The 901,463-nt window shown below is 67.8% G+C and carries 827 protein-coding genes, 9 tRNA genes, 3 rRNA genes and 1 pseudogene (2 of these 840 only partly in view); 392 read left to right on the top strand and 448 right to left on the bottom strand.

Annotated elements, in window-relative coordinates; all coding sequences use genetic code 11:
• From BDD16_RS13905 to BDD16_RS13865, 9 genes are all read right to left on the bottom strand, one after another.
• Positions 1 to 363, bottom strand: the 5' end (the start) of a protein-coding gene (locus BDD16_RS13905; protein WP_179634501.1) for a PhnE/PtxC family ABC transporter permease. It extends 477 nt beyond the left edge of the window; only the first 363 of its 840 coding nucleotides appear in the window; it begins with the start codon at positions 361 to 363; its stop codon lies off the left edge, out of view.
• Positions 360 to 1,202, bottom strand: coding sequence for a phosphonate ABC transporter ATP-binding protein (locus BDD16_RS13900; protein ID WP_310733994.1), 843 nt, complete (start codon positions 1,200 to 1,202; stop codon positions 360 to 362). The genes BDD16_RS13905 and BDD16_RS13900 overlap by 4 nt, the downstream gene beginning before the upstream one ends.
• Positions 1,203 to 1,209: 7 nt before the next feature.
• Positions 1,210 to 2,085: a putative selenate ABC transporter substrate-binding protein gene (locus BDD16_RS13895; RefSeq protein ID WP_179634500.1), complete on the bottom strand. Its 876-nt coding sequence runs from the start codon at positions 2,083 to 2,085 to the stop codon at positions 1,210 to 1,212.
• A gap of 93 nt (positions 2,086 to 2,178) precedes the next feature.
• On the bottom strand, positions 2,179 to 3,021 hold the full coding sequence (gene phnD / locus BDD16_RS13890; RefSeq protein WP_180552496.1) for a phosphate/phosphite/phosphonate ABC transporter substrate-binding protein: 843 nt from the start codon (positions 3,019 to 3,021) through the stop codon (positions 2,179 to 2,181).
• Between the two features lie 85 nt (positions 3,022 to 3,106).
• Positions 3,107 to 3,727 (bottom strand): molybdenum cofactor guanylyltransferase MobA, encoded by a 621-nt coding sequence (gene mobA, locus BDD16_RS13885; protein ID WP_179636152.1) that lies wholly within the window; start codon positions 3,725 to 3,727, stop codon positions 3,107 to 3,109.
• 14 nt (positions 3,728 to 3,741) lie between these two features.
• Positions 3,742 to 4,374: a TorD/DmsD family molecular chaperone gene (locus BDD16_RS13880; protein WP_179634498.1), complete on the bottom strand. Its 633-nt coding sequence runs from the start codon at positions 4,372 to 4,374 to the stop codon at positions 3,742 to 3,744.
• Between the two features lie 16 nt (positions 4,375 to 4,390).
• On the bottom strand, positions 4,391 to 6,577 hold the full coding sequence (locus BDD16_RS13875) for a 4Fe-4S dicluster domain-containing protein (protein ID WP_246332786.1): 2,187 nt from the start codon (positions 6,575 to 6,577) through the stop codon (positions 4,391 to 4,393).
• Positions 6,477 to 7,073 (bottom strand): DUF3306 domain-containing protein, encoded by a 597-nt coding sequence (locus tag BDD16_RS13870; protein WP_246332550.1) that lies wholly within the window; start codon positions 7,071 to 7,073, stop codon positions 6,477 to 6,479. Before BDD16_RS13870 ends, BDD16_RS13875 begins: the two co-directional genes overlap by 101 nt.
• 2 nt (positions 7,074 to 7,075) lie before the next feature.
• Positions 7,076 to 7,591, bottom strand: a complete 516-nt coding sequence (locus BDD16_RS13865; protein ID WP_179634496.1) for a DUF3305 domain-containing protein — start codon at positions 7,589 to 7,591, stop codon at positions 7,076 to 7,078.
• 308 nt (positions 7,592 to 7,899) lie between these two features.
• Between BDD16_RS13865 and BDD16_RS13860 the strand changes: the two genes are divergently transcribed.
• From BDD16_RS13860 to BDD16_RS13830, 7 genes are read left to right on the top strand one after another with little or no spacing between them, the layout of a single operon-like run.
• The gene (locus BDD16_RS13860) at positions 7,900 to 8,121 is read left to right on the top strand and encodes a formate dehydrogenase (protein ID WP_179634495.1); all 222 of its coding nucleotides are present in this window, start codon (positions 7,900 to 7,902) and stop codon (positions 8,119 to 8,121) included.
• Between the two features lie 21 nt (positions 8,122 to 8,142).
• Complete coding sequence (locus BDD16_RS13855; protein WP_179634494.1) at positions 8,143 to 11,124, top strand: formate dehydrogenase subunit alpha; 2,982 nt, start codon at positions 8,143 to 8,145, stop codon at positions 11,122 to 11,124.
• A gap of 13 nt (positions 11,125 to 11,137) precedes the next feature.
• Positions 11,138 to 11,767 carry a formate dehydrogenase FDH3 subunit beta gene (gene fdh3B, locus BDD16_RS13850; RefSeq protein ID WP_179634493.1) on the top strand — a complete coding sequence of 210 codons (630 nt, stop codon included), beginning with the start codon at positions 11,138 to 11,140 and terminating at the stop codon, positions 11,765 to 11,767.
• Positions 11,764 to 11,982, top strand: a complete 219-nt coding sequence (locus BDD16_RS13845; RefSeq protein ID WP_179634492.1) for a hypothetical protein — start codon at positions 11,764 to 11,766, stop codon at positions 11,980 to 11,982. Before fdh3B ends, BDD16_RS13845 begins: the two co-directional genes overlap by 4 nt.
• 18 nt (positions 11,983 to 12,000) lie before the next feature.
• Positions 12,001 to 13,146, top strand: a complete 1,146-nt coding sequence (locus tag BDD16_RS13840; protein WP_246332785.1) for a formate dehydrogenase subunit gamma — start codon at positions 12,001 to 12,003, stop codon at positions 13,144 to 13,146.
• On the top strand, positions 13,143 to 13,496 hold the full coding sequence (locus tag BDD16_RS13835) for a hypothetical protein (protein WP_179634490.1): 354 nt from the start codon (positions 13,143 to 13,145) through the stop codon (positions 13,494 to 13,496). The genes BDD16_RS13840 and BDD16_RS13835 overlap by 4 nt, the downstream gene beginning before the upstream one ends.
• Before the next feature lie 11 nt (positions 13,497 to 13,507).
• Positions 13,508 to 14,392, top strand: coding sequence for a formate dehydrogenase accessory sulfurtransferase FdhD (locus BDD16_RS13830; protein ID WP_179634489.1), 885 nt, complete (start codon positions 13,508 to 13,510; stop codon positions 14,390 to 14,392).
• A gap of 12 nt (positions 14,393 to 14,404) precedes the next feature.
• Here the strand turns inward: BDD16_RS13830 and BDD16_RS13825 are convergent, their stop codons facing one another.
• The 7 genes from BDD16_RS13825 to BDD16_RS13795 form a co-directional block, all read right to left on the bottom strand.
• A complete protein-coding gene (locus BDD16_RS13825) occupies positions 14,405 to 15,067 on the bottom strand; it encodes a LuxR C-terminal-related transcriptional regulator (RefSeq protein ID WP_179634488.1) in 663 nt (220 codons plus the stop codon).
• Between the two features lie 96 nt (positions 15,068 to 15,163).
• Entirely contained in the window at positions 15,164 to 16,246 is a 1,083-nt protein-coding gene (locus tag BDD16_RS13820) for an alpha-hydroxy acid oxidase (protein WP_179634487.1), read from the bottom strand.
• Positions 16,243 to 16,662 (bottom strand): ExbD/TolR family protein, encoded by a 420-nt coding sequence (locus tag BDD16_RS13815; RefSeq protein WP_179634486.1) that lies wholly within the window; start codon positions 16,660 to 16,662, stop codon positions 16,243 to 16,245. Before BDD16_RS13815 ends, BDD16_RS13820 begins: the two co-directional genes overlap by 4 nt.
• A gap of 13 nt (positions 16,663 to 16,675) precedes the next feature.
• Positions 16,676 to 17,404, bottom strand: a complete 729-nt coding sequence (locus tag BDD16_RS13810; RefSeq protein ID WP_179634485.1) for a MotA/TolQ/ExbB proton channel family protein — start codon at positions 17,402 to 17,404, stop codon at positions 16,676 to 16,678.
• A gap of 34 nt (positions 17,405 to 17,438) precedes the next feature.
• Positions 17,439 to 18,176 carry an energy transducer TonB gene (locus BDD16_RS13805; protein ID WP_179634484.1) on the bottom strand — a complete coding sequence of 246 codons (738 nt, stop codon included), beginning with the start codon at positions 18,174 to 18,176 and terminating at the stop codon, positions 17,439 to 17,441.
• Positions 18,177 to 18,187: 11 nt separating this feature from the next.
• Positions 18,188 to 18,874, bottom strand: a complete 687-nt coding sequence (locus tag BDD16_RS13800; RefSeq protein WP_179634483.1) for a Fe2+-dependent dioxygenase — start codon at positions 18,872 to 18,874, stop codon at positions 18,188 to 18,190.
• Positions 18,875 to 18,890: 16 nt separating this feature from the next.
• Positions 18,891 to 21,239, bottom strand: a complete 2,349-nt coding sequence (locus tag BDD16_RS13795) for a TonB-dependent receptor (protein ID WP_179634482.1) — start codon at positions 21,237 to 21,239, stop codon at positions 18,891 to 18,893.
• A 241-nt stretch (positions 21,240 to 21,480) separates the two neighbouring features.
• On the opposite strand from BDD16_RS13795, the gene BDD16_RS13790 reads away from it, so the two are divergent.
• Positions 21,481 to 21,840: a carboxymuconolactone decarboxylase family protein gene (locus BDD16_RS13790; RefSeq protein ID WP_179634481.1), complete on the top strand. Its 360-nt coding sequence runs from the start codon at positions 21,481 to 21,483 to the stop codon at positions 21,838 to 21,840.
• 5 nt (positions 21,841 to 21,845) lie between these two features.
• On the opposite strand, the gene BDD16_RS13785 is transcribed toward BDD16_RS13790, so the two are convergent.
• Positions 21,846 to 23,162, bottom strand: a complete 1,317-nt coding sequence (locus BDD16_RS13785) for a DUF2325 domain-containing protein (RefSeq protein ID WP_179634480.1) — start codon at positions 23,160 to 23,162, stop codon at positions 21,846 to 21,848.
• A gap of 30 nt (positions 23,163 to 23,192) precedes the next feature.
• Positions 23,193 to 23,420 (bottom strand): hemin uptake protein HemP, encoded by a 228-nt coding sequence (gene hemP / locus BDD16_RS13780; protein ID WP_179634479.1) that lies wholly within the window; start codon positions 23,418 to 23,420, stop codon positions 23,193 to 23,195.
• Positions 23,421 to 23,605: 185 nt separating this feature from the next.
• Here hemP and ahpC point away from each other — a divergent pair, with 185 nt between their 5' ends.
• From ahpC to BDD16_RS13755, 5 genes are all read left to right on the top strand, one after another.
• A complete protein-coding gene (gene ahpC, locus BDD16_RS13775) occupies positions 23,606 to 24,169 on the top strand; it encodes an alkyl hydroperoxide reductase subunit C (RefSeq protein ID WP_179634478.1) in 564 nt (187 codons plus the stop codon).
• A 228-nt stretch (positions 24,170 to 24,397) separates the two neighbouring features.
• A complete protein-coding gene (gene ahpF / locus BDD16_RS13770; protein ID WP_179634477.1) occupies positions 24,398 to 25,978 on the top strand; it encodes an alkyl hydroperoxide reductase subunit F in 1,581 nt (526 codons plus the stop codon).
• Positions 25,979 to 26,032: 54 nt separating this feature from the next.
• Positions 26,033 to 26,512: a bacterioferritin gene (gene bfr / locus BDD16_RS13765; protein ID WP_179634476.1), complete on the top strand. Its 480-nt coding sequence runs from the start codon at positions 26,033 to 26,035 to the stop codon at positions 26,510 to 26,512.
• A gap of 157 nt (positions 26,513 to 26,669) precedes the next feature.
• Positions 26,670 to 26,864, top strand: a complete 195-nt coding sequence (locus BDD16_RS13760) for a (2Fe-2S)-binding protein (protein WP_179634475.1) — start codon at positions 26,670 to 26,672, stop codon at positions 26,862 to 26,864.
• Positions 26,865 to 26,918: 54 nt separating this feature from the next.
• Complete coding sequence (locus tag BDD16_RS13755) at positions 26,919 to 28,136, top strand: GNAT family N-acetyltransferase (protein ID WP_179634474.1); 1,218 nt, start codon at positions 26,919 to 26,921, stop codon at positions 28,134 to 28,136.
• Here the strand turns inward: BDD16_RS13755 and BDD16_RS13750 are convergent.
• Positions 28,100 to 28,321: an HP1242/YdcH family protein gene (locus BDD16_RS13750; protein WP_179634473.1), complete on the bottom strand. Its 222-nt coding sequence runs from the start codon at positions 28,319 to 28,321 to the stop codon at positions 28,100 to 28,102. The genes BDD16_RS13755 and BDD16_RS13750 overlap by 37 nt on opposite strands.
• A 172-nt stretch (positions 28,322 to 28,493) precedes the next feature.
• On the opposite strand from BDD16_RS13750, the gene BDD16_RS13745 reads away from it, so the two are divergent.
• Positions 28,494 to 29,528, top strand: a complete 1,035-nt coding sequence (locus BDD16_RS13745; RefSeq protein WP_179634472.1) for an extracellular solute-binding protein — start codon at positions 28,494 to 28,496, stop codon at positions 29,526 to 29,528.
• 16 nt (positions 29,529 to 29,544) lie between these two features.
• Here BDD16_RS13745 and BDD16_RS22815 read toward each other — a convergent pair whose 3' ends face one another.
• Positions 29,545 to 30,324, bottom strand: coding sequence for a histidine phosphatase family protein (locus tag BDD16_RS22815; protein ID WP_218897801.1), 780 nt, complete (start codon positions 30,322 to 30,324; stop codon positions 29,545 to 29,547).
• 175 nt (positions 30,325 to 30,499) lie between these two features.
• Here BDD16_RS22815 and BDD16_RS13735 point away from each other — a divergent pair, with 175 nt between their 5' ends.
• The gene (locus tag BDD16_RS13735) at positions 30,500 to 31,543 is read left to right on the top strand and encodes a pirin family protein (RefSeq protein ID WP_179634471.1); all 1,044 of its coding nucleotides are present in this window, start codon (positions 30,500 to 30,502) and stop codon (positions 31,541 to 31,543) included.
• 9 nt (positions 31,544 to 31,552) lie between these two features.
• On the opposite strand, the gene BDD16_RS13730 is transcribed toward BDD16_RS13735, so the two are convergent.
• The gene (locus BDD16_RS13730; RefSeq protein WP_179634470.1) at positions 31,553 to 33,403 is read right to left on the bottom strand and encodes a PhoX family protein; all 1,851 of its coding nucleotides are present in this window, start codon (positions 33,401 to 33,403) and stop codon (positions 31,553 to 31,555) included.
• 273 nt (positions 33,404 to 33,676) lie between these two features.
• Between BDD16_RS13730 and BDD16_RS13725 the strand changes: the two genes are divergently transcribed.
• Complete coding sequence (locus BDD16_RS13725; protein ID WP_179634469.1) at positions 33,677 to 34,624, top strand: AbrB family transcriptional regulator; 948 nt, start codon at positions 33,677 to 33,679, stop codon at positions 34,622 to 34,624.
• On the opposite strand, the gene BDD16_RS13720 is transcribed toward BDD16_RS13725, so the two are convergent.
• The 4 genes from BDD16_RS13720 to BDD16_RS13705 form a co-directional block, all read right to left on the bottom strand.
• Positions 34,621 to 36,429 (bottom strand): ATP-dependent nuclease, encoded by a 1,809-nt coding sequence (locus BDD16_RS13720; protein WP_179634468.1) that lies wholly within the window; start codon positions 36,427 to 36,429, stop codon positions 34,621 to 34,623. The genes BDD16_RS13725 and BDD16_RS13720 overlap by 4 nt on opposite strands.
• Before the next feature lie 108 nt (positions 36,430 to 36,537).
• On the bottom strand, positions 36,538 to 37,047 hold the full coding sequence (gene lysM / locus BDD16_RS13715) for a peptidoglycan-binding protein LysM (RefSeq protein WP_179634467.1): 510 nt from the start codon (positions 37,045 to 37,047) through the stop codon (positions 36,538 to 36,540).
• Between the two features lie 182 nt (positions 37,048 to 37,229).
• Positions 37,230 to 38,489 (bottom strand): alkaline phosphatase family protein, encoded by a 1,260-nt coding sequence (locus BDD16_RS13710; RefSeq protein WP_179634466.1) that lies wholly within the window; start codon positions 38,487 to 38,489, stop codon positions 37,230 to 37,232.
• 100 nt (positions 38,490 to 38,589) lie between these two features.
• A tRNA-Arg gene (locus BDD16_RS13705) sits at positions 38,590 to 38,665 on the bottom strand.
• Positions 38,666 to 38,815: 150 nt separating this feature from the next.
• Here BDD16_RS13705 and BDD16_RS13700 point away from each other — a divergent pair.
• Positions 38,816 to 39,337 (top strand): c-type cytochrome, encoded by a 522-nt coding sequence (locus BDD16_RS13700; protein WP_179634465.1) that lies wholly within the window; start codon positions 38,816 to 38,818, stop codon positions 39,335 to 39,337.
• Positions 39,338 to 39,382: 45 nt separating this feature from the next.
• Here the strand turns inward: BDD16_RS13700 and BDD16_RS13695 are convergent, their stop codons facing one another.
• The 4 genes from BDD16_RS13695 to purU are packed head-to-tail and all read right to left on the bottom strand — an operon-like array spanning position 39,383 to position 42,341.
• Positions 39,383 to 39,937, bottom strand: a complete 555-nt coding sequence (locus BDD16_RS13695; RefSeq protein ID WP_179634464.1) for a DUF2946 family protein — start codon at positions 39,935 to 39,937, stop codon at positions 39,383 to 39,385.
• A gap of 15 nt (positions 39,938 to 39,952) precedes the next feature.
• Positions 39,953 to 40,957, bottom strand: a complete 1,005-nt coding sequence (locus BDD16_RS13690) for a YheT family hydrolase (RefSeq protein ID WP_179634463.1) — start codon at positions 40,955 to 40,957, stop codon at positions 39,953 to 39,955.
• Between the two features lie 12 nt (positions 40,958 to 40,969).
• Positions 40,970 to 41,419, bottom strand: a complete 450-nt coding sequence (locus tag BDD16_RS13685) for a YybH family protein (protein WP_179634462.1) — start codon at positions 41,417 to 41,419, stop codon at positions 40,970 to 40,972.
• 37 nt (positions 41,420 to 41,456) lie between these two features.
• Positions 41,457 to 42,341, bottom strand: coding sequence for a formyltetrahydrofolate deformylase (gene purU, locus BDD16_RS13680; protein ID WP_179634461.1), 885 nt, complete (start codon positions 42,339 to 42,341; stop codon positions 41,457 to 41,459).
• A 77-nt stretch (positions 42,342 to 42,418) separates the two neighbouring features.
• Here purU and BDD16_RS13675 point away from each other — a divergent pair, with 77 nt between their 5' ends.
• Complete coding sequence (locus BDD16_RS13675; RefSeq protein ID WP_179634460.1) at positions 42,419 to 43,072, top strand: sigma-70 family RNA polymerase sigma factor; 654 nt, start codon at positions 42,419 to 42,421, stop codon at positions 43,070 to 43,072.
• 3 nt (positions 43,073 to 43,075) lie between these two features.
• Entirely contained in the window at positions 43,076 to 43,777 is a 702-nt protein-coding gene (locus BDD16_RS13670) for an anti-sigma factor (protein ID WP_179634459.1), read from the top strand.
• Here BDD16_RS13670 and waaF read toward each other — a convergent pair.
• The 5 genes from waaF to BDD16_RS13645 are packed head-to-tail and all read right to left on the bottom strand — an operon-like array spanning position 43,762 to position 48,604.
• A complete protein-coding gene (waaF, locus tag BDD16_RS13665) occupies positions 43,762 to 44,802 on the bottom strand; it encodes a lipopolysaccharide heptosyltransferase II (protein ID WP_179634458.1) in 1,041 nt (346 codons plus the stop codon). The genes BDD16_RS13670 and waaF overlap by 16 nt on opposite strands.
• Positions 44,803 to 44,821: 19 nt before the next feature.
• Positions 44,822 to 45,034: a zinc-finger domain-containing protein gene (locus BDD16_RS13660; RefSeq protein WP_179634457.1), complete on the bottom strand. Its 213-nt coding sequence runs from the start codon at positions 45,032 to 45,034 to the stop codon at positions 44,822 to 44,824.
• A 31-nt stretch (positions 45,035 to 45,065) separates the two neighbouring features.
• Complete coding sequence (locus BDD16_RS13655) at positions 45,066 to 45,989, bottom strand: branched-chain amino acid transaminase (RefSeq protein WP_179634456.1); 924 nt, start codon at positions 45,987 to 45,989, stop codon at positions 45,066 to 45,068.
• Between the two features lie 22 nt (positions 45,990 to 46,011).
• A complete protein-coding gene (locus BDD16_RS13650) occupies positions 46,012 to 47,841 on the bottom strand; it encodes an ATP-binding protein (RefSeq protein ID WP_179634455.1) in 1,830 nt (609 codons plus the stop codon).
• A 4-nt stretch (positions 47,842 to 47,845) separates the two neighbouring features.
• Positions 47,846 to 48,604 carry a response regulator gene (locus BDD16_RS13645; RefSeq protein ID WP_179634454.1) on the bottom strand — a complete coding sequence of 253 codons (759 nt, stop codon included), beginning with the start codon at positions 48,602 to 48,604 and terminating at the stop codon, positions 47,846 to 47,848.
• A 258-nt stretch (positions 48,605 to 48,862) separates the two neighbouring features.
• On the opposite strand from BDD16_RS13645, the gene bcsD reads away from it, so the two are divergent.
• The 6 genes from bcsD to BDD16_RS13615 all read left to right on the top strand — a co-directional run bounded on the left by bcsD (position 48,863) and on the right by BDD16_RS13615 (position 59,937).
• Positions 48,863 to 49,330, top strand: coding sequence for a cellulose biosynthesis protein BcsD (bcsD, locus tag BDD16_RS13640; protein ID WP_179634453.1), 468 nt, complete (start codon positions 48,863 to 48,865; stop codon positions 49,328 to 49,330).
• A gap of 48 nt (positions 49,331 to 49,378) precedes the next feature.
• Entirely contained in the window at positions 49,379 to 49,798 is a 420-nt protein-coding gene (locus tag BDD16_RS13635; RefSeq protein WP_179634452.1) for a hypothetical protein, read from the top strand.
• Positions 49,799 to 49,885: 87 nt separating this feature from the next.
• On the top strand, positions 49,886 to 52,099 hold the full coding sequence (gene bcsA, locus BDD16_RS13630) for a UDP-forming cellulose synthase catalytic subunit (protein ID WP_179634451.1): 2,214 nt from the start codon (positions 49,886 to 49,888) through the stop codon (positions 52,097 to 52,099).
• A gap of 20 nt (positions 52,100 to 52,119) precedes the next feature.
• A complete protein-coding gene (locus tag BDD16_RS13625; RefSeq protein WP_179634450.1) occupies positions 52,120 to 54,474 on the top strand; it encodes a cellulose biosynthesis cyclic di-GMP-binding regulatory protein BcsB in 2,355 nt (784 codons plus the stop codon).
• Entirely contained in the window at positions 54,455 to 55,714 is a 1,260-nt protein-coding gene (gene bcsZ, locus BDD16_RS13620) for a cellulose synthase complex periplasmic endoglucanase BcsZ (protein WP_218897799.1), read from the top strand. Before BDD16_RS13625 ends, bcsZ begins: the two co-directional genes overlap by 20 nt.
• Positions 55,711 to 59,937: a cellulose biosynthesis protein BcsC gene (locus tag BDD16_RS13615; RefSeq protein ID WP_179634448.1), complete on the top strand. Its 4,227-nt coding sequence runs from the start codon at positions 55,711 to 55,713 to the stop codon at positions 59,935 to 59,937. Before bcsZ ends, BDD16_RS13615 begins: the two co-directional genes overlap by 4 nt.
• 24 nt (positions 59,938 to 59,961) lie before the next feature.
• Here the strand turns inward: BDD16_RS13615 and BDD16_RS13610 are convergent, their stop codons facing one another.
• Positions 59,962 to 61,020, bottom strand: coding sequence for a Gfo/Idh/MocA family oxidoreductase (locus BDD16_RS13610; protein WP_179634447.1), 1,059 nt, complete (start codon positions 61,018 to 61,020; stop codon positions 59,962 to 59,964).
• Positions 61,021 to 61,152: 132 nt separating this feature from the next.
• On the opposite strand from BDD16_RS13610, the gene BDD16_RS13605 reads away from it, so the two are divergent.
• Together BDD16_RS13605 and BDD16_RS13600 are read left to right on the top strand one after the other, a co-directional pair.
• Positions 61,153 to 62,460, top strand: a complete 1,308-nt coding sequence (locus tag BDD16_RS13605) for an AAA family ATPase (protein WP_179634446.1) — start codon at positions 61,153 to 61,155, stop codon at positions 62,458 to 62,460.
• Positions 62,457 to 62,918 carry a PIN domain-containing protein gene (locus BDD16_RS13600; RefSeq protein WP_179634445.1) on the top strand — a complete coding sequence of 154 codons (462 nt, stop codon included), beginning with the start codon at positions 62,457 to 62,459 and terminating at the stop codon, positions 62,916 to 62,918. The genes BDD16_RS13605 and BDD16_RS13600 overlap by 4 nt, the downstream gene beginning before the upstream one ends.
• A gap of 24 nt (positions 62,919 to 62,942) precedes the next feature.
• Here BDD16_RS13600 and iolG read toward each other — a convergent pair whose 3' ends face one another.
• The gene (iolG, locus tag BDD16_RS13595) at positions 62,943 to 63,938 is read right to left on the bottom strand and encodes an inositol 2-dehydrogenase (protein WP_179634444.1); all 996 of its coding nucleotides are present in this window, start codon (positions 63,936 to 63,938) and stop codon (positions 62,943 to 62,945) included.
• A gap of 144 nt (positions 63,939 to 64,082) precedes the next feature.
• On the opposite strand from iolG, the gene BDD16_RS13590 reads away from it, so the two are divergent.
• Positions 64,083 to 65,687 (top strand): c-type cytochrome, encoded by a 1,605-nt coding sequence (locus tag BDD16_RS13590; RefSeq protein ID WP_179634443.1) that lies wholly within the window; start codon positions 64,083 to 64,085, stop codon positions 65,685 to 65,687.
• On the opposite strand, the gene BDD16_RS13585 is transcribed toward BDD16_RS13590, so the two are convergent.
• Together BDD16_RS13585 and BDD16_RS13580 are read right to left on the bottom strand one after the other, a co-directional pair.
• On the bottom strand, positions 65,688 to 67,601 hold the full coding sequence (locus BDD16_RS13585; protein ID WP_179634442.1) for a multicopper oxidase family protein: 1,914 nt from the start codon (positions 67,599 to 67,601) through the stop codon (positions 65,688 to 65,690).
• Positions 67,602 to 67,641: 40 nt separating this feature from the next.
• The gene (locus tag BDD16_RS13580; RefSeq protein WP_179634441.1) at positions 67,642 to 68,241 is read right to left on the bottom strand and encodes an SCO family protein; all 600 of its coding nucleotides are present in this window, start codon (positions 68,239 to 68,241) and stop codon (positions 67,642 to 67,644) included.
• Between the two features lie 197 nt (positions 68,242 to 68,438).
• Between BDD16_RS13580 and BDD16_RS13575 the strand changes: the two genes are divergently transcribed.
• A complete protein-coding gene (locus tag BDD16_RS13575; RefSeq protein ID WP_179634440.1) occupies positions 68,439 to 69,095 on the top strand; it encodes a hypothetical protein in 657 nt (218 codons plus the stop codon).
• Positions 69,096 to 69,116: 21 nt separating this feature from the next.
• Here BDD16_RS13575 and BDD16_RS13570 read toward each other — a convergent pair whose 3' ends face one another.
• The gene (locus tag BDD16_RS13570; protein ID WP_179634439.1) at positions 69,117 to 69,896 is read right to left on the bottom strand and encodes a TerC family protein; all 780 of its coding nucleotides are present in this window, start codon (positions 69,894 to 69,896) and stop codon (positions 69,117 to 69,119) included.
• A 192-nt stretch (positions 69,897 to 70,088) separates the two neighbouring features.
• Here BDD16_RS13570 and ilvD point away from each other — a divergent pair, with 192 nt between their 5' ends.
• From ilvD to BDD16_RS13555, 3 genes are read left to right on the top strand one after another with little or no spacing between them, the layout of a single operon-like run.
• On the top strand, positions 70,089 to 71,948 hold the full coding sequence (ilvD, locus tag BDD16_RS13565) for a dihydroxy-acid dehydratase (RefSeq protein ID WP_179634438.1): 1,860 nt from the start codon (positions 70,089 to 70,091) through the stop codon (positions 71,946 to 71,948).
• 1 nt (position 71,949) lies between these two features.
• A complete protein-coding gene (gene nhaR, locus BDD16_RS13560) occupies positions 71,950 to 72,873 on the top strand; it encodes a transcriptional activator NhaR (protein WP_179636150.1) in 924 nt (307 codons plus the stop codon).
• Positions 72,874 to 72,920: 47 nt separating this feature from the next.
• Complete coding sequence (locus BDD16_RS13555; protein ID WP_179634437.1) at positions 72,921 to 73,334, top strand: DUF4870 family protein; 414 nt, start codon at positions 72,921 to 72,923, stop codon at positions 73,332 to 73,334.
• Positions 73,335 to 73,341: 7 nt separating this feature from the next.
• On the opposite strand, the gene BDD16_RS13550 is transcribed toward BDD16_RS13555, so the two are convergent.
• The 4 genes from BDD16_RS13550 to BDD16_RS13535 form a co-directional block, all read right to left on the bottom strand.
• Positions 73,342 to 74,208, bottom strand: coding sequence for a MurR/RpiR family transcriptional regulator (locus tag BDD16_RS13550; RefSeq protein ID WP_310732807.1), 867 nt, complete (start codon positions 74,206 to 74,208; stop codon positions 73,342 to 73,344).
• A 167-nt stretch (positions 74,209 to 74,375) separates the two neighbouring features.
• Positions 74,376 to 75,401: an ABC transporter permease gene (locus BDD16_RS13545; RefSeq protein ID WP_179634435.1), complete on the bottom strand. Its 1,026-nt coding sequence runs from the start codon at positions 75,399 to 75,401 to the stop codon at positions 74,376 to 74,378.
• A 54-nt stretch (positions 75,402 to 75,455) separates the two neighbouring features.
• Positions 75,456 to 76,946, bottom strand: a complete 1,491-nt coding sequence (locus BDD16_RS13540) for a sugar ABC transporter ATP-binding protein (protein WP_179634434.1) — start codon at positions 76,944 to 76,946, stop codon at positions 75,456 to 75,458.
• Positions 76,947 to 76,996: 50 nt separating this feature from the next.
• Positions 76,997 to 77,923, bottom strand: coding sequence for a sugar ABC transporter substrate-binding protein (locus tag BDD16_RS13535; RefSeq protein ID WP_179634433.1), 927 nt, complete (start codon positions 77,921 to 77,923; stop codon positions 76,997 to 76,999).
• Positions 77,924 to 78,158: 235 nt separating this feature from the next.
• On the opposite strand from BDD16_RS13535, the gene BDD16_RS13530 reads away from it, so the two are divergent.
• The 6 genes from BDD16_RS13530 to BDD16_RS13505 all read left to right on the top strand — a co-directional run bounded on the left by BDD16_RS13530 (position 78,159) and on the right by BDD16_RS13505 (position 86,177).
• Positions 78,159 to 80,099: a bifunctional 5-dehydro-2-deoxygluconokinase/5-dehydro-2-deoxyphosphogluconate aldolase gene (locus BDD16_RS13530; RefSeq protein ID WP_179634432.1), complete on the top strand. Its 1,941-nt coding sequence runs from the start codon at positions 78,159 to 78,161 to the stop codon at positions 80,097 to 80,099.
• A gap of 17 nt (positions 80,100 to 80,116) precedes the next feature.
• Entirely contained in the window at positions 80,117 to 82,000 is a 1,884-nt protein-coding gene (gene iolD / locus BDD16_RS13525; protein WP_179634431.1) for a 3D-(3,5/4)-trihydroxycyclohexane-1,2-dione acylhydrolase (decyclizing), read from the top strand.
• A gap of 42 nt (positions 82,001 to 82,042) precedes the next feature.
• Entirely contained in the window at positions 82,043 to 82,948 is a 906-nt protein-coding gene (gene iolE / locus BDD16_RS13520; RefSeq protein WP_179634430.1) for a myo-inosose-2 dehydratase, read from the top strand.
• A 36-nt stretch (positions 82,949 to 82,984) separates the two neighbouring features.
• Positions 82,985 to 83,779: a 5-deoxy-glucuronate isomerase gene (iolB, locus tag BDD16_RS13515; RefSeq protein WP_179634429.1), complete on the top strand. Its 795-nt coding sequence runs from the start codon at positions 82,985 to 82,987 to the stop codon at positions 83,777 to 83,779.
• Positions 83,780 to 84,115: 336 nt separating this feature from the next.
• Complete coding sequence (locus tag BDD16_RS13510; RefSeq protein ID WP_179634428.1) at positions 84,116 to 84,982, top strand: carbohydrate porin; 867 nt, start codon at positions 84,116 to 84,118, stop codon at positions 84,980 to 84,982.
• Between the two features lie 151 nt (positions 84,983 to 85,133).
• Entirely contained in the window at positions 85,134 to 86,177 is a 1,044-nt protein-coding gene (locus BDD16_RS13505; protein WP_246332549.1) for an oxidoreductase, read from the top strand.
• Positions 86,178 to 86,190: 13 nt separating this feature from the next.
• Here BDD16_RS13505 and BDD16_RS13500 read toward each other — a convergent pair whose 3' ends face one another.
• The 9 genes from BDD16_RS13500 to BDD16_RS13460 all read right to left on the bottom strand — a co-directional run bounded on the left by BDD16_RS13500 (position 86,191) and on the right by BDD16_RS13460 (position 100,911).
• Entirely contained in the window at positions 86,191 to 89,484 is a 3,294-nt protein-coding gene (locus BDD16_RS13500) for a glycoside hydrolase family 15 protein (protein ID WP_179634426.1), read from the bottom strand.
• Between the two features lie 65 nt (positions 89,485 to 89,549).
• Positions 89,550 to 91,502 carry an alpha-amylase family glycosyl hydrolase gene (locus tag BDD16_RS13495; protein WP_310732808.1) on the bottom strand — a complete coding sequence of 651 codons (1,953 nt, stop codon included), beginning with the start codon at positions 91,500 to 91,502 and terminating at the stop codon, positions 89,550 to 89,552.
• A 54-nt stretch (positions 91,503 to 91,556) separates the two neighbouring features.
• Positions 91,557 to 93,296, bottom strand: a complete 1,740-nt coding sequence (locus BDD16_RS13490; protein ID WP_179634425.1) for a glycoside hydrolase family 13 protein — start codon at positions 93,294 to 93,296, stop codon at positions 91,557 to 91,559.
• Positions 93,297 to 93,330: 34 nt separating this feature from the next.
• Positions 93,331 to 94,467: an ABC transporter ATP-binding protein gene (locus BDD16_RS13485; RefSeq protein ID WP_179634424.1), complete on the bottom strand. Its 1,137-nt coding sequence runs from the start codon at positions 94,465 to 94,467 to the stop codon at positions 93,331 to 93,333.
• 36 nt (positions 94,468 to 94,503) lie between these two features.
• A complete protein-coding gene (locus BDD16_RS13480; RefSeq protein WP_246332548.1) occupies positions 94,504 to 96,135 on the bottom strand; it encodes an alpha-glucosidase family protein in 1,632 nt (543 codons plus the stop codon).
• Between the two features lie 20 nt (positions 96,136 to 96,155).
• Complete coding sequence (locus BDD16_RS13475) at positions 96,156 to 97,739, bottom strand: alpha-glucosidase family protein (protein WP_179634422.1); 1,584 nt, start codon at positions 97,737 to 97,739, stop codon at positions 96,156 to 96,158.
• Between the two features lie 13 nt (positions 97,740 to 97,752).
• Complete coding sequence (locus tag BDD16_RS13470; RefSeq protein ID WP_179634421.1) at positions 97,753 to 98,589, bottom strand: carbohydrate ABC transporter permease; 837 nt, start codon at positions 98,587 to 98,589, stop codon at positions 97,753 to 97,755.
• Positions 98,589 to 99,503 (bottom strand): carbohydrate ABC transporter permease, encoded by a 915-nt coding sequence (locus BDD16_RS13465; protein ID WP_179634420.1) that lies wholly within the window; start codon positions 99,501 to 99,503, stop codon positions 98,589 to 98,591. Before BDD16_RS13465 ends, BDD16_RS13470 begins: the two co-directional genes overlap by 1 nt.
• A 139-nt stretch (positions 99,504 to 99,642) precedes the next feature.
• Positions 99,643 to 100,911, bottom strand: a complete 1,269-nt coding sequence (locus tag BDD16_RS13460) for an ABC transporter substrate-binding protein (protein WP_179634419.1) — start codon at positions 100,909 to 100,911, stop codon at positions 99,643 to 99,645.
• 246 nt (positions 100,912 to 101,157) lie between these two features.
• Here BDD16_RS13460 and glk point away from each other — a divergent pair, with 246 nt between their 5' ends.
• Positions 101,158 to 103,008 carry a glucokinase gene (gene glk, locus BDD16_RS13455; RefSeq protein WP_179634418.1) on the top strand — a complete coding sequence of 617 codons (1,851 nt, stop codon included), beginning with the start codon at positions 101,158 to 101,160 and terminating at the stop codon, positions 103,006 to 103,008.
• A 10-nt stretch (positions 103,009 to 103,018) separates the two neighbouring features.
• Positions 103,019 to 104,092: a LacI family DNA-binding transcriptional regulator gene (locus BDD16_RS13450; protein WP_218897795.1), complete on the top strand. Its 1,074-nt coding sequence runs from the start codon at positions 103,019 to 103,021 to the stop codon at positions 104,090 to 104,092.
• Positions 104,093 to 104,099: 7 nt separating this feature from the next.
• On the opposite strand, the gene BDD16_RS13445 is transcribed toward BDD16_RS13450, so the two are convergent.
• The 15 genes from BDD16_RS13445 to BDD16_RS13375 form a co-directional block, all read right to left on the bottom strand.
• Entirely contained in the window at positions 104,100 to 105,140 is a 1,041-nt protein-coding gene (locus tag BDD16_RS13445) for an ABC transporter ATP-binding protein (protein ID WP_179634417.1), read from the bottom strand.
• 41 nt (positions 105,141 to 105,181) lie between these two features.
• Complete coding sequence (locus BDD16_RS13440) at positions 105,182 to 106,210, bottom strand: glycoside hydrolase family protein (RefSeq protein WP_179634416.1); 1,029 nt, start codon at positions 106,208 to 106,210, stop codon at positions 105,182 to 105,184.
• An 18-nt stretch (positions 106,211 to 106,228) separates the two neighbouring features.
• Complete coding sequence (locus BDD16_RS13435) at positions 106,229 to 107,074, bottom strand: carbohydrate ABC transporter permease (protein WP_179634415.1); 846 nt, start codon at positions 107,072 to 107,074, stop codon at positions 106,229 to 106,231.
• Complete coding sequence (locus BDD16_RS13430; RefSeq protein WP_179634414.1) at positions 107,071 to 107,967, bottom strand: carbohydrate ABC transporter permease; 897 nt, start codon at positions 107,965 to 107,967, stop codon at positions 107,071 to 107,073. Before BDD16_RS13430 ends, BDD16_RS13435 begins: the two co-directional genes overlap by 4 nt.
• A gap of 64 nt (positions 107,968 to 108,031) precedes the next feature.
• A complete protein-coding gene (locus BDD16_RS13425) occupies positions 108,032 to 109,312 on the bottom strand; it encodes an ABC transporter substrate-binding protein (RefSeq protein ID WP_179634413.1) in 1,281 nt (426 codons plus the stop codon).
• Between the two features lie 198 nt (positions 109,313 to 109,510).
• Positions 109,511 to 110,602: a molybdenum ABC transporter ATP-binding protein gene (gene modC, locus BDD16_RS13420; RefSeq protein ID WP_179634412.1), complete on the bottom strand. Its 1,092-nt coding sequence runs from the start codon at positions 110,600 to 110,602 to the stop codon at positions 109,511 to 109,513.
• Positions 110,599 to 111,282, bottom strand: coding sequence for a molybdate ABC transporter permease subunit (modB, locus tag BDD16_RS13415; RefSeq protein ID WP_179634411.1), 684 nt, complete (start codon positions 111,280 to 111,282; stop codon positions 110,599 to 110,601). The genes modC and modB overlap by 4 nt, the downstream gene beginning before the upstream one ends.
• Before the next feature lie 16 nt (positions 111,283 to 111,298).
• Positions 111,299 to 112,057, bottom strand: a complete 759-nt coding sequence (gene modA / locus BDD16_RS13410; protein ID WP_179634410.1) for a molybdate ABC transporter substrate-binding protein — start codon at positions 112,055 to 112,057, stop codon at positions 111,299 to 111,301.
• On the bottom strand, positions 112,054 to 112,623 hold the full coding sequence (locus BDD16_RS13405) for a GNAT family N-acetyltransferase (protein WP_179634409.1): 570 nt from the start codon (positions 112,621 to 112,623) through the stop codon (positions 112,054 to 112,056). The genes modA and BDD16_RS13405 overlap by 4 nt, the downstream gene beginning before the upstream one ends.
• Complete coding sequence (locus BDD16_RS13400; protein ID WP_179634408.1) at positions 112,620 to 113,141, bottom strand: O-acetyl-ADP-ribose deacetylase; 522 nt, start codon at positions 113,139 to 113,141, stop codon at positions 112,620 to 112,622. The genes BDD16_RS13405 and BDD16_RS13400 overlap by 4 nt, the downstream gene beginning before the upstream one ends.
• Positions 113,138 to 114,205 carry a LacI family DNA-binding transcriptional regulator gene (locus tag BDD16_RS13395; protein ID WP_179634407.1) on the bottom strand — a complete coding sequence of 356 codons (1,068 nt, stop codon included), beginning with the start codon at positions 114,203 to 114,205 and terminating at the stop codon, positions 113,138 to 113,140. Before BDD16_RS13395 ends, BDD16_RS13400 begins: the two co-directional genes overlap by 4 nt.
• A gap of 15 nt (positions 114,206 to 114,220) precedes the next feature.
• A complete protein-coding gene (melA, locus tag BDD16_RS13390; protein WP_179634406.1) occupies positions 114,221 to 115,642 on the bottom strand; it encodes an alpha-glucosidase/alpha-galactosidase in 1,422 nt (473 codons plus the stop codon).
• Between the two features lie 112 nt (positions 115,643 to 115,754).
• Positions 115,755 to 117,062, bottom strand: a complete 1,308-nt coding sequence (locus BDD16_RS13385) for an ABC transporter substrate-binding protein (protein WP_179634405.1) — start codon at positions 117,060 to 117,062, stop codon at positions 115,755 to 115,757.
• Between the two features lie 58 nt (positions 117,063 to 117,120).
• The gene (locus BDD16_RS13380) at positions 117,121 to 117,996 is read right to left on the bottom strand and encodes a carbohydrate ABC transporter permease (protein WP_246332547.1); all 876 of its coding nucleotides are present in this window, start codon (positions 117,994 to 117,996) and stop codon (positions 117,121 to 117,123) included.
• A gap of 16 nt (positions 117,997 to 118,012) precedes the next feature.
• Positions 118,013 to 118,921 carry a carbohydrate ABC transporter permease gene (locus BDD16_RS13375; protein ID WP_179634403.1) on the bottom strand — a complete coding sequence of 303 codons (909 nt, stop codon included), beginning with the start codon at positions 118,919 to 118,921 and terminating at the stop codon, positions 118,013 to 118,015.
• A gap of 242 nt (positions 118,922 to 119,163) precedes the next feature.
• Here BDD16_RS13375 and BDD16_RS13370 point away from each other — a divergent pair, with 242 nt between their 5' ends.
• From BDD16_RS13370 to galK, 9 genes are all read left to right on the top strand, one after another.
• On the top strand, positions 119,164 to 120,243 hold the full coding sequence (locus tag BDD16_RS13370; RefSeq protein ID WP_246332546.1) for a LacI family DNA-binding transcriptional regulator: 1,080 nt from the start codon (positions 119,164 to 119,166) through the stop codon (positions 120,241 to 120,243).
• 76 nt (positions 120,244 to 120,319) lie between these two features.
• Positions 120,320 to 121,474 (top strand): ABC transporter ATP-binding protein, encoded by a 1,155-nt coding sequence (locus tag BDD16_RS13365; protein ID WP_179634402.1) that lies wholly within the window; start codon positions 120,320 to 120,322, stop codon positions 121,472 to 121,474.
• A 38-nt stretch (positions 121,475 to 121,512) separates the two neighbouring features.
• The gene (locus BDD16_RS13360) at positions 121,513 to 123,645 is read left to right on the top strand and encodes a beta-galactosidase (protein ID WP_179634401.1); all 2,133 of its coding nucleotides are present in this window, start codon (positions 121,513 to 121,515) and stop codon (positions 123,643 to 123,645) included.
• 32 nt (positions 123,646 to 123,677) lie between these two features.
• Positions 123,678 to 124,916 (top strand): ABC transporter substrate-binding protein, encoded by a 1,239-nt coding sequence (locus BDD16_RS13355; RefSeq protein WP_218897792.1) that lies wholly within the window; start codon positions 123,678 to 123,680, stop codon positions 124,914 to 124,916.
• Positions 124,917 to 125,038: 122 nt separating this feature from the next.
• Positions 125,039 to 125,953, top strand: coding sequence for a carbohydrate ABC transporter permease (locus BDD16_RS13350; RefSeq protein WP_179634399.1), 915 nt, complete (start codon positions 125,039 to 125,041; stop codon positions 125,951 to 125,953).
• Positions 125,953 to 126,804, top strand: coding sequence for a carbohydrate ABC transporter permease (locus BDD16_RS13345; RefSeq protein WP_179634398.1), 852 nt, complete (start codon positions 125,953 to 125,955; stop codon positions 126,802 to 126,804). The genes BDD16_RS13350 and BDD16_RS13345 overlap by 1 nt, the downstream gene beginning before the upstream one ends.
• Positions 126,805 to 126,826: 22 nt before the next feature.
• Complete coding sequence (locus BDD16_RS13340; protein ID WP_179634397.1) at positions 126,827 to 128,986, top strand: alpha-galactosidase; 2,160 nt, start codon at positions 126,827 to 126,829, stop codon at positions 128,984 to 128,986.
• Positions 128,979 to 130,025, top strand: coding sequence for a UDP-glucose--hexose-1-phosphate uridylyltransferase (locus BDD16_RS13335; protein WP_179634396.1), 1,047 nt, complete (start codon positions 128,979 to 128,981; stop codon positions 130,023 to 130,025). Before BDD16_RS13340 ends, BDD16_RS13335 begins: the two co-directional genes overlap by 8 nt.
• Positions 130,022 to 131,209: a galactokinase gene (galK, locus tag BDD16_RS13330; RefSeq protein WP_179634395.1), complete on the top strand. Its 1,188-nt coding sequence runs from the start codon at positions 130,022 to 130,024 to the stop codon at positions 131,207 to 131,209. The genes BDD16_RS13335 and galK overlap by 4 nt, the downstream gene beginning before the upstream one ends.
• Before the next feature lie 61 nt (positions 131,210 to 131,270).
• Here the strand turns inward: galK and BDD16_RS13325 are convergent, their stop codons facing one another.
• The 8 genes from BDD16_RS13325 to BDD16_RS13290 all read right to left on the bottom strand — a co-directional run bounded on the left by BDD16_RS13325 (position 131,271) and on the right by BDD16_RS13290 (position 135,791).
• On the bottom strand, positions 131,271 to 132,425 hold the full coding sequence (locus tag BDD16_RS13325) for an SGNH/GDSL hydrolase family protein (RefSeq protein ID WP_246332545.1): 1,155 nt from the start codon (positions 132,423 to 132,425) through the stop codon (positions 131,271 to 131,273).
• 186 nt (positions 132,426 to 132,611) lie between these two features.
• Complete coding sequence (locus tag BDD16_RS13320; protein ID WP_179634394.1) at positions 132,612 to 132,770, bottom strand: DUF3309 family protein; 159 nt, start codon at positions 132,768 to 132,770, stop codon at positions 132,612 to 132,614.
• Positions 132,771 to 132,910: 140 nt separating this feature from the next.
• Positions 132,911 to 133,204: a hypothetical protein gene (locus BDD16_RS13315; protein WP_179634393.1), complete on the bottom strand. Its 294-nt coding sequence runs from the start codon at positions 133,202 to 133,204 to the stop codon at positions 132,911 to 132,913.
• Between the two features lie 43 nt (positions 133,205 to 133,247).
• On the bottom strand, positions 133,248 to 133,700 hold the full coding sequence (locus tag BDD16_RS13310; RefSeq protein WP_179634392.1) for a GNAT family N-acetyltransferase: 453 nt from the start codon (positions 133,698 to 133,700) through the stop codon (positions 133,248 to 133,250).
• Positions 133,697 to 133,972, bottom strand: a complete 276-nt coding sequence (locus tag BDD16_RS13305; RefSeq protein WP_179634391.1) for a ribosomal maturation YjgA family protein — start codon at positions 133,970 to 133,972, stop codon at positions 133,697 to 133,699. The genes BDD16_RS13310 and BDD16_RS13305 overlap by 4 nt, the downstream gene beginning before the upstream one ends.
• A 139-nt stretch (positions 133,973 to 134,111) precedes the next feature.
• Positions 134,112 to 135,191: an IS5 family transposase gene (locus tag BDD16_RS13300; protein ID WP_179632624.1), complete on the bottom strand. Its 1,080-nt coding sequence runs from the start codon at positions 135,189 to 135,191 to the stop codon at positions 134,112 to 134,114.
• A 52-nt stretch (positions 135,192 to 135,243) separates the two neighbouring features.
• A complete protein-coding gene (locus tag BDD16_RS13295) occupies positions 135,244 to 135,417 on the bottom strand; it encodes a hypothetical protein (protein ID WP_179634390.1) in 174 nt (57 codons plus the stop codon).
• A gap of 65 nt (positions 135,418 to 135,482) precedes the next feature.
• A complete protein-coding gene (locus tag BDD16_RS13290; protein WP_179634389.1) occupies positions 135,483 to 135,791 on the bottom strand; it encodes a hypothetical protein in 309 nt (102 codons plus the stop codon).
• An 82-nt stretch (positions 135,792 to 135,873) separates the two neighbouring features.
• Here BDD16_RS13290 and BDD16_RS13285 point away from each other — a divergent pair, with 82 nt between their 5' ends.
• Positions 135,874 to 136,953, top strand: a complete 1,080-nt coding sequence (locus BDD16_RS13285) for an IS5 family transposase (protein WP_179632875.1) — start codon at positions 135,874 to 135,876, stop codon at positions 136,951 to 136,953.
• 570 nt (positions 136,954 to 137,523) lie between these two features.
• Here the strand turns inward: BDD16_RS13285 and BDD16_RS13280 are convergent.
• Complete coding sequence (locus tag BDD16_RS13280) at positions 137,524 to 139,359, bottom strand: NACHT domain-containing protein (RefSeq protein WP_179634388.1); 1,836 nt, start codon at positions 139,357 to 139,359, stop codon at positions 137,524 to 137,526.
• A 363-nt stretch (positions 139,360 to 139,722) separates the two neighbouring features.
• Complete coding sequence (locus BDD16_RS13275) at positions 139,723 to 141,237, bottom strand: CoA-acylating methylmalonate-semialdehyde dehydrogenase (protein WP_179634387.1); 1,515 nt, start codon at positions 141,235 to 141,237, stop codon at positions 139,723 to 139,725.
• A gap of 165 nt (positions 141,238 to 141,402) precedes the next feature.
• On the opposite strand from BDD16_RS13275, the gene BDD16_RS13270 reads away from it, so the two are divergent.
• The 3 genes from BDD16_RS13270 to BDD16_RS13260 all read left to right on the top strand — a co-directional run bounded on the left by BDD16_RS13270 (position 141,403) and on the right by BDD16_RS13260 (position 144,606).
• Positions 141,403 to 142,350 carry a LysR family transcriptional regulator gene (locus BDD16_RS13270; protein ID WP_179634386.1) on the top strand — a complete coding sequence of 316 codons (948 nt, stop codon included), beginning with the start codon at positions 141,403 to 141,405 and terminating at the stop codon, positions 142,348 to 142,350.
• 378 nt (positions 142,351 to 142,728) lie between these two features.
• Positions 142,729 to 144,306 carry an alkaline phosphatase D family protein gene (locus tag BDD16_RS13265; protein ID WP_179634385.1) on the top strand — a complete coding sequence of 526 codons (1,578 nt, stop codon included), beginning with the start codon at positions 142,729 to 142,731 and terminating at the stop codon, positions 144,304 to 144,306.
• An 87-nt stretch (positions 144,307 to 144,393) separates the two neighbouring features.
• On the top strand, positions 144,394 to 144,606 hold the full coding sequence (locus BDD16_RS13260) for a hypothetical protein (RefSeq protein ID WP_179634384.1): 213 nt from the start codon (positions 144,394 to 144,396) through the stop codon (positions 144,604 to 144,606).
• A 27-nt stretch (positions 144,607 to 144,633) separates the two neighbouring features.
• On the opposite strand, the gene BDD16_RS13255 is transcribed toward BDD16_RS13260, so the two are convergent.
• Positions 144,634 to 145,056, bottom strand: a complete 423-nt coding sequence (locus BDD16_RS13255; protein WP_179634383.1) for a universal stress protein — start codon at positions 145,054 to 145,056, stop codon at positions 144,634 to 144,636.
• 68 nt (positions 145,057 to 145,124) lie between these two features.
• Positions 145,125 to 145,868 (bottom strand): YecA/YgfB family protein, encoded by a 744-nt coding sequence (locus BDD16_RS13250; RefSeq protein ID WP_179634382.1) that lies wholly within the window; start codon positions 145,866 to 145,868, stop codon positions 145,125 to 145,127.
• Between the two features lie 75 nt (positions 145,869 to 145,943).
• On the opposite strand from BDD16_RS13250, the gene BDD16_RS13245 reads away from it, so the two are divergent.
• Positions 145,944 to 146,525, top strand: a complete 582-nt coding sequence (locus BDD16_RS13245) for a cob(I)yrinic acid a,c-diamide adenosyltransferase (RefSeq protein ID WP_179634381.1) — start codon at positions 145,944 to 145,946, stop codon at positions 146,523 to 146,525.
• Positions 146,526 to 146,543: 18 nt separating this feature from the next.
• Here the strand turns inward: BDD16_RS13245 and BDD16_RS13240 are convergent, their stop codons facing one another.
• The 3 genes from BDD16_RS13240 to tldD all read right to left on the bottom strand — a co-directional run bounded on the left by BDD16_RS13240 (position 146,544) and on the right by tldD (position 149,712).
• On the bottom strand, positions 146,544 to 146,852 hold the full coding sequence (locus BDD16_RS13240; protein WP_179634380.1) for a hypothetical protein: 309 nt from the start codon (positions 146,850 to 146,852) through the stop codon (positions 146,544 to 146,546).
• A 60-nt stretch (positions 146,853 to 146,912) separates the two neighbouring features.
• Positions 146,913 to 148,031 (bottom strand): 3-deoxy-7-phosphoheptulonate synthase, encoded by a 1,119-nt coding sequence (locus BDD16_RS13235; RefSeq protein ID WP_179634379.1) that lies wholly within the window; start codon positions 148,029 to 148,031, stop codon positions 146,913 to 146,915.
• Between the two features lie 217 nt (positions 148,032 to 148,248).
• Entirely contained in the window at positions 148,249 to 149,712 is a 1,464-nt protein-coding gene (gene tldD, locus BDD16_RS13230; protein WP_179634378.1) for a metalloprotease TldD, read from the bottom strand.
• A 79-nt stretch (positions 149,713 to 149,791) separates the two neighbouring features.
• On the opposite strand from tldD, the gene dinB reads away from it, so the two are divergent.
• The gene (dinB, locus tag BDD16_RS13225) at positions 149,792 to 151,048 is read left to right on the top strand and encodes a DNA polymerase IV (protein WP_179634377.1); all 1,257 of its coding nucleotides are present in this window, start codon (positions 149,792 to 149,794) and stop codon (positions 151,046 to 151,048) included.
• Here the strand turns inward: dinB and BDD16_RS13220 are convergent.
• From BDD16_RS13220 to petA, 7 genes are all read right to left on the bottom strand, one after another.
• Entirely contained in the window at positions 151,003 to 151,455 is a 453-nt protein-coding gene (locus BDD16_RS13220) for a YbaN family protein (RefSeq protein WP_179634376.1), read from the bottom strand. The two genes, dinB and BDD16_RS13220, sit on opposite strands and share 46 nt — an antisense overlap.
• Before the next feature lie 10 nt (positions 151,456 to 151,465).
• Positions 151,466 to 151,541 (bottom strand) — tRNA-Thr (locus BDD16_RS13215).
• 40 nt (positions 151,542 to 151,581) lie between these two features.
• The gene (locus tag BDD16_RS13210) at positions 151,582 to 152,091 is read right to left on the bottom strand and encodes a ClpXP protease specificity-enhancing factor (RefSeq protein WP_179634375.1); all 510 of its coding nucleotides are present in this window, start codon (positions 152,089 to 152,091) and stop codon (positions 151,582 to 151,584) included.
• Positions 152,092 to 152,134: 43 nt separating this feature from the next.
• Positions 152,135 to 152,749: a glutathione S-transferase N-terminal domain-containing protein gene (locus BDD16_RS13205; protein ID WP_179634374.1), complete on the bottom strand. Its 615-nt coding sequence runs from the start codon at positions 152,747 to 152,749 to the stop codon at positions 152,135 to 152,137.
• 145 nt (positions 152,750 to 152,894) lie between these two features.
• A complete protein-coding gene (locus BDD16_RS13200) occupies positions 152,895 to 153,674 on the bottom strand; it encodes a cytochrome c1 (RefSeq protein WP_179634373.1) in 780 nt (259 codons plus the stop codon).
• Between the two features lie 32 nt (positions 153,675 to 153,706).
• The gene (locus BDD16_RS13195; protein WP_179634372.1) at positions 153,707 to 155,110 is read right to left on the bottom strand and encodes a cytochrome b; all 1,404 of its coding nucleotides are present in this window, start codon (positions 155,108 to 155,110) and stop codon (positions 153,707 to 153,709) included.
• 17 nt (positions 155,111 to 155,127) lie between these two features.
• Positions 155,128 to 155,724: a ubiquinol-cytochrome c reductase iron-sulfur subunit gene (petA, locus tag BDD16_RS13190; RefSeq protein WP_179634371.1), complete on the bottom strand. Its 597-nt coding sequence runs from the start codon at positions 155,722 to 155,724 to the stop codon at positions 155,128 to 155,130.
• A gap of 243 nt (positions 155,725 to 155,967) precedes the next feature.
• Here petA and mscL point away from each other — a divergent pair, with 243 nt between their 5' ends.
• Positions 155,968 to 156,387 carry a large conductance mechanosensitive channel protein MscL gene (gene mscL / locus BDD16_RS13185; protein ID WP_310732875.1) on the top strand — a complete coding sequence of 140 codons (420 nt, stop codon included), beginning with the start codon at positions 155,968 to 155,970 and terminating at the stop codon, positions 156,385 to 156,387.
• A 60-nt stretch (positions 156,388 to 156,447) separates the two neighbouring features.
• On the opposite strand, the gene BDD16_RS13180 is transcribed toward mscL, so the two are convergent.
• From BDD16_RS13180 to BDD16_RS13160, 5 genes are all read right to left on the bottom strand, one after another.
• A complete protein-coding gene (locus BDD16_RS13180) occupies positions 156,448 to 157,839 on the bottom strand; it encodes an amidase (RefSeq protein ID WP_179634370.1) in 1,392 nt (463 codons plus the stop codon).
• A 120-nt stretch (positions 157,840 to 157,959) separates the two neighbouring features.
• Positions 157,960 to 158,262, bottom strand: a complete 303-nt coding sequence (locus tag BDD16_RS13175) for a high-potential iron-sulfur protein (protein WP_179634369.1) — start codon at positions 158,260 to 158,262, stop codon at positions 157,960 to 157,962.
• 223 nt (positions 158,263 to 158,485) lie between these two features.
• Entirely contained in the window at positions 158,486 to 159,352 is an 867-nt protein-coding gene (locus BDD16_RS13170; protein WP_179634368.1) for a cupin domain-containing protein, read from the bottom strand.
• Between the two features lie 50 nt (positions 159,353 to 159,402).
• Positions 159,403 to 160,134 carry a sigma-70 family RNA polymerase sigma factor gene (locus tag BDD16_RS13165; protein WP_179634367.1) on the bottom strand — a complete coding sequence of 244 codons (732 nt, stop codon included), beginning with the start codon at positions 160,132 to 160,134 and terminating at the stop codon, positions 159,403 to 159,405.
• A 165-nt stretch (positions 160,135 to 160,299) separates the two neighbouring features.
• On the bottom strand, positions 160,300 to 161,496 hold the full coding sequence (locus BDD16_RS13160) for an amino acid aminotransferase (protein ID WP_179634366.1): 1,197 nt from the start codon (positions 161,494 to 161,496) through the stop codon (positions 160,300 to 160,302).
• A gap of 215 nt (positions 161,497 to 161,711) precedes the next feature.
• Here BDD16_RS13160 and BDD16_RS13155 point away from each other — a divergent pair, with 215 nt between their 5' ends.
• On the top strand, positions 161,712 to 162,599 hold the full coding sequence (locus BDD16_RS13155) for a response regulator (protein WP_179634365.1): 888 nt from the start codon (positions 161,712 to 161,714) through the stop codon (positions 162,597 to 162,599).
• 18 nt (positions 162,600 to 162,617) lie between these two features.
• On the opposite strand, the gene lplT is transcribed toward BDD16_RS13155, so the two are convergent.
• A complete protein-coding gene (gene lplT / locus BDD16_RS13150) occupies positions 162,618 to 163,898 on the bottom strand; it encodes a lysophospholipid transporter LplT (RefSeq protein WP_179634364.1) in 1,281 nt (426 codons plus the stop codon).
• Positions 163,899 to 164,073: 175 nt separating this feature from the next.
• Between lplT and alr the strand changes: the two genes are divergently transcribed.
• Genes alr through arfB form a run of 4 tightly spaced genes read left to right on the top strand, consistent with a single transcriptional unit; the run spans position 164,074 to position 166,748 of the window.
• Positions 164,074 to 165,198 carry an alanine racemase gene (gene alr / locus BDD16_RS13145; RefSeq protein WP_179634363.1) on the top strand — a complete coding sequence of 375 codons (1,125 nt, stop codon included), beginning with the start codon at positions 164,074 to 164,076 and terminating at the stop codon, positions 165,196 to 165,198.
• A gap of 44 nt (positions 165,199 to 165,242) precedes the next feature.
• A complete protein-coding gene (locus BDD16_RS13140) occupies positions 165,243 to 165,800 on the top strand; it encodes a cytochrome b (RefSeq protein ID WP_179634362.1) in 558 nt (185 codons plus the stop codon).
• Between the two features lie 46 nt (positions 165,801 to 165,846).
• Complete coding sequence (locus BDD16_RS13135; RefSeq protein WP_179634361.1) at positions 165,847 to 166,341, top strand: acyl-CoA thioesterase; 495 nt, start codon at positions 165,847 to 165,849, stop codon at positions 166,339 to 166,341.
• Positions 166,338 to 166,748 (top strand): alternative ribosome rescue aminoacyl-tRNA hydrolase ArfB, encoded by a 411-nt coding sequence (arfB, locus tag BDD16_RS13130; RefSeq protein ID WP_179634360.1) that lies wholly within the window; start codon positions 166,338 to 166,340, stop codon positions 166,746 to 166,748. The genes BDD16_RS13135 and arfB overlap by 4 nt, the downstream gene beginning before the upstream one ends.
• Positions 166,749 to 166,763: 15 nt before the next feature.
• Here the strand turns inward: arfB and BDD16_RS13125 are convergent, their stop codons facing one another.
• Positions 166,764 to 167,402 carry a LysE family transporter gene (locus BDD16_RS13125; protein ID WP_179634359.1) on the bottom strand — a complete coding sequence of 213 codons (639 nt, stop codon included), beginning with the start codon at positions 167,400 to 167,402 and terminating at the stop codon, positions 166,764 to 166,766.
• A gap of 42 nt (positions 167,403 to 167,444) precedes the next feature.
• On the opposite strand from BDD16_RS13125, the gene radA reads away from it, so the two are divergent.
• On the top strand, positions 167,445 to 168,827 hold the full coding sequence (radA, locus tag BDD16_RS13120) for a DNA repair protein RadA (RefSeq protein WP_179634358.1): 1,383 nt from the start codon (positions 167,445 to 167,447) through the stop codon (positions 168,825 to 168,827).
• Positions 168,828 to 169,046: 219 nt separating this feature from the next.
• Here the strand turns inward: radA and BDD16_RS13115 are convergent, their stop codons facing one another.
• The gene (locus tag BDD16_RS13115) at positions 169,047 to 170,126 is read right to left on the bottom strand and encodes an IS5 family transposase (protein ID WP_179632875.1); all 1,080 of its coding nucleotides are present in this window, start codon (positions 170,124 to 170,126) and stop codon (positions 169,047 to 169,049) included.
• Positions 170,127 to 170,456: 330 nt separating this feature from the next.
• On the opposite strand from BDD16_RS13115, the gene BDD16_RS13110 reads away from it, so the two are divergent.
• Positions 170,457 to 170,930: a hypothetical protein gene (locus BDD16_RS13110; protein ID WP_179634357.1), complete on the top strand. Its 474-nt coding sequence runs from the start codon at positions 170,457 to 170,459 to the stop codon at positions 170,928 to 170,930.
• Positions 170,931 to 170,956: 26 nt separating this feature from the next.
• Here BDD16_RS13110 and BDD16_RS13105 read toward each other — a convergent pair whose 3' ends face one another.
• From BDD16_RS13105 to BDD16_RS13090, 4 genes are all read right to left on the bottom strand, one after another.
• Positions 170,957 to 173,383 (bottom strand): ATP-binding protein, encoded by a 2,427-nt coding sequence (locus BDD16_RS13105; protein ID WP_179634356.1) that lies wholly within the window; start codon positions 173,381 to 173,383, stop codon positions 170,957 to 170,959.
• Complete coding sequence (locus BDD16_RS13100) at positions 173,380 to 173,895, bottom strand: putative pterin-binding protein (protein WP_246332544.1); 516 nt, start codon at positions 173,893 to 173,895, stop codon at positions 173,380 to 173,382. The genes BDD16_RS13105 and BDD16_RS13100 overlap by 4 nt, the downstream gene beginning before the upstream one ends.
• Positions 173,896 to 174,070: 175 nt before the next feature.
• Positions 174,071 to 174,391, bottom strand: a complete 321-nt coding sequence (gene ppnP / locus BDD16_RS13095; protein ID WP_179634355.1) for a pyrimidine/purine nucleoside phosphorylase — start codon at positions 174,389 to 174,391, stop codon at positions 174,071 to 174,073.
• Between the two features lie 10 nt (positions 174,392 to 174,401).
• Positions 174,402 to 175,799, bottom strand: a complete 1,398-nt coding sequence (locus tag BDD16_RS13090; protein ID WP_246332543.1) for an argininosuccinate synthase — start codon at positions 175,797 to 175,799, stop codon at positions 174,402 to 174,404.
• A gap of 175 nt (positions 175,800 to 175,974) precedes the next feature.
• Here BDD16_RS13090 and BDD16_RS13085 point away from each other — a divergent pair, with 175 nt between their 5' ends.
• Positions 175,975 to 177,702 (top strand): long-chain fatty acid--CoA ligase, encoded by a 1,728-nt coding sequence (locus BDD16_RS13085; protein ID WP_179634354.1) that lies wholly within the window; start codon positions 175,975 to 175,977, stop codon positions 177,700 to 177,702.
• 303 nt (positions 177,703 to 178,005) lie between these two features.
• Here the strand turns inward: BDD16_RS13085 and BDD16_RS13080 are convergent, their stop codons facing one another.
• Both BDD16_RS13080 and BDD16_RS13075 read right to left on the bottom strand, forming a co-directional pair.
• Positions 178,006 to 178,557: a hypothetical protein gene (locus BDD16_RS13080; RefSeq protein ID WP_179634353.1), complete on the bottom strand. Its 552-nt coding sequence runs from the start codon at positions 178,555 to 178,557 to the stop codon at positions 178,006 to 178,008.
• Positions 178,558 to 178,640: 83 nt separating this feature from the next.
• Complete coding sequence (locus tag BDD16_RS13075) at positions 178,641 to 179,147, bottom strand: surface-adhesin E family protein (RefSeq protein WP_179634352.1); 507 nt, start codon at positions 179,145 to 179,147, stop codon at positions 178,641 to 178,643.
• A gap of 512 nt (positions 179,148 to 179,659) precedes the next feature.
• Between BDD16_RS13075 and BDD16_RS13070 the strand changes: the two genes are divergently transcribed.
• Both BDD16_RS13070 and BDD16_RS13065 read left to right on the top strand, forming a co-directional pair.
• On the top strand, positions 179,660 to 182,167 hold the full coding sequence (locus BDD16_RS13070) for a chemotaxis protein CheW (RefSeq protein ID WP_179634351.1): 2,508 nt from the start codon (positions 179,660 to 179,662) through the stop codon (positions 182,165 to 182,167).
• A gap of 64 nt (positions 182,168 to 182,231) precedes the next feature.
• The gene (locus BDD16_RS13065) at positions 182,232 to 183,161 is read left to right on the top strand and encodes a pyridoxal-phosphate dependent enzyme (RefSeq protein ID WP_179634350.1); all 930 of its coding nucleotides are present in this window, start codon (positions 182,232 to 182,234) and stop codon (positions 183,159 to 183,161) included.
• Between the two features lie 13 nt (positions 183,162 to 183,174).
• On the opposite strand, the gene BDD16_RS13060 is transcribed toward BDD16_RS13065, so the two are convergent.
• Both BDD16_RS13060 and BDD16_RS13055 read right to left on the bottom strand, forming a co-directional pair.
• Positions 183,175 to 184,611 carry a serine/threonine protein kinase gene (locus BDD16_RS13060; RefSeq protein WP_179634349.1) on the bottom strand — a complete coding sequence of 479 codons (1,437 nt, stop codon included), beginning with the start codon at positions 184,609 to 184,611 and terminating at the stop codon, positions 183,175 to 183,177.
• Between the two features lies 1 nt (position 184,612).
• Positions 184,613 to 185,356, bottom strand: a complete 744-nt coding sequence (locus BDD16_RS13055) for a metallophosphoesterase family protein (protein ID WP_179634348.1) — start codon at positions 185,354 to 185,356, stop codon at positions 184,613 to 184,615.
• Between the two features lie 94 nt (positions 185,357 to 185,450).
• Here BDD16_RS13055 and BDD16_RS13050 point away from each other — a divergent pair, with 94 nt between their 5' ends.
• The 6 genes from BDD16_RS13050 (at position 185,451) to BDD16_RS13025 (ending at position 191,220) form a co-directional block, all read left to right on the top strand.
• On the top strand, positions 185,451 to 186,794 hold the full coding sequence (locus BDD16_RS13050; RefSeq protein ID WP_179634347.1) for an NAD(P)/FAD-dependent oxidoreductase: 1,344 nt from the start codon (positions 185,451 to 185,453) through the stop codon (positions 186,792 to 186,794).
• Positions 186,791 to 187,768, top strand: a complete 978-nt coding sequence (locus BDD16_RS13045; protein WP_218897790.1) for a chorismate transformation FkbO/Hyg5 family protein — start codon at positions 186,791 to 186,793, stop codon at positions 187,766 to 187,768. Before BDD16_RS13050 ends, BDD16_RS13045 begins: the two co-directional genes overlap by 4 nt.
• Complete coding sequence (locus BDD16_RS13040; RefSeq protein ID WP_179634346.1) at positions 187,765 to 188,607, top strand: MipA/OmpV family protein; 843 nt, start codon at positions 187,765 to 187,767, stop codon at positions 188,605 to 188,607. The genes BDD16_RS13045 and BDD16_RS13040 overlap by 4 nt, the downstream gene beginning before the upstream one ends.
• The gene (locus tag BDD16_RS13035) at positions 188,600 to 189,361 is read left to right on the top strand and encodes a lysophospholipid acyltransferase family protein (protein ID WP_179634345.1); all 762 of its coding nucleotides are present in this window, start codon (positions 188,600 to 188,602) and stop codon (positions 189,359 to 189,361) included. The genes BDD16_RS13040 and BDD16_RS13035 overlap by 8 nt, the downstream gene beginning before the upstream one ends.
• Positions 189,362 to 189,363: 2 nt before the next feature.
• Positions 189,364 to 190,149, top strand: a complete 786-nt coding sequence (locus BDD16_RS13030) for a glycosyltransferase family 2 protein (protein WP_179634344.1) — start codon at positions 189,364 to 189,366, stop codon at positions 190,147 to 190,149.
• Positions 190,150 to 190,272: 123 nt separating this feature from the next.
• Positions 190,273 to 191,220, top strand: coding sequence for a hypothetical protein (locus BDD16_RS13025; RefSeq protein ID WP_179634343.1), 948 nt, complete (start codon positions 190,273 to 190,275; stop codon positions 191,218 to 191,220).
• A gap of 13 nt (positions 191,221 to 191,233) precedes the next feature.
• Here the strand turns inward: BDD16_RS13025 and fabG are convergent, their stop codons facing one another.
• From fabG to BDD16_RS12925, 21 genes are all read right to left on the bottom strand, one after another.
• Positions 191,234 to 191,953 (bottom strand): 3-oxoacyl-ACP reductase FabG, encoded by a 720-nt coding sequence (gene fabG, locus BDD16_RS13020; RefSeq protein WP_179634342.1) that lies wholly within the window; start codon positions 191,951 to 191,953, stop codon positions 191,234 to 191,236.
• The gene (locus BDD16_RS13015; RefSeq protein WP_179634341.1) at positions 191,950 to 192,423 is read right to left on the bottom strand and encodes a hotdog family protein; all 474 of its coding nucleotides are present in this window, start codon (positions 192,421 to 192,423) and stop codon (positions 191,950 to 191,952) included. The genes fabG and BDD16_RS13015 overlap by 4 nt, the downstream gene beginning before the upstream one ends.
• Positions 192,420 to 193,259 carry a beta-ketoacyl synthase chain length factor gene (locus BDD16_RS13010; RefSeq protein ID WP_179634340.1) on the bottom strand — a complete coding sequence of 280 codons (840 nt, stop codon included), beginning with the start codon at positions 193,257 to 193,259 and terminating at the stop codon, positions 192,420 to 192,422. The genes BDD16_RS13015 and BDD16_RS13010 overlap by 4 nt, the downstream gene beginning before the upstream one ends.
• Positions 193,259 to 194,461, bottom strand: coding sequence for a beta-ketoacyl-[acyl-carrier-protein] synthase family protein (locus BDD16_RS13005; protein WP_179634339.1), 1,203 nt, complete (start codon positions 194,459 to 194,461; stop codon positions 193,259 to 193,261). The genes BDD16_RS13010 and BDD16_RS13005 overlap by 1 nt, the downstream gene beginning before the upstream one ends.
• Positions 194,458 to 195,171 carry a class I SAM-dependent methyltransferase gene (locus BDD16_RS13000; protein WP_246332542.1) on the bottom strand — a complete coding sequence of 238 codons (714 nt, stop codon included), beginning with the start codon at positions 195,169 to 195,171 and terminating at the stop codon, positions 194,458 to 194,460. The genes BDD16_RS13005 and BDD16_RS13000 overlap by 4 nt, the downstream gene beginning before the upstream one ends.
• Positions 195,168 to 195,980, bottom strand: a complete 813-nt coding sequence (locus tag BDD16_RS12995; RefSeq protein ID WP_179634338.1) for a polysaccharide deacetylase family protein — start codon at positions 195,978 to 195,980, stop codon at positions 195,168 to 195,170. The genes BDD16_RS13000 and BDD16_RS12995 overlap by 4 nt, the downstream gene beginning before the upstream one ends.
• Before the next feature lie 53 nt (positions 195,981 to 196,033).
• The gene (locus tag BDD16_RS12990; protein WP_310733993.1) at positions 196,034 to 198,433 is read right to left on the bottom strand and encodes an MMPL family transporter; all 2,400 of its coding nucleotides are present in this window, start codon (positions 198,431 to 198,433) and stop codon (positions 196,034 to 196,036) included.
• Positions 198,430 to 199,014, bottom strand: a complete 585-nt coding sequence (locus tag BDD16_RS12985; protein ID WP_179634337.1) for a LolA family protein — start codon at positions 199,012 to 199,014, stop codon at positions 198,430 to 198,432. The genes BDD16_RS12990 and BDD16_RS12985 overlap by 4 nt, the downstream gene beginning before the upstream one ends.
• Positions 198,935 to 199,966 (bottom strand): LpxL/LpxP family acyltransferase, encoded by a 1,032-nt coding sequence (locus tag BDD16_RS12980; protein WP_179634336.1) that lies wholly within the window; start codon positions 199,964 to 199,966, stop codon positions 198,935 to 198,937. The genes BDD16_RS12985 and BDD16_RS12980 overlap by 80 nt, the downstream gene beginning before the upstream one ends.
• Positions 199,963 to 200,310 (bottom strand): ApeI family dehydratase, encoded by a 348-nt coding sequence (locus BDD16_RS23020; RefSeq protein ID WP_246332541.1) that lies wholly within the window; start codon positions 200,308 to 200,310, stop codon positions 199,963 to 199,965. Before BDD16_RS23020 ends, BDD16_RS12980 begins: the two co-directional genes overlap by 4 nt.
• Positions 200,303 to 201,718, bottom strand: a complete 1,416-nt coding sequence (locus BDD16_RS12975) for an AMP-binding protein (RefSeq protein WP_246332540.1) — start codon at positions 201,716 to 201,718, stop codon at positions 200,303 to 200,305. Before BDD16_RS12975 ends, BDD16_RS23020 begins: the two co-directional genes overlap by 8 nt.
• Positions 201,715 to 202,227 (bottom strand): COG4648 family protein, encoded by a 513-nt coding sequence (locus BDD16_RS12970; RefSeq protein ID WP_179634335.1) that lies wholly within the window; start codon positions 202,225 to 202,227, stop codon positions 201,715 to 201,717. Before BDD16_RS12970 ends, BDD16_RS12975 begins: the two co-directional genes overlap by 4 nt.
• Positions 202,228 to 202,234: 7 nt before the next feature.
• On the bottom strand, positions 202,235 to 202,504 hold the full coding sequence (locus BDD16_RS12965) for a phosphopantetheine-binding protein (RefSeq protein WP_179634334.1): 270 nt from the start codon (positions 202,502 to 202,504) through the stop codon (positions 202,235 to 202,237).
• Positions 202,505 to 202,570: 66 nt separating this feature from the next.
• Entirely contained in the window at positions 202,571 to 202,969 is a 399-nt protein-coding gene (locus BDD16_RS12960) for a PPC domain-containing DNA-binding protein (RefSeq protein ID WP_179634333.1), read from the bottom strand.
• Between the two features lie 6 nt (positions 202,970 to 202,975).
• Complete coding sequence (locus BDD16_RS12955) at positions 202,976 to 203,395, bottom strand: SRPBCC domain-containing protein (protein WP_179634332.1); 420 nt, start codon at positions 203,393 to 203,395, stop codon at positions 202,976 to 202,978.
• 60 nt (positions 203,396 to 203,455) lie between these two features.
• On the bottom strand, positions 203,456 to 203,797 hold the full coding sequence (locus BDD16_RS12950; RefSeq protein WP_179634331.1) for a DUF1161 domain-containing protein: 342 nt from the start codon (positions 203,795 to 203,797) through the stop codon (positions 203,456 to 203,458).
• A gap of 185 nt (positions 203,798 to 203,982) precedes the next feature.
• Positions 203,983 to 204,450, bottom strand: a complete 468-nt coding sequence (locus BDD16_RS12945) for a hypothetical protein (protein WP_179634330.1) — start codon at positions 204,448 to 204,450, stop codon at positions 203,983 to 203,985.
• 333 nt (positions 204,451 to 204,783) lie between these two features.
• A complete protein-coding gene (locus tag BDD16_RS12940; RefSeq protein ID WP_246332539.1) occupies positions 204,784 to 205,332 on the bottom strand; it encodes a GNAT family N-acetyltransferase in 549 nt (182 codons plus the stop codon).
• Complete coding sequence (locus tag BDD16_RS12935) at positions 205,329 to 205,787, bottom strand: MOSC domain-containing protein (RefSeq protein ID WP_179634328.1); 459 nt, start codon at positions 205,785 to 205,787, stop codon at positions 205,329 to 205,331. Before BDD16_RS12935 ends, BDD16_RS12940 begins: the two co-directional genes overlap by 4 nt.
• Positions 205,788 to 205,852: 65 nt before the next feature.
• Complete coding sequence (locus tag BDD16_RS12930; protein WP_179634327.1) at positions 205,853 to 206,323, bottom strand: pyridoxamine 5'-phosphate oxidase family protein; 471 nt, start codon at positions 206,321 to 206,323, stop codon at positions 205,853 to 205,855.
• 164 nt (positions 206,324 to 206,487) lie between these two features.
• The gene (locus BDD16_RS12925) at positions 206,488 to 207,393 is read right to left on the bottom strand and encodes a hypothetical protein (protein WP_179634326.1); all 906 of its coding nucleotides are present in this window, start codon (positions 207,391 to 207,393) and stop codon (positions 206,488 to 206,490) included.
• Between the two features lie 296 nt (positions 207,394 to 207,689).
• Here BDD16_RS12925 and BDD16_RS12920 point away from each other — a divergent pair, with 296 nt between their 5' ends.
• Positions 207,690 to 207,836 (top strand): hypothetical protein, encoded by a 147-nt coding sequence (locus BDD16_RS12920; protein WP_179634325.1) that lies wholly within the window; start codon positions 207,690 to 207,692, stop codon positions 207,834 to 207,836.
• A gap of 87 nt (positions 207,837 to 207,923) precedes the next feature.
• Here BDD16_RS12920 and argF read toward each other — a convergent pair whose 3' ends face one another.
• Positions 207,924 to 208,886, bottom strand: a complete 963-nt coding sequence (gene argF, locus BDD16_RS12915; RefSeq protein ID WP_179634324.1) for an ornithine carbamoyltransferase — start codon at positions 208,884 to 208,886, stop codon at positions 207,924 to 207,926.
• A 17-nt stretch (positions 208,887 to 208,903) separates the two neighbouring features.
• Positions 208,904 to 210,103, bottom strand: a complete 1,200-nt coding sequence (locus tag BDD16_RS12910; protein ID WP_179634323.1) for an aspartate aminotransferase family protein — start codon at positions 210,101 to 210,103, stop codon at positions 208,904 to 208,906.
• Positions 210,104 to 210,340: 237 nt separating this feature from the next.
• Between BDD16_RS12910 and BDD16_RS12905 the strand changes: the two genes are divergently transcribed.
• The 4 genes from BDD16_RS12905 (at position 210,341) to BDD16_RS12890 (ending at position 213,753) form a co-directional block, all read left to right on the top strand.
• Positions 210,341 to 210,676: a DUF3579 domain-containing protein gene (locus tag BDD16_RS12905; protein ID WP_310732841.1), complete on the top strand. Its 336-nt coding sequence runs from the start codon at positions 210,341 to 210,343 to the stop codon at positions 210,674 to 210,676.
• A 100-nt stretch (positions 210,677 to 210,776) separates the two neighbouring features.
• Positions 210,777 to 211,991: a hypothetical protein gene (locus tag BDD16_RS12900; protein WP_179634322.1), complete on the top strand. Its 1,215-nt coding sequence runs from the start codon at positions 210,777 to 210,779 to the stop codon at positions 211,989 to 211,991.
• A gap of 8 nt (positions 211,992 to 211,999) precedes the next feature.
• Positions 212,000 to 213,412, top strand: coding sequence for a cytochrome P450 (locus BDD16_RS12895; RefSeq protein WP_179634321.1), 1,413 nt, complete (start codon positions 212,000 to 212,002; stop codon positions 213,410 to 213,412).
• Complete coding sequence (locus tag BDD16_RS12890) at positions 213,409 to 213,753, top strand: hypothetical protein (RefSeq protein ID WP_179634320.1); 345 nt, start codon at positions 213,409 to 213,411, stop codon at positions 213,751 to 213,753. Before BDD16_RS12895 ends, BDD16_RS12890 begins: the two co-directional genes overlap by 4 nt.
• Positions 213,754 to 213,822: 69 nt before the next feature.
• On the opposite strand, the gene BDD16_RS12885 is transcribed toward BDD16_RS12890, so the two are convergent.
• From BDD16_RS12885 to hemC, 6 genes are all read right to left on the bottom strand, one after another.
• Positions 213,823 to 213,899: transfer RNA gene (locus tag BDD16_RS12885), tRNA-Arg, on the bottom strand.
• Positions 213,900 to 213,944: 45 nt separating this feature from the next.
• Positions 213,945 to 214,021: transfer RNA gene (locus BDD16_RS12880), tRNA-Arg, on the bottom strand.
• A gap of 57 nt (positions 214,022 to 214,078) precedes the next feature.
• Positions 214,079 to 215,326, bottom strand: coding sequence for a heme biosynthesis HemY N-terminal domain-containing protein (locus BDD16_RS12875; protein ID WP_179634319.1), 1,248 nt, complete (start codon positions 215,324 to 215,326; stop codon positions 214,079 to 214,081).
• A 12-nt stretch (positions 215,327 to 215,338) separates the two neighbouring features.
• Complete coding sequence (locus BDD16_RS12870; protein ID WP_310732842.1) at positions 215,339 to 216,448, bottom strand: uroporphyrinogen-III C-methyltransferase; 1,110 nt, start codon at positions 216,446 to 216,448, stop codon at positions 215,339 to 215,341.
• Positions 216,449 to 216,617: 169 nt separating this feature from the next.
• The gene (locus BDD16_RS12865; RefSeq protein ID WP_179634318.1) at positions 216,618 to 217,406 is read right to left on the bottom strand and encodes a uroporphyrinogen-III synthase; all 789 of its coding nucleotides are present in this window, start codon (positions 217,404 to 217,406) and stop codon (positions 216,618 to 216,620) included.
• 4 nt (positions 217,407 to 217,410) lie between these two features.
• A complete protein-coding gene (gene hemC, locus BDD16_RS12860) occupies positions 217,411 to 218,367 on the bottom strand; it encodes a hydroxymethylbilane synthase (RefSeq protein WP_246332538.1) in 957 nt (318 codons plus the stop codon).
• A 155-nt stretch (positions 218,368 to 218,522) separates the two neighbouring features.
• Here hemC and ppc point away from each other — a divergent pair, with 155 nt between their 5' ends.
• On the top strand, positions 218,523 to 221,384 hold the full coding sequence (ppc, locus tag BDD16_RS12855; RefSeq protein ID WP_179634316.1) for a phosphoenolpyruvate carboxylase: 2,862 nt from the start codon (positions 218,523 to 218,525) through the stop codon (positions 221,382 to 221,384).
• Positions 221,385 to 221,391: 7 nt separating this feature from the next.
• Here the strand turns inward: ppc and BDD16_RS12850 are convergent, their stop codons facing one another.
• From BDD16_RS12850 to BDD16_RS12800, 11 genes are all read right to left on the bottom strand, one after another.
• A complete protein-coding gene (locus BDD16_RS12850) occupies positions 221,392 to 222,378 on the bottom strand; it encodes a CAP domain-containing protein (protein WP_179634315.1) in 987 nt (328 codons plus the stop codon).
• A gap of 51 nt (positions 222,379 to 222,429) precedes the next feature.
• Positions 222,430 to 223,476 carry a histone deacetylase family protein gene (locus tag BDD16_RS12845; protein ID WP_179634314.1) on the bottom strand — a complete coding sequence of 349 codons (1,047 nt, stop codon included), beginning with the start codon at positions 223,474 to 223,476 and terminating at the stop codon, positions 222,430 to 222,432.
• Between the two features lie 48 nt (positions 223,477 to 223,524).
• A complete protein-coding gene (locus BDD16_RS12840) occupies positions 223,525 to 224,112 on the bottom strand; it encodes a phospholipase D family nuclease (protein WP_246332537.1) in 588 nt (195 codons plus the stop codon).
• A gap of 80 nt (positions 224,113 to 224,192) precedes the next feature.
• Complete coding sequence (locus BDD16_RS12835; RefSeq protein WP_179634312.1) at positions 224,193 to 224,951, bottom strand: ABC transporter ATP-binding protein; 759 nt, start codon at positions 224,949 to 224,951, stop codon at positions 224,193 to 224,195.
• A gap of 22 nt (positions 224,952 to 224,973) precedes the next feature.
• Entirely contained in the window at positions 224,974 to 225,762 is a 789-nt protein-coding gene (locus BDD16_RS12830; protein WP_179634311.1) for an ABC transporter ATP-binding protein, read from the bottom strand.
• A gap of 22 nt (positions 225,763 to 225,784) precedes the next feature.
• Positions 225,785 to 226,885 (bottom strand): ABC transporter permease subunit, encoded by a 1,101-nt coding sequence (locus BDD16_RS12825; RefSeq protein WP_375139074.1) that lies wholly within the window; start codon positions 226,883 to 226,885, stop codon positions 225,785 to 225,787.
• Between the two features lie 19 nt (positions 226,886 to 226,904).
• Complete coding sequence (locus tag BDD16_RS12820) at positions 226,905 to 227,840, bottom strand: branched-chain amino acid ABC transporter permease (RefSeq protein ID WP_179634310.1); 936 nt, start codon at positions 227,838 to 227,840, stop codon at positions 226,905 to 226,907.
• 213 nt (positions 227,841 to 228,053) lie between these two features.
• Positions 228,054 to 229,415: a replication-associated recombination protein A gene (locus BDD16_RS12815; protein WP_375139073.1), complete on the bottom strand. Its 1,362-nt coding sequence runs from the start codon at positions 229,413 to 229,415 to the stop codon at positions 228,054 to 228,056.
• On the bottom strand, positions 229,412 to 230,035 hold the full coding sequence (gene lolA, locus BDD16_RS12810; RefSeq protein ID WP_179634309.1) for an outer membrane lipoprotein periplasmic chaperone LolA: 624 nt from the start codon (positions 230,033 to 230,035) through the stop codon (positions 229,412 to 229,414). Before lolA ends, BDD16_RS12815 begins: the two co-directional genes overlap by 4 nt.
• Before the next feature lie 23 nt (positions 230,036 to 230,058).
• Positions 230,059 to 232,695, bottom strand: coding sequence for a DNA translocase FtsK 4TM domain-containing protein (locus tag BDD16_RS12805; RefSeq protein WP_179634308.1), 2,637 nt, complete (start codon positions 232,693 to 232,695; stop codon positions 230,059 to 230,061).
• Positions 232,696 to 232,801: 106 nt separating this feature from the next.
• A complete protein-coding gene (locus tag BDD16_RS12800) occupies positions 232,802 to 233,470 on the bottom strand; it encodes a Crp/Fnr family transcriptional regulator (RefSeq protein WP_179634307.1) in 669 nt (222 codons plus the stop codon).
• 204 nt (positions 233,471 to 233,674) lie between these two features.
• Here BDD16_RS12800 and trxB point away from each other — a divergent pair, with 204 nt between their 5' ends.
• From trxB to BDD16_RS12780, 4 genes are all read left to right on the top strand, one after another.
• A complete protein-coding gene (trxB, locus tag BDD16_RS12795) occupies positions 233,675 to 234,643 on the top strand; it encodes a thioredoxin-disulfide reductase (protein WP_179634306.1) in 969 nt (322 codons plus the stop codon).
• A 179-nt stretch (positions 234,644 to 234,822) separates the two neighbouring features.
• On the top strand, positions 234,823 to 235,056 hold the full coding sequence (rpmB, locus tag BDD16_RS12790) for a 50S ribosomal protein L28 (RefSeq protein WP_179634305.1): 234 nt from the start codon (positions 234,823 to 234,825) through the stop codon (positions 235,054 to 235,056).
• Positions 235,057 to 235,071: 15 nt separating this feature from the next.
• Positions 235,072 to 235,242 carry a 50S ribosomal protein L33 gene (gene rpmG / locus BDD16_RS12785; protein WP_179634304.1) on the top strand — a complete coding sequence of 57 codons (171 nt, stop codon included), beginning with the start codon at positions 235,072 to 235,074 and terminating at the stop codon, positions 235,240 to 235,242.
• Positions 235,243 to 235,430: 188 nt separating this feature from the next.
• On the top strand, positions 235,431 to 237,092 hold the full coding sequence (locus BDD16_RS12780; RefSeq protein WP_179634303.1) for a hypothetical protein: 1,662 nt from the start codon (positions 235,431 to 235,433) through the stop codon (positions 237,090 to 237,092).
• Between the two features lie 70 nt (positions 237,093 to 237,162).
• On the opposite strand, the gene BDD16_RS12775 is transcribed toward BDD16_RS12780, so the two are convergent.
• From BDD16_RS12775 to purN, 3 genes are all read right to left on the bottom strand, one after another.
• Positions 237,163 to 238,386, bottom strand: a complete 1,224-nt coding sequence (locus BDD16_RS12775; protein WP_179634302.1) for a DesA family fatty acid desaturase — start codon at positions 238,384 to 238,386, stop codon at positions 237,163 to 237,165.
• 225 nt (positions 238,387 to 238,611) lie between these two features.
• A complete protein-coding gene (locus BDD16_RS12770) occupies positions 238,612 to 239,874 on the bottom strand; it encodes an RsmB/NOP family class I SAM-dependent RNA methyltransferase (protein WP_179634301.1) in 1,263 nt (420 codons plus the stop codon).
• Between the two features lie 18 nt (positions 239,875 to 239,892).
• Positions 239,893 to 240,531 (bottom strand): phosphoribosylglycinamide formyltransferase, encoded by a 639-nt coding sequence (gene purN, locus BDD16_RS12765; protein WP_179634300.1) that lies wholly within the window; start codon positions 240,529 to 240,531, stop codon positions 239,893 to 239,895.
• Between the two features lie 140 nt (positions 240,532 to 240,671).
• On the opposite strand from purN, the gene BDD16_RS12760 reads away from it, so the two are divergent.
• The 4 genes from BDD16_RS12760 (at position 240,672) to BDD16_RS12745 (ending at position 243,923) form a co-directional block, all read left to right on the top strand.
• Entirely contained in the window at positions 240,672 to 241,121 is a 450-nt protein-coding gene (locus BDD16_RS12760) for a YidB family protein (protein WP_179634299.1), read from the top strand.
• 94 nt (positions 241,122 to 241,215) lie between these two features.
• Complete coding sequence (locus BDD16_RS12755) at positions 241,216 to 242,379, top strand: FIST signal transduction protein (protein ID WP_179634298.1); 1,164 nt, start codon at positions 241,216 to 241,218, stop codon at positions 242,377 to 242,379.
• Between the two features lie 2 nt (positions 242,380 to 242,381).
• Complete coding sequence (locus BDD16_RS12750) at positions 242,382 to 243,452, top strand: GGDEF domain-containing protein (protein WP_179634297.1); 1,071 nt, start codon at positions 242,382 to 242,384, stop codon at positions 243,450 to 243,452.
• A gap of 27 nt (positions 243,453 to 243,479) precedes the next feature.
• Positions 243,480 to 243,923: a DUF3717 domain-containing protein gene (locus BDD16_RS12745; protein WP_179634296.1), complete on the top strand. Its 444-nt coding sequence runs from the start codon at positions 243,480 to 243,482 to the stop codon at positions 243,921 to 243,923.
• Here the strand turns inward: BDD16_RS12745 and BDD16_RS12740 are convergent.
• The 4 genes from BDD16_RS12740 to BDD16_RS12725 all read right to left on the bottom strand — a co-directional run bounded on the left by BDD16_RS12740 (position 243,853) and on the right by BDD16_RS12725 (position 247,155).
• Positions 243,853 to 245,301, bottom strand: a complete 1,449-nt coding sequence (locus BDD16_RS12740) for a sensor histidine kinase (RefSeq protein ID WP_218897783.1) — start codon at positions 245,299 to 245,301, stop codon at positions 243,853 to 243,855. The two genes, BDD16_RS12745 and BDD16_RS12740, sit on opposite strands and share 71 nt — an antisense overlap.
• A gap of 1 nt (position 245,302) precedes the next feature.
• Complete coding sequence (locus BDD16_RS12735; protein WP_179634295.1) at positions 245,303 to 246,010, bottom strand: response regulator; 708 nt, start codon at positions 246,008 to 246,010, stop codon at positions 245,303 to 245,305.
• A 108-nt stretch (positions 246,011 to 246,118) separates the two neighbouring features.
• Complete coding sequence (locus BDD16_RS12730) at positions 246,119 to 246,493, bottom strand: response regulator transcription factor (protein ID WP_179634294.1); 375 nt, start codon at positions 246,491 to 246,493, stop codon at positions 246,119 to 246,121.
• A gap of 11 nt (positions 246,494 to 246,504) precedes the next feature.
• Complete coding sequence (locus tag BDD16_RS12725) at positions 246,505 to 247,155, bottom strand: excisionase family DNA-binding protein (RefSeq protein WP_179634293.1); 651 nt, start codon at positions 247,153 to 247,155, stop codon at positions 246,505 to 246,507.
• Positions 247,156 to 247,417: 262 nt separating this feature from the next.
• Here BDD16_RS12725 and greB point away from each other — a divergent pair, with 262 nt between their 5' ends.
• Complete coding sequence (gene greB / locus BDD16_RS12720) at positions 247,418 to 247,984, top strand: transcription elongation factor GreB (protein WP_179634292.1); 567 nt, start codon at positions 247,418 to 247,420, stop codon at positions 247,982 to 247,984.
• 15 nt (positions 247,985 to 247,999) lie between these two features.
• Here the strand turns inward: greB and BDD16_RS12715 are convergent, their stop codons facing one another.
• The 3 genes from BDD16_RS12715 to gmk form a co-directional block, all read right to left on the bottom strand.
• Positions 248,000 to 250,414, bottom strand: a complete 2,415-nt coding sequence (locus tag BDD16_RS12715) for a RelA/SpoT family protein (RefSeq protein WP_246332536.1) — start codon at positions 250,412 to 250,414, stop codon at positions 248,000 to 248,002.
• Between the two features lie 76 nt (positions 250,415 to 250,490).
• On the bottom strand, positions 250,491 to 250,694 hold the full coding sequence (gene rpoZ / locus BDD16_RS12710; RefSeq protein WP_179634291.1) for a DNA-directed RNA polymerase subunit omega: 204 nt from the start codon (positions 250,692 to 250,694) through the stop codon (positions 250,491 to 250,493).
• 33 nt (positions 250,695 to 250,727) lie between these two features.
• Positions 250,728 to 251,375, bottom strand: coding sequence for a guanylate kinase (gene gmk / locus BDD16_RS12705; protein ID WP_179634290.1), 648 nt, complete (start codon positions 251,373 to 251,375; stop codon positions 250,728 to 250,730).
• A gap of 224 nt (positions 251,376 to 251,599) precedes the next feature.
• Between gmk and BDD16_RS12700 the strand changes: the two genes are divergently transcribed.
• Positions 251,600 to 253,837 (top strand): NADP-dependent isocitrate dehydrogenase, encoded by a 2,238-nt coding sequence (locus BDD16_RS12700; RefSeq protein ID WP_179634289.1) that lies wholly within the window; start codon positions 251,600 to 251,602, stop codon positions 253,835 to 253,837.
• 96 nt (positions 253,838 to 253,933) lie between these two features.
• Here the strand turns inward: BDD16_RS12700 and BDD16_RS12695 are convergent, their stop codons facing one another.
• A complete protein-coding gene (locus BDD16_RS12695) occupies positions 253,934 to 254,851 on the bottom strand; it encodes a YicC/YloC family endoribonuclease (RefSeq protein ID WP_179636134.1) in 918 nt (305 codons plus the stop codon).
• 82 nt (positions 254,852 to 254,933) lie between these two features.
• Here BDD16_RS12695 and BDD16_RS12690 point away from each other — a divergent pair, with 82 nt between their 5' ends.
• The 6 genes from BDD16_RS12690 to hemW are packed head-to-tail and all read left to right on the top strand — an operon-like array spanning position 254,934 to position 260,526.
• On the top strand, positions 254,934 to 255,890 hold the full coding sequence (locus tag BDD16_RS12690) for an IS1595 family transposase (RefSeq protein WP_179632657.1): 957 nt from the start codon (positions 254,934 to 254,936) through the stop codon (positions 255,888 to 255,890).
• A gap of 58 nt (positions 255,891 to 255,948) precedes the next feature.
• Entirely contained in the window at positions 255,949 to 256,917 is a 969-nt protein-coding gene (locus tag BDD16_RS12685) for a serine/threonine protein kinase (protein WP_179634288.1), read from the top strand.
• A 41-nt stretch (positions 256,918 to 256,958) separates the two neighbouring features.
• A complete protein-coding gene (locus tag BDD16_RS12680) occupies positions 256,959 to 257,873 on the top strand; it encodes a PP2C family protein-serine/threonine phosphatase (protein ID WP_179634287.1) in 915 nt (304 codons plus the stop codon).
• 17 nt (positions 257,874 to 257,890) lie between these two features.
• Complete coding sequence (gene rph / locus BDD16_RS12675) at positions 257,891 to 258,628, top strand: ribonuclease PH (RefSeq protein ID WP_179634286.1); 738 nt, start codon at positions 257,891 to 257,893, stop codon at positions 258,626 to 258,628.
• A gap of 4 nt (positions 258,629 to 258,632) precedes the next feature.
• Complete coding sequence (gene rdgB, locus BDD16_RS12670; protein WP_179634285.1) at positions 258,633 to 259,283, top strand: RdgB/HAM1 family non-canonical purine NTP pyrophosphatase; 651 nt, start codon at positions 258,633 to 258,635, stop codon at positions 259,281 to 259,283.
• Positions 259,276 to 260,526 (top strand): radical SAM family heme chaperone HemW, encoded by a 1,251-nt coding sequence (hemW, locus tag BDD16_RS12665; RefSeq protein WP_218897779.1) that lies wholly within the window; start codon positions 259,276 to 259,278, stop codon positions 260,524 to 260,526. The genes rdgB and hemW overlap by 8 nt, the downstream gene beginning before the upstream one ends.
• Here hemW and BDD16_RS12660 read toward each other — a convergent pair.
• Both BDD16_RS12660 and cheD read right to left on the bottom strand, forming a co-directional pair.
• Entirely contained in the window at positions 260,495 to 261,622 is a 1,128-nt protein-coding gene (locus BDD16_RS12660; protein ID WP_310732872.1) for a protein-glutamate methylesterase/protein-glutamine glutaminase, read from the bottom strand. The genes hemW and BDD16_RS12660 overlap by 32 nt on opposite strands.
• Positions 261,619 to 262,308: a chemoreceptor glutamine deamidase CheD gene (gene cheD, locus BDD16_RS12655; RefSeq protein ID WP_246332534.1), complete on the bottom strand. Its 690-nt coding sequence runs from the start codon at positions 262,306 to 262,308 to the stop codon at positions 261,619 to 261,621. Before cheD ends, BDD16_RS12660 begins: the two co-directional genes overlap by 4 nt.
• Before the next feature lie 179 nt (positions 262,309 to 262,487).
• On the opposite strand from cheD, the gene BDD16_RS12650 reads away from it, so the two are divergent.
• From BDD16_RS12650 to BDD16_RS12640, 3 genes are read left to right on the top strand one after another with little or no spacing between them, the layout of a single operon-like run.
• Entirely contained in the window at positions 262,488 to 263,291 is an 804-nt protein-coding gene (locus BDD16_RS12650; RefSeq protein WP_179634283.1) for a GGDEF domain-containing protein, read from the top strand.
• Positions 263,288 to 264,085, top strand: coding sequence for a MinD/ParA family protein (locus BDD16_RS12645; RefSeq protein ID WP_310732871.1), 798 nt, complete (start codon positions 263,288 to 263,290; stop codon positions 264,083 to 264,085). The genes BDD16_RS12650 and BDD16_RS12645 overlap by 4 nt, the downstream gene beginning before the upstream one ends.
• Positions 264,082 to 264,480 carry a group II truncated hemoglobin gene (locus BDD16_RS12640; protein ID WP_179634282.1) on the top strand — a complete coding sequence of 133 codons (399 nt, stop codon included), beginning with the start codon at positions 264,082 to 264,084 and terminating at the stop codon, positions 264,478 to 264,480. The genes BDD16_RS12645 and BDD16_RS12640 overlap by 4 nt, the downstream gene beginning before the upstream one ends.
• A gap of 15 nt (positions 264,481 to 264,495) precedes the next feature.
• On the opposite strand, the gene BDD16_RS12635 is transcribed toward BDD16_RS12640, so the two are convergent.
• Positions 264,496 to 265,155: a Smr/MutS family protein gene (locus tag BDD16_RS12635; protein ID WP_179634281.1), complete on the bottom strand. Its 660-nt coding sequence runs from the start codon at positions 265,153 to 265,155 to the stop codon at positions 264,496 to 264,498.
• The gene (radC, locus tag BDD16_RS12630; protein WP_179634280.1) at positions 265,152 to 265,820 is read right to left on the bottom strand and encodes a RadC family protein; all 669 of its coding nucleotides are present in this window, start codon (positions 265,818 to 265,820) and stop codon (positions 265,152 to 265,154) included. Before radC ends, BDD16_RS12635 begins: the two co-directional genes overlap by 4 nt.
• A 100-nt stretch (positions 265,821 to 265,920) precedes the next feature.
• On the opposite strand from radC, the gene BDD16_RS12625 reads away from it, so the two are divergent.
• The 4 genes from BDD16_RS12625 (at position 265,921) to BDD16_RS12610 (ending at position 268,864) form a co-directional block, all read left to right on the top strand.
• Positions 265,921 to 266,373: an FKBP-type peptidyl-prolyl cis-trans isomerase gene (locus BDD16_RS12625; RefSeq protein WP_179634279.1), complete on the top strand. Its 453-nt coding sequence runs from the start codon at positions 265,921 to 265,923 to the stop codon at positions 266,371 to 266,373.
• Positions 266,373 to 267,380, top strand: coding sequence for a 4-hydroxy-3-methylbut-2-enyl diphosphate reductase (ispH, locus tag BDD16_RS12620; RefSeq protein ID WP_375139072.1), 1,008 nt, complete (start codon positions 266,373 to 266,375; stop codon positions 267,378 to 267,380). Before BDD16_RS12625 ends, ispH begins: the two co-directional genes overlap by 1 nt.
• A 29-nt stretch (positions 267,381 to 267,409) precedes the next feature.
• The gene (serS, locus tag BDD16_RS12615; protein WP_179634278.1) at positions 267,410 to 268,714 is read left to right on the top strand and encodes a serine--tRNA ligase; all 1,305 of its coding nucleotides are present in this window, start codon (positions 267,410 to 267,412) and stop codon (positions 268,712 to 268,714) included.
• Between the two features lie 62 nt (positions 268,715 to 268,776).
• Positions 268,777 to 268,864 (top strand) — tRNA-Ser (locus BDD16_RS12610).
• A gap of 86 nt (positions 268,865 to 268,950) precedes the next feature.
• On the opposite strand, the gene BDD16_RS12605 is transcribed toward BDD16_RS12610, so the two are convergent.
• The 4 genes from BDD16_RS12605 to BDD16_RS12590 form a co-directional block, all read right to left on the bottom strand.
• Positions 268,951 to 269,379: a c-type cytochrome gene (locus BDD16_RS12605; RefSeq protein WP_179634277.1), complete on the bottom strand. Its 429-nt coding sequence runs from the start codon at positions 269,377 to 269,379 to the stop codon at positions 268,951 to 268,953.
• Between the two features lie 162 nt (positions 269,380 to 269,541).
• Complete coding sequence (locus BDD16_RS12600; protein ID WP_179634276.1) at positions 269,542 to 269,898, bottom strand: FKBP-type peptidyl-prolyl cis-trans isomerase; 357 nt, start codon at positions 269,896 to 269,898, stop codon at positions 269,542 to 269,544.
• An 80-nt stretch (positions 269,899 to 269,978) separates the two neighbouring features.
• The gene (gluQRS, locus tag BDD16_RS12595; protein ID WP_179634275.1) at positions 269,979 to 270,902 is read right to left on the bottom strand and encodes a tRNA glutamyl-Q(34) synthetase GluQRS; all 924 of its coding nucleotides are present in this window, start codon (positions 270,900 to 270,902) and stop codon (positions 269,979 to 269,981) included.
• Positions 270,899 to 271,867, bottom strand: coding sequence for a LysR substrate-binding domain-containing protein (locus BDD16_RS12590; protein WP_179634274.1), 969 nt, complete (start codon positions 271,865 to 271,867; stop codon positions 270,899 to 270,901). The genes gluQRS and BDD16_RS12590 overlap by 4 nt, the downstream gene beginning before the upstream one ends.
• A gap of 117 nt (positions 271,868 to 271,984) precedes the next feature.
• On the opposite strand from BDD16_RS12590, the gene BDD16_RS12585 reads away from it, so the two are divergent.
• Both BDD16_RS12585 and BDD16_RS12580 read left to right on the top strand, forming a co-directional pair.
• Positions 271,985 to 272,695, top strand: a complete 711-nt coding sequence (locus tag BDD16_RS12585) for a pirin family protein (protein ID WP_179634273.1) — start codon at positions 271,985 to 271,987, stop codon at positions 272,693 to 272,695.
• Positions 272,696 to 272,730: 35 nt separating this feature from the next.
• On the top strand, positions 272,731 to 273,477 hold the full coding sequence (locus BDD16_RS12580; protein ID WP_179634272.1) for a DUF599 domain-containing protein: 747 nt from the start codon (positions 272,731 to 272,733) through the stop codon (positions 273,475 to 273,477).
• Here BDD16_RS12580 and BDD16_RS12575 read toward each other — a convergent pair.
• The 3 genes from BDD16_RS12575 to BDD16_RS12565 are packed head-to-tail and all read right to left on the bottom strand — an operon-like array spanning position 273,434 to position 278,894.
• The gene (locus BDD16_RS12575) at positions 273,434 to 274,216 is read right to left on the bottom strand and encodes a sulfurtransferase (RefSeq protein WP_375139095.1); all 783 of its coding nucleotides are present in this window, start codon (positions 274,214 to 274,216) and stop codon (positions 273,434 to 273,436) included. The genes BDD16_RS12580 and BDD16_RS12575 overlap by 44 nt on opposite strands.
• Before the next feature lie 44 nt (positions 274,217 to 274,260).
• Positions 274,261 to 275,847 carry an OmpA family protein gene (locus tag BDD16_RS12570; RefSeq protein ID WP_179634270.1) on the bottom strand — a complete coding sequence of 529 codons (1,587 nt, stop codon included), beginning with the start codon at positions 275,845 to 275,847 and terminating at the stop codon, positions 274,261 to 274,263.
• 56 nt (positions 275,848 to 275,903) lie between these two features.
• On the bottom strand, positions 275,904 to 278,894 hold the full coding sequence (locus BDD16_RS12565) for a tubulin-like doman-containing protein (RefSeq protein ID WP_179634269.1): 2,991 nt from the start codon (positions 278,892 to 278,894) through the stop codon (positions 275,904 to 275,906).
• A gap of 250 nt (positions 278,895 to 279,144) precedes the next feature.
• On the opposite strand from BDD16_RS12565, the gene dnaE reads away from it, so the two are divergent.
• Both dnaE and BDD16_RS12555 read left to right on the top strand, forming a co-directional pair.
• Positions 279,145 to 282,723 (top strand): DNA polymerase III subunit alpha, encoded by a 3,579-nt coding sequence (dnaE, locus tag BDD16_RS12560; protein WP_179634268.1) that lies wholly within the window; start codon positions 279,145 to 279,147, stop codon positions 282,721 to 282,723.
• A gap of 98 nt (positions 282,724 to 282,821) precedes the next feature.
• Complete coding sequence (locus BDD16_RS12555; protein WP_179634267.1) at positions 282,822 to 283,478, top strand: PEP-CTERM sorting domain-containing protein; 657 nt, start codon at positions 282,822 to 282,824, stop codon at positions 283,476 to 283,478.
• A 16-nt stretch (positions 283,479 to 283,494) separates the two neighbouring features.
• Here the strand turns inward: BDD16_RS12555 and BDD16_RS12550 are convergent, their stop codons facing one another.
• From BDD16_RS12550 to BDD16_RS12520, 7 genes and pseudogenes are all read right to left on the bottom strand, one after another.
• Positions 283,495 to 284,784, bottom strand: a complete 1,290-nt coding sequence (locus BDD16_RS12550) for a TIGR03862 family flavoprotein (protein ID WP_179634266.1) — start codon at positions 284,782 to 284,784, stop codon at positions 283,495 to 283,497.
• 90 nt (positions 284,785 to 284,874) lie between these two features.
• Positions 284,875 to 285,069: pseudogene (gene tnpA, locus BDD16_RS12545) on the bottom strand (IS200/IS605 family transposase); the annotation flags it as partial.
• 28 nt (positions 285,070 to 285,097) lie between these two features.
• A complete protein-coding gene (locus BDD16_RS12540; protein WP_179634265.1) occupies positions 285,098 to 287,347 on the bottom strand; it encodes a hypothetical protein in 2,250 nt (749 codons plus the stop codon).
• Between the two features lie 496 nt (positions 287,348 to 287,843).
• A complete protein-coding gene (locus BDD16_RS12535) occupies positions 287,844 to 288,752 on the bottom strand; it encodes a hypothetical protein (protein ID WP_179634264.1) in 909 nt (302 codons plus the stop codon).
• 59 nt (positions 288,753 to 288,811) lie between these two features.
• Positions 288,812 to 289,768 (bottom strand): IS1595 family transposase, encoded by a 957-nt coding sequence (locus BDD16_RS12530; RefSeq protein ID WP_179632313.1) that lies wholly within the window; start codon positions 289,766 to 289,768, stop codon positions 288,812 to 288,814.
• Positions 289,769 to 290,044: 276 nt separating this feature from the next.
• On the bottom strand, positions 290,045 to 291,226 hold the full coding sequence (locus BDD16_RS12525) for a helix-turn-helix transcriptional regulator (RefSeq protein WP_179634263.1): 1,182 nt from the start codon (positions 291,224 to 291,226) through the stop codon (positions 290,045 to 290,047).
• A gap of 457 nt (positions 291,227 to 291,683) precedes the next feature.
• A complete protein-coding gene (locus BDD16_RS12520; RefSeq protein ID WP_179634262.1) occupies positions 291,684 to 292,361 on the bottom strand; it encodes a glutathione S-transferase family protein in 678 nt (225 codons plus the stop codon).
• On the opposite strand from BDD16_RS12520, the gene BDD16_RS12515 reads away from it, so the two are divergent.
• The gene (locus BDD16_RS12515; protein WP_257645067.1) at positions 292,360 to 294,846 is read left to right on the top strand and encodes a type I restriction-modification system subunit M; all 2,487 of its coding nucleotides are present in this window, start codon (positions 292,360 to 292,362) and stop codon (positions 294,844 to 294,846) included. The two genes, BDD16_RS12520 and BDD16_RS12515, sit on opposite strands and share 2 nt — an antisense overlap.
• Positions 294,846 to 295,301, top strand: coding sequence for a restriction endonuclease subunit S (locus BDD16_RS12510; protein WP_179634260.1), 456 nt, complete (start codon positions 294,846 to 294,848; stop codon positions 295,299 to 295,301). Before BDD16_RS12515 ends, BDD16_RS12510 begins: the two co-directional genes overlap by 1 nt.
• Here BDD16_RS12510 and BDD16_RS12505 read toward each other — a convergent pair.
• Positions 295,298 to 296,254 (bottom strand): IS1595 family transposase, encoded by a 957-nt coding sequence (locus tag BDD16_RS12505; protein WP_179634259.1) that lies wholly within the window; start codon positions 296,252 to 296,254, stop codon positions 295,298 to 295,300. The genes BDD16_RS12510 and BDD16_RS12505 overlap by 4 nt on opposite strands.
• A 58-nt stretch (positions 296,255 to 296,312) precedes the next feature.
• Here BDD16_RS12505 and BDD16_RS12500 point away from each other — a divergent pair, with 58 nt between their 5' ends.
• Entirely contained in the window at positions 296,313 to 297,137 is an 825-nt protein-coding gene (locus BDD16_RS12500; protein ID WP_179634258.1) for a restriction endonuclease subunit S, read from the top strand.
• On the opposite strand, the gene BDD16_RS12495 is transcribed toward BDD16_RS12500, so the two are convergent.
• Positions 297,130 to 297,855 carry a hypothetical protein gene (locus BDD16_RS12495; RefSeq protein ID WP_179634257.1) on the bottom strand — a complete coding sequence of 242 codons (726 nt, stop codon included), beginning with the start codon at positions 297,853 to 297,855 and terminating at the stop codon, positions 297,130 to 297,132. The genes BDD16_RS12500 and BDD16_RS12495 overlap by 8 nt on opposite strands.
• Before the next feature lie 162 nt (positions 297,856 to 298,017).
• Between BDD16_RS12495 and BDD16_RS12490 the strand changes: the two genes are divergently transcribed.
• Together BDD16_RS12490 and BDD16_RS12485 are read left to right on the top strand one after the other, a co-directional pair.
• A complete protein-coding gene (locus tag BDD16_RS12490) occupies positions 298,018 to 301,197 on the top strand; it encodes a type I restriction endonuclease subunit R (RefSeq protein ID WP_179634256.1) in 3,180 nt (1,059 codons plus the stop codon).
• A 6-nt stretch (positions 301,198 to 301,203) separates the two neighbouring features.
• A complete protein-coding gene (locus tag BDD16_RS12485; RefSeq protein ID WP_179634255.1) occupies positions 301,204 to 301,953 on the top strand; it encodes a M48 family metallopeptidase in 750 nt (249 codons plus the stop codon).
• A 12-nt stretch (positions 301,954 to 301,965) separates the two neighbouring features.
• Here the strand turns inward: BDD16_RS12485 and BDD16_RS12480 are convergent, their stop codons facing one another.
• From BDD16_RS12480 to BDD16_RS12430, 11 genes are all read right to left on the bottom strand, one after another.
• The gene (locus BDD16_RS12480; RefSeq protein ID WP_179634254.1) at positions 301,966 to 302,904 is read right to left on the bottom strand and encodes a hypothetical protein; all 939 of its coding nucleotides are present in this window, start codon (positions 302,902 to 302,904) and stop codon (positions 301,966 to 301,968) included.
• A 64-nt stretch (positions 302,905 to 302,968) separates the two neighbouring features.
• Entirely contained in the window at positions 302,969 to 303,583 is a 615-nt protein-coding gene (lpoB, locus tag BDD16_RS12475) for a penicillin-binding protein activator LpoB (protein WP_179634253.1), read from the bottom strand.
• 1 nt (position 303,584) lies between these two features.
• Complete coding sequence (locus BDD16_RS12470) at positions 303,585 to 303,983, bottom strand: YcfL family putative periplasmic lipoprotein (protein ID WP_218897777.1); 399 nt, start codon at positions 303,981 to 303,983, stop codon at positions 303,585 to 303,587.
• Positions 303,984 to 304,033: 50 nt separating this feature from the next.
• Positions 304,034 to 305,551, bottom strand: a complete 1,518-nt coding sequence (locus tag BDD16_RS12465) for a COG3014 family protein (protein WP_179634251.1) — start codon at positions 305,549 to 305,551, stop codon at positions 304,034 to 304,036.
• Between the two features lie 327 nt (positions 305,552 to 305,878).
• Positions 305,879 to 306,571: an urea ABC transporter ATP-binding subunit UrtE gene (gene urtE / locus BDD16_RS12460; protein ID WP_179634250.1), complete on the bottom strand. Its 693-nt coding sequence runs from the start codon at positions 306,569 to 306,571 to the stop codon at positions 305,879 to 305,881.
• 28 nt (positions 306,572 to 306,599) lie between these two features.
• Positions 306,600 to 307,484 (bottom strand): urea ABC transporter ATP-binding protein UrtD, encoded by an 885-nt coding sequence (urtD, locus tag BDD16_RS12455; protein ID WP_179634249.1) that lies wholly within the window; start codon positions 307,482 to 307,484, stop codon positions 306,600 to 306,602.
• On the bottom strand, positions 307,481 to 308,602 hold the full coding sequence (gene urtC / locus BDD16_RS12450; protein WP_179634248.1) for an urea ABC transporter permease subunit UrtC: 1,122 nt from the start codon (positions 308,600 to 308,602) through the stop codon (positions 307,481 to 307,483). Before urtC ends, urtD begins: the two co-directional genes overlap by 4 nt.
• Entirely contained in the window at positions 308,599 to 310,161 is a 1,563-nt protein-coding gene (gene urtB, locus BDD16_RS12445; RefSeq protein ID WP_179634247.1) for an urea ABC transporter permease subunit UrtB, read from the bottom strand. Before urtB ends, urtC begins: the two co-directional genes overlap by 4 nt.
• 11 nt (positions 310,162 to 310,172) lie before the next feature.
• Positions 310,173 to 311,459 carry an urea ABC transporter substrate-binding protein gene (gene urtA, locus BDD16_RS12440; protein WP_179634246.1) on the bottom strand — a complete coding sequence of 429 codons (1,287 nt, stop codon included), beginning with the start codon at positions 311,457 to 311,459 and terminating at the stop codon, positions 310,173 to 310,175.
• A gap of 172 nt (positions 311,460 to 311,631) precedes the next feature.
• Complete coding sequence (locus tag BDD16_RS12435; RefSeq protein WP_179634245.1) at positions 311,632 to 312,588, bottom strand: response regulator transcription factor; 957 nt, start codon at positions 312,586 to 312,588, stop codon at positions 311,632 to 311,634.
• The gene (locus tag BDD16_RS12430; protein WP_179634244.1) at positions 312,572 to 316,129 is read right to left on the bottom strand and encodes an ATP-binding protein; all 3,558 of its coding nucleotides are present in this window, start codon (positions 316,127 to 316,129) and stop codon (positions 312,572 to 312,574) included. The genes BDD16_RS12435 and BDD16_RS12430 overlap by 17 nt, the downstream gene beginning before the upstream one ends.
• Positions 316,130 to 316,175: 46 nt before the next feature.
• Here BDD16_RS12430 and BDD16_RS12425 point away from each other — a divergent pair, with 46 nt between their 5' ends.
• From BDD16_RS12425 to BDD16_RS12405, 5 genes are all read left to right on the top strand, one after another.
• Entirely contained in the window at positions 316,176 to 316,478 is a 303-nt protein-coding gene (locus BDD16_RS12425) for an urease subunit gamma (RefSeq protein WP_179634243.1), read from the top strand.
• Between the two features lie 23 nt (positions 316,479 to 316,501).
• On the top strand, positions 316,502 to 316,681 hold the full coding sequence (locus tag BDD16_RS12420; RefSeq protein ID WP_179634242.1) for a hypothetical protein: 180 nt from the start codon (positions 316,502 to 316,504) through the stop codon (positions 316,679 to 316,681).
• 19 nt (positions 316,682 to 316,700) lie between these two features.
• Complete coding sequence (locus BDD16_RS12415; RefSeq protein WP_179634241.1) at positions 316,701 to 317,006, top strand: urease subunit beta; 306 nt, start codon at positions 316,701 to 316,703, stop codon at positions 317,004 to 317,006.
• A 2-nt stretch (positions 317,007 to 317,008) separates the two neighbouring features.
• Positions 317,009 to 318,748, top strand: a complete 1,740-nt coding sequence (ureC, locus tag BDD16_RS12410) for an urease subunit alpha (RefSeq protein WP_179634240.1) — start codon at positions 317,009 to 317,011, stop codon at positions 318,746 to 318,748.
• Positions 318,749 to 318,943: 195 nt separating this feature from the next.
• Positions 318,944 to 319,267: a hypothetical protein gene (locus BDD16_RS12405; RefSeq protein ID WP_179634239.1), complete on the top strand. Its 324-nt coding sequence runs from the start codon at positions 318,944 to 318,946 to the stop codon at positions 319,265 to 319,267.
• Between the two features lie 13 nt (positions 319,268 to 319,280).
• On the opposite strand, the gene BDD16_RS12400 is transcribed toward BDD16_RS12405, so the two are convergent.
• Complete coding sequence (locus BDD16_RS12400) at positions 319,281 to 320,198, bottom strand: transglutaminase family protein (protein WP_179634238.1); 918 nt, start codon at positions 320,196 to 320,198, stop codon at positions 319,281 to 319,283.
• 127 nt (positions 320,199 to 320,325) lie between these two features.
• Between BDD16_RS12400 and BDD16_RS12395 the strand changes: the two genes are divergently transcribed.
• Entirely contained in the window at positions 320,326 to 320,733 is a 408-nt protein-coding gene (locus BDD16_RS12395; RefSeq protein WP_179634237.1) for a c-type cytochrome, read from the top strand.
• A gap of 10 nt (positions 320,734 to 320,743) precedes the next feature.
• Here the strand turns inward: BDD16_RS12395 and BDD16_RS12390 are convergent, their stop codons facing one another.
• The 3 genes from BDD16_RS12390 to BDD16_RS12380 all read right to left on the bottom strand — a co-directional run bounded on the left by BDD16_RS12390 (position 320,744) and on the right by BDD16_RS12380 (position 322,721).
• Positions 320,744 to 321,259 carry a c-type cytochrome gene (locus tag BDD16_RS12390; protein ID WP_179634236.1) on the bottom strand — a complete coding sequence of 172 codons (516 nt, stop codon included), beginning with the start codon at positions 321,257 to 321,259 and terminating at the stop codon, positions 320,744 to 320,746.
• A 101-nt stretch (positions 321,260 to 321,360) separates the two neighbouring features.
• Positions 321,361 to 322,032, bottom strand: a complete 672-nt coding sequence (locus BDD16_RS12385; RefSeq protein ID WP_179634235.1) for an alpha/beta hydrolase — start codon at positions 322,030 to 322,032, stop codon at positions 321,361 to 321,363.
• Positions 322,033 to 322,067: 35 nt separating this feature from the next.
• Positions 322,068 to 322,721, bottom strand: a complete 654-nt coding sequence (locus BDD16_RS12380; RefSeq protein WP_179634234.1) for a GntR family transcriptional regulator — start codon at positions 322,719 to 322,721, stop codon at positions 322,068 to 322,070.
• 124 nt (positions 322,722 to 322,845) lie between these two features.
• Here BDD16_RS12380 and BDD16_RS12375 point away from each other — a divergent pair, with 124 nt between their 5' ends.
• From BDD16_RS12375 to BDD16_RS12325, 11 genes are read left to right on the top strand one after another with little or no spacing between them, the layout of a single operon-like run.
• Entirely contained in the window at positions 322,846 to 323,874 is a 1,029-nt protein-coding gene (locus BDD16_RS12375; protein ID WP_179634233.1) for a Bug family tripartite tricarboxylate transporter substrate binding protein, read from the top strand.
• An 8-nt stretch (positions 323,875 to 323,882) separates the two neighbouring features.
• Positions 323,883 to 325,550: a malonate decarboxylase subunit alpha gene (mdcA, locus tag BDD16_RS12370; protein ID WP_179634232.1), complete on the top strand. Its 1,668-nt coding sequence runs from the start codon at positions 323,883 to 323,885 to the stop codon at positions 325,548 to 325,550.
• Positions 325,551 to 325,578: 28 nt separating this feature from the next.
• Positions 325,579 to 325,905: a malonate decarboxylase acyl carrier protein gene (mdcC, locus tag BDD16_RS12365; protein ID WP_179634231.1), complete on the top strand. Its 327-nt coding sequence runs from the start codon at positions 325,579 to 325,581 to the stop codon at positions 325,903 to 325,905.
• Positions 325,902 to 326,678 (top strand): biotin-independent malonate decarboxylase subunit beta, encoded by a 777-nt coding sequence (locus tag BDD16_RS12360; RefSeq protein WP_179634230.1) that lies wholly within the window; start codon positions 325,902 to 325,904, stop codon positions 326,676 to 326,678. Before mdcC ends, BDD16_RS12360 begins: the two co-directional genes overlap by 4 nt.
• Before the next feature lie 17 nt (positions 326,679 to 326,695).
• The gene (locus tag BDD16_RS12355; RefSeq protein ID WP_179634229.1) at positions 326,696 to 327,397 is read left to right on the top strand and encodes a biotin-independent malonate decarboxylase subunit gamma; all 702 of its coding nucleotides are present in this window, start codon (positions 326,696 to 326,698) and stop codon (positions 327,395 to 327,397) included.
• Positions 327,397 to 328,056, top strand: a complete 660-nt coding sequence (gene mdcG / locus BDD16_RS12350; protein ID WP_179634228.1) for a malonate decarboxylase holo-[acyl-carrier-protein] synthase — start codon at positions 327,397 to 327,399, stop codon at positions 328,054 to 328,056. Before BDD16_RS12355 ends, mdcG begins: the two co-directional genes overlap by 1 nt.
• Positions 328,053 to 328,946, top strand: coding sequence for a triphosphoribosyl-dephospho-CoA synthase MdcB (gene mdcB / locus BDD16_RS12345; RefSeq protein ID WP_246332532.1), 894 nt, complete (start codon positions 328,053 to 328,055; stop codon positions 328,944 to 328,946). The genes mdcG and mdcB overlap by 4 nt, the downstream gene beginning before the upstream one ends.
• The gene (locus tag BDD16_RS12340; RefSeq protein WP_179634226.1) at positions 328,943 to 329,878 is read left to right on the top strand and encodes an ACP S-malonyltransferase; all 936 of its coding nucleotides are present in this window, start codon (positions 328,943 to 328,945) and stop codon (positions 329,876 to 329,878) included. Before mdcB ends, BDD16_RS12340 begins: the two co-directional genes overlap by 4 nt.
• 5 nt (positions 329,879 to 329,883) lie before the next feature.
• A complete protein-coding gene (gene ureE / locus BDD16_RS12335) occupies positions 329,884 to 330,501 on the top strand; it encodes an urease accessory protein UreE (RefSeq protein WP_179634225.1) in 618 nt (205 codons plus the stop codon).
• Positions 330,501 to 331,223: an urease accessory protein UreF gene (locus tag BDD16_RS12330; RefSeq protein ID WP_179634224.1), complete on the top strand. Its 723-nt coding sequence runs from the start codon at positions 330,501 to 330,503 to the stop codon at positions 331,221 to 331,223. The genes ureE and BDD16_RS12330 overlap by 1 nt, the downstream gene beginning before the upstream one ends.
• A gap of 13 nt (positions 331,224 to 331,236) precedes the next feature.
• Entirely contained in the window at positions 331,237 to 332,454 is a 1,218-nt protein-coding gene (locus tag BDD16_RS12325; protein ID WP_179634223.1) for an MFS transporter, read from the top strand.
• A 4-nt stretch (positions 332,455 to 332,458) separates the two neighbouring features.
• Here BDD16_RS12325 and BDD16_RS12320 read toward each other — a convergent pair whose 3' ends face one another.
• From BDD16_RS12320 to BDD16_RS12310, 3 genes are all read right to left on the bottom strand, one after another.
• The gene (locus BDD16_RS12320; RefSeq protein ID WP_179634222.1) at positions 332,459 to 333,091 is read right to left on the bottom strand and encodes a hypothetical protein; all 633 of its coding nucleotides are present in this window, start codon (positions 333,089 to 333,091) and stop codon (positions 332,459 to 332,461) included.
• A 23-nt stretch (positions 333,092 to 333,114) separates the two neighbouring features.
• Positions 333,115 to 333,570: a hypothetical protein gene (locus BDD16_RS12315; RefSeq protein WP_179634221.1), complete on the bottom strand. Its 456-nt coding sequence runs from the start codon at positions 333,568 to 333,570 to the stop codon at positions 333,115 to 333,117.
• Positions 333,571 to 333,678: 108 nt separating this feature from the next.
• Positions 333,679 to 334,179, bottom strand: coding sequence for a hypothetical protein (locus tag BDD16_RS12310; RefSeq protein ID WP_179634220.1), 501 nt, complete (start codon positions 334,177 to 334,179; stop codon positions 333,679 to 333,681).
• Between the two features lie 224 nt (positions 334,180 to 334,403).
• Here BDD16_RS12310 and BDD16_RS12305 point away from each other — a divergent pair, with 224 nt between their 5' ends.
• Positions 334,404 to 335,174, top strand: coding sequence for a ParA family protein (locus tag BDD16_RS12305; protein WP_179634219.1), 771 nt, complete (start codon positions 334,404 to 334,406; stop codon positions 335,172 to 335,174).
• Between the two features lie 278 nt (positions 335,175 to 335,452).
• A complete protein-coding gene (locus tag BDD16_RS12300) occupies positions 335,453 to 336,436 on the top strand; it encodes a glycosyltransferase family protein (protein ID WP_179634218.1) in 984 nt (327 codons plus the stop codon).
• Here BDD16_RS12300 and polA read toward each other — a convergent pair.
• Positions 336,414 to 339,263, bottom strand: a complete 2,850-nt coding sequence (gene polA, locus BDD16_RS12295) for a DNA polymerase I (protein ID WP_179634217.1) — start codon at positions 339,261 to 339,263, stop codon at positions 336,414 to 336,416. The genes BDD16_RS12300 and polA overlap by 23 nt on opposite strands.
• Before the next feature lie 90 nt (positions 339,264 to 339,353).
• On the opposite strand from polA, the gene BDD16_RS12290 reads away from it, so the two are divergent.
• The 3 genes from BDD16_RS12290 to BDD16_RS12280 all read left to right on the top strand — a co-directional run bounded on the left by BDD16_RS12290 (position 339,354) and on the right by BDD16_RS12280 (position 344,813).
• On the top strand, positions 339,354 to 340,325 hold the full coding sequence (locus BDD16_RS12290; RefSeq protein ID WP_179634216.1) for a homoserine kinase: 972 nt from the start codon (positions 339,354 to 339,356) through the stop codon (positions 340,323 to 340,325).
• Positions 340,326 to 340,349: 24 nt separating this feature from the next.
• Complete coding sequence (locus tag BDD16_RS12285; protein ID WP_179634215.1) at positions 340,350 to 341,120, top strand: BPSS1780 family membrane protein; 771 nt, start codon at positions 340,350 to 340,352, stop codon at positions 341,118 to 341,120.
• A 117-nt stretch (positions 341,121 to 341,237) separates the two neighbouring features.
• The gene (locus tag BDD16_RS12280) at positions 341,238 to 344,813 is read left to right on the top strand and encodes a calcium-binding protein (RefSeq protein WP_179634214.1); all 3,576 of its coding nucleotides are present in this window, start codon (positions 341,238 to 341,240) and stop codon (positions 344,811 to 344,813) included.
• A gap of 36 nt (positions 344,814 to 344,849) precedes the next feature.
• On the opposite strand, the gene BDD16_RS12275 is transcribed toward BDD16_RS12280, so the two are convergent.
• Entirely contained in the window at positions 344,850 to 345,623 is a 774-nt protein-coding gene (locus BDD16_RS12275; protein WP_179634213.1) for an SDR family NAD(P)-dependent oxidoreductase, read from the bottom strand.
• Positions 345,624 to 345,662: 39 nt separating this feature from the next.
• Between BDD16_RS12275 and BDD16_RS12270 the strand changes: the two genes are divergently transcribed.
• Positions 345,663 to 346,394, top strand: a complete 732-nt coding sequence (locus BDD16_RS12270; protein WP_179634212.1) for a hypothetical protein — start codon at positions 345,663 to 345,665, stop codon at positions 346,392 to 346,394.
• A 131-nt stretch (positions 346,395 to 346,525) separates the two neighbouring features.
• A complete protein-coding gene (locus tag BDD16_RS12265; RefSeq protein ID WP_179634211.1) occupies positions 346,526 to 347,323 on the top strand; it encodes a TIGR00266 family protein in 798 nt (265 codons plus the stop codon).
• Here the strand turns inward: BDD16_RS12265 and BDD16_RS12260 are convergent.
• From BDD16_RS12260 to BDD16_RS12245, 4 genes are all read right to left on the bottom strand, one after another.
• Positions 347,320 to 347,754, bottom strand: coding sequence for a universal stress protein (locus BDD16_RS12260; RefSeq protein ID WP_179634210.1), 435 nt, complete (start codon positions 347,752 to 347,754; stop codon positions 347,320 to 347,322). The genes BDD16_RS12265 and BDD16_RS12260 overlap by 4 nt on opposite strands.
• A gap of 83 nt (positions 347,755 to 347,837) precedes the next feature.
• Positions 347,838 to 348,686, bottom strand: coding sequence for a sulfurtransferase (locus tag BDD16_RS12255; RefSeq protein ID WP_179634209.1), 849 nt, complete (start codon positions 348,684 to 348,686; stop codon positions 347,838 to 347,840).
• A gap of 25 nt (positions 348,687 to 348,711) precedes the next feature.
• Positions 348,712 to 349,620, bottom strand: a complete 909-nt coding sequence (locus BDD16_RS12250; protein WP_179634208.1) for a DMT family transporter — start codon at positions 349,618 to 349,620, stop codon at positions 348,712 to 348,714.
• Positions 349,621 to 349,707: 87 nt separating this feature from the next.
• Positions 349,708 to 350,838, bottom strand: coding sequence for an aromatic ring-hydroxylating oxygenase subunit alpha (locus BDD16_RS12245; protein ID WP_179634207.1), 1,131 nt, complete (start codon positions 350,836 to 350,838; stop codon positions 349,708 to 349,710).
• A 345-nt stretch (positions 350,839 to 351,183) separates the two neighbouring features.
• Here BDD16_RS12245 and xseB point away from each other — a divergent pair, with 345 nt between their 5' ends.
• The 4 genes from xseB to BDD16_RS12225 are packed head-to-tail and all read left to right on the top strand — an operon-like array spanning position 351,184 to position 354,658.
• Entirely contained in the window at positions 351,184 to 351,426 is a 243-nt protein-coding gene (xseB, locus tag BDD16_RS12240; RefSeq protein ID WP_179634206.1) for an exodeoxyribonuclease VII small subunit, read from the top strand.
• On the top strand, positions 351,423 to 352,325 hold the full coding sequence (locus tag BDD16_RS12235) for a polyprenyl synthetase family protein (RefSeq protein WP_179634205.1): 903 nt from the start codon (positions 351,423 to 351,425) through the stop codon (positions 352,323 to 352,325). Before xseB ends, BDD16_RS12235 begins: the two co-directional genes overlap by 4 nt.
• 32 nt (positions 352,326 to 352,357) lie before the next feature.
• Positions 352,358 to 354,295: a 1-deoxy-D-xylulose-5-phosphate synthase gene (dxs, locus tag BDD16_RS12230; RefSeq protein ID WP_179634204.1), complete on the top strand. Its 1,938-nt coding sequence runs from the start codon at positions 352,358 to 352,360 to the stop codon at positions 354,293 to 354,295.
• A gap of 51 nt (positions 354,296 to 354,346) precedes the next feature.
• The gene (locus BDD16_RS12225) at positions 354,347 to 354,658 is read left to right on the top strand and encodes a hypothetical protein (protein WP_179634203.1); all 312 of its coding nucleotides are present in this window, start codon (positions 354,347 to 354,349) and stop codon (positions 354,656 to 354,658) included.
• Here BDD16_RS12225 and BDD16_RS12220 read toward each other — a convergent pair.
• Both BDD16_RS12220 and katG read right to left on the bottom strand, forming a co-directional pair.
• Positions 354,639 to 355,826, bottom strand: a complete 1,188-nt coding sequence (locus BDD16_RS12220; protein WP_179634202.1) for a YbfB/YjiJ family MFS transporter — start codon at positions 355,824 to 355,826, stop codon at positions 354,639 to 354,641. The genes BDD16_RS12225 and BDD16_RS12220 overlap by 20 nt on opposite strands.
• 64 nt (positions 355,827 to 355,890) lie before the next feature.
• Positions 355,891 to 358,092: a catalase/peroxidase HPI gene (katG, locus tag BDD16_RS12215; protein WP_179634201.1), complete on the bottom strand. Its 2,202-nt coding sequence runs from the start codon at positions 358,090 to 358,092 to the stop codon at positions 355,891 to 355,893.
• A 289-nt stretch (positions 358,093 to 358,381) separates the two neighbouring features.
• Here katG and BDD16_RS12210 point away from each other — a divergent pair, with 289 nt between their 5' ends.
• The 12 genes from BDD16_RS12210 to BDD16_RS12155 all read left to right on the top strand — a co-directional run bounded on the left by BDD16_RS12210 (position 358,382) and on the right by BDD16_RS12155 (position 366,599).
• The gene (locus BDD16_RS12210) at positions 358,382 to 359,041 is read left to right on the top strand and encodes a helix-turn-helix domain-containing protein (RefSeq protein WP_179634200.1); all 660 of its coding nucleotides are present in this window, start codon (positions 358,382 to 358,384) and stop codon (positions 359,039 to 359,041) included.
• Between the two features lie 384 nt (positions 359,042 to 359,425).
• Positions 359,426 to 359,689: a hypothetical protein gene (locus BDD16_RS12205; RefSeq protein ID WP_179634199.1), complete on the top strand. Its 264-nt coding sequence runs from the start codon at positions 359,426 to 359,428 to the stop codon at positions 359,687 to 359,689.
• A gap of 308 nt (positions 359,690 to 359,997) precedes the next feature.
• The gene (locus BDD16_RS12200; protein WP_179634198.1) at positions 359,998 to 360,279 is read left to right on the top strand and encodes a helix-turn-helix transcriptional regulator; all 282 of its coding nucleotides are present in this window, start codon (positions 359,998 to 360,000) and stop codon (positions 360,277 to 360,279) included.
• A gap of 8 nt (positions 360,280 to 360,287) precedes the next feature.
• On the top strand, positions 360,288 to 360,806 hold the full coding sequence (locus tag BDD16_RS12195; RefSeq protein ID WP_179634197.1) for an antA/AntB antirepressor family protein: 519 nt from the start codon (positions 360,288 to 360,290) through the stop codon (positions 360,804 to 360,806).
• 293 nt (positions 360,807 to 361,099) lie between these two features.
• Positions 361,100 to 361,294, top strand: coding sequence for a hypothetical protein (locus BDD16_RS12190; RefSeq protein ID WP_139330990.1), 195 nt, complete (start codon positions 361,100 to 361,102; stop codon positions 361,292 to 361,294).
• A 94-nt stretch (positions 361,295 to 361,388) separates the two neighbouring features.
• Positions 361,389 to 361,715: a hypothetical protein gene (locus BDD16_RS12185; RefSeq protein WP_179634196.1), complete on the top strand. Its 327-nt coding sequence runs from the start codon at positions 361,389 to 361,391 to the stop codon at positions 361,713 to 361,715.
• Between the two features lie 73 nt (positions 361,716 to 361,788).
• Positions 361,789 to 362,106 carry a hypothetical protein gene (locus tag BDD16_RS12180; RefSeq protein WP_179634195.1) on the top strand — a complete coding sequence of 106 codons (318 nt, stop codon included), beginning with the start codon at positions 361,789 to 361,791 and terminating at the stop codon, positions 362,104 to 362,106.
• Entirely contained in the window at positions 362,103 to 363,032 is a 930-nt protein-coding gene (locus tag BDD16_RS12175; protein WP_179634194.1) for a DUF7146 domain-containing protein, read from the top strand. The genes BDD16_RS12180 and BDD16_RS12175 overlap by 4 nt, the downstream gene beginning before the upstream one ends.
• 9 nt (positions 363,033 to 363,041) lie before the next feature.
• Positions 363,042 to 364,595, top strand: coding sequence for a YfjI family protein (locus BDD16_RS12170; protein ID WP_179634193.1), 1,554 nt, complete (start codon positions 363,042 to 363,044; stop codon positions 364,593 to 364,595).
• A gap of 113 nt (positions 364,596 to 364,708) precedes the next feature.
• Entirely contained in the window at positions 364,709 to 365,008 is a 300-nt protein-coding gene (locus BDD16_RS12165; RefSeq protein ID WP_179634192.1) for a hypothetical protein, read from the top strand.
• A gap of 142 nt (positions 365,009 to 365,150) precedes the next feature.
• Positions 365,151 to 365,444, top strand: coding sequence for a hypothetical protein (locus BDD16_RS12160; RefSeq protein ID WP_179634191.1), 294 nt, complete (start codon positions 365,151 to 365,153; stop codon positions 365,442 to 365,444).
• Positions 365,398 to 366,599 (top strand): IS3 family transposase gene (locus tag BDD16_RS12155; RefSeq protein WP_375139092.1). Its coding sequence is split into 2 segments (ribosomal slippage): positions 365,398 to 365,686 and positions 365,686 to 366,599, totalling 1,203 coding nucleotides; the frame shifts between segments, so codons are not numbered across the junction. The genes BDD16_RS12160 and BDD16_RS12155 overlap by 47 nt, the downstream gene beginning before the upstream one ends.
• 689 nt (positions 366,600 to 367,288) lie before the next feature.
• Here BDD16_RS12155 and BDD16_RS12150 read toward each other — a convergent pair.
• From BDD16_RS12150 to uvrB, 12 genes are all read right to left on the bottom strand, one after another.
• Positions 367,289 to 368,578 (bottom strand): tyrosine-type recombinase/integrase, encoded by a 1,290-nt coding sequence (locus tag BDD16_RS12150; RefSeq protein ID WP_179634190.1) that lies wholly within the window; start codon positions 368,576 to 368,578, stop codon positions 367,289 to 367,291.
• A 161-nt stretch (positions 368,579 to 368,739) separates the two neighbouring features.
• Positions 368,740 to 368,814, bottom strand: a tRNA-Val gene (locus tag BDD16_RS12145).
• Between the two features lie 90 nt (positions 368,815 to 368,904).
• Complete coding sequence (gene dnaQ / locus BDD16_RS12140) at positions 368,905 to 369,618, bottom strand: DNA polymerase III subunit epsilon (RefSeq protein WP_179634189.1); 714 nt, start codon at positions 369,616 to 369,618, stop codon at positions 368,905 to 368,907.
• A gap of 3 nt (positions 369,619 to 369,621) precedes the next feature.
• Positions 369,622 to 369,960 (bottom strand): ISC system 2Fe-2S type ferredoxin, encoded by a 339-nt coding sequence (fdx, locus tag BDD16_RS12135; protein WP_179634188.1) that lies wholly within the window; start codon positions 369,958 to 369,960, stop codon positions 369,622 to 369,624.
• Between the two features lie 22 nt (positions 369,961 to 369,982).
• A complete protein-coding gene (gene hscA, locus BDD16_RS12130; protein ID WP_179634187.1) occupies positions 369,983 to 371,851 on the bottom strand; it encodes a Fe-S protein assembly chaperone HscA in 1,869 nt (622 codons plus the stop codon).
• A 23-nt stretch (positions 371,852 to 371,874) separates the two neighbouring features.
• A complete protein-coding gene (gene hscB, locus BDD16_RS12125) occupies positions 371,875 to 372,393 on the bottom strand; it encodes a Fe-S protein assembly co-chaperone HscB (protein WP_179634186.1) in 519 nt (172 codons plus the stop codon).
• A 90-nt stretch (positions 372,394 to 372,483) separates the two neighbouring features.
• The gene (gene iscA, locus BDD16_RS12120; RefSeq protein WP_179634185.1) at positions 372,484 to 372,807 is read right to left on the bottom strand and encodes an iron-sulfur cluster assembly protein IscA; all 324 of its coding nucleotides are present in this window, start codon (positions 372,805 to 372,807) and stop codon (positions 372,484 to 372,486) included.
• Between the two features lie 8 nt (positions 372,808 to 372,815).
• Positions 372,816 to 373,220, bottom strand: a complete 405-nt coding sequence (iscU, locus tag BDD16_RS12115; RefSeq protein ID WP_179634184.1) for a Fe-S cluster assembly scaffold IscU — start codon at positions 373,218 to 373,220, stop codon at positions 372,816 to 372,818.
• A 74-nt stretch (positions 373,221 to 373,294) separates the two neighbouring features.
• On the bottom strand, positions 373,295 to 374,515 hold the full coding sequence (locus tag BDD16_RS12110) for an IscS subfamily cysteine desulfurase (RefSeq protein WP_179634183.1): 1,221 nt from the start codon (positions 374,513 to 374,515) through the stop codon (positions 373,295 to 373,297).
• Between the two features lie 63 nt (positions 374,516 to 374,578).
• Positions 374,579 to 375,112, bottom strand: coding sequence for a Fe-S cluster assembly transcription factor (locus BDD16_RS12105; protein WP_179634182.1), 534 nt, complete (start codon positions 375,110 to 375,112; stop codon positions 374,579 to 374,581).
• Positions 375,113 to 375,254: 142 nt separating this feature from the next.
• Positions 375,255 to 375,746, bottom strand: coding sequence for a low molecular weight protein-tyrosine-phosphatase (locus tag BDD16_RS12100; RefSeq protein ID WP_246332531.1), 492 nt, complete (start codon positions 375,744 to 375,746; stop codon positions 375,255 to 375,257).
• Positions 375,743 to 377,860 (bottom strand): excinuclease ABC subunit UvrB, encoded by a 2,118-nt coding sequence (gene uvrB / locus BDD16_RS12095; protein ID WP_179634181.1) that lies wholly within the window; start codon positions 377,858 to 377,860, stop codon positions 375,743 to 375,745. The genes BDD16_RS12100 and uvrB overlap by 4 nt, the downstream gene beginning before the upstream one ends.
• Before the next feature lie 94 nt (positions 377,861 to 377,954).
• Here uvrB and BDD16_RS12090 point away from each other — a divergent pair, with 94 nt between their 5' ends.
• Positions 377,955 to 379,151 (top strand): amino acid aminotransferase, encoded by a 1,197-nt coding sequence (locus BDD16_RS12090; RefSeq protein WP_179634180.1) that lies wholly within the window; start codon positions 377,955 to 377,957, stop codon positions 379,149 to 379,151.
• Between the two features lie 146 nt (positions 379,152 to 379,297).
• On the opposite strand, the gene rrf is transcribed toward BDD16_RS12090, so the two are convergent.
• From rrf to ptsP, 6 genes are all read right to left on the bottom strand, one after another.
• A 5S ribosomal RNA gene (gene rrf, locus BDD16_RS12085) occupies positions 379,298 to 379,411 on the bottom strand.
• 145 nt (positions 379,412 to 379,556) lie between these two features.
• A 23S ribosomal RNA gene (locus BDD16_RS12080) occupies positions 379,557 to 382,437 on the bottom strand.
• Between the two features lie 357 nt (positions 382,438 to 382,794).
• Positions 382,795 to 382,870: transfer RNA gene (locus BDD16_RS12075), tRNA-Ala, on the bottom strand.
• A gap of 14 nt (positions 382,871 to 382,884) precedes the next feature.
• Positions 382,885 to 382,961: transfer RNA gene (locus BDD16_RS12070), tRNA-Ile, on the bottom strand.
• A gap of 119 nt (positions 382,962 to 383,080) precedes the next feature.
• Positions 383,081 to 384,607, bottom strand: a 16S ribosomal RNA gene (locus tag BDD16_RS12065).
• Together the 16S, 23S and 5S rRNA genes with 2 tRNA genes alongside form the textbook arrangement of a ribosomal RNA operon.
• Before the next feature lie 371 nt (positions 384,608 to 384,978).
• On the bottom strand, positions 384,979 to 386,757 hold the full coding sequence (gene ptsP, locus BDD16_RS12060; RefSeq protein ID WP_179634179.1) for a phosphoenolpyruvate--protein phosphotransferase: 1,779 nt from the start codon (positions 386,755 to 386,757) through the stop codon (positions 384,979 to 384,981).
• Positions 386,758 to 386,914: 157 nt separating this feature from the next.
• Here ptsP and BDD16_RS12055 point away from each other — a divergent pair, with 157 nt between their 5' ends.
• Complete coding sequence (locus BDD16_RS12055; RefSeq protein ID WP_179634178.1) at positions 386,915 to 387,742, top strand: GNAT family N-acetyltransferase; 828 nt, start codon at positions 386,915 to 386,917, stop codon at positions 387,740 to 387,742.
• A gap of 19 nt (positions 387,743 to 387,761) precedes the next feature.
• On the opposite strand, the gene BDD16_RS12050 is transcribed toward BDD16_RS12055, so the two are convergent.
• From BDD16_RS12050 to fliF, 16 genes are all read right to left on the bottom strand, one after another.
• Complete coding sequence (locus tag BDD16_RS12050) at positions 387,762 to 388,031, bottom strand: HPr family phosphocarrier protein (RefSeq protein WP_179634177.1); 270 nt, start codon at positions 388,029 to 388,031, stop codon at positions 387,762 to 387,764.
• Positions 388,000 to 388,461 carry a PTS sugar transporter subunit IIA gene (locus BDD16_RS12045; protein ID WP_179634176.1) on the bottom strand — a complete coding sequence of 154 codons (462 nt, stop codon included), beginning with the start codon at positions 388,459 to 388,461 and terminating at the stop codon, positions 388,000 to 388,002. The genes BDD16_RS12050 and BDD16_RS12045 overlap by 32 nt, the downstream gene beginning before the upstream one ends.
• Positions 388,462 to 388,522: 61 nt before the next feature.
• Positions 388,523 to 389,074 carry a hypothetical protein gene (locus tag BDD16_RS12040; protein WP_179634175.1) on the bottom strand — a complete coding sequence of 184 codons (552 nt, stop codon included), beginning with the start codon at positions 389,072 to 389,074 and terminating at the stop codon, positions 388,523 to 388,525.
• Positions 389,075 to 389,089: 15 nt separating this feature from the next.
• Positions 389,090 to 389,854, bottom strand: a complete 765-nt coding sequence (gene fliR / locus BDD16_RS12035; RefSeq protein WP_179634174.1) for a flagellar biosynthetic protein FliR — start codon at positions 389,852 to 389,854, stop codon at positions 389,090 to 389,092.
• Between the two features lie 8 nt (positions 389,855 to 389,862).
• Positions 389,863 to 390,132, bottom strand: coding sequence for a flagellar biosynthesis protein FliQ (fliQ, locus tag BDD16_RS12030; RefSeq protein WP_179634173.1), 270 nt, complete (start codon positions 390,130 to 390,132; stop codon positions 389,863 to 389,865).
• A gap of 19 nt (positions 390,133 to 390,151) precedes the next feature.
• Positions 390,152 to 390,931 carry a flagellar type III secretion system pore protein FliP gene (gene fliP, locus BDD16_RS12025; RefSeq protein ID WP_310732824.1) on the bottom strand — a complete coding sequence of 260 codons (780 nt, stop codon included), beginning with the start codon at positions 390,929 to 390,931 and terminating at the stop codon, positions 390,152 to 390,154.
• A complete protein-coding gene (locus BDD16_RS12020; protein ID WP_179634172.1) occupies positions 390,921 to 391,322 on the bottom strand; it encodes a FliO/MopB family protein in 402 nt (133 codons plus the stop codon). The genes fliP and BDD16_RS12020 overlap by 11 nt, the downstream gene beginning before the upstream one ends.
• An 11-nt stretch (positions 391,323 to 391,333) precedes the next feature.
• Complete coding sequence (gene fliN, locus BDD16_RS12015; RefSeq protein WP_179634171.1) at positions 391,334 to 391,807, bottom strand: flagellar motor switch protein FliN; 474 nt, start codon at positions 391,805 to 391,807, stop codon at positions 391,334 to 391,336.
• A complete protein-coding gene (gene fliM / locus BDD16_RS12010) occupies positions 391,800 to 392,798 on the bottom strand; it encodes a flagellar motor switch protein FliM (RefSeq protein WP_179634170.1) in 999 nt (332 codons plus the stop codon). Before fliM ends, fliN begins: the two co-directional genes overlap by 8 nt.
• Before the next feature lie 36 nt (positions 392,799 to 392,834).
• Positions 392,835 to 393,437: a flagellar basal body-associated FliL family protein gene (locus tag BDD16_RS12005; RefSeq protein ID WP_179634169.1), complete on the bottom strand. Its 603-nt coding sequence runs from the start codon at positions 393,435 to 393,437 to the stop codon at positions 392,835 to 392,837.
• Positions 393,438 to 393,565: 128 nt separating this feature from the next.
• A complete protein-coding gene (locus BDD16_RS12000; RefSeq protein WP_179634168.1) occupies positions 393,566 to 395,248 on the bottom strand; it encodes a flagellar hook-length control protein FliK in 1,683 nt (560 codons plus the stop codon).
• A gap of 5 nt (positions 395,249 to 395,253) precedes the next feature.
• A complete protein-coding gene (locus BDD16_RS11995; RefSeq protein WP_179634167.1) occupies positions 395,254 to 395,712 on the bottom strand; it encodes a flagellar export protein FliJ in 459 nt (152 codons plus the stop codon).
• Between the two features lie 45 nt (positions 395,713 to 395,757).
• Complete coding sequence (gene fliI / locus BDD16_RS11990) at positions 395,758 to 397,158, bottom strand: flagellar protein export ATPase FliI (protein WP_179634166.1); 1,401 nt, start codon at positions 397,156 to 397,158, stop codon at positions 395,758 to 395,760.
• Complete coding sequence (locus tag BDD16_RS11985; protein WP_179634165.1) at positions 397,155 to 398,015, bottom strand: FliH/SctL family protein; 861 nt, start codon at positions 398,013 to 398,015, stop codon at positions 397,155 to 397,157. Before BDD16_RS11985 ends, fliI begins: the two co-directional genes overlap by 4 nt.
• Positions 397,999 to 399,000 carry a flagellar motor switch protein FliG gene (fliG, locus tag BDD16_RS11980; protein WP_179634164.1) on the bottom strand — a complete coding sequence of 334 codons (1,002 nt, stop codon included), beginning with the start codon at positions 398,998 to 399,000 and terminating at the stop codon, positions 397,999 to 398,001. The genes BDD16_RS11985 and fliG overlap by 17 nt, the downstream gene beginning before the upstream one ends.
• Positions 399,001 to 399,010: 10 nt before the next feature.
• Positions 399,011 to 400,741, bottom strand: coding sequence for a flagellar basal-body MS-ring/collar protein FliF (fliF, locus tag BDD16_RS11975; RefSeq protein ID WP_179634163.1), 1,731 nt, complete (start codon positions 400,739 to 400,741; stop codon positions 399,011 to 399,013).
• 162 nt (positions 400,742 to 400,903) lie between these two features.
• Here fliF and fliE point away from each other — a divergent pair, with 162 nt between their 5' ends.
• Positions 400,904 to 401,230, top strand: a complete 327-nt coding sequence (fliE, locus tag BDD16_RS11970; protein ID WP_179634162.1) for a flagellar hook-basal body complex protein FliE — start codon at positions 400,904 to 400,906, stop codon at positions 401,228 to 401,230.
• 96 nt (positions 401,231 to 401,326) lie between these two features.
• Here fliE and BDD16_RS11965 read toward each other — a convergent pair whose 3' ends face one another.
• The 6 genes from BDD16_RS11965 to BDD16_RS11940 form a co-directional block, all read right to left on the bottom strand.
• Positions 401,327 to 402,100 carry a flagellar brake protein gene (locus BDD16_RS11965; protein WP_179634161.1) on the bottom strand — a complete coding sequence of 258 codons (774 nt, stop codon included), beginning with the start codon at positions 402,098 to 402,100 and terminating at the stop codon, positions 401,327 to 401,329.
• Between the two features lie 21 nt (positions 402,101 to 402,121).
• The gene (locus BDD16_RS11960) at positions 402,122 to 402,469 is read right to left on the bottom strand and encodes a flagellar protein FliT (RefSeq protein ID WP_179634160.1); all 348 of its coding nucleotides are present in this window, start codon (positions 402,467 to 402,469) and stop codon (positions 402,122 to 402,124) included.
• Between the two features lie 55 nt (positions 402,470 to 402,524).
• Positions 402,525 to 402,962 (bottom strand): flagellar export chaperone FliS, encoded by a 438-nt coding sequence (gene fliS, locus BDD16_RS11955; protein ID WP_179634159.1) that lies wholly within the window; start codon positions 402,960 to 402,962, stop codon positions 402,525 to 402,527.
• 106 nt (positions 402,963 to 403,068) lie between these two features.
• The gene (locus BDD16_RS11950) at positions 403,069 to 404,961 is read right to left on the bottom strand and encodes an O-linked N-acetylglucosamine transferase, SPINDLY family protein (RefSeq protein ID WP_179634158.1); all 1,893 of its coding nucleotides are present in this window, start codon (positions 404,959 to 404,961) and stop codon (positions 403,069 to 403,071) included.
• A 198-nt stretch (positions 404,962 to 405,159) separates the two neighbouring features.
• A complete protein-coding gene (gene fliD / locus BDD16_RS11945) occupies positions 405,160 to 406,611 on the bottom strand; it encodes a flagellar filament capping protein FliD (protein ID WP_179634157.1) in 1,452 nt (483 codons plus the stop codon).
• 135 nt (positions 406,612 to 406,746) lie between these two features.
• Positions 406,747 to 407,586, bottom strand: a complete 840-nt coding sequence (locus BDD16_RS11940; protein ID WP_179634156.1) for a flagellin N-terminal helical domain-containing protein — start codon at positions 407,584 to 407,586, stop codon at positions 406,747 to 406,749.
• A 301-nt stretch (positions 407,587 to 407,887) separates the two neighbouring features.
• Between BDD16_RS11940 and BDD16_RS11935 the strand changes: the two genes are divergently transcribed.
• The 20 genes from BDD16_RS11935 to BDD16_RS11840 all read left to right on the top strand — a co-directional run bounded on the left by BDD16_RS11935 (position 407,888) and on the right by BDD16_RS11840 (position 425,894).
• On the top strand, positions 407,888 to 409,120 hold the full coding sequence (locus BDD16_RS11935; protein WP_179634155.1) for a tetratricopeptide repeat protein: 1,233 nt from the start codon (positions 407,888 to 407,890) through the stop codon (positions 409,118 to 409,120).
• Positions 409,121 to 409,314: 194 nt separating this feature from the next.
• Positions 409,315 to 409,638 carry a flagellar transcriptional regulator FlhD gene (gene flhD, locus BDD16_RS11930; protein WP_179634154.1) on the top strand — a complete coding sequence of 108 codons (324 nt, stop codon included), beginning with the start codon at positions 409,315 to 409,317 and terminating at the stop codon, positions 409,636 to 409,638.
• Between the two features lie 64 nt (positions 409,639 to 409,702).
• A complete protein-coding gene (gene flhC, locus BDD16_RS11925) occupies positions 409,703 to 410,239 on the top strand; it encodes a flagellar transcriptional regulator FlhC (protein ID WP_179634153.1) in 537 nt (178 codons plus the stop codon).
• Between the two features lie 320 nt (positions 410,240 to 410,559).
• On the top strand, positions 410,560 to 411,729 hold the full coding sequence (locus BDD16_RS11920) for a hypothetical protein (RefSeq protein ID WP_179634152.1): 1,170 nt from the start codon (positions 410,560 to 410,562) through the stop codon (positions 411,727 to 411,729).
• A gap of 112 nt (positions 411,730 to 411,841) precedes the next feature.
• Positions 411,842 to 412,840 (top strand): GHMP family kinase ATP-binding protein, encoded by a 999-nt coding sequence (locus BDD16_RS11915; RefSeq protein WP_179634151.1) that lies wholly within the window; start codon positions 411,842 to 411,844, stop codon positions 412,838 to 412,840.
• A 14-nt stretch (positions 412,841 to 412,854) separates the two neighbouring features.
• The gene (locus BDD16_RS11910) at positions 412,855 to 413,463 is read left to right on the top strand and encodes a thiamine pyrophosphate-dependent enzyme (protein ID WP_179634150.1); all 609 of its coding nucleotides are present in this window, start codon (positions 412,855 to 412,857) and stop codon (positions 413,461 to 413,463) included.
• Positions 413,464 to 413,474: 11 nt separating this feature from the next.
• Positions 413,475 to 414,011, top strand: a complete 537-nt coding sequence (locus BDD16_RS11905; RefSeq protein WP_179634149.1) for a hypothetical protein — start codon at positions 413,475 to 413,477, stop codon at positions 414,009 to 414,011.
• An 11-nt stretch (positions 414,012 to 414,022) separates the two neighbouring features.
• Positions 414,023 to 415,192 carry a DegT/DnrJ/EryC1/StrS family aminotransferase gene (locus BDD16_RS11900; protein ID WP_218897775.1) on the top strand — a complete coding sequence of 390 codons (1,170 nt, stop codon included), beginning with the start codon at positions 414,023 to 414,025 and terminating at the stop codon, positions 415,190 to 415,192.
• The gene (locus tag BDD16_RS11895) at positions 415,189 to 415,941 is read left to right on the top strand and encodes a nucleotidyltransferase family protein (RefSeq protein ID WP_179634148.1); all 753 of its coding nucleotides are present in this window, start codon (positions 415,189 to 415,191) and stop codon (positions 415,939 to 415,941) included. The genes BDD16_RS11900 and BDD16_RS11895 overlap by 4 nt, the downstream gene beginning before the upstream one ends.
• Complete coding sequence (locus tag BDD16_RS11890) at positions 415,925 to 416,515, top strand: D-sedoheptulose-7-phosphate isomerase (RefSeq protein ID WP_179634147.1); 591 nt, start codon at positions 415,925 to 415,927, stop codon at positions 416,513 to 416,515. The genes BDD16_RS11895 and BDD16_RS11890 overlap by 17 nt, the downstream gene beginning before the upstream one ends.
• A 19-nt stretch (positions 416,516 to 416,534) precedes the next feature.
• On the top strand, positions 416,535 to 417,473 hold the full coding sequence (locus BDD16_RS11885; RefSeq protein WP_179634146.1) for an NAD-dependent epimerase/dehydratase family protein: 939 nt from the start codon (positions 416,535 to 416,537) through the stop codon (positions 417,471 to 417,473).
• Positions 417,474 to 417,483: 10 nt separating this feature from the next.
• The gene (locus BDD16_RS11880) at positions 417,484 to 418,605 is read left to right on the top strand and encodes a glycosyltransferase family protein (RefSeq protein WP_179634145.1); all 1,122 of its coding nucleotides are present in this window, start codon (positions 417,484 to 417,486) and stop codon (positions 418,603 to 418,605) included.
• 22 nt (positions 418,606 to 418,627) lie between these two features.
• Positions 418,628 to 420,193 (top strand): B12-binding domain-containing radical SAM protein, encoded by a 1,566-nt coding sequence (locus tag BDD16_RS11875; RefSeq protein ID WP_179634144.1) that lies wholly within the window; start codon positions 418,628 to 418,630, stop codon positions 420,191 to 420,193.
• A gap of 123 nt (positions 420,194 to 420,316) precedes the next feature.
• Entirely contained in the window at positions 420,317 to 421,831 is a 1,515-nt protein-coding gene (locus tag BDD16_RS11870) for a class I SAM-dependent methyltransferase (RefSeq protein WP_246332530.1), read from the top strand.
• Positions 421,832 to 421,967: 136 nt separating this feature from the next.
• Positions 421,968 to 422,627, top strand: coding sequence for a class I SAM-dependent methyltransferase (locus BDD16_RS11865; RefSeq protein WP_179634142.1), 660 nt, complete (start codon positions 421,968 to 421,970; stop codon positions 422,625 to 422,627).
• An 82-nt stretch (positions 422,628 to 422,709) separates the two neighbouring features.
• Positions 422,710 to 423,567 (top strand): flagellar motor stator protein MotA, encoded by an 858-nt coding sequence (gene motA / locus BDD16_RS11860; protein WP_179634141.1) that lies wholly within the window; start codon positions 422,710 to 422,712, stop codon positions 423,565 to 423,567.
• A gap of 15 nt (positions 423,568 to 423,582) precedes the next feature.
• On the top strand, positions 423,583 to 424,524 hold the full coding sequence (motB, locus tag BDD16_RS11855; RefSeq protein ID WP_179634140.1) for a flagellar motor protein MotB: 942 nt from the start codon (positions 423,583 to 423,585) through the stop codon (positions 424,522 to 424,524).
• 36 nt (positions 424,525 to 424,560) lie between these two features.
• Entirely contained in the window at positions 424,561 to 424,959 is a 399-nt protein-coding gene (gene cheY, locus BDD16_RS11850; RefSeq protein ID WP_179634139.1) for a chemotaxis response regulator CheY, read from the top strand.
• Between the two features lie 15 nt (positions 424,960 to 424,974).
• On the top strand, positions 424,975 to 425,586 hold the full coding sequence (locus BDD16_RS11845; protein ID WP_179634138.1) for a protein phosphatase CheZ: 612 nt from the start codon (positions 424,975 to 424,977) through the stop codon (positions 425,584 to 425,586).
• Between the two features lie 53 nt (positions 425,587 to 425,639).
• Positions 425,640 to 425,894, top strand: a complete 255-nt coding sequence (locus tag BDD16_RS11840; protein ID WP_179634137.1) for an acyl-CoA-binding protein — start codon at positions 425,640 to 425,642, stop codon at positions 425,892 to 425,894.
• Here BDD16_RS11840 and BDD16_RS11835 read toward each other — a convergent pair.
• Positions 425,883 to 426,971: an aminopeptidase gene (locus tag BDD16_RS11835; RefSeq protein WP_310732825.1), complete on the bottom strand. Its 1,089-nt coding sequence runs from the start codon at positions 426,969 to 426,971 to the stop codon at positions 425,883 to 425,885. The two genes, BDD16_RS11840 and BDD16_RS11835, sit on opposite strands and share 12 nt — an antisense overlap.
• Positions 426,968 to 429,037 carry a molybdopterin-containing oxidoreductase family protein gene (locus BDD16_RS11830; protein ID WP_179634136.1) on the bottom strand — a complete coding sequence of 690 codons (2,070 nt, stop codon included), beginning with the start codon at positions 429,035 to 429,037 and terminating at the stop codon, positions 426,968 to 426,970. Before BDD16_RS11830 ends, BDD16_RS11835 begins: the two co-directional genes overlap by 4 nt.
• An 84-nt stretch (positions 429,038 to 429,121) precedes the next feature.
• Between BDD16_RS11830 and BDD16_RS11825 the strand changes: the two genes are divergently transcribed.
• Positions 429,122 to 430,234: an NADH:flavin oxidoreductase/NADH oxidase gene (locus BDD16_RS11825; RefSeq protein ID WP_179634135.1), complete on the top strand. Its 1,113-nt coding sequence runs from the start codon at positions 429,122 to 429,124 to the stop codon at positions 430,232 to 430,234.
• A 1-nt stretch (position 430,235) separates the two neighbouring features.
• On the opposite strand, the gene BDD16_RS11820 is transcribed toward BDD16_RS11825, so the two are convergent.
• Both BDD16_RS11820 and BDD16_RS11815 read right to left on the bottom strand, forming a co-directional pair.
• Positions 430,236 to 431,435 (bottom strand): DUF1501 domain-containing protein, encoded by a 1,200-nt coding sequence (locus tag BDD16_RS11820; RefSeq protein WP_179636125.1) that lies wholly within the window; start codon positions 431,433 to 431,435, stop codon positions 430,236 to 430,238.
• 50 nt (positions 431,436 to 431,485) lie between these two features.
• A complete protein-coding gene (locus BDD16_RS11815) occupies positions 431,486 to 432,949 on the bottom strand; it encodes a DUF1800 domain-containing protein (RefSeq protein ID WP_310732826.1) in 1,464 nt (487 codons plus the stop codon).
• Between the two features lie 102 nt (positions 432,950 to 433,051).
• On the opposite strand from BDD16_RS11815, the gene BDD16_RS11810 reads away from it, so the two are divergent.
• From BDD16_RS11810 to BDD16_RS11800, 3 genes are all read left to right on the top strand, one after another.
• Positions 433,052 to 433,729, top strand: a complete 678-nt coding sequence (locus tag BDD16_RS11810; protein WP_179634133.1) for a GNAT family N-acetyltransferase — start codon at positions 433,052 to 433,054, stop codon at positions 433,727 to 433,729.
• A 220-nt stretch (positions 433,730 to 433,949) separates the two neighbouring features.
• Entirely contained in the window at positions 433,950 to 434,780 is an 831-nt protein-coding gene (locus tag BDD16_RS11805) for a DUF2726 domain-containing protein (RefSeq protein WP_179634132.1), read from the top strand.
• A gap of 37 nt (positions 434,781 to 434,817) precedes the next feature.
• A complete protein-coding gene (locus BDD16_RS11800) occupies positions 434,818 to 435,897 on the top strand; it encodes a serine/threonine protein kinase (protein WP_179634131.1) in 1,080 nt (359 codons plus the stop codon).
• Positions 435,898 to 435,921: 24 nt separating this feature from the next.
• On the opposite strand, the gene htpG is transcribed toward BDD16_RS11800, so the two are convergent.
• Entirely contained in the window at positions 435,922 to 437,814 is a 1,893-nt protein-coding gene (gene htpG, locus BDD16_RS11795; protein ID WP_179634130.1) for a molecular chaperone HtpG, read from the bottom strand.
• A 376-nt stretch (positions 437,815 to 438,190) separates the two neighbouring features.
• Here htpG and pilB point away from each other — a divergent pair, with 376 nt between their 5' ends.
• From pilB to BDD16_RS11765, 6 genes are read left to right on the top strand one after another with little or no spacing between them, the layout of a single operon-like run.
• Positions 438,191 to 439,915: a type IV-A pilus assembly ATPase PilB gene (pilB, locus tag BDD16_RS11790; protein ID WP_179634129.1), complete on the top strand. Its 1,725-nt coding sequence runs from the start codon at positions 438,191 to 438,193 to the stop codon at positions 439,913 to 439,915.
• A gap of 38 nt (positions 439,916 to 439,953) precedes the next feature.
• Complete coding sequence (locus BDD16_RS11785; protein ID WP_179634128.1) at positions 439,954 to 441,180, top strand: type II secretion system F family protein; 1,227 nt, start codon at positions 439,954 to 439,956, stop codon at positions 441,178 to 441,180.
• Between the two features lie 4 nt (positions 441,181 to 441,184).
• Complete coding sequence (locus tag BDD16_RS11780; RefSeq protein ID WP_246332529.1) at positions 441,185 to 442,060, top strand: prepilin peptidase; 876 nt, start codon at positions 441,185 to 441,187, stop codon at positions 442,058 to 442,060.
• 17 nt (positions 442,061 to 442,077) lie between these two features.
• Positions 442,078 to 442,668, top strand: a complete 591-nt coding sequence (gene coaE, locus BDD16_RS11775) for a dephospho-CoA kinase (protein WP_179636123.1) — start codon at positions 442,078 to 442,080, stop codon at positions 442,666 to 442,668.
• A gap of 54 nt (positions 442,669 to 442,722) precedes the next feature.
• A complete protein-coding gene (gene zapD, locus BDD16_RS11770) occupies positions 442,723 to 443,478 on the top strand; it encodes a cell division protein ZapD (protein ID WP_179636122.1) in 756 nt (251 codons plus the stop codon).
• Between the two features lie 13 nt (positions 443,479 to 443,491).
• Positions 443,492 to 443,701, top strand: a complete 210-nt coding sequence (locus tag BDD16_RS11765; RefSeq protein WP_179634127.1) for a DNA gyrase inhibitor YacG — start codon at positions 443,492 to 443,494, stop codon at positions 443,699 to 443,701.
• A gap of 1 nt (position 443,702) precedes the next feature.
• Here BDD16_RS11765 and BDD16_RS11760 read toward each other — a convergent pair whose 3' ends face one another.
• From BDD16_RS11760 to BDD16_RS11720, 9 genes are all read right to left on the bottom strand, one after another.
• Positions 443,703 to 444,164, bottom strand: coding sequence for an NUDIX domain-containing protein (locus tag BDD16_RS11760; protein WP_179634126.1), 462 nt, complete (start codon positions 444,162 to 444,164; stop codon positions 443,703 to 443,705).
• Complete coding sequence (locus BDD16_RS11755) at positions 444,157 to 445,086, bottom strand: ATP-binding protein (RefSeq protein WP_179634125.1); 930 nt, start codon at positions 445,084 to 445,086, stop codon at positions 444,157 to 444,159. Before BDD16_RS11755 ends, BDD16_RS11760 begins: the two co-directional genes overlap by 8 nt.
• 16 nt (positions 445,087 to 445,102) lie before the next feature.
• Entirely contained in the window at positions 445,103 to 445,744 is a 642-nt protein-coding gene (gene slmA / locus BDD16_RS11750; RefSeq protein ID WP_179634124.1) for a nucleoid occlusion factor SlmA, read from the bottom strand.
• 64 nt (positions 445,745 to 445,808) lie between these two features.
• Positions 445,809 to 446,498: a pyrimidine 5'-nucleotidase gene (locus BDD16_RS11745; protein ID WP_179634123.1), complete on the bottom strand. Its 690-nt coding sequence runs from the start codon at positions 446,496 to 446,498 to the stop codon at positions 445,809 to 445,811.
• Between the two features lie 46 nt (positions 446,499 to 446,544).
• Positions 446,545 to 446,913 (bottom strand): hypothetical protein, encoded by a 369-nt coding sequence (locus tag BDD16_RS11740; protein WP_179634122.1) that lies wholly within the window; start codon positions 446,911 to 446,913, stop codon positions 446,545 to 446,547.
• A 13-nt stretch (positions 446,914 to 446,926) separates the two neighbouring features.
• A complete protein-coding gene (argB, locus tag BDD16_RS11735) occupies positions 446,927 to 447,829 on the bottom strand; it encodes an acetylglutamate kinase (protein WP_179634121.1) in 903 nt (300 codons plus the stop codon).
• A 114-nt stretch (positions 447,830 to 447,943) separates the two neighbouring features.
• Positions 447,944 to 449,074, bottom strand: a complete 1,131-nt coding sequence (locus tag BDD16_RS11730) for an IS4 family transposase (protein WP_179632516.1) — start codon at positions 449,072 to 449,074, stop codon at positions 447,944 to 447,946.
• A 220-nt stretch (positions 449,075 to 449,294) separates the two neighbouring features.
• Complete coding sequence (locus BDD16_RS11725; RefSeq protein ID WP_179634120.1) at positions 449,295 to 449,792, bottom strand: hypothetical protein; 498 nt, start codon at positions 449,790 to 449,792, stop codon at positions 449,295 to 449,297.
• A 14-nt stretch (positions 449,793 to 449,806) separates the two neighbouring features.
• The gene (locus BDD16_RS11720; RefSeq protein ID WP_179634119.1) at positions 449,807 to 450,694 is read right to left on the bottom strand and encodes an AfsR/SARP family transcriptional regulator; all 888 of its coding nucleotides are present in this window, start codon (positions 450,692 to 450,694) and stop codon (positions 449,807 to 449,809) included.
• Between the two features lie 103 nt (positions 450,695 to 450,797).
• Between BDD16_RS11720 and BDD16_RS11715 the strand changes: the two genes are divergently transcribed.
• The 8 genes from BDD16_RS11715 to BDD16_RS11680 all read left to right on the top strand — a co-directional run bounded on the left by BDD16_RS11715 (position 450,798) and on the right by BDD16_RS11680 (position 457,093).
• Positions 450,798 to 451,811, top strand: coding sequence for a helix-turn-helix domain-containing protein (locus tag BDD16_RS11715; RefSeq protein WP_179634118.1), 1,014 nt, complete (start codon positions 450,798 to 450,800; stop codon positions 451,809 to 451,811).
• Positions 451,812 to 451,940: 129 nt separating this feature from the next.
• Entirely contained in the window at positions 451,941 to 452,663 is a 723-nt protein-coding gene (locus tag BDD16_RS11710; protein ID WP_179634117.1) for an ester cyclase, read from the top strand.
• A 35-nt stretch (positions 452,664 to 452,698) separates the two neighbouring features.
• The gene (locus BDD16_RS11705; RefSeq protein WP_179634116.1) at positions 452,699 to 453,058 is read left to right on the top strand and encodes a hypothetical protein; all 360 of its coding nucleotides are present in this window, start codon (positions 452,699 to 452,701) and stop codon (positions 453,056 to 453,058) included.
• Between the two features lie 70 nt (positions 453,059 to 453,128).
• Positions 453,129 to 453,404 (top strand): hypothetical protein, encoded by a 276-nt coding sequence (locus BDD16_RS11700; protein WP_179634115.1) that lies wholly within the window; start codon positions 453,129 to 453,131, stop codon positions 453,402 to 453,404.
• Positions 453,401 to 454,813: a TolC family protein gene (locus BDD16_RS11695; RefSeq protein WP_179634114.1), complete on the top strand. Its 1,413-nt coding sequence runs from the start codon at positions 453,401 to 453,403 to the stop codon at positions 454,811 to 454,813. Before BDD16_RS11700 ends, BDD16_RS11695 begins: the two co-directional genes overlap by 4 nt.
• 13 nt (positions 454,814 to 454,826) lie before the next feature.
• Positions 454,827 to 456,206, top strand: coding sequence for a multicopper oxidase family protein (locus tag BDD16_RS11690; RefSeq protein ID WP_179634113.1), 1,380 nt, complete (start codon positions 454,827 to 454,829; stop codon positions 456,204 to 456,206).
• Positions 456,207 to 456,217: 11 nt separating this feature from the next.
• Positions 456,218 to 456,766 carry a cupredoxin domain-containing protein gene (locus BDD16_RS11685; protein WP_246332528.1) on the top strand — a complete coding sequence of 183 codons (549 nt, stop codon included), beginning with the start codon at positions 456,218 to 456,220 and terminating at the stop codon, positions 456,764 to 456,766.
• Positions 456,767 to 456,796: 30 nt separating this feature from the next.
• Complete coding sequence (locus BDD16_RS11680; protein WP_179634112.1) at positions 456,797 to 457,093, top strand: copper-binding protein; 297 nt, start codon at positions 456,797 to 456,799, stop codon at positions 457,091 to 457,093.
• Here BDD16_RS11680 and BDD16_RS11675 read toward each other — a convergent pair.
• The 5 genes from BDD16_RS11675 to BDD16_RS11655 form a co-directional block, all read right to left on the bottom strand.
• Positions 457,071 to 457,814 carry an alkaline phytoceramidase gene (locus BDD16_RS11675; protein ID WP_179634111.1) on the bottom strand — a complete coding sequence of 248 codons (744 nt, stop codon included), beginning with the start codon at positions 457,812 to 457,814 and terminating at the stop codon, positions 457,071 to 457,073. The genes BDD16_RS11680 and BDD16_RS11675 overlap by 23 nt on opposite strands.
• 166 nt (positions 457,815 to 457,980) lie before the next feature.
• Entirely contained in the window at positions 457,981 to 459,666 is a 1,686-nt protein-coding gene (locus tag BDD16_RS11670; RefSeq protein ID WP_179634110.1) for a cation acetate symporter, read from the bottom strand.
• On the bottom strand, positions 459,666 to 459,998 hold the full coding sequence (locus BDD16_RS11665) for a DUF485 domain-containing protein (protein ID WP_179634109.1): 333 nt from the start codon (positions 459,996 to 459,998) through the stop codon (positions 459,666 to 459,668). Before BDD16_RS11665 ends, BDD16_RS11670 begins: the two co-directional genes overlap by 1 nt.
• A gap of 391 nt (positions 459,999 to 460,389) precedes the next feature.
• Positions 460,390 to 460,746: a c-type cytochrome gene (locus BDD16_RS11660; protein ID WP_179634108.1), complete on the bottom strand. Its 357-nt coding sequence runs from the start codon at positions 460,744 to 460,746 to the stop codon at positions 460,390 to 460,392.
• 201 nt (positions 460,747 to 460,947) lie between these two features.
• Complete coding sequence (locus tag BDD16_RS11655; RefSeq protein WP_179634107.1) at positions 460,948 to 462,453, bottom strand: carboxypeptidase M32; 1,506 nt, start codon at positions 462,451 to 462,453, stop codon at positions 460,948 to 460,950.
• Between the two features lie 73 nt (positions 462,454 to 462,526).
• Here BDD16_RS11655 and BDD16_RS11650 point away from each other — a divergent pair, with 73 nt between their 5' ends.
• Both BDD16_RS11650 and BDD16_RS11645 read left to right on the top strand, forming a co-directional pair.
• On the top strand, positions 462,527 to 463,549 hold the full coding sequence (locus BDD16_RS11650; protein WP_179634106.1) for a hypothetical protein: 1,023 nt from the start codon (positions 462,527 to 462,529) through the stop codon (positions 463,547 to 463,549).
• A 122-nt stretch (positions 463,550 to 463,671) separates the two neighbouring features.
• Positions 463,672 to 466,107, top strand: coding sequence for a hypothetical protein (locus BDD16_RS11645; RefSeq protein WP_179634105.1), 2,436 nt, complete (start codon positions 463,672 to 463,674; stop codon positions 466,105 to 466,107).
• A 20-nt stretch (positions 466,108 to 466,127) separates the two neighbouring features.
• Here BDD16_RS11645 and BDD16_RS11640 read toward each other — a convergent pair whose 3' ends face one another.
• The 3 genes from BDD16_RS11640 to BDD16_RS11630 are packed head-to-tail and all read right to left on the bottom strand — an operon-like array spanning position 466,128 to position 467,308.
• Positions 466,128 to 466,475 carry a HepT-like ribonuclease domain-containing protein gene (locus tag BDD16_RS11640; protein ID WP_179634104.1) on the bottom strand — a complete coding sequence of 116 codons (348 nt, stop codon included), beginning with the start codon at positions 466,473 to 466,475 and terminating at the stop codon, positions 466,128 to 466,130.
• Positions 466,472 to 466,762 (bottom strand): nucleotidyltransferase family protein, encoded by a 291-nt coding sequence (locus tag BDD16_RS11635; protein ID WP_179634103.1) that lies wholly within the window; start codon positions 466,760 to 466,762, stop codon positions 466,472 to 466,474. The genes BDD16_RS11640 and BDD16_RS11635 overlap by 4 nt, the downstream gene beginning before the upstream one ends.
• Before the next feature lie 57 nt (positions 466,763 to 466,819).
• Positions 466,820 to 467,308 carry a YqaA family protein gene (locus BDD16_RS11630; protein ID WP_179634102.1) on the bottom strand — a complete coding sequence of 163 codons (489 nt, stop codon included), beginning with the start codon at positions 467,306 to 467,308 and terminating at the stop codon, positions 466,820 to 466,822.
• 116 nt (positions 467,309 to 467,424) lie between these two features.
• Between BDD16_RS11630 and dusB the strand changes: the two genes are divergently transcribed.
• The 4 genes from dusB to ruvC all read left to right on the top strand — a co-directional run bounded on the left by dusB (position 467,425) and on the right by ruvC (position 470,953).
• Positions 467,425 to 468,459: a tRNA dihydrouridine synthase DusB gene (gene dusB, locus BDD16_RS11625; protein ID WP_179634101.1), complete on the top strand. Its 1,035-nt coding sequence runs from the start codon at positions 467,425 to 467,427 to the stop codon at positions 468,457 to 468,459.
• Entirely contained in the window at positions 468,456 to 468,713 is a 258-nt protein-coding gene (locus BDD16_RS11620) for a helix-turn-helix domain-containing protein (protein WP_179634100.1), read from the top strand. Before dusB ends, BDD16_RS11620 begins: the two co-directional genes overlap by 4 nt.
• 73 nt (positions 468,714 to 468,786) lie before the next feature.
• Positions 468,787 to 470,373 (top strand): bifunctional phosphoribosylaminoimidazolecarboxamide formyltransferase/IMP cyclohydrolase, encoded by a 1,587-nt coding sequence (purH, locus tag BDD16_RS11615; RefSeq protein ID WP_179634099.1) that lies wholly within the window; start codon positions 468,787 to 468,789, stop codon positions 470,371 to 470,373.
• Positions 470,374 to 470,398: 25 nt separating this feature from the next.
• Positions 470,399 to 470,953 carry a crossover junction endodeoxyribonuclease RuvC gene (gene ruvC, locus BDD16_RS11610; protein WP_179634098.1) on the top strand — a complete coding sequence of 185 codons (555 nt, stop codon included), beginning with the start codon at positions 470,399 to 470,401 and terminating at the stop codon, positions 470,951 to 470,953.
• 26 nt (positions 470,954 to 470,979) lie between these two features.
• On the opposite strand, the gene BDD16_RS11605 is transcribed toward ruvC, so the two are convergent.
• The 17 genes from BDD16_RS11605 to BDD16_RS11525 all read right to left on the bottom strand — a co-directional run bounded on the left by BDD16_RS11605 (position 470,980) and on the right by BDD16_RS11525 (position 489,501).
• Positions 470,980 to 471,162 (bottom strand): hypothetical protein, encoded by a 183-nt coding sequence (locus BDD16_RS11605; protein WP_218897773.1) that lies wholly within the window; start codon positions 471,160 to 471,162, stop codon positions 470,980 to 470,982.
• Between the two features lie 19 nt (positions 471,163 to 471,181).
• Complete coding sequence (lpxC, locus tag BDD16_RS11600; protein ID WP_179634096.1) at positions 471,182 to 472,117, bottom strand: UDP-3-O-acyl-N-acetylglucosamine deacetylase; 936 nt, start codon at positions 472,115 to 472,117, stop codon at positions 471,182 to 471,184.
• Between the two features lie 96 nt (positions 472,118 to 472,213).
• A complete protein-coding gene (gene ftsZ / locus BDD16_RS11595; protein ID WP_179634095.1) occupies positions 472,214 to 473,422 on the bottom strand; it encodes a cell division protein FtsZ in 1,209 nt (402 codons plus the stop codon).
• A gap of 26 nt (positions 473,423 to 473,448) precedes the next feature.
• A complete protein-coding gene (gene ftsA / locus BDD16_RS11590) occupies positions 473,449 to 474,678 on the bottom strand; it encodes a cell division protein FtsA (protein WP_179634094.1) in 1,230 nt (409 codons plus the stop codon).
• Positions 474,679 to 474,700: 22 nt separating this feature from the next.
• Complete coding sequence (locus BDD16_RS11585) at positions 474,701 to 475,513, bottom strand: cell division protein FtsQ/DivIB (RefSeq protein WP_179634093.1); 813 nt, start codon at positions 475,511 to 475,513, stop codon at positions 474,701 to 474,703.
• 9 nt (positions 475,514 to 475,522) lie between these two features.
• Positions 475,523 to 476,506 carry a D-alanine--D-alanine ligase gene (locus BDD16_RS11580; protein ID WP_375139071.1) on the bottom strand — a complete coding sequence of 328 codons (984 nt, stop codon included), beginning with the start codon at positions 476,504 to 476,506 and terminating at the stop codon, positions 475,523 to 475,525.
• A complete protein-coding gene (gene murC / locus BDD16_RS11575) occupies positions 476,506 to 477,915 on the bottom strand; it encodes a UDP-N-acetylmuramate--L-alanine ligase (RefSeq protein ID WP_179634092.1) in 1,410 nt (469 codons plus the stop codon). The genes BDD16_RS11580 and murC overlap by 1 nt, the downstream gene beginning before the upstream one ends.
• Positions 477,912 to 479,006, bottom strand: a complete 1,095-nt coding sequence (gene murG / locus BDD16_RS11570) for an undecaprenyldiphospho-muramoylpentapeptide beta-N-acetylglucosaminyltransferase (protein WP_179636119.1) — start codon at positions 479,004 to 479,006, stop codon at positions 477,912 to 477,914. The genes murC and murG overlap by 4 nt, the downstream gene beginning before the upstream one ends.
• Before the next feature lie 25 nt (positions 479,007 to 479,031).
• Entirely contained in the window at positions 479,032 to 480,282 is a 1,251-nt protein-coding gene (ftsW, locus tag BDD16_RS11565; protein ID WP_179634091.1) for a putative lipid II flippase FtsW, read from the bottom strand.
• On the bottom strand, positions 480,279 to 481,793 hold the full coding sequence (murD, locus tag BDD16_RS11560; RefSeq protein WP_179634090.1) for a UDP-N-acetylmuramoyl-L-alanine--D-glutamate ligase: 1,515 nt from the start codon (positions 481,791 to 481,793) through the stop codon (positions 480,279 to 480,281). The genes ftsW and murD overlap by 4 nt, the downstream gene beginning before the upstream one ends.
• Before the next feature lie 25 nt (positions 481,794 to 481,818).
• A complete protein-coding gene (gene mraY, locus BDD16_RS11555) occupies positions 481,819 to 483,000 on the bottom strand; it encodes a phospho-N-acetylmuramoyl-pentapeptide-transferase (RefSeq protein WP_179634089.1) in 1,182 nt (393 codons plus the stop codon).
• Complete coding sequence (locus BDD16_RS11550) at positions 482,990 to 484,423, bottom strand: UDP-N-acetylmuramoyl-tripeptide--D-alanyl-D-alanine ligase (protein ID WP_246332527.1); 1,434 nt, start codon at positions 484,421 to 484,423, stop codon at positions 482,990 to 482,992. The genes mraY and BDD16_RS11550 overlap by 11 nt, the downstream gene beginning before the upstream one ends.
• 10 nt (positions 484,424 to 484,433) lie before the next feature.
• The gene (locus BDD16_RS11545) at positions 484,434 to 485,969 is read right to left on the bottom strand and encodes a UDP-N-acetylmuramoyl-L-alanyl-D-glutamate--2,6-diaminopimelate ligase (RefSeq protein ID WP_179634088.1); all 1,536 of its coding nucleotides are present in this window, start codon (positions 485,967 to 485,969) and stop codon (positions 484,434 to 484,436) included.
• A complete protein-coding gene (locus BDD16_RS11540) occupies positions 485,969 to 487,768 on the bottom strand; it encodes a peptidoglycan D,D-transpeptidase FtsI family protein (RefSeq protein WP_179634087.1) in 1,800 nt (599 codons plus the stop codon). Before BDD16_RS11540 ends, BDD16_RS11545 begins: the two co-directional genes overlap by 1 nt.
• Entirely contained in the window at positions 487,765 to 488,079 is a 315-nt protein-coding gene (ftsL, locus tag BDD16_RS11535) for a cell division protein FtsL (RefSeq protein ID WP_179634086.1), read from the bottom strand. The genes BDD16_RS11540 and ftsL overlap by 4 nt, the downstream gene beginning before the upstream one ends.
• Positions 488,076 to 489,050 (bottom strand): 16S rRNA (cytosine(1402)-N(4))-methyltransferase RsmH, encoded by a 975-nt coding sequence (rsmH, locus tag BDD16_RS11530; protein WP_179634085.1) that lies wholly within the window; start codon positions 489,048 to 489,050, stop codon positions 488,076 to 488,078. The genes ftsL and rsmH overlap by 4 nt, the downstream gene beginning before the upstream one ends.
• Before the next feature lie 10 nt (positions 489,051 to 489,060).
• On the bottom strand, positions 489,061 to 489,501 hold the full coding sequence (locus BDD16_RS11525; RefSeq protein ID WP_179634084.1) for a division/cell wall cluster transcriptional repressor MraZ: 441 nt from the start codon (positions 489,499 to 489,501) through the stop codon (positions 489,061 to 489,063).
• A gap of 411 nt (positions 489,502 to 489,912) precedes the next feature.
• On the opposite strand from BDD16_RS11525, the gene BDD16_RS11520 reads away from it, so the two are divergent.
• A complete protein-coding gene (locus tag BDD16_RS11520; RefSeq protein ID WP_179634083.1) occupies positions 489,913 to 490,959 on the top strand; it encodes a FecR family protein in 1,047 nt (348 codons plus the stop codon).
• A gap of 16 nt (positions 490,960 to 490,975) precedes the next feature.
• On the opposite strand, the gene BDD16_RS11515 is transcribed toward BDD16_RS11520, so the two are convergent.
• Positions 490,976 to 492,271 (bottom strand): Hsp70 family protein, encoded by a 1,296-nt coding sequence (locus BDD16_RS11515; protein WP_179634082.1) that lies wholly within the window; start codon positions 492,269 to 492,271, stop codon positions 490,976 to 490,978.
• A 171-nt stretch (positions 492,272 to 492,442) separates the two neighbouring features.
• Here BDD16_RS11515 and BDD16_RS11510 point away from each other — a divergent pair, with 171 nt between their 5' ends.
• Positions 492,443 to 493,477: an extracellular catalytic domain type 2 short-chain-length polyhydroxyalkanoate depolymerase gene (locus BDD16_RS11510; protein ID WP_179634081.1), complete on the top strand. Its 1,035-nt coding sequence runs from the start codon at positions 492,443 to 492,445 to the stop codon at positions 493,475 to 493,477.
• Positions 493,478 to 493,490: 13 nt separating this feature from the next.
• Here BDD16_RS11510 and gatA read toward each other — a convergent pair whose 3' ends face one another.
• Both gatA and gatC read right to left on the bottom strand, forming a co-directional pair.
• Positions 493,491 to 494,996, bottom strand: a complete 1,506-nt coding sequence (gene gatA / locus BDD16_RS11505; protein WP_179634080.1) for an Asp-tRNA(Asn)/Glu-tRNA(Gln) amidotransferase subunit GatA — start codon at positions 494,994 to 494,996, stop codon at positions 493,491 to 493,493.
• 17 nt (positions 494,997 to 495,013) lie between these two features.
• Positions 495,014 to 495,313, bottom strand: a complete 300-nt coding sequence (gatC, locus tag BDD16_RS11500; RefSeq protein WP_179634079.1) for an Asp-tRNA(Asn)/Glu-tRNA(Gln) amidotransferase subunit GatC — start codon at positions 495,311 to 495,313, stop codon at positions 495,014 to 495,016.
• 283 nt (positions 495,314 to 495,596) lie between these two features.
• On the opposite strand from gatC, the gene BDD16_RS11495 reads away from it, so the two are divergent.
• The 5 genes from BDD16_RS11495 to rodA are packed head-to-tail and all read left to right on the top strand — an operon-like array spanning position 495,597 to position 501,570.
• On the top strand, positions 495,597 to 496,640 hold the full coding sequence (locus BDD16_RS11495; RefSeq protein ID WP_179634078.1) for a rod shape-determining protein: 1,044 nt from the start codon (positions 495,597 to 495,599) through the stop codon (positions 496,638 to 496,640).
• A gap of 36 nt (positions 496,641 to 496,676) precedes the next feature.
• Complete coding sequence (gene mreC, locus BDD16_RS11490) at positions 496,677 to 497,633, top strand: rod shape-determining protein MreC (protein WP_179634077.1); 957 nt, start codon at positions 496,677 to 496,679, stop codon at positions 497,631 to 497,633.
• Between the two features lie 13 nt (positions 497,634 to 497,646).
• The gene (gene mreD / locus BDD16_RS11485) at positions 497,647 to 498,165 is read left to right on the top strand and encodes a rod shape-determining protein MreD (RefSeq protein WP_179634076.1); all 519 of its coding nucleotides are present in this window, start codon (positions 497,647 to 497,649) and stop codon (positions 498,163 to 498,165) included.
• A gap of 20 nt (positions 498,166 to 498,185) precedes the next feature.
• Complete coding sequence (gene mrdA, locus BDD16_RS11480; protein WP_179636116.1) at positions 498,186 to 500,396, top strand: penicillin-binding protein 2; 2,211 nt, start codon at positions 498,186 to 498,188, stop codon at positions 500,394 to 500,396.
• A gap of 13 nt (positions 500,397 to 500,409) precedes the next feature.
• Positions 500,410 to 501,570 (top strand): rod shape-determining protein RodA, encoded by a 1,161-nt coding sequence (gene rodA / locus BDD16_RS11475; protein ID WP_179636117.1) that lies wholly within the window; start codon positions 500,410 to 500,412, stop codon positions 501,568 to 501,570.
• Here the strand turns inward: rodA and BDD16_RS11470 are convergent.
• Together BDD16_RS11470 and BDD16_RS11465 are read right to left on the bottom strand one after the other, a co-directional pair.
• Positions 501,547 to 503,010 carry a sensor histidine kinase gene (locus tag BDD16_RS11470; protein ID WP_179636115.1) on the bottom strand — a complete coding sequence of 488 codons (1,464 nt, stop codon included), beginning with the start codon at positions 503,008 to 503,010 and terminating at the stop codon, positions 501,547 to 501,549. The genes rodA and BDD16_RS11470 overlap by 24 nt on opposite strands.
• 55 nt (positions 503,011 to 503,065) lie before the next feature.
• On the bottom strand, positions 503,066 to 503,740 hold the full coding sequence (locus tag BDD16_RS11465) for a response regulator (RefSeq protein ID WP_179634075.1): 675 nt from the start codon (positions 503,738 to 503,740) through the stop codon (positions 503,066 to 503,068).
• 212 nt (positions 503,741 to 503,952) lie between these two features.
• On the opposite strand from BDD16_RS11465, the gene recA reads away from it, so the two are divergent.
• The 4 genes from recA to sucD all read left to right on the top strand — a co-directional run bounded on the left by recA (position 503,953) and on the right by sucD (position 507,806).
• Positions 503,953 to 505,017, top strand: coding sequence for a recombinase RecA (recA, locus tag BDD16_RS11460; protein ID WP_179634074.1), 1,065 nt, complete (start codon positions 503,953 to 503,955; stop codon positions 505,015 to 505,017).
• 20 nt (positions 505,018 to 505,037) lie between these two features.
• Positions 505,038 to 505,517, top strand: coding sequence for a recombination regulator RecX (recX, locus tag BDD16_RS11455; RefSeq protein ID WP_179634073.1), 480 nt, complete (start codon positions 505,038 to 505,040; stop codon positions 505,515 to 505,517).
• A 219-nt stretch (positions 505,518 to 505,736) separates the two neighbouring features.
• Positions 505,737 to 506,897 carry an ADP-forming succinate--CoA ligase subunit beta gene (gene sucC, locus BDD16_RS11450; RefSeq protein ID WP_179634072.1) on the top strand — a complete coding sequence of 387 codons (1,161 nt, stop codon included), beginning with the start codon at positions 505,737 to 505,739 and terminating at the stop codon, positions 506,895 to 506,897.
• Positions 506,898 to 506,909: 12 nt separating this feature from the next.
• The gene (gene sucD, locus BDD16_RS11445; protein ID WP_179634071.1) at positions 506,910 to 507,806 is read left to right on the top strand and encodes a succinate--CoA ligase subunit alpha; all 897 of its coding nucleotides are present in this window, start codon (positions 506,910 to 506,912) and stop codon (positions 507,804 to 507,806) included.
• A gap of 92 nt (positions 507,807 to 507,898) precedes the next feature.
• Here the strand turns inward: sucD and BDD16_RS11440 are convergent, their stop codons facing one another.
• The gene (locus tag BDD16_RS11440; protein ID WP_179634070.1) at positions 507,899 to 508,879 is read right to left on the bottom strand and encodes a TerC family protein; all 981 of its coding nucleotides are present in this window, start codon (positions 508,877 to 508,879) and stop codon (positions 507,899 to 507,901) included.
• A 354-nt stretch (positions 508,880 to 509,233) separates the two neighbouring features.
• Between BDD16_RS11440 and BDD16_RS11435 the strand changes: the two genes are divergently transcribed.
• The gene (locus BDD16_RS11435; RefSeq protein ID WP_246332526.1) at positions 509,234 to 509,590 is read left to right on the top strand and encodes a phage holin family protein; all 357 of its coding nucleotides are present in this window, start codon (positions 509,234 to 509,236) and stop codon (positions 509,588 to 509,590) included.
• 13 nt (positions 509,591 to 509,603) lie between these two features.
• Here the strand turns inward: BDD16_RS11435 and BDD16_RS11430 are convergent, their stop codons facing one another.
• Positions 509,604 to 511,178 carry a M48 family metalloprotease gene (locus BDD16_RS11430; RefSeq protein ID WP_246332525.1) on the bottom strand — a complete coding sequence of 525 codons (1,575 nt, stop codon included), beginning with the start codon at positions 511,176 to 511,178 and terminating at the stop codon, positions 509,604 to 509,606.
• A 131-nt stretch (positions 511,179 to 511,309) separates the two neighbouring features.
• Between BDD16_RS11430 and moaC the strand changes: the two genes are divergently transcribed.
• Complete coding sequence (moaC, locus tag BDD16_RS11425) at positions 511,310 to 511,789, top strand: cyclic pyranopterin monophosphate synthase MoaC (RefSeq protein WP_179634068.1); 480 nt, start codon at positions 511,310 to 511,312, stop codon at positions 511,787 to 511,789.
• Positions 511,790 to 511,805: 16 nt separating this feature from the next.
• Here the strand turns inward: moaC and BDD16_RS11420 are convergent, their stop codons facing one another.
• The 4 genes from BDD16_RS11420 to groES all read right to left on the bottom strand — a co-directional run bounded on the left by BDD16_RS11420 (position 511,806) and on the right by groES (position 516,476).
• Positions 511,806 to 513,587, bottom strand: a complete 1,782-nt coding sequence (locus tag BDD16_RS11420) for a PglL family O-oligosaccharyltransferase (RefSeq protein ID WP_179634067.1) — start codon at positions 513,585 to 513,587, stop codon at positions 511,806 to 511,808.
• Between the two features lie 118 nt (positions 513,588 to 513,705).
• Positions 513,706 to 514,194 carry a pilin gene (locus BDD16_RS11415; protein WP_179634066.1) on the bottom strand — a complete coding sequence of 163 codons (489 nt, stop codon included), beginning with the start codon at positions 514,192 to 514,194 and terminating at the stop codon, positions 513,706 to 513,708.
• A gap of 299 nt (positions 514,195 to 514,493) precedes the next feature.
• A complete protein-coding gene (groL, locus tag BDD16_RS11410) occupies positions 514,494 to 516,146 on the bottom strand; it encodes a chaperonin GroEL (RefSeq protein ID WP_179634065.1) in 1,653 nt (550 codons plus the stop codon).
• A 39-nt stretch (positions 516,147 to 516,185) separates the two neighbouring features.
• The gene (groES, locus tag BDD16_RS11405; RefSeq protein WP_179634064.1) at positions 516,186 to 516,476 is read right to left on the bottom strand and encodes a co-chaperone GroES; all 291 of its coding nucleotides are present in this window, start codon (positions 516,474 to 516,476) and stop codon (positions 516,186 to 516,188) included.
• Positions 516,477 to 516,658: 182 nt separating this feature from the next.
• Between groES and BDD16_RS11400 the strand changes: the two genes are divergently transcribed.
• Both BDD16_RS11400 and BDD16_RS11395 read left to right on the top strand, forming a co-directional pair.
• The gene (locus tag BDD16_RS11400) at positions 516,659 to 517,993 is read left to right on the top strand and encodes a DUF3422 family protein (RefSeq protein ID WP_179634063.1); all 1,335 of its coding nucleotides are present in this window, start codon (positions 516,659 to 516,661) and stop codon (positions 517,991 to 517,993) included.
• A 22-nt stretch (positions 517,994 to 518,015) separates the two neighbouring features.
• Positions 518,016 to 519,290 carry an O-acetylhomoserine aminocarboxypropyltransferase/cysteine synthase family protein gene (locus BDD16_RS11395; RefSeq protein WP_179634062.1) on the top strand — a complete coding sequence of 425 codons (1,275 nt, stop codon included), beginning with the start codon at positions 518,016 to 518,018 and terminating at the stop codon, positions 519,288 to 519,290.
• Here BDD16_RS11395 and BDD16_RS11390 read toward each other — a convergent pair.
• Together BDD16_RS11390 and BDD16_RS11385 are read right to left on the bottom strand one after the other, a co-directional pair.
• On the bottom strand, positions 519,287 to 519,745 hold the full coding sequence (locus BDD16_RS11390) for an outer membrane lipoprotein (protein ID WP_179634061.1): 459 nt from the start codon (positions 519,743 to 519,745) through the stop codon (positions 519,287 to 519,289). The genes BDD16_RS11395 and BDD16_RS11390 overlap by 4 nt on opposite strands.
• 47 nt (positions 519,746 to 519,792) lie before the next feature.
• The gene (locus BDD16_RS11385; RefSeq protein ID WP_179634060.1) at positions 519,793 to 520,350 is read right to left on the bottom strand and encodes an HNH endonuclease; all 558 of its coding nucleotides are present in this window, start codon (positions 520,348 to 520,350) and stop codon (positions 519,793 to 519,795) included.
• Between the two features lie 144 nt (positions 520,351 to 520,494).
• On the opposite strand from BDD16_RS11385, the gene BDD16_RS11380 reads away from it, so the two are divergent.
• The 7 genes from BDD16_RS11380 (at position 520,495) to BDD16_RS11350 (ending at position 528,969) form a co-directional block, all read left to right on the top strand.
• Complete coding sequence (locus BDD16_RS11380) at positions 520,495 to 521,154, top strand: TetR/AcrR family transcriptional regulator (RefSeq protein ID WP_179634059.1); 660 nt, start codon at positions 520,495 to 520,497, stop codon at positions 521,152 to 521,154.
• A 109-nt stretch (positions 521,155 to 521,263) separates the two neighbouring features.
• Positions 521,264 to 523,066: an acyl-CoA dehydrogenase C-terminal domain-containing protein gene (locus BDD16_RS11375; RefSeq protein ID WP_179634058.1), complete on the top strand. Its 1,803-nt coding sequence runs from the start codon at positions 521,264 to 521,266 to the stop codon at positions 523,064 to 523,066.
• A gap of 61 nt (positions 523,067 to 523,127) precedes the next feature.
• Positions 523,128 to 523,568, top strand: coding sequence for a DUF2147 domain-containing protein (locus tag BDD16_RS11370; RefSeq protein WP_179634057.1), 441 nt, complete (start codon positions 523,128 to 523,130; stop codon positions 523,566 to 523,568).
• Between the two features lie 51 nt (positions 523,569 to 523,619).
• Positions 523,620 to 526,013 carry a 3-hydroxyacyl-CoA dehydrogenase/enoyl-CoA hydratase family protein gene (locus BDD16_RS11365; protein WP_179634056.1) on the top strand — a complete coding sequence of 798 codons (2,394 nt, stop codon included), beginning with the start codon at positions 523,620 to 523,622 and terminating at the stop codon, positions 526,011 to 526,013.
• Between the two features lie 23 nt (positions 526,014 to 526,036).
• On the top strand, positions 526,037 to 527,236 hold the full coding sequence (locus BDD16_RS11360) for an acetyl-CoA C-acyltransferase (RefSeq protein ID WP_179634055.1): 1,200 nt from the start codon (positions 526,037 to 526,039) through the stop codon (positions 527,234 to 527,236).
• Between the two features lie 146 nt (positions 527,237 to 527,382).
• On the top strand, positions 527,383 to 528,147 hold the full coding sequence (locus BDD16_RS11355; protein ID WP_179634054.1) for an enoyl-CoA hydratase: 765 nt from the start codon (positions 527,383 to 527,385) through the stop codon (positions 528,145 to 528,147).
• Positions 528,148 to 528,198: 51 nt separating this feature from the next.
• Complete coding sequence (locus tag BDD16_RS11350; protein ID WP_179634053.1) at positions 528,199 to 528,969, top strand: SGNH/GDSL hydrolase family protein; 771 nt, start codon at positions 528,199 to 528,201, stop codon at positions 528,967 to 528,969.
• On the opposite strand, the gene BDD16_RS11345 is transcribed toward BDD16_RS11350, so the two are convergent.
• A complete protein-coding gene (locus BDD16_RS11345) occupies positions 528,956 to 529,336 on the bottom strand; it encodes an acyl-CoA thioesterase (protein WP_246332771.1) in 381 nt (126 codons plus the stop codon). The genes BDD16_RS11350 and BDD16_RS11345 overlap by 14 nt on opposite strands.
• A gap of 146 nt (positions 529,337 to 529,482) precedes the next feature.
• Between BDD16_RS11345 and BDD16_RS11340 the strand changes: the two genes are divergently transcribed.
• Both BDD16_RS11340 and pyrC read left to right on the top strand, forming a co-directional pair.
• The gene (locus BDD16_RS11340; RefSeq protein ID WP_179634051.1) at positions 529,483 to 530,445 is read left to right on the top strand and encodes an ABC transporter transmembrane domain-containing protein; all 963 of its coding nucleotides are present in this window, start codon (positions 529,483 to 529,485) and stop codon (positions 530,443 to 530,445) included.
• Positions 530,442 to 531,488 (top strand): dihydroorotase, encoded by a 1,047-nt coding sequence (gene pyrC / locus BDD16_RS11335; RefSeq protein WP_179634050.1) that lies wholly within the window; start codon positions 530,442 to 530,444, stop codon positions 531,486 to 531,488. Before BDD16_RS11340 ends, pyrC begins: the two co-directional genes overlap by 4 nt.
• Here pyrC and BDD16_RS11330 read toward each other — a convergent pair.
• The gene (locus tag BDD16_RS11330) at positions 531,456 to 532,700 is read right to left on the bottom strand and encodes an MFS transporter (RefSeq protein WP_179634049.1); all 1,245 of its coding nucleotides are present in this window, start codon (positions 532,698 to 532,700) and stop codon (positions 531,456 to 531,458) included. The genes pyrC and BDD16_RS11330 overlap by 33 nt on opposite strands.
• A 130-nt stretch (positions 532,701 to 532,830) precedes the next feature.
• On the opposite strand from BDD16_RS11330, the gene htpX reads away from it, so the two are divergent.
• Positions 532,831 to 533,706, top strand: coding sequence for a protease HtpX (gene htpX, locus BDD16_RS11325; protein ID WP_179634048.1), 876 nt, complete (start codon positions 532,831 to 532,833; stop codon positions 533,704 to 533,706).
• Positions 533,707 to 533,820: 114 nt separating this feature from the next.
• Positions 533,821 to 535,074, top strand: a complete 1,254-nt coding sequence (locus BDD16_RS11320; protein WP_179634047.1) for an acyltransferase family protein — start codon at positions 533,821 to 533,823, stop codon at positions 535,072 to 535,074.
• On the opposite strand, the gene clsB is transcribed toward BDD16_RS11320, so the two are convergent.
• From clsB to BDD16_RS11295, 5 genes are read right to left on the bottom strand one after another with little or no spacing between them, the layout of a single operon-like run.
• A complete protein-coding gene (clsB, locus tag BDD16_RS11315; RefSeq protein WP_310732899.1) occupies positions 534,977 to 536,305 on the bottom strand; it encodes a cardiolipin synthase ClsB in 1,329 nt (442 codons plus the stop codon). The two genes, BDD16_RS11320 and clsB, sit on opposite strands and share 98 nt — an antisense overlap.
• Entirely contained in the window at positions 536,302 to 537,099 is a 798-nt protein-coding gene (locus tag BDD16_RS11310) for an endonuclease/exonuclease/phosphatase family protein (RefSeq protein WP_246332524.1), read from the bottom strand. The genes clsB and BDD16_RS11310 overlap by 4 nt, the downstream gene beginning before the upstream one ends.
• The gene (gene nudB, locus BDD16_RS11305; protein ID WP_179634046.1) at positions 537,096 to 537,587 is read right to left on the bottom strand and encodes a dihydroneopterin triphosphate diphosphatase; all 492 of its coding nucleotides are present in this window, start codon (positions 537,585 to 537,587) and stop codon (positions 537,096 to 537,098) included. The genes BDD16_RS11310 and nudB overlap by 4 nt, the downstream gene beginning before the upstream one ends.
• A 42-nt stretch (positions 537,588 to 537,629) precedes the next feature.
• A complete protein-coding gene (locus BDD16_RS11300) occupies positions 537,630 to 538,550 on the bottom strand; it encodes a prenyltransferase (RefSeq protein WP_179634045.1) in 921 nt (306 codons plus the stop codon).
• Positions 538,551 to 538,602: 52 nt separating this feature from the next.
• Positions 538,603 to 539,436 carry a CsgG/HfaB family protein gene (locus tag BDD16_RS11295; RefSeq protein ID WP_179634044.1) on the bottom strand — a complete coding sequence of 278 codons (834 nt, stop codon included), beginning with the start codon at positions 539,434 to 539,436 and terminating at the stop codon, positions 538,603 to 538,605.
• A 129-nt stretch (positions 539,437 to 539,565) separates the two neighbouring features.
• On the opposite strand from BDD16_RS11295, the gene BDD16_RS11290 reads away from it, so the two are divergent.
• Genes BDD16_RS11290 through tnpC (BDD16_RS11280) form a run of 3 tightly spaced genes read left to right on the top strand, consistent with a single transcriptional unit; the run spans position 539,566 to position 542,055 of the window.
• Positions 539,566 to 540,018 (top strand): transposase, encoded by a 453-nt coding sequence (locus BDD16_RS11290; protein ID WP_246332523.1) that lies wholly within the window; start codon positions 539,566 to 539,568, stop codon positions 540,016 to 540,018.
• A complete protein-coding gene (gene tnpB, locus BDD16_RS11285; protein ID WP_034011921.1) occupies positions 540,015 to 540,353 on the top strand; it encodes an IS66 family insertion sequence element accessory protein TnpB in 339 nt (112 codons plus the stop codon). Before BDD16_RS11290 ends, tnpB (BDD16_RS11285) begins: the two co-directional genes overlap by 4 nt.
• Before the next feature lie 19 nt (positions 540,354 to 540,372).
• Positions 540,373 to 542,055: an IS66 family transposase gene (gene tnpC, locus BDD16_RS11280; RefSeq protein ID WP_310733992.1), complete on the top strand. Its 1,683-nt coding sequence runs from the start codon at positions 540,373 to 540,375 to the stop codon at positions 542,053 to 542,055.
• A gap of 111 nt (positions 542,056 to 542,166) precedes the next feature.
• Here tnpC (BDD16_RS11280) and aspS read toward each other — a convergent pair whose 3' ends face one another.
• From aspS to BDD16_RS11255, 5 genes are read right to left on the bottom strand one after another with little or no spacing between them, the layout of a single operon-like run.
• Complete coding sequence (gene aspS / locus BDD16_RS11275) at positions 542,167 to 543,963, bottom strand: aspartate--tRNA ligase (RefSeq protein WP_179634043.1); 1,797 nt, start codon at positions 543,961 to 543,963, stop codon at positions 542,167 to 542,169.
• Between the two features lie 32 nt (positions 543,964 to 543,995).
• Positions 543,996 to 544,661 (bottom strand): DUF502 domain-containing protein, encoded by a 666-nt coding sequence (locus BDD16_RS11270; RefSeq protein ID WP_179634042.1) that lies wholly within the window; start codon positions 544,659 to 544,661, stop codon positions 543,996 to 543,998.
• A 12-nt stretch (positions 544,662 to 544,673) separates the two neighbouring features.
• Complete coding sequence (locus BDD16_RS11265; RefSeq protein ID WP_179634041.1) at positions 544,674 to 544,991, bottom strand: FmdB family zinc ribbon protein; 318 nt, start codon at positions 544,989 to 544,991, stop codon at positions 544,674 to 544,676.
• 27 nt (positions 544,992 to 545,018) lie between these two features.
• Positions 545,019 to 546,593: a ubiquinone biosynthesis regulatory protein kinase UbiB gene (gene ubiB / locus BDD16_RS11260; RefSeq protein WP_179634040.1), complete on the bottom strand. Its 1,575-nt coding sequence runs from the start codon at positions 546,591 to 546,593 to the stop codon at positions 545,019 to 545,021.
• Positions 546,590 to 547,111 (bottom strand): hypothetical protein, encoded by a 522-nt coding sequence (locus tag BDD16_RS11255; protein WP_179634039.1) that lies wholly within the window; start codon positions 547,109 to 547,111, stop codon positions 546,590 to 546,592. Before BDD16_RS11255 ends, ubiB begins: the two co-directional genes overlap by 4 nt.
• 160 nt (positions 547,112 to 547,271) lie before the next feature.
• Here BDD16_RS11255 and galE point away from each other — a divergent pair, with 160 nt between their 5' ends.
• The 12 genes from galE (at position 547,272) to BDD16_RS11200 (ending at position 558,169) form a co-directional block, all read left to right on the top strand.
• Positions 547,272 to 548,288 carry a UDP-glucose 4-epimerase GalE gene (gene galE / locus BDD16_RS11250; protein ID WP_179634038.1) on the top strand — a complete coding sequence of 339 codons (1,017 nt, stop codon included), beginning with the start codon at positions 547,272 to 547,274 and terminating at the stop codon, positions 548,286 to 548,288.
• A gap of 22 nt (positions 548,289 to 548,310) precedes the next feature.
• Positions 548,311 to 548,955, top strand: coding sequence for a DsbA family oxidoreductase (locus BDD16_RS11245; RefSeq protein ID WP_179634037.1), 645 nt, complete (start codon positions 548,311 to 548,313; stop codon positions 548,953 to 548,955).
• A gap of 36 nt (positions 548,956 to 548,991) precedes the next feature.
• Entirely contained in the window at positions 548,992 to 550,272 is a 1,281-nt protein-coding gene (locus BDD16_RS11240; protein ID WP_179634036.1) for a glutamate-5-semialdehyde dehydrogenase, read from the top strand.
• Entirely contained in the window at positions 550,269 to 550,991 is a 723-nt protein-coding gene (gene queC, locus BDD16_RS11235; protein ID WP_179634035.1) for a 7-cyano-7-deazaguanine synthase QueC, read from the top strand. The genes BDD16_RS11240 and queC overlap by 4 nt, the downstream gene beginning before the upstream one ends.
• Before the next feature lie 39 nt (positions 550,992 to 551,030).
• Positions 551,031 to 551,630 carry a LemA family protein gene (locus BDD16_RS11230; RefSeq protein ID WP_179634034.1) on the top strand — a complete coding sequence of 200 codons (600 nt, stop codon included), beginning with the start codon at positions 551,031 to 551,033 and terminating at the stop codon, positions 551,628 to 551,630.
• A gap of 90 nt (positions 551,631 to 551,720) precedes the next feature.
• Entirely contained in the window at positions 551,721 to 552,608 is an 888-nt protein-coding gene (locus BDD16_RS23005; protein ID WP_246332522.1) for a hypothetical protein, read from the top strand.
• A gap of 10 nt (positions 552,609 to 552,618) precedes the next feature.
• Positions 552,619 to 553,974 (top strand): 16S rRNA (cytosine(967)-C(5))-methyltransferase RsmB, encoded by a 1,356-nt coding sequence (rsmB, locus tag BDD16_RS11225; protein ID WP_310732882.1) that lies wholly within the window; start codon positions 552,619 to 552,621, stop codon positions 553,972 to 553,974.
• Between the two features lie 57 nt (positions 553,975 to 554,031).
• Positions 554,032 to 554,625 (top strand): DUF4390 domain-containing protein, encoded by a 594-nt coding sequence (locus BDD16_RS11220; protein WP_179634032.1) that lies wholly within the window; start codon positions 554,032 to 554,034, stop codon positions 554,623 to 554,625.
• A 10-nt stretch (positions 554,626 to 554,635) separates the two neighbouring features.
• Complete coding sequence (locus BDD16_RS11215) at positions 554,636 to 556,924, top strand: sensor histidine kinase (RefSeq protein WP_179634031.1); 2,289 nt, start codon at positions 554,636 to 554,638, stop codon at positions 556,922 to 556,924.
• A 6-nt stretch (positions 556,925 to 556,930) separates the two neighbouring features.
• Complete coding sequence (locus BDD16_RS11210) at positions 556,931 to 557,689, top strand: response regulator (protein WP_179634030.1); 759 nt, start codon at positions 556,931 to 556,933, stop codon at positions 557,687 to 557,689.
• Positions 557,690 to 557,762: 73 nt separating this feature from the next.
• A tRNA-Phe gene (locus BDD16_RS11205) sits at positions 557,763 to 557,838 on the top strand.
• A 181-nt stretch (positions 557,839 to 558,019) separates the two neighbouring features.
• Positions 558,020 to 558,169 (top strand): hypothetical protein, encoded by a 150-nt coding sequence (locus BDD16_RS11200; RefSeq protein ID WP_179634029.1) that lies wholly within the window; start codon positions 558,020 to 558,022, stop codon positions 558,167 to 558,169.
• Positions 558,170 to 558,213: 44 nt separating this feature from the next.
• Here the strand turns inward: BDD16_RS11200 and BDD16_RS23315 are convergent, their stop codons facing one another.
• The 3 genes from BDD16_RS23315 to BDD16_RS11185 form a co-directional block, all read right to left on the bottom strand.
• Positions 558,214 to 560,376 (bottom strand): methyl-accepting chemotaxis protein, encoded by a 2,163-nt coding sequence (locus BDD16_RS23315; protein ID WP_179634028.1) that lies wholly within the window; start codon positions 560,374 to 560,376, stop codon positions 558,214 to 558,216.
• A 158-nt stretch (positions 560,377 to 560,534) separates the two neighbouring features.
• The gene (locus BDD16_RS11190; protein ID WP_179634027.1) at positions 560,535 to 561,143 is read right to left on the bottom strand and encodes an SAM-dependent methyltransferase; all 609 of its coding nucleotides are present in this window, start codon (positions 561,141 to 561,143) and stop codon (positions 560,535 to 560,537) included.
• A gap of 52 nt (positions 561,144 to 561,195) precedes the next feature.
• Positions 561,196 to 561,639: a rhodanese-like domain-containing protein gene (locus BDD16_RS11185; RefSeq protein WP_179634026.1), complete on the bottom strand. Its 444-nt coding sequence runs from the start codon at positions 561,637 to 561,639 to the stop codon at positions 561,196 to 561,198.
• 136 nt (positions 561,640 to 561,775) lie between these two features.
• Here BDD16_RS11185 and BDD16_RS11180 point away from each other — a divergent pair, with 136 nt between their 5' ends.
• The 3 genes from BDD16_RS11180 (at position 561,776) to BDD16_RS11170 (ending at position 563,858) form a co-directional block, all read left to right on the top strand.
• Positions 561,776 to 562,156, top strand: a complete 381-nt coding sequence (locus tag BDD16_RS11180; RefSeq protein WP_179634025.1) for a rhodanese-like domain-containing protein — start codon at positions 561,776 to 561,778, stop codon at positions 562,154 to 562,156.
• A 19-nt stretch (positions 562,157 to 562,175) separates the two neighbouring features.
• The gene (locus BDD16_RS11175; RefSeq protein WP_179634024.1) at positions 562,176 to 563,180 is read left to right on the top strand and encodes an SLAC1 anion channel family protein; all 1,005 of its coding nucleotides are present in this window, start codon (positions 562,176 to 562,178) and stop codon (positions 563,178 to 563,180) included.
• Positions 563,181 to 563,288: 108 nt separating this feature from the next.
• On the top strand, positions 563,289 to 563,858 hold the full coding sequence (locus BDD16_RS11170; protein WP_179634023.1) for a PaaI family thioesterase: 570 nt from the start codon (positions 563,289 to 563,291) through the stop codon (positions 563,856 to 563,858).
• A 1-nt stretch (position 563,859) separates the two neighbouring features.
• Here BDD16_RS11170 and BDD16_RS11165 read toward each other — a convergent pair whose 3' ends face one another.
• Positions 563,860 to 565,404: a potassium/proton antiporter gene (locus BDD16_RS11165; RefSeq protein ID WP_310732881.1), complete on the bottom strand. Its 1,545-nt coding sequence runs from the start codon at positions 565,402 to 565,404 to the stop codon at positions 563,860 to 563,862.
• A 217-nt stretch (positions 565,405 to 565,621) separates the two neighbouring features.
• Here BDD16_RS11165 and BDD16_RS11160 point away from each other — a divergent pair, with 217 nt between their 5' ends.
• Complete coding sequence (locus BDD16_RS11160) at positions 565,622 to 567,814, top strand: putative bifunctional diguanylate cyclase/phosphodiesterase (RefSeq protein ID WP_179634022.1); 2,193 nt, start codon at positions 565,622 to 565,624, stop codon at positions 567,812 to 567,814.
• A gap of 25 nt (positions 567,815 to 567,839) precedes the next feature.
• Here the strand turns inward: BDD16_RS11160 and BDD16_RS11155 are convergent, their stop codons facing one another.
• The 4 genes from BDD16_RS11155 to BDD16_RS11140 are packed head-to-tail and all read right to left on the bottom strand — an operon-like array spanning position 567,840 to position 572,689.
• A complete protein-coding gene (locus BDD16_RS11155) occupies positions 567,840 to 569,423 on the bottom strand; it encodes a DHA2 family efflux MFS transporter permease subunit (protein WP_179634021.1) in 1,584 nt (527 codons plus the stop codon).
• Entirely contained in the window at positions 569,420 to 570,670 is a 1,251-nt protein-coding gene (locus BDD16_RS11150) for an HlyD/EmrA/EmrK family protein (RefSeq protein WP_179634020.1), read from the bottom strand. Before BDD16_RS11150 ends, BDD16_RS11155 begins: the two co-directional genes overlap by 4 nt.
• 13 nt (positions 570,671 to 570,683) lie before the next feature.
• Positions 570,684 to 572,168, bottom strand: coding sequence for an efflux transporter outer membrane subunit (locus BDD16_RS11145; protein ID WP_179634019.1), 1,485 nt, complete (start codon positions 572,166 to 572,168; stop codon positions 570,684 to 570,686).
• A complete protein-coding gene (locus BDD16_RS11140; protein ID WP_179634018.1) occupies positions 572,165 to 572,689 on the bottom strand; it encodes a MarR family winged helix-turn-helix transcriptional regulator in 525 nt (174 codons plus the stop codon). The genes BDD16_RS11145 and BDD16_RS11140 overlap by 4 nt, the downstream gene beginning before the upstream one ends.
• A 227-nt stretch (positions 572,690 to 572,916) precedes the next feature.
• On the opposite strand from BDD16_RS11140, the gene BDD16_RS11135 reads away from it, so the two are divergent.
• Positions 572,917 to 574,182, top strand: coding sequence for a nitronate monooxygenase (locus BDD16_RS11135; RefSeq protein ID WP_179634017.1), 1,266 nt, complete (start codon positions 572,917 to 572,919; stop codon positions 574,180 to 574,182).
• A 3-nt stretch (positions 574,183 to 574,185) separates the two neighbouring features.
• Here BDD16_RS11135 and BDD16_RS11130 read toward each other — a convergent pair whose 3' ends face one another.
• From BDD16_RS11130 to BDD16_RS11120, 3 genes are all read right to left on the bottom strand, one after another.
• The gene (locus BDD16_RS11130; RefSeq protein WP_179634016.1) at positions 574,186 to 575,583 is read right to left on the bottom strand and encodes an L-serine ammonia-lyase; all 1,398 of its coding nucleotides are present in this window, start codon (positions 575,581 to 575,583) and stop codon (positions 574,186 to 574,188) included.
• Positions 575,584 to 575,726: 143 nt separating this feature from the next.
• Entirely contained in the window at positions 575,727 to 577,013 is a 1,287-nt protein-coding gene (locus BDD16_RS11125; RefSeq protein WP_179634015.1) for a c-type cytochrome, read from the bottom strand.
• A complete protein-coding gene (locus tag BDD16_RS11120) occupies positions 577,010 to 577,714 on the bottom strand; it encodes a c-type cytochrome (RefSeq protein WP_375139070.1) in 705 nt (234 codons plus the stop codon). The genes BDD16_RS11125 and BDD16_RS11120 overlap by 4 nt, the downstream gene beginning before the upstream one ends.
• A 69-nt stretch (positions 577,715 to 577,783) precedes the next feature.
• On the opposite strand from BDD16_RS11120, the gene BDD16_RS11115 reads away from it, so the two are divergent.
• Entirely contained in the window at positions 577,784 to 578,188 is a 405-nt protein-coding gene (locus BDD16_RS11115; protein WP_179634014.1) for a thioredoxin family protein, read from the top strand.
• Here the strand turns inward: BDD16_RS11115 and BDD16_RS11110 are convergent.
• On the bottom strand, positions 578,161 to 578,838 hold the full coding sequence (locus tag BDD16_RS11110; protein WP_179634013.1) for a histidine phosphatase family protein: 678 nt from the start codon (positions 578,836 to 578,838) through the stop codon (positions 578,161 to 578,163). The genes BDD16_RS11115 and BDD16_RS11110 overlap by 28 nt on opposite strands.
• 96 nt (positions 578,839 to 578,934) lie before the next feature.
• On the opposite strand from BDD16_RS11110, the gene secB reads away from it, so the two are divergent.
• Both secB and BDD16_RS11100 read left to right on the top strand, forming a co-directional pair.
• The gene (secB, locus tag BDD16_RS11105; protein WP_179634012.1) at positions 578,935 to 579,393 is read left to right on the top strand and encodes a protein-export chaperone SecB; all 459 of its coding nucleotides are present in this window, start codon (positions 578,935 to 578,937) and stop codon (positions 579,391 to 579,393) included.
• Between the two features lie 24 nt (positions 579,394 to 579,417).
• Positions 579,418 to 580,401 carry an NAD(P)H-dependent glycerol-3-phosphate dehydrogenase gene (locus tag BDD16_RS11100; protein ID WP_179634011.1) on the top strand — a complete coding sequence of 328 codons (984 nt, stop codon included), beginning with the start codon at positions 579,418 to 579,420 and terminating at the stop codon, positions 580,399 to 580,401.
• Between the two features lies 1 nt (position 580,402).
• On the opposite strand, the gene trmL is transcribed toward BDD16_RS11100, so the two are convergent.
• Together trmL and BDD16_RS11090 are read right to left on the bottom strand one after the other, a co-directional pair.
• Positions 580,403 to 580,873, bottom strand: a complete 471-nt coding sequence (gene trmL / locus BDD16_RS11095; protein ID WP_179634010.1) for a tRNA (uridine(34)/cytosine(34)/5-carboxymethylaminomethyluridine(34)-2'-O)-methyltransferase TrmL — start codon at positions 580,871 to 580,873, stop codon at positions 580,403 to 580,405.
• A 27-nt stretch (positions 580,874 to 580,900) separates the two neighbouring features.
• Positions 580,901 to 581,665, bottom strand: a complete 765-nt coding sequence (locus BDD16_RS11090; RefSeq protein ID WP_179634009.1) for a ComF family protein — start codon at positions 581,663 to 581,665, stop codon at positions 580,901 to 580,903.
• A gap of 28 nt (positions 581,666 to 581,693) precedes the next feature.
• Between BDD16_RS11090 and BDD16_RS11085 the strand changes: the two genes are divergently transcribed.
• The 7 genes from BDD16_RS11085 (at position 581,694) to BDD16_RS11060 (ending at position 587,666) form a co-directional block, all read left to right on the top strand.
• Positions 581,694 to 582,608: a methyltransferase domain-containing protein gene (locus tag BDD16_RS11085; protein WP_179634008.1), complete on the top strand. Its 915-nt coding sequence runs from the start codon at positions 581,694 to 581,696 to the stop codon at positions 582,606 to 582,608.
• A gap of 339 nt (positions 582,609 to 582,947) precedes the next feature.
• Positions 582,948 to 584,057 (top strand): cytochrome c oxidase subunit II, encoded by a 1,110-nt coding sequence (coxB, locus tag BDD16_RS11080; protein WP_246332521.1) that lies wholly within the window; start codon positions 582,948 to 582,950, stop codon positions 584,055 to 584,057.
• A 30-nt stretch (positions 584,058 to 584,087) separates the two neighbouring features.
• Positions 584,088 to 585,728: a cytochrome c oxidase subunit I gene (gene ctaD / locus BDD16_RS11075; RefSeq protein ID WP_179634006.1), complete on the top strand. Its 1,641-nt coding sequence runs from the start codon at positions 584,088 to 584,090 to the stop codon at positions 585,726 to 585,728.
• A 20-nt stretch (positions 585,729 to 585,748) separates the two neighbouring features.
• Positions 585,749 to 585,871, top strand: coding sequence for a cytochrome oxidase small assembly protein (locus BDD16_RS22810; protein ID WP_218897769.1), 123 nt, complete (start codon positions 585,749 to 585,751; stop codon positions 585,869 to 585,871).
• Entirely contained in the window at positions 585,868 to 586,491 is a 624-nt protein-coding gene (locus BDD16_RS11070) for a cytochrome c oxidase assembly protein (RefSeq protein ID WP_310732828.1), read from the top strand. Before BDD16_RS22810 ends, BDD16_RS11070 begins: the two co-directional genes overlap by 4 nt.
• Positions 586,488 to 586,724, top strand: a complete 237-nt coding sequence (locus BDD16_RS11065; protein WP_179634005.1) for a DUF2970 domain-containing protein — start codon at positions 586,488 to 586,490, stop codon at positions 586,722 to 586,724. Before BDD16_RS11070 ends, BDD16_RS11065 begins: the two co-directional genes overlap by 4 nt.
• A gap of 60 nt (positions 586,725 to 586,784) precedes the next feature.
• Complete coding sequence (locus BDD16_RS11060; RefSeq protein ID WP_179634004.1) at positions 586,785 to 587,666, top strand: cytochrome c oxidase subunit 3; 882 nt, start codon at positions 586,785 to 586,787, stop codon at positions 587,664 to 587,666.
• 70 nt (positions 587,667 to 587,736) lie between these two features.
• Here the strand turns inward: BDD16_RS11060 and BDD16_RS11055 are convergent, their stop codons facing one another.
• Entirely contained in the window at positions 587,737 to 587,961 is a 225-nt protein-coding gene (locus BDD16_RS11055; protein WP_179634003.1) for a DUF2909 domain-containing protein, read from the bottom strand.
• A gap of 43 nt (positions 587,962 to 588,004) precedes the next feature.
• Between BDD16_RS11055 and BDD16_RS11050 the strand changes: the two genes are divergently transcribed.
• The 5 genes from BDD16_RS11050 to BDD16_RS11030 are packed head-to-tail and all read left to right on the top strand — an operon-like array spanning position 588,005 to position 592,216.
• A complete protein-coding gene (locus BDD16_RS11050) occupies positions 588,005 to 588,748 on the top strand; it encodes an SURF1 family protein (protein ID WP_179634002.1) in 744 nt (247 codons plus the stop codon).
• Positions 588,738 to 589,472 carry an SCO family protein gene (locus BDD16_RS11045; protein ID WP_179634001.1) on the top strand — a complete coding sequence of 245 codons (735 nt, stop codon included), beginning with the start codon at positions 588,738 to 588,740 and terminating at the stop codon, positions 589,470 to 589,472. The genes BDD16_RS11050 and BDD16_RS11045 overlap by 11 nt, the downstream gene beginning before the upstream one ends.
• 13 nt (positions 589,473 to 589,485) lie before the next feature.
• Positions 589,486 to 590,673 carry a COX15/CtaA family protein gene (locus BDD16_RS11040; RefSeq protein ID WP_179634000.1) on the top strand — a complete coding sequence of 396 codons (1,188 nt, stop codon included), beginning with the start codon at positions 589,486 to 589,488 and terminating at the stop codon, positions 590,671 to 590,673.
• Complete coding sequence (gene cyoE, locus BDD16_RS11035; protein ID WP_179633999.1) at positions 590,670 to 591,584, top strand: heme o synthase; 915 nt, start codon at positions 590,670 to 590,672, stop codon at positions 591,582 to 591,584. Before BDD16_RS11040 ends, cyoE begins: the two co-directional genes overlap by 4 nt.
• Positions 591,585 to 591,592: 8 nt before the next feature.
• A complete protein-coding gene (locus BDD16_RS11030; RefSeq protein ID WP_179633998.1) occupies positions 591,593 to 592,216 on the top strand; it encodes an SCO family protein in 624 nt (207 codons plus the stop codon).
• Here BDD16_RS11030 and BDD16_RS11025 read toward each other — a convergent pair.
• Entirely contained in the window at positions 592,147 to 593,112 is a 966-nt protein-coding gene (locus tag BDD16_RS11025; RefSeq protein ID WP_179633997.1) for a LysR family transcriptional regulator, read from the bottom strand. The genes BDD16_RS11030 and BDD16_RS11025 overlap by 70 nt on opposite strands.
• A 123-nt stretch (positions 593,113 to 593,235) precedes the next feature.
• Between BDD16_RS11025 and BDD16_RS11020 the strand changes: the two genes are divergently transcribed.
• Entirely contained in the window at positions 593,236 to 593,652 is a 417-nt protein-coding gene (locus BDD16_RS11020; RefSeq protein ID WP_179633996.1) for a TerB family tellurite resistance protein, read from the top strand.
• Positions 593,653 to 593,673: 21 nt separating this feature from the next.
• On the opposite strand, the gene BDD16_RS11015 is transcribed toward BDD16_RS11020, so the two are convergent.
• A complete protein-coding gene (locus BDD16_RS11015; RefSeq protein ID WP_179633995.1) occupies positions 593,674 to 595,560 on the bottom strand; it encodes an ABC-F family ATP-binding cassette domain-containing protein in 1,887 nt (628 codons plus the stop codon).
• Positions 595,561 to 595,784: 224 nt separating this feature from the next.
• Between BDD16_RS11015 and BDD16_RS11010 the strand changes: the two genes are divergently transcribed.
• A complete protein-coding gene (locus BDD16_RS11010) occupies positions 595,785 to 597,095 on the top strand; it encodes a cation:proton antiporter (RefSeq protein ID WP_310732829.1) in 1,311 nt (436 codons plus the stop codon).
• 30 nt (positions 597,096 to 597,125) lie between these two features.
• Positions 597,126 to 598,256, top strand: coding sequence for a YbdK family carboxylate-amine ligase (locus BDD16_RS11005; protein ID WP_179633994.1), 1,131 nt, complete (start codon positions 597,126 to 597,128; stop codon positions 598,254 to 598,256).
• Positions 598,257 to 598,283: 27 nt separating this feature from the next.
• Here BDD16_RS11005 and lnt read toward each other — a convergent pair whose 3' ends face one another.
• On the bottom strand, positions 598,284 to 599,771 hold the full coding sequence (gene lnt / locus BDD16_RS11000; protein ID WP_310732830.1) for an apolipoprotein N-acyltransferase: 1,488 nt from the start codon (positions 599,769 to 599,771) through the stop codon (positions 598,284 to 598,286).
• 34 nt (positions 599,772 to 599,805) lie between these two features.
• Positions 599,806 to 600,693 (bottom strand): HlyC/CorC family transporter, encoded by an 888-nt coding sequence (locus tag BDD16_RS10995; RefSeq protein ID WP_310732831.1) that lies wholly within the window; start codon positions 600,691 to 600,693, stop codon positions 599,806 to 599,808.
• Positions 600,694 to 600,875: 182 nt separating this feature from the next.
• Here BDD16_RS10995 and BDD16_RS10990 point away from each other — a divergent pair, with 182 nt between their 5' ends.
• From BDD16_RS10990 to BDD16_RS22995, 7 genes are all read left to right on the top strand, one after another.
• Positions 600,876 to 601,937, top strand: a complete 1,062-nt coding sequence (locus BDD16_RS10990) for a CobW family GTP-binding protein (protein WP_179633992.1) — start codon at positions 600,876 to 600,878, stop codon at positions 601,935 to 601,937.
• 138 nt (positions 601,938 to 602,075) lie between these two features.
• Positions 602,076 to 602,549: an RNA polymerase-binding protein DksA gene (dksA, locus tag BDD16_RS10985; protein WP_179633991.1), complete on the top strand. Its 474-nt coding sequence runs from the start codon at positions 602,076 to 602,078 to the stop codon at positions 602,547 to 602,549.
• A gap of 51 nt (positions 602,550 to 602,600) precedes the next feature.
• On the top strand, positions 602,601 to 604,367 hold the full coding sequence (locus tag BDD16_RS10980) for a hypothetical protein (protein WP_179633990.1): 1,767 nt from the start codon (positions 602,601 to 602,603) through the stop codon (positions 604,365 to 604,367).
• A 69-nt stretch (positions 604,368 to 604,436) separates the two neighbouring features.
• On the top strand, positions 604,437 to 604,979 hold the full coding sequence (hslV, locus tag BDD16_RS10975) for an ATP-dependent protease subunit HslV (RefSeq protein WP_179633989.1): 543 nt from the start codon (positions 604,437 to 604,439) through the stop codon (positions 604,977 to 604,979).
• Between the two features lie 13 nt (positions 604,980 to 604,992).
• Complete coding sequence (hslU, locus tag BDD16_RS10970; RefSeq protein ID WP_179633988.1) at positions 604,993 to 606,357, top strand: ATP-dependent protease ATPase subunit HslU; 1,365 nt, start codon at positions 604,993 to 604,995, stop codon at positions 606,355 to 606,357.
• A 78-nt stretch (positions 606,358 to 606,435) separates the two neighbouring features.
• Positions 606,436 to 608,550 carry a putative bifunctional diguanylate cyclase/phosphodiesterase gene (locus BDD16_RS10965; protein ID WP_179633987.1) on the top strand — a complete coding sequence of 705 codons (2,115 nt, stop codon included), beginning with the start codon at positions 606,436 to 606,438 and terminating at the stop codon, positions 608,548 to 608,550.
• 50 nt (positions 608,551 to 608,600) lie between these two features.
• Entirely contained in the window at positions 608,601 to 609,383 is a 783-nt protein-coding gene (locus BDD16_RS22995; RefSeq protein WP_246332520.1) for a potassium channel family protein, read from the top strand.
• Here the strand turns inward: BDD16_RS22995 and BDD16_RS10955 are convergent.
• The 5 genes from BDD16_RS10955 to BDD16_RS10935 form a co-directional block, all read right to left on the bottom strand.
• Positions 609,371 to 610,144, bottom strand: a complete 774-nt coding sequence (locus BDD16_RS10955) for a type III pantothenate kinase (protein ID WP_179633986.1) — start codon at positions 610,142 to 610,144, stop codon at positions 609,371 to 609,373. The genes BDD16_RS22995 and BDD16_RS10955 overlap by 13 nt on opposite strands.
• 48 nt (positions 610,145 to 610,192) lie before the next feature.
• On the bottom strand, positions 610,193 to 610,693 hold the full coding sequence (locus tag BDD16_RS10950; protein ID WP_179633985.1) for a hypothetical protein: 501 nt from the start codon (positions 610,691 to 610,693) through the stop codon (positions 610,193 to 610,195).
• 206 nt (positions 610,694 to 610,899) lie between these two features.
• Complete coding sequence (locus BDD16_RS10945) at positions 610,900 to 611,739, bottom strand: ABC transporter ATP-binding protein (protein WP_179633984.1); 840 nt, start codon at positions 611,737 to 611,739, stop codon at positions 610,900 to 610,902.
• Positions 611,740 to 611,768: 29 nt separating this feature from the next.
• Positions 611,769 to 612,680: a nitrate ABC transporter permease gene (gene ntrB, locus BDD16_RS10940; RefSeq protein ID WP_375139069.1), complete on the bottom strand. Its 912-nt coding sequence runs from the start codon at positions 612,678 to 612,680 to the stop codon at positions 611,769 to 611,771.
• Between the two features lie 51 nt (positions 612,681 to 612,731).
• Positions 612,732 to 613,985 (bottom strand): CmpA/NrtA family ABC transporter substrate-binding protein, encoded by a 1,254-nt coding sequence (locus BDD16_RS10935; protein ID WP_179633983.1) that lies wholly within the window; start codon positions 613,983 to 613,985, stop codon positions 612,732 to 612,734.
• 392 nt (positions 613,986 to 614,377) lie between these two features.
• Here BDD16_RS10935 and icmF point away from each other — a divergent pair, with 392 nt between their 5' ends.
• Positions 614,378 to 617,668 carry a fused isobutyryl-CoA mutase/GTPase IcmF gene (gene icmF / locus BDD16_RS10930; RefSeq protein WP_179633982.1) on the top strand — a complete coding sequence of 1,097 codons (3,291 nt, stop codon included), beginning with the start codon at positions 614,378 to 614,380 and terminating at the stop codon, positions 617,666 to 617,668.
• Between the two features lie 132 nt (positions 617,669 to 617,800).
• Entirely contained in the window at positions 617,801 to 623,206 is a 5,406-nt protein-coding gene (locus BDD16_RS10925) for a right-handed parallel beta-helix repeat-containing protein (protein ID WP_179633981.1), read from the top strand.
• Positions 623,207 to 623,258: 52 nt separating this feature from the next.
• On the opposite strand, the gene BDD16_RS10920 is transcribed toward BDD16_RS10925, so the two are convergent.
• The 4 genes from BDD16_RS10920 to BDD16_RS10905 all read right to left on the bottom strand — a co-directional run bounded on the left by BDD16_RS10920 (position 623,259) and on the right by BDD16_RS10905 (position 627,037).
• Positions 623,259 to 623,507, bottom strand: coding sequence for a DUF2442 domain-containing protein (locus BDD16_RS10920; protein WP_179633980.1), 249 nt, complete (start codon positions 623,505 to 623,507; stop codon positions 623,259 to 623,261).
• Positions 623,491 to 623,730 carry a DUF4160 domain-containing protein gene (locus BDD16_RS10915; protein ID WP_179633979.1) on the bottom strand — a complete coding sequence of 80 codons (240 nt, stop codon included), beginning with the start codon at positions 623,728 to 623,730 and terminating at the stop codon, positions 623,491 to 623,493. Before BDD16_RS10915 ends, BDD16_RS10920 begins: the two co-directional genes overlap by 17 nt.
• Positions 623,731 to 623,806: 76 nt before the next feature.
• Positions 623,807 to 626,149, bottom strand: coding sequence for an esterase-like activity of phytase family protein (locus tag BDD16_RS10910; protein ID WP_179633978.1), 2,343 nt, complete (start codon positions 626,147 to 626,149; stop codon positions 623,807 to 623,809).
• A gap of 117 nt (positions 626,150 to 626,266) precedes the next feature.
• Positions 626,267 to 627,037: a glucose 1-dehydrogenase gene (locus tag BDD16_RS10905; RefSeq protein WP_179633977.1), complete on the bottom strand. Its 771-nt coding sequence runs from the start codon at positions 627,035 to 627,037 to the stop codon at positions 626,267 to 626,269.
• 142 nt (positions 627,038 to 627,179) lie between these two features.
• Between BDD16_RS10905 and BDD16_RS10900 the strand changes: the two genes are divergently transcribed.
• Together BDD16_RS10900 and BDD16_RS10895 are read left to right on the top strand one after the other, a co-directional pair.
• A complete protein-coding gene (locus tag BDD16_RS10900; RefSeq protein ID WP_179636103.1) occupies positions 627,180 to 628,229 on the top strand; it encodes an L-idonate 5-dehydrogenase in 1,050 nt (349 codons plus the stop codon).
• Positions 628,230 to 628,565: 336 nt separating this feature from the next.
• Positions 628,566 to 629,108 (top strand): PEP-CTERM sorting domain-containing protein, encoded by a 543-nt coding sequence (locus BDD16_RS10895; protein ID WP_179633976.1) that lies wholly within the window; start codon positions 628,566 to 628,568, stop codon positions 629,106 to 629,108.
• Positions 629,109 to 629,343: 235 nt separating this feature from the next.
• On the opposite strand, the gene BDD16_RS10890 is transcribed toward BDD16_RS10895, so the two are convergent.
• Positions 629,344 to 631,062, bottom strand: a complete 1,719-nt coding sequence (locus BDD16_RS10890; protein ID WP_179633975.1) for a glycoside hydrolase family 3 protein — start codon at positions 631,060 to 631,062, stop codon at positions 629,344 to 629,346.
• A 36-nt stretch (positions 631,063 to 631,098) separates the two neighbouring features.
• Positions 631,099 to 632,430: an NYN domain-containing protein gene (locus BDD16_RS10885; RefSeq protein WP_179633974.1), complete on the bottom strand. Its 1,332-nt coding sequence runs from the start codon at positions 632,428 to 632,430 to the stop codon at positions 631,099 to 631,101.
• A 72-nt stretch (positions 632,431 to 632,502) separates the two neighbouring features.
• Here BDD16_RS10885 and BDD16_RS10880 point away from each other — a divergent pair, with 72 nt between their 5' ends.
• On the top strand, positions 632,503 to 633,123 hold the full coding sequence (locus BDD16_RS10880; protein WP_179633973.1) for a hypothetical protein: 621 nt from the start codon (positions 632,503 to 632,505) through the stop codon (positions 633,121 to 633,123).
• A gap of 122 nt (positions 633,124 to 633,245) precedes the next feature.
• A complete protein-coding gene (locus tag BDD16_RS10875) occupies positions 633,246 to 634,427 on the top strand; it encodes an acetyl-CoA C-acyltransferase family protein (protein WP_179633972.1) in 1,182 nt (393 codons plus the stop codon).
• A 98-nt stretch (positions 634,428 to 634,525) separates the two neighbouring features.
• Here BDD16_RS10875 and BDD16_RS10870 read toward each other — a convergent pair whose 3' ends face one another.
• Positions 634,526 to 634,786 carry a hypothetical protein gene (locus BDD16_RS10870; protein ID WP_179633971.1) on the bottom strand — a complete coding sequence of 87 codons (261 nt, stop codon included), beginning with the start codon at positions 634,784 to 634,786 and terminating at the stop codon, positions 634,526 to 634,528.
• A 100-nt stretch (positions 634,787 to 634,886) separates the two neighbouring features.
• Here BDD16_RS10870 and BDD16_RS10865 point away from each other — a divergent pair, with 100 nt between their 5' ends.
• The 5 genes from BDD16_RS10865 to BDD16_RS10845 are packed head-to-tail and all read left to right on the top strand — an operon-like array spanning position 634,887 to position 641,076.
• Entirely contained in the window at positions 634,887 to 635,831 is a 945-nt protein-coding gene (locus tag BDD16_RS10865) for a LysR family transcriptional regulator (RefSeq protein ID WP_179633970.1), read from the top strand.
• Positions 635,832 to 635,882: 51 nt separating this feature from the next.
• A complete protein-coding gene (locus BDD16_RS10860; protein ID WP_246332519.1) occupies positions 635,883 to 638,057 on the top strand; it encodes a peptidase domain-containing ABC transporter in 2,175 nt (724 codons plus the stop codon).
• A 13-nt stretch (positions 638,058 to 638,070) separates the two neighbouring features.
• Positions 638,071 to 639,450: an HlyD family type I secretion periplasmic adaptor subunit gene (locus BDD16_RS10855; RefSeq protein WP_179633969.1), complete on the top strand. Its 1,380-nt coding sequence runs from the start codon at positions 638,071 to 638,073 to the stop codon at positions 639,448 to 639,450.
• A gap of 10 nt (positions 639,451 to 639,460) precedes the next feature.
• Positions 639,461 to 639,817, top strand: a complete 357-nt coding sequence (locus tag BDD16_RS10850) for a hypothetical protein (RefSeq protein WP_179633968.1) — start codon at positions 639,461 to 639,463, stop codon at positions 639,815 to 639,817.
• Positions 639,814 to 641,076, top strand: a complete 1,263-nt coding sequence (locus BDD16_RS10845; protein WP_179633967.1) for a lytic murein transglycosylase — start codon at positions 639,814 to 639,816, stop codon at positions 641,074 to 641,076. The genes BDD16_RS10850 and BDD16_RS10845 overlap by 4 nt, the downstream gene beginning before the upstream one ends.
• Here the strand turns inward: BDD16_RS10845 and BDD16_RS10840 are convergent.
• Positions 641,036 to 641,173, bottom strand: coding sequence for a hypothetical protein (locus tag BDD16_RS10840; protein ID WP_179633966.1), 138 nt, complete (start codon positions 641,171 to 641,173; stop codon positions 641,036 to 641,038). The two genes, BDD16_RS10845 and BDD16_RS10840, sit on opposite strands and share 41 nt — an antisense overlap.
• Positions 641,174 to 641,247: 74 nt before the next feature.
• Here BDD16_RS10840 and BDD16_RS10835 point away from each other — a divergent pair, with 74 nt between their 5' ends.
• Positions 641,248 to 641,655 carry a hypothetical protein gene (locus BDD16_RS10835; RefSeq protein ID WP_179633965.1) on the top strand — a complete coding sequence of 136 codons (408 nt, stop codon included), beginning with the start codon at positions 641,248 to 641,250 and terminating at the stop codon, positions 641,653 to 641,655.
• Here BDD16_RS10835 and BDD16_RS10830 read toward each other — a convergent pair.
• Complete coding sequence (locus BDD16_RS10830; RefSeq protein ID WP_179633964.1) at positions 641,604 to 642,404, bottom strand: hypothetical protein; 801 nt, start codon at positions 642,402 to 642,404, stop codon at positions 641,604 to 641,606. The genes BDD16_RS10835 and BDD16_RS10830 overlap by 52 nt on opposite strands.
• A gap of 109 nt (positions 642,405 to 642,513) precedes the next feature.
• Here BDD16_RS10830 and BDD16_RS10825 point away from each other — a divergent pair, with 109 nt between their 5' ends.
• Positions 642,514 to 643,362, top strand: a complete 849-nt coding sequence (locus tag BDD16_RS10825; RefSeq protein WP_179633963.1) for a PA4780 family RIO1-like protein kinase — start codon at positions 642,514 to 642,516, stop codon at positions 643,360 to 643,362.
• Positions 643,363 to 643,368: 6 nt separating this feature from the next.
• Here the strand turns inward: BDD16_RS10825 and BDD16_RS10820 are convergent, their stop codons facing one another.
• From BDD16_RS10820 to BDD16_RS10805, 4 genes are all read right to left on the bottom strand, one after another.
• The gene (locus BDD16_RS10820) at positions 643,369 to 645,411 is read right to left on the bottom strand and encodes a methyl-accepting chemotaxis protein (protein WP_179633962.1); all 2,043 of its coding nucleotides are present in this window, start codon (positions 645,409 to 645,411) and stop codon (positions 643,369 to 643,371) included.
• 132 nt (positions 645,412 to 645,543) lie between these two features.
• Complete coding sequence (locus BDD16_RS10815; RefSeq protein WP_179633961.1) at positions 645,544 to 646,824, bottom strand: DEAD/DEAH box helicase; 1,281 nt, start codon at positions 646,822 to 646,824, stop codon at positions 645,544 to 645,546.
• Positions 646,825 to 646,854: 30 nt separating this feature from the next.
• Positions 646,855 to 647,946 (bottom strand): BMP family ABC transporter substrate-binding protein, encoded by a 1,092-nt coding sequence (locus tag BDD16_RS10810; RefSeq protein ID WP_179633959.1) that lies wholly within the window; start codon positions 647,944 to 647,946, stop codon positions 646,855 to 646,857.
• A gap of 108 nt (positions 647,947 to 648,054) precedes the next feature.
• The gene (locus BDD16_RS10805; RefSeq protein ID WP_246332518.1) at positions 648,055 to 649,125 is read right to left on the bottom strand and encodes an adenosine deaminase; all 1,071 of its coding nucleotides are present in this window, start codon (positions 649,123 to 649,125) and stop codon (positions 648,055 to 648,057) included.
• Between the two features lie 139 nt (positions 649,126 to 649,264).
• Here BDD16_RS10805 and BDD16_RS10800 point away from each other — a divergent pair, with 139 nt between their 5' ends.
• From BDD16_RS10800 to BDD16_RS10775, 6 genes are all read left to right on the top strand, one after another.
• Complete coding sequence (locus BDD16_RS10800; protein ID WP_179633957.1) at positions 649,265 to 650,341, top strand: efflux RND transporter periplasmic adaptor subunit; 1,077 nt, start codon at positions 649,265 to 649,267, stop codon at positions 650,339 to 650,341.
• A 62-nt stretch (positions 650,342 to 650,403) separates the two neighbouring features.
• Entirely contained in the window at positions 650,404 to 653,601 is a 3,198-nt protein-coding gene (locus BDD16_RS10795) for an efflux RND transporter permease subunit (protein WP_179636100.1), read from the top strand.
• Between the two features lie 82 nt (positions 653,602 to 653,683).
• Positions 653,684 to 654,958, top strand: a complete 1,275-nt coding sequence (locus BDD16_RS10790; RefSeq protein ID WP_179633956.1) for an NAD(P)/FAD-dependent oxidoreductase — start codon at positions 653,684 to 653,686, stop codon at positions 654,956 to 654,958.
• 65 nt (positions 654,959 to 655,023) lie between these two features.
• The gene (locus tag BDD16_RS10785; RefSeq protein WP_179633955.1) at positions 655,024 to 655,248 is read left to right on the top strand and encodes a YgaP family membrane protein; all 225 of its coding nucleotides are present in this window, start codon (positions 655,024 to 655,026) and stop codon (positions 655,246 to 655,248) included.
• Between the two features lie 61 nt (positions 655,249 to 655,309).
• The gene (locus BDD16_RS10780) at positions 655,310 to 655,600 is read left to right on the top strand and encodes a metal-sensing transcriptional repressor (protein WP_179633953.1); all 291 of its coding nucleotides are present in this window, start codon (positions 655,310 to 655,312) and stop codon (positions 655,598 to 655,600) included.
• A 26-nt stretch (positions 655,601 to 655,626) separates the two neighbouring features.
• On the top strand, positions 655,627 to 656,073 hold the full coding sequence (locus BDD16_RS10775; protein ID WP_179633952.1) for an OsmC family protein: 447 nt from the start codon (positions 655,627 to 655,629) through the stop codon (positions 656,071 to 656,073).
• 16 nt (positions 656,074 to 656,089) lie between these two features.
• Here BDD16_RS10775 and BDD16_RS10770 read toward each other — a convergent pair whose 3' ends face one another.
• From BDD16_RS10770 to rpe, 11 genes are all read right to left on the bottom strand, one after another.
• Positions 656,090 to 656,455: an ArsR/SmtB family transcription factor gene (locus BDD16_RS10770; RefSeq protein WP_179633951.1), complete on the bottom strand. Its 366-nt coding sequence runs from the start codon at positions 656,453 to 656,455 to the stop codon at positions 656,090 to 656,092.
• A gap of 96 nt (positions 656,456 to 656,551) precedes the next feature.
• Positions 656,552 to 656,902, bottom strand: coding sequence for a hypothetical protein (locus BDD16_RS10765; protein WP_179633950.1), 351 nt, complete (start codon positions 656,900 to 656,902; stop codon positions 656,552 to 656,554).
• 1 nt (position 656,903) lies between these two features.
• A complete protein-coding gene (locus BDD16_RS10760) occupies positions 656,904 to 657,227 on the bottom strand; it encodes a c-type cytochrome (RefSeq protein WP_246332517.1) in 324 nt (107 codons plus the stop codon).
• Between the two features lie 52 nt (positions 657,228 to 657,279).
• Positions 657,280 to 657,831: a hypothetical protein gene (locus BDD16_RS10755; RefSeq protein ID WP_179633949.1), complete on the bottom strand. Its 552-nt coding sequence runs from the start codon at positions 657,829 to 657,831 to the stop codon at positions 657,280 to 657,282.
• Between the two features lie 77 nt (positions 657,832 to 657,908).
• Positions 657,909 to 658,931 carry a class II fructose-bisphosphate aldolase gene (gene fba / locus BDD16_RS10750; RefSeq protein WP_179633948.1) on the bottom strand — a complete coding sequence of 341 codons (1,023 nt, stop codon included), beginning with the start codon at positions 658,929 to 658,931 and terminating at the stop codon, positions 657,909 to 657,911.
• 29 nt (positions 658,932 to 658,960) lie between these two features.
• Complete coding sequence (locus BDD16_RS10745) at positions 658,961 to 659,743, bottom strand: HAD-IA family hydrolase (protein ID WP_179633947.1); 783 nt, start codon at positions 659,741 to 659,743, stop codon at positions 658,961 to 658,963.
• The gene (gene gph, locus BDD16_RS10740; protein WP_179633946.1) at positions 659,740 to 660,429 is read right to left on the bottom strand and encodes a phosphoglycolate phosphatase; all 690 of its coding nucleotides are present in this window, start codon (positions 660,427 to 660,429) and stop codon (positions 659,740 to 659,742) included. The genes BDD16_RS10745 and gph overlap by 4 nt, the downstream gene beginning before the upstream one ends.
• Positions 660,426 to 662,435 (bottom strand): transketolase, encoded by a 2,010-nt coding sequence (gene tkt, locus BDD16_RS10735; protein ID WP_179633945.1) that lies wholly within the window; start codon positions 662,433 to 662,435, stop codon positions 660,426 to 660,428. The genes gph and tkt overlap by 4 nt, the downstream gene beginning before the upstream one ends.
• 70 nt (positions 662,436 to 662,505) lie before the next feature.
• Positions 662,506 to 663,390, bottom strand: coding sequence for a phosphoribulokinase (locus BDD16_RS10730; RefSeq protein WP_179633944.1), 885 nt, complete (start codon positions 663,388 to 663,390; stop codon positions 662,506 to 662,508).
• A 43-nt stretch (positions 663,391 to 663,433) separates the two neighbouring features.
• Positions 663,434 to 664,534 (bottom strand): class 1 fructose-bisphosphatase, encoded by a 1,101-nt coding sequence (locus tag BDD16_RS10725; RefSeq protein WP_179633943.1) that lies wholly within the window; start codon positions 664,532 to 664,534, stop codon positions 663,434 to 663,436.
• A 61-nt stretch (positions 664,535 to 664,595) separates the two neighbouring features.
• Positions 664,596 to 665,297: a ribulose-phosphate 3-epimerase gene (gene rpe, locus BDD16_RS10720; protein WP_179633941.1), complete on the bottom strand. Its 702-nt coding sequence runs from the start codon at positions 665,295 to 665,297 to the stop codon at positions 664,596 to 664,598.
• A 104-nt stretch (positions 665,298 to 665,401) separates the two neighbouring features.
• On the opposite strand from rpe, the gene BDD16_RS10715 reads away from it, so the two are divergent.
• Positions 665,402 to 666,352, top strand: a complete 951-nt coding sequence (locus BDD16_RS10715) for a LysR family transcriptional regulator (protein WP_179633940.1) — start codon at positions 665,402 to 665,404, stop codon at positions 666,350 to 666,352.
• Here BDD16_RS10715 and BDD16_RS10710 read toward each other — a convergent pair.
• The 6 genes from BDD16_RS10710 to BDD16_RS10685 form a co-directional block, all read right to left on the bottom strand.
• Positions 666,349 to 668,604, bottom strand: coding sequence for a nitric oxide reductase activation protein NorD (locus tag BDD16_RS10710; protein ID WP_179633939.1), 2,256 nt, complete (start codon positions 668,602 to 668,604; stop codon positions 666,349 to 666,351). The two genes, BDD16_RS10715 and BDD16_RS10710, sit on opposite strands and share 4 nt — an antisense overlap.
• Positions 668,605 to 668,621: 17 nt before the next feature.
• Positions 668,622 to 669,449 carry a CbbQ/NirQ/NorQ/GpvN family protein gene (locus tag BDD16_RS10705; RefSeq protein ID WP_179633938.1) on the bottom strand — a complete coding sequence of 276 codons (828 nt, stop codon included), beginning with the start codon at positions 669,447 to 669,449 and terminating at the stop codon, positions 668,622 to 668,624.
• Between the two features lie 19 nt (positions 669,450 to 669,468).
• Positions 669,469 to 670,851 carry a ribulose-bisphosphate carboxylase gene (locus BDD16_RS10700; RefSeq protein WP_179633937.1) on the bottom strand — a complete coding sequence of 461 codons (1,383 nt, stop codon included), beginning with the start codon at positions 670,849 to 670,851 and terminating at the stop codon, positions 669,469 to 669,471.
• A gap of 69 nt (positions 670,852 to 670,920) precedes the next feature.
• Positions 670,921 to 671,238, bottom strand: coding sequence for an OST-HTH/LOTUS domain-containing protein (locus BDD16_RS10695; protein ID WP_179633936.1), 318 nt, complete (start codon positions 671,236 to 671,238; stop codon positions 670,921 to 670,923).
• Positions 671,235 to 671,777 (bottom strand): hypothetical protein, encoded by a 543-nt coding sequence (locus BDD16_RS10690; protein ID WP_179633935.1) that lies wholly within the window; start codon positions 671,775 to 671,777, stop codon positions 671,235 to 671,237. The genes BDD16_RS10695 and BDD16_RS10690 overlap by 4 nt, the downstream gene beginning before the upstream one ends.
• Positions 671,778 to 672,043: 266 nt before the next feature.
• Positions 672,044 to 672,565, bottom strand: coding sequence for a TlpA disulfide reductase family protein (locus BDD16_RS10685; protein WP_179633934.1), 522 nt, complete (start codon positions 672,563 to 672,565; stop codon positions 672,044 to 672,046).
• Between the two features lie 101 nt (positions 672,566 to 672,666).
• Between BDD16_RS10685 and BDD16_RS10680 the strand changes: the two genes are divergently transcribed.
• From BDD16_RS10680 to BDD16_RS10665, 4 genes are all read left to right on the top strand, one after another.
• Positions 672,667 to 673,002 carry a c-type cytochrome gene (locus BDD16_RS10680; protein ID WP_179633933.1) on the top strand — a complete coding sequence of 112 codons (336 nt, stop codon included), beginning with the start codon at positions 672,667 to 672,669 and terminating at the stop codon, positions 673,000 to 673,002.
• Between the two features lie 18 nt (positions 673,003 to 673,020).
• Positions 673,021 to 674,298, top strand: a complete 1,278-nt coding sequence (locus tag BDD16_RS10675) for an NAD(P)/FAD-dependent oxidoreductase (RefSeq protein WP_179633932.1) — start codon at positions 673,021 to 673,023, stop codon at positions 674,296 to 674,298.
• A 95-nt stretch (positions 674,299 to 674,393) separates the two neighbouring features.
• On the top strand, positions 674,394 to 675,515 hold the full coding sequence (locus BDD16_RS10670; protein ID WP_179633931.1) for a YeeE/YedE family protein: 1,122 nt from the start codon (positions 674,394 to 674,396) through the stop codon (positions 675,513 to 675,515).
• A gap of 96 nt (positions 675,516 to 675,611) precedes the next feature.
• Positions 675,612 to 677,165: a methyl-accepting chemotaxis protein gene (locus BDD16_RS10665; protein WP_246332516.1), complete on the top strand. Its 1,554-nt coding sequence runs from the start codon at positions 675,612 to 675,614 to the stop codon at positions 677,163 to 677,165.
• Here the strand turns inward: BDD16_RS10665 and BDD16_RS10660 are convergent.
• Both BDD16_RS10660 and BDD16_RS10655 read right to left on the bottom strand, forming a co-directional pair.
• A complete protein-coding gene (locus BDD16_RS10660; RefSeq protein WP_246332515.1) occupies positions 677,155 to 677,553 on the bottom strand; it encodes a DsrE family protein in 399 nt (132 codons plus the stop codon). The genes BDD16_RS10665 and BDD16_RS10660 overlap by 11 nt on opposite strands.
• A gap of 119 nt (positions 677,554 to 677,672) precedes the next feature.
• A complete protein-coding gene (locus BDD16_RS10655; protein WP_179633930.1) occupies positions 677,673 to 679,025 on the bottom strand; it encodes a sigma-54 interaction domain-containing protein in 1,353 nt (450 codons plus the stop codon).
• Positions 679,026 to 679,229: 204 nt separating this feature from the next.
• Here BDD16_RS10655 and cydP point away from each other — a divergent pair, with 204 nt between their 5' ends.
• The 9 genes from cydP to BDD16_RS10610 all read left to right on the top strand — a co-directional run bounded on the left by cydP (position 679,230) and on the right by BDD16_RS10610 (position 685,316).
• Positions 679,230 to 679,406 carry a cytochrome oxidase putative small subunit CydP gene (gene cydP, locus BDD16_RS10650; protein WP_179633929.1) on the top strand — a complete coding sequence of 59 codons (177 nt, stop codon included), beginning with the start codon at positions 679,230 to 679,232 and terminating at the stop codon, positions 679,404 to 679,406.
• Positions 679,403 to 680,959: a cytochrome ubiquinol oxidase subunit I gene (locus tag BDD16_RS10645; protein WP_179633928.1), complete on the top strand. Its 1,557-nt coding sequence runs from the start codon at positions 679,403 to 679,405 to the stop codon at positions 680,957 to 680,959. The genes cydP and BDD16_RS10645 overlap by 4 nt, the downstream gene beginning before the upstream one ends.
• 17 nt (positions 680,960 to 680,976) lie before the next feature.
• A complete protein-coding gene (cydB, locus tag BDD16_RS10640) occupies positions 680,977 to 682,119 on the top strand; it encodes a cytochrome d ubiquinol oxidase subunit II (RefSeq protein ID WP_179633927.1) in 1,143 nt (380 codons plus the stop codon).
• Between the two features lie 41 nt (positions 682,120 to 682,160).
• The gene (cydX, locus tag BDD16_RS10635; protein WP_179633926.1) at positions 682,161 to 682,289 is read left to right on the top strand and encodes a cytochrome bd-I oxidase subunit CydX; all 129 of its coding nucleotides are present in this window, start codon (positions 682,161 to 682,163) and stop codon (positions 682,287 to 682,289) included.
• A 32-nt stretch (positions 682,290 to 682,321) separates the two neighbouring features.
• On the top strand, positions 682,322 to 682,591 hold the full coding sequence (locus BDD16_RS10630; protein ID WP_179633925.1) for a cyd operon YbgE family protein: 270 nt from the start codon (positions 682,322 to 682,324) through the stop codon (positions 682,589 to 682,591).
• A 3-nt stretch (positions 682,592 to 682,594) separates the two neighbouring features.
• A complete protein-coding gene (locus tag BDD16_RS10625; protein WP_179633924.1) occupies positions 682,595 to 683,278 on the top strand; it encodes an MBL fold metallo-hydrolase in 684 nt (227 codons plus the stop codon).
• A gap of 11 nt (positions 683,279 to 683,289) precedes the next feature.
• Complete coding sequence (locus BDD16_RS10620) at positions 683,290 to 683,730, top strand: group II truncated hemoglobin (protein ID WP_179633923.1); 441 nt, start codon at positions 683,290 to 683,292, stop codon at positions 683,728 to 683,730.
• A 256-nt stretch (positions 683,731 to 683,986) separates the two neighbouring features.
• Positions 683,987 to 684,400 (top strand): DsrE family protein, encoded by a 414-nt coding sequence (locus tag BDD16_RS10615; protein WP_179633922.1) that lies wholly within the window; start codon positions 683,987 to 683,989, stop codon positions 684,398 to 684,400.
• Positions 684,401 to 684,455: 55 nt separating this feature from the next.
• Positions 684,456 to 685,316: an alpha/beta hydrolase family protein gene (locus tag BDD16_RS10610; RefSeq protein ID WP_246332514.1), complete on the top strand. Its 861-nt coding sequence runs from the start codon at positions 684,456 to 684,458 to the stop codon at positions 685,314 to 685,316.
• Between the two features lie 39 nt (positions 685,317 to 685,355).
• On the opposite strand, the gene soxB is transcribed toward BDD16_RS10610, so the two are convergent.
• The 9 genes from soxB to BDD16_RS10565 all read right to left on the bottom strand — a co-directional run bounded on the left by soxB (position 685,356) and on the right by BDD16_RS10565 (position 693,501).
• Positions 685,356 to 687,086 carry a thiosulfohydrolase SoxB gene (gene soxB / locus BDD16_RS10605; protein ID WP_179633920.1) on the bottom strand — a complete coding sequence of 577 codons (1,731 nt, stop codon included), beginning with the start codon at positions 687,084 to 687,086 and terminating at the stop codon, positions 685,356 to 685,358.
• 6 nt (positions 687,087 to 687,092) lie between these two features.
• Positions 687,093 to 687,746, bottom strand: a complete 654-nt coding sequence (gene soxX, locus BDD16_RS10600; RefSeq protein ID WP_179633919.1) for a sulfur oxidation c-type cytochrome SoxX — start codon at positions 687,744 to 687,746, stop codon at positions 687,093 to 687,095.
• Positions 687,747 to 687,762: 16 nt separating this feature from the next.
• On the bottom strand, positions 687,763 to 688,560 hold the full coding sequence (gene soxA / locus BDD16_RS10595; RefSeq protein WP_179633918.1) for a sulfur oxidation c-type cytochrome SoxA: 798 nt from the start codon (positions 688,558 to 688,560) through the stop codon (positions 687,763 to 687,765).
• Positions 688,561 to 688,666: 106 nt separating this feature from the next.
• A complete protein-coding gene (soxZ, locus tag BDD16_RS10590) occupies positions 688,667 to 688,978 on the bottom strand; it encodes a thiosulfate oxidation carrier complex protein SoxZ (protein WP_179633917.1) in 312 nt (103 codons plus the stop codon).
• Between the two features lie 36 nt (positions 688,979 to 689,014).
• Positions 689,015 to 689,473 (bottom strand): thiosulfate oxidation carrier protein SoxY, encoded by a 459-nt coding sequence (soxY, locus tag BDD16_RS10585; protein WP_179633916.1) that lies wholly within the window; start codon positions 689,471 to 689,473, stop codon positions 689,015 to 689,017.
• Between the two features lie 41 nt (positions 689,474 to 689,514).
• The gene (locus BDD16_RS10580) at positions 689,515 to 690,591 is read right to left on the bottom strand and encodes a c-type cytochrome (protein ID WP_179633915.1); all 1,077 of its coding nucleotides are present in this window, start codon (positions 690,589 to 690,591) and stop codon (positions 689,515 to 689,517) included.
• Positions 690,575 to 691,957, bottom strand: a complete 1,383-nt coding sequence (gene soxC / locus BDD16_RS10575; RefSeq protein ID WP_310732827.1) for a sulfite dehydrogenase — start codon at positions 691,955 to 691,957, stop codon at positions 690,575 to 690,577. The genes BDD16_RS10580 and soxC overlap by 17 nt, the downstream gene beginning before the upstream one ends.
• A 14-nt stretch (positions 691,958 to 691,971) precedes the next feature.
• Complete coding sequence (locus BDD16_RS10570; protein WP_179633914.1) at positions 691,972 to 692,274, bottom strand: ArsR/SmtB family transcription factor; 303 nt, start codon at positions 692,272 to 692,274, stop codon at positions 691,972 to 691,974.
• Positions 692,275 to 692,430: 156 nt separating this feature from the next.
• Complete coding sequence (locus BDD16_RS10565) at positions 692,431 to 693,501, bottom strand: MBL fold metallo-hydrolase (RefSeq protein WP_179633913.1); 1,071 nt, start codon at positions 693,499 to 693,501, stop codon at positions 692,431 to 692,433.
• Between the two features lie 110 nt (positions 693,502 to 693,611).
• Here BDD16_RS10565 and BDD16_RS10560 point away from each other — a divergent pair, with 110 nt between their 5' ends.
• Entirely contained in the window at positions 693,612 to 693,947 is a 336-nt protein-coding gene (locus tag BDD16_RS10560; RefSeq protein WP_179633912.1) for a rhodanese-like domain-containing protein, read from the top strand.
• Here BDD16_RS10560 and BDD16_RS10555 read toward each other — a convergent pair.
• The 10 genes from BDD16_RS10555 to BDD16_RS10510 form a co-directional block, all read right to left on the bottom strand.
• Positions 693,922 to 695,715 carry a putative bifunctional diguanylate cyclase/phosphodiesterase gene (locus BDD16_RS10555; RefSeq protein ID WP_179633911.1) on the bottom strand — a complete coding sequence of 598 codons (1,794 nt, stop codon included), beginning with the start codon at positions 695,713 to 695,715 and terminating at the stop codon, positions 693,922 to 693,924. The two genes, BDD16_RS10560 and BDD16_RS10555, sit on opposite strands and share 26 nt — an antisense overlap.
• A 10-nt stretch (positions 695,716 to 695,725) precedes the next feature.
• Positions 695,726 to 698,275, bottom strand: a complete 2,550-nt coding sequence (locus tag BDD16_RS10550) for a hybrid sensor histidine kinase/response regulator (protein ID WP_179633910.1) — start codon at positions 698,273 to 698,275, stop codon at positions 695,726 to 695,728.
• On the bottom strand, positions 698,272 to 707,736 hold the full coding sequence (locus BDD16_RS10545; RefSeq protein WP_179633909.1) for a cadherin domain-containing protein: 9,465 nt from the start codon (positions 707,734 to 707,736) through the stop codon (positions 698,272 to 698,274). Before BDD16_RS10545 ends, BDD16_RS10550 begins: the two co-directional genes overlap by 4 nt.
• A gap of 20 nt (positions 707,737 to 707,756) precedes the next feature.
• Complete coding sequence (locus tag BDD16_RS10540) at positions 707,757 to 708,689, bottom strand: efflux RND transporter periplasmic adaptor subunit (RefSeq protein ID WP_218897767.1); 933 nt, start codon at positions 708,687 to 708,689, stop codon at positions 707,757 to 707,759.
• A complete protein-coding gene (locus BDD16_RS10535) occupies positions 708,689 to 710,653 on the bottom strand; it encodes a preprotein translocase subunit SecA (protein WP_179633907.1) in 1,965 nt (654 codons plus the stop codon). Before BDD16_RS10535 ends, BDD16_RS10540 begins: the two co-directional genes overlap by 1 nt.
• Positions 710,650 to 712,803 carry a biotin/lipoyl-binding protein gene (locus BDD16_RS10530; protein WP_179633906.1) on the bottom strand — a complete coding sequence of 718 codons (2,154 nt, stop codon included), beginning with the start codon at positions 712,801 to 712,803 and terminating at the stop codon, positions 710,650 to 710,652. Before BDD16_RS10530 ends, BDD16_RS10535 begins: the two co-directional genes overlap by 4 nt.
• Positions 712,803 to 714,224 (bottom strand): GAF domain-containing protein, encoded by a 1,422-nt coding sequence (locus tag BDD16_RS10525; RefSeq protein WP_179633905.1) that lies wholly within the window; start codon positions 714,222 to 714,224, stop codon positions 712,803 to 712,805. Before BDD16_RS10525 ends, BDD16_RS10530 begins: the two co-directional genes overlap by 1 nt.
• Before the next feature lie 108 nt (positions 714,225 to 714,332).
• Positions 714,333 to 715,511, bottom strand: a complete 1,179-nt coding sequence (locus tag BDD16_RS10520; RefSeq protein ID WP_179633904.1) for an alpha-hydroxy acid oxidase — start codon at positions 715,509 to 715,511, stop codon at positions 714,333 to 714,335.
• A 102-nt stretch (positions 715,512 to 715,613) separates the two neighbouring features.
• Complete coding sequence (locus tag BDD16_RS10515; RefSeq protein WP_179633903.1) at positions 715,614 to 716,765, bottom strand: alpha-hydroxy acid oxidase; 1,152 nt, start codon at positions 716,763 to 716,765, stop codon at positions 715,614 to 715,616.
• A gap of 80 nt (positions 716,766 to 716,845) precedes the next feature.
• Positions 716,846 to 717,775 carry a LysR substrate-binding domain-containing protein gene (locus tag BDD16_RS10510; protein ID WP_179633902.1) on the bottom strand — a complete coding sequence of 310 codons (930 nt, stop codon included), beginning with the start codon at positions 717,773 to 717,775 and terminating at the stop codon, positions 716,846 to 716,848.
• Between the two features lie 200 nt (positions 717,776 to 717,975).
• On the opposite strand from BDD16_RS10510, the gene rpsL reads away from it, so the two are divergent.
• The 6 genes from rpsL (at position 717,976) to speD (ending at position 723,476) form a co-directional block, all read left to right on the top strand.
• Positions 717,976 to 718,362 (top strand): 30S ribosomal protein S12, encoded by a 387-nt coding sequence (gene rpsL, locus BDD16_RS10505; protein ID WP_179633901.1) that lies wholly within the window; start codon positions 717,976 to 717,978, stop codon positions 718,360 to 718,362.
• A gap of 176 nt (positions 718,363 to 718,538) precedes the next feature.
• On the top strand, positions 718,539 to 719,009 hold the full coding sequence (rpsG, locus tag BDD16_RS10500; protein ID WP_179633900.1) for a 30S ribosomal protein S7: 471 nt from the start codon (positions 718,539 to 718,541) through the stop codon (positions 719,007 to 719,009).
• 104 nt (positions 719,010 to 719,113) lie between these two features.
• A complete protein-coding gene (gene fusA, locus BDD16_RS10495) occupies positions 719,114 to 721,216 on the top strand; it encodes an elongation factor G (protein WP_179633899.1) in 2,103 nt (700 codons plus the stop codon).
• Between the two features lie 156 nt (positions 721,217 to 721,372).
• The gene (gene tuf / locus BDD16_RS10490) at positions 721,373 to 722,563 is read left to right on the top strand and encodes an elongation factor Tu (protein WP_179633263.1); all 1,191 of its coding nucleotides are present in this window, start codon (positions 721,373 to 721,375) and stop codon (positions 722,561 to 722,563) included.
• Between the two features lie 99 nt (positions 722,564 to 722,662).
• Positions 722,663 to 722,974 carry a 30S ribosomal protein S10 gene (gene rpsJ, locus BDD16_RS10485; RefSeq protein WP_110401797.1) on the top strand — a complete coding sequence of 104 codons (312 nt, stop codon included), beginning with the start codon at positions 722,663 to 722,665 and terminating at the stop codon, positions 722,972 to 722,974.
• 103 nt (positions 722,975 to 723,077) lie between these two features.
• Positions 723,078 to 723,476 carry an adenosylmethionine decarboxylase gene (speD, locus tag BDD16_RS10480; RefSeq protein WP_179633898.1) on the top strand — a complete coding sequence of 133 codons (399 nt, stop codon included), beginning with the start codon at positions 723,078 to 723,080 and terminating at the stop codon, positions 723,474 to 723,476.
• Here speD and BDD16_RS10475 read toward each other — a convergent pair.
• The 5 genes from BDD16_RS10475 to BDD16_RS10455 are packed head-to-tail and all read right to left on the bottom strand — an operon-like array spanning position 723,436 to position 729,511.
• Positions 723,436 to 725,034 carry an FAD-dependent oxidoreductase gene (locus BDD16_RS10475; protein WP_310733991.1) on the bottom strand — a complete coding sequence of 533 codons (1,599 nt, stop codon included), beginning with the start codon at positions 725,032 to 725,034 and terminating at the stop codon, positions 723,436 to 723,438. The genes speD and BDD16_RS10475 overlap by 41 nt on opposite strands.
• Positions 725,031 to 726,626 carry a polyamine aminopropyltransferase gene (locus BDD16_RS10470; protein ID WP_179633896.1) on the bottom strand — a complete coding sequence of 532 codons (1,596 nt, stop codon included), beginning with the start codon at positions 726,624 to 726,626 and terminating at the stop codon, positions 725,031 to 725,033. The genes BDD16_RS10475 and BDD16_RS10470 overlap by 4 nt, the downstream gene beginning before the upstream one ends.
• Complete coding sequence (locus tag BDD16_RS10465) at positions 726,623 to 726,838, bottom strand: DUF350 domain-containing protein (protein ID WP_179633895.1); 216 nt, start codon at positions 726,836 to 726,838, stop codon at positions 726,623 to 726,625. The genes BDD16_RS10470 and BDD16_RS10465 overlap by 4 nt, the downstream gene beginning before the upstream one ends.
• A gap of 38 nt (positions 726,839 to 726,876) precedes the next feature.
• On the bottom strand, positions 726,877 to 728,475 hold the full coding sequence (locus BDD16_RS10460) for a DUF4178 domain-containing protein (RefSeq protein ID WP_179633894.1): 1,599 nt from the start codon (positions 728,473 to 728,475) through the stop codon (positions 726,877 to 726,879).
• A 1-nt stretch (position 728,476) separates the two neighbouring features.
• Positions 728,477 to 729,511, bottom strand: coding sequence for an SPFH domain-containing protein (locus BDD16_RS10455; RefSeq protein ID WP_179633893.1), 1,035 nt, complete (start codon positions 729,509 to 729,511; stop codon positions 728,477 to 728,479).
• Between the two features lie 235 nt (positions 729,512 to 729,746).
• On the opposite strand from BDD16_RS10455, the gene BDD16_RS10450 reads away from it, so the two are divergent.
• Complete coding sequence (locus BDD16_RS10450; RefSeq protein ID WP_179633892.1) at positions 729,747 to 730,616, top strand: DUF7092 domain-containing protein; 870 nt, start codon at positions 729,747 to 729,749, stop codon at positions 730,614 to 730,616.
• A gap of 115 nt (positions 730,617 to 730,731) precedes the next feature.
• The gene (locus BDD16_RS10445) at positions 730,732 to 734,274 is read left to right on the top strand and encodes a Dyp-type peroxidase (protein WP_179633891.1); all 3,543 of its coding nucleotides are present in this window, start codon (positions 730,732 to 730,734) and stop codon (positions 734,272 to 734,274) included.
• Here the strand turns inward: BDD16_RS10445 and BDD16_RS10440 are convergent.
• Positions 734,264 to 737,284, bottom strand: a complete 3,021-nt coding sequence (locus tag BDD16_RS10440) for an ATP-binding protein (protein WP_179633890.1) — start codon at positions 737,282 to 737,284, stop codon at positions 734,264 to 734,266. The genes BDD16_RS10445 and BDD16_RS10440 overlap by 11 nt on opposite strands.
• A 256-nt stretch (positions 737,285 to 737,540) precedes the next feature.
• Here BDD16_RS10440 and BDD16_RS10435 point away from each other — a divergent pair, with 256 nt between their 5' ends.
• The 9 genes from BDD16_RS10435 (at position 737,541) to BDD16_RS10395 (ending at position 747,712) form a co-directional block, all read left to right on the top strand.
• The gene (locus BDD16_RS10435) at positions 737,541 to 738,260 is read left to right on the top strand and encodes a Crp/Fnr family transcriptional regulator (RefSeq protein WP_179633889.1); all 720 of its coding nucleotides are present in this window, start codon (positions 737,541 to 737,543) and stop codon (positions 738,258 to 738,260) included.
• 97 nt (positions 738,261 to 738,357) lie between these two features.
• Positions 738,358 to 739,422, top strand: coding sequence for an AfsR/SARP family transcriptional regulator (locus BDD16_RS22985; protein ID WP_179633888.1), 1,065 nt, complete (start codon positions 738,358 to 738,360; stop codon positions 739,420 to 739,422).
• A 194-nt stretch (positions 739,423 to 739,616) separates the two neighbouring features.
• On the top strand, positions 739,617 to 740,087 hold the full coding sequence (locus BDD16_RS10425; protein ID WP_179633887.1) for a hypothetical protein: 471 nt from the start codon (positions 739,617 to 739,619) through the stop codon (positions 740,085 to 740,087).
• A gap of 135 nt (positions 740,088 to 740,222) precedes the next feature.
• A complete protein-coding gene (gene purB / locus BDD16_RS10420) occupies positions 740,223 to 741,605 on the top strand; it encodes an adenylosuccinate lyase (RefSeq protein ID WP_179633886.1) in 1,383 nt (460 codons plus the stop codon).
• A 16-nt stretch (positions 741,606 to 741,621) separates the two neighbouring features.
• Positions 741,622 to 742,446 carry an orotidine-5'-phosphate decarboxylase gene (gene pyrF, locus BDD16_RS10415; RefSeq protein WP_179633885.1) on the top strand — a complete coding sequence of 275 codons (825 nt, stop codon included), beginning with the start codon at positions 741,622 to 741,624 and terminating at the stop codon, positions 742,444 to 742,446.
• Positions 742,447 to 742,472: 26 nt separating this feature from the next.
• On the top strand, positions 742,473 to 744,296 hold the full coding sequence (locus BDD16_RS10410) for an ABC transporter substrate-binding protein (RefSeq protein WP_310732887.1): 1,824 nt from the start codon (positions 742,473 to 742,475) through the stop codon (positions 744,294 to 744,296).
• Positions 744,297 to 744,363: 67 nt separating this feature from the next.
• Positions 744,364 to 745,959: an AMP-binding protein gene (locus tag BDD16_RS10405; protein ID WP_179633884.1), complete on the top strand. Its 1,596-nt coding sequence runs from the start codon at positions 744,364 to 744,366 to the stop codon at positions 745,957 to 745,959.
• Between the two features lie 426 nt (positions 745,960 to 746,385).
• Positions 746,386 to 746,883 carry a SixA phosphatase family protein gene (locus tag BDD16_RS10400; RefSeq protein ID WP_218897764.1) on the top strand — a complete coding sequence of 166 codons (498 nt, stop codon included), beginning with the start codon at positions 746,386 to 746,388 and terminating at the stop codon, positions 746,881 to 746,883.
• Between the two features lie 97 nt (positions 746,884 to 746,980).
• Positions 746,981 to 747,712, top strand: coding sequence for a phosphate/phosphite/phosphonate ABC transporter substrate-binding protein (locus BDD16_RS10395; protein WP_179633883.1), 732 nt, complete (start codon positions 746,981 to 746,983; stop codon positions 747,710 to 747,712).
• Between the two features lie 50 nt (positions 747,713 to 747,762).
• Here the strand turns inward: BDD16_RS10395 and BDD16_RS10390 are convergent, their stop codons facing one another.
• Together BDD16_RS10390 and BDD16_RS10385 are read right to left on the bottom strand one after the other, a co-directional pair.
• On the bottom strand, positions 747,763 to 749,475 hold the full coding sequence (locus BDD16_RS10390) for an IS200/IS605 family accessory protein TnpB-related protein (protein ID WP_179633882.1): 1,713 nt from the start codon (positions 749,473 to 749,475) through the stop codon (positions 747,763 to 747,765).
• The gene (locus BDD16_RS10385; protein ID WP_179633881.1) at positions 749,462 to 750,088 is read right to left on the bottom strand and encodes an IS607 family transposase; all 627 of its coding nucleotides are present in this window, start codon (positions 750,086 to 750,088) and stop codon (positions 749,462 to 749,464) included. The genes BDD16_RS10390 and BDD16_RS10385 overlap by 14 nt, the downstream gene beginning before the upstream one ends.
• Positions 750,089 to 750,280: 192 nt before the next feature.
• Between BDD16_RS10385 and BDD16_RS10380 the strand changes: the two genes are divergently transcribed.
• Complete coding sequence (locus BDD16_RS10380) at positions 750,281 to 752,440, top strand: 3-hydroxybutyrate oligomer hydrolase family protein (protein ID WP_179633880.1); 2,160 nt, start codon at positions 750,281 to 750,283, stop codon at positions 752,438 to 752,440.
• A 70-nt stretch (positions 752,441 to 752,510) separates the two neighbouring features.
• On the opposite strand, the gene BDD16_RS10375 is transcribed toward BDD16_RS10380, so the two are convergent.
• Complete coding sequence (locus tag BDD16_RS10375; RefSeq protein WP_179633879.1) at positions 752,511 to 753,641, bottom strand: IS4 family transposase; 1,131 nt, start codon at positions 753,639 to 753,641, stop codon at positions 752,511 to 752,513.
• Positions 753,642 to 754,003: 362 nt separating this feature from the next.
• On the opposite strand from BDD16_RS10375, the gene uvrA reads away from it, so the two are divergent.
• A complete protein-coding gene (uvrA, locus tag BDD16_RS10370) occupies positions 754,004 to 759,727 on the top strand; it encodes an excinuclease ABC subunit UvrA (protein WP_179633878.1) in 5,724 nt (1,907 codons plus the stop codon).
• 123 nt (positions 759,728 to 759,850) lie between these two features.
• Here uvrA and BDD16_RS10365 read toward each other — a convergent pair whose 3' ends face one another.
• The 5 genes from BDD16_RS10365 to BDD16_RS10345 all read right to left on the bottom strand — a co-directional run bounded on the left by BDD16_RS10365 (position 759,851) and on the right by BDD16_RS10345 (position 765,496).
• Positions 759,851 to 760,855, bottom strand: coding sequence for an AIPR family protein (locus tag BDD16_RS10365; protein WP_218897762.1), 1,005 nt, complete (start codon positions 760,853 to 760,855; stop codon positions 759,851 to 759,853).
• A 165-nt stretch (positions 760,856 to 761,020) separates the two neighbouring features.
• Positions 761,021 to 762,100, bottom strand: coding sequence for an IS5 family transposase (locus BDD16_RS10360; RefSeq protein WP_179632624.1), 1,080 nt, complete (start codon positions 762,098 to 762,100; stop codon positions 761,021 to 761,023).
• Positions 762,097 to 762,780, bottom strand: coding sequence for a hypothetical protein (locus tag BDD16_RS10355; protein WP_179633876.1), 684 nt, complete (start codon positions 762,778 to 762,780; stop codon positions 762,097 to 762,099). The genes BDD16_RS10360 and BDD16_RS10355 overlap by 4 nt, the downstream gene beginning before the upstream one ends.
• A 91-nt stretch (positions 762,781 to 762,871) precedes the next feature.
• Positions 762,872 to 763,579, bottom strand: a complete 708-nt coding sequence (locus BDD16_RS10350) for a restriction endonuclease (RefSeq protein WP_179633875.1) — start codon at positions 763,577 to 763,579, stop codon at positions 762,872 to 762,874.
• A gap of 237 nt (positions 763,580 to 763,816) precedes the next feature.
• Positions 763,817 to 765,496, bottom strand: coding sequence for an FMN-binding glutamate synthase family protein (locus tag BDD16_RS10345; protein ID WP_179633874.1), 1,680 nt, complete (start codon positions 765,494 to 765,496; stop codon positions 763,817 to 763,819).
• Between the two features lie 189 nt (positions 765,497 to 765,685).
• Between BDD16_RS10345 and BDD16_RS10340 the strand changes: the two genes are divergently transcribed.
• The 7 genes from BDD16_RS10340 to BDD16_RS10310 all read left to right on the top strand — a co-directional run bounded on the left by BDD16_RS10340 (position 765,686) and on the right by BDD16_RS10310 (position 774,551).
• Positions 765,686 to 767,239 carry a methyl-accepting chemotaxis protein gene (locus BDD16_RS10340; protein WP_179633873.1) on the top strand — a complete coding sequence of 518 codons (1,554 nt, stop codon included), beginning with the start codon at positions 765,686 to 765,688 and terminating at the stop codon, positions 767,237 to 767,239.
• Positions 767,240 to 767,363: 124 nt separating this feature from the next.
• Positions 767,364 to 767,936: a regulatory sequestration protein YfiR gene (yfiR, locus tag BDD16_RS10335; protein WP_179633872.1), complete on the top strand. Its 573-nt coding sequence runs from the start codon at positions 767,364 to 767,366 to the stop codon at positions 767,934 to 767,936.
• A complete protein-coding gene (gene dgcN / locus BDD16_RS23310; protein WP_179633871.1) occupies positions 767,933 to 769,219 on the top strand; it encodes a diguanylate cyclase DgcN/YfiN in 1,287 nt (428 codons plus the stop codon). The genes yfiR and dgcN overlap by 4 nt, the downstream gene beginning before the upstream one ends.
• A complete protein-coding gene (gene yfiB / locus BDD16_RS10325) occupies positions 769,216 to 769,746 on the top strand; it encodes an outer membrane lipoprotein YfiB (protein WP_179633870.1) in 531 nt (176 codons plus the stop codon). Before dgcN ends, yfiB begins: the two co-directional genes overlap by 4 nt.
• 238 nt (positions 769,747 to 769,984) lie before the next feature.
• Complete coding sequence (locus tag BDD16_RS10320) at positions 769,985 to 771,334, top strand: dicarboxylate/amino acid:cation symporter (protein ID WP_179633869.1); 1,350 nt, start codon at positions 769,985 to 769,987, stop codon at positions 771,332 to 771,334.
• A gap of 29 nt (positions 771,335 to 771,363) precedes the next feature.
• Positions 771,364 to 773,160, top strand: coding sequence for a sensor histidine kinase (locus BDD16_RS10315; RefSeq protein WP_179633868.1), 1,797 nt, complete (start codon positions 771,364 to 771,366; stop codon positions 773,158 to 773,160).
• Positions 773,157 to 774,551, top strand: a complete 1,395-nt coding sequence (locus BDD16_RS10310; protein WP_179633867.1) for a sigma-54-dependent transcriptional regulator — start codon at positions 773,157 to 773,159, stop codon at positions 774,549 to 774,551. Before BDD16_RS10315 ends, BDD16_RS10310 begins: the two co-directional genes overlap by 4 nt.
• Positions 774,552 to 774,573: 22 nt before the next feature.
• Here the strand turns inward: BDD16_RS10310 and BDD16_RS10305 are convergent, their stop codons facing one another.
• Positions 774,574 to 775,995, bottom strand: a complete 1,422-nt coding sequence (locus BDD16_RS10305) for a DUF4382 domain-containing protein (RefSeq protein WP_179633866.1) — start codon at positions 775,993 to 775,995, stop codon at positions 774,574 to 774,576.
• Between the two features lie 149 nt (positions 775,996 to 776,144).
• Between BDD16_RS10305 and BDD16_RS10300 the strand changes: the two genes are divergently transcribed.
• The 4 genes from BDD16_RS10300 (at position 776,145) to BDD16_RS10285 (ending at position 782,444) form a co-directional block, all read left to right on the top strand.
• Positions 776,145 to 777,668 carry a sigma 54-interacting transcriptional regulator gene (locus tag BDD16_RS10300; RefSeq protein ID WP_179633865.1) on the top strand — a complete coding sequence of 508 codons (1,524 nt, stop codon included), beginning with the start codon at positions 776,145 to 776,147 and terminating at the stop codon, positions 777,666 to 777,668.
• Positions 777,669 to 777,726: 58 nt separating this feature from the next.
• Positions 777,727 to 779,142, top strand: coding sequence for a D-amino acid dehydrogenase (locus tag BDD16_RS10295; protein ID WP_375139068.1), 1,416 nt, complete (start codon positions 777,727 to 777,729; stop codon positions 779,140 to 779,142).
• A 62-nt stretch (positions 779,143 to 779,204) separates the two neighbouring features.
• Positions 779,205 to 780,713, top strand: coding sequence for an ArnT family glycosyltransferase (locus BDD16_RS10290; RefSeq protein ID WP_179633863.1), 1,509 nt, complete (start codon positions 779,205 to 779,207; stop codon positions 780,711 to 780,713).
• Between the two features lie 21 nt (positions 780,714 to 780,734).
• The gene (locus BDD16_RS10285) at positions 780,735 to 782,444 is read left to right on the top strand and encodes an ABC transporter ATP-binding protein/permease (RefSeq protein ID WP_179633862.1); all 1,710 of its coding nucleotides are present in this window, start codon (positions 780,735 to 780,737) and stop codon (positions 782,442 to 782,444) included.
• A gap of 221 nt (positions 782,445 to 782,665) precedes the next feature.
• Here BDD16_RS10285 and BDD16_RS10280 read toward each other — a convergent pair whose 3' ends face one another.
• Positions 782,666 to 783,430 carry a hypothetical protein gene (locus tag BDD16_RS10280; RefSeq protein ID WP_179633861.1) on the bottom strand — a complete coding sequence of 255 codons (765 nt, stop codon included), beginning with the start codon at positions 783,428 to 783,430 and terminating at the stop codon, positions 782,666 to 782,668.
• Between the two features lie 484 nt (positions 783,431 to 783,914).
• Between BDD16_RS10280 and BDD16_RS10275 the strand changes: the two genes are divergently transcribed.
• From BDD16_RS10275 to BDD16_RS10260, 4 genes are read left to right on the top strand one after another with little or no spacing between them, the layout of a single operon-like run.
• Complete coding sequence (locus BDD16_RS10275; RefSeq protein WP_179633860.1) at positions 783,915 to 784,571, top strand: TnsA endonuclease N-terminal domain-containing protein; 657 nt, start codon at positions 783,915 to 783,917, stop codon at positions 784,569 to 784,571.
• A gap of 2 nt (positions 784,572 to 784,573) precedes the next feature.
• Entirely contained in the window at positions 784,574 to 786,481 is a 1,908-nt protein-coding gene (locus BDD16_RS10270; RefSeq protein WP_179633859.1) for a Mu transposase C-terminal domain-containing protein, read from the top strand.
• Positions 786,468 to 787,463 carry a TniB family NTP-binding protein gene (locus tag BDD16_RS10265; RefSeq protein ID WP_246332513.1) on the top strand — a complete coding sequence of 332 codons (996 nt, stop codon included), beginning with the start codon at positions 786,468 to 786,470 and terminating at the stop codon, positions 787,461 to 787,463. The genes BDD16_RS10270 and BDD16_RS10265 overlap by 14 nt, the downstream gene beginning before the upstream one ends.
• Before the next feature lie 5 nt (positions 787,464 to 787,468).
• Positions 787,469 to 788,554, top strand: coding sequence for a TniQ family protein (locus BDD16_RS10260; protein ID WP_179633858.1), 1,086 nt, complete (start codon positions 787,469 to 787,471; stop codon positions 788,552 to 788,554).
• Here the strand turns inward: BDD16_RS10260 and BDD16_RS10255 are convergent.
• Genes BDD16_RS10255 through BDD16_RS10225 form a run of 7 tightly spaced genes read right to left on the bottom strand, consistent with a single transcriptional unit; the run spans position 788,551 to position 793,751 of the window.
• Positions 788,551 to 789,183, bottom strand: coding sequence for a cytochrome b (locus BDD16_RS10255; RefSeq protein WP_179633857.1), 633 nt, complete (start codon positions 789,181 to 789,183; stop codon positions 788,551 to 788,553). The two genes, BDD16_RS10260 and BDD16_RS10255, sit on opposite strands and share 4 nt — an antisense overlap.
• Positions 789,180 to 789,521 (bottom strand): copper-binding protein, encoded by a 342-nt coding sequence (locus BDD16_RS10250; RefSeq protein WP_179633856.1) that lies wholly within the window; start codon positions 789,519 to 789,521, stop codon positions 789,180 to 789,182. Before BDD16_RS10250 ends, BDD16_RS10255 begins: the two co-directional genes overlap by 4 nt.
• Before the next feature lie 7 nt (positions 789,522 to 789,528).
• Complete coding sequence (locus BDD16_RS10245; RefSeq protein ID WP_179633855.1) at positions 789,529 to 790,017, bottom strand: DUF411 domain-containing protein; 489 nt, start codon at positions 790,015 to 790,017, stop codon at positions 789,529 to 789,531.
• 27 nt (positions 790,018 to 790,044) lie between these two features.
• Complete coding sequence (locus tag BDD16_RS10240; RefSeq protein WP_179633854.1) at positions 790,045 to 790,533, bottom strand: cupredoxin domain-containing protein; 489 nt, start codon at positions 790,531 to 790,533, stop codon at positions 790,045 to 790,047.
• A gap of 32 nt (positions 790,534 to 790,565) precedes the next feature.
• The gene (locus BDD16_RS10235; RefSeq protein WP_179633853.1) at positions 790,566 to 791,978 is read right to left on the bottom strand and encodes a multicopper oxidase family protein; all 1,413 of its coding nucleotides are present in this window, start codon (positions 791,976 to 791,978) and stop codon (positions 790,566 to 790,568) included.
• Between the two features lie 16 nt (positions 791,979 to 791,994).
• On the bottom strand, positions 791,995 to 793,428 hold the full coding sequence (locus BDD16_RS10230; RefSeq protein ID WP_179633852.1) for a TolC family protein: 1,434 nt from the start codon (positions 793,426 to 793,428) through the stop codon (positions 791,995 to 791,997).
• The gene (locus BDD16_RS10225; protein ID WP_179633851.1) at positions 793,425 to 793,751 is read right to left on the bottom strand and encodes a hypothetical protein; all 327 of its coding nucleotides are present in this window, start codon (positions 793,749 to 793,751) and stop codon (positions 793,425 to 793,427) included. Before BDD16_RS10225 ends, BDD16_RS10230 begins: the two co-directional genes overlap by 4 nt.
• A gap of 157 nt (positions 793,752 to 793,908) precedes the next feature.
• On the opposite strand from BDD16_RS10225, the gene BDD16_RS10220 reads away from it, so the two are divergent.
• On the top strand, positions 793,909 to 794,592 hold the full coding sequence (locus tag BDD16_RS10220) for a heavy metal response regulator transcription factor (protein ID WP_179633850.1): 684 nt from the start codon (positions 793,909 to 793,911) through the stop codon (positions 794,590 to 794,592).
• Positions 794,593 to 795,990 (top strand): heavy metal sensor histidine kinase, encoded by a 1,398-nt coding sequence (locus BDD16_RS10215; RefSeq protein ID WP_179633849.1) that lies wholly within the window; start codon positions 794,593 to 794,595, stop codon positions 795,988 to 795,990. It begins immediately after the preceding gene.
• 9 nt (positions 795,991 to 795,999) lie between these two features.
• On the opposite strand, the gene BDD16_RS10210 is transcribed toward BDD16_RS10215, so the two are convergent.
• From BDD16_RS10210 to BDD16_RS10195, 4 genes are all read right to left on the bottom strand, one after another.
• On the bottom strand, positions 796,000 to 799,122 hold the full coding sequence (locus tag BDD16_RS10210) for an efflux RND transporter permease subunit (protein ID WP_179633848.1): 3,123 nt from the start codon (positions 799,120 to 799,122) through the stop codon (positions 796,000 to 796,002).
• Positions 799,119 to 800,774, bottom strand: coding sequence for an efflux RND transporter periplasmic adaptor subunit (locus tag BDD16_RS10205; protein ID WP_179633847.1), 1,656 nt, complete (start codon positions 800,772 to 800,774; stop codon positions 799,119 to 799,121). The genes BDD16_RS10210 and BDD16_RS10205 overlap by 4 nt, the downstream gene beginning before the upstream one ends.
• A gap of 2 nt (positions 800,775 to 800,776) precedes the next feature.
• A complete protein-coding gene (locus BDD16_RS10200; RefSeq protein WP_179633846.1) occupies positions 800,777 to 802,090 on the bottom strand; it encodes a TolC family protein in 1,314 nt (437 codons plus the stop codon).
• Positions 802,091 to 802,223: 133 nt separating this feature from the next.
• The gene (locus BDD16_RS10195) at positions 802,224 to 802,670 is read right to left on the bottom strand and encodes a hypothetical protein (RefSeq protein ID WP_310732835.1); all 447 of its coding nucleotides are present in this window, start codon (positions 802,668 to 802,670) and stop codon (positions 802,224 to 802,226) included.
• A 533-nt stretch (positions 802,671 to 803,203) separates the two neighbouring features.
• On the opposite strand from BDD16_RS10195, the gene lspA reads away from it, so the two are divergent.
• The 6 genes from lspA (at position 803,204) to epsI (ending at position 807,205) form a co-directional block, all read left to right on the top strand.
• Entirely contained in the window at positions 803,204 to 803,713 is a 510-nt protein-coding gene (gene lspA, locus BDD16_RS10190) for a signal peptidase II (RefSeq protein ID WP_179633845.1), read from the top strand.
• The gene (locus tag BDD16_RS10185; RefSeq protein WP_179633844.1) at positions 803,713 to 804,255 is read left to right on the top strand and encodes a protein-disulfide reductase DsbD N-terminal domain-containing protein; all 543 of its coding nucleotides are present in this window, start codon (positions 803,713 to 803,715) and stop codon (positions 804,253 to 804,255) included. Before lspA ends, BDD16_RS10185 begins: the two co-directional genes overlap by 1 nt.
• Positions 804,256 to 804,266: 11 nt before the next feature.
• Positions 804,267 to 804,866 (top strand): SCO family protein, encoded by a 600-nt coding sequence (locus BDD16_RS10180; RefSeq protein ID WP_179633843.1) that lies wholly within the window; start codon positions 804,267 to 804,269, stop codon positions 804,864 to 804,866.
• Positions 804,867 to 804,902: 36 nt separating this feature from the next.
• Entirely contained in the window at positions 804,903 to 805,559 is a 657-nt protein-coding gene (locus BDD16_RS10175) for a thiol:disulfide interchange protein DsbA/DsbL (RefSeq protein ID WP_179633842.1), read from the top strand.
• A gap of 72 nt (positions 805,560 to 805,631) precedes the next feature.
• Positions 805,632 to 806,525: an exosortase B gene (xrtB, locus tag BDD16_RS10170; RefSeq protein WP_179633841.1), complete on the top strand. Its 894-nt coding sequence runs from the start codon at positions 805,632 to 805,634 to the stop codon at positions 806,523 to 806,525.
• Complete coding sequence (gene epsI / locus BDD16_RS10165; RefSeq protein ID WP_179633840.1) at positions 806,522 to 807,205, top strand: exosortase-associated protein EpsI, B-type; 684 nt, start codon at positions 806,522 to 806,524, stop codon at positions 807,203 to 807,205. Before xrtB ends, epsI begins: the two co-directional genes overlap by 4 nt.
• Here epsI and BDD16_RS10160 read toward each other — a convergent pair.
• From BDD16_RS10160 to BDD16_RS10125, 8 genes are all read right to left on the bottom strand, one after another.
• On the bottom strand, positions 807,202 to 807,555 hold the full coding sequence (locus BDD16_RS10160) for a YnfA family protein (RefSeq protein WP_179633839.1): 354 nt from the start codon (positions 807,553 to 807,555) through the stop codon (positions 807,202 to 807,204). The genes epsI and BDD16_RS10160 overlap by 4 nt on opposite strands.
• 87 nt (positions 807,556 to 807,642) lie before the next feature.
• On the bottom strand, positions 807,643 to 809,334 hold the full coding sequence (locus BDD16_RS10155) for a phosphoethanolamine transferase (RefSeq protein ID WP_179633838.1): 1,692 nt from the start codon (positions 809,332 to 809,334) through the stop codon (positions 807,643 to 807,645).
• Between the two features lie 11 nt (positions 809,335 to 809,345).
• The gene (locus tag BDD16_RS10150) at positions 809,346 to 811,577 is read right to left on the bottom strand and encodes a heavy metal translocating P-type ATPase (protein WP_179633837.1); all 2,232 of its coding nucleotides are present in this window, start codon (positions 811,575 to 811,577) and stop codon (positions 809,346 to 809,348) included.
• Between the two features lie 52 nt (positions 811,578 to 811,629).
• Positions 811,630 to 812,025: a Cd(II)/Pb(II)-responsive transcriptional regulator gene (gene cadR, locus BDD16_RS10145; RefSeq protein ID WP_179633836.1), complete on the bottom strand. Its 396-nt coding sequence runs from the start codon at positions 812,023 to 812,025 to the stop codon at positions 811,630 to 811,632.
• Positions 812,026 to 812,136: 111 nt separating this feature from the next.
• A complete protein-coding gene (locus BDD16_RS10140) occupies positions 812,137 to 812,793 on the bottom strand; it encodes a DsbA family protein (RefSeq protein WP_179633835.1) in 657 nt (218 codons plus the stop codon).
• Positions 812,790 to 813,209 (bottom strand): disulfide bond formation protein B, encoded by a 420-nt coding sequence (locus BDD16_RS10135; RefSeq protein ID WP_179633834.1) that lies wholly within the window; start codon positions 813,207 to 813,209, stop codon positions 812,790 to 812,792. The genes BDD16_RS10140 and BDD16_RS10135 overlap by 4 nt, the downstream gene beginning before the upstream one ends.
• Before the next feature lie 177 nt (positions 813,210 to 813,386).
• Positions 813,387 to 813,752: a hypothetical protein gene (locus BDD16_RS10130; protein ID WP_179633833.1), complete on the bottom strand. Its 366-nt coding sequence runs from the start codon at positions 813,750 to 813,752 to the stop codon at positions 813,387 to 813,389.
• Positions 813,753 to 813,776: 24 nt separating this feature from the next.
• Positions 813,777 to 814,163 carry a DUF3703 domain-containing protein gene (locus BDD16_RS10125; RefSeq protein ID WP_246332511.1) on the bottom strand — a complete coding sequence of 129 codons (387 nt, stop codon included), beginning with the start codon at positions 814,161 to 814,163 and terminating at the stop codon, positions 813,777 to 813,779.
• An 82-nt stretch (positions 814,164 to 814,245) separates the two neighbouring features.
• Between BDD16_RS10125 and cadR (BDD16_RS10120) the strand changes: the two genes are divergently transcribed.
• The gene (gene cadR, locus BDD16_RS10120; RefSeq protein ID WP_179633831.1) at positions 814,246 to 814,677 is read left to right on the top strand and encodes a Cd(II)/Pb(II)-responsive transcriptional regulator; all 432 of its coding nucleotides are present in this window, start codon (positions 814,246 to 814,248) and stop codon (positions 814,675 to 814,677) included.
• Here cadR (BDD16_RS10120) and BDD16_RS10115 read toward each other — a convergent pair.
• From BDD16_RS10115 to BDD16_RS10100, 4 genes are all read right to left on the bottom strand, one after another.
• A complete protein-coding gene (locus BDD16_RS10115; protein WP_179633830.1) occupies positions 814,631 to 815,383 on the bottom strand; it encodes a metallophosphoesterase family protein in 753 nt (250 codons plus the stop codon). The genes cadR (BDD16_RS10120) and BDD16_RS10115 overlap by 47 nt on opposite strands.
• Positions 815,380 to 816,213, bottom strand: a complete 834-nt coding sequence (locus BDD16_RS10110) for a metallophosphoesterase (RefSeq protein ID WP_179633829.1) — start codon at positions 816,211 to 816,213, stop codon at positions 815,380 to 815,382. Before BDD16_RS10110 ends, BDD16_RS10115 begins: the two co-directional genes overlap by 4 nt.
• Positions 816,214 to 816,232: 19 nt before the next feature.
• On the bottom strand, positions 816,233 to 818,593 hold the full coding sequence (locus BDD16_RS10105) for an AAA family ATPase (protein WP_179633828.1): 2,361 nt from the start codon (positions 818,591 to 818,593) through the stop codon (positions 816,233 to 816,235).
• Positions 818,594 to 819,153: 560 nt separating this feature from the next.
• Positions 819,154 to 819,633 carry a hypothetical protein gene (locus BDD16_RS10100; protein WP_179633827.1) on the bottom strand — a complete coding sequence of 160 codons (480 nt, stop codon included), beginning with the start codon at positions 819,631 to 819,633 and terminating at the stop codon, positions 819,154 to 819,156.
• 224 nt (positions 819,634 to 819,857) lie between these two features.
• On the opposite strand from BDD16_RS10100, the gene BDD16_RS10095 reads away from it, so the two are divergent.
• Positions 819,858 to 820,169, top strand: a complete 312-nt coding sequence (locus BDD16_RS10095) for a helix-turn-helix domain-containing protein (RefSeq protein WP_179633826.1) — start codon at positions 819,858 to 819,860, stop codon at positions 820,167 to 820,169.
• A gap of 208 nt (positions 820,170 to 820,377) precedes the next feature.
• On the opposite strand, the gene tnpC (BDD16_RS10090) is transcribed toward BDD16_RS10095, so the two are convergent.
• The 3 genes from tnpC (BDD16_RS10090) to BDD16_RS10080 are packed head-to-tail and all read right to left on the bottom strand — an operon-like array spanning position 820,378 to position 822,897.
• Positions 820,378 to 822,090 carry an IS66 family transposase gene (tnpC, locus tag BDD16_RS10090; RefSeq protein ID WP_310733990.1) on the bottom strand — a complete coding sequence of 571 codons (1,713 nt, stop codon included), beginning with the start codon at positions 822,088 to 822,090 and terminating at the stop codon, positions 820,378 to 820,380.
• Between the two features lie 19 nt (positions 822,091 to 822,109).
• A complete protein-coding gene (gene tnpB, locus BDD16_RS10085) occupies positions 822,110 to 822,448 on the bottom strand; it encodes an IS66 family insertion sequence element accessory protein TnpB (protein WP_179633825.1) in 339 nt (112 codons plus the stop codon).
• Positions 822,445 to 822,897, bottom strand: coding sequence for a transposase (locus BDD16_RS10080; protein WP_246332510.1), 453 nt, complete (start codon positions 822,895 to 822,897; stop codon positions 822,445 to 822,447). The genes tnpB (BDD16_RS10085) and BDD16_RS10080 overlap by 4 nt, the downstream gene beginning before the upstream one ends.
• A 19-nt stretch (positions 822,898 to 822,916) precedes the next feature.
• Here BDD16_RS10080 and BDD16_RS10075 point away from each other — a divergent pair, with 19 nt between their 5' ends.
• Entirely contained in the window at positions 822,917 to 823,252 is a 336-nt protein-coding gene (locus tag BDD16_RS10075; protein WP_246332509.1) for a helix-turn-helix domain-containing protein, read from the top strand.
• 154 nt (positions 823,253 to 823,406) lie between these two features.
• Here the strand turns inward: BDD16_RS10075 and BDD16_RS10070 are convergent, their stop codons facing one another.
• Positions 823,407 to 824,162, bottom strand: a complete 756-nt coding sequence (locus BDD16_RS10070) for a hypothetical protein (RefSeq protein ID WP_179633823.1) — start codon at positions 824,160 to 824,162, stop codon at positions 823,407 to 823,409.
• Between the two features lie 114 nt (positions 824,163 to 824,276).
• On the opposite strand from BDD16_RS10070, the gene BDD16_RS10065 reads away from it, so the two are divergent.
• Complete coding sequence (locus tag BDD16_RS10065) at positions 824,277 to 825,233, top strand: IS1595 family transposase (protein ID WP_179632313.1); 957 nt, start codon at positions 824,277 to 824,279, stop codon at positions 825,231 to 825,233.
• A gap of 257 nt (positions 825,234 to 825,490) precedes the next feature.
• Here the strand turns inward: BDD16_RS10065 and BDD16_RS10060 are convergent, their stop codons facing one another.
• The 3 genes from BDD16_RS10060 to lipB form a co-directional block, all read right to left on the bottom strand.
• Entirely contained in the window at positions 825,491 to 827,206 is a 1,716-nt protein-coding gene (locus BDD16_RS10060; RefSeq protein WP_179633822.1) for a hypothetical protein, read from the bottom strand.
• A 105-nt stretch (positions 827,207 to 827,311) separates the two neighbouring features.
• A complete protein-coding gene (gene lipA, locus BDD16_RS10055; RefSeq protein ID WP_179633821.1) occupies positions 827,312 to 828,319 on the bottom strand; it encodes a lipoyl synthase in 1,008 nt (335 codons plus the stop codon).
• A 67-nt stretch (positions 828,320 to 828,386) separates the two neighbouring features.
• Positions 828,387 to 829,088 (bottom strand): lipoyl(octanoyl) transferase LipB, encoded by a 702-nt coding sequence (gene lipB, locus BDD16_RS10050; protein WP_179633820.1) that lies wholly within the window; start codon positions 829,086 to 829,088, stop codon positions 828,387 to 828,389.
• A gap of 129 nt (positions 829,089 to 829,217) precedes the next feature.
• Here lipB and BDD16_RS10045 point away from each other — a divergent pair, with 129 nt between their 5' ends.
• The 5 genes from BDD16_RS10045 (at position 829,218) to BDD16_RS10025 (ending at position 834,217) form a co-directional block, all read left to right on the top strand.
• A complete protein-coding gene (locus tag BDD16_RS10045) occupies positions 829,218 to 830,771 on the top strand; it encodes a DUF4331 domain-containing protein (RefSeq protein ID WP_179633819.1) in 1,554 nt (517 codons plus the stop codon).
• A gap of 36 nt (positions 830,772 to 830,807) precedes the next feature.
• Positions 830,808 to 831,050, top strand: coding sequence for a hypothetical protein (locus tag BDD16_RS10040; RefSeq protein ID WP_179633818.1), 243 nt, complete (start codon positions 830,808 to 830,810; stop codon positions 831,048 to 831,050).
• Positions 831,047 to 832,291, top strand: a complete 1,245-nt coding sequence (locus tag BDD16_RS10035) for a hypothetical protein (protein ID WP_179633817.1) — start codon at positions 831,047 to 831,049, stop codon at positions 832,289 to 832,291. Before BDD16_RS10040 ends, BDD16_RS10035 begins: the two co-directional genes overlap by 4 nt.
• A 6-nt stretch (positions 832,292 to 832,297) precedes the next feature.
• The gene (locus tag BDD16_RS10030; protein WP_179633816.1) at positions 832,298 to 833,458 is read left to right on the top strand and encodes a HupE/UreJ family protein; all 1,161 of its coding nucleotides are present in this window, start codon (positions 832,298 to 832,300) and stop codon (positions 833,456 to 833,458) included.
• Positions 833,459 to 833,524: 66 nt separating this feature from the next.
• A complete protein-coding gene (locus tag BDD16_RS10025; protein ID WP_179633815.1) occupies positions 833,525 to 834,217 on the top strand; it encodes a tetratricopeptide repeat protein in 693 nt (230 codons plus the stop codon).
• Here the strand turns inward: BDD16_RS10025 and BDD16_RS10020 are convergent.
• The 8 genes from BDD16_RS10020 to BDD16_RS09985 all read right to left on the bottom strand — a co-directional run bounded on the left by BDD16_RS10020 (position 834,124) and on the right by BDD16_RS09985 (position 842,737).
• Positions 834,124 to 834,711: a hypothetical protein gene (locus BDD16_RS10020; protein ID WP_179633814.1), complete on the bottom strand. Its 588-nt coding sequence runs from the start codon at positions 834,709 to 834,711 to the stop codon at positions 834,124 to 834,126. The two genes, BDD16_RS10025 and BDD16_RS10020, sit on opposite strands and share 94 nt — an antisense overlap.
• 169 nt (positions 834,712 to 834,880) lie before the next feature.
• Positions 834,881 to 836,113, bottom strand: coding sequence for a hypothetical protein (locus BDD16_RS10015; RefSeq protein WP_179633813.1), 1,233 nt, complete (start codon positions 836,111 to 836,113; stop codon positions 834,881 to 834,883).
• A 159-nt stretch (positions 836,114 to 836,272) separates the two neighbouring features.
• On the bottom strand, positions 836,273 to 836,947 hold the full coding sequence (locus tag BDD16_RS10010) for a protein-methionine-sulfoxide reductase heme-binding subunit MsrQ (protein ID WP_218897760.1): 675 nt from the start codon (positions 836,945 to 836,947) through the stop codon (positions 836,273 to 836,275).
• Positions 836,948 to 836,959: 12 nt separating this feature from the next.
• Entirely contained in the window at positions 836,960 to 837,979 is a 1,020-nt protein-coding gene (gene msrP, locus BDD16_RS10005; protein ID WP_179633812.1) for a protein-methionine-sulfoxide reductase catalytic subunit MsrP, read from the bottom strand.
• A gap of 62 nt (positions 837,980 to 838,041) precedes the next feature.
• On the bottom strand, positions 838,042 to 838,431 hold the full coding sequence (locus tag BDD16_RS10000) for a hypothetical protein (RefSeq protein WP_218897759.1): 390 nt from the start codon (positions 838,429 to 838,431) through the stop codon (positions 838,042 to 838,044).
• A gap of 77 nt (positions 838,432 to 838,508) precedes the next feature.
• Complete coding sequence (gene ccsB / locus BDD16_RS09995; RefSeq protein ID WP_179633811.1) at positions 838,509 to 839,858, bottom strand: c-type cytochrome biogenesis protein CcsB; 1,350 nt, start codon at positions 839,856 to 839,858, stop codon at positions 838,509 to 838,511.
• Positions 839,855 to 841,972, bottom strand: coding sequence for a cytochrome c biogenesis protein ResB (locus tag BDD16_RS09990; protein ID WP_179633810.1), 2,118 nt, complete (start codon positions 841,970 to 841,972; stop codon positions 839,855 to 839,857). The genes ccsB and BDD16_RS09990 overlap by 4 nt, the downstream gene beginning before the upstream one ends.
• A gap of 126 nt (positions 841,973 to 842,098) precedes the next feature.
• Complete coding sequence (locus tag BDD16_RS09985) at positions 842,099 to 842,737, bottom strand: c-type cytochrome (RefSeq protein WP_179633809.1); 639 nt, start codon at positions 842,735 to 842,737, stop codon at positions 842,099 to 842,101.
• Positions 842,738 to 842,788: 51 nt separating this feature from the next.
• Between BDD16_RS09985 and yihA the strand changes: the two genes are divergently transcribed.
• Together yihA and BDD16_RS09975 are read left to right on the top strand one after the other, a co-directional pair.
• Positions 842,789 to 843,559 carry a ribosome biogenesis GTP-binding protein YihA/YsxC gene (gene yihA, locus BDD16_RS09980; protein WP_179633808.1) on the top strand — a complete coding sequence of 257 codons (771 nt, stop codon included), beginning with the start codon at positions 842,789 to 842,791 and terminating at the stop codon, positions 843,557 to 843,559.
• The gene (locus BDD16_RS09975; protein ID WP_246332508.1) at positions 843,543 to 844,592 is read left to right on the top strand and encodes a LacI family DNA-binding transcriptional regulator; all 1,050 of its coding nucleotides are present in this window, start codon (positions 843,543 to 843,545) and stop codon (positions 844,590 to 844,592) included. The genes yihA and BDD16_RS09975 overlap by 17 nt, the downstream gene beginning before the upstream one ends.
• A 16-nt stretch (positions 844,593 to 844,608) precedes the next feature.
• On the opposite strand, the gene BDD16_RS09970 is transcribed toward BDD16_RS09975, so the two are convergent.
• A complete protein-coding gene (locus BDD16_RS09970; RefSeq protein ID WP_179633807.1) occupies positions 844,609 to 846,909 on the bottom strand; it encodes a patatin-like phospholipase family protein in 2,301 nt (766 codons plus the stop codon).
• A gap of 164 nt (positions 846,910 to 847,073) precedes the next feature.
• Here BDD16_RS09970 and BDD16_RS09965 point away from each other — a divergent pair, with 164 nt between their 5' ends.
• The 20 genes from BDD16_RS09965 to BDD16_RS09870 all read left to right on the top strand — a co-directional run bounded on the left by BDD16_RS09965 (position 847,074) and on the right by BDD16_RS09870 (position 867,379).
• The gene (locus tag BDD16_RS09965; RefSeq protein ID WP_179633806.1) at positions 847,074 to 849,002 is read left to right on the top strand and encodes a methyl-accepting chemotaxis protein; all 1,929 of its coding nucleotides are present in this window, start codon (positions 847,074 to 847,076) and stop codon (positions 849,000 to 849,002) included.
• 125 nt (positions 849,003 to 849,127) lie between these two features.
• A complete protein-coding gene (locus BDD16_RS09960; RefSeq protein WP_218898052.1) occupies positions 849,128 to 850,699 on the top strand; it encodes a chemotaxis protein CheW in 1,572 nt (523 codons plus the stop codon).
• 37 nt (positions 850,700 to 850,736) lie between these two features.
• On the top strand, positions 850,737 to 851,825 hold the full coding sequence (locus tag BDD16_RS09955; protein ID WP_179633804.1) for a protein-glutamate methylesterase/protein-glutamine glutaminase: 1,089 nt from the start codon (positions 850,737 to 850,739) through the stop codon (positions 851,823 to 851,825).
• 10 nt (positions 851,826 to 851,835) lie between these two features.
• Positions 851,836 to 852,462, top strand: coding sequence for a HEAT repeat domain-containing protein (locus BDD16_RS09950; RefSeq protein ID WP_179633803.1), 627 nt, complete (start codon positions 851,836 to 851,838; stop codon positions 852,460 to 852,462).
• A 4-nt stretch (positions 852,463 to 852,466) separates the two neighbouring features.
• Entirely contained in the window at positions 852,467 to 853,330 is an 864-nt protein-coding gene (locus BDD16_RS09945) for a CheR family methyltransferase (protein WP_179633802.1), read from the top strand.
• Positions 853,327 to 853,758, top strand: coding sequence for a response regulator (locus BDD16_RS09940; protein ID WP_179633801.1), 432 nt, complete (start codon positions 853,327 to 853,329; stop codon positions 853,756 to 853,758). The genes BDD16_RS09945 and BDD16_RS09940 overlap by 4 nt, the downstream gene beginning before the upstream one ends.
• Positions 853,755 to 856,040, top strand: coding sequence for a chemotaxis protein CheA (locus BDD16_RS09935; RefSeq protein ID WP_179633800.1), 2,286 nt, complete (start codon positions 853,755 to 853,757; stop codon positions 856,038 to 856,040). Before BDD16_RS09940 ends, BDD16_RS09935 begins: the two co-directional genes overlap by 4 nt.
• Positions 856,040 to 856,276, top strand: a complete 237-nt coding sequence (locus BDD16_RS09930) for a hypothetical protein (protein ID WP_179633799.1) — start codon at positions 856,040 to 856,042, stop codon at positions 856,274 to 856,276. The genes BDD16_RS09935 and BDD16_RS09930 overlap by 1 nt, the downstream gene beginning before the upstream one ends.
• 32 nt (positions 856,277 to 856,308) lie before the next feature.
• The gene (locus BDD16_RS09925) at positions 856,309 to 856,674 is read left to right on the top strand and encodes a response regulator (RefSeq protein ID WP_179633798.1); all 366 of its coding nucleotides are present in this window, start codon (positions 856,309 to 856,311) and stop codon (positions 856,672 to 856,674) included.
• Positions 856,675 to 856,681: 7 nt separating this feature from the next.
• Positions 856,682 to 857,896: a methyl-accepting chemotaxis protein gene (locus BDD16_RS09920; RefSeq protein ID WP_179633797.1), complete on the top strand. Its 1,215-nt coding sequence runs from the start codon at positions 856,682 to 856,684 to the stop codon at positions 857,894 to 857,896.
• A 17-nt stretch (positions 857,897 to 857,913) separates the two neighbouring features.
• On the top strand, positions 857,914 to 859,104 hold the full coding sequence (locus BDD16_RS23305) for a methyl-accepting chemotaxis protein (RefSeq protein ID WP_179633796.1): 1,191 nt from the start codon (positions 857,914 to 857,916) through the stop codon (positions 859,102 to 859,104).
• A 13-nt stretch (positions 859,105 to 859,117) separates the two neighbouring features.
• Positions 859,118 to 859,495, top strand: a complete 378-nt coding sequence (locus tag BDD16_RS09910; protein WP_179633795.1) for a response regulator — start codon at positions 859,118 to 859,120, stop codon at positions 859,493 to 859,495.
• Positions 859,496 to 859,514: 19 nt separating this feature from the next.
• Positions 859,515 to 860,378, top strand: coding sequence for an STAS domain-containing protein (locus BDD16_RS09905; RefSeq protein WP_179633794.1), 864 nt, complete (start codon positions 859,515 to 859,517; stop codon positions 860,376 to 860,378).
• A 3-nt stretch (positions 860,379 to 860,381) separates the two neighbouring features.
• On the top strand, positions 860,382 to 860,804 hold the full coding sequence (locus tag BDD16_RS09900) for an STAS domain-containing protein (RefSeq protein ID WP_179633793.1): 423 nt from the start codon (positions 860,382 to 860,384) through the stop codon (positions 860,802 to 860,804).
• Positions 860,785 to 861,192 carry an anti-sigma regulatory factor gene (locus BDD16_RS09895; RefSeq protein WP_179633792.1) on the top strand — a complete coding sequence of 136 codons (408 nt, stop codon included), beginning with the start codon at positions 860,785 to 860,787 and terminating at the stop codon, positions 861,190 to 861,192. The genes BDD16_RS09900 and BDD16_RS09895 overlap by 20 nt, the downstream gene beginning before the upstream one ends.
• A 4-nt stretch (positions 861,193 to 861,196) precedes the next feature.
• Positions 861,197 to 861,649: an ATP-binding protein gene (locus BDD16_RS09890; protein WP_179633791.1), complete on the top strand. Its 453-nt coding sequence runs from the start codon at positions 861,197 to 861,199 to the stop codon at positions 861,647 to 861,649.
• The gene (locus tag BDD16_RS09885; RefSeq protein ID WP_179633790.1) at positions 861,646 to 862,293 is read left to right on the top strand and encodes a SpoIIE family protein phosphatase; all 648 of its coding nucleotides are present in this window, start codon (positions 861,646 to 861,648) and stop codon (positions 862,291 to 862,293) included. Before BDD16_RS09890 ends, BDD16_RS09885 begins: the two co-directional genes overlap by 4 nt.
• Entirely contained in the window at positions 862,293 to 863,642 is a 1,350-nt protein-coding gene (locus tag BDD16_RS09880) for a two-component system sensor histidine kinase NtrB (protein ID WP_179633789.1), read from the top strand. Before BDD16_RS09885 ends, BDD16_RS09880 begins: the two co-directional genes overlap by 1 nt.
• A gap of 55 nt (positions 863,643 to 863,697) precedes the next feature.
• Positions 863,698 to 864,942, top strand: coding sequence for an NAD(P)/FAD-dependent oxidoreductase (locus tag BDD16_RS09875; RefSeq protein WP_179633788.1), 1,245 nt, complete (start codon positions 863,698 to 863,700; stop codon positions 864,940 to 864,942).
• A gap of 91 nt (positions 864,943 to 865,033) precedes the next feature.
• Entirely contained in the window at positions 865,034 to 867,379 is a 2,346-nt protein-coding gene (locus BDD16_RS09870) for a putative bifunctional diguanylate cyclase/phosphodiesterase (RefSeq protein ID WP_179633787.1), read from the top strand.
• On the opposite strand, the gene BDD16_RS09865 is transcribed toward BDD16_RS09870, so the two are convergent.
• Positions 867,363 to 868,532: a zinc-binding metallopeptidase family protein gene (locus tag BDD16_RS09865; protein WP_179633786.1), complete on the bottom strand. Its 1,170-nt coding sequence runs from the start codon at positions 868,530 to 868,532 to the stop codon at positions 867,363 to 867,365. The genes BDD16_RS09870 and BDD16_RS09865 overlap by 17 nt on opposite strands.
• A gap of 72 nt (positions 868,533 to 868,604) precedes the next feature.
• Between BDD16_RS09865 and BDD16_RS09860 the strand changes: the two genes are divergently transcribed.
• Genes BDD16_RS09860 through BDD16_RS09845 form a run of 4 tightly spaced genes read left to right on the top strand, consistent with a single transcriptional unit; the run spans position 868,605 to position 873,073 of the window.
• On the top strand, positions 868,605 to 869,357 hold the full coding sequence (locus BDD16_RS09860) for a class II glutamine amidotransferase (RefSeq protein ID WP_179633785.1): 753 nt from the start codon (positions 868,605 to 868,607) through the stop codon (positions 869,355 to 869,357).
• Complete coding sequence (locus BDD16_RS09855) at positions 869,357 to 870,295, top strand: ABC transporter permease (protein WP_179633784.1); 939 nt, start codon at positions 869,357 to 869,359, stop codon at positions 870,293 to 870,295. The genes BDD16_RS09860 and BDD16_RS09855 overlap by 1 nt, the downstream gene beginning before the upstream one ends.
• Positions 870,292 to 871,359, top strand: a complete 1,068-nt coding sequence (locus BDD16_RS09850) for an ABC transporter permease (RefSeq protein WP_179633783.1) — start codon at positions 870,292 to 870,294, stop codon at positions 871,357 to 871,359. Before BDD16_RS09855 ends, BDD16_RS09850 begins: the two co-directional genes overlap by 4 nt.
• Before the next feature lie 4 nt (positions 871,360 to 871,363).
• Positions 871,364 to 873,073 (top strand): ABC transporter ATP-binding protein, encoded by a 1,710-nt coding sequence (locus tag BDD16_RS09845; RefSeq protein ID WP_179633782.1) that lies wholly within the window; start codon positions 871,364 to 871,366, stop codon positions 873,071 to 873,073.
• Between the two features lie 669 nt (positions 873,074 to 873,742).
• On the opposite strand, the gene BDD16_RS09840 is transcribed toward BDD16_RS09845, so the two are convergent.
• Genes BDD16_RS09840 through add form a run of 3 tightly spaced genes read right to left on the bottom strand, consistent with a single transcriptional unit; the run spans position 873,743 to position 876,632 of the window.
• Positions 873,743 to 874,657 (bottom strand): pseudouridine-5'-phosphate glycosidase, encoded by a 915-nt coding sequence (locus BDD16_RS09840; protein WP_310732798.1) that lies wholly within the window; start codon positions 874,655 to 874,657, stop codon positions 873,743 to 873,745.
• An 11-nt stretch (positions 874,658 to 874,668) separates the two neighbouring features.
• Positions 874,669 to 875,604 carry a PfkB family carbohydrate kinase gene (locus tag BDD16_RS09835; RefSeq protein WP_179633781.1) on the bottom strand — a complete coding sequence of 312 codons (936 nt, stop codon included), beginning with the start codon at positions 875,602 to 875,604 and terminating at the stop codon, positions 874,669 to 874,671.
• A complete protein-coding gene (gene add, locus BDD16_RS09830) occupies positions 875,601 to 876,632 on the bottom strand; it encodes an adenosine deaminase (protein ID WP_179633780.1) in 1,032 nt (343 codons plus the stop codon). Before add ends, BDD16_RS09835 begins: the two co-directional genes overlap by 4 nt.
• A gap of 211 nt (positions 876,633 to 876,843) precedes the next feature.
• Here add and BDD16_RS09825 point away from each other — a divergent pair, with 211 nt between their 5' ends.
• Genes BDD16_RS09825 through BDD16_RS09770 form a run of 12 tightly spaced genes read left to right on the top strand, consistent with a single transcriptional unit; the run spans position 876,844 to position 888,765 of the window.
• Entirely contained in the window at positions 876,844 to 877,815 is a 972-nt protein-coding gene (locus BDD16_RS09825; protein WP_179633779.1) for a BMP family lipoprotein, read from the top strand.
• Positions 877,816 to 877,825: 10 nt separating this feature from the next.
• Positions 877,826 to 878,848 (top strand): LacI family DNA-binding transcriptional regulator, encoded by a 1,023-nt coding sequence (locus tag BDD16_RS09820; RefSeq protein ID WP_310732797.1) that lies wholly within the window; start codon positions 877,826 to 877,828, stop codon positions 878,846 to 878,848.
• Positions 878,845 to 880,392: an ABC transporter ATP-binding protein gene (locus tag BDD16_RS09815; RefSeq protein WP_179633778.1), complete on the top strand. Its 1,548-nt coding sequence runs from the start codon at positions 878,845 to 878,847 to the stop codon at positions 880,390 to 880,392. The genes BDD16_RS09820 and BDD16_RS09815 overlap by 4 nt, the downstream gene beginning before the upstream one ends.
• On the top strand, positions 880,389 to 881,510 hold the full coding sequence (locus BDD16_RS09810) for an ABC transporter permease (protein WP_179633777.1): 1,122 nt from the start codon (positions 880,389 to 880,391) through the stop codon (positions 881,508 to 881,510). The genes BDD16_RS09815 and BDD16_RS09810 overlap by 4 nt, the downstream gene beginning before the upstream one ends.
• On the top strand, positions 881,503 to 882,432 hold the full coding sequence (locus BDD16_RS09805; RefSeq protein ID WP_179633776.1) for an ABC transporter permease: 930 nt from the start codon (positions 881,503 to 881,505) through the stop codon (positions 882,430 to 882,432). Before BDD16_RS09810 ends, BDD16_RS09805 begins: the two co-directional genes overlap by 8 nt.
• A gap of 2 nt (positions 882,433 to 882,434) precedes the next feature.
• Entirely contained in the window at positions 882,435 to 882,881 is a 447-nt protein-coding gene (locus BDD16_RS09800; RefSeq protein WP_179633775.1) for a cytidine deaminase, read from the top strand.
• 1 nt (position 882,882) lies between these two features.
• Entirely contained in the window at positions 882,883 to 883,689 is an 807-nt protein-coding gene (locus BDD16_RS09795) for a purine-nucleoside phosphorylase (RefSeq protein ID WP_179633774.1), read from the top strand.
• Positions 883,690 to 883,703: 14 nt separating this feature from the next.
• Entirely contained in the window at positions 883,704 to 884,477 is a 774-nt protein-coding gene (gene deoC, locus BDD16_RS09790; protein ID WP_179633773.1) for a deoxyribose-phosphate aldolase, read from the top strand.
• A gap of 27 nt (positions 884,478 to 884,504) precedes the next feature.
• The gene (locus BDD16_RS09785) at positions 884,505 to 885,842 is read left to right on the top strand and encodes a thymidine phosphorylase (protein ID WP_179633772.1); all 1,338 of its coding nucleotides are present in this window, start codon (positions 884,505 to 884,507) and stop codon (positions 885,840 to 885,842) included.
• Between the two features lie 49 nt (positions 885,843 to 885,891).
• Positions 885,892 to 886,836, top strand: a complete 945-nt coding sequence (locus BDD16_RS09780; RefSeq protein ID WP_179633771.1) for a carbohydrate kinase family protein — start codon at positions 885,892 to 885,894, stop codon at positions 886,834 to 886,836.
• A 16-nt stretch (positions 886,837 to 886,852) separates the two neighbouring features.
• Entirely contained in the window at positions 886,853 to 887,797 is a 945-nt protein-coding gene (gene rbsK / locus BDD16_RS09775) for a ribokinase (RefSeq protein WP_179633770.1), read from the top strand.
• A gap of 17 nt (positions 887,798 to 887,814) precedes the next feature.
• Positions 887,815 to 888,765: a nucleoside hydrolase gene (locus tag BDD16_RS09770; protein ID WP_179633769.1), complete on the top strand. Its 951-nt coding sequence runs from the start codon at positions 887,815 to 887,817 to the stop codon at positions 888,763 to 888,765.
• Between the two features lie 30 nt (positions 888,766 to 888,795).
• Here BDD16_RS09770 and BDD16_RS09765 read toward each other — a convergent pair whose 3' ends face one another.
• Both BDD16_RS09765 and BDD16_RS09760 read right to left on the bottom strand, forming a co-directional pair.
• Complete coding sequence (locus BDD16_RS09765) at positions 888,796 to 889,782, bottom strand: Bug family tripartite tricarboxylate transporter substrate binding protein (RefSeq protein ID WP_179633768.1); 987 nt, start codon at positions 889,780 to 889,782, stop codon at positions 888,796 to 888,798.
• A gap of 118 nt (positions 889,783 to 889,900) precedes the next feature.
• Positions 889,901 to 890,713 carry a helix-turn-helix transcriptional regulator gene (locus BDD16_RS09760; protein ID WP_179633767.1) on the bottom strand — a complete coding sequence of 271 codons (813 nt, stop codon included), beginning with the start codon at positions 890,711 to 890,713 and terminating at the stop codon, positions 889,901 to 889,903.
• A gap of 119 nt (positions 890,714 to 890,832) precedes the next feature.
• On the opposite strand from BDD16_RS09760, the gene BDD16_RS09755 reads away from it, so the two are divergent.
• Positions 890,833 to 891,306 carry a DUF3237 domain-containing protein gene (locus BDD16_RS09755; protein WP_179633766.1) on the top strand — a complete coding sequence of 158 codons (474 nt, stop codon included), beginning with the start codon at positions 890,833 to 890,835 and terminating at the stop codon, positions 891,304 to 891,306.
• 77 nt (positions 891,307 to 891,383) lie between these two features.
• Here the strand turns inward: BDD16_RS09755 and BDD16_RS09750 are convergent, their stop codons facing one another.
• From BDD16_RS09750 to BDD16_RS09725, 6 genes are all read right to left on the bottom strand, one after another.
• Entirely contained in the window at positions 891,384 to 892,160 is a 777-nt protein-coding gene (locus BDD16_RS09750) for a histone H1 (protein ID WP_218897758.1), read from the bottom strand.
• A 147-nt stretch (positions 892,161 to 892,307) separates the two neighbouring features.
• Positions 892,308 to 893,441, bottom strand: coding sequence for a ribonucleotide-diphosphate reductase subunit beta (locus BDD16_RS09745; protein WP_179633764.1), 1,134 nt, complete (start codon positions 893,439 to 893,441; stop codon positions 892,308 to 892,310).
• 128 nt (positions 893,442 to 893,569) lie between these two features.
• A complete protein-coding gene (locus tag BDD16_RS22965; protein WP_179633763.1) occupies positions 893,570 to 897,631 on the bottom strand; it encodes a ribonucleoside-diphosphate reductase subunit alpha in 4,062 nt (1,353 codons plus the stop codon).
• A gap of 187 nt (positions 897,632 to 897,818) precedes the next feature.
• Entirely contained in the window at positions 897,819 to 898,409 is a 591-nt protein-coding gene (gene ampD / locus BDD16_RS09735; protein ID WP_179633762.1) for a 1,6-anhydro-N-acetylmuramyl-L-alanine amidase AmpD, read from the bottom strand.
• On the bottom strand, positions 898,406 to 899,941 hold the full coding sequence (locus BDD16_RS09730) for a sigma-54-dependent transcriptional regulator (RefSeq protein ID WP_179633761.1): 1,536 nt from the start codon (positions 899,939 to 899,941) through the stop codon (positions 898,406 to 898,408). The genes ampD and BDD16_RS09730 overlap by 4 nt, the downstream gene beginning before the upstream one ends.
• Positions 899,938 to 901,463, bottom strand: partial view of a sensor histidine kinase gene (locus BDD16_RS09725; protein ID WP_179633760.1) — the 3' portion only. It continues 400 nt past the right edge of the window; only the last 1,526 of its 1,926 coding nucleotides appear in the window; its start codon lies off the right edge, out of view; its stop codon occupies positions 899,938 to 899,940. Before BDD16_RS09725 ends, BDD16_RS09730 begins: the two co-directional genes overlap by 4 nt.

Raw genomic sequence — 901,463 nt, 5'->3', positions numbered from 1 at the left:
CGCCGGCCCGCGCGCCATGCGCCCGCCGACGGCGCTGACGGACAGCCGCTCGGTCATCGCCAGCGCCAGCGGCAGCGCGATCAGGCCGGCCAGCGCCATGCCCGCCGTCGCGATCGCCACCGTGCGCCAGGTCTCGCGGGCCAGCAGCGCGAGGAACTCCGCGTCGTGGCGCGGCGGCACGAACTCGGCCAGAAAGCGCCCGGTCACGCGCAGGCTGCGGGCGTCGAACAGCGTCCACGGCTGGAACTCGGCCAGCACCAGCAGCGGCCACAGCACCACCGCCGCCGCCAGCAGCCCCAGCCAGCGCCGCTGCAGCGCCGGATCGCGCGCGGCCACCGCACTCGCCACCGCGGCAGCGTTCATCGGCACATCGCCTGCGGCAGCAGCGCAGTGAGCGGAGCCAGCTCGACCAGCGGCGGGGCCTGCGGCGCGAACACCGCCCCGCCGTACAGCGCCTGCAGCCGCGCGTCGTCCAGCCCGTCGGACGGTCCGTCGTAGACCACCCGCCCCTCGCGCAGCGCCACCGTGCGCGGAAAACAGCGCCGCGCCACCTCCACCTGGTGCAGCGAGCACACCAGCGTGCGGCCCTCGGCGCGCGCCGTCTCGGTCAGCCGGCGCATCACCAGCTCGGCCCGGGCCGGGTCGAGCGCCGACAGCGGCTCGTCGACCAGCCACAGGTTCGCATCCGCCACCAGCAGCCGCGCCAGCCCGACCCGCTGCCGCTCGCCGCCGGAGAGCCGGTCGACACGCAGCCAGAGCTTGTCCGGCAGGTCGAGCGCCACCAGCGCCCGTTGCACGCGCTCGGCGTCCGCCAGCCGCGGCGTCCACAGCGTGCGCAGGCTGGCCCACAGCGACATCTGCGGCAGCCGCGCCGCCAGCACCGCCGTCACCACCCGCTGACGCGGCGGCAGCGGCGGCACCTGCGGCGCGAGCAGCGCCCGCGCCCGCTGCCGCTGCCGGGCAGCCGTGCCCAGCGTCCACGGCTCCTGGCCGAACAGCGCCAGCCGCCCCGCCGAAGGACGCAGCATCCCGGCCAGCGCCAGCAGCAGTGTCGTCTTGCCGGCACCTGACGCACCGATCACCGCGACCTGCTCGCCCGCCGCCAGCTGCAGATCGATGCCTTTCAGCACCGGCGCAGCCCCCGGCATCGGCGCGACCTGCAGTCCGCCCAGATCGACCACCGCTGGCCCCAACCGACTCACGCCCGGCTCACTTCAGCAGTCCGGCCTGCTCGGCAGCGCCCTTGATGCCGTTGTAGTTGTCGGCCTTGGTCGGGATGAAGCGGCTGGCGCGCTGCAATGCCAGGATCTCCTTGCCACCAGGCGCCGACTCCAGCGCCAGGAAGGCCGCAGCGATCTTCTCGCGCAGCGCAGCGGGCATGTCGGCGTGCACGCTCCAGTTGTAGTCGTAGTAGCCGGGGGTCGTGTAGAACACCTTGACCACGGCCGGATCGACCTTCTTGTCGGCGACGAACTTCTCCCAGACGGAGATGTTCAGCGCGCCGGCATCGACCTTGCCGCTGGCGACGGCCGCGATGGTCGCGTCGTGTGCGCCGGAGAAGCTCACGCGCTTCAGGTCCGCATCCGGGTTGATCTTCGCGGCCAGCAGGTAGCTGCGCGGCATCAGGTGGCCCGAGGTACTGGAGGCCGAGCCGAAGCTCAGCGTCTTGCCCTTGAGGTCGTCGAGCTTGGTGATGCCCGAGGCCGCGTCGGTGATGAAGACCGAGCGGAACTTCTCGTCCTCGGCCCGCTGCACCAGCGGGATCACCTTGCCGCCCGAGCGCACATTCGCCTGCACGAAGGTGAAGCCGCCGAACCAGGCGAGGTCCACCTTCTTGTTCACCAGCGTCTCGACCGCCGCGGCGTAGTCGGTCACCGGCGTCCACTCGACCTTCATGCCGAGCTTCGCTTCCAGGTACTTGCCCAGCGGCTCGAACTTGCGCGCCAGTTCGGTCGGGGATTCGTCGGGGATCGCGGTCACGCGCAGCACGGCCTGGGCCTGCGCGGTCAGTGCGGCACCCGCCAGCGCGGCCCCCAGTGCGAGCAGTCGGACGCTGCGGGCAGCGGTCATCGGGATTCTGGTCATGTTCACGCCTCGGTCAGTCGACAGCGCCCCGCTCTGCAGGGCGCCGAAAGGCGTGAATTGTGCCGTGCCCGCCAGAGGCGGCCGCTCAGGGCCTCATTGCAGCTGGCCGGTCTGCTCGGCAGCGGCGCGCACGGCGGCGTAGCCCGCATCCTTGGTTTCGGTGTAGCGGTGGGCGCGCTGGGCTTTCAGGATCTCGCGCCCGCCCTTGACCGCCTCCAGCACCAGCATCCCGCCGGTGATCGCCTTGCGGCTGCCTTCGGGCAGGTCGGCGAGCACCGCCCAGGTGTGGTCGGTGTAGACCGGCGTGGTGAAGAAGACCTTGAGCGCCGCGGGATCGACCTGCTTGTCGGCCACCAGCCGCTCCCAGGTCGCCAGTCCCAGCGCACCGGCCTCGGCCTGGCCGGCGACCACCGCGGCCACCACCGCAGCCGCGTTCGCGGCAGGCACGGCGGTGAGGTCCGCGTCCGGGCGCAGCTTGGCCGCGATCAGGGCGCTGCGGGGCATCAGGTTTTCTGCGGTGCTGGCGCTGGGGCCGAGGCTGAGCGTGCGGCCCTTGAGGTCGGGCAGCTTCTTGATGCTGGAACTGGCCTTGGTGATGAAGACGGAGCGGGCCTTCTGGTCTTCCTCGCGCTGCACCAGCGGCACGACGCGGTCACCCGCGCGCACGACGGCCTGCACATAGGACAACCCGTTCAGCCACACCAGATCGGCCTCGCGGTTGAGCAGCGCCCGCACCGCAAAGGCCTCGCTGGCCACGGGCACCCACTTCACGCGCATCTTGAAACGCGTCTCCAGGAACTGCCCCAGCGGCTCGAAGCGCACCGCCTGCTCGGCCGGCGTCGTCTCGGGCGCCATCGCCACCCGCAGCACGGACTGCGCCTGTGCCGCCAGCGCGGTGCCGGTCAGCAGCAGTGCCGTGCCCAGACTGCGCGCCACGGGCGCGATCCGTCGAATCCATGTGCTCATCGTTCACCCCCGGTACCAGATGGCCCGATTGTGCCGCGGGTGCACCTTTTTCAGATCAGCGCGACAGGCTGCGCAACTCATCCAGGGTGTTGGCATTGAAAAACCCGGCCGCGTCCCCCTCCCGGTCGAACAGGACCTGGGCGCAGCGGTGCTGGCCGGTCCAGCGGTCGATGCGGCGCTGGCCGCCCGCCATGAAGGCCACCAGGCTCTCCATCAGCCCGGTCTTCATCAGGCAGAAGACCGGGTGGGTCTGCAGCGTGCCGTCCGCCTCGCGGGTGACGGCCATCGCCAGATCGGCGTCCTCCGCCTGCAGCGCGGCCGACAGTCGCACCACCAGATCGGCCGGAAACTGCGGCGAGTCGCAAGGCACGGTGACGAGGTAGGCCGTCTCGCAGCGCTCCAGCCCGGCGAGGAACCCCGCCAGCGGCCCCGGAAAATCGGTCGTCGCGTCCGGCCAGACCGGCACGCCCATCGACTCGTAGGCGGCCAGGTTCCGGTTGGCATTGACCATCAGGCTGCCGACCTGCGGCCCGAGGCGCAGCACGGCGTGCAGCGCCAGTGGCATGCCCTGGAAGTTCTGCAGGCCCTTGTCCACCCCGCCCATGCGGCTGCCGCGGCCACCGGCCAGGACCAGGCCGGTGATCTCCTGCGGATCGATCGCGCTGCGCACGTTCATGGCCACGGTCATGCTCAGGCCTCCAGCAGGTCGAAGCCCTGCGTCTCGATGTCGAGGAACACCCGGGTGAGCTGCGCCACCGCGCGCCAGATCTGCGCCCGCGGATGGGCGTCGACGGCGTCACACAGGTCGCCGACCCAGGTCTGCAGATGGCCGCGGAAGAAGCGCCGCTGCTGCTCCAGGTTGCACACCGCGATGTCGTCGCCCGCGATCAGGAAGCGCATCACCTCGCAGCCGTAGGCGATGTGGTCCTCGGTCTCGCCACGGCCCGGATCACGGGTCAGGCCGAGCGCGGCCAGGTCGGTGCGCAGCGCGGCCAGCGGCTTCTCGTTGAGGAAACCCGCCAGGTAGAACGAGCCGTAGAGGAACACCTCCGGCTTGCCCACCCCGCCGAACAGCGCGTCGTACTCGTCGGCGGCGGTCTCCGGTGTGGTGGCACGCAGCGCCGAGACCAGCGCCTGCCACGGCGCTTCGAGCAGGCCGCCCTCCGGCGTCTCGGTGACCACCACGCGGAACCGCGCGAGCAACTCGGCATCGGGTGGCGCCATCCACAGCCGCGCGAGCAGGCCGTACAGCTCGGCGCGGGCAAGTTCCTCGCTGTGGTCGGCGCTGGCGAAGCTCAGGGCGCGGAGGTCGTCGTTGTTCATGGGGCTCGGCTCAGGCTCAGTAACGGGGCGTGCCGCGCGGCACGTCGGTGATGCGGACTTCGCTGGCATTGCTGTGCAGGTCGATCACCCGGCAGTCGCCGCACATCTTCAGCCGCTCGGCCGCCGCGCCCTGGAAGGCCGGGTGCGCGGACAGCTTGGCCATCATGTTCTCGATCACCTTCAGCGTGCCAAACGGCTTGCTGCAGCGGATGCAGCGGAAGGGCTCGACCTCGTGCAGCACCCGCGGCTGGCGGCGCGCCCGGCCCTCGTCGGCCAGCAGCAGGCGCGGCACCAGCGTGATCGCGCCTTCCGGGCACGTCGTCTCGCACAGCCCGCACTGCACGCAGTTCTTCTCGGTGAACCGGAGCTGCGGGCGCTCGGGGTTGTCGGCCAGCGCGTTCTCGGGACAGGCGCCAACGCAACTCAGGCAGAGCGTGCATTTGGCGGTGTCCACCAGCACCGCACCGAACGGCGCACCGGCCTTCGGCAAGGCGACCACATCGGCCGGCGCAGGCGCGTGGGCGCTCAGGTGGTCGATCGTCAGGTCGAGTGTCGCGCGCTTGTCGGCCTGGGCGACGATGGGCGTGGGCTGCGCGACAACCTGGGCGGGTGCGCTGCGCAGCGCGGCGTCGAGCGCGGCCAGGTCGCGGGCGTCCCGTGCCTCGATCAGCTTGAAGTGCTCGCCCGCGTAGCCCAGCCCGGTCAGCAGCGCCTGCGCCACCGCCATCTGCTCGGCCAGCGCGGCGCGGTACTCGGGCGCTTCTTCGGCGGTCAGCAGCACGAAGACCTGGCTGGCGCCCTGCGCGATCGCGGACAGCCACAGGTCGATCCCGACACTCGCCGTGTGCCACACCGCCACCGGCAACACCCGCGCCGGCACGCCGTGCACGGAGCGGTCGACCCGCGCCGCGCGGCCGAGATCGTCGATCAGCTTGGCGCCCGCCTGCTCGCTGTGCAGCAGCAGCGCCGCATTCTGTCCACCCGCGCGGGCGTAGGTCGTGATCAGCCGGTGCAGCCGCTTGCCCTGGTCGACCGGGCCGGGATAGGCGAAGGTGAGCGCCCCGCTAGGGCACACCGTCGTGCAGGCGCCGCAGCCCGCGCACAGGTGCGGCTCGACGACGATGCCACCCGCCAGCTCGGTCTTCGCCTTGCCCTTGCGCGAGGCGTCGCTGGAAATCGCGCTCGTCGAGCAGACGTCGATGCACGCGGTGCAGCCGATCTGCTCGTTGCGGCTGTGGGCGCACAGGCGGTGCTGGTAGTGGAAGAACTTCGGCTTGTCGAAGGTGCCGACCAGCTCGCGCAATTGCAGCACGGCGTCGAACAGGCGCTTCGGCTCGGCGGCGCCACGCACGCCCTGCGGCACATGGAAGTAGCCCTGCGGCGGCTGGTGCTGCGAGAACGCCGGGGTGTCGCGCAGGTCGAGCACGAGGTCGAAGCGCTCGTCGGTGACCAGCGGCGCGCGGTTGAAGTCGATCGCGCCGGCCGCGTCGCAGACCTGCACGCAGTCACGGTGGCTCTTGCAGCGGCTCAGGTCGATCTGGTAGCGGAAGTCGATCGCGCCTTCCGGGCAGGCGTCGAGGCAGGCGTTGCAGCGGGTGCAGAGATCGAGGTCGATCGGGTTCGACGACGACCACTGCACCTCGAACGCCCCCAGCCAGCCGCGCAGCCGCGTCACCCGCCCGGCGAACACCGGCAGGTCGCGGCGCTGCGCCAGCGCGCCGTCCACGCCCGCCGCCTCGTCCACCAGCAGCGTCACCGCCAGCCGGTCGCGCAGCATCGCTGCCGCCGACTGCGCCGCGTCCGCCCCGCCGATCACGAGGCAGCGCCCGGCCGAGTGGAACGGCACCGTCGTCACCGGCTGCACATCCGGCATCTGCGCCGCGGCGATCAGCGCGGCGAGCTTCGGCGTGGCCGCCTTGGCGTCGCGGGACCAGCCGCCCGTCTCGCGCAGGTTGACGAAGTGGATCGGGCGCTCGTCGGTGCTGGGGGCGCCCGCGGTCTCGGCGTTCAGGTCGAGAAAGAGCTGGCTCTCCTGCGTGCAGGCCACCAGCAGCGCCTCGCCCGGACCGGTGGACTTGGCCGCGCGCTGGAAGGCGCCCGCCTCACGTCGGCACAGCAGGGTGTGCGTCGTCTCCAGCCCGTCCGCGCTCGCCCCCGGCGTGCGCATCAGCGTCCGGGCAATCGCCCCCGAGTCCAGCGGCATCGTCCGGTTGCAGTCGCACAGCAGTGTTTTCATCGGCGGGGTTCTCGTCGTCGTCTTTGTCTTCGTCGGCAAACAGGCCGAGCACCTTGGACTGCGTCATCTGCCGCAGCATCGCCAGCGGGATCGGGTCCGGCAGGCCGTAGTCCTCGATGTAGGTGTCGAGGCCGTCCATCACATTGAAATGCGGATCGGTGAACAGCGTCTTCAGCGCCGCGTTCTTCACCGAGGGATCGACGCCGCGGGCGACGAAGCGGGTGAAGTCGGAGGCGGGGGTGAGCTGCGCGACATCGGCCAGCGTCGGGGCGGGCTGGGCGGGCGGCGGGGGCACGGCGGCCGGCGCTGGCGCGACGGGGACAGGGGCCACCGGCGCCACGGGCCTGGCGGCCACGGCCGGCATCGGCGGCACCTCCGCCACCGGCGCGCCCTGCCGCACCTGCACCTTGCGCCGCGACCAGCGCGACAGGAAGCCGCCGTCGGGTTCCGGATCGGTCGCCATCGTCAATCCCGCTGGTCCGGCGCGACGAAGGACACCGGCCGGCGGCGCTTCTTCGGCTCGGGCCGGTAGTGCGCGTCGGTGTAGGCCTGCAGCCAGTCGCGCACCTCGGCGGGCAGCGGCCGGTTGTCGACCCGCTCCTGCGCGTCCAGCAGGCGCCCGGCTTCGTTGTAGGACAGCGTGACCCGCTCGGGCCAGGCGCGCGACGGGTCTTCCTCGTCGATGCGCCACATCACGAACCAGACCGGCGCGCCCGAGGTCAGGTTGAGGAAGTAGCCCTCGCCCTCGTCGCGGCGCAACTCGACCGGCAGGCCGGGGAACAGGAACTGCGCCGCCTTGCCGTCGTCACGCAGCAGGCGCGGCGTGTCGCCGTATTGCCCGTCGTCCAGCGCCACGTCGGCCAGCGTGAAGCGCCAGTCTTCCCAGCGGCTGGGCTGGTGCTGCCGGTCGATCACCACGGCCACCCGGATCTGCGTCGGTGGCGTCGGCGGCAGCGCCGTATGTTCTGGGTCGGTCCGCATGAATATGTCGACAAGGGCTCGGTAATTCACGCGCAGTCTACAGGCCACCCCCGAGAAAACATCAGCGTTGCCCCTGAGCGACGAGGGAGTTTCCGGGGCTGCACCCTGCGCAGGAACCCGGTTTCCCCTCTGCGCCCCGCACGCGCGACAGATTGTCCGCACCCTCCCCGCAGGGTTTTCAAACCCGCACGACAAATTGACGAACAGCGCGCGACAAACTGTCGCGAACCCCTAAGGATTGACCCTTATTGTTCGCCTTGCATAACCGCAACCTAATCACTGCAGTCCACGCTGCCGGAGCCCGTTCGATGAGCCAGTCCCCCACCCCCGAGCGTCCCACGCTGACCCGTCGGCGCGTGTTTGCCGGCGTCGGCACCGCCGGTGCACTGGCCGCGGTCGCTGCCGTGCTGCCGGGCCAGCACCCCGCGCCCGCGCCCGTCGCCGCCCTGCCCAAGCCCGCCCCGGACACCGGTGGCGGCTACCAGTTGACCGAGCACGTCCGGCGCTACTACCAGACCGCCAAGGTCTGAGGATCCCAGGAGACACCCCCCATGCTGCTCACCCGCCGCGCCACCCCGTCCACGCCCGGATCGTCCCCTTCCCCGCTGGTGTCCAGCCTGGCCCGCGGCATCGGCCGGGCGATCCCGACGCTGGACCGACGCACCTTCCTGCGCCGCTCCGGCCTGGGGGTCGGCGCCGGGCTGGCCGCGTCGCAGCTGACGCTGGTCAAGCGCGTCGAGGCGGCCGATGCCGCGTCCACGGCCACCGGTGGCGCGAAGAAGGTCGAGGTCAAGCGCACCGTCTGCGGCCACTGCTCGGTGGGCTGCGCGGTGGACGCCGTGGTGGAAAACGGCGTCTGGGTGCGGCAGGAGCCGGTGTTCGACTCACCCATCAACATGGGCGCCCACTGCGCGAAGGGCGCGGCGCTGCGCGAGCACGGCCACGGCGAATACCGGCTGAAATACCCGATGAAGCTGGTGGACGGCAAGTACAAGCGCATCTCCTGGGACGAGGCGCTGAACGAGATCAGCGCGAAGATGCTGGAGCTGAAGAAGCAGAGCGGGCCGGACTCGCTCTTCGTCGTCGGCTCGTCGAAGCACAACAACGAGCAGGCCTACCTGCTGCGCAAGTGGATCAGCTTCTGGGGCTCGAACAACACCGACCACCAGGCGCGCATCTGCCACTCCACGACCGTCGCGGGCGTGGCCAACACGTGGGGGTATGGCGCGATGACCAACTCCTACAACGACATGCAGAATTCGCGCTCGGCGATCTACATCGGCTCGAACGCGGCAGAAGCGCACCCGGTGTCGATGCTGCACATGCTCCACGCCAAGGAGACGGGCTGCAAGATGATCGTGGTCGATCCGCGCTTCACCCGCACCGCGGCGAAGGCGGACCAGTACGTGCGCATCCGCTCGGGCTCGGACATTCCCTTCCTGTTCGGCGTGATGCACCACATCTTCAAGAACGGCTGGGAGGACAAGAAGTACCTCGAAGACCGAGTCTGGGGCATGGACAAGGTGCGCGAGGAGTGCCTGACCAAGTGGACGCCGGACAAGGTGCAGGAGGCGTGCGGCGTCGATGAGGCGACCTGCTTCCAGGTGGCCAAGACGCTGGCCGACAACCGCCCCGGCACCATCGTCTGGTGCATGGGCCAGACGCAGCACACCATCGGCAACGCGATCGTGCGGGCGTCGTGCCTGCTGCAACTGGCGCTCGGCAACGTCGGCAAGTCCGGCGGCGGCACCAACATCTTCCGCGGCCACGACAACGTGCAGGGCGCCACCGACGTCGGCCCGAACCCCGACTCGCTGCCCGGTTACTACGGTCTGGCGGAAGGCGCGTGGAAGCACTTCGCCAAGACCTGGGGCGTCGACTTCGAGTGGATCAAGAAGCAGTACGCGCCCGGCATGATGACCAAGTCCGGCATGACGGTCTCGCGCTGGATCGACGGCGTGCTGGAGAAGAACGAGCTGATCGACCAGGACAGCAACCTGCGCGGCCTCGTCTTCTGGGGCCATGCACCGAACTCGCAGACCCGCGGTCTGGAGATGAAGAAGGCGATGGACAAGCTCGACCTGCTGGTCGTGATCGATCCCTTCCCGAGCGCCACCGCCGCGATGGCCGCGATGCCGGGCAGCAAGGACGATCTGAACGCCAACCGCGCCGTCTACCTGCTGCCGGCCTGCACGCAGTTCGAGACCAGCGGCTCCTGCACGGCCTCGAACCGCTCGCTGCAGTGGCGCGAGAAGGTGATCGAGCCGCTGTGGGAATCGCGCACCGACCACATGATCATGTACCAGCTGGCCGAGAAGCTCGGCTTCGGCGCGGAGCTGGTCAAGAACTTCAAGATGGTCCCGGGCAAGGGCGGCCTGATGGAGCCGGAGACCGAATCCATCCTGCGCGAGATCAACCGCAGCGTCTGGACCATCGGCTACACCGGCCAGAGCCCGGAGCGCCTGAAGGCCCACATGCGCAACATGCAGGTCTTCGACGTGAAGACGCTCAAGGCCAAGGGCGGCATCGACAAGGAAACCGGGCTGAACCTGGACGGCGAATACTTCGGCCTGCCGTGGCCATGCTGGGGCACGCCGGAGATGAAGCACCCCGGCTCGCCCAACCTCTACGACACCAGCAAGCACGTCATGGACGGCGGCGGCAACTTCCGCGCGAACTTCGGTGTGGAACGTGACGGCACCTCGCTGCTGGCCGCCGACGGCTCGCACTCGCTGGGTGCGGACCTGACCACCGGCTACCCGGAGTTCGACCACCTGCTGCTGAAAAAGCTCGGCTGGTGGGACGACCTGACCGAATCCGAGAAGACCGCGGCGGAAGGCAAGAACTGGAAGACGGACTCGTCGGGCGGCATCATCCGCGTGGCGATGAAGGTCCACGGCTGCCACCCCTTCGGCAACGCCAAGGCACGCGCCGTGGTCTGGAACTTCCCCGACCCGATCCCGCAGCACCGCGAGCCGCTGTACTCGACCCGCCCGGACCTCGTCGCCCAGTACCCGACCCACGACGACAAGAAGGCGTTCTGGCGCCTGCCGACGCTCTACAAGTCGGTGCAGGAGAAGAACAAGGACATCGGCAAGACCTTCCCGCTGATCATGACCTCGGGCCGGCTGGTCGAGTACGAAGGCGGCGGCGAGGAGACCCGCTCGAACCCCTGGCTGGCCGAGCTGCAGCAGGAGATGTTCATCGAGATCAATCCCAGGGCGGCCAACGACCGGGGCATCCGCAACGGCGAGGACGTCTGGGTCAAGACACCGCCGATGGCTGCAGTGCCGGAGTTCAAGGGCCTGCGCGTGAAGGCGCTCGTCACGGAACGGGTCGATGAAGGCACGGTCTGGATGCCCTTCCACTTCTCGGGCCGCTGGGGCGGGGCTGATCTGGCCGCGTATTACCCCGAAGGCGCGATGCCCGTGGTGCGCGGCGAGGCGATCAACACCGCCACGACCTACGGCTACGACAGCGTGACGATGATGCAAGAGACCAAGACCACGGTCTGCCAGGTCGAAAAAGCCTGAACGGAGCACCCACATGGCCCGAATGAAATTCATCTGCGACTCGGAGCGCTGCATCGAGTGCAACGGCTGCGTCACCGCCTGCAAGGCCGAGCATGACGTGCCCTGGGGCGTGAACCGCCGCCGCGTCGTCACGCTCAACGACGGCATCCCCGGCGAGAAGTCGATCTCGGTGGCCTGCATGCACTGCAGCGATGCGCCGTGCATGGCGGTCTGCCCGGTGGACTGCTTCTACCGCACCGACGAAGGCGTGGTGCTGCACGACAAGGACGTCTGCATCGGCTGCGGCTACTGCTCCTACGCCTGCCCGTTCGGCGCGCCGCAGTTCCCGAGCAACGGCACCTTCGGCCTGCGCGGCAAGATGGACAAGTGCACCTTCTGCGCCGGCGGGCCGGAGGAGAACACCAGCCAGGCCGAGTACGAGAAGTACGGCCGCAACCGCCTGGCCGAGGGCAAGCTGCCGGCCTGCGCCGAACAATGTTCGACCAAGGCGCTGCTGGGCGGCGACGGCGACGTGGTGGCCGACATCTTCCGCACCCGCGTGATCCAGCGCGGCAAGGGCAGCGAAGTCTGGGGCTGGGGCACCGCCTATGGCAAGCCGGCCGGTGGCGCCACCCCCGCCGCACCGGAGGCCGCCAAGTCATGAACACCGCACCGATCACCCGTGGCGCGCTGACGCTGGTCGCCGCACTGACCGCCGTGGCCGCGCTGGCGGGCTGCAGCGAGCGCACGCAAGAACTGCAAGCCAAGAAGCCCGATCAGGCGCCCTATGCCGGCGGCGACAAGACCGCGTGGGAGTCGCAGATCAAGACGCGCAACCAGAACCAGAACGAGTACGTCCGCGCCCCCGCGCGGCCGTGAGGAGCAGCGATGTCCAAGCTGATCCGTCCCCTCGGCGCCCTGCTGGTCGCCGCTGCGCTGCTGGCCGGTGGCACGGCGGGCGCACAAGCGGGTGATGCGGCGTCGGCCCCGGCGCTGTCCGGCGCGCCAGCCGGCTATGTCGCCCCCGCCGAGCCACGCCCCGGCGACACCGCCGCCGAGCGCCGCACCAGCCAGCCCGGCAACAATGCCCCCGTCTGGCGCGCAGCGCGCGAATCCGGCACGCAGCCGGGCTACACCTCGCTGCCCGGCGCCGAGAAGGGTGTGCTGATCCAGCCGCTCGTGCAGTACCCCGGCGCCCGCATGACCACGGCTGGCGAGGCGTGGCGGCAGGTGCGCAACCAGTGGATCCTTCCGTATGGCGGCTCGCTGCTGCTGATCGTCGCGCTGGCGATCGGGCTGTTCTACTGGCGCAAGGGCGCGCTGGGCGGCCACGAGCCCGACACCGGCCGCATGATCGAGCGCTTCACGCCGCTGGAGCGCGCCGCACACTGGACCAACGCCGCGGCGTTCGTCGTGCTGGCGCTCTCGGGCATCGTGATGGCGTTCGGCAAGTTCTTCCTGCTGCCAGTGCTGGGCCACACGCTGTTCGGCTGGCTCACCTACGTGCTGAAGAACGCCCACAACTTCGCCGGGCCGCTGTTCGCGGTGTCGCTGACGGTGGTGATCCTGATCTTCGTGAAGGACAACATCGCGAGCAAGGCGGATTTCGTCTGGCTGTCGAAAGCGGGGGGCATGTTCAGCGACCAGCAGATCCCGTCACACCGCTTCAACGCCGGGGAAAAGGGCATGTTCTGGTGGGGCGTGACGATTCCGGGCCTGGTCATCGCCGCCTCCGGGCTGGTGCTGGACCAGCTGGTGCCCGGCTTCGGCGCGCTGCGCGGCGAGATGCAGATCGCGCACATGGTGCATGCCACTGCGGCCGTGGTGATGATGGCCATCCTGACGGGCCACATCTACATGGGCACCCTCGGCATGAAGGGCGCCTACTCGGCGATGCGCACCGGCTACGTCGACGAAGGCTGGGCCAAGGAACACCACGAACTCTGGTACGACGACGTGAAGGCCGGCAAGATCCCCGCCCAGCGTTCCACCCCGGTCGCCTCGTCGGTGGCGCCCCAACCCCACGCGAGTCGACCCGCATGAAGCGCACCCCTCCCCGCACCACCACGTTCGCCTTGCTGCTGGCCGCGCTCGTCGGCGCCGCCGTCGCCAAGCTGCCCGCGCCGAGCGACGAAGCCAAGGCCAAGGCCGCCGAAGCCGCTGCCAAGACCGCCCACGCCGGCAAGGTCGACGCCTACAAGCTCTGCCTGTCGATGGACAAGGTGGCGGCCGACTACCACGCCAAGGCCAAGGCGGCCGGCAAGGACGTCAGGCCCGCCGCCGAGACCCCCGCCTGTGCGGACCCGGGCGCCTTCGTCTACACGCCGCCCGGTGCTGCGTCCGCTCCGGCGGCAGCCACCTCCGCACCACCCGCCGCGGCCTCCAAGGGCTGAGGACCGACGCCATGGCCCACGCAGCGCCTTCGCTCGACCGGCTCCCCGACGTGCCCCGCATGACCGCGGCACGCGACACGCTGCTGCGCGAGATCGAGGTGATGGACGAGTACGGCGAGCGCCGCACGATCTCCATCCCCGCCGAGCGCCCGCTGACCATCTTCGTGGACAAGCGCGAGGTGGTCACGCTGATGACGCTGGGCGCGAGTCCGGAACTGCTCGTGCTGGGCTGGCTGCGCAACCAGCGTCTGGTGCAGGATCTGGCCGACATCGCCTCGATCACGGTGGACTGGGACGTGGGCGCCGCAGCGGTCTACACCCGCTCGGGCATTCCGGACCTCGACACCCGCACTGGCCGGCGCGTCGTCACCACCGGCTGCGGCCAGGGCACCGTCTTCGGTGACGTGATGGAGCAGGTCGACGCCATCCGCCTGCCCGACGCCCGCGCGGCGCGCATCCGCCAGGGCACGCTCAACGGCCTGCTCGACGTGATGCGCCAGCAGGACAGCATCCACCGCAAGGCCGGCTCGGTCCACGGCTGCGCGCTGTTCCAGGGCACGCAACTGCTGATGTTCATCGAGGACGTCGGCCGCCACAACGCGATCGACACCATCGCCGGCTGGATGTGGCTGCACGGCGTGGACGGCGGCGACAAGACCTTCTACACCACCGGCCGGCTCACCAGCGAGATGGTGATGAAGGCTGCGCACATGGGCGTGCCGATCGTCGTCTCGCGCAATGGTGTCACGCAGATGGGGCATGACCTCGCGACCCGGCTCGGCATGGCGCTGTTCGGCCGGGCGGCAAACCGGCATTTCCTCTGCTACACCGGGTTCGACCGCTTCGACTCGGAGCCCGAGGTGCACCGGGCCGCCGTGCGCGTCGTGGCGGGCTGACGCCCCGGCCGGTCAGGCGTTCGGGAACTTCAGACCGATCCGCGCCGCCGCCACCACGGCCTCGGTGCGCGAACCCACGCCGAGCTTGCGGAACAGGCCGAGCAGGTGGGTCTTGATGGTGGACTCGGCCAGGTCCAGCTCGCGGCAGATCACCTTGTTGGACTGCCCCGCCGTCAGCAGGCGCAGCACGTCGACCTGTCGCGGCGAGAGCCCCAGGCGGTCGATGGCTTCCTCGGAGCGGTCCTCGTCAGACTGCGTCAGTTCGGGCAAGGGTGCCACGGCCCGGTAGACCGCGGGCGGCAGGTAGATGCCGCCACCCAGGACCACGCGCAGGGCCTGCTCGACCGCCTGGCCGCGGGTCGTCTTGGGAATGAAGCCGGCGGCGCCCTCGTTGAGCGCGGCGATCATGGTCTCGACATCGTCGCTGGCGGAGAGCACCACGATGGTCAGCTCGTCCGACACCGCGCGCAACTGGCGCAGGGTCGGCAGGCCCTGGCTGTCGCGCAGGCCGAGGTCGAGCAGGACCAGTTCGATGTCGGGCTGGGCCGACAGATGCGCCAGCGCGGCAGTCAGGCCATCCGCCTCGCACATGGTCACCTCCGGAAAACGGGCAGCCAGCAGCAGCATCAGTCCGGACCGGAACAGCGCGTGGTCGTCGACAAGCAGGGCCTTCATCGGGAGCGGCAATCGTGATCGTGCGTCGAATGGACGATCACTATAGCCAGCCCGATGGCATTCAGCTTGCCCCGTGTCAAGTCAGAGACATTCTGTCTACCGTTTGTTTAATGTGATGCGCCCGGTCAGCGCCATCGCGATCTCCAGCTCGTCGCGCAGCAGCCGCAGCACGTGGGCCACGCCGTGCGCGCCGTTCACCGCCAGCGCCTGCACGACCGGCCGCCCGATCAGCACCGCCCGTGCGCCCAGCGCCAGCGCCTTCAGCACATCGGTCCCGCGCCGGATGCCGCCATCGACCAGCAGCGGCAGCTCCGCGCCCACCGCGTCGGCGATGGGCGGCAGCAGCGTGGCGGTGGCGGGCAGCGTGTCCAGCGTGCGCCCGCCGTGGTTGGAGACGACCAGCCCGTCCGCGCCGACCGACAGCGCCAGCCGCGCGTCCTCGGGATGCGTCACGCCCTTGAGCAGCAGCGGCAGCCGGGTCTGCGCGCGCAGCCAGGCGACATCGTCCCAGGTGGGCGTGTCGGCGAGCAGGCCGTCGAACAGCGCGCTCTGCCCCGCCGCCAGCGTCCGCGCCGGGCGCGGGGGCAGACCGTCGAGATGCACCGCCCGCACGCCCGGCGGCAGCCGGAAGCCCGCGCGCCGCTCGCGGTCACGGGCGCCCTGCACGGGTGCATCGACCGTCAACACCAGCGCCGAGCAGCCGGCCGCCTCGGCGCGCCGCACCAGATCGAGCGTGAAGCCACGGTCGTGCTGGAGGTAGAGCTGGAACCACAGCGGGCCGGCGTCCGGGTCGGTGCAGACGATGCGGGCGACGTCCTCGACTGGCACGGACGACTGCGTGCTCAGCACCATGCCAGCCTGCAGCGCCGCGGCGGCCTGCGCGGTGGCCAGTTCGCCATCCGGGTGCGCCAGCCGCTGGTAGGCGACCGGCGCCAGCAGGATCGGGTGCGCCAGCGTGCGGCCGAACAGCGTGACCCGCGTGTGCGCGCCCGCCATCGGCCGCAGCACCCGCGCCGACAAGGGAATCTCGCGCCACGCCTGCACATTGGCGGCCAGCGTCAGCTCGTCCGCCGCGCCGCCCTCGAAGTAGGCGCGGGCGTTGTCGTCCAGCCGGTCGCGGGCGAGCGCGGCGTAGTCGGCCAGACAGACCGGCGCAGCGGGCGGGCTGGCGGGGTTCATGGCGCCTCGGGCTGGCTCACGAAGCCGACCTTGGTGAGCCCGGCCTTCGAGGCGTCGGCCAGCGTCTGCGCCACGTGGCGATACGCCACGGCCTGGTCGGCGCGCAGGTGGATCTCGGGCTGCACCGGCTGACTCCCCTCGGCGAGGAAGCGCGTAGCCGCCTCTTCGCGGGTGACGCGCTCGCCGTTCCAGTAGCGCTGGCCCTCGGCGTCGATCGCGAACTCGATCTTCACCGGCACGGGCGGGTTCACCTGGCTGCTCGCCTGCGGCAGCTCCAGCTGGACGGAATGGGTCAGCAGCGGCGCCGTGACGATGAAGATGACCAGCAGCACCAGCAGCACATCGATGAGCGGCACCATGTTGATCTCGGACACCGGGGCGCCGGACTGCTGGCGGTCGAAACTGGCGAAGGCCATGGGAGGGGCTCCTTCAGGCGGCGACGGTGGTGGTGGATGTGGCCGCCGGGACCACGCTCAGGGTCGATGACGGGCGCAGCGTCGAGCCGGTGGACAGGAAGGTCAGCAGTTCGAACGCGAAAGCGTCGAGCCGGGCGTTGAGCACGCGGTTGCTGCGGTGGATCGTGTTGTAGGCGACCACCGCCGGAATCGCCACCGCCAGTCCGATGCCCGTCATGATCAGCGCCTCGCCGACCGGGCCGGCCACCTTGTCCAGCGTGCCCGCCCCGCTCATGCCGATGGCCAGCAGCGCGTGGTAGACGCCCCAGACCGTGCCGAACAGGCCGACGAACGGGGCGGTCGATCCGATGGTGGCGAGCGTGGTCAGGCCGTTCTCCAGCCGGGTGGTCTCCTCGTCGAGCACCTTCTTGATGGTGCGGGTGACGAACTCCTGCGACGTGCCGGCCTCCTGCAGCTTGGCGGCACCGTACCGGGCGTGGTGCGCCTGGGCGTGGATGGCGTGGGCCGCGAGGTGCCCGAAAGGATCGGTGGCGCCATGGACGCGGATCTCGGCATCGACCTCGTCGAGCGAGCGGGCGTTCCAGAAGAAGGTCAGGAACTGGTCGCTGCGGCGTCGGCGCAGCACCTGTGTCACGCCCTTGATGGCGATCAGCGCCCACGAGGCGACCGACATCAGCACGAGGATCGCCAGCAGCGTCTTGCCGACCGCGTCGGACTGGGTAATGAAATGGCCAAAGCCCATGGGGTTCTCCTGTGAATCTCGGGAATCGGTGAAATCAGTCTTCCAGCTCGAATGCCAGCGGCATCGCGATCCAGAACTCGAACGGCACCCCGTTTTCAGTGCGCGGCTTGACGCGGGCGGTCATCGCCGCGCGCAGCGCCTGCTGGTCCAGCCGGGTGTGGCCGGACGAACGCTGCAGCACGGCCTGCTTCGGCACGCCACGGGTGTCGATCAGCGCCCGCACGACGACGGTGCCCTCCTCCTTCAACCGGCGCGAGGCGAGCGGGTACTCGACCTCGGGCAACCGCACCCAGTCGCTGTCGGTCAGCACGACCTGGCGCGGGGCGGCCGGTGCGGGTGCGGGCGGCACCGGGGGCGCGGTTGGTGCGGGCGGTGCAGGAGGAACCGGCGGCGCTGGTGGCGCAGGCGGCGTGGGCGGGGCTTCCGGCGGGCGCGCAGGCGGCGGCTCGGGCGGTGGTGGCGGCGCGGTGAAGGCCGGAACGGGCGATGGCAACGGGGGCGGTGTGGCCGCGATGACGGGCGTTGGTGGCGGGGGTGGCAACTTCGGTTGCACCTTCGGCACAGGTGGCGGCGGCGGCGGGGCCTGGGGCGTCGGGGCGATCAGGTCGACCATCATCGGCGCCACCTCGGCCGCTGCCTCCCGCACGGCGGGCACCTGCAGCAGCGCCCAGCCCGCCAGCAGGTGCGCGCCCAGCATGGTGCCGAGCAGCACCCGCTTGGCACCGGGGCCGAGCGCGTCGGGAGAAACAGCGGAATGCAAGGTCGTGTCCATCGGGATGAGGCTCAGGTGTCCGCCCACTGGCGCAGCAGGTTGTGGTACGTCCCGGTCAAGCCGACGACGCCGGGGTCGGTCTCGCCTACCGTGCTGCGCAGGTGGACGAGGAAGCGGTCCATGTCGTGCAGCAGGCGGCGCTGCTCGTCGCTGCGCACCAGGCTCTCGATCCAGAAGAAGCTCGCCACCCGGACACCGCGCGTGACCGGCTCGACCCGGTGCACGCTGGTGCCCGGGTAGAGCACCAGGTCGCCAGCGGCCAGCTTCACCCGCTGCTCGCCATAGGTGTCGTCGATCACAAGTTCACCGCCGTCGTAGTCCGACGGGTCGGCCAGGAACAGCGTGGCGCTCAGGTCGGTGCGCACCCGCTCGCCGCGGCCGGGCGTGTAGCGGATGGCGTTGTCCACGTGGGCACCGTAGGTGTTGGCCGCGCCGCCGTAGCGGTTGAACATCGGCGGGAACACCCGCTTGGGCAGCGCCGCCGAGAAGAACACCGGGTGCCGCTCCAGCGCCCCGAGCACCATCGACTGCAGCGCCTGCGCGGGGGCGCAGGTGACGGGCAGTTGCTGGTTGTGCTTGACCTGCAGGGCCTGGGTGCCCGCGGTGGTCGCGCCGTCGGTCCACGGCGCATCCTCCAGCAGCGCACGGGCGCGGGCCAGGGCGTCGGCGTCGAACACGCCAGGAATGCGGATCAGCATCGCGGTGTGCCCCGGGTCAGAACTTCAGCGAGCCGGTGACCTGCACCAGCCGCCCGGCGCCCGGCACGTAGTGGCCGGTGTAGAGCGACTCGGCGTACAGCTTGTTGGTCACGTTGGACACGTTGGCCTTGAGGGTGAAGTCCTCGCTGACCGCGTACTCGGCCATCACGTCGCCGGTGATGTACTTCGGCGCGGCCCAGCCAGGGTTGCGGTTCGGGGACATGCTGCTGCGGGCGTTGAGGCCACCGCCGATCCGCAGCTTGGGCGTGAGCTGGTAGGTGGTCCAGACCGTGCCGCTGTGGCGCGGCGTCAGCGACGGGCGCGAACCCTGGGCCTCGGTCTGCACGCAGGTGACGGTGGCGCTGGCGGTACACGGCACGGCCACGTCGATCTTCGCCGACGGCAGCCACATGTACGAGCCGAACACCTCCCACGCCGACGTCAAGCGCCCGGCCAGGTCCAGCTCGACCCCCGCCACATGGCGCTTGCCGGACAGGGTGACGAGGTTGACGTCCGGGTCGGTGTTGCGCTCGTTGAGCTTGGTGGAGCGGAACACGGCGAAACGGGCGTTGAACTTGCCGTCTTCGGAGGCGAGGTTGCCGCCGAACTCCAGGTTGATCGCCTTCTCCGGCGGGGTGTTGACGTTCTGCGCACTCAGCGAATAGGCATCACCCGAGGTGTTGAACGAGGTCGCGCCGGAGACGTGGAACGACAGCCGGTCCGACGGCTGGAAGATCACGCCCGTGCGGTGACTCCACTCGGAGATCTCCATGCGGTAACTGGTCGTGGTGACCGGGCTGACTGCAGCCGTCGGGATCGCGTGGGTGTCGTATTCACCGACCAGCCGGTCGTAGCGCGTGCCGGCCAGCACCTTCCACATCGGCGCGATCTGCACCAGATCCTGCGCATAGAAACCCAGGCCGCGCGAAACGTATTCGTTGGCCAGGCGCAGGCTGCGCACGCTCTCGTCGATCCCGACGCCATCGTTCGGGGTGCCGACCGTCGTCGTTGCCTTGGCGGGCACGACACCCCCCTGCGCCGCGGTGAGCTGCGCGTAGACCTTCTTCTGCTCCACCGCCACGTCGGCCCCGGCCATGACCTCGTGCTTCACGCCCAGTGCGTCAAAGCGGCCGGCGTAGTCGGTCTGCGCATACAGGTTGCGCACGTTCTGGATCTTGAGCTGCGTGCCGCGGGTGAAGATGGTCGCGTCACCGAAGTTCGCCAGCGAGTTCGACGTCGGGCATTGCGGGTTGGTGACGACACCGGTGGTGGCATTGACCGTCCGGGTGCACAGACGCACGGTCGACGCGCGCTGGTCGCGGTCGAACTCGCCCAGCCGCACCTTGGTCGTCAGCGTCGATGTCGCCGAGAAGCGGTGGACATGGCCGAAGCCCGCCATCGTCGCTTCGCCGCGGTTCTTGTCGCTGGCCATGCCGTAGTAGGCGCTCGGGTCCAGCGGCAGCAGCGTCGTCTCGGCCACGCCCGAGGTCGCGGTCGGGCGGATCCACGGCATGCCGTAGTTCATGCCGTTGTCGTTGTCGAGGTGGGAGATGGACAGCGAGAACTCGTCGCGCTCGCCCATGCCCCAGCGGTAGGTGCCCGCCAGACCCGTCTTGTCGATCGACGACCCCGCGCCGTTGTTGTCGGCCGTGGTGTTCATCACGCCCAGGCGCAGCGCCGAACTCTCGCCGGTGCGGAGGTTGAAGTCCCCGACGACGCGCTGGTAGCCGTGGTTGCCCACGGTCACATCGATCTGGTGTTCGTTGATCAGGCGGGGCGCCTTCGTGACCTGGTTGACCGCGCCGCCAGTGGAGCCGCGCCCGAACAGCATCGACGCCGAGCCGCGCAGCACCTCGACGCGGTCGAGGAAGAAGGTGTCGCGGTCGTAGAACGCCGGGTCGCGCATGCCGTCGATGAAGACGTCGCCGGTCGACTGCAGCGGCAGACCGCGCAGGCGGATGTCTTCTTCACCGCCCTCGGCGGCCAGGAAGCTGATGCCGGCCGTGTTCTTGAGCACGTCCTTCATGGTGTCGAGGTTGCGGTCGTCGATCAGCTTCTCGGTGACCACGGTGACCGACTGCGCCACGTCACGCAGCTCCTGCGTGCCCTTGCCGATCGTGGTGGTCACGGCGCGCACGCTGGTCTTGCCGCCGTCCTCGGCCTCCTTCTTGCCCTTGACGGTGATCTTGCGCAGCGTCGAGACCTCGGCCACGGGCTCCGGGGCTGCAGGCATGGCGGTCTGGGCGTGGGCAAGACCGGCCATGCCGAAGCCGGCGGCGAGTGCGCCCAGGGGCAAGGCCGTGGCGAGCAGGCGGCGTCCTTGCGGCGCAGAAGACGAGACAGACGGAGTGGAGCAGCGGGACATGGCAGACGGATCCAGGAAGTTCGGAGGTGGACTCAAGGGGGGTGCGGTTCCTGGCGTCTGCTGGGGGCACTGTTTTTAAATGATATTCATTCTCATTAACATTGCAAAACAAGGGCTTGATTTCGTCGTGGACATGCAACATCAGATACCCCTTGATGTATAGCAACCTGCACCAGGAAGCTCCACGGCTCAATCGACTCCATCTCTTGCCGCTGCCCCCGCACCAGAAAGAACCTCGACCATGGCCACCACCAGCTACCGCGACCTGACGCAGACCGTTTCCCGCCAGCTCGGCACCCTGCGCACCAGCACCCCGGACGTCATGAAGGCGTTCAGCGACCTCGGCCGCGCCGCCACCGCCGACGGCGTGCTCGACAAGAAGACGAAGGAGTTGATCGCACTGGCACTGAGCGTGGCCGTGCGCTGTGACCCCTGCATCGGTTTCCACACGCAGGCGCTGGTCAAGCTCGGCGCCACCCGCCAAGAACTTGACGAGACGCTGGGCGTGGCGACCTACATGGGCGGTGGACCGTCGCTGATGTACGCGGCGGCGGCCGTGGCGGCGTTCGACGAGTTTGCCGCGGCCGCCAAGACGGCCTGATCCACTCAGTCCGTCCGACCCGGCGTGTCGGACTCCAGACTGCGCAGCAGCCCGGCCGCGCTGGGCCGGTCGACGAAGACACAGCGCTTGCCGGTGCGCTTGCAGTGCGACTTGACGCGCCAGTAGGCGCCGTGGCTGATGCAGCCGGTCTGGCAGATCACCAGATCAGCGGCCTCCAGATGGGCCTCCAGCCGGGCAGCGCTCTCCTCCTCGCCACCGTCATGGTGCAGAAAACGCGCCCCCCGGACCTCGATCTCCTGGCGGTAGATCGGCACGCTCGCCGGGCGACCGCCGACGCAGAGCACGGCCTTGTCCTGCAGGTCCAGCGCAAGCCCTGGCATCGACGCCGAAGCAGGTGCCGACACCAGCTCCAGCCCTGCCGCACAGTGCACCAGCCGACGCTCCAGGCGGCGCACCTGCTGCTGGCTGCTGTCCAGTGCTTCGGACAGGGACTGCAGACGCTGCTGCTGCCACTCCAGCCGGTACGCCAGATTCAGCCGCGCCTGCGCCACCGAGGCGGATCCCTGCAGTGCGGCCAGATCGTCCTGCAAGCAGGCGATCCGGGTGTCGCGCGCCAACAGTTGCGCACGCAGCCGGACCAGCTCGGCCTGCTGGCGCTCGATCTCCGCCGCCTTCTCGGCCATCTGACGGGTGACACGCGCCTGAATGGCGGCCAGCTCGCGGGTCAGCACCCCGTTCTCGCTGGCCAGTTCGTGCAATCGGCGGGCATCGACCCGCACGCCCGTCCCCACCTGGTGCTGCAGCATGTGGATGTCCCGCTGCACCTGCTCCTCCAGCGCAGCATCGCAGCTGGGATGGGTCAGCGTCACCCACAGTGCTGCGCCGACCTCGCTGCCGAACGTGGCCTCGCGCCAATACACTTGCAGCGCCTCGACAGTGCGCAGCGTGCGGGCCTGCCGGATCGCCGCGGCATAGCGGGTGTCCAGCTCGCGCTGCAGACGCTCCGCCAGTTCGCCACGGCTGGCGCAGGCATTGATCGCCCCGCAGTGCAGTTCGTAGTCATCGGCCAGCACACGCTGCCCGAGCACCTTGTCGGCCAGACGACGCAACTGCTCGATCGGCACACAAGTCCCCAGGACCGGGCAGAAGACCGCCCTTGGCAATTCCCAGAGCCGGCGACGGCGCGAGGACTGGGCACCCGGCGACAGATCGACGGGCTCACCCGCCACCGCAGGCACCCTGGCCGCCAGTCGGCTGGCCACGGCAAACGCCGGATCCGATTCGGTTTCGGGCGCGTGACGGGACGACGCCACGAGCGACACCAGATTCAAGCCGCGTTTTGGTCGGTCTGCAGAACACATCGTCGGGAACCTCCTTGGTTGCGTCTGGGGCTACTTCGTCAGGATGAGCTTGCCCAGCGCGGTCACGCGCAGGCGATAGACCGCCCCGCCGTGGTCGATCTCGACCTCACGCTGTCCACCCAGCAGCGACTGGCTGGACAGGCGCACAGCGACGGGCGGGGATGCACGGTCCTGCACGGGGGCGTCCAGGTCGGGTGTAGCGCCGAGGACATCGGCGGTCAACGGCGCAGGGAAATGGGGAATGGATGCGGAAGACATGCCATCATGTTAATGAGAATCACTATCATCCGCAATGAATGGTTGCACAGCCATCGATAGCATTCAACTATCGGAGGACCAAGATCAAACAATTGGAACGATCTCGCCGCAGCCCCTAAGATTTCATCCAGCGCGGCGCACACTGCCACCCGTTCCTCCCAACCCGCGAACCAAGGAGTTCTCGCATGTCCCTGATCAACACCCAAGTCCAGCCGTTCAAGACCACCGCCTTCCACAACGGCAACTTCGTCGAAGTCTCGAACGAGAGCCTCAAGGGCCACTGGTCGGTCCTGATCTTCATGCCGGCCGCGTTCACCTTCAACTGCCCGACCGAGATCGAAGACGCTGCCGACAACTACGCCGCCTTCCAGGCCGCCGGCACCGAGGTCTACATCGTCACGACCGACACCCACTTCTCGCACAAGGTGTGGCACGAGACCTCGCCGGCCGTCGGCAAGGCCACCTTCCCGCTGGTGGGCGACCCGACCCACACGCTGACCAACGCCTTCGGCGTGCACATCCCGGAAGAAGGTCTGGCGCTGCGCGGCACCTTCGTGATCAACCCGGACGGTGTCATCAAGACCGCCGAGATCCACTCGAACGAGATCGCCCGTGACGTCAAGGAAACGCTGCGCAAGCTGAAGGCCGCCCAGTTCACCGCCGCCAATCCCGGCCAGGTCTGCCCGGCCAAGTGGAACGAAGGCGCAGCCACGCTGACGCCGTCGATCGACCTCGTCGGCAAGATCTGATCGCACGCTGACCGTCACCGTCTTTCTCCCTCCCCCAGCGGGGGAGGGTTGGGATGGGGGCTGGCGCAGGCAACAACGTCTGCGCAGGCCGAGCCCCCCTCCCGACCTCCCCCCGCTGGGGGGAGGAGCCAACGCGCATGACACCCCTGTTTCGGACCCGAAGGATTGCAGTACCTGCAGCCCTTCCGGCCTGACACGCCCCGACCTCACCCGCAAGGAGCACCGACCATGTTGGACAGCAACCTCAAGACCCAGTTGAAGGGCTACCTCGAACGCCTCGTGCAGCCGATCGAGATCGTCACCTTCGCCGACGACAGCGCCAACAGCCGCCAGATGCTCGAACTGGTGGCCGACGTGGCCTCGGTCGCCCCGGTCGGCAAGCTCAGCGTGCGCACCGGCGCCCCGGCCGGCGAGCGCACGCCCTCGTTCCAGATCACCCGTGCCGGCGCTGACACCGGCGTGCGCTTCGCTGGCCTCCCGATGGGCCACGAGTTCACGTCGCTGGTGCTGGCGCTGCTGCAGACCAGCGGCTACCCGCCCAAGGTGGACGCCGACCTGGTCGCGCAGATCAAGGCGCTGGACCCGGGACAGGACCTCGTCTTCGAGACCTACATGTCCCTGACCTGCCACAACTGCCCGGACGTGGTGCAGGCGTTCAACCTGCTGGCTGCGCTGAACCCGAAGATCCGCCACACCGCGATCGAAGGCTCGATGTTCCAGGCCGAGATCGACGCACGCCAGATCATGGGCGTGCCGCATGTTTACCTGAACGGCCAGGTGTTCGCGACCGGGCGGATGGAACTGGCCGAGATCCTCGCCAAGATCGACACCGGCGCCGCCGACCGCGAAGCCAAGAAGATCGCCGCCAAGGACGCCTACGACGTGCTGATCGTCGGCGGTGGTCCGGCCGGTGCGGCCGCAGCGATCTACGCGGCGCGCAAGGGCATCCGCACCGGCGTCGCCGCCGAGCGTTTCGGCGGCCAGGTGCTCGACACCATGGGCATCGAGAACTTCATCTCGGTGAAGGAAACCGACGGCCCGAAGCTGGCCGCTGCGCTGGAGCAGCACGTCAAGCAGTACGAAGTGGACGTGATGAACCTGCAGCGTGCCGTGTCGCTGGTGCCGGCGAGCACGCCGGGCGGGCTGATCGAGGTGAAGCTGGAGAACGGCGCGAGCCTGCGCAGCAAGACGGTCATCCTGTCGACCGGCGCGCGCTGGCGCCAGATGAACGTGCCCGGCGAAGCCGAGTACCGCAACAAGGGCGTGGCCTACTGCCCGCACTGCGACGGGCCGCTGTTCAAGGGCAAGCGTGTGGCGGTGATCGGCGGCGGCAACTCGGGCGTGGAAGCCGCGATCGACCTGGCCGGCATCGTCCGCCACGTCACGCTGATCGAGTTCGACTCCAAGCTGCGCGCCGACGCCGTGCTGCAGAAGAAGCTCTTCAGCTTGTCCAACGTGACGGTCATCGTCTCGGCGCTGTCCACCGAAGTCCACGGCGACGGCCAGAAGGTCAGCGGCCTGAGCTACAAGGACCGCACCAACGACACGATGCACCGCGTCGAGCTGGAAGGCATCTTCGTGCAGATCGGCCTGCTGCCCAACAGTGACTGGCTCAAGGGCACGGTCGAGCTGAGCCCGCGCGGCGAGGTCATCATCGACGACCGCGGCCAGACCTCGGTGCCGGGCGTGTTCGCCGCGGGGGATGTGACGACCGTGCCGTACAAGCAGATCATCATCGCGATGGGGGCGGGATCGACCGCGGCACTGAGTGCCTTCGATCACCTGATCCGCACCAGCACGCTGGCCTGACCGGACACCCGGGGCGCGACAATGCCCGCATTGAAACTTCTGCAGGAATCACCCATGCAAGGCGACACCAAGGTCATCGCGTACCTGAACGCACAACTCCGCAACGAACTCACCGCCATCAACCAGTATTTCCTGCACGCACGCATGCTGAAGAACTGGGGCCTACTGAAGCTGGCCAAGCACGAGTACGAGGAGTCGATCGAGGAGATGAAGCACGCCGACAAGCTGATAGAGCGCATCCTCATGCTGGAAGGCCTGCCGAATCTTCAGGATCTGGGCAAGCTCTACATCGGCGAAAACGCAGTGGAGACGCTGCACTGCGACCTGAAGATCGAGATGGCCTCGCACCCGCTGCTGAAGGAAGCCATCGCCCACTGCGAGAGCGTGCGGGACTACGTCTCGCGCGACCTGCTGCTGTCCATCCTCGATGACACCGAGGAGCACATCGACCATCTGGAGACCGAGATCGGGCTCGTGGCGCAGGTCGGTGAACAGAACTGGCTGCAGAGCCAGATCGGCACCGGAGCATCCTGATCCAGCAGATTCGTGGCCGCACCCGCGGTCCACCCACATCCAGAGGGCCTTCGGCCCTTTTTTTGATTCTCATTTGAGAATCAATCTCATTTCGTTTAGCATTCATCCATTCACTTTCGATTCAGCCCATCCCCCTGGGCTCTACAGCAGGTTTTCCATGATCGTCTGCATTTGCAACCGGGTCAGTGACCGAGACATCCGCCAAGCCGTCGTGGCCGGCGGTATTCGCAACTTCGAAGTGCTGAAGGACGTGACTCGCGCGGCGTCGTGCTGTGGTTGCTGTCAGGACTGCGCCCGCGAGGTCTTCGACGAGGCCTGCCTGCGCCTGACCCAGCAGACCCAGCCCTGCTGAAGCCTGACCGGCGAGCCGAGAGGTTGCCTCGCTGATCCCACAGATATCCGTTCGATGACCAATCCACACACGCTGTCCGCTCGGCTGCACCGAGGGGTGTCGGCATTCGATGCCCTCCAGCAGTCCTGGCAAGACGCCGTCGACCGTGCCGATGGCCCCAGCTTGTTCATGACGCCCGTCTTCATCCGGCAGTCCTGGGATCACTTCCACAAGCCGGGCGACGAACCCTGGCTGGTCAGCGTTGAGGACACCCGAGGCCGCATGGTCGGACTGCTACCCCTGGTGCTGCGAACCGAGGTCAGACGGCTGGTCCGGATCCGCACGCTGATGCACATGGGCCTCTGGGCTGGAGATCGACCAGGGGTGCTCCACACCCGGGACACCAGCGCGGGACAGATCTGGTGCGTGGCGCTGTCGGCACTGCTGGAACGGCGCGCGGCCTGGCACCACCTGGATCTGCGCGAGGTGGAAGAAGTGGTACTGCCTGACCTGCAGGCTCAGCTCCAGCAGGAGGCGCGGCTGTCCGTCAGCATCCGGCCGGACACCTATGCAGGGCTACTGCCCACCACCGGCACCTGGGAACACTATTTCGACAGCCGATCCCGACACACCCGACAGGCCTACCGCCGCAGCCACCGCCTGCTGACCGAGGCATGTCCCGGCCTTCGTGTGGAAACTATCGACCAGCCGGCGGACATGCCGGCCGCGTTCGAGCGTTACCTCGCTATCGAACAACTCGGCTGGAAACACAGCGCGCGGGTCGGACTGTGGGCAGACGACCGGCAGGTGGCCTTTCACCGGGCGCTGCTCCCTTGGCTGGCGCGGACCGGCCAAGCCAGCATCTGGTTCCTCTGCGACGGCGAACACGACATCGCCGGGCTGGTCCGCCTGCGACAGGGAACCGTCACCTACGAACGCTTCAAGGCCTTCGATCCCGCGCACGCACGGAGCTCCCCCGGCACCTGGCTCTGCGCCCAGGCGCTGCAGCAGTCGTTCGAGAGCCGCTGCACGCTGTCCGATGTGCTGGGCATGCACACGCCGCTGGCCGAGCGACAGGCCGTCAACGCCTGGTACGACCGCGAACTGCGCACCGTTCGCCTGGTCGTGACACGCGCAGGCACCGGCCAGCACCTGTTGCGCAGGACACGGCAGGCACTCCGGGCGGTACGCCGACTGCATCCGCAGCACTGGCGCCACGGTGCACAAACCGACCGCACCGAAGCAGCCAGCCCCGATCAGGCGGTGGCGCTGGCCTTGCGCAGGATGGCGTAGAGCTGGTCCTTCAGCACCAGCTTTTCCTTCTTGGCCGCCTCGATCTCCTCGTGCGTGGCGCCGACGATGCGCGCCTCCATGTTCTTGATCTGCTGGTCCAGTTCGTTGTGCTTGTCGAACAGGTGCTGGAAGTGGTGGTCGGTGGTCTTGAGCTGGCTGATCAGGTCACGGTATTCGGGGAACATGGGACAGATCCTTGTGGTCGTGGTGGAGAGATTCCACTCTAGGCCAGCCTTCCCCGACGAGACTTTACCCAGATCAAGGAAGCATCCCCTGCATTTGCGGATGAGAATGGTTATTGATAACATTCATCCAGTCCATTCCCATCCAGCCACTCCGTTCCCGGATTCGACCCCCATGACGCACCTGACCCGCCGCCCCTTCGTCGCCACCGCTGCCGCACTGGCCGTCTCGCTGCTCGGCCTGCCTGCGCTCGCGCAGGAGCAGGTGCTCAACATCTACTCCGCCCGCCACTACCAGACCGACGAGGCGCTCTACAGCAACTTCACCAAGACCACCGGCATCAAGATCAACCGCATCGACGGCAAGGAAGACGAGCTGGTCGAGCGCATCCGCAACGAAGGCACGGCCAGCCCCGCCGACCTGCTGATCACGGTCGACGCCACGCGGCTGGAGATCGCCGACAAGCTCGGCTTGTTCCAGCCGATCAAGTCCGCCACGCTGGAAGCGCGTGTGCCGGCCGCGCTGCGCACGCCGAACTGGTACTCGTTCTCGACCCGCGCCCGCGTCATCGTCTACAACAAGGTCGCCCTCAAGCGCGAGCAGGTCCTGAACTACGAGGACCTCGCCAACCCGGCGCTGAAGGGCCAGGTCTGCGTGCGCTCGGGCTCGCATCCGTACAACCTGTCGCTCGGCGGCGCGCTGATCGCCCACGACGGCGAAGCGAAGACCGAAGCCTGGGCGCGTGGCCTGGTCGCCAACTTCGCCCGCGCGCCCAAGGGCGGCGACACCGACCAGATCATGGCCGTGGCGGCCGGTGAATGTGGCGTGACGCTGTCGAACAGCTACTACGTCGCCCGGATGCTGCGCTCGACCAAGCCGGCGGACCAGGAAGCGATGCGCGCTGTCGGCGTGGTGTGGCCGAACCAGTCGAGCTGGGGCACGCATGTGAACGTGTCCGGCGCGGGCGTGCTGAAGCATTCGCCGAACAAGGCGGCGGCCGTCAAGTTCCTGGAGTACCTCGCCAGCGACGCCGCGCAGCTCTACTTCGCCGACGGCAACAACGAGTGGCCGGTGGTGGCCTCGGTCAAGACGAACAACCGCGCGCTCGAATCGCTCGGCATGTTCAAGGCCGACGCACTGCCGGTCGGCGACCTGGCGAAGAACACGGTCAACGCGCAGAAGGTGTTCGACCGCGCCGGCTGGCGCTGAAACCGCGCCACGTCCATCAAGGGTGGCAGGGCGTTGTCGCCGAGACGATCTTGTCCCAGATCTCGTACTTCGTGTGCAGCACGGTAGCAGGGCCACTGGCTGGCAGCGTCACGACGTAGGCGTTGTCGAATTCGTTGCCGATGGCCGGCACCGGTGGTGCGCCAAGCAAGGCGACGAGCTCTTCGGCCATTCCGGAGTGGCTGGCGACAAGGACCTTGCGGCCCCGGAATCCGGTACGGATGCGCTCGGCCAGGGTTGTGGCGCTGTCATAGGTCTCGATTGACAGCGCTGGCATGCGCGACTGCGCATAAGGGGTGACCGTCTGCCGAGTGCGCAGCAACGCAGTCGCAAAGACCGCCGAAATGCCCGAGGGCGCGAGCATGCGGGACAGTGTCTCGGCCCGACACTGTCCCGCCTCGGTCAGCGGCGGGTTGGCCGATTCGTCCAGCTTCTCGGCATGGCGCACGATGACGACCGTGGTGGGCTGGGCGCGGCTGACGAAGTAGGTCATCGACGGATTGGGTCGGCCGATGTAGCAGATGTGGTCGTATCCGTACTGCCGGATCACCCGTTGCGCCTGTTCTGCCTCGGTTCTCCGGCCAGCGAAGTCCATGATCCAGTGGCTCTGTTCAACGAGCTTCCAGCGTGACCCGATCCGCTGCACCTCGATGCGCCGAGGATCGAAGGCGACGCAGTCTTCCTGCTGTGCAAGCGCAGGGTGCGCCGCCGCCAGCAGCAGCGCGGCGCCCGCCAGTGATGCCAGACCACGGGCCACGGGGGAGCGGAATGCCATCATGGTGTTGTCCTCCTGGAAGCCATTCCAGCAGCTGGCAGGGCGCACCGCAATGTCCGACATCCTGCATCTTGATGAGGCCTCGCGGAGGCATCAAGCCGCCTCAGGAAACTGCCACGCTCGACTGCAGGCTGCGTACAGTAGCCCCCACCACCCGCGGCCTCACCAGGATTGCCCCATGCCCACCGTACCCGCCGACGACAAGCTGCACCTCCACCCCCTCGGCTTCCCCTGGCCCACCCAGGATCCCTTCCTGTTCTGCGTCCACCACGATGACCGCTACCCGAAGGGCAACGGCCAGTACGGGCCGGCCGCCTCGCTGGCGGGGCGGCAGATCGGCAGTGACTTCTCGTACCGCGACGGCTGGAGCCTGTACCACGGCGAGTCCGTGCCCGGCTTCCCCGCGCACCCGCACCGCGGCTTCGAGACAGTCACGCTGGTGCGCACCGGCCGCATCGACCACGCCGACTCGCTCGGTGCTGCTGCCCGTTACGGCGATGGCGACGTGCAGTGGCTGACCGCCGGCCGCGGTATCCAGCATGCCGAGATGTTCCCGCTGCTGTCCACCACGGCGCCGAACCCGCTCGACCTGTTCCAGATCTGGCTGAACCTGCCCGCCCGCGGCAAGTTCGCCGCGCCGCATTTCAAGATGCTCTGGGCTGGCGACATCCCGCGCCGCACGGACACCGACGCCGCGGGGGCGACCACCGAGCTGGTCTGCGTGGCTGGCGCGCCTGACGGCATGGCCACGCCGCCCAGCCCGCCGCCGGATTCCTGGGCCAGCGACCCGGGCGCCGATGTGGCGATCTGGACGCTGAAGATGGCACCGGGCGCGCGCTGGACCTTGCCCGCCGCCCGCGCCGGAGCGGCCACGCGCCGCAGGCTCTACTTCTACAGCGGAGCCACGCTCACGGTGGACGGCCAGCCGGTGCCCGGCCACGCGGCGATCGACGTGCCAACGGAGCGGGCGGTCGAGATCGTCAACAGCACGTCCGCGGTCGCCGAGCTGCTCATGCTGCAGGGCCGCCCGATCGGCGAGCCCGTGGCGCAGTACGGGCCGTTCGTGATGAACACCGAGGCCGAGATCCGGCAAGCGTTCATGGACTACCAGCGCACGCAGTTCGGCGGCTGGCCCTGGCCGGACTCGGCGCCGGTGCATGGCGGCGACGCGGCCCGCTTCGCCCGCCACGCCGACGGGTACACCGAGCAGCCCCCGCGCTGACCGGGTCGATCAGGTGCCGATCAGCCCGCCGTCGTCCCGGGTGATCACCACGGTCGCCGAACGCGGGCGCTGCCCGGCCTCGGGCCAGCCGGCGTCCGGGTGCTGGAGATTGACGAACAGCGTGCGGCAATCCGGCGCCACCACCGGCCCGGTGACTTCGCTGCCTTCGGGTGCCACCAGGAAGCGGCGCATCTGTGGCCCGCCCGGCGCCGTCGGGTCGCAGGCGAGCAACTGGTTGCGCGGCAGCCACAGGCGATCGCCGGGCGCGGCCTGGGTCATCGGTGTGGCGTCGGTGGCGATCCACATCACGCCGCGCGCGTCGATCGTCAGGCCGTCCGGGCTGCTGAAGGCGTCGCCCGGCGTCTCGCCACCGCCGAGCGCAAAAACGTCCCAGGCGAAGGCCTCCGCCGCCAGGTCGCCGCCATGGCGCCAGCGCAGCAGGTGCCCCGTCGGGTTCGGGGCGCGCGGGTTGGCCGCATCGGCACCGGGCTGGCCGGGGCGGCCGCGGGCGCTGTTGTTGGTCAGGGTGACGTAGACCTCGCCGGTGGCCGCATCCACCGCGGTCCACTCCGGGCGGTCCATCTGCGTGGCACCCAGCGCGTCGGCGGCCTCGCGGGTGCGCACCACCACCTCGGCCTGGTCGGCAAACCCGCGGTCGGCCGTCAGCGGCCCCTGCCCGTGGACCAGCGGCAGCCAGCGCCCGCGTCCGCCGGCATCGAAGCGTGCCACCGACAGCGTGCCGTGGTCGAGCAGGTCGCGGTTGGCCGCGGCACCACCGGGGCGGATCGGGTCGCGGCTGACAAAGCGGAAGATCGACTCGAAGCGCGCGTCCTCCCCCATGAACACCACCGCGCGCCCGTCCTTCGACACGCCAACCGCTGCACCCTCGTGGACGGCCCGACCGAGTGCCGTGCGCTTGACCGGGGTGCTGGTCGGATCGTGCGGGTCGATCTCGACCACCCAGCCGAAGCGGTGGAACTCGTTCGGATGTCGGCGCAGGTCGAAGCGCTCGTCGTGCAGGTGCCAGCGCGCCCAGTTGCCGTTGCTGGCACTGCCACCGCTGCGCAGACTCCAGCGCCGGTGGTGGTCGTCCAGTGCCGTCGGCGGCTCGAAATAGCCCTGGAAGTTCTCCTCGCAGGTCAGGTAGGTGCCCCAGGGCGTGGCGTTGGCGGCGCAGTTGGCGAAGGTGCCGAGCACGCGGCGGGCCTCGGGATCGGCGGCGGTCTTCAGCAGCGCGTGGCCGGCGGCAGGGCCGGCCAGCCGCATCGGGGTCGCCGCCGTGATGCGCCGCGCATGGCGCGACGGCCGCACCACCGACCAGCGCCCGGCCGCATCCGCCTGCACCTCGACGACCGACACGCCGTGCGCGGCCATGGACTTGGCGACCTGCTCGGCCGTGCGCGCCCCGCCGGCGAGCGAGGCGGCATCGGCATGCAGCACCCGCTCGTCGGTGTACTCGTGGTTCAGCGCCAGCAGGCCGTGGCGGGCCGAACCAGCGAGCGGAAAGTAGGCCATGCCGTCGTGGTGCATGCCGGCCTGCTGCGCCTGCTCGGCGGCGGTGTTGCCGGCATCGGGGCGCCACATGGGCTGTGCCTGGGCCAGACCGACCGGATCACCCCAGGCACAGAGCACGCGCGCGGTGTAGCCGGGCGGCACGGCCAGCGGCTCGGTCACGGTCATCGGCACCGACCGGAAACCGATGCCGCGCCCGAGCAAGGCCGGCGTGGTGGCGGCCCCGGCGACGGACCAGGGCATTGCCCCCGCCAGCAAGGTGGCCAGACCGGCGCCGAGCGACTGACGGCGGGTGATCGGGAGGGCCCGCGAGGCAAGCCATGGTTCAAGGCGAGGGGGATTCGGCATGGTGCCGACATCTTGCCACCCGACCCCCATCCCGGCGCACACACGGGGAATGCAGGCGCTGTGCCAGCCAAATCAGAAAGAATACGAACCCACTCAGCCATCCGACCGCCTGACACAGGGAGACAACATGGGATTCAGACACGGGGACACAACGGCCCGGAGGAGCGCCCGCTGAAGCCAGACACGCCCCGCCCCCTGCGCCTGCTCGCCACGCTGCTCGTCGCCTGGCTGGCAGCCCAGGCCTGCGTCCACCTGAACACCCCGCTGCCCTGGATGATCGGCCCGCTGCTGTCCACGGCAGCGCTGTCGATCGCCGGGGCGCCGCTGCTGTCCTCGCGGCGGTTGCGCAATGGCGGGCAGTGGATCGTGGGCACGGTGCTCGGGCTGTACTTCACGCCGGCCGTCGCGGCGCAGTCGCTCGCACTGGCGCCGTGGATGCTGCTCGGCGCCTTGTGGGCGCTGCTGATGGGCTTCCTGTTCGGGCGCTGGCTGCTGTGGTCGCAACCGGCGGGCACGGTGGATGCCACGACCGCCTACTTCGCCTCCGTCATCGGCGGCGCGTCCGAGATGGCGGCGTTTGCCGAGCGGGTCGGCGCCCGGGTCGATCTGGTCGCGGCAGCGCACTCGCTGCGGGTGATGCTGGTGGTGCTCGTCATCCCCTTCGGCTACCAGGGACTGGGGCTGCACGGGCACGATCCGGCAGCCATTTCTCGCGTCGGTGTCCAGCCGATGGGGCTGGTGCTGCTCGGACTGGCGACGGCGGCCGGCGCGCTGGCGATGCACGCGCTGCGGCAACCCAATCCGTGGGTGCTGGGCTCGCTGCTGGTCGCGCTGGGGCTGACCGCCAGCGGCGTCGAGCTGAGCGCCATGCCCGGCTGGCTGTCCGCCACGGCGCAGCTCTCGATCGGCATCTCGCTGGGCACGCGCTTCACGCCCGCCTTCCTGCACACCGCCCCGCGCTGGCTCGCCGCCACGGCCATCGGCACGCTGGGGATGATCGCCGCGTCAGCCGGCTATGCGTGGCTCGTCGCGCAGGCCACGGGGCTGGTGCCGGCCACGGTGCTGCTGGGCAACTCGCCGGGCGGGATCGCGGAGATGTGCATCACGGCCAAGGTGCTGGACCTGGGGGTGGCGGTGGTGACGGGGTTCCACGTGGTGCGCTACGTGATCGTGCTGGTGCTGACGGGGCCGGTCTATGCACGCTTCGTTCGGCCACGCTAGAAAGTCTGCAGATCTGGCTGCGACAGAGGGCCAGCCGCCTGGAACAGGGCATGGAGCAAATCAAGCTTCTCCCGAACCTCGGGTACCAGGGTGGCGGGATCGACCAGTTCGACCAGCCGGTGCAACTCGCCCTTGGTCAACAGCATTCCACCGCCGATCTTCTGTGCCAGCCGTCTGAAGAATTCCTCGGCCAGAGCGCTGAGCTTCGTGCTCTGCGTTTTGGCATCCCAGATCAGGCGCCGTGCAGCCTCTGAAGAATCGGCCCACAGCTGGAAATCGGCCACTTGGCCCTCGAACACGGTCTCGAGCACCAAGGCATCCAGCACTTCGTCGATGTCTGGTTCGTGGCTGTCAAACAGCGGCAATCCCGCGTAGCAGGACAAGGCATAGCGTCGCAGCACGTCGGGTGTCACGAAATAGTTCTCGGCCTCGTAACGACGCCAGTACGCCAAGGTCAGGCGGCCCTCCACGCTGGACGCGCGGGATCGCCCGTCGTTGTCGAGGATGGCCAGACCTTTGAGACTGGGCAGCATTTCCTGGAGTCCCTTGAAGTGCTCGCGCGGCGTGATCCCGAAACCGCCTTCGACACGTTCCAGTTCGCTGTCCTGCGATCGGCCAGGGAAGTTGTTCTGCACGTAGAAGGAGTTGATGCGCTCATCCCAGACTGCTGCCACCGGGTGTTCCATCCGCTCGGCAAATGCCCGCAGCATGTCCACGTCGGTGCCGCCTTCCACGTAGAGCACATAGCCACGCTCCCGCGCCTTGATGTAGTGATCGGCACCGAAGTGCTTGAGGCTGTTGCGAATGGCAGGCTTGCGCGCCAGGTCATCGGCGCGGCCGTCCAGCAACAGGGTCAGATTGATGTCGAGCGCCTCATCCAGGATGACCTCCGAGTGCGTCACCATGACCACTTGGGAGTGGTTCTCCGAGGCGATGTCACGCAGCAGGACATACACCTGCTTCTGCCTCAGGATTTCCAGGTGGGCATCCGGCTCATCCACCAGCAGCACGCTGCCTTTGTGCGAGTACAGGTACGCGAAGATCAGCAGCATCTGCTGAAAGCCTCGTCCGGACGAGGACACGTCCAGCGCCTCGCGCACTCCCGGCTGCTTGTACCGGAGATCAATGGCCCCGCGGGAGGTTTCCCTCGGCTGGTCCAGCGTCACATTGAACAGCCGCTGCATCAGCTTCACGATGCGCTGCCAGTCCTCGGGGGCACTCTTCTCGACCATGAGGCACAGGTTGCGAAGCACTTGCGCCGTCTGGCCCTGGCCGAGCAGCACGTCGATTCGACCGGGCTGCAGGATGGGCTCCTCCGTCTCCAGCCCGGACATCGGGTAGAGCAACTCCACCCGGATATCCGAGGCGAACTTCAAGAGCGCCGTATCGGCTGCAGCCTTTTCATCGGGCGAGCAATAGACCAAGTCGTTGCCCTGATTTCGAAACCGCATCGACAGCGGAACGATCTGCCCATGGAACTCGATGCCGACCGTGATCGTCATCGAAATGTCCTTGTTGCCCGTGCGGACCTCCGTGTTGTGCCAGAAAAACCGGGTGCGTTGCACCGGCACTGCAACGATGCTGAGTCGATTCAGCGCAGTGGCGGGTCGCTCGGTAGCGGATGTGGCCTTGCGAACATCGAACCAGGTCCGCACCGCTTGTGACCACAGAGCCAACGCCTGGATCGCGCTCGTCTTGCCGCAGTTGTTCGGGCCGATGAGGACCGCAGGATGTTCCAGTTCAATGCGCTGCCTGTTGCCAAACCGCTTGAAGTTTTCGATTTCCAGGTAGTGCAGCAGACGCATGGGACTCAGCTCCGTCAAAGTGGATCGATTTTGACGGACAGAAGATCCCGCACGACGAAAAACGGCGACCGATCGCTCGGTCGCCGTGGTGCAGCGGGTGGTTCCGCGTCAGGCCGGGATGCGCAGCACCTGGCCCGGATAGATCTTGTCCGGGTGGCTCAGCATCGGCTTGTTGGCCTCGAAGATCTTCATGTAGGCGTTGGCGTTGCCGTACTCGGCCTTGGCGATGCCCGACAGGGTGTCGCCGCGCACGACGGTGTGGTAGCGCGACTCGTCGGCCGGCGCGGTAACGGTCAGCATGTCGTTGACGGCGGTGACGCCGGCGACGTTGCCGCAGCACAGCAGGACCTTTTCCTTCGTGGCCTGGTCGGGCGCGCAGCCAGAGACGGTGGCCTGGCAGGTGGTGCCGTCAAAGGCGACCTGCAGGCCATCGACGTTCAGGCCCTGGGCGCCGATGTACTTCTCGATCGCAGCGGCTGCGCCAGCGTTGGCCGCGGCGAGCTTTTCCTGCGCGGCCACCGGATCTGCAGCGGTCGCGGCTTCAGCGGCGGCCTTTTCCGGGTTGTTGCTGCCGAAGAGCTTCTCGCCGGCTTCCTTGATGAAACTCATCAATCCCATGGTCTTGATTCCTTCTGCTTCTGCATCGGTGGAAACACAACGTGCCTTCGCGGCGCGTCCATGCGGGTTATAGACGCACTGCGCTCACCTGACAAGCGTGACTTGTTTCACTTTAATGAGCCCCATACCGCGGTATAGGGTCCGCAAATCACGCCAGACGCCGCGGTGCAGAGAAGCGTCCGTCATCGGACAGCGGGAATCTCGGTCAGGGGCTGGCCGCGGCCGAACACGTCGGTGATCGGGCGCAGGTTGGCGTGTTCGCGCGCACAGGTGGCGCGGTCCTCGGTGCAGGTGGCCAGGAAGTCGCGGCGGAACGACTCCAGCAGACCCTGGTCGTGCAGCACGGTGGCCAGCACGTTGAGCGCGTCGATGCGCTCGCCGTAGACCCCCGGGCGCACGCCCGCACCGTGGAACAGCGTGGCGACGGTGTGCCGGCCGGTGCGGTAGCCATCGCCCTGCGAGGTGTCGGTGGAGCCGTCCTCGTCGAAGGTGACGATGAGCAGGCTGTTGTGCGTGCGCGCCCAGGTGGCGTAGGGGCCGATGTGGCGGCGCAGCCAGTCGTCGGCGTCGGCCAGGGAGGCGCTGTGGGCGTCGTGCTGCTCGTCGGGGACAACGATGGAGACGCTGGGCAGCGCCGAGAAATCGAGCGGCCGGCCGTGGTCGTCCTCGGCGAAGCCGCGCCAGCGGCGACCGCTCGGGTCCTGCGTGGCCCGGAAACCGAGGTTCACCTCGACCGGCAGCAGGAAGCGGCGCTGCGCCTCGGGCACGGCACGCGGCGTCTGCGCCGGGCCGAAGTCGATCCAGTTGATCGCCGGGTTGTGCTTGCGGCGGTAGTGGTCGGTGAGCGGGTTGGTGTCGCCCTCGCCGTCCCACAGCGGGTGCGGCAGGCTCTCGGAGAAGCTCAGGAAGGTCTTGCCCGTCTGGCGCAGCGCAGCGCCGAGGTTGGCGGTGCTGAAGGGACGGCGCTCGGCAGGAATCAGGCGGTTGCCGATACCGGCCGGCTGGTCGTCGCGCTTGCCCGGCAGCGCATCGCCATTGCTGGCCATGCGCACGTCCGCGCGGTAGGGCGAGGTCGGATCGGCAAACCAGGCCGGCAGCACGCCCTGGTGGCTGGCCGAGAACAGGTAGAGGTAGTTCGGCTGGCTAGGACGCGCCGAGAGCGGGCCCTTGAAACCGGCGGGAATGCGGCGGTACGGGGTCTCGGCCGCGTAGGCGCTGGAAAAGCGCGCCCCGTGCTGCGGGTCGTTGGCGAGGCCGTTGAGGAAGGGCATCGCCGGATTGCCCCAGATGCGCTGCTCGCCACCGGCGTCGGCCGAGCGGTTCTCGAGCACGACGACCACGATGTGGTCGTGCGGCGCTGCGCGGGCCGCCGCGGTCCACCCCGCCAGTGCAGCCGCCAGAACGGCGCCCCAGGCAAGTCGCTTTGCTGCTGTCACAGGCATCACAGGCACTCCGGCATTCCATCCATCGCAGGAACCACCGCCCCACAAGCAAAAACGCCAACCGGCGGCGGTTGGCGTTTCACGGGTGTCACGAATCGGGTGGTGCGCCCGGCTGGGATCGAACCAGCAACCCTTGGCTTCGGAGGCCAATACTCTATCCATTGAGCTACGGGCGCAGCGAATGCGATTCTAGCAGTGATCGGAACGCAGCATGCACGCAACACGGGCGAAACGCATCCGGCCCTTATAATTCGACGGTTTTGCGCACCCTGCCTGCCCTGCACGCGAACAGTGCCCACACCGCGTTCACCAGCCCCGAGGAACCCATGAGCCAAGCCCACGACGAGCACGAAACCCCGATCAAGACCCCCAAGCAACTCATCCTGGCGGTGATCTTTGCGTTTCTGGTGCCGATCTTCGCGATTGTCCTGCTGGTGAAGAACGTGGGCAGCGACACCCGCTCCGGCGCCGGTGCCGACGCACTGAGCGAGGAAGCCACCGCTGCACGCATCCAGCCCATCGGCGCGGTGACCATCAAGCTCGAAGGCGGTCCGCTGAAGAGCGGCGAGGAAGTGTTCAAGGGCCAGTGCACGGCCTGCCACACCGCAGGCCTGGCCGGTGCACCGAAGTTCGGAGACGCCGCTGCCTGGGGCCCGCGTGTCGGCCAGGGCTATGAAGCGCTGCTGACCTCGGCGCTCAAGGGCAAGGGAGCCATGGGCGCACAGGGCGGTGGTGATTTCAGCGATCTGGAAATCGGTCGTGCCGTGGTCTACATGGCCAACGCCGCTGGTGCCAAGCTCGAAGAGCCGAAGGCCGCTGCGGTCCCGGCAGACGCTGCGTCGAAGTAAGTCGACCCCGCGCCCGACAGGAAGCCGGTCACTGACCGGCTTTTTTCATGCCCGCGCCACAGCGATCGATCCGCGGCGCTGCGGGCTCAGGTCGTAGCCGAAGCGCACCGGCAGTTCGGCAAACGCCACCTCCTGCGGCACCCACAGACCCCCGACGACGGCATCCGCGGCAGTGTCCATGTCCGCGGAGCGCACGAGGCCGAGGCCCAGCGGCGTGTGCAGGAACAGCCGACCGTGCTCGTCGACCAGCACCGCGTCCACCGAGGGCACCGGGCGCCCGGTGTGGGTCTCGACCCGGAAGACGCCGTCCAGCCACTGCACGCCGAACACCCAGGGCGCGGCCTCCAGCTCGACAAACACCTTCTGCGGGCCGTTCTGGAAGAACCAGCAGCCGTCGGCATCGGCCTCGTAGTTGCGGCCGATGAACTCGCGCAGCTTGTCGTGGAGGATCCGGCTGCCTTTGGCCTGCGGAAACGGCCCCGTCGCCTGCGTACGGTCGTCGCGCATGTACCAGTCACCGCGCGCATCGAGCGCGAGCCAGCCCCGGCAGTCGGGCACGTTGGGCCACTTCTTCAGGGCCGCCTTGACGATGTCATCCATGCCGCCGATCTTGCCTCAGCGCAGCGGCGCCGGCCAGCGGGATCCGAGTTGACCCTGCATCCAGCCCATCACGGCCCGCGGCAAGCCACGCACATCCCCAGGCGGGGGCCCGGACGCAAACCCGACATGGCCCCCATGGTCGGGTTGCCACAAGGTGACATGGCGGCCAACCTCATGGGCACCCGGCAGGCTGTCGGCAGGCACGAAGGGATCGTTGCGCGCATTGATGACCAGCGCGGGAATACGGATCTCGGCCAGATGCGGCTTGGCGGAGGCGCGGCGCCAGTAGTCCTCGGTGTCGCGGTAGCCGTGCAGCGGCGCGGTGAAGAGGTTGTCGAATTCGTAGAGGTCACGCGCCTGGCGCATCCGGTCGGCGTCGAAGAGGCCGGGATGCTGCGCGAGCTTGGCCAGCGCCTTGGGCTTCATGGTGCGCAGGAACATCGGCGTGTAGAGGTGGCGGTTCAGGCCGCGCCCGATCGCGTGGCCAGCCGCGGCCAGATCGATCGGCGAACACACCGACGCCACCGCCTGCACCACGCGCTCAGCCTGCGCGCCCGACTCCTGCGCCCAGCGCAGCAGCGCATTGCCGCCCAGCGAGACGCCGACCGCCACGACCGGGCCGCTGCCGCCGTGCGACGCGCGGATCTTGTCCAGCATCCAGCCGATCTCGACGTGGTCGCCCGAGTGGTAGGCCCGCGGGGCCAGGTTCAGCTCACCCGAGCAGCCGCGGAAATGCGGCACCGCGAAGCGCCAGCCATGGCGGCGCGCCCAGTCGGCAAACGCCAACGCGTAGTGGCTGCGGGAGGAACCTTCCAGTCCGTGGAACAGCACCAGCAGGCCCGCGCTCGGCCCCACCGGATCCAGCCAGTCGATGTCGACGAAGTCGGCGTCCGGCGTGGTGTGGCGCTCGCGGCGGTAGACGATGGGCTCGGCCGTGTCGTGGCTGCGCGAGAACAGCGCCGGCCAGACAGTCTGCGCCTGGCCGCCGGGCAGCCAGGCCGGAGCGGGATCGAGCGTCAATGCCGTGCAGCGTCAGTGCAGCATCGACGGTTCGTCGCTGAATTCCTGCACCTGGCGCGGACTGCCGGGGCTGGCATGGTGGGCCAGCAGGCGCCAGCCCTGGGGCGTCTTCACGAAGATGTTGGTGGCCAGCACATAGGCGCGCTGCGGCCCCTCGGGCGTGGCCACGCGGAGTTCTTCGAGGACATGGTGCACGGCAAATCCCCCCGCCACGATGCGGCGCACCTGCGAGATGCGGGCATCGACGCTGCCGTTGGCGAACAGGCTCTCGAAGGCCGAACGGATCGCCTGCGCCCCGACCAGCCGCGGCCCGCCCGGGTGGATGCAGGCGATGTCCTCGTCGTCGGACCAGACGGACATCACCCGGTCGAGGTCTGCGTGCTGCAGGGCCTCGTAGAACTGGGCTTCGGTCTCGTCGGGCGTGGCCATCAGGGCGGCCTGCAGGGGCTTGACGCGGGGCATGGAAATCCTGGTTGCGGGCTGGAATGCGGGCCGGAAATTACCGGAAGACGACGGTCTTGCGGCCATTGAGCAGCACACGGTGCTCGACGTGCCAGCGCACGGCACGCGCCAGCACCACGCACTCGACATCGCGCCCGACGGCGGTGAAGTCCTCGGGACTGAGCGTGTGGTCGACGCGCTCGACGTCCTGCTCGATGATCGGACCTTCGTCCAGATCGGCGGTGACGTAGTGCGCGGTGGCGCCGATCAGCTTCACGCCACGTTCGTGCGCCTGGTAATAAGGCTTGGCGCCCTTGAAGCTGGGCAGGAAGCTGTGGTGGATGTTGATCGCCCGGCCCTGCAGGAAGGCGCAGAAGTCGGGACTGAGGATCTGCATGTAGCGCGCCAGCACCACGAGGTCGATGTCTTCGCGGGTGAAGAGCGCTTCGATCTGCTGTTCCTGCTCGCGCTTGGCGGCCGCGCTGCTGCCGGTGGGCAGCGGCAGGTGGTGGAAGGCGATGCCGTAGCTGGCGGCCAGCTCGGCGAAATCGGGGTGGTTCGAGACAATGGCCGGGATGTCCACGCCGAGCTGCCCGCTCTTCCAGCGGAACAGCAGATCGTTGAGGCAGTGGCCGTGCTTGCTGACCATCAGCATCACGCGCGGCTTGCGCGCCAGGCTGCGGACCTGCGCGGTCATGCCGAACTGCTGGCGGGTGTGGCTGAACAGGCGGTCGAGGGTCGCGGCGTCGCCCAGGTGTTCGGGCGCATCGAAGTGGACGCGCATGAAGAACAGCCCGGTCGCGTCCTCGCCGAGGACGTCGCCGAACTGCTGGGAGTCGATGATGTTGCAGCCCGCCTGGTAGAGCAGGCCGGAGACGGCGTGGACGATGCCCTTGGCATCGGGGCACGAGAGGGTGAGGACAAAGTCGCGTTGCATCGGCATGGTGGGCCGGATTCTACGCAGCCACCATGGTGCACGTGTGGCCTCTAGAATCCGCCGACTTCGACGAAGGCCCGTGAATGGCAGCAACTTCCCCAGAACGTGCGCAGGAATTGGCAGATCTCCTCGCCAGAACGGGTCTGGGCGACCGGAGCGCCTTTTCCACCCTCTACCAGCGCACCAGTGCGCATCTGCTCGGGGTGATCCTGCGTATTCAACGGCAGAGAGATCTCGCCGAAGATCTCCTCCAGGAGGTCTACGTGAACGTCTGGCGCAGTGCATCGAGCTTCGATGCCAGCCGCGCCCAGGCGCTGACCTGGCTGTCGAGCGTGGCGCGCAACCGCGCCATCGACAGCCTGCGCCGGCGCCAGACCGAACCGGAGACCGTCAGCACCCACCGCCCAGGGAGGGAGGACGAGGAAGACCACGACATGTTGCAGGATTTTGTCTCCGATGATCCGGACCCCCAGACGCTGTTCAGCAACGCCGTCGAAGCCCGTGCCGTGCGGATCTGCATGGACGCACTGAGCGCCGACCAGAAGCAGAGCTTGGCGCTGGCCTTCTACCAGGGCCTGTCGCACGCCGAGGTGGCCGAACAGATGACACAGCCGCTGGGCAGCGTGAAGAGCTGGGTGCGCCGCGGCCTGCTGGCGCTGCGCAGCTGCCTGGAACGTGCCGGCTTCGGGGGCGACACCGGGCCGGCTGTCGTCACCGTCCACGGACCGCGGGGTTGAACCATGGACTACAGCCGCCGTGAACTGAGCGATCGCCTGGCCGCCGAATATGTGCTGGGCACCCTGCAGGGCGGCGCGCGGCGCCGCTTCGAGACCCTGTTGCCGGCGCATCCGCGGCTGCGGGATGCCGTCTGGCGCTGGCAGGACCGGCTGATGCCCCTGACCGAGAGTGTCCCGCCGGTGATGCCCTCGTCCAAGGTATGGCAAGGCATCGAGCAGCGCCTGTTCAACGAGGCCACCCCGGTGTCCACGCTGGCCGTGGCCCAGCAGAGCCTGACCCGCTGGTGGCAGCGCCTGGGCCTGTGGCAGGGACTGGCCGGGGCAACCAGCCTGGCCACGCTGGCCCTGGCCGTGGCGCTGACCCTGCCCGGCCCGGTGCAGCCGCCGGTCGTCGTGGTGATGGGCACCGAGCAGGGGCCGGCGAGCTTCGTCGCCAGCGTCGGCGCCGATGGCCGCAGTCTGGTGCTCAAGCCGCTGGCCGGCGTGACGGTGACGGCCGCGCAGGCGCTGGAGCTGTGGGCCGTGCCGCCGCAGGGCGCGCCGCGCTCGCTGGGGCTGGTGTCGAACAAGGGCGCCACCACCGTGCTGCGCGAGCACCTGCTGCAGGGCACCGCCGCGTTTGCCGTCAGCGTGGAGCCGACCGGCGGATCACCGACCGGCGCACCGACCGGGCCGGTGGTCTCGGTGGGTCACCTGGAACTCTGAGGCGCAGCGGCCGCCGCCTCGACCCGCGCCCACAGCGCCCGGCGGACCCGCTCGGGCGCCACTTCGGCGAGGCAGCGCGTGTGGCCGAGCGGACAGACCCGCTCGAAGCACGGCGCACAGTCCAGCTTCAGTTCTTCCTTCAGCCAGATCACCTCGGCGCGGGCGTTCAGCGGCGGGGTGTGTTCGGGGCTGGTCGAGCCGAAGACGGCGACCTGCGGCAGACCGAAGGCCGCCCCGACGTGCATCAGGCCGGAGTCGTTGCTGACCAACCCGCGGGCACCAGCAATCAGCGCCATCGCGGCATCAAGCGAGGTCTTGCCGGCCAGCACGCGGCAGCCGGCACCGGCCTGGCGGGCGATGTCCTCGGCCAGCGCCGCTTCCTTGCCCGAGCCGAGCAGGACGACCGGCTGGCCGCTGTCCGCGTGCAGCGCGCGGGCCAGATCGGCGTAGTGCGCGGCGGGCCAGCACTTGGCGGGGCCGTATTCCGCACCGGGCGCCAGCACCCAGTAGGCGCCAGTCTGCAGGCCGTGGGTCTGCAGGACCGCCGCGACCCGCTCGACCGGCAGGTGCATCACCGGATCCGCCGTGGCCTGCGCCGACGCCGCGCCATCTCCCGCCAGCGCACGGTAGAACGCCACCATCGGCGGGCGCTGTTCCGTGGGCGCCGGCCGGCGGTCGTTGAGCAGCAGGTAGCGCCCCTCGCCGTGGTAGCCGACGCGGTGCGGGATGCGGGCAAACCACGGCAGCAGCGCCGACTTGAGCGAGTTGGGCAGCACGTAGGCGTGCTCGAAACGCCCGCGCCACGCCCGGCCCAGCGCGCGCCGGGCTTTCCAGTCGAGACGACCGTGCGCGAACGGCAGGTCGATCACCTCGGCCACCTCCGGCATCGCCCGGTAGACCGGCGACACCCAGGGCAGCGCGGCCACGCTCAGCACCTCGCCACGCGCGGCCAGTGCAGCGACCAGCGGCTGGCTCATCACCGCGTCGCCGATCCACTGCGGCGCGATGAGCAGCGACCGGTTCATGTCGGACAGGAGGACCGGCTCAGTGGTGCGCGTGGATCTTCTCGCCGGCCTTCAGGCGGTAGACGGTGCCGCAATACGGACACTTGCCTTCGCCGTCATGGCTCAGGTCGATGTAGACCTTGGGGTGGCCGCTCCAGAGGGCCTGCTTCGGATTCGGGCAGAACACGACGCCCGGACCATGCAGGTCCGAGGCGAGCACTTCCACGACGGCGGTGGCTTTGGTATCACTCATGTCTTGATGCTCCTGATCGGCGCTGTCCGGCTCAGACCGGGGTCAGCCACTCGGCGTACTTGGGATTGCGGCCGCCGACGATGTCGAAGAAGGCGGCCTGGATCTTCTCGGTGATCGGGCCGCGCGAGCCGCAGCCCAGCTCGATCCGGTCGAGTTCGCGGATGGGGGTGACTTCCGCGGCGGTGCCGGTGAAGAAGGCCTCGTCACAGATGTAGACCTCGTCGCGGGTGATGCGCTTTTCCACCACCTTCAGGCCCAGGTCGGCGCAGATCGAGAAGATCGTGTTGCGCGTGATGCCGTTGAGGGCGCCCGCGGACAGGTCGGGTGTGTAGACGACGCCGTTCTTGATGACGAACAGGTTCTCGCCGGCGCCTTCCGAGACGAAGCCGGACGCATCCAGCAGCATCGCCTCGTCGTAGCCGTCCTCGGTCGCTTCCATGTTGGCCAGGATCGAGTTGGTGTAGTTGCTCACCGCCTTGGCCTGCGTCATCGTGATGTTGACGTGGTGGCGGGTGTAGCTGCTGATCTTGACGCGGATGCCGCGCTTCAGACCTTCTTCACCCAGGTACGCACCCCACGGCCAGGCGGCGACCATCAGGTGCACGGTGTTGCCCTTGGGGCTGACGCCGAGCTTTTCCGAGCCGATCCAGGTCAGCGGGCGCAGGTAGCAGCTCTCCAGCTGGTTCTCGCGCACGACGGCCTTCTGCGCTTCCATCACCTCCTCGAACGAGAAGGGGATCTTCATGCGCAGGATCTTGGCCGAGTTGAACAGGCGCTCGGTGTGCTCGCGCAGGCGGAAGATCGCCGTGCCGTCCGGCGTCTTGTAGGCGCGCACGCCTTCGAACGCGCCGCAGCCGTAATGCAGCGTGTGGGACAGGACGTGGATCTTGGCATCGCGCCAGTCCACCAGTTGTCCGTCCATCCAGATCTTTCCGTCTCGGTCGTGCATCGACATGGTGATTTTTGGCCTACGTGGGCTACAGGTCGGGGTGCGAGATTGTACGGGTCGAGAGCTTGAAGTTGACCATCGCGCGCAGCCGGTTGGGCGCCACCGGCCGGGCCAGCAGGTGGATGCCCGTCTCGGTGGCGGGTGGCCCGTCGCCGTCGCCGTCGCTCAGCAGCACGGCCGGCAGCGTCACGCCGAAAACCTGCCGCAGGGCCCGGACGAGATCGACCCCGCCGCGCTCGTGCGCAGGGGTGCGCCCGACCAGCACCAGATCCGGCAGGCGACCCTGGCTGGTGGACCAGTCGAGCACCTGGGCCGCGTTGCAGAAGGCGCTGACCTGCGCCCCCCAGGCCTGCAGCATGGCGCCGGGGCCATCCGGGCCGGTCTCCAGCTCGGCGCCGACCAGCACCACGTGCCGTCCCGCCAGCGTCGGGCCCGTCCAGGCCGGCGTGGCAGCCAGCGGTGCAGCGGCCAGTTCACCGGGCTGCGCAGCGCTGCCGAGCGGCAGCAGCAGGCTGAACACCGTGCCATGCCCCGGGCGCGACCGCACGCTCAGCGGCGCATCCAGCAACTCCGCCAGCCGCCGCCCGATGGCCAGCCCGAGGCCAAGCCCCTTGCGCGACGACGGGTCCGGCCCGGCAGGCGCCCGGACCTGGTAGAACTCGTCGAAGATCCTCGGCAGCAGGCGCTCGTCGATGCCCAGACCCGTGTCCCAGACCTGGATCAGCAGCCGACCGGAACGGGCGCGGCAGCTGACCAGCACGCCGCCGTCCTCGGTGCAGCGGATGGCGTTGGACACCAGATTGCGCAGGATGCGCTCCACCAGCAGCGGATCCGCCCGCACCGCGTGGCGTCCACCGACAAAATCGAGTCCCAGCCCCTTGTCGAAGGCCTGCGGCTCGAAGTGCAGCTTCAGCCGCGCATACAGCTCGCGCATGTGGAACAGCCTGGGCTCGACCACGATGGCGCCGCTGTCGATGCTGGTCAGGTCGAGCAGCTTGTCGAACAGCGCCTCCAGCGCATCGACCGACTCGCCGATGCTGGCGATGGTCGGTACCAGCACCGCGTCCTTGTTGCGCAGGCGCAGCGACTCGGTGAACAGCACCAGCGCGTGCAGGGGCTGGCGCAGGTCGTGGCTCGCGGCGATGAAGAACTGCGTGCGCGCCCGGGTGGCGGCCTCGGCTTCGAGGCGGGCCTCCTCCGCGATGTCCTTCTCGGCCGCCAGTTGCGCGGCCAGCAACCCGGAGTGCTGCTGGGCCGACAGCAGCCGGAGAAAGAACTTGCGCTGGTGGTACCCCACCAGCGCAATGCCGAGGACCACGCCCGCCATCACCAGCACACCCGCCCAGGGCGAGGGCGACAGGGCCGACCGGCCGTCGGCATCCGGCAGGACCACCAGTTGCCAGACCGCAGCCACCACCATGCAGCCGACGCCGAACAGCGTGACCCGGTGACCGGCCGTGGCCGAGCCGATGGCCAGGCAGGCCAGCAGCGCCAGCAGCCCGGCACGCTGCAGTTCGTTGCCCAGGGGGTAGAGCCAGAACAGGGACAGCGTCCAGACCCCTGCGCAGGACAGGGTCGACCACGCCCAGCGGCGGTGCCACACCGGCCAGTCGGTCAGGGGCGGCTCGGGCTGGGCCACATGGGCCCGGTGCAGCCGCCAGCGCCAGCCCCAGGCCAGCGCTGCCAGCAGCAGCCAGCCCGACAGGGCGTTCAGCCGGCGCACGTCCGGCAGCGCCAGGAACAGCACGGCGGCCCCTCCCACCGCAGCCGCCTGCCCGATCAGGCTCGCGGACAGCTGGGCATACAGGCAGCGGACGCCGTCCGGCAGCGCATGCGAATCGGCGGGCAGAGACGCCATCGGCTCAACGCAGCAGGGCACGGCGCGGCGCCGCTGCACTGCCCGACGCCAGGGGCATCCTGCTGACGACCGCCACGGCCTGCGTGCGCGAATTGACCCCGAGCGTGCGCAGCACGGCCGCCACATGGTCCTTGACCGTCTCGACCGAGATGGCCAGGTCCCGCGCGATGGTCTTGTTCGACTTGCCGTCCAGCAGCAGCGCCAGCACCTCGCGCGGCCGGGGCGTGAGACCCAGACGTTCCAGCATGGCGTCGCGCTCGGCCGCCTCGCTGGCGAGGCGGCCGGGATCGCTGCTGCGGCGGCTGTCGGATGCGGGCCGATCGTCCCTGAGGTTATTCGACAGGGCCATGGGCAGGGTCGAATCCCCCAGGTTGAGCGTCATCGGCGGCACGTAGATGCCCCCCGACATCACCAGGTGCAGGGCCTCGAACAGCAGTTCGTTGCTGGCCCGCTTGGGCACGAACCCCATCGCCCCGGAGTCGATGGCCCGGATCACGTCCCCCGCCCGGTCCGACGCGGAGACCACCACGACCGGCAGTGCCGGATAGCCCATGCGCAATTCCCCGAGCACGTCGAAGCCGCTGGCGTCGTCCAGGTGCAGATCGAGCAGCACCAGATCGAAATCGGAATCGTGCCGCAGCAGTTCGCGGCATTCGGCGGCCGTTTCGACACCGATGGCCTCCACGTTGGCGCCCAGACCCAGGATCACGCTCTGCATCGCCGACAGGATCAGCGGATGGTCATCGATCAGCAGCACCTTCATCGAACACTCCACGGGCAACTTCGTTCTGGGTGATTCGATGGTAGCGCCGTGCAGAGTGCTCGAATGGGTGGATCAGATCCCCCAGAAGAGGGAGTGCCCACCACAGCAATGTTCACCCTTCATTCAGACATCACCACAATCTGTGACGGAATGAAAAATTTTGCAATACCTCAATATTCAACATGGTACCATCCCCAGAATAAGTGTAATTTTGCACAACTTTGTTAACTTTAAACGGTTTTTGCAGATTTATAGCCGATGAACCGCCCGCTTTCCGACCATGACTACCACCTCCGATACCGGTGCTCGCCGCAGTGGCGCCCCTTTCTGGGTGCACTCGCGCAGGAACTGAGCAGCCGGATCGAGCCGGACCAGGCCCGCGCGCTCATGCGGCGCCTGGGCACCTCGATGGCCCGCAACGCCCCGCTGCCGGCCATGGAACTGCTGCCGGATCTGGAAGATGCCATGAATGGCGTGTGGTCCGGCATGAACTGGGGCTGGGTGGAGCTCAGCGATACCGATGATGCCCTGAAGATCATCCACCACTGCGCGCCGATCGAGGCCGCATTCGGCGCAGGCAGCCGGCACTGGTCGCCGGCCGTCCTGGAAGGCGCCTACGAGCAATGGCTCCGGGCCGCGGGTGCAGGCGACCGCCTGCGGGTGCAGCAGCTCGCCACCGACACCACCAGCATCGAGCCCCTGTACGTTTTTGCCCTGGCCGCCTGATCCGGCGCACCGGGGTCCAGTTGTCCTGTCGCAGCAAGAGCCTTCCACATGAACAACGGTGACGACATCAACAACCTGCTGAGAACGCTGGGCCACGACGCCGGCATCTACCAGGACCTGGCGAAGTACAACGCCTCTCGGGCGGCGTCGCGACGGGCGGCGATGGTGCGACCGGTCGAACCGGCGGCCCCGGTGCCCCAGGCGCCAGCGGCGGTACCCGCCGTGTCGCCAGCCACGCCCCCGGTGCTGCGCGTGGTACAGACGTCACCACCGGCCGGGTCGTCCTCGCTGTCGTCCATCCTGAACCGGCTGGCCAGTCCGCAGGAGCCAGCCCCTGGGGACTGGCGCGGCGCTGGGGCCCCGACCAGCTCCCAGCACGCCCCGGGCCAGCCCTCGGCCCAGCCTGCACGGCTGGACCGGCTGTTCGGTCGCCTGGCGACCCGCAGCGCCGGTTCACCGGACCGCTGATCCCCGCTCTCCCCTGCCGACTGCATGGCTCGCTGCGAGCCATGCCGGTGACAGGGCCTGTCTGCCCGTCCGTCTGTCCTCACCGCCATGGCCGCATTGCCGGATTCCTCCACGCCCGCCCGCCCGCCGACACCGGCCGGTGGTCTGCTGATCTCGCCGGTCGGCGCCCGTCGCACCGCCGGCTGGCACTGGGACACCTGGGAGTACCGGGCGCTGCAGCTGGCGATGCTGCTCAGCGGCGGGCTGCTGATGGTCACCGTCATCTCGGTGCCGCTCGACCTCTGGGAACAGGTGGTCTTCGGCCTGCTGTGCCTGCTCTGCGCGGTGCTGCTGAACCGGCGACCGGGCCGGTTCGTGACCCTGCTGCTGACCTTCATCTCGCTGACCGTCTCCAGCCGCTACCTCTACTGGCGCCTGACCGAGACGCTGCTGATGGACGACGGCTTCGACATCTTCTTCGGCAGCGGCCTGATCGCCGCCGAGATCTACGCCTGGCTGGTGCTGGTGCTGGGCTTCTTCCAGACCATCTGGCCGCTGGAGCGCCGCCCCGTGGCGCTGACGATGCCGATCGAGGACTGGCCGACGGTCGACATCTTCATCCCGACCTACAACGAGCCGCTGAAGGTGGTGAAGCCGACCGTGCTGGCCGCGATGGCGATGGACTGGCCGCTCGACAAGCTGCGCATCCACCTGCTCGACGACGGCCGGCGCGAGGAGTTCCGCGACTTCGCCGAAGAGGTCGGCATCGAGTGGGTGATCCGCAGCGACAACCGCCACGCCAAGGCCGGCAACATCAACGCCGCGCTCTCGCACACCGACGGTGAATTCGTCGCCATCTTCGACTGCGACCACATCCCGACACGCTCCTTCCTGCAGATGACGCTGGGCTGGTTCTACAAGGACCCCAAGCTGGCGATGCTGCAGACGCCGCACCACTTCTTCTCGCCCGACCCCTTCGAGCGCAACCTCGACACCTTCGGCAACGTGCCCAACGAGGGCGAGCTGTTCTACGGTCTGGTGCAGGACGGCAACGACTTCTGGAACGCCACCTTCTTCTGCGGCTCGTGTGCCGTGCTGCGCCGGGAGATGCTGGTGGAAGTCGGCGGCGTGGCCGTCGAGACCGTGACCGAGGACGCCCACACCGCGCTGAAGCTGCACCGCAAGGGCTGGAACACCGCCTACATCGGCATCCCGCAGGCGGCCGGACTGGCCACCGAGAGCCTGTCCGCCCACGTCGGCCAGCGCATCCGCTGGGCGCGTGGCATGGCACAGATCTTCCGCACCGACTGCCCGCTGCTGGGCAAGGGCCTGACCTGGGCGCAGCGGCTGTGCTACTCGAACGCGATGCTGCACTTCTTCTACGGCCTGCCGCGGCTGGTGTTCCTGACCGCGCCGCTGGCCTACCTGTTCTTCGCCGCCCACGTCATCCACGCCTCGGCGGTGACGATCGCCGCGATGGCCCTGCCCCACCTGGTGCACGCCAACCTCGTCAACTCGCGCACGCAGGGCAAGTTCCGGCACTCGTTCTGGGCCGAGGTGTATGAAGCCGTGCTGGCCTGGTACATCTTCCGCCCGACCATGGTGGCGCTGATCGACCCCAAGGCCGGCAGCTTCAACGTCACCGCCAAGGGCGGCTACATCGAGCGTGACTTCTTCGACTGGGGCATCGCGCGGCCCTATGTCGTGCTGCTGTCGCTGAACCTGCTCGGCTTCGTGGTGGGCATCGCGCGGCTGTTCTGGTGGAACACGCACGAACTCGACACGGTGCTGCTGAACATGCTGTGGACGCTCTACAACCTGGTGATCCTGGGCGCTGCAGCGGCGGCCGCATCCGAAACCCGCCAGGTGCGCAAGTCGCACCGGGTCCAGTTCGGCATCCCGGCGCGCATGGAAACCGCCGATGGCCGGGTCTGGCACGTCGAGACCGAGGACTTCTCCGAAGGTGGCCTGCGCGTGCGCCTGCCCCCCGGCGTGATGCTGCCGGAGCAGACCCCCGTCACGCTGGCGCTGCTGCGCGGTGACCATGCGGCGCTGTTCTCGGCGCTGATCGTGTTCCGCCAGGGCGAGCACCACGGCCTGCGCTTCGACCCGATGACGCTGCAGCAGCAGATGGATCTGGTGGAAATCACCTTCGCCCGCGCCGACGCCTGGATCGACCACGCCGCGCGCCACGCGCCGGACCGGCCCGCCCATGCGCTGCGGCAGATCGTGGGTCTCGGCGTGCGCGGCTGCGCCAAGGTGTTCGGCTGGAAATCGAAACAGGCGGCCCAGGCCCGCAGGCCGGCGTCGATCCGCGCATGACACGACAAGGACCGCAGGGGATGACGAAGAAGAACGACACGACACCACCGGCCACGCCGGTGTGCCGGCTGGTCCGGCAGGCGGTGCGCCTGCTGCTCGCGCTGGCCACGGGCCTGGGCAGTGCAGGTGTGGGTGCAGGTGTGGGTACCGGTGCGGCCAGTGCCGGCCGTGACCTGGTGATGCCCTTCTCGCAGCTCGGCCAGCGCGAGGCCGTCATGCTCAAGCGCGGCCACCAGCGCCAGCGGCTGCCGTTCGCGCTGCGGGCCGACGAGGTGGTCTCGTCCGCGGTGCTCCAGCTCGATCTGGCCCAGTCGCCGATGCTGGCGGCACGCACGGGGGCACTGGAAGTCCGGCTGAACGGCGAGGTCGTGGCCCGTCTGGGTGCCCCGGGCACCCGCGGCAAGACCGGTTCCAGCCACACGGTGCCGCTCGACCCGCGCCTGATGCTCGACCAGAACGAGCTGACGCTGCAGCTGGCCGAGCCGGTGGAGTGCGACGATCCGGACGGCGCCGGCCTCTGGGCCCAGATCCGCCCGACCTCGTCACTGCATCTGGTGATGTCGCCGCTGCCGCTGGCCGACGACCTCTCGCTGCTGCCTGCCCCCTTCTTCGACCCGCGCGACCCGCGCCGCACCGAACTGACGCTGGTGCTCTCGCCGCGCGCCAGTGCCGCCACGCTGCAGGCCGCCGGCCATGTCGCGTCCTGGTTCGGCGCGCTCTCCGCCTACCGGGGCGTGCGCGTCCAGGCGCGCGACCGTCTGCCCGGGGGCAACGCGATCGTGCTCGCCACACCGGAAGATGCGCCCGCCGGCATGGCGCTGCCCCCGATGGCCGGCGCCACCGTGACCATCGCGCCCCACCCGGAGCAGCCGCAGCGCAAGGTGCTCTATCTGCTCGGCCGCAACGGCGAGGAGCTGCACCGCGCCGCCGACGCCCTGGTGCGCGGCCAGTTGCCGGGCCACGGCAGCACCGCCCTGATCGACACCCTGACCACACCCGCACCGCGCCAGGCCTGGGATGCCCCCAACTGGACCCCGACCCACCGCCCCGTGCGACTGGACGAGCTGGTCCCCGCCGCCGCGATGAGCGCACGCGATGCACGACCGCTCGACGTGGACGTGGCCATGCGCCTGCCGCCCGACCTGTTCCCGTGGCGCGAGCGCAAGGTGCCGGTCGATCTGCGGGTGCGCTACGAGGCGCGGCCCGACGACGCCGGGGCCACGCTGCGCGTGCGGTTCAACGACGTGCACCAGTTCGAGGAGCGGCTCGACCCGGGCCTCGCCGGACGCTGGCTCGACAACCTGCAGCGCAGCATCCGCGGCGAACGCGACGAGGCGCTGACACATGCCGCACGCCGCAACCTGCGCATCCCCGTGGCGACGCTCGGCACGCAGTCCTACGCCCACCTCGCCCTGACGCTGGAGCACAGCGTCGGCGACGAAGCCGCCGAGTGCGCGCGCGCGAGCCGCACCGACACCGCACTCGACCGGCCGCGCAGCGTGATCGACGGCGCCTCGACCATCGACTTCTCCGGCGCGCCCCACTTCCTGCCCATGCCGGACCTGGCGGCCTTCGCCAACACCACCCACCCCTACACCCGGCTGGCGGATCTGGCCGAGACCGCGGTGGTGCTGCCCGACCAGCCTTCGCGCGAAGACCTCGACACCTACCTCACGCTGATGGGCCGGGCGGGCGAGGCCACCGGCCTGTCGGCGCGGCTGGTCCGGGTGGTGCATGCCCGCAGCGTGGCCCAGGTGGCCGGCCGCGACCTGATCGTCATCGGCAGCGCCGGCAACCAGCGCCTGTTCGCCGACTGGGCCGCCGACATGCCCTTCCGGGACCTCGCGGCCGTCCGCGCGGCGGAGGCGGCACCGGCCAGCCCGCCCCGCGCCGGCAGGAACCTGCTCCCCGCCGACATCGCCCTGCCGGACTGGCTGCGCTGGGTCGGCAAGGTCTGGCAGCGCGAGGAATACCCGGCGCTGGAAGCCCTGGCCTTCCGCGGCACCGACCCGCAGGCCGCGCTGGTGGGGTTCGAGTCCCCGCTGTCCTCCAGCCGCAGCGTGGTCGGCCTGATGGCGACCACCCCGGCCAGCCTGTCCTTCATCACCGAGGCGCTGCTCGATGGCAGCCGCCTGTCGCAGATCCACGGCCACGTCACGCTGTTCGACGAATCCGGCCGCATCACCGCCTACAGCGCCGATGCGACCTACGCCAGTGGCGACCTGCCCTGGCTGAGCTGGATCCGCTGGAAGCTCTCGGACCGGCCGGTGCTGCTCTGGGCGGTCCTGATGCTGGCGATCCTGGTGCTGTCCGGGGTGATCTATCTGCTGCTCCAGCGCCATGCCATGCGCCGCCATGCCGGTGCATCGACCTGAGCCGCCGTGCAATCCGCAGCGCAGGCGCCTGCTGCTGCGGATCGGCGCCCTGACCGGCGGCGCAGGGATGCTCGCGAGCACGGCCTGCGCCGCACCCCCGGCAGCCACGCGCCGGACGGCCTGTGACGACTTCGATGCGCTCTGGGCGGGCTTCGTGGCCACCTTCGTGCAACCGGACGGCCGCGTGCTCGACCCCGACACCGAGGCCCGCATCAGCACCTCCGAAGGCCAGGCCTACGGGCTGTTCTTCGCGCTGGTGGCCGACGACCGCCCGCGCTTCGACGCCCTGCTGCACTGGACCCGCCAGAACCTCTGCGGCGGCGACATGACCGCGCGCCTGCCCGCCTGGCAATGGGGCCGCCAGCGCGACGGCCGCTGGGGCGTGCTCGACGCCAACGCCGCCAGCGACGCCGACCTCTGGCTGGCCTGGACGCTGATCGAGGCCGCTCGCCTGTGGAACACCCCCGCGCTGGCCACCGAAGGCCGGGCGCTGCTGGCACGCATCCGGACCGAGGAGGTGGTGGAGGTGCCGGGACTGGGCACCATGCTGCTGCCGGGGCCGCAGGGGTTCATCAGCGCCGACCGCCGCCAGTGGCGCTTCAACCCGAGCTACACGCCGCTGCACCTGCTGCGCGGTCTGGCCAGCGCCGATCCGGGCGGGCCGTGGACCGTGCTGGCCGAGCAGTCCGTGCGCACGCTGCCCGCGGTCGCACCCAACGGACTGGCCCCCGACTGGGCCACCTGGACCGTGCAGCACAGCGCGCCACTGCGCGGCCACTGGATCGCCGACACGCAGCACGGCGACACCGGCAGCTACGACGCGATCCGCTGCTACCTCTGGGCCGGTGTCGCCCCGGCGGACGATCCGCTGCGCCCCGCCCTGCTGCAGGGGCTGTCCGGCATCCAGCGCCACACCCGCACCGCAACGCTGCCCGAGCGCTTCGCCACCCGCGCGGCAGCCGGGGCCGATCCGGCGACCGTCGCCCGCGGCACGGCACCACCCGGCTTCATCGCCGCGCTGCAGCCCTACCTCGCGGCCCTGGGCGACTGCCCCGGCGCCCGGCTGCTGGCCGAGCGACTCGCCACCGTCTGCGCCCACCCGACCACCCGACTGCGCTACTACGACCACGCCCTGGCGCTCTTCAGCGCCGGCTGGCTGCAGCAGCGCTGGCGCTGCGACCGCCACGGCCGGCTGCAGCGCGCCCCCTCTTCTTCGGCTCCCCGCTGCCCGACCCCATGACGCATCCGTCCACTCCGTCTTCCGCTCCCTCCTTCCCGCGCCCGGCGCCGACCCGGGTGGCCCTGGCGTGCCTGGGCCTGGTGACCGGCCTGGCCACGACCGCCGTGCAGGCCGCCACGGCGACAGCGCCAGCGGCGGCATCGACCCCCGCCCCGGACAACACGCGCGCCTCGACCGTGCAGCAGCTCGTCGAGCAGGCGCGCCACTGGCAACAGCGCGGCCGGGCCGATCTGGCCGGACAGACCTGGCAGAAGCTGCTTGGCGTCGATCCCCGGCAGCCGGACGCGCTGCATGGCCTCGCCACGCAGCGGGTCGAGGCCGGACGGTTCGACGAGGCCGGCGCCTACCTGGCGCGGCTGCGTCAGGTGAACCCCAGCCACCCGGGTCTGGCCGCGCTGGCCACGCAGATCCAGTCCCAGACGTCCAGCCAGTCGCTGATCGCCACCGCCCGCCAGTACGCGCAGGCCGGCCAGACCGAAGCGGCAGCCCGCACCTACAAGCAGGCGCTCGGCGCCCAGCCCCCGGGCGATGACCTCGCGGTCGAGTACTACCAGACGCTCGGCGGCACCCGCGAAGGCTGGGACGAGGCCCGCCGCGGCCTGGAGCGCCTCAGCCAGTCGGCCCCCGGCCAGCCCGGTCCCGCACTCGCCCATGCCAAGCACCTGAGCTACCGCGAGCCGACGCGACGCGATGCGATCCAGCGCCTGGCCGCCCTGTCCACCCAGGCCGACGCACCGCCGCAGGTCCGCAAGGACGCCCGCGTGGCGTGGCGCCAGGCGCTGGTGTGGCTGGACGCACGCGGCCCGGACGCGCCGCTGTTCCGCCAGTACCTCGCTGGCGCCGGAGACGACGCGGAGCTGAACACCAAGCTCGCCGAACTCGGTCAGCCGGGCAAGGCGCGGGCGACCGCCAGCACGGCCGCCGACGCGGTTGCCACGGCTCCCCGCAAGGCGGCCGCAACCGCAACCGCAACCGCAACCGCAACCGCAACCGCAGCCGCCGCCCCGCGCACGGCAGTGGCCGCCCCCTTGCCCACCGTCCGCCAAGGCTTCGCCGCCATCGACAGCGGCGACCTGAAGACCGCCACCGAACGCTTCGAATCCGTGCTGCGCCAGCGCCCGGACGAGACCGACGCGCTGGCCGGCCTGGGCATCGTCCGCATGCGCGAGGACCGCTTCGCCGACGCTGGCGAACTGCTCGCCCGTGCCAGCGCCGCCCCCAATGGCACGCGCTGGAAACCCGTCTACCGCTCGGCCATGCACTGGCAGGCAGTCCACGACGGCCAGGCCGCGCGCCAGGTCGGCGACCTCGACCGCGCCACCCGCCTCGCCAAGGGCGCCGTCGAGACCGACCCGAAGGAGCCTGAAGGCCAGGTCCTGCTGGGCGAGCTGCTGGCCGAGCAGGGCCAGTTCCTCGGCGCCGACGCCGCCTACCGGGAAGCGCTGCGCACCGATGCCCGCCACCCGCGCGCCAACGCCGGTCTGTACCAGGTGCTGGGCGCCGCGGGACGGACCGAGCCGCAGCGCACGCTGCTGCAGCGCATGGACGCCGACGTGCTCGCCCGCCTTGGTGGCGAAACCGGCCTCAAGGCCGGCCAGATGCGCCTGCAGGCGGATCTGGCGCAGCAGCGCGGTGATCTGGCCGGGGCACAGGCGCTGCTGGAGCAGGCCGTGGCGCTGGCTCCAGCGTCCCCGTGGGTGCGGCTGTCGCTGGGCCAGTTGCTCATGCGCCAGAACCGGATCGATGCCGCGCGGACACAGATCGACGCCTTCGTCCTCCCGGCGGCACATCCGGGCGAGGCCCTGCAGGCACGCGCGCTGCTGCAGACCGAGCTGAAGGACTGGGCCGGCGCGCTGCAGAGCCTGGAGCAGGTCCCGGCCCGCGAGCGCACGACCGAGATGGGCCGGCTGCAGCGCCGCCTCGCCGTGCAGGCCCAGGCCGCCGACGCCGTGGCCCAGGCCCGCGCCGGTCAGCGCTGGCAGGCCGAAGCGCTGCTGGTCGAAGCGGAAGCCGCCGCCGGACAGGACCCCGACCTGGTCGGCGCGGTGGCCGGTGCACGGCTGGACCTGGGCGACGAGGCCCGCGCCGGCCAGCTCATCCGTGCCACCTTGGCCGCGCAGCCGCAGGCCGGCGCCGGCCTGCGGCTGCGCCACGCCGCGCTGCTGCTGCAGACCCGGCAGGACGCGGAACTCGCCGGTGTGCTGCGCCAGCTCGCCGCACAGCCGCTGACCGCTGGCCAGCGGCGCGATGTCGACGACCTGCGCGTGGCGCTGGCCCTGCGCCAGGCCGACCAGCTGCGCGACGGTGGCGACCTCTTCAACGCCTACGAGGCCCTGGCCCCGGTGCTGCAGGACCGCCCGCAGGAGCCGCGGCTGCAGATGGCGCTCGCACGCCTCTACACCGCCGGTGGTGACGACACCCAGGCCCGCGCGCTGTACGAGGCCGTGCTGCAGAAGCAGCCGGACACGCTGGACGCCTGGCTCGGGCTGGCCGGCGCCGCCGATGCGCAGAAGGACCCCGACTCCGCCGTGATGGCCCTGCAGGAAGCCGGGCGGCTCGCGCCGAACAGCCCCGCCGTGCTGGCCCAGTACGCCCGCCACCACCGCGCGCGGGGCCAGTTCGGCAAGGCGGCCGAGTACCTGCGCGCGGCCATCGCCGCCGAGCAGCCCCGGCCGACGCAGTGGGGACAGGCCCGGCTCGCCGGCAACCCCTTCGCGGCCCATGCGGCGGACGGGCGCTCCCGCACGCTGCTGGCGGGCGGCGTGCCGGCACCGGTGCCCCCGTCCGGCGCCTCGCCGGGCTTCTCGTCGGGCGTGGTGCCGCTTGCACTGGTCCATCTGGACCAGCTGCCGCCCACCGGTGCCGGTGTACCGACGGCCCGACCGGGTGCCGACAGTGCAGTCAGCCGCTCGCTGCGCTGGCGGGAACCGGCGCCCATGGCGGCAGCTGCTTCACCGACCGCCCCGCTTCAGATGACCACCACCGTGGCGCAAGTCCAGGCGCCGGGCGCAACCGGACTGCCCGCCAGCCCGCCGAAGCGGGTCAAGACCCTGGGCGACGAACTCTCCGAGGTGCAGGTCGAACGCGGCCGCACCAGCCTCGAAGTCGCGGGCACCCTCCGCGCGCGCAGCGGCGACGCCGGCCTCGGCCGACTCGATCTGGTGCAGACGCCGATCGAGGGCCGCAAGACCATCGAGGACATTGGCCAGGTCAGCGTCAAGGTGACGCCGGTCGTCGCCAGCGCGGGACAGGTCAGCCAGTCGGCCCGCGCGCGCAGCGGCACGCTGGGGCTGGACGCGACCGGTGTGGTGGTCGCGCCGTCGCAGAGCGACGCGGGGGTGGGTGTCGCGGTCGGGCTGAAAACACGCACCCTGACGGTCGATGTCGGTGCCACGCCCGTCGGCTTCGCGGTGGTGGATGTCGTGGGCGGACTGCGCTACATCGACGAGTTCGCGCAGGGCCTGACGCTGACGGTGGACGCCTCGCGGCGCGCCGTCACCGACAGCCTGCTGTCCTTCGCCGGCACGACCGACGCCCGCACCGGCCGCGTCTGGGGCGGCGTGCGCGCCACCGGGGTGCGCGGTCAGGTGGCCTGGGAACAGGCCGATGTCGGTGTCTACAGCTACGGCGGTCTGCACGCCCTGACCGGCCAGCAAGTGGCGAGCAACAGCCGCTTCGAGCTGGGCGCGGGCAGCTTCTGGCAGGCCCGGCGCCTGGCCGACACGCAGGTCGAGATCGGCATGAACCTCGGCTACCAGCACTACCGGCGCAACCTGAGCGGCTACACCTGGGGCCACGGCGGCTACTTCAGCCCGCAGCACCTGCTGGCGCTGACCGTGCCGGTGAACTGGCTGGGCCGCAGCGGCCGGCTGAGCTGGGGGCTGCAGGGCTCGGCCGGCCTGCAGGCCTACCGCGAGGACGCCGCGCCCTACTTCCCGACCGATGGCGCAGCACAGGCCTCGCTGGAGAGTCTCGCCGCGCAGCAGCGCGTGCCCTCGGCGGTCTACGCCTCGCGCACCGACTCGGGCATGGTGCTGAACCTGGGCGGCGCGATGGAATACCAGCTCACCCGAAACCTGGACATCGGCACCCGGCTCGGGCTGGAGCGCGCCGCGCAGTACACGCAGAGCAGCGGATCGATCTACCTGCGGCTGAGCCTGGAGCCGCGCAGCGGGTTGGGTGGGGTCGGGCTGCAGATGCCGGGTGGGCCGACGGGGTACTGACCGGGGAGTGCCCGGTCGCGGCAGTCACACCGCCTCGGGCATCCCCGACTGCAGCGAGCGCGTGATGGCCAGCCCGATGCGGGTGGCCTCCATCGCGTCCGACAGCGTGAGCGACAGCGGCGCCACCCCGCGGCAGGCGGCGACAAACGCCGCCATCTCGTGCGCGAACGCCGCCTCGAAGCGCTCGTGGAAATCGCCGAGCACCGCGTGGCCGACACCCGACGCGTCACTGCGGATCACCCGGTCCCGCGCCGCGTGCTCGCCCACCAGCAGCTTGCCCGCCGTGCCGATCACCTCGGTCGTCGTCTCGTGTCCGTGCGCCAGCGTGCGCGAGGCGTAGAACACCGCCCGCGCGCCGCCCTCGAACTCGACGATCGCCAGCCCGTTGTCCACGTCGCCGCACGCGGCCAGGCCGGGGTGCAGCACGATGGTGCCGGTGGCGAACGCCCGCAGCGCCTTCGGCCGGCCGAGCAGCCAGCGCGCCAGGTCGATGTCGTGGACGCTGCAGTCCATGAAGATGCCGCCCGAGGTGGGCGCGAACCGCACGAAGAAGCCGTCCGGGTCGTTCTTGTCGCAGGTCTGCGAGCGCACGAGGAAGGGCCGGCCGATCTCGCCCGCCTCGACCGCCGCCGCTGCGTTGCGGTAGCTCGGATCGAAGCGGCGCACGAAACCGACCATCGCCACCTGCTGCGGATGCTCGGCCGCGACCGCCAGCACGCGCGCGCAGTCCGGCAGGTTCAGCGCCAGCGGCTTCTCGATGAAGACGTGCTTGCCGGCCTTCAGCACCGCGATCGCCTGGTCGGCGTGCAGCGAGGTCGGCGTGACCAGCACGATGGCGTCCAGGTTCGGGTCGGCGACGAAGGCGTCGAAGTCGCTGTACAGCCGATCCGCGGCGATGCCCAGCTCGCGGCCGGCGAAGTCGCGCTCGGCCTCGACGGGGCTGCAGGCCGCCACGAGATCGACGTGGCGGGTGGAAAACGCCAGCGCTTCGGCGTGGCGGCGCCCCAGGCGACCGAGGCCGGCGATGCCGATGCGCAAGCGGCCGTCAACAGTCGAATGCGTGGAAAACACTTCGGTGACCATGTGCGATGCTTTCAGTGGTGGACGGTGGGGCCGGTGCGTGTGCCACGGCGGGTGGAGAACTGGTCCGAACCTAAAATGGAACCGCACCTCCGGGCATCCCGGAGTGCGTGTCTCCTGATCACTGGGCAACCCATGCTGACTTCCATCCGGCTCAGAAACTTCAAGAGTTACCAGGACGCCACGCTGCCGCTGGCCGCATTGACCTTCCTGATCGGCTCGAATGCCTCGGGCAAGAGCAACGTGCTCGAAGCCATCCGATTGCTGAACTGGCTGGCCAAGGGAAGCCGCCTGGATGACATCGCCCGCTCGATCCAGAGCGGGGACGCGGTGCTGCGCGGCCAGGCACGTGACCTGTTCCGGGATCCGCAGCACAGCCTGAGCCTGGGGGGGCATTTCAGCGCGGCACCGGAAGGCTGGAGCGACTTCGAAATCGCGATCGGCATGCCAGCCGACCAGTTGGCGATCACGGCGGAACGGGTCAGCCAGGCCGCTCAGACGGTACCGCTGTACCAGGTGGATGGCGTCCCCAACTTGCACAGCGACGAGATCAGCATCGCTTACAACAACTTCAAGCGGGGACGGGTCAAGCCGCACATCCCCTGCTCGAATCGGCAGGCGATCTTCTACCAGCTCGAAACACCCGGACGTTTCGAAGCGAGCCACTCCGAATCCCAGCGTGTCATCCCGCTGGTGACACGGGCGCTGCGGGAAACCTTGCGCAACATGGTCTTCCTTGACCCGCGCCCTTCCGTGATGCGCGACTACGCCTACACCAAGGACGACCAGATCAAGGAGGACGGCCGCAACCTCTCGGCCGTGCTGTTCCAGATCTGCCAGACGGACAGCAAGAAGGCGCGCCTGCTCGATTTCATCCGCTCGCTGCCCGAGCAGGACATCAGCGACGTGCAGTTCATCAAGACCGAGCGCAGTGACGTGATGGTGCGGCTGGTCGAGACCTTCGGCCACCAGAGCCGGACTGTGGATGCGCCGTTGCTGTCGGACGGCACGCTGCGGGTGCTGGCGATTGGCGCAGCGCTGCTCACCGCCCCCATCGGAGCCTTGGTCGTGATCGAGGAAATCGACAACGGCGTCCACCCAAGCCGCGCCGAAACACTGGTGCGCCAGATTCAGGCCATCGCTGCCGAGCGGCAGTTGCGTGTGCTGCTGACCTCGCACAACCCGGCCCTGCTGGATGCCTTGCCAGACGCCGCGCTGGGGGATGTGGTGTGCTGCTACCGGGACACGACGGAGGGAGACAGCCGACTGGTGCGCCTGGGTGACCTGGAGCGGTACCCGGAACTGGTGGCGCAGGGGCCACTCGGCCAGTTGATGACCCGGCGCATCCTCGACCGCTTTCTGAAGGACCAGCGGACCGAGGCGCAACGCCGGCAAGCAGCGCTCGACTGGCTCAAGGCACTCGACGCGGAGGAACCGCTGTGAACGCGGTCTGCCTGCTCGACACCTCGGTCCTGGTCGAGATCCTGGATGTGCCGGGCAAGTCACAGCACTGTGCCGTAACCCGGTCCGCGCTCGCCACGCGGATCGAAGAGGGGCAGACCTTGTTCCTGCCAATGACCACGGTGCTGGAGACGGGCAACCACATCGGTCAGGTCGGTGACGGCACGCTGCGCCGACGCTGCGCGCAGCGGTTCGTCGCACAGGTCGGACAGGCACTGGAGGGCAAGTCCCCGTTCAAGCCCATCAGCTTCTTGCGCACCGACGACTTGCGCCAGTGGCTGGCCGAGTTTCCAGACCACGCCGGGCGAGGCAGTGGTCTGGGCGACTTGTCGATCATCCACGACTGGAAGCGACTGTGTGCCCAGAACGCAGCACGCCGGGTCTACATCTGGTCACGCGACCAGCACCTCCAGGCATACGACCGCGCTGCTGTGATCTGAATCCGGCCAACCGCCTGCGGCCGCTCAGAAGCGCACCGGCTGGCCGCTGTGCGCGCTCTCGGACGCCGCATCGGCGAGGATCTGCGCCTTCACCCCATCGGCCACCGTCGTGCGGAACGGCGCGCCGCTCTGCAGGCACTCGAAGAAGTGCGCGATCTCCAGCTTGTAGGCCGCCGCGTAGCGCTGCAGGAAGAAGGCTTCGGGCTTGTCCGCGGTGATGCCGTTGGCGTCCCACTGCACGACCTGGCTGGGCGTGTGGTTGCCACACTGCAGCATGCCGGCCGAGCCCAGCACCTCGAAGCGCTGGTCGTAGCCATACGCGGCGCGGCGGGTGGTGTTGATCTGGCAGAGGCGGCCCTGCTTCGTGCGGATCGTCACCGCCGTGCTGTCGAAGTCGCCCAGATCAGCGATCGCCGGGTCCGTCAGCACCGAGCCGGTCGCGCTCAGCCACTCGGCCTCGTCGCCATCCGCGCACAGGATCCAGCGGAACACGTCCAGGTCGTGGATCAGCATGTCGCGGAAGATGCCGCCCGAGGCCTTGATGTACTCGGCCGGCGGGGCGCCCGGATCACGGCTGGTGATGATCAGCATCTCGGGGTTGCCGATGTCGCCGCGGTCCATGCGGGTGCGGGCTTCGTTGAAGGTGGGGTCGAAGCGGCGCTGGAAGCCGATCATGCAGGCGACCCCCGCGGCCTTGACCGCCTCACCGCAGGCGATGGCGCGCGGCACCGACAGGTCCACCGGCTTCTCGCAGAAGATGTGCTTGCCGGCAGCGGCGGCGCGGGTGATCAGGTCGGAGTGGGTGGAGGTGGGCGAGGTGATGGCGACCACGTCGATCGACGGATCGGCCAGCACGGCCTCGATGGTGGAGACCTGGGCGCCGAGCTGCTGGGCGAGCTGGGCGGCGCTGTCGCCGACCGGGTCGCAGATGGACTTGAGCGTCACGCCGGGCTGGCTGGCGAGGTTGGCAGCGTGGATGCGGCCGATGCGACCGGCGCCAAAGACGGCTACGTTGTTCATGGAGTTTCCTGGGGACTTGGGAGTGGGAGCGTGGACGAAACTATAGCGAGCGACCCGGATATTGGAAATATTTTTCTATTGGTGTTTTCCATGGAACATATTTTTGAACAGTGACCCATCCCTGCCCTGCGGCACACTGACCGCATGAAACATCTTGTCACCACACTGCTGCTGGCCATCGGATGGCCCTTCGCGCATGCCGGCGCAACGGAGGCGGGCGATCCTGTGCGGGGACAGGCCATTCACCTCGAAGGCCGGCTGCCGGATGGCAGCCGCTTGCGTGCACGTCGCACGGATCTGCCGGACATGACCGGCCCGGCCGCCGCGTGTGCGCAGTGCCACCGGCGCAGCGGCATGGGCGACCAGGAGGGCCGGCTGCGCGTGCCGCCGATCACCGCAGCGAGCCTGCTGGCGCCCGGCCGGACGGCGGCGGTCGGACGTGCCGCGCCGGGAATCGAGATCGCCGGGACACGGACCGAGCGCCGGCCCGCCTACACGGCGGACAGTTTCGCGCGGGCACTGCGCACCGGCGTCGATCCGGCGGGAGGGGTGCTGGCACCGTGGATGCCACGTTACGCGCTGGACGATGCGGCGGTCGCCGATCTCTTCGCCTGGCTGGAGCGGCTCGGCCCGGTCGGTGGGGCCTCGCTGCGGGGGCTGGTGGACCACACGCTGCACCTCGCCACCATCGTCACGCCCGACGCACCGGCGGCGCGCCGCGAAGCGGTCGAGACCACGCTGTCGGCCTGGGCGCGCCAGCAGCGCTTTGGCGACGTGCGCGTGGCGCTGCACGTCTGGCGGCTGACGGGCGATGCCGCGGGCTGGACCGCGCAGCTGCAGCAGCGGCTGGCCGAGCAGCCGGTGTACGCCGTGGTCTCCGGCGCCGGGGCGGCACAGTGGACGCCAGTCGAGGCCTTCTGCGAGGCCGCCTCGCTGCCCTGTGTCTTCCCGCTCGTCGATGCTGCACCGGCGCCGCCACCGGCCGGACGGCACCATGCGCTCTACCTGTCCGAGGGACTGTCCGCCGAAGCACGGGTCGCGGCACGCGCCGTCGCCGCACTGGGCACGGTGCCTGCGCGGGTGCAGGTCTGGTTCGATTCGGATGCCGGGCACGGTGCCGCGCAGATCTTCCAGTCGGCGCTGGCCGCTGGCAGCCCGGACGTGCAACTGCGGGATCTGCGCGTGCAGCCGATCGCTGCGGGTCAGCCCCTGGGCGCAGCGAACGAGCTGGTGGTCGCCTGGCTGCCGACGCCGCAGGTCCAGGCACTGCTCGCGCCACCAGCCGCCCTTCGGCAGGCCGATGCGCTGCCCGCAGTCTGGCTGTCAGGGCAGCTCGCGCCCGCCGAGGCGCTGGATCTGGCTCCGGCGTGGCGGGCGCGGGTGCGCTGGGCGTCGCTGCGGTCCACGCCGGAGCGCTGGCGTGCCACCGCCGTCACCAGCCTGCAGCCGTGGCTGCGCACCCTCGGCCTGGACCCGCTGCAGGCCACGCCACTGCAGGGCGAGGTCTACGCCGCGGCCTACTTCTTCACCGACGCGCTGCAGCGCAGCCGCGGCGCCTGGTCGGTCGAGCATGTGCTGGAGCGCCTGGAAGCCGGCGTCAACAACCGCGCCGCAGCCGGCACCTACCTGCGGCTGTCGCTGGGCCAGGGCCAGCGTGTGGCTGCACAAGTCGGACAGATCCAGGGCTGGGCGCCCCCGGATCACCGCACGCTGGTGCCGATGTCGCCAGTGCTCAACGCCAACCGCTGATCAGGCGACCTGGTACCACCGCATCATGTCGTGGTCCTCGTGCGACAGGATGTGGCAGTGGTAGACGAACTTGCCGGGGCGGTCGAAGGCCATGACGATGCGCGTGACCTGGCCCGGCGGGCACAGGACGGTGTCCTTCCAGCCGCGCTCGGTGGCGGCCGGCGCCACGGCCGCACCGCTCAGGGTCGCGCCGGGCTGGAGCTGCACCCCCGTCCAGCCATTGCGCATCGCGGTGGACTGGATGGTGCCGGTGAAGGCCTGGCGGTTCTTGATGCGGAACTTGACCAGGTGCAGGTGGACCGGGTGGGCATCGACCGTGGTGTTCCAGAACTCCCAGACCTCCGTGCTGCCGAGCTTCGGCGTCTCGGTGGCCGGGTCGTTGAAGCCCTGGGTGCCGAGGTTCTTCGCGCCGGTCGGGTCGTAGACGCCCAGCATCGGGTTGATGCGGCCGTACTCGTCGGTGCCTTCACCCAGCAGGATGCGGCGCACCGGCGTCGCGGCCGTGTCGCCGGCCGAAGCGGCCAGCACCGGCGTGCCGTTGCTGCCGCGCAGCGTGTGCAGCGTGCTCATGAGCGACTTCGGCACCAGCAGGTTGGCCAGCAGGCCGACGTTGAAGCGCATCACCGTGGCCGTGCCTGCCGAGGGCGGTCCGCCCAGCGGGAATGGCGTCGGCGCCGAGTTGAGCAGATCGACCTTCAGCCCCACCAGCAGCGCCCATGAAAAATCGATCACCACGTCGTAGCGCTCGCCCGGTGCGATGGTCAGCCCGGCAGCGCCCACCGCGACCGGGTTGTTAAGAAACCCGAGGTCGTTACCGATCACGTGCATCGGCACCCAGGTCGGCGCCGAGTTCTTCAGCGTGAAGAAGCGCGAGTCGGACCCGTTCAGGATGCGGAACCGGTAGGGCCGCGGCTCCACCGACAGGCTCGGCCAGGCCTTGCCGTTGACCAGGATGACGTCGCCGAACACCTCCGGCATGTGGCTCGGGCTGTTGGCGGGGAAGTTGCCCGGCAGCGGCGTGGGCGAGTTGGCCGGGTTGGCCGAGTAGACGAACTGGCCCTGGGCGTCGAAGGTGCGGTCCTGCAGCACCAGCGCGACCTCGTGCTTGGCGGCCGGGATCTTCCAGCCTGTCTGCAACGCCTTCTCGTTGGCATCGCGCACGACATAGAGCCCGGCCAGACCCGCCTGCACGTTCACCCCGGTGAGGCTTTCCGCGTGGTCGTGGTACCAGTGCAGCGAGGCTTCCTGGTTGTTGTCGTAGACGTAGGTGATGGCCTCGGCCGTGCCGACCTGCACCGCGTTGCCGTTGATGCCCGGCCCGGTCTGGCGGCGCAGCGGCGTAGCCCACTGGTCGGGGCCGCCGTCGAACTCGGCGGCCGAGTTGCTGCCGTGGTGGTGCACCGCCAGCGGCACGCCGGTGGTCGGCGTCTGGATCGTCATCGTCTGGTCGACGGGCAGGAGGTGCGGCAGCGCCTGGCCGCTGGCGTTGACGAGGCGGTTCACCCAGTGCACGGTGATCGGCACACCCTTGCTGGCCTGCAGCGTGCGGCCCGGGAAGGTGGGGCCGGTTTCCTGGTTGGCATAACCCCAGATGGTGGTGGTGATGCCGGGCACGCCGAGCACGTCCGCAGTGGCCTGGCCGGCACCGATGGTGTAGTCAGACGCGCCGACGGTGGGCTTGTAGAGGCCGGCCGCGGCCAGCGGGTTGGGCAGCACGTTGGTGAAGCGACGCGCCCAGGCCTGTTGCCACAGCGCCGGATCGGAGGTCACCGCCCAGCGGGAATTGGTGCCCTGCACCGCCGCCAGCGCACGGCCTGGCGCGAAGGACAGCGAGGCCGTCACCGCGGCGGTGCCGGCAGTGCAGCGGAGGAAATGGCGGCGGCTGGTGCGGGGCGTGTCGGCGTGGTCGGGCATGGCGGTCTCGCTGGTCTCGGGGATGCGGGGGAAGGCAGGGTCACGCGGGCTTGAGCCGGCGGTATTCGTCCAGCAGGCGGCGCGGGCTGACGAGTCCGTCCAGCCGGACCCAGACCGGACTGGCCGGCGCGCGCAGGAAGATCACCGCGTCGTGGTTCATCTTGTCGCCGCGCCAGGCATCGAAGGCACGCTGCACGGTCTCCGAAGACTGCGGATCACCCGTGACGAAGGTGCCCCGGGCACCCCGGCTGCGGGCGTGTTCGGCGAGGCGGGCGACGGTGTCGTGGTCCGGGTCGATCGACACCGACACGACGTTGACCTGTAGTGCCTCGGGGCCGAGGGCGCGCACGAATTCGTCGATCACGTGGCTGGTCACGGGACAGACCGTGGTGCAGGACGTGTAGAGGAAGGTCAGCACCACGGGCCGACCGTCGTCGATCAAGGGCCGCAGTGCCTGCGCCCGGCCGTCGGCGGTGAGCACCTTCACCGCAGGGATCTGGTAGCGCTGCTCGCTGCGCCGCACCGCGGCCGTGGCATCGGAGCCCGCGGCGGGCAGGTGCCCGTGCGCCGGGGCAGCCAGGAATGCCACCGCCAGCAACAAGGCTGGAACAAGCCGCACGAACCAATCCGGGGAAGCCATGAAATAGTTTTCTTTTGTTTACAAATTTACATCCTGATTCATCTTAACAAAGCACGAGGCCAAGGTTGCGTTCATCGAAACACATCCCCCGCACCTTCATCATGCGTTCAGGTGGGCCGGATCGGCACCAAAGTCGGCCATTCGCATGAAAATTGCCAAAAGGAAAATGACTCTTGTCAAGAGACAGCGGGATACCCATGCAAGCAAGAAAACCATCCGTTCCGGCCCGGCCGGCATCGCCCGCACGGCGGCTTGTCGCCCTGCTGGCGACACTGGTTGCGGTGGGGGGAGTCGGCGTCTGTCTGCGCGATCTGTACGCGCCGGGCGATGCGCCGGCGGTTGCGCAAGGCGCTGCCGCCAGCGCGGACCTGGCGGTCCGGCCCCTTGCGGCGTCAGCCTCGACCGACCGACCTGCGCCGACGCCAGCAGCGGTCGGTCAGTTGCCGGCCACGCTGCCACCGGGCATCGTGCTGGTATCGACCCAGCCGGACGCCTGGCCACCGCAGGCGACGCTGTTGCTGGATGGTCAGTTGCAGGCCCAGACCGAAGGCACGGCCGTGGCCGGATCGGCGCTGCGGCTGCGTGGGGTCACCGCGGAGGCGGTCACGCTGGGCCTGGCCGAAGGGCCGGTGCTCTACACGCTACCGGTGAGCCCGGCAGAAGAGGTCCGCCAGCGCATGGCGGATGCCCGCTCGGCGCGACTGGCCGAGCGGGCAGCGGTGCCCGCGGCGGCGGCCTCGGGCGAACGGGTGGTGCAGCACGATGCTGGCCAGACCACGCCGCTGCCGGACGAGATGAAGGTCACGGTCAACCGCCGCCACCCTGGTGTACCTGGGCCGGTCGGCGGATTCTGACGCCGGCCCAGGTCGCGCAGGTCAGGCGGAGGCGGTCGCCGCGTCCCGGGCCGCTGCCTCGCGGATGCGCTGGCGCTTGGCACGGGCGCGGATGTTGAGGGCCTCCACACCGAGCGAGAAGGCCATCGCGGCGTACAGGTAACCCTTCGGAATGTGCAGGTCCAGCGCCTCGCCGGTCAGCGCCATGCCCACCATCACGAGGAAGGCCAGCGCCAGCACCTTGACCGACGGGTGGGCATCCACGAAGTCGCCGATCGGCTTGGCTGCGAACAGCATCACACCGACCGCCGCGATCACGGCCGCCACCATCACGCCGAGCTGGTCGACCATGCCGACCGCGGTGATCACCGAGTCCAGCGAGAAGACGATGTCGATCACACCGATCTGGCCGATCGTCGCCCACAGCGCGCGCTGGCCAGCCGCCTTCATCGCGGCAGCGTCTGCCGGTGGCGGGCCATCTTCCTCGCGGGCCTCGACCTCGACGAAGATCTCGTGCGTGGCCTTGTAGAGCAGGAACAGGCCACCGCCGAGCAGCACGAGGTCACGGCCGCTGATGCCGGTGCCCAGCACGGTGAAGAGGTCTTCCTTCAGGCCCATCACCCAGCTCAGCGAGAACAGCAGCAGCAGCCGCGACACCATCGCGAAGCCCAGGCCGAGTCGCCGTGCGAAGTCCCGCTGCTCGGGTGGCAGCCGGCCGACGAGGATGGAGATGAAGATGATGTTGTCGATGCCCAGGACGATTTCCAGGGTGGTCAACATCGCGAAAGCGATCCAGAGATTGGGGTCGAAGAGGAATTCCATGGTCGGAATCTAGGGGTTCCGACACTTCGCGTATAGTCGAATAAATAGAATATTCACTTCCTTTAAACAGAAGTGTCTCTCCAGAAACCACCGCCACTTCCAGCTGGTCCGCACCCCCAGGTGCCACCGGACCCGCCGACTGGGCCAGAATCACACCCCCGCCCGTTCGGCCCCCCATCCCGAGAGCTGCCCATGCCCGCCTACCGTTCCAAGACCTCCACCGCCGGCCGCAACATGGCCGGTGCCCGTGCCCTGTGGCGCGCCACCGGCATGAAGGATGGCGATTTCAGCAAGCCGATCATCGCCATCGCCAACTCCTTCACCCAGTTCGTGCCCGGCCACGTGCACCTGAAGGACCTGGGGCAGCTGGTGGCCCGCGAGATCGAAGCGGTGGGCGGCGTCGCCAAGGAATTCAACACCATCGCCGTCGATGACGGCATCGCGATGGGCCACGACGGCATGCTGTACTCGCTGCCCAGCCGCGAGCTGATCGCCGACTCGGTGGAGTTCATGGTCAATGCCCACTGCGCCGACGCGCTGGTGTGCATCTCCAACTGCGACAAGATCACGCCGGGGATGCTGATGGCCGCGATGCGCCTGAACATTCCCGTGGTCTTCGTCTCCGGTGGCCCGATGGAAGCGGGCAAGACCAAGCTGGCGAATCCCACGACACACATCATGGAGTTCAAGAAGCTCGACCTCGTCGATGCCATGGTGATGGCCGCCGACTCCAGCGTCTCGGACGAGACCGTCGCGCAGGTCGAGCGTTCGGCCTGCCCGACCTGCGGCTCCTGCTCGGGCATGTTCACCGCCAACTCGATGAACTGCCTGGCCGAGGCACTGGGCCTGGCGCTGCCGGGCAATGGCACCGTGCTCGCCACGCACGCCGACCGGGAACAGCTCTTCAAGCGCGCCGGCCGCATGGCGGTGGACCTGTGCAAGCGGTATTACGAAGAGGAAGATGCCTCGGTGCTGCCGCGCGCGATGGGCTTCAAGGCCTTCGAGAACGCGATCACGCTCGACATCGCGATGGGCGGCTCGACCAACACCATCCTGCACCTGCTGGCCATCGCCCAGGAGGCCGAGATCGACTTCACGATGGCCGACATCGACCGCCTCTCGCGCGTCGTGCCGCAGCTCTGCAAGGTCGCACCGAACACGCAGAAGTACCACATCGAGGACGTGCACCGCGCGGGCGGCATCATGGCCATCCTCGGTGAACTCGACCGCGCCGGCCGCCTGCACACCGACGTGCCGACCATCCACGCACCGACGATGAAGGACGCGCTCGACCAGTGGGACATCGCCCGCAACCCGAGCGACGCGGTGAAGCATTTCTACCTGGCGGGTCCGGCCGGCATCCCGACCCAGGTCGCCTTCAGCCAGGACACCCGCTGGCCGAGCCTGGACCTCGACCGCGCCGAAGGCTGCATCCGCTCCGGCGAACACGCCTTCTCGCAGGAAGGCGGCCTCGCCGTGCTGCACGGCAACATCGCGCTCGACGGCTGCGTGGTGAAGACGGCCGGTGTCGATGACGCCCTGATGGTGTTCGAAGGCTCGGCCTACGTGACCGAGTCGCAGGACGAGGCCGTCGCCGACATCCTGGCCGACAAGGTCCAGGCCGGCGACATCGTGATCGTGCGCTACGAAGGCCCGAAGGGCGGCCCGGGCATGCAGGAAATGCTCTACCCGACCAGCTACATCAAGTCGAAGGGGCTGGGCAAGGCGTGTGCGCTGCTGACCGACGGCCGCTTCTCGGGCGGCACCTCGGGCCTGTCGATCGGCCACTGCTCGCCGGAAGCGGCGGCCGGCGGCGCGATCGGTCTGGTGCGCCAGGGCGACCGCATCCGCATCGACATCAAGAACCGCTCGATCAACGTGCTGGTGTCGGACGAGGAACTCGCCGTCCGCCGCGCCGAGCAGGATGCCAAGGGCTGGAAGCCGGCCCTGCCGCGTCCGCGCAAGGTCTCGGCGGCGCTGAAGGCCTATGCGCTGCTGGCCACCTCGGCGGACAAGGGCGCCGTGCGCAACCTGTCGCTGCTGGGCGACTGAGCTGAACTACAGGCACCTGTACTACTTCTGGGCCACGGCCAAGGCCGGCGGCGTGATGCGTGCCAGCGAGCAGATCCACACCACGCCGCAGACCCTGTCCACCCAGATCAAGCTGCTGGAGGACAGCCTCGGCTGCGCGCTGTTCCGCAAGCGCGGACGCGGGCTGGAGCTGACCGATGACGGCCGGACCGCGCTCGGCTACGCCGACCAGATCTTCACGCTCGGCGCGGAACTGGAGGCGGCGATCGGGTCGGCACGCCGCGCCCGGACGCTGCCCGAGTTCCGTGTGGGCATCGCCGACCAGGTGCACAAGTCCATCGCCTACCGCCTGCTGGAGCCCGCGCTCGACGGCCCCGAGCCGGTGCGGCTGATCTGCCACGAAGGCACGCTCGCGGACCTGCTGGCACAGCTGGCCGTGCACCGGCTGGACCTGGTGATCGCCGACGAGCCGATGGGGCCGAACCTGAGCGTCAAGGCCTACAGCCACCCGCTGGGCACGACCGCCATGAGCTTCTTCGCCACGTCCGCGCTGAAGGCAACGCTGCAGGGGACGTTTCCGCAGTGCCTGGACGGCGCGCCGATGCTGATCCAGGGCGCAGCCTCGGCGATGCGCCAGCGGCTCGATGGCTGGCTGGGCGAACAGGGCGTGCGTCCCAGGCGGGTGGGCGAATTCGACGACGCGGCGCTGCTGAAGGCCTTCGGTGCCGAGGGCCGGGGCGTGTTCATGTCGCCGACGGTGCTGGAGGCGCAGACCTGCGCGCAATACGGCGTCGAGGTGGTGGGACGCTCGCCGACGCTGGTGGAGGCGTTCTACGCGATCTCGGTCGAGCGGCGCATCACGCATCCCTGTGTCATGGCCATCACTGCGGCAGCACGGGGACAGTTTCTGGCGCAATCAGGCGCGGAAATCGAAGGATTGCGTTAAAGTTTTCACATCCCATCGGACCCTCACCAGCATCGGAGGCTGCGGCCATGAACGACGTGATCATCCAGGACGACGGGCTGAACAGCTCGACGCGCATGCTGCACATCATTTACGGGCTGCACGCGCTGGGTCTGGGCCTCGGGGCGTTCGGTGCAGCCACCGTGCTCGGCTCCTTCCTGTTCGGCTGGCCGTCGATCATCGCGGTGGTGCTGAGCTACATCGAACGCAGCAAGGTCGAGAACACCTGGCTGTCGTCCCACATCGACTGGGTGATCCGCACCTTCTGGATCGCGCTGATCTGGTCGCTCGTGGTGCTGGTGGTGTCGATTCCGCTGATGGCCCTGCTGGTCGGGTTCGCGACACTGCCGCTGGGCATGTTCCTGCTCGGCGTGTGGGCGATCTACCGGATCGCGCGTGGCTGGCTGCGCCTCAAGGACGGGCAGCCGATGCCGGCGGAGTGACGCCGCATCAGGTCGAGGAAGCGTACCCGGCACGCGTGGCGGCCTGGGTCGGCCGGTACGGCAGCTCCAGCCGGTAAGCCAGCGCGATGAACAGGCTCTGCGCCAGGCCCATGGTCGCCGTCAGTGAACGGAAACCGAAGGTGGCGCTGTCCTGCACGATGAGCGCCACCTGGGCGTCGCGCGCCAGCGGGCTCATGCGGCTGTCGGTGATGGCGACGAGCCGCGCCCCGCGCTGCACCGCCTGCTGCGCGACCGTGACGGTCTCCTCGGCATAGGGCGCGAACGAGATCGCGATGATCACGTCCCCCGCGCGCACCGAGCGCATCTGGCCCTCGTGCATGCTGCCCATCGCGGTGACCAGTCCGATGCGCTTGTCGGTGTGCTGCAAGGCGTAGTCGAGGTAGACCGCGACCGGAAACGAGCGCCGTGAGCCCGCGATCCAGACCGCCTGCGTCTCGGCCAGCAGGTCGACCGCCTGCCCGAAGGCGGCCTCGTCCAGCGTGTTCTGCAGCTCCTGCATCCCGGCCAGGCTGCCGCCGAGGAACTCGTGCGCGATCTGTGCGGCGTTCAGGTTGGGCGCACCGGACTCGATCACGTCACGGATGCGGGCGCTGTAGTTGCGGCCCGGGGCGATCTGCTGCGACAGGCCGTCGCGGAAGACCCGCTGCAGCTCGGTGAAGCCGGTGAAGCCGAAGTGCTTGGCGAAGCGCACCACGGCCGAGGGCTGCACGCCGCAGTGCGCCGCGACGTCCTGGATGCCCTCCAGTCCGAGGTGGTCGCGGTGCTGCTCGACATAGCGGCCGATCAGCTTGAGCTGGCGGCTGAGCGACTCGTAGTCGTCGGAGATCCGCTTGAGCAGCAGATCGACAGTCATCCTGGGGGCATTGGCGTTCATCGGAGGCCATTCTAGGCAGCCCGGCCACGCCTGGGCGTTCGGGTATCCCTGGGCACCGGGCACGCCGACCGTACACTGCCCGATCGCTCGCGATGAGCGTTGCGCCGGCTCTTCGACTCCGTCACCTGCTCGGAGAGGCGGGCGTCTCAGCCCCGCCGATTGCGCTGCCGATACTGATCCGCCACCACCGCCGCCACGATGATCGCCCCCTTCACCATCTCCTGGTAATACGCATCGATGCGGATGAAGGTGAAGCCCGAGGTCATCACGCCCAGGATCAGCACACCGATCAGCGTCCCGGTGATCCGGCCGATGCCGCCCGACAGCGAGGTGCCGCCGATGACGACCGCGGCGATCGCGTCCAGCTCGTACATCACGCCCATGCCGGACTGGCCCGAGATCGCCCGCGCCGCCGTCACGCTGCCGGCGATGCCGCTGAGCAGGCCGGCGATCGTGTAGACCCAGATCAGGTGCCGGTTGACGTTGATGCCCGAGACGATCGCGGCCTGGCGGTTCGCGCCGATCGCGTAGGTGAACTTGCCGAAGCGGGTGTAGCGCAGCACGACATGGAAGATCGCCGCGAGCGTCAGGAAGATGAAGACCGGCACCGCACCGGAGCCGATCCAGGCGAAGTCGTCGGTCAGCATCGACACCGGCATGCCGCCCGTGAACCACTTGGCGAAGCCACGTGCGGCCACCATCGTGCCCAGCGTGGCGATGAACGGCGGGATCATGGTGAAGGCGATCAGCGAGCCGTTGAGCAGGCCGATCAGCAGACCGATCGTGGTCCCCGCCAGCAGCGGCCAGACCATCGGCAGGTCGGTCAGGTGCGGGAAGACGGCACGCGGAAAGTCCGACACCTGCGCCAGACTGGCCGACACCACCGCCGCCGCCGCCACCACCGAGCCTGAAGACAGGTCGATGCCGCTGGTGATGATGACCAGGTTCACGCCGATGGCGATGATGCCGATCACCGCCATCTGCAGGATGATGATCTGCAGCCGCTCCGGGTTCATCAGGAAGCTCTGGCCATTGACCCACCAGCCCAGCGCCTCGAAGAACAGGCTGATGCCGACCAGCACCAGGAAGATGCCCAGCTCGGGCGGCCACTTGCGCCTGGACGGCTTGAAGGTCATGGACTGCGCGCCCACGCTCGGATTACCAACGGACATGGCTCTTCTCCAACTTGTCGAATCTGTCGAACTTGTCTTGTTCGGTGGGTTTGTTCACTGCGAGGCCAGTTCCATGATGCGGACCTGATCGGCCTCGGCGCGGTCGACGATGCCGGTCATGCGGCCCTCGTGCATCACCATCACCCGGTCGCTCATGCCCAGCACCTCGGGCAGCTCCGACGAGATCATCAGCACGGCCACGCCCTGCCCCGCCAGCTCGCTGACCAGGCGGTGGATCTCGGCCTTGGCGCCGACGTCGATGCCGCGCGTCGGCTCGTCGAGGATCAGGATCTTCGGTTTCGTCAGCAGCCAGCGGCCGATCAGCACCTTCTGCTGGTTGCCGCCGGAGAGGTTCTGGATCACCTCGTGCATGCCGGGGGTCTTCACGCGCAGGGTCTGGCTCATCGCCTCGCAGTCGCGCTGCAACGCGCCCTGCTGCACGAAGCCGTGCTTCACATAGCGCTGGCTCAGCACGGCCGCCTCCATGTTCGACAGGATGTCGAGGATCAGGAAGCAGCCCGAGTCCTTGCGGTCCTCGGTCAGGAAGGCCATGCCATGGCGCATCGCTGCCGCCGGCGAGCCGATGGTGGCCGTCTTGCCGCCGATGCGGATCTCGCCCGTCATCGCCGGCACCACCCCGAACAGCGCCTCGGCCACGTTCGAGCGGCCCGAGCCGACCAGCCCGGCCAGCCCCAGGATCTCGCCCGCCCGCAGGTCGAAGGTGACGCCGCCGAAGATGCCCTCGACACCGAGGTTCTTCACCGACAGCACGACCTCGCCGATCGGCACGGTCACCTTGGGGAACATCTGCGTCACCTCGCGCCCGACCATCATCTTGATGATGTCGTCGCGGGTGACCTCGGCGGACCGCCGGGTGTCGATGTACTTGCCATCCCGGAACACCGACACCTCGTCGGCGATCTCGAACAGCTCGTTCATCTTGTGCGTGATGTAGACGATGCCTTTGCCCTGGGCGCGCAGCTGCCGGATGATGCGGAACAGGTGCCCCACCTCGGTCTCGGTCAGCGCGGACGTGGGCTCGTCCATGATCAGCACATCGGAGTTGAACGACACCGCCTTGGCGATCTCGACCATCTGCCGGCTGGCGATGGACAGGCTGCGGACCTCGGCCTCGGGGTCGAGGTCGATGGCCAGGCGGTCGAACAGCGCCTGCGTCTGCCGGCGCAGCGCGGCGTGGTCGACGAAGCCGAAGCGGTTGAGCGGCTCGCGGCGGATCCAGATGTTCTCCGCCACCGTCATGAAGGGCATCAGGTTGAGTTCCTGATGGATCATCGCGATGCCCTGGTTCAGCGCGTCGAGCGGACCGCGCAGCGTCACCGGCCGCCCTTTCAGGCGGATCTCGCCCTGGTCGGGCGTGTAGATGCCGGCAATGATCTTCATCAGGGTCGACTTGCCGGCACCGTTCTCGCCCATCAGCGCGTGAACGGTGCCGGCGCGCAGGCGCAGGCGCACGTTGTCCAGTGCGACCACGCCCGGGAAGGCCTTGCGGATGCCCTCGATTTCCAGCAATACAGTCTCAGACATCCTCAACCTCAAGTACCTTCAACCTTCAGACCTTCAGGTGGGGTTCCGGCTCAGTTCTTGCCGCTGTACTTGGCCAGATTCGCAGGCGTCACCAGCTCGAACGGCACGTTCACGAAGCGCTCGACCGGCTGCTTCTTGATCAGCTTCAGCGCGGCGTCCACGGCGCCCGAACCCTGGCCGGCGGCGTTCTGGAACACCGTCACCTTCAGGTCACCGGCCTTCATCGAGGCCAGCGCATCCGGGGTGGCATCAATGCCAGCGACGATGCTGTTCGGGGTCCACTTCTTGCCAGCCTTCAGGGCGTTGATCGCGCCGATGGCCATTTCGTCGTTGTTGGCGATGATGGCGTCGAACTTCACACCCGAGGACAGCCAGTTGGTCGTGATGTCCTGGCCCTTGGTGCGGTCCCAGGCGCCTTCGCGCTTGTCCACGATCTTCAGACCGGAACACGCCTTCGTGGCGACCACGTCCTCGATGTCCTTGGTGCGGGTGCGTGCGGCCTCGTTGGACAGCTCGCCCATCAGCACCAGCACATGGCCCTGGCCCTTGAGCAGGCGGCAGACTTCCTGCGTCTGCACGGTGCCCGAGACCTTCTCGTCGGAGGCGACGAACGCGACACCGGCCGGCAGCTTGTCGAAGTCGACCGGCTTGCGGTTGACGTAGACCAGCGGGATCTTGGCGTCGGTCACCATCTTGGTGATCTTCGGGGTCGCGTCGGTGTCGACCGGGTTGACGATGATCGCGTCCACCTTCTGGGCGATCAGGTTCTGGATCTGGCTGAGCTGCTTGCCCACGTCGTTGCCGGCGTCTTCGACCTGCACCGTGGCGCCAGCCTTCTTGCCCGCGTCCAGCGTGCCGTTCTTCAGGATGGTCAGGAAGGTGTCGAGCTGGGCCATGGCCAGGCCGATCTTCTGGGCGTGGGCCATGGGGGATGCCAGCGAACCCGCGACAGCGGCGGCAATCAGCAGTTTCTTCATGATCTCGGTCTCCTCTATGTATGACAGACAGGGCGACTGGACGCCACCCGGGTGGAGTGGTTGATCGCACCGTGCAGCACGGCTCAACACGCCGCCACTGTAGCGGCGGGCCTCAAAATAATGGAAAATTATTTCTAAGTAGATACACCTAAGGAATTCAATTTCCGAAGACTCTAGACTCGACGCCAACCTTGGCACACCTCTGCACATGCCCCTTGCGGGCAGGACGTCCCCGATGAGCACCTTGAATTTCCCCTCCGATCGCCCGATCGACCTGGCCTGCCTGGGCCGGGTCGCGGTCGATTTCTACGCCCAGCAGTTCGGCAGCCGCCTCGAAGAGGCCCGCAGCATGGCGATGTACCTCGGTGGCTCGTCCGGCAATCTGGCCTTCGGCGTGGCGCGGCTCGGACTGCGCAGCGCGATGGTCTCGCGCGTCGGCAACGAGCAGATGGGCCACTTCCTGCGCGAGACGCTGCAGCGCGAAGGCTGTGACGTCAGCCAGCTGCAGACCGACCCCGAGCGCCTGACCGCGCTGGTGATCCTCGGCCTGAAGGACCGCGACACCTTCCCCCTGCTGTTCGTGCGCGAGAACTGCGCCGACATGGCGATCCGCGCCGACGAGATTTCCGAGGACTTCATCAAGGGCTGCCGCGCGCTGGCCATCACCGGCACGCACCTGTCCACGCCCACCACCCGCGAAGCCGCCCTCACCACGCTGACCTTCGCCCGACGCCATGGCGCGATGCGCGTGCTCGACATCGACTACCGGCCGGTGCTGTGGGGCCTGACCTCCCGCGGCGCGGGCGAGAACCGCTTCGTGGACAACGCCAACGTGACGCGCCAGCTCCAGCAGGTGCTCGGCGAGTTCGACCTGCTGGTCGGCACCGAAGAAGAGTTCTTCATCGCGGGCGGCCACCCGGACGACCTGATGGCCTCGCTGCGGGCGGTGCGCTCTGTGTCGGCGGCCAAGCTGGTGGTCAAGCGTGGTGCGGCGGGCTGCTGCGTCATCGAGGGCGACATTCCCGCGGCGATCGAGGACGCGCCGACCTTCCGCGGCGAGCGGGTCGAGGTGCTGAACGTGCTGGGCGCGGGCGACGCCTTCCTGTCAGGGCTGATGACCGGGCTGCTGCAGGGCAAGGACTGGGCCGAATCGACGCGCATCGCCAACGCCTGCGGCGCCATCGTGGTCTCGCGCCACGCCTGCTCGGCCGCGATGCCGACACCCGCCGAGCTGGCGCACTGGTTCAGCGGCAGCCGCAATCCCAAGGTCGATGCCGACGCCCAGCTCGCCCACCTGCACCGCGTCACCGCCCCCGCGCGCCCGGTGTGGAACGAACTCTGCGTGATGGCGTTTGACCACCGCAGCCAGTTCCACGACCTCGCCCGCGAAGCCGGCGCCGACGAACGCCGCATCCCCGCGCTGAAGAAGCTGCTGGTGCGCGCCGCCGAGCAGGTCGAGCGCAGCCACCAGCTGCAGGGCCACGTCGGCGTGCTGATCGACGGCGGCGACTACGGCCGCGACGCGCTGGCGAGTGCCACGGGGCGCGGCTGGTGGGTCGGGCGGCCGGTGGAGCTGCCGGGGTCGCGCCCGCTGCGCTTCGACGGCACGCGCTCGATCGGCACGTCGCTGATCCATTGGCCAACCGAGCAGGTGGTCAAGTGCCTCGTCCACTACCACCCGGACGACGACACCGCGCTGCGCCTGGAGCAGGAGCAGCGCGTGCTCGAACTCTGGGAAGCCACCCGCGAGAGCGGCAACGAGTTGCTGCTGGAGATCATCCCGCCGAAGGCCATGACGCCGGCCGGCACCGAGGACGCGGCCGTGCTGCGCGCCGTCAAGCGCTTCTACAACCTGGGCGTGAAGCCCGAGTGGTGGAAGCTCGCGCCGATGAGCGCCGACGGCTGGACACAGCTCGCCGCGCTGGTCGCCGAGCGCGATCCGCATTGCCGCGGCGCGGTGATCCTCGGCCTGAACCAGCCGCTGCAGTACCTCGCCGACAGCTTCGCCCACGCCACCAACCCCATCGTCAAGGGCTTCATGGTCGGCCGCACACTGTGGGTCGAAGCCTCGCAGCAGTGGCTGCGCGGCGAGATCGACGACGCGGGCTTCATCGACACGGTGGCCCGGAATTTCGCCACCCTCGTGGACGCCTGGAAGCGCCGCCAGGCCGTCTGAACACCATGTCCAAGCCCATGTCCAACACCATCCGACTCACCGTCAGCCAGGCGCTGGTGCGCTACCTCGCTGCGCTGCGCGTGGAATTCACCCACGTGGACGGCCGTACCGAGGTCGTCCCCTACGTCGGCGGCGCCTTCGCGATCTTCGGCCACGGCAACGTGACCGGCCTGGGCGAATCGCTGCACCAGGTGCGCGCGCAGTTGCCCACCTACCGCGCCCACAACGAACAAGGCATGGCCAACGCGGCGATTGCCTACGCCAAGGCGAACTTCCGCCAGCGCATCATGGCCGTCACTTCCAGCATCGGCCCCGGCGCCACCAACATGGTGACCTCGGCGGCGCTGGCGCACGTCGGGCGGCTGCCGGTGCTGCTGCTGCCGGGCGATGTGTTCGTCACAAGGCTGCCGGACCCGGTGCTGCAGCAGGTCGAGGACTTCGAGCAGGGCGACATCAGCGCCAACGACTGCTTCCGCCCGGTGACCCGCTACTTCGACCGCATCACGCGACCCGAGCAGTTGCTGGTGGCGCTGCCGCGGGCGATCCAGGTGCTGACCGATCCGGCGCAGTGCGGGCCGGTGTGCCTGGCGCTGCCGCAGGATGTGCAGACCTTCGCGTTTGACTGGCCGGCGGAGTTCTTCGAGCCGGCCGTGATCCGCTTCCGGCGCCCGCCCGCGGAGCAGCGCGAGCTGGACGACGCGGTCGCGCTGCTGAAGACCGCACGCAAGCCGATGCTGGTGGCCGGCGGCGGCGTGCTCTACAGCCAGGCGTGGGCCGCGCTGCGCGATTTCGCGGACGCACACGGCATCCCGGTCGTCGAGTCGCAGGCCGGCAAGGGCAGCCTCGCCTGGGACCACCCGCTCAACCTCGGCGCGATCGGCGTCACCGGCTCGCCCGCGGCCAACGCGGCGGCGGCCGAGTGCGACGTGGTCTTCGCGGTGGGGACGCGGCTGCAGGACTTCACCACCGGCTCGCATTCGCTGTTCAGCCACGCGAAGCTGCTGAGCCTGAACGTGCAGCCCTTCGACGCCGGCAAGAAGCGCGGGCAAGCCTTGGTCGCCGACGCATGCGCTGGGCTCGCGCAGTTGTCGGCCGCGCTGGGCGACTGGCGCGCGGACGCCGCGTGGACCGACATGAGCCGCGCCCGCGCCGCCGCCTGGGTCGCGCGCGTGACCGAGCTGACGCTGAACGTACCGACCGACACACTGCCCTACGACGCCGAGGTGATCGGCGCGGTGCGCGAGTCAGCGGCGGACATGGGGCTGGACAGCGGCACGAACGACCTCGTGGTCTGCGCCGCCGGCACGCTGCCCGCAGAGCTGCACAAGCTCTGGCGCAGCGGCCTGCCCGGCAACTACCACATGGACTACGCCTACTCGACCATGGGCTATGAGGTCGCGGGCGGGCTCGGCGCGAAGCTGGCGCGGCCGGAGCGCGAGGTCTTCGTGCTGGTCGGCGACGGCTCCTACATGATGCTCAACGCCGAACTCGCCACCTCGGTGATGCTCGGCCGGAAGATCATCGTCGTGATCCTCGACAACCGCGGCTACGGCTGCATCGAGCGGCTGCAGGTCAACTCCGGCGGCGCGAGCTTCAACAACATGCTCGACGACTGCATCCCGGAAGGTGGGCAACCGTCATCGATCGACTTCGCGATGCACGGCCGCTCGATGGGCGCCGAGGCGGTCCACGTCCAGGATGTCGCCGAGCTGCGCCGCGAGCTGGTGCGCGCCCGCGCGGCCACGAAGTCGCAGGTGCTCGTCATCGACACGACGCATCGCCGCACGACGGACGACGGCGGGACGTGGTGGGAGGTCGCGCTGCCGGAAGTCTCGCCGCGCCCCGACGCGATGGCCGCTCAGGCTCGCTACGTCGAAGCCAAGAAAAAACAATTTCACTGAACCCGATCGTCATCGATTGAACCCGAATCACTGGAACCGCACATGACCTGGAACGTCCGCATCGGCATCAACCCCATCTCCTGGATGAACGATGACCTGCCCGCCCTCGGCGGCGAAACACCGCTCGAAACCGCCCTCTCGGAAGGTGCCGAGATCGGCTACGAAGGCTTCGAACTCGGCAACAAGTTCCCCAAGGACGGCCCCGGCCTGAAGGCCAAGCTGGACGAATTCGGCGTGGCCTGCGTCTCGGGCTGGTACTCGGGTTTCCTGGCCGAGGACACGGTCGAGGCCGAGGTCGCCCGCTGCGTCGCGCACATGGAGAAGCTCCAGTACAACGGCGCCAAGGTCGTCGTCTACGGCGAGTGCGCCGGCACCGTGCAGGGCCAGATCGACACGCCCGTGGGCAAGCGCCCGACCTTCCGCGACGCCGCCGCGTGGCAGGCCTACGCCGAGCGCCTGAACGCCTTCGGCCAGCACCTGATCGACACCTATGGCATCCGGCTCGCCTACCACCACCACATGGGCGCGTATGTGGAGTCCCCCGCCGACATCGACCAGCTCATGGCGCTGACTGATCCGGCCAAGGTCTTCCTGCTCTACGACACCGGCCACGCCTACTTCGGCGGCGCCACCGACCCGCTCGTGCCGCTGAAGAAGCACCTGGCACGTGTCGTGCATGTGCATTGCAAGGATGTGCGGCCCGCCGTCATCACGCAAGCGCGCAACGACGGCTGGAGCTTCCTCCACGGCGTCATCAACGGCACCTTCACGGTGCCGGGCGACGGCGTGATCGACTACGACGCCGTGCTGACCACGCTGAAGGAGGCCGGCTACGAGGGCTGGCTGGTGGTGGAAGCCGAGCAGGATCCGGCCGTCGCCCCCAGCTACGCCTATGCAAAGAAGGGCCACGACACGCTGCGCGCGATCGTGGACCGTCTGAGCGCCTGACCCGCCGAACCTCCGACCGCACCCCCAGGACACCCCATGAGCTTGTTAGTCAAGGCCGCCGCAGGCCGGGAAATCTGCGAGATCACGCCTGAACGTGCCGGCTGGACGCACGTGGGCTTCCGCGCGCTGCGCCTGGCCGCGGGCGACCAGGAAACGATCACCACCGGCGCACGCGAACTGTGCCTCGTGGTGCTGACCGGCACCGTGGAAGTGCAGGTCGGCGACACCGTGTTCGCGGGGCTGGGCTCGCGCGACAGCGTGTTCGCCGAGCAGTCGCCGGACGCGCTGTACGTGCCCGGAGGCCAGACGCTGACCGTCACCGCCTCGCGGGACAGCGAGGTCGCGCTGTGCACGGCGCCGTCGAAGGGCGGCAAGGCGGTGCGCCGGATCGACGGCAGCACGATGCGCCGCAGCGTGCGCGGCAAGGGCTCGAACACGCGCCACGTCTGCGACATCCTGCCCCAGGACGACCCGACGGCCGACCACCTGCTGGTGGTGGAAGTGATCACGCCAGCCGGCCACTCCAGCAGTTACCCACCGCACAAGCACGACCGCGACGCCGCCCCCGAGGAAACCCTGCTGGAGGAAACTTATTACCACCGCCTGAATCCGCCCCAAGGCTTTGCATTTCAGCGTGTCTATACCGACGACCGCAGTATCGACGAGGCCTGCGCGGTGGAAAACCACGACGTCGTGATGGTTCCCCGCGGGTATCACCCCTGTGTGGCGCCACATGGGTACGACCTGTACTACCTGAATGTCATGGCCGGCCCCGGACGCCTCTGGCATTTCAAGAACGACCCGGCCCATGAATGGATGGTGGCGCTGTAACGTCGCGTAATCGCGACAAGGATGTTCCCTAGGTTTCCAGCTAAATCAACTTGATGTAAAAACGCAAACGTTTACGTCGCCCCTGTAAAACCCTGTCAAGGCACGGTGGCACGGGCAAGAAACCCGACGTAACCCGACTGTTGCTTGAACGTGCCCCGCTTTCATGCCCTGACCGCACGGCACACAATTCAGGCACCGATCGGATGTTGCACTGAAGCTACAAGTTTGACGAACCAAGGGTCAACCTTAGGTAAACCAAATTTGATTAGTTGCTAATGTTCGTCACCCAAGGTCGAGTATTCGACCATCTTCCCGCAACGAAAGAGGAGTCTGACCATGATCCGCAAAACCCAATTCGCCGTGGCCATTGCCGCCCTGATCTCCGCTCCGGCTTTCGCCGCTGTCGGCTGGGATGCCAACATCGAACTGGACACCACGTACCAGAACAATGGCCGTGGTGCCAGCCAAAGCGGCCGCGTTGAACTCAACGCCTTCTCGAAGACCGACAAGGGCGGTGGTTTCGTTGCTGGCCGCGCCAGCCTGATCGCCGGCAAGGGCGGCGCCACCACGGTGGACGACATGTGGGTCCAGATGGGCAATGCCTCTGGCGACATCAAGCTGGGCCGCTTCGAAGCTGCTGACCTGTTCCCGGCTGGCAAGGACGTCATCGTCGAAGACGGCGGCGCTGCGGCCGGCTACAAGACCAACGCCTTCCGTGGCCGCACCAGCGATGCACACGCTGCGCTGACCCTGAACGCCGGCAACGGCATCGGCTTCGAACTGGGCGTCATGGCTGCTGCCAAGAACACCGGCATCCGCCCGGTCGTCAGCTTCGGCATGAACGGCTTCTCGGCCAAGGTCGGCCTGGAAAACGGCAAGAACGCTGCGGGCCAGAAGGTCAGCGGCGCAGGCATCACCATCGGCACCACCATGGCTGGTGTTGGCCTGAACGCCAGCTACGGTTCGGGCAAGGTCAATGACGTCAAGGGTTCCAGCTTCGGCCTGAACGGCACGTTCGGCCCGGCCGGCGTTGGCTACATCATGGACAAGAACGGCTCCAAGAAGGACAACACGTTCTACGCAGCCTACAGCCTGCCGCTGTTCGACACGGGCGCCACGATCACCCCTGCGGCTTCGTACGCCAAGGGCACGGACATGGCCAAGAACATCGGCCTGCGCGTCCGCGTCAACTACGCTTTCTGATCCCGGCTGCCCCTGCGGCAGCGGAATCAACGTTTTCGGGGTCCACGGTTCTAGTGGTCCTGAGGGGGTGGCATAGAGTGCTGCCACCCTTTCTTGGTGAGCGCCCGCAGGGTGCTCACCTTTTTTTATGCCTGAACGAACCATGCCGTCCATGTTGAATGTCGCCCTGATCGGATTCGGCTATGTCGGCCAGACCTTCCATGCCCCGCTGATCGACAGCGTCGAGGGCCTCTCGCTCGCGCTGGTCGCCTCCAGCGACGCCGGCAAGGTCCGCGCCCGCTGGCCGCAGGTGCGCGTCACCGCCAACTACCTGGCCGCCGCCACCGACCCCGCAATCGACCTCGTCGTCATCGCCAGCCCCAACGACAGCCACTACCCGCTGGCCTGCGCCGCGCTGCTGGCCGGCAAGCATGTGGTGATCGACAAGCCCTTCACCGTCGCGGTGGACGAAGCACGCGACCTGGTGGAACTGGCTGAGACGCGCGGGCGCCTGCTGTCCGTGTTCCACAACCGGCGCTGGGACGGCGACTTCCTGGGCGCACGGGCGGCCCTGCGCAGTGGCGCGCTGGGCGATGTGCGCGAGTGCATTTCCCGCTTCGACCGCTTTGCGCCGGTGCCGCGCGACCGCTGGCGCGAGCGGCCCGGGCCGGGCGCGGGCCTGTGGTTCGACCTGGGGCCGCATGTGGTCGACCAGGCGCTGTGCCTGTTCGGCCTGCCGCAGACGGTGATGGCCGACATGGCCGGTCTGCGCGATGGCGCCGCAGGCGTGGTGGACTGGGCGCAGGTCGTGCTCGGCTACGACGCGGGTGGCGTGCAGCGCCGGGTGACGCTGCACGTGACACGGCTGGCGGCCTGGGCGGCGCCACGCTTCGAGTTGCATGGCACGGCGGGGAGTTGGCTCTCCAACGGGCTGGACAACCAGGAAGACCAGCTGAAGGCCGGCATGCGGCCGGGTGCGCCGGGTTGGGGCGACGACCCACGGCCAGCGCTGCAGGTGCTCGGCACGGCCATGCCCGCCGAGGTACCGCGTCCGCCGGGTGATTACCGCCAGTACTACCTCGGCATCCGGGACGCGCTGCGCGGCGCCGGCCCGAACCCGGTGCCGGCCACCGAAGCGCTGCAGGTCATGGCGGTGATGGACTGCGCGATGCGCAGCGCCAGCGAGGGTCGCACGCTGCGCTTCGCACCCGCCTGAGCCAGCCGGAGCCTCACTCCACCTCGACCGGCTCCGGCGTCATCAGGAAGGCCAGCGCCGCCATCACGCACTGGGCCACCGCATGCGGCGGGCTCGCATAGAACGCCGACCACGCCGTGCCACGGTGCTCGTTGTAGTCCGGCGCCGGCTCATCCGCCTCGCGCGCGGGCAAGGACTGCTCCCAGCCCAGCCGGACCGCCACGCCCACCAGCACGTCCATCACCAGCAGCCCCTCGCCCTGCAACTGCGGATTCGCCCGGCAGATGTCGGAGACCGCCACCAGCGCCTCGATCGTGAGCTGGCGGTACTCGGGCGCCTGGATCTTGTTGAGCAGATCCTCGACCTGCAGCGCAAAGCCCCGCTCCGACGGCGTCATGTCGGCGCGCGCCACGCGGCTGTCGACGCGGTTGCGGCTGTCGAGCTGGTCGCCGATGACGAGGCCCGGGAAATGCCGCAGCACCTGCCAGACGCGGGTGTAGAAATCCTCCGGCAGCCGGGTGATGACGCCCTGCACTTCCCGCCACGCCAGCCAGCCGCCGACGCTCTGGTCAAGCACCGGATCGGCCGAGGCCGGGAAATGCACCGTCGCCAGTCCCGCCGCGCTGCCGCTGCCGTCCCGGCTGATGCGGCCGTGCAGCGACTGCAGGCGCAGCAGGTTGCGGTTCATGTCCTGCTCGTGCGCGATGACCTCGCGCAGGCGGGTCAGGATGGCGTGCGGGCTCAGGCTGAGCAGGAAGTCGAACGCCTCGGCCTGCGTCAGCGCGTGTTCGCGGGCCAGCCAGCCGGTGATGAGCAGGATCAGGTACCACGCGCGCAGCGTCAGCGTGCCCTTGAACAGCGCCGCATCCGCCTTGATCAGCATGCCCAGCAGCAGCACGATCTCCTGCAGCAGCACCCGCGCCCGCGGGTCGTCGCCGCCGTAGCGGCAGATGCGCTCGTGGATCTCGGCGCTGCCCATCGGCCGGCCGATCACCGCGCCTTCACCATAGGCCCGGCCGACCGCCACCCGCTTCTGGCGCACGACGATCTGGGCCACCGCCTCTTCGAGCGCATCGTCGTGCAGCCCCAGCACGCCGGCCGAACGGCGGATCAGCCCCCATTTGCGGCCATGGCAGGCGCGGGCATGGAAGTCCAGCACCATCTGTCCGACCGAGCAACCCCGGTCGGTGCCCCACTGCGCGCCACCCCGCCGCACCAGCAGGCCGAGGATCTCGATCTGCTCGTACGGATTGCGGCTGCGGTCCAGCCGGTGCAGCAGCACCTGGGGATCGGCCTCGTGCTCCAGCGCCGCCGCCCGGGCGGGGGTCAGCGGCCGGGTCGCGCCCTCCTCCCAGCGCAGATCCGGCGGCAGGCGGGTGTCCGCGGTGGCCGGCAGCTCGGCCGTGGCGGCCCAAGGGGCGGCGTCGAGCCAGTCCATGCGCGTGGTGCGGGCCCGCGGCAGCAGCGAGGCCAGTGGCCCGACCTCGACCCCGGCCGTGTCATCACGCCCGAGTTCCTTCAGGAAATTCAGCAGCACCTCGGCGCTGTTGGCCCCGAGCATGGCCTCGCCGATCAGCAGCAGCAGCAGCGGCTGGCCCTGCTGGTCGCGCACCTGCCAGTGGCGGCGCAGCGCGGCGATCTCGGCGCGGATCTCGTCCACCAGCAGCCGGTTGTCCAGCGTCAGGTAGAAGCCCTGGCGGCTGTAGAAGGCCGGCAGGAAGACGATCGTCTGCGCCTGGCTGCCCGCGGCGGACGGTAGCGTGAACACCTGGCTGGTGACGAGGCTGTCCAGCCGCTCGACCGGCCGGCCCGTCAAGCCCAGGCGATCCACCCGACCCAGCTCGGCCAGCGCCAGCGCCAGATCGTCGGCATAGCGCACCTGCAGCGGCTGGACCTGCTCGGGCGTCTCGCAGGCGATGCCGTGCGAGGCCAGCCGGGCCTGCACCAGCCGGTCCGCACCCAGCACGGCCACCTGTACCCGCACCTGTTCGCGTGCCGCCTCGATCATGGCCTTGGAGGCGGCGTCACTCGGACCGCGCCCGCGCGGCAGCAACTCGCGCGCCGTCACATGGCGGTCGTGCACCAGCACGCCGACGAGGTAGAGGCTCTGCGCCCACACCAGCGGCACGTTGTCGTTGGGTTCGCGGCGCTGGCTGCGGGGCTCCAGGCGCTCGGCGTCCACCAGTTCGGCCGGCACGACGTACAGCTCGGGCAGCAGGCGCACGCCGTCCTGCTCGACCATCAGCGCCTCCAGCCGCAGACGGTAGTCGCGCGCCGCCGTCTGATCGCCGCGCAGGGCAGCGTCCAGCAGCAGGTAGCAGAAGAACAGCGGCCACTCGGACTCGATGTGCGCGAAGCGCTCCAGCTCGCCCGGCTCGTAGTGCAGGCGGCTGTGGTCCTCGGTCACCGTCTGGTGGCCATCACGCAGGAAGCGCTTGCAGCCGTAGCGCCCCTGCAGCTTGCCGACGATCTCGGCCCGGGTGCGCTCGACCAGCGTGGCATCGCCCACCGCGAACGCCGGGAAGCCGATGATCGACAGCAGTGCCGCGTCCGTCTCCTTGGACTCGGATTCGCGCGGCAGCAGGCTCTCCAGCGTGTGGCGGGCCTGCGCGATGGCGTCGGCCGGCACGTGGATGCGCGGGCTGTCGGCACCGGGCAGCAGCTGCGCGCCGTTGACCACCTCCAGCGCCGCCTTGGCCATGCCGACCGAGCTGGCGTTGACCTCGGCCTGGCCGTCGTTGCGCTTGTGGCCGCGCTCCCAGATGCCGTAGTCGGGCGTGCGCCAGGCGTGGGCCAGGTACCAGACCAGGTTCTGCACGAAGTTCAGCTCGTCGCGGTCGCGCACGATCGACAGGCCGCCCGCGCTCATCTGCGCAAGCATCAGCAGGAAGATCGCGGTCGCGTCGATCTGCAGGTGGCCCCATTCGGTGTCGCCGACCACCGGCTCGCCGGACTGGGTCGAGTACTTGGCGTGCAGCGCGTCGTGCGGGTGCTGGGTGCGCTTGAAGCGCTCGACCTTGTGCGCCTGCCGCATCATCGCCGCCAGCAGGCCGCGCATCAGGCGGGTGGTCGCCGCGTCCAGATCGTCCGCCTGGGCCGGATCGTCCGTGCGCCAGACGCGGCCCAGCGCCCAGACCGCCAGGATGCTGTAGACGTTGTCGCGCACCCAGGCGTGGGTGTAATCGCCGTGGACCGTGATGGCGGTGCTGGCGGGCAGCAGGCCGGTGGTCGGATCCTGCCGGGACAGGATGATGGTGCGCGCCTGCTGCGTGAGGGCCTGGAGGGCCTCCAGGCGCGGTGCGGTGGTGGAATCTGCGTGTGTGCTCATGTGGTCCGTCATCCCCGCGCAGGCGGGGATCCACCCGGACGGTCAGTTCACTTCACTTTAGCAAGTCACATGCCGCGCGGCACCAGCCACACCATCTGGTACGGCGCCAGCGTGACAGGCGAACGGGCCTCGAACGCCGACTGGCCGATCAGGTCCACCATGCGCGCCGGCATGGCCGAGAAGACCTCGGCAGCGATGGTCTGCGGGTGTTCGCTGAAGTTGCCGAGCACCAGCACATGGCCGGCTCCGCCCTGCGCACCATCGCGCAGGTAGCCCAGCACCGACGGGTTCTTGGTATAGAACGGCACCAGATGCCCGCCGGCGAGGGCTGGCAGGTGCCGACGCAGCGCGATCAGGTGGCGCAGTCCGGCGTGGAGACGGCCAGCGTCGGTGCTCGGGTCGCGCCGGTCGGCGTAACGCTGCTCGTCGCGGGCCGGGCGGTGCACCCAGCGGCTGTCGCCCGCCTTGCCGGGATCGTTGACGTAGCCGTGGTCGTCGAGCGTGCCGACTTCGTCACCGAGGTAGATCAGCGGAATGCCGCCCGAGGACAGCGCCACGCCGTACAGCAGCAGCATGCGCGCCACCGCGTGTGCATCGCCCTGCTCCAGCCCGCACAGCGAGGCGGCCGTGCCCGAGATGCGGCAATCGCCGGTGGCCGGGTTGTCCTGGAAGGGCACGCCGCGCGCGAAGCTGCCGGGGAAGCGGTTGACGTAGAAGCGGTTGAGGAACTGGCGGTGGTCGAAGCCGTTGATGCCGAGCTGCAGCGCGTCCTCGTCGGCGAAGGTCCAGCCGATGTCGTCGTGGCTGCGCACGTAGTTGACCCAGGCGGTGCCGGGGGCGATGTGGTGGCGCTCGGCCAAGGCTTTCTGCAGCATGTCCACCTGCCGGGTCGCCAGCGTGTTCCACAGCAGCGCCATCTGCAGCGGGTTGTACGAGATCTGGCACTCGGCGGGCGAGATGTAGGCCACGACATCATCCGGGTGGACGATGGCCTCCGACTTGAACAGCAGCGCGGGCGCGGCGATGCGGGCAAGCGCGTTGTAGGCGCGCAGCAGGTGGTGCGCCTCGGGCAGGTTCTCGCAGGAGGTGCCCAGGCGCTTCCAGATGAAGGCCACCGCGTCCATGCGCAGGAACTCGACGCCCAGGTTGGCGATGAACAGCATCTCGCCGGCCATCGCGCGGAAGACTTCGGGGTTGCTGTAGTTCAGATCCCACTGGTAGCTGTGGAACGTGGTCCAGACCCAGCGGCCGTCGTCGAGCTGCGAGAAGGCGCCCGGGTGCTCGTCGGGGAAGATCTCGCGCACCGTGCGCTCGTAGGCGTCGGGCTGGGTGCGGTCCGGGAAGAGGTAGAAATAGTCCTGGTACGCCGGGTCGTTCGCCCGCGCGCCGACCGCCCAGTCGTGTTCGTCCGAGGTGTGGTTGAACACGAAGTCCAGCACCAGCGAGATGCCGGCCTCGCGCAGCTTCTCCGACAGATGGCGCAGCTCGTCGATGCTGCCCAGCGAGGGCTTGGTCGCCCGGTAGCTGCTGACCGCGTAGCCGCCGTCGCTGTGCGGCTCGGGGCACAGGAAGGGCGGCATCAGGTGCAGGTAGGTCAGGCCGAGTTCCTGGAAATACGGGATCTGCGCCTCGATGCCGCGGAAGTTGCCCGCGAACAGGTCGACGTAGCAGACGCCACCGAGCATGCGCTGCGACTGGAACCAGTCCGGGTCGTGCTCGCGCTGGGCGTCGAGCGCCTTCAGGTCGGGGGCACGGTCGCGCCAGGCGTCGAAGGCGGTCTGCAGCAGGCGCGCGAGGAAGGCCTCGAAGTCGGCGCGCGCGCCGTAGAGCGGCTGCAGCTCGCTGCGCAGCGTGGCCAGGTGGGCGCGCACGCGTTCGTCGAAGGCGGGCCAGTGGGGCTCGCGGCCCAGGGCCTGGTGCAGGGTCTGCCAGACGCGGCCGAGCTGGGCATCGGGCGTGGCCCAGGCGGGAACGGGGCGTCCGGTCACCCGCGGGCCGGAAATCGTGTCGGTGGCCACGGCGGCCTCCTTGTCAGTGGTCGTTGTGTTGGGGGACAAGCGTGTCGTGGTGGGTCAGGCGTGCAGGCGCAGCATCCGCGCCTCCCAGGGTCGCAGCGGCGAACCGTGCAACGCATCGCCCTCGCACGGCGGGTAGTTGCCGAGCATCCAGTCGCAGCCGCTCGCGGGAACATCGGCGGGCAGGTCGAAGACCGGCGTGTCGCCGCTGAAATTGCAGACGACCAGCCAGCATTCAGCCGGCTCGCCCGCACCCTTGGACAGCGTGCGGGTATAGGCGTAGAGCTGCGGGTGGTCGGGCACCAGCAAGGCGTAGCGGCCATGCACCAGCACCGGGTGCACCCGGCGCATCGCGATCAGGCGCCGGTAGTACTGGAACACCGAGGCCGGATCGGCCACCGCCTGCGCGGCGTTGATCTGCGGGTAGTTCGGGTTCAGCTTCAGCCAGGGCGTGCCGGTGGTGAAGCCGGCGTTGGCGCTGGTGTCCCACGGCATGGGCGTGCGCGCGTTGTCGCGGCCCTTGGCGTGGATGGACGCCATCACCTCGGCCGGGTCCATGCCGCGTTCCTCGGTGGCGACGCGGTACATGTTGCGGATCTCGATGTCCTGGTAGTCGTCGATCGACGGGAAGGCGACATTGGTCATGCCGAGTTCCTCCCCCTGGTAGACGTAGGGCGTGCCCTGCATCCCGTGCAGGAAGGTCGCCAGCATCTTGGCCGACGCGACCCGGTAGCGCCCGTCATCTCCGAAGCGCGACACCGGCCGCGGCTGGTCATGGTTGTTCAGGTAGAGGCTGTTCCACCCCTGCTGGTAGAGGGCGTCCTGCCAGCGCGTCATCGTCGCCTTCAGGTCGCGCAGGTCCAGCGGCTTCAGCGCCCACTTGCCGTTCACGTGGCCGCCGACGCTGTCGAGGTCCATGTGCTCGAACTGGAACAGCATGTTCAGCGCGCCGGTCTCGGGGTTCGTCAGCTCGCGGCCTTGCGTGATGGTGGCCAGCGGTGCCTCGCCGACGGTGATGGTGTCGTAGTGGTCCAGCACCTGCTCGCGCATCTCGCGCAGGAACTCCAGCAGACGCGGGCCGTTGCAGGTCAGCGCGAAACCGGGCTGCAGAAAGCCCCCGCGCACGACCGGCGCATCCGGCAGGCTGCCGTCGGCGTTCCACGGCTTCGAGACCATGTTGATCACGTCCATGCGGAAGCCGTCGACACCCTTGTCGAGCCAGAAGCGCATGACGTCATACACCTCGGCCCGCAGCGCCGGGTTCTCCCAGTTCAGGTCCGGCTGCTTGCGGCTGAACATGTGCAGGTAGTACTCGCCGGTGGCCTCGTTCCACTCCCAGACCGAGCCGTTGAAGGCCGCTTCCCAGTTGGTCGGCGGCGAACCATCGGCCTTGGGGTCACGCCAGAGGTAGTAGCCGTGGTACGGGTTGTCGCGGCTCTTGCGCGCCTCCTGGAACCAGGCGTGTTCGTCCGAGCTGTGGTTGACGACGAGGTCCATCATCAACCGGATGCCACGCGCGTGCATCTGCGCCAGCATCTCGTCGAACTCGGCCATCGTGCCGAACTCGGGCGCGATGGCGCGGTAGTCGCTGATGTCGTAGCCGTTGTCGTCCTGCGGCGAGGCGTAGACCGGCGACAGCCAGACCACGTCGACGCCGAGCAGCTTCAGGTGGTCCAGCTTCGAGGTGATGCCGGGCAGGTCACCGATGCCATCGCCGTTGCTGTCGCAGAAGCTGCGCGGGTAGATCTGGTAGACGACGGACTGTTTCCACCAGTCGCGGTCGGGGCGTGCGGTCATGGTCGAAGGGCGTGTGGTCAGCGGAGTCAGGGGATCAGGACGGCAACTGCACGGTGCGCTCGAACGCGAGACCCGCGGCATCGAAGAGGTAGCCGTGTTCCGGGCGGACCCGCAGCGTGATGCGCTCACCCGCCGAGTGACCGGCATAGCCTTCGAGGCGCAGCGTCACCATCGGCGCGTCGGGTGCGATGTCGAGGTAGAGCATCGACGAATCGCCCAGCCGCTCCATCTGGCGCACCTTGGCGTGCAGCGGCGAGCCCGCACCGGCGTCGCCGGCCAGCAGGTGCTCCGGGCGGATGCCCAGCGAAATCTTGTCACCCGCCTTGGCGCGGCGGGCATCCACCGCGACGGTGATCTGCGCGCCATGCACCTCGACCACCGCGTGGTCCGCCTCGGCGCGCACGAGGCGCCCCGGCAGGATGTTCATCTTCGGGCTGCCGATGAACTCGGCGACGAAGAGGTTTTCCGGGCGGTGGTACAGGTCCATCGGCGAGCCGAACTGCGCCACGCTGCCGTGGTCCTGCACGCCCTGCCCCGAGCGCAGCAGCACGATCTTGTCGGCCAGCGTCATGGCTTCCACCTGGTCGTGCGTCACGTAGATCATGCTGGCGGTGCCGATGTCGTGGTGCAGCTTGGCGATCTCCAGCCGGGTCTGCACGCGCAGCGCGGCGTCCAGGTTGGACAGCGGCTCGTCGAACAGGAACACGTCCGGTTCCTTGACGATGGCGCGGCCGATCGCGACCCGCTGGCGCTGGCCACCGGACAGGGCTTTCGGCAGACGGTCCAGCAGCGGCGTGAGCTGCAGGATCTCGGCGGCCTTCTTCACCTTCTGCTCGATCGCGGCCTTGTCGGCGCCCAGCACGCGCAGCCCGAAGGCCATGTTCTCGGCCACCGTCATGTGCGGGTAGAGCGCGTAGCTCTGGAACACCATCGCGACACCGCGCTTGGCCGGCGGCAGGTCGTTGACACGCACGCCGCCGATCGACAGGTCACCGGAGGTGATGTCCTCCAGCCCCGCGACCATGCGCAGCAGCGTGGACTTGCCGCAGCCCGACGGGCCGACGAAGACGCAGAACTCGCCCTTGCCGATGCTGATGTTGGCGTTGTTGATCGTCAGCGGCAGGCCGGGGGCGTAGCGCTTGCAGATGTTCTTGAAGTCGATGCGTGACATGGCGGGTCCCTTGCGAAGGAAGAGCGTCGTGGGGATTCAGACTCGGGTCAGACGCGCGAAGCGCACGCCGTAGGGGTCGAAGGACAGGGTCGACTGCGCATCGACCTGGTCCCCGGCGGGCAGCGCGAGCGTCGCCGGCTCCGTGCTGAGGTTGAAGGCGCACAGCAGCCGCTCGTCGCCATGCGTGCGCACGAAGGCGAGCACCTGCGCGTCGACGGGCAACAGCGTCAGGTCGCCATCCACCAGCGCCGGCTGGGTGCGGCGCCACTGCAGCAGGTGGCGGTAGTGGTGCAGCAGCGCGCCGGGGTCGGCTTCCTGTGCGTCGACGGCCAGTGCGCGGTGCGACTCGGCCACCGGCAGCCAGGGCTTGGTGGTACTGGCCGGCGCGCCAAAGCCGAGGTCCGGCGCCGCCGAGTCCCAGGGGAACGGCGTGCGGCAACCGTCGCGGCCCTTGAACTCGGGCCACATCGTGATGCCGTAGGGATCCTGCAGATCTTCAAAGGCGATGTCCGCTTCGGGCAGGCCGAGTTCTTCACCTTGGTACAGGCAGACCGCGCCGCGCAGGCTGAGCTGCAGCGCCGGGGCCAGCCGCAGCAAGGCGGGATCGGGGTGGTCACCGCCCCAGCGCGTGGCGAGGCGCTTGCAGTCGTGGTTGGACAGTGCCCAGCAGGCCCAGCCACCGCCCGCTTCCGCCGCGACACGCTCGAACTTGGCGATCACGCCGTGCAGGTACGGCGCGTCGTGCCGATCGGCCAGCAGGTCGAAGCAGTAACCCATGTGCAGCCGCTCGGCGCCCTCGGCGGACGGGCTGCTGTACTGCGCCACCATCGCCATGCCGGACTCGTCGCCGATCTCGCCGACCATCATCGTGTCGGGGTACTGGTCAGTCAGGGCGCGCAGGCGTTCGAGGAAACCCAGTGCGTCCGGGCGGCTGCGGTCGTAGACGTGGTGCTGCCACGCATACGGGTTGCTGGCGGCCACGGTCGGGTTGCTGCCGTCGGGCATGCCGGCGCCGGGATTGCTGCGCAGCTCGGCATCGTGGAAGCAGAAGTTGATCGCGTCCAGCCGGTAGCCGTCCACGCCGAAGTCGAGCCAGAACTGCACCGACGCCAGCAGCGCGTCCTGCACCGCAGGGTTGTGGAAGTTCAGGTCCGGCTGGCTGGTCAGGAAGTTGTGCAGGTAGTACTGCCGGCGGCGCGTGTCCCATTGCCAGGACGAGCCGCCGAACACGCTCAGCCAGTTGTTGGGCGGATTGCCGTCGTCCTTGGCGTCGGCCCAGACGTACCAGTCGGCTTTCGGGTTGTCGCGGCTCTGGCGGCTTTCCTTGAACCAGGGATGCTGGTCCGACGAGTGCGACAGCACCTGGTCGATGATGACCTTCAGGCCGAGCGCGTGGGCGCGGTCGACCAGCGCCCGGAAGTCCGCCAGCGTGCCGAACATCGGGTCGATGTCGTTGTAGTCGCTGACGTCGTAGCCGAAGTCCTTCATCGGCGAGGTGAAGATCGGCGACAACCAGACCGCGTCGGCGCCGAGGCGGGCGATGTGGTCGAGGCGGCGCGTGATGCCGGCCAGGTCGCCGATGCCGTCGCCGTTGCTGTCCTGGTAGCTGCGCGGGTAGATCTGGTAGATCACGGCGCTGCGCCACCAGCCGTTGTTGGGAGCTTTCATGGCGGAATGCATGTCGGGATTCATGTCGGAGCGAACAGCACGCCCCAGGGGTCGAACTGCACCGTGCCCGCCCCGTCCAGCGCGACCTCGGCCGGCGCGACGCTGAGGTTGAAGGCACACAGCATCCGCTGACCTTCATGTTCGCGCACGAAGGCCAGCACCTGCGGATGCACCGGCAGCAGCGTCATGTCGCCGTGGATCAGCGCTGGCACGCCACGCCGCCACGCCAGCAACTGCCGGTAGTGCGACAGCAGCGAGGCCGGGTCGCCGGCTTGCTGGTCGGCGGCCAGCGCGCGGTGGCTTTCCGACACCGGCAGCCACGGCTTGACGTTCGAACCCGCTGCGCCGAACCCGAGGTCGGGCGCCGCGGCTTCCCACGCCATCGGGGTGCGGCAACCGTCGCGGCCCTTGTAGTCCGGCCACATCGTGATGCCGTAGGGATCCTGCAGATCCTCGAACGCGACCTGCGCTTCCGGCAGGCCGAGTTCATCGCCCTGGTAGAGGCACGCCGTGCCGCGCAGGCTGAGCTGCAGCGCCGCTGCGGCGCGCAGCAGGCCCATCGGCGGATTCGCGCCACCCCAGCGCGTCGCCACGCGGGGAATGTCGTGGTTCGTGATCGCCCAGCACGGCCAGCCGCTGCCGACCACCTGGTTGAAGCGGGTGAACACGCCGTGCAGGTACGGCGCGCTGTGCGGCTCGCCGAGCAGGTCGAAGCAATAGGCCATGTGCAGCTTGTCGCCGCCCGAGGTGTACTCGGCCACGCGGGCCAGGCCGTCGTCGTCGCCGATCTCGCCGACCATGGTCGTGTCGGGATACTGGTCCACGAGCGCGCGCAGGCGCTGCAGGAAGACGAGGTTCTCCGGCTGGCTCTTGTCGAAGTGGTGCCACTGCCAGGCATACGGATTCACCGGGCTGACCGCCGGATCGCTGCCGTCGGGCATGCCGCGGCCTGGGTTGTCGCGCAGCAGCCGGTCGTGGAAATAGAAGTTCACCACGTCCAGCCGGTAGCCATCGACGCCGAAGTCGAGCCAGAACTTCACGCAGCCCAGCACCGCGTCCTGGACTTCCGGGCAATGGAAGTTCAGGTCGGGCTGGCTGGTCAGGAAGTTGTGCAGGTAGTACTGGCGCCGCCGCGTGTCCCACTGCCAGGCCGAGCCGCCGAAGATCGACAGCCAGTTGTTGGGCGGGTTGCCGTCGTCCTTGGCATCGGCCCAGACGTACCAGTCGGCCTTCGGGTTGTCGCGGCTGGCGCGGCTCTCCTGGAACCACGGATGCTGGTCGGCGGTGTGCGAATACACCTGGTCGATCATCACCTTCAGGCCGAGCGCGTGCGCCCGGTCGACCAGCGCGCGGAAGTCCGCCAGCGTGCCGAACAGCGGGTCGACATCGCAGTAGTCGCTGATGTCGTAGCCGAAGTCCTTCATCGGCGACTTGAAGAACGGGGACAGCCAGATGCCGTCCGCGCCGAGGGCGGCGATGTGGTCGAGTCGGCGCGTGATGCCGGGCAGGTCGCCCACGCCATCGCCGTTGCTGTCCTGGAAGCTGCGCGGGTAGATCTGGTAGATCACCCCGCCACGCCACCAGTTGCTGTTCGGAGCCGTCATGGTGGTCACCGCATCAGCCCTTGACGGCGCCTGCCGTGAGGCCGGAGACGATCTTCTTCTGGAACACCAGCACGAGGAGCACGAGCGGCACGGTCACGATCACCGAGGCGGCCATGATGCTGCCCCAGGGAATCTCGTAGGCGGTGGCGCCCGAGATCATCGAGATGCCGACCGGCACGGTGCGCTGGAAGTCGTCGGTCATGAAGGTCAGCGCGAACAGGAACTCGTTCCACGCGCCGATGAAGGCCAGCAGCCCGGTGGAGACCAGTGCCGGCGCCAGCAGCGGCATGAAGACCTCGAAGATGATGCGCAGCGGGCCGCAGCCGTCCATGATCGCGGCCTCTTCCAGCTCCTTGGGCAGGCCGCGCATGAAGGTGGTCAGCATCCACACCGTGAAGGGCAGCGTGAACACCGTGTAGGGCAGCACCAGCCCGATCGAGCGGTTGTACAGCCCCAGCGCCTGCATCAGCTCGAACATGCCCGACAGCACCGCCACCTGCGGGAACATCGACACGGCCAGGATCGCCAGCAGCAGCGTGCTCTTGCCCTTGAAGTCGATCCGGCCGAGGGCGTAGGCGCCCGTGATGGCCATCAGCATCGAGATCGTCACGGTGACGGTGGCCACCATGATGGAGTTGCCGAGCTGGGTGCCGAAGGGCTGCTTGCCGTTGAACAGCGCGACGTAGTTGCTCAGCGTCGGCGCGTCGGGCAGCAAGCTGGTGCTGAACAGCGCGGTGCCGGTCTTCAGCGAGGTGGTGACGGTGTAGAGGAAGGGGTAGACCGAGACGATCACGACCAGCGCCGCGAAGGCGTACAGGACGACCGAGCCCCAGAGAGGACGCTGGTTCATCAGTTGGACTCCTCGTTGAGCTTGACACGGGCAGCGCGCATGAAGAGCAGCGCGGCCAGGAAGATGATGATCGTCAGCGAGGTGGAGGCCGCCGAGCCGGAGCCCAGGTTGCCGTTGTCCACCATGTCGCGGCGCACGAAGCCGGACATGCTGATGGTGGAGCCGCTGTTGGACGTCAGCACGAAGATCAGGTCGAACACGCGCAGTGCATCGAGCAGGCGGAAGATCACCGCGACCATCAGCGGGTGCTTGATCAGCGGCAGCGTCACCTTCCAGAACAGGCGCAGCGGATGCACGCCGTCGACACGGGCCGCCTCGTAGCAGTCCTTGGGCAATGTCTGCAGCGCGGCCAGGATCAGCAGGGCCATGAAGGGCGTGGTCTTCCACACGTCCACGGCCACCACCGTCCACAGCGCATAGGCGGGGTCGGCGGTGAAGGCGATCTTGTTGGCAACCAGGCCCCAGTCGACCAGCAGCTGGTTGATCAGCCCGAACTGGTCATGCAGGATCCAGCCCCACATCTTGGCCGACACGATGGTCGGGATGGCCCAGGGCACCAGCACGGCGGTGCGCACCAGCGTGCGGCCCTTGAACTCCTGGTTCAGCAGCATGGCGACACCCAGGCCGGCCAGCGTTTCCAGGATCACCGAGAAGAAGGAGAACTGGAAGGTGTTCTTGATCGACACGCCCCAGTCGGTTTCCCAGAACTCGGCGGAAAAGACCGAGAAGCCGAACAGGCCGTACTCGGAGAAGTAGTTGTCGAAGCCGACGTAGTTGTACTCGGCGATGTTGTTGATGTTCGTGTCCGTGAAACTGAACCAGATCGACCGCGCCAGCGGCCAGCCGGCCACCAGCACCATCAGGATCAGCATCGGTGCCAGGAAGGTCCAGGCTATGCGGGTGCGGTTTTTCATGGGGTGTCCAGTTGCATCCAGACGGAGAAACAGGAACGGGGCGCCGGCAGCCATAGGCAGACGCCCCGTCGGAAGCTGTGCCCTGGGCAGGGCACGGGGACCCGCTGGTCCCGGGTCACCGGATCAGCAGATCAGCAGATCACCACTTGGCCTTCTTGATCTGCTTGAGCTTGCCTTCGAGCTTCTTGACGGCTTCGGCGCCGGTGGACTTCTTCTCCAGCACGTCGTGCGCGGCGTCCCAGAAGGCGTTGGAGACTTCCGGGTACTTCAGGCCGGTGGCGGTGGCCGGACGGGCTGCCGCGTTGGTGAACACGTCGAGCAGCTCGACCATGAACGGGTTCGCCTTGGCGATGTCGCCGTCCTTGTACAGGGCCGGGATCGTCGGGTTGTACGAACCGCCCACGGCGCGCTTCTTCTGGATGTCGGCGCTGGTCATGTAGAGCGCCAGCGACGCGGCAGCGTCCACGTTCTTGGAGTACTTGTTGACCGCCAGCTGCCAGCCACCCAGGGTGGCGGCCTTCTTGGCGCCCGGACCAGTGCCGGCCGGCAGTGCGGCGACGCCGATCTTGTCCTTGATCGGGCTGTCGGCGGCCTGGCCCAGCGACCAGGCGTACGGCCAGTTGCGCATGAACGCGGCCTTGCCGTTCTGCCACACGCCACGGGCGTCTTCCTCGCCATAGTTCATCACGCCTTGCGGAGCGATGGTGCCGATCCAGGAAGCTGCGGCGTCCAGCGCCTTGGCCGCCTGCGGGTTGTTGATGGTGATGTTGCCCTTGTCGTCGACGATGGTGCCGCCGCCGTAGCTGTAGACCCATTCCAGCGCGTCGCAGGTCAGGCCTTCATACGCCTTGGCCTGGAACACGAAGCCCTGGAAGTCCTTGTCGGTGGCGCGCTCGCCGTCCTGGATCTTCTTGGCCGCAGCGGCCAGTTCGTCCCACGTCTGGGGCACCTTCAGGCCGTTCTTGGCCAGCAGGTCCTTGCGGTAGAACAGCAGGCCGGCGTCGGTGAACCAGGGCATGCCCAGCAGCTTGCCGTCCACGGTGTTGTTGGCGACGATGGCCGGGAAGTGGTCCTTCTCGACGCCCTTGGAATACTTCTTCAGGTCGACCAGGTGGTCCTTGATGACGCCAGGCCACACCACGTCGATCATGATCACGTCGAGGTCGGACGACTTGGCGGCGAACTGCTGGCGCAGCAGGGCCAGGTTGTCGGTCGTGCTGGCCGGCGGGGTGTACATCTTGACCGTGTGGCCGTTCTTCTTGCCCCACTCTTCGGCGAACTTGCCGCAGAACTCGACGTCGGCGGCGTTGTTGCCGCACGAGATGGTGATGGTGGCAGCGTGCGCGCTGACCAGCCCGCCGAACGCCAGGGCGACGCCCGCGGCAACTTGCTTGTAAGTGATGGACATGATGGCCTGTCTCCTGTTGTTTGTGGCAATCCACGCCACAGGCAACAATGTAATTTTCTTACAGCATCTCCAAAACTGGTGAAAACCCTCAGATTCAGTGCTTAAAAATAAGGCAACTCAATCGTTTCCGACCGCACCGGTATCGTTTGCGTTCCGTTGCGCTCTCCAGAACAAGCCCCAGGAACGTGCACAACGTGCGTTGCAGGGCACTTGAGTTTCAATGTAATTTCATTACCATTCATCACCATGAGCCCGAATCCAGCCGCCCTGCCCTATCCCGACGGACCGCGCCTGCTGGCCGATGTCGGCGCCAGCAACATCCGCTTCGCGCTGGAGACGGCGCCCGCCTGTTTCGGCAGCACCGCCGTGCTGGCCTGCGCGGCGCACGACAGCCTGGAATCGGCGATCCGCACCTTCCTTCAGAGTCAGAACCTCGCGGGCGTGCGCCACGCCGCGCTGTCGCTGCCCAACCCGATCTCGGGCGACCGCATCAAGCTGACCAACCACCCCTGGGAGTTCTCGGTCGAGGCCCTGCGGCGCACGTTCGGCCTGCAGACCCTGCTGGCGATCAACGACTACACCGCGCTCGCGATGGGTCTGACCCGGCTCGATCCGCACGAGCGCATCCAGATCGGCGGCGGGGATCCGCTGCCCGGCGCCGTGGTTGGCGTGATCGGGCCGGGCACGGGCCTGGGCGTGTCGGCGCTGGTGCCGTTCCAGGACCGCAACGTCAGCCTCACCACCGAGGGTGGGCACGCCAGCTACGCCGCGCAGGACGACGACGAGGCCCTGGTCGTCGCCCATGCCCGCGCGCGTTACGGCCATGTTTCGGGCGAGCGGCTGATCTCGGCCTCGGGGCTGGAGCTGACCTACGAGGCCCTCGCCCTGCGCAGCGGCCACCAGCCCGCGCACCGCGCCGCGCCGGACATCTCCGCCGCCGCGCTGGCGGCCGAGCCCGATCCGGTCGCACACCAGGCGCTGTCGATGTTCTGCGCGATGCTGGGCACCGCCGCCGGCAACCTCGCGCTGACGCTGGGCGCGCAGGGCGGCGTCTACATCGGCGGCGGCATCGTGCCGCAGATCGCCGGCTTCTTCGCGCAATCGGCCTTCCGCGCCCGCTTCGAGGCCAAGGGGCGCTTCCAGCCCTGGCTGGCCCGCGTGCCGACCTGGATCGTCGCGGCGCCACGCGCCGGCCTGCGCGGTGCGTCGGCCATGCTGGACGACCACCTCACCGCCGACCACGGCGCCGGCCCGCTGCTGGTGGACATCCGGGCCTCGATGGACAAGCTCTCGGCGTCCGAGCGCATCGTCGCGCAGGACCTGCTGTCGGCGCCGCGGGCCTGGATGAGCGACTCGATCGCCCGCATCGCCGAACGCTGCGGCGTGAGCACGCCCACCGTGATGCGCTTCTGCCGCTCGCTGGGCTTCAAGGGGCTGGTGGACTTCAAGCTGCGGCTCGGCTCGGGCCTGTCGGGCACCACCAAGGTCGCCCACCGCGAGGTCAGCGCCGAGGACCCGACCGCCGAGCGCATCGGCAAGATCTTCGACAACTCGATCTCGGCGCTGATCGGCCTGCGCGACCGGCTGCACCCGGACGTGTTCGAGCGCGCGGTGACCGCCCTCGCGAACGCACGCCGCATCGAGGTCTACGGCACCGGCAGCGCCGCCCTCGCGGCCGAGGACGCGCAGCACAAGCTCGGCCGGCTCGGCCTGGCCGCCCTCGCCCGCACCGACGCGCAGCAACAGAACCTGACCTCGATCTACCTCGGCGCCGAGGACGTGCTGCTGGTGCTGTCGAACTCGGGCGAACTCGACTCGATCAACGAGGCCGTGGCCCGCGCCCGCCACGCCGGCACCGCCGTGATCGCCGTCTGTCCGCAGCGCAGCGAGCTGGCGCGGCTGGCCGACATCGTGCTGCCGGTGGACCACCCGGACGACGTGCAGGCGCTGGTGCCGATGGTGTCGCGGCTGATGCAGACGGTGATGATCGACGCGCTGGTCAGTGACCTCGCGCTGCAGCGGCGCCCGCTGATCCACCGCGCGCTGGCGCACCAGGACGACCAGCGCTTCGACGCGCTCAGCTCGCACAGCCGCTAAGCTGCGCGGCATGCCGGCTTCCCCCCCTTCCCCGCCCGCAGCGCAGGCGGCCACCCCGCGGCGCCTGCGCCCCACCCGCGTCACCATGCAGGACGTCGCCCGCGCGGCGCAGGTCTCGCAGACGACGGTATCCTTCGTGCTGAACAACCGCGCCGAGGCCAGCATCCCGCAGGAGACACGCGACCGCATCTGGCAGGCCGTGGCCGACCTCGGCTACCGCCCCAATGCCATGGCCCGCGCGCTGCGCCAGGGGACCTCGGGCCTGATCGGCTTCGTCACCGACGAGATCGCCACCACGCCGTTTGCCGGCCAGATCGTGCGCGGTGCGCAGGACGTGGCCTGGCAACACCGGCGCATCCTGATGATGATCAACACCGACCACCAGAGCGACCTGGAGCAGGAGGCCCTCGGCGCGTTGCTGCAGCACCAGGTGGACGCCATCATCCTGGCCGCGATGTCGCACAAGGCGGTCACGCTGCCGCCGCTGCTGGACGGTTTCCCGGTGGTGCTGGTCAATGCCTACAGCGAGGACGACAGCGTGCCCGCGGTCGTGCCCGACGAGCGCCGCGGCGGCCTGGAGGCCACCGCGCACCTGCTGGCCCACGGCCACCGGCGCATCGGCGTGATCGACAACCTCGACGACTCGGTCGCGGCCCCCCTGCGCATCCAGGGCTGGCGCGACGCGCACGTTCAGGCCGGGCTGGCCGCGGACCCTGCGCTGCTGGTGAAGATCAATGGCTGGCAGGAAGCGGGTTTCGTCGGCGCGATGGACCTGCTCCAGCGCCCGGACCGGCCGACCGCCCTGTTCTGCCTGAACGACCGTGCCGCGATGGGCGCGTACGAAGCCGCCCGGGAACTCGGCCTGCGCATCCCCGAGGACGTGTCCATCGTCGGCTTCGACAACCAGGAGGTCATCGCCGCGCACCTGCGCCCGACGCTGACCACCATGCAGCTGCCGCACCACGAGATGGGCCGGCGCGGCATGCAGGCGCTGCTGGGCCTCGATCCCCTGCCGCGCGGGCGCACGCTGCTGCACTGCCCGCTGGTCGAGCGGGCGTCGGTGGCACGCTGCGCGGCGCCTTGAGCCGGATTCAGACCGCGCCGGTGCGGCGGCCTTGCGCGTCGAACAGGTGCAGCGCGCCCGGCTTCGGGGTCAGCGTCACCACCATGCCGGCCTGCCAGGGACCGGCCTCTTCCGCGGACAGCTTCAGGCTGACCGGCTGCTCGACCCCATCCACCCGCGCGTAGACCAGCACCGTGTCACCGAGGTGCTCGGTCAGGTCGATGCGCGCCGACCAGCCGCGCTGGCCCGAGGCCGGATCGGTCGGCAGCAGCGACTCCGGCCGGATGCCGACCTGCGACGCGCCGGCCGCGGCCGGGTGCCACGCCGCGGTCGACGCCGGCAGCACGTTCATCTTCGGGCTGCCCATGAACTGCGCGACGAAGACGTTGGCGGGCCGCTGGTACAGCTCCAGGGGAGTGCCGACCTGCTCGATGATGCCGCCGTTGAACACGGCGATGCGGTCGCCCATGGTCATCGCCTCGACCTGGTCGTGGGTCACGTAGACCATCGTCGAGCCGAGTTCACGGTGCAGCTTGGTCAGCTCGACGCGCATCTGCACGCGCAGGCCGGCGTCCAGGTTGGACAGCGGCTCGTCGAACAGGAAGACCGCCGGCTTGCGCACGATCGCGCGGCCGATCGCCACGCGCTGCCGCTGGCCACCGGACAGGGCCTTGGGCGTGCGGTCCAGCAGGTGGGTGATCTGCAGCACCTTGGCGGCCTGCTCGACCTGCTCTCTGGCCTGCGCCTTCGGGACCTTGGCCATCTTCAGGCTGAAGCCCATGTTCTCGGCGACGGTCATGTGCGGGTAGAGCGCGTAGCTCTGGAACACCATGGCCACGCCGCGCATGGGCGCCGGCAGGTCGTTGGCCACCTGGTCGCCGATCTTCAGCTCGCCGGCCGTGATGCTTTCCAGCCCGGCGATCATGCGCATCATGGTGCTCTTGCCGCAGCCCGACGGGCCGACGAAGACCATGAACTCGCCGTCGCGGACGTCCAGGTCCACGCCCTTGATGACCTCGACGCTGTTGTCGTAGGACTTGCGGATGCCCCGCAGTGTGACGCTGGCCATGTCGGCCTCCTCGGAAATCGAATGTCGAAAGTCGACTGTGCTCAGGGGGACGGGCGCAGCGAGAGCGCACCCGTGTCCGGATCGACGCCCAGCGGCATCGGGTCGCAGACCGTGCCGGCGAAGGTGCCGTCGGTCTGCCAGTAGTTGAAGGCCATCAGCGCGGGGCCTTGGTCGGTCTCGACGATGCGCCCGGCGTAGCGGCGACACGGCAAGTCGCCATCCAGGAACGGCGCCGGCCCGACCTGCCACGGCCCAAGCGGATGCTCGGCCATCAGGTAGTGCGTGCCCCAGACCGGCGACTGGCCGCTGGCGGCGAGGTGCCGCGCGGCGTAGTCCTGCGACCAGTGCTCGCCCGCGTTGCAGAAGAAGCAGTACCAGCGCCCGCCGATCTGCAATATCTGCGGCACTTCGAGCTGGCCGAACTCACCCGCGAACACCGGCGGGCACAGCGTCCAGGTCTGCAGGTCCGGCGAACGCGCCAGACCGATCGCACCGCGGGTGTTCAGCTCCTCGCCGCCCGGCACGCGGGCGGTGAAGACCATCAGCCAGCCCTCGCCGTCCGGGTCGCGCATCACCCACGGGTCGCGCATGGCGCGGCCGTCCCACGGGCCGCCGTCCGGCAGCACGTATTCCTCGTACAGCGCGCTGACCGGATCGCCGTCCACCAGATCCAGCACAAGGCCATCGCCAACCCGCTGCCAGTGGTGGCCGTCCACGCTGGTGGCGTGGCCGATGCGCTGGCGGCGGCCGTTTTCGGCGGCGCAGGTGCCGGTGTAGAACTGGTGCCAGCCGCCCGCGTCGTCGCGCACGACGGAGCCGGTCCACACCGTCTTGTCGTCCCAGGACGGCGAGGCGGCCGGGGTGAAGCTGGTGCCCAGGTGGGTCCAGTTCACCAGGTCGGTGCTGACGGCGTGGCCCTGCGTCACGTTCCAGTGGCGCAAGGACTCGTCACCGAGCGCCTTGTCCGCCTTCAGGAACCAGATGTGCCAGCAGGTCTCCCCGCTGTCGCTGGCCTCGCCGACGCGGTGCGTCCAGAAGTCCCAGATCCATTGGTCTTGCAGTGCAAGCATTGTCGAAATCCCCCGGCCTCAGCCCTTGACCCCGCTGCCCATGGCGGACTGGATGAACCAGCGCTGGAACAGCAGATACACCCCCAGCACCGGCGCCGACATCAGCACCGAGAAGGCCATCACGTCGCCCCAGATCGGGGGCGGTGTGCCGAAGAACTGCGCGAGCGCCAGCGCCACCGGCCGCACCTCGGCCCCGCGTGTGACCATCAGCGGCCACAGGAAGGCGTTCCAGTACTCCAGGCTCTGCAGGATCGCGACGGTCGCGATCGCCGGCAGCGACAGCGGCATGATGATCTGCCAGTAGATCTTCAGGTGCGAGGCGCCGTCGAGGAACGCGGCCTCGTCATAGTCCTTCGGGATCTTGGCGAAGAACTGGTAGAACAGGAAGATCGAGAACGGGTGGGCAATGAACGGCACGATCTGCGCCTGGTAGGTATCGACCCAGCCGACCTGGTTCATCATCAGCAGCATCGGCACCGCCAGCGCCTCCATCGGGATGATGATCAGCGAGATCACCGCCATCACGATCCAGTTGCGCCCCGGAAAGCTGATCCGCGCCAGCGCATACGCCGCCAGCGAGTTCACGAACACGCCGAAGACGACGATGCACACGACGATCAGCGCCGAGTTCATCAGGTAGCGCGGCACCGGCGAGGTGGTGTCGTTCAGCACCTGCCGGAAGTTCTCCAGCGAGATCTGCGACGGGTCGACCCAGAAGGCGCGCCAGTTGCCGAAGTCGAGCAGGATCTGCTGCTCGTCGGCCTTGAGCGAGGTGGCGACCATCAGCATCAGCGGCGCCAGCACGAAGGCCAGCAGCGCAAGCGCGATGATCATCAGGAACAGTCGTTCGACACGGGTGCTCATTCGACAGCCCTTTCTTCCTTGACGAGGCGGCGCTGGACCAGGCTGATCGCCAGCACGATCAGGAAGAACACCACCGCCGCCGCCGCCGCGATGCCGACCTTGCCCTGGCGGAAGCCGGTGAGGTAGATGAAGCGCACCAGCGTGTCGGTGACGCCGGACGGGCCGCCCTTGGTCAGCAGCTCGACCTGGGTGAACAGCTTGAACGCCAGGATGGTCGTCGTCATCACCACCAGGATGTGCGTGTTCAGCAGGCCCGGGATGGTGATGTGCCAGAACTCGTTCCAGCGGTTGGCGCCGTCGAGCCGCGCGGCTTCGTAGAGGTCGGTGTTGATGCTCTGCAGCCCCGCCAGATAGACCACCATCTGGAACGGAAAGCCCTGCCACGCCGACATCAGCACCAGCGCGGGCATGGCGGTCGCCGGGTTGCCGAGCCAGTCCACCGGATCGACCAGGCCGAAGGTGAGCGCGTTCAGCAGCGTGTTGAAGAAGCCGCTCATCTGGAACAGCGAGAACCAGATCACCGAGACCACGACCATCGAGATCACGGTCGGCAGGAAGTAGATGCCGCGGAACAGCTGCCGCATCGGCAACTTGGTGTTGATCAGCATCGCCACCGCGAGGCCGAGGCCGCACTGCAGCGGCACCACCAGCACGGTGAAATACGCCGTGTTGAGCAGCGTGCGCACGAAGTCCTCGTTCTCGAAGACCCGGGCGTAGTTGCGCCAGCCGATCCACTCGGTCGGCACATTGGGATTGGGGACCAGACGCTGGTCGGTGAAGGAGAAGGCCACCGTCAACAAGAACGGCAGCACGATGAAAAGCAGAATCAGCGCCAGCGCCGGACTGAGAAACAGCCACGGGCGCAGCGTGGTCTGCTGTCGCACGGCAAGCATGGGGAATCCTTCAAAAAAACCGGGCCGGCGGCACCACCACCGCCGGCCCGGTACAGCAGGGGGTTTACTTGCCGAACGGCTTGTAGCCCTTGTTGTCCTCGATGTCCTGGTCGACCTTCTTGGCCGCCGAGTCGAGCGCCTTCTTCACGTCGCCGCCGTCCACTGCATCAGCCACGGCCTTGGCGAAGGCCGCCGTGATCGTCGGGTAGGCCGGGTGGGCCGGACGCGCGACGCTGACCTTGGCGAGCTGGTCGATGTAGAGCGACAGCGGGCCGCCGGCCTTGTACAGCTCGACCTTCGGGGCCGCCGACTTCACGCCGGGGACGCCGCCCATCGCGGTCGACAGCTCGGCCACGTTGTCCGTGCTCAGCAGGAACTCCAGCAGCTTGCCAGTGGCTTCCTTCTGCTTGCTCTTGCTGTTGATCGACCAGGCCCAGCCGCCGTTGCCGGTGACCGCCTTGGCGCCGAACTTGGGCATCGGCAGCAGCACGAGGTCGTTGCCGAAGGCCTTGCTGTGCGCCGGCCACATCCAGTGACCAACGAAGGACAGCGCGGTGATCTTCTTGCCGTAGAAGCTGTCGTCGCCTTCGCTGGCCGGGGCGACGTAACCCTTCTTGACGAAGCTCTGCAGCAGCGACAGCGCCTTGACGGCGGCCGGGCCGTTCATCGTGCCGTCGGCCTTCCAGCTCGTGCGGTTGATCAGGTCACCGCCCATCGACTGCACCCAGGGGCTGAAGCCGTAGGTGTACCACTCGCCCTGGCCGTAGTTGAGCTTGACGTCCAGCGCGTACTTCATGCCCGGCAGCTTGGACAGCTTGGCCAGCGCGTCCTCGAATTCGGCGGCCGTCCAGGCGTCATCGACGCCCTTCGGGATGCGGACCTTGGCGGCCTCCAGCAGCGACTTGCGGCCCCAGATCGACAGACCCGAGTCGCCCTGGCCCAGGCAGTAGACCTTGCCGTCCGGCGGGTAGGTGCCCTGGTTGATCAGCGAGGGCAGCATGTCGCTCAGCGTCTTGGCCGAGACCAGGCCGTTCAGCGGCGCGATGTAGCCCGACCAGGCGTAGTTGGCGTAGTTCGGGCCGTCCAGGTCCAGCAGATCCGGCAGGTTGCCCGACAGGGCTGCGGCCTGCACCTGCTCGTTGTAGGAGCCTTCCGGCTGGATCTCCAGCTTGGCCGGCGTGGACGGATTGGCCTTGTTCCACTTCTCGATGAGCTGCGCCATGCGCTCGCGCTCGTTGTCGGCACGACCGCCGTGGTGCCAGACACGCAGCACGTCGGCGGCCAGGGCGGCCTGCGAGGCGGCCAGCAGGGCGGCCACGGCCAGAAGCTTGGGGCTGAACTTCATCGTCTCACTCCGGGGAGGGTTGTTGCTTGGGGGCGCAATGGGGGCGAAAGGCGCTAGTAAATCGTATTACTTGCGGCAGGAGGCAATTTAGCGCAATCGATTTCGGACTGTCAACGCGGTCTCCCCGGGTACAGGCCCCTAACGAGGGAAAACACGGGGGAGGCAGGCGGGAAACGGGAGCCGCAGCGCAACAGGCCGTCAGCCCATCAAGGCGACACCCTTGATCTGGGCGTGGAGCCGGTCGCCGGCCTGCAGCGCCAGCGTGTCGGCGCTGCGGCGGGTGATGCGGGCCAGCAGCGTGGTCGCCGCCGAGGCATCCCCCTCCCCCAGGCGCAGGCGCAGGCGCAGCAGCACCGTGCGCCCCTCGGCCTCCAGCCGCTCCAGCGTCACCGGCAGCACGTTCAGGATGCTGCTGTGCTGCGGCGCCTCGCGGGCGATGCTGACGTCGCGGGCCAGCACGCGGGCCCGCACCGGCGTGCCTGGCGGCTGCTCGACCGCGCCGAGCCACAGGCTGCCGCCGGGCACGGCGATGCGCGTCAGGCCGTAGGGAAGGTCGTGCGCCGCAACGGTCGCCTCCAGCACGACGCCCACCTCGTCCTGCCGGCCCAGCGGCAGGTCGGTGCGGGCGAACAGGTCCGCCACGCCGCCCTCGGCCAGCACACGCCCGGACTGCAGCAGCACGAGGTAGTCAGCCAGCCGCGCCACCTCGTCGAGCGCATGGGTGACGTAGACGATGGGCAGCGCCATCGCGCGGTGCAGGCGTTCGAGGTAGGGCAGGATCTCGGCCTTGCGCGCCGCGTCCAGCGCGGCCAGCGGCTCGTCCATCAGCAGCAGCCGCGGGCTGGTCGCCAAGGCGCGGGCGATGGCCACGCGCTGGCGCTCGCCGCCGGAGAGCGTGGCGGGACGGCGGTCCATCAGCGCGCCGATGCCGAGCAGGTCCACCGCCTGGTCCAGCGCGATGCGGCGCTCGGCGGGGGCGATGCGGCGCTGGCCGTAGTCGAGGTTGCGGCGCACGTCGAGGTGCGGGAACAGCGCCGCCTCCTGGATCACGTAGCCGATCGGGCGCTGGTGGGTCGGCACGAAGACGGCGCCGGCCGTGTCGTCCTGCCAGGTCTGGTCGTTCAACGCGACCCGTCCGGTCGCCCGCTCCAGTCCGGCCAGCGCGCGCAGCAGCGTCGTCTTGCCGCAGCCAGACGGACCGAACAGCGCGCTCACGCCCTGCGACGGCAAGGCCAGCGCCACCTCCAGCGCGAAGTCGCGCCGCGCCAGCGTCAGCCGCGCCTCGATCACCGCCGCGTCTCCGCGGCGCGCGCCGAGCGCTGGATCGCGTAGAGCGTCACCAGCACCACCAGCGCAAAGGCCACCATGCCCGCCGCGAGCCGGTGCGCGTCGGCGAACTCGGCTGCCTCGACATGGTCGTAGATCGCCACCGACAGCACGCGGGTCTCGCCGGGGATGTTGCCGCCGATCATCAGCACCACGCCGAACTCGCCCACCGTGTGCGCGAAGCCGAGCACCGCGCCGGTCAGCAGCCCCGGCCGGGCCAGCGGCAATGCGACCGAGACGAAGCGGTCCCACGGCCCGGCGCGCAATGTCGCCGCGGCTTCGAGCAAGGCTTCGGGGATCGCCTCGAAAGCCTGCTGCAACGGCTGCACGACAAACGGCATCGAATACAGCACCGACGCCACCACCAGCCCGCCGAACGTGAACGGCAGCCGACCCAGCCCGAAGGCCTCGGTCATCTGCCCGACCGCGCCCTGCGGGCCGGTGAGCAGCAGCAGGTAGAAGCCCAGCACCGTCGGCGGCAGCACCAGCGGCAGCGTCACGACGGCGCCAATGACGGGTTTCAGCCGCGAGCGGGTGCGCGCCAGCCACCACGCCAGTGGTGTGCCGACCAGCAGCAGCAGCGCGGTCGTCACCGCCGCCAGCGTGGCGGTCAGGCGGATGGCGCTCCAGTCAGCATCGCTCATCCGCGTTCATCCTCGCTCATCCGCGCGCATAGCCATACGACTGGATCACCGCCTGCGCCGGTTCGCTGCGCAGCCACTGCAGCAGCGCGGCCGCTGCCGGCTTGCCCGCCCCTGCCTTCAGCAGCACGGCGTCCTGGCGCATCGGCGCGTGCAGCGAGGCTGGCACGCGCCACATCGACCCCACCAGCGCCTTGCCCGGCACGCTCACCTGCGACAGCGCGACGAAGCCGAGTTCGGCGTTGCCGGTGGCGACGAACTGGTAGGCCTGCGCGACCGACTCACCCGTGACCAGCTTCAGCGACAGCGGCCCCTCCAGTCCCCGTGCGACCAGCACCTCCATCGCGGCACGGCCGTACGGCGCCGTCTTCGGGCTGGCAATGGCGATCTTCCGGAAACGACCGGAGGCGAGCACTGCGCCTTGTGCATCGACCAGCCCGGGCGTGGCGCTCCACAGCACCAGCTGCCCGACTGCGTAGGTGAACGCGCTGCCGGCCACCGCGTGCCCTTCGGCGATCAGGCGCCGCGGCGTCGTGTCGTCCGCGGACAGCAGCACCTCGAACGGCGCCCCGGACACGATCTGGCTGTAGAACTTGCCGGTGGCGCCGCTGGCGAGCTTGAGCGTGTGTCCGGTCGCGGCGGTGAACGCCTCGGCGAGACGGGTCATCGGGGCGGCAAAGTTGGCGGCAACGGCCACGAGGACTTCGTCGGCTTGTGCAGGCACAGCCCCCAGTGCCAGCGCGAGCGCCGTGGCCATTCGGACAACAGGATCGGTCATGCCGGGAGTCTACGGGCAGCCTCATCGCTGGCATTCGGCGGCAGGGGAATGCGGTACTCGACAAGGTCGAGTTCAACCCCGCTGCCGCTGATCGCCCTGAACTCCTTGACGATCACGCCGCCATGGCACGCCGGGATTTTTCGGCTGGCAAGGTTGCGCCGGTGCACCGGATACCGGATGCACGTGAACCGGTTCTGCGCCCGCGCCCAGGTGATGAGCGCGCTGGCCGCCTCCCGCCCCAGGCCGTGGCCCTGTGCTGCCTCCTTCAGCCAGAGCCCCATCTCGGGGTCAGGCCGGTCGAGTTCATGCAGCCCGATGCAGCCGAGGAACTGCTCGTCCGGTCGGGACAGGATCACCATCTGCAGGTTGGTCCCCGCCGCCAGCTCGGCCACCGAGTCGCGGACAAACCGCCCCATCTCCTCGACCGTGTCGGACGGCTTCGGGTGCATGTACCGGGTGACCCGGGCGTTGAAGGTTTCGAACATCGCGGCCGTGAAACCGGCGTGGATCGGGACCAGCTGCACACGCTCGGACTCGATCCGGACACTCGGCAGCGCCAGGGTCATGCCGCCGCCGCGATCAACCGCGCGTACACGCCCAGGTCCGCCGCCGAAAAGCAGCAGAACACGACCTCCCGGATCGGGTCATCGTCCCGCAAGGCCGCGCGGACGGTCTGCACTGCGATCGGCGCCGCCTGCTCGATCGGGTAGCCGTAGATGCCGGTGCTGATGCTCGGGAACGCGATGGACGTGGCACCCGCCGCACGCGCCAGTTCGAGCGAGCGGCGGTAGCAGGACACCAGCAGTGCCAGCTCGCCCTGCTCCCCACCGCGCCAGACCGGGCCGACCGTGTGGACGATGAACCGGGCCGGCAGGCGGTAGCCCCGGGTCAGCTTCGCGTCGCCCGTCTTGCAGCCACCGAGCAGGCGGCATTCGTGCAGCAGGTCGGGGCCGGCCGCCCGGTGGATGGCGCCGTCCACGCCGCCGCCGCCGAGCAAGGAGGAGTTGGCGGCGTTCACGATCGCGTCCACGGAAAGCGTCGTGATGTCGGCACGCACCGCGCGCAGCAAGGTCGTCGTGTTCATGCCCGCATCTCCCGTTCGGCGCCACACGACGCCCGCACCACCAGCGCCGCCCCGATCTCCCGGTGCGTGACCTCCCCGCCCTGCCCCGCCATCAGCGCCAGCAGCATCTCCATCGCCTCGCGCCCGTGCCGGATCGGGTCGGTGCGGACTGTCGTCAGCGGCGGCGCGGCGAACGGCGCCAGCGGCAGGTCGTCGTAGCCGACCACCGCCACATCGTCCGGCACGCGCCGTCCGGCCTCGCGCAACGCCCGCAGCGCGCCGAAGGCCACCGTGTCGTTGCCGACGAACAGCGCCGTGAACGGCACACCACGCGCCAGCAGCGCGCGCGTGGCGTGCCAGCCGCTCTCGGCGCTGATGTCGGCATGCGCGACCCAGGACGGCTCCGGCGTGATGCCGCGCGCGACCAGCGCATCACGCCAGCCGCTTTCACGCCCGCTGACCGAATGGAACTCCGACGGCGCGAAGCCGACGTGCGCGATGCAGCGGTGGCCGAGGTCGAGCAGGTGGTTCACGGCGAGCATGGCGCCGCGGTGGTTGTCGGTGCCGAGGGTGTGGAAGTCGCCCGTGCCGTCGCGGCCGCTGCCGAGCACGACCAGCGGGATGCCGGCCGCGGCCAGCTGGCGCAGGTGGTCGTGTTCGCTGCGGCGCAGGTTGACGACGACCAGCCCGTCGATGCGCCGGCTGCGCACCAGGTCGACGAAGCCGCCCGGCTCGCGGCCCTCGCCGTCGGTGGACTCGATCAGCATCTTCAGGCCGGCCCGGTGGCAGGCCTCGTTGATCGAGCCGACGAGGTGGGCCAGGAAGACGTCGTCGTAGAGGTGTGCCGCCTGCGGCATCACCAGACCGACCGTGGCCGAGGCACCGCCGGCCAGCGTGCGCGCCGCGATGTTGGGGCGGTAACCGAGTTCCTCCGCGACGGCGAGCACGCGGACGCGGGTGGCCTCGCTGATGCCGCGGTCGCGCACGTCGTTGAGCACGAAAGACACCGTCGTGCGCGACACCCCCGCCTTTCTGGCCACCTCGGCACTGGTGGGCGACGTGGTCAGGAGCGGGGCTGGCGGCATGGCGGGATCGGATCGTCAGGGGTGAAGGAACTCCGGCAGCACCGCGCGGTGGGCCGTCAGCAGCTCATCGACCATCGCGCGGATCTGCGACAGGTCGAGCGTCGCCGCAGTGTGCGGGTCGAGCATCGCGGCATGGTACACATGGTCCCCACGCTGGCCGAGGATGGCCTCCACGACCAGTTCCTGCACGTTCACGTTCGTGCGCATCAATGCCGCCAATTGCACCGGCAAGCGTCCGATGCGCGTCGGCTGCACGCCGTTGTGGTCGACCAGGCACGGCACCTCGACGGCACAACCCTCCGGCAGGTTGTCGATCAGCCGGTCGTTGAGCACGTTGCCGTTGATGACCCGCGGCTGGCCGGTGACGATGGAATGGATGATCGCGCTGCCGTATTCGACGCTGCGCGTGATCTGGCGCAGGCCGTCGATCATCTGGCCGGCACCGTCGATCTCGCGCGGCATGACGTGGATGTCCGCCGCGCGCAGTTGCGCCAGCAGCGCGGCGCTGTCCTGCGAACCGGGGGTCTGCAGCTCGCGCTCGATGTAGGGCCAGGCGTGTTCGAACACCTGGCAGCGACCGGGGTATTCGTCGAGCGGGATGTTGAACTTCTTCAGCAGATCCTCGCGGCCCTGCTTGATGAACCAGGGCACGTACTCGCTGAAGTGCTCGCTCGACTCGGTCGGGAAGTGGCCGAGCTGGTGCAGCATCTCGTAGCGCACGCGGTTCCAGTCGGGCATGCGGCCTTCGCGCTGGATCTCGCGCAGGCGCGGGTACAGGTCCTGCCCGCGGTGCTCGAAGCGCAGGTAGAACGACATGTGGTTGATGCCGGCGCAGTGGTAGTCGATCTCCTCCACCGGAATGCCGAGGTCACGGGCCAGCTCGGCCGCGGTGTGCTGCACGCTGTGGCACAGGCCGATGGTCGGGATGCGCGTGGACGCGCGGTTCAGCGCCCAGGTGATCATCGCCATCGGGTTGACGTAGTTCAGGTGGACGGCGCCGTCCGCACAGACCTCCTCCATGTCGCGCAGCATGTCGAGTATCACGGGGATGGTGCGCAGCCCGCGCATGATCCCGCCGATGCCCAGCGTGTCACCGATGGTCTGCTCCAGGCCGTACTTCTTCGGGATCTCGAAGTCGGTGACGGTGGAGGGCTTGTAGCCGCCGACCTGGATCGTGTTCAGCACGAAGCGGGCGCCGTCGAGCGCGGCGCGGCGGTCGGTGCTGGCGGTGATGACGGGCGAGACACCGAGCGCGCCCGCGATGCGGCGTGCGACCTGCTCGGACAGGCCGAGGCGGTGGGCGTCGATGTCGTGCAGCGCGATCTCGGCCCCGGCGAGTTCCGGGTACGACAGCAGGTCACCCAGCAGGTTGCGGGTGAACACGGTGCTGCCGGCACCGATGAGCGTGATCTTCAGGCGGCGGTTCGGGGCGGTCATGAAAACGGTGTCCTTGAAGACTTGAAAGAAAAAACCGGCCCGGACTGGACGTGACGGGCCGGTGAACCTGGGCCGGCGAAGGCCCGAGGAGACAGAATGCAGAGGGACGGACTTACTGCTTGACGGCAGCGTTGGCCTTGGCGCCCGCGTCCTTCAGGATCGTCGCGGCCTCACCCTTGCCGCGCAGGATGGCCTGCATGGCGTTGTCCATGATGTCGTTGACCTGCGAGCCGTTGTCGGCGATCGGGGCCAGGAAGGTCTTGCCCTTGGTCATTTCCAGGAAGGCGGACGAGTCGACGCCCTTGGCCTTCTGGGCGGCGATGGCCTTCTCCGGCATGCCCTTCACCGCCGGGAACACGACGCCCGCGCTGGCGACAATGTCCTGGCAGGCGGCCGAGCCGAGGAACTTGACCCACTTCCACGCCTCTTCCTTGTTCTTCGAGCCGACCCAGATCGAGTCCGCGAGGCCGTTGAACATGGTGGCGCGCTGGCCGATCGGGCCCTTGGGCAGCGGCACCCAGGCGTAGGGGAACTTCGCGTTGCTGGCGAAGTGGGTGATCATCCAGGAGCCCTGCGGCACGATCGCGGCCTTGCCGGCGATGAACATCGCGTCGGAGCCGAGCTTGCTCACGTCCTCGGCGGTGGCCGACAGGCCCTTGCCCGGCAGACCCGCCAGCCAGCCCATCGTTTCGGCCAGCTTCGGGTCGTCGTAGTAGTACTTCGCGTCCCACGGCTTGTCCTGGAACTTGAAGCCGTTCGACACCGCGAAGTGGCTCCACTCGGTCTGGCCCATCATGCCGCCCGAGCCCGGGTTCTGGTAGCCGTAGACCGCGACCTTGCTCTTGTCGAACTTGGCCGAGGCGGCGCTGTTGCCGGCGGCGTCGGTGGTGAGCTTCTTGACGACCTGCTCGAAGCTGCCGCCGTCCTTCGGGTTCCAGGTCATGTTCTGCAGATCGGCGGCCGACACGCCCGCCTTCTTGGCCAGGTCCATGTTGACGATCATGCCGATGGTGTCCCAGTCTTTGGGCAGGCCGAACTGCTTGCCGCCACGGCCCCAGATGTCGTAGAGGCCGGCGGCGTAGAGGCCGATGTCGACCTTGTCGCGCTGGATGAAGGGCGCCAGATCCACCAGCTGGTTGTTCTTGGCGAACTCGGGGTACTTGGCGAGGTGGTTGGTGAACACGTCCGGGGCGGTGCCGGAGATGAAGCCGGTGGAGATGCCGGTCCAGTAGTCGTCCCAGCCCTGCTGGGTGATCTTGACGGTGATGTCCTTGTTCGCCTTCTGGAACTCGTTGGCGCAGCTCTGGTAAGCCGGGCGCTGGTTCGAGTCCCACAGGACGTACTTGATCTCGACGGCGTGCGCGCTGCCGGCAGCGGCGAGCAGGGTGGCCACGGCCAGGGTGATGTGGGGGTTCTTCATCGGCTTGTCTCCATCTTCGGTGGGTGAGGTGCGGGGGCGGGGGCGGGGGAATGGCGACTCATTTGCTGCCGCTGAACTGCACCGACTCGACCACCTTGCGGCCGAACAGGAACAGCAGCACCAGCACGGGGACCACGGCCAGCGCGGTGGCAGCCATCAGGCCGCTCCAGTCGGGCGAGCCTTGCGGGGTCTGGGACTTGAAGGACTGCAGCGCGACGGTCAGCACCTGCATGGTTTCGTCCTTGGCCACGAGAAACGGCCAGAAGAACTCGTTCCACATGTTGATCGAGGTGAGCATGGCCAGCGTGGCCAGCGGCGCGGTGGACAGCGGCAGCACGATGCGCCAGAACACCCGCAGCGGCGAGGCGCCTTCCAGGATCGCGGCCTCCTCCAGGTCCCGCGGGATCGACAGGAAGAACTGGCGCAGGAAGAAGATCCCGAAGCCCGACATCAGGCAGAACGGCGCCACCATGCCGGCCATGGTGTTGAGCCAGCCGAGGTCCTTGATGAGGATGAAGTTCGGGATGAAGGTCACCACGCCCGGCACCATCATCGACGCGACGAACAGCCCGAACAGCAGCTCGCGCCCCGGGAACCGCAGCCGCGCGAAGGCATAGGCCGCCATCGAGCTGGTCAGCACCTGCAGCGTGACGATGATCCCGGTGAACAGCAGCGAGTTGCCCACCGCGCGCAGGAAATGCACTTCGGCGCCCGAGCCGCCCATCGCCAGGCTCTCCTCGTGCGAGACGAGACCGAGCACGCGGGTGAAGTTGCGCAGCGTCGGCGTGTCGGGCCAGAGCTGGGCGGCCTGGCTGAACACGTCCTGCGAGGGCGTGAGCGCGGTTTTCACCACCACCCACAGCGGCACCACGGTGAGCGCCAGCATCGCCAGCAGACAGGCCCAGGCAAAGGCGCGGGAAGGATCGAGTTTCATGCCGCGGTTCATGGTGTCAGGCCAGGTCGTTTTCGTTGGCGCGCAGGATGCGCATCTGCAGCACCGTGTAGAGCACCATCACCAGGCACAGCGTCATCGACATCGCCGACGCGTAGCCCATCTTGTAGAAGCTGAAGGCGTTCTGGACGATGTAGTGGACGATCACGCGGGTCGACTCCAGCGGCCCGCCGTTGGTCGCCACCGCCACCGTGTCGAAGATCTGGAACGAGCCCGTGACGCTGGTCACCAGCACGAACACCATCACCGGGCGCAGCAGCGGCAGCGTGATGCGCCAGAACATCTGCCACTCGGTGGCGCCTTCGAGCGCGCCGGCCTCGTAGAGGTAGCGCGGAATGTTCTGCAGCCCGGCCAGGAACAGCAGCGCCACCAGCCCCATGTGGCGCCAGATGTTGACCGCCGCCACCGTGGCGAGCGCTTGTGTTTCGCCAGCGAAGAACGGCTGGTGACCGATGCCACTCCACGTCAGCAGCGCGTTGACACCGCCCAGCAGCGGGTCCAGCAGCCACAGCCACATCAGCGCCACCAGCACGTTCGACAGCAGATAGGGCAGCAGCACCACCGCCTTGATGAACAGCGAGCGCGCCAGCCGGTCCATCACCACCGCCAGGAACAGCCCGAGCACCGTCTGCATGGGGATGTTGAAGGCCACGTACCAGGCCGAGAGCTGCATGCCGCGCCAGAAACGCTCGTCGCCCCAGAGCTTCACGTAGTTGTCCAGCCCGACCCAGTTGGGCTCGCGCAGCAGGTTCCAGTCGGTCAGGCTGATCTCCACCGCCCGCCATGCCGGCCATGCATAGAACAGCACGAAGCCGATCAGCGCCGGCAGCACCAGCCCGAACGCCGTCAGCGTCTCGCGCCGGCGATTCGGTCCGAACGCCGAGGGCGGACGGGGGACAGCGGACATGGCAACTCCTCGGGTGGCGGCGGCGACCAGACCATCTGGCAACGCAACTAACTCGCGTTAGTTTTCAGTGAAGCGGACTCTAAGGACCGGGGAGGCACTCCGGCAATGGGGGTTATCACCAATTATTAGCACGCCATCATCGGCGACGATTACCAGGTCGGGCTGCCGGCTTGGGTACCATCGGGAATCCAGACCACGCCCGCGCCACCCCACCCGCCGTGACCACCCGCAAACCCGCCCCGATGCCCACCCGCCGACCGACGATGACCGACGTGGCCCAGGCCGCCGGTGTGTCGCAATCGACCGTGTCGATGGTGCTGAACAACATGACCGGCGCGCGGCTGTCGGCCGAGACCCGCAGCAAGGTGCTGGGCGTGGCGATGGAGCTGGGCTACCGGCTGCCGCGGCGGGAAGCGCCGGCGCCCGCTGCGGCCATTCCCGCCGCCCCGGGCGTGCCGGGCGTGCGCCGCAACCTGATCGGCTACCTGGTCGACGAGATCTCGACCAGCCCGCACCCGGTCGTCAGCGTCGATGGCGCGCGGGACGCAGCCTGGACGCACGACTGCGTGGTCAGCGTGGCCGTCACCCGCGGCAATGCCGAGCAGGAGGCCGCCGCCATCGAGATGCTGGCGATGCACCCGGCGCTGCTGGGCATCGTCTACTCGACCATCTTCACCCGGGAAGTGGCGCTGCCGCCCGCCCTGGTGCACCGGCTGGGCACCGTGCCCGTGGTGCTGCTGAACTGCCACGACGAGCAGCACAAGCTGCCCACCATCGTGCCCGGCGAGGTCGGCGGCGGCCACGCGGCGACCGAACACCTGATCGCGATGGGCCACACCCGCATCGGCTTCATCAACGGCGAGCCGTGGATGGAGGCCGCCAAGGACCGCATCAAGGGCTACCGCCGCGCGCTGGCCACCGCCGACCTGCCCTTCGACCCCGCGCTGGTGCGCGACGGCGACTGGATGTCGGGCACCGGCTTCGAGGCCACCCGCTCGCTGATGGCCGGACCGCGCCCGCCGACCGCCCTCTTCTGCGCCAACGACCTGATGGCGCTCGGCGCGATGGAGGCGCTGGCGCAGCTCGGCCTGAAGGTGCCGGACGACGTGTCGGTCATGGGCTACGACGACCAGGAAATCTCGCGCCACACCCATCCGCCGCTGACCACGATGGTGCTGCCCAACTACGAGATGGGGCGTGCGGCGGTCGAGGCCCTGCTGGTGGCGGCCGACACGCCAGCCGCACAGCGCGCCAGCCGGCGCCACCTGATCAAGATCGACTGCCCGCTGGTCGAGCGCCAGACGGTGCGCCGCCACGCCTGACCCAGAACCCCGGGGGCGGGTTCGTCTCGGGGTTTTCACCGATTATCGCTAATATTATTAGCAGCAGAATCGGTGCATGGCGAACATCGAACTGAAATCTGTCTTCAAGGCCTATGGCGACCACGCCCCCGTCATCCGGGACGTGAACCTGCACATCGCGCAGGGCGAGTTCTGCGTCTTCGTCGGGCCCTCGGGCTGCGGCAAGTCGACGCTGCTGCGCATGATCGCGGGGCTGGAGGACATCACCGGCGGCGAGCTGCAGATCGGCGGGGTGACGATGAACGACGTGCCGCCCGCGCACCGCGGCGTGGCGATGGTGTTCCAGACCTACGCGCTGTTCCCGCACATGTCGGTGTACGAGAACATGTCCTTCGGGCTGGGGCTGGCCAAGGTCGACAAGGCGGTGATCCGCGAGAAGGTGATGGCGGCGGCCAAGGTGCTGCAGCTCGACCACCTGCTCGACCGCAAGCCCAAGGCGCTCTCCGGCGGCCAGCGCCAGCGCGTGGCGATCGGCCGGGCCATCGTGCGCGAGCCGGGGGTGTTCCTGTTCGACGAGCCGCTGTCCAACCTGGACGCCGCGCTGCGGGTGCAGACCCGCTTCGAGATCGCCAAGCTGCACCGCGACTTCGGCAAGGCGAGCACCGTCTACGTCACCCACGACCAGGTCGAGGCGATGACGCTGGCCGACCGCATCCTGCTGCTCAACACCGGCGAAGCGGTGGCGCGTGACGGCTCGGTCGCCCAGTGCGGCACGCCGCTGGAGCTGTACCACCGCCCGCGCAACCTGTTCGTGGCCGGCTTCATCGGCTCGCCCAAGATGAACTTCCTGCCCGGCACGCTGGTCAGCAGCGCCCCGGACCACGCCATGGTGCGCCTGAGCAGCGGCGAGACGCTGCGCGCGGCGGTCGATGCGCGGCGGCTGCAGCCCGGTGCGCCGGTCACGCTCGGCGTGCGTCCGGAGCACACGCAGCTTGGAACCGCGGTGCAGCACATCGTGCGCCCGCTGCAGTGGCAGGAGCGGCTGGGTGAGTCGACCTTCCTCTACATGGAAGGCGCGGATGGCAGCATCGAGTCGCTGGTCGCCAAGGCCCCCGGCCACGCGCACGCCTCCACCGGCCACCGCCTGGCGATCGGCCTGCCGGCGGACACGCTGCACCTGTTCGACGCGCAGGGCCTGGCGCTCACCCGCTGCATCCCCGACCAGGACCAGTCGCTGCCGCAGGCCGCCTGATCACCGCCGATCCCCGCTGATTCCGCCGAGAGACCGACATGCAACTGGGTGTCTGCTATTACCCCGAACACTGGCCACGCGCGCAATGGGCCGAGGACGCGCGCCGCATGCACGCGATGGGCATCCGCGTCGTGCGGATCGCGGAATTCGCGTGGAGCGTGATCGAAGCCGAGCCGGGTGTCTTCACCTGGGACTGGCTGGACGAGGCGGTCGAGACGCTGCACGCGGCCGGGCTCGGCGTCGTGATGTGCACGCCGACCGCCACGCCGCCGAAGTGGCTGGTCGACCGGATGCCGGACATGGTGGCGATCGACCTGCAGGGCCGCCCGCGCGGCTTCGGCTCGCGGCGGCACTACTGCTTCTCGCACGCCGGCTACCGCGCCGAGTCGCGCCGCATCAGCCGCGCAGTCGCGGAGCGCTACGGCCAGCACCCCGCCGTGGTCGCCTGGCAGACCGACAACGAGTACGGCTGCCATGACACCGTGCTGAGCCTGTCCGAGTCGGCGCGGCAGGGCTTCCGGCGCTGGCTGGCCGCGCGCTATACGACGATCGACGCGCTCAACGACGCCTGGGGCACGGTGTTCTGGAGCCAGGTCTACCGCAGCTTCGACGAGATCGACCTGCCTGCGCTGACCGTGACGGAGGCGCACCCGGCGCACCGGCTCGACTGGCGCCGCTTCGCCTCCGACGAGGTGGTGGCATTCAACCGGGAGCAGGTGGCGATCCTGCGCGCGCTGTCGCCGGGGCGGCCGGTGTCGCACAACTTCATGGGCTTCTTCACCGAGTTCGACCACCACGACGTGGCGGCGGACCTCGACATCGCCACCTGGGACAGCTACCCGCTCGGCTTCACGCAGATGTTCTTCCTCAGCGCCGAGGAAAAGGCGCGCTGGGCACGGACCGGGCACCCGGACATCCCGTCGTTCCACCACGACCTGTACCGCGGCATGTGCCGGGGTGCGGACGGTCGCAGCGACGGCCGCTGGTGGGTGATGGAGCAGCAGCCCGGCCCGGTGAACTGGGCGCACTGGAACCCGGCGCCGCACGACGGCACGGTGCGGCTGTGGACCTGGCAGGCCTTCGCGCACGGCGCCGAGGTAGTGAGCTACTTCCGCTGGCGGCAGGCGCCGTTTGCACAGGAGCAGATGCACACGGGCCTGCTGCGCCCGGACTCGTCCGAAGACCAAGGGGCGCTCGAAGCGGCGCAGGTCGGCGCGGAGCTGGCGGCGCTGACCGGGCGGGGCGTGCTCACGAACGCGCCGCGCTTGCCGGTGCGGCCTGATGTGGCACTGGTGTTCGACTACGACGCGCTGTGGATGGCGCAGATCCAGCCGCAGGGCGCCGACTACAACCCGCTGGAGCTGAGCTTCCGCGCCTACAGCGGGCTGCGGCAGCTCGGGCTGGACGTGGACATCGTCGGGCCGCGGGCGGGCACGGGCGGGGCGCCGGACCTGTCGGGCTACCGGCTGATCGTGCTGCCGGCGGCGCTGCATGTCGGTGCGGCGCTGCAAGCCGCACTCACCACGGCGGCGGCCAGCGGCGCGCAGATCGTGCTCGGACCGCGGGCGGGCAGCAAGTCGGTGAACCTGTCGTTCCCCACTCCCCACCGTCATGCCCGCGAAAGCGGGCACCCACGGTTCGAGACGTCGGTGGCGGGGGTGGGTCCCCGCGTGCGCGGGGATGACGGCGATGTTGGCGATGACGGCTGGGGGGCACTGCTGCCGCCGGGGCCGCTCGCCGCGCTGGCGGGGGTGCAGGTGACGCGGGTCGCGTCGCTGCCGCCGGGCGTGGTCGAGCCGGTGGCGCTGGACGACGCCGCAGCCACTGTCACGGTCACCCGCTGGCGCGAAGACCTCGCGCTGCACGGCGCCGAAGCACTGGCCTCGTTCGCTGATGGCCGCCCCGCCCTCACCCGCAACGGCCCGGTGCGCTACCTCGCCGGCTGGCTGGACGCGGCGGGCTGGCAGGCCGTGTTCGCCGGCGCCGCCGCTGACGCGGGACTCGCCGTGGCACCGCTGCCTGACGGCCTGCGCATCAGCCGCGCCGGCGGGTTGACGCTGGCCTTCAATTTCTCGGATCTGGCGCTGGACTGGACGCCCACGCCGATCGCGACGCCCGTGCTGGGCGGCGCGCACCTGCCCCCCAGAGCGATGGCGATCTGGCAGGCATGACTTCACCACAGGACTCCCCAGGAGACAGACAGATGCACAAGAACCTCACCACGCTCGCCGCCCGCTTCAGCGTGCTGGCACTGGCAGCCGCTGCCTGCGCCGCGCAGGCCGGCACGCTCGTCATCAACACCGACGCCTCCGACCCGGCACCCAAGGCCGCGTGGGAAGCGATGGCCAAGGGCTTCATGGCCGCCAACCCGGACGTGACCGTCAAGATCAACACCTTCGACCACGAAGGCTTCAAGACCTCGATCCGCAACTTCCTGAGCGCCGAGGCACCGGACATCGTCACCTGGTACGCCGGCAACCGCATGGCCCCGTTCGTCAACGCCGGCCTGTTCGAAGACGTCTCCGACGTCTGGACCAAGGAAAACCTCGGCACCCAGCTCAAGAGCGCCGCCGCGTCGATGACCCAGAAGGGCAAGCAGTGGGGCGTGCCCTACACCTACTACCAGTGGGGCATCTACTACCGCAAGGACATCTTCGCGAAGAACAACATCGCCGTGCCCAAGGACTGGAAGGAGCTGATCGCAGCCAGCGCCAAGCTCAAGGCCGCGGGTGTCACGCCGTTCGCCATCGGCACCAAGGCGCTGTGGCCCACGGGCGGCTGGTTCGACTACCTGAACATGCGCGTCAACGGCTACGAGTTCCACATGGACCTCACCGCCGGCAAGGTGCCCTACACCGACAAGCGCGTGCAGGAAGTGTTCGACCGCTGGGACGACCTGACCAAGCCGGGCTACTTCCTGGCCAACCACGCCTCCTACGACTGGCAGGACGCGCTGCCCGCCTTCGTCAAGGGCGAGGCTGCGATGTACCTGATGGGCAACTTCGCCGTCGATCCGATGAAGAAGGGCGGCCTGACCGAAGCCCAGCTCGGCTTCATGCAGTTCCCGAAGATCAACAACGTCCCGATGGCCGAGGACGCCCCGACCGACACCATCCACATCCCCGCCAAGGCGAAGAACAAGGTCGACGCCAGGCGCTTCCTGGCCTATGCCGCCAGCGCCAAGGTGCAGGGCGAGGTCAACGCCATCCTCGGCCAGCTCCCGGTCAACAAGGACGCCACCAAGCCGACCGACGTCTACCTGAAGGACGGCTTCGCGATGCTGTCGAACGCCTACGCGCTCGGCCAGTTCTATGACCGCGACGCGCCCGCCGAGATGGCCAAGGCCGGCATGGAAGGCTTCCAGCGCTACATGGTCAAGCCGGAAACGCGCAAGGAAGTGCTGGAGCGGCTGGAGCAGGTCCGCCAGCGCGTCTACAAGTAAGCCCGTCCGGGCCACGCGGGGGGCTGGCCAGACCGCCCCCCCGCCACCACCCGCCACCGCGACCACCCCCACCGCCGTCATTCCCGCGCAAGCGGGAACCCACCTCCGCTCCCCCCTCGCCGATGTCCTCCCCCGCTCCCCCACCGCAGTTCTCCTGGTGGACCCGCCACCAGCGCCAGCTCGCCCCCTGGCTGTTCCTGCTGCCAGCGCTGCTGATGTTCGGCACCTACGTGATCGTGCCGATCTTCGAGTCGATCGCGATCAGCTTCCACGACTGGGACGGGCTGGGCGAGGCGAAGTACATCGGCATCGCCAACTACGTCGAGCTGTACAGCGACCCCGACTTCCGCACCGCGCTGAAGAACAACCTGGTCTGGCTCGTCCTGTTCCTGCTGTCGGTGCCGATCGGCCTGGGGCTGGCGCTGTTCCTGAACCAGACCGTGACGGGCATCCGCCTCGTCAAGTCGATGTTCTTCTTCCCCTTCGTGATCTCGCAGGTCGTCATCGGCCTGGTGTTCACCTGGTTCTACAACCCGACCAACGGGCTGTTCACGCAGATCCTGGCGGCCCTGGGCATGCCGGGGGTGGCCGTGCTGTCGGACGAGCACCTGGTCACCTACGGCATCATCGCCGCGGGCCTGTACCCGCAGATCGCCTACTGCATGATCCTGTACCTCACGGGCCTGAACAACGTCCGCCCCGACCTGATCGAGGCGGCGCGGCTCGAAGGCGCCAAGGGCTGGTCGATGCTGTGGCACATCGTGCTGCCGCAGCTGCGCCCCGCCACCTTCATCGCCGTCGTCGTCACCATCATCGGCTCGCTGCGCAGCTTCGACATGGTGTCGATCATGACCTCCGGCGGCCCCTACGGCTCCTCGCGCGTGCTGGCGTACTACATGTACGAGCAGGCCCTGAGCGAGTACGGCTACCGCATGGGCTACGGCACCGCCATCGCCACCGTGCTGTTCTCGATCATGCTGGTCTACATCACCTTCGTGCTCTGGCGCATCTACCAGCAAGAGAAGGAACTCGGCTGATGTTTCCCACCCCGCTCGCCAAGACCTCGCCGGTCACCCAGGCGCTCTACAAGCTCGGTCTGCCCGTCGCGCTCGTCGTCTGGCTGCTGCCCATCATCGCGGTAGCGCTGACCTCCATCCGCGGCCAGGGCGACATCGCCGGCGGCAACTACTGGGGCTGGCCGACCGAGTGGCAGGTGATCGAGAACTACTCGGCCGTCTTCCGCAACACGCCGATCGCCCGCTACATCGTCAACAGCCTGCTGGTGGCCATCCCGACCGTGCTCGGCGCCGTCGCGCTGAGCTGTCTGGCCGGTTTCGCCCTGGGCACCTACCGCTTCAAGGCCAACCTGGCGGTGTTCTTCCTGTTCGTCGGCGGCAACTTCATCCCGTTCCAGATCCTGATGGTGCCGGTGCGCGACCTGAGCCTGCGCATGGGGCTGTACGACTCGATCGGCGGGCTGGTGCTGTTCCACATCGCCTTCCAGACGGGCTTCTGCACCTTCTTCATGCGCAACTTCATCCGCGACCTGCCGCACGAGCTGATCGAGGCGGCGCGCATCGAGGGTGCGAGCGAGTGGCAGATCTTCTGGAAGGTCGTGCTGCCGCTGGTGCGCCCGGCGCTGGCGGCGCTGTCGGTGCTGGTCTTCACCTTCATCTGGAACGACTACTTCTGGTCCACCGTGCTGATCCAGGGCGACCACGCGATGCCGGTCACCGGCGGGCTGAAGTCGCTCAACGGCATCTGGGTGGCGCAGTGGCACCTGGTGTCGGCGGGCTCGATCGTCGCCGCGCTGCCGCCGGTGCTGATCTTCTTCCTGATGCAGAAGCAATTCATCGCCGGCCTCACGCTCGGCGCGTCCAAGGGCTGACCGCCTGTCTGATCCCGTTGACATGACCCGCGACTACCTGATCCTCCACAGCCGGCGCAGCAGCGTCGTGCTCGAATGCCCGCCCGACGAAGCGCCGCTGTGGCGCTACTGGGGACCGCGCCTGCCGGAGGGCGCCACCCCCGGCGCCGCGCTGCGCGACACGCGCCCGCTGCCGTCGTTCATGCTCGACTTCGACCAGCCGCTGACGGTGGCGCCGACCTTCGGCGTCGGCTGGTTCGGCCAGAGCGCGCTGCTCGCCCACCGCGACGGGCAGGACTTCGCGCAGGCCTTCACCCGCTGCGATGTCGAGTGGCTGCAGCAGGACGCGGCCGGCTCGGCCCTCTGCCTGCACCTGCACGACGACGTGGCCCGGCTGCGGCTGGACCTGACGCTGCGGCTGGACGCGGCGTCCGACGTGCTGGTGCTGCAGTCGGTGCTGCACAACCTGGGCGACGCGCCGCTCGACGTGCAGTGGCTCGCCGCCGGCACGCTGCAGCTGCCGGGGCATTGCGACAACGTGCGCTCGTATGCGGGGCAGCATGTCCACGAGTTCATGCTCCAGGTCGACCCGCTGACGCGCAGCCTGTGGCGCAAGGAAAGCCGGCGCGGGCGCACCAGCCACGACTGCTTCCCCGGCGCGGTCGTCACGACACCGGGCACCACCGACGACACCGGCCTTGTCTTCGGCGCGCACCTGGCGTGGTCCGGCAACCACCAGCAGACGGTCGAATGGCTGCACGACGGCCTCTACCAGTGGCAGATGGGCGAATGGCTCGCGCCCGGTGAAGGCCGGTTGCTGCCGGGGCAGGCGCTGCACTCGCCGGAGCTGGTCGCCACCTGCTCGACCGCCGGCCTGAACGGGCTGGCCGCCAATTTCCACACCGAACTGCGCCGCCGGCTGAACTGGCCGGGTGGCGCGATGAAGCCGCGGCCGGTGCATCTGAACACCTGGGAAGGCTTCTACTTCGATGTCCATCCCGGACCGGTCCAGGAACTCGCGACCGCCGCGGCCGCGGTCGGCATCGAACGTTTTGTGCTCGACGACGGCTGGTTCCACGGCCGCCACCACGACCGCGCCGCCTTGGGCGACTGGTGGCCGGACGAAACCAAGTTTCCGAACGGATTGGGCGAGCTGATCGCGCATGTGAACGCGCTCGGCATGGAATTCGGCCTGTGGGTCGAGCCGGAGATGGTCAACCCGGACAGCGACCTGTTCCGCGCGCACCCCGAGTGGGCGCTGCAGATCGCCGGCCGCCCGCTGCTGACGGCGCGCAACCAGCTCGTGCTCGACATCGCCCGGCCCGAGGCCAGCGATTACCTGTTCGAGAAGATCGCCGCGCTGCTCGCCGCGCACCCGATCGGTTACCTGAAGTGGGACCTGAACCGCGACCTCGCTCCGGCCGGACTCGCCAACGGCACCGCCGGCTACCGGGCGCAGATCCACGCCGCTTACGCGCTGATGGACCGCCTGCGCGCCGCCCACCCGAACGTCGAGATCGAGAGCTGCTCCGGCGGCGGCGGCCGGATCGACTTCGGCGTGCTGCGCCATACGCACCGCGTCTGGACCAGCGACTGCATCGACGCGCTGTCGCGGGTCGACATCCAGCGTGGCTTCCTGCAGTTCTTCCCGCCCGAGATCATGGGCGCCCACGTCGGCACCGCGCCCTCGCACACGACGGGGCGCACGCAGTCGATGGCCTTCCGCGCTGCGGTCGCACTGCCGGGGCACTTCGGCGTCGAACTCGACGTGCGGCAACTGAACGACGCGGACACCGCCGAGCTGCGCGGCTGGATCGACGTCTACAAGCAACTGCGCGACCGGCTGCACCACGGCCGCGTCTGGCTCGGCGAAGGCGGTGACGGCCTGCGCTGGCAGCTGCACGGCGACGAGGCGTCCAGCGATCTGGTGTTGCTGGTGCTGCGTCCGCTGCCGAGCAGCCACCGCTACACGCCGACGCTGCGCCTGCCGATGCTGGACCCCGCGGCGCGCTACCGCGTGCGCGAGGTGCTGCCCGCCGGCACCGTGCGCCCGACCGGACGCCACCACACGGCGCCCTTCTTCGACGCGATCAACACCCCCGAAGGCCTCGTGCTCGACGGCGCCTGGCTGGCCCACGCCGGGCTGCCGATGCCGCGCACGCAGGCGGAAACCGCATTCCTCGTGAGGCTGGAACGTGTTTGATCCCGCCGACCACAGCCACCGCCGCCGCAACCCGCTGACCGGCCAGTGGGTGCTCGTCTCGCCGCACCGCGCCAAGCGGCCGTGGCAGGGGCAGCAAGAGGAAACCTCCGACGCGGTGCTGCCGTCGCACGATCCGGGCTGTTATCTCTGCGCCGGCAACACGCGGGTCAGCGGCGACGTGAATCCGGATTACACGGGGACGTTTGTCTTCACGAACGACCACGCGGCATTGCTGTCCGATGCGCCCGAAGCGCCGGCCCATGACAACCCGCTGTTCCAGGCCACCACCGCCCGCGGCACCAGCCGGGTGATCTGCTTCTCGCCGGACCACGCGCGCACGCTGCCCGAGCTGTCGCTGGCGGCGATCGGCGGCGTCATCGACACCTGGTGCACGCAGAGCGCCGAACTCGGCCAGACCTACCCGTGGGTGCAGGTCTTCGAGAACAAGGGCGCGCTGATGGGCTGCTCGCAGCCGCACCCGCACGGCCAGATCTGGGCCACCGACTACCTGCCCAACGAAGCCGCCACCGAGGACCGCGAACAGCGCGCCTGGTTCGCAGCCCACGGCCGGCCGATGCTGCTCGACTACGTCGAGCGCGAGGCGGCCTCGGGCGAGCGGGTGGTGGTCGAGACGGCGCACTGGCTGGCCGTCGTGCCCTACTGGGCGACCTGGCCGTTCGAGACGCTGCTGCTGCCGCGCTTCGCGGTGCAGCGCCTGCCGCAGCTGAGCGCTGAACAGCGCGCCGACCTGGCCGACGCGCTCAAGAAGCTCACCAGCCGCTACGACAACCTGTTCCGCTGCAGCTTCCCGTATTCGATGGGCTGGCACGGCGCGCCGTTCAACGCCGACGACGCTGCGCCCTGGCAGCTGCACGCCCACTTCTATCCCCCGCTGCTGCGCTCGGCCACCGTGCGCAAGTTCATGGTCGGCTTCGAGATGCTGGCCGAAGCGCAGCGTGACCTGACGCCCGAGCAGGCGGCCGCGCAGCTGCGCGCCGTCAGCGACGTCCACTACCGACAAGCCGCCCCCGCCCCATGACCGACACCCTGATCGCCCGCACCGCCGACGCGCTGCAGTCCGCCTTCGGTCGCGCCCCGGACCTCTGGGTGCAAGCCCCCGGCCGCGTCAACCTGATCGGCGAACACACCGACTACAACGACGGCTTCGTGCTGCCCTGCGCCATCGACTACCGCACCGTGATCGCCGTCACCGCGCGCAGCGACCGGCAGGTGCGCGTCGTGGCCGCGGACTACGGCCACGCGGTCGACACCTTCGACCTCGACGGACCGATCGCCCCCCATCCCACGCTGCAGTGGGCCAACTACGTGCGCGGCACCGTGAAGATGCTGGCCGAACACCTGGCGCCACTCGGCCTGTCGCTGCGCGGCGCGGACCTGGCCATCGCCGGCAACGTGCCGCAGGGCGCGGGGCTGTCGTCGTCGGCCTCGCTGGAGGTGGCGGTCGGTCAGGCGTTCAAGGCGCTGCTGGGCCTGGGGGACCGCGACGGTGTCAGCCAGACCGATCTCGCGCTGATCGCCCAGCGCGCCGAGAACCGCTTCGTCGGCGTGAACTGCGGGATCATGGACCAGCTCATCTCGGCCCGCGCCGAGGCCGGGCACGCGCTGCTGATCGACTGCCGCAGCCTGTCCGGGCAGCCGGTGCACCTGCCCGAGTCCGTGGCCGTGATGGTCGTGCACTCGCGGGTCCGGCGCGGGCTGGTGGGCAGCGAATACAACACCCGCCGCACCCAGTGCGAGGCGGCGGCGCGGCACTACGGCGTGCCGGCGCTGCGCGATGTGGACCTGGCGCGGCTCGAACGCGACCGTGGCGGTCTGGACGAGGTCGTCTACCGGCGGGCACGGCACATCGTCACCGAGAACGCGCGCACGGTGGATGCCGCGGCGGCGCTGGCCGCGGGCGATCTGGTGCAGCTGGGCGAGCTGATGGCGGCGTCGCACGTCTCGATGCGCGACGACTTCGAGATCACCCACCCGGCGATCGACCGGCTCGTGGACATCGCGCAGCAGGCGGTCGGACACGAAGGCGGCGCGCGCATGACGGGCGGCGGCTTTGGCGGCTGCATCGTCGTCCTGCTGCCGGATGCCCGCATTCCTGACGTGCAGGCGGCGATCGAAGCCGCCTACCGCTCGCCGGAGGGCGAGCCGCCGACGATCTGGGTCAGCCACGCCGCCACCGGAGCCGGGCCACTGGCCGGCGCGTGACCGGCGCTGTCGTCCGCCGCGCCGGCATGCCCGCAGACGCGGGCACCCGGGCACCGCGAACTCAGAGCCAGCCCGCGGCGGCGAGCGCCTTCGTGATGTCCGCGGCCAGCAACTGGTGGCCCAGCGGCGACGGGTGGAAGCCGTCGGAGAAGGCGTAGGTCTTGTACCAGTCCGTGCCCGTCACGCCAGCGGGTGGCGCGGCGGCAAGCGAGACATCGGTGCAGGTCGGGAAGCTGTAGGTCGGCAGGCCGTCGGTGCCGGTCCCGGTGGACGGGCAGGCAGGCGTTGTCACGTTGCTCAGGTTGTACTGCGCCGGATTGGCGACCTCGCTGTTGATCGCCGTGTAGACATCGACGATCGCCACCTTGCCGTTGCCCGAGAACTTCGTGGCCAGCTGGGTGTTGAACGCGACGACCCAGCTCCTGAACAGGTCTTCGCTCTGGGCACGGACCGTCGCACCCGCCGTGCCACCGCCGCTGGCCAGCGCAATGTCATCCAGCACCCGCTGGAAGCGCGGGGTGCTGGTGATGCCCGGCACGTTCAGCAGCGCGATGCGCTGGGCCCCCTTGTCGAGCGCCCCCGTCTGCAGCATGGCGGCGAACTTGTCGGCCAGCGCCGCCATGTAGAGGCCACCCGCGGTGGCCAGTCCGGCCGCTCCGCCACCGGCCGCAGCGGACACCTGGGCCGGCGTCAGCACGGTGCCGAGCAGGGCCAGATAACTGGCGCCCCCGTCCGTGGCCGCTGCCAGGTAGGCGCCCACCAGCGCCGACGCGTCGTTGGCACCGCCATCCACCAGCAGCAGATCCCCCGCCGCGAAGTTGGCGGCCGCCGTGGCGGTCGCGAGCTGGACGGCCAGCCCGCGCGGATCCGCGGCAGCGTAGCCGTTGCTCGCCGGATTGATGACGCTGTTGCCGATCGCGTAGTTGGTGCAGCCCGCCGTGGGGTTGGCGGCGAAGGTGGTGCCGGTGAAGGCGAAGAAGTTGCAGCCCTTGCCCAGGCCATACGACTGCGCCACGCGCTCCGCGTAGATGTCGTTGCCCTGGATGGTGAACTTGAAGCCGTAGGTACCGACGTCGGCGAGGCTGTCGCCCATGACCCGCAGGCTGGTGACCGGCACCTTGGTGACGACGGGGTCGTCGTCACCGCCACCGCACGCGGCCAGCACGGCCAGCAGCACGGTGGAGAGTCCGAATTGAATGTGGCGAATCATGGCCATGGTGTCTCCTGGAATGGGCCGCCGCACCAGACAGTACGGTCGTTCGATTCAGTGGAAATCAATGTAGGCCCAAATCCTGCAGCCCGAGGTCTGGACAAACCCTGAGCGCGCGGCCGCGGGGTCCCGAAGGCGACGCGATGCCGGTTGCGCAGGGGGAACCGGGCGGTGGCCGGGTGTCCGTCCGGGTCAGATCCGGCCCATCAGCAGCAGCACGACGAGGATGAGCACGATCAGGCCGATCCCGCCGCTGGGGCCGTAGCCCCAGCCGCGGCTGTGCGGCCAGCTCGGGATGGCGCCGATCAGCATGAGGATCAGGACGATGAGAAGGATGGTGCCGAGGCTCATGGGGTGCTCCAGTTCTGCGGTCAGCGTCGGAATTGACGGGCTGACCATGGAGGCACGCTAACGGCACCGGGCACGGGGGTCTGTACGGTGGCGAACCCATCGGATCGCCCCGGGGTCGCAGGCCCGACCCCCGCTTGGCTTCAGGCGGCGGGCGCCGTCTCCAGCCACTGCGCCAGGGCCAGCGCCACGATGGCGTTGACGCCGCCTTCCTGCGTCAGTGCGCGCTCGCGCATCTGGTTGACCAGATCGGCCGGCAGGCGGCAGGCGACGGACACCAGCTTGGGGGCGGCGTTTTCGGCGCGTTCGACACGGCGGGCGGCCGCATTGGCATCGGCCGAGCCCTGGGCGAACCGCGGGGGCACGCCAGCCGTTTTCATCTTGCCGTCCAGCTTGCGGGCCAGGTGTTTGACCAGATCGGTCTTCTTCGCGCTCATGGAGTCTTTCGGTGGAGTTGACGGCCATTGTCGCCCACCCGCGTCAGGCTCCGGTCTGGCGGGTATAGGTGAGGTACACCTCGTCGCGTTCCCAGCCGAGTGCGGCGTAGGCGGCCTGTGCGGTGTGGTTGGTGCGGGCGGTGGTCAGCTCCATGCGGAGCTTGCCGTGCGCGGCCGACAAGCGCTCCGCGGCCAGCAGCAGCGCGCGACCGGCCCCGCTGCGGCGGGCGGCCGGCGTCACGAACAGGTCGGACAGCAGGTAGATCGGCTGCGCGGCGATCGAGCAGAACACCGGGTAGAGCTGGCAGAAGCCGATCGCCCGGCCCGTGCCGTCCTCGGCCAGCAGGATCTGCGACTCGCCGCGGGTCAGGCGGTCGCGGAGGAACTGCGTCGCGGTGGCGAGGTCGGCGGGTTGTTCGTAGAACTGGCGGTAGGCGTCGAACAGGGGGGCGATGCGGTCGAGGTCGGCGAGGGTGGCGGGGCGGGTGGTCGTCATGCGGTGGGGGGCTTGGGGGTGGCCGAGGGGTTGGCGGATTTTGTGCCACCCCGATCGAACCACCACGCATCCAGCGGCGCCACCAGCGCAATGCCGACCGTGTACGCGACGATGTCGCCCCACGAAAACGCCGATCCGAGCACGAGGTGGCCCGGGGTGGTCGCGCGGATGGCGTTGATCCACGGCGCCTGGTAGAGCTGGCTGCACTCGTCCGCAGTCGAGATCACCAGCGCCGTCAGCGCGACCTTGGCCACGGACGCGGCGGGCGACACGAAGGGGCACTTCTAGAAACCGGCCCTGCAGCCCTGAACCTGGTCTGAGCCTGCACAAATCCAGCTCAGACGAGCAGTGGATGACGGCGGCGAGCCCCTGTCCCCGCCGCCGCGGTGCCCCGCGACGGGGTTTTTCCCCTCACGCGGGCTGTGCGGACGGACCTGCGCTCTTGACCAGCCACACCAGCCTGCGCGCGTTGTAGGCCGCGCACTGCAGCGTGATCGCCAGCGCATTGCGCGCCAGCGTCATCGCCCGCACGCACTTGCCGCCCTGCTGGCTCAGCGCCGCGAACACGTGCTCGACCCGCGCCCGCGTGCGGTTGATCGTCTTGTTGCGCTGCTTGAGTCGAACCTTGGCCGTCTGCCCTGGCTTGGCGCGACGCGCGATGCCGTCGGCCAGTCCGTGCTGCTGCAGCGTCTGACGGTTGGCCGCGCTGTCGTAGCCCCGGTCGGCCAGCAGCCGCTTGCGCGTGTTCGCCACCTGCAGCACGTCGGGCAGTTGCTGTCCGTCGTCGGCGTTGGCCGCCGTGATCTTCATCTGGCGGATCAGCTTGTAGCGTGCGTCCACGTTGCCGTGCAGCTTGTAGCCGTAGTACGACTTGCCGTGCTTTTGCGTCCAGCGCGCGTCCCGGTCGGTGTGCGCCAGGCGCTTCTTGCTCCAGCCCTCGGGCGCCTCCCCCTTGTTCAGCGCATCGCGCTCCCGGGCGTTGGCCTGCGTGATCGGCGCCTGCACGATGCTGGCGTCCACGATCTGCCCGCCCCTCGGGATGAAGCCGTGCCGCTGCAACTGCTGGCTCAACGCCTCGAAAATCGCCCGGCCTCCCAGCCCGCCTTCGGCCAGCCGCTGCCGGAAGTTCCACAGCGTGCGTGCGTCCGGAATGTTCAGCGCGCCGTCCAGCCGGCAGAACCGCTGGAAGCTCATCCTGTCCAGCACCTGGTGCTCGCACTGCTCGTCCGACAGGTTGTACAGCCCTTGCAGGAACACCATGCGCACCAGCGCCTCGGTCGGGTACGGCGGGCGTCCGCCCTTGCTGCGGTCAGCGCGAGGGCAGGCCTTGTCCACCGCCGCGGCCATCGCTGCGAAGTCGATCAGTTCGTCCATCGCCGCCAGCGTCTGTACGTAGCCCTCCAGCTTGGCCTTGCGCTGCTGCACCACGAACAGGTCGTCCGCGGCCTCCTCAGGAAAGAAGCTCGATGGCTTGGTGCGGGGTGTGATCATGGGGCGGTATCTTGCCGCAGCGCGCGGCTCAGGCGGCGGTCAGGGTCGGTTTCTAGAAGTGCCCGAAGGCGACGAGCCAGTACACCATTTGTGCCCAGAGGGCGTCGCCGGGGTATTTTTCGAAGATCGTGGGGAACAAGGCTGGGTATTTGCGGGAGGCTAGGCCGAGGGCGATGGTGGCGGTGATGGCGGCGGCGAGGAGCAGGCGGGATCTTTGTTTTTTCATGGTCTGCGGCCGATGCTCGATGGAGCTTGTTCGATGTACAGCTCAAGACACGAGGCTATTCACCTTCAATCCCGATTGTCGAATACTTCGACTTGGAGAGTTGCACCGGGAATACAAAGGCCGACTTCGAGAAAATCAGGGGTTGTCGACTCTTTGACGTAGATGGCACGATGGAAAATGAGCGCACCCGGATTTGCTTGCGCGTTGGCCTCCATCTTTCGGAATATTTTACCTGCGTCCGACCAACCTCGGTTTAGGTCTCTGCGCTGGAGAAATACATTGTTTTCTCCTCCCACCACGGCTCCGCCGATGGAGTGGGCGATGAAATGACCTTTGTCTCTTTCTGCGCCAGAGACTTGTTCAGTCTTGCCCATCCATCCCCTGAGGCGTAGGGGCACTTCTAGAAACCGACCCTGACCGCCACCTGAGCCGCGCGCTGCGGCAAGATGCCGCCCCATGATCACGCCCCGCACCAAGCCATCGAGCTTCTTTCCTGAGGAGGCCGCGGACGACCTGTTCGTGGTGCAGCAGCGCAAGGCCAAGCTGGAGGGCTACGTGCAGACGCTGGCGGCGATGGACGAACTGATCGACTTCGCGGCGATGGCCTCGGCGGTGGACAAGGCTTGCCCTCGCGCTGACCGCAGCAAGGGCGGACGCCCGCCGTACCCGACCGAGGCGCTGGTGCGCATGGTGTTCCTGCAAGGGCTGTACAACCTGTCGGACGAGCAGTGCGAGCACCAGGTGCTGGACAGGCTGAGCTTCCAGCGGTTCTGCCGGCTGGACGGCGCGCTGAACATTCCGGACGCGCGCACGCTGTGGAACTTCCGGCAGCGGCTGGCCGAAGGCGGGCTGGGAGGCCGGGCGATTTTCGAGGCGTTGAGCCAGCAGTTGCAGCGGCACGGCTTCATCCCGAGGGGCGGGCAGATCGTGGACGCCAGCATCGTGCAGGCGCCGATCACGCAGGCCAACGCCCGGGAGCGCGAGGCGCTGAACAAGGGGGAGGCGCCCGAGGGCTGGAGCAAGAAGCGCCTGGCGCACACCGACCGGGACGCGCGCTGGACGCAAAAGCACGGCAAGTCGTACTACGGCTACAAGCTGCACGGCAACGTGGACGCACGCTACAAGCTGATCCGCCAGATGAAGATCACGGCGGCCAACGCCGACGACGGACAGCAACTGCCCGACGTGCTGCAGGTGGCGAATACGCGCAAGCGGCTGCTGGCCGACCGGGGCTACGACAGCGCGGCCAACCGCCAGACGCTGCAGCAGCACGGACTGGCCGACGGCATCGCACGTCGCGCCAAGCCAGGGCAGACGGCCAAGGTTCGACTCAAGCAGCGCAACAAGACGATCAACCGCACGCGGGCGCGGGTCGAGCACGTCTTTGCGGCGCTGAGCCAGCAGGGCGGCAAGTGCGTGCGGGCGATGACGCTGGCGCGCAATGCGCTGGCGATCACGCTGCAGTGCGCGGCCTACAACGCACGCAGGCTGGTGTGGCTGGTCAAGAGCGCAGGTCCGTCCGCACAGCCCGCGTGAGGGGCAAAACCCCGTCGCGGGGTACCGCGACGGTGGGGACAGGGGCTCGCCGCCGTCATCCACTGCTCGTCTGAGCTGGATTTGTGCAGGCTCAGACCAGGTTCAGGGCTGCAGGGCCGGTTTCTAGAAGTGCCCGTAGGTCTTCGTTGCGGCGAGACGCGCCGCTCGGCTTCGATAGCCCATAAGCCGCAAAAGTACGCATATAAACCCCGGGAGGTTGAGGTCCACGACCATCGCCATGGTCAGCCCCTTCAAGGTCCACAAGGAATCCGAAGCCGTTCGACCACATTTCAGTTGGGCGAATGGGTCTTCCAGACTGTCGGTGATAGGCAATAATCCAAGCCGAACTAAGTCGATGAAAAAATTCAGAGCGCGGCTCGGGAAGGCCAATTAGTTCTAGCTCTTCAGAAAATACTGTGTAGTCCACCTGGGCTTCGATAGGTAGGGCGATTTTAGTATCAGTGAAGGAATTCTGCATTTACTTCGTTGGCGTTAATTCACTGCGATCCCTTAGGGCTGGCTTCACAAGTCCCGCACGAAATAACCAGCACCGACAGCACGGCTTGTGTTCTATTTGATACGAATTGCACCCGCACTCAGCTTTCTTTTGGAAAATATTTTAGGACGCTCTGTCATTTTTAATGACGTTTTTTCCGCCAACGAAATATTTTTCAAAAACGACTCCTCAAGAGTATCCAGGTACTGGTCAAATGACTTTTTTGACCACCTCATTAAAGCACATCCGAACGGGACTTCAATACTGTCACCATTGAGTGAAATCTGCATTTCACCATCAAGCAATGCCTGGGCCTCTGATTCAGTCAAGACCCAGGAGAAATCGATTAGCTCATGCATCTCATTAGCAACCCTCAATAGATACATGTTCGGCGGCATTAATATGGGACCGAAATTTGTTAATTCATATTTTCCCTTAATTTTCTCAAACACCGCGGTAGCTTTACTCAAAAAAGGCGGTAATTTTTTACAAAGCTCCACCTCTGTCACAGTACCCATAAGAGGCTTTATTATTTCAATTGCATTTATTAGATTTGGCTTTGCGAAATAACGTGAAAACCTAAATGAGTCGATAGCCGAAAGGAAATTAAGTGTCTCGTGCCAGTAATGCCAATTCTTAGATGCCTCCTTGTAGAATTTAATCGCAAACTTATCATCCGAATTCTTAATAAATGCAGCCGAATAATACTCAGCTATTGATTTATGAAGGAAAGTAATATCATCAATACCCTCCTCCATCATTAAACAAGCAACTCTTGTGATGTCTTTTCTGAAATTTGATTCATCACAAAAACATCCATCCGTGTAATCTAAAGCCAGGTCAAAACATTCGTTGAACTGAGATCTATTTAATGTTCGCTTCTGCCCTCCCTGCTGAGCCATAAATGAAAATGCTTCGAACAGACTTTGGAGTCTTCTTTCGGATAAGCCAGAATGATGCTGCCTCTTAAAACAATCCTTTAATCCATCGTGACGCGTAAAAACAGTATGAAAAAGACGTTCAAAAAATTCCGGAAGCTCGTCAGGTATATTGCTCTCCGACTGATAAACAAATACCACTAGAGTTAACATCAAAGGCGTATTGATAAGCTCCGTAATGTTGCTTGGGCTATCCTTTATGGCACGCATTATCTCCGCTGATTTTGAGGCATCCACTCCCAACGCGCGAAGAAATGGTCCTTGGTCTTTCTGCGACAGCGTGGCTATTTCAACAACACGGAATTGATTGATTTTTTGAATTTCATTGTCAGGCCTAGAAGATACAATAAATTGCAGTTCTGGGTGTTTTTTTGACAGATGCTCTATATCTAATGAAGCTTCTTTGGCTATCGCGGGATCTAATTCATCAAACCCATCCAACAATAAAACAATTTTCCCAGAATTTGCCAAATACTCAAAAACCTCACTACTCAGATTTATATCAATCTCCCTAAAGTAATTTGATATAGCCAGATTAAGGTTGATTTTCGGCGTCAACTTTCTTAGTTCCAAAAATATTGGCAATCTCCCATTTTCCTTTTTTATAACCTCTTGGATCGATAGGTACCGTAGGAGCATTGATTTACCCTGCCCCACTATACCTTGAATAACAACATTCCCCGCCCCAAGATCAGAAATAGCAGCAACAGGACATATACTCTTTTTATTCCTGATTTTTGCCAGATGGTAGAAACTACGCAACGAGACGCTTTCACCCGGACTCCAAATTGTTTTCACTTCGTCAATATTTTTCACTAATTTTTCGAATTTTTTACTGTAGCTTATAGTATTCCATTTTGCGAGAGCTTTTTTTGCTCCATCTTTTGCATTTTCGTATATATCCTTAAGCAAAGGAGATGCAATTCTTGCAATTGCGACTGTTTCAATAAATGGACTTGCCGGGGTTGTCATTTGACTCACCTATTAATTTACGATTTTTCCCGAGACCCAATAAAATTTAGATCCCCCAAACCAATCAGCTCACTAATATTTAACTCAACATTAGTTTGTTTTTAAGTCGTTTTGAATTTTATTATTTTCTCTGCACCGCATGGTTTCATGTCTGTATGGCCCAACTGAAATTATGCACTGCTGACGTAAAAAATCACGCCACCAGTCAGTACTCCATAATGCCAATCCAAAGTCCCATCGCCTATCGGCAACACCACCTCAAATCGCGAATTTCATCACGAAAATGCAAAAACGGCCGAGGAGCCCACGCCCCTCGGCCGCCTTGTCAGCGCCGACCCACTCGCCAGCGCTACCGCCCGCGCATCACTTCGCCGTCGGCATCACGAATTCCGCGCCCTTCGCAATACTCGCCGGCCACCGCTGCATCACCGACTTCTGCTTGGTATAGAACCGCACGCCCTCTTCCCCATAGGCGTGCATGTCGCCAAACAGGCTCTTCTTCCAGCCCCCAAACCCGTGCCACGCCATCGGCACCGGGATCGGCACGTTGATGCCGACCATGCCCACCTGGATGCGCCGCGCGAACTCGCGCGCCACGCCACCATCGCTGGTGTAGCAGGCCACCCCATTCCCGAACTCGTGGGCGTTGACCAGATCGACCGCCGTGGCGAAATCGGCCACGCGCACGCAGGCCAGCACCGGGCCGAAGATCTCTTCCTTGTAGATGCGCATCTCCGGCGTGACGTGGTCGAACAGCGTGCCGCCCGTCCAGAACCCGTCCTCGAACCCCGCCGGCCGGAAGCCGCGCCCATCGACGACGAGCTGCGCGCCCTCCTCCACCCCGATGCCGATGTAGCCCTCGATCCGGTCCCGCGCCACTGCCGTGACGATCGGCCCCATCTCGGCGTCGAGTTCCATGCCGTTCTTGATCTTCAGCGCCTTGGCACGCTCGGCCACCAGCGGCACGACCTTGTCGGCGATGTCGCCCACCAGCACCGCCACCGAGATCGCCATGCACCGCTCGCCCGCCGAGCCATACGCCGCGCCGATCAGCGCGTCCACCACCTGATCGACATCCGCATCGGGCATCACGACCATGTGGTTCTTCGCGCCGCCGAGCGCCTGCACGCGCTTGCCGTGGTGCGCGCCCGTCTCGTAGATGTACTGCGCGATCGGCGTCGAGCCGACGAAGCTGACCGCCTTCACGTCCGGGTGCGTCAGCAGCGTGTCCACCGCGAGCTTGTCGCCCTGCACGACGTTGAACACCCCATCCGGCAACCCGGCCTTCTTCAGCAGCTCAGCCATGAACAGGCTCGGGCTCGGGTCACGCTCGCTCGGCTTCAGGATGAAGCTGTTCCCGCAGGCGATCGCCACCGGGAACATCCAGCACGGCACCATGCACGGGAAGTTGAACGGCGTGATGCCGGCCACCACGCCCAGCGACTGGCGCATCGTCCAGTTGTCGATGCCGGTCGAGACCTGGTCGGTGTAGTCGCCCTTCAGCAACTGCGGGATGCCGCAGGCGAACTCGACGATATCGATGCCGCGGCTGACTTCGCCGATCGCGTCGGTGAAGACCTTGCCGTGTTCGGCGGTGATCATCGCGGCGAGTTCGTCGCGGTGTTCGTTCAGCAGCGCGAGGAAGTTGTTCATCACCCGCGCGCGGCGGATCGGCGGCGTCTCGGACCACGCCGGAAACGCTGCCTTGGCCGACGCGACCGCGGCGTTCACCTCGTCCACGCTGGCCAGCGCGACCTGCCGGGCGACAGCGCCGGTGGCGGGGTTGTAGACGGCTTGCGCGCGGCCGCTGGTGCTGGCGACGCGCTCGCCGTGGATGTAGTGGCCGATGTCGCGGGTGTCGGTGTAGGGCTGGGTCATGAGGGGGTCTCCGGCGGGTGTTCTGGACAGGATGCAGCACAGTCTAGGCACACACCCGGCGCGTGACCAGACCGGGTCGCTGGATACACTGTTCAGCCAGACGAACAATCCTCCGCAGAAACCCGGAACAAAGCCGGACCAACGCCGGACCCACGAAAGCCCCCGATGGACACCCGCCGCATCGACCACCTCTGGTCCCACGTCCACTGGCTCACCGTGCTCGGCGACCTGGGTAGCTACACCGCCGCCGCGCAACGGCTGGGCGTGAGCAAGGCGGCGATGAGCCAGCGCATCAGCGAGCTGGAGCGCGCCGCCGGCGTGCCGCTGGTGCAGCGCACGACCCGCAGCGTGCGCCTCACCGAAGCCGGCCAGCAGCTCGTCGACAGCACGCGCAGCGCCTTCGAGCAGATCGAGCGCGGGTTCTCGGGCGTCAAGGATCTGGCGGCGCAGCCCCGCGGCCTGCTGCGCGTGACGATGCCGGTGGCGCTGGGGCGGCAGACGGTGGTGCCGCACCTGCCGGCCTTTCTGCGCGCGTATCCGGAGGTGCGGCTGGAGCTGAACCTGTCGGACCGGCTGACCTCGCTGGCGCAGGAGGGCTTCGACCTGGCGATCCGCCACACCGAACATCCGCCCGAGACACATGTGGCCTGGCGGCTGGCGGACACGCGGGCGCTGCTGGTGGCCACCCGCGGCTATCTGGCCGAACGCGGCACGCCGCAGCACCCGTCCGAGCTGGCGCAGCACGACTGCCTGCACTACGTCCGCCCCGGCGACGCGCCGACCTGGCAGTTCCGCGAAGCGCAGGCCGCCGCGGGCGTGCAGGCCAGCCATGTCACCGTGGCCGTGCGCGGGCCGTTCAGCGCCAACAACAGCGAGGTGCTGCGCGAGGCGGCCGCGGCGGGGCTGGGCATCGCGCTGCTGCCGGACTTCAGCGCCGAGGCGGCCCTGGCGGCGGGCGACGTGGTGGAGGTGCTGCCGGACTGGCGCAGCGTGGGCGCCTTTGGCGGGCATCTGTATGCCCTGCGCCCGTACAGCCCGCATGTGCCGCGCACGGTGCTCGCGCTGGTCGGGCACCTTCGGCAGACGATGGACAAAAAAAACCCACCCGGTTAGGGGTGGGTCGATAGACGTTCCGTGAAGAACGCCGTTGGGAACTGGGCACCGGGAGCGGGTTCGATTGTTTTTTTGTTCGAACTCGCGTCTCGCCGGCTTCAGATTTCTGTACTTCCAGATACACCGCGTGACAGCAACTGGTTCGTACTGTACGGAACACACCTCCCCGCGCACATCCCCACGACGGTGGAAGTTAATGTGGTAATCCATCACAAATGGAAATCCTGAGCACCAGCAAGGCCATTTCCATTGATTTGATCCGATCTTGAGTTCATCTGACCCCAACACCATTCAAACCAAATCGATCATCGCCATAGTTCAAAATTGAAAAAATCATGTACGCCCGCCGTTGCGGACTCTGCAGCCTCCCCCTCGCCCATGCACCTGTCTCGACGCTCCACCCTCGCCAGCCTGAGCCGCTGGGCCGCCCTGCTGGCCGCACAGCGGGTGCTGTCCGCCCCGAATGCGGGCCTGACGCGCCTCGCCAATCCGCGCTTCGAGAGCGACCCGTTCGCGCTCGGTGTCGCCAGCGGCCAGCCGCGTCCGCGCAGCGTGGTCCTGTGGACACGGCTCATGGCCGATCCGGGACAAGCCGGCGCCGAACTGCCACCGGCGCTGATCCCGGTCACCTGGCAGGTGGCGGACGACGACAACTTCGCCCGCATCGTCCGCAGCGGCACCGTGCTGGCCGATCCCGCCCAGGCGCACAGCGTGCGGGTGCTGGTGGAGCACCTGCAGCCGGCACGGCGCTATTGCTACCGGTTTCTGGCCGGGGGTGTGGCCAGCCCGGTCGGTCGCACCCGCACCGCGCCGGCCGAGAACGCCGACGTCGACCGTCTGCGCCTGGCGCTGGCGTCCTGCCAGCACTACGAGCAGGGCTGGTTCACGGCACACCGGGAAATCGCCGGACAGGATCTGGACGCCGTGGTCTTCGTCGGGGACTACATCTACGACTCCAGCAACAGGCGGTTTCTCCTGCGTGCGCACGAGGCCGAGGAGCCCTGCACGCTCGACGAGTTCCGCGCCCGCCACGTGACCTACAAGCGCGACCCGGACCTGCAGGCCTGCCACGCCGCCCATCCGTGGATCCTCGCCTGGGACGACCACGAGGTGCGCAACGACTACGCCGGCGTGTTCGGCGACGAGGAGACCGGATCGCCACAGGAGTTCCTGCGGATGCGCACCGCCGCCTACCAGGCCTACTTCGAACACCAGCCGCTCGCCCCGGACCAGTTGCCGGGTGCCACGGGTGTGCGCATGCACGACCGCTTCCGCTGGGGGCGACTGGCGGACCTCTGGATGCTCGACGGGCGGCAGTACCGCAGCCCGCAGGCCTGCAATGCCCCGGGAGTGGCGGGCGGCCACGTGCGCTGGCATTGCCACGCCCTCGCCGACAACCAAGGCACGGTGCTGGGCGCCGACCAGGAACGCTGGCTGCAGGACGGTCTGCGCAGCGCCACCGGCCGCTGGAAGCTGATCGGCCAGAGCACGCAGATGAGTCCCTGGGGCCTGCCCGGCCCGGACGGCAGGAAGCTGGTCTACAGCGACGGCTGGGACGGCTACCCCGCGGCACGCACGCGGCTTCTGGAGCACATCGCCACCCACCAGCTGCAGAACGTGGTGTTCCTCGGCGGCGACGTGCACCGCCATGTCGCGGCACGGCTGCGCGCCAACCCGGACGATCCACGCACGCCCGTGGTGGCCAGCGAGTTCGTGACCTCGTCGATCACCACGGCCGGATTGCCGGAATCCCTCATGTCGCTGATTCGCCGCAGCAATGCGGACATCCTGCACGCCCGCAGTGACGAGAGGGGTTACATGGCGCTGGACGTCACGGACCGGTCGCTACACTGTGTCGCAAGAGCTACAGGTTTCCCGGTTCTGGCACACGCGCAGCTGCACACGCAAGCACGCTTTCGTGTCGATTCGGGACGGGCCGGCCCGCAACGTGAATGACCACGGCGGCCCGCGACACGGCCTGGAAACTCTGGGAGAGGCGCGGGGGATGAGGGTACCCGGGCCGGCAGCGGGAGAATGACAATGATGGCCGAACGACGCACGCTGAGCAGCTGGTTCCACTGGTCGACCTGGTTCGCAGGCCGGTCCCGACGCGCCGCAGCGCGGCGCAAGGCCGAGGATTTCGCCGACTACGGCACCGCCTTCGGTCTGGACATGAGCATGGACCCCCAGGGCGAATCCGCGACCCGCCCTGCCGCCCATCCCGCACCCGCCAAGGCCCCCTCCACCAAACGCTGATCGGGCAGCGGCCTGGCGTGCGCGGCCTCAGCGCACCAGCAGCACCGGGGTCTTGCAGTGCGCCATCACCCGGGTGGCCACCGAGCCGAGCACCAGATTGGCCAGCTCCGAATGGCCGTGCGAGCCCATCACCAGCAGATCGAAGTGTCCTTCGGTCGCGGTCTTGCTGATGGTGTCCGCGATGTGGCCGGTCTTGCTCAGAAACGTGGCCTTGAGTCCCTGCTTGTCCAGGAACGTGCGGATCGGGTGGAAGACCTTCTCGCCCTCGTCCGCGTAGTACGAGTGCAGCAGCTCGCGGTCGAGCACCGCAGCCGCCCTCGGCGGAATCGGCGGCACCACCGTGAGCACGGTGTAGGTGTGCTGCGGCCCGAGCCATTCGTCGTGCGCCGCCCAGTAGGCCACCATCCGGCGGGTGAATTCACTGCCATCAACGGCAACAAGAATCTTCATGGCGGGATCTCCTTCAAAGGAATGGTACCGAGTCTGTCAGCCCGCGGTCAGGCTGCCGTTGACACAAGTCAACTTTGATCTCGCCCGTGGCACAGCTTGTACTTGCGGCCACTGCCGCAGGGACAGGGCTCGTTGCGGCCCACCTTGGGCATGCCACGGCGCACGGTCGGCACCTTCAGGCGCTGCGTCCGGCCGATGGTGGCCAGATCGATGACGGTGGAGACCAGATCCTCGATCGCGGCATCCAGTGACTTGAGCGGCTGCTCCTGATCCAGCGCCTTGGTGTAGGCCTGTTCGTCCTCGGTCTGCTCCGGCAGGTGACGGCGCAGGCAGGCCAGCAGGTCGGACAGGTCGGCGTGGCCCAGCTCTTCCAGTGCGGGGAAGTGGTTCAGCGCATGCTCGAAGCCCGTCACCCACGGCGCCAGGGCCCCTTCGATCTCGGCACGGCCGGTCAGCGGCTGGTCGTTCTCGTCGAGCGGCTGCATGACGATGGGATCGAACCATTCGTCCTCGACCATCGCGCGGTGGATGGCGTCGTGGCGGCGCTGGGCCAGGGCCATCAGGCGCTCGTGCTTGGCCGCGTGCCAGCCCGGCGTGTCGGGCGTCAGCACCTGCCCACCCTCGCCCAGGTTCCAGTCGCAGGCCGGCGGCAGCCAGTCGGCGATGTCGATGGCGACCGGCTGCGACAGCACGCCGCAGAGGTAGCCGTCCAGCATCACCACGTCCAGCGCATCGAGCGGCTGGGGGATGGCGGCGAGCAGGTCGTCGAGTTCGCCGATTTCGGCGTCGTTCAGGTCGTGGACTGTGGTCATGTTCAGGCGGTTCGAGTGTGGCGGTATTGTGCCGGTTGCAAGCGGCCGCGGGAGACGGGGCGCTACGATGTCGACATGGGACATCGACTCACTCAGATCAGCACCCGCACCGGCGACGACGGCACCACCGGCCTCGGCGACGGCACCCGCGTGCCCAAGGACCACCTGCGCATCTCGGCGATGGGCGACGTGGACGAACTCAACTCGCAACTCGGCGTGCTGCTGGCCGAGCCGCTGCCCGACGAGGTGCGCGAACTGCTGGTGGTGGTCCAGCACGAGCTGTTCAACCTGGGCGGCGAGCTGTGCATCCCCGGCTACACGCTGCTCAAGGACGAGGCCGTGCTGCGGCTGGACGAGGCGCTGGCGACGCACAACGCCACCCTGCCCCGCCTGGAGGAGTTCATCCTGCCAGCCGGTACCCGCAGCGCCGCGCTGGCCCACGTGGCCCGCACGATCGCCCGCCGGGCCGAGCGCGCCGTGGTGACCCTGACCGCGCAGGACCCGAGCGCCGTCAACGCCGCGCCGCGCCAGTATCTGAACCGGCTGTCGGACCTGCTGTTCGTGCTGGCACGGGTGCTGAACCGCGCCAATCTGGATGGCCTGGGCGGTGATGACGTCTACTGGCGCAGCGAGCGCCTGCTGCGCAACGCCGAATGAGGCTGCCGCCGGACGTGCTCAGTAGTTGAGCGTCCGCCCGGCGACATCGATGTGGACCGTGGCGCGGGCCGTGGCTGCGCCGGCCGCTTCGGCGAAGCGCCGTGTCCAGGCATCTCCGGCCGCGAACGCGTCCGGACCCGCCGCGTCGGCAATGGCCAGCAGCTTGTCGGCCACGAGCACCTTGCCGGAGGCCCGCAGCGGCTCGCAGTCGAAGTCGAGGAACTGCTCGTCAAGCCAGCGCCGCGCGTCGTCGGCGCCCATCGTCGACTCGACCGAGAGGCGGAACTCGCGGTCCGGGCCGAAGGAAACGGTCATCTCGTGGTGCATGGTGCATTCTCCAAAGTGTGGCCGCCAGGGGGCCACGCAACCGTTTCCATCCTAGCGCGCTCAGCCGCGGCGTGCCTTCACCGCCTGGTCGAGGATCGCCAGAACTTGCTCTGAATCATCCCAGCCGATGCAGGCATCGGTGATGGAGCGGCCGTATTCGAGCTTCGACGGATCGTCCTTGCCGGCGCTGAACTTCTGCGCACCGGCCTGGAGGTGGCTTTCCACCATCACGCCGAACACGCTGCGGCTACCACCAGCCACCTGGTCGGCGATGTCGCGGGCGACCGCGATCTGGCGCTCATGCTGCTTGCTGCTGTTGGCGTGGCTGCAGTCGACCATCAGCGTGGCCGGCAGCTTGGCGGCGTCGAGGTCGCGCACGGCGGCGGCGACACTGGCTGCGTCGTAGTTGGGCGCCTTGCCGCCGCGCAGGATGACGTGGCAGTCGGTGTTGCCCTTGGTCTCGACGATGGCGACCTGGCCATTCTTGTGCACCGACAGGAAGTGGTGCGGGCGGCCCGCGGCCTGGATGGCGTCGGTGGCGATGCGCAGATTGCCGTCCGTGCCGTTCTTGAAGCCGATCGGCGCCGAGATGCCCGAGGCCAGTTCGCGGTGGACCTGGCTCTCCGTGGTGCGTGCACCGATGGCGCCCCAGGCGATCAGGTCACCGATGTACTGCGGCGAGATCACGTCGAGGAACTCGCTGCCCGCGGGCACGCCCAGGCGGTTGATCTCCACCAGCAGCTGGCGCGCGATGCGCAGGCCCTCGTCGATGCGGTAGCTCTCGTCGAGGTAGGGGTCGTTGATCAGGCCCTTCCAGCCCACCGTCGTGCGCGGCTTCTCGAAGTACACGCGCATGACGATTTCGAGCGTGTCCTTGTACTGCTCGCGCAGCGGCTTCAGGCGGCGGGCGTAGTCCAGGGCCGCGACCGGGTCGTGGATGGAGCACGGGCCGATCACCACCAGCAGCCGGTCGTCGCGGCCTTGCATGATGTCGCGGATGGACTGGCGGGTGCTGCCAATCAGTTGCTCGACCGGCGTCCCGCGGATCGGGAAGAAGCGGATGAGGTGCTCGGGCGGGGGCAAGGGGGTCACGTCCTGGATCCTTTCGTCGTCGGTCTGCGAGGTGCGGTCGGCAGGCGGGTACCAGGAGTCGGTCGGGGCGGCGGTGGTGGCGTTCATGGTCGGGGTCGTCGTGGACGTCGGGGTTGTCTGGGGGCAAAAAAAAACCGCCGGGGGTTCCGGCGGTTGTCTGGGAGCGCTTGCGGGCTGTTCAGCTACGCGTTGGCCTCTCCATCCGCCGGGCGGTGCGAGATCCAAAAGTAGCTAAAAAACACGGTGGTGCGCTGCATAGACGTCAAATGTAGGGGGCTGTACCGGGCGGCGTCAAGCCCGTTGCTCAGGCCGTGCCACCAACGGTCAGCCCGTCGATGCGCAGTGTGGGCTGGCCGACACCGACCGGCACGCTCTGGCCGTCCTTGCCGCAGGTGCCCACGCCGGAGTCGAGCGCCAGGTCGTTGCCGATCATCGACACGCGGTTCATCGCGTCCGGGCCGTTGCCGATCAGCGTCGCGCCCTTGACCGGGTACAGGATCTTGCCCTTCTCGACCCAGTAGGCCTCGCTGGCCGAGAACACGAACTTGCCGCTGGTGATGTCCACTTGCCCACCACCGAAGTTGCTGGCGTAGAGGCCACGGTCGATCGACGCGATGATTTCCTCGGGGGTCTTGTCGCCGGCCAGCATGTAGGTGTTGGTCATGCGCGGCATCGGCACATGGGCGTAGCTCTCGCGGCGGCCGTTGCCGGTGGGCGCGGTCTTCATCAGGCGGGCGTTCATCGCATCCTGGATGTAGCCCTTGAGGATGCCGTCCTCGATCAGCACGTTCTTCTGGCTGGCGTGGCCTTCGTCGTCGATGTTGAGCGAACCACGCCGGTCGGCGATGGTGCCGTCGTCCAGCACGGTGACGCCCTTGGCCGCGACGCGCTCGCCGATGCGGCCGGAGAAGGTGCTCGATCCCTTGCGGTTGAAGTCGCCTTCCAGCCCGTGGCCGACGGCTTCGTGCAGCAGGATGCCGGGCCAGCCCGAGCCGAGCACCACCGTCATCTCGCCGGCCGGCGCCGGGCGGCTGTCCAGATTCGTCAGCGCGGCGTGCACCGCCTGGTCGACGTACTGCTGCAGCAGCGCGTCCGTGAAGTAGCCAAAACCGAAGCGGCCGCCACCACCGGCCGAGCCGACCTCGCGCCGCCCGTTCTGCTCGGCGATCACGGTGATCGACACGCGCACCAGCGGGCGCACATCGGCGGCCAGCGTGCCATCGGCGCGGGCGACCATCACCACGTCGTACTCGCCCGCCATGCCGGCCATGACCTGCACGACGCGCGGATCCTTGGCCCGCGCCATCTTCTCGACCCGCTCCAGCAGCGCGACCTTCTGCACGCTGTCGAGCGAGGCGATCGGGTCCATGCCGGCGTAGAGGCTGCGGCTGGCAGCGATCTGCTGCGGGGTGTCGATCTTCACGCGGCGGCTCTGGCCGGCGGCGGCGATGGTGCGCACGGTGCGTGCGGCGTCCAGCAGCGCGGCTTCGGAGATGTCGTCCGAGTAGGCAAACGCCGTCTTCTCGCCCGCCACGGCCCGCACGCCGACGCCCTGGTCGATGCTGAAGCTGCCGCTCTTGACGATGCCCTCCTCCAGGCTCCAGCCCTCGCTGCGGGTGTACTGGAAGTACAGGTCCGCATCGTCGACGCGGTGCGCCGAGATGGTGTTGAGCGCCCGGGTCAGGCTGGCCTCGGTCAGGCCAAACGGGTCCAGCAGCAACTGGCGCGCAGTGGCCAGGCGTTCGAGGGTGGGTTCGCGAGAGATCATGGCCGCATTCTAGGGACGCGGCTGAACAGCGTCTGCGACAAACTGCGGAGCCCTCGCGCCAGCCCTCACAATTCCCGCGATGCCCGCCCCTGCCCCGCTGCCCCGCCTTGTAGCCCACCTCGACATGGACGCCTTCTACGCGTCGGTCGAACTGCTGCGCCGGCCGGAACTGCGCGGGCAGATGGTCGTGGTCGGCGGCAGCCGGCACCGCGCCGCCGAGTACGCCGGCGACTGGCCGCGCCTGGGCGACTACACCGGCCGCGGCGTCGTCACCACCGCCACCTACGAGGCCCGGGCCCGCGGCATCCACTCCGGCATGGGGCTGATGAAGGCCGCTGCACTCGCGCCACAGGCGGTGCTGCTGCCGGCCGACTTCGACGAGTACCGCCGCCTGTCGCGGGCGTTCAAGGCGGCGGTGGCGGAGATGGCGCCCGACATCGAAGACCGCGGCATCGACGAAATCTACATCGAGCTGACCCACCTGCCCCGCGTGCGCGACGCCGTCGGCCACGACCCGCTCGGCGGTGCACGCGCACTCGCGCAGGACATCAAGAACAACGTGCGCCGCGCCACCGGCCTGTCGTGCTCGATCGGGCTGGCGCCGAACAAGCTGCTGGCCAAGATCTGCAGCGACCTCGACAAGCCGGACGGGCTGACGGTGGTGATGGCGGACGATGTGCCGACCCGCATCTGGCCGCTGCCGGTGCGCCGCATCAACGGGATCGGGCCGAAAGCGGGTGCGCAGCTGGACGCGCTGGGCGTGCACACCATCGGCGAACTCGCGGCCTGCGCGCCGGACTGGCTCGTCACCCACTTCGGGCGCAACCACGGCCTGTGGATGCACCAGGCCGCGCAGGGGCTGGACGACCGGCCGGTGGTCACGCACAGCGAGCCGGTCTCCATGAGCCGCGAAACCACCTTCGAGCGCGACCTGCACGCCCGCCACGACAAGGCCGCGCTCGGCGCGATCTTCACCCGGCTGTGCGAGCAGGTGGCCGGCGACCTGCAGCGCAAGGGCTACGTCGGCCGCACCATCGGCATCAAGCTGCGCTTCGACGATTTCCGCAGCGTCACGCGGGATCTGACGCTGCCCGCGCCCACCGCGCAGGCCGAGGCGATCCGGCGGGCGGGCGGGCTGTGCCTGAAACGGGTCGATCTGAGCCGGCGGCTGCGGCTGCTGGGGGTGCGGGTCGGCGGGCTGTCGAAGGCCGGTGCGCGCCCGGCACCGGGCAGCCGATCAGCAGCGCAGGGCGCCAGTGCCACGCCAACCGAGGAGCCGACGTCGATGCGTCAGACCTTGCCGCTGTTCCCGGACGACGAGGCGCCTTCGTCCTGAGGCTGCGGCAGGGTCTCGCGGGTCGGCAGGTGCCAGAGCCACCATGCCACGGCCGTGCAGCACAGCGCCGGCAGCCACTGCAGACGCGGCAGCGTGAACGCGGCCGTGACCGAGCCGATGGCCATCATCACCAGTGCCAGCTGCTTGGCCCGCAGCGGCACGGCGCGGTGCTGGCGCCAGTCCCGCACCATCGGGCCGAAGCGGGGGTGGCCGAGCAGCCAGGCTTCGCAGCGGGTGCTGCCACGCGAAAAGCAGGCGGCCGCCAGCAGCACGAACGGTGTGGTGGGCAGCAGCGGCAGGAAGATCCCGGCGATGCCGAGCAGGAGGCTGGTTCCGCCGGCCATCAACCACAGCACGCGCTGCCACGCAGGGCGCCGTGGCGGGGTCACAGGGATGGCGGGGGACATGGAGAGACCGTGGTGCCGACTATCCGAATCGAACGGATGACCTACTGTTTACAAGACAGTTGCTCTACCAACTGAGCTAAGTCGGCACGGGGTGCGAATTGTAATGAAAAACCCGCGCCTCTTGCGTCACTTGATGCGCTTGAGTGACGGCCGTCCGCCAGCCGGCGGGGCCGACGGCGGTGGAGGTTGTTCGTCGCCGTCCGGCCTGGCCACCGTCGGTTCGCTGGCCAGACGCAGCCCCGTCGCGGCAGGAGCCGGCGGGGCCGATGCAGCGACATCGGCACTGTTGCTCAGCGTCGACGGCTCGGTCGGCACCGGAAACGCCATGCCCTGCCCGTTTTCACGGGCATAGATGGCGATCACGTGGTCGATCGGGACCGCGATGTCACGCGGAATGCCGCCGAAGCGTGCCTTGAAGTCGATGAACTCGTTGCCCAGACGCAGACCGCTGGTCGCATCGAAGCTGACGTTCAGCACGATCTCGTTGTTCTTGACGAACTCCATCGGCACACGCACCGATTCGTCGACGTGCACCGCCAGCAGCGGCGTGAAGCCGTTGTCGGTGCACCAGTCGTGCAGGGCCCGCACGAGGTAGGGCCGCGTGGACGTGCCCTGGGAATCAGAATCGATGGACATGGCAGATGGCGGCGTGCGTGAACAGCGGATCGGCGGTCTGCGCTTACTTGCGCATCACCTTTTCGGACGGCGTCAGTGCTTCGATGTAAGCCGGGCGCGAGAAGATGCGCTCGGCGTACTTCAGCAGCGGCGCCGCGTTCTTCGACAGCTCGATGCCGTAGTAGTCCAGGCGCCACAGCAGCGGCGCGATCGCCACGTCGAGCATCGAGAAGTCGTCGCCCAGCATGTAGCGGTTCTTCTGGAAGATCGGCGCGAGCTGCGTCAGGCGGTCACGGATCTGCGAGCGGGCCTTGTCGAGTTCCTTGTCGGTGGGCTTGCCACCGCTGCGGTTCTCGAGCGTGTTCACGTGGGTGAACAGTTCCTTCTCGAAGTTGAAGAGGAACAGGCGCACGCGGGCCCGCGCGACCGGGTCACCCGGCATGAGCTGCGGGTGCGGGAAGCGCTCGTCGATGTACTCGTTGATGATGTGCGATTCGTACAGGATGAGTTCGCGTTCGACGAGGATCGGCACCTCGTTGTACGGGTTCATCAGCGCGATGTCTTCCGGCTTCGCGTACAGATCGACGTCGCGGATCTCGAAGTCCATGCCCTTTTCGAACAGGACGAAACGGCAGCGATGCGAGTAGGGGCAGGTCGTCCCGGAGTAAAGCACCATCATGGCTGGGATCGCTCCTTGGCGTATCAGGGAGAGAGACCACAGGACAGCCCTGTGATCCGGTCTCGGAAAAAGAAAATCGCGCAGAGGCGTTCAAGCACCTCTGCGCGGCAGACGCCGGCCCGTGACGGGGCGCGGCGTCAGGACATCACTTGACGTCCTTCCAGAACGCAGCGTTCAGGCGCCACGCAATCACGGTGAACAGACCCAGGAACAGCAGGACCCAGACACCCAGCTTGGTGCGGTAACCCTGTGCCGGCTCGCCCATCCACTGCAGGTAGGCCACCAGGTCGCCCACCGCGCTGTCGTAATCCTGCGCGGACAGCTGACCCGGCTTGATCTGCTCGAAGTTCTTGAAGACGTGGGTCTTCTTGGCAGCATCGTGCGGATCGGCCACTTCCTCGAAGACCGCGCGGCGCTCGCCCTGCAGTTCCCACAGCACGTGCGGCATCGCCACCAGCGGGAAGGCCAGGTTGTTCCAGCCCGTCGCCTTGGTCTCGTCGCGGTAGTAGGTGCGCAGGTAGGTGTACAGGTAGTCTGCACCCGTGCCGTTGGCACCCGCCCGCGAGCGGGCGATCACGGTCAGGTCCGGCGGTGCAGCACCCAGCCAGTCCTTGGCCTGGCGAGGATCGATCGCGACAGCCATCGTGTCACCCACCTTGTCGGTGGCGAACATCAGGTTGGTCTTGATCTGCTCTTCGGTCAGACCGATGTCGCGCAGGCGGTTGTAGCGCATGAACGCAGCGGAGTGGCAGTTCAGGCAGTAGTTGACGAACAGCTTGGCGCCGCGCTGCAGCGCCGTGGTGTCGGTCAGTTTCTCGACCGGGAACTTGTCCCAGGCGATGCCGTCGGTGCTGGCTTGTGCCGGTGAAAGCACGGCCAGACAGGCCGATGCCGCAACGAGCAGGGAAGCAATGAACTTTTTCATGGTTGTCGGGGCTCCGTGTCCGTGGGCAGGCATCAGTGCGGCTGGAAGGTCACGCGGTCGGGAACCGGCTTGAACTTGCCGATCTGCGACCACCACGGCATCAGCAGGAAGAAGCCGAAGTAGAACAGCGTGCCGACCTGGGCGATCAGCGTGCCGACAAACGACGGCGGTTGAATGCCCAGGTAGCCGAGCACGAAGAAGAACACCACGAAGACACCGTACAGGTACTTGTGCCAGTCGGGACGGTAGCGGATCGACTTGGCCGGGCTGTAGTCCAGCCAGGGCAGGAAGAACAGGATGATCACGGCACCGCCCATCACGACCACACCCCAGAACTTCGCGTCGAAGGTCTTGAGCAGTGCGACCGCCACCACGGCACCGACCAGCACCGCCAGCTTGGCCTTGCCCGGGATCAGGCCCTTGAGCACGGCCAGCACCGCTGCCAGACCGATGATCACGCACAGCACGTTGACGAGGTCGTCGGTCGTGGCGCGCAGCATCGAGTAGAACGGCGTGAAGTACCAGACCGGGGCGATGTGCGCCGGGGTCTTGAACGGGTCGGCCGGGATGAAGTTGTTGTACTCGAGGAAGTAGCCACCCAATTCAGGCGCGAAGAAGATGATCGCGGTGAACACCATCAGGAACACGGTCACGCCCAGCAGGTCGTGCACCGAGTAGTACGGATGGAAGGGGATGCCGTCGAGCGGGTGACCGGTCTTCGGGTCCTTCTTGGCCTTGATCTCGACGCCGTCCGGGTTGTTCGAACCCACTTCATGCAGCGCGATGATGTGCGCGACCACCAGACCCAGCAGGATCAGCGGCACGGCGATGACGTGGAAGCTGAAGAAGCGGTTCAGGGTCGCGTCGCCGACGACATAGTCGCCGCGGATCAGCAGGGCCAGGTCTTCACCGACGAAGGGCACGGCAGCGAACAGGTTCACGATCACCTGCGCGCCCCAGTAGGACATCTGGCCCCAGGGGAGCAGATAGCCCATGAACGCTTCGGCCATCAGGCACAGGAAGATCGCGCAGCCGAACACCCAGACGAGTTCGCGCGGCTTGCGGTACGAGCCGTACAGCAGGCCACGGAACATGTGCAGGTAGACCACGACGAAGAACGCGGATGCGCCCGTCGAGTGCATGTAGCGGATCAGCCAGCCCCAGGGCACATCGCGCATGATGTACTCGACCGAGGCGAACGCCAGTGCGGCATCCGGCTTGTAGTGCATGACCAGGAAGATCCCGGTCACGATCTGGATCACCAGCACCAGCAGCGCCAGCGAGCCGAAGAAATACCAGAAATTGAAGTTCTTCGGCGCGTAGTACTCGGAGAGGTGCTCCTTGTACAGCTTGGACGCGGGGAAGCGGTTATCGACCCACGTCAGCAGCTTCTCGCCTGCCGAGGCGTCGGGGGGAGCGACTTTGAATTCAGCCATGTTGGACCTCAGTTCCTTCAAGCCTTCTTGTCTTCACCAATGAGCAGCTTGGTGTCGGACAAATACATGTGGGGCGGGACTTCGAGGTTGTCCGGCGCGGGCTTGTTCTTGTAGACACGGCCAGCGAGGTCGAAGGTCGAGCCATGGCAGGGGCACAGGAAGCCGCCCTTCCAGTCATCCGGCAGCGAGGGCTGCGGACCGGACTGGAACTTGTCCGACGGCGAGCAGCCCAGGTGAGAGCAGATGCCGACGACCACCAGGAACTCGGGCTTGATCGAACGCCCGGCATTCTTGGCGTACTCGGGCATCGGGAAGGCCTTGCGCTCCGAGTTCGGATCGGCCATCTGCGAATCCAGCGACTTGAGGGCATCGAGCTGCTCGGGGGTGCGGCGCACGATCCACACCGGCTTGCCACGCCACTCCGCCGTGAGCTTCTCGCCCGGCTTGATGCCACCGATATCGACTTCCACCGCGGCACCGGCCGCCTTGGCGCGCTCGGAGGGTGTGAAGGTGCTGACGAAGGGCACGGCAGTCGCTAAACCGCCGACAGCGCCGGCGCAGCCCGACGCGATCAGCCACGTCCGCTTGGCCTGGTCGACTTGCTGGTCACTCATGTGATTCCTCGGGAAAAGAAGGTCCGGTCTGAGATGGGGACAACCCCTGATTCTAGCCCAGCGGCACACCGGTTCTCCACATCTGGCAACAGGCTCCCCCACAGCAGGCGCGCTTAAGCTGGGGCAAAAACAACAGGCCTGGACCACAAGATTCCGACTTGACAGATAACTTACGGCGGTAATACTTCACGCCAGCGTAACGGCATGTTGTCAGGCGCTTAATCAGAAATCAGGAGAAACCCCATGAGCATGGCCAGTGAGTTCAAGGAATTCGCCCTCAAGGGCAACGTGATGGACCTCGCCGTCGGTGTGATCATCGGCGGTGCGTTCGGCAAGATCGTCGATTCGCTGATCGGCGACATCGTGATGCCGGTCGTCGGCAAGATCTTCGGCGGCCTGGACTTTGCCAACAGCTTCATCCCGCTGGCGGGTCAGACCGCGACCACCCTGGTCGAGGCCAAGAAGGCCGGTGCCGTGCTCGCCTACGGCAACTTCATCACCATCGCGCTGAACTTCATCATCCTGGCCTTCATCATCTTCATGATGGTCAAGACCATGAACCGCATGAAGCGTGAAGAGCCGCCGGCTCCCCCGGCACCGCCCGCCTCGCCGGCCGAGGACGTCGTGCTGCTGCGCGAGATCCGCGACGCACTCAAGCGCTGAAACAACGACCTGCCGTGTCGTTTCAAGGGTGGCCCGGCGCCACCCTTTTTCATGGCTGGATCACGCAGGCGGACGTGGCCATGCGCGCGGCTCACCGCGCAGCCGCTCCCACAGCCGGCTCATCCGCAGCACCCCCAGATCGTCGTGGCGTCGCCCGACGATCTGCAACCCGATCGGTAGCCCCGCATCGTTCCAGCCCGCGTTGACCGACGCGGCCGGCTGTTCGCTCATGTTCCAGGGCAGCGTGAAGGCGATGTGCTCGAACGGCTGCTGCGGGTCGTTCAGCGGACTGGCCCACTCGGCGGCAAACGCCACGCAGGGCGCCACCGGCGAGAGCACGAAGTCGAAGGGCTGCGTCGCCGCCACCGCCGCGTCGCGCATCGCGGCCATCTGGCCGTGGCCGTGGAACACCTGGGCAGCGCTCAGCTCGGCGCCGCTGGCCACCCAGTCGCGGATGTAGGGCAGCACCCGCTCGCGCCGCTCGGCCGGCAGCGCCGAGATGTCCAGCCACGAGCGCATCCGCCAGAAGCGGTCCATGCCGTCGGCCATCTCGCGGGTCATGAATGCGGGCATCGGCTCGACGATGGCCCCGGCCGACTCGAAGCGCCGCGCCGCATCCTCGATCACCGCCCTCACCTGCCCGTCCAGCGCCATGCCCCAGCCCGCGTCCAGCTGCAGCCCGAGGCGCAGGCCGCGCGGGTCGATCTCCAGCGCGTCCCAGTCGATGTCCTGCGCCGGCAGGCTGGTCGCATCGCGCCAGTCCGGCTGGCTCAGGACACGCATCATCAGGGCCGCGTCCGCCACCGTGCGCGTCATCGGACCGGCGACACGACCGGCGTACGGCGGCTGGATCGGGATGCGGCCCAAGCTCGGCTTGAGCGTGAAGATCCCGCACCAGCTCGCCGGCAGGCGGACCGATCCGCCGATGTCCGTGCCCAGGTGCAGGGGTCCGTACCCGGCCGCCGCACCCGCCCCGGCGCCAGCGCTGGAGCCGCCCGGGTTCTTCGTCAGGTCCCAGGGATTGCGCGTCAGCGGGTGGAAGCTGGAGAGACCGGACGACAGCATCCCGTAGTCCGGCATCGTCGTCTTGCCCAGCAGCACGGCGCCCGCCTCGCGCAAGCGCGCCGCGGGCGGAGCGTCTGCCATGGCGGGCGCCAGCACGGTCGCGGCAGTACCCAGCGGCGTCGGGGTGCCACGGGTGGCGATGTTTTCCTTGACCATCGCCGGCACGCCATCGAGCAGACCGCGGGGCTCGCCGCGGCGCCAGCGCGCTTCGGAGGCTTGCGCCTGCTGCAGCGCGCTGTCCGGGTCGAGCGCATAGGTGGCGCGCAAGTGCGGCTCCCAGCGGGCGATGTGGTCGAGCACTGCGCGGGTGGCTTCCACCGGCGAGACATCGCCGTGGCGGTAGAGGGCCAGCAGCGCGGTGGCGGGGAGATCGTGCAGATCGGCCATGGGCACTCCGGGGTGGTTCGGTGCCATTCTGCGACAGACGTGGCGCAAAAAGACGCAGCGGGTCGCGGCACGCTGGCCGGACCCGCTGCGCGGTCGATCAGGACGGGATCAGGCGACTGATCAGGCCTTCTTGGCCCAGGCGCTGCACCAGCCGGCGCCTGCCACCTGCTTGCCGGCGAACAGCGGGCAGCCGCCGGCCTTGTCGCCGGCCTTGCCCTGGTACAGCGCGCAGTTGGCGCAGTTCTGGCCAGCGGCGTACTTGGGGAACTTCTTCGCGTCGGCCTTCTTGGCGTCGGCCACATAGCCGAGGCCAGCGGCGGCGGGATCCTTCTCGTCGACCATGGCTTGCGCCTGGGCAGCGGTGCCGATCACGGCGCCGGAGGCGGCAAGAGTCATCAGGAAGACGCGGCGTTGCATGGTCATGTTGGGTTCCTTCGGGGTGCCTGGGGTTGGAGATGAAACGGCTCTCTGATTGACCGACAGCATACGCAGCACCCGGCAGCGGGCCGGACGGTTGCAGGATGGGAAGGCCGGGCCGACAGGTACTCGGCGTCAAAGGCGTTGCAGCAGGGATTTTGCTGCGCGGAGAAAGCTTGTCCATGACCTTGGTCAAGGTCAGCAAAGTTCCCCCCGCCCGGCCAACCGGTCACATGCGCAGGAAATGCAGTTCGATGTCCCCGTGCGCGTAAATCACGACCCCCGTGTCGGTCTGCGTGACGATGTGTTCGCTGCCGGCCGGCGCCAGCTGGTAGTCGAAGGTCTGCAGCAGCACGTCGTCGAGGAACAGCTCGCCCTGCAGCATCAGGCATTCCTCGTCGTGGCCGTGGTCGTGGCGCGGCAGCATGGCGCCGGGCTCGGCGTGGTAGAGCATGGCCGCCTGGGTGCCGCGCTGCCAGAGGATGCGGCGCCGGATGCCGGGCGCGAGTTCGGGCCATCCGGCCGAGGCGTCGAACACGGTGTGCGCCGCCTCGCCCGGCAGGGCCTCCAGCGCCGATTCGCGCCAGAAGAGCAGCGTGTGTTCGGCCGCATGCAGCGTCGGCGTCGGCTGGCCGCTGGGCAGGACGTGGTAGTCGCGCTGGGACAGCGTCTGGCCGGCCAGTTCGACACGGCCGGACAGCACCAGCAACTCGCGGTGGCAACGCCCGGCGGCAGCGCCATCGTCCAGCACCTGCACCGGCACCGTGGCACCGGACGCCAGCTCCAGCAGCCGCGCCCGCAGCGGCTCGCCCGGCCGCAGGGCACGGTCGCTGGCAGCGCGGTAGAGGTCCTGCACCTGCACCCCGGCGGCCACGGCCATCCGCGGCAGACGCCGGTGGCGCCGGGTGGTCATCGGGGCCGACACCGCGCTCGATGCGGCCAGACGCTGCGCCAGCCGCTCGCGCAGGGAGGCCGGCGGCGCCGGGGTCTCCCAGGCGCTGGCAAAAGGCTCCTGCAGCAGCAACTCGAAATCGTGATCCACCAGCGCCGGCGGGCGCCCGATGGGCAGCAATTCGTTCTTTGGTGTCGGGTTCATGGTGACGAATTCTCAGACGATCCAGGGCATCAAGGCGGAACAGTGGGCGCTCAGGAGACTGGCACTGGCAAGCCGCTCCCGCCCAGCAGCTGCCGCAGGCTGATCAGTGCGCGCCGGATCTGCGATTTCACGGTGCCCAGCGGCAGGGCCACCTCCTGGGAAATGTCCTCGTGGCTGAGCCCGCGAAAGAAGGCCAGCGCGAGCAGCTGCCGCGGCTGCGCACTCAGTTGCATCAGCGCACGGTGCAGATCGGCGTGGTCGCGCGAGGCCTCCAGCAGTTCATCTGCAGCCGGCTGGACGGACTCCATCTCGGGCAGCGAGTCGTCGTCCAGACTGTCGTGCTGGAACCGGGCTTCGCGGCGCATCGTGTCGATGGCACGCGAGCGCGCCATGTTCAGCAGCCAGGTCATCACCTTGGCGCGTGCCGCGTCAAAGCGCACCGCCTGGCGCCAGACCTGGAAGTAGGTGTCCTCCACCACCTCCTCGGCCAGCGCCGGCTTGCGCAACATGCGCAGCACGAGGCCGTAGACCCGCGACACCGTGGCGTCGTACAGCGCCGCGAGGGCACGCTGGTTGCCGTCGACGATGGCGTCGATCCATTCGGTGAGCTGTGCTTCGTGGACCGCCACGGCCGTGCACCCGGGGGTGACCACCTCGTCGACCGCCTCAGCCACCGCAGCCAATGAACCGTCGAGATCCGGATCTCCACCGTCCGGATCACCGAAGTCCGTCTCCTCGTCGGGCAAGGAAGCGGGCTGCGTCGAAAAAAGCAAGGTGTTCATGTAGCCGTGTGGGTAGTGAAGGGCGTTTGGCAGCAGCAATGGCAACAGGAGAACCACCGTCGGGGCGCAAATGCAATGCCCGCCCATGGTATCCCCCACCACCGCATCGCCGCGTGCGTGCAAGCCCTTGATGCGGTCGTCACAGGCCCGTCCGCAGCAGCGGCCTTAACCTGCCAGCACGGCGGCCATCGCCTCGGCCGTGCGCTCCACGTTGCCGCTGTTCAGCCCCGCCACGCACATCCGCCCCGAGCGGACCAGGTAGACGCCGTGCGTCTCGCGCAGCACATCGACCTGCTGCGGCGACAGCCCCGTGTAGCTGAACATGCCGCGCTGGGTCAGGAAGTAGCTGAAATCACGCCCCGGCACCTTGTCCGACAGGACCGCGTGCAGCCGCTCGCGCATGGCCTGGATCCGCACGCGCATCCCGTCCAGCTCGTCCGTCCACGACTGGCGCAGCGCCGCATCCGCCAGCACGCGGGCGACGATCTGCCCGCCGTGGGTCGGCGGGCTCGAATAGTTCTTGCGCACGGCGACCTGCAACTGGCCGATCACCAGCCCGGCCTCGGCCACCGTCGGGCAGACCACGCTCAGGCCACCGACGCGCTCGCCGTAGAGCGAGAAGCTCTTGGAGAAGCTGTTGGCGACGAAGAAGGCGATGCCCGCATCCGCCAGCGCCCGCAGCGCGAAGGCGTCTTCCTGCACGCCGTCGCCGAAGCCCTGGTAGGCGATGTCGACGAAGGGAATCAGCCCGCGCTCGACCAGCACCGGGATCAGCGCGGCCCACTGCGCCGCCGTCAGGTCCACGCCGGTCGGGTTGTGGCAGCACGCGTGCAGCAGCACGACCGAGCGCGCCGGCAGACCGCGCAGCGTCTCCAGCATCGCGTCGAAGCGCAGTCCGCCGGTGGCGGGGTCGTAGTACGGGTAGGTGTTCACCGCGAACCCGGCGCCTTCGAAGATCGCGCGGTGGTTGTCCCAGGTCGGGTCGCTGATCCACACGCCGCTGCCGGGGAAGTACTTCTTCAGGAAATCGGCGCCCACCTTGAGCGCGCCGGAGCCGCCCAGCGTCTGCAGCGTCACCGTGCGCCCGCTGGTCACGGCCTCGTGGTCCGCGCCGAAGAGCAGGTGCTGGATCTGCTCGCGCGTGTTGGTGGCCCCCACCATCGGCAGGTAGCCGCGAGGACCAATGGACTGCAGCATCACCGTCTCGGCCGTGCGCACGGCCTGCATCACCGGCAGGCGGCCGGCGTCGTCGAAGTAGATGCCGATCGACAGGTTGATCTTGCCCGGCCGGGGGTCCTTCTGGAAGTTCTCGTTCAGCGTGAGGATGGGATCGCCGGCATAGGCATCGACGTGTTCGAACATGGAAAGTGCTCCTGCGAGGGGGTCCGCGATTATCCGCCGAGCCCCGTCCCCGGAGACCCGGGGGCGGATCAGGAAAAATCGTCCACCCCCGCCGTGCATTCCACCTCGAAGGGTGGTCGGTACCACATCGTATTGAGGGGGATGGCCGCCTTGACGCTACCGGGGCCGTCTCGAAGAATCGACCTGTACCCCAACAAGACAGAGCGGAGATCCCCATGCGTGCGGTTGCCCAGCGAATTGCCATCGTCGGCTTCAGTGCATTCGAGCGCCGAACGCTGGAAAGCTACTTCCGCCTGGTGGATGCCGTGCCGGTCTACACGGTGGGCGAGTCGGTCACCGACTGCGACTGGCTGGTGGCCGATGCGGACCTGCCGGAAGCGATCCTGGCGGTCGGACGGGCCGGACGGGTGCGCGACACGGTGTTCATCGGCGGCTCGAAAACGCCCCCGACCGCCGGCGCCCACCTGAGCCGCCCGATCGACGCGCTGCAGCTGCGCCGCGCGCTCGACGACCTCAGGAGCCGCCGCGCTGCCCGCGCGCTGCGCGAGTCCGGACTGGCACCGCGACTGCGGCTGGCCGCCACCGGCCCCAGCGGGCTGACCCGGCAACAAGCGCTCAACGACCACGACGTGCAGGACTTCCGCGCCAGCGCCGGCTACAGCAACTCGGTGCTGGCCGAGGGCGACCAGCGGCTCGACCAGGTGCTGGTGGTGAGCAACAGCCCGGCCGAATGCCGCCTGCTGCGCGAACGCCTGGTCGCCTACGGCTACCGGGTGCTGCTGACGCGCACCAGCGACGAGGCCGTGGCGCTGACCAGCCGGCTGGTGTTCGGTTTCGTGTTCCTCGGCGTGGGCCAGGGTGGCCCGGCCGGCTTCCAGACCTGCCGCCGCATCCGCCGACATCCGACGCTGGCCGGCATGGCCCCGGTGGTGGTGGCGCTGACGCAGAAGCTGGCGCCGATCGAGCGCATCCGCGCCACCTTCGCCGATTGCGACGCCTGCCTCACCACCCCGCTGGACAACCATGCGCTGGAGCAGCTGCTGGCGCGCCACGACCGCACGTTCGACCGCGTGTTCCAGCCGACCGCGCCGATGGCGCTCTGAACCGGCGCCGACGCGGGTTCAGTGCCCGCTGTCGCTGCGAGCGATGGCCATCAGGCGATCGACCTCGTCGCGGTGCACGACCGCGTTGCGGCGGTGCCAGCGGCGGATCAGCTCCATCGTGCCCGCCACCAGCAGGCCGAAGATCGTGATCGCACCGAAGGCCGACAGCCCGCCGCGGGTCATGCCGGTGTAGAACGCGCCCAGCGCGAGGATGCAGGCCTGCTCGTTGAAGTTCTGCACGGCGATCGAGCGGCCGGCGCCCATCAGGTTGTGGCCACGGTGCTGCAGCAGCGCGTTCATCGGCACCACCAGGAAACCACCCAGCCCGCCCAGCACGATCAGGAACGGTGCGGCCAGCCAGACGTTGTCGATGAAGTTCATCAGCACCACGAGCAGACCCATCGCCACCCCCAGCGGCATGACGCGCGTGGCATGTTCCAGGCGCATCATCACCGAGGCCACCACGGCCCCCACGGCCGTGCCGACCGCCACCACGCCGACCAGCGACGAGGCCTGCGTCGTGCCATACCCCAGCGCGGCGGCCGCCCAGGCCAGCACGATGTAGCGCAGGTTGCCCGAGACGCCCCAGAACAGCGTGGTCGTGGCGAGCGAAATCTGGCCGAGCCGGTCGTTCCACAGGCGCGAGTTGCAGTCGGAGAAATCGCGCACCAGCGCGACCGGATCGCTGGAGAGTGGCTGCAGCGGCGCGTCCGTGCGCGGGATGTAGAGGTTGAACACCGCGGCGATGACGTAGAGGAACACCAGCGACGCGATGGCGGCCTCGGGCGGCGTGTCGATGCCCAGGTCCAGCAGCGGGAAGTCGAAGGCGAGCAGGCTCGGCGCGATGTGCGGCCCCACCAGCTGCCCGCCCAGCAGCACGCCCAGGATGATCGAGGAGATCGTCAGCCCCTCGATCCAGCCATTGGCCTTGACCAGCTGCGAGGGCGGCAGGAGTTCGGTCAGGATGCCGTACTTGGCCGGCGAGTAGGCCGCAGCCCCCAGGCCGACGATCGCGTAGGCGGCCAGCGGGTGGGTCCCGAACAGCATCATCAGGCAGCCGATGACCTTGATGGTGTTCGAGAAGAACATCACCTTGCCCTTGGGCACTGCGTCGGCGAAGGCCCCCACGAAGGGCGCCAGGATCACATAGAACAGCGCGAACATCGGCACCAGCGCGGCCCGCTGCCATTCAGGCGAGCCGGAAGTCCGGAGCAGTTCGACCGCGGCGACAAACAAGGCGTTGTCTGCCAGCGAGCTGAAGAACTGCGCCGACATGATGGTGTGGAAGCCTTTTTTCATCCGGCTGAGACGGCTCTGTTGGAAGTGGATGTAGGAACGGGGGACAGGGACAGAAAACAGGGACAGACCAGCCGGCGACGGGCGCCACTGCGGTGCGGCGCGGTTATAGCATGCGCCCCTGCGGGCACCTCTGGTGAAATCCTCAGGTCGCGGAGGGCTGGCACAATCTTTCGCCATGCCACGCCCGATCGAAGCCCTCCTCCATCCCGATGCCCTGGCCAGCAATCTGCAGGTCGCCCGCCGCCATGCCGGCGATGCCCGCTTGTGGGCCGTGATCAAGGCCAATGCCTATGGCCATGGCATCGAGCGCATCTGGCCGGGTCTGCTCGGCGCGGATGGTCTGGCGATGCTGGACCTGGACGAGGCGCAGCGCGTGCGCAACCTGGGCTGGCGCGGGCCGGTGCTGCTGCTGGAAGGCTGCTTCGAGCCGCGCGACCTGGAGCTGTGCTCGCGGCTGAACCTCTGGCACGTCGTCCACCACGAGACGCAGATCGACTGGCTCGCCGCGCACAAGACGCACCAGCCGCACCGTGTCTTCCTCAAGATGAACAGCGGCATGAACCGGCTGGGCTTCACCGGGGCGCACCTGCGCAGCGCGTGGACCCGGCTGAACGCGCTGCCGCAGGTGGACGAGATCTCGCTGGTCACCCACTTTTCCGACGCCGACGGCCCGCGCGGCATCGCGCACCAGGTCGCCGCCTTCCACGCCGCCACGCACGACCTGCCCGGCGAGCGCAGCTTGAGCAACAGCGCGGCCATCCTGCGCCACGCCGAGGCGGCCGACGTGCGCGCCGACTGGGTGCGCAGCGGCATCCTGAGCTACGGCAGCGCGCCCGATTTCCCGGAACACGACATCGCCCACTGGGGCCTCGCGCCGGCGATGACCCTGCGCTCCCGGCTGATCTCGACCCAGACGCTGCAGCCCGGCGACACCGTCGGCTACGGCAGCCGCTTCCGCGCCGAGCACCCGATGCGCATCGGCATCGTCGCCTGCGGCTACGCCGACGGCTACCCGCGCCACGCCCCGACCGGCACGCCGGTGCTGGTCGACGGCGTGCGCACCACGACGGTGGGCCGGGTCTCGATGGACATGCTGGCGGTGGACCTGACGCCGGTGCCGCTGGCCGAGGTCGGCAGCGAGGTCACGCTCTGGGGCAACGGCCCGGATGGCAGCGTGCTGCCCATCGACGAGGTGGCGCACGCGGCGGGCACGATCGGCTACGAGCTGATGTGCGCGCTGGCGCTGCGGGTCCCTGTCCGGGTGGTGGACAGCGCGCAGGACATGTCCGGTTCAGCCTGATCGGCACAATCCTCGGACACCACTGTCCGCTGTCGATGCCCAACATGAACCACCTGCCCACCCTGGACCAGCCCGATGTCTATGGCCGCTTCTCGCGCCTGGCCCACTGGGGCGGCGCCCTGCTGACGCTGACGATGCTCGTCATCGGGATCGTCGCCGAGGACGTGCTGCCCAAGGGACCGGAACGCAAGGCGCTGTGGGCATGGCACGTCGCGATCGGCGTGTTCGCGTTCGTGCCACTGGCCGCGCGCATCGGGTGGCGGCTGATGGCGATGGTGTCGGGCCGCAGCCCGCGCCCGTTGTCGCCCGCCGGCTGGACGCGGGTGGCGGAAAAGGTCGGCCACGGCGCGCTGCTGGCCGTGCTCGCGCTGATGATCGTCACCGGGCCGCTGATGGTCTGGAGCGATGGCAGCCCGATCCATGTGCTCGGCTGGTTCGAGCTGCCCTCGCCGATGGCCGAGAACAAGGCATTGCACTACCGGACCGGCCTGCTGCACGGGCTGGGCTCCAAGCTGATGATCCTGCTGGTGCTGGTCCACCTCGTCGGCGTGGCGCGCCACGGCACGGCGTCGCTGCGCCGCATGGCGGGTCGGCACGGCTGATGCAAGATACGCGTCAGCTCAACCTTGCGGACACCGCGACGCCCCGATGGACCTGCCCTCCCACCAACTCTCGATGACGGTGCTGATGACGCCGGACATGGCCAACTTCTCCGGCAATGTCCACGGCGGCACCATCCTGAAGCTGCTCGACCAGGCCGCCTACGCCTGCGCCAGCCGCTACGCCGGCCGCTACGTGGTCACGCTCAGCGTCGACCAGGTGATGTTCCGCCAGCCGATCCACGTCGGCGAGCTCGTCAGCCTGCTGGCCAGCGTGAACTACACCGGCACCTCGTCGATGGAGATCGGCATCAAGGTGATCGCCGAGAACATCCGCACGCAGGTCGTGCGCCACGCCAACTCGTGCTTCTTCACGATGGTCGCCGTCGACGACGACGGCAAGCCGGCCAAGGTGCCCAGCCTGCGCCCGTTCTCGGCCGACGAGAAGCGGCGCTGGGAAAACGCCCAGGCCCGCCGCCAGCTGCGCACCGAGATGGAGCAGCGGCTCAAGGCCGTGCGCCACCCCGCGCCGCCGCAGCCATGAAACCGCCCGTGATCGACCCGCGCGAGGTCGATTTCACGGCCATCCGCGCCCAGGGCGCGGGTGGGCAGAACGTCAACAAGGTGTCGAGCGCGGCGCACCTGCGCTTCGACATCCGCGCCTCGTCGCTGCCCGAGGCGGTCAAGGAGCGTCTGCTGGCGCTGCCCGACAGCCGCATCGGCAGTGATGGCGTGGTCGTCATCAAGGCCCAGGACCACCGCAGCCTGCCGCGCAACCAGGCCGACGCGCTGGTCCGGCTGCAGGACATGGTCGACCGCGCCGCCCATGTGCCCAAGTCACGCCGGGCCACGAAACCGACCCACGGCTCGAAACTCCGGCGACTGGAGTCCAAGACCCGGCATGGCGCGACCAAGGCGGCCCGCGGCCGGGGGCGCCTGGCGTCGGAGTAACGCCCCGCCCCACGCTCAGGCGCGCCGGAACAACCCCAGCACGGCCCCCGCGACGACGAACAGCCCGCCGAAGGTCCGGTTCATCCAGCGCAGGTGGTGCGGCTGGCGCAGCATGCCCAGCACGCGCGACGCCAGCGCCACATAGCCGCTCATCACCAGACATTCGACCACGCCGAAGGTGGCGCCGATCGCGAGGTACTGCGCCAGCAGCGGCCGTGCCGCGTCGATGAACTGCGGCAGCACGGCGATGAGGAACACCGTGCCTTTCGGGTTGAGCGCGTTGACCATCCAGCCGCGCAGGAAGAGCGTGCGCGCGAGATGGCGGTGGGCATCCGGTGACGCCTCGCCCGCCGGCGCCACCAGTGGCCGGACCGGCGCACGCCACTGCTGGATGCCCAGCCAGACGAGGTAGGCCGCGCCCACCCACTTGACGACCGAGAAGGCCACTTCGGACGTCGATAGCAGCATGCCCAGACCGAAGCCCACGACCAGCGTCTGCGTCCACACCCCCATCAGCAGGCCGAAGGCGATGACCTGTCCGCGGCGGAACCCGTGGTTCAGGCCGACGCCCATCGCGGCGATCGCGCCCGGTCCGGGCGAGAGGCTGATCGCCACGGCAGCAGCCAGGAAAGTGAGCCAAGTATTGAATTCCATGGTCACATCCTGCCACACGGCGCGCAGGGGACAATCCGCCGCATGGCACGCGACAAGACGATCTACACCTGCCGCGACTGCGGCGGCACCAATCCCAAATGGCTCGGCAAATGCCCGCACTGCGGGGCCTGGAACACGCTTGACGAGACCATTGCCGAGCCCACGGCCGGTCTCGGCGCGGGCGGCAGCAAGAACAACCGCTTCCAGGCACTCGCCAAGAGCCAGCCGGTGGCCACACTGGCCGACATCGAGGCCGCCGAGGTGGCGCGCACCCCCACCGGGCTGGAGGAGCTGGACCGCGTGCTCGGCGGCGGCATCGTCGAAGGCGGCGTGGTGCTGATCGGCGGCGACCCCGGCATCGGCAAGAGCACGCTGCTGCTGCAGGCAGCCGAGGCGCTGTCGCACCAGATGAAGGTGCTCTATGTGACCGGCGAGGAATCCGGCGCGCAGGTCGCGCTGCGGGCGCACCGGCTCGGGCTGGGCGGCACGCAGCTGCGCGTGCTGGCCGAGATCGGGCTGGAGCGCATCCAGGCCACGCTCGCGCTGGAGCAGCCGGCGTTCTGCGTCATCGACTCGATCCAGACGCTCTACTCCGACCAGCTCACCTCCGCGCCCGGCTCGGTCGCCCAGGTGCGCGAGTGCGCGGCGCAGCTCACCCGCACCGCCAAGGCCACCGGCTGCACCATCGTGCTCGTCGGCCACGTCACCAAGGAAGGCGCGCTGGCCGGCCCGCGTGTGCTGGAGCACATCGTCGACACGGTGCTGTATTTCGAGGGCGACACCCATTCGAGCTTCCGCCTGGTGCGTGCGATCAAGAACCGCTTCGGCGCGGTCAACGAGATCGGCGTGTTCGCGATGACCGAGAAAGGCCTCAAGGGCGTGGCGAATCCGAGCGCCATCTTCCTGTCGAGCCACAGCGAGCCGGTGCCGGGCGCGTGTGTGCTGGTGACGCTGGAGGGCACACGGCCGCTGCTGGTCGAGATCCAGGCGCTGGTGGATGCCGGTGGCCCCAGCCCGCGGCGGCTGAGCGTCGGGCTGGACCGAGACCGGCTGGCGATGCTGCTGGCGGTCTTGCACCGGCACGCGGGGGTGTCCTGCGCGGACCAGGACGTGTTCGTCAACGCGGTCGGCGGCGTGCGCATCAGCGAGCCGGCGGCGGATCTGGCGGTGCTGCTGGCGATCCAGAGTTCGCTGCGCGGGCGGCCCTTGCCGAAGGGCTTCATCGCGTTCGGCGAGGTCGGGCTGGCGGGGGAGGTGCGGCCGGCGCCACGTGGTCAGGAGCGCCTGAAGGAAGCCGCCAAGCTGGGCTTCACGGTCGCCCTGGTGCCCAAGGCCAACGCGCCCAGAAAGCCGATCGAGGGCCTGACGGTGCATCCCGTCGAACGCATCGAAGAGGCGATCGACACCGTCCGCCAGCTCTCCTGAGGACGGACCCGCGGTGGAGCCCCTCCTACCAGAACGGCTCTGCCGCGCAAATCCTCCATCAGCAGGGCAAAACCCCAGTGACTAGGGCACTTCTAGAAACCGGCCCTGCAGCCCTGAACCTGGTCTGAGCCTGCACAAATCCAGCTCAGACGAGCAGTGGATGACGGCGGCGAGCCCCTGTCCCCACCGTCGCGGTACCCCGCGACGGGGTTTTGCCCCTCACGCGGGCTGTGCGGACGGACCTGCGCTCTTGACCAGCCACACCAGCCTGCGTGCGTTGTAGGCCGCGCACTGCAGCGTGATCGCCAGCGCATTGCGCGCCAGCGTCATCGCCCGCACGCACTTGCCGCCCTGCTGGCTCAGCGCCGCAAAGACGTGCTCGACCCGCGCCCGCGTGCGGTTGATCGTCTTGTTGCGCTGCTTGAGTCGAACCTTGGCCGTCTGCCCTGGCTTGGCGCGACGTGCGATGCCGTCGGCCAGTCCGTGCTGCTGCAGCGTCTGGCGGTTGGCCGCGCTGTCGTAGCCCCGGTCGGCCAGCAGCCGCTTGCGCGTATTCGCCACCTGCAGCACGTCGGGCAGTTGCTGTCCGTCGTCGGCGTTGGCCGCCGTGATCTTCATCTGGCGGATCAGCTTGTAGCGTGCGTCCACGTTGCCGTGCAGCTTGTAGCCGTAGTACGACTTGCCGTGCTTTTGCGTCCAGCGCGCGTCCCGGTCGGTGTGCGCCAGGCGCTTCTTGCTCCAGCCCTCGGGCGCCTCCCCCTTGTTCAGCGCCTCGCGCTCCCGGGCGTTGGCCTGCGTGATCGGCGCCTGCACGATGCTGGCGTCCACGATCTGCCCGCCCCTCGGGATGAAGCCGTGCCGCTGCAACTGCTGGCTCAACGCCTCGAAAATCGCCCGGCCTCCCAGCCCGCCTTCGGCCAGCCGCTGCCGGAAGTTCCACAGCGTGCGCGCGTCCGGAATGTTCAGCGCGCCGTCCAGCCGGCAGAACCGCTGGAAGCTCAGCCTGTCCAGCACCTGGTGCTCGCACTGCTCGTCCGACAGGTTGTACAGCCCTTGCAGGAACACCATGCGCACCAGCGCCTCGGTCGGGTACGGCGGGCGTCCGCCCTTGCTGCGGTCAGCGCGAGGGCAAGCCTTGTCCACCGCCGAGGCCATCGCCGCGAAGTCGATCAGTTCGTCCATCGCCGCCAGCGTCTGCACGTAGCCCTCCAGCTTGGCCTTGCGCTGCTGCACCACGAACAGGTCGTCCGCGGCCTCCTCAGGAAAGAAGCTCGATGGCTTGGTGCGGGGCGTGATCATGGGGCGGCATCTTGCCGCAGCGCGCGGCTCAGGTGGCGGTCAGGGTCGGTTTCTAGAAGTGCCCACTAGGGTTGAAGACCTAGGCGTGACTAAAGTCATTCGATGCTTGATAACCAGTTGATATCAAATGAATCGGATGCCGATCATTCGTTGCATGTCGAGCCAATTAATCGACAAGAACTGTTCCATATTTATCGTTTCAGGCAGTAGCCCCGTACACTTTCCGCATTGGTAACGTTGGCATCACCCCCCCTCATGCGCGGGGTTAATACCTTTGGTTACGCAGTCGGGATGAATGTTTCCCTCTACTCCAGCGATAAGATTCGGTACATGAAAGTTCCATTTCAACGCACCATCAATGCTGTCCTGGCGGCATCCGCCCTACTTGCTGGCTGGTGGGCCTTTCGCTGGGCCGGTCTGGCTCTGGCGATCACGGTCATGGCCTTCTGGTCGATCCTGCAGTTCAACCGCGCATCGCGCCAGTTGCGCAACGTGGCGGACCGCCCCAAGGGCATGGTCGACAGCGTCGTGACGCTGCAGTCGAAACTGGCCTACGGCATGAACATGGCCGAGGTGCTTGCCATCTCCAGCAGCCTGGGCCAGCGCATGAACGAGCGCGGCAACGACTGGCTCTGGCGCGACAGCTACGGCAACCAGATCATCGTGACCTTCCGCCGCGGCAGCGTCGAGCGCTGGAGCGCCACGCGCACCGATGCCCAGAGCACCGCCCCGGCCGCCACGCGCCCCACCGTGGCCCAGGACCCGATGCGCGGCGTCGATCACGCTTCCGTCGCGGCGGCCTGATCCTCCGGACCCGACCCGACAGGCGTTCAGGCGACCAGCCAGCCCAGTCTGGTCGCCATCTCGCGGGCAGTCTCGAACTGCGTGCGCAGGTGTTGCGCCATCTGCGGCGCAGACTCTTCGGTCAGTGACGCCGCATCGGCCTCCAGTGCCCCGGCTGTTTCAGCCAGTTCCCGCAGACCCAGGCTGGCCGCCGCGCCCTTGAGTCGGTGCGCGGCCTTCGCGCGCTCATCCGCTTCACCGCCCTGTTCGAGCAGGACCAGCAGGCCGGACAGCGACGCGCTCTCATCCGACATGAACCCGGCCAGCAGCGTGCGGTAGGCGTCGGCAGACAAGGCCGCACAGGTGTCGGCAATGTGCGCCAGGTCCAGCACCCGTGCCGGCTCGCCCGGCTTGATGCGCACGCGACGCCGTGCCGGCTTGTCCGGCGTGCTGGCGGTGGCCACCACCACCTTGGAGACATGGCTGGCCGGCATCGCTGCAGCAGGGGCCGTTGCGGGCACCGCGGCGGGCGATGCGCCCGATCCCATGCTGCCGACCGCGCGTGCGCCGAAGTGCTTGCGCAGCAGTTCCTCGACATCGTGCAGTTGCACCGGCTTGGCCAGGAAGTCGTCCATGCCGGACTGCCGCACCCGCTCGCGGGACTCCGCGAAGGCGTCGGCGGTCAGCGCCACGATCAGCACGCGGGAGGCTGGCAGCGGCAGGCTGCGGATCGTGCGGGCCGCCGTGAGGCCATCCATGACCGGCATGTGCACGTCCATCAGCACGAGATCGCAAGGCTGCTCGCGCACGATCACCACGGCTTCCTCGCCATTGGTCGCCAGCAGCACCCGGTGACCCAGCCGCTCCAGCAGGACCTGCATGAACTTGCGGTTGACCGGGTGGTCGTCCGTGACCAGGACCTGCAGGCTGCCCGCCGCCGGTGTGTCCGCCACCGCGCGGTCGGACAGCTGCAGGGCCGGCGAGTCCGCCGCACCGATCCGCACCGGCGCCCCGCCGCCGCTGGCCGCCACCAGCGCGCTCGGGTCCAGCGCCGCCAGCGGCAGCACCACGGTGAACTCGCTGCCACGGCCCACCTGGCTGGTGACAGAGATCTCGCCGTCCATCAGTTCTGCCAGCGTGCGGGAGATTTCCAGACCCAGACCCGTGCCACCAAACCGCCGGCTGATGCTGTTGTCGCCCTGGCTGAAGCGCTGGAACAGGCGCGTGCGGGTCTCCTCGCCCATGCCGATGCCGGTGTCCGTGATGCGGAACCGGACGCCCGGGCGGCCGGTGGACGTGTGGCCCCGGTCCACCGTCAGACCCACCCGGCCGGTGTCTGTGAACTTGATGGCGTTGCCGAGCAGGTTGAACAGGATCTGCTTGACCCGCTTGGCGTCCGCCTGCACGACCTCCGGCAGGTCGGCCGCCACCTCGACTTCGAGTTTCAGCGCCTTGTCGCGGGCCTGCGGCGCCATCAGCGCCTGCACCTCGCTGACGGTCTGGCGCAGGTCCGTCGGCCGTGCCACCATCTCCAGCCGGCCGGACTCCATCTTCGAGAAGTCGAGCACATCGTTGAGGATGGTCAGCAGGTGCTCGCCCGACTGGCGCGCGATGCCCAGGTACTCGCGCTGCTGCGCCGTCAGCGAGGAGCGATCCAGCAGCGACATCATCCCGAGCAGGCCGTTGAATGGCGTGCGCAGTTCGTGGCTCATGTTGGCGAGGAAGGCGCTCTTGGTGCGGCTGGCCTGCTCGGCCTCGGCCCGCGCTTCCTGCAGGTTGAGGGCCAGCGTCTCCAGCTCGCTGCGGCGCTGCTCCAGCGACCGCACCTGCCGGACCACCACGAATGCGAATGCACCGATCATGAGGCACTGGAAGATCGTCAGCCCGATGCCGATGCGGTTCTGGTCGCGCACGGCCTCGTTGCGCCGGGTGATGGTCTCGGCCACGGCCTGGTTGGCGAGCAGCGACAGGTCGCGCACCGACTTGCCCAGGGCTTCGAACTCGGGCAGGAACACCCGGATGCGGGCCGGGTCGATCTGCGCAGGCGCTTCGGGGCCGAGCAGCGGATCCAGGCGCGACACCAGATCACGCAATCGGGTCAGGACCTGGCGCTGCATCTCCAGCTCCGGCATCACCTCGCGCGTGCGGTGCGGCTCCACCAGACTGATGCGGCTGACGAAGAGTTCGTAGCGCTCGCGCAGGGCTTCGTGGTGGCCGGCCTGCTTCTCCTCGGCGACGTCATGCAGCATCTGTCCGAGGCGCAGCGACTCGGTCTCGAGCTGGAAGAAGCTCCAGACGATGTTGTCGCCCTGGTAGACGACATTGGCATTGAGCAAGGCCAGCGACTGGGTCTGCAGCCAGCCGATCCCGCCAAAAACGGCGGACAGCAGCACCACCATGAGCACCATCAGGCGCCCGACCCGGGAAGTCGGCGCCCTCGCAGCGACAGGCTCGGCCGCGGCGTCGCCGTTCATTCAAGCACGTCGATGGTCTTGACCTGCCAGGCGGCGCGGCTGTAGTAGCGTTCGGCCCGCAGGGTCTCGTCCGAGTCGAACGGGTAGATGATGAACAGCGGCCCCTTGTCGCGCACCGGCATCGGCTTGTCGTCCATCAGGCGGGCGAGCACCAGATTGAACTTCAGTGCATCGCCAAGCGGCAGGTCGACCTTGTATTCGTTGAGCGCGATGGCCCGCAGGGTCTTGCCCTGGGCATCGACCGCGGCCAGCACCTCGCGCAGCAGCGGACCCGTGAACTTGCGTGCCTCCGGATACCACGGCGTCTTGGTGGAAAAGGAGTGCTGCGGCAGCGCGGCCAGCATGTCCATGTCGAACTCGGCCGCCGTGCCGGCATTGCGGATGCCGATCTTGCCGCTGACGGTGAGCACCACCTTGCCCTTGGGGCGGTCGAGCGCGAAGACCGGGGGCGTTGCGACACCCAGCGCCACCGAAGCAGCGGATGCGACCATGAAGTGACGACGAGAGATCATTGGACGGGTTCCCTTTTCACTGGTCTGGAGCCGACCCGGAATCGAGCCGGCTCGGATCATGCCGCATCTGCACTCCAGGCCGGGGAAGGCTCCCCGCGACCCCTGGCGCAGGGCGTGACGTACGGCACTTCCCGCGCCGCACGCCCGCGGTCACCCCGGGCCGGGATCCACCCGATCAGCCGAAATGGCAGATGTAGTGGTAGGGCTCGCCCTCGACCCGGATCTGGAAGCTCGCGTTGCCCGGCACGTCGAAGGACTGGCCCGGCCCGAAGGTCTGCCATTCGTTCTGGCCCGGCAGCAGCACGCTGCACGCACCCGCCACGGTTTCCATGACTTCCGGCGCGCCGGTGTTGAAGGTCAGCGATGCGGGCAGGATCACGCCCACGCTCTTCTTCGTGCCGTCGGCCAGCGTGATGCCGTGCGAGACGCAGCGGCCGTCGAAGTAGACGTTGGCCTTGGTGCCGACGCTGGCGACGCTCAGTTGCTCGTTGCTCATGTCGGGCTCCTCAGGCGGTCTTCTTGGCGGCGGCCTTGCGGGCGGCGGGCTTCTTCACGGCCGGTGCCTTGTCGGCAGCGGGCGCCTTCTCGGCGGCAGCCGCCTTGGGCGCTGCGGCCTTCTTCGGCTCGGCCGCTTTCTTCGGCGCAGCGGCCTTCTTCGCCGCCGGCTTCGGCGCGCGTGCCGCACGGGCGTTCGCGGCAATGCGCAGGCGCAGCGCGTTCAGCTTGATGAAGCCGCCGGCGTCCGCCTGGTTGTAGGCGCCGCCGTCGTCGTCGAAGGTCGAGATCTTCGGGTCGAACAGCGAATCGGTCAGCGACTCGCGGCCCACGCACATGATCGTGCCCTTGTAGAGCTTGAGCTTGACGGTGCCGTTCACAGTAGCCTGCGAAGCGTCGATCAGCCCTTGCAGCAGCACGCGCTCCGGCGCGAACCAGTAGCCGTTGTAGACCATGCGCGCGTAACGCGGCATCAGGTCTTCCTTCAGCGCCAGCACTTCGCGGTCGAGCGTGATCGACTCGATGGCGCGGTGGCCGGCCAGCAGGATGGTGCCGCCGGGGGTTTCGTAGCAGCCGCGGCTCTTCATGCCGACATAGCGGTTCTCGACCTTGTCCAGACGGCCGACGCCGTGCAGGCCGCCGATCTCGTTCAGCTTGGTCAGCACCTGGGCCGGCGACAGCTTCTCGCCATTGATGGCGACCACGTCACCCTTTTCGTAGGTCAGCTCGATGGTCTGCGGCTTGTTCGGCGCCTTCTCCGGGCTCTTCGTCAGGCGCCACATGCTGTCTTCCGGCGCGAAGTTCGGGTCTTCGAGGATGCCGCCTTCATAGCTGATGTGCAGCAGGTTGGCGTCCATCGAGTACGGCGCGCCGCCGCCCTTGCGCTTCTTGAAGTCGACCGGGATGCCGTGCTGGTCGGCGTAGGCCAGCATGCTTTCGCGGCTGGACAGGGTCCACTCGCGCCACGGGGCGATGACCTTCACGCCCGGCATCAGCGCGTAGGCGCCCAGCTCGAAGCGGACCTGGTCGTTGCCCTTGCCGGTGGCGCCGTGGGAGATGGCGTCGGCCTGGGTCATCTGGGCGATCTCGACCAGGCGCTTGGCGATCAGCGGGCGGGCGATGGACGTGCCCAGCAGGTATTCGCCTTCGTACAGCGCGTTGGCGCGGAACATCGGGAACACGAAGTCGCGCACGAACTCTTCGCGCAGGTCCTCGATGAAGATGTTCTCGGGCTTGATGCCCATCTTGATGGCCTTGGCGCGGGCCGGCTCGATCTCTTCACCCTGGCCGATGTCGGCCGTGAAGGTCACGACCTCGCACTGGTACTCGTCCTGGAGCCACTTGAGGATGATGGAGGTGTCCAGACCGCCCGAATAGGCGAGGACGACGCGCTTGATCTGTTGGGACATGGTGACTGCCGCTGATGCGAAATGAGCAAACCTCGATTTTAGGACCGCGCGGCGGCGTTCTCCTAGCGCGGCAGGTCTGTCCCGACCGCGACAGCCCCTCAGGGGCACCCCGATGCCAACCGCCACGGGACCGGCGTATACCTTCGCCTCATCCGAACTGCACTGCGAGTCCCCCATGCCCGTCCCTGCCGACCGCCCCCACCTGACGCACTGGCCCAAGCGGCTGCCGCCGGACCTCGTGCTGCCCGAGACCTCGCTCTGGTTCAACCTCGAAGCCAGCGCGCAGCGGTACCCGGACCGCGCCGCCTACCTCTTCTTCGGCCACCCGCTCACCTTCCGCGAGTTGCACCGCCAGGCCGAAGCGCTCGCCGGCTGGCTGCAGGCGCAGGGGGTCGGCAAGGGGGACCGGGTCGCGCTGTTCCTGCAGAACTGCCCGCAGTTCATCGTCGCCTTCTATGCCGTGGTGCGGGCGAACGCGGTGGTGGTGCCGGTCAACCCGATGAACCGGGTCGACGAGTTCGGCCACTACATCACCGACCCCGACACCAAGGTCGTCATCACCAGCGCGGACCTGGCCGCCATCGTCGCCGAAGCGGATGCCCGGCTGCCCGAGGCGCAGCGGCTGCGCGCCACCGTGGTGACGCGCTATGGCGACTACCTGGGCGACGAGGCCGCGGCCGATCCGGCGCTGGCGCCTCCGCCGTCGATCGACGCCTGGCTGCGTGCGTCGCCCGCGCTGCCCGCCGGCTGCACGCCGCTGGCCGAGGCGCTTGCCGCCGGTCTGGCGCCCTCGCCGCACACCGCCGGCCCGGACGACATGGCGCTGCTGCCCTACACCTCCGGCACGACCGGACTGCCCAAGGGCTGCATCCACACCCACCGCACGCTGATGGCCAACGTGGTCGGCGGCAGCCTGTGGGGGTTCGCCAGCGCGGAAACGGTGAGCCTGGGCGTGGTGCCCTTCTTCCACATCACGGGGATGCTCTACGGCGTGCTCAGCCCGGTGTGGAGCGGCGCGACGGTGGTGATCCTGCCGCGCTGGGACCGCGACCTCGCCGGCCGGCTGATCTCGCACCACCGGGTCAGCCACTGGACCTGCATCCCCACCATGATCATCGACCTGTTCGCGAGCCCGAACTACCGCAGCTTCGACCTGTCGAGCCTGCGCTACCTCTCGGGCGGCGGGGCGGCGATGCCGCAGGCGGTGGCGGAGCGGCTGCAGACCGAGTTCGGTCTGACCTTCGCCGAGGGCTACGGCCTGACCGAGACCGCCGCGCCCAGCCACGCCAACCCGCCCGAGCGCGCCAAGCTGCAGTGCCTGGGCATGCCGATCTTCGGTGTCGATGCACGGGTGGTCGACCCGGTGACGTTCGAGGAACTGCCGGTGGGCGAGGTCGGCGAGATCGTGACGAACGGGCCGATGGTGTTCAAGGGCTACTGGAAACACCCGGGCGCGACCGAAGCCGCGTTCATCGAACTGCCGGCGGTGCCGGGCCAGAAGTTCTTCCGCACCGGCGATCTGGGGCGCATGGACGACGAGGGCTATTTCTTCATCACCGACCGGCTCAAGCGGATGATCAACGCGAGCGGCTACAAGGTCTGGCCGTCGGAGGTGGAGCTGCTGATGTACCGCCACCCCGCGGTGGCCGAGGCCTGCATCATCGGCACGCAGGACGCCTACCGCGGCGAGACGGTCAAGGCCGTCATCGTGCTGCGGCAGGAAGCGCGTGGCCAGACGACCGAGCAGGACATCCTCGACTGGGCGCGCGAGCACATGGCCGCGTACAAGGCGCCCAAGATCGTCGAGTTTGTCGAGGCGCTGCCCAAGTCGGGGACGGGGAAGGTGATGTGGCGCTTGTTGCAGGACAAGGAGCGGGAGCGGCGGGAGTCGGCGGGGCGGTGAACCAGATTTATCGATTTATGCGAGGTTTACATGCAAACCAGCATAAATCGGTAAGGTCAGCATATCCGGGAGGCCGGCACCACTTCAATCGTCAGACGGATGCTTGTCGTTTGACTTGAGCGGCACCGCCAAGCGCTGGCTTCAAGATTCAAGAAAGGGTTAGCGAAGTAACCGGACTGAGCCCCCGCAAATCGTTCCGAAAGTCAGTCATTGGATGCGACGACCCTAGACAAATCGACTACTTAACACGACTAGCCAGATCTGCGTCAATCGCTGCCCGCCCAAATTTTTGCACTCTTGTGGTTACCAACGCAATAAAGCAAGCCACGGGGACCAAGGCCAATCTGGGACAAACTTTGCATTAGATATGCGCCGCAGCGAGTTCAGTAATACCTCACCTCGCGTTGCGGCTCTCTGCAGGGCGGCCTGACAACCTTTGGCACGGGACTGAATTTCCAATGGCGACATTTCCTTGTGCTCGCGAGCAATTATTTCGAAAGCTTGCCTGAACGCATTGATATTGCTATAGACGTAGACAACGCTTTCACAGGCAGATGCGCCGAGAAGACCGAGCCTCTCAACAGATTTTTCATAGATGAAGTCTTTTGGGCGTTCCATCGGACGCAAGAACCCAAGCGCGGGAGAATCAGCCTCGGCACCCTCGATGAGTTGATCCAGCATTTCTGTGAGAATTGGCCATGCGTTTTCGTAAGCACCCAGTTCCCCAGCGAGACTGGCTGCCAGGGTTGTTCGATCGCGGAAGCGTCTGTAGCTTTCCGATAAAACAGAATTAATGTATGCCACGCCAAAGGCAACAGCACCGGCAATGAAGGCAACGATTACTGGGTCAGACATGCAAATGCGGTTCTGTTTGGAATTAAGCGGAGCCAACCCGACACTTTGCGACGGGTCGAATTGCCAAATACAGTTTCCACCTACTACTTTGGCGCCGGATCAGCTTTTGACCTAATATACTCAAAATACTCGTTCGTATTCTTGTACAGATCTGAATCCTCAATTGGAAAATACACGTCGCGCGATTTACTTTTTGGAAAATCCGACGCACAAACGACCCTCATAATACCTTCTCCAATGCTATCCGGAATAATATCTTGGGCTCTACCCGGCTCATTGAAGGACTTAAGAAATTTTCCAGTTTTATCATAGTTCGCCGAAACCATAACCTGAAGCGTCCGAGCGCTGCAGTTATAAAAATACTTAAGCGCCACCGAATAAATCCCATCATTTTGTTCTTGCGTAGTATCAGTGACAACTTTTACCCAAAGAGTGGTAGAAATTGATGTCTTCATGACAGTATCTCGATCAAAATAGTACATATTCTTGTCGGTATATATTTTATTAAATCCATACCACGTGGCCGCACCAGCTTGACCACAAAAAATTGCCGCAACCAACCCGACTGATAGTGCACATCCTATTTTCATGTCATTCTTTCAAGAACTAAGTTAACTCAAGCAAATGGGAGTGATGGCTGCATGCATTTGGCAGCTTTGGCTTGAGCCATGAATTAATATATAAATTAAGCTTCGCAGGCATAACTACCCAGACGCCATATATCAGCTTGTCCGATTCGCCACTCAAGTCCTTGCCAGCCTTTATTATTTTCTCTGTCGCGCATGGTTTCACTCCCGTAAAAGCAGGTCAAAGCCTGCAGTGCCCGCGTAACCTGTTCTGTTACGCCGTCAGCACACCAACGGCCAGCATATCGAGCGCCCCGCCCTCCGTCTCGACCCGGAAAATCGCTCCGCCAATCCGCCCATAGATTCGTGGAAAAAATCACGAATCATTCGGAATACCCTGCACTTCAACGCGCCGACCTTCGCTGGCGATGCGCGCCAGTGCCCACCTCAGACGTGATTTCCGCCCCCACCACCCCCGATCCCGGAACACAACTTGCGCAGAGACTGCCCTCACCCCAGAAATGAGAGCTGTCCAGATGAGCATCACCCTGAGCCGAGCCGAGGTCGAGACCCTGCTGCCGTACATGCGCGACGTGACGCGCTGCGAGATGTCGCTGCGGGAGCTGAACCTGATGTGGAGCCTGATCGAGGCCTCGGCCAAGATGAACTGCCCGCAGGACGCCCGCACCATCCTGCCCACCATGGCCGCGACCCGCACCCAGTTCGGGCAGATGGAGCGCAACCTCGTGTCCAGTCTGGTGCTCGAAAAGCTGCGCAATGCCATCGGGCAGATCCAGACCCGCGCCCAGTACGTGATCGACATCGTCGTGCGCAACCTCTACGAGCGCACCGCCGACGTGGGCTTCCTCGCCACCGATCCGGAGCTGTGCAGCTTTGTCGCCAATCCGGTCGAGGAAGAGGGCCGCATCGACCGGCGGCTGCAGGAGTACCGCCACAAGTACACCGTCTATGACGAGATCCTGCTGCTCGACACCACCGGCCAGGTGCTCGCCCAGACCGACAGCGCCTCGCCCGTCGAGTTCACCCGCGATGCGCTGCTGTCCGCCTCGCTGGCCAGCGACACCTACCTCGAAACCTTCCGCGCCTCCGACCTGCGCCCGCACACGCCCCAGGCGCTGCTCTACTCGCGGCGCATGCACCGGCCCGGCTCGGCGCAGCCGGTGGGCGTGCTGTGCCTGAGCTTCAACTTCCAGCAGGAGATGCAGGGCATCTTCGCGTCCCACGGCGATCCCTCGGGACGCAGCGTGATGCTGCTGCTCGACGACCAGCACCGCATCATCGCCAGCTCCAACGAGGGCTGGATGCCGCTGGGGACCACCGTGCCCGTGAACCGCGACCGGCAACCCGGTGCCTTCGTCCACCAGGGCCGCCTCTACCTGATCGCCACCCAGGCCTCGCCCGGCTACCAGGGCTACCCCGGCCCGACCGGCTGGCTCGGCCAGGTGATGATGCCGCTGGATGTGGCCTTCGACCTGCCCGACACCAGCGCGACGGACGCCCTGCCACCGCACCTGCGGCAAGGCCTGCTCTCCCACGCCGGCACCTTCTGCCCGCCGCTGCACGACATCATGGTCGCCGCCCAGCACATCCAGCGCATCGTCTGGAACGGCCAGGTGATGACCGCCGGCAGCGGGCGCGACATGACCCAGCTCAAGACCGTGCTGGAGCAGATCAGCGAGACCGGCCACCGCAGCAGCAAGCTGTTCCGCGAGTCGATCGACGCGCTCTACCAGACCGTGCTCGGCACCGGCCTCACGCAGGCGGGCTACACGGCGCGGCTGCTGGTGGACCTGCTCGACCGCAACCTCTACGAGCGCGCCGACGACTGCCGCTGGTGGGCGCTGAACCCGCAGCTGCGCGAGGGCATGGCCGCGCCGGACGCCACCGCCCGCGCCGCGATGGCCGAGGTGCTCGCCTACATCAACAGCCTCTACACCGTCTACACGCGGCTCTACCTCTACGACGCCCGCGGCACGATCCTCGTGAGCACCGGCACACCGCTGCCCGACAGCGCCTGCGTGGAGGCGGACACCCTGGCGCGGGTGCTGGCCTTGTCCGACACCCAGCACTACCACGTCGAAGGCTTCGGCCCGCACCCGCTCTACGCCGACGCGGCGACCTACGTCTACCACGCCGCCATCCGCCACCCGCAGGACCCGAAGCGGGTGATCGGCGGCATCGGCCTGGTGTTCGACAGCGCGCCGGAGCTGCGCGCGATGCTGGACGGCGCGGTCGCACAGAAGGCCGACACGCACGCGCTGTTCGTCTCGCCGCAGGGCCGCGTGCTCGCCAGCACGCACCCGGACCACCCCGTCGGCAGCGCATGGCAACACCCGGTGACGGCCCCGGCAGCGGCACGCGGGCAGTTCGATGCCCAGATCGGCGTGCATGCCGACCAGTACGCGGTGGTCGCCACCTCGGCCTCGGCGGGCTACCGCGAGTTCAAGACCTCCGACGGCCACCGCGACGACGTGCAGGCCGTGGTGATCCGCCACTTCGGGGCCGTGCAGTCGCACGATTCGGCCGAACGCGCCGACGACGTGCTGCTGGAAGCCACGCTGGCCGAGCACGGCAGGACCCAGGAATACGCCACCTTCTGGCTGGACGGCCAGCTGATGGCACTGCACGCCCGCCATGTGCTGGAGGCCGTGTCGGCCAGCGACATGCGCCGCATGGCGCTGGGGCGCGGTGCGGCCTGCATCGGCATGGTGTCCCGGCAGGCGGCGGGCGAAAGCGGCTACGTCTGGGTCCACGACCTCGCGCAGCTGCTCGGCCGCGCACCGGCCCGCAGCGACGGCCAGGTCCTCGTGCTGCGCGTCGGCACGCACACCTGCGGCCTGCTGGTGGACGAGCTGCACGCTGTCGCCGAGGTCGAGGACCGCGCCGTGGTGCCCAATCCGCTCGGCGGCGCGCACTGGGTCAGCCACATCATCCGCGCCAACCAGGGACGCGTGGCGATCCAGCTGCTGGACGGCGAGCGGCTGGCGGCCTTCGTGCGGCGGCAGGGAGCCGCAGCGGCGTGATGCCCGGCGGACGTGGGCGGACGGGCCGACAATCCCGCCACACGATGCCCCATCCGCCCACAACATGCCTGCCCCGCTGCACATCCCCACACCCCTCCTCGCATCCCGCCCGCTGAGCCTCGCCACCGGCCGCACCGTCTGGCTCAAGATGGAGGCGCTGCAGCCCTCCGGCTCGTTCAAGCTGCGCGGCATCGGGCTGGCCTGCCAGACCTACCAGGCGCGGGGCGCACGCCGCTTCGTCGCCTCCTCGGGCGGGAACGCCGGGCTGGCGGTGGCGTGTGCGGGGCGGCAGCTGGGGGTGCCCGTCACGGTCGTGGTGCCGCAGACGACAACGGCGCGGGCGCTCGACCTGCTCCGGCTCGAAGGCGCAGAGGTCATCGTCCACGGCGCGTCATGGCAGGAGGCCCACGCCCACGCGCTGTCCCTGCTCGACCCCGCCCGCGACGCGATGCTCCACCCCTTCGACGACCCGCTGCTCTGGCAGGGCCACGCCTCGATGGTCGACGAGGTGGCCGCCGCGGGGCTGGTGCCGGACGCGGTGGTGCTGGCGGTGGGCGGCGGCGGGCTGCTGTCCGGCGTGGCCGAGGGCATGCGCCGCCACGGGTGGGACGGCGTGCCGATCCTGGCGGTCGAGACCGCGGGCGCCGCGTCCTTCCATGCGGCCACGCTGGCGGGCCGGCCCGTGCCGCTGGACCGCATCGACAGCGTCGCCACCTCGCTGGGCGCGCGGCAGGTGTGCGAGCAGGCGGTGCAGTGGTGGCGCGAGCGGCCGGTGCGCAGCCTGCGCGTGTCGGACGCGAGCGCACTGCGGGCCTGCGAGCAGTTCCTGGCGGACCACCGGGTGCTGGTAGAGCCGGCGTGTGGGGCGGCGCTGGCGGCGGTCTATGACGCCGAACACGCCGAAGCGCTGGCCGGGTGTCAGCGGGTGCTGGTCATCGTCTGCGGCGGAGCAACGGCGACGCTGGCGCAGATCCGGGCGTGGGCTGCGCAGTGAGTGGATCCTCGCGTCAGCCCTCCTCCACCTCACCCTGCGCCGGCGGCACCCGCACCACCGTCACCGTGCAGTCCGCCTGCGCCACCACCTCGGACGACACGCTGCCGAGGTAGCGCCGCAGCGCCGAACTCGCCCGCGCGCCCATGACGATGTGGTCGACCTGCGTGCGGCGGGCGAACTCGACGATCGCGGTGGCCGGGTCCGGCGCTTCCAGCACGTGGAAGGTCAACAGACCGGTGCCGAGGCCCAGGCCCTGCGCGATCGGGCGCGCCCAGTGCTTCAGGCCGACGAGCTGCTTGACGTGCAGGCTCTGGCCGGTCTTGTCGGTCAGCTCGTCCATGCCGATGCGGTTGATCTTCATCACCGCCACGCACGCCAGCCGCGCACCCGGCTCGGTCGCCACGATGCGCCGCACCGTCTCGCGCAGCAGGTCCAGCAGCGGCTCGGCGGCGTTTTCCACGTCGACCGCGGCCAGGATGATCGGCGCCCGCTTGAGCTGGTCGCCCACCGAGCCGCGCACCGAGGGCTCTGCGCCCAGCGCGGAGAACCAGCGCTTCCAGGTCTGCAGCCGGCTGGGCGCGCTGTCGCGGGTGGCGCGCTCGGTGAGCGGCATCTGGTCCGGGTGCAGCAGGTCGTGGGCGAGGTGGGCCGCGCTCGGATGGCGCTGGTCGGCCTGGACTTCGAGGCAGCGCAGGATGATCTCCTGCAGCCACGTCGGGCAGTCCGGGCGGTGGCGGCGCGGGGCGACGGGCTGCTGGTACAGCCGTTCGCGCAGGCCGCGCACGCTGTCGGGCGAGCCGAAGGGGCGCTGGCCGGTGGTCAGGTGGTAGAGCATCACGCCGAGCGCGAACAGGTCCGAGCGCGGCTCACTGCGCAGGAACTGCACCTGCTCGGGCGACATGTACGGCCCCGTGCCCATCGGCAGGTTGAACTCCTCGTCGAGCAGGTCGGGCAGGTGGTCGTGCCGGCTCAGGCCGAAGTCGACCAGCACCGCCTCGCCGGTCGGGCAGAAGAGGATGTTGCTCGGCTTCACGTCGAGGTGGATGACGTGCTGGCGGTGCAGGTCGTGCAGCGCGGTGGCGACCCGGGCGCCGATGCTGGCGATCTCGTCGATCGGCAGCGGTGCAGCATCGAGTTTCGGGCGCAGCGACTCGCCGGGGATGTGCTCCAGGACGATGTAGGGCCGGGTCGCGAAGTCACCCTTGGCGATGAAGCGCGGCACGTGCACGCCCTTGAGCATCGGCAGGATCATCATCTCGACCTCGAAGCCGACGATGGTGGCCGGATCCTCGCCGCCCTTGATGCGCGGCACCTTCATCAGCATCGGGCCGCGGTGTTCGGGGTGGGAGACGCGCCAGAGATTGGCCATGCCGCCCTGGTGGACCCGCTCTTCCAGCAGGAAGCCGTCGACCATCTCGCCGGCCGAGAAATTCACCATGCCAGCGCTCATCTCAGGTCCCCTGGTGCAGCCGATCGCCCAATGCCCGGGGCAGACCCGCGGCGATGATCTTGGCCGCGGTGGCGTCGTGGTCGTACGGGACGCGGTGGAAGGTCAGCGTCAGCCGTGCCAGATCGAACATCGCCCAGGCGGCGGCCGGGTTGCCGTCGCGCGGCTGGCCCACCGATCCCGGCAGCGCCAGCCACTGCCGATGCCCCGGCACCGGCACGGCCACCCCCGGCACCGGCGTGAAGTTGGCGATCTTGCCGGTGCTGGACAGGTGGTAGAGCGCCGGCTGGTGGACGTGGCCGCAGAAGGTGTGGCGCGCCTCGGTGGCCATCATGCTGCGCACGGCCTCGTTGCGGCCGAGGATGTAGTCCCAGCCGGGTGGCGCATAGGCGTTGGCGTGGACGAACAGGCAGCCCAGCTCCTCGCGCGTGTAGGGCAGCGCGCCGAGGAAATCGAGCTGCGCGGGCGTGAGCTGCCCGCGGGTCCACTCGATGGCACGGCGGGCGTCCTCCACCAGATGGTCGCTCGGGCCGCGTGCCACCGCCTCGTCGTGGTTGCCCCGCACGGCAATGGCGCCCTGCGAGACCAGGTCCTGCACCTGCTCGACCACCCAGCCGGGATCGGCGCCATAGCCGACGAAGTCCCCGAGAAAGGCGAGCCGGTCCGCGCCATGCAGGTGCGCCTGTTCGAGACAGGCTTCGAAGGCTTCGCGGTTGGCGTGGATGTCGGTGATGAGGGCGAGTTTCATGGGGATCTCGTGTTGTGAACATGCGCCAAGCGTGAAAACTGTAACGCATCCCCCCACCCTAAAATCACTCTTGTCTTATTGACTTCCTTCCGCAATGACCCACTCGCCATCACCCTCTGACCCGATCGACGGATGCACAGTCCGGCGCTGCGATGTGCTGGTCATCGGCGGAGGTCCAGCCGGCTCCACGCTCGCCACGCTGCTCGCCCGCCAAGAGCGCAGCGTCACCGTGATCGAGAAAGCGCACCATCCGCGTTTCCACATCGGCGAATCGCTGCTGCCGGCGAACGTCTCGCTGTTCGACGACCTGGGTGTGCGCGCCGAAGTCGAAGCGATCGGCATGCCGAAGTGGGGCGTCGAATTCGTGTCCCAGGACCACGCCCACCGCAGCTACCTCGAATTCGGTGACGCGCTCGACAAGTCGATGCCCTATGCGTGGCAAGTGCGCCGCGCCGACCTCGACGAGATCCTGTTCCGCAATGCCGCCAAGGCGGGCGCGACGACGCTCGAAGGCCACCGCGCCCGGGGCGTCGAGTTCGACAGCGACGGCGCGAGCGTCGAGATCGAGTCGGACGATGGCGCGCGGCAGACCTGGCGCTGCCGCTATGTCGTCGATGCCACCGGCCGCGACACGCTGCTCGCGAACAAGTTCAAGTCGAAGCAGAAGCACCCGGACCACGCGAGTTCGGCGCTGTACGGCCACTTCCGCAATGCCCGTCGCCTCGAAGGCAAGCAGGAAGGCAACATCACGATTCTCTGGTTCGCGCACGGCTGGTTCTGGTTCATCCCGCTCGCGGACGGCACGACGAGCGTCGGCGCGGTCGCGTGGCCGCACTACCTGCATTCGCGCAAGAAACCGGTGCTGGAGTTCTTCCGCGACACGATCGCGCTGTGCCCCGAACTCGCGGACCGCCTGAAGGACGCAACGCTGGTCGACGACCTGGTCCACGCCACCGGCAACTACTCGTACACCGGCTCACACTGCACCGGCGAGCGCTACGCCATGCTCGGCGACGCCTTCGCCTTCATCGACCCGGTGTTCTCCTCGGGCGTCTACCTGGCGATGCAGAGCGCCTATGCCGCGCTGCCGCTGGTGGAGGCCTCGCTCGACAAGCATCCGTCGTCCTGCACGGTGGAGCGCGCGGCGTTCGAGCGCTTCATGCGCGCGGGGCCGAAGGAGTTCAGCTGGTTCATCTTCCGTGTCACCAACCCGACGATGCGCGAGTTCTTCATGGCGCCGCAGAACCCGCTGCGCATGCAGGAAGCCCTGCTCACCGTGCTGGCCGGCGACATCTACGGCAGCACGCGCTTCCGCGGCCCGCTGAATGCGTTCAAGAGCCTGTACTGGCTGGTGTCGCTGGCGCATCCGCAGCGCACGTGGCAGGCGTGGCGGCGGCGGCAGCACCACCTGCGCGCTGCCGAGGTGGCCGCCGCGTGAGCCTGCAGTTCGAACGTCGGTCCCACAGCGCCGACCAGACCCGCACCGCGGGTGTCCTTCCGCTCGGCCAGCGCGACCTGCTCCCGGGCGTCGCGCAGGCCGGTCTGCCCGCCGTGCTGCATCCGGCCCGCGCGATCACCGAACGCTGGACCAGCGCCAGCCCGGTCCGCAGCAGCCGCACCGGGCTGATCCGCCACCAGGACGACGGCCAGTGGCTCTACGGCGAAGCCGTGGTGCCGATGCCGGCCACCGGCGTCGCATTGCAGGCCCTGACGCACCAGCTCTACGCCGACCTGTTCCGCACGCTGCGCGCACACGGCGGCCGGCACCTGCTGAAGATCTGGAACTACCTGCCGCGGCTGAACGCCCCGCTGGACGGGCTGGAGGTCTACCGCCACTTCAACATCGGGCGCCAGCAGGCGTTTCTGGACGCGGGTGCGGCGGCCTTCGAAGGCGCGCCGGCCGCCTGCGCGCTGGGCACGGCGGACGGGCCACTCTCGCTGGCCTTCCTCGCCGGACCGCAGGCACCGCGCCCGGTCGAGAACCCGCGCCAGACCAGCGCCTACCACTACCCCGCCGACTACGGCCCGCGCAGCCCGACCTTCTCGCGCGCCGCGCTGGTCGCGCTGGCGCCGGGGCGGGAGACGCTGTTCGTCTCGGGCACGGCCAGCATCGTCGGCCATGCCTCGGTGCACCTGGGCGACGTCGTGCAGCAGACGCAGGAGGCGCTGCGCAACCTGCACGCCGTGCTCGACGCCGCCCATGCCGCAACACCGGCCCGCTTCGCGCTGGACCAGTTCGCGCACACCGTCTACGTGCGCCACGCCGCCGATCTGGACGCCGTGCGCGCGGTGTTCGAGCAGGCCGTGGGGGCGGACTCGCCGGCCGCCCGCGGGGCGGTCTATCTGCTGGCGGACGTCTGCCGCAGCGAGTTGCTGGTCGAGATCGAATGCCACGGAGAGTCCACCCCATGAAGCACACCGCGCTGGCCTGCGCCCTCGCCGCAGCCCTGTCCGCCCTGCCCGTCCGGGCGGAATCGACACCCGAGGGGCCACGCCGTCCGCTGTGGGAGCTGGGCGCCGGTGTCGCCGCGGTGCAGCTGCCGGACTATGTCGGCGCCGACGTGTCGCACCGCTACCTGCTGCCGGTGCCCTTCATCATCTACCGCGGCCAGTGGCTGCGCGCGGACCGCGAAGGCGCGCGCGCCGTGCTGATCGACACCCCCGGCTGGGAGCTGACCCTGAGCGCCCACGCCTCGGCGCCCGTGCGCAGCCACGACAACCCGGCCCGGCTCGGCATGGCCAACCTGCCCGCGACCGTGGAACTCGGCCCGAAGCTCACCACGCAGCTCTGGGCCGCGGCGGACAGGTCGGCCCGGCTGAATGCGGAGCTGCCGCTGCGGGCGGTCATCGGACTGACACGCAGCACGCCGATGCTGGGCACCGTGCTGACCCCGACGCTGAATCTGGACCTGCCGCGCTGGTCGTCCGGCTGGAACCTGGGCCTGCAGATCGGCCCGAAATGGGGCTCGCAGCGGCTGCACGCCCACTACTACGGCGTGGCCGCGGCAGACGTGACCGCCGACCGCCCCGCCTACACCGCCCGCAATGGCTACGCCGGCTGGCAGGCGCTGGCGGCGGTGTCGCAGCGCTTCGACCGCACGTGGATCGGCGCCTTCGTGCGCGTCGAGCGGCTCGACGGAGCCGCCTTCGCCGACAGTCCGCTGGTGCGCCAGCGCCAGGCGGTGTCGGCGGGCGTGGCGGTCGCCTGGTTGCTGGCCAGCTCGTCGCAGGAGGCCCGCTCGGATGACTGACACCCGCCGCCGCCCACCACCCCTGCCGGTGCGCCTGCTGCTGACGCCCTGGCTGCTGCTGGTGCTGTGCTGGCTCGGCGTGCTGTCGCTGGCGTGGAATCTGGTGGCGGTGCTGCTGTACCCGCTGCTGCCGGAGGCGCGGGGCCGGGTGGTCGGACAGGCCGGCGTGTCGTGGGTCTACCGGATCTTCTGGGCCAGCGCGCGCCTGAGCGGCCTGCTGCGCATCGACAACGCCGCGCTCGCCGCGCTGCGCGACGAGCCGGGCGGCCTGATCATCGCGGCCAACCACCCGAGCCTGCTGGACGCGCTGATCATCATCGCCCGCGTGCCACGCACGGTCTGCATCATGAAGGCCTCGCTGATGGACAACGTCTTCCTCGGCGCCGGCGCGCGGCTGGCCCGCTACATCGCCAACGACTCGCCGCGGCACATGATCCGCGGCGCGGTCGAGCGGCTGAAGGCGGGGGACCACCTCGTGCTCTTCCCTGAAGGCACGCGCAGCCCCTCGCCGACCACGGTCCACCCGCTGCTGCCCGGCATCACGCTGATGGCCCAGCGCGCGGGCGTGCCGATCCAGACGGTGCTGATCGAGACCGATTCGCCCTACGCCGGCAAGGGCTGGCCGCTGTGGCGACTGCCGCCGCTGCCGGTGGTCTTCCGCGTGCGGCTGGGCCAGCGCTTCGCGCCCGACGCCGACCACGAGGCCCTGCGCCAGCGGCTGCAGGCCTATTTCACGCAGGAACTCGCCCGTTGACCGTGACCACGCCCTCGCGCACCCACGCGGTGATCATCCCCAGCTACAACACCGGCGCCAAGGTCTACGAGACGGTGCGCGAGGCACGCGCGCAGTGGGCGCCGGTCTGGGTCGTCGTCGACGGCAGCGACGACGGCAGCGTCGATGGCCTGCGCGCGATGGCCGCGCAGGACGCGCAGCTGCACCTGATCGTGCTGCCCGAGAACCGCGGCAAGGGCGCGGCCGTGCTGACCGGCCTGCTCGCCGCGCACGCCGCCGGCATCACCCACGCCCTGACCATGGACGCCGACGGCCAGCACCCGGCCGACCTGATCCCCGCCTTCATGCAGCGCTCGCAGGCGCAGCCGGACGCGATGGTGCTGGGCCGGCCGGTGTTCGACGCCTCGGCGCCGCTGCTGCGCGTGCGCGGGCGGCGCATCTCCAATGGCTGGACCGACCTGGAGACGCTCGGGGCGGGCATCGGCGACTCGCTCTACGGCTTTCGTGTCTACCCGGTGGCCACGCTGATCGCGGTGATGCACCGACAGCCGTGGATGCGGCGCTTCGACTTCGACACCGAGGCGGTGGTGCGGCTGGCGTGGCGTGGCGTGGCCCCCGTCAACATGGATGCGCCGGTGAAGTACCTGCGCCCGGAGGACGGCGGGGTCTCGCACTTCCGCTACGGGCGCGACAACGTGCTGCTGACGTGGATGCACAGCCGGCTGGTGCTGGAATTCCTGCTGCGGCTGCCCTGGCTGGTGGCTCGCCGCCTGAGCCGGCGTCCGCCGTTTCACCGGCTCGGACGTTGAATGGCGAGTCCCCGTGGTTCCGAATCGTTCCAGATACTGAATTACGGGAATCTTTCAGGTGCGCGGCTGGTCAGGCCCGCGCACGATGGGCACACTGGCAGCCCACCCATCCAAGAGGTCCGAATGAGCCGAGACACTGCCGATTCCTCCCGCCGACGCCTCCTGGCCACCGCCGCGCTTGCCCCGCTGCTGCCAGCGCTGGGCGCGCTGGGCGGCTGCGCATCGGCCCCGCTGTCGCCGATCCAGGCGAAGGAAACCACCGACCCGGCCGCGCTGGCCCTGTTCAACGACTGCGCCACCGCCCACGGACTGAACGCCTGGCGCCGCGTGAAGGACCTCAACGTGAGCTACAGCGGCGAGTGGCGCCCGCTGATCGGGCGCATCCAGCCCGAACTCACCGATACCCGTTTCCGTGACAGCTCGCAGGAGCGGCTGCTGCCCGCGGAGGGCCTGATTGCCCAGACCCACATCGGCCCGGGTGGCCACAAGCAGGTCGTGCGCCGCATGGGCCAGGGCAGCGGCACCGGCGACGTGCAGGTCTGGTACAACGGCCGCCCGACCACCGACGAGCCGCTGCGCCAGGCCTCGGCGCTGGTGGCCGATGGCTACCGGCTCTTCCTGCTGGGTCCGCTGGCGCTGGTCGACCGGCCGCAGGTGATGAAGCTGGCCGGGCTGGAGCAGGTGGGGGACTACGCCTGCGAGCGGCTGATGGTGCGGCTGGTGCCGGGGCTGGGCTTCTCGCCGGTGGAGCAGATCGTGCTGTGCATCGACCGGCGCACCCGGCTGATGCGGCGCGTGCGCTTCACGCTGGAAGGGCTGACGTCCACGCGTGGCGCGGTCGCCGAGGTGGATGTGTCGGATTTCCAGAACTTCCAGGGCATCGAGTGGCCGACCCGCTTCCAGGAACGCCTGCGCAAGCCCATCCCGCACCTGCCGGTGCACGACTGGCAGCTCACCGGGCTCGACCTCAACCGTGGCTGGAGCGCCGCGGACATCACCGGCTCGCAGTTCGCCGGGGTGGCGAAGTCGGCCGCGAAGGCGCTGCCGGGCAGCAATCCGGTCCTGAGCTGAACTGGACTGGGCGTCAGACCATCCCGCCGTTGACCGAGATCACCTGCCCGCTGATGTAGCCGGCCTCCGGCCCGGCGAGGAAGGCGACCAGCGCGGCCACTTCGTCGGGCGTGCCGGCGCGCTTGGCGGGCACGAGCTGGGCGATGGCCTGGGCGTCGAAGGCGGCGTCCGCCATGGCCGAGGCGATGATGCCGGGCGCGACCACATTCACCGTGATGCCGCGGCTGGCCAGCTCCATCGACAGCGCCTTGCTGGCCGAGTGCAGCGCGCCCTTGGCAGCGGCGTAGTTGACCTGCCCGCGGTTGCCGGCGACGGCAGCGACCGAGCTGATGCTGATGATGCGGCCCCAGCGGGTGCGGATCATCGGCAGCGTCAGCGGCTGGGTGACGTGGAAGAAGCCGTTCAGCGAGACGTCGATCACCCGGTGCCACTGCGCGGCCCGCATCCCCGGGAACACGGCGTCGTCGTGGATGCCGGCGTTGTTGACCAGCACCTGGACGGGACCGGCCTCCAGCACGGCGGTCAGCGCAGCCAGGCTGCCTTCGGCGTCGGTGACATCGAAGGCCACCGCCTCGGCCGAGCCGCCTTCGGCGCGGATCTGCGCGGCGACCGCCTCGGCTTCGGCCAGGCGGGTGTTGGCGTGGGCGATGACGTGCAGGCCGTCGCGGGCCAGGCGCCGCGCGATGGCGCGGCCAAGGTCGCCGCTGGCGCCGGTGACGAGGGCTCGTTTCATGTCGGAATCTCGGGTTCGAGCACCACGGTCAGCCGGCCATCGGCGACCGGCTGGCCATCGTGCGTGAGGGTGAAGGCGTAGAGCCACTGGCGCGCGTCACCGGCCTGGCGCTCGGCGGTGATGGTGAGCGGGCCGGGCAGATCGTCGAGCCGCCAGCGGTGGAACTGCACCGACCGGGCGCTGGCGAGCATCCCGCCGCGCACGCCTGCGCCAGTGGCAACCCCGGACGCCGCGGAGGTCAGCCCGCCATGCAGCGCGGCGGCCTGGGCGGCGTATTCGATCGCGGCGGGCGCGAGCAGACCACCCGCGCTGCGCAGCGGGTGGTCGGGCGCGGTGTGGCCGGTGGCGGAGCAGCGGATCGTTGTGGCGTCCCAGGCCTGCAGCGCATCCAGCAGCACCATGCGGCCGGCGTGCGGCACCAGCGCGCGGATGCCGGCCGCGTCCAGCAGCGGCGCCGTGGCCGTGGTCATGCCGGCACCACCTCGATCACCAGCACCAGTGGCAGCGTGGCCGCGATCACCACCGTGGCCGCCACGCCCCGGGCCAGCGCTTCGAGCAGTGGCAGCGCCCGCGCCGCCGGGACCTGCTGGCGCAGCGCCTCCAGCGCGGCCTCGCGGCATGGCGTTTCGGGCGGCGCCTGGTCGGCCGGGCAGAGGGCCACGCGCAGGGTCGTTCCCGGCTCGTCGTCCGGGGTTTCGCCGGTCGGCACGGGCGCCAGCACCAGCGCCACGCCCAGCGCGTCAGGCAGGCGGCGCAGCGTGTGCAGCGGCTCGGGGTACGGCGTGTCGCTGGCCACCAGCAGCAGCGGCACGTGCGCGGCGTGCACCTGCGTCAGCGCGGCGATCAGGCCGGCGCCGAAGCTGGCATCGAAGGCGCACAGGCTGGTCGAGGCGGCGCGGCTGCCCACGGCAATGTGCCAGTAGCCCGCCGGCGCGTTGTGGACCGAGTTGGTGAAGCGGGTCGGCGAGACCAGCCGGTCGGCGGGGTTCGGGCTGGCGAGCGTCTCGCACAGCGTGTGGCAGTTGGCACCGTCGCCGCTGGACGAGGCGAAGACGCTGCCGAGCGTCTGCGGATCGGCGCCGGCATCGGCACAGGCGGCGTCGGCCACGGCCACCGCGATCTTGACCGCGACGCCCGCACGGCGGCGCTCGGCCGCCGGCAGGCGCTGCGGGGGCGGTACCACCGTGGCCGCCCGCACCAGCGCCGCCCGGCCCTGCAGCACCGCCTGCGCCGCCGCCCACGACACCAGCCCCGGCCCGACCAGGCCGACGCCCCGCACCACGACGGAAAGGGTCGCCGCCGCCATCACGCCGCCCCCAGCACGAGGCTCGCGTTCGAGCCGCCGAAGCCGAACGAATTGCTCAGCACGCGCTGCAGCGGCGCCCGCCGGTTCTCGCTCAGGTAGGCCGCGTGCAGCGCCGGGTCGCGCGCGCGCAGGTTCAGCCCGCCCGGCATCAGCCCGTCGCGCAGCGCCAGCAGCGACAGCACCGCCTCGACGCCGCCCGCCGCCCCCAGCGTGTGGCCGGTGGCGCCCTTGGTGGAGCTGCAGGGCACGGCCGTGCCGAACACGGCGCTCACCGCGCGGTCCTCGGCGGCATCGTTGTTGGGCGTGGCGGTGCCGTGCAGGTTGATGTAGTCGATCTGTCCGGCGTCCAGGCCCGCGTCGGCCAGCGCCTGGCGCATCGCGGCGATGGCGCCGAGGCCTTCGGGATGGGGTGAACTCATGTGGTGACCGTCATTGCTCTCGCCGACGCCCAGCAGGTGCCCTGCGGGTGTTTCGCCGGGCACCGCCGACCGCTGCAGCAGCGCAAACGCCGCCGCCTCGCCCAGCGACAGCCCGCTGCGCCCGGCATCCCACGGGCGGCAGATCTCGGGCGAGAACAGCTCCAGCGCGTGGAAGCCGTACAGCGTCGTCAGGCACAGGCTGTCCACGCCGCCGACGATGGCGGCATCGGCCCAGCCGGCGTCGATCAGCCGCGCCGCGTCGCCGAAGACCTTGGCGCTCGACGAGCAGGCGGTCGAGACCACCCAGCTCGGCCCGGTCACGCCCAGCGCGGTGCGCACGAAGTCGGCCAGCGCGTGGGTGTTGTGCGTCTGCGCGTAATGGAAGCCGGGCGGCAGCGTGCCGTCGGGGCCCCGGTGGCGGTAGGCGTGTTCGGTTTCGAGGATGCCGGAGGTGCTGGTGCCGAGCAGCACGGCCACGCGGTGCGCCCCCCAGCGGGCACGGGCGGCCGCCACGGCCTGGACGAAGCCGTCCTGCTGCAGCCCGCGCCAGGCCAGGCGGTGGTTGCGGCAGTCGAAGTCGGACAGGCCGGCGGGCAGCGCCACCGTGTCCAGCCCGTCGACGGCACCGATCCAGCCAGGCAGCGTCACGTCCTCGAACACGCAGGGCTGCAGGCCGGAGCGGCCGGCGGCCAGCGCGTCCGCATGGGCCGCGCAGCCGGCGCCGAGCGCGGTGGCGAGGGTGGCGTGGGTGATCGGCAGGGGTCTTCTGGACAGCGGGGTCATGCGGCCGCTCCTTCGCGGCGCTGCGCCACCAGCAGCACGTTGGCAAACAGGGTGCCCTGGCTCATCGGCCGGGCCTCGACCTGCAGGCCGAGCGCACGCAGCCGGTCGATCCAGTCCGGCACGGGGCGGCCCTGCACCGGCGGCGCACCACGCCGCAGGCCGCTCACGACCCGGTCGACCCAGCGGCCAAAGGCGTAGCCGCGCCGCGCCTCGGCATCGCCCACCCGCAGCAGCAGCCGCCCGCCAGGGGCCAGCGCCGCACAGGCCCGCGCCAGCACGGCCTCCTGCGCCGCTGGCGGCAGGTAGTGCAGCACGTCCAGGAGCACCACCGTGTCCGACACCGGAAAGGCCTGCGTGCGCACATCCCCGCAGACGATCTCCGCACCGGAAGACGTGCCCAGCGCCACGCGGGCACGCCCGGCGTCGCGCGCCTGCAGTTCGACGCCGGTGTACCGCACGGGCCCGGCCGCCTGCAGCAAGCTGCCGAGCAGGCCCTGGCCGCAGCCCAGGTCGAGCACCCGCGCGCCCGCCGGCACCAGACCGGCCTCGACCAGGTGGCGGAACACGGGGTCCAGCCGCAGCTTGCCCCGCGCGAAATGCCAGGCGTAGCGGCCGGCGGGCCGGTAGAGCGCACTGGCACGGTCCAGCAGGGCGTGCCAGGCGAGGTCATCGGCGTGCCGTCTCGGCCATGGAATCGACATCGTGTTCATGGGGTGGTGCGCAGCGCTTCGGGAACGGTCACTGCCCGCAGCCCGGTCTGCCGGAACACATCCAGCAGCGCGGGCAGCACGGCCAGGACCACCGCACGGCCATCGGGCAGACGGGCGGCGTGGCCGTCGTGCAGCAGCAGGATGTCGCCGGCCGCCAGCCCGCGGGTCAGGCGGTCGAGCACCTGCTGCGGATCGGTGGTGCGGGTGTCGAAGGCGCGGCGGGTCCAGCTGGTCAGCGTCAGGCCGCGCCGGTGCAGCACGGGCGCGAGGAAGGGGTTGCGCAAGCCGGCCGGGGCGCGGAACAGCGTCGGCGCCTCGCCGGTCAGCGCGGTGAAGGTGGCCTGCGCGGCGTCGATCTCGCGGGCGAAGCCGCGCGGGCCGAGCAGCGAGAAGGTGTGGCGGTGGTGCTGGCTGTGGTTCTGCACGCTGTGGCCGCGGCGGCGGATCTCGTGCAGCAGCGCGGGGTGGGCCGCGGCGCGGTCCGCGATGCAGAAGAAGGTGGCCTTCGCCCCGGCGGCGTCCAGCAGGTCGAGCACGGCGGGGGTGACTGCCGGGTCGGGGCCGTCGTCGATGGTCAGCGCCACCTCGCGCCGCGCGATCGCCGCGGGCGGCAGGCGCAGCAGGTTGGTGCCCAGCGCGGTGGAGCGTGGCCAGAGTCCGCAGGCGGTCAGCACGGCATGGTCCAGCGCCAGGGCCGCCAGCACCCATGGCCAGTGCGCGGGGGCGGCCAGCAGCGCCAGCACGGCCCCCAGGTGGAGGACCGCGCTGGCACGCAGCAGCGGCGGCAGCGGCCAGGGCGTCGGGGACATCGACGGAGATCGAAGCGACGGCGACAGGACGGGCATGGACAGGGAATGGGGCTTCAGCGGAACCTGGACGGGGCGTCCGGCCGTGCAATTCTCACACGCGCCGGCATGAAAGCCGCCGACAGCGCCAGCGCCAGCAAGGCCCCCGGCGCCACCGCCAGCCCCACGGCAGCCAGCGCCGGCACCGAGGCCGTGGCGAGCAGCCCGAAGGACACGACGGTCGTGACGTTGGCCATCAGCAGCGAGGCGAGCGTGTCGGCGTCGGGACCGTCCCCGGTGCCGTCGCCGGCCGAGTGCTGCAGGTGGTCGAAGAACAGCGCGTAGTTCGAGCCGACCGCCGCCACCAGCAGCAGCCCCACGAGGTGCAGGATGCCCAGCGCCTGGCCTGACAGCGTCAGCCCCGCGAGCACCAGCACCACGCTCGCCACCAGCGGCAGCAGCACCCGCCCGAGCCGCCGCGCCGAGCGCAGGTGCCAGGCCAGCAGCGCGACCACGGCCAGCGCGCCGAGGCCCGCCTGCCAGCGCGCCTGCTGCAGGTAGTGGGCGTAGAGCGCGTCCAGCTCGGCGCCGATCTGCACGACGCGCGTGTCGGGCAGGTCGCGCAGCGCGGCACGCAACGGTGCCGCGTCCACCCCCGCCGCCCCGGCCGGCGCCTGCAGGTTCATCAGCACGGTCCACGGCCGCCCGGCCCCGCCGGGTGTGAGCTGCGCCTGCACGGCGCTGGCCAGCACGGGCGCGGCGGTCTTCAGCTCGGCCAGCGTGACCGGGGCGCGCAGGCGCTGGGCCTGCACCTCGTCGAGGAAGGGCGCCAGCTTCTGCGCCGGCAGCGGCCCGCCTTCGGTCGCCTGCGCCAGCCGCTCGCGCAGGGCATGCGCCTCGGGCAGTGCGGCGCGGCGCGCCAGCTGGGTCGCCGGGCTCGGCAACAGGCGCGCGGGCGAGTCGTAGCCGAGCAAGGCGCCCTGCGCCACCAGCGTGTCGAGCCGGACACCGGCCAGCTCGGCGCGCTGCAGCGCGGTGGCCTCGTCCGGCGCCTCGATGGCGACCAGCGTGCCGGCTTCGGACGCGCCGAGGTCGGCGCGCAGCGAGGCATCCAGCGCCAGCGCGTCGGCCGACACCGGGCTCAGCGCCGCGAGCGTGCCGCGCCACGGCGACGGCAGCACCACCAGCAGTCCGGCGGCGACCAGCGTCATCGACAGCAGCGGCCGGCGCCAGACCGGCAGGGCCGCGCACAGCCGCGCCGTCACCTGCCCGAGCGCCACGCGCAGGCCCTGTCCGGGACTGCCCTGCGGCGCGAGCACGGGCAGCACATGGCGCGTCGTCAGCGCCGCGGCGATCAGCCCGCTCATCGAGAACACCCCCAGTTGCGCCAGCCCCGCAAACCCCGAGAACGCCAGCGCCGCGAACCCCGCCAGGGAGGTCCACAGCCCGAGCCGCACCGTCGGCCAGCTGCTGCGCTGCCACTGCGTGTGGCCGCCCGCGCGGGCCTGCACGAGGTAATAGATCGCGTAGTCGACCGCCTCGCCGATCAGCGTGGTGCCGAAGCCGAGCGTCATGCCGTGGACCTGCCCGAAGCCAAGATCCACTGCGACGATGCCCGCCAGCACGCCGCTGGCCACCGGCAGCAGCGCGATGCCCAGCGCCCGCAGCGAGCCGAACGCCACCAGCAGCAAGGCGACCATCGCCACCGTGCCGGCGATGGCCAGCCGCTCGACCTCGCTCTGGATGCGTGCCCGCGAGGCGACGCCGAACACGCCCGGCCCGCTCATCTCCAGCGTCAGGCCTGGTGCGGCGGCCGCCAGCGCCGCGAAGCGCGTGCGCACCAGCGCCTGCGCCTGCGCCTGTCCGTCCAGATCGCCGCCGTCGGCGCGCACCGTCGCCAGCAGCAGCGCCCGGGGCTGCTCGCGCGACACCCAGACGCCGCCGTCGCTGCGCGGCGCGTTCGCGGGCAGCATCGCCTCGGCCATGCGCACCGTCTCGCCGGTCGGGTCGCGCCAGAGCAGCGGCTTGAGCGGCACGCCCGCCGGTGTGCCGAGCAGCGAGACGGTGTCGGCGATGCCTTCGCGCAGGCCGTCCACCGTGAACCGTTCGACGCTGACCGCCGGGCTGAGCAGGTAGCGGTGGCGGAACAGGAACTCGCCGGTGGCGGCGTCCGCGGCGTGGTCGCCGTTGTGGACCGCCTCGAACAGGCCGCTGCCGCGCAGCTGATCGGCCAGCCGCAGCGAGGCGTCCGTCCGCTGCGCCGGCTCGCCGCCGCGCAGGCCGATCATCAGCACACGCGCGGTCGCGCCGTTCTGCAGCTGCGCCATCAGCACGCGCTGCTCGCCGGTCGGTGCCGCGGGCAGGAAAGCGGACAGGTCGGCGACATAGGTGGCACGCACGCAGCCCCACACTGCCAGCGCCATCAGCGCCAGCCAGACCCACAGCCCCCGGGCGCGCACGCCGCGTACGCCGCTCACGGGCTGCGCTCGGCGGTCAACGGCTCGATCTGCATCACCGAGCGGTCACCGTCGGTCATCGTGATCTGCACCTCGCGCAGCTGGCCCTGCCGGCCGCTGACACGCACCTGCGCCACCTGCCCGCGCAGCCGGGCGTCGCGCGGCACGAGGTCGAGGCTCCAGCGCTCGGCGCCGCCGAGCAGCTGGGTGGTGAAGTGGCGCTCCAGCGTCTCGCGGTTGCCGGTGAGCGTGCCGCGGATCGCCTCGACGATGACGACGGCCTCGGGCACCGAGTCGAGCGTGGTCGAGCGGCTGCGGCTGCCCTGGCTCACCGTGAGCTGGTTGCCGACGACGGCCATGCGGTCCGGGCGCGGCCTGAGGGTTTCGCGGGTGAAGCGGTCGGGGGCGGAGAAGCTCAGCCGGCCGCTGGATTCCAGCGTCTGGTCGAGCTGGAAGACGGTGCGTTTCTCGGTGAAGGTGGCTTCGCCGGACTTCACCTGGGCCAGATGGGCCATCAGCGCGTCAAGGTCGAACGCCGCCGCCCGGCTCGCCGACACCGGCAGCAGCAGGCCCAGCACCAGCGCGCACAGCGTCGCCCCCATCGCTCGCCGCACCTGCAGCCCAGAAATCGAAGAAGTTGAACCAGTTGTACGGCGTCTCACGGCACAGATCCTCCAGTAGGCGCACATAGCGCGTCATCGCGTCGTGGATCGACGCGTCCAGCGCGGCCTGGGCGCCGAGGCCGCGCGGCGGGCGCTGCGTGAAATCGGCCAGCGGGGCGAAGCGCAGCTCGTAGCGGCGCCCGCCATGGTAGAGCCCGGTCATGAAGACCACCGGCCGCCGCAGCAGCGCCGCCAGTCTGAACGGCCCGTCCGAGAACGCCGCCGACTGGCCGAGAAAGTCGAAGCGCTGCGTGCGCGCCCGCTGCGCCGCGCCGGCACCGGGCGGTGCGGAGAGCGTGCGGTCGGCCAGCAGGCCGGCCACGCCGCCGCCGTCGAGCCACTCGCTCAGCGCCATCATCGCTTCGAGCCGGCCGAGGCCGATCACGTGCAGGTCGGCGTCCGGCGCGATGGCCTGCAGCGCGGCGTTGATCTGCCGGGCGTTGTCCTCGTACATCACCATTGCCACGCGCAGGCTGCGCCGCGCCTGCCCGAGCGCCCGCAGCGCCTCGAAGCTGCCCACGTGCGCGCCCACCAGCAGCACGCCGCGGCCGTCGAGCAGCACCGCGTCCAGATGCTCCACGCCCGTGGCCTGGATCTCGAACTGGTCGAACTGCCCGCGCAGCAGGTAGACCCGGTCCAGCACGGTCGCGGCGAAGTGGTGGACGTGGCGGTAGCGCTCGGTCCAGCGCGGCGCGCGGCCCAGCACCCGCGCCAGATAGGCCGACGAGGCCTGGATCGCCGGACCACCGAAGCACAGGAAATACAGCGTGATCGGGTGCAGCACGAGCCGCGACACGCGCCGCCCGAGCGTGGTGGCGATCCAGCGCATCAGGCGCAGCGCCAGCAGGTTGCTGCGCTCGCGCTGGCGGACCCAATCGGCGCGGTCCGTCATCGGGCGGCGGGACCGGCGTCGAACTGGCCCGTCGCGGCGAGCACCCCCGCCGCGTCGTCGCCCGGACCATGCCGGCGCACCTCGAAACGCAGCCGGCTGCCGGCGCCCGGCGGGGTCCAGCAGACGGCCAGATCGGCGCCCGGCAGCACCGGCGCAAGGAACTTGACCGCACTCAGCCGTGGCGCCTCGCCCAGCCAGGCCGCGGCCTCGGGATCGGCCCGCAGCACCTCGACCACCTGCGCCAGCAGCACGACACCCGGCAGCAGCGGCCGGCCGGGGAAATGCCCGTCGAAGGCGGGATGGTCGCGCGGCACGGCCACCGGCACGCAGCGCAGCTCAGCCACCGGCGCGCCCCGGCCCCTGCGCCTGCGCGGCCAGCAGCGATTCGGCCAGCGCCGCCAGCCGCGTCGCGGGCAGCTTGCCCGTCGCATCCCGTGGCAGCGATTCCACGCGCAGCACGCGTCGCGGCAGAAACGCCGCGTCCACCCGCTGCCGCAGCGCCGCCAGCAGCGCGTCACGTGTCACCTCGGGGGCCACGACCAGCACGACCAGCCGGACGACCGCCTCGCCGCCCGTGTCCGGCGGCAGCCAGAAGACGCCGTCCTGCACCTCGGCGATGCTGTTGAGGTGGTAGTTCAAGTGCGCCAGCGAGCTGCGCTTGCCGGCGACGTTGATCAGGTCGTTCGAGCGGCCGAGCAGCCGGAAGCGGGTTGGCGACAGCACCTCCAGCACGTCCGCCAGCGGCGTCGGCACCGGCACATGGCCGCCGCGCACCACCACCTGCGCGCCATCGCCCGACAGCGTCAGGCCGTCGAAGGTGCGCCACTCGGGGCCGTCGGTGGTGCGGCGCGTGGCGACCTGGCCGGCCTCGGTGCAGCCGTAGATCTCCACCAGCGGCCCGCCCAGCGCGGCCTCGGCGCGCGCGGCCAGTTGCGGCGAGAGCGGCGCGGTGGCGCACAGCGTCAGGTCGACCGGCGGCAGCGCCAGGCCGGACTCGACCAGTGTCTTCAGATGGAACGGCGTCGTCACCAGCACCCGCGGCCGTGGCACGCTGGCCAGCACCTGCACGATGTCGCCGGGAAAGAACGGCCGCTCCGCCGCAAACGCCGCCCCGCCGAGCAGCGCCAGCAGCACGGTCGACTCGAAGCCGTACATGTGGTGCGCCGGCACCGTGCCGACGAGCGCCACGCCCTGCAGATCCGCCCGCCCCAGCGCCTCGGCCAGCCGCGCCGCCTCGGCGCGGAGGTTGACGTTCAGCAGGTCCCAGCGCTTGCCATGCGGCATCGGCGCGCCGGTCGAGCCCGAGGTCAGCACCTGCGCCGCCTCGTGGTCCCCCGCGATCTGCGGCACCTCGCCCGCCTCCTCGTCATTCCCGCGCAAGCGGGAACCCACGCCCGCCACCGACCCCACCGACTCCACCAAAGGCACCACCGGCAAGTCCACCCCCGGCGCCTCGCCATCGGCCAGCACATACGCCCCCGGAAACAGCCCGCGCAGCCGCTCGACCATGTCCGGCGTGTGGTTCGGCGGCATCAGCCCCGCCTGCCCGCGCACCAGCGCCGCGCCCAGCGCCAGCGCGAAGCGGTAGCGGTCGCCGGTCATCGCGAGCACCGGTCCGCCCGCGGGCAGCGTCGCCGCCAGCGCGGCCACGTCCTGCAGATACCGCCTGCGCGACAAGGGCTGCCCGCCGCGCCAGGCCAGCGGCGTGTCGAGACCGGGCCCGTCGGCCAGCAGCGGCATGGAACCGCTCATGCCCGGCGCCCCCGGTCCGCCTGGTGGGCGCGGAAGGCGCGCACCGCGGCGCTGAAATCGACCCGTTCGAACTCCGGGTGCAGCCGGTAGCGCAGCGCGTATTCGCCGACGAACATCGCCAGGGTGGCCACCGGCGTGATGGCGTTGACCAGCAGCGACCACGCGTGCAGCGGTCCGCCGAAGTACAGGCCCAGCGATACCAGGGTCATGGCAGCGAAGTACAGCACCCACGCCAGCGTGACCTGCCGCGTGTAGTGCGCCATGGCGGGTGTCAGGTGGCCGTGCAGGCGCTGCGCCAGCTGGGAGATCAGCGGCTGGTGGCCGCGGCGCAGCGTGGCGCCGAACCAGAGCGCCAGCGCGGCGTGGACCCCCGCGTGCTGCGCGAGGAAGAGGCCCTGCACCAGCGGCGCGAACGCGGACTGTGCCGCCCGCGTGAGAAGCCAGTGCGAGCCCAGCGCGGTGCCGATGGCCGCCAGCACCAGCAGCAGGAGTCGCCCGCGCGCCGCCATGCGCGGCTCAGACCGTGCGGTGCGCGGCGATGTGGTCGGCCAGACTCGCCAGCGACGAGAAGATGCGCACGTTCTGCTCGTCGTCGGAGCGGAGCTGGAAGCCATAGCGCTTGGAGACGACCAGCGCCACTTCGAGGATGTCGATCGAATCGAGGCCGAGGCCGTCGCCGTAGAGCGGTGCCTGGGGGTCGATGTCTGCCGCGAGGGTGTCGAGGTTGAGCGCATCGACCAGCAGTGCGGCGACTTCCTGAAGCAATGGTGTGTCGGCGGTGGTCATGTCGGCCTGTCCTGATGGGAAGCGCAGCGGTCAGAGGAAACCCTGATTTTACCAAACGCTCCAGGCTCAACCCCGGCGCCGGACGACCAGTTCGGCAAAGCCGGTCGCCGGATCGTGCGCGCGGCCGAGCGACCAGTCCGGCAGCGGCGCCAGCAGCACCTCCGCGGTGGTGCGGACCACGTTGCCGCGGCCGACATGGCCGCCGTACACCCGCCCCGCCGCGTCGGAGACGGCCATGTGGAGGTGCGAGCCCCCCGCGCCGAGCGTGCCGGAGAGGCTCAGGATCTCGAGCGGGCCTTCGATCCGGGTTTCGGCGGCCTCGCCGGCGTAGCGCAGGCGGGCCTCCACCAGACTGCCGATGCCCGCGACCACGAAAGCCGACGCGGACGCCTGCGCCGCGGCGAGGTCGTCCAGCGCCCGGCGAAGGTCGACGCCGGGCGGCAATCGGACCGGCAGGAAGGACATGGCGTGTCAGCCCGCCTGGCCGTGCCGGGACTCGACGTGGCGGGCGAAGTTGTCCAGGATGGCCTGCCAGCCGGCGCGCTGCTGGTCCTCGGCGTGTGTCGGCTCGCTGTCGAAGGTGACCGTGACGGTCACGCCGGCGTCGCCTGGCGCGAACGCGACCAGCCCGACCCGCCCGCCGAAGGTGTATGCGAGGCAATGTTCGGGCTCGACCCGGGTGTATTCGCCCGCGAAGTCGAAGCCGAAGGAGCCGTCCTTGGCCTCCATGCGCGACGAGAAGGCGCCCCCGACCCGCAGGTCGACGCTGGCGGCGGTGGTGTGCCAGTCCGCGGACGCGGTGTTCCAGGCCTTGATGTCCTCGGGCGAGGTGTAGGCACGCCAGACTTCCGCCACGGGGGCGGCAACGACGGTGGAGACGGTGATCTTCATGGAGGCTCCGTGGTTCGATCCAGGGTCAGGGACACACGCGCCCGCAGTGCCCGGGCAGCTTCACTTCCTGCACTCGCCGCGCACCGGCTCCGAGCCGTCCTTGCACTCGGTGATGATGGTGTCGGCCTTCTTCTCGGCCCTGGCGGGCAGGTTGCGCGGGGCAGTGCTGGACTCGGTCAGCGTGTACAGCAGCTTCTTCGCCCCGCGGTCGCAGGTGCCGACCACACGGCCCGCCGACGTTGCGGTGGCGTCGACGATGGCCACGGTGAACGCCGAGACGCCGGCCGCGCGGATGCGTGTCTCCACGTCGGCGCGGAGTTCGTCGCAGGTCAGTGCGCTGCAGGGGCTCGCCTGCAGCAGGACGAGGGCGGCGGCAGCGGCAATGGGGGTGTGCAGTCTCATGGAGGGGGATTCTGCCGCCTCCCGGGCCGCGCTGGCGTCGCGCCCGAGATGAATCCGAACCCAATGCCAGCCTCCAGGGCCCACGCGGCACCTTCCACAAGGCGGCCGGCTTTCGATTTCGCCCAGTACGGCATCGATGGGTTCTCACGTTCACGCGCCTGCAAGGCGCAGGCTTGACTGGAACGCTAGATGGCACTCGCGTTCCGGGGCAGATGGGCTGACAGTCTTTCAACCAGCAGCTTGGCTTCTGCTTCCTCCAGTGACGGGGCGACGCGCATGGTGCGAGCCCCGTAATCGAACGCTACCGGGCCGAAACCAGAACCCACGACACTGGGGAACCACGCGGTCTGGCTGGTGAAGGGATTCGTCGAAAATTCGGCCGCACGAAGATTCCTTATCTCGCCGATTCTGTAGATGCGAGAACGTGCGATGCCAAGGATTTCAATGCGATGTTCCAACGCGCTGGAAGTGATCGAGATGACCTCTCGACCGACAAGCTGCCAGAGGACTGCGCCGAACGCGAAGATGCCACCGATTGTCCAGCCGATGAGCCACACGGCCATGAATAGCTGGGGTGTTTTCTTGTCCGGCGAGAGTAGTTCCTCTATGGCACGTGCCTCACCGGAAAACCACCCGACGAGCCAGGCGCTCATGAACAAGATCACAAACCAATTGCGCCTTGCGGGAACAATCGCCTGGATCCCTCCAGGAATTGACTCACAACTGAATCGTGGTGACTGAGGTTCGATATGCATGGCAATGGAATCTAACGTTCGAGCGAAGCGGGCTCACCAAAACAGTAGCCAACGATCGCGCCCTCGTGCACACGGACGTAGCCGGGAAAGCTTTCGTCTTCAATTCCTTGGCGCCACGTGTCGACGGTGACGCAAGTTGGGGCGTCTTCAGGAATGGCCTTGCGAAACGAGTGGTTCAAGAACGCTCCGATGTGTATATGTGCGCCGCAAAACGTCCGGTTGAGTGAATGGCTAGGCCCTGCCGCGCAGATGAAGGCACATGTGGATCTCGTCGTGCAGTACGTCATTGATGCGCATGGCACCTGATTCATGCCCGAAGGGCTTAAATCCGACAGATTCATAGAGTCGAATAGCAGGTGTATTCGTCGCATTGACACATAGATTTACCTGCAGGATACCCGGAACACTTTTGGCCAGGGACAGCGCCTCAAGAAGAAGGGCCCGGCCAAAACCTTTTCCCCTGGCTTCCGGAGAGACATACATTCCCCAGATCATGGCCTTATGCGCCAACTTGGCCATGTTCTCTCGTCCGAGCGCTACGAGACCAACCATGTTGTCTCCGTCAAAGGCTCCGAACACTCCACGATCTGACTTGAGGAGCAAACGGGTTTCAATTGTGGCCGGAGAGAAGTCGACTTCTTCATCGTAGCTCGACCCGAAAGCAGAAGGGGTGTCTCGAAGGCCCGCCAAGCGCAGTGCTTGGAATGAATTGGCATCGGACGGCGAGAGGCGGCGAATGGTCATTGCAGGGTCTAACGTTTCAGTTGAACGAAGGGTCATGCATCAGTTTCAATGCGATCACCGCGAACAACTTCGCCATTGCTGAGTACGTCGGCAAGCAGGCCGCCGCGGTGAACCCAGTGCTTGATGACCGCCGCCGGCGCAAGGGACTCACTACTTAGACTATTGCCAAGAAGGCTGCATGGTTCACAAAGCTCGATACCACGCAACTTCACAGTGCCGACGGTGAACTCAACGTTGACAAGGTCATTCAATCTCACGCCTCTGGTAACAAGGTTTCGGCGTGTGAGCGACAGATCAGAGGGGCGGGAGTTCAGCGCGCAGAAAAGTTCAATCTCTTCAGCCTCAACTAGCGTTATGTTTTGACCTGGGTGGGTATTTTTTCCAAAATTTCGGTCACCCAGAAGTCCCATTCCACTTTGAGCCGTGATGTATTCACACTCTATTTGGGCCAGACCCCGCTCTGGGCTGATGAAGATACGTTCAATGATCACCGCGCGCTCCTGACGCATAATGTTTGAACGAGGCGACTGGTACCCCGGTCCGCTTGCATGCTGGGTTAGACATCGCCGCTCCTCTGAACGCCATACGTTTGCATAGCAGACGCCACCTGCGATTTCTCTGTTGTTTCGGCGGCATAGAAACGATAACTCGGGGCGATGATTGGCTCCACTGAGACGGCCTGAATGACGAAGACGGAGCGGATAGGAAACTTCGCACCGGCCATGGCTTCCAGCGGCGCAGACCATTTAGAGAAATCGGCGTCGGATCTTCTTATATTTCGCGCGGCCCCGATGACCTTGAATCCCTTTTGAACAAAGATATCGACGAAGCTGATGCAAACACGAGGATTGACTTCGATGTTGCGTGCACTCGTTGGCGATGCAAGGTTTGCAACCACGATGTGCTGAGAATCGAAGGCGGTAAATATCTCCTTCGGGGAGACGTTCGGCTGACCCGTTTCGTCGACGGTGGCAAGCCAGCACAGCACGCTGCGGCTGACGTAATCCAGGACTTCAGAGGAGAGCATGAGGCGGCCAGATGTTTGGGTTTGCGATGTCTAACGCCCAGGTTAACCGGCGCCGGAGCCGAAGGCGGAGGGTACCAACACTGGCCATAAAAATGCCGAAGGCATGGCCAGTGTTGGCGTCCGCGTTGAACCGCCAGTTAGACAACTTTGCCGTATGGGCAATACTATTCTGGTTTTGAAATATCAATAACATCCGATTCATATGTAACGCCAAGTATGCTTGATACAAAATAAGCGTATGCATGCATCGAGTCAAAAAGATGCCCTATACGATCAGCATAGGTGGTAATCAGTCCTTCTGTTTTTATGTGCGCCTCTAACAGTACGATTGTGTTTCCCGATTGGTGATTCTCAATGAATGAATTCAGATATTCGAGCCTCTCATCTTCCGCTTTTCGAGGGGTAGCCTCACCAACCTTTTTGAAAATATTATTGGTGAATGCTTCTTTGTCTTTGATCTTCCCCCCGTTGTGAACAATGATGTGGCGAAACATTTCGATTGTTGCCAGGGTGAAGCGAAGATCATCTGTAATCTTATTGTTTTTTTCAATGTATGCCATTTGTGGGAACTTAGTTCTCAGATAGTTAAGTATCTCTGGCCCGCTCTTCTTTTTGCTTGCTTGGTTTTGCAGCCATTCAAATGACTTGCTCTTGAGTTCGGATAGGTGAATATTACCGTAGTCGCTCAAGGGCCAAGCGTCATGGTCATGGAATGCAAGGTACGCATATATATTTTCGAGAAAATCCTCGAACTCTTCATATGCTTCGGCAAGCAGCCATTGATAGTGTTTATTTTTTCTTTTTATTGATGCCTTGATTCTGTCATTGGCGCTTGATTTTCTGGATCCGTAAAAAACGGTTCTGCCATCACCCGGTTTCTTGAAGAAGAAGTTGCTAACGGAATTTATTTTTTCGGCATCATGAGTACTCAGGCCATCTAATTTTTGCTGAAGCTGACCTACTTCACTTTTTGTTGATCTGTCGATATCTCTTTGATAGGACTGAACCTGCAGCATTGCGCGCAGATAATTCTCGTAGATATCCTTGATGTTAATATTCTCGTGCGGCATGACGTTTTTGAGTTGTCTAACGTAATATCGACGTCACGCCTTGCAGGCGTAACAAGCTTGATGCTGCGTATCAGCTTGCGGACTACGGAACGCAAGTCCGCACCAGGATTAAATTTTTTCCCTGTCTTGCATGGTTTGCCCCCCGTAAAAACAACCCCAAAGCCTGCACTGCTGGCGTAACCAGTTACGCCGTCAGACGATGCTGGCAGCATACCCGGACACCGCTGCACCAGTCTACTGGCGACATCCCCATTCGGAGTGATTGACGCCAGGCGCTGCATCCGCAGACTGGCGCCATGAACCACAAGCCTCGCCGATCCACGAGTGCCAATCATCCGCCACTGGTGGCAACCCGTTTGCTGGATCAGTTGCGCCATCCCCGCGAGATCACCATCGTCAGTATCCAGGCGTGGGTTCCCGCTTTCGCGGGAATGACGAAGTGAGTTGCGGCAGGGGGATCCGCACAATAAAAAACGGGCTGCCCTGAACAGGCAGCCCGCTTCACCAATCAGCCGAATGGCTCGGCAGTATCAGCCAATCCGCCCGATCAGCAGATACTCCATCAGCGCTTTCTGCACATGCATCCGGTTCTCGGCCTCGTCCCAGACGACCGACTGCGGCCCGTCGATGACATCGGCGGCCACTTCCTCGCCACGGTGCGCGGGCAGGCAGTGCATGAACAGCGCATCGGGTCGGGCCAGCGCCATCATCTCGCTGTCCACGCACCAGTCGGCAAACGCCGTCTTGCGCGCTTCGTTCTCGGCCTCGTAGCCCATGCTGGTCCACACGTCGGTGGTGACCAGATCGGCGCCGCGGCAGGCCTCGCGCGGGTTGTCGAAGACCTTGTAGCAGTCGGTCGAGCGGATGCCGGCCACCTTCGGATCGACCTCGTAGCCGCCCGGCGTGCTCACATGGACCGTGAAGCCGAGGATCTCCGCCGCCTGCAGCCAGGTGTTGGCCATGTTGTTGCCGTCACCGACCCAGGCCACGACCTTGCCCTTCAGGCTGTTCATGTCATACCCCTCGGCCCCCACCGGCGCGCGGTGTTCGAGGTAGGTGAACAGGTCGGCCAGGATCTGGCACGGGTGGAACTCGTTGGTCAGCCCGTTGATGACCGGCACGCGGCTGTGCGCGGCAAACGCCTCGATCTTGGTCTGCTCGAAGGTGCGGATCATCACCAGATCGACCATGCGGCTGATGACACGCGCCGAGTCCTCGATCGGCTCGCTGCGGCCGAGCTGGCTGCCGTCCGTGGTCAGGTGGACGACCGAGCCGCCCATCTGGTACATGCCGGCCTCGAAGCTCACGCGGGTGCGGGTGCTCGCCTTCTCGAAGATCATCGCCAGCGTGCGGTCGGCCAGCGGCTGGTAGCGCTCGTAGTTCTTGAAGCGGCGCTTGATGGTGCGCGCGCGCTCGAACAAGTAGCTGTATTCCTCGGCCCGCAGATCCTTGAATTGCAGATAGTGCTTCATGAGACTCATGCCTGGTTTCATGGGAGGGAACGGCCGCATCACGCGGCGAGGAAGGTCTTGATGATCGGACAGAGGATGGCGACGATCTCGTCGGCCTCGGCGGCGGTGAGGATCAGCGGCGGCACCAGACGGACCACGCGGTCGGCGGTGACGCTCAGCAGCAGGCCGGCGTCCATCGCGCGGGTCAGGATCTCGCCGCAGGGGCGGTCCAGCTCGATGCCGATCATCAGCCCGTAGCCACGCACCTCGGTGACACCGGCCACACCTTCGAGTTCACGCCGCAGACCGGCCGTCAGGTGGGCGCCGACCGTGGCGGCGTTTTCCATCAGGCCGTCCTCTTCCATGATGCGCAGCGTCTCGATGCCGGCGCGCATCGACAGCGGGTTGCCGCCGAAGGTGGTGCCGTGGTTGCCCGGCTGGAAGATCTTCGCGGCGCGCGGCCCGCAGACCACCGCGCCGATCGGCACGCCCGAGCCGAGGCCCTTGGCCAGCGGCATCACGTCCGGCTGGATCCCGGCCCACTGGTGCGCGAACCACTTGCCCGTGCGCCCGATGCCGCACTGCACCTCGTCGAGCATCAGCAGCAGGTCGCGCTCGTCGCACAGCGCACGCAGGCTCTTCAGGTAGTCCCAGCGCGCCGCGTTGATGCCACCCTCGCCCTGGATCGTCTCCAGGAACACGGCGACCACGTTCGGGTTGTCGCGCACGGCGGCTTCCACCGCAGCCAGGTCGTTCATCGGCACGCGGATGAAGCCCTCGACCAGCGGGCCGAAGCCGGCCTGCACCTTGGGGTTGCCGGTGGCGGACAGCGTGGCGATGGAGCGGCCGTGGAAGGCCTTCTCGTAGACGATGATTTCCGGGCGCTCGATGCCCTTGTCGTGGCCGAACTTGCGCGCCAGCTTCAGCGCGGCTTCGTTGGCTTCGAGGCCGGTGCTGCAGAAGAAGACGTTGGTCAGACCGGACAACTCGACCAGCTTGGCCGCCAGCGCTTCCTGGCCGGGCACGTGGTAGTAGTTCGAGCAGTGGATCAGCGTGGCGATCTGCTCCTGCAGCGCGGGCACGAACTTGGGGTGCGCGTGGCCGAGCGTGTTCACGGCGATGCCGCCCAGGCCGTCCAGGTACTCGCGCCCGGCCGTGTCCCAGACGCGGCAGCCTCGGCCATGCGACAGCGCGATCGGCAGGCGGCCGTAGGTGGTCATCACATGGGGTTCGGCGATCGAGGCAGGGACAGCGGACATCGGTGGGTTCTCCAGCAGGGAGGCAAAGGGGGCTGAAAAAAAACAAAGGCGCCGTCAAGGAGTCGGCGCCTGGGCGATTGTAGGGAATGCCGTTGACAGCCGACCGACAGTGGCAGCAGCGATACTCGGCCCGCACCGACTGTCTCGCTCTGCCACAGGGCTGCTGCGGTGCAGCACAATACGGGTTTACGTGGCAACCGACCGAGCTTGTCACAGCAAGGCAGCAGGCAGCAGCACGTGACGACCAACATCCCCATCAAACCACGCGAAGTCTTCATCCAGGGCATCACCAGCGACGGCCGCACCTTCCGGCCGAGCGACTGGGCCGAGCGGCTGGCCGGTGCCATGTCCTGCTTCCGTCCGGGCGGTCAGACGGGGGGCCTCGGTGGCGCGATCGGCTATTCGCCCTACTGCATCCCGACGTCGCTGGGCAAGACCAAATGCGTCGTGGTCAACGAGGCGCTCAAGGAGCTGGAGCCGATGGCCTGGGACTTCGTGATGAACTTCGCCCGCGACAACGACCTGCAGATCATCGAAGCCTGCCTGCTGCCGGATCCGCCGCGCAAGGCCTGAGCACGGCGCGCAGCCCCCCGCTGCGTTTCAGTTTTCAGCGGTTTTTCCGCTCAAGTTCGGCCGATCAGTGCCGAACGGTCCGGGCCAAGATGGCGAGGTGATGTCCCAGCCCTCTGCCGCCGCCCCGATCCGCCGCCGCCGCGTGCACTATGTCAGCGGCTTCGACCCGCGTGGCGCTGGCCACTACCACCGTCTCTTCCGTGAGCAGGGCGCCCGCCCGCAGCCCGGCGGCGCGCTGGTGAACACCGGCACCCGCCAGCGCTCCGACACCGACCCACACACCCACCGCTGGCCTGTCCAGTGGACCGCGACGCCCGCCGGCGAAGATCCCGCAGCCCCGGCGGTCTTCACCGAACAGGTCTTCATGGGCTGGGACGACATCATCCGCGCCCACTGGAGCCGCCAGCCGCTGGGGCTGCTGCGCGAGATGGTCATGGTGTACCGGGCCATGCTGTGCGAGATCGGCCTCGGCCGGCTGCACCGCACCCACCCCACCGCCCTGCTGACCGGCGTGCTGCCGGCGGCCGGGATGCTGCTGGCGCTGCTGGCCGGGGTCGGGATGGCCTGGGCGATCGCGTCGGCGGCGGAGAGCCTGCCAACCGGCTGGCGCCTGGTGCTGGCCACCCTGTCGGGACTGGCCGCCGCCCGGGGCATGCTGGCGCTGGCAGACCGGCTGGGGCTGTTCTGGCTGACCCGCATCTACGGCTTCGTGCGGCACATGGGCCGCGGCACAGCCACCGGCCTGACCGGGCGCACCCGGGCCTGGACCGAGGCCATCATCACGCAGCAACAGATCGATCCGGTCGACGAGGTCGTGCTCGCCGGCCACAGTGTCGGCACGCTGCTGCTGGTCGATGTCATCGACGCCCTGCTGCAGGATCCGCGCTGGCAGACCCTGCAGGCCGGTCGCCGCACCGCCGTGCTGACGATGGGCCAGTGCTACCCGGCGCTGGCGCTGCTGCCGCAGGCCGCCGCCTTCCGGGCCGCGCTGGCACGGCTGGTCGCGCATCCGCAGCTCGCCTGGCTGGACGTCACGGCACGGATCGATCCGCTGTGTTTCCACCGCACCCACCCGCTGGCCAGCACCGGCACGGCCGTGCCCACCACCAGCGCGATGCCGGTGCGGCTGGCAGCACGCTTCTTCCAGATGTACGCGCCCGGCCGCTGGGCGGCGATCCGCCGCGACAAGGTGCGGGCGCATTTCCTCTATCTGATGACCCCCGACCGGGCTGGCAACTTCAACCTGTACACGCTGCTGTACGGGCCCCAGCCCTTCGAAACCCACCTCGAACAGGCTCGCCACGCCCCACGATGAGCACGCCCATGACGCCGACGACCCATTTCTGCCCCGCCTACCCCCGCCCGCGTGCCAGCAAGGCCTCGGCGCTGCTGATGTTCTTCAGCGCCCGGCGCTCGTGGCTGGACGCGCTCTACGAGCGCAGCTACCGCATGCAGATGGGCGAGGTCCACCTGCCGGGGCTTGATCTCTACATGGTCAACGAGCCCGCGCTGGTGCGCGAGGTGCTGCAGGACACGGACGGCAACTTCCCCAAGAGCGCGCTGCTCGGCGAGGCGCTGCAGCCGCTGCTCGGCGAGAGCATCTTCACCACCAACGGCGCGCAGTGGCAGCGCCAGCGCACCATGATGGACCCGGCCTTCGCGCAGGCGCGGCTGAACGTGGCCTTCCCCGTGATGCGCGAGGCGACCGACGCGATGCTGGCCCGGCTGGCCGCGCTGCCGGATGGGGCCGAGCACGATCTCGAAGTCGAGATGACCCACGTGACCGCCGACATCATCTTCCGCACGATCTTCTCCGAGCCCCTGACCGGACCCGACGCACACCGCGTGTTCGACGCTTTCTCGCGCTACCAGACGCAGGTGCCGCGGCTGATGCTGCCCTCGCTCTTCGGTCAGCGCTGGCTGCGCTGGCCGTGGGACGCGTGGCGCAGCCGGCGCGCCGCACGCGAGATCCGCGGGCTGCTGGAGACGCTGATCCGGCCGCGCTACGCCGCGCACCGGGGGGGCTGCCCATCCACGCGGCAGGACATCCTCGCCTCCTTCCTGGACGCACGCGACCCGGAGAGCGGCATCCCGTTCTCGTTCGAGGCGCTGGTGGACCAGGTGGCGATGCTGTTCCTGGCGGGCCACGAGACCTCGGCCAGCGCGCTGACCTGGGCCACGCACCTGCTGGCGCAGGCGCCGGACGTGCAGACCCGGATGCAGGCCGAAGTGAGCACCCTGCTCGGCACGCGGGCACCGGAACTCGGCGACATGAAGGAGCTGACACTGACCCGCAACGTGTTCCGCGAAACGCTGCGGCTGTTCCCGCCCGTCGGCTTCATGGCGCGCCAGACCGCCAGCGCCTGTCCCATGCGCAAGAAGACGGTGCCGGCGGGCGCCACCGTCGTGGTCGCGCCCTGGCTGATCCACCGCCACCGCGACCTCTGGCCCGAACCGGACGCCTTCAACCCGGACCGCTACGACGGCGACGCCTCGCGCGACGCACTGAAGCAGGCCTACCTGCCCTTCGGCATGGGCCCGCGGGTGTGCATGGGCGCGGCCTTCGCATTGCAGGAGGCCACGCTGATCCTGGCGCAGCTCGTGCGCCACCACCGCCTGGAGGCTGTGCCCGGGCATGTGCCGCAACCGGTCGGTCGGCTCACGATCCGCTCGGCCAACGGGGTGCGGCTGCGGTTGTTCAGGCGCACGGCGTCCGCCGCCGAGGCCCGTGCATGAAGGAGCGGCTGGCGGGGTTCCTGCTGATGTGCGCCGTGGTCCCGATGGCCGTCTGCGGCTACCTGATGCTGGTGTGGATCGGGCTGTTCGGGCCGAACGCGCGCGGCCGTGCCGGAGTGCGGGCGCTGGACCACTTCGTCAACGCCACGGTGTTCAACGGCTACGCCTGGGAATCGATCTCGTCGCACGCCTGGCGCGAGCGCGACCAGCGCTGGGCCCGGGTCGTGATCCGCGTGACGGACCATTTCCAGAAGGACCACTGCCTGCGGGCGAACCGGCGCGAGCAGCCGGTGGTAGATCTGGTGCTGAAGTCGCGCCTGGACCGGCAGACGATCGCCTGATACGAGGGCAAGGGACAGTCCCAAAGCAGAACGGGTCAGTTCCCGAAGAAACTGACCCGTTGCATTGTCTGGTGCGGCTGGCAGGATTCGAACCCACGACCCCTTGGTTCGTAGCCAAGTACTCTATCCAACTGAGCTACAGCCGCAATGGAAAAGGATTTACATCCTCATCCGTCGGCGAAATTTGTTGTTGGTGCGGCTGGCAGGATTCGAACCCACGACCCCTTGGTTCGTAGCCAAGTACTCTATCCAACTGAGCTACAGCCGCTCAAATTTCGCTGAGAGATGGATTATGACGTGAATCTCTTGCACATGGCAAGCGTCTTCACGAATTTTTTGCCGCCTCGCGGTAACAGCGGTGCGCCAGCTCCTCGTCGCCCTCCACTTCGGCGATCTCGGCCAGCGCGCGCCAGGCCTTCATGCGCAGCACGCCATCGGCGTGGGGCGACTGGGCGGCCGATTCGAGCAGGCGGTGCGCGCGCCCCCAGAGCTGGCGCTCGGCCATCGCGCGCCCGACCACAAAGGCCAGTTGCGGATCCTGCGGCAGCGACTCGACGCTCGATTCGAGCAGCGGTAGCCAGTCCGGCGGCAGACCCGGCAGCACCTCGGCGAAGGCATCGAGCACATCGGAGCGCTCGCGTTCGCCGAGTTGCGACAGGTTCTCCCAGTGCGGACGCAGCCAGCCGCGGGCGTCGGAGAGTGCCTCCAGGGCACCGGCACGGCGCGCGGCCCGCGCGGTCACATAGGGATCGCGGCGATCGGCGCTGTCGAGCTGCAGCCAGGTGCGGCGCAGCTGGTCGGCGTCACGCGCGGTGTCCAGGGCCTCGACGGCCAGCGAGCGCAACAGCCCCTGCGCCGCCACTGGCGTGAAGCCCTGGTGCTTGGCCAGCAGGCGCGCCGTCTTGAGGGCTTCCAGCGGCTGACGGGCCAGCCGCGAAGCCTGCAGCTTGAGCCGCAGCGCGTGCGTGCGCCGGGCCACACCAGCGGGCAGCAGCGCCAGCTGGTCCAGCGCACGGTCGGCATCGCGGTCGTCGACCGCCCATTCAGCCGCCAGCAGCCGCGCGCCCTCGCCCACGGCCGATCCACCCGGCAGATTCGCGATGAGCGCCTGCGCCCGGGACAGCTGCTCGTTGCGGCGCGTCTGGTCCTGCAGGCGGTGCAGGCTGCTGGCCGCCACCAGATGCGCCAGCACCGCAAAGTCCGGCTCGATGCGCAGGTCCGGCGACTGCGCCTGGATCTCCAGCGCCTGCTGCGCCGCCTTGTGCGCGCGGCCGTAGCGGCCGGCGAACAGCAGCGAGAACGACTCGCGCAGCGCCTTCTGTGCCGCGTGCTCGCGCTGGCGGGTGCGCCAGGCCTTGGCCCGCTCGGGCAGACCGACCAGTGTCGACACCGCACCGATCACGACATAGCCTGCGCCGCCAAGCACCAGCATCACCAGCACGAAGACGTTGATCGACACGTCCACCCGCCACGGTGTCCAGTAGATGGACACGAGACCATCGTTCGCCCCGAGCGTGCTCGCCGCCAGCACGGCGACGGCAAAGAGCAGCAGCAACCAGACCACTTGACGCATGCCCGGCCCCCTTCAGCGACCCGCCACGGCGGCAGCGGTGGCAGCGAGGGATTCGTCAGGCCGGGGAATCCCCACCAGGCGGCTCTGCGAGGTGACCGCACGCAGCAGATCCGTGGCGATCTGGGTGCGGCGCGCGGTCCCGTCGAAATAGGTCTGCAGCGAGCGCTGCGCACTCTGCAGGTCCACCGTCGCCGATTCGGGTTGCCGCGACAACAGCGACAGGCGCGCGTTCAGCAGCCGCAGCTTCAGGTTCTCGCGCAGGAACACGCCCTGCTCGGGCGCCAGCAGCATGGCTTCGGGCCGGTCGATGCGGGTCACGCGCAGCAGGCTGCTGACTTCGTCCCAGACCAGCTGCACCGGCCGCTCCCAGTCCATGAGCCATTGCCGCCAGACGGGCAACTCGGCGCGGGTCGGCGCGGACGCCGCGGCCTGCTGGGCCTGCGCGCGCTGGGCGGACACCACCGCACGGGCCGTGGTCGCCGACTGCGAGACCAGCGGCAGCTCGTCCGTCAGGCGGACCACCTCGTCGAGCTTGATCAGCAGCGAGCCGATGTCGGGCACCGCCACCGCGCGCACCCGGTCCAGATCGCGGGCGATGGCACGGCGCAGCGGCTCCAGCCGAGGCTGGCTGATGCGGGCCAGGCGCTCGTCGGCGCTGCGCAGCGCGGCCATCAGCGGTTCGGCGCTGCCGGTGATGGAGCTTTGCTGCATCGCGACGCGGATCGAGGCGTCGATGTCGGACACCGCGTTCTCGTCGCGCGAGCGGGACATGGACAGGATCAGGTCGTCGAGCTGGTCGCGCTGCAGGGCCACCTCGGACACGCGCGCATCCATCAGCGCCACCTTGGCGGCGGCATCGCGGGCGATTTCCTCGGCCTGCTTGGCCAGCACGCGCGCCTCGGAGGCCTGCTCGCTGCTGCCCTGCTGGCGCTTGACGAGTTCCATCTCCAGCGCATGCACCCGCTGCTGCGTTTCCCAGCCCATCCAGAGGCTGCCTCCCGCCACGAGGGCCATCACCAGTCCGACAGGGATGACCCACGACGGCAACACGGGCGCCGCTGGCGCGGCATGCACGATCATCGGCACGGCTGCGGCAGGCGGAGCCACCAGGGGGGGCGCCACGACCGGAACCTCCGGGGGAGGAGCGGAAGCGTCGGCGCTGGCGGGAGGGCCGGTGGGAGGAAGTGTTTGATCGTTCACAGGCGGTACGGGTCCGAAGTGTGCATCCCGCTGTGCGGATTGTATCGACGGGGCATGACGGCCGTGCAACGCATCACAACTGCGGACACATTCAGCGCCAGCCCGCCGCGGCCTGCACCACCGCCGCCGGGTCGGGCACCACTGGCCACACGCCGCAGAAACCGCATCGCCGCGCCGTCTCGGCGATGCGCGGATGCGTGGCCAGCACCGGCACCGCCAGCACGGCCGCCCGCAGCGCCGGATCGGCTGCGGGCGCCTCCGGTGCCAGCAGGTGGGTGATGCACTGCGAGCTGCTGAAGAGCCAGACGTGCTGCGCCGGTTGTGCCGCCACCCGGGCGAGCGTGTCGGCCAGCGCCCCCGGCCACGCGGGCGGCCCACGCCGATAGGCCGCCAGACGGGCCACCGACGCGCCGGCGCGGGCCAGCGTGTCGGCCAGCCAGTCCCGCCCATCCTCGCCGCGCACCACCAGCACCGATTGCCCGGTCCAGTCGCGCTGCGCCAGCGCATGGTTCCAGAGCGACTCGGCATCGAAGGTGGCCGCGTCCAGCGGGGGCGACACGATGCAGGCCGCATCCACGCCCTGTGCTCGGAGCGCAGCCACGGTGCCCGGTCCGGTGGCGCCTGCCAGTGTCGCGTCCGGCCAACGCAGACCGCCCGGCCGCGCCGCGAAGAAGGCCAGCACCGCATTCGGGCTGACGAACATCACCAGCCGGTGCCGGGCCAGTTCCGCCCAGCAGCGCGCCACGTCCGCGTCGAAGGCCGCCGCCCGCTCGATGCGCATCAGCGGCAAGGCGCAGGCCGCCTGACCCAGTGCCTGCAGGCGCGCGACCCAGTCGTCCGCCTGCGGCTGCGGCCGGGTCACGACCACCGTGACGGTCATGGGGTCAGGCCGCCGCCAGCGCTTCGGCCGCGGCCAGATAGGCCATCCCGCCGCCATCGCGCAGCAGTTGCGCAACCGACAGGCCCAGCGCCTCGGCACCGGCCACATCGGTCACCGCGCCGTCGACCTGCGCCATCAGCAGCGGCTGCGCGGCGTCGGTGGGGTGGCCGAGACGGGCTTCCAGCACCATCGTCGCGCCGCGCCAAGTCACGTGCGCGGCCAACGGCATGCTGCAGCTGCCACCCAGCGCGCGCGACACGGCCCGCTCGGCGTGCACCGCCAGCCACGTCGGCGTGTCGATCAGCGTCGCCAGCGCCTCGCGCAGCGCGACGTTGTCGCTGCGCACCTCGATGCCGAGCGCCCCCTGCCCCGCCGCCGGCAGCATCACCTGCGGGTCGATCACCGCCCGGATGCGCGACGCCAGCCCCAGCCGCTTCAGCCCCGCCGCCGCCAGCACGATGCCGTCGTACTGGCCCTCATCCAGCTTGCGCAGCCGCGTGTCGAGGTTGCCCCGCAGCGGCTGCACGTCCAGATCCGGCCGCACCGCCTTGAGCTGCACCACGCGGCGCAGGCTCGACGTGCCCACCTTCGCGCCCAACGGCAGCGCCTGCACCGACTCGAAGTGGTTCGACACCCAGGCATCGCGCGGGTCTTCGCGCTCCAGAACAGTGCACAGCGTGAAACCGGCGGGCAGCTCCATCGGCACGTCCTTGAGCGAATGCACGGCCAGGTGCGCACGGCCCTCTTCGAGCGCGACTTCGAGTTCCTTGACGAACAGGCCCTTGCCGCCCACCTTGGACAGCGCGCGGTCGAGGATCTGGTCGCCACGGGTCGTCATGCCCAGCAGGTCGACGGTCCAGCCGAAACGTTCGCGCAGCAGCGCCTGGACGTGTTCGGCTTGCCACAGGGCCAGGCGGCTTTCTCGGGTGGCGATGGTGCAGGAGAGCGGCGGTGTGTTCATCCCGACATTCTCCCGCATCACCGGCACGCCACAGCGCTACCCGCCATCACGCGGCCGTCGGCCTCGAAATTGCTTATTTCGTCATACGTCCAAAATACGCGATGTTAAAATTTATCGCGTAACCAGATTACCAATCTTCTGACATCGAGGTTTCAATGCCCCGCGCCGCCCGTTCCCGCTCGTCCGGCCCCGTTGCCGCTCCAGACTCCGTAGTCGAGACCGGCTCGCCGGCCGACGCAGCCGAGAAGAACCGCCCGCTCGTCGAGGACATCCGCCTGCTCGGGCGCATCCTCGGCGACGTGATCCGCGAACAGGAAGGCAAGGTCGCCTACGAGCTGGTCGAGAAGATCCGCCAGCTCTCGGTCGCCTACCGCCTGAAGCAGGACGCGACCGCCGGCAAGGCGCTCGACCGGCTGCTGAAGAACCTCTCGGTGGACCAGACCGTCAGCGTCATCCGCGCCTTCAGCTACTTCTCGCACCTGGCCAACATCGCCGAGGACCGCCACCACGTGCGCCGACGTGACGTGCACGAGCGCCAGGGGCATCTGCAGGAAGGCTCGCTGGCGATGACCTTCGAGCGGCTCGCCGACGCCGACATCCGCGCCGACGACATCGCCCGCACGCTCGACCACGCGCACATCTCGCCCGTGCTGACCGCGCACCCGACCGAGGTGCAGCGCAAGTCCATCCTCGACGCCGAGCGCGCCGTGGCCGAGCTGATCGGCGAACGCGACGGCCTGCACACCGCCCGCGAGCGCAGCGACAACGAGACGATGCTGACCGCCCGCGTGACGCAGCTCTGGCAGACGCGCATGCTGCGCTACACCAAACTCACCGTCTCGGACGAGATCGAGAACGCGCTGTCCTACTACCGCAGCACCTTCCTGCGCCAGATCCCGAAGATGTACCGCGAGGTCGAGAACGCCCTGCCCGGCCGCGACATCGCCAACTTCTTCCGCATGGGCAACTGGATCGGCGGCGACCGCGACGGCAATCCCTTCGTCACCGCCGAGACGCTCCAGCTCGCGCTGTCGCGGCAGAGCGAGACCGTGCTGCGCCACTACCTGACCGAGGCGCACGAACTGGGCGCCGAGCTGTCGATGTCGCTGCTGCTGGCGCCGATCACGCCCGAGATGGCCGCGCTGGCCGCCCGCTCGCCCGACCAGAACGCCCACCGCGAGGACGAGCCCTACCGCCGCGCGCTGATCGGCGTCTACGCCCGGCTGGCCGCGACGCTGCACGAGCTGACCGGCACCGAGGCGCTGCGCCACGCGGTCGCGCCGCAGAACCCGTATGCGTCCGCCGAGGAGTTCCTGGCCGACCTGAAGGTGATCGAGGCCTCGCTGAAGCACCACCACGCCCAGGCCCTGATCGCCCCGCGGCTGGCCCCGCTGATGCGCGCGGTCGAGGTGTTCGGCTTCCACCTGGCCACCGTCGACCTGCGCCAGAGTTCGGACAAGCACGAGGAAGTGGTCGCCGAGCTGCTGCGCACCGCGCGCATCGAGGCCGACTACAGCGCGCTGGACGAAGCCAGCCGGCGCGAGCTGCTGATGCGCGTGCTGAACGACGCGCGTTCGCTGCGCGTGATCGGCGCCGAGTACTCCGACCACGCCCGCAGCGAGCTGGCGATCTTCGAGACGGCGCGCCTGATGCTCGCCCGCTACGGCCGCCACGCGCTGCGCCACTACATCATCAGCCACACCGAGGACGTCAGCGACCTGCTCGAAGTGCTGGTGCTGCAGAAGGAAGTCGGCCTGCTGCGCGGCACGCTGGACAGCGGCGCTGCGCGCAACGACCTGATCGTCGTGCCGCTGTTCGAGACCATCGGCGACCTGCGCAACGCCGCGCCGATCATGCAGCAGTTCTATGCGCTGCCCGGAGTGGCCGATCTGGTGCAGCGCTCGGGCGCGGAGCAGGACATCATGCTCGGCTACTCCGACAGCAACAAGGACGGCGGCTTCTTCACCAGCAACTGGGAGCTGTACGCGGCGGAACTCGCGCTGGTCGAACTGTTCGACGCGCTGGGCAGCAGCCACGGCATCACGCTGCGCCTGTTCCACGGCCGTGGCGGCACGGTGGGACGCGGCGGCGGTCCGAGCTACCAGGCCATCCTCGCGCAGCCCCCGGGCACCGTGAACGGCCAGATCCGCCTGACCGAGCAGGGCGAGGTCATCGCTTCCAAGTACGCGCACCCGGAAATCGGCCTGCGCAATCTGGAAACGCTGGTCGCCGCCACGCTGGAGGCGACGCTGCTGCACCCGACGAAGAGCGCGCCACGCAGCTTCCTCGATGCGGCGGCCGAGATCTCGGCGGCGAGCATGGCGGCGTACCGCAAGCTGGTCTATGAAACCCCGGGCTTCACCGACTATTTCTTCAGCGCCACCCCGATCCGCGAGATCGCCGAGCTGAACATCGGTTCACGCCCCGCTTCGCGCAAGGCGACGCGGGCGATCGAGGATCTGCGCGCGATTCCGTGGGGCTTCTCGTGGGGCCAGTGCCGGGTGGCATTGCCAGGCTGGTGCGGCTTCGGCTCGGCGGTGGAGGCTTACCTCGCCAACGGCAAGACCGACAAGCTGCGCGCCGAGCGGTTGGCGCTGCTGCAGAAGATGTGCACGGACTGGCCGTTCTTCCGCACGCTGCTGTCGAACCTGGACATGGTGCTGGCCAAGACCGACCTGCGCATCGCGGCGCGCTATCTGGATCTGGTCGAGGACAAGAAGCTCGGCAAGAAGATCTTCGCCGCGATCGAGGCCGAGTGGCAGCGCACCAATGACGCGCTGAACCAGATCACCGGCGACACCCAGCGCCTGGCGAACAACCCGACGCTGGCGCGCTCGATCGAGCACCGCTTCCCGTATCTCGACCCGCTGAACCACCTGCAGGTCGAGCTGATGCGCCGCTACCGGCAGCGGCCGGCGGATGCGAAGACAGCGGGGGATGCGACGCTGGAGCGGCTGCAGCGCGGGATCCACATCTCGATCAACGGGGTGGCGGCCGGGCTGCGCAACACGGGCTGAGCGCGCCTCAATCCACCAGCCGGAAGGTGTAGCTGTAACTGCGCAGCACACCGTTCACCCGGACATTGGCGATCGTCACGTCGTGCACCACGCCCGCCGTGATGCCCGCCGCCCGGAAGCGCAGCACATTGGGCACCCCGTAACCCGCATAGTCGGGTGACACCTCCGTGACCGCCAGCGCCTTGCCGCCGCGGGGCACCACAGCGACCGTGGCCACGCCGTAGTCGACCTTGGCGAGGCCGTTGGCGCTGCGGCTGGTCTTGTCGGCCAGGGCGGTGAAGGACTGGATCGGGTTGCCCTGGAAGTACGCTTTCTTGTAGTCGCCGACCGGGTAGGCCACGTAGTCGGGCGTGACCGGGCCGGCGCCATCGGTGGTGTAGATCACCTTGATGGCGGCCCCCGTGGTCCGCACGCCGCTGGCAGCCTGCACATCGACCCGACCGAAGGCGATCTGCTTCAGGAAAGGGTCGAGCAGCCAGCGGCGGTGGCCGAGCGTCGCCTCGCTGCCGACATCGGTCAGCCAGCCCGCCAGGATCGACGCCGAGGACGCCAGCGTCAGGTAGGCGCTCGGGCCACCGAGGTAGAGGTTGCTGCGCTGGGCGCCCGTCAGGCCTGTGGCGCTGTAGCAACCCCAGGTGCTCGGCGGGGCATGGCTGAGCTGGCCATTGACGACCGACATCAGCGAGATCTGCATCACCTCCTCGTCACCCGCGGCGTCGTAGGTCACCGCGGACAAGCCATGGGCGGCGCGGATGGCGTTGACAGTGGCCAGGGCGCCGGATTTTTCCGCGGCTGCGAGCGTGCCGGCGCGGCAGATGGTGGTGTCCGGCCGTGCGGCGTACAGGGCGCTGGCGGCAGTGGCGAACTCGGAGTCGGACCCCGTCTCGCTGGCTGTGCCGGCACCGGCGCTGCCACCACAGCCAGACAGTGGCAACGACACGGACAGGACCAGCGCCACCAGTGCAGCCGGGGGAAAGGAAAGCGGTGAGGACATGGCGGACGGCTCTCGGGTCAAGGTCATGCGGGGGTGCTCAAGGCCGCGAGCCTACCGTGCCCGTGCCTCGAAGCCTTCCAACACGTTCACGACATGGACGCCGACCTCGGCGACGGCATAGCCCCCCTCCATCGTGAACACCGTCGGCAGCCCGAGGCGCGCCAGGCGCTCGCCGAGCCGCAGATAGTCGGCACTGCGCAGGTGGAAGCCGGAGATGGGATCGCCCTCGAAGGTGTCCACCCCCAGCGCCACGACCAGCGCATCCGGCTGGCACCGCTCGACCGCCTGCGCGGCATGGTCGAGCGTGTCGAACCAGGTGGCGGCCGAGGTGCCGCGGGGCAGCGGCAGGTTGAGGTTCCAGCCGAGTCCGGCGCCCTCCCCGCGTTCGTCCGCATGGCCGAGGAAAAACGGGTACTCGGTCATTGGATCGCCGTGCAGCGACACGGTCAGCACGTCGTCGCGGGCGTAGAAGATCGTCTGCGTGCCGTTGCCGTGGTGGTAGTCGACATCGAGCACCGCCACCCGGGCTGCGCCGCCGTCGCGCAGCGTCTGGGCGGCGAGCGCGGCGTTGTTGAGGAAGCAGTAACCGCCGAAGAAGTCCGGCCCGGCGTGGTGGCCCGGGGGACGGGTGAGCGCCAGCGCGCTGCCTTCGCCGGACAGCACGGCACGCGCCGCCGTCACCGCACAGGCAGCACCCGCCCGCGCCGCCGCCCAGGTACCCGCCACCATCGGACTGCCCGCGTCGAAGGAGTAGAGCCCGAGCCGGGCCGCGAAGTTGAGCGGTTCCACGTCATGCCGGAACCCGCGCACCGGCCACACCGACGGCAGGATGTCGAGCGCGGCATTGGCCGGGTCCAGGGCCACCCAGGCCTCCCAGGCGCCAGCCAGAAAATCGAGATACCGCGGCGCGTGGACTGCGCGCAGTTCGGCATCCGACACCGGCTCCGGACCGCTCAGCACCCCCACCGGCCGCTGCCGGAGCGCCTCCAGCACGAACGCCAGCCGGTCTGGCGTCTCATGACAGGGCACGAGCCGGCCGCGGTACATCTCGTGGCGGGCGTCGTGGCGGTGGTGGTCAGGGTTGTGGACGATGCGCATGGGGGGTTCCTGCGAAAGCCGGTGCCGGGCGGCACGATGCGAGGCGGTTCAGTACGGCTCGGACAGCGCGAAACGCGCCTTCCAGTTGTCCAGGTAGGCCTTGACCAGTGCCGCGTCGTCGCGGATCAGCAGGCCGTTTTCGGTGTTGCGCTTCTCGGCGGACTTGGTGAAGTTGTACGAGCCGGTGAAGACGGCGCGGCCGTCGAAGATCATCACCTTGTTGTGCGCGATGGCAGGCCGGGCGTCGATGACCACCGACACCCCGGCGTTCTTCAGGAAGGTCGCGCTGGTGTATTTGTCGTCCACCTGGCTCTTGTCCAGGATGACCTGCACATCGACCCCGCGGTCCCTGGCCTGCTTGACGGCCTGGGCCACGGGCGCGCTGGTGAAGTAGTAAGCCTGCACGTGCAGCGAGCGGCGGGTGGCGCGGATGGCCTCGATGAGCAGCGCCTCGCACGAGTCCCCGTCCGGGTTGAAGCACAGGCGGTAGGAGGCGCGCGGTGAAAACGCCTGGTAGCCGGCCGACGGTGCGGCGGCAGGCTCGTCGGTGCGCGCCAGGGAGGGGGCCAGTGGCGCAGCCAGCAGCAGGGCCACCAAGGCCAGACGGGCACGACGGGAGGGGGAGAGACGAACCATGGAAGGAAGCGATTTCATTGAGGGAAGCAGCATCGGATCATCCCATGCCTCCCCCGCCCCGCCCCGCCAGCAACCCCGACTTACTCGCCCAGATAGGCCGCGCGCACCTTCGGATCGGCCAGCAGGTCCCGGCCCTTGCCGGTCATCGTGATCAGGCCGGACTCCATCACGTAGCCGCGGTCGGCCACGGCCAGCGCGCGGCTGGCGTTCTGCTCGACGAGCAGCATGGTCACGCCCTGCTTGTGGATGTCGCCGACCACCTCGAAGATCTTGTCGACCATGATCGGCGACAGGCCCATCGACGGCTCGTCCAGCAGCAGCACCTTCGGTCGGGCCATCAGCGCGCGGCCCATGGCCAGCATCTGCTGCTCGCCGCCGGACATCGTGCCGGCGAGCTGGTCGCGGCGTTCCTTCAGGCGCGGAAAGATGGTGAAGACCTTGTCGATGTCGGCCGCGATCTCGGCCTTGTCGTTGCGGGTGTAGGCCCCCATCTGCAAGTTCTCGGTGATCGTCATCCGGGTGAAGGTCCCGCGGCCTTCCGGGATCATCACCAGCCCTTGCTTGGCCAGATCCCAGGCGCCCTGTCCTTTCAGGCTCTTGCCGAGGTACTTCACGTCGCCATCGGCCATCGGCTGGATGCCGGTGACGGCCTTCAGCGACGTGGTCTTGCCTGCGCCGTTGGCCCCGATCAGGCTGACGAGTTCGCCCTCCCGGACCTCGAAGGTCACGCCCTTGACCGCCTGGATGCCGCCATAGGCCACCTTCAGGTTCTCGATGCTCAGCAGGACCTGGCCGCTGGTCTTGTTCGCTGCCGTTGCAGTTGCAGTTGCGCTTGCCATGGATGTCGATGTCCTGCTGCGTTCAGTGGGCCTTGTGACCGCTGCCCAGATAGGCCTCGATCACCTTCTCGTTCTTCTGCACCTCGGATGGCGTGCCCTCGGCGATCTGCTTGCCGTAGTCGAGCACGGTCAGCCGGTCGCACAGGCCCATCACGAGCTTCACGTCGTGCTCGATGATGAGGATGGTGCGGCCATCGCGGCGGATCTGGTCGATCAGCTCGCGCAGCACCACCTTCTCGGTGGCGTTCATGCCGGCGGCCGGCTCGTCCAGCGCGATCAGCTTGGGGTCGGTCGCCAGCGCACGGGCAATCTCCAGGCGCCGCTGGTCGCCGTAGGACAGCGTGCGGGCCTTGTACTCGGCGAACTTGCCGATGCCGACGTAGTCCAGCAGCTCCTGCGCACGGTCGGCGATGGCCTTTTCCTCGGCCTTGAAGCCGGGCGTGCGGAAGATGGCGCCGATCAGGCCGGAGTGCGTGCGCACGTGGCGGCCGACCATGACGTTCTCCAGCGCTGTCATCTCGGGGAAGAGCCGGATGTTCTGGAAGGTGCGGGCGATGCCGGCGGCCGCGACTTCATGCACCGCGGTCGGCGTGTACGGGGCGCCGCCGAGCTGGAAGGTGCCACCGTCCGGCGTGTAGAGGCCGGTGATGACGTTGAAGAAGGTCGTCTTGCCAGCGCCGTTCGGACCGATCAGGCCGTAGACCTGGCCCTTGTGGATGGTGATGCCGACGTCCGAGAGCGCCTGCAGGCCGCCGAAGCGCTTGGAGACGCCCTTGACTTCCAGGACGATGTCCGAAGTGTTCTTGCTCATGGGGATGGTGCTCCTGTTCGCTTCACTTGGCAGCCGGAGCGGCCTTGCCGTGCTCGGGCGCGGGCCACAGGCCGCGCTGGCGCACCAGCATGATCGTGATCATCGCCAGCGCGATCAGCAGCTGGCGCAGGATGGAGGCGTCCAGCCGCCCGCCCGTCATCGCCTGGATGTCACCGGCGACATAGCGCAGCACTTCCGGCAGCGCCGACAGCAGCAGCGCACCCAGGATCACGCCGGGGATGTGCCCGATCCCGCCCAGCACCACCATCGCCACGATCATCACCGACTCGGCCAGCGTGAACGACTCGGGCGAGATGAAGCCCTGGAAGGCCGCGAACATGGCGCCCGAGACACCGCCGAAGGTGGCGCCCATGCCGAAGGCCAGCAGCTTGAGGTTGCGGGTGTTCAGGCCCATCGCCTTGGCGGCGATCTCGTCTTCGCGAATGGCCATCCAGGCGCGGCCGATGCGCGACACCTCCAGCCGGTGGCTGATGATGACGGTCAGGATCACCAGCGCGAGGAACAGGTAGTAGTACAGCGCCACCGGCGGAATCGAGTAGCCGAACAGGTCCAGCGGCTTGCCGAAGTCCACCCCGAAGACGTTCATCGGGTCGATCTGGCTGATGCCACGCGGGCCATTGGTGATGTTGACCGGATGTTCGAGGTTGTTCATGAACACGCGGATGATCTCGCCGAAACCGAGCGTCACGATGGCCAGGTAGTCGCCGCGCAGCTTCAGCGTCGGCGCACCCAGCACCATGCCGCAGACGGCGGCCACCGCCGCCGCGATCGGCACGACCGCCCAGATCGGAAAGTGCAGCCCGTTGGGATACGCCGCCTTCAGGGACTCGAAGTTGTCGGTGAGATGGGGCGAGGCGACCAGGGCGTACAGATAGGCGCCGACCGCGTAGAACGCGACATAGCCGAGGTCGAGCAGGCCGGCGTAGCCCACCACGATGTTCAGCCCGAGGGCGAGCATCACGTACAGCAGGGCCAGCGCCATGATGCGCACCCAGCCGTGGCCGAACTGCGCCGCGAACAGCGGCAGGGCCAGCAGCGCGACGGCCGCCAGCGCGAACACCAGCAACTGCTTGGTCTTGTCCATGGATTGGAGGTTTTGCATGGGGGAATCTCCTCGGGCGTCAGGCGCGGTCTGCCACACGTTCGCCCAGCAGGCCGGACGGACGCACGGTGAGGACCAGGATGAGGACGAGGAAGGCGAAGATCTCGACGTAGTGGCTGCCGAAGAGGCCGCCGGTCAGGTCACCCAGGTAGCCGGCGCCGATCGCCTCGATCAGGCCGAGCAGCACGCCGCCGACCATCGCCCCAGCCAGGTTGCCGATACCGCCGAACACCGCGGCGGTGAACGCCTTCAGGCCCGGCATGAAGCCCATCGTGTGCTGCAGCGTGCCGTAGTTGGCCGCCCACATGATCCCGGCGATGGCCGCCAGGGCTGCGCCGATGACGAAGGTGGCGCTGATGATGTGGTCAGGACGCACGCCCATCAGGCCGGCGACCCGCGGGTTCTCGGCCGTGGCGCGCATCGCGCGGCCCAGCTTGGTCTTGTTGACCAGCCACAGCAGCCCGCCCAGCGACAGCGCGGTGATGACCAGGATCAGGATCTGCGTGATGGTGATCACCGGACCGTCTTCCCACAGGAAGAAGATCTCGACCGGCAGCAGTTGCGGGTACGGCTTGGGGTTCGGTTTCCAGATGATCATCGCCAGCGTCTGCAGCAGCAGGCTCATGCCCATCGCGGTGATCAGCGGGGCCAGGCGCGGTGCGTTGCGCAGCGGGCGGTAGGCGATCTTCTCGATCGCGTAGTTGAGCAGGGAGCAGACGATGATCGCCGCCACCGCCGAGATCAGCATGATCAGCCAGCCCGGCATGGGCGAGGCCGTATCGAGCAGAAAGGTCGCGACGGTCCAACTGACCATGGCGCCGACCATGAGCACCTCGCCGTGGGCGAAGTTGATCAGGCTGATGATGCCGTAGACCATCGTGTAGCCCAGCGCGACGAGGGCATACATGCTCCCGAGCACCAGTCCGTTGATGATCTGCTGTACAAAGATGTCCATTCCAAGCTCTCCTGTGACCGCTGCTGCTGCAAGCTGCCGAGCCATACCGCAAGGCGCGTGCCAGGGGTGATCCGCTTCGTGCGGACCCGGCCCGGGACAGGATGTGAATTCCTGCCGCGGCATTCCGCACGAGGATTCTAGGCGGGGGTCGCGCTGGAAAAGATGCGCGTTTGCGCTATGGAAACCGCTGAATATCCGGAGAAGACCCGCAATTCAGCGACTTTTCTTCGCCTCTTCGTCGAGTTGCCGCAATTGGGCAAGCTTTTCGCCGATGCGGATCTCCAGCCCGCGGCCGACCGGCGCATAGAAGCGCGGTGCGGGGTCGTGGGCGTCCGGGAAGTACTGCTCGCCGGACGGATATCCGTCCACCTCGTCGTGGGCATATCGATAATTCCGACCGTGGTCGAGGTCCTTCATCAGCTTCGTCGGCGCATTGCGCAGGTGCAGCGGCACGGGCCGCGAGCCATCCTGCTGCACGAAGGCCCGCGCCGCCTTCCACGCCGTGTAGACCGCGTTCGACTTGGGCGCCACCGCCAGATAGACGACCGCCTGCGCCAGCGCCAGCTCCCCTTCCGGCGAGCCGAGCCGCTCGTAGGTCTCGCTGGCATCGAGCGCCAGCCGCAGCGCCCGCGGATCGGCCAGGCCGATGTCCTCGCTGGCCATGCGGATCAGCCGCCGGGCGATGTAGCGCGGATCGACCCCGCCATCGACCATGCGCGCGAACCAGTACAGCGCCGCATCCGGGCTGCTGCCGCGCACGGACTTGTGCAGCGCGGAGATCGTGTCGAAGAACTGGTCGCCGCCCTTGTCGTAGCGGCGCAGCTGCGCGCCGAGGCTGCGCTCCAGCGCGGCTTCGTCGAGCACGGCGTCCAGTCCCACCATGCGCACCACGTTCTCGTAGGTGTTGAGCAGGCGGCGCGCGTCCCCGTCCGCATAGGCGATCAGGCGCTGCGCGGCCTCGGGCGTCGGCTCGGTGGCGTGGAGTTCGGCGCGGGCGGTGGCCAGCAGCGCGCCGAGATCGTCCTCGGACAGCGGCTGCAGCACATGCACCGTCGCCCGCGACAGCAAGGCGGAGTTGACCTCGAAGGACGGGTTTTCGGTCGTCGCCCCGATGAAGGTGAACAGGCCGGACTCGACGTGCGGCAGGAAGGCGTCCTGCTGCGCCTTGTTGAAGCGGTGCACCTCGTCCACGAAGACGATGCAGCGCCGCCCGCGCGACTGCGCCAGCTTCGCCTGGTCAACGGCATCGCGGATGTCCTTGACGCCGCCGAGCACGGCCGAGATCTGCACGAAATGGCTGTCGAAGGCATCGGCCATCAGGCGCGCCAGCGTCGTCTTGCCGACGCCGGGCGGCCCCCACAGGATCATCGAATGCGGCCGGCCGGATTCGAACGCCACCCGCACTGGCTTGCCCGGCCCGAGCAGGTCGCGCTGGCCGATGACCTCGTCGATGTGGCGCGGGCGCAGGCGCTCGGCGAGCGGCGCGTCGGCGGCCTGCGCCGATGTCGGTGCCGCCGCGGCTGCCGGATCGGATTCCGGCAGATCGCCGAACAGGTCGCCGATCGGAGCGCTCACTGCTGCAGCACGTCGGCGCCTGCCGGCGCGGTGAACTTGAAGCGGGTCGCGGCCAGCGTCACGTTCGGCTCGAAGCGGCTGAAGTCGAGCCGCGAGCGCTGGCCGAGCGCATCGACCAGCTCGATCGCCGCCAGCTCCTTGCCGCGGAAGCCGACGCGCAACTGGCGGATCTGCCCTTCCTTGGCCTTGGGCTGGGCCTGCACCCACTGCAGCCCGCCCGCATCCGCGTCGGCCTGCAGCGTGAAGTCGCGCTCCAGATTGCCACCGGCCAGCAGCGCCGCCGGGGTCGAGCCGAGCACCTGGTCAAACGCGCGCACGGTCACCTGGTTCAGGTCCACGTCGAACAGCCAGACCTTCTGGCCATCGGAGACGATCTGCTGCTCGTAGGGCTTGGTGTACTCGAAGCGGAAGCGGTTGGGCCGCTGGAACTCGAACTCGCCGCTGGTGGTCTTCTTCTTCACGCCGTCCGGTGCGGTGACGACCTGCGTGAACGGCGAGCGGCCGGACTGCACCGTCTGCACAAAGCTGCGCAGCGACTCGACCGCGTCGGCGCGGGCCAGCACGGGGCTCAGCAGCGCCAGCGCCAGCGCCAGTGCGCCAGTGCGCAACACGGCGGTCATCGGGGACTTCGGGAAGGTTTGCATCATTCGCTGGGTCGGGCCGGGACGAGGAGGTCGCGGTTGCCGTTGGTGGACATGCTGGATACGAGTCCGGACTGCTCCATTTGTTCCAGCAACCGGGCCGCGCGGTTGTAGCCGATGCGCAGGTGGCGCTGCACCAGCGAGATCGAGGCCTTGCGGTTCTGCAGCACGACGGCCACGGCCTGGTCGTACATCGGGTCGGCTTCGGCGTCGCCACCGCCGCCTTCGGCGTTGGTGTCGTTGCCACCGTCGCCATCGAGCACACCGCCTTCGAGGATGCCCTCGATGTAGTTCGGCTCGCCCTGCGACTTCAGGTATTCGACGACACGGTGCACCTCGTCATCGCTGACAAACGCGCCGTGGACCCGGATCGGCACGCCCGAGCCCGGCGAGAGATAGAGCATGTCGCCCTGCCCCAGCAAGGCTTCGGCGCCCATCTGGTCGAGGATGGTGCGGCTGTCGATCTTGCTGGAGACCTGGAAGCTCAGCCGTGTGGGAATGTTGGCCTTGATCAGACCCGTGATGACGTCGACCGACGGCCGCTGCGTGGCCAGGATCAGGTGGATGCCGGCCGCGCGCGCCTTCTGCGCCAGCCGGGCGATCAGTTCCTCGATCTTCTTGCCGACGACCATCATCAGGTCGGCCAGCTCGTCGATCACCACCACGATGTGCGGCAGGCGGTCGAGCGGCTCGGGCTCTTCCGGCGTCAGGCTGAAAGGATTCGGGATCAGCTCCTCGCGCTCGGCCGCGTCGTCGATCTTCTTGTTGTAGCCGGCGAGGTTGCGCACGCCCATCTTGCTGAGCAGCTTGTAGCGCCGCTCCATCTCGGCCACGCACCAGTTGAGCGCGTTCGAGGCCTGCTTCATGTCGGTGACGACCGGGGCGAGCAGGTGCGGAATGCCTTCGTAGACGCTCATTTCGAGCATCTTCGGGTCGATCAGGATCAGCCGCACATCCCGCGCATCGGCCTTGTAGAGCAGCGACAGGATCATGCTGTTGATGCCCACCGACTTGCCGGAGCCGGTGGTGCCCGCGACCAGGCAGTGCGGCATCTTGGCCAGATCGGCGACGAAGGGCTTGCCGACGATGTCCTTGCCGAAGCCCAGCGTCAGCAGGGATGCGGCGTTGGTGTAGATCGGCGCGCCCAGCACCTCGGACAGCCGGATGATCTGCCGCTTGGCGTTGGGCAGCTCCAGCGCCATGCAGTTGCGGCCCGGGATGGTCTCGACCACGCGGATCGACACGAGGCTGAGCGAGCGGGCCAGATCCTTGGCCAGGTTGACGATCTGCGAACCCTTGACGCCCGTGGCCGGCTCGATCTCGAAGCGCGTGATCACCGGGCCGGGCATGGCCGCGATGACCTTGACCTCGACACCGAAGTCCGCGAGCTTGCGCTCGATCTGGCGGCTGGTGGCCTCCAGCGCCTCGGGTGTGGCGGTTTCGGTGGCGGGTGTGGCCAGATCCAGCAGGCTGACCTGTGGCAGATGGGCCGGGCCCTCGATCGGCGCCAGCACCGGCGCAGAAACAGGCACGGGTGCAGGCACCGCAGCCGCACGTGCGGGGACCGGGACGGACACCGGCATCAGCGCCGGAGCCGGAGCCGGAGCCGGAGCAGGGATCGGGCGGGCTGCCGCAGGCATCGGCAAGCCTTCGTCCCAGGGCGGCGCCACCAGCGGCGGCAGGCTCTCGGGCACGGTGTCCACAAAATCGGGCTCGTAGCTCGCCGCGCGCGCACCGGAGGACGCCACCTGCAGCACGGCGGGCATGGTTTCCGAGTCGAACACCGGTTCGACGCTGACCGCGGCCGCCGGCCTGTCCTTCTCCTTCTTCTTGCGGCTGGCGACGGGCGCAGCCGCCACGGGTTCCAGCGGAGCCAGCGGCGCCGGTTCGGTCATCGATTCGCGCTCGCGTGCCATCTGCGCCTGCGCACCGATGCGCTTGTCCTCGGCCTCCTTGCGGCTCGACTGGCGACGTTCGCGCCAGCCATCGAACCAGCCACCGATGCGTTCGGCCAGTCCCAGCCAGGAGAACCGGAACGCCCAGGCCAGCGCCAGCAGCAGCACGACGATCCACAGCACCCCGCTGCCGACGAACCCGAGCAGGTGCATGCTCGACGGACCCAGTACCGCGCCGAGCACGCCGCCAGCATGCGCACCCGCCACGACCCCCTCGAACTGGTACAGGCGGGTCCACTCCAGAGCCGTGCTCGACATCAGCAGCAGCAGCAGCCCGACCCAGGTCAGCCATTGCGGGCGCCAGTGCACCGGACCGACCGGGTCCACTGGCGCCAGATCGGCCCGCAGCAGGCGTGCCACCATCGACAGCCAGGCGCGCACCCCGAACAGCAGCCCCCACCACGCCGACAGGCCGAACAGCACGAACGACAGATCGGACGCCCAGGCCCCGATCACGCCGGCGTGGTTGCGCAGGCGCTGCCCGTCGCCGGAGGTGGAAAATGCGGCATCCCCCGGGTGGTGACTGACCATGGCGAGGATCCACAGCAGCAGCAGCGTGCCGCCCAGCGTAATGCCCACCTGCAGGCGCCAGCGGGGGACGGAGGGAGAAGTGGAAGCCTGCGCCTGCGAAGCAGGCGTCTGGGCGGAAGCTGAACTGCGCAGCGAACCGAGCGGATAAGTCATGCCGGCATTGTCCGCCATCCTCGGAAACGGCAAAGCCGCCATGAAGCGGGGCGGCTTTGCGTTCACTGAGGCACCTGGAGGGTGCCTTGTCTGCGACAGGGCAGGATTACTGGGTGGCCAGACGCTCGGTCAGCACGACCCAGCCGTTTTCCTGCGTCTCGATCAGGCCACGCTCTTCCAGATCCTTCATCACCCGGCTGACCATCTCGCGCGAAGCGCCGACGACCTTGGCCAGATCCTGGCGCGAGACCTTGCTGCGGATGACGCGGCGACCCTCGTCGTCCTCGGCCATGTCGAGCAGCGCGCGCGCCACGCGGCCGTAGACGTCCAGCAGCGCGAGCGACTCGATCTGGCGGTCGGCATTGCGCAGCCGCGCCACCAGACCGCGCAGGATCGCGTACGACAGGCTGGAGTTGTCCGGCAGGCAGGTCGCGAACTCGCTGCGGCCCAGCACCAGCACGTCCGTCTGCACTTCGGCGCGCACGGTGGCCGAGTGCGGCTCGTTGTCGATCAGGCTCATCTCGCCCAGGTAGTCACCGGCTTCCAGCACGGCCAGGATCACCTCGCGGCCCCGGGTGTCAGAGGTGATGACGCGGGCGCGGCCGCTCAGCAGGATGAACAGGGCATCCGACTTGCGGCCTTGCTCGACGATGATTTCGCCGCGGCGGTAGCGGCGCTTGACCACGCCGTCGGCGATCGTCTGCGCCTGCTCCACGGTCAGCATCGAGAAAAGAGGAACCCGTCGAATCAGATCAAGGTTTGAGAGCATGGCCATGGGGCTACTCCTGCTTGTTGGTGTCTATCGTTGTCATTGAAAGCGGGACATGGCGCGGGGCAGACAAGAACCGCTAAGCTTCGCACTGCAACATTTCACGACATGCCCATTGCGTCGCGACTCTAACCGAAGCGTCCCCACGTTGAACAGCGCGGTGACCCGGAAATGAAACCGCGCGCGCCCACGGAAAACGACACCGCACCCATGAGCAGCACCTCCACCCACGCCCAAGTCCTCATCCTCGGCTCCGGCCCGGCCGGCTACACCGCCGCCATCTACGCCGCCCGCGCCAATCTGAAGCCGACGCTGGTCACCGGAATGGCCCAGGGCGGACAGCTCATGACCACCACCGAAGTCGACAACTGGCCGGCGGACGTGATGGGCGTGCAGGGGCCGGAGCTGATGCAGCGCTTCCAGGAGCACGCCGAACGCTTCAACACCACGATGGTGTACGACCACATCCATGCGGTGGATTTCTCGCAGCGGCCGTTCCTGCTGACTGGCGATTCCGGCACTTACACCTGTGACGCGCTGATCCTTGCCACCGGCGCCAGCGCCAAGTACATCGGCCTGCCCTCGGAAGAGGCCTTCATGGGCCGCGGCGTCAGCGGCTGCGCCACCTGCGACGGCTTCTTCTACCGTGGCCAGGAGGTCTGCGTGGTCGGTGGCGGCAACACCGCCGTCGAGGAAGCGCTCTACCTGTCGAACATCGCCAGCAAGGTCCACCTGATCCACCGCCGCGACAAGTTCCGCGCCGAGGCCATCCTGATCGACAAGCTCGAGGAGAAAGTCGCCGCCGGAAAAATGGAGTTACATCTGTTTCAGACTCTGGACGAAGTTCTGGGCGACCAGACCGGTGTCACGGGCGTGCGCCTCAAGAGCACCGTGGACGAAAGCACCCGGGATCTGGACGTGAAGGGCTGCTTCATCGCCATCGGCCACCAGCCGAACACGGACATCTTCAAGGGCCAGCTGGAGATGAAGGACGGCTACATCGTCACGCGCTCCGGTCTCAACGGCCTGGCCACGATGACCAGCGTGCCCGGCATCTTCGCGGCGGGCGACGTGCAGGACCATGTCTATCGCCAGGCCATCACCAGCGCCGGCACGGGCTGCATGGCCGCGCTGGACGCGCAGCGTTACCTCGAACAGAATCCCCCTGCGGGCGCCTGACACCGAGCCATCGGCGGCGGCGCTGATTTCCGTTCTATAATCGACGTTTTGCCGCCAAGAGACCCGACAGGCCGTTCAGGTTTGTCGGAGGGGTGATCATCAGACCGGGCACCACAAGTGCCGACAATGTTCAGGCGGGTCTGCTCTGGTTGCTGTAACCATCGTATCGGAGAAGCGTCATGGCACGCGTCTGTCAAGTCACGGGTAAAGGCCCGATGACCGGGAACAATGTTTCCCACGCAAACAACAAAACCAAGCGCCGCTGGCTGCCCAACCTGCAGTACCGCCGCTTCTGGGTCGAGAGCGAAAACCGCTGGATTCGCCTGCGCATCTCCAACGCTGCGCTGCGACTGATCGACAAGAAGGGTATTGACGTGGTCCTCGCCGACCTGCGTGCCCGCGGCGAACTGTAATCGGAGACTGACACCATGGCAGCCAAAGGCGGACGCGAAAAGATCAAGCTGGAATCCACTGCGGGTACCGGCCATTTCTACACCACGGACAAGAACAAGAAGACGACGCCCGGAAAGCTCGAATTCATGAAGTTCGATCCGAAGGCACGCAAGCACGTGCTGTACAAGGAAATCAAGCTCCGCTGATCAGCACACGCTGAACAGGACTTGTTCCAGACAACCCGCCCGGGCCCGGCCCGCGGCGGGTTTTTTCATGCCTTCGTGGCCGCCATCTCCCCCCGCCTCCCCCAAAAGGTGGCCCTCTCCAGCGTGATGGACCGCACACCCCAACCCGCCTAGATTGGCCATCAGGACAGGCAACGCGGGGGAGCGACATGAAACAGCCGGGATGGCAGCAAGGCCTCGTCGCCACGGTGCTCCTTGCCTGCACCGGCAACGCAAGCAGCCAGTCGGTGGACACCTCGATGGCGCGGGCCGTGGTCGACCAGCCATTGTCGATGTCCGTCCAGGTGCGCGGCTTCGACTGGCCCGCGAGCCGCCTGACCCCGGACTGCCTGCAGGTACAGATCCAGCAGGGTGAATCGGGCGACACGGTCACACCCGTGCGCGTGCGCACCATCCCCACCGGTGACGACGGACGCGTGCTCGTGCAGATCAGCAGTCCGCAACGCGTCACCGACACGGTGCTCTCGGGCCGACTGAGTCTGCTCTGCGGCGCCGACTACACCCGGGAGTTCACCGTGCTGGCCGACCCACCGGCGGCCGCCAGCGTGCCGGGCCGCACAGCGCTGACAGCCACACCGCCCACGTCCAGTCCTGGAAAACGAACGGGGAAACCGTCTCCAGCCGCACCCGTCCCCCCGGTCTCCGCCGGCCCGGTCGCACGCCCTCCCCCCGGACGCCCGGTCGACGAGGCCGAACTCCAGCGCCTGGTCAACGCCGTCGTGACGGCCATGGCCTTGACGTCGGCCAGCATCCCCGCACCAGCACCACCACTTCCGGAGAACCCCGCCGCGGTCCTGCCATGGCAGGACCTGCGCGAAGAACAGCGCCAGACACGCGCCAGCCTGGCCGCGCTCGTCGCGAAGATCGACCGCAGCGAGCGCGAGGCCTGGCGGGATGCCGTACTGGTCATGGCTGCGGTGATCGGCCTGTCGGCGAGCCTGCTGGTGGCTCGCCTCATCCGGGAGGGACTGATGCCACGCATGGGCGCGACGACCGGGCCGGCTGCTGCACACCGACTCCGCCGCGAGCGCCACCGCCTCCGGTCTCGGCTGGAAGAGGATGCCGATCCACCCGCTCCGCAGCCCCCGACCGAACCTGCACGAGCACCCGCACCGGTACCGGCATCCACCGGACAGGATCCCGGTCTGGTCGTCTGGTCGCCACCACCCGACGCCACCTCGGAGTCCGACCCGCAAGTCCACCTCGCCACGTCGGACAACGGCCACCTCCCCGCGACCAGACGCTGGCCGGACGCCGACTTCGGCCACCCGAACCTCGACACCACCAACGCCAGCACCCAGCTGCTGGATGAACTCGAACCCCACGTCGAGGAATCCCCGATCGGTGTCGCCGTGGTCCTGGAGCGCAGGCTGCAGGAACTGCCGGGCAAGTGCCCCTGGATCCTGCTGCGCCTGCTGGACCTGTACCGGCAGATGGCACAACCCTGGAACCACGAGCGCGTCGCGGCACAACTGGAGGCGCTCTACAACGTCCGGATCCCCGCCATGGGACCGGTTGCAGCGGCCGGCGCAGAGCTGGAGGCGTATCCGGAGACGCTCGACAAGATCCGGCACGCCTGGCTGCTGGATGACTCGGCCGCCGCGCTGTCCGGTCTGCTGCTGCGCCCCACCATCCTCGAGGTGCTCGATCAACCCGCGTTCGAGGAGGTCCTGCTGCTGCACGGCATCGTGCGACAACGCCAGTCCGCGTGGCTCACCACGGTCGAAGGCGGATCGGCCCACACAGCGGCCACCCCGGTGCCGACACCGCCGGGCAGCAACAGCCGACTGATGGAATTGCTGGCCGCCTGAAACGCCAAGGGCCACCCGGCATCGGGTGGCCCTTGCTGGACGGGCTGCGCAGCAGCGCAGCGTGGCGCACTCAGGCGCGCGCGGAGCGCAGGGTGCGCGCGAACTCCTGCAGCGCGGCGATCCCGCTGCCCTCGGCGCGCTGGCACCAGCCCTGCAGGTCCACCACCAGCTGCTCGCCCGACACATTGGTGCGGGTCCACAGCTGGCGCAGTTCCTCGCGCATCGTGACCAGCTTGGTCAGCGACGGGCTCTGGTCGCAGGCCTTGGCGACGAGCGCCTTCACGTCGGCGGGGATTTTCTGATCGTCGCGGTGCAGCCAGCGCTGCGCCAGGCGCATCTCGTTCCAGCGCTCGGTGTTCTGTGCACCTTGCTGCTTGAGGCGGTCCAGTTCCTCGGCGCAGGCCTTGCGCAGATTGGTGGCGTACTGGGCCATGACCTCGTAGCGGTTGGCGATCAGCGCTTCGAGCGTCTGGCTGTCGGCGACAGGACGCACGGCGCCAAGCTTGAGCTGCGGCGCGGTCTTGCGCACCTTCGCCAGTCCCATCATCTCCAGCACGCGGATGTAGCCCCAGCCGATGTCGAACTCGAAGGGCTTGACCGACAGCTTGGCCGAGGTCGGGAAGGTGTGGTGGTTGTTGTGCAGCTCTTCGCCACCAATCCAGATGCCCCAGGGCGAGATGTTGGTGGACGCGTCCGCCGCCTCGAAGTTGCGGTAACCCCACCAGTGGCCCAGGCCATTGATGATGCCGGCCGCGTGGATCGGACTCCACAGCATCTGCACCGCCCACACGGTCAGGCCCAGCGCGCCGAACAGCAGCACGTTGATGACGAGCATCAGCGACACGCCCAGCTTGGAGCGGCCGGTGTAGACATGGCGCTCCAGCCAGTCGTCCGGGGTGTTGTGGCCGAACTTCTTCAGCGTTTCCTGGACCTTGGCCTCGGCGCGGTACAGCTCGCTGCCGCGCAGCAGCACGGTCTTGATGCCATGGGCGACCGGGCTGTGCGGGTCGTCCTTGGTCTCGCACTTGGCGTGGTGCTTGCGGTGGATCGCCACCCACTCCTTGGTCACCATGCCAGACGTCATCCACAGCCAGAAGCGGAAGAAGTGCGACGGAATCGGGTGCAGGTCGAGCGAGCGGTGGGCCTGGCTGCGGTGCAGGAAGACGGTGATGGCGACGATCGTGATGTGCGTCATCACCAGCGTGGTGACCAGCACCTGCCAGGGACTGGCGCGCAGCAGACCATGGGCCAGCCAGTCCACCAGGACCGACCAGATCGTCGAGAGTTCGGACATCGGGATTCTTTCTAGAAGCGCAGGTGGCCTGCAGGCGGGAGGGTCGCCTGCGCTACGGAATCATGTTGTGTCCGGACCACTGGCGGGGTGCAACATTCTAGACGTTCCAAAGATTTGCACGAAACAGGGATATTGCCTGATATGCACGCCCAAACTGCCCGATCGCCGACGATTGCGCCTGATCAAGGGAAGAACGCGTCAGTCGCGTCTCCCCTCAGATGCGCTTCAGGCGGCGCGGCGGCGCCAGACGGCGGCGAAGAACCCATCCGTACCGTGCCGGTGGGGCCACAGGCGCAGGTAGTTGTTGCGGCAGAGCGACTCGGCGTCCTCGACCTTCTGGCGCGCCAGCACTTCGGCGGCGTTCAGCAGCTCGAACTCCGGGTGTGCTTCGCTGAAGGCCTGGGCGATGGACTCGTTCTCGGCGTCCAGCAGGCTGCAGGTGGCATAGACCAGCTGACCGCCCGCCTTCACCAGCCGCGCGGCGCTGTCCAGGATGGCGCGCTGCTTGACCGTCAGCTCGGCCACGCCCTCGGGCGTCTGGCGCCACTTGAGGTCCGGATTGCGGCGCAGCGTGCCCAGACCCGAACACGGCGCATCGACCAGCACGCGGTCGATCTTGCCCGACAGGCGCTTGATGCGCTCGTCGCGCTCGTGGGAGATGCCGGCCGGGTAGACGTTCGACAGCCCGCTGCGCGCCAGGCGCGGCTTGAGCGCGGCCAGGCGGTGCGCCGAGACGTCGAAGGCGTACAGGCGGCCGGTGTTGCGCATCATCGCGCCCAGCGCCAGCGTCTTGCCGCCGGCGCCGGCGCAGAAGTCCACCACCATCTCGCCGCGCTTGGCCTCGGTCAGCAGCGCCAGCAGCTGGCTGCCCTCGTCCTGCACCTCGACCTCGCCGCGCTTGAAGCACTCGGTCAGGTTGAGCGTGGGCTTGCCGCGGGCGCGCAGGCCCGTCGGCGAGTACGGCGTCGGCTCGGTCAGGATGCCCTCCTCGGCCAGCGTGGCCTGGGCGGCTTCCCGCTTGACGAGCAGCGTGTTGACGCGCAGGTCCAGCCCGGCCGACTTGGACAGGCTCTCGATCAGCGGCCAGAAGTCGTTGCCCATTTCCTTCTTCAGCGCCTCGGCCAGCCAGTCGGGCAGGTTGTGGCGCAGGCTCTCGGACTGGCTCTTCAGGCTCAGCAGCTTGGCGGTGGCGGCCCATTTCTGCTCGGCCTCGGTCGTCGCGGCGCGCAGATAGGCTTCGGTGCCCTGCCAGGCCAGGATGCTCAGCCGGCGTTCCAGCGCGCCGGTGCCGGACTTGGCCAGGTACTGCAGGCGCAGCCGCTCGCGCAGCACGGCGTAGACGGTCTCGGCCAGCGCGTGGCGCTCGCGCATGCCCAGCATCCGGTTGCGGCGGAAGAAGGCCGACACCACGGCATCGGTCGGGCTGGTGAAGCGCAGGACTTCATGCAACAGCTCGTCGCACAGCGTGAAGAGGGCTTTGGGGGTCATGGGGAAGTCCTCGGAGGCTCAGAGTGTGTGGAACAGCCATTGCGGCGCGTTCAGAGTGTGGCGCACGACGCCGTCATCGCCCAGCAGCAGCTGGTCTTCGACAAACCAGCGCACGGCGCGCGGATAGATCTGGTGCTCGCAGACCAGCACCCGCGCCGACAGCGTCTCGGCCGTGTCCCCGGCCAGTACCGGCACCACGGCTTGCAGCACGATCGGGCCGTGGTCGAGTTCGGCGGTCACGAAATGCACCGTCGCGCCCGCCACCTTGCAGCCGGTCTGCAGCGCGCGTTCGTGCGTGTGCAGCCCGCCGAACGACGGCAGCAGCGACGGGTGGATGTTGAGCAGGCGACCGGCGTAGCGGGCCACGAAGCCGGGGGTCAGGATGCGCATGAACCCGGCCAGCACGACCAGATCGGGCTGGTGGGCGTCGATCTCGGCGGCCAGTGCCGCGTCGAAGGCGGCGCGGTCGGCGTGGGCACGGTGGTCGATGGAGGCGGTGGCGATGCCACGTTCGGCCGCCCAGGCGAGACCGCCCGCCGTCGGCCGGTTGCTGATGACGGCCACGACCGCAGCGGGCCAGCCCTCTTCGGCGCAGGCGCGGTGGATGGCTTCCATGTTGGAGCCACGGCCGGAAATCAGGATCACGATGCGTTTCATGGGTGCGGGAGTGTAGCGGCTGGCCGCAGCGCATGACAGCGCAACCAAAACCAGTCACAGTACGGCCGCCGGCGCAGGCGGACCGTGATGGAACGCACAAGCACCGGCGCTCGACTCACAGACACTTTCAGGAGAACACGATGGGATTGCTCGATTCAATGCTGGGTTCGGTCGTCAGCCAGGCACTCGGCGGCGGTCAGGGTGGTGGTGGACAGGCGGCGCTGATCCAGGCCGTCATCGGCATGCTGATGGGCGGCAACAACCAGGGTGGCGGTGCCGCCGCTGGTGGCTTGGGTGGCCTGCTGGAACAGTTCCAGCGCGGCGGACTGGGCGACGTGGCATCGTCGTGGGTCTCCACCGGCCAGAACATGCCGATCTCCGCCGACCAGCTCACCAACGTGCTGGGCTCGGACGTCATCGGCCAGCTGGCACGCAGCGCCGGCATGGACCAGGGCGCCGCCGCGGGCCAGCTCTCGCAGATCCTGCCGCAACTGATCGACGGCCTGACGCCGAATGGCCAGCTGCCGCAGCAAGGCACCGACCTGGGCAGCATGCTGCCGCAGATCCTGGGCGGACTGCTCAGCCGCTGAGCCTGTCCCGCACCGCCGCAGGGCCGCTCAAGCCCTGCGGCCAGCGGTCGATACACCGGTAAGCCGATCCTGGCTGCGCTGATGTGTCTACCGCATGGAACTCGCAACTCTCGTGTACCTGCCGGGCTCCGGCTGGGCGACACCGCCTGACACCCAGCTGGACAGCCCGAACACGCTCGTCCTGGTGTTCGGCGCTGCCGACAGCCTGGCCACCCTGGCCGAGGGCAGCCCGCTGAGCACCCTGGCCCGGGCCCTGCCGCGCAGCGTCTTCGCCAGCGCAGCCACCCACACCATCGCCCACGCCCGCCAGACTGCCGACGAGGCACTGGTGGTCTGCATCGTCCGGTTCGACCACACGGCGCTGCGGCGCTTTCACGTCGAACTGGGTCCCGTCATGACGGCGGAGTCCGCCGGACGGCAGCTCGCACAGGCGCTCCTCGACACGCCGGGACTGAGCGGCGTGCTGGTGCTGGCCGACGGCATCGAAGTCAACGGCCCCGATCTGGTGCGCGGCCTGAACGCGCTCCTGCCCGACAGCCTGCCGATCGCCGGCGGCATGGGTGCGGCCGGCACCCGGCAGGCACGCACCTGGTCGATGCGCCACGATGGCCCGCCCCAAGGCAGCGCCTGCGTCATCGGCCTGTACGGCGCGCAGCTGCGCATGGCCCGCAGCTGCCACGGTGGCAGCATCGGCTTCGGCCAGCGCCGCCTGGTCACCCGGGCCCAGGGCAACACGGTCGAGGAGATCGACGGCTACCCCGCCCTCCAGCTCTACCGCCAGTACCTGGGCCGCTATGCCAGCGGCCTGCCCGAGGCGGCCTCGCATTTCCCGCTGACGGTGTTCCGCCAGGCGACGGACCTGCAGGGCGTGATCCGCTACGTCCTGGGCATCGACACGGACCGCCAGACCATCGACGTCGCCGGCGACATCCCGGCCGGCAGCCTGGTCCAGCTCTCGCGGGCCGGGCGCAGCGAGTTGCTGGAAGGCGCCTTCCACGCGGCCCGGGACCTGGCCGACGCCCTGCCCGTCGACGGGCCCGTGCTGGCGCTGGTGGTGAGCTGCGTCGGCCGGCGGCACGTGCTCGGCGAGCAGACGGAGGACGAGCTCGAACCCGTCGCCACCCTGCTGCGGCCGGGCTCGGCACTGGCGGGCTTCTACTCGTTCGGCGAGATTTCGGCTGGCGCCGGCCAGCGCTGCGACATGCACAACATGACCCTCACGCTGGCGGCGCTCTGGGAAGAACCCCAGGAGCCATGACCATGGACCGCCGCCCCACGCCCCTCCTCCACCCCATGCTGGCGCGCCAGCTCCGGCGACTGCACATCGACCCGCTCGCCGGCCCGCCCGGCGCCGAGCAGTGGTCCGCCCTGCTCGCACTGGCCGGAACGACCTACGAGGAGTACGAGCAGCTCGTCTACCTCGTGACCCGTGCCGAACGCATGTCCACCGACGAGCTGCAGCGCAGCCAGTCGGCCCTCGCCGAAGCCGAGCGCATCGCCGGACTCGGCAGCTGGACCTGGCGGCCTGGCGACGAGACGCTGCTCATCTCGTCGACGCTGGCCAGCCTGATGCAGTTGCCGGCCAATACCCGGGAGCTGCCGCTGGTGCTGTGGCTGGCCAGCATGGACAGTGCCGACCGGGGCGTGCTGCACGACAGCCTGCGCCGTGCGACGCGCCAGGAGGTCAGCCTGTGCGGCGAGCTGCGGCTGCAGTACCGCATCGTCTCGTGTCCCGATGCCGACCGGCCGGGGGCCCTGCGCGTCAGCGGCACCCTGCTCGACATCACCGAGCGCATGCGGGCCGAGGAGCAGGTGCGCGCCCTGGCCTTCCAGGATCCGCTGACCGGTCTGTGCAACCGCGCGCGCTTCTTCGACCTGCTCGGCTCGGCGCGCAGCCGGGTGCACGATTCCGGAGAACAGCTCGCCCTGCTCTTCCTCGATCTGGACGGTTTCAAGGAGATCAACGACCGGCACGGCCACGACGCCGGCGACCAGCTGCTGCGCCAGGTGGCCGAACGCCTGCGCTGCACCGTGTCGCCGCACGATCCGCTGTGCCGCTTCGGCGGCGACGAGTTCCTGGTGCTGATCCGATCCGAGGACGGAGAACCCGCGCTCGAAGCGCTGGCACAGCAGATCCTGACCGCGATCTCCGAGCCCTTCGATGTGGATGGGCGGCGCCTGAGCGTGGGCGTGAGCATCGGCATCGCCATCTACCCGCGCGACGCGATGAGCACGCTGGACCTGGTCCGGGCCGCCGACACCGCGATGTACCAGGCCAAGCAGCAGGGCAAGGGCCGCTTCGAGTTCCATCGCCCCCTGGCGACGAACTGAAGCCTGCGGCGCTATGCTCGCGCCTCCATGGCAGGCATCCACATCACCGACATCGAGGCGGCCATCAACTGGTGGCGCCAGCGACAACCCTCCCCGGACGGCGTGACGCTGTGCGCGCCGCTGCGGGCGCTCGCGGAGGTCTATGCCCTGCTGGTGTACTACCGGGAAACGCTCTGCGATGAACTCGGCCTGCCCGAGGCGGCCCGGCAGGCCTGGCTGGCCTGGTACGACACCACGCCGGACGCGCCCTGCATCGCCATCTGCTCGACCACCCAGGGCGACGCGGTCTGCAAGGGCTGCGGCCGCACCTTCGACGAGGTGCAGCACTGGCCGGCGATGAGCCCCGCCGCCAAGCGCCAGACCTGGCACCGCATCACCCGGGAAGGCACCGCCTGGCGTTTCAACCGCTATGCGGACCGGGTGCGCCCGCAGGTGCCACCGGCGCCGGCCCCGTTCCGCGGGGCAGCTTGATCGCGAAGCAGCTGCCGCCGCCCTCGCGGGCGATGCAACGCACGCTGCCGCCATGCCGCTGGGCGATCTGGCGCACCAGCGACAGGCCGAGCCCGACGCCACCCGCCCGCTCGGCATGCCCCGGCAGCCGGAAGAACGGCTCGAACACCTGCTCGCGGAAGGCCTCCGGCACGCCGGGTCCGCGGTCACAGACCTGCACTTCCACCTCGTCCGCGCCGATGACCCGGACCTGCGCCTCGACCTCGTCCCCGCCATAGCGCCGGGCGTTCTCCAGCAGGTTGCGCAGTGCGCGGCGCAGCAGGCGCTCTTCCGCATGGACCAGCACCGGCTCGCCGTCCGCAGCGGCACAGACACGCGCGGCCTCCTCGGCCAGCAGCCCCAGCAGGTCCACCGACTCGACGCGCAAGTCACCCTGCGCATCCAGCCGGCTGGCCAGCAGCACCTCCTCGACCAACCCGTCGAGTTCGCGGATGTCGCAGTCGATCTCGTGGCGCAGGGCCTCGCGCTGCTCGGCCGATGCGCCCTCCATCATCGCCAGCGCCATCTTCAGCCGCGCCAGGGGCGAGCGCAGTTCGTGGCTCGCGTTGGCCAGCAAGGCGCGGTTGGCGCGCACCAGGTCCTCGATGCGCTGCGCGGCCCGGTTGAAGCTGACCGCCACGGCCGCCACTTCATCCTGTCCCGCCGCATCGACCCGGTGCCCGAGGTCACCGGCGCCGAACTGCTCGACACCACGCTCCAGGGCTTCCAGACGCCGCGTCAGCCGGCGCACCACGGGATAGGCGCCGAGCGTCACGGCCGCGAACAGGCCGCCCAGCAGCAGCAGCAGCACCGAAGCCTCGTCCATCCAGCCCGAGGTGAGGCGGCGCAGCTGCCCCCCCCAGAGCAGTCCGTCCGGCGGCCCGTTCGGCGGCCCGCGCCGATCCCGGTTGGGCCTGGCGTCCGGTGGGTGGTCGTCGCCATGTCCGCCGCGCGGACGCAGCACCCACAGCACGCGCCCGTCGGCCAGCACGGCCCGCGAGGCCGCCTGCGTCTCCTCGGCCCGATCGGGTCCGACCTTGCGGTCGTAGAACGGCGACACGCCGATGCGCGCGCCATCCGGCGCATCCAGCGCCATGGGAACGCGCAGACGGTGGGACCAGTCGAGCAGCGCCTCCCGCTGCGCCATGGCAGGCGCGGTGCCGGGTGGCAGGCTGTTCTGCAGCAACTGCACCAGGGCCAGCGTCCGATCCGACATGGCCACCTCGGCCCGGCCACGCTCGGCCCCCGTGTGGCGGCTCACCAGCACCATGGCCACCAGCGCGAACACCAGCAGCGTGGCCACGACGGTGAGGTAGATGCTCAGATAGAGGCTGCGCACCCCCACGCCGCGCCAGCGCATGTCAGGTGGCGTCCGCGTCCTGCTTGCGCGCGAAGACGTATCCCGAACCACGCACCGTCAGGATGCGCCGCGGATTCTTGGGGTCGTCCTCGATCGCTGCCCGGATGCGCGAGATGTGCACATCGATGCTGCGGTCGAACGCGTCGATCGGATGGCCGCGCAGGGCGTCCATGATCTGGTCCCGCGAGAGCACGCGGCCGGGACTCTGCGCCATGACGTGCAGGATGTCGAACTGGTAGCTCGTCAGGTCGCACTCGCGGCCCTCGATGCGGATCTGCCGCGCGTTCACATCCACCTCCAGGCGGCCGAAGCGCAGCAGCGCCTCGTCCCCCGTCGGGGACGCGCGGCGCAGCAGCGCCTTGATGCGCGCCAGCAGCTCACGCGGCTCGAAGGGCTTGGGCAAGTAGTCGTCGGCGCCGAGTTCCAGACCGATGATGCGGTCCATCGGCTCGCCGCGGGCAGTGAGCATCAGCAGCGGCAGGCTGCGCAGACGCTGGTCGCTGCGCAGCTCGCGCGTGAGGTCCAGACCGTCGCCGTCGGGCAGCATCAGGTCGAGCACCAGCACGTCGCAGGGCTCGTGCTGCAGCTTGAGCCGCCCCTGGGCCAGGTCACCGGCCACGCTGACCGTCAGCCCTGCCGCCTGCAGGTAATCACGCACCATGCCGGTCAGGCGGGTGTCGTCGTCGATGAGCAGGATGCGGGCATTCATGGCGGCAGGGATTCAGCGGGTCGGGCCCGTATGCTGCAACAGCTTCGTCAGGCACGCATGATGCGCCTGTAAAGAAGCTTGTCCACCCGTTGGCGGGTCAGCCTGCGGTCACGCCGCATCCAGCATCGACTCGACACGCTCGATCAGCTCGAACGGGCTGAACGGCTTGACCAGATACCCGTCTGCCCCCGCGGTCCGGCCTGCGCCGATGTCCCCCGCCTGCCCGCGGGCCGTGAGCATCACGACCAGCGTGCCGGCCAGCGCCGGGTCCTGCTTGAGGCGGTCACACACCTGGTAGCCATCAAGGCCACCCGGCATCACCACATCCAGCAGCACCAGCGCCGGTCGCAAGGAGGCCGCCAGTTCGAGCGCGCTCGCACCATCGACGGCCTCGTGCACCTCGAAATCACCGAGCTCCAGGGTCATCCGGATGAGCTTGCGCAGATCCGGCTGGTCATCGACGACAAGAATGCGGCGGGGCATGGGCCCGACTTTCAGCTGACGGAATCCACGTGGGGGCTGCGCCCCATGCGGGTCATTTCGGACTCGACCCAGGCCCGCACGGCGATGGCCGGTGCCGGCTGGTGCACGACGCGCACCCGCTCCGGCAGTCCACCGCGCTCGGCGATCTGGTGCGGCGTCTGGGTCGTGATCGCCAGCACGCGCAACTGGCTGTAGTCGCTCAGGCTCGACAGCGTCAGCAGCATGGCGTAGCCGTCGATGTCGGGCATGGCCAGGTCGGTGACGAGCAGATCGGGCGACTTGCGACCGAGCTGCAGCAGGCCGGTGTAGCCGTTGTTGGCGCCCCGGATGGAAATCGCCGAGCCCAGCGGCTGCAGCACTTCCTGCCACAGGTGGAGCTGGTCGACGCTGGACGCGACCAGCAGCAGGTCGAGCGGGGCCGTGCCGGCCGCGGCCATCGACAGCGAGGTCGGGGCCGCAGGACGCAGGCCACTGCGATGCGCCAGTGCCTCCACCGCCGACAGGCGAATGCGGCGATGACCGCCGGGTGTGCGCCCGGCAGGCAGGGTTCCTGCTTCGACCCAGAGCTGGACCGTTCGCAGCGACACGCCCAATCGCTGGGCAGCCTCGCGGGTGGTCAACAATGGATCCATCGGATCTTGAGCAAAATGGGGACGAGACATGGCAGGGGGGTCCTCAAAAACACCTATCGGTCGAACCCGCCAACAGCATGTTGAACGGATTCGAAGGTCTCCAGCGCTTATTTCTTCTGTGACGTGCCAAGGTCATCGGCATGCCACTTCCCCTGCTGTAGGACCGGATGTTTCAAAGTGTGACGTATTTCGCTACCCAATTACGAATTCCGCACATCCAGTGTGATGGTCTTCCACCACAAACCCCGCAACCGCGGGACCAAACAGTACCGATGATCCCGCAATTTTGATCATGCGCAAAGCTTTTCAGCCTGAACCGTCACCGGATGACGACGACGACACCGCAAACGGCTTGCCGCCACTGCCTGCCGGTACACGAAACTACATGACCCCGCAAGGCTGGCACGCGCTGCGGGCCGAGCTGATGCAACTGCTGGACGAGGAGCGGCCCCGGATCGTGGAAATCGTGTCCTGGGCGGCCAAGAATGGCGACCGCTCGGAGAACGGCGACTACCTGTACGGCAAGAAACGCCTGCGCGAGATCGACCGCCGCATCCGCTACCTGACGAAGCGACTCGACATCGCCGAAGTGGCCGATCCATCGGCGCACCATGGCAAGGACCAGATCTTCTTCGGCGCCACGGTCACCTATGCCGACAACAGCGGCATCGAGCACACCATCACCATCAAGGGCATCGACGAGACCGACAGCCTGAACGGCGAGGTGAGCTGGGTGGCGCCGATTGCCCGTGCGCTGATCAAGGCGCGCGAGGGGGACGAGGTGCAGCTGATGACCCCGGGCGGGCTGCAGCGGCTGGAGGTGATTGCCGTGCGGTACCCGGCGCCGGACGCCGCCTGAGCCCGGCCCGGAACCTCAGGGCTTGACGCGGGACACCCGCACCACCGACGGGCAGCGCCGCACCACGCGCAGCACGTCCGCCAGGTGCTGCCGGTCGCGCACCGCGAGGGTGAGCTTCAGCTCGGAGGTCTCGTCCGCGCGGGTCGGGTCCATGTCGATGTGGGCGATGTCGGCCTCGGCATGGCTCACGGCCTGCGCCACTTCGGCCAGCACGCCCTTGCCGTTGTGCACCAGCACGGCCACCGCGGTGCGGAAGGTCCGCGCCGGCTGCTCGGCCCACTCGACACCCAGCCAGCGCTCGGGGTCGCGCTCGAAGTGGCGCTTGCCCACCGAGCAGTCGCTGGTGTGCACCGTCAGCCCTTCGCCGCGGCCGAGGTAGCCGACGATCTCGTCGCCCGGGATCGGCTGGCAGCAGGTGGCGAGCTGGATCGTGGCGTTCTCGCTGCCGTCGATGACCACGGCGCCCTGGGTCGGAGCCTCCTGGTCGGTGGCGTAGCGGCCCATGCTGAGCGTCAGCGCGTCGGGGCGGCGGCCCTGCTCGACCATCTTGCGCGCCATGCGCTTGGCCACGATGACGGCGATCTTGCGGCCCAGGCCGATGTCGGTGAGCAGCTCGCGCCGGTTGCGGTTGCCGCTCCAGCGCACCAGCGACTGCCACAGCGCCGCATCCGCCTCGCTGAGGCCGCTGTCGTCGACGCCCGGCAACTGCAGCCCTTCGGTGCGCAGGGCCTGTGCCAGCAGCTTGAGGCCGAGATCGTAGGACTCCTCGGCCTCCATGTTCTTCAGGTAGTGGCGGATCTTGGAGCGCGCCTTGCCGGTGCGCACGAAGTTGAGCCAGGCCGGATTGGGGCGCGCCGACGGGGCGGTGATGATCTCTACCACATCGCCCGAATTCAGCTCGGTGCGCAATGCCACCGGCTCGCCATTGACCCGGGCCGCGACGCAGTGGTCACCCACCCGCGAGTGGATCGCATAGGCGAAGTCCACCGGCGTGGCCCCGCGCGGCAGCGCCAGGATCTTGCTCTTGGGCGTGAAGAGGTAGATGGACTCCGGGAACAGGTCGATCTTGACGTGTTCCAGGAACTCGGCCGAATCGCGTGTCTCGCTCTGGATGTCCACCAGCGACTGCAGCCACATCGTGCCGAGGTGCTTGGTGTCGGGCGACTCGCCGCCGCCGCCGGTCTTGTACATCCAGTGCGCGGCAATGCCGGCCTCGGCCACCGCGTGCATCGCGGCGGTGCGGATCTGGAACTCCACCGCCGTGCCGACCGGGCTCACCACCGTGGTGTGCAGCGACTGGTAGCCATTGGCCTTGGGGATGGCGATGTAGTCCTTGAAGCGGCCGGGCACGGGCTTGTAGAGCTGGTGCAGCACGCCCAGCGCCAGGTAACACTCCGGCAGCGTCGCCACGACCAGCCGGAAACCGAAGATGTCGCTCACCTGCGCGAAGCTGAGGTGCTTCTCGCGCATCTTGGTGTAGATCGAATGCACGGTCTTCTCGCGGCCGTAGACCTGCGCAGGCACCTCGGCCTGCGTCAGCGAGATCTCGACTTCTTCCCGTACCCGCTCGACCATGTCGCGGCGGTGGCCGCGGGCCTTGTCCACGGCCCGCGACAGCGCCGCATGGCGCCAGGGCTGCAGGAAGCTGAACGACAGCTCCTGCAATTCGCGGTAGCACTGGTTCAGCCCGAGCCGGTGCGCGATCGGGGCGTAGATCTCCAGCGTCTCGCGGGCGATGCGGCCGCGCTTGTTCTGCGCCATCGCCCCCATCGTGCGCATGTTGTGCATGCGGTCGGCGAGCTTGATCAGGATGACGCGCACGTCGCGCGCCATCGCCAGCAGCATCTTGCGGAAGGACTCGGCCTGCGACTCCTCGCGGGTCGAGAACTGCAGCTTGTCGAGCTTGGTCAGGCCGTCGACGATTTCCGCGGTCGGGGTGCCGAAGCGCTCGACCAGTTCGGACTTGGTCACGCCGCAGTCTTCCATCGCGTCGTGCATCAGCGCGGCCATGATCGCCTGGGCATCAAGCTTCCAGTCGGCGCACAGACCGGCCACCGCGATGGGGTGGGTGATGTAGGGCTCGCCGCTGGCGCGGAACTGGCCGAGGTGGGCCTGGTCGGCGAAGCGGTAGGCCTCGCGCACGCGGCGGATGTCGGCCTCGTCGAGGTAGTCGAGCTTCGCCATGAGCACCGCGAAGGAGGCGGCACTCGCGCCGTGCGCACCGGGCACCTGCTCGATCACCGGCCGCGGCGGTTTCCCTACACGGGTACGGAGCTTGCTTTTGACCGCGGTGTCCGCGCTGCGGTCTTCGCCCGGGTCACTGGGCTGCGTGTCCGGAAACGGTTCGGACTCGGTGGACTCGGGTTTGCCTCCTCGTCGCCAGGACGAGAAGAACATGCGGCGCAGGACATCGGCTGTGCGGGACACCATGGATCGACTCTAGCGTGTCCCGCAGCAGACCGGGCACCGTGTGGCCGATGCCCGACAAGTGCGGGTCAGATGCGACTCAGGTCGGGACCTTGCGCAGCATCTCGATGCCGACCTGGCCGGCAGCGATTTCGCGCAGCGCGGTCACGCCGGGCTTGTTTTTCGTCTCGACCTTGGGCGCATGGCCCTGGCTCAGCATGCGGGCACGGTAGGTGGCGGCGAGCACCAATTGGAAGCGGTTGGGGATCTTCAGCAGACAGTCTTCGACAGTGATACGGGCCATGGTGGGATCGTGCTTCCGCGGGTGAGGAGTCGGTCAAGACAGTTGAAGGGCGTCGAACACAGCCGGGCGGCTGAGACGCTGGGTCGAATATTTTAACCGCTGCGCGTGGACGATGGTTTTCAGGTCGAACAAGGCGGTCTCGAACAGGGCATTGACCACGATGTAATCGAAGTGCCGGGCTTGCGCCACCTCGTGGCGGGCGTTGACCATGCGCTGCGCGATGACCTCGGGGGTGTCTTCGCCGCGGCGGAACAGGCGCCGCTGCAGTTCCTCCCACGAAGGCGGCAGGATGAAGATCAGCACCGCACTCGGGAACAGTTCCTTGATCTGCAGCGCGCCCTGGAAGTCGATCTCCAGCACGACATCCTGGCCATCGTGCAGGCGCTGCTCGATCGCGTCGCGCGAGGTGCCATAGCGGTTGCCGTGGACCTCGGCCCACTCGAAGAAGTCGCCGCGCGCGATCATGGCGTCGAACTCCGCTTTCGAGACGAACCAGTATTCGCGGCCATGCTCCTCCTGCCCGCGTGGCGCACGGGTGGTGTGCGAGATCGACACCATCAGGCGGGTATCGATCTCCAGCAGGGCCTTGACGAGGCTGGACTTGCCGGCGCCGGACGGAGCGGCGACGACATAGAGGTTGCCGGGGTAGTCGGCAGGCGAAGGGGTGGCGAAATGGGACACGGCGGACTCGCTGGGCTGGCGCGACAAGGGCGACGGGCGGGCAATTGTCCCCGATGTCGCGCGGGCAAACGACAATATGGGCTGCGACACCGCGCGAACGGTCAGTCAGCACCTGCACAGGATCCAGTGGCACAGTGTTCCGTCTGGGCACAGCCGCCGCGAAGATTCCGCAGCAGGCCAGAAACTTTCAAGCAGAACCCAGCAGAACTCCCGGAGATTCGTGAATGACGACCAAGCAGCCGACCATCATCTACACCCTGACCGATGAAGCGCCCTTGCTGGCGACTTGCGCTTTCCTGCCCATCGTGCGCACCTTCACGGCGCCGGTCGGCATCAATATCCAGAAGGCCGACATCTCCGTGTCCGCACGGGTCCTGGCCGAGTTCCCGGAATACCTGACGGACCGCCAGAAGGTGCCCAACACGCTCGCCGAGCTGGGCAAGAAGACCCTGGAGCCGGACGCCAACATCATCAAGCTGCCCAACATCAGCGCGTCGGTGTCGCAGCTGGCGGCCTGCGTGAAGGAGCTGCAGGCCAAGGGCTACCAGATCCCCGATTACCCCGAGAACCCGACCACCGACGAAGAGAAGGCCATCAAGGCCCGCTACGGCAAGTGCCTCGGCTCGGCCGTGAACCCGGTGCTGCGCGAAGGCAACTCCGACCGCCGCGCACCGATGGCCGTCAAGAACTTCGCCCGCAAGCACCCGCACTCGATGGGCGAGTGGAAGCAGTGGTCGCAGACCCATGTCTCGCACATGGAGCACGGCGACTTCTACCACGGCGAAAAGTCGCTGACGCTGGACAAGGCCCGCAACGTCCGGATGGAGCTGCTCACCGCCAGCGGCAAGACCGTGGTGCTGAAGCCGAAGCTGGCCCTGCTCGACGGCGAGATCATCGACTCGATGTTCATGAGCAAGCAGGCGCTGTGCGACTTCTACGAAGCCCAGCTGGAAGACTGCCGCAAGTCGGGCATCCTGTTCTCGCTGCACGTCAAGGCGACGATGATGAAGGTCTCGCACCCGATCGTCTTCGGCCACTGCGTCAAGATCTACTACAAGGACGCCTTCGAGAAGCACGGCGCGCTGTTCGACGAACTGGGCATCAATGTCAACAACGGCATGGTGAGCCTGTACGACAAGATCAAGACGCTGCCGGAATCCAAGCGCGACGAGATCATCCGTGACCTGCACGCCTGCCAAGAGCACCGTCCGCGTCTGGCGATGGTGGACTCGGCCAAGGGCATCACCAACTTCCACTCGCCCAACGACATCATCGTGGACGCCTCGATGCCGGCGATGATGCGCCAGGGCGGCAAGATGTGGGGCGCCGACGGCAAGCAGTACGACAGCAAATGCGTGATGCCGGAATCGACCTTTGCCCGCATCTACCAGGAGATGATCAACTTCTGCAAGTGGCACGGCAACTTCGACCCGCGCACGATGGGCACGGTGCCGAACGTCGGCCTGATGGCGCAACAGGCCGAAGAGTACGGCTCGCACGACAAGACCTTCGAGATCGCCGAAGCCGGCGTGGCCAACATCACCGACCTGGACACCGGCGAAGTGCTGCTGAGCCAGCCGGTCGAGGCGGGTGACATCTGGCGCATGTGCCAGGTCAAGGACGCGCCGATCCGCGACTGGGTCAAGCTGGCTGTCACGCGCGCCCGCAACTCGGGCATGCCGGCGGTGTTCTGGCTGGACCCGTACCGCCCGCACGAGAACGAGCTGATCAAGAAGGTGGAGACCTACCTGAAGGACCACGACACCACCGGGCTGAACATCCACATCATGTCCCAGGTCCGCGCCATGCGGTTCACCCTGGAGCGCGTCGCCCGTGGCCTGGACACCATCAGCGTCACCGGCAACATCCTGCGCGACTACCTGACCGACCTGTTCCCGATCATGGAACTGGGCACCTCGGCCAAGATGCTGTCGATCGTGCCGCTGATGAACGGCGGCGGCATGTACGAGACCGGCGCCGGCGGCTCGGCCCCGAAGCACGTGCAGCAGCTGGTGCAGGAAAACCACCTGCGCTGGGACTCGCTGGGCGAATTCCTGGCACTGGCCGTGTCGCTGGAAGAGCTGGGCATCAAGGAAGGCAACGCCCGGGCCAAGCTGCTCGCCAAGACGCTCGACGCGGCCACCGGCAAGCTGCTCGACAACAACAAGTCGCCCAGCCCGAAGACCGGCCAGCTCGACAACCGCGGCAGCCAGTTCTACCTGGCGATGTACTGGGCGCAGGAACTCGCCGCCCAGACCGAAGACGCCGAACTGGCCGCTCACTTCGGCAAGCTCGCCCAGGCCCTGACCGACGGCGAAGCCCAGATCGTGGCCGAACTCAGCGCCGTGCAGGGCCAGCCGGCGGACATCGGCGGCTATTACCTGGCCGATGCCGAGAAGACCAAGGCCATCATGCGCCCGAGCGCCACGCTCAACGCGGCGCTGGCGGCTGCGCGCGGCTAAGACCCGCAGCGGGCGGCAACGCCCGCTCCGCCACCAAGAAGGGCCACCCTCGGGTGGCCCTTGCGCATTCCGGCGGGCCGCCGGGCCCGCGCCCGTTCACTCGATGTTCTGCACCTGCTCGCGCATCTGCTCGATCGCGACCTTCATCTCCACCGAGATCTGCGTCAGCTCCAGCGCGGCGGACTTCGAGCCCAGGGTGTTGGCCTCGCGGTGCAGTTCCTGGATCAGGAAATCGAGCCGCTTGCCCAGCTCACCACCCTTGCGCAGCAGCCGGGTGATCTCGTCGAGATGTGCCCCCAACCGGCCGAGTTCCTCCGCGACGTCGATGCGGATCGCGAACGCCGCCGCCTCGGACATGGCCCGCTCGGTCAGCGACTGCGCAGAGACGCTCTGGTTGGCGCCCGCAGTGGCCAGCGCTTCGTTCCAGCGCTCCAGGAAGCGCTGCTGCTGACGTGCCACGACCTGCGGCACCAGCGGTGCCGCCTGGGCGGCCAGCCCGCGCAGGTGCTCGACACGCTCCATCAGGATCGCGACCAGCCGATCGCCCTCGCGGGCACGGGCTTCGCCGAGTCGCTCGACACACACCCGTGCCGCCGCCAGCGCCGCCTCGTCCAGCACGGCCACCGGCGCGGTGCTGCGGCACCACTGCAGCACCTCGTGCACCGACATCAGCTCGGCATCCCGCAACTGCGAGCGCACGGCCACCTGGAGCGCCGCCAGCCGGACGAGCTGCTCGGGTTGCGGCAGTGCGGCGGCGGCATCGGGTGCACGGTCCGGGTTCAGGCGCAGCTCGATCTTGCCGCGCTTGAAGGTCCGGGTGAGCAGCTCGCGCAGCGCTGGCTCCAGCGCGCGAAACTCGTCGGGCAGGCGCAGCGCCAGATCCAGGAATCGGCTGTTCACGGAGCGAAGTTCCACCGTGACCGATCCGGCGGATCCCGCTTGTGCGGCAGTGTTCTCGGTGTGTTCCCCGGCCTCGGGCAGCGCGCTGGAGGAGGCGCTGGCATAACCGGTCACCTGATTAGCAATGATCTTCAGCAAGGCCCTAGCCGACGATCAGGCGTAGCGTAGAAGGCAGACAAAGCGCAGGAGCGAGCACATGCCGATGAACCGAATCCAGTTCCAGCAAGGGATGTCGCTGCCGGAGTTCATGAGCAGCTTCGGCACGGAAGAGCAATGCGCCGAGGCGGTCAAGCAGGCACGCTGGCCCCAGGGCTTCGAGTGCCCGCGCTGCGGCACTGCGGCGCACTACGTGGTGGGCCAGGGCGCACGCAAGCTGTATCAATGCAACGGCTGCCGCCACCAGACTTCGCTGACCGCGGGCAGCCTGTTCGCGAGCACCAAGCTGCCGCTGAGAACGTGGTTCCTGGCGATCTACCTGCTCAGCCAGGCCAAGACGGGGCTGTCGGCGCTGGCGCTCAAGCGGCAGGTGGGCGTGAGCTACCCGACGGCGTGGCTGATGCACCAGAAGATCATGCACGCGATGGCCGAGCGGGAGAGCCAGCACCGGCTCGACGGCACGGTGCAGCTCGACGATGCCTACCTCGGCGGGGAGCGCAGCGGCGGCAAGGCGGGTCGGGGTTCGGAGAACAAGGTGCCGTTCGTGGCGGCGGTCTCGGTCAATGACCAGGGGCATCCGCAGTACGTCAAGCTCGCGCCGGTGAGCGGCTTCACGCTGGAGGCGGTGGGCCAGTGGGCGCAGGCGGCGCTGATGCCGGGAGCGCGGGTGGTCAGCGACGGGCTGGGGTGCTTCGCCGCGGTCACCAGCGCGGGCTGTCTGCACACGCCGATCGTGGTGGGGCAGCGCAAGCCGCGCGAGCTGCCCGAGTTCACCTGGGTCAACACGGTGCTGGGCAACCTGAAGACGACGTTGTCGGGTGCGTTCCATGCGTTCAAGTACCCCAAGTACGCCAGCAGCTACCTGGCAGCGTTCGCCTACCGCTTCAACCGTCGGTTCGACCTGCGCGAGTTGGTGGCTCGGCTCATCATCGATGTCTCGCGGTGCAAGCCTCGGGCTCAGCGGGTCGTTCGGGGGAATGCTGAGGATCGTTGCTAATCAGGACCGGTCATGCTGTAAACTGACATCGCGGATTTCGCCCAATCAAAATACGATTATGTCAAAGCAAAAACCTGCCCCGTTGCCGCCCGGCACGGTGGTAGGCGGCTACCAGGTCATCCGGAAGCTGGCAGCGGGCGGATTCGGAGTCGTCTACCTCGCCGAAGACGCCGAGCGCAGGCTGGTGGCCCTCAAGGAGTACCTCCCGTCTTCGCTGGCCGAGCGCTCTGCGGGCGAGCTGATTCCGCGCGTCAAGCCCGAAAAGCAGCCGCTCTACCGCCTGGGCCTGAAGAGCTTCTTCGAGGAAGGCCGCTCGCTCGCGCAGATCAGCCACCAGAGCGTCGTCTCGGTGCTCAACTTCTTCCGCGAGAACGAGACGGTCTACATGGTGATGAACTACCTGCAGGGCGACACGCTGCAGGACTTCATCGTCACCGCCCGCGACCTGAAGCGCGACAAGGTCTTCCGCGAGAGCACCATCCGCAGCCTCTTCGACGAGATCCTGCGCGGCCTGCGCATCGTGCACCAGCACAAGATGCTGCACCTGGACATCAAGCCGGCCAACATCTTCGTCACCAACGAGAACAAGGCCGTGATGCTCGACTTCGGCGCCGCACGCGAAGTGCTGTCGAAGGAAGGCAACTTCATCCGGCCGATGTACACCCCCGGCTTCGCTGCGCCCGAGATGTACCGCCGCGACGGGTCACTGGGGCCGTGGACCGACATCTACGCCATCGGCGCGTGCATCTACGCCTGCATGCAGGGCTATCCGCCGAACGACGCCCCCCAGCGCATCGAGAAGGACCGCCTGAGCCTGTCGCTGTCGCGCCTGCGCAATGTCTATTCGGACAACCTCATCGAGGTGACCGAGTGGTGCATGTCGCTCGACCCGCTGGCGCGGCCGCAGAGTGTCTTCGCGCTCCAGAAGGAGCTGTCCCGGGAAACCGAACGCCGCTACACCAAGCTCAGCTTCAGCGAACGCCTCAAGCTGCAGCTTGAAAACATCAAGTCCGGCGCCAAGGCGTGAGCCCTCCCGCCGCGCCGGAATCTTTCTCGGAACCCCTGCCCATGCGTTTTTCCGTCTACCAGATCAGCCGCCGTGGCGGGCGCGAGAAGAACGAGGACCGCATGGGCTATTGCTACACCCGTGACTCCGGCCTGTTCGCGCTCGCCGATGGCATGGGGGGCCACCCCGAGGGCGAAGTCGCCTCGCAGATGTCGCTGCAGACCATGGCCGGCATGTTCCAGCGTGACGCCAAGCCGGTGATCCGCGAGCCCCGCCGCTTCCTGACCGAGTCCATCCTCGCCGGCCACCACGCGCTCATCCGCTACGCCACCGAGCGCGCCCTGCTCGACACGCCCCGCACGACCATCGTCGCCTGCATCCTCCAGGGCCGCGAGGCCTACTGGGCGCACTGCGGCGACTCGCGCCTCTACCTCGTGCGCGGCGGCCGGCTGCAGGCGCGCACCCGCGACCACTCCTACTCCGAGCTGCAGGAGTCGCTCAACGGCGTCGTGCCGCTGGGCGACAAGGTCAACCGCAACGTGCTGTTCACCTGCCTGGGCAGCCCGGGCAAGCCGGTGATCGACCTGGTCGGCCCCGTGTCGCTGCAACCGGGCGACAAGCTCCTGCTGTGCTCCGACGGCCTGTGGGGCGCCCTCGACGACGACACCATCACCCGCATCCTCGCCGAAGGCGCGATCACCGAAGCTGCGCCCGATCTGGTGGAGCGCGCGCTGCGCATCGCCGGCGAGAAGAGCGACAACGTGACCGTGATCGCCGTCGAGTGGGAGTCCGCCGAGGACGACGAGACCCTCACCGGCATCGAGACCGACGCGCTCGGCGACGACGTGTTCGCCTCCACCATCCAGGCGGGTGCCGGCGTCGGCAACCCGGACGACCTGCTCGACGAAGCCGAGATCGAACGCTCGATCCGCGAGATCAACGAAGCCATCAAGCGCAGCGCCCAGAAGCGCAGCTAAGCAGACCAGCCTACTCCATGACCATGACCCGCCCCAACGACCGCGCCCCCGACGCCCTGCGCCCCGTCCAGCTCACCCGCGGCTACACCAAGCACGCCGAAGGTTCGGTGCTGATCGCCTTCGGGGATACCAAGGTGCTGTGCACCGCGTCCGTCGAGGAACGTGTCCCGCCGCACAAGAAGGGCTCCGGCGAAGGCTGGGTCACCGCCGAATACGGCATGCTGCCCCGCGCCACCCACACCCGCAGCGCCCGCGAAGCCGCCAAGGGCAAGCAGACCGGCCGCACGCAGGAGATCCAGCGCCTGATCGGCCGCTCGCTGCGCAGCGTGTTCGACTTGAAGAAGCTCGGCGAGCGCACCATCACCATCGACTGCGACGTGCTGCAGGCCGATGGCGGCACCCGCACCGCCGCGATCACCGGCGCTTTCGTCGCCGCGCACGACGCCGTCGCCACGCTGCTGGCGCAGGGCCTCATCGCCGACACCCCGATCCGCGACCACGTGGCCGCCATCTCGGTCGGGCTGCTGGACGGCGTGGCGCTGCTGGACCTCGAATACGTCGAGGACTCGGCCTGCGACACCGACATGAACGTCGTGATGACCGGCTCCGGCGGCTTCGTCGAAGTCCAGGGCACGGCCGAAGGCACGCCCTTCAGCCGCGCCGAGATGGACACGCTGATCGCGCTGGCCGACGCGGGCATCCGCGATCTGGTCGCGCTGCAGCGCCAGGCGTTGTCCACCGCGATCGGAGCCTGAGGCCATGGCCGAGCTGCTGCGCCACCGCCTGGTGCTGGCGTCCAACAACGCCAAGAAGCTGAAGGAGTTGGGTGCGCTGCTGGCGCCGGTGTCGGTCGAGCTGGTCACGCAAGGCGCGCTCGGCATCCCGGAAGCCGAGGAGCCGCACCACACCTTCATCGAGAACGCGCTCGCCAAGGCCCGCCACGCCGCAGCCATCAGCGGCCTGCCCGCGATCTCGGACGACTCCGGCCTGTGCGTGGACGCGCTGGGCGGCGCGCCGGGTGTGCAGTCGGCACATTACGCGGCGGTGGAGTTCCCGGCCGGCATCGACCGCGAAGCCCAGCGCGCGCTGCAGGACGAGGCGAACAACCGCAAGCTGCTGGCCGCGCTGGACGGCGCCGCCACCCGCCGCGCGCGCTTCGTCTGCGCGCTGGTGGCCGTGCGCTCGGCGGACGATCCCGAGCCGCTCATCGCCTTCGGTCGCTGGGAAGGAGAGATCCTGGCCGAGCGGCGCGGCGCGGGCGGCTTCGGCTACGACCCGCTGATGTTCGTCCCGGCGCAGGGCCTGACGGCCGCCGAGATGCCCGCTGATGTCAAGAACGCCCGGAGCCACCGCGCGCTGGCCTGTGCGCAGATGCTGACCCTGATGCGCGAGGTCTGGCAGCTTGGCTGAGTTCATCCCGATCCAGCCGGCCCATTCCGCCACGGACACCGCAGCCGCTGCCAACGGCGCCGATGTGGTGGCGCGTTACCTGCGTCCCGGCACGCTGCAACTCGGTGCACCGCCGCCGCTGGGGCTCTACATCCACCTGCCGTGGTGCCTGCGCAAGTGCCCGTACTGCGACTTCAACTCGCACGAAGCGGCCAGTGGCGGGCACCCGGAAGCCGCGTATCTGGACGCTTTGCGCGCCGACCTCGAAGCCGCGCTGCCGCTGGTCTGGGGCCGCAGCGTGCAGTCGATCTTCATTGGTGGTGGCACGCCCAGCCTGTTCTCGCCGGAGGGCATCGAGCGGCTGCTGAGCGACGTGCGGGCGCTGATGCCGCTGGCGCCGGGCTGCGAGGTGACGCTGGAGGCCAATCCCGGCACCTTCGAGCGCGAGCGCTTCCGCGCCTTCCGCGGCGCGGGGGTGACGCGGCTGTCGATCGGCGTGCAGAGCTTCGACGACGCCAAGCTGCAGGCACTCGGCCGCGTGCACAGCCGCGCGCAGGCACTCGCCGCCGCCGAGGAAGCCGCGCAGGCCTTCGACACCTTCAACCTCGACCTGATGTACGCCCTGCCCGGCCAGACGCTCGCCGAGGCGGCCGAGGACCTGCGCACCGCGCTGGCGCTGCAGCCGCCGCACCTGTCGGTCTACCACCTGACGATCGAGCCGAACACGCTGTTCGCCGTGCACCCGCCGACTGTGCCGGACGACGATCTGGCCAGCGACATGCTCGACCAGATCGTGGCGATGACCGGCGCGCAGGGGCTGTCGCGCTACGAGGTCTCGGCCTTCGCGCGGCCCAGCCACCGCTGCACGCACAACCTGAACTACTGGCAGTTCGGCGATTACCTGGGCATCGGCGCGGGTGCGCACACCAAGCTGAGCTTCCCGCACCGGGTCGTTCGGCAGGTGCGCTGGCGCGAACCGGCGATGTACATGCAGAAGGCCCTGGCCGGACAGGCGGTGTCGAACGACGAGGACGTGGGCCGCAAGGCGCTGCCCTTCGAGTTCATGCTGAACGCGCTGCGGCTGAAGGACGGCTTCGATCTGGGGCTGTTCCGCGACCGCACCGGGCTGCCGCTGTCCAGCATCGAGGCGGCGCTGGCGCAGTCCGAACAGCGCGGCCTGCTGGTGCGTGACTGGGAGCGCGCCGCACCCACGCCACGCGGCTTCGACTTCCTCAGCGATCTGCAGGGCTTGTTTCTGGCCTGAGCCGCGTGGTGCACACGGCGGGTGCGGCCAGACCAAGCAGCGCCATCACCCGCGGCCCGATCGCATCGAGCGGCAGCACCTCCTGGCAAGCCCCCGCCCGGATCGCCTCGCGCGGCATCCCGAAGATGGCGCTGGTGGCCTCGTCCTGCGCCAGGTTGTAGGCACCGGCCTCGCGCAGCAGGCGCATCGCCAGCGCGCCGTCACCGCCCATGCCGGTGAGCATGATGCCGATGGCACGGTCGCCGGCCACCTTGGCCACGGAGCGGAACAGCACATCGACGCTGGGCCGGTGCCGCTGCACCGGTTCCCCATCCGACACCCGCGCCACATAGCCGCCGGCGGCACCGCGTTCAACCGACAGGTGCTGCCCACCCGGCGCGATATACGCGTGGCCGGCCTGCAGCGACTCACCGTCGCGCGCTTCGCTGACCGCGAGCGGGCCGAGTCCGTTCAGACGGGTCGCGTACCGGGCCGAGAAGCCGGCCGGCATGTGCTGCACGATCAGCACCGGTGGCACCGCCGGTGACAGGCGGGCAAGCAGGCGCGGGGTTGCTTCGGTACCGCCCGTCGATGCGCCGATGGCGATGAGGCGGCCGCTGGCAGATGCGGGCACGGCAACCACCTCGCCCGCAACGGCGCTGCGGCGGACCGTCTGGCGAGACCGCGCCGCCTCGCGCAGACGGGCGACCACGGTGCTCTCGAAGGCGTCGAGGACACCCTGCGCACCGGGCTGCGGTTTTTCGATGAAGGCCACGGCACCGAGCGCCGTGGCGCGCAGCACGGTGGTCTGGTGCTGGCGCGTCGCCGAGGCGATCACCACCACCGGGGTCGGCCGCAGCCGCATGAGCCGCTCCAGGAAGTCCAGGCCGTCCATGCCCGGCATGACCATGTCGAGCGTGACCACGTCCGGGTCAAGCCCGCGGATCATCTCGCGGGCCTGCAGTGCGTCGGCCGCCTCGCCGACGCAGACCAGGTCGGGGTGGCGGGCGAGGACAGCGCAGATCATGGCCCGCGCCGCAGCGGAATCGTCGACCACCAGCACGCGGATGGGGGCACCCGCGGCGGTGGTCCGGAAGGAACTGGCGGGGAGCGTCACGGCAGATCGGCAAATGAAGTGGTCGACAGGCTGCTGCTGACCTTGCGCCGGGCCTCGCGCTCCAGCGCCAGCACCAGGTTGTGCTGGGTGGGCGGCAGCCGGCGCACCATCACCCGCCCCGTTTGCGGGAAGAAGCAGACCTTGCGCGGACTGCTGCCGAGCACGTCCTTCGAGATCAGCGTGATCTCGTGGTCGCGCAGGTAGTCGATCGCGAACCGGGTGTTGCGCTCGCCGACATTGAGCGATCCCGGCCCCGGGATCATCGCGGCGCCACCGAAAAGCTTGGCCTCCAGCGTCCTGCGGGTCGCGCCTTGCCGCAGCAGCGCGTTGATGAGGCGCTCCATGGCCTCGATGCCGTAGCGGCCCGCGTCGGGCGCCGAACCGGAGCCCCCGGGCAGCATGAAGTGGTTCATGCCACCGATCTGCGCCTGGCGGTCCCAGAGACAGGCCGCGATGCACGAGCCCAGCGTGGTGGTGATGACGATGTCTTCGCCATGCACGAAGAACTCGCCCGGCATGATGCGCACCGCATCGGCGTTGAAAACCACCTCGCGGTAGAAAAAATTCGCCTGCCCGTCGACCCGTGGCAACGCACGCAGCCGCTCGATGCGCCCGGGCACGACGCGGGCCAGGGCGGGTTCGGTGCGGGAAGGTTCGGCGACCGGAGAAGTAGGCAGTTGGGACAAGGACAGCTCGCTGTGCAATTCAGGCCACTGTGCTGGTCGCAAGCGCCTGTCCGCACGCGGAGAAGCCCGCCAAACACCAGCCATCTCCCGCTCAAGTCGCCGAGGCCATGCCGTAGACTGCAAATGCCTCACTTTCGGATGTCTTTTTCATTCTTCCTGCCGAATTGCCCGCAATCGCCATGCACCAGCCGCCCTCTCCCGCGCGTGAAGCGGCCGTGATCACGGTCGGCGGACACACGCTGCAGGTCGGACTGGCGCTGCAGTTGCTGGACCGCGCCGGCCAGCACGACTGGATGGCGCGACTCGAACCCGGCTCGCCAGCGTGGCTGCAGGCGCTGATCGACGGCCTGTGCATGCTGTCCAGCCGCGACCCGCTGACGGGGCTGTTCAACCGCCGCCAGTTCGAGGCCAGCCTGGACAGCGAGATCGACCGCGTGGCGCGCACCGGCGAGTCCGCGCTGCTGCTGCTGCTCGACATCGACCACTTCAAGCGGGTCAACGACACCTACGGACACGCCGCCGGTGATGTCGTCATCCGCCACATCGGCAAGGCCTTGCAGGACAGCGTGCGCCCGATGGACACGGTCGCGCGGCTGGGGGGCGAGGAATTCGGCGCCGTGCTGCCCAACTGCCCGGCCAGCTTCGGTCAGGCCGTGGCCGACCGGGTGCGCCAGGCGATCGAGTCCACGGTGGTCGTCGCGGCACCGGGCCAGCGCATCAGCGTCACCGTGAGCGTCGGCGGCGCGTTCGCGCCGCAGTGGGTGCGCTCGTCGTCGCACCTCTGGATGGAGCGCGCTGACCAGCAGCTCTACCGCGCCAAGGCCGCGGGCCGCAACCGCATCTGCCTGGAATCGCAGCCGCGCTCCGAGGTGAGCAACGAGGAGCGCGACATGCTCTTCAGCGCCGTGTCGGCCTTCGTGCCGGACGCCATGGATTCGTCCATGGATCCGACGCTGGATCCGTCGATGGATGCTGCCCCGTGAGCGGCGCCCACATCCTGGCCATCACCAGCGGCAAGGGCGGTGTCGGCAAGACCATGCTCAGCGCCAATCTGGCGGCGGCACTCGCCCGCCGCGGCGAGAAGGTGCTCGTCATCGACGCCGACCTGGGCCTGGCCAACCTCGACGTGGTGCTCAACCTGCACCCGCGCATTACGCTGCACGACGTCTTCACTGGCAAGGCCCCGCTCGACCAGGCGGTGATCGACGCGCCGGGGGGCTTCCAGGTGATGCTGGCCGGCTCGGGCCTGATCGAGTACTCGCGGCTCACGCCCCAGGTGCGCGAACAGCTCGCGCTGCTGCTCGACACCGTCCGCCCGCGCTACGACCGGGTGCTGATCGACACCGGCGCCGGCATCTCGGACATCGTGCTCTACGCAGTGTCGCTGGCCGACGAGGTGCTGGTCGTCGCCACGCCCGAGCCGCCCGCGCTGGCAGACGCCTACGCCACGATCAAGGTGCTGGCGATGCAGCAGGGCCGCACCTCGACCATGCTGGTGGTCAACCAGACCCAGCGTCCCGGCGAAGGCCGCCATGTCGCCACGCAGCTGCAGGCCGTCCTCCAGCGCTTCGTGCAGCTGGCGGATGGTGCGTCGATCACCCTGCAGCCACTGGGCAACATCACGCTGGACACGGCCGTGCGCCAGTCGGTGCAGAAGCGCCAGCTGCTGATGCTGGCCTATCCCGGCTCGGACGCGGCCCAGGACATCCGCGAGATCGCCCGCCGGCTGGCCGAGGCAACGGCGACAGCCGCGGCTGGGCTACAGTCTCCGCCATGAACCCCGAGACCCCCGACCAGCCCGCGACCCCCTATGCCTGGGTCGGCGGCGACGCCCGCGTGCGCGAACTCGTCGACCGCTTCTACGACCTGATGGACCTGGAGCCCGGCTACCGCGAACTGCGCGCCGCCCACGGCACCACGCTCACCGACGCCCGCGACAAGCTCTACTGGTTCCTCAGCGGCTGGCTGGGCGGCCCGAACCACTACATCGAGCGCTTCGGTCACCCGCGGCTGCGCATGCGCCACATGCCCTTCTCGATCGGCGTGCAGGAGCGCGACCAGTGGGTCGCCTGCATGCACCAGGCGATGACCGAGGTGGGCGTCGACCCGGTGCTGACCGAGCGGCTGACCGAGAGCTTCTTCGGCACCGCCGACTGGATGCGCAACCGCTGATCCGCAGCCCCGCGCTCAGCGCAGGCGCCCGTCCGGCCTGCGCGCCGAAGCCAGCAGCACGATCAGCGCCCCCGCCCCGCCATCCGGCCCGCGCGCCTGCGTGAAGGCCAGCACCTCCTGGCGCTGCACCAGCCAGCTGCGCACCTTGCCCTTCAGCACGGGCTGCCGGCCGGGGGAGCCCAGTCCCTTGCCATGCACGACGCGCACGCAGCGCCAGCCGCGCTTGCCCGCGGCGTTGAGGAAGCCCGCCAGCGCCTCGCGCGCCGCGTCGCGGTTCAGGCCGTGCAGATCGATCTGGCCCTGCAGCGACCAGCGGCCCAGGCGCAGGTGCTTGAGCACGTCGTCCCCGATGCCCGACTGGCGGTAGGAGAGCTGGTCATCGGTCTCCATCAGCGACGCGGCGTCGAAGTCGTCCGACAGCGACACGCGCAGCACCTCGGCCTCGTCGAGCGCCCGCTGGAAGGGTTCGGGCAGCGGCCTCGGGCGGGCGATGTCGGCCAGATTGGCATCGCGCAGCGGCGTGACCTCGCCCACCGTGCGCGCGAACAGCTCGCGCTCGCGCTGCCGGGCAGCTTCGATCGCTGCACGCCGGGCGGCGGCCTCCTCGGCGTGCTGGCGCTGTTCGCGCAGCGCCCGGTGGATGGCAGCCAGCTCCGACAGCGAATGCGCCTTCATAGCAACCCCCGCTCCGCGAACGACACCACCGGCCCGCGCCCGACCACCATGTGGTCGAGCACCCGCACGTCGACCATCGCCAGCGCCGACTTCAGGCTGTGCGTCAGGAACTCGTCGGCGCGCGAGGGCTCCGCGACGCCGGACGGGTGGTTGTGCGCGAGGATCACGGCCGCCGCGTTCAGCGCCAGCGCGCGCTTGAGCACCTCGCGCGGGTAGACGCTGGTCTGCGTCAGCGTGCCGCGGAACATCGGCTCGTAGGCGATCAGCCGGTGCTGGGCATCCAGGAAGAGCACGGCGAACACCTCGTACCCCAGCTCGCCGAGCTGCAGCTTCAGGTAGTCGCGCACCGACTGGGGCGAGTCGAACACCGGGCGCTGCGCCAGCTCCATCGACAGCGCCCGCCGCGCCAGCTCCAGCACCGCCTGCAGCTCGGCACGCTTGGCCGGCCCGAGGCCCTTCACGACCTTGAGCGCATCCCCTTCCGCACGCAGCAGGCCACCGATGCCACCGAACCGGGCCAGCACCTGCTCGGACATCTGCAGCACGCCCGTGCCCTGGATGCCGGTGCGCAGCAGCAGCGCCAGCAGCTCGGCATCGGCCAGCGCGGACGGGCCTTGGGCGAGCAGCTTTTCGCGGGGACGCATCGCAGCAGGAAGGTCTTTCATCGGCGGCACCTAAAATCGGGGCCAGTCTACCCAGAACTGACCCCGCCCTGCCCCCGTATCCCCCATTTCCCCCTTCCACTCCCCCAACAGGATCACCGCCGTGCCTCAGGTCCAACCGGGTTCATTCCTGACCCTGCATTACCGCCTCGCCGGCCCCGACGGCGGCGACATCGTCAACACCTTCAACGACAAGCCCGCGACGCTCTCGCTCGGCGCTGGCGAACTCGCACCCGCCATCGAGTCGCGCCTGCTCGGCCTGGAAGAAGGCACGCGCACGACCATCGCGCTCGAACCTGGCGAAGCCTTCGGGCCCCGCAGCCCCGACATGGTCCAGAAGCTCAAGCTCGCCATCCTGCGCGAGATGGGCGACCCGCACGAGCAGTACAGCGTCGGCGACGTCGTGCAGTTCCCGACGCCGGACGGCCGGGGCTCGTTCGCCGGCGTGCTGCGCGAACTCGGTCCGGCCGAAGAGGACTGGGCGGTATTCGACTTCAACCACCCGCTGGCCGGCCAGCCGCTGACCTTCGAAGTGCAACTGATCGGAGTGCTGTGATGACCGCGATCCGCCAGGAGAGCTTGCAAGGCCATGTCGAGGAAGTCGTGCTGGCCCAGCCGCGCGGCTTCTGCGCCGGCGTGGACCGCGCCATCGAGATCGTCGAGCGGGCGCTCGCGAAGTTCGGCGCGCCGATCTACGTGCGCCACGAGATCGTCCACAACACCTACGTCGTCAACGACCTCAAGACCAAGGGCGCCATCTTCATCGAGGAGCTCTCCGACGTGCCGCCCGGCGCGACGCTGGTGTTCAGCGCCCACGGTGTCAGCCAGGCCGTGCGTGCCGAGGCCCGCGAGCGTGGCTTCGAGGTGTTCGACGCGACCTGTCCGCTGGTGACCAAGGTCCACGTCGAAGTCGCCAAGCTGCGCCGCGAGGGCTATGACTTCATCATGATCGGCCACAAGGGCCACCCCGAGGTCGAAGGCACGATGGGCCAGCTCACCGAGGGCATCCACCTCGTCGAGGATGTGGCCGACGTGGCCGGCGTGCAGGTGCCGGACGAGAGCCGCATCGCCGTCGTCACGCAGACGACGCTGAGCGTGGACGACGCCGCCGAGATCCTGCGCGCCGTGAAGCAGCGCTTCCCCCTGGTGCGCGAGCCGAAGAAGCAGGACATCTGCTACGCCACGCAAAACCGCCAGGACGCCGTCAAGGTGCTCTCCGGCGAGGTCGACATCGTCATCGTCGTCGGCAGCCCGACCAGCTCGAACAGCAACCGCCTGCGCGAAGTGGCGCAGCGGCTGGGCACGGCGTCGTACATGGTCGACAGCGCCGACGAGATCGAGGCCGCATGGTTTGAGGACCGTCCGCGCGTGGGCCTGACCGCGGGCGCCTCCGCACCGGAGCTGCTGGTCGATGCGGTCATCGCCCGACTGAAGGAGCTGGGCGCGCTGAGCGTGCGCAAGATGCCGGGCGTCGAGGAACACATCGAATTCCCGCTGCCCAAGGGCCTGGGCGACAAGGCGATGGCCGAAGCCGGCGTCACCGCCGCACCGCGCCCGCACTGAACACACTGCACTGCAACACGAGACTTTCCATGCTGGACATCACCCTGCTGCGCCGCGACCTGGACGGCGTCCTCGCCCGCCTGGCCACGCGCAAGAACCCGCAGCCCTTCCTCGACGCCGACACCTTCCGCGCGCTGGAAGCCGAGCGCAAGACCCTGCAGATCCGCACCGAGGAGCTGCAGTCGCGCCGCAACCAGCTCAGCAAGCAGATCGGCGGACTCAAGGCCAAGGGCCAGGACACCACCGCCGTGATGGCCGAAGTGGGCGGCATCGGCGACGAGATGAAGGCCGGCGGCGAGCGGCTGACGCAGATCCAGGCCGCGCTGGACGCGATGCTGCTGCACGTGCCCAACCTGCCCGCCGCCGATGTGCCGGTCGGCCCGGACGAACACGCCAACGTCGAGGTGCGCCGCTGGGGCACGCCGCGCGCGTTCGACTTCACGGTGAAGGACCACGTCGACCTGGGCGCGCCGCTGGGGCTGGATTTCGAGACGGGCGCCAAGCTGTCGGGTTCGCGCTTCACGTTCATGCAAGGCGCCGCTGCCCGACTGCACCGCGCCCTCGCCCAGTTCATGCTCGACGTGCAGACGACCGAGCACGGCTACACCGAGTGCTACACGCCCTACCTCGTGCAGGCCAAGGCGCTGCAGGGCACCGGCCAGCTGCCCAAGTTCGAGCAGGACCTGTTCCACGTCACCTCGGGTGATGGCGACGCGGCCGGCAGCAAGTGGTACCTGATCCCGACCTCGGAGGTGACGCTCACCAACGCGGTCGCCGAGACGGTGCTGGCGATCGACCAGCTCCCGATCAAGCTCACCGCACACAGCCCGTGTTTCCGCTCGGAAGCCGGTTCGGCAGGCCGTGACACGCGCGGCCTGATCCGCCAGCACCAGTTCGACAAGGTCGAGATGGTGCAGATCGTCCACCCCGAGCACAGCGAAGGCGCACTGGCGGAGATGGTCGGCCATGCGGAAGCGATCCTGCAGAAACTGGGCCTGCCCTACCGCGTGCTGCTGCTGTCCACGGGCGACATGGGCTTCGGCGCGGCCAAGACCTTCGACCTGGAAGTCTGGGTGCCGGCGCAGGGCACCTACCGCGAGATCAGCTCCTGCTCGAACTGCGAGGCCTTCCAGGCGCGGCGGATGCAGACACGCTTCAAGAACGCGCAGGGCAAGAACGAGTTCGTGCACACGCTGAACGGCTCGGGCCTGGCGGTGGGGCGCACGCTGGTGGCCGTGCTGGAGAACTGCCAGAACGCCGATGGCAGCATCACGGTGCCGGACGTGCTGCGTCCCTACATGGGCGGCGTCGAAGTGTTGCGACCCGCTTGCTGAACTGGCGAAAAGTTCGCTATACTTGCGGTCTTGCCTGAATTGACCCAGGCAAGCCACTTTCAGGAAGGGTGGCAGAGTGGTCGATTGTACTTGACTCGAAATCAAGCGTACGGAAACGTACCGAGGGTTCGAATCCCTCCCCTTCCGCCAATGAATGGAACAAGCCCGCTGCACCACAGCGGGCTTTTTTCATGGGCGCAATGACTGGTCGCGCCGTGCGCCTGCCGGCCTCGGCCCTACTTTTCCTGGAGACGGGCCAGATAGTCGACCAGTGCCTGCACGCGCTGCTGTGCATGCCGCTCGACCTGGCGTGCACCACGGACACCAGCGGTCCCGGCGTCCTTGCGGAAGACATCGCCCCAGATCGGCATCTCGCGCGAACCATGCGGACCGATCTCGGTGGAGGTGCGGCCGTCGATCACCTCCGCGACGCGGTCCCGCGGGAACACCTCGCCGTTGTGGCGCGCCAGCAGGGTCAGGTCCGGTGACGGCTTGACGAGGTAGCGGGTCAGCGGGCCATCCCCCTTGGCCGCCACGCCATGGCAACTCGCACAGCTGTTGTCGTACACCCGCTTGCCCAGGTCGAACCGCCCCTGCGCCACCGCCAGCGACGACACCAGCCAGACCCCCGTCAGAACCACGCACCGCGGCAACGTCACCCTCATGTCGATCTCCTCGGAGTAGGCCTCCGGGCGACCGCCCGAATGGCCCTTCCACGGTAGGGGCGTCTGCAGCGGTGGCGATTGAGTACTCGCAATGCACACGGAGCGGCGCCAGAAACGCCGACGCCCCACTGCAGGGGCGTCTTTGCCATTCAGCCGGGAGGCTCAGTACCCGAGGAAATCCACCTCGAACACCAGCGTCGCGTTCGGCGGAATCACGCCACCCGCACCACGCGCGCCATAGCCCAGGTTCGGCGGGATCAGCAGCACGCGGGTGCCGCCGACCTGCATGCCCTGCACGCCTTCGTCCCAGCCGCCGATGACCATGCCCGCGCCGAGCGCGAAGCGGAACGGCTGGCCGCGGTCCTTGCTGGAGTCGAACTTGCGGCCGCGGCCATCCGGCGCGGTGGTGTCGTGCAGCCAGCCGGTGTAGTGGACGCTGACCTGGCGGCCGGCGACGGCGGTATCACCGGTACCGACGACCGTGTCTTCGTACTGCAGACCCGAGGGGGTAGAAATCATGTGGAAACCTTTGCAAGGGTGGGAGAACAACAAAAGCGGGCGCGATCATGCCACCAGTTCCGGCCCGCGCCCATTCGTTGTCACACTTGACATCGAATGGTCCAGCGCGGAACCGCTGCGCGCAGGAATTGATCCACGTCATCACCGGCGGGTACCACCAAGTCCAGCGCCTGCGCAGCGGCCCGCAGCACCGCCAGGGGTCGCGCCGGGTCGATCGCCGCCGCGCCCGTCTGCTTGGAGAGCTTCTCGCCGTGTGCGTCCAGCACCAGCGGCGTGTGGCGGTAACGCGGGGTCGGCAGGCCCAGGCAGCGCTGCAGCCAGAGTTGTCGGGGCGTGTTGTCGGCCAGATCCTCGCCGCGCACGACGTGGGTGATGCCCTGCGCCGCGTCGTCGACCACCACCGCGAGCTGGTAGGCCCACAGCCCGTCCGCGCGGCGCAGCACGAAGTCGCCGACCTCGCGGGTGACGTTCTGGTGCTGCGGGCCGAGCCGGTCGTCGGTCCAGTCGATGCAGACGTCGGCCCCATCCGGCTGCACGGTCAGCAGCCGCACGGCACGCGCCTCGGCCCACGGGACCGGCTGCGCGCCGCCGGGGCGGCAGGTGCCGGGGTAGACCAGTTCACCGTGGCGGCTGCGGTCGTGCCCCGCAGCGGCCAGCGCCAGCGCGATCTCGCGGCGCGTGCAGCGGCAGCCGTAGGCCAGCCCGGCCGCGTGCAGCGTGTCCAGCGCGCGGGCATACAGATCGCCGCGGCGCGACTGCCAGACCGGCGGCGCATCCGGGTGCAGCCCGCAGGCGGCGAGCTGCCGCAGGATCTCCAGGTCCGCGCCGGGGATGCAGCGCGGCGTGTCCACATCCTCGATGCGCACCAGCCAGCGCCCGCCGTGCGCCCGCGCATCGAGCCACGAGGCCAGCGCGGCGACCATCGAGCCAGCGTGCAGCGGCCCGGTCGGCGACGGAGCGAAGCGGCCGACATAGCCGCCGCCCGCTGCGGGCGCGGCGCTCACAAGATCAGGCCAGCGTGCTGCTCCAGCAGCGCCTGGCGGGTGACGGGGCTCTCCAGTTGCTGCAGCCACCAGGCCAGCGCCCGGCCCATGCCCGGCCCGGCCCGCCACGCATACTGCAGATCGACGGTCGAGGTCATCCCCTCGGTGCGCTTGACCACCAGCCGCCCGGCGGCGACATGCGCGCGCAGCAGCGGCTCGGGCAGCCGGCCGCAGCCCAGGCCGCGGATCTGCGCCTCCAGCTTGGCCACCAGCGAGGGCACGGTCAGCACGTCCTGCCCCGGCTGGATGCCGAAGGTGTGGCGGTCCATGCGCTGTGCGGTGTCGGCCATCGCGATGATGCGGTGCTGCGCCACGGTCTGCATCGACAGCGGCTCGGGCAGCGGCGCCAGCGGGTGGTGCGGTGCCACCGCCAGCAGCATCTCCAGCGTGCCCAGCGGCGCGCACTCCAGCCCCTGCGGCAGGCTGGGCGATCCGGCCAGCCCGATGGCCAGATCGACCTGCCCGGTGGTGAGCGCCTCGACCGTGCCGGCCATCACCTCGTTGCGCAGCTTCAGCCGCGTCGGCAGCGGGCCGGCGTCGGGCGACTCGGTGCAGCGCAGCGCGTAGAAGGCCTCGATCAGGTCGAAGATCGCCCGCGGCGCCACGATGTTGTCCACCGCGATCGCCAGCGTCGTCTCCCAGCCGGTGGCCACGCGCTGCACGCGGTTGGCCACGGCGTCCATCTGCGCGAGCAGGCGGCGGCCTTCGTGCAGCAGCTCGGTGCCGGCCGCGGTGGGCTGCGCCTGGCGCGAGCTGCGGTCGAACAGCAGCACGTCGAGCGATTCCTCCAGCTGCCGCACGCTGTAGGTCAGCGCCGAAGGCACCTTGCCCAGCTCGCGCGCGGCGGCGGCGAAACTGCCGGTGCGGGCGATGGTGTCCATCATCTCCAGCGCTTCGGGGGTCAGGGCGTGGCGGCGGTCGGTCATCGGCGGCGGGGCGCACAGGCGCTCGGGTTCAAGTCTTTTGAATGATGCCATCACGCCGCCGCCGCCCTGACCGAACCCCGGGCGCGCATCATGGACACCTCGACCAAAGGCCCCACCATGATCACCCTGCGCCCCTCCCTGGCCCGTGGCCACGCCCAGCACGGCTGGCTCGACAGCTTCCACAGCTTCTCCTTCGCCGACTACTTCGACCCGGCGCACATGGGCTGGGGCAACCTGCGCGTGATCAACGACGACCGCGTCGCCGGCCAGCGCGGCTTCGGCACCCACGGCCACCGCGACATGGAGATCGTCACCTACATGCTGGCCGGCGAGCTGACCCACCGCGACAGCCTGGGCCACGGCGCGGCCATCCGCCCCGGCGAGGTCCAGCGCATGAGCGCCGGCACCGGCGTGCGCCACAGCGAGATGAACCAGGGCACCGAGACCGCCCACCTGCTGCAGATCTGGCTGCTGCCGGCAGCACGTGACCTGCCGCCAAGCTATGACCAGCAGGTCATCTCGCCCGCCGACAAGCGGGGCCGCCTGCACCTCGTCGGCGCGCCGGTCGGTGCAGCAGACGCCGCGCAGGCCACGCTGCAGCTCAATGCGGATGCGCGCCTGTGGGCCGGCCAGTTCGACGGCGACGAGGCGGCGACGCTCGCGCTCGACCCCGCCCGCAAGGCCTATGTCCACCTCGCCTGCGGCCGGCTCACGGTCAACGGCCACGCGCTGGCAGCCGGCGACGCGCTGCTGCTGGCGCAGGAATCCGCGCTGGCGATCGGCCAGGGCGACGGCGCCGAGGTGCTGGTCTTCGACCTGGAAGCCTGATCCGCCGGATCGCCCGGCCGCGCTACAGTCCCGCCATGGACTTCCTGATGCGCGTGATCCGGGTATTGCCGCTGGCCGACTGGCTGGCGCTGCTGACGTTCTTCACCGGCTGGATCGGCTACGTCCGCTTCGCCAAGACGCGGGCGCAGCACCGGCCGTCGGTGCTGGCCGCCACCAACCGCCTGCGCCTGGACTGGATGCACGAGGCCACCTTCCGCGACAACCGGATCGTGGACGCCGCCGTCTCGCAGAGCATGGCCTCCAGCCCGAGCTTCTTCGCCTCGACGACGATCTTCATCATCGGCGGCCTGATCGCGGCGATCGGTGCCGGGGACAAGACCGCCGAGATGGTGCACGACCTGCCCTTCACCACCCCGACGACCACGCTGGTGCTCGACCTGAAGCTGCTGGTGCTGACCGGCATCTTCGTGCATGCGTTCTTCCGCTTCACGTGGTCGATGCGGCAGTACAGCTTCGGTGCGCTGCTGATCGGCGCCACCCCGTCGTCGAAGGATTTCGAGGCCGCGGCCGATGCCACGCTGCGCCGCCGCCACGCCAACCGGGCCGGGCGGGTGCTCGGCCTGGCCGCCGAGACCTTCAACGACGGGCTGCGGGCGGTCTACCTGAGCTTCGCGGCGGTGCTGTGGTTCCTGTCACCGCTGGCCTTCGTGGTCGGCACGGCGCTGGTGATTGCGGTGCTCTACCGGCGCGAGTTCCACTCCGACGTGCTGGCGCAGCTCAACGAGCCGATGGAGTCGCTGCATCCGCCCGCAGCGGGGTGAGTTGCGCGCCGAGCGCCTCGCGCTCGTCGAAGACGAAGCAGCCGCCCTGCCAGCCGGGCGCGCCGTCGGTTTCCTCGAAGTACTTCAGGATGCCGCCTTCGAGCTGGTAGACGTGGTCGAGGCCGATGTCCTGCAGGTAGATCGCCGCCTTCTCGCAGCGGATGCCGCCGGTGCAGAAGCTCACGATGGTCTTGCCGGTCAGGTCGTCGCGGTGGTCCAGCACGGCCTGCGGGAACTCGCTGAACTTCGTGATGCGCCAGTCGATCGCGCCGGCGAAGGTGCCGTGGTCGATCTCGAAGGCATTGCGCGTGTCGAGCGTGACGACCGGGCGCCCCTCGTCGTCCTGTCCCTGCGCCAGCCAGCGCGCCAGCACCGCCGGCGCCACGCTCGGCGCACGGCCCGCCTCGGGGCGGATGCTCGGGTGGTTCATGCGGATGATCTCGCGCTTGACCTTGACCTTCAGGCGCAGGAACGGCGTCGCCGCGCTCCAGCTTTCCTTGGGCGCCAGATCGGCGAAGCGCGCATCGGCCCGCAGGTAGTCGACGAAGGCACGCACGCCCTCGGCGGGCCCCGCCAGGAAGAGGTTGATGCCCTCCTCGGCCAGCAGGATGGTGCCCTTGAGGTGGTTCGCCGCGGCGTTGCCCTGCAACTGGGCCCGCAAGGCCTCGGGATCGGCCAGCGTGACGAACTTGTAGGTGGAGATGTTGAGGATGGGAAGGGAGGTATTCACGGCACCGATTGTAGAAAGTCCGGCGCCGGACACCCCCCGGTTACATCAACCCCTCAGGGCGCCGAAGCGGCTCCGCCGACCATGGCGACCTGCCCGGTGCCCGAAATGCACTTGAACGGCGCAGGCTGGCGCACCGCCGCATCGGACACCCAGACCTCGACCCGGCGGTCACGGGCCACATCATCCGCACCGGTCGCGGGCGCCGGCGCGAAGCGGCCGACACCACGCACGACGCGGACCTGCACGCCCTGCGCCGTCAGCGCATCGGCCACGCTGGCGGCACGCCTGTCCGACAGCGCCCGGTTGGCGCAGAAACCACCCGGATCGTTGGCCACACCCACCACCACCACCGAGACCGGCTTGCCCGCGGTCTGCTCCTTGAGCTGGCGCGCCAGGCGATCGACATCGACATGGGCCACCGCGTCGAGGTCGGCCGATTCGGCGGCAAACCCGATGCGCCCGGTCATCAGCTGCGCGCCGCGGGTCAGCGCGACGTAGTCCTTGGGCAGCTTCACGGCCGCACCCGCCGTCAGCGGACCGGCGTTCGTCTGATCGACCAGCACCGGCAACGCGCTGGCCAGCCCGCTGCTGCGCAGCTTCGTCTGCGCGACCGGACCGGCCAGGAACTGGGCATAGCGCAGCGCCACCGGCGACGACGCGACCGGCATCTGCATCACCAGCCGGTGCGTCAGCGGATAGCGCTCGGTCGCGACCGACTCCGGCGTGGGTTGCCAGACCGAGCCGATCGAGTCGACCACCGCCAGCACCTTGGCCGCGCCGACGGCCGACAGCGGCACCAGTCCCAGCGCATGCTCGTCGGCGCCGACGGCGGCGACCAGGGCCGCGTCGGAGGCATGGCGCTGCAGATCCGCACCAGCGCTCGCATCCCCGAGCACCTGGTGCCACACCAGATTCCAGCTGTCGGACGCCTCGTTGCGCACGTTCACCCGGACCGGACCGGCGGGGCCGCCCAGGCGGGTGCCATCGACCACCCGGCCCGAGAGCAGCTCGCGCAACTGCGCGAGACTGACGCGGTCCATGGGATTGCCCGGGTGCACGATCACCGCGAGGGCGTCCATGCCGACCAGCACCTGGTTGTCTTTCAGGTCCGCGCCCGAGGTGGACGAGACACGGCGCAGGCTGGCGTCGTTCGGCGCAGCAGAACCACCGTCGAACGCGAGCCGGATGTCCTGGCGCAGACCGCCAGGACGCCGGGCGGAAACCAGCACGGCGCCACGCGGATCCGGCGGGCTGCGGTGGACTTCCACGTGGCCCTCCTGCGTCAGGAACGTCTCCATCAGCTCGCCGCTCAGCACCGGGCCGAGGACGTCCATGCCGTGCAGCGCGAAGACGTTGGGCGTGCCGACCCCGGGCGGTTCGGATTCGAGCGCCGAGGCGGCCTGTGCCACCGCCAGCGCGGCCGGCGACATCCCCGCTGCGGCGCCCACGGACTGCTCCGCCTCCGGCGTGCTGTGGGGCCACCAGTTCCAGCCAGCCCCCAGCGCCAGCGCCACAGCCAGCGACGAAGCCGCCCAGCGCGCGGCGCCCGCGCCCTTGCCGGCCCCGGTGCCATCGCCGATCGGCAGCAGGGCCGCGCCACAGGTGGGGCAGCGGGTGTCCTGGTCGGGACAGGGCAGCACGGCCCGGGCCGCTGCCTGGCTACAGGCGGCGGGCAGATTGGTACACACACCTCGACTCATTGCACGGATTCCTGTCTGGCCAGTTTCATGGCGGCACGGGCCGCCTCGTTCCATTCGCGACTGACGGTGTCGCGCTGTTCGGGCGGCGCCTGGTTGCGCAGCAGATCGATGCGCTGGCGCATGGCGTCGCGCAATGCGGTCTGGACTGCGGGCTGCTGCATGTCGCGCGCCTGCAATCTCACGGTCACCTCGTCATGCAGACCGTGGAGCACCCGCTCGCGCGCCTGCTCCACCGCGTCGAGCGGCCCGCGGCCCAGACACAGGCGGTCCAGCTCGAAGCCGTCCTCGTCCAGGCGGACATGCAGCAGCACCGGCTCGGCGCTGACGGGGTCGATGTCCTCGCGCAACAGGCCAAAGGCCTCGGCCAGCAGCACCACGGTACGGGCGCGGGCCTTCTGCGCCTGTACGTCGGCGGCCAGCAGTTCGGGCAAGGCAGCCTCGTCATCCAGTTGCAGCCAGAGTGCGGCGCGGCCGGCCTGCAGCCGGTGGGCTTCGTGGCGCAGGTGCAGCTCCTGCACCCGCGGCAGCGCCTGCAGGGGCAGGCCCCGCACCATGCGCAACAGCACCAGTTCGCCCTGGCCCTCCGGCAGCTCCTGCACCAGCGGCTGCAGGCGGTTGATGCGGTGGATCAGCTCCGCCACGCCTGGCAGCGCTGGCACCACGCGGGTCACCGGGCGCAGGACCACGGTCTGCTCGCCATCGGTCTCCGGATCGTCCGGGGCGGATCCGGTCGCCTCGGCCACCGCCTCCTCCCCATCGGGCTCCTCCACCGGATCCGGCCTCGGCGGTGCCGGCACACGCAGCAGTTCGCCCTGCGCCACACGGCCTGCAGCCACCGCCGGCAGCCAGGCCAGCCCGATGCTGGCGCGGGTCTGCAGCGTGGCGAGGTCGCGCGCCGCGGCATCCGATTCGCCATGCAGTCGCATCACCCAGGCATCCCAGGCCGCCGACACCACCGGCTGCAGGGCGACCGGCGGCAGCCGCTTCGCGCAGGCCGCCAGCAACGCGTCGCAGGTCTCCTGCTCGCCGATGCGCTGCGCGAAGATGCGGAAATTGGCCTGTTCGCCCAGTTGCGCGAACAGACCGGCCCGCAGCACGCGCAGGTGCTCGCGCTGCACGGACTCGCGCGTGACGAGCTGGGTGCGCCAGTGGGCCAGCAGTTCGCGGGTATCGAGCCGGCCGTCCGCGTCGGCCGCGTTGAGCGGCGGCAGTGTCGCGGTGGCGGCGACGTCGGTTTCCTCGGCCAGCGTCGCCACGGCCATCTCGCCACCGTCGACCATGCCCTGCAGCGTGGTCAGCTGCGACTGCACCTCGGCCAGCAAGCGCAGGCTCAGCGTGATCGCGCTGGAGCGGGTGCGGGCCAGTGCGTATTCGCGCAGCAGTGCGGTCGCCTCGGACAGGTCGCGCTCGCGCACGCCGCGCAGCAGCCCGAGCGCCTGCAGCGGGCCGCTCGCGGCCTGCTCCAGCGCGTCGAGCTGGCGGTTCAGCACGGTGGCCTGGGTCTCCAGCCCGTGCTGCTCCTGGCGCAGCGGCTCGATCCGGTCGGCCAGATCGGCCAGCACGGCCGCCAGCAGCTGCCCGCACTCGTGCAGCGCGCGGCGGCCCTGGCGCCAGTCGTCCCAGAGGCTGTTCTCGACCCGCTGGCGCACCACCACCGCGCGGCGGCGCAGCGTGTGGTCGGGCTGGTCGAACACGGCCTCGATGCCCTGGCCGCGGAAGCGTTCGGACAGGCCCTGGTCGAAGAGCCGCCGCAGCTCGTTGATGCGGCGCGAGGGCGCCACCAGCGCGATCAGCCCGACAAAGTGGGTCTCCAGCATCTGCCATTCCTGCTCGATCGACAGGCTCGGCAGCGTGTCGCCATCGATTTCCGGCAGCGGCACGGCGAGCTGGAAATGCGCGTCGCTCAGGCCCCAGGCGTTCATCAGCTCGGCCAGCGACTCGTGCCCGGTCACCCGCGGATGCGTGACGAAGCCCAGGCCGGCGCGCCAGTGGTTGTAGCGCAGCTGGGCCAGCAGCCGCAGCATCAGCTCGTGGCTCAGGTGGGCGCGCACGGCATGGCGGTCCGCCGCCCGCTCGGCCAGCCCGAAGGCCGCGAACTCGCCGGCACGGACCGCACCCTGCGCACGCACCGGCGCCGGTGCCGGCAAGGCCAGCGGATCCGTGGCCTCGGCCATGCGGTGGAACAGCCAGTCCGCCAGCCGGTGCTCCCGGCCCGCGGCATCGAAGGGCTGCAGGCCGCGCTCGTCGGTCATCGCGCCCAGGAAACACAGCTCGAACAGCCCCGACTGCGCGGCGACCTGCAACTCGCGCAGCGCCGCGTAGGCCTGGACCTCGGCCAGCGGCGCCGGGTACAGGCCGGCGCTGTCATGGTCGGGCAACTCGACGTGGACCTGCACCACGCAGCGCGGCGCGGGCGGATGCCGGTGCAGCAGCGCGAGCATGTCCAGCAGCAAGGCAGCACCGGTCGTCCCGCCCAGGTGGGCCACGACGTGGATGGTGAGCGCCTTGTCGGCGGTGCGCGCCTGCAAGGCCTGCACCGCCGCGTCGACGGCGCAGCGCACGCGCGCCTGGTGCAGCGCCAGCAGCAGCCGGCCGAGCCGGCGTGTCGGCCAGCCCGGCAGGCGCTCGCCGACTTGCGACAGCGGCGCGTCGAAGGCGCCGAGCTGCTGCAGGCGGGCGGCCCAGCCCTGGCCGTCCGGTGCCACGGTGGAGCGCAACTCGGTGCGGGCCTGCAGCAGGGACGTCAGCGCCTCGGTGTCGGCGCCCAGCAGGACACGCTGGGACACAGGCGGCATGGAACACACGCCCAGCACGCGCCAGCCGGGCGCGCTGTCGGCCAGCGCGCGGGCATCGGTGTCCAGCAGAACCACCTCGATGGCTGGCCGGCGGCTGGCCGGCGCTCCTTCCAGCCGGGACTGCAGACGCTGCTGCAGCGCCTGCCAGACCCGGACACCGGCTCCCCCGAGCCCGAGAAACAAATGGTTCATTGAATGGTCATGCCTTGAATACAGGTCGTCCGTGTCGCTGCGTTCCGCAATCGGCAGCGACGTGTGCATATGGTGTGGGCGTTCAGCCGATCAACTTACCCTGATCGGTCCCGGAATGCACCGGAAACAGAGGGGTGAAAGCGGCGTCATTTTGCGATATTCTCAATTCTGGACGCGCGCGTTAAACGGCACTTTGCGGCACATCCAGCACATGCGATCTGGAGGCGGCACGGCTGCCTACAATTCCCGCATGAACTTCGTCCACCTGCGCACCCACACCGAGTACTCCGTCGTCGATGGCACCCTGCGGATCGATGACGCGGTCAAGGCCGCAGCCAAGGACGGCCAGGCCGCCATGGCCATCACCGACCTGTCCAATCTCTTCGGTGCCATCAAGTTCTACAACGCCGCCCGCAAGAAGGGCGTGCAGCCGCTGCTCGGCACCGATGTCTGGCTCGAACCCGAAGGCCCGGCCACCGCGGGCGATGCGCGGCCCCCATCCCGGCTGCTGCTGCTGGTGCAGAACCGGCAGGGCTACCTGAACCTGTGCGAGCTGCTCTCAAGGGCCTGGATCACCAACGTGCAGCGCAACAACCAGGCCTGGGTGAAGTGGGCCTGGCTGGAGGAGCTGGGCGAGGGCCTGATCGTGCTGTCCGGCGGCGTGATGGGCTGCGTGGGGCAGGCGCTGGCGATGGGGGATCAGCCCCGGGCGCGCGATCTGGCGAAGCGGCTGGCGGCGATGTTCCCGACGCGCTTCTACCTGGAGGTGCAGCGCGCCCAGTTGCCCGGCCACGAAGCCAACGTGCGCGCCACGGTGCCACTGGCGGCGAAGCTCAAGCTGCCAGTGGTCGCCACGCACCCGGTGCAGTTCCTGGAAGCCGATGATTTCGACGCCCACGAGGCGCGTGTCTGCGTGGCCGAAGGCGACACGATCGGCAACCCGAAGCGGGTCAAGCGCTTCAGCCGCGACCAGCATTTCAAGACGCAAGCCGAGATGGCTGCCCTCTTCGCCGACCTGCCCGGCGCGCTGGAGAACACGGCAGAGATCGCCCGGCGCTGCAGCCTGACGCTGGTGCTGGGCAAGCCGCAGCTGCCGAACTTCCCGACGCCGCTGCTGGCCGACGGCACGCCGATGCCGATGGCCGACTACTTCCGCCAGCTCTCCTTCGAGGGCCTGGAAGACCGCCTGAAGCTGCTCTACCCGAACGTGGCCAGGCGCGACACGGAACGCCCGCGCTACGTCGAGCGGCTGGAATTCGAGCTGACGACGATCCTGAAGATGGGCTTCCCCGGCTACTTCCTGATCGTGTCGGACTTCATCCGCTGGGCCAAGGCCAACGGCTGCCCGGTCGGCCCAGGGCGGGGGTCCGGCGCCGGCTCGCTGGTTGCCTACGCGCTGTCGATCACCGACCTCGACCCGCTGCAATACAACCTGCTGTTCGAGCGCTTCCTGAACCCCGAGCGCGTGTCGATGCCCGACTTCGACATCGACTTCTGCCAAGGCAACCGCGACCGTGTCATCGACTATGTCAAGGAGCGCTACGGCCGCCCGGCGGTGAGCCAGATCGCCACCTTCGGCACGATGGCCGCCAAGGCCGCGCTGCGCGACATCGGCCGCGTGCTGGGCATGGGCTACGGCCACGTGGACTCGATCGCCAAGCTGATCCCCGCCCCGCCGGGCAAGTCGGTGACGCTGGCCCGCGTGCCGGACGAGCCGGACAGCGGCGTCATCTACGCGCGCAAGGAAGCGCCCGAGCTGGAGGAGCGCGAGAAGAACGAGGAAGAGGTGGCCGAGCTGCTGAGCCTGGCCATGCGCGTCGAAGGCATGGTGCGCAACATCGGCATGCACGCGGGCGGCGTGCTGATCGCCCCCGGCAAGATCACCGACTTCTGCCCGCAGTACCAGCAGCCCGGCAGCGACTCCGCGGTCAGCCAGTACGACAAGGACGACGTGGAGGCGATCGGCCTCGTGAAGTTCGACTTCCTGGGGCTGGCGACGCTGACGATCCTCGAACTCGCCAAGGAGTTCATCGTCACCCGCCACGAGCACCGCAAGGACTTCGCCTTCGAGACCATCCCGCTGGACGATGCGGCCGTCTACAAGCTGTTCTCCGACGGGCTGACCGAGGCGGTGTTCCAGTTCGAATCGGGCGGGATGCAGCGGATGCTGCGCGACGCCAAGCCGAGCCGGCTGGAAGACCTGATCGCGCTGAACGCCCTGTACCGCCCGGGCCCGATGGACCTGATCCCCAGCTTCGTGGCGCGCAAGCACGGCCGCGAGGTGGTCGAGTACCCGCACCCGCTGGTGGAGAAGGTGCTCGCCGAGACCTACGGGATCATGGTCTACCAGGAACAGGTGATGCAGACCGCGCAGGTGCTGGGCGGCTACTCGCTGGGTGGTGCGGACATGCTGCGCCGCGCGATGGGCAAGAAGAAGGCCGACGAGATGGCCACCCACCGCGCCATCTTCCGCAAGGGCGCGGCCGAGAAGGACATCAGCCAGGACAAGGCCGACGAGGTCTTCGACCTGATGGAGAAGTTCGCGGGCTACGGCTTCAACAAGTCGCACGCCGCCGCCTACTCGCTCTTGGCGTACCACACCGGCTGGATCAAGGTCCACCACACGGCCGAGTTCTTCGCGGCCAACATGACCATCGAACTCGACGACACCGACAAGCTCAAGGTGTTGCGCGACGACGCGATGAAGAACTTCGGGATCGCGTTTGAAGCGCCCGACATCAACCTCGGCGTCTACCGCTTCGAGCCGGCGCCGGGCAAGGCGGGCAACAAGCTGATCCGCTACGGGCTGGGCGCCGTCAAGGGCACGGGCCAGGGCGCGATCGAGGCCATCATCCGGGCGCGCACCGAGGGCGGGCCGTTCCGCTCGCTGTTCGATTTCGCGGCGCGTGTGGACCGCAAGAGCCTCAACAAGCGCGTGATCGAGGCGCTGATCAAGGCGGGCGCCTTCGACAAGCTGCACCCGCTCGGTCTGGACGGCCGGGCGCAACTGCTCGCCAGCGTCAGCCTCGCGCTCGAATACGCCGATTCACAGGCGGCGCACGCGGACCAGGTCGGCCTGTTCGATTTCGGTGGCGCGGACGACGACCACGGCAGCTCGACCCGCGAGCCGGACTATCCCGTCGTCGAGACCTGGGACGTGAAGACCCGGCTCACGCACGAGAAGGTCGCGCTGGGCTACTACTTCTCGGGCCACCTGTTCGACCAGGTGGAAGCCGAGGTGCGCCAGTTCGCCCGCCGCCGCATCGAGGACCTCAGCGACAGCCGCGACCCGCAGACACTGGCTGGCATCGTCACCGACCTGCGCATCGTCAACGGCCAGCGCGGCAAGGTGGCGATCTTCAAGCTCGACGACAAGACCGGCGCGGTCGAGTCGGTCGTCGCCGAAGACCTGCTGAACGCCAACCTCGCGCTGCTGAAAGACGACGAGCTGCTCATCCTCACCGGCAAGGCGCAGCCGGACCGCTTCAGCGGCGGCGTACGCTTCAACGTGCAGCAGATCACCGACCTCGCCACGGCGCGCAGCCAGCGGGCGCGGCACCTGCTCGTCCCGGTGACGGACACGCTGCCGGCGTTCGACGCGCTGCTGGCCGAGCACCCGGCGCGCCCGGCGCCGCCCTCCGAGTTCGGCGAAGACACGCGCCCACAAGGCGTCAACGTGCGGCTGCGCATCCAGCGCGAGACGGCCACGGGGGATGTGGACCTCGGCGACGCGGTGCGCTTTTTCCCGAGTGACGCTGCGCTGGCGTGGTGGAAGGCGCAGACACGCGGCGCGGCGCGGATGGTCTACCACGACGAAGCCGCCACTTGAACCCCTCTGCCCAAGGGGATGGTTCGCCGGCCTTGGATGGTTAAAGTGAAAAAGTTCCCTCTTCACTGCATCCACACAAGTCCCCTTCGAGGTTTCCCATGAACATCCGCCCTCTGATCTCCAGCAGTCTGCTGGCCGTGCTGGCCCTGAGTTCCACGCACAGCCATGCCTTGGCTGTGCAATCCGAATGCACGTCGCTCACATCCGCCAGCGGCGTGACGATCGAGGAATGCGCTTGGAGTGACGGCTTCGGCATGGGGGCGTCATACGGGATCTACAACTACTCGCAAGAGGCCATCACCGCCTTTGCCGTCAGCACCACGGCGCCAGCCAACGCCGAAGCGTGGTCGGAGTATTTCACCTGGAGCAAGGTGTACGTGTCGGAGGCCACCTGGAACAGCACCCAGAACCTCAGCGCCATCGGACAGTTTTCCGCCGTCTTCGGCACCGAGGAACACGCTGCGTTCCTGTACTGGAACGGCACGGCAGACAGCGCCGGATTGCCCGTCAACATCACCGGCGAGGATGCACTCGCGGCCGGTCAAGTGCATGGCGGCTACTTCGGATTTTCGGGCGGCTACCCGGCCTCGGAGTTCATCTCCTTCTCTGGCACCACCGCCGGCGGCCTGGGCGGCCTGACGCCCCTCGCGGGCAGCTTCATGAACGTCAGCGCCGTGCCAGAGCCAGCCTCGATGGCGCTGATGCTGGCGGGTCTTGGTGTGGTGGGGTCCGTGGCGCGCCGTCGGCGCGCCTGACCGCCCGCCCGGTCCTTCAGCCCTTGTTCGCCAGCAAGGCCAATGCGCCCTGGCCTGCTACCCGGCCACTGGCGAAACACGCGGTCAGCAGGTAGCCGCCGGTCGGCGCTTCCCAGTCGAGCATCTCGCCGGCGCAGAACACACCCGGCAGCGCGGACAGCATCAGCCCCGCGTCCATCGCCTCCAGCCGTACGCCGCCCGCGCTGCTGATCGCCTCGTCGATCGGGCGCGGGGCGGTCAGGCGCAGCGGCAGCGCCTTGATGCGGCCAGAGAGCGCGGCCGGATCGGCACACAGCGCGGTCCACTGCGCCGCGTCCAGCCCCTCGCGCAGCAGCGCCGCCTTCACGCCGGTCAGCCCCACCTGTTCCTTCAGGTGGTTGGGCATCGAGCGGGCGCCGCGGCCCTTGGCGAGCGCGGTGGTCAGCGTCGGCAAGTCCTTGGCGGGCAGCAGGTCGAGGTGCAGGTCGGCGTGGCCGTTCGCCGCGATCTCGTCGCGCAGCAGCGCGGACGCCGCGTAGACGAGGTTGCCTTCGATGCCGTTGGCGCTGACCACGGCTTCACCCAGGCGGCTGAAATGGTGGCCGAGGCGGTCGGTGAAGGTCAGGCGCACGCCCTTGAGCGGCGCGCCGGCCTGCTTGCCCTTGAGGTGTTCGCTCCAGGCGATGTCGAAGCCGCAGTTGGACGGCACGAGCGGGCGCACGTCCACGCCCTGCCCCGCCAGCCACGGCTGCCACGCGCCGTCCGAGCCAAGCCGCGCCCAGCTCGCGCCGCCGAGGGCGAGCACGACGGCGTCGGCGTGGACGGTCTTCGTGCCGCTCGGGGTGTCGAACTGCAGCGTCCAGCGGGCGGAATCGGGGCTGGCGTCGGCGGGTGCGGGTGTCAGCGCGCCATTCCAGCGGTGGCGCATGTGCAGCGTCAGGCCCGCGGCACGCAGCCGGTGCAGCCACGCGCGCAGCAGCGGCGCGGCCTTCATCTCGGCGGGGAAGACCTTGCCGGAGCTGCCGACGAAGGTGCTGATGCCCAGCTCGGCGGCCCAGGCGCGCAGGCCGTCGGCGTCGAGTCGGTCGAGCCAGGCGGAGACTTCGGGCTGGCGCTCGGCGTAGCGGGCGCGGAAGGTGGTGGCGGGTTCGCTGTGGGTGAGGTTCAGGCCGCCCTTGCCGGCGAGCAGGAACTTGCGGCCGACGGAGGGCATGGCGTCGTACAGCGTGACGCGGGCGCCGCCGGCGAGGAGGGTTTCGCAGGCCATGAGGCCGGCGGGGCCGGCGCCGATGACGGCGATGTGGAGGGGAACGGAGGAGGCAGACATCCGAGCGAGTTTAGCCGGAAGCCATCAAACAAAATACCCTCGCGTCCAGAAATACCGCCCACAGTACCTCTTCTTGATCTACGGATACTACTCAGACAGATTCGCTGCCGTTCGCCCCTTGATTCGCCTCATGATTTCGCTCAGCGCCATACTCGGTGGACAGCTCACCAGAATATGCACATGTTCCTTGCTCACCACGCCTTTCACAATGCGAATCTCGAAGGCATCACAGGTCTCTCGCACTAAATCTCGTACTCGTTCTGCGACATCCACGGCGATCACAGTGCTGCTGAACTTGCGTGATACATGTTCTTCACTGCGTGGTCGACAACACGTGAAGTGTGGTCATGCCGTCGCCCATACCACCCGATCGGCGGATCTGATTCATCAAAGTGGTATCGAAGGTAGCTGTGGAATAGGCGGTAGTACCCGGCTCGATCCGGCTGAGTTGGAAGCGTGCCATGCAGGCCTCGTCGGCCTGCGCGCAGCCGATGAGATAGGCGTCGACCACGCTACCGGGCCTCAGGAGAGCATCAAAGGTCGTCGGTGAGAGGGCTTGGCCGCGCGGCCCCGCTGCCGAGAAGGTATCAATGTCCAGTCGAAGCAGGGGTGCATCAGGCTCGGTATCGACGAGAAGCCTGCCGGTGACATCCTCTTTGAAACGGACGGATGCTCCGTCCACGACATACAGCATGCCGGACCGTCGGGACGACAACTCCTTGCTTGTCAGACAACACTCGGGCGTCCAAAGGCCGTCATAGGCTTGTACCCGCGCGACCACTGGCGAGTATGTAACCGGCGGGGTATCGATCAACCCCTGCACCGGGTAAATGCTGTCGTGATGCTGATCCCAGGTGTTGGAGATGAACGTCCCCAGAGCAGTGAGGAAGCGAGTATAGAACTGCGCTGCCGTGGGCGGCGCACTCTGGGTCACCGATGACAGCGCTAACTGGTATGCCAAACCAGTGCGTTGAGCTGCGGCACCCGAAGCCAAGCAAGCGCTGTTATCAGATGCCTTGACCACGGCCGCCGTCGCGCACTGGATGCCAAACTGTACGGAGGCTTGGGCGTATGCAATAGCCGCGGCCCTCAGCGTCGCCAAAGCATCAGGAAGCTGATTTGCCGCTTTGATCCATGCATCACCTAATCTCACTATTTCTATTTCGCTGGCCTGCAAAGGGCTGTTACTTGTCAGATAGTTGTAGAGGGCTTCAAATGCGGCTTGCACTTCACGAACACCCGAGGGCGCACTCGCCGTAGCAGCGCGGTTGTCAGGCGCGAGCAGCCACTGCTTGGCGAAAGCTTCGATGGCCGGTCCAAAAGCATTGAGCGTGCGTTCACGATCAAGGGTGGATGGCACCGCCAGCCGAACCGCGTCAATCTGCATGAATGGAAATATCTGCTTCCGGCCTGCCGTCGATCCCAACAGCGTGCGCAGCACTTGGTACTCGAAAGTCAAGTTTGATACTTCCGGTGCCTTCAAGACTGCCCCCAGCTTCGCCCATTGGATACCAATCACCGAATCGACGAGTTCCTGTATGCTGCCGTCAGCAATACCCTGGGTTTCTGGAAAAGAGGCAATTCCCCCGCCCGACCACAATGTAGAGATTTCGCTCTTGAGTTTGCGCTCCAGCGCCTGTTGCAACTGTGTTGCATCGACCTGCGGCGTGAAGTGCTTCCAGTTGCGGCCAAGGTTGACGCCTGCTAGTTCATCGGCCCAGGCATCGGCGCTGGCAGGGTGACTCACGGCAACGGGGCGTATATCACCCATGAAACTTGAAGACAAAGACGTGTCCGATCCTGTCAGACACGTGGGGCGCACGCTACCATTGCCACCTAGTCGCAGCGATTGCACATCGCAGGCCAGCGAGACACTACCGACTGAGCCGCCCACCGCGCGCGCCAATTCTGCCTGCCCCACTAGCGATGCGGTCTGGGTTAGCAATTTTGATATAGCTTGCACACCTCCTTGAATCGTCGCCCGCGTCAAAGTCGTAGTCCCATTCAGCAAGGTCGACAAATTACCTGCTCCGATAAGGTTGATCACCTGTTTTTGCAGCGCAGCCTCTGTTTCAGCAAAGCGACCCGCAGCCAAGGCATTTCTCGCTGATTGTGCAGTGCCAAGCACGTTAAAAAGCAGTTCCGTTTCATTGTGTGATAGTGCCGACGCCTGCGCACTGCTCAATGGCGAGACCAAGATTGGGCCATCGGGATGGCTGCTCAAAGCAGCATACAGAACTGAAACCTGCGTATTGTCCGCAGAGGGAACCTCCACGCGCACCATGACCGGATAGGACAATCCCTCGGCAGACACGGAAAAACCGCCATCTGATCTGGTAGTGCCTGTCTTGGTTTGGCCGTTTGCGTCTTTCACCGTCAGCGATGCTGCCGACAGCGGGGTCGCAATACTTGCTGTGCCGGCCAGTGCCGGACCGCTCTGCGGCGATTCACTGTTGTCCTGACTGCTACCGCCGCCGCATGCAGTTAGAAAAGACAGAAGGGAGGCTATTGCGCATAAGCGTCGAAAAACAGATCCGGAGGATTTAACGAAATTATTGGTCATTTTGGCTGGTCCACTCGGGCGTGAAAGTTGCGCGAAACAAATATGTAATTAATTTATGCCACACTAAAGATTCATAATCCATGAGGCAAAATCGCATCGCACCGATAACCTGACATAGACAATATTATGAATAAACGAAAATTCCTTGCTTCAATTGAAAATTGAATTTTGCTATGCCGATTATTTACTGTGCCAGACAGGGCATTTGCAGACCACTGCGTTATCATGTGCGGCCTGCCGATGGGCATGCAGTAGTAGCGGCGATGGATCAACATCGAGCGCTTCCTCTCGTAATGCAGTCTGCAATTCGACGCGCGTTTGAAAGATCGTGATTTCTTACACGTAAAGTAGCCATCCCAAGCAAAGCCGGGGGCTTTCAATTTGTGAGCCGATCAAAGCGGCTAATAGGGGCCACCTAAATATTGCCGTCATCTACAAAACGCAAATTGTTCCAGTCTTTCATCTTCCGGCAAAGAAGTGGGATTATATATTTTATTTATTTCACAACCTCGCGAACAAATTTTCTAATCGCTCTCGCCTCAAAGGTCAACTCCGTCGCCCCTTGTGTGTGAGGACTATTGCCCTCGCAAGATTGAATTTGACCATCAATAGATTGAATGCCTCCATCAGAACCAAAAGCATCCACCCAATTTATATAGATATTTTTACTGCCGGGACCAAATCTAGTTCTACGACCAACTTCACGCAATGTATTACGATCTATCGCATACCCTGTAGGCGCTACAATTTTACCAGGCTCCATAATACGACAACCTGCAGTATTACCTTGACAGCCTGCAGCACACATGAGGGAAGTACTAATTATCTTTTCTTCAGATGCAACTTCAAAATTCCGCATTCTTGGCAACTCAATAACCGCAGAGTCTGTAGCTTGAGTTGCCTGATTAATCGCATTAACAGCAATCAGGAATGCTTTACTTGGATCACGCGCAAACAGCAAAGTTTGACTCGACCCTGCCGAAAGCGGTGCAGGCTGATTCATAGGTTTGGCTGATCCGTCAACCGTATAAACTACAGTAGCATTGCCAGTAACTCCACTCTTTACGGTAACAGCAATAATACCGTCAGCACTTTTGTTTGCAATCCAAGCAGCAATAGGCTTATTTCCTTGCCTAGCAATACACTCGGCATAGGCTTGGGCGCCAACAGAAGAAAGAGCATGCCGATAGAAACCTTGATCCAAAGAAAAACTTCCTGAAGCAAAAAGTAGTGATTCAAGCTGACTACGCTTTTGTTTGAACTCATCAAAGCCGCCCTCAAAATATCCTAAAATAGTTGCCGAACCACTTTGTTTAACAGACTCATAGTTTTGTTGATTAATTAATGACAATATAGAATATTTAGCAGCCACATTGCTTTGAATGACTGTTGTATCAAAAGCCATCAAGCGTTCACACGACTCTATCTGAGCTTTCGCACCCACACACGCAAGCAAAAACCTGATTAGCAACGATCCTCAGCATTCCCCCGAACGACCCGCTGAGCCCGAGGCTTGCACCGCGCGACATCGATGATGAGCCGAGCCACCAGCCCGCGCAGGTCGAACCGGCGGTTGAAGCGGTAGGCGAACGCTGCCAGATAGCTGCTGGCGTACTTGGGGTACTTGAACGCATGGAACGCACCCGACAACGTCGTCTTCAGGTTGCCCAGCACCGTGTTGACCCAGGTGAACTCGGGCAGCTCGCGCGGCTTGCGCTGGCCCACCACGATCGGCGTGTGCAGGCAGCCCGCGCTGGTGACCGCGGCGAAGCACCCCAGCCCGTCGCTGACCACCCGCGTTCCCGGCATCAGCGCCGCCTGCGCCCACTGGCCCACCGCCTCCAGCGTGAAGCCGCTCACCGGCGCGAGCTTGACGTACTGCGGATGCCCCTGGTCATCGACCGAGACCGCCGCCACGAACGGCACCTTGTTCTCCGAACCCCGGCCCGCCTTGCCGCCGCTGCGCTCTCCGCCAAGGTAGGCATCGTCGAGCTGCACCGTGCCGTCGAGTCGGTACTGGTCCACCCGCTCGGCCATCGCGTGCATGATCTTCTGGTGCATCAGCCACGCCGTCGGGTAGCTCACGCCCACCTGCCGCTTGAGCGCCAGCGCCGACAGTCCCGTCTTGGCCTGGCTGAGCAGGTAGATCGCCAGGAACCACGTCTTCAGTGGCAGCTTGGTGCTGGCGAACAGGCTGCCCGCGGTCAGCGATGTCTGGTGGCGGCAGCCGTTGCACTGGAACAGCTTGCGCGCCCCGTGGCCCACCACGTAGTGCGCCGCACTGCCGCAGCGCGGGCACTCGAAGCCCTGCGGCCAGCGCGCCTGCTTGACCGCCTCGGCGCATTGCTCTTCCGTGCCGAAGCTGGCCATGAACTCTGGCAGCGACATCCCCTGCTGGAACTGGATTCGGTTCATCGGCATGTGCTCGCTCCTGCGCTTGGTCTGTCTTCTACGCTACGCCTGATCGTCAGTTGGCACCTTGCTGAGAATCATTGCTAATCAGGAGCAAAAATGCCATAGAAACGAAAAGCGTCTTCATGGAAACTCCTGACAGTATTCGCCAAAAAACAATTTACTCTAAAAATCTCACTCAAAACACAATATCATAATAAACAACTTCCACTCGCCGCAAATCATCTGATCGGATGATCCTACTCAAGTAAAAAATGAGGGTTTACCCCAAATACACACGATCCATTACTGCGCAACCAACGCCAAAAACAGCTTCAACAAATCCGCCTGCCGATGCGTGTTCGTCTTCGCATAGACGTTCTGCAACTGCGTCTTGAAGGTGGTCACCGCGACCCCGACGCGGCCGGCCATCTCTTCCGCCGTTCCGCCTTTGAGCACCTGCAAGGCCACACGGCATTCGGCTGGTGTCAGTCCGAACAGGTCGCTCAGCACGGCGGGCTCCACGCTGGTAGCCGCCCCCAGGTCATACAGAATGACAATGGCCCGCGACAGCGCGTCACCCGACCCGGCCGGCAACGCCGCGTGTTCACCGATCGGCGCGACATGCACCACCCAGGCCGGTCGATCCTCCGCGTCCGGCAGCACCAGCGACTGGGAGAAATGCCGCGGACTGTCCTCCTCCAGCGGCGATAGCGCATCCCTGACGGCTTGGTGAAAATCCGCCTCGAACCGCTTCAACCTGGCGTGAAGCGTCGGCCGAAGCTGGCCGGACGCCACGCCCCGGACCAACGCGAGCGGATCACCGCACTGAAGCACGCGATGCGCCGCGACATTGGTGAACTGCACCGCGCCCTTGCTGTCCAGCAGCAACACCCCCGCCGCCAGACGATCCAGCGCCGCCTGCGAAGACGCCACCTTCCACTCACTGTCACGCAGGTGGTACATCACCCCCAGCGACCGCGACAGGTGAACCACGAGTCGGGCCACCAGATCCACGACCACCGGCTCGAACAGCCCGTCACGTTCACTTCGATAGACCGCCAGCACCGTCGGCCGCTTGTGGGAATCGATGCCATCGAACACCACCCCGAAGCAGGCTCGGGCAATGTCGAGCGGCGCCCACAGTTCCTTGTAGAAGGAAGTTCGGTGCAGTTCCTCATCCGACAGCAGATCCACACTGGTGGCTGCGTTGCCCTCACGCAGCAGATTGCGGCGCAGCCCCGCTTGCACGAGCGGATCTTCGTGAATGCTCTTGGCCGCCCAACGCTCCAGCGCCCCTTGCGACAGGTTGTGCGGGATGGTGAACCCGCCCCGCTTCGGGCTGGTGGTCGGCGTGAACAACAGACAGCGGCTACCGCCACAAGCTGCGGCGATGTCGGCGACGACCGCCGGCCAGTGCGAGGGTTCAAGCGCAGCGTCGTAGATGCGATGAACCAGCGCATCGTATTGAGCGAGGGCATGCGTCATGTCGCACCGCCTTGTGGAAACCCGGTGGCCACAAGGCCACCCAGCACCGAGTTGAAGATGCTCGACCGTTTCAACATGGCAGCCCCCTGACGACTGGCCTGCCGGCAAACTTCGAGTGACCCCCACGGCCTCGAATTGCCGAAAAGTAAGTTCAGGATAGCGTGATGGTTTTCACAAATCAATCCGCTTCCAGCGTTCTACCGCACGCACTATTGAGGCGCCTCGGCCGGTCAGAACCGAACGAAATAGATCGACGGTCAAGTGTGCTCTGCGACGCAGAGCGACATCGACCGTCAGTCCCTCAATCAGCCGATAAGCCGCCCTCTCTTGCTCCTTGTAGAACCCGCCGTTTGCCCAGTCACACCATGTACTGGAGCAGAAACGATCGGTTGGTACTGAGTGGTTTTATAGCGACACCCCGGATCGCAAGTGCCCAAAGTCCAACCAACGGAGAAGTTCAGGCGAACGCGTAAGGCCCGCCCCGCGCCAGCGCCCGCTGCCAGGCCGGTCGGGCGTGGATGGTCTGCAGCCACTGGTGGAGTGCCGGATGCGAGGCCGCCGTGAGACCGGCGCGCTGGGCAGAGGCCTCCAGCGGGAAGCTCATCATCACGTCGGCCGCGGTGAAGTGTTCGCCGGTGAACCAGGGGCGGCTCGCCAGTTCGGCTTCCATGAAAGCGAGCTGGCGCACGAGGTTGGGGTTGACGAAGCTGTCCAGCACCTTGGCCGCGATCCCGCGCGCGACCGGCCGCACGAAGAACGGCATGGGCGCCGACGCCACCTTGTCGAAGACCAGCTTGAGCAGCAGCGGCGGCATCGCCGAGCCTTCGGCGAAGTGCAGCCAGTAGCGGTAGCGCAGGAAGTCCGGCGTGCCCGGTGCGGGCCGCAGCGGTGAGCCGGGACAGGCGTCGAGCAGGTACTCGACGATGGCGCCTGTCTCGGCCACGGTCAGTCCCGCCGCGTCATCGGTGAGCACCGGGGACTTGCCCAGCGGATGGATCTGCAGCAGGGCGGGCGGCGCCAGCATCGTCTGGGGGTCGCGGGCGTGGTGCCGGACCTCGTACGGCAGGCCCAGCTCTTCCAGCAGCCACAGCACGCGCTGCGAGCGGGAGTTTTCGAGATGGTGAACGGTCAGCATGCCGCGATGCTACGGGCGCAGGTCGGGTTACGCTCCGGCCCGCGTTTTCAGCCCCTTTTCAGACCTTTCAGACCCACCGAGACCGAGATCCATGGCCGTCAAGAAATCAGAACTGTATGCATCGCTGTGGAAGAGCTGTGATGAGTTGAGAGGCGGCATGGACGCCAGCCAGTACAAGGACTACGTGCTGGTGCTGCTGTTCATGAAATATGTCAGCGACCGGTATGCGGGTGATCCGGATGGCCAGATCTTCGTGCCCGAGGGCAGCCGCTTCAGTGATCTGGTGGCACTCAAGGGCAACAAGGACATCGGCGACAAGCTGAACACAGCGATCACTGCATTGGCCGAAGAGAACGACCTCAACGGCATCATCAACCTCGTCGATTTCAATGACCCAGACAAGCTCGGCAAGGGCCGGGAGATGGTCGATCGGCTCTCCAACCTGATCGGCATCTTCAACGCGCCGGGGCTGGACTTCAGCGGCAACCGGGCCGAGGGCGATGACCTGCTCGGCGACGCCTACGAGTTCCTGATGCGCCACTTCGCCACCGAGAGCGGCAAGAGCAAGGGCCAGTTCTACACACCCGCCGAGGTCTCGACCGTGATGGCGCGGCTGCTGGGGATCGGGGCGGACACGCCGGCATCGAGGAGCGCGCACGACCCGACCTGCGGCTCCGGCTCGCTGTTGCTGAAGGTGGCGGCCGAGGCGCCGCACGGGCTGACGCTCTACGGACAGGAAATGGACAACGCCACCAGCGCGCTGGCCAAGATGAACATGATCCTGCACGACTGCACCACGGGCGCGATCGAGAAGGGCAACACGCTGTCGTCGCCGCAGTTCCGCGACGCGGCGGGGCAGTTGAAGACCTTCGATTACGTGGTGGCCAATCCGCCCTTCTCCAGCAAGGCGTGGAGCAACGGGCTGCAGCCGCAGGACGACGAGTTCGGGCGCTTCGTGTATGGCGTGCCGCCGGAGAAGAACGGCGACTACGCTTTCCTGCTGCACATCCTGAAGGTGTTGAAGAGCACCGGGCGGGCGGCGGTGATCCTGCCGCACGGGGTGCTGTTCCGAGGTGGCGCGGAGGGGTTGATCCGGCAGCGGCTGCTGAAACAGGGGTTCATCCAGACGCTGATCGGGTTGCCGGCGAACCTGTTCTACGGCACCGGCATCCCGGCCTGCATCCTCGTGCTGGACAAGTCGCAGGCGGCGACGCGGGACAGCGTGTTCGTGGTCGATGCGAGCCGGGGCTTCCGCAAGGACGGCAACAAGAACCGGCTGCGGGCGCAGGACATCCACCGCATCGTGGACGTGGTGACGCGCCAGGGCGAAGCGGAGCGGTATGCGCGCCGGGTGCCGCTGGCGGAGATCGAGGCCAACGACTGGAACCTGAACATCCCGCGCTACATCGACGGCAGCGAGCCGGAGGATCTGCAGGACATCGAGGCGCACCTGCGCGGCGGCATTCCGCGGCGGGACATCGACGCGCTGCAGCGTTACTGGGCGGTGTTTCCGGGGGTGCGGGCGGCCTTGTTCGAGGATCTGGCGGGGCGGCCGGGGCATGTGCGGCTGAAGGTGCCGGCGGCGGAGATCCGGGCGGCGATCTTCGGCCATGCGGAGTTCACGGCGTTCAACGCGACGGTGAGCGGGCGGTTTGCGGCGTGGCGCGAGGAGAGCACGGTGGGGCTGCGGGCGCTGGCGGTGGGGGATGCGGCGCGGGCGCTGGTGCGGGCGTTGGGGGAGTCGATCCTGGCGCGGTTCGAGGGGGCGCCGCTGATCGACGCTTATGACGTGTACCAGCACCTGATGGATTACTGGGACGAGGTGATGCAGGACGACGTGTCGCAGATCGTCCAGGACGGCTGGCGGGCGCAGCGGCCGGGGGCGACGGCGGGGCGGATGGAGCCGAACACGGACCTGATCCCGATGCCGCTGGTGGTGGCGCGGTATTTCGCGGCGGACGCGGCGTGGGTGGCGGAGCTGGAGACGGTGCGCGACGGGTTCACGCGGCTGCTGGAGGAACTGGAAGAGGAACACGGCGGCGAGGACGGGCTGCTCGGGGCCGAGGCGCGCACGGACAAGGGCAAGCTGACGGCATTGAGCGTCAAGGCGCGGCTGAAGGCGATCAAGGGCGATCCGGGGGCGGCGGACGAGCGGGTGCAGTTGGAGGCGTGGCTGGCGCTGAACGACCAGGAAGCCGACGCGGGGCGGCGCATCAAGGACGCCCGCAAAGCGCTGGAGACGAAGGCCGCCCGGCAATACGCCGCGCTGACCGACGACGAGATCCGGGCGCTGGTGATCGACGACAAGTGGATGACGCGGCTGGCGGCGGATGTGCAGTCGGAGCTGGATCGGGTGTCGCAGGGGTTGACGGGGCGGGTGCGGGAGTTGGGGGAGCGGTATGCGGTGCCGTTGCCGGCTTTAATTTCAGAAATTGAATACATCAGCACCAAAACATCTCTCAACCTGAAAGCTATGGGGCTGTAATGAGCACCAATCAAAAGCCAAAAAATGAACTTCCGACAGACTGGGACTATAGTGAACTCGGCGACTATTGGGATGTAATCGACTGCAAGCATATAACCGCAAAATTCATCCTCGATGGATATCCCGTTGCGAGCATCGCAGAAGTTCAAAGTAAATTCGTCGATCTAACCAATGCCAAACAAACAACAGAAGATTTTTATCTCCAACTTTGTGAAGGCAACAGAAAGCCGAAACCCGGCGATTTAATAATAAGTAGGAACGCAACTATCGGCTCTGTCGCTCAAGTAAGCAACACGCATCCAAAATTCGCAATGGGGCAAGATGTTTGCCTATTGAGAAGACGAAATGAAATTTACTCGCCAGAATCCCTTCAGCAGACACTTCAGTCTGAAGCCATTGGGAGACAGATTTCAGATGCCATGGTTGGCTCAACATTCAAAAGAATACCTGATTAGCAACGATCCTCAGCATTCCCCAGAACGACCCGCTGAGCCCGAGGCTTGCACCGCGCGACATCGATGATGAGCCGAGCCACCAGCCCGCGCAGGTCGAACCGGCGGTTGAAGCGGTAGGCGAACGCTGCCAGATAGCTGCTGGCGTACTTGGGGTACTTGAACGCATGGAACGCACCCGACAACGTCGTCTTCAGGTTGCCCAGCACCGTGTTGACCCAGGTGAACTCGGGCAGCTCGCGCGGCTTGCGCTGGCCCACCACGATCGGCGTGTGCAGGCAGCCCGCGCTGGTGACCGCGGCGAAGCACCCCAGCCCGTCGCTGACCACCCGCGTTCCCGGCATCAGCGCCGCCTGCGCCCACTGGCCCACCGCCTCCAGCGTGAAGCCGCTCACCGGCGCGAGCTTGACGTACTGCGGATGCCCCTGGTCATCGACCGAGACCGCCGCCACGAACGGCACCTTGTTCTCCGAACCCCGGCCCGCCTTGCCGCCGCTGCGCTCTCCGCCAAGGTAGGCATCGTCGAGCTGCACCGTGCCGTCGAGTCGGTACTGGTCCACCCGCTCGGCCATCGCGTGCATGATCTTCTGGTGCATCAGCCACGCCGTCGGGTAGCTCACGCCCACCTGCCGCTTGAGCGCCAGCGCCGACAGTCCCGTCTTGGCCTGGCTGAGCAGGTAGATCGCCAGGAACCACGTCTTCAGTGGCAGCTTGGTGCTGGCGAACAGGCTGCCCGCGGTCAGCGATGTCTGGTGGCGGCAGCCGTTGCACTGGAACAGCTTGCGCGCCCCGTGGCCCACCACGTAGTGCGCCGCACTGCCGCAGCGCGGGCACTCGAAGCCCTGCGGCCAGCGCGCCTGCTTGACCGCCTCGGCGCATTGCTCTTCCGTGCCGAAGCTGGCCATGAACTCTGGCAGCGACATCCCCTGCTGGAACTGGATTCGGTTCATCGGCATGTGCTCGCTCCTGCGCTTGGTCTGTCTTCTACGCTACGCCTGATCGTCAGTTGGCACCTTGCTGAGAATCATTGCTAATCAGGAAAGAATAAATATTCAGCAAATTCGAAAGTTATTGATTCCATTCCCCAAACCAGCAGAGCAAAACGCCATTGCTTCTGCCCTGTCGGATATGGACGCCCTGCTCGCCAAGCTCGACCAACTCATCGCCAAGAAGCGGGATATCAAGCAGGCGGCGATGCAGGAGTTTTTCGAGAAGCCAGCCAAAAACTGGACTTCTCGCAAGCTGACAGACATTTCAGCATTCATCACCAAAGGTTCAACACCAACGACCTATGGTTTCAACTGGGAAACCAGCGGCGTTCTGTTTCTGCGGAGCGAATGTGTCAGCGATGCAGGCATTGACCTGACCCAATCCATGCACATATCGCCAGAAGCCCACGCCGTATTGAAACGCAGCGAAGTGCTGCAAGGCGACTTGCTCATGACCATTACCGGCAACGTGGGGCGCGTGGTCCAAGCAACTCCAGAATGCGACGGCAGCAACATCAATCAGCACATCGCCCGCATCAGGATCAACGACCCTCAAATCAATTCGAGATTCGTCTATCACTACTTTTCCCAGCGCCGCGTTCGCAAGGACTTCGAGAAAATCACGACCGGCCAAGCATATCCGCAACTGAGTCTCGCCCAGGTACGTGACTGCAAGATCCCGATGCCGGAACTGCCTGAACAGAATCGAATCGCGGGCGTGCTCAGTGACATGGACACCGAGATCACCGCCCTCGAAGCCCGCCGAGAAAAAACTCGCCTCATCAAGCAAGGGATGATGCAGAATTTACTGTCAAGGCAAGCATGCCAACTTATGATCCAACTCACTTAAGATACTTAATAGCAATAACATGCGGTCGAATTTTCGTCTCATCATCATACATTTTCGCTCTAATCGCAGCGACAGCCTGCATTGCGTTCTGAAGAGATGTATCATTAATCTCAGTCGGCGGCGGAAGTATTAAACTCAATGCAGGCGAATCAATACCGATTTTTATCACTTCAATTTGACCACTCAGATACCCTGACTTAGCGGCAAATGCAATGGCAAACAGGCTACCAAGATCCACATTGGCTTTTGTTGTAACAATATCAGCAACTATTCTCACGCCAACCCCGACTTTGCACGGTATATTATTTGGCCCCATAACCTCATCCCTATATTTTGCATAATCAATTATTGTCCTATATTTTCCAGCCTCGGCAGAGAATTTTGTAGAAGCAAACCCCAAAGACCCATCTCCGGTCACTCTTTTTATCGAAACGAATGATCGCTCCAAAGGCAACTCCGGGTTTGCCTCTGAATTTTTGAGGTCCTCCCAGAAAACCTTCTTCACACCAGACTGAGTTTCTTTCTCGAACCATGGAGATGTCGCAGGATCAACGGAAACAAACTCCAAAATAGGTGAAACCATTGCGCCGGGACTCGGCGCCACAGTGGCCAAAGGCGGCGGGATAACCGGGACAGGGGGCTTACCCCCAAAGTCACTGAGACTGGCACACCCAGATATTGCTGTGGACACCAGCAGACCCATGATCAATTTACTCATACGCCCCTCAACTATTTTCGACAACTCAGATGGTCAATGACATTCATAGGCACCCAGTCATCAAGACCAGACTACAGCCACATCGGAAAAAATTATTGATCCACCTCAAAATACCATGATTCCAGTCGAACACAAAATTCGTCAGACACTAGGAAAATCAGCGTGAAGCAAATTTCCCTGAATGAGTTCACCACTCAGTGCCGAGTCCTACACCTCTTCACCGAGTCCCTCGGCTACACCTACCTCGGCCACTGGTCCGACCGCCCCGACAACCGCAACATCGAGCCCGCCCTGCTGCGGGCTTTTCTCTTGGCGCAAGGCGTGGACGCCGCACTCGCCAACCGCGCGATATTCCAGCTGGAGCAAACCGCCAACGACCGCGTCCAGCGCCTGCACGACCGCAACCGCGCCGTGTACGAGTTGCTGCGCTACGGCGTCAAGGTGCGCCCCGACGCGGGCGAGCAGACCCGCGATGTCTGGCTGATCGACTGGAAACACCCCGAGCGCAACCACTTCGGCATCGCCGAGGAAGTCACCGTCAAGCCGCACGACCCGCGCGCCCACACCAAGCGCCCTGACCTCGTGCTGTACGTCAACGGCATCGCCCTCGCCGTGATCGAGCTGAAACGCTCCACCGTCTCGGTGTCCGAAGGCATCCGCCAGAACCTCGACAACCAGAAACCCGAATTCATCGAAGGCTTCTTCTCGACGCTGCAGTTCGTCATGGCCGGCAGCGACACCGAGGGCCTGCGCTACGGCACCATCGGCACGCCCGAACGCCATTACCTGACCTGGCGCGAAGACGGCGCCGACCTCGCCGACGACCCGCGCAGCCCGCTCGACCAGCACCTCGGCTGGCTCTGCCACAAGGCGCGGCTGCTGGAGCTGGTCCACGACTTCGTGGTGTTCGACAGCGGGCGCAAGAAACTCTGTCGCCACAACCAGTATTTCGGCGTGCGCGCCGCCCAGACCCACCTGCAGCGCCGCGAGGGCGGCATCCTCTGGCACACCCAAGGGTCCGGCAAGAGCCTGACGATGGTCTGGCTGGCCAAATGGATCCGCGAACACATCGCCGACGCCCGCGTCCTCATCATCACCGACCGCACCGAACTCGACGCCCAGATCGAAAAGGTCTTCCACGGCGTGCAGGAACAGCTCCACCGCACCCGCGACGGCGCCGACCTCGTGCGCGTGCTGGGCGACGACCGGCCGTGGCTGATCGGCTCGCTGGTCCACAAGTTCGGCGGTGTCAGCCGGAAAACCGCGCGCGACGAAAACGACGGCGGCGAGGCGGGCGACGTGGCCGGGTTTGTCGAAGCGATCCACAAGGCGCTGCCCCCAGGCTTCCAGGCGCGGGGCCGGCTCCACGTCTTCGTGGACGAATGCCACCGCACCCAGTCCGGCCTGCTGCACGACGCGATGAAGGCCATCCTGCCCGACGCGGTCTTCATCGGCTTCACCGGCACGCCCCTGCTCAAGAGCGACAAGCAGCGCAGTATCGAGGTCTTCGGCGGCTACCTCCACACCTACAAGTTCAACGAGGCGGTGCGCGACCGCGTGGTGCTCGACCTGCGCTACGAGGCGCGCGACATCGACCAGCGCATCACCTCGCAGCGCAAGATCGACGACTGGTTCGAGGCCCACACCGCCGCGCTGACCGACCTCGCCAAGGCGCAGCTCAAGGCGCGCTGGGGCACGATGCAGACGCTGCTGTCGAGCCGCAGCCGGCTGGAGCAGATCGTGGCCGACATCCTGCTCGACATGGCCACCCGCGACCGCCTGAAGAGCGGGTGCGGCAACGCGATGCTGGTGGCGGGCAGCGTGTACGAGGCCTGCCGCTACCACGACCTGTTCTCGCGCACGCCGCTGGCCGGGCGCTGCGCGGTGGTCAGCTCCTACGTGCCGAAGGTGGCGGACGTGAAAGGCGAAGCGACCGGCGAAGGCGTGACGGACGCGCTGCAGAAGTACGAGACCTACCGCCGGATGCTGGCCGACTGGTTCAAGCTGCCGCCTGACGAAGCGGTGTTGCGCATCGACGACTTCGAGACCGAGGTGAAACAGCGCTTCATCGACGAGCCGGCGCAGATGCAACTGCTGATCGTCGTGGACAAGCTGCTGACCGGCTTCGACGCGCCGCCCGCGACCTACCTCTACATCGACAAGCCGATGCGCGACCACGGCCTGTTCCAGGCGATCTGCCGCGTCAACCGGCTGGACGGCGACGACAAGGAGGTGGGCTGCATCGTCGACTACAAGCACCTGTTCGAGCGCGTCGAGGGCGCGATCCAGGACTACACCCGCGGCGCGCTCGACGGCTACGACGCCACCGACATCGCCGGCCTCATCACCAGCCGCATCGACAAGGCCCGCGAGCGGTTGGACGAGGTGCTCGAATCGGTGCGGGCGCTGTGCGAGCCGGTCGAGACACCGCGGACGATGGAGACCTACCTGCGCTTCTTCTGCGGCACGGCGGCGGGGGACACAGCGGAACTCAAGGCACGGGAAGGCCAGCGGCTGGCGCTCTACAAGCTGACCGCGGCGCTGGTGCGCGCCTACGCGAACCTCGCGGGCGATTTCGCGGAAGCCGGCGTGACACCCGACGAAGCGAAGGCGCTGAAAGCCGAGGTGACGCAGTTCGAGGCGGTGCGCAGCGCGGTGAAGATCCGCAGCGGCGACTACATCGACCTGAAGGCCTACGAACCGGCGATGCGCCACCTGATCGACACCTACGTGCAGGCGGGCGACAGCGAAAAGCTCTCGGCCTTCGACGACCTGACGCTGGTGCAGATGCTTGCCACGCGCGGCCCCGAAGCGGTCGAGGCGCTGCCGGACGGGCTGCGCACGAGCACGGACTCGGTGGCCGAGACGATCGAGAACAACGTGCGCCGGGTCATCATCGACGAGTCGCCGGTCAACCCGAAGTACTACGAGCGCATGTCGGCGCTGCTGGACGCGCTGATCGCGCAGCGGCGGGAACAGGCGATCGACTACGCCGAGTTTCTCAAGCAGGCCAGCACGCTGGCGCGGCAGGTGCAGTCGCCCTCCTCCGGCGCGGCCTACCCGCGCGCCATCGACACACCCGGCAAACAGGCGCTGTTCGACAACCTCGGCCAGAACCAGCCGCTCGCGCTCAGCGTCCACCACGCCGTGGTGACACACCGCGAGGACGACTGGCGCACGGTCAACGCGAAGATGAAGACACGCAAGCTGCGCACGGCGATCAAGCTGGCCTTGGGTGCGCCGGGCGTGCTGATCGCGGCAGAAGGCAGCGGGACGCAGGAAGACCTGGATGCGCGGGCGGACCGTATCCTTGAGCTGGTCCGGAACCAGCCCGAATACTGATCACCGATGCCCTCGCCATCACCATCTTCTCCGCCGCAGACCCACCATCTCGACATCAGCGGCCTGCGCGTCGAGATCGCCCGCCAGCGCATCAAGCACCTGCACCTCGGGGTCTACCCGCCGGACGGGCGCGTGCGCGTGGCGGCGCCGTTGGCAGTGGACGACGAGGCGGTGCGGCTCGCGGTCGTGCAGCGGCTGGGCTGGATCCGCCGCCAGCAGGCGCGGTTTGCGGCGCAGCCACGCGAATCACGGCGCGAGATGGTCAGCGGCGAAAGCCACCAGGTGTTCGGCCAGCGGCGTCGGCTGCGCGTGGTCGAGGTGGACGCGCCGCCCAAAGTCGAGCGCGTCGGACTGACGACGCTGCGGCTGCAGGTGCGCCCCGGCATGGACCGGGACCGGCGTGCGCGGGTGCTGCAGGAGTGGAACCGCGCCGAAATGAAGCGGCTGGTGCCCGAGCTGCTGGCGCGTTGGGCGCCGGTGCTGGGCGTCACGGTCGGCGCCTGGGGCGTGAAGCGGATGAAAACCAAATGGGGAAGCTGCACGCCCGCAACCGGCCGCATCTGGCTGAACCTCGACCTGGCGCGGCACCGGCCGGCGTGCATCGAGTACGTCGTCGTGCATGAACTCGCGCACCTCGTCGAGCGGCGGCACGACGAGCGCTTCCGCGCGCTGCTGGACCGGGTGCTGCCCGCGTGGACCTCGCTGCGGGCAGAGCTGAACCAGGGAACACTGGCGGACGAGGTGTGGCGGGATTGACCCCGCCCCCTTTCACCGGAAGACGGTCACCGGCTCCACGACCGGCTGACGAGCCTCCGGCGCCGATGACGGCGACCCCGACGACGAGCGCGAACGGGCGCGGGCGCCGAAGTTCGGGTCGCTCAGGCTCAGCTGCTCCAGCAACTGGCCGTAGGCCTCTTCCGCCAGCGACTGCGAGGTTTCGCGGATCACCTTGACGCGGCTGGGCACCACGATGTTGCCGTTGGCATTCATCAGCTTGACGTCGCTGCCAGAACCCTGCGACGAAAAGGCCGCCTTCACTTCGAGCGTGCGGGTGTTGATCAGATTGAAATCCGCACCCAGGTCGAGATTGAAGATGTACGACACCGTCTGGGTCGAGGGGATCGGCGTGAACTCGCTGCGGAACTCGATCGCGCTGACCGTGCCGAACAGGACATAGTCGGCGCCCTTGAACTCGCCCTTGCGGATGCGGGAAACGATGTCGTTCAGGTCGGGCTGGCGCTTGAGTTTCGTTTCCTTGCCGGTGCGCACCTCGCGCAGCACCTGCTCGGCGCGGCTCGGCTGCGGCTCTCCGGCATCGAACTGGCTGCCCTGGACCAGCCGCGCCCCGGCACCCTTCAGGATCATCCCCTTCAGGTCCGACGTGAAATTGCGCAGCTCGGTCTGCTGGATGTAGCTGTAGGCCCCGGTCACGCGCGTGGCGTCCAGTTCCTGCTTCGATGAATGCGATCCGGACATCGAGCTGCTGTAGACACCGTCGCGCGCCTGCAGGCGCGACTGCTCCTCGCTCTTGGCCTTGATCGAGGTGACGTCGAAATACTCGCTCACCCGCTCCGAGTACGCCAGATCCGTCACCGCGATCTTCGGTGCCGTGGACGGCGCCTGGGCGCTGGCCACCGTCTGCACGCCCATGCCCAGCAAGGCGCACAGGCCCACCAGAACGTCCCGGCGCTTCGTCATGTCGATCATGTGTGTTCTCCCTCGCCAACCGACCGGACCGCGCATCGGATCACGCGGTCACGGCCACGGTCACTCACTTGTTCTGGATCTTGCGGATCTGCTTCTCGTCCACCCACTCGATCACACCGGATTCCGTGTCGATCATCTTGAGGGTGAATTTGTAGAAGACATCCTTCACGCGCGCATTGCTGCTGACGATCGAGGTGAACTCGCCTTCGAGCGTGTATTTGGCGGCCAGCATCTTGCCCATTTTCGGGGCGGTCTTCTTGTCGTACAGGCCGGAGCTGTTGGTCGTGCTCAGCTGGTCGACCGCGCCCCCCAGTTCCGCCGTGCTGCGCACGAATCGGACCTTGCCGCTCTTGAGCACCTGGGTCTGGATGGTGTTCAGGATGTTGTTGGTGTCGATGTATTCGCCGGTCTTGTTCTTGACCTGCGCAATCGCGAGCGTCGGACGGCCCGTCAGCAGCGGCAATTCCAGCAGCGACTGCGTCATTTTCTCGGCGATGAGATTCAGGTCCGTCGCGTCATGGCCGGTGCCGGTATTGCCGACCAGACCGGGATCGACCCGTTGCACGCCCGAGGACGGGTCCGACACCGGGGAATTCACCGGCGTGGCACAACCAGCCAGGACCGCCACGGCCGCCAGCGTCACGATGGCCGGCAGGCGGCGCAGGAGATTCTTGTTCATGTCAGGGTTCCACATTCATTTCAAGCCGGAAATCGGCGGCGGTGGTTTTCATCGCGCTGCCACGCAGCATGATCGACTGGTGTCCGAGCAGTTGCTGCGGCTTCCAGGGTTCGTCATCGCCAATCTGCATGCCCGCGTCATCCAGCCAGCGATAGCGCCAGTACACGGTGCGGTTGCGGCCGGCCTCGTTGATCACTTCGGTCTGCACCGTCAGCATGCCGGAACGCTTCTGGGCGCGGACATCCACGATCTTCACGTCATTGGCCGCGCCGCGCAGCAGTACCTTGCTGGCCGCAGATCCCGCCATTTGCGACTGCGCCATCGGCGTGGCCATTTCCACGACACGGTCCTGCTGGGCACAGCCCACCATGGCCAGCGACACCAGGGAGATCAGCGACACGCACCGAATCGATTGTTTCAAGTCCATCTCCTGCATCCTTCGATACCTGTTCATTTCCGTACCTTGACGCGCCGGACAGCCGCTGGCGCAGCCACATCCGGCGTCACCGCGATGGGGGATGCGGACGGCGTGCCGGCATCACCACCCACCGGAGAATCCGCCGAAGTTCCCGGCGTGTCCCCTGAACTGGCGGTCACCGCACCACCTTGATTCAACAAGGCCACCCCCGTGTTGAACCCGCGGCTGCCGATGATCCGGATGGGCACCACCGCATAGCGGCCCGCGACCCTCACCGGCTGGACGGCGTCCGCGACACCGTCGATCCTGATGGTGTGCTCACCCTCGGGCATCTGCGCCCGGGCGATGTAGATGCGCTGCGGCAGGCCACGCCAGGTGCGGTCATCCGGCACCTCGCTGGCCACAGTCGCCAGGGTGACGGCCAGGCCCAGCAGCGGATTCCGCTCGTTCACCTTGTCCCGCACGACCGCCTTGGCCGCGCCACGGATGAACCCCCGCAGCAGGATGCCGGGCATGCGGTCCTTCAGGGAACGGTTGGCCATCAGGCCGAAATCGACGATGGGTTCCAGCTTCAGGCTGCGGCCACCCACCGTGATCTGGCTGGGCGCCGCGCTCTTCGACGGCATGTCGTCGAAGTAGGGGATGCTCATCTGGAAGAATTTCGGTACGCCGACCCCGCCAATGCCATAGGGAATCGCAAAGCTCTTCGCCACCAGTCGGGGCGCTTCGCCATGTTCGATCAGGAACAGGACATCGGTCTGGCCCGCGGTCGCACGGGCCACGCGGCGATCCAGCGTGGCCAGGGCCTGCTGCGGCAACTTGCTGCCAGGCGACAACTCGGCAGCGCGCTGGTAACCCGGTGCGGCGAGGCTGGGCTCCTGCAAGGCTTCGTAGAGAAACCCGGACAGATAATGCCCGAGCGCATTCTGGTAGCCATTCTTCAGCTGGCTCAGCCGGGGATCCTGGATCGACTTCACCGGATACCCGTCGATTTCAGTCAGCTTGATCGGCTGGAAACCTTCGGTCTTCGATTCCGCCTTCGCCTTTTCCTCGACCTTGCTGTATTCCTTCGCGCGCAGTTCGGCGATCAGGTCTTCGCGGTCGTGGGTACGGCGGATATCGACGCGGGCCGTATTCCAGTCGCCGAGGGCCATCCGGTCGAGCGCCATGCGCACGGTGAGCATGACCTTTTCATAATCCTGGCCTTCGTAGGCCGTGAGCCGCTCGCTGACGACTGCACCCAATACCATGCCGGCGGTTTTCTCGATGTCGGAGCGGGCGCCGTTTTCCCATTCGCCGACCTTCTGGTCCGCGGACTGGAAAGCTTTCAGGCTGTCTTCGTGGCGGGAGGCCAGACGCAGCATCTCGCCATATTCCAGCTGGGACAGCAGATCCGTGCCACCAGCCTGTTCCAGCACCTTGACCGCACCCTGCGGGCCGCTCGTGTCACGGGCTTCACGCACCTGGTCATAGGTCTGTGTGCTGATGGTGGCACACCCGGCCAGAAACATGGGCGCAATCAGGCCCAGCTTTATTGCAATCGCTTTCATTCCCCCCCCGATCCCCATGACATGAATTCGCAACACGTGGCGCGCGCAGTCGAACCATTCTGATTTTCTAGTTACCTAGCGCGGTACCCGATGAAGACGAGCGCATGTTATCGCGCGCTTAAGAGGTGTCAATGTGAATTTTCACTTCATGCACTTTCGTTTTCGCGATAAATGCGGGAGCGTCGGGGGAGAGGAATTTCGGATGACATGAATCATGCCGTGACACATGGGCCGACAAATAGCCGCCCGATGTCACGGTGATGTAAGTTTCGCCGTAGATGGAATCACAGGACGACCAGGGGAATATGCAACAACTGCCGATCGACTTCAGATCGACATCAGGCGCCGAACCCCCTCGGCCTCCATGTCCTTGCCCCGCCCGCGCTGGATGATTTCGCCGCGCTCCATCACGAGGTACTGGTCGGCCAGCTCGGCGGCGAAGTCATAGAACTGCTCCACCAGCACGATCGCCATGTTGCCGCGGTCGGCGAGCATGCGGATCACGCGGCCGATGTCCTTGATGATGCTGGGCTGGATGCCTTCGGTCGGCTCGTCGAGGATCAGCAGCTTCGGCCCCGCCGCCAACGCGCGGGCAATCGCCAACTGCTGCTGCTGCCCGCCAGAGAGGTCGCCCCCACGCCGATGGATCATCTGCTTGAGCACCGGGAACAGCTCGAACAGCTCCGCCGGGATCGGCTCGCTGGCCTTCTTGTACGCCAGCCCCATCAGCAGGTTGTCCTCGACCGTGAGCCGCCCGAAGATCTCGCGGCCCTGCGGCACGTAACCGAGGCCCTTGCGCACGCGGTCGTAGGGCGTGTCCTTGGTGATGTCCACCCCGTCGAGCGTGACCGAGCCGGTCTTGATCGGCACCACGCCCATCAGGCTCTTCAGCAGCGTCGTCTTGCCCACGCCGTTGCGCCCGAGGATGACCGTCACCTCGCCGAGCTTCGCTTCGAAATCCAGCCCGCGCAGGATGTGCGAGCCGCCGTAATACTGGTTCAGACCTTGGACCTTGAGCATGGTGTCGTCCCTTGTTCCCGTCTTCTCTTCAGCGACCGAGGTAGACCTCGACCACCTTCTCGTTGGCCTGCACCTCGGACAGCTTCCCCTCCGCCAGCACGCTGCCTTCATGCAGCACGGTGACGGTCTTGCGCCCTTCGGTGAGCTGGTCGACGAACTTCATGTCGTGCTCGACCACCACCAGCGAGTGCTGACCCTCCAGCGACAGGAACAGCTCGGCGGTGCGCTCGGTTTCCTCGTCGGTCATGCCGGCCACAGGTTCATCGAGCAGCAGCAGCTTCGGATCCTGCATCAGCAGCATGCCGATCTCCAGCCACTGCTTCTGCCCGTGCGAGAGCAGCCCGGCCGTGCGCTGCGCGTCGTCCTTGAGGTGGATGAGCGCCAGGATCTCGCCGATGCGGTCGAGCTGGGTGCCGGTGAGGCGGTGGAAGAGACTGGCGCGGGCGCGGCGGTCGGCCTTCAGCGCCAGCTCCAGGTTCTCGAACACGCTGAGCTGCTCGTAGACGGTGGGCTTCTGGAACTTGCGGCCGATGCCGATCTGCGCGATCTCGTTCTCGCGCAGGCGCAGCAGGTCGATGGTCGAGCCGAACGACGCCTTGCCCGCGTCGGGGCGCGTCTTGCCGGTGATGACGTCCATCATGGTCGTCTTGCCGGCGCCGTTCGGGCCGATGATGCAGCGCAGCTCGCCCACGTTGATCGTCAGGCTCAGCGCGTTCAGCGCCTTGAAGCCGTCGAAGCTCACGGTGATGTCGTCGAGGTAGAGCGCGACGCCGTGCGTGAAATCCGGCTCGCCCCCCTTCAGCAGCCGCCCGAACGCCGCGGCGCGGTCGCCGGACTCGCCCTGCGTCTGCGCCACCCGCGCTTCGTGGCGCGCGCGCAGCTCGGACATCGATTCCATCAGGTCGGGCGTCATGCGCGCTTCTCCTTCTTGTCACCCTTGGCCGCAGCGGACGAGAACTTGTCGAACAGGCCGACGATGCCGCGCGGCAGGAACAGCGTCACCGCGATGAACAGCGCGCCGAGGAAGTACAGCCAGAACTCGGGGAAGACCTGCGTGAACCAGCTCTTGGCGCCGTTGACGAAGAACGCGCCGAGGATCGGGCCGATCAAGGTGCCGCGCCCGCCGACCGCCGTCCAGATCGCGATCTCGATCGAGGCCGCCGCGCTCATCTCGCCCGGGTTGATGATCCCCACCTGCGGCACGTAGAGCGCGCCCGCCACGCCGCACATCACCGCGCTGAAGGTCCAGATGCTCAGCTTGTAGGCGATCGGGTCGTAGCCGGTGAACATCACGCGGGTCTCGGCGTCGCGGATGGCCTGCAGCACGCGGCCGTACTTGCTGCCGACGATCCAGCGTGCCAGCAGGTAGAAGCCGATCAGCGTCAGGCCCGTCAGCACGAACAGCGTCATGCGGGTCGACGGCTGCGCGAGCGGGATGTCCAGGATGCGCTTGAAGTCGGTGAAGCCGTTGTTGCCGCCGAAGCCGGTCTCGTTGCGGAAGAACAGCAGCATCGCGGCAAACGTCATCGCCTGCGTGATGATCGAGAAATACACGCCCTTGATGCGGCTGCGGAAGGCGAAGAAGCCGAACACCAGCGCCAGCAGCCCCGGCACCAGCACGACCAGCGCCATCTGGAACAGGAAGCTGTCCGAGAAGGTCCAGGCCCAGGGCAATTCCTTCCAGTCGAGGAAGACCATGAAGTCCGGCAGGTCGCTCTTGTAGTTGCCGTCGCGGCCGATCTGGCGCATCAGGTACATGCCCATCGCGTAGCCGCCGAGCGCGAAGAACAGGCCGTGGCCGAGGCTCAGGATGCCGGTGTAGCCCCAGATCAGGTCCATCGCCAGCGCGCAGATCGCGTAGCACATGATCTTGCCGATCAGGCTGACGGCGTAGTCGCTGAGGTGGAAGGCGCTGTCGGCCGGCACCAGCAGGTTCAGGATCGGCACCAGCACGACCACGGTGACCGTCGCGGCCATCACGGCGGCCCAGCCCTTGGCGCCCAGGAGGGAATTGGTCATCACGGCGCTCATGCCTCTGCACTCCGGCCCTTCATGGCGAACAGACCCTGCGGACGTTTCTGGATGAAGACCACGATGCACACCAGCACCATGATCTTGGCCAGCACCGCGCCGGCAAAGCCTTCGAGGAACTTGTTCAGGACACCCAGCCCGAGCGCGGCGTAGACCGTGCCGGCGAGCTGACCAACGCCACCCGTGACGACCACCATGAAGGCGTCCACGATGTAGCTCTGGCCCAGGTCCGGCCCGACGTTGCCGATCTGGCTCAGCGCGCAGCCGGCCAGGCCCGCGATGCCGGCACCGAGCGAGAAGGCATACGTGTCGATGCGGGCGGTGTTGATGCCGACACAGGCGGCCATGCGGCGGTTCTGCGTCACGCCGCGCACGAAGAGACCCAGCCGCGTGCGGTTGATCATCAGCGTCACGCCGGCCAGCACGAGGAAGGCGAAGGCGATGATGGCGAGCCGGTTGTACGGCAGGATCAGGTTCGACATCACCTGCACGCCGCCGGAGAGCCAGGACGGGTTCTCGACCGCAACGTTCTGCGCGCCGAACAGCGTGCGCACGCCCTGCATCAGGACCAGCGAGATGCCCCAGGTGGCGAGCAGGGTTTCGAGCGGGCGGCCGTAGAGCCAGCGGATCACCGTGCGCTCCAGCACCGCGCCGACCAGCGCCGCCACCGCGAAGGACGCAGGGATCGCCAGCACGATGTACCAGTCGAACAGGCTGGCGGGCAGGTACTGGCGGAAAAGGTTCTGCACCAGGTAGGTGGCGTAGGCGCCGATCATCATCAGCTCGCCATGGGCCATGTTGATCACGCCCATCAGGCCGTAGGTGATCGCCAGACCCAGGGCGACCAGCAGCAGGATCGAGCCCAGGCTGACGCCGGTGAACACCACGCCGAGCCGCTCGCCCCAGGCCAGCCGGCCTTCGACGGCGCTCTGCGCGGTCAGCAAGGCACCGCGCACGGCGTTGTCGGTTTCTGCACCGGCGACGAGGCGCTCCTGGATGAGGCTCTTCACCGCCGGCTCGCTGCTGCCGGCCAGCGACTGGGCCGCCGCCAGGCGCTTGGCCGGATCGGCCGAGGTGATCAGGATGGTGGCGCGCATCAGCTCCAGGCGCGCCTTCAGCGTCGCGTCGGTCTCGGCGGCGTAGGCCTTCTCGATCAGCGGCAACTGCGCCTCTTCGAGCGACTGCTTGCGCAGCTCGTCCAACGCCTCGGTGCGCACCTGCACGTCGGGTGACACGAGCTTCAAGGCGCCGAGCGCGGCTTCGAGGGCGCCGCGCATGCGGTTGTTGTTGATGACGTCTTCGGCCGTGTCGGGGGCGGTGGCGTCACCCCGCACGACAAAGACCTTGCCGGCGGCGACCTTGACTTCGCCGTCCAGCAAGGCCCGCACGAAGTCGGCCAGCGCGGGGTCGGCCTCGGCCGCCGCCTGGTTCAAGGCAGCGATGCGCGCATCGGTCTCGCCTGTGGAGAGGGAAAGCGCCTGTTGCGGCGTGAGCGCGTGCACCGCGCCCACGCACCACAGCAGGCCACTGAACAACAGGGGCAGGAACCGGGTGCGCATCGCCAGCAGCCTTACTTCTTCTCGGGCACGTTCTTCTTGCCCTTGTTCTCGGCGATGTAGTCGCTCCACGGATCGGCCACGACCGGACCCGGCGTCTTCCACACCACGTTGAACTGGCCGTCCGCCTTGATCTCGCCGATGAAGACCGGCTTGTGCAGGTGGTGGTTTTCCTTGTCCATCGTGGACATGAAGCCGCCCGGAGCCTTGAAGGTCTGGCCCGCCATCGCCGCGATCACCTTGTCGGTGTCGGTCGACTTGGCCTTCTCGACCGCCTGCGCCCACATGTGGATGCCGAGGTAGGTGGCTTCCATCGGGTCGTTGGTCAGCGGCTTGTCCTTGTGGCCGGCGATGCCCTTGGCCTTGGCGTACTCGCTCCACTGCTTGATGAACGCGGTGTTGGCCGGGTTCTTGATCGACATGAAGTAGTTCCAGGCGGCCAGGTGACCCACCAGCGGCTTGGTGTCCACGCCGCGCAGCTCTTCCTCACCCACCGAGAACGCCACCACCGGCACGTCGGTCGCCTTCAGGCCCTGGTTGCCCAGTTCCTTGTAGAAGGGCACGTTGGAGTCGCCGTTGATGGTCGAGATGACGGCGGTCTTCTTGCCTTCGCTGGAGAACTTCTTGATCTTGGCGATGATCGACTGGTAGTCGCTGTGACCGAACGGGGTGTACTCCTCGATGATGTCCGACTCGGCCACGCCCTTGGACTTCAGGAAGGCACGCAGGATCTTGTTGGTCGTGCGCGGGTAGACGTAGTCGGTGCCCAGCAGCACGAAGCGCTTGGCCGAGCCGCCGTCCTTGCTCATCAGGTATTCGACCGCAGGGATGGCCTGCTGGTTCGGCGCCGCACCCGTGTAGAACACGTTCTTCGACAGCTCTTCACCCTCGTACTGCACGGGGTAGAACAGCAGCGAGTTCTTCTCTTCGAACACCGGCAGCACCGACTTGCGCGACACCGAGGTCCAGCAGCCGAAGGTCACGACCGCCTTGTCCTGGTCGATGAGCTGCTTGGCCTTTTCGGCGAACAGCGGCCAGTTGGAGGCCGGATCGACCACCACGGGTTCGAGCTTCTTGCCGAGCACGCCGCCCTTGGCGTTGATCTCGTCGATGGTCATCAGGGCCACGTCCTTGAGGACCGTTTCCGAAATGGCCATCGTGCCCGACAGGGAGTGCAGCACGCCGACCTTGATGGTGTCGGCAGCGTGCGCCAGCAGCGGCAGCGTGGTCACGGCGACGCCGAGGGCAACGGCGCTGAGCTTCTGGGCAAACGCACGACGGGAAGCAGAAACAATCTTCATGACTGGGTGACTCCGGAAGGGGCTGGTAAGCGGGTGGATCGGATGCACGCAGTGTCCCGGCCGGGGTCGGATCGTGAAATACGCCAGATGGCGTAGACGCGAACAAGCGGTCGCCAGCCCCCTCGCCTGGCGCCACACCATAGAGGCCAGCCCATGGAGGCCACAGGCCCGCTCACCGTCCCAACTGCGGCACCTTGGCCATCGCCACCGCCGCCGCCGCGTTGCGCGTCTCGACGCCGAGCTTCTCGTAGACGTGCTCCAGGTGCTTCTTCACCGTCGCGGGGCTGGCGCCGACGATGTCGCCGATGTCGCGGTTGGTCTTGCCCTTGGCAACCCAGTAGAGCGCTTCGGCCTCGCGTGGGGTGAGGCCGAAGGCCAGCGCCAGCGCCTCCAGCGCGGCGGCGTCGTCGGCCTCGCGCAGCACCAGCATCCACTCGCCCTCGCCGGTCGCCTCGTGCAGCGTGAAGCGCAGGCGCCGGCCGGTGCCGGTCTCCAGCGTCACCGAGGGTGAGCCGGGCACCAGCCCCTCGATCGCACCCAGCCGCGCCGTCTCGTGCTGCAGCCAGGACAGCAGCGGCGTCGGCGCCCGCCGGCCGTCGGACTGGAAGTGCGTCTCCAGCATCTGCCGCGCCAGCGCCGTCTGCCAGACCAGCCGGCCGTCGGCACGCCGCACCACCAGCGTCGCGTGGCCGAACGCGTCGAGCGCGTTGCGCGCCTGCTGCTGCTCGCGGGCGGCCAGCGTGTGCGCGGTGATGCGGGCGATGACCTCGCGGGCACGGATCGGCTTGGTGACGTAGTCGCAGCCACCGGCCGCGAAGGCCGCCACGACGTGTTCGGTCTCGGTCAGGCCGGTCATGAAGATGACCGGGATCGACGCGGTGGCGGGATCGGCCTTGAGCCGGCGGGCCACTTCGAACCCGTCCATGCCCGGCATCACCGCGTCGAGCAGGATCACGTCCGGCTGCGCCCGCACCGCCCGGTCGAGGGCCGTCTCGCCGTCCAGCGCGACCAGCACGGTGTAGCCTGACTCGTCCAGCGCGTCGTGCAGCACCGCCAGGTTGTCGGGCATGTCGTCGACGATCAGCACCACGTCGGCGCTGCGGTCGGTTCGGTCAGGCAGGAGGTTCATCAGGATTCGCCCCGGAAGCGGCGTGGGTTGAGACATCGAGGGCCTGGCGGAGCAATCCGCTCATGGCATCCAGCTGGAATTGCCGCGCCAGCGTGCGCAGCCGGTCTGAGAAATCACGGCAGTCGGGCCGTTCGGCGTCCAGCAGATCCAGCAGCCGCAGCACGCCGCGCACATGGCCGAGCGAGACGGCCTCGTGCAACGCGCGCAGCCGTCCGGCGTCCGGCATGGCCGCGGCCGGCTGCGCCCCCTCGGCAGCTCGGGCCGAGGCGGTGGCAGGCGCCTCGATCCATTGCAGGGCCAGCCGCCGGCCGAGCCAGTCGAGCAGCTCGTCCACCCGCACCGGCTTGACCAGGAAGTCGGCCGGCTGGATGCCGACGTCGTTGTCGAGCCCCTTGTCGAAGGCATTGGCCGAGACGATGGCCGTCGGCAGCCGGCCCAGCCCTGCGGCACGCAGGCGCCGCAGGGTCTCCCAGCCGTCGATGCCGGGCATCGCCAGGTCCATGAAGAGGGCGTCCGGCGCCGGACCAGGGTCGCGGCCGTCCTGCAGCGCGGCCATCAGCGCGAGACAGGCCTCACCGCTCGCAGCCTGCCGGATGGTGAAACCCAGCGGTTGCAGCAGACTGACGAGCAGCCCGCGGTCCACTTCCTCGTTGTCGACCACGAGCACGCACTGGCGCGGGCCGGTGTAGCCGGTGCGCCGCCGGCGGGCCACGGCCTGCGCGACCAGCGCGCCGCGCACCTCGGGCAGGAACAGCCGCAGCCGGAAGGTGGTGCCGACGCCGGGCGTGCTCTCCACCGTCAGCTCGCCGCCCATCAGGTCGGTGAGCATCTTGCTGATCGTCAGGCCCAGCCCCGCGCCGCCGGTCACTGCGCCGCCCGTGGCCGAGCCGCGCTCGAAGGGCTCGAAGATGCGCGCCAGTTCCTCCGGCGTCATGCCGGGGCCGGAGTCGATGACCTCGAAGCGCGCCATCTCGCGGGCGTGGTGCAGCCGCAGCACCACCGCCCCCTCGCGGGTGAACTTGATCGCGTTGCCGACGATGTTGATCAGGATCTGGCGCAGCCGCTTCTCGTCGGCGCGCACGCAGGCCGGCACGCGCGCCGCATCGCCCAGGCTGGAGAACTCGCAGCGAAAACCGATGCCCTTGGCCGCCGCCTGCAGCTCGAACAGCCGGGCGATCTCGTCCATCGTGTCGGCGAAGCGCATCGGGCGCACCTCCAGCCGCAGCTTGCCGCTCTCGATGCGGGCGATGTCGAGCGTGCCCTCGATCAGCGTCAGCAGGTGGTCGCCACCGCGGCGGATCACGCGCACCGCCTGCTGGCGCGCCGGGGGCATGGCCTCGTCGTCCTCCAGCAGCTGCGCGTAGCCGAGGATGGAGTTGAGCGGCGTGCGCAGCTCGTGGCTGATGGTGGTGATGTAGCGGCTCTTGGCCTGGTTGGCGGCGTCGGCCTGGCGCTTGGCCTGCTGCAGGGCACGGTCGGTGGCCTGGTGCGAGGCGATCTCGTGGCGCAGCGCCAGGGTCTGGGCGTGCAGGGCCTGGGTCTGGCGGTTGGCTTCTTCCTGCGCGACCTGACGGCTGCGGTGCGCCAGCACCAGCCACCACGCGACCACCCCGGCCACCAGCGCCAGCGTCGGCAGGGCCAGTTCGCGCCGCGCCACCGCCAGCCCGCCCAGCAACGGCGCCGCCACCAGCATCAGCAGCAGGTAGTGGGCGAGCCCCTTGTCCAGATACGGCCACACCCTGCGCGGCAGCGCCCAGCGCAGCACCGCCGACCACTGCGCCGACAGGCTGGCCTCGGGCGCCTTGCACAGGTCGTGGCAGCGGGCGTCCAGCGTGCAGCACAGCGAGCAGATCGGGCCGCCGTACGCGGGGCAGTGCGCCATGTCCTCCCCCTCGTAGTCGCGCTCGCAGACGGTGCAGCGCTGCAGCGTGGCGTAACGCCGGTAGCGGCCCACCGGCTCCTCCTGCCCCGGTGCCTCGTCCGGCACGCCGACGCGCGGCGCCAGGTACCAGCGCCCGCCCGTCCACCACGCGATCAGCGGCGACGCCACCAGCGCCGTCACCAGTGCGATCAGCGCCGACCACGCCTGCGCCATGTCGCCGAACAGCCCCAGGTGCGCCGCCACCGACACCGCCGACGCGATCCCCATCGCGCCCACGCCGACCGGGTTGATGTCGCACAGGTAGGCGCGGCGGAACTCGATGCCCTTCGGACTCAGGCCCAGCGGCTTGTTGATGACCAGGTCCGCCACGACCGCCATCATCCAGCTGATGGCGATGTTGGCGTACAGCCCCAGCACGTGGCCGAGCGCCTGGAACACGTCCAGCTCCATCAGCATCAGCGCGATGCCGGTGTTGAAGACGACCCAGACCACGCGCCCCGGGTGGCTGTGCGTCACGCGCGAGAAGAAGTTGGACCACGCCAGCGAGCCGGCGTAGGCATTGGTCACGTTGATCTTGAGCTGCGAGACGACGACGAACAGCGCCGTGGCGGCCACCGCCCAGCCGTAGTGCGGGAAGACGTACTCGTAGGCCGCGAGGTACATCTGGTTCGGATCGACCGCCCGCTCCACCGGCACCATGTGGCGGATCGCCAGATAGGCCAGCAGCGCCCCGCCCAGCATCTTCAGCACGCCCGGCACCACCCAGCCCGGCCCGCCCGCGACCACGCCAGCCCACCAGCGCCAGCGGTTCTCGCGGGTCTGCTCCGGCATGAAACGCAGATAGTCGGCCTGCTCGCCCATCTGCGTGATCAGCGCGATGCCCACCGTCATCGCCGCACCGAAGGCCAGCGGGTCGAACGCCGTCAGCCCGCGCTCGCCCCCGTAGCCGACCAGCCCGTCGAGCACGCCCGGGTTCTCGCGGAACACGAAGACGTAGGGCGTCACCAGCATCAGCGCCCACAGCGGCTGCGTCCAGACCTGCAGCCGGCTGATCACCGTCACCCCGTGCGTCACCAGCGGCAGCACCACGGCAGCGCAGACCAGGTAGCCCCAGGCCGGTGGAATGTCGAACGCCAGCTCCAGCGCATAGGCCATCACCGCCGCTTCGAGGGCAAAGAAGAGGAAGGTGAAGCTCGCGTAGATGAGCGAGGTGATGGTCGAGCCGATGTAGCCGAAGCCGGCGCCGCGCGTGAGCAGGTCCATGTCCACGCCATGGCGCGCCGCACAGAGGCTGATCGGCAGCCCGGCCAGGAAGATCACCAGCCCGGTCGCCAGGATCGCCAGCGCCGCGTTCGTGAAGCCGTAGCGCACCAGCAGCGTGGCACCCACCGCCTCCAGCACGAGAAACGATGCAGCCCCCCCGAGCGCCGTGTTGGCCACCCGGCCGATGCTCCAGCGCCGGGCGCTGCGCGGGGCGAAGCGCAGCGCGTAGTCCTCCAGCGTCTCGCTGGCGACCCAGGTGTTGTAGTCGCGGCGGATCTTGATGACCCGCTGCTGTGGCTCGGCCGACGCAGCGGCCTGGCCCTGCGGGTTTGCAGGGGTTGGCCCGAAATCTGCCTGTGCAGACAAGATCGCTGAATCTCCGGCGGCAGTGGTCATGCCGCTCTCGCACTCAAGAAACGCACCAGCCCAACCTCCCCCCGCCATGGAACTCACTCCCCGCGAGAAAGACAAACTCCTGATCTTCACCGCCGCGCTGCTGGCCGAACGCCGCATGGCCCGCGGACTGAAGCTCAACTACCCGGAAGCGATCGCGCTGATCACCGCCGCCATCATGGAAGGCGCCCGCGACGGCAAGACCGTGGCCGCGCTGATGAGCGAGGGCAAGACCATCCTGCGCCGCTCGGACGTGATGGACGGCATCGCCGAGATGATTCCCGAGATCCAGGTCGAGGCCACCTTCCCCGATGGCACCAAGCTGGTGACCGTGCACCAACCCATTGCCTGAACCGCACCACGCGACGCACCAACATGAAGCATTCCCTCCGCCTTGCCGCCGCGCTGCTGACCCTGACGGCGCTGTCCCACTCCGCCCTCGCCCACGAAGGCCACGGCCTGCCCGGCATCTCGCACTGGCATTCGACCGACGTGATCGGCTACCTGCTGGCCGCCGGGATCGGCGCCGCGCTGTGGTTCACGCGCAAGAAATGACCGACCGCGAGGTGACCCGATGATCCCCGGAGAACTCTTCACCGACGACGGCGAACACGCCCTCAACCCCGGCCGGCGCACGCTGACCCTCGTGGTCGAGAACGCCAGCGACCGCCCGATCCAGGTCGGCTCGCACTACCACTTCGCCGAGACCAACGCCGGCCTGCGCTTCGACCGCGCCGCCGCGCACGGCATGCGGCTCAACATCGCCAGCGGGCTGGCCGTGCGCTTCGAGCCGGGCCAGCAGCGCACGGTCGAGCTGTGCGATTTCGCCGGGGACCGGCAGGTGTGGGGCTTCCGCGGCCTCGTGCAGGGAGCACTTTGACCATGGCGACGTCCTCTGCAACCTTCCCGCGGCGTGCCTACGCCGAGATGTTCGGCCCGACGGTCGGCGACCGGCTGCGACTGGCCGACACCGACCTGATCCTCGAAGTCGAACAAGACCTGACCTTGCGGGCCGGTGGCTACGGCGAGGAAGTGAAGTTCGGCGGCGGCAAGACCATCCGCGACGGCATGGGCCAGAGCCAGCGCCCGAACGGCCCCGGCCCGGGTGATGCGGTCGATTGCGTCATCACCAACGCGCTGATCCTCGACCACTGGGGCATCGTGAAGGCGGACATCGGCCTGCGCGGCCACCGCATCTGCGCCATCGGCAAGGCGGGCAACCCGGACGTGCAGCCCGGCGTGGACATCGTCATCGGCCCCGGCACCGAGGTGATCGCCGCCGAAGGCATGATCGTCACGGCGGGCGCCATCGACAGCCACATCCACTTCATCTGCCCGCAGCAGATCGAGGAGGCGCTGACCTCCGGCGTCACCACGATGCTCGGCGGCGGCACGGGTCCGGCGACCGGCACGTTCGCGACCACTTGCACCCCCGGCCCCGAGAACATCGCCCGGATGCTGCAGGCGGCGGATGCCTTCGCAATGAACATCGGCTTCCTCGGCAAGGGCAACGCCAGCCGCCCGGAAGCCTTGCGCCAGCAGATCGACGCCGGCGCCATCGGCCTGAAGCTGCACGAGGACTGGGGCACGACGCCCGCGGCGATCGACTGCTGCCTGGGCGTGGCCGAGGACACCGACACGCAGGTCGCGATCCACACCGACACGCTCAACGAGTCCGGCTTCGTCGAGGACACGGTCGCCGCCTTCAAGGGCCGCACCATCCACAGCTTCCACACCGAAGGCGCGGGCGGCGGCCATGCGCCCGACATCATGAAGGTGGTCGGCGAGGCCAACGTGCTGCCCTCGTCCACCAACCCGACGCGGCCGTACACGATCAATACGCTGGACGAGCATCTGGACATGCTCATGGTGTGCCACCACCTGGATGCGTCGCTCGCCGAGGATCTGGCCTTTGCCGAATCGCGCATCCGCCGCGAGACGATCGCCGCCGAGGACATCCTGCACGACCTCGGCGCGATCAGCATGTTCTCGTCGGACTCGCAGGCGATGGGCCGTGTCGGCGAGGTGCTGATCCGCTGCTGGCAGACGGCGCACAAGATGAAGTCGCAGCGCGGCAAGCTGCCCGGCGACACCGACCGGAACGACAACGCCCGCATCAAGCGCTACCTCGCCAAGCTCACCATCAACCCCGCGATCACCCACGGCGTGAGCCACGAGGTCGGCTCGGTCGAGGTCGGCAAGTGGGCGGATCTGGTGTTCTGGCGGCCGGCGTTCTTTGGCGTGAAGCCGAGCCTGGTGCTCAAGGGTGGCTTCATCGCGATGGCCGCGATGGGCGATCCAAACGCCTCGATTCCGACGCCGCAGCCGGTGCACTACCGGCCGATGTTCGGCTCCTACGGCGGCGCGCTCACGCGGACATCGCTGAGCTTCGTCAGCCAGTCGGCGCTCGCGGGCGGAGTGGGCGCGGCGTATGGTCTGCGCAAGACGCTGGCGGCGGTGAAGGGCTGCCGCACCGCGAAGAAGGCCGACATGGTGCACAACCACTATCTGCCGGTGATGGAGATCGACGCGCAGACCTATCAGGTGCGGGCGGACGGGCAACTGCTGACCTGCGAGCCGGCGACGAGTCTGCCGATGGGGCAGCGCTACTTCCTGTTCTGACGGACCTTGCGCACGCTGGCGACCGTGCGCAAGTCCTGGAAGCCGGCAAAGGTTCTCCAATTCTCTTCGTCAGCTTCGAGTCAGCAGGGCTATCGTGGACCCTGCAGCTCCTGCAAATGGCCTTGGCCCTGGGCCCTGCCCCCGGTCAGGTCGATCGCTGATGGCTGCCCTACCGCACCGAAAGGCAGCCGCAGCATGAGCACCCTCTCGCCCACCCCCTCCATCATCCTCAACCTCAGCGAGTTCATCGACGCGCTGGCCGCCCTGCGCCGGGGCCGGGTCATCGTCGTCATGGACACGGAGACGCGGAACTGCGTGCTGGATGGCGCGCGGCTGATGTCCGCGTTCCGGCCGCTGCACGACTACGGCCTGGTCGCCGAATACGACAACCCGGCAGGCTTCCCAGGCCTGCGCTACTTCCGCATGACCGACACCGGCAAGTTCTTTGCCGACAACGCGCTGGCCGTCTGGCAGGCGCGGGCGTGGCACGAGCGGCTGGCAATCCGGCTGCTGTGCTGAGGCGGGCGGCGCTTCAAGGCACAGACGCCTCAGGGGCGGTGCCGGTGTCGGGCACATGGACCACCCCCACGGTCACGTTGACCGTGATGCCGAGGTAGGCGTCCGCTGGTCCGACATAGCTGCCCCGCAGCGGCGCGGCCTGCGAGGGATCGCGTGCCGTCGCCACACGGATCAGGTGCCGCCCGCCGATGATCGCGTTGGTCGGATCGAACGGCAGCCAGCCGGCGCCGGGCAGGTAGACCTCGACCCAGGCGTGGGTCGCGCCACCGCCGACCACCGCCGCGGCGCCGTCCGGCAGCACGTCGCCATAGAGGTAGCCGGACACGAAGCGGGCGGCCAGGCCGAGGCTGCGCACGGCCTCCATCATGAACAGCGCGAAGTCCCGGCAACTGCCGCTGCCCCGGGCCAGCGTGTCGGTGGGCGTGCGTGTGCCCTCGTCGTCGCGGGACTCGTAGGCGAACTGGGCCTGGATGGCGCGGGTGATGGCGAACAGCACTTCCAGCGTCCGCGCCGTGCCGGCTTCGGCGCACACCGCCCGCACCCAGGCATCGACCTGGTGCCGGGGGTCCGGGTAATGGCGCTCCATCACGCGGGACAGGTCCGGGATCTCGCTGGCGTCGTAGGTGAAGGGCAAGGTCTCGGCGTAGGGCTCGATCAGCTCCACGTCGGGATCGACCGGGTAATGCTCGGCCGTGAAGGTGGACTCGAAGACCAGCTCGGACGCCTTCTCGGCGAAGGTCGCCACCAGCACCGAGTTGCCGAACACGTCGTGGATCCAGCGCAGCTTGGGCGTCGGGCACACGGTGAGGCCGGTCTCGACGAGGCGCAGATCGTGGCTGCCCCGCGGGCGGCACATGAAGCGGTGCTCGCCGAACTGCACCGGTTCACGGTAGCGGTAGACGGTCTGGTGGGAAATGCGGATGAGGGCCATGCGGACCAGCATAGCGCGCCGAGGCAACTTGATGCAGCTCAATCCCTGCACCCGCCGAGGGCCTAGGCTGCACGGGTTCGTCCCCAAGACGTCCCCCAGAGACATTCTCCAGAGAGGTCACCCGACCATGCCCCCTGTTTGCCGATTTCGTTTCCGTGCCCTGCTGTCTGTCGCCGCTGCGGCGCTGTTCGCCACCAGTCCGGCCGCCCAGGCCACCCCGGCCGAGAACGACGCCGCCCTGCTCAAGCTCGCCACCGACAGCGGCTGCATGGCCTGCCACAGCGTGCTGCCCGCCACAAAACGCGCCGACGGTCTGCCGCCCATTGCGCCGGCGTGGCGCGAGATCGCGTTGAAGTACCGGGATGACCCCACCGCTTCGGACCGGCTCACGCAGACCGTGATGACCGGCTCCAACCCGCAGTCGCGCCACTGGACCGGCAAGACCGGCGCCACCGCGATGCCGCCCAACGCCACCGCCATCAGCGAAGGCGATGCGCGGATGCTGGTGAACTGGCTGCTGGTGCTGGTGCCCTGAGCGTCGGAGGCTACGGCGCCGGACGGCCCGGACCCTGCGTGCCTTGCGCGCGGGCCGAGAGGTAGGCGTACAGATCCATGATGTGGGCGTTGACCCGCGGCTCGCCCTGCCACGCCGGCATGGCGATGTCACCGGCCTTGCGCGCCACGACCTCGTCGATCAGCGCGTCCGGGATCGGCGCGTCGCTGCGCGGCGGCATGCCGGGCAGGCTGAAGTCGTAGCGGGTGAGCACCAGGCTGGCGAAGCGCTGCGGGCCGATGTCCCGCAGGCGGATCACCAGATTGGGCGCCCGCGAAGTGCCCAGCGGCTCGGCACCGTGGCACTGCGCGCACTTGTCCTGGTAGACGCGCCAGCCGGCATAGACCTCGCCCGGCGGCTTCGCCTGCTCGGCCAGCTCGCGGGCAGGCTGCAGGTTCATCCACTCCACGCTGCAGCCACCCAGCAGCAACGCAGCAGTGGCTGTCGCCGATGCTGCCGCCACCAGGGCCAGGGGCCGCTTCAGCCGGGTCTTCGGGATCATCGCCATGGTCAACACCTCCGTGCACCCGGGTCAGGTGGGTACGGTGTCGAGTATGGGCGCCCCGTCCCGCGGATGGCGCACTGCGGATGACCGAGTCTTGCCCTGGATCAGATTGGCGCGCCCAGCACCTTCAGCAGCCAGACGTTGAGGTCCTCGACTTCTTCCGGGCAGACCGAGTGCTCCATCGGATAGTCGTGCCACTCGACGCCGTAGCCCAGCGCCAGCAGCGCCTCGCGCGAGGCCACACCGCGCGCGGGCACGACGACCGGATCGAAGCGGCCATGCGCCAGGAACACCGGCACGTCCTGGTTGGCGGTGCTGCGCTCGGCCGCGGTGGTCGCCGCCAGCGGCAGGTAGCCGGACAGGCCCGCGATGCCCGCCAACCGCTGCGGCGCACGCAGACCGGCCAGCAGCGCCACCGCGCAGCCCTGCGAGAAGCCCATCAGCACGACCCGCTCGGGCGGGATGCCGAGCGCGGCCTCGCGGTCGATGAGCGCCTGCACGTCGGCGACCGAGGCGCGCAGGCCGGCTTCGTCCTCGCGGCGCACCAGATCGGGCGTGTAGATGTCGTACCAGGCGCGCATCTTCATGCCGCCATTGATGGTGACCGGCCGGATCGGCGCGTGCGGGAACACGAAGCGCATCGGGCCGACCGCCGACAGATCGAGTTCGCGCGCGATGGGCACGAAGTCGTTGCCGTCGGCGCCAAGGCCGTGCAGGACGATGAGGCTGGCGACAGGGTGGTCGCCGGACTGGAAATCAAGGGTGTCGAGTGCCATGCCGGCCAGCATAACGCCAGCCCCGGCGGCGCGGCCTATGCCGCGGCGAGTTGCTGCAGGCTCGCCAGCAGGTCGGCGAACCGCTCGCCCTGCACGACGACGTGGCGCCGGGTCGCCTCCATGGCCTGCACCGCGTCCCCCTGCCGCAGGGCGACGAGGATCTCGGCGTGCTCGGTCAGCGAGTGCTGCATCCGGTGGCGCACCCGCAGCTGCAGCCGGCGGTAGGGACGCAGCTGGCGTTGCAGCGCCAGCGTCTGCCCGACCAGAAAGTCGTTGTGGGAGGCGGTGTAGAGCGCCCGGTGGAACTCCTCGTTGGCGTAGAAGTATGCGTCCGGGTCACGCTGCGCGGCGGCCGCATCGCAGCAGGCCAGCGCCGCCTCCAGCGCCACCAGATCGGCGTCGTGCAGGCGCCGGGCGGCCAGCCGTGCGCACATCGCTTCCAGCTCCGCCATCACTTCGAACATCTCGACCAGCCGCTGCGGCGTGGCCTGCGCCACCACCGCACCGCGCCGCGGCCGCAACTCCACCAGTCCCTCCGCGGCCAGCTGGATCAGCGCCTCGCGCACTGGCGTGCGCGAGACCCCATAGCGCTCGACCAGCATCGCCTCGTCCAGCGCGCTGCCCGGCGCCAGCTCGCCGGTGGCGATCAGCTCTTCGATGGTTTCACACAGGCGCTCGGAGATCTTCATGGCTCGAATTGTCTCAGGCTTGGCCTGCACGGCACCAAGGGTATCCCTCAGGATTGAATTTGCATTCAATTCAATGTTCAATGTATACATTGATGGCTGAAAAGAATTTTTCCGGAGACAACCGATGACCCAGATGCCTTCGCTTTCGCCTGTGCCCACACCCGCACCCCTGACCCGTCGCCACGCCCTGGGCCTGACCGGCCTCGGCCTGCTGGGCACCCTGGCCATCGGGCTGCCCGCCATGGCACAGACCGCCTGGCCGACCAAGCCGATCACACTGGTCGTGCCCTTCCCGGCCGGCGGGGGCACCGACGCCTTCGCCCGCCCGCTCTCGGCGGTGCTGTCGAAACAGCTCGGCCAGCAACTCATCATCGACAACAAGGGCGGCGCCGGCGGCAATCTGGGGGCCGGGGTGGCGGCCAAGGCTGCGCCGGACGGCTACTCCTGGTTCATGGGCGCCGTCCACCACGCCATCGCGCCGGCCGTCTACCCCAAGCTCGACTACAACCTCCTCAACGACTTCATCCCCGTCGCGCTGGTCTCCAGCGTGCCGCAGGTCATCGTCGTGAACCCGCAGAAGGTGCCCGCCAAGAACCTGAACGAGCTGCTGGCCTACATCAAGTCCAAGCCCGGCCAGCTCACCTACGGCTCCGCCGGCAACGGCTCGTCGCACCACCTGGCGGGCGAGCTGTTCAAGATGCAGACCAAGACCTTCATCACGCACATCCCCTACCGCGGTGCCGGGCCGGCGCTGCAAGACCTGATGGGCGGCCAGATCGACATGATGTTCGACGGCCTCGGCTCCTCGGCAACCCACATCAAGAGCGGCCGGCTGCGCGCCATCGCCGTGGCCAGTGACAAGCGGGCGCCGGGCTTCCCGGACATCCCGACCGCGGCGGAAGCGGGCGTGCCGACCTACAAGGTGGCGACCTGGTACGGCCTCTGGGCGCCCAAGGGCACACCGAAGGAGGTCGTGGACAAGATGTCCGCCGAGCTGAAGACCGCGCTGGGCAGCCCCGAGCTGAAGACCGCCTGGAACAACATCGGCTCGGAAACGCCGACGATGGCCGGCAAGGAGTTCGGTGACTTCGTGGTAGCCGAGACCAAGCGCTGGGCCGACGTCGTCAAGGCCGGCAACATCAAGCTGGAGTGACCCCGGCGATGGACCGCACCTGGAACCACCGCGCGCAGAACCGGCAGGCCCGGCTCGCCCGCGCCGCCGACACCCTGGGCACCCGCCTGCGCGGCAAGCGGGTGGAGACGGGCGCGGTCGTCGATCTGCTGCACGCGGTGATCGAGTCGGGCGACCGCGTCTGCCTGGAGGGCAACAACCAGAAGCAGGCCGACTTCCTCGCCAAGGCGCTGGTGCAGGTCGATCCCGAGCGGGTGCATGACCTGCACATGGTCCAGTCGGTGCTCGCGCTGCCGGAGCATCTGGACGTGTTCGACCTCGGCATCGCGTCGAAGCTCGACTTCTCGTTCTCCGGGCCACAAGGCGGGCGGCTGGCGTCGCTGGTGTCGCAGGGGCAGATCCACATTGGCGCCATCCACACCTATCTGGAGCTGTTCGCGCGCTACTTCGTCGACCTGACGCCCCGCGTGTCGCTGATCGCCGCGCACAGCAGCGACGCCGACGGCAACCTCTACACCGGCCCGAACACCGAGGACACACCCGCCATCGTCGAGGCGACCGCCTTCAGCGGCGGCCTCGTCATCGCGCAGGTCAACGAGATCGTCGACCACGTCCCGCGCGTGGACGTGCCGGCCGGCTGGGTGGACTTCGTCGTGCAGGCGCCGCGGCCCAACGTGATCGAGCCACTGTTCACCCGCGACCCGGCGCAGATCAGCGAGATCCAGGTGCTGATGGCGATGATGGCCATCAAGGGGCTCTACGCCGAATACGGCGTGCAGCGGCTGAACCACGGCATCGGCTTCGACACGGCGGCGATCGAGCTGCTGCTGCCGACCTACGGCGAGTCGCTCGGGCTGAAGGGCAAGATCTGCCAGCACTGGGCGCTGAACCCGCACCCGGCGCTGATCCCGGCGATCGAGGCGGGCTGGGTGCAGTCGATCCACTCCTTCGGCTCGGAGCTGGGCATGGAGGACTACATCCGCGCCCGCTCGGACGTGTTCTTCACCGGCCCGGACGGCTCGCTGCGCAGCAACCGGGCGTTTTCGCAAGCGGCGGGCCACTACGCCTGCGACCTGTTCATCGGCTCGACGCTGCAGATGGACCTCGCCGGCAACAGCTCCACCGCGACGCTCGGCCGCATCACCGGCTTTGGTGGCGCGCCGAACATGGGATCTGACGCACGCGGACGGCGTCACGCCAGCCCCGCGTGGCTCAAGGCGGGTGCGCAGGCCCGCGAAGGCTTGACCGGCGCCCGCGGCACGCCGCGCGGCCAGAAGCTGGTGGTGCAGATGGTCGAGACCTTCCGCGAACACATGCAGCCCGCCTTCGTCGAGCGGCTGGACGCCTGGACGCTGGCCGAACAGGCGGGCATGGCGCTGCCGCCGATCATGGTCTACGGCGACGACGTGACGCATGTGCTGACCGAGGAAGGCATCGCCAACCTGCTGCTGTGCCGCACCGACGAGGAGCGCGAGCAGGCGATCCGCGGCGTGGCGGGTTACACGCCGGTCGGGCTCGGGCGTGATCGGCGGATGGTGGAGAACCTGCGCGACCGCGGCGTGATCCGGCGCGCCGCTGATCTGGGCATCGACCAGCGTGACGCGACGCGCAACCTGCTGGCGGCGCGGTCGATGCGCGATCTGGTGCGGGCGTCGGGTGGGCTGTACCAGCCGCCGGCGCGCTTCAGGAACTGGTGATGACGACGGTGACAGTGACGGTGACGACATGACAAATTCCACCAGCATCGAGTCGATGCACTTCGAGTTCGACGGCCACCGCCACCCCGCCGCGTTCACGCCGGTGCTGGTCGGCGTGGTCGGCTCGGGCAACCTGGAGGTGATGGTCGAGCCCGCGGCACACGACCGCTGCAGCGTCGGCATCGAGACCTCGGCGCGCGGCTTCGAGGCGATCTGGGCCGCCGTGGTGCGCGATTTCCACGAACGCCACCACCTGGCGGGGGTGACCGTCTCGGTGAATGACATGGGCGCGACGCCTGCCGTGGTGAGCTTGCGGCTGGACCAGGCCGTGGCCGGATTGAAGGTGGCCCCATGAACATCAGCTACGCCGAATGCACCGCCCGCGAGCGCCTGGCGCGGCTGTGCGACACCGACAGCTTCCACGAATGGCTGCCGCCGTCCGAGCGGCTCACCAGCCCGCACCTCGCGCAGCTCGGCGTTCCGTCGTCCTTCGATGACGGCGTGGTGATCGGCCGAGCGCAGTTGGACGGACACACGGTTTTTGTCGGCGCGCAGGAAGGCGGCTTCATGGGCGGCGGTGTCGGCGAGGTGCATGGCGCCAAGCTGGTCGGCTGGCTGCGGCGGGCGCTGCGCGAGCGGCCGGCGGGGGTCGTGCTGCTGGCGGAGTCGGGCGGCGTGCGGCTGCACGAGGCGAACGCGGGGCTGATCGCGGTGTCGGAGGTGATGCGCGCCGTGCTGGACGTGCGCGCGGCGGGCATCCCGGTGATCGTGCTGATCGGCGGCGCCAACGGCTGCTTCGGCGGCATGGGGCTGGTGGCGCGGTGTGCGGATCACCTCGTCATCAGCGAGACGGGGCGGCTGGCGATGTCGGGACCGGAGGTGATCGAGGCGTCGCACGGCGTGGACGAGTTCGATTCGCGTGACCGCGCGCTGGTCTGGCGCACGACCGGCGGGCGCCACCGCGCCGAGAGCGGCGACTGCGACCGGCTGGTGGACGACGACGTGGCCGCTTTCCGCGCGGCCGCGATCGATTCCCTGAACGCCTCGCAGCCACTCACGATGGCTTCGCTCGAAGCCGAGCACGCGCTGCTCGCCGCCCGGCTGGCGACGACGCCGCTCCACCCCTGAACACCGAAAGCCTCCCGATGGACTGGCCCACCCTCGCCCACCGCCTGTTCGGCGACGCGCACCACCTCGTCGCCGACGGCGATTTCCTGCACGGCCACGCCGAGTTCGACGGCCAGACGATCACCGTGCTCGGCACGACGAACCACGCGCCGATCGGCGTGGCGCTCGCGCTGGCGCAGGCCCGCGGGGTGCTCGACACGCTGCGCGACCACCCGGGGCGGCCGATCCTGCTGCTGGTCGACACGCAGGGGCAGCAACTGCGCCGACGCGACGAGTGGATGGGCATCAACCGCGCGATGGCGCACCTGGGCTGCTGCATCGACCTGGCGCGCCGGCGGGGCCACCGCGTGCTCGGCCTCGTCTACGACCAGGCGCTGTCGGGCGGCTTCCTGACCTCGGGGCTGATCGCGGACGGCTGCTTCGCGCTGCCGGAGGCGGAGATCCGCGTGATGCGGCTGCCGGCGATGGCGAGGGTGACGAAGCTGCCCGAGGCGATGCTGGCCGCGCTGTCGGCGAGCAACCCGGTGTTCGCGCCGGGGGTGGAGAACTACGTGGCGATGGGCGGCGTGCGGGCGCTGTGGCGGGATGACCTGGCGGTCTGCCTGCGTGCGGCGCTGGCGGACACGCCGGTCACGGACACGCGGGCGGTGGATGGCGCGGCGCGCGGTGGGCGGCGGCTCGCGGCGGCGGTGATTGAGCGTGTGCTGAACGCGGCGTGATGGGGTCGGATCTGCAGCGCCACCAGCTCGTGCGCCTGACGCCCGAGGGTTGGGCGGGCGTTCAGTCGATAGATCGTGAACCCATAGCCCAGGCGGCGCTGGCGCATTGGGCCGCGCACGACCTGCCGCTGGTGGTCACCCGGCAGCGCGTGGACGACGGAGAGCAGGTCGCACTCGGGCTGCCCGCGCCGACATGCTGGGGGCGGCTGCGACTGGCACTGTCGGTCCCGGCGGCGGCGCTGCGCCATCCGCACGGCTTCCCCGAACCGACGGCGATCACGCCGCTGCTGGCACCGCCGGTGCGCGCCGCCTGGACCACGCTGGCCGACAGGCTGGCCGCACTGGGCGTGGCGCCGCAGGTCTACGGCAGCCACGGCTGGCAGGCGATCACCGGGTTGGCCTACCTGCGCGAAGGCTCGGACCTCGACCTGTGGCTGCCGGTGCGGGACGCGGCGCAGGCGGATGCCGCCGCGGCGCTGCTCGACGACGCCGACTGGCGCGGCCCGCGGCTGGACGGTGAGATTGGCCTGCCGGATGGCGCGGCCGTGGCGTGGCGTGAATGGCGGCAGTGGCGCGCGGGCCAAGCTGATGCGGTCCTCGTCAAGCACCGAACCGGCGTCCGTCTGGAGCGGGGATCGCAATGGCTGATCCGCAATTGATTTCGACTACGACCGCGGTCGCACACGACCCGGCGCGCCTGCAAGCCATCGGCCGCGCCGCCACCGTCGCGCTCTACGACGAACTCGCGCTCTACCCCAAGCCGGGGCTGGTCTCGTTCATCGACACCGGCAGCCACGCCGACATGGACGCGGGCACCTTCCTGCGCAGCCTGTTCGCGCTGCGCCACTACTTCGTGCGCATCGCAGAAGCCGGCGCGCAGCACGCCCCGTTCGCCACGCTGGAGCACCTCGGCATCGCCGCCGAAGCGCGGATGCTGCGGGCCACCGGCGGCGTCAACACGCACCGCGGGGCGATCTTCAACCTGGGCCTGCTGTGCGCCGCCGCGGGCCGCCTGCACGCCGAGGGCACAGCGGCAACACCCGCCCGCCTGCGCGCTGCGCTGCTCGACGGATGGGGCGAGGCGCTGCGTCGCCGCTGCGGCCACACGGGTGAGTCAAACGGCCAGCGCGTGGCGCAGCAATTCGGTCTGCGCAGCGCGGGCGAAGAAGCCGCACGCGGGTTGCCGGTGTTGTTCGAGGTCGCGGTGCCCGCGCTGCAGACCGCCCGCGCAGCCGGCCTGTCCCCCCGCGACGCGCGGCTGCAGACCTTCTTCCACATCCTGGCCACGCTCGACGACACCAACCTCGCCCACCGCGGCGGCCTCGCTGGCCTGCGCGACGCCCAGCGGCTGGCGCAGGACTACCTGGCCGACGGCGGCGTGTGGCAGCCCGACGCGATCGCGCGGGCCGAGGCGATCCACCGCCACTTCGTCGCGCGGCGCCTGTCGCCCGGCGGGGCGGCTGACGTGCTGGCCGCAGCGGGCTGGGTGCTGCGTGTCAGTCCCCCACCCGTCATGCCCGCGAAAGCGGGCACCCACGCAAGCGCATGAGCCTGGGACTCCTCCTCCCTGGTCAAGGCACGCAGCATCCCGCGATGCTGCCGTGGTTGCTGCAGACCGAGGCGCCCGATCCGACGCTCGACCGACTCACCACCGTGCTGGGCATGGACTGGCGCACACGGCTGGACGATCCACGCTGGGCGACGCGCAACGCCGTGGCGCAACCACTGATCACGGGCCTGGCGCTGGCGCTGTGGGCGCGGCTGCGGGCGGACCTGCCAGCACCGACCGCCGTCGCCGGCTACAGCGTCGGTGAAGTCGCCGCGTTCAGCATCGCCGGCGTGTTCGACGCCGACACGGCGCTGGACCTCGCGCAGGCCCGCGCCCAGGCCATGGACGACGCGGCGGCGCGCCACCCCGCGGGCGGCCTGCTCGCGGTGCGCGACCTGGCGGCGGACGCGCTCGCGCCGGTGCTGCAGCGCCACGGCCTCGCCGTCGCGATCCGGCTCGGGCCGCAGCGCCACATCGTCGGCGGCCCGGCGACTGCGCTGGCGGCGGCCGAGCATGAACTCGTCGCGGACGGCGTGTCCTGCACACGGCTTGGCGTGCAGATCGCCTCGCACACGCCGATGCTGGCCGACGCGGTGCCTGCGCTCGCCGCCGTGGTCGGGACGCGCACCTTCTCCACGCCTCGCGCCGCGCTGGTCTGCAACGCCACGGGCGAAGTCGTGCGCCGGCCGGCTGCGCTGCGCGACGCCTTCGCCCGGCAGGTGGCGCAGACGGTGCCGTGGGACCGCTGCATGGAGGCGGTGGCCGAACGCGGCGTGCAGTGCGTGCTGGAACTCGGTCCCGGCACGACGCTGTCGAAGATATGGAACGCTCGTTTCCCCGGCATCGCGGCGCGCTCGGCCGACGAGTTCACCCACCCGGAGGCCGTGATCGCCTGGGTACGCCAGCAGATCGCCCGCGCCACCGCACAATAGACGCCATGCTCACCGTCAACAAACTCCTCCCCGGCGGCCAGGGTCTGGCCCAGGTCCTCCTCAAGCGCGCACCGTCCGTCGAACTCGACTGGGACGTGCGCCAGAAGAGCCGCTTCGACGCGACCGACAGCAGCGGGCGCCACCTCGGCGTCTTCCTGCCGCGCGGCACGCTGGTGCGCGGCGGCGATGTGCTGATCGCCGAGGACGGCTCGATGGTGCGCGTGCTCGCGGCGCCGCAGCCGGTGCTGGTCGTGCGCCCCTGCAGCGAACACGGCACGCCCTTCGACCTCGTGCGCGCCGCCTACCACCTGGGCAACCGCCACGTGCAGCTCGAACTGCAGCCCGACCACCTGAAATTCGAGCCCGACCACGTGCTGGCCGACATGCTGCGCCAGATGCACCTGATCGTCACCGAAGAGCAGTCCGCCTTCGAGCCCGAGGGCGGCGCCTATGCCGCGGGCGGACACAGCCACGGACATGGCGGTCACGACCACCACGACCACGGCCATGCGCACGCCCTGGCGCCGGTCGCCGCCCCCGTGCGCGGCAAGCCGTTGAACATCGCCGTGCGCGCCGCCGATGTGCCGCATGTCCACGGCCCCGGCTGCGGCCACGACCACTGATGCCGCGGGTCCGTGCCAAGCCGCCGACGCTGTCGCCGTCGGCACTGCTGCAATTGATGTGGCTGGCCTCGCCCGCACTGCCGGTGGGCGGGTTCAGCTACTCCGAGGGACTGGAGGCGGCCATTGATGCCGGGTTGGTGCGCGATGAGGCCGGCGTGTCCCGCTGGCTGGTCGATCAGCTGCACCTGGCGCTGGCCCGCGCCGACCTGTCGGTGGTCGCCCGGGCGCACGCCGCCTGGCGCCAGCGCGACAGCGTCCGCATCACCGAACTCAACGACTGGGTGCGCCTGACCCGCGAGAGCAGCGAGTTCCGCCAGCAGACCGAGCAGATGGGCCGCTCGCTGGGCGCGTGGCTGGCGACGCAGGACGCAGACCTGGCGTTCCCCGACCAGCGGATCGCCGAACTCGCCGCACTGAAGCCGGCACCGAGCTGGCCGGTGGCGTTCGCGCTGGCCGTCGAGCGCACCGGCGCCCCCTTGAGAGAAGCACTGCTCGCGCACGCCTTCGGCTGGGCCGAGAACATGGTGCAGGCCGCGATCAAGTCGGTACCGCTGGGCCAGAGTGCCGGCCAGCGCATCCTCGCCGCGCTGGTCGAGACCATTCCCGCCGAGGTCGAACACGCGCTGACGCTGCCCGACAGCGCCCGGCAGGCGCACACGCCGATGCTGGCCATCCTCTCGGCGCAGCACGAGGCGCAGTACTCGCGGCTGTTCCGTTCATGAGCGACCACGCGGCATGAAGGCGCTGCTGGCCCACCGCGCCTACGTCTTCTTCTGGTGCACCCGGCTGAGCGCACAGCTTGCCGCGCAGATGCTGATGGTGGCGCTGGGCTGGCAGATGTACGACCTGACCGGCAGCGCCTGGGACCTCGGGCTGGTCGGCCTCGCGCAGTTCCTGCCGGCGCTGCTGCTGACGCTGCCGGCCGGCCATGTCGCCGACCGCCACCACCGCGGCCGGATCATGATGGCCGCCACGCTGCTGCAGGCCGGCGTCGCCCTGGCCCTGACACTGGCGACCCACCACGGCGCCATGGCCCGGGAGCTGATCCTCGGGGTGTCGATCGTGCTCGGGGTGGCCAAGGCCTTCCAGATGCCCGCGAGTCAGGCGCTGCCGGCGCTGCTGGTGCCGCCGACGCTGCTCGGGCAGGCCGTGGCGCTTGGCTCCAGCGGCATGCAGGTGGCGATCATCGGCGGGCCGGCGCTGGGCGGGTTTCTCTATGTGGCCGGCGCAGATGTCGTCTACGCGGCCGGCACGGGTTTCCTGCTGCTCGCCTGCGGACTGGCGCTGGGCATCCGCTACGACACGCCGGCGGCGCCACGCGAGCCGGCGAGCTGGACCAGTGTCTTCGCCGGGATCCACTTCCTGCGGGGCCAGCCGGTGATGCTGGGCGCGATGTCGCTGGACCTGTTCGCGGTGCTGCTCGGCGGGGCCACGGCGCTGCTGCCGATGTACGCGAAGGACATCCTGCACACGGGACCGTGGGGGCTGGGGCTGCTGCGTGCCGCGCCTGCAGCCGGCGCGCTGCTGGTTTCGGTCTGGCTGGCGCGCCGGCCGCTGGAGCGCCGCGTCGGGCGCACGCTGATCGGCGCAGTGGCGGTGTTCGGCCTGTGCCTGCTGGTGTTCGCGCTGTCCACCTCGTTCTGGCTGTCGCTGGTGGCGCTGCTGGCCTCGGGTGGCGCCGACATGGTCAGCGTGGTGATCCGCCAGACGCTGGTGCAGCTCGGCACGCCGGACGCCATGCGCGGCCGGGTCAGCGCCGTCAACTCGATCTTCATCGGCGCGAGCAACCAGCTCGGAGAGTTCGAGTCCGGCGCCACCGCCGCGCTGCTCGGGCCGGTCGGCTCGGTGCTGCTCGGCGGGGTGGGCGTGCTGGTGGTCGCGGGGCTGTGGATCCGGTGGTTCCCGGACCTGTGGCGGCGCGACCGGCTGCACGCCAGTCCACCGCCCGCCTGATGCCTCAGGACGCCGCCTTGGCCTTCGAGATGTCGGCCGGATCGGCCTGGTAGTCCTCGGTGTCGGCCGGACAGACCAGCTCGGCCGGACGCGCCCACGGCTTGTCGACGTAGGTCTGCCAGTCCTTCTGGTTGGCGGGATAGTTCTCCACGCCGGTCACGTCGCCGCAGGTCTGTGCCGACACCGACTGGCCCGGCCCGATCACCACGACCGCGCCGGCCTTGAGCGTGCACTTCGCGACCCAGGTCAGGTCGTTCCAGCCGTTGCAGATCTCGTAGGCGGTGCGGTACTGCGCCTGCGTGCCCTTGGGCGCGTCGTAGGCCCACCAGCCGCCGATGCGGTTGGTGAGACCGCTGGCGTTCTTCTTGGTCGGGCCGCTCCACATGCGCCAGACAGTCACGTCCTGCGTCAGGCGGATCACCGTGCCTTCGACCACGCCGCCCTCACCGGCAGCCTTGACCGCGGAGGTGATGACAGCGCGGGGGTAGTCGGCGTCGGTGGTGGCCAGCACCTCGGCCTTGCCGGCAAGCTGGGTCGGCAGGCGTTCGTCATCGGAGCCGCTGTCGAGGCTGACGCAGCCTCCGAACAGGACCAGCAGGGGCAGCAGTGCCCGGGAAACAGAGTGCAGCGCAAACATGGCGGAACCTCGAAGGGCAAGGATCAACAACCCAGCCGCAAGGCCGGGGTCGATTCCATGGGAAAACTGCCCTCGCCGCGTGGTGTCCGGATCCGGTAGTGCGCATCGTCCTCGGACCAGGCTTCGCAGTCGCCCAGCACGAGTCGGGCCGCCCGCGCGACCACCAGTCCGGAGGCCAGCTGCAGCCCGCGCGGCGACCAGATCGACAGCACGGTCTCGTGGCCCTGCCGGCTTTCGTGCACCAGCCTCAGATCGAGGCGGTCGCCTTCGGCCTGCACCGACACGACGACAAAACTCTGGTCATTCGGCCGCACCACGGCAAATCCCCAGAATCGAATATCCCCGAAGGAACGATGGAGCCACTGGCCGCGCAATTGCTGTGCATATTGCTCGATCAATATCGACGGAGACAGGTCGTCTGCAGGCATGGATACTGATTCAGGTCTTGAGGGCAGTTTCAGTTCATGGAACGTGAACAAGGTCACACTCCAATCAAATCACATTTTTTCCGTTTTCAGCGCCACCCCACAAGGAAACAAATTGAAACTTCATGTCTGCGTGTGATGCCGGAACCACCGCCGGCCCGCTCAACCCGGCTGGATCCCGCGGAGGAAGTCGAGTCCGCGGCGCACCCATTGCCCGCGGAGGCGGTGCATCACGCCGGACGACCCCGCGCCAATCGAGAAGCGGCCCTGCAGCAAGGGCGTGCGGTGGGTGAGTTTCAGCGACAGGCCGTCGAAGGGAAAGACCTGCGGCACCGCCTCGTTGCAGCGCGGCCGGTGCTGCATCACCAGCGCGGTCTCGCAGGCGGCCAGATCTGGCAGGGCCACCGAGCCGAAACTGAACGACAGGCTGTCGTCCGGACCGAGACAGGCCCGCCACTGGTCGGCCAGCCGGTGCTCGGCCAGGCACTCGTGCACATTGGGCGAGCCCCCGATGTAGAGCAACTCCAGCATGGTGGTGGACTTGGACAGGTCGTTGAAATGCGCCCGATAGACACAGAAGACGCCCGCCCGGCGCGGCATCAGCCCGCGGTTGTATTCGCTCCAGTAACCGGAGAACTTGATCGAGACGTCTTGTACTGCCATGAGGACCGCCACCCCTTGCCCTGATATGAGAAAAGTGCAATTCTGAATGGATACCCTCTGGTCCGGCATCCCCCGAGCCCCCGGTACCGGGGGCATCAGGTGCATTTTCAGGCCGGAATGGTGCAGCACCCCTGATGCGACGTCGCGATGGTGCAACGCGGAAAATTCCCCCAGACTGGGCACAATCCAGCACTCCGTCACACCAACCTTCCGGGACCAAGCTCATGCGCCGTGTCGTCTTCAACCAAAAGGGGGGGGTCGGAAAATCCACCATCACCTGCAACCTGGCGGCCGTCAGCGCACAGCAGGGCCTGCGCACGCTGGTGCTCGATCTGGATGCCCAGGGCAACAGCACCCGCTACCTGCTCGGCAGCCAGGCCGACGGGCTGACGGTGGATCTGGCCGGCTTCTTCGACCAGACGCTCAAGTTCAACCTGCACCCGCGCAGCACGGCCGAGTTCGTGGTGCCGACCCCGTTCGAGAACCTGCACCTGATGCCGTCCAGTCCGGCGCTGGAGGAACTGCAGGGCAAGCTCGAATCGCGCTACAAGATCTACAAGCTGCGCGACGCGCTGGACGAGATCGCTGACCGCTATGACCGCATCTACATCGACACGCCCCCCGCGCTGAACTTCTACACCCGCTCGGCGCTGATCGCGGCCGATCGCTGTCTGGTGCCCTTCGACTGCGACGACTTCTCGCGCCGCGCGCTCTACGCGCTGATGGAGAACGTCCAGGAGATCCAGGCCGACCACAACCGCAAGCTGCAGGTCGAAGGGATCATCGTCAACCAGTTCCAGGCACGGGCCAGCCTGCCGCGCAAGGTGGTGGCCGAACTGATCGCGGAGGGCCTGCCGGTGCTGCATCCCTATCTGTCGTCCACGGTCAAGGTCAAGGAATCCCACGAACAGGCGCTGCCGATGGTGCACCTCGATCCGAAGCACCGCCTGACCCTGGAGTACATCGCGCTGCACGACGCCCTGCGCACCGATTGAGGTGGGCATACATCCGGATACTGGCGAGACTTCACGACGGACTACGATCCGCGCAGTACCAATCCCCCGAACCCGGTGCTTTCGCAGCGGCACGGCCACGTCGAGACAGTTTGTATCGATAGAGTGCAGCAAACACCCCATCGGATATTGATTTTCAGTGTCCAGTGGTCGAGAAATCAGATCGATTTCATCGCTGCACACCCATGACCGCACTGCTGTATTCGCCCAATCCCCTGACGACGGGTCACCCGCGGACCACGTCCGCACGCCGCGTCCCGATGCCTCTCACGTCAGAATTTGCGCCCCTGGTGACGGATCCGCTGCCAGCCCCCCCGGCGAACACCTCGTCCGCCGCCGCACCCATCGCGCTGTTTCTCTACCGCCGGCCGCGCCACACGCTGCGCTGCCTGCAATCGCTGGCGCGCAATCCCGAGTTCCTCGACAGCCCGCTCTACCTGTTCTGCGACGGCCCGAAAGACGCCGTCGATGCGGCCGCGGTCGAGGAAGTCCGGCGCATGGCCCATGCCCTGCCGCACCCCGGCAAGGTCATCATCGAATCCACGACCAACCGCGGTCTGGCCGACTCGGTGATTGCAGGCGTGACACGCGTCGTGCAGGAGCACGGCCGGGTGATCGTGGTCGAGGACGATCTGGTGCTGGCGCCGTCATTCCTGGCGTTCATGAACCAGTCGCTGCGCCACTACCGGGACAATCCGCTGGTGATGCAGGTGTCGGGACACATGTACCCGGTGGACACCGGCAGCACCAGTGACGCGGTGTTCATGCCGATGGCCTCCTCGTGGGGCTGGGCGACCTGGGACCGGGCCTGGCGCCGTTTCGACCCGGACATGCGCGATTTCCAGATGCTGGTCGAGCAGTCGGCCCTGCGCCGGCAGTTCGACATCGATGGCGCCTTCCCCTACTTCTCGATCCTGAAGCGCCAGCGCGCCGGCAAGGCCGACTCCTGGTTCATCCGCTGGTACCTGAGCTTGTTCATGCACGGCGGCATGACGCTCTACCCGCGCCAGAGCCTGGTCCGCAACGAAGGCTTCGACGGCACTGGCGTGCACTGCGGCGTGGGCGGCTCCCCCTACGACGCGACCGACGCCTTGCCCGACCGCCCGCTGACCCGCCTGCCCGACACCGACCATGTCGATGCCCACGCGCTGGCCCGGGTGCGCACCTTCCTGGCCGCGCAGAACACCTTCTGGCAGCGGGCCAGGCGGCGCCTGCGCACGCTCAGTGCGCCTCGTCCCAGTTGAGACCGACCCCCACCTCGGCCAGCAAGGGCACCTTCAGCGCAGCGACCCCCGCCATCAGCCGCGGAATCGCCTCGCGCGCCCAGTCCAGTTCGGCCTCGGGCACCTCCAGCACCAGTTCGTCGTGGACCTGCATCACCATGCGGGTGGCGCGGCCCTCGGCGTCCAGCGCGCCCTGCACGGCGATCATCGCCAGCTTGATCAGATCGGACGCCGTGCCCTGCATCGGCGCGTTGATCGCCTGACGTTCCGCCGCGGCCTTGCGCGGGCCGCTGCCACCCTGGATGTCGATCAGGGTGATGCGCCGGCCAAAGATCGTTTCGACGTAGCCCTGCGCGCCGGCCAGCGTCCGTGTCTCGTCCATGTAGCGCTTCACGCCGGGATAGCGGGCGAAGTAGCGGTCGATGTAGTCGCGTGCGGCCTTGACCTCGATCCCCAGGCTCTGCGCCAGGCCGAAGGCGCCCATGCCGTAGATCAGCCCGAAGTTGATGGTCTTGGCGTAGCGGCGCTGCTCGGAACTCACCTCCGCCAGCGGCACGCCGAACACCTCGCTCGCCGTCGCGCGGTGCACGTCATGCCCCTCGGCGAAGGCACGCAGCAGGGCCGGGTCGTCTGACAGGTGCGCCATGATGCGCAGTTCGATCTGCGAGTAGTCGGCGCTCATCAGCCGGTGGCCGTGCGGCGCGATGAAGGCTTCGCGCACGCGGCGGCCTTCCGCCGTGCGGATAGGGATGTTCTGCAGGTTCGGCTCGTTGCTCGCCAGCCGCCCGGTCACCGCCACCGCCTGCGCGTAGTTGGTGTGGATGCGGCCCGTGACCGCGTTGACCATCAGCGGCAGCTTGTCGGTGTAGGTGCTCTTGAGCTTGGCCAGGCCGCGGTATTCGAGCAGGCAGGCCGGCAGCGGGTAGTCGGCGGCGAGTTCCTGCAGCACCTCCTCGTCCGTGCTCGGCGCGCCGGACGCGGTCTTCTTCTTCACCGGCAGGCCCTGCTTGACGAACAGGATCTCGCCGAGCTGCTTCGGGCTGCCGAGGTTGAAAGGCTGCCCGGCGAGTTCATGCGCCTTGGCTTCGAGCACGACGAGGCGCTCGGACAGCTCCTGGCTCTGCCGCGCCAGCACCGCCGCGTCCAGCAGCACGCCGTGGCGCTCCATGCGCGCGAGCACGACGGACGTGGGCATCTCGATGTGCTCGTAGACATGGCGCATGCCGGCGTGGTCGGGCGCGCTCAGGTCGGGCCACAGCGTCTGGTGGACCTGCAGCGTCATCTCGCTGTCCTCGCCCGAATAACGCGCCGCGCGCTCGACATCGACCTGGCTGAACGGGATCTGGTGCACGCCCTTGCCGCACAGGTCCTCGTAGCTCAGCCCGCTGCGGCCGAGGTGGCGCTGGGCCAGGCTCTCCAGCCCGTGCGGCTTGTGTGCTTCGAGCACGTAGCTCTCCAGCATCGTGTCGTGCCGGTAGCCGCGCACCGTGATGCCGTGGTTGGCGAAGACATGGGTGTCGTACTTGATGTTCTGGCCAACCTTGGCCGCGCCGGCATCCTCCAGCCACGGCTTCAGCAGCGCCAGCACCTCGTCGAGCGGCAACTGCGCCGGCGCGCCCGCGTAGTCGTGCGCCAGCGGGAGGTAACACGCCTCCTGCGGCCGCACCGCGAAGCTCAGGCCGACGATGCGGGCGCGCATCGGGTCGAGCGAGTCGGTCTCGGTGTCGAGCGCGACCAGTTCGGCGCCACGGATCGTCGCCAGCCAGCCGTCGAGCGCCTCGCGGGTCAGCACGGTGTCGTAACGGCCGGTCTCGGGCAGCGCGGCGGCGGCGGTGTCGACCTCGGGCGGCGGGTCGGCAAACAGGTCGTCCATGTGGCCGATCGGCTTCGGCGCAGCCGCCTGGGCCGCTGCCTGCGCCGCCGCATTGGCGACGACGGCCAGCAGTTCCTTCTCCAGCTCGAAGCGCCAGCTCTTGAAGCCGTAGCGGACATAGAAATCCAGCAGGCCCGGCTTGTCCAGGGGCCGCAGCGCCAGCGTGTCCATCACCGGCCAGTCGGCGATGTGCGGCGCGAGGTCGCAGTCGAGCTTGACGGTGATGAGCTTGCGGCCCATCGGCAGCCAGTCGAGCGCCTTGCGCAGGTTCTCGCCCGCGACACCCTTGATCGACGCCGACGCCGCGATCACGCCGTCCAGCGAATCGTGTTCGGCCAGCCACTTCACCGCCGTCTTCGGCCCCACCTTCTCGACGCCGGGCACGTTGTCCACCGCGTCGCCGATCAGCGTCAGGTAGTCGATGATCCGCTCGGGCGGCACGCCGAACTTGGCGACGACACCGGGGATGTCCAGCGTCTCGTTCGTCATCGTGTTGATGAGCGTGACGTGTTCGTTGACGAGCTGCGCCAAGTCCTTGTCGCCAGTGGAAACCACGACGCGGTGCCCCCGCTCGACCGCCACCTTGCACAGCGTCCCGATCGCGTCGTCCGCCTCGATGCCCGGCACTTCGAGCACCGGCCAGCCCATCAGCCGCACGACCTCGTGGATCGGCTCGATCTGCAGCCGCAGGTCATCGGGCATCGGCGGGCGGTGGGCCTTGTACTGGTCGTACCACGTGTTGCGGAAGGTCGGGCCCTTGGCGTCGAAGACACAGACCGCGTGTTCGGACGGGATCTGCTCGCGCAGCCGGCGCAGCATGTTGATCAGCCCGTAGATGGCCCCGGTGGGCGCGCCTTCGGCGTTGCGCAGGTCGGGCATCGCGTGGAAGGCACGGTAGAGGTAGCTCGATCCGTCCACCAGCAGCATCGTGGGGCGGTCGGCGGGCGCGGGAGTGGCGGCGGCGGGCAGGTTCATGGGGAGATTGTCGGCGATCGTCCCGTGGCCGCCACCTACAATGCGGCCCTGGTCTCGCCGCTCCTTCTGTCTCCTTTCCTTCTGTTGCCGATGGCTGTTTTCACTGAAGTGTCCCTCGACGCGGCCAATGCGCTCGTCGAACGTCTGGGTCTGGGATCGGTCACCGCGCTGCGCGGCATTGCCTCCGGCATCGAGAACACCAACTACTTCGTCACCACCGACCGCGACCAGCAGTGGGTGCTGACGCTGTTCGAGCGACTCACGTTCGAGCAGCTGCCGTTCTACCTGCACCTGATGAAGCACCTGGCCGAACGCGGCATCCCGGTGCCCGATCCGCAGGCGGACACCAGCGGCGAGATCCTGCACACCGTCTGCGGCAAGCCCGCGGCGCTGGTCAACAAGCTCTCGGGCGGCCACCAGCTCGCACCGTCCATCTGGCACTGCCAGCAGGTCGGCCAGATGCTCGCGCGGATGCACCTCGCCGGCCGCGACTACCCCCGCCACCAGCCCAACCTGCGCGGGCTGGACTGGTGGGTGGAGACGGTGCCGGTGGTCGTGCCCTACATGGACGCGAACGCCCGCCGCCTGATCGAGGACGAACTGGTCTTCCAGCGCCACCTCGCCGAGACGTCCGCGTACCTGGCGCTGCCGCGCGGCCCGGTCCACGCCGACTTGTTCCGCGACAACGTGATGTTCGACGGCCTGCCCGGCCACGAGAAGCTGACCGGCTTCTTCGACTTCTACTTCGCCGGCGTCGACACCTGGCTGTTCGACCTCGCGGTGTGCCTGAACGACTGGTGCATCGACCTCGACACCGGCCGCCTCATCGAGGAGCGGGCCAGCGCGATGGTCGCCGCCTACGACACCGAATGCCCGATGAGCGCGGACGAGCTGCGTCTGCTGCCGGCGATGATGCGCGCTGGCGCACTGCGCTTCTGGACCTCGCGCCTGTGGGACTTCCACCTGCCACGCGAAGCCAGCATGCTCAAGCCGCACGATCCCACCCACTTCGAGCGCGTGCTGCGCGAGCGGGTCGCCAATCCCTGGCACTGGGTGCGCTGAAGCACCACACACGATGAAGGCACCATGAAATTACGCGTCGCAACGCCGCGGGACGGCCTGCAGTGGATGCTCGGCGGCGTCCGGCTGGCTCGCCAGCAGACCCTCGGTCTGGCTGGTCTGTTCGGCATGATGATTTTCGGACTGGCACTGTTCCTCGGGCTGCCCTGGATCGGCCCGGTGCTGGTGGCCGTGCTGCTGCCGTCGCTGACCGCCGGATGGGTGGATGCCGCCGCCGCCGTGCAGGCAGGTGAACGCCCCCTGCCCTCGCACCTGATCGGCCCGCTGCGCTCGGCCGCCCGTCCGGCGCTGCTGCAGCTGGGCGGGCTGAACGCACTCGCCTCCTTCGTCCTGCTGCTGCTGGCCGATGCCCTGGACCCCGGCATGTCCGATGCCTGGACCGTGATGCGCGACAACGACACCACTGCCGAAGCAACGCTCGATGCCATCGGCGCCCTGCAACAGGGCATGGTGCTGCGCGCCGTGCTGCTGCTGCCGCTGGTGCTGACGATCTGGCACGCACCGGTCATCATCGTGCGCACGGGAGCCGGTCTGGGCAAGGCCCTGTTCATCAGCGCAACCGCCAGCTGGCGCAACCTCGGCGCCTTCGTGGTCTACGGCGTGTGCTGGGTGCTGGCCGATCTGGTGCTGTCGCTGCTGCTCGGCGGCCTGATGGCTGCCCTCGGCCTGGGACAGGCCGCCATGCTGCTCGTGCTGCCCGGCGCGATGATCTTCTCCGGCGCGTTCTATGCCTCGCTGAAAGCCACCGTGGACGGCTGCATCGACTTCGAGGACTGATCTGCACCACCCACCCCCTGAATGAAGGGGTACGCGGCGTACCAACATGGCCTGAAAACGCAAAAATCCCCCCCCTGTTCAGAGTTTGATGAATTTCAACAATCCTCAGGGGGATGCATGGGTATCACACGCTACGGCACAGCAGGGCGCGACAGCCTCGTCGGCACCACCACCAACGACCTGCTGCACGGTCTCGACGGTGACGACACGCTCAATGGCCTGGAGGGCAACGACACCCTCTACGGCGGCACCGGCAACGACACGCTGCGCGGCGACATGGGCACGCTGTCCTTCTACGGCGGCGCCGGCAATGACACCCTGCTGACCGGAGGCATGGCCAGCATGACGGCCTACTTCGGCCGCGGCGACGGGCGCGACACCATCGCCGGCCATCCCGACTGGGCGGTCGGCACCAACACCCTGCAATTCACCGGCGCCATCGCCAAGAGCGACATCGCCGTGTCCGTCTCCGGCAACGCGCTGGTGCTGTCCATCCGCGGCACCACCGACGCGGTCACCATCGACAGCTTCTACAACTACGGCCCGCCCACACCCGAAGGCGCCAACATCGGCGGACGCATGACCGGGGTCCAGCTCGTCAAGTTCGCCGACGGCAGTTCCTGGACGATGGACGACCTCAAGGCCCTCGTCTTCGCTGGCACCACGGGCAACGACAGCGTCCGCGGCACCTGGCAGGCGGACACCCTCGCTGCCGGCGCCGGCAACGACACGCTGTATGGCCACGGCGGCAATGACGCGATCGACGGCGGTGCCGGCAGCAACTGGATCGACGGTGGCAGCGGCAACGACACCATCCTGGGTGGCCACGACGGCAACGACGCGCTCTACGGTGGCGACGGCGACGACTCCCTCAACGGCATCCAGGGCAACGACACCCTCTACGGCGGCACCGGCAACGACACGCTGCGCGGCGACATGGGCACGCTGTCCTTCTACGGCGGCGCCGGCAACGACACCCTGCTGACCGGCGGCATGGCCAGCATGACCGCCTACTTCGGCCGCGGCGACGGTCAGGACACCATCGCCGGCCACCAGGACTGGGCCACCGCCGTCAGCACGCTGCAGTTCACCGGCGCCATCGCCAAGTCCGACATCGCCGTTTCGGTCTCCGGCACCGCGCTCGTCCTGTCGATCCGCGGCACCACCGACGCGGTCACGGTCAGCAGCTTCTACAACTACAACTCTCCCACCGTCGAAGGCGCCAACATCGGCGGCGGCATGACGGGCGTGCAACTCGTCAAGTTTGCCGATGGCAGTTCCTGGACGATGGACGACCTCAAGGCCATCGTCTTCGCCGGCACCACCGGCAACGACAGCCTCCGCGGCAGCTTCCGCAACGACACCCTCTCCGGCGGCCTCGGCAACGACACCCTGGGCGGCATGGGTGGCAACGACTGGCTCGACGGCGGCGCCGGCAACGACGCGATGGCCGGTGGCTCCGGCAACGACACCTATGTCGTCGACGCCACCGGCGACACCGTGCTCGAACTCGGCAACGACGGCACCGACACCGTCCGCAGCAGCCTCAGCTACACCCTGGGCAACTTCGTCGAGAACCTGACGCTCACCGGCACCGCCCTGGCCGGCACCGGCAACACGCTGGCCAACGTCCTCACCGGCAGTGACGCCGCCAACGTGCTGACCGGCGCGGGCGGCAACGACACCCTCTACGGCGGCGACGGCAACGACACGCTGCTTGGCGATGCAGGCGACGACTGGCTGGACGCCGGAAGCGGCATCGGCAACAACTCGCTGGATGGCGGTGCGGGGCATGACACCCTGCTGGGCAGTGCCATGGGCGACGATGTGCTCCAGGGCGGCGAAGGCAACGACTCGCTCTATGGCCTCCAAGGCAGCGACACCCTCTACGGCGGCGCGGGCAACGACATCCTGCGCGGCGACATGGGCACACTGGCCTTCTACGGCGGCACAGGCAGCGACGTCCTCATGTCCGGCAGCATGAACTCAATGACTGCCTTTTTCGCCCGTGGTGACGGCCAGGACACCATCGTCGGCCACACCGACACGTCCATGAGCACCACCACGCTGCAGTTCACCGGCGCCATCGCCAAGTCCGACATCGACCTGCGTGTCTCGGGCAGCGCACTGGTCCTGTCCGTGCGTGGCACCACCGACAGCGTCGCGATCGACCGCTTCTACAACTACGGCCCGTCCTCGCCGGAAGGCGCCAACATCGGCGGACGCATGGCGGGCGTGCAGCGTGTCCAGTTCGCCGACGGCAGCGCGTGGACGGAGGACGACCTCAAGGCCCTCGTCTTCGCCGGCACCACCGGCCACGACGCCATCAATGGCACCTGGCAGGCCGACACGATCTCCGGCGGCACCGGCAATGACCAGCTCATGGGCATGGGCGGCAACGACCGGCTCGACGGCGGTGCGGGCGACGACATCCTGTCCGGTGGCAGCGGACGCGACACGCTCATCGGCGGCACCGGCAATGACCAATATCTCCTGTGGAGCCCGGAAGGGAATCCGACCGACGGAGTCCTTGATGTCATCGTCGAAGCAGCCGATGGCGGCATCGACACCGTGGTGGCACCCGACAGCTACACCCTCGGTGCCAACCTAGAAAACCTGGTCGTCAACGGCCTCGCCTACACCGCTGCAGACATCGCCAGCAAGGTCTTCACCGGCACGGGCAACGCGCTCGCCAACAAGCTCGAAGGCAGCGACCTGCGCAATGTGCTGAACGGTCTGGCCGGCAATGACCAGCTGCTGGGCTACGGCGGAAACGACGCGCTCTACGGCGGCGACGGCCTCGACACCCTCTCGGGTGGCACGGGCGATGACAGCCTCTGGGGCGGCACCGGCAACGACGTGCTCTACGGTGAAGCCGGCAACGACCTGCTGTCCGGCGAAACCGGCAATGACACGATGGTCGGCGGCCTGGGCAACGACACCTACCTCGTCAACGACAGCGGCGACATGGTGACCGAGCAAGTGGGCGAAGGCACCGACCTCGTGCAAGCCAGCCTCCACCACATCCTGGCCACCAACATCGAGAACCTGACGCTGCTCACCACCGCCGCCCTGAACGGCACCGGCAACCTGCTGAACAACACCATCACCGGCAACAGCGCCGTGAACGTGCTGACCGGCGCGGGGGGCCACGACACGCTCTACGGCCTGGGGGGCAACGACATCCTCTACGGCAGCTACTCGGGCAACGACGCGCTCCACGGCGGCGACGGCCACGACGCGCTGAACGGCCTCTACGGCAACGACACCCTCTACGGCGGCACCGGCAACGACACGCTCGACGGCTCCTGGGGCAACGACACCTACCAGTTCGGCCGCGGCGAGGGCCAGGACCGCATTCTCGAATCCGACAACACCACCACGGGCGTGGACACGCTCCAGCTCTTCGCCGGCGTCAGCCGCGACCAGGTCTGGTGGCGCAAGTCGGGCAGCGATCTGGAGATGAGCATCATCGGCACCACCGACAAGGTGACGGTGCGGAACTGGTACGCCGGCAAGGCCTACCACGTCGAGCAGTTCCGCACTGCCGACGGCAAGGTGCTGCTCGACACGCAGGTGGACCAGCTGGTCAACGCGATGGCGGCGTTCGCCCCCCCGGCCGCCGGTCAGACCACGCTGTCGACGGCCTACCAGACCGCGCTGAACCCGGTGATCGCGGCGAACTGGAAATAAGGCCGCCCGCAGCGTGCGGAAGCGAGGGCAAGCGCCTCAGCCCTCGCGCACATCCGCGATGGGCTGGGCGCCGAAATCGGCCCGGTCCAGCCAGGCCAGCACCTTGGCCGCTGCCGCTTCGGCGCTGTCGAGCAGACCCGCGTCCTTCAGCTGCACGAAGCGCAGGCGGTCCGGAAATGCCGCCGGATCGCCCGCACGCAACTGCACCTGCATGTCGGTGTCGACCACGCCCGGTGCCAGCGAGACGATGCGCGCCGGGTGCGGGCGCTGCGCCTCTTCGAGGGCGACGGCGCGGCTGTAGTGGTCCATGCCGGCCTTGGCGGCACAGTAGGCCGCGCTGCCGGCCATCGCCCGCCGGCCCAGCCCGGACGAGACATTCAGCACCTTCACCGCGCCCGCCTGCCGCGCCGACCAGCCTTCGGTGCCGCGCAGGAACGCGGCCGTGAGCAGCATCGGCGCCTCCAGCCCGACCCGCAGCGCGTTCGACAGCTCGGCAGCGCTGCTCGCCCCGATCGGTCCGAGCGGCGACAGCACCCCGGCGTTGTTGAGCAGCGTGGCGCTGGCAAAGGCGTCGGCGGGCTGCGCGGCGAGCCAGTCGGCCAGCGCCTGCGCCGCTGCGGGCGCATCGGCCAGATCCAGCGCCCAGGACAGGCAGCGGCTGCCCTGCTGCTGCGCCCGGTCGGCCAGGCTGGCGTCCGGGTGGCGCGCCAGCGCGATCAGCACATGGCCGGAGGTCTGCAGCCACTGGCGGGCCACCGCGAGCCCCAGTCCGCGCGACGCGCCCGTCAGAATCATCAGATGTTCAGTCATGCCGGCGATTGTGGCGAAGTCCCGGGTATGCTCGAAACCATGCCATCGAATGAACCCACTACTCGGCTCGGCACCGGGCGCATGGTCGCCCTGCTGCTCGTCGGCACGCTGACTTTCCTCGTGATCGCACTGGTCGCACCCTGGGTCTGGCAGACCTTCAGGAGCGCGTCCGGACCCGCCGCCATGGCCGCAGCACCGCTGGCCGGACTGCCCTGGCAGATCGAGCGCCGCCCCGATGGCAGCAGCCTGGTCTTCGGCCTCGACCTCGGCCATGGCACGCTGCAGCAGGTCGCCACGCGCTGGCCCGACGAGAAGCTGGAACTGGCCCTCGTGCGCGATCCGCAAGGCGTCTTCACGCTGGAGGGCTATCTGGAGAACATCCGCGCCGGCTTCGTGCAGGGCAAGATGGTGCTGACCGGCGCCGCCGACACCGCCACGCTCCAGGCCTGGTCCGAACGCGCCACCCACCGCGAGCCCCAGCCCAGCGGCACCTGGCGCCTGACGCTGAACCCGCAGGACCAGGCCACGGCGCTCGCCGCCCCGCTGGCCGGGCTGGTGTTCCTGCCCGCCGCACGCTTCGACGAGGCCACCGCCGTCGAGCGCTTCGGCCCCGCACCCGAACGTCTCACCACCCAGGATGGCACGGTGCACCTGCTCTACCCGGAACAGGGCGTGGTCATCGCGCTGGACCCGCAGGAGCGCGCCAAGCCGGTGCTGCAGTATGTGGCGCCGTCTGCATTCGACCGTCTGCGCGCACCCCTGAAGCGTTGACCGGTGCGGGGGGCGTCAGGCGAGAATCAGCACTCTTCCTCACCACCCACGACACGCTCATGTCCCTCTTCGATTCATTCTCCGGTGCGTCCTCCTCGCCCGCCCCAGGTGCCGCAGGCACACCGACGGCCATGGACGCGATCGACTACGAGATCAAGGGCTCCGAGATGCAGTTCGTCGAGATCGAACTGGATCCCGGCGAGGCCGCCATCGGCGAGGCCGGCAGCCTGATGTTCATGGAGGCCGGCATCGACATGGACACCGTCTTCGGCGACGGTGCGAAACAGGGCGCCGGCGGCAGCGGCTTCATGAGCAAGCTGCTCGGCGCCGGCAAGCGGCTGATCACGGGCGAATCGCTGTTCACCACGGTCTACACCAACCACGCCAGCGCGAAGCAGCGTGTGGCGTTCGCCGCCCCCTACCCTGGCAAGATCCTGCCGATGGACCTGCGCCAACTCGGCGGCATGCTCATCTGCCAGAAAGACGCCTTCCTGTGCGCGGCACGGGGGGTCTCGCTGGGCATCCACTTCCAGCAGAAGCTGTCGGTCGGCTTCTTCGGTGGCGAGGGCTTCATCATGCAGAAGCTCGAAGGCGACGGACTGGCCTTCGTGCACGCCGGCGGCAGCATCGTGCGCCGCGAACTGCGCCACGGCGAGACCCTGCTGATCGACACCGGCTGCATCGTCGCGCTGACACCGAATGTCGATTTCGAGATCCAGTACGTCGGCAAGATCAAGACCGCACTCTTCGGAGGCGAGGGCCTGTTCTTCGCCAAGGTCACCGGCCCGGGCACGGTGTGGATGCAGAGCCTGCCGTTCTCGCGCCTGGCCAGCCGCATCTTCGCCGCCGCGCCGCAGAACGGCGGCTCTCAGGAAGAAGGCTCGGTGCTCGGCGGCGGGATGCTGGGCAGCCTGCTGGGCAACCGTTAACGCACCACCAGCACCGGCACGGTGCTGTGCGTGAGCACCTTCTGCGTCTCGCTGCCCAGCAGCAGCGCCGCCATGCCGCGCCGGCCGTGCGAGGCCATCACGATCAGGTCGGCGCCCTGCTCCTTGCCGTAGTCGATCACGGCTTCCCAGGGGTGCACGGCCTCGACCGTCGCCGCCGTGCAGGCCACGCCGCTGGCTGCGCAGAGCGCCTTGACCTGCTCGACATGCTTGTTAGCGATGCGGTCCTGCGCGTCGAAGAACTCCTGCGGCGGGATGGGCTGCATCTCGGAGATGGCGCTGTAGGGAAACGGCTCCTTGACCGCCAGCGTCACGAGCTTCGCGCCGAAGGTCTTGGCCAAGGTGATGGCCGTGTCGACCGCCTTGGCGGTGATCTCGGATCCATCGGTCGGAACCAGAATGCATGTGTACATGGTGTACCTCCTGAAGATGGCCCCATGATGCGCGCCCGCGGTGGCGCCGACTTGAGGATCGTCAAGAAAGCCGCCATCCGCGTTCAGCCCCGCGCCACCGGCCGGCGCCCGTCGCGGCACCACTCGCTCCACGAGCCGGCATAGAGCGTGGCCGCCGGCAGACCGGCGATCTCCATGGCCAGCAGGTTGTGGCAGGCCGTGACACCCGAGCCGCACTGGTGGACGACCTCGCCTGCGCCAAGCAGCGGCGTGAACGCGGCCCGCAGCGTCTCCGGCGCATGGAAGCGGCCATCCACGCCCAGGTTGGCGCTGAACGGACGGTTCAGCGCACCGGGAATGTGGCCGGCGACGGGGTCCAGCGGCTCGACATCGCCGCGGTAACGCTCCGGCGCGCGGGCGTCGATCAGCGTGACGCGGCCGAGTTGCGCCTGCAAGGCGTCCGCCGTGATGATGCGCTGCCCCGCTTCAGGGGACAAGGGATAGGCGGAGGCCGGCACAGGCGACCGCGCCGCGCCGGTTTCCAGCGTCCCGCCGGCCGCGGTCCAGGCGGCCACGCCACCGTCCAGCACGGCCACCGCGGTGTGCCCGATCCAGCGCAGCATCCACCACACGCGGGCGGCGAACATGCCGCCCTGTGCATCGCAGACCACCACCGGCGTGGCGGGCGTGATGCCGAGCCGGGCGACCGTGGCGGCGAAGTGTTCACGGGTCGGCAGCGGATGGCGCCCGCCGCACAGCGCAGGCACGTCGCCCTTGGCGCTCAGGTCGCAGTCGAGGTGCACGTACTGCGCTCCGGGAATGTGACCGGCGAGGAAGGCCTCGGCGCCAGCGTCGGGCCGGGCGAGGTCGAAGCGGGCGTCGAGCACGCACACGGCGCCCGCAAGGGCGCGCAGTTCGTCGGCACGGATCAGGGGTGTCGGGAGCGTCGTCATGGTGGCAGCGGGGTTGGGTGGATCTTCAGGTTTCGAGGTCGGGGGGCAGCGTGTCTCGTTCATTCTGGCGCGGCCCGGTGCCGTGGCGCAGCCGGGTCGCGGTGATGCCGGCACCCACCACCAGCACCATGCCGGCCAGCGCCAGCGGATGCACCGGATCGTCGAACAGCAGCACGCCGAACACGAACGCGAATGCGATGCCGAGGTACTGCAGGCTCGCGTTCACCAGCGGTCGGCCGATCGCGAAGGCGCGGGTCATCGCCAGTTGTGCGGCGGTGGCGAACAGCCCGACGGCCAGCACCAGTGCGGCAGCCGTCCAGCCATGCCATGGGCTCAATCCGCCGTTGAGCAGCGTCAGCACCAGGCCTGCCAGCGTGCCGCCGCAGGAAAAATAGAACACCACGCGGGTCTCCGGTTCCCCCGCGCGGCCGAGGGCGGTGACCTGCAGATAGGCCATCGCCGACAGCATGCCCGAGCCGAAACCGACAACGCCGTACCAGAGCTGGTCGCGGTCGATGCTCGGGCGCAGGATGGCCGCCACGCCGACGAAGCCGGCCAGCACGGTGGCGATCAGCCGCGGGTTGATCTTCGCACCGCCCATCAGCACCGAGCCGCCGATCAGGAACATCGCCATCCAGATCGGCGACATGTAGTTCAGCGTCATCGCGGTGGCCAGCGGCAGCCCGCTGATGGCGTAGAACCACAGGCACAGCGAGGACACGCCGACGATGCTGCGCCAGACGTGCATCCACGGCACCGCCGTGCGCAGCGACTGCCCGCGCACGCGCAGCAGCACCGCCATCGCCACCGCCCCGATCAGGCCGCGGTACATCACGATCTCGCCGGTGCCGAAGTACGCACTGGCGAGCTTGACGCACACGCCCATCAGCGCAAAGAGAAACGAGGCCAGAACCATCAGCACGGGAGCAGTCATGCCCCCGATGCTAACGACCCTGGCCTCGACATCGCCGCGTGGCTCGGACCTCCGGCATTCCCGCGCAAGCGGGAACCCACGCGCCGATCAGTCCTTGAACGCCATCACACGCCGATACCACTCGTGGAAGTGCTGCATCCCGTCCTCCATCGGACTCTGGTACGGCCCGACCTCGTTGTCCCCGCGCAGCATCAGCGCCTTGCGGCCCGCGTCCATGCGCTCGCCGATCTCGTCGTCCTCGATGCAGGTCTCCATGTAGGCGGCCTTCTGGGCCTCCACATAGTCGCGCTCGAAGGCGGCGATCTCTTCCGGGTAGTAGAACTCCACGGTGTTGAGCGTCTTCGTCGGGCTGATCGGGTGCAGCGTGGACACCGTGAGCACGTTCGGATACCACTCGACCATCACGCTCGGGTAGTAGGTCAGCCAGATCGCGCCGTGCTTGGGCATCACGCCGTTCTGGTACTTCAGCACCTGCTCGTGCCAGCGCTCGTAAGTGGGCGAGCCCGACTTGCCCAGCGCCTTGCCCGCGCCCTGCGCCACACCGACCGTCTGCACCGAGTACGCATCGCCCATCTCCCAGCGCAGGTCGTCACAGGTGACGAAATTGCCCAGCCCGGGGTGGAAGGGACCGACGTGGTAGTCCTCCAGGTAGACCTCGATGAAGGTCTTCCAGTTGTAGTTGCACTCGTGCTGCACGACGTGGTCGAAGACATAGCCCTCGAAGTCCAGCGCCTGGCGTGGCCCCATGCCGGCCAGATCGGCGGCCACGTCGCGGCCACCGTCCGTCCGCTCGAAGACCATGCCGTTCCAGACCTGCACCGGGTAGTTGCGCAGGTTCAGGCACGGGTCTTCCTTGAAGTGCGGCGCGCCGATCAGCTGGCCCTGCAGGTCGTAGGTCCAGCGGTGCAGCGGGCACACGACATTGCTGCCGGTGTGGCCGCGGCCCTTGAGCATCACGGCCTGCCGGTGGCGGCAGACGTTGGAGACCAGCTCGACGCCGTTCTTGGTGCGGATGAGCGCGCGCCCCTCGCCTTCGTGCGCGAGGGCGTGGTAATCGCCAACCTCGGGCACCATCAGCTCGTGCCCGACGTAGCGCGCACCGGAGGGGAAGATGAGACGCATCTCCCGGTCGAAGAGGGCCTGGTCGAAGTAACTCGTGACCGGCAATTGAGTGCGGCTGCGTTGAAGAGCGTCGAGTGTGATGCTCAGGTCGGACATGATCCCCAGGATCTCCAAAAATCCATGTCGAACCACCACCCCATGTTCTGGCCCCAACCAAGGGCGTTTGCCATTTCGAAGGCAAGGTGTTTTGCGACACACGACGGTGTTGCAGCGGGCCGGGGTGGGCGGACGCCCAAGGCGAACCGCGGATTTTAACCCAGACCGGGACCACGGCCATTGGCCACGGGAAATGTGCAGTATTTCCTGCCGCCCTGTTCACCGGGTACAACAGGGCCCAGCAGACCGCAGCGGCTTCAGCGGCCCTGCAGCGCCGCGGCGTGTACAGGACGGAACATTCGAGCCCCGCCAAGCCCCCTACAATCAAGGACTTTTCCCGACGCCATGCCCCAGAGCGCCTCCGACTCCCCTTCCCGCGAGCCCGCCAGCTACGAGAGTGCACTGGCCGAACTCGATCGTCTCGTGCAGGCGCTCGAATCCGCGCAGATGCCGCTTGATGCGTTGCTGGACGGTTACCGCCGGGGTGCCGAGTTGCTGGCCTACTGCCGCAGCCGCCTTGACGCGGTGGAGCAGCAGGTCAAGGTGCTGGACGGCGGACAGCTCCAACCCTGGAACGATCCCACATGAAGCGCTCTGCCTTCGATGCCTGGATGCGCGCGCAGCTCGAAGCGGTCGAAGCCGCGCTGTGCGTCCATGTCCGCGCCGACGCCCCCGCCGGACTCGGCCTCGCGATGCGCTATGGCGTACTGGATGGCGGCAAGCGACTGCGCCCGCTGCTGGTGCTGGCCGCCGCACAGGCCGTCGACGGGCATGCCGAGGCGGCAGTGCGCGCGGCCTGCGCAGTCGAGCTGATCCACGCCTACTCGCTCATCCACGACGACATGCCCTGCATGGACAACGACGTGCTGCGCCGCGGCAAGCCGACGGTGCACGTGCAGTTCGGCGAAGCGCGCGCCATGCTGGCCGGCGACGCGATGCAGGCACTGGCCTTCGAGGTGCTCACGCCCCCGCCCGCCGCCGCTGGCGACGTGGTCCCCGACGCGCTGCAGGCCCGCCTGTGCCGCCTGCTGGCCCGGGCGTCCGGCGTCGAGGGCATGGCCGGCGGCCAGGCCATCGACCTCGCCAGCGTCGGCAAGCCGCTGACCGAGACCGAACTGCTCGACATGCACGGCCGCAAGACCGGCGCGCTGCTGCAGAACAGCGTCCTGATGGGGGCCGCCTGCGGTCAGCCGTCCGCTGCCACATGGGACGCGCTGTCCGAGTTCGGTGCCGCCCTGGGCGTGGCCTTCCAGGTGGTCGACGACATCCTGGACATGACCCAGAACTCCGAGGTCCTCGGCAAGACCGCCGGCAAGGACGCCGACCAGAACAAGCCCACCTACGTCTCGCTGCTCGGCCTCGACGGGGCGCGCGAACGCGCCGCCACCCTGCACGCCCGAGCCCTGTCCGCCCTGTCCGCCTCCGGCCTGGGTGACGTCCATGCCTTGGCCACCCTGGCCGACCGCATCCTCGATCGCGACTCCTGAGCCGCGACCGCACACCGACGGATCCCCCCGCGATGAACGCCCAGAACGCCCATCCGCTGCTGAACCGCATCCAGTCCCCGGCCGATGTGCGCCGGCTCTCGCGCCCAGAACTGAAGCAGCTCGCCACCGAACTGCGCGACCACCTGCTCAAGAGCGTCTCGCGCACCGGCGGCCACCTGTCGTCCAACCTCGGCACCGTCGAGCTGACGATCGCGCTGCACCACGTCTTCGACACGCCCGACGACCGCCTGGTGTGGGACGTGGGCCACCAGACCTACCCGCACAAGATCCTCACCGGCCGGCGCGACCGCATGCCGACGCTGCGGCAATACGGCGGCCTCTCCGGCTTCCCGCGCCGCGACGAGAGCGAGTACGACACCTTCGGCACCGCGCACTCGTCCACCTCGATCTCGGCGGCGCTCGGCATGGCGATGGGCTCGCAGCTCCAGGGAGAACACCGCCACTGCGTCGCCATCATCGGCGACGGCGCGATGACCGCCGGCATGGCCTTCGAGGCGCTGAACAACGGCGGCATGCCGCACGCCGGCCAGGAGCCGAACCTGCTGGTGGTGCTCAACGACAACGACATGTCGATCAGCCCGCCGGTCGGCGCGCTCAACAAGTACCTCGCCAGGCTGATGAGCGGCAAGTTCTACGCTTCGGCCCGCGAAGGCGCCAAGCAGGTGCTGAAGAACGCGCCGCAGCTGTTCGAGCTGGCCCGGCGCTTCGAGGAGCACGCCAAGGGCATGGTCGTGCCCGGCACGATCTTCGAGGAATTCGGCTTCAACTACGTCGGCCCGATCGACGGCCACGACCTCGACGCGCTGATCCCGACGCTGGAGAACCTGCGCGACCGCAAGGGCGCACAATTCCTGCACGTCGTCACCAAGAAGGGCTACGGCTACCAGCTGGCCGAAGTCGACCCGATCGCTTACCACGGCCCCGGCAAGTTCGACCCCGCCATCGGCCTCGTCAAGCCCGCCACGCCCCCGAAGCCGACCTTCACGCAGGTCTTCGGCCAGTGGCTGTGCGACATGGCAGCGGCCGACCCCAAGCTCGTCGCCATCACGCCAGCCATGCGCGAAGGCTCGGGCATGGTCGAGTTCCACAAGCGCTTCCCGGACCGCTACTTCGACGTCGGCATCGCCGAGCAGCATGCGGTCACCTTCGCCGCGGGCCTGTCCTGCGAGGGCATGCGGCCGGTGGTCGCCATCTATTCGACCTTCCTGCAGCGCGCCTACGACCAGCTCATCCACGACGTGGCGCTGCAGAACCTGCCGATGGTCTTCGCGCTCGACCGCGCGGGGCTGGTCGGCGCGGACGGCGCAACGCACGCCGGTGCCTATGACATTGCCTTCGTGCGCTGCATCCCGAACATGGCGCTGCTGGCCCCCGCCGACGAGGCCGAGACCCGCATGGCACTGACGACGGCCTTCCGCCATGACGGCCCGGTCGCCGTGCGCTACCCGCGCGGCAGCGGCGTCGGCACGGTCGCGGCCGCTGGCAACAGCTTCGAGACGCTGCCCTGGGGCCGCGGGGAAATCCGCCGTGAATCCGGCCTGGTGGCGGGCCGTCCGGGCAGCAAGCGGGTCGCCATCCTCGCCTTCGGCACGATGCTCTACCCCGCGCTGGCCGCGGCAGAGAAGCTCGACGCCACGGTCGCCAACATGCGCTTCGTCAAGCCGCTGGACGGCGCGCTGGTCGAACAGCTCGCCCGCACCCACGACGCGCTGGTGACGATCGAGGAAGGCTGCACCATGGGCGGCGCCGGCTCGGCGGTCGCCGAACACCTCAACGCCGCCGGCATCACCGTGCCGATGCTGCACCTCGGCCTGCCCGACCGCTTCATCGAACACGGCGACCCGGCCTTCCTGCTGGCGCAGTGCGGGCTGGACGCGGCCGGCATCGAAGCCGCCGTGCAGCAGCGCTACGGCCAGTTCGGGCTGCTGCGCCCGGTGGCCAACGCCTGAAGACCCGCCAACGCCGCGGAACTGTTCAGCCCCAGACGGATCGAACTGCCCATGCATGTCCTCACTGACGGTTTTGGCGGCCTGCTCCGCCTGATGGTGCGCCTGTCCTTCCTCGTGGCGGGCGCGGTCTTCTTCATGAGCCTGCTGGTCGCGGGTGTCGTGGTGGCAGGTGCCTACACGCTGTGGAGCCTGCTGCGCGGCCGGCGCCCGACGCTGCAGGACATCCTGCGCTTCCAGCGCAACCGCGCCGGCTGGTCGGCCGGCTTCGGTGCCCGCCCCGGTCAGGGCCGCAGCCAGCGCCCGACGTCCGGCGACGACGTGGTCGAGGTGCAGGCCCGCGAAGTCACGCGCGTCGTGCGATGACCCGCAGCGCGCACAGCAGCAGCAATCCGACCACCATCACCGCCGCGGCCATCGACAGCCCGGCAACGTAGCTGCCGCCACTGCGCGCCGCCAGCCAGCCGGTGGCGGCCGGGCCGAGGATCTGGGCGCAGCCATAGGTGAGCGTCATCCGGCCCATCATCTTGGCCGGGCGGGTCGGGTAATAGCGCCCCGCCATCGACAGCACCAGGCTCACCAGCCCGATGAAGGTGGCGCCGAACAGCACCGCGCCCGCCATGGCCGCCGCCAGCGTCCCGCCGATCGGCAGCACGATGCCGCCGATGTGCAGCACGCTGCACAGGATCAGCGCGTCGATGTCGCCCAGCCGGCGCGCGATGCGGTCCCAGAGGATCACCGCGGGTGCGGCCGTCAACCCCATCACCATGAACACCCACGCACCGCGGCCCTGCAGACCCGGCAGCCGGTCGACGATGGCCACGATGAAGGTCACGCTGACGACGAAGCCGATGCCGGCGCAGAAATACGCGGCCATGAACACGCGCAGGAACAGCACGCCGGGCGGCCGGTCGGTCATCGTCTGACCGCCGGTGGTCAGGCCGCTGGTGTCTGGCGGCGGCAGCCAGCGCAGCGCCGGCACCATCAGCACCGCCGCGATGGCGCTGAACGCCCACCACTGCTGCTGCCAGTCGAACTGCGCACCGGTCATCGCCAGCACCGCCGCCGCACAACCGGCCATGCCGAGGCCGATGCCCGAGAAGTGCAGCCCGAGTTCGCTGCGGTACTGGTGGCGGATCAGCCAGTTCAGGATCAGCCCCGTGCCCATCAGCATCCCGGCCGCGCTGCTCAGCCCCGCCAGAAAGCGCGACAGCGCCCAGACGCGCCAGTCCGTGCTCAGCGCCATGACCACGGTGGACAGCACCGCCAGCACCATGCCCGCCCGGTAGAGCCGGTCCTTGAGCACCAGATCGCTGATCGACGCCGCCAGCACCGCCCCGCTGAGGTAGCCGGCGTAGTTCACCGCCGCGAGCCAGCCCGCTTCGGCCACGCCGAGCCCGGCCTGCTGCTGCATCAGCGGCAGCAGCGGCGTGTAGGCGAAGCGGGCGATGCCGAGCACCAGGATCAGGCTGGACAGGCCGGCCATCAGCACCCGCAGGCGGGCGGCGTCGTGGGGGTTGTTGGTCAGCGTCATGCTGCCGACCATACGGGATCAGGCCAGGAGGCGCCCGCACCCGCGCGACATCCCCGGGCCAGCCTCACTTCAGATCGAAGCGGTCCAGCGCCATCACCTTGCCCCACGCTGCCACGAAGTCCCGCACGAACTGGCCCTGCGCATCGCTGCTGGCGTAGACCTCGGCGATCGCGCGGAGCTGGGCATTCGAGCCGAAGACCAGATCGACGACGGTGCCGGTCCACCTCGACGCACCGGTGGCGCGGTCACGGCCCTCCAGCACGCCGGCGGCGGTGGCCGATTTCTGCCACTGCGTGCCCATGTCGAGCAGGTGCACGAAGAAGTCGTTCGTCAGCGTCCCGGGGCGCTGGGTGAACACGCCGTGTGGGGTGCCGCCCGCATTGGCGTTCAGGGCGCGCAGACCACCGATCAGCACCGTCATCTCGGGGGCGGTCAGGGTCAGCAGCTGCGCCTTGTCGATCAGGCGCTCGGCCGCCGAGTCCTCCAGCCCCGGGCGGGCGTAGTTGCGGAAGCCGTCGGCGACCGGCTCCAGCACGGCGAAGGCGTCCACGTCGGTCTGCGCCTGCGTGGCGTCCGTGCGGCCCGGCGTGAAGGGCACGCGCACCGCGTGGCCTGCCGCCTGCGCCGCCGCCTCGACCGCAGCGCAGCCGCCCAGCACGATCAGGTCCGCGAGCGAGATGCGCTTGCCGCCGGACTGCGCCCCGTTGAATGTCGCCTGCACCGCCTCCAGCGTCTGCAGCACACGGGCCAGCTCGGCCGGCTGGTTGACCGCCCAGTCCTTCTGCGGCGCCAGGCGGATACGCGCCCCATTGGCCCCACCGCGCTTGTCGCTGCCACGGAAAGTGGCGGCCGAGGCCCAAGCCGTCGTGACCAGTTGCGGAATCGACAGCCCGCTGGCCAGCAACTGTGCCTTCAGCGCGGCGATGTCCTGCGCGTCGACCAGCGGGTGGTCGACGGCGGGCACCGGGTCCTGCCACAGCAGCGCTTCCTTCGGCACCAGCGGGCCGAGGTAACGCGACACCGGCCCCATGTCACGGTGCGTCAGCTTGAACCAGGCGCGGGCAAACGCATCGGCGAACTGCTCCGGGTGCGCCAGGAAGCGCCGCGAGATCGCCTCGTAGGCCGGGTCGACGCGCAGCGACAGATCGGTGGTCAGCATGGCGGGGGCGTGGCGCTTGCTGGCGTCGTGCGCATCCGGAACCGTGCCGGCACCAGCGCCCTGCTTCGGTGTCCACTGGTGCGCGCCGGCCGGGCTTTTCGTCAGTTCCCACTCGAAGCCGAACAGGTTCTCGAAGAAGTTGTTGCTCCAGCGGGTGGGCGTCGTGGTCCAGGTGACTTCGAGACCGCTGCTGATCGCGTCCCCGCCCCTGCCGGTGCCGAAGCTGCTGGCCCAGCCGAAACCCTGCGCCTCGATGCCCGCGGCTTCCGGCTCGGGGCCGACGTGCTTGGTGTCCCCTGCGCCGTGGGTCTTGCCGAAGGTGTGACCGCCGGCGATCAGCGCCACGGTCTCCTCGTCGTCCATGGCCATGCGGGCGAAGGTTTCGCGGATGTCGCGGGCGGCAGCCAGCGGATCCGGGTTCCCGTTCGGGCCTTCCGGGTTCACGTAGATCAGGCCCATCTGCACGGCCGCGAGCGGGTTCTCCAGCGCACGGTCGCCGGTGTAGCGCTGGTCGGCGAGCCAGGTCTTCTCGGCGCCCCAGTAGACGTCCTCTTCCGGTTCCCAGATGTCCACGCGCCCGCCGGCATAGCCGAAGGTCTTGAAGCCCATCGACTCCAGCGCCACGTTGCCGGCCAGGATCATCAGGTCGGCCCACGAGATCTGGCGGCCGTACTTCTGCTTGATCGGCCAGAGCAGCCGGCGGGCCTTGTCGAGGTTGACGTTGTCCGGCCAGCTGTTCAGCGGCGCGAACCGCTGGTTGCCCGTGCCGGCGCCACCCCGGCCGTCCTGCGTGCGGTAGGTGCCGGCGCTGTGCCAGGCCATGCGGATGAACAGCGGGCCGTAGTGGCCGAAGTCGGCGGGCCACCAGTCCTGCGAGTCGGTCATCAGGGCGTGGAGATCCTGCACGACGGCGTCCAGGTCGAGGCGCTGGAAGGCCTCGGCGTAGTCGAAGTCCGCGCCCAGCGGATCGGACTTCGCCGAGTGCTGGTGCAGGAGATGGAGCTTGAGCTGCCGAGGCCACCAGCCGGCATTCGATGGCGCCCCCGCGGTCACCTGTGGCGGCGCGTGGAACGGGCACTGGGGGGTGGGCGTGGATTCGACAGCCATGGGACGCTCCTTCGCTGATTGCAGTCTGGATGGTGGACCGACTGTAGGCCGCAGGGCGCCATTGATCCAGTTAATGTTTGCAATGCTGGCGATAGGAGTTCGAGCGAAGTCCAGTCATTCATGCGATGCCGAGCACTGAAATTTCCGCCATAACGTGAAAAAGCCTCGTGAACCATGGATTCACGAGGCTTGATCTGGTGGCGGTGCAGGGTTCAAACATGCATCGTAAGTTGTTGATTTGACACAGCAGTGCGATCATTTCAGGGTAGAGCTACCCTGAAAGTTACCCGTGTCTTCATTTGTTGCCCCGTCTGATGAGTCCTTCAACATCGATGCACTACGCGCCCTGATCGGCAACCAGGTCAGCGACAAGGACAGCCTGTGCAAGCTGATCGGGCAGCGCATCCGCATCGCCCGCGAATCAACGGGGCTCTCCGGGCATCTGATGGCGGTACGCATCGGCCATGCGAGCGGCACGCAGTTGTCTCTGTGGGAGATGGGGATTCGCATGCCGCCGCTGTGGAGCCTGATCCTGTTGGCGGCAGAGACCGGCGTGAGTCTCGACTATCTGGCGGGTGTCTCCGACGAAATGGCGCCAGACCCATCGGTTGCCATGCGTCGCAGCGCCGTATCTCAGGCCCGGCTGGCAATCGACGCCGTTGCACGGCTGGTCGCTGATGCGTCGATTCGCCTGTCGTGCGAAGTCTCCGCAGCCGAACATGCTTGGCGCCATGTGCGTGACGACTTCGCCGAACTGGTGACAGCGTTGAAGCGTGTCCGGGACCAGAACGGCACCCTGTTCGATGAGCACATCCGGGGCGGTGCCCGGCTGCTGGCTGCGGCTGATCGCATCTCCACCAGTGTGGCGAACCTTGAGCGGGCCGCCACCACTCCCGCCAGACTGCGGACGGAGATTCAAGCGAGCGCAGGCGCCTTCGTGGCGATGTGACCGGGTAGCCCGCTCAGGCCGGTCCTCGTTTCCAGAAAACCACTACCCCGGGCACCCTCAAAACCCTCAAAAGTCCACCGAGGGGCGCCCGGTCGGGCTCAGGCGGCCCGCTCAGGCCGGTCCTCGTTTCCAGAAAACCACTACCCCGGGCACCCTCAAAACCCTCAAAAGTCCACCGAGGGGCGCCCGGTCGGGCTCAGGCGGCCCGCTCAGGCCGGTCCTCGTTTCCAGAAAACCACTACCCCGGGCACCCTCAAAACCCTCAAAAGTCCACCGAGGGGCGCCCGGTCGGGCTCAGGCGGCCCGCGCTGGCCGGCTGACCCGGCCCCGAGCAGGCCGAGGCGCGGGCGCTGCTGGCGCCAGTAGCCCGCAGGGGCTCCGATCGTGCTGGGCGGTGCGCTGGGTGCGTCCGCCTGGCTGCGGCGGCGCCACGGGGCCGGGCTGAGGTGCTGGCCAGTCCGGCCGAGCGCCTGCCTCCTGGTGCTGCCGGTGGCCGGAGCTGCACGCCCTGCAGCGGGCCGCAGTGGCGCCGATCTGCGCCGGCTGGAAGCTGGGTGCGTCCGCCTGGCTGCAGCAGCACCACGGGCGCAGACCGGCCCTGAGCATGCCGAGGCGCTGGCGCTGCTGGCCGGGTCGGTGCCGAGCTGATCGAGCTGGTGGCCGGCACCAGGCGCCGATCGGGCCGGGCCGGCGTGCTGTGGGTGCGTCGTCCGGCTTCAGTGGCGCCATGTGGCCGCCTGTGCTGGCGCTGCTGGCCGGGTCGGTGCCGACCCGCTGGCGCTGGTGCGGTCGGTCATCGCGGGGCAGTCCGGCGAATTCCGCCCCCAAACGCCATATTTCGTCAAATAGTTCTCATCAAATACAGCTTTTCGGGTTTCGTTGGCTCGGGTCGTGGGCCTGGGCAGGGGGTTGGAAAACGACGGCGGAGGGCCGTTTTTTCCGGGAAATGATTGGGCATGTTCACAAAGAAACACCACCACGCCCAACCTTGGGCAACCAAGAGCGTCAACGAGAACCCTGTGAAGATGATGATTGACTCTGGACTTGCCGACATGGCGCGGCTCTCCATCAAAGAGATTGCGGTCTTGGCGGGCCTGTGCGAGCAGAGCATCCGCAACAAGATCAAGACCGGCGAGTTCCCGGCCGCCGATTACCGCTCCGGTCCGCGCTGCGTGCGCTGGTCTGCTGGCTTGGTGCGCCAGTGGCTTGAATCCACCCGAACCCCGACCGAGCAGTGACACGCGCCATGAACATCGACATCGAGCGTTGCACTGTCGGCGCAGAGCACCACGCCGTGATGGCCCGCGCCCTGTATGCCAGCCTTGGCTGCAGTGGGGACTTCACCAGTTGGTTCAAGGCTCAGGTGAAGCGGTGCGGACTCCTGGAGGGTGAGGACTACCGGGAGGTTTTCATGAAAAAAAATGGAAACCCCCGGGGGGGCCGGCCAGGGGCGAATTACGCCCTGACCCTGGATGCGGCGAAGCACATCGCGCTGGTGTCCAGCAGCCCGAAGGGCCGCGCCTACCGTGCCCACCTGATCGCCGCTGAGCGTGAACTGCTGTTGCGGGTGTTCCGCCGGAACGCTGATGAGCTGGCCGACCTGGATCGCCGGCTGGCCGCTGCAGAGCGGGCTGAGGCCGAGTCCTTCGCCCGGGCCAGTCGCGGAGCCTCCGTCCTGTCGCGGCGGCGAGCCGAGAAGCCACGCCTGCAGGGCGAGGTGAACACCATCAGAAGCCAGCTTCAGCTTCTCCTGCAGTTGGAGTGAGGCCGTGCGCACGATTCGTCCTCATGCACAGGCGGTACCGCTGGGGTATTGCAACAATGGGCGCCACGGTGGCACACTGCGCAGCGGTGCTAGTCACACCTTAATTGCAGCGTTTGGCCGCCACGATAGCGCGGCTTTGTCATGCCCGAATTCCGTCAGGTTTCGGGGATGGGAGGGCCTATCCGCAAGGACGGCCGCACGGCTGCAATCGTGTGACTATCCCCATCCCCACCCGCTTCGGCTAGTCCCCGCAGCGCGTGGTTCTTCGCCGCTTTTGCAGAAAGCCCGAAACCATGACGAACGCCATTCAAAGCGGTGCGCTCGCTCGCGCCTACGTTCCCCTTACCCAGATGTACCGCCGCCGCCTGGCGCATCTTCTCGCCTCGAAGGCAGAGAAGCGCCACGCGCTACGCGCTCGCGCCTTCGAGATACTCGCCGCCGATCGCCTGCAGCTCGCAGCTCCGCGCGATCGCTTTTCGGCTCGCTGATTCTCTCTCCCCGCAGCATGTTCGGCTGACTCTCGAAAGTCGGTCGCGCTGCTGCATGTCCAAAGTAAATCAAACAAAAAGAGTTGTTTGCATCATGACCTCTACCGTTGTTTTCTCCCGCCCTGGCCATCTTCAGTCTTGCCTTGACCGGATCGACCAGGCGATTGACCTGATTCGCCATTCACGCACGGGCCGGGATGTTTCCTTGCAGCTCAATGCGCTTCGGTTGACGACGGGGACGCTGATTGAGGCGCTGGATGAAAAGCCGGAGATGTCGCGGGCGCTGGCTGACCAGGCAGACACGATCCTGGCGCTGACCGCACAGACGCTGGAACAGCATGAGCACGTAGGCGTTGTGGCTGACGTGCTGGGCCGAATTCGAGACGGCCGCGCCGACCTGGCTGAAGCGGCCTTGCACTGACCCCGGAACCACCTCCACGAGCGGCCCGAGCACATCAGGCCGGGCTGCTGAATCGTTTGAAAGAGTGCGGACCATGAACCCGATCGCCAAGAAGGCACTACGCGAGGCCCTGCGCCTGTTGAAGCGGGCTGAGGATGCGCTTATTGGGCGCGACCCGGATGCGGAAGACATCAGCAAGGCTGTGCACTACACGAAGGCCCTGATCCTGGCGGCCAGTGATGACCCCGGCGCCACCCTGTCACGATCGATGCTGCGGGAGGCAGACGCCTTCCTGGGCGTGATCGCGCTGGCAATGAGGGTGCCAGACCAGAATCTTCCCTCCTTGGTGGGGATGTCGGTCATTGCCTGCCGTGTCTTCGTGCGCAACGCGCTGAAGGTGAGTCGCGCATGAGTGGGGCACTACTGGACACGCTGCGCGCCGTTCTGGGCACCGCGCCCGAGCGCGACATCATCCCCGGCGAGTTCATCCGCTTCGGTGGCCGAAATCGGCCGCTGTGGGTCCGGCTGTTCACCGATGGCCGCGCCGCCGTCTTCGGCGACTGGCGCACGGGTGGACATTACGTCTGGAGCGAGTCGGGCCGGGCGATGGATCCGGAGGAACGCGCCGCCGCCCGGGCATGGGCAGAGCACCAGCGACAGCAGCGCGAGCGCGAGCAGCGGGCCAAGTGGGCGAAGAACGCCGCCGCCGTTGTGTTGCAGTGGTCACGCGCACGGGTGCTGGTGCCCGGTGATCCCGTCGTGCGCTACCTGGGGAATCGTCTTGGCGTGGAGCTGTGGCCACTGCCGGCCGCGCTGCGGTGCGCACCCGCGGTTCCGTACTTCGACGATGACGGCAAGGAGGTCGGTCGCTTCCCGGCGATGGTGGCCGCCATCACCAGCCCGGCCGGCGAGCTGCTGGCGCTGCACCGAACCTACCTCACCCGAGACGGTCAGAAGGCCGACGTGCCCGGCCCGGTCAAGAAGCTGTCTCGCACCTGCGGCCCGCTGGCTGGCGCTGGTGTGGCCCTGTGGAGCGCGCCAGACGATCGGGGCGTGATCGGCGTGGCGGAAGGGCTGGAAACGGCGCTGGCGTGCCACCACGGTGGCCGCATGCCTGTCTGTGCAGCCTACAGCGCCGGAGCCCTAGCCGCTTGGCAGTGGCCGGCCGGGACACGCCATCTGGTGATCTGGGGGGATCACGATCCGGCCGGCATCGCCGCTGCCGGGAAGCTCTACAGCCGAGCGATACGGGCCGGCCTCACCGCCAAGGTGATCACGCCGCAGACACCTGAAATGGACTGGTGCGACATCGTGCACGCCAGCAACACCGCCACCTGAGGGGGACTGATGAACAACACCGATTCCACGAATGCCATGTCCGCCATGAGTGCCGCAGCCGATGACCTGATTTCCGAGTCGGCGCCCTTGCCGCTGCCGCTTGATCTGCTGCCGGTGGAGGCCCTGCCGTTGCAGGCGCTCCCCGATGCGCTGCGCCCCTGGGTGATCGACGTTTCCGAACGCATGCAGTGCCCCCCGGACTTCGTTGCCGTGCCGATGCTGGTGGGCGCGGCTGCGCTGGTGGCGCGTCGGCTGGCGGTGTGCCCTCAGGGGCTGACTGATTGGCAGGAGTCGCCTAACCTGTGGGCGCTGGTGGTCGGCAGGCCGGGGATGATGAAAAGCCCGGCGATGTCCGCCGCGCTGGCCCCGATCGAACGACTGGAGGCCCGAAGCGCCGAGCAATTCAACGCCGACGCCAAGGGACACGCCGACGCGCTGCGGCTGCACAAGATGCGCACCGACGCCGCCGACAAGCTGGCCCGGCAGAAGCTGGCGAAAGACCCTCACGCCGAGATCGGCAACGCCTTCGACGGCCTGGAGGAACCGCCCGCGCCGACCCGGCCGCGCCTGCTGGTCAATGACCTGACCTATGAGGCAATGGGCCAGATCATGACGGAGAACCCGGATGGCCTGCTGTGCGTGCGCGACGAGATGCGGGGCCTGCTGACCATCCTTCAGCGCGAAGACACCGCCGACGCCCGCGCCTTCTACCTGCAATCCTGGAGCGGTGGCCGCTACACCTTCGACCGGATCACCCGGGGCACGCTGACCGTGCCGAGCGTGCGCCTGTCGCTGGTCGGCTGCATCCAGCCCGGCCCACTGGCCTCCTTCATCCGTGGCGCATCGGTGGGCGGATCGATGGATGACGGCATGATGCAGCGGTTCCTGGTGTGCTGGCCGGACCAGCCCGGGGACTGGCGCAACGTGGACCGGCTCCCTGACAACGCCGCCAAGCGTGCCGCCTTCGACGTGTTCGAGCGCCTGCACCGCCTGCAGGCCGCCGACCTGGGCGCCGAGCAGCCAGTGGACCGCAACGGCGATCCCGAGGGCGTGCCCTTCCTGCGCTTCGCTCCCGATGCTCTGGAGCTGTTTCAGGAGTGGCGCACCGGGCTGGAAAAACGCCTGCGCTTGCCGGACATCGATGCCGCCACGGAAGGGGCACTGTCCAAGTTCCGCAAGCATGTCCCGGCGCTGGCACTGACGCTGCACGCCATCAATGGGCACGCTGGCCCGGTGAGTCGTCGGGCGATGGTGCAGGCGCTGGCGCTGGCCGACTACTTCGAGAGCCACGCCCGCCGCGCCTACGCAAGCGGGGTCCGGCCTGTGGTGGCTGCTGCAAAGGCCCTCATGCGCAAGGTGCAGGCCGGGGCGCTGCCGGCGATGTTCTCGGCACGCGATGTCCATCAGCGCGGATGGTCTGGGCTGACGGATCGTGACGTGGTGGGGGCCGCCCTGGATTTGCTGGTGGCGCATCGGCATCTCATGGAAGTTGATGCTGGGCAGGTCGTCAAGATTGGCCGGCCTCGAACGGTCTATGTGGTCAACCCGGAGCTGATGCGATGAGACGATGGATTGAGCTACTGGCGCGCGAATCTGCAGAGGCTGCGGCTGCTGCCCAGGCAGAGACGGTGCCGCCTCAGATGAGGCCGGATGGTGTGCCTCCTGGAGCGCCTGCCGTGCCCGGCGATACGCGCCCGCCTACGGTTCGCGCTGATGTGCTGGCGCTGGTGGGTCTGAACGATCAGGAGATCAGCCGACTGTCCGGGCGGGTGGCGGTCCTGAGGCGGCAGGGCTACAGCCTTGCGGACGCTGAACAGATCGCCGATCGGCTGCTGGTGCGGGACCGCACAGGATCCGACATGCGCGCCTGCGTCGAGTGCGCGCGGCTGATCGGGCGCCGCTGCGCCGGGGGTGAGATGGTCGGGCCGCCGCATGAGCTGCGCCGCTGCGCGCGGTTCGCCGCCCGGTCAGGCTGACAGAGCCGGCATGGTCACTGCACGCGGGGCCGGTTGGTGCTTGCGTCTGGCGTTCTCTGGCGGGGGGTCATGTCTGGCGACTCCCCCGCCGCCGAACCGCCGAACCACATCCGCCAACCAATCAAGAAACAAGGAACATGAAATGTTTGACGCATTCGAGCAAGACACCGAAGCACAGGACAAGGCCATCTTGGCACTCACGGACAAGGCCACCTCGGCGGCTGCACTGAACCTGATCCACGCCACAGGGAAGGAGCTTGAGCTTGTCGGCCGGTGGGGGCCGGAAGGGCACATCCTGATGATCTGTGAGGCGATCGCGCAGGGGATTCACGTTGATGACCTGACCGACTGTCCTGGTCTAATGATTTCGCACACACCGATAGGTGGAAATCACCTGGACAACGAACGTGACGAACACGAAACGAAGAGTCTTTGACGCGAGCTTCAAGCTGCAGATCGTGCAGATGATCCGGTCGCAGGGCCTGGGCATTGGCGAGGTCTGCCGGGACATGAAGCTGGGCGAGACGGCGGTGCGGCGCTGGCTGGCACAGGCCGATGCGGAACAGCTGGGGCAGCCTGGCATCGGCAAGCCGTTGACGGCGGAGCACCAGCGCATCCGCCAGCTCGAAGCCGAGAACAAGCAACTCCGGGGCGACGTAGAAGTTTTAAAAAAAGCATCGGCCTTCTTTGCCCGGGAACTGCGATGAGCTTCAAGCTCGTCGGGCAACTGCAAGAGAAGGCCGCGGTGGTGGAGCAGGTTTGCCGGGTGCTGGGCATCAGCCGCTCGGGCTACTACGCGGCCCGCAGGCGCAGCCGAATGCAGCCGGCGGTGTGCGAGGCCAGCGTGCAACTGAAGGCGGCATTTGCGGCCAGCGGCGGGGCGTACGGCAGCCGACGGCTGCGCACGGCGGTGGCCTCGCGTGGCATCGTCATGGGGATCTACCGCGTGCGCCGTTTGATGTGCCAGCATGGTCTGCGCTCGACGTGGAAGCGCAAGTTCGTGCACACGACCGACAGCAAACACGCGCTGCCGATCTCGCCCAATGTGCTGGCCCGACAGTTCAACCCGACGCGGCCCGATCAGGCCTGGGTCGCCGACATCACCTACATCCGCACGCGCAGCGGCTGGCTGTATCTGGCGGTGGTGCTGGACTTGTTTGCGCGCAAGGTGGTGGGCTGGGCGATGGCCCCGGACATGCAGGCCGGGCTGGTGTGCCGGGCGTTGCAACTGGCCATCGTGCAGCGCCAACCTGCGCCGGGCTTGATCGTCCACACGGATCGCGGCAGCCAGTACGCCAGCGCGGCGCATCAGGCGCTGCTGGCCAGACACGGCCTGGTCGGCAGCATGAGCCGCAAGGGCAACTGCTGGGACAACGCGGTGATGGAGCGCTTCTTCCTGAACCTCAAGATGGAGCGCGTCTGGCAGCGCGATTACGCCAACCATGCCGAGGCCACGAGCGACATCGCCGACTACATCGTCAGCTTCTACAACAGCGTGCGTCTGCACTCCACACTGGGCAACTTGCCACCCAATGCCTTCGAGCATCAATCGGCAATCACACAACCTATCGGGCTGTGCGAAATAACTTGACCAGGACACCCCGCGAACCCCGGCGAGTCCACGCACCCGACCCGATCGGCGCCCCCTGTGGCCTGCTGCTGGCGCTGGCCGGCGCCGACCTCCTGAGCCCCGACCGGTTGCCCGGTGGACTTTTGAGGGTTTTGAGGGTGACCGGGGTAGTGGTTTTCTGGAAAACGAGTCCCGGCCAGCAGCACCCACCAGCCCCCGACACGCTCAGGGCCGGGCCTGCTGGCCCCGTGGCGCCACCACCACCAGGCTGAAGCACCCAGCGCACCAGCCGACCCGATCGGCGCCCCCTGTGGCCTGCTGCTGGCGCTGGCCGGCGCCGACCTCCTGAGCCCCGACCGGTTGCCCGGTGGACTTTTGAGGGTTTTGAGGGTGACCGGGGTAGTGGTTTTCTGGAAAACGAGTCCCGGCCAGCAGCACCCACCAGCCCCCGACACGCTCAGGGCCGGGCCTGCTGGCCCCGTGGCGCCACCACCACCAGGCTGAAGCACCCAGCGCACCAGCCGACCCGATCGGCGCCCCCTGTGGCCTGCTGCTGGCGCTGGCCCCAATCAGGGTGCGCCCCTTGACGCCATTGACCGGGCGGTCAAGAATTTCCGCGCCGTCACCCCCTGAATGGTCATCGGGGATCGGTCGCGGCGCACCGGAGGCACTAGATTCACGATCTAGTGCCTTTTGTGCTTCTGGTCCCCTCAAGCCACCTTGAGCGGAATCACCTGCGCCCCGTCGCGCAGCCTGTCCAGGTAGTCGGCCCATGTCTGCATCATCTGGCGGCGCTGGCGCAGGTACTGTGCCCGGTCATAGGCAGACCCGAGCGGCCCCCTCTTGGAGTGGGCAAGCTGGGCTTCGATCCATTCGGAGTCCACGCCCGGCAGGTTCTCCACGATGACCGTGCGGGCCAGGGCGCGGAAGCCGTGGGCGGTCATCTCATCGCCCGAGAAGCCAAGCCGGCGCATCGCGGCGTTTAGCGTCACGTTGCTGATTGGCTGGTGGCGCTTGTTGCCCAGACCGGGGAAGCAGTGGACCCCGTGCCCGGTGATCGGCTGCAGCTCGCGCAGCAGCTCCACCGCCTGACGGGCCAAGGGCACGATGTGCGCAGCACCGTTGATCTTCTGCCCCTTGGTGCGCTTCATGTCCTCGGACGGGATCGTCCAGACGGCGGCGTCCAAGTCCAGATCCTCCCACCTCATCGCGATCAGGTTGCCAGGCCGCTGGAACACCAGCGCGGCCAGCTTCAGGGCGACCCGCGTGCCAGGCTGCCCGGTGTAGGCGTCGAAGGCCCGCAGCAGCTCGCCGACCCGCACGGGCTCCGTGATGGCCGGGAAGTGCCGCTTGGTGTGCGTAGCCAGTGCGCCGCGCAGGTCCGGCACAGGGTCGCGGTCGGCGTCTCCTGTGGTGATGGCGTAGCGGAAGACCAGGCTGCATGTCTGCTTGACCCGGTGCGCGGTGTCGGTGGCGCCTCGGGCCTCCACCTTGCGCAGAAGCTCAAGCAGCACAGGCGCGGTGATCTCGCGCACAGGCATCCGGCCGATGTGCGGGAACACGTCGGCCTCCAGTTGCTTGCGGGACCGGGCCGAATACCTCGGGCTGACCTCAGGCTCGTGCTTCTTCTCCAGCCAGTCACAGGCCACATGCTCGAAGGTGCCCGGAAGGGGCTTGCCCTGTGCTGCCAGCGACTCGATATGTTGCTGGCGGGCCTGTTCCGCCTTGCTGTCCTTGCGTGCGGCGCTGGGATCGATCCCCGCAGCCAGAAGGGCACGCGCTTCGTCCCGGCGCTTGCGTGCGTCGGCGAGGGCAACCGCTGGATAGACACCAAGACTCAGCATCTTCTCTTTGCCGGCGAACCGATACCGGAGCCGCCACCACTTGCCGCCCTCGGGCCGCACTTCAAGCAGTAGACCGCCACCGTCTGACAGCTTGCGGGGCTTGGCTTCAGGCTTGGCTTTCTTGATCGCCTGATCGCTCAGGATGTTCTCGGGCATGGGTAACTTCTTCGGGTGCTTGTTGAGCTACCCGCGAAGCTACCCGCATGCGCGACTGGCTTCAAGTGGGGTTCTTTGGGGCTCTTTGGGCAACAAAAAAGCCCTAGAGCGTTGATTCTCTAGGGCTTTTTGGCTTTCTTGGCCCTTTGTGGGGCTTCGTTTGGTGGGCGGTGCAGGGTTCGAACCTGCGACCCCTGCCGTGTGAAGGCAGTGCTCTACCGCTGAGCTAACCGCCCGAAACTGGTTCGGGTCGCTGCGTTGACTTGTTCAGTGCGCTGCAGCAAGAAAGAAATTATGCCACGTACGAATTCAGCAGCGCAAGCATTTCAGGCAGAAATCGTTCGCCAGACCGTCTTGCCGCCGCTGGCCTTGTCCAGATCGGCCAGCACGCCGGCATGGGCGGCGATTTCCTGCTCGCTCGCACGCAGCACCGCCACGCTGAACGCCGACAGGTCGATGTGCAGGTCAGCGTCGTCCGAGCTGCCCTCGTCCTGTCCGTCGTCGGCGTCGATCACCAGCGCGTTCTGCCCGCGGGTCATGCGGATGTAGACCTCGGCCAGCAGGCCCGCGTCCAGCAGCGCGCCGTGGAAGGTCCGGTTGGTGTTGTCCACCTCCAGGCGGCGGCACAGCGCGTCCAGCGAATTCGCCTTGCCCGGGTACTGCTCGCGCGCCATCACCAGCGTGTCGAGGATGCCGCCGGCCAGCTCGGCCACCCTGGGCTGCTGCACGCGGCGCAGTTCGGCGTTCAGGAAGCCGACGTCGAAGGCCGCGTTGTGGATGATGAGTTCCGCCCCGCGCACGAACTCGATGAACTCCGCCGCCACTTCGCGGAACTTCGGCTTGTCGGCGAGGAAGGCATCGGTCAGGCCGTGGATGCGGGTCGCCTCTTCGCTGCCGGGGCGCTCGGGGTTGAGGTACAGGTGCAGGTGGCGGCCCGTCAGGCGCCGGCTGACCATCTCGATGCAGCCGATCTCGACGATGCGGTCGCCCGTCTCGGGGTTGAGACCGGTGGTTTCGGTGTCGAGGAAGATCTGGCGCATGGCTCAGTGATTTTCGCGGGCGTGGTTGATCGTGTACTTCGGGATCTCGATGACGAGGTCCTTCTGTGCGACGATGGCCTGGCAGCTCAGGCGCGAATCAGGCTCCAGGCCCCAGGCGCGATCGAGCAGGTCTTCCTCGGTCTCGTCCATCTCGTTCAGCGAGGCGAAGCCCTGGCGTACGACGACGTGGCAGGTGGTGCAGGCCGCGCTCATGTCGCAGGCGTGTTCGATGGCGATGCCGTTTTCCAGCAGCGCCTCGCAGACCGAGGTACCCGGCGCAGCGGTGATCGACGCACCTTGCGGACAGAGTTCTTGGTGGGGCAGGATCTTGATGATGGGCATGGTCGGGGGAACTTGCAGGTTCTCAAACGTCGTCGAGGCGGCGGCCGGTCAGGGCCTGCTGGATGCCGCGGTTCATGCGCACGGCCGCGAAGGTTTCGGTGCCGTCGCCGAGGGCCTTGGTGGCGGCGTCGATCGCGTGGGCGTCCTCGCCGCGCGCCGTTTCGGCCAGCGTGTGCATCAGGCGGTCGAGCGTGGCACGCTCGTCCTCGTCGAGCAGATCACCATCGGCCAGCAGCGCCGACCGGGTGGCCAGCGTCAGGCGCTCGGCCTCGACACGGGCTTCGGTCAGCGCGCGGCGGCGCATGTCGCCCTCCGCCTCGGTGAAACTTTCGCGCAGCATGTTGGCCACCTGGTCGTCGCTCAGGCCATAGCTCGGCTTGACGACGATGGAGGCTTCCACGCCACTGCCCTGCTCGCGGGCGCTGACGGACAGCAGGCCGTCGGCGTCCACCTGGAAGGTCACGCGGATGCGCGCTGCGCCGGCGGCCATCGGTGGAATGCCGCGCAGCTCGAAACGCGCCAGCGAGCGGCAGTCGCTGACCAGCTCGCGCTCGCCCTGCACGACGTGGATGGCCATCGCGGTCTGGCCGTCCTTGAAGGTGGTGAATTCCTGGGCCTTGGCGGTCGGCAGCGTCGAGTTGCGCTCGATCACGCGCTCGACCAGCCCGCCCATCGTCTCCAGCCCGAGCGACAGCGGCGTCACGTCGAGCAGCAGCATCTCGCCGTCCGCGGCGTTGCCGGCCAGCGCGTTGGCCTGGATCGCGGCGCCGAGGGCAACCACCTCATCCGGGTTCACGTTGATCAGCGGCTCGCGGCCACAGAACGCGGCGACCGCAGCGCGCACGACCGGCATCCGGGTCGAGCCACCGACCATCACCGTGCCTTGCACCTCGTCGGGCGTGACCTTGGCGTCGCGCAGCACGCGCTTCATCAGCATCAGGGTGCGGCGGGTCAGGTCGTCGGTGGCGGCCTCGAATTCGGCGCGGGTGACGGCCTGCGTCAGCGCGACGCCGTTGTGGAGCGTGGCCTGCACGGTCGTTGTATCGACGTTCGACAGGGCCTCCTTGGCAGCCCGGGCGGCAGTGAGCACGACGCGCTTGTCGTGCGCGTCCAGGGTGTCGAGCGTGGGCAGACCGGCGCGGGCCAGCAGCCATTGCGCCAGGTGCATGTCGTAGTCATCGCCGCCGAGCGCCGAGTCGCCACCCACCGCGACCACCTCGAACACGCCGCGCGACAGGCGCAGCAGCGAGATGTCGAAGGTGCCACCGCCCAGGTCGTAGACGGCGTAGAGGCCCTCGATCGCGTTGTCCAGCCCGTAGGCGATGGCGGCGGCGGTCGGCTCGTTCAGCAGGCGGAGCACGTTCAGGCCCGCGAGCTGTGCGGCATCCTTCGTGGCTTGCCGCTGCGCGTCGTCGAAATAGGCCGGCACGGTGATCACGGCACCGAACAGGTCGTCGCTGAAGGTGTCCTCGGCCCGGTAGCGCAGCGTCGCCAGGAGTTCGCCCGACACCTCGACCGGCGACTTCACACCCTCGCGGGTCTCGATCGCGACCATGCCAGGCTGGTCGATGAAGTGGTATGGCAGTCGCCCGCGGTCGGCGATGTCGGCCAGCGCCCGGCCCATGAAGCGCTTCACCGACACCAGCGTGTTGTGCGGATCGTCGGCCTGCGCAGCGAGTGCCTCGGCACCGATCTGGCGGCGCCCCTCGCCCAGGTAGCGCACGGCCGAAGGCAGGATGACGCAGCCCTGCGCATCCGGCAGGCACTCGGGCAGACCGTGGCGCACGGCAGCGATCAGCGAATGGGTCGTGCCCAGGTCGATGCCCACGGCGATGCGGCGGGTGTGCGGGTCGGGCGTCTGCCCGGGTTCGGAGATCTGGAGGAGGGCCATGGGGGACGGGAATGCGCGGGGCGCTATTGTCCCAGCGCGTCAAGGCGCCGGTCGACGTCGGCGGCGAAGCGCACGACAAACATGAGCGCCCGGACCTGCGCGGCCGCGGCCGGCCAGTCCTGGCGCTCGTCGATCAGGGTGGCCAGCTGCTGCTGCAGGCGGCGCTCGTGGGCGACCACGTCATCGGCCAGCGCTTCGACCGCGTCCAGCGTGCGGGCCTCGTCGAGCGCCTCGCGCCATTCCATCTGCTGCATCAGGAAGGCGCCTGGCATGGCGGTGTTGTTCTCTGCTCCGATCGGCGCACCGTGCAGCTCGCAGAGGTAGGCCGCGCGCTTGAGCGGATCCTTCAGGCGCTGGTAGGCCTCGTTGACCCGGATCGCCCACTGCATGGCCACGCGCTGGGCGGTGCCGCCCTCGCTGGCGAAACGGTCGGGGTGGACCTCGGTCTGCAGCGCTTTCCAGCGGGCATCGAGTGCCACGCGGTCCTGCGCAAACCGCATCGGCAGGCCGAAGAGGTCGAAGTCGTGGTCAGTGAGTTTCATGGTGAGGGCATGGCGCGCTAGTCCGACATGGCCTGCAGGCAGGCAAGATGGATGCCCGCGCCCTGCCCTTGCCGTCGTGGGGCGGGAGACTCAGACCCGGAAGGATTCCCCACAACCGCAACGGTCCTTCTCGCGCGGATTGTGGAATTTGAAACCTTCGTTCAGGCCTTCGCGCACGAAGTCGAGTTCGGTGCCTTCGAGGTAGGGCAGGCTTTTCGGGTCGATCAGCACCTTGACGCCGCGGTCCTCGAACACGACGTCCTCGGGCGCGATCTCGTCGGCGTATTCCAGCTTGTAGGCCAGGCCCGAGCAGCCCGTCGTCTTGACACCCAGGCGGACGCCCACACCCTTGCCCCGGCGGGCGATGTAGCGCGACACGTGGCGTGCCGCCGATTCGGAGAGCGTGACGGCCATGGCGGAACTCATTGGGCCGTGGCCGCGGCCGTGCCGTGGCGGGCCTTGTAGTCATCGACAGCGGCCTTGATCGCATCTTCGGCCAGGATCGAGCAATGGATCTTGACCGGCGGCAGCGCGAGTTCCTCGGCGATCTGGGTGTTCTTGATCGTCAGGGCCTCGTCGAGCGTGCGGCCCTTGACCCATTCCGTCACCAGCGACGACGACGCGATCGCCGAGCCGCAGCCGTAGGTCTTGAACTTGGCGTCCTCGATCAGCCCGGTGGCCGGGTTGACCTTGATCTGCAGCTTCATCACGTCACCGCAGGCCGGCGCGCCGACCATGCCGGTGCCCACATCCTCGTCACCCTTGTCGAAGCCGCCCACGTTGCGGGGATTTTCGTAATGGTCGATGACCTTGTCGCTGTATGCCATGGTGTGCTGCCTACTCTGCCTGCTCTGTCAAAACTGCCAAACCGTGAAACCTGGAACCCGGATCCGGGAAACGCTCAGTGCGCGGCCCACTGGATGGAACTGATGTCGATGCCGTCCTTGTACATGTCCCACAACGGGGACAACTCGCGCAGTTTGGCGACCCGGTCCTTCAGGGTGCTGACCGCGTAGTCGATCTCTTCGACCGTGGTGAAACGGCCGATGGTCATGCGCAGGGACGAATGCGCCAGCTCGTCGCTGCGGCCGAGTGCGCGCAGCACATAGCTGGGCTCCAGGCTGGCCGAGGTGCAGGCCGAGCCCGACGACACCGCCAGCCCCTTGACACCCATGATCAGCGACTCGCCCTCGACATAGTTGAACGAGATGTTGAGGTTGTGCGGCACGCGGTGCGTCAGGTCGCCGTTGACGAAGACCTGCTCGATGTCCGACAGGCCGTCCAGCAGGCGCTTGTGCAGCATCGCGATGCGGGCGTTCTCTTCGGCCATTTCCTGGCCGGCGATCTCGAACGCCAGCCCCATGCCGACGATCTGGTGCACCGGCAGCGAACCAGAACGCATGCCGCGCTCGTGGCCACCGCCGTGCATCTGCGCCTCGATGCGGATGCGCGGCTTGCGGCGCACGTACAGCGCGCCCATGCCCTTCGGTCCGTAGCTCTTGTGCGAGGCCAGGCTCATCAGATCAACCGGCAGTGCGCCCATGTCGATCTCGACCTTGCCGGTGGCCTGCGCGGCATCGACGTGGAAGATCACGCCGTGTTCGCGGCAGATCGCGCCGATCGCCGGGATGTCCTGGATCACGCCAATCTCGTTGTTCACGAACATCACCGAGGCGAGGATCGTGTCCGGGCGGATGGCGGCCTTGAACTTGTCCAGATCAAGCAGACCATCGGCCTCCACGTCGAGGTAGGTCGCCTCGAAGCCCTGGCGCTCCAGTTCGCGCACGGTGTCGAGCACGGCCTTGTGCTCGGTCTTCACCGTGATGATGTGCTTGCCGCGCGTCTTGTAGAACTGCGCAGCCCCCTTCAGGGCCAGGTTGTTGGACTCGGTCGCGCCCGAGGTCCAGACGATCTCACGCGGATCCGCCTTGATCAGACCGGCCACCTGCGCCCGCGCCTTCTCGACCGCCTCTTCCGCTTCCCAGCCCCAGGCGTGCGAGCGCGAAGCGGGATTGCCGAAGTGCTCGCGCAGCCAGGGAATCATCGCGTCCACCACGCGCGGATCGACCGGAGTCGTCGCGCCGTAGTCCATGTAGATCGGGAAGTGCGGGGTCATGTCCATGTTGAACCTGGTCGTTCTGCAGCGTCTGCTCGCATGAGCGGCGCACCGCAGAACCTGTGGTGATTACTTGGTGAGCGCCGAACCCAGCGCAAACACCGAATTGGGCGCCGTGATCTTGATCGGCTTGACCACGGGCTGGCTGGAGATGGCCCGCTTGACGGGGGCCTCCTCCACCGACACGCCGCGGTTGAGCTGATCGTCGACCAGGCTCTTCAGCGAGATCGAGTTCAGATACTCCAGCATCTTGGCGTTCAGGCTTGCCCACAGGTCGTGCGTCATGCAGCGCCCCGTGTCCTCGCCCATGCAGTTCTCGCCACCACCGCAGCCGGTGGCGTCGATGGCTTCGTCCACCGCGACGATGATGTCCGCCACGGTGATGTCCTCGGCCTTGCGGCCCAGCGAGTAGCCGCCACCCGGCCCACGGGTGCTCTCGACCAGCTCGTGCCGGCGCAGCTTGCCAAACAGCTGCTCCAGGTAGGACAGTGAAATCTGCTGGCGCGCGCTGATCGCTGCCAGGGCCACGGGGCCGCTGTGTTCGCGCAAGGCCAGATCAATCATCGCGGTGACCGCGAACCGACCTTTGGTTGTCAATCGCATGGCTTTAAGCTCCTGTAACTCGCGTTCGGCACCGCAACGGATGGCTGCGAACCGGGGCAGCAAGTCGGGTTGGACCCTCGCCCTCTTTCCCGAGTGATTTACTCGATTATAGCGAGGTGCGCCGCCGGTCACAGCTGTGGCGTCAGCGGGCACCCTGAGGCGAGTACAGGTATTCGAGCAGGCCGTCGCACGCAAGTTCCACCAGATCGAGAACATGTTCAAAGCCGGGTGCGCTGCCGTAGTACGGATCAGGGACGACGTCGCCCGCACCGGGCGGCGCAAACGACATCAGCAGGCGCACCTTGGCAAGTGCATCGGCCGGCGCATGAACGGCCAGATGGTCCAGGTGCGTCCGGTCCATGGGCACGATCAGGTCGAACCGGTGGAAATCGGCCAGCACGACCGGTCGCGAGCGCAACCCGGTCAGATCGTAGCCGCGCCGGGCCGCGTGCGCGATGCTCCGCGGGTCCGGTGCATGGGACAGCTCGTGCGAGGCCCGGGTGCCGGCCGAATCGACCACGATCCGCCCGTGCAGCCCCGCCTGCTGGACCCGGTGGCGCAGCACCGCCTCCGCAGTGGGCGAACGGCAGATGTTGGCGGTGCACACCATCAGCACCCGCTGGACGGCACTCATCGCGCCCCCTTGGGAAGCAGCACGGCGATCTGGTCGCCACCTGCGGCGCCAAACGCCTGCTCGCGCAGCAGCGCCAACTGGTCGCGCAGCCGGGCCGCCTTCTCGAATTCGAGGTTCTTGGCGTGGTCGAGCATCTGCTTTTCGAGCAGCTTGATGCGCCGCCCCAGGTCTTTCTCGGACAGCACTTCCACCTCCGCCGCGGCGTGCAACTGCGCGAGCTCCTGCAGATTGTCCTTGCCCGACTTCTCGCCGTAGACGCCGTCGATCAGCTCCTTGACATGCTTGCGGATGCTCTGCGGCACGATGCCGTGCGCGGCGTTGTGCGCGATCTGCTTGGTACGGCGGCGCTCGGTCTCGTCCATCGCCTTGCGCATCGACTCGGTGATGCGGTCGGCGTAGAGGATGGCGTGGCCATGGAGGTTGCGCGCCGCCCGGCCGATGGTCTGGATCAGGCTGCGCTCGGACCGCAGAAAACCTTCCTTGTCCGCATCAAGGATCGCCACCAGCGACACCTCGGGAATGTCCAGCCCCTCGCGCAGCAGGTTGATGCCCACCAGCACGTCGAACGTCCCCAGCCGCAGGTCGCGCAGGATCTCGACCCGCTCCACCGTGTCGATGTCCGAGTGCAGGTAGCGCACCTTCACGCCGTTTTCGCCCAGGTAGTCGGTGAGCTGCTCGGCCATGCGCTTGGTCAGCGTCGTGATCAGCACCCGCTCGCCGACCTCGACCCGCAGGCGGATCTCCTGCAACACGTCATCGACCTGCGTGGTGGCCGGCCGCACCTCGACCACCGGGTCCACCAGCCCGGTCGGCCGCACCAGTTGCTCGACCACCTGGCCGGCGTGGGTGTTCTCGTAGGCGGCAGGCGTAGCGGACACGAACACCGCCTGGCGCATCTTGGTCTCAAATTCCTCGAACTTCAGCGGCCGGTTGTCCAGCGCGCTCGGCAGGCGAAAGCCGTACTCGACCAGCGTGGACTTGCGCGCCCGGTCGCCGTTGTACATGCCGCCGAACTGGCCGATCAGCACATGGCTCTCGTCCAGGAACATCACCGCGTCCGGCGGCATGTAGTCCACCATCGTCGGCGGCGGGTCGCCTGGTTTGGCACCCGAGAGGTGGCGCGTGTAGTTCTCGATGCCCTTGCAGTGGCCGACCTCCTGCAGCATCTCCAGGTCGAACCGGGTGCGCTGCTCCAGCCGCTGCGCCTCGACCAGCTTGCCTTGCGAGACGTACTCGGCCAGGCGCTCGCGCAACTCGGTCTTGATGCCCTCCATCGCCTCCAGCACGCGCTCGCGCGGCGTCACGTAGTGGCTGGCTGGGTAGATGGTGAAGCGCGGCACCTTCTGGCGAATCCGGCCCGTGAGCGGGTCGAACAGCTGCAGCGTCTCCACCTCGTCGTCGAACAGCTCCAGCCGCACCGCCAGTTCCGAGTGCTCGGCAGGAAAGACGTCGATCGTGTCGCCCCGCACGCGGAAGGTGCCGCGGGTGAAATCAGTCTCGTTGCGCGTGTACTGCATGCGGATCAGTTGCGCGATCACGTCGCGCTGGCCGATCTTGTCGCCGACGCGCACGATGAAGCGCATCTGCGTGTAGTCCTCGGGCTTGCCGATGCCGTAGATGGCGCTGACCGAGGCGACGATGATGGTGTCGCGCCGCTCCAGCACGCTCTTGGTCGCGGACAGGCGCATCTGCTCGATGTGCTCGTTGATCGCGCTGTCCTTCTCGATGAACAGGTCGCGCTGCGGGACGTAGGCTTCCGGCTGGTAGTAGTCGTAGTAGCTGACGAAGTACTCGACCGCGTTCTTCGGAAAGAACTCGCGGAACTCGGCGTAGAGCTGCGCCGCCAGCGTCTTGTTCGGCGCGAAGACGATCGCCGGGCGGCCGAGGCGGGCGATGACGTTGGCCATCGTGAAGGTCTTGCCCGAGCCGGTGACGCCGAGCAGGGTCTGGAAGGTCAGACCGTCCTGGATCCCTTCGACCAGCTGGTCAATGGCCGCAGGCTGGTCACCCGCGGGCGGATACGGCTGAAAAAGCTGGAATGGCGAATCCGGAAAGGACACAAAACGCCCCTCGGTCGCTGGCTGGTCCGTCTCGATCTTGTCAATGTGGCTCATGCGGCTCCCGACCCGCCGTTAAAATCGGCGCAACCGCCCAGCCTACCTGAAGGTAGCGGCTCTTTCCACAACACGTCCCGCCGGACCCCCTGTCATGTCCCTCTTCTCTGCTGTCGAAATGGCCCCGCGCGACCCGATCCTGGGTCTGAACGAACAGTTTGGTGCCGACACCAACCCCGCCAAGGTCAACCTGGGCGTAGGCGTCTACTACGACGACAACGGCAAGCTGCCCCTGCTGAAGTGTGTCATCGAAGCCGAACGCCAGATGTTCGAAGCCCCGAAGGCCCGCGGCTACCTGCCCATCGACGGCATCGCCGCCTATGACAAGGCCGTGCAAGGTCTCGTGTTCGGTGCAGACAGCGCCGTGGTCACGGGCGGCCGCGTCGCCACCGTGCAAGCCATCGGCGGAACGGGCGGCCTGAAGATCGGCGCCGACTTCCTGAAGAAGGTCAACCCGAACGCAACGGTCCTGATCTCGGACCCGAGCTGGGAAAACCACCGCGCGCTGTTCACCAACGCCGGCTTCACGGTCGGCACCTACCCGTACTACGACGCCGAGAACAAGGGCATCAATTTCGCCGGCATGATCGACGCCCTGCGCGCGGCAGACGCCGGCACGGTGCTGGTGCTGCACGCCTGCTGCCACAACCCGACTGGCTACGACATCACCGATGCCCAGTGGGACGAAGTGGTCGCGGTCATCAAGGAACGCAATCTGGTCGCGTTCCTGGACATGGCCTACCAAGGTTTTGGCGAAGGCATCGCTGAAGACGGCGCCGTGATCCAGAAGTTCGTCGCCGCGGGTCTGGACTTCTTCGTCTCGACCTCGTTCTCGAAGAGCTTCTCGCTGTATGGCGAGCGTGTCGGCGGCCTGTCGGTGGTCTGCGCAAGCAAGGAAGAATGCGCGCGCGTGCTGTCGCAACTGAAGATCACGATCCGCACGAACTACTCCAACCCGCCGACGCACGGCGCACAAGTCGTCGCCACGGTGCTCAACACCCCGGCGCTGCGCGCCATGTGGGAAGAAGAACTGGCCGGCATGCGTGTGCGAATCAAGCAGATGCGCGTGCTGCTGGTCGACAAGCTGACCGCCGCTGGCGTGAAGGGCGATCTGAGCTTCATCACGCGCCAGAAGGGCATGTTCAGCTACTCCGGGCTGAACAAGGACCAGATGGTTCGCCTGCGCGGCGAGTTTGGCGTGTATGGCGTGGACTCGGGCCGCATCTGCGTGGCCGCGCTGAACACCAAGAACATCGACTATGTCGCTGATGCGATCGTCAAGGTGATGTGATCCGAGATCATCACGGATCGAAGAGCGCCCTGCGGGGCGCTTTTTTCATGGGTGGAACCGATTGCACAACGTTGTTGAAGGAATCTGTTCCCCCCAAAGCAAAAACCCCTCTGACCGTTGAGATCAGAGGGGGTTGCAGTGTAGAAGCCTGACGATGACCTACTTTCACACGCGCGGTGCGCACTATCATCGGCGCTAAGTCGTTTCACGGTCCTGTTCGGGATGGGAAGGGGTGGTTCCAACTTGCTATGGTCGTCAGGCATAAAGGGTCTGCTCAGGGGTCAGGCTGAGCAGGAATTCGCAGAGTCGAATCTGGTATTGATTGCGTTGTACAAGCTGGTTGTACGCACAGACTTGTCAAGTACGGTTCACTGAATACTGCTTTGACTTTGATGTCAAAGTTATAGGGTCAAGCCTCACGAGCAATTAGTACTGGTTAGCTTAACGCATTACTGCGCTTCCACACCCAGCCTATCAACGTCCTGGTCTTGAACGACTCTTCAGGGGGCTCAAGGCCCCGGCAAGACTCATCTTGAGACGAGTTTCCCGCTTAGATGCTTTCAGCGGTTATCTCTTCCGCACATAGCTACCCGGCGATGCCACTGGCGTGACAACCGGTACACCAGAGGTGCGTCCACTCCGGTCCTCTCGTACTAGGAGCAGGCTCTCTCAATCTTGCAGCGCCCACGGAAGATAGGGACCAAACTGTCTCACGACGTTTTAAACCCAGCTCACGTACCTCTTTAAATGGCGAACAGCCATACCCTTGGGACCGGCTACAGCCCCAGGATGAGATGAGCCGACATCGAGGTGCCAAACACCGCCGTCGATATGAACTCTTGGGCGGTATCAGCCTGTTATCCCCAGAGTACCTTTTATCCGTTGAGCGATGGCCCTTCCATACAGAACCACCGGATCACTTTGTCCTACTTTCGTACCTGCTCGACTTGTCAGTCTCGCAGTCAAGCACGCTTATGCCAATGCACTATCAACACGATTTCCGACCGTATTTAGCGTACCTTCGAACTCCTCCGTTACACTTTGGGAGGAGACCGCCCCAGTCAAACTGCCCACCATACACTGTCCCCAACCCGGATAACGGGCCAAGGTTAGAACCTCAAACACACCAGGGTGGTATTTCAACGTTGGCTCCATGAGAACTAGCGTCCTCACTTCAAAGCCTCCCACCTATCCTACACAGATCTGTTCAAAGTCCAATGTAAAGCTACAGTAAAGGTTCATGGGGTCTTTCCGTCTTTCCGCGGGGAGATTGCATCATCACAAACATTTCAACTTCGCTGAGTCTCTGGAGGAGACAGTGTGGCCATCATTACGCCATTCGTGCAGGTCGGAACTTACCCGACAAGGAATTTCGCTACCTTAGGACCGTTATAGTTACGGCCGCCGTTTACTGGGACTTCAGTCAAGAGCTTGCACCCCATCATTTAATCTTCCAGCACCGGGCAGGCGTCACACCCTATACGTCGACTTTCGTCTTTGCAGAGTGCTGTGTTTTTATTAAACAGTTGCAGCCACCGATTCTCTGCGACCTTTATCAGCTCCCCAAGTAAATGGTTCACCTACCAAAGGCACACCTTCTTCCGAAGTTACGGTGTCAATTTGCCGAGTTCCTTCTCCAGAGTTCTCTCAAGCGCCTTAGAATACTCATCTCGCGCACCAGTGTCGGTTTGCGGTACGGTCGTTACAAGCTGAAGCTTAGTGGCTTTTCCTGGAAGCAGGGTATCACTCACTTCGTCTGCAAGCAGACTCGTTATCACGCCTCATCTAAGCCCCCCGGATTTGCCTAAGGGGCATGACTACACGCTTGAACCGGGACATCCAACACCCGGCTGAGCTAACCTTCTCCGTCCCCACATCGCACTTGTAATCGGTACAGGAATATTCACCTGTTTCCCATCAGCTACGCATCTCTGCCTCGCCTTAGGGGCCGACTCACCCTACGCCGATGAACGTTGCGTAGGAAACCTTGCGCTTACGGCGAGGGGGCTTTTCACCCCCTTTAACGCTACTCATGTCAGCATTCGCACTTCTGATACCTCCAGCATCCTTCACAAGACACCTTCACAGGCTTACAGAACGCTCTCCTACCACGCACAGTAAACTGTGCATCCGCAGCTTCGGTAACTGGCTTGAGCCCCGTTACATCTTCCGCGCAGGACGACTCGATCAGTGAGCTATTACGCTTTCTTTAAATGATGGCTGCTTCTAAGCCAACATCCTGACTGTTTTAGCCTTCCCACTTCGTTTCCCACTTAGCCAATTTTGGGGACCTTAGCTGGCGGTCTGGGTTGTTTCCCTCTTGAGTCCGGACGTTAGCACCCGGTGCTCTGTCTCCCAAGCTGTACTCATCGGTATTCGGAGTTTGCAATGGTTTGGTAAGTCGCCATGACCCCCTAGCCATAACAGTGCTCTACCCCCGATGGTAATACTTGAGGCACTACCTAAATAGTTTTCGGAGAGAACCAGCTATTTCCAAGTTTGTTTAGCCTTTCACCCCTATCCACAGCTCATCCGCTAGTTTTGCAACACTAGTCGGTTCGGACCTCCAGTGCGTGTTACCGCACCTTCATCCTGGCCATGGATAGATCACTTGGTTTCGGGTCTACACCCAGCGACTGATTCGCCCTATTCGGACTCGGTTTCCCTGCGCCTACCCTAATCGGTTAAGCTCGCCACTGAATGTAAGTCGCTGACCCATTATACAAAAGGTACGCAGTCACCCGTTTCCAGGCTCCTACTTTTTGTATGCATGCGGTTTCAGGATCTATTTCACTCCCCTCCCGGGGTTCTTTTCGCCTTTCCCTCACGGTACTTGTTCACTATCGGTCGATTACGAGTATTTAGCCTTGGAGGATGGTCCCCCCATATTCAGACAGGATTACACGTGTCCCGCCCTACTTGTCGTACGCTCAGTTCCACAGCCAACTTTTCTCATACGGGGCTATCACCCGCTATGGCCGGACTTTCCATTCCGTTCTGATAAGTCGACTGCTAAAACGCACAGGCTCTTCCGATTTCGCTCGCCACTACTCTCGGAATCTCGGTTGATGTCTTTTCCTCCAGCTACTGAGATGTTTCAGTTCGCCGGGTTCGCCTTGCATGCCTATGTATTCAGCATGCAATACCCTTGCGGGTGGGTTTCCCCATTCGGATATCTCCGGATCAAAGCTAATTTGCCAGCTCCCCGAAGCTTTTCGCAGGCTATCACGTCCTTCATCGCCTGTAATCGCCAAGGCATCCACCACATGCACTTAGTCACTTGACCCTATAACTTTGACATCGGTGACAAACCGACATCGTCAAGGACTTTCACCGACACCCAGCGACTAAGCTGGTGCCGATATTTGAGTATTCACGTTCGCCGTACTTTCCAACTCGCTTTTTTGCCTGGCTGCGGATCGCTCCACAACCAGTCTTTTCACGGTTGAAGTCTGTTGACGCAATCAATGCGTTACTGATGGCACGGTGCTCACACGCCACCCCGAAGGATGCATGCTCGCTTTCCATCAGCAACGCTGATTCGACTCTACGAATTTTTAAAGAACAACAGCCTTTTCTCAAAGGCAGACCTGAACGCTTGACGACAAGCGCTCAGGTCTGCTCTAGAGGAACTACAGAAGAATGGTGGAGGATGACGGGATCGAACCGACGACCCCCTGCTTGCAAAGCAGGTGCTCTCCCAGCTGAGCTAATCCCCCTTCTTGATGACCGGTGGTGGGTCTGGTTGGATTCGAACCAACGACCCCCGCCTTATCAAGACGGTGCTCTAACCGACTGAGCTACAGACCCCAATCTTCTGCATCTGTCGTAACAACCGATAAGTGTGGGCGCAAGAATTCGAGCACCAGTTTGGACTTGGCTGACCAGGATGATCCTAGGACCTTCCAGGTTGCTTCGTCATTTTCCAGAAAGGAGGTGATCCAGCCGCACCTTCCGATACGGCTACCTTGTTACGACTTCACCCCAGTCACGAACCCCGCCGTGGTAATCGCCCTCCTTGCGGTTAGGCTAACTACTTCTGGCGAGACCCGCTCCCATGGTGTGACGGGCGGTGTGTACAAGACCCGGGAACGTATTCACCGCGGCAAGCTGATCCGCGATTACTAGCGATTCCGACTTCACGCAGTCGAGTTGCAGACTGCGATCCGGACTACGACCGGTTTTCTGGGATTGGCTCCCCCTCGCGGGTTGGCAGCCCTCTGTACCGGCCATTGTATGACGTGTGTAGCCCTACCCATAAGGGCCATGAGGACCTGACGTCATCCCCACCTTCCTCCGGTTTGTCACCGGCAGTCTCATTAGAGTGCCCTTTCGTAGCAACTAATGACAAGGGTTGCGCTCGTTGCGGGACTTAACCCAACATCTCACGACACGAGCTGACGACGGCCATGCAGCACCTGTGTTCTGATTCTCTTTCGAGCACTCCCACATCTCTGCAGGATTTCAGACATGTCAAGGGTAGGTAAGGTTTTTCGCGTTGCATCGAATTAAACCACATCATCCACCGCTTGTGCGGGTCCCCGTCAATTCCTTTGAGTTTCAACCTTGCGGCCGTACTCCCCAGGCGGTCAACTTCACGCGTTAGCTTCGTTACTGAGAAGAAACCCTCCCAACAACCAGTTGACATCGTTTAGGGCGTGGACTACCAGGGTATCTAATCCTGTTTGCTCCCCACGCTTTCGTGCATGAGCGTCAGTACAGGTCCAGGGGATTGCCTTCGCCATCGGTGTTCCTCCGCATATCTACGCATTTCACTGCTACACGCGGAATTCCATCCCCCTCTACCGTACTCTAGCTCTACAGTCACAAATGCAGTTCCCAGGTTGAGCCCGGGGATTTCACATCTGTCTTATAGAACCGCCTGCGCACGCTTTACGCCCAGTAATTCCGATTAACGCTTGCACCCTACGTATTACCGCGGCTGCTGGCACGTAGTTAGCCGGTGCTTATTCTTCAGGTACCGTCATCACCCCAGGGTATTAGCCCGGAGTATTTCTTCCCTGACAAAAGCGGTTTACAACCCGAAGGCCTTCTTCCCGCACGCGGTATGGCTGGATCAGGCTTTCGCCCATTGTCCAAAATTCCCCACTGCTGCCTCCCGTAGGAGTCTGGGCCGTGTCTCAGTCCCAGTGTGGCTGGTCGTCCTCTCAGACCAGCTACAGATCGCAGGCTTGGTGGGCCTTTACCCCACCAACTACCTAATCTGCCATCGGCCGCTCCAATCGCGCGAGGCTCTTGCGAGTCCCCCGCTTTCACCCTCGGGTCGTATGCGGTATTAGCGTAGCTTTCGCTACGTTATCCCCCACGACTGGGCACGTTCCGATGTATTACTCACCCGTTCGCCACTCTCGAGGATTGCTCCTCTACCGTTCGACTTGCATGTGTAAGGCATACCGCCAGCGTTCAATCTGAGCCAGGATCAAACTCTTCAGTTCGATCTTGTGTTCTCAAGGAATTGAAGTGAACTTCACTTCAAATTTTCCATGAGCGTTTAAGGTCCAAGAGACCGGTCTTGCGACCAGGCACTCGCCTTCAAACGCCCACGCTTATCGGCTGTTAATTTTTAAAGAACAATCCGGTTACCCGGTGCACTGGACTACCGAAGCAGTTATCAGCACAGAAGCGAGATTATCTTCCGCTTTCGAAACTCTGTCAAGTCATTACTGATCGCAGGGTCTTTACTCGCCGAACAAACCGGCAGTCGCATTACCTGCTGCTCGCTGCACACAAACCAGTTGTTTGCAGCGAAGACATCGATTTTAGATCGAACAATCAATGCAGCGCAAGCAATTTGGGTGGAAATTTTTCAAGCCGCTTGCGGGACCGGAATGATCGCAGGACGAACTGCGGGCAGGCTCGCCTGCTTCGGGTCGTCAGCCGCCAGAACGCGATCAGCCAGTCCGTCCAGCGCGGCAAGATCGGTACGCAGGATGCGCTGCTTGATGCGGGGCAGCTGGGTGGGATGCATGCTGAAGGAACGCAGCCCGAACGACAACAGTACCGCGGTGAAGTCCGGATCGCCCGCCATCTCGCCACAGACGCTGACACCCTTGCCTGCCGCCTGCGCCATGCGGATGGTGTTGGCGATCAGTGCCAGCACGGCCGGATGCCAAGGGTCATACAGATGGGCCACAGCCTCGTCTGCCCGGTCGATGGCCAGGGTGTACTGGATCAGGTCATTGGTGCCGATCGACACGAAGTCGAAATGCCGGAGAAAGCGTGGCAGCATCAGCGCCGCTGCCGGCACCTCGATCATCGCCCCCAGCGTCACGACGCCGTGTGGTGTCCCTTCGGCAACCAGCTTGCCACGCGCACGCTCCACCGCATCCAGCGTCGCCCGGATCTCGCTGGGATGCGAGATCATCGGCACGAGCAAGCGCACGGGACCATGCACGGCGGCCCGAAGGATCGCGCGCAACTGGCCTTCGAACATGTCCGGATCCGCCAGACTCCAGCGGATCGCCCGCAGGCCCAGCGCCGGATTGAGCGTGTGGTCATGCGCGCTCATGCGGTCGAGCGGCTTGTCGGCGCCAATGTCGATGGTGCGGATCGTGACGGGCAACCCCCGCATCGACTGCACCGCTGCCCGGTAGGCCTCGTATTGCTCCTGCTCATCCGGCAACTCTCCGGATCGGTTCATGAACAGGAATTCGCTGCGGAACAGTCCCACGCCTTCCGCCCCGGCCGCCAGCGCTGCCGACGTGTCACCGGGCAATTCGATGTTGGCGAGCAGTTCTACCCGGTGGCCATCCATCGTCACTGCGGGACGTCCGCGCAGACGCTCCAGGCGGTCCCGTTCCAACTGCCCCTGGCGCTGGCGGAACCGGTACTCCTCCAGCACCATCGGCGAAGGATCGACGATCACGAGGCCGGCGTCCCCGTCGATGATGACCCAGTCGTCCTGGCGCACCAGGCGGCTGGCTTCGCGTGCGCCCACCACGGCGGGGATGTCGAGGCTGCGCGCGACGATGGCCGTGTGCGAGGTTCGCCCGCCCACCTCGGTGACGAAACCGCGAAAGACACTGCCCTTGAACTGCATCATGTCGGCTGGCGAGATGTCGTTGGCGACGAGCACCAGCGGCGCCTCGTCACCCTGGGTCGACGCGACGCCTCGCCGCATGATCGGCGGCATGCAGGCCCGGTCCGCCCGGTCCAGTGCGCGCAGCAGCCGCTCGGCCACCTGTTCGACATCGGACTTGCGCTCGCGCAGGTACTCGTCCTCCATCTCGTCGAACTGCCTGGTGAGGGCATCCAGTTGTGCGGCGACGGCCCACTCGGCGTTGTAGTGCCGCTCCTCGATCCACTGGCAGGTGGCAGCGGCCTGCACTTCGTCGTTGAGCAGCATGACGTGCACATCCAGCAGCGCCACCAGTTCGGCAGGCGTGTCGCCTTCCACTTCGTCCTTGAGAGACTCCAGCTCGGCGCAAACCAGCTCACGCGCCGCACACAGGCGCTGGATCTCTTCCCGGACCTGCTCGGGCTCGACAAAGTAGTGGGCGACATCCACCCGGCTGGAAGCCACCAGCACGGCGCGCCCGATCGCGACCCCGCGTGAAACGGGCAATCCGAAAACCTGCATGCTCATGCGTCGATGCTAGCAGCGTGTTCCCGGCCTGTCCCCCCGGTAACACCCGGTGCTCGGTCGCAATGGCCGGACACGGTGTCATCGACACGTCATGCCGCCGACACGGCAACGTCATTCCCCTGCACGACGATCGGCGCATTGATTCGAGGAGCCATCGATGAGGGAACTTCCCCAGCCCACCCTGCCCCTGTCCGATCTGCGGCTGCACCGCCCGACACCAGTGGCGCCGCGTGCGGCCCGCGCGCCTGTCGAACGCTTCAGCGTGGGCTGGGCAAAACACCAGGACGAAGTGCGCGAGGCCCAGCGCCTGCGCTACCAGGTGTTCGGCGAAGAGATGGGCGCGCAGCTCACGACCCCCGATGGCACACCCGCCGGCCACGACGCCGACCGTTTCGATCCGTATTGCGAGCACCTCATCGTGCGCTGCGAGGACGACTCGCCTCAGGCAGGGGCAGTGATCGGCACCTACCGCGTCCTGACGCCTGACGCTGCACAGCGCCTGGGCGGCTGGTACAGCGACACCGAATTCGACCTCGGCCCGCTGCGTGCCCGGTTGGGCCGTACCGCCGAACTCGGCCGTTCCTGCGTCCACCCGGCACACCGCCAGGGCGGCGTGATCCTCGCGTTGTGGGGTGCACTGGGGGCCTTCCTGCAATCCAACCGGCTCGACACGGTGATCGGCTGCGCGAGCGTGTCGATGCACGACGGTGGTCACGTGGCGGCCAGCCTGTGGGAGCGCCTGCGCACCACGCATCTGGCGCCGATCGAGCTGCAGGTGCAGCCGCGGCTGGCACTGCCAGTCGACGACCTGCGCCGCGATCTGCCGGCCGAACTGCCGGCACTGATCAAGGGCTATCTGCGCTGCGGTGCCAAAGTGCTCGGCGCACCAGCCTGGGATCCGGACTTCAACACCGCCGACCTGCCGATGATGATGCGCCTGCAGGACCTGCCCGAGAAATACCGTCGGCACTTCCTGGGCAACTGACTTCCCGCGCCAGACCTGCTCAGACGCCTTCGCCGAACTTGTCGTTGACCAGTGCGCAGAGGGCGTCCATTGCCTCCTGCTCGCGGGTGCCATCGATCTCGATCTCGATTTCGCTGCCCAGGCCGGCAGCCAGCATCATCACCCCCATGATGCTCTTGGCATTGACCCGCCGGCCGTTGCGGCTGACGAAGATGTCACAGGGGAAGCTGCCGGCCAGCTTGGTGAACTTGGCCGATGCGCGGGCATGCAGCCCGAGCCTATTGCTGATGGTGATGTTGGTTCGGATCATGGCCGCCAGGAGGGAAAGCTTGGTTTTGAGGACGGGTCGATGCCACCGGGAGCACGCCCTGGACACCCCCCTTCATCGCACGGTCGAAGAGTTCGCCGACCGTCGCGTGCAAGGGGGAACTCAGCGTGCGCCAGAGCATCGAGACGTTGACACCCGCGATCGCCCGGATCCGCACGCCATCCACCAGACGTTGCACCACGTTGGCCGGCGTCGCGCCGAACACATCGCAGAGGACCAGCGCCTCGGGGTCGGAGACATCGTCCTCGGCAGGCAGCAGCGCCCGCGCCAGCGACTCGATCTCCTCGCCGGGCATGTCCGGCAACACGTCGAGCACCCGCAGCTTGTCAGCCTCTTCGGGAAACGTGTGTGCGGCCACGGCCTTCAGGGCCGAGGCCAGGGGGGCATGGGCAATGATCAGCAAGCGGGCCATGGGCGCGGATTATCGGTCGTGCTGCAGCGCAGCGATGATGCATTCATGCGACGAACTCCTCTCAGCCAGGCCAGCGCACGCTGCGCAGGAATTCGTCGGCACTCTCCGCCCACTTCGGCGCTGCGCCGCGCTGCGTCATGACGACCAACTGGAACACCTGCAAGCCGCGCGCGGCAAATACCGCTTCGGCACGCGTCGGCTGACCCGCACCGGGCGGACCGACGATCACGACGCGGCGATTCTCGTCGCTGGGGGTCATGCCGGCGATCCGGACGGGCTGGGAGGATCCCTCGCTGCCCTGGAGCCGGGTGGCCAGCCCCAGACGCGCCTCGCGCAGGACGGTGGTCAGGCGCGCCGGATCGCTGACGTCCAGCACGGTGACCGACCAGGACAGCCCACCCGCATCGCACACCCACATCCCGGCCCGCATCGGCGCACCGGCCAGCACCAGTGACCGCTCGGCGTGCTCGGGCCGACAGGGGAACTGCACCCTGGTCTGCGGGCCGACGTCCACGTCGCGCCAGTTGAGCGTCGGCGAACAGGCGGCCAGCAGGCCGGCTGCCGCCAGCAGGCATGGAATCCGTCGGAACAGGGGCGAGAGCAGGCGCAGCATCGCCGCATTATCTCTTCAGGGCTGGAACTGCACGAGCAGGCGCTCCAGCACCGCCAGCATCGGCGACTGCAGCATCGGCAGCGTGAACAGCAGACCGAACAGCCCCACCGAAATGGTGATGGCGAAACCGATCGAGAAGATCTGCAGTTGCTGGGCAACCCGGGAGATCAGACCCAGCACCAGATTCACGAAGGCCAGCATCGTGATGGTGGGCAGCGCGATCCACAGACCGTAGCGGAACAGGTCCGCGCCCCAGACCTGCGGCTGGATCTGCAGCAGCAGGTCCAGCGGGTGGTCGGACACCGGAAACCGCTGGAAGCTCTCCACGACCACGGCCGTCAGCAGCAGGTGCCCGTTGATCACCACGAACAGCCAGGCGGCCATCGTGTTGAAGAACCGGGCCGTGGCCGTCACCTGCGAGCCGCTGGTCGGATCGAAGAAGCTCGCGAAATTCAGGCCCATCTGCAGGCCGATGATCTCACCGGCGAACTCGATCGACGTGAACACCACCCGGGCAGCAAAGCCGATCGTCAGGCCGATCACCACCTGCTGCGCAACCATCGCCAGCGCCACAGGACTGTCCAGCGGCACGACCGGCATGGACGGCATGGACGGTTGTGCGCACAGCGCCACCAGCCCCGCCAGCCCGACCCGGACACGGACCGGAATCGAGCGCATCGACAGCACCGGTGCAGCCGTGAACAGGCCCAGCACCCGCAGCAGCGGCCACAGCAGCGGCGATACCCATTGGAGGATCTGCGCTTCGCTGAAGCCGATCATGTGTGCGGTCAGCCGACGGCCGCGGGGATCGCCTGGAGCACCCGCTGCAGATACTCCACCAGCGTCGTCAGCATCCACGGGCCGGCGATCATCATCACCGCCACACCGGCCAGCACCTTGGGCACGAAGGACAGCGTGGCCTCGTGCAGCTGGGTTGCGGCCTGCAGCACGCTCACCACCACGCCGACCAGCAGGATGGTCAGCAGCATCGGCGCCGCCACGGTCAGCAGCACGACAAGTGCCTCCTGGCCATAGGTGAAGACTTGGGAGGAGTTCATGGGGATCCCGGTTCGGAGCTCAGATCGAGAAGCTGGCGGCCAGGGAGCCGAGCAGCAGGTTCCATCCATCGGCGAGCACGAACAGCATCAGCTTGAACGGCAGGGCCACCAGCACCGGCGACAGCATCATCATCCCCAGGCTCATCAGCACGCTGGCGACCACCATGTCGATCACCAGAAAGGGGATGAAGATCAGGAAGCCGATCTGAAACGCCGACTTCAGCTCGCTGGTGACGAATGCGGGCACCAGCACGCGCAGCGGCAGGGCCTCGGGCTTGGGCGTGCCTTCCAGCCGTGCGAGGCGGGAGAACAGCGCCACGTCGGACTGCCGGGTCTGGCGCAGCATGAACTGGCGCATCGGCCCCTCGGCGCGCGAGACCGCGTCCTCGAAACTGATCTGGCTGGCCGCGTAGGGCTTGTAGGCGTCGGCATAGACCTTGTCGAGGGTCGGCCCCATCACGAACAGTGTCAGGAACATCGACAGGCCGATGATCACCTGGTTGGGCGGTGCGGCCTGCGTGCCCATGGCCTGGCGCAGCAGGCTCAGCACGATGACGATGCGGGTGAAGCCCGTCATCATCAGCAGCATCGCCGGCAGGAAGGACAGCGAGGTGAAGAACAGCAGGGTCTGGATCGGCACCGAGTAGGTGCTGCCACCGCCCCCCTGCCCGACCATCAGCGGCAGGCCGGCAGGTGCAGCCGCCTGGGCCATCGCCGGAGACAGCCCGCTCGCCAGCAGCAGCGCCAGCGCTGCACCGGCGGGCAGCACCGGCCAGCGTCTCGGATGATCACTGTTCATGGGAGGTCACCGCCGGCCCTTGCGGTCCGCGGCGCCACTGGTTGAGCAGATGCCCGAAGCTGGTCCCCGCGATCGATGGCAGCGACACCGCACCGCCAGACACCGAAGCCTCGGTGTGCGGTGGTGGCGCCAGGCGGTGCAGCACCGAGATCTGCTGCCCGGTCATGCCCAGCACCAGCCAGCAGCGATCCCCCCCCTCCCCCACTTCGATCGTCACCAGACGGTGTTGCGGCGAGAGCACCGACTGCGACACCACCCGCACGGCACCAGGGGCCAGGCGCGACGACAGTCCCGCATAGCCGCTGCGCTTGAGCAGCCACAGGGCCGCAGGAATCGAGACCAAGACCAGCGCCAGCCAGATCAGCGGCGTCAGGGAAGTCAGAGGCGTCATCACAGCGTCTTTCAGTTGCCGCGGGACAGGCGGCGCATGCGTTCGCTGGGCGTGACGATGTCGGTCAGGCGCACACCGAACTTCTCGTTCACCACCACCACTTCGCCCTGTGCGATCAGGTAGCCGTTGACCAGCACATCCATCGGCTCGCCCGCCATCGCGTCCAGTTCCACCACCGAGCCCTGTGCCAGATGCAGGATATTCTTGATGGGGATGCGCGTGCGACCGAGTTCGACCGTGAGCTGCACCGGGATGTCCAGGATCAGGTTCAGATCCTTGCCGCCCGGGGCGCCGCCGGAGGCCATTTCCGCCGCACTGCCGAAGTCGGTGAACGCCGCGGCCTGCGGCACACCCGACCCGTAACCCGGCAGTGCATCGACGGCCGATCCGATGTCCTGTCCCGGGGAAGTCTCGTCCAGCGCGGCCGCCCACTCTGCCGCCAGGGCATCCTGCTCCGACAGGCCAGCATCCAAATCTTCAGACATTTTGATCTCCGATCCAGCTCACCTGGGGGCTGGTCAACATGCGTTCCACGCGAATCGCGTAGTGTCCGTTCGAGGTGCCGTAGCTCGCTTCGACCACCGGCACACCATCCACCTTGGCCCGGATCAGCTTGTCCAGTTCCAGCTCGATGAAATCGCCCGCCTTCATCGCCAGCAATTGCTCGACCGTGGCGGGCGCATGGGCCAGTTCCGCCACCAGTTGCACCTCGGCCGACTGGATCTCGTCGGACAGCATCCGCACCCAGCGACCATCCTTGCCCGGGCCTTCGCCCTGGTTGCTGCTGCGCAGCACGTCGCGGATCGGCTCCAGCGACGAATAGGGAAAACAGATCTGGATCGTGCCGACCGACTCGCCGATCTCCACCGTGAACACCGTGCTCACCACCAGCTCGCTCGCCGAGGCGATGTTGACGAACTGCGGCTGCATTTCCGAGCGCTGGTAGGCCAGCTCGACCGGGTACACGCCCTGCCAGGCGCGGTTGTATTCGGACAGCACGATCTCGACCAGCCGCATGATCACGCGGTGTTCGGTCGCCGAGAACTCGCGGCCTTCGATGCGCACCGGGTACTTGCCGACACCACCGAACAGCGCGTCGATCACCGCGAACACGAAGCTCGGGTCACACACCACCAGCCCCACGCCGCGCAGCGGCCGCATGGAGACGATGTTGAAATTGGTCGGCACCATGGTCTCGCGCAAGTAGTTGCTGTACTTGTGGACCTTGATCTCGCCGGCCGAGATTTCCATTGTCCGGTGCGTGAACGCCGTCATCACCGGACAGACATTGCGGGCAAAGCGCTCGTTGATCGATTCGAGCATGGGCATGCGCCCACGCACGATGCGCTCCTCGCTCGCCAGGTTGTAGTCGCGCACCTGCCCTTTCGGCTTGTCGGCCACATCCCCGGGCACGTCACCCGAGATGCCGTCCAGCAGGGCATCGACTTCATCCTGGGACAGATTCAGCTGGCTCATGGTGTTCTCGCGGTCGAGCAGCGCACGGATCAGCGATCACTGCACGATGAAACTGGAGAAATGCACCTGCTGCACCGGGTTGTAGACCGGCGCGGCCCGACGTTTCTTCTTGGAGGAGGCGCTGTCATCGTCCGATTCGGCCTCGATGTTGATGCCCAGCGGACGCACCGCCTCGCGGGCGATCTCGGCCGCGAGCATCTCCTTGCCCTCGCGACCCAGCATGTCGGCCGCCGTCTTGTGCGACAGGATCATCAGGATGGCATTGCGGATCGCCGGCATGTAGGTCTTCATCTCGTCGGCGAACTTCGCATCATCGATCTCCAGCGTGATGCCGATCTGGGCATAGCGATCGCTGTCCCGGTCCGCCAGGTTGACGACGAAGGGGTCCAGCGGCAGGTAGGCCGGCGGCGTATGGGCATCTCGCTTGTGGGGCTTGCGCGCGGGCGCTGCCTCGGCCGCATCGCCGTGACCGCCACCCTCTGCTTCCGCAGCAGCGGCATCGGCCTTGCGCTTCATCATCACGTAGCCACCTCCACCGCCAGCGACCAGCAGCAAGACGACGCCGACGATGATCCAGAGCTTCTTGGACCCCTTCTTCTTCGCAACAGTTGTTTCCGCACTCGCAGCGGCAGCCGACATGTCCTTCTCCTGCGTGCTTGAGGCCCCCGTGGTGTGGCCTCGAATTGAAGGCGATTATTGGGACCGGGCCTTGGCGCCGAAGTTCGGAAAAGCGCAGCAAATCCGGAGATAGGCTGCGTCGTTGCCAATCAGGCGAACAAGTCGAGACGTCCGGCACGCCCTGGCGATGGCGCGGTCGACAGGGGGTCCTGCGTCGTGCGCACGGTGCGCCCGTCGATCGAGAACATCTCGGTCGAACGGCGCGGCGCGCGCTCGCCGAAGCCGGACCGGCCATCCGCGAAGGCGTCACTGCGCGGGCGGGCGTCCGAGCCCGCGCCGCCGGAACCGGCCAGATCGCTGCCGCCACTGCCGGCGGCACTGGCCGCCAGCGAGTCCCTGGAGACCTCGTGCACGCTGCCGTGGACCAGGGACAGCCCTTCGGCCTGCAGCGCATCCGTCAGGCCGGGCAGAGCGGCCTCCAGATGGTGGCGCGTGAGGGCTTCGCTGGCACCGAACTCGATCCGCGCGGCGCTGCCGTTCAGCTCGATCGACACCGACACCGGTCCCATCTCGACCGGATTCAGGTGCAAGGTCACCTCCTGACGGCCCTGCGCAGCCTGCCCGGTCTGCCGCACCAGCGCCACCACCACCTCGTCCGAGAACCCCGGCTGTGTCACCGGCGTCTGGATCACGGCCTGCGCCGGGGCGACCACCGGGCGGCCCACCACCACGGCTGGCGTGGCGGCGACAGCAGTGGTCATGGCCTGCACCGCCGCGGACAGCAGCGTCTGAGGGTCCGGACTCGCCGCCGGTCTGGCGCCTTGCACCGGCTCCCTGGCGGTCGGACGTGTCGTGTCCGCCAGCGCGGCCTGCGAACTCGCCGGCAGGGTCGGCGCAGCCGACGGGATCTCGAACTTTCTGCTGGTACCTGCCGATCGGTCGGCCACCGTCTTGCGTTCCACGGCACCGTCGGTGGACCCGGAGAGCGCGGGCTCCCTCGGGCCGCTCCGGGCCGATTGGCTGCCACGCACCTCCCTGCCCGGCGCCACCGGCTCGGACCGGCCGAGCAACCCAGCCGGCAACACCGTCTGCAGCAGGGACTGCCCCTCCTGGCGACCGATGCCCGGCCGGCCGGTCTCCACAGCGGGAGCGGGGACTGGCGCCGGCGGTGTCATCTGCAACATCCACTGCATCAGCGAGGTACTGTTCACCGCCGAGGCCGCCGGATCGCGCGGATCGGTCGTCGCGCCGGCCAGGGATCCGGATGGTCGGTCCGTGGTGTCCGTGGTGTTCGTGGTGTCTGTGGCAGCCGTCGCATCGGGTACATCGACCACACCGAGGGCCTCGGCGACACCCGGCGCGGCACCGATGGTCGCAGTGACCCGATCGGCAACTGCAACCCTTTCGGCAGCGACCGGCCCGCGCACGGCAGCTCGGGCGGCTTCGGCCATCGGATCAAGCCCTGCTGACAGCGAACGACGGAGCAGCCGGGCCGATGCAGGAACGAGCACTGCGTCCGGCACCTCGACAGGCTCGGCAACCATGCCGAGTACGTCGGACACGCCAGCCCCCCCGCTCCAGACTGCATCCGGACGGGGCGCAGCCTCACCGACGGCCACCGGTGTCTCCACGGCAGCAGCCACGGCCACGGCAACCACCACGGCGGCATCAGCGGAGACGACCTCTGGCGCCACGGCTGCCTGCAGCGTGCGGGCAAAGCCACCCGGCTCGGCAAGGGAATCAGGGACCGCACCCGCTGCAGGCCCGCGGCCATGGGCACGGCCTGCAACCTGGGTGGACGTCAATGCGAACGACAACAGGGAAGAGTCCATGGCAATCACCAGCCTTGGCGGCCGGGCTCGTTGTTGCGTGCCCACGCGGCACGGGCAGACCGTTCATCGGACTGGCGCTGTTCCTGGCGGTCCTGGTGCAGGCTGATGGCGTCGGACCGGCGCTTCATCAGCTTGCTGATGGCGGCCACACGGCGTTCGGCCTCCAGCGTGTCGGTCTGGCGCTTCACCAGCGTCTGACGTGCACGGTCGACCTGACCGGCCTGCAGATCGACCGCGTCATGCAGCCGGCCGGAGAAGGCGTGGTGGCAGTGCAGCAGCGGCACGGCCACCGACTGGCTGAACGCCGCGGACCAGCGGTTCTGGTGATCCTGGCGGTAGGCGGTGAGCTGGGTCTGCTGCTGCACGGCCGTCGACAGCGCCTCGTCGGCGCGCCGCTGCAAGGCCAGCGCCTGGTCGCGCTGGCGTTCGGCATGTTCGAGCAAGGTCACAAGGGCTTTGGGCATGAACAGAACGCGCGGGGTCACCAGCGCGGAGTCGGAAAATCAATGTCAGTGGCGGGTGATGTGGCGCAGCAGCGCCAGGCTGTCGCCCAGCGTCGCGCGCGCACCGGTGTCCTGCTGCAGCATGGCCATCATGGCCGGCTGCGCACGCACCGCGGCATCCAGTTCAGCGTCATGGCCGGGCACATAGGCACCCAGCTGGATCAGGTCGCGGGCCTTGCTCAGCTTGGACAGCATCTTGCGCATCTGGCGGGCCGACTCGATGTGTTCGCGCGTGGCCACGTTGGTCATCACCCGGGAGATGGAGCGCTCGATGTCGATGGCCGGGTAGTGGCCCGACTCGGCCAGCTCACGCGAGAGCACGATGTGCCCGTCGAGAATGCCGCGGGCCGCATCGGCGATCGGATCCTGCTGGTCGTCGCCCTCGCTGAGCACGGTGTAGAACGCGGTGATCGAGCCCAGGCCGGCATGGCCGTTGCCGCTGCGCTCGACGAGCTGGGGCAGCTTGGCGAAGCAGCTGGGCGGGTAGCCCTTGGTGGCGGGTGGCTCGCCGATGGCCAGCGCGATCTCGCGCTGCGCCATGGCGTAGCGGGTCAGCGAGTCCATCAGCAGCAGCACATCCAGCCCCTGGTCGCGGAAGTGTTCGGCCACGGCGGTCGCGTAGGCCGCGCCCTGCAGGCGGTTCAGCGGCGGCGCATCGGCCGGCGCGGCGACAACGACCGAACGCCGCCGGCCCTCCTCGCCCAGGATGTCCTCGATGAATTCCTTGACCTCGCGCCCGCGCTCGCCGATCAGGCCGACCACGATCACGTCGGCGGCGGTGTAGCGGGCCATCATGCCGAGCAGCACCGACTTGCCCACACCCGTGCCGGCGAAGAGGCCGATGCGCTGGCCCTTGCCGACGGTGAGCATCGCGTTGATCGAGCGCACGCCGGTGTCGAGCGGCTTGCGCACCGGGTCGCGTTCCATCGCATTGATCGGGCGGCGCACCAGCGGCAGCGACTGCACGTCGCGCAGCGGCCCGCCGTGGTCGAGCGGCTGGCCGCTGGCATCGACCACGCGACCCAGCAGCCCGTTGCCGATCGGCAGGTGGCGCGAGCGGTCCTCGCTGCGGCGCCAGAGGTGGCGGCTCACGCCGAGTTCGGGCGCCTGCACCGGCACGTCCAGCGGCGTCACCCGTGCGCCGCTCGCCAGTCCGTGGATCTCGCCCGCGGGCATCAGGAAAGCACGGTCGCCCGAAAAACCGACCACCTCGGCCTGGATCGCCGGCTGCCCCGGCATCAGTACCTCGCACAGCGAGCCGACCGGCACGCGGATGCCCGCCACCTCCAGCACCAGCCCCGCCACGCGCACCAGCGTGCCCTGTACCGACAGCGGCAGCTTGGCGCTCGCGCGCTCGTGCAGATCGTCGAGGTAACGCGCCCAGGCGTCCGTCGCGGTGGCTTTCATGGTGTGGCCGCGCGGTGGTCGCTGGTGTCCACGTCGGCCAGCACGGGCGCGCCCATGGCGGCCACGGCACTCGCCCAGCGCGTGGCCAGCCGGGCATCGACGACGCCCAGATCCGACTCCACCAGACAGCCACCGCGCTCGATGTGCGTGTCGGCAATCAGGCGGGCTCCGCGCGCCTCGAACGCGTCGGCGCAGCCCTGTTCGATCCAGGCGAGATCCTCGGGATGGACCTTCACCGTGATGTGGCGCGCAGAGAGCAGCACCTCGGCGAGCGCCTCCTGCGTCACGTCCACGACCAGTGTGGCACTGGTCTGCAACTCGCTGCGCACCACCTGCCGGGCCATCTGCATGGCGATGCCGGCCAGGCGCCTGGCCAGCGACTGCTCCAGGGCATCGATGCCCTGCTGGAACTGCACCAGCAGGGCGGCCACGGGTGCACCGACCTCGCTCGCCTGCTGCTGCCGGAACGACGTCAGCGCCTCGCTGGCCTCCGCGCGCATGCGCTCCGCGGTTTCCTCGCAGCCCAGCTGACGTCCCTGCTCGAAGACTTCGGCCAGCCGTGCCTGCAGCTGGGCCTGCCGGGCGGCGCGCTGCACCTCGGGATCGACCGGTGCCGGAGCAGGCGGAGGCTCGTTGCCAGCCGCCTTGTCCGCTTCACGGCGAAGGCGGGTATCCAGGCTGTCGGGAACCCAGGCCACCGCCCGACCGAGTTCTTCGCGCGGGATGAACCGTGCATAGGTCGCCGAGGCCGCACGGGCCAGGCCGGACGGTTCGGGCAGGTCCACGCGAGGAACACGCTCGTGGCGTTCCAGCCGCTGCGCGAACGTGCTGCCCGACGGGTCAGAGGAACTGGCCATCGCCCCCTCCGCTCATGGCGATCTGGCCTTCGTCCGACAGGCGGCGCACCACCTGCAGGATGGTCTTCTGCTCGGCCTCGACCTCGGCCACGCGGACCGGGCCGCGCGAGGCCAGGTCTTCGCGCAGCATCTCGGCCGCGCGGCTGGACATGTTGCGGAAGATCTTCTCGCGCAGTTCTTCCGTCGCGCCCTTGAGCGCCACGAGCAGCGATTCGCTCTGCACTTCCTTGAGCACGGTCTGGATGCCGCGGTCATCGACGCGCATGAGGTCGTCGAAGGTGAACATGTTGTCCGAGATCTTCTGGGCCAGATCCACATCGGTGCTGCGGATGTAGTCGAGCACCGAGGTCTCGACCACCGTGCCCATGAGGTTGAGCACCTCCGCCGCCGTCTTGACCCCGCCCAGGTTGGACTTGCTGCCACGCCCTCCCCCGGCGAGCACCTTGGACAGGACCTCGCTGAGCTCCTGCAGTGCGGCCGGCTGCACGCCATCGAGCGTGGCCAGGCGAATCATCACCTCGTTGCGCTGCGCCTCCGGGAAGCGCCTCAACACGGCGCTGACCTGGTCCGGCTCCAGATGGACCATGATCACCGCCACGATCTGCGGGTGCTCCAGCCGCAGCAGCTCGGCCACCGTCACCGGGTCCATCCATTTCAGGTTGTCGATGCCCGGTGCGTCGTCGGCACCGATGATGCGGTCGAGCAGCAGCTTGGCCTTGTCGTTGCCCAGGGCGCGGTGCAGGACCTTGCTGACGTAGTGGTCGGTATCGAGGCCAAGCTCGATCAGCCCCTCGTCGTCCACCTGCTCCTCGAACCGGACCAGCACCCGCTCGTAGCGGTCGCGGGAAATCGACTTGGTGCGGGCGATCTTCTCGCCCAGGCTCTGCACTTCCTTGGGGCTGAGGTGGCGGAAGACGGCAGCCGCTTCCTCCTCGCCCATCGAAATCAGCAGGATTGCGGCATCTTCCAGACCCTGGTCATCCATTCATCGCCTCTCAGTCCGCATCCTTGCCATTGGCCCAGCCGCGCAGGATGCGCGCGACCGAAGCCGGGTTCGTCCGCACCATCTGGCGCACCGCCTCCAGGCGCTTGTCCGATTCGCTCAATTCCACCTCCGGTGCCGGCAGCGCCTGCAGCGAGTCACCCCCACTGAGCGCAGGCAGGTCCGTCACGTCGTCCACGACGGCGTTCAACTGGTTCGCCACCTTCGTGACTTCGGTTTCCTTGTCGCGGCGCAGGTCACGCAACACCGGCCGGATCACGCCGAACACCAGCGCCAGCCCGAGCAGACCCAGCACCAGCGGCACGGCCAGCGTGCGCACCATCTCCAGCACCTCCGGCTGCTTCCACAGCGGCAGAGCCTCGACCTTGTCGAGCACCGGTGCCTTGAACGGCGCGTTGATGACCTTGACCGAATCGCCCCGCTCCTTGCTGAAGCCGACGGTCTCCTGCACCAGCGCGACCAGCTTGTCGATTTCCTCGGGCGACAGCGGCTGCGACTGGGTCTGGCCCTTCTTGTCGGTGCTGGTGCGGTGGTTCACGACCACGGCCACGGCCAGGCGGCGGATGCCCCCCGACGAGGCACGGGTCACGCGGACGGTCTTGTCGATCTCGAAGTTGGTGACCGCGTCACGCCGGCCGCCCGCACCCGGTGTGCCCGTTCCGCTCTGCGACGCCTGCATGGACTGCGCTGCGCCATTGATCGGCGCCGAGGCGGCGGCCTGCGGCTGGTTGGTCGCGGCCCCGGGCACCCCGCTGGCCAGCGCACCGCCACCCGAGCCGCTGCCGTTTTCCGACACCTGCGAGCTGCGCACGGCCGCGGGCACACCACCCTGGTTGGGCTTGAACTCTTCGGTGGTCGACTCCGACTGGGAGAAATCCAGCTCGGCCGACACCTGCGCGCGCAGGTTGTCGCGGCCGACCACAGGCTCCAGGATGTCGAGGATGCGCTTGGTGTAGAGCGCCTCGATGCGCGCGATCTGCTGCACCTGGTTCGAATCGAGTCCACCCGCGCCGCCATCGCTGCTGTCCGAGAGCATCGCGCCGGTCTGGTCGAGCACGCTCACCGCCTTCGGGCTCAGCTCCGGCACGCTGGCCGACACCAGGTGCACGATGCCGGCGATCTGCGCGCGGTCGAGCGTCTGGCCGCCGTGCAAGGTCAGCAGCACCGAGGCGCTGGGCTTCTGCTGGTCACGGAAAAAGCCGTTCTGGTTGGGCAGCGCCAGGTGGACGCGGGCCGACTCGACCGCCGACAGCGCGGTGATCGAGCGCACCAGCTCGCCCTCCAGGCCACGCTGGAAGTTCAGCCGTTCCTGGAACTGGGTCGTGCCGAAGCGGGCGTTGTCCATCAGCTCGAAGCCGACGGTCGAGCCCTTGGGCAGCCCCGTCTGCGCCAGCTTCAGGCGCACGTCGTGCACCTGGTCCGCCGGCACGAGGACAGCGCCACCACCCTCGCTGAAGCGGTAGGGCACGTTCATCTTGGTCAGCTGCGCCACGATGGCACCGCCGTCCTTGTCGTTCAGGTTGGAGAACAGCACCCGGTAATCCGGGCGCGCACTCCACATCGCCGACAGGCCGATGATGGCCAGAAACAGCAACAGGCCGCCCGCGAGCATGGCCTTGCGCGCCGGAGGCAAGGCGGAGAAACGCTCCGCCAGACGTGCCCCGCCAGCTCCGAGGGGAGCCGGCGGAGCCGCAGTCAGGGTGGTCGAGCTGGAGAGGTCCATGTCCAATCGGTCGTTACACGCTGCCCAAACGGTCGCGCTGGGATTGGATTATTCGAGTGCGGCCCTGCACCGAAGCCGGAAACAGGCAACCGATCCCCGCACTCTTCCGTCCATCCCGCCAGCGGTACTTCCCTAGGATGGCGAAGCTGTGGAGGACCCCTCATGGACATGAAGCTCAAACCTTTCGACTTTGCCCAGGCCGTTGCGCGTGCCGGGATGGCCGGCCTTGGCGCGATCACGTCGAGCCCTTCCGCGGAGGGTCCGTCCGGCGGGTTCTCCCAGGTCTTCAGCCAGGCGTTGCGCAACGTCAGCCAGGCCCAGCACACCGCCCAGGACCTGCAGCGCGAGGTGACCCTGGACAACCCCAAGGTCAGCCTCGAAGAGACGATGGTCGCGATGCAGCGCTCCAGCATCGGCTTCCAGGCCGCCCTGCAGGTGCGCAACCGGCTGGTGCAGTCCTACAGCGACGTGATGAACATGCAGGTCTGAGCCTGCGGTCGCGCGGCCGGCATGCGCACGGCCGGCACAAAAAAGCCCCCGGTGGTGCGAACCCCGGGGGCTTGTTCCTGTGCGGCACGTCGCAGGCTACAGCGTCAGCAGCCGGTGCCGTTTCTGCGTGTGGTCGAGGTAGCGCTGCAGATCCTTGTGTGCACCTGCGCTCAGGTCCACCAGTTCGCAGCCGATGCGGCGGTATTGCGACGGCTCCAGTCCGACATTCGACACATGCATCACCCGCAGCGTCACGTGCAGCCGGGTGGCCGCATCGAGTTCGATCACGGCGTCCGGCAGCATCTGCCCGCAGCGGAACAGGTCCAGTTCCTCGTTGAGCATCAGCGCGACACCGGTGTGGCTGATGTCCACGATGCGCAGGTCGATCTGGCGCCGGGCCAGATCGGGATGGCTCAGCAAGGCGTGCGGCTGGGTCCGCCCGACCGGCCGCACGCGGAACGCATGGCGGCGCTGGAAGCGGAAAACCTCGCGCGGGTACTGCGCGTTGAAGGCACTCGCGCTGCGTCCGTGGACGAGCACCAGATCGTGCAGGTCGAACTGCACCTTCACGCTGTCGAGGTAGCCCGTGGCCATCACCTCGTGCGATTCGGTCAGGCGCTGCACCACCTCGTCGCGCGGATCGGCGGCGAAGACCAGCACGCCGCGCTGCGGGTCTTCCGCCCAGAGCGAGGTCGCGTAGTTCAGCCCGTCCGGTGTCGTCAGCGCCAGCGGCACGTCGCCTTCGACGAACTGCTTGAGCAAGGCGCGGATCTCGACCAGCGCACGCACACGGTGTTCACTGGCATCGGCCACCGCCTCCACGGCACTGGCGTCCGGACTGGTGGTCGGGGGGGAAATCGGGGGGGTCATCCTGATCGCTCCTGCCAGAGGTCAATGCAGCGTCTTGCGGGGCGGGCCGGCCAGCATGCTGTCCAGGTCCTCCAGCCACGGCTCGGCGAGCATGCGGATCTCGGCATCGTTGAGCAGGATGCGCTGCATGATGCGGGACTTCATCTGCACCTCCTCGCTCGCGAGCCGGTCCTGGCCAGCGGCGTGCTTGAGCTGCGAGATCAGCACCGCACAGGCACCTTCGAGCTTGACGACACGGTCCCAGTTGCCCACGCGGGCGGCTTCCAGCATGTCGAGACTGGCCTGCTCGATGGCCTCGTAGTACTGCAGCAGGGTGCTCTTGCGCAGCGGGGGGCTGTGCGGTGTTCGGGCGGTGGCGGCTTTGGACATGTTGGACCCAGTTTTTTACTTCAGTACCACGGGCAAGCGGGCCGATTGCCCGGACTCAGCCCGCTGCCCCATGAGACATCTTGGCGCCGATCGCTGCCCAGGCATCGCGCAGGGGCCGAATCAGGCCTTCGACCTCGTGGAGCAGCGCCGGATCGTTGCGCAGGTTGCTGCGGGTTAGCTGCACCGCCGCGTAGCAGTAGAGATTGCACAGATTCTGTGCAATCTCGCCCTCGGCGTCCAAGTCAAGCCCGGCAATCAGGCCCTCTTCCAGGATCCGTACCGCCCGGCTGATCTGCGCGCATTTCAGTTCGACCACGCCGCCAGTCATCGCTGCTCGCGCCCGACCGATCGATTCGAGCAATCCGTCGTACAGCATCAGCACCAATTGGTGCGGCGACGCCGATGAGACGCCTGTTTCCACACCGATCTGCCGATAGGCATTGGCGAAATGCTGCTGACTGCCGAACGAACTTGACATGGCGCTGTTGAACATGCGGAGGCTTCGGGTGGAGAGCTGTTGACGACTGGTGAGCAGTGTCTTTGGCTTATCGACTTGGAAATGCAGGGACTTGAGATCGGATGCAGGCGTAGATCGCCCTTCAAGCGGCACGAACCTCAGCAACCAGCGGAACCGGCGGCAAACCGGCATCCTGGCGCTCCACCATGCGGAGCAGTAGCCGCTCAAAATCTCCGGCATAGTGCCGGCCATCGAACAGCGGGGATTGGGTTCGCCCTAACTCCAGACGCGCCTTCAGCCCCTGGAAGGCCCCGCGATCCTGAGCCCAGCCGATCGCCGACTGCATGTACTGGTCAATGTCACGGCAGACCAAATCCTGCAGCCCAAGGGTCGTCAGCAGACTGGCAGCAACCCGGGACGCAAAGCTTTCGCCGATCAGCGCCAGCACCGGTACGCCAGCCCACAACGCGTCGCTGGCAGTGGTATGTCCACCACAAGGGAAGGTATCGAGGCACAGGTCGGCCAGCGGCAACCGGGCTCGGTGCATGTCCGCCGACAGAAACGGCGCAAAGATTAGCCGGTCCGGATCGAGCCCGTGACGGCAAGCAACCTCCCGCATGCGCTGGCGGGCCGGCTCTTCCTGCACCAGCAGCCACAGTACCGAGTCGGGCGTTGCCTGCAAGATATAGCACCAAGCATCGAACACTTCCGGCACGATCTTGTAGGACATATTGAAGCTCGCGAACACAAACGTGGCTCCTTCAGGCAGCCCACACTGTTGACGGGACACGGCCGCAGGTCGCGCCCGGGTGCTGTCATTGGGCTGGTAGCAGCAGGGCATCTGGGCGATGCATTCCGAGTAGTGCGGCTGCGCCTCCAGCGGTGTGACGACCGGGTCCCCGATGATGTAATCTAGGCTTGATGCCCCGGTCGTGCCCGGATAGCCCAGCCAGGAGATCTGGATAGGCGCAGGCCGATAGGACAACACATCCATACGCGAACCCAGCGTGTAGCCCTTCATCTCCAACAGCAAGCCGATCTCGTCATCGCGAATCCTCTCAGCCAACTGGGCAGAGGCCAGATCTGCAGTTTCGACCCAGCAGGTCGCCGTGCGTCGAACCCTGGCTCGCAGATCGGACTGATCATCCGGCCCGCCCGAATAGAAATACAGTTCGAACCGGTCGTGATCAAGGCACTCCAGAAACTCGGCGATGAGCATGCTCGTCGCATGGACATGGAAATCGCTCGACATCAGGCCGATCCGCCACTTGCCATTAGGGCGGGGCACTCGCCGCGAGACACTCGGCGGCGTCGGGTGCAGACCCACGCAATACTCTTGGTACGTGAGTGTTGCTGCCCACCTGAGGATCTGCGGATCGTCCGTGAGCGTGATCAGGGGGAAAGGACTCCTGCCACTGATGGGGCGCTGGCCCGTGGAATCCACATGCTCGATGCATAGCCGCAGGCGTTCGAAATCATCGGCTAGGCCAACCCAGTCGCAAGCCCAGGAACTGGCATGTGCGGCACTCAGCGCAGAGCCGAAATCCAGTGGATTGTCATCCAGGAGCATCCGGTAACACCATGCAGCCTCCACATGCCCGCCGAACTTCATAAGCCCATGCCCCAGGCCCTGCAACGCTTGGTGTTTCAGCGTCGGATTGTTGGTCGCCTTGGCCAGCGCAGCAGAACACTCCCGGACCGTACTGTCGAAATCCAGCAAGGCCAGATGGGCCTTCGCCTTGGCAATGTGCCAGTATCCGCTGCGCTCGGTCCGAGGACTCAGATCCTGGAGCGCCGTTAGCGCTTCAGCGTGACGGTGCGACTCCAGCAGGCAGTCAGCCAGCAATTGGCAAACCTCGGCATCGGCTTGGTTCAATCGGAAGGCCCGGTGTAGATGCTGGATGGTGGGACCGTTCTGTCCGAGACGGTGGTCACATTGCGCCAGCAGTAACCAGCAAAGCTGATTTCCTGGATCCGCCTGCACAGCCCGGGAGAATTGGGCTTGGGCAGCACTCACCTGCCCCTTGCGCAACATTTCTCGGCCTCGAACCTCAGCCCGCCTGGCAAGGCCTCGGTCGGACTTCGTGGTGACAGAGCGGGTAGCAGTGGGGGATTCAGCGACAGCAGTCATGATCGGAACACGGCCTCGAAGGGAGAGAATGGGTGGGCCAAGTTTAGGTCACTGCCCTTGCCCACATCTCCGGATAAAGTCCCCCGCACCCCGACTGTTTGCTCATCCGTACAGCTGCTTGATCATCAGGCTCACCGAATTGCTGAGGCCATTGATGCTGGACATCCGCTGATCCAGAGAGTCATATTGCTTTTTCAGCCGCGCTTCGACCGACTGGTATCTGAGATCCAGCACGCCCTGCCGATCTGTAACCTGCTTGAGCTGACTCTTGAGCCCTGTAGTCCGGGTTTCCAGTGGGCCTTCTGTGCCCTGCGCTGCATCAGCGAATACCCGAAATCTTTTCATGAACCCTGTCACAGCCGTCGAATCGTTGGTGTTGCCACCGTTGAGCAATGCCTTGACCTGATCAGGATTGGTCAGCGCACTTTCAAGCTTGGAAGACTTCAATTCCAGGCGACCGGTTGCATTGATCGACAGACCGATGTCAGAAAGCCGTTTCAGCGAACCACTGTCAGTACCCGAAAACTCCTGGTAAAGAAGCGATTGCATCTTGTTGAGCAACCCCACAGCGGTACGGTCGGACTGGAGCTTGCCTGCGGTCTTGGTCTCTGGGTCATACTTGGTTTCGGTCTTGATCTGATCGACCAAGCCGTTATAGGCCGTCATGAAATCACTGATTTTTGTCTTGATATCCGAAAAATCAGCCACCACGGACATGTCCACCGCACTCGTCGTCTTGTTGAGCTTGATCGACACGCCCTCGATCACTCCGTCAAGTGTGTTCGAGGTCGAGGTGATCGAGATGCCGTCGATTACAGCCCGCGCATTGCGTGCATTCTGACTCAACATCATCGGAGACGAGGGCGCCATCGCGTTGTATGCCAGCGCGGACAGGCCAGTCGCAGCATTGCCATCGTCGCTTGTTTCAGTAACAGAGATCCGAAATGCGTTTTCCTCGCCAGTGGCGGTGGAACGTAGCGTCAACCGGGCGCCGGAGGCATCGTTGACGATGCCGGCCGTCACACCCGCGCCAGCCGCGTTGATCTTGTCCCGAATCGAACCCAGTGAGGTTTCACCCGACCCAATCGAAATCGAGACGCTAGAAGTGCCCGACTTGGCTGTAAAGGCGGTCGAGGGAGAACTGCCAGTCCAGGATCCGATATCGATCGTCACAGTACCCTCAGACAGCAGCGCCGCGTTGGAGGAAAACGCGGTGCTGCTAACCGTCTGCGCGGCCGCCAAGGCATCGATTTGGAGTGTATGGGAGCCCGCCACCCCGCTCTGACCGCTGACTGAAGTCACGGTGGCTACCGAGGCATCGGACAAGGTCGTGGCGGTACGCCCCCACAACTCTGTCGAGTTGATCGCTGCCGACTTGTCCCTCAATGTGCCAATGGCGTTCTGGATCTTGCCGAAGGACGAAATCTTGGCATTGATGGAAGACTGCTGCGTATTGAGCGCGATCAGTGGCTGCTTCTCGATGGTCATCAGCTGGCTGATGATCGACGTGACATCCAGGCCGCTGCCCAGACCGGAAGAAGTGATGGAAGCCATTGCGGGGTACTCCTCAAGCACCGATGCGCAGAGCCGGACGGACCGGTCTGCGCACAGGGTTCATCGACATGACAGGAAGAAACTGCACCCGCAGAGCGCGACTTGCCTCTCTCGGCGCAGCCTCTTGCTCACCGATCAACGCAGCAGCGACATCACCTGCTGTGGCGCCTGATTGGCCTGCGCCAGCATCGCGTTGCCGGCCTGCTGCAGCACCTGCGCACGCGACATGTTCGAGGTTTCCACCGCAAAGTCAGCGTCCATGATCCGGCCCTTGGCAGCCTGCAGATTCTCGGATGTCGTACCCAGATTGGCCACGACGCTCTCGAATCGATTCTGCACCGAACCGAGGCTCGAGCGGGCCGTCGTGACTTCATCGATCGCGGTGTCCAGGTTCGACATCGTGGCCAGCGCCAAGGCAGCCGTACAGATCGACGCGTTGGCACCCGTGATGGACGCAGCCATGCCCGTGCCAGCCCCGATGTTCGACAACGTCACCGTGATGCTGTCCGTGGAAGTGTTGTCTGCACCCACCTGGAAGGCCATGGCACCGGCCGAGGCGTTCAGCAGGTTCTTGCCGTTGAACTTGGTGCCCCCGATCACACGAGTCACTTCGGAAGACAGAGCCTGGTATTCCTGGTCCAGATTGGCACGGTCAGTCGTGCTGTTGGTCGAGTTGGACGACTGCACTGCAAGTTCACGCATGCGCTGCAGCGAATCACCAATCTTGCCCAGCGCGCCTTCAGCCGTCTGCGCCATGGAGATCGCATCATTGGCGTTGCGGGAGGCGACGGCCATGCCGCGGACTTGCGATGTCATGCGCGTGGCAATCGCCAGGCCGGCGGAGTCGTCCTTGGCCGAGTTGATGCGCAGACCGGTCGACAGGCGCTGCATCGAGGTGCTGAGCGAACCGTTGGTCGAACTCAGGGCACGCTGAGCGGTCAGCGAAGACATGTTGGTGTTGATGGTCGAGGCCATTGCGAACTCCATTCGAAATCTGTTGAGCGGGCACCGCGTCGGGTGCCGTTTCGACCCTGCAACTTGTCGTCCGGGCCGTGAGATGGTTTTCGTACTTGACCGAGGGAACTTGAGTGAGGGGGAGCAAAAAAATTGCCCTGTCGAACCCTGCCATTTCTGCGCTTTTGAGCGCTACGAGGTGCGCACAGCGCCTCAAAGAGCCACTTTGTCAACAAGAGGACCAGTCGGTACCGAGCCCAAACCGTAAAAACATCCCCTGAAGTGATAAAACACAGGGAGGTGGACAACGGAGACCCCATTCATGCTCAACATCGTCGTGGCCCGTCGGGGAGAAGAGGTGCGGTGGATCGACGAACTGCCCGATCACTGCACCGTGACGGTCTGCACCGACGACGCCTCCATCGGCGTGCCACTGGATGTCACGCGGCACATCCAGCTGGTCCGTCTGCCCGGGCAGCACAGCACCGGCGAGCTGTACCTGAGCCACCTGCGCCGTGCAGCGGCTGGCCCGGCAGAGTCCACGACCGTGTTCTGCCCGGGCGACCCGCTGGCCGTGTGTCCGGACTTCTTCGCCTTGCTCGACACCTCGGCGCTGTGGGGCGAGGTCCAACCCTTGTCCCAGACCTCCGCCAACGGAGAGCCCGCGCAGGATGCGCGGGACTGGCTGGCGGATCTGCCGGTCGCTCCCGTCCGTTTCGACCTGCGCAGCTGGACTCCGCTGGGCGGCTTCGACAAGACCATGCACCGGGCACAGCAACGCTACCGCCAGACACACCAGCTGGACGACCACGGCCACCCGGCCACCCACTTCTTCGAAGCCTGCGGTCTGGATGCCTTCGCGCGGACCGTGGGCGGACACGATCTGGGCGTGCGCGACAGCGGGTTGCTGTTCGCGGTGCGGCAGTCGCGCATCAACGACTGGCTGGCGACCTGCGGCCCTGCCCTGCCGCAGGTGAGCGACTGGTTGCGCCAGGATCCGGCACACCCCCGCATCTGGGACCAGTTCTGGCTGCACCTGTTCGGCCTGCCCTTCGTGCGCCTGGACGCACTGCCGCGTCCGGACCTCGCGCTGGACGTCGGAAGCGACGACGACGCGCTACTGGAGGACTTTTCCCTCAGCCGCGCACTGGCCACCATCGATGACACGCTGGCACGCCTGGCCCCCCCGCCGCTGACCAGGCGCGACCACCGGCCATCGGCGCTGCAGGTGGCGCGGGCGGTCGCGGCCGCACAGGCTCGGCGCGCACCGGTGGAGTCCACCGAATCCCGCCAGGCGCTGGCAGACCTGTCGGAGCGGGCGGCCCAGGCGTTTCGCGTGGGCGACCTGCAATACGCGGTCTCCTGCGCACAACTGGCACTGAAACAGGACGCAAATCACACGTCCAGCCGATTCACGCTGGCCATGGCGCTGTCAGCACAAGGCGAGCGCGAGGCGGCACTGGAGCAGTTCGAGCAGTTGCTGAACGCTGGCGCCCCCGCATCCCGGCACCCGCCTGTGTCAGACCGCACATCCGCGCCCGTCCGACCCCAGTGATTCGTGCCAACGTGCCATCCGAGGATGACACGCTGTAGGAATTTGCCTGACACGCTACAAGAGTTTCGGGGACTCAAGGCACGGAAGAGGGCTGATGTTCCCGCCCAGTTCATGTCATCAGAATCGACTCCATCGACAACGCCTCGCCGGCCTCACCAGGCAGCGAAGCCCACCCAGACCGACAGGAGCCCGACATGAACACCGAACAGATCCTCTCCGAAATCCGCGAAGCCAATCTGTCCTACCTGATGCTCGCTCAGAGCCTGATCCGCGCCGACCGCGAGCAAGCGCTGTTCCGCCTGGGCGTGTCGGAAGAAACCGCCGCCATCCTGGAAATGCTGTCGCCGGCCCAGATGCTCAAGATCGCTGCCGGCAACACGCTGCTGTGCCGCATGCGCGTCGACGACGATCTGGTGTGGAGCCTGCTGACCAACCACGGCAAGAGCGCCGCCAATGACGGCGTGTCCCGCCTGCACGCCAGCATCCTGATGGCCGGCCGCCACCAGGAAGCTGCCTGAGTCGCGCCGGGCATCCGACGCGAACGCAGATCCAGAACACGACGACACACCGGGGAAGACCACCATGAAATGCAAGAGCATCCTGACCGAAGCCCGTCAGATCGAACGCGCCGTCACGCTGATCAAGCTGGGCGCCCGCCTTCAGGTGCTGGAGTCGGAGACCGATCTGTCCTACGAGCGCCTGCTGCGCCTGTACAAGGAAGTCGCCGGCAAGTCGCCGAGCAAGGGCCAGCTGCCCTTCTCCACCGACTGGTTCATGACGTGGCAGCCCAACATCCACGCGTCGCTGTTCCTCAACACCCATGAATACCTGAACAAGGTGGCCGAACTCGAAGAGATCGACACCGTGATCAAGGCCTACCAGCTCTATCTGGAGCAGACCCAGGCCCAGAACCTGGAGCCGCTGCTCTCCGTCACCCGCGCCTGGCGCCTGGTGAAGTTCGTCGACAACGGCATGCTGACGATGACGAAATGCTCCAAGTGCGGCGGTCATTTCGTCACCCATCCGCACGAGATCGCCAAGCACTTCATCTGCGGCCTGTGCAACCCGCCAGCACGTGCCGGCAAGGGCAAGGCCAGCGGATCGCTGCAGTTGCACTGACCCATCAGAGACCAGTTCATTAAAATATCGCGACACCTCTCCCGGTGTTTTTGCGGACCTTGTGCATCATGCCAAGGTCCATTTTTTTTTCCGCTAAGCTCCATTTCATGGAGAAATGCAGCCTTTAAAAAGGCCGCCATCTGAAAAAATAGACAGGCCAAAAGCGCTAATTCATGCAATGCAATCGCACCTCTTTGCCTAGACTTTCAATAATGCAAGCCGCTCGACACGAACCATTGCCAAGCAAAGTATAGCGAACATGGCGTTGCAGAAGCTTCACACAACCATACCCTGCCAGCCAGCGTATTAGAGGAACACCCATGATCCAGATGTACCCCAAGGCGATCGTTCTGACCAATCAACATCCGTTCGGTGGCACCGAAATGATGGCCCAAAGCATCAGAAGCGCGCTAGATGCCAACGGATACGATACCCGAATCATTAATATCAATGATCGTAACGATCTGGAATCTCTCCCGGTGTTGGTGAGTGACCCGCATTTGGCGCTGGTAATGACCACAGGCACCTTGCCGCTTCTGGTCCGGATAGACGGAAAGCCAATCTGGCGCGCCATTGCAGCACAGGTGCAGTTCATCACCTACGTCATTGATGCATGGCCATACGACTATGTCCGCGTGGAACCGTTTCGGAGATTCATTGAGGACTGGAATATCAAAAATAATCTGCACACGGTCAGTCTGGAAGCCAATGATGCCAAGTTGATCGGCCCGCGTGCTCATTACATGCCCAGTGGGGCTTATCCCGCACCACACAGGCAGGGCCCGAAGATATATCCAGATCGCCTGTTCATGTGGGCCTCGGCCAACAAGGAACTAGCAGTGACAATGGTACACGACGAATTCCGAGATACATTCCATGCCAATAACGCTTGGCACCTGAGCGAACAAAAAATTGAACGGGCATCCGAAGCACTGCGATACACAACAACCGTGCACGGACTGAGTGCCATCGCCGCAGCACTGGAAACGCCAGCAGACATACTGGTCAAACCAGACACCATGACTGCGCTATGTGCCCTTGACTCCTGCCTGAAGCGCTACCGTCGTGTCAAGGTCGCTAAGGCGCTCCGCGGTTTGCCAGTCGATATCTACGGCGAGAACTGGGAACAGCATGTCGGCGGCACGGCCTCGTTCCGACTGCTGAAGCCAAACCCAGACCACAACCACGCCTTCGGCTACATCTGCCAGCAATATGCAGGCCTGTTCAATTTCGACCCCAATTTTGGCCATGGCACAAACGAGCGGGCCGTTTCAGCCCTGGCCATGGGAATTCCAATTGCCAACAACTTCAACATACGAACCGATCACCTGAGCGGCTGCTATCCGTACCACTTCAGCGACGAATCGATTCGTATTGCTGCAGAACGGCTACTCAACCACGAGGGAGAAGTACCTATTGTTGCGGATCACACCTGGGAATATCTGATCGGGCTACTGCTGCGAGGCATCGCCCGACAAACCAAAAACTGACGGCCCAAAGTCTTTCTGTTTTCGCGATGCGGCCGGTGCATCGAACCCTAGACTTGAATACATACAGATACATCAAGACATCGCCAGATGTGAACAAGTCGAGGCACCCCCGATGGTCATCACGCGCACACCGTTCCGCATCTCGTTTTTCGGAGGGGGGACAGACTATCCTGCTTGGTTCAGCGAACATGAGGGAAAGGTGCTGTCGACAACAATCGACAAGTACTGCTACATCACCTGCAGGCACCTGCCTCCATTCTTCGAATACAAGCACCGCATCGTCTACTCGGCAATCGAGAATGTTCGCCATTGGGATGAGATCAAGCATCCCGCAGTGCGGGCAGTGCTCGGGTGGACCAATTGCAGCAAGGGACTCGAAATCCATCACGATGGAGACCTGCCGGCACGCTCCGGCTTGGGTTCGAGTTCGTCGTTCACCGTCGGTCTGCTGCATGCACTGGCAGCACTGAAGGGACGTTACGTTTCCAAGAAACAACTCGCCAGCAACGCCATACACATCGAACAGGATGTGATCGGAGAAAACGTCGGCTCGCAAGATCAAATTGCCGCAGCTTACGGCGGATTCAACCGCATTGAATTCAACCGAAATGGGTCGTTCGAAGTTTCTCCGGTGATCGTTCGTCCACAGCGTACGCGTGAGTTGCAAAGTCACCTGATGCTCTGCTTCACTGGCTTTTCGCGCATCGCATCCGACATCGCCAGATCCCAGATAGACAATTTGCACCAGCGCGAGCAGGAGCTTCACCGCATCGGCGCGATGGTCGATGAAGCCGTGCAGATCCTGCACAGCAAGACACGCCGAATCGAGGAATTTGGTGAACTGCTGCATCAGAGCTGGATGAACAAAAAGGCCCTGTCGGACAGGGTATCGACCCCCGAGATTGACCAGATCTATCAGACGGCACTCGATGCCGGCGCTACCGGGGGAAAGATTCTCGGTGCCGGCGGCGGCGGTTTCCTGCTGCTGTTCGTCAGACCCGCGCTGCAGCCACGCGTGCGCGAAGCACTCAGTCAACTCATCCACGTCCCATTCGGCTTTGACGACTCGGGCAGCCGTGTCGTGCTCTACCAGCCCAATGGTCTTTGCTGACTCCAGAACCCGCCATGCCCGCCATGAACAAGGACCAACTCATCGCCTTCGAGAACAAGGTGGCTGCGCTCTTCAACAGTGGTGCGATCCGTGCTCCGGTGCATCTGTACTACGGCAACGAAGATCCGATGATCGAGGTGTTCAAGGACGTCGGCCCCAATGACTGGGTCTTCTGCTCTTGGCGCTCGCACTACCAGTGCCTTCTGAAGGGTGTTCCGGAAGATACGGTGATAGCAGAAATCATTGCCGGTCGTTCCATTTCGCTGTGTTTTCCTGCGCATCGCATCTATTCATCCGCGATCGTCGGCGGCGTCTTGCCAATCGCAGTCGGTACTGCCCTGGCCCTGCAGCGCAGCGGTGAGGATGCAAGAGTGCATTGCTTCATCGGCGACATGACCGCCGAAACCGGCATCGCTCACGAATCCATCAAATACGCCCGCAACCATGGCCTGCCGATCCGCTTCATCGTCGAAGACAACGAAAAGTCGGTCTGCACGGACACCCGACAGGCGTGGAACCAGCCGAAGCTGAGCTTCGAGGGCATGCGTGACGACTACATCCACTACTACCGCTACTCGACCCGCTATCCCCATGCAGGGGCCGGCGTGAGAGTTCAGTTCTGAGGGCCCGCGCAATGAAGTATTTCGACGAACTCAAGCGCTCAATGGAATACCTGGCCGGAGATCCACGCACAGTCTTCATCGGTCAGGCGGTGGCCGTGCCCGGCACGGCCATGAGCAATACGCTCAAGGACATCCCGGGGCATCGCCTGCTGGAATTGCCCGTCGCCGAGGAGATGCAGATGGGCATGACCACGGGCCTGGCGCTGGCTGGACAGATACCCGTCAGCATCTTTCCGCGCTGGAACTTCCTGCTCTGCGGACTCAGCCAACTGATCAACCACCTGGACAAGGTCCAAGTGATGTCAAACGGCGGATTCAAGACCAAGGCGATCGTGCGGACTGGCATTGGCGCTGAACGCCCCCTGCACCCGCAGCACCAGCACGTGGGCGATTACACCCAAGCCATCCAGGCCATGTGCTCGACCATCGAGGTCATCCGCCTCGACGAACCCGAAGACATCTTCCCTGCCTACCAGCGCGCGCTGCTGCGCGACGACGGCCGCAGCACGCTGCTGGTCGAGTACGGCGACTATTACAGCGAAAAGTGAGCGGAGGTCCCATGAAATTTCCCCTGATGCGCAACAACATCCTGCGCGAAGACCTCGACGCCGTCATCGCGCACCTGCAGCAGGATGACCCGATCCTCACCAATGGCCCACAGGCCGCAGCCTTCGAAGCAGAGTGGTCGAAGTGGCTGGGCGTGAAGTACAGCGTGTTCGTGAACTCGGGCGCTTCGTCCAACCTGCTGTCGATGGCCGTACTCAAGATCCGCCACCCCGAGGGAGGTGAAGTGATCGTGCCGCCGCTGGCCTGGGTATCGGATGTAGCCACCGTGCTGCAGAACGGTTTCACGCCGGTGTTCGCAGACATCGACCCACGCACGCTGTCGATGGACCCCCTGGCCATCCTGAGCAAGATCACGCCCAGGACCCGCGCGGTCTTCCTGACCCATGTGCAGGGCTTTGACGGACTGACCGACGATTTGCTGCAGGAGCTGGAACAGCGCCACATTCCGCTGATCGAGGATGTGTGCGAATCGCATGGTGCCACGCACGGCGGACGCCGACTGGGCAGCTTCGGCTGGATGTCGAACTTTTCGTTCTATTACGCCCACCACATGAGCACCATCGAGGGTGGCATGGTATGCACCAACGACGACAAGGTCTACCAGCAACTGCGCATGCTGCGCGGCCACGGCATGGTGCGGGAATCCACTGACGCCGACCTGCGCGCCACCTACCGCGCCGAGTTTCCCGATCTGAACCCTGACTTCATCTTCAGCGTGCCGGCCTACAACGTGCGAAACACGGAGATCGGCGGCATCATGGGCCGCAGCCAGCTCAAGCGGCTGGATGCCAATGTGGAAAGGCGCACGGCCAATTTCCTGCGCTTTCTCAAGCAACTCGACGCACGCCGCTATCGCACGGATTTCAAGCTAGAAGGCAGCAGCAACTACGCGTTCAACCTAGTCATGAAGGAGGCGGACGACGAGTTCGCCCAACGCCTGATGGCCCGAATGCGTGAAGCTGGTATCGAATTCCGGCGTGGCAGTGCAGGCGGTGGCAATCAGGTGCGCCAGCCTTACCTGCGCGGCATCGTGCCGACCAACCACCACCTCGAGTTTCCGCACACCGAACACATCCATTTCTACGGCTTCTACCTTGGAAATTTCCCCGACCTGCGCGAGGACGAGATCGACGCCATCTGCGCCGTCGTCAACGCGGTATGAAGGCCACCACCACCTCGGCCATTGTGCTTGCCGGTGGATTGGGCACCCGGCTGCGCAGCGCCGTACCTGACCTGCCAAAGCCGATGGCACCCGTGGCCGGACGACCATTTCTGGCCCATCTGCTCGACCGGTGGATTGACCAGGGCATCACGCATTTCGTGCTCTCGGTAGGCTATCGGCATGAAGTAATCCGCGCATATTTCGGTGGCACCTACGGCGGAGCGACGTTGGACTATGCAGTGGAAGCCACTCCGCAGGGCACTGGCGGCGGATTGCTGCTCGCAGCGCAGCACTTGCCCGCCGATGCACCATTCCTGCTTCTCAACGGCGACACCTTTTTTGACGTACCTCTGTCGCAACTGACCGAACTGGCCGCCAGCCAGCAAACCGACTGGTGCTTTGCCCTGTTCCGCACCAGTGAACCGGGCCGCTACATGGGCATGGAGATCGCACAAGACAGCCGCATCACCAACCTGCGGACAGGAATGGAGCAACCGGAACGGCTGGCCAATGGCGGCGTCTACATCGTCCACCCCCGCTCTCTGTCGGGGCTGGCTGCACAGCCCGATACACCACTTTCGCTGGAAAACGATCTATTCCCGCGACTGCTGGCAGCGGGTCAGCGCTGGTTCGGACTGGAGTGTCCAGGTGCTTTCATCGACATCGGAATTCCACAGGATTTCCATCGGGCAGCGTCCGTGCTACCCGTCCACACGGCACAGAGAACAGAAGATGCACTCCATCACTGAACGCCTGCGCGCGAACATTGACGCATCAATCGCCGCCAAGCGTCAGCTGCTCGATGATTCGGACCTGCAAATCCGATTTGCCGCTGCAGTCGCGCAGGTGGTGCAGAGATACCGTGACGGCGGGCGGCTCTACATCGCCGGCAATGGCGGCTCTGCTGCCGACGCACAGCATCTAGCCGCGGAATTCGTCAGCAAGCTGGCGAGAGATCGTGCCCCGCTGCCAGCCGAGGCACTCACCACCGACACATCGATCCTGACCGCCATCGGCAACGACTATGGGTTCGACCAAGTGTTTTCCCGCCAACTGGCCGGCAAGGCGACAGCCAAGGACATGTTCCTGGGCATCACCACTTCGGGCGAATCACGCAACATCCTCTGTGCGCTGGAACAATGCAGGCGGATGGCGCTTCCAAGCATCGTGTTCACCGCCCGCAACGGTGGCGCTGCACGTGCCCTGGCCGATCACTGCATCGCGGTGCCAGGTGCAGCCACCAGCACCATCCAGGAACTCCACATCGTGCTGGCCCACACCCTATGCGAATGCGTCGAAGCGGCGCTGTTCGGCCCCCTCTGACACTGAACAAGGATCGACCATGACCTACGACATTCTCGTGACCGGTGGTGCTGGATACCTCGGCTCAACACTGGTGCCGCAGCTGCTGCGCGCCGGGCACCGCGTGACGGTGCTGGACAACTTCATGTTCAAGCAGTCCAGCCTGAACCACGTATGCCATGAACCCAACTTCCAAGTCGTCAAGGGCGACATCCGCCTGGAGAGCGTGGTCGCACCGCTGCTGAAGAAGGCGGACATCGTCATCCCCCTGGCGGCCCTCGTGGGAGCACCGATGTGCAACGCCGATCCCATCGGCGCCAAGACCATCAACCACGATGCCATCCTGATGATGCTCAAGCTGCTCTCGCGCGAGCAGCGGGTACTGATGCCCACCACCAATAGCGCCTATGGCACCGGTGACGAGAACAACTTCTGCACCGAAGAATCGCCACTGCGCCCCATCTCCATCTATGCCAAGGAGAAGGTTGCGGTGGAAGCCGTCCTGATGGAGCACGGAAATGCCGTGAGCTTCCGCCTGGCCACTGTATTCGGCATGTCGCCGCGCATGCGTCTGGACCTGCTGGTCAATGATTTCTGCTACCGCGCCGTGCACGACCGCTTCGTGGTGCTGTTCGAAGGCGCCTTCAAGCGCAACTATGTGCATGTGCGCGACGTGGCACGCGTGTTCGAGCACGGCATCCAGCACTTCGAACGGATGAAGGGGCAGATCTACAACGTCGGCCTGTCGGAAGCCAACGTGTCCAAACGCGAATTGTGCGAACACATCCAGCGCCAGGTTCCCGACTTCGTGTGCATGGATGCCCCCGTAGGCAAAGACCCAGACCAGCGCAACTACATCGTTTCCAACGCAAAGCTGGAAAGCACCGGCTTCAAGACAGCCGTATCGCTGGATGTCGGCATCGCTGAGCTGATCAAGGGCTACACCATGATCCGCAATACCCGCTACGGCAACGTCTGAAGAGACCGCGATGAAGATCCTCTACGTCCAGCACGACATGCTCCAGTGGGCTGCTGCCCGCCAGTGGTCTTACACCACCCATCTGAGTTATGTCGACGGACTGCGCGCCCAAGGTCATGAGGTGCAGGTAATCCTGACGTCGTGCTGGTTGCGTGCGGCGGAAATCGTGGGCGACCGGAAATTCGATCAGGTATGGATCAACGAGGTGACTCACAGCGTCTGCATGCGATGGTCCGCGACACTCCCCCCCCCGCTGAAGGAGCGCGATTTTGCCTGGCTGGCGACGCTTGCACCGGTACGGGTCGGCATCGTCATGGAGACCCTGCGCTATGACGAAGCCGAGTACGCCGAACTGCCAGAACTGCGAATTCGAGTCGCCCGCATGCAAGCGGCCGTACTACCCCACGTGACCCACTTCTGCACGGTCGACGAGAACGACGTGCGCACCATCGCCGAACTGGGTAAAGAGGCGATCTGGACTCCCTGCCATGTACCGGTACGCTTCTTCCGCGCATCCAGGCCCCAAGTGGATCGACCGGCCATTTTCATCGGCACCGCGTATGCACGCCGGGTGAAGTACGGACAACATCCACGCCTCGAATCTCTACTGGAATTTCGCCCCTCGCGCGAGCACCAGACCCAGCTGCCCGCCATGTTCGACCTGCTCAACTGGGGTCTGCGCAACGAACTGTTGCAGGGACCATTTCAGGCAGAAGCGACCGATGAGTTCGTTCAAACCATGCACACGGTAAGGGCATCGCTGTTCGAGTGCTATCTCAACGGTCTGGGAGATGCGATGGCGACCGTCAATCTGCCCTCGTTCGTGAAGACCTATGCCGGGCGGGTAATCGAAAGCATGGCCGTCGGGCAGCCGGTGGTGAGCTGGCACATTCCGGATCGTTCGCAGAATGCCCGCCTGTTCCACGAAAACGAAACCATCCTGTTCTTTGCCAACGACAGCCCGGACAGCTTGGCCGACGCGCTGGAACGCCTGCGCCGCGAACCGGGCCTCGCTGAACGCATCGGTTCCCAGGCCCAAGCCAATGCGTTGAAACACCACACCACAGAGCACCGCGTCAAACAGATCCTTGAATGGGTCGACAACGGTCGCCGCCCAGTCTATTGGGACTGATAGTCCTGCCAGGAACTCCGCAATGACTTCTACTGCCTCGGTTTCCGTCGCTGGGCGTGCGCTCGACGTCCTGTTCATCAACCCGGACTCGTCGGCGCAGGCCTATCAGGCACTGTCCACGACCTTCTCTGCCATTGAGCCGCCAACTTGGGCACTGCTGCTGGCGCAGTCATGCCGCGCTCAGGATTTCAATGTGGCGATCATGGATTGCGACGCGGAGAAGCTCTCGCTGGATGCCGCCGTGCAGCGGATACGTGACCTGAAACCGCGCCTGGTGGTCTTCGTCATCTACGGCCAGAACCCGAATTCGGGCACAACCAGCATGATCGGCGGAACCCAACTCGCAGCACAGATCAAGGCCGAAATTGGTAACACACCCATCGCGTTCGTCGGCTCGCACACCAGCGCACTGCCGAAGGAAGTACTGGCGTTGCCATACGTCGACATCGTGTTTCTCAATGAAGGTGTCTACGCACTGCACGACCTGCTTCGCGGCAACCTGAAGAGTGACATCGCATCGGTGGCAGGCATCGGCTACAAGAAGCAGGTTGGCTCGGGCTTACCACTGCTGTGGCTGAACCCACCGCAGCGGGTGGTGCCACAGGAGCGCATGGACATCGATCTGCCCGGCTATGCATGGGATCTGTTGCCCTACCGCAATCGCCCACTCGATCTGTACCGTGCGCACTTCTGGCACGCCGGCTTTGACCATTCCAAGCGCACGCCATTCGCAGCGATCTACACCTCGCTCGGCTGCAACTTCGGCTGCGACTTCTGCATGATCAACATCATCAACCGGAGCGACAACGGCGACGATGTGCATGCAGCCCATTCGCGCGGCATGCGCTTCTGGAGTCCAGGGTTGATTGCCAACGAACTGGAAAAGCTCGCCCGCATGGGATGCGAAACAGTGCGCATCAGCGATGAAATGTTCTTCCTCAATCGGCGCTACTACGAACCGCTGCTTCAGCAGGTGGTCGAGCGCGACCTGAACCTGCGCATGTGGGCCTATTCCCGTGTCGATACGGTCCGCCCTGCAGCGCTGGACCTGTTCCGCCGTGCCGGTATCGGCTGGCTTGCACTGGGCATCGAGGCTGGCAACCAGATGGTGCGCAAGGAAGTTTCCAAGGGTTCGTTCCAGGAAGTTAATATCCGGGAGATATGCACCACCGTCCGGAACAGTGGCATCAATGTCATCAGCAACTATATTTTCGGTTTTCCAGATGACACGCTCGACACGATGCAGCAAACACTTGACCTGGCACTGGAGCTCAACACCGAGATGACCAACATGTACCCATGCCAAGCGTTGCCAGGCAGCCCCATGTTCCGTGACGCGCTCCGCAACGGGTCGACACTTCCAGACAGCTACGCGGGGTACGCATTCCTGTCATACGAATGCCAACCCATGGCCACAAAGCATGTCAGCGCTGCGGATGTGCTGCGATTTCGCGACATGGCGTGGCAACGCTACTTCACGCATGAACCGTACCTGCAACTGGTTCAGGAAAAATTCGGATCACGTGAGCGTTCCAATATCGAGGAAATGACACGCATCCGTCTCAAGAGGAAATTGCTGGGTGACTGAACCACCCGAACGATTGCTGCAAGTGCCGCAGCAGATCGTTAATTCATAGGCCTGTCGCCTGAAAAAATTCATCAATAATCTGGACTCAATACAATGAATTTGCCTAACATTAATATATGTATCATGCAACGGGTGGGCAAAATCCACTCATTGGGTCTGCTTGATCCGGCAAGATATTTCAGATTCCAGCTTAGACAGCTTGGCGCCAACGTCACCCTGTCAAAAAACAGGCTTCAGCATGGCGCCATCAACTTCGTTTTCGGAGCCCATCTAGGATTCGATCCTGCACAACGGCAGCGCCACACCTGCATATTCGTCAACCTAGAGCAACTAGGCCATGGCGGAGCAAAAGTTCCGAAAAGCTACCTAGACCTGTTAAGCGGCTCAGCCGTGATTGACTACGATCAAGAAAATATTTCTGCATATACAAAATATCCGGAAGACGTTCCCATCGCACACTTCGTCAGTGCGCCATATTTGGCGCGCGAGAATAAGCAGCCATCCATCCCGATTGAAGATCGACCGATCGATCTGCTATTTTTCGGATCGATGAACGAGCGCCGGAAGAAGCTGCTCGACCGCATAGAAATGCAAGGCATCTCGGTGAGCGTATTCGATAAGCCGATCTATTGCGCCGAACGAGATCACTACATCCGTCAGGCTAAGGCAGTACTGAACTGTCACTTCTACGAATCAAGCCGCTTCGAGCAGGTGCGGGTGTCTCACTGTCTGAGCCTGGGAACTCCCGTCGTTTCAGAGCGAAACATCAATACCAATCCGGCCCCGTTCTACGAAGATGCCGTCTCCTGGTTCTCGGACGAGAACATCGAAGAATTCTTCTCCTCCAAGTTCGGAACACCCGCATGGCAGGAGCAGGCACAAAACCAGCTGGCCTATTTCAAGCAACTGGATGCGACGGACAACTTTGCCGAAATCCTGGAATTCGCGCAAGGCTACCACCAAGGACATGCCAGACATGTCACCGCAGGCCCCTGGCGTCCGGTCAGGATGAACCTTGGATCCGGCAAGGATTACAAACCAGGATGGCTGAACGTCGACATTCTGGAAAGAGCCGAGCCAGACGTGGTGATGGATCTGAGCCAGAAAGTCCAGCTTCCGATCGACATGAAGAGCCGCACCTGCGGACTCGTGCACCTGAGTCGCGGTCAATTCGAGACTATTTACGCCAACAATGTGCTGGAACATGTACCGAATCTGACTGGCCTCATGACCCAGTGCCTGGATCTGCTGGCAGAAGGCGGACTGTTCGAGATTGAAGTACCTTACGAACGGGCACTGACAGCATGGCAGGATCCGACACACATCCGGGCGCTCAATGAAAACTCCTGGGTCTATTACACCCAGTGGTTCTGGTATCTGGGCTGGTTCGAGCATCGATTCGAGATCGAAAAATCCTGCTACCTGGATACTCAGCTGAATCCGTGTGAAAAGGAGAAGGCTGCCTTCATGCGGGTCACGCTCAAGAAGATTCCAACGACGGCGCACGAACGAACGGTCGCCAGAACCATGCAAGCCAACTGGATCGTTCCAGATGATGAAATCGACTGCGATCAAATCAGCGTCCAAGTCGGCGGCGAAATGGCCGAAATCGAACCCCTCGGGCAGGAAGTCACCTGAGGTCCGCCCCGGGAAGTCAGACCACTGGCCGTTGCCCGCCCTGCTGTCCTGGGCCCTTGTCTGGGGTCAGTGGGCCGGATTGATGTCATTGGGAATGTCAGCCGGCACAGCCGTTGGCTGCGCATCAGTGACGGGAATGGGTCTGGCCCTGCTGGCCACCTCGCGCTGGCGCCGGCTGATGATCGCCGCCGGCTTCCCGCTGTCGTTCGCGCTGAGCGGACTGGCCAGCGGGTGGTCGGCAGTGTGGTGGCTGTTGCCGCTGGTCCTGCTGGCAGTGGCCTATCCGGTACGGGCATGGTCAGATGCCCCTCTGTTTCCGACCGGAACAACGGCACTCGATGGTCTCGACGAACTGATCGACCTGCCTGCTGGCGCCCGGGTGCTGGACGCCGGCTGCGGCCTGGGCCACGGTCTGCAGGCCCTGCGGCGGGTCTGGCCGACCGCCGGGCTGGAAGGCACCGAGTGGAGCCGTCCCTGGCGACTGATCGCCGCACTGCGCTGCCCCTGGGCGCGCATCCGGCAAGGCGACATGTGGGCGCAGTCCTGGGCCCACCACGATCTGGTCTACCTCTTCCAGCGCCCCGAGAGCATGCCCCGCGCGGTCGAGAAGGCACAGCGCGAGATGCGCCCTGGCTCCTGGCTCGTCAGCTTGGAATTCGAGGCGAAGGGGCTGCGTCCCCACGCGCGCCTGCAGCAACCGGGTCAGCGCCCGGTGTGGATCTACGCAATCCGTGAAACCCGTCCCGGCACCGGCCACGGCCCGCGGGACCACGACTCAAGTGTCGATCCCTCCTGACCGATATGCAAATCATGGTGCCGTTGGCGGGTCTCCCCGCTACCGCAGCACCCCATGAAGTCATCTGAGGAAAAGGTCTCTCATGTTCGTCATCATTGGCTGGGCGGTCGCCATCGGCTGTATCTTCGGCGTCTACGCCATGCACGGCGGCAACATGGGCGTCATCATGAAGGCGCTGCCGTTCGAGATGCTCACCATCTTCGGCGGTGCGCTCGGCGCCTTCGTTGCCAACAACCAGATGAAGGTGCTCAAGGCGTCCGGCAGGGGCCTGGCGGGCTGTTTCAAGGCCTCCAAGCACTCCAAGGCCCGCGCCATGGAACTGCTGGCGATGCTGTTCGAGATCCTGCAGAAGACCCGCAAGGAAGGGTTGATGTCGATCGAGAAGGACATCGAGGACCCGCACGCCTCGGCGCTGTTCCAGAAGTTCCCCATCGTCGGCAATGACCACCACGTCACCGAGTTCGTCTGCGACTACCTGCGCATGATGGTCTCGGGCAACCTCAACGCCCACGAGATCGAGTCCCTGATGGACACCGAACTCGAGACCCACCACCACGAGGCCCACGGTGCATCCGCAGCCATCGCCCGCCTGGCCGGCGCCCTGCCCGCCTTCGGCATCGTGGCCGCGGTGCTGGGCGTGGTGAACACCATGGGCTCGGTGGGCCAGCCGCCGGCGGTGCTGGGCGGGATGATCGGCTCGGCACTGGTCGGCACCTTCCTGGGCATCCTGCTGGCCTACGGTTTTGCAGAGCCGCTGGCGGGCCTGATGGAGCAGAAGAACGACGAGGACAGCAAGGAACTGCAGTGCGTCAAGACCGTGCTGCTGGCCTCGATGCAGGGCTACGCGCCGCAGATCGCCATCGAGTTCGGCCGCAAGGTGCTGTATTCGACCGAGCGGCCCACCTTCATCGAGCTGGAACAGCACGTCAAGAAGAAGTGATCACAGGAGACTCCCATGGCCGGTGACGCCAAGAAACTGCAGCCCATCATCATCAAGAAGATCAAGAAGGGCGGCCATGGAGCACATGGCGGCGCCTGGAAGATCGCCTACGCCGACTTCGTGACGGCGATGATGGCCTTCTTCCTGCTGATGTGGCTGCTCGGCTCCACGACCGACGGCGACAAGAAGGGCCTGCAGGACTACTTCCAGTCGCCGCTGAAGGTGGCGCTGATGGGCGGCGGCTCCGGCTCCGGCGACTCCTCGTCCGTCATCAAGGGCGGCGGCCAGGACATCAACCGCTCGGGCGGCCAGGTCAAGCGCGGCGACATCGAGGCCGAGCGCAAGACCTACCAGCTCCAGGCCCTCAAGGCCAACCAGGCGCAGGCCGAGAAACAGCGCCTCGAAGGCCTGCGCGAGCGCGTCAAGGAAGTCGTCTCCGCCTCGCCGCAGCTCGCCGCCTTCAAGTCCCAGATCCGGCTGGACATGACCCGCGACGGCCTGCGCATCCAGATCGTCGACGAGCAGAACCGGCCCATGTTCGACAGCGGCCTCGACCAGGTGAAGCCCTACATGCGCGACATCCTGCGCGCCATCGGCAGCGTGCTCACCGAAGTGCCCAACAAGCTCACCCTCGAAGGCCACACCGACGCCCTGCCCTTCTCCGGCGGCACGGGCGGCTACAGCAACTGGGAGCTGTCGAGCGACCGCGCCAACGCCTCGCGGCGGGAGCTGATCGCCGGGGGGCTCAAGGACGACCGCGTGCTGCGGGTCCAGGGGCTCTCCGCCAGCGTGCCCTTCGACAAGCGTGACCCCAGGAATCCGGTCAACCGCCGCATCAGCATCATCGTGATGACGCGCGAGGCCGAGGAACGCTTCTTCGACAGCGGGGACGCCACGTCCGTCAACGCCATTCCCGCCGATGACCCAGTCTCAAGTCCGCCGGCCACTGGCCGATAACCCTGTCTACGGCCCATTCACGCTGAAGGATTCGTAATGCCCGCCTGCCCCGATCTCCGCTTTCTCGTCGTCGACGACTTCTCCACCATGCGCCGCATCGTGCGCGGGCTGCTCAAGGAAATGGGCTGCCTGCACATCGAGGAGGCCGAGGATGGTGTCAACGCACTCCAGGTCCTGCGCAACAGCCGCATCGACTTCGTGGTGAGCGACATCAACATGCCGAACATGGATGGCTTCGAACTGCTCAACCAGATCAAGCAGGATCCAGCGTTGTGCCACATCCCCGTGCTGATGGTCACGGCCGAAGCGCGCAAGGAAGACATTGTCCGGGCTGCCCAGACCGGTGCGGCTGGCTACATCGTCAAGCCGTTCACCAAAGCCACGCTGGAAGAAAAAGTCACCAAGATCGTCCAGAAGATGCCCGTGACGGCTTAACCCGTGGAGACCACCATGACTGACCAGCAAAATCACTATGCCTCGCCCGAGGTGATCCGGCAGATCGGTGAAATCACGCGAAAACTGCACGACTCCGTCGCGCAGATGGGTCTGATGGGCGATCTGCAGGCCGCCACGCAGGCACTGCCCGATGCACGCAGTCGGCTGAACTACATCGCGAGAAAAACCTCCGAGGCAGCAGAAAAGGTGCTGAACTCGGTCGATGCCGCCAAGCTGGAGCAGCAATGCATCAGCGACGCAGCCCGGGAGATACAGACCAGGCTGTCGGCCCAGGCCGATCCGGCAACGGAAGCGCAAATGCATGCAGGGATTGCCCAGGTGCAGGGCTGCGCCCAGCGCATCGACGACCACCTGACCAACATCATGGTGGCCCAGGACTTCCACGATCTGACGGGCCAGATCGTGAGCAAGGTCGTTCGGCTCACGGCCGATCTGGAACAGAATCTGGTCCAGTTGCTGCTGCAGATCGCTCCGGAATACAAACCGTCGGCCGCCATGGTCAACGAGGATGATCTCCACGGACCCGTGGTGAATCCCGAGGCCCGCACGGATGTTGTCTCGGACCAGAACGAGGTCGATGATCTGCTGGCGCGCATGGGGTTCTGAGGCAGCGGCCTGCGTACACTGCCTCAGATCACCACTGCCGCAGTCACCAGGCCATGTCCGATCTCCAAGCCGCCTTCACCCAGGCCGTTGCCGACTCGAAGCAACTGCCCGAACGTCCTGACAACAGGACGCTGCTCCAGATCTACGCGCTGTACAAGCAGGCCTCCGAAGGCGACGCCAGCGGCGAACGCCCCGGCATGACGGACTTCGTCGCCCGCGCCAAGTTCGACGCCTGGTCCGCACTGACCGGCACCTCCGCCGACACCGCCCGCCAGAACTACATCGACCTCATCGAATCACTGAAGTGAGGCCAAGGCTGCGTCGCGTTCTGCCTTGGGCAGCGCGGCCAGCCGGCGCACCTCGGCGTGGAAACGCGGCCAGTCGCGTCCCTGCTGCTCGAACAGGCGCTCAAAGGCCGGCACCTGCGCGTTGTAGGCCGCCAGCACCCCCAGCCGCGCGTTGTTGACGCTGTCGAACCAGGCGTCGTAGGCCCGGTCCCCACCCCACGATTCGTCCCGCCAGCGTGCGTACTCCGCGCGCAGCTCGACCATCAGGAGCGCCTTCCCGCGGCGCTTGTCCTCGTCCGGAACATCGCTGCGGTAGAGCGCCTCCAGCCGGTCGCGGGCGCGCATCGTCATCGCGCGGAATTCGGCACGGCGGCGGTCCAGCGCCTCGGTCGATGCGATCAGCGCCTCACGGCCGCCCTGCGCCAGCCACTGCCGGCTGCCGATGCGCTCGACGGCCGTCGCGTAGGACTCGTTGAACGTCGTGTCCCCGTCCGCGTAGGCGACCTGGTGCGCCAGTTCGTGGAAGACCAGCCGCGCCAGATCGACCTCGGCGCCGCGCAGGAAGGTGTTGAGCAGCGGATCGGCGAAGACGCTGCCCGGCAGCTTGCCCAGCGTCGAGTAGGCCGGCACGCCGTAGACGTTGGCCTCCCAGCCCTGCGCCCGCAGCGCGCTGGCCAGCATCTCGGCCTCGGCCTTGTCGAAGTAGCCGCGGTAGCCGACGCAGCCCAGCACCGGGAAGCACCAGGTCTTCAGCTTGAGCGACAGCTCGGGCGCGGCCACCACGTTCCACACCGCCGCCGACCGCCCGAGGTCGGCGTAGCGGCGGTAGCTCGCGTTGTCCGGCAGCGCCAGCGCGCGGCTGGCGTAGTCGCGCAGGGTGCGGCTGAGTTCGAGGCGCTGGCGGAGGTCGTCCGGCGTGGCGGGATCGGCCAGCACCTCGTCCACCGGCCGCGCCGCCGCGAGCATCTGCAGATGCCCCGCCACCGACTGCCACAGGTAGCCCGGCCGCCACGCCGAATCCACGTCGTCCGCCGCGGTCGTCGCGCACGCCGACAGCGCCACGGCCAGCATGAGGGACAGCGTCCGAAGCGCCCTCACCCCGCAGCCTCCACCTCGACCAGCACGTCGTAGAAACACGGCGCCTGTCCGATGTCGGTGAGTTGCTGGTGCGTGACCTCGTTGACGTTGGTGCCGTGCGAGCCGAGCTTGCGCCACCAGATACCCAAGCCATTGACGACACCGGGCCGGGCACGGGTGCTGACGCGGGCGGTGCAGTGGTAGCTGCCGCGGTCGTTGAAGACACGCACCGGCGCCCGGTCGGCCAGCCCGCGGGCGGCGGCGTCGTCGGGGTGGACCTCGACGATCGGCTCGGACTCGATGTCGCGCAGGCTCTTCACGTTGACAAAGGTCGAGTTGAGGAAGTTGCGCGCCGGTGGGGAAATCATCGCCAGCGGGTAGCGTGCGGCCAGCGCCGGCGCCGAAACCACCGACTCGTGCGGCTCCAGGTGGTCGGGCAGGCCGAGCCCCGGCACGTCGATCTGCACCCGACCATCCCGCGTCGGGAAACCACCCTCGGCAAACGGCGCGTCCGCGATCGGCAGGCTCATCCAGCCGGGCGATGCTTTCAATGCCTCATAGGTCACGGCGCCCCGCAGCGTCTGCTCGGCCAGCGCCTCGTCGCTGTCGCGGAAACACGGCTCGTCGAAGCCCATCGCCGCCGCGAGCCGGCGGAAGATCTCCGTGTTCGGCAGCGACTCGCCTAGCGGCGCAATCGCCGGCTCGTTGAGCAGCACGTCGGTGTGGCCGTAGCTGGTGTGGAGGTCGAGGTGTTCGAGCTGCGTCGTCGCGGGCAGCACGTAGTCGGCGTGGTCGGCGGTGTCGGTCAGGAAGTGTTCGAGCACGACGGTGAACAGGTCGTCCCGGGCGAAGCCGCGCACCACCTTCGGCGACTCGGGGGCCACCGCGACCGGGTTGCTGTTGTAGACGATGAGCGCTTCGACCTTCGGGCCAAAGTCGGGTGAAGCCTCGCGCAGCAGGTCATCGCCGATGGTGCTCATGTTGATCGTGCGCGGCGAGCGGCCGGCGAGCAGGTCGGGGCGCTGGCGAGCCGCGTCATCGCGGACCATGCCGAACCAGCCGGAACTCGACAGCAGCAACCCGCCCGCACGATGCCGCCACGCGCCCGTCAGGCACGGCAGCAGCGCGACCAGCCGCACGGCATTGCCGCCGCCACGCACGCGCTGCATGCCGTAGTTCAGCCGGATCGCCGCCGGCTTCGTGGTCCCCAGGTCGCGGGCGAGGTCGCGGATCTGCTCGACCGGCAGGCCGCAGACCTCGGCGGCACGCTCGGGCGGCCACTGCAGCGCGCGTTCACGCAGCGCGGGCCAGCCGTCGGCCTGCACATGCGCGTCGATGTAGGCCTGGTCGAGCCAGTCGTTCACGATCAGCTCGTGCATCAGCGCCAGCGCGAGCGCGCCGTCCGTGCCGGGGCGGAGTTGCAGGTGCGCGTGGCACTTGTCGGCCGTCTCGGTGCGGCGCGGGTCGATGCAGACCAGCTTCGCGCCCGCCCGCTTGGCCTGCTGCGCGAAGGTCCAGAAGTGCAGGTTCGACGCGATCGAGTGGCTGCCCCAGATGACGATCAGCCGGCTCTCGGCGAAATGCCGGACGTGCATCCCGACCTTGCCGCCATAGGTCGCCGCCAGTGCGTCGCCGCCGGCCGAGGCGCAGATCGTGCGGTTCAGCAGCGAGGCGCCGAGGCGGTGGAAGAAGCGCGCGGCCATGCTCTCGCCCTGCAGCAGGCCCATCGTGCCGGCGTAGCTGTAGGGCAGGATCGCCTCGGGGTCGCGGGCGGCGATGGCCTTCAGGCGCGTGGCGATGTCGGCGAGCGCCTCGTCCCAGGTCACGGGGACGAACTGCCCGGCGCCCTTCGGCCCGACGCGCTTCAGCGGCGTCAGCACGCGCTCCGGGTGGTAAGTCCGCTCGGCGTAGCGCGAGACCTTGGTGCAGAGCGCGCCGTGGGTCGTCACATGCTCGGCGCGGCCCTGGATGCGCACGACGCGCTCGGTGGCGGGGTCCACGCTGACCTGCATCGCGCAGGTGTCGGGGCAGTCGTGGGGGCAGGCGGCGCGCACGACGCGGAGGGTGGAATCGGCGGAGGCATTCATGCCGGAATGATGGCACGCCATGGCACGGTTGCCTGGGCTGCCGTACGCTGCGGACCTGTCGCCAACCGTCCGCGAGTCTCCGCCTTGAGCCACCTCTTCACCCCCTACGACCTCGGGCCGCTGCGCCTGCCCAACCGCATCGTGATCGCGCCGATGTGCCAGTACTCGGCCGAGGACGGCTGCGCCACCGACTGGCACCTGATCCACCTCGGCCAGCTCGCGCTCTCCGGCGCCGGGCTGCTGACGATCGAGGCCACCGCCGTCTCCCCCGAAGGCCGCATCACGGCGGGCGACCTCGGCCTGTGGTCCGACGAGACGGAGGCGGCGCTCGGCCGGGTGCTGCGTGCGGTGCGCCAGCATGCGGCGATGCCGGTGGCGATCCAGCTCGCGCACGCCGGGCGCAAGGCGTCGAGCCATGTGCCCTGGCGTGGCGGTCAGCTGGTGCCGGTCGCCGAAGGGGGCTGGCAGCCGGTCGCGCCGTCCGCCGTGCCGCACGCCGCCCATGAAACGCCGCCCGATGCGCTCGACGCCGCCGGCTTGCAGCGCGTGATCGACGCCTTTGTCGACTCCGCGCAGCGGGCGCACCGCCTCGGCATCGACGCGATCGAGCTGCACGCCGCCCATGGCTACCTGCTGCACCAGTTCCTCTCGCCGCTCGCGAACCACCGCACGGACGCGTTCGGCGGCTCGCTGGAGAACCGGATGCGCTTCCCGCTGGCGGTGTTCGACGCGGTGCGGGCGGCGGTTCCGGCGAGCATGCCGGTGGGCGTGCGGCTCTCGGCCACCGACTGGGTGGCGGGCGGGTGGGACGCCGATCAGAGCGTCGTGTTCGGTCAGGCACTGCGCGACCGGGGCTGCGCGTTCCTGCACGTGTCCAGCGGCGGGGTGTCGCCGGCACAGAAGATCCCGGTCGGGCCGGGCTACCAGGTCCCTCTGGCCGAGCGGCTGCGCGCCGAGGTGGGGCTGCCGACCACTGCGGTCGGCCTGATCACCGAGCCGGAGCAGGCCGAGGCCATCCTCGCCGCGGGTCAGGCGGATCTGGTGGCGCTGGCGCGGGGCATCCTGTACGACCCGCACTGGCCGTGGCACGCGGCGGCGAAGCTCGGTGGACAGGTCACGGCGCCGCCGCAGTACTGGCGTTCGCAGCCGCGCGGGCTGTCCGCACTGTTCGGCGAGACAGCCATGGGCCAGCGCTGAATCAGACCAGCCCGAGTGGTTGCGGTGTCACGCCCTCGAACACCCGCCCGAGCTGCGCGGGTGACAAGCCATACATCGGCTGGAACAGCCCCGCGAACACGCCGCGGTAGTCGTTGAGCACGGGCCAGTCCCGGTTCTGGTGCAGCGTCGCCTGCCGCACCGCGACCTGCTCGCCCGCCACCCGCCCGCCGCGCACCGACCCGCCCAGCACCCAGTAGGTCGAGCCGTGCCCGTGGTCGGTGCCGCGGTTGCCGTTCTCGCGGAAGGTGCGGCCGAACTCGCTGAGCACGACCACCACCGTGTCGCGCCACGCTGCCTCGCCCAGCTCCTGCGCCAGCGCGGCCAGCCCGTTGCCGAGTTCGCCGACGCGGGTGGCGAGCGCGCCAGTGCCCGCGCCCTGCCCGACGTGCGTGTCCCAGCCGCCGACATCGACGAAGCCGAGCCGGTAGCGCTCGCGCATCAGGCGGCCGATGCGGCGGGCCTCGCCCTCGAAGCCGCGCGCCGTGATGGCGTTGCGGCTGGCCGCTTCCATGCCGCCCATCAGCTCGCGCTGCGCGGCCTGGCGCACGTCGAAGCCGTCGTTGACCGGGCCGGCGAGCTGCGTGCCGGCGTACATCTGGCGGATCAGATCGGTCTGGCGGGCATCGACCCCGCCGCGGCCGACCGAGCCCAGCGCCAGGTTCGGCACCTTGACCGCGCCGCGCAGGATCAGCGGCAGGTCGCTGGTCAGCGCAATGGCGTCGCGCGCACCGAGCACCTCGGCCAGCCGGTTCAGGAAGCCGGAGCGGAAATCGCGCACCGCCGCAGGATCGTCGGACTGGCCCAGCTCGATCCGGTCCTGCGTCTCGAAGTGGCTGCGCGACAGGTCGTGCGTGCCGGCGAAGGGGATCGCGGCGAGCTGTCCGCGCTCGTAGAGCGGCAGCAGCGACTCGGCCCAGGCGGGGGCGAGGCCCCAGTCGGACTGGTCCGGCAGCGCCAGCGCGGCGTCGGCACCACTGCCGGGGCGGGCGATGGCGATGCGCGGCCGGGCTTCGTAGTAGTCGTCGCTGCCCACCGGCACCAGCACGCTCGCCGCGTCATAGGCCCCGCGCAGAAAGACCACCAGCAGCCGCGGCGTGGCAGCCGACGCCGCCCACAGCGCACCCGCACCGCTCGCCAGCGGCACGGCGGCGGCCCGCCTCAGGAAATCGCGTCGCAACATCGGCATCGGCATCGGCAGCTCCTCGCTCGGTTCGGGTCAACAGTCCAGGGTCATCGCAGCATGAACTCGGGGCACGACAGCAGCAGCGCGTGGCGGTCCTGCGGCGTGGTGGCCTTGGCGAGCACGCTGCGGGTGCGCTCGCTCAAGGGGCGCATCAGCGTCTCGTCCGGCACCAGGGCCCCGCGCCCCGGCCCGGCGGGCAGGCGGCTCAGCGTGCGCGCCACCTCGAAACGGGCCGCCATCTGGCCGGAGCCGTTCCAGGCGCCTTCGTCGAGCGGATAGCCGTCCGGCGTGGCGCGGCCGTAGAGCGGCTCGCCGAGGCGGTTGAGCGCGCCCATCACCGGCGCCATGTCCACCATCGGTGCGGCCGGATCCGCCACCAGCCGCAGCGCCGACAGCACGTAGTGCACGGGATCCTTGAACTTGCGCCCCAGCGAGGCGGTGCACTCGGGCGCGGCGATCAGCGTCTCCAGCGTCAGCGCGATGTCGCCATCAGTGGCGAGGAAACGCTGGCTCAGGCGCTCGACCAGCGCGGGCGGCGGCGCGTCCTCGACGAGGAACACGGCCAGCTTGCGGCAGACGTGGCGCGCGGTCGCCGGGTGGCGGGCCAGCGCGCCGAGCTGCTCCAGGATCTCGTCCCAGCCACGCCCGCCCTTGACCAGCTGGCCGAGCACCGTCTTGTCGCCCAGATCATGGCGGCCGGGATGGAACTCGGTCAGCCCTTCGCGGCGGTAGAGCGGCTGCAGCCTTGGCGCCACCTTGGGCGTGGTGTCGCCCAGGTTCACGCCCAGGCCGGTGAGCACGCGGGCGAGTTCCTGCACGTCGCGCTGGCTGTAGCCGCCGTCCACGCCCAGCGTGTGCAGCTCCATCAGCTCGCGGGCGAGGTTCTCGTTGAGGCGGCCCGCCGCGTTCTGCTCGTTGTCGAGGTAGCGCAGCATGGCCGCGTGCGTGGCGCTGGCGACCAGCAGATCGCCGAAGCGGCCGAGCGCGTGCGGGCGCAGGGCCCTCTCGTAGTCGCCGACCAGCATGCGCAGATTGGCCTTGGTCTGCCCGACATTGAAGTGGTTGAACCAGAACCAGGCCATCTGCTCGCGCAGGCCGTGCGGCGCATGCAGGGCCAGCAGCAGCGAGCGGCTGGCCGACTCGCGCGCCACAGTGGCCAGCCGCTGCTGGTAGTCCTGGCGGTCCTCGCCGCGGCGGCGCTGCTCCAGATCGGCCACCAGCGCCGGCAGCGGCATCTGGCTGATGGACAGCGCATCGATCGCCGCCTGCACCGGCGCGGGCAGTGCGGTGTCCTGTGGCGGATGCAGCAGCGCCTGCACGGCGTCGCGCCGGCCGCGCCGGGCCCAGTCGTCGACGCTGGCCGCGCTGGCGCCCCAGGTGAGGCGGTCCAGCAGGGCCAGATCCGCGGCGTCCAGCGCACGGTGCGGCGGCCGCACGGCGGCGGTCCGTCGGCCCGACGACGCACATCCGGCCAGCAAGACGGAGGTCAGGAACGCTCTGCGCTGGGGCACCGGGTGTCTCCAGAAGGAAAATTGCTGCAATGCAACACGGACATGAGGGACTCTCGACTTAGGGATGGCTGGAATTAAGGGTTTACACCTACAGTCGCCCCCATGGGTACTGTAACTAACCACTCGCGGACCTCGTCCCGGTCCGGCTGGGTTCCGATCCGGCCGCTGGGCGAAGTCCATCGCACGCAGATTCTTCAGCACTTGCTGGGACTCGGCGACCGTGATCGCTACCTGCGATTCGGCTATGCGGCCAATGACGATCGCATTCGTGCGTATGCCGCATCGCTGGACTTCACGCACGACGACGTGTTCGGCATCTTCAACCGGCGCCTGCAACTGGTCGCCATCGCCCACCTGGCCTACAGCCAGCTGGCCAGCGCCAACCACGGCATGAGCCGCATGGCGGAATTTGCCGTCTCGGTCGATGACCGGGCGCGCGGCAAGGGCTTCGGCGGGCGCCTGTTCACCTACGCGGTGCGCCATGCGCGCAACCACGGCGTCGACCGCCTCTTCATCCACGCCCTGAGCGAAAACACCGCCATGCTGCGCATCGCCCGCAAGGCCGGTGCCGACATGCGGCGCGACGGCGGCGAATCGGAAGCCTGGCTGCAGCTGCCGCCCGACAGCCTGATGACCCATTTCGAGGAGTTGTTCGCCAACCACGCGGCCGACGTCAACTACGTGGTCAAGGCCCAGCAGCGGCGGCTCCAGTACGCGTGGGCGCGGTATCGGCAATTCCAGCACCGGCTGCTCAGAATGACGGGCGTTGCCCCACGATAGACGGCAAATCAGGACGGCAACGGCCTGATCTACCTCCACAGTTGCACATTCGGCAGACCTCGTGTCTGCCGTTTTCGTTTCCGGCATGACCGCGTGAACATGTTTCACTCAGACAAGGTATTCACAACGGGTTACATAATTGCATAGGATGGCGCCCAAGTCCCGGCCGCTTCTGCCGATTCAGTACTGACCTGTTCACTTCATTTCCCCGGAACGCACCATGCCCACCCAAGTCTGGATCCTCGCCCTCGCCGCGATCGCCGGCATCGTCGGACTGGCGGTCCTGGTGCTGCGCCGCTCCGGCGGCGCGTCGTCCACCAAGTCCGTCGACCTGCCCACCGAGTGGCCGCTGACCCAGCGCCCGATCTTCTCGCCCGAAGAGCGCGCTCTCTACCGCCAGCTGCGCACCGCGCTGCCGCACCACACCATCCTGGCCAAGCTGCCGCTGGTGCGTTTCTGCCAGCCGGAAGACCGCGAGGAACTGCGTTACTGGTTCAACCTGCTCGGCCCGATCCACGTGAGCTTCGTGGTCTGCGCGGAAAACGGCCGCGTGCTGGCCGCCGTGGACATCGAGCGCCCGAACCGCCCGCCGGCCAAGCGCGTCTCGGCGATCAAGCTGGCGGTGCTGGAAGCCTGCCGCATCCGCTACGTGCGCTGCCGCTCGGACCAGCTGCCCACGGCCACCGAACTGCAGCTGCTGGTGCCGACCGGCGGCGACGGCCAGCGCCCGGCCGTCCCCGGCATGCCGCCCGACCTGGCACCGCGTCCGGCCACCGGCCAGCCGATGGCCCCGCACCACCCCGCCGCGCCGGCCATGCCGGGCGCTGCAGCGGCCGCCGCGGGGGGGCAGTGGTACGAATCCGGCTTCTCGCAGGACTCGTTCTTCGCACCGGAAACCCAGCGCGACCCCTTCGACGACACCCCCGTGCGCAGCCCCGCTGCGCCGACCGCCAGCCCGAAGAACTGGGCCGGCCCGTCCACCAGCAAGTTCCAGCCGGGCGACTTCGGCCCGCCGGGCGACGCGGGCGGCGACATCATCGGCCGCCGCTGAGGCCTGCCCAGCGCGGCGGGCTGGTCTAGGATGCGGCATGACCGCATCCCCTGACCCCGCCCCGCACGCCGACCAGCCCTACGCCGGCCTGACCCCGCACGCGGTGCTCGACGCGCTCGACGCGGCCGGCCTGCGCGGCGACGGCCGCATCCTGCAGCTCAACTCCTACGAAAACCGCGTCTTCCAGGTCCATCTGGAAGAAAGCCTCGACCCGCTGGCACCGCTGCCAGGCGTGGTCGTCGCCAAGTTCTACCGCGCCGGCCGCTGGAGCGACGCGCAGATCCTCGAAGAACACCGCTTCACGCAGGCACTGGCCGCCGCCGAGGTGCCCGCCGTGCCGCCGCTGGCGCTGCGTGTGGCCGACGATCTACGCCCGGAAGCGGCCGGCATCGCACTGCTCGGCGACCCGCCCACGATGGCCAAGCTGGGTGGCTGGCGCTACGGCGTGAGTCCGCGCTGCGGCGGTCGCTCCCCCGAACTCGAAGACCCGCAGACGCTGGAATGGATCGGCCGCTTTCTGGCACGGCTGCACCTCGTCGGCCAGCAAGCGCGCTTCGAACACCGCGTGACGCTGGACGGCAGCGCCGCGGCACGCGCCTCGGTGCAGTGGCTGGTGGACAGCGACCTGCTGCCGATGGGCGCGCTCGGTGGCTGGCACAGCGCCTGCCTGCGGGCGCTGGACGCGGTCGATGTGCGCTTCGAACGGCACGGTCCGCTGGAATTGATGCGCATCCACGGCGACTGCCACGCCGGCAACGTGCTGTGGACCTCGCACGGCCCGCACTTCGTTGACCTGGACGACGCCGTCAACGGCCCGGCGGTGCAGGACCTGTGGATGCTGCTCGGCGGCGACCGGCACGAGATGCAGGCCCAGCTCGGCGCCCTGCTCGACGGCTACGAGACCTTCCGCGAATTCGACCGCCGCGAGCTGGCGCTGATCGAGCCGCTGCGCACGCTGCGCATCGTCCAGCACAGCGCCTGGATCGCGCGGCGCTGGAACGACCCGGCCTTCCCGATCGCATTCCCGAACTTCGAGAGCCCGTCGTACTGGGCGCAGCAGACGACGCAACTGCACGAGCAGATCGAGGCGATGGCAGAAGAACCGCTCATCGCCTGACCTGCCGCGCGAAAGGTCGACTGCTCAGCCCAGGATCAGCGCCTGGATGCGCTTGACATGCGCCGCCGGGTCGTCGAGCTGACCGCCTTCGGCCAGCAGCGCGTTGTCGAACAGCACCTGGGCGAGGTCGTCGAAGGTGCCCGAGCCGTCCGGCAGTGCGGCGAGCTTCTGCACCAGCGCGTGGTCGGCGTTGACCTCCAGCACCGGCTTGGACGACGGCGCGGCCTGACCCGCCTGCTTGAGCAGACGCGCGAGGTGGCCGCTCATGTCGCCTTCCTCGGTCACCAGGCAAGCGGGCGAGTCGACCAGGCGGGTGGTGACGCGCACGTCCTTGGCGCGCTCGCCCAGCGCCGTCTTCAGGCGGTCCAGCGTCGGCTTGAAGCCTTCGGCGGCGACTTCGGCCTGCTTCTTCTCTTCCTCGTCCTGGAGCGAGCCCAGATCGACCGCGCCCTTGGCGACGCTCTGCAGGTTCTTGCCCTCGAACTCGTAGAGGTGGCTCAGCATCCACTCGTCCACGCGGTCGGTGAACAGCAGCACTTCGATGCCCTTCTTCTTGAAGATCTCGAGCTGCGGGCTGTTCTTCGCGGCGGCCAGCGTGTCGGCGGTGATGTAGTAGATCGCCTCCTGGCCTTCCTTCATGCGCGACACGTAGTCGGCGAAGGACACCCCTTCCTCGGCGTGTGTCGAGGCGAAGCGCAGCAGCTTGGCCAGGCGCTCCTGGTTGGCGTGGTCCTCGCCGACGCCTTCCTTCAGCACCGCGCCGAACTCCTTGTAGAACGCAGCGTACTTGGCCTTCTCGGCGGCGTCCTCGTGGTCGGCCAGCGATTCGAGCATCGACAGCACGCGCTTGGTCGATCCTTCGCGGATCGCCTTCACGTCGCGGCTTTCCTGCAGCAGCTCACGCGACACGTTCAGCGGCAGGTCGGCCGAGTCGATCACGCCCTTGACGAAGCGCAGGTAGGTCGGCATCAGCGCCTCGGCGTCGTCCATGATGAAGACGCGCTTCACATAGAGCTTCACGCCGCCGCGCTTGTCGCGGTTCCACAGGTCCATCGGCGCCTTGGCCGGGATGTAGAGGAGCTGCGTGTACTCGGTGCGGCCTTCGACGCGGTTGTGGGTGTAGGCCAGCGGCGGGGTGGTGTCGTAGGTGAGCTGTTCGTAGAACGACTTGTACTCGGCATCGGTGATGTCGGACTTAGAGCGGGCCCAGAGCGCCGCCGCCTTGTTGACCGGCTCCCACTCGTCCGAGACGACGTTCTCGTCCTTCTGGGCATCCCAGCTTTCCTTGCGCATCAGCACCGGCAGCGAGATGTGGTCGCTGTACTTGCTGATGATGGACTTGAGCTTCCAGGTGGACAGGAACTCGTCCTCGCCTTCGCGCAGGTGCAGGATGACGTCGGTGCCGCGCGTCTCGCGGGTGATGGTCTCGACCTCGAAGTCGCCGGTGCCTTCGCTGGACCAGCGCACGCCTTCGGTGATCGCCACGCCCGCGCGGCGCGATTCCACGGTGATGCGGTCGGCGACGATGTAGCCGGAGTAGAAGCCCACGCCGAACTGTCCGATCAGGTTGGCGTCCTTGGCCTGCTCGCCTTCGAGCTTGCCCATGAACTCCTTGGTGCCGCTCTTGGCGATCGTGCCGAGGTGTTCGATGGCTTCCTGTGCGGACAGGCCGATGCCGTTGTCGCTGATGACGATGCGGCGGGCCGCCTTGTCGAAGCTGACACGGACTTCCAGGTTCGGCTGGTCCTCGAACAGCGCGTTGTTGTTCAGGGCCTCGAAGCGCAGCTTGTCGCAGGCGTCCGATGCATTGGAGACCAGCTCACGCAGGAAGATCTCCTTGTTCGAGTACATCGAGTGCGTGACGAGGTGCAGCAGCTGCTTCACTTCGGCCTGGAATGACAGGGTTTGCTTGTCCATGGTCGGTCTGGTCTCTGGTCTCTGATCTTGATGGAGGGTTCCGGCGGCCTGCGACTGCCCCGGGTGGCAAGCAGGATGAGGGCAGGTGCACGCTTTTCAAGGGCGCACACCGCGACGCGCCGGCTACCGGGATCACCGTTGGAGCGACGTGATTTTTCTCGCTGATTTGAAAGAAATTGATACGCCGAGGGGCTCTGGCTTGCATGCGGCTGCCCACAGGCATGGCGCCTGCGTTACAAGCGGACCCTCGGATGAACAGGTCGCCTGCACCGCATTCCGGTCATGCCAGTCGTGATTTACAGCACGGGCTGGATCACCGATCATCCGACCTTCGATTTTCAATTTCGACCTCCCTCTCGACGACCCGACCAACCCCGTGGCTGCTGACACCCTCAACGATGGACCCCAGAGCACCCTGTCAGGGGTTGCGCGCGTGCTGGTGCACGCCGGAAAGATCACCTCGCGGGTCGCGGAAGACCTGGCGCGCACGGCCCGGGAACAGCGGCGCAGCTTCGTGTCGGCCGCGGTCGCCGCGCAGGCGCTGAGTCCGGCAGATCTGGCGCATTCGCTGTCGACCGCGCTGGCCATTCCGCTGCTGGACCTGGATGTCGTCGACATCGCCCGCCTGCCGCAGAACCTGGTCGACACGCGCACGCTGTCGCAGTACCAGGTGCTGGTGCTGGGCAAGCGCGGCAACCGGCTGTTCATCGGCGGCGCCGACCCGACCGACCAGGAAGCCGTCGATCGCATCAAGTTCGCCACGCAGCTCACACCCGAGTGGATCGTCGTCGAATACGACAAGCTCGCCCGCATCGTCGACGCCAAGACCACCTCGGCCAATGACGCGCTGGACTCGATCGTCTCGGGCGAATTCGACTTCGACGTCGAGGAACAGGATCCCAACGCCAAGCCCGACGAGGAAGTCACCGCCGAGGTGGAGGACGCTCCGGTCGTGCGCTTCCTGCAGAAGATGCTGATCGACGCGATCAACATGCGTGCGTCCGACCTGCACTTCGAGCCCTACGAGAACACCTACCGCGTGCGCTTCCGCATCGACGGCGAGCTGCGCGAGATCACCCAGCCGCCGATCGCCATCAAGGACAAGCTCGCGTCGCGCATCAAGGTCATCAGCCGGCTGGACATCGCCGAGAAGCGCGTGCCGCAGGACGGCCGCATGAAGCTGAAGTTCGGCAACAAGGCGATCGACTTCCGGATCTCGACCCTGCCGACGCTGTTCGGCGAGAAGATCGTGATCCGGATCCTCGACCCGTCCTCGGCCAAGCTCGGCGTCGATGCGCTGGGCTACGAGCGCGACGAGAAGGAGCGGCTGATGCACGCCATCCGCCGTCCTTACGGAATGATCCTGGTCACCGGCCCGACCGGCTCGGGCAAGACGGTGTCGCTCTACACCTGCCTGAACATCCTGAACCAGCCGGGCATCAACATCTCGACCGTGGAAGACCCGGCCGAAATCAACCTGCCCGGCGTCAACCAGGTCAACGTCAACGACAAGGCGGGGATGAACTTCGCCACCGCGCTGAAGGCCTTCCTGCGCCAGGATCCGGACGTGATCATGGTCGGCGAAATCCGCGACCTCGACACCGCCGACATCGCCATGAAGGCCGCACAGACGGGCCACCTCGTGCTGTCCACGCTGCACACCAACGATGCGCCGACGACGCTGACCCGGCTGCTGAACATGGGCGTGCCGCCGTTCAACATCGCCGCCAGCGTGATCCTGATCACCGCGCAGCGGCTGGCGCGGCGGCTGTGCGAGAACTGCAAGGCGCCGGCCGATTTCCCGCGCGAGGCCCTGCTGCGCGCCGGCTACAAGAGCGAAGACCTCGACGGCAGCTGGAAACCCTACAAGGCGGTCGGCTGTTCGGCCTGCAACAACGGTTACCGCGGACGGGTGGGCCTGTACCAGGTCATGCCGATCACCGAGGCGATCCAGCGCATCATCCTGGCCCAGGGCAACGCGATCGACATCGCCACCCAGGCGCAACGCGACGGCGTGCGCGACCTGCGCGGGTCCGGCCTGCTCAAGGTTCGCGTGGGGGTGACGACACTGGAAGAAGTGATTTCGGTCACCAACCAATGAGCCAACGAACGAGCCGGTGAGCGGCGCACGGAGACGCAATGGCCACAGCGGCTGCATCAGCATCGAAGAAGGTCAAGGACTTTGTCTTTGAATGGGAAGGACGCGACCGCAACGGCAAGGCCGTGCGCGGCGAGATGCGTGCTGGCGGCGAGGCCATGGTCAGTGCCAGCCTGCGCCGGCAGGGCGTTCTGGTCAACAAGGTCAGGAAGCGCCGGCTGTCGGGCGGCAAGGCGATCAAGGGCAAGGACATCGCGATCTTCACGCGGCAGCTCTCCACCATGCTGCGCTCGGGCGTGCCGCTGCTGCAGGCCTTCGACATCGTCGCCCGCGGCAGCCCGAATCCGCGCCTGACGCGCATGCTCAACGACATCCGCGGTGATGTGGAGACCGGCACCAGCCTGTCGGCCGCGCTGCGCCGGCATCCGCTGCATTTCGATTCGCTCTACTGCAATCTGGTCGAAGCCGGCGAGTCCGCCGGCATCCTGGACGCCTTGCTCGACCGCCTGGCGACCTACCAGGAAAAGACCATGGCGCTGAAGCAGAAGATCAAGTCGGCGCTGGTCTATCCGGTGGCCGTGCTGGTCGTGGCCTTTGTCGTCGTCGCGGTGATCATGATCTTCGTGATTCCGTCGTTCAAGCAGATCTTCAGCTCCTTCGGCGCGGACCTGCCGACCCCGACCCTGATCGTGATCGCGATCTCGGAGGTCTTCGTCGACTACTGGTGGCTGATCTTCGGCAGCATTGGCGGCGCGATCTACTTTCTCATCGAGAGCTGGCGCCGCTCGCCGAAGATGCAGATCGCCCTGGACCGGGCGCTGCTCAAGCTGCCGGTGTTCGGCGATCTGGTGCACAAGGCCACGGTCGCGCGCTGGTGCCGCACGCTGTCCACCATGTTCGCCGCTGGCGTGCCGCTGGTCGAGGCGCTGGACTCGGTCGGTGGGGCCTCGGGCAATGCGGTGTTCGCGCAGGCCACCGAACAGATCCAGCGCGATGTCGCCACCGGCGCGGCACTGACCTCGTCGATGCAGTCCACCGGACTCTTCCCGAGCATGGTGCTGCAGATGAGCGCGATCGGCGAGGAATCCGGCTCGCTCGACCAGATGCTCGGCAAGGTCGCCGACTTCTACGAGCAGGAAGTGGACGAGGCGGTCAAGGGCCTGTCGACGCTGATGGAGCCGATCATCATCGTGGTCCTGGGCACCATCATCGGCGGCATCGTCGTCGCGATGTACCTGCCGATCTTCAAGCTTGGTCAGGTGGTCTGAGCGCATGGACTTCGATCCCGTGGCGATGGCCGCGCTGCTGTCGCCGGCCGCCCTCGCGCTGTTCGGTCTGTGCATCGGCAGCTTCATCAACGTGGTGGTGCACCGGCTGCCGCTGATGATGGAGCGGCAGTGGCGCACCGAGAGTGCCGAACTGCTCGGCGTGGAAGCCGCCCGCCCGCCGGGCGACGACGGCGCGCCGCTGAGCCTGGCGCGCCCCCGCTCGCGCTGCCCGCACTGCGGCCATGTGCTGCACTGGCACGAGAACATCCCGCTGCTCGGCTGGCTGCGGCTGCGCGGGCGCTGCTCGGCCTGCCGCGCGCCGATCAGCCAGCGCTACCCGCTGGTCGAGGCCGGCTGCGGGCTGCTGTTCGCCGCGATCGGCTGGCGCTTCGGCGCGCAGCCGGTGACGCTGCTGTGGTGCGCCTTCGCGGCGATGCTGCTGGCGATGTCCCTGATCGACTGGGACACCACGCTGCTGCCCGACTCGATGACGCAGCCGCTGGCCTGGGCCGGGCTGATCGCCGCGGCGATGGGCTGGATTCCGCTGACGCTGAGCCAGTCGCTCTGGGGCGCGGTGGCGGGTTACCTCAGCCTGTGGAGCATCTTCTGGCTCTTCAAGCTCGCCACCGGCAAGGACGGCATGGGCGCAGGCGACTTCAAGCTGCTCGCCGCGCTTGGCGCCTGGCTCGGTCCGTCGATGCTGCTGCCGATCGTGCTGGGGGCCTCGCTGCTCGGCGCGGTGGTGGGCATCGGCATGAAGCTCAGCGCCAGTCTGCGCGAGGGTCGTTACGTGCCGTTCGGACCGTTCCTGGCGGGCGGTGGCGCGGTCGTGCTGCTGGCTGGCAGCGAGCGGGTGATGCAGTGGATGGGCTGGGCGTGACGCCTGCGCGCCAGCCGGTGCGCCGTGTCGGCCTGACCGGTGGCATCGGCAGCGGCAAGAGCACCGTCTGCCGCATCCTGCGTGACCTGGGCGCGTGGATCGTCGACACCGACGCCATCGCCCACCGCCTGACCGCGCCCGGCGGACGGGCCATCCCTGCGATCGCCGCGCAGTTCGGCGCCGAGGTGATCGCCGGGAACGGCGCCATGGACCGCGCCCGCATGCGCGAGCGCGTCTTCGCGGACCCTGCCCAGCGCCGCGCGCTGGAGGCCATCCTGCACCCGATGATCGGCGAGGACACCCGCGCCGAGGCCGCTGCAGCGCCGGAGGGCGCGATCGTCGTGTTCGACGTGCCGCTGCTGGTCGAGTCGGGCCGCTGGCGCGACCAGGTGGACCGGATCCTGGTGGTCGACTGTCCCGTCGAGACCCAGATCGCCCGCGTCATGCAGCGCAATGGCTGGACCGCCGACGCCGTGCAGCGCATCATCGACCAGCAGGCCAGCCGGGCACAGCGGCTGGCGGTGGCCGACGACGTGATCGTCAACGACGGGCTGGAACTGGAAGAACTGGCGGCCGAAGTTCGAAGGATCTGGTCCGGCTGGCTGTGAAACAATCGTCTCGACCGGGCCGCGCCAGCGCCCGGACCGTGGGAGTGCATGGCCTTGATCTACTACGAATACCCTTTCACTGAAGGCATCCGCACGATGCTGCGGCTGGAGCGTCTGTTCACGCGACTGGCGCAGCTCGTCCCCAGGGACAGCGCCACCGACCACCACTACGCGCTGGCGACGCTGTTCGAGATCATGGACGTCACCTCGCGCACCGATTTCCGCACCGACCTGCTGCAGGAACTGGCCCGCCAGCACACCCTCTTCGAGGGCTACCGTGGCAACCCGTCGATCTCGGAAGGCGCGCTCAACCTCGCCATCGACCGCATCAGCAGCGCCCACCGCCGCCTGCAGGCCACGCCGCCCAAGCCCGAGCAGGCACTGGCGTCCAACGAGTGGCTGATGAGCGTGCGCAGCCGGATCAACATTCCCGGCGGCACCTGCGAGTTCGATCTGCCGGCCTACTTCGCCTGGCAGCAGGAATCGGCCAACCGCCGGCGGCACGACCTGCTGCGCTGGGTCGGCGTGCTGGATCCGCTGGCAGAAGCGCTGGAGGTGAATCTGGGGCTGCTGCGCGAGGCGGGGGTGACGCAGATGGTGCCGTTCCGCAGCGGCCTGTTCCAGCAGAACCTGACCGGCAGCCGCCCGCTGCTGCTGGCGCGGCTGCAGGTCGACCCCGGCGCGCACCTGATCCCCGAGATCAGCGGCAACCGCGTGCTGCTGGCGATCCGGCTGACCCGTGCCGACCACGAGGGCAAGCTGCGCCCGATGACCGACAGCATGCAGCTCCCGCTGACGCTGTGCGCCTGAGCTGACTCACCGCATGAACCCGAACGACACCCCGGCCGGCGCGACACGCCCGGCTCCGCAAGTGCCCTGCCCGACCTGCCGCGAGCTGACGCTGTTCGCGCCCAGCAATCCGTGGCGCCCCTTCTGCAGCGAGCGCTGCCGCCAGCGCGATTTCGGCGCCTGGGCGAGCGAGTCCTTCCGCGTCGCCGCGGTCGAGCCGCCGGACGACCAGGGCAGCCCCTGACTCAGACGCTGGCGTCGCGGTGCGTGGGCCCGGTGTGGCCGCGCTCTTGGGCGAACCACTGCAGCACGGGAATCGTGCCCGGCAGCACCGGCACCACGGCCACCGGCAGCGTCTGCCACGCCATCTGCTGCGCCTCGCGCATCTCGAAGGCACCGGTCCAGGCAAACACCTTGCAGAAATGCAGCCGCACCCGGGCGTGCGGATAGTCCATGACGAGCTGCTGCCAGGGCTGCACCGCACCCGGCCCGTGGCCGATCGTGATGCCGAGTTCCTCGTGCAGTTCGCGGCGCAGCGCGTCTTCCACCGATTCACCGGCTTCGAGCTTGCCGCCCGGGAACTCCCAGTAGCCGGCGTAGACCTTGCCCTCGGGGCGCGAGGTCAGCAGGAACCGGCCTTCGTGGCCCGCGGCATCCCGTTCGATCAGCACGCCCACGGCAACTTCCACCGGCGTGCGCTCAGACATGGTCAAGGCCGTCCGGCACGTCGTCGCTGATGGCGGTCGGGGCGACGGCCAGGTCGACTGGCGCATGGCTGCCGGCGTAATCGCGGGCGAACTGGTACGCCACCCGCCCGGACCGCGAGCCCCGCTCCAGCGCCCACAGCAGCGACGGCTGCCGCGCCGCCTCGATCGCCGCTTCGGTGACGCCGAAATGCCGCAGCCACTGGCCGACGATGGTCAGGTACTCGCGCTGGCTGAACGGGTAGAAGCTCACCCAGAGGCCGAAGCGCTCGGACAGCGAGACCTTCTCCTCCACCGCCTCGCCGGGGTGCATGTCGCCGTCGTCGGTGTAGGTGGCGCCGAGGTTGTCCTTCATCTGCTCGGGCAGGAGATGTCGGCGGTTGCTGGTGGCGTAGATCAGCACGTTGTCGCTGGTCTGCGCGACCGTGCCGTCGAGGATGGACTTCAGTGCCTTGTAGCCGGACTCGCCCTCGTCGAAGCTCAGGTCGTCGCAGTAGACGATGAAGCGCTCCGGCCGCTCTGCGATCAGGTCGACGAGGTCCGGCAGGTCGGTGAGGTCCGCCTTGTCCACCTCGATCAGGCGCAGGCCCTGGTCGGCGAAGGTGTTCAGACACGCCTTGATCAGCGAGCTTTTGCCCGTGCCGCGCGCGCCGGTCAGCAGCACGTTGTTGGCGGGGCGGCCGGCGACGAACTGCGCCGTATTGCGCAGCAGGCGCTCCTTCTGCGTGTCCACTTCCTTCAGGTCGGCGAGCTTGAGCGGCGCGATGTGGCGCACCGGCTCCAACACGCCGCCCTGGCCGCGCTTGCGGTAGCGGAAGGCGATGGACGCGGTCCAGTCCGGCGCGCTCAGCGGGTGGGGCAGGACGGCTTCGAGGCGCGCCAGCAGCGCCTCGGCCCGGGTGATCAGGCTGGTGAAATCGCTCATGCGGACGCCTTTGAACTCAATGAATCATCATCTGCAGCGACGCGTCGAGGTGCTCGACCGGGCTGCGCTTGAAATCGGAACGGGCAAAGCGCTGCAGCCGCCCGAGGCAGTAGCTGGTCAGCATGGACGCCTGCGCGGCGGCCTCGGCGGTCGGCGCGAGCGAGCCGCGCGCGTCGGCGGCCTGGCGCAGGCTCTGGCGCAGCAGCGACTCGATGCGGTCGAAGAACTGGTTGATGCGCGCCTGCAGCCGCTCGTGTTCGAGCACCAGCGCGTCGCCCACCATCACCCGCGCCATGCCCGGGTTCTTCTCGGCGAACTGCAGCAGCACGGCGACGCTGTGCGCGGCCTGCACCCGCGGGTCCGGCTCGCGCTCGACGATCTGGTTGACCAGGGTGAAGACGCTGGACTCGATGAACTCGATCAGGCCCTCGAACATCTGCGCCTTGCTGGCGAAGTGGCGGTAGAGCGCCGCCTCGCTCACGTCCAGGCGGCTGGCCAGCGCGGCGGTGGTGATGCGCTCGCCGCCGGGCTGCTCCAGCATCTGCGCCAGCGCGTGCAGGATCTGGACGCGGCGCTCACCCGGTTTGGGCCGCTTGCGCACGGGCGCTGCGGCGGGCGCTGCAGGAGTCGGACTGGCAAGGTCGGGAGCGTCGGACATCGAATCGAGCACAGGATCAGGACCGAAAAAATGGGGCGCGAACGGCGCCGGACGGCGTCGACACTCAGCGCCAGCGGGCCAGCGCCTGAAGGCTGCGGATTCTGGCACACACATAAACCGGCCGCCGCGCCAGCGCCAGGCCCGCTTCAGGTCCGTGGATGCCGTCGAGCAGCCACCGTTGCATCCACACCGTGCGCATGCCGATGCGCCGCGCCGACTTCTGGTGGCCGACCGTGTCCTCGACCAGCACGCAGCGGTGGACGGGCACCTTCAGCCGCACCGCGATCGTGCGCAGCATGCGCGCGTCGGGCTTCGGGCGCAGGTGGCCGAACATCGCCATCTGCTCGATGCCGATCACGCCGTCGAAGTAGCGGCCGAGGCCGAGCGCGGCCATCACCCGCTCGGCGTAGGCCTGCGGCGCGTTGGTCAGGATGAACTTGGGGCCGCGCAGCCGGCCCAGCGCGGCGAGGTCGTGCGGGTGGCTGCGCAGACGCGCCTCCAGGCCGGGCAGCGCGTGGGTGTCGTGCAGGAAGTGCGCCGCCTTGACGCCGTGGTGGCGCACCAGCCCGAGCAGCGTGGCGCCGTAGCGCTGCCAGTAGCGCCCGCGCAGGTGCTCGGCTTCGGCCCGGGTCAGCGCGAGTTCGCGCTCCATGTAGACCGTCATCGACTCGGTGATCTGCGCGAACGCGGCACCGCCGGCGTCGTGCAGGGTGTTGTCGAGGTCGAAGAGCCAGACGGGGGGAGGTGTCTTCATCGGGAGGGGCCTGAGAGCAAGCGCCGATGTTACCGATCGCGAAACCTCAGAACATTGGCAACCCGATCACGCCGGGCGGCCACCAGGTCTTCACCTGCGACGGCACATCAAGCGCCCGCTTTTGCTCCTCGGCAGCGGCCCGAGCGGATTCGACAACCTGGACAGCGATCTCCCCGCTCTCCTTCGCACTGCGCACCGCCAGCGGCGAGGCCATGTCCAGCGTCAGCCGCCCGGTCAGGCGCACACACTGCCAGCGCGCCTTGGCCGCCGCGAACTCCTCGGGCGTCGCCACCTCATGCACCGTCCGCTCGCAGCCGGAACAGTGCCGCACGCGCGCATCCGCCGTCGGCGTCAGCTCGGACCATTGCTTTTCGCAGACCAGCGCGAGGTGGCAGCGGTGCCAGGGTTCGACCACGGTGGACTCCAGTTCAGCGCGCCCGGATCATCGTCCCGAACGCCTGGTCCGTCAGGATCTCCAGCAGCAGCACATGCGGCACACGGCCGTCGACGATGTGCACCGCATTCACGCCGCACTTGGCCGCGTCGATCGCGCCGGCGATCTTGGGCAGCATCCCGCCCGAGATCGTGCCGTCCTCGACCAGTTCGTCAATGCGGCGCGAGGTCAGCTCGGTCAGCAGGTTGCCGGCCTTGTCGAGCACGCCCTTGATGTTGGTCAGCAGCATCAGCTTCTCGGCCTTGAGGATCTCGGCCAGCTTGGACGCCACCAGGTCGGCGTTGATGTTGTAGCTCTCGTTCTGCTCGCCAAAGCCGATCGGGCTGATGACGGGGATGAACTGGTCGTCCTGGAGCGCCTTGACCACGCTCGGGTCGATCGACTCGATCTCGCCGACCTGGCCGACATCGTGCTCGACCGCCGGGTCGTTCAGGTCGAGCAGCTTGAGCTTGCGGGCGCGGATCATGGCGCCGTCGCGTCCCGTGAGGCCGACCGCCTTGCCGCCAGCGGCGTTGATCAGGCCGACGATGTCCTGCTGCACCTCGCCGCCGAGCACCCACTCGACGACATCCATCGTCTCCTGGTCGGTGACGCGCATGCCCTGGATGAAGGTGCCCTTCTTGCCAATCTTGGCCAGCGCGGAGTCGATCTGCGGACCGCCGCCGTGCACGACGATCGGGTTGATGCCGACCAGCTTCAGCAGCACCACATCCTCGGCAAACGCCTTCTGCAGCGCCGGATCGGTCATCGCGTTGCCGCCGTACTTGATGACCATGGTCTTGCCATGGAACTTGCGAATGTAGGGCAGGGCCTGGGCGAGGATCTCGGCCTTGTCGCGGGCGGCGATGTGGGACAGGTCGGCGGGGGCGTGGGACATGGGGACTCCGGAGCAGGCATTGGGGGAATAACGACCGATTCTAGTCATCGCCCCCCCTGCAATCCGTCATCCTCGCGGATGCGCACTGCTGTCCGGGTAACGTCCACGCCCCCCTCAAGGGGGCACGCATACAGGCATGAGGGCCTGCTCGCAGGGCTCGAACAGGCCGTATCGCCAGCGCTGCAGCAGCACCCACAAGTCGGTGGTGCTGCGGCTGGCCTGCTGGTGAAGCATCAACAGGACATGGGCGATGAAGGCTGCGTAGATCTGGAGGTGAGCGGCGTGCTCGTTGGTGCCCCAGGTACGGCGGATGGCCAGGTGCTGCTTGATCCACTTGAACAGCAGCTCGATCTGCCAGCGCGAGCGGTAGAGATCGCTGATCTCGATGGCGGTGCGCTCGAAGTCGTTGGTCACCAGCACGAGCAGGCGCGCATCGTCGGTGCGTAGCCGTATGCGGCGCAGCACGAGCGGCTCGCGCCATGTCTTGCCGCTGCGGGGATGGCGCCAGCGGCGGGCGATGCGCTCGTCGTCAAGGATGCGCCCGCGGGCGGCCTCGGGCACGGGCAGTGCTTCGAGGACGACCATGCCCGCGTTGCGCTTGAGCCGGGTGACGAACTTCACCCCCTGCCGGGTCATGCGCGCCCACCATGCGTAGTCGCAGTAGGCGCGGTCGAACACGCAGGTCGTCCCCGGCTGGATCTCCCACTGGCGCGCCTGCACCACATCGTTGACGTTGGGGGCGCTGATCTCGCAGCGCGAGATGGCGTGCGTGGCCGCGTCGCACTGCACATGCACCTTCACGCCCTGCGTGCGCCGGGTCTTCGTGCCCAGCGTCCAGACGTCGAAGCCCCGCCCCTTGAGCGTCAGCGGCGTCGAGTCGATCAGCGAGGTCGCCCCCAGCACACGCTTGTCGCGGCAGCCATCGAGCTGACGGATCAGCCCTTGCAGCACCTGCGACAGCACCGTCGCCGACCCGGCGCGCCGGTTGCCGTCCGACAGCGTCGAGCGGCGCAGTTCGTGCGTCTGCAGTGCAGCCAGACGGGCCTTGTGCGCATTGAAGCTCTGCAGTGCTCCACGCAGGCTGGGTGCCTGCACGAACTGCCCGTGCAGCATCACCAGCAACTGATCCCACACCGTCAGCGCGCCCTTGCCATAGCGTTGTGCGCCGTGTTCACGCGCCAGCCGGTCCACGTCCGACTTGGCCAGTGGCTTCAACAACGCCTGCAGTCGTGTCATGCTTTGCATGTTGCGGCTCCTCGACAACTGAGTTGGTCCTCAGTGGGTTCGATAGCCCTTCATGTCGAGGGCCGCAACTCCGCCGATCAAGCTCTGGAGACTTTGGGCTTCGCGTTTTACCGGACAGCAGTGCGCGGATGCGAGGATCCACCGGCCCTGATCCGCCACGGTCATTCGGCTCCGTGGGTGCCCGCCTTCGCGGGCATGACGAGGGGCGGTGAAACCGGTCTCAGCGCTTCATGTCGTAGCTGCCATCGAAGCACACGAAGTAGTGCTTGTTGTCCTTGCCCGAGCCGGCGTCTTCCGAGAAGTTGCCGCCGCCCTTGGCCCCGACCCATTTGCCGGTGAGGCCAGAGATCGTGTAGGAGCCGGTCATCGCCCCTGTCGGGCTGTAGGCCTTGACCTTGCCGACGATGAGGAACTTGTCGCCGTCGGCATCGCTGCGCACGCAGCGCAGTTCGCCATTGGGCTTGCCGTCGATGACCTCGTTGAACAGCACGCACGGCCCGTAGGCGCCCTTGAGCGGCGATTTCTCGTCGCGCGTGACATAGCCGGTCCCCTGTGCGGAGGCCGAGACGATGACGTGGTTGGGCGCCGCCTGCAGCACCTCGACGTGGGTGTAGTACGCGCCGTAGCACGTACTCGCGTCGGCGGCCACCGCGGTGGCGCAGGTGGTGATGGCGATCAGGGCAAGGCCCGCCCTGGCAACAACGGCAGCAGCATGCATGTGGTCTCTCCTCGTCAGTGGATGGGCGTCAGACGCCCGGAGGGTGGGCGCGCGGCCCCTGCGGCGGGACTCGCCGCCATCTGCTCGAACATCTCCCCCCGGCCGGGCAGCGTGTCGGCATGGATGTGCACGTACAGGGCGTAGCAGCACGCCGAGGGCCGGGCGCCGAACTGCTCGGCCAGGGCCTCGACGCACTCGGCGTACTGGCGCAAGGCGGCCGTGCGTTCCCCCTGCCCGGCCAGCAAGCGCATCAGCACCATGTGGGCGGCCTCGTCGGCAGCGTCGAGGCGCAGCAGCGCACGCGCGTGGCGGATCGCCGCATCCCATTCGCCAGCGGCTTCGCAGGCACGCACCAGCGTGCGCTGCAGGGCCAGCGCCATGCCGGCCGCACGCTGGCGCTGCACGGCACACCAGCGCTCGAACTCGTCGCAGCCGGGCAGCGTGAAATCCGCCAGCAATTCGCCCCGCCACACCCGCGCCCCCGCCAGCCGGCACGCCGCGGAAGCCCCCGGCAACAGCGCATCGCCCAGCAGTGCGAGATCGGACAGCACCGCCGCACCCGCGCCGACGAAGCCGACGCGCCGGGCATCGATGTCCAGCACCCCGGGCAGCACCCGCCGCAGGTGCGACAGCGCCACGCGCAGATTGGCGCGGGCCGCCTCGTCGGACCACTCGCCCCACAGCATCCGCGCCAGCACCGTGCGCGCCACGGCCTGCTGCCCCGGCCCCTCGATGGCGAGCAGGTAGAGCAGCGCCTGCTGCTTGTCGGGCAGGCTGCGCGCCAGATCCACCCCCTGCCACCAGATCTGTGGCGCCCCCAGCAGGCACAACTGCAGCACCGGCGGCCGGATCGACAAGGCGGAATGGAACGATTCGCCGCGTTGTTCGTGTCTTGTCAACATGGCCCCTCCCGAGGAACGCTTTGCGCCGATTCTGCGCATTTCCAGATCGAGAAAAAGTCCCGAAAATGGGGAGTTCGTTTTGACCTGGGTCATGGGAGGCCACATGCGCTACCGCCTGGTACAGGAAGAGGATCTGCCCGCCTGCCTCGATCTGCTGGACAGCAACGGGCGCTGCGTGCTGTCGCCGCGGGTGCGCGCAAACCTGCCGCGCTTGTGGGCCGACTGGCTGGCGCAAGACCGGCACGCGCCCAAATCCTTCGTCCTCTGGGAGGATCTGAGTTCGCCGAACGCCCCGCGGGTGGAGGCCATCGGCACCGCCCACTTCGTGCACGACGCGGTGTACGACCTGCTGATGCGCGAGCCGCAGCCCTACCTGATCGAGCGCCTGTACAGCATGGTGCTCGACGGCCACCAGCCCTTCCTCGACCAGCGCGAGATCGCCCACGGCAATGCCGGCGAGGGCCTGAGCCTGCTGATGTCGCTCTACCTGCAGCGCGAACACGACCTCGACCACCCCGACAGCCAGCGCCTGCGGCCCCTCGGCGCGGCGGCGTGGTACTTCTGCCATGCCGGATTCAATGTGCAGCGCATGCTGAGCGAGGTCTACGGGCGACCGGGCGGGGCGTACATGGCTGCCGGCGGCTTCGAGCTGGCCCAGGTCTTCGAAGCCGGCCCGGACCTGCCCCCCGACAGCGAACCGCACCAGCTCGCCATCGACCGTGCCAACCAGCCGCCCCGGGCCATGCAACCGCTGTCACTGTGGCTGCTGCACCCGCCGCCACCCGTGCTGGGCCTGTCCGCGTCGTTGCAGACGGTGGCCATCCTCGCACTGCAGGGCGACACCGACCGCGCCATCGCCGCCCGGCTCGGCATCTCCGCCGATGCGGTCAAGCAGGCATGGCGGGGCATTCTCAGGACCATGTCGGCGCACATGCCGGACTTGTGCAGGGACACCACGAACGCGACCGCGGACGGCTCGCCCCCCGTGCGCGGCAGCGAGCACCGGCGCATCGTCATCGAGTACCTGCGCCAGCACATGGAGGAGCTGCGCCCCTGGTCCGACCCGACCCGCGCGGCCAGGCGCGCCCCATCACCAGCCACGCCCAGGCCGCGGTGAAGCAGCCGCAGGCGCAATGCCCCCGGCCCTGCACACGGTCGATTAACGCGGCACCAACGCCGTGGCGCGACAGTGTCCTGGCCAGTTTCCACCACCGAGCACCGCTCACCTCGCCAAAGGAGCCCCGCCATGTACACCCGACTCGTCACCGTCCAGGTTGCCCCCGAGAACGTCGAGGCGGTGGTGCGGCTGTGGGAAACCGAGGCCATTCCCGCCGCCCGACGTCAACCCGGCCACGTTGACGGCCGTCTGGTCGTCCAGCGCCAGAGTGGCAAGGGCATCTCGATGTTCACCTGGCAGACCCAAGCCGATGCCGAGGCGACCGGCCCTGCCAGCGACCACCTGCGGCAGGTGCTCGCCAAGTTCGGGCCGTACTTCCTGGGCCCACCCGTGGTGGAGCACTACGAAGTCGCGGCACAGACCGGCGGCAACGACCGTGTGGTGCAGCAGGCCCGCCGGTACTTCGCCGCCTGGCAGGCGCACGATGCCGAGGCCATCCTCGCGACCATGGCCCCCGGCGGCACCTACAGCGACCCGACCACGCCCGGCCCGATCGGCGGCGAGGCGCTGCGGGGCTACGCCGTGGCGCTGTGGACCGCGTTCCCTGACCTGACCTTCGAGATCAGCGCGATCGACCGCATCGACGAGCACCGTGCCCATGTCCGCTGGGTGATGCGGGGGCACAACCAAGGTGCGCTGATGGGCCTGCCACCGAGCGGCAAGGCCGTGCAGCTCGAAGGCATTGATCTGGTCGAAGGCAGCCCGGAGGGCATCCACCGCGTCATCGGTCTGTTCGACAGCGCCACGCTGCTGCGCCAGATGGGGATGAACGTGGCGATTCAGCCGGGTTAGCGGAGCCGCGGGGCGAGCCTGTCTATACTCGCCGCATGGTCCGCCCCGCCCGCTCCACCCTGCACTGGCTGCTCTGGCTGGTGATCGCGCTGCTGCCGCTGCGCGGGTGGGCAATGGCGCAGATGGCGGTGGCACCGGTCGGGCTGACGCAGACGACCGAAGCGACCGCCGACACCCTGCCCCCCTGCCACGGCGCACCGACCGACAACGCGGCCATCCCCACCCACGCCGGCTGCGTGCTGTGCGAGGTCTGCCACGCCAGCCTCGGCCTGCCCGCAGTGGTCGCACTGCACCTGCCCGCCCTGCCCCACGCGGCCCCGGCCGTGACGCCGATCACCGGTGTGCGCGACGGCCCGCCGTCCGAACTCTTCCGACCTCCCCGCCCCACGGCCTGATCCGATCCGTGGCGCGCCGCCCTGCGGGTGACGCGCTGTTCCGATCCGTTTCGGCTGACGAGGTCTGCCCATGTCCCGACTCTTCCCTGCCGCCGCGCTCGCGCTTGCGTTCGTGGCGCTGCCGGCCATCGCTCAGTCCGGCGATGCCGCCGATCCTGGTGCCCGTGTGCGCCCGCTTGTCCACCGCTCCATCCTTGCCGGCCGTCCCGCGCCGGACACGCCCGAAGTCGCCGACTGGCGCGCCACCAACGAGCGTGTGCGCGCCGTCGGCGGCTGGAAGGCGTATCTGAAGCAGGCGCAGGCCCCCGACCCCGCGCCGCCTGCGGCCCCGGAGGCGGCGCGATGAGGCCGCCCCGTCCCCTGACCCTGGGCGCGCTGGTCGCTGTGGCAGCCCTCGCCGGCTGTGCCACGACCTCGCCGGACACGGCGATCGACCCCGTGCAGCAGCAGCTCCGCCAGCACACCGGCGCCACGCTGACCCGCTGGCCCGATGCACAGGCTCCGTCCGCCGAGACCCAGCAGCGCCTGCGCACCCTGCTGGCCGCACCGCTGACGATGGACGGCGCGGTCGAGGTCGCACTGCTCCACCACCGCGGGCTGCAGGCCTCGCTCGCCGACCTCGGCGTCACGCAGGCCGAGCTGGCGCAGACCACCCGCCTGCCCAACCCCGGGTTCACCTTCAGCCGCACCACCAGCGGCGAGGAGATCGAGTGGGAGCGCGGCCTGCACCTGAACCTCGGCCGCCTGCTGCTGATGCCGCTGACCCGCACGCTGGAGGGCCACCGCCTCGCCCAGCAGCAGGCGCAGACGACCCAGCGCGTGGTCACGCAGATCGCCAGCGTGCGGCGGGCGTGGGTCGAGGCGGTCGCAGCCGAGGAGAGCCTGCGCTACCTGCACCAGGTCCACGATGCCGCGGCGGCTGGTGCGGAACTGGCACGGCGCATGGCGCAGGCCGGCAACTTCAACAAGCTGGCGCTGGCCCGGGAGCAGTCGTTCGAGGCCGATGCGGTGCTCAACGTCGCCCGGGGCGAGCGCGCCAGCGACGCCGCCCGCGAGCGGCTGAACCGCGCCCTGGGCCTCTGGGGCGACCAGCTCGGCTACACGCTGCCAGAGCGCCTGCCCGACCTGCCCGCCACGCCGACCGAGCAACCCGACATCGAACGCCAGGCGCTGGCGCAACGGCTGGACGTGCAGGCCGCCAAGACCGCCACCGCGCAGACCGCCCGCGCCCTCGGCCTGACGCGCACGACCCGCTTCCTCAACGTGCTGGAAGTCGGCGCGTCCCGCTCGGTCACCAACGACGGCCACCGCAGCCGTGCCTGGGAGGTCGGGCTGGAGCTGCCGCTGTTCGACTGGGGCGACGCCAAGGTCGCGCGCGCCGAAGCGACCTACACCGCCAGCCTGCACCGCACCGCCGAGATCGCCATCGACGCCCGCTCCGAAGTGCGCGAGGCGTACCGCCACTGGCGCCACACCTGGGACATCGCCCGCCATGTGCAGACCGCCATCGTGCCGCTGCGCCAGCGCATCCGCGATGAAAACGTGCTGCGCTACAACGGCATGCTGATCGGCGTGTTCGAGCTGCTCGCCGACGCGCGCACCCAGATCGCCAGCGTCAACAGCGCCATCGACGCCCGCCGCGAGTTCTGGCTCGCCGACGCGGACCTGCAGATGGCCATGCTCGGCCGACCCACGCTGTCCGCTGGCGCCGCACCCGCTTCGTCCGCCGCTGCCGACGCTGGCGGCGGTCATTGACACAGGATTCCCCATGCTTTCCCGACGCACCTTTTTCTCTGCGGGGGCTGCCGTGGCCGCCTCCTCCGTGAGCCGCGTGGCGATGGCCGCGCTGCCCGAACCCGTGATCCAGACCAGCGCGCAGACCGCCCCGCCGCTGATGCCGCCCAATGGCCGCCCTTACCGCCCGGTCGTGACGCTGCACAGCTGGACGCTGCCCTGGCGCATGAACAACGGCGTCAAGGAGTTCCACCTCGTCGCCGAGCCGGTCGTGCGCGAGATGACCCCTGGCTTCAACGCCCACCTGTGGGGCTACAACGGCCAGTCGCCGGGGCCGACGATCGAGGTGGTCGAGGGCGACCGCGTGCGCATCTTCGTCACCAACAAGCTGCCTGAACACCATGCCGTCCACTGGCATGCCCAGCGCCTGCCGTGCGGCATGGACGGCGTCTCGGGCCTGACGCAGCCGTCGATCCCGCCGGGCAAGACCTTCGTCTACGAGTTCGAAGCGCGCCGCCCCGGCACCTTCATGTACCACCCGCACGCCGACGAGATGACGCAGATGGCGATGGGGATGATGGGGATGTGGATCACGCACCCGCGGGCGAAACACCCGCTGATCGAGGACGCCGACCGCGATTTCTGCTTCCTGCTCAACGCCTTCGACATCGAGCCGGGCAGCGCCACGCCCAAGATCATGACCATGCTCGACTTCAACCTCTGGGCCTGGAACAGCCGAATCTTCCCCGGGCTGGACTCGCTCAACGTGCGGCTGAACGACCGGGTGCGCATCCGGGTGGGCAACCTGACGATGACGAACCACCCGATCCACCTGCACGGCCACGAGTTCGAGGTCACGGGCACGGACGGCGGGCCGGTGCCGAAGTCGGCGCGCTGGCCGGAGGTCACCACCGACATCGCGGTCGGGCAGATGCGCCAGATCGAGTTCATCGCCAGCGAGGAAGGCGACTGGGCCTTCCACTGCCACAAGAGCCACCACACGATGAACGCGATGGGCCACAACGTCCCGACGATGATCGGCGTTGATCACAGCGGCTTGGCGAAGAAGATCACCAAGCTCATCCCCGACTACATGGTCATGGGCGAGCGTGGCATGGCCGACATGGGCGAGATGGAGATGCCGCTGCCGGACAACACCGCGCCGATGATGACCGGCGAAGGGCCATTCGGCGGCGTGGAGATGGGCGGGATGTTCAGCATCGTGAAGGTGCGGCGTGACCAGAAACCGGGCGACTACAGCGACCCCGGCTGGTTCAAACATCCCAAGGGCACCGTGGCCTATGAATGGACGGGCGAGCCGCTGCCCGAACCCGTCAAGGCCGCCCCCGCACAGCCCGCGCCGACGGACACCACCGTCCGCGCCCGCAAGCCGACCGACCACAAGCACCACTGAGTCTCGACGCCATGACCATGACCTCGCACGACAACACCCCTTCCCGCCGCCACTTCATCGCGGCCTGCTGCGCGCTGTGCTGCGGCGGCCTCGCGCTCAGTCCCGAGGCGCAAGCCCACGGCGACAAGGCCCACGCCGCCGCTGGCCCCGTCAAGAAGGAACAGAAACCTTGGGGCATCGCCGGTGACGCGCGCGCGGTGCGCCGCACGATCACCGTGCGCATGGGCGACGACATGCGCTTCCGCCCCGACCGCATCACCGTGCGGCAGGGCGAGACGGTGCGGCTGGTGATGCACAACGAGGGCAAGCTGATGCACGAGTTTGTCATCGGCACGCCCCCGGATCTGGCCGAACACGCCGAACTGATGGTCAAGTTCCCGGACATGGAGCACGACGAGCCGTACATGGCCCACGTGCCGCCGGGCCAGTCCGGTGCGATCGTGTGGAACTTCAACCGTCCCGGGGACTTCCAGTTCGCGTGCCTGATTGCCGGACATTTCCAGTCCGGCATGGTCGGCGCGCTGCGCGTGGCCCCGCGTGTCCCCCCGAAAGCCCGCTGAACCGTTGATGCCCTGCAAGGAGAAATTGCCATGACCCGATTCCGCTCGACCGCCGCCCTCACCCTCGCCGCCGCTGCCGTGTTCGCCGCGCTGCCCACGCACGCCCAGAGCACCGACGCCGAGGTGATGAAGATCGACAAGCCGCAGCAGAAGATCACGCTCAAGCACGGCGAGATCAAGAACCTCGACATGCCCCCGATGACGATGGTGTTCCGTGTGCAGGACGCCGGGATGCTCGATGCCGTGAAGGTGGGCGACAAGGTGAAGTTCGACGCCGACAAGGTGGGCGGTCAGTACACCGTGCTCAAGCTCGCCCCGACGAAGTGACCACGACGGCCGCGGCGGCGGCAGCCAGCAGGTGCTTGAGCACGTGGCCGCTGGTCGTGTGCGACAACGCCTCGAACACCGGCGCATCGGCAGACTCGGCCAGCTTGGCAAGTCCGTAGAGCGCCAGCACCGCCCACCATGCCCGGTCGGACACGCAAGCCCCCGGCGCCGAACCCCTCGGCGCCATCCGCATCAGCAGCGCCGCCGGCACCAGCACCATCGGCAAGAACTGCACCAGCAGGTAGGGCCGCAGGTCGCCGACGCCGCCCTGCTCGGTGAACCACCAGTACAGCACCGACGCCGTCGCCACGCCCCAGGCCGTCACCAGCGGCACCACGCCCGCCCAGCGGACATCCACCCGCTGCGCCAGGAACCCGCAGGTCAGCGCCGCACAAGCCCACGCGATCGGCAGCCGGTCGAACACGAGGCGCGCGTTGTCCGGCGCCCAGTGGTAGTACGACGAGCCGAACGCCGTCAGCACCAGCGCCGCGCCAAACCCGCGCCACGCCAGCGCCCCGACCGGCGCCTCCCGCCGCCACCGCCACAGCGCCCAGCCGCCGACCAGCGCAAACGGCAGGTTGCTCAGCACGTTCCAGAGGTTCGGCACGCCGCGCCAGGCCCGGGCATCGGCGAAGTCGTGGTAGTGCGCCCACTGCGGGATCGGGCCGTGCCAGGCCAGTGCGGCCACGGTCAGCAGCGCCAGCCCCATCAGAACGGGCAAACGCCGATCGCGCCCGCGGGCACGACCGGTGAACAGAAAAGTCGAGGGAGAAGACATCGCAGACCGGGCTCCGCCAAGAAGGAAGCCCGCATGCTGCGCGGTCTCGGTCGATGCGGCCAACGGCGCGCGCAAAGTCTCGCGCCGTCGGCCGATCGGTATCACGCCATCAGTGGTTCGACGCGGAAGACGCGCCGTAGCCGGTCTGCGCGCGGACGAACTGGTCATCGAACGCGGCGATTTCCTTCTTCGCGCCGACGCTGTTGTCCAGCAGCGAAACCACGACGCAGACCAGGAAGGCCACCGGCATCGAGAACAGCGCCGGCTGGTCGTACGGGAACAGCGCCGCTGGGTTGCCCAGCACGGCCACCCACACCGACTTCGACAGCACCACCAGCGTCACCGCCAGGAACAGGCCGGCATAGCCGCCCGCCAGCGCGCCGCGCGTGGTCAGGCCCTTCCAGTACATCGACAGGATCAGCACGGGGAAGTTGCTCGACGCCGCGATGCCGAAGGCCAGGCCGACCATGAAGGCGACGTTCTGCTTCTCGAACGCGATGCCCAGCGCCACCGCCACGATGCCCAGGCCGATGGTGGCGAAACGCGACACGCGCATCTCGTCGGCCTCGGACGCCTGGCCCTTCTTGATGACGCGGGCGTAGAGGTCGTGCGACACCGCCGAGGCCCCGGCCAGCGCCAGCCCCGACACCACCGCCAGGATGGTCGCGAACGCCACCGCCGCCAGGAAGCCCAGCAGCAGGTTGCCGCCGACCGCCTTGGACAGGTGCATCGCCACCATGTTGCCGCCGCCGATCAGCTTGCCGCCGACCTGGCCGCCCTCGAAGAAGGTGGGATCCTGACCGACGATCAGGATGGCGGCCAGACCCATCAGCAGGATCACGTTGAAGAAGTAGGCGATGAAGCCCGAGGCGTACAGCACCGACTTGCGCGCCTCCTTGGCGTCGGTCACGGTGAAGAAGCGCATCAGGATGTGTGGCAGCCCCGCCGTGCCGAACATCAGGCCCAGCGCCAGCGACACCGCGGTGACCGGGTCGGCGGTCAGCTTGCCCGGGCTCATGATGGCCCAGCCGCTCTTGTGCGCGGCGGTGGCGCGCTCGATCAGCGTGGTGTAGCTGAAGCCGAACTGGCTCATCGCCAGCAGCATCACCAGCGTGCCGCCCGCCATCAGCATGCAGGCCTTGATGATCTGCACCCAGGTGGTGGCGAGCATGCCGCCCTTGATGACGTAGACCATCATCAGCGCACCGACCGCGACCACCGCGATGTTGTAGTCGAGGCCGAACAGCAGCTTGATGAGCTGCCCCGCGCCGACCATCTGCGCGATCAGGTAGAAGCACACGACCGTCAGCGAGCCGATCGCCGCCATCGTGCGCACCTTGCCCTGGTCGAGGCGGTAGGCGGTGATGTCGGCGAAGGTGAAGCGGCCCAGGTTGCGCAGCCGCTCGGCCATCATGAACAGGATCAGCGGCCAGCCGGCGAAGAAGCAGATCATGTAGATGTAGCCGTCCAGACCCGAGGTGTAGACCATCGCGGTCAGGCCCAGCAGCGTGGCGGCCGACATGTAGTCGCCGGCGATCGCCAGGCCGTTCTGGAAGCCGGTGATGCCGCCGCCGGCGGTGTAGAAGTCCGCGGCCGACTTGGTCCGGTTCGAAGCCCAGTAGGTGATGCCCATCGTCATCGCGACGAACACCAGGAACATGGCGATGGCGTGCACGTTCAGCGGCTGCTTCTCGGTGGCAGCGATCGGATCGCCCGCGGCGAACACGGCGGCAGAGGCGAGCAGGCCGACCGCGACAAGGCCCAGCCGGGACAGGAGGGAGGCAGGCGCGCGCATCACTTCTTGCCTCCACGGGGGGCGGTGGCTTCGTCGATCAGCGCCCGGGTCAGGTTGTCGAACTCGCCGTTGGCCCGGCGGACGTACAGCGCCGTCAGCACCCAGAACAGCACGAACATCGACAGGATGATGACCGGACCAAGCGTGATCAGCGAGGTGTCGCCGCCCAACCGCTGGGCCATCACCGACGGGTTGAACGCCACCAGCAGGATGAAGCCATAAAACAGCACCAGCACGCTGGCCGACAGCATCCAGGCGTAGCCGCTGCGCTTGCGCACCAGCTCGCCGAACTTTGGATTTTTCTTGATTCGATCGTAAACGTCAGAACTCATGGCGAATTACCCCGCGGCCGTTGCCGGGCAGGTCCTGGAGAAAAAGAAAACAATGGGGTTGACCGATGATAGCGACGAGAAGCCGCCATATCCGGCCGAACCTCCTTATTTTCCCGGATAAGCAAATCTACTTACCCCACTCAAAAAATCGCCATTCGATTCCAGAAGTCAGGCCCTTGTCAGATATTTGATTGAATCAAACGAACAATGGCGGTTCGTGCATTTGATTTTCGAAACTCAAAACCATCTTCAATATGGCTGCCATGATTCATCTCAATTCATGGCCAAGGAAAATCCACATGCACGTCGCCGAACAGACCGCCAAGGTCGAGGGCTGCCCCGCCGCCACTGGCGGGCCCGATGACGGGAGTGGCGGGAACCGGGGATCGCCTCATTTCACCTGCAGGCGGTTGAGGTACTCGATCAGCGACAGGATGCGGCCACGCACGAACGGCTCCGGGTCGTACGGCATATCGGCGTAGTACTCGCCAGCCCGGACCCGGTAGCTCTGGCCGAAGACCGGCATCTCCCGCGAACCATGCCCGGTGCCCGCACCCTCGATCACCTCGTACAACCGGGCAACGGGAAACACCCCGCCGTTGCGGCGGCTCAGGGTGGAGAGATCGGTCGCACTGCGTTTGAGCAGTTCGTTGTACGGCCCGTCGCCCTTGCCGCTGACACCGTGGCAGGCCGCGCAATTGGCCTGGTATTCGCGCAAGCCCGGATCGATCCGGCCCTGTTGTGCCATGGCGGTGGCGCATGAAACCGCCACCCCCGCCACCACAGCCCATCGACATGTCGCTGACCAGCCCATTGCCCTGCTCCTCTGGATGATGGATATGGAGCAGGTCCACCACCTGCCCATCCGGATCATCCGTGCAGCAGGCTGCGGAAGATTGCGTTCACTCAATCGGCCCGTTCACCCGCCGGGTGCGCTGGCCGCGGGTGTTCAGCGTCCCAGGTAACGCCCCTCCAGATGCGCCCGGAAATGCGCCGGGTTCAGCGCCTCGCCACTGGCGCGGCGCGTCAGCTCCGGCGTCTCCCAGCGCGCGCCCTGGCGCCAGATGTGGTCCTTGAGCCAGTCGAACACCGGGTTCAGGTCGCCCGCGGCGATGCGCTCGTCGAGGTCCGGCATCTGGCTGCGCATGGTGGCGAACCACTGCGCGGCGTACATCGCGCCCAGCGTGTAGCAGGGGAAGTAGCCAAAGGAGCCGGACGGCCAGTGCACGTCCTGCATCGGGCCGTTGCGGTAGTCGCCCCGGGTGTCGCGGCCGAGGTAGGCGGCCATCTTCTCGTCCCACAGCGCGGGGATGTCGTCGACCTCGATCTGCCCTTCGATCAGCGCGCGCTCGATCTCGAAGCGCAGGATGACGTGCGCCGGGTAGGTCACCTCGTCGGCATCGACGCGGATCAGCCCCGGCTCGACCCGGGTGGCCAGGCGCGTCAGGTTCTCGGCCGTGAAGGCGGGCTGCGGGCCGAACTGCTCGACCATCAGCGGCACCAGCTGCGCGACGAAGCCGGGGTGCGCGCCGAGCTGCATCTCGAAGGACAGGCTCTGGCTCTCGTGCAGGCCGTAGGAGCGGGCCCGCGCGATCGGCTGGCCGAGCCACTCGCGCGGCAGGCCCTGTTCATAACGGGCGTGGCCGGTCTCGTGGACCGTGCCCATCAGGCTGGACATCAGGTCGTCCGCCGCATAGCGCGTCGTCAGGCGCACGTCCTCGGGCACGCCACCGGAGAAGGGGTGCGTGCTTTCATCGAGCCGGCCACCCTCGAAGTTGAAGTCGAGGAACTGCATGACCCGCAGGCTCAGCGCCTTCTGCTGCGCCTGCGCGAAGGGCCCCGCCGGCCGCAGCACTGGCTGCTCGGCCTGCTGGCGGGCCTGCACACGCTGGATCAGGTCCGGCAGCCAGGTCTTGAGGTCACCGAAGACGCGGTCCACCTCGGCGCTGGTCATGCCGGGCTCGAAGCGGTCCATCAGCGCGTCGTAGGGCATCAGGCCGGTCGCCTCGGCCAGGTGCATCGCCTCCTCGCGGGCGATCTGGACCACCGGCCTGAAGTTCTCGACGAAGCCGGCCCAGTCGTTGGCGGGACGCTGGCGGCGCCAGGCGTGTTCGCAGCGGGCGGTGGCCAGCGTGCGGCGCTCGACCAGCGCGGCCGGCAGCGCGTTGGCGGCGAGCCAGTCGCGGCGCATCTCGCGCAGGTTGGCGCGCTGCCAGTCGGACAGTGACTCGGCCTCGGCCTGGCGCAGCAGGGCGGCCAGCGCGGGATCGGTGCGCTGGGCGTGCAGCAGGCCGTCGAGTTCGGCCATCGCCGCGGCACGGGCCTCGTTGCCGCCGGAGGGCATGTTGGCGGCCTGGTCCCAGCCGACGATGGAGCCGAGGTGCTCGAAGCGGTAGAGGCGCAGGAAGCGGGCTTCGAGATCGGTGTAGGCAGGCGTCGGGGCGTTGGCGGTCATCGGTGGGTTCTCTGCAAGTGAAAAACAAGAATGCTGCTACGGTAGCGCGACACGACCATATCCGCCCAGGGAAATGACATTGCGAATCACGGCGACGCACATCGAGACGTGGGCAGACACCCGCGACGCACAAGCACAACTGCCGCTGCTCGTTCGGCGTCTCATCCAGAGCACAGCAAAAACGACTGCACTGTCGATGCCGGCAGGAGACTCGATCAATGAGCCGGGCTATGACGGGATCACCCATGCGAGCGAGGGCAATCCTTGGGTTCCAGTCGGCACTGCATGCTGGGAAATGGGCTGCGACGCTCGGCCGAAAAGCAAAGCCGACGGAGATTTCGCCAAACGGGTTTTCGAGTCCTCGATCGAAGAGATGACTGCTACCAGCTTCGTTTTCGTCACGCCAAGGCGCTGGCGACAACGGAAGGAATGGCGACAACTTGCTGCAGCCACAGCACCATGGCTTGATGTGCGGGTTCTTGACGCGGACGATCTGGAGGCATGGATTGAGCACGTCCCGGCTGTGACGCTGTGGTTCGCTGAACTGCGTGGGCTGTCAGGACCCGGAATCGAGTCGACAGACAACTACTGGCAGAGATGGCGGGGACACTCTCGGTTGCTATTGACGATTGAAGCCCTGCTCGCTGATCGCGACACCGCAGCCAAAAACTTTGACGCACTGCTCGCTGCTGGTGCATCCGTCATCACCATAGAAGCCGACAGCCAAGAGGAAGCCACTGCATTTGCTTGTGTCCGTCTCGCAGCCAACGGGCGGGCAAGTGACGCGGCCTGCGTTTCAACCGTAGATGGATGGCGCTTCGTAGACTGCAACCAGCCACTTCACGTCGGGATTGCATGTTCACCAGAGATCGCAGCCGCACGCGCGCCGAAAGACGGGTTCACACTTGTCGTGCCGCAAAGGCGCGGTGATCGAACGGAGGGACCACTCGGTACGGCATCAAGTCAGGCCCACGGAAATCTATCGGTCGTTCGACTTCAACGGCCATCCGCATCGACCTTCGAGCAGCACCTGATTCAGCTCGGTGAGGAGTCTTCTAACGCCGCTCGACTATCGCGAAGCGTGGTCGGTCCCTGAGCCTTGCCGACGACTCACCGGTCATTTTGATCGGTACAGTCTGGCGAGCCAGATCACCACTCGAACTGCTTCATCGTTGTGCCCCGTTGCTCACAACCAGTTCCCTGGACCGATTCTTCTCGGTGGCAGAGGCTGTACTGGCAAAGCCCGATCCGGCGCTGGAACTGGACCCGGACAAGCGATGGATGGCAGGCGTCTATGGAAAGGTACGGGAAGAGTCGGGCATTGTCGTCAACGCCATCGCTGATTCGCTGGTCAAACTTAGCGTCTACGCAGAAAGAACCAGCACGCTTGGCTCTTCGGCGACCATCATTGAACGCGTGAACAGTTTGGTTCGGCGGCTTCTGCGCGACGCCAATGATGAACGTTGGCTATCGGCATCCGGTGTTCTTCGCGAGATGGCAGAGGCAGCTCCGGACGAATTCCTGGCAGCGATCGAACACAGCCTCAGGAGCCCACCACGTGCAGTAACCAGCCTGCTGACAGAGTCGAGCAATGCGGACAGCTGGGGCCGCTGCTGGCATGCCGACCTGCTGTGGGCACTGGAGCTACTGGCATGGTCACCTGAACGATTGCACAAGGTTTCCAGCGTGTTGGCACGGTTATCTGCAATCCCTGTGCATAAGAAGTGGGGCAACACACCAGGGAATTCACTGAACTCCCTGTTCCGCGCATGGTGGCCGCAGACGATGGCATCGAGCGAAATCCGTCTCGCTGTACTGGACAGGCTGATTCGAGATCACAGCGAATCAGCTTGGTCCCTGATGATTTCCATAATTCCACGAGGGAAAGCGTGGGCAAGTCCGAACGCGGCACCGGTATGGCGCGAGGATGACGCCGGTAAGGCAAGCCTTCAGGGGCACATCGATCTTTGGTACCTATCAGAAATCGGTGCACGCTTGATCGCCCAAGCGAAAGGCAATCCGAAGCGCATCGCCGCACTGATTGACTCGCTCGATTCCTTCGAGGGGGAATACAGAGAGTCAGTCGCCAGCCTCGTTGAGACAGCAGTGGCATTCGATGACGATGGGCGAACCATTGTTCGGGACAGTCTGTGCAAATACCTCGGCTGGCACAACTCGTACAACTTGGACGGCAACCGCAAATCAAGGGTGACAGCCGAGAGGCTACGGCCCATGTTCGACCGACTGGCACCCGCCGATCCGGTCAAAGCCAGTCTATGGCTGTTCGCTTCAGGCTGGCCTACATTGCCTGATGGCAGAGAGCAGGATTATGAGCGGCACCAAGTCACGCTCGCACAGGAACGCGAGCGAGCCTTGAACTTGGTATTCAGGTCACTGGGCTGGGCAGGTATTACACGTTTGGTAGCGGAAGCCGCATCGCCCGAACTGGTCGGATGGGAGATCGGCCGATCAAGCATTGATGCGGAGGAGATGGTCAGCTGGTTGATTGAACGGCGAGCAACGATTGGCTGGGCAAGCTTCGATTTGCTGATCCGGGGGCTGCTGGCAGCCATGAGCGACGACAAGCGTGCCACCACCCTCAGTCTCGCCATTGAGCAGTTACGGGTTCAAGGGCTTGTGTCGGCAATCCCTAACTTGCTGATCAACGCACCATTCAAGACGGAGACTTGGCAGCTACTGGAATCGCTGGATGGCGCTTCACAGGACAATTATTGGTCTGCCGTCATTCCTGGCTTCTGCCGACTGGACTCGGTTGACGCCAGCATGGCATTGAAACAACTCATCAGATGCGGTCGAGCACGTACTGCCTTCCAGTTGGTGACGTTTCAACCCGAGAGCATCGACGCCATCATGCTCAAAACAGTTCTTGAAGCCATTCGTTCCGGCAGCGAACCGGACGGGCCACTGCCTGAGGGATGGAATATCGGAAAGGCCCTCGGCGCGATTGAGACTTCTGGGAGCGTCTCACGAAGAGATCTGGCCATGCTGGAGTTCGCATTTTTCCATGCTTTGGAGCATACCGAGCATGGCACCAAGAACCTGTATGCCGAACTGCTCGCAGATCCGGCCATGTTCATGGAGTGCATATGCCTTGTCTACAAGCCCCGAAACAGTGAGCCGGATCTGTTCGACGAAGGTCTGCGAACGGCGGCCGACTTGGCATGGACCATTTTGCACTCGGGAAGAGGGATCCCAGGGAAACGATCTGACGGGAGCATCGACGACGACGAGATGAAACGCTGGGTGCGGGACGTGCGCCGCTTGGCGGCCGAGAAGGATCGAGTAACAGTAACTGACCTTGCAATCGGAGAATGGCTGTCCGACTGCCAGCCTGACAGCGACGGTATCTGGCCGCCCGCAGCCATCGCAGAGATTCTCGACGACGACCAGCACGACGATTTGCGCAGAGGATTTCACACCGGGGTCATCAACAATCGTGGCGTGACATCACGCGCTATCGGAGACGGCGGCCATCAGGAGCGATGCCTTGCAGCGCAATTCCGGGAACGCGCAGCAGCCATCGCAACCCGATACCCGGTGCTCGCCGGCGAGTTGCGCTCGATTGCCCAGCACTATGAGCGTCACGCCCACTGGGAAGACGATCAGACACGCCTGATGCACGAAGGGTTGTAGGACGCGCGGACGTGCTTCGCTCAAACCACCAGCGCCTGCACCTGCCGGTACAGGGCCGGCAGGTCACGTTGAACCGTCTTCCAGACGATTTCCAGATCCACCTTGTCGTAGCCGTGCGAGACCCGGTTGCGCATCGTGTACATGACCAGCCAGGGAATGTCACCGTGCTGCGCGGCGAACTCCGGCGCCGCGCGCAGGATGTTGTTCGACGCCTCGCCGATGATCTCGATGTTGCGGATCACGGCGTCCTGCGCCATCTCGTTGCGCAGGAACCCGACTTCATCCAGGTCGGCGGTGTAGCGGCCGATGCGCTCGATGGCCTGCAGGATGTGGCCGAGGTAATCGGGAACGCGGAGGGCCTTGCTCACACCGGCATCGCCTCGGCCAGCACCGTGCTGCGGAACTTCTCGGGCAAGGCTCTGGGTGTCAGTACATCCACCGACACACCCAGCAGGTGCTCCAGTTCGACCTGGATGGCGGCCACGTCCATCAGCGTCGTTTCCGGCGTCGGATCGACCAGGATGTCCAGATCGCTGCCTTCGGTGTCGAGGCCACGGAGGACTGAGCCGAAGACCCGCGCGTTGCAGGCACGGTGCGCAGCCACCACGCCGCGGATCGCGGCGCGATGGGATTGAAGAACCTCGGACGGTCTCATGTTCCAGCTCCCGGCCTCATGACCATTTCAACTTCAGCGAGCGCTTCGGTGCGTTCATCATAGAGGTCCGAACTGCCCCGGAAATACCCAAAGCAGTCCCGCCGTCATCACCAGATAGCGCAGGAACTTGCCGATCGCCATGTACAGCAGGCAGGGCCAGAACGGCAGCTTCAGCCACCCCGCCACCGCGCACAGCGGATCGCCGACGATCGGCAGCCAGCTCAGCAGGCACGCCTTCGCCCCGAAGCGGCGCAGCATGGCCAGCGCCCGGTGGTCGGCGGCCGGGTGGTGGGTGACGTGTTCGTAGGCTTTCTCGGCGCCATAACCCATCCACCACGAAACGCCCCCGCCGATGGTGTTGCCGGCAGTCGCCACCAGCACCGCCGGCCAGAACAGTTCCGGGTTGAGCTTGACCAGCCCGAACACCGCTGGCTCCGAGCCGAGCGGCAGCAGCGTCGCCGAGACCAGCGAGACGATGAAGACGGTGCTGAGGCCGAACTTCGGCAGCGCCAGCATCAAGAGCAACGAGTCGATCCAGGCTTCCATGGCGGGCATTCTGCTTGAAGGGCCCCAGCCGGCGCTGGCCGGTGGGAAAACGCACGCCGCTATACTCCTGCCTCCTTTTTCAGCAGTTCCCCCACCCACCCCCGCCCTCTCCCCCCATGCGCATCGGCCCCCATGCTTTGCCGAATCGCCTGTTCGTCGCGCCCATGGCGGGTGTGACCGACCGGCCCTTCCGCCAGTTGTGCAAGCGACTGGGGGCGGGCTATGCCGTGAGCGAGATGGTCACCTCGCGCGCCGATCTGCGCGACAGCCTGAAGACCTCGCGCCGGCTGAACCACGACGGGGAAGTGGCGCCGATCGCCGTGCAGATCGCCGGCACCGACGCCGAGATGATGGCCGAGGCGACCCGCTACAACATCGACCGCGGCGCCCAGATCATCGACATCAACATGGGCTGCCCGGCCAAGAAGGTCTGCAACAAGTGGGCGGGCTCGGCGCTGATGCAGGACGAGACACTGGCGCTGGACATCGTCGCCGCCGTGGTCGAGGCCGCTGCGCCGCACGGGGTGCCGGTCACGCTGAAGATGCGCACCGGCTGGTGCAACGAACAGAAAAACGCGGTGGCGATCGCCCTCGGCGCCGAAGCGCGCGGCGTGGCCATGGTCACCGTGCATGGCCGCACCCGCGAGCAAGGCTACAAGGGCGAGGCCGAGTACGCGACGATCGCCGCCGTGAAGGCCGCGCTGCGCATCCCCGTCTGCGCGAACGGCGACATCACCAGCCCGCAGAAGGCCCGCGCCGTGCTCGACGCGACCGGCGCCGATGCGCTGATGATCGGCCGCGCCGCGCAGGGGCGGCCGTGGATCTTCCGCGAGATCGCGCACTACCTCGACACCGGCGAGATCGCCGCGCCGCCGCCGACGCTGCAGGTGCGCGACTGGCTGATCGAGCATCTGCACGACCACTACAGCCTCTACGGCGAGCGCGCTGGCGTGCGCACGGCGCGCAAGCACATCGGCTGGGCCGTGCACGGCCTGCCGGGTGGCCAGGACTTCCGCGCCCGCATGAACCTGATCGAACACACGGCGGAACAGGCACAGGCCGTGCACGCCTTCCTGGGCGCGCTGGCCGACGTCCATCCGTCCTGGCCGCAGACCGCCGCCACCGCCGACACAGAAGAACAAGCCGCATGAGCACCAGCACCAGCCCCTCCGAACACAGCCCTATCGACCTGTCGATCCGCGAGATCCTGGCCGTCTATTTCCGCGACCTCGAAGGCACGGAGCCGCACGCGCTCTACGACATGGTCGTGAAGGCGGTGGAGCGCCCGCTGCTGGACGTGGTGATGGAACAAGCCGAAGGCAACCAGAGCCGCGCCGCCGAGTGGCTCGGCATCAACCGCAACACGCTGCGCCGCAAGCTCGTCGAGCACAAGCTGATCGACTGACGCCCGCCGCCCGCCGCCCGCTGACCGCCCTCGCCCCGATTCCCCGCATCCAAACGACCTCCTGAGTCCGCCCATGACCACCGCCCTCCTTTCCGTTTCCGACAAGACCGGCATCGTCGAGTTCGCCCGCTCGCTGCACGCGCACGGCATCAAGCTGCTCTCCACCGGCGGCACCGCCAAGCTGCTGGCCGAATCCGGCCTGCCGGTCACCGAAGTCAGCGAGATCACGGGCTTCCCCGAGATGCTCGACGGCCGCGTGAAGACGCTGCACCCGCGGGTCCACGGCGGTCTGCTGGCGCGCCGCGACGTGCCCGCGCACATGGCCGCGCTGAAGGAACACGGCATCGACACGATCGACCTGCTGATCATCAACCTCTACCCGTTCGCACAAGCCACGGCCAAGGCCGACTGCACGCTGGAAGACGCGATCGAGAACATCGACATCGGCGGCCCGGCGATGCTGCGGGCGGCGGCCAAGAACTGGCAGGACGTGGGCGTCGTGATCGACCCGACCGACTACCCGCAGGTGCTGGCGGAACTCGCCGCCTCGAACGGCCAGAGCCTGACGCGCAGCACCAAGTTCATGCTCGCCAAGAAGGTGTTCTCGCACACCGCCGCCTACGACGGCATGATCAGCAACTACCTGACCGCGCTGGAAACCGGTTCGGAAGAAGCGACCGAAGCCGTCCCCGCCCGCGCCGAGTACCCGAGCGTCTTCAACCTGCAGCTCCACAAGGTGCAGGGCATGCGCTACGGCGAGAACCCGCACCAGTCGGCCGCGTTCTACCGCGAGGCCGCGCCGGCCGCCGGGCTGCTGTCCGGCTGGCAGCAGATCCAGGGCAAGGAGCTGAGCTTCAACAACATTGCCGACGCGGACGCCGCCTGGGAATGTGTGAAGGCGTTTGACGTGCCGGCCTGTGTCATCGTCAAGCACGCGAATCCGTGTGGTGTGGCCGTTGGCGCGACGCCGCTGGAGGCGTACCAGAAGGCGCTGAAGACCGACCCGACCAGCGCGTTCGGCGGGATCATGGCGTTCAACCGCCCGATCGACGCGGACGTGGTCAACGAGATCAACGCCAACAAGCAGTTCGTCGAAGTCGCCATCGCCCCGGCCTTCACCGCCGAAGCGCGCGCCGCCTACGCCAGCAAGACCAATGTGCGCCTGCTGGAAGTGCCGGTCGCCCAGGTCGCGAACGCGCTGGACTTCAAGCGCGTCGGCGGCGGGATGCTGCTGCAGTCGGCCGACACCATCGACATCGTCGGCGGCGAGGTCAAGGTGGTCACCCAGTTGCAGCCGACCGCGCAGCAGATGGACGACCTGCTGTTCGCCTGGAAGGTGGCGCGCTTCGTCAAGAGCAACGCCATCGTGTTCTGCAAGGACGGCATGACCATGGGCGTCGGCGCCGGCCAGATGAGCCGCCTCGACTCGGCGCGCATCGCCAGCATCAAGGCAGGCCACGCCGGTCTGACGCTGCAGGGCACGGCCGTCGCGAGCGACGCGTTCTTCCCGTTCCGTGACGGGCTGGACGTGGTCGTGGATGCGGGTGCCACCTGCGTGATCCAGCCGGGTGGCTCGATGCGCGACAACGAAGTCATCGCCGCCGCCGACGAGCGCGGCATCGCGATGGTGTTCACCGGCACGCGCCACTTCCGCCACTGAGCACGGGCCACGACAGGACGCCCGGATGCGCATCCTCGGGATTGATCCGGGCCTCCAGGTCACCGGCTTCGGCGTCATCGACGTCGACGGCCAGCGCCTGAGCTACGTCGCCAGCGGCACCATCAAGACGGCGGAAGCGCCGCGCGGCGACCTGCCGCAGCGCATCCGCATCATCTTCGAGGGGGTGCGCGAGGTGGTGGCGACCTACCAGCCGGACACGGCGACCGTCGAGATCGTCTTCGTCAACGTCAACCCGCAGAGCACGCTGCTGCTCGGGCAGGCGCGCGGCGCGGCACTGGCGGCGCTGGTGTCGTCCAGCAGCACGCTGAGCGTGTGCGAGTACACCGCGCTGCAGATGAAGAAGGCCATCGTCGGCCATGGCCACGCCACCAAGGACCAGGTCCAGGCCATGGTGCAGCGTCTGCTGCAATTGCCGGTGCTGCCGGGCAAGGACGCCGCCGACGCACTCGGCCTGGCCATCACCCATGCCCACGCGGGCAGCTCCTTCGCGGCACTCGCGCAGAGCGGCACGCTCAACCGCAAGGCGCACGCGCAGTACCGGGGCGGGCGCAGCTACTGAGCTGCGGCGCTCCGTGGCCGCCCCCCCTACAGCACGAGCGCGAGTCGCTCCAGCAGGAGCACGGCGAAGAAGGCCAGACCCGCGATCACCGTCCAGCGGATGATCGCGATCGCGCGGCGGCGCCAGATGGCCTGTCCGGTGGCCAGATACAGCCCGAAGCTGAGCAGCCCCGACACCAGCAGGAAGAACACCAGGACACGGAAGACCATCACCGCCGTGTCTCCCGGCTCACCAGGCGGGGGCGAGTTCGGCCATGCCCTGTGGCGCCAGCTTCTCGTCCTGGAAGGTGACGATCTCCCAGGCGCTTTTGTCGGCCAGCAGCTTGCGCAGCAGCTTGTTGTTGAGCGCGTGGCCACTCTTGAAGGCGGTGTAGTCGGCCAGCAGCGGCTTGCCGCAGACGTGCAGGTCGCCGATCGCGTCGAGGATCTTGTGCTTCACGAACTCGTCGTCGTAGCGCAGCCCCTCGGCATTGAGCACGCGGTAGTCGTCGACGACGATGGCGTTGTCCATGCTGCCGCCCAGGCTCAGGCCGCGCGAACGCATCATCTCGACGTCCTTGGTGAAGCCGAAGGTGCGGGCGCGGGCGATGTCCTGCTTGTAGCGGCCGGTGGCGAAGTCGAAGACGACGCGCTGGCCGGTCGCGTCCACCGCGGGGTGGCCGAACTCGATCTCGAAGCCGAGACGGTAGCCGTGGTGCGGCGCCAGACGGGCCCACTTCAGCGTGCGGCCCTCGCCTTCGCGGATCTCGACCGCCTTCTTCACGCGCAGGAACTTCTTGGGCGCGTTCTGCAGCGCGATGCCGGCGCTCTGCAGCAGGAAGACGAAGCTGGCGGCCGAGCCGTCCAGGATGGGCACCTCGTCGGCCGTGATGTCGATGTAGAGGTTGTCCAGGCCCAGCCCGGCGATGGCCGACAGCAGGTGCTCGATGGTCTGGACCTTGGGCGCGCCCGGGTCACCGCCCGGCGAGATGGTCGTGGCCATGCGGGTGTCGCAGACCGACTCGGGTGTCACCGGGATGTCCACCGGCTGCGGCAGATCGATGCGGCGAAAGACCAGACCCGTGTCCGGCGCAGCGGGTCGCAGCGTCAGTTCGACCTTCTGGCCGCTGTGCAGGCCGACTCCGACGGCACGGGTCAGCGACTGGAGGGTACGTTGTTGCAGCATGGCGGCATTCTAGGCAACAACACGGAACAAGGCCCGGTGTCCGCGAGAACACCGGGCCAGTCAGGCAGGGAGAAGAGCGGGCGCGGAAAAAGGAGGTCAGTCGGCCTGCTTGCGCAGGAAGGCCGGGATCTCGATCTCGTCCATGCCGTTGGCGGCCAGTGCATCCACCTTGGCCGAGGCCTGGGTGCGGTTGGGGCGCCACACGCTCGGGGCACTGCCATGGCTGGGGCTGACGAGCGGATGGGTCAGCACGGGGATGTTGTCGGTGCCGGTGCGCTGGCCCATCGAGGGCTGCACGACCTGCATCGGCGCCACGCGCTGTTGCGGCACCTGCTGCTGTTGCTGCTTGCCGGCAGACGCCAGACCGGTGGCGATCACCGTCACGCGCAGCGCGTCGCCCAGGCTCTCGTCGTAGGCGGTGCCGTAGATGACGTGGGCCTCGTCCGCAGCGTAGCGGCGGATCGTGGTCATCGCATTGCGGCTCTCGGAGAGCTTGAAGTTCTGCTTGCTCGCCGCGATCAGCACCAGCACGCCACGCGCGCCGGACAGGTCGACACCTTCCAGCAGCGGGCAGGCCACAGCCGCTTCGGCGGCCTTGGTGGCGCGGTCCGGACCGCTGGCGGTGGCCGTGCCCATCATGGCCTTGCCGGGCTCGCTCATCACCGTCTTGACGTCCTCGAAGTCGACGTTGACCAGACCGGGGATGTGGATGATGTCGCTGATGCCGCCGACGGCGTTGCGCAGCACGTCGTTGGCTTCGGCAAACGCCTCTTCCTGCGTGACGTCGTCGCCCAGCACTTCGAGCAGCTTCTCGTTGAGCACGACGATCAGCGAGTCGACGTTGGCTTCGAGTTCGTTCAGGCCGACGTCGGCCTGCTTCATGCGGCGCGGGCCTTCGAAGTCGAAGGGCTTGGTCACGACGCCGACGGTCAGGATGCCCATGTCCTTGGCCAGACGGGCGATGACCGGCGCGGCACCGGTGCCGGTGCCGCCGCCCATGCCGGCGGTGATGAACACCATGTGTGCGCCTTCCAGCGACGACTTGATGCGGTCAACGGCCTCTTCCGCGGAAGCTTTTCCAGCTTCGGGACGCGAACCAGCCCCCAGACCAGTGTGTCCGAGTTGCAACAAAGTGTGTGCCTTGGAGCGGTTCAACGCCTGTGCATCGGTGTTGGCGCAGATGAATTCCACCCCCTGCACCCCGCGGTTGATCATGTGATCGACCGCATTGCCACCGCCACCGCCCACGCCGATCACCTTGATCTGCGTGCCCTGGTTGAACTCTTCAATCATCTCGATTCCCATGCCGCTCTCCTTGGATCTGAATTACATCAGAAACTCTTCAAGAACCAATCCCGTGCCTTGCCGAACAAACCCTGCGCCGTACCGCCGGAGGGTGCCGATCTCAATCCCCGCATGCGCGCCAGACGCGCTTCCTCAAGCAGACCCATCGCCGTCGAGGCTCGGGGGCTGGCCACCATGTCATGGAGGGCTCCGCTGTACGTCGGAATCCCCAGGCGCACGGGCTTGAGGAATATGTCCTCTGCCAATTCGATCATTCCCGGCATCACTGCCGAACCGCCGGTCAGCACGATGCCAGAAGACAGCAACTCTTCGTAGCCACTGTCACGAATGACTTGCTGAACCAGCGAAAAAATCTCTTCTACCCGCGGTTCGATCACGCCGGCCAGAGCCTGCCGGCTCAGCACCCGCGGCACCCGGTCCCCCAGACCCGGCACTTCGAGCTGCTCGGACGGATCGGCCAGCAACTGCTTGGCCACGCCGAACTCGATCTTGACGTCCTCGGCATCCTTGGTCGGGGTGCGCAGGGCCATCGCGATGTCACTGGTGATCAAATCCCCCGCAATCGGGATCACTGCAGTATGACGGATTGCACCGTCCGTGAAAATCGCCACATCCGTCGTGCCTGCCCCGATATCCACAAGCACGACACCGAGGTCTTTTTCATCCGGCGTGAGCACCGACAGGCTGGAGGCACTCGGATTGAGGACCAGTTGCTCGACCTCCAGGCCGCAGCGCCGCACGCACTTGACGATATTCTCGGCCGCACTGAAAGCGCCGGTCACGATATGGACACGGACCTCCAGCCGCTCGCCGCTCATGCCCACCGGCTCGCGCACTTCCTGGCCATCAATGACAAATTCCTGCGGTTCGACCAGCAACAGGCGCTGATCATTCGGAATATTGATGGCTTTGGCCGTCTCGACCACCCGGGCCACGTCGATCGTGCCGACTTCCTTGTCGCGGACGATGACCATGCCCGTCGAGTTGCGGCCACGCACGTGGCTGCCGGAGATGCCGGTGTAGACCCGCCCGATCTTGCAGTCGGCCATCATTTCGGCCTCTTTCAGCGCGTGCTGGATCGACTGCACGGTGGCGTCGATGTTCACCACGACCCCGCGCTTGAGCCCGTGCGAGGACGCCACGCCGAGCCCGGCAAGACGCATCTCGCCGTCCGGCAGGATCTCGGCCACCACCGCCATGACCTTGGCGGTGCCGATATCGAGTCCGACGACCAGATCGTTGTATTCCTTGGCCATTCGTGTTCCTTGCATATCGCCTTCAATGGCCCTTGCCTGCACGGGCGGCCACCGGCGTCGTGCCCATGCCGGCCAGCTTCAGGGCATAACTTTCACTGTGCCGCAGGTCGGCATACTCGATCGCCCGATGATCGAAGCGGGCGGTGATCTGTCCGACCGATTGGACAAACCGTTGGGTGCGAGCGACGATCTGGTCGGACTCGCCCCGCCCGAGTTCCAGCACCGTGCCGTGGCCCAGCACCACCCGCCAGGACCCGCGGTCGGTCAGCATGACCCGCTCGACGCGCTGGCGCAGCGGCGCGAGCACCGGCAGCAGCGTCTGCCACATCGTCATCACCTGCAGCGACGTGCCGCGCGGACCCGCCAGGGTGGGCAGGTTGTCGTCCTCGACATCGCCGAGGTTGACTTCGAACAATTCGCCGTGGGTGTTCACCAGCAGGTGGTCGGTGTCCTCGCGGGCCCAGTAGGCCACCGGCCGGTGTTCCTCGATGCGCACGACCAGGTCGTGCGGCCAGATCCGGCGCACCTCGGCGCGCCGCACCCAGGGCACGGACTCGAAGGCAGTGCGGGCCTGGGTCAGGTCCATGGTGAGGTAGCTGCCGGTGAGCAGCGGCGTGACGTGCTGGCGCACGCTCGCGGCGGTGTTGTGGGCGACTTCACCCTCGACATGGATCTCGCGCAGGTTGAACCATGGCGAGCGCGCCAGCCGGGCTCCGAGCACCGCCAGCCCGGCCAGCAGCACCAGCGCCAGCAGCACATTGGCGCCCGAACGCATCAGCCGCACATCGATCGGCACGGTTGCGCTGGCGGCGGGAGCAGCGGATTGGATGCGCATGCTGTCCCGTCAGGCCATCTGCGGCCGCGCGCTGTCGGTGCGGGCCGCGGCCAGCAGCCGCAGGCAGAGCTGCTCGTAGCTGATGCCCGCCGCCCGCGCCGACATCGGCACCAGCGAGTGACCGGTCATGCCGGGCGAGGTATTCATCTCCAGCAGGAAAGGCTGGCGGTCGCTGGCGCGGATCATCAGGTCGGCCCGGCCCCAGCCGCGGCAACCGAGCGAGCGGTAGGCCGCCAGCACGATGCGCTGGATCTCGCGCTCCTCGGCCTCGGGCAGGCCGCTCGGACAGAGGTAGCGCACGTCGTCGGTGAAGTACTTGTTCTGGTAGTCGTAGCCCGCCTCGGGCGGCACGATGCGGATGACGGGCAGCGCACGGGCACTGGCGCCCTCGCCCAGCACCGGGCAGGTGATCTCCTCGCCCTGGATGAACTCCTCGCCGAGCACGTCCGGGTCGAAGCGCAGCGACTCGGCCACCGCCGCGGGCAGGTCCGCCGCCGCCGTCACCTTGGTCACGCCGATCGACGAGCCCTCGCGCGGCGGCTTGATGATCAGCGGCAAACCGAGCTGCGCGGGCATGGCGGCAATCGCCGCCACGTCCTGCTGGTCCGGCGCGAGCCAGACGTGGCGCGGCGTCGGCAGCCCTTCTGCGAGCCAGACCCGCTTGGTCATGACCTTGTCCATCGCGATCGCCGAGGCCATCACGCCGGAGCCGGTGAACGGGAGGCCCATCATCTCCAGCGCGCCCTGGACACAGCCATCCTCGCCGTGGCGGCCGTGCAGCGCGATGAAACAGCGCGCGAAGCCCTGCTCCTTGAGTTCGTGCAGGTCGCGCTCGGCCGGGTCGAAGGCATGGGCGTCGACCCCTTGCGACTGCAGCGCCTGCAGCACGCCCGCGCCGCTCATCAGCGAGACCTCGCGCTCGGCCGAGGTGCCGCCCAGCAGCACGGCCACCTTGCCCAGGCTGCGCGGATCGATGTTCATCGGCTCGGCCATCACGCACGCCCTCCAACCAGTTCCACCACACGCGCCGGCACGCCGCCGATCGTGCCCGCGCCCATCGCGATGACCACGTCGCCGGCCAGCGCCTGCTCGGCGATGGTCTGCGGCAGGTCGGCGATGTCGTCGATGAACAGCGGATCGACCTTGCCCGCCACGCGCAGCGCGCGCACCAGCGCCCGGCCATCGGCCGCGACGATGGGCGATTCGCCGGCCGAGTAGACCTCGGTCAGCAGCACGGCGTCCGCGGTGCCGAGCACCTTGACGAAGTCCTCGAAGCAGTCGCGGGTGCGGGTGTAGCGGTGCGGCTGGAAGGCCAGCACGAGGCGCTGGCCCGGGAAGGCGCCGCGCGCGGCGGCGATCGTCGCGGCCATCTCGACCGGGTGGTGGCCGTAGTCGTCGATCAGCGTGAAGCTGCCACCGTGGCTGGCCGGGTGGTCGCCCCAGCGCTGGAAGCGACGCCCCACACCGCTGAACTTCGCCAGCGCAGCCGCGATGGGCGCATCCGGCAGCTCCAGTTCGGTGGCGATGGCAATCGCCGCCAGCGCGTTGCGCACGTTGTGCTCGCCGGGCAGGTTGAGCGTGATGTGCAGGTCAGCCAGCGCCTCGCCGTTGCGGCGCTGGCAGGTGAAGCGCATCTGGCCGCCGGGCAGCGCCTGCACGTCCACGGCACGCACCTGCGCGTCCTCGCCCAGCCCGTAGGTAATCACCGGGCGGGAGATCATCGGCATGATCGAGCGCACGCCAGGATCGTCGCTGCACAGCACGGCCGCGCCGTAGAACGGCATCTTGTGCAGGAAATCGACGAAGGCCGCCTTCAGCCGGGCGAAGTCGTGGCCGTAGGTGTCCATGTGGTCGGCGTCGATGTTGGTGACGACGGCCAGGATGGGCAGCAGGTTGAGGAAGGACGCGTCCGATTCGTCCGCCTCGACGACGATGTAGTCGCCCGAGCCGAGCGCCGAGTTCGCCCCGGCCGCGTTCAGCTTGCCGCCGATGACGAAGGTCGGATCGACACCGGCCTCGGCCAGCACGCTGGTGACCAGCGAGGTGGTGGTCGTCTTGCCGTGGGTGCCGGCGATGGCGATGCCCTGCTTCAGGCGCATCAGCTCGGCCAGCATCACCGCGCGCGGCACCACCGGGATGCGCTGCGCCCGGGCGGCGATCACTTCGGGGTTGTCGCCCTTCACGGCGGTCGAGGTCACCACCGCCTGCGCGCCGGCGATGTGCGCGGCGTCGTGGCCGACGTGGATGCGGATGCCGAGTTCGGCCAGCCGGCGCGTCACGGCGCCATCCGACTGGTCGGAGCCGGACACCACGTAGCCCAGGTTGTGCAGGATCTCGGCGATGCCGCTCATGCCGGCGCCACCGACGCCGACGAAATGGATGTGCTTGACCGCGTGTTTCATGAAGTCCGGGTGGAGGTCTGGGTGAGTTGTTCGATCTCGTCGGCCACGCGCTGCGCGGCGTGCGGCAGCGCCAGCGCGCGGGCCTGCTCCGCCATCCGCAGCAGGCGGGGCCGGTCGAGGTGGCGCAGCAGGTCGGCCAGCCGCTCGGGCGTCAGCTCGGTCTGCGGCAGGTGGAGGCCGGCGTCGTGCTGCGCCATCCACTGCGCATTGTCGCGCTGGTGGGCCGTCGTGCTCACGACCAGCGGCACCAATACCGAGGGGACCCCCGCCGCGCACAGCTCGCTGACCGTCACCGCGCCCGCGCGGCAGACGATCAGGTCGCAGTCGGCCAGCCGGCGCGCCATGTCGTCGATGAAGGGCACGACCTCGACACCGGCCGAGCCGTGGTCGAGGTCGAGCAGCCCGGCCTGCGCATAGGCGGCGCGCACCTTCTCGTGGTGCGCCAGACCGGTCTGGTGGGTGACGACGGGACGCTCGGCCGCCGACAGCCGCGCCAGCGCCCGCGGCAGCGTCTCGTTGAGCACCTGCGCCCCCAGGCTGCCACCGACGACCAGCACGCGCAGCGGCCCGGTGCGGCCCGCGAAACGCTGTGCCGGTGGCGCGATGGCCTCGATCTCGGCGCGCACCGGGTTGCCGGTCACGATGCCCTGCGGCACCGAACGCGCCGCCTCGCCGTCGAAGCCGAAGGCGACCCGGTCGGCGAACTTCAGCAGCGAGCGGTTCGACAGCAGCAGCCCCGCATCCGCATTGACCAGCACCAGCGGGCGCTTCAGCCAGTGCGCCACCAGCCCGCCGGGGAAACAGACATAGCCGCCCATGCCCAGCACGGCATCGGCCTGTCGGCGCTTCAGGATGCCGCGGCAGGCGACCAGCGCCTTCAGGAGTTGCACGCCGCCGCGCAGCGCGCCGAATGCGCCCTTGCCGCGCAGGCCGGCGAAGTCGATCGTGTCCATCGGCAGGCCGGACGGCGGGACCAACCGGTTCTCCATGCCATGCGACGTGCCCAGCCAGCTCACCTGCCAGCCGCGCGCCTGCAGCTCGCGCGCAACCGCCAGCCCCGGCATGATGTGGCCGCCCGTTCCGGCGGCCATGACCACGAGACGGCGCGGGGTCGGCTCAGCGCTCACGGCTGCCTCCGCCGCGCAGGATCTGGCGGTTTTCCATGTCCACCCGCAGCACCACGGCCAGCGCCACGCAGGTCAGGATGATGGCCGAGCCGCCGTAGCTCAGCAGCGGCAGCGTCAGCCCCTTGGTCGGCAGCACGCCCAGGTTCACGCCCATGTTGATGAAGGACTGCCCGCCAACCCACAGGCCGATGCCCTGCGTGGTCAGTCCGGAGAAGACCCGGTCCAGCGCGATGGCCTGGCGCCCGATGATGAAGATGCGGCGCACCATCCAGAAGAACGCCAGGATCACCGCCAGCACGCCGATCAGGCCCAGTTCCTCGCCGATGATGGCCAGCAGGAAGTCGGTGTGGGCTTCGGGCAGGTAGTGCAGCTTCTCGACCGACTGGCCCAGCCCCTGACCGAACACCTCGCCACGGCCGAAGGCGATCAGCGAATGGGTGAGCTGGTAGGCCTTGCCCATCGCGTTGGCTTCGTCCCACGGATTCCAGAACGCCTTGATGCGCTCCCAGCGGATCGGCGACAGCCAGATGATCGACAGCAATGCACCCAGCAGCGTGGCGATCATGATCGCGAACACCTTGCCGTTCACGCCGCCCAGGAACAGGATGCCGACCGCGATCAGCGCGATGACGATGAAGGCGCCCATGTCGGGCTCGGCCAGCAGCAGCAGCCCGATCACGCCCAGCGCGATCGCCATCGGCAGCACGGCGCGGGTGAAGCTCTCCTTCACGTCCATCTTGCGCACCATGTAGTTGGCGGCGTACATGGCCATGGCGAGCTTGGCGAGTTCGCTGGGCTGGAAGTTCATCACCCCGAGCGGAATCCAGCGCCGCGAGCGGTTCACGACCCGCCCGATGCCCGGGATCAGCACCATGACCAGCAGCAGCAGCGCCGCCACGAACAGCCACGGCGCCATCTTTTCCCAGGTCCGCATGGGGATGGCCAGCGTCGCGCACGCGGCCACGATGGCCAGCGTGATCGACAGGATGTGGCGCATCAGGAAGTAGCTGGACGTGTAGTTGACGTACTTCGGGTTGTCCGGCAGCTGGATCGAGGCCGAATACACCATCACCAGCCCGAGCGAGAGCAAACCCGCGATGACCCAGGCCAGCGTCTCGTCGAAGCCGACCCAGCGCGTGGGCGTGCCGGAGGAGATCGCGGTCCAGTTGCGCACCGGCACGTCGGCGCGCGTGCGGCGGCTCCACCAGTCGCCGAGCCGGCCCCGTGCGTTCGCGCTCATGCGCCCAGCTCCCCGTGTTCGCTGGCCAGCGCGTGCACGGTGTCGATGAAGACCTCGGCGCGGTGGGCGTAGTTGCGGAACATGTCGAGGCTGGCGCACGCGGGGCTGAGCAGCACGGCGTCGCCGGCGCGGGCCTGGGTGTAGCACCAGCGGGTGGCGTCTTCGAGCGTGGAGAAGGTCTGCATCGGCACGGCCACATCCTGCAGCACGCGGCCGATCGCGGCGGCGTCGCGGCCGATCAGCGCGACCGCACGGGCGTGGCGCTCGACCGGGACGGCCAGCGGCGTGAAGTCCTGGCCCTTGCCGTCGCCGCCCAGGAGGACAACCAGCTTCGCGGGCGCGCGGTCGGCGCCGAGGCCGGTCAGCGCCGCCACGGTGGCGCCGACGTTGGTGCCCTTGCTGTCGTCGTAGGCATCGATGCCGTCGATCGTCGCGACGAACTCGACACGGTGCGGCTCGCCGCGGTATTCGCGCAGGCCGTGCAGCATCGGCGCCAGCGGCACGCCCGCCGCGGTGGCCAGTGCCAGCGCGGCCAGCGCGTTGGCGGCGTTGTGGCGGCCCCGGATGCGCAGCGCGTCGGCCGGCATCAGCCGCTGCAGCGTGGTCTCGACCGGCGGCGCCACCGCGCCCCGGCGCACCTTGACCGGCGTGTCATCCGCCGCCTGCGCGCGCACCAGCCACGCCATGCCGCTCTCCACCACCAGCCCCCAGTCGCCCACGCGGCGCGGAACGTCCAGCCCGAAACGCACCACGTTCGCCGCAGGCTCCTTCGGTGCCATCGCTTCGACCAGCGCGTCGTCGGCGTTGATCACCCGCACGGTGTCCGGCCCGAAGATGCGCGCCTTGGCCTCGGCGTAGGCGGCCATCGAGCCGTGCCAGTCGAGGTGGTCCTGCGTCACGTTGAGCACGGTGGCGGCGGTCGGGTTGAAACCAGTGACGCCGTCGAGCTGGAAGCTGGAGAGTTCGAGCACCCAGACCTCGGGCAGCGCGTCGGCACCGGCCTCCAGCGCCGCGGTCAGCGTGTCCATCAGCGTCGGGCCGATGTTGCCGGCCATCGCCACGCGCAGCCCGGCGCGCTCGGCGAGCTGCGCGGTCAGCGAGGTGGTGGTGGTCTTGCCGTTGGTGCCAGTGATGGCGATGACCTTGGGCGCGTAGCCTTGCGCGGCCTGCAGGTCCTTCAGCGCCAGCGCGAACAGCGACAGCTCGCCCTGCACCGCCGTGCCGCGTGCGCGCGCCGCGTCCAGCAGCGGCGCGATCGCCGGATCCAGCGGCGACAGACCCGGGCTCTTGAGCACCAGCGCCACGCCGTCCAGCAGCGACAGCGCGAGCGGCCCGCCGTGGAACTCGGCCTCCGGCACTTCGCTGGCCAGCGCCGCCTGCTTCGGCGGCGCCTCACGCGTGTCGGCGACCACGATGCGCGCCGCGCCACAGCGCTGCGCCCAGCGCGCCATCGCGAGTCCCGAGTCACCCAGACCCAGGACCAGCAGCGACAAGTCCTTCAGTGCATTCATCTTCGTTTCCGTGCGCCGGAACAGCTCAGCGCAGCTTCAGGGTGGACAGGCCCACGAGGCACAGCAGCATCGTGATGATCCAGAAGCGGATCACCACCTGCGTCTCGATCCAGCCCTTCTTCTCGAAATGGTGGTGCAGCGGCGCCATCAGCAGGATGCGCCTGCCGGTGCCGGTGCGCTTCTTGGTGTACTTGAACCAGCTGACCTGGACCATGACCGAGAGCGCCTCGACCACGAAGATGCCGCCCATGATGCCCAGCACGATCTCCTGGCGCACGATCACCGCGATGGTGCCCAGCGCGCCGCCCAGCGCCAGCGCGCCGACATCGCCCATGAAGACCTGCGCCGGGTGGGCGTTGAACCAGAGGAAGGCCAGCCCGGCCCCGGCCAGTGCCGCGCAGAAGATCGACAGCTCGCCCGCGCCGGGGATGTGCGGCAGGAACAGGTACTTCGAGAAGACCGAGCTGCCGGTCGCATAGGCGAACAGGCCGAGCGCCGAGCCGACCAGCACCACCGGCATGATCGCCAGCCCGTCCAGCCCGTCGGTCAGGTTGACCGCGTTGCTCGTGCCGACGATGACGAAGTAGGTCAGGAAGATGAAGCCGAACACACCCAGCGGGTAGCTCACCGTCTTGAAGAACGGCACGATCAGGTCGGCCTTGGGCGGCAGGTCGTTCGAGAAGCCCGACAGCACCCAGCGCATGAACAGCTCCAGCACGCGCAGGTTGGAGGTCTCCGACACGCTGAACGCGAGGTAGAGCGCCGCGACCAGCCCGATCAGCGATTGCCACAGGTACTTCTCGCCGGACGCCATGCCCTCGGGGTTCTTCTGCACCACCTTGCGCCAGTCGTCGACCCAGCCGATGGCGCCGAAGCCCATCGTCACGATCATCACGATCCAGACGAAGCGGTTGCTCCAGTCGAACCAGAGCAGCGTCGAGATGGCGATCGCCAGCAGGATCAGCACGCCGCCCATGGTCGGCGTGCCGCGCTTGACGATGTGGGCCTGCACGCCGTATTCGCGGATCGGCTGGCCGATCTTCAGCTCGGTGAGTCGGCGGATCACCCACGGCCCGAAGGCCAGCCCGATCAGCAGCGACGTCATCGCCGCCATCACGGCCCGGAAGGTGATGTACTGGAAGACCCGCAGGAAGCCGAGGCTCTCGGGATAAAGGCCCTGCAACCACTGTGCGAGGCTAATGAGCATGTTGTTCTCCTGGGCTGGTCCGCCCGCCCTTGAGCTCGGCGACCACCTGTTCCATCTTCATGAAGCGCGAACCCTTGACCAGCACCGACTGCGCCTCGGGCAGCGCAGCGCCCTCGGTCCGCATCGCCGCCACGAGGGCGGCTGCGTCGGCATGGTGCTGCACCACGGTCGGCGGCACGATGGCCTGCGCGGCGTGGGCCGCGAGTATGCCTGCGGTCCAGACGCAATCGATGCCTTTTTCCGAGGCGTAGCGGCCGACTTCAGAATGGAACTCCGGCCCCTGGTCGCCGACCTCGCCCATGTCGCCCAGCACCAGCCAGCGCGGCCCGGGCAGCGCGGCCAGCACGTCGATGGCGGCCCGCACCGAGTCGGGATTGGCGTTGTAGCTGTCGTCAACCAGGGTGATCGTGCGGCCGCGCCAGTCGAGGCGCTGCACCTGCGAGCGGCCCTTGACCGGCTCGAAGGCCGCCAGCCCGTCGCGCACCGCCTCGGCCGGCACACCCGCCGCCAGGGCGCACCCCGCCGCCGCCAGCGCATTGCGCACGTTGTGCTGACCCGCCACGGCCAGCGCCAGTACCAGCGCGCCCGCCGGTGTCTGCAGACGGGCATCCCAGTGGTCACCCTGCCAGTCGGCCTGCGCGGTGAGCGTCGCCCCCGTGCCGGCGTCGAGCGCGAAGGTGGACACCGGCCGTGCGCCCGCCAGGGTGCGCCACAGCGGCGTGTAGTCGTCGTCGGCCGGGAACACGGCCACGCCGTCGGCCGGCAGCGACGCGATCACCGCGCCGTTCTCGCGCGCCACCGCTTCCACGGTCTTCATGAATTCGAGATGCTCGCGCTGCGCGTTGTTCACCAGCGCGACCGTCGGCTGCGCGATGCGCGCCAGTTCGGCGATCTCGCCGGGGTGGTTCATGCCCAGCTCGATCACCGCGATGCGGTGGTGGCGGCGCAGGCCCAGCACCGTCAGCGGCACGCCGATGTGGTTGTTCAGGTTGCCGGCGGTGGCGTGGGCGGCGTCGCCATGGGCAGTGCGCAGGATGGACGCGACCATCTGCGTCACGGTGGTCTTGCCGTTGCTGCCGGTCACCGCGATCAGCGGCAGTGTCAGGCTGGTGCGCCAGCCCTCGGCCAGCGCCTGCAGCGCGCGCAGCGTGTCGGGCACTTCCAGTCCGGCCAGTCCGGCCTCGGCCAGTCCACGCTCGGCGATGGCGGCCACGGCACCGGCGGCCCCCGCCTGCGGCAGGAAGCTGTGGGCGTCGAAGCGCTCGCCGCGCAGCGCGACGAACAGGTCGCCCGCGCGCAGGCTGCGGGTGTCGGTGTGAACGCGCTGCAGCGCCGTGGCCGGATCGCCGACCAGCCGCGTGCCGGGCAGACGTGCCGCCACCAGGGCGTGGGCCTCGCCCAGGGTCATGAATTCGTGGAACATCATCAGGGGGTCAGGAGCGGTGGGACACACGGCGTTGTAGCGCAGTGGCCGCCTCGCCCAGATCTGAAAAAAAGCGCTTCGCGCCTGCCGTCTCCTGATAATCCTCGTGGCCCTTGCCGGCGATGAGCACGACATCGGCCGGTCCGGCCTCGGCGAGCGCGCGTGCGATGGCGGTCGCGCGGTCCTCCAGGACACGCAGATGGGGCGAGGGCACGCAACCAGCAGCAATCTGCGCCAGGATGGTGGCGGGCACCTCGTGGCGCGGGTTGTCGCTGGTGATCACCACCTCGTCGGCCAGTGTCTGCGCGATGCGGCCCATCACCGGGCGCTTGCCGGCGTCGCGGTTGCCACCGCAGCCGAACACGCACCACAGCCGCCCGCCCCGCGCCACCGCGAACGGCCGCAGCGCCTGCAAGGCCTTGTCGAGCGCGTCGGGCGTGTGGGCGTAATCGACGACCACCTGCGGCAGCGGGCCCGCGCTGGCGGGCACCTCGACACGCTGCATGCGCCCCGGCACCGGCGTGAAGTCGGCCGCCAGCGGCGCGATCCCGGCCAGCGACAGACCCAGCGCCCGCAGCCCGCCGAACACGGCGAGCACGTTGGCGACGTTGTAGTCGCCGATCAGCCCGGTGCGCACCGGCACCGCCTCGCCGCCTTCCTGCACGGTGAAACACAGCCCGTCGGCCTCGTAGTGCAGGTCCAGCGCCTGCAACCGTGCCGGGGTGGCGCGCGGCTGCAGGGCATAGGTCCAGACGTCCAGGTCACCGCGTGCCGCGAGTTCTTCCGCCAGCAGGGCGCCCTGCGGGTCGTCGAGATTGACCACGGCGGCGCGCAGACCCGGCCAGTCGAACAGCGCCCGCTTGGCCTGCCAGTAGGCGGCCATGCTGCCGTGGTAGTCGAGGTGGTCGGGCGTGAAGTTGGTGTAGAGCGCCACCTGGATGCGCACCGCGTCCAGCCGGTGCTCGGCCACGCCGATCGACGAGGCCTCCATCACGCAGGCCGAGAAGCCGCGGTCGACGAAGTCGCGCAGGCCGCGGTGCAAGGTGACCGGGTCGGGCGTGGTCAGGCCGGTGGCCACGACGCGGGCCTCGGGCGCCACGCGGCTCGGCGGCTCGCCCACGCCCAGCGTGCCGACCACGCCGCAGCGCCGGCCGGACAGGCTCAGCGCCTGCGCAGTCCACCAGGCGGTGGAGGTCTTGCCGTTGGTGCCGGTGGTGGCGATGACGGACAGCGCCGCGCTCGGCTGGCCGTGCCAGGCGTCCGCCAGTGCAGCCGTCTGCGGCTTCAGCCCGGGAACGGCCGCGATGCGCGCATCGTCGAAACCGAAGGCCTCGACCCCGTCGGCCTCGACCAGACAGGCCACCGCCCCCGCCGCGAGCGCCGCCGCCACATGGACCCGACCATCCTGTGCGTAGCCAGGCCACGCGATGAAGAGGTCGCCGGCCCGCACCTGGCGGCTGTCGGTGCGCAGCGCGGCGCCCGGGGCCAGCCCGCGCAGCCAGTCCAGCACCGCCGGCAGGTCCGGCAACTGTGCAGTGCGGCCCATCAGAACGACTCCTCTTCGGCCTTGGCCGCCTGGGCACGGGCAATGATCTGCGGCTTGATCTCCAGATCCGGCGGCACCCCCATCACGCGCAGTGTCTGCTGCACCACCTGGCTGAACACCGGCGCGGCCACATCGCCGCCGAAGTAGGTGCCGTTGCTCGGCTCATCCACCATGACGGCGACGATGATGCGCGGCGTGTGGACCGGCGCCATGCCGACGAACCAGGCGCGGTACTTGTTGCTGGCGTAGCTGGCACCGTCCTGCTTGTGGGCCGTGCCCGTCTTGCCGCCGACCGAATAGCCGACGGCCTGTGCCTTGGGCGCCGTGCCGCCCTCGCCAGCGGCCATGTTCAGCATGGTGCGCACTTCACGCACGACCTCGGGCCGGAACACCGATTCACCCGGCACCGGTCCGTTCTGCTTGAGCAGCGACACCGGAACCAGATCCCCATCCCGGGCAAACACGCTGTAGGCACGTGCCAGCTGGAACAGCGACGTGGACAGGCCGTAGCCGTAGCTCATCGTCGCCTGCTCGATCGGGCGCCAGCTCTTGTAGGGACGCAGCCGCCCGGTGGCCAGGCCAGGGAAGGCCAGCGGCGGCTTCTGTCCGAAGCCGACGGCGTGGAAGACCTCCCACATCTCGCGCGGCTGCATCTGCATGGCCATCCTGACCGTGCCGACATTGCTCGACTTCTGCAGCACCTGCTGCACCGTGAGCGCACCGTGCGGGTGCGAGTCGCGGATGGTCGAGCCGGTGATGGTGATGCTGCCCGGCGCGGTCTGGATGATGGTGGTCGGCTTGACACGGCCCGTCTGCATCGCCAGCGCGGTGATGAAGGGTTTCATGGTCGAGCCGGGCTCGAAGGTGTCGGTCAGCGCCCGGTTGCGCAGATTGGCGCCGGTGCGGGTCTGGCGGTCTCCGGGGATGTAGCTCGGGTAGTTCGCCAGTGCCAGCACTTCACCGGTCTGCACGTCCAGCACCACGGCGCTGCCGGCCTTGGCCTTGTGCAGCATCACCGCATCGCGCAGGCGCTGGTAGGCGACGAACTGGATCTTGGTGTCGATCGACAGCGCGATGTCGTGCCCGTCTGCCGGCTCGATCCGGTCGCCGATGTCCTCGATCACGTTGCCCAGCCGGTCGCGCACGACGCTGCGGCTGCCGTTGCGGCCGTCCAGATCCTTCTGGAAGGCCAGTTCGATCCCCTCCTGGCCGGTCTGCTCGATGTTGGTGAAGCCCACCAGGTGCGCCACCGCCTCGCCCTCCGGGTACTCGCGGCGGTACTCGCGCTGCTGGTGCACGCCCTTGAGCGCCAGTGCCTTGATCTGCGCGGCCACACCGTCATCCACCAGGCGGCGGAGCCAGACGAAGTTCTGGTTTTCCTTGAGCCGGCTGCCCAGCTCGCCCGGCGCCATGCCCAGCAGCCTGGACAGCGCCTGCTGCTGGGCGGGCGTTGCCTGGAAATCCTTGGGAATGACCCAGATCGACTGCGCCGGCACGCTGGCGGCCAGCACCTGCCCCGTGCGGTCGGTGATGCGGCCGCGGCTGGCCTGCAGTTCGAAGGTGCGCTGGTAGCGGCTCTCGCCCTGCTGCTGGAAGAAGTCCTGGTTGACCACCTGGATGTAGACCGCGCGCCCGATCAGCAGGCAGAAGGTCAGCCCCACGCCCACCACGAGCAAGCGCGAGCGCCAGATCGGTGTCTTGGCGGCCAGCAGCGGGCTGGAGGCGTACCTGGCGCCCTGGGGCGCGGACTTGCGCGCGGCCAGTCGTTCGCGCAGCGCGTCCTTTCCGGGGAGCTTCATGGACGGCCTTTCGAAGCAGCAGCGGACGGCGCGGCGGCAGACACCGCACCATCCGCCGTGAGGTACTGGGTCACGGCGGGCGAGGCGGCCGTCATCTGCAGGCGCTCGCGGGCCATCTGCTCGACGCGCAGATGCGTCGCCTGGGTGCGCAGCAGCACGCGCAGCTTCTCGGCATCCTGTTCGAGCCGCTGCGACTGGTTGCGCTCACGCTCCAGGGTGATGAACTGGCGCCGGGTCTCGTAGGACACCTGGACCAGATAGAGCGCGCTGGCGATGACCGCCAGCAGCAGCAGGATGTTCAGACGGGTCATGGGCGCGTCCACACCGGCGGCAGCGCGACGTCGGTTCGCTCGGCCACCCGCAGCACCGCCGAGCGCGAGCGGCCATTGCCGCTGACTTCCTCGTCGGACGGCTTGATGCGGGCCAGCGCGTTGAACAGCGCCGGCTTGGGTTCGGCAAACGGCGCGCGCCGGTCGAACTCCTCGCGCGAGTGGCGGTTGATGAAGGTCTTGACGATGCGGTCTTCGAGCGAATGGAAGCTGATCACCGCCAGCCGCCCGCCCGGCTTGAGCGCGGCCAGCGAGGCCTCCAGCGCCTGCTCCAGTTCGTCCAGCTCGCCGTTGACGAGGATGCGCAGCGCCTGGAAGGTGCGCGTGGCCGGATCCTGGCCACGCTCGCGGGTGCGCACCACGCTGGCGAGCAGCTCGGCCAGTTCGCTGGTGCGCTGCAGGACGTGGCCCGCCTCGCGCCGCGCCACCACGGCACGTGCGATGGCCGGGGCGAAGCGCTCCTCGCCGTAGTCGCGCACGACCTCGGCGATGCGCTCCTTGGGTGCGGTGGCGAGAAACTCGGCGGCACTCTGGCCGCGGGTCGGGTCCATCCGCATGTCGAGCGGGCCATCGTGGCGGAAGCTGAAGCCGCGCGCAGGGTCATCGATCTGCGGCGAGGAGACACCGATGTCGAGCAGCAGGCCGTCCAGCTGCGCCACGCCGTGGCGGGCCATCACGGCCGGATAGTCGGCGAACCGGTTGTGGTCGATCGAGAAGCGCGGGTCGGCGATGCCGGACTCGCCCTGCGTCGCGTGGGCCACGGCCTCCGGGTCGCGGTCGATCGCCAGCAGGCGGCCCTCGGGCGACAGCCGCGACAGGATCAGGCGCGAATGGCCGCCACGACCGAACGTGCCGTCCACGTAGGTGCCGTCCGGTCGGTGTACCAGCGCGTCCACTGCTTCATGAAGCAGCACGGTGCGGTGCTGTCGGGGTACTGCGTCGTCTTGGACCATGGAGGGGGAATCAGAAACTGAAGTCCTGCAGCAGCGCTGGCACGGGCTGCTGCAGAAGGGCGGCCTCGGCCGCCGAATGACGTTGCACATCCCAGAGTTCGAGGTGCTGGCCCATGCCGATGAGCAGCACCTCGCGACCGAGCGCGGCGGCGGCGCGCAACTCCGGGGAAATCAGCACGCGGGAAGCACTGTCCAGATCGACATCCATGGCGCTGCCGAGCAGAAGGCGCTTCCAGCCACTGGCCGACAGCGGCAGCGACTCGAGGCGGGCGCGGAACGCATCCCAGACCGTTCGAGGAAACACCATCAGGCATCCATCGGGATGCCGCGTGAGCGTCAGGCGGTCTTCCGGGATCGCACGCAGCACGTCTCGCTGGCGCGCGGGAACGCTCAGGCGCCCCTTGGCGTCCAGCGCGAGCGCTGAAGTCCCCTGGAAATGAAAACCGGCCACGAATACCCACAAATCAACACGATCTCCCACTGTAGCGGAGAAATTGCGGGGGGGTCAAGAAAGCCATAGGGGAATAGCCAATGAAATCAAGTACTTAGATAGCCCCTGCATCCACTTTCACAGGAATTGGAAAAAAGCCATACAAATGAAGCACTTAGGCTTTGCCACTCTGCGGCGCGCCAAGATCACCGGCTGAGCCAGCCCGCCCCGATTCGTGAACTTTGACAAACCTTCGGGCCGCAGCGGCCATAACAGGCCCGCACGGCCGCCGGAAAAGGTGGCAACGGACGTCCGTTTTTCTCGATTCAAGCACGGCGGGGTTATCGGACTGCGCCGGCAGCACCCGCCCACGTCGTCCATGACCGGGGTTGATCCGTTGCAGATCCATTCGCACTGTCCACGGAGTCCGCCATGTTTCTGCGTCTGCACCGCTCGACCCCTCGGGGGCCGGTATCACTGCTGATCGCGGCCCTGATGGTCTCGACGCCGCTGCTGGGCGTCAGCACGCCGGTACAGGCCGAAAGCCCCGCATGGCACCAGGACAACGGCCACCGGGCCGGCACCATCACCCGGCTGGAAGGCCGCCTGCGGCTGCAACGCGCGGACGGCGATCTGATCGAGATCGGCGAGAGTACCCGGCTGCGGCTGGTCGGCATCCGCGAAGGCGATCGGCTGCAGACCGGCTGGAACAGCCGTCTGGTGATCGGGTTCGGCCCGAACCGGCTGAAACTCGACGAGAAGAGCGAACTGGTGCTGCGCCGCCTGGATCCGGAGGCGGTCGAGCTGGACCTGGACCGGGGCGGCCTGGTGCTGGACCTGCGCCAGCCCGAAACCGCCTGGCGCTGGCAGGTGGACACGCCCGTCGGCCGGCACCAGCCGCACGGCGCAGGCCTGTTCCGCATCGATGCCCCGGACCGGCGCAACCTGCCCGACGCGGGCAGCGCCACCGCCTGGCGCAGTGCACTGCGCATCGAGAACGACGAAGGCACGCTGCTGCTGCCGCCCGGGCGCCGGGCCGAGCGCGACCGGAACGGCCAGTGGCAGATCAGCTTCCCGCAGGCCGATGCCTTTGCAGCCTGGGCCATGACACCGTCCGGCAACGACCGTCCGCCACCGGAGGACGACTGGGCCGACCGGCGCCCCCGGCACTGGCAAGCCGCCCCGTCGTGGGACACGCCGCCGCCGCTCTCCCCACCACCCCGCGTGATCGTGGTGCCGGCACCGATCCTGGTCGAACCGCCACCGCGCCAGTGGCGGACACCTGCGCCACCGATGGCGCCAGAGCCACGGGAGCAGCGCCAGCCGCGCTGGGGCAATGCGACACCGGCACCGCTGCCGGCACCACCGCGCGACATGGCCCCGCCACCGCCACGGCCGGACCGGCGCGCGCATGAAGCCGCGCCGTCCATGCCGGCCCCGCAGGCTTCCGCGCCAGCCCGCTCCCAGCGCGCGCTCTGACCGCGTATCGAGTCGCTCAGCGCCCGAAACGGCGCCGGGCATCCAGACCGAGCCCGCTGGCCACGCTGGCGAGCCGCTCGCCCTGCAAGGCCTTCGCCCGGGGGAACGCGGCGGCCAGCCGGTCGGTGAGCTGGTGCAGGCCGGTCGAGCCGCCGGTGAAGTACAGCGCATCGATCTGATCGGTCTGCAGACCGGCCAGACGCACCGTGTCGAGGGCGGCCGCGGCAATGCGGCCGATGTCGTCGTCCAGGGCCCGCTGCGCCTGCGCGGGCGACATCGTCACGGACAGCCCGCGCTCCACCAGCCGCAGGTCGATGCAGGCTTCATCGCCGGCGGCCGACGCGATCTTGGCCATCTCGGCGCGGCCGAGCAGGTCGTGGCCCAGGTGGTCGTTCACCACCCTCATCAGCCGGGTGTGGTGGCGCAGATCGCCGTAGTTGATCTTCATCGCGCGCAACTCCTGCACGCGCTGCGGCCGGTAGACGCTGTTGATGAGGTGCCAGGTCGCCAGGTCGTGGTAGACGCGGCTGGGCACCTCGCGCGCCGGCTGTCCGCCGATCGACGGCCCCATGGCACCAAAACCGAATTCGCTGAGGATGCTGCACAGCTCGATGCGCCGGTCGAAATCGGTGCCAGCAATGTGGATGCCGTGGTGGCCGAGCACGTCGCCATGCCGGTCCACGCGGTCCCGGCGACCCGGTCCGACCTGCACGATCGAGAAGTCGGAGGTGCCACCGCCGATGTCGGCAACCAGCACCAGCTGGTCGGTATCGATGCGCGACTCGTAGTCGAACGCCGCCGCCAGCGGCTCGAACTGGAACCGGACCTCCTCGAAGCCGGCGGCCCGCGCCGCCTCCTCCAGCGAGGCCTGCGCCTGTGCATCGCGCACCGGGTCGTCGTCGACGAAGAACACCGGGCGGCCCATCACCACGGCGGTCAGCGCATGGCCGGCGTGGGCCTCGGCGCAGCGCTTGAGGTGGCGCAGATAGCTGGCGATCACCTCGGCGAAGCTGACGGAACGGCCACCACCGACATCGGTGTGCTGGGCCATCAGCGCCGAGCCCAGCACGCTCTTCATCGAGCGCATCAGGCGCCCTTCGGTGCCCTCGACATAGGCCGCCACTGCGGCACGGCCGACCAGCCGCGGCAGATTCTGCAGGTCCGGCCCCTCGCCAAGGTAGAACGTGGCGGTCGGCATGGTGGTGGCGCCCTCCTCCAGCGGCACCAGCACCATCTCGCCGTTGCGGGGCACGGCGACCGCCGAATTCGAGGTGCCGAAATCAATCGCGCAGAACTGGGGGATGGCTGACATGGGCGGACGCGAGGCGAAGATCGAGGGGGCGCGCATCATACGGTCCGCCCGCAGGATGGCTGCCGGATGTGGCTCGGGCGCGACGTCTTCATGTTGCAGCGCAGCATGACAGGTTACGCTAGACGGACGCCGATTTCCGGTTTTTCGCATTCTCCACGTCAGGAGTTCCCCATGCAGAGCCACCGTTTCTTCGTCCCCGCCCTCCTGCTGGCCGCCGCGCTGTCCGGCACGACCGCCCGCGCCTCCGGGACAGCCCCCCAGCCACTGCCCCGGTTCCAGATCGACCGCACCGAGCTCTCGGTCTCGGGTCTGTCATCGGGTGCGTTCATGGCCGCGCAGTTGCAGGTGGCCTACTCCGCCACCTTCAAGGGCGCCGGCATCATCGCCGGTGGTCCGTACTACTGCGCCGCAGGCAACATGGCCTACACCGGCATCTGCATGGGCCAGATGATGCTGGTCTACCCCAACGCCACCCTGATGGCGAACGCAGCCCGGCAATTCGAGGCCACCGGCCAGATCGACAAGCTGGGCAACCTGAAGAAGCGCCGTGTCTATGTATTCAGCGGCACGCGCGACACGGTGGTCAAGCAGCCGGCCGTCAATGCCACGGTGTCGTTCTTCCAGCAGGTCGGCGTTCCCGCCAGCCAGCTGGTCTACGTCAACAAGGTGCCCGCCGGACATGCGGTGATCACGCCGACCTTCGGCAACGCCTGCGACGCCAACGCCACGCCCTACATCAGCCACTGCGAGATCAACGGCCAGGGCTACGACCAGTCCGGCGCCTTGCTGGCGCACATCCACGGCAAGCTGGAGCCCAAGGCCAGCAGCCTGGCCGGCCGCATGGTGACGTTCAACCAGCGCGCCTATGCACCGGCTGGAACCGGCATGGCGGAGGAGGCGTTCCTGTACGTGCCGCCTTCGTGCGATGCCGGCCAGACCTGCAAGGTCCACGTCGCGATCCACGGCTGCGCGCAGTCGGCGGAGAAGGTCGGCAAGAACTTCATCGCCGACACCGGCTACAACGAATGGGCCGAGAACAACCGCATGCTGGTGCTCTATCCGCAGGTCAACGCCTCGACGGTGCCGTTCAATCCGCAGGGCTGCTGGGACTGGTTCGGCTACACGGGGCCGACCTATGCGTGGAAGGCGGGACCGCAGATGTCGGCCATCAAGGCGATGGTCGACGCGCTGGGCAAGGCCCGCTGACGGGCCTTGGCATTCAGTAGCCGGCGGGCGCCTGCTGGTGCCAGTCGGTGGCCTGCTGCAGCGCATGGCCCGCGTGCAGCAGCGCGCCTTCCTGCCAGTAGTTGCCGATCAGTTGCAAGCCCACCGGCAGACCGCCCGCGCCGAAGCCGGCCGGCACGCTGATGCCCGGCAGCCCGGCCAGCGAGGCCGGCAAGGTGAAGATGTCGGCCAGGTACTCGGCCACCGGGTCGGTCTGGCTGCCGATCGGGCGCGCCACGTTGGGCGACACCGGGCCGGCGATCAGGTCGCACTGCGTGAACGCGGCCTGGAAGTCGTCGGCGATCATGCGGCGCAGCTTCTGGGCCTGCAGGTAGTAGGCATCGTAGTAGCCGTGCGAGAGCACGTAGGCGCCGATCATGATCCGGCGCTTCACCTCGGTGCCGAAGCCTTCGCTGCGGCTCTTGCGGTACATGTCATTCAGATCCTTGTACTGCGCTGCCCGGTGGCCGTAGCGCACGCCGTCGAAGCGGCTCAGGTTCGAGCTGGCCTCGGCCGGGGCAATGATGTAGTACACGGGGATCGACAGCTCGGTGCGCGGCAGGCTGACCTCGACCAGCGTGGCGCCCAGCTTCTCCAGTTCGGCCAGCGCGGCGCGGGTCGCGGCCAGCACGTCGGCCGACACGCCCTCACCAAAGAATTCCTTGGGCAGACCGATGCGCAGGCCGGCGAGTGGATGCTCCGCGGTCGCGCCTTCGCGCAGCGTGGTGGTCGCGGCGACGAAGTCGGGCACGGGCTGCTCGGCGCTGGTGGCGTCGCGCGGATCGAAGCCGCTCATGGCCTGCAGCAGGTGGGCGCAGTCGAGCGCCGAGCGCGCCATCGGGCCGGCCTGGTCGAGACTGGACGCGAAGGCGATCATCCCGTAGCGCGAGCAGCGGCCGTAGGTCGGCTTGATGCCGGTGATGCCGGTCAGCGACGCCGGCTGGCGCACGGAGCCGCCAGTGTCGGTGCCGGTGGCCGCCGGGATCAGCCGGGCCGCGACCGCGACCGCGCTGCCGCCGGACGAGCCGCCGGGAATGCGGTCGGTGTTCCACGGGTTGCGGGCCGGGGTGTAGGCCGAGTTCTCGTTCGAGCCGCCCATCGCGAACTCGTCGCAGTTGAGCTTGCCCAGCGTCACCGCGCCGGCCGACGCCAGCCGGCTGACCACGGTCGCATCGAACGGGCTGCGGTAGCCGTCGAGCATCTTCGAGCCGGCGGTGCTCGGGAAGTCGCGGGTGACGAAGATGTCCTTGTGCGCGATCGGCACGCCCAGCAACGTGTGGCCGGCGCCGGACACGCCGCGGGCGCGCCAGGCATCGGCCGCGGCGGCCTGGGCCAGCGCGACATCGGCGTCGACCGACAGGAAGGCACCCAGCGCGGCGTGGGACTCCACGCGGTCCAGCAGGTGGCGGGTCAGCTCGACGCTGGAGACCTGCTTCTGGTCGAGCAAGCGCGAGAGGTCGGCCACGCCCAGGGCGTGCAGGGGGGAAGTCGACAGGGTCATGGCAGTTTCACTCGCACTCATTCGATCACGCGCGGCACCAGGAACAGCCCGCCTTCGACGGCCGGGGCGCTCTTCTGGTTGGCGGCCCGGTTGTCGGGCTCGGTCACGGCGTCCTCGCGCAGGCGCAGCACGACGTCCTGCACCGCCGACAGCGGGGTGTACAGCGGAGCCACGCCGGTGGTGTCGACCGCACGCATGCGCTCGACGATGTCGAAGAAGCCATTGAGCTCGCCCAGCAGACTCGCCTGCTCGGCCTCGCTCAGTTCAAGCCGCGCCAGATTGGCAATGCGGCTCACATCCTGGGGCGTGAGTGCCATTTGTGTGAACTATGAAATGAATTGGGCGCACTGGGCGCAGATAAGACCCCTACATGGGAGGTCATCAGACGCCGACATGGAGTGGCAGGCCCGGTGTGGACAAGGTCACGCCGCAAGCCATGGGGTATTATCACCCGCCCTTTGTTCATGTACCCGTCGGTTCTGGATCAACTGATTGCTGCGTCGCACCACGACATGCCATCGGTTGGCGGGCCCCGAATTTCCAGTCCAGTCACGCTCACCAGCAGTCCACGTCGGCTGTCGGGATGCTTACGAGTTCACCATGTTCGGATCGTTGCGTCGATATTTCTCTACCGATCTCGCGATCGACCTCGGCACCGCCAATACCCTGATCTACGTTCGAGGCACGGGCATCGTGCTGAACGAGCCCTCGGTGGTGGCCATTCGCCATGAGGGCGGCCCGCACGGCAAGAAGACCATCCAGGCGGTCGGCGCCGAGGCCAAGGCCATGCTCGGCAAGGTGCCGGGCAACATCGAGGCCATCCGCCCGATGAAGGACGGCGTGATCGCCGACTTCACCGTCACCGAGCAGATGCTCAAGCAGTTCATCAAGATGGTGCACCCGCGCTCGCTGCTGCGGCCGAGCCCACGCATCATCATCTGCGTGCCCTGCGGCTCGACCCAGGTAGAGCGCCGCGCGATCCGTGAATCGGCGCTCGGCGCCGGTGCCTCGGAGGTCTACCTGATCGAGGAACCGATGGCCGCTGCGATCGGCGCCGGCATGCCGGTGTCGGAAGCCTCGGGCTCGATGGTCGTGGACATCGGCGGCGGCACGACCGAGGTGGGCGTCATCTCGCTCGGCGGCATGGTCTACAAGGGCTCGGTGCGCGTCGGCGGCGACAAGTTCGACGAAGCCATCATCAACTACATCCGCCGCAACTACGGCATGCTGATCGGCGAGCCCACCGCCGAGGCCATCAAGAAGGAAATCGGCTCGGCCTTCCCCGGCTCCGAGATCAAGGAGATGGAAGTCAAGGGCCGCAACCTGAGCGAAGGCGTGCCGCGCAGCTTCACGGTCTCCAGCAACGAGATCCTCGAAGCCCTGACCGACCCGCTCAACCAGATCGTCTCCTCCGTCAAGAAAGCCCTGGAGCAGACCCCGCCCGAACTCGGCGCCGACATCGCCGACCGCGGCATGATGCTGACCGGCGGTGGCGCGCTGCTGCGTGATCTCGACCGCCTGCTCGCCGAGGAAACCGGCCTGCCGGTGCTGATCGCCGAAGATCCGCTGTCCTGCGTCGTGCGCGGATGCGGCATGGCACTGGAACGCATGGAGCGCCTCGGTTCGATCTTCACGTCGGAGTGACCGTGACGTCCACGGTCGTGGTTGGCGCCTGCTGACATGCCACTGGGCACCCTGGACCGTTCTCCACCACCGTTCTTCCGCCAGGGCCCGTCGGCCCTGTCGCGGCTGCTGTTCTTCGCCTCGCTGTCGGTGCTGCTGATGGCGGCGGACAGCCGGGTCGGGCTGACCACGCCGCTGCGCACCGCCGCCGCCGTGCTGCTCAACCCGATCGAGCGGGCGCTGCTCGTGCCGGTGCGCGGCGCAGGCTCGGTCGGCGACTACCTCTCCGGCATCGCCCAGGCCCAGCAGACCACCGAGCGCGCCCGTGCGGAACTCACCCGCCAGGCCGAGCGCTCGCTGCAGGCCGACCAGCTGCTGCAGGAAAACGCCCGGCTGCGCGCGTTGCTGGAACTGCGTGCGCGGCTGTCCGTGCGCACACGGGCCGCGGAAGTGCTCTATGACGCACCCGATCCCTACACCCGCAAGATCATCATCGACCGCGGCAGCAGCCAGGGCGTGCAACACGGCTCGCCAGTCATCAACGAACTGGGCGTGCTGGGACAGGTGACGCGGGTCTACCCCATGACCGCGGAAGTGACCCTGGTGATCGACGAGAACGCGGCCATCCCGGTCCACAACATCCGCACCGGCCTGCGCGGTGTCGCCTTCGGCGACCCGTCGGTGGACAGCATGGAGCTGCGTTTCGTCGCAGCCAACGCCGACGTGCAGGTCGGCGACATCCTGCAGACCTCCGGACTGGACGGGGTGTACCCGCCGGGCATGCCCGTCGCGAAGGTGAGCCGGCTGGACCGGCGGACCCAGTCCGATTTCGCCAAGATCGCCCTGACACCGGCCACCAAGCCGGACAGCGTGCGGCATGTGCTGGTGCTCGAACCCATGAGCACCCAGCAACTCCCCAAGCCGACCCCGGCCGACGCCGCACTGCCGGTCCACGGCAAGGACAGCCCGGCCGCCAAACCCGGGGCCAAGGCCGTGCGCAAGGACAAGGAGTGAGGGCCGTGACGCCATGATGCCCCGTTCGGCCGATCAACTGCTGCTGCCGGTGAACCCGTGGTTCATGTGGGCCACGCTGCTCGTCGCACTGGCCCTGAACCTGGTGCCGATCGGGCGCCAGCCGGCCATGCCCGACTTCATCGCGCTCGCCCTCGTGTTCTGGAACGTGCACCAGCCGCGCCGGGTCGGCGTCGGCGCGGCGTTCGTGTTCGGCCTGCTGATGGATGTGCACCAGGGCGGCCTGCTCGGCCAGCACGCCATGGCCTACACGCTGGTGAGCTACTTCGCCATCACGATCCACCGCCGTCTGCTCTGGTTCACGGCACCGACCCAGGCCGTGCACGTGCTGCCGCTGTTTGCCGCCGCACACCTCACCTCGCTGCTGCTGCGCATGGCCTCCGGCGGCGACTTCCCGGGCTGGCCCGTGCTGCTGTCACCGGTCTTCGAGAGCCTGCTGTGGCCACTGGTGAGCCTGGTGCTGCTCGCGCCGCAGCGGCGGGCACCGGATCCTGACAAGAACCGTCCGCTGTGAAGCGCTCGGGCCTGGGTGCGATGACCGAACTGCGCAATGTCGAACAGGAGATCGACCAGTTCCGCGTACGGCTGATCGTCGCGGCACTGGTGGTGCTGTGCTGCTTCGGGCTGCTGCTGGCGCGGCTGTTCACGCTGCAGGTCATCAAGTTCGACGAACTCACCACGCAGGCCGAGAACAACCGCATCGCCGTGGTCCCGATCGTGCCCAACCGCGGGTTGATCGTGGACCGCAACGGCGTCGTGCTGGCCGACAACTACTCGGCCTACACCCTGGAAATCACCCGCTCGCAGCTCGAGGACGACCTGGAACAGGTGATCGACCAGCTCGGCGAGGTCATCGAGATCCAGTCCCGCGACCGCCGCCGCTTCAAGCGCCTGATGGGCGACTCCAAGAGCTTCGAGTCGATCCCGATCCGCACCAAGCTGAGCGACGAGGAGGTGGCCCGCTTCACCGCCCAGCGCTACCGCTTCCCTGGCGTCGAGATCAAGGCCCGCCTGTTCCGCAACTATCCCTACGGCGAACTCGGCGGCCACGTGCTGGGCTACATCGGCCGCATCAACCAGCGCGAGAAGGACGACATGGCCGACTGGTCCGACGAGGACCAGGCCAACTACCGCGGCACCGATGTCATCGGCAAGCTCGGCATCGAGCAGAGCTACGAGCGCGATCTCCACGGCACCACCGGCTTCGAGGAGGTCGAGACCAGCGCCGGTGGCCACCCCGTGCGCCGCCTGCGCTCCGAGCCGGCCACGCCGGGCAACACGGTCCGCCTGTCGATCGACATCAAGCTGCAGGCGCTGATCGAGGAGCTGTTCGGCACCCGGCGCGGTGCGCTGGTCGCGATCGATCCGCGCAACGGCGAAGTGCTGGCCTTCGTCAGCAAGCCGGGCTTCGACCCGAACCTGTTCGTCGGCGGCATCGACCAGGACTCGTGGAAGGAGCTCAACGAGTCGCTCGACAAGCCCATGCTCAACCGCGCCCTGCGCGGCACCTACCCGCCCGGCTCGACCTACAAGCCCTTCATGGCCATGGCCGCGCTGGTCACCGGCAAGCGCACCGCCGGGCAGGTCATCTACGACAACGGCTTCTTCATGTTCGGCAACCACCGCTTCCGCAGCCACGGCGACGGCGGCCTGGGGGCAGTCGACATGACGCGCTCGATCGTCCAGTCGAGCAACGTCTATTACTACGGCCTGGCCAACGACATGGGCGTGGACCTGATCCACGACCAGATGGACCTCTACAGCTTCGGGCGCAAGACCGGCATCGACCTCGAAGGCGAGTCCACCGGCGATCTGCCGTCGACCGAGTGGAAACGCAACAAGTACAAGCGCCCCGAGCAGAAGCGCTGGTACGCGGGCGAAACCATCTCGCTGGGCATCGGTCAGGGCTACAACAACTTCACCATGACGCAACTCGCCAGCGCCATGGCCACGCTGGTGTCGGGCGGTCAGCGGTTCGAGCCCCGGGTCGTGCGCGAGATCGAGAACGTCGTCACCCGCGAACGCCGCACGGTGTCGTCGCATGCGGTCTCCCCGCTCGATCTGAAGCCGGAACATGTGGCCGTGATCCGGCGCGCCATGCACGGGGTGACGCAGACGGGCACCTCGACCAGGGTGTTCGCCGGGGCCCCCTACCAGAGCGGTGGCAAGACCGGCACGGCACAGGCCGTGGGCATCCGCCAGAACGAGAAGTACAACGCCTCCAAACTGGCCGACTACCAGCGGGACCACTCGCTCTACACCGCCTTCGCCCCGCTGGACGAGCCGCGCATCGCACTGGCGGTGATCGTCGAGAACGCCGGCTTCGGCGCCGAGGCCGCCGCCCCGATCGCACGGCGGGTGCTCGACTACGTGATCTCCGGCGTCTACCCCACGCCGGAAGACATCGCCATCGTCCAGAAGGGCCACGGCTCGGCACCGATCGGCGCCGGCCTGCCGGTGGCCTCCGTGCCGCTGCCGCCGACCCGGGCGGCCGGCGTCGATGCGGAATCGACGGCGGCGTCCGCTGCCGCCAGTGCGCTCGTCTTCCCTGCTTCGGCCGCTTCTGCCGCATCGGCGCCGGCGAGCGCACCAGGCCCTGCCGCTCCGCCAACACCCGCGGGACCCGCCCCGGCCGTGACCACGGCGCCCACCGCCCCCACACGCCCGTTCAGATGGGTCCCGCGGCGGATGCCCGATCCGGTGCCGCCCGCCCCCGTCGCGGGCGCTTCGCGATCGACACCGTGAGCACACCATGATCCTGCAGTCCTCGTTCGGGCAACCCACGCTGTGGCAGCGGGTACGCCCCTGGTTCAGCGGATTCGATCCGCTGCTGCTGCTGGCGATCCTGGCACTGGCCAGCATCGGGTTGACCGCGATGTATTCCGCCGGGTTCGACAACGGCTCCCGGTTCATGCTGCAGGTGCGCAACATGGCCCTGGCGGGAGCCGTGTTCTTCCTGGTCTCCCAGGTCCCGCCGCAGCGGTTCATGGCGCTGGCCGTGCCGCTCTACACCGTCGGGGTGATCCTGCTCATCCTCACCGCCCTGTTCGGCATCGACCCGACCCACAAGGGCGCGCGCCGCTGGCTCAATGTCGGTGTCGTCATCCAGCCCAGCGAAATCCTGAAGATCGCCACCCCGCTGATGGTCGCCTGGTGGTTCCAGCGCCGCGAGGGCCGGCCACGCACCGGCGACATCGCCCAGGCCTTCCTGCTGGTGCTGGTGCCCTTCCTGCTGGTGGCCAAGCAGCCGGACCTCGGCACCGGCATCCTGATCTTCTCGGCCGGCTTCTTCGTCATCTTCTTCGCCGGGCTGTCGTGGAAGGTCATCCTGCCGGTGGCCGTGGTCGGCATCCTCGGCATCATCGCCATCGTGCTGGCCGGGCCGACGATCTGCGAGCCGGGCGTGGACTGGCAAGTGCTGCACACCTACCAGAAGAACCGCGTCTGCACCCTGCTCGACCCGACCCGCGACCCGCTCGGCAAGGGCTTCCACATCATCCAGGGCATGATCGCCATCGGCTCCGGCGGGGTCACCGGCAAGGGCTTCATGAAGGGCACGCAGACCCATCTGGAGTTCATTCCCGAGCGCACCTCGGACTTCATCTTCGCCGCCTACTCCGAGGAGTTCGGCCTGATCGGCGGTCTGGTGCTGGTCGGCTGCTACAGCTTCCTGATCCTGCGCGGACTGGTGATCGCCTTCGAGGCACCGACCACCTTCGCGCGGCTGCTGGCCGGGGCGATCACGATGAGCTTCTTCGTCTACGCCATGGTCAACATGGGCATGGTCAGCGGCATCCTGCCCGTGGTGGGCGTGCCGCTGCCCTTCATGAGCTATGGCGGCACGGCGCTGGTGACACTGGGGCTGTCGCTCGGCATCCTGATGGCGATCGCCCGCTCACGGCGGCTGATGCAGAGCTGAGCTGTCCGCCACCGCCGTGTCCACGTCAGGTGCATGGCGCAGGCGGATCGTGAACCGCGCTCCCGGGCCTTCGCCCGGAGGCACCTGGGCAGGCGATCGGGCGTCGTCCAGCACGACGGAGGTGCCATGCTGCTGCGCGATCTCCGCCACGATGGCCAGCCCGAGCCCCGAGCCATCGACGGTCGTGCCGAGCGCCCGGTAGAAGGGCTGGAACACGAGGTCCCGCTCGCCCACTGGAATGCCGGGGCCCGAATCCTCGATCTGCAGCACCACCACCTGCCCGAACGGATCCGGCACGACCCGCACGGTCACCGTGCCCCCGCGGGGCGTGTAGTGCAGCGCGTTGTCCACCAGGTTGGTGATCAGCTCGCGCAGCAGCATCGGATGGCCCAGCACCCGCGTGTCGCCCGCGCGGCGCAGGCCGTTCGGCACCTGCGTGTCCGGCCCCTCGAAGCCCAGATCGATGCCGGCATCCAGCGACTGCGGCACGAAGTCGCGCACCACGTCGGTGGCCAGTGCCTCCAGATCGATCTCGTCGCGCGCCACCGTGCCGGCCTTGGCATCGGCGCGGGCCATCGACAGCAGCTGGTTGACCATGTGGGCGGCCCGCTGCGAGGCATGCGCCATCTGCGCCAGCGAGGCCTTCATGACCTCCGGGTCGCCGTGGCCGGCATCGATCTCGCGGGTGGCGAGTTCGGCCTGCATCCGCAGTCCGGCCAGCGGCGTCTTGAGCTGGTGCGCGGCGTCCGCCAGGAAGCGCTTCTGCGTCACCAGCGCGGTCTGCTGGCGCTCCAGCAGGTCGTTGATCGACTGCACCAGCGGCGAGACCTCCTCCGGCACCTCGTGCACGTCGATGGGCGAGAGGTCGTCGCTGGCACGTTCACGGATGCGCTGCTGCAGCGCATTCAGCGGCGCCAGCCCGCGCACCAGGGCCAGCCACACCAGCAGCACCGCCACCGGCAGGATGACGAACTGCGGCAGGATCACGCCCTTGATGATCTCGGTGGCCAGCCGCGAGCGCTTGGTCAGCGTCTCGGCCACCTGCACCAGCACCGCCCGCTCGCCCGCACCGCCGCTGATCCACTGGTAGGCCACGCGCACGCTGTCACCGTGCACCTCGTCGTCGCGCACGCGCATCTCGCCCAGCACCTGCGCGTCGTCCTCGGAGGGCAGCATCAGGTCCCGGTCCCCGCTGACGAACTCGCCGCGCGGCCCGAGGACCTGGTAGTAGACGTTGTCGACCTCGTCCGCGCGCAGCATGCGCGCGGTTTCGCGTGACAGGTCGAAATAGACGCTGTCCCCGCGCACCTCGACCCGCTGCGACAGCGAACGCACCGACTCGATCAGTGCGCGGTCATACGGACGGCTGGCGATGCCCTGTGCTGCCAGCCACGTCAGCGCCAGGCTCATCGGCCACAGCAGCAGCAGTGGCGCGAGCATCCAGTCCAGGATCTCGCCGAACAGCGAGCGCTGTTCGCGTCGGCGCGCCGCCGCCTCAGGTCGCGGCGATCTTCTCAAGGCAGTAGCCCAGACCCCGGACGGTGGCGATGCGGATCGGTCCCTGCTCGATCTTCTTGCGCAGGCGGTGGATGTAGCCCTCGATGGCGTTGTTGCTCACCTCCTCGCCCCACTCGCACAGGCGCTCGACGAGCTGGTCCTTGCTGACAAGGCGCCCCGCACGCTGCAGCAGCACCTCCAGCAGGCTCAGCTCGCGCGCCGACAGGTCGATCATCTGCTCGTTGATGTAGGCCACGCGACCGGTGGCGTCGAAGGTGAGCGGCCCGTGCTTGATCAGCGCGCTGGCGGATCCCAGCCCACGCCGGGTCAGCGCCCGCACGCGCGCTTCGAGCTCCTGCAGCGAAAAGGGCTTGGCCATGTAGTCGTCGGCCCCGAGATCCAGGCCCTTGACCCGCTGCTCGATGCTGTCGGCCGCCGTCAGGATCAGCACCGGCACCGCCGAACCGCGCGCCCGCAGCTTCTTCAGCACCTCCAGGCCGTGCAGCTTGGGCAGGCCCAGGTCCAGTATCAGCATGTCGAATTCGTGGGCTGCCAGAGCCGCGTCGGCCTCCGATCCATTGCCCACATGGTCCACCGCATATCCTGCCGAACGCAGGCTGCGCAGCAAGCCATCGGCCAGAATCTGGTCATCTTCAGCGATCAGAATGCGCATGGCGCCTGTCTCCTCATTACCCCTGTGGACGGGGGCTTGGCCGTGATTGTAGAAAGCCCGGGAATGTGCCGCATCGGTACAGATGCCATGCCTTGACGCAATGCACCAAGGCCTGCAGAAAAACCACGCCAGCACGGGCGCCGGGGCCCAGCAAAAAGCTGTACAGACATCCAGCATTGGGCATAATGACGCATCCACCCAGGAGAATGTCGATGGACGCACCGAGCAAAGCCAATCCGAACAGCACCGCCCTCAGCACCGAAAAAGCCAAGGCCCTGCAGGCCGCGCTGGCCCAGATCGAAAAGCAGTTCGGCAAAGGCTCGATCATGCGCCTGGGCGAAGGCGAGGTCGTCGCCGACATCCAGGTGTGCTCCACCGGCTCGCTGGGGCTGGACATCGCGCTCGGTGTCGGCGGCCTGCCCCGCGGCCGCGTCGTCGAGATCTACGGTCCGGAGTCCTCGGGCAAGACCACGCTGACGCTGCAGGTCATCGCCGAGATGCAGAAGCTCGCCGGCGTCTGCGCCTTCATCGACGCCGAACACGCGCTGGATGCCCAGTACGCGCAGAAACTCGGCGTCAACCTGCAGGACCTGCTGATCAGCCAGCCCGACACCGGCGAGCAGGCGCTGGAGATCGTCGATGCCTTGGTGCGTTCGGGCTCGGTCGATCTGATCGTCATCGACTCGGTGGCGGCACTGACCCCCAAGGCTGAACTCGAAGGCGAGATGGGCGACTCCCTGCCCGGGCTGCAGGCGCGGCTCATGAGCCAGGCCCTGCGCAAGCTCACCGCCACGATCAAGAAGACCAACTGCATGGTCATCTTCATCAACCAGATCCGCATGAAGATCGGCGTGATGTTCGGCAGCCCCGAGACCACCACCGGCGGCAACGCGCTGAAGTTCTACGCCTCCGTGCGTCTGGACATCCGCCGCGTCGGCTCGATCAAGAAAGGCGAGGAAGTCATCGGCAGCGAGACCCGCGTCAAGGTCGTGAAGAACAAGGTCGCTCCGCCGTTCAAGACCGCCGACTTCGACATCCTCTACGGTGAGGGCATCAGCCGCGAAGGCGAGATCATCGACCTGGGCGTTGCCGCCAAGATCGTCGACAAGTCTGGCGCCTGGTACGCCTACAAGGGCGAGAAGATCGGCCAGGGCAAGGACAACTCGCGCGAGTTCCTGCGCGAGAACCCCGATCTGGCGTACGAGATCGAGAACCGCATCCGCGAGTCGCTCGGCATCAGCCTGCTGCCCCCCATGGGCAGCAGCAACAAGGCCTGACCGTCCGGACGGAGCCGAGGGTGCAAGCCACGCTCAGTCTCAAGGGCCGGGCGCTGAAGTACCTCGCTGCACGCGAACATTCGCGCAGCGAACTGATGCGCAAGCTCGCCCCGCACGCCGAAGACCAGGCCGAGATCGAGCGCGTGCTGGACGAGCTTCAGCAACGCGGCTTCCTGAGCGAGGAGCGGTTTGTCGCCTCGGTGGTCCACCGCCGCGCGGCCGGTCATGGCGTGGCCCGCATCCGACAGGAGCTGAGCCTCAAGGGCATCACGGCCGACCAGATGCGCGCGGCACTGGAGGAGCTGCAGCCCAGCGAGCTGGCGCGCGCCCACGCCGTGTGGGCCCGCCGCTTCGGCAGCCCGGCGACGGACCCGCGCGAACAGGGTCGACAAGTGCGGTTCCTGATGGCGCGCGGCTTCTCGGGCGAGGTCGTGCGGCGGGTCCTCAAGGGTGAACTGCCGGAGTCCTTCGACGCCTCCTCTGCCGACGATCCGGACTGATCCATCGTTGCGCCGGCTTGTCCCGGCCCTGCTCGATCGCTGTCCTGTTCTGCAACGTCGGCTGGTACATGGCGGTTACCACGCATAGGGTTGCGGCAGTGCAGCATGCTAAAGTCCCCGGGCTTCGGCATCGACGCCGAACGGGGCGCCCGCTGCTGCGCGCCACCACTACGCCATGCAGTCCCGCATCGTTCCCATTCTCCCCAAGAGTTCAACCCGATGAAGATCCACGAATACCAAGGCAAGGAAGTCCTGCGCCAGTTCGACGTGCCGGTGCCGCGCGGCTACCCGGCGTTCACGGTGCAGGAGGCGGTGGAAGCCGCACAGAAGCTGGGCGGCCCGGTGTGGGTCGTGAAGGCGCAGATCCACGCGGGTGGCCGCGGCAAGGGCGGCGGCGTGAAGGTCGCCAAGAGCCTGGACGACGTGCGTCGTCTGGCCGAGCAGATCCTGGGCATGCAGCTCGTGACGCACCAGACCGGCCCGGAAGGCCAGAAGGTGCGCCGCCTGTACATCGAGGACGGTGCGGACATCCAGAAGGAGTTCTACGTCTCGCTGGTGACCGACCGCCAGTCGCAGAAGGTGGCGTTCATCGCGTCTTCTGAAGGCGGCATGGACATCGAAGAGGTTGCGCATTCGACGCCCGAGAAGATCATCACCGAGGTGATCGATCCGCTGACAGGTCTGGGTGCCGAGCAGGCCGAGAAGATCGCCCGCGCGATCGGGCTGGAAGACGTGTCGATGGCGCAAGCCGTGGGTCTGTTCCAGAACCTGTACCGCTGCTACATGGACACGGACGCCTCGCTGGTCGAGATCAACCCGCTGAACCGCGACGGCAAGGGCAACCTGATCGCGCTGGACGCGAAGTTCAACTTCGACGCCAACGCGCTGTTCCGCCATCCGGAGATCGTGGCCTACCGCGATCTGGACGAAGAGGATCCGGCGGAAGTCGAGGCTTCGAAGTTCGATCTGGCCTACATCAGCCTGGACGGCAACATCGGCTGCCTGGTGAACGGCGCCGGTCTGGCAATGGCGACGATGGACACCATCAAGCTGTTCGGCGGCGAGCCGGCGAACTTCCTGGACGTGGGCGGTGGCGCCACGGCCGAGAAGGTCACGGAAGCGTTCAAGATCATGCTGAAGAACCCGGAGGTCAAGGGCATCCTGGTGAACATCTTCGGCGGCATCATGAAGTGCGACACCATCGCCGAAGGCGTGATCACGGCGTGCAAGGCGGTGAACCTGTCGGTGCCGCTGGTGGTGCGCATGAAGGGCACGAACGAGGACCTGGGCAAGAAGATGCTGGCCGAGAGCGGTCTGCCGATCATCGCCGCCGACACGATGGCCGAAGCGGCCACCGCCATCGTTGCAGCCGTCAAGTAAGGAACACAAGACATGAGCATCCTGATCAACAAGGACACCCGCGTCATCACCCAGGGCATCACGGGCAAGACGGGCCAGTTCCACACGCTGGGCTGCCAGGCGTACGCGAATGGCAAGAACGCGTTCGTGGCGGGTGTGAACCCGAAGAAGGCGGGCGAGAAGTTCTCGGACATCCCCATCTACGCCAGCGTCAAGGAAGCCGCGCAGCAGCAAGGCGCCACCGTCAGCGTGATCTACGTGCCGCCGGCCGGCGCCGCTGCGGCGATCTGGGAAGCGGTGGAAGCCGACCTGGATCTGGCGATCTGCATCACCGAAGGCATCCCCGTGCGGGACATGCTGATGGTGCGCAACAAGATGAAGGCCAAGGAAGCGGCCGGCGGCAAGAAGACGCTGCTGCTGGGCCCGAACTGCCCCGGCCTGATCACGCCGGAAGAGATCAAGATCGGCATCATGCCGGGTCACATCCACCGCAAGGGCCGCATCGGCGTGGTGTCCCGTTCGGGCACGCTGACGTACGAAGCCGTGGCGCAACTGACCGAGATCGGTCTGGGCCAATCCAGCGCGGTCGGCATTGGCGGCGACCCGATCAACGGGCTGAAGCACATCGACGTGATGCGCGCGTTCAACGACGATCCGGACACGGACGCCGTGATCATGATCGGCGAGATCGGTGGTCCGGACGAGGCCGAAGCGGCGATGTGGTGCAAGGTGAACATGACCAAGCCGATCGTGGGCTTCATCGCCGGCGTGACGGCGCCGGCCGGCAAGCGCATGGGCCACGCCGGTGCGCTGATCTCGGGTGGTGCGGACACGGCCGACGCCAAGCTCGCCATCATGGAAGAGTGTGGCTTCACCGTCACGCGCAATCCGTCCGAGATGGGCAAGCTGCTCAAGGCGCTGCTGAAGTAAGTCCTCCTGGAGCGTTCGTCTCCACCATGAAAAAAGCCACCCCGCGGGGTGGCTTTTTTCATGGTGACCCGCTCAGGGTCAGCCCGTCAGGCTCAGCCGTTGGAGATCGACTTCGTCGGATGCGGGTCGATCTTCGGCGCGGTCCGCACGCTCAGCCACATCGTGAACGCCAGGATGCCGATCACCGCACCGAGCGAGGCGAACACCGGGATCTTGACGAGGTCGATCAGCAGCATCTTCGTGCCGATGAACGCCAGGATGACCGCCAGCCCGTAGCTCAGCAGGTGGAACTTCGTCGCCATCGCCGCCAGCAGGAAGTACATCGCGCGCAGGCCCAGGATGGCGAAGATGTTCGAGGTCAGCACGATGAAGGCGTCGTCGGTGATCGCGAAGATCGCCGGGATCGAGTCCACCGCGAAGATCACGTCGGTGATGCCCACCAGCGCGATCACCAGCAGCAGCGGCGTGGCGATGCGCCGGCCGTTCTCGACGGTGAAGAACTTCTCGCCATCGAACTCCTTGCTGACGGGCAGCACGCGGCGCAGCAGCTTCAGTGCCGGGTTGCTTTCCAGGTCCGGCTCCTGACCCGCGGCCCACCACATCTTGATGCCGGTGACCAGCAGGAAGGCACCGAAGACATAGAGGATCCAGTGGAACTGCGCGATCAGCCAGGCCCCCACCAGGATCAGCGCCGTGCGCAGCACCATCGCGCCGATGATGCCGACCATCAGCACCCGCTTCTGGAAAGCCGGTGGCACCGCGAAGTAGGTGAAGATCATCAGGAAGACAAAGATGTTGTCCACCGCCAGCGACTTCTCGATCAGGTAGCCCGTCAGGAATTCGAGCGCGCGGGTGTTGGCGACCTCGGTGCCGTGCTCACGCCAGGTGGCCCACCACAGCAGTCCGTTGAACGCCAGACTCAGCGCCACCCACAGCAGCGACCAGCGCACCGCCTCCGGCACCGATACCTCGTGCGCCCCCTGCCGGCGCAGCACGACGAAGTCCACGAACAGGGCCAGCAGCACCACCGCCCCGAAAAACAGCCACAGCCAATCTGGCGCCATCGTTTGCATGACCACTCCAATCCGGTTGTTGATGAACAAAGGAATGCGAAGTGGCTGCTTTCGGCGCAGAACATGGTGATCAGGTCGAACCCCGAGCAGCCACTTCGCGCCGAAAGGTCTGGCGATGCACACGGCGACAGGCACCGCCCATGTGGCATCTGCGAACCCGGATGCGCTGCCGTGATGGCGGCAGTCACCGTACTGACGGGATGCGCGATGGCAGGCTGCCATCTGCTACTCCCCTTTCGACGCCACCATTATGGAAGTGCCCGCCCATTCCCCACACGGCCTGGGGATTTGCGCCGCCGCAAACAAACCGTGACACAGGTCACAAATCGCCACGGCGCGTGTATGCTGGCGCGCATGGTCAAGCTCCTCGCTCGCTGGTTTCTACTGGCCGCCGCCCTGCTGCTGACGGCGCATTTCTACCCCGGCATCCAGGTCCGGGGCTATGGCGCGGCGCTGGTGGCCGCGCTGATCCTGGGGCTGCTCAACACGGTGCTGCGTCCGGTGCTGGTCGTGCTGACGCTGCCGGTGACGATCGTGACACTCGGTCTGTTCCTGTTCGTCGTGAACGCCATGGTGTTCTACAGCGCGGCCTGGCTGCTGCCGGGGTTGCAGGTGGCCGGATTCACGGCGGCACTGGTCGCCTCGCTGCTCTACAGCATCTGCGGCATCGTCATCGACGCCGTGCTGGAGCGGGTGTTCGACGAAAGCTGAAGCGCAGGCGGTTTCACTCGCGCTGACCGTTGCGCTCCTGCTCCATCTCGATGCGGCGCTGCTGCTCGATCGCCTTCAGGCGCGACTCGATGATCACGCCCTCCACCGACTCCACCGCCCCCTGGCTGCGCGCCAGGCGCTGACCAGCCCGCAGGCGATCGACGGCGCCGGAGAGATCCCCCTCGGCATGCCGGGCTTCCGCATGGGCCCGCAACGCCGCCAAGGGCGCCCCCTGGCGCTCCTGCACCTGCGCGAGCGCGAGCCACGCACTGCCATCGCCCGGATGCAGCGCCACCCAGGTCTGCAGATCCTCGCGGGTGCGGGCCACCAGCGTCGCCTCGGCGCCGGCGAGCGTCGCCAGGCGGGCGGCGAGCAGCAAGCCGGCGCGAGAACCGTCCAGCACCCCGCCGGACAAGACCCGCGCGGCCTCGGCCGTCTGGCCACGCTCCAGCAGCGATTCGACCTGCATCACCAGAACCGGCCGCTGCACGGCCTCGCCCTGCGGTGCGGCAAGCGCCTTGGCCCGGGCCAGCGCGGCGTCCGCCACCCGCCAGTCCTTCAGCCGTGTGGCGGCCATCGCGGCGGCGCAGGCGGTCGACAGCGCCTCCGGCGTCTGGGCAGCGGCAGCGGCCGTGGGCACACCGCCACCGGCCAGCCGCGTCAGCGTCTGCGTGCGGCCGTCCATCAGCGCGCGGGCGCGCCCCTGCATCACGGCATGCAGCCACTGCGCTGCGGATGGCGTGGCCTTGCGGCCCCCGGCAGTCCCGAGTCGACCACGCGCCTCGGCAATGCGCTCGCTGGTCAGCGGATGGGTGCGCAGATAGGGGAACTGGCCCGCGTCGTTCAGGCGCGAAGCGTATTGCATCCGGTCGAACATGCCGGCCATGCCTTCCGGCGCATACCCTGACGCGTCGAGCACACCAAATCCGACCCGATCGGCTTCGCGCTCCATGTCGCGCGAGAAGTTCAGCTGGCCCTGCGCTGCCGCGGCCTGTCCACCGACGATCACGGCGTTGGCCGCATCGACGTTCTGGCTGCGCGAAGCGGCCAGGATGCCAACGATCATCGACGCCACGCCCAGCATCGACTGCCGCCGGCTCGATGCGATGTTGCGGGCGATGTGGCGCTGGGTGACGTGCGAGAGTTCGTGGGCCAGCACGGCCGCGAGTTCGTCGCGTGTCCCCGTCAGCGCAATCAGCCCGAGGTGGACACCGACATAGCCGCCCGGCAGCGCGAAGGCATTGATCGAGCGGTCGCGCACCAGAAACGCCTGCAGCGCGAAATGGGTCTTCTGGTCATCGGAGAGATCCCCGCGCGACTGCGCAGCCGCCACCAGCGGCTGCCACAGACCGTCCAGATAGTCCTGCAGCAGGGCGTCATCCAGCCAGTCCGGGTCGCGCCGGATCTCGCGCATGATGCGGTCGCCGAGGCGGCGCTCGGCGCCGACGGTGAGGTCCTCCGAGGCCGCGTCGCCCAGGGAGGGCAAGGACGACGGTGCCTGCGCCGCCCATGCGACGCCGAGCGACATCGGCGCCGTGGTCAGCAGCGACGCCAGCACCAGCGCCAGCACCGAAGGGCGGGGCGTCAAACCACGTCGGGGAGCGGCAGCACAAGAGAGGGTCATGGCCAGCCCGCCTGGAGCGGGAGATGCAGCGGGGCTGCGTATGATGCCCGCTCTGTGTCTCTTCTGTGTAAACCCCTGCTGAGCGGATCCGACCGATGAATTCTCCCCTGACCCACTTCGACGCCCACGGCCAGGCCCACATGGTCGATGTGTCCGAGAAGCGCGAGACCCACCGGGTCGCCACCGCCGGCGGCACGATCCGCATGCTGCCCGCCACGCTGGCGCTCATCACGCAGGGCAACGCGAAGAAAGGCGACGTCATCGGCATCGCCCGCATCGCCGCCATCCAGGGCGCCAAGCGCACCTCGGACCTGATCCCGCTGTGCCACCCGCTGCCCATCACCAAGGTAGCCGTGGACTTCCAGATCGACGAGGCGGCCTCGGCCGTGCACTGCCAGGCCACCGTGGAGACGCTGGGCCGCACCGGCGTCGAGATGGAGGCGCTGACCGCCGTGCAGGTCGGTCTGCTGACCATCTACGACATGTGCAAGGCGGCCGACCGCGGCATGACGATGACCGACATCCGCCTGCAGGCCAAGCGGGGCGGCAAGTCGGGCGACTGGGTCGCCGACTGACCTGCCTGCCCGGCGCTCACGGTTTCGGGCGCAGCGCCTCGGCGGGCAAGGCCGGGTCGGGCAGACACTGGAACGGTGCCGGGGTCGGCGCGGCGGGCGGTGCGTCACAGACGGCGAAGAAGTCGGCCGACACCGGGTTGTGGAATTCACGCAGCCGGGCGGCGACATGCGCCGCACGCGCCGTCTCGCCCCGCCCCTGCAGGGCCCGCGCATAGGCGATCAGCAGCCGGGTATCGGCCAGGTGGTAGAGCGGCCGCTCGAACTGGTCGAACACCTTCTCCGGCTCCGGTGCCATCGTCACCGCGGCATAGTCGGCGTGGTGGCCCCACAGCACGCTGCGCTGCCCTTCGGCGATGCGCTCGGCCAGCGGGGCCGGCTCGCTCCAGGCCAGATCCGGCTCGAAGATGATGGCCACGCTGCCATATTCCACCGTCGACCAGAGCGATCCGGCCATCGCCAGCGCCCCGGTGGCGCACCAGACCGGGCGCCACGCGCCGGCCAGACGGGACACGCCCCCGGCGGACGTCGCCTCCGCAGGTGGCCGCACGGGCACCAGCCCGGTCAGCCAGCCGGCCAGCAGGGCCGCCGGCAGCAGGAAGTAGACATACCACAGCGGGTACTCCAGCAGGCTGTGCACACCGACCATCACCAGCATGAACAGCGCAGCGCGCGCGCCACGCGCGGTGTCGTCATCGGCCTGCTGCAGCGCGGACCGGGACATCCACAGCGCCACGAGCACGCAGCCAAGGATCGCCACGGCCATCGGCACCCCCGACTCGACCGCCAGTTGCAGCACGGCGTTGTGCGAGTGGTCGTAGAAAGCGACCGGCCGGCCCGGGAACGGGGTCATCGACCAGATGAAGTTGTAGGCCCCGAACCCGACACCCGTCCACGGATGGGTGCGGACCATGTCCCAGGTGTTGGACCAGATCTTGCCGCGCGAGCTGCTCGGGTCGCCGTGCAGCGTCTTCTTGAGCTGGTCCTCGCCGTAGAACATCACGCCGTGCGCCGAGAGCCACTGCTCCAGCCCCCACCAGCTCAGCGCGTACAGCGGCAGCATGGCCAGCAGCAGCCAGCGCACCGGGGACGGCAGCCGCCGGTCGACCGCGCCCCAGAGCGCCAGCAGCACCACGCCGACCAGCCCGGTGCGGGAGGCCGTCAGCGCCACGCTGAAGACCAGCACGCTCAGCACGGCCGCCAGCACGGCCAGGGGCTGGCGCTCGCGCACACCGAGCCAGACGGCGGCCGCTGCCGCCCACAGCAACAGCGTGGAGAGCTGGTTCGGCTGGCGCATGTTGCCGATGGCGCGGCCGGCGATGGTGGGGAAGGAGATCAGGCGGCCATCGGCGAGTTCGGGGCGAAACACCTGCACCACGCCGACCACGACACTCAGCAGCCCGGCCACCAGCAGCGCCGTCATCAGCGGGGTGACCCAGTCGTCGATGCGACCGGCGCGGGTGGCGGCGGCCGTGGCATGCACCAGCGCACCGGCCAGCACCAGGCACGCCAGCGGCGCCAGGCGCTGGCCCCACGGCGTGCTGGACGTGAGGATGGCCGCGACCAGCAGCGCACCGGCGACCAGCAGCAGCTTCGTCGCCCCCGAGGACGGCTGTGACGAGAGGCTGGGCCGCGCGGTCAATGCCCAGACCAGCAACCAGACCCCGCAGCCACCGAAGGCCACGACCTGGTTGAAGTAGGTCGAGGTGGGCGGCATGCTGCCGGCGATCAGGAAAGGAAGCGCCACCGCCAGCAGGGCCAGTGGCAGAAAGGAGACGGGGGGGTGATCGGGCGAGGTCATGAGTGGCTGATCATAGCGAGGCCACCGTCCGGAACCCTGAAACGACAAATGCGCCCGGAGGCGCATTTGCGATTTCAAACCGTGGACAAGAGCCCAAGCCTAGCTCAGGCAAATTGCATCACGGATAGACGCCGCGGCAGGATGCCGGCAGATACTTGCCCGGGATCGTGGTGCCGTCAGCAGCCAGACCACAGCGCCAGCCAGCGATCGTCTTGCCACCATCAGCTGTACCGACCAGGGCGGTCGTGCTGCTCTGGATCGGGACCAGCGTCAGCGCGTTCGTCGTCGAAGTCAACTGATTGAGATTGCTGTGGTTAGCAACAACGGTGACGACACCGTTCGCATCGACCGCCACGCTTGTCACGAACTTGGTAGCGGTCACGCTACAGCTCGTTGGCAGCACAGCGGACACATCTGCGACGTTTGATGACTGGACCGCCTCGGTAATGCTTGTACGGCACGACGAAGCAGCCAGCACAACTTCTGAAACCTTGGCCCGGACCGTGTAGTCCTGATACGCCGGCAGCGCGACGGCGGCCAGGATGCCGATGATCGCCACGACGATCATCAGTTCGATCAGCGTGAAACCTTGTTGAACTCGCTTCATGTTGCTTCCTGCAATGGGGGTGGAGATATTTCTGCAGTGCAGGGGCCGTGCCAGCCTGGAATCACGCAGAAACGCCCTGAATCGCCCGCTGCTGCCCGGTTGGAACGACAGGAATCGGTGCTTGGCAAGCCGGTCACTGCCAAAAAATGTCACTTTGCAGGTGCGCTGAACAGGACACGTCACCCTTGTTTGCGGGGGTAACCAGCCCTTCGACAGACCGAACCAGACCAGACAAAAAAAGGGCCGCATCGCTGCGGCCCTTTTCGCTTGTGCGCTGAGCGTTGCTCAGGCAGCGGACATTACATGCCCATGCCGCCCATGTCGCCCATGCCGCCCATGCCGCCGCCGCCCATGCCGCCAGCACCGGACTCGTCCTTCGGTGCTTCAGCGATCATGCACTCGGTGGTCAGCATCAGCGATGCGACCGACGCGGCGTTCTGCAGCGCGGTGCGGGTGACCTTCGTCGGGTCCAGGATGCCCATGTCGATCATGTCGCCATAGGTGTCGTTGGCGGCGTTGAAGCCGTAGTTGCCCGAACCAGCCAGGATGGCGTTCACGACCACGCTCGGCTCGCCACCGGCGTTGGCCACGATTTCGCGCAGCGGGGCTTCGATGGCCTTCAGGACCAGCTTGATGCCGGCGTCCTGGTCCGCGTTGTCACCGGCGATGACGCCAGCAGCCTGACGCGCACGCAGCAGGGCCACGCCGCCGCCAGCCACGATGCCTTCTTCGACGGCGGCACGGGTCGCGTGCAGCGCGTCTTCGACACGGGCCTTCTTTTCCTTCATCTCGACTTCGGTGGCAGCACCGACCTTGATGACGGCCACACCGCCGGCCAGCTTGGCCACGCGCTCTTGCAGCTTCTCGCGGTCGTAGTCGCTCGACGCTTCTTCGATCTGGATGCGGATCTGCTTGACGCGCGCTTCGATGATGTCGGCGGTACCGGCGCCATCGATGATGATGGTGTTTTCCTTGCCCACTTCGACGCGCTTGGCCTGGCCCAGATCGGCCAGCGTGACCTTGTCCAGCGACATGCCGACTTCTTCGGCGATGACCTTGCCGCCCGTCAGGATGGCGATGTCTTCCAGCATGGCCTTGCGGCGGTCGCCGAAGCCCGGAGCCTTGACAGCCACGACCTTCAGGATGCCGCGGATGGTGTTCACCACCAGCGTGGCCAGCGCTTCGCCGTCCACGTCTTCAGCGACGATCAGCAGCGGGCGACCAGCCTTGGCGACTTGCTCCAGCGTCGGCAGCAGGTCACGGATGTTGGACACCTTCTTGTCGTACAGCAGCACGAAGGGGTTGTCCAGGATCGCCGACTGCTTTTCCGGGTTGTTGATGAAGTACGGCGACAGGTAGCCGCGGTCGAACTGCATGCCCTCGACGATGTCGAGTTCGTTGTCCAGCGACTTGCCGTCTTCGACGGTGATGACGCCTTCCTTGCCGACCTTGTCCATCGCCTTGGCGATGATCTCGCCGATCGACGAATCGCTGTTGGCGGAGATCGAGCCGACCTGGCTGATTTCCTTGGTGGTCGTCGTGGCCTTCGAAGCGGCCTTCAGCTGGGCAACCAGGGCGGTGACCGCCTTGTCGATGCCGCGCTTCAGGTCCATCGGGTTCATGCCGGCGGCCACGTACTTCATGCCTTCGCGCACGATGGCTTGCGCCAGCACGGTGGCGGTGGTGGTGCCGTCACCGGCGTTGTCGGAGGTCTTGGAAGCGACTTCCTTGACCATCTGCGCGCCCATGTTCTGCAGCTTGTCCTTCAGTTCGACTTCCTTGGCGACCGAGACACCGTCCTTGGTCACGGTCGGGGCGCCGAACGAGCGCTCCAGAACGACGTTGCGTCCCTTCGGGCCCAGCGTGACCTTGACCGCGTTGGCCAGGATGTTCACGCCTTCAACCATGCGGTGACGGGCGTCTGCACCAAAAATAACGTCTTTAGCTGCCATGTTCTGACTCCGGAATCTTGAATGAATGAAGGGACGGGATTACTTGCCGACGACGGCGAAGAGGTCTTCTTCGCGCATCACGAGCAGTTCGTCGCCATCAACCTTGACCGACTGGCCGCTGTACTTGCCGAACAGGACGCGATCGCCCACGGCAACGTTCAGGGCGATGAAGTCGCCCTTGTCGTTGCGCTTGCCCGGGCCGACGGCCAGCACTTCACCCTGGTCGGGCTTCTCTGCGGCGTTGTCGGGGATCACGATGCCCGAGGCGGTCTTGGTTTCTTGTTCCAGACGCTTGACGATGACGCGGTCGTGCAGAGGACGAAGTTTCATTGCATCTCCTAGATACAGAACGAATTCAGTGGGTGGGTCACTAGCACTCACCGGTGGCGAGTGCTAACAGGACTGATTATAGGAACGCTCCCGGCGCTTTCAAGAGGAGCCCCGCAGAGAAACCGCTAATCTTCTGGGGCTGCTCCCGGCCTGCCTCTCCGTGCTCCCCGCCCGACATGCCCATGAACACCCTGCCCGACGCCCGAACCGCCCTGCCCCCGGACGATGATCTCCGCGCAATCCTGCACAACGAGGTCCATGCACGGCCAACGGCCCGCATCCGGCTGCCGGCACTGGTGGTCTATGTCGCGGTCCTGAACGACGGGGTGCGCCGGGAAGACGAGTGGGCACATCTGAAGCGCCTGCCCGGCCAGGATGGTCTGCGGCTGGCGGATCTGAGCAGCAGCTTCCTGCGGATCCGCCTGGGCAACTGCACCCTCAAGTGGGAGCGCCACAGCGAGTTCACCCGCTACTCCATCGTCCAGGCACTGCCCGAGGGCGCCGGTCTGGATGCGCCGGAGTCGCCCGCGCTGGACACGCTGGCGGTCGATGCGGACTGGCTGCGCGCCATCCCCGGCCGCACGGTGGCCGCCATCAAGCTCGCCATGGTGATCGGCGACATCTCGAACGCCCCGGCGACCGCACGCCTGGGCCAGCAGTGGCTGGGCGGACGCAGCGTGGTGGCCTCGATCATGGGCACCTATGGCCACTCGATCGCGGTGACAGCCTTCCGGCTGCGCGACAGCGGCTTCGAGCACATGCTGGTGATCGCGCCGGCCAGCACCACCGAGACCCGTGCCGGCCGCATCTCGCAGCGCCTGCTGGAGCTGGAGACCTACCGCCTGATGGCGCTGCGCGGCCTGCCGGCGGCCAAGTCGCTGGCGCCGGTGCTGGGCGAGGCCGAGGCGGCGCTGGCCGACATCACCGCCCGGCTGGAGAACAAGCAGGCCACCGACCAGGAACTGCTCGACACGCTGGTGGCGCTGGCGGCCAAGGTCGAGCGCGCCACCGCGGTGCACCAGTACCGCTTCTCCGCCACGCAGGCCTACCACGCCATCGTCGGCCAGCGCATCGCCGAGCTGCGCGAGAAGCCCATCTCCGGCACGCAGGGCATCGGCGAGTTCATGCAGCGCCGGCTCACGCCCGCCATCGCGACGGTGGCCGCCACGGCGCAGCGGCTGGCTGCGCTGTCACAACGCATCGAGCGCACCAGCGGCCTGCTGCGCACGCGGGTGGACATCGCCACCGAGACGCAGAACCAGCAGCTGCTGGCCCAGCTCACGCGCGGGCAGGAGCTGCAGTTGCGCCTGCAATCGACCGTGGAAGGGCTGTCGATCGCGGCGATCTCGTACTACGTGATGAGCCTGCTGTACTACGGCGCGAAGGCAGCGAAGGTTGCGGGTGTTCCCGTGAACCCGGACCTGTTCGCCGGTGCGATGATTCCGCTGGTGCTGTGGGCGGTCTGGACCACGACCCAGCGCATCCACAAACGCCTGCACGCCGAACAAGAACACTGACCCCACCGACAGGAGCCCCCCGATGAAGCTCGAAACCCTCGCCGTCCACGCCGGCTACAGCCCCGACCCGACCACCAAGGCCGCCGCGGTGCCGATCTACCAGACGGTCGCCTACGCCTTCGACAACGCGCAGCACGGCGCGGACCTGTTCGACCTGAAAGTGGCCGGGAACATCTACACCCGGATCATGAATCCGACGCAATCCGTGCTGGAAGCACGGGTCGCGGCGCTCGAAGGCGGCCTCGCGGCGCTGGCGGTGGCCTCCGGCATGGCGGCGATCACCTACGCGATCCAGACGATTGCCGAGTCCGGCGACAACATCGTCTCGGCCAGCCAGCTCTACGGCGGCACCTACAACCTGTTCGCGCACACGCTGCCGCAGATGGGCATCACGACCCGCTTCGCCGACGCGACCAAGCCGGAAACCTTCGCCGCGCTGATCGACGAGCGCACCAAGGCCATCTTCTGCGAATCGGTGGGCAACCCGCTGGGCAACGTCACCGACATCGCCGCGCTGGCCGCCGTGGCCCATGCCGCGGGCGTGCCGCTGATCGTGGACAACACGGTGCCCTCCCCCGCCCTGTGCCGCCCGATCGAGCACGGCGCGGACATCGTCGTGCATTCGCTGACCAAGTACATGGGCGGCCACGGCAACAGCGTCGCCGGCGCCATCGTCGACTCCGGCACCTTCCCGTGGGCGCAGCACAAGGAACGCTTCAAGCGCCTGAACGAGCCGGACGTGAGCTACCACGGCGTCGTCTACACCGAGGCACTCGGCCCGGCGGCGTACATCGGCCGCGCCCGCGTCGTGCCGCTGCGCAACATGGGCGCGGCGATCTCGCCGATGAACGCCTTCCTGATCCTGCAAGGCATCGAGACGCTGGCGCTGCGCATGGACCGCATCTGCGACAACACGCTGGCGCTGGCCACCTTCCTCAAGAGCCACCCGAAGGTGGCCTGGGTGAACTACGCCGGACTGGCCGACCACCCGGACCATGCGCTGGTGCAGAAGCAGATGGGCGGCCGGGCCTCGGGCATCCTGAGCTTCGGTCTGAAGGAAGGTGGACGCGAAGCCGGGGCGCGCGTGCTGGATGCGTTCAAGCTGTTCACGCGGCTGGTCAACATCGGCGACGCCAAGTCGCTGGCCACGCACCCGGCCTCGACCACGCACCGCCAGCTCAACGCCGAGGAACTCGCCAAGGCCGGCGTCAGCGAGGACATGCTGCGCCTGTCGGTCGGCATCGAGCACATCGACGACCTGATGGCCGACCTCGACCAGGCGCTCGCCGCGGTCTAGCGCGCCTTCATCACGCGGGTCTTGCCGCCCGTCGAGACGAGGATCACCGCCTCGCCGGGCACGAAGGTCTCGTTGCCTTTGGCCTGCACCAGCGCCCGGCGCTCGCCGCTGGGCAGCTGCAGCAGGATCTCGACCGCTTCCTCGCGCGTGCCGAAGCGCTCGATCGAGTTGCCGATGACGGCGCCTGCCACCGCGCCGAGCACGCCGACCACGATGCCCTCGCGCCGCCCGCCGACCGTGCTGCCAGCGATGCCGCCGACGACAGCGCCCGAGGTGCCGCCGATGCCCTGCTGCTGGCCTTCGACGACGACCGGGCGCACGTTGAGCACGACCGCGTCCTGCACGGTGGACAGGCGCTGGGCGTCACCAGGGCGGATCACGTCCGGGCTGGTGGTGCTGCAGGCGCCGAGCAGGAGTGCGGCGGCGGCCAGGGTGGTGGCGAAGAGTGCTTTCATGGTGGGAACCTGTGTTGTGCGTGGTCGGAGTCGCGGCGCTGGTCTGTTCAGCCATGCAGGCGGCTGTGACGCGGCACGCCGGCAAGCAGGAACTCCATCTGGTCCATGACGATGCGCCGCCCCTTGAGGATCATGTCCTCGTGCAGGCTGGGGATGTACGGAAGGTAAAGCAATTCCATCCGGCACTCCTGCAGCAGCCGATTGCCCTTGCGGCCGTTGCATCCGCGGCAGGCGGTGATGCAGTTCATCCACGAATCCTCGCCACCGCGCGAGGTGGGGACGATGTGTTCGCGGGTGAGCTGCTCGTCCCGGGCGTGCTGGCCGCAGTAGGCGCAGACGTGGCGGTCGCGGGCAAACAGCTTCGGATTGGTCAGCGCCGGGACCTGGCGCCAGGCGCGCGTCGGCACCGCACCGCGCACCGCGATGATCGGATGCAGCGCCAGCAAGGACTGCAACCCGGTGACCCGCTGGATGCCGCCATGCAGCACCAGGCACGGCTCGCCCACTGTCCACGCGACGGCATCGCAGACATAGAGGTTGGCCGCCTCCCGGGGTGAAATCCAGGCCTGAGGGCGACCCGAGACATCGAGTTGCAGCACATCCATGGCAAGGTCCTTGCGTGAGCATAGAGCAGACCGTGCGGGGCTGCCCACCTGGATCAGGCTAGAGTTTTGACTCTAGTCCCACAAGGGTGATCCGCAGTGGCACGGCGGGGTTCTTCGATCAGAATAGAACGATCGTTCGTTTTATTGCCCACCGTGACCTCTACCCCACTCGCTGCCACCCGGCCCGCCCGATCCGGCGCCCGTGCTGTCCACAAGGGCCAGCAGACGCGTGCCTCGATCCTGGACGCCGCCCTGAGCCTGGCGTCGCAGAAGGGACTGGAGGGGTTGTCGATCGGCCACCTGGCCGACATCACCGGCATGAGCAAGTCCGGCGTCTTCGCGCACTTCGGCTCCCGCGAAGAACTGCAGATGTCGGTCATCCGCGAATACCACGCACGCTTCGAGGAAGAGGTGTTCTACCCCTCGCTGCGCGAGCCGCGCGGCCTGCCGCGGCTGGAGGCGATGTTCCGCCGCTGGCTGGCGCGGGTCAGCATCGAGATCGACTCGGGCTGCATCTACATCAGCGGCGCGGTCGAGTTCGATGACCGGCCCGGCCCGGTGCGCGACGCGCTGGTGGACATGGTGCGCACCTGGCACACCGGCCTGGAGCGCGCCATCACCATCGCCCGGGAAGAAGGCCACCTGCGCGCCGACACCGATGCGCGCCAGATGCTGTTCGAGTTGCACGGGCTGGTGCTGGCGCTGCACCACGATGCCCGGTTCCTGCGCACCCCCGGTTCGGTCCAGCGGGCCGAACAGGGGTTCCTGAATGTGCTGGCCCGCTACCGGGCGCTGCCCGGCTGATCTGTTGCCGGGTATCCGCAGCCGGTCACGGTTGCCGGCGCGCCGCTTTCCGACAGTTTGTCCGATTGACTGATTCACCCCGATCACCGCCCTCGTCGAGGAGACTTCCATGCCCCAGTACAACCCGCCCCTGCGTGATCTTCAATTTGTGCTGCACGAACTCGTGCAGGTCACCGAGACCTTCAAGGAGATGCCGGCCCACGCCGAGGTCGATGTCGACACCGTCAATGCCATCCTCGAAGAAGGCGGCAAGTTCGCCGCGCAGGTGGTGTTCCCGCTGAACCGCAGCGGCGACGAGGAAGGCTGCACGCTCGACAAGACCACCCACGAGGTGCGCACCCCCAAGGGCTACAAGGAAGCCTATGCGCAGTACGTCGAAGGCGGCTGGGCGGCGCTGAGCTGCGACCCGGCCTACGGTGGCCAGGGCCTGCCGCACGTGGTGAACCAGTGCTTCTACGAGATGCTCAACAGCGCCAACCAGGCCTGGACGATGTATCCGGGCCTGTCGCACGGCGCCTATGAAAGCCTGCACGCCCACGGCACGCCCGAGCAGAAGGCCACCTACCTGCCCAAGCTGAGCAGCGGCGAGTGGACCGGGACGATGTGCCTGACCGAGCCGCATTGCGGCACCGACCTGGGCCTGCTGCGCACCAAGGCCGAGCCGCAGGCCGACGGCACCTACAAGCTCAACGGCGCCAAGATCTTCATCTCCGCTGGCGAGCACGACATGGCCGCCAACATCATCCACCTCGTGCTGGCCCGCCTGCCGGACGCCCCGAGCGGCTCGAAGGGCATCTCGCTGTTCATCGTGCCGAAGTTCCACGTCAACGCGGACGGCTCGCTCGGCGGTCGCAACGGCATCTTCTGCGCCGGCCTCGAACACAAGATGGGCATCACCAGCAACGCCACCGCGCAACTGGTGCTCGAAGACGCCGTCGGCACGCTGGTGGGCCAGCCGCACAAGGGCCTGGCCGCCATGTTCGTGATGATGAACGCCGCCCGCCTGGGCGTCGGGATGCAGTCGCTCGGGCTGACCGAAGTGGCGTACCAGAACGCCGTCGCGTATGCGAAGGACCGCCTGCAGATGCGCGCCCTGTCCGGCCCGAAGGCGCCGGAGAAGGCCGCCGATCCCATCATCGTGCACCCCGACGTGCGCAAGATGCTGCTGACCGCCCGCGCCTATGCCGAAGCCGGCCGCGCGCTGTGCGTGCACACGGCGCTGATGCTCGACCAGGAGCTCAGCCACCCGGACGAGGACGTGCGCAAGGCCAGTGCCGATGAAGTCGCGCTGCTGACGCCGATCATCAAGGCCTTCCTGACCGACAACGGCTGGATCGCCACCTCGCACTGCATGCAGGTCTTCGGCGGCCACGGCTACATCCGCGAGTGGGGCATGGAGCAGTACGTGCGCGATGCCCGCATCAACATGATCTACGAGGGCACGAACACGATCCAGTCGCTGGACCTGCTCGGCCGCAAGGTGCTGGCCGACAACGGCAAGAAGCTCAAGGCCTTTGGCAAGAAGATCGCCGAGTTCGTCGAGGAAGAAGGCATCCGCGAGGACATGCAGGAGTTCATCAACCCGCTGGCGGACATCGGCGACAAGGTAACCAAGCTGACGACCGAGCTGGGCATGAAGGCCTTCGGCAACCCGGACGAGGTGGGTGCGGCGGCGGTGGATTACCTGCGCGTGGTCGGGCACCTCGTGTTCGCTTACTTCTGGGCGCGCATGGCCAAGGTGGCGCTCGACAAGCTCAAGGAGCAAGGCGCGAACCCGGATCCGTTCTACGTCGCCAAGCTGCACACCGCGCGTTTCTACTTCGCCAAGCTGCTGCCGGAGACGGCGTCGCTGATCCGCACCGCCCGCGCCGGCCTCGCGCCGCTGATGGCGATGGACGAAGCGATGTTCTGATCCCGCGAAGCCCCCACCCCAACCCTCCCCCGCTGGGGGAGGGAGCAAGACCAGGCACACCATGAAAACCACCCTGATCGCCCTCGCGCTGGCCGGCGCCTCGCTGGCCGCTGCCGCGCAGTCCACGCCCGCCGGCCTGTGGAAAACCATCGACGACGATGGCAAGACCGAGAAGTCGCTGGTGCGCATCACCGAGACGGCAGGCACCTTCTCGGCCAAGGTCGAGAAAGTGTTCGACGCGACCAAGCAGGACGCCCGCTGCGAGCTGTGCAGCGACGACCGCAAGGACCAGCCCGTGCTGGGCATGACCATCGTCAAGGGCGTCCGGGCCAATCTGGACGACAAGGCGCTGTGGGACGGTGGCGAGATCCTCGACCCGAACAACGGCAAGACCTACAAGGTGCGCATGAAGCCCGTGGATGGCGGCAAGCGCATCGAGGTGCGCGGCTACATCGGCGCACCGCTGCTGGGTCGCACGCAGACCTGGATCCGCGTCGAATAACGCCCATCACGCCCCCAAAACGAAGATCCCGAATCTCACAAGGAAGCCCTCATGAGCCGTTTCAATGTCCGCCAGGTCGCCGTGCTCGGCGCCGGCGTGATGGGCGCGCAGATCGCCGCCCATCTGGTCAATGTCCAGGTGCCGGTCATCCTGTTCGACCTGCCCGCCAAGGAAGGCCCGAAGAGCGCCATCGCGCAGAAGGCCATCGACAACCTCAAGAAGCTCAAGCCCGCGCCGCTGGGCGTGGGCGACGATGCCAGCCGCATCCGCGCCGCGAACTACGAGGAGCACCTGGACCTGCTGAAGGACTGCGACCTCGTGATCGAAGCGATCGCCGAGCGCATGGACTGGAAGCACGACCTCTACGCCAAGATCGCGCCCTTCATCGCGCCGCACGCCATCCTCGCCTCGAACACCTCCGGCCTGTCGATCACGACGCTGTCGGACGGCCTGCCGGACGCGCTGAAGCCGCGTTTCTGCGGCATCCACTTCTTCAACCCGCCGCGGTACATGTACCTGGTGGAGCTGATTCCCACGCCGACCACCGAGGCGCGCTACCTCGACCAGCTCGAAACCTTCGTCACCTCGACCGTCGGCAAGGGCGTCGTGCGCGCCAAGGACACCCCCAACTTCATCGCCAACCGCGTCGGCATCGCCGGCATGCTGGCCACCATCCACGAGGCGCAGCAGTTCGGCCTGAGCGTCGACCTGGTCGATGACCTGACCGGCAAGAAGTTCGGCCGCGCCAGCTCCGGCACCTTCCGCACCGCGGACGTGGTCGGCCTGGACACGATGGCGCACGTCATCCGCACGCTGCAGGACAACCTCGGCCCGGACAAGGCGAACGACCCCTTCTTCCCGTCCTACGCGACACCGCCGGTGCTGTCGGCGCTGATCGCCAAGGGCGCGCTGGGGCAGAAGGTCGGCGCCGGTTTCTACAAGAAGGCCGGCCGCGACATCCTGCGGCTGGACGCGGCCAAGGGCGAGTACGTGCCGTCGGGGGGCAAGGCCGACCCGATCATCGACCGCATCCTGAAGAAGCCCGCAGCCGAGCGGCTGAAGCTGCTGCGCGAATCCAGCAACCCGCAGGCGCAGTTCCTGTGGGCGATCCTGCGCGACAGCTTCCACTACGTCGCGGTGCACCTGGCGACGATCGCCGACTCGGCGCGCGAGGTGGACTTCGCGATGCGCTGGGGCTTTGGCGCCAAACAAGGGCCGTTCGAGCTGTGGCAGGAAGCCGGCTGGCAGCAGGTGGCCAAGTGGGTGCAGGAAGACATCGACGCGGGCAAGGCCTTGTGCAACGCACCGCTGCCGGCCTGGGTGTTCGACGGCCGCACGGGCGTCCACACGCTGGAAGGATCGTGGTCCGCCGCGGCGGGCACCTACGTGCCGCGCTCGGCGCTGCCGGTCTACCAGCGCCAGCATTTCCCCGAGAGCCTCGTGGGCGCTGGCGCCGTCGATCCGCTGAAGAGCGGCACCGAGGTGTTCCGCAACGAAGAAGTGCGCGTCTGGACGCTGGACGGCGAGGTGCTGATCGCCAGCATCACGGCCAAGCTGCACCTGATCAGCCCGACCGTGACCGAAGGGCTGCTGAAGGCGGTCGAACTCGCGGAAGCCGGCTACCAGGGTCTGGTGATCTGGTCGCCGGATGACGTGTTCTCGGCCGGCGCGAACCTCGAATCGCTGATGCCGGTGTTCATGAAACTCGGCGCCAAGGGCATCGCGCCCGAGGAAAAGAAGCTGCAGGACATGATGCTGCGCGTGCGCTACGCCAGCGTGCCGGTGGTGGCTGCCGTGCGCGGCATGGCGCTGGGCGGCGGCTGCGAACTGGCGGTGCACTGCGCACAGCGGGTCGCGGCGATGGAGAGCTATGTCGGGCTGGTCGAGGTCGGCGTCGGGCTGATCCCGGGCGGCGGCGGGCTGACCTACGTGGCACGCCGGGCGGCGGAACGCGCGGCGAGCGTGCCGGGCAGCGACCTGCTCGCCTTCCTGAAGGACGGCTTCCAGGCCGCAGCCATGGCCACCGTCGGCACCAGCGCGCTGGAGTCGCGCAAGCTGGGCTACCTGCTGGACAGCGACATCGTCGTGCCGAACAAGGACGAGTTGCTGCACGTTGCCCTCAGCCAGGCCAAGGCGCTGGCCAACGCCGGCTACCGCGCGCCGGTCAAGGCGATGTTCCCGGTCGCCGGCCGCAGCGCCATCGCCACCATCAAGGCCAGCCTGGTCGGGATGCGCGACGGCGGCTTCATCAGCCAGCACGATTTCCACATCGCCAGCCTGATCGCGGACGTGGTCTGCGGCGGCGAGGTGGATGCGGGCACCCTCGTCACCGAGGAGTACCTGATGGCGCTGGAGCGCAAGCACTTCTGCGCGCTGCTCGAACACCCCAAGTCCCAGGAACGCATCATGGGCATGCTGCAGACCGGCAAGCCGGTGCGCAACTGACCCGGCCGACGGAGCACACACACATGAGCAAGCAACTGCAAGACGCCTACATCGTCGCCGCCACCCGCACGCCGATCGGCAAGTCGCACCGCGGCTTTTTCCGCAACACCCGCCCGGACGACCTGCTGGTGGCCGCCATGCGCGGCGCGCTGGCGCAAGTGCCGACGCTGGACCCGAAGGCCATCGAGGACGCCATCATCGGCTGCGCCATGCCCGAAGGTCCGCAAGGGCTGAACATGGCCCGCGTCGCCGCGCTGCTGGCGGGGCTGCCGAACACGGTGGGCGGCATCACCGTCAACCGCTTCTGCGCCTCGGGCCTGAGCGCGATCCAGATGGCCGCCGACCGCATCCGCGTCGGCGAGGCCGACGTGATGATCGCCGGCGGCGCCGAGAGCATGAGCATGGTGCCGATGAGCGGCAACACGCCGAGCTTCAACCCCTCGATCTTCGAGCGCGACGAGAACATCGGCATCGCCTACGGCATGGGCCTGACCGCCGAGAAGGTGGCCAACCAGTGGGGTGTCAGCCGCGAGGCACAGGACGCCTTCGCGCTGGCGTCGCACCAGAAGGCGCTGGCCGCACAGGCGGCGGGCGAATTCGACGCCGAGACCACGGCGGTGGACGTCGTCGAGCGCACGCCCGACCTCGTCACCGGCGAGATCCGCACCCGCACCCGCACGGTGAACCGCGACGAAGGCGCCCGCCCCGACACCACGCTCGAAGGCCTGGGCAAGCTCCGGACGGTGTTCGCCGCCAAGGGCAGTGTCACCGCGGGTAACAGCTCGCAGACCAGCGACGGCGCCGGGTGCCTGATCCTGGCCAGCGAGAAGGCGATCCGCCAGCACGGCCTGACACCGCTGGCGCGCTTCGTGAGCTACGCCAGCAAGGGCGTGCCGCCGGAGATCATGGGCATCGGCCCGATCGAGGCGATCCCCGCCGCGCTGCGCAGCGCCGGTCTGCAGCAGAGCGACCTGGACTGGATCGAGCTGAACGAAGCCTTCGCTGCACAGGCGCTGGCCGTGATCAATACCACGGGTCTCGACCCGGCGAAGGTCAATCGCATGGGCGGCGCGATCGCGCTCGGCCACCCGCTGGGGGCCACCGGCGCCATCCGCGCCGCGACGCTGGTCCACGCGCTGCGCCGCCATGGCCTGAAATACGGCATGCTGACGATGTGCGTCGGCACCGGCCAGGGCGCCGCCGGCATCTTCGAGCGCGTCTGAACCCGTCGCCACCCAGGACGGTTCCACGGTGACCGCCCGAGCCGCTGCACCGCCGTGTGCAGCGGCTTTTTTGTTTCACACGCAACAATCGGTCGTGAACGGTTGTTGCAGCGCACTTACCATTCCCAGTTGCCCGAGGAGACCCCATGAGCATCAAGACCGCCACCCTCAACGGCGTGGCCACGATCGAAATTGCCCGCCCGGAAAAGAAGAACGCCCTGACCATGGTGATGTACACCGCCATGGCCGACGCACTGCGCGCCGCACAGGCCGATGCGTCGGTGCGCGCCGTGCTGATCACCGGGCAGCCGGGCGTGTTCACCTCGGGCAACGACCTGGAAGACTTCATGCAGCGCCCGCCGCAGGGCATGGACTCGCCGGTGTTCCAGTTCATGCTGGCGCTGCTGGAGTGCGAGAAGCCGGTGGTCGCGGCCGTCACGGGCGCGGCGATCGGCATCGGCACGACCATGCTGCTGCACTGCGACTTTGTCTACGTCAGCGACGAGGCCCGGCTGGCGATGCCCTTCGTCGGGCTGGGTCTGGTGCCGGAATACGGCTCCAGCCTGCTGGTCTCGCAGTTGATGGGCCACGCCAAGGCCGCCGAGAAGCTGCTGCTCGGCGACCCGTTCACCGGCGCGGACGCGGTCGACTGTGGTCTGGCCAACGCCGTGCTGCCGACCAGCGAAGTGGTCAACCACGCCCGCCGCGTCGCCGAGCGCTTCAATGCGCTGCCGCCGGGCGCCGTGCGCGACAGCAAGCGCCTGATGCGTGCCCCGCAGCGCGAGCAGGTGCGCGCCGTCATCGCCAGCGAGGCAGCGATCTTCTCCGAGCGGCTGCGCAGCCCCGAGGCACAGGAAGCCTTCCAGGCCTTCTTCCAGAAGCGCAAGCCCGATTTTTCGTCGTTCACCTGAACGCCCCACCTGCCCTTCCCGAACGCGCCGCCCGAGCGCGCCAGCCTGCCGATGCCCACCTTCACCGCCGCCAAAGTTGCCCTGTCCCCACTGCTGATCTGGCAGGGACGGCAGGTGCGCCGGGAAGCACCCCGTCTGCCGGAAGCCACCGGCCCGCGCCTCGGTCTGGCCGGCATGGACCGCCACAGCAGCGCGATGCCACGGCTGCGGGTGCTGATCGTGGGCGATTCCTCGGGGGCGGGGGTGGGTGCGGCGACGCAGAACGAAGCGCTCGCCGGTCGGCTGAGCCAGGCGCTGACGCGGCGGCTCAAGGCGCCGATCGCCTGGCAGCTGGTCGCGCGCACCGGCTGGACCACGGCGGACGCGACCTCGGCGCTGCGCGAGTTGTCGGCGCAGGGCCGGCTGCCACCGGCGGACGTGATGGTGACGGCACTCGGCGTGAACGACACCGTCCGCCAGACCAGCCCGCGGCGCTGGACCGCCCACCTCGACGCGCTCGAAGCCTGTGCGCGCGAGCTGGCCGGTGTCCACCAGATCGTGGCCACGGCCGTGCCGCCGATGCACCTGTTTCCGCTGTTGCCGCAGCCGCTGCGCTGGGTGCTGGGCCGCTCGGCACAGGCGCTGGATGCCGCGCTGGTGCAGTGGACCGCCGACTCGGGCACGCGGGCCTATTTCGAGATGCCCTACGACCCCGCCCGCGACGAGGTGCGCGCGCTGATGGCCAGCGACGGCTTCCACCCCGGCCCGCTGCTCTACCAGCGCTGGGGCGAGGCGCTGGCGCTGCAGATCGCCGCCGACTACCAGCCGCTCATGCGCCCGTGAGCGGTGCCGGGGCGGGTGCTGGCGCCTTCACGATCGGCCGTGGCCGGCCGTCGCGGTCGATGGCGACATAGGTCAGGTTGGCCTCGGTCACCTTGACCGTCTTCGGATCGGCCGGGTTGCGCTCGGCGTAGACCTCGACATGCACCGTCACCGACGTGGTGCCGATGCGCTCGACCGTGGCGTAGAAGCTCAGCAGGTCACTCACCGACACGGCCTGCTTGAAAATGAGCTGGTTCACCGCCACCGTGGTGATGCGGCCGCGGGCGATGCGCGCGGGCAACACGGCACCGGCGATGTCGACCTGGGCCATGATCCAGCCGCCGAAGATGTCGCCGTTGCCGTTGGCGTCAGACGGCATCGGCATCATGCGCAGCACCAGTTCGCGCTGGTGAGAGCCCGGCTCGCCACCATGCACGGGCGGCGGGCCTGAAAAACGCGGATTGTTCGCTTCGTTCACACTCATGGAAGACACCTCGGTTGCAGGTGTCGATTGTCTTTCACCGAACCCCACCCATGCGCCGCTTCGCCTCGAATGAACCCGCCCCGGTCGATCCCGCCGGCACGCCCCGCAGCGACTGGACGACGCTGAAGCGCCTCGGCCCCTACCTGTGGGAATACCGCGTGCGCATGGTGCTGGCGCTGGTGTTCGTCGTCGCGGCCAAGGCGGCGAACGTGGGCGTGCCGCTGCTGCTGAAGCAGCTGGTGGACAGCCTGTCGATCCCGATCGGCGATCCGCGGGCGCTGGTGGTCGTGCCGCTGGGGCTGCTGCTGGCCTATGCGGGGCTGCGGCTGTCGACCACGGTCTTCACCGAGCTGCGCGAACTGGTCTTCGCCAAGGCCACCCACGGCGCGGCGCGGCGCATCGCGCTGGAGACCTTCCGCCACCTGCACGCGCTCAGCCTGCGCTTCCACCTCGACCGCCAGACCGGCGGCATGACCCGCGACATCGAGCGCGGCACGCGCGCGCTGCAGTCGCTGGTGAGCTACTCGCTCTACACCATCGTGCCGACGCTGGTCGAGCTGACGCTGGTGCTGACGCTGCTCGGCAGCCAGTTCGACATGGGCTTCGTGTGGATCACGCTGGCCGCGCTGGTTGCCTATGGCACGCTGACCATCAGCCTCACCGAGTGGCGCACCCAGTTCCGCCGCGAGATGAACGAGCTGGACTCGAAGGCGCACAGCCGCGCCGTCGACGCGCTGCTGAACTACGAGACCGACATGGCCGAGGGGCTCAAGGCGATGGCGCTCGAAGGCCACGGCCTCGCCTTCCTGCCCGCCAGTTCGGTGCGCAAGGAGGTCAGCGCCCGCCGGCTGGTGCCCGCAGGTCCGCGGCAGTCGGGGGCAGCCTTCGAGGTGACGATCGAGGTGCGCCTCTACCGCGAACGCCCCGAGGTCTCTCGCCACAACAAGCCGGCCGCGCAGGCATTGTGGGAGTTCCTGCGCGTGTCCAAGCTGGGCGAGAATCGCGGGCTATGACGACCGCCACTGCCCCTACCCTCCGCCTCACCCGCCCCGACGACTGGCATCTGCACGTGCGCGACGGCGCCGCGATGGCGGCGGTCGTGCCGCACACCGCGCGCCAGTTCGGCCGCGCGATCATCATGCCCAACCTGCGTCCGCCGGTCACCACCGCCGAGCAGGCCGTGGCCTACCGCGCGCGCATCCAGGCCTGCGTGCCCGAAGGCGTGGACTTCACGCCGCTGATGACGCTGTACCTGACCGACAACACCCCGCCCGAAGAGATCCGCCGCGCCAAGGACGCTGGCGTGGTCGCGCTCAAGCTCTACCCCGCCGGTGCCACGACCAACAGCGACGCCGGCGTGACCGACATCCGCAAGACCCACGCGACGCTGGAGATGATGCAGCGCGAAGGCCTGCTGCTGCTGGTGCACGGCGAGGTCACCGATCCGGCCGTGGACGTGTTCGACCGCGAAGCCCGTTTCATCGAGCAGGTGATGGAGCCGCTGCGCGATGCCTTCCCCGAGCTGAAGGTGGTGTTCGAGCACATCACCACCCGGGACGCCGCCCAGTACGTCGCCGAAGCCGGCCCGCACACGGCAGCGACCATCACCGCCCACCACCTGCTCTACAACCGCAACGCCCTCTTCACCGGCGGCCTGCGCCCGCACTACTACTGCCTGCCCGTGCTCAAGCGCGAGGAACACCGCCGCGCACTGGTCGCCTCGGCCACCTCGGGCAGCCCGAAGTTCTTCCTCGGCACCGACAGCGCGCCCCACGCCGCGCACCTGAAGGAACACGCCGCGGCCTGCGCCGGCTGCTACACGGCGCTGTCGGCGATCGAGCTGTACGCCGAAGCGTTCGAGCGAGCCGGCCGCCTCGACCGGCTCGAAGGCTTCGCCAGCCAGCACGGCCCGGACTTCTACGGCCTGCCACGCAACGCCAGCACCATCACGCTGCGCCGCGAACCGTGGACGCTCCCGGAGTCGCTGCCCTACGGCGACGCCGAACTCAAGCCGCTCGGCGGCTCAGAGACGCTGAACTGGCGCCTGGTCGACTGACGCGGCGTCTGCGGGTGTGGGTGCGGCTGCGGTGGGCGCTGCAGGCGCCAGATGCCCCGCCAGCGCGGCGATCACCCCGGCCAGCAAGACCAGCACGCCCAGCGCCACCTGCAGCGAGGTGGCCTGCGCCAGCCAGCCGATCACCGGCGGGCCGATCAGGAACCCGCCATAGCCGAGCGTCGCCATCGCGGCGATGCCCTGCCCGGCGCCCCGCCGCGAGCGCTGCGCCGCCGCGCTGAACACCAGCGGCGCGACGGTGCCGATCGCCATCCCGGTCAATGCAAACGCAGGCAGCGTGACCGCCAGACTACCGCTGACCAGCGCCGCCACCAGCGCCACCACGGCCAGTGCGTTCAGCATGCGCAGCATCGGCACGGCGCCCCACTGGAGCACCAGCCGGTCGCCCGCAAAGCGCATTCCCATCATCGCCATCGCGAACACGCTGTAGCCCAGCGCGGCCTCGGCCTGCGTGGTGCCGAGTGCCCCGTTCAGGTAGACGGCGCTCCAGTCGGCCATCGCGCCCTCGATCAGGAAGGCGGCAAAGATGATCGCGCCCAGGCCCGCCAGGGCGGCCTCCGGTCGGGCCCAGCGCGGCGCCTCCTCCTCGGCGGCATGGACCTCGCCCACATGCCCGACCAGCCAGCCCCGGGCCAGCAGCACGGCACCGACCGCCGCCAGCCCGATGCCCGCCAGGTGCCAGCTCGGCGCCACCTCCCGGTGCGCCAGCAAGCCGCCGAGCAAGGCCCCGGCCAGCCCGCCCGCGCTCCACAGCCCATGCAGCGAGGACATGATCGGCCGCCCCACCCGCTGCTCCACCTCGACCGCCAGCGCGTTCATCGCCACGTCCATCGCGCCGTTGGCCGCGCCGAACAGCGCCAGCGCCAGGCCCAGCAGCCAGCCATTCGGCGCCAGCGTCGGCAGCACCAGCAGCGCCCCATAGGCCAGCGACACGCCCAGCGTCACGCGCCGCGCGCCCCAGCGCTGCACCCCGTGGCCGGTCGGACCGAAAGCGAACAGCGCCCCGATCGCCATGCCCAGCAGCGCCGAGCCGAGTTCGCCCTCGCTGAGGCCGAGTGGCGCGCGCACCGCGGGGATGCGCGACACCCAGCTCGCGAAGCCCATGCCGTTGGCGAGGAACAGCAAGGCCACGGCGACACGGGCGCGGGCGACATCCGGCAGGGGTGCACCGGGCAGAATTGCGGTGGATTGCATGAATGGAACCGGTTTCATCGCCAGAAAAGCGCATTGTCCGGAGGAACACCCCCTTGATGCACTGGTGAAGAACCCTCAGATACGCTGGCAATCCGTCACCACCCCGACGGTCACCAAGGATCCGCGCGCCATGAAACGCATCTTCCTGTTCCTCGCCACCAACCTGGCCGTGATGCTGGTGCTGGGCATCGCCTCCAGCGTGCTCGGCATCAACCGCTATCTGGATGCCCAGGGCCTCAACCTCGGCACGCTGCTGCTGTTCTCGCTGTTCATGGGCTTCACCGGCGCGATCATCTCGCTGCTGATGAGCAAGCCCATGGCCAAGTGGAGCACCGGCGCGCAGGTCATCAACGGATCGACCGACCCGATGCACCGCTGGCTGGAGGGCACCGTCGCCCGCTTCGCCGAGAAGGCCGGCATCGACATGCCCGAAGTCGCGGTCTACGACGGCGAGCCCAATGCCTTCGCGACCGGAGCCTTCAAGAACTCGGCGCTGGTGGCGGTGTCCACCGGGCTGCTGCAGAGCATGAACCGCGAGGAGGTCGAAGCCGTCATCGGCCACGAGATCGCCCACGTCGCCAACGGCGACATGGTGACGATGACGCTGATCCAGGGCGTGGTGAACACTTTCGTGGTCTTCATCTCCCGGGTGGTCGGCTACGTCGTCGACCGGGTGATCCTGAAGAACGACAAGGACGCGCCCGGCCTCGGCTACATGGCCACGACCGTGGTGATGGACCTGCTGCTGGGCGTGCTCGCCTCGGTGATCGTCGCCTGGTTCTCGCGCCAGCGGGAGTTCCGCGCCGATGCCGGTGCCGCGCAGCTGATGGGCGACCGCCGCCCGATGATGCACGCGCTGGCCCGCCTGGGCGGGATCGCGCCGGGCGAGTTGCCCAAGAGCATGGCCGCGATGGGCATCTCGGGCCACCCGAGCGGGCTGATGGCGCTGTTCTCCAGCCACCCGCCGATCGAGGAACGCATCCGCGCGCTGCAGAAGGCCCAGTAAGGCCGGCCTGACCGGACACAGCCAAGTCAGCCTTCAGGAAAGCCCCCCCTCCCTCAGTGAAAATCAATGTAACAAATAGTTGCTTGATCCATGCACGCTGCCCGAGGGAGGGCCATGAAGTTCGACACCGACCTGCCACTGCAACACCCGTGGATCCGCGAGGCATCGCCGATGCACCTGCCGCCGCCGGTGCTGCTCACTGCCCTGCAGCAGCCACGTCTGGCCGGCCTGGATGCGCTGCGTGCCGTCGCGGTGCTGCTGGTCATCGTCAACCACCTGGGCCTGGACCGGATCGGGCCGGTCATGGTGTTCGACGGCTCGCTGGGGGTGGAGCTGTTCTTCGTGATCAGCGGCTTCCTGATCACCTGGCTGCTGCTGGGCGAGCACGAGCGCCACGGCCGCATCGCGCTGGGCGCCTTCTACCAGCGCCGTGTCGCCCGGCTGCTGCCGGCGTCCCTGGCCTATCTGCTGGTCGGCATGGGGCTGCTGGCGCTGCGCCACCAGCCGATTCCCTGGGGTGCGGTGGTGTCCACCGTGCTCTACGGCACCAACTACTACCAGGCCTTCACCGGTGCCGCGGCACACTACCTGTCGCACTGCTGGTCGCTGGCGGTGGAGGAGCAGTTCTACCTCGTCTGGCCCTTCCTGCTGGCGGCACTGCTGCGCCACGGCCGCTCGCCGCGCCAGGCGCTGGGGCTGTCGATTCCGCTGGTCTGGCTCTACAAGGCGGTGCTGATCTTCGGCTTCGGGGTCGGCGAGGTCTACCTCTACCGGGCGCTGGAAACGCGCATGGACCAGCTCACCGCCGGCTGCCTGCTCGCGGTGCTGCTGAAGACGCCGCGCTGGCGGCGCCACTTCGAGCAGCTCGCCCGGCAGGGCTGGCCGCTGCCGGCGCTGGTGGCGGGGCTGGTGCTGTCGACCTCCCTGCTGCGCGACACCGGCACCGTGGCGGACCAGCAGCTCTTCGGCTTCGCGCTGGAGACGGTGCTGCTCTGCGCGCTGCTGCCGCTGGTGCTGATCAAGGCCACGGAACGTGGCGCTACAGCGGCCCTGCTCAACGCCCCGGCGCTGGTGCTGATCGGCCAGATCTCCTACGGCATGTACCTCTACCACCCCTTCGTCGTGCACCCGGTCCGCAATGCCATCGTGCGGCTGGGCGGGCCGCCGGCCGCGGGCATCCTGGTGGCCATCGCCGCGCTGGTGGTGGTGGCCTGGGCCTCGTTCCAGTGGTTCGAGCAGCCGCTGCGGGAGTGGCTGCGCCCGCGGTCGCTCAGTAGCGACCTGTCACGCCCGCCACACGCAGGTACACATAGGCCGCCCACTCGATCAGCACCCGCGGCGCCAGGCCGGCCCAGCCCTGCGACTTGACGCGCTGCGCGGTGATGGCCTCGGACTGCGCCAGCGCCCGGCCGATCTCGACCGCCAGGTCCTGCGCGAAGGTGGTGTCGCGCACCACCATGTTCGCCTCCAGGTTGAGCAGCAGCGAGATCGGGTCGATGTTGGAGCTGCCCACCGTGGCCCAGTGGTCGTCGACCAGCATCACCTTGGCATGCAGGAAGGCGGGCATGTATTCGTAGATCTCGATGCCGTGGCGCATCAGCTCGTCGTACAGCACGCGGGCGGCCATGGCGGCGATGCGGTAATCCGGCTTGCCCTGCATCAGCAGGCGCACCTGCACGCCCCGCTGCGCGGCCTTGCACAGCGCGCGGCGAAACTCCTGACCGGGATAGAAATACGGGCAGATCAGCCAGATGCGCTGCCGCGCCGAGCGGATGGCGTCGATGTAGGCGCGCTCGATGGTGCGGCGCTGGCGGAGGTTGTCGCGCACCACGAAGGCGGCCTGCACCGGCGGCTGGACCTCTTCGAGCCGCGCGACCCGGTGGCCGCGCCGGGTCAGCCGCATCTGCCGCATGAGGCCACGCAGGCGCTGCACCGGTCGCTCGGTGTGCATCAGCAGCCGCATCTCCTGCTGCCAGTCGCGCCCGAACCAGGAGCGCGACCACATCGCCCGCACCGCCTGCTCCATCGGCCGCACCACCGGGCCCACGGCGCGCACCGCGAAGTCCAGCCGTGGCAGCTCGGTGTGGCCGTGGTTCAGGTCGATGTGGTCGTCGATGACGTTGATGCCGCCGACGAAGCCGACCTCGCCATCCACCACGCACAGCTTCATGTGCAGCCGCCGCAGCTGCCCCGGCTGCAGCCAGTGGGTCCAGCGCTCCAGCGGACGGAACACCGTCACCGCGATGCCCGCGGCACGCAGGCGCGGCTCGACCACCGCCAGATCGTCGTGGGCACCAAAGCCGTCGATCACGACCCGGACCCGCACCCCGCGCCGCGCCGCCCGCTCCAGCGCCACCGCCACCGCCATCGCGGCCGCATCGTCGTGGAAGATGTAGGTGGCCAGCCAGACCTCGTGGCGGGCGTTGCGGATCGCGCTGATCATGGCCGGGAACAGCGCATCGCCGCCACGCAGCAACTCGACCTCGTTGCCCCCGCGGAACACCGGTCTGGGCACCAGATACCAGGACATCGGCTCGCTGTCCTGGTCGGCCTCGAACATGCTGACCGGATCGATGGGGACGGGATCGCCGGGCTTCACGTCAGCTCCAGCTCCACCAGCAGCGGCAGGTGGTCGGACATGCGTGCCCACGCCGCTCCCCGCGGCACGCTCATGCCCGCGCAGCGCAGTCCCCGGGTGTAGACCCGGTCCAGCGACAGCAGCGGCATGCGCGACGGGAAGGTGCGCGGCGTGCGGCCATGCGCACCGGGCGGATGGGCCCGCACCAGTCCGGCGAGCTGGAACATCGGATCCAGCCGCTCGCCCCAGTCATTGAAATCGCCCGCGACCACCACCGGCACACCGGCCGGAATCTCGCTGCGGATGTAGGCCCCCAGCCGCTGCGCCTGGCGCACCCGGCTGGCGTGCATCAGGCCGAAATGCGCGACGATGGTGTGGATGTCGATGCCGCGCCAGTTCACCTTGACGTGCAGCAGCCCGCGCTGCTCGAAGCGGTGGTCCGACACGTCGTGGTGCTCCACGTCGCCCAGCGGCCAGCGCGACAGCAGCGCGTTGCCGTGCTCGCCATCGCGGGTGACGGCGTTGGTCCGGTAGGCCGAGCTGTAGCCTTCCGGCGCCAGGAAATCGGCCTGTCCCTGTTCGGGCCAGCCGAACCAGGTGCGGTCGAAGTGCCGGGCGTCGCGGTGGTGGAACAGGCGCACCTCCTGCAGGAACACCAGGTCCGCGTCCAGCGCTTCCACACCCAGCCCGAGGTTGTGGATCTCCAGCCGCTTGCGCGGCCCCACGCCGCGCACGCCCTTGTGGATGTTGTAGGTCGCCACCCGCAGCCGCGGGCCGTCCAGGCCACCCGGCAGGGTCATCGGCATCGTCGTCATCGGTCGGTCCGTGCTGGCTGGCGGAGTTGCTGCGGCAGGTGCAGGATCGCCTCGGCATTGCTCGGCGAAAAACAGCGGTCCGCGGCTTCCCGCCAGGGCAGCCAGACCTGCTGCAGGTGCTCGCGCGGAGCCAGGACCACGGGCGTGCCGGCCGGCACGGTCAGGCCGAACACGTGTTCGGTGTTGTGCGTGACCCCCTCGGCATAGCGGTGGCGCCAGACCGGGTAGATCTCGTAGACATTGCGCAGCGCCCAGTCGCGCAGCGCCTCGTCCGGCACCTGCGGCGTGCCGACGAGGATGCCGGTCTCCTCGGCGACCTCGCGCCGGGCGGTCTCGTGCAGCGACTCTTCGAGCGTGTCCTTCGAGCCGGTGACGCTCTGCCAGAAGCCGGGCTTGTCGGCGCGCTCGATCAGCAGCACCTGCAGGTCTGGCGTGTGGATGACCACGAGGACGGATTCAGGGATCTTTGGCGGTGGGCTGGACGTCATGTGGAAAGCATAGCGGCAACGCCAGACTTTCCGCACGCCACCTCAGCGCAGGCTGGCGATGTGCAGAAAAGCCGCTGTCAGCAGCACACCATGCAGCACGGCCGCCCCCAGCGTCAGCACGATCGCCGGCCGCAGCCGGGACGGTGCCTGCCGGTGGCGCCAGAGCAGCCCGGCCGCCACCAGGCTGAGCGGCGCCGAACCCAGCCCCCACCACGCCGTGGTCGGCAGCCACAGCGCCTGCCACCAGAACGCCACCCAGGCATGGGCCGCGGTCACCAGCAGCAGATAGCCGACCGCCGCTGCCGTCGGCCCGAGCCGCACGACCAGCGTGCGCTTGCCGACCTGCGCATCGCTGCGGGCATCGGGGAATTCGGCGATCCACAGCATCGCGGCGATCAGCAGCGCCGGGCTGACGCCGGCCAGCGCGGGCGCGAGGTCGAAGTGCCGCCGCTGCACATAGTCCGCCCCGATGACAACCAGCCACCAGCCCGCCGCCACCGCCAGCTCGCCCACCCCGCGCGACATCAGCGCCAGCCGCGGATGCGAGTACGCCCAGCCGAGCGCCAGCCCCGCAAGGCCGATGCCGATCAGCCCGGGTCCGGCCCGCGCGGCCAGCACCAGCCCGCCGCCGATGACCACCATCCCGATCATCTGCACCATGTCGCGCAGTTGCACCGCGGTGAACACGCCGTCCTGCACCACCCGCGAGCCGCCGGTGAAGGGCCCGATGCGGTCGGTGTTGAGCGCATCGGAGCCGATCAGCGCGTCACCCCAGTCGTTGTGCAGGTTGATCGCCGCGTGGGCCAGCAGCGCCAGCACGACGGTGCCCGCCGCGTCCAGCGGATGCCAGCCCGCGCCGCAGGCCTGCGAGGACGCAATGCCCAGCAGGGCCGCGACCAGCGTGACGACAAGGAAGCCGGGGCGGGTGGCAGCGATCCAGCGGGCCGTGGTGGTGGGGCTCATGCCCCACAGGGTATCGATGCGCCGGGCCAGTCGCCTTGCGCGATCTCAAGACTCAGGTCCCCGGCCCCTTGGTCGCCACAGCCGGTGGCAATGCCTTGGCCTGGAGCTGCCGCACCTGGAGCACCAGCTGGTTGTGCGCATCGAGGAACGCTGCCGCCACGACCTTGCCCTCGCTGGAGTTGCTCCAGCCTGCCCCGGTGGCCGTGCCGAGCTTGCCGAGCAGCAGCCCGCCAACCCCCAGGTCGGTCACGCGCACCGAGCCCGTCGAGGCCGCCACCTGCTCGGTGGTCTCGTTGTCGCTCAGCAGCAGTGCGACCTGCGCCTCCTTGAGCTTGACCTGCTCGGCCAGCCCGACGAGGCCCACCAGGTCACGCAGCACCGGGATCATGCCGATCACGCCGGCCAGACCACGGCCAGCGTCCATCTCGCTGAAGGTGAGGCTGGGCGTCAGCGTGTACTGGGCTTCGTAGCCGCGGCCCTTCTGCACCGTGCTGCCCTGCTGGCGCAGGATACCGGCCTCTTTCAGCTCCTGCTCCTGCACGGTGCTGCGCAGCCCGGCCGCGCGGTCCACCACGCGAAAGCACCCGCTCTGCTGGGCCAGCAGCTTGACCAGCGGCACCGGCGAGGCAGGAAGCTGGTAGTGGCCGTGCATCGTGTAGCCCTGCGGGTTCTCGGCCAGTGCCAGCGTTGCCACGGGCGCCGTGCAGTGCAGCAGTTCACGGGCGGCCGACTGCGCCCCGGCAGGGCCCGCCGAGCCGGTGACCGCCGAGCCCCCCTGACCCAGTTCGGTGCCAGCCTCGGGCTTCTGACCACAGGCCGTCAGACCCGCCGACGCCATCACCACCACCACCATCACCGCAACCACCGCATCGCTCGGATTTTTCATGACCACCCCTGACAACAAAAACAGAACACAAAAAGAGACCCAGTATGGTGAGCGACCAGCCATGCCCACTTGAAGGAGCTGGATAGCTCCGAGACGATGGTGTCCAGCAATGTGAATTGGTGGACAGCAATGGAACACAAGGACAAGACGAGGCGGGTACACGACGCCGAGTTCAAGGCGAAGGTGCTGGGTGAATGCCGACAGCCTGGCGCGTCGATTGCGGCCGTGGCGCTCAGGCATGGGCTGAACGCGAACGTGGTGCGTCAGTGGCTGGCGGGTCGGGGAGTCAAGCGGGCAGGCCTGCTGGGACCTGGGTGCGAGGTGCCGACGGCGGCGTCAGCACCCATGGTCATGGGCAACCCGGCGCCGGTGGTCGATGCCCAGTTCGTAGCGCTGGCCTTGCCAGCACCGGACAGGCCGCGGCCGAGCGCCGAAGGCCCTGGCATGGCGAACCCGAGCACGCCGGACATTCACATCGAGTGGCGCAGCGGTGCAGCCCGGCTGACGGTGAGCTGGCCGGCAGCGCAGGCCCAGGCGTGTGCGGCGTGGTTGCGCGAACTGGCCGCCGGGGTGACGAAGTGATTCGCATCGACGCACTGTGGGCCTGCACGGCGCCGGTGGACATGCGCGCCGGGGCGGACCGGCTGCTGGCGTGTGTGGTGCAGACGCTGGGGGCGGCGCAGGCCCACCACGGCTACCTGTTCGCGAATGCGCGGGCCACGCGCGTCAAGCTGATCGTCCATGACGGCTGGGGGGTGTGGTGCGCGGCCCGGCGACTCAACGCGGGGCACTTCGTGTGGCCGCGGGGGTTGGAGTCGAGCACCCCGCTGGCCCTGACGCAGGAGCAGTTCGATGCGCTGATCGTGGGGCTGCCGTGGCAGCGGCTGCACGAGCGGCGGGTGATCACGCGGGTGTGAGCGGATGCCGGAGGCGCAATTGCTGAAGTTGCCGATGGCGGGGCTGGCCTCGTGCGGGCAGCATGGGCGCATGCATGACGTGGACGCGCTCCAGAGCCAGGACCTGAGGGGCCTGACGCCACAGGCCCTGGAGGCCCTGGCGCAGCACCTGCTGGTGCGCGTGCAGCAGCAGTCGCGCGAGATCGTGTGGCGGGACGCGAAGATCGAGAAGATCACGTTCGAGCTGGCGCGGCTCAAGCGCTGGAAGTTCGGCGCGCGCACCGAGGCGATGGATGCGCAGCAGCGACAGCTCTTCCTGGAGACGCTGGTCGAGGACGAGGCGGACCTGCAGGCGCAGCTCGCCGAGTTGCAGGCCCGGCAGTCGCCACCGCCAGTGAGCCCCGAGAAGGCACCCCAGCCCCCGCGCCGGCAGGCGCTGCCCGAGCACCTGCGCCGCGTGGAGCATCACCACGAGCCGGCCGACACCCACTGCCCGGCGGTGGACTGCGGCGAGCCGATGACCCGGGTGGGCGAGGACGTCAGCGAGCGGCTGGACATCGTGCCGGCGGAGTTCTTCGTGCATCGGCACATCCGAGGCAAGTGGGTCTGCCGGTGCTGCCAGCGCCAGGGCGTCGATCGCCTGGTGCAGGAGCCGGCCGAGCCGCAGGTCATCGAGCGGGGCATCCCGGCGAGCGGACTGGTGGCGTACACGCTCATCAGCCGGTTCGCCGACCACGTGCCGTACTACCGGCAGGAGGCGATCAATGCCCGCTCGGGCGTGCACACCCCGCGCTCGACGCTGGCCGCGTGGGCCGGTCAGGCGGGCGCGGCGCTGCACCCGCTGTACGAGGCGCTCAAGCGTTTCGTGCTGGGCAGCGCGGTCGTGCAGGCCGACGAGACGACGGTGGACATGCTGGACCCGGGGGCGGGCAAGACCAGGAAAGCGTACGTCTGGGCCTATGCACGCGGGGAATTCGATCCCCAGCCCGGCGTGGTCTACGACTTCTGCCTGGGGCGGGGCAGCAAGTACCCGCTGGCCTTCCTGGGCGGGCTGCCCACCGAGAACCGGGACCCGCCCTGGAGCGGCACGCTCGTGTGCGATCGCTATGGCGGCTATGACTCGGTGCTCGACCCCAAGGTCTTCCCGCGGCGCGTCTCGGCAGCCTGTGCCGCGCACGCCCGACGCAAGTTCGACGAACTCGCCAAGTCCGGCAAGAGCACCCTGGCCACTCAGGCGATCGTACGCTTCGCGGCGATCTACCACGCCGAGAAGTCGTTCGCCGGCATGGACGGCCCGACGCGAACGCAGGCCCGTCAACGCATCACCGCGCCGCTGTGGCAGGAGTTGCACACCTGGCTCAAGCTCGAACGCGGTCGTGTCGCCGATGGCGGCGCCACGGCCAACGCCATCGACTACAGCCTCAACCACTGGCCAGCGCTGACGCACCACCTGCTCGACGGGGCCGTGCCCGTGGACAACAACTATCTGGAGCGCCAGATCAAGCCCTGGGCCATGGGCAGGAAGGCCTGGTTGTTCTGTGGCAGCGAACTCGCCGGCCAGCGTGCGGCCGTGGTCATGAGCCTGGTGCAGTCGGCCAAGCTCAACGGGCTCGAACCCTGGGCCTACCTGCGCGATGTCCTTGGACGGCTGCCCACCCACCTCAACAGCCGCATTGACGACTTGCTGCCTCATCGCTGGCAGTCTCTGCATATCCCGGACTGATCAGGCTCGCCTGACGGGGGACCGCTGGTCGCTCACCCAGTATGCACAGCCACAGGGCAACAAAAAAGCCAGTCCGATGGACTGGCCTGTTGGGGGACGGACGGAGAGGAATCAGCCCTGCTGCACCGCCTGCGCGTTGCGCAGCCGGATGTGCAGCTCGCGCAGCTGCTTGTCCTCGACCACCGACGGCGCGCCGGTCAGCAGGCACTGGGCGCGCTGCGTCTTCGGGAAGGCGATCACGTCGCGGATCGACTCGGCCTTGGTCATCAGCGTCACCAGCCGGTCCAGGCCGAAGGCCAGGCCACCGTGCGGCGGCGCACCGTACTGCAGCGCGTCCAGCAGGAAGCCGAACTTGAGCTGCGCGTCGTCCTTGCTGATGTTGAGCGCGCTGAACACCTTGCTCTGCACCTCGGCGCGGTGGATACGGATCGAGCCGCCGCCCAGTTCCCAGCCGTTCAGGACCATGTCGTAGGCCTTGGCAATGCACTTGCCCGGGTCCGTGTCCATGTAGTCCTCGTGGCCGTCCTTCGGCGCCGTGAACGGGTGGTGCACCGCGTTCCAGCGGTTCTCGTCCTCGTCGTGCTCGAACATCGGGAAGTCCACGACCCACAGCGGCGCCCAGCGGTCCTCGAACAGACCCGACTTCTTGGCGAAATCGCTGTGCCCGATCTTCAGCCGCAGCGCGCCGATGGCGTCGTTGACGACCTTGGCCTTGTCGGCGCCGAAGAACAGCAGGTCGCCATCCTGTGCGCCGGTGCGGGCCAGGATGTCGGCGATCGCCTGGTCGTGCAGGTTCTTGACGATCGGCGACTGCAGGCCCTCGCGGCCCTTGGACACGTCGTTGACCTTGATCCAGGCCAGACCCTTGGCGCCGTAGATCTTGACGAACTCGGTGTAGCCGTCGATCTCGCCGCGGCTCATGGCGCTGCCGCCCGGCACGCGCAGCGCGACGACCCGGCCGCCCTTGGTGGTGGCCGGCGCGGAGAAGACCTTGAAGTCGACCGTGCCCATCACGTCGGTCAGCTCGGTGAATTCGAGCTTGACGCGCAGGTCGGGCTTGTCGGAGCCGAAGCGGTGCATCGTCTCGGCGTAGGCCATCACCGGGTAGTCGCCCAGCTCGACGCTCAGCGCCTTGCGGAAGACGTGGCGGATCATGCCCTCGAACATCGAACGGATCTCTTCTTCGGTCAGGAAGGAGGTCTCGATGTCGATCTGCGTGAATTCGGGCTGGCGGTCGGCGCGCAGGTCCTCGTCACGGAAGCACTTGGTGATCTGGTAGTAGCGGTCGAAGCCGGCCACCATCAGCAGCTGCTTGAACAGCTGCGGCGACTGCGGCAGCGCGAAGAAATGGCCGTCGTTGACGCGGCTCGGCACAAGGTAGTCGCGTGCGCCTTCCGGGGTGCTCTTGGTGAGCATCGGCGTCTCGATGTCCACGAAGCCCTGCTCGTCGAGGTACTTGCGCACTTCCATCGCCACGCGGTAGCGCAGCATCATGTTCTTCTGCATCGCCGGGCGGCGCAGGTCGAGCACGCGGTGCGTCAGGCGGGTCGTCTCCGACAGGTTCTCGTCGTCGATCTGGAACGGGGGCGTCACGCTCGGGTTCAGCACGTCGAGTTCATGGCACAGGAGCTCGACCTTGCCGCTGACGAGGTTGGCGTTCTCGGTGCCGGCCGGGCGGGCGCGCACCAGGCCGACCACCTTCAGGCAGAACTCGTTGCGCACGCCTTCGGCGACCTTGAACATGTCGGCACGGTCCGGATCGCAGACGATCTGCACCAGGCCTTCGCGGTCGCGCAAGTCGATGAAGATCACGCCACCATGGTCGCGGCGACGGTGGGCCCAGCCCATGAGGGTGACGATCTGGCCGGTCAGTGCTTCGCTGACCTGGCCTGCATAGCAGGTACGCATGGCGGTGGTGTCTTTCTTTGGAATCTCTGGATTCAGTGGGGGACCGCGGCGACGGCGACGGCCGGTGCGGCATGCACCGGCGGCGCGACCACGCCCATGGAAATGATGTACTTGAGCGCCTCGTCCACGCTCATCTCCAGCGCCCGCACATCCGCGCGCGGCGCCATCAGGAAAAAGCCGGAGGTCGGATTCGGCGTCGTCGGCACGTACAGGCTGACGAACTCGGTGTCCGCGGGCGTGCCCATGCGCGCGGCCACCTCACCCGCGGGCTTGCCGGTGACGAAGGCGATGGTCCAGCAGTCCCGACGCGGGTACTCGACCAGCACGGCCTCGCGGAAGGCCTGTCCGCTGCTGGAGAACAGCGTGTCGGACACCTGCTTGACCGAGGTGTAGATCGACTTGACGATCGGGATGTTCGACATCACCCGGTGCCACTGCCGCAGCCACCATTGCCCGACGAAGTTGGCGACGAACATGCCCGTCAGCAGCATCATCGTCAGCAGCGTCAGCACGCCCAGACCGGGGATCGACGACAGCCGCTCCAGCAGCGCGTGCGCACTGGCCGGCAGCACGGCCGTGGCCGCGTCGAGCAGCGTCTGGAAGACGCTGTTGAGCAGGCCCAGCACCCATGTCAGCACCCAGATGGTGATGGCCAGTGGCAGCCAGACCAGCAGGCCGGCAACGATGTATTTTTTCACGGTCGATCCGCTTCAGTGGCAGGCGCAGGAGCCGCCGCAGGGGGCCGACGGCGCGGCGCTGGCAGCGCCACCACCGCTGTCGGTCGAGGTCGATGCGGCCGGGGTGGCCGCCGCCGTGGCGCCAGCGGCCGCCGCCGGGGCTGCCGTGCCGCCGCGAAAATCGGTCTGATACCAGCCAGAGCCCTTGAGCTGAAAGCCGGCGGCCGTCACCTGCTTGGCGAACGCTTCGGCGCCACAGGCAGGACAGGTGGTGAGCACCGGATCGGACATCTTCTGCAGCACGTCCTTCGCGTGCCCGCAGGAGGAACAACGATAGGCGTAGATCGGCATCGCTAAACCCTTGATTCGAAACAGGAATTATAGAGGAGCCAGGCGGTGGAGCACCTGGACGGCCAGGGCGCCGAGCAGGAAGCCGACCGCCGCCCAGCCAAAGGCCTGCAGCAGCCGGTTGGTGCGGCGCTGCTCGACCAGCAAGGCGTCCATCAGCTCGCGTGACGGGCCGGACGTGGAGGCCGCCGCCGCCGTGTGCGCCAGGAGCGCCTCGTGCAGCAGCCGTGGCAGCTCGGGCAGGAAATGCGCGTAGCGCGGCGCCTCGTTCTTGAGCTGGCTGACCAGCGCGCGCCAGCCGATCTGCTCGTTCATCCAGCGCTCCAGGAAGGGCTTGGCGGTGCTCCACAGATCCAGTTCCGGGTCGAGCTGGCGGCCGAGGCCCTCGACATTGAGCAGCGTCTTCTGCAGCAGCACGAGCTGCGGCTGGATCTCGACGTTGAAGCGGCGCGAGGTCTGGAACAGCCGCATCAGCACCTGGCCGAGCGAGATGTCCTTGAGCGGGCGGTCGAAGTGCGGCTCGCAGACCGCGCGCACGGCGCCTTCGAGTTCATCCGCCCGCGTGCCCGGCGGCACCCAGCCGGACTCGATGTGCAGCTCGGCCACGCGCCGGTAGTCGCGGCGGAAGAAGGCGATGAAGTTCTGCGCCAGGTATTCCTTGTCGCGCGCATCCAGCGTGCCGACGATGCCGAAGTCGAGCGCGATGTAGCGCCCGAAGGTGGCCGGCGCGGTCGACACCATGATGTTGCCCGGGTGCATGTCGGCGTGGAAGAAACCGTCGCGGAACACCTGGGTGAAGAAGATGGTCACGCCGTCGCGGGCAAGCTTGGGGATGTCGACCCCGGCGGCGCGGAGCTGCTCGACCTGGCTGATCGGCGTGCCGACCATGCGCTCCATCACCAGCACGTTCTGGCTGATGTGGTCCCAGACCATCTCCGGCACCATCAGCAGCTCCAGCCCGCTCATGTTGCGGCGCAGCTGCGCGGCGTTGGCGGCCTCGCGGCCCAGGTCCAGCTCGTCGTGCAGGTACTTGTCGAACTCGGCCACCACCTCGCGCGGACGCAGGCGCCGGCCGTCGGCGGACAGCCGCTCCAGCCACTCCGCGCCTTTGCGCAGCAGGCCGAGGTCGGCGTCGATCACCGTCAGCACGTTCGGCCGCAGCACCTTGACCGCTACCTGCCGCCCGTCGTGCAGCACCCCAAAATGCACCTGCGCAATGGAGGCGCTGGCGACCGGATCGGCATCGAACTGCGAGAAGACCGCCTCGATCGGCTTGCCGAGCGACTGCTCGATGATCTGGCGGGCCTGCGCGCTCGGGAAGGGCGGCACGCGGTCCTGCAGCTTGGCGAGTTCGTCGGCGATGTCGGGCGGCAGCAGGTCGCGCCGGGTGGACAGCACCTGGCCGAACTTGACGAAGATCGGTCCCAGCTGCTCGAAGGCCAGCCGCAGGCGCTCGCCGCGCGGCGCGTCAAACCGGCGTCCGATCGACAGCACCCGCGCCAGCAGACGCAGACCAGGTCGTGGCGCCCGGGCCAGCACCAGCTGGTCCAGCCCGTGGCGCAGCAGCACCCACGCGATCAGGGCCAGCCGCGGCCAGTGCTTCATGCCGCGCCGCGCACGCGCTGCACGAAGGCCCCGACCGCCTGCGTCAGCCCGCGGCCGAGTTGTCCCAGCACCCGCGCCGGGCCGTCGCCGACCACGCGGGCGAGGTCGTCCTCGATGTCCCAGCGCAGGTTCTCGGCCAGCCAGCTCACCTCGGCGGCCAGCGCCGCATCACCACGGATGTCCATCGGCGGGCGCCCGGCCATGCCGCCGAACACCCAGCCCAGCAGCTCGGTGCCGTCGAGCGTAACCATCAGCGTCTGGTCCTCGCCCACGCCGACCGGCACGAGCAGCAGGTCCTCGTCCAGGTCGAGCAGACCGGCCGGCGAGATGCTCCACACCGCGCGCGGCGGCGGCGGCAGCATCGCCGGCCACTGGCGCCATTGCACGCCGACGGTGCGACCGACCTGGGTGGTCAGGCGACGGGTGGCTTCGGGTTCGGCGCTCAGCACGTGGTTGAGCAGCAGGGTGACGCGGCCGAGGGCCTCGCGTCCCAGGGGTTCCAGCAGGGCTTCAAACATGCCGTGATTGTAGGTGGGTGGTCAAATTGCGCAGCCGACAGGGCTGGAGCACCACCATTCATGCAGGAATCAGCGGATCCGGTTCAGGGTTTGCCACAATTCGCAGCACGGTTTTCCATTGACTGTCCATCCACTCACTCTTTCACCACACCCCACACCCATGCCTACCATCCTCCTGACCGGCGCCACCGGCTACATCGGCTCGCACACCTGGATCGCCCTGAAGGAAGCCGGCTTCAAGGTGCTGGGCGTGGACAACTTCGCCAACAGCTCGCCGGTCGTGCTGGAGCGCCTGACCACCCTGCTCGGCGAACAGCCGGTCTTCGAGGAGGCCGACGTCAACGACACCGCCCGCATGGAGGACATCATCGCCCGCCACGGCGTCTCGGCCGTCGTCCACTTCGCCGCGCACAAGGCGGTCGGCGAGTCGACCCAGAAGCCGCTCGAATACTTCCGCAACAACCTCGGCGGCCTGGTCAGCGTCGCCACCGCGATGAGCAACCAGGGCGTCAAGGCGCTGGTGTTCAGCTCCTCGGCCACCGTCTACGGCCAGCCCGAGCGCCTGCCGATCACCGAGGACTGCGCGCTCTCGACCACCAACCCCTACGGCATGACCAAGCTGCTGGGCGAGCAGATGCTGCGCGAGCTGGAAGCGTGCGACCCGAGCTGGGCCATCGCCTACCTGCGCTACTTCAACCCGGTCGGCGCCCACGCCAGCGGCCTGATCGGCGAAGACCCGCGCGGCATCCCGAACAACCTGATGCCCTACGTCACCCAGGTCGCCGTCGGCAAGCGCGCCCACCTGCAGGTCTTCGGCGGCGACTACGACACCGCGGACGGCACCGGCGTGCGCGACTACATCCACGTCGTCGACCTCGCCGCCGGCCACGTCGCGGCGCTGCGCCACCTGCTCGAAGCGAAGTCCTCGGTCACGGTCAACCTCGGCACCGGCCAGGGCTACAGCGTGCTCGACGTGGTCAAGGCCTTCGAGCGCGCCAGCGACCGCCCGGTCCCGTACAAGATCGTCGACCGCCGCCCCGGTGACATCGCCGCCTGCTACGCCGACCCGGCCGCCGCCGAGCGCGTGCTGGGCTGGAAGGCCGAGCGCGGCATCGACCAGATGTGCCAGGACAGCTGGCGCTGGCAGTCGATGAATCCCCAAGGGTTTGTCGGCTGAGCCTTCGTGCGATGCTTCGGAGATGAAAATCGATTTCGTCTCCGACGTCTCCTGCCCGTGGTGCGCCATCGGGCTCAACGCACTGGAACAGGCGCTTGAGCGGGTCGGCCCCGAGGTGCAGGCCACGCTGCACTTCCAGCCCTTCGAGCTCAACCCGTCGATGCCCGCCGAAGGCCAGGCCATCGTCGAGCATCTGACCGAGAAGTACGGCATCTCCGCCGAGCAGGTCGCCGCCAACACCGAAGCCATCCGCCAGCGCGGCGCGGGCGTCGGCTTCGCGTTCGGCCTGGGCAAGCGCAGCCGGATCTACAACACGTTTGATGCGCACCGGCTGCTGCACTGGGCCGGACTGCAATCCGCCGAGGCGCAGCGCCAGCTCAAGCACGCGCTGTTCAAGGCGTACTTCACCGACGGGCTGAGCCCGGGTGACCACGCGGTGCTGCTGGCGGCTGCGGCCTCTGCCGGGCTGGACACTGACGCGGCGCGGGCCGTGCTCGACAGCGATGCCTACGCCTACGACGTGCGCGAGCAGGAAGCGTTCTACCAGCAGGCCGGCATCCGCTCGGTGCCGGCGGTGATCCTCAATGACCGGCACCTGATCTCCGGCGGGCAGCCGGTCGAGGTGTTCGAGCAGGCGCTGCGGCAGATCGCGGCTCAGGAGGGCTGAGCCCGGGCCCGGCGGGGCTCTGCGACAATTCGCCGCATGAACACCCAGGACATCCCCGCCTACATGACCCGCGTCGGCGAGGCCGCCCGCGCCGCCGCGACCCGGATGGCCGCCGCCTCCACGAGCGCCAAGAACCGCACGCTGCTGGCCCTGGCCCGCCTGCTGCGCGACAACGTCGCCGCCCTCGACGCCGCCAACGCGCTCGACCTGAACGCCGCCGCGGCGAACGGCCTGTCCGGCCCGATGCTCGACCGCCTGAAGCTCGGCGCCAAGGTCATCGCCACCGTCGCCGAAGGCTGCGAACAGCTCGCTGCGATGCCGGACCCGGTCGGCGAGATCACCGGCGTCAAGCGCCGCCCGACCGGCATCAGCGTCGGCCAGATGCGCGTGCCGCTGGGCGTGTTCGGCATGATCTACGAGAGCCGCCCGAACGTGACGATCGAAGCGGCGTCGCTGGCGATCAAGAGCGGCAACGCCTGCATCCTGCGCGGCGGCTCGGAAGCGATCCACTCGAACCTCGCGCTGTGGAAGCTGGTGCAGGCCGCGCTGGTCGAAGCCGGCCTGCCCGCCACCGCGGTGCAGCTCGTCGAGACCACCGACCGTGCCGCCGTCGGCCAGTTGATCGCGATGCCGGCGTTTGTCGACGTGATCATCCCGCGTGGCGGCAAGGGCCTGATCGAGCGCATCTCGGCCGAGGCCAAGGTGCCGGTCATCAAGCACCTGGACGGCAACTGCCACACCTACATCGACGCTGAGGTGGACATCGCGCAAGCGCTCGTCGTCACCGACAACGCCAAGACGCAGAAGTACAGCCCCTGCAACGCGACCGAGTCGCTGCTGGTGCATGTGAACCAGGCGACGACGTTCCTGCCGCAGATCGGCGCGATCTTTGCCGCGAAGGGCGTCGAGATGCGCGCCTGCCCGCGCGCCAAGGCGATCCTGTCGGACGTGCCCGGCGCGACCGTGGTGGACGCGACGGAAGCCGACTGGTCGGAGGAATACCTCGCCCCCGTCATCAGCGTGAAGGTGGTCGACACGCTCGACGAGGCCATCGCCCACATCAACCGCTACAGCTCGCACCACACCGACGCCATCCTGACCACCAACCACCCGAACGCGATGCGCTTCCTGCGCGAGGTGGACTCGGCCAGCGTGATGGTCAACGCGAGCACGCGCTTCGCCGACGGCTTCGAGTACGGCCTGGGCGCCGAGATCGGCATCTCCACCGACAAGTTCCACGCCCGTGGCCCGGTCGGGCTGGAGGGGCTGACCTCGATGAAGTGGGTCGTGCTCGGCCAGGGCGAGATCCGCCAATGAACCCCCTTGCCGCCCGCGACCCGCGCACCGCCCTCGTGCTCTTCTCGGGCGGACAGGACTCGACGACCTGCCTGGCCTGGGCGCTGGAGCGTTTCCGGCGCGTCGAGACGGTCGGCTTCGACTACGGCCAGCACCACCTGATCGAGATGGACTGTCGGCTGACCGTGCGCGAAGAGCTGCGCGCGCAGTTCCCGCACTGGGCCGACCGGCTAGGCGACGACCATGTGCTCGACCTCGGCCTGATCGGGCAGCTCTCCGACACCGCGCTCACCGCCGAGCGGGAAATCGAATTCCAAGCGAACGGGCTGCCGAACACCTTCGTGCCCGGCCGCAACCTGCTGTTCCTCGGCTTCGCGGCGACGCTGGCCTACCGCCGGGGCGCATCGGTGCTGGTCGGCGGCATGTGCGAGACCGACTATTCGGGCTACCCGGACTGCCGCGACAACACGCTCAAGGCGCTGCAGGTGGCGCTGTCGCTCGGGCTGGCCACGCCGATGACGGTGGAAACGCCGCTGATGTTCCTGACCAAGGCGCAGACCTGGGACCTGTCCGAACAGCTGGGGGGGCGGACGCTGGTCGAGCTGATCATCGAGCACACCCACACCTGCTACCTCGGCGAGCGCGGCCAGCGCCACCCGTGGGGCCACGGCTGCGGCCACTGTCCGGCGTGCGAGTTGCGCCACAAGGGACACGCGGCCTGGCTGGCCGACGCAGGCTGACCCCCGGCGGCCACCGCGCCGCCATCCTGGAGACACGCGATGGACATTGCCACCCTGGTGATCCTGGCGGTGCTGGCGTTCTGGATGCTGGGCGCCTACAAGCGCCTCAAGCGGCTGCGCGCCAAGACCCACCACAGCTACGGTCCCCTGGCCAGCCACCTGCGCCAGCGCCACGCCGTGGCACTGGCGCTGGCCCAGGCCGCCCGCCCGCTGCTGTCCGGTGACCAGCAGCCCGTCGCCGCCCAACTGATCGACGCCGCCCGGCAGGCCGGCCGCGCCACCGACGAGGCGCAGGCCCGCGGCATGCGCGGCAATGCGCTGCAGGTGGTCGGCGCCGCCGAGGAGTCGCTCGGCACCCTGCTCGACACACTGGTCGGCGAGCTGCAGGACCTGACCTCCGGCCTCGGCCCCGAGCCCGCCATCACCGAACTGCTGCGCCAGCGTGACGCGCTGCAGGAGCAGATCCACATCAGCCGGCTGGTCTACAACCGCGAAGCCGAGCGCTACAACCACGCGCTGCACGTCTTCCCGACCACGCTGGTCGCGCTCGCGTGGGGCTTCAAGGCGGCACCGCTGCTGTCCGGGCAGGCCACCCTGCGTCTGGCGGGACAGCCCAGCAAACCGATGCCGCTGCTCTGAACGCTGGCTTGCGGAAACACTTTTCGGCTGGACAAGCCTGCACTTCGGGGGGCAGGATGCCAACACTTGCCGAATCTGCCACTTTTTTCCATGCCTGCCCCGCTCCTGCTGCGCGCACCACCCCGGCTGGACCCCGAATCGCAGGACGCGTGGTCCCGGCTGGCGCAGCTGCGCACCGAGGGTGCATGCCGGGCGGCCGTGCTCGCGCTGCTGATGACCCCGGACAGCGACCGCGAACGGCGCGCCTGGGCGGACGCCACCCGCGGCGTCGAGGCGAACACCCTGGTGCGCGGCTGGACACGGCAACTGCCACCGGAAGCCCGCCTCCCGGCGCTGGCGATGCTGCTGCGGCCCTGCGCCGGCGAACCGCTGGAACAGCGACAGGCCCTGCTGCAGAGCCTGCGCCGCATGATGTGCGCCGACGGCCAGATCGGCCCGCTCGACCGGCTGGCCTGGCTCGTGGTGCGCCACCGGCTGGCCGGACCGACCCGTCCCCACCGCGGTGGCATGCGAGAACACAATGAACTCGAACACCTGCCGCTCGCGCTGCGCCAGGCCATCGCGCAATTCACCGCCTACCTCGCCCGCATGGTTCCGGAAGGTGCACCGGACGTGGCGGGGGTCCTCGTCGGCGCGGCGGGCACCACCTGGTACGACACGGTGATGCGCGGCGTCTGGGGCGCCGAGGCCCACCCGCCGACCTGCCACGTGCCCGACGTGGACGGCCTGGGCCGCGCACTGCAGACCCTGCAGGCGCTGGGCTGGATGCACCGCCCGGTGCTGGCACGGCTCTGGACCGACGCGGCCACCACCCGCCCGGGTCTGCTCGTGCATGCCGGCGAAGGCCTGCCGGTGGCCGCCGAGGCACTCTGGCTGGCCTGCGCGCTGCTCGACACGCCGCAGCCGCCAGCCCTGTCGTGCCACTTCATCCAGACCGAGATGGCCTCCGGTCAGGAACTGCAGGCCGGCGGCACGTAGACTGCCGCCCGTGAACTCCACCGCCGCCACCTCCTCCCACGCGCACAGCCTGCCGCTGTCCCGCCTGCTTGCCCACACGGCCGACGCCGTCGCTGCCGTCCGCAACGGCCGCTCACTGACGGAAGCGCTGGCCGCCTGCCCCGCGCCCGCCCGTCCGGGCACCCAGTCCCTGAGCTTCCACGTCATGCGCTGGATGGGGGGCGCCGAGGCCGCCCGCGAACGCCTGGCCCCGCGCATGCCGCCGCCGCGCGTCGATGCGCTGCTGATCACCGCGCTGGCCCTGCTCTGGCCGGACGCCGCCGCCCCCTACCCGGACCACACGCTGGTCGACCAGGCCGTCGCCTGCGCGCACCAGATCGCCCCCAAGAGCGCGAGCTTCGTCAACGCGATCCTGCGCCGCTTCCTGCGCGAGCGGGACGCGCTGGTCGCCGACCTGAAAGCGACGCTGCCGGTCGCCCGCCACCAGCACCCGCGCTGGTGGATCGACCAGTTGCAGCGCGACTGGCCCCGCCAGTGGACCGACCTGCTGGCCGAAGCCAACCAGGCCGCGCCCATGATGCTGCGGGTCCATGCCGGCCATGGCGATGCCGCCCGCTACGTGGCCGAACTCGCTGCGGCGGGTCTGGGCGCGGTGGCCGTCGGCGCCCACGCGGTCGTGCTGGACCAGCCGGTGCCGGTGCAGCAACTGCCGGGCTTCGCGGAAGGCCGGGTCTCGGTGCAGGACCTGTCCGCGCAGCGCGCCGCCCCGCTGCTGCTGGGCACCGGGCCGGACGCCCTGCCCGCCAGCGCCCGCGTGCTGGACGCCTGCGCCGCACCGGGCGGCAAGACCGCACACCTGCTGGAGCTGCGGCCGGATCTGGAACTGCTCGCCCTCGACAGCGACGCCGTCCGCCTGAAGCGGGTCGAGGACACGCTGGCGCGCCTGCACCTGCTCGGCGCCCGCACCGCCGCCGCCGACGCCCGCGACACCACCGCATGGTGGGACGGCCGGCCCTTCGACGCCATCCTGCTCGACGCTCCCTGCAGCGCCTCGGGCATCGTGCGTCGCCATCCGGACGTGCGCTGGCTGCGCCGCGCCAGCGACATCGGCGACCTTGCCCGCACCCAGCGCGCGCTGCTCGACACGCTGTGGCCGCTGGTGCGCCCGGGTGGCCGGCTGGTGTATGCCACCTGCTCGGTCTTCCGGGCGGAGGGCGCCGGGCAGATTTCGGCGTTTTTGCAACGCCATGCCGACGCCAGCGCCGGACCGGCCCCCGGCCACCTGCTGCCGCTGACCGACAATCCGCCGCAAGCAGGTACCACGGTGCCCGCGCACGTCCCGGCCGGCGACGGATTCTTCTACGCCCGGCTGGACAAGCAGCCCTGATCCGTCCGTTCCCCACTCCGGAAGCCCCGGTCCCACGCCACCGTGCCGCTCGTGTCGATGCCCCCGATTCACTGCGCCCGCGACGCCCGCTGCCCTGGCGGGCTGAAGCGCCTGCGCAAGGCGGCGCTCTTGTGCCTGGCACTGTTCAGCCTGCTGCTGGCCGCGGTGCCGGCCCAGGCACTGGACCTGCTGCGCCTGGACGCCCAGCGCAGCGAACGGGGAGTGCTGGTGAATTTCGAGACCCGCTTCGACCTGCCGGCGGGTGTGGAAGATGCGCTGCAGCGCGGTGTGGCGCTGCACTTCCTGGCCGAGGCGGTGCTGATGCGCTCGCGCTGGTACTGGCGCGACAAGGAACTCGCCCGCGCCGCACGCACCTGGCGCATCGCCTACCAGCCGCTGACCTTCAGCTACAAGGTCAGCCAGGGCGGCCTGTCGCAGACCTACCGCTCGCTCGGCGAAGCGCTGCGGGCGCTGCAGCGCTTCAGCCAGTGGCGCATCGCCGACCAGGTGTCGGCCGACGAAGACCGCTGCTACATCGAGTTCACCTACAGGCTCGACACCGAACAGCTGCCCCGGCCACTGCAGATCGGCATCGGCAGCCAGCCGGAATGGACACTGGGTGTGGCGCGTACCATCGCCCTGCCCGACTGACCCTGCCGACATGAGCCGCCGTTCCCTGCGCTGGACCCTGCTGATCGCCCTGCTGGCGGTGGGTGGCACCGTGCTGGTGCTGGCCTTCCTGCTCTCGATCGCCACCAACAACCGGGCCCTGTACGAGCGGCACTACGAGTGGCTGCTGTGGGTCAACATCGGCGTGGCCGCCGCCCTCGGGCTGGTGATCCTGGTCGCCCTGACCCACCTGGCGCGGCGCATGCGCCACGGCAAGTTCGGCAGCAAGCTGCTGTTCAAGCTGGCGGCCATCTTCGCCTTCGTCGGCGTGCTGCCGGGGGCGCTGATCTATGGCGTGTCCTACCAGTTCGTCTCGCGCTCGATCGAGAGCTGGTTCGATGTCCAGGTCGAGGGCGCGCTCGAATCCGGCCTCAACCTCGGCCGCACCACGCTGCAGCTGCTGGTCAACGACGTCGCCACCAAGACCCGCCTGGCCGCCGAAAACGCGACCGAAAACTCCGACCGGCTCAAGCTGCTGACGCTGGAGCGCCTGCGCGAGCAGCTTTCGGCACAGAGCGTGGCGCTGCTGTCGCCCACCGGGCAGGTGATCGTGTCGGCGGGCGGCGTGGTGGGAGCCGCCATGCTGCCCGACCGGCCGACCGGCACCATGATGCGCCAAGCGCGCAACCTGCGCGTCTTCGCCCAGCTCGAAGGTCTGGACACGGACACCCCACCCGACCCGCTGGACAAGTCCGCCAGCCAGGCACGCGTGCGAGCGATCGCCTGGATGCCGTCCAACAGCTTCAGCCTCGGCAGCGAGGACCGCTACCTGCAGGTCACCCAGCTCGTGCCGCCGGAGCTGGCCGCCAATGCCCTGCGCGTGCAGACCGCCTACAGCGAGTATCAGCAACGCGCCCTCGGCCGCGGCGGTCTGCGCAAGATGTACATCGGCACGCTGACGCTGACGCTCATCCTCGGCGTCTTCAGCGCGCTGCTGATGGCGGCCGGCCTCGGCCACCAGCTCGGCCGGCCGCTGGTGATGCTGGCCGAGGGTGTGCGCCAGGTGGCCAGCGGCGACCTGAGTCCGACCGAGGTCTTCGCCTCCCGCGACGAACTGGGCGGACTGACCCGCTCCTTCGCCGTGATGACGCAGCAGCTCGCCGACGCGCGCGGACTGGTGCAGCGCAGCCTGGCCGAGGTCGAGAGCGCCAAGACCCACCTGCAGACCATCCTCGACAACCTCACCTCCGGCGTGATCGTCTTCGACGCCGACGGCACCATCAACACCGTCAACCCCGGCGCCACCCGCATCCTGCGGGTGGCGCCGAGCGACTGGACCGGACAGACGCTGGACCGCCTGCCCGGTCTGGAAGCCTTTGCCCACACGGTCGCCCGGCACTTCGCGACCCACGGCGCCGATCTCGACACCAGCGAACCCGGCGAGCCCGGCCGCGGCCACTGGCAGGAGGCGCTGGCGCTTGGCCACGCCGAATCGGGCCAGACCCTGCTCGTGCGGGGTGCGATGCTGCCGGAAGGCGCTCGTCTGATCGTGTTCGATGACATCACCGACGTGGTCTCGGCGCAGCGCAGCGTCGCCTGGGCCGAGGTCGCTCGGCGGCTCGCCCACGAGATCAAGAACCCGCTCACGCCGATCCAGCTGTCGGCCGAACGGCTGCAGCACAAGCTCGAAGCGAAACTGACAGGCACGGACCAGCAGATGCTGGTGCGCTCGGTCGGCACCATCGTGGCGCAGGTCCAGTCGATGAAGACGCTGGTCAACGAATTCCGTGACTACGCCCGCCTGCCGGCCGCCCAGCTGCTGCCGATCGACCTGAACGCGCTGGTCACCGAGGTGCTCGGCCTGTACGCGGTGCAGCAGGAAAGCGGCCGGCTCCACGCCCAACTGGCACCCGATCTGCCGGCGTTGGCTGGAGATGCAAGCCAGTTGCGGCAAGTCATCCACAATCTGGTCCAGAATGCGCTCGACGCGGTGGACGACCAGCCGGGTGGGCAGGTCACCATTTCGACCGAGGCCACGCGGCTGGAAGACGGCGCGGCGCGTGCCATTCGTCTCAAGGTGGTGGACAATGGCCCCGGTTTCTCAGAAAAAATCCTGAAACGTGCGTTCGAACCTTACGTCACCACCAAAGCCCGCGGCACGGGTCTCGGGCTGGCGGTGGTCAAGAAGATCGTCGAGGAACACGGCGCCAAGATCCGGTTGAACAATTTGTCCGACGAAACACAGGAAGCTGCCCACGGACCGACGCGAACCGGGGCGCAGGTGTCCATTTCCTTTTCGCGGTGGGCTCGCCCACCCTCTGCCGACGTCAGCGCGTCCTGATCACCCATGGCCAATATTCTTGTCGTCGATGATGAAATGGGCATTCGTGCCCTGCTGCAAGAAATCCTGACCGACGAAGGGCACAGCGTCGAGCTGGCCGAAAACGCCGCTCAGGCACGCACCCTGCGTGAACGCCAGCGCCCCGATCTGGTGCTGCTGGACATCTGGATGCCGGATGTGGACGGCATCACCCTGCTCAAGGAGTGGGGCACCGGCTCGCAGCTCAACATGCCGGTGATCATGATGTCCGGCCACGGCACCATCGACACCGCGGTCGAAGCCACCAAGTACGGCGCAATGGCCTTCCTTGAAAAACCGATCACGCTGCAGAAACTGCTGCGTGCGGTCGAGCAGGGCCTGTCCAAGCCTGCGCCACGCGGCGCAGCACCGGCAGGTGGCACCAGCGCACCCGAGATGGGCAGCCAGGGACTGGCACGCATCGAACGCGCGGACTATCTGCCCGCCATAGAAACCGCCCACTACGCTGCAGCCTCCCACAGCCAGGTCAATGGCAGCGGCTCGAACCTGGCGCCCAGCATCACCATGGCCAGCGGCCCGCAGGCCGAGCAGATCTTCCTGCTGGACCGTCCGCTGCGCGAAGCCCGCGACGCGTTCGAGAAGGCCTACTTCGAGTTCCACCTCGCCCGCGAGAACGGCAGCATGACCCGCGTGGCCGAGCGCACCGGACTCGAGCGCACCCACCTGTACCGCAAGCTCAAGCAACTGGGCGTTGACCTCACCCGCAACAAACGCGGTGCGGGTTGATCGCCCGGAAATATTTTCGTGCGTAGCTATTGCACGGTTTGAAATTCACGTGTCATAATAGCGTTCTCTTGAAGGCCAAGTAGCTCAGTTGGTAGAGCAGCGGATTGAAAATCCGCGTGTCGGTGGTTCGATTCCGCCCTTGGCCACCAGAATTCAGCAGGAAATCAACGGGTTAGGTGCTCAGGCTCCTGACCCGTTTTTCTTTGCCCCCACCAGGACAAGCCCATCCCAAGTCTCCACCCCGGAACGCCCTTCCACCTCAATGAATCCGCCGGCCTGGCCCAGTTCGGTCTGGCCCACACGAAAGTCGTCGCCTACCTGAGCGAATCCGTGTGCAGAGCCCGCTTCAAGCCCGCACACCGGAACGCCAGCTTCTCCGAACTGCTCGTGACCAACGCCGAGCACATCACCGCAGCGGTCTCGCGCCGGTTCACCTCAGGAGCCGAGAGCACCTTCGTGCTGCGCCCGACCGACTTCTGACCGGGGGCACGGCCCATCTGCGACCTCTGTCGCGATGCAGCGGCTCAGAAGCGCTCCCAGTCATCGGTGCCAGTACGCTCGGGCGAAGCCTCTTGTGGCGCAGGGACGGCCGGTGCCGCGTAGGGCGGCTGGTGCGGGACCGACTGGGCCGTCTTCTTCTGCACGAAATCGGGACGGGTCACATTGCCAGCCCGGTCCTCGCTGCGGCGCTCGGCGCCACTCCAGGCGTCGTTCGCGACCGGCAGATGTGCCATGGTGCCCGCGCTTGCAGCCCCTGTGCTCCCGAGCTTGAACAACGCCACCGCCTGCACCAGATCGTGGGCCTGCTGCTTGAGTCCCTCCGCGGCGGCCGCCGACTCCTCGACCAGCGCCGCGTTCTGCTGCGTCACCTGGTCCATCTGGCTGACGGCCTGTCCCACCTGCTGCACACCGAGACTCTGCTCGGCGCTCGCCGCACTGATCCGGGCCACGATCTCGCTCACGCGCTTGATGGCATCCACCACCTCGTCGACCGTGCGCCCGGTCTGGTTGACCAGCGCAGAGCCTTGTTCGACACGTTCGACACTGGCGTTGATCAGCCCCTTGATCTCGCGCGCCGCAGCGGCCGAACGCTGGGCCAGCGAGCGCACCTCGCCCGCCACCACGGCAAAGCCGCGGCCCTGCTCGCCGGCCCGCGCCGCCTCCACCGCGGCATTCAGCGCAAGGATGTTGGTCTGGAAGGCGATGCCATCGATCACGCCGATGATCTCGGCAATCTTGCGCGACGCCGCGCTGATGCCGTCCATCTTCTCCACGACCTGCCCCACCATCTCGCCACCGCGCACCGCGATGCTGGTGGCGCTCTGGGCCAGCGCGTTGGCCTGCTGGGCACTGTCGGCGTTGTTGCTGACGGTCGTGTTGAGCTGGTCCATCGTGGCGGCCGTTTCCTCCAGCGCACTGGCCTGCTGCTCGGTGCGGGCACTCAGGTCCAGATTGCCCTGGGCGATCTGCACGCTGGCCGTGGCCACGCTGTCGGCGTTCTGGCGCACGCTGCCCACCACCCGGATCAGCGAAGCCTGCATCGCCGCCATCGCTGTCATCAATTCGCCCAGTTCATCGCTGGAAGTGGCCGGTGGCGCGTTGCTCAGGTCTCCGGCCGCAATGCGCACGGCCGAGGCGCGCGCCGATTCGACCGCATCCGAAATCGAACGTGTCACCGTCCGACCCAGCGCCATCCCCAGCGCGCTCAGCAACAGACAGGTTCCGACCAGAAGCCACTCGAACTGGCGGGTCTCCCGCATGCGGGCCGTCAGTTTCGCCTCCAGCACCTCGCCGGCCTGCTGCTGCAGCCCGTAGACCTGGTCGATCGATTCCGTCATCGCCTTGAAATAGTCGGTCGGGGCCAGGGTCAGCGCCGCAGCCTCCACGATCTGTTCCCGCGCCAGCTTCTGCGCTGCGGCGGTGGCAGTCTGGACACGGTCCAGATGGCCGGCCAGCCGCTCCTTGGCCGCCGGATCCAGGGCGAAGACCTTCTCCAGATTGAGCGATACCTCGCGCAACTGGAGTTGCGACAGATGCCCCAGGACGAGCATGCGGGCCTTCTGGTCGGGCGTCATCGCCTGGCTGGACAGTGCGAGCGCCCCGAGGGCCCGCAACTGACCGAGCAGTTCGGACAGCACAGGGGCCTTCTGCAGGGTGGAAACGGCGAGAAAGTAGGCATCTGGATCGGCTTCCAGTGTCAGCCCGGACGTATCCATCACCAGATCGTGGAGTTCCAGCACGCGGTTGATGAGCGCCGTGTGACGCTCGAAACTCTGCGGCCCCGTCACGCTGCGGCCCGCCACATCCTTGGCCAGCGCACGCCACTCGCCAGCCACCTGCTCCCACTCCGCACGCAGACGCGGCGACTCGTCCAGCTGGGGGAGCAGTGCACCGAACGCCTCGACCGCCTGCTCGGTCTCGGCCTGGCGGGCGCTGCGCTGGGATTCGAGATCGGTCTTGCCGCCCAGTGCCGCAGTGGACAGGCCACGGTGCTGCTGGGTGAGCTGGACCACGCGCAACAGTCCCCGGGAGGGCGCAATGCCCGCCAGCTCGGCCCGGTCGCGTGCCAGATCCTGCTCGACGCTGCGCACGGAGTACGACAACGGCAGCAGCAGCACCCCCGCAGCGACCACACTCAGCAGGAAAAATTTGCGCGAAAGTCGAAGATTGCGGATGAATTGGGGCATGGTGGGCTCGTAGCGACAGGACTCGACGCGTTCCCTGCATGCGGGAATACGCTGAGTGAAGTATCAACAGCCCGACCTGATCCTGTGGCCCGAAGAGCCTGCAGAACCCCGGTCAATTCTGCGGGAATCAGCATCTTCAGGCCGCCCAGCGGATCCACTCAGCCGCCGCGCCGTCGCCCGACGTACCGTGTGACGCATCCCGGGCCCTGGTGCCCCGGCCCCTCGTCCAGCAACACCTCGCCCTCCCAGCCGACCAGCTCGTCGCACAGGCTGGCGAAGTCGTCGCGCAACTGCGCCAGCGTGTACAGCATGTCGAGGTCCTTCGGGCCGCCGCTGGTGCGCCCGATCTGGTCCGGATGGAAGGCTTCGACGATCACCACGCCGCCCGGGGCCAGTCCCCGCGCCAGCCGACGATGGGCCCCTGCACGGAAGGCCGACGGCAGGTGCACGAAGACCAGCACCAGCGCATCCCACGTGCCCGGCATCGGTGCCCACACCTCCAGATCACCCGCCTCGATGTCCAGCGATACCCCGCGCCCGGCCGCCAGCGCGCGCGCCTTGTCCAGCCCGACCTGCGACGAATCGACCGAGCAGACCTGCAGACCCTGCTGTGCCAGCCAGACACCGTTGCGCCCTTCCCCGTCCCCCGGCACCAGCACCCGCCCGCCGGGTGGCAACCGCGGCGACTCGGCCTGCAGGAAGGCATTCGGCGCGGTGCCGTACTTGTAGCCGGGTTCGGCAAAACGCTGGTTCCAGAAATGGCTCATCGGGATCGGTCCGGAAAATCAGGGGAAACGCCGTGGCGACAGGGCGGGCGGATCAGCGGGGTGGAGCGACCATGGGCCAGCCCTTGCCCGCCCAGCCGCCCATGCCTCCGTGCACGTAGTGCACATGGGTGTAGCCCCGCTCCCGCAGCGCCGCCGCCACCTTGCCCGACCGGTTCTGGGTCTGGCAGATCAGCAGCACAGGCTGGGCCGGGTCCCGGGGAATCTCCGCCAGGCGCGCGCCCAGCTGGCTCATCGGCAGCAGCGTCGCACCCGGTGCAACGCCTGTGGCGTGCTCCTGCGGCTCGCGGAGATCGAACAGGCGCACGCGCCCTGCAGCCAGCTCGGCCCGCGCCACCTCCAGGCTCACCGACTTGCCATCGGCTTCGTCGGCATTCGAACACCCCACCAGCCACGTCAGCGCCAGCGCCGCACCCAGCCAGCCGAACTGGCGCCGGGATGGCCCATGCGGGGCCACAGAACGAACAAGATCATGCATGCTCCGCTTTATACACCCACCCGTATCAAACACCCTGTGGCAGGTCATGGCACAGGCCTGCCGGAAAGGCTGGCCGGACTGGCGCCGCTGGCCGCAGTCGTCTACCCTAAGGGGCATCAAACCCTGGAGCACTTCCATGAAAACCGCCCACGATCTCGTCGCCGCTGCCCGCGCCCGCACCGCGGAAATTTCCCCCGCCGCCGCCAGCACCTCCCTGCTGGATGCCGATCTGGTGCTCGACGTGCGCGAGCCCGACGAATACGCCACTGGTCACCTGCCGGGCGCCGTCAACATCCCGCGCGGCCTGCTGGAATTCAAGCTCTCGGGCATGCCCGCCTACGAGCCGCGCGACCTGAAGATCGTCCTGTACTGCAAGACCGGCGGCCGCGCCGCGCTGGCGGCCTGCACGCTGCACGAGATGGGCTATGTCTCGGTACAGTCGGTGGCGGGTGGCATCGACGCCTGGGTCGCCCAGGGCGGTCAGGTCGCCCGCCCCGCCCCGATCTCGTTCGACTGACTCTCCACCGACCCGCTCCATGGCCTCCACGCAGCCCCCGCTCAAGTTCCTCTCGCCCGCCTGGTTCTCGATCGTGATGGGGCTGTGCGGCCTGTCGCTGGCGTGGCTGCGTGCCGCACCGCTGATGGGCGAGGTCACCGGCACCATCGCGGTCGTCTTCGGCGGACTCGCAGCACTCGTCTTCCTGGCACTGGCCACCGCGAGCGCCGTGCGGCTGCAGCGCCACCCCGACGCCTGGAAGGACGACCGCGCCCACCCGGTGCGCCACACCTTCCTGGCCACGATACCGGTCTCGCTGATTCTGCTGGCCACGGTCGCGGTCGGCCTGACCGGCGCGGGGGCGGTCGCCAACGTGCTCTGGTGGGCCGGCAGCCTGGGCCAGCTCGGCGTGACGCTGTGGGTCGTCAGCCGCTGGTGGAACGGCAACAAGGCCGGCGGGCTGCAGTGGCAGGTGGTCACCCCTGCGCTGATCATCCCGGTGGTCGGCAACGTGCTGGTGCCGCTGGCGGGGGTCACGCTCGGCCATGCCGAATGGTCGGCCGCGCAGTTCGGCATCGGCGTGCTGTTCTGGCCGCTGGTGCTGGCGCTGCTGGTGGTGCGCATCGCCGTGCAGGGGCTGTGGCCGGAGCGGCTGATGCCGTCGGTCTTCATCCTGATCGCGCCACCGGCGGTGATCGGGCTGTCGGCGCTGCAGCTCGGTGCACCGCCCGTGCTGGGCTGGATGCTCTGGGGCATGGCCCTGTTCAGCTTCCTCTGGGCCGCCACGCTGGCCCGGCGCATCGTCGCGCAGGCGTTCACGGTCGCGCACTGGGGGCTGTCGTTCCCGATGGCGGCGCTGGCCGGGCTGACCGTGCAGCTCGCCACACCGGGCGGGCTGCTGGCCGTGCTCGGGCCGATGCTGCTGGCACTGACCTCGCTGGTGGTGTTCGGTCTCGGCATGGGCACCGTGCGCGGGCTGCGCCAGGGCACGCTGCTCGCGCCCGAACCGGTGGCGATGATCCAGCCGGTCAGTGCCACGACTTGAAACTCGCCGGCGCCTGCAGCCCGCTGCGGCAGGCGCTGACTCCAGCGTGACAGCCGGGTCATGACAGCGCATGGTCTGCTGCGGATCCGAACTTCCAGGATCCCGCACATGACCACCCACCGTCCCCAGGATCACCACGACACCGCCGCCACCCTCGCCCGCTGGGAGGCCGACGAGGCCCGCGTGCGTGCCCGCCTCGCCCCGACCGGCCTCGCCCGCCCGGACCAGATCGCCCACCTGAGCGGTCTGGAGTGGTTCGAGGCGGTCGGCCGTGGCGCGCTGCCCTCGCTGCCGATCGGCGAGACGATGGACTTCTGGCCGGTCGAGTTCGAACACGGTCGCTTCGTCTGGCAGGGCCGCCCGCACGCCCGCTTCGCCAACCCGATGGGCACCATCCACGGTGGCTGGATCGCCACGCTGCTCGATTCGTGCGTGGCCTGCGCGGTCCACACCACGCTGCCGGCCGGACGCGGCTACACGACGGCCGAGCTGAAGGTTAGCTACATCCGCGCGCTGACGCCGCAGGTCGGGCTGGTGCGCGCCGAGGGGCGTGTCATCAACGCCGGACGCCAGGTCGGTTTTGCCGAAGGCCGGCTGGTCGGCGCAGACGGCAAGCTGTATGCCCACGCGACGACCACCTGCGTCGTGCTGGCCGCCAGCCGGGCGACGGGCACCTGAGTCAGGTCCCGCCGTCCGCGTCGGTGCGGTCCGTGGGCAGCACCAGACCGACGCGGCGGATCTGCCCGTCGCGCAACTCCCGCACGCTCAGCCGCGCCCGGCCGAGCCACACGCCATCGCCCAGCACCGGCGGGCGGCCCAGCGCAGCAGCGAGCCAGGCCCCCAGTGCGGCCTGTGGCGGACCCGCGGCGGGATCCGGCTCCGGCAGGCCGTAGAACTGGCAGACCGCGCCGACCGACTGCCCCGCGTCCAGCATGAAGTCGCCGTACACCGCGCGCTGGTGCGCCTCGTCGTGCGCCTCCGGCAGCGCCACGCCCAGCCGGCGCGCCAGCAGGCCGATGGTCGAGCCCTGCAGCAGCAGCGACACCAGCACCACGACAAAGGCGACATGGAACAGCTGCGCCGCCTGCGGCACCCCGGCCAGCAGCGGGAACAGCGCCAGCACGATCGGCACCGCGCCGCGCAGCCCCACCCAGGCGATGAAGCCGATCTCCGCGCCGGTGAAGCGCAGCGGCTTCAGGCACAGCCACACCGCCACCGGCCGCGCCACCACGATCAGCGCCGCCGCCACGCCCAGCGCGGGCACGGCGTCGGCCACCAGCCGGCTCGGCGTCACCAGCAGGCCCAGCAGCAGGAACAGCCCCGCCTGGGACAGCCACGCGTAGCCGTCCATGGCGGCCAGCGCCGGCTCGGCTTCGGCCGCCGCCCGGTTCGCCACGATCAGGCCGAACAGGTAGACCGCCAGAAAGCCCGAGCCCTCCAGCAGCCCCGTGGCCGCAAAGACCACCAGCCCGCCGGACACCAGCAGCAGCGCCCGCGCCCCGCCGGCCAGACCCAGCCGTGCCAGCCGCCGCAGCAGCCACGCCATCGCGAGCCCTCCGGGCACGCCCAGCGCCAGCCCCCAGCCGAACTGGCGGACGAAGGACAGGGCCATCGCCCACGCCGCCGAGTCACTGGCCGCGCCCGGCGCTGCACCAGCGCCGGTCAGCAGTGCGAGGAAGGCCAGCGTCAGGTAGACGGCCATCGGATCATTCATGCCGGACTCGATCTCCAGCGTCGCGGCCACGCGCTCGTTGAGCGTCACCCCGGAGCGCTGCAGCAGCGAGAACACCGCCGCCGCGTCGGTCGAGCCGACGATGGCGCCAAGCAGCAGCGCCGCCGGCAAGTCCAGCCCGACGATGAGCCGCCCGGCCACGGCGGTCAGCCCGGCGCACAGCACCACACCGGCCGTGGCCAGCAGCAGCGCCGGCCGCAAGCCGGTGCGGAAGGTGGCGAACGAGGTGCGCAGGCCGCCATCGAGCAGGATGACCGCCAGCGCCACGTTGCCGACCCAGAAGCTCAGGCGCACGTCGTCGAAGCGCACGCCGCCCGGACCGTTCTCGCCAGCCAGGATGCCCGCGGCCAGGAACACCAGCAGGAACGAGAACCCGATGCGCGCCGAGAACAGTCCCGCCAGCACGCTCAGGAACACCAGCGCCGAGACGGCCAGCAGTGGCAGATTGACAAAGTCCATCACGCCCGCCCAGGCAAAGGCAGACGCGGACACGGACACGGATGCAAAGGCGGCGGCAGGCCGCAGTCAGAAAGCTCGATGGTCATGGCCGTCAATTCTGAATCCTGAAGCCCGCCGCCGTGCGCAGCCGGAAATTCGTGACCGATTCCCGCACCTCGCTGCGCCGGCATCCGGTCTGCCTGGCGCCTGCCGATAACGACTGGCCACACCCCTTGTTCCCACGCCCCTCCCCCGACCGTGCGAGACACGCATGACCGAAGCACTGGACGACCAATCGATGCAGACCCTCCGCACGTGCCTGCATGCAGCCTCCACGGCCGATGGCTCGTTGCGCTGGCTCGCCGATCGCCTGCACCGCACCGAGGCGGACCTGGAGGCCCAGACCGCGCTGCTGCGCACCGTGCTCGATGAAAGCCCGGACCTGATCCTGCTGAAGGACCACGAAGGCCGTTTCCTGCTGGCCAACCAGCCAGTGGCCGCGTTCTATGGCACCACCCCCGAGGCGATCGTGGGCCACCTCGACCGCGACTTCGGCGTGCCGCCCGAGATGGCAGAGGCCATGCGCCAGAACGTGCTGGCCATCATGGCCAGCGGCCAGACCGAGACCGTGCTGGAGGAGTCGCGGGATGCCCGCACCGGCGAGATCAGCCACTTCCGCTCGATCAAGAAACCCTTCTCCGGCCCGGACGGTCTGCCCCGCATTCTCGTGATCGCGCATGACATCACCGACCTGCACCGCGCGCAGATGCGCGCCGAGGACAGCGAGCGGCGCCTGCTGCACGCGCTGGAGGCCACCGGAGACGCCGTCTGGGACTGGCACCTGCCCAGCGGCCGGCTCACGCTGAGCCAGCGCTGGCACACGCTGTTCGGCTACGACCCGGCCGAATTCAGCGGCACGCTGGACGACTTCTGGTGCTGTGTGCCGGACGAGGAACGGGCCGACGTCCAGCGCGCGCTCGACGACTGCCTCGCCGGCCGCTCCACCTACCTGCAGGAGCACCACATGCGCCGCAAGGACGGCCGCCTGCTCTGGGTGCAGGACCGTGGCCGCGTCGTCGAGCGGGCTCCGGACGGCCAGCCGCTGCGCATGGTCGGCAGCATCGGCGACATCACCCAGCAGAAGCGCGCGCAGGACCTCATCTGGCAGCAGGCCAACTACGACACGCTGACCGGCCTGCCCAACCGCAACATGTTCCTCACCCGGCTGCAGCAGGAGATGTCCCGCAGCGACGGCACCGGACAGTCGATGGCGCTGCTGATGCTCGACCTCGACAACTTCAAGGAGGTCAACGACACGCTCGGCCACGCCTGGGGCGACGTGCTGCTGCAGGAAGCGGCACACCGCCTGCAGCAGTGCGTGCGCGGCACCGACATCGTCGCGCGGCTCGGCGGCGACGAGTTCACGCTGGTGCTCGGCGGACTGGCGGATCCATCGTCGGTTGCGCGGGTGGCGCAGGCCGTGCTGCAGGCGGTGAGCGAGCCCTTCGCGCTGGGCTCGGACCAGGCCTATGTCTCGGGCAGCCTGGGCATCACCCTCTACCCGACCGATGGCGTCCACGATGTCAACGGGCTGCTCAAGAATGCCGACCAGGCGATGTACGTCGCCAAGCAGCAGGGCCGCAACCGCAGCCAGTACTTCACGCCCTCGATGCAGCAGGTCGCGCAGGAGCGCATGCGGCTGATCTCCGACCTGCGCCCCGCGCTGGAGAAGCAGCAGTTCCACCTCTGCTACCAGCCCATCGTCGAGCTGGCCAGCGGCCGGATCTGCAAGGCCGAGGCGCTGGTGCGCTGGACCCACCCGACACGCGGCGTGGTCAGCCCGGTGGAGTTCATCCCGGTGGCCGAGTCGACCGGCATGATCCACGCCCTCGGCAGCTGGGTCTTCCACGAAGCGATGCACCAGACGGCGCGCTGGCGCGTGCACCGGCCGCAGTTCCAGGTCAGCGTCAACGTCTCGCCGTTGCAGTTCCAGAACAGCCGGATCGACCTGATCGCCTGGCGCCAGCACCTGAGCGAACTCGGACTGGACGGCCACAGCGTCGTGCTGGAGATCACCGAAGGCCTGCTGATGGAGGCCGGCTCGCAGGTGCTCGACCAGATGCTCAAGCTGCGCGATGCCGGCATCCAGGTCGCGCTCGACGACTTCGGCACCGGCTACTCCTCGCTGGCCTACCTGAACCGCTTCGACATCGACTACATCAAGATCGACCGCTCCTTCGTGCGCGACCTGCAGCCGGACTCGCCGGAGCTGGCGCTGTGCGAGGGCATCGTGATGATGGCGCACAAGCTCGGCCTGAAGGTCGTCGCCGAAGGCATCGAGACACAGGCGCAGCACGACCTGCTGCTGGCCGCCAGCTGCGACTACGGGCAGGGCTACCTCTACGCCCGCCCGGTGCTGGCCGAGGAATTCGACCGGCTGCTGGCCGCCGAAGCGCCGGTCTGACCAGCCTGCCCCGGCGCGGGCCGCTTCAGTGCGCCCCGCCCGCGTCGACCGGCGCGGCCCGGCCCAGCCGCGGCGGCCTGGAGGTGCGCCACACCAGCGGAATCAGCAGCAGGAAGATCCCCGCCGACACCAGGAACACGTCGTCCGCCGCGCGGGTGTAGGCCTGCTGGCTGATGAGCCGCTCGATCTGCGCCAGCGCCTGCTCCAGGCTGAAACCGCCGGACTGGATCGACCGCAGCGCTTCGTCGGTCACCGGATCGCCCGCGTTCAGCCGCTCGGCCAGGTGGGCGTGGTGCATCACCGCGCGGTCCTGCCAGACCGTCGTGGCCACCGAGGTCCCCATCGCGCCGGCCGTGATGCGCACGAAGTTCGACAGCCCCGCCGCGGCCGGCACCCGTGACGGGTCCAGTCCCGACAAGGTCAGCGTCGTCAGCGGGATGAAGAAGAACGACAGCGCCGCGCCCTGGATCACCGTCGGGATCAGGATCGAGACGAAGTCGGTCTGCAGCGTGAAGCGGCTGCGCAGCCACAGCACCAGCGAGAAGCAGATGAACGCGCCGGTCGCCATCCAGCGCGGGTCCCACACCGACACCTTCTTGCCCACCAGCGGTGTCAGCAGGATGGCCAGCACGCCCACCGGCGCCATCGCCATGCCCGCCCAGGTGGCGGTGTAGCCGACCCACTGCTGCAGCCACATCGGCAGCAGCACGATGTTGCCGAAGAACAGCCCGTAGGCCACCGACAGCGTCAGCGCGCCGTAGAGGAAGTTCGGCCGCGCGAACAGCCGCAGATCGACCACCGGATGCGCGTCCGTCAGCTCCCAGGCGACGAAGACCGCGAAGCCGAACACCGCCACCACCGCCAGCGCGATCACGGTCGGCGAATGGAACCAGTCCAGCTCGTGGCCCTTGTCGAGCATCAGCTGCAGCGCGCCCACCCAGAGGACCAGCAGCGCCAGCCCCACCGTGTCGATCGGCAGCTGCCGGGTCGGCGTCTCGCGGTGGCGGTAGATGCGCCAGGTGATGCCAGCCGCGAGCAGCCCGACCGGCACGTTGATGTAGAAGATCCACGCCCAATGCACATGGTCGGTGATCCAGCCGCCCAGCAGCGGCCCGACCACCGGCGCCACCAGCGTCGTCATGCCCCACAGCGCCAGCGCCGTGCCCGCCTTGGTGCGCGGGTAGCTCGACAGCAGCAGCGTCTGCGACAGCGGGATCATCGGCCCGGCCACCAGCCCCTGCATCACGCGGAACACGATCAGCGCCTCCAGCGACGGCGCGAACCCGCACAGCCACGACGCCACCACGAACAGCAGCACGCTCCAGGTGAACAGCTTCACCGCGCCGAAGCGCTGCGTCAGCCAGCCGGTCAGCGGCACCGAGATCGCGTTGGCCACGCCGAAGCTGGTGATGACCCAGGTGCCCTGCGACGGGCTCACGCCCAGGTCGCCCGCGATCGCCGGCAGCGAGACGTTGGCGATCGACGAGTCCAGCACGTTCATGAAGGTCGCCAGCGACAGCGCCAGCGTGCCGAGCGCGAGCTGGCCGCCTTCGAGCGGCGGGGGTGGCGCGTGGGGTGCCGCGCCGGCGGTCGCGGCGGGCGCGCTCATGCCGGCTTGCGGGCGGTCGAGGCCGCCACGCCGACACGGCCGAGGTTGGCGGCAATGATGCGCTGCACGTCGGCCTCGGCCTCGCGCTCCAGGCCGTCATAGACCTCGGTGCGGTCCGGGTGCGCGGTGGCCGCCACGGCGGGCAGCACGGCGCCGTCCTGCCTGGCCACGTCCACCGTGACGGTCATCGACAGCCCGACCCGCAGCGGGTGCGCCGCGACCTCGGCCCGGTCCAGCACGATGCGCACCGGCACGCGCTGCACCACCTTGATCCAGTTGCCGGTGGCGTTCTGCGCCGGCAGCAGCGAGAACGCCGCACCCGTGCCCGCGCCCAGCCCGGCGATGCGGCCGTGGTAGACCACCTTGTCGCCATACACATCGGCCACCAGCTCCGCCGGCTGGCCCAGGCGCAGCGCACGCAGCTGGCCTTCCTTGAAGTTGGCATCGACCCAGGCACCCTGCAGATCGACCACCGACATCACCGGCGTGCCCGGCTGCACGCGCTGGCCGAGCTGCACGCTGCGGCGGGCGATGTGGCCATCGACCGGCGCGAGCAGCTCGGTGCGCTTGAGCGCGATCCACGCCTCGCGCACCTTGCCCGCGGCGCGCTGCACCTGCGGCTGCGACTCGACGCTGCCGCCATCGGTGAGGATGCCGTTGCTGCGCTGCTGCTCGTGCGCGGTGTCGAGCGCGGATTTCGCGGCGGCGACCACGCTGCGCGCCGAGGCGAGCTGCGCGGTGACGTGGTTGAACTCCTCGCGGCCGACCGCACCGCTCTCGACCAGCGGGGCACGGCGGTTCACGTCGTCCTGCGCGCGGGCCAGATCGGCCTGGGCGCGCTTGAGATCGGCCTCGCGCTGGGCGACCTGCGTGCCGAGCGTGTCGTTGCCAGTGTAGATCTGGCGCACTTCGCGCACGGTCTGCGCGAGCTGGGCCTCGGCCTGCTCCAGCGCGAGCTTCGCGTCGGTCGCGTCCAGCCGCAGCAGCACCTGGCCGGCACGGACGTGGTCGGTGTCGTCGGCCTCGACCGCCTTGACGGTGCCGCCGGCCAGCGCGGTGACCTGCACCACGCGGGCCTGGACGTAGGCGTTGTCGGTGCTCTCGCTGTGGCGGGCATAGAGCGCCCACCACGCGCCGTAACCACCGCCGGCCAGCACGGCCACGGCGGCGATGGTGGTCAGCGCGCGGCGGCGGGGGTTTGCGGACGCGGTCGGCTTCGGGGAAACGTCAGTCGCAGGGTTGCTCATCGGGAACTCGTTTTCATTGGTTGTTCTGGGCCGTCGTGCGTGCGGCGTCGGGCAGGTTCGGCGCGTCCGGCGGGAGGTTGGCCGCGGTGTAGCCGCCCCCGAGGGCCTGCATCAGCTGCACCCGGGTGTCGAAGGCGCGGGCGCGCAGATCGACCGCAGCGCGGCGCTGGGCCAGCAGCTGCTGCTCGGCGGTCAGCACGACGAGGTAGTTGCCCAGCCCGGCGCCGAAACGGCGCTGCGCGGTGTCGTGGGCCTGTTCGGCGGCCTGCAGCGCGCGGGCCTGCTCGGTGCGCTGGGCCTGCACGGCGGCGGTGCTGGTCAGCGCGTCGGCGGCTTCGCGCACTGCGTCGAGCAGCGCGCCGTTGTAGGCCGCGATCGACGCATCCAGATCGGCCGAGCGCGACTGCAGCTGCGCCCGCAGCCGTCCGCCGTCGAACAGCGGCAGGCGCAGCGCCGGGCCGACACCGGCCTGCCGGCTGTCGAACTGGACCAGCCGGTCCAGCCCGAGTGCGCTCAGCCCGACAAAGGCGTTGAGCTGCACATCGGGATAGAACTGCGCCCGCGCCTCGCGCACGCCCTGCATGGCGGCCTCGACGCGCCAGCGCGCCGCGACGATGTCGGCGCGGCGGCCGAGCAAGTCGGTGCCGATGCGGCCGGTTTCGGGCGCGGGCACCTGCAGCGCGTCCAGCCGCGGCGCCAGCGCATCGAGCGCGGTCGGCGCCTGCGAGGTCAGCGCAGCCAGCGCGTGGCGCACCAGGGTGATCTGCTCGTCGAGCACGAGGCGCTGGGTGCGCGCATCGGGCACCGTGGATTCGGCCTGGCGCAGCTCGACCTGGGTGTCCAGCCCGCCCTTCACGCGGCGCTGCACCAGCTCCAGCGTCTGCTGGCGCAGCGCGGTGGTGCGGTCGGCCACGTCGCGCTGTGCCAGCAGGCGGGCCAGCGCGAGGTACTGGCGCGTCACGGCGCCGGCCAGGGCCTGCCGGGCGGCCGACAGCTCGGCCTGCAGCGCCTGCTCCTGGCCAACGGCGGCGGCGAGCGCGGCACGGTGGCGGCCGAAGAAGTCCAGCGACCACGTGCCGCCGATCTGCAACGTGCCGGTGTCGCGCACGCTGCCGGCGATCGGCGGCGGCACGAGGCCGTTGGCGGTGTAGCGCTGGCGGGTCGCGTCGGCGGACAGGCCGATCTGCGGCTCGTCACCGGCCTGGGCGCCATGGCTGGCGGCCTGCGCACGCGCCAGCCGCGCCATGGCCGCCTGCACGCTCGGGTGGTCGGCCGTGGCGCGCTCGACCAGCGTGTCGAGCGCCGGGTCGCCGAGCGCCTTCCACCAGCCGTCGCCAGCGGCGAGTGCGCCGGTGTCGGCCGCGAGACCGAGCTGCGTCGGGGCCAGCGCGGCCTGCACGGGAATCGGCCGGCCCGGGCTCGCGCACCCGGTCATCACCAGCGCCGCCGCCAGCGCCAGCGCGCCGACGACCGGGGTCCTCGTGTTCTGGCGGTTCATGCCGCGCCCTCGTCGCGGGGGGCCACCACGGGCGCCCGCATCGCTTCCCCGTTGGCCAGCAGCCGGCGCAGCAGCCCCATGAGCTGCTCGAATTCCTCGACCGAGAAGCCCTGCAGGTGCTGGTTCAGCACCTCCGTCAGCACCGGCGGCACCTGCTCGGCCACCGCGCGGCCCGTGTCGGTCAGGGCCAGATTCACCACGCGCCGGTCGGTGCAGGAGCGCTCGCGCCGCACGAGCTGCTTCGCTTCGAGCCGGTCCAGCACGCGGGTCACGCCCGCCGGATCGACCTGCAGGTCGCGCGCCAGCGTCACCGCGGTCGTGTCCTCGGGCCGGCACAGCAGCTGGAACAGCGGCAGCCACTGCGCGTGGGTCAGGTCCAGCACGTCCAGCCGGCGGTCGGCCTCCTGCAGGATCGAGGTCAGCACCTGGCGCATCAGCAGGCCCAGGCTGCGCTCGGGGCGGTAGGTCTCGGCGGTGTAGATCGGCGGGCGCGGCACCGCTGCGGAATCAATCGTGTTCATGGGGAGAAATTTTATTGCTCAGTCAATGATTGACCAGGCAATAAAATTAGACCCTGCCGTTGCCGTGGACTTGTACGGACCCCAGACACCGACCACACCAGACTGACGCGGCAAGTCCATGACAATACGCACCGTGCACACGGCGTGGCACAGTCACACTGCACTGGCAGGCTGCGCCTGATGAAGAGGCTTGAGAACTACAGGGGTCCGCCCCGAGGACATACGCGATGAAAAGACTGGACGACTTCCGCATGCAGATGGGCCGCCACGAACTGGTGCCCATCATGGTCGGCGGCATGGGGGTGGACATTTCCTCTTCCGATCTGGCGCTGGAGGCGGCGCGTCTGGGTGGTGTCGGCCACATCTCCGATGCAATGATCAAGACGGTCACCGACCGCCGCTACAAGACCAAGTACGTCAAGGCCAAGCAGGCGCTCTACAAGCTCAACGTCGAGTCCGCCGACAAGTCGGCCGTCAAGTTCGACCTCGGCCACCTCGCCGAAGCCACGCGCCTGCACGTCGAGCGCACCATGACCCGCAAGCAGGGCAGCGGCATGGTGTTCATCAACTGCATGGAAAAGCTGACGATGAACGCGCCGAAGGAGACGCTGAAGGTGCGCATGGCCTCCGCGATGGACGCCGGCATCGACGGCATCACGCTCGCCGCCGGCCTGCACCTGGGCTCCTTCGCGCTGATCGAGGACCACCCGCGCTTCCGCGACGTCAAGCTCGGCATCATCGTGTCCAGCCTGCGCGCGCTGCAGCTCTTCCTGAAGAAGAACGCCCGCCTGAACCGCCTGCCCGACTACATCGTGGTCGAGGGCCCGCTGGCCGGCGGCCACCTCGGCTTCGGCATGGACTGGGCCGAATACGACCTGGCCACCATCGTGGCCGAGATCCTGACCTGGATGAAGGCCGAGCAGCTCGACATCCCCGTGCTGCCCGCCGGCGGCATCTTCACCGGCAGCGACGCGGTGCGCTTCATGGAGATGGGCGCGGCCGGCGTGCAGGTGGCGACCCGCTTCACCGTGACCAAGGAATGCGGCCTGCCCGACGACGTCAAGCAGGAATACTTCAAGGCCGACGAGGACGACATCGAGGTCAACCAGATCTCGCCGACCGGCTACCCGATGCGCATGATCAAGTCGAGCCCGGGCATCGGCGACGGCATCCGCCCGAACTGCGAGGCCTACGGCTACCTGCTCGATGCCAACGGCAAGTGCGCCTACATCACGTCCTACAACCGCGAAGTGGCGGCGCACCCGGGCGCCAAGCGCATCTCGGTGATGGACAAGACCTGCCTGTGCACGCAGATGCGCAACTTCGACATCTGGACCTGCGGCCAGCTGACCTGGCGCCTGAAGGACACGACGCACCGCCACGCCGACGGCCGCTTCCAGCTGCTCACGGCCGAGCACGTGTTCCAGGACTACCAGTTCAGCACGGACAACCAGGTGCGGCTGCCGGAAGCGGGTGTCGTGCTGGCCGACTGAGGCTCAGCACGCCACGATGTTGACCGCCAGCCCGCCGCGGGCGGTCTCCTTGTACTTGGTCAGCATGTCCGCCCCGGTCTCGCGCATGGTCTTGATGACCTTGTCGAGGCTGACGTGGTGGGTACCGTCGCCGTAGAGGGCCATGCGCGCGGCGTTGATCGCCTTGACCGAGGCGATGGCGTTGCGCTCGATGCAAGGAATCTGCACCAGCCCGCCCACCGGGTCGCAGGTCAGGCCCAGGTGGTGCTCCATGCCGATCTCGGCGGCGTTCTCGACCTGCTCCGGCGAGCCGCCCAGCACCGCGCACAGGCCCGCTGCCGCCATCGAACACGCCACACCGACCTCACCCTGACAGCCCACCTCGGCGCCCGAGATGCTGGCGTTTTCCTTGTAGAGCAGGCCGATCGCTGCCGCGGTCAGCAGGAAGTCGATGACGCCCCGCTCGTCCGCCCCCGGCACGAAGCGGACGTAGTAGTGCAGCACCGCGGGGATGATCCCGGCCGCTCCGTTCGTCGGCGCCGTGACGACCCGCCCGCCTGCCGCGTTTTCCTCGTTCACCGCCAGCGCGTACAGGTTCACCCAGTCGAGCACGACCAGCGGATCGGCTGCCTTGGCCCCTCGCGCGTCCAGTGCCGCGAGCGCCCGCGACAACGCTGCCGCCCGCCGCCGCACCTTGAAGCCGCCAGGCAGCGTGCCCTCTGTGCGGCAACCGCGCTCGACACACGCCTGCATCACCGCCCAGATGCGCAGCAAACCGGCATCGGTTTCGGCGTCGGTCCGCCAGTGGCGCTCGTTGCGGCGCATCACCTCGGCGATCGAGCAGCCGTGCGCCTGCGTCAGCACCAGCAGGTCAGCGCCGCTGTGGAACGGCAGCGGCAGCACGCTGGTGTCGGGCGCGATCAGCTTCTGGCGCTGGCCGTCCGCGGCGACCTGCTCGCTGATGACGAAGCCGCCGCCCACCGAGTAGTACACCCGCTCGGCCAGCACCGCCCCCGCCGCGTCGAAGGCCGAGAAACGCATGCCGTTGGCGTGCAGCGGCAGGGTTGCGCGGCGGTGGAACACGATATCGCGGTCCTCGTCGAATGCAACCGGGTGCGTGCCGTCAAGCACCACACGCTGGCGCTGGCGCAAGTCGTCCAGCAGCACCGGGATCAGGTCCACGTCCACCGTGTCCGGCTCGTGCCCGCCCAGGCCCAGCAGCACGGCAGTGTCGCTGCCGTGGCCCTGGCCAGTGGCCCCCAGCGAGCCGTACAGATCGACCTGTACCCGGGCTGCGCAATCCAGCAGATCCGCGTGCAGCAGACCCTGCGTGAACAGCCGTGCCGCGCGCATCGGCCCGACCGTGTGGGAGCTGGACGGCCCGATGCCGATCTTGAAAAGGTCGAAAACACTGACAGCCATGGCCGGCTCCGGTTATCCCCGCAGCCTGTGGATAACGTTGTTCACAAGCGGTGCGGAGTGTTCGCAAGTCATTGTCACGCCATGGATTTTCCTGGATTGCCTCAAATTGAGGCATCGCGCGAAAATCCCATGCTTCACCACATTCAATCACGCCCTTCGCGCAGCTGCACCACCTGCACCTGGTTCACCGGCGTTCCGGTGTTGCCCCAGGCGCTGCGCACATGGGTGGTGATGGCGGCGATGTCGGCGTCGTCGAGGAGGTGGCCGAACGGGGGCATCCCGTGCGGGCGCGGGCGGCCTGCGGTGGACGGGCCGTAGCCGCCCTGCAGGATCACGCGCACGAGGTTGGTCGGGTCCGTCATCGTCACCGCGCGGTTGCCGGCCAGCGCGGGGAAGGCGCCGGGCTGGCCCTCGCCGCGCTCGCCGTGGCAGGTGGCGCAGTGGTCGGCGTAGAGCCTGGCGCCGCGGTCGAGCGTGCGGGCGTCGGCGGGACGCACCCGCGGCGGCTCCTCGGGCGGGTGCACGGGCAGGTCCCGCAGGAACACGGCCATCGCCTGCGCGTCGGCCAGGCGGAGGTGCTGCGTGCTGCGGGCGACGACCTCGGCCATCGGGCCGGTCACGACCGCGCCCGTGCCCGGCGCCACGCCGTCGCGCAGCAGACCCACGACGTCCGCCACCGGCCACGCGGCGACGCTGCCTTCGGCGGCGAGCGTGAGCGCCGGGGCGTACCAGCCCTGCCCCGGAATCGGCGCGCCGTCGAATTCGCGGCCGGCGATCGTCGCGCCCATCGCGTTGCGTGCGCCGTGGCAGGCCGCACAGTGGCCCAGCCCGTTGACGAGGTAGGCGCCACGGTTCCACTCGGCGGATTTCGCGGGCTGCGCGACGAAGGTGCCGGGCCGGAAGTACAGCGCCCGCCAGACCTTCAGCGCGAGCTGGGTGTCGTAGGGGAAGGCGAGCGCGTTCGGCGTGTTCGGCCGGTCCACCGCCGGCACGCTGCGCAGGAAGGCGAACAGCGCATCGCTGTCCTCGCGCGTGACCTGCGTGAAGTGCGGATAGGGGAAGGCGGGGGTCAGCATCCGCCCGTCGCGGGAACGGCCGTGGTGCAGCGCGCGCCAGAAGTCGTCGGTGCTCCAGGCGCCCAGGCCGGTGGTGGCATGCGGCGTGAGGTTGCCGCCATAGACGGTGCCGAAGGGCGTGACCAGCGCCTCGCCGCCCGCGTAAGGTGGCTCGCCGCGGCGGGTGTGGCAGGCGGCGCAATTGCCGGCCTGCGCGAGGTAGCGGCCCCGGTCGATCGCCGCGGCGTCGGTCGCGACCGGGCGCGGGTTGGCGGAGGGTGGCGCGTCGGCCGCATCCAGCCAGGCGATCGCCGCCGCGCCCAGCGCCAGCACACCGAGCAGGCCGCCCAGGCCCCAGGTGAGGACGCGCTTCATTGCACACCCCCGCAGTCCGTCGGCAGCGGCTGCGCCAGCGCCGAGCGCTCCACCGCCTTCGACGGCACCGGCACAGGTTGCGCGGCCAGCCAGGCGGCGACGGCGGTGATGTCGGTCGAGGTGAGCTTGCTGGTGATCTTGGCCATGCAGTCCGGCGCAGCGGCGTGGCGCTGGCCAGCCTGCCAGGCGCCGAGCTGGGAGTTCAGGTAGTCGCGCGGCAAGCCGAGCAGGCCCGGAATGGCCGGCGCTACCCCGGTCATCGCGTCGCCGTGGCAGCGCACGCAGGCGGGGATGTCGCGTGCGGCATCGCCCTTGAGCACCAGCGCCCGGCCCTGCGCCAGCACCGCCGGGGCCAGCCCAGGCTTGGCCGGCGGCGGGTACGGCACCTCCAGCGATGCGAAATGCTCGGCGATCTCGCGCAGGTAGTCGTCGCTCAGGTGGTCGAGCAGGTGCGTCATCGGGCGGTACTGGCGGCGGCCGTCGCGGAAGTTGACGAGCTGGTTGAACAGGTAGCCCGCGGGCTTGCCGGCGATGCGCGGGAAGTAGCCATCGGGCGTGGCGCGGCCTTCCTGGCCGTGGCAGGCGGTGCAGGCGGCGACGCGGGCGGTCATGGTGTCGGCGGCGGCCGCCGGGGTGGCAGCCTGTGCGCCTTGCAGCACCAGAAGCGCCAGCCAGGCAGCGCAGAGTCGGATCACGGGCATCTGAATTCGTCCAGGACGTTCCAAGAGGATGCGCTACATGCTACGCGACGGTCGATACACTGGCGGCCCATGTCCGTCCCACCCGAGCCCCCGACTTCGCTCACCGTCGCCTGCCTGTGCGCCGGCTGGTGCGTCGCCTGCCAGGCCTACGCCGCCACCTTCGCGCAGGTCGCGCAGGCGCACCCGGACGTGCGCTTCGCCTGGATCGACATCGAGGACCACAGCGACACCCTCGGCGACGAGGCGCTGGACATCGAGAACTTCCCGACGCTGCTGGTGCTGAAGGGCGCGCAGGGACCGCGGCCGCTGTTCCTCGGCACCGTGATGCCACACGCGGGCACGCTGGAGCGGATGGTGCAGGCCGCGCAGTCCGGATCGATGGACGGCGCCACGGTGCGCACGGCGCTGGCCGGGCCGGTCACCGCGCTGGCCGCGGCACACCGGGTTCAGGGCGCCGACACGCCCGCGCCGTAACGCACGCTCAGCGACACCGTCGACGGCTGCGGCGGCAGGCCGGCGAGGTGGGCATCGTCGGCCCAGACGTCGATTTCGGCGCGCCCGGGGCCGTGCCAGTGCAGGCGGTTGATGCCCGCATTCGGAATCGCGCACTGCCGCGCACTCGACAGCGGCTGGCCGCGCACCGTGCGCCAGACCATGTCCAGCACGCCGCCGTGCGTCACCACCAGCACCCGCTGCCCGACATGCGCGGCGGCCAGCGCATCCAGCGCCGACCAGACCCGCGTGTGGAAGGCCCGGATGCTCTCGCCGCCACCGGGCAGCGCGAAGTCGGCGTCCTGCCGCACCCACTGGGCCCAGAGGTCCGGGTGCAGGTCAAGGATGTCGGGGACCTGCTGCCCCTCGAAGACCCCGAAATGCTGCTCGCGCCAGCGGGCGTCCTGCCGCAGCGTCAGCCCGATCCGCTCGGCCAGCGGCGCGGCGGTCGCCCGGGTGCGCGACAGGTCGCTGACCACACCCACATCAAAGCGTTCCTCGGCCAGCCGCTCGGCCAGCCGCTCGGCCTGCAGCAGGCCGGTGGCGTTGAGCGGCACGTCCATCTGCCCCTGGAAGCGGTGGACGCGGTTCGAGTCGGTTTCTCCGTGACGGATGAGGGTGAGGTGCGCCATGCGGTCAAGTATGCGCTGGAGCGCTGCTGCTATATTCCCGCCGACCCGCACCGACCCCGTGCGTTTTATTGATTTTTCCCCACCGAGAACCCGACCATGGCTGACGCAATCGACACGCAAGAACAACCCGTGTTCCAGATCCAGCGCGTGTACCTGAAGGACCTGTCGCTCGAACAGCCGAACTCGCCGCAGATCCTCATCGAGCAGGGCCAGCCGGCCGTGGACATCAACCTCGGCGTCGAAGTCGGCCCCGTCGCCGATGGCATCTACGAAGTCTGCGTGACCGCCACCGTCACCACCAAGCTCGGCGACCGCACCCTGTTCCTGTGCGAAGCCAAGGAAGCCGGCATCTTCGAGATCCGCAACATCGACCCCGAGCAGATGCAGCCGATCCTGGGCATCGCCTGCCCCGGCATCGTCTATCCCTACCTGCGCGCCGTGGTGGCCGACACGATCACCCGCGCCGGCTTCCCGCCCGTGCATCTGGCCGAAGTGAACTTCCAGGCCATGTACGAAGCCCAGCAGCAGCAAGGCCAGCAAGCGCTGAACAGCTGATCCGCTGACAGGCAGGTTCGCGCAATGCAGATCACGGTGCTCGGCGCCGGTGCCTGGGGCACCGCGCTGGCGGCGCAGGCCGCCACCCGCCACCCCACGGTCCTCTGGGCCCGTGACGACCGCCAGGCCCGCGAGATCGCGGCCTCGCGGTGCAATGCGCGCTACCTGCCCGGCGTGGCCCTGCCGGCTGCGCTGGCACTCACCTCGGATTTTTCCGGCGCCGTCGCCCATGCGGGGCTGACGGGGCTGGTCATCGTGGCCACGCCCACGGCCGCGCTGCGCGAGATGCTGCAGCGCCTGCCGGACGGCACCGCCACCCTCTGGCTCAGCAAGGGCTTCGAAGCCGGCACCGGCCTGCTCGGCCACGAGATCGCCCGGCAGGCGGCACCCGGCCTGCGCGCGGGCGTGCTCAGCGGACCGAGCTTCGCGCTCGAAGTCGCCCGCGGCCAGCCCACTGCGCTCGTCGCCGCCAGCCAGGACGCCGCGCTGCGCCAGGCGGCCGTGGACGCGCTGCACGGCCCGACGCTGCGCGTCTATTCCTCCACCGACCCGGTCGGCGTGGAAGTGGGCGGCGCGGTGAAGAACGTGCTGGCCATCGCCACCGGCATGGCCGACGGACTGGCGCTGGGCCTGAACGCGCGCGCCGCGCTGATCACCCGCGGACTGGCCGAGATGACCCGGCTCGGGCTGGCGCTGGGTGCGCAGGCCGAGACCTTCATGGGCCTGTCCGGCCTGGGCGATCTGGTGCTGACCGCCACCGGCGACCTGTCGCGCAACCGCCGCGTCGGCCTGCAGCTCGCCGAAGGCAAGACGCTGGCCCACATCCTCGAAGACCTGGGCCATGTCTCGGAAGGCGTCTACAGCGCCCGCACCGTGCTCGACCGGGCGCAGGCGCTGGGCGTGGAGATGCCGATCACGCGCGCCGTGGTGGCCGTGCTGCAGGGCGAGTGGACCCCGCAGCAGGCCGTGCAGGCGCTGATGCAGCGCGGCGCCCGCGCCGAAAGCTGATTCAGACCGCCCCGCCGTAGCCGTTCTGGCGCCACGCCTCGAACACCGTCACCGCCACCGCATTGCTCAGGTTGAGACTGCGCTGCTCGGGCCGCATCGGCAGGCGCACGCGCTGATCCGCCGGAAACGTGTCGCGCAAGGCCGGTGGCAACCCACTCGTCTCGCAGCCGAACACCAGCCAGTCGCCCGGCTGCCACGCCACCTCGGCGAACGGCCGGCTGCCGCGGGTGGTCAGCGCGAACATCCGGGTCGGGTCCGGCGCGCAATCGGCGATCAGCGCGTCCCAGGAGGCATGCCGGCGCACCGGCGCGTACTCGTGGTAATCGAGCCCGGCGCGGCGCAGCAGCTTGTCGTCCATCGAGAAGCCGAGCGGCTCGACCAGGTGCAGCGCGCAGCCGGTGTTGGCCGCCAGCCGGATCACGTTGCCGGTGTTGGGCGGGATTTCGGGGTGGACGAGGACGATGCGGAACATGGTGCGGCGTAGCGGAACAGCGGACGGTCAGGGGGCCGCATCATCGCTCACCGTGCGCGCGAGCACCCAGCTCTGCACCGCCGTGGCGCCGGCCCGGCGCACGGTCGCGGCCAGCGCATCCAGCGTCGCACCGGTCGTCATCACGTCGTCGAGGATCGCCACCCGGCGGCCCGCCAGACCAGCCCGGCCCGCCGCTGTCACCGCAAACGCGCCGCGCAGGTTGAGCAGGCGCCCGGCCCGCGGCAGGCCGGTCTGGTGCGGCGTGTCGAGCACCCGCTCGACCCAGCGCGCCTGGGCCGGCACCTCCAGCGCCGGACCGACGCGGCGGGCCAGCTCCCACGCCTGGTTGTAGCCGCGCGCACGCTGCCGGGCGGCGGACAGCGGCACCGGCAGCAGCACGTCGGGCGGCTCGAATCCGGTCTGTTCCGCGGCGGTCCAGAGCGCGTCGCTCATCAGATCCGCCAGCGGCCCCGCCAGCTCGCAGGCTCCACCGAACTTGAAGCGCGTGATCAGCCCGTCCCAGGGATAGGCGTAATCGAGCGCCGCCAGCGTCTGGTCGAAGGCCGGCGGACGCAGGACGCAGCGGCCGCAGACCTCGCTCAGGCTTGCCAGCGGTGCCGCACAGCAGCGGCAGCGGTGGCGCCTCGTGTGGCGGAACCGGCGCTGACAATCGCAGCAGACCGCGTCGCGCTGCCAGGTGGCGCAGACCTGGCAGGCGGAACCAGGCGACCAGCGCCAGGCCGCCGCGAAGGCACGCCAGGCGAGAACGGGCCGGGAGGAAAGAAACGCCATGTGCGGCTGACTATACAGTTCCACCACCATGGCCGAATCCACTCCCACCGCCCGCCGCACGCCCCGGATCGACCCCGCCGCGCTGCAACGCCACCTCCGACGCGCCACCGGCCACGCCGCGCCCTGGCTGCACGAGGAGATCGCCCGCCGCATGGCCGATCGCCTGTCGCTGGTGCGCCGCCAGCCCACCCGGGTGATCGACTGGTGGAGCCCCACCTCGGGCAGCGCCACCCTGCTGAAGGCACAGTATCCGCAGGCACGCCTCCTGCCTTGCGGCTGCGATGACCAGCCGCTGCCCGAAGCCCCCGGCACGGGCACGGCCCCCCGCTGGTGGCAGCGCCTGATCGGCCAGCCAGCCCGGGCCGAGGGGCCCGCGGCCCCACCCACCGCCGAGCTGCTGTGGGCGAACATGATGCTGCACTGGATCGACGACCTGCCCGCACTGCTGTCGCGCTGGCACGCGGCACTGGAGGTGGACGGCTTCCTGATGTTCTCGTGCTTCGGACCGGACACGCTCAAGGAACTGCGCGCGGTCTATGCCGACCTGGGCTGGGGCCCGCCGGGCAGCCCGTGGATCGACATGCACGACCTGGGCGACGAACTGGTGCACGCCGGATTCGCCGATCCGGTCATGGACATGGAGCGCCTGACGCTGACCTGGGACAACCCCGCGGCGCTGCTGGCCGAGTTGCGCGGACTCGGCTGCAACACCGCACCTGCGCGTCAACCCGGATTGCGCAGCCGTGACTGGCGCCGCAAACTGGACGCCGCCCTGACACAGCATCTGACCGGTGCCGACGGGCGGCTGCACCTGGGCTTCGAGATCATCTACGGACATGCGTTCCGTCCGGTCACCCGGGCACGGATGCAGGCGCAGACCGAGATTTCGCTGGACGCCATGCGCGAAATGACGCGCCAGCGCAACCCCGGGCGCACCGAGTGAGTGCAGCACAGACACCACGCCGTGCGAAACATTGCCCCGTGTCGATATCCGCACCTAAAATTCACAGATTGCTCGATAGCTTTTGCAATGATCCAGATCAAAGAAATTCAGGATCATGGCTGATGTTGATCAATCCACACCCGCTGGCCTTCCCCTCCTGTCATCCGGACTCTTCCGGATGACGGATCGGCGCTGGTGGGGCATGTTTGCAGACAGGCAAGACACTATGTCCACGGTGGCCCGCCGGCCCCGATCTGGTAGAGAAAGAGAGCGCAGATGATGATGAAGAAAGCTCTGTGGCGCCATGCGAGCCAGTGGAGTCTGGCTGCATGTGCTTCCATGGCCACGACCGTGGCGCTGGCAGTGAATGACCTGCCGGGTGGCCCGGGCGTGCGTCAGATGGACTTCCAGACGCCCGCCACGCAGATCGCCGCCGAACAGCACTGGCTGCACGTGGTGATGATGGTCATCTGCGGCGTGATCTGTCTGGCCGTGTTCGGCGTGATGTTCTATTCCATCATCAAGCACCGCAAGTCCAAGGGCCACAAGCCGGCGAACTTCCACGAGAGCATCGCGGTCGAGATCGCCTGGACGATCGTGCCCTTCGTCATCGTCATCGGCATGGGCGCCATGGCGACCAAGACCGTCGTCGCCATGAAGGACACCACCAACGCCGACGTGACCATCAAGGCCACCGGCTACCAGTGGAAATGGGGCTACGACTACCTGAAGGGTGAAGGCGAAGGCATCAGCTTCCTGCAGACGCTCGACACCACCCAGCGCGCCATGTCGGACGCGGGCAAGCCCGAGGGGGACAACTACCTGCTGAAGGTGGACAACCCGCTGGTCGTGCCGGTCGGCAAGAAGATCCGCATCATCACCACCGCCAATGACGTCATCCACGCCTGGATGATTCCGGCCTTCGGTGTCAAGCAGGACGCGATCCCCGGTTTCGTGCGCGACACCTGGTTCCGTGCAGAACGCACCGGCGATTTCTACGGCCAGTGCGCCGAGTTGTGCGGCAAGGAACATGCCTACATGCCGATCCACGTCAAGGTCGTGACCGACGCGGAATACACCACCTGGGTGGCCGGCGAGAAGAAGAAGCTCGCCGCCCTGGCCGACGATCCGGCCAAGGAATGGAAGCTGCCCGACCTGATCGCCCGCGGCGAGAAGGTCTACGCCAACAACTGCGCCGCCTGCCACCAGGCCAACGGCAAGGGTGCCGGCCCGATCAAGCCGCTCGACGCCTCGCCGGTCGTGCTCGACGCCGACAAGGGCAAGCAGATCGCGGTGCTGCTGCATGGCCAGAACAATGGTGCGATGCCGGCATGGAAACAGCTCTCGGACACCGAGATCGCCGCCGTGATCACGTACACCAAGAACAGCTGGTCCAACAAGACCGAGCAGATCGTCCAGCCGGCCGAAGTGGTCGCTGCCCGCAAGTAACCAAGACGACACACCAGAGGATCACTACCCATGAGCGCAGTTCTCCATCCGGGCGGTCACGGTCACGGGCATGACGACCATGCCCATGACGACCACCACCACGCTCCCCACGGCTGGCGTCGCTGGGTCTTCGCGACCAACCACAAGGACATCGGCACGCTGTACATGCTGTTCGCCTTCACGATGCTGATGATCGGCGGCGTGCTGGCGCTGCTGATCCGACTGGAGCTGTTCCAGCCGGGTCTGCAATTCGTGAACCCCGAGCTGTTCAACCAGTTCACCACGATGCACGGGCTGATCATGGTGTTCGGCGCGATCATGCCGGCCTTCGTCGGCTTCGCGAACTGGATGATCCCGCTGCAGATCGGCGCCGGCGACATGGCCTTCGCGCGGATGAACAACTTCAGCTTCTGGCTGATGATCCCCGCCGCGATCATGCTGGTGGCGAGCTTCTTCATGCCCGGCGGTGCCCCCGCTGCCGGCTGGACGCTCTATGCGCCGCTGACGCTGCAGATGGGCCCGTCGATGGATGCCGGCATCTTCGCGATGCACATCCTGGGCGCCTCGTCGATCATGGGCTCGATCAACATCGTCGTCACCATCCTGAACATGCGCGCTCCCGGCATGACGCTGATGAAGATGCCGATGTTCGTCTGGACCTGGCTGATCACCGCCTACCTGCTGATCGCGGTCATGCCCGTGCTGGCCGGTGCGATCACCATGACGCTGACGGACCGCCACTTCGGCACCAGCTTCTTCAACCCCGCCGGCGGCGGTGATCCGATCATGTACCAGCACGTGTTCTGGTTCTTCGGTCACCCCGAGGTCTACATCATGATCCTGCCGGCCTTCGGCATCGTCAGCCAGATCATCCCGGCCTTCGCCCGCAAGCGCCTGTTCGGTTATGCGTCGATGGTGTACGCCACCGCGTCGATCGCCATCCTGTCGTTCATCGTGTGGGCCCACCACATGTACACGACCGGCATGCCGCTGACGGGCCAGCTGTTCTTCATGTACGCGACGATGCTGATCTCGGTGCCGACCGGCGTGAAGGTGTTCAACTGGATCGCGACGATGTGGCGCGGCTCGATGACCTTCGAAACCCCGATGCTGTGGGCCGTGGGGTTCATCTTCGTGTTCACGATGGGCGGCTTCACCGGCCTGATCCTCTCGATGGCCCCGATCGACATCAACCTGCAGGACACCTACTACGTCGTGGCGCACTTCCACTACGTGCTGGTGGCCGGCTCGCTGTTCGCGATGTTCGCCGGCGTGTACTACTGGGGTCCGAAGTGGACCGGCGTGATGTACTCGGAAGGCCGCGGCAAGTTCCACTTCTGGGGCTCGCTGGTGACCTTCAACATCACCTTCTTCCCGATGCACTTCCTGGGCATGGCCGGCATGCCGCGCCGCTACGCCGACTACCCGCTGCAGTTCGCCGACTTCAACATGATCGCGTCGATCGGCGCGCTCGGTTTCGGTCTGATGCAGGTCTACTTCTTCCTGTTCGTCGTCGTCCCGATGATGCGCGGCAAGGGTGCCAAGGCCCCGCAGAAGCCGTGGGAAGCCGCCGAAGGCCTGGAGTGGGAAGTGCCGTCGCCGGCCCCGTTCCACACCTTCGAGACCCCGCCCACGCTGGACGTCACCGCCACCAAGGTGCTGAAGTTCTGATCGACCAAGGACAACCCGCCATGAACAACGAAGAAAAACGACGCAGCAACGTGCGACTCGGGCTGATCCTGGCCACGGTGGCGCTGGTGTTCTTCGTCGGGTTCATGGCCCGGGTGGTGCTGCTCTCGGGAGCCCACCCGTGAGCGACACGCCGAAGGACGCCCGCCTGCAGCGCGACAACAAGCGCATGCTGGGCAAGCTGTGTGTCATCGCCACGGTGATGTTCGGCTTCGGCTACGCGCTGGTGCCGATGTACGAATCGATCTGCGAGGCGCTGGGGATCAACATCCTCAGCCGCAGCGAGCTGCTGGTCAGCGGCAGGTCCGGGCCGGGCACCTTCAACACCCAGGTCGATACCAGCCGCACCATCACGGTCGAGTTCGATGCCAACGCGCGCGGCCCGTGGGACTTCAAGCCCGCACAGTCCTCCGTCCAGGTCCATCCCGGCGCAGTGACCACGGTGATGTACGAGTTCCGCAACGTCCAGAACCGCACGATGTCGGCACAAGCCATCCCCAGCTATGCCCCGAAGCAGGCCATGGCGCACTTCAACAAGCTGGAGTGCTTCTGCTTCAACGAGTACACGCTCGCGCCGGGCGAGTCGAAGAAGTGGCCGGTGGTGTTCGTGATCGACCCGAAGCTGTCCAGGGACGTGAACACCATCACCCTGTCCTACACCTTCTTCGAGGTCGGCGCCAAGACCCCGCCCGCGCCGGTCACTGGCGCAGCAACCCAGGTGCTGCCACAGGGAGCCGGTTCATGACCGAGCCGCAGCGCACCTCGGCGAACGACCTGCGCGACGCGGTACGGCGCAAGAGTTCGTTCGCGCAAAGCATGAAGGCCGTGGCCTGGTCCTTCTTCGGCATCCGCCGCGGGGCTGACCACCAGAACGACGTCAACCAGCTCAATCCCGTGCACATCATCCTGGCCGGCCTGCTCAGCGCAGCGCTGTTTGTCGGCCTGCTGGTGCTGCTGGTCCGCTGGATCGCGGGCTGAGCCAGTCTCACAAGACAACACACACCACAACATTCGCGACACGGATTCCAGGAGCAACTCATGTCGGCAACAACCAAAGGCGTGACGCCTTACTACTATGTCCCGGCGCCCTCGCGGCACCCGGTGATGACCTCGATCGGCCTGTTCTTCGTGATCCTGGGCGCAGGCCAGTGGGTCAACGGCCATGGCTGGGGGGCGTACGCGCTGCTGTTCGGCCTGCTGTGGACAGTCTTCGTGCTGCGCCAGTGGTTCGGGGAAGCCGCGGGAGAAGCCGAAGCCGGCATGCTGAGCGACCGCGTCGACGTCTCGCACCGCTGGAGCATGGCCTGGTTCATCTTCTCGGAAGTGATGTTCTTCGCCGCCTTCTTCGGTGCGCTGTACTGGGCCCGCACCCAGTCGGTGCCCAGCCTGGGCAGCCTGGAAAACGCGCTGCTGTGGCCCGACTTCAAGGGCATCTGGCCGAGTTCCGGCGCGGGGGCCACCGGCTCGCCGGCCGGCATCGTCGAGCCGTTCCAGACCATGGGGCCGTGGCCGCTGCCGACGATCAACACCGGCCTGCTGCTGACTTCGGGCGTGACGCTGACGATCGCGCACCACGCGCTCATCGCCAACCAGCGCGCCAAGGCCATCGGCTGGATGTGGATCACCGTGCTGCTCGGCACGGTGTTCCTGTTCTGCCAGGGCTATGAATACGCGCACGCCTACTCCGAGCTGAACCTGAAGCTGTCCTCGGGCATCTACGGCTCGACCTTCTACATGCTGACCGGCTTCCACGGCTTCCACGTGTTCGTCGGCACCATCATGCTGCTGGTCATGACCATCCGCCTGATGAAGGGCCACTTCACGCCCGAGCGCCACTTCGGCTTCGAAGGCGCGGCCTGGTACTGGCACTTCGTGGACGTGGTCTGGCTGGGCCTGTATTTCATCGTCTACTGGATGTGATGGCGTGGCGCCGGGTCTCCGGCACCTGCCTGAAACAAGAAAGAGCGCTTCGGCGCTCTTTTTGTTGCCTTCAGCGACCGACCGGCAGACCCGTCGGCTCGATCCAGCCCATCGCGTAGCTCAGCAGCACAAAAAGGAAGACACTGACCGAGAGGCCGACACGGATCGCCAGTGCCCGGGCCATGCGCCCCTTGGCGGCCTGCTGGCCTTCCGGTGCGCGCTTGATCATGAAGAGGCCAGCCGACGCCAGGGCGGCCAGAATGGCGACAAACGCCAGCGCGATGATGATTTTCATGAAGCCGGATTATTCCACCACCCCCTTGCCTGCACGCATCTCCATGACCCTGCCCCGACACCGCCACCAGCGCTGGCTGATCCTGCTGGCCACCGTCGTCGGGGTGGCCGGCACGGCGCGTCTGGGCGTGTGGCAACTGGATCGGGCGGACCGGAAAATCGAACGGCAGGCGCTGCTGGACGCACGCCGGCAACTGCCGGAACTGACCGCCGCCGATCTGGCGCGCCACCCCGACGAGGTCGATGCCCAGACACAGCGCCGCATCCGGCTGCAAGGCCGCTGGGTGGCGCGCGCGACGCTGTTCCTCGACAACCGGCCGATGGACGGCCGGGTCGGGTTCCACGTCGTGACCCCCCTGCAACTCGCCGACGGAACCGCCGTGCTCGTGGAGCGCGGCTGGGTCCCGCGCCATGCCCTGCGCCGCGAAGACCTGCCCCCGGTGAAGACGCCGGACACGGAGGCCGTGACCGTCGTCGCCCGCATCATCCCCACCCCGTCGAGGCTGTTCGACTTCGGCGGCCTCGAAACCGGCCCCATCCGTCAGAATCTCGACATCGCTGCCGCCGCCCGCGAGTCCGGCCTGAGCCTGCGCCCGGTGGCGCTGCTCCAGACCGAAGGACCTCCGGACGATGGCCTGCTGCGCCACTGGTCCGCCCCGGCGGTCGGTGTCGACAAGCACCACGGCTACGCCGTCCAGTGGTTCGCCCTCAGCGCCCTGATCGCGGGCCTGTATGTCTGGTATCAACTCATCCGCCCGCGCAGGCAGGCTGCTTCCCATGTCGCATGACGCTCCGAACGCCGCACAACCGCTGAACCTGTCGGTCCACGACCTGCCCACGCCATCGGCCGACCCGGACGCAGCGGCCCGCACCCGCGTGGGCCGGATCAAGATGGCCCTGATCCTGCTGGCCTGCGCCTCGCCGGTGATCGCGTCCTACTTCACCTACTACGTCATCCGGCCGACCGGCCAGCCGGGACACGGCGTGCTGATCCAGCCGCCAGTCGACCTCCCGCCCGCCGCCTCGCTGCCACTGACCGACCTGCAGGGCCAGGCCGTCGAGCCACGCAGCCTGCGCGACCAGTGGCTGCTGGTGGTCGTGGCCGACGGTGCCTGCGACAGCACCTGCGAGAAGCTGCTCTACGCCCAGCGCCAGCTGCGCGAGACGCTCGGCCGCGAAAAGGACCGGCTGGACCGCGTCTGGATCGTCACGGGCGAGACCCCGCCGCGGGCCGATCTGCTGCCGGCGCTGGCCGAAGCCAGCGTGCTGCGCGCGCCCCGCGAGGCGGTGGCCCGCTGGCTCAGGCCAGCCCCGGGCGAGCCCCTGTCCTCGCACCTCTACCTCGTCGATCCGATGGGGGTGTGGATGATGCGCTTCCCGGTGGCCTTCGAGCCGGCCAAGGTCAAGCGCGACGTCGAGCGCGTGCTGCGCGCCTCCACCTCGTGGGACCGTGCCGGACGCGATCCGGCCATCGTGGGCCCGGTGACCACCACGCCGGGTCTCGCACGCTGAGCCAGCCACCGCCATGAACCCGACCGACCTGATCGACCTCGGCCCGCTGGCGCAGATGGCGCTGGTGGCCATCGGGCTGGCCACGCTGCCGCTGGCCTGGCTGGCGTGGCGCCACCGTGGCGCCTCCACCCCGCAGCGGCTGCGGGCACTGACGCTCGTCACGCTCTTCCTCACCTTCGATCTCGTGCTCTTCGGCGCCTTCACGCGGCTGACCGACTCCGGCCTGGGATGCCCGGACTGGCCGGGCTGCTATGGCAACGCCAGTCCGCTCGGTGCGCGCCACGAGATCACACAGGCCCAGACGGCCCTGCCCGACGGGCCCGTGACCCACGGCAAGGCCTGGGTGGAAATGGTCCACCGCTACCTCGCCACCGGTGTGGGTGCGCTGCTGACCGTGCTGATGGTGTGGAGTGCGCTGGCCATGCGCCGCCTGCAGCGCAGCGACCCGGCACAGGCCCGGCAGATCAGCCCCGGCTGGGCCACGCTCACCTTCGTCTGGGTCTGCCTGCAGGGCGCATTCGGCGCGCTGACGGTGACGATGAAGCTCTACCCCGCCATCGTCACCGGCCACCTGCTCGGCGGCATCGGCCTGCTCGCGCTGCTGGCCGTGCAGACGCAACGGCACGCCCCTCAGGCCCCCAGGCTGTCCGGGCGCGTGCGCGGGGCGGTCTGGGCGGTCCTCGGCCTCGTCACCGTGCAGGTGGCACTCGGCGGCTGGGTCAGCACCAACTACGCCGTGCTGGCCTGCCAGGACCTGCCCACCTGCCAGGGCCAGTGGTGGCCGCCGATGGACTTCGGCGCCGGGTTCACCCTGCAGCGCGGCCTGGGCGTGCAGGCCGATGGCAGCGCCCTGCCCTTCACGGCACTCACCGCCATCCACATCACGCACCGCATCGGCGCGCTCGTCGTGCTGACCGCGCTCGGCCTGCTGATCGCGGCGCTGCGCCGGCCAGCCCCGCGCTACGCCCGCGGCCTGCTCGCCGTCGCCCTGCTGCAGACGCTGACCGGCCTGTCCAACATCGTGCTCGACTGGCCGCTGCTGGCCGCCGTGGCGCACACCGGCGGTGCTGCCGCACTGGTGACGCTGCTGGCGGCGCTGCTGGCACACCGCCCCCGCGCTGTCGCCACATCGCCCGCTTCTTCCGCCGCTCCCGCCTCGCCGGCGTCTTCCCACCTCCCGTCCGCCGCCCTGTCCCGATGAACGCCACCACCCTCACCCCGACCACGCCGCGCCTGTCGCGCTGGCGCCAGTACGTCGCGCTGACCAAGCCGCGGGTCGTGCAGCTCATCGTGTTCTGCGCGGCGATCGGCATGCTGCTGGCCGTTCCGGGCCTGCCGCGCTGGGCCGACGTCGTCACGGCCGTGCTCGCCAGCGTGGGCATCTGGCTCGTGGCCAGTGCCGCAGCGGCCTTCAACTGCCTGATCGAGCAGAAGATCGACGCCCGGATGAAGCGCACCTCCTGGCGCCCCACCGCCAACGGCGACCTGAGCCAGGCGCAGGCGCTGCTGTTCTCGGCCGTGCTGGGCGGAGCGGGCATGGCCCTGCTGTACTTCCGCGTCAACCCGCTGACGGCCTGGCTGACCTTCGGCACCTTCGTCGGCTACGCGGTCATCTACACCGTGATCCTCAAGCCGATGACGCCGCAGAACATCGTCATCGGCGGCGCCTCGGGTGCGATGCCGCCGGTGCTGGGCTGGGCGGCACTGACCGGCGAGGTCGGGCCGGAGGCGATCGCGCTGTTCCTGATCATCTTCCTGTGGACCCCGCCGCACTTCTGGGCGCTGGCGCTCTACCGCGCCGAGGATTACGCCCGCGCCGGCCTGCCGATGCTGCCGGTGACGCACGGCAACGAGTTCACGCGGCTGCAGATCCTGCTCTACACCTTCATCCTGTTCGCGGCGACGCTGCTGCCCTTCGTGCAGGGCATGAGCGGCTGGCTGTACCTCGCCGCCGCCATCGTGCTGGGCGGGCGCTTCATCCACTACGCGATCCGCCTGCGCCGCGCATACTCCGAAGCCCTCGCCCGCGAGACCTTCCGCTTCTCGATCTGGCACCTGTCGCTGCTGTTCGCGGCATTGCTGGTCGATCATTACCTGAAGCCCTGGCTGTGACTGTGACCATGACTGTTCCCGCACGACTCCACCGGCCCGCCCGGCGCCTGGCGCTGCTCGCCTCCAGCCTGCTCCTGCTCGGCGCGCTGAGCGGCTGCGAGAAGACCCCCGCCCCCAGCTTCAAGTCGCTCGACATCACCGGCGCCGAATACGCCCGCCAGCTCGCGCTGACCGACGCCAGCGGCCAGCCCTTCCAGCTCTCCAGCCTGAAGGGCAAGGTCGCCGTCGTCTTCTTCGGCTACACCCAGTGTCCGGACGTCTGCCCGACCACGCTGACCAACCTGGCGGAAACCCAGCGCCTGCTCGGCCCGGACGGCGACAAGCTGGTCGGCGTCTTCGTCACGGTCGATCCGAAGCGCGACACTGCCGCACTGCTGAAGGCCTACGTCGGCGCCTTCAATCCGAACTGGGTCGGGCTGCGCGGCACGCCAGAGGAAACCGCCGCCGCCGCCAAGGAATTCAAGATCTTCTACCGCGAGGTCCCGGGCAAGACGGAGTCCAGCTACACGGTGGACCACACCGCGGCGTCATTCGTCTTCGATCCGCAGGGGCAGGTGCGGCTCTACGTCCGCCACGCCACGCCGCCGGCGGATCTGGCGGCGGACATCAAGGTCCTGCTCTCCGCACGCTGAGCGCGTCCGTCCCCGGCGGGCTCGGGCCACAGCCGCTGCACCAGCGGATGCTGGATGCGCTTGTCGGCCGCAATGGCGAAAAACGGCTCCTCCACACCCGGACTGCCCCCGACACGGCACACGCCGTAGCGCGCCACCAGATCGTCGTGCACCCAGTCGGCAGCCGGGAACACGCCCATCCCGCCGGCACCGAAGGTCTTGAGCATCGCGCTGTCGTCGAATTCGCCGACCACCTGCGGGTGCAGGGCCTCGCGCTCGAACCACTGGTCGAGCGCGATCCGCATCGTGGCGGAGCGGGTCGGCAGCAGCACCGGCACGCGGGCCAGTGCGCGGGGAAAATCGTCGCGCAGCACGGACTGCCAGGCCGGTGGTGCATACCAGCCCACTGGCGATCCGCCCAACCGGTGGCTGTAGAGCCGCAGGCCCTGCTGTGGTGGGGCGGCGCGGTCGGCCAGCACCACATCGAGCCGGTGCAGCGCCAGATCGGCCAGCATCGGCTCGAAGTCCTGCTCGCGGATCTGCAACCGCAGGTGCGGCTCGTCCAGCACCGGCCGCAGCAGCCGCCACACCACCAGCTTGGGCAGCCCGCCGCCCACCCCCACCGCCAGCCGCACCACCGGCACGGTCGCCGCATCACGCACCCGGTCGGGCAGCGCCGCGCCGAGCTGGAAGATCTGCTCGGCCTGCAGCATCGCCGCACGCCCCGCCTCGGTGAGCGCCACGCCTCGGCCGGCTGGCTGCAACAGCGCGTGGCCCAGCGCCTGCTCCAGTTCGCGCACCTGCGCACTCACCGTCTGCACCGCCACCCCCAGCCGCTCGGCACCCCGCGAGAGGCCGCCCTCCTTGGCGACCACCCAGAAGTAGTAGAGATGCCGGTAGCTGAAGTCGAGGCTCATGGTTCGTATTTTACGAACTTGAATTCAGGAATTCGCTGGTTTTTCCGCAGCGTATCGCCACCTAAGCTGTGCCTGTCGCGTCGCCATGGTGCGACTTCTCCTAACCACCACGAGGACCTTTCCATGCGCAGCTACCCCCGCAACAGCCCTGAAGCCGCCGCCCGTGTCGTCGCCCTGGCCCTGCTGGCCGACGGACACCTGAGTCTGGTCGAGATCGACGCACTGGAGCTGCACGGCGTCGCCGAACGCCTGGGCCTCAGTGGGCAAGCCTTCCGCGAGGTGATGCATGGCCTGTGCGAAGACCTCCTGGTGCAGTCGCCGATGGTCTGGTCGAACAACAGCCACATCGACCCGCACCTGGTCCGCGGACTGCTGGCCGAAATCGACCACCCGGGCCTGTGCGCCGAGCTGATGCACATCTGCCGCACGGTGATCGAGTCCGACCGCCACGTGGCCGACAGCGAGGCGATGATGCTCTCCACCGCCTTCGTGCACTGGCACCACACGCTGACCCAGCGCACGATGGCCCTGGCCGCCTGAGGCCAACCGCCTGATCGACGGTCAGCGCGCTTCGAGCGCCTCCCAGCGCTCCATCAGCACCAGCAGCTCGTCGTCGATCGCCGCATGGCGCGCATGCGCGGCGGCGACCTTGTCAGCAGGCCCCGCGTACAGCGCGGTGCCCGCGAGGGCCTCGTTCAGCGCGGCCTGTTCGGCTTCGAGGGCCGCGAGGCGGGCGGGCAGCTCGTCCAGCTCGCGCTGTTCCTTGTAGCTGAGCTTGCGCTTGGCGACGGCGGGCGCCGCGACCGGCGCAGCCGCCACCGCGGCCTTCACCGGCGCCGGTGCGGGGGCATTGCGCGCGGCCTTGGCGGCCAGCGCGGCGGCGCGCTGCGACTGCAGCAGCCAGTCCTCGACGCTGCCTTCGTACTCGCGCCAGTTGCCATCGCCTTCACTGACGATGGTGCTGGTCACCACCGCATCGAGGAAGCGCCGGTCGTGGCTCACCAGGAACACGGTGCCCTTGAAGTTCTGCAGCAGGTCTTCCAGCAGCTCCAGCGTCTCGATGTCGAGGTCGTTGGTCGGCTCGTCGAGCACCAGCACGTTGGCCGGCCGCGCAAACAGGCGCGCCAGCAGCAGCCGGTTGCGCTCGCCGCCCGAGAGGCTGCGCACCGGCGAATTCGCCCGCGCCGGCGAGAACAGGAAGTCCCCGAGGTAGCTCATCACGTGCTTGCGTGCGTTGCCGATCTCGATCCACTCGCTGCCCGGGCTGATGGTGTCGGCCAGCGTGGCGTCGAGGTTCAGCGCCTCGCGCATCTGGTCGAAGTACGCCACCTGCAGCATCGTGCCGAGCTTGACCGTGCCGCTGTCGGGCGCGAGTTCGCCGAGGATCATCTTCAGCAGCGTCGTCTTGCCGGCGCCGTTCGGCCCGATCAGACCGACCTTGTCGCCGCGCAGGATGGTGCCGGTGAAGCCGCGCACGATGGTGCGGTCGCCATAGGCCTTGGTGGCACCTTCCAGCTCCGCGACGATCTTGCCGCTGCGCGAGCTGGCATCGACTTCGAGCCGCACCTTGCCCACCACGTCGCGCCGCGCGGCGCGCTGGTCGCGCAGGGCCGTCAGGCGGTTGATGCGGCTGACGCTGCGGGTGCGGCGGGCTTCGACCCCCTTGCGGATCCAGACCTCTTCCTGCGCCAGCAGCTTGTCGAAGCGGGCGTTGAAGAGCGCCTCGTCTTCGAGTTCGCGGGCCTTGGTCGCTTCATAGGTGGTGAAGCTGCCCGGATAGCTGCGGATCTGGCCGCGGTCGAGTTCGAGGATGCGCGTGCTGACGGCATCCAGAAACGCCCGGTCGTGGGTGATCAGCAGCACCGCGCCGCGGAACGAGATCAGCAGGTCCTGCAGCCAGATGATGGATTCCAGGTCCAGGTGGTTGGTCGGCTCGTCCAGCAGCAGCACGTCGGGTGCGGCCACCAGCGCCTGCGCCAGCGCCACCCGCTTGCGCAGGCCGCCGGACAAGGCGTCGACCTGCTGGTCCGCCCGGAGCTTCAGCCGCTCCAGTGTCTCGTCCACCCGCTGCTCCCAGGTCCAGCCATCGACCGCCTCGATCTGGCTCTGCAGCGCATCCAGGTCATCGCCCTCGGCGTGGGCCTCGTAGCGCTCGCGCAGCGACCTGGCTTCGGCCACGCCCACGCTGACCGCGTCGAACACGCTGATGCCCGGCTCGAACTGCGGCTCCTGCGGCACGTAGTAGCGGCGCACATTGGCCTGCACCTGCAGCGTGCCGTCGTCGGGCAGCTCCAGGCCGGCGAGGATTTTCAGCAGCGACGACTTGCCGGTGCCGTTGCGTCCGATGAGGCCGATGCGTTCGCCAGCCTCCAGCGACATCGCAGCGTGGTCGAGCAGCGCCACGTGACCGTAGGCGAGGCTGGCGTCAAGAAGGGTAAGGAGGGCCATGGGGGAGTTCTGACAAGAATCGACCATTATCGGCCCCGGGCGTCCGGCGGCCGGGATCACCGTGTGCGGGCGACCCACGCACGTCACATCACGTTGTTACCGTGCCGGCGCGGCCGGTCGGTACACTGCGACCAGACACGTCATATTTCGTGAAATATGTCGCAAATGTACCGCGTGTAACCAACTACCAAGCCCCTTGACCAGCGGCCCCGAGGAGACCGGATGTGAGCAAGACCGATGTGTCATTTCCCCTGGACCTGCTGACCTCCGGCAGCGCTGGCGGGTTCGGCCTGGGCAACCTCGGCACCCTGGGCAGCGAACTGGCGCACTGGCCGATCGAGGCCCTGCGCGGCGCGGATCCGATCATGGGACTGGCGGTGCTGATGATCGTCGCGCTGCTGGCCGGCGAGGCCGTGCACCGCATGACACGCTTGCCGCGCGCGCTGGGCGCGATGCTGGTCGGCGCCCTCGCCAGTCCGCTGGCACTGAGTCTGGTGGTGCGCGCCGAGCTGGACCCGTGGAAGCCGCTGCTCGATCTGGCCGTCGGCCTGCTGGTGTTCGAGCTGGGCAGCCGCATCCGGCCACGCTGGCTGATCGACAACCCGTGGCTGACCGTCAAGTGCCTGGCCGAGGCGCTGGTCACCGGCGTGGCCGTCACCGCGGTGCTGGTGTGGCTGGACGTCTCGCTGTCGTCGGCGGCACTGGCCGGTGCGGTGGCGATGGCCAGCTCGCCGGTGATCACCATGACCGTGCTCAACGAACTGAAGCCGCGCGGTCAGGTCAGCGAGCGGCTGCTGATGATGACGGCGGTGAACACCGTCTGCGCCGTGCTGGCGCTGACCGGGTGGCGGGTGCTGACAACGCTGGATTCCGGCGGTTTCGAATGGCAGCCGGCCCTGGCCGGCGCGCTCTACACGCTGTGCGGCTCCTACTTGCTGGGCGCCGTCAGCGGTCTGCTGCTGGAGCGGCTGAGTCGGCAGATCCACGGCAGCGGGCTGGCGGCACTGCAGCTCGCGCTGGTGGTGCTGGCCGCGATGCTGGCCGCGCAGTACACCTTCTCGCCGCTGCTGGCCCTGCTCATCGCCGGCATGGTGGCCCGCAGCCGGATGGGCCACCGGCTGCAGGTCGAGCCGCAGCTCGGCAGCGGCGGCGCGGCGCTGACGCTGCTGCTGCTGGTGACGCTGGGGCTGCTGTCCACGCTGGAGGGTCTGGTCGACCTGCTGCCGCTGGTCGCCGCCATCATCGGCGCGCGCTTTCTCGCCAAGACCGGCACGGTGCTCCTGCTGGCGCGGCCCAGCGGCCTGGGCTGGCGGCAGGCACTCGGACTGGGTCTGGCGCTGCAGCCGGCCTCCAGCCTGACGGTGCTGCTGACCGGCAACACGCTGGGCTGGCCGAGCGCACTGCCGCTGCCGGAATCGACCCTGCTGCAGGCGCTGCTGATCGCGCTGACGCTGATGCAGCTGAGCGGGCCGGTCTGGCTGCAGCTCGGCCTGTGCACGGTCGCGCGCGAAACCTGCACGCCCCCGTCCCGCTGACGCCCACCGCACGCCCCGAGGAACCCGCCCATGTCTTTGCAGGACTTCACCACCTCCGAGTCGCTGACCATCGGTGTCGAGCTGGAGCTGCAGCTCATCTCCACGCACGACCACGACCTGATCCCGCAGGCCCAGGACCTGCTGCGCGAGACCGCCCGCCACACCGGCGCCTGGGACATCAAGCCCGAGATCACGCGCTCGATGATCGAGATCGGCACCTCGATCCAGCGCGAACACGGCCCGCTGGTGGCCGAGCTGCGCGACATGCGCGACCAGCTCGTGCGCGCGGCGCGGCGCCTGAACATCGAGATCGCCGGCGGTGGCACCCACGCCTTCCAGCACTGGAGCGAGCAGCAGATCTACCCCGGCGAGCGCTTCCACTACATCAGCGACCTCTACGGCTACCTCGCCAAGCAGTTCACCGTCTTCGGCCAGCACGTCCACGTCGGCTGCCCGAACGGCGACGACGCGCTGTGGCTGCTGCACGCGCTCTCCAGGTATGTCCCGCACTTCATCGCGCTGTCGGCCTCGTCGCCCTTCGTGCAGGGGCACGACACCGGCTTCGACTCGGCACGGCTGAACTCGGTGTTCGCGTTTCCGCTGTCGGGGCGGGCGCCGTTCGTGCGGAGCTGGGACGAGTTCGGTGCGTACTTCGACAAGATGACCGCCACCGGCGTCGTGCAGTCGATGAAGGACTTCTACTGGGACATCCGCCCCAAGCCCGAGTACGGCACGATCGAACTGCGCGTGTGCGACACGCCGCTGACGGTGGAGAAGGCGGCGGCACTGGCGTGTTACCTGCAGGCGATCTGCCGCTACCTGATCGAGGAGCGGCCATTCGAGCCGGTCGAGGACGACTACCTCGTCTACACCTACAACCGCTTCCAGGCCTGCCGCTTCGGGCTGCAGGGCGATATCGTCAATCCGCAGACCAAGGCACGCGGCAAGCTGCGCGACGACATCGTGCGCACGCTGGCGCGGGTGGAGACCCACGCGGTCGATCTGAAGTCGTGGGAGGCGTGCCAGCTGCTGCGCGAGTCGCTCGGCGAAGGCAATGATGCGCAGTGGCTGCGGCGGCAGCGGGCGCAGGATGCACAGTTGTCGGAAGTGGTGGAAGCAGCCGCACGGCGGTGGACACAGAGTCCGCCCGCAGCGCGCTGATCCACCCGCACGCTGGACGCGGCAGGGTCAGTTCGACGTCCGGCGGCGCGCGACCACGGCGACAGCGCCCAGGGCCAGCGCCCACAGTGGCCACAGCCCGAACCGTCCCGCCCACCAGGCGAACGGCGTCGTGCCTTCACGGCCTTGCACCTGCGCCTCCAGCACGCCGCGCACATGCGGCGCCAGCCGGTGCGTCACCACGCCGCGGTGGTCGATCGCCACCGTGGCGCCCGTGTTGGTGGCGCGCACCATCGGCCGCTGCAGCTCCAGCGTGCGCATGCGCGAGATCAGCAGGTGCTGGTCCACCGCGACCGACTCGCCGAACCAGCCGATGTTGCTGACGTTGGCCAGCACGGTCGGCGCCGTTGCCACATCCACGAACCGCGCCGCCAGTTCCTCGCCGAACAGATCCTCGTAGCAGATGTTCGGCCCCACCCGCTCGGACCCCACCGCGAACGATGGAGCCACCAGCGGGCCGCGGGCAAAGTCCCCCAGCGGCATCTGCATCATGTCCACGAACCAGCGGAAGCCCGGCGGGATGAACTCGCCGAAGGGCACGAGGTGGTGCTTGTCGTAGCGGTAGACAGGCGCTCTGGCTGCGGCCCCGGCACTGAATCCGGCCACGGAGTTGGTGTAGCCCTGTTCCGCATCGCCCAGCGGCACACCGACCAGCCCCCAGGTGCGGCCCTGCGCGAAGTGGTTCTGCAGCCCCTCCCACAGGCCCGGCGGCAACTGCGCCGGCAGCAGCGGGATGGCCGTTTCGGGCGCGATCACCAGATCGGCCCTGGAGGCCAGCAGCGCCTTGATGTGCCAGTCCAGCGTGTCGGGCAGGCGGCTGAACTCGAACTTCTCGTCCTGCGGCACATTGCCCTGCAGCAGCGTCACCGACAGGACCGAGCGGGCACGGGTGAAGTCGCCGCCCGTCCAGGTCGGCAGCAGCACGAGCGCGCCCGTGACCGCCAACGCGCCGAGCCGCGGAAGCACACCGGGCATCGCCAGACCCCGTTGCACCAGCAGGCCCAGCCCCGCGGCCACCGCCCCGATGCCGTACACGCCGACCCAGGGCGCCAGCGCCACCAGCGGCCCATCCACATGTGCGTAACCAGCCGCGCCCCACGGAAACCCGGTGAAGAGCTGCGCCCGCGCCAGTTCGGCCAGCAGCCACAGCCCCCCCCACAGCAGGAGGTCGGGGCCGAGCTGGTCGCGTTTCCAGCGCACGAACAGCGCCACGGCCAGCGCCAGATAGACCGACAGCAAGGCGGCCAGCAGCGCGACGGCCAGTGCCGCCAGCCAGGCCGGCAGGTGCCCGTAACGGTACATGCTGATGAACAGCCACCAGAACGTGCCGCCCAGCCACCCCAGCCCGAAGGCACCGCCCACCAGCCAGGCCCGTGGTGGCGGCACCGCACAAGCCAAGGCAAGCAGCGCAGCAACTGACAGCAGTTGCAGCCATCCTCGCGCAACCGGCGCCATCGACCAGGCATGCGCGCCGCCGGCAAGCAGAGCAAGCGCCACCAGTGCAAACAGGCGCCTGCGCGCAGCCGCCGCCTCAGCCACCGGCCATCTCGTCCAGCGACAGGCGCACCACCTTGAACCAGCGCACCGCCCCGCCCCGGGTCAGCATCACCGAGAAGCGCAGCGGCCCGACATCCACGATCTCGCCACGCCGCGGCACCCGGCCGTTGCGGTGCGCGACCAGTCCGCCGATGGTCTCGATGCCCTCCTCGGCCAGGTCGATCGCGAAGTGGGCGTTGATGGCCTCGATCGACGCATCCCCCGGCACCCGGCAGCTGCCATCGGCCAGCGTGTAGAGACCGGATTCGTTGACCTTGTCGTCGAACTCGTCCTCGATCTCGCCGACGATCTCCTCCAGCACGTCCTCGATCGTGATCAGGCCGGCGAGCGCGCCAAACTCGTCGATGACGATGGCCAGGTGGTTGCGGTTGGAGCGGAAGTCGCGCAGCAGCTCGTTCAGGCCCTTCGACTCGGGCACGAACAGCGCCGGCCGCAGCAGCGTGCGCAGGTGCAGGTCCGGCGAGCGCTGGACCTTGAGCAGGTCCTTGGACATCAGCACGCCGATGATGTTGTCGCGCTCGCCCTCGAACACCGGGAACCGGGAGTGCCCGGTGTCGATGACGGTGGCGAGCACCTCGTCGTAGGTCGAGGCGATGTCGAGCAGGTCCATCCGGGGCGCCGCCACCAGCGCGTCACCGGCCGTCAGGTCGGCCATGCGCAGCACGCCTTCGAGCATCGAGCGCGATTCCGGGTCGATCAGCTCGCGCTTTTCGGCGTCGGCCAGCGTCTCCATGAGTTCGTCGCGCGAGTCAGGGCCCGGCGAGATGAATTCGATCACCCGCTCGAACAACGTGCGGTGATCCTGTTGAGCAACCCGTCCGGGCTCACGGCCGGAACGGTAACTCTGCTGGGGTTCGGACACGGTCAGGTGCCGGTAGTGGTCATGTGGCGAGAATACCCGATGACGGTGACACCGAGGATCCGGGCAGGTCCGGAGCCGCAGCAGCGGGGGCCACGGATGCCTTGACACACCCAGGGGCTTGACAGACATTCGACAATCCGTTTTTACCCCCTTGCCTCTCGCCCACCATTCCGCGCTCACCCATGTCCACAGGCCTCATCCCCGCCACCATCCTCACCGGCTTTCTCGGCTCGGGCAAGACGACGCTGCTCAAGCGCATCCTGTCGGAAGCCCATGGCCAGAAGATCGCCGTGATCGAGAACGAGTTCGGCGAAGAGAACATCGACAACGACATCCTCATCGGTGACACCGAGGAGCAGATCATCCAGCTGAGCAACGGCTGCGTCTGCTGCACGATCCGCGAGGATCTGCGCTCGACGCTGTCCGACCTGGCCGCCAAGCGCCGCAAGGGCGAACTCACCTTCGACCGCGTCGTGATCGAGACGACGGGGCTGGCCGATCCGGGCCCGGTGGCGCAGACCTTCTTCATGGACGACGAGGTCGCCGAGAGCTACCTGCTCGACTCCATCCTGACGCTGGTCGATGCCGTGCATGCCCAGAAGCAGCTCGACGACCGCCAGGAAGCACGCCGCCAGATCGGCTTCGCCGACCAGCTCTTCATCAGCAAGGCCGACCTCGTCGACGAGGCCGCACTCGATGCGCTGTCGCACCGCCTGAAGCACATGAACCCGCGCGCCCCGCAGCGCCGCGTGAACTTCGGCGAGGTGCCGATCGCCCAGGTGTTCGACCTGCACGGCTTCAACCTGAACGCCAAGCTGGAGATCGACCCGGAGTTCCTCGCCGCCGCCGACCAAGGCCACGGACACGGCGACCATGGCCATGACCACCATGGTCACGACCACGCCCCCGGCGAACACTGCGACCACCCGCACCACCATCACCACGACGACGACGTCAAGTCCTTCGTCTTCCGCTCGCACAAGGCCTTCAACCCGGCCAAGCTGGAGGACTTCCTCGGCTCCATCGTGCAGATCTACGGCCCGCGCATGCTGCGCTACAAGGGCGTGCTGAACATGAAGGGCACCGAGCGCAAGGTCATCTTCCAGGGCGTGCACCAGCTGATGGGCAGCGACCTGGGCCCGAAGTGGATGCCCGGCGAGAAACGCCAGAGCAAGATGGTGTTCATCGGCATCGACCTGCCGGGCGACGTATTCCAGCAAGGGCTGGCGCAATGCCTGGTGTGAGTCGACGCACATCGGGTCACACCCTGGCCAGTGCCCATCAGGCACTGGCAGGCTGAGGTGGATACAATCCGCGCGCCCGGAATCGGCCCTGACAGGTGGCCGCCACGATTTCACCCTTGATTGCCACCCGAGTCTCCCATGCCCCAGAACGATCCCAAGAACGACCCGACCCTCGCCAACGCCTGGAAGACCAAAGCAGGACGCGACCTGACGGACGCCGAGCTGATGGCCATGCCGGAGAGCGAGTACATGAGCGAGCAGCAGCTCGACTTCTTCCGCGCCTGCCTGAAGAAACAGAAGGACGACCTGCTGGCCAACGCCGGCGAGACGACCGAGCACCTGCGCGAGGACACGTCCATCGTCCCCGATCCGGCGGATCGCGCCACGATCGAGGAAGAGCACGCGCTGGAGCTGCGCACCCGTGACCGCGAGCGCAAGCTGCTGAAGAAGATCACCCAGTCGCTGAGTCGCATCGAATCCGGTGACTATGGTTACTGTGATGAAACCGGCGAACCGATCGGCCTGGGCCGCCTGCTGGCACGCCCGACCGCTACACTGTCGCTGGAAGCGCAGCAGCGCAGGGAACTGAAACAAAAACTCTTCGGCGACTGAGCACACGGGCCCTGCTGATCACCCCGCCCGTGTCCAGCCGTACCTCCAGACATGGCTGATCCCAAGGACCCTCCCAAGAGCGGCTTTTTCCGCAAGGTGGTGCGCTTCGCGCTCAACCCGACCACCGACTGGGCAGACCTGAGTTCGGCCGGCACGGACAGCAAGGAAGACGACCACGCCAAGTCGGAACTCAAGGCGATGATCGAGCGCAAGCGGCGCAACGACTTCGTGCGCAAGCGCGAGTTCGACACGCTGCGCAAGATCCGCCGGGAAGGGCTGACGGGCGAAGGACTGGCCGGACTCGACGGCCTGTCCCACCTCGACGACTCCGAGGTCCGCAGCCAGGACAGCTACGCCACCCGTCCGGACAGCGACGACGTCAAGGACAAGATCGACGCGATCGAGCGCCAGATGGTCAGCGAAGCCAACGGATCGGCACCCCGCCGCAATGCCGCGGCCACGGTGGGCCGTCAGGCCCCGGTCGCGCGCACCGAATCCTTCTTCGGCGCAACGACGGCACCGCAGGTCATGGCGGCACATCCCCAGCTCTCGGATGCCTTCAAGCCGACGATGCCGATGCAGATGGAATCGGAGCTGACCGGCCACGATGCCCGCGGCCTCTCGCTGCGGCCGCTGCCCCCCGAGGCCTCGCGCCTGCCGCCCGCCCGCGTCAGCAGTGTCCATGGCCCGATGGACGACGCGTCGCCCCACAGCATCGAGGTGACCGAACTGGCCCACGATCCGGACCTCGACGAGTCCGTGATCGCCTTTGCCAACGCCGACTTCGACCTGTGCGAACGCTCGCTGCACAGCCTGATCGGTCTGAGCGGGCCGCGCGCCCAGCATGCCGAGACCTGGTACGCCCTGTTCGACCTCTACCGCGCGACCGGCCAGCAACTCAAGTTCGAGTCGCTGGCGCTGGACTACACCCAGCGCTTCGGCTGGTCACCGCCGCAGTGGTATTCGCTGCCACGGCTGGTGGCGGACGCCGTCGCCAGCGAGCGGGCACGCCCCACCCAGCGCGGCAACAGCCAGTTCGACGGCACGGTCGGCTGGGTGGCGCCTGATTTCATCGATCCCGACGCTGTCACCCAGTTGCGCTCGCAACTGCTGCAGATGCCGCTGCCCTGGGTGCTCGACTGGCGCCACACGCGCCACATCGACGCGCAGGCGGCCAGCGCGCTGCACCGCCTGCTGAAGGACTGGGCCGACGAGCCGATCGAGATGTGCTGGCTCGGCGGCGACTCGCTGTTCACGCTGCTGGCCGACCTGTCACCGACCGGCGTGCGCGACGCCGATCCGGCGTATTGGATGCTGCGCCTCGAAGCCCTGCGCCTGACCCACCGGGCGCTCGATTTCGACCAGGTCGCCATCGACTACTGCCTGACCTACGAGGTCTCGCCGCCGTCGTGGAGCCCATCGCGCTGCGTGCTGCGCCTGTCCGACGAGACCGGCCGGACGGTGGCTCCAGTTTCCGGCGTCGCCGAGGTGCTCACCGGTTTCATGGAGTCGCAGACACCGGACGAAGGTCTGCTGGAGGTGGCCACCGTCGAGCTGAATGGCCAGCTCATCGGCGACATCGGCAACCTGCTCAAGGGCATGGACCAGCAGATCGGCAAGTCGACGCTGATCCAGGTCTCGTGCACACGCCTGATCCGCATCGACTTCATCGCGGCGGGCGATCTGCTCAACTGGGTGCTGTCGCGCCACGCCGAGGGGCGCAACGTCAGCTTCGTCGACGCCCACCGCCTGGTGGCGCTGTTCTGCGGCGCCATGGGCATCAGCGAACACGCCCGCGTCACGGTCCGGAACTTCTGACCAGGCGCTGATCCCCGGGCCAGGCCGCGCAGCAGCACGTGCCAGCCCCTTCACAGGAAACCTTTCTCCATGTCCACCGAGTCCTATCACGGCACCACCATCGTCAGCGTGCGCCGCGGCAACACCGTGGCCATCGGCGGTGACGGCCAGGTCACGCTCGGCCACATCATCGTCAAGTCCAGCGCGCGCAAGGTGCGCAAGCTGCACCGCGATCAGGTGCTGGCCGGCTTCGCGGGGGCCACGGCCGACGCTTTCACGCTGTTCGAGCGCTTCGAGGCCAAGCTCGAAAAACACCAGGGCCACCTCGTGCGCGCCGCCGTCGAGCTGACCCGCGACTGGCGCACCGACCGCGTGCTGCGCAAGCTCGAAGCCATGCTGGCGGTGGCCGACCGCACCGCCTCGCTGATCATCACCGGCAACGGCGACGTGCTGGAGCCGGAGCACGGCATCGTGGCGATCGGATCGGGCGGCGCCTACGCGCAGGCCGCGGCCCGCGCGCTGCTGCAGCACACCGAGATGGCACCGGCCGACATCGTCAAGCGCTCGCTGGAGATCGCGGGCGACCTGTGCATCTACACCAACCAGTCCCACACCATCGAGACGCTCGACTGAGCCGGAACCGACCATGAGCGCCATGACCCCGCAGGAAATCGTCTCCGAACTCGACCGCCACATCGTCGGCCAGCACGCCGCCAAGCGCGCCGTCGCCATCGCGCTGCGCAACCGCTGGCGCCGGCAACAGGTCGACGCCACGCTGCGCCACGAGATCACGCCCAAGAACATCCTGATGATCGGCCCGACCGGCGTCGGCAAGACCGAGATCGCCCGCCGGCTGGCCCGGCTGGCGGACGCCCCGTTCATCAAGGTCGAGGCCACCAAGTTCACCGAGGTCGGCTATGTCGGCAAGGACGTCGACACCATCATCCGCGACCTGGTCGAAAGCGCCGTCAAGCTGGAGCGCGAGCGCCAGGTCACCCTGATGCGCCACCGCGCCGAAGACGCCGCCGAGGACCGCATCCTCGACGTGCTGGTGCCGCCGGCACGTCCGGCAGCATCCGGCGGTCTGGGTTTCGGTTTCGGAGAAGCCCCGGCTCCGGCGCCCGCACCGGTCGACAGCGCCGCGCGCCAGACCTTCCGCAAGCGCCTGCGCGAAGGCACGCTGGAGGACAAGGAGATCGAGATCGACCTGGCCGAGGCGCGGCAGGCGGTGGAGATCATGGGCCCGGCCGGCATGGAAGACATGGCCGAGCAGCTCAAGGGCATGTTCTCGCAGCTCGGCCAGGGCAAGCGCAAGACCCGCAAGCTCACGATCGCCGAAGCGCGCCGCCTGCTGATCGACGAGGAAGCCCAGCGCCTGGTCAACGACGAGGAGATCGTCACCCGCGCGCTGCACAACACCGAGCAGAACGGCATCGTCTTCCTCGACGAGATCGACAAGGTCACCAGCCGCAGCGAGTCGCAGGGCGCCGACGTGTCGCGCCAGGGCGTGCAGCGCGACCTGCTGCCGCTGGTCGAGGGCACCACCGTCAAGACCAAGCACGGCATGGTCAAGACCGACCACATCCTGTTCATCGCGTCGGGCGCCTTCCACCTGTCGAAACCGAGCGACCTGATCCCGGAGCTGCAAGGGCGCTTCCCCATCCGGGTCGAGCTGTCCTCGCTGAGCGTGGACGACTTCGAGGCCATCCTCTCCAGCACCCACGCCAGCCTGATCAAGCAGTACCAGGCGCTGCTGGCCACCGAGGGCGTGACGCTGGAGTTCACCCCCGACGCCATCCGCCGCCTCGCCGAGACCGCCCACGGCGTCAACGAGCGCACCGAGAACATCGGCGCACGCCGGCTGGCAACCGTGATGGAGCGGCTGCTGGACGAGATATCGTTTGACGCGCCGCAGCAGGCCGGTCAGACCATCTCCATCGATGCAGCAGAGGTGGAAAAACGCCTAGGCGCCCTCGCTGGCAATGAGGATCTGTCGCGGTACATCCTCTGACACCAGGGGCCGCCACCCCGGAACACGGGGGTGTGCAGTTGTCGGACGAGAAGATGGCGGTCGGTATCATCGACTCCCATGCCCCTGCCCACCAGTCCCCCTGCTGACCACACCTCCCCGGGGGGAGGCTCGCTCGACGCCGGGCAGGACCGGGACAAGCTGTGCCGCCTGGCCGACAGTGCGCCGGTCATGATGGCCTACTTCGATGGTCCGCGGCAGCTCTGCACCTATGCCAACCGGACCTTCATGCAGGGCCTGTGCGACCCGGCGCGCTCCCCACTGGGACGGGCGCTGGCCGATGTGCTGCAGCCGGAACTGGTCGCCCAGCTCTCCCACGTACTGACCGGTACCCTGCAGGACGGTCAGGCCCTCACGCTGGAGCAGCCGCTGGCCCTGCGCGATGGCCAGCGCCTGTGGGTCGAGGTCACGCTCACGCCGCACCTCGACCCGCAGGGCCGCCGCTCCGGCGTCTACGTGCTCATCGTCGACCAGAGCCGCCACCATGCCGCCGAGCGCGCGCTGCTCGAATCCGAGGAACGCCTGTCCAAGTTCCTGCAGGCCGGCGTCGAGGGCATCTTCTTCCACCGCGACGGCCACATCGACGACGCCAACCCCGCCCTGTGCGAGCTGGTCGGCCTGTCGCTGCATGATCTGCTGGGCCGTCCGGCCCTGATGCTGATCGCGCCGGAGCACCACACCCGCACCGTCCGGCAACTCGACGGCCAGCAGGACGTCACCTTCGAGACCAGCGTGGTCCACCAGGACGGCACGCGCATCCCCGTCGAAGTGATCGACCGCGGCACCATGCAGCACGGCGAACCGATGCGCATGGCCGTGGTGCGCGACATCCGCGACCGCCACGCCACCCAGGCCCGGCTGCACTACCTCGTCCACCACGACGCGCTCACCGGCCTGCCCAACCGCGCCGCCTTCCTGGCGCAGCTCGACCACCTGATGGTCGCCGCGCGCGCCTCCGACACCCAGCTCGCCCTGCTCTTCATCGACCTGGACCATTTCAAGCGCGTCAACGACTCCGTGGGACACACCCGTGGCGACGCGCTGCTCAAGACCATCTCCCAGCGCCTGTGCCAGTGCGTGCGCAGCACCGACCGCATCGCCCGCTTCGGCGGCGACGAGTTCATGGTGCTGCTGCCCGGCGTGCGCGACCGCGATGCGGTGGTCCGCGTGGCCGGCAAGCTGCTCGAAGCGGTGGGCGCACCGGTGACGGTCGAAGGCCAGTCGATCTCGGTCACCCCCTCGATCGGCATCGCGCTTTATCCGCAGGACAGTGACACGCCCGACGTGCTCATCAAGCATGCAGATGCCGCGATGCACGTCGCCAAGGGCCGCGGCCGCGCCACCTTCGCCTTCTTCGAGCCGGCCGTGGCCACCACCGCCTACGACAAGCTGATGCTCGAAGGCGAGCTGGGCCACGCCATCATCCACGACGAGTTCGCGCTGCTGTTCCAGCCGCAGGTGCGTGCGTGCGACGGGCACCCGGTCGGCGTCGAGGCCCTCATCCGCTGGCAGCATCCGCAGCGCGGACTGCTGGCTCCGAACGAGTTCATCGCCCTGGCCGAACAGCACCGGCTGATTGTCCCCATCGGCGCCTGGGTGCTGCGCGAAGCCGCCCGCCAGGCACGCCTGTGGCACGACGCCGGCTGGCCGCTCACCGTGGCCGTCAACCTCTCGACGCTGCAGTTCCAGGCGCCCGACTTCGTCGCCTCGATCCAGTCCCTGCTGGCGGAGACCGGATTGCCCGCCGGCTGGCTGGAGCTGGAACTCACCGAGCGCATGCTGATGGACGACGTGCCGCAGGTCTGCGCGCGGCTGCAGCAGCTGCGGGCGCTGGGCGTGAAGCTCTCGGTGGACGATTTCGGCACCGGCTACTCCTCGCTCAGCCACCTGAAGGAGCTGCCGATCGACACGATGAAGATCGACCGCTCCTTCGTGCAGGAGCTGCCGCACCAGCGCGAATCGGCAGCCATCGCCAGCGCCATCGTCCAGCTGGCCCGCGGCCTCGGCCTGAGCGTGGTCGCCGAAGGCGTGGAGACCGAGGCACAGCGGGCCTTCCTGGTCGGGCAAGGCTGCGATCACCTGCAGGGGATGATCATCAGCGCGCCGCTGACCGTGCCGCAGATGCAGCGCTGGCTGCACGCACAACCGGCCCTGGTACCCTCGCCTGGAACCTGAACACGGACCGGCACCGTGCTGGCCGACCGGGCCTCTGCTACGCTGACCGGATGCCTGCCCAACGCCTCCGTTCTGCCCTGCGGGCCCACTCGGGCAGCCTGCCACTGCGCGTGCTGCGGGACCCGGACCGCTGGTTCATCCTGGGCACGCTGATCGCCACGATCCCGGCGTTCTATCTGGAGATGCTCACTGGCGAACGCTCGCTGCTGGCCGCGGCGGCCTATGTCCTCGCGGCGCTGGCCATGGTGCTGCGGATCGCCCTGCGGCGGGTGCTCATGGCCACCCGGATGCGCCGCTGGCTGGTGTGGACGCTGATCGCCGGGTTGCTGCTGGCGGCCGTGCTGCCCCCCAGTTCGACCTCGTCGTTCGCACTGACGCTGCGCCTGCTGACCGCGCTGCTGACCCTGCTGCACATGATGTGGCTGCTGCAGCACCTGCTGGCACGCGACAGCCTGCCGTCGCTGCTGGGCGCGGCGGTGCTGGTGCTGCTGCTGTGCGGCGCGGGCTTCTGGTGGATCGAGCCACGCACCCCCACGCTGGCGGACGGCCTGTGGCTGGCCTTCACCACCGCCGCCACCGTCGGCTATGGCGACGTGGTGCCGAGCACACCAGCGTCCAAGGTGTTCGCCGTGTTCGTGGTGCTGCTGGGCTTCGGCATCCTGTCGCTGGTCACGGCCTCGATCGCGGCCATGTGGGTCGAGTCCTCGGAGCGGCGCATGGAGCACGACATCCTGCGCGACCTGCATGCCGAGATCGGCCAGCTGCGCGCCGAGCTGCGCGCCACGCACGACGAACTGCAGTCGCTGCGGCGCCGTCTGGATCAGCCGCCCTGAAGCGACCCGGCCGCCGCGAGCTGCAGCAGGCCCTCGAAGACCAGCGTGTCGGTCAGCTCGAACGGCAGATCGGTCTCCGGCGCCAGCTTGACGGCGGCGCCACCGCTCATCAGCAACACCGGCAACTCGCCGCAACGCTGCACGAGATGGCGGTGCATGCGCTCGATCGCACCGGCGATGCCGTAGGTGCCACCGCTCATCAGCGCGTCGCTGGTGTTGGTCGGGAACTCGCGGACTTCGCCGGTCGGCACCTTCAGACCGGCAGTGCCCGACTCCATCGCCTTGAGCATCAGCCCGAAGCCCGGCAGGATCAGCCCGCCCAGGAAGCGGCCCTCGGCGTCGAGCGCATCCACCGTCACCGCCGTGCCCACCATCACCACCAGCGCCGGCCGCGGCGGCCCGGAGGCCAGCACCCGCGCCCGCGCGCCGATCATCGCCACCCAGCGGTCCGAGCCGAGGCGGGCGGGATGGTCATAGCCGTTGGTGACACCGCAGGCCGCCGGCTGGGACACCACCCAGCGCGGCTCCAGATCCCAGAGGTCCAGCTGCTCTTCGGCCCGCCGGCGCACCGCCAGGCCCGCCACCGCGCAGCCCAGCATGTGCGTGGGCGGGGGCAGGCGCGCCCACTCGTCGTCGGCCAGGCGGTCGATGGTTTCAAGGAATGACGCACCATGCGCCAGCAGTTCGGCCCCGGGCCGGGGGGCGGCGTAGAGCCCCCACTTGAGACGGGTATTGCCGATGTCGATGACAAGGAAACTCATGCAGGCACGACCACGACGACGCTACGGATGGGAGACGACCGGCGACCGTCAGCCGACCGCCAGCAGGGATTCGACGCGCTGCATCAGTTGCCGCGCCTCGACCAGCGGCCGCGAGCGGCTCAGTCGAGCCTGGACCTCGGGCAGCAAGGCCCGCAATTCTGCGCGAGACCGCACACGCCGTACCCTGATCATCGTCACCATCCCGGAAACGGGGGCGTTGGCGCGCAGCACCTGCAGCACCGCCACCCGCGCCTGCGCCAGGCTGGAGTCCTGTGCATCGAGCTGCGCCAGTTCCGTGTTGCCCATCGGGCCACCCAGGCCGATGGTGTCGCCCACACCACCTGGCCGGGTCGGAGCCAGGTCGGGTCCGAACGCGGCGAACTCGCTGATCGCCTGCGCCACTGGCGGACCGATGACGATCAGACCGAGCGCAAAGAGCTCGTCGATGTAGCTGCGGGGCACGCCCACCTGGCGTCCGAGCTGCACCACCTCGTCCAGCGAACGCTCGCCGTCCACCAGCAGCAGCAGCACGCGGTGCCGCCTGGACAACCGACAGTCCTGCGATGCCAGTTCGGCGTGTCCAGCAGCCGTCTTGCACGGAATCCCCAAGGTCGTCCCTCGCAATCGTGGTGAAGAAATCAACGGAATCGCTGGTTCACCACGTGGGAATTGTGACTGTAAATCTTCACCTTGCGCTGCCCAGTTGCAACACAGCTGTTTCAATTCAGTACAACCGGATTCAACTGGGCGGGACCTCAGGCCGCGTCCTTCTCCACATGGGCCTGCTTGTGGTACAGGAATTCGAGCACCGCCTCGCGGGCGCGCAGGTAATCGGCGTTGTGGGCCATCTCCAGCCGCGGGCGGAACTGCTCGCGCACCGGCGGCAGCGGCACCTGGTGCACCTCGCCGATCGTCGCCGCCGGGCCGTTGGTCAGCATCACGATGCGGTCGGACAGCAGCACCGCCTCGTCCACATCGTGTGTCACCATCATCACGGTCGATCCGGTGGTGGCGACGATCTTCATCAGTTCGTCCTGCAGCTTGGCGCGGGTCAGCGCGTCCAGCGCTCCGAAGGGCTCGTCCATCAGCAGCATCTTCGGCTCCATCGCCAGCGCCCGGGCGATGCCCACGCGCTGCTTCATGCCGCCGGAGATCTCGCCAGGCCGCTTGTCCTTGGCATGGGTCAGGCCGACGAGGTCGAGGGCGGCGAGCGCGCGGTCACGCAGTTGCGCCTTCGACTCGGTCGCACCGAACACACGGTCCACCGCGAGACCGACGTTCTCCTGGCAGGTCATCCAGGGCAGCAGCGAGTGGTTCTGGAACACCACCGCGCGCTCCGGGCCGGGGCCCTTCAGCTCGCGGCCGTCGAGCAGCAGCACGCCCGAGGTCGGCGTCGTCAGGCCGGCCACGAGGTTCAGCAGCGTCGACTTGCCGCAGCCCGAGTGACCGATCATGGTGATGAACTCGCCGCGGGCCACGTCCAGGTTCACGTCGCGCAGCGCGACGAAGGTGCCCTTCTTGGTCGGGAAGGACATCCCGACGTTCTCGATGCGCAGAAAGCGCTGGCTGCGCTCGTCCAGGGAGGTGGTGCTCATGGTGCGGGTCCTCTCGAAGGCTCAGGGAGTCAGGAATAGTCGAAGCGGCGGGCGATGGCCACCAGCAGCGCTTCGAGCGCCACGCCCACGGCGCCGATGACGAAGATGGCGATCAGGATGTGTGCGACGTTGAGGTTGTTCCACTCGTCCCACAGCCAGAAACCGATGCCCTGCCCGCCCGTCAGCATCTCGGCCGCCACGATCACCAGCCACGCCGTGCCCACCGCCAGCCGCACGCCCGTCAGCATGTAGGGCAGCACGGCCGGGAACAGGATCTTGCGCAGGATCGTCAGTTCCGACAGGTTCAGCACACGGGCGACGTTGAGGTAGTCCTGCGGCACCTGCCGCACCCCCACCGCCGTGTTGATGACCATCGGCCAGATCGAGCAGATGAAGATGGTCCAGATCGCCGCCGGGTTGGCCGCCTTGAACACCATCAGGCCGATCGGCAGCCAGGCCAGCGGCGACACCGGGCGCAGCAGGCTGATGATCGGGTCGAGCATCTGGTTCAGGAAGTCGAAGCGGCCGATCATGAAGCCCAGCGGGATGCCCACCAGCGCCGCCAGACCGAAGCCCACGCCCACCCGCTGCAACGAGGACAGCACGTTCCAGCCGATGCCCTGGTCGTTCGGGCCGTTGACGTAGAACGGATCGGAGAACAGCTTGACCGCCGCGTGCCAGACCGGGACCGGGCCGGGCAGCTGCTTGTCGCCGCTGTGGGCCACCGCCTGCCAGACCAGCAGCAGCACGAGGAAGCCCAGCAGCGGTGCGGCGAAGCGCGCCATCGTCTTCAGACGCTGGGCCCGCGCCATGGCCGCCACCTGGGCCTTGAGCCGGGCCTGTGCGGCAACGTCGACCACGGGAGCCGGGGCCTCGGGCACGGCACGGACCGTGTCATCGGGGGCGACGCTGGCCGACAGGGGCAAGGTCATGGCGTTCATCGAAATCTCCTGAGGTGGGTGGGACATGGCGGTGGCCTCCAGGGCGCCCGCTCAGGCCGCCTTGATCTTGAAAGACGCGGCGTACTTGGCCGGATTCGAGCCGTCCCACACCACGCCATCACCCAGCTTGCTGGTGCGCATGTCGCTCTTGGGCACGCTGACCTTGAGTTGCGCGGCCGCTTCCTTGTAGAGCGCCGTCTGGTTGATCGCCTTGGCCACGCCGAGGTAGTCCGGGTCGCTCTTGAGCAGGCCCCAGCGCTTGTGCTGGGTCAGGAACCACATGCCGTCCGACAGGTAGGGGTAGTTCACCGCACCGTCGTTGAAGAACTTCATGTGGTTCGGATCGTCCCAGGTCTTGCCCATGCCGTTCTGGTAGCGGCCCAGGATGCGCTGGTTGATCGCGTCGACCGACGTGTTGACGTAGGACTTCTCGGCGATCGTCTCCGCCATCTTCATCTTGTTCTGCAGGCCGGCGTCGATCCAGCGGCTGGCGTCCAGCACCGCCATGATCATGGCGCGCGCCGTGTTCGGGTTCTTCTGGACAAACTCGGCGGTGCAGCCCAGGACCTTCTCGGGGTGGTCCTTCCAGATGTCCTGGGTCGTGGTCGCGGTCACGCCGATGCCGTCGATGATGGCGCGGTGGTTCCAGGGCTCGCCGACGCAGAACCCGTCCATGTTGCCCACGCGCATGTTGGCCACCATCTGCGGCGGCGGCACGGTGATGACCTTGGCGTCCGACATCGGGTTGATGCCGTTGGAGGCCAGCCAGTAGTACAGCCACATCGCGTGGGTGCCGGTCGGGAAGGTCTGCGCGAAGGTGTATTCACGCGGCTCGGCCTTCATGACCTTGGCCAGACCGGCGCCATCGACCGCGCCCTTGTCGGCCAGCTTCTTGGACAGCGTGATCGCCTGGCCGTTGTTGTTGAGGGTCATCAGCACGGCCATGTCCTTCTTCGGGCCGCTCACGCCGAGGTGGACACCGTAGACCAGACCGTAGAGCACGTGCGCCGCATCCAGCTCGCCATTGACCAGCTTGTCGCGCACGGCGGCCCAGGACGATTCCTTGGACGGAATGATCTTGATGCCGTACTTCTCGTCGAACTTCATCACCGAGGCCATCACGACCGAGGCGCAGTCGGTCAGCGGGATGAAGCCGATGCGGACTTCCTTCTTCTCGGGGGCGTCCGAGCCGGCGGCCCAGGCACCGCCGGGCAAGGCGACCGCGCTGCCTGCGGCCGTCACGGCGGCGGCACGCTGGAGGAAGTCGCGTCGAGACGGGTTGACAGGAAACAGGGGCGTCGTCATGTGCAGTTCTCCGGGCCCCGCGGGGGCCGATTCGGGCAAAAAAAAGCGGCGTCACGATCGTTGATCCGACCCCCCGGCTTGCACCGGAAGAATCGGGACGATCGGACGCCGTTGTCCAAAATGTCCCACCTAGTGAGCCCCCGTGGCCGGAGACTCGCAGAAGGTATTGCAGGGACCGTGCCAGCCTGTTTCTGCCCTGTACAACAGGTCTGGCGATGCTGCATCGCACCATCGGCACGCAGATCGGGCCGAAATGCACCGAAACAGGGCGGACCAGACACATCTCGATGCATGAAACGCCGAGATCCCGCGGGTTCCCCCCAACTGACGTTTACGTAAACGTCAATGGACAATCAGCGTCCACGTCCTGATGCCCCGAACGGAGTCCCCTGATGACCGACCTGTCCGCCGACCACAAGGCCCTTGCCAGCTACCGCCCGACGAACAAGGTGCGTTTCGTCACCGCCGCGAGCCTGTTCGACGGCCACGACGCCGCCATCAACATCATGCGGCGCATCCTGCAGGGCATGGGCACCGAGGTGATCCACCTGGGCCACAACCGCTCGGTCGATGAAGTGGTCACCGCCGCATTGCAGGAAGACGTGCAGGGGATCGCGGTCAGCTCCTACCAGGGCGGCCATGTCGAGTACTTCAAGTACATGGTCGAGCTGCTCAAGGCGCGCGGCGGCGCGCACATCCAGGTCTTCGGCGGCGGCGGCGGCGTGATCGTGCCGGCCGAGATCCGCGACCTGAGCAGCCACGGCGTGCGCATCTTCAGCCCCGAGGACGGCCAGCGCATGGGGCTTGCCGGGATGATCGGCGAGATGGTGATGCGCTGCGACCAGGATCTGTCGAGTTACGCGCCGACCGACCTCGCCGCGCTGCAGGGCCACACCGAAGCCGCCTGGCGCGCGCTGGCGCAGCTCATCACCGCGCTGGAAAACGGCAAGGCGGACGCGGGCGTGGTCGCCGCCGTGCATGAAGCGGCGAAGGCAAGCAAGACCCCCGTGCTCGGCATCACCGGCACCGGCGGCGCCGGCAAGTCCAGCCTCACCGACGAGCTGATCCGCCGCTTCCGCCTCGACCAGGACGACGCGCTGCGCATCGCCGTCATCAGCATCGACCCGTCGCGGCGCAAGAGCGGCGGCGCCCTGCTCGGCGACCGCATCCGCATGAACGCCACCGGCCCGTGGTCGAACGGCCAGCGCGTCTACGTGCGCAGCCTCGCCACGCGCGACACCGGCTCGGAAGTCTCGGCCGCGCTGCCCGAGGTGCTGGCCGCCGCGAAGGTCGCCGGCTTCGACCTGGTCATCGTGGAGACCTCCGGCATCGGCCAGGGTGACGCGGCGATCGTGCCCTTCGTCGACGTGCCGATGTACGTGATGACGCCCGAGTTCGGCGCTGCCAGCCAACTGGAGAAGATCGACATGCTCGACTTCGCCGAGTTCGTCGCCATCAACAAGTTCGACCGCAAGGGCTCGGCGGATGCGCTGCGCGATGTCGCCAAGCAGGTGCAGCGCAACCGCGAAGCCTTCACCGTGATGCCCGACCAGATGCCGGTGTTCGGCACGATGGCCAGCCGCTTCAACGACGACGGCGTGACGGCGCTCTACCAGGCGCTCAAGGTCCGCCTCGGTGCGCTAGGCCTGCAGCTTGCCGAAGGCCGCCTGCCGCTGGTCAATACCCGCCACAGCACGCACCAGACGCCCATCGTCCCGGCCGCCCGCACCCGCTACCTCGCCGAGATCGCCGACACCGTGCGCGGCTACAAGGCCCGGGTCCGCCAGCAGGCCACGCTTGCCCGCGAGATCCAGCAGCTGCGCGCCAGCGCCTTGATGTTCAAGCAGTCCAATCCGGCCAAGAACCGCGGTGTCGAGGCCCTGACGGAACTGGCCGAGGAACGCGAAGCCCGGCTCGACCCCAGCGCGAAGAAGCTGCTGGCCATGTGGCCCGAGATGCAGCGCGCCTACGCCGGTGACGAATACGTCGTGAAGATCCGCGACAAGGAACTCCGCACCAACCTGATCCACACCACGCTGAGCGGCAACAAGATCCGCAAGGTCGCCCTGCCCGGCTACGAGTGCCACGGCGAGTTGCTGAAGTGGCTGATGCTGGACAACGTGCCCGGCAGCTTCCCGTTCACGGCCGGCGTGTTCGCGTTCAAGCGCGAAGGCGAAGACCCGACGCGCATGTTCGCGGGTGAAGGCGACGCCTTCCGCACCAACCGCCGCTTCAAGCTGGTGAGCGAGGGCATCCCCGCCAAGCGCCTGTCCACCGCCTTCGACTCGGTGACGCTGTACGGCGCCGACCCCGATCCGCGTCCGGACATCTACGGCAAGGTCGGCAACTCCGGGGTGAGCATCGCGACGCTGGACGACCTGAAGGTGCTCTATTCAGGCTTCGACCTGTGCAGCCCGACGACCTCGGTGAGCATGACGATCAACGGCCCGGCGCCGAGCATCCTGGCGATGTTCATGAACGCGGCCATCGACCAGCAGCTCGACAAGTTCAAGGCCGACAACCACCGCGACCCGACCGACGACGAAGCCTCGAAGATCAAGGCGTGGGTGCTGGCCAATGTGCGCGGCACGGTGCAGGCCGACATCCTCAAGGAAGACCAGGGCCAGAACACCTGCATCTTCTCGACCGAGTTCAGCCTGAAGGTGATGGGCGACATCGCCTCGTACTTCGTCCACCACGACGTGCGCAACTTCTACTCGGTGTCGATCAGCGGGTACCACATCGCCGAAGCGGGTGCGAACCCGATCAGCCAGCTCGCGTTCACGCTGTCGAACGGCTTCACGTTCGTCGAGGCGTATCTGGCGCGCGGGATGCACATCGACGACTTCGCGCCCAACCTGTCGTTCTTCTTCTCGAACGGCATGGACCCGGAGTACACCGTGCTCGGCCGCGTCGCCCGCCGCATCTGGGCGGTGGCGATGCGCGACAAGTACGGCGCCAACGACCGCAGCCAGAAGCTGAAGTACCACATCCAGACCTCGGGCCGCTCGCTGCACGCGCAGGAGATCCAGTTCAACGACATCCGCACCACGCTGCAGGCGCTGATCGCGGTGTACGACAACTGCAACTCGCTGCACACCAACGCCTTCGACGAGGCGATCACGACGCCGACCGAGGAGTCGGTGCGCCGCGCGATGGCGATCCAGATGATCATCAACCGCGAGTGGGGCCTGGCGAAGAACGAGAACCCGAACCAGGGCGCGTTCATCATCGACGAGCTGACCGAGCTGGTCGAAGAGGCGGTGCTGGCCGAGTTCGAGAAGATCGCCGACCGCGGCGGCGTGCTCGGCGCGATGGAGACGGGCTACCAGCGCTCGAAGATCCAGGAAGAGTCGATGCACTACGAGATGCTCAAGCACACCGGCGAGTACCCGATCATCGGCGTCAACACCTTCCGCAACCCGAAGGGCGACGAGATTCCGGAGACGATCGAGCTGGCGCGCTCCACCGATGACGAGAAGGCGTCGCAGCTCGCGCGGCTGAACGATTTCCACACGCGCCATGCGGCCCAGGCGCCCGCGATGCTGAAGCGGCTTCAGCAGGCGGTGATCGACAATGCGAATGTGTTCGAGGTGTTGATGGACGCGGTGCGGGTTTGCTCGCTGGGGCAGATCACGGGGGCGTTGTTCGAGGTGGGGGGACAATACCGGCGGAGCATGTGAGCGATCCCCTGAACTAATCCCGGTACGCCCGGGACTCGTGCGCGCCTCGATCTGCAGATATATTGCTGCAGCGGAGGGCACAACGAGATGTCAAGAATTCAGGTATGCCCGGCCTCGGCCGGATGGAGCGGCTTGGAACGTCTGCTCGGACGGTCAGCCCCGGGCGACCGGATCGAACTGGGCAACGGTGTCTACGAGGGGGACACGACGCTGCACGTTCCGTCCGGGGTGTGTCTGGTCGGCAGTGGCAAGACAGAACTGATCGGACACGGTGCCGGCCCTGTGCTGCAGACCGAGGGGACAGCCGATGTCGAGATTCTTGCACTGAAACTGCGGGTGACTGTACCTACATCGACGCTGATTGCGGTGCGTCATGCTGCGCGTGTACTGATCAAGGGATGCGAGCTAGACGGAAACATCCTTGCTGACAACGGCATTCTGGTTGAGCATTCGACAGACATCGAGATCCATGCCAATCATGTACGGGCTTGCCGACCGGAAGCTGATAATTGGGGCGCCGGCATTAAATTCGAGCTATCCGATGGCTCAATTGATTCCAATAATATTGAAGATGGAAATATAGGAGTATTTGCCCGTCAATGTAGACCATCCACTGGGTCAGAACCTGCAATTATAGCAAATAACAATCAGTGCCATAATACACTTCAGAGTGGCCTAGCATTTTTCTCCACATGCGGCATCATTACAAACAATAAATTATCTGGCAGCCACACAACCAGCGGAATTAGTATTTCGCGAGACACAAAATCACTGGAGCAACCCTCAGAAGCAAAAGTAATCGGCAATCAGTGCCATGACAACAAGGGGTCTGGAATAGTATTTTTTTCCAGCCGAGGCCGGGTAGAAAACAACGACTGCTGGGGCAGCATCACACGGAACGGCATCAGCATTGAACGAGACCCAACGTCACTTGACTGCGCATCCGAAGTAGATGTCATCGGCAATCGATGTAACGAGAATGAGCAAGCTGGAATTATATTTCTATCCAGTCAGGGTCGTGCAGAAAACAACGACTGCCGGGGCAATCGCACCCTCAGTGGCATCATCATTCAGCGAGACCCAGAATCTCCAGAGCACCCATCTGAAGTTGATGTCATCAGCAATCGGTGCCACGAGAATAAGCAAGCGGGGATTATTTTCCTTTCCAGCAAGGGTCGTGCAGAAAACAACGACTGCTGGGGCAATCGTACCCTCAGTGGCATCAACGTTGAACGAGACACAAAGTCACCTGACTGCGCATCCGAAGTAGATGTCATCGGCAATCGATGTAAAGAGAATGAGCAAGCTGGAATTATTTTCTGTTCCAGCAAGGGTCGTGCAGAAAACAACGACTGCTGGGGCAATCGCACCCTCAGTGGCATCATCATTCAGCGAGACAAAAAGTCTCCCGAGCACCCATCTAAAGTGGATGTCATCGGCAACAAATCCCATGGAAACAAGGGGGCTGGAATTGTCTTTCTTTCCAGCAAGGGCCTCGTGAAAAATAACACCTGCTGGGAAAATCAGACACTGAGCGGGATAAACATTGAACGCGACAATTATTCACCGAAAGAACCTTCTGAAGCACAGGTTATCGGCAATCGATGTTATAATAACAAAGACAGTGGGATTGTATTTTTCTCTAGCCAAGGCCGCGTAGAAGACAATGACTGCTGGAGAAATAAAACCCTCAGCGGCATTATCATTCAGCGCGACAAAAAATCACCCGAGCAACCCTCCATAGTGGAAGTCATCGGTAATCGATGCCATGAAAATACGGAAGCCGGAATAACATTTCTTTCCAGCGAGGGCCTCGCAAAAAATAACGCCTGCTGGAAAAATAAAACAACCGGCATTTCTATTGAGCACGATAACAACTCACCTGGATATGCGTCCGAAGTGGATGTAATTGGTAACACATGCCGAAAAAACCAGGAGGCCGGGATTTCATTTTTCTCCAGTCACGGCCTCATAGAAAAAAATGAGTGCTCGGGCAGTCACATCTTCAGCGGCATTATGATTCAGCGAGACAAAAGATCTCCAGAACAACCATCAGAAGTAGCCGTCACTGACAATATTTGCCACAAAAATGAACAGTCCGGAATTGCATTCTTCTCCAGTCGCGGCCGCATAGAAAACAATAATTGCAGGGGAAGTCGCACTCACAGTGGCATTCTCATTCAACGCGACCCAAAGTCGCCCACACACCCATCCGAAGTGGATGTCATAGGCAACAAATGCCACGATAATAAGCAAGCAGGAATTATCTTTTTTTCTAGCCAAGGCCGCGTAGTAAAAAACGACTGCTGGGGCAATCGCACACTAAGCGGCATCAGTATTGAACGAGACCAAAATTTGCCTGACTGTGCGTCCGAAGTGGACGTCATTGGCAATCGATGCCATCACAACAAGCAATCCGGCATTGCGCTGATTGCCAACATCGGTCACTCCGAAGGCAACATTGTCTGGGCCAATGGCGCGACCGGCACGCCTGAGCCAATCGCTTCGGCAGACACACACAGCCCGCAAGCCCTGCACATCGCCAACCTCGCCGCTACCGGGCAACCCGCAGCAGTGGCCCAAACGGCAGCACTGGCAGATTTCCTTCTCTCCGGCGGCTGCCAAGGCTGCTTCGACCAGTTCTGGCATCACAAACCCGGCAGTCCGACACAGCCTGTACTGATCGCCCAACCACCGGCATCCAGTGCGAGCACGTCACAGACGCCTCCCCGATCGCTGCGCGTCTACCAAGTCACCCGCACCATTGCCTCAGTCGCGATCCGCGGCATCGCTGCTCAAGACAGCCACTGGTGGCGCAGCCCACGGCCCCCTGCCCCCGGCCTCGCGGCGCTAACCGCCCTGATGCCACTGTTTGGTCAAAAACTGCAACAGGCGCGCAGCAGGAAGGTAACCAAAGACGGGGATATCGCCATCGCCCCTCACTGGCTCGCAGGCGTCGTCAGTGCAAACGACCCAGCCCTGGACCACTGGCTGGAAGACATCGCCGCGCGCCGTGACGACATGGCATCAGCCCTGCCTGCAGGCAGTTCGGCAGCCGATGTGCGTGTGCGCATCTTCGATCTGGCCGGTGCGCAGGAGCAGACCAGTTCCAACGCTGCGGCGATCGACTTCATCGAGCAACACCTCTTGGCCGACCGCACACGGTGGTGGCAACGCGGAGCCGCAGTTCTGGAAAGCCTGCTCTTCATGCCGGCCGCATATTTTCTAGCTGCCCTCCTGGTCATGGCAGTGATGACACTGCTGGTTGTCGCCGGTTTGGTTTACTTGATTGATCCGGCCTTCGTCAGCGCGCCGGATTTGTCAGGCGTACACCTACGCCAACTCGGCCAGAAAATTCTGACCAACCTGCAGGACACCGCTTGGCTCAAAGCTCATCGCGCAAAATTGGCGCTCGGCACAACGGCGTACTTACTGGTCTTCCTGCTACTGCTGATCCGCACCCTGCCAGCGAGTCTGCGCATCGGACTCCTGCCTCTGCTGACATGGCTAGGCAAAATACTGTCGAAGACAGTACCACGTCTCGAAAAGATCCTTGCTTCAGCCATCGAGCCAAGTTCGCGCTGGCACCGCCTCGTCCATTCGGAACGATGCCGCCGCCACTGGCTGCGGCGACAGATCTACGCACCACGCCGATTCGAGTCGCTGCGCAAACGCTCGGCGCCAGCCATGATCATCGTCCTGCGTCACGTCGACATTCCATCACCGGCGCTGCAACAGCAGATGCGGCTGCTGTTCGAATTGTGTCCGCCACACCAGGCCCTTCTGCTGGTGACCCAGGTTCCGGGGCTGTCGATGCTCGCCAGCGGCTACCTCGATGTCTGGTTTGGCCCCGCTGCACCGAAGGCCGATGCTGCCCTGGTGATCCACGATGTGGACTCGGCGCAGATTCCTCTGGCCACAGACAGCCCTGCCGAATGGGCCGACCGCCAGAAGGCAGCCCCGGCCCGGCTCGCCGCGCTGCTCGGCTGGCCAGCGGCAGCCGATGCCGAGCAGTACGCCAACGCGCTCATCCATGGCACCTTTGATGTCAAGCAATGGCTGCCCGCGCTGATCATCGGCTCAACACCGCAGATGCACATGCTGACCCGCCGGGACAACGCCGAGCACCGCCAGTACAGCCAGGCACTGAACAAGGCCCTGGAAACGTTCTTCCAGATTCTCGGAGGCACACAGACCACGCTGTCCGGGCCTGACGTGGAGGCGATGGATCGCATGGCACACGAAGGCCGAGCCCTGCTGGCTGTCGCCCTGAAACCGCGCCACGGTCAGCCAGGACAGCGTCAGTGGATCGGCCGAGGTGGCTACCGCGTCGAACTGGCTCGGCTGCTGCGCGACTGGTGCGGCGACACCGGCCCGGAAGCCCCCTCCGGCGCGGATATCCTGCTGGCAGCATTGCAGACCTGCGGTGAGCTTTACCACGTCCGGGCCATGCAACACCTCCTGACGCTGGCCACCAAGACGACCCCGCTCACGGAGGTAGACCTCCAGCGGCTGCAACGCTTGCCTTTGCACATGGAGGCCGCCCTGTTCCTCCTAGACGAACGCCAGCGGCTCATGCAGGCCCTGCAGCACAGGTGGCCCACCATGGCCGAGGCGACAGCACCCGCCTGGCATCGCCTGCAACAAGCCCACATCCACCTGAAAAGCGCGTGGTGCGAATTGACCGCCAGCGTTCACACCACCTCGGCACCATCGCTGTCAGCGTCACAGAACACCCGACTGTGCCTGCTACTGCTGCGCATCCAGGCCATTCACCGCAACCATGGCAGTGATCCGATTGCGGATGACGGACCTGAAGAGAAGCAACTGTGCGCGCTGCTCGACGATCCACTCAAGCCGCTCTCGGGCACCGCAGGCCCAACCGGCACCAAGCCAGCCCTGTGGCCACGTTTCCTGCATGACTTGCAAACCGAACTCGTCACGATCGCGCGTCAGGAACCGACCGCCGCCCGGCGACTCTTGCGCGCCAAGCTGGCACAAGATTGGCACGGTCTGTCACCGACTGGCCGTACAGCGATTGAGCAACTGGGAACCCGATTCACACACTTTTGGCTGCAGCAGATGACACGCTGCACCTCTGCCCAGCAGTTGTTCGATCTGGTGCGATCCCTGCATCGGCAGCCTGCACTGGTGATTGCCGGACTCGGCCTCTTGGTCTCGGACCAGTTCCGACAAACCGGTCACGATTCGATAGCTGACGCCCGATGGGCACGCTTGACAGCAGCCCTACTCGATCTGCGTCGGGCTTGTGCCTCAACTGTCGAACCGTTCCCTATCCCGAACATGAGCATCTCACTTGGTTGCCCAGCGTCGGAGGCAGCCACCGCGCTGCTCCTGCACCCGGACATGCACCAGTCACTGACCAAGGTATTGGCACAAGGACAAGCGACACCCGCCATCGACACATCCTCGCTCGAATGCGAAATCGAAGGTCTGGCACTAGGAGACCACGGCAAGCTGAAGACCGCTATGGACGCAGCAAACGCCATGGATGAACGAATGCTGTTATCGGCCTGAACGGACGTTCATGCCGACCACTGCGACGTTCAAGCAGTGTGAGCCGGGCAGTTCAGGCCGCCTTGGGATGCTGGCGGGTCATGTCGCCCTGCCCCGCCAGCAAGCCAGCCACCGAGATGTCCTCGTCCAGCGCCTCCCAGTGCAGCCCGTAGCGGCTGAGTTCCACCTGCTCGCGCTGCTGCGGCGAGGCGCTCAGCAGCCGTGGAAACCACGTCAGCGGCACCGCGATCACCCGGCCATCGGTCAGATCGACCCACAGGCTGTTGTCGTCGAAACGCACCGACTTAGGCGAAGTAGTCATTCCACGTCCTTTCGATCTGGTCAGCCTTCGTCTCGATGACTGCGGCCAGTTCGCGCAGTGTTCGAGCGTCGAATCCGTCGCTGTGGGCCAGGCAGACGGGCCGCACCCAGAACTTCGCTTCGGCCCCATCGCCCTGCACATGGATGTGCAGCGACTCACGCGGATTGCCTTCGTTGGAATAGAAGAAGAAGCGGAAGTTGCGATGGCGGAAGACGACCGGCATCGCGCCATCATAGGTCAGAGCCCCGCATCTTCTCGACAGCATGTGAGGCATGACGGCGGCCCGCCCCCGCCGCCGCTCAGTTCAGGATCTTGCCCAGCCGCACCAGCTGCGTCTCGCCGCTGCTGTCGTTGACGCCATCGTTGTCGGTGACGAACAGCACCTCGCCGCTGGCCAGCACCGCCAGGCCCTCGATCTTCTCCAGCACCGGACCCTGGGTGGCACGCAGGTCGGGCATCAGATCGCGCACCAGCGTCTTGGTCAACGTGCCGCCGGCCGCCACGCCGGTCAGGTCGATGCGGTAGAGGCGCTTGATGCGGGCGTCCGGGCCGTTCTGGTTGTCGCGCTCGACCACCAGGAAGCGGTTGTTGCCGAGCGCAGTGATTTCCGACAGCCCCACCCAGCCGCCGTTGGGCGAGGTCGCCGTGTCCAGCGGGTAGAAATGGAACTGCCAGGTCTTGGTGGCGAGGTCGTACACCGCGATGCGCGGCATCGTCTCACCCAGCCAGGCGCGCTGGATCGGCACGACCAGCTTGCCGTTCGACTCGGCCACGCCCTCGAAGCCGTAGCGGGCCTGCAGCGCATTGACCGCGTCCGGCAGGGCCACCACCTCCTGGACCACCCCCGTCGCCGACACCCGCAGCAGCAGGTTGGCCGAGGTGATGTTGCGGCCGGTCTCGTAGGCGGTCTTCGAACCCGCGCCTTCCGAGGCGATCCAGAAGCCACCGGCGCTGGCCAGCGAAATGCCCTCCGGATCCAGGTTCACCGTCTTGTCGGCGTTGATCATCGCCGTGACGTCGGTCTGGTCGAAGGCCTGGTTGTCCTTGGCGGCCGGCAAGGTGGCGCCGAAGGTCTTCAGCACATCGTTGGTGTCGGTGATGCGCAGCTCGCTGCGGATGACGGCGGGCGTGACGCCGACATCGACCGTGAAGATGCGGTTGGCGCGGAAGAAGCTGTCGTCGACCGCGTACACCGTGTTGCCGCTGGGCGCCGCCACCATGCCGGACAGGGCGGCCCACGGAATCGGCTTGCCGTCCGCGCGGTCGGCGGACTGGATCGTCGGGTACTGGGCCGCGGCCTTCTGGTAGCGGTAGAGGTTCAGCGCCGCACGGGCTGGCAGGCTGCGGTCGTCCACCTCGCTGGCGGACACCATCAGGCCGCGCGACGGGATCGTCACCAACCCTTCCGGGCTCAGGGCACCGGGCAGCGCCTGCTTGTAGACCGGCGCCGTCGGCTGGCTCATGTCGTAGACGGCCACCACGCTGGAGCGCTCGGACGCGACGAACAGGTAGTCCGTCGAGCCGAAGCGGCCGAAGGCGACGTTCTCGGGCTCGTTGCCCTTGGCGTCGTTGCGGCGGTCGTTGGTGTGGCCGATGCGGGCGAGGCGATATTCGAGGTCCATGCCGACATCGAAGGCCACGCTGCCGTCGGTGTTGAAGATGGTGAAGCCGCGGCTGCCGCCGTTGAGGTCGCCTTCGTTGGCGGTGGCGAAGCGGGTCTTCGACACCCAGGTCACGCCGTCGGGCTCGCGCAGGCGGTCGGCCTGGGTCTGGTTGAACTGGACGAGGTTCGGCCGCTCGTCGGTCAGGTCGACGTCGGTCAGCGTCACGCTGCCGGCGGAGAAATGCCCGCTGACCTTGCCGGTGGCGAGGTCGACCAGCGCGAGGTGGTTGTTCTCCTGCAGCGTGACGACCGCGACGTTGTCCTCGTTGATCGAGACGTACTCGGGTTCCGGGTCGGTGCCGTACAGCGCGGCCAGGCCGGTGAGCGCCACATCGCGGCGGGTCCACGCCGCCGGGGCGCCGACCAGATCGACGATCGCCAGGCGGCCGGCCGGCAGTTGCGGGATCGCGCCGCCGTTGACGCTCTCGTCGCGCTCGTTCTCGATCACGACCGCGGCGTAGCGGCCGTCCTTGCTGACCGCCACCGAATCCGGCTGCCCGCCCAGGTCCAGCTCGGCCACCTTGGTGCGCGTGGCGATGTGCACCACCACCAGCTTGCCGGTCGGCGCGGTGAACGACGCCGAGGTGTTCACGGCCACCAGTGCATGCGCCCCGACCACGGCCACCGAGGTCGGCTCGCCGTCCAGCGTCAACGATCCCAGACCGACCGGCGCCGCCGGATCGGTGATGTCGACGAAGCCGATCTGCTTGCTCAGACCGCTGGTGTAGACCAGCGTCATGCCGTCGGTGCTGGCCGCGACGATCTCGGCGTTGACGGGAGTCGCCGACTCGCAGGAAGACCCCACCTGGGCACAGATGGTGAAGGTCGATACCCGGTTGAAATGCATCGTCGCATCGGGCGTCGAGGCCTGGACGGTGTCGGTCTTGGGGGTGTCGTCACCGCCGCCGCAGGCGGCCAGGGTCACCAGCATCGACACGGCCAGGGCGATGGCCGACTGACGGAGGTTGGGGAAAGACATGGCGGATTCCTTCTGCACGGGGTGATGAAACAAGGGCAACCCGTGACAGTAGGTGGCGGACGTGACAACACCGTGAAGCCCTGCACGGTGTACCGATGTCCGCCGTCCGCAGTCTGCTCAGAGACTCGCCGTGATTCCCCCGTCCACATACAGGATGTGGCCGTTCACGAAGCTCGACGCATCCGACGCCAGGAAGATCGCCGCCCCGCCCAGCTCCTCCACATCGCCCCAGCGGCCCGAGGGCGTGTGTGCGGTCAGCCAGGCGGTGAAGGCGGGATCGGCAACCAGCGCGCTGGTGAGTTCGGTCTTGAAGTAGCCGGGGCCGAGGCCGTTGACCTGGATGCCGTGCTTGCCGAGGTCGATCGCCATGCCCTTGGTGAGCATCTTCACCGCGCCCTTGGTGGCGGTGTAGGGCGCGATGCCGGGGCGGCCGAGTTCGCTCTGCACCGAGCAGACATTGATGATCTTGCCCCGACCGCGCGGCACCATGCAGCGCGCCACCGCCTGCCCGACGAGGAAGACGCTGTCGATGTTGGTCGTCGTGATGCGGTGCCAGGCGTCGAGCGGGAACTCGGTGAACGGGGCGCGGTGCTGCATGCCAGCGTTGTTGACGAGGATGTCGATCGGGCCGACCTCCGCCTCGATGCGCGCCACGCCGGCCTGCACGGCGTCGGCGTCGGTCACGTCGAAGGCGTAGGCGGCCGCGTCGATGCCCTGCCCGGCCAGCGCGGCGCGGGTCGCCTCCAGCCGATCGGCGTCGCGCGCATTGAGCACCACGCGGGCGCCCGCCGAGGCCAATGCACACGCCAGCGCCAGGCCGATGCCCTTGCTGGAGCCGGTGATGAGGGCGATGCGGCCGGTGAGATCGAAGCTGGGGTGTTTATTCATCATATGAAAGTAGCGACATCGCCCGGAAAGGTCAACCCGCGAAACCCGCCTTGTCCACCTGCGGCGCGTCGCTATAGTGGCCCGCACATTCCGAGGAGATCCGATGACTGATGACATCGCCGATGACATGACCGGCCGCCCGCTGCGCCTGCGCTGCCGCTGCCTGCTGATCCACGCGCCGGACGACCTGCGCATCGAGGAGCAGGACGCGGGCGAGATGGCGCCGGGCCAGGTGACGGTGCAGGTCGGCATGGGCGGCATCTGCGGCTCGGACCTGCACTACTTCCACCACGGCGGCTTCGGCACCGTGCGGATCAAGCGGCCGATGGTGCTCGGGCATGAAGTCGCCGGCACGGTGATCGCGGTGGCGCCGGACGTGACGCGGGTGCAGGTGGGCGACCGCGTGGCGGTGAACCCGAGCCGGCCGTGCGGGACGTGCAAGTTCTGTCTGGAGGGCCTGCCGAACCAGTGCCTGGAGATGCGCTTCTACGGCAGCGCGATGCGCGATCCGCATGTCGAAGGCGCGTTCCGGCAGCTGCTGGTGTGCAACGCGGTGCAGTGCGAGACCGTGGCGTCGGGCGTGCCCTTGACGCTGGCGGCGCTGGCAGAGCCGTTCTCGGTCGGGCTGCACGCGGTGTCGCGGGCCGGGTCGCTGCTGGGCAAGCGGGTGCTGGTGTCGGGCTGCGGGCCGATCGGGTGTCTGGCGATCGCGGCGGCGCGGGTGCATGGCGCGGCGGAGATCGTCGCGGTCGACGTGACCGACGAGACGCTGGCCGTCGCCCAGGCCATGGGCGCCGACCGGACGATCAACGTCGCCACCGACACCGACTGGGTCGCGCGCTACAGCCCAGACAAGGGCACCTTCGACGTGATGATCGAGTGCTCGGGCAACGAGCGGGCGCTGCGGGCGGGCCTGGACGTGATGCGCCCGCGCGGCGTGGTGGTGCAGCTCGGCCTGGGCGGCGACGTGAACATCCCGCAGAACCTGATCGTCGCCAAGGAGCTGAGCCTGTGCGGCAGTTTCCGCTTCCACGCCGAGTTCGCGTTGGCGGTGCGGCTGATCAACGAGGGGCGGGTGGATCTGCGGCCGATGGTGACGCGGACCTATCCGCTGGCGCAGGCGCGGGAGGCGTTCGAGCTGGCGAGCGATCGGCGGCGGGCGATGAAGGTGCTGATCGACTTCGACGCTTGAGCGGTCAGTCAGGTACTCACCGGTCGAATCAGGCTGACAGCGCCGGCATCTCGCGGTACAGGCCCAGGCAGCCCTCGTCGTCGCCCAGGCCAGCGGCAATGTTCAGCGAGATTTCCCCAGACGGGTATCCACACCGGGCACAGCCAGCGTTCTCGTGGCCTCCCCCCGCATTCGCGAGGGTCAGAGGGATCGCTCGGGCGAAAGAATCCGTCTCTCCGTCTTTCATCGTTTGCAACATGCCCCGTGATCACGGGAGTACCCGTATCGATCGCAAAAGTTGCCATGTAGATTGACAAAAATCCACTTTCGGATGCGTTTTTCTATATAGAGGACACGATGCCAGCACGAAACAAAACCACCCTGATCGCCACCGCCATGGCCGCGCTGCTGTGCTGCGCCGGCCAGGCCCAGGCTGATACCTTCACGGTCGATTTCAGCGGGACGTTCAACGAGGCGAACCCGTTCAGCCCGCCGCTCGGCACGCCGCTGGTCGTCGACATGGAAATCACCACCGCCGGCGACGCCAGCAGCCCCGAGGCCATCACCAGCATCACCGGTACCATCCGGGGCCAAGCCATTTCCAGCTTCCAGAACGGCATCAGCGCGACGTTCTGGTTCGACAGCACCCTCGGCATGGGCCATTTCAGCAGCATGGGTCTGTACGCCTACACCAGCAACGGGCTGTGGCGTCTGCAGGACACGCAGATCGGGCTGTTGGGCCCGATCGGCAGCTCGGGCTACACCTCCAGCCCAGCCGCCAACATCTGGACGACGGCCCCCCTGACGGCACCGGTGCCCGAGCCCGGCACGATGGCCATGCTGCTGGCCGGCCTGGGCGCGCTCGGCCTGAAGGGCCGCCGTCAGACCAGCCGCCGCTGAGTCGGGCGGCGACAGACTGCTGGGCCAGCGCATCGGCCGGGGTCACGCCCTGGGTGCTCGGCGATGACCTCGAAGGCGAAGCCCGTGCCATGGGCACGACGCTGGCCGGACTTGCCCGACAGACCGCCAGCCACGGTCATCCGTTCGCCGTGCCGTGCGTGCTGCTCAGCGGAGGGGAAACACGGACGGCATCGACGGGCTGGCACCGATCGCGGGCGAGTCTGGTCACGGGCCGTCAGTACGCCGCGTCCGGCAACCCGCAGAACGCATCCACCGGGCTGATCCCCGTGAACGCCTCCGCGCCCAGCAGCTTGCGCACCACCGCATGCTGCACAGGCGACGCCGCCGTGTAGGCGTTGACGACACACGGCATGCGCGGCGCGTCGTACAGGTAATACGGCTGGCCGAACGACACCAGCGCGCACGGGATGTCGTGCCAGTAGCGGCGCATCGCCGTGGTCCAGTGGCCGTGCAGGCGCGCCCAGTCCAGATAGATGTGCGACTGCACCAGCAGCGACTCCTGCGCCAGCAGGTAGAGCACGAGGTCGGTGTCGGCGGGCGTCGGCGGCTGCGCGGTATCGAAGGCGCGCACCTCGAAGCCGTGCGCGGCCAGCAGCGCGGGCACTTCCAGCTCCTTCGGTGCCTGCCCGGCGAAGCCACCCCGCGCCGGATCGGTGACGACGACGATGCGGCGGTGGCGCTCGACGCTGAGCGGCAGCAGCCCGCGCACGTCCTTCACCAGCGTCACGCTGGCGCTCGCCACGCGCTGCTCCACCGCCAGATGCGCCGGCTGGCGGACCACGGCGCGCGCCTGTTCCAGTGGCGGCAGCAGCTCGTCCAGCGTCTTGCGGTGCAGCCCCAGCGCCGCCTTCAGGCCGAGCACGCGGGTCACCGCCTCCTCGACCCGCGCCTCGGTGAGCCGGCCATCGGACAGCGCGCGCAGGACGTGGCCGAAGTCCGCCTCGAACGGGCTCGGGAACAGCAGCACGTCGCAGCCGTTGGCGATCACCTCCGGGATGCACTCGGCGCGGCTGGCCCAGCTCGACAGCCCGGCCATGCCGCTCGCGTCCGAGACGATCAGGCCGTTGAAGCCGAGTTCACCGCGCAGCAGGTCTTCGTTCAGGCAGCGCGACACACACGCCGGCCGGCACAGCTCCAGCCCGGTCGCACCGTGTTCACGCGCGTAGGCGGGCAGCGCGATGTGCGCCGACATCACCGTCATCAGCCCGTCGTCGATCAGGCCGCGGTAGATCCGCCCGAAGTGTTCGCGCCACGCAGGCATGTCCAGCGGGTTGATGGTGGTGACGAGGTGCTGGTCGCGGTCATCGAACCCCTCGCCCGGCCAGTGCTTGGCGGTGGCGGCGATGCCGTGGCGCTGGAACGTGGCGACGTTGACGCGGGCCTGCGCCAGCACGGTGTCCGGGTCCGAGCCGTAGGAGCGGGTGGCGACGATGGCGCTGCGGAAGGCGGCGTTGAGGTCGGTGACCGGCGTGAAGGTCCAGTTGTAGCCCATCGCCCGCGCTTCCCGCGCCAGCACGGTGACGGCCTCCTCCGCCAGCGCGGTCGACCCTGTGGCCGCCAATCCCAGCTGGTTGGGCAGCGCGGTCCCGAACGGCAGGCCGATCGCGCCGCCCTCGATGTCGCCGCTGATGAGCAAGGGAATCTCGCTGCGTTCGATCAGCGCCCGGGTGGCGCGCCAGCTCGCGTCGAGGTCCGCGCCGCCGAAGCGGGTGACGCCGCCGACGCCGAGCGCGGCGAGGGCGGCCACTTGCGCCTCGTCATCGCCGTGGGCGGCGACGTTGAAGAGCTGGCGCACCTTCTGCTTGGTGGTGAGCGTGCGCAGCTGGTCGGCGACCCAGGCGATGCCCGCGTCGTCGAGGTGGAACGGGGGCAGACGCAGCGCCTCCAGCGTGGACGACGGTGCGGACGGATGCGGGGGATGGGGCGTGGTCATGCCCCATTCTGTCAGCACACCGTCAGGGACCGCGACTCAGAGCTCCGGCGCCTCGCTGGCAATCTTGCCGCTGACCCAGCGCTGCAGCAGGGCAGGCGCCCCGTCGTCCATCAGCACCTGCTCGCGCCGGCACAGGTTGATCAGGTTGCCGACGAGTCGGTAGGACAGCGTCGGCACGTCGTCCTCGCCACGCCCGAACTCGTGGCCGCACAGCAGCAGCCCGCGCAGCACCCAGTTGACCGACTCGCGGCTGACATCGTGGCCGTTCTCGCGCAGCCGGTCGCGCACGCGCTTGCCGGTGTCGTTGAGCTGGAAGGGCTGGTCGGCGACATCGGACGCCACCGCATCGAACAGCGCCCGGAAATCCCGCGGCGACAGCAGCGGCACGCCGGTGGTGTCGTGCACCTGGCGGATCAGCGCCAGCAGGGGCGGCTCGATGCCCCAGTCCGTGGCATCGAAGCTGCTGCGGGCCGGTGACGGCGCCCGCAGCACGTGGCGCACCGGGTCGTAGAGATGCCCGCCCGAGGCCCCCCAGTCCAGCACCAGCGGCGCCAGGGCCAGCGACTCCAGGAAACGGCGGAAGCCGCCCTGCCCCAGCCAGTCCGGCGACAGCCCCGGGTATTCGTGCATCAGGCGCGACGCCAGACGGGCACACGGCACCGGCAGATCCGCCCGCGCCACCTCGGCGCGGATGCGCTCGACCAGGGCGTCGGCGGTCGGCAATGCCGGGGCGGCCGGGACAGGGGCGGCTGCAGGGTAGGCCAGCATCGACGGCGTGAAGGGGGCCGGGGATGGCGACGCGTCCGGCGGCGAGATCACCGGCAGCGGCGGCTCGTCGAACTCCCGCACCCCCATGTCCAGCGCATCGCGCACGAACAGGTCGGTGTCGATCAGCAGATCGGCCGAAGCGCGGTAGGCGGCCGAGGGGAAGCCCACGGCCAGCACCGTCGTGCGCCGGTCCCAGCGCCGCAGCTTGCGCAGCACGGGCGTGAAGTCGGCGTCGGCGGAGAAGACGATGAACTCGTCGTAGTGCACCTGGTGCTGCAGCAGGTCGACCATGTCGAGCACCATGTGGATGTCGGTGCTGGTCTTGCCCTCGCTGGTCATCGCCGGGCAGTCGACGATCTCGAAGCCGCCGTGGTTGAACGAGGGCCGGAAGCGCTGGTAGACCTGCGGGTTGAGGTAGACCCGCCGCACCAGCAGCCGGCGCTGCGCGTTCGCCGGCGCGCCATCCGGCAGCGCCAGGTCCTTGATGAGCCACTGCACCCACTCCAGGGGCTGGCGGCCGAAACGCTCGGCGATCATCGGATCAAGCTTGCGCAGGCCCGAGTACACGTTGTCGAAATCCACGAACAGGGCCGACTTCATCTTGTTGTCCAGTAACTGTTGTTCTGCATCATCAGGGGACGCGTGAACCGTGCAGTGTAAGAAGATCCGCCCATGAACACCCACCTCGACGACCTGCTCGCCCGCATGCAGCACCTCGAAGCGGAACTCGAAGCCGAACTCGCCCGCCGGCGCGGCGAGATCGAGTTCGTGATCGAGAACCGCCGCGTCAAGTTCGCGCAGGAGGTGATGCACCTGCAGCGCCAGCACAAGGTCGGGATGTGGCGCTACCTCGCACAGAGCAGCCTGGCCGCGGTGCTGACGGCGCCGGTGATCTATGCGGGGTTCATCGCCTTCGTGGTGATGGACCTGTTCGTCACCGTCTACCAGGCGGTCTGCTTTCCGGTCTACGGCATTCCCAAGGCGCGCCGCAGCGACTACATCGTCTTCGACCGCACCGACCTGCCCTACCTGAACGTGATCGAGAAGTTCAACTGCTTCTACTGCTCGTACGGCAACGGCGTGGCGGCCTACCTGCGCGAGGCGGCGGCGCGCACCGAGCAGTACTGGTGCCCGATCAAGCACGCCCGGCGCATGGTCGCCACCCACGACCGCTACCCGCGCTTCTTCGAATACGGCGATGCACAGGCCTACCGGGAAGGGCTGGAGCGGCTGCGCCAGCACTACGACACGGCGCCGTCCGGCGGCGACACGGCCGACGTCGACGCCCCCTGATCGCCGGCATTGACGTTCGTCAGCAATCTGTATTGCAGGCGGAGTACCGTTTGCGCTCGCACTTGAACCTCGAACCCGAACCCTGATTCCGGATCCCCGATCCACCCCTGGAGGAAGACACCATGACCCGCGAAGTATTCATCGTCAGCGCAGCCCGTTCGGCCATCGGCACCTACGGCGGTACCCTCAAGGACACGCCGCTGGTCGATCTGGCCACCACCATCGTCAAGGCCGCGCTGGAGCGCAGCGGCGTGCCGGCCGACGCCGTCGGCCACCTGGCGATGGGCACCGTCGTCACCACCGAGCCGCGCGACTGCTACCTGAGCCGTGTGGCCGCCGTGAACGCCGGCTGCTCGCAGGAAACGCCCGCCTTCAACGTCAACCGCCTGTGCGGTTCGGGCCTGCAGGCCATCATCTCGTCGGCCCAGGCCATCCTGCTGGGCGACTGCGAAGTGGCGATCGGTGCCGGCGCGGAGAACATGAGCCGCGGCGCCTACCTGCTGCCGACCAACCGCTGGGGCGCGCGCATGGGCGACACGCAGGTGATCGACCTGATGGTCGGCGCGCTGCACGACCCGTTCCACAAGATCCACATGGGCCTGACGGCCGAGAACGTGGCCGAGAAGTACGGCATCACGCGCCAGATGATGGACGAGCTGACGGTCGAGAGCCACCGCCGTGCGGCGCAGGCCATCGCCGAAGGCCGCTTCACCAGCCAGATCGTGCCGATCGAGATCAAGACCCGCAAGGGCATGGTCCCCTTCCTGATCGACGAGCACGTCAAGGCCGACACCACGATGGAAAGCCTGGCGAAGATGCGCCCCGCCTTCAAGAAGGACGGCATGGTCACCGCGGGCAACGCCTCGGGCATCAATGACGGCGCCGGCGCCGTCGTGCTGGCCAGCGGCGAGGCGGTCAAGGCGCACGGCCTGAAGCCGATCGCCCGCCTGGTGACCTACGCGCACGCCGGTGTCGACCCCACCATCATGGGCATCGGCCCGGTGCCGTCGACCCGCATCGCGCTGAAGCGTGCCGGCCTGTCGATCGGCGACATGGACGTGATCGAAGCCAACGAAGCCTTCGCCGCACAGGCCTGCGCCGTGTCGAAGGAACTCGACCTCGACCCGGCCAAGGTCAACCCGAACGGCTCGGGCATCTCGCTCGGCCACCCGATCGGTGGCACCGGCGCGATCATCACGACCAAGGCCCTGTACGAACTGCAGCGCATCAACGGCCGCTACGCGCTGGCCACGATGTGCATCGGTGGCGGTCAGGGCATCGCGGCGATCTTCGAGCGCTGCTGATCCCGCCTCGGGCGCCTGACCTCAGGCGCCTGAACGCAAAGGAAGCCGGGCCGGTGTGCCCGGCTTTTTTGCGTCCGGATCCGACGGGATCGGCAGGATCAGTTGTACTTGGCGCGGCCAGCGATTTCCTGGGCATGCAGCGCCGCGGCGCGCAGGTCAGCCGCATACGACGGCTGGGTGGCCTCGTAGCTGTTGGCCCATTCGATCAGCTCTTCAGCGGTGCGCGGCTCATAGGGCTGGCCGGCTTCGGCAATGCGCGTGGACAGCTTGTGCAGCGCGTTGGCCGCAGCATCGACGAGGAACACCGCGAACGAACGGGCGGTGGCGGGATTGGAAGCGGGAACGAAAACCATCGACATTTCAGACTCCTTAGGGTTAACCCTTGGTGAGCCGAAGTATGGGGTAAACCCTAGATATGCTGTTAGGTCGTTGTGTGAATCATTGATATACGATTTGTGAATGAACTTCCGCACCCTCGACCTCAACCTGCTGCGCGTCTTCGACACCGTGATGGCCGAGCGCAACCTCACCCGCGCCGCCAACCGCCTCGCCATGACCCAGCCCGCGGTGAGCAACGCGCTGCGCCGGCTGAAGGACGCCGTGGGCGAGACGCTGTTCACCCGCGCCGCCTTCGGCGTGGTGCCGACCGCCCGGGCCGACGCGCTCTGGCCCGAGGTGCGCACGGCGCTGGCGCAGCTGCGGCACGTCTTCGAGCCGACCGACTACGACCCGGTCCACCAGCCCCGCACCTTCGCGCTGGCGATGGCGGATGCGGCCTCGGCGCTGCTGCTGCCGCCGCTGGTGCAGCGCCTGCAGGAACAGCGGGCGCTGGCGGACCTGCGCGTGCTGCCGCTGATCACGCGCGACCCGACGCCGCTGCTCGACCGGGGCGAAGCCGACCTCGCCATCGGGCACTTCCCGGAGCTGATCTCGCGGCAGGTGACCCTCGGCGCCAACGCCCCGCTGCGCCACCAGCGACTCGACGAGAGCGAACACGTCTGCGTGATGCGGCGCGGGCATCCGCTGGAGGCGGTCGAGCTGACGCTGGAGGACTACTGCGCCGCCGAGCATCTGCTGGTGAGTTTTTCGGGGCGCGCCCACGGCCAGGTCGATGAAGCGCTGGCCGGGCTGGGGCTGCAGCGCCGGGTGGTGCTGGCGGTGAACCAGTACTTCACCGCCGGACGGGTCGTCGCCCGCACCGACCTGCTGACCGTGATGCCGCGCGCCTTTCTGGCGGTCACGGGTGCGGCAGAGGACCTGGTGTGCCGGCCGCTGCCGGTGAAGCTGCCGCCGCTGCAATTGCAGATGGTGTGGCACCGGCGGCATGACATCGACCCGGCGCAGCGGTGGTTGCATGTGCAGGTGGCGGACACATCCCCCGCAAAGCAGGGGGTCGATGCCTGATCTGGCAGATATGCTGGCGGTCCCCGCTTGGACCACTTCTGGACCGCCCCGTTGGCCACCGCCCCCCTGCCCCACGAAACCCCGCCCCTCGACACCGGTCTGCACTGCCTGGTCGCCGTGGCCCGACACCACCGCCTGTCCACCTCCGAGGAGCAGATCCGCCGCTCGCATCTGGACGGCATGACCGCGCAGACGCCGGCGCCCGAGCAGCTCCTGGCCGCCGCCGCGTCGCTCGGCCTGAAGGCCCGCCGCACGCGCATCCAGTGGGCCGACCTCGACAAGCTGCAGGACACGCTGCCGATGATCGCGGTGCTGTCGAACGGGCATTTCGTGGTGATCGTGGCGCGCAAGGAGACGACCGAGGGGCCGGCGGTCGCGGTGCTGGACCCGCTGGCGCAGCCGCCCAACGCGATCTTCCTGCTGGAAAAGGAGCGCTTCGAAGCGGCCTGGTCCGGTGACGTGCTCCTGGTGAAACGCGACTACGCCCTGAGCGACGAGAGCCAGCCCTTCGGCCTGCGCTGGTTCATCCCCGAGCTGCTGCGCCAGCGGCACCTGCTGCGCGACGTGGCGGTGAGCGCGCTGGTGCTGCATGTGCTGGCGCTCGCCATGCCGATCTTCACGCAGCTCGTGGTGGACAAGGTGATCGTCCACCGCGGCTACTCGACGCTGTACGTGATGACCGCGGGCATCGTGCTGGCGCTGCTGTTCGAGGCGATCTTCACGTACCTGCGCCAGAACCACCTGCTGCACGCGACCAACCGCATCGACATGCAGCTCGCGCGCAAGACCTTCGCGCACCTGCTGAAGCTGCCCATCACCTTCTTCGACACCGGCACCGCGGGTGTCATCACCCGCCACATGCAGCAGGGAGAGAAGATCCGCCAGTTCCTGACCGGGCGCATGTTCTTCACGCTGCTCGACGCCAGCGTGCTGATCGTGTTCCTGCCGATGCTGTTCTTCTATTCGCCGACGCTCACCGGCATCGTCGTGGCCTTCGCGCTGGCGATCGGGGCGGTGGTGTTCGCGCTGATCCCGGCGTTCCGGGCGCGGCTGCAGGCGCTCTACACCGCCGACGGCGACCGCCAGGCGATGCTGGTCGAGACCATCCAGGGCATGCGCACCGTCAAGGCCATGGCGATCGAGCCGCAGCGCCGGCGCGAGTGGGAGGAACGCTCGGCGCGGACCATCGGCCTGCACTTCAAGGTCGGCCGCATCTCGATGACCGCGCAGGCGGTGATGGGCTTCCTGGAGAAGCTGATGCCGGTGGCGGTGATCGCCGTCGGCGCGCACGCGGTGTTCGACCAGACCATGACGGTGGGGGCGCTGATCGCGTTCCAGATGCTGTCGGGCCGGGTGGTCGCGCCGCTGGTGCAGATCGTCTCGCTGGTCCATGAGTACCAGGAGACGGCGCTGTCGGTGAAGATGCTCGGCGAGATCATGAACCGGCCGGCCGAGGGCATGCGGGCCTCGGGCGGGCTGGAGCCCGTGCTGACCGGCAAGATCGAGTTCGACGGCGTGACCTTCCGCTACGCCCCCAACGCCCCGCCCTCGCTGGACCGGCTGAGCTTCACGCTCCCCGCGGGCAAGGTGGTCGGCGTGGTCGGGCGCAGCGGCTCGGGCAAGACGACGCTGACGCGGCTGATCCAGGGCCTCTACCCGGTGCAGGAAGGGGTCATCCGCTTCGACGGCGTCGACAGCCGCGAGATCGACCTCGCCCACCTGCGGCGCAGCATCGGCGTGGTGCTGCAGGAGAACTTCCTCTTCCGCGGCACGGTGCGCGACAACATCGCCATCGCCAAGCCGGGCGCGTCGCTGGAGGAGATCGTCGAAGCGGCCCGCATCGCCGGCGCCGACGAGTTCATCGAGCGGCTGGCGCAGGGCTACGACACGCTGCTGGAGGAAAACGCCACCAACCTCTCCGGCGGCCAGCGCCAGCGGCTGGCGATCGCGCGGGCGATGCTGCTGCAGCCACGCATCCTGATCCTCGACGAGGCCGCCAGCGCGCTCGACCCCGAGTCCGAGGCCATCTTCCTGGCCAACCTCGGCCGCATCGCCGCAGGCCGCACGGTGATCATCGTCTCGCACCGGCTGTCCACGCTGGTCAAGGCGGACGCGATCATGGTGCTCAACCGCGGCCTGATCGTGGACGCCGGGCGGCACGAGGAGCTGGTCAAGCGCTGCGAGATCTACCAGTTGCTGTGGCGCCAGCAGATGCAGAGCCTGTGACGGGACCACGACGATGACGACCCACCCACCCGCCGCCGCCCAGCCCGTCGCCAACGCTGCCCAGGTAGACCAGCTCCTGCGCGACTTCGTGCCCGAAGCGCGCGCCATCGAATTGCAGGAGCCGCCCGCCAGCGGACGCTGGACCCTGTACGCGCTGCTGGCCCTCATCGCCACGGCCATCACCTGGGCCAGCGTGTCGCAGATCGACCGCCTCGTCACCGGCACCGGCCGGCTGGTCGCGCCGGTCGCCAACCTCACCGTGCGCCCGCTCGAAGGCGGTGTGCTGCGCAGCCTGCACGTGCGGGTCGGGCAGGTGGTGCGCAAGGGCGAGGTGCTGGCGACACTCGACCAGACCTTCGCCGGCGCGGACGCCCGCCAGCTCGACTCGCGCCGCGAGACGCTGACGCTGCAGTCGCAGCGCCTGCAGCGGGAAGTCGACGGCACGCACACCCCCACCCCCGGCGCCCGCAGCACCAACGGCGACATCGGCCAGCGCGCATTGCAGTCGCAGTTGCTGGCCGAGCGGCAGGCCACCTTCGCCGCGCGGATGCGCCAGTTCGACGAAGGCATCGCCCGCCTGAAGGCCACGCTGGAGACCAACCGCCAGGACCAGGCCGCGCTCGCCCGGCGGGTCGCCGCGCTGGAGGAACTGGAGAAGATGCAGACGGACCTGGAGAACAGCCAGTTCGTCTCGCGCGCGCAGCGGCTGGAGATCCAGGACAAGCGGCTAGAAGTCCAGCGCGACCGCACGCAGGCCATCAACCGCGAGCAGGAGATCCTGCGCGAGATCGCCGCCGTCGAGGCCGAGCGCACCACCTTCGGCAAGGCATGGCGCCAGGAAGCGATGGAGAAGCTCTCCACCACCGTGCAGGAGCGCGACGAGGTCACCGAGCAGGCCAACAAGGCGCGGCTGCGCTCGTCGCTGGTCACGCTGGTGGCGCAGCAGGACGCGGTGGTGCTGGAGATCGGCAAGGTGGCGGTCGGCGCCGTGGTGCGCGAATCCGAGCCACTGCTGACGCTGGTCCCGATCGGGCAGACGCTGGAGGCCGAGGTCGAGATCCGCCCCGAGGACATCGCCGAGATCCGCGCCGGTGACACCGCGCGCCTGAAGATCGACGCCTACCCCTTCCAGAAACACGGCACCGCCACCGGACGCATCAGCAGCGTCAGCGCCGACGCCTTCAGCCGCCCGGCGCCGCTGGGCGGCACCGACTACTACTACCTCGCCCGCATCACCCTGGAGGACACGCGGCTGGACGGCCTGAAGGAGCCGCCGCGCCTGCTGCCCGGCATGACGATGAGCGGCGAGGTCATCACCGGGCAGCGGCGGGTGATCTCCTACTTCCTCTACCCGATCATCCGCACGCTGGACGAATCCTTCCGCGAGCGCTGAGGCCACCCCCATGGCCGCTGCTCCGCGCGTCATCGCCATCCACGCCGAGGCCCCGCCCAAGCCAGCCTGGGGCGCACCGTGCAACGGCTGCGGCGTGTGCTGCCTGAGCGAGCCTTGCCCGATCGGGATGCTGCTGAGCGGGCGACGCCGTGGCGCCTGCCGCGCGCTGGTATGGGACGACGCGCAGGCGCGTTACCTCTGCGGCGTGCTGGTCGGTCGGCGCGACGTGCTGCCGGCCGGGTGGCGACCACTGGCCGGCTTGCTGCAGCGCGGCGCGCGGCGGATGATCGCGGCCGGTGTCGGCTGCGACTGCGACATCGAACTGGACAACGACGTCCCCGCCCCTGCCCACGATCCCGCCCCATGACCCTGTCCACCTGCTGCACCGCCGCGGCCCTCGCGCTGACCTGTTCGACCGCCTTGGCCCAGGCCGACGAGTTCTCCCGCTGCCTGGCCGACCTGAAACCCGCCGCGCAGGCCGCGGGCGTGCGCGGCGACACCTTTGACCGCCATGTCGAGGGCCTCGCCGCCGACCTGACGGTGATCGACAAGCTGAACTTCCAGCCCGAGTTCCGGACGCCGATCTGGGACTACCTCGCCGGGCTGGTGGACGACGAACGGGTCGAACAAGGTCGTGCCCTGCTGACGCAGCACGCCGAGGTGCTCGCGCAGGTGCAGGCGCGTTACCGCGTCGATCCGGCCACGGTCGTGGCGGTCTGGGGCGTGGAGAGCAATTTCGGGCAGACCTTCGGCAAGTACCCGCTGGTGCAGGCGCTGGGCACGCTGTCGTGCATCGGGCGGCGGCAGGCGTATTTCCGCGGCGAGCTGTTCGCCACGCTGCGCATCCTGCAGGCGGGCCACATCGCGCCGGAGCGGCTGGTCGGCTCGTGGGCCGGCGCCTTCGGGCACACGCAGTTCATGCCGAGCACCTTCGAGCGGCTGGCGGTGGATTTCGATGGGGATGGCCGGCGCGACCTGATGGACAGCGTGCCGGACGCGCTGGGCTCGACCGCCAACTTCCTCGCCAAGGCGGGCTGGCAGGACGGGCGGGTGTGGGGCTGGGAGGTGCGGCTGCCGGCGGGGTTTTCCGTCGCCGGACAAGGGCGCAAGGTCCGCCAGCCGCTGAGCACCTGGGCGGCGGCCGGGTTGCGGCTCGCGGATGGCAGCCCCTTGCCAGCCGGGACGGAGGCCGCCGGGCTGATGACCCCGGCGGGAGCGGCCGGGCCGGCCTTCCTGGTGACGCGCAACTTCGACGCGCTCTACAGCTACAACGCCGCCGAGAGCTACGGGCTGGCGATTGCGCACCTGTCGGACCGGCTGCGCGGCGGCAGCCCGTTCGCGACGCCCTGGCCGACCGACGATGCCGGCCTGTCCCGCGCCGAGCGCCGCGAGGTGCAGACGCTGCTGTCCGCCCGTGGCCACGACATCGGCGAGGTGGACGGCATGCTCGGCGACCGCAGCAAGGCCGCGGTGCGCGCCGAGCAGGCCCGCCTCGGCCACGAGGTCAGCGGGCGGGCGGGTCAGCGGCTGCTGAAAGCGCTGCGGGCTGAGGCGCCACCGGCCGCACCGGCAGCACCCGAGCCGGTCACGCCTTCTTCTTCGAGCGATCCGGCACGACCGTCGTGACCGTGGGACGCACCGGGTCGGACGACATCGGCTTCGGCGGCGAGGTGTCCTTCTTCGGTTTCTTGGCTTCCTTGCTGCTGCGCTGGCCTTTGGGCATGGTGATCTCCGATCGATACAGGGTGGGGTTCATCAACCGGCGATGCGCCGGTCAAGGGGATATCCTACGCTGCCATGTCCTCTGAAACACTCCGTACCGCGCTCCATGAAGCCCGCCTCCTCGGCGCCGACCGCCCGTGGACACCCCCCACTCCAGCCACCGAAGCCGAAGCCGAGCGCCTGCTCGCGCTGCTGGCCACCGAACCGGCGTGGCCCCCGGGCGAGATCGAGGTGCAGCCCGATGGCGCCATTCACCTCGGCTGGGAGGCTGGCGAGCGCGGCTGGGTGACGCTGTCGGTGGACGGCCACGCGCTGCTGACGCACAGCGCCGTGATCGACGGCGACGAGTACACGCTGGCCGAACCCTGGGACGGCCGGTCGCTCACCGACTGGGCCGCCGAAGTGCTGCGGCGGCTGTGGGCGCAACCCGCTCAGCCCGGCAGGACCGGCGATTCGCCCGGCGCCCAGCCGAAGGCCACATAGGCCCGCACGAACGGTGGCTTGAGCGCTGCGGCCGCCTTCAGCAGGTCGGCATCGCTGGCGCCGCGCAGGGCCGATGACAGCCGGCTCAGGGCCTCGGTCTCGTCGGCCAGCGCCTTCACCAGCTGGGCCTGGCGTGGCGCGGACAGGCCGTAGGCGGCCGGATCAATGGTGACCTGTTCCAGGCCACGCCACAGTGCACGGGCCTTGGCGTAGTCCGCTTCCATCGCGGGGCGCTGCACCGTGGTGGCGTTCGCCAGGGCTTCCATCGCGCCGTGGTAGGCGGTGTAGTGGTCCAGCGCGTAATCGACGCCCAGCGCGTGGCGGGCCTCGAACATCGCCTCGCGCACGTGTTCCAGCGTCGCGTGCGATTCTTCCCAGCGGCGACTGGCAACCTGCTGGCCGGCTTCGGTCAGGTGGCGTCCGACCTTGCCCAGGGCATCGGTCCAGACCTTGGCACCGGGCACTGCCGCCACCAGCCCTGCGCGGCGGGACGCCCAGTCGGTGAGCAGCCGCGTCATCGCGGCCTCGGCCTTCGCCGGACCGTCGGCGCTCTTGCCGGCACTGCCGGTCAGGAACAGTGCAGGAATGTAGACCGCATCGAACGCGACCATCGCCGAGCGGGCCTTGTCCTTCAGCACCGTCGCTGCCGTCGCTGGCAGCGCGTGCACCAAGGGCAGCAGCACCAGCGCCGCCAGCAGCTGGCGACGGGCGGAGGACGCAGCGACCGTGGTCGAAAGGAAGGAAGGCATGGTGTTCTCCGGTGGTTGCGTCAGATCGTGCATCATGCGCCATATACCCCGCACCGTATTGACGGAACGCAAATCAGCCATCGGCCCGCTGCTGGCGCAAAATCGCCCGATGAAACCACCCAAAAGACTGCAATCGCTGATCGAGGAAGGTCTCATCGACACGGTCGTGCGCCAGTTGATGAGCGGCAAGGAAGCCACGGTCTACGTCGTGCGCAGCGGCGAGGACACACGCTGCGCCAAGGTCTACAAGGAAGCGACGAACCGCAGCTTCCGGCAGGCCGTGGACTACACCGAAAACCGCAAGGTCAAGAACACCCGCCAGGCGCGCGCCATGGCCAAGGGCACCAAATTCGGCCGCGAGGCGACGGAAGCCGCGTGGCAGAGCGCCGAGGTCGATGCGCTGTACCGGCTCGCCGCGGCGGGCGTGCGCGTGCCACAGCCCTACCTGTTCCTGGACGGCGTGCTGCTGATGGAGCTGGTGACGGACGAACACGGCGATGCCGCGCCGCGCCTCAACGACGTCGAGTTCACCCCGGTCGATGCCCGCCGCCACCACGCCACGCTGATCGCCGAGGTGGTGCGCATGCTGTGCGGTGCCGGCGTCGTGCACGGTGATCTGTCGGAGTTCAACATCCTGCTCGGGGCGGACGGACCGGTGATCATCGACTTGCCGCAGGCGGTGGACGCCGCGGGCAACAACCACGCCAAGCGCATGCTGCTGCGCGACGTGGAGAACCTGCGCAACTTCTTCGGCCGCTTCGCGCCGGAGTTGCTGCGCAGCGACTACGGCCACGAACTCTGGGCGCTGTACGAGCGCGGCCTGCTGCGCACCGAAACGCCACTGACGGGGCGCTTTGTCCACAAGCAAGGGCCGGTGGATGTCGGCAGCGTGGTGCGCGAGATCGACGATGCCCGGGCGGAAGACGCCGCGCGGCGCCTGCGCGCACAGACCGGCTGAGCGGCTTCAAAGCTCCCGCTTGGCGCGGGTCAGCAGCGAAGCCACCTCGGTCGATACCTGCGTGAAGGCAGAGCCGGCGCCGATCAGGCGCCTGGCCTCGTCGTATTGCCCGCGGTTGATGGTCTGCGCGACGTCAGCGGCCGTGCGGTGGAACGTGGCGTGGCGCTCCACCAGTTCGACAAACAGCGGACGCTGGCCCCAGCGGGCCCCGCCCGGCCCATGCAGCCACTGCCCCAGCGGACAGCGGTCGTCGCGGCAAAGGGTCTGCGCATCCAGCTGGCCATGCTCGGCAATGGCGGAGCGCAGCCGCACCTTCCATTGCCGGTGGGCCTCGATGGCGCTGGAGAAATCGAATTCGCCGACAGCCGTGGCGGGCGCCTCCTGGATCGCCGCCATGCCGGCAGGCAACCGGAACTGCGAGACCTCCTCGGACAGCACCTGCGCCTGATCGTGCATGGCCGCCGAAGCGGCCGCAGTCTGCTCGACCAGCGCCGCGTTGTGCTGCGTGGCACGGTCCAGCTCGTGGACGGCCTGACCGATCTGCGTGATGCCGATGTTCTGTTCGCGGGCGCTGGCGGCAATGCCGTCCAGGAGTTCATTGACCTGGCGCGAGGACGCGACGATGGCGCTGATCGCCGCCCCGGCCTTGCGGACCACCGCCGTGCCGGTCTCGACCTGGCTGACGCTGCTGGCGATCAGCCCGCGGATCTCGCGCGCTTCCTGCGTGCTGCGCTGCGCCAGCAGGCGCACCTCGCCAGCGACCACCGCGAAACCCCGCCCCTGCTCGCCCGCACGGGCCGCCTCGACCGCGGCGTTGAGCGCCAGCAGGTTGGTCTGGAGGCTGATGCCGTCCAGCGTGCTGATGATCTCGCCGATGCGCGCCGAAGCCAGGCGGATCTCCTCCATCGTCAGGGCCACCTCCTCCATCACCCGACCACCCTCGCTGGCGATCTCGGCGTTCTGCCGGGCCACCTGGGCAGCGGTTTCGGTGTTGGTCAGCGTGTGGCTGACGGTTGCCGTGAGTTCCTCCATCGACGCGGCCGACTGCTCCAGGCTGACGGCGGCCTGCTCCGTGCGGCTGGACAGATCGGTCATGCCGGTGGCGATCTCGTCGGTGGAGTGCACGATCTCCTGGCTGGAGTGGCGCACCCGCCGGACCATGTGGCGCAGGGCGTCCTGCATCGCCCGCAGGTCGTGCATCAGCTGGGCCGGCTCGTCCTTGCCCCAGGGGTGCGGCGTCGTCGTCAGGTCACCGTCGGTCATGGCCCGCAGGTGGCGGCGTGTTTCGAGCAGCCCGCCATTGATGACCTTGTAGAAACTGACGAAGAGGTATCCCGCCACGAGCAGGGTGCCCGCCAGGATCGCGCCATCCAGTTGCAGTTGCCGGACCATCGCGGCCGCCACGTCATCGACGTAGAGGCCCGAGCCGATCACCCAGCCCCAGGGGGTGAATCCCTTCACGTAGGACAGCTTGTCCACGGGGTCTGCACTGCCTGGCCTGGGCCAGCGGTACCGCACAGCCCCTTCCCCATGCTGGCGGACTGTCTCGACGAACTCGCGAAAGATGGCCACCCCATCGGGATCGCGCAGATTGCCGAGATCCTGTCCGTCCAGCCGGGGCTGGACCGGGTGCATGACCATGCGGATCTGCAGGTCGTTGATCCAGAAGTAGTTGTCCCCGTCGTAGCGCAGCGCGGCGATCGCCTGCCGGGCCGACTGCTGCGCCTGCGCACGGGTGAGCGTGCCGGCCCGTTCCTGCGCCTGGAACCAGGCCAGGAGTCCATGGGCGGTCTCGACCTGCTGCCGGGTGGCGGACAGGTGGGCCTGCATCGACTGCTGGTACTGGTTGGAGACTTGCAGCCCCAGCAGCAGCAGCAGCGGCACGACGAGCGCCAGGGAAATGACCAGGGCCTTCGACGCGAAGTTCAGGCGCCGGAACAGCCGCACACCGGGCGACCAGAGACCGTGGTGGGCAAAAAAGCCCGATGCCCGCTCAGGCGAAGGCAGCCTGGCAGGTGCAAGCGCAGTGGGGGTAGCGACAGAAGACATGGGCAGACCGCGGTAGCGGCTCGAATAGGGCTCTGGATCGGACAGTCGGAAATGCCATCCTGCCCGGAATGCCCCACCGTGGTGCCCGGAAAACGGACCATTTGCCCGCCGTTCTGCGTGTCGTCCTGTGTGCTATTCGCCGTCCTGCTGCCCGCCCCCGGCGGCGGCGGCTGCAGCGGCGGCCGCCCGCAGCTTGTCCTTCTTGCTCATGCGGTGGCCCTTGATGCCGCCGGCGGCCTGGTCGGGCGTGGCCGTCTCGACCTGCTCGTAGCCGGGGATCTGCTCGCGCGGAATGCGCCGCCCCTGGCGCTTCTCGATCAGACGGAAATGGGACTCGGTCGCTGCCGTGATGAAGCTGACCGCCGTGCCCGGCTCACCCGCGCGGCCGGTGCGGCCCACGCGGTGGGTGTAGTCGTCGGCCGAGCGCGGCAGGTCGAAGTTGACCACCGCCGGCAGGCGCGGAATGTCGATGCCGCGCGCGGCCAGGTCCGTCACCACCAGCACCTGCACCTGGCCGGCGCGGAAGGCGTTCAGCACCTCGGCGCGCGTGCCCTGGCTGAGTTCGCCGTGCAGCGGCGCGGCGTGCAGCCCCTCGCGGCCGAGCTTGTGCGCGAGCAGCTCGGTCGCGTAGCGGGTCGCGACGAACACCAGCACGCGGTCCCAGCCGCCTTCCTTGATGAGGTAACGCAGCACGCCCGTGCGCCGGCCGGCGTCCAGCGCAATGGCGCGCTCGACGATGTCGGGGTGCACCTCGTCGCCACCCGCTTCGGCCACGGACGCGCTGATGTCGATGCGCGTCGGCGCCTGCAGCAGCCCGTCGGCCAGCGCCTGCACCGCTTCAGGAAAGGTCGCCGAGAAGAACAGGTTCTGCCGCTTGGCTGGCAGCAGCGCCAGCACGCGGTTCAGCTCGTCCGAGAAGCCCAGGTCGAGCAGCCGGTCGGCCTCGTCCAGCACCAGCAAGCGGATGGCGTCCAGCCGCAGCGCGTTGTGGTCCACCAGATCGAGCAGCCGGCCGGGCGTGGCGACGACGAGTTCGGTGCCGCCGCGCAGGCCCATCATCTGCGGATTGATCGACACGCCGCCGAACAGCACCGACACCCGCGGCGGGTCCGGCAGCATCCGGGCCAGATCGCGCAGCACCTCGCCCACCTGGATCGCCAGCTCGCGGGTCGGCACCAGCACCAGCCCGTGCGGCGCACGCGGCCAGGCGCGGGGGGTCGCCATGTCCGCCTGCAGCAGCGGCAGTGCGTACGCCACCGTCTTGCCCGAGCCGGTCTGCGCAGCACCCTGCACATCAGCGCCCGACAGGGCCGCGGGAATGGCCCGGGCCTGGATGGGCGTCGGCTCGGTGAAGCCGATGTCGCGGACGGCACGGACCAGTGCCGGGTTCAGGCCAAGGGAAGCGAATGACATGGGGGTCCAGGGAGTGAGGGGGCGATTGTCTCAGCGCTTGGGCATCTGCCCGACGACACCCTGCACGAAGAAGTCCATCTTCGCCAGCGCCTCGTCGTTCATGACGCCCTTGCTCTGGCGCACTTGCCCGGTCTGGTCGACCAGCTTGCCCGAGAACGGGTGCACCCGCCCCGCGGCCATCGCGCGCTCGACCTCGTTCAGCTGGCGCTGCACGTCGCGCGGCACCTCGTCGGCATACGGCGCCATCTGGATGATGCGTTCGCGCACGCCGCCGATGAAGGGCTTCGGCTTCCAGGTGCCGGCGATCACGGCCTTCGCGACCGCCGTGTAGCGGTCTTCCCAGTGGTGGGTGACGCTGGTGAGCTGCGCCTTCGGAGCAAACGGGCGCATGTCGCTCTGGTAGCCAAGCAGGCGCACGCCCTTGGCGACGTTCTCCTCGGCCAGCACGGGAATGGCGGTCGAGCCACTGTGGTGGGTGAGCATGTCGGCGCCGTCGTTGACCAGGCTCTGGGCGGCCTCGCGCTCCTTGGCGGGGTCGAACCAGGTGTTGAGCCAGACCACCTTGACCTGCGCCTTCGGGTTCGCGGCACGCATCCCCAGCGTGAAGGCGTTGATGCCCTGCACCACCTCGGGGATGGGGAAGCCCGCCACGTAGCCGGCCAGCCCCGTCTTGCTCATCTTGCCGGCGACCATGCCGGCCAGATAGCGGCCTTCGTAGAAGCGGGCGTTGTAGGTGTTGAGGTTGGCGCTGGTCTTGTAGCCGCCCATGTGCTCGAAGGCGACATCGGGGAACTCCTGGGCCACGCGCAGCGCAGGCTCCAGGTAGCCGAAGCTGGTGGCGAAGATCAGCTTGTGGCCTTGCGCGGCCAGATCGCGCATCACACGCTCGGCGTCCGCGCCCTCGGCGACGTTCTCGACGACCGTGGTCTTCACCGCGTCGCCGAGCTTGCGCTCCAGGCCGAGGCGGCCCATGTTGTGCTGGTAGGTCCAGCCGGCGGTGCCGACGGGGCTGACGTAGACGAACGCGACCTTCAGCGGCGGCTTGGCCGGGGTGGCCGCCGCAGCGGCCAGGGGCATGGAAATCCAGGCGGCCAGGGTGGCGCGCAGGAGGTTTTTGTACATGGTGGTCCTCGACATGGCCCGATACGGAGGGTGAAAACAAAACCGCCTGCATCGGGCGAGCAGGCGGTGAAGGCGAGATTGTCGCAGAGCCGGCCTGGCCGGCCACGCTCAGCCGGCGTTGAACACCGCGTCGAGCTGGTGCACCCAGGCCCGCTTCTGCTCCTCGCCGACAAAGCTGGCCTCGAAGCTGTTGCGCGCGAGCTGGTAGGCGTGGCGGGCAGTGAGCTGCGGCAGCGCGGCGAACAGCTCGATGAAGTTCTGGTTCATGTAGCCGCCGAAGTAGGCCGGGTCGTCGGAGTTGACCATCGCGCACAGGCCGGCGTCGAGCAGCGCGGGCAGGTTGTGGTCCGCCATCGTCGGGAACACGCAGAGCTTGGTGTTCGACAGCGGACACACCGTCAGCGGGATGCGGGTCTCGGCCAGCCGCTCGACGAGGTCCGCGTCTTCGAGGCAGCGCACGCCATGGTCGATGCGCTCGGTCTTCAGCAGGTCCAGCGCCTCGTGGATGTAGGCCGGCGGCCCCTCCTCGCCAGCATGGGCGACGACGTGCAGCCCGAGTTCGCGGCAGCGTGCGAACACCCGCTCGAACTTGCTCGGCGGATGCCCGACTTCGCTGCTGTCCAGGCCCACGCCGATGAAGTGGTGGCGCCACGGCAGCGCTTTTTCCAGCGTCGCGAACGCCTCTTCCTCGCTCAGGTGGCGCAGGAAACACAGGATCAGCTTCGCGCTCACGCCCAGCCCGGTGTGCGCCCGGTGCACCGCGTGGTTCAGGCCCTTGATCACCGTCTCGAACGGCACGCCGCGCGCGGTGTGGGTCTGCGGGTCGAAGAAGATTTCGGTGTGGACGACGTTGTCGGCGGCGGCTTTTCCGAGGTAGGCCCACGCCATGTCAAAGAAGTCCTCTTCTTTCAGGAGCACGCTGGCCCCGGCGTAGTAGATGTCGAGGAAGCTCTGCAGGTCCGTGAAGGCATAGGCCGCGCGCAGGGCCTCGATGCTCGGGTAAGGCAGCGTGACACCATTGCGCTGCGCGAGCTTGAAGATCAGTTCGGGTTCGAGCGAGCCTTCGATGTGGATGTGCAGTTCGGCCTTGGGCATCTGGCGCAGCAGCGCGGGCAGCCGGGCCGGGTCGATGGCGTCGAGTCGGGCAGTCGTCATGCCGGTCAGGAGGGCAGCAGTCATGGGCATCAGGCTCCGTTGGATTGGACAGGCACAGGCTTGTCGGGCTGTTTGCATTATCCGCACCACACCCGCTTCAAGACACTGTCTTGATACCCCACCCCCTATTGATATACCATGCAGGGTATCAAGGAGTCTGACCATGCGTTCCCCTGTTTCCGCCCATCCGACGAAGGTGCTGCCACTGGTGTGGCTGGTGTCGATGCTGCTGAGTGGCCTGGCCGCTCCGGCGATCGCCGCCGACGTCACGGTGCCGACCACGGTGGTCCAGACCGGCCGCGCGGGCCGCAGCCTCGACATGGACGGCGCCATCCAGCCCGTCCGGCAGGCGACGGTCTCGGCGCAGACGGCGGGCAATGTGCTCGCGCTGAACGTCAAGGCGGGTGACCGCGTCAAGGCGGGGCAGGCGCTGGCGCAGCTCGACGCCCGCGTCGCCGCCGCCGGCGTCGCGCAGAGCGACGCCGGCCTCGCGCAAGCGGATGCCAACCTGCGCAACGCCCGCACCCAGCTCGAGCGCACCCGGGAGCTGCGCGGCCAGGGCTACATCAGCCAGTCCGCGCTCGACAATGCCGAGAACCAGTTCAAGGCCGCCGAGGCCGCCGTCGCCCAGGCGCGCGCCGGCCGCAGCCAGGCGACGCTGGCACAAGGTTTTGCCAGCGTGAACGCACCCTTCGACGGCATCGTGCTCGCCACCCACCTCGACACCGGCGACCTCGCCGCGCCGGGCCGGCCGATCGTCACCGTGTACGCGCCAGGCGCGCTGCGGGCGGTCGTGCAGGTGCCGGCCTCGCAGGCGGCCACCGCCCGCAGCGCGCAGCGCATCGAAGTGCAGTTGCCCGACCAGCGCTGGGTCGCCCCGATCAAGAAGACCGACCTGCCCACCGCCGACGCGGTGTCGCAGACCGTCGAATGGCGGCTCGACCTGAGCGGCGCCGACAGCGCGCTGCTGATGCCGGGCCAGACGGTGCGGGTGCGCTTCGCGGACGCCGCCGCCGGGGCGGACCAGAAGCTGGCGACGCTGAGCGTGCCGGATGCGGCCGTGCTGCGCCGCGGCGAGCTGACCGCGGTCTACGTCGCGCAGGACCGGCAGTTCGTGCTGCGCGCCATCCGTGCAGGCTCGGCCCAAGGCGGCTCGACCGAGGTGCTGGCCGGTCTGAAAGCCGGTGACCGCATCGCCACCGACGCGGTCAAGGCTGGCCTCGCAGGAGCCCGGCCGTGAGCCACGACCACACCCCCGCCACCGCCGAGACCGGAACGCCCGCGCTCGGCATCGCCGGCCGCATGGCCGCGATGTTCCAGTCGAACGCGATCACGCCGCTGCTGGCAATCGTCGCGCTGCTGCTGGGCCTGTTCGCCGTGCTGGTCACGCCGCGCGAGGAAGAGCCGCAGATCAACGTGACCATGGCCAACGTGCTGATCCCCTTCCCCGGGGCGAGCAGCGCGGATGTGCAGAACATGGTCGCCCGCCCCGCCGAGCAGGCACTGAGCCAGATCGCCGGCATCGAGCACACGTACTCGGTGGCGCGACCGGGCGTGGCGGTGCTGACGGTGCAGTTCCAGGTCGGCGTGCCGCGCACCGAAGCGCTGGTGCGGCTGTACGACGTGCTCAACGCGAACCAGGACTGGCTGCCGCGCGACCTGGGTACCCTCCCCCCCATCGTCAAGCCCAAGGGCATCGACGACGTGCCCGTGCTCGGCGTGACGCTGTGGAGCCGGGACGAAACCTCTGCGCTGGAGATCGAGCGCGTGGCCCGCGCGCTGGAAACCGAACTCAAGCGCGTCCCCGGCACCCGTGAAGTGCAGACCATCGGCGGCCCCGGCCAGGCGGTGCAGGTCGTGCTCGACCCGAGCCGGCTGCGCGAACGTGGTGTCGACGTGCTGCGCCTGAAGCAGACGATCGCCGCCGCCAACCTGGCGATGCCTGCTGGCACCGTGGTCCATCGTGATGCCGCCATGCCCAACGGCGCGGCGCAGATGCTGACCATCGAGACCGGCGAGTTCCTGCGCTCGGCCGAGGACGTGGGCGAGCTGGTGGTCGGCGTGCACAACGGCAAGCCGGTCTACCTGCGCGAAGTCGCGAAGATCGAGACTGGCGCCGCGCAGCCGCAGCGCCACGTCTGGTTCACGCCCGGCGTGGCCGCGTCCGGCGCGGGCGGCGTGTACCCGGCGGTGACGATGACGGTCACCAAGAAGCCCGGCCAGAACGCCGTCGATGTGGCCGAGGCCGCCCGCGCCCGCCTCGACGAGCTGCGCAACACCGTGGTGCCGGCCGGCATCGAGATGACCATCACCCGCGACTACGGCGCGACCGCCGCCGAGAAGGCCAACAAGCTGATCCAGAAGCTGGCGTTCGCGACCGGCTCGGTGATCCTGCTGGTCGGCTTCGCGCTCGGGCGGCGCGAGGCGGTGATCGTGGGCGCCGCGGTGATCCTGACGCTGACGGCCACGCTGTTCGCCAGCTGGGCCTGGGGCTTCACGCTGAACCGGGTGTCGCTGTTCGCGCTGATCTTCTCGATCGGCATCCTGGTGGACGACGCGATCGTGGTCGTGGAGAACATCCACCGCCACCAGCAGCTCCATCCGGGCAAGCCGCTGCTGGCGATCATCCCCGCGGCGGTCGATGAAGTCGGCGGCCCGACCATCCTGGCGACCTTCACGGTGATCGCGGCGCTGCTGCCGATGGCCTTCGTGTCCGGGCTGATGGGGCCGTACATGAGCCCGATCCCGATCAATTCGAGCCTCGGCATGGCGATCTCGCTGGCGATCGCGTTCTCGGTGACGCCGTGGCTCGCGGCCAAGCTGATGAAGCCGATGGACGCCGCGCACGCGCACGCCGAACCCACCGGCCTCACCGCGAAGCTGCCCGGGCTGTTCCGCCGTGTCCTGTCGCCGTTCCTGGAGAGTGCGGCCAAGCGCTGGCTGCTGCTCGCCGGCATCCTGGGGGCGCTGTTCCTCAGCGTCGGACTGGCCGTCGTGCAGCTCGTGGTGCTGAAGATGCTGCCGTTCGACAACAAGTCGGAGTACCAGGTGGTGGTCGAGATGCCCGCCGGCTCCGCGCTGGAGGACACCGCCGCGACGCTGCAGGACCTCGGCGCCTACCTGGCGAAGCAGCCCGAGGTGCTGGACCTGCAGGGCTACGCCGGCACGGCCAGCCCGATCACCTTCAACGGCCTGGTGCGCCAGTACTACCTGCGCGCCGACGCCGAACAGGGCGATCTGCAGGTCAACCTCGTGGACAAGGCGCACCGCAGCGACAAGAGCCACGTCATCGCGCAGCGCCACCGCCCGGCGCTGGAGAAGATCGGCGCAGCGCACGGCGCCCGCGTGAAGGTCGTCGAAGTGCCGCCCGGCCCGCCGGTGATGAGCCCGCTGGTCGCCGAGGTCTACGGCCCGGACGAGGCAGGTCGCCAGCAGCTCGCCGCGCGCATCGCCAAGGCCTTCGCCGCCACGCCCGACATCGTCGGCACCGACACCTCGCTCCGGGAAGACGCCCCGCGCACCTTCCTGCGCGTGCAGCGCCAGCGCGCCGAGTCGCTCGGCATCCCGGTCGCTGCGGTCGCGCAGACCGTGCAGGGCGCGCTGTCGGGCATGGACGCGGCCTACCTGCACGACGGCCAGAGCAAGTACCCGATCCCCGTGCGGCTGCAACTGCCGCGTGAATCGCAGGTCGGGCTGGACGCGCTGCTCGCGCTGCCGATGCGCGCCGCGAACGGGCAGCTGGTGCCGCTGAGCGAGCTGGTGCGGGTGGAGAAGGCCGTCATCGACAAGCCGCTGTTCACCAAGGATCTGCAGGGCGTGAGCTACGTCTTCGGCGACATGGCCGGTAAGCTGGACTCGCCGCTCTACGGCCTGTTCGCGATCCGCCCGAAGCTGCAGGACGCCGCCCTGCCCGGCACCGGCGAACTCGGCGAATACTGGATCCACCAGCCGAGCGACCCGTACCGCCAGTACGCCATCAAGTGGGACGGCGAGTGGCAGATCACCTACGACACCTTCCGCGACATGGGCGCGGCCTACGGCGTCGGGCTGATCCTGATCTACCTGCTGGTGGTGGCGCAGTTCCGCAGCTACGTGACGCCGCTGATCATCATGGCGCCGATCCCGCTGACGATGATCGGCGTGATGCCGGGCCACGCGCTGCTGGGCGCGCAGTTCACGGCGACCTCGATGATCGGGATGATCGCGCTGGCCGGGATCATCGTGCGCAACTCGATCCTGCTGGTGGACTTCATCGAGCTGCAGGTCGCGCAGGGCATGGCGTTCCAGGAGGCGGTGATGAACTCCGCCGCGGTGCGCGCGCAGCCCATCGTGCTGACGGGCCTGGCGGCCACGATCGGCGCCTTCTTCATCCTCGACGACCCGATCTTCAACGGGCTGGCGATCGCGCTGATCTTCGGGATCATGGTCTCGACGCTGCTGACGCTGGTCGTGATCCCGGTCCTCTACTACGCCGTCTGGCGCAAGCGCCACGCCCACTGACGCCCGGTCCAACAGCCTGCGCCCCAGCGTCGCCCCGGGGTGCTGGCCGCCGAACACCCAGGGCGACAAGCAGGAGACTGTCATGGCCCACATCGTCATCATGGGCGCCGGCATCGGCGGCATGCCCGCGGCCTACGAACTGCGCGAGCAGCTCGACGCGGCACACAGCGTCACGGTGGTCAGCGCGACCGACTACTTCCAGTTCACGCCGTCCAATCCCTGGGTGGCCGTGGGCTGGCGCGAGCGCAGCGCCATCACGCTGCAGATCGCCCCGCTGCTGGAACGCAAGGGCATCCGCTTCATCGCGAAGGCCGTGACGCAGATCGATGCCGAGGCCTGCCGCCTGACGCTCGATGGCGGCGACACGCTCGACTACGACTACCTCGTCATCACCACCGGCCCCAAGCTCGGTTTCGACGAGGTGCCCGGCGCCGGCCCGCACGGCGGCCACACCCATTCGGTCTGCACGGTCGACCACGCCGAGCAGTTCTGGGCCGACTACCAGGCCTTCCTGGACAACCCCGGCCCGGTGGTGGTCGGCGCGATGCCCGGTGCCAGCTGCTTCGGGCCGGCCTACGAGTTCGCCTTCATCCTCGACACCGACCTGCGCCGGCGCAAGCTGCGCCACAAGGTGCCGATGACCTACGTCAGCAGCGAGCCCTACATCGGCCACCTCGGCCTCGGCGGCGTAGGCGACAGCAAGTCGATGCTGGAGTCCGAATTCCGCAGCCGCGACATCAAGTGGATCACCAGCGCCCGCACCACCTCCGTCGAGGCAGACCGGATGCACGTCACCCAGCTCGACGACCTCGGGCAGGTCTACAAGGAGCACGAGGTGCCGTTCAAGCTGGCGATGATGCTGCCCGCCTTCCAGGGCGTCGCGCCGGTGGCGGCGGTGCCGGGGCTGTGCAACCCGCGCGGCTTCGTGCTGATCGACGAGTTCCAGCGCAGCAAGGCCTGGCGCAACATCTTCTCGGCCGGCGTGTGCGTGGCGATTCCACCGGTGGAGGTGACCCCGGTGCCCACCGGGGCACCCAAGACCGGCTACATGATCGAGACCATGGTGACGGCCATCGCCCGCAACATCGTGGACGAGCTGGCCGGCCGGCCCGCCACCGCCCGCGGCACCTGGAACGCCATCTGCCTGGCCGACATGGGCGACACCGGGGCGGCCTTCGTCGCGCTGCCGCAGATCCCGCCACGCAACGTCAACTGGTTCAGGAAGGGCAAGTGGGTCCACCTGGCCAAGATCGCCTTCGAGAAGTACTTCCTCGCCAAGATGCGCTCCGGCCACTCGGAGCCGGTCTACGAGAAGTACGTGCTCAAGCTGCTGGGCATCGTGCGCCTGAACGACTGACGCACGCCCGGCCCCCGCCTTCACACCACCACACCACCGCACTACCGCACTACCGGAGCATTTCCATGACTGTCGACCGTCTCATCCGCATCTTCGCGGGCACCTTCATCCTCCTCTCGCTGGCACTCGGCATCGAGGGCAGCCCGCTGTTCGTCAGCCGCTGGGCGCTGGCCTTCACCGCCTTCGTCGGCGCCAACCTGCTGCAGTTCGGCTTCACGAATGCCTGCCCGCTGGGGTGGATCCTGAAGAAGCTCGGTGTGCCGGAAGGCCCCTCGGTCTGCGCACGCTGAACACGGAGCAGGGACAATGGGGCATCCGATGACCGACCTGACCTCCCGAGAGGCTTGCACCATGGCCCAGCTCCAAGACGAAACCAGCCGCACCGACCTGCTCAACCGCCTCAAGCGCGCCGAAGGCCAGCTGCGCGGCATCCAGCGCATGATCGAGGCGGGCGAGCCCTGTCTCGACATCGCCAGCCAGATGGCCGCGGTGCGCAAGGCCCTCGACAGCGCCTACGTGCGCATGACGGTGTGCTTCATGCACCAGGAACTCAAGGACCGCCTGAACCTGCAGCCAGACGACGTCACCCAGCTCGACACGATGCTGGGCGACATGCAGACGCTGCTGGGCAAGGTCCGCTGACCGCCCGCCACCCGGAACCCATCGCCATGTCCGACGCCCTGACCACCATCCGCCTGACGCAGCGCCAGGACTACCAGTTCGACACCCGTTTCGGCGACACGGTCCCCGATCTGGTGGCGGACGAGCCTGCACCGCTCGGCCACGGGCTGGGGCCCTCGCCGGTGCAGCTGCTGTGTGCGGCGGTGGGCAACTGCCTGTCGGCGTCGCTGCTGTTCTCGATGCGCAAGTACAAGCTCGCGCCCGAACCGCTGTCGTGCGAAGTCGAGGCCGAAGTGGGGCGCAACGCCGAGAACCGGCTGCGCGTACTCGGCATGACAGCCCGGCTGACGCTGGGCGTGCCGGCCGCGTCGCTCGCGCATCTGGACCGGGTGCTGGCGCAGTTCGAGTCCTTCTGCACGGTCACCGAGAGCATCCGCCAGGGGTTCCCCGTCACCGTCCAGGTGTTCGACAGCACCGGGGCGGCGCTGAAATAGGACGGGAGCCGGCCCGTTACCGGGCGCCGCCCGGCAGCAGCCGGTCCGCCGGCTCGACCTCCGCCTCGGGGTCCAGTTCGATCGCCACCTGCGTGCACACCGCGCGGCACAGCGTGGCCACGCGCTCGCTCTGCAGCCGGTAGTAGATCTGCGTGCTGTCACGCCGCTTGCCGAGCACGCCGGCGCGGTAGAGGGTCGAGAGGTGTTGCGACATGTTGGGCTGGGTCGTGTCGATCTCGGCCAGCAACTGCGACACGTTCTTCTCGCCGTTGCACAGCGCGCCGATGATCTTCAGCCGGATCGGCGTGGAGAGCAGCGAGAACAGCTCGGCCACCGATTCGTAGACGTTGTCAGCCTTGTCGACTTCCGCGTCGCGGTCCATGTTGAAAGCCCACAGTCAGATTCGAATGGGTCCTATTGTATTCGTACGCATGGATGAACGCATACGGCCTCGACGGCGAAGGCACAGCGGCTTCGCTCAGGGGGCAAAGCGGTAATGGTCGCGCTGCAGCACGGCGGCCACGGCCGTGACCTCTTCCGGGAACATCCCCAGGTTCATCTCGGTGTTGCACAACTCCACCATGCCCCGCAAGGCACCCGGGGTCGAGATGCGCCCCTTCGGGTTGTAGATGTCGCGGCCATCCCCGCCGACTTGCCGGGTGTGGCACTCGGCACACCGGTGCTCGCGCATCAGGCGCTCACCAAGGGCGAGGTCCGCGCCACGGAAGATGGCTGGCACGGACTGCGTCTGCGCCTGCGCCCACCCCATCACGCCGGCCCCGGCCAGCAGCAGTCCGCCCAGGCCCCGACGGATCGCGGCCGCCCGCATCTCACTTGGCCCCGCCCAGAATCCAGCTCGCCAGGGTCTTGACGTCGGCATCGCTCAACGCGGCCTGCGCGGGCATCGGAATCGGCCCCCACTTGCCCGAACCGCCCGCCTTGATGCTGGCCATCACGGCCTCGACCGCGTCCTTCTTGCCTTCGTACTTCCTGGCGACCTCCAGGTAGGCCGGACCGACCAGCTTCTTGTCCACGGCATGGCAGGCCATGCAGGCATTTTTCTTCGCCAGTTCGAGGTTGGCGTGGGCGGTCAGCGGCGCGGCCAGCACGAGGGCGGCGGGTACCAGGGCGATCAGGGAGCGGGTCAGGGACATGGGCAATTCCTTGGAACGGACAAAAGGAAGGGGAGATCGAAACGGGCTCCGCTCAGCGCAGGGCCGCGCGCAGCTGGAACTGGGCGTGGCAGCCCACGCACTGGCGGGTGGTCTGCGACAGCGTGCGCAGCACCTCGTCGACACGCTGCCCGCCTCGGGCCTCGTCGGCAATGCGGGCAAAGCCCTGGTGCATTGGCGCACCGAAACTGGACCAGCCGGCGGGCAGCTTGGCGTGGAAGCTCATGGCGGCTGGTTCCTGGCTGCCCATGGTCTTCTCGGGGCGCAGGCTGGAGGCAATCCGCTCGACCGTGGTCCAGTCGCGGGCCGCCAGTGCGCCGTTGATCTCGCCCACCGAACGCAGCAGGTTCTGCATGTCACCCAGCACATGCGCGCTCTCCTGGGGTGTGACATCGACCACCGTGCGCGCGGCCAGCGCGACCGATGCGGCGGCCGGCGCCCCCATGTTGACGCCATGGCCGGCATGGCCAGCGTGGGTGGCCGGCTCATGGCCGCCGCGGTGCATGTCCATCTGCGCGCAGGCTGACAGCACGAACACCGTCGCCACGGACACGAACAGACGGGCAGGGCCAGGAAAAATGGGCATCAGCAGGTACCAGATCAAGCAGGTGGCAAATGAACATTTGCGCGGTGCCGAATGTTATATCAGCATTCGCGGATATTTCAGGCCATCACAACCGGGTTTGCCCGGATCCGTCCGGCCATGCCCGCACAGCCGAACGCCTCGAAGCGCTGCTGGCACAGCGCCTGCGCGGCCTTCGTGGCAGCGGCCAGCGCCTTGCGCGGGTCGAACTCGGACGGCTGCTGGGCGAAGCTGCGCCGCATCGCCCCCGTCATCACCAGCCGGATGTCGGTGTCGATGTTGACCTTGCGCACGCCGCTGCGGATGCCGCGCACGATCTCCTCGACCGGCACGCCGTAGGTCTCCTTCAGGTCGCCGCCGAACTCGCGGATGATGGCCAGCCACTCCTGCGGCACGCTCGACGAGCCGTGCATCACCAGGTGCGTGTTCGGGATCGCGGCGTGGATGGCGGCGATGCGGTCGATGGCGAGGATCTCGCCGGTGGGCGGGCGGGTGAACTTGTAGGCGCCGTGGCTGGTGCCGATGGCGATGGCCAGCGCGTCGACGCCGGTGCGCGCGACGAAGTCCTTCGCCTCGGTCGGGTCGGTCAGCATCTGGTCGTGGCGGAGCTTGCCTTCGGCGCCGACACCGTCCTCCTCGCCCGCCTCGCCGGTCTCCAGCGAGCCGAGACAGCCGAGTTCGCCCTCGACCGACACGCCCACCGCCCGCGCGATGCGGCAGACGTCGGCCGTGACACGCACGTTGTAGTCGTAGCTGGCCGGGGTCTTCGCGTCTTCGAGCAGCGAGCCGTCCATCATCACGCTGGTGAAGCCCGAGCGGATCGCCTGCACGCACACCGCGGCCGAAGCACCGTGGTCCTGGTGCAGCACGATGGGAATGTCCGGATGCGTCTCGACCGCCGCCAGCACGAGGTGGCGCAGATACGCCTCGCCCGCGTATTTCCGCGCACCCGCCGAGGCCTGCAGGATCACCGGGCTGTTCGTGGCCTGGGCGGCCTGCAGGATCGCCTGGACCTGTTCGAGGTTGTTGATGTTGAACGCCGGCACGCCATAGCCGTGCTCGGCGGCGTGGTCGAGCAGCTGGCGCAGTGAGATGAGGGCCATCGGAAGTCTCCTGGGTGCAAGGAAGGAATTCAGCCGAACTGCGACACGCGGTCCATCTGCGCGTGCCAGTCGATGAGGTCGTCGAGGCCGACGGGGGAGTCCCCGTGCCCGCCGCGCAGGACCGGCCGCCAGTCCGCACGGCGGTGCAGGCCGGGGCCGATGGCGATGGCGTCGTCGAAGGTCGCCTGCTCGAAGTACACGCTGCGGGTCACGACCACCGGCACCTCCGCCGCCCGCGCCGCCGCCGCGCCGACCGGCGAATCCTCGATCGCCAGCGTCTGCAGCGGCCCGAGGCGCAGGCCGGCCAGCACCTGCAGGTAGACCTCCGGGTCGGGCTTCTTGTGGCGCACGTCCTCGCCACAGACGACCACGTCGAACCACGCCGCCCAGCGCACGCCCAGGTGCACCCGCAGCAGCGCCGCGACATTGGTCCGGCTGGTCGTGGTGGCCAGCGCCATGCGCACGCCACGGTCCGCGCACGCCGACATCAGCGCGACCACACCGGGACGCAGCGCGATGGCGCCGTCCTGGACCAGCTCGGCGTAGAACTGGTTCTTGCGCTCGTGCAACCGCTGCGCCAGGGCCTCCCGCTCGGCGAGCAGGGCTGGCGCATCGGCGTGGGTGCCCATGTCGCGCAGCAGCCGCTCGCGCCCGCCGGTGACGGTCAGCAGCTCGCCGTAGCGCGCCACGTCCCAGCGCCAGGGCACGCCGAGCGCCTCGAACGCGCGGTTGAAGGCCACCCGGTGGCCATCGCGCTCGGTTTCGGCGAGCGTGCCGTCCACATCCCAGACCACGGCAGCGAGTTGGCTCATCGGGCACTCCTCAGGTCGATCACGTGGGCGGCCACCTCGGCCAGCCCGACAAAGATCCGTTGCGGCGCCGCGGCCTCGATCGGCTCGCCGCCGTTGTAGCCATAGGGCACCGCCCAGGCCGCGGCCCCGGCGTTGCAGGCCGATTCGATGTCGGTGCGCGAATCGCCGACATGCGCCAGCCGCCCGGGCACCACACCCAGCCGCTGCGCCGCCTGCTGCAGCACCGAGGCGTGCGGCTTCTTCTCGGGCAGCGTGTCGCCGGCGATCAGCAGCTCCAGCCGGCCGGCCAGGCCGCAGACCTCCAGCACGCGCCGGGCGTGGCGGCCTTCCTTGTTGGTGACGCAGCCCAGCCGCACGCCCTCGGCCAGCAGCACGTCGAGCGCCTCGGGCACGCCCGGATACGGCCGCGCCTGCGTGCCGACCGTCGCGGCGTAGTGCCGGTCGAGCGCGGGCAGCACCTCCGCGGCCAGCAGCTGCCCGACCAGCGCCGGCTGCTCGGCCTGCAGGCGCTGCAGCAGCCGGGTCATCAGCGGGTGCAGGCCGTGGCCGATCAGGTGGGTGATCTCGTCCAGCGGACGCGGGGCGAGGCCGAAGTCGGCCAGCGTCCGGTTGACCGCCTCGGCGATCTCCGCGGCGGTGTCGACCAGCGTGCCGTCGAGGTCGAAGGTGACGGCATCGACGCTCATGCGGCCTCCGCCGCCAGGGTCTGCTGCACCAGCTCGACCAGCGCCTCCACCGTCAGGCCGACGTGCGCGAACACGGCGGCCGCGGGGCCGGACTCGCCGAAGCGGTCGACGCCAAGGGCCGCGACACAGCCGTACTGGCCCCACCAGCGCGACACGCCGGCCTCGACCCCGATGCGCGGCAGCCCGGTGCCGAGCACGGTGCGCCGCCAGGCGGCGTCCTGGCGGTCGAACACCGTGGTCGACGGGATCGACACCACGCGCACCGGCACGCCGAGCGCGTCCAGCCGCTGCTGCGCCGCCACCGCCATGCCCACCTCGGAGCCGGTGGCCAGCAGCACGGCCTGCGCCTGCGCGCGGTCGCTCAGCACATAGCCACCGCGGCGGATCTCCAGCACCTGCGCGGGGGTGCGCGGCTGCGCCGGCAGGTTCTGGCGCGACAGCAGCAGCGCGCTCGGCCGGTCCGCCTGCGACAGCGCGTGCACCCAGGCGACGGCGGTCTCGGCCTCGTCGCAGGGGCGCCAGACATCCAGGTTCGGGATCAGGCGCAGGCTGGCGGCATGTTCGACCGGCTGGTGGGTCGGGCCGTCTTCTCCCAGGCCGATGGAGTCGTGCGTGAAGACGTGGAGAACACGCTGCTTCATCAGCGCGGCCATGCGCAACGCGTTGCGGCTGTAGTCGCTGAAGGTGAGGAAGGTGCCGCCGTAGGGAATGAAACCGCCGTGCAGCGCCAGGCCGTTCATGACCGCCGCCATGCCGAACTCGCGCACGCCGTAGTGGATGTGGCGCCCTTCGACATGGCCGCCGGTCACCGCGCCGCAGCCGGGGAAGTCGGTCAGGTTCGAGCCGGTCAGGTCGGCCGAGCCACCGAGCAGTTCGGGGATGCGCGGCGCGAGCTGGGCCAGCACCTTCTGCGAGGCCTTGCGCGAGGCGACGTGCTCGGTGGACTGGCCGAAGCGGACCAGCGTCTCTGCCACCGTCTCGGCGAAGTCCGCCGGCAGCGCGCGCTGCAGCACGCGGCGCTCGAACTCGGCGGCCAGCGCCGGGTGGGCGGCGCGGTAGGCGGCGAAGCGTTGCTGCCAGCCGCGGTGGGCGGCCTGGCCGTTTTCGCGCGCGTCCCAGGCCAGTCGCACCGCGTCGGGGATCTCGAACGGCGCATGCGCCCAGCCGATCGCCGCGCGGGTCAGTGCGATCTCGGCCGCGCCGAGCGGCTCGCCGTGGGCCTTGGCGGTGTCGGCGCGGTTGGGCGAGCCCTGGCCGATGCGGGTCTTGCAAATGATCAGCGTGGGGCGTTGCGCACTGATCCGGGCGCGGGCCAGCGCGGTGTCGACCAGCGCCACGTCGTGGCCGTCGATCGGGCCGATCACGTCCCAGCCGCAGGCGCGGAAACGCGCGGCGGTGTCGTCGGCGAACCAGCCCTGCACGGGGCCATCGATCGAGATGCCGTTGTCGTCGTAGAGCGCGACCAGCTTGTTCAGCTGCCACACGCCGGCCAGCGAGATCGCCTCCTGGCTGATGCCTTCCATCAGGCAGCCGTCGCCGTGGAAGACGTAGGTGTGGTGATCGACGATGGCGTGGCCGGGGCGGTTGAACTCGTGCGCCAGCAGCTTCTCGGCCAGCGCGAAGCCGACCGCGTTGGTCAGGCCCTGGCCGAGCGGGCCGGTGGTGGTCTCGACGCCGGGCGTGTGGCCGACTTCCGGGTGGCCCGGGGTGCGGCTGCCGAGTTGCCGGAACGCCTTCAGGTCGTCGATCGAGAGGTCGTAGCCGGTCAGGTGCAGCAGCGCGTAGAGCAGCATCGAGGCATGGCCGTTCGAGAGCACGAAGCGGTCACGGTCGGGCCAGTGCGGATCACTCGGGTCGTGGCGCAGGTGGCGCGACCAGAGCGCCACCGCCATCTCGGCCATGCCCATCGGGGCGCCGGGGTGGCCGGAGTTGGCGCGCTGGACGGCGTCCATCGAGAGGGCGCGCAGAGCATTGGCCATGTCGGCCGGGGTGGAGGGGGACGTCATGGAGGGGCCTGGTGGGGTGCGTGGGTGCCCGCGTGCGCGGGCATGGCGGGTGGCGGGGCGCGGTGGCGGATCAGATCGCGTGGAGGACGCGCTTGCGGCGGTCCATCATTCGCCAGATGAAGGGCGTGAAGATCAGCTGCATCGCCAGCTCCATCTTTCCGCCCGGCACCACGATCGTGTTGGCGCGCGACATGAACGAGTCCTTGATCATGTTCATCAGGTACTGGAAGTCGATGCCCTTCGGGTTGGCGAAGCGGATCACGCAGAGGCTCTCGTCCGCCGACGGGATGTCGCGGGCGATGAACGGGTTCGACGTGTCCACCACCGGCACGCGCTGGAAGTTGACGTGCGTGTGCGCGAACTGCGGGCAGATGTAGTTCACGTAGTCGGGCATGCGGCGCAGGATGGTGTCGGTCACCGCCTCGGCCGAGTAGCCGCGCACGTTCTTGTCGCGGTAGAGCTTCTGGATCCACTCCAGGTTGATCACCGGCACGACGCCGATCAGCAGGTCCGGGTGCTGCGCGATGTTGACCTCGGGGGTGACCACGGCGCCGTGCAGGCCTTCGTAGAACAGCAGGTCGGTGTGCTCCGGCAGGCGCTCCCAGGCGGTGAACGTGCCCGGCTCCTGCTGGTAGGGCGCCGCTTCGACCGGGTCGTGCAGGTACTTGCGGCGCATGCCGTTGCCGGTCTCGCCGTAGCTGCGGAAGAGCTGCTCCAGTTCGGGGAAGAGGTTGTTCTCCGGGCCGAAGTGGCTGAAGTGCTTGTTACCGTCGGCTTCGGCTTCGGCCTGGCGGGCGCGCATGGCCTTGCGGTCGTGGCGGTGGAAGCTGTCGCCTTCGATGATCGCGGCGCGCACCTGTTCGCGGCGGAAGATGTTCTCGAAGGTGCGGGTCACCGACGAGGTGCCGGCACCGGACGAGCCGGTGATGGCGATGATGGGGTGGCGTTCGGACATGGCGGGGTCTCCGGAGGGTCTGATCTGGTCGGTTCGGGTCGGGTCAGTCGCGGAACAGGCTGCGTTCGCTGAACAGCGGGTTGTGCAGTTCGCGCGGCGGCGGTTCGCGGTGGTAGCGCTCGATGCGCTCGACCTCGTGTTTCGAGCCGAAGACCAGCCCGATGCGCTGGTGCAGTGACGACGGCGCCACGCCCAGCACCGGCTGCCGCCCGGTCGAGGCGCGCCCGCCGGCCTGCTCCATCAGGAAGCCGACCGGGTTGGCCTCGTACAGCAGCCGCAGCCGACCCGGCTTGCTGGCGTCCTTGGTGTCACGTGGGTACAGGAACACGCCGCCGCGCATCAGGATGCGGTGCGCCTCGGCCACCATCGAGGCGATCCAGCGCATGTTGAAGTCCTTGCCCCGCGGCCCTGGCGCACCGGCCAGGCATTCGTCCACGTAGCGCTTGACCGGCGGCTCCCAGAAGCGCGCGTTCGACGCATTGATCGCGAACTCGCGGGTGTCCTCGGGCACGCGGACGTTGGCGTGCGTCAGCATGAACTCGCCCAGGTTCGGGTTCAGCGTGAAGCCGGCCACGCCGTTGCCGACGCTGAGCATGAACATCGTCGTCGGCCCGTAGAGCGCGTAACCGGCAGCGATCTGCGCCGCGCCCGGCTGCAGGAAATCGGCCTCGACGACATCGCGCCCGCTGTCGATCACGTCCTGCGGCGCGCGCAGGATCGAGAAGATGCTGCCCACCGACACGTTCACGTCGATGTTGGACGAGCCGTCGAGCGGGTCGAACACCAGCAGGTAGTGGCCGCGCAGGTGCTGGGCAGGGATCTGGTACGGCGCCTCCATCTCCTCGGACGCCATGCCGGCCAGACAGCCCGACCACTCGTTGCGCCGGATGAAGACCTCGTTGCTGAGCACGTCGAGCTTCTTCTGCTCCTCGCCCTGCACGTTGACCGCCCCGCCCTGCACCGCCGCGGCGTCCACCCCACCCATCGCGTCGCCGAGTTCGCCGAACGCGACGGCCCGGGCAATCGCCTTGCAGGCGAGCGCGACATCGAGGATCAGCGCGTTCAGCGCGCCGCTGGCGTTCGGGAAGCGGCGGCGCTCCTCGATCAGGTACTGGGTCAGCGTGGACCGGTTGGACAAGGGCATGGCAATCTCCTGGGGGACTTTGGAATTCTTGAAATCAGTGGGATCAGCGGCGGCGACGCCGTCAGCGCGCCAGCTCGACCCGCATCGCGTCGATCACGGCGCGGTAGTCCGGCTGGTTGAAGATGGCGCTGCCGGCGACGAAGGTGTCGGCGCCCGCGTCGGCAACGCGGCGGATGTTGTCGGTCTTGATGCCGCCATCGACTTCGAGCCGGATGTCGCGCCCGCTGGCCTCGATCAGCCGCCGCGCCCGCTCGACCTTGCGCAGCGCGCTCGGGAGGAAGCTCTGGCCACCGAAGCCGGGGTTCACGCTCATGATCAGCACCAGATCCACCCGGTCCGCGTCCTCGCCCATCACCCACTCCAGCACGTCCAGCGGCTCGGCCGGGTTGAACGCGAGGCCGGTCTGGCAGCCCTCCGACTGGATGAGCTGCAGCGTGCGGTCCACGTGGCGCGACGCGTCGGGGTGGAAACACACGAGATCCGCACCCGCCTTGCAGAAGGCCTGCGCCAGCGCGTCCACCGGCGACACCATCAGGTGCACGTCGATCGGGGCGGGCGTGCCGTCAGGCTTGACCGCGTGCTTCTTGAGCGCCTGGCAGACCATCGGTCCGAAGGTCAGGTTGGGGACGTAATGGTTGTCCATCACGTCGAAGTGGATCCAGTCGGCGCCCGCGGCGAGCACGTTCTTCACCTCGTCGCCCAGGCGGGCGAAGTCGGCGGACAGGATGGACGGGGCGATGCGGTGGTGCGGAAGGTGGTTCATGCAGCCCAATTTAGGCGGCCGCTCGTTTAAGGTAAATTCACCGATATTTGTCTTGTAATTCAGAGAAACTGAATCGAGACAAATCGAGCCGAGATCCCCACGCGATGAAGACCGTCACCTTCCGACAGCTCCGGGTATTCACCGAGGTCGCCCGGAACCTCAGCTTCGTGCGCGCGGCCGAAGCGCTGCACCTGACACCGCCCGCGGTGACGATGCAGGTCAAGGAGCTGGAGTCCGCGATCGAGCTGCCGCTGTTCGACCGGCAGGGGCGCAAGGTGACGCTGACCACCGCGGGCGAATACTTCCTCGTCTACGCCAAGCGCCTGCTGGCCACGCTGAAGGACGCCGACGACGCGATGGCGCGGTTCCGCAAGCTGGAAACCGGGATGCTGTCGGTGGGACTGGTCAGCACGGCGAAGTACTTCGTGCCGCGGCTGCTGGCGAAATTCCGCATCGAGCACCCGGGCGTGGACGTGCGGCTGCAGGTCGGCAACAACCGGGAGGAGCTGGTGGCGATGCTGGCCGACGGCGAGGTCGATCTGGCCATCATGGGCCGCCCGCCGCGCGAGATGGCCTGCCGTGCCGAAGCGTTCGCCGCACACCCGCATGTGTTCGTCGCGCCGCCCGGCCACCCGGTCCTGCGCTCGGGCCAGCCCTCGGTGGAGATGCTGTCGAACTACCCGCTCATCGTGCGCGAGCCGGCCTCCGGCACGCGCGCCTTGATGGACCGCTTCTTCCAGCAGCACCGCGCCGAACCGCGCATCGTGATGGAGATGCCCAGCAACGAGACCATCAAGCAGGCGGTGATGGCCGGCATGGGGCTGAGCTTCCTGTCGCTGCACACGCTCGGGCTGGAGCTGCGGGCGGGCGAGATCGAACTGGTCCACGTCGAGAACTCGCCGGTGATCCGGACGTGGAACGTGGTGCATCTGCAGTCGCGGCTGCTGTCGCCGGCGGCGGAGGCGTTCCGCTACTTCATCCTGGAAGAGGGTGAAACCTACCTGGCCGAACATGACCGGCCGTGGATGGGCGGTGGGGGCGCCGGTCCGGGTTAACGGGTCAGCCCCGCGAACACCTCCACCAGCCGCCGCGGCAACTGCTCGACCCGGTCGACCACCGCCCAGCGCGACCCGAAGATCTGCCCGACGTAGTCGTCCGCCCGCGCGTCCAGGCTGATGCAGTGGGTGTGCAGCCCCAGCCGGTCCAGCGCGCGCACGGCCTCGGCCGCGTCGGCGATCAGGTGCGCCGGGTCCGCGACATCGATGTCGGCGGGCTGGCCATCGGTGAGGACCAGCAGCAGGCGCTTGTCGGCGCGCCGGCCTGACAGCAGGTGGCCAGCGTGGCGCAGCGCGGCGCCCATGCGGGTCGAGTACGCGCCCTCCACCGCCGCCAGCCGCGCCTTGGGCGTGTCGTCCCAGACCTCGCCGAAGCCCTTCAGGTGCAGGTAGCGCACCTCGTGGCGCGTGTTCGAGTGGAAGCCGGCGATCGCCAGCTGGTCCCCGAGCTGCGCCACCGCACCGGCCAGCAAGGCCACCGCCGCCCGGCTCAGCGACAGCACCGTCTCGCCCGGCGCCGCCGGCACCGCGTCGTTCACCGACGCCGACAGGTCGAGCAGCAGCAGCACGGCGAAATCCCGCCCGTCGGTGCGGGTGGACATCTGCACCCGGGTGTCGGGCGTGCAGCCGGCGCGGGTGTCGATCAGCGCGCGCACGGCGGCGTCGAGGTCCAGCTCGGTGCCCTCTTCCTGCTGGCGCAGGCGGGTGCGGTCCTGCGGCTTGAGCGCGTCGAGCAGCCGCTGCAGGTGCCGCGCCGTGTGCTGGTGGCGCTGCAGCAGCGCATCGATCTGCCGCGCATCGCCCGCCGGCTGCAGCGTGTCGTGGACGCTGACCCAGTCGGGGCGGTGGGCGCGGATCGCGTGGTCCCATTCGGGGTACAGGTGGGGTGGCAGGCGGGTGTCGTCGGGCGCCGTGCGGGGCGGGCGGTGCGTGTCGTCGAAGGCGACTTCCTCGTCGCCCGCCTCGATGTAGGTCCACAGGTGGCGGTTGTCGTCGCGCCAGTCAACCTCGGTCGCGTCGAACACCACCTGGGCCGACTGGTCGCTCTGCCGCCGCGTCCGCGCCACCCAGCGCAGCGCGAGGTCGGCCATCTGGCACGTGTCGGATTCGCCCTCGGCCAGCAGCGCCTGGAACCGGCCGCGCAGTTCGTCATCGGCGCCCGCACAGGGCAAGGCCGGGTCCAGCAGCGCCCGCGACAGCCGCACCAGGCGCAGCCGCAGCGTGCTCCGCCCGGCCGCCTCCGCTGCGTCGATCGCCTCGGGGGCCGGCGCCACCGGATGCAGCGCCCGCAGCACCGGCGCCAGCCCGGGATGCCGGCGCAGCGTCAGCTGGTCGATGCGCGCGTCCTCGACACACTCGATCGCCAGCCGCTGCATCGGGCTCAGGTTGTCGGCCACCAGCGGCCGGCTCCAGCGGCGGTGCGCGGCGAGGTGGGCCAGCATCGCCCGGTAGCGCGCCAGGGCGGACACGTCGCCGCGGGCATCAAGCACCTCGGGCAAGCGGAAGCCGTCCGGCTCCAGGTGCGGGCGAAACGGCGGCCCGTCGCGATCGACCGGACACGGCACCAGCGCCGCCTCGTCGCTCCACAGCCCGCGCAGCGTCAGGCTGAGCCGGCGCTCCACGTCCACCAGCAGCGTGCCATGGCGCTCGCGCTGCAGCACGGCGCGGCTGTCGGGCGCCTCCAGCCCGAACCACGCGACGAGGTGCCCGGGGTGGCGCCCGTGCAGCCGCACGCCTTCGTCGATCCAGCGCGCCAGCCCGTCCAGCGGCACCTGCGCGACCAGCCGCGGCGCCTGGTCGAGCAGCGTCGGCAGGCAGGGGCTGGGCTCGGTGGCGTGGTGGCCGTGGATGGACAGCCGCGTGCGCGCCGCCAGCCGCAGCACCAGCGCGAAGTAGCGCGCCAGCAGCGGCCCCGACGGCAGCCGCCGCGCGACCGCGGGCAGGCTCTGCAGCAGCGGCCCGAGGGCGCGGCCATCGGGCGATTTCTGCAGCGCCGCCAGCGTCTCCCGCAGCGGCTGGAGCACGCCGACGCCGGCCGTGTGCAGCACCTCGGGCAGTGTTTCCAGGGCGACCAGCAGCGGCTCGACCCCGCGACCCAGTCGCCCGAGCCAGCCGGCCAGATCGATCCAGGCCAGCAGCGTGGCCTCGTCCGCGCCCAGCAGCGTGCGGGCGCGGGCGACGTGGTCGTCGAACACCGCATCGACTTCGGGGAAACGGCTGTTCAGGCGCTGGCGGAGGGCGGTGTTGTCCATGGGCCCACCCCGCGGGCTCACGGCGCGAGCACCGCATCGATCGCGTGGTCGAGCGTGTCGCGCAGGTCGGCGTCGTCGGTGATCGGCCGCACCAGCGCCATGCGGCAGGCCGCCCGTGGCGCCACGCCGCGCACGATCAGCGTCGCCGCGTTGACCAGCAGCCGCGTCGAGATGCCCTCGGCCAGACCGTGGCCCTTGAGGCGACGGGCGGCGTGGGCGATCTGCACGAGCTGCGCGGCGCGGGCGGGATCGAGGTCCGTTTCCCGCGCGACGATGCCCGCCTCCAGCGCGGCCGCCGGGTAGTCGAAATCGAGGGCGGTGAAGCGCTGCCGGGTCGAGGGCTTCAGGTCCTTCATCAGGCTCTGGTAGCCGGGGTTGTACGAGATGACGAGCTGGAAGTCCGGGTGCGCCCGCAGCAGCTCGCCCTTCTTGTCCAGCGGCAGGCAGCGGCGGTGGTCGGTCAGCGCGTGGATCACGACCGTCGTGTCCTGCCGCGCCTCGACCACCTCGTCGAGGTAGCAGATCCCGCCGTGCCGCGCCGCCAGCGTCAGCGGCCCGTCCTGCCAGCGCGTGCCACCTGCTTCGAGCAGGAAGCGCCCGACCAGGTCGGCGGCGGTCATGTCCTCGTTGCACGCCACCGTCACCAGCGGCCGGCCGAGCGTCCACGCCATGTGCTCGATGAAGCGCGACTTGCCGCAGCCGGTCGGCCCCTTGACCATCACCGGCAGCCGGGCGGCGTAGGCGGCGGTGAACAGCGCGACCTCATCGGCCTGGGGCTGGTAGTGCGGCGGCGCGGTCAGACGCCAGGCGGCGAGCGGATCGGGGCGGTCGGTCGGCGGGGGCATGGTCGGTCTCCCGGCCGGCTCAGCGGTGCACGCCGGTCAGCTTCTCGCGCCAGCCCGGGTAGAGCGCATCGGCGTCCTTCGGGAACGACTCGAAGGCGCGGGCGAACTCGCGGTGCTCCTTGGCCCACTCGATCGGGTCGGCCTTGGCCTTCCAGCATTCATACGCCTGCCGCAGCGAGGTGGCGCCGGCCGCCGGCGAGTCGATGTGGCCGTAGCTGCCGCCGCCAGCGGTGTTGATGACGTTGCCGTGGCCGAGGTTCTCGAAGAAACCGGGCAGGCGCAGCGCGTTCATGCCGCCGGAGATGATCGGCGTGGTGGGCTTCATGCCGTACCACTCCTGGTGGTAGACGGGGCCGGTGTAGCTGTCGCGCTCGATGATGTAGGCGATGGCGCGGTCGTCGTGCTCGCCTTCCATCTTGCCGTAGCCCATGGTGCCGACGTGGATGCCGGACGCCCCTTGCAGCCGGCTCATCTTGGCCAGCACGTAGGCCGTGTAGCCGCGCTTGGCGCTCGGCGACGTGACCGCTCCGTGGCCGGCGCGGTGGTAATGCAGGTACTGGTTCGGGAAGTGGCGACGGGCAGTGGTGATCATGCCGGGGCCGCCGACGTAGCCGTCGACGAGGAAGGCCACCTTGTCCGCGTCCGGGCCGAACTGCTCCAGGATGTACTCGCCGCGGGCCAGCATTTCATAGTGGTCATCCGCCGTGATGTTCGCGGAGAACAGCTTGGCCTCGCCGGTCTCGTCCATCGCGCGCTTCATGGCGTCCACCACCAGCGGGATGGTCCGCTTCATCGGCGCGAAGACCTGGTTGCCCTGCGGCTCGTCGTTCTTGATGAAGTCGCCGCCGAGCCAGAACTGGTAGGCCGCTTGCGCGAACGGTTCGGGACGCAGGCCGAGCTTGGGCTTGATGATCGTGCCGGCGATGTAGCCACCGTCCGTGACCGGGCGACCCAGGATGCGCCACAGATCGGAGATGTCCTTGCTCGGGCCGTCGAAGAGCTGGATCGCCCGCGGCGGCATGTAGAAGTCGTGGATCTTGGCGTGCTGGATGTCGCCCATGCCCTGGTTGTTGCCGATCACCAGCGTCAGGAAGCTGACGATCATCATCCGGCCGTCGGTGATGTTGCGGTCGAACAGGTCGAGCGGGTAGGCGATGCGCATGTCCTCGGTCGCCTCGTCGATCCAGTACACCAGCGCGTCCACGCCCTTGGTGAACTCGTCGGTGGTGGAGACCTCGACATTGGTGCCGGTGGAGGACTCGGCGGCGAAGTGCGCCGCGGCCTCCAGATAGCCGTGGCCCGCCTTGGGCTTCATCTTGTACGCCACCAGGATGTGGCGACCGCCCTTGATCAGGTCGGCTTCGTGGAGGCTGAGGTCGGCGTAGCGGTTGGACTGGTCCATGGACGGCTCCTGTGGGCGTTGTGCGGTGGGGTTGAACGCACTGTAGGAGCCGGGATGGCTAAGGTAAATTCATGTTGTTTGACTTGTGGATTCAGTTTTATCTGAAGTAATCGGACGAAACCAAGTTCGCCCTTGCCCAGTCCGGTTGTCAAGATCCGTGCGGACTTCGAACAGCTCCGAACGCTTGAGCAACTGACGCCAAGTCTTGCACCCGTATTTCGAAGGCACCTCTTCAGGAACATCAGCCCGCATGGACTGGATCACCGGGCCGAGTACCACCCACGCAACGGGATCAACTGCGCAGTGCTGAAGCAGACATTGCACGATCCGGGTCGATGGCCAGTGAATCTGGCCATCCGGCAAGACGCCTTCGTACAACTGGTTCATGAACTCGGGGGAGCGCATGAACACCGCCATCGCTTGCCGTGCTGCATCAGCAGCGAGTGCGCTGGTGTGCAACGCGCGGTAATGGTGGACCAGTTCATTGCGCATCGCCACCAAGCCGCGCAGGTTCGATTTGATGCCGGCAAGACCGCCAAAAGCCGTCTCGATGCGGAATTGAGACCGGAAAAAAACACTCCCTCCGGCCCGGATTCTTCGTCCGTTTCCTCCACATCCTGCCGTGGTTCGGAATGGATCCCGATGAACTCGTTCATCAGTTGGCCCAGGGTCTGAGATTGAAGGCGTTCGGTGGCCGCCTGCAGATTGGTCTGCGGCACTTGCCCTGGCTGCCAGCTTGTCTGGAAATCCGTTGTCGGTAGCAGCGCCTTCAACAACCGCTCATATTGCTGGAGCCGAATCAGGCAGCGCCCGAGCTTGCGCTGAACCTCGCGCTGCACGGCATCGAGGCTGGTCAGCGCCTGAGTGCCCAGCAGCAGTGGCTGCGGCAGGCTGTTGGCCTCGTCGTCGAGTTTCTGGTGCAGCATGGCTGCTCTCCCCGGATGAAACATGGTTCATCCAGACTTTGCCAGATCGGGAACAGCCAACCGCGCAACCGGATCAGAACACGGCCACCGCCGCCGCCCCCAGCAGCACCGGCCAGCGCCTGACCTTCCAGCGGCCCGCGACCGCTCCCGCGGTTTCCAGTGTGTTCGCCCTGTGCCTGTTCATGTGCAGCTCCTTCCGGAACGGCCCATCATGAGCGCGTCGGTACCATCCGGGATCAGCCGTTGTGCCGACGTTGATCAGCAGTTCAGGTCGTGGCCCACTTCGCGAGCCCCATCACGTCGTCTTCCGCCATCTCGCCCGGGATCACCTCGCGCAGCACGCCCTGCCGGTCGATCACGCAGGTCAGCGGGTAACTGCGCCGCGCGGTGAGCACGGCCCGCAGCGGCGCGGCGTCCATCGTCACCGGGAAGGTGTAGCCCTGGCGTGCCAGATAGGCCTCGACCGGCACCACGTCGCGGTCGAGCGCCGCGCCGAGCACCGTCAGCGGCAACGCGCCGCTGGTGCGCGCGAGCCGGTCCAGCCGCTGGTTGTGGCGCTGGCAGTACCCGCAGTCGGTGGCGAAGAAGGTCACCACCAGCGCCCGGCCCCGCAGCTGTTCGGCGACCACCGTGCGCCCGTCCAGCAGGCGGATCGTCGGCCATGGCACCGACTGGCCGATCACCGTCGGCGCCGCCTGCACCCGCCGCACGCCGAGCACCCAGGGCAGCGCGCAGGTCCATGCCGCGGCACGACGCCGACCCAGGGAGATGCGCGGACCAGTCTTCACGTTTGTTGCCCTTCGAGGAAACCCGGGAAAATACTACATCAGCATTCAATGATATTAAAGACACTACACCGTTGAAGCCATTGTCCCGAGGAGAGTGTTCCATGCCCCGACCGACCGCCGCCACCCGCTGGCTGACCGGCGCGCTGCTGTGCAGCGCCAGTCTGATGAGTGCCTCCGTGGCCCAGGCCAAAGACCAGGACCGCCTGCGCCTGCGTTCGCTGGCCGCCACGTGTGCCCAGTGCCACGGCACGGATGGCCATGCCGTCGAGGGGGAGGCGCTGATCCGCCTGGCCGGTCTGCCGCAGGACTACATCCTGTCCCAGCTGATGGCCTTCCGTTCGGGCGAGCGCAAGGCAACGATCATGCACCAGATCACCAAGGGCTACTCCCAGGAGCAGCTCGAAGCGCTGGCGAAGTATTTCGCCGCCCTGAAGTAAGCCGAGGAGCCCCACACCATGCAACGCAGACATCTCCTCCAGGGCCTGATCGCGGGCGGAACGCTCGGCTTGGCCGGCTGTGCATCGCTCGGCGGCACCTCGGCATCGAAAGCCAGGGTGCTGGTCATCGGCGGCGGTTACGGCGGCACGACCGCCTCGAAGTACATCCGCCTGCTGTCCGACTACACCATCGACGTGATGATGGTCGAGCCGAACCGGCAGTTCGTGTCGTGCCCGGTGTCGAACCTGGTGATCGGCGGCCAGCGCAAGATGGCCGACATCACCAACCCGTACAACGGCCTGAGCGACAAGCACGGCGTGCGCATCGTCCACGACATGGTGACGTCCGTGGACGCGGTGAAGAAGACCGCGACGCTGGCGGGCGGCACCGTCGTGCAGTACGACAAGCTCGTGATGTCGCCCGGCATCGACTTCATGTGGGACCAGACCGAAGGCCTGAAGGCTGCGCACGAGGCCGGCCAGATCCTGCACGCCTGGAAGGCCGGCGCCGAGACGGTGGCGCTGCGCCAGCAGCTCGAAGCCATGCGCGACGGTGGCACCTACGCGATCACCATCCCCGAAGCGCCCTACCGCTGCCCGCCCGGCCCGTACGAGCGCGCCAGCGTCATCGCCGCCTACTTCAAGAAGGCCAAGCCGAAGTCCAAGGTGCTGATCCTCGACGGCAACCCGGACGTGACCTCCAAGGGACCGCTGTTCAAGAAGGCCTGGGCGGAGCTGTACGGCGGGATGGTCGAGTACCGGCCGCAGCACAAGGCGATCGGCGTCGATGCGAAGACGCGCACCGTGAAGTTCGAGGTGCAGGACGACGTGAAGGCGGACGTGCTGAACGTGCTGCCGGTGATGCGCGCCGGAGCGCTGGCGGTGAACACCGGGCTGGCGAACGCCAACGCCCGCTGGTGCCACGTCAACTTCCTGAACTTCGAGTCCACTGCGGCCAAGGACATCCACATCATCGGCGACGCGATCCAGATCGCCCAGGGCATGCCCAAGTCCGGCCACATGGCCAACTCGCACGCCAAGGTCACCGCCGCCGCCATCGTCGCCGAGCTGCAGGGCCTGGAAGTCAACCCGCACCCGATGCTGACCAATGTCTGCATGAGCTTCGTCGATGACGCCCACGTGATCCACGTCGCCAGCGTCCACGAGTACCAGGCGCCGAAGAAGAGCTTCTTCACCATCGGCGGCTCGGGCGGGGTGTCGGACGTGCGCTCCGATCTGGAAGGCCGCTACGCCGACGCCTGGGCGAAGAACATCTGGGCCGACATGCTCACCTGAGGCCGGAGCTGACCCACATCAAGTCCGGCCTGCGCCCCGGACTGCATCATCGCCCTCTTATATCAGCCATCAACGATGGTCATCAGGAGACGGCGATGCTGGAATCGCTCATGGCCCGGCTGGGCGAGATGTGGACCGTGACGCTGGCCGGCACGGTGATCGGGCTGCTGTTCGGCTTCTTCGCACACCGTGCGCGCTTCTGCCTGCGCTCGGCGGTGATCGAGTTCTCCCGCGGCACGCAGGAGGGCAAGCTCACCGTCTGGCTGTTCACCTTCTCCACCGCGGTGCTGCTGACGCAGACCTTCATCCAGCTCGGCTGGCTGGACGTCAGCGGGGCGCGGCAGCTCGCCGGGCGGGGCAGCCTGTCGGGTGCGGTGATCGGTGGCGCGATGTTCGGCGCCGGGATGATCCTGGCACGCGGCTGCTCCAGCCGGCTGCTGGTGCTGGCGGCGCAGGGCAACCTGCGGGCGCTGCTGTCGGGTCTCGTGTTCGCGGTGACGGCGCAGTCCGCCTTGTCCGGCCTGCTGTCGCCGCTGCGCACGGCGATCGCCGGCTGGTGGACGGTCGAGGGTGGTGCCTCGCGCGACCTCCTGGCGCTGACCGGCGCCGGCCACCTCGGCGGACTGCTGTTCGGCGCGGTGTGGCTGGTGGCGGCACTGGTCTGGGCGCGGCGGCAGCGGGTGCGCTTCTGGAGCTGGTTCGGGGCGGTCGGCGTGGGCGTGATGGTCGCGGGCGCCTGGCTGTTGACCTGGGCGATGTCGCGTCAGGTCTTTGACCTGATCGTGCCCGTGCAAAGCCTGTCCTTCACCGGCCCGGCCGCGGACACGCTGATGCTGGTGCTCTCGCCGCCGGGACAGCCGCTGAAGTTCGACCTCGGGCTGGTGCCGGGTGTGGCGGTGGGGGCCTTCCTGTCGGCGCTGCTGTGGCGCGAACTGAAACTGGAAGGTTTCCAGGGCGGACAGGCGATGCGCCGCTACATCGTCGGAGCCATGCTGATGGGCTTCGGAGGGATGCTCGCCGGCGGCTGCGCGGTCGGCGCGGGCGTGTCGGGGGCAGCGGTGTTCACGCTGACCTCGTGGGTCACGCTATCGGCCATGTGGGGCGCGGCGATGCTGACCGACCGGCTGCTCGATCAGCCGGAAGAGGCGAAGCGGCCCGTCCCGCCGATGAGCCCGCACGGGGATCCCGAGCTGAGCGCGAGCTACGCAAGGCCCTGAGAAGCGCGCAAAGGAAGGCCGGATTTCGCACCGTCTTTTCGGGAACGGACGGCCGGCAATCGCGCCACCATGCGGGCTCCCTGCAGGAGTATCCCCATGAAAATGCGCACCCAGATCATCACCTTCGGCCTGGCCGGCACCGCTCTGGCTGCCATGGTGGGCGGGATGGGCCTGCTGTCCAATGCCCGACTGGGTCAGGAGCTGGATGCCTCGGTCGTGGCGGGCATGGCGCTGCAGGCCAGCCAGCAGGCGGACATGATGCACGACGCCATCCGCGGCGACGCCCAGCTCGCGCTGATCGGTGCCTTGCGCAACGACCCGGGCCCGATCGGGCAAGCCGAAAAGGGTCTGACGGAACACGCACAGATCTTCCGGGACACCATGTCCAGGCTGGGGACACTGTCCATCGATCCGGCCAGCCAGGCCGCGCTGAAGCAGGCGCAACCCATGGTCGAGCAGTACATCGAAGCGGCAAACCAGATGATGGCCGTCGCCAAGTCCGATCCGCAGGCCGCCGCGGCAGCCTCCGCCGGGCTGCAGGCGAGCTTCAGCGCACTCGAACCGAAGATGGCGGCCCTGTCGAGCAGCATCGAGCAGGCGGGCGACCAGTTCAGGACGCACGCCGCAGACAGCCTCGAACGCACACGCTGGATCGTCATGGCCGCGCTGGTGGGCGCCGCCATGGCCATGATGCTGGCCGCGTTCTGGCTCGCGCGGCGCATGACCCGCCCGATCACGCAGGCAGTCGATGCGGCCCACCAGCTCGCCGGGGGCAATCTCACCGACCTGATCCAGCCGGAGGGCAGCGACGAGTCCATCCAGCTGCTGCAGGCGATCCAGCAGATCCAGTCCAGCCTGGGCCGCATCGTGCACGGTGTGCAGTGCAGCGCCGAGCAGGTCGCCAGCGCCAGCGTACAGATCGCGCAGAGCAACAACGACCTGAGCCGCCGCACCGAGGACCAGGCCAGCGCGCTGGAGCAGACCTCCGCCACGATGGAGCAGCTCGGCACGACCGTGCGCCACAACGCCGACAACGCCCAGCAGGCGAACCAGCTCGCGCAGGGGGCCTGCGACATCGCGGGCAAGGGCGGCGCGGTCATGGCGCAGGTTTCCGAGCGCATGCAGGGCATCAACGCCAGCTCGACCCGGATCACCGACATCATCTCGGTGATCGACGGGATCGCCTTCCAGACCAACATCCTGGCGCTCAATGCCGCCGTGGAGGCCGCCCGTGCGGGCGAGCAGGGACGCGGCTTCGCGGTCGTGGCCACCGAGGTGCGCAACCTCGCGCACCGCAGCGCCAGCGCCGCCAAGGAGATCAAGGTGCTGGTCACCGGCAGCGTCGAGCAGGTGCGGCAGGGCAGCACGCTCGTCGAGGAGGCCAGCCGCACGATGGAGCAGATCGTCACCTCCATCCAGCGGGTGAACCAGATCATGGCCGAGATCAGCACCGCCAGCGCCGAGCAGAGCCAGGGCGTCAGCCAGGTCGGTCAGGCGGTGACCCAGATGGACTCGGTGACGCAGCAGAACGCCGCGATGATCGAGCAGAGCGCTGCCGCCGCGGACCTGCTGAAAGAGCAGGCCCAGCAGCTGGTCGGCGCGATGTCGGTCTTCCGGCTGGGCAGCAGCGCCGGCCTGGTCAGGGCTTGATGTAGGCGTGGCCCTGGAGCTGCAGCTTCGTCAGCCGGACGACACCGGACGGCGTGAAGTCGGCCTCCTGGATGAACTGCTCGCGCTTGAGCCCCCGGTTCTTGAGCGTGATCTCGCAGACCTCGAAGGCCACACCGCGGTTCTTCAGCGCCGACACCAGGGCGTCGTACGACACGTCGGTGCGGTCCTTGGCACCCTCCATCAGGAAATCGACCCCGGCGGCGTGGGTGACCACGGTGATTTTCGCGGTGGGGTCGGTGTCGAGGTGGTTGCGGACGTTGCGCAGCGCCGCCAGCGCCTGCGTGGCGGCGTCGCTGACGTGGTAAACGACCTTGTCCTGCGCGCTCGCAGCCAGGCTGGCGAGCGATAGCACGACAGAAAGCAGCATCGAACGAAGTTTCATCATCGAACAAGCCCTCGGTTGAGATGGGTCCGGCCCCGTGATCACACGGCTGACCGTGGCCAACAGCGTATACCTCTTCTACCCGTCCTGCAGAGGCTGCGCCGTCATGGACCAGGCGGATCCGCCGAGTCCATGTCACGCAACTTCCGATACAGCGACCGCTCGCTGATGCCAAGTTTGCGGGCCAGTTCCGCCCGGCTGCCACGGTGGGTCTGGAGTTGCGCCCGCAAGGCCGCACGCTCCACGCAGCGCAATGACATACCCGATGCGGAAGCTGGCGCCGGGTGACTCGACTCGGCGGACCACAGCTCCCGGCCAGCGTGGGGATCCTCGGTGTCAAGAGCGCGCTCCACGTGAACGGCCTCGATGCAGACCCCATCAGCCAGCAGTGCTGCGCGCTCCAGCACATTGCGCAGTTCACGCACATTCCCCGGAAACGGACAGCGTTGCAGCAGCGCAAGCGCATCCGCGGACAGCGCCATCCGGCGATCAGGGGTCACCCGCGCCAGCAAGGCGACGGCCAGCAGGGGAATGTCCTCGACCCGCTCCCGCAGCGGCGGCAGCGCGATCGGGAAGGTGCTCAGCCGGTAGTACAGATCCTCACGGAACCGCCCGTCGGCCACCATCGCCCGCAGGTGCCGGTGTGTCGCGGACACCACCCGCACATCGGCATGCCGCAGCTCCGTGCTGCCCACGCGGCGGTAGGTGCCGCTCTCCAGCAGCCGCAACAGTTTCACCTGCATCAGCAGCGGGATGTCTCCCACCTCGTCCAGGAACAAGGTGCCGCCACTGGCCGCTTCCACCAATCCGGGCTTGCTGTGGTTGGCCCCGGTGAAGGCCCCACGTTCGTGGCCGAAGAGTTCGCTCTCGAACAGCGTCTCGGGCAGGCTGGCGCAGTCCACCACCACCAGTGCCTTGGCCGCGCGCAGGCTGGCTTCGTGGACCGCCTGGGCGACCAGTTCCTTGCCCGTGCCCGACTCCCCCAGCAGCAGCACGCTGGCCTGCGACGGCCCGACCCGTGACACCAACTCCAGCATCCGCTGAAAGGCCGGCGCGCGTCCGATCAGCCCCTGGGCGGCCGGCTGGCCTTGCGCCACGCGCAAGGGTTCCATCTTCTCGATGAAGTACGCCAGTTCGCCACCGACTTCGCGCAGTGGCACCAGTTCGATGTTGACGTAGGACTCGCCCTGCGGCGTGTGGTGCAGGTGCAGCACACGCTCGCGCTGCCCGGTCTCGCGCGAGCGGGCCAGCGGACAGCTTTCGCCCGCCTGGTCGCACGGCACGCTGAAATGGTGGGACACCTCGTAGCAGGTGCGCCCGATCACCGAGCCCCGCGGGCTGAACTGGCGCCGATAGGCGGCGTTGGCCGCGACGATCCGGTATTGCCGGTCAAACAGGATGTGCGGCTCTGGCAGCCCCTCCAGATACGACACCAGTTCAGGCAGGACAGTGGCCACAGTTGACGCTCCACAGCGGAAAGGGATCCCGACACCGGGATTGGGCTGAACAGTCTACTGCCATATTGGCAGCATTACGCCAACATGGCAGTTGATGAATCTGCCATGTTGGCGGGGCCAGTCGTAGCCTTCTCGCAAGACCTTGTTTCAGAAGGATTTTTTCCGCATCCGGGCGGTGGCACGCCTCTTGATACGTACTGGGGTATGAATACGCCCCAAGACCGTCTGGTCCGCCATCTCGCCATCGCCATCGGCCTGAAGCTGGTGGTGCTGGTCGGGTTGTGGGCGGCCTTCGTGCGGGATGAGCGGGTCAGCGTCGATGTCGACGTGGCTGCGGCTCACCTGAGCGCCCCTGTCGCCACCAGCGGAGATCAACCTTGATTTCAGAACAACTCGTCGACCTGTCGAGGCTGCAGTTTGCGGCCACGGCGATGTACCACTTCCTGTTCGTGCCGCTCACGCTGGGCATGGTGTGGCTGCTGGTCATCATGGAGAGCGTCTACGTGATGACCGGCCTGGTCATCTGGAAGGACATGACCCGCTTCTGGGGCAAGCTCTTCGGCATCAACTTCGCGCTCGGCGTCACCACCGGCATCACGCTGGAGTTCCAGTTCGGCACCAACTGGGCCTACTACTCGCACTACGTGGGCGACATCTTCGGCGCCCCGCTGGCGATCGAAGGGCTGATGGCCTTCTTCCTGGAGTCCACCTTCATCGGCCTGTTCTTCTTCGGCTGGGACCGGCTGAAACAGACCCAGCACCTGATGGTGACCGTGCTGATGGCGGTCGGCACCAACCTGAGCGCGCTGTGGATCCTGATCGCCAATGGCTGGATGCAGAACCCGGTGGGCGCGGAGTTCAGCTACCAGACCATGCGCATGGAGATGACGGACTTCTGGGCCGTGGTGTTCAACCCGGATGCACAGGCCAAGTTCGTGCATACCGTGTCGGCGGGCTACGTGACGGGGGCGATGTTCGTGCTGTCGGTGTCGAGCTGGTACCTGCTCCGGGGCCGCGACATCGAGTTCGCCAAGCGCAGCTTCCGCGTGGCGTCGGCCTTCGGTCTGGCCAGCGTGCTGAGCGTCATCGTGCTCGGTGACGAAAGCGGCTACACCGTGGGCGAGGCCCAGCAGACCAAGCTGGCCGCCATCGAGGCCATGTGGGAAACCGAGCCCGCACCCGCCAGCTTCAACGTCATCGCGGGCATCAACGAGGCTGAGCAGAAGAACGACTGGGCGGTCGAGATCCCGTGGGTGATGGGCCTGATCGGCACCCGTTCGGTGACCAAGCAGATCCCCGGCATCCACGAGATCAAGGCGAAGAACCGAGAACGCATCGTCAACGGCATCACCGCGGTGATCGCGCTGGAGACGCTGCGCAAACACCGCGACGACGTGGTCGCCAAGCGCGTGCTCGAAGCGACCAAGGGCGACCTCGGCTTCGGCCTGCTGCTGAAGAAATACACCACCGACGTGCGCCAGGCCACCCCCGCGATGATCGACCAGGCCATGCACGACACCGTGCCGCGCGTGACGCCGATGTTCTGGAGCTTCCGGATCATGGTCGGGCTGGGCTTCGCGATGCTGCTGCTGTTCGGCCTGAGTTTCTGGGCCACGCTGAAGGGCGAGTTCCAGACGCGGCCCTGGCTGCTGCGCGCTGCGGTGCTGATGCTGCCGGCGCCGTGGATCGCCTGCGAGCTGGGCTGGGTGGTGGCCGAGTACGGCCGCCAGCCCTGGACCATCTACGGCGTGCTGCCCACGCACATGAGCGTCTCCACGCTCAGCGTGAACAGCCTGTATGGCTCGCTGGCCGGGTTCATCGGCTTCTACACCGTGCTGCTGGTCGTCGAGGTCTACCTGATGCAGAAGTTCGCGCGCCAGGGCCCGGGTTCGCTCGGCACCGGCCGCTACCAGTTCGAACCGGCGCACGCCTGAAGCCAACGAGACACGACATGATCGACTACCCGACCCTCAAGATCCTCTGGTGGCTGCTGGTGGGCGTGCTGCTCGTCGGCTTCGCCATCATGGACGGCCACGACATGGGCGTGGGCACGCTGCTGCCGTTTGTCGGCCAGGGCGACGACGAACGCCGCGTCGTCATCAACACCGTGGGCCCGCACTGGGACGGCAACCAGGTCTGGTTCATCACCGGCGGCGGCGCCATCTTCGCGGCCTGGCCCCTGGTCTACGCCACCGCCTTCAGCGGCTTCTACTGGGCGATGCTGGCGGTGCTGTGGGCGCTGTTCTTCCGGCCGGTCGGCTTCGACTACCGGAGCAAGGTCCACAACGCCACCTGGCGCAGCACCTGGGACTGGGGCCTGTTCATCGGTGGGGCCGTGCCGCCGTTGATCTTCGGCGTGGCATTCGGCAACCTGCTGCAGGGCGTGCCGTTCGGCTTCGACGACTACCTCATCAGCACCTACACCGGCACGTTCTGGCAACTGCTCAACCCGTTCGCGCTGCTGGCGGGCGTGGTGAGCAGCGCGATGATCACGATGCACGGCGGCATGTACCTGGCGCACCGCACCGAGGGTGCGATCCAGCAGCGCGCCGTGTGGGGGGCGGTGGGTGCGGCGGGGCTGATGGTGGTGGCTTTCATCGGCGCCGGGCTGTGGCTGAAGTTCGGGAGCATCGAGGGTTATGTCATCACCTCGGCCATCGATCCTGGCGCGCTGCCGGACCCGCTGGCCAAGACCGTGGCGCGCAGCGCCGACGCCTGGTGGCGCAACTACCGTGCGCAGCCGCTGCTCTGGTCGTTGCCGTTGCTGGGCATCGCCGGGGCGCTGATCGCGGCGGCGCTGGTGGCCGCGCGCCACACGCTCAGCGCCTTCGTGGCGTCCGCGCTGGCCATCGTGGGGGTCATCGGCACCGCGGGTGCGGCGATGTTCCCGTTTGTCATGCCGTCCTCGACCCAGCCGAACGCCAGCCTGACGGTGTGGGACAGCGCCTCCAGCCACCTGACGCTGGGCCTGATGTTCTGGGCCACGCTGATCTTCATGCCGCTGATCGTGTTCTACACCTCGTGGGCTTACCGCGTGATGCGCGGCAAGGTCACGCTGGCGCACATCCGCGCCAACGAACACACCGCCTACTGACATTGCCGACGACATTGCAACCCACCGGAAGGACATCAACCATGTGGTATTTCGCCTGGATGCTCGGCGTCGGCTTTGCCGTCCTGCTGGCCATCATGAACGCGCTGTGGGGTGAGAACGAGAGCGGCCGGGCCGACGCCGCCGAGCGCTCGGCCGCCTGGAGACGGTGACCGTGGACACGTCGCCCGCCCTGGTCCCCCCCATGACACCACCCCCACAGCCGCCGGGCACGCACCTGCCCAGCCTGGCCGTGGCGCTGCTGATCATGGTGGTCGGCACGCTGTATCCCCCGCTGATGGCCGATGCGACCGGCAAGGCCGACCACCCGCTCGCCATGGCCCTGTTCTGGGCCATGAGCGCCGGGTTCGTCCGGGGCGTGGGCTTCGTGCCGCAGCGGTGGATCTGGCGGGTGTTCTTCTCGGGCTGGTCCTGTGCTGCCGCGCTGCTGCTGGCCGCCATGCTGAAGGGGTGACCCATGTATTTCCGGATCCTGCACGACGAACGCAGTGGCGCGGTGAGCTATCTGCTGGGCGATCTGGACGCTGGCGAGGCCGTGCTGGTCGACCCGCGCGGCGCCGATGTGCCCCTGCTGAGGGCCATGCTCGACGAACACCGCCTGCGCCTGCGCTGGCTGCTGCGCACCCATGAGCACGACGACGTATTGAAGGGCGAAGTCGTGGCACTGGAAGCACTCGGTGCCCCTCGCATCCAGCATGGCCTGCCCCCGCCTTCGCAGACCCGAACTCGAACCCGGACCCGCAACGCCACCACCGAGCCCGCGCACGCCGTCCTGACCTTTGGCAACGAACACATCCAGGTGCTGCAGACCCCGGGGCACACCGCCGGCTGTCTGAGCTACCTGTGGCGGGACCGGCTGTTCTGCGGCGGGCTGCTGGCCGTGGACGCCTGCCCCTTCCAGCCGCGCCCGGCCCTGCCGGAGTCGTTGTGGGACAGCGTGATGAACAAGGTCTTCCGACGGCCCGACGAAACGCTGCTGTTCACCGGCCACGCCCAGCGGGCCCGCACCGTCTCCAGCGTGCTCGAACAGCGGCGCTGGCATCCCTGGTTCGGGGGCGCCACACGCGACGAGTTCCTGGCCCGGGTACGCGTGATGTCGGTGGCCAGCCCCCCCCTCGGGCATCCCGAATGCAGAACCTGAAAACCCACACCATGACCGACACCCTGGATGACACCACGGTCGCCACCGACAGCGTCTACACCCGTCTGGGCGGCGCTCCGGCGATCCACGCGCTGGTGGACCGCTTCTACACGCTCATGGACGAGTTGCCCGAAGCCTTCACCGTGCGGCGCCTGCATCCCGACAGTCTGGCGGGCAGCGCCGACAGCCTGTTCAAGTACCTGAGCGGCTGGTTCGGCGGACCACCGCTGTACATCCGCGAGCGCGGCCACCCCCGGCTGCGCATGCGGCATGCCCCCTATGCCATCGGCCCCGTGGAGCGCGACGAATGGATGCTGTGCATGCGCCAGGCGCTCGCGGAGCAGGTGACCGACCCGGCGCTGCATGACGCGATCGAGCGGGCCTTCTCCGACATGGCCCAGCACATGGTCAACACCCGTGACACCAGCCACGCCGTGGGGTGCCCGCGATGACGCATCGCTCGACCCGCAGCCGGACCTTCTGGGCCACCGCCCTGACCGCCTTGTGCTGTGCGCTGGCCGCCGGCTCTGCCATGCCTGTACTGAGCCTGCGCGATCAACACGCCCGAAAAACCCGTGAACGACATGGTCAGCGCCGTGCTGGCTGCAGAACCGATGGCCCCGTGATCCGCCAACGGCAAGCTGGTCACCGCCTTCCAGATATTCGCCCTCACCCATCCTCAACCCTCGATCAATGGAGTCCCTCATCATGAAAAAATCACTGCTCATCGCCGCCGCCCTCCTGTCTACCGCTGTGGCGGTGCAGGCGGAAGAACTGTTTGTCAACATCCATTCCGGCAACGCCATGGCCCAGGGCGCCGGGCTCGTGCTGGCAGGTCAGGCCCTGGAGCAGAAGGCCCCGGTGCGTGTACTGCTGTGTGACGCAGCGGGCGACATCGCGCTCGTCGGCAAGGAGATGCCGACGCTCAAGCCGCGCAACGTGACACCGCAGCAGATGCTGCAGGGGGTGATCAAGGCAGGGGCCAAGGTCGAGGTCTGCGCCCTCTACCTGCCCAACACCGGCAAGCAGGCCAGCGATCTGATCGACGGCGTCACGCCAGCCAAGCCGGCCGAAGTGGCCGCGCACCTGCTCAAGCCCGGCGTCAACACGCTGGCCTTCTGAACCTGGTCACGGGCCTGCTGCCATGGCATCCTGGCGACACAGGACACCGTCCCTCTTGACGCATCCACTGCGCGCGGTCCTGCATCGACTGCTGCTGCGCGGGCTGCGTCCCCCCAGGCTGCCGCACACACCGGGCTGGACAGACGGCAGCACCGATGGACATCGACTGTCGGTCTTGCAAGTCTGCGGCAGCCGCGGGCAACGGCTGGCGGCCTGGCTGGCTTTGCCGCCAGCGGCCAGCACCGGGCATCCGGTGCCTGTGGTCGTGGCCGTCCACGGCTGGGGCGCCAACGCATCCACACTGTCGTCCCTGGTCGAACCCCTGGTATGCGCAGGCGTTGCGGTGATGCTGTTCGACGCTGCCAGCCACGGCCTCAGCGCGGCCGAGGAGTTCAGCTCGCTCCCGCGTTTCGCCGAGGATCTCGCGGCGGTGCTGCACACGCTGCGCGGCGTGCCCGCCATCGACACCGGGCGGGTCGCGTTGCTCGGACACTCTGTCGGGGCAGCTGCCGTACTGCTGCACACGGCACGCCATGGAGGCGTCCAGGCCCTCGTCAGCCTCTCGGCGTTTGCCAACCCTCGCGAGGTGATGGAGCGGTGGCTGCAGGAGCACCACATCCCCCGGCACAGGATCGGCACGGCGATCCTGGAACACGTGCAGCACGTGATCGGCGAGCGCTTCGATCACATCGCGCCCGAACACCAGATACCCGGCATCGACTGCCCGGTGCTGCTGGTCCACGGAGCCCGGGACCAGACCGTGCCACTGTCGGACGCACACCGCTTGCGTGCGTTGCTGCGTCAAGGTGAACTGCTGGTCGTCGACGGGGACCATGACCTGCGCGTGTCCCTGCAGCCCTACACCGACCAGCTCGTGCGTTTCCTCAGCACGCACCTTCAGGCCGGCGCGACATGATGTCGCGCCCGACTCACCGCCACCCTTGACACGGCACGGCTAGGCAAGTCCCGGATTGCCGGCCACACCCACCAGCTTCGGCGTGTTGACGGTACGCGCCTTGACCCGCCCGCCCTGCCCCTTCAGCCAGGTCTCGACGACATCCCACACCGGCTTGTTGCCCGCCTTGGCCGCGTCCTCGGACACCGGCGCCCAGCCGGCGACGTTGTAGCTCTTGCCGGCCTCGACCGCCTTGCCCTTCAGGCGCATGTCGCTGATGCGGTTGCCGGCCTTCTCGCCGGGCGTCATCGTGTACTGCAGCCCGCCCACGCGCACCATGTCGCCGCCCTGCTGGTAGTAGGGATCGGGGTTGAACAGGTTGTCCGCCACGTCTTCGAGCACCGTCTTGAGCATCTCGCCGCTCATCTGCGTGACGGTGGCGTAGGGGTAGGTGATGGCAAGCTGGTCCATCATCAGCTCGCGCGTGATGACGTCGCCCGGCAGCAGCGTCGTGCCCCAGCGGAAGCCCGGCGAGAACGCGATCTCGGCGCCCTGCACCTCCATCAGCGCATCACAGATCAGCTGGTCCCACGAGCCGTTGAAGTTGCCACGGCGGTACAGCAGCCCGTCGGTGACGCCGAGCTTCTCCGACAGTTTGGCCTCGTACGGCGCGCGGACCTTGGTGATCAGCGCGTCCATCGCCGGATCCGCCTTCAGCTGGTTGGCGAAGATCGGCAGCAGCCGGTAGCGGAAGTCCACCACCTTGCCGCCCTTCACGTCGAAGTCCATCACGCCGAGGAACTTGGTGTTCGAGCCGGCGTTGGTCACCAATGTCTTGCCGCCCGCATTGCTCACCGGCACCGCCACCGGCACGCCGTCGTGGGTGTGGCCGCCGAAGATCGCGTCGATGCCGCGCACGCGGCTGGCCATCTTCAGGTCCACGTCCATGCCGTTGTGGCTGAGCACGACGACGACCTGCGCGCCCTTGCCGCGGGCCTCGTCCACCATCGCCTGCATGTTCTCGTCCTGGATGCCGAAGGCCCAGTCGGCGACCATGTAGCGCGGGTTGGCGATCGGCGTGTAGGGAAACGCCTGGCCGATGATGGCGCAGGGCACGCCGTTGATCTCGCGGATCACGTAGGGCTTGAAGACCTGGTCGCCGAAGTCGTTGGTCTTGACGTTCTGCGCCACGAAGTCGAGCTTGCCCTTGAAGTCCTTCTCGACGATCTCCTTGACGCGCTCCATGCCGTAGGTGAACTCCCAGTGGCCGGTCATCACGTCCACGCCGAGCAGCTTGCAGGCGTCGACCATGTCCTGCGCGTTGGTCCACAGCGAGGTGGCCGAGCCTTGCCAGGTGTCGCCACCATCGAGCAGCAGCGCGCCGGGGCGGCTGGCCTTCAACTGCTTGACCAGCGTGGCCATGTGCGCGAAACCGCCGACCTTGCCGTAGCGGCGGGCGGCCTTCTCGAAATCGAGGAAGGTGTAGCCGTGCGACAGCGCGGTGCCGGGGCGCACGCCGATGTGCTTGAGCAGGTGCTCGCCGACGAGGTGCGGCAGCTTGCCCTGCATCGAGCCGAGCCCCAGGTTGACGCTCGGCTCGCGGAAGTGGATCGGCTTCAACTGCGCATGGCAGTCGGTCATGTGCAGGAAGCTGACGTTGCCGAAGGTCGGCAGGTCATAGAGGCCCTGCTGCGCCGTCGCCGCATCGGCATCCGCGTAGCGACCCAGACCCATGCCCGCCACGGAGGCGGCGCCGAGCACCTGCATGAATTCGCGTTTGGAGAGACTCATGGATCTTCACTGGTTGACGGGCGACTTCGGGTCGAGCAGCAGCGCCATCACGTGGCGGATCTGCGCCTCGTTCAGGATGCCCATGTGGCCGACACGCGGCATGTGCGAACAGGCGTTGTAGGCCCGGGCGTTCCACAGCTTGCCCCAGGTGTACTCGACGATCGGCCTGGAATCGGGGCTCGCCGGGTCGGTGACGCCGCGCAGCTTGCCGTAGTTGTAGAGGCTCGGACCGATCGTGCCGAAGGAGATTTCCTTCTTGTCGATCTGGTGGCAGTTGTAGCAGTTGCCGCCGTTGACCGTCCTGGCGTCATCGGTGTAGGTGAGCCCGCGGCCGCTCTGGGCGATGGCCTCGCCCTGCTTCCAGTCGCCGAGGTACTGGCCATCGCTCGGCGCCTTGATGGTCTTGAGGTTGGCCGCCTCGATGGCCCTGGTCACGTCCGCCGGCAGGTCCTTGCCCTGCGCTTTCGAGCAGGCTTCATTGGCGAAATCCTGGTTCAGCCGGTCCACCTTGACCAGCCCTTCGTCGCGGAACGCGCTGCGGATCACCGCCACCGCGTCGCGGTCGAGTTCCTCGGCGGTCGGCCCGGTCGCGCAGCCCACGGTGATCCCCGCCACCGCCACGGCCACCGCCGCGAGCGCCATCTTCTTGAACGTCTTCATGCTGTGTTCCTTCCGCTCAGCGCTTGATGGCGGGCGCCACCGACTCGGCCCCCTTGGCGTTGACCCCCATGTAGGTCGCCAGCGCGATCGTCAGCTCGGAGCCGAACCCGGGATAGGGAAAGCGCTGCTGGCGAAAACAGTCGTTCAGGCGCAGCTGCATGCTCCACATCTGGCCGTTGCTGACCCGGTAGGCCGGCCACGCCGCGAAGCCGACGCCGTCGCCGGGGTTCTTCGTGAGCTGCGGCAGGTCCTGCAGGCGGATGCGCTTGCCCTCCTCGCCATGGCAGCTCGCGCAACTGAAGTCGTGCGGGCCACCGCGGTAGAAGAACGCCCGCTGGCCGATCGCGTACATGCGCTGTTCCTGCGCGTGTTCCTGCGGCAGGGCGAAGCGCAGGCCCTTCGACTCGGCCGCGATCCAGGTCGCCAGCGCGGTGACGTTGTTCTGCTCGCCCTTGCCGAACGGGGTCCTGGCAATCTCGGCACCGTTGAAGCCCTGCAGCGTCTCCATGCAGGTCACCAGGCGCGACTCCAGGTCCTGCACCCGGCCGGTGTCCTTGAAGAAGCGCGGCAGCGTGACGAACACGCCCTTGACCACGCCCGGCCCCTTGCCCAGGTCGCACTGCGCCAGGCTCGCATTCTTCGGGCCACGTTTCTGGGCCCAGAGCGCTTCGCCCTTGGCCTCGAACAGCTCGGACGGGTTGCCGTCGGCCAGCATCGCGCGGTATTCGGCGATGCCGTCGGCAGCGGATTTTTCCTGCGCCATCAGCGGCAGGGCACAGGCCAGCAAGGCGCTGGCGAGGGTGGCTTTTTTCATGGTCTCCTCGGTCCGGACAGGTTGACCCAACGGCGTCGGCCCCCGGGGTTGCCGGAGGCCGAATCAGGGGATCAGGAGGTGGGCACGCGGGTGCGGCGAGGTGTGTTCAGCTCACCGTCGCTTCGTCGGTGCGCTTGTCACCCTTGTTGTCCACCCAGGACACCGCGACCTTGTCACCGGCCTTGGCACCCTTGATGTTGAACTGCAGGAAGGGATTCTTCGACACCGAAGGCCCCCACTGCGCGGTCATGACCGTCTTGCCGTTGAGCGCGGCGGTGACCTCCTGGATGAACCAGGCGGGGATGACCTTGCCGGCGGCGTCCTTGCGCTGGCCGGTTTCCATTTCGTGGCTCATCAGCACACGGACGGTGGCCTTGTCGCCGGAGACTTGTGCGCGGATGCGCATCGGATCTGCCATGTTCTGCTCCTTCTTTGCGTGTTGGGGGCGGCCGGATCAGCCGCCGCAGCCACCGAGGGTGACCTTGACTTCCTTCTGGGCGAACAGCACCTTGCCGTCGTTCATGACCGCCACGGCCATCACGTTGGACGACTGGCCCATCTTCACGCGGGTGTTGAAGTTCGCTTCGACCGCATCGGTGACATCGAAGGCCGCGCACAGCATCGACGGGTTCTTCTCCACCAGGATCAGCATCCGCTTCACGCCGGGCAGCGCGGTCGAGCAGCCCAGCGGCACGACGGCGCCGTTCTCGGCGATGTCCGGGCCGGTGATCGTGACGTCCTTGCTCTCCACGGGTGTGGAGATGCCCAGGGCCTTGGTCAGCTCGGCCATGGTCTTGGCCTCGAAGGCAGCGGCGGCGTACTCCGCCTGCGCCACGGCGGGCAGCAGGCCCAGACCGGCCAGCATGGCGGCCACGCCAGCACTGCGGCTGAGCATTTCGCGACGGGTTTGCATCGTGGAACTCCTAGGTGGATTCAGACAGTTCAGAGAGGTCATCATTTCTTGGCACCATCGACCAGCCATTGGCCGATCGTGCGGGCCTCGGCATCGGACAGGGTCTGGGGTGGCATCGGGATGGGTCCCCACACGCCACTGCCGCCCGACTTGATCTTGCCGGCCAGGTAGGCCACGCCATCGGTGCGGCTGCCGTGCTTGCCGGCGATCTCGCGGAAGGAGGGGCCGACCAGCTTGCTGTCCACGGCATGGCAGGCGGTACAACTGTACTGCGACAGCAAAGCCGTGACATCCGGCGCCTTGGCCACGGCCGGAGCCGTGACTGCCGCTGCGGCAGCCGCCGCACCAGCGCCCGCCGGCCGCGTCGTGTCCGCGCCGCGCTGGGCGCCGACCAGGCGGTTCTGCTCGGCCAGGTTCCCGTGGGCATTGCGGGCGAAGTCCGGCAGGAAGGATGCGACCTTGGGCTCGGTCGCGCAGTCCGCCATGCAGGCCACGGCTTTCACGTCCGGCTGGCCCCCGGTCTTCATCGCCTTGCCCGGCCACATCCCGTGGTCGAGCGTCATGCCGTTGCGGTTGGGCATGCGGGCCTGGACCTCGGCGATGTTCTTGTCGGACATCACGTAGTTGTCCGGCAGCACGCCACCCATGTTGAGCAGGTAGGCCGTCACCGCGTAGACCTCGTCAGCCTTGAGCGACTTCGGCTGCGTCCACGGCATCGCGCGGTTGATGTAGTCCCACAGCGTCGAGACGGTGGAGACCTTCATCAGCGTCGTGCGGCCGGGATAGGACGTGTCGGTCAGCTTGGCGACACGGCCGGTCTTGATGTCCTCGGCCGTGGTGCCGCCGACCAGCGGGCTGAAGACCTCGTTGGACTCGCCGAACACGCCGTGGCAGTGGGCGCACTTGCCCTCCCACACGTCCTGGCCCATCGCGACCGAGCCCGACCCCTTGGGCAGGCCCTTGAAGTCGGGCCGCACATCGATGTCCCAGGCGGCGATTTCCTTGGGCGTGGCCGGACGACCGATGCCGGGCAGCGCGGACTGCGCCAGCACGGCGCCGGACAGCAGCGCCAGTGCCGCGGCGGCGATCAGACGGACCCCATCACGAGAGCTGGACATTCTTCACCTCCCCGCTTTCCTGCACCAGCCAGGTCTGGACGGCGTTGTTGTGGTAGATCGAGCGCGTGCCGCGCACGGCCCGCAGTTGCCGGTAGGACGGCTGCACATAGCCGGTGTCGTCGGTGGCGCGGCTCTGGATGAGCGCGGGCTTGCCGTCCCAGACCCAGTCGAGGTTGAAGCGGGTCAGCGACTTGTTCTGCACCGGCCCTTCGAGACGAGCAGGTCGCCAGTTGCGGCCGCCGTCCACCGAGACATCGACCTTCTTGATCCGGCCCTTGCCCGACCAGGCCAGCCCGGTGATGTTGTAGAAGCCCTTGTCGAGCAGCACCTGGCCGCCCGAGGGCGTCGTCACCACGCTCTTGCACTCCTGCAGGTTGGTGTACTGCCGGTGCAGACCGCCGGGCATCAGGTCCATGTAGTGGACGGCCTCGTCCTTGGCGCCGTAGGGCTGGTCGCCCACCTCGATGCGCCGCAGGTACTTGACCCAGCTCACGCCCTGGATGCCCGGCACGACCAGCCGCAGCGGGTAGCCGTTCTCGGGGCGCAGCATCTCGCCGTTCTGCCCGTAGGCGACGAAGACCTCGCCCGACTCGACCAGTTCCATCGGGATGGTGCGGGTCATGGAGGAGCCGTCGGCGCCCTCGCCCAGCACGTAGCGCGCCTTCTTGTAGTCCACGCCGCACAGGTCGAACAGGATCTTCAGCGGCACGCCGGTGAACTCGCTGCAGCTCACCATGCCGTGCGTGTACTGCACCGTCGGCACCGCGACGTTGCCCCACTCGACCGCCGTGTTCGCGCCGCACTCGATGAAGTGGAAGCGCGACACCGACGGCAGCCGCATGATCTCGTCCATCGTGAAGACCTTGGGCGACTTCATCAGCGACGGGTCCGAGCCGTTGAGCATCAGGCGGTGCTTGCTCGGGTCGATGTCCCACCAGCCCTGGTGGTGGCGCTCGAAGTGCAGGCCGCTGGGCGTGACGATGCCGAACAGCGACTGCAGCGGCGCGAACGACACCGAGGCCTGCGTGGTCTGCGTCAGGCCCGGGCTCTGGCGGCGCTGGACGTTGCGCTCGAACTGCGACGGCACGCCGTAGCCGTTGTTGGCGGCCACGCCCTGCCCCAGGCCGGTGCTGTGCGCGGGCAGGTTCAGGATGTTCGGGTCACCGCCCTCGGTCGGCACCGGGTTGGCTTGCGCCATCGCCAGCGGCGCGGCGCCCGCGGCGGCGGCACCGGCAAAGGCGCGGCGGATGAAATCACGCCGGCCGGCCTTGGCCTCCTGGAAGACGGTGCGCACACCGGCCGGATCCAGGAAGTTTTCCGGGGCCTTGATCAGGCGCCCGGACGGATGGGATGGATCGCTGGACACGAAAAAGCTCCTCTTCAAATCTTTGAACCGTCACGCACGGCCTCGCAGAGCACCTGCACGCGGTCATTGGCAATCCGGTACCAGACCTGGGCCCCCACCCGTCGCCGGGCCAGGATGCCGCAGCGGTACAGCGTGGCCAGGTGCTGCGACAGGTTGGGCTGGCTGGCCCCGACCCGCTCGGTCAGCTGGCCGACGTTCTGTTCGCCATCCAGCAACTCGCAGACGATGCGCAACCGGATGGGCGCCGAGAGCAGCCCGAACAGCTCGGCTGCCAACTCGAAGACCCGATCGCTGTCGGAAGTACCGGAAGCACTCACAAGATCCGTCCTGCAGTCTGTTTGACTATTTAGATATAAGCACAGACGGATGTTATGGAGTTTGCCGGACTCGGGCCTTGGTGAAAACACGGGGGTCACCCCGGGAACGACGCTTTCATGCCGCGAGCGACATGATCTGGATCAATGCGCAGACCCTCAGAAAGCGTCTTTCTCCGCCTCCAGATAGGCCAGGCTGACGTACTTGCCGATGTTGCTGTCGAACCCCGCCATCGTCTTCGCACGGGCGGCCACGCGTGGGTCGCGCAGCACCATGGCCTTGGCGGCAGCCTCGTCGCGCCCGTCCTTGACCGCCTGCACGCAGGGCTCCCAGATGCCGGACAGGAAGCGGCCGTAGGTGTCGAGCAGGTCGCGTGCCGGCTCGCCATGCCCGGGGACCCAGAACTGCGGGCCGGTGACCGCCTGCATCGCCGCGTAGTAGCGGAAGGTGCCCGGGTAGGAACCGTCGTCGAGGTTGGCGATGCGGTTGGTCATCGCGATGTCGCCGACGTGGGTGATGCCGTCCTCGACCACCTGCACGCACAGGTCGGACGGGGTGTGCGCCGTGCCGTGGTGGTGCATCACCAGCGTCACGTCGCCGAAGCGCAGGCGCTCGCCGGGCGTGACCGGGCGGTTCGGCACCACCACCTCGGTGCCCGCGGTGGCCTGGTTGGTCCAGCGCTCCATCAGCGAGCGCCAGGTGCTGCCCTCGGTGCCGCGGATCTGCTCGATCGTGTGCGGCAGCGCATGAATGGGCAGGTCAGCCCCGAATGCACGGGCGAAGGCGTGGTTGCCCAGCCAGTGGTCCCCGTGGTAGTGGCTGTTGAAGACGGCAACCACCGGCTTCGGCGTCACGGTGCGGATCATGCGGATCGCCATCTCGCCGATCTGCAGCGAAGCGCCCGAGTCCAGCACGACCACCCCGGCCGACGTGACGACGAAGACGATGCTGGCCATCAGGCCGCGGTTCTCGGGGGTCGGGAAGCCGTCGCGGGCGTAGACCAGCCAGACATGCGGGCCGAGCTGGCGGGGCGCGACGTCGGCCACGGGCGGGCCGACCAGGAAGTCACCGACCTGGGCCGCGAACAGCGCGCCCTCCGGCCCCGCCACCAGCCCCAGGCCGAGGGCGCCCGCCCCCAGTCCCAGGCGACGCAAGGCCATCCGGCGGCTGGCCACCGTGGCGTTCGAAGGTGCAGCGGGACGCGGCGCAGGTGGCTGAGGCAGGGTCATCGAAGTCTCCGGCGAAGGGCTGAACCCCGGCGTCGGGATCCATCTAAATATCGTTATTGGCTGATATTATGGCGTTCACCTTCCTGCCGCACAACACGAGAAAGTTGCCCATGGGCTGGTTCAACCGCACTCCCCCCACCTCCACCGCTGCCACCGTGCCGGCCACCGAACAGCTGATCGATGTGCGCAGCGAGGGCGAATTCGCGGGCGGCCACATCGACGGCGCGCTCAGCCTGCCGCTGGACCAGCTCGCGCAGACCATCGCCCGCGCCGTGCCGGATCCGGCGACCCCGCTGCTGCTGTACTGCCAGTCGGGCATGCGCTCGGGCATGGCCTGCCAGCTGCTGCAGCAGCTGGGCTACACGCAGGTCCGCAACGGTGGCGGCGTGGGCGTCCTGTCGATGCAGCTCGGCCGGCCGATCAGGCGCGGGCCGGCTGGCCGTTGACCTCGCGGACCTTCTGGATGAAGTCGGCGGCGGGGAGTGCCGGGCTGCACAGGAAGCCCTGGTAGCAGTCGCAGCGCAGCGTCTGCATGGCGACGCGCTGCTCCTCGGTCTCCACGCCTTCGGCCACCACGCGCATGCCCAGGCTGTGGCCCAGCACCACCAGCGCCCGCACGATGGCGGTGTCGGTGCGGTCGTCGGGCGTGCCCTTGACGAAGGAGCGGTCGATCTTGAGTTCCTGCACTGGGAACTGCTTGAGGTAGCTCATCGAGGAGTAGCCGGTGCCGAAGTCGTCGATCGACAGCTCCACCCCTAGCGCCCGCAGCGCATGCAGCTTGGCCGCGGTGGTCTCGACGCGGTCCATCAGCATGCTCTCGGTGAGTTCGAGGATGAGCTGCCTGGCCGGCACACGGTGGCGCTGCAGCGCGTCGCGCGTGGTGTCGAGCAGCGTGCCGGACACCACGCTGTGCCGCGCCACGTTCACCGCCACGCGCACCGCCAGCCGGTGCTCGGCCCGCCACTGCGCCAGCTGCGCGCAGGCGCGCTGGATCACCCATTCGCCGATCTCGACGATCAGCCCGCACTCCTCCGCGATCGGGATGAAGCGCCCCGGCGCCACCAGGCCCAGCGTCGGGTGCTGCCAGCGCAGCAGCGCCTCGGCACCGACGATGTGGCCGGTGCGCAGATCGACCTTGGGCTGGTAGTGCAGCACCAGCTCGCCGCGCTCGATGGCGCCGCGCAGCTGCGTCTCCAGCAGCAGCCGCTCCACCGAGACGGTGTTGATCTTCTCGCTGTAGAACTCGACGCCGTTGCGCCCGCTGGCCTTGACGTGCTGCATCGCCACGCCCGCCGTGCGCAGCAGCGAGGCGTCGTCGGCGCCGTCGTCGGGGAAGATCGAGATGCCGATGCTGGGCGTCAGGTAGACATCCTGGCCATCGACATGGAAGGAGCGCGACAAGGCGTCCAGCACCTGGCGCGCCACCCGGCTGGCCGCTTCGGGCGACGGAATGTCGGGCATCAGCAGCGCGAATTCGTCGCCCCCGAGCCGCGCCAGGAAGGGTGCATCCCCCAGGCGCTGGCCGAGCAGGCTGTGGGTGGAGCGGGTGGTCTGGCGCAGCCGCTCGGCCACGGCCACCAGCAGCAGATCGCCCGTGCCGTGGCCCAGGGTGTCGTTGATCTGGCGGAAGCGGTCGAGGTTGAGGTGCAGCAGCGCCAGCGTGCCGTGGCTGTAGCGGGCGCGCACCAGCCCCGCCTTGAGCTGCTCGACGAAGACACGCCGGTTCGGCAGGCCGGTGAGCGGGTCGTCGTTGGCGAGCCGGTCCTGGTAGACCTTGAAGGCCAGGCTGTTGCGCACGCGGATCTTCAGCTCGCTGGCGTCCACCGGCTTGGAGAGGAACTCGGTCGCGCCCAGCTCCAGCGCGCGCAGCTTGCTGGCCGGGTCGCTGGCCGCCGTCAGCACGATCACCGGCGTGTAGCGCAGCCGCTCGTCCAGGCGGATCAGGCGCAGCAGGTCGAAGCCGTTCAGCTCCGGCATCATCAGGTCGAGCAGGATCAGCCCCGGCCGCTGCGCGCGGGCGGTCTCCATCGCCTGCAGCGGCTCGTGGACCGCGACGAAGCGGGTGTAGCCGGCGTCCTCCAGATAGGCCTGGGCGACGTCGGTCATCATCGGTTCGTCATCGACCATCATGATGGTCACGTCCGACAGCGTCGGCTGGGACGGATGGACCGGTTCGGACGGAGCGAGCGGAGCGGACGTTTGTGGTGCAGACATGCGCGGGTTCTCAGGCAAGGGTGGCGGCCGGGGCCGCCTCGCCGTGGGGGATCACGATCCGGCGGGCGAGCGCCTGGATCTGGCGCATCACGCGCTCCAGTTCAGCCGGTTCGCCGGCACGGGCCAGGCGCTCGAATTCGCGGGCCGGCTCGAAGAAGACGTCGAAGCCGACCGTGCCGCCCGCGCCCTTGAGCCAGTGCGCCAGATCGGCCAGGTCGTTCAGGCGGCCGTCGTCCAGCGCCGACTGCATCGCGGCCAGCTTGCCCGGCAGCGTGTGGCCGAAGGTGCGCACCACGCGCGACAGGCGCGGATGGTCGGCCAGGCGGGAAACGATGGGCCCGCCGTCGGCTGGCAACGGCGTCGCCGCCGCCGCCGCCACCACCGGGCTCCGCTCCGGCAACACGCCGGCCACCTGACGCCCTCCCAGATGAGCAGCCAGTTCGGCCAGCAGCGCGTCGATGTCGACCGGCTTGGTCAGGTAGCCGGTGAAACCGGCGGCCTCGATCTGGTGTTCGAAGCCCTTCATCGCGTTGGCGGTCAGCGCCAGCACCGGCAGCGTGCAGCCGCGCTCGCGCAGCAGGCGGGTGGCCGTGTAGCCATCCATCACCGGCATGTTGACGTCCATCAGCACGAGGTCCGGCGCCTCGCGTTCCACCACGTCCAGTGCCACCGCGCCATCGCAGGCTTCGAGCACCGTCAGTCCGGCCGACTCCAGCACCAGCCGCACCAGCTCGCGGTTCTCGGCGCCGTCGTCGACCACCAGCACGCGGCCGGCGTCGAATTGCCAGTGCACCGCACCGCCGGTGGCCTGCGACCGCCGCACCGCGGTCAGCGCGTCCGGCGCCAGCCAGTCGGCGTCGTCCAGCGCGCCCGTCTCCAGCGTGACGTGGAAGGTGCTGCCCTGCCCCGGCACGCTGCTGACGGTCACGTCGCCGCCCAGGGCCCGGGCAAAGCGCCGGCTGATCGCCAGCCCCAGCCCGGTGCCGCCGAACTGGCGCGTGGTCGAGGCCTCGGCCTGCACGAAGGGCTCGAAGATCGCATCCAGCTTGTCGGTGGCAATGCCGATGCCGGTGTCGGCGATGTCGATCGCCAGGCGCGGCGCGGCGTCCCCGGCGCGGCCCGCGTCCACCATGTGCAGCGTCACCGTCACCTCGCCCTGCAGGGTGAACTTCAGCGCATTGCCGATCAGGTTGGTGACGATCTGGCGCACGCGGGCCGGATCGGTCAGCACCGTCGCCGGCAGCGCCTCGGGCAAGGCGACGACCAGCCGCACGCCCTTCTCCTCGGCCCGCAGCCGCATGATGTCGGCCACCTCGTGCACGACCTGGTGCACTGCGCAGGGCACGCGCTCGACCTCCAGCCGCCCGGCCTCGACCTTGGACAGATCCAGGATGTCGTTGATCAGCGCCAGCAGGTGCCGACCGCTGCCGAGGATGGTGTCGAGGTGGCGGCGCGTGTCCTGCGGGTTGTTCTGCCAGCCGCGGCGCAGCAGTTCGGCGAAGCCCAGGATGGCGTTCATCGGCGTGCGGATCTCGTGGCTCATGTTGGCCAGGAAGTCGCTCTTGGCGCGGTTGGCGGCCTCGGCCTCGTCGCGGGCCAGGCGGAGCTGGACTTCCTTTTCCTCCAGCATCGTCACGTCATCGAGGCTGACCAGCGTGCCGGCCACCGTGCCGAGCGCCCCGGCGACGGGCGAGACATTGACCATGAAGGCACGGGCACGCCCCCCCGCATCGGTCAGGTGCATCAGCAGGTTGCGCCGCGACTGGCCGTCGGTGAGCACCTGGTGCCAGGGCCTGTCCGGGTGGCCGGGCAGGTGGGGCTGCAGCCAGTCCAGATCGGCCACCGGAACGAGGAACAGCGCCTCCGGATCCTGGCCGACCACCTCGCCGAAGGTGCGGTTGGCCAGCATGATGCGGCCGGCCGGATCGACGATCACCAGCCCTTCGGCCAGCGTGTCGTACGCCGCGCGCACGCGGCCCGGGATCACCTTGGACGGGTCCAGATGCCGCAGCATCCGGCGCAGATAGAAATAGAACAGCACGAAGCAGCTCAGCGCGGTCGACACCAGCAGCAATTCGGTCGAGCCCAGCCACGAACGCCAGTGCGCGGTGTCGCGCAGCGGATCGAACTGCAGTTCGGCCTGGCCCCAGGGCGTGCCCCCCTGCACCAGTTGCAGCCGCAGATGGGTGTCGGTGGACCCGGACCCGACATCGCCGCCACCCGGCACCAGCGCTGGCGGCACCGACGCCCCCTCGGGTGTGCCCGCCTGCAGGTAAAGCACGCCATCCGCCCGGCGCAGGCGCACGGCGCGCAGCGCCGGATTGCGCTGCACGACGAAGTCGAGCACCTGCTGCAGCCGGCCACGGTCCTGCTCGTCGAGCATGGCCATGCTGCTGACGGCCACCGTCTCCGCCAGCGAGACCCGGGCGGCGCGCAGCGGCCCATCGCGGTCGGGCAGGAGCCCGGCGAACTGCGCCATCAGCAGCACGCTGACCACCAGCGAACTCAGCCCCAGCGCCAGGTGAAAACGCGAGGACAGGTGTTTCAGGCCGAACTTCATGCGGAGCCCTCGGGCGGTTCAGGGGCGACTGGCGATCCGGCCGCCGGGCGGACGAGCAGGCGACGGGCCTTGCTGAAGAGCTGCTCGATCGGGTCATCGCCGCTGTCACCGTCGTCATCGGTGCGGTCGGTCGCGAGGCCGTCTGCCGCGTGGCGGCGCATCTCGGCCAGCACCGGCAGCGGGTCCATGCCCGCCCAGGCCGGCACGACCGACATCAGGCTGGTCATCAGCACCCCGCCGCGCACCAGCCAGATCACGTAGCCCACCGACAGGCCGGTCGAGACCAGCGCCGTCGAGGCCAGCGAGACCATGCCGGCCTGCTGGGCATCGGCGACTTCCTGGCGCAGGCGGTCCATCTGTTCGGCCAGCGAGGTGCCGTTGCGCGAACCCCAGAGGTCCATGTCGGTCACCAGCCGCCTCGGCGCTTCGGCGCCCTCCGACGGCAGGTCCAGTGCCACCTCCGCTGGCGGCTCGGCCACGGCGGCAGCGCGGACCGCCGTCGAACGGATCACCGGCGCATCGACCGCCGCCGGCCGCACGCCACCGCCACGTGCTGAACCAGCGTCCTCGGCCATGCGCGCACCGAGACCGAGTGCGTCATCACCCGCGCTGTCTGCCGGTGGTGGCAGCACAGGGTCGCTCCGCCGAGCGACCGCGGCCACCGGCGCGGCGGTCGTCGCGGCGGCACTGTCGCCGGCCGAAGGCGCTGCGCTGGTGTCCCCTGCAGCCACAGCCACCAGCGTCATCTCGGCGGCCTCGACCGCCTGGCGCTGCGGTGTCGGCGAACCGATCCGCACCTCCGAATGGCCATCGCTCAGGCGCAGCGCGAAGGCCGTGGCCGTGCTGCCGACGGGCGCGACCCAGGTGACGCGGGCAGCGTCCAGATCCGCCTGCGTGAACATGGTCACCGCCTGTCCGGGCGCGGCCGACAGCTCGAACTGCCCGCCCTGCACGCTGTCCACCCGGTAGGTCAGCGCGGTCGCCGGGGTGTCCTGGTCGCTGGCGTGCAGCACGAGCGTGACCCGGCCATCGGAGATCAGCGCGACGTTGTGCATCACCACCGGCGCCTCGTCGATGTTGGTCACCGTGATCTGCAAGGCCTGCTGCGCCGTCAGGGCTCCGTCACTCACCTCCACCAGCACGTCGTAGCGGTTGTCGCCATCGGCGTCGGCGGCTTGCTCACGGTCCGGGGCCTGGCGGAAGGCCAGCACGCCTGTCGCCGCGTCGATCTGGAAGCGCGCCGCATCGGCGCCACCCACCACCGCGTAGTGCAGCGGCGCGTCGGCATCGACGTCCGCGCCGACCACCGTGGTGACCTCGGGGGTGTTTTCCGCCTGGTCGAGCGCCAGCGTGACCGCGCCGCCGCTGCTGGTGATGCGCGGCGCGTCGTTGACGGCGCGCACCTGCAGCGTCGCCACCAGCGCCACGCCCGCCTGCCCGTCGCTCACCTCGCCCGCCAGTGTCACCGCACCGTGCCAGTCCGCGGCCGGATCGAAGCGCCAGCGGCCGCCGCCCAGGTCGACCAGCACGCCGTCGCCGCCCGTCAGCCGCAGGGTCGACACCGACAGCGCATCGCCCTCGGCATCGCTGGCACCGGCGAGCAGGTCCGCCACGGTGATCACGCGCGCCGTGTCCTCGTCGACCGTGCCGAGATCGACCACGGCGCTCACCGGCGCATCGTTCACGGGCGTGAACGCCACCTGCGCAGCCTGCGGCGCCAGCGTGGTCGTGGCATCGGCCAGCACCAGCCGGTAGGCCGGGGCGGCCTCGTGGCCATCGGCGACAAGGCGGATCGCGCCGGCATCGACCTCGGCCTGCGTGAAGCGCGTGACCGCCACGCCTGGTGCGGTGGCCTGCTCGAAGCGGCCCCCCGTCAGGTCCTGCACCGTGTAGACCAGCGCCGCAGCGGGCGTGTCGACATCGCTGGCCAGCAGCACCGGCCGGGCCATGCCGCCTTCGAGAACCGCCAGCGCATTGGTGTCGAGCCGCGGCGCTTCGTCGACGTTGTCCACCACCACCGTCAGCGACTGCGACGCCGTGTGCAGCCCGTCGCTCACGCGGACGGTCACGTCGTAGACGCCATCGGCGCCCGCGTCGCGGGGCGTCTCGCGGTCCGGCGCGGCACGCCAGCGCAACGCACCGGTGGTGGCATCGACCGTGAACAGCGCGGCGTCCGCGCCGCCGGACACAGCGTAGGTCAGCGTGTCGATGGGCCAGTCGGCATCGCGGGCCTGCACCTGCGTCACCGCCAGTGCGTTCTCGGCGACGTAGCGCACCGCCGTGGCGCCGCCGCCGTCGCTGGTGATCACCGGCGCCGTGTCGTTGAGCGGCTGCACGGTGATGCGCAGGGCCTGTTCGTCCGTGTGCAGACCGTCGCTGACCTGGATGCGCACCTCGTAGACGTTGTCGGCGCCCTGGTCGCGCGGCGCTTCGGCATCGGGGGCCGCGGCAAAGCGCAACACGCCCGTCGACGCATCGAGCGTGAACAGGGCCGCATCGGCGCCTCCAGCGATGCGGTAGCGCAGCGTGTCGGCGGGCAGATCGTCGTCGTGCGCCAGCACCTGGGCCACGGCCATCTGCCCCTCGTCGACCACGAGCGCGGCGCTCGCGCCCCCGCCGTCCGAGTCGATCACCGGCGCCTGTTCGTTGACCGGCAGGATGGCGATGTCGAACGACGCGGCCACCGTGCTGCCATCGGCCGAGGTGGCGCGCAGCACGACCGTGCGTGTGGCCACGCCCTCGTCCGGCACCGCGCGCGCCAGCGTCACCACGCCGGTCGCCGCGTCGACCGCGAAGCACCCGCCGGCCGAGTCGTCCAGCGTGTAGGTGATGCCATGGGTCGTCACGTCTGCATCCACCGACCCGGCCCGCAAGCCCACGGCCGTGCCGACCGCGGCGTTTTCCGCCACGGCGTCGCGGGCCGCATCGGTGTCGCTGACCGCGACCAGATCGAACTCGTCCACATCCGTCACGCGCACGGTGAAGGCCTGTGTCCACAGGCTGCCGTCGGCCGAGGTGGCCTGCACGACCAGCGTGTGCGCCAGCGCCATCTCGGCATCGAGCGCGCCCGCCACCGTGATCACGCCCGTGGTGGCGTCGATCGCGAAGTGCCCACCCGCGCTGTCGAGCAGCGCGTAGGCCACGGTGTGGCTGGTCGCGTCCGCGTCGACCGATTGCGCAGTGAGCCCCACCCGTGTGCCGACCGCGGCGTTTTCCGCCACGGCATTGGCAGCACCGTCCACGTCGTTGATCGCGACCAGATCGAACTCGTCCACATCGCGCACCGCGATGCTGAACGCCTGCGTCTGCACGCTGCCATCGGTCGACAGCGCGCGCACCACGATGCTGTGGCTCTGCGCCACTTCGGCGTCCAGCGCCTGGGCAATGGTGACCACGCCGGTGGTGGCGTCGATGGCGAAGCGCCCGCCTGCGTTGTCACTGAGCGAATAGGTGACGGCATTGGCGGTCGCGTCGAGGTCCTGCGCCTGTGCGGTCAGGCCGACGGTGGTGCCGACCGGATCATCCTCGCGCACGCTGTTCGCCTGCGCATCGGCGTCGGTGATGGCACCGACGCCGTATTCGTTGACGTCTTGCACCGCGATGGTCAGCGCCAGCGTCGTCGTGCTGCCGTCGCTTGATGCTGCACGCACGAGAATCGTGTGGCTCAGCGCCGTCTCGGCGTCCAGCAAGCCGGCCACCGTCACTACGCCCGTGCCAGCGTCGATCGCGAACCGGCCGCCCGCCGTGTCGTCGAGCGAATAGGTGACGCTGTTGTTCGTCACATCGGCATCGACCGACTGCGCGGTGATCCCCACCCGCGTGCCGACCGCGGCGTTCTCCGCCACGGCATTGGCAGCACCGTCCACGTCGTTGATCGCGACCAGATCGAACTCGTCCACATCGCGCACCGCGATGCTGAACGCCTGTGTCTGCACGCTGCCATCGGCCGACAGCGCGCGCACCACGATGCCGTGGCTCTGCGCCGCCTCGGCGTCCAGCGCCTGGGCGATGGTAACGACGCCGGTGGTCTCGTCGATGGCGAAGCGCCCGCCCGCATCATCGGCGAGCGAGTAGGTGACGGCATTGGCGGTCGCGTCGAGGTCCTGCGCCTGCGCGGTCAGGCCGACGGTGGTGCCGACCGGATCATCCTCTCGTACGCTGTTGGCCTGCCCATCGGCGTCGGTGATGGCACCGACGCCATATTCGTTGACGTCCAGCACCCCGATGGTCAGCGCCAGCGTCGTCGCGCTGCCGTCGCTTGATGCTGCACGCACGAGAATCGTGTGGCTCAGCGCAGCCTCGGCGTCCAGCAGGCCCGCCACCGTCACCACGCCCGTGCTGGCGTCGATCGCGAACCGGCCGCCCGCGGTGTCACCGAGCGTGTAGGTGACGGTGTTGTTCGTCGCGTCGCTGTCGCCCGCCAGGGCCTGCACGCCCACCACCGTGCCGATCGCCGCATTTTCCTGCACCGTGTCGGCCGCCAGATTCACGTCGGCGAGCGCACTGATGGCCGCCTCGTTGACGTCCTGCACCACCACGCTCAGCGTCTGGGTATCGACGCGGACGCCGTCACTGGCTTCGACGATCAGGTCGTAGCGGTTGTCACCCCCAGCATCGATCGGCTGCTCTGCATCCGGAGTAGCGACGAAGCGCAACACACCCGTGCCCGCGTCCAGCGTGAAACGGGCGGCATCCGCGCCACCGACGATCTGGTAACTCAATGGCACGCCGGACACGTCGGCATCGGTGGCCACCACGGTCGTGACCGGGCCGCTGCTGTTCTCCTGCACGGCGAGGGCCGCCGAAGTGCTGCCACCGTCGGACTGGATCACCGGCGCATACAGATTGGTCTGGCTCACGGCGACCGTGAGCGCCTGGGTCGCGACACTGCCGTCGGCCGAGGTGGCCTGCAGCACGAGGTTCAGCGTGCTGCCGCTGTCGGCCGCCACGCTGCGTGCCAGCCTCACCACACCCGTACCCGAATCGATCTTGAACCGGCCGGCCGCATCGTCCGCCAGCGCATAGGTGATCTGGTTCCGCGTGGCGTCGGCGTCACGCGCCGACGCGATGATGCCGACCCGCGTGTCGACGGCCGCGTTGTCATTGACCGCGTTGGTGGCGCTGTTGGCATCGATGGGCGCGGTGACGCTGAACTCGTTGACGTCCTGCACCCCGATCCCCAGCCAGCGCGAGCTGAAGCTGCCGTCGCTCGACACCGCCCGCACCAGCAGCAGATAGCCCGGCGTGGTTTCAGCGTCCAGCGCGGCGGCCACCGTGACCACGCCACTGGCGGCATCGATCGCGAAGCGGTTGCCATAGTTCAGCGCCAGCGCGTAGGTGATGGTGTGGTTGGTCGCATCCGCGTCGACGGCATGGGCCTGGAAGCCGACCGCCGTCCCGATCACCGCGTCTTCGCGCACCGACTCTGCCGCGCTGTTCAGATCCGTGACCGCGCCGATCGCCGACTCGTTGACGTCCTGCACCACGATGGTGAAGCTCTGGCTCGCCACGCTGCCGTCGGTGGACCTGGCCTGCACGGTGACCGTGTGGCTCAGCGCGGTTTCGGCATCGAGCGCGCTCGCCACCGTGACCACGCCGGAACTGGCGTCGATGGCAAACCGCCCGCCCGCGTTGTCCGTGAGCGTGTAGGTGACGGTGTTGTTCGTCGCGTCCGCGTCCACGGCCGAGGCGGTGAGACCGACAGCGCTGTCGATGGCCGCACGCTCCGACACGGTGTTCGGCGCCCCATCGGCGTCGACCGGGGTGGTCACGCGCGCTTCGTCGAGATCGCGCACGGCGACCGTGACCTGCAGCGTCTGGTTGCTGCCGTCGATCGAGGCGGCGCGCACGAGCAGGGTGTGGCTGCTGGCGGTCTCGGCATCCAGCAGGCCCGCCACCTTCACCACGCCAGTGGTGGCGTCGATCGCGAAGCGCCCGCCAGCCGAATCGTCCAGCGAATAGGTGACGGCGCTGGTCGTGCCATCGGCATCGACCGCGCTGGCGGTGAAGCCGACCGTGGTGCCGATCGCGGCGTTTTCGTCGACCGCCTCGGTGCCGGGATCGGCGTCGGTGATCGGCGAGACCGCGTACTCGTTCGCGTCAGTGACCACCACCCGGAGCTGCTGGGTGTCGACGTGCACGCCGTCGCTGACCTGGACGGTGAGGTCGTAGACGTTGTCGGTGCCGGTGTCGGCGGGCTGCTCGAAGTCCGGCACGGTACGGAAGACCACGGCGCCACTGGCAGCGTCCATGCTGAACCGGGCCTGGTCTGCACCGCCAACGATCGTGTAGGCCAGGGCCGGCCCGCCAACGTCGGTGTCATAGGCCGTGACGACAGTGACCGCGGTGCCGTTCTCGGCCACGCTCACCGTGGCGGCATCTGCGCCGCCACCCGAGGTGATCACCGGCGTCTGCGTGTTGGCCGGCACCACGTCGAGTGTCACCGTGCCGATGGCACCGGGTCCGCTCTCCAGTGCGGCAACGGCAGACGCGGCGGTCGTGTGGTGGTAGAGCGCCACATCGTCGAGCGCGCCCGTCAGGAAGCGCGCGGCACTGAGCGTGCTGTTGGCCCCCAGCAGCACCGAGCCGCTCGTCGTGAGCGTGTCACCCCCCTGGCTGCTGATGGCGCGCAGGGTGCCGTCGATGTAGACGGACGAGCCCGTGCCCGTCACGGTGGTCAGCGTGTACTGGTGCCACCGGTTGTCGAGCAGCCCGGTGACCGGGATGTCCAGCGCCGAGGTGTTGGTGATGGCCGTGCCGTCGTTGCTGTCGACCAGCGAGGTGCGCAGGACATTCTTGATGCCGGACGCGGTACTGGTGGCGTCCTCGATGAAGTAGATATTGAGGCTGTTCTGAACGCCGGCCGTGCCATCGGCATAGAGGTAGCGGTAGCCGGTGCCGGTGTTGTCGGCCAGCTTGAACCAGTAGGACAGGGTGAACTCGCTGGTGTAGGTGACACCGGTCAGCCCCACCCGGTCGTCGACGCCGTCGAACTGCAGTGCCTGGCCAAAGACCCCCGCCGTGGCACCGGGCTCGCCGGCCAGGCTGCCGACGTCGTCGTCGAGTGCCCAGTAGGCAGCCAGCCCTTCGCTGCCATCGACGACCCGGTATTGCAGGGTGTCGGTGCCGACGAAGCCGGCATCCGGCGTGTAGACCACCTCGCCGCCGACCACCGTGGCCTGGCCATGCGCGGGCTGGCGGATGTCCAGCAGCGTCAAGGTGCTGCCCGTCCCCAGACGGTCGTTGGCCAGCACGTCGATGGACACGGCGGTGGCGTGCGGGGTCGTGGCCGTGTCGGCCTCGGCCACGATCTGGTCCGCCACATCCGTGACCGTGACCGCGAGGGCCTGCGTGGTGGCCAGCAGCAGGTCGCTGGCCTGCACGGTGACCTCGTAGAGGTTGTCGCCACCTGCATCGGCTGGCTGCTCGAAGTCCGGAGCGGCAACGAAGCGCAGCGCACCACTCGCGCTGTCGATCGAAAACCGTGCCTGGTCGGCACCGCCGACGATCGAATAGCGGATGGTCTGGACCGGCCAGTCCACGTCGTTTGCGCCAACGGTGGTGACGGCGGTGGTGTTCTCGGCCACCGAGACCGCAGCCGTGCTGGCGCCGCCGTTGGTGGTGATCAGCGGGGGCGTGTTGGCGGGTTCGAAGGTACGGGCATACACGCCGTCCTTGTCGGCGGCCGAATCGCCACTCCAGGCCACGACAAAGTGGTCGGCGTCGCGGACTGCCACCGAAGCGGCCACCTGGTCCTTGGCGGTGCTCTGGTTGACCAGAATCGGTGCCCCTTGCACGACACCGCTCGCGCTGATCTTGCGGGCGTAGATGCCCATGCCGTCTCCGTCGCCGGATTTCTGGTACGTCACCACCGCTGAACCGTCCGGTGCCAGCGCAATCGACGGACTGGTCGCGTCTCCAGTGTCGGCATAGAACCAGACGTTCTTCGGTGTGCCCGTCGCCGTGTACGACAGCCCCCAGAGGCCGGTCATCGTCGACTGCTCCCTGTACGCCACGGCAAAGTTGCCCTGGTCATCGATGGCGACCGCGGGGCCGAAGCTGTCAGATGCAGGTCCGTCCACCTGGGTGAGGGCGCCAGCCGCCACACCGGCCGCGTCGTAGCGCTGGAACCGGATGTGCTGCCCGTCGTTCCACGCGATGACAAACCGCCCGGTCGCGTCCATGGCCACCGCGGGGTTCAGCTCTCCGTTCAGCGTGCCCGCCGCCCGGTCCGTGGCATCCAGGGCCGTGCCGTCCTGGGCGAAACGGCGGAAGAAGACCGACTGACCACCCGGACCATCGCCTTCCCACGCCACGACGAGGTCGCCATTGCCGGAATTCAGGCCGATGACCGCGTTGAGCTGGTCACCGCTGTCGCTGGCGTTGGCACGGATCTCGCCGGTCAGCGCGGTGCCATTCGCAGCGAATCGGCGGAAGTAGACACTGGCGGTCGTGCCGTCCTGGTCCTGGCTGGTCCAGACCACGGCGAACTGCCCCGAAGCATCGCCGACGATGCGGGCGTTTTCCTGGTCCTTGGCGGTGGTGGTGTTGACCTGGATCTCGCCCGTCAGCGCCGTGCCGTCGGAGGCGAAGCGGCGCACATAGACGCCCTTGCCGCCACCGTCCTGGCCGCCGCTGGTCCACACGACGGTGTAGTTGCCGGCAGCATCCAGCGCCACGGCCTGCTGGCTGCCACGGGTTTCCGCACCGGTATTCTGGTTGCCCGCGGTGGTGAGGTTGACCTGCGTCTCGCTGCCCAGCACGCCGTCCCAGGTCTGCTGCAGCGCGGCATCCGCCGCCACCGTCGCCTCGATCTGGCCGGTGTGCTGCTCCAGCAGCCAGTCGCCACCGCGGGCGGCGCTGCCGGTCAGGTCGTCGCTGGCGGCCACGTCGGCGCCGGTGAGCGCGGCCAGTCCCTCGATCAGGAACAGCCCGTTCGCCCCGGCAGCGACATCGCAGCCGTAGAGCATCAGGTCGGCCTGTGCGCTCAGCGCGCTGCCCCAGTCGGCGATCTCGCCTGCGCGCCGCAGCAAGCTGTCGGCGTCGAGCGTGGACGTGCCCAGCGCCACCACGCCCGACTGGCCGTGGCTGAAGACATGGACCGCATCGAAGGTCTCGCCCGCCGCCTGCCGCTCGTCCAGCGTGCGGCTGATGACGGCCAGCCCGTCCTCGTCCGCGGCGATGGGGACCACCTCGATCGGGCGGCCGGCGACGCGTTCCGCCAGCAGGCCGCCGACCAGCGACCGGGCCTCGGGAATGCCGAGGTCCACGAAGGCGATCTCGGTGCGGACCACCGTCTGGTCCGCAGTCTGCGTGGTGGCTTGCAGCCGCTGCTCCTGCACCCACCCGACGTCACCGCCCGCCAGGGCTGCCACCGCCGCCAGATCGGCCGAGTAGAGGATGCGCGGCTCCAGCGTTTCCATCAGGACACGGGCGCGGACGCGGGCAGTCGTCGATGGCATGCGCGGGAAAGCAGGACCGGTCAGAGGCTGCCGCGCGTGGACAGCGAAGTGGCGGACAGACCCGGCTCATCCACCTTGCACCGCGCTCCGGCCGGCAAGCGGTTGCCCGGATTGGGCAGAGCCAGCCGCACCCGGAAGGTGTTGCTGGCCGCGTCGATGATCTTGTCGACGTGGGTGACCTTCGCCGGCATCGACACCGCCCCGGGCAGCTCCGGCACCACCGACAGCGTGTGGTTCACGGCGACGCTGCCCCAGCGACTGGCCGGCATCACGATCTCGACCCGCAGCGGATCAAGCATCGCCAGCCGCAGCAGCGGCTTGTCCTCGACCCGCTCGCCAGCGTTGACAAAGCGCTCGACCACCACGCCGCGGAAGGGGCTGCGCACGGTGCGCTGGCCGAGCTGGGCCTGCACGACGCGCAGCTCCTGCTGGCTGACCTCCTGCTGGCCGCGGGCCTGCTGCAGCTTCTGGTCGGCCACGTCGCGCTCGGTGCGCGCCTGCTCCACCGCCTGCGCGGAAACGAAGCCCTCGCCCAGCAGCTCGACCGCGCGGGCGTGGCGCTGGTGGGCGAGCATCAGATTGGCCTTGGCCGCGTAGACATCGGCCTCGATGGCACTGCGGGCCTGGGCGGCGTGCAGCCCGGCCTGCTCGACATCCGAGCGCAGCACCACCAGCGGCTGTCCGGCCTGCACGAGGGTGCCGTTGTCCACCGGGATCTCCGACACCACGCCCACCACCGGCGAGCCGACATCGGCCACCCGCTCCGGGCTGATCAGGCAGCCGAGCGTGGGTCTGGCCGCGCGGGGCGCGGCCGGCGCGGGGGCCGATGCGGCCGGCGAGACCGGCAGCATGACGGCGCCTGGTGCCGGTGCTGGTGGTGCGGCACCGGCCCGACCGGGCAGGGCCAGCAGCGCGGCCGTGGCCAGCACGGCGGAGATCGCACGCGCGCCCATCAGGCGTGCAGGTGCGTGAAGTCGAGTTGTGTCTGCCATGTCCTGTCCTGCTCCAGCAAGCGGCGTCGCAGCCGCATGCCCTGTTTCTGGTGCGTGCCCTGCAGCTGCCGGTTCCATGCCTGCACGACCACCGCGGGCACGGCCAGGGCGCCCGGCCCCTCCTGTTGTCGGCGCCGCAGCAGGCCGACTGAAGCCCCGCCGCTTTGCCAGATCGAGGCATCCAGCGCATGCCAGACCTCGGCGCTGCCCGGATCGCCCTGGCGCGCGGCGCGGCCGATGCACTGCCGGTCCAGCCGCGCCGAGGCGTTGTCCTGGCAGCAGAGCACGTGCAGCCCGCCGCGCTCGGCCACCCCGGCGCCGAGTTCGATGTCGGTGCCGCGTCCGGCCATGCGGGTCGCCACCGTCACGGTGCCGGCCTGCCCGGCCATCGCGACGACGGCGGCCTCGTCGGCGTCGTGGCGCGCATCGAGCACCTGGTGGTCAATGCCCGCCACGTTCAGGCGCGCGGACAGCGCCTGCGCCTCGGCCACGGTGTTGACGCCGACCAGCACGGGCCGGCCCTGCGCGACCAGCGCCTGCACCCGCGCGGGAATCGCCTCGGCCCGCGCCTGCCCGGTCGCGAACAGCCGCGGCGGCGCCAGTTGCCGCAGCCCCGGCCGCCGCAGCGGCACCGCGACGATCTGCCGGCCGTAGACCGCGCGCAGCTCCGCCCGGCACTCGGCCAGCGTGCCGCTGATGCCCGACAGCCGCAGGTAGCCAAGGAAGAAGCGCTGGTAGCTGGTCTGCGCGCTGGTGCGGGTCGGCGGCGTCACGGGACAGCCCTCCTTCAGCTCGACCAGGGTCTGCAGCCCGCGGGCCCAGACACGGCCCGGCGCGGCGCGGCCGGTCACGGCGTCCAGCAGCTCGACCCGGCCCTCGCGCACGAGGTAGTGGCGGTCCGGCACCAGCCCGTGCAGCGCCACGAGCGCGGCGCCGACCAGGTCCTGCCGGTGCCGGCGGTTCAGCCAGGCGCCGCCGAGGCTGTCGGCGAGTGGCTCCAGCCGCTCGGTGCCGGCCTCGGTCCAGTGGACGGCGAGCTGCTCGGCGTCCAGATGCAGGTCCTCGCCCGGGGTCAGCCGGCGCGCCAGCATCAGCGCCTGGAAGCAGGCGGCGCGGTGGCCCGGGTCGTCCTGCGTCTCGGCGAGCACCAGCGGCATCGTCGCCTCGTCGATCATGAGGCTGTCGGCCTCGTCGACGATGGCCATGCACAGCCCGCGCAGCAGCAGCGGTGGTGGCGCATCGCCTGCCAGCCGGGCGGCGCAGCGCTGCAGCTCGCTGCCCTGCGCCTGGAGGTGGACGCGGTCGCGCAGGTGGTCGAAGGCGATCTCGCGGGCGGTGGCGTAGGTCAGGTCGCAGGCGTAAGCGGCGCGGCGGGCCTCCGGCGCGGTGCTGCCGAGCACGACGCCGGTGCGCAGCCCGAGCACGCCGTAGAGCAGACCGAGCTGCGCGGCGTCGCGGGCGGCGAGGTAGTCGTTGGCGGTCATCACGTGCACGGGCACGCCGGCGAGTGCGGCCACCGCGGCGGCCAGCGCGGCAGCCAGCGTCTTGCCCTCGCCGGTGGCCATCTCGGCGAGGTGGTCGTCGAGCAGGGCCTCGGCGCAGAGCAGCTGGGTGTCGTAGGGATTGCGGCCGAGCGCCCGCTGCGCCGCCGCCGCCACGCAGCCCAGCGCACGCACCCGCTGCGCACCGCCGAAGCCGTCGCGCGCCAGCCGGGCGCGCAGGCGGCGCAGGTGGGCGCGGAACTCCAGCTCGCTCAGCGCCGCCCAGCGCGCCTGCTGGGCCCGGATCGCGGCCACCCGGTTCACCAGCGGCGGCGCAGCGGTGCGGCTCCACCAGCCGGCCCACGCGGCCGGCGGCGACGGGCCGCGCAGCGGATAGGCCCCGAGCAGCGGCCCGGGCCGGGGCAGGACGGCGGTGGGCGTCATGGCTGCGGGGAGAGGTGGTGTAGCAGTTGCTGCTGCAGGGCCCGTGCGGCCTGCCAGGCCAACGGGGCGCGGCCCTGCTCGAAGCGCACCCAGGCGCGGGCGCCGATGCGCTCGCCGGTGGCCTGCGCCAGCCGCACATCGGCCTGCAGCACGGGCTGCGCGGGTTTCAGTCCCTGCGGATCGGCCGGATCGGTGGCGATGCCGCCGCCGTGACGCTCGCCCAGCGCCGCGCTCGGCAGCGGTGCGCCGCCACCGGACGGCGTGCCGACCAGCGTCCCGCGCATCGGCGGCGCGGCCGAGCCGATCAGCCAGACGTCGACCGGGCCCCGGTGGGCGGTGATGACAGCCGCATCCGCCTGCGCGACGACCACGCGCACCCGGCCGGGTGCGCCGGTGTCGACATGCCCGAGCAGCGCGCCACGCACCAGCCAGCGGCCGGGCAGATCGTCCGTGCCGGTCAGGTGCACCCGGCCACCGGCCTGTGCGCGCACGGTGAGGCCAGCGATCTGTTCCTCGGTCTGCGCCCGTTCGGCCTCGGCGGCCTGCAGCGCGTGGTCGACCGCCGCAAGCTGCGCCTTGTCCTGCCGCAGCGCCTGGAACCGGTCGGCCTGCAGCGCCTCGATGCGGCTGGCGAGGCGTTCGCGCTCGGCCAGCAGCGTGGGCGCGGCCAGGCGCAGCAGCGGGTCGCCACGCTGCACGGCCTGGCCTTCCGTGACCAGCACGGCGTCGACAAACCCGGCGGTCTGCGTGCGGACCAGCGCGTCTTCCGGCGGCCACAGCACGCCTTGCGCCAGCGCGGCGTCCGGCAGCGGCACGGCCAGCGCCGGCCCCAGCACGCACAGCGCCAGTGTCGCGATCGACCAGCCGGCCCGCCGCCGCTCGGCCGGCGCCAGCGACCAGCCCGTCAGCCAGCGCCCCAGCGCCCGCAGCGGCTGCCCGACCAGCGTCCAGCCGAAGTACAGCGCCGCCAGCGCACCCAGCACCGAGGACACCGAGGCGAGCCACCAGCCCATGCCCAGCGCCACGCTCCAGCGCATCGCCAGCGCCGCCGGCGCGTAGGCCCACAGCCACGGCGTCTCTCCCGGCAGCGGCACGATCGGCGCCTCGCCCGGCATCCGCAGCACGCAGCGGCGCAGGGCGTGCAGCCAGTGCGACGCGCTGCGCAGCGCCAGATTCGGCAGGTCCGCCAGATCGCACAGCAGGTGGTAGCCATCGAAGCGCATCAGCGGATTGGCATTCACCAGCAGCGACGACAGCCCGCCGATCGCCACCACCACCAGCGCCAGATCGCGCAGCGCGCCCGGCTGCACCACCAGCGCCACCCCGAGGGCCAGTGCCACCAGCGTCAACTCGACCAGGATGCCCGCCGCGGCCACCACCGCCCGCTGGCGGCGGCTCGGCAGCGCGGCGGTGGCCGACGCGTCCACAAACGGCACCGGCGTGCCCATCAGCAGCGTCACGCCCCACTGCGGCACGCGCGCGCCCCAGTGCCGGATCGCCACGCCATGCCCCACTTCGTGCAGCACCTTCATCACCGGGTAGGCCAGCCACGCCCAGGCCAGGCCGCGGGGCGTGCCCAGGCCATCGCGCAGCTGCGCCGACAGCGCGGCCGTGTGCGGCCAGGCGGCGACCAGCGCGGCGCCCACGCCCAACAGCCACAGCAGCAGCGCGGCGGGCGTGAACAGCCAGCGCAGGCGCGCGGCCAGCCAGCCGAACGCCGCGTCCGGACAACCGAAGGGAATGCGCCACGCCAGCAGCGACTGCCGCGGCGCCTCTGCATCCGCGGTGGTGCGGTCGGCGGCAGCGTCAGGCGACGGCGCGCCGAAGTCGGGCTGCCGGTCAAAGCTCATCAGGCCGGCGCGGTGCAGGCGGGCCAGCAGGCCGAGCAGCTCGTCCTGCGTCGGCACGTCGTCGCGCAGCTCGGCCAGCGCCATCTCCCACAGGCGCTGCAGGGTGTGGCGGCCATCGCAGCGGCCGATCGTCGCCCAGGCGGTGGCGTTCAGGCGCACGCTGCGCGTGCCGTCCGGGCGGGTCAGCACCTGCCAGACCGCGCCCCGCACGGCCATGCGCTGCACGGCAGCCTGTTCGTCCAGCCGCGGCCGCAGCCCGGCCACGCGGAACCACTGCGCACTGTGCAGCGGCGCCTCCATCAGCCCCACCACGCCCACAGCGCCAACCGCGCCGTCTCCACCAGCCGGCGGGTCCAGCGCCAGCCGTTGGCAGCGCGGCCGGCATCGATCTGCGCGTGGCCCTGCAGACCAGGGCGCAGGTCGGCGGGGCGGTCCGGCAGGGCAGCCTCGACCTCGAACACATTGCGGCCCTCCACCGCCTTCGCCACCGGACTGATGCGCGTGACCCGCAGCGGCAGCGTCTGCCAGGGCAGCGCCGTCAGCGCCAGCGTGCCGGTCTGGCCGACGCGGACCTGCGCGATGTCGCGCTCGTCCACCTCGACGATGATGCGGAAGCGGTCGCCCGGCGCCAGCGTCATCAGCGCGTCGCCCTGGCGCACCGGCGCACCGAGCTGCTGGCTGAGGTCACCCTGCACGACGAGGCCGTCGAAGGGCGCCACCAGCCGGCCGCGCTGCAGGCGGGTGTCGACCAGATCGAGCTGGGCCTGCGCCTCGTCGATGCGGCTCTGGTTCTGCACGAGCTGGGCGCGGTCGGCGCGGGCGTTGGCGGTGGCCCAGGCGTCCTGGTGCTGCGCGAGCTGGCTCTGCCAGCGCTGGCGTTCGAGCTGCAGATCCTGGTCGGCCAGTTCCACCAGCACCTGTCCGGCGCGCACGCTGTCGCCGGGGCGGGCGTGGACCTGCTGCACGAACCCGTCCGCCGGCACGGCCAGCACGCGCTGCACCGCCCCTTCGAGCCGCGCCTGTCCGCCCAGGTGCACGTCGGCCGGCCAGACGAGGACCAGCAGCGCCAGCACCACGGCGCCCACCAGCGACACGCGGCGCCACGGCGCCGTGCGGGTCGTCGCCACCGCCTGCAGACGCTGGTACCACGGCCGCTCGCGGTCGCGCAGCAGCGCCAGCACCGGCGCGATGCAGGTCGCCAGCTGCTCCAGCATCGCCAGTTCGTCCGGATCGACCGGCACGCCACCACGGCGCTCGCAGCACAGCGCGCCCAGCAAGGCGCCCTGCACCACCAGCGGCACGCCGGCCACCGAATCCCCCCGCGACGGCGCCAGCGCGCGGTGCGCCCGCGTGATGCGCGGCACGCCGGTGTGGCCCCGCGGCTCCGGCCAGACGACGCCGGCCTGCTGGTCAAAGGTCTCGCCCAGCGCCGCCAGCAAGGCGGCCCGCGCGGGCGTGGCCGCGTCAGTGGCCGAGCCGTCGGACACCGCCACCAGCTGCAAGGTGTTCTCTCGCGCCAGCGCCATCGAGACCCGCTCGAATCCGAGGCGCAGCGCCAGTTCGCGCACGGCAACACGCGCCCCTTCGTCGAAACTCGAACAGCCCAGCAGCGCCGCCTGCAACGCCAGCGCGGTGCGGCCAGCAGCGGGCAGACCCGTGTCCGGCGCAGCGGCGGGCGGCACGGGGCGGACAACAGCAGCAGGACGGGTCAGGGCGTGCATCGGGCAGACTCAGGGCAGGATGCCTGTGAGTCTGGCGCGGATGCCCCTGGAGTCAGCGCTGGAGAACGCCGGGTTTCGCTGCGCTGTTGGCCGCGCGGCGGGGCGTGGTCAGGTCGGGCAGGTCTCGGCGACCAGCACGCTGCGGTCGAGCGTGCCCACGCGCACATGGCCGCACAGGGCCATCGACAGCTCCAGATCCTCCGCCAGGATTTCCAGGCAGCGGGTGACGCCGGCCTGCCCTTGCGCGGCGAGGCCGTAGAGGTAGGCGCGGCCGATCAGCGTCGCCTGCGCGCCCAGGGCCAGCGCCTTGAGCACGTCCTGGCCGCTGCGGATGCCGCTGTCCATCCAGACCTCGGTGGCCGCACCCGGCACCGCCCGCACGGCCTCGACCATCCGGGGCAGCGCCTCGATCGTGGTGGGCGTGCCGTCGAGCTGCCGACCGCCGTGGTTGGAGACGACGATGGCCGCCACCCCCATCTGCGCCGCGCGGCGGGCGTCGGCCGGGTCCATCAGGCCCTTGAGGATCAGCGGCCCGCCCCACTGCCGGCGCACCCACTCGATGTCGTCCCAGGTCAGGCTGGAGTCGACTTCGAGGTGCTTCCAGTCGGACATCTTGGCAATGTCGTCTGCGCCGGGCGCGTGGCCGACGATGTTGCCGAAGACCCGCCGGTTCGTCTTCAGCATGTCCATGCACCAGCGCGGATGGCGCACGAAGTCCATCAGCACCCGCGGCCGGTACCACTGCGGCGCCGTGCTCAGGCCGTTGCGCACATCCTTGTAGCGGCGGCCCAGCACGGGTGCGTCCAGCGTGAGGATCAGCGCCGAGCAGCGCGCCGCCTTCGCCCGCTCGATCAGGCTGGCCGAGAAGCCGCGGTCGCGCAGCAGGTAGAGCTGGAACCAGAACGGTTTCGTGGTCGCCGCGGCCACGTCCTCGATCGAGCAGATGCTCATCGTCGACAGCGCGAAGGGCACGCCGAAGGCCTCGGCAGCGCGCGCGGCATGGATCTCGCCGTCCGGGTGCATCATCCCCGCCAGCCCGGCCGGCCCGAGCGCCACTGGCATCGCCACCGGCTGGCCCAGCATCGTCGAGCGCACATGGCGGCCGTCCAGGTTGACCGCCACGCGCTGGCAGAGTCGGATGTCGCGCAGGCGCTCGGTGTTGGCGCGGTAGGTGCCTTCGGTCCAGGAGCCCGCGTCCACGTAGTCGTAGAACATGCGCGGGATGCGGCGCTGCGCCTGGCTGCGCAGGTCTTCGATGGAGGTGGCAAACGGCACGGACGGACTCACACAGGGCGAACAGGACGGGGCAGGATCGACTGCGGTCGATGCTACCGAGGCGTTCAGCCCGTGTTCAGACCTCCGTGGGGCGGAACCCGCAGAAACCAATGGTTACCGCGGAATCGTACCGGGCACGAGGATGCTGCGGTCCACCTGGGTCAGCTGGGTGTGGCCGGTGAACGCCATCGTCACGTCGAGTTCCTTGTGCAGGATCTGCAAGGCCTTGGTGACGCCCGCCTCGCCCATCGCGCCGAGGCCGTAGACCATGGCGCGGCCGATCATCGTGCCGCGGGCGCCGAGCGCCCAGGCCTTGAGCACGTCCTGGCCGCTGCGGATGCCGCCGTCCATCCAGACCTCGATCCGCGAACCCACCGCCGCGACGATGGCTGGCAGCGCCTCGATGCTCGCCTGCGCGCCGTCGAGCTGGCGGCCACCGTGGTTGCTGACGACGATCGCGTCGGCGCCGCTGGCCACCGCGAGTTCCGCGTCCACGACATCCTGGATGCCCTTCAGGATCAGCTTGCCGCCCCAGCGCTCCTTGACCCAGGCCACGTCCGCCCACGACAGCCGCGGATCGAACTGCTCGTTGGTCCACGCCGACAGCGAGCGCATGTCGCTGACGCCCTTCACATGGCCGACCAGGTTGCGGAAGGTGTGGCGCTTCGTGCCGGCCATCCCCAGGCACCAGCGCGGCTTGGTCATCAGGTTGACGATGTTCTTGAGCGTCGGGCGCGGCGGGGCGGTCAGGCCGTTCTTGAGGTCCTTGTGGCGCTGGCCGATGACCTGCAGGTCCAGCGTGAGCACCAGCGCGCTGCATTTCGCGGCGCGGGCGCGCTCGATCATGCGGGCCATCGCCTCGCGGTCGCGCATCATGTAGAGCTGAAACCAGAAGGGTGCAGTGGTGTTCTGGGCGATGTCCTCGATCGAGCAGATGCTCATCGTCGACAGCGTGAAGGGGATGCCGAACTTCTCGGCGGCGCGCGCGGCGTGGATCTCGCCGTCGGCGTGCTGCATGCCGGTCAGGCCGACAGGGGCAATCGCCACCGGCATCTTCGCGTCGAGGCCGATCATCTTCACCGCGGTGCTGCGGTTGTCCATGTTGACCGCCACGCGCTGGCGCAGCTTGATGCGCTGGAAGGCCTGTTCGTTGTCGCGGTAGGTGCCTTCGGTCCACGAGCCGGAATCGGCGTAGTCGTAGAACATGCGGGGCACGCGGCGCTCGGCGAGCTGGCGCAGGTCTTCGATGCAGGTGATGACGGTCATGGTGGCGGTCTCCTCGGTCTGGCTCGGTCTTGGAGTGACAGATCGTAGGCCCGCGCCGCCCCGCGTGCGCGGAAGCTTCGTCAGGCTGGACGGGAAAGAAGTTCCTGCGTCGCCTCGTCGGCCAGTTCGGTGGCCACCGCCGCCAGCCAGTCGATGAAGCCGAAGGCCGGCTCGTGCGCGCTGTGGGCCACCGCGTAATAGAGATGCGCCGGCCGGGCCGTGGTGCGGAACAGCGGCACCAGTGCCCCGCTGCGCAGCCAGTGGCGCGCCAGCGAAGGCCGCGCCAGCGCCACGCCCTGCCCGCAGACGGCGGCTTCCAGCGTCAGGCCGAGGTCCACGAGACGCGGCCCCTGGGTCGGCTCGTGCCAGTCCAGCCCGGCGGCGCGGAACCACGGTGTCCACGGCTCCAGCGGCGTGCGCAGCAGCGGTGCCTGTGCCAGATCGGCCGGCACGGTGATCGGCGCCAGCCGCGCCAGCAGCCCGGGTGCGGCCAGCGGCACCAGCACATCCTCCATCAGCGGATCGACGCCGGCCGCCGCCGCATCCCCATTGCGGATCTCGACATCAGCGTCGGCCTGCCCGCCGTCGATGTAGGGAATCGACAGCACGATCTCCAGCTCGACCTCGGGGTGGGCGGCGGTGTAGTCGGCCAGCGCCGGCACCAGGATCTGGCGCGCGAAGGTGGGCGGCGAACTCACGCGCAGGCGCTGCACCCGCTGCGCCTGCCGGCGGTGCAGCGGCACGGCGGCCAGCAGGCCCAGCGCGATGCGCACCTGCTCCAGGTACTCGCGGCCGGCGGCGGTCAGCGACAGGGCACGCAGGCTGCGGCTGAACAGCGGGGTGCCCAGCAGGTCTTCGAGCGTGGCCACCCGCTTCGAGATGGCGCTCGCCGTGACGGCCAGTTCATCCGCCGCGCGCTCGCACGAACCGAGCCGCGCCACGGCCTCGAACGCACGCAGACCCTCGATCGAGGGGAATCGGACATCGGAGGGATCGGCTGCATGGAACATGCACGGACTCTAGCGGAAGCCCCCCGTGTCGCGCCGCTGTCGCACCCGATGTCACTCCGCATTGCCCCTGTTGACGGAAGGCGCGTACAATCGAAGGCTTTTCGGAAATTTCCGAGCGCATGGCATTGGCAAATCGCCGCGCAGTGTGGTCATCGGAACGACCGGAAAACATCGTAACTTCAAACGGGAACAAGTTACCCATGCCAACCATCAACCAGCTCGTGCGCCACGGCCGTGAGGTCGAAGTCACGAAGTCCAAGTCGCCTGCGATGCAGAATTGCCCGCAGCGCCGCGGTGTCTGCACCCGCGTCTACACCACGACCCCGAAGAAGCCGAACTCGGCACTCCGGAAAGTCGCCAAGGTGCGCCTGACCAACGGGTTCGAGGTCATCTCGTACATCGGCGGTGAAGGCCACAACCTCCAGGAACACTCGGTCGTGCTCGTGCGCGGCGGTCGTGTGAAGGATCTGCCGGGTGTGCGTTACCACATCGTGCGCGGCTCCCTCGACCTGCAGGGCGTCAAGGACCGCAAGCAATCGCGCTCCAAGTACGGCGCGAAGCGTCCGAAGAACACCAAGGCCAAATAAGTTTGAGCCTGTCCGTGATTTGACGTACCGGATCCGGTCGTCACTTCGTCACCGTTCAGCCTTACGCTCTTGAGCTGGCTGTCGGGAGTAAGTGGATGTCCAGGCTGTGAGTGACATCCGAGGTGGTCTGAGCCGCAGTGCCGACACCACCAACTGAAGCCTCGAAAGGAATTGAAATGCCACGTCGCCGCGAAGTACCCAAGCGCGAGATCCTGCCTGATCCGAAGTTCGGATCCGTTGACCTGTCCAAGTTCATGAACGTCGTCATGGAATCGGGCAAGAAGGCTGTTGCAGAACGCATCATCTACGGTGCCCTGGAACAGGTCGAGAAGAAGGCCGGCAAGGAGCCGCTCGAAATCTTCATGACCGCGCTGAACAACGTCAAGCCGATGGTCGAAGTCAAGTCCCGCCGTGTCGGCGGTGCGAACTACCAAGTTCCCGTGGAAGTTCGCCCTGTCCGCCGGATGGCCCTGGCCATGCGTTGGCTGAAGGAATCCGCCCGCAAGCGCAGCGAGAAGTCGATGGCACAGCGTCTGTGCAACGAACTGCTCGAAGCCAGCGAAGGCCGCGGCGGCGCGATGAAGAAGCGCGACGAAGTGCACCGCATGGCAGAAGCCAACAAGGCGTTCTCGCACTTCCGTTTCTGATTCAGAAACCAAGACTGATCCGGTCCATCCGACCTTGAACCCCCTGACTGCCCTCTTCGGTCCGATCGACCGTCTGGGGCAGTCTTTGCATTTGGAGTGACACCATGGCTCGCCAGACCCCCATCGAGCGGTACCGCAACATCGGTATCTCGGCCCACATCGACGCCGGCAAAACCACCACCACCGAGCGGATCCTGTTCTACACGGGCGTGAACCACAAGATCGGTGAAGTCCACGATGGCGCGGCCACGATGGACTGGATGGAGCAAGAGCAAGAGCGCGGCATCACCATCACGTCGGCTGCCACGACCTGCTTCTGGAAGGGCATGGACCGCTCCCTGCCGGAACACCGCATCAACATCATCGACACCCCCGGACACGTGGACTTCACCATCGAAGTCGAACGTTCGATGCGCGTGCTCGACGGTGCCTGCATGGTGTACTGCGCAGTCGGTGGCGTGCAGCCGCAGTCCGAGACTGTCTGGCGCCAGGCCAACAAGTACAAGGTTCCCCGCCTCGCGTTCGTGAACAAGATGGACCGTACCGGTGCCAACTTCTTCAAGGTCGTCGAGCAGATGAAGACGCGTCTGCGCGCGAACCCGGTGCCCGTCGTGGTGCCGATCGGTGCAGAAGAAGGCTTCAAGGGCGTGGTCGACCTGCTGAAGATGAAGGCCATCTTCTGGGACGAAGACTCCCAGGGCATGAAGTTCGACTACGCGGACATCCCGGCCGACCTGGTCTCCGTCGCTGCCGAATGGCGCGAGAAGATGGTCGAAGCGGCCGCCGAAGCGACCGAAGAGCTGATGAACAAGTATCTCGAAACCGGTGACCTCACCGAAGACGAGATCAAGCTGGCCCTGCGCACGCGCACCATCGCCTGCGAAATCCAGCCGATGCTGTGCGGCAGCGCGTTCAAGAACAAGGGCGTGCAGCGCATGCTCGACGCGCTCATCGACTTCATGCCGTCGCCGATCGACATCCCGCCGGTCGAAGGCACCGATGAAGACGACCAGCCGACCAGCCGCCGTGCCGACGACAGCGAGAAGTTCGCTGCGCTGGCATTCAAGCTGATGACCGACCCGTTCGTCGGCCAGCTGACCTTCGTGCGCGTGTACTCGGGCGTGCTGCAGTCCGGCGCTTCCGTCTTCAACCCCATCAAGGGCAAGAAGGAACGCATCGGCCGCATCCTGCAGATGCACGCCAACCAGCGCGAAGAAATCAAGGAAATTCTGGCCGGTGACATCGCCGCCTGCGTGGGCCTGAAGTTCGTGACCACGGGCGAGACCCTGTGCGATCCGGACGCGATCATCACGCTGGAAAAGATGGTGTTCCCGGAGCCGGTGATCTCGCAGGCTGTCGAGCCGAAGACCAAGGCCGACCAGGAAAAGATGGGCATCGCGCTGGGCCGTCTGGCTGCAGAAGATCCTTCGTTCCGCGTCCGCACCGACGAGGAATCGGGCCAGACCATCATTTCCGGCATGGGCGAGCTGCACCTGGAAATCATCGTCGACCGCATGAAGCGCGAATTCGGCGTGGAAGCCAACGTCGGCAAGCCGCAGGTCGCCTACCGCGAAACGATCCGCGACAAGGTCACCGAAGTCGAAGGCAAGTTCGTGCGCCAGTCGGGCGGCAAGGGCCAGTACGGCCACGTCGTGCTGACCATCGAGCCGCAGGAGCCGGGCAAGGGCTTCGAGTTCGTCGACGCCATCAAGGGCGGCGTGGTGCCGCGCGAGTTCATCCCCGCGGTGGAAAAGGGCCTGATCGACACGCTGCCGAACGGCGTGCTGGCCGGCTTCCCGGTGGTCGACGTCAAGGTGACGCTGACCTTCGGTTCGTACCACGACGTGGACTCGAACGAAAACGCGTTCAAGATGGCCGCCTCGATCGGTTTCAAGGACGGCTGCCGCAAGGCCAAGCCGGTGATCCTGGAGCCGATGATGGCCGTCGAAGTCGAGACCCCGGAAGACTACGCCGGCTCGGTGATGGGCGATCTGTCCAGCCGCCGCGGCATGGTCCAGGGCATGGACGACATCCCTGGCGGTGGCAAGACCATCAAGGCCGAAGTGCCGCTGTCGGAAATGTTCGGCTACTCGACCACGCTGCGTTCGATGTCGCAAGGCCGTGCCACGTACACGATGGAGTTCAAGCACTACGCTGAAGCTCCGCGCAACGTCGCCGAGCAGATCATCACGGCGCGTTCGAAGTAAGATGCTGCCCGCTGTCACCCGCTGGTCGGGTGACAGCACCAATCTGTTGTCTTCGGCGAGCCTGCCGTTCACTGCCGGTGGTGAACGGACCTGCAGGTTCCCGCGAGACGTTAAACCGGCCACCGGCCATGTTCTTTGTGATCTGGAGATCTGAAAATGTCTAAAGAAAAGTTTGTCCGCAGCAAGCCGCACGTCAACGTCGGCACCATCGGTCACGTGGACCACGGCAAGACGACGCTGACCGCAGCGATCACGACCGTGCTGTCGAAGAAGTTTGGCGGCACCGCCAAGGCGTATGACCAGATCGACGCGGCACCGGAAGAAAAGGCCCGCGGCATCACCATCAACACCGCGCACGTCGAGTACGAGACGGAGAACCGTCACTACGCGCACGTCGACTGCCCGGGACACGCCGACTACGTCAAGAACATGATCACCGGCGCCGCCCAGATGGACGGCGCGATCCTGGTGTGCTCGGCCGCTGACGGCCCGATGCCCCAGACCCGCGAGCACATCCTGCTGTCGCGTCAGGTGGGCGTGCCCTACATCATCGTCTTCCTGAACAAGGCCGACATGGTGGACGACGAGGAGCTGCTGGAACTGGTCGAAATGGAAGTGCGCGAGCTGCTGTCCAAGTACGACTTCCCCGGCGACGACACCCCGATCATCAAGGGCTCGGCCAAGCTGGCCCTCGAAGGCGACACCGGCCCGCTGGGCGAGCAAGCCATCATGAAGCTGGCGGATGCGCTGGACACCTACATCCCCGAGCCGAAGCGCCTGGTGGACGGTGCCTTCCTGATGCCCGTGGAAGACGTGTTCTCGATCTCGGGTCGCGGCACCGTGGTGACCGGCCGTATCGAACGCGGCATCATCAAGGTCGGCGAGCCGATCGAAGTCGTGGGCCTGAAGGACACGCAGCTGACCACCTGCACCGGCGTGGAAATGTTCCGCAAGCTGCTGGACCAGGGTCAAGCAGGCGACAACGTCGGCATCCTGCTGCGCGGCACCAAGCGCGAAGACGTGCAGCGCGGCCAAGTGCTGTGCAAGCCGGGCTCGATCAAGCCGCACACGGACTTCACGGGCGAGATCTACGTGCTGTCGAAGGACGAAGGCGGCCGCCACACGCCGTTCTTCGCCAACTACCGCCCGCAGTTCTACTTCCGCACGACGGACGTGACCGGCTCGATCTCCCTGCCGGAAGGCAAGGAAATGGTCATGCCGGGCGACAACGTGTCGATCACCGTCAAGCTGATCGCCCCGATCGCCATGGAAGAAGGTCTGCGCTTCGCCATCCGTGAAGGCGGTCGTACCGTCGGCGCCGGCGTCGTCGCCAAGATCATCGCCTGAACTTTTGTGTGACGGTGGCGGGGTGCCGCGAGGTGCCCCGCCCTTTCCTGTTCGCGGCCGACCCCGGTGGGCCGCATCGCTCTTTTTGAAAGACCAGTCATGCAAAAGCAAAAGATCCGCATCCGCCTGAAGGCGTTCGATTACAAGCTGATCGACCAGTCGGCCCAGGAAATCGTCGAGACCGCCAAGCGCACCGGCGCCATCGTCAAGGGTCCCGTGCCCCTGCCGACGCGCATGCAGCGCTTCGACATCCTGCGCTCGCCGCACGTCAACAAGACCTCGCGCGACCAGTTCGAGATCCGCACCCACCAGCGTCTGATGGACATCGTGGACCCGACCGACAAGACGGTCGACGCCCTCATGAAGCTCGACCTGCCGGCTGGCGTGGACGTCGAGATCAAGCTGCAGTGAGGTGTTCTCCGGGCATCGTCCGCTCGTCGGATGACACCCGGATGACGCTTGCGAAGAAGCGACCCCTGTGGTCGCTTTTTTTGTGCCTGCCGCCTGCCCGACCATGAACGGACTGCACCTCAGCGCGGAACTGCACGCCTGTGCCGGCCCGGCACGCTGGATGACCGACGCCCGGCACCTGCGCGAAGCCGCCGTGCAGGCGGTCGCGGAGGCCGGGCTGCAGGCCGTCGGCGCCGTGTTCCACCAGTTCCCGGGCCGGACGCCGGACGAGCCCGGCGGCGTCACGGGCGTGGTGCTGCTGGCCGAGTCGCATCTGGCGCTGCACACCTGGCCAGAACTGGCCACGGTGACGCTGGACGTCTACGTCTGCAACCGCAGCGGCGACCACTCCGACCGGGCCCGGCAGGTGATGGCGGTGATGCAGGCGCTGTTCCAGCCGGGCCGGACCGAGCAGCGCGAAGTCATCCGCGGTGCGGTCGTCCCAGGGCCTGCGCCACGCTGAATCCGGCCTGCACGCCCAGCGTGTACGCCTCTTCGAACACCGAATAGCCCGCCAGGTCCGCGTGCGCCAGCGTCACCCGGCCAGGCAGCCGGGCCAGCGCCTGGTGGGCCGATGAAGACCGCGTCCCCGGCAGCGGCATGCGCATCGCGTGGCCGTAGCGCATCAGGTCGATGCGGCGCAACTGGTCGGGCAGATCGGGATGCAGCGGCACCAGATCCGCGATCACCCGCTGCGCCCAAGGCCGCCAGTCATCCGCCAGCAGCGCGGCCCGCTCCGCGACTGGCAACGCCAAGTAGACCGTCAGCACCGTCGGGCCAGCGTGCGGGCGCATCGACTGGTGCATCGCATCGACATAGCCGAGCGAGGTGCTGCCGTAGGGCACGCTGTCCCAGGCGGGCGGCGCACCGACACGCTCCAGCAGCGCCGCGCCGAGGTGCAGATTGGCGACCAGCCACGGCGCGTGCCGCGCGTCCGCAGACACCACGCGCAGCGCGTCCGGCAGCGACGCTAGCAGCCGTGTCGCGACGAACACCGGCAGCGCCAGCACGACCCGGTCGGCGGTCCAGCGCTCGGCCTGTCCGGCCGCCTCGTCCCAGACCAGCACCTCGACGGCGTGCCGGCCCTCCTCCACGCGCAGCGCCGTGCGGCCGGTGTGCAGCCGGTCGGTCAAAGGCGCGGCCAGGCGGCGCGTCAGCCAGGCATTGCCCTCGGGCCAGGTCAGCACTGGCTCGCGCTCGGCCTCCTCGTCGCCTGGCGGGTGGAAACCGTGGCGACTGGCAAAGTAGTGCAGGCCGGCCCAGGCGGAGACGGTGGCCGCATCGGCACCGTAGTCGTCGCGGCAGCAGTAGTCGAGGTACCAGCGCAGCCGGGCATCGTCGAGTCCGTTTCGCGCCAGCCAGTCGGCGAAGGTGGTGGCTTCCAGCGCCGCGTGTGCGGCCGTCCACGGCGTGCGCAGCGCCGGCATCGAGAACCCGACGGCGCGCTGCGCCTGGCTGACCAGCGCCGAGAAGCGCCGGTACTGCGCCAGCGTCGCCGACCCCGGCTCAGCCGGCGGCAACAGGCCCTCGTGCCACGCGCCCTCGAAGAACAGGCGCTCCTGCGGGCTGTGGCACAGGTGGCGCTCGTCCCAGGTCCAGCGGCCGTGCTCGACACGCGCCAGCCCGAAGTCGGCCAGCAGTTCGCGCACCTCGCGGGCCGCATCGCCAGGCACCGGCAGGTAATGCGCGCCGAGCGGGCAGTCCATGCCGGCCATCCGGTGACCGCGGGCATGGCCACCCGCCTCGTCTTCCAGCTCCAGCAGGTGCACATCGTCGACGCCCGCCCGGCCCAGCGCCCGCGCCGCCGCCAGCCCCGCCACGCCCGCACCGATGACCAGCACGCTCGACCGCCGCTGCACCGCCGCCACCGGCAGCGCGCCGGATTTCAGCGCCCGCAGCCGGTGCCCGCGCTGCGCCGCCGCGCCGACCCAGCCGCCCGCCAGCGGCGCCTCGGCCGGACGGCAGCCGGCCAGTCCGAGTGCCACCATCTGCGCCAGCCAGTCGCGCCGGTGCAGGTTCACTGGTGCACCCTGCCCCATTCCTCTTCGAAAACCCGCACGAGGTGCTGGTTCGACAGGCGGTTGGGTTCTTCCTCGACGCGGGCCATGTCGGGCGGAAACTGCTGCAGCGCGGCCAGCCCGTCCAGCGTCAGGAAGCGCAGCCCCGCGGGCAAGGCCGTCGGCGCGCGCCACGGCCGGCGCCCGGCGAGCAGAAAGCCCCACTCGCCGAAGCTCGGCACATGTGCGTGGTACGGCGTCACCGTCAGCCCGACCGCTGCGAGCGTGGCCGCCACGGTCCAGAAGCTGCGCCGCGCGATCAGCGGCGAGGTGGTCTGCACGACGGCGTAGCCGCCCGCCGAGAGGTGCTGGTCGACGACCTGGTAGAAGCTGGTGGTGTAGAGCTTGCCGATGGCGAAGTTGCTCGGGTCGGGGAAGTCGATGACGATGACGTCCCACACCGCATCAGTGCCCTGCTGCGCTTCCAGCCAGGTGAAGGCGTCGGCGTGGACGATCCGCAGCTTCGGCGAGGTCAGCGCGCCCGCGTTCAGCGCCTTCAGGCGCGGCTCGGTCGAGAACAGCTGCGTCATGTGCGGGTCGAGTTCGACCAGCGTGACCTGCTCGACCGAGGGATATTTGAGGATTTCGCGCACCGCCAGCCCGTCGCCGCCACCGAGCACCAGCACGCGCCTGGGCGCCCCGTGCCCGGCCATGGCGGGGTGGACCAGCGCCTCGTGGTAGCGGTACTCGTCGCGTTCGTGGAACTGGAGGTTGCCGTTCAGGAACAGCCGCACGCCCGCCGGGCCGCCGGTGACGACGATGCGCTGGTAGTCGCTGGTGGCCTTGTAGAGCACGCGGTCGCCGTAGAAGCGGTCCTCGGACCAGGTGGTGAGCCGGTCCGCGCCCGCCATCGCTGCGCCCAGCGCCAGCACCACCGCCGCACACGCCGCCGCATAGGCCCGCCAGCGCCGCAGCTCGCCGCGGAACAGCCACAGCGTCCACACCGCCACGCCCGCGTTCAACAGCCCGAACACCAGCCCGGTGCGGATCAGCCCCAGGTGCGGCACCAGCAGCAGCGGAAACGCCAGCGCCACCACCAGCGCGCCGAGGTAGTCGAAGGTCAGCACCTGCGACACCAGGTCTTTCAGGGCATAGCGCTGGCGGAACTGCCGCTGCAGGATGCGCATCACCAGCGGGATCTCCAGCCCGACCAGCGCGCCCACCAGCAGCACCAGCCCGTACAGCAGCACCCGGAACGCCCCCAGCGCCGAGCCCGGCAGCGCGTTGTGCGCCACGAACAGCGCCGCCGGCATCAGCCCGCCGACCAGCCCGACCAGCAGCTCGATCCCCAGGAACTGCGCCACCAGCTGCCGCTCGATGAACCGGCTCAGCCACGAGCCGACGCCCATCGCGAACAGGTAGGTGCCGATGACGGTGGAGAACTGCAGGATCGAGTCGCCGAGCAGGTAACTCGCCAGCGCGCCCGCGGCCAGCTCGTAGACCAGGCCGCAGGCGGCGATCAGGAAGACCGAGGCGAGCAGCGTGACCTCGGCGGGGGAGATGCGGGATGCCGGGCTGCTCGCCGGCACCTCGTCCGCGGAAGCCGGCAGGCTCACCCGTGGATCGCCGCCGCGACGATCTGACCGATCGCGATGAACATCGCCGCGACCACGATCGCCAGCGCGACGTTCTTGTGTTCGACGATTTCCTCCCAGAGCTTGTAGGGCGTGAGCTTGTCGATGACGACGAAGCTGACCCACAGCACGACCACGCCGATCACGGCATAGAGGATCGAGCCGAGGATGACATCGGGGCGGAGCATGTCCATGGTGTGCGCCTTTCGCTTTCGTCTTGGGGTGTCTTGCGTTACTTGTGGCCGCCGCCGCCACTGCTGAACCCGCCAAAGGAGCCGCCCGAGCTGGACGAGCGGCTGCGGTTGTTCAGACACTGCTGGTATTCGAGACTGGCCGGGCCGAAGGTGCTGCGAATCTGGTCGCAGTTGTCGGCGCTGCAGCGGCTGATCAGCAGCACGACGAACAGCAGCAGCACCAGCAGGATGAGGACCCCCGCACAGCCGAGGCCGCCCTTCCCGCCGGCCACCGGCGCCGCATCCCGCTGCAGCGCGGTGCTGCGCTGCGGATCAAGGCCGAATGCCTTGGCGATCACCTGCGCATCCAGCACCTCGCCCGCCGACCACGTCACCTCGCCGTTGCCGTCCGGGCCGGCGGTCTGCTCGCGGCCGAGGCGCTTGTGGCGGTTGGCGCCTTCGCCGTCGTAGTCGGTGACCTGCACCAACTCCTCGCGGCGGATGCGCCAGTAGAACTCGCCGAGGACGTGCACCGTCTTCGCGCGGTAGGCCCAGCGCTGCTGGTACCGGGCGCCAGCCCAGGCCGCGGTGTCGCCCTGGACGACGGGCACGCCGGTCAGCGGCTTCGCCCAGCTCCAGCCGTCCTCGCTGTCGACCAGGAAGACGAAGCCCTCGGTCGGGTGGAACAGCAGGTACTCGCGCCAGAAGGTCTGCTCGTCGCCGTCCCCCGGCGCGGGCAGGTCGCAGCGCTCCAGGTAGCCGACCACCTGCCACGGCAGCGACTTCGGCGCCCCGAGCTGGAGCGTGCCGACGCTGCCGAGCGGGATCTGCGGCTCGGTGACCGCGTTCTGCGCGAAGTGCGCGAGGTCCGCCCCCACGCCCTGCGAGACATCGACCACCGCCTTGCACTGGCCGCAGGTGACCGACTGCGTGCTGTCCAGCCGGATCTCCAGCGAGGCGCCGCAGCTCGGGCACTCGATGCTGCGCCCGGCCAGCGTCTTCTCGCTCGGGCCGTCGCGCAAGCCACGCAGCGCCAGATCGGCCAGCCGCACCCCGCGCCCGACCGACCAGCGCGGCTGCGCGGGGTCGCTGTAGTCGAGCGTGCCGACCTCGTTGCGGCTGTTGCGCAGGTCGGCGATCAGGAAGCTGCCGGCGAGCGTCGGCGGCCAGGGCAGCTCGCCCTGCGCGGCCTGCACCGTCGCGGACGTGACCGAGGCGACGTCCCAGGCGAGGCCCTCGATCTGGGCACGCTGGCCGGGGAAGAGCGTGGCCGCCTGCGGGACGCGGTCCTTCAGCGGCGCCTCGAAGGCGAAGACGTAGGCGCCGTTGTCCTCGGACAGCCAGCCGCTGCGGCCGTTGGCGAAGAGCGCGTGCCACTCGTTCCAGCGGCCATCGGCATAGGCCAGCTGCAGGCGGCCGAGCAGCGTGAAGGCCTCGCCCTGGAAGACGCCGCTGGCGCCGAGTTGCAGCGGCGAGTGGTCGTCGAACAGCTCGGCGCTCTCGCCGATGCGGCGCAGCGCGTCGCCCTCGCGCACCAGCGTCGAGCGGCAGAAGCTGCACACCGCGCTGGCCGACGCGGCCGAGCGGAACTCGACCGTGCCGCCGCAGTTCGGACACGCGGCCCGGTAGGCCCGCCAGGCGCCAACCCCCTCGGCCACGTCAGACCAGCTTCTTGAGCAGCTCGGTCTTCTTGGCGCTGAACTCGTCCTCGGTGAGGATGCCCTTGGCCTTCAGGTCGGCGAGCTTTTCCAGCGTGGCCATGACCTCGTCGGGTTTCATCGCCACGACCGGGGCGGGCGCGGCTGCGGCTGCGGGCGGCTGCAGGCCCTGCTGCATCGCCTGCGCCATCGTCTGGCCCATCACCATCCCGGCGCCCAGGCCCATCGCGTCGCCGGCCAGCCCCCCGCCCTGCCCGGCGTTCTCGGCAAACTTCGGGATCGCCTGTCCGGTCTGGTACTGCATGAACTGGCCCATGTTCTGGCCGATCATGCCCATGCCGATCTTCTGGTCGAGGATCTTCTGCAGCTCCTCCGGCAGCGAGACGTTCTGCAGCGTCACCGTCTCCAGGCTCAGGCCGATGCGCGTGAACTCGGGCGCCACGGCCGCTTTCAGCTGGGCGGCGAACTCGGTCTGGTTGGCCGCCAGATCAAGGAAGGGGATGCCGGACTGCGCGACCGCATCCGAGATGTGCTGCAGCAGGAAGCCGCGCAGCTGGCCGTCGAGTTCGGCGGCGGTGTAGACCTCGCGCGTGCCGGAGATCTCCTTCAGGAACAGCCGCGGATCGGCCACCCGGTACGCGCTGTTGCCGAAGGCGCGCAGCCGCACCATGCCGAAGTCCTTGTCGCGGATCGTCACCGGCTGCTGCGTGCCCCAGCGCTGGTCGGTCTGCAGCCGGGTGCTGAAGAACCAGACGTCGCTCTTGAAAGGCGAGGCGAACAGCTTGTCCCAGTGCTTCAGGTTGGTCAGCAGCGGCAGCGTCTGCGTCGTCAGCGTGTGGCGGCCGGGTCCGAAGACATCGGCGACCTGGCCCTCGTTGACGAAGACCGCCATCTGCGACTCGCGCACGGTCAGCACCGCGCCGTTCTGGATCTCGTTGTCGGCCATCGGGTAGCGCCAGGCCAGCACCCCGTCGCCGGACTCGCTCCACTCCAGAACGTCGATGAACTGCTTCTTGATGAAGTCGAACAATCCCACGGCATGCTCCTCGTCCACGGCGCGCACCCGTCGTGCACACCCCCTGCGCCCGCACTATGGCACACCGCCCGCACCGCGCCCACACCGCAGGCGCCACTGCAGGCGCCACGACTCGTAACAGAAACGGGTATTCAGCAATACCTTTTCCACCCTCCAGGGGAGAGGAAATCCGGCGGCTCCTCGCTACAGTGAACCTCGACAAAACACCAAGACGCCGCTGAGCGGGAGGCCATCGATGGACAGCATCCGGGAGCGCACCAGCACCGTGTCTCTGCAGGCCGATCTGTTCGGCAGCAGCACGCAACCTGCACAGATCGTGGAGTTGCAGATCGTCGGCGAACGGCTCCAGATCCGGGGGGAGTCCTTCACCCAGCAGATCCCCGCCCACCAGATCCGCTGGCCACGCACGGGAGACGGCGGCATCTGCCTGCTGGAACTCCCCGATGGGGCGCTGCTGCACTGCCGACCTGATCCGCTGCTGCGGCAGTGGAGCGAAGCCGGCCGCACCGCCCGGACACCCTGGCGCCGCACCCTGCGCCATGCTGGCCTGGCGCTGGCAGCCGCAGCGCTGGTCTGGGCCGGGCTGCCGGTCGCGGCCGAATCGCTGCTGACGCAGGTGCCCGGCCAGATCGACCGCCATGTCGGGCAACGGCTGCTCGACCGGCTGGATGCCCAGTGGCTGGAACCCAGCACCCTGCCCCCGCAGACCCAGCAGGCCTGGCGTCGGCGTCTGACCGATGACGTCGCCCAGACCTGCCCCGCCGTCCGGCTGCCGGTCTGGAACCTGCAGTTTCGCCATGGCCATGGCGAACACCGCAGCACGGGCGCCATCGGCCTGCCCGGTGGCACGGTCGTGCTGCTCGACGAGCAGCTCGGTCGCAGCACGCTCCAGGCCCTCTGCAGCGAACTCGGGCAACTGCAGCAGCGCCAGGGCATGCGCACGCTGGCCCGCAACCAGCCTGTCTCGCTGCTGATGGGCGTGGCCTTCGACGACTTCAGCTCGACCGTGGCGGTGGCCTGGCCCGTGCTCGCACAGCACCTGCCCTTCGCGGCACTGACCGGCATCCCGGCCGGCACCTCCGGGACCCGCATCGCCCGCCGCTGAGCGGCCAGCTTGCGCATCCTCAATTCTGATGACGACAGGTGGCAACAGGCCGCCTAGATTCGGCGACCTTCGTCTCGCCTTTTTCGATTTCTGAATTTCCAGGAAGCCGCGCCCCATGTCCGACAAGAACGCGAGCCTGCAGCTCGCTGGCGTCACCAATCTGAGCCTGCTGGCACCCGTCAAGCCGGGGTTCGTCGACAGCTTCGACACGCTCACCCTGGTCGCCCGCCTGCAGCAGGTGCTCGCCACGCTCAACGGCATCCGGCAGGCGGCGCGCGAATCGTCGGTGCCGCTGTCGCCGTTTCCCGATCCGGTGGGACGCTTCGACATCGTCCACTTCTTCCGCTTCTCGATCGTGCCCCCGGATGCCGAGGCCCAGGCGGCCGGCTCCCTGCGCCACCGCCTGCTGCTCAGCGTGACCTTCGATGGCGGCTGGGAGCCGTACATGCGCGTCATCTGGCGCGACCTCGGCACCCTGCTGGACCTGATGCTCTGCCACTGCGAGGGCTATCCGCTCGCCCACGCCAGCACCTGCGAGGACTACCTGCGCTGGGTGCGCGCCAACGAGGTGAAGGGCGGCTTCTTTTACGCCGAGTCGGCGACGACCGTGCTCGACCAGCGCCGGATGAAGGCGCTGGTCACGCCCCAGGGACTGCTGCCCCCGACGGTCCACAGCCTGGCGCAGTGGCAGCAGATCGCCGAACACCGCCTGACAGCCGCCGAACGCCACGGCATCGGCACCACCGCGCTGCGGGCCATCCGCAGCTTCCATGCGCTGAAGAACAGCTTCCCGGACAACCCCGCGGGCGACGAAGGCATCCTGGTGCGCGGCATGAACGACGTGCTGCGCGAGGTCCGCGCCATCGGCCTGGCACGGTTGCTCCCCGCGGACGATGGTTTGCGCACGCTGTACCGGCCGGTGATCGAGTGGTTCGACCGGACCGGTGCCAGCGGCGCGACTGCGCAGTCCCCTGCGGCGGCACGGCTCGACCTGGGCAAGGTGCAGGGCGGCATCCTCAGCAGCCCGGCCGACACCACCCACGGCGCGCTGGTGCTGCTGCGGGTGACCAATGCCGCACAGGCCCTGGACGCCCTGGCCCGCTGGCCCGTGTGCACCGAGGCCGACGCCGCACAGCCCCCGCGCATCCGGCTGACGGTCGCGCTGACGCTGCAGGGCATGAAGGCACTGCACCTGCCGGCCGCGCTGCTGGACCGGCTGCCGCAGGAATTCATCGAAGGCATGGACGCGCGGGCCGGCGTGCTCGGCGATCTGTACGGCCAGCACCCGGACCGCTGGCAGCCCCCGCGGACCCGCGGGGCGGTCGGCACGTCACCGGCCCGCATCGCGCTGTCCACGGTGCATGTGGTCGTGCAGCTGCGCGGCGCCTTCGGCCAGGGCCACCGGCCCGTGCCGGCAGGCGAGGTCCACCCGGGCCTGGGCCCGGACATCGAGCGCCTGCAGGCGCCCGGCACCGGACTGAAGGTGCTGGCGGTCGAAGCGATGCAGCGCAACACCGCCGGCCCCGGCAGCACGCGGCCGAAGGACCACTTCGGCTTCCAGGACGGCTTCAGCCAGCCCGTCCTCGCCGCGGGCACGCCCGCCACACGCTGGTCGGACACCGTGGCGCCGGGCGAGCTGCTGCTGGGCCATCCGAACGACCGGGGCGATGCCCGCGTGCCGGCCGCACCAGACGCCCTGCTGGACAACGGCAGCTTCCTCGTGGTCCGCAAGCTGGCCCAGCAGGTGGACCGGCTCGACCAGCTGCTCGATGCGCAGGCCCGGGCACTGCGGGTCCTGCACGGCGCCGAGGCACCGGATGCCGCAACCCTGCGCACCCTGATGATGGGCCGCGCCCCGGACGGCACACCACTGGCCAGCCCGCCCGCCCCCGCCGACCGGCCCAACGACTTCAACTACGCGGCGCCGGATTCGCCGCTGCCGACCGAGCGGCTGTGCCCCTTCCAGTCGCATGTGCGGCGCGCCAATCCGCGCACGCCCGCACCCACCGGCGCGCCGATCCCGCGCATCGCCCGCCGCGGCATGTCCTACACCGACGCCTCGGGCGAGCGCGGCCTGTTCTTCATGGCCTACAACGCCAGCATCGCCGAGCAGTTCGAGGTGATCCAGCGCTGGATCAGCGGCGGCAACAGCACGGGGCGCCTGTCCTGGCAGAGCGACCCCTTCCTGGGGGTACCGGTCCCGGGCACCGCGCGCACCTTCCAGTTCACCTGGCGGGACCAGCCGATGTCGATCGACCTCGGCAGCGCGCCGCTGGTCGAGCTGCGCTGGGGGCTCTACCTCTTCGTGCCCTCGCTCACCGCGCTGCGCAGCATGCGGCACTGGGCCGCGACGCCCGTGCAGGCACCGGTCGCCGCGGCACCCGTTCCGCCCATGCCACCCACCGACTTCGCCACCTGGAAACGCCGCATGGAAGACGCCACGCTGCGCGAGCCGGCCTGGGCCGCCGTGCGGTCGCAGCCGGGTGGTGTGCTGCGCACCGACTACGGCGTGCTGGTCGGCAGCAAGGCCGCGGTGATGGAGGTGTTCCTCGACCCCCGGCAGCGCTACTCGGTGCACGGCTACGGCGAGCGCATGCGGGCGTCGGTCGGACTCGGCTACCTCGGCCAGGATGGCGACACCGGCCACGCCAGCACGGCGCCCGCCGTCAACGCCGCCATCGAGCAGATCCGCGAGGACCAGGCCTACGACGAGACCTACCGCCTTGTCACCCAGCGGTTGAGCACCCTGCGCACGGCGCTCCCGGCACGGGAAGCCGCGGCCGGCGTGCCGGTCGATCTGCCGGAGTTGTGCGAGATGGTGATCGGCCAGCTCTGCACACGGTGGTTCGGCCTGCCGGACCCGGCGGGCGACTACATGACCGTCGGCCCGTGGAGCACCGAGTCGCGCACCACGCCGACCTGCCCCGGGCACTTCGTCTCGGCCTCGAAGTTCGTCTTCTCGCCGCGCCCCAGCGAGACGGTGCGCCAGCATGGCCGCCACCAGGGCCGCCTGCTGCGCGAGGTGGTGACCGAGTTCCTGCGCCTGGCACCACCCGCGGCCTTCGGCCCGCTGACCCGGGACATCGTGCAGGCACTCGGCGACGGCCAGGTCACCGCCGCGAACGCGGACCTGCTCGGCCGCACCGTGACCGGCATCCTGCTGGGCTTCGGGCCGACCGTGCTGGGCAACCTGCGCACCGTCCTCTACCGCTGGGTGAGCGACCGCAGCCTGTGGGACCTGCAGGCCGCGCTGCGCGATGCCGACGGCCCGGCCCCGCACGGCTACATGCTCGCCAACGCCACGCTGCGCAAGCCGCTGGTGGATGCCCTGCTGGCCCGACCGACCCCGGAAGTGGTCTGGCGCACGGCCCGCGAGGACCACACGCTGCAGGGCGTGGAGATCCGCGAGGGCGACCGGCTGATCGTCGGCATTGCCTCGGCCACCCAGGCCGATCTGGCGGCGGGCGTGCGCGACATCTACACCGTCTTCGGTGGCAGCCGCACCCCTGGCGACTGGGCAGGCGACGCCGCGCCGCTGCACGCCTGCCCGGGGTACAGCATGGGCATGGGCGTGATGCTCGGGCTGTTCGGCGCCCTGCTGGATGCCGGCACCCTGCGCGCCACCAGTTCGCCGAACACGCTGGTGCTCAGCGGATGAGCGTGCGCAGCGCGCGGGCCTGGGCGAGGTGCCACGGCATGGCCATGGTCTCGAACGCGGTCTCGGCCGGATCCAGCCATTGCCGGGCACGCGCCGGCGCGTCGAAGGCCCAGGCGACGCGGGCCGCCGTCCACTGCGTCACCGCGAGTTCGTGGGCCGAGTCGCGGGCGTGGGCCACGCGCAGCGCCTGCGCCAGCCCGCGCTCGGCACGGGCCTGATCCCCCTTCGTCGCCGCGGCCCAGGCCATGGCGCGCGCCGCCATCGCCCCACCCAGCAGGTCACGCTGGCGCCCGCGCTGCAGCGCCCGCGCGGCGTGGAGCCGCGCTTGCGGCACCCGGTCCATGCCGACCAGCCCATCGGTCAGCCAGCCATGGTTGAGCGACTCGAACAGGCCGCCCTCGCGCGGTGCCAGCCATGCGGTGGCATCGACCACGCCCTGCAGGGCGGATTCCGAGCCATCCAGCATCCACTGGGCATAGCCGCCGGCCGCCCGGCTCATCGAGAAGGAGAACAGGCTGCGCACCTGCTCGCCGATCCGGTAGGCCTCGGCCGCCGTCTGGCGCGCCTCTTCCCAGCGGCCCTGCCACAGCAGCACCGCCGCCCGCCAGCCACGGATCGACGCGCCAACCTCGTGCACCGTGTCGCGCACGACATCGAGCGCCTCGTCGAACAGGGCGCTCGCCTGGGCAAAGTCGCCCCGATCGCCCTGCACCGCCGCCAGACAGGTCAGCGTGTAGGCCAGCCCGACCGCAAGCCGGTTGCCGGAACGGTGGTGGCGCTTGATGTCGGAGGCCTCGCGCAGCAGGCGGATCGCCGGCTCGTAGTCGGCCGATGACGCCAGCGCCTGCCCGAGCGTGGCGCAGATCTGCACCTCCAGCGGCCCGTCGCCGACCTGGCGGGCCAGCGCCAGCGCCCGCTCGCCGTGGATCACGCAGGCGTGCGATTCGCCCAGTGCATAGTGCAGGTAGGCCAGCCAGTAGAGCGCCTTGGCCTGCACTTCGGCGTCGCCGAGCACATCCGCCAGCTCCACCGCGCGCCGGAACAGCACCAGATCCTGCCGCGACGCGTCGAACACGCAGGCCAGCGCGAGGCGCTGCGACAGGCGGATCCAGTACAGCCGCCGCTCGCGTGACGGCGGCATCTGGTCGAGGGCCACCAGCGCGGCGCGGTACTGCAGCCGCGCCCGGTCCAGCGACGAGGCGGCCAGCGCCTTGTCGCCAGCCAGTTCGGCGAACCGGGCGGCCAGATCGGTCTGACCGGCTGCACCGTAGTGGTAGGCCAGCACTTCGAGCGACTCGTCCGAATCGCCCGGCGGGCGGTGTTGCTGGATGGCCTGGGCGATGCGCAGGTGCATCGCGCGGCGCTCGTGCATGCCGACCGAGTCGTAGATGACATCCCGGGTGATGCCGTGCTTGAAACGCAGGGTCTCGGCGCGCTCGCCGGGGAAGATGAAGTCGAGTTCGGCCAGCGCCCGCACCAGCGGGTGGTCGCCGCCGCAACCGGTGACCAGCTCCAGCAGCCAGGTCGGCACGACGTTGCCGATCACGGCCGCGGCCCGCAGCAGCTCGATCTGGGCCTCCGGCAGCCGCGACAGCCGCGACTCGATCAGGATGTCCAGCCACGCCGCGCCGCCATGGGGCCGTCCGACCGGGTGCTCGCCATCGGCCTGCGCCATCGAGTGGCACAGCTCCTCGATGAACAGCGGGTTGCCGCCCGCGTAGCGCTGGATGTTGACCGCCTCGAACGGATCGATGCCGGGCAGCAGGTGCTGGACCGTCTGCACGGCCTCGGCATCGCTGAACGGCAGCAACTGCAGCGCCTCGGTCCCGAGCAGGTTGCGATCGGACGGCGCCAGCTCGCGGGCCGTGAGCAGCACCAGGATCGGCCGGTCGGCGATCGACCGCACGGCCGTCAGCGCCTGGCGCGAGGCCTCGTCGGCCCACTGCCAGTCGTCCAGCGCCAGCACCAGCGGCTGCCGCGCGGCCAGCGCCGCGACCAGCGCGCGCAGCGCCGCGACCAGCGCATCGGCCACCAGCCGCCTGGGCGGCGCACCGAACACCGCCGCCGGGTCCGGCAGCGACAGCGCCCGCAGCAGCACCGCCCGGTGCTCCGCCAGCGCCGGGTCGATCTCGTCGAGCCGACGCCCGATCTCCGCAGCCGCCTGCGCCGGCGCCTGGCCATGGCTCAGCGCGAACAGTGCGCGCAGCACCTGCAGGAAGGGCTGGAACGGTTCGGCGCTCGCCGTGCTCTCGCAGTCGCCGCGCAGCACCCGGCAGGCCGAAGCCGCCTGGCGTGCCAGGAACTCCTCGACCAGCCGTGTCTTGCCCACGCCAGCGGCACCCAGTACCGCCAGGCTCTGCGGACAGCCGGCCCGGGCCTGCCCGAGCCGCTGCTCCAGCGCCTCCAGCACGTCACCACGACCGATGAACGGCAGCAGACCGCGCCGACGCCGGGCCAGCTGGCGGCCCGTTTCACCGGCGCGCCCGAGAATGCGGTACGCAGACAGCGGCTCGGCCCGGCCTTTCACGGGCACATACAGCAGCGGGCTGGTCTCGAAGTAACGGAACTCCGGCCCGAGCGTTTCCTCGCTGACGAGGATCTCGTCGCGCCCGGCCTCGTCCGACAGCCGGGCGGCGAGGTTGGGCACCGTGCCGAGCAGCTCGAAACGGCCGCGCACCAGATCCCCGTCGTCCACCAGCACCAGCCCGGAATGGATGCCCGAGTGCAACGCCAGCGAGGCGCGCGTGCCTGTGCCGACCTCCGGTGCCATCGCCCGCACGACCGCGTGCAGCTCCAGCACCGCCTGCGTCGCACAGCGGGCATCGGCTTCGCCCGTCGACGGGTAGCCGAAGATCGCCAGCGCGCCGTCCCCTTGGATGCGCACGACCGTGCCGCCATGCCGACCCAGCACCTCGGTACAGGCATGGCGCAGATCCGCCAGCATCGCGGCGTACCACTCCGCCTCCATCGATGCGCCCAGCCGCGTGGAGTCGCACAGATCGGAAAACACCACCGTCAGATAACGGCGGCGGGCTCCTCCGGAAGTTTTCAGAGTGTCTGCAATCTGGTCATTCATGTTGTCCCAACACATTCTTTTCAGAAGTCTGCACCGACGGTTGCCCATGGCTGCAGCACGACCATGTCCGCAGTGCCACGGCCATCCATTGCATTTACTCAATCTCCAAACATGTGAAAAAACGTAAAAACCAGCGGGGGATCACATCCGTGATTTCCGTCACGCAAAACAAGGCGCCGCTGTACCTTCCATGACCCATTTACCTGCCAGCACTTCGCCGACCTTGCTGGGACTGCGACCGATCCGCCTGCTCGCGGGCCTCTCCGACGAAGCCCTCTCGGACATCGCGCAAGCCGCACAGTTCACGCGGTACCGACGCGGGCAGACCATCATGACCCGGGAAACCCATGAACGGGACCTGTGTCTGATCAGTGCCGGGCGGGTGCGTGTGATCATGCTTGCGCCCAGCGGCCGGGAAGTTCGCTTTCGCGACATCCAGGCGGGAGGGGTCTTTGGCGAAATTGCCGCACTGGACGGCAAGCCGCGCTGCGCGACGGTCCTCGCGCAGGAGGACACCCTGATCGCGCGCCTGGCACCGGACGCACTGGGACCTTTGCTGCAGCGGCACTGGCCCGTGTGCGAGCGCCTGCTGCGCGGCCTGGCCAGCGCCATGCGGGACCTGACCGACCGGGTCTACGAACTGAGCGCACTGAACGTGCAGCAGCGCCTGATCGCAGAATTGCTGCGGCAGGCCACCCCCGCGCACGACGGTGAGGCCCGCGCCTGGATCGACCCTGCACCGCGCCACACCGATCTGGCCGCCACCATCGGCACCAGCCGCGAGCAGGTCAGCCGCGAGCTCGCGGCGCTGGCGCGGGATGGGCTGGTGCAGCGCGACGACGACCGCTTGTGCCTGACCCTGGTGGACCGACTTTCGGACCGGCTGGCCGGACTGGCGACGACAGACTGAAACAACTAGATGCGAATTTTGCGTGTGTTTTGTCACGCATCGCCGGAAGTGGTGGCTTCTAGACTCCCTCCGTCAATGACCCGGACGGAGCCCGCACGTGACCCAAGCGCCGACAGGTCCCCTGACTGCCACCACACTGTCGCCTGCGTCAGATCTGGCCGCTCCGGGTGGACTGGCCAATATCCTCGCCGCCACCCGCTTGCTGCTGGGTGCATGGGATGCAACGCTGAACCAGTGGGGAAGCACGGCAACGTCCGGCCCGGTGCTGACGCCGGAGCAGGCGCTGCAGGCCCAGGCACTTCGGCGCGCTGCACTGCCGGCGTCGGACGGTGCAGATGCCGCGTTTCGCCATGCCCCTGACGCAGCCAGCCCGCCCGCGCAAGCCCATGCCCAGGCCGCCCCGGCTGCGCAGGCCACTCTGAGTGTGCAGATGCTCGATGGCCTGCAGATCTGGGTCGGATCCTCCCAGGTGCTGGACCTGCCACGGGGCAAGGCGCGCGCGCTGCTGATGTACCTGCTGCTGCACCGTCGGCGGCCGACCTCGCGGGCGCGGCTGTGCACCCTGTTCTGGCCGGAGGCCGATGCCGCGGCGGCACGGAACAACCTCAACGTCATCCTGCACCGCGTGCGGCGCCAGTTGCACGACCCGGGCCTGCTCCAGTGCAGCGACGACGGCTACCAGATCGTCACCGCCGGGGAGATCTGGCTCGACGTCGAGCAGTTCGAGCTGCAGGCCAACCTCGGCGAGCAGGCCGACATCGCCGGCCTCACCGCGCAGGCCATCGCCCACTACGAGGTGGCCGCCACCCTCTACCGGACCGACCTGGTCGACGAGAGCGAGCACGAGCGGGTGCTCATCGCCCGGTCGCAGCTGCTGCGGGACCAGCTCAACCAGGTCCTCGGGCGCCTGTCGGGGCTGCGCGAGGACCGGAGCGACCTGCACGGCTGCCTGCGCACCACCCAGCGCCACCTCGGTCTGGACGAGTGCAACGAGGCCGCGCACCGCCGGCTGATGCGCTGCTACGCCCGCCTCGGTCAGCCGCAGCTCGCCGAGCGCCAGTACCGGCAATGCGTGGCCACGCTGCGCCGCCAGCTCGGCTTGAACCCCGACGCCGAGACCACCGAGCTGTACCGCCGCATCACGCGCCGCGAGAGCATCTGAACCCTGGAAACGGCCGCATGGACGCGGCCTTCAACAACGTCCGCGCACTTAATCCGGAGAGTCGATCCGCTTAATCACCCACGTAATCGTGTAGCCATCCAGCAGCTAATGGTGGACTTCTACAGTCATCTCCATCGACAGAGCAACGACAGGTCTGCCGATACCAAGCAACCAACGTCTCCAAGGAGTTCATCATGGCCAATCCGTTTGCAATCGATTTCGAAGAAGGTTTCCCGGTCTTCAATATTCCGGCAACTGCCACGGCGACTGTCACCGAAGTGGGAGCCGGTGGCGTATTTCCACCCGTACCCAACCCGATCGCCTGTATCCGCCGAACCCAGGATTGGGGAGTGCAGGTCACTTGGGAAACCAGCGGCTCAATGGGCTGGTTCATGGGCGGTCAATGGGATGTGAAGGTTTATCTCGAACAAATGGGATCCGGCGAAGTCAGCACGCTTCCCGGCAGCACCGTCTCGACACCGCTGGTCGCCGCAGATCCATGTACCTACACCGTCAATCTGGCCTTCCCACCTGCGAGCGCGCCGCCGGCCGGTGCCTACAAGATTGCCGTCACCGTGACCATGCAGGGTCCGGGTGGGGTTCCCGGTCCGGTCGCCGGCACCGGTGAAGGCCCGCTGCTGCAGTTCTACGACACGCCGTTCTGATCGATCCATTCGCGTCATCGCGGCCAGCGGCCGCCGCCCTGGGAGGGGCGGCGGCCGCTCTCGCATTGCAGCCCGGTAAAATCAGCGGCTGCATTCGCGCATGCCGCGCGCCCCAATTGCCCATCGAGTCCGACCATGCCCCACTCCCAGTTCACGCCCCTGACCGCCCTGTCGCCGCTCGATGGCCGCTATGCCGCCAAGGTGTCCGCCCTGCGCCCGCTGCTGAGCGAGTTCGGCCTGATGCACCGCCGCGTGCAGGTGGAGATCGAGTGGTTCATCGCACTGTCGGACGCCGGCTTCAGCGAGTTCCCGGCGCTGTCCGAGGCTGCGCGCGGCCTGCTGCGCTCGCTCGTCATCCACTTCAAGGAAGAGGACGCGCAGGCGATCAAGGACATCGAGAAGACCACCAACCACGACGTGAAGGCGGTCGAGTACTGGATCAAGCGCCGCATCGCCGGACACGCCGAACTGGAGCGCATGGGCGAGTTCGTCCACTTCGCCTGCACCAGCGAGGACATCAACAACACCAGCCATGCGCTGATGCTGAAAAGCGCGCGTGACGAGGTGATGCTGCCGATGCTGGACAAGGTGATCGCGAAGATGACCGCGCAGGCGCAGCAGTTCGCCGCCGTGCCCATGCTCAGCCGCACCCACGGCCAGACCGCCAGCCCGACGACCGTCGGCAAGGAGATCGCCAACGTCGTGGCGCGCCTGAAGAACGCCCGCGCGCGCATCGCCGACGTGAAGCTGCTGGCCAAGATGAACGGCGCGGTCGGCAACTACAACGCCCACCTGTCGGCCTATCCCGAGCACGACTGGGAAGGCTTCAGCCGCAACGTCATCGAAGGTGCGCTCGGCCTGACCTTCAACCCGTACACCATCCAGATCGAGCCGCACGACTACATGGCCGAGCTGTTCGACGCCTTCACGCGCGTGGACACGATCCTGATCGACTGGTCGCGCGACGTGTGGGGCTACATCTCGCTGGGCTTCTTCAAGCAGAAGACCAAGGAAGGCGAAGTCGGCTCATCGACCATGCCGCACAAGGTCAACCCGATCGACTTCGAGAACGCCGAGGGCAACTTCGGCCTGGCCAGCGCGCTGCTGACGCACCTGGCGCAGAAGCTGCCCGTGAGCCGCTGGCAGCGCGACCTGACGGATTCGACCGTGCTGCGCAACATGGGCGTGGCGCTGGGTTATGCGCTGCTGGGGTATGACAGCCTGCTGCGCGGGCTGGACAAGCTGGAGCTGAACGCCGCGGCGCTGGCGAACGACCTGGACGACGCCTGGGAAGTGCTGGCCGAGCCGATCCAGACGGTGATGCGCCGCTACAGCCTGCCGGAGCCGTATGAACAGCTCAAGAAGTTCACGCGCGGCCAGCCGATGACGGCGGAGCTGATGCGCGGGTTCGTCACCGATCTGGCGCTGCCGCAGCACGAGAAGGACCGGCTGCTGGCGATGACGCCGGGGAGCTACACGGGGATGGCGGCGGCGCTGGCGCGGCGCATCGGCGGCTGATCGACGGACGACGACGATGACCTTCACCACCCAGCTCGCCCGCGCCACCCAGCAGAACCACTCCCTCCTGTGCGTCGGCCTCGACCCCGAACCCTCGAAGTTCCCCGGCGCCTGGGCCGGTGATGCGTCGAAGATCTACGACTTCTGCGCCGCCATCGTCGATGCGACCAAGGACCTCGTCTGCGCCTTCAAGCCGCAGATCGCCTATTTCGCCGCGCACCGCGCCGAGGACCAGCTCGAACAGTTGATGGCGCACATGAAGGCGGTCGCGCCCGACGTGCCCGTGATCCTGGACGCCAAGCGCGGCGACATCGGCTCGACCGCCGAGCAGTACGCCCGCGAGGCCTTCGTGCGCTACCGGGCGGATGCCGTCACGCTGTCGCCGTTCATGGGCCGCGACACGATCGAGCCGTTCCTGGCCTATGCGGACAAGGGCGTGATCCTGCTGTGCCGCACCTCCAATCCCGGCGGCAACGACTGGCAGATGCAGCGCCTGGCCGACGTGCCGGGCCAGCCGCGGCTGTTCGAACACCTGGCGCACCTCGCGCAGACCGAGTGGAACAGCACCGGCCAGATCGGGCTGGTCGTCGGCGCCACCTTCCCGGCCGAGATCGCCCGCGTGCGCGAGATCGCACCGACCCTGCCGCTGCTGATCCCCGGCGTCGGCGCGCAAGGCGGTGATGCGGAGTCGACGGTGAAGGCCGGGCTGACCGCGGCGGGCACGATCGTCGTCAACAGCTCGCGCGCGGTGCTCTACGCCAGCAAGGGCGAGGACTTCGCCGAAGCCGCTCGCCGCGTGGCGATCGCCACCCGCGACCAGCTCAACGCCGCCCGCGGCTGAACCTCCACCCGAACAAGGAAGCGCCCGTGCATCCGACGCGACGTGATCTGCTGACCGCCGCGGCGGCCGGTGCCGGACTGCTGGGAACGCCGGACTGGCTGCATGCCGCCGAGTCCGGAGCGGCGGCCAGACCAAAGGTGCTGCGCTACGCCTTCAACGCGGCGGAAACCGGCTTCGACCCGGCCCAGCTCAGCGACATCTACTCGCGCACCATCGCCGCGCACATCTTCGAGACGCTGCTGGAGTACGACCACCTGGCGCGGCCCTTCCTGATCCGGCCCTGCACGGCGGTCGCGCTGCCCGAGATCGCCGACGACCACCGCACGTTCACGCTGAAGATCCGCCCCGGCATCCTGTTCCACGACGACCCGGCGTTCAAGGGCCAGCCGCGCGAGCTGACCGCCGAGGACTACATCTACACCCTCAAGCGCTACTACGACCCCGCGACCAAGAGCCCCGGCCACACCTCGCTGGAGGAGCAGGGGATCCTCGGCCTGCAGGCGCTGCGCGACGCGGCGATCCAGTCGAAGAAGCCGTTCGACTACGACCAGCCGGTGGACGGAGCGCAGGCGCTGGACCGCTACACGCTGCGCTTCCGGCTGCGCGCGTCTCGACCACGTTTCCTCTACACGCTGGCCGGCATGGAAGCGATGGCGCGCGAGGTGGTCGAGTTCTACGGCGACAAGGTCATGGAGCACCCGATCGGCACCGGCCCCTTCCGGCTGGCCGAGTGGCGGCGCAGCTCGATGATCGTGATGGAGCGCTTCACCGGTTACCGCGAGCGCTTCTACGACGCCACGCCCAACCCGGACGACCCCGAGGGCCAGGCGCTGCTGGCACGCTTCAAGGGCCGGCGCATCCCGATGCTCGACCGCGTCGAGGTGGCGATCATCGAGGAAGCGCAGCCGCGCTGGCTCGCCTTCCTCAACGGCGAGCAGGACCTGCTGGAGCGCGTGCCGGCCGACTACATCCCGCAGGCGCTGGTGAAGGGCGAACTCGCGCCCCACCTCGCGAAGAAGGGCCTCCGCAAGTACCGCATCGCCGGCTCGGACGTGACGATGACGGTCTTCAACATGGAGGACCCGCTGATCGGCGGCCTGGCGCCGCAGCAGGTGGCGCTGCGCCGCGCCATCAGCCTCGGGCTGGACATCAAGCGCGAGATCCGCCTTGGCCGCCGGGGTGAAGCCATGCCCGCGCAGGCTGGCATCCAGCCCGGCACCTATGGGCACGACCCCGCGCTGCGCACGGAGATCGGCGAATACCAGCCCGCCCGCGCCCGCGCCCTGCTCGACACCTGGGGCTATGTCGACCGCGACGGCGATGGCTGGCGCGAGCGTCCGGACGGCTCGAAGCTGACGCTGGTGATCCTGACGCAGGCCGACCAGACCAGCCGCCAGCTCGACGAGATCTACAAGAAGAACCTGGACACGCTGGGCCTGAAGGTCGAGCTGAAGGTCGGCCAGTGGAGCGAGAACCTCAAGTCCACGCGGGCGGGCAAGTTCATGCTGTGGCGCGTCGGTTCCAGCGCCGGTTCGCCCGACGGACAGGGCGCGCTGGAGTGCGGCTACAGCGCCTCGGTCGGCAAGGGCAACATGGCGCGCTTCCAGCTGCCGGCGTTCGACCAGGTCTACGAGCGCATCACCGCCCTGCCCGACGGCCCCGAGCGACTCGCGGCCTTCCGCGAAGCCAACCGGCTGCTGCTGGCCTACGCGCCCTACCGCTTCCATGTGCACCGGCTCATCACCGACCTGACGCAACCGCAGGTGATCGGCTACCGGCGGGCGCCGTTCTGGCTGACCTGGTGGCCGTACATCGACATCGAAGCGCCGCAGACACTGACACCGAAATAGCCGACATGGCCCCGTTTCTGATAAAAAGTTGGCATCTTTCGCTGTAACAGCCAACATTGGATCCGACATGGTGCTCACCGAGCCGCAGATCACCCGCTACCGCCACTGGCTGACCCGCAACCGCCAGCGCACCTTCGACACCTACGATGCGCTGTGGCAGTGGTCGGTCACCGACCTGGACGGGTTCTGGCAATCGGTCTGGGACTACTTCGAGATCGCGTCGCCCACGCCGCCGACCCAGGCGCTGGCCGACGCGCGCATGCCAGGCGCTGTCTGGTTCCCGGGGACGCAGCTCAACTACGCCCGACAGGTCTTCCGCCATGCCGATGCCGCGCACGGCGCCGACATTCCGGCCATCCTGTTCCGCAACGAGATGCTGCAGGACGCCGGCCGCACGCTGTCGCTGAGCTGGTCGGAACTGCGCCGAGAAGTCGCCTCGCTGGCGGTCGCACTGCGCGGCATGGGCGTGCAGCGCAACGACCGCGTCGCGGCCTACCTGCCCAATGCGCCGCAGACGGTGGTCGCCTTCCTCGCCTGCGCCAGCCTCGGGGCGGTCTGGTCGGTGTGTTCGCCGGACATGGGCGCGCAGGCCGTGCTCGACCGCTTCCGCCAGATCGAACCCAAGGTGCTGATCGCCTGCGACGGCACCACCTACGGCGGCCGCGACCACGACCGCCTGCCGCTGGTCCACGCCCTGCTGGACGGCCTGCCCAGCGTCGGGCATGTGGTGCTCTGGCCCTGCCTCGACAAGGACGCCGAGGTCGACGAGTTCGCCCGGCCCGGCCGCCGCGCCTACGACCTGCGCCCGCTGCTGGCCGGCAATCCCGAGTTCGAGCCCGAGTGGCTGCCCTTCGACCACCCGCTGTGGATCGTCTACGCCAGCGGCACCACCGGCCTGCCCAAGCCCATCGTGCACGGCCATGGCGGCATCGTGCTGGAGTCGCTCAAGCTCAACACGCTGCACAACAACCTCGGCGCCACGGTCGATACCGGCGACCGGTTCCACTGGTACGCGTCGACCGGCGGGATGGTGTGGAACCTGCAGGTCGGCGGACTGCTGGGCGGCACCACCCTCTGCCTCTTTGACGGCCACCCGGCCGGCAGCACCGAATCGCCCGACTGGACGCGCCTGTGGCAGTTCGTCGGCGAGACCGGGGTGACCTTCTTCGGTGCCAGCGCGGCCTTCCACACCGGCGTCCTGCAGGCGAACATCGACCTGCGCCGCATCACCGACCTGTCCGCGCTGCGCGCCATCGGCTCGGCCGGCTCGCCACTGTCCCCCGCGTGCTGCGACTGGCTGTGGGAACACCTGCCGCCGGTGAACGGCCTGCCGATCTGGATCACCGCCATCGTCGGCAGTACCGCCATGGCCAGTGCCTTCGTCGGCGGGCTGCCGACACTGCCGAACGTGCGCGGCGAGGTGCAGTGCCGCTGTCTGGGTGCAGCGATCGACATCCGCAGCACGCCGGACGACAGCGAGGGCACGCTGGTCTGCACCCAGCCGATGCCGTCGATGCCATCGGGCTTCTGGTGCGCCAGCGACTGCGCGGTCCGGACCCCTGGTGGCCGGCTCCGTCTGGTGCCACACCCGGCGCACGGCTACACCGGGGTCGTCCTCCCGGACCACACCGACACCCAGGCAGCGAACACCGCGACTGTGTGACGATCCGGTGCGGGTTTGTTACCGCACGCATCGAAAGCACTTGCAACGGAACCCCCGGATCACGGGGACATCCCACAATAAATGGGTAATTTGCACGTTTTTAAGCGGATACAGGCCCATTGAACCACCTGGATCGACCAAGCCCGACAAAGGTACGGGGCAGATCTGGTTACTTGCGCTGCGCGGCGCCATGCGTCAATGCATTCCATGTTGTCCCGGGACGCACCGGGCAACGACAACGACTGCGCAGCGCACGCCCCGTGCGGCGCGCTGACGGTGGCGCTGTTGGAATCTGACGATCCCATCGCCGCGGGCTGAGGTGCAGAGAGCGCCAGGTTCAGACCCCACGCGACGCGGAGCCGGATTCCAACAGCTTCCATTCAGGCCAGCCCCCCGCTGGATCAGGACTGGATGACAATGCCCCCCGTGCCGACCTCCCTCTACTTTCTCCGCCACGCCACGGCCCAGGACCGCACCCTGCCGATGCCGGATGCCGAACGTGCGCTCACCGAAAAGGGCCTCGGCCAGGCCCGCGCCGTGGCCCGCTTCTGCGAGCGCCAGGGGCTGCTGCCCCAGCGCCTGCTCAGCAGCCCGCTGGTGCGTGCGGTCGAGACGGCCACCCAGTTCAGCCACCGCCTGCCCGACTGCCCCATGCCGCAGATCGTCGACTGGCTGCGGCTCGGCACCCCGACGCCGGAAGCCCTCGCCCACCTGCGCGACAGCATCGACGCGGACCCGGCCACCGACTCGCTGTGGATGGTCGGCCACGAGCCGGACCTGTCCGACCTGATCAGCCGCCTGCTCGGCAGCCCGCACCCGATCGTGCGGATCAAGAAGGCCTCGCTGACCTGCATCACGGTCGAGCCCCGCAGCCCCCAGCCCGGACAGCTGCTCTGGTCGGTGCCCTGCGCGCTGATGGGCTGAAGAGAAACCCCGAAGTTCCATGGGTCTCCCGACCTTCGGTCGTCAGCGGAGTTACGGAGAATCGGGGCCATCTCCCAGAATTTTCGCCCCCCACACGATGTCCACCCGCTACCAACTGTCCGTCTGCCCGCATGACACCGCCAAGAACCTCGCTGGCTGGTTCCTGATCAACACCTACCTGCAGCGCCAGCTCGGGCTGGCGATGCGCTTCGAGCCCTGCGACAACTTCAACGTCGAGCGCGAGCAGGTGCTCGCAGGCGGTATCCACCTCGTCTACGCCAATCCGTACAGCGCACTGCGGTACGTGCAGGAGCGCGGCTTCGTGCCAGTCGCACGGCCGGCAGGGGTGTTCGACGAGACCATGCTGGTCGCCCGGCGCGGCGTCGGCCTGCCGGCGACGCGGCCGCTGAAAGTGGCCTCGGCCACCGACAAGCTGATCGTGCACTTCCTCGGTCTGACGCTGCTGAACCAGCTGCAGATTCCAATGGCCGACTGCAGCTTCCACATGGCGGGCAACCACCTGAAGGCGGCACAGGCCGTGCTGGGCGGACAGGCCGATGTCGGCTTCGTCTTCAACGAGACGTGGCATGGCCTGAGCGCCTCGACCCGCGAGGCGCTGGAAATCGTCGCCGCCACCGAAAGCCAGAGCGCCTCGCACTGCTTCTGCGTCGGCCCCGAACTGGCCGGGCGGATCGACGACGTGCGCGCCGTGCTGTGTGGCATGGCCACCGATCCGGCGGGCAAGAAGATCCTGGAGGACCTGCACTTTAGCCGCTTCGAGCCGATGGACCTCGCCGCGCTCGACCAGCTCACCACCCTGGTGCAATGACACCGTTCCTATAAACCTATCCAGACGTACCCAAGCCTGAGCAAAGCTGCTCAGAAAGGCACATCGTCGAAGACAGGCACGCCAGCCGAACAGTGCTGCTGACGATTTGCGCCAAGGGATCGCACCTTGGTCCACCGGGTTGCGCTCACGGCCTGAATGGCTTGAGACAGAGGCGCCGGGGCCGCTTTCGCAGCGCCAGACCGGAAGTGCCCTGCATGGGCCGCTGATTGGCTCGAACGAACGGCCGCCCATTGCGTCCACACATGCTTCGCGCGATTCCTTGCAGGTAGCGCGAAGGTGACATGGCCGCCGTTGCGGGCCGGCACCGCCACGATGCCGTGCTGGCAGTCGGTTGCAGTGCTGCGGTAGGCCGCGAACGGGCGTTCTTTCAAGCCAAGTCCACGACGCGCGATGGCGAACGCCGCCGCGGCGTGGACGCTGATGCCGAGTCGGGCCGCGTGGTTCACGGCGCCGATCACGGAGGTGTACGCGGGGTTCACCGCGATGACCTCGATGCCGCTGCGGAAGGCTGCAGCGCGAAGCATCGAGTCAAAATCTCTGTAGGCCAGCGCACTGAGCATGCGCGCACGCCACGGGTCCGCGCCTTCCAGCCGGGCCGTTTTCTCGCGGAAGTCCAGCCGCTCGATGACGATGGGCCTGGAGGCTGCGCGGGCGCGCTCGACCACCTGCTTCACGGCGTCACCCATGGCGGCGCGGCGCTGGTCGGCGTTCATGCCGCGGGTGTCGAGATCGATGCGCTGGTGAGCGATGAGGTTGCCGTGCCGGTCGGTTTCGGCCACGGCGAGGTGGTCGGCATTGAAGTCCGCACCCACCGCACCGGCCTGCGCCGTGCTGATCGTGGCCACCGGATCGACCGACACGGACACGAACACGCGCCAGCCCTTGCCGTCGCGCACGAAGCGCCAGGTCAGCGCCTTGCCGTCGCGGGTCTTGGTCGGCTTGCCGGTGGCGCTCACGCGCTCGACCACCCGGCCGCACGCCAGGGCGGCGCGGATCTGGTCCATGCCGTAGGCGAAGCGGATGCCGTGGAGTTCGACGTACTTGCTGGCCAAGACCCGCGAATCGGGCACGCGCAGCCGCAGCGACACCGTGCCATCGTCGGCCAGCGTTGCGACACAGCCCTGGCACCCGCCCGTCTCATCCTTGCTGCCCAGCACCGAGAACTGCTCAGACCGGGCGCGGTGCCACGCATCCCGCCACGCCGCGTGATCCGCGAAGCCGTTGCCCGACAGGTCGAACTGCGCACGGAACAGCCGGCGCGATCCGAAGGCGATGCGGACCTTCCCCGCCTTGTGGTCGGCCTGCATGCCTTCCAGCCGGGCCGCCATGGTGACCGCGCGGCGCGTCTTCTGGTGCAGCTTGCCCAGCCGCTTCGCTCGCGCCTCGGGCGTCTCGGACTTGGGCGCCGTGCCCAGCTTCTTCAGCGTGGCCTGCGCCTTCTTCAGCCGCGTCTTTGCCTCGTCGATCAGGCCGGTGCGGCGCTCCTTCACCGAGTCGGTCTTTCCGTCCAAGCCGACGCGGATGGCGTTGAACTGCCGGGCGGTGATCCCGAACCGCTTCAGGTATTCGTTCTTCAGCTTCTCGGGCTTCACGCCCTGCGCCGTGGACTGCGCGAACAGCGTGCGCTCGACCCGGCCGAAGAGTTCGGCGTAGGCGTCCAGCGCCGCCGCTGCACCCGCATCCACCGGCACGCGGGCCTGGTAGGTGAAGGTCTTGCCTTCCGGCTCGTCAGCCTTGCGCATCCTCGGCTGCCTTCTTCACCGCGTCGATGAGCTTCTGATTCTTCCGGGACCGTGACCCGTACAGGCGAGCCGAGAACACCGTGATGATCTCAAGCACGTCCTGCGCCAGATCCTCCTCGAAGCTGGTGTCTTCACCCCGATTCAGGATGACCACCTCGACGCCCTTGGCCTCGCAGATGGCGAACACCAGTTCAGCGCCGAACCTCAGCAGCCGATCCTTGTGCGTCAGGACAAGGCGCCCCACCTTGCCGTCGATGATCTGGTTCAGCAGGCGCCGAAGCCCCTTCTTCTGGTAGTTCATGCCGGAACCAAGGTCGGCAATCACCTCGAATGTCCATCCCTGCGCGGCGCAGTACAGCTCCAGCACCTGCTTCTGGCGCTCCAGATCGGTCTTCTGGTCGTGGCTTGAGACTCTGGCGTAAGCCACGGTCAACAGGCTCGCCACCGGGCGCGACGCGGCAGCTGCCGGGTCGATCTGCGACAACAGGTAGCGGCGCTGGCCGCCTTCAGTGCGGGTCGGCACAAGGCTGCCGTCAGCCTCCCAACGCCGAAGCGTCGTGATGCTCACGCCTTTCAATTTCGCGGCCTCGCCGATTGACAAATACCTATTCATTTTGCGCAGATTAGCACATGTATGGATAGGTATTAATCACACCACTTTCAGCCCCGTGCCGCGCCGCGGCCGCACCACGATCGTCTCAGGGTTTTCTCTGGTTCGGGGGATTACGGCATGGCGTGAATCTGCCAGCGTGGCAAGGTGAATCCACCCGGCACACCGACCGGGCACCTTCCCTGGGAGATTCCAATGAACAAGTCGATCCCGAAGCGCACCCCCATTGCCGCCGCAGCCCTCGCCGCCATCTTCCTGGGCGGCTGTGCCTCCAGCAGCCATGACGACATCAACACCCTGCCCGCCGGCATTGCCGGCGCGATCGCCGAGAAGGCCTACGACGGCACGACCGACGACCTGCTGACGGGCGGCCTCGGCAAGACCGGCCTGATGGGCGCCGCACCCGCCTACGCCGTGCCGGCCACGCCCACCGCGTCCGAACTGCGCCGCAACGCCATCTACAACAACTACCGCGCGCTGGTGGACTACACCGCCGCGGGCGGCATGGGCGTGCTCTACGGTCCGAACATCGACCTGAACGGCGGCAACACCCTGGGCGAAGGCAAGATCGCCGGCCGCGAGTACATCGCCACTGCCGACGACGGCACCGGCCAGCAGAACGTCACGCTGATGGTGCAGGTACCCGACAGCTTCGACGCGAAGAAGCCCTGCATCGTCACCGCCACCTCGTCCGGATCGCGCGGCGTCTACGGCGCCATCGGCACGGCGGGCGAGTGGGGCCTCAAGCGCGGCTGCGCGGTCGCCTACACCGACAAGGGCTCGGGCAACGGCCTGCACGACCTGACCAGCGGCGCCGTGATGGCCCGCGACGGCACGATGCTCACCGCCGCCACGGCCGCCGGCAAGGCGGTCTTCCAGTCGGCCGCTGCCGCGTCGGACGTCGCCGCCTTCAACACCGCCACGCCCAACCGCGTCGCCTACAAGCACGCCCACTCGCAGCAGAACCCCGAGAAGGACTGGGGCAAGAACACCCTTGATGCCGTGCGGCTGGCCTTCTACGTCCTCAACGAGCGCTTCGGCACGGCCACCGCCTCTGACGCGAACAAGAAGATCCGCACCATCATCCCCGGCAACACCCTTGTCATCGCCTCGTCGGTGTCGAACGGTGGCGGCGCGGCGCTGGCCGCGGCCGAGCAGGACACCGAGGGCCTGATCGACGGCGTCGCGGTCTCCGAGCCGAACGCCCAGCCCGGCGCCAACACCGGTCTGACGATCCAGCAGGGCGCCGCCAATGTGGCCACGCACAGCAAGCCGCTGATCGACTACTTCACCTACGCCAACGTCTACCAGCCCTGCGCTGCGCTGTCGGCGCAGGCGAACCAGGGGCTGTCGGCCGCGTTCTGGCCAGCGGCATACACCACCTCGGCGCAGAACCGCTGCACCGCACTGGCCGCCAAGGGCCTGCTCACCGGCGCCACGCTGGCCGAGCAGGCCGATGCCGCGCTGGCCAAGCTCAACAGCTACGGCTGGCAGGCCGAGAGCAACTTCTTCCAGCAGTCGCACTTCCGCTTCGCCACCAACTCGATCGTCGTCACCTACGTCAACACCTACGGCCGCTTCAGCGTCACCGACAGCGTGTGCGGCTTCAGCATGGCGAACACGACCGCCACCGGCGACGTCGCCGCGCAAGTCCCCGCGACGCAGGCGGGCCTGTTCGCCAGCGGCAACGGCGTGCCTCCGACCGGCGGCGTGAACCTCGTCTACGACCGGTCGGTCGGCGGCGCGAAGCTCGACTTCCTGGCCGTCTCGCCCACCAGCAACACCGCCGACTTCGCGCTCGACGGCGCGCTGTGCATGCGCTCGCTGGTCACCGGCAAGGACGAGGCCACGGGCGCGACGCTCACCGGCACGCTCAAGGCCCAGTCCGACCGCGTGATCGCCGGCATCAACGAGGTGCAGCTCACCGCGAAGCTGCGCAGCAAGCCGACGATCATCGTGGCCGGCCGCAGCGACACGCTGCTGCCGATCAACCACACTGCCCGCGCCTACTTCGGCAAGAACCAGCTCACCGACAGCGCCAGCGACGCCGCCAAGGTGCGCTACATCGAGGTGACCAACGCGCAGCACTTCGACACCTTCATCGCCTTCGGCGCGCTGCTCGGCTATGACACCAAGGCCGTGCCGCTGCACCCGTACCTGAACCAGGCGCTGAACGCGATGTGGAGCCACCTGAACAGCGGCGCCGCGCTGCCGGTCAGCCAGGTGGTGCGGACCACGGCACGGGCCACCAGCGCCACGGCGCTCTCGGCCACCAACGTGCCGGCCATCGCCACGGCACCGGCCTCGGGCGACCAGATCGTGATGACGGGCACGACGCTCAAAGTCCCGGACTGATCTGCGGCAGAGACGCCCCCCGTCATCCTCGCGAAAGCGCACTGCTGTCCGGGTAACGTCCACGCCCCCCTCAAGGGGGCACGCATACAGGCATGAGGGCTTGCTCGCAGGGCTCGAACAGGCCGTATCGCCAGCGCTGCAGCAGCACCCACAAGTCGGTGGTGCTGCGGCTGGCCTGCTGGTGAAGCATCAACAGGACATGGGCGATGAAGGCTGCGTAGATCTGGAGGTGAGCGGCGTGCTCGTTGGTGCCCCAGGTACGGCGGATGGCCAGGTGCTGCTTGATCCACTTGAACAGCAGCTCGATCTGCCAGCGCGAGCGGTAGAGATCGCCGATCTCGATGGCGGTGCGCTCGAAGTCGTTGGTCACCAGCACGAGCAGGCGTGCATCGTCGGTGCGTAGCCGGATGCGGCGCAGCACGAGCGGCTCGCGCCATGTCTTGCCGCTGCGGGGATGGCGCCAGCGGCGGGCGATGCGCTCGTCGTCAAGGATGCGCCCGCGGGCGGTCTCGGGCACGGGCAGTGCTTCGAGGACGACCATGCCCGCGTTGCGCTTGAGCCGGGTGACGAACTTCACCCCCTGCCGGATCATGCGCGCCCACCATGCGTAGTCACAGTAGGCACGGTCGAACACGCAGGTCGTCCCCGGCTGGATCTCCCACTGGCGCGCCTGCACCACATCGTTGACGTTGGGGGCGCTGATCTCGCAGCGCGAGATGGCGTGCGTGGCTGCGTCGCATTGCACATGCACCTTCACGCCCTGCGTACGCCGGGTCTTCGTGCCCAGCGTCCAGACGTCGAAGCCCCGCCCCTTGAGCGTCAGCGGCGTCGAGTCGATCAGCGAGGTCGCCCCCAGCACACGCTTGTCGCGGCAGCCGTCGAGCTGACGGATCAGCCCTTGCAGCACCTGCGACAGCACCGTCGCCGACCCGGCGCGCCGGTTGCCGTCCGACAGCGTCGAGCGGCGCAGTTCGTGCGTCTGCAGTGCAGCCAGACGGGCCTTGTGCGCATTGAAGCTCTGCAGTGCTCCACGCAGGCTGGGTGCCTGCACGAACTGCCCGTGCAGCATCACCAGCAACTGATCCCACACCGTCAGCGCGCCCTTGCCATAGCGTTGTGCGCCGTGTTCACGCGCCAGCCGGTCCACGTCCGACTTGGCCAGTGGCTTCAACAACGCCTGCAGTCGTGTCATGCTTTGCATGTTGCGGCTCCTCGACAACTGAGTTGGTCCTCAGTGGGTTCGATAGCCCTTCATGTCGAGGGCCGCAACTCCGCCGATCAAGCTCTGGAGACTTTGGGCTTCGCGTTTTACCGGACAGCAGTGCGCGAAAGCGAGGACCCACGCAGTCCATCCACGCGGCCCCCTCGGGGCGTGGGTACCCGCTTTCGCGGGCATGACGAACGGGGGGCGCGGCGCGAGGGCAGAGCGGCGCGGGGGCCAAGCGACGTGGGGGCGGCCGGCGGGCTCGGCGCTGGCGCGGCCTGCGGACTATGCGCAGCCGCAAGCGCCCGGACGGCTGCATCCCTAGAATGTTCCGCTTCCGCCCAGCGAGAGCATTCCCGATGACCGGCCTGATCCGAATCCGTGGCGCCCGCCAGCACAACCTCAAGAACCTCGACCTCGACATCCGCACGGGCGAGCTGACGGTCGTCACCGGCCCGAGCGGGTCGGGCAAGTCCTCGCTGGTCTTCGACACGCTCTACGCCGAAGGCCAGCGGCGCTACGTCGAGACCTTCTCCGCCTACGCGCGCCAGTTCCTCGACCGGATGGACCGCCCCGCGGTGGATGCGGTCGAAGGCGTGCCGCCGGCCATCGCCATCGACCAGACCAACCCGGTGCGCACCAGCCGCTCCACGGTCGGGACGATGACGGAGCTGAACGACCACCTGAAGCTGCTGTTCGCCCGCGCGGCGCAGTTGTTCGACCAGGACACCGCGCAAGCCGTGCGCGAGGACGATCCGCAGAGCATCTGGCTGGACCTGCAGCAGCGCAGTGCCGCGGCGGGCGATCCGCGGCTGGTGATCACCTTCCCGGTCGAGCTGCCGGCCACGGTCACGCCCGAGGAAGTCGAGCAGTGGCTGTCCGCCAGCGGCTACACCCGCGTGCAGGCCGAGCGCGTGGTCGCCACACCGACCGGGCCGCGCAAGGTGCTGGACGTGGTGGCGGACCGGTTCCGGTTCTCGAATGCGGAGAAGGTGCGGGTGGTGGAGGCGCTGGAGGCGGCGTTGAAGCGAGGAAGTGGGCGTTGCAACGTCTACGCCGGCGCCGACGAGACCGCCGAAGTCTGGCGCTACAGCCAAGGGCTGCACTGCCCTGAGTCCGAGCGCCGCTACAGCGCGCCGCAGCCGTCGATGTTCTCGTTCAACTCGGCGTTTGGCGCCTGCGAGACGTGTCGGGGCTTCGGGCGGGTGATCGGGGTGGACTTCGGGCTGGTGATGCCCGACCACCGCAAGACCTTGCGCAGCGGCGTGGTCAAGCCGCTGCAGACGCCGGCCTGGAAGGAGTGCCAGGACGACCTGATCAAGTACGCGGGCGACGCCGGCATTCCGCGCGACACCGCCTGGAGCCAGCTCAGCCCGGCGCAGCAGGCCTGGGTGATCGACGGCTCGCCGGACTGGAAGGGCGAGTGGAGCAAGCAGTGGTACGGCATCCGGCGCTTCTTCGAGTACCTGGAGAGCAAGGCCTACAAGATGCACATCCGCGTGCTCTTGTCGAAGTACCGCAGCTACACGCCCTGCGGCGTCTGCGGCGGGGCGCGGCTGAAGCTGGAATCGCTGCTGTGGCGCCTCGGCGAGAAGGGGCAGGCGGATCTGGCGCTGCCGGCGGAGAAGCGCTTCCTGCCGGTCGGCGTGAAGTGGTCGCGGGCGCAGCTTGAGGCGCTGCCGGGGCTGAGCCTGCACGACCTGATGCTGCTGCCGATCGACCGGATGCGGCGCTTCTTCGACGGGCTGGACCTGCCGTCGCAGTTGCTGGACGACGCGCTCGAATTGCTGCTCGACGAGATCCGCACGCGGCTGAAATACCTGTGCGATGTGGGCCTGGGCTACCTGTCGCTGGACCGGCAGAGCCGCACGCTGTCGGGCGGCGAGGTGCAGCGGATCAACCTGACGACCGCGCTCGGCACCTCGCTGGTGAACACGCTGTTCGTGCTGGACGAGCCGTCGATCGGCTTGCACCCGCGCGACATGGACCGCATCAACCAGGCGATGGCGCGGCTGCGCGACGCGGGCAACACGCTGGTGGTGGTCGAACACGACCCGGCCGTGATGCTCGCCGCCGACCGCATCATCGACCTCGGCCCCGGCCCCGGCACCCAAGGCGGGCGCATCGTCTTCGATGGCACGCCCGAAGACCTGAAAGGCGCCGAGACGCTGACCGGCGCCTACCTCGGGGCGCGGCGCACGATCGGCCTGGGGCTGGCGCGGCCAGTCCTGGACAGCACGCCGCGCCTCGTGCTCGAAGGCGTGCGCGAACACAACCTGAAGAACGTGACGGTCGAGTTCCCGCTGCAGCGCCTCGTCTGCGTCACGGGCGTGAGCGGCTCGGGCAAGTCGTCGTTGATTCAGGACGTGCTGGCCCCGGCGCTGGCGCGGCATTTCGGGCAGGCCACCGAGACGCCCGGCGAACACGACCGGATGCTCGGCGCGGACTGGCTGAGCGACGCGGTGTTCGTCGACCAGAGCCCTATCGGCAAGACGGCGCGCTCCAACCCCGCCAGCTACGTCGGCGCCTTCGACACGCTCCGCGACTTGTTCGCCGCCTTGCCGGAGGCACAGCAGCGCAGCTACACCGCCGGCATGTTCAGCTTCAATGCCGGCGACGGCCGCTGCCCGACCTGCGGCGGCTCGGGCTTCGAGCACGTCGAGATGCAGTTCCTCAGCGACGTCTACCTGCGCTGCCCGGACTGCGACGGCACGCGCTACCGCGCCGAGATCCGCGAGGTGAAGATCGAGCGGCTGGGCAAGCAGATGTCCATCGCCGACGTGCTGGAGCTGACCGTCGCCGACGCGGTGCGGCTGTTCGCGCAGGACCGCGAGGTGGTGCGGGCGCTGCAGCCGCTGGCGGACGTGGGCCTCGACTACGTCAAGCTCGGCCAGCCGGTGCCCACGCTCTCGGGCGGCGAGGCGCAGCGGCTGAAGCTGTCCGGCTTCCTCGCCGAAGCCGCGAAGAACGCCAGCGCGACGAAGCAGAAGCTGGCCAAGAAGGGCACGCTGTTCCTGTTCGACGAGCCAACCACCGGCCTGCACTTCGACGACATCGCCAAGCTGATGCGGGCGTTCCGCAAGCTGCTCGAAGCCGGGCACAGCCTGCTGGTGATCGAGCACAACCTCGACGTGGTGCGCGCCAGCGACTGGATCGTCGACCTCGGGCCGGAAGGCGGCGAGGCGGGGGGCGAGCTGGTGGCGGAGGGCACGCCGGCTGATCTGCGCGCGCATCCGACGAGCCACACGGGGAAATCGCTGCGCGAGTACGAAACCGCGCTCGGGCATGGCGGCCTGCGCGTCGAGGAAGGCGTGCCGCTGCAGACCCTCGTCAAGGCCCGTCGCGACCGCGCCCGGCTTGCCCACGACGACCAGATCCAGATCGTCAACGCCCGCGAGCACAACCTCAAGGGCCTGTCCGTCAACATCCCCCGTGGCAAGTTCACCGTCATCACCGGCGTCTCCGGCTCCGGCAAATCGACGCTCGCCTTCGACATCCTCTTCAACGAAGGCCAGCGCCGCTACCTGGAGAGCCTGAACGCCTACGCCCGCAGCATCGTGCAGCCGGCCGGTCGCCCCGAGGTGGACGCCGTCTGGGGTATCCCGCCGACCGTCGCCATCGAGCAGCGCCTCTCGCGCGGCGGGCGCAAGAGCACCGTGGCGACGACCACCGAGGTCTGGCACTTCCTGCGGCTGATGTACGTCAAGCTCGGCACGCAGTACTGCCCCACCTGCAGCGACTTCCACGCGCCGCCCGAGGACTGGGTCGCCGTGCAGCCTCAGACGCCCGAGTCCATCGCTGCGCAACTGCTGCGCGACCACCGCGGTCAGCACATCGGTCTGCTCGCGCCGCTGGTGATCGGCCGCAAGGGCGTCTACACCGACCTCGCCAAGTGGGCCAAGGGCAAGGGCTACGCACACCTGCGGGTGGACGGCGAGTTCCTGCCGACCGACGCCTGGCCCAAGCTCGACCGCTACAAGGAGCACACGATCGAGCTGCCGGTGGCGGACCTGCTGGTCGATGTGTCGAACGAGGCACGGCTGCGGGCGGCGCTGGCCGAGGCGCTGGAGCATGGCAAGGGCGTGCTGCACCTGCTGACGCCGCTCAAGTCGGCGCTGACCGCCAAGTCGCTGTCCTTGTCGCTGGCGGCGGGCTTCCTGTCCACCGCGTTCCGCAGCAAGGCCAAGGTGTTCTCCACCAAGCGCGCCTGCCCGACCTGCGGCACCAGCTACCCCGAGCTGGACCCGCGCATGTTCAGCTACAACAGCAAACACGGCTGGTGCCCCGAGTGCGTCGGCACCGGCTTGACGCTGACCGGCGAGCAGCGCAAGGCGCTCGACGACAGCGTGAAGGACGACGGCGACAAGGGTCGCGAGAAGACGTTTGCCGAGCCGGAGGTCGAGGGGCTGGCGGAGGACAAGACCTGCGGCACCTGCGCTGGGGCGCGGCTGAACCCGGTGTCACGGGCGGTGCGTTTCCGCGAGGCGTCGATCGCGGAGGTGGCGGCCAAGTCGGTGGACGACGGCCGGCGCTGGATCGAGGCGCACAAGCTCGACGGCCGCGAGTCCGCGATCGCCCGCGACGTGGTGACCGAGATCCGCAACCGGCTTAGCTTCCTCGGCGACGTGGGGCTGGGCTATCTGACGCTGGACCGCGCCGCGCCCACGCTCTCCGGCGGCGAGGCGCAGCGCATCCGGCTCGCCGCGCAGCTCGGCAGCAACCTGCAGGGCGTGTGCTACGTGCTCGACGAGCCGACCATCGGCCTGCACCCGCGCGACAACCGCATCCTGCTCGACGCGCTGCACAAGCTCGGCAGCGCCGGCAACACGCTGGTCGTGGTCGAACACGACGAGGACACCATCCGCCGCGCCGACCACATCATCGACATCGGCCCCGGCGCCGGCAAGCGCGGCGGCCAGGTCACCGCGCAGGGCACCGCCGCCGAGCTGATGGCCAACCCCGACTCGATCACCGGCCGCTTCCTCAACGCCCCGCTGAAGCACCCCACCCGCCCGCGCCGCCCGGTCGAGCCGGACGGGCCGGTGCTGACGCTGCGCGGGGCGTCGCTGCACAACCTGCAGCACGTGGACGTGGAGGTGCCGCTGGCGCGGCTGGTGGCGGTGACGGGCGTGTCGGGGTCGGGCAAATCGACGCTGGCGCGCGACGTGCTGCTGGCCAACGTGCAGGCGATCGTGGCGCACAAGCTCGCGGGGAAGAAGGCCGGCGAACGCCCGGCGTGGGTCGGCTGCACCGGGCTGGAGGGCTGGAGCAACATCGACCGCGTGCTGGAGGTGGACCAGACCCCCATCGGCAAGACCCCGCGCTCCTGCCCCGCCACCTACATCGGCTTCTGGGACACCATCCGCAAGCTCTTCACCGAGACGCTGGAAGCCAAGGCGCGGGGCTACGCCGCCGGGCGCTTCAGCTTCAACACCGGTGACGGGCGCTGCCCCGGCTGCGAGGGCCAGGGGCTGCGCACGATCGAGATGGCGTTCCTGCCGGACGTGAAGGTGCCGTGCGACCTGTGCCACGGGGCGCGGTTCAACCCCGAGACGCTGGCGGTGACGTGGCGCGGCAAGAGCATCGGCGACGTGCTGCAGATGGAGGTGGACGAGGCCGTCGGCTTCTTCGCCTCGATGCCCAGCATCGCCCACCCGCTGCAGTTGCTCCAGGACGTCGGCCTGGGCTACCTCACCCTCGGCCAGCCCTCACCCACCCTCTCCGGCGGCGAGGCCCAGCGCATCAAGCTCGTCACCGAGCTGAGCAAGGTCCGCGACGACGTGACCCGCCGCGGGCAGCGGGCGCCGCACACGCTCTATGTGCTCGACGAGCCGACCGTCGGGCTGCACATGGCGGATGTGGAGAAGCTGATTCGGGTGCTGCATCGGCTGGTGGATGCGGGGCACAGTGTGGTGGTCATTGAGCATGACCTGGATGTGATTGCGGAGGCGGATTGGGTGATTGATCTGGGGCCGGAGGGGGGCTCAGGTGGGGGGCAGGTCGTGATTACCGGGACGCCTGAGGCGGTGGTGAAGAGCAAGAGTCACACGGGGGTAGCGTTGAAGTCGGTGCTCAGGCGCTGATGGCGTACGGCGGCCGGAAAGCCGCAGCACACACTATTCATATTTTATTGAATAAGTCCCTGTCAGCCGGAATAAGGTTGACAGGGAGATGCTCGCCCGTGTCTTGCACCAATTTCAATCACATCAAGCGACTCCTGACCCGTAAACGCTGCGGCTCATAGTTGGGTTCTTAAAAAGAACAGCCAAGAAATTATTTGCATATTCTTTCTTAATTTTATCAACCATTTTTTCAAGAGCCGAACCAGAAATACCATCGATATCTAATAAAGCAAGTTCTTTTCTAAAATCAGCAATAGGGCAATCAAGTTTATTGCTCGGTATCTTTGCAAAAATAGCTGCAGTCAAAATCATATTTCCATGAACAAGGACACCCCATTCAGTCCCGCTCTTCTTTACCATGCCCAATTTTTTATCATCAATCCAATTATTTATTGCACGCAACACCAAAACACAATTAAATGCCTTCGCACCACTCACAGATGGGTTAAATAAAGTCTTATATGGAGCCTTCTTTAAGTCAACAAAGAAACGACCAATACCAGTCTTAACCTGAACAGCCAAGGAAGAATCCCCAGACGCACACGCCAAAGCAGCCGTTAACTCTAGAAGTTCGCAAGAGTTTACACCCAACGAAGCATCATCACCCCGAACAAATTGATAGTCAACCTTCTCAATTGCCATTTCCTGCCGAAGCCTTGTTTGCTCCGGATCCTGCGCAACAAAATCTCTCGACTCTATTCGATTCTGAAGATTATTAGCCCTTGTAATCTTCTGCCCCAAATCCTCTGGGGCACCAGACAAAAGAATTACTCGAAAAGGAACTCTAACTATTCCCAACTTTTCATCTTCAGATATTCTACCCAATGTACTTACAGTTTGAGCACCATTAACTATGGATGCTCCTTTAAAAATAAAATTGCCAGCCGATCGCGCCGCAGCACCTGCGGGAGCCCTGTCAGTGCGATCAGCAATCATTGTTATTCCATTATTGAAGTACCAAAATAAATCTGGGCTATCCAATGATGTTTGTCTTATTTGCAGATTAACATCGGTATTTCCAAGGGAGTGTCTAATATTTTTAGCGACCAATCTCTTTCCATGTTTAACCCACCAGTTCTTCAATTGCAAACCATCAATCATTCCAAAATATGCCCTATAGGGCACTTCTAGAAACCGGCCCTGCAGCCCTGAACCTGGTCTGAGCCTGCACAAATCCAGCTCAGACGAGCAGTGGATGACGGCGGCGAGCCCCTGTCCCCGCCGCCGCGGTGCCCCGCGACGGGGTTTTTCCCCTCACGCGGGCTGTGCGGACGGACCTGCGCTCTTGACCAGCCACACCAGCCTGCGCGCGTTGTAGGCCGCGCACTGCAGCGTGATCGCCAGCGCATTGCGCGCCAGCGTCATCGCCCGCACGCACTTGCCGCCCTGCTGGCTCAGCGCCGCGAACACGTGCTCGACCCGCGCCCGCGTGCGGTTGATCGTCTTGTTGCGCTGCTTGAGTCGAACCTTGGCCGTCTGCCCTGGCTTGGCGCGACGCGCGATGCCGTCGGCCAGTCCGTGCTGCTGCAGCGTCTGACGGTTGGCCGCGCTGTCGTAGCCCCGGTCGGCCAGCAGCCGCTTGCGCGTGTTCGCCACCTGCAGCACGTCGGGCAGTTGCTGTCCGTCGTCGGCGTTGGCCGCCGTGATCTTCATCTGGCGGATCAGCTTGTAGCGTGCGTCCACGTTGCCGTGCAGCTTGTAGCCGTAGTACGACTTGCCGTGCTTTTGCGTCCAGCGCGCGTCCCGGTCGGTGTGCGCCAGGCGCTTCTTGCTCCAGCCCTCGGGCGCCTCCCCCTTGTTCAGCGCATCGCGCTCCCGGGCGTTGGCCTGCGTGATCGGCGCCTGCACGATGCTGGCGTCCACGATCTGCCCGCCCCTCGGGATGAAGCCGTGCCGCTGCAACTGCTGGCTCAACGCCTCGAAAATCGCCCGGCCTCCCAGCCCGCCTTCGGCCAGCCGCTGCCGGAAGTTCCACAGCGTGCGTGCGTCCGGAATGTTCAGCGCGCCGTCCAGCCGGCAGAACCGCTGGAAGCTCATCCTGTCCAGCACCTGGTGCTCGCACTGCTCGTCCGACAGGTTGTACAGCCCTTGCAGGAACACCATGCGCACCAGCGCCTCGGTCGGGTACGGCGGGCGTCCGCCCTTGCTGCGGTCAGCGCGAGGGCAGGCCTTGTCCACCGCCGCGGCCATCGCTGCGAAGTCGATCAGTTCGTCCATCGCCGCCAGCGTCTGTACGTAGCCCTCCAGCTTGGCCTTGCGCTGCTGCACCACGAACAGGTCGTCCGCGGCCTCCTCAGGAAAGAAGCTCGATGGCTTGGTGCGGGGTGTGATCATGGGGCGGTATCTTGCCGCAGCGCGCGGCTCAGGCGGCGGTCAGGGTCGGTTTCTAGAAGTGCCCTATAAGGTGACGCAACATAAGACCAATCAAATATTGTCGCCTCCAACCCAAGATTTCCATTCAATGGATCATCAACCAAGCTCGCATAAACCTCCGACAAACCCATAACTTCGTAGGTTGCAATAGGATCATCCTGATAATCCTCCCCATTGAGATTGACGAGCAATTTATTTAACCTACTCATCGCGTGAGACGCCAGTTTGCTAGCGCCAGTACTCACGACTATCACATGAACAGACACCCCGGGCGTTCTGAGCCTACCACTTATTTCTGTTAATCTATCATGCAGCCTAACGTGAAAATCATCACAATTCTGCTCAACAACATCCCCCACACCCTTTGTAAAAGTCCCAATATCTGCCGCCTCCGGTTCTCCCGATCCTTTTTTTATCCACTTAGACTGAACGAGTATTACCCTATTATCTCCAGAATCATAATAAGCAGCATCTATTCCATTATCGTCAGCACCATCCCAAATGCACTGAGCGGCAGCCCTTTCATCGCATCCAGAGCGGACATGGACAGCTAAAGCAGCTAGGCAGCGGCTCAGAATTTTACTTTCTCGATCACTATCATGAGCTGGAACATCGGAAAGATCCAAGTGCGGCTCAAACATTTCGACAATTCTTTGTCGGACCTGATTTACTTTTAGCTGAGACATTTTTACCCAATCAATCAAATTAAATTACCCGAAGAATTCGCGCTTATTACTCAAAATAATCCATATCCACCTTCGGCACCTTCAACACCCGCGCCGTCACCCCTACTTCGTGATCCACCATCAACCCCGCCAGCCGCACCCCGTCCACCAGCACGATGCCCTCGACGGATTGCGCGAACTGCAGCGCCTGCGCGGTGTAGCCCGACGTGGTGATGAAGACGCCTTTCTTGGCCCGCTGCCCCGCCAGTGCGCCGTAGAACGCCTGGATCTCGGGCCGCCCGACCGTGCCCTGCCAACGCTTGGCCTGCACATAGACCTTTTCCAGCCCGAGCCGGTCCAGCGAAATGATCCCGTCGATGCCCGCGTCGCCCGAGCCGCCGACGGGCCGCAGCAGCCGCGTGTCGATGTGCGACATCGCCAGCGTCGCGACCTGCTCGGCGCTCAGCGGCCCGGCATGCTCGGCCACGAAACGCCGCCCGGCCTCCGTCAGTTGCCACCAGCCGCGCCGCGGGCTGTCCGACAACCCGGCGCGCTTGAGCCGGTCATGCGCCCAGCCGGCGCGGTTCTTGTAAACCAGTTGCGCGCCGCTCGACAGCAACTGCTGGCGCGCCGCCGCGTCCAGCCCGAGCGCATCGGCGGCGGCTTCGTGCGCCTCACGCGCAGGCACTCCCTCGGGCCGGCTGGCGAGCAAGCGCAGCAACGGCTCGATGAAGCGGTCGTACGTGGGGATCGGGGAAATCGGGGGAGCGGACATGCACGTCGCGGAGGCGGCGGCCGGCTGTCTTGTAGTTGTCGTTTTGGGAAATCTGAACAGCCCGGCAGGGACCGCCGCAGTCTAGGGAGCGCCCCGCGCGCTGTGCATCCGCAGGCAGCGGATTTTCCAGAAGCAGCAAATTCGCGCGCAATAGTTCACGCCCCGAACCCGGCAAGTGCGGCGGACGTCACAGCCTGCGCGGCACGCGCAGCCGGGTGCAGGACGTGCGGGACCTGCTCAGGTCGCCATTTCGCGCACCGTCAGCGCGGTATCGCTCGGGTCGGTGGGCGCAAAACACCCGGCCTGCGCGAGCGGCCAGTAGATCTCGTAGACCTTGTGCGGCCAGTCGCATTCGCCCCGCTCGGCGCGCAGCAGCTCGCCCGGCTGGAGAAAGCACAGCTGGTTGCGCAGCAACCGCACCTGGTCGTTGCTGACGCGGCGCACGATGTGGCCGGCGGTGATCTCGCCCGGATGGCGCAGACCGGCGGCCTGGACCAGCTCCTGCAGCGCGTGCAGCGTGTTCTCGTGGAAGCGGCGCACGCGCTCGATCTTGTCGGGCACGACGAGGGCGCGCTGGCGGCCGGGGTCCTGCGTCGCCACGCCGGTGGGGCACTGGCCGGTGTGGCAGTGCTGGGCCTGGATGCAGCCGAGCGCGAACATGAAGCCGCGCGCCGAGTTGCAGTAGTCCGCGCCCAGCGCCATCGCCCGGGCGATGTCGAAGGCACTGACGATTTTGCCGGAGGCGCCGAGCCGGATGTGCTGGCGCAGGTTCAGCCCGACCAGCGTGTTGTGGACCAGCAGCAGCCCCTCCTGCAGCGGCGCGCCGACGTGGTCGGTGAACTCCAGCGGCGCCGCCCCCGTGCCCCCTTCGCCGCCATCGACGACGATGAAATCCGGCCGCAGCCCGGTGGCGAGCATCGCCTTGCAGATCGCGAACCACTCCCACGGGTGTCCGATGCAGAGCTTGAAGCCGACCGGCTTGCCGCCCGAGAGCGTGCGCAGCCGGTCGAGGAACTGCAGCAGTTCGACCGGGGTCGAGAACGCGCTGTGCGCCGCGGGCGAGACGCAGTCCACCCCCACCGGCACGCCGCGCGCCTGCGCAATCTCGATCGTCACCTTCGGGCCGGGCAGCACGCCGCCGTGGCCGGGCTTGGCGCCTTGCGACAGCTTCACCTCGATCAGGCGCACCTGCGGGTCGGTGGCGTTGGCGACGAACTGCTCTTCGCTGAAGCGGCCGGCGTCGTCGCGGCAGCCGAAGTAGCCGGAGCCGATCTCCCAGACGAGGTCGCCGCCGTGGGTGCGGTGGTGGGCGCTGATCGACCCTTCGCCGGTGTCGTGCATGAAGCCGCCCTGCTTGGCGCCGCCGTTGAGCGCGAGGATGGCGTTGGCGCTGAGCGCGCCGAAGCTCATGGCCGAGATGTTGAAGACGCTGGCGCTGTAGGGTTGCGCGCGGCCCGCGCCGATGGTGACGCGGAAATCGTGCGAGGTCAGCGTGGTGGGGGCCAGCGAATGGTTGAGCCACTCGAAGCCTTCCTGGTGCACGTCGAGCTGGGTGCCGAAGGGGCGCTTGTCGGGGTCGCCCTTGGCGCGCTGGTAGACGAGCGAGCGCTGCTGGCGCGAGAAGGGCGCGGCCTCGTTGTCGCTCTCGATGAAGTACTGGCGGATCTCGGGACGGATGAATTCGAGCAGGTAGCGCAGGTGCCCGATCACCGGGTAGTTGCGCAGCACCGAGCGCTGCGGCTGGCGCAGGTCGCGCACGCCGATGCCCAGACCCGCCAGGCCGACGAGCGCAGTCCAGGGGCCCAGGTGGTGGGCCCACCAGCCGATCCCGCCACCCAGCACCATGGCACCGCAGCAGAGCATGACCAGATAGCGGATGGGAAAGTAGCGGTCCAGCGCGGTCAGCCAGGCGGGCATGGGAGTTCCTTGGAAAGAGGTCGCAGCCGTGGGCAGGGCGGCCCATGATGGCGGCCCATCCGCCCGCCCTCCTCCGGAAATGACCCGTGTTGGGGGTGGACTTCGAATGAACTGGCAGGAGATCCCGCGCAGATCATCCACGGGACCGAACAGTATCGCTGGCCCGCACCAGCGCAAGAGTCCCCCACCATGAAGTCTCTGTCGATCTCCGCCCGTCTGTGGCTCCCCCCGCTGCTCGTCACCGGCCTGTTGCTGCTGGTCGAAGGCTGGGCCGTCCTGCACAGCCATGCCCAGATCGAGGTAACCCGCACGGCCCTGGCCACCCAGTTCGACAAGCTCGACAAGACCACCCAGTGGGCCGGGCTGACCGAGGCCAATGCCGCCCGCGCACTGGCCGCACTCGGCAGCTCCGACGCGGGGCTGGGCGCCCGGCTGAAACCCGAGATCGAGGCGACCTCCGCGCGCATCAGCACGCTGCAGAAGACGGTCGAGGCCCAGTCGACGCTGCCCGAGGAAGTGGCCGCGCTGGAGAAGGTCAGCCAGGCGCGCAAGGTCTATGTCGATCTGCGCAAGCAGCTCGGCGCGGCCCGCAGCGCCGGCACCGCGGTGCCCGAAACCGAGATGGCGCGCCTGCGCGACTCGCTGGCGGCCTACATCGGCGCGCAGCGCGAAACCGTGGCGCTGCAGTTTCGCCAGGCCAGCACCATCGCCGAACACAGTGCCACGCAGCAGCGCCAGACGGTGACGGTGGTCGGTGCAGTGATGCTGGGACTTGCGGCCCTGCTGGTGGTCTCGACGCTGCTGACCGCACGCGCCATCCTGCGGCCGGTCCGGCAGGTGCTGGAGGCCACCGGCCGGATCGCCGGCGGTGATCTCGGCTACCGGGCCGACACGGCCCGCCAGGACGAGATGGGCGACCTGATGCGCGGACTGGCCCACATGGCGGCCGCGCTGCGTGTGCTGGTGCACGACGTGCGCTCGGGCGCATCGTCGATGCAGACGGCCAGCGCCGAGATCGCGGTCGGCAATGCGGACCTGTCCCGCCGCACCGAGATGACCGCCGGCAGCCTGCAGGAAACCGCCGCCTCGATGTCACAGCTCACCAGCACCGTGCAGAACAGCGCCGACGCCGCCGTGCAGGCCCACCAGCTCGTCGCCACGGCGGCAGAAACCGCCACGCGCGGCGGTGCCGTGGTGGCGCGGGTGGTGCAGAACATGGACGAGATCACGGCCTCCAGCCGCCGCATCGGCGACATCACGGGCGTGATCGACGGCATCGCCTTCCAGACCAACATCCTGGCACTCAACGCCGCGGTGGAAGCGGCGCGGGCGGGCGAGCAGGGCCGCGGATTCGCGGTGGTCGCCAGCGAGGTGCGCTCGCTCGCCCAGCGCTCGGCCGAAGCCGCGCGCGAGATCAAGTCGCTCATCAGCGCCTCGGTCACGACGGTCGACCACGGCGCCCAGCTCGTGCGCGACGCCGGCAGCACGATCAGCGAACTCGTGACCGCAGTGCGCCAGGTCTCCGACATCATCGCGCGCATCGCCACCGCCTCCGACGAACAGAATCTCGGCATCCGCCAGATCGGCCAGGCCCTGCGGCAACTCGAAGATGCCACCCAGCAGAACGCCGCCCTGGTCGAGCAAAGCTCGGCCGCCGCGGACAGCCTGCGCGACGAATCGCTGCGGCTCAGCGACGCTGTGCACAAGTTCCAGATCGAGGACACCGCGCCAGACCGAGTGTGATGGATCCGGCAGCCCGCCCGATCGGATGGCGGGTGGTACTTGCCAGTCCGGTAGCAGGCTCACACAATGAGCCAACACCGGTCCGACAGAGACCGCCTCTCATTTCAGGATCGGATTGCAGGACATGTTGTTGCGCTGGCGCGCCGGGCTCGGCCGTGTGGTCGGACTGGGCTGGATGACCCTGTCATCGGCCGCCTGGTCGGCGCCCTCCGTCACGGACACCGCAGCCGCTGCCCCCTACCCGAACGCGCTGCGGCTCACCGTGGCCGATGCCGTGCTCGGCATCCTGGCCCACACCCGCTGGCCGCAGCGGCCAGCGCGGCCCCTGTCCCTGTGCGTCAGCGAACGCAGCAGCGCCGCCACCGACCTGCGCACGCTGCAGGACAGCGCCCCACCGGGCAAGCTCGCCCCCGTGCGGCTGCTGGATCTCGCCGATGCACTGCCACCCGACTGCGATGCAGTCTGGCTGGGTGCCGGGGCACCCGCGATCGAGCCGCTGCCCCAGTTGACTGGCCGCCCGGTGCTGAGCATGGGCGAAGGCACCGATTTCTGCAGCCGCGGCGGCATGTTCTGCCTGGTGCCACGCCAGAACGACCTGCGGGTGGAGGTCAACCTCGACGCCGTCGCACGCAGCGGGCTGCATGTGCATCCGCAGGTGCTCAAGATCGGCCAGCCACGCCCGGGAGGGACCCCATGACCCGGCCTGCCACCTTCCAGAAACTGCTGCGGCGCGGCCATCTGCGGGTGGCGAGCGCCGCGGTGATGACCTTCGGGTGCACGCTGGCGGTGATCGCGCATGTCCTGATGAGCGGCGTGCAGGAGCGCCACCTGGAGCTGGTGGCCCGCACGCTGAGCTACTCGGTCGAGGCGGCCATCACGTTCCGGGACGAGCAGACGGCGGGAGAGCTGCTGCGCGACATCGCCGGGCGCGAAGGGCTGGTGGACGCGCGGGTGCTGCTGCCCGACGGTGCCGTGCTGGCCAGCCACGTCACGCCCGACAGCGGACCGGTCGATCGCCTGATGCGGCGCGTCGGCGAGGTGCTGATGCACAGCGAGGCCCGCTCGCCCGTGCTGCTGGACGGCCGCACCATCGGCCTGGTCCGCGTGCGCAGCGACGGCACGCTGTACGCCTGGCTGCTGGTCTATGGCGCCGTCGGGGCCGTGCTGTGCATCGGGGCCTCGCTGGCCGCCGGCACGCTGATGACGCGGCGCATGGAGCGCTCGCTCATCGAGCCGATCAACCAGCTCGCCGCACTGACACGCTCGATCCGCAGCGAACGCACCTACGACCGGCGCGCGCCCCCCGCCCGCATCGCCGAGCTGCAGGCGCTCAGCGAGGACTTCAATGCCATGCTCGACGAGGTGCAGCTCGGGCAGGCCGAGCTGCTGGCCACCCACCGGCGCCTGCAGTCCGACAATGACTTGCTGGCGCACAAGGCCTGGCACGACGAGCTGACCGGGCTGGCCAACCGCTCGCAGTTCGAGCGCCGCCTGCAGGAAGCGCTGAACAGCACCGGCGCGCGTGGCGGGCACCTGGCCGTGCTCTTCCTCGATGCGGACGGCTTCAAGGCAGTCAACGACACGGCCGGCCACGCCGCCGGCGACCGCCTGCTGACGATGATGGCCGACCGGCTGCGCACCGCCGTGCGCGAGACCGACGTGGTGGCGCGGCTGGGGGGCGACGAGTTCGCCGTGCTGCTGCACCCGCTGCGCAGCGTGGACGATGCGCGCCGCGTCGGCCAGAAGATCCACAGCCTGATGACGCAGTCCTTCGATCTCGACGAGCACGGCCACTTCCACTGCGGCCTGAGCGCCGGCATGGCCACCTACCCGCTGGATGGCGACACCATCCCGGCCCTGCTCGACACCGCCGACCGGGCCATGTACCGCGCCAAGCACGCCGGCAAGCGTGCACGGCACAAGCCCCTGACCGGACAGGGCACCCCCTACCCCACCCCCCACGACAAGATCGCGCAATGACACGACATGACCACCATCCGGCCCGGCGCCGCAGCCTGGGGGCGGCCGGCGCCCTCGCCCTCGTCGTCACGCTGACGCTGACCGGCTGTGCCACCCCGCCGCCGCCCGCACCGCCAGCGCGTTTCTCGCCCGCCCAGGTCACGGCGCTGCGCCAGATGGGCTTCGCCGAAGTGACCGAAGGCTGGGAGCTGAACCTGGCCGGCAAGGTGCTGTTCTCGTTCAACGACGAGCGCCTGGGCCCCGACGGCCTGCAGACCGTCACCGGCATCGCCGACACGCTGCGCAAGGAGGACCTGACCCGCCTGCGCATCGAGGGCCATGCCGACAACATCGGCGGCGACGAGTACAACCGCCGCCTGTCCACCCGGCGGGCCGAGGTGGTGGCGCGCGAATTCACGGCCCGCGGATTGCCCGCAGCCCGCATCGAGATCCGTGGCGTCGGTTCCACCATGCCCATCGCCGACAACGCGACCGAAGCCGGCCGCACGCAGAACCGCCGCGTGGTGGTCCTGGTGCGCGGCGACTGAGTCTCTGCGGCAGGGGATTCGGGTTTACCCGGATTCCGGTGTATGGCGGCCCGGACGCTCCCCGCGGAGCCAGCACGGTTTCACCGAGGACCAGCACCGGCATCTCCGAAAAAATCTCAATCGGATCAATGGGTTGGCGCGCAAGTACCAGCCCGGCGGCCCTGGCATCGAGGTTGCATTTGGCCGGGGACTTCGCGCGACTTTCCGCGCGACGTCGCCCACAACGACTGGAGACGCCATGCAACCCGCCACCCCACGCCTGCCCTTCTACCGATCCCTCTACATCCAGGTCCTCGCCGCCATCCTGATCGGCGTGCTGATCGGCCATTTCGCCCCCGACACGGGCGTGGCGCTCAAGCCGCTCGGCGACGGCTTCATCAAGCTGATCAAGATGATCATCGCGCCGATCATCTTCTGCACGGTGGTGGTCGGCATCGCCGGCATGGAGGACATGAAGAAGGTCGGCAAGACCGGCGGCTACGCGCTGCTCTACTTCGAGATCGTCTCCAGTCTGGCGCTGGTGATCGGCCTGGTCATCGTCAACCTCGTCCAGCCGGGCGCGGGCATGAACATCGACCCAGCCACGCTCGACACCAAGGGCATCGCCGCCTACACCGCGCCGGGCAAGATGCAGACGACGGTCGAATTCCTGCTGGCCATCATCCCGAACACGGTCGTGGATGCCTTCCCCAAGGGCGAGATGCTGCAGGTGCTGCTGATCGCGGTGATGTTCGGCTTCGCGCTGCACCGCTTCGGCGGCCGCGGCACGCTGATCTTCGACTTCATCGAGAAGCTCTCGCACGTGCTCTTCGTCATCGTGGGCACCATCATGAAAGTCGCTCCGATCGGCGCCTTCGGCGCGATGGCCTTCACCATCGGCAAGTACGGCGTCGGCTCGCTGCTGTCGCTGGGCAAGCTGATGGGCACCTTCTACCTGACCTGCTTCCTGTTCGTCTTCGTCGTGCTGGGCACCATCGCGAAACTGCACGGCTTCTCGATCTGGAAGTTCATCAAGTACATCAAGGAAGAGCTGCTGATCGTGCTGGGCACCAGCTCGTCGGAGGCCGCACTGCCCCGCATGATGGCCAAGCTGGAAAACCTCGGCGTGCGCAAGTCGACCGTCGGCCTGGTGGTCCCGACCGGCTACTCGTTCAACCTGGACGGCACCTCGATCTACCTGACGATGGCCGCGGTCTTCATCGCGCAGGCCACCAACACGCCGATGACGCTGCAGCAGCAGATCACGCTGCTGCTGGTGCTGCTGCTGACGTCCAAGGGCGCGGCCGGCGTGACCGGCTCGGGCTTCATCGTGCTGGCGGCCACGCTGTCGGCGGTGGGCGGCATCCCGGTGGCGGGGCTCGCGCTGATCCTCGGCATCGACCGCTTCATGAGCGAAGCCCGCGCGCTGACCAACCTGGTCGGCAACGGCGTGGCAACGGTCGTCGTCGGCAAGTGGACGGGTGACCTCGACACCGCGCGCATGGCCGCCGTGCTGGACCACGAGACGGCCGCCGACGCGAATGCGCCGGAGCAGGTGATCGACGCCATCGACCACCACATGCCGGTCGCCCCGGCCACCGCCCGCTGACACGCGGCGAACCGGGTACGCTCGGCGCCATGGTCCCGCTCCACTCCCGGTCCTGGCGTTCACGCACCCTGCTGCCCTGGGCGGCGCTCGCGCTGGCGCTGATCGGCGCCGTGGCCTGGGGCGCCCATGCCGTGGCGCTGCAGCTCGGCCTGCAGCGCACCGGCGAGCTGGCCCGCCACCGGCTGGACGTGACCGCCGCCCGGCTGGACGGCGAGCTGGCCCGCTTCGACTACCTGCCCGCGCTGCTGGAAACCTCGTCCGAGGTGTTCCAGCTGCTCGCTGCACCCGCCGACCCCGCCCTGCGCGCGCAGGTCAGCCGCACGCTGCACGCGCTCGACGCCATCGCCGGCGCCGACATCCTCTACGTCATCGACACCGCCGGCACCGTGGTCGCCTCGGCCGACTGGCAGCAGCCGGGCACGCCCTTCGGCCAGGACCTGTCGTGGCGCCCCTACGTGCACGACGCGCTGGCGCGCGGCGAAGGCCAGTTCTACGGCGTCGGCGTCACCAGCGGACGCGCCGGCTACTACCGCTCGTTCGCGCTGCCGCGCCACGGCCGGGCGCAGGGGGTCGCCGCCGTCAAGATCGACCTCGAAGCCACCGAACGCGAGTGGCCGCGGCTGCCGGGCGAGCTGCTGGTGGTGGACGAACGTGGTGTGGTCATCCTGGCGTCGCGTGCGGCGTGGAAATTCCGCCCGCTCCAGCCCCTGACGGCCGAAGCCCGCGCCGAAGCCGCGCAGGCACGCCGCTACGGCAGCGCCGATCTGAACCCGCTGGCCTGGCAGGCGCGCCAGCCCGTCTCGGACGGCGTCACGCGCGTGCAGGTGGAGGGCACCGCCTACCTGGCCAGCGAACGCCCGATCAACCACGGCCGCTGGCGCCTGCTGCTGCTCGACACCGAAGCCGCCGCGCAGGCCTCCGCCCGCAACACCGCGCTCAGTGCGGCCCTGGCCGCCGCCGTGCTGCTGCTGCTGGCCGTGGTCGCGTGGCAGGCGCGGCGCGAGATCCGCCAGCAGCGCGCCACCCGCGCCGCGCTGCAGGCCGCACACGACTCGCTCGACCAGATGGTCCAGGCCCGCACCGCCGAGCTGCGCGCCGCGCAGGCCGATCTGGTCCACGCCGGCAAGCTCGCCGCGCTGGGCCAGATGTCGGCGGGCGTCGTCCACGAACTCAACCAGCCGCTGGCCGCGCTGCACACGCTGTCGGACAACGCCGCCGTGCTGCTCGACCACCAGCGCCTGCCCGAGGCGCGCGCCAACCTCGTGCGCATCAGCCACCTCGTCGAGCGCCTGGGCCGCATCACCTACCAGCTCAAGGCGTTTGCGCACAAGACGATCGAGCCGCCGGCCCCGGTCACCGTGCACAAGGTCATCGGCGACGCGCTGTTCGGGCTGACACCGCGGCTGCGCGAGGCGGACATCGCCGTGACCGTGGCGGTGGAGCCGCCCGAGCTGAAGGCCATGGCGGATGCGATGCGGCTGGAGCAGGTGCTGGTCAACCTGCTGACCAACGCGGTCGATGCGCTGGCGGGCACACCGGCGCCCGCCATCACGCTGCGCGCCCGCCGGGAAGGGGACCAGGTCGTGCTCGTCCTCGGCAACAATGGCCCGGCGATCACCCCCGAGGTGCTGTCCCGCCTGTTCGAGCCCTTCGTCACCACGAAGCCGGCCGGCAAGGGCCTGGGCCTCGGGCTGGTGCTCTCGGCGCGACTCGTGCAGGGCTTCGGCGGTCGGCTGCACGGGGGCAACCTCGCTCCGTCGGGGGTCGCGTTCACCATCGAGCTGCCCGCCGTCCCTGAACGCCCCGAGCGTCCCGAACCCGCATGAGCACTGCCCGTCCCGTCCCGAGCGTTCCCTCGGCCCACCCGATCCGCATCGTCTACGTCGAGGACGACGAGGACGTCCGCCTCGGCAGCGTGCAGGCGCTGGACCTGGCCGGCTTCGCCGTGGACGCCCACGGCAGCGTCGAGCAGGCGCGCGCGCAGGTGCAGGCCGGCCTGCCCATCGTCGTCGTCTGCGACGTGCGGCTGCCGGGCATGACCGGCACCGAGTGGCTGCGCGAGCTGCACGCGCTCGACCCCGAGCTGCCCGTCATCCTCATCACCGGCCACGGCGACATCGCGATGGCGGTGCAGGCGGTGCAGGACGGCGCCTACGACTTCATCGAGAAGCCCTGCTCGTCGGAGCGGCTGGTGTCGGTGGTGCGGCGCGCCGCGGACCAACGCCAGCTGCTGATGGAGGTGCACACGCTGCGCCGCCAGCTCGACGGCTGGCAGGGCATCCAGGCCACCCTCATCGGCCGCTCGGCGCAGATGGAGCGGGTGCGCCAGCGGGTGCGGGCGCTGGCCGCCGCACCGGCCGACGTGGTGATCTACGGCGAGACCGGCACCGGCAAGGACCTCGTCGCCCGCTGCCTGCACGACCACAGCGCCCGCCGGCGCGGCCACTTCGTGCCGGTCAACTGCGGCGGGCTGCCGGACAACCTGGTCGAGAGCGAGCTGTTCGGCCACGAGGTCGGCGCCTTCACGGGCGCGGTGCGCCGGCGCATCGGCAAGTTCGAGCACGCCCACGGCGGCACACTCTTCCTCGACGAGATCGAGAGCATGCCGCTGGCGGTGCAGGTCAAGCTGCTGCGGGCGCTGCACGAGCGCTCGATCGAGCGCGTCGGCTCGAACGATCCGGTGGCCGTCGACTGCCGCGTCATCGCCGCGAGCAAGGAAGACCTGCGGCTGCTGAGCGAGCAGAAGAAGTTCCGGGCCGACCTGTACTACCGGCTCGGCGTCGCCTTCATCGAACTGCCGCCGCTGCGCGAGCGGCGCGAGGACATCCCGCTGCTGTTCGAGCACCTGACGCTGCAGTCGGCGCGCCGCTACGGCCTGCCGGCGCCAGTGGTCGACGGTACCGTGCTGGCCGCGCTGATGGCGCACCACTGGCCGGGCAATGTGCGCGAGCTGCGCAATGTCGCCGACCGCTTCGTGCTCGGCCTGCTCGGCGACGACATCACCGGCGCGCTGGGCGCCGCCGGCCTGCAGGCGCCGCAGCGCACGCTGCCCGAGCAGGTCGAGCAGGTGGAGCGCGTGCTGATCACCGAGGCGCTGCGCCAGCACCTCGGCGACGTGTCGGCCGCCGCCCGCGCGCTCGGCGTACCCAAGCAGACGCTCTACGACAAGCGGCGCCGGCTGCAGATCGATCCGGCGGAGTTCCGGGCGGAGGACTGACGCCCCCCCCCCCGGCGCCTGCTCAGCGCTTGCCGTGCTGCGCCGAATGCGGCTGGCCGGCACAGCCTGCCACGTCGAGCACCGTGGCCGTCAGCGTCGTGTCGCTGAGCGTGCCGACGACCTTCACCGTGGCACCGGCGACCAGGCAGGTCGCCGTGCCGTCGTGGTAGGTCGCGCTGGCGGCGTTGACGGTGTAGGTGCCGGCGGGCACGGCGGTGGTGGCGCTGGCGCTGCTCACCGTGAAGGTGAACGTGCCATCGCTGTTGACGGTGCCCACGGCGCCGCGCACGCCGCTGCCGACGTAGGTCCGGCCCGGATGCGCCTGGCGCGCCGTGTTCGACGCCGCGCCGCGCACGTCCATGGTCGTCGCCGTGATCACCGCGGCCGAGCCGATGCCGCTGACCTGCCCGCGGAAGCTCACCGCCACGCCCGCCACCAGGTCGCTGGCCAGTCCGTGCGGGAAGGTGGCGGTGCTGATGTCGACCACCACGCTGTCGCTGCCGGGCAAGAAGTTGGCGTCACTCAGCTTGACCGTGACCAGCGAGCCGCTGACGGCGCTGACCGTGCCCTCGCCACGGGCGCGGGTGACGGCGGATTCGACGTGGACAACGGTGGCCGTCACGGTGACCGGGTCGGCAGTGGTGGCGCCCGGCGTGACCGTGCCCTTGATGCCGATGCGGGTGCCCGCGGTGAGCTGGGCCAGCGTCAGCGTGCTGCCGGTGGACTCGTTGGTGATCACCGCGTCGGTGGCGAGCGAGACGACCACGCCCGTGCCCAGGCGGCTGTCGTTGACGGTGATCGTGCCGGCGGTGGTGTCCACGCTCTGCACCGTGCAATGCACCTCGGCCTGCTGGCGCACGAACTTGCGGAAGGCGTCGGTCGGCGTCAGCACGTCGACCTGCGGCGTCACGAGGCCGGTGGCGGCGCTGTAGGTGAAGCGGGCGAGGTTGAAGTCGAGCACGAGCTGGCCGGTGGTGGCGGTGTCGAAGCGCAGGTTGCGCACGTTCCACACGAAGTCGCTGGTGCCGCTGCCCAGCTGGCCGGTCACGGTGGTGGCGCCGTCCAGCGAGACGAGCTGCACGTCATTGCCCAGCGTCACCGCGACCTGCGTGTAGAGGCCGGCCGGCAGCGTCACGCTCGACATGAACTGGCCCACGTCCGCCAGCGAGGACAGGTTGACGACGACCGGCGTCGCGGTCGCGTCCAGCAGCGTGACGACGGCGCCGGTGCTGTCGGTGGCGGTGATCTTCTTGACCGTGACCCAGACCTTCGAATATTCAGTGGCGAGGTTGTCGGTGATGTAGGTCTGCAGCGTGACCGACGAGGCGGTCGCGGTCGGCGTGGTGGACGCCGTGTCGCCGCCACCGCCGCAGGCGGCCAGCACAGCCAGTGCGGCCGTCGACAGGGTCAGGATCAGGGACTGGTTCAGGCGGGTGCGGTGCATCGGTGCGCTCCAGGGAGGATGGCGGTGTTCAAAATGGGAAAATTTCCCACACGTTCGCATCGTAGAGGCCGCTCTTGCCGCCTGTCCATGCAGGAGTGAACGGCGTTACCCCGGTTAACCGAACTTTTCATTCGCGCAGAATCCGTGACATGCGCATTGACGTCTTCTTCACCGACCGGGTCGGCATCGCCCAGGAAATCCTCGCCACGCTGGCGCAGCGGGCGCTGGACGTGTCCGCGGTCGAGGTCGAGCCGCCGCACGTCTACCTCGAAGCGCCCGCGCTGGACGCGCAGGGGCTGGAGCAGCTGCGCGGCGAGTTGCTGGGGGTGGCGGGCGTGCAGTCGGTCGGCGCGGTGGCGATGCTGCCGGGCGCGCGGCGGCGCTTGTATCTGGACGCGCTGCTGGCGGCGCAGGAAGACCCGGTGCTGGCGGTCGACGCCGCGGGCGTGGTGGTCGTGGCGAATGCGGCGGCGGTCAGCGCCAGCGGGCTGGCCGAGTCGGCGCTGATCGGGCGCGCCCTGCCCGGCCTGACCGACCGGACGGACACGCCACGCGCGGGCAGCGAGGTGCAGCTCGGTGGCCAGTCCTACCTGCTCGAATCGGTGGCGCTGCACGAGGCGGGCGGCGCGGTGGCCGGCGCGGTGCTGACCTTGCACGCGCCGCACCGCCTCGGCGAGCGGCTGAGCGCGCTGCGCAACCACGGCGCGGGCGGCTTCGAGACGATCCTGGGCGACTCGCCTGCGATCCGCCAGCTCAAGCAGCGCGCCGCGCGCATGGCGCCGGTGGATGCGCCGCTGCTGATCCGCGGCGAGACCGGCACCGGCAAGGAGCTGATCGCCCACGCCTGCCACGCCGGCAGCCGCCGCCGGGACCAGCCCTTCTTCGCGCTGAACTGCGCCGCGCTGCCCGAGAGCCTGGCCGAGAGCGAGCTGTTCGGCTACGCCGGCGGCGCCTTCACGGGTGCGCTGCGCGGTGGCAAGCCGGGGCTGCTGGAACTGGCGGACGGCGGCACGCTCTTCCTCGACGAGGTGGGCGAGATGTCGGCCTATCTGCAGGCCAAGCTGCTGCGCTTCCTCAACGACGGCAGCTTCCGGCGCGTCGGCGGCGAGCGCGAGCTGAAGGCGGACCTGCGCATCATCAGCGCCACCCACCGCTCGCTGGAGGACATGGTGGCCGCGGGCACGTTCCGGCAGGACCTGCTGTTCCGGCTCGACGTGCTGCAGTTGCAGGTGCCGCCGCTGCGCGAGCGCACCGAGGACATCCTGCCGCTGGCGCAGGTGTTTCTGGAGCGGGCCTGTGCACAGATCGGCCGGCCGCGGCCGCGCATCGGGGCGGCCGCGGCGGCGGCGCTGCTGGCGCATCCGTGGACTGGCAATGTGCGGCAGCTGCAGAACGTCGTCTTCCGCGCCGTGACGCTGAGCGAGGCGCCGGTGATCGAGCCGGCGGATCTGGAGTTTGTCGGCAGCGCCCCGGCACCCGCCGCAGACACCAGCACCACGCCGGCGGTCGAAGAGATCGGCTCGCTGGACGACGCCGTCGCCGGTTTCGAGAAGGCGCTGCTGCAGCGGCTCTACCGCGACCATCCCTCGACGCGCAAGCTGGCCGAGCGGCTGCGGACCTCGCATTCGGCGATCGCGGTGCGGTTGCGGAAGTACGGCATCGGCGCGGGATGACGCGCCACGATTTCGATACGCCGTATTGAAATCATTCCATTTGGCCACCTGAATCGTATTGATTCACAGACAAATCGACCTGCCGCCCGGGCCGTTCCCCCGCGTTGTCCCTTGGCACAGTCATTGCGCTGAACAGGCAACTCTGGAGAACAGCAACATGCGCGTCCTGGTCCTTGGCAGTGGGGTGATCGGCACCTCGGTGGCGTACTACCTGGCCCGTTCCGGCCACGAAGTGACGGTGGTCGACCGGCAACCCGGTCCCGGTCTGGAAACGAGCTACGCCAACGCGGGCGAGATTTCCCCAGGCTACTCCGCGCCGTGGGCCGGGCCGGGCGTGCCGCTGAAGGCGATCCAGTGGCTGCTGATGCACCACAGCCCGCTGGTCATCAAGCCGCTGCTCGACCCGGGCATGTGGACCTGGTGCCTGCAGATGCTGGCCAACTGCAACGAACGCGCCTACCGCGTCAACAAGGCGCGCATGGTCCGGCTGGCCGAGTACAGCCGCGACTGCCTGAAGGAGCTGCGCGCCGACATCGGCATCCAGTACGACGCGCGCAGCCAGGGCACGCTGCAGCTCTTCCGCACCCAGAAGCAGCTCGACGGCATCGGCAAGGACACCGAGATCCTGCGCCAGCACGGCGTGCCCTTCGAGGTGCTCGACCGCGCCGGCTACCTGCAGCACGAGCCAGCACTCGCGGGCGTGCAGGAGAAGTTCGTCGGCGGCCTGCGCCTGCCGGGCGATGAGACCGGCGACTGCTTCCAGTTCACCAACCGGCTGGCAGACGCGGCGCGGGCGCTGGGCGTGCAGTTCCACTTCGGCGTCGACATCCAGGGCATCGACCACGCGGGCGACCAGATCACCGGCGTGCGCACCAGCCGCGGCACGCTCACCGCCGACCACACCGTGCTGGCGCTGGGCAGTTACTCGACGCAGATGCTCAAGCCGCTCGGGCTGCACATCCCCGTCTACCCGGTCAAGGGCTACTCGATCACCGTGCCGATCACCGACGCAGCGCAGGCGCCCGAGTCCACCATCATGGACGAGACGCACAAGGTCGCCGTGACCCGCCTGGGCGACCGCATCCGCGTCGGCGGCACGGCGCAGCTCTCGGGCTTCAACCTCGATCTGGACGCCGCCCGCCGCCGCACGCTGGAGTTCGTCGTCACCGACCTGTTCCCGAAGGGCGGCGATGTGTCGCGGGCGGAGTTCTGGTGCGGCCTGCGCCCGATGACGCCGGACGGCACGCCCATCCTCGGCGCCACCCGGCTGCGCAACCTGTCGCTCTCCACCGGCCACGGCACGCTCGGCTGGACCATGGCCGCCGGCACCGGCCGCGTGCTGGCCGACCTGATCAGCGGCCGCACGCCCGAGATCAGCATGGAGGGGCTGACGATGGCGCGCTATGGCCGTGGTGGCCGCACCCAGCCGCACAGCCCGACCCCTGCCCACGCGGCAGCAGAGACCCCCACCTGAATCCAGACTGAGGGTTTACCCAGGGAGGGCCCCGGATAATGGCATCCGGACCAGCCCTCGCGATGACCCCCACAGCCCCCCTCTCCACCACGACCACCGCGGCATCGACCACGCGGCCAGGCCCCGGCTGGACGCTGGCGCTGCTGGCCCTGTGGCTGCTGCTCACCACCGGCCTGCGTCCGCTGCTGTTGCCCGACGAGGGGCGCTATGCCGAGGTCGCCCGCGAGATGCTGCACGGCGACGGGCTGGTGCCGACGCTGCTCGGGCTGCCCTTCTTCCACAAGCCGCCGCTGATGTACTGGCTGGACATCGCCGGGATGCAGCTGCTGGGTGTCCATGCCTTCGCCGCCCGCGTGGCGCCGGCGCTGGGTGCGTGGCTGATGGGTGCGGCGCTGTTCCTCGACCTGCGCCGCCGCGTCGGCCCGCGCGAGGCGCTGATCGCGCTGGGCGTGATGGCGACGACGCCGTTCTTCTTCATCGGCGGCCAGTACGCCAACCACGACATGCTGGTGGCGGGGCTGATCACGGTGGCCATCCTCTGCGGCCAGCGCGCGGTGGACGACCCGGCGCGCACCGACCTGCGCTGGCTGCTCGCCGCCTGGGGCGCGATGGCGCTGGGCGTGCTGGCCAAGGGGCTGATCGGCGTGGTGCTGCCGGTGCTGGTGGTCGGGCCGTGGCTGCTGGCGCAGCGGCGCTGGCGGCAGTGTCTGGGGCTGATGCACCCGCTGGCGGTGGGGCTCTTCCTGCTGATCGCAGCCCCCTGGTTCGTGGCGATGCAGCTCCGCTACCCCGGCTTCTTCGACTACTTCTTCATGGAGCAGCACTTCCGCCGTTTCGCGCAGGTCGGCTTCAACAACGCGCAGCCGGCGTGGTTCTACGTGGCCGTGCTGCCGCTGCTGACGCTGCCGTGGAGCGTGTGGCTGCCGGCAGCCTGGCGCACGCCACCGCAGGGCCTGCAGCGCGGTCTGGTGCTGTGGTGGCTGGTGGCCATCACCGGCTTCTTCTCGATGCCGACGTCCAAGCTGGTCGGCTATGTCCTGCCCGCCCTCCCGCCGCTGTGCATGTTGCTGGGGCTGGCGGTGGCGCGCGGGTCGGCATGGCGCCAGGTGCTGCCGGCGGCGGCCGTGCTGTGCGTCGGCCTCGTGGCCGCGCTGGCCTGGCAGGCGCCCCATTCGCACCGCGACCTCGGCGACGCACTGGCCCGGCAGCACCAGCCACAGGACCGCGTGGTGTTCGTCGACGGCGCCTTCTTCGACGTGCCCTTCTACGCCGGGCTGACACGGCCGCCGATCGTGCTGTCGAACTGGAACGACCCGAACCTCCCCAGGACCGACAACTGGCGCAAGGAGCTGTTCGACGCCGGGCGTTTCGATCCGCCGGCCGCCGCACGCCAGCTCTGGCGCACCGACCAGGCCGGAGCGCTGCTGTGCACACCGGGCACCGTCTGGTTCATCGCCGACCTGGCGTGGAAGCCCGTGCCAGCCCTGTCCGGGCTCGCGGAGGTGTACAAGGGGAACAACGGCGTCCTGTGGCGCGCCGTGGTCGACACGCCTCCACCCGGGTGCCCCTGATTCCCCTCTGAACCGCTGCGCATGCCGCCCCTCGACGAACCCGGCGCCGACCGCCGCCTCTGGCAACGTTTCGTCCACATCGCCGCGCCGTACTGGCAATCGGACGAGCGGGTACGCGCCCGCGCCATGGTGGCGCTGCTGGTCGTGCTGCTGCTGGGACAGACGGGCTTCAACGTCCTGTTCAACCAGGAGACGGGCGAGTTCACCTCGGCGCTGGCCGCCGGGGATGCTGAGCGCTTTTGGGCCGCGATCCGGCGTTTCACGGTCATCCTGGTGGCTGCCGTGCCGCTCTACGCCTGCTACTACTTCGTGCGCGACACGCTGGGCATGCAGTGGCGGCGCTGGCTCACCGACCACCTGCTGCAGCGCTACTTCCACCGCCGCGCCTACTACCACCTCAACGCGCACGCCGGCATCGACAACCCCGACCAGCGCATCGCCGAGGACGTCAACAGCTTCACCTCGCAGTCGCTGTACTTCCTGATGGTGGTGCTCGGTGCGGTGATCGATCTGGTGGCCTTCACCGGCGTGCTCTGGACCATCTCGCGGCCGCTGGTGGCCTTCCTGATCGGCTACGCGCTGCTGGGCACCTGGTTCACCGGGGCGGTGTTCGGCCAGCGGCTGATCGGGCTGAACTTCCGGCAACTGCGGCGCGAGGCCGATTTCCGCTTCGGACTGGTGCGGGTGCGCGAGCACGCCGAGTCGATCGCCTTCCACAGCGGCGAAGGGCAGGAGCTGGGGGGCCTGCGCCGCCTGTTCGGCGACCTGCTGCGCAACTACCGGCACGTGCTGCGCTGGCAGTTCAACCTCAACCTGTTCCAGTACGCGCACAGCTTCCTCACGCTCGCGCTGCCCAGCGTGATCATTGCCGACGAGGTGCTGTCGGGGCGCATGGAAGTGGGCCGGGCGGTGCAGGCCGCGGGTGCGTTCACCGCCATCCTGAGCGCGCTGACGCTGATCGTGCAGCACTTCGAGAGTCTGAGCCGCTTCGGTGCCGGCGTGAACCGGCTCGACAGCTTCTCGCAGGCGCTCGACGACCAGACCGCCGCCGACGCCGAACCCGGCATCGAGACCGCCGACGGCCCCCAGCTCGCGCTGGAGCTGGTCACCGTGCAGACCCCCGGGCACGAGCACACGCTGATCCGCGAAGTCACGCTCGCCATCGCGCCCGGCGAGGGGCTGCTGATCACCGGGCCGAGCGGCTGCGGCAAGAGTTCGCTGCTGCGGGTGATGGCCGGCCTGTGGCAGACCGGCGCGGGGCGCGTCGTGCGGCCGGGCCACGAGGAAATGCTCTTCCTGCCGCAGCAGCCCTACCTGTCCCCGGGCACGCTGCGCAGCCAGATGCTCTACCCGCACCCCGAGCGCGAGGTCACCGACGAGGAGCTGCGCGCGCTGCTGCACCAGGTCAACCTGCCCGATCTGGCCGACCGGGTGGGCGGGCTGGACGCGGAGCGCGACTGGGCCAAGGTGCTCTCGGTCGGCGAGCAACAGCGGCTGTCGTTCACGCGGGTGCTGCTGGCGCGACCGCGCTACGTGATGCTGGACGAGGCCTCCAGCGCGCTGGACGCTGCCAACGAGGAGCGGCTGTACGCCCAGCTCGCCGGCATCGGCAGCACGCCGGTCAGCATCAGCCACCGGCCGGCGATCCTGCCCTTCCACCGCTGGGTGCTGGAGCTGCCGGGGGACGGCTCGTGGCGGGTGGTCGCCGCCGAGGGATACCACTTCGATTGAACGCGGTCCGCAGGGCGGCCGCGTTCGCTGCGCCAGAGGTCAGAGGTCCGTGCCTGACAGCATCTCGAAGATAACGAGAAAATAGCACCAGACTTAGCCAAAATTTCTCGCATCATGCGAGAAAAGATATCGAAGTTGATGAGACTAAATTCGGCCGCCGCCCGCTCTCCCGAGTCGCCACTGAAACGAACGACTCGGTGACGGGCATCCGGTCAAAAGCCCTACATGCCAACTGAAGGTGCAGCCGGCTCCAGGCCGTCGTCGTTGTCTGAAATCTGCGGCGGATAGACCAGGCTCTTGCGGCTCGGACTGAAGCGTGCACCACCTCGCCGGCCTTCCTCGATCGATTTCACCTCCCAGCCCTCCGCAATCAGGCGTGCAACCAAGTCTGGCGTGAGGTCAATCGCATCATCCTGGCCAATCGACGTGTCGAAGCGTTTGCCATAGGCCTGCGCCTTGTCGATCCACCGGCGCAGTTCCTCCAATGGATAGCCGAGGATGACACGTGTACCCACCGTCGGATGCTCAGTCGCGACGACGAACGCCTCGCCGTTGAAAGCATAGGTGCCATCCCAGCCGATGCGAATCTGGCGGGGGCTATCCTCGAAGTGCCGCTCCTGCTCTTCCCCTTGAAACATCAAGCAGAGCACAAGGCTCTCGTCGGGATCAAGCAACCATGCATCCTGCTGGCAGGCGAACATCACGAGCGGCACAGGCAACTCACCAGCATTGGTGACGATCACCTTCTCAACACCCTCACGGGCAGCGCGCAGGATGATGTCGCAATCCAAGTGCAGCGCCTCAACGCCGGACTTCGTCTCGGTCTGTTTGAGGCAAATCGACACATGATGCCAATGCTGGTAGCCCGCGCCTTTGGCGACACGGTCAAGGAGATCAGCGTGCTTGCCGCCCCCGTTGCGCTGGAGCTTCTTGGCTTGCTTCTTGAGTGATTCGACGATGGCCGCCGACGTGGGAATGAAACGCATGACAGTTCCTTGGCTGCGTGCGAATCAACGGTGCTCACTGCCGGGATTCGCCACAGAAGGGGAACCGGTCATGGATCAAGTCAGTGTCGTCCCGTCAGGGTTTGCCGAGGTGAGCAGCGGGCACCGAGCAATGCCGTTCCGAAATCTTACCTCAGCCAGAGTGGCCTCCTCAGAAAGACATCGACATCGGCAGGCTTGCTCATCGCGACCATGAACGGCACGCCCCAGCCGATACAGACGCCTTGTTCTTCAGTCATGGCGCACCACCCTCAGATCTGCTGACCTGGAACAGAACCGACCCGTCAAGTGCAGACACCTCGGCCTCGCACATCCCTGTCGCCTTGATAGAGGACATCGGAGGGGCGGCTGAACCAACCAAGGGTTTACCCGCATTCGTTCCGAAAAACAAAATCTGAAAATGTCTCGAAGCAGCCGAGACTGAATCGGCCACCAGCTCGGCACAACACCCAGGGAGCCACCGCCGATGCCATCACGAAAGATCCCGAAGAACCACTTGGTGGTCACAGGCGCATACGCCAGTTCGAAGTCGGACGTCCTGATCGGCTTCGAGTCGCTGCTGGAGAAGGACTACATGATGCTGCTGGACTTCGACCCCATGGTCGAAAAGTACGTCGAGCAGCCCGTGACGATACCGATGCCAGGCAGGTCGCGCCGCTACACCCCAGACCTCTTGGTGACATTCCGGGAAGACGCGACCGGTCACCGACCTCCAGCACAACTCATCGAAGTCAAGACCACCGCTGACTTGACTCGCAAGGCCGAGGAACTTCAGCCAAAGTTCGCCGTCGCCGAGAAGTACGCCGCCGATCGCGGTTGGATCTTCTTGACGAAGACCGAACTGGACATCCGAACGCAGCGCTTGGCAAATCTGAAGTTCTTACGCAGGTATCGAAACCTCTCACCCGCTCCCGAAGAAGAAGCAGGCGTACTTGCGCGATTGCAAGTCTTGGGGGGAACCGCTGAACTTCAGTCTCTGCTTGACATGCTCGGGGCAACGCCAGAAGAGCAAGCGCAGTGGACACCGATCTTGTGGAACCTGATGGTCCGCAACCGGATCATGTTCAGCATAGACAGAGAACCGCTGTCCTCAAACGTCGAGGTCTGGCTGCCTGGAAACTGATCATGAAAAAGCCCCCGCCCAGCGTCATGCGCATCACCAAGGGAGCAACTGTCCACCACCTTGGCCGCGATTATGTCGTCCAAAGTCTGGTTGACATGAACCTGATCTTGGCGAAAGAAATTGGCTCAGAACAGCAGGTACTTCTGCAACTGGATTCACTTCAGAGTCCTCGCACCGTAGCGCCAAGCGAAGGACCAACTCCACCGGCTATCGATCTTGAAAGCATTTCACAAGACGACTGGGATATTGCCAAAGCCCGGCGGGCGATCATCGATCCTTGGATAACAGGTACGCGCCAATCTCGTGCGGAATACAAGCTGCAAGCAGAAGCAGCAGGCATCAGCGTGGCGACTCTTTATCGCTGGTTGTCCACGTACAGGAACACAGGGTTATTGTCATCATTACTGCCTAACCGGCGTGATGGAGGACAAATGAAAGGCCGCTTGTCACCTGAAGTGGAAACAATCCTCAAAGACTGTATTGAAAATTTTCACCTCACCCAGCAGAAGGTATCTGTCGCGGCAACCACCGTAGAGGTTCGACGTCGCTGCAGTAATGCAGGAGTTCCAATGCCTGCGGCAACGACCGTGCGGCGCCACATCGAATGGATCGATGAACAAACCAGAATCAAGCAGCGTGAAGGCGATCGTGTTGCCAAGCTTCGGTTCGACCCAAAGATTGGAAAAATTCCTGACGCCAACTGGCCTTTAGCTATTGTCCAGATGGACCATACGCTCCTGCCCGTGATCATTGTCGATGATGAACATCGCAGGCCGATCAACCGCGCCTGGATCACACTGGCCATCGATGTGTTCAGTCGCATGTGCGTGGGCATGTACCTGACACTGGACCCACCTTCGGCCATGTCTGCAGGAATGTGTGTACTGCACGCCATCTTCCCGAAAAATAAGTGGCTATTACGTTTGGGAATGTCCGATTTGGAATGGCCCTGCTATGGCGTGATGGATACCTTGCACATGGACAACGCCCGAGAGTTCAGAGGCGACATGCTCAAAGCGGCCGGCGCTGAATATGACATCGATGTCACGTTGAGACCTGTCAAGAAACCTCACTATGGCGCTCATATTGAGCGACTGATGGGAACCGTTTCAGAAGAACTCAAGTCCGTCAGAGGGGCAACATTCTCAGGCATCAAAGAGAAGGGAGATTATGATGCCGAAGGCAACGCCTGTATGACGCTTAGCGAGCTTGAAAAATGGCTGGTGCTCGTTTTTGCTCGCTATCACTCTAATATCCACAGGGGAATTGGCACTACTCCGCTGACAAAATGGCGCGAAGGCATTTTCGGAACCAAAACTACGCCAGGACGTGGACTGCAACTGATCCGGCTGGACGAAGAGAAAGCGCGGATGGATTTCATGCCATTCGAAGAACGGACCATTCAAGATTACGGCGTCCTTTTGGACAAGATCTACTATTATCATGATGTTCTCAGGCCATGGATCAATTCACGTGATCCAGCCAACCCAAAGTTGGCTCGCCTATTCAGGTTCCGCCGGGATCCAAGGGACATCAGCCAGCTTTACTTCTTCGATCCGGATATGCGGAAGTATTATGCCATTCCATACCGGGATTCCGGTCTACCAGTGACCAGCATTTGGGAATGGCGAGAAACGCAGAAGAGAACCCGGGATCTGGGAATACAGGACTACGACGAGCGAACAAAGTTCACCTACCTCAATCGTCAGCGCGACCTCGAAGCTGATGCTGCACAGAAAACAAAACAGGCTCGCCATGCGCAGCAAGTCAAAAAAGAACATCGAAAGGCTCGCGCCATTAAAAATGAAATCGAACTACCCAAAGTCAGCAATCCCACGGCAAGTGCAGAACCGCCAGCCCTGCCAGGTTATGACCGATCGAAAGTAAGGCCGCTGGATGACGAATATTGAAGCAACCCCATCAGCAAAGCCAAAAGTCAAAAAGACCCAAAGCAAGCAGGTATCTGAAACAAAGGATCAGAAATCAGACCTTGCACACGATCTGCCATATCCTCACTTGAATAGTGTGGCGCGTGATCTGATGAAAGAGTCAGACGCCGTCAGAATTCGGGCGATCCGCCAAGGATCCTGGCTCCCTCTGCCGCACGCGAAGGAAGCCATCGAACGCATGGAAATGTTGCTCGACTATCCACCGGTGACACGCATGCCCAGCTTGCTCTTGGTGGGCGCATCTTTCAGTGGAAAGAGCACAATCTTGGAGCGATTTCTTTCACTACATCCGCCGGATGTGGATCCGGCAAGCGAGATCATGACCTGTCCAGTCGTCATGATTGACGCACCACCCAGACCAGACATAGCAGACTTCTACAGTCGCATTCTTGACGCCATCATGGCGAAGTACCAAAGTCGAGCCGCCAGCTACGAAAAATATTCCCAGATCAAACTGATGTTCCGACAACTCGGCGTCAAGATGCTGATCATTGACGAAATTCACCATTTGATTGCCGGAAGTCTAAATCGACAGCGTGAATTCAGAAATGCGTTGAAGAGCCTGAGCAACGAGACCAAAGTCTGTCTGGTGGCAGCCGGCATTGACGAGGCGTACAACGCCTTCAATGCTGACCCGCAGATGTCAAGCCGATTCATCCCCTTGAAACTGCCAAGTTGGCGCACTGACCAAAACACAGGAATTTTGTTGGCCACGCTACAGAAGAGAATCCCTGTCAAATATCCATCCGACCTGGATTCGCCAGAGTCTCTGCTGACGATTGTCAACCGTGCAGAAGGTTCACTGGGGGATATATTTGATCTCGTCAAGGAGGTGGCAGTTGCAGCGATTCAGTCAGGAGAAGAAAAACTATCCTTGAAATTGATCAAGGGAATTGATTGGGTTCCCCCATCACGGAGAAAGAACTATCGCCCACCGCTATGAGGCACATGGCTCGCTTCCATCAAGATTTGTGGCCCATCAGATACAAGCCACTGGAAGACGAGTTACTCTCAAGTTGGCTGGTTCGTCTTGCCCATGGGCACGGGCTCAAGGTTCAGTCGTTTTGCAATATGTTGTATGGCAACAAACGACAAATCTGGAATAGAGACATAGACAGACTTGCACCGCAATGGTTGCTAGATGATTTGAAACTTCATACTGGAGCAACTCAAATGCAAGCTGAGCAAACAACCCTGCGAATATTTGATGGTGTTCTAGTCAAGCACTACCGAGAAGCTGGACCGCTCCAGTGGATACAACTGATGCAGATGTATCACCGGAAACGTGAGGGCTATGGTCAGCAGTTTTGCCCAATCTGCTTGCAAGAAGACAAAGTCTCCTATTTCCGCAAAACGTGGCGATTAGCGATTAAGACCATGTGCCTCAAGCACAATTGCATGCTGATGGATCGATGCCCGCAATGTGATTCCGCGGTGAGCTATCACCGCATCGGAATGGGCCAACCCAACCACGTTGAGTTCGATCCTTTGTCTACCTGTCACGAATGCAGCTTCGATTTGAGAGCGGCTTCCGCCAAACCTGTCAAGGTCTACAATGAGGAAGCATTCGACTGGCTTCGACGGGTCGTCTCTGACATCGATGATTTCTCTGCGGGGAAATCGGTGAAGATAGACCTGAAAGAGGTTTCCTTGTTCCACCACATGACAGCCATGGTCTCAAAGGAGCGCAATCGCTACCACCTGGGCCAGCATGTCGCGGACATGGTTGGCGCAGATGACTACGTCCCCATCAACACCAATCGTGTTGCATTGGAGTCCTACCAGTGCCATGTGCGCAATCAGTACATGCAGTTTGCCGCCTGGTTATTGGTAGACCCGCAGGTTCGGCTGCATCAGGCATGTCGGGCGCGTGCGATTCGACATAACTTTCTGCTCCGGGACATGAAGGATCCGCCTGCATGGTACGAGGACTGTGTAAACAACAGGATCGCCACTCGTGCTCGGCCGTTCTTCGAGCGTCGCCATAAAATCAACCTTGACTCGCGAGCCGATGAAATTGACCTGACTTATTAAAGCTGACATCGAGACCTAAAATCAAACCATCGCATGCGTTGCCACGACAAACGCCGATGCAGCAGCGCACCCCCGATGTGGAACACCAGCAGCACGGCCATGATTTGCCAAGCGCGCTGGTGAATGGCCCGTGTATAGACTCGCAGAAGCTTGTTGTCCTCTAAAGGATTGGGGATGTACCACCCTCCGAACAGTTCGATCGGATTTCCGCTCCACCACCGCAGCAGTGGTCCGCTGACGATCAGTACCGTCAGCATGGTGAGCAAACCAAACTGCACTGTCCGCGCAAGCCTTCTCGTCCCGTTTTGGCTGGGAACCGGTAAGGGGTGGCGCCCTGCCCAAACACTTGACAGGCGCCACAATACCCTGACCAGCAAAGGCAGAGCAAACAAGCCGCCCAGCGCAATATGCAGGGCCGACAACCTGTGATGCAGGTGGGAACTGTCAGAACCACTGGTGAACCAGACGGCTGTGCCGACACCGAACAGCAATAGCGCCATCAAGCCGCCGACCCAGTGCAACACTTTCGAGACGAGGCCGTAGCCTTGGGACTCGTCCAGCAGCCCAGACCTCGCCGCGGCATCTCGGGCAACCTGACCAGCAGGTTCACGCAGGCCCGGCATGCTCATTTCGCCGGCTGGATGGACGTGACCAACATCTTGCCGCCCTCTTGAACGACCATGAACTTGACCTTGTCGCCAGGCTTCACGTTGGTGAGCAAGCTCTTGTCCTTGGCGGTGAACACCATGGTCATGCCGGGCATATCCATGTGCTTGATGTCGCCATGCTTGAGGGTGATCTTTCCAGCCTCCATGTCAATCTTCTTCACTTCCCCATCTGTCATGGCGGCCTGCTGCGACATGTCCATCTTGCCTGGCTCCATCGCTGTCTGAGCGAAGCTGCTCATGGGCAAGGCGACACCCAAAATCAGGGCGGAGATGACGAGAATCTGTTTGAATTTGTTCATGGTTTCTTCACGAGTAGGAGTTGAAAACCTGAGCCGAGCCGTCTTTCTGGATCAGCAGCACTTGGTAGGGATGACGCCGACCTCCATAGGCAGGGCCATCCATTCCAGGTGAGCCGAGAGGCATGCTCGGCACCGCCAGACCCAGTGCTTCGGGCCGCTTCTTGAGCAGGCGCTGGATGTCCGCTGCCGGGACATGTCCTTCGATCACATAGCCTTGCACCAGCGCGGTGTGGCAGGAGCCATATTTCTGGGGCATCCCGAGCCGCACCCGAGCCTCGCTATTGCCTTGATCAAGGGCCGTCGCGGCAAAGCCATTCTTTTCGAGATGCGTGATCCAATCCTTGCAGCAGCCGCAACTCGGGTCTTTCCAGACCTGAATGGGGACTGCTACGACTTGCGGTTTTTTTGCCAAGGTCGGCGTGGCCGCACTCAACGCAAGCACACCCAACAGCAGTGTGCGTCGCCGGGGATTCAGTGAAGGTACAGCCGGGTGCATCGACAAGGCTCCTGGTGGACGGCTGCGTTACTTCTTGGCGACCTTGACCGCGCCCTTCATGCCGGCTTCGTAGTGCCCGGGCATCAGGCAGGCGAAGTTGACCGCCCCAGCCTTGGTGAACTGCCAGACGATTTCACCCTGCTTGCCGGGGGCCAGCGAAACCTTGCTCGGCTCGTCGTGCTCCATGTCAGGGAACTTCTTCATCTGCTCCAGATGCTCCAGCAGTTCCTTTTCGGTGCCGAGGCTCAGCTCATGCTTGACCTTGCCGCTGTTCTTCACGATGAAACGGACGGTCTCGCCTTGTTTGACCTGGATGTCCGACGGCGTGTAGCGCATGGCGTCGCTCATCTCGATGGTCACCGTGCGGGCTGCCTTGGCCGCCACGCCGGGCTTGCCGATGGCGGTTTCTGCCGCATCGTGGCCGCCCCCATGCGTACCGCCGGCAAACGCCGTGTTCGACAAAACCAATGCGGTGACGGTGATGAGTTGTTGTGTGCGCGAAAGCTTGGAAAGCATCAGGGGATCTCCAGGGGTGGGGGGAAAGGAACTCAGTGGCCGCTGTGCGACGCGGGTTTGCGAACTTGAACTTCAGTGACCTTGGCCGGCGACTGGACGCGGGGCATCGACTGCCCTCCTTCGGCCTTGAAGCGCGCCGGCTCAGCCAGCGGACCGGTGTATTCGTGGGCCACGGTGCCCTCGGGATGCTTGAACCAGCCCGGATCCTTGTAGTCGCCCGGCTTCTGGTCACGGCGCACCTTGAGCACGCTGAACATGCCGCCCATCTCCACCGAGCCGAACGGGCCTTCCCCGGTCATCATGGGCGCGGTGTTGTCGGGAATGGGCATCTCCATCTCGGTCATGTCGGCCATGCCCCGCTCGCCCATCACCATGTACTCGGGGATCAGCTTGTTGATTTTCCGGGCCACCCCGCTGTGGTCCACACCGATCAGCATCGGAACGTTGTGGCCCATGGCGTTCATCGTGTGGTGACTCTTGTGGCAGTGGAACGCCCAGTCGCCCTCTTCATCCGCCACAAAATCGATCTGGCGCATCTGACCGACCGCGATGTCGGCGGTCACCTCCGGCCACCGGGATGCCTTGGGTGTCGGCCCGCCGTCAGTCCCCGTCACGGTGAACTCGTGACCATGGACGTGGATGGGATGGTTCGTCATGGTCAGGTTGCCGATGCGGATGCGCACCTTGTCGTTCAGGCGCACGTTCAGCGTGTCGATGCCCGGAAAGATGCGGCTGTTCCAGGACCAAAGGTTGAAGTCCGTCATCGTCATCGTCTTGGGCGTGTAGCTGCCCGGGTCGATGTCGTAGGCGTTGAGCAGGAAGCAGAAGTCCCGCTGCACCTCGTCGATCAGTGGATGCCGGGCCTTCGGGTGGGTCACCCAGAAACCCATCATGCCCATGGCCATCTGCGTCATCTCGTCGGCATGCGGGTGGTACATGAAGGTGCCGGGACGGCGTGCCACGAACTCGTAGACGAAGGTCTTGCCGGGTTGAATGGAGGGCTGTGTCAGGCCCGACACCCCATCCATGCCGCTGGGCAGGCGTTGGCCGTGCCAGTGGATGCTGGTGTGCTCGGGCAGCTTATTGGTGACGAAGACCCGCACCCGGTCGCCCTCGACCACCTCGATGGTCGGCCCCGGGCTCTGGCCGTTATAGCCCCACAGGTGGGCCTTGAAGCCCGGCGCCATCTCCCGCACCACCGGTTCGGCCACCAGGTGGAATTCCTTGACGCCCTGGTTCATGCGCCACGGCAGGGTCCACCCGTTGAGGGTGACTACCGGGTTATAGGGCGTGCCACTGTCGGGCACCAGCGGCGGCATGGTGTCCGGCCGGGTCTGGATCACCGGCTCGGGCAGTGCCGCCATCGCCACACGGCTCACCGCACTGATGGCCACGGCTCCGCCGGTCACCCCGGCGTATCTGAAAAAATCTCGTCTGGATGTCATGGAACGGGTCTTTCCCTCAGTGACCAGCACCGCCCCCACTGGGCGCGCTGGCATTCACGGACAGGGTGGTGTTGGTGGGACGGCCAATCAGCGAGGCTTGCAGCGCCGCGTCGGCCAGCCAGAACTGCTGCTCTGCATCAATGGCGGCCATCACGGTGCTCACCTGGTCCCGCGAGTCGGCCAGCAGCTCGAACACGCCGATGAGCATCCCGTTGTAGCGAAGCAGGTTCTCTTCCGAGATGACCTTGCGCAGCGGCACGACCTCGTCGCGGTGGTGGCGGGCAATGTCATAGGCCGTGCGGTAGGCCGAGTAGCTCTCGCGCAGGCTGGAACCCGCAACCCGGAGTGTGGCCTCCAGTCGGTTCGTGGCGGCCAGCGTGCGTGCGTTCATGGCATCACGTTGCAGCCCGCCCCAGTCGAAGACCGGCAGGCGCACGTCGATCTCGAATCCCCGTGCGGTGGACTTCGTCCCTGATTCGTTGTCGAACCGGGTGTTGCGCCGTGCGGTCAGCTCGATGTCCGTGAAGCTGGTGAACGTGTTCAGCCCCTGCGCCTGGGCGGAGGTCTGAAGCTCAGCCTGCGCCAGGCGAATGTCCAGGCGGCCACGGGTGGCGAGCGACCCCACGGCATCGGGTTCCAGTGCCTGCTTGGGCAGATCGGGCAGGCGCTCGGGCAAGCGGAGGGCCTGCGCCTGCGTTTCATCGAGCCCTAGCAGGCGCACCAGTTCTTCCCGGCTGGCCGTGGCCTGATGACCCGCCGTGGCGAGTCGGGTGGCGGCGTCGGCGTAGAACGCTTGTTCACGCGCCCGGCTGAGCCGGTTGAAGGTGCCGACGGACTGCAGGCGACGAGCCAGGTCCGCGCTGGCTTCGGCACTGGTCAAGACCTGCTGGGCATACGCGAACGTCTGTTGTGCCGTGACGGCACGAACCCAGGCTTGGCGCACCTGCGTGATCTGGTCCACCACCTCGCTGGCAAGCCGCAGTTGCGACTGGTCGATCTGGCGTCGGGCGATGCCTTGGCGACTGGGAAGGGTCAGGAGATCCAGCAACCCGAAGGACAAGGCGCGCCCCAGTTCCAGTTCGCTGCCGGCGACCATGCGCTCGAAACTGAACACCGGGTTGGCGATGCGACCCACTTGTGCAGCATCGGCCGATTCGGCCCATCCCCGTGCCAGCAGGGCTTGCAAGGCCGGGCTGTTGACCAGGGCCAGATGCACAGCCTCACGCTGCCCCACGGGCGCTTTCAGCAAGTCGGCTGCGGTCTGTGCCCGCTGGGTGCGCTCGCGGTCGGTGCGCGCCAGGGCCAGTCGTCCGTCGGTGAAAGGTCCCGTCTCGTCATTGACCTTCGCCATCTGCTGTTCCAGGCTGACGCTGGCACAACCAGACAGTGCGGCCAGGGCGATGGTGGACAGCATCAGCCGGCCACGAAAAACGTCCAGGACACGCTTCATGGCTTGCCACCTCCGTGGTGGGCACCGTGGGGCAGCGGTGCCGCCGGTGTTTCTGCAGCCGGAGCCACTCCCGGTGGGTTTTCCTTGGCATACACCTTCCATCCCCCGATACGCCTCACCCGGTCGTTGGCTTCGCGCCAGGACTGGACGGGTTCGTCCGCATAGGCTTGGTAACCGCTCAGCGTGGAGGTGTACTGCAGCCTGGTCGGCATGGCCGGTTGGGTCAGTGCGGCAGGCGATTGCGCTGCTGCCGTGCCTGCCAGCAAGACCAACGCCAGCGGCAGCAGGTCTTTGACAGCAACAGGATGGTTCGTGGTGGACATGGGCTCCTCGGGGGCAATCTCGACACTTGTTGGGGGGAGATTCTGAAAACCCGAGGCCGTCAGGATGCTGTCGGCAAGATGACATTCCTGTCATCTGCAGGCCAGTCACCCTGAAACTCTGCACACTGCACGCCATGCCACACAGCGGAGCGAGTGCGTGAAGATCCTGATCGTCGAGGATGAACCGAAGACCGGCGAGTACCTGCGCCAAGGATTGCGAGAGGCCGGGTTCGTGGTGGACCTGGCGCAGGACGGGCTGGACGGGCTGCATCTGGCGCTACAGGGCGAGCACGATCTGGTGATTCTGGATGTGATGCTGCCCGGGATGGATGGCTGGCAAGTGCTCCATTCCCTGCGCAAGCGTGGCTTGCACATGCCCGTACTGTTCCTGACCGCCCGCGATCAGGTCGAGGACCGGATCAAGGGCCTGGAGCTGGGCGCAGACGACTATTTGGTCAAGCCCTTCTCGTTCGCTGAACTGCTGGCCCGGGTGCGCACCATCCTGCGCAGGGGGCGCAGCGGTACCGAGCCCACCACACTGCGCGTGGCGGATCTGGAACTGGACCTGCTGCGCCGCCGGGTCTCCCGCAACGGCCGGCGCATCGACCTGACGGCCAAGGAATTCGGCTTGCTGGAGTTGCTGATGCGGCGACAGGGCGAGGTGCTTCCCCGCTCCCTGATCGCTTCACAGGTCTGGGACATGAACTTCGACAGCGACACCAACGTCATCGAGGTGGCGATGCGGCGCCTGCGCCTCAAGATCGACGAGGGGCAGGAACCCAAGCTGATCCAGACCGTGCGCGGCATGGGCTACGTGCTGGAAATGCCGGAGACCCCCTGAGTGTTTCGGTCGTTTTCGCTCACGAGCCGGCTGACCATTTTCTTCACGATGGCAGCGGCGGCCATCGTGCTGGGTCTGGGTGTGTTGTTCATGGTCCTGACGGAGCGGCATTTCGTGGACCTGGACCGGTCCTCCCTGCAGGACAAGCAGCACCTGATCGAGGAGATCCTGACCACCGCCAAGTCCACCGACGACGCTCGGTGGCGATTGGGTGAGGCATTGGGCAACCACCATGGCCTGTATGCCCTCGTCGCATCCAGGCAAGGGGAAACCATTTTCAGATCCAATGGATTTCAGCCACCAGCGTCGTTGTGGGTGGCGCACGCTGCCGGTGCGCAGACGGCCATTCAGGACTGGCGTGACAAGGGTCATCAATTCCGCAGCCTGGGATTCCAGGCCAACCTGGCCGATGCCTCATCCGACAGACTTGATGTTCTGGTCGCCATCGACACGGTACACCACACGCATTTCATGGCCCAGTTGCGGCGCACCCTCGCGTTGTATGCGGTGCTGGCCGTCGGCGTCAGTGGTGTGCTGGGCTGGTTTGCCGCCTACAAAGGCTTGGCCCCCTTGCGGGCGATGAAAGCCCGGGCCTCTGTCGTCACAGGCCAACAGCTCAGCCAGCGCATGCCCGTCGAGGCTGTTCCGATCGAGATGGCCGACCTCGCCCGGGAACTCAACCAGATGCTGGATCGCCTGCAGGAGGATTTCCGGCGGTTATCGGAATTCTCTTCTGACCTGGCACACGAGTTGCGTACCCCCATCAGCAACCTCCTGACGCAAACGCAGGTGGCCTTGTCTGCCAGGCGTGATGCCGAGACCTACCGCAACACCCTGGAATCCAACGCGGAGGAGTACCAGCGCCTCGCCCGCATGGTCTCGGACATGCTCTTTCTGGCCAAGACCGAACGGGGTGTGGACCTTCCTCACAAGGAGCCGTTTTCGGCCGCCCAGGATGCGCAGGCTTTGCTGGAGTTCTATGAAGCCGTGGCGGAAGAAAAGGGCATCACGCTGAGCCTGCACGGCGACGGTGCCATCCTGGGTGATCGCCTGATGTTCCGCAGGGCACTGAGCAATCTGCTGTCCAATGCCCTGCGCCACACCCATCACCGAGGCACGGTGGCAGTGAAGGTTGGCGAGACAGTCGAAGGCACCCTCGTGACGGTGGAAAACTCGGGGGACCACATCGATCCCGTGGTGCTGCCCCGCCTCTTCGACCGGTTCTACCGCGCCGATCCATCACGGGCGCATCCAGAGTCCGAGGGTGCAGGTCTGGGTCTGCCCATCACCCGCGCCATCGTGCAGGCCCATGGCGGGACAGTCGATGCACAGTCCCAGGAAGGGCTCACCGTGTTTCGCATGCTCTTCCCAAGACAGCAAGAGGTGGCGCGACCGTGACGCTGAATCTCAGGACCGGTGGCGCCGCATCAGCAGGAAGACCGCCGGCACGACAAACATCGACAGCAGCGGCGCCGTGACCATGCCGCCGACCATCGGCGCGGCGATGCGCTGCATCACCTCTGAGCCAGTGCCCGTGCCCCACAGGATCGGCAGCAGCCCGGCCAGGATCACCGCCACCGTCATCGCCTTGGGCCGCACGCGCAGCACCGCGCCTTCGCGGATCGCGTCGAGCAGATCGTCGGTCGTTGTCGTGCCAGCGTCCACACGCTCGCCCCACGCCTGCTTCAGGTACAGCAGCATGATCACGCCGAACTCGGCCGACACGCCCGCCAGCGCGATGAAGCCCACCGCACCGGCCACCGACAGGTTGTGGCCCAGCAGGTAGAGCAGCCAGACACCACCGACCAGCGCGAAGGGCAGTGTCGCCATGATCAGCAGCGCCTCGTCGAAGTGCTTGAAGGTCAGGTAGAGCAGCACGAAGATGATCAGCAGCGTGAACGGCACGACCACCTTCAGCTTCGCCGTCGCCCGCTCCAGAAACTCGAACTGGCCCGACCACGAAATGGAGTAGCCAGCGGTAAGGATCACCTTCTCGGCGACCACGCGCTGCATGTCCTGCACTGCCGAGCGCAGGTCGCGGCCCCGGATGTCCACGTACACCCAGCCGGACAGGCGTGCGTTCTCGCTGCGCAGCATGGGTGGGCCATCCGTGATGCGCAGGTCGGCCACGTCGGAGAGCACCAGCCGCGCACCCTTCTCGGTGACGATGGGCAGCACGCGCAGCGCCGCCAGCGAGTCGCGGACCTCTCGCGGGTAGCGCAGGTTGATCGGGAAACGCTGCAGGCCATCCACCAGTTCTCCGATGTTGTCCCCGCCCACCGCCGAAGTGATGACCGATTGCACATCGGCGATGTTCAGCCCGAAGCGTGCGGCAGCGTCGCGCCGGATCGTCACATCCACGTAACGCCCCCCCGTGAGCCGTTCGGCCAGCGCACTGCTCACACCCGGCACGTCCTTCAGCGCCCGCTCGATCTCGCCCGTCAGGCGGTCGATCACGGCCAGGTCAGCGCCCGCCACCTTCACGCCGACGGGGCTCTTGATGCCCGTGGCCAGCATGTCGATGCGGTTGCGGATCGGTGGTACCCAGATGTTGGCAAGACCGGGCACTCGGACGATGGTGTCCAGTTCCTCGACGAGCTTGTCCTGCGTCATGCCGGGCCGCCACTGGTCTTTCGGCTTGAACTGGATCGTCGTCTCGAACATCTCCATCGGCGCCGGGTCGGTGGCCGTTTCGGCGCGGCCGGCCTTGCCGTAGACACTTGCCACCTCGGGTACGGTCCGGATGAGGCGGTCGGTCTGTTGCAGCAGCTCGGCCGCCTTGCCCGCAGAAAGCCCAGGCAGTGCCGTGGGCATGTACAACAGGTCACCCTCGTCGAGCTTGGGCATGAACTCGCCGCCGATGTGCTGCAGCGGCCACAGGCTCAGCACCAGGATGGCCGCCGCCACCACCAGCGTCACCTTCGGCTCCTGCAGCACCTTGTTCAGCAGCGGCCGATAGACGGCGATCAGCAGCCGGTTCAGCGGGTTCGCCTGCTCGTGCGGGATGCAGCCCCGGATCAGGTAGCCCATCAGCACCGGGATCAGCGTCGCCGACAGGCCCGCCGCCGCCGCCATCGCGTAGGTCTTGGTGAACGCCAGCGGCGAGAACAGCCGCCCCTCCTGCGCCTCCAGCGTGAACACCGGGATGAAGCTCAGCGTGATGATCAGCAGCGAGAAGAACAGCGCCGGCCCGACCTCGGCGGCCGAGTCGCCGATCACGCGCCAGCGGGCCTCGCCGTCGAGCGTCTGACCGGGGTGCTCATGGGCCCAGTGCTCCAGGTGTTTGTGCGCGTTCTCGATCATCACGACAGCCGCATCGACCATCGCGCCGATGGCGATCGCGATGCCACCCAGCGACATGATGTTGGCGTTGACCCCCTGGTGGTGCATCACGATGAAGGCCATCAGGATGCCCAGTGGCAGCGAGACGATCGCGACGAACGCCGAGCGCAGGTGGAAGAGGAAGACGAAGCACACCACCGCAACGACAGCGAACTCTTCAAGCAGCTTGAACCCCAGGTTCTCCACGGCGCGTTCGATCAGGCCCGAGCGGTCGTAGACCGGCACGATCTCGACACCTTCGGGCAGGCTGGCCTGCAGCGTCCTGAGCTTGGCCTTGACGGCGGCGATCGTCTCCAGCGCGTTCTTGCCCGAACGCATCACGATCACGCCACCAGTGGCTTCGCCCTCGCCATCGAGTTCGCCGATGCCGCGCCGCATCTCCGGCCCGATCTGGATGCGGGCCACGTCGCCGAGCCGAACCGAGATACCCGCCTCCGTGGTCACGAGCGGCACCTGGCGGAAGTCGTCGAGTGACTGCAGGTAGCCCGACGCACGCACCATGTACTCGGCCTCCCCCAGTTCGAGCACCGAGCCACCGGTCTCCTGGTTGGCCCGCTGGATCGCCTCGACCACCCGGGTGTGCGGGATGCCGTGGGCCGCCAGCTTGTCCGGGTCGAGCACGACCTGGTACTGGCGCACCATGCCGCCGACCGAGGCGACCTCCGCCACGTTCGGCACCGTCTTCAGCTCGAACTTCAGGAACCAGTCCTGCAGCGCCCGCAATTGCCCGGCGTCCTGTGTGCCACGGCGATCGACGAGCGCGTACTGGTAGATCCAGCCCACGCCGGTCGCATCCGGCCCGAGCGACGCCTTCGCGCCGGGTGGCAGGCGCGACTGCACCTGGTTGAGGTACTCCAGCACCCGCGAACGCGCCCAGTACAGGTCGGTGCCGTCCTCGAACAGCACATAGACGAACGAATCGCCGAAGAAGGAATAGCCGCGCACCGTCTTCGCACCCGGCACCGACAGCATCGTCGTCGTCAGCGGGTAGGTGACCTGGTTCTCGACGAGGCGCGGCGCCTGGCCCGGGTAGGACGTGCGGATGATGACCTGTACGTCCGACAGGTCGGGCAGCGCGTCGAGCGGCGTGCGCTGCAACGAGTACACCCCCCAGGCGCTGAGCATCAGCGTGGCCAGCAGCACGAGGAAGCGGTTGGCGATCGACCAACGGATCAAACGGGCGATCATGGCTGGCTCCCGGTCTTGGCACCCGTCACCGGCTTGGCCTTGGAGGCAGAAGCCTGCACGGTCACGACCGTGAGCTGCGGCAGATTGTCCGTGCCCATGTAGAACGCGAAACGCACCTTGTCCCCGGCCTTCAACCCGCTGGGCAGACCCTGTGGTGGCGGTTTGAAGTCCATGGTCATCGGGCCCCATTTAAGGGACGGGATCGGACCGTGGGACAGCGTGAGCGCATCGCGGCTGAGGCTTTCCACTGTGGCATCGCCTTCATGGCGCGGTGTGGTGTCCTCTGCTTGCGGCTTGGACTCGGCCGCGTTCAGTCGCGCTTCGACCCCTTTCAGGCTGGCTTCGGAGTCGATCAGGAACTGCGACGAGACCACGACCCGCTGGCCCACCTGCAGGCCGCGTCTGACCTCGGTCTGGCCACCGCCCTCGGTGCCGATCTCGACCTCGACCGGCCGGAAGTGTCCGCTGCGGCCCTCGCCGTCCGCCACGATCACCACCGTTCGCCGGCCGGTCTGGATGACCGCCTCGGTCGGCACCAGCAGGGCCTTGCCCACCTGCAAGTCCGTGAACTGCATCTGCACGGACATGCCCGGTACCAGTCGCCCGCCGGGGTTGGCGAGTTCGAGCCGCGCCTTCAGCGTGCGGGTCGTCGGGTTGACCTCGGGCAGGAGCGCCTGCACCTGTCCGTCGAGCGTCACCTCTGGCATGGCCGTGCTCTTTGCCCTGACTCGGGTGCCCGGGCGAAGGAGGGCCGCCTGGCTCTCTGGCACCTCGGCGTTGGCCCACACCGTGCCGAGGCCGTTCAGACGGAACAGCGTGGTGCCGGCCGTCACGGTCATGCCTTCGCGCACCGCCAGTTCGGTGACCACGCCGCTGATCGGCGCCAGGAGGATCGTGCGGGCTTGCGTCTTTCCGCTGCCCTCCACCGAGGCGATCTGGGCTTCGTTCATCCCGACCTGGCGCATGCGCTGACGGGCCGCCTCCACCAGCGGCGCGAGGTCGGTGCCCTGCATGCGGCGCACCGACAGGAACTCCTCCTGCGCGGCGATCCAGTCCGGCACGTACAGCTCGGCCAGTGCCTGCCCCTTGGCCACGCGGTCAAGCGTGGCCCGCACATGCAGGCGCTCGACGTAGCCGGTAGCACGGGCCTGCACGGTGGCCTGGTCGCGTTCGTTGAAGGCGATGCTGCCGACAGCGGTGACGGGTGGCGACAGCGTGCCCTCGGTGACCGGCACCGTGCGCACGCCCAGGTTCTGCTGCAGGCGGGGGCTGACTGTGACCGTGCTGCCTTCGCCGACCCCGTTGTCGCCACTGCCACCCGCATAGACGGGCACCAGCATCATGTCCATGAAGGGCGACTTGGCAGGCTTGTCGAACCGGTTCCCGGGCACCATCGGGTCGTGGTAGTACAGGATCCTGCGGCCGGTGGCCGGATCGACATCGCCAGCCTTGAGGCCCGCCGTGAGATGTCGGCGGGTGGCGTCCTCGCCCTGCGCGATGCTCTGAGGGAGGGCCTGCGCGGGCGACGCTGCGGGTGCCGGCGCGGCGGCCATGCCCATGCCGCGCTGCAGGCCGGTGGTGTACAGGCCGTAGCCGGTGGCGGCCAGGACACCGGCTGCCGTCAAGCCGATCAGAAGGGGTTTGAGTTGCATGTTCATTGCTCCGTGACGGCGGCGGCGTTGCGCTCGGCCGGGATCAGGTAGTGGAGCTGGGCCCACAGCGCGGCGGTTTCCATGTCGAGCCGGAGCCGGTCCATGCGGGTGTCGATCTCCAGGCGCCGCGCTTCGAGCACCGCGCCGAGCGAGCCGCTGCCGCCCCGGTAGGTGGCCAGCGCCGCCTGCGTGCGCTCGGTGGTGAGCGGCATCAGCGTGCGGTCGTAGTGAGCCAGCCGCGCCTGGTTGCCTTGCCATGCGACGAGCCGAAGACGAGTTTCGGTCAGGTGCTCCCGCGTGGCTTCTTCGTGCTGGGCGCGGACCTGTTCGACAACGGCGAGCCGGGCGGCGAGTTCGCGATCCAGGCGGTTTCTGGTGTCAATCTGCAGCGGGATCGACACCCCGACGGAGACCATGTTCGCGTAGGCCGGTCCGCGCTGGCTGAGCATCAGCTCCACGCTCCAATCCGGGCGCTGGTTGAGCCGCGCAAGGTCAGCGTCGGCCTGTGCGATGGTTTGCTGTCTGGCCAGCAGCGCGATCTCGGGATGCTGGCTCGGATGGGCATCCAGATCATGCACCGCAGCAGGAACGGTGGTCAGGGACGGACGTTCGCCGAGTGGCTGTTGCGCATCCGGGCCGACCCAGCGGGCAAGCCGGATCGTGGTGGCCTCGACCTGCTGTGCAGCCAGACGAAGGCGGTCGTCGATCAGCGCCGCCGCCACCCGGGCGGCGAACACATCAGCCTGCGCGCCACGCCCACTCCGGTAGGCCGCGTCGGCGGCCTCGACCTGCAGGCCGGCTTCGGTGCGTTGCCTCTGCAGGAGTTCGACCACGCGCTCCTGGAAATGCCGCTCCAGCCAGGCCATCGCAGTGTCGCGGCGCAGGTGGGCGAGTGCCACCGCACGTGCGGCTTCTGCGGCCTCGGCTTCCCGGTCGAAACGCGCCGACCGGGCCGCGAGCTTGTCGCCGCGTGTGATCTCCTGCATCACGCCGACCGAGCGCATGGTCATGAAGTCGCGTGTCAGGCTGAGCCGGTCCGGGCCGTCGAGGGGCAAGTTGTTGAGGCCTACCTTGAGTGTCGGGTCGGGACGCTGGCCAGCGGCCACGGCCATCTCGCGGGCGGTGGTGGCGGCTGCCTCCTGCACCGGAAGCTGGCGCGAGCGATTCTGTGCGAGTTGCAGGGCCTGATCGAGCGTCAGGGTGGACTGGGCCGGGCTGGCGAGCGGAAGCAATGCGACGCCAAGGACAAGCAGCGCGGCCAAGCGGCAATAGACAGGCACCCGGCGAGCGCCGTGGGGCCATGGGGGATGGAACATGGATTCTCCAGACAACGAAACGGTGATTTCGTGTCGACTCGGTGCGGATGGCAGACTGGTGTCAGGGCCCGGACGAGCACGACCACGGCGCCGGATCGACCGCAGGGTCGTCGGCGTCAGGCGGTCTGGACAGTCAAGTTCGGAAGCAGCAGTGCAGGATGGCGTGCGGCGGAGAAGCCCCTGCCAGGGCACTGACTCCCTCGGCCACCTGGCGCGGGCTGGGGGCAGGTGGCTCAGGGGCCAGGGGGAGGTGGTACAGAGCTGTCAGCAGCATGGCCGGCAGCGTCAGTGCGGAGGCTTGGTCACTTTGCTGCCCCTGGCGGCAATGTTCGGCGCAGAGGTTGGCGAACGACGGGTCCATCGACCCCACCATGTCATCGCAGTCCATGGCGGCCAGCGTGATCGACACTCTATCGGTCCCCATCGACTGCACCTCTGCCACGACAGGGATGACCATCCCTGGCTTCGGAGTACCGGCGAACGATAGCCCTGGACACGCATACGCGGCCACCGCGAATTGCGCGAACAGCACGACGCCGACCAGCATGCGGCAGATTGTCAGCAAGAACGATCGCTTCACGCTGCGCACCTCACAGCAGCCCTTAGCCGACACACAACCAACAGCACACCGATACGGATGGTCTGGGCAGGAGCATTAACAGTGCGCAGAAGTGCAAGCATGAGATGCGCACCATTGTGCATGGCCCCCGATCTCATGTGCAAGTGACTTGCTTCTAGAAATTCGTCACCCCGTTGCCTTGGCACCCTCAGCACTACTGGATGGAGGGGAGTAGCTCGGAACCAACCTGCCAAGACGCGGCACAGATCTCAAACCTCACACGAGAACTTCGAGACATCTTCACCACGGCGACATCTTCTCAAAACCTGAACCAAGTCAGGGGTATTACAGGTGGATTTGACCCTACACCTGCTGCAGGGTTTGAAATAGAAGTTTTATCTTGGTCACCGTTCATGGACAACGCACACACGCAACAGCAGCAGAAGAGTCAACTACGACGGCAAAACAAAAGGACAGCTTTTCTGTTGATTATCTTTGGCATAGCATCTTTATTGGGCTATTTGTCGAGATTTAAAATAATAAATTGACCTTCGATGTTAAAAAATCACGTATTTAATTCAAATCAGCACAGATTGCCAATATTTTCTTTGGCGACTGCACTGATTTTGATGGATCAGGGAATCAAAGCTGGTGTGGCATTGACCATGCCAGTCGGCACGAGTGAACAGGTTAGCGCATGGTTTAATCTGGTGCATGTTCTCAATCCTGGCGCCGCATTTTCATTTCTAGCGAATTCAGGTGGATGGCAGAAATACTTTCTGAGTGCTTTTGGATTAATTATCAGTGCGATTTTGACACGATTACTTTGGATGGGCATTCAAAGCTTTATAGAAAGTTTTGCCTATATATTACTTATAGGCGGAGCCCTCGGTAATGTACTGGATCGGTTACGCATAGGTGCTGTAGTTGACTACTTGGATTTTCACTGGGCAGATTTGCATTGGCCAGCATTCAATCTTGCAGACATTTATGTCATGTCAGGAGCATTCTTGCTGCTGACAATCAGTTTCAGCACCCCTGCAGCCACGAGTGAAAGCACGTAATGATCATTTTTTCATCCATCTGTCGTAGAAAAATCTGGAGCGCATTGCTGTTCGTGGTCGGCAATATTAGCGCGCCAAATATCAGTGCCGCAGAGCCCGGGCGATTGAATGCATGGTTCGGCACGAAAGCTGTCGAGCCGCTCCCCCCTGAACAGGCATTTCAAGTTTCAGCACGCTTGTTAGATCCTAGCAGGATCAGCGTTCAGTTTACGCTGAAGCCATATTATTATCTATACAAAGACAAGGTGAGCCTTGAAATAAATGGCTCCACCGGAGTAAAGCTACTGCGCACAGATTATCCGGCAGCCATCACCAAACAAGACAGGAGTTTCGGCCCCACGCAGGTGTACCCAGAATCTTTTGAAATTCGCGGAACAATTGCGAACACCGAAAAAACCTCAACCCCCATCACTTTGATTGCACGATACCAGGGCTGCTTCGAGACGCTTGGGGTTTGTTATCCACCTCAAACCACGGAGATAAAGCTAAATCCATCAAGCAGCACGGTATCTGGCAAGCCACTCGGAAAGAAACAACAATGAAATCAAGCCCCATGGACATATCACCTTACAGGAATCGCCGTACATGGCTGGCCATGAATTGTCTATCAGCCTTGGTTTTAATGGGCTGCGAGAGACGTGTCCCATATTCATTCAAAGGACTGGACTTAACCGGTGCGAAATTCGGCCAGTCTTTCAGCATGACAGACATAGATGGAAAAACTAGAACTCTGTCTGAGTTCAAAGGCAGCATTGTCATGCTGTTCTTCGGATTTACACAGTGCCCTGATGTCTGCCCAACTGCGCTCGGGCGAGCGGCAGAAGTCAGTCGCTTACTGGGGGAGGACGCCAAGAAACTTCGGATCATTTTTGTCACCATTGACCCGGAGCGAGACACGGAAACCCTTCTGCGTGACTATGTTGGTGCATTCGACAAGAAAATCATCGCCTTGCGCGGCAGTGCTGCAGCCACCGCTGACTTTGCCAAGGAATTCAAGGTTTTTTATCAGAAAGTAGCCACAGGACAATCCTACACGATGGACCATACCACGCTGACCTATATATTCGACACACAAGGGCTATTGCGTCTGGCAATGAAACATGAGCAGACAGCCTCAGACTTCTCTGCGGACATAAAAGCCCTCCTCGCATAACCTATATCAACAGAATAATCTTACAGTCAAAGCATCATGAATCAATTGCGAAGAGCCATCACAACATCATTGTCACTTGGACTAATTTCCATCCCACACTGGGCGCAAGCAGCAGGAGATCATGGTGCTGAGGGTGTGTTTTCCACCATGAAGCCACCCGTCCCCAATGCCAACGCTGAAACGATTGAGATCGTTGAGTTTTTTTGGTACGGCTGCCCACATTGTTTCAAAGTGGATCCAATGGTGAATGTGTGGGAGAAGAAGCTTTCAGCCGATGTCTCTTTTCGACGAGAACATATCGTCTGGGATTCCAGAAAAGAAACCTCCATCCACGCCCAAATATTTGCAACACTGCGCGCAATGGACTCCCTCTCGAAGTATCACATGGCTGTTTTCGAAGCCATACACAAAGACCGCATCAATTTTAGGGAAGACGGAGCGATCATCAACTGGGCGATAAAAAATGGCATAGACAGCAAAGCTTTTGAGTCCATGTACAAGTCATTCGGCATGCAAGCTCAGGTGAACAAAATGAGAACCCTGACAAATGCTTACAAAATAGATGGGGTACCAAAATTTATCGTGAATGGACAGTTCAGTACGGAGCCTCATCAAGCGGGCGGTGAAGTTCAAGTCTTTGAGGTGTTAAATCAATTAATCGCCCAGCAGCGAATCGCCTCCAAGCGAAATTAAATTAAATAATTATTATTTACAGAAATATATATGCATTAACTGGTCAACTTATATACAGGCAATCAATAAAAAATGTCAAAAATAAATCAAGCCACTATACATAAAGCCGCAAAACCGTTTTCCCTACCTGACACCAGAAAAGAATTAATTCCATGGGCCATTGCATTACTCGGATTACTGGTAATGTACTTCCCCACTTTCCGAGACCTGTTCAATGGGTTGTGGGCCGGAGATCAGCAAGGACATGGCCCCATCGTATTAGCTGTTTCTGTCTGGCTGCTTTGGAAGCAAGCATTCCAAGTCATTGCGGCACCGCTACGGCCTACTTTTTTTGTAGGTTGGGCATTGCTGATTTTTGGATTGCTGATATATATAATTGGAAGATCTCAAAATATATTAATATTTGAGGTTGGCTCACTCATTGTTATTGTCGCATGTACCGTGCTTATACTTCGGGGAACAGAAGCCTTGCGGTATTTATGGTTTCCACTGGTTTTCATGATCTTCATGATTCCTCTGCCAGGCGTGTTTGTCGATGCCATGACTCAGCCCATGAAAACCGCCGTGTCCTATGTGGTTGAGTCGGTACTTTATGCTGTTGGGTATCCTATCAGCCGTAGTGGGGTCATCTTGCAAATCGGACAGTACCAGTTACTGGTGGCGGATGCCTGCGCAGGATTGAACACACTATTCACACTAGAGGCTCTGGGACTACTCTACTTGAACTTGGTGAAACACCAATCAATAGCACGAAACATCGTCTTAGCCATCTGCATAGTGCCGATCAGTTTTGTCGCCAACGTCATTCGCGTCATTGCGTTGACACTAATCACTTATCATCTTGGCGATGAAGCCGGGCAAGGTTTTCTACATGACTTTGCCGGAATGGTACTTTTCATGGCAGCCTTGCTGTTGATAATTTTATTTGATGGATTTCTCAGATTTATCTTCGTTAAAAAATCATGACTCGTGAAATTATATCCGCCATCATTTTGTGTGCGGCAATGTTGCTCAGCGGATTTTCCGCAAATCAAATCAAACCAACCAATTTCATGTCTGACACGAGAGGCGGCATTAAAATATCCAGCATAATTCCAGAGAAATTTGGCTCCTGGAAAAAAATGGACGTATCAACAGGGATAGTTAATCCACAGCAGCAGCAGTTACTCGATGAACTTTACACCGAGCTGGTTGCAAGAACTTACGTATCAAACGAAGGTTACGTGATTATGTTATCGATTGCCTACGGCAAAAACCAGAACGATTCCTTCCAAGTGCATCTACCAGAGATATGTTACCCAGCGCAAGGATTTCAGGTTGGTGACTCGCGAAAACTGACCCTGACAACGCCCTACGGTGACATTCCCACCAAGCAATTGGAAACCACATTTCAGTCCCGCAGGGTCGAGCCAGTCACCTACTGGACAACCATCGGCAATCACACCGTCAAGTCCGGGCTGGACAAGAAACTGAAGGAAATTTCATACGCGATGCAAGGTGATATCGCAGATGGACTCTTGTTCAGAGTTTCCAGTATTGACCCTGACAAGCCTCGTGCATTTTCAATGCAGCAAAAATTCATCCAAGAAATGCTGACATCGATCACAGCCGCAGACCGACTGCGGCTGGCTGGTTTGCGTGACTAATTTCTGCTGCCCCAGCCTGCCACGATGATCAACATTCCCAACATCGCCACACCAGCGCCGAGCCAATCCAGCGCCGATAAACGTACCCCATCGACGATACGGAGCCAGACCAGTGCCGTAGCGACATACACGCCACCATATGCGGCGTAAATGCGACCGCTGGCGGCTGGGTGTAATGTCAAAAGCCATACGAATAACACAAGACTGGCTACGGCAGGCAACAGTAGCCATGCGGACCCCTGTTTTCTCAACCACAGGTATGGAAGGAAGCAGCCAACAATCTCCGCAATTGCCGTGGCGAAAAACAGTCCAAGTGTTCTGACAAAACTAGCGGCTGTGCTGAAGTCCATGTTGTTTCGACTTAACCTAGGATGTGAAAGTTGAGGTTCATTTTTACGCGCTCAACTCAGGTGACCTTGCAAGACACACAAGTACGATCAATCAACGTCACGCCCACTTGCCTGGCCGGCAACTTTCGGCCCTGCACCAAGCCGGCAATCGGCAGTCAGGTCGAGTGCTGGCTCGTAGAGTGCGGTGCGCACGTCGATCAGTCCAAGCAATGTGTGAACAAGGTTGTCATGGGCGGCCGGCTGCGCGGCAAGCATTCGTAGACAGGCAGTATCGATGCGTGCTGAGGCGGTCATTCCACCGGACAGCCACATCACCATGGGCACCCGCTTCTGCACGTCCGGTGCGATAGCATATGGTATCCCGTGTAGAAACAGATTGGATTCACCCAACGATTCACCGTGGTCCGAAATGTACACAAACGCGCTGTCGAGCGTGTCTGCTTGAGCTTGCAGCCGCGCGATCAGCGATGCGAGCAGGTGATCTGTGTAGCGCAGTGCGTTATCGTAGGCATTAACGATGGCCGGCACCTCGCACTGCCGCAGGTCATCGCTTTCGCATACCGGCTGATAGTAGGCAAAAGCGGGCGGGATGCGACGAAAGTATGACGGCCCATGGTTGCCGAGCTGATGCAGCACGATTACCTGCGTACCACGCGCTTGCGCCAGCCGCTCGTCGAGACCCGTCAGCAGCGCCTCATCGAGACAGCGCCCATCTGCACATAATCCTGGAGGGTTTCGTACCGTCATGTCTTCGGTCGGCAAGCCATTGCATACGCCCTTGCAACCCGATTGGTTGTCACGCCAGAGTACGCCGACGCCAGCGCGATTGAGTACATGCAGCAACGACTCGCTGCCACGGATACGGTTTTCATCGTAGTCGCGCCGCCCCACTGGAGCGAACATGCACGGCAGTGACACCTCGGTGTTGGTGCCACAACTCGTGACTTGCGGGAAATTTATTAGCCCAGGAATTTTTGCCAATTCGGGTGTTGTCTGGCGAATATAGCCGCTCAGGCCCCAGTTGGCAGCACGCGCGGTTTCGCCGATGACGATGACAAGCACCATCGGTCGTGCGCGCGTTGCCATCACCGGACCAGGCTGCGCGTCAAGACCAAGCGACTGGCGCGGCTTGGCGGCCCCCTTCAGATCGGCTGCCAGCACGTTCCCTGCCGACCACAGCACATTGGCTGGCGTGATCAGGTAGCGCACCTCCTTGTGGTTACGCATCAGCGAGGCCAGCGGCTGGAACACTGCCAGCACAGCACTAACCAAGACCACCACCGCTCCGCCAGTCCACAGTGATCGCATACCAATCGCCCGACCCCACGACCGCTCGCGTAGCGGGATAACCCACACCAGCAGCACCGGCAGCCCTGCTTGCACCAGCAGGCCCAGTGCGAAGTTCATGCTCAACAATTCGCGCGCTTCGGCCAGATCGGTGCGCAGCGCATTGCGCAGCATCGACGGGTCAAGATAGGCGCCAAATTCCTCCATGAAGTATCTCGCCCCTGCTGCAATGACCAACAACAACGTCACAACAGGCCGCAGCAGTCGCCCTGGCGTGAGCAGCATCAATAACACGGTGTTAAGTGCCGTCGCTGCCAGCAGCACTACCACTGCAAAACCCCAAGTGCCGGGAGCAAGCGGATCACGCCCCGCCAGTGCGGCCCCTAACAGCGGCCGATGACAAGTCAGCGCCCACCACAGCGCCACGGCCAGCAATACGGTTTCGCGATTTCGTTCGGATAACCGTATGTATTTTGAAAGCAAGGAGATCATGACGCAGCAGGTTATTTGCGCAGCAATCTCAAGCCATTTCCCACCACCAGCAGACTGGCCCCTACGTCAGCGAATACCGCCATCCACATCGACCCCAGACCCATCAGCGTCAGAACCAGAAACACTGCCTTGATGCCCAGGGCCAGCACGATGTTCTGCACTAGCACCGCGTGCGTGGTCCGCGACAGGCGGATGAAGACCGGGATCTTGCGCAGGTCGTCGTCCATCAAGGCGACATCGGCCGTCTCGATCGCGGTGTCAGTGCCCATGGCGCCCATGGCGAAGCCGATGTCGGCGCGTGCCAGCGCCGGGGCATCGTTAATGCCGTCGCCGACCATGCCCACCGGGCCTTCGGTGGCGAACGCCTCGACCGCTTTCAGCTTGTCCTCGGGCAACTGGTTGCCACGCGACTGGTCGATCCCCACCTGCCCGGCAATCGCCTGCGCCGTGTGCGGGTTGTCGCCGGTCAACATCACGGTCTTGACCCCCAACTGATGCAGCTCGGCGATGGCAGCGCGACTGCTGTCCTTCACCGTGTCGGCCACGGCGAACAAGGCCAGTACCTGCCGGTCATCGACCAGCATGACCACCGTTTTACCTTGCCGCTCCAGGGTGTCCAGTCGCACTTCCAGTTCAGGAGAGCAGCGGTCGAGTTCATGCACCAGGCGGTGGTTGCCCAGCGAATACGCCTTGCCGCCAATCACCCCGCGCACGCCCCTGCCGGGCAACGCCTCGAAGGCTTCGACGCTCTCGCGGGTGACACCGTCGCGATCAGCGGCCTGAGCCACGGCCCGCGACACCGGGTGATCGGAGCGACCGGCCAGACTGGCGGCCAGTCGGCGACACAGTGCAGTGTCCGCCTCGGCACGCAACTCGAACTCGGTCTGCACCGGCTTGCCATGGGTGACCGTGCCGGTCTTGTCGAGGGCCAGCCACACCAGTTTGCGACCTTCCTCCAGGTAGACACCGCCCTTGATCAGGATGCCGCGTCGGGCCGCTGCAGCCAGTCCGCTGACGATGGTGACCGGCGTCGAGATCACCAGCGCGCAGGGACAAGCGATCACGAGCAGCACCAGGGCCTTGTAGATCCAGTCGTGCCAGTTGCCATTCAACAGCAGCGGGGGCACGACAGCGACCAGCAGGGCCGTCGCGAACACAATCGGCGTGTAGACACGAGCGAACTGATCGACGAAGCGTTGTGTGGGGGCCTTGGCGCCTTGGGCCTCCTCGACGGCATGGATGATGCGGGCAAGCGTGGTGTTGCTCGCTGCCGCCGTGACCCGGTAGTCGAAGGCGCCAGACGCATTGATCGTTCCAGCGAACACGGCGTCCCCGGGTGCCTTGTCCACTGGCAGGCTTTCTCCGGTGATCGGGGCCTGGTTCACTGCCGAACGGCCCTGGAAGATCGTGCCGTCCAGCCCGATGCGCTCGCCGGGTTTGACCCGCACCAGGCTGCCCACGGTCACCTCTGCCGCCACGGTGTCACGCCAGGTTCCGTCAGCCTGCTGTACCGTGGCGGTCTCCGGGGCCAGCTTCATCAGGCTAGAGATGGCGTGGCGGGCACGGTCGAGCGACTTGGCTTCGATCAACTCGGCGACCGTGAACAGCACCATCACCATGGCCGCTTCCGGCCACTGCCGCAGCAGCAGCGCACCCGTCACGGCGATGCTCATCAGTGCGTTGATGTTCAGGTTGCCGTGGCGCAGCGCCACCCAGCCCTTGCGGTAAGTAGTCAATCCACAAGACACCACGGCCAGCAGCGCAAGAGCCGCCGCCAGCCATTCGGGCAGGCCCAACCAACCCACCGCTTCAGCAGACACGGCGGCTGCACCCGCTAGCGCCAGGGGCCACCAGGGCTTGGGTGGCTCAACAGCCTGCTCAGCAGGCCGACCAGCCGTCAATACCTCGGGCTGGAAACCGAGCGAACGCACGGCCTGCAGCACAGTGTCGAGGGCATCGGGCGCATGCACCACGGTCAGCACGCGCTGCATCAGGTTGAACTCCATGCCTTTGACCGAGGGCAGGCGACCCAGCGCCTGACGGATCAGTGCTTCCTCGGTAGGGCAATCCATCTGCAAGATCCGGATCGGAGTACGCATCCCATCCACCATCGGTTCAGGCACAGGCAGATCAGCCCGCACAGTGGACGCCGAGTCGCAGGAGGCACCGGGATGATCGTGTCCGTGGTGATGGACCTCATGCGTGGATTTCTTGTCGTGTGGGTGGTCGCAGCAGCCGGCCATGGGGACTCCTTGATGAACAGAACCCAGTGGACACCTTGAAGTGGCTTTAAAGTCAAGCTTGGTGCGTCAGTTCACGAAGGATGCCGCACTGGTTTATTGAATCAGCTCCATGACATTTCGCTCTGACTCGTTGAAGCTCATTTTTCAGCGCCTGGAGTTGCCCAATTTTTTCTGCGACCTGAGCAATGTGCTCATCCAGTAGCTTGTTCACAAGCTGACATCCTTGATCAGGGGTTTCCATGAATTTCAGAAGTGAACGCACCTCATCCAGCGTCATACCCAAGCTGCGACAATGCAAGATGAATCTCAGCGAGCTGACATGGTGCCTTTCGTAGACTCTGTAATTCCCATCGGAACGCATTGGCTCAGACAGCAACCCTTCCCGCTCATAAAATCTGACCGTAGTGACCGATGCGCCACTGGCTTGGGCAACTTCCCCTATACGCATGATAAACACAACCTTTCTTGACAAGGTTTAGTCCTGCACTGCATCAAGGGTTCAAGGTACGAAATGCCAACGCATCTGTTTGCCAGCGTACCTGTCGATTGAGGGCTGATGTCATTTTTTGACCTTCGCCACCTCTTCGGCTACCAAGGAAGCCAGTTGCTCGGGGCCGAAATTCAACAGACTGCGCCCATTGACAAAAAACGTAGGTGTTCTAGTGACGCCCAAGGACGTCAGATCTTGCATCTCTTGTCGAATCACAGCTTCCGTCTCAGGACTTTGTGCTTGGATTGCAGCTTTGTCCATGTCAAGGCCAGCCTGCTGAGCGGATTTGAACGCAAGGGCGATATTTGGCGTGCCGTGGTCGGCCCACTGCGGCTGGGCATCCAAGAGCGCCTCCAACACTGGCTGGTATTGATTCTGTGATTTGGCGGCGATCAACAGCGCCACGACTTGCTCGGACCCTCTGTGGAAGGGGGCATATCGCAGGACAAGCCGTACATCTTCCGGGTATTTCTTGAGAATATCCTTGACGATCGGGTAAAAATATCGACAGCTTTCGCAAGCAGGGTCAAAGAATTCGACAATGGTCACGGGCGCTTTTTTCGGGCCGAAGATTGGGGAGTGGGGACGAACCAGTCTGTCATTCTGTTGGCTGACCTTCTCCTCCTGATCATTCTGAACACTTCGCTGGTAAGCGTTCACGCCGATCAGAAAAGCCAGTGCAATGACACCAAGCACAACGGCTACAGCGATTTTCTTTGTATTCATCGAGAGGTTTTCCGTAAAAGATAGGTGAGGAGGGCCAAGATCAAACTAAACGCAGCCAAAGACAGCCAAGGGATCTGGACACCGCTCAGTATTTCTAATTTTTGATCTGCACATGAAATACCGGCTTGGCACGGCAGCCAGGATTTTGGAATCCATCCCGCAACGAGCAGGGTGTGATACCCCGCCACCGCAAGGCCACCGGCCGCCAGCACCCAGGCATAGACTGCACCGCGGCGGTCTTCGCTGAAACAGGCGATGGTCAAGACGATGGCCATCGGAAACATGAAGATGCGCTGGTACCAGCACAGCGTGCAGGGGGTCATCATCATGACTTCACCGATGAACAATGCGCCAACCGTGGCCAGCATCGCGATAAGCCACGCCCCCATCAGGAGCAACCAGGTCTTGCTGTTCATGTCAATCCTCGCTCAGACACACAAGCCCGAGTGCGTGCCATGTCCTGCCCTCGGTGCGTTAGCAACCAAAGTTCGGAATCGGTTCACATTGGAAAATGGGACGGCCGGTCTGCGACGGTCATGGCCGTGCAGGTCACAGGCTCAGCACTGGTCCGAGCCTGCAGGCCACCGCTCCTGCTAGATCGGCGAGAAGCTCGCCCACTGCGGGCGTTCCGGCCGTGCAGCAGGTGGTGAGACCAGCATGGCGCCGGGGTCGGCTGAACTGGTCAACGACGCAAGGATACGCACAGGATCGTGGTGGCTGGGCATGGTCCACAGCACACAACCTGCATGACAGGTCACGCAATCGGCGTCGGCCGACATCATCGCGTTCGTTCCGCCCTCGGTCTCGTCTGACTGGGCTTGCGGCTGGTGGTCATGGGTGTGGTGACCTGCATGTGAGGCGGTCGGCCCACTCTCGTGCTGGCAATAGGCGTTTACCGCAGCCCACGAAAACTGCAGAGGTACCAGCACCAACAAAAGGATGGCCAACCACTTGCGCATCGGCAGATTGTAGGGCCAGCCTCCTCACGACGGGATCTCTGCCGCACGGGCAATGGTGCGGTGTGCTTGTGCAACGACTTCGGCCATGTCACGACGCGGCGGCATCGGCTTGAACGGGCTGATGTCGGAGCGTCCGGAGTTGCCAAGGGGTAGCCGGCCGGTGAGATGGCCCAAGGGGACCAGCAGCAGCCGCAGAATTTGCCCGCTCACCTCAGCCCAGTCACGGGTCCGCCATGCCTGATGGAGCATGAGGTCATGCACCCTCAAGTGAGGGATGAACTGCGTCTGGCTCACGACATGGAGCGTCTCCAGCAACAGCCACTGGTCTGCAAGATCATGCGGCGCAGACTCCCGATACTTCTTCATCAGGTGTGCGTACAGGATCGGATCGAAGTCGATGGGGTCATGCAATGCATTTGTCATGCACTCAGTAGAAACCTTTGTGTAACTACAATGTCAAGCAATGATCACTGGAACTACCCGAGGCATGCAGATGAAGATCGGCGAGCTGGCGAATGCTGCCCGATGCACAACCGAGACAGTGCGCTTCTACGAAAGGGAAGGACTGTTGGTCAAGGCCAGCCGGACAGAGGCCAACTACCGGCACTACGACGCGACACACCTTGAACGCCTGCGCTTCATCCGCAACTGCCGCGCACTCGACATGACCCACGAGGAAATCCGCGGGCTGCTGCGCCTGAAGGACGCGCCGGCCGAGGACTGCGGAGCCGTCAACACGCTGCTGGACGACCACATCGGGCATGTCGATGCCCGGATCGCTGAACTGCTGCACCTGAAGCAGCAGCTCGGGGCGCTGCGCCAGCAATGCCAGGTGAAACAGGCGGTCGATGCCTGCGGCATCTTGCGTGGGCTGGCCGCTATGGAAGCCGACACCCAGGTGGAGCGGCATACCCACCTCGGATAGCCCTGCGCTCGTCCAGTTCCCCCACCCGAATCACTTGCCCGTCGAGTGCTGTGATCCCCCGCAGCCCCACGCCATGGGCTTCGAATCCCAGCCTTGGCCACTCGGGGCGGTAGTCCCGCCGATCATGGTGATGTCCATGAAACGCTTGGCGCACCTGCAGGCAGCGGGCCAGCGCGTCGAGGGCCTGGAACCCGTGCGGGTGACAGCTCGGCGCCTCGTGCGTGACCAGCACGTCAGCCCGCTGCCGGCTCAGCGCCTGGACCTCCGCCGGGAAAATCGTGCTGCGGTGCCGCCGCGGCAGGCCACCGCGCCAGAGGTTGCCGCGCCCGGCCCTCGCCACATAGCTCCGTGCCGTCTCGACCTCCGACGGATTCGGCGGCATCCAGACCTGCCCCCGGAACACCCCGCCCAGCCCTGCGACGCGCACCCCTGCGATCTCGACCACTCGGCCGTGCAGGTTCCGCCCCGCCAGTGCCGAGCCGAACAGGTGATCGTGGTCCGCGTCCGAATCGGTGTCGTGGTTGCCGGGGATGAACCACACCTCGGTGTGTGCCAGGATCGTCGCCAGTTCCACCTCCAACGGCTGCTGCGCCTGCAGGTCTCCCAGCAGGATGACGGCCGCTGGTCGCTGCTCGGGCGGCAACTGCAGCACCGCCTCGATCAGGTGCTCGAAGCGCCCATGCACGTCCCCGCAGAGCCAGATCACACGACCACCATGCACCCGGGATCGAACCCCCGGTTCTCCAGTGCGCTGTCCCAGCGCACATAGCCCCTGGGGTTGCACACCACCCGACAGGTTCCCCCACCCGGCCGAGCCACCGGGTAGTCGAAGCTATCGTGCGTGTGTCCATGCACCCACAGGTCCACCCCGTCGAAGCAGGCGGCCGGCAGGTCGTTCACGAACGCCGGGCTCAAGCCGCTACGCTCAAAACATGCCGCCAGCGAGCCGCGATGCGGCGCATGGTGCGTGATGACCACCGTGCTCCCGCCCCAGGGCTCTGCCAGTCGATCGTGCATCCAGCGCCGTGTCGCCTGGTGCCAATGCACCGTGTCCAGCGGGCGGAGCCGTCGCACGCCCGACTCTGGCGCCGTGCGCTTGACCCGAATGACGCTGAAATCGTTCAACCCGACGCCGGCCTCCGCTGCGGCCAGCCGCGCATCGCGCCGCCACTGGCCGTCGGCCCCCAGCACCTTCAGCCTGAAATCCGTCCACAAGGTGGCGCCGAGCACGCGGACCGGACCCGCGTCAGACGCGAGCGTCACCACGTCCTGATCGAGCACCTGCACATTGGTGCCCTGCGCCGCTGCGCGCATCTCCGCCAGCTCCGATGCCAGCACTTGCCCGTAGAACTCGTGGTTGCCCGGCACGTACAGCACCGGCTTGTCTGCGAAGGCCGGCTCTGCCGCCGCCCAGGCCACGCCTCGGCGGCCCGGCGCCTGGATATCTCCAGCCAGAACCACCGCATCAAAATCCCCCGGGGGCACCCGCATCGGGTGGAACTCCAGGTGCAAGTCCGACAGGATCAGCAGTTTCATCGTGGCACCTTTTGTCTGTTCAATGCCGAGCCCCGGTGGAGGAAACCTCCCGCACGATCTCCCTGCGCACCAGCCGCACGAGTTCCCGCACCGACCCCGCCGCTTGCGCAATGCCCGACACATCCAGTTCCGGCATCACCTCCTGCGGCAGTCCCCAGTCGCTGGCCACATCCCGCACCACCTGCTCGATGATCGCCGGGTAATGCCGCCGCTCCGGCGTCGGCACCAGCACCGGCTGCAACCGCGACATCAGCGCCGCGTCAAGCGTCCCCAGCCGATTCGCCGTCGCGACGAACAGCAGCTTGCTGAGATCGCAGGGAACCTGCAAGTAGGGGTCGATCCAGTTCCGACTGGATTCCGGCTCCAGCAGCCCGAGCAGCGCCGCCTGGATCGGTGCCACGTTTGCCGTGTGATGGCTGCACTTGTCCACCTCGTCGAGCAGCACCAGAATCTGCGCCATCCGCCGGTCCCGCAGCGCCCGCACGATCGGTGACGGCTCGCCACTGGCCCAGCCTCGGTTTGTCCCCGTCAGCAGCTTGTTGTCGCTGCTGCCCCCGACACCCAGCGGCAGGAACGACAGCCCCATCACCTCGGCCAGCCGCCGCGCCAGCCGAGTTTTGCCCGTACCCGGCGGGCCGACGAGCAGGATCGGCGCCCACGCGAAGCTCACCGCCCCCAGCCGGCGCCGGGCCAGCATCTCGCCCGCCACGATCTCGATCGCCCGGGTTGCCCAGGGGAATTCTGCGTGCAACTGCGCGATGCGTGCTTCCAGTTCGACCGCCTCCGGAAGCAGTGCCAGTGGCAACGGCACCCGCAGCCCTTCATAGGACGCCAGGATCAAGCGGTCGTCCTTGTCGCGCATCTCCGCAATCGGCTCGCGGATCACCACCCACGTGGTGTGCTCGACCAATGTGCTCAGCGACTGCTGAGGGAATCGCTCGGCCAGCATCTCCTGGTGCGCCGCCACCGCCATCGCCGAGGCGGTCACTGCCGCGTCCCGCGCGGCGGTGATCGCCGCCTGTGTTGACGTCGGTCTCGGCGTCATCGGACTGGAGTCCGCTGATTTCGACGCCGATGGCGGGTGCACCGCGTCCATGATGTCGGTGTGACCCGCCACTTGGAACGTTGCCTGCTGACGCACTTGCACGCTGTCCCGCAGCAACGCCCGCAGAGCGGCACCAGGCTCCATGGCTGAAGTCTCGTCCGACTCTTCGTCCCAGTACAGCGCTGCGGGCCCACCGGGGCGTGTCGGCAAGTCCGGCAGCCGCTGCTCGACCGCGGCCCACATCCCGAATGCCCGCGCGCACGCATTCAGCGTCGGCTGTGCCGGCTGGTCCAGCGAGGTGTCCAGGTTCAACTGCACGTAGAGCCGCAGCAGCCGGATCAGCGCCGCCGCCTCTTCGGTGTCGTGCAACTGCTCGTCGAGTGGTTCGCGCCAGCACAGCCTCATGATCGGGGCCAGATCCTTTCTGAGCTGGTCCGCACCCGGGATGGTCAGCAGGTCGGTCAGTCCGTCGGGGTTGTCACTGTCCCAACCTTCTGTTCGCAAATCGCGCCACTTGACGCCAATCCGACGAACAGCCGGCTTGAGCTGCAACTCCCGGTGGCGAGGCCCGTGCAGCGCAGTCTCGACCGCCGTCAGCAACTCCTCGGTCAAGCACTCCAGAGCCCGAGCCTCGGGCATCACGGCCCACAGCCGGTCGACGCAGACATCCAGGGCATCCAGCCGGGCGATGCGGGAGCGTTGCTCATCCAGTGCCAGACGCAAAGGCTTGGCCGCGGCCAGCGCCACCCCCGTCAGACCCTCTGCGCTGGCGAGCATGACCAGCACCGGTGATTTCAGGTGGATGCGCTGGACTGGAGGCGGTTCGTCTGCCAAAGGATCCCCTTCGGTGGCACGGCCACCCACTACCGCGCCCGGCCCCTCGGAAGGCGCTTCGTGACGCTCCGCCGTGGGGTGGCGAAACGGTTCATGGCCCCCGCCACTGGATCCTCCACCCGATCGCCCAGGCATCCGGTCGAGTGCCACTCGTGCCACCACCATTCCGAGCAGATGGTCCAGCGCCTCGGGTCGAGAAAGCTGCGGCGCCAGGGCCACCAGTCGGCGGGGCTCGCTGGTCAGCAGGTCAACGGACGCCTCCACCCAGACCGCATCACCTGCCAATCCCCACAGACACCGCTTGACCCGCTGCACCTGCTCAGGCGTCATGGCTGTCGCGCCCGCCGGCCGACGCCATGCCAGGGCGCCTGAAGCCACCGTCCAGGCCCCGAACAGCACCCCCTGCAAACCGACATCGGGCTGTCGGGCCATCGCCGCCAGCAACCGGTTTGCGTCACCGTCTCGGACCGCGGTGCGCACGCGCCGCATCGCTGCAGCCATGGCGTCGTCAGATTTCCGCCGACTCGGTGAGCCTCCAGGCGCCGAGGTGTTGTGCGCCCTGGATGGGCGGTGGGTGTGGTTCATATTCATGGCTGTCATGTCGCGCCGTGGCGGTCTAGGTGTGGTGTGCGATAGGGGGAGTGGTCGGTTGGACGGTCGCAGTCATGCAACCAGGACGCCTGCAGGCTTGACCTGCAGAGCAGCCACCGGCGGCAGCGCAGTGGCATCGGGCAGCGCGGACCAGCGCTTGGTGAGGTCCGTCGGTCGGATCCGCTTCCCTTGGAAGAGGACATGAACCGCAAGGGCGAGACAGGAGGTGGTGGATGAGTCACCGAGGCCGAAGGGATCGGTGGGGTCTTGTCACGCAGCGGAGGTGCTGCGTTGCACAGGGGTGGATGCAGGTGCCAGCGTCGGTCGCGAGATCGCGGACGGGCGGAATGAGCACCACAAGCAGGAAGAGAATCGTTCGAGGCGCCGGAGCGCTCGACCCTGACAGCATGACGATCACGCGGTTGAACGGTCCAGTAGGTGTTCAGTGCGGACTCAGGAAGGCGAGCCGGTTACGGCGCAGAGACCATGGAGGCAGGGTTGTCGGGCGGCGCGACGTACAGGCGGCTCAAGTGGGTGCTGGACCGAACACCAGAGTCATCCTGTCGCTCGACCCAGAACGCGCGGCCATCGCGCAAGCGAACGACCTGCCGGTCACTGGTCTGATCCGCCAGGATTTCTTCGACCTCGCCGAACAGGAAGATGCGTTCGGTGTGGCCATCACGAGGTGCGGGCAGGCAGGCCATCAGGCTGGCCGGACCCTGGTCCGGTCGCTGGGTCAACTTGACCGCCGTCTCGGCACAGACGGTGATCCACATCTGGCGCACGGGCCGCTCTCGTGCCGACGGATCACCGTGGAACTCGACGAGGAACCAGTAGTCGCTGGCGATTTCGGCGCTCGTCCAGTAGCGGCAGTCGCTCCGAGCTTGGGGATCCGCCGGCATCCATTCGTCGTCCGGGTAGGTCTGCAAGGCGCCGATGCGGTCAGTCATGGTGGTCAGGTCGCGCACGGGTGTGCAGACATTGCAGAGGGTTGGCGTGCCCGCGGAACTGAGTCTGCGGGACACCAACTTCGCGTTATTTATAACGTCTTCATTTTGTGCGAAGCTGGCCGAAACACCAACTTGGATGCACGAAGGTGACGAGGGTGTCAGGCCATAGATTCGCTTTCCGAATACGGCGCCAACGGGTCTAGGGTGATCCAAGAAAGGTCGCCATGCTCAAGTCGATCCACACCCGGCACAACCACGTGTTCCTGGACATGCTGCGCAGCAGCCGGGAAGCGCAGCGCTTGCGTCAATCGGATCTGGCCATCCGCCTGGGCCGGGATCAGGCCACCATCAGCAAGGTCGAGCGCGGCGAGCGGCGACTCGATGTCATCGAACTGCTGGCCTGGCTGCGCGCACTGGATGTCGATTTCTCGGCCTTCATGAGCGAGTTGAACAACCGGCTGGAGGGGCTGCCGATTCCGGACGCCATGTTCCGGGCGCGGCGGGTGGCGCGGATCCGTCGGGGAGATCCGTCGTAGGTTGGGCAACCGGGCTGAGCGAGTGGGGTGATGAGCAGGGCAGTGAGCCGCAAGCAGTCACGCATCCGATGTGGCCTGCGTTTTTTATAACGTGGTCCAGATAGAACGACTCCGGGAACCTCGGGTGGATGACCACCCGTCCCCAAACGCCGCTCAAGCGTGGCAGACCTCCGTGAGCGGCCAGCGATCCCCCGTCAGGCACCCCTGATCAGTCCGGGATTTGCCGAGGCTGCCAGCGATGAGGCAACAAGTCGTCGATGCGGCTGTTGAGGTGGGTGGGCAGCCGATCGAGCACGTCGCGCAGGTAGGCCCAGGGTTCGAGCCCGTTGAGCTTGGCCGACTGCACCAGGCTCATGACCACGGCTGCACGCTGGCCGGCGAGTTCGCTGCCACAGAACAACCAGGCCTTCCTGCCCATGGCCCAGGGCTTGATCTGGCGCTCCAGATAGTTGTTGTCCACGGGCACGGCCCCGTCGAGCAGGTGGCGCGTCAGCGCCTCCCAATGGTTGAGGCTGTAGTCGATGGCGTTGGCCGTGGCGCCGCCATCGGCGACACGACCGCGTTCGAGCTTGAGCCAGGTGTGCAACTCCTGCCACAGCGGCGCGGCGATACGTTGACGGGCCTGCGTTCGCGTCGGGTCGTCCATGCCGGCGAACGACTTCTCGGCGTGGTAGATCGCCGCGAAGCGCACGATCGCCTGGGTGGCCAGGGTGCTCTTGCCGGACTTGGCGAGTTCGTCGAACTTGCGCCGGGCATGTGCGGCACAGGCCGCCGAGACGCGCTGCGGGAAGACCTTGGGGTCGAGCACCGAGTCATAGCCGCCATAGCGATCGCACACGAGCGTGCCGCTCCAGGGCGGGTCCCGGTTCTCGGCGGGCCGGTCGGTCTGGCTGTCGGGTGGACTGGGCAGCCCGCCCAGGAAGGCCAGCGGGTACTTGCTGCCCCGCCCCAGGCAGAAGTCGTAGACCACGCCGGGCTGGGGATCGAATTCCCCGCGTGCATAGGCCCAGACGTACGCTTTCCTGGTCTTGCCCGCCCCCGGGTCCAGCATGGCCACCGTCGTCTCGTCGGCCTGCACGACCGCGCTGCCCAGCACGAAGCACTTGAGCGCCTCGTACAGCGGGTGCAGCGCCGCGCCCGCCTGACCGGCCCACGCGGCCAGCGTCGAGCGCGGGGTGTGCACGCCCGAGCGGGCATTGATCGCCTCCTGCCGGTAGTACGGCACGTGGTCGGCGAACCGGCTGATGAGCGTGTACGCCACCAGTCCGCTCGCCGGGATGCCCCGCTCGATGAGCTGCGGCTCGGCGGGCTCCTGCACCAGGCGATCGACGCCCAGGCGCTGGCAGCACCGGCAGACCCACTTGCCTCGGATGTGCCGGTGCACGAAGAACTCCGCCGGCACGATGTCCAGCCGCTCGCTGACGTCCTCGCCCACCCGGGTCATCGGCTCGCCGCAGTCCACCGCCGGGCAGTGGGTGTCGGCCGGCTCGTGGTGATGCTCCACGCGGCGCAGGTGCTCGGGCAGCGCCTGCCGGCGCGGCGGCTGGGGCGCCTTCTCGGGAGTGACTGGCGGCGGCGACTGCCGGGCCTGCAACTCGGCGAGCTGCGCCTGCAGGTCCGCCTCGTCCTCGACCAGCGTGTCCAGGAAGAGCTGTCGCTGCTGCGCATCCATCGCCTCGGTGCGCGCGCCGAACTTCCAGCGCTTGAGCCGCGCCAGCTCGAACGTGATCTTCTCGATCTTCGCGTCCCGCCACACGATCTCGCGCGACTGCTGCTGCACGCGCACCAGCAGGTGCTGCGCCAGGGCCTCCAGGGCCTGTGGCGTCAGGCCCCTCAGGTCCTGGCTCTGGAGCGCGTCCACGTCATGCATGCGCCCATGCTGCCCGCACGAGGCCAGCCCCGCCATCGGCAACTTCAGCAATTGCGCCTCCGGCATCCGCTCACACCCGGGTGATCACCCGCCGCTCGTGCAGCCGCTGCCACGGCAGCCCCACGACCAGCGCATCGAACTGCTCCTGCGTCAGGGCCAGCGGGGTGCTCGACTCCAACCCCCGCGGCCACACGAAGTGCCCCGCGTTGAGCCGCCGGGCCGCGCACCACACCCCCCAGCCGTCATGGACGATCAGCTTGACGCGCGTGGCCCGCGCATTCGCGAACAGGTAGCCGTGGTGGGCCTGCGCCGCCCCCAGCGTCTGCACCACACACGCCAGCAGCCGGTCCGCCCCGGCGCGCATGTCCACCGGCGCCGTGCATGCCCACAGCGCGTCTATGCGGATCACTTCGTCACCCCGGCGGCCAGTTCGCGCAGCCACGCCGCACACGACTCGGCCTGCGCTGCCGGCCAGCTCACCGTCAGCCGGGCTGCACCGCTGCGCCACTCGATGTGAATGTCTGGCGTGCTCGGGTTCGCCATGGCAGGGTCTTCGGCGCTCGGCCGCGGCTTGTCCGGTGCTGGCAAGGCCAGCGCTACGAACTGGGCATCGACCACCGGCGCCGGGTTGCCCATGGCCATGGGTGCTGACGCCGCCGCCGGCACCTCACACCCAGGTCCCAGCAGGCCTGCCCGCTTGACTCCCCGACCCGCCAGCCACTGACGCACCACGTTCGCGTTCAGCCCATGCCTGAGCGCCACTGCCGCGATCGACGCTCCAGGCTGTCGGCATTCGCCCAGCACCTTCGCCTTGAACTCGGCGTCGTGCACTCGCCGAGTCTTGTCCTTGTGTTCCATTGCTGTCCACCAATTCACATTGCTGGACACCATCGTCTCGGAGCTATCCAGCTCCTTCAAGTGGGCATGGCTGGTCGCTCACAGACCTCCCGGCTCGACCAGCTTCGATCCGGCGACGGCTGCTGCATTCGGGCGTGTGGTCCGACAGGCGCGCCTGGAGGCTGGCATCTCCCAGGAGTCGCTTGCCTACATGGCCGGTGTGGAGCGGTCGTACTTCGGGCGGATCGAGCGGGGGCAGAACCAGCCGACGCTGCACGTGATCCTCAAAGTGGCGGCGGCGCTGGGGTATGAGGCTGGGGCGCTGGTCACGCTCGTGGAGAAGGCCATGGTAAAGGGCCACGTCGCGACGGAATGACACAGCACAGGACGGCTGCCTATGACCGTAAATGATGAAAATTAGGAGAACTTAAATGCTTTTAAGCCTCAATGCCACATTGAGGATGCAAGTCACCACCAAAGCAAAACGCCCGCACGAAGCGAGCGCTCTAGCTCAGTACAAAGCAAAAGAGTCAGCAAAACGCCTCTCGAAAGGCTTCCTTGCATCGCTGAACCTCATCATCGGTCCAAGCCTCGTACATGCCATCGCAGGGAGCTGAAAGCATCAACTCCTTGTTGTCCACACTCGCCACCAACTGCTGCAGATCGCTCAGATCCTGCGCAGTGCATCCATCAATGCCCAGAGACTTCAACTTGGCAAAGGGTATGGGAGCCAAGCTTCTTGTTGAAGAGATGTTCATGACTATTCCTCGTGTCGTTATCGCTGTATGTACATCGGTCAATGACGCTACTGTTTGAGGTGCCGGTGACAGATTGTGCTGCCTCTTCTTCACATCAAAAAATTTCACCTCTCCACCGGAGCAAACGTCTACGCCTATCGCGGACTGAACAGCAGTCTGCGCGCACCGGTTGCGCATCCAGCACTCAACGGCAGCTCTGCTGCCACTTCCCGCAAAGTAGGCGCCATCGCGCTCAACGTCTACACCGCGTTTGAAGGCTACCTTCCCACTAGACAGCCGAATCAAGCAAACAACCACGCCTTCTGTGCTTGGCATCTGCGTTACATCAAACGGATCCAGCCTAAGCCAAGCCTTCCACTCATCAATGCGCAGCGACTGTCCTGCGAACATGACCGCATGGTCCGAACGCAGTGCTATCTTGTGATAATTGACGTCATCAACGTAGAGAAGCCAACTTCCGAAACGCATCGACCACCGGCTATCCGTACAGATCAGGCCAGCATTGCTATCAAATACGTTCGTTGTCATGCACGATCCCCACGGGATGTACATGTTTTTACCTGATTAGCAATGATTCTCAGCAAGGTGCCAACTGACGATCAGGCGTAGCGTAGAAGACAGACCAAGCGCAGGAGCGAGCACATGCCGATGAACCGAATCCAGTTCCAGCAGGGGATGTCGCTGCCAGAGTTCATGGCCAGCTTCGGCACGGAAGAGCAATGCGCCGAGGCGGTCAAGCAGGCGCGCTGGCCGCAGGGCTTCGAGTGCCCGCGCTGCGGCAGTGCGGCGCACTACGTGGTGGGCCACGGGGCGCGCAAGCTGTTCCAGTGCAACGGCTGCCGCCACCAGACATCGCTGACCGCGGGCAGCCTGTTCGCCAGCACCAAGCTGCCACTGAAGACGTGGTTCCTGGCGATCTACCTGCTCAGCCAGGCCAAGACGGGACTGTCGGCGCTGGCGCTCAAGCGGCAGGTGGGCGTGAGCTACCCGACGGCGTGGCTGATGCACCAGAAGATCATGCACGCGATGGCCGAGCGGGTGGACCAGTACCGACTCGACGGCACGGTGCAGCTCGACGATGCCTACCTTGGCGGAGAGCGCAGCGGCGGCAAGGCGGGCCGGGGTTCGGAGAACAAGGTGCCGTTCGTGGCGGCGGTCTCGGTCGATGACCAGGGGCATCCGCAGTACGTCAAGCTCGCGCCGGTGAGCGGCTTCACGCTGGAGGCGGTGGGCCAGTGGGCGCAGGCGGCGCTGATGCCGGGAACGCGGGTGGTCAGCGACGGGCTGGGGTGCTTCGCCGCGGTCACCAGCGCGGGCTGCCTGCACACGCCGATCGTGGTGGGCCAGCGCAAGCCGCGCGAGCTGCCCGAGTTCACCTGGGTCAACACGGTGCTGGGCAACCTGAAGACGACGTTGTCGGGTGCGTTCCATGCGTTCAAGTACCCCAAGTACGCCAGCAGCTATCTGGCAGCGTTCGCCTACCGCTTCAACCGCCGGTTCGACCTGCGCGGGCTGGTGGCTCGGCTCATCATCGATGTCGCGCGGTGCAAGCCTCGGGCTCAGCGGGTCGTTCGGGGGAATGCTGAGGATCGTTGCTAATCAGGTGTTTTTATTACTTCAAAGCATTCTTTCATCAGCTCTCGTCCCCCTCAAGATGTGTTACAAATAAGTTGCCAACAAAAAGTTGGTCTGCAACTGTAAAACGATAAAAAAGCACCCCGCAAACGGAGAAGTTCCGTTCGCAAAAAATGTGCTTTGTTGCCTCAGATTTTTTAGATCTCAATGTATGCGAGCGCATGCTTCGCACTCGGCGATGACGCCCGGGTGCTAGGCAGCAGCCATCCGCAGGCCACAGATTACGCCCACAGATCCCTGATCCAGCCCCTGATGGCCTCACGTTGGCTCGGCGTGTCCCCGTTGTAGAAAGCCACATCGATCCGATTCGGATGGGTCACCTTGGACACGAAGTCCTGTGCCGCACAACGCAGTGCCGGCCATGGATCCTGGAGTCCTGCCTGATCGACTGGGTAGACGAGCGGGATCAACTGCTCTCCTTCCAGCACCACAAGAACTGCATGTTCGGACTGATGAGACAGTCCGAATGCCGCAGCACGCCGTTGCTGCGAACGTCCGTCGCGATCGATGAACAGTTCATTGGCGATCACGCCATCACCATCGTTGAGCAGTTCGACGGGAACAGTCCAGCCATCGTCGTCACTTGCAGTCAGCAGGCTGACCTCGAAGCGATCCAAGCCTTCCATCGCTTTCACCACCGACTTCAGGAAGTTCGGCATGCCAAGTTCTTGCAGCGGTGCGGATTCCGCCAGCATGACGCTGCGCACTCGCTTCGATGATCCAGGGTCGCCGACCGCCACTTCAGTGACAGGCGGCGCAGCAGGCCCCGAGGAAACTATCGGGGGCGGTGTGGTCAGATTCCGACGCCCCACCAGTTTCTTGCGATCAAGATCAGGGAAGTGTCGCTTTCGCCAGACCGGAACCTGGGTTTCGCCCAGCGTGGTGGAAGCATCCTTCTCGACCAGACCAGGCTCGGTTGCTTTGCCGGTCTTCGTGACCACTTTCGGCTTGGCTTCAGCGCCTGTCCCTGGCATCACCGACGATCGCCGTTTGCGCTCATTGAAGGTCCGGTACCGAACGGAGTTGAACGGGAACTCGTGTGTGCAAACGTCGAGGTGATAGACAAGAAACGTCTGGTTGGCCCGGCCGCCAAGCGAAAGCCATTTTCCTGTCACGGTCAGGTCCGTCAGGCCCTCGAACGGGAACACGGCTTGCGGGTAGATGTCCTGCCCTGCTGTGGAAGCCTTCAGACAGGAGGTCACGATCCTCAGTGCCGCCAACCATGCGGTGTGGCTACCAGCGATCCGCGCAACATCGCTTGCACTGGCCCGAGGAAGGCCCTCAGCCAGATCAAGGCTCATCCACTTGGTCTTCGGATTGAAGATGACATTGCTGAACAGGTTCTCTTTCAGCAAAGGCGAATCAAAAAGCCGAGACAGAAGCGCACTGGATGAGCCGAAGTAGAAACGGATCAGTTCCATGCAGGGCACAACGAGTGATCGGCCGTCGGGTAGCTGCACGCGCAAACAATACGAATGGGTGTTCTCTCCATGCCAGGGGTGCTCGCCGAGCGGCAGAAGGAACAAGCCCTTGTCCAGGCTCACGCCGGCCTTTATCAGGTCGGTGGTTTCACGGCTGATCTGGAGCTTTTCGAAGACAGCGGACTCGTAGTCCGGCGAAGCCACGGGCTTCTGGTCTGACCAGATATCACCGATGCGTAGCAGCATCAGGGTGCCGACCGAAACCCATCGCTTGGTCTGTCGGCGGGCCATCGTGGCGTCCGGTTTCAGCAACACGGATGGGTCGGTCAGTGCATTCGGTGCCACGACCAGCGACAGGTACACGAGCACCGACGGTTGACGCGCCCGCATCGCCCGATCGGGGAACATGACCAGCCCGAACCAATCGATCCGCCAAAGCCCAGGGCCTGTCGGAAAATTACGGATCTGAGGCGGCGGAGGCTCAAAGCTCCCCGCTGGTGCCTGAGGCTGTTCCATCTTTGTCTCCCCCACGCCCTCTTCTGTGGAGGGCAGTGTTCGATCGTTTTCTCACTAACTTCGAGAAAGTTAGTCATTTTCTCGATGGCTTCGAGATTTTCTTATCTACTCCGAGTCACTCACAGTGCCCACGCCGGCGTGGGCCGCCTGCTGGTCCGCGTGGTACGAACTGCGCACCATGGCGCCCACGGCGGCGTGCGAGAAGCCCATCTTGTAGGCCTCGGCCTCGAACATCTTGAAGGTGTCCGGGTGCACGTAGCGCCGCACCGGCAGGTGGTGGCCTGACGGGGCGAGGTACTGGCCGATGGTCAGCATGTCGATGTCGTGCGCGCGCATGTCGCGCATGATCTCCAGGATCTCCTCGTCCGTCTCGCCGAGGCCGACCATCACGCCGCTCTTGGTCGGCACGTCCGGGTGCAGGGCCTTGAACTTCTTCAGCAGGTTCAGGCTGAAAGCGTAGTCCGAACCCGGGCGCGCTTCCTTGTACAGGCGCTGCGTGGTTTCCAGGTTGTGGTTCATCACGTCGGGCGGCGCGGCCTTCAGGATCTCCAGCGCCCGGTCGTCCCGGCCGCGGAAATCGGGCACGAGGATCTCGATCTGCGTCTGCGGCGACTGTTCGCGGATCTGGCGGATGCACTCGACGAAGTGGCCGGCACCGCCGTCGCGCAGGTCATCGCGGTCCACGCTGGTGATGACCACGTACTTCAGCTTCAGCGCCGCGATCGTCTTGGCGAGGTTGGCCGGCTCGTTCACGTCCAGCGGATCGGGACGGCCATGGCCCACGTCGCAGAAGGGGCAGCGCCGGGTGCACTTGTCGCCCATGATCATGAAGGTGGCCGTGCCCTTGCCGAAGCACTCACCGATGTTGGGGCAGCTGGCTTCCTCGCAGACCGTGTGGAGCTTGTGCTCGCGCAGGACCTCCTTGATCTCGTAGAAGCGCGTGGTCGGCGAGCCGGCCTTGACGCGGATCCAGTCCGGCTTCTTCAGCGTCTCGGCCGGCACGATCTTGATCGGGATGCGCGAGGTCTTGGCCTGCGACTTCTGCTTGGCCGTGGCGTCGTAGGCGGGCGCGGTGGTCGGGGCGACGGGGGTGTTCTGCGGATCTTGGGACATGCGGGGCCTCGCGGCGGGACGGATCGACGGGGAAGAAGGAAGGCGCGACCCGCGGGGATCAGGCGGGTCAGGGACTCAGCAGCCGGGTGAGGTGGGTGCCCAGGCGCGCAGCCACGTCGCCGAGGTCGGCGTGAACGCCGAGTGTAGCCAAGTCGACTGTCTGCAACCCTGCGTAGCCACACGGATTGATGCGCTGGTAGGGCGACAGGTCCATCGCCACATTGAGCGCCACGCCGTGGTACGTCCGGTGGTTGGCGATCTTGATGCCCAGCGCCGAGATCTTGCCCAGCCCGCGGAAGGGATCGCGCGGATCGGCCGGCCCGCGCAGCGCGCCGTGCGCGAAGGGGTCATCGAGCCGCACATAGATGCCCGGTGCGCTCAGCACCCGGTGGCCGGTGACGCCGAGGTCGGCCAGCGTGCGGATCACGGCTTCCTCGATGCGGTAGACGTATTCCTTGACGTAGATGCCCTGCGGCCCGAGGCGCTTCAGGTCGATCAGCGGGTAGGCGACGACCTGGCCGGGGCCGTGGTAGGTCACCTGCCCGCCGCGGTTGGTCTGCACGATGGGCACGCCCTCGGGCGCGAAGACGTGTTCCGGCTTGCCGGCGATGCCCTGGGTGTAGACCGGGTCGTGCTCGCACAGCCAGAGTTCGTCGGGCGTGTCGGGCGTGCGGGCGTCGGTGAAGGCGCGCATCGCGGCGTAGGTCGGCTCGTAGGGCACGCGGCCCAGGAGGCGCAACAAAGGCTCGGCAGGGTCAAGAGGGCTCATCCCCATATTTTCCCACCGCGGTGCGTCGAAAAACCTGCATCCAGCCGGACAGGTCCTGCGTAAGGAGATCTGACCGGCTGAATATCCCTTGCGACCGGCCAGCCCCAACCGCACACCAGGAGTTCCACCATGACCTTCGCCCCCCGCACCGCCCGCCCCCACCTCACCACCCTGGCCATCGCTGCCGCGATGACGCTGGCCACCGGCGTGAGCCTGGCGTCCAGCCACCGGGAAGCGCCGTTCATCACCACCGCGCCCAAGGTGGACGCGACCGACTTCTACCTGTTCCGCAGCTACGAGGCGAACCGCAGCGACTACGTGACGCTGATCGCCAACTACCAGCCGCTGCAGGACGCCTACGGCGGCCCGAACTACTTCTCGATGGACCCGAACGCGCTGTACGAGATCCATGTGGACAACAACGGCGACGCGGTCGAGGACATCAGCTTCCAGTTCCGCTTCAAGAACACGCTGGCGGGCAACGGCGCCGGCGTGAACCTGCCGGTCGGCGACAAGACGGTCAACATCCCGCTGATCCAGGCGGGCCAGATCGCCAATGTCAAGGACGCCAGCCTGCAGCTCGCCGAGACCTTCACGGTCGAGGTCAAGCGCGGTGACCGCCGCAAGGGCACGGGCGGCGCGCTGACCCAGGCCTCCAGCGGCAGCGCCACCTTCGACAAGCCGGTGGACAACATCGGCATCAAGACCATTCCCGACTACGCCGGCTACGCCGCCAAGCACATCCACGCGGTCAAGATTCCCGGCTGCGACCAGCCCGGTCGCGTCTTCGTCGGTCAGCGCCAGGACCCGTTCGCCGTCAACCTCGGCACCATCTTCGACCTGGTCAACGCGCCGGTCTCCGTCATCACCAACCCGGACCTGAAGGGCGCCGTGCCGAACCCGCTCGGCGACAAGAACGTCACCACGCTGGCGCTCGAAGTCCACAAGAGCTGCCTGACCGCGGGCAGCGAAACCGTCATCGGCGGCTGGACCACGGCCAGCCTGCGCCAGGCCCGCCTGCTCGACGGCAAGCCGGGTTCCGGCCACCACATGGGCGAGAAGGCGGGCGGCGCGTGGACGCAGGTGTCGCGTCTGGGCATGCCGCTGGTCAACGAAGTGGTGATCGGCCTGAAGGACAAGGACAAGTTCAACGCCGCCAAGCCCAAGGACGACGGCCAGTTCGCCGACTACGTGACCCACCCGACACTGCCCAAGCTGCTGGAGATCGCGCTGAACCTCCCCGGCACCGCGCCGACCAACTACCCGCGCACGGACCTGGTCACCACCTTCCTGACCGGCATCAAGGGCGTGAACCAGCCCGCCAACGTGGTCGCCTCGGAAATGCTGCGCCTGAACACGGCCATCGCGCCGGTGGCGTACGCGCAGCAGAACCGCCTGGGCATCGTCGGCAACGTGCTGGCCGGTGGCACCGACAACGCGGGCTACCCGAACGGCCGCCGCCCGAAGGACGACGTGGTGGACATCTCGCTGGTCGCGGTGATGGGCGGCCTGTGCATGGCCAATGGCGACACCAACGCCTTCGGCTTCGGCGCCGCGTGCAAGCCGTCGGCGGTGCCGCTGGGCGCGACGGCGTTCAAGCTGCACGACGCGGTCGACCAGGCCGTGGTTCCGCTGCTGGCCGGCTTCCCCTACCTGAACACGCCGATTGGCGGCACGAAGTAACCCGGCCCGCCCCCAGGACCCCACAGGAGTACTGCCATGAGAACCCTTGCCCTTCTCCCCCTGCTGCTCGCCAGCGCCACGCTGGTGGCGTGCGGCGGCGGCAGCGACGACACGCCGGTGACGGCCACGACCAACGAGGTGCCCGCCACCGCCACGGTCAGCGTCGCCGCCTTCGCCAGCTACGCCGGCATGCTGGACGCGGTCGACACGTCGGAGCCGCTGGACGTGTCCAGCGTCACGCCGCCGACCAGCGACACCGACGAGCCGGTGACGCTGTGAACACGCCGCTCGCCCGCACGCTCGTGGTGGCGCTGCTCGCCATCGGCCTGGGCGGGCCGAGCGGCGCCACCCCGCACACCCCCACCGACGACCAGACCGTGGTCGCCACCCTGCCCGGCACGACGGCCGCCCGCCGACAGGCGCGGCAGCTGGCGCGCCAGGTCCACGCACTCGGCACGTCGCCGGCCGCCCTGCCGGCAGCGCTGCAACTGGCCCGCGCCGCCATCGACCGCTTCCGCCGCGATGGCGATCCCCGCGAGATCGGCGTGGCCCGTGCCGCGCTGACGCCGTGGTGGACCCAGGCCGCTCCGCCACCGGCTGTGCGGCTGCTGCGTGCCTCGATCCTCCAGACCCAGCACGACTTCGGCCCCGCACTGACCGACCTGGACGCGCTGATCGCCAGCCCGCAGGCACCGCTGCCGCTGCAGGCCCAGGCGGAGCTGATCCGCCTGGCGCTGCTGCAGGCGCAGGGCCGGCTCGAAGACGCCCGCCTCGGCTGCGAACGGCTGGGCAGCGCCCGCTACGCCACGCTCGGCGACAGCGTGCAGCTGCCGGCCGCCGTCTGTGCCGCCGAACTCGCCAGCCTGATGGGCGACGAGGGCCGCGGCGCCCGCGAACTCGCCGCGCTGGCCGCCAAGGTCACGCCGCAATCGGACCCCGGCACCGCCGCCTGGCTGGCGCTGGTACAAGGCGAACTGGCCGAGCGGCGCGGCGATCCAGCCGCGCTCGGCCTGTTCGAACGCGCCCTGCAACTGCAGCCCGAGGCCTACACCCGCGCCTCACTGGCCGACTGGCTGCTGGACCGCCAGCGCCACGCCGAGGTGCTGCGCCTGTCCGACATCCCGCTGGAAGACCTGCCCGACAGCCTGCTGCTGCGCCGCGCGATCGCGCTGAAGCGGCTGGGGGACCCGCGTGCCGCCGCCGCTGCCGACCTGCTCGGCCAGCGCCTGGACGCCACCCGCGAACGCGGCGACACCACCCACCGGCGCGAGCAGGCGCGCTACCTGCTGGAACTGCGCGGCCAGCCGCAGGCGGCGCTGCCGCTGGCGCTCGCCAACTGGGCGGTGCAGAAGGAGCCGGCGGACGCCCGGCTGCTGCTCGACTGCGCCAATGCCGCCGGCCAGCCCCAGGCCGCGCGCGACGTGCTGCGCCATCTGCGCGTCTACCATCGGCGCGATGTCCGGCTGACGGCAGCACTGGCCGCGCCTGCGCCCACCCCCGCTCCTGTTCCCGAACGCTGACCCGCCATGACCCACCGCCTCGTTCCCTGGCTGCTCGCGCTGGCCGCCCTGTCGTTCGGACCGGCCGCCGTGGCCCACAAGCCGAGCGACGCCTACCTGACCCTGCAGGTGGCGGACACGCAGATCGACCAGCGGCTGGACGTCCACCTGCGCGACCTGGACCGCGAACTGGTGCTGGACCACAACGACGACGGCCGCCTGCAGTGGGCCGAGGTGCGCACGCGCTGGGAGGAGTTGCAGCGCTACACCGCCGAGCGGGTGCGCCTGAGCGTGGCCGGCCAGCCCTGCAGCTCGGTCGCCACCGGCGAGCCGCAGCTGGACGAGCACACCGACGGTGCCTACGCCGTGCTGCGCAGCCGCTGGACCTGCCCGGCCGGCGCGCAGGCGCTGACCATCGACTACCGGCTCTTCGCCGACACCGACGCCAGCCACCGCGGCCTGCTGCGCCTGAGCCATGGCGCCGGCGCCCCACAGACCGCCGTGCTGGTGCCCGGCAGCACGCCGCCCACCACCCTCGCACTCGCAGCCTCCGCCGACGGAGAGACACCGAGCGGCTTCGCAGGCTTTGTCGCCGAGGGCATCCACCACATCCTGATCGGCACCGACCACGTGCTCTTCCTGCTGGCGCTGCTGCTGCCGGCGGTACTCGTCGCGGGCGCGGCCGGCCGGCGGGAAGCCGCGACGCAGTGGCGCCCGATGCTGGCCGAGGTGCTGAAAATCGTCACCGCCTTCACGGCGGCGCATTCGGTGACGCTGGCGCTGGCGGTGCTGGACATCGTCGATCCGCCCTCGCGCTGGGTCGAGTCGCTGATCGCCGCCTCGGTGGTCTTCACGGCGATCGACAACCTGCGGCCGATGCTAGCGCCGCAGCACCGCTGGCGGCTGACGCTGGTATTCGGACTGGTGCACGGCTTCGGGTTTGCCGGCGCACTCAAGGATCTGGGGCTGGGTGGCGGCTCGCTGGCCGCGTCGCTGCTGGGCTTCAACCTCGGGGTCGAGCTGGGGCAGCTGTCGCTGGTGGCGCTGTTCCTGCCGCTGGCGTGGTGGGCGCGCGGCACGCGCTTCTACCAGCGCGGCGTGCTGATCGGCGGCTCGTCGGCGGTGGCGCTGATCGCCGCGGCCTGGGTGGTCGAGCGGGTATTCGACCTGAAGCTGCTGGGGTCTTGAGCCGCGGCGCTGACAGCCGAGGCGGGCCGCGCTACGGTCGATGCCACCAGCACGGAGGATCCATCCATGTTCCTGCACCCGCGTCGATATCCGCGCACCGTTTCCCGCCTGGGCGGGCTGCTCGGCCTGCTGCTGGCACTGGCCGGGCCTGCCCAGGCCGTCACACCGGCCCAGCACCAGCAACTGGAACGGGCGCTGGCCGACCACGCCCAGGGCCATTTCCGCCCGGCACGCGAGGCCTTCGAGCAGCTCGCCCGCGCCGGCGTGCCGGCCGCCCACCACAACCTCGCGGTGATGCACCTGCAGCGCGAGCTGCCCGGCGCGCGCACCGCGGTCGCCCTGCGCCATCTGCAGGCAGCGGCCGACGCCGGGTTTGTCACCTCGCAGGTGGCGCTGGCCGAGTTCCACGAGTCCGGACGCTACGCCCCCATCGATCTGCCCCGCGCGATGGCGTGGTACCAGCGGGCGGCCGAGTCGGGCAGCGTCGATGCGCAGGTGGCCATTGGCACCGGCTACTACCTGGGCCGCGGCGTGCCGCGGGACGAAGCCCGGGCGCTGCAGTGGTACCGCCAGGCCGCGCAGGCGGGCGACGTGGGGGCGCAGTACCTGCTGGCCTCGATGTACGAAACCGGCCTCGGCACCGAGGCCGACCTGCGGCTGGCGCGTTACTGGTACGACGTGGCCGCGCGGCAGGGCGACGAGGCCGCCTCGGGCAAGCGCGACGAGGTCTCGCGCAGACTGGCGGCCCCCAGCCTGTGAAAGGCCCGTGCCCGCAGCGCGTGGGCATCGCTCTGGTCGCCCAGCGCCTCCAGAGCCTCGGCGGCCCGCAGGATCACCGACACCCGCAGGCCCAGGTCCTCGGTGCGCTCGCCGCGGCGGGCCACCTCGAACGCCAGATCGCGGACCTGCTCGCGGGCAGCATGGCGCTGCCCGGGATGGCCGAGCTGCTGCCAGTGCTGCGCGAGCTGCCATTGGCGCTCCATCAGCTCGCACAGCAGCTGCAGGCAGTCCGGGTGCGGGCCACAGGCGTCGAGCGAGCGCTGCGTGCGCGTCAGCAGCCACTGCGCCCGCTCCAGCGACTCGTCGTCGCCGGCATCCGCCATCGCGGTGTCCGCACCGTCGAGCAGCAGCCGGGCCATCTCGCGGTGGTTGCGCTCCTGTCGGGCCCGCTCCATGCGCTGCGGCCAGCCCTCGCTGCGGAGCTCGGTGCCCGCCTCGGATCGATCGGTCTCTGTGTGTTCCCTGGAAATCATGGATGCCCCCGCACCGTGGTTGTGCAGCCGGCTTCGGGCCGACCGTCTTGCGAAGCATGGTACGAACGGCAGGGGAAGCGGGGGATCCCGCAGCTCAGGGAGATCCGCGATCACCGGGCGGCTGGACGTGCGATCCGCACGCACCTCGCCCACCGCGAAGCCGCGCAGGTCAGAGCTGGCTGTAGGACAGGGTTGCCAGCGTCAGGCTGACCAGCGTCCAGACCACTGCGCTGCGCATCAGCGCATCGCGCACGCTCGGCCGCTGTGCGCCCCAGCGCACCAGCCGGATCAGCAGCAGCGGCCAGAAGAAGAAGTCGACATCCTTCAGATAAAGCGCCGACCCCGTGGCGAGCACGGCGGCACCGAGCGTGATCTGTGCGGTCGAGAGCCGGTAGCCCAGCAGCGATCGCCAGCACCAGGCCACCACGAGCGCCATCAGCGCCGGACTGGCGAGGTTGACGGGGAGCCTCCCGCCCTCCAGCGCATCCAGCCGCGAGAACACGAAGCCACCGGCCGCGAACGGATCCGACAGCGCGTAGACCAGCGTGAACAGCGGCCACAGCAGCGTGAAGCGGGCCAGCAGCACGATCCCGCGCGTGCGGGTGTTGAGGCGGTCCCAGGCATGCAGACCGAGCACCAGCAGCGTGAAGGCCATCAGGAAGGCCCGCGTGTTGATGCGTGCAGCCGTCTGGAGCGAGGGCGGCGTGAACCCGTCCCAGACCCGGTACAGCAGGTAGAGCATCGCGGACGTGACCACCAGCTTGACGGCCATGTCGGCGTAACGCTTCAGACGCAGATCGTCCAGGCAGGACGCGGCCACCACCGCCGCGCCGGCCTGGTGGACCAGCACCGTCACGGGCAGCAGCGCGATCGAGACCGAGCGGTGCGTGCCGCGACCGGGCAGCATCGTGGCGCCGAGACCCAGCATCATCAGCAGCGTCGCGAGCGCGTCCGGGTGCCCCCAGAGCGCCGGGCCGAACTGGAACGGGGACACGAAGAAAGCCGCCGACAGCAGCGCCGCCCGCTGCCAGGGGGCGCCGATGCGCAAGCCCACCTGCAGCAGCACCAGCGTCGAGACCAGGTGCATGACCAGCCCGACCGCCCGCACACCGTCGGTCGGCAGGTGCAGACTGCCGACCAGCGCATAGAACGCCGGACCGTAGGTCGTGTGCATCTCGTGCAGGAAGCGGTCCCAGGGCAGGGTCTGGAACTGGTGCAGCGCGACCGTGTGGAAGCTCTCGAACGCGAACTGTGCGCCATGGCTGGGGTTGTAGGACACCGCCAGCGCCATCCAACCGAAGACGATGAACGCGAGCGTCAACAGCGCGATCAGGTCCCAGGGCGGCTGCCCCTCCAGCGAAGACGCAGCTCCGGCGGAGAGGTCGTCACCCGGACCGGTCATGCTGTTCGCGCTAGCCACGTTCACCTCCTTAACACACTGTTACGTTTTGACTGATCGTAAGTGGGCGAAAATCACATGTCAATGATTTTGCCAACTTTGTCACGGTAACGGGTGAAATCAGGCGAACTCAACCCCCCATTCAGGGGGATTTGAGGCAAGTCATGACCCTGTAACGCGGGAAGGTTGCGCATTCCGCGCCACAGGCGCCGCACGGGGCGATGGTGCCGCCTGCAACCGGCGCCACAGGCGCACGCCCAGCAATCCCCCGATCACCACGGCGTACACCAGCACCTCGTCGTAGCGGTGCTTGGAGGCCCGCATCCAGAAGAAGTGCAGCAGGCCCAGCAAGGCGATGGCGTAGACCAGCCGGTGCAGGCGCTGCCAGCGCGCCGCCCCCATCGCCTTGATGGCGCGGTTGAACGAGGTCGCCGCCAGCGGGACCAGCAGCACGAAGGCAAGGAACCCCACGAGCGCGAACGGCCGCCGGGCCAGGTCCTTCACGACCGCCGCCGGATCGAAGCCCATGTCCAGCCAGGCATAGGCCAGGAAGTGCAGCACGCTGTAGAAAAAGACGTACAGCCCCAGCAGGCGCCGCCAGCGGGCCAGCGCGTTCAGGCCGGTCCACTGGCGCAGGGGGGTCACGACGAGCACGATGCACAGGAAACGCAGCGTCCACGATCCGGTGCCGCGCAGGATGGTCTCCGCCGGATTGGCCCCCAGGCTGCCGTGGAACCCTCCCCAGATCCAGCCGGCAAGCGGCACCAGGCACAGCAGCCACAGCAATGGCTTGGCCGCCGGGTGCAGCAGCACCCGGTTCACGGCAGCGAGGTTCATGGCGCGCTCCGGTCAGAAGAACTTGCGCAGGTCCATGCCGGCATAGAGCGACGCGACCTGCGGGCCGTAGCCGTTGAACATCAGCGTCGGGCGCTTCTTCGCGAACAGGCCGTCCTCGCCGATGCGGCGCTCGGTGGCCTGGCTCCAGCGCGGGTGGTCGACCTCGGGGTTGACGTTGGAGAAGAAGCCGTACTCCTGCTGCGCCGCCTTGTTCCAGGCGGTGCCGGGCTGCCTGTCGGTGAAGCGGATCTTCACGATCGACTTGGCGCTCTTGAAGCCGTATTTCCACGGCACGACCAGCCGGACCGGCGCGCCGTTCTGGTTCGGCAGCACCTCGCCGTACATGCCGAAGGCCAGCATCGCCAGCGGGTGCATGGCCTCGTCCATGCGCAGCCCTTCGACGTAGGGCCAGTCGAGCACGCGCGAGCCGACCATCGGCATCTGCTTCGGATCGGCCAGCGTCACGAACTCGACGTACTTGGCGTTGCCGGTCGGCTCGACCTTGCGGACGAGTTCTGCCAGCGAGAAGCCGACCCAGGGGATCACCATCGACCAGCCCTCGACGCAGCGCAGGCGGTAGATGCGCTCCTCCATCGGCGCGAGCTTCAGCAGCGCCTCCAGGTCGAGCACGCCCGGCTTCTTCACCTCGCCCTCGATCGCGACCGTCCACGGGCGGGTCTGGAGCTTGCCGGCGTTGCGGGCGGGGTCGGCCTTGTCGGTGCCGAACTCGTAGAAGTTGTTGTAGGTGGAGGCATCCGCGTAGGCGGTGGGCTTGTCCATCACCATGGCGCCGGGCACTGCGCTGCGGTTGCCGGGCAGCGGTGCGAGCTTGCCGGGGCGGCCTGGGCTGCTGGCGGCAGCCTGGGCCAGCGCATCGCGGGCGGCCCAGCTGGCCAGCACCGCGCCGCCGGTGCCCGCGGCGAGCTGCCGCAGCCATTGCCGGCGGCCGGCGTAGACCTCGGCCGGCGTGATCTCGCTGGGAACGGGGTGGAGGAAACCGTGGTCGGGGTGGCCGTGCGATCGTGCGGACATGGAGGGCTCCTTGGGATGCGTCCTCCCTCAGTCGCCGCAGCGACCCGGTTTCTTACACCGGATCAGCCCCGTCGCTTCACCCGGGCGGGGGCGACGGGCATGGCGACCGTGGGAATCAGCGAATCATGGCCCAAGGGCACTTCCGGTGCACCGAGCTGCAGGGCATTCCTCTGAAAGCGGTCCCGGAAATTCTTGCGCGCGAACAGTTTCTGCTGCGCCTCGATCGGCAGGTCGGTGATGCAGATGACGTTGTGCGACACCAGCACGTCCACCAGATCCTCCAGGACACGGATCAGGCCGGTGTCCAAGTGCGCGAACGAGGCCCCCTTGGCGGAGCCGCCCAGCATCTGGAGCAGCTCCGGATGCTCCGGCGGCAGGAATTCCGCCCCGGGCACTTCATCGCGGTGGATGCGGTCGATCTGGCCGCGGGCATCTCTGTGTACGTAGGGCATGGCAGAACCTCTCTGTTCTGCCCTATCGGCGGCACGCGCGGCGGCTTGAGTTGCCGCGGCAGGAACCGGACGCGGGGTCAGAGCTCGCCGTAGGAGTGCAGCCCCGACAGGAACATGTTGACGCCCAGGAACGCGAACGTGGTCACCACCAGTCCGACCAGCGCCCACCACGCCGCCATCGAGCCGCGCAGGCCCTTCATGAGCCGCATGTGCAGCCAGGCGGCGTAGTTCAGCCAGACGATCAGCGCCCAGGTTTCCTTCGGGTCCCAGCTCCAGTAGCCGCCCCAGGCCTCCGCGGCCCAGAAGGCGCCGAGGATGGTGGCGATGGTGAAGAAGGCGAAGCCGAGGGCGATGGCGCGGTACATCACGTCGTCGAGCACTTCCGGTGCTGGCGTGCGGGCATTGAGGACACCCCGTACCGCAATGGTGAAGGCGAACAGCGCCATGCAGCCACCCAGCATGCGCATGGATTTCATCACCGCCGTCGAGGTCTGCGGGGCGAGATCACCCAGCAACCAGAAACCGGCCAGCACCAGCAGCAGCGCCCCCGGCACCCCCACCAGCCCGGTCCACAGCGAACGCACCGGCGCCGTCTTGACCAGGTAGGCCAGCGCGACCATGGCCGACAGCGCGAAGGTGCCATAGCCGACGAAGTTGGCCGGCACGTGGATCTTCATCCACCAGCTCTGCAGCGCCGGCACGAGCGGCTGGATCTGGTCCGCGCCACGCACCAGCGAATACCACAGCAGGAACCCCACCGCGGCGCTGACGATCAGCATCACGAACCCGCCCAGCGCGCGGGTCTTGTAGTGGCCTTCGATGTGCAGGTAGATCAGCGTGGTCAGCCAGATGAAGAGCACGAACACTTCATAGAGGTTGCTGACCGGGATGTGGCCGATGTCGGGGCCGATCTGGTGGCTCTCGAACCAGCGCACGAAGGTGCCGGTCAGCGCCATGAAGACGGCGGCCCAGGCCAGCCAGGAGCCGATGCGCTGCGCCGTGTCGCTGCCGCGACCGATCAGCAGGCCGATCCAGTAGGCCAGCGTGCTCATGAACACCAGCACGCACATCCACATGATGGCGCTCTGGCTGGACAGCAGGTACTTGAGCCAGAAGACCTTGTCCGCGGCGGCGAGATCGGCGCCGAAGGCGTCGGTCTGGCGCATGTAGAGGGCAATCGCCAGCAGACTGACCGCACCGACGCCCAGGCTCAGTCCCCGCAGCGGCGCCCAGAACCAGCCCAGCGCGATGAGACTCGGCACGGCACACAGCAGGATGCCGCGCTCGTAGCCGTCCATCGACAGCCCGTAGCGCTGCCAGACGAAGCCCGCGCCGCCGATCACGAGCAGCGCGAACAGCCAGTCGAAGGCGCTGCGCCGGCTCAGCGGCGAGGCCCGGCCGAGGGTCAGGGTGGTGGTCTGGTTCATGGTGTCTGCAGCATCCTGGTTTTCAAGGCGTCGAAGTCCTTGTCCGTGTCCATGGTCTGTCGGGTGGCCGACAGGGCCAGGGTCACGGTGGTGGACGGCGCGTCCGCCGGACCTTCGATCCAGATCCACAGGCGGCGTTCGCGAATGTAGAGCATCGCGAACACGCCGAGGATCAGGAATCCGCAACCCAGGTAGACCAGCTTCTGGCCGGGCGCGCGGGTGACCTGGAACACGCTGGCCTGCACCTGGTCGAAGCCGGTCAGCGACAGCAGCAGCGGCGCGGGATAGGCGAACGAGTCCGACAGCGACAGCACCGCCTGGCCCATGAAGCGCTGGGCATCCTCGCCCGGCGGCAGCGCGGCCCGCCCGGCGCGTTCGCGCACGAGGTTGAGCAGCTCGAACAGCCCGCCGTTGAGGATGCGGATCAGCACCTCGGAGGTGCGGCTGCGGTCGGCCTCGGGCACATTGGTCTCGATGAAGTCCTGCAGCGCCACCAGTCCGGCACTCGGGGCATCCTTGCGCACGGCCTCGGCACCGGCGAACAGCGTCAGCGCGCGCAGCACGGAGGCTTCGAGCTGCTGCGCGAGTTCGGGCTTGTCGGCCGGCGCGGACTGGCGCACGTAGCGGCGCGCCGCCTCCATGCGGCTGGCGGGGTCGGCCAGCGCGGCCTTCATCTGCATCCAGTCGTCGAGCGTGCTGCGCTCGTCGGCGGGAATGCGCAGGTAGCGGAAGGCCTGGTCGGGCGAGTCGCGCACCCCGGCGAGGAAGACCTTCTGGCCATCCAGTTCCACCGGGATCATGTAGTTGCTGTATTCCCGCGCCTGGCCGGAGGCATCGCGCAGCTTGTAGGTCACCGACGGGCCGACGTTGTGCAGCTTCTTGTCGGCCTTGACGCGGGCGCCGGAGCCGAGGTGCTCGCCGAGCGAGCCGACCAGATCGACCTTGCGCACGTCGGCGCCCGACGTCGAACCCGCGTTCTCGGCGGCCAGATTCTCGACGTTGATGGTGCGCAGACCGGTGAATTCGAGCTGGAGCTTGTCGGTCTGGGATGCCGCGTTGGTCAGCGTGGTGACACCGCCCACCTCGCCCTTGACCTCGAACGGGGCGCCGGGACGGCCCATCGGACGGGCCATCAGCGTCAGCTTCGAGCCACCGTCCTCGAAGCTCGACTGGTAGATGGCGATGCCCTTGTGGATGAAGGGCTCGTTGACCTTGACCTTGGCTTCGGTCTTCGTGCCGTCGGCGTCATGCACGACGATGTCGCTGGCAAACAGCTTGGGCATGCCGGTGTCGTAGTACTCCACCACGAACTTCTTCAGCTCGACCTGGAAGGGCAGGTCCTGCAGCACGATGCCACTGGTGAGGTTGATCACCGCGGTGCCGGCGACGGCCTTTTCAGGCACGTAGAGATTGGCGCGGAAGGTGGGGTTGGCGGTGGACAGCCGGTGTTCGGGCGCCACGTCCTTGATGAGTCCGCCACCGGCGTAGGTGGACTTGCCCAGCAGCGCCATCTGGGCGTTGACGATCAGGTCCCCGTCCAGCAGCCCGCCGATGCAGATCAGCACGATGGCGCTGTGCGCGGCGATGTAGCCGAGCTTGTTGGCCGCCCCCTGGCGCGCGGCGACCATCACGCCGCCCTCGCGGACCTGCGCCTTGCCCTTCCAGCCGTCGTTGGCGAGCACCTCGCTGACACGGGCCAGCGCCTGTGCGCGGTCCAGTGGCAGCGCACCGCTGGCTTTCAGGTGGAAGGCCAGCAGCGCCGACTCGCGGATGTTTTCCTTGTAGTTGCGCAGGTCCGCGAGGATCTTGGGCGTGTGCCGCGCCACGCACAGGCTGGTCGAGACCACCAGGAACACCAGGATCAGCAGGAACCAGGCGGTGCTGTAGACCGCGTAGAGGCCCAGGCGGCCGAACACCTCGGCCCAGAAGGGGCCGAACTGGTTGACGTAATTGACAGGCGGCTGGTGCTGCTGGACCACGGTGCCGATCACCGAGGCGATGCAGATGATCGTGAACAGCGCGATGGCAAAACGCATCGACGACAGCAGTTCCACGGTCTCCTGCTTCCAGCGCGAACCGCCCTGGACTTCTGAGCCGGAAGGGGATGCGGACATGGCGGGTGGAATTATGCGAACGAAAGCTGAATGCAGCGTAAAGATGCGGAAAGGCCGGTCAGAGACCGGCCTTATTGATCTGCATCAACGACGGCGACGCAGTGGCCTGCCGCCGTGGGGAGGAGCTCAGTGCAGCCCGGCGATGTAATCGGAGACGGCCTTGATCTCGCGGTCGTTCATCTTGGCAGCCACACCCGTCATGACGGCGTTGTTCTTGCGGATGCCATCGCGGAACGCCGTCAGCTGCACGGCGGTGTAGTCGGCGTGCTGACCCGACAGGCGCGGGTACTGGGCGGGCATGCCAGCGCCGGACGGGCTGTGGCAGCCTGCGCAGGCGGGCACCTTGCGGTCGGCGATGCCACCGCGGTAGATCTTCTCGCCCAGGACGACGAGGTCCTTGTTCTTCGCGGCACCCGGCTTGGCCTGCTTGCTGGAATAGAAAGCGGCGACGTTCTTCATGTCCTCGTCGCTGAGCGCGGAGGCGAAGCCCTTCATGATGGCGTTTTCACGCTTGCCTGCCTTGAACTCGGCCAACTGCTTGGCGAGGTACTCGGGGTGCTGACCCTGCAGGATCGGGTAGGCGGGCGAACCGCGCGAGCCGTCGGCGGTGTGGCAGGCAGCACAGACCTGGGTAGAGAGGGCTTGCCCCTTGGCCGGATCGACCTTGGCAGCGGCCGGCTGGGCCTCATTGGCTTGGACAGCGAGCGGGGTGGCCATGGCGGCCGCCGCGAGCAGGGCAAGAAGCGACTTGACGTGCGATTTCATGGTTGAGCGGCGCAAAGGCAGACGTGAAACCTGAAGATTTTACAATGCCGAATGATGACCCCCACCACTGCCCCTCTCGTCGGTGGCGCCGATGCCACGCGAGTCGCCCTCGCCTGGACCCACACGGCCCGCTTTCTGACCACCGCGAGCCGTCTGGACCAGCTCCCGGCGCACGAATTGCCCGAGATCGCCTTCGTCGGCCGGTCCAATGCGGGCAAGTCGACCGCCATCAACACGCTGGCCCAGCAGCGGCAGCTGGCCTATGCGTCCAAGACGCCTGGCCGCACCCAGCACATCAACCTGTTCGAGGTCGGTCCCAAGGATGCCCCGCAGGCGTACTGGGCCGACCTGCCCGGCTACGGCTACGCAGCGGTGGCCAAGGCGGCCAAGGTGCGCTGGCAGGAGGTGATGGCCGACTACCTGCGCGTGCGGCGCAACCTGGCGTGCGTGGTGCAGATGGTCGACTCCCGCCACGGCTTCACCGACCTCGACCGGCAACTGCTGAATTTCGTCGCACCGCGTCTCGCCAACGGCGAGGTGCGACTGCTGGTGCTGCTGACCAAGGCCGACAAGCTCAACCGCAACGAAGCCGCCGACTCGCTGCGCAAGGCCCGGGCGGTGCTGGCCGCGCTGTCCACCGAAGAGTCCGACATCCGCATCACGCTGTTCTCGTCGCTCAAGCGCCAGGGCGTGGGCGAGGTGGCGGAGATCCTGCACGCTTGGGTGGCGCAGCCGTCACTGGACGCTGCAGCCGCCATCGCCGCTGCGCCCGTGGTCATCGAGCCGGTCGCCGGGAACCCCTCGCATGACCCATCAGCCTGACCCGCCCCCTGCCGAACGCCCCGAACGCCAGCGCCTGCAGATGGCCGACATCGCCCGGATCGCCGGGGTGTCGGTCGCCACGGTGTCGCGGGCGCTCAATGGCAGCGCGGAGGTCAGTGCCGCGACGCGCCAGCGCATCTCCGAGCTGGCGCGTTCGCTGAACTACACCATCAACGTCGGTGCCAAGAACCTGCGCCTGCGCCACAACAAGACCGTGTCGGTGGTGATTCCCTACGACCGGCGTTCGCGCCAGCATGTGTCGGACCCGTTCTTCCTGGCCATGCTCGGCAGCCTGGCCGATGCGCTGACCGACCGTGGCTTCGACATGCTGGTGTCGCGGGTGGACGCCGACCGGCTGGAACTCGCCGCGCAGGCCTGGGACACCGGCACCGCGATGGGCGTGGTCCTGATCGGCCAGTGGCACCGCCACGAGCAGATCAACCAGATGGCCGAGCGCGGCGTGCCGCTGGTGGTATGGGGCGCGCAGATCCCCGTGCAGCGCTACTGCTCGGTCGGTGGCGACAACGCCACCGGCGGCGCCCTGGCCACGCAGCACCTGCTGGAACAGGGCTGCCAGCGCATTGTCTTCATGGGCGACCCGGACCTGCCCGAGGTGGCCCAGCGCCTGCGCGGCCACCGGCAGGCGCTGGCCGAGGCGGAGCGGGAGACCGAGCCGACACTGGAGCTGCACACCCCGTTCGACGCCAACCAGGCGCGCGCCGACCTGTCCCGGCTCATCGAATCGGGCACCGGTTTCGATGCGGTGTTCGCCTGTTCGGACGTGCTGGCGATGGCGGTGGTGCAGGTGCTGCGCGCGCATGGCAAGGAGGTGCCGCGCGACGTGGCGGTGGTGGGCTACGACGACATCGAATGGGCCAGCCACGCCTACCCGCCGCTGACCACGGTGCGCCAGCCGGTCTCGGTCGCAGGGATCGAGATCGTCGACGCGCTGCTCGCCATCGTCGCTGGCGAGGTGGTGCCCCCCCGCACGCTCCCGGTCGAGCTGGTGGTGCGGCGCAGTTCGCTGCGCTGAGCCGGCCGCCGGTGGCTCAGGGCCGCCCGAGCATCAGGTACACACCGGTCCGGCCGCGCGGCGCCCAGGTCAGCCCGAGGTAGAGCGGCCCCAGCCCCGTGTCCGCGCCCAGGAAGGCACTGCTGCCCCAGCGCAGGTCCTGCAGGCTGACCGAGCGGGAGGACAGCCACGCATTGCCCGCCTCCAGCGTGGCGCCCGCGAACACGCCCCGGGTCAGCACCGGCTGGCGGTTGAGCCGCACCATCCAGGTCAGGCGCCCGAGCAGGGTATTGTTGCCGGCGAGCTGGTCGGTCTCGTAGCCCGAGAGGTTGTGGAAGCCACCCAGCGTGTAGTGCCCGACCTGCCCCGGCGCCTCGTGCTGGTGGGCATGGCGCAGGCGCAGCGTGGTCTCGACCGTCTGGCGGCCGCTGCTGGCCACCTGCGTCAGGTCGGCCTCGACGCGGTGGAAGACATCGCTCTCCCCGGCCGCACCGCCGCCGGACAGCCAGCGCCGGCCCGCCTGCACGCCCAGCTTCATGCGCCAGCCCTGGCGCGGAAAGCTCGCATGGTCCAGTTGGTCGATCACCAGTCCGCTGCGCAGCGCCCACTCGCGGCTGCGGCCGGCGTTCAGGCTGGCGGGGTCGGAGGTGCCGGCGGTGATCTCGGGATCCAGGCTCAGCATGTCGCGCACCAGCCCCACGCGCCACTCGCCCAGGTCTCCCAGCGGCTGACCGAGATCGATCCCGATCCGCAGCTGTCCGCGCACCTGCCGGCCCAGCACGGCCAGCGCCCGCGCGCTCTCGTCGGGCTGCAGCGGCTGGTAGGTGGTCAGGCGGCGGCGTTCGACCTCGGCCCAGCCCGCCAGGAACCAGTCGCTGGCCGGACCGCTGCCCGCCACCAACGGCACGTACAGCTCGCTGAACCAGCGCGGCACCGACCCGAGCTGGCCCCGGTTGCGCCACTCGGTGCCACTGTCGTCGAGCCAGTGGCGGTTGTGGCTGAGCTTGACGTTGAAGTCGCCGCGGCCGGCGAAGTCGCTCTGCATGTCCAGTCCGAGCCGGAAATAGTGCGGCCCCCAGGGTTTCTCCTCCACGCGGTAGACCAGCCCGGAGCCGGCGGGCAGGTCCTCGACGCGGTAGTCGACATGCAGGTAGTCGCCGCTGGCGGCCATCGCGCGGCTGTCGCGCTCGGCGCGTTCGACGGAAAACGGCTGGCCCGGCTGGACGGCCAGCACACCGCGCAGGCGCTCGGGTGCCGTGATGTCCTGGCCCTCGAAGCGCACCGAGGTGATCGGTTTCGGGGGATTCTCCGGCCGCGTCTGGGCGCGGCGCAGCGCCTGCCAGTCCACCTCGTTCAGACGGAGCGCCGCCAGCTGCGGCAGCATCCGCACGGTGTGCTGCTCGCCCGCGGCGATCAGGTCGATGGCCCGGTCGAAATCGCCCGAGGTCAGCCGGCCCAGCGGGGGCGCGATCAGCAGGTCGTGCGCCGGGTCGAGCGTGGCGATCGAGCGCTGCACGTTCTGCTCGGTCAGGATGTTGACCATCTGCGAGGTCAGCCCGAGCACCGTGCCCAGGCTGTCGCGCCCGGCCAGCGGCGTGCCGATGTTGACGGCGATCACCAGGTCCACGCCCATCGCCCGCACGACGTCCACCGGCAGGTTGTTGACCAGCCCGCCGTCGCCGAGGATGCGGTGATCGACCTCGGTCGGCGGGAAGACCCCCGGCACCGACATGCTCGCCCGCAGCGCCTGCGCCAGATCGCCCTCGCGGAAGATCACCGCCTCGCCGGACTCCATGTCGGTGGCCACCGCGCGAAAAGGGATCGGCAGCACGTCGAAGCTCGGCAGCTGGCGCACCGGCAGCGTGTAGCGACGCAGCAGCAGCTCCAGCCCGCGGCTCGACACCGAGCCGATCGGCAGCATCAGCTCGCCGGTGCTGCGGCTGAGGCCCACCTCCAGCGCGGGCGAGATCTCGAAGTCCTCCTCCTTGCGCCGCTCGCTCAGCGTCTCGCGCGGCAGGCGGTTGGCGAACAGGGTGGTCCAGTCGAGCGCCAGCAGCTCGCGCTCCAGGTCATCGGCGCGCAAGCCGCTGGCGTACAGGCCGCCAATGATCGCGCCCATGGACGTGCCGGCAATGGCATCGATGGGGATGTGTTCGCGCTCCAGCACCTTGAGCACGCCCACATGCGCCAGCCCGCGCGCGCCACCGCCCGAGAGCACCAGGCCGATGCGCGGGCGGCCCAGCGTAGGGCCAATCTCGGCGGATTCGGCCACCGCAGCCCCGACCAGCCCGAGCCAGCACAGTACCAGTACCGCCAGACATGACAACCGTCCATTCATGGCCAGATTGTGCCGGTTGAGGCCCTTGTTCGCGTTCTATGAACGCCAAACACCGACTACATCATGCGACCAGCTTTTTGCCACGGTGCTGAAATCCTCTGACTCTCTGCCTTGATCACCGACCCCGGAGCGGGTCACCTCGTTACCTCATTCGGAGCCCCTTCATGGCGCTGGTCACCAAATCACGAGAATCCGCACAACCCGCTGCCGCCACGCCTGTGGTCGCCAAGGGATTGACCCGCAGCATGACGCGCGACGCCGAAGCGAACCGCAAACGCGCACGCACGATGGCCAAACAACAGCAGGCCGCCGAGCGGGTGGCCAGCGCGACCAGCCAACTGTCGGCCGGCATCAACGAGGCCGCCTCCGCGTCAGAAGAACTCAAGCGCGCCTCTGACCTGATTGCCAGCGGAGCCGAAGAAGCCTCAGGCGCCGCGCAGGAGTCGCTGGCCGCCATCACCCAGGTCTCCAGCTCGATCGTGCGACAGCTCAATGCGGTCAGTCTGGCCCAGTCCAAGGCCCAGAGCATGCAGACCATGACCGGCCGCATCGACGGCGAAGTGCGCAGCACGGTCACCAATGTCACCCTGGCCGCGCGCCGCCAGGCCGAGTCCGTCAAGATGGTGGCCGAGCTGGAGCGCCAGGCGGCCAACATCGGCGACATCGTCAAGGCCGTGGCGCGCATCGCAGACCAGACCAACCTGCTCGCGCTGAATGCCGCCATCGAAGCCGCCCGCGCCGGCCAGCACGGCAAGGGCTTCGCCGTCGTCGCGGACGAGGTGCGCACGCTGGCCGAAACCAGCGAGAAGAGCGCCAAGCAGATCCAGGACCTGGTGGGTCAGATCCAGGGCGAGGTCAAGACCATCGCCAGCGGCATCAACCAGTCGGCCGACGCCATTCAGACCGAGGTAGAGAAGAGCGGCACCATCCTGAAGCAACTGGAGCAGATCCGCGTCGATGCGACCGAGATCGTCACCGGTTCGGCCGAGATCGCGTCCGCCGCCCAGCAGTCCAGCGTCGCCGCCCAGCAAGCGCTCAAGGGGGCGGAGCAGATCGCCTCGGCGTCCACCGAGCAGTCCTCGGCCTGCGAGGAAGCCGCCAAGACTGCCGAGGAGCAGAGCGCCGCGCTGGCCGAATGCGAGCAGACCGCCCAGAACCTGTCGGAGATCGCCGACGACCTGAAGAACTCGTCGGACATCGGCAAGAGCGCCGAGGAAGTGGCCAGCGCCGCCGAGGAACTCTCCAGTGCGGTCCAGGAAATCAACCGCTCGGCCGCCCAGATCATGGTGGCGCTGGAGCAGATCCGAAAGGGTGCGCAGGCCCAGGCGTCCGCCACCACCGAGTCGGCCGCCGCGGTCGTCCAGATCGAAAAAGGCGCGCAGGTCGCCGAAGAACGTGCCCGCAACGCCCGTGAACGCGCCGGCGCCATCAAGGGCCTGATGGGCGAAAACCGGCGGCTGATCGACAGCCTGGTCGGCAGCATCACCTCCAGCGTCAGCTCCACCCGCACCAGCCTGCAACAGATCAAGGAGCTGGAACTGGTGAGCCGCAAGATCGACAAGATCGTGGACGCGATCACGCAGGTGTCGATCCAGACCAACATGCTCGCCGTCAATGGCTCGATCGAAGCGGCCCGCGCAGGCGAGTACGGCAAGGGCTTCGTCGTCGTCGCCACCGACATCCGCAACCTCGCCCACGATTCGGCCGAAAACGCCGACCGGATCAAAGATCTGGTCAAGAGCATCCAGGACCAGATCGGCATGGTGGGCCGCGACCTGACCGAGATCACGGCCTCGGCCCTCAGCGAAGTGGACAAGGCCCGCTCGATCACCAGCAACCTGCTGCTGATGGACGGGGACGTGATCGAAGTCGAGAAAGGCAATGCGGAAGCCGCCCTCGCCGCCCAGGAGATCGTCACCGCACTGGCGCAGGTGAAGGTCGCCGTTGACCAGGTCGCCTCGGCCGCCCAGGAAGCCGAGCGTGCCGCCGAACAAGCCGCCACCGCCGCAAAGCAGCAGTCCCAGGGCGCAGAGGAGCTGTCGGCCGCCATCGAGGAAATCGCCTCGCTGGCTGACGAACTGCAGAGCAACTGAGGAGGCGCTCCGTGCCTGTCACCGAATTCGAGACGGCTCGCGAGCCCGGCGCCGACCCCCACGCTGCCCAGGAGCCCTCCACGGCGCAGGGCCTCCAGTTCGTCACGTTCTCCGTGGCCAACGAGATGTTCGCCGTGCCGATGGCACCGGTTCAGGAAATCATCCGGGTGCCCGACGTGGCCCGGATGCCGCTGACCCCTGCCGCGCTGGACGGGCTATCGAACCTGCGCGGCCGGGTACTGCCCATCATCAACCTGCGCCGGCTGTTCAACACCGCAGAGCGCGTCAACGACGATGCCAGCCGCGCGCTGGTGATCAACCTCGGCCAGTCGCTGGGCTTCGTCGTGGACCGGGTCTCCAGCGTGATCAGCATCGACGCGGGCGACATCGAGCCCGTGCGGTCGATCCAGTCGGTCGTGCAGGCCGACTACCTCACGGGCGTGATCAACCGGACCGGGCCCGATGGCCAGCGCCAGTTGCTGCTGGTGCTGGACTTCGCACGGCTGGTGCAACAGCATTTCACGCAGATCAGCACCCGCCAGGTCGGTGGCTCGCACCAATCGGCCGAGCCATCGAAGTCGGCTGACGCGGACAGCGAACACGCTTCGGACGAACTGCGCCTGGTGAGCTTCACCGTCTGCGGCCAGGAATACGCCATCGACATCGCCGATGTGCAGGAAATCGTCCAGGTACCCAGCACGATCACCGCAGTGCCCAACACGCCGGCGCACGTGCTCGGGCTGATCTCGCTGCGCCAGCGTCTGCTGCCGCTGGTGAGCCTGCGCACGCTGTTCGATCTGGCGCCCGCCGAGTTGACCGAGCACCACCGCATCGTCGTCGTCGCCCTGCCCGGCGGCGGCCAGATCGGGCTGGTGACGGACTCGGTGAAGGAGGTGCTGAGCGTACCGCGCAGCCAGGCCGACGCGATGCCCGGCCTGCTGGCGCGCGACGAGCAGCTGCAGGAGTTCTCCTCGATCTGCAGGCTCGACAACGGCCGGCGCCTGGTGTCGATCATCGCCACCGACAAGCTGCTCGGCATGCCCGCCATCAGCGAGGCCCTGCAGATGTCCAGGACCGACCCGGCTCACCACGCATTCACGCACGACACCGACATGAACGCCTCGATCTCTTCCAACGCCGCCGCGTCCAGCACACAACCCGACGATGACGACGCCCAGGTGGTGATCTTCCGGCTCGGCGCCGAGGAGTTCGGTGTGCCGATCATGAGCGTGCAGGAAATCGTCCGATTGCCGGATACGCTGACGCGGGTGCCCAAGACGCCCCGCTTCGTCGAGGGCGTGATCAACCTGCGCGGCACCGTGCTGCCGGTGATCGACCAGCGCACGCGCCTGGGCATGCCCGCCATCGAGCGCAATGACCGCCAGCGCATCATGGTCTACACGCTCAACGGGCTGCGCACCGGCTTCATCGTCGATTCGGTGGCCGAGGTGCTGCGCATTCCGCGCCAGCACATCGACCCCGCACCGCGACTTTCCGACGAGCAGATGAGCCTCATCGGGCGTGTGGCCAAGCTCGACGGCGAGCGGCGGCTGGTGATGCTGATCGACCCGAACCAGTTGCTGGCCGCCCGCGAGATCCAGGCCATGAACACCATGGCCGAGCCAGGCACCGAACCCTCGCACCCGCAGTCACCTCAGCACCCGGATGAACCGCGCCGACTGGCACGGGCAGCCTGATCCGCACGCGCTCCCCCACGGAAGGAAGCACAGCGACATGTCCAAGGTTCTGGTGGTAGACGATTCGGCGCTGATGCGGCGCCTGCTGAGCACCGTGCTGACCCAGGAAGGCCACGAGGTCACCACAGCCCGCAATGGCCGGGAAGGGATCGAGCGGCTGATCGAGTGGGAGCCCGACGTGGTCACGCTCGACATCAACATGCCCGAGATGGACGGGCTGACGGCGCTGTCACTGATGATGCAGGCGCGACCAACGCCGGTCGTGATGGTGTCGTCGCTGACCGAGCAGGGTGCCCAGGCCACCATTGAGGCGCTGGCGCTTGGTGCGGTGGACTTCATCGCCAAACCGGGCGGCACGATCTCGCTGAGCATCGACCAGATCGCGCTCCAGTTGCTTCAGAAAGTGCGCACGGCGGCGCAGTCACGCATGCGCAGGCCCTCGACGCGCCCGCCCCTGGCAACACGCCCGGTCAGTACACCGAACCCGGCGCCCGTGCGCGCCCCCTCGCACGCGGGCACCCGCCTCGGCACCAGCGCTGCCGCCTTGCCAGGGCTGGTCGTGATCGGCGTTTCCACGGGCGGGCCGCGGACGCTGGAGGACATCCTGCCGCAGTTGCCAGCGAACTTTCCCTGGCCAGTGCTGCTGGCCCAGCACATGCCCGGCAACTTCACCCAGGCGTTCGCGCAGCGCATGGATCGGCTGTGCGCCCTGCAGGTCTGCGAAGCCTCGACGCAGATGCCCATCGAGCCGGGCCACATCTACATCGGCCGTGGCAACACCGACATGGTCGTGGTCGAGCGCCTTGGACGGCTGATGGTCCAGCCGCACCCGGAAACGCCCGGCCACCTCTGGCACCCGTCGGTGGACGTGCTCATGGAAAGCGCGATGCGGGTGATGCCGGCGCAGAAACTGGTCGGCGTGCTGCTGACCGGCATGGGCTACGACGGCGCCCGCGCGATGGCCGAACTCAAGTCTGCCGGCGGAAGGACGATTGCAGAGTCAGAAGAGACCGCGGTCGTGTTCGGCATGCCGTCAGAACTGATCGAGCGTGGGGGTGCCAGCGTGGTGCTGCCCTGTGGTGACGTGACCCGCCAACTGCGTCACTGGATCCAGAAAACCGCATGAAGGCCATCTGATGGGACTGCGCAAGAACTCCGAACTCGACCCGCTGCGCCCGGTCATTGACCGAGCACTGCCCCGCGATGCCCAGGGCCTGATCGCCCAGTTGCGCAGCCCGGAAATCGAACTGCGGCGCTGGGCGGCGCGCGACTTGGCCGCCCACCCCGACACGGTCAGAGCGCTAGGCGAACAGTTGTTGCAGGAGCAGGACAGTAGCGTGCGCGAAGCGCTGTTCACCTCGCTGGGCACCATGGCCACGCCGGACAGCGTGAGCGCGCTGCTGCCACTGCTGCGCCGCGACGACGCGCAGTTGCGCAACCGGGCGATCGAGGCGCTGGCCGGCATGCCGCGCGCGGTCGCACCCCGCATCACTGCGCTGCTCGGTGACACCGATGTGGATGTCCGGATTTTCACGGTCAACCTGCTGGGCGAACTCCGCCACGAGCAGGTGCCTCAGTGGCTGCTGATGGTGCTGGCCAACGAGCAGGAGGTGAACGTGGTGGCCGCCGCGATTGATGTGCTGGCCGAAGTGGGCCAGCCCGAGCATGTAGCGGCCCTGCGCGCCACCCGACAGCGTTTTGCCCAGGATCCATTCATCGGCTTCACCGCTGACATGGTCATCGCCCGCATCGAGTCACCCTGACCCCATGAGAACCGCCGTCACCCAACCCGTCATCACGGACTCGGACTTCCTCAAATTCAGGGAATTCTTCTACCGCAAGACCGGCATCTATTTCGAGGACAACAAGCGCTATTTCGTGGACAAGCGGCTGATCGACCGCATCGAGGCCACCCGCGCGGACAACTTCCGATCGTACTTCATCGCATTGCGTTTCGAGGCCGACGGGGCCGAGCTGCAGCAACTGGTCAACGCGATGACGGTCAACGAGACCTACTTCTTCCGCGAGTTCTACCAGTTCGACTGTCTGGTCAGGGACATGCTCGCCGAGGTCGTGCGCCACAAGCGCCCGGGCAGCCGCATCCGGATCTGGTCGATCCCGTCGTCCACCGGCGAGGAGCCGTACTCGATCGCGATCTACCTGCTGGAACGCTGGCCGCTGATCGACCAGTACGAGGTGGAGATCCTGTCGTCGGACATCGACACGACCGTGCTGAGTGCGGCGCAGCGCGGGGTGTACTCGGCGCGCTCGGTCGGCCAGTTGCCCAAACCCTACCTGGACAAATACTTCCACCGCCGCTCGGACAACGAGTTCGAGATCTCGCGCGACCTGGTCGCGGCGGTGGACTTCAGCCGCGTCAACCTCAGCGACGCCAATGACACGCGCCGGTTCCGCGACATCGATGTCATCTTCTGTCGCAACCTGCTGATCTATTTCGACGACCTGTCGCGCCGCCTGGCGGCAGAGGCCATGTACGACGCCCTCACGCCGGGCGGCTTTGTCTGCCTGGGCCACTCGGAATCGATGAGCCGCATCTCGTCGCTCTACACCGTGCGCCGTTTCCCGGACGCAATGGTCTACCAGAAACCCATGTCGGGGAACCGCTCATGAAGAACATCCTCGTGGTTGATGACGCCGCCACTGTGCGCATGTACCACCGCAAGATGCTCGGCGACGCCGGCTGGCACGTCGAGGAGGCCGTCAATGGCCTCGAAGCACTGGAGCGGGTGATGAACCAGCCGCCGGAACAGCCATTCGATCTGTACGTGGTGGACATCAACATGCCCAAGATGGACGGCTACACCTTCGTGCGGGAGCTGCGGCGCCTGCCTCATGGGGCCCAGGCGCCCGTGCTGATGGTCTCCACCGAAGCGCAGCCCCAGGACGCCCTGGTCGCGGAGGAAGCCGGGGCCAACGGCTACCTGATCAAGCCCGCCCGACCACAGGGGCTGGTACTGACCGCCGCCCTGATGCTCGGGGATGCCGAGGCGGCCCGGCGGGCAGCCGATGCCCAGTCGTTGCAAGGAGTGCGGGCATGAGTCTGAATTCGACGGAACTGCTCGACCAGTTCATCCTGGAGTCGCGCGAGTGCCTGGAACGTGTCGGCCAGCGACTGCTGGACGTGGAGAAGGCCCCACAGGACCCCGACCTGCTCAACGACCTGTTCCGGCAAGTCCACACCCTCAAGGGCAACTGCGGACTGTTCGAGTTCAAGGCGCTGGAGCTGGTGGTCCATGCCGGGGAAGACGTGCTGGACCGCATCCGCAACGGCCGCCTGTCGTACAACGAATCGATCGCCGACGCGCTGCTGGAGGCGATGGACTACACCGCCTCGCTGATCGACGTGATCGAGGCCGAAGGTACCCTGCCTGAAGGCACGCAGGACCGTGCGCGCCTGCTGGCCGCCGCGCTGCGGGACCAGATTGGCGAGCCGGTTGTAGCCCCTGTGGCAGGACGGAGCGAGGCGGCCCTGGCCGCGCCCGACTGGTCGAACCCGCTGCCCGCCGAGTGGCGCCAGCCCGGGCGGGTGCTCGTGCGCTACGTGCCCGAAGAGACCTGCTTCTTCAAGGGCGAAGATCCCTGGCACCTGGCCCGCACGGCGCCGGGGCTGCTGCACCTGGACGTGCGGCCAAACGCGCCGTGGCCCGAGGGCGATCAGTTCGACTGCTACGCCTGCAACCTGGACATTCGCCTGGTGAGCGAAGCACCTCTGGCCGAGGTCGAGGCCCACTTCCGCTATGTGCCAGAACAGGTGGACTACTGGCGCGTGCTGGCGCCCCCGGTGGCCGTCGCTGTACCCACCCCGGCTCCCCACGTGGACCTGCTGAATACCCGTCTCCAGCAGGTGTGGGACGACCAGCGCCGCTTGCTGGGCCGCACCGGGGTTTCGGCTGGCACGGTGGCTGCCGTGCGGCAGACGCTGGCGAACCTGCTGGCCTGCCGGGACGATCATGCGCTCGTCAGTCAGGCCCGCACGGCGTTGCAGGGGCTGGCACCGGGCCCGGTGCCGCTGGCGCAATGGGCACAGCAGTACCACCCCGATGGACACGGTCACGCCCACCCGCCCGGCCACCCGCAGGCGATGCCGCAGCCCCCCCGCCGCAACGCGACCCACCCGACTGCCGAGGAGGGCGGCGCCGAGCGCGGCCAGAAGGTGCTCAAGGTGTCGCAGGACAAGATCGACCGACTCATGGAGCTGATCGGCGAGATGGTGGTGGCCAAGAACGCCCTGCCCTACCTGGCCACGCGGGCTGAGTCGCTGTTCGGACAGCGGGAACTGGCCCGCGAGATCAAGACCCAGTATTCGGTGATCAACCGCATCGCCGAGGACATGCAGCACGCCATCATGCAGGTGCGCATGCTGCCGGTCGGCATCATCTTCCAGCGCTTCGGTCGGCTCGTGCGCGACTTGAGCAAGAAGCTCGGCAAGGACGTCAGCCTGGTCATCGAGGGCGAGGACACCGAAGCGGACAAGAACGTCATCGAGTCGCTGGCGGATCCGCTGATCCACATCCTGCGCAACAGCCTGGACCATGGGCTGGAAACGCCGGAGGTTCGCCTGGCCGCCGGCAAACCCGCCCAGGGCACACTGCGCGTCGCGGCGCGTCAGGAAGGCGACCGCGTGATGCTCACCATCAGCGACGACGGCACCGGCATCGACACCGACCGCGTGCGTCTCAAGGCAGTCGAACGCGGCCTGATCCCCTCGGACCGGGCCTCCAGCCTGACCGAGACCGAAGCAGTGCAACTGGTGTTCCTGCCAGGGTTCTCCACCTCCGACGCGATCTCGGACCTGTCCGGGCGCGGCGTCGGCATGGACGTGGTGCGCAACGCAGTCGAGCGCATCAACGGCCAGGTCGAACTCGACAGCGTGCGCGGCCAGGGCACCACGGTGCGGTTGACGCTGCCGCTGTCGATGGCGGTCACCAACGTGATGATGATCGAGGCAGGCGAGCGCCGGTTCGGCGTGCCGATGGACCTGATCGTCGAGACGGTGCGGGTGCCAGCCGAGGACATCCACCACTTCAAGCGTTCTCAGACCACCGTGCTGCGCGGGCGCATCGTGCCGCTGCGGGCGCTGAACGAGCTGCTGGGCCTGGACTGCGCGCCCCGGCCGAACGAGGACGGCGAACTGGCCGTGCTGGTGGTGCGGCTCGGCAGCGAAAACGTCGGCTTGCTGGTGGACAACTTCCACGGCACCTCCGACATCATCCTCAAGCCGCTCGAAGGCGTGCTGACCGGCATCACCGGGTTTGCTGGCACGGCGCTGATGGGCGACGGCAGCGTGCTGATGATCCTCAACCCGAAGGAGCTTGTCTGATGGGCATCCGGTATCTGAAAAAGTCGGCCACCCTGCAGGGCCTGGTGAGCGCGGAAGACGCTGAAATTCTTCTGGAATGGCTCAAGTCCCGACCTGGATCGGCCGTAAACGTGACACGGTGCCAGCAGATGCACGCCGCCGTCCTGCAAGTACTGCTGGCCCTGCGCCCGCGGATCATCGGCCAGCCGGCGGATCCGTGGCTGCAGGCTGTGCTGGCCGCCCCCCGATCGAACTGACCTGACACCTTCTGCGCCAACCGAGAATTCCGATGAAACACGTTTTTCTGGTCGATGATTCCGCCACCATGCTGATGAGCCTGAAAGGCACGCTGGAGATCAGCGGGTTCAAGGTTGACACGGCCAGCGACGGCCAGGCAGCACTGGGCAAGCTAAAGGCCGGCCTCAAGCCCGACCTCATCATCACGGACATCAACATGCCCAAGATGGACGGCATCGAGCTGATCCGCGAAGCCCGCAAGCTGCTGCGCTTCACACCCATCCTGGCGCTGACGACAGAAAGCCAGCAAGGCAAGCGTGATGAAGCCAAGAAAAATGGCGCCACCGGCTGGCTGGTCAAGCCCGTCGGTGGTGCCGATCTGGTCAAGGTCATCAGACAAGTCATTCCGGGGGCATGAAACCAGCATGAAGATCATGCTGACGCCATCAACCTTCACGCCCTGGCGTCGTTTGACATGGCGTGACCTGGGCGTGCTGCTTGTCAGTGCACTGGCCTTGCTGCTGCAACAGCTCTGGCCCGAACGGGTGACATGGACCGGTGTCATGGAAATGCTCGGCGGACTACTGATCGGCCTCGTGCTCGGTCGGTTCCAGAAGCCTCTGCAGACCGCGGGACAGGGCACTGCACACCAAGTCGTGGCGCAGGACATCGGTACGCTGCACCAGGCGCTTGGCATCCTGAAGGCGCAAGTCATGACGACCATCAAGACCTCCGAGCAAGCGGTGCTGTCGATGATGGAGCGCATGCAACGGGTGCATGGCAACGTGGTGCAACTGCATGAGCGCATCGAGCAGGCAGTGGGGCACTCGCACACCCTGTCTGCCGATTCGCTATCAGGTGTGGAACGCCACACAAAAGCGGTGAATACCCTGTCCGAACACCAGAAGGCAGCCGAGTCGGCCGACCTCGAAAACCGCTATCGGATACGGGCCGTGGCGAAGCAAGTCCGCCAACTGATGCCGCTGGCCGAGCTGATCTCGAACATCTCGCGCCAGACCCACCTGCTGTCGCTCAATGCGTCCATCGAAGCCGCTCGGGCGGGGCCGGAAGGCGCCGGCTTCAAAGTGGTCGCCGCCGAGGTCCGCAACCTCTCCGCACAGACGGAAGAAGCCGCTCTGCAGATCACACGGGGCATCTTGCAAGCCGCCGAGCAGATCGACCGGGAAATGGCGGCCGCCGAATCGACACGCGCAGGGGACACCACCCAACAGCTCGGCGAGATCGCCCACCAGATCGAGCTGATGAGCCGCACGCTGTCCGAGACAGTGCCCTACCTGAGCGAGCTGTCGGGCACCATGGACTCAGGCATCCAACTCATGACCCGGGACGTCATCGACACGCTGGGCGACATGCAGTTCCAGGACATCAACCGCCAGATGCTGGAACAGGTGAACAGTGCCTTGAGCAGCCTGTCGGACCATTTTGCCCAGCTCTATCAACTGATCGACGGACAGGCACCGCCACCTCCCGTTCAACTGGAAGAGCTGGTGACCCGCTGGACAGAAAACTACGTGATGCAAAGTCAATGGAGTCCCCACCAGCAGGTGCAGACGAACGAAAAGAATGTCGCCATGCCGACTGAAAACAACGCGATGGGGCCGCCCATCGAGCTTTTCTAGCCGAGGCTCGCCACACAGTGACACAGAACCGGCTCATGAGAACTACCGTCATCCTGAAACAATTCACGACCCTGGAACAGGCGCTGATACTGGTCGGGCTATGCGGAACAGGATTGGTGACGTCCGATCTGCTGCGAACCGGCTGGACACTGGCATCCGACCTGGGCGGGCTGCTGCTGACAGGGTCCGGCGTGCTGTTCTGGTGGAGGACATTGCGCTACCGACTGCAGCGCCAGGCAACGACGCACACCGAGGCTGATACCGGCGTGCGGCAGACCATGGAAGCACTGGACCAGCAGATGCTGCAGCAACTGGACCGTGCAGTCAGCCTGTCGGAAACCTCTTCGCTGAACACCATCGATCGTGTCACGCACCTGCACCAGCTGGCCGGGCGGTTGCTCGACTACCTGCAGACGGCCAACCGGCAGAGCATCGAGATGCAGTCGATGATCGAACACAATGGCTCGATCGCGACCGAGTTTTCCAACTTCGTTCAAGCACTCCCCGAGCAGATCGCACAAGAGCGCGCCTATCTGGAACGACTGGTCACCGAGGTGGGACAACTGTCGTCGATTTCCGAGACCATCCGCGACATGGCCCGCCAGACGGAGATCCTGTCGATCAACGCGGCGATCGCCGCTGCCCATGCCGGCGAGGCTGGCCGCGCGTTCTCGGTGCTGGCCAGCGAGGTCCGGCGTCTGGCACTGCAATCGAGCAACTCCGCCAAGAGCATCGAACAGAACATCCGCCATCTGGTGGATACCGTTCAGGCGCGCCTGGCGGGCGAATTTGCCCAGCGCATGCAGTACAACGAGCGCGAAGTGGCACGGCTGCTGACACTGACCGGCAAGTTCGACGAAGGCTACCTCGACATGCGCCAGTTCTACAACATGCTCCTGACCGCCATCACCGAGCACAACACCGAACTCAGCAAGGGCATTCTGTCCCTGCTTGATGCGGGACAGTACCACGACGTATTCAAGCAGATCATCGGCCGACAGGCACCTGTTTTCGAGCAGCGGCACGCGCTGCTGGGCCACCTGCTCACCCAGGTTGAAAGCGGACAGCCTGATCTGGCCGATCTCGATGCGCGTGCACGGGCACTGCTGGACCAGTACATGACCATCGAGAAAGCACACCGCCCCCCTGATCCGCACACCGACAGTCCTGCAGACCGGACGGTCTCACAGCACATCGAACTGTTCTGACTGCGTCACACACATGCACACCATCCTCCTAGTCGATGACGACGCGCTGTTGCGCGATACCGTGCGCCAGTTGCTTGAACTCGACGGTCACCGGGTCATCGACGTGGCAGGTGGCGCAGCCGGCCTGCTGCACCTGGCCCAGCACGCCTCAGGTGTGGACCTCGTGATCACCGACATGCTGATGCCGGTGATGGATGGGGCGCAATTCATCGTGCAATTGAAGCAGTCCCACCCTGGTCTGCCCGTGATCGCCATCTCCGGGGGGCGCCGGACACTGTCCCCTCAGTTCAATCTCGACACGGCAAATCTGCTCGGAGTGGCAAAATCTCTCCCCAAACCCTTCGGTCGCGATGCCTTGCAAGCCGCAGTCCGTTCGGTGCTACCGCCCTGAATTCCGGAATGGATCACCCATGCCCTCGCCTTCCGTAGCGCCCGCGCTGCAGCAACTGATCTCTGATCACCACGATGAACTGCTGACGGACTGGAAGGCTCGGCTGGGCAGTCCCGCGCTCGCTGGCGCCGACATGGACAGCCTGCATGCGGAGATGAACGAATTGCTGGACGCCCTGCGACACGCCCTCGGACAGACCGACCAGCTGGAGGCCGCCGCCGCCCAGCAGCAACTCGACGGCGTGCTGCGCTCGGCCAGCCAGGTGCGCGCCGCGCGCGGCCAGGCACCGGAAGCCTCCGTCCGGTTTGTCCAGTCGTGCAAGGACGTCCTGCTGGCGCGGCTGATGGCACCCGGTACATGCGACCCGACCCTGCAGACCGAAGCGCTGTGGCGCCTGCAGTCCCTGCTCGACCGCTGCGTGATGACGCTGGTATCGCAATTCGTCACCACGCGAGAATCCGTGATCCGCAGCCAGGCGCAGTCGCTGCTCGACATGTCCACGCCGGTGATCACGCTGTGGGACTCGATCCTGCTGCTGCCGCTGGTGGGCATCGTCGATTCCGTGCGAGCGGTGCAGGTGGCCGAGCGGCTGCTCGAAGCCATCGGGCGCACCGAGGCGGAGGTCACGCTGATCGACGTGACCGGTGTGCCCGTGATGGACACCAGCGTCGCGCGGCACCTGCTGCGCACCGTGGCTGCTGCCGAGATGCTCGGCACGCAGGTGATCCTGACCGGCATCAGCCCGAGCACTGCGCTGACCATGGTCAAGCTCGGGATCGACCTGTCCGCAGTGCCCACCCGCGGCTCGCTCAAGGCGGGCGTGGTCCTGGCGCTGCGCATGACCGGGCGGCAGTTGAACGGCCATCTGCAAAAGGGGGGCTGACCGATGCGCGTACCCCTGCTTCGACTGAACGCCCACATCCTGATCGTGCCCCTGCACGCCGACGTGGATGACGAAGGCGTGCTCAGTTTCCAGAGCGACCTCACAGAACGGGTGGCGCAGGACCAGGTCCGCGGCGTCGTGATCGACGTCAGTGCGCTCGACGTGGTCGATTCGTACATGGCGCGGGTGCTCAACGACACGGCCCGCATGCTGCGCATCCTGGGCGCGTGTGTCGTGGTCTGCGGCGTGCAGCCCGCGGTGGCGCTGACCCTGGTGGAGATGGGCCGCAACCTGGTCGATGTGCCGACCGCCTTCAACCTGGAACGTGCACTCGTCCGACTGGAACGATTGATCGCGGCGACTGATACCGGTGACCTCCTCACTGGACATCTCACAGGAGCGCCCGATGAGTTCGCAAACGATTGAGCTGGCGAACAGCGCCGATCTGCTGCGTGCCCGGCTGGCCGCACGCGCCCTGGCCAAGGACATTGGACTGGGCGTGATGGACCAGACGCGCTTCGCCACGGCGGTGTCCGAGCTGAGCCGCAATGCGCTGGTGTACGCCTCGGGTGGCCGGTGCGAGCTGCGCGACCTCTCCGACCACGCCCAGATCCGGTTGCAGGCCGAGGTGCGCGACAGCGGACCTGGCATCGACGACCTGCAACAGGCCATGAGCGACGGCTTTTCCACCAGCGGAAGCCTGGGTGCCGGCCTGCCGGGCACCCAGCGGCTGGTGGACCACTTCGACATCCAGTCCGGCACGGGCGGCACGGTGGTATGCATCCAGATCGTGCGCCGCCGTCGCCACCACTGAGCCCATGACACGACCACCAGGTCATCTTCAAGACAGTGCGGTCTGCACGGTGGAGCGCGAGACCGACGTGCCGCATGTGGTGGCCGCTGCCCGCCATTTCTGCCTCGACCACGGCCTGTCACCGCTGCTGGCCGCCCATGTCGCGACCGCCGCGTCGGAGCTGGCCAACAACCTGTGGATGCACACCACCCGCGGCGGCACGATCACGCTGCGCTTGCTGCCCCTGTCCTCGTCCCAAGCGCCATCGATGCGCCGCGGGGTCGAGCTGCAGTCCGGTGACGAGGGGCCGGGCATCGTCGACCTGGCCCTGGCGCAGCAGGAGGGCTACAGCACCGGCGGCGGCCTGGGCTGCGGCCTGCCGGGGGTGCAGCGCCTGATGGACGAGTTCGAGATCCGATCGACACCCGGTGTCGGCACCTGGGTGAGGGCCTGCAAGTGGGCGAAGCTCGGCGCATGACCTCGCTGCACTGGGACTGCCTGAGCCAGCCGATCGCGGGCGAGACGGTGTGCGGCGATGTGGTGGCCGTGGTAACTACCGCACCGCCAGCCGCCGTCGGGCACTGGCTGGCGGTCATCGACGGACTCGGCCACGGTCCCGAGGCGGCGCGCGCTGCCCAGGCCGCCCGGAACATCCTGGAACAGACCGCGAATCAGCCCGAACTGGCCGGCCACCCAGACCAGATGCTGCTGCACCTGGACACCGCCCTGGCCGGCACCCGGGGCGCGGCCATCGGGCTGACCTGGATCACACCGGGTCGCTTGCGCCACGCTGGTGTAGGCAACACCAGGACCTTGCGCTGGCGAACAGGTCGGACGCAGCGACTGCCCTCGTCCTACGGCATCGTCGGTGATGGCCAGCTCAGCGCAGGCCACGGCAGCCGCCGGGTGACGGTACTGGACCTCGACTTGCTGCCTGGCGACTGGCTCCTGCTGTTCACCGACGGCCTGGACGAATCGCTGACCGTCGGCGTGATGCTGCCCGAGTGGGTGCGCGAACCCGGACGGCTGTGTCGGCACCTGATGGCGCAAGGACATCCGACGCGCGACGACGCCGCCGTGCTGGTCGCACACGTCCCACCGGATCTGAACGGATCACCGTGATGCTGGAATCGCTGGCACCGACCTACCGGGCGCTGTTCGAGCGCTACCTCTGTGCGAGCGACGACCTGCAGCGCGAGGCGGTGCTGCTGGCTGCCAGTGACCTGGCCAAGTCGCTGCTGCCACATGTCGTCTCGCTCGACGACATGCTCGGCTTGCACCAGCGCACCCAGGCCCTGCTGGCGGAGGACTGGAGCGCTGCGCCGGCAGGCAGCCTGCAAGCGCAGGCCTACCGGCGACTGGCGTCGGGCGACGTGACGCCGCTGATGCTGGCTGTGATGCTGCCTCGGCAACTGGAAGAGACACGCAAGGCCAGCAAACGCTGGCAGGAAGAGCACGGCAAGGTGCTGGTCATGTTCGAGCAGACCGACGACTTCGTGCTGGTGTTCGACGCGCAAGGTCAGCTCGACTACCTGAACCCCGCCTTCAAGCACGCCACCGGCTGGCGGCTGCACCAGGCACGTCCCCGGCAGGCCGAGCTGTGGCCGACCGAGTTGCCTGCACAGCACACCGGCCACTGGACCAACGACCAGATCCGCACCGATGGCACCAGTTTCCCCGCCACCTGGTCGATCTCTCCGATCCGCGACCAGGATGGCCAGTTGCTCAGCCATGTGTGCATCGGGCGCGACATCACCCCGCTGCGGCGACTCGAAGAGCGCGTGCGGCAGAACGACAAGCTGCGCGCCGTCACGACCCTGGCTGCTGGTGTCGCGCACGACTTCAACAACCTGCTGGGCTCGATCATCGGGCTGGCCGAGCTGTGCGCCCTGCAGGCCGAGGCCGGTTCGGCCCAGGCCCGCAACCTGGGCGGCATCCTCCAAGCCAGCAACCGCGCGGCCGGTCTGGTGAAGGAGCTGCTGCACTTCGCGCGCGAAACGCCCCTGCAGCCACACCCAGTCGCGCTCGGGGCATGGCTGCACCACTGCGAGCCACTGCTGGCGGTGAGCTTGCCGCGCCACGTGCCGCTGCGGATCGAGCTGCGGCAGGACGCGGTGGTACTGATCGACGCCGCGCGCATCGAGCAGGTGCTCCTCAACTTGGTCAAGAATGCCGGCTACGCCATGCGCGAACGCAGCGGCGAGGTGCAGCTGGTGGTGGACCGGGTCCGCCTGGAGAACCACCCCGAGGTGGTCCGCATCCAGGTCATCGACCAGGGTGAAGGCATCTTGCCCGAGGACCTGCCACACATCTTCGACCCGTTCTTCACCACCAAGCCTGCAGGTGATGGTTCGGGGCTGGGCCTGTCTGCGGCCCACGGCATCATCCGCCACCACGGCGGACACCTTGAAGTCTCCAGCACCCCCGGGGTTGAAACGGTCTTCGCACTGCTGTTGCCAATGGGCAGTTGACCGGGCAGCCGATACGGACCACTTCTAGAATCCGGAGGCCCTTCCGGAGTTCTCGATGTCCCAGTCTGCCACCCGCCCTGTTTCTGCCACTGTCAGCGCCTTGAGCCTGCCTGCCTCCTGCGATGTGCTGGTCATCGGCGCCGGCCCGTCCGGCAGCGCCTGTGCCGCGACGCTGGCAGCGGCCGGCTGGTCGGTCTGCCTGGTCGATCAGCACGACTTCCCCCGCGAGAAGGTCTGCGGCGACGGCCTGATTCCCGATGCCCATGCCGCGCTGCGGCGACTGGGCGTGCTCGACGAGGTGATGGCGCATGCCCAGCACGTCAGCCATGTGCGCTGCGTGGCGCCGCGCGGCGGGCAGGTCGATGTGCCGGGAACACTGGCCGTGCTGCCGCGCCGGGTGCTGGACCACCTGCTGGTGCAGCACGCGCAGCGCCAGGGCGCGCAACTGGTGACGCCGGTGAAGTTCGACGCGGTGATCGAGGAGAACGGCCGCGTCGTCGGCGCCCGGCTGCGCCAGGGCGAGGCGCGGCCCGAAGTGCGCGCACGCTGGGTGGTGCTGGCCACTGGCGCCGGCGTGCAACCGCTGGTCGCCACGGGACTGTGCACCCGGCGCACCCCGAGCGGCATCGCGCTGCGCGGCTATGTGCACAACCCTTCGCTGGCGGGCCGGCAGACGACGATGGACGTGGTGTGGGACCGGGCGCTGCGACCGGGTTATGGCTGGATCTTTCCGTGTGGGGAGGACACCTACAACATCGGTGTCGGCGCCTTCTTCCGCCAGGGCCAGGCCGCAGACGCCAACCTGCGCCAGATGTTCGACGACTTCACCCGCGTCTACGCCCCGGCCCGCGCGCTGATGGACGGCGGCACATTGCAGGGCGATCTCAAGGGCGCACCGCTGCGCTGCACGCTCGAAGGCGCCGCGAGCGGCCGCCCCGGCCTGCTCGCCACCGGCGAGACCCTGGGCTCGACCTACGATTTCACGGGCGAAGGCATCGGCAAGGCACTCGAAACCGGGCTGATGGCCGCCGATGCGCTCCTGAGCGGCGCGCGGGACGGCCTCGACGAAGCTGCCGTGCGGCAGCGCTACGACCAGCATCTCGCCACGCTGCGGCCGAAATTCGCGCTCTACGAGAAGGCCAACAGCGTCAACCGCCACCCCTGGCTGGCCGATCTGGTGATCTGGCGTGCGCAGCGCAGTGCCTCGCTGCGGCGGCGCATGAGCGGCGTGCTCGACGAGACCTCGAACCCGGGCCACCTGCTGTCGGTGCGCGGCATGCTCCGGCTGCTGGCGCGCTGAACGCCCGCCGGAACACGCAGGGCAGCTTCAGTCGGGCGACACACTGCCGATAGCGCTCGAAGGTGCCGCGTTCCTGCTGGCGCCTGCCCTGATGACGCGCACGCCCGAACCTTCCACTGCTGCACCGCCCGAGTCGCGTCCCCTCCGGTCGGACGCGGAGGATGCGGCCGAGTGGAGTTCCCGGCTCCTGCTGAGCCACTACCAGCACACACCGCAGGCGGTGATTTCGGGCATGGCGCTGTCGGCGCTGATTGCCTGGGTGCTGTGGGGCACCGCTCCGCACGCGAGGCTGGTCCAGTGGCTGGCCGGCGTCGAGACGATGATGGCGCTGCGCCTGCTGGTCGCCCACTATTTCCTGTACGGCGGCGGTCGCGCGCGCTGGTCGATGCGGCAGTGGTGCGCCGTGGCCCACGCCCAGACTGTGCTGAGCGGCGTGAGCTGGGGCACGCTCGGTCTGTTCTATGCCGTGATCGACGACCACGCGGCGCGCACGGCCCTGCTGATGACGCTGATGGGGACGTGCGCAGGCAGCGCGGCGCTGATCGGGTCGATCCGGGGCACGCTGCCGGTGTTCGGCGTGCTCGCGATGGGCCCGCTCATTGGCGTTCTGCTGACCCGCGGCGATCTGACCCAGGTCTACATGGGTGCCGCACTGGTCTATTACGTCTACCTCGTGATGGTCAAGGGACCGTCCCGGATCAGCGGCGCGATGGCGGAACAGCATGCCAACCGCCGTGACCGCGACCGGCTGGTCGCCCGCCTCGAAGACGCCGAGCGGGTCGGCCAGATGGGTCACCTGATCTGGAACGAGGCCGCCCGGTGCTCCACCCTGTCCGCCGAAGCCCAGCGCCAGCTCGGCTTCGACAGTCCGACCGTCGATGACGCACGCCTGCTCTGGGGACGTGTCATCGAGGAGGACCGGAGCCGGGTGATCCAGCTCTCGGCACAGGCCCTGGCGCATGGCGACCGGGAGTTGCGCTTCGACACCAGGATCCTGGGGCCGTTCGGCCTGCGCGACCTGCGGGTGGTGCAACGCTTCGACTACAACCCGACCGGCCACGTCACCCGGACGATGACCACCACCCAGGACATCACCGAGCTGAAGGCCACCCAGCGCGAGCTGCACACGCTGGCCTTCCAGGATGTGCTGACCGGGCTGGTCAACCGTGCCGGCTTCACGCAGCGGCTGCACGATCGGCCGGTGCAGGCCGTGCTGATGCTGGACCTGGACCACTTCAAGTACGTCAACGACACGCTCGGCCACGCCACCGGCGACCGGCTGCTGGTGATGATGGCGCAGCGCCTGGGCACCTGCCTGCGCAGCCAGGACACGATCGCCCGGCTCGGCGGCGACGAGTTCGCCGTGCTGATCCACGACGCAGCGGACCACGGACAGCTCGACCGCATCGCGCGCCGGCTGGTCGAGGCCCTGTCGGCCCCCTGCCGCATCGACGACCACGACATCTTCGTCTCGGCCAGCGTGGGCATCGCGGTACGGGGTTGCGATGGCAGCAGCACCACCACCGATCCCGACACCCTGATGCAGCAGGCCGATACCGCCCTGTTCGCCGCCAAGGCGGGTGGCCGCTCGCGCCACCAGTTCCACTCGGAAGACCTCAGCCAGCGCACCCGCGACCGGGTCACGCTGGAGGCCGATCTGCGCCGTGGCCTTTCCGAACGCCAGTTCAGCGTCCATTTCCAGCCCAAGGTGGCGCTGGCCGATGGCCGCATCGTCGGTGCCGAGGCGCTGCTGCGCTGGCACCATCCGGAGCGCGGGCCGGTCTCGCCCGATGTCTTCATCCCGGTGGCCGAAGACAGCGGACTGATCGTGGCCATCGGCGCCTGGGTGCTGCGCGATGCCTGCGCGGCGGCGGCCGACTGGAACCGCGCCCGTGCGCCGGGCGATCCGCCGCTGCGCATCGCGGTCAACCTCTCGCCGCGCCAGTTCCTCAACCACGACCTGATCGGCACCGTCACCGCGGCACTGGCCCGCACCGGCTGCCGCGCCGAGTGGATCGAGCTGGAGATCACCGAGCGGCTGCTGCTCGACGAACGCGGCCAGGCCGGCGAGACGCTGGACGGCCTGCGTGCCATGGGCCTGACACTGGCGATCGACGACTTCGGCACGGGCCACTCCGCCCTGAGCTACCTGACCAAGTACCCGATCAGCACGCTGAAGATCGACAAGTCCTTCATGCGCGACATCACCACGCGCAGCGACCAGGCCGGCGTCGTGCGCGCCATCATCTCGATGGGCCACAGCCTGCAGCTCGACCTGGTCGCCGAGGGCGTCGAGACCAAGGAACAGGCGTGTTTCCTGCGCGAACAGGGTTGCGCGCTGGCGCAGGGCTGGCTCTTCGGACGCCCCATGCCGCGCCACGACTTCACGGCCCTGCTGCTCGCCAGGGCCGCCGTGGAACTCACGCCGACCGCGTGACCACCCGGTGCACCAGGTGCAGCTTGCGCACCACCGTCTGGCTCAGCACGAAGGGGTAGAAGTCCGGCTCGCCCATGCTGCGCGAGAGTTCGTTGAGCAGCGCCGTCAGCTCGACCCAGGCATTCACCAGCCGCAGGAATTCCGCATCCGGCTGCGCCAGCACCGCCTCGTCGAAGGGCTCCACATCGACCTCGACATCGTCCGCGTCCAGCCCGAAGCTCAGGCCCGTGTCGAGCGCATCGACCATGTGCAGGTAATGCGCCCAGGTCTCGGCCCAGTCCTCCCAGGGGTGGCAGCTCGCGTAGGCGCTGACGTGCCAGTCGGCCCAGTCCGGCGGCGGGCCGAGCCGGTAGTTGCGCTCCAGCGCGGCGCGGTAGTCGGCGCGCTCGTCGCCGAAGGTCTGGCGGAAGGCGGGCAGCCAGGCGGTCGTGGCCACCAGACGGTCCCAGTAATAGTGGCCGACCTCGTGCCGGAAATGGCCCAGCAGCGTGCGGTAGGGCTCGCGCAGGCTGGCGCGGATGCGCTCGCGGGTGGGGTCGTCGGCCTCGTCGGCGTTGAGCGTGACGATGCCGCTGGCGTGGCCGGTGAGCACGGGCTGGCCATCGAGCGGGCGCAGGAAGTCGAAGGCCAGCCCGCGCTGCGTGTCCTCGCCGCCCGCACCGGCCAGCCGTGACTGCACCGGCAGGCCCAGCGCCAGCAACTGCGACACCAGCCGGCGCTTGGCCTGCTCGATCAGCGCCCAGTCGCGCTGGTTCTCGGCCACGGTCTGGTCCGGGATGACGCGGTTCAGGCGGCAGGCCACGCAGAACAGTGGCCGCTCGCCCGCGCCATTGCGCTCGTCGTCCGGCACGAGCCAGTTGCAGTTGGCGGCGGACACGGCGTTGGCGCAGCGGTGGAACTGCCGCGCGCTGCGCAGGTGCAGCGACGACGCCGGCCGGGCCTCGATCAGCGCATCGCCGCGCACATCCAGCGCCAGCAGCCGCCGCTGCGCCGGGTCATAGCCGAGCGCACGCCCGCACGACAGACAGCCGCTGTTGCGGAAGAACACCGGCGCGCTGCAGAGGCAGCGGAATGCACGCAGCGTGCGCGGCTGGCGCTGGGCACGCCAGCGGTCCGCCAGGTGGCGGCCGAGCTGCGTCAGGAAAGCATCCATTGATCGAACTCCCGGGATTGCAAGACTGGAAAGCGCTGGAAAGGCTTGGGCGGCATGGTAATGTCTCGGCCCATGTGTCAGCTGCTCGGCCTCAACGCGAATACCCCGACCGACCTGGTCTTCAGCTTCACCGGCTTCGCCCACCGCGCCGCCGAGCACAAGGACGGCTTCGGCATCGCCTTCTTCGAGGGCCCGGGCGTGCGGCTCTTCGTCGACCACCAGAGCGCCACCGTTTCGCCCGTGGCCGAGATGGTGCGCCGCTACCCGATCCGCAGCCGCCACATCGTCACCCACATCCGCAAGGCCACCCAGGGCCGCGTCGCGCTGGAGAACACGCACCCCTTCATGCGCGAACTCTGGGGCCGCTACTGGGTCTTCGCGCACAACGGCAACCTGGTCGATTTCCAGCCCAAGCTGCACGCCAATTTTCATCCGGTGGGCGACACCGACAGCGAGCGCGCCTTCTGCTGGCTACTGCAGGAGCTGGCCAAGAACCACGCCCGCATGCCCAGCATCCCGGACCTGACGCAGACGCTGGCCGAGCTGGCGCCCACCATCGCCCGCCACGGCACCTTCAACTTCCTGCTCAGCCAGGGCGAGGCGCTCTGGGCCCACTGCTCGACCAAATTGCACTACGTGCTGCGCCGCCACCCCTTCGCCGCCGCGCAACTGCAGGACGCCGACCTGACCGTGGACTTCGCCGACCTGACGACGCCGCAGGACCGCGTCGCCGTGGTGGTCACCGAGCCGCTGACCTGCAACGAGGACTGGGTGGCGCTGCAGGCGGGCGAGCTGGCCGTGTTCGTCGATGGAGACCGCCTCTGATGGGTGCTTACCTGCTCCGCCGCCTCTGGCAGATGGTGCCGACGCTGGTCGGTGTCGTACTGCTGGTGTTCTTCCTGTTCAAGTCCTTCGGGGGCGATCCGGCCGAGATCCTCGCCGGCCTGAACGCCTCCGCCGCCCAGGTGGACCAGATCCGCGAGCAGCTTGGCCTGAACAAGCCCGTCTGGGAACAGCTCTGGATCTTCGTGCAGCAGATCCTGCGCTTCGACTGGGGCAAGAGCTGGGCGACGAACGAGTCGGTCGCCAGCCTGTTCGCGTCGCGCTTGCCGGCGACGCTGACGGTGATGGCGCCGATCCTGGTCCTCGACGCGCTGCTGGCGATTCCGTTCGCGCTGGCGGTGGCGGCGGTGCGCGGCTCGCTGACCGACCGGGCAATCATGGTGGTGACGACGGTCGCGCTGTCGATCAGCTTCCTCGTCTACGTCATCGTCGGGCAGTGGCTGTTCGCCTTCCAGCTCGGCTGGTTCCCGGTGCAGGGCTGGACGGGCAGCGTCTGGACCAACCTGACCACCTACGCGCCGCTGCCGGTGCTGCTGGCGGTGATGGTGGGCATCTCGCCGCAGATGCGCCTGTACCGCAGCTTCTTCCTCGACGAGATCGGCCACGACTACGTGCGCACCGCCCGCGCCAAGGGCCTGAGCGAGCGCACCGTGCTGCTGAAACACGTGCTGCGCAACGCCATGATCCCGATCCTGACCAACATCTCGATGCAGTTGCCCGGCATCTTCATCGGCTCCTTCCTGATCGAGGTCTTCTTCTCGATCCCGGGTCTGGGGCGTGAAGTGTGGATGGCGGTGAACCGCAGCGACTACCCGGTCATCCAGGCGGTGACCATCTACCTGGCGGTGATCACGATGGTCATCAACCTGCTCACGGACCTGCTCTACAAGACGGTCGATCCCCGGGTGACGCTGAAATGACCGTCGTGACACGTTCCCTTGAACGCTCCGCACAGCGCTCCGAAGGCGTCTGGTCGCTGGCCTGGAAGCGGCTGCAGGGGGATCGCGTCGGCCTGGTGTCGATGGCGGTGGTGGCGCTGTTCGCCGTGCTGCTGCTGGCGGCGGCCAGCGGGCTGGTGGCGTCGAACTGGCAGGCCGAGCGCGGCGTCTCCTACGCGCCGCCCACGCTGCTCGGCCCGGCGCCCGAATTCGCCGCGATGCCGGGCATGCCCGCCTCCGGCGCGGCCGGCCCGGCGCAGCCGCTGCTCGACCTGACCTCCGTCGATCCGCTCGCCCCGCGCTACGCCGAGTGGGACGCCGCCACGCAGAAGCAGTCGATCGAGACCGTCACCCAGTCGCCCACCCTGCCCTTCGGCGGCGACCGGCTTGGCCGCAGCGTGCTCGACAAGGCGATCCAGGGCTCGCAGATCTCGATCCTGGTCGGCGTGCTGGCGGCCGTGGTCGCCGCGGTGATCGGCACGGTGCTGGGCGCGTTCGGCGGCTTCTTCGGCGGGCGCATCGGCGACCTGCTGGAATGGGTCTACAACGTCTTCACCTCCATCCCCGGCATCCTGCTCATCCTCGCCTTCGCGGCGGTGTTCGGGCGCGGCGTCACCAGCGTGGTGCTGATCCTCGGCCTGACGGGCTGGACCGGCATCTACCGCCTGGTGCGCGCCGAGTTCATGAAACACGCCGGCCGCGACTACGTGCGCGCTGCCGAAGCGATCGGCGCCAGCCCGCTGCAGCGCATGTTCCGCCACATCCTGCCCAACGTCAGCCACATCGTGCTGGTGCAGCTCTCGATCCACGTCGTCGGCTTCATCAAGTACGAGGTGATCTTGTCCTACCTGGGCCTGGGCGTGAGCGTCGACCAGGTGAGCTGGGGCACGATGCTGGCCGAGGCGCAGAGCGAGCTGATCCTGGGCTACTGGTGGCAGCTCGCCACGGCCACGCTGTTCATGGCGGTCTTCGTCACCGCCTTCTCGCTGATGACGGACGCATTGCGCGACGCGCTCGACCCGAAGCTGCGCGGGCTGGAGGACTGATCCCATGGCCACCCTGCTGCGCATCGAAGACCTGAAAGTCCGTTTCCGCCTGGGCCGTGAGCAGGGGCAGCTCCGCTGGGGCCGCGCCGTCGGCGACGAATCGGGCGGCATCGGCTTCGACATCCCCGAGAACACCACCGTCGCGCTGGTCGGCGAGTCCGGCTCGGGCAAGAGCGTCACGGCGATGTCCATCGTCAACCTGCTGCCCGACAACGCCGAGCGCTCGGGGCGCATCCTGTTCGACGGCCGCGACCTGCTGCAGGCCTCCACCACCGAGCTGCGCGCGCTGCGTGGCCGCGCCATCGCCTGCGTCTTCCAGGACCCGATGGGCTCGCTCAACCCGGTCTTCACCGTCGGCGCGCAGATCGCCGAGCCGCTGCGGCTGCACCTGGGCCTCAGCCGCCGCGCCGCGCTCGCCCGCGTGGAGGAGCTGCTCGCCGAAGTCGGCCTGCCCGAGCCGAAGCGGCGTCTGTCGGCCTATCCGCACGAGCTGTCGGGCGGACAGCAGCAGCGCGTGATGATCGCGATGGCGCTGGCCTGCGAGCCGCGCCTGCTGATCGCCGACGAGCCGACCACGGCGCTGGACGTCACCGTGCAACGCCAGATCCTCGAACTGCTCGCCCGCCTCAAGGCCGAGCGGCGCATGAGCATGCTGTTCATCAGCCATGACCTGGGTGTCGTGGGCGAGATCGCCGACCAGGTGGTGGTGATGCGCCAAGGTCAGATCCGGGAGACCGGCCCGGTCGCCGCGATCTTCACCGCGCCACAGGACGCCTACACCCGCGCGCTGCTGGCCTGCCGTCCGCGGCTGGATGGCACGGCGCGACGGCTGGTGGTGATCGACGAACACATCGCCGGTGAGGCAGGGCAGACCGTCACAGCGCCCGTTTCGCCGGCCGTGCCACGCGACGCCAGCGCCCCGGTGCTGATCGAGGCGCGCGGGCTGTGCAAGTCCTTCCCGATCCGCGAAGGGCTGTTCCGCAGCCGTGCGTTCAAGGCGGTGCAGGACGTCAGTTTCACGCTGCGGCGCGGGCACACGCTGGGCGTGGTCGGCGAGTCCGGCTCGGGCAAGACGACGATGGGGCTGACGCTGCTGCGGCTGCACGAAGCCACCGCGGGCCAGGTGCTGTTCGATGGCCAGAACCTGTTCGCGCTGCAGGGTGCCGAGCGGCAGGCACTGCGCCGGCGCATCCAGATCGTCTTCCAGAACCCTTACGCCTCGCTCAACCCACGTTTCACCATCGGCCAGACGCTGCTGGAGCCGATGCAACTCCACGCCATCGGCGCCGACGACCGCGAGCGCGAAGCCCGGGCGCTGGCGCTGCTGGAGCGGGTCGGGCTGGACGCCACGGCGTTTGGCAAGTACCCGCACGAGTTCTCCGGCGGCCAGCGCCAGCGCATCGCCATCGCGCGGGCGCTGACGCTGTCGCCCGAGGTGCTGGTGCTCGACGAGGCGGTGTCGGCGCTGGACGTGTCGGTGCAGGCGCAGGTGCTGAACCTCTTGAAAGACCTGCAGGACCAGCTCGGTCTGGCCTATGTCTTCATCAGCCACGACCTGGCGGTGGTGCGCTTCATGGCCGACGAGGTGCTGGTGATGAAGGACGGCCGCGTGGTCGAGCGCGCCGATGCACAGACCCTGCTCGCCGCGCCGCGCGAGGACTACACACGCCGGCTGCTGGGCGCAATTCCCCGCGGCTACACCGCCACGCAATAGCGACTCCATCCGCCCCCTGATCCGGGGATTCGAGGAAAGACACGCTTGCGAAGATACCGGCAACGCACTCCACGCCGCCAAGCACCGCCATGAAACCTCGCTGGACCGACTGGCTGGTCGCCGCCGCCATTGCCTTCACCCTGAGCGCTGGTGCTGCCACGACCGTGCTGGACGACGTGCCGCAGATCGTGCGGAGCCGCTGAATCCGGCCCACCGCGGAACCCAAAAGTACCAATCGTGCACTAGTGCGCATGGGTTCCATCCGGCTTGCAACAGACCATCACAAGCCGTAGCAAGTCCGCTTACGCTGGGCACTCGACTCGACCTGTTCCACCCGCTGTCCTGGAGACTGCCATGAAGTTCCGCTGGTCCGAATGGCTCACCGCCGCCGCCCTGGTTCTGGCATTCAGTGCCTTTGCCGCTGCAGAAGCCTCCGAGCAGGCGTCCGTCGACGTCGAAGTGCAATGAATCACGATTCGCTGCCCCTGGTGCATCCCTCGGAGATGACATTCCAGGTGCACCGGTTCATCATCAAGCCTTCTCGTGTGACTCCTCCTCAGAGAAGCCTTCGGGACTGAACGCAGTCCCCAGGGAGGCGGGCGTTCCGGGCTTTTGAGAGCGAGCACCCGGAGTCGCGTCCCGCCTCCCTTCTTTTTTGCCCGGCCGCGGTCAGACCCTGGCCAGCGCCAAGGCCAGATCGGCACCCACCTGCGCGTTGTGTTTCACCAGCGCGATGTTGGTGACCAGGCTGCGGCCCTCGGTCAGCTCCTTGATGCGTCCCAGCAGGAACGGCGTGACCGCCTTGCCGCTGACACCCCGCGCGGCCGCCTCGTCCAGCGCCTGCCGCGTGATGGCCTCGATCTCGGCTGGCGGGATCTCGTGCGCCAGCGGCACCGGGTTGCTGAACACCACACCGCCGCCCAGCCCGAGCGCCCATTTCGCCCGCAGAAAACGCGCCTGATCGACCGGCGCGTCGATGCGGAAGTCGCAGGGCAGACCGCTGTCACGGCTGTAGAAGGCCGCAAAGCGCTCCTGCCCGACACCAACCACCGGCACGCCGTGCGTCTCCAGATACTCCAGCGTCAGCGGCAGATCCAGCACCGACTTGGCCCCGGCGCAGACCACCGCCACCGGCGTGCGCGCCAGTTCCTGCAGATCGGCAGAGATGTCGAAGCTCTCCGCCGCGCCGCGGTGCACGCCGCCGATGCCGCCGGTGACGAACACCTCGATGCCCGCCCGCGCTGCGCAGATCATCGTCGCGGCCACGGTCGTGGCGCCCACCCGGCCCATGGCCACCGCGTACGGCAGGTCACGCCGGCTGAGCTTCATCACGTCCGGGTCACGGCCGAGTTGTTCGAGCTGCGCGTCCGACAGCCCGATGCAGAGCTGCCCGCCCATCACCGCGATCGTCGCGGGCGTGGCGCCGCGGGCGCGGATGATCGCCTCGACCTCGCGGGCGGTCTCGACGTTCTGCGGCCAGGGCATGCCGTGGGCGATGATGGTCGATTCGAGGGCGACGATCGGGCGGCCGGCACTGCGGGCGGCCTGCACCTCGTCGGAATAGCGCATCAGGGGATCGGACATCGGCATACCTTTCAGAGGGGGACAGGGGGAAGCGGTTCGGTGTCGGGTATGACGGTTTCAGCGCTCTGCACGGTCAGGGCCGCCCGCGCCAGCGCACGGGCGCAGGTCGGCGACCAGCCTTGCGCATCGACCGCGCCGGCCCAGAGTCCGTGGCACAGCCCGGCGGCCAGCGCGTCACCAGCCCCGGTCACGTCGATCACGGCCTCGGGCGGCACGACCGGCGCCGCCAGCCAGACCAGTTCGCCCTCCGCCGTGGTGTGGCCCAGCCCGGCCTCGCCCAGCGTGACGACCACGTCGCGCACACCCGCCGCTTTCAGCCGTGTCACGCCGTCGGCGAGCACCTCGGTGCCGGCCCAGGCCGCGAGTTCACCGCGGTTGAGCACCAGCAGACGCACGCCGCACAAGCGCGCAGGCAGGCGGTCCATCTTGGCCTCGGACACGGCGACCAGCACCAGCGGCGGTGCACCGAGGTCGGACGCCGCAGCGACCAGCGCCGCCAGCGTCGCAGCCGGCAGGTTCAGGTCGGCCACCACCAGCGCCGCCGATCGACACCGGCCCGCGTGTCGCGCCAGCCAGTCCGGCGTGAGCTGCTCGCACAGGTCCATGTGGGCCAGCGCCACGTGCAGGCTGCCATCCGGGTTCAGCACTGCGGTGTAGCTGCCGGTGAGCGCGTCGGCGACGACCTCGGCCGCGCGGGTGTCGATGCCGCAGCGGGCTGCGTCGTCGAGCAGCGCGCGGCCGGCGGCGTCCTGGCCCACGGCGGTCAGCATCTGCACCGGCACGCCGCAGCGAGCGAGGTTTTCCGCGACATTGCGGGCGACGCCGCCCCAGGTTTCCCGCGCCGACACCGGGTTGGAACTGCCCGGCCGCACCGGCGCCGCCACGCGCAGCTTGCGGTCCACATTGGCGCCGCCCAGGCAGACGACGGGGCACAGTGCCGGGTTCATGCCGCAGCGATCCGCGCCAGTGCCGCGGCCTTGATGTCGTCCCCGAGGAAGGAGGCCCGCACCGCATCCGCCTGCTGTGCCATCAGCGTGGCCGTCGACAGACCCTGGTGCGCCTGCAGCGCGGCCAGTTCGCCGCTGAGCGTCACGCGCGAGATGAGCCGGTTGTCGGTCGAGCAGGACAGGTTCAAGCCCGCCGCGGTCATCGCGCCAAAAGGGTGCGTGGCGAGGCTGCGCGCCGCGCCGGTGTGCACATTGCTGGACGGACAGACCTCGAAATGCACGCCCGCCGCGCGCGCCTGTTCCACCCAGACCGGGTTGTCCATCACCCGCACGCCATGGCCGATGCGGGTGACGCCGAGGCGGATGGTCTCGATGACCCGGTGGCCATCGTCGGCCTCGCCGGCGTGGCAGGTCAGGCCGAGGCCGGCGTCGTGCGCCAGGTGCAGGGCCTCGCGGTGCAGCGTCGCCGGAAACCCGCGCTCGGCACCGGCCAGATCGAAGCCGACCACGCCGCGGTCGGCGTAGCGTCCGGCCATGCGCGCCACCGCCGCCGTGCGGGCCGGGTCCTCCATGCGCATCGCGCAGACGATCATGCCGCAGGACAGCGCGCTGCGGGCCAGTCCGGCGAGCAGGGCTTCCAGCGCCGCTTCCGGACGCAACCCCAGCGGCGCGAACAGGCTCGGTGCCATGCGGAACTCGGCCAGCACGCAGCCGTCGGCCAGCGCGTCCTCGGCCGCCTCGAAGGCCACGCGCTCGCAGGCCGCGGTGCTCGCCATCGCGCCCACGGTCAGCGCGAAGCCGGCCAGATAGCGCTCCAGGCTGCCCGCGTGCGCGTTCGCGGCGAACCAGTCGCCCAGCGCCTCGGCGGTGTCGGCCGGGGGCTGCAGGCCGCGGACACGGCAGAGATCCAGCAGCGTCTGCGGACGCAGACCGCCGTCCAGGTGCTCGTGGAGCAGCACCTTCGGCCGCGCCTCCCAGGCCGCGACGCCATCCGGCGGGCATGGGTTCTGCTTGTTGCTGGCTGACATGAACCGCCCCGGCTAGGGAAAACATGAATCGCCCACCGGATTCGGCGAACGTTAGGATGGTGCCGATCGAACGGGAGGCAAACGTTTGCGCCCCACCCGAACGCAGCATTTCACCCCATCCTGGCGATCAGCGTCAACACCGCGCCCGACGCGCCCTCCTGCAACACGCCTGCACCACGCCGCTTGCGGCACCACTTCAGCGAGACCTCCGATGAAGACCTTCCTCCGCCTTGCCACGCTGTCCTGCACCCTGGCCGCCGCCTTTGCCGCGCACGCCGATCCGGCCGTCATCTTCGACATGGGCGGCAAGTTCGACAAGTCCTTCAACGAGGCGGCCTACCGCGGCATGGAGCGCTGGAAGAAGGAAACCGGCAAGCCCTACCTCGAATTCGAGATCGCCAACGAGACCCAGCGCGAGCAGGCCATCCGCCGCATGGCCGAACGTGGCGCCAGCCCCATCATCGGCATCGGCTTCGGCCAGGCATCGAGCATCGAGAAGGTCGCCAAGGAATTCCCCAAGCTCAAGTTCGCCATCATCGACATGGTGGTGGATGCGCCCAACGTGCAGTCGGTCGTGTTCAAGGAACATGAAGGCAGCTTCCTCGTCGGCATGATGGCCGCGCAGGCGAGCAAGACCGGCAAGGTCGGCTTCGTTGGCGGCATGGACATTCCGCTGATCCGCAAGTTCCAGTGCGGCTACGAGCAGGGCGCGAAGCATGCCAACCCGAAGGTCGAGACCTACGCCAACATGACCGGCACGACCGGCGCGGCCTGGAACGACCCGGCGCGTGGCGGCGAGCTGACCAAGGCGCAGTTCGCCAAGGGCGCGGACGTGGTCTTTGCGGCGGCGGGCGGCACCGGCATCGGCGTCTACCAGGCGGCCAAGGACGCCGGCAAGCTGGCCATCGGCGTGGACAGCAACCAGAACCACCTGCAGCCCGGCACGATGCTGACCTCGATGCTCAAGCGCGTGGACGTGGCCGTCTACAACGTCGCCAAGGGCCACAAGCCGGGGCTGACTGTCCTCGGCCTGGCCGAAGGCGGCGTCGACTACGCGATGGACGAGCACAACGCCAAGCTGGTCACCGCCGACATGAAGGCCAAGGTCGACGCGGCCAAGGCCGACATCATCAGCGGCAAGCTGAAGGTGGTCGACTACATGGCCGCCAACGCCTGCAAGTGACCGACGGACCGTGGCCCGCACCATCAAGGACGTGGCGGCGCGGGCCGGCGTGTCGTTCACGACCGTCTCGCACGTCCTCAATGGCACCCGCCGGGTGAGCGAGGAGTCTCGCCGGCGGGTCGAGCGGGCGGTGGCCGAACTGGGCTACGTGCCCAGCGCGCTGGCCCGCTCGCTCAAGACCAGCGAGACGCACGTGCTGGGCGTGCTGGTGCCCAACATCACCAACCCCTTCTTCGCCGAGCTGATGCGCGGCGTGGAGGACGCGGCCCGCGGCCAGGGCTACTCGGTGTTCCTGTGCAACTGCGATGACGACCCCGCGCGGCAGCTCGGCTATGTGCAACGCCTGCTGGCGCGGCGCGTGGACGGGCTGCTGCTGGCGAACTCGGCGGCCGAGGCCTCCACGGTTTCCGGCGCGCTGAAACAGACCCCTGTGCCGACCGTGGTGGTGGACCGCGCCGTGGCCGGTCTGGACGCCGACCTGGTGCGCGTCGACAACACCGGCGGCGCCCGGCTGGCCACCGAACACCTGCTCGGCCTCGGCCACCGCCGCATCGCCTGTCTGGCCGGACCGCTGGCCTTCGAGGTCAGCCGCGCCCGCGTGGCCGGCTGGCGCGAGGCGCTGGCGGCAGCCGGCATCACCCCCGCGCCCGGCTGGCTGGTCGAAGGCCCGTACAGCCCCGCGCAGGGCCATGCCGCCACGCTCGGCCTGCTCGCCGACCACCCCGAGATCACGGCCATCTGCGCCGGCAACGACCTGCTCGGCATCGGCGCGCTGCGGGCTGCGGCAGAACGCGGCGTGGCCGTGCCGCAGCAGTTGTCGGTGATCGGCTTCGACGGCATCGAGCTGGGCGGCTTTGTCCACCCCGGCCTGAGCAGCGTCGGCGAGGACATCCGCGCCATCGGCGAACGCGCCGCCGCGGTGCTGATCGAGCGCATCCGCCGCAGCGCCAGCCGCCAGCCGAGCCCGCTGCGCGAACTGGTGGTGACCCCCGCGCTGATCCTGCGCGAATCGACCGGCCCCGTGCCCGCATGAAGCCTGAACCTGTGCCCTCCCCCGCCATCGCCGTGCGCATGACCGGCATCGGCAAGCGCTTCGGCGCCGTCGCCGCCAACCAGGACGTGCACCTCACGGTGCAGACCGGCTCGGTCCACGGCCTCGTCGGCGAGAACGGCGCCGGCAAGAGCACGCTGATGTCGATCCTCTACGGCTTCTACACCGCCGACGCCGGCGCGATCGAGGTCTTCGGCCAGCCCGCCACGATCCGCAACGCCCAGGACGCCATCGCCCGCGGCATCGGCATGGTCCACCAGCACTTCATGCTGGTCGACACGCTCAGCGCACTGGACAACGTGATGCTCGGCGCCGAGCCGCACGCGCTGCTGCACAAGGCGGAGGGCCAGGTGCGCGAGCGGCTGCGCACGCTGATGCAGAGCACGGGGCTGAACGTGAACCTCGACGCCCTCGTCGGCGACCTGCCGGTGGGTGACCAGCAGCGGCTGGAGATCCTGAAGGCGCTGTACCGCGGCGCCCGCGTACTGATCCTCGACGAGCCGACCGCCGTCCTGACGCCGCAGGAGACGCTCCAACTGTTCGAGGTGCTCGGCCGGCTGCGCGAAGCGGGCACGACGATCATCCTGATCACGCACAAGCTCAAGGAGGTGATGCGGCTGTGCGACCGCGTCACCGTGATGCGCGCCGGGCAGGTGGTGCACGACTGCGAGATCGCCGACACGAGCGTGGAGGCGCTGGCCGAGGCGATGGTCGGGCGCAAGGTGGCAATGGGACGGCAGGCGGACACGGCCGTGCAGCGCGGCGCGGTGCTGGTGCAGGCGCGCGGGCTGGGCTTGCGCGACAAACAGGGCGTGGTGCGGCTGCGGGACTTTTCGCTGGACCTGCACGCAGGCGAGATCGTCGGCGTGGCCGGCGTGTCGGGCAACGGGCAGAGCGAGGTGCTGGAGCTGCTGTCCGGGCTGCACGCGGCCGACTCCGGCACGCTCCAGGTCGGCGAGCGCACCTTCGCACCGCCCAGGTGGCTCGACCCGCGCACCGCGCGCGCCCTCGGCATCGCCCACGTGCCCGAGGACCGCTACGCCCGCGCCATGGTGATGGGCTTCGAGGCGTGGGAATCCGCGGTGCTCGGCTATGAAGGCTTGCCCGCCTATAGCCAGGGCGGCTGGATGCGCCGCGCCGCGATGAAGCTGGCGACGGCGCAGATGATGGAGAAATTCGACGTGCGCCCGCGCGATCCGCAACTGGTCAGCGGCAAGTTCTCGGGCGGCAACCAGCAGAAGCTGGTGCTGGCCCGAGAGCTGGGGCAGGCGCCGAAGATCCTGCTCGTCGGCCAGCCGACCCGCGGCGTGGACATCGGCGCGATCGAGTTCATCCACGGCAGGCTGCGGGCGATGCGGGACGCGGGCTGCGCGGTGCTGGTGGTATCGAGCGAACTGGACGAGATCCTGGCGCTGGCCGACCGCGTGCTGGTGATGAACCAGGGGCGTGTCACCGGCGAGCTGCCGATCGCCGACTGCACCGAGCACCGGCTGGGGATGCTGATGATCGAAGGAGCCGCTGCATGAGTGCGAACGCCCCCTTGCCGCGCTGGGCGGATGTGGCCCTGATGCCGGCGATCAACCTGCTGGTCGCCCTGATCGCCGCCGGCGTGGTGGTGGCGCTGGTCGGCCAGAACCCGTGGGAAGTGCTGTCGGTGCTGATCCACGGCGCGTTCGGCACGCCACGCGGGCTGAGCTACACGCTGTACTACGCGACGACCTTCACCTTCACCGGGCTGGCGGTCGCGGTCGCCTTCCACGGCGGGCTGTTCAACATCGGCGGCGAGGGGCAGGCCATCCTCGGCGGGCTGGGCACCGGGCTGGTGGCGCTGTGGCTCGGGCCGCACCTGCCGGCGATCGTCGTGCTGCCGCTGATGCTGGTCGGCGGGGCGCTATTCGGCATGGTGTGGGCGGCGGTGCCGGCGTACCTGCAGGCCTACCGCGGCAGCCACGTCGTCATCACCACCATCATGTTCAACTTCCTCGCCAGCAGCCTGCTGGTCTACCTGCTGGTGAACACGCTCAAGCCGCCGGGCTCAATGGCGGTCGAGAGCAAGTCGTTCGCCGCCTCGGCCAAGCTGCCGGCCATGCACGAGCTGCTCGGCGCGGTGGGCATCGAGTGGCCGTCGTCGCCGCTGAACCTGAGTGTCGTGCTGGCGTTGCTGGCGGCGGGGGCGGTCTACCTGTTCCTGTGGCGCAGCCGGGCGGGGTATCGGCTGCGGGCGGTCGGCTCTAGCGAAGGCGCTGCCGCGTATGCCGGGATCGAGCCGAAGCACCAGGTGCTGATCGCGATGGGCCTGTCGGGCGCGCTGGCCGGGCTGGTCGGCATGAACGAGATCGCGGGCGTGGCCGGTCGGCTGCAGCTCGACTTCGTCGGCGGCGCGGGCTTCACCGGCATTGCCGTCGCGCTGATGGGCCGCAACCACCCGGTCGGCATCCTGCTGGCAAGCCTGCTGTTCGGCGCGCTGTTCCAGGGCGGCGCCGAGGTGGCGTTCGAGGTTCCGGGCTTCAGCCGCGACATGGTGGTGACGCTGCAGGGCTTCATCGTGCTGTTCTCGGGCGCGATGGCGTATGTGATCGCACCAAAGGTGGCGCGGCTGTTGTTCGGCCGGGTGAAGGCCCACCAGGGAGCGGCCCATGGATGAGTCATTGGTCTGGGCGGTGATCGCCTCCACGCTGCGGGTGGCGACACCGCTGATCCTGTGCGCGCTGGCGGGCCTGTTGTCCGAGCGGGCCGGGGTGATCGACATCGGGCTCGAAGGCAAGATGCTGTTCGCCGCCTTCGCCGCCGGCACGGTCGGCGTGTGGAGCGGCTCGACGGCGGTGGCGCTGCTGGCAGCGATGGGCGTGGCGGTCGTGCTGTCGTGGCTGCATGGCCTCGCGTGTGTCAGCCACCAGGGCGATCAGGTGGTGTCGGGGGTCGCGATCAACATCATCGCCGCCGGGCTGACCGCCGTGCTCGGCATCGCGTGGTTCAAGCAAGGCGGACAGACGCCGCCGGTCAGCGACGCGGTGCGCATCCAGGTGGTGTTCCCGTCGATGGCGGACTCGGCGCTGTTCGGCCACAACGCGCTGGTCTACCTGTCGCTGCTGCTGGTGCCGGCCGTGTGGTGGGGGGTGTACCGCACGCGCTTCGGCCTGCGCCTGCGCGCGGTCGGCGAGAACCCGGCGATGGTGGACGCGGCCGGCGTGTCGGTGACGCGGCTGCGCTATGCGGCGCTGACGCTGAACGGGATGCTCTGCGGGCTGGCCGGCGCCTACCTCGTGCTGGCGCAGAACGCCTCCTTCGTGCCGAACATGACAGCGGGACGCGGTTTCATGGCGCTGGCCGCGATGATCTTCGGGCAATGGCACCCGGTGAAGGCGCTGTGGGCGTGTCTGCTGTTCGGGGCGCTGGACGCGATCGCGATCCGACTGCAAGGGGTGAGCCTGCCGATGGTCGGCGAGGTGCCGGTGCAGGCGGTGCAGGCGCTGCCGTATCTGCTGACGGTCGTGCTGCTGGCAGGGTTCATTGGCAAGTCGGTGGCGCCGCGGGCGTTGGGGCAGGCGTATCTGAAGGAGCGGTGAACATGGCGCAGAACAAGTTGAACCTGCTGGAACTGAACGACTTCCCGTGGAACGCGCTGATGGCCGCCGCCCGCGCCGCCAGGTTGCAGGCCCACGCGCCCTACTCGCGCTTCCTGGTCGGCGCCGCGGTGCTCGACGAACACGGCCGGCTGCACGCGGGCTGCAACGTCGAGAACGCGGCGTACCCACAGGGCGTCTGCGCCGAGGCGGGGGCGCTGTCGGCGATGGTGCTGGCGGGTGGACGGCGGCTGCGGGCGGTGGTGGTGCTGGGGGATGCGGGCGGCGCGCTGGTGACGCCGTGTGGCGGCTGCCGGCAGAAGCTGCGCGAGTTCGGCGCGGCGGACTTGCCGATCCTGATCGCCGATCCGCAGCGGGCGCTGGCCCGGTTCACCCTCGATGACCTGCTGCCGCACAGCTTCGGCCCCGACCATCTTTCCCTGAATCCATGACATGACCGACACCGCCCTCGACCGACTCCGCGCCCGCTGCGCCGACCAGCCGCCCCGCATCACCGTCGTGCTCGGCTCCGGCTGGGGCGGCCTGACCGCGCGGCTGCAGGACGCCGAGCGCATACCCTACGCCGAGCTGCCTGGTTTCCCCGTCTCGACAGTGGCGGGCCACGACGGCGCGCTGTGGCTCGGCCGGCTCGGGGCGCACCGGCTCGCGGTGATGAGCGGGCGCAAGCATGTCTACGAGACGGGCGAGGCGGACGGCATGAAGCTGCCGCTGCGCACGCTGCGGGCGCTGGGCTGCGAGGTGCTGGTGCAGACCAACGCGGCCGGCAGCCTGCGCCCCGTGATGCCGCCGGGCAGCCTGATGGCGATCAGCGACCACCTGAACCTGTCGCAGCGCTCGCCGCTGGTCGGCGAGGCGGGCTCGGAGCGCTTCGTCAGCATGGTCGATGCCTACGACCCGGCACTGCGCCAGCACGCACAGGCCGTCGCGCAATCGCTCGGCACGCCGCTGCACGAAGGGGTGTTCGCCTGGTTCCTCGGGCCGCAGTTCGAGACGCCGGCCGAGATCCGCATGATGCAGGGCTTCGGCGCCGACGCGGTCGGCATGAGCACGGTGCCCGAGACGATCATCGCCCGCCACGCCGGGATGCGCGTGCTGGCGCTGTCGCTGCTGACGAACATGGCCGCCGGGCTGTCGAACGAGCAGCTCAGCCACGCGCACACGCTGGCGCAGGCGCAGGCCGCGGGCGACACGGCGGGCGATCTGCTGGCCGCCATCCTTTCCACCTTGCCCTTGGCATGACCTGCAGGATTCCCATGAACGCCACCGAAGCCGCCCGCCTGTCGCTGGCCTGTCTCGACCTCACCAGCCTCAACGACGCCGACACCGAAGCCGACATCGCCCGCCTGTGCGAACGGGCGCAGGCACCGCTCGGGCCGGTCGCCGCCGTGTGTGTCTGGCCGCGGCTGGCGGCGTTTGCGCGGTCGCAGTTGCCGGCGCACATCGGCGTGGCGGCGGTCGCCAACTTTCCGGACGGCAGCACGGACGTGGAACGCGCCGTGCGGGACACCGACGAGATCGTGCAGGCGGGCGCGCAGGAGGTGGACGTGGTGCTGCCGTGGCGCGCGCTGCAGGCCGGCGATGAGGCAGCGGTCGCGGCGGTGCTGCGCAGCGTGCGGCGGGCGTGCGAGGGGCTGACGCTGAAGGTGATCCTCGAATCGGGCGAACTCGGTGCGGCTGGCGACACGGCCCTGATCACCCGCGCCAGCTGGATCGCGCTGGCCGAGGGCGCCGACTTCCTCAAGACCAGCACCGGCAAGACCACCCGCCACGCCAGCCTGAGCGCCGCCGAGGCGATGCTGTCCGCCATCGCCAGCGATGCGCTGGGCCGCGAGCGCGTCGGGCTGAAGCCGTCGGGCGGGCTGCGCACGGTGGCGGACGTGCAGCCGTATCTGGCGCTGGTGGCGCAGCACCTGGGCAGCGGGGCGCTGAATCCGAAGCGGTTCCGGATCGGGGCGAGCAGCTTGTATGCGGACATCGAGGCGATCCTGGCAGGCGCCAGCAGCGCGCCGACCGGCAGCACCTACTGAGCCGCACACCCACCGCACATCACCGCCATGAGTCTCCCGCTCCCCCAGGAAATCATCCGCCTAAAACGCGACGGCCACCCCCTCGCCGCCGCGCAGATCGACGCCTTCGTCGACGGCCTCGTCACCGGCGGCTGGAGCGATGCGCAGGCGGCTGCGCTGGCGATGGCCATCGTGCTGCGCGGCATGGACGCGGCGGAAACCGTCGCGCTGACGCAGGCGATGACCCGCAGTGGCGACGTGCTGCGCTGGGATGACCTTGGCGATCACCCGCCGATCGTGGACAAGCACTCGACCGGCGGCGTCGGCGACAAGGTGAGCCTGATGCTCGCGCCGATCGTCGCGGCCTGCGGTGGCTGGGTGCCGATGGTGTCGGGGCGCGGGCTCGGGCACACGGGCGGCACGCTGGACAAGCTGGAGAGCCTGCCCGGCTACCGCACGCAGCTCACGCGGAACGAACTCGTCGCGACGCTGCGCTCGGCCGGCTGCGCCATCGTCGGCGCTTCGCCCACCGTGGCGCCGGCCGACCGGCGGCTCTACGCGATCCGCGACGTGACCGCGACGGTCGAATCCACCGCGCTGATCACCGCCAGCATCCTGTCCAAGAAGCTCGCCGCCGGGCTGCAGGCGCTGGTGATGGACGTGAAGACCGGCGACGGTGCCTTCGCGGCAACGCCGGAACACGCCCGCGAACTGGCGCTGAGCCTCGTGCGCGTGGCCGAAGGCGCGGGACTGCCGACACGGGCGCTCATCACCGACATGAACCAGGTGCTCGGCCACACCGCCGGCAACGCGCTGGAGGTGCAGGAGGCGCTCGACTACCTGCGCGGCACGCGGCGCGACGCGCGGCTGCACACGCTGACCCGCACGCTCTGCGCCGAGTTGCTGGTGCTGGGCGGACTGGCGGCCGACGCGGCCGAGGCCGGAACACGGGTGGACCGCGCGCTCCACAGCGGCGAGGCGCTGGAACGTTTCGAGCGCATGGTCCACGCCCAGGGCGGCCCGGCCGATGTCGGCACGCGCGGCCGGCTGCCGCGGGCGCCGGTGCAGCGGGTCGTGCCGGCGCTGCACGGCGGCTGGGTGCAGGCCATGGCGGTGCGTGAACTCGGCGTACTGGTCGTGACGCTCGGCGGCGGGCGGCACACGGCGGGGGACACGATCGACCCGCGGGTCGGGCTGAGCGAGGTGTGCCAGCTCGGCGACCGGCGCGAGGCGGGCGAGCCGCTGGCCATCGTCCACGCGGCCACCGACGCCGCCGCCGCCGAAGCGGTGGCGCAGGTGCAGCGACTCATCACGCTGGGCGAGGCACCGCTGCCGCAACGACCGGTGGTGTTCGAGGTGCTGCACCGCGGTTCAGCGTCGGAGTGACTGGGGTATTCTCGCCGCCGCCTGTCACTGATCGCCCAAACCCACGCCCATGACCACCCGCGCCGCCATCGCCGCCTCCATCGCCTACGACACCATCATGGTGTTCGAGGGCCAGTTCACCGACCACATCCTCCCGGACCAGATCCACAAGATCAACCTGTCCTTCCTGTCGCCGAAGATGCGCCGCGAGTACGGCGGCTGCGCGGGCAACATCGCCTACAACTACGCGCTGCTCGGCGGTGAGGCGGTGCCGATGGGCATGGTCGGCGACGACTTCGGCCCCTACCGCGAGCACAACCTGCGCACCGGCGTGGACCAGAGCTGCATCGTGACCGCCGCGGACGCCTACACCGCGCAGTGCTTCATCGTCACCGACCTGTCGAACAACCAGCTCGCCGGTTTCCACCCCGGCGCGATGGGCCGCTCGGCCGAGATCCCGCTGGCGCAGGCCGGTGCGGTCGCCTGCGGCCTCGTCGGGCCGGATGCACCAGACGCGATGGTGCTGCACACCCGCGAGATGGCGGAAGCCGGCCTGCCCTTCGTGCTCGACCCGGGTCAGAACATCCTGCTGTTCAGCGGCGAGCAGCTGCTGGCGATGATCGACCAGGCGCCCGTGCTGGTCTGCAACGACTACGAGGTCGAGCTGATCTGCGACAAGACCGGACTGTCGCTGGCCGCGCTGGCCGAGCGCGTGCAGACGCTCATCGTCACCCGCGGCGGCGAAGGCTCCCACGTCTACCAGAACGGCGACATCCACACTGTCGCCCCCGTGCCGGCCGTGCAGGTGAAGGACCCGACCGGCTGCGGCGACGCCTACCGTGCCGGCCTGCTGCTCGCGCTGGCCGAGGGCCAGCCGCTGCTGCAGGGCGCACAGCTCGGCAGCGTGCTCGGCTCGATCAAGATCGCCGTCCAGGGCTGCCAGAACCACCGCCCGAGCCGCGCCGAAATCCGCGCGCAGTTCGAGCAGCACTACGGCCCCTGGCCCTTCGCCTGACCTGGAAAGCCCCGCCATGCCCGCCTCCCCCATCGCCACCTCGGTCGCCGCGGTTGCCGTCATCGGCAGCCTGAACATGGACCTGCGGGTCCAGACCCCGCGCCTGCCCGCCCCGGGCGAGACGCTGATCGGCACCGGCTTCAGCACCGACAGCGGCGGCAAGGGCGCCAACCAGGCGGTGGCGGCGGCGCGGATGGGCGCGGCGGTGGCGATGCTCGGCCGCGTCGGGCGAGATGCGCATGGCGCGGCGCTGACGCAGGCGCTGCAGGCCGACGGCATCGACACCTCGGCGGTGGGCCAGGACACCGACGCGCCCACCGGCACGGCCATCATCGTGCTGATGCCCAGCGGAGAGAACAGCATCATCGTCATTCCCGGTGCCAACCACCGCTACACGCCGGCAGAGGTCGCGGCCAGCGCCTCCGCGATCCGACAGGCCAAGGTGGCGGTCGCGCAGCTCGAATGCCCGCTCGACACGGTGCGCGCCGCGCTGGCGCTGGCGCATGGCGCGGGCGTCTGCACGGTGCTCAACGCCGCGCCCGCGCAGCCGCTCGACGACGCGCTGCTGGCCGCCGTGGACTGGCTCGTCGTCAACGAAATCGAAGCAGAGATGCTCACCGGCCTGCCCACCGACACGCCGGCCCAGATCGAAGCCGCCGCGCACACCTTGCGCCAGCGCGGCCCGTCGCAGGTGGTGGTCACGCTCGGCTCGGCCGGCCTGCTGCATGTCGGCCCGGACGGCGCGCTCGCCCTGCCCGCGCCGCGGGTCACCGCCGTGGACACGACCGGCGCGGGCGACACCTTCGTCGGCGCGCTGGCCGCGGGGCTGGCCGAGGGCTTGCCGATCCCCGCCGCCCTGACGCGCGCCCAGGTCGCCGCCGCGCTGGCCGTGACCCGGCTCGGCACGCAGTCCGCCATGCCCACCCGCGCGGAGGTCGAGGCCTTCACGCCCGCCGCCTGACCCCGAGACCCTCCGCCATGACCACCAAGATCCTGTTCGACACCGACCCTGGCATCGATGACGCGATGGCGCTGTTCATGCTCGCCCGCGACCCGCGCGCCGAGCTGGTCGGCATCACCACCGTGTTCGGCAACGCCTCGGTCGACACCACCACCCGCAACGCGCTGTCGCTGCGCGAACGCTTCGGCATCCACCACGTGCCAGTGGCGCGCGGCGCGGCGCGAGCGATCGTGAAGCCGTCCAGCGGGTACGCCGACTTCGTGCATGGCCAAGACGGGCTGGGCGATGTCGGCACCGCGCCGGCCGAGAACGACACGCTCGACGGCCGCGCCGCCGCCCTGTTCATCATCGAGATGGCGCGCCGGTATTCGGGCGAGCTGGTGCTGGTGCCGGTCGGCCCGCTGACCAACATCGCGCATGCGCTGCAGATCGACCCGGACCTGCCACGCCATGTGCGCGGCGTCGTGCTGATGGGCGGCGCCTTCGGCACGCTCGGCCACGGCGGCAACATGTCCCCGGTGGCGGAGGCCAACATCCACGGCGACCCGCACGCCGCCGACCTCGTGGCCACCGCCGACTGGCCGGTGACCTTCGTCGGTCTGGACGTGACGCACCAGATCCGCATGAGCACGGCCTACCTCGACGAGATCGGCCGCGAGGGCGGCGTTCACGGCCACTACATCCGCGGCATCACGCGTTTTTACGAGCGTTTCTACGAACCGCGCACCGGCGGCGGCATCTACAGCCACGACGCCAGCGCGGTGGCCTGTGCGCTCGACCCGAGCCTGTTCACGCTGCGCCATGGCCCGGTGCGCGTCGTCACCGACGGCATCGCCTGCGGCCAGACCATCCAGCGCCTGCCGGGCCACCCCGACCCGTCGCCGCACTGGGACGGGATACGCGACCAGGCGGTCTGCGTGGGCGTGGACAGCGAGCGGGTGCTGCGGGAGTACCGGGCGCTGTTCTGAGCCCGGACCGACGGCGGCGGCGGGCGAGCCTCAGTCGCCCTTGAACCCGGTCGCCTTGACCGCAGCGGCCCAGCGCGTGGCCTCGGCCTTGAGCATGCGCTCGGTGTCGGCGCGCGAGGTGCCGAGCACGCTGAAGCCGGCTTCCTGCAGCTTGGCGCGGGTCTCGGGCGCCTGCACGGCGGCGACGATCTGGCGGTTGAGCTGATCGAGCACGGCGGCCGGCGTTCCCGCTGGCGCGAACACCGCGAACCACGCCGAGAAGTCGATCGACGGCATCCCGGCTTCCGCGAAGGTCGGCACGTCGGGCAGCAGCGCAGAGCGCTGCGCTGCAGTGGTCGCCAGCGCGCGCATCTTGCCGCCCTTGACCTGCGCTGCACCCAGCGCCGTGGAGACGAAGGCGCCGACCACATCACCCGCCACGATCGCCGTGACCGCATCACCCGTGGCGCGGTAGTGGATCGGCTCGATCTTGAAGCCCGCGGCATCTGCGAACAGTTCGGCACCGAAATGGCCGGGCGTGCCGGCGCCGAAGGTAGCGATGTTCGTGCGGTCACTGCGCGCCTTGCTCGCCTTGACCAGATCGGCCACGGTCTTGTGCGGCGATGTGGCCGGCACGACAAGCAGGAAGTCGGCCCGCACCACCTCGCTCAACCCGACCAGCTCGCGCGCCGGGTCGTAGGGCAGCTTGCTGAACGCCGGGGGCGCGATGGCGATGGAGCCGACTTCGCCGAGCAGCAGGTTGTAGCCGTCGGGTGCGCTCTTGGCGACGGCCTGCGCCGCGATCTGACCGCCAGCGCCGGCCTTGTTGTCCACCACGACCTGCTGCTTGAGCAGCTCGCCGAGCTTCTGCGCCAGCAGCCGGGCCACGACGTCCGGGCCGGTCCCGGGCGGAAAGCCGACGCTCAGCCGCAGCGGCTTGTCGGGGAAAGTCTGGGCCTGCACGGCCAGCGGGGCCAGCGGAACCATCAGGACGGCGCTGGCCGCAGCGAGCACGTGGCGGCGGGAGGGATGGGGCATGGCAGGACGCTCCGCAAAGGTGGACGCAGATGGAGGCAGGAAGGCACCTGCCGCCCAGTGTCGGTGCATGGCCGCTTCCGCGCTGTCATCCCAGAAGGCGACTGCGCACCCTCCGTCCTCAGTGATGCCCGGCCGCCGACCGCGCGGTGCCGAAGCGGGCAAACAGCTCGCTGCGGAAGTGCAGCCCGAGCCGCCGGAAGGCCCGGGTGCGGTAGGTCTTGACCGTGGCCACCGAGAGGCCCAGGTCCGCGGCCACGCCGTCGTGGCTCCAGCCGCGCAGGAGGCGCTCGCAGACGTCGAGTTCGCGCGTCGTCAGGTCCGCGCACGCGGCCTGCAAGGCGGCTCGGCCCGTGCACTCGGCTGGCACGGGGGCCTGTGGCCCCACCAGCGCGAGGTGTCGCCGCACACCAGCCAGCACCAGCGGCGCGATGCGCACGAACTGCTCGCACTCGCGTCCCGAGAAATCACCCTGGTGCGCGTGGTGGTAGAGGTTGACCGCGAGCAGCGCCCCATCGTCCTCGGCGGACACCACGGACAGCCGTTCCAGGATGCCGTGGCGCCGGTAGATGCGCTCGCGGTGCTCCGGCGTCGGCGCATCGACAGCCCGCATCTGCAGCACGGTGGCGCCGCCCGGCACCGGCGCCTTGCGCGCGAGGTCGAAGCTGCAGTCGCGCCGGTACAGGCCGTCGCAGTAGGCGTCGAAGCACGCGCGCGTGGTGTCCGCCACGCCGTGGCTGGCCGACAGGCACAACTCGGGCGTCCGGTCCCGCCACACCCGGTAGACCGACCAGGACGCGGCCTGCAATGGCGCATTCAGGGCCGTCAGCGCCTGTGTGGCAAAGGCCGGGCCGCCGATGGCCATGACCAGCGCGGCGAGCGCGCCCTCTTCGGTACGGGCCGGGTGGTGGGGGAGCTGGGCAAGGATTGTCATCTTCTGGGACCACAGGCAGACCAGGCGGGCGCACCGCGACCCGGCGATGATCGCGGTTGAGGTGCCGCTGTCCATAGGGGATGGCCTGAGGCCCGCCATGCCGACCCTGGAGACCGCCGATGCCCGATGCCTTTCCTGCCCCGCCGCCGCTCGTGCCGATGACCCGCATCGACTGCGAGGTGGCCGGCGTCACCAGTCTGGGCTTGCTGCCGGCCGGGGAGCGGCGCTATGTGCCGCTGCTCGGCGGACGCGTCCACGGGCCGGAGCTGAACGGCCAGATCGCCGAAGGCGGTGTCGACTGGCAGATCCTGCGCCCGGACGGCGTGATCGAGATCGCCGCGCACTACGTGATCCGCACCGACGACGGCGCGCTGGTCGAGGTGCGCAGCGAAGGTCTGCGGCATGGCCCGCCCGAGGTGCTGGCGCAACTGGCCCGGGGCGAGCCGGTGGCACGCGATGCGATGTACTTCCGCACCGTGGTGCGCTTCAGCACGGCTGCGCCGGCCTGGCAGCATCTGAACAAGGTGCTGGCCCTGGCCTGCGGCGCACGCGAAGCCCACCGCGTCCGGCTGGATCTCTACCGCATCACCTGACCGCGTCCAGGCCATGAAAAAAGCCCGGCATCTGCCGGGCTTTCAGGTCATAGACGCCGAGGCGCCGACGCGTTCACTCAGGGCTTTTCGCCCGTCGGGAAGGGCCAGGCGGCCTGCGGGCTGAGCGTGGTCTTGGCGGTCGAGGACGATGCCGAAGCCGGCACGGCCTTCTTGGCGGTCTTCTTCGCAGCCGGCTTGGCAGCGGCGACTTCCTTGGTGGCTGCAGCCTTCTTCGGCGCAGCAGCCTTCTTGGCCGGCTTGGCGGCCGGCGCGGGGGCCGGTGCTTCCACAGGCGCGGGGGCAGGTGCAGCGACCGGGGCAGCCACGGCGGCAGCCTTCTTGGCAGCCGGCTTCTTCGCGGCAGCCTTCTTCGCCGGTGCCGGGGCGGGGGCCTCGACCGGTGCGGGTGCCGGCGCAGGAGCCGCCACTTCAGCGACCGGTGCCGCCTTCTTCTTCGCAGCAGCCTTCTTCGGCGCAGCGGCAGGAGCAGCCACGGCCACCGGTGCAGCAGCGACCGGCGCCGGAGCAGGAGCAGCCACGGCAGCGGCCTTCTTGGCCGGAGCCTTCTTGGCCGGCGCGGCAGGCGCGGCGACCGGCGCCGGTGCGGGCGCCGGTTCCGGTGCCGGGGCAGCAGCAACAGCCACCGGAGCGGCCGCCGTCTTCGGCGCAGCGGCCTTCTTCGCAGCAGCCTTCTTCACAGGCGCCGCAGCAGGTGCCGGAGCCGGCGCAGCCGCCACCACGACTTCAACCGGTGCAGCGGCCTGGGCGGCCTTTTTCGCGGGCTTGGCAGCAGGGGTTGCGGCCGGTGTTGCCGCGACAGCCTTGGGGGCCGCAGCCGTCTTCTTCGATGCCATCACAGTTCTCCTAGATGAGGTTGACACAACACACCCGGGCGCCGGACAAGGCCCCGGATGATCCTCGATCGGCCAGTCGGTCTGCAGGAGACCGTCGGCGACCTTGAATGCAGGGGGCGGTCGGGCTGCACGGGATGGTGGTGTTCATCAATCCCAGGACAGCGCGCCGCCGGTTTGGTACTCGATCACGCGGGTTTCGAAGAAGTTGCGTTCCTTCTTCAGATCGATCATCTCGCTCATCCACGGGAAGGGGTTTTCCTCTCCGGGGAACAGCTCGTCGAGACCGATCTGCACCGCGCGCCGGTTGGCGATGTAGCGCAGGTAGCCCTTGAACATCGCCGCGTTCATGCCGAGCACGCCACGGGGCATGGTGTCCTCGGCGTAGGCGTACTCCAGATCGACCGCCTTGCGGAACAGCGCGACGATCTCGGCCTTGAACTCCGCGGTCCACAGGTGCGGGTTCTCCAGCTTCAGCGCGTTGATCAGGTCGATGCCGAAGTTGCAGTGCATCGACTCGTCGCGCAGGATGTACTGGTACTGCTCGGCAGCGCCCGTCATCTTGTTCTGGCGACCCAGCGCCAGGATCTGCGTGAAGCCGACGTAGAAGAACAGCCCTTCCATCAGGCACGCGAACACGATCAGCGACTTCAGCAGCGTCTGGTCGGTCTCGGGCGTGCCGGTCTTGAAGTGCGGGTCCATGATCGCCTCGATGAAGGGGATCAGGAACTCGTCCTTGTCGCGGATCGACTGGACTTCGTTGTAGGCGTTGAACACCTCGCCCTCGTCCAGCCCGAGGCTCTCGACGATGTACTGGTAGGCGTGGGTGTGGATCGCTTCTTCGAACGCCTGGCGCAGCAGGAACTGGCGGCACTCGGGCGCCGTGATGTGGCGGTAGGTGCCCAGCACGATGTTGTTGGCGGCCAGCGAGTCGGCGGTGGTGAAGAAACCGAGGTTGCGCTTGACGATGCGGCGCTCGTCTTCGGTCAGACCATTCGGGTCTTTCCACAGCGCGATGTCGCGGCTCATGTTCACTTCCTGCGGCATCCAGTGGTTGGCGCAGGTGGCGAGGTACTTGTCCCAGGCCCACTTGTACTTGAACGGAACGAGCTGGTTGACGTCCGTCTTGGCGTTGATGATGCGCTTGTCGGCGGCGTTGACGCGGCGCTCGCTCGCGCCGCGCACGGCCGTCGAAGCTGCTTCCGATGCGGCGTGTGCGCCGTTCGGTTCAGTGAAATTCGAGGGGGTGGGCGTGGAACGCGGGGTGTCTTCCCAGACCAGCATGTCTGACTTCCTAGTGGGGGTGAATTATCGGAATGTTGTGTCCAAACACCAAGCAATTCTTGGGGGTTTCAAGCCCCGAAGCGCTGGTGTCCGGACGGTTTCATCCCGTGGTCATGGACGGGTCGGACTCACTGGCAGGCTTCGCAGCCCGGATCGTCGATCGCGCAGAACTTGACGTCCGTGGCCGGGGTTGCGTCCGCAGCGGCAGCAGCCATCAGCGCCTGGGCGGCAGCGGCGGCCTTGTCGAGCGAGGACGCGGCGTTCATTCCACCCGTGCTGCCCGAGCTGACCGCGTTGTGCGAGCCGGCACCGACCGTCGACTTCTCGGCGCTGGTGGCGCTGGTCGTGCGGAGGTAGTAGGTCGTCTTCAGGCCGCGCAGCCACGCCAGCTTGTAGGTCTCGTCGAGCTTCTTGCCCGAGGCACCCGCCATGTAGATGTTCAGCGACTGGGCCTGGTCGATCCACTTCTGGCGGCGTGCACCCGCTTCCACCAGCCAGCGCGGCTCGACCTCGAAGGCCGTCGCGTACAGGCGCTTCAGCTCCTCCGGCACACGGTCGATGCGGCGCAGCGAGCCGTCGAAGTGCTTGAGGTCCATCACCATGATGTCGTCCCACAGGCCGATCTTCTTCAGATCCCGCACGAGGTACTCGTTGATGATGGTGAACTCGCCCGACAGGTTGGACTTGACCGAGAGGTTGCCGAAGCTCGGCTCGATCGAGGCGTCCACACCGATGATGTTGGAGATCGTCGCCGTGGGGGCGATGGCCACGCAATTCGAGTTGCGCATGCCGACTTCGCCGATGCGGGTGCGCAGCGCGTCCCAGTCCAGCGTGGACGACGTGTCGACTTCGACATAACCACCGCGCTGTTCGGCCAGCAGCTTGAGCGAGTCCAGCGGCAGGATGCCGCGGTCCCACAGCGAGCCGGCGTAGCTCTGGTAGCGGCCACGCTCGGCGGCCAGATCGGTCGAGGCCCAGTAGGCGTGGTAGCAGATCGCTTCCATCGAGCGGTCGGCGAACTCGACGGCTTCCTGCGAGGCGTAGGGCACGCGCAGCTGGTACAGCGCGTCCTGGAAGCCCATCAGGCCCAGGCCGACCGGGCGGTGGCGCAGGTTCGAGTCACGCGCCTTCTTGACCGCGTAGTAGTTGATGTCGATGACGTTGTCGAGCATGCGCATCGCCGTCGAGATCGTCTTCTTCAGCTTGGCGGTGTCGAGCACGCGGGTGCCGTCCGGGCCGTCGGTCAGGTGCTGGGCCAGGTTCACCGAGCCCAGGTTGCAGACGGCGATCTCGCTGGCGTTGGTGTTCAGGGTAATTTCGGTACAGAGATTAGATGAATGCACCACCCCGACATGCTGCTGCGGCGAGCGCACGTTGCAGGCGTCCTTGAACGTGATCCACGGGTGGCCGGTCTCGAACAGCATCGAGAGCATCTTGCGCCACAGGTCCACGGCCCGGATGCGCTTGAACAGCTTGATCTCGCCGCGCTGCGCCATGGCTTCATAGCGGGTGTACGCCTGCTCGAAGGCGATGCCGAACAGGTCGTGCAAGTCCGGGCAGGTCGAGGGCGAGAACAGCGTCCAGTCGCCGCCTTCCATCACGCGGCGCATGAACAGGTCGGGAATCCAGTTCGCCGTGTTCATGTCGTGGGTGCGGCGGCGGTCGTCGCCGGTGTTCTTGCGCAGCTCCAGGAACTCCTCAATGTCGAGGTGCCAGCTCTCCAGGTAGGCGCAGACGGCGCCCTTGCGCTTGCCGCCGTTGTGCGCGAGACCGGCAACGGTCTGGTACGACTCGTCCACATCGACCTTCAGGTCGACCACCATCGGCTTGGGCGTGATCGGCCGGATCGACCGGACACGCGAGAACACGATGCCGTCGCGCTCGATCCAGTTGCGCTTGGTGACAGCCGTGCAGCCGATCAGGGTCGCCAGTTCCCGGATCGCCGGGATGCGCAGATCGATGCTCGTGCCTTCGCTGTCGAACACCACCTTGGAGCCATCCGAACGCTGACCCACATGGTTGTGGCGGCGGGTGCGTTTCTGGCCGGCCACGGGCACGCCCAGACGCAGCATCTGGTACCGCACGCCCTCGGCAAGCGGTTCGGACGCAGAGGTGAACGTCAGTTCCTTGCCACGCGAGACACAGCCATCGGTCTCCAGCAGACCGCGCACCAGCGCCAGCGTCTGCGAGCGCGGCAGGTGGGCCAGGCGCGGGGCGATGCGCTTGTGGTGGTTCGCGTCGTAGAGGTCGTCGTAGACAAACGGCATCGTCGCAGCACCCGCGCTGACGATGCGGCCGGTCGTGCCATCACGCAGCACGCCGCGGCCCGACGCCCAATGGATCTGCGCATAGGTTTCGCCGCGGGCGGTTTCCCAGCAGTGGATGCCTTGTGCGCTCAGGTACTGGCGCACGAAATCGAGGTGCTCGTCGCGCTGCGGGTTGCCGGAAACGCCCCACTGCATCCCATCTTTCGACAGGTGGCCGTCGCCCAGCAGGATGCCGTACATCCGGGCATCGTCCTCGGTGAACCCTTGCACCGCGACCACCTCGGTCGGAATCGCGAAGCCGATGTAGTCACCTTGCGCGAGTTGGCCGGATTCGACCCAGGCCGCCGCAACCTTGCCCTTGTCGAGCCATGCCTCGGTGCGGGCATTGGCCTGACCCAGCGGCACACCCTGGATCGCCCAGAACGGATGCGCGTCCGTCACCAGCAGCGGCTCGACCGTGTGCTTCACGTCGATGGCCACCATCGGATCGGTCTGGTTGTAGACCATGCGTTCGGTGACTTCACGGTACTGGCCGCTGTGGCCGAGCACCAGGTCACCTGGGCGGATGTCGCGGATGGCCTTCACGCCTTCGGATGTGTAGACCCCCGTGTCCGGCGCGAAGCACTGGTTCACCGCGACGGCGGTGTCGTTCACCACCTTCAGGAAGGGCACCACGCCCTGCGATTCACCGTTCGTGCCCTTGATGTGCGAGCCGAGCGCACGCACCGAGGTCCAGTCGTTGCCCAGACCGCCGGCGAACTTCGACAGCAGCGCGTTGTCCTTGATCGACTCGTAGATGCCGTCGAGGTCGTCGGGCACGGTCGTCAGGTAGCAGCTCGACAGCTGCGAGCGGCGCGTGCCGGCGTTGAACAGCGTCGGCGTGCTCGACATGAAGTCGAAGGTGGACAGGACTTCGTAGAACTCGATCGCGCGGGCTTCGCGGTCGATCTCGCCCAGCGACAGGCCCATCGCCACGCGCATGAAAAACGCCTGCGGCAGCTCGATGCGCTGCTTGCGGATGTGCAGGAAGTAGCGGTCATACAGCGTCTGCAGACCAAGGTAGTCGAAGTTCATGTCGCGCTCGGGCTTGAGCGCAGCACCCAGGCGCACGAGGTCGAACTGCATCATGCGTTCGTCGAGCAGCTCGGCGTCCACGCCCTTGCGGATGAACTGCGGGAAGTACTCGACGTAACGCTGGCCCATCTCGTGCTGCAGCACGTCGTCGCCGAGCACTTCGCGGCGGATCGTGTGCATCAGCAGGCGCGCGGTGACGCGGGTATAGCCGGGATCCTTCTCGATCAGCGTGCGCGCGGCCAGGATGGCGGCCTTGTAGACCTCGTCCACCGGCACGCCGTCGTACAGGTTGCGGCGCGTCTCGGCCAGCACCGGGGCGGCGGTGACCTCGTCGCCCAGACCGGCGCAGGAGTCCTCGATCAGCTTCTGCAGCCCGCCCTGGTTCAGCGGCACGCGCTGGCCGTGGTCCTGCACCTGCAGGTCGGTCGGGGCCTGTGCGGGAGCACGGCCCTGGCTCAGGCGCTCCTGCGAGCGGCGTTCACGGTAGAGCACATAGGCGCGGGCGACATCGTGGTGGCTGCCGCGCATCAGGCCGAGTTCGACCTGGTCCTGCACGTCCTCGATGTGGAAGGTGCCGCCGCTCGGACGCGAGCGCAGCAGTGCGCGCACCACCGACTCCGTCAGCGTGTCCACCGCCTCGCGCACGCTGGCCGAGGCCGCGCCGTGGGCACCGCGCACCGCCAGGAAGGCCTTCATCAGCGCGACGGCGATCTTGTGCGGCTCGAAGGCCACCACGGCGCCGTTGCGGCGGATGATCTGGTAGCCGGCGTAGGCCGAGGCCTTGCTGGCGCCGGTGGCGGGGATCTCCCCGGACGGGGAATACGCGTTGCTGGAGATGGCGGTTTGCATGGGGCGGGCGCTCCTTCTTGTCTTGCCTTGTCGTGACGGCACAAAGAAAAAGGCACCGTCATGAAGAAGGCGCCTTGGCTTTGTTTCTTGGCTCCAAGAATAGCACTACGCTACAGGTAGTGTGATCAGAAAATTTTCAACACTACCGCTAGTGTCCCATTGACAAATCACGGACTGCCCAGGATGTTCACTTCATGCTGCGGCGCAGCAGCCTGGCCAGCCGCCGCCAGTCGAATCCGGGGCCGGGATCGCCCTTGCGGCCGGGCGCCACATGTTCGTGACCGACCACTTCCGCGACGGGCCAGACAGACGCGGCGTCACGCAGCAGGCGGGCCGTGGCGCGGTACTGCGCGGCCTCGAACCGCTGGCCTTCGAGCCCCTCCAGTTCGATCCCCAGCGCGTAGTCATTGCAGTTCGGCACGCCGCGCCAGACCGAGGCGCCCGCATGCCAGGCCCGGTCGTCGACGCGGACGAACTGCACCACCTCGCCGCCTCGCCGCACCAGGAAATGTGCCGAAACCGCCACGCCGGCCAGTCCCGCGAAATAGGGGTGGCCCGCCGGATCGAGCTGGTTGGTGAAGAAGCGCTCGATCGCGTCGCCACCGTAGCGCCCGGGCGGCAGGCTGATCGAGTGCACCACCGCCAGCCGCACCGGCAGTCCCGGCGGGCGCGGGCCGAAGTTCGGGCTCGGCACCCGGCGCGCACGCCGGTACCAGCCGTCCTGCCACGCCCCGCGCCGCGCCGCATGGCGGCGCCGCCACCGCAGACCGCCGCTCATGGCGCCAGATCGCCGAGCGCGTCGGCGTCCTCGACCGTCAGCGCGTCGCCGGCCACCTGGATGCCCAGCCGCGCCATGCGGTAGCGCATCTGGCGCAGCGTCAGGCCCATCGCGGCACCGGCGGCGGTGCGGTTGTAGCGGTGGTGTTCCAGCGCGCGCACCAGCACCTCGCGCTCGACGTCGTCGAGATACGCCACCAGATCGGCCGGCAGCACGTCGGCCCCCACCACCGCGGCAGCAGCAGGCACCGCCGCCGTGTCGACCGGCGGCCCGCCCGCCGGCAAGGAAATTGCGGACTCCGCGACGGCGGGACTGGCCGGCGTCTCGGCCAGCCCCAGATCCGCCACGTCGATCTGGCCGCCGGACGACAACGCCACCGCGCGGTGCAGGAGGTTCTCCAGTTCGCGGACATTGCCCGGGAAGGTGTACTGCGCCAGCGCACGCAGCGCGGCGTCGGTCAGCCGCGGCACCTCCGCCAGCGCCGATTCGCCTGCCACGCGGGCCAGCACCATGTCGCACAGCACCGGCAGGTCGTCCAGCCGCTCGCGCAGCGGCGGCACGCGGATCTGGATCACGTTGAGCCGGTAGAACAGGTCCTGCCGGAAGCGCCCCGCCGCCACCTCGCAGGCCAGGTCCTTGTGCGTCGCGCTGACGATGCGCACATCCAGCGGCACCTCCGCCACCGCCCCCACCGGCCGCACCGCCCGCTCCTGGATCACCCGCAGCAGCTTGCTCTGCATCGCCAGCGGCAGGTCGCCGATCTCGTCGAGGAAGAGCGTGCCGCCGGACGAAGCCTGGAAGAAGCCCTCGCGGTCCTCGTGGGCACCGGTGAAGGCCCCCTTGCGGTAGCCGAAGAACTCCGCCTCCAGCAGCTGCTCGGGGATCGCGCCGCAGTTGACCGCGATGCATGGCCCGCCCGCCCGCTGGCTGACCTGGTGGATGGCCCGCGCCACCAGTTCCTTGCCGGTGCCCGATTCGCCGTGGACCAGCACCGGCGCCATGCTGCGCGCGACCTTGTCGATCAGCACCCGCACCTGCTGCATCACCGGCGTGCGTCCGCCCATGCGCTGCAGGGCATCCGCCACGACCGGCGGTGCCGCTGGCCGGGGGGTGACCCGCCCCGACCCGCGCACTGCCGGCGCCGCAGCGACCGCCGGACCACGTCCGAGCGCCGAGGCCACCACGCTGCGGAACTGCCGCAGATCCACCGGCTTGGTCAGGTAGTCGTAGGCGCCGGACTTGAGCGCCTGCACCGCGTTCTCGGCCGAACCGTAGGCAGTGATGACGATGGTCTTCTCGGGCCGACCGGCCTGCTCCAGCCGGCGCAGCAGGTCCAGCCCGGTGCCGTCGGGCAGGCGCATGTCGGTGATGATGGCGCTGTAGCGGGCGGCACCCAGCAGGGTCCAGGCCTCTTCGACCGTGCCGGCGGTGTCGATGTCATAGCCCTCGCGCAGCAGCGCCAGCTCGTAGAGCGTGCGCAGATCGGGCTCGTCATCGACGACCAGCAGCCGGGGCGTCGCGGGGTAGTTCATGGAGTGACCTCGGGAGACTGCAGGGCAACGCGCGGCATCCCCACCAGAAAGACATTGCGGTGGCGGGCGCCGGGCCCGCGGGGGCGGAAATCGATCGAGGCGCCGTAGCGCTCGCACAGCTCGCGGCAGATGTAGAGGCCCAGCCCGGTGCCGCGGCTGCGGGTCGAGAAGAAGGGTTCGAACAGGTGCGGCTCCACGTCGGGGGCGATCACCTCGCCGTCGCTGGCCACCGACAGCTCGACATGCCCCTGTGCCCGGGCCGCCACGCGCACCCACACCGCGTGCGGCTGGCCGCTGCCGTGGCGCAGCGCGTTGTCGAGCAGGTTGACCAGCACGCGCCGCAGGTGCTCCGGATCGAAGCGCACCGGCAACGGCTCGTCGCCCGTGTCCACGAACAGCGCGCTGCTGTCGTCCGCCGGCAGGCCCGCCGTGCGCGCCCACTCGGCACACAGCCGCGCCACCTCGGTGCCCAGCTCGATCACCGGCGCGTCGCTCGACCCGCCCGGCGAGACCTCGGCCACGTCATCGACGATGCGCTGCAGCCGCTCGACGTTGTCGGCCACCATCTGGCTCAGGCGCTGCTGGCCGGGCTCGGTGAGGTCTTCGGCGAGCAGCGCGTTGGCCTGGGCGATGGCGGCCAGCGGGTTGCGGATCTCGTGGGCAATGCCGGCCGAGACCCGGCCCATCGCGGCGAGCTTTTCCTGTCGGGCGCGCTGGCGCAATGTGCGCACGTCCTCCAGGAACAGCACGCACAGCGCCTCCCCCGAGCGGGCATCGCGCCGTCGCGTGAACCGCATGCGCACCCGCAGCGGGCGCTCCTCGGAGGGGGCATCGGCACCCGGTGGCGCCAGACGCAGGCTGAGCTCCTGCCCGCCTTCCGGCCAGACACCGTTCGCGTAGCCACGCGCCAGTGCGTCGCGCAGCGGCTGCCAGGCCGGCAGGTGGTGCAGGTCGAAGGGCAGGAAGCGCCGCGCCACCGGCGCCCCGATGAGCTGCAGCGCCGCCGGGTTGGCCGCCTGCACGCGCCCGTCACGGTCGGCGACCATGACACCGTCCTGCATCTCCTCGATCATCAGCCGGTTCAGGCGGGCCTGCTGGCGGGCGAGTTCGAGCGTGCTGCGGGCGGTCACTTCCTGCCGGGCCAGGCGGTCCGACAACTGCCCGGCCAGCATCGCGATGGTCAGCACGCCGCCGCCGGCGATGCCGGCCTGCATCAGCGCCGCAGCCATCTCGACCTCGGTCAGCGCCCCCCACCATGCGGCGGCCAGCAGCAGCACCACGCCAGAGGCCACGCCGTAGGCATGGCGCCGTGGCATCAGCGTGGCCGCCATCAGCACCGGCAGCATGTACAGCGCCGCGGCATTCACCGCCGGCCCGGCCGCGAACAGCAGCAGCGTGAAGGCCAGCAGGTCCACGCCGATGGTCGCCAGCGCCCAGCGGCTGCGCAGGTGGCCGGACGCGGCCATGTAGCCCGCTGGCGGCACCGGCCAGGCCAGCATCGCCAGCGCCGCCAGCACCTGCG

The sequence above is a fragment of the Sphaerotilus montanus genome (genome assembly GCF_013410775.1).
Classification (GTDB): domain Bacteria; phylum Pseudomonadota; class Gammaproteobacteria; order Burkholderiales; family Burkholderiaceae_C; genus Sphaerotilus; species Sphaerotilus montanus.
The sequence above is the reverse complement of the archived record's forward strand: the minus strand, read 5'-3'. Positions and strand labels throughout refer to the sequence as shown.

What these genes read in the sequence shown, in the direction of transcription:
- BDD16_RS13895 (WP_179634500.1), bottom strand. Translation starts at nt 2,085, where the DNA reads ATGACCAGAATCCCGATGACCGCTGCCCGCAGCGTCCGACTGCTCGCA.
- mobA (WP_179636152.1), bottom strand. Translation starts at nt 3,727, where the DNA reads ATGAACGTGCGCAGCGCGATCGATCCGCAGGAGATCACCGGCCTGGTC.
- BDD16_RS13880 (WP_179634498.1), bottom strand. Translation starts at nt 4,374, where the DNA reads ATGAACAACGACGACCTCCGCGCCCTGAGCTTCGCCAGCGCCGACCAC.
- BDD16_RS13875 (WP_246332786.1), bottom strand. Translation starts at nt 6,577, where the DNA reads ATGCCGCTGGACTCGGGGGCGATTGCCCGGACGCTGATGCGCACGCCG.
- BDD16_RS13870 (WP_246332550.1), bottom strand. Translation starts at nt 7,073, where the DNA reads ATGGCGACCGATCCGGAACCCGACGGCGGCTTCCTGTCGCGCTGGTCG.
- BDD16_RS13865 (WP_179634496.1), bottom strand. Translation starts at nt 7,591, where the DNA reads ATGCGGACCGACCCAGAACATACGGCGCTGCCGCCGACGCCACCGACG.
- BDD16_RS13860 (WP_179634495.1), top strand. Translation starts at nt 7,900, where the DNA reads ATGAGCCAGTCCCCCACCCCCGAGCGTCCCACGCTGACCCGTCGGCGC.
- BDD16_RS13855 (WP_179634494.1), top strand. Translation starts at nt 8,143, where the DNA reads ATGCTGCTCACCCGCCGCGCCACCCCGTCCACGCCCGGATCGTCCCCT.
- fdh3B (WP_179634493.1), top strand. Translation starts at nt 11,138, where the DNA reads ATGGCCCGAATGAAATTCATCTGCGACTCGGAGCGCTGCATCGAGTGC.
- BDD16_RS13845 (WP_179634492.1), top strand. Translation starts at nt 11,764, where the DNA reads ATGAACACCGCACCGATCACCCGTGGCGCGCTGACGCTGGTCGCCGCA.
- BDD16_RS13835 (WP_179634490.1), top strand. Translation starts at nt 13,143, where the DNA reads ATGAAGCGCACCCCTCCCCGCACCACCACGTTCGCCTTGCTGCTGGCC.
- BDD16_RS13830 (WP_179634489.1), top strand. Translation starts at nt 13,508, where the DNA reads ATGGCCCACGCAGCGCCTTCGCTCGACCGGCTCCCCGACGTGCCCCGC.
- BDD16_RS13825 (WP_179634488.1), bottom strand. Translation starts at nt 15,067, where the DNA reads ATGAAGGCCCTGCTTGTCGACGACCACGCGCTGTTCCGGTCCGGACTG.
- BDD16_RS13820 (WP_179634487.1), bottom strand. Translation starts at nt 16,246, where the DNA reads ATGAACCCCGCCAGCCCGCCCGCTGCGCCGGTCTGTCTGGCCGACTAC.
- BDD16_RS13815 (WP_179634486.1), bottom strand. Translation starts at nt 16,662, where the DNA reads ATGGCCTTCGCCAGTTTCGACCGCCAGCAGTCCGGCGCCCCGGTGTCC.
- BDD16_RS13810 (WP_179634485.1), bottom strand. Translation starts at nt 17,404, where the DNA reads ATGGGCTTTGGCCATTTCATTACCCAGTCCGACGCGGTCGGCAAGACG.
- BDD16_RS13805 (WP_179634484.1), bottom strand. Translation starts at nt 18,176, where the DNA reads ATGGACACGACCTTGCATTCCGCTGTTTCTCCCGACGCGCTCGGCCCC.
- BDD16_RS13800 (WP_179634483.1), bottom strand. Translation starts at nt 18,874, where the DNA reads ATGCTGATCCGCATTCCTGGCGTGTTCGACGCCGACGCCCTGGCCCGC.
- BDD16_RS13795 (WP_179634482.1), bottom strand. Translation starts at nt 21,239, where the DNA reads ATGTCCCGCTGCTCCACTCCGTCTGTCTCGTCTTCTGCGCCGCAAGGA.
- BDD16_RS13790 (WP_179634481.1), top strand. Translation starts at nt 21,481, where the DNA reads ATGGCCACCACCAGCTACCGCGACCTGACGCAGACCGTTTCCCGCCAG.
- BDD16_RS13785 (WP_179634480.1), bottom strand. Translation starts at nt 23,162, where the DNA reads ATGTGTTCTGCAGACCGACCAAAACGCGGCTTGAATCTGGTGTCGCTC.
- hemP (WP_179634479.1), bottom strand. Translation starts at nt 23,420, where the DNA reads ATGTCTTCCGCATCCATTCCCCATTTCCCTGCGCCGTTGACCGCCGAT.
- ahpC (WP_179634478.1), top strand. Translation starts at nt 23,606, where the DNA reads ATGTCCCTGATCAACACCCAAGTCCAGCCGTTCAAGACCACCGCCTTC.
- ahpF (WP_179634477.1), top strand. Translation starts at nt 24,398, where the DNA reads ATGTTGGACAGCAACCTCAAGACCCAGTTGAAGGGCTACCTCGAACGC.
- bfr (WP_179634476.1), top strand. Translation starts at nt 26,033, where the DNA reads ATGCAAGGCGACACCAAGGTCATCGCGTACCTGAACGCACAACTCCGC.
- BDD16_RS13760 (WP_179634475.1), top strand. Translation starts at nt 26,670, where the DNA reads ATGATCGTCTGCATTTGCAACCGGGTCAGTGACCGAGACATCCGCCAA.
- BDD16_RS13755 (WP_179634474.1), top strand. Translation starts at nt 26,919, where the DNA reads ATGACCAATCCACACACGCTGTCCGCTCGGCTGCACCGAGGGGTGTCG.
- BDD16_RS13750 (WP_179634473.1), bottom strand. Translation starts at nt 28,321, where the DNA reads ATGTTCCCCGAATACCGTGACCTGATCAGCCAGCTCAAGACCACCGAC.
- BDD16_RS13745 (WP_179634472.1), top strand. Translation starts at nt 28,494, where the DNA reads ATGACGCACCTGACCCGCCGCCCCTTCGTCGCCACCGCTGCCGCACTG.
- BDD16_RS22815 (WP_218897801.1), bottom strand. Translation starts at nt 30,324, where the DNA reads ATGATGGCATTCCGCTCCCCCGTGGCCCGTGGTCTGGCATCACTGGCG.
- BDD16_RS13735 (WP_179634471.1), top strand. Translation starts at nt 30,500, where the DNA reads ATGCCCACCGTACCCGCCGACGACAAGCTGCACCTCCACCCCCTCGGC.
- BDD16_RS13730 (WP_179634470.1), bottom strand. Translation starts at nt 33,403, where the DNA reads ATGCCGAATCCCCCTCGCCTTGAACCATGGCTTGCCTCGCGGGCCCTC.
- BDD16_RS13725 (WP_179634469.1), top strand. Translation starts at nt 33,677, where the DNA reads ATGATCGGCCCGCTGCTGTCCACGGCAGCGCTGTCGATCGCCGGGGCG.
- BDD16_RS13720 (WP_179634468.1), bottom strand. Translation starts at nt 36,429, where the DNA reads ATGCGTCTGCTGCACTACCTGGAAATCGAAAACTTCAAGCGGTTTGGC.
- lysM (WP_179634467.1), bottom strand. Translation starts at nt 37,047, where the DNA reads ATGGGATTGATGAGTTTCATCAAGGAAGCCGGCGAGAAGCTCTTCGGC.
- BDD16_RS13710 (WP_179634466.1), bottom strand. Translation starts at nt 38,489, where the DNA reads ATGCCTGTGACAGCAGCAAAGCGACTTGCCTGGGGCGCCGTTCTGGCG.
- BDD16_RS13700 (WP_179634465.1), top strand. Translation starts at nt 38,816, where the DNA reads ATGAGCCAAGCCCACGACGAGCACGAAACCCCGATCAAGACCCCCAAG.
- BDD16_RS13695 (WP_179634464.1), bottom strand. Translation starts at nt 39,937, where the DNA reads ATGGATGACATCGTCAAGGCGGCCCTGAAGAAGTGGCCCAACGTGCCC.
- BDD16_RS13685 (WP_179634462.1), bottom strand. Translation starts at nt 41,419, where the DNA reads ATGCCCCGCGTCAAGCCCCTGCAGGCCGCCCTGATGGCCACGCCCGAC.
- purU (WP_179634461.1), bottom strand. Translation starts at nt 42,341, where the DNA reads ATGCCGATGCAACGCGACTTTGTCCTCACCCTCTCGTGCCCCGATGCC.
- BDD16_RS13675 (WP_179634460.1), top strand. Translation starts at nt 42,419, where the DNA reads ATGGCAGCAACTTCCCCAGAACGTGCGCAGGAATTGGCAGATCTCCTC.
- BDD16_RS13670 (WP_179634459.1), top strand. Translation starts at nt 43,076, where the DNA reads ATGGACTACAGCCGCCGTGAACTGAGCGATCGCCTGGCCGCCGAATAT.
- waaF (WP_179634458.1), bottom strand. Translation starts at nt 44,802, where the DNA reads ATGAACCGGTCGCTGCTCATCGCGCCGCAGTGGATCGGCGACGCGGTG.
- BDD16_RS13660 (WP_179634457.1), bottom strand. Translation starts at nt 45,034, where the DNA reads ATGAGTGATACCAAAGCCACCGCCGTCGTGGAAGTGCTCGCCTCGGAC.
- BDD16_RS13655 (WP_179634456.1), bottom strand. Translation starts at nt 45,989, where the DNA reads ATGTCGATGCACGACCGAGACGGAAAGATCTGGATGGACGGACAACTG.
- BDD16_RS13650 (WP_179634455.1), bottom strand. Translation starts at nt 47,841, where the DNA reads ATGGCGTCTCTGCCCGCCGATTCGCATGCGCTGCCGGACGGCGTCCGC.
- BDD16_RS13645 (WP_179634454.1), bottom strand. Translation starts at nt 48,604, where the DNA reads ATGAAGGTGCTGCTGATCGATGACCATCCGCTGATCCTGTCGGCGATG.
- bcsD (WP_179634453.1), top strand. Translation starts at nt 48,863, where the DNA reads ATGAACCGCCCGCTTTCCGACCATGACTACCACCTCCGATACCGGTGC.
- BDD16_RS13635 (WP_179634452.1), top strand. Translation starts at nt 49,379, where the DNA reads ATGAACAACGGTGACGACATCAACAACCTGCTGAGAACGCTGGGCCAC.
- bcsA (WP_179634451.1), top strand. Translation starts at nt 49,886, where the DNA reads ATGGCCGCATTGCCGGATTCCTCCACGCCCGCCCGCCCGCCGACACCG.
- BDD16_RS13625 (WP_179634450.1), top strand. Translation starts at nt 52,120, where the DNA reads ATGACGAAGAAGAACGACACGACACCACCGGCCACGCCGGTGTGCCGG.
- bcsZ (WP_218897799.1), top strand. Translation starts at nt 54,455, where the DNA reads ATGCCGGTGCATCGACCTGAGCCGCCGTGCAATCCGCAGCGCAGGCGC.
- BDD16_RS13615 (WP_179634448.1), top strand. Translation starts at nt 55,711, where the DNA reads ATGACGCATCCGTCCACTCCGTCTTCCGCTCCCTCCTTCCCGCGCCCG.
- BDD16_RS13610 (WP_179634447.1), bottom strand. Translation starts at nt 61,020, where the DNA reads ATGGTCACCGAAGTGTTTTCCACGCATTCGACTGTTGACGGCCGCTTG.
- BDD16_RS13605 (WP_179634446.1), top strand. Translation starts at nt 61,153, where the DNA reads ATGCTGACTTCCATCCGGCTCAGAAACTTCAAGAGTTACCAGGACGCC.
- iolG (WP_179634444.1), bottom strand. Translation starts at nt 63,938, where the DNA reads ATGAACAACGTAGCCGTCTTTGGCGCCGGTCGCATCGGCCGCATCCAC.
- BDD16_RS13590 (WP_179634443.1), top strand. Translation starts at nt 64,083, where the DNA reads ATGAAACATCTTGTCACCACACTGCTGCTGGCCATCGGATGGCCCTTC.
- BDD16_RS13585 (WP_179634442.1), bottom strand. Translation starts at nt 67,601, where the DNA reads ATGCCCGACCACGCCGACACGCCCCGCACCAGCCGCCGCCATTTCCTC.
- BDD16_RS13580 (WP_179634441.1), bottom strand. Translation starts at nt 68,241, where the DNA reads ATGGCTTCCCCGGATTGGTTCGTGCGGCTTGTTCCAGCCTTGTTGCTG.
- BDD16_RS13575 (WP_179634440.1), top strand. Translation starts at nt 68,439, where the DNA reads ATGCAAGCAAGAAAACCATCCGTTCCGGCCCGGCCGGCATCGCCCGCA.
- BDD16_RS13570 (WP_179634439.1), bottom strand. Translation starts at nt 69,896, where the DNA reads ATGGAATTCCTCTTCGACCCCAATCTCTGGATCGCTTTCGCGATGTTG.
- ilvD (WP_179634438.1), top strand. Translation starts at nt 70,089, where the DNA reads ATGCCCGCCTACCGTTCCAAGACCTCCACCGCCGGCCGCAACATGGCC.
- BDD16_RS13555 (WP_179634437.1), top strand. Translation starts at nt 72,921, where the DNA reads ATGAACGACGTGATCATCCAGGACGACGGGCTGAACAGCTCGACGCGC.
- BDD16_RS13550 (WP_310732807.1), bottom strand. Translation starts at nt 74,208, where the DNA reads ATGACTGTCGATCTGCTGCTCAAGCGGATCTCCGACGACTACGAGTCG.
- BDD16_RS13545 (WP_179634435.1), bottom strand. Translation starts at nt 75,401, where the DNA reads ATGTCCGTTGGTAATCCGAGCGTGGGCGCGCAGTCCATGACCTTCAAG.
- BDD16_RS13540 (WP_179634434.1), bottom strand. Translation starts at nt 76,946, where the DNA reads ATGTCTGAGACTGTATTGCTGGAAATCGAGGGCATCCGCAAGGCCTTC.
- BDD16_RS13535 (WP_179634433.1), bottom strand. Translation starts at nt 77,923, where the DNA reads ATGAAGAAACTGCTGATTGCCGCCGCTGTCGCGGGTTCGCTGGCATCC.
- BDD16_RS13530 (WP_179634432.1), top strand. Translation starts at nt 78,159, where the DNA reads ATGAGCACCTTGAATTTCCCCTCCGATCGCCCGATCGACCTGGCCTGC.
- iolD (WP_179634431.1), top strand. Translation starts at nt 80,117, where the DNA reads ATGTCCAACACCATCCGACTCACCGTCAGCCAGGCGCTGGTGCGCTAC.
- iolE (WP_179634430.1), top strand. Translation starts at nt 82,043, where the DNA reads ATGACCTGGAACGTCCGCATCGGCATCAACCCCATCTCCTGGATGAAC.
- iolB (WP_179634429.1), top strand. Translation starts at nt 82,985, where the DNA reads ATGAGCTTGTTAGTCAAGGCCGCCGCAGGCCGGGAAATCTGCGAGATC.
- BDD16_RS13510 (WP_179634428.1), top strand. Translation starts at nt 84,116, where the DNA reads ATGATCCGCAAAACCCAATTCGCCGTGGCCATTGCCGCCCTGATCTCC.
- BDD16_RS13505 (WP_246332549.1), top strand. Translation starts at nt 85,134, where the DNA reads ATGTTGAATGTCGCCCTGATCGGATTCGGCTATGTCGGCCAGACCTTC.
- BDD16_RS13500 (WP_179634426.1), bottom strand. Translation starts at nt 89,484, where the DNA reads ATGAGCACACACGCAGATTCCACCACCGCACCGCGCCTGGAGGCCCTC.
- BDD16_RS13490 (WP_179634425.1), bottom strand. Translation starts at nt 93,296, where the DNA reads ATGACCGCACGCCCCGACCGCGACTGGTGGAAACAGTCCGTCGTCTAC.
- BDD16_RS13485 (WP_179634424.1), bottom strand. Translation starts at nt 94,467, where the DNA reads ATGTCACGCATCGACTTCAAGAACATCTGCAAGCGCTACGCCCCCGGC.
- BDD16_RS13480 (WP_246332548.1), bottom strand. Translation starts at nt 96,135, where the DNA reads ATGAAAGCTCCCAACAACGGCTGGTGGCGCAGCGCCGTGATCTACCAG.
- BDD16_RS13475 (WP_179634422.1), bottom strand. Translation starts at nt 97,739, where the DNA reads ATGACGGCTCCGAACAGCAACTGGTGGCGTGGCGGGGTGATCTACCAG.
- BDD16_RS13470 (WP_179634421.1), bottom strand. Translation starts at nt 98,589, where the DNA reads ATGAACCAGCGTCCTCTCTGGGGCTCGGTCGTCCTGTACGCCTTCGCG.
- BDD16_RS13465 (WP_179634420.1), bottom strand. Translation starts at nt 99,503, where the DNA reads ATGAAAAACCGCACCCGCATAGCCTGGACCTTCCTGGCACCGATGCTG.
- BDD16_RS13460 (WP_179634419.1), bottom strand. Translation starts at nt 100,911, where the DNA reads ATGTCCATCACTTACAAGCAAGTTGCCGCGGGCGTCGCCCTGGCGTTC.
- glk (WP_179634418.1), top strand. Translation starts at nt 101,158, where the DNA reads ATGAGCCCGAATCCAGCCGCCCTGCCCTATCCCGACGGACCGCGCCTG.
- BDD16_RS13450 (WP_218897795.1), top strand. Translation starts at nt 103,019, where the DNA reads ATGCCGGCTTCCCCCCCTTCCCCGCCCGCAGCGCAGGCGGCCACCCCG.
- BDD16_RS13445 (WP_179634417.1), bottom strand. Translation starts at nt 105,140, where the DNA reads ATGGCCAGCGTCACACTGCGGGGCATCCGCAAGTCCTACGACAACAGC.
- BDD16_RS13440 (WP_179634416.1), bottom strand. Translation starts at nt 106,210, where the DNA reads ATGCTTGCACTGCAAGACCAATGGATCTGGGACTTCTGGACGCACCGC.
- BDD16_RS13435 (WP_179634415.1), bottom strand. Translation starts at nt 107,074, where the DNA reads ATGAGCACCCGTGTCGAACGACTGTTCCTGATGATCATCGCGCTTGCG.
- BDD16_RS13430 (WP_179634414.1), bottom strand. Translation starts at nt 107,967, where the DNA reads ATGCTTGCCGTGCGACAGCAGACCACGCTGCGCCCGTGGCTGTTTCTC.
- BDD16_RS13425 (WP_179634413.1), bottom strand. Translation starts at nt 109,312, where the DNA reads ATGAAGTTCAGCCCCAAGCTTCTGGCCGTGGCCGCCCTGCTGGCCGCC.
- modB (WP_179634411.1), bottom strand. Translation starts at nt 111,282, where the DNA reads ATGAGCGATGCTGACTGGAGCGCCATCCGCCTGACCGCCACGCTGGCG.
- modA (WP_179634410.1), bottom strand. Translation starts at nt 112,057, where the DNA reads ATGACCGATCCTGTTGTCCGAATGGCCACGGCGCTCGCGCTGGCACTG.
- BDD16_RS13405 (WP_179634409.1), bottom strand. Translation starts at nt 112,623, where the DNA reads ATGACCCTGGCGCTGCCGAGTGTCCGGATCGAGTCCGAGCGTGTGCAG.
- BDD16_RS13400 (WP_179634408.1), bottom strand. Translation starts at nt 113,141, where the DNA reads ATGAACACGACGACCTTGCTGCGCGCGGTGCGTGCCGACATCACGACG.
- BDD16_RS13395 (WP_179634407.1), bottom strand. Translation starts at nt 114,205, where the DNA reads ATGCCGCCAGCCCCGCTCCTGACCACGTCGCCCACCAGTGCCGAGGTG.
- melA (WP_179634406.1), bottom strand. Translation starts at nt 115,642, where the DNA reads ATGACCGCCCCGAACCGCCGCCTGAAGATCACGCTCATCGGTGCCGGC.
- BDD16_RS13385 (WP_179634405.1), bottom strand. Translation starts at nt 117,062, where the DNA reads ATGAAGAACCCCCACATCACCCTGGCCGTGGCCACCCTGCTCGCCGCT.
- BDD16_RS13380 (WP_246332547.1), bottom strand. Translation starts at nt 117,996, where the DNA reads ATGAAACTCGATCCTTCCCGCGCCTTTGCCTGGGCCTGTCTGCTGGCG.
- BDD16_RS13375 (WP_179634403.1), bottom strand. Translation starts at nt 118,921, where the DNA reads ATGTCCGCTGTCCCCCGTCCGCCCTCGGCGTTCGGACCGAATCGCCGG.
- BDD16_RS13370 (WP_246332546.1), top strand. Translation starts at nt 119,164, where the DNA reads ATGCCCACCCGCCGACCGACGATGACCGACGTGGCCCAGGCCGCCGGT.
- BDD16_RS13365 (WP_179634402.1), top strand. Translation starts at nt 120,320, where the DNA reads ATGGCGAACATCGAACTGAAATCTGTCTTCAAGGCCTATGGCGACCAC.
- BDD16_RS13360 (WP_179634401.1), top strand. Translation starts at nt 121,513, where the DNA reads ATGCAACTGGGTGTCTGCTATTACCCCGAACACTGGCCACGCGCGCAA.
- BDD16_RS13355 (WP_218897792.1), top strand. Translation starts at nt 123,678, where the DNA reads ATGCACAAGAACCTCACCACGCTCGCCGCCCGCTTCAGCGTGCTGGCA.
- BDD16_RS13350 (WP_179634399.1), top strand. Translation starts at nt 125,039, where the DNA reads ATGTCCTCCCCCGCTCCCCCACCGCAGTTCTCCTGGTGGACCCGCCAC.
- BDD16_RS13345 (WP_179634398.1), top strand. Translation starts at nt 125,953, where the DNA reads ATGTTTCCCACCCCGCTCGCCAAGACCTCGCCGGTCACCCAGGCGCTC.
- BDD16_RS13340 (WP_179634397.1), top strand. Translation starts at nt 126,827, where the DNA reads ATGACCCGCGACTACCTGATCCTCCACAGCCGGCGCAGCAGCGTCGTG.
- galK (WP_179634395.1), top strand. Translation starts at nt 130,022, where the DNA reads ATGACCGACACCCTGATCGCCCGCACCGCCGACGCGCTGCAGTCCGCC.
- BDD16_RS13325 (WP_246332545.1), bottom strand. Translation starts at nt 132,425, where the DNA reads ATGGCCATGATTCGCCACATTCAATTCGGACTCTCCACCGTGCTGCTG.
- BDD16_RS13320 (WP_179634394.1), bottom strand. Translation starts at nt 132,770, where the DNA reads ATGAGCCTCGGCACCATCCTTCTCATCGTCCTGATCCTCATGCTGATC.
- BDD16_RS13315 (WP_179634393.1), bottom strand. Translation starts at nt 133,204, where the DNA reads ATGAGCGCGAAGAAGACCGATCTGGTCAAACACCTGGCCCGCAAGCTG.
- BDD16_RS13310 (WP_179634392.1), bottom strand. Translation starts at nt 133,700, where the DNA reads ATGACGACCACCCGCCCCGCCACCCTCGCCGACCTCGACCGCATCGCC.
- BDD16_RS13300 (WP_179632624.1), bottom strand. Translation starts at nt 135,191, where the DNA reads ATGATCACACCCCGCACCAAGCCATCGAGCTTCTTTCCTGAGGAGGCC.
- BDD16_RS13295 (WP_179634390.1), bottom strand. Translation starts at nt 135,417, where the DNA reads ATGAAAAAACAAAGATCCCGCCTGCTCCTCGCCGCCGCCATCACCGCC.
- BDD16_RS13290 (WP_179634389.1), bottom strand. Translation starts at nt 135,791, where the DNA reads ATGGGCAAGACTGAACAAGTCTCTGGCGCAGAAAGAGACAAAGGTCAT.
- BDD16_RS13285 (WP_179632875.1), top strand. Translation starts at nt 135,874, where the DNA reads ATGATCACGCCCCGCACCAAGCCATCGAGCTTCTTTCCTGAGGAGGCC.
- BDD16_RS13280 (WP_179634388.1), bottom strand. Translation starts at nt 139,359, where the DNA reads ATGACAACCCCGGCAAGTCCATTTATTGAAACAGTCGCAATTGCAAGA.
- BDD16_RS13275 (WP_179634387.1), bottom strand. Translation starts at nt 141,237, where the DNA reads ATGACCCAGCCCTACACCGACACCCGCGACATCGGCCACTACATCCAC.
- BDD16_RS13270 (WP_179634386.1), top strand. Translation starts at nt 141,403, where the DNA reads ATGGACACCCGCCGCATCGACCACCTCTGGTCCCACGTCCACTGGCTC.
- BDD16_RS13265 (WP_179634385.1), top strand. Translation starts at nt 142,729, where the DNA reads ATGCACCTGTCTCGACGCTCCACCCTCGCCAGCCTGAGCCGCTGGGCC.
- BDD16_RS13260 (WP_179634384.1), top strand. Translation starts at nt 144,394, where the DNA reads ATGGCCGAACGACGCACGCTGAGCAGCTGGTTCCACTGGTCGACCTGG.
- BDD16_RS13255 (WP_179634383.1), bottom strand. Translation starts at nt 145,056, where the DNA reads ATGAAGATTCTTGTTGCCGTTGATGGCAGTGAATTCACCCGCCGGATG.
- BDD16_RS13250 (WP_179634382.1), bottom strand. Translation starts at nt 145,868, where the DNA reads ATGACCACAGTCCACGACCTGAACGACGCCGAAATCGGCGAACTCGAC.
- BDD16_RS13245 (WP_179634381.1), top strand. Translation starts at nt 145,944, where the DNA reads ATGGGACATCGACTCACTCAGATCAGCACCCGCACCGGCGACGACGGC.
- BDD16_RS13240 (WP_179634380.1), bottom strand. Translation starts at nt 146,852, where the DNA reads ATGCACCACGAGATGACCGTTTCCTTCGGCCCGGACCGCGAGTTCCGC.
- BDD16_RS13235 (WP_179634379.1), bottom strand. Translation starts at nt 148,031, where the DNA reads ATGAACGCCACCACCGCCGCCCCGACCGACTCCTGGTACCCGCCTGCC.
- tldD (WP_179634378.1), bottom strand. Translation starts at nt 149,712, where the DNA reads ATGATCTCTCGCGAACCCACCCTCGAACGCCTGGCCACTGCGCGCCAG.
- dinB (WP_179634377.1), top strand. Translation starts at nt 149,792, where the DNA reads ATGCCCGCCCCTGCCCCGCTGCCCCGCCTTGTAGCCCACCTCGACATG.
- BDD16_RS13220 (WP_179634376.1), bottom strand. Translation starts at nt 151,455, where the DNA reads ATGTCCCCCGCCATCCCTGTGACCCCGCCACGGCGCCCTGCGTGGCAG.
- BDD16_RS13210 (WP_179634375.1), bottom strand. Translation starts at nt 152,091, where the DNA reads ATGTCCATCGATTCTGATTCCCAGGGCACGTCCACGCGGCCCTACCTC.
- BDD16_RS13205 (WP_179634374.1), bottom strand. Translation starts at nt 152,749, where the DNA reads ATGATGGTGCTTTACTCCGGGACGACCTGCCCCTACTCGCATCGCTGC.
- BDD16_RS13200 (WP_179634373.1), bottom strand. Translation starts at nt 153,674, where the DNA reads ATGAAAAAGTTCATTGCTTCCCTGCTCGTTGCGGCATCGGCCTGTCTG.
- BDD16_RS13195 (WP_179634372.1), bottom strand. Translation starts at nt 155,110, where the DNA reads ATGGCTGAATTCAAAGTCGCTCCCCCCGACGCCTCGGCAGGCGAGAAG.
- petA (WP_179634371.1), bottom strand. Translation starts at nt 155,724, where the DNA reads ATGAGTGACCAGCAAGTCGACCAGGCCAAGCGGACGTGGCTGATCGCG.
- mscL (WP_310732875.1), top strand. Translation starts at nt 155,968, where the DNA reads ATGAGCATGGCCAGTGAGTTCAAGGAATTCGCCCTCAAGGGCAACGTG.
- BDD16_RS13180 (WP_179634370.1), bottom strand. Translation starts at nt 157,839, where the DNA reads ATGGCCGATCTGCACGATCTCCCCGCCACCGCGCTGCTGGCCCTCTAC.
- BDD16_RS13175 (WP_179634369.1), bottom strand. Translation starts at nt 158,262, where the DNA reads ATGACCATGCAACGCCGCGTCTTCCTGATGACTCTTGCCGCCTCCGGC.
- BDD16_RS13170 (WP_179634368.1), bottom strand. Translation starts at nt 159,352, where the DNA reads ATGAACCCGACACCAAAGAACGAATTGCTGCCCATCGGGCGCCCGCCG.
- BDD16_RS13165 (WP_179634367.1), bottom strand. Translation starts at nt 160,134, where the DNA reads ATGAACACCTTGCTTTTTTCGACGCAGCCCGCTTCCTTGCCCGACGAG.
- BDD16_RS13160 (WP_179634366.1), bottom strand. Translation starts at nt 161,496, where the DNA reads ATGTTCGAACACGTCGATGCCTATGCCGGCGATCCCATCCTCACGCTG.
- BDD16_RS13155 (WP_179634365.1), top strand. Translation starts at nt 161,712, where the DNA reads ATGCGTGCGGTTGCCCAGCGAATTGCCATCGTCGGCTTCAGTGCATTC.
- lplT (WP_179634364.1), bottom strand. Translation starts at nt 163,898, where the DNA reads ATGAAAAAAGGCTTCCACACCATCATGTCGGCGCAGTTCTTCAGCTCG.
- alr (WP_179634363.1), top strand. Translation starts at nt 164,074, where the DNA reads ATGCCACGCCCGATCGAAGCCCTCCTCCATCCCGATGCCCTGGCCAGC.
- BDD16_RS13140 (WP_179634362.1), top strand. Translation starts at nt 165,243, where the DNA reads ATGAACCACCTGCCCACCCTGGACCAGCCCGATGTCTATGGCCGCTTC.
- BDD16_RS13135 (WP_179634361.1), top strand. Translation starts at nt 165,847, where the DNA reads ATGGACCTGCCCTCCCACCAACTCTCGATGACGGTGCTGATGACGCCG.
- arfB (WP_179634360.1), top strand. Translation starts at nt 166,338, where the DNA reads ATGAAACCGCCCGTGATCGACCCGCGCGAGGTCGATTTCACGGCCATC.
- BDD16_RS13125 (WP_179634359.1), bottom strand. Translation starts at nt 167,402, where the DNA reads ATGGAATTCAATACTTGGCTCACTTTCCTGGCTGCTGCCGTGGCGATC.
- radA (WP_179634358.1), top strand. Translation starts at nt 167,445, where the DNA reads ATGGCACGCGACAAGACGATCTACACCTGCCGCGACTGCGGCGGCACC.
- BDD16_RS13115 (WP_179632875.1), bottom strand. Translation starts at nt 170,126, where the DNA reads ATGATCACGCCCCGCACCAAGCCATCGAGCTTCTTTCCTGAGGAGGCC.
- BDD16_RS13110 (WP_179634357.1), top strand. Translation starts at nt 170,457, where the DNA reads ATGAAAGTTCCATTTCAACGCACCATCAATGCTGTCCTGGCGGCATCC.
- BDD16_RS13105 (WP_179634356.1), bottom strand. Translation starts at nt 173,383, where the DNA reads ATGAACGGCGACGCCGCGGCCGAGCCTGTCGCTGCGAGGGCGCCGACT.
- BDD16_RS13100 (WP_246332544.1), bottom strand. Translation starts at nt 173,895, where the DNA reads ATGATCTCTCGTCGTCACTTCATGGTCGCATCCGCTGCTTCGGTGGCG.
- ppnP (WP_179634355.1), bottom strand. Translation starts at nt 174,391, where the DNA reads ATGAGCAACGAGCAACTGAGCGTCGCCAGCGTCGGCACCAAGGCCAAC.
- BDD16_RS13090 (WP_246332543.1), bottom strand. Translation starts at nt 175,799, where the DNA reads ATGTCCCAACAGATCAAGCGCGTCGTCCTCGCCTATTCGGGCGGTCTG.
- BDD16_RS13085 (WP_179634354.1), top strand. Translation starts at nt 175,975, where the DNA reads ATGCCCGTCCCTGCCGACCGCCCCCACCTGACGCACTGGCCCAAGCGG.
- BDD16_RS13080 (WP_179634353.1), bottom strand. Translation starts at nt 178,557, where the DNA reads ATGTCTGACCCAGTAATCGTTGCCTTCATTGCCGGTGCTGTTGCCTTT.
- BDD16_RS13075 (WP_179634352.1), bottom strand. Translation starts at nt 179,147, where the DNA reads ATGAAAATAGGATGTGCACTATCAGTCGGGTTGGTTGCGGCAATTTTT.
- BDD16_RS13070 (WP_179634351.1), top strand. Translation starts at nt 179,660, where the DNA reads ATGAGCATCACCCTGAGCCGAGCCGAGGTCGAGACCCTGCTGCCGTAC.
- BDD16_RS13065 (WP_179634350.1), top strand. Translation starts at nt 182,232, where the DNA reads ATGCCTGCCCCGCTGCACATCCCCACACCCCTCCTCGCATCCCGCCCG.
- BDD16_RS13060 (WP_179634349.1), bottom strand. Translation starts at nt 184,611, where the DNA reads ATGAGCGCTGGCATGGTGAATTTCTCGGCCGGCGAGATGGTCGACGGC.
- BDD16_RS13055 (WP_179634348.1), bottom strand. Translation starts at nt 185,356, where the DNA reads ATGAAACTCGCCCTCATCACCGACATCCACGCCAACCGCGAAGCCTTC.
- BDD16_RS13050 (WP_179634347.1), top strand. Translation starts at nt 185,451, where the DNA reads ATGACCCACTCGCCATCACCCTCTGACCCGATCGACGGATGCACAGTC.
- BDD16_RS13040 (WP_179634346.1), top strand. Translation starts at nt 187,765, where the DNA reads ATGAAGCACACCGCGCTGGCCTGCGCCCTCGCCGCAGCCCTGTCCGCC.
- BDD16_RS13035 (WP_179634345.1), top strand. Translation starts at nt 188,600, where the DNA reads ATGACTGACACCCGCCGCCGCCCACCACCCCTGCCGGTGCGCCTGCTG.
- BDD16_RS13025 (WP_179634343.1), top strand. Translation starts at nt 190,273, where the DNA reads ATGAGCCGAGACACTGCCGATTCCTCCCGCCGACGCCTCCTGGCCACC.
- fabG (WP_179634342.1), bottom strand. Translation starts at nt 191,953, where the DNA reads ATGAAACGAGCCCTCGTCACCGGCGCCAGCGGCGACCTTGGCCGCGCC.
- BDD16_RS13015 (WP_179634341.1), bottom strand. Translation starts at nt 192,423, where the DNA reads ATGACCACGGCCACGGCGCCGCTGCTGGACGCGGCCGGCATCCGCGCG.
- BDD16_RS13010 (WP_179634340.1), bottom strand. Translation starts at nt 193,259, where the DNA reads ATGGCGGCGGCGACCCTTTCCGTCGTGGTGCGGGGCGTCGGCCTGGTC.
- BDD16_RS13005 (WP_179634339.1), bottom strand. Translation starts at nt 194,461, where the DNA reads ATGACCCCGCTGTCCAGAAGACCCCTGCCGATCACCCACGCCACCCTC.
- BDD16_RS13000 (WP_246332542.1), bottom strand. Translation starts at nt 195,171, where the DNA reads ATGAACACGATGTCGATTCCATGGCCGAGACGGCACGCCGATGACCTC.
- BDD16_RS12995 (WP_179634338.1), bottom strand. Translation starts at nt 195,980, where the DNA reads ATGTCCCCGACGCCCTGGCCGCTGCCGCCGCTGCTGCGTGCCAGCGCG.
- BDD16_RS12985 (WP_179634337.1), bottom strand. Translation starts at nt 199,014, where the DNA reads ATGGGGGCGACGCTGTGCGCGCTGGTGCTGGGCCTGCTGCTGCCGGTG.
- BDD16_RS12980 (WP_179634336.1), bottom strand. Translation starts at nt 199,966, where the DNA reads ATGACGGACCGCGCCGATTGGGTCCGCCAGCGCGAGCGCAGCAACCTG.
- BDD16_RS12975 (WP_246332540.1), bottom strand. Translation starts at nt 201,718, where the DNA reads ATGAGCGGTTCCATGCCGCTGCTGGCCGACGGGCCCGGTCTCGACACG.
- BDD16_RS12970 (WP_179634335.1), bottom strand. Translation starts at nt 202,227, where the DNA reads ATGGCGGCGCGCGGGCGACTCCTGCTGCTGGTGCTGGCGGCCATCGGC.
- BDD16_RS12965 (WP_179634334.1), bottom strand. Translation starts at nt 202,504, where the DNA reads ATGACCACCGCCGACACACCATTGCTTCAGGAAGTCGCCGCACTGCTG.
- BDD16_RS12960 (WP_179634333.1), bottom strand. Translation starts at nt 202,969, where the DNA reads ATGTCCTTCCTGCCGGTCCGATTGCCGCCCGGCGTCGACCTTCGCCGG.
- BDD16_RS12955 (WP_179634332.1), bottom strand. Translation starts at nt 203,395, where the DNA reads ATGAAGATCACCGTCTCCACCGTCGTTGCCGCCCCCGTGGCGGAAGTC.
- BDD16_RS12950 (WP_179634331.1), bottom strand. Translation starts at nt 203,797, where the DNA reads ATGAGACTGCACACCCCCATTGCCGCTGCCGCCGCCCTCGTCCTGCTG.
- BDD16_RS12945 (WP_179634330.1), bottom strand. Translation starts at nt 204,450, where the DNA reads ATGAGCGCCTGGCTCGTCGGGTGGTTTTCCGGTGAGGCACGTGCCATA.
- BDD16_RS12940 (WP_246332539.1), bottom strand. Translation starts at nt 205,332, where the DNA reads ATGACCCTTCGTTCAACTGAAACGTTAGACCCTGCAATGACCATTCGC.
- BDD16_RS12930 (WP_179634327.1), bottom strand. Translation starts at nt 206,323, where the DNA reads ATGCTCTCCTCTGAAGTCCTGGATTACGTCAGCCGCAGCGTGCTGTGC.
- BDD16_RS12925 (WP_179634326.1), bottom strand. Translation starts at nt 207,393, where the DNA reads ATGCCGCACGAGAATATTAACATCAAGGATATCTACGAGAATTATCTG.
- BDD16_RS12920 (WP_179634325.1), top strand. Translation starts at nt 207,690, where the DNA reads ATGAACCACAAGCCTCGCCGATCCACGAGTGCCAATCATCCGCCACTG.
- argF (WP_179634324.1), bottom strand. Translation starts at nt 208,886, where the DNA reads ATGAAACCAGGCATGAGTCTCATGAAGCACTATCTGCAATTCAAGGAT.
- BDD16_RS12910 (WP_179634323.1), bottom strand. Translation starts at nt 210,103, where the DNA reads ATGTCCGCTGTCCCTGCCTCGATCGCCGAACCCCATGTGATGACCACC.
- BDD16_RS12900 (WP_179634322.1), top strand. Translation starts at nt 210,777, where the DNA reads ATGTCCCAGCCCTCTGCCGCCGCCCCGATCCGCCGCCGCCGCGTGCAC.
- BDD16_RS12895 (WP_179634321.1), top strand. Translation starts at nt 212,000, where the DNA reads ATGACGCCGACGACCCATTTCTGCCCCGCCTACCCCCGCCCGCGTGCC.
- BDD16_RS12890 (WP_179634320.1), top strand. Translation starts at nt 213,409, where the DNA reads ATGAAGGAGCGGCTGGCGGGGTTCCTGCTGATGTGCGCCGTGGTCCCG.
- BDD16_RS12875 (WP_179634319.1), bottom strand. Translation starts at nt 215,326, where the DNA reads ATGCGTCAAGTGGTCTGGTTGCTGCTGCTCTTTGCCGTCGCCGTGCTG.
- BDD16_RS12865 (WP_179634318.1), bottom strand. Translation starts at nt 217,406, where the DNA reads ATGACCGTCACGGTGGTCGTGACCCGGCCGCAGCCGCAGGCGGACGAC.
- hemC (WP_246332538.1), bottom strand. Translation starts at nt 218,367, where the DNA reads ATGAACACACCGCCGCTCTCCTGCACCATCGCCACCCGAGAAAGCCGC.
- ppc (WP_179634316.1), top strand. Translation starts at nt 218,523, where the DNA reads ATGCCCCGCGCCGCCCGTTCCCGCTCGTCCGGCCCCGTTGCCGCTCCA.
- BDD16_RS12850 (WP_179634315.1), bottom strand. Translation starts at nt 222,378, where the DNA reads ATGTCCTCACCGCTTTCCTTTCCCCCGGCTGCACTGGTGGCGCTGGTC.
- BDD16_RS12845 (WP_179634314.1), bottom strand. Translation starts at nt 223,476, where the DNA reads ATGCGCATCGTCCACAACCCTGACCACCACCGCCACGACGCCCGCCAC.
- BDD16_RS12840 (WP_246332537.1), bottom strand. Translation starts at nt 224,112, where the DNA reads ATGGTTCGTCTCTCCCCCTCCCGTCGTGCCCGTCTGGCCTTGGTGGCC.
- BDD16_RS12835 (WP_179634312.1), bottom strand. Translation starts at nt 224,951, where the DNA reads ATGGCAAGCGCAACTGCAACTGCAACGGCAGCGAACAAGACCAGCGGC.
- BDD16_RS12830 (WP_179634311.1), bottom strand. Translation starts at nt 225,762, where the DNA reads ATGAGCAAGAACACTTCGGACATCGTCCTGGAAGTCAAGGGCGTCTCC.
- BDD16_RS12825 (WP_375139074.1), bottom strand. Translation starts at nt 226,885, where the DNA reads ATGCAAAACCTCCAATCCATGGACAAGACCAAGCAGTTGCTGGTGTTC.
- BDD16_RS12820 (WP_179634310.1), bottom strand. Translation starts at nt 227,840, where the DNA reads ATGGACATCTTTGTACAGCAGATCATCAACGGACTGGTGCTCGGGAGC.
- lolA (WP_179634309.1), bottom strand. Translation starts at nt 230,035, where the DNA reads ATGACCGCCGTGTTGCGCACTGGCGCACTGGCGCTGGCGCTGGCGCTG.
- BDD16_RS12805 (WP_179634308.1), bottom strand. Translation starts at nt 232,695, where the DNA reads ATGACTTATCCGCTCGGTTCGCTGCGCAGTTCAGCTTCCGCCCAGACG.
- BDD16_RS12800 (WP_179634307.1), bottom strand. Translation starts at nt 233,470, where the DNA reads ATGGCCATGCTCTCAAACCTTGATCTGATTCGACGGGTTCCTCTTTTC.
- trxB (WP_179634306.1), top strand. Translation starts at nt 233,675, where the DNA reads ATGAGCAGCACCTCCACCCACGCCCAAGTCCTCATCCTCGGCTCCGGC.
- rpmB (WP_179634305.1), top strand. Translation starts at nt 234,823, where the DNA reads ATGGCACGCGTCTGTCAAGTCACGGGTAAAGGCCCGATGACCGGGAAC.
- rpmG (WP_179634304.1), top strand. Translation starts at nt 235,072, where the DNA reads ATGGCAGCCAAAGGCGGACGCGAAAAGATCAAGCTGGAATCCACTGCG.
- BDD16_RS12780 (WP_179634303.1), top strand. Translation starts at nt 235,431, where the DNA reads ATGAAACAGCCGGGATGGCAGCAAGGCCTCGTCGCCACGGTGCTCCTT.
- BDD16_RS12775 (WP_179634302.1), bottom strand. Translation starts at nt 238,386, where the DNA reads ATGTCCGAACTCTCGACGATCTGGTCGGTCCTGGTGGACTGGCTGGCC.
- BDD16_RS12770 (WP_179634301.1), bottom strand. Translation starts at nt 239,874, where the DNA reads ATGACCCCCAAAGCCCTCTTCACGCTGTGCGACGAGCTGTTGCATGAA.
- purN (WP_179634300.1), bottom strand. Translation starts at nt 240,531, where the DNA reads ATGAAACGCATCGTGATCCTGATTTCCGGCCGTGGCTCCAACATGGAA.
- BDD16_RS12760 (WP_179634299.1), top strand. Translation starts at nt 240,672, where the DNA reads ATGGGATTGCTCGATTCAATGCTGGGTTCGGTCGTCAGCCAGGCACTC.
- BDD16_RS12755 (WP_179634298.1), top strand. Translation starts at nt 241,216, where the DNA reads ATGGAACTCGCAACTCTCGTGTACCTGCCGGGCTCCGGCTGGGCGACA.
- BDD16_RS12750 (WP_179634297.1), top strand. Translation starts at nt 242,382, where the DNA reads ATGGACCGCCGCCCCACGCCCCTCCTCCACCCCATGCTGGCGCGCCAG.
- BDD16_RS12745 (WP_179634296.1), top strand. Translation starts at nt 243,480, where the DNA reads ATGGCAGGCATCCACATCACCGACATCGAGGCGGCCATCAACTGGTGG.
- BDD16_RS12740 (WP_218897783.1), bottom strand. Translation starts at nt 245,301, where the DNA reads ATGCGCTGGCGCGGCGTGGGGGTGCGCAGCCTCTATCTGAGCATCTAC.
- BDD16_RS12735 (WP_179634295.1), bottom strand. Translation starts at nt 246,010, where the DNA reads ATGAATGCCCGCATCCTGCTCATCGACGACGACACCCGCCTGACCGGC.
- BDD16_RS12730 (WP_179634294.1), bottom strand. Translation starts at nt 246,493, where the DNA reads ATGCCCCGCCGCATTCTTGTCGTCGATGACCAGCCGGATCTGCGCAAG.
- BDD16_RS12725 (WP_179634293.1), bottom strand. Translation starts at nt 247,155, where the DNA reads ATGTCTCGTCCCCATTTTGCTCAAGATCCGATGGATCCATTGTTGACC.
- greB (WP_179634292.1), top strand. Translation starts at nt 247,418, where the DNA reads ATGCGCAAAGCTTTTCAGCCTGAACCGTCACCGGATGACGACGACGAC.
- BDD16_RS12715 (WP_246332536.1), bottom strand. Translation starts at nt 250,414, where the DNA reads ATGGTGTCCCGCACAGCCGATGTCCTGCGCCGCATGTTCTTCTCGTCC.
- rpoZ (WP_179634291.1), bottom strand. Translation starts at nt 250,694, where the DNA reads ATGGCCCGTATCACTGTCGAAGACTGTCTGCTGAAGATCCCCAACCGC.
- BDD16_RS12700 (WP_179634289.1), top strand. Translation starts at nt 251,600, where the DNA reads ATGACGACCAAGCAGCCGACCATCATCTACACCCTGACCGATGAAGCG.
- BDD16_RS12690 (WP_179632657.1), top strand. Translation starts at nt 254,934, where the DNA reads ATGCCGATGAACCGAATCCAGTTCCAGCAAGGGATGTCGCTGCCGGAG.
- BDD16_RS12685 (WP_179634288.1), top strand. Translation starts at nt 255,949, where the DNA reads ATGTCAAAGCAAAAACCTGCCCCGTTGCCGCCCGGCACGGTGGTAGGC.
- BDD16_RS12680 (WP_179634287.1), top strand. Translation starts at nt 256,959, where the DNA reads ATGCGTTTTTCCGTCTACCAGATCAGCCGCCGTGGCGGGCGCGAGAAG.
- rph (WP_179634286.1), top strand. Translation starts at nt 257,891, where the DNA reads ATGACCATGACCCGCCCCAACGACCGCGCCCCCGACGCCCTGCGCCCC.
- rdgB (WP_179634285.1), top strand. Translation starts at nt 258,633, where the DNA reads ATGGCCGAGCTGCTGCGCCACCGCCTGGTGCTGGCGTCCAACAACGCC.
- BDD16_RS12650 (WP_179634283.1), top strand. Translation starts at nt 262,488, where the DNA reads ATGCACCAGCCGCCCTCTCCCGCGCGTGAAGCGGCCGTGATCACGGTC.
- BDD16_RS12640 (WP_179634282.1), top strand. Translation starts at nt 264,082, where the DNA reads ATGAACCCCGAGACCCCCGACCAGCCCGCGACCCCCTATGCCTGGGTC.
- BDD16_RS12635 (WP_179634281.1), bottom strand. Translation starts at nt 265,155, where the DNA reads ATGAAGGCGCATTCGCTGTCGGAGCTGGCTGCCATCCACCGGGCGCTG.
- radC (WP_179634280.1), bottom strand. Translation starts at nt 265,820, where the DNA reads ATGAAAGACCTTCCTGCTGCGATGCGTCCCCGCGAAAAGCTGCTCGCC.
- ispH (WP_375139072.1), top strand. Translation starts at nt 266,373, where the DNA reads ATGACCGCGATCCGCCAGGAGAGCTTGCAAGGCCATGTCGAGGAAGTC.
- serS (WP_179634278.1), top strand. Translation starts at nt 267,410, where the DNA reads ATGCTGGACATCACCCTGCTGCGCCGCGACCTGGACGGCGTCCTCGCC.
- BDD16_RS12605 (WP_179634277.1), bottom strand. Translation starts at nt 269,379, where the DNA reads ATGAGGGTGACGTTGCCGCGGTGCGTGGTTCTGACGGGGGTCTGGCTG.
- BDD16_RS12600 (WP_179634276.1), bottom strand. Translation starts at nt 269,898, where the DNA reads ATGATTTCTACCCCCTCGGGTCTGCAGTACGAAGACACGGTCGTCGGT.
- BDD16_RS12590 (WP_179634274.1), bottom strand. Translation starts at nt 271,867, where the DNA reads ATGACCGACCGCCGCCACGCCCTGACCCCCGAAGCGCTGGAGATGATG.
- BDD16_RS12585 (WP_179634273.1), top strand. Translation starts at nt 271,985, where the DNA reads ATGATCACCCTGCGCCCCTCCCTGGCCCGTGGCCACGCCCAGCACGGC.
- BDD16_RS12580 (WP_179634272.1), top strand. Translation starts at nt 272,731, where the DNA reads ATGGACTTCCTGATGCGCGTGATCCGGGTATTGCCGCTGGCCGACTGG.
- BDD16_RS12565 (WP_179634269.1), bottom strand. Translation starts at nt 278,894, where the DNA reads ATGAACCATTTGTTTCTCGGGCTCGGGGGAGCCGGTGTCCGGGTCTGG.
- dnaE (WP_179634268.1), top strand. Translation starts at nt 279,145, where the DNA reads ATGAACTTCGTCCACCTGCGCACCCACACCGAGTACTCCGTCGTCGAT.
- BDD16_RS12555 (WP_179634267.1), top strand. Translation starts at nt 282,822, where the DNA reads ATGAACATCCGCCCTCTGATCTCCAGCAGTCTGCTGGCCGTGCTGGCC.
- BDD16_RS12550 (WP_179634266.1), bottom strand. Translation starts at nt 284,784, where the DNA reads ATGTCTGCCTCCTCCGTTCCCCTCCACATCGCCGTCATCGGCGCCGGC.
- BDD16_RS12540 (WP_179634265.1), bottom strand. Translation starts at nt 287,347, where the DNA reads ATGACCAATAATTTCGTTAAATCCTCCGGATCTGTTTTTCGACGCTTA.
- BDD16_RS12535 (WP_179634264.1), bottom strand. Translation starts at nt 288,752, where the DNA reads ATGGCTTTTGATACAACAGTCATTCAAAGCAATGTGGCTGCTAAATAT.
- BDD16_RS12530 (WP_179632313.1), bottom strand. Translation starts at nt 289,768, where the DNA reads ATGCCGATGAACCGAATCCAGTTCCAGCAGGGGATGTCGCTGCCAGAG.
- BDD16_RS12525 (WP_179634263.1), bottom strand. Translation starts at nt 291,226, where the DNA reads ATGACGCATGCCCTCGCTCAATACGATGCGCTGGTTCATCGCATCTAC.
- BDD16_RS12515 (WP_257645067.1), top strand. Translation starts at nt 292,360, where the DNA reads ATGCCGCGATGCTACGGGCGCAGGTCGGGTTACGCTCCGGCCCGCGTT.
- BDD16_RS12520 (WP_179634262.1), bottom strand. Translation starts at nt 292,361, where the DNA reads ATGCTGACCGTTCACCATCTCGAAAACTCCCGCTCGCAGCGCGTGCTG.
- BDD16_RS12510 (WP_179634260.1), top strand. Translation starts at nt 294,846, where the DNA reads ATGAGCACCAATCAAAAGCCAAAAAATGAACTTCCGACAGACTGGGAC.
- BDD16_RS12505 (WP_179634259.1), bottom strand. Translation starts at nt 296,254, where the DNA reads ATGCCGATGAACCGAATCCAGTTCCAGCAGGGGATGTCGCTGCCAGAG.
- BDD16_RS12495 (WP_179634257.1), bottom strand. Translation starts at nt 297,855, where the DNA reads ATGAGTAAATTGATCATGGGTCTGCTGGTGTCCACAGCAATATCTGGG.
- BDD16_RS12485 (WP_179634255.1), top strand. Translation starts at nt 301,204, where the DNA reads ATGCCCTCGCCATCACCATCTTCTCCGCCGCAGACCCACCATCTCGAC.
- BDD16_RS12480 (WP_179634254.1), bottom strand. Translation starts at nt 302,904, where the DNA reads ATGATCGACATGACGAAGCGCCGGGACGTTCTGGTGGGCCTGTGCGCC.
- lpoB (WP_179634253.1), bottom strand. Translation starts at nt 303,583, where the DNA reads ATGAACAAGAATCTCCTGCGCCGCCTGCCGGCCATCGTGACGCTGGCG.
- BDD16_RS12465 (WP_179634251.1), bottom strand. Translation starts at nt 305,551, where the DNA reads ATGAAAGCGATTGCAATAAAGCTGGGCCTGATTGCGCCCATGTTTCTG.
- urtE (WP_179634250.1), bottom strand. Translation starts at nt 306,571, where the DNA reads ATGCTCAAGGTCCAAGGTCTGAACCAGTATTACGGCGGCTCGCACATC.
- urtD (WP_179634249.1), bottom strand. Translation starts at nt 307,484, where the DNA reads ATGACGCCCGACCTGATGGAATCGATGTCCGAGCTGCGCGCGCGCCAC.
- urtC (WP_179634248.1), bottom strand. Translation starts at nt 308,602, where the DNA reads ATGAGCGCCGTGATGACCAATTCCCTCCTGGGCGCCAAGGGCTGGGCC.
- urtB (WP_179634247.1), bottom strand. Translation starts at nt 310,161, where the DNA reads ATGCGCACCCGGTTCCTGCCCCTGTTGTTCAGTGGCCTGCTGTGGTGC.
- urtA (WP_179634246.1), bottom strand. Translation starts at nt 311,459, where the DNA reads ATGAAGATTGTTTCTGCTTCCCGTCGTGCGTTTGCCCAGAAGCTCAGC.
- BDD16_RS12435 (WP_179634245.1), bottom strand. Translation starts at nt 312,588, where the DNA reads ATGAACCTCCTGCCTGACCGAACCGACCGCAGCGCCGACGTGGTGCTG.
- BDD16_RS12430 (WP_179634244.1), bottom strand. Translation starts at nt 316,129, where the DNA reads ATGACCACTGCCGCCGGAGATTCAGCGATCTTGTCTGCACAGGCAGAT.
- BDD16_RS12425 (WP_179634243.1), top strand. Translation starts at nt 316,176, where the DNA reads ATGGAACTCACTCCCCGCGAGAAAGACAAACTCCTGATCTTCACCGCC.
- BDD16_RS12420 (WP_179634242.1), top strand. Translation starts at nt 316,502, where the DNA reads ATGAAGCATTCCCTCCGCCTTGCCGCCGCGCTGCTGACCCTGACGGCG.
- BDD16_RS12415 (WP_179634241.1), top strand. Translation starts at nt 316,701, where the DNA reads ATGATCCCCGGAGAACTCTTCACCGACGACGGCGAACACGCCCTCAAC.
- ureC (WP_179634240.1), top strand. Translation starts at nt 317,009, where the DNA reads ATGGCGACGTCCTCTGCAACCTTCCCGCGGCGTGCCTACGCCGAGATG.
- BDD16_RS12405 (WP_179634239.1), top strand. Translation starts at nt 318,944, where the DNA reads ATGAGCACCCTCTCGCCCACCCCCTCCATCATCCTCAACCTCAGCGAG.
- BDD16_RS12400 (WP_179634238.1), bottom strand. Translation starts at nt 320,198, where the DNA reads ATGGCCCTCATCCGCATTTCCCACCAGACCGTCTACCGCTACCGTGAA.
- BDD16_RS12395 (WP_179634237.1), top strand. Translation starts at nt 320,326, where the DNA reads ATGCCCCCTGTTTGCCGATTTCGTTTCCGTGCCCTGCTGTCTGTCGCC.
- BDD16_RS12390 (WP_179634236.1), bottom strand. Translation starts at nt 321,259, where the DNA reads ATGGCGATGATCCCGAAGACCCGGCTGAAGCGGCCCCTGGCCCTGGTG.
- BDD16_RS12385 (WP_179634235.1), bottom strand. Translation starts at nt 322,032, where the DNA reads ATGGCACTCGACACCCTTGATTTCCAGTCCGGCGACCACCCTGTCGCC.
- BDD16_RS12380 (WP_179634234.1), bottom strand. Translation starts at nt 322,721, where the DNA reads ATGAAGATCTCCGAGCGCCTGTGTGAAACCATCGAAGAGCTGATCGCC.
- BDD16_RS12375 (WP_179634233.1), top strand. Translation starts at nt 322,846, where the DNA reads ATGACCCAGATGCCTTCGCTTTCGCCTGTGCCCACACCCGCACCCCTG.
- mdcA (WP_179634232.1), top strand. Translation starts at nt 323,883, where the DNA reads ATGGACCGCACCTGGAACCACCGCGCGCAGAACCGGCAGGCCCGGCTC.
- mdcC (WP_179634231.1), top strand. Translation starts at nt 325,579, where the DNA reads ATGACAAATTCCACCAGCATCGAGTCGATGCACTTCGAGTTCGACGGC.
- BDD16_RS12360 (WP_179634230.1), top strand. Translation starts at nt 325,902, where the DNA reads ATGAACATCAGCTACGCCGAATGCACCGCCCGCGAGCGCCTGGCGCGG.
- BDD16_RS12355 (WP_179634229.1), top strand. Translation starts at nt 326,696, where the DNA reads ATGGACTGGCCCACCCTCGCCCACCGCCTGTTCGGCGACGCGCACCAC.
- mdcG (WP_179634228.1), top strand. Translation starts at nt 327,397, where the DNA reads ATGGGGTCGGATCTGCAGCGCCACCAGCTCGTGCGCCTGACGCCCGAG.
- BDD16_RS12340 (WP_179634226.1), top strand. Translation starts at nt 328,943, where the DNA reads ATGAGCCTGGGACTCCTCCTCCCTGGTCAAGGCACGCAGCATCCCGCG.
- ureE (WP_179634225.1), top strand. Translation starts at nt 329,884, where the DNA reads ATGCTCACCGTCAACAAACTCCTCCCCGGCGGCCAGGGTCTGGCCCAG.
- BDD16_RS12330 (WP_179634224.1), top strand. Translation starts at nt 330,501, where the DNA reads ATGCCGCGGGTCCGTGCCAAGCCGCCGACGCTGTCGCCGTCGGCACTG.
- BDD16_RS12325 (WP_179634223.1), top strand. Translation starts at nt 331,237, where the DNA reads ATGAAGGCGCTGCTGGCCCACCGCGCCTACGTCTTCTTCTGGTGCACC.
- BDD16_RS12320 (WP_179634222.1), bottom strand. Translation starts at nt 333,091, where the DNA reads ATGTTTGCGCTGCACTCTGTTTCCCGGGCACTGCTGCCCCTGCTGGTC.
- BDD16_RS12310 (WP_179634220.1), bottom strand. Translation starts at nt 334,179, where the DNA reads ATGGCAGTACAAGACGTCTCGATCAAGTTCTCCGGTTACTGGAGCGAA.
- BDD16_RS12305 (WP_179634219.1), top strand. Translation starts at nt 334,404, where the DNA reads ATGCGCCGTGTCGTCTTCAACCAAAAGGGGGGGGTCGGAAAATCCACC.
- BDD16_RS12300 (WP_179634218.1), top strand. Translation starts at nt 335,453, where the DNA reads ATGCCTCTCACGTCAGAATTTGCGCCCCTGGTGACGGATCCGCTGCCA.
- polA (WP_179634217.1), bottom strand. Translation starts at nt 339,263, where the DNA reads ATGAACCTGCCCGCCGCCGCCACTCCCGCGCCCGCCGACCGCCCCACG.
- BDD16_RS12290 (WP_179634216.1), top strand. Translation starts at nt 339,354, where the DNA reads ATGGCTGTTTTCACTGAAGTGTCCCTCGACGCGGCCAATGCGCTCGTC.
- BDD16_RS12285 (WP_179634215.1), top strand. Translation starts at nt 340,350, where the DNA reads ATGAAATTACGCGTCGCAACGCCGCGGGACGGCCTGCAGTGGATGCTC.
- BDD16_RS12280 (WP_179634214.1), top strand. Translation starts at nt 341,238, where the DNA reads ATGGGTATCACACGCTACGGCACAGCAGGGCGCGACAGCCTCGTCGGC.
- BDD16_RS12275 (WP_179634213.1), bottom strand. Translation starts at nt 345,623, where the DNA reads ATGACTGAACATCTGATGATTCTGACGGGCGCGTCGCGCGGACTGGGG.
- BDD16_RS12270 (WP_179634212.1), top strand. Translation starts at nt 345,663, where the DNA reads ATGCCATCGAATGAACCCACTACTCGGCTCGGCACCGGGCGCATGGTC.
- BDD16_RS12265 (WP_179634211.1), top strand. Translation starts at nt 346,526, where the DNA reads ATGGACGCGATCGACTACGAGATCAAGGGCTCCGAGATGCAGTTCGTC.
- BDD16_RS12260 (WP_179634210.1), bottom strand. Translation starts at nt 347,754, where the DNA reads ATGTACACATGCATTCTGGTTCCGACCGATGGATCCGAGATCACCGCC.
- BDD16_RS12255 (WP_179634209.1), bottom strand. Translation starts at nt 348,686, where the DNA reads ATGACGACGCTCCCGACACCCCTGATCCGTGCCGACGAACTGCGCGCC.
- BDD16_RS12250 (WP_179634208.1), bottom strand. Translation starts at nt 349,620, where the DNA reads ATGACTGCTCCCGTGCTGATGGTTCTGGCCTCGTTTCTCTTTGCGCTG.
- BDD16_RS12245 (WP_179634207.1), bottom strand. Translation starts at nt 350,838, where the DNA reads ATGTCCGACCTGAGCATCACACTCGACGCTCTTCAACGCAGCCGCACT.
- xseB (WP_179634206.1), top strand. Translation starts at nt 351,184, where the DNA reads ATGCCCCAGAGCGCCTCCGACTCCCCTTCCCGCGAGCCCGCCAGCTAC.
- BDD16_RS12235 (WP_179634205.1), top strand. Translation starts at nt 351,423, where the DNA reads ATGAAGCGCTCTGCCTTCGATGCCTGGATGCGCGCGCAGCTCGAAGCG.
- dxs (WP_179634204.1), top strand. Translation starts at nt 352,358, where the DNA reads ATGAACGCCCAGAACGCCCATCCGCTGCTGAACCGCATCCAGTCCCCG.
- BDD16_RS12225 (WP_179634203.1), top strand. Translation starts at nt 354,347, where the DNA reads ATGCATGTCCTCACTGACGGTTTTGGCGGCCTGCTCCGCCTGATGGTG.
- BDD16_RS12220 (WP_179634202.1), bottom strand. Translation starts at nt 355,826, where the DNA reads ATGACGCTGACCAACAACCCCCACGACGCCGCCCGCCTGCGGGTGCTG.
- katG (WP_179634201.1), bottom strand. Translation starts at nt 358,092, where the DNA reads ATGGCTGTCGAATCCACGCCCACCCCCCAGTGCCCGTTCCACGCGCCG.
- BDD16_RS12200 (WP_179634198.1), top strand. Translation starts at nt 359,998, where the DNA reads ATGTTCACAAAGAAACACCACCACGCCCAACCTTGGGCAACCAAGAGC.
- BDD16_RS12195 (WP_179634197.1), top strand. Translation starts at nt 360,288, where the DNA reads ATGAACATCGACATCGAGCGTTGCACTGTCGGCGCAGAGCACCACGCC.
- BDD16_RS12190 (WP_139330990.1), top strand. Translation starts at nt 361,100, where the DNA reads ATGACGAACGCCATTCAAAGCGGTGCGCTCGCTCGCGCCTACGTTCCC.
- BDD16_RS12185 (WP_179634196.1), top strand. Translation starts at nt 361,389, where the DNA reads ATGACCTCTACCGTTGTTTTCTCCCGCCCTGGCCATCTTCAGTCTTGC.
- BDD16_RS12180 (WP_179634195.1), top strand. Translation starts at nt 361,789, where the DNA reads ATGAACCCGATCGCCAAGAAGGCACTACGCGAGGCCCTGCGCCTGTTG.
- BDD16_RS12175 (WP_179634194.1), top strand. Translation starts at nt 362,103, where the DNA reads ATGAGTGGGGCACTACTGGACACGCTGCGCGCCGTTCTGGGCACCGCG.
- BDD16_RS12170 (WP_179634193.1), top strand. Translation starts at nt 363,042, where the DNA reads ATGAACAACACCGATTCCACGAATGCCATGTCCGCCATGAGTGCCGCA.
- BDD16_RS12160 (WP_179634191.1), top strand. Translation starts at nt 365,151, where the DNA reads ATGTTTGACGCATTCGAGCAAGACACCGAAGCACAGGACAAGGCCATC.
- BDD16_RS12150 (WP_179634190.1), bottom strand. Translation starts at nt 368,578, where the DNA reads ATGCCCGAGAACATCCTGAGCGATCAGGCGATCAAGAAAGCCAAGCCT.
- dnaQ (WP_179634189.1), bottom strand. Translation starts at nt 369,618, where the DNA reads ATGCGCCAGATCTTCCTCGACACCGAAACCACCGGTCTCAACCCCGAG.
- fdx (WP_179634188.1), bottom strand. Translation starts at nt 369,960, where the DNA reads ATGCCCATCATCAAGATCCTGCCCCACCAAGAACTCTGTCCGCAAGGT.
- hscA (WP_179634187.1), bottom strand. Translation starts at nt 371,851, where the DNA reads ATGGCCCTCCTCCAGATCTCCGAACCCGGGCAGACGCCCGACCCGCAC.
- hscB (WP_179634186.1), bottom strand. Translation starts at nt 372,393, where the DNA reads ATGAAACTCACTGACCACGACTTCGACCTCTTCGGCCTGCCGATGCGG.
- iscA (WP_179634185.1), bottom strand. Translation starts at nt 372,807, where the DNA reads ATGGCCGTCACGCTCTCCGAATCGGCGGCACGCCACGTGTCGCGCTAC.
- iscU (WP_179634184.1), bottom strand. Translation starts at nt 373,220, where the DNA reads ATGGCATACAGCGACAAGGTCATCGACCATTACGAAAATCCCCGCAAC.
- BDD16_RS12110 (WP_179634183.1), bottom strand. Translation starts at nt 374,515, where the DNA reads ATGGACATGACCCCGCACTTCCCGATCTACATGGACTACGGCGCGACG.
- BDD16_RS12105 (WP_179634182.1), bottom strand. Translation starts at nt 375,112, where the DNA reads ATGCGATTGACAACCAAAGGTCGGTTCGCGGTCACCGCGATGATTGAT.
- BDD16_RS12100 (WP_246332531.1), bottom strand. Translation starts at nt 375,746, where the DNA reads ATGAGTGCCGTCCAGCGGGTGCTGATGGTGTGCACCGCCAACATCTGC.
- uvrB (WP_179634181.1), bottom strand. Translation starts at nt 377,860, where the DNA reads ATGAGCCACATTGACAAGATCGAGACGGACCAGCCAGCGACCGAGGGG.
- BDD16_RS12090 (WP_179634180.1), top strand. Translation starts at nt 377,955, where the DNA reads ATGTCCCTCTTCTCTGCTGTCGAAATGGCCCCGCGCGACCCGATCCTG.
- ptsP (WP_179634179.1), bottom strand. Translation starts at nt 386,757, where the DNA reads ATGAGCATGCAGGTTTTCGGATTGCCCGTTTCACGCGGGGTCGCGATC.
- BDD16_RS12055 (WP_179634178.1), top strand. Translation starts at nt 386,915, where the DNA reads ATGAGGGAACTTCCCCAGCCCACCCTGCCCCTGTCCGATCTGCGGCTG.
- BDD16_RS12050 (WP_179634177.1), bottom strand. Translation starts at nt 388,031, where the DNA reads ATGATCCGAACCAACATCACCATCAGCAATAGGCTCGGGCTGCATGCC.
- BDD16_RS12045 (WP_179634176.1), bottom strand. Translation starts at nt 388,461, where the DNA reads ATGGCCCGCTTGCTGATCATTGCCCATGCCCCCCTGGCCTCGGCCCTG.
- BDD16_RS12040 (WP_179634175.1), bottom strand. Translation starts at nt 389,074, where the DNA reads ATGCTGCGCCTGCTCTCGCCCCTGTTCCGACGGATTCCATGCCTGCTG.
- fliR (WP_179634174.1), bottom strand. Translation starts at nt 389,854, where the DNA reads ATGATCGGCTTCAGCGAAGCGCAGATCCTCCAATGGGTATCGCCGCTG.
- fliQ (WP_179634173.1), bottom strand. Translation starts at nt 390,132, where the DNA reads ATGAACTCCTCCCAAGTCTTCACCTATGGCCAGGAGGCACTTGTCGTG.
- fliP (WP_310732824.1), bottom strand. Translation starts at nt 390,931, where the DNA reads ATGAACAGTGATCATCCGAGACGCTGGCCGGTGCTGCCCGCCGGTGCA.
- BDD16_RS12020 (WP_179634172.1), bottom strand. Translation starts at nt 391,322, where the DNA reads ATGACGCCTCTGACTTCCCTGACGCCGCTGATCTGGCTGGCGCTGGTC.
- fliN (WP_179634171.1), bottom strand. Translation starts at nt 391,807, where the DNA reads ATGTCTGAAGATTTGGATGCTGGCCTGTCGGAGCAGGATGCCCTGGCG.
- fliM (WP_179634170.1), bottom strand. Translation starts at nt 392,798, where the DNA reads ATGAGCCAGCTGAATCTGTCCCAGGATGAAGTCGATGCCCTGCTGGAC.
- BDD16_RS12005 (WP_179634169.1), bottom strand. Translation starts at nt 393,437, where the DNA reads ATGTCGGCTGCCGCTGCGAGTGCGGAAACAACTGTTGCGAAGAAGAAG.
- BDD16_RS12000 (WP_179634168.1), bottom strand. Translation starts at nt 395,248, where the DNA reads ATGGACTCTTCCCTGTTGTCGTTCGCATTGACGTCCACCCAGGTTGCA.
- BDD16_RS11995 (WP_179634167.1), bottom strand. Translation starts at nt 395,712, where the DNA reads ATGCCCAAAGCCCTTGTGACCTTGCTCGAACATGCCGAACGCCAGCGC.
- fliI (WP_179634166.1), bottom strand. Translation starts at nt 397,158, where the DNA reads ATGAAAGCCACCGCGACGGACGCCTGGGCGCGTTACCTCGACGATCTG.
- BDD16_RS11985 (WP_179634165.1), bottom strand. Translation starts at nt 398,015, where the DNA reads ATGGCCAGTTCCTCTGACCCGTCGGGCAGCACGTTCGCGCAGCGGCTG.
- fliG (WP_179634164.1), bottom strand. Translation starts at nt 399,000, where the DNA reads ATGGATGACCAGGGTCTGGAAGATGCCGCAATCCTGCTGATTTCGATG.
- fliF (WP_179634163.1), bottom strand. Translation starts at nt 400,741, where the DNA reads ATGGACCTCTCCAGCTCGACCACCCTGACTGCGGCTCCGCCGGCTCCC.
- fliE (WP_179634162.1), top strand. Translation starts at nt 400,904, where the DNA reads ATGGACATGAAGCTCAAACCTTTCGACTTTGCCCAGGCCGTTGCGCGT.
- BDD16_RS11965 (WP_179634161.1), bottom strand. Translation starts at nt 402,100, where the DNA reads ATGACCCCCCCGATTTCCCCCCCGACCACCAGTCCGGACGCCAGTGCC.
- BDD16_RS11960 (WP_179634160.1), bottom strand. Translation starts at nt 402,469, where the DNA reads ATGTCCAAAGCCGCCACCGCCCGAACACCGCACAGCCCCCCGCTGCGC.
- fliS (WP_179634159.1), bottom strand. Translation starts at nt 402,962, where the DNA reads ATGTTCAACAGCGCCATGTCAAGTTCGTTCGGCAGTCAGCAGCATTTC.
- BDD16_RS11950 (WP_179634158.1), bottom strand. Translation starts at nt 404,961, where the DNA reads ATGTTGCGCAAGGGGCAGGTGAGTGCTGCCCAAGCCCAATTCTCCCGG.
- fliD (WP_179634157.1), bottom strand. Translation starts at nt 406,611, where the DNA reads ATGGCTTCCATCACTTCTTCCGGTCTGGGCAGCGGCCTGGATGTCACG.
- BDD16_RS11940 (WP_179634156.1), bottom strand. Translation starts at nt 407,586, where the DNA reads ATGGCCTCGACCATCAACACCAACATGTCTTCGCTGACCGCTCAGCGT.
- BDD16_RS11935 (WP_179634155.1), top strand. Translation starts at nt 407,888, where the DNA reads ATGCTCAACATCGTCGTGGCCCGTCGGGGAGAAGAGGTGCGGTGGATC.
- flhD (WP_179634154.1), top strand. Translation starts at nt 409,315, where the DNA reads ATGAACACCGAACAGATCCTCTCCGAAATCCGCGAAGCCAATCTGTCC.
- flhC (WP_179634153.1), top strand. Translation starts at nt 409,703, where the DNA reads ATGAAATGCAAGAGCATCCTGACCGAAGCCCGTCAGATCGAACGCGCC.
- BDD16_RS11920 (WP_179634152.1), top strand. Translation starts at nt 410,560, where the DNA reads ATGATCCAGATGTACCCCAAGGCGATCGTTCTGACCAATCAACATCCG.
- BDD16_RS11915 (WP_179634151.1), top strand. Translation starts at nt 411,842, where the DNA reads ATGGTCATCACGCGCACACCGTTCCGCATCTCGTTTTTCGGAGGGGGG.
- BDD16_RS11910 (WP_179634150.1), top strand. Translation starts at nt 412,855, where the DNA reads ATGCCCGCCATGAACAAGGACCAACTCATCGCCTTCGAGAACAAGGTG.
- BDD16_RS11905 (WP_179634149.1), top strand. Translation starts at nt 413,475, where the DNA reads ATGAAGTATTTCGACGAACTCAAGCGCTCAATGGAATACCTGGCCGGA.
- BDD16_RS11900 (WP_218897775.1), top strand. Translation starts at nt 414,023, where the DNA reads ATGAAATTTCCCCTGATGCGCAACAACATCCTGCGCGAAGACCTCGAC.
- BDD16_RS11895 (WP_179634148.1), top strand. Translation starts at nt 415,189, where the DNA reads ATGAAGGCCACCACCACCTCGGCCATTGTGCTTGCCGGTGGATTGGGC.
- BDD16_RS11890 (WP_179634147.1), top strand. Translation starts at nt 415,925, where the DNA reads ATGCACTCCATCACTGAACGCCTGCGCGCGAACATTGACGCATCAATC.
- BDD16_RS11885 (WP_179634146.1), top strand. Translation starts at nt 416,535, where the DNA reads ATGACCTACGACATTCTCGTGACCGGTGGTGCTGGATACCTCGGCTCA.
- BDD16_RS11880 (WP_179634145.1), top strand. Translation starts at nt 417,484, where the DNA reads ATGAAGATCCTCTACGTCCAGCACGACATGCTCCAGTGGGCTGCTGCC.
- BDD16_RS11875 (WP_179634144.1), top strand. Translation starts at nt 418,628, where the DNA reads ATGACTTCTACTGCCTCGGTTTCCGTCGCTGGGCGTGCGCTCGACGTC.
- BDD16_RS11870 (WP_246332530.1), top strand. Translation starts at nt 420,317, where the DNA reads ATGCAACGGGTGGGCAAAATCCACTCATTGGGTCTGCTTGATCCGGCA.
- BDD16_RS11865 (WP_179634142.1), top strand. Translation starts at nt 421,968, where the DNA reads ATGGGTCTGGCCCTGCTGGCCACCTCGCGCTGGCGCCGGCTGATGATC.
- motA (WP_179634141.1), top strand. Translation starts at nt 422,710, where the DNA reads ATGTTCGTCATCATTGGCTGGGCGGTCGCCATCGGCTGTATCTTCGGC.
- motB (WP_179634140.1), top strand. Translation starts at nt 423,583, where the DNA reads ATGGCCGGTGACGCCAAGAAACTGCAGCCCATCATCATCAAGAAGATC.
- cheY (WP_179634139.1), top strand. Translation starts at nt 424,561, where the DNA reads ATGCCCGCCTGCCCCGATCTCCGCTTTCTCGTCGTCGACGACTTCTCC.
- BDD16_RS11845 (WP_179634138.1), top strand. Translation starts at nt 424,975, where the DNA reads ATGACTGACCAGCAAAATCACTATGCCTCGCCCGAGGTGATCCGGCAG.
- BDD16_RS11840 (WP_179634137.1), top strand. Translation starts at nt 425,640, where the DNA reads ATGTCCGATCTCCAAGCCGCCTTCACCCAGGCCGTTGCCGACTCGAAG.
- BDD16_RS11830 (WP_179634136.1), bottom strand. Translation starts at nt 429,037, where the DNA reads ATGAATGCCTCCGCCGATTCCACCCTCCGCGTCGTGCGCGCCGCCTGC.
- BDD16_RS11820 (WP_179636125.1), bottom strand. Translation starts at nt 431,435, where the DNA reads ATGTTGCGACGCGATTTCCTGAGGCGGGCCGCCGCCGTGCCGCTGGCG.
- BDD16_RS11810 (WP_179634133.1), top strand. Translation starts at nt 433,052, where the DNA reads ATGGGTACTGTAACTAACCACTCGCGGACCTCGTCCCGGTCCGGCTGG.
- BDD16_RS11805 (WP_179634132.1), top strand. Translation starts at nt 433,950, where the DNA reads ATGCCCACCCAAGTCTGGATCCTCGCCCTCGCCGCGATCGCCGGCATC.
- BDD16_RS11800 (WP_179634131.1), top strand. Translation starts at nt 434,818, where the DNA reads ATGACCGCATCCCCTGACCCCGCCCCGCACGCCGACCAGCCCTACGCC.
- htpG (WP_179634130.1), bottom strand. Translation starts at nt 437,814, where the DNA reads ATGGACAAGCAAACCCTGTCATTCCAGGCCGAAGTGAAGCAGCTGCTG.
- BDD16_RS11785 (WP_179634128.1), top strand. Translation starts at nt 439,954, where the DNA reads ATGGCCACAGCGGCTGCATCAGCATCGAAGAAGGTCAAGGACTTTGTC.
- BDD16_RS11780 (WP_246332529.1), top strand. Translation starts at nt 441,185, where the DNA reads ATGGACTTCGATCCCGTGGCGATGGCCGCGCTGCTGTCGCCGGCCGCC.
- BDD16_RS11765 (WP_179634127.1), top strand. Translation starts at nt 443,492, where the DNA reads ATGAACCCGAACGACACCCCGGCCGGCGCGACACGCCCGGCTCCGCAA.
- BDD16_RS11760 (WP_179634126.1), bottom strand. Translation starts at nt 444,164, where the DNA reads ATGTCTGAGCGCACGCCGGTGGAAGTTGCCGTGGGCGTGCTGATCGAA.
- BDD16_RS11755 (WP_179634125.1), bottom strand. Translation starts at nt 445,086, where the DNA reads ATGAGCGATTTCACCAGCCTGATCACCCGGGCCGAGGCGCTGCTGGCG.
- slmA (WP_179634124.1), bottom strand. Translation starts at nt 445,744, where the DNA reads ATGTCCGACGCTCCCGACCTTGCCAGTCCGACTCCTGCAGCGCCCGCC.
- BDD16_RS11745 (WP_179634123.1), bottom strand. Translation starts at nt 446,498, where the DNA reads ATGAAGACACCTCCCCCCGTCTGGCTCTTCGACCTCGACAACACCCTG.
- argB (WP_179634121.1), bottom strand. Translation starts at nt 447,829, where the DNA reads ATGTCCCACGCCCCCGCCGACCTGTCCCACATCGCCGCCCGCGACAAG.
- BDD16_RS11730 (WP_179632516.1), bottom strand. Translation starts at nt 449,074, where the DNA reads ATGCAAAGCATGACACGACTGCAGGCGTTGTTGAAGCCACTGGCCAAG.
- BDD16_RS11725 (WP_179634120.1), bottom strand. Translation starts at nt 449,792, where the DNA reads ATGCATGCTGCTGCCGTTGTTGCCAGGGCGGGCCTTGCCCTGATCGCC.
- BDD16_RS11720 (WP_179634119.1), bottom strand. Translation starts at nt 450,694, where the DNA reads ATGTTGACAAGACACGAACAACGCGGCGAATCGTTCCATTCCGCCTTG.
- BDD16_RS11715 (WP_179634118.1), top strand. Translation starts at nt 450,798, where the DNA reads ATGCGCTACCGCCTGGTACAGGAAGAGGATCTGCCCGCCTGCCTCGAT.
- BDD16_RS11710 (WP_179634117.1), top strand. Translation starts at nt 451,941, where the DNA reads ATGTACACCCGACTCGTCACCGTCCAGGTTGCCCCCGAGAACGTCGAG.
- BDD16_RS11705 (WP_179634116.1), top strand. Translation starts at nt 452,699, where the DNA reads ATGGTCCGCCCCGCCCGCTCCACCCTGCACTGGCTGCTCTGGCTGGTG.
- BDD16_RS11700 (WP_179634115.1), top strand. Translation starts at nt 453,129, where the DNA reads ATGTCCCGACTCTTCCCTGCCGCCGCGCTCGCGCTTGCGTTCGTGGCG.
- BDD16_RS11695 (WP_179634114.1), top strand. Translation starts at nt 453,401, where the DNA reads ATGAGGCCGCCCCGTCCCCTGACCCTGGGCGCGCTGGTCGCTGTGGCA.
- BDD16_RS11690 (WP_179634113.1), top strand. Translation starts at nt 454,827, where the DNA reads ATGCTTTCCCGACGCACCTTTTTCTCTGCGGGGGCTGCCGTGGCCGCC.
- BDD16_RS11685 (WP_246332528.1), top strand. Translation starts at nt 456,218, where the DNA reads ATGACCATGACCTCGCACGACAACACCCCTTCCCGCCGCCACTTCATC.
- BDD16_RS11680 (WP_179634112.1), top strand. Translation starts at nt 456,797, where the DNA reads ATGACCCGATTCCGCTCGACCGCCGCCCTCACCCTCGCCGCCGCTGCC.
- BDD16_RS11670 (WP_179634110.1), bottom strand. Translation starts at nt 459,666, where the DNA reads ATGCGCGCGCCTGCCTCCCTCCTGTCCCGGCTGGGCCTTGTCGCGGTC.
- BDD16_RS11665 (WP_179634109.1), bottom strand. Translation starts at nt 459,998, where the DNA reads ATGAGTTCTGACGTTTACGATCGAATCAAGAAAAATCCAAAGTTCGGC.
- BDD16_RS11660 (WP_179634108.1), bottom strand. Translation starts at nt 460,746, where the DNA reads ATGGCACAACAGGGCCGGATCGATCCGGGCTTGCGCGAATACCAGGCC.
- BDD16_RS11655 (WP_179634107.1), bottom strand. Translation starts at nt 462,453, where the DNA reads ATGACCGCCAACGCCCCGACGCCTGCCTACACCGATCTCGAAGCCCGC.
- BDD16_RS11650 (WP_179634106.1), top strand. Translation starts at nt 462,527, where the DNA reads ATGACATTGCGAATCACGGCGACGCACATCGAGACGTGGGCAGACACC.
- BDD16_RS11635 (WP_179634103.1), bottom strand. Translation starts at nt 466,762, where the DNA reads ATGAGACCGTCCGAGGTTCTTCAATCCCATCGCGCCGCGATCCGCGGC.
- BDD16_RS11630 (WP_179634102.1), bottom strand. Translation starts at nt 467,308, where the DNA reads ATGGAAGCCTGGATCGACTCGTTGCTCTTGATGCTGGCGCTGCCGAAG.
- dusB (WP_179634101.1), top strand. Translation starts at nt 467,425, where the DNA reads ATGCGCATCGGCCCCCATGCTTTGCCGAATCGCCTGTTCGTCGCGCCC.
- BDD16_RS11620 (WP_179634100.1), top strand. Translation starts at nt 468,456, where the DNA reads ATGAGCACCAGCACCAGCCCCTCCGAACACAGCCCTATCGACCTGTCG.
- purH (WP_179634099.1), top strand. Translation starts at nt 468,787, where the DNA reads ATGACCACCGCCCTCCTTTCCGTTTCCGACAAGACCGGCATCGTCGAG.
- ruvC (WP_179634098.1), top strand. Translation starts at nt 470,399, where the DNA reads ATGCGCATCCTCGGGATTGATCCGGGCCTCCAGGTCACCGGCTTCGGC.
- BDD16_RS11605 (WP_218897773.1), bottom strand. Translation starts at nt 471,162, where the DNA reads ATGGTCTTCCGTGTCCTGGTGTTCTTCCTGCTGGTGTCGGGGCTGCTC.
- lpxC (WP_179634096.1), bottom strand. Translation starts at nt 472,117, where the DNA reads ATGCTGCAACAACGTACCCTCCAGTCGCTGACCCGTGCCGTCGGAGTC.
- ftsZ (WP_179634095.1), bottom strand. Translation starts at nt 473,422, where the DNA reads ATGGGAATCGAGATGATTGAAGAGTTCAACCAGGGCACGCAGATCAAG.
- ftsA (WP_179634094.1), bottom strand. Translation starts at nt 474,678, where the DNA reads ATGGCCAAGGAATACAACGATCTGGTCGTCGGACTCGATATCGGCACC.
- BDD16_RS11585 (WP_179634093.1), bottom strand. Translation starts at nt 475,513, where the DNA reads ATGCGCATCCAATCCGCTGCTCCCGCCGCCAGCGCAACCGTGCCGATC.
- BDD16_RS11580 (WP_375139071.1), bottom strand. Translation starts at nt 476,506, where the DNA reads ATGGCCGAGCCGATGAACATCGATCCGCGCAGCCTGGGCAAGGTGGCC.
- murC (WP_179634092.1), bottom strand. Translation starts at nt 477,915, where the DNA reads ATGAAACACGCGGTCAAGCACATCCATTTCGTCGGCGTCGGTGGCGCC.
- murG (WP_179636119.1), bottom strand. Translation starts at nt 479,006, where the DNA reads ATGGCCGCCGGAACGGGCGGCCACATCATGCCGGGGCTGGCGGTTGCG.
- ftsW (WP_179634091.1), bottom strand. Translation starts at nt 480,282, where the DNA reads ATGAGCGCGAACGCACGGGGCCGGCTCGGCGACTGGTGGAGCCGCCGC.
- murD (WP_179634090.1), bottom strand. Translation starts at nt 481,793, where the DNA reads ATGAATGCACTGAAGGACTTGTCGCTGCTGGTCCTGGGTCTGGGTGAC.
- mraY (WP_179634089.1), bottom strand. Translation starts at nt 483,000, where the DNA reads ATGCTCATTAGCCTCGCACAGTGGTTGCAGGGCCTTTATCCCGAGAGC.
- BDD16_RS11550 (WP_246332527.1), bottom strand. Translation starts at nt 484,423, where the DNA reads ATGTTCCACGAATTCATGACCCTGGGCGAGGCCCACGCCCTGGTGGCG.
- BDD16_RS11545 (WP_179634088.1), bottom strand. Translation starts at nt 485,969, where the DNA reads ATGGGCCGCACTGCACAGTTGCCGGACCTGCCGGCGGTGCTGGACTGG.
- BDD16_RS11540 (WP_179634087.1), bottom strand. Translation starts at nt 487,768, where the DNA reads ATGAAGCTCCCCGGAAAGGACGCGCTGCGCGAACGACTGGCCGCGCGC.
- ftsL (WP_179634086.1), bottom strand. Translation starts at nt 488,079, where the DNA reads ATGACCCGTCTGAACATCCTGCTGCTGCTGGCGGTCATCGCCAGCGCG.
- rsmH (WP_179634085.1), bottom strand. Translation starts at nt 489,050, where the DNA reads ATGGTCCAAGACGACGCAGTACCCCGACAGCACCGCACCGTGCTGCTT.
- BDD16_RS11520 (WP_179634083.1), top strand. Translation starts at nt 489,913, where the DNA reads ATGTTTCTGCGTCTGCACCGCTCGACCCCTCGGGGGCCGGTATCACTG.
- BDD16_RS11515 (WP_179634082.1), bottom strand. Translation starts at nt 492,271, where the DNA reads ATGTCAGCCATCCCCCAGTTCTGCGCGATTGATTTCGGCACCTCGAAT.
- BDD16_RS11510 (WP_179634081.1), top strand. Translation starts at nt 492,443, where the DNA reads ATGCAGAGCCACCGTTTCTTCGTCCCCGCCCTCCTGCTGGCCGCCGCG.
- gatA (WP_179634080.1), bottom strand. Translation starts at nt 494,996, where the DNA reads ATGACCCTGTCGACTTCCCCCCTGCACGCCCTGGGCGTGGCCGACCTC.
- gatC (WP_179634079.1), bottom strand. Translation starts at nt 495,313, where the DNA reads ATGGCACTCACGCCCCAGGATGTGAGCCGCATTGCCAATCTGGCGCGG.
- BDD16_RS11495 (WP_179634078.1), top strand. Translation starts at nt 495,597, where the DNA reads ATGTTCGGATCGTTGCGTCGATATTTCTCTACCGATCTCGCGATCGAC.
- mreC (WP_179634077.1), top strand. Translation starts at nt 496,677, where the DNA reads ATGCCACTGGGCACCCTGGACCGTTCTCCACCACCGTTCTTCCGCCAG.
- mreD (WP_179634076.1), top strand. Translation starts at nt 497,647, where the DNA reads ATGATGCCCCGTTCGGCCGATCAACTGCTGCTGCCGGTGAACCCGTGG.
- mrdA (WP_179636116.1), top strand. Translation starts at nt 498,186, where the DNA reads ATGACCGAACTGCGCAATGTCGAACAGGAGATCGACCAGTTCCGCGTA.
- BDD16_RS11470 (WP_179636115.1), bottom strand. Translation starts at nt 503,010, where the DNA reads ATGCTCGCGCCACTGCTGCTGCTGTGGCCGATGAGCCTGGCGCTGACG.
- BDD16_RS11465 (WP_179634075.1), bottom strand. Translation starts at nt 503,740, where the DNA reads ATGCGCATTCTGATCGCTGAAGATGACCAGATTCTGGCCGATGGCTTG.
- recA (WP_179634074.1), top strand. Translation starts at nt 503,953, where the DNA reads ATGGACGCACCGAGCAAAGCCAATCCGAACAGCACCGCCCTCAGCACC.
- sucC (WP_179634072.1), top strand. Translation starts at nt 505,737, where the DNA reads ATGAAGATCCACGAATACCAAGGCAAGGAAGTCCTGCGCCAGTTCGAC.
- sucD (WP_179634071.1), top strand. Translation starts at nt 506,910, where the DNA reads ATGAGCATCCTGATCAACAAGGACACCCGCGTCATCACCCAGGGCATC.
- BDD16_RS11440 (WP_179634070.1), bottom strand. Translation starts at nt 508,879, where the DNA reads ATGCAAACGATGGCGCCAGATTGGCTGTGGCTGTTTTTCGGGGCGGTG.
- BDD16_RS11435 (WP_246332526.1), top strand. Translation starts at nt 509,234, where the DNA reads ATGGTCAAGCTCCTCGCTCGCTGGTTTCTACTGGCCGCCGCCCTGCTG.
- moaC (WP_179634068.1), top strand. Translation starts at nt 511,310, where the DNA reads ATGAATTCTCCCCTGACCCACTTCGACGCCCACGGCCAGGCCCACATG.
- BDD16_RS11420 (WP_179634067.1), bottom strand. Translation starts at nt 513,587, where the DNA reads ATGACCTCGCCCGATCACCCCCCCGTCTCCTTTCTGCCACTGGCCCTG.
- BDD16_RS11415 (WP_179634066.1), bottom strand. Translation starts at nt 514,194, where the DNA reads ATGAAGCGAGTTCAACAAGGTTTCACGCTGATCGAACTGATGATCGTC.
- groL (WP_179634065.1), bottom strand. Translation starts at nt 516,146, where the DNA reads ATGGCAGCTAAAGACGTTATTTTTGGTGCAGACGCCCGTCACCGCATG.
- groES (WP_179634064.1), bottom strand. Translation starts at nt 516,476, where the DNA reads ATGAAACTTCGTCCTCTGCACGACCGCGTCATCGTCAAGCGTCTGGAA.
- BDD16_RS11400 (WP_179634063.1), top strand. Translation starts at nt 516,659, where the DNA reads ATGAACACCCTGCCCGACGCCCGAACCGCCCTGCCCCCGGACGATGAT.
- BDD16_RS11395 (WP_179634062.1), top strand. Translation starts at nt 518,016, where the DNA reads ATGAAGCTCGAAACCCTCGCCGTCCACGCCGGCTACAGCCCCGACCCG.
- BDD16_RS11390 (WP_179634061.1), bottom strand. Translation starts at nt 519,745, where the DNA reads ATGAAAGCACTCTTCGCCACCACCCTGGCCGCCGCCGCACTCCTGCTC.
- BDD16_RS11385 (WP_179634060.1), bottom strand. Translation starts at nt 520,350, where the DNA reads ATGGATGTGCTGCAACTCGATGTCTCGGGTCGCCCTCAGGCCTGGATT.
- BDD16_RS11375 (WP_179634058.1), top strand. Translation starts at nt 521,264, where the DNA reads ATGCCCCAGTACAACCCGCCCCTGCGTGATCTTCAATTTGTGCTGCAC.
- BDD16_RS11370 (WP_179634057.1), top strand. Translation starts at nt 523,128, where the DNA reads ATGAAAACCACCCTGATCGCCCTCGCGCTGGCCGGCGCCTCGCTGGCC.
- BDD16_RS11365 (WP_179634056.1), top strand. Translation starts at nt 523,620, where the DNA reads ATGAGCCGTTTCAATGTCCGCCAGGTCGCCGTGCTCGGCGCCGGCGTG.
- BDD16_RS11360 (WP_179634055.1), top strand. Translation starts at nt 526,037, where the DNA reads ATGAGCAAGCAACTGCAAGACGCCTACATCGTCGCCGCCACCCGCACG.
- BDD16_RS11355 (WP_179634054.1), top strand. Translation starts at nt 527,383, where the DNA reads ATGAGCATCAAGACCGCCACCCTCAACGGCGTGGCCACGATCGAAATT.
- BDD16_RS11350 (WP_179634053.1), top strand. Translation starts at nt 528,199, where the DNA reads ATGCCCACCTTCACCGCCGCCAAAGTTGCCCTGTCCCCACTGCTGATC.
- BDD16_RS11345 (WP_246332771.1), bottom strand. Translation starts at nt 529,336, where the DNA reads ATGATGCCGATGCCGTCTGACGCCAACGGCAACGGCGACATCTTCGGC.
- BDD16_RS11340 (WP_179634051.1), top strand. Translation starts at nt 529,483, where the DNA reads ATGCGCCGCTTCGCCTCGAATGAACCCGCCCCGGTCGATCCCGCCGGC.
- pyrC (WP_179634050.1), top strand. Translation starts at nt 530,442, where the DNA reads ATGACGACCGCCACTGCCCCTACCCTCCGCCTCACCCGCCCCGACGAC.
- BDD16_RS11330 (WP_179634049.1), bottom strand. Translation starts at nt 532,700, where the DNA reads ATGCAATCCACCGCAATTCTGCCCGGTGCACCCCTGCCGGATGTCGCC.
- htpX (WP_179634048.1), top strand. Translation starts at nt 532,831, where the DNA reads ATGAAACGCATCTTCCTGTTCCTCGCCACCAACCTGGCCGTGATGCTG.
- BDD16_RS11320 (WP_179634047.1), top strand. Translation starts at nt 533,821, where the DNA reads ATGAAGTTCGACACCGACCTGCCACTGCAACACCCGTGGATCCGCGAG.
- BDD16_RS11310 (WP_246332524.1), bottom strand. Translation starts at nt 537,099, where the DNA reads ATGACGACGATGCCGATGACCCTGCCGGGTGGCCTGGACGGCCCGCGG.
- nudB (WP_179634046.1), bottom strand. Translation starts at nt 537,587, where the DNA reads ATGACGTCCAGCCCACCGCCAAAGATCCCTGAATCCGTCCTCGTGGTC.
- BDD16_RS11300 (WP_179634045.1), bottom strand. Translation starts at nt 538,550, where the DNA reads ATGAGCCCCACCACCACGGCCCGCTGGATCGCTGCCACCCGCCCCGGC.
- BDD16_RS11295 (WP_179634044.1), bottom strand. Translation starts at nt 539,436, where the DNA reads ATGAAAAATCCGAGCGATGCGGTGGTTGCGGTGATGGTGGTGGTGGTG.
- BDD16_RS11290 (WP_246332523.1), top strand. Translation starts at nt 539,566, where the DNA reads ATGGAACACAAGGACAAGACGAGGCGGGTACACGACGCCGAGTTCAAG.
- aspS (WP_179634043.1), bottom strand. Translation starts at nt 543,963, where the DNA reads ATGCGTACCTGCTATGCAGGCCAGGTCAGCGAAGCACTGACCGGCCAG.
- BDD16_RS11265 (WP_179634041.1), bottom strand. Translation starts at nt 544,991, where the DNA reads ATGCCGATCTACGCCTATCGTTGTTCCTCCTGCGGGCACGCGAAGGAC.
- ubiB (WP_179634040.1), bottom strand. Translation starts at nt 546,593, where the DNA reads ATGAAGCACTGGCCGCGGCTGGCCCTGATCGCGTGGGTGCTGCTGCGC.
- BDD16_RS11255 (WP_179634039.1), bottom strand. Translation starts at nt 547,111, where the DNA reads ATGTTTGAAGCCCTGCTGGAACCCCTGGGACGCGAGGCCCTCGGCCGC.
- galE (WP_179634038.1), top strand. Translation starts at nt 547,272, where the DNA reads ATGCCTACCATCCTCCTGACCGGCGCCACCGGCTACATCGGCTCGCAC.
- BDD16_RS11245 (WP_179634037.1), top strand. Translation starts at nt 548,311, where the DNA reads ATGAAAATCGATTTCGTCTCCGACGTCTCCTGCCCGTGGTGCGCCATC.
- BDD16_RS11240 (WP_179634036.1), top strand. Translation starts at nt 548,992, where the DNA reads ATGAACACCCAGGACATCCCCGCCTACATGACCCGCGTCGGCGAGGCC.
- queC (WP_179634035.1), top strand. Translation starts at nt 550,269, where the DNA reads ATGAACCCCCTTGCCGCCCGCGACCCGCGCACCGCCCTCGTGCTCTTC.
- BDD16_RS11230 (WP_179634034.1), top strand. Translation starts at nt 551,031, where the DNA reads ATGGACATTGCCACCCTGGTGATCCTGGCGGTGCTGGCGTTCTGGATG.
- BDD16_RS23005 (WP_246332522.1), top strand. Translation starts at nt 551,721, where the DNA reads ATGCCTGCCCCGCTCCTGCTGCGCGCACCACCCCGGCTGGACCCCGAA.
- BDD16_RS11220 (WP_179634032.1), top strand. Translation starts at nt 554,032, where the DNA reads ATGCCCCCGATTCACTGCGCCCGCGACGCCCGCTGCCCTGGCGGGCTG.
- BDD16_RS11215 (WP_179634031.1), top strand. Translation starts at nt 554,636, where the DNA reads ATGAGCCGCCGTTCCCTGCGCTGGACCCTGCTGATCGCCCTGCTGGCG.
- BDD16_RS11210 (WP_179634030.1), top strand. Translation starts at nt 556,931, where the DNA reads ATGGCCAATATTCTTGTCGTCGATGATGAAATGGGCATTCGTGCCCTG.
- BDD16_RS23315 (WP_179634028.1), bottom strand. Translation starts at nt 560,376, where the DNA reads ATGCCCCAATTCATCCGCAATCTTCGACTTTCGCGCAAATTTTTCCTG.
- BDD16_RS11190 (WP_179634027.1), bottom strand. Translation starts at nt 561,143, where the DNA reads ATGAGCCATTTCTGGAACCAGCGTTTTGCCGAACCCGGCTACAAGTAC.
- BDD16_RS11185 (WP_179634026.1), bottom strand. Translation starts at nt 561,639, where the DNA reads ATGCATGATCTTGTTCGTTCTGTGGCCCCGCATGGGCCATCCCGGCGC.
- BDD16_RS11180 (WP_179634025.1), top strand. Translation starts at nt 561,776, where the DNA reads ATGAAAACCGCCCACGATCTCGTCGCCGCTGCCCGCGCCCGCACCGCG.
- BDD16_RS11175 (WP_179634024.1), top strand. Translation starts at nt 562,176, where the DNA reads ATGGCCTCCACGCAGCCCCCGCTCAAGTTCCTCTCGCCCGCCTGGTTC.
- BDD16_RS11170 (WP_179634023.1), top strand. Translation starts at nt 563,289, where the DNA reads ATGACCACCCACCGTCCCCAGGATCACCACGACACCGCCGCCACCCTC.
- BDD16_RS11160 (WP_179634022.1), top strand. Translation starts at nt 565,622, where the DNA reads ATGACCGAAGCACTGGACGACCAATCGATGCAGACCCTCCGCACGTGC.
- BDD16_RS11155 (WP_179634021.1), bottom strand. Translation starts at nt 569,423, where the DNA reads ATGAGCGCGCCCGCCGCGACCGCCGGCGCGGCACCCCACGCGCCACCC.
- BDD16_RS11150 (WP_179634020.1), bottom strand. Translation starts at nt 570,670, where the DNA reads ATGAGCAACCCTGCGACTGACGTTTCCCCGAAGCCGACCGCGTCCGCA.
- BDD16_RS11145 (WP_179634019.1), bottom strand. Translation starts at nt 572,168, where the DNA reads ATGAACCGCCAGAACACGAGGACCCCGGTCGTCGGCGCGCTGGCGCTG.
- BDD16_RS11140 (WP_179634018.1), bottom strand. Translation starts at nt 572,689, where the DNA reads ATGAACACGATTGATTCCGCAGCGGTGCCGCGCCCGCCGATCTACACC.
- BDD16_RS11135 (WP_179634017.1), top strand. Translation starts at nt 572,917, where the DNA reads ATGAAAAGACTGGACGACTTCCGCATGCAGATGGGCCGCCACGAACTG.
- BDD16_RS11130 (WP_179634016.1), bottom strand. Translation starts at nt 575,583, where the DNA reads ATGGCTGTCAGTGTTTTCGACCTTTTCAAGATCGGCATCGGGCCGTCC.
- BDD16_RS11125 (WP_179634015.1), bottom strand. Translation starts at nt 577,013, where the DNA reads ATGAAGCGCGTCCTCACCTGGGGCCTGGGCGGCCTGCTCGGTGTGCTG.
- BDD16_RS11120 (WP_375139070.1), bottom strand. Translation starts at nt 577,714, where the DNA reads ATGCCCGTGATCCGACTCTGCGCTGCCTGGCTGGCGCTTCTGGTGCTG.
- BDD16_RS11115 (WP_179634014.1), top strand. Translation starts at nt 577,784, where the DNA reads ATGTCCGTCCCACCCGAGCCCCCGACTTCGCTCACCGTCGCCTGCCTG.
- BDD16_RS11110 (WP_179634013.1), bottom strand. Translation starts at nt 578,838, where the DNA reads ATGGCGCACCTCACCCTCATCCGTCACGGAGAAACCGACTCGAACCGC.
- secB (WP_179634012.1), top strand. Translation starts at nt 578,935, where the DNA reads ATGGCTGACGCAATCGACACGCAAGAACAACCCGTGTTCCAGATCCAG.
- BDD16_RS11100 (WP_179634011.1), top strand. Translation starts at nt 579,418, where the DNA reads ATGCAGATCACGGTGCTCGGCGCCGGTGCCTGGGGCACCGCGCTGGCG.
- trmL (WP_179634010.1), bottom strand. Translation starts at nt 580,873, where the DNA reads ATGTTCCGCATCGTCCTCGTCCACCCCGAAATCCCGCCCAACACCGGC.
- BDD16_RS11090 (WP_179634009.1), bottom strand. Translation starts at nt 581,665, where the DNA reads ATGGCGTTTCTTTCCTCCCGGCCCGTTCTCGCCTGGCGTGCCTTCGCG.
- BDD16_RS11085 (WP_179634008.1), top strand. Translation starts at nt 581,694, where the DNA reads ATGGCCGAATCCACTCCCACCGCCCGCCGCACGCCCCGGATCGACCCC.
- coxB (WP_246332521.1), top strand. Translation starts at nt 582,948, where the DNA reads ATGGCCACGACCGTGGCGCTGGCAGTGAATGACCTGCCGGGTGGCCCG.
- ctaD (WP_179634006.1), top strand. Translation starts at nt 584,088, where the DNA reads ATGAGCGCAGTTCTCCATCCGGGCGGTCACGGTCACGGGCATGACGAC.
- BDD16_RS22810 (WP_218897769.1), top strand. Translation starts at nt 585,749, where the DNA reads ATGAACAACGAAGAAAAACGACGCAGCAACGTGCGACTCGGGCTGATC.
- BDD16_RS11065 (WP_179634005.1), top strand. Translation starts at nt 586,488, where the DNA reads ATGACCGAGCCGCAGCGCACCTCGGCGAACGACCTGCGCGACGCGGTA.
- BDD16_RS11060 (WP_179634004.1), top strand. Translation starts at nt 586,785, where the DNA reads ATGTCGGCAACAACCAAAGGCGTGACGCCTTACTACTATGTCCCGGCG.
- BDD16_RS11055 (WP_179634003.1), bottom strand. Translation starts at nt 587,961, where the DNA reads ATGAAAATCATCATCGCGCTGGCGTTTGTCGCCATTCTGGCCGCCCTG.
- BDD16_RS11050 (WP_179634002.1), top strand. Translation starts at nt 588,005, where the DNA reads ATGACCCTGCCCCGACACCGCCACCAGCGCTGGCTGATCCTGCTGGCC.
- BDD16_RS11045 (WP_179634001.1), top strand. Translation starts at nt 588,738, where the DNA reads ATGTCGCATGACGCTCCGAACGCCGCACAACCGCTGAACCTGTCGGTC.
- BDD16_RS11040 (WP_179634000.1), top strand. Translation starts at nt 589,486, where the DNA reads ATGAACCCGACCGACCTGATCGACCTCGGCCCGCTGGCGCAGATGGCG.
- cyoE (WP_179633999.1), top strand. Translation starts at nt 590,670, where the DNA reads ATGAACGCCACCACCCTCACCCCGACCACGCCGCGCCTGTCGCGCTGG.
- BDD16_RS11030 (WP_179633998.1), top strand. Translation starts at nt 591,593, where the DNA reads ATGACTGTTCCCGCACGACTCCACCGGCCCGCCCGGCGCCTGGCGCTG.
- BDD16_RS11025 (WP_179633997.1), bottom strand. Translation starts at nt 593,112, where the DNA reads ATGAGCCTCGACTTCAGCTACCGGCATCTCTACTACTTCTGGGTGGTC.
- BDD16_RS11020 (WP_179633996.1), top strand. Translation starts at nt 593,236, where the DNA reads ATGCGCAGCTACCCCCGCAACAGCCCTGAAGCCGCCGCCCGTGTCGTC.
- BDD16_RS11015 (WP_179633995.1), bottom strand. Translation starts at nt 595,560, where the DNA reads ATGGCCCTCCTTACCCTTCTTGACGCCAGCCTCGCCTACGGTCACGTG.
- BDD16_RS11005 (WP_179633994.1), top strand. Translation starts at nt 597,126, where the DNA reads ATGTCTTTGCAGGACTTCACCACCTCCGAGTCGCTGACCATCGGTGTC.
- BDD16_RS10990 (WP_179633992.1), top strand. Translation starts at nt 600,876, where the DNA reads ATGTCCACAGGCCTCATCCCCGCCACCATCCTCACCGGCTTTCTCGGC.
- dksA (WP_179633991.1), top strand. Translation starts at nt 602,076, where the DNA reads ATGCCCCAGAACGATCCCAAGAACGACCCGACCCTCGCCAACGCCTGG.
- BDD16_RS10980 (WP_179633990.1), top strand. Translation starts at nt 602,601, where the DNA reads ATGGCTGATCCCAAGGACCCTCCCAAGAGCGGCTTTTTCCGCAAGGTG.
- hslV (WP_179633989.1), top strand. Translation starts at nt 604,437, where the DNA reads ATGTCCACCGAGTCCTATCACGGCACCACCATCGTCAGCGTGCGCCGC.
- hslU (WP_179633988.1), top strand. Translation starts at nt 604,993, where the DNA reads ATGAGCGCCATGACCCCGCAGGAAATCGTCTCCGAACTCGACCGCCAC.
- BDD16_RS10965 (WP_179633987.1), top strand. Translation starts at nt 606,436, where the DNA reads ATGCCCCTGCCCACCAGTCCCCCTGCTGACCACACCTCCCCGGGGGGA.
- BDD16_RS22995 (WP_246332520.1), top strand. Translation starts at nt 608,601, where the DNA reads ATGCCTGCCCAACGCCTCCGTTCTGCCCTGCGGGCCCACTCGGGCAGC.
- BDD16_RS10955 (WP_179633986.1), bottom strand. Translation starts at nt 610,144, where the DNA reads ATGAGTTTCCTTGTCATCGACATCGGCAATACCCGTCTCAAGTGGGGG.
- BDD16_RS10945 (WP_179633984.1), bottom strand. Translation starts at nt 611,739, where the DNA reads ATGAGCACCACCTCCCTGGACGAGCGCAGCCAGCGCTTTCTGCGCATC.
- ntrB (WP_375139069.1), bottom strand. Translation starts at nt 612,680, where the DNA reads ATGAACGCCATGACCTTGCCCCTGTCGGCCAGCGTCGCCCCCGATGAC.
- BDD16_RS10935 (WP_179633983.1), bottom strand. Translation starts at nt 613,985, where the DNA reads ATGACGACGCCCCTGTTTCCTGTCAACCCGTCTCGACGCGACTTCCTC.
- icmF (WP_179633982.1), top strand. Translation starts at nt 614,378, where the DNA reads ATGACCGACCTGTCCGCCGACCACAAGGCCCTTGCCAGCTACCGCCCG.
- BDD16_RS10920 (WP_179633980.1), bottom strand. Translation starts at nt 623,507, where the DNA reads ATGACTACTTCGCCTAAGTCGGTGCGTTTCGACGACAACAGCCTGTGG.
- BDD16_RS10915 (WP_179633979.1), bottom strand. Translation starts at nt 623,730, where the DNA reads ATGCCGGTCGTCTTCCGCCATCGCAACTTCCGCTTCTTCTTCTATTCC.
- BDD16_RS10910 (WP_179633978.1), bottom strand. Translation starts at nt 626,149, where the DNA reads ATGTCTTTCCCCAACCTCCGTCAGTCGGCCATCGCCCTGGCCGTGTCG.
- BDD16_RS10905 (WP_179633977.1), bottom strand. Translation starts at nt 627,037, where the DNA reads ATGAATAAACACCCCAGCTTCGATCTCACCGGCCGCATCGCCCTCATC.
- BDD16_RS10895 (WP_179633976.1), top strand. Translation starts at nt 628,566, where the DNA reads ATGCCAGCACGAAACAAAACCACCCTGATCGCCACCGCCATGGCCGCG.
- BDD16_RS10890 (WP_179633975.1), bottom strand. Translation starts at nt 631,062, where the DNA reads ATGACCACGCCCCATCCCCCGCATCCGTCCGCACCGTCGTCCACGCTG.
- BDD16_RS10885 (WP_179633974.1), bottom strand. Translation starts at nt 632,430, where the DNA reads ATGAAGTCGGCCCTGTTCGTGGATTTCGACAACGTGTACTCGGGCCTG.
- BDD16_RS10880 (WP_179633973.1), top strand. Translation starts at nt 632,503, where the DNA reads ATGAACACCCACCTCGACGACCTGCTCGCCCGCATGCAGCACCTCGAA.
- BDD16_RS10875 (WP_179633972.1), top strand. Translation starts at nt 633,246, where the DNA reads ATGACCCGCGAAGTATTCATCGTCAGCGCAGCCCGTTCGGCCATCGGC.
- BDD16_RS10870 (WP_179633971.1), bottom strand. Translation starts at nt 634,786, where the DNA reads ATGTCGATGGTTTTCGTTCCCGCTTCCAATCCCGCCACCGCCCGTTCG.
- BDD16_RS10865 (WP_179633970.1), top strand. Translation starts at nt 634,887, where the DNA reads ATGAACTTCCGCACCCTCGACCTCAACCTGCTGCGCGTCTTCGACACC.
- BDD16_RS10855 (WP_179633969.1), top strand. Translation starts at nt 638,071, where the DNA reads ATGACGACCCACCCACCCGCCGCCGCCCAGCCCGTCGCCAACGCTGCC.
- BDD16_RS10850 (WP_179633968.1), top strand. Translation starts at nt 639,461, where the DNA reads ATGGCCGCTGCTCCGCGCGTCATCGCCATCCACGCCGAGGCCCCGCCC.
- BDD16_RS10845 (WP_179633967.1), top strand. Translation starts at nt 639,814, where the DNA reads ATGACCCTGTCCACCTGCTGCACCGCCGCGGCCCTCGCGCTGACCTGT.
- BDD16_RS10840 (WP_179633966.1), bottom strand. Translation starts at nt 641,173, where the DNA reads ATGCCCAAAGGCCAGCGCAGCAGCAAGGAAGCCAAGAAACCGAAGAAG.
- BDD16_RS10835 (WP_179633965.1), top strand. Translation starts at nt 641,248, where the DNA reads ATGTCCTCTGAAACACTCCGTACCGCGCTCCATGAAGCCCGCCTCCTC.
- BDD16_RS10830 (WP_179633964.1), bottom strand. Translation starts at nt 642,404, where the DNA reads ATGCCTTCCTTCCTTTCGACCACGGTCGCTGCGTCCTCCGCCCGTCGC.
- BDD16_RS10825 (WP_179633963.1), top strand. Translation starts at nt 642,514, where the DNA reads ATGAAACCACCCAAAAGACTGCAATCGCTGATCGAGGAAGGTCTCATC.
- BDD16_RS10820 (WP_179633962.1), bottom strand. Translation starts at nt 645,411, where the DNA reads ATGTCTTCTGTCGCTACCCCCACTGCGCTTGCACCTGCCAGGCTGCCT.
- BDD16_RS10815 (WP_179633961.1), bottom strand. Translation starts at nt 646,824, where the DNA reads ATGTCATTCGCTTCCCTTGGCCTGAACCCGGCACTGGTCCGTGCCGTC.
- BDD16_RS10810 (WP_179633959.1), bottom strand. Translation starts at nt 647,946, where the DNA reads ATGTACAAAAACCTCCTGCGCGCCACCCTGGCCGCCTGGATTTCCATG.
- BDD16_RS10805 (WP_246332518.1), bottom strand. Translation starts at nt 649,125, where the DNA reads ATGACTGCTGCCCTCCTGACCGGCATGACGACTGCCCGACTCGACGCC.
- BDD16_RS10800 (WP_179633957.1), top strand. Translation starts at nt 649,265, where the DNA reads ATGCGTTCCCCTGTTTCCGCCCATCCGACGAAGGTGCTGCCACTGGTG.
- BDD16_RS10795 (WP_179636100.1), top strand. Translation starts at nt 650,404, where the DNA reads ATGGCCGCGATGTTCCAGTCGAACGCGATCACGCCGCTGCTGGCAATC.
- BDD16_RS10790 (WP_179633956.1), top strand. Translation starts at nt 653,684, where the DNA reads ATGGCCCACATCGTCATCATGGGCGCCGGCATCGGCGGCATGCCCGCG.
- BDD16_RS10785 (WP_179633955.1), top strand. Translation starts at nt 655,024, where the DNA reads ATGACTGTCGACCGTCTCATCCGCATCTTCGCGGGCACCTTCATCCTC.
- BDD16_RS10780 (WP_179633953.1), top strand. Translation starts at nt 655,310, where the DNA reads ATGGCCCAGCTCCAAGACGAAACCAGCCGCACCGACCTGCTCAACCGC.
- BDD16_RS10775 (WP_179633952.1), top strand. Translation starts at nt 655,627, where the DNA reads ATGTCCGACGCCCTGACCACCATCCGCCTGACGCAGCGCCAGGACTAC.
- BDD16_RS10770 (WP_179633951.1), bottom strand. Translation starts at nt 656,455, where the DNA reads ATGGACCGCGACGCGGAAGTCGACAAGGCTGACAACGTCTACGAATCG.
- BDD16_RS10765 (WP_179633950.1), bottom strand. Translation starts at nt 656,902, where the DNA reads ATGCGGGCGGCCGCGATCCGTCGGGGCCTGGGCGGACTGCTGCTGGCC.
- BDD16_RS10760 (WP_246332517.1), bottom strand. Translation starts at nt 657,227, where the DNA reads ATGTCCCTGACCCGCTCCCTGATCGCCCTGGTACCCGCCGCCCTCGTG.
- BDD16_RS10755 (WP_179633949.1), bottom strand. Translation starts at nt 657,831, where the DNA reads ATGCCCATTTTTCCTGGCCCTGCCCGTCTGTTCGTGTCCGTGGCGACG.
- fba (WP_179633948.1), bottom strand. Translation starts at nt 658,931, where the DNA reads ATGGCCCTCATCTCACTGCGCCAGCTGCTCGACCACGCCGCCGAGCAC.
- BDD16_RS10745 (WP_179633947.1), bottom strand. Translation starts at nt 659,743, where the DNA reads ATGAGCCAACTCGCTGCCGTGGTCTGGGATGTGGACGGCACGCTCGCC.
- gph (WP_179633946.1), bottom strand. Translation starts at nt 660,429, where the DNA reads ATGAGCGTCGATGCCGTCACCTTCGACCTCGACGGCACGCTGGTCGAC.
- tkt (WP_179633945.1), bottom strand. Translation starts at nt 662,435, where the DNA reads ATGACGTCCCCCTCCACCCCGGCCGACATGGCCAATGCTCTGCGCGCC.
- BDD16_RS10730 (WP_179633944.1), bottom strand. Translation starts at nt 663,390, where the DNA reads ATGTCCGAACGCCACCCCATCATCGCCATCACCGGCTCGTCCGGTGCC.
- BDD16_RS10725 (WP_179633943.1), bottom strand. Translation starts at nt 664,534, where the DNA reads ATGCCCTTGTCCAACCGGTCCACGCTGACCCAGTACCTGATCGAGGAG.
- rpe (WP_179633941.1), bottom strand. Translation starts at nt 665,297, where the DNA reads ATGAACCACCTTCCGCACCACCGCATCGCCCCGTCCATCCTGTCCGCC.
- BDD16_RS10715 (WP_179633940.1), top strand. Translation starts at nt 665,402, where the DNA reads ATGAAGACCGTCACCTTCCGACAGCTCCGGGTATTCACCGAGGTCGCC.
- BDD16_RS10710 (WP_179633939.1), bottom strand. Translation starts at nt 668,604, where the DNA reads ATGGACAACACCGCCCTCCGCCAGCGCCTGAACAGCCGTTTCCCCGAA.
- BDD16_RS10705 (WP_179633938.1), bottom strand. Translation starts at nt 669,449, where the DNA reads ATGCCCCCGCCGACCGACCGCCCCGATCCGCTCGCCGCCTGGCGTCTG.
- BDD16_RS10700 (WP_179633937.1), bottom strand. Translation starts at nt 670,851, where the DNA reads ATGGACCAGTCCAACCGCTACGCCGACCTCAGCCTCCACGAAGCCGAC.
- BDD16_RS10695 (WP_179633936.1), bottom strand. Translation starts at nt 671,238, where the DNA reads ATGAACCAGTTGTACGAAGGCGTCTTGCCGGATGGCCAGATTCACTGG.
- BDD16_RS10690 (WP_179633935.1), bottom strand. Translation starts at nt 671,777, where the DNA reads ATGCTGCACCAGAAACTCGACGACGAGGCCAACAGCCTGCCGCAGCCA.
- BDD16_RS10680 (WP_179633933.1), top strand. Translation starts at nt 672,667, where the DNA reads ATGCCCCGACCGACCGCCGCCACCCGCTGGCTGACCGGCGCGCTGCTG.
- BDD16_RS10675 (WP_179633932.1), top strand. Translation starts at nt 673,021, where the DNA reads ATGCAACGCAGACATCTCCTCCAGGGCCTGATCGCGGGCGGAACGCTC.
- BDD16_RS10670 (WP_179633931.1), top strand. Translation starts at nt 674,394, where the DNA reads ATGCTGGAATCGCTCATGGCCCGGCTGGGCGAGATGTGGACCGTGACG.
- BDD16_RS10665 (WP_246332516.1), top strand. Translation starts at nt 675,612, where the DNA reads ATGAAAATGCGCACCCAGATCATCACCTTCGGCCTGGCCGGCACCGCT.
- BDD16_RS10660 (WP_246332515.1), bottom strand. Translation starts at nt 677,553, where the DNA reads ATGCTGCTTTCTGTCGTGCTATCGCTCGCCAGCCTGGCTGCGAGCGCG.
- cydP (WP_179633929.1), top strand. Translation starts at nt 679,230, where the DNA reads ATGAATACGCCCCAAGACCGTCTGGTCCGCCATCTCGCCATCGCCATC.
- cydB (WP_179633927.1), top strand. Translation starts at nt 680,977, where the DNA reads ATGATCGACTACCCGACCCTCAAGATCCTCTGGTGGCTGCTGGTGGGC.
- cydX (WP_179633926.1), top strand. Translation starts at nt 682,161, where the DNA reads ATGTGGTATTTCGCCTGGATGCTCGGCGTCGGCTTTGCCGTCCTGCTG.
- BDD16_RS10630 (WP_179633925.1), top strand. Translation starts at nt 682,322, where the DNA reads ATGACACCACCCCCACAGCCGCCGGGCACGCACCTGCCCAGCCTGGCC.
- BDD16_RS10625 (WP_179633924.1), top strand. Translation starts at nt 682,595, where the DNA reads ATGTATTTCCGGATCCTGCACGACGAACGCAGTGGCGCGGTGAGCTAT.
- BDD16_RS10620 (WP_179633923.1), top strand. Translation starts at nt 683,290, where the DNA reads ATGACCGACACCCTGGATGACACCACGGTCGCCACCGACAGCGTCTAC.
- BDD16_RS10615 (WP_179633922.1), top strand. Translation starts at nt 683,987, where the DNA reads ATGAAAAAATCACTGCTCATCGCCGCCGCCCTCCTGTCTACCGCTGTG.
- soxB (WP_179633920.1), bottom strand. Translation starts at nt 687,086, where the DNA reads ATGAGTCTCTCCAAACGCGAATTCATGCAGGTGCTCGGCGCCGCCTCC.
- soxX (WP_179633919.1), bottom strand. Translation starts at nt 687,746, where the DNA reads ATGAAGACGTTCAAGAAGATGGCGCTCGCGGCGGTGGCCGTGGCGGTG.
- soxA (WP_179633918.1), bottom strand. Translation starts at nt 688,560, where the DNA reads ATGAAAAAAGCCACCCTCGCCAGCGCCTTGCTGGCCTGTGCCCTGCCG.
- soxZ (WP_179633917.1), bottom strand. Translation starts at nt 688,978, where the DNA reads ATGGCAGATCCGATGCGCATCCGCGCACAAGTCTCCGGCGACAAGGCC.
- soxY (WP_179633916.1), bottom strand. Translation starts at nt 689,473, where the DNA reads ATGCAAACCCGTCGCGAAATGCTCAGCCGCAGTGCTGGCGTGGCCGCC.
- BDD16_RS10580 (WP_179633915.1), bottom strand. Translation starts at nt 690,591, where the DNA reads ATGTCCAGCTCTCGTGATGGGGTCCGTCTGATCGCCGCCGCGGCACTG.
- BDD16_RS10565 (WP_179633913.1), bottom strand. Translation starts at nt 693,501, where the DNA reads ATGACCCTGCCTCAGCCACCTGCGCCGCGTCCCGCTGCACCTTCGAAC.
- BDD16_RS10560 (WP_179633912.1), top strand. Translation starts at nt 693,612, where the DNA reads ATGGGCTGGTTCAACCGCACTCCCCCCACCTCCACCGCTGCCACCGTG.
- BDD16_RS10555 (WP_179633911.1), bottom strand. Translation starts at nt 695,715, where the DNA reads ATGTCTGCACCACAAACGTCCGCTCCGCTCGCTCCGTCCGAACCGGTC.
- BDD16_RS10550 (WP_179633910.1), bottom strand. Translation starts at nt 698,275, where the DNA reads ATGAAGTTCGGCCTGAAACACCTGTCCTCGCGTTTTCACCTGGCGCTG.
- BDD16_RS10545 (WP_179633909.1), bottom strand. Translation starts at nt 707,736, where the DNA reads ATGCCATCGACGACTGCCCGCGTCCGCGCCCGTGTCCTGATGGAAACG.
- BDD16_RS10540 (WP_218897767.1), bottom strand. Translation starts at nt 708,689, where the DNA reads ATGGGCGCGCGTGCGATCTCCGCCGTGCTGGCCACGGCCGCGCTGCTG.
- BDD16_RS10535 (WP_179633907.1), bottom strand. Translation starts at nt 710,653, where the DNA reads ATGACGCCCACCGCCGTCCTGCCCCGGCCCGGGCCGCTGCTCGGGGCC.
- BDD16_RS10530 (WP_179633906.1), bottom strand. Translation starts at nt 712,803, where the DNA reads ATGGAGGCGCCGCTGCACAGTGCGCAGTGGTTCCGCGTGGCCGGGCTG.
- BDD16_RS10525 (WP_179633905.1), bottom strand. Translation starts at nt 714,224, where the DNA reads ATGCACGCCCTGACCCGTCCTGCTGCTGTTGTCCGCCCCGTGCCGCCC.
- BDD16_RS10515 (WP_179633903.1), bottom strand. Translation starts at nt 716,765, where the DNA reads ATGACCGTCATCACCTGCATCGAAGACCTGCGCCAGCTCGCCGAGCGC.
- BDD16_RS10510 (WP_179633902.1), bottom strand. Translation starts at nt 717,775, where the DNA reads ATGTTCCATGCAGCCGATCCCTCCGATGTCCGATTCCCCTCGATCGAG.
- rpsL (WP_179633901.1), top strand. Translation starts at nt 717,976, where the DNA reads ATGCCAACCATCAACCAGCTCGTGCGCCACGGCCGTGAGGTCGAAGTC.
- rpsG (WP_179633900.1), top strand. Translation starts at nt 718,539, where the DNA reads ATGCCACGTCGCCGCGAAGTACCCAAGCGCGAGATCCTGCCTGATCCG.
- fusA (WP_179633899.1), top strand. Translation starts at nt 719,114, where the DNA reads ATGGCTCGCCAGACCCCCATCGAGCGGTACCGCAACATCGGTATCTCG.
- tuf (WP_179633263.1), top strand. Translation starts at nt 721,373, where the DNA reads ATGTCTAAAGAAAAGTTTGTCCGCAGCAAGCCGCACGTCAACGTCGGC.
- rpsJ (WP_110401797.1), top strand. Translation starts at nt 722,663, where the DNA reads ATGCAAAAGCAAAAGATCCGCATCCGCCTGAAGGCGTTCGATTACAAG.
- speD (WP_179633898.1), top strand. Translation starts at nt 723,078, where the DNA reads ATGAACGGACTGCACCTCAGCGCGGAACTGCACGCCTGTGCCGGCCCG.
- BDD16_RS10465 (WP_179633895.1), bottom strand. Translation starts at nt 726,838, where the DNA reads ATGGACATGCTCCGCCCCGATGTCATCCTCGGCTCGATCCTCTATGCC.
- BDD16_RS10450 (WP_179633892.1), top strand. Translation starts at nt 729,747, where the DNA reads ATGGACAGCATCCGGGAGCGCACCAGCACCGTGTCTCTGCAGGCCGAT.
- BDD16_RS10445 (WP_179633891.1), top strand. Translation starts at nt 730,732, where the DNA reads ATGTCCGACAAGAACGCGAGCCTGCAGCTCGCTGGCGTCACCAATCTG.
- BDD16_RS10435 (WP_179633889.1), top strand. Translation starts at nt 737,541, where the DNA reads ATGACCCATTTACCTGCCAGCACTTCGCCGACCTTGCTGGGACTGCGA.
- BDD16_RS10425 (WP_179633887.1), top strand. Translation starts at nt 739,617, where the DNA reads ATGGCCAATCCGTTTGCAATCGATTTCGAAGAAGGTTTCCCGGTCTTC.
- purB (WP_179633886.1), top strand. Translation starts at nt 740,223, where the DNA reads ATGCCCCACTCCCAGTTCACGCCCCTGACCGCCCTGTCGCCGCTCGAT.
- pyrF (WP_179633885.1), top strand. Translation starts at nt 741,622, where the DNA reads ATGACCTTCACCACCCAGCTCGCCCGCGCCACCCAGCAGAACCACTCC.
- BDD16_RS10405 (WP_179633884.1), top strand. Translation starts at nt 744,364, where the DNA reads ATGGTGCTCACCGAGCCGCAGATCACCCGCTACCGCCACTGGCTGACC.
- BDD16_RS10395 (WP_179633883.1), top strand. Translation starts at nt 746,981, where the DNA reads ATGTCCACCCGCTACCAACTGTCCGTCTGCCCGCATGACACCGCCAAG.
- BDD16_RS10390 (WP_179633882.1), bottom strand. Translation starts at nt 749,475, where the DNA reads ATGCGCAAGGCTGACGAGCCGGAAGGCAAGACCTTCACCTACCAGGCC.
- BDD16_RS10385 (WP_179633881.1), bottom strand. Translation starts at nt 750,088, where the DNA reads ATGAATAGGTATTTGTCAATCGGCGAGGCCGCGAAATTGAAAGGCGTG.
- BDD16_RS10380 (WP_179633880.1), top strand. Translation starts at nt 750,281, where the DNA reads ATGAACAAGTCGATCCCGAAGCGCACCCCCATTGCCGCCGCAGCCCTC.
- BDD16_RS10375 (WP_179633879.1), bottom strand. Translation starts at nt 753,641, where the DNA reads ATGCAAAGCATGACACGACTGCAGGCGTTGTTGAAGCCACTGGCCAAG.
- uvrA (WP_179633878.1), top strand. Translation starts at nt 754,004, where the DNA reads ATGACCGGCCTGATCCGAATCCGTGGCGCCCGCCAGCACAACCTCAAG.
- BDD16_RS10360 (WP_179632624.1), bottom strand. Translation starts at nt 762,100, where the DNA reads ATGATCACACCCCGCACCAAGCCATCGAGCTTCTTTCCTGAGGAGGCC.
- BDD16_RS10355 (WP_179633876.1), bottom strand. Translation starts at nt 762,780, where the DNA reads ATGTTTGAGCCGCACTTGGATCTTTCCGATGTTCCAGCTCATGATAGT.
- BDD16_RS10350 (WP_179633875.1), bottom strand. Translation starts at nt 763,579, where the DNA reads ATGTCCGCTCCCCCGATTTCCCCGATCCCCACGTACGACCGCTTCATC.
- BDD16_RS10345 (WP_179633874.1), bottom strand. Translation starts at nt 765,496, where the DNA reads ATGCCCGCCTGGCTGACCGCGCTGGACCGCTACTTTCCCATCCGCTAT.
- BDD16_RS10340 (WP_179633873.1), top strand. Translation starts at nt 765,686, where the DNA reads ATGAAGTCTCTGTCGATCTCCGCCCGTCTGTGGCTCCCCCCGCTGCTC.
- yfiR (WP_179633872.1), top strand. Translation starts at nt 767,364, where the DNA reads ATGTTGTTGCGCTGGCGCGCCGGGCTCGGCCGTGTGGTCGGACTGGGC.
- dgcN (WP_179633871.1), top strand. Translation starts at nt 767,933, where the DNA reads ATGACCCGGCCTGCCACCTTCCAGAAACTGCTGCGGCGCGGCCATCTG.
- yfiB (WP_179633870.1), top strand. Translation starts at nt 769,216, where the DNA reads ATGACACGACATGACCACCATCCGGCCCGGCGCCGCAGCCTGGGGGCG.
- BDD16_RS10320 (WP_179633869.1), top strand. Translation starts at nt 769,985, where the DNA reads ATGCAACCCGCCACCCCACGCCTGCCCTTCTACCGATCCCTCTACATC.
- BDD16_RS10315 (WP_179633868.1), top strand. Translation starts at nt 771,364, where the DNA reads ATGGTCCCGCTCCACTCCCGGTCCTGGCGTTCACGCACCCTGCTGCCC.
- BDD16_RS10310 (WP_179633867.1), top strand. Translation starts at nt 773,157, where the DNA reads ATGAGCACTGCCCGTCCCGTCCCGAGCGTTCCCTCGGCCCACCCGATC.
- BDD16_RS10305 (WP_179633866.1), bottom strand. Translation starts at nt 775,995, where the DNA reads ATGCACCGCACCCGCCTGAACCAGTCCCTGATCCTGACCCTGTCGACG.
- BDD16_RS10300 (WP_179633865.1), top strand. Translation starts at nt 776,145, where the DNA reads ATGCGCATTGACGTCTTCTTCACCGACCGGGTCGGCATCGCCCAGGAA.
- BDD16_RS10290 (WP_179633863.1), top strand. Translation starts at nt 779,205, where the DNA reads ATGACCCCCACAGCCCCCCTCTCCACCACGACCACCGCGGCATCGACC.
- BDD16_RS10285 (WP_179633862.1), top strand. Translation starts at nt 780,735, where the DNA reads ATGCCGCCCCTCGACGAACCCGGCGCCGACCGCCGCCTCTGGCAACGT.
- BDD16_RS10280 (WP_179633861.1), bottom strand. Translation starts at nt 783,430, where the DNA reads ATGCGTTTCATTCCCACGTCGGCGGCCATCGTCGAATCACTCAAGAAG.
- BDD16_RS10275 (WP_179633860.1), top strand. Translation starts at nt 783,915, where the DNA reads ATGCCATCACGAAAGATCCCGAAGAACCACTTGGTGGTCACAGGCGCA.
- BDD16_RS10270 (WP_179633859.1), top strand. Translation starts at nt 784,574, where the DNA reads ATGAAAAAGCCCCCGCCCAGCGTCATGCGCATCACCAAGGGAGCAACT.
- BDD16_RS10265 (WP_246332513.1), top strand. Translation starts at nt 786,468, where the DNA reads ATGACGAATATTGAAGCAACCCCATCAGCAAAGCCAAAAGTCAAAAAG.
- BDD16_RS10260 (WP_179633858.1), top strand. Translation starts at nt 787,469, where the DNA reads ATGGCTCGCTTCCATCAAGATTTGTGGCCCATCAGATACAAGCCACTG.
- BDD16_RS10255 (WP_179633857.1), bottom strand. Translation starts at nt 789,183, where the DNA reads ATGAGCATGCCGGGCCTGCGTGAACCTGCTGGTCAGGTTGCCCGAGAT.
- BDD16_RS10250 (WP_179633856.1), bottom strand. Translation starts at nt 789,521, where the DNA reads ATGAACAAATTCAAACAGATTCTCGTCATCTCCGCCCTGATTTTGGGT.
- BDD16_RS10245 (WP_179633855.1), bottom strand. Translation starts at nt 790,017, where the DNA reads ATGCACCCGGCTGTACCTTCACTGAATCCCCGGCGACGCACACTGCTG.
- BDD16_RS10240 (WP_179633854.1), bottom strand. Translation starts at nt 790,533, where the DNA reads ATGCTTTCCAAGCTTTCGCGCACACAACAACTCATCACCGTCACCGCA.
- BDD16_RS10235 (WP_179633853.1), bottom strand. Translation starts at nt 791,978, where the DNA reads ATGACATCCAGACGAGATTTTTTCAGATACGCCGGGGTGACCGGCGGA.
- BDD16_RS10230 (WP_179633852.1), bottom strand. Translation starts at nt 793,428, where the DNA reads ATGAAGCGTGTCCTGGACGTTTTTCGTGGCCGGCTGATGCTGTCCACC.
- BDD16_RS10225 (WP_179633851.1), bottom strand. Translation starts at nt 793,751, where the DNA reads ATGTCCACCACGAACCATCCTGTTGCTGTCAAAGACCTGCTGCCGCTG.
- BDD16_RS10210 (WP_179633848.1), bottom strand. Translation starts at nt 799,122, where the DNA reads ATGATCGCCCGTTTGATCCGTTGGTCGATCGCCAACCGCTTCCTCGTG.
- BDD16_RS10205 (WP_179633847.1), bottom strand. Translation starts at nt 800,774, where the DNA reads ATGCAACTCAAACCCCTTCTGATCGGCTTGACGGCAGCCGGTGTCCTG.
- BDD16_RS10200 (WP_179633846.1), bottom strand. Translation starts at nt 802,090, where the DNA reads ATGTTCCATCCCCCATGGCCCCACGGCGCTCGCCGGGTGCCTGTCTAT.
- lspA (WP_179633845.1), top strand. Translation starts at nt 803,204, where the DNA reads ATGTTAAAAAATCACGTATTTAATTCAAATCAGCACAGATTGCCAATA.
- BDD16_RS10185 (WP_179633844.1), top strand. Translation starts at nt 803,713, where the DNA reads ATGATCATTTTTTCATCCATCTGTCGTAGAAAAATCTGGAGCGCATTG.
- BDD16_RS10180 (WP_179633843.1), top strand. Translation starts at nt 804,267, where the DNA reads ATGGACATATCACCTTACAGGAATCGCCGTACATGGCTGGCCATGAAT.
- BDD16_RS10175 (WP_179633842.1), top strand. Translation starts at nt 804,903, where the DNA reads ATGAATCAATTGCGAAGAGCCATCACAACATCATTGTCACTTGGACTA.
- xrtB (WP_179633841.1), top strand. Translation starts at nt 805,632, where the DNA reads ATGTCAAAAATAAATCAAGCCACTATACATAAAGCCGCAAAACCGTTT.
- epsI (WP_179633840.1), top strand. Translation starts at nt 806,522, where the DNA reads ATGACTCGTGAAATTATATCCGCCATCATTTTGTGTGCGGCAATGTTG.
- BDD16_RS10160 (WP_179633839.1), bottom strand. Translation starts at nt 807,555, where the DNA reads ATGGACTTCAGCACAGCCGCTAGTTTTGTCAGAACACTTGGACTGTTT.
- BDD16_RS10155 (WP_179633838.1), bottom strand. Translation starts at nt 809,334, where the DNA reads ATGATCTCCTTGCTTTCAAAATACATACGGTTATCCGAACGAAATCGC.
- BDD16_RS10150 (WP_179633837.1), bottom strand. Translation starts at nt 811,577, where the DNA reads ATGGCCGGCTGCTGCGACCACCCACACGACAAGAAATCCACGCATGAG.
- cadR (WP_179633836.1), bottom strand. Translation starts at nt 812,025, where the DNA reads ATGCGTATAGGGGAAGTTGCCCAAGCCAGTGGCGCATCGGTCACTACG.
- BDD16_RS10140 (WP_179633835.1), bottom strand. Translation starts at nt 812,793, where the DNA reads ATGAATACAAAGAAAATCGCTGTAGCCGTTGTGCTTGGTGTCATTGCA.
- BDD16_RS10135 (WP_179633834.1), bottom strand. Translation starts at nt 813,209, where the DNA reads ATGAACAGCAAGACCTGGTTGCTCCTGATGGGGGCGTGGCTTATCGCG.
- BDD16_RS10130 (WP_179633833.1), bottom strand. Translation starts at nt 813,752, where the DNA reads ATGCGCAAGTGGTTGGCCATCCTTTTGTTGGTGCTGGTACCTCTGCAG.
- cadR (WP_179633831.1), top strand. Translation starts at nt 814,246, where the DNA reads ATGAAGATCGGCGAGCTGGCGAATGCTGCCCGATGCACAACCGAGACA.
- BDD16_RS10110 (WP_179633829.1), bottom strand. Translation starts at nt 816,213, where the DNA reads ATGAAACTGCTGATCCTGTCGGACTTGCACCTGGAGTTCCACCCGATG.
- BDD16_RS10105 (WP_179633828.1), bottom strand. Translation starts at nt 818,593, where the DNA reads ATGGCTGCAGCGATGCGGCGCGTGCGCACCGCGGTCCGAGACGGTGAC.
- BDD16_RS10100 (WP_179633827.1), bottom strand. Translation starts at nt 819,633, where the DNA reads ATGACTGACCGCATCGGCGCCTTGCAGACCTACCCGGACGACGAATGG.
- BDD16_RS10095 (WP_179633826.1), top strand. Translation starts at nt 819,858, where the DNA reads ATGCTCAAGTCGATCCACACCCGGCACAACCACGTGTTCCTGGACATG.
- BDD16_RS10080 (WP_246332510.1), bottom strand. Translation starts at nt 822,897, where the DNA reads ATGGAACACAAGGACAAGACTCGGCGAGTGCACGACGCCGAGTTCAAG.
- BDD16_RS10070 (WP_179633823.1), bottom strand. Translation starts at nt 824,162, where the DNA reads ATGACAACGAACGTATTTGATAGCAATGCTGGCCTGATCTGTACGGAT.
- BDD16_RS10065 (WP_179632313.1), top strand. Translation starts at nt 824,277, where the DNA reads ATGCCGATGAACCGAATCCAGTTCCAGCAGGGGATGTCGCTGCCAGAG.
- BDD16_RS10060 (WP_179633822.1), bottom strand. Translation starts at nt 827,206, where the DNA reads ATGGAACAGCCTCAGGCACCAGCGGGGAGCTTTGAGCCTCCGCCGCCT.
- lipA (WP_179633821.1), bottom strand. Translation starts at nt 828,319, where the DNA reads ATGTCCCAAGATCCGCAGAACACCCCCGTCGCCCCGACCACCGCGCCC.
- lipB (WP_179633820.1), bottom strand. Translation starts at nt 829,088, where the DNA reads ATGAGCCCTCTTGACCCTGCCGAGCCTTTGTTGCGCCTCCTGGGCCGC.
- BDD16_RS10045 (WP_179633819.1), top strand. Translation starts at nt 829,218, where the DNA reads ATGACCTTCGCCCCCCGCACCGCCCGCCCCCACCTCACCACCCTGGCC.
- BDD16_RS10040 (WP_179633818.1), top strand. Translation starts at nt 830,808, where the DNA reads ATGAGAACCCTTGCCCTTCTCCCCCTGCTGCTCGCCAGCGCCACGCTG.
- BDD16_RS10030 (WP_179633816.1), top strand. Translation starts at nt 832,298, where the DNA reads ATGACCCACCGCCTCGTTCCCTGGCTGCTCGCGCTGGCCGCCCTGTCG.
- BDD16_RS10025 (WP_179633815.1), top strand. Translation starts at nt 833,525, where the DNA reads ATGTTCCTGCACCCGCGTCGATATCCGCGCACCGTTTCCCGCCTGGGC.
- BDD16_RS10020 (WP_179633814.1), bottom strand. Translation starts at nt 834,711, where the DNA reads ATGATTTCCAGGGAACACACAGAGACCGATCGATCCGAGGCGGGCACC.
- BDD16_RS10015 (WP_179633813.1), bottom strand. Translation starts at nt 836,113, where the DNA reads ATGACCGGTCCGGGTGACGACCTCTCCGCCGGAGCTGCGTCTTCGCTG.
- BDD16_RS10010 (WP_218897760.1), bottom strand. Translation starts at nt 836,947, where the DNA reads ATGAACCTCGCTGCCGTGAACCGGGTGCTGCTGCACCCGGCGGCCAAG.
- msrP (WP_179633812.1), bottom strand. Translation starts at nt 837,979, where the DNA reads ATGTCCGCACGATCGCACGGCCACCCCGACCACGGTTTCCTCCACCCC.
- BDD16_RS10000 (WP_218897759.1), bottom strand. Translation starts at nt 838,431, where the DNA reads ATGCCCTACGTACACAGAGATGCCCGCGGCCAGATCGACCGCATCCAC.
- ccsB (WP_179633811.1), bottom strand. Translation starts at nt 839,858, where the DNA reads ATGAACCAGACCACCACCCTGACCCTCGGCCGGGCCTCGCCGCTGAGC.
- BDD16_RS09990 (WP_179633810.1), bottom strand. Translation starts at nt 841,972, where the DNA reads ATGTCCGCATCCCCTTCCGGCTCAGAAGTCCAGGGCGGTTCGCGCTGG.
- BDD16_RS09985 (WP_179633809.1), bottom strand. Translation starts at nt 842,737, where the DNA reads ATGAAATCGCACGTCAAGTCGCTTCTTGCCCTGCTCGCGGCGGCCGCC.
- yihA (WP_179633808.1), top strand. Translation starts at nt 842,789, where the DNA reads ATGATGACCCCCACCACTGCCCCTCTCGTCGGTGGCGCCGATGCCACG.
- BDD16_RS09975 (WP_246332508.1), top strand. Translation starts at nt 843,543, where the DNA reads ATGACCCATCAGCCTGACCCGCCCCCTGCCGAACGCCCCGAACGCCAG.
- BDD16_RS09970 (WP_179633807.1), bottom strand. Translation starts at nt 846,909, where the DNA reads ATGAATGGACGGTTGTCATGTCTGGCGGTACTGGTACTGTGCTGGCTC.
- BDD16_RS09965 (WP_179633806.1), top strand. Translation starts at nt 847,074, where the DNA reads ATGGCGCTGGTCACCAAATCACGAGAATCCGCACAACCCGCTGCCGCC.
- BDD16_RS09960 (WP_218898052.1), top strand. Translation starts at nt 849,128, where the DNA reads ATGTTCGCCGTGCCGATGGCACCGGTTCAGGAAATCATCCGGGTGCCC.
- BDD16_RS09955 (WP_179633804.1), top strand. Translation starts at nt 850,737, where the DNA reads ATGTCCAAGGTTCTGGTGGTAGACGATTCGGCGCTGATGCGGCGCCTG.
- BDD16_RS09950 (WP_179633803.1), top strand. Translation starts at nt 851,836, where the DNA reads ATGGGACTGCGCAAGAACTCCGAACTCGACCCGCTGCGCCCGGTCATT.
- BDD16_RS09945 (WP_179633802.1), top strand. Translation starts at nt 852,467, where the DNA reads ATGAGAACCGCCGTCACCCAACCCGTCATCACGGACTCGGACTTCCTC.
- BDD16_RS09940 (WP_179633801.1), top strand. Translation starts at nt 853,327, where the DNA reads ATGAAGAACATCCTCGTGGTTGATGACGCCGCCACTGTGCGCATGTAC.
- BDD16_RS09935 (WP_179633800.1), top strand. Translation starts at nt 853,755, where the DNA reads ATGAGTCTGAATTCGACGGAACTGCTCGACCAGTTCATCCTGGAGTCG.
- BDD16_RS09930 (WP_179633799.1), top strand. Translation starts at nt 856,040, where the DNA reads ATGGGCATCCGGTATCTGAAAAAGTCGGCCACCCTGCAGGGCCTGGTG.
- BDD16_RS09925 (WP_179633798.1), top strand. Translation starts at nt 856,309, where the DNA reads ATGAAACACGTTTTTCTGGTCGATGATTCCGCCACCATGCTGATGAGC.
- BDD16_RS09920 (WP_179633797.1), top strand. Translation starts at nt 856,682, where the DNA reads ATGAAGATCATGCTGACGCCATCAACCTTCACGCCCTGGCGTCGTTTG.
- BDD16_RS09910 (WP_179633795.1), top strand. Translation starts at nt 859,118, where the DNA reads ATGCACACCATCCTCCTAGTCGATGACGACGCGCTGTTGCGCGATACC.
- BDD16_RS09905 (WP_179633794.1), top strand. Translation starts at nt 859,515, where the DNA reads ATGCCCTCGCCTTCCGTAGCGCCCGCGCTGCAGCAACTGATCTCTGAT.
- BDD16_RS09900 (WP_179633793.1), top strand. Translation starts at nt 860,382, where the DNA reads ATGCGCGTACCCCTGCTTCGACTGAACGCCCACATCCTGATCGTGCCC.
- BDD16_RS09895 (WP_179633792.1), top strand. Translation starts at nt 860,785, where the DNA reads ATGAGTTCGCAAACGATTGAGCTGGCGAACAGCGCCGATCTGCTGCGT.
- BDD16_RS09890 (WP_179633791.1), top strand. Translation starts at nt 861,197, where the DNA reads ATGACACGACCACCAGGTCATCTTCAAGACAGTGCGGTCTGCACGGTG.
- BDD16_RS09885 (WP_179633790.1), top strand. Translation starts at nt 861,646, where the DNA reads ATGACCTCGCTGCACTGGGACTGCCTGAGCCAGCCGATCGCGGGCGAG.
- BDD16_RS09880 (WP_179633789.1), top strand. Translation starts at nt 862,293, where the DNA reads ATGCTGGAATCGCTGGCACCGACCTACCGGGCGCTGTTCGAGCGCTAC.
- BDD16_RS09875 (WP_179633788.1), top strand. Translation starts at nt 863,698, where the DNA reads ATGTCCCAGTCTGCCACCCGCCCTGTTTCTGCCACTGTCAGCGCCTTG.
- BDD16_RS09870 (WP_179633787.1), top strand. Translation starts at nt 865,034, where the DNA reads ATGACGCGCACGCCCGAACCTTCCACTGCTGCACCGCCCGAGTCGCGT.
- BDD16_RS09865 (WP_179633786.1), bottom strand. Translation starts at nt 868,532, where the DNA reads ATGGATGCTTTCCTGACGCAGCTCGGCCGCCACCTGGCGGACCGCTGG.
- BDD16_RS09860 (WP_179633785.1), top strand. Translation starts at nt 868,605, where the DNA reads ATGTGTCAGCTGCTCGGCCTCAACGCGAATACCCCGACCGACCTGGTC.
- BDD16_RS09855 (WP_179633784.1), top strand. Translation starts at nt 869,357, where the DNA reads ATGGGTGCTTACCTGCTCCGCCGCCTCTGGCAGATGGTGCCGACGCTG.
- BDD16_RS09850 (WP_179633783.1), top strand. Translation starts at nt 870,292, where the DNA reads ATGACCGTCGTGACACGTTCCCTTGAACGCTCCGCACAGCGCTCCGAA.
- BDD16_RS09845 (WP_179633782.1), top strand. Translation starts at nt 871,364, where the DNA reads ATGGCCACCCTGCTGCGCATCGAAGACCTGAAAGTCCGTTTCCGCCTG.
- BDD16_RS09840 (WP_310732798.1), bottom strand. Translation starts at nt 874,657, where the DNA reads ATGTCCGATCCCCTGATGCGCTATTCCGACGAGGTGCAGGCCGCCCGC.
- BDD16_RS09835 (WP_179633781.1), bottom strand. Translation starts at nt 875,604, where the DNA reads ATGAACCCGGCACTGTGCCCCGTCGTCTGCCTGGGCGGCGCCAATGTG.
- add (WP_179633780.1), bottom strand. Translation starts at nt 876,632, where the DNA reads ATGTCAGCCAGCAACAAGCAGAACCCATGCCCGCCGGATGGCGTCGCG.
- BDD16_RS09825 (WP_179633779.1), top strand. Translation starts at nt 876,844, where the DNA reads ATGAAGACCTTCCTCCGCCTTGCCACGCTGTCCTGCACCCTGGCCGCC.
- BDD16_RS09815 (WP_179633778.1), top strand. Translation starts at nt 878,845, where the DNA reads ATGAAGCCTGAACCTGTGCCCTCCCCCGCCATCGCCGTGCGCATGACC.
- BDD16_RS09810 (WP_179633777.1), top strand. Translation starts at nt 880,389, where the DNA reads ATGAGTGCGAACGCCCCCTTGCCGCGCTGGGCGGATGTGGCCCTGATG.
- BDD16_RS09805 (WP_179633776.1), top strand. Translation starts at nt 881,503, where the DNA reads ATGGATGAGTCATTGGTCTGGGCGGTGATCGCCTCCACGCTGCGGGTG.
- BDD16_RS09800 (WP_179633775.1), top strand. Translation starts at nt 882,435, where the DNA reads ATGGCGCAGAACAAGTTGAACCTGCTGGAACTGAACGACTTCCCGTGG.
- BDD16_RS09795 (WP_179633774.1), top strand. Translation starts at nt 882,883, where the DNA reads ATGACCGACACCGCCCTCGACCGACTCCGCGCCCGCTGCGCCGACCAG.
- deoC (WP_179633773.1), top strand. Translation starts at nt 883,704, where the DNA reads ATGAACGCCACCGAAGCCGCCCGCCTGTCGCTGGCCTGTCTCGACCTC.
- BDD16_RS09785 (WP_179633772.1), top strand. Translation starts at nt 884,505, where the DNA reads ATGAGTCTCCCGCTCCCCCAGGAAATCATCCGCCTAAAACGCGACGGC.
- BDD16_RS09780 (WP_179633771.1), top strand. Translation starts at nt 885,892, where the DNA reads ATGACCACCCGCGCCGCCATCGCCGCCTCCATCGCCTACGACACCATC.
- rbsK (WP_179633770.1), top strand. Translation starts at nt 886,853, where the DNA reads ATGCCCGCCTCCCCCATCGCCACCTCGGTCGCCGCGGTTGCCGTCATC.
- BDD16_RS09770 (WP_179633769.1), top strand. Translation starts at nt 887,815, where the DNA reads ATGACCACCAAGATCCTGTTCGACACCGACCCTGGCATCGATGACGCG.
- BDD16_RS09765 (WP_179633768.1), bottom strand. Translation starts at nt 889,782, where the DNA reads ATGCCCCATCCCTCCCGCCGCCACGTGCTCGCTGCGGCCAGCGCCGTC.
- BDD16_RS09760 (WP_179633767.1), bottom strand. Translation starts at nt 890,713, where the DNA reads ATGACAATCCTTGCCCAGCTCCCCCACCACCCGGCCCGTACCGAAGAG.
- BDD16_RS09755 (WP_179633766.1), top strand. Translation starts at nt 890,833, where the DNA reads ATGCCCGATGCCTTTCCTGCCCCGCCGCCGCTCGTGCCGATGACCCGC.
- BDD16_RS09750 (WP_218897758.1), bottom strand. Translation starts at nt 892,160, where the DNA reads ATGGCATCGAAGAAGACGGCTGCGGCCCCCAAGGCTGTCGCGGCAACA.
- BDD16_RS09745 (WP_179633764.1), bottom strand. Translation starts at nt 893,441, where the DNA reads ATGCTGGTCTGGGAAGACACCCCGCGTTCCACGCCCACCCCCTCGAAT.
- BDD16_RS22965 (WP_179633763.1), bottom strand. Translation starts at nt 897,631, where the DNA reads ATGCAAACCGCCATCTCCAGCAACGCGTATTCCCCGTCCGGGGAGATC.
- ampD (WP_179633762.1), bottom strand. Translation starts at nt 898,409, where the DNA reads ATGAGCGGCGGTCTGCGGTGGCGGCGCCGCCATGCGGCGCGGCGCGGG.
- BDD16_RS09730 (WP_179633761.1), bottom strand. Translation starts at nt 899,941, where the DNA reads ATGAACTACCCCGCGACGCCCCGGCTGCTGGTCGTCGATGACGAGCCC.